This window comes from Sphingomonas sp. S2-65 (assembly GCF_021513175.1).
Lineage (GTDB): Bacteria > Pseudomonadota > Alphaproteobacteria > Sphingomonadales > Sphingomonadaceae > Sphingomonas.
Genome location: NZ_CP090953.1, coordinates 166,026 through 920,000, shown reverse-complemented (window position 1 = coordinate 920,000; position 753,975 = coordinate 166,026). Strand labels below are relative to the sequence as shown.

At 66.2% G+C, this 753,975-nt stretch carries 669 protein-coding genes, 11 tRNA genes, 2 rRNA genes, 2 other RNA genes, 8 pseudogenes and 1 riboswitch (2 of these 693 running past the window's edge); of the genes and pseudogenes, 344 read left to right on the top strand and 348 right to left on the bottom strand.

The features are described 5' to 3' along the window. The 6 genes from LZ586_RS04325 to LZ586_RS04300 form a co-directional block, all read left to right on the top strand. Positions 1-930 (top strand): 23S ribosomal RNA (locus LZ586_RS04325); it begins 1,861 nt to the left of the window's first position. A gap of 147 nt (positions 931-1,077) precedes the next feature. Next, positions 1,078-1,192: ribosomal RNA gene (rrf, locus tag LZ586_RS04320) — 5S ribosomal RNA — on the top strand. 181 nt (positions 1,193-1,373) lie between these two features. Further along, positions 1,374-1,450 (top strand) — tRNA-Met (locus LZ586_RS04315). A gap of 188 nt (positions 1,451-1,638) precedes the next feature. Then, entirely contained in the window at positions 1,639-2,877 is a 1,239-nt protein-coding gene (locus tag LZ586_RS04310; protein WP_235078441.1) for a tyrosine-type recombinase/integrase, read from the top strand. Further along, positions 2,874-3,149, top strand: a complete 276-nt coding sequence (locus LZ586_RS04305; protein ID WP_235078440.1) for an HU family DNA-binding protein — start codon at positions 2,874-2,876, stop codon at positions 3,147-3,149. Before LZ586_RS04310 ends, LZ586_RS04305 begins: the two co-directional genes overlap by 4 nt. A gap of 699 nt (positions 3,150-3,848) precedes the next feature. Beyond that, a complete protein-coding gene (locus tag LZ586_RS04300) occupies positions 3,849-4,004 on the top strand; it encodes a hypothetical protein (RefSeq protein WP_235078439.1) in 156 nt (51 codons plus the stop codon). A gap of 113 nt (positions 4,005-4,117) precedes the next feature. On the opposite strand, the gene LZ586_RS04295 is transcribed toward LZ586_RS04300, so the two are convergent. Together LZ586_RS04295 and LZ586_RS04290 are read right to left on the bottom strand one after the other, a co-directional pair. Continuing rightward, the gene (locus tag LZ586_RS04295; protein WP_235078438.1) at positions 4,118-4,975 is read right to left on the bottom strand and encodes an SDR family oxidoreductase; all 858 of its coding nucleotides are present in this window, start codon (positions 4,973-4,975) and stop codon (positions 4,118-4,120) included. 168 nt (positions 4,976-5,143) lie between these two features. Then, positions 5,144-5,530, bottom strand: coding sequence for a hypothetical protein (locus LZ586_RS04290; protein WP_235078437.1), 387 nt, complete (start codon positions 5,528-5,530; stop codon positions 5,144-5,146). Between the two features lie 341 nt (positions 5,531-5,871). Here LZ586_RS04290 and LZ586_RS04285 point away from each other — a divergent pair, with 341 nt between their 5' ends. Then, positions 5,872-6,267, top strand: a complete 396-nt coding sequence (locus tag LZ586_RS04285; RefSeq protein ID WP_235078436.1) for a hypothetical protein — start codon at positions 5,872-5,874, stop codon at positions 6,265-6,267. A gap of 11 nt (positions 6,268-6,278) precedes the next feature. On the opposite strand, the gene LZ586_RS04280 is transcribed toward LZ586_RS04285, so the two are convergent. After that, the gene (locus tag LZ586_RS04280) at positions 6,279-6,677 is read right to left on the bottom strand and encodes a hypothetical protein (protein ID WP_235078435.1); all 399 of its coding nucleotides are present in this window, start codon (positions 6,675-6,677) and stop codon (positions 6,279-6,281) included. 1,536 nt (positions 6,678-8,213) lie between these two features. Here LZ586_RS04280 and LZ586_RS04275 point away from each other — a divergent pair. The 6 genes from LZ586_RS04275 (at position 8,214) to LZ586_RS04250 (ending at position 19,865) form a co-directional block, all read left to right on the top strand. Then, complete coding sequence (locus LZ586_RS04275) at positions 8,214-9,638, top strand: sugar porter family MFS transporter (RefSeq protein WP_235078434.1); 1,425 nt, start codon at positions 8,214-8,216, stop codon at positions 9,636-9,638. A gap of 504 nt (positions 9,639-10,142) precedes the next feature. Further along, positions 10,143-13,505, top strand: coding sequence for a TonB-dependent receptor (locus LZ586_RS04270; RefSeq protein WP_235078433.1), 3,363 nt, complete (start codon positions 10,143-10,145; stop codon positions 13,503-13,505). Between the two features lie 114 nt (positions 13,506-13,619). Next, entirely contained in the window at positions 13,620-15,116 is a 1,497-nt protein-coding gene (locus LZ586_RS04265) for a tryptophan halogenase family protein (protein ID WP_235079731.1), read from the top strand. Beyond that, positions 15,113-16,600 carry a tryptophan 7-halogenase gene (locus LZ586_RS04260; RefSeq protein WP_235078432.1) on the top strand — a complete coding sequence of 496 codons (1,488 nt, stop codon included), beginning with the start codon at positions 15,113-15,115 and terminating at the stop codon, positions 16,598-16,600. The genes LZ586_RS04265 and LZ586_RS04260 overlap by 4 nt, the downstream gene beginning before the upstream one ends. Continuing rightward, entirely contained in the window at positions 16,597-18,105 is a 1,509-nt protein-coding gene (locus tag LZ586_RS04255; protein WP_235078431.1) for a tryptophan halogenase family protein, read from the top strand. The genes LZ586_RS04260 and LZ586_RS04255 overlap by 4 nt, the downstream gene beginning before the upstream one ends. Positions 18,106-18,236: 131 nt before the next feature. Further along, a complete protein-coding gene (locus LZ586_RS04250) occupies positions 18,237-19,865 on the top strand; it encodes a glycosyl hydrolase family 28-related protein (protein WP_235078430.1) in 1,629 nt (542 codons plus the stop codon). A 3-nt stretch (positions 19,866-19,868) separates the two neighbouring features. Here the strand turns inward: LZ586_RS04250 and LZ586_RS04245 are convergent, their stop codons facing one another. Together LZ586_RS04245 and LZ586_RS04240 are read right to left on the bottom strand one after the other, a co-directional pair. Next, positions 19,869-20,897 (bottom strand): cupin-like domain-containing protein, encoded by a 1,029-nt coding sequence (locus LZ586_RS04245; RefSeq protein WP_235078429.1) that lies wholly within the window; start codon positions 20,895-20,897, stop codon positions 19,869-19,871. Beyond that, positions 20,890-21,900 (bottom strand): LacI family DNA-binding transcriptional regulator, encoded by a 1,011-nt coding sequence (locus LZ586_RS04240; RefSeq protein ID WP_235078428.1) that lies wholly within the window; start codon positions 21,898-21,900, stop codon positions 20,890-20,892. The genes LZ586_RS04245 and LZ586_RS04240 overlap by 8 nt, the downstream gene beginning before the upstream one ends. 116 nt (positions 21,901-22,016) lie before the next feature. On the opposite strand from LZ586_RS04240, the gene LZ586_RS04235 reads away from it, so the two are divergent. Continuing rightward, on the top strand, positions 22,017-23,489 hold the full coding sequence (locus tag LZ586_RS04235; RefSeq protein ID WP_235078427.1) for an MFS transporter: 1,473 nt from the start codon (positions 22,017-22,019) through the stop codon (positions 23,487-23,489). 171 nt (positions 23,490-23,660) lie between these two features. Then, positions 23,661-25,757, top strand: coding sequence for a glycoside hydrolase family 97 protein (locus LZ586_RS04230; protein ID WP_235078426.1), 2,097 nt, complete (start codon positions 23,661-23,663; stop codon positions 25,755-25,757). Between the two features lie 343 nt (positions 25,758-26,100). Here LZ586_RS04230 and LZ586_RS04225 read toward each other — a convergent pair. The 4 genes and pseudogenes from LZ586_RS04225 to LZ586_RS04210 all read right to left on the bottom strand — a co-directional run. Beyond that, a pseudogene (locus tag LZ586_RS04225) lies at positions 26,101-26,334 on the bottom strand (IS5/IS1182 family transposase); the annotation flags it as partial. A 4-nt stretch (positions 26,335-26,338) separates the two neighbouring features. Further along, entirely contained in the window at positions 26,339-26,476 is a 138-nt protein-coding gene (locus LZ586_RS04220) for a hypothetical protein (RefSeq protein WP_235078425.1), read from the bottom strand. Between the two features lie 71 nt (positions 26,477-26,547). After that, complete coding sequence (locus tag LZ586_RS04215) at positions 26,548-27,312, bottom strand: DUF2243 domain-containing protein (RefSeq protein ID WP_235078424.1); 765 nt, start codon at positions 27,310-27,312, stop codon at positions 26,548-26,550. A 41-nt stretch (positions 27,313-27,353) separates the two neighbouring features. Further along, entirely contained in the window at positions 27,354-27,821 is a 468-nt protein-coding gene (locus LZ586_RS04210) for a DUF2231 domain-containing protein (protein WP_319938047.1), read from the bottom strand. Positions 27,822-28,717: 896 nt separating this feature from the next. On the opposite strand from LZ586_RS04210, the gene LZ586_RS04205 reads away from it, so the two are divergent. Together LZ586_RS04205 and chrA (LZ586_RS04200) are read left to right on the top strand one after the other, a co-directional pair. Next, the gene (locus LZ586_RS04205) at positions 28,718-29,542 is read left to right on the top strand and encodes a chromate resistance protein ChrB domain-containing protein (protein WP_235078422.1); all 825 of its coding nucleotides are present in this window, start codon (positions 28,718-28,720) and stop codon (positions 29,540-29,542) included. Continuing rightward, complete coding sequence (gene chrA, locus LZ586_RS04200; RefSeq protein ID WP_235078421.1) at positions 29,539-30,936, top strand: chromate efflux transporter; 1,398 nt, start codon at positions 29,539-29,541, stop codon at positions 30,934-30,936. The genes LZ586_RS04205 and chrA (LZ586_RS04200) overlap by 4 nt, the downstream gene beginning before the upstream one ends. A 430-nt stretch (positions 30,937-31,366) precedes the next feature. Here chrA (LZ586_RS04200) and LZ586_RS04195 read toward each other — a convergent pair whose 3' ends face one another. Further along, positions 31,367-31,534, bottom strand: coding sequence for a helix-turn-helix transcriptional regulator (locus tag LZ586_RS04195; RefSeq protein WP_235078420.1), 168 nt, complete (start codon positions 31,532-31,534; stop codon positions 31,367-31,369). A gap of 734 nt (positions 31,535-32,268) precedes the next feature. On the opposite strand from LZ586_RS04195, the gene LZ586_RS04190 reads away from it, so the two are divergent. The 3 genes from LZ586_RS04190 to LZ586_RS04180 all read left to right on the top strand — a co-directional run bounded on the left by LZ586_RS04190 (position 32,269) and on the right by LZ586_RS04180 (position 34,380). After that, positions 32,269-33,177 (top strand): ArdC family protein, encoded by a 909-nt coding sequence (locus LZ586_RS04190; RefSeq protein ID WP_235078419.1) that lies wholly within the window; start codon positions 32,269-32,271, stop codon positions 33,175-33,177. Next, entirely contained in the window at positions 33,174-33,383 is a 210-nt protein-coding gene (locus LZ586_RS04185; protein ID WP_235078418.1) for a sigma-70 region 4 domain-containing protein, read from the top strand. The genes LZ586_RS04190 and LZ586_RS04185 overlap by 4 nt, the downstream gene beginning before the upstream one ends. Positions 33,384-33,456: 73 nt before the next feature. Continuing rightward, entirely contained in the window at positions 33,457-34,380 is a 924-nt protein-coding gene (locus LZ586_RS04180) for a nucleotidyltransferase and HEPN domain-containing protein (protein WP_235078417.1), read from the top strand. Positions 34,381-34,420: 40 nt separating this feature from the next. Here LZ586_RS04180 and LZ586_RS04175 read toward each other — a convergent pair whose 3' ends face one another. From LZ586_RS04175 to LZ586_RS04165, 3 genes are all read right to left on the bottom strand, one after another. Continuing rightward, complete coding sequence (locus LZ586_RS04175) at positions 34,421-34,939, bottom strand: MucR family transcriptional regulator (protein ID WP_235078416.1); 519 nt, start codon at positions 34,937-34,939, stop codon at positions 34,421-34,423. Between the two features lie 106 nt (positions 34,940-35,045). Then, entirely contained in the window at positions 35,046-35,258 is a 213-nt protein-coding gene (locus LZ586_RS04170) for a conjugal transfer protein TraD (protein ID WP_235078415.1), read from the bottom strand. A 19-nt stretch (positions 35,259-35,277) separates the two neighbouring features. Continuing rightward, positions 35,278-35,598 (bottom strand): conjugal transfer protein TraD, encoded by a 321-nt coding sequence (locus LZ586_RS04165; protein WP_235078414.1) that lies wholly within the window; start codon positions 35,596-35,598, stop codon positions 35,278-35,280. Positions 35,599-35,768: 170 nt separating this feature from the next. Here LZ586_RS04165 and traA point away from each other — a divergent pair, with 170 nt between their 5' ends. Further along, positions 35,769-38,585 (top strand): Ti-type conjugative transfer relaxase TraA, encoded by a 2,817-nt coding sequence (gene traA, locus LZ586_RS04160; RefSeq protein ID WP_235078413.1) that lies wholly within the window; start codon positions 35,769-35,771, stop codon positions 38,583-38,585. Between the two features lie 134 nt (positions 38,586-38,719). Here traA and LZ586_RS04155 read toward each other — a convergent pair whose 3' ends face one another. Further along, the gene (locus LZ586_RS04155) at positions 38,720-43,228 is read right to left on the bottom strand and encodes an AAA domain-containing protein (protein WP_235078412.1); all 4,509 of its coding nucleotides are present in this window, start codon (positions 43,226-43,228) and stop codon (positions 38,720-38,722) included. Between the two features lie 185 nt (positions 43,229-43,413). Between LZ586_RS04155 and LZ586_RS04150 the strand changes: the two genes are divergently transcribed. The 11 genes from LZ586_RS04150 to LZ586_RS04100 are packed head-to-tail and all read left to right on the top strand — an operon-like array spanning position 43,414 to position 53,350. Then, positions 43,414-43,995 (top strand): TerD family protein, encoded by a 582-nt coding sequence (locus LZ586_RS04150; RefSeq protein ID WP_235078411.1) that lies wholly within the window; start codon positions 43,414-43,416, stop codon positions 43,993-43,995. Continuing rightward, the gene (locus tag LZ586_RS04145) at positions 43,995-45,185 is read left to right on the top strand and encodes a TerD family protein (protein WP_235078410.1); all 1,191 of its coding nucleotides are present in this window, start codon (positions 43,995-43,997) and stop codon (positions 45,183-45,185) included. The genes LZ586_RS04150 and LZ586_RS04145 overlap by 1 nt, the downstream gene beginning before the upstream one ends. A gap of 27 nt (positions 45,186-45,212) precedes the next feature. After that, positions 45,213-46,331, top strand: a complete 1,119-nt coding sequence (locus LZ586_RS04140) for a DUF475 domain-containing protein (protein ID WP_235078409.1) — start codon at positions 45,213-45,215, stop codon at positions 46,329-46,331. Positions 46,332-46,346: 15 nt separating this feature from the next. After that, positions 46,347-46,925, top strand: a complete 579-nt coding sequence (locus tag LZ586_RS04135; protein WP_235078408.1) for a TerD family protein — start codon at positions 46,347-46,349, stop codon at positions 46,923-46,925. A gap of 23 nt (positions 46,926-46,948) precedes the next feature. After that, positions 46,949-47,524, top strand: a complete 576-nt coding sequence (locus tag LZ586_RS04130) for a TerD family protein (RefSeq protein WP_235078407.1) — start codon at positions 46,949-46,951, stop codon at positions 47,522-47,524. Positions 47,525-47,536: 12 nt separating this feature from the next. Beyond that, a complete protein-coding gene (locus tag LZ586_RS04125) occupies positions 47,537-48,694 on the top strand; it encodes a trypsin-like peptidase domain-containing protein (protein ID WP_235078406.1) in 1,158 nt (385 codons plus the stop codon). Further along, complete coding sequence (locus tag LZ586_RS04120) at positions 48,688-49,788, top strand: phosphoribosyltransferase domain-containing protein (RefSeq protein WP_235078405.1); 1,101 nt, start codon at positions 48,688-48,690, stop codon at positions 49,786-49,788. The genes LZ586_RS04125 and LZ586_RS04120 overlap by 7 nt, the downstream gene beginning before the upstream one ends. Beyond that, on the top strand, positions 49,785-50,531 hold the full coding sequence (locus LZ586_RS04115) for a hypothetical protein (RefSeq protein ID WP_235078404.1): 747 nt from the start codon (positions 49,785-49,787) through the stop codon (positions 50,529-50,531). The genes LZ586_RS04120 and LZ586_RS04115 overlap by 4 nt, the downstream gene beginning before the upstream one ends. Continuing rightward, a complete protein-coding gene (locus LZ586_RS04110) occupies positions 50,524-51,615 on the top strand; it encodes a cysteine protease StiP domain-containing protein (RefSeq protein WP_235078403.1) in 1,092 nt (363 codons plus the stop codon). The genes LZ586_RS04115 and LZ586_RS04110 overlap by 8 nt, the downstream gene beginning before the upstream one ends. Beyond that, the gene (locus LZ586_RS04105) at positions 51,612-52,556 is read left to right on the top strand and encodes an HpcH/HpaI aldolase/citrate lyase family protein (protein ID WP_235078402.1); all 945 of its coding nucleotides are present in this window, start codon (positions 51,612-51,614) and stop codon (positions 52,554-52,556) included. Before LZ586_RS04110 ends, LZ586_RS04105 begins: the two co-directional genes overlap by 4 nt. Next, on the top strand, positions 52,553-53,350 hold the full coding sequence (locus LZ586_RS04100; protein ID WP_235078401.1) for an AIM24 family protein: 798 nt from the start codon (positions 52,553-52,555) through the stop codon (positions 53,348-53,350). Before LZ586_RS04105 ends, LZ586_RS04100 begins: the two co-directional genes overlap by 4 nt. A gap of 3 nt (positions 53,351-53,353) precedes the next feature. Here the strand turns inward: LZ586_RS04100 and LZ586_RS04095 are convergent, their stop codons facing one another. The 13 genes and pseudogenes from LZ586_RS04095 to LZ586_RS04035 form a co-directional block, all read right to left on the bottom strand. After that, positions 53,354-53,803 (bottom strand): hypothetical protein, encoded by a 450-nt coding sequence (locus LZ586_RS04095; protein ID WP_235078400.1) that lies wholly within the window; start codon positions 53,801-53,803, stop codon positions 53,354-53,356. 78 nt (positions 53,804-53,881) lie between these two features. Further along, positions 53,882-54,532, bottom strand: coding sequence for a toxic anion resistance protein (locus LZ586_RS04090; RefSeq protein WP_235078399.1), 651 nt, complete (start codon positions 54,530-54,532; stop codon positions 53,882-53,884). A 1,394-nt stretch (positions 54,533-55,926) separates the two neighbouring features. Beyond that, complete coding sequence (locus LZ586_RS04085) at positions 55,927-57,321, bottom strand: efflux transporter outer membrane subunit (RefSeq protein ID WP_235078398.1); 1,395 nt, start codon at positions 57,319-57,321, stop codon at positions 55,927-55,929. Positions 57,322-57,328: 7 nt separating this feature from the next. Continuing rightward, the gene (locus LZ586_RS04080; protein WP_235078397.1) at positions 57,329-60,517 is read right to left on the bottom strand and encodes an efflux RND transporter permease subunit; all 3,189 of its coding nucleotides are present in this window, start codon (positions 60,515-60,517) and stop codon (positions 57,329-57,331) included. A 75-nt stretch (positions 60,518-60,592) separates the two neighbouring features. Next, a complete protein-coding gene (locus LZ586_RS04075) occupies positions 60,593-61,855 on the bottom strand; it encodes an efflux RND transporter periplasmic adaptor subunit (RefSeq protein ID WP_235078396.1) in 1,263 nt (420 codons plus the stop codon). Then, complete coding sequence (locus tag LZ586_RS04070) at positions 61,852-62,241, bottom strand: hypothetical protein (RefSeq protein ID WP_235078395.1); 390 nt, start codon at positions 62,239-62,241, stop codon at positions 61,852-61,854. The genes LZ586_RS04075 and LZ586_RS04070 overlap by 4 nt, the downstream gene beginning before the upstream one ends. 300 nt (positions 62,242-62,541) lie before the next feature. After that, positions 62,542-63,151: pseudogene (locus LZ586_RS04065) on the bottom strand (TetR/AcrR family transcriptional regulator). Between the two features lie 68 nt (positions 63,152-63,219). Then, complete coding sequence (locus tag LZ586_RS04060) at positions 63,220-64,110, bottom strand: SDR family NAD(P)-dependent oxidoreductase (protein WP_235078394.1); 891 nt, start codon at positions 64,108-64,110, stop codon at positions 63,220-63,222. Positions 64,111-64,184: 74 nt separating this feature from the next. Further along, on the bottom strand, positions 64,185-64,805 hold the full coding sequence (locus tag LZ586_RS04055; RefSeq protein WP_413777327.1) for a TetR/AcrR family transcriptional regulator: 621 nt from the start codon (positions 64,803-64,805) through the stop codon (positions 64,185-64,187). Between the two features lie 111 nt (positions 64,806-64,916). Continuing rightward, complete coding sequence (locus LZ586_RS04050; RefSeq protein ID WP_235078392.1) at positions 64,917-66,506, bottom strand: AMP-binding protein; 1,590 nt, start codon at positions 66,504-66,506, stop codon at positions 64,917-64,919. Continuing rightward, on the bottom strand, positions 66,503-68,131 hold the full coding sequence (locus tag LZ586_RS04045) for a carboxylesterase/lipase family protein (protein ID WP_235078391.1): 1,629 nt from the start codon (positions 68,129-68,131) through the stop codon (positions 66,503-66,505). Before LZ586_RS04045 ends, LZ586_RS04050 begins: the two co-directional genes overlap by 4 nt. Further along, complete coding sequence (locus tag LZ586_RS04040) at positions 68,128-69,447, bottom strand: spinster family MFS transporter (protein ID WP_235078382.1); 1,320 nt, start codon at positions 69,445-69,447, stop codon at positions 68,128-68,130. The genes LZ586_RS04045 and LZ586_RS04040 overlap by 4 nt, the downstream gene beginning before the upstream one ends. 3 nt (positions 69,448-69,450) lie before the next feature. Continuing rightward, positions 69,451-71,778, bottom strand: coding sequence for a TonB-dependent receptor (locus LZ586_RS04035; protein WP_235078390.1), 2,328 nt, complete (start codon positions 71,776-71,778; stop codon positions 69,451-69,453). 135 nt (positions 71,779-71,913) lie between these two features. Here LZ586_RS04035 and LZ586_RS04030 point away from each other — a divergent pair. From LZ586_RS04030 to LZ586_RS04005, 6 genes and pseudogenes are all read left to right on the top strand, one after another. Continuing rightward, positions 71,914-73,598, top strand: a pseudogene (locus LZ586_RS04030) (glycoside hydrolase family 43 protein). Between the two features lie 103 nt (positions 73,599-73,701). Continuing rightward, positions 73,702-74,133 carry a MarR family winged helix-turn-helix transcriptional regulator gene (locus tag LZ586_RS04025; RefSeq protein WP_235078379.1) on the top strand — a complete coding sequence of 144 codons (432 nt, stop codon included), beginning with the start codon at positions 73,702-73,704 and terminating at the stop codon, positions 74,131-74,133. A 66-nt stretch (positions 74,134-74,199) separates the two neighbouring features. Next, complete coding sequence (locus LZ586_RS04020) at positions 74,200-74,703, top strand: (2Fe-2S)-binding protein (RefSeq protein WP_235078378.1); 504 nt, start codon at positions 74,200-74,202, stop codon at positions 74,701-74,703. Further along, positions 74,700-75,686: an FAD binding domain-containing protein gene (locus LZ586_RS04015; protein ID WP_235078377.1), complete on the top strand. Its 987-nt coding sequence runs from the start codon at positions 74,700-74,702 to the stop codon at positions 75,684-75,686. The genes LZ586_RS04020 and LZ586_RS04015 overlap by 4 nt, the downstream gene beginning before the upstream one ends. Beyond that, a complete protein-coding gene (locus tag LZ586_RS04010) occupies positions 75,683-76,366 on the top strand; it encodes a hypothetical protein (RefSeq protein WP_235078389.1) in 684 nt (227 codons plus the stop codon). The genes LZ586_RS04015 and LZ586_RS04010 overlap by 4 nt, the downstream gene beginning before the upstream one ends. Then, positions 76,306-78,042 carry a xanthine dehydrogenase family protein molybdopterin-binding subunit gene (locus LZ586_RS04005; protein ID WP_235078388.1) on the top strand — a complete coding sequence of 579 codons (1,737 nt, stop codon included), beginning with the start codon at positions 76,306-76,308 and terminating at the stop codon, positions 78,040-78,042. The genes LZ586_RS04010 and LZ586_RS04005 overlap by 61 nt, the downstream gene beginning before the upstream one ends. Here the strand turns inward: LZ586_RS04005 and LZ586_RS04000 are convergent. The 14 genes and pseudogenes from LZ586_RS04000 to LZ586_RS03940 all read right to left on the bottom strand — a co-directional run bounded on the left by LZ586_RS04000 (position 78,020) and on the right by LZ586_RS03940 (position 90,366). Continuing rightward, positions 78,020-79,267 (bottom strand): DUF5597 domain-containing protein, encoded by a 1,248-nt coding sequence (locus tag LZ586_RS04000; RefSeq protein WP_235078387.1) that lies wholly within the window; start codon positions 79,265-79,267, stop codon positions 78,020-78,022. The two genes, LZ586_RS04005 and LZ586_RS04000, sit on opposite strands and share 23 nt — an antisense overlap. After that, the gene (locus LZ586_RS03995; protein WP_235078386.1) at positions 79,180-79,578 is read right to left on the bottom strand and encodes a beta-galactosidase; all 399 of its coding nucleotides are present in this window, start codon (positions 79,576-79,578) and stop codon (positions 79,180-79,182) included. Before LZ586_RS03995 ends, LZ586_RS04000 begins: the two co-directional genes overlap by 88 nt. A gap of 78 nt (positions 79,579-79,656) precedes the next feature. Further along, a pseudogene (locus LZ586_RS03990) lies at positions 79,657-80,582 on the bottom strand (glycoside hydrolase family 43 protein); the annotation flags it as partial. Continuing rightward, on the bottom strand, positions 80,512-80,832 hold the full coding sequence (locus LZ586_RS03985) for a hypothetical protein (protein ID WP_235078385.1): 321 nt from the start codon (positions 80,830-80,832) through the stop codon (positions 80,512-80,514). The gene LZ586_RS03985 and the pseudogene LZ586_RS03990, both read right to left, overlap by 71 nt. A gap of 300 nt (positions 80,833-81,132) precedes the next feature. Continuing rightward, positions 81,133-81,744 (bottom strand): TetR/AcrR family transcriptional regulator, encoded by a 612-nt coding sequence (locus tag LZ586_RS03980; protein ID WP_235078384.1) that lies wholly within the window; start codon positions 81,742-81,744, stop codon positions 81,133-81,135. A gap of 68 nt (positions 81,745-81,812) precedes the next feature. Beyond that, on the bottom strand, positions 81,813-82,706 hold the full coding sequence (locus LZ586_RS03975; RefSeq protein WP_235078383.1) for an SDR family NAD(P)-dependent oxidoreductase: 894 nt from the start codon (positions 82,704-82,706) through the stop codon (positions 81,813-81,815). Between the two features lie 74 nt (positions 82,707-82,780). Further along, on the bottom strand, positions 82,781-83,194 hold the full coding sequence (locus LZ586_RS03970; protein WP_235079730.1) for a hypothetical protein: 414 nt from the start codon (positions 83,192-83,194) through the stop codon (positions 82,781-82,783). Positions 83,195-83,309: 115 nt separating this feature from the next. Continuing rightward, positions 83,310-83,399 (bottom strand): annotated as a pseudogene (locus LZ586_RS03965) (TetR family transcriptional regulator); the annotation flags it as partial. A gap of 111 nt (positions 83,400-83,510) precedes the next feature. After that, positions 83,511-83,732, bottom strand: coding sequence for an AMP-binding enzyme (locus LZ586_RS18260; protein ID WP_413777326.1), 222 nt, complete (start codon positions 83,730-83,732; stop codon positions 83,511-83,513). Positions 83,733-83,981: 249 nt separating this feature from the next. Continuing rightward, positions 83,982-85,082: pseudogene (locus tag LZ586_RS18215) on the bottom strand (AMP-binding protein); the annotation flags it as partial. 11 nt (positions 85,083-85,093) lie between these two features. Continuing rightward, positions 85,094-86,721: pseudogene (locus tag LZ586_RS03955) on the bottom strand (carboxylesterase/lipase family protein). Next, positions 86,718-88,037, bottom strand: a complete 1,320-nt coding sequence (locus LZ586_RS03950; protein ID WP_235078382.1) for a spinster family MFS transporter — start codon at positions 88,035-88,037, stop codon at positions 86,718-86,720. The pseudogene LZ586_RS03955 and the gene LZ586_RS03950 overlap by 4 nt, the downstream one beginning before the upstream one ends. A gap of 3 nt (positions 88,038-88,040) precedes the next feature. Further along, the gene (locus LZ586_RS03945) at positions 88,041-90,089 is read right to left on the bottom strand and encodes a TonB-dependent receptor (protein WP_235078381.1); all 2,049 of its coding nucleotides are present in this window, start codon (positions 90,087-90,089) and stop codon (positions 88,041-88,043) included. After that, entirely contained in the window at positions 90,019-90,366 is a 348-nt protein-coding gene (locus tag LZ586_RS03940; RefSeq protein WP_235078380.1) for a hypothetical protein, read from the bottom strand. Before LZ586_RS03940 ends, LZ586_RS03945 begins: the two co-directional genes overlap by 71 nt. Before the next feature lie 133 nt (positions 90,367-90,499). Here LZ586_RS03940 and LZ586_RS03935 point away from each other — a divergent pair, with 133 nt between their 5' ends. The 6 genes from LZ586_RS03935 to LZ586_RS18105 all read left to right on the top strand — a co-directional run bounded on the left by LZ586_RS03935 (position 90,500) and on the right by LZ586_RS18105 (position 96,579). After that, entirely contained in the window at positions 90,500-92,185 is a 1,686-nt protein-coding gene (locus LZ586_RS03935; RefSeq protein WP_413777314.1) for a glycoside hydrolase family 43 protein, read from the top strand. Positions 92,186-92,288: 103 nt separating this feature from the next. Then, the gene (locus LZ586_RS03930) at positions 92,289-92,720 is read left to right on the top strand and encodes a MarR family winged helix-turn-helix transcriptional regulator (RefSeq protein ID WP_235078379.1); all 432 of its coding nucleotides are present in this window, start codon (positions 92,289-92,291) and stop codon (positions 92,718-92,720) included. A 67-nt stretch (positions 92,721-92,787) separates the two neighbouring features. Beyond that, positions 92,788-93,291, top strand: a complete 504-nt coding sequence (locus LZ586_RS03925) for a (2Fe-2S)-binding protein (protein WP_235078378.1) — start codon at positions 92,788-92,790, stop codon at positions 93,289-93,291. After that, positions 93,288-94,274 carry an FAD binding domain-containing protein gene (locus tag LZ586_RS03920; RefSeq protein ID WP_235078377.1) on the top strand — a complete coding sequence of 329 codons (987 nt, stop codon included), beginning with the start codon at positions 93,288-93,290 and terminating at the stop codon, positions 94,272-94,274. Before LZ586_RS03925 ends, LZ586_RS03920 begins: the two co-directional genes overlap by 4 nt. Beyond that, the gene (locus tag LZ586_RS18210; protein ID WP_319938046.1) at positions 94,271-95,947 is read left to right on the top strand and encodes a xanthine dehydrogenase family protein molybdopterin-binding subunit; all 1,677 of its coding nucleotides are present in this window, start codon (positions 94,271-94,273) and stop codon (positions 95,945-95,947) included. Before LZ586_RS03920 ends, LZ586_RS18210 begins: the two co-directional genes overlap by 4 nt. After that, the gene (locus tag LZ586_RS18105) at positions 95,902-96,579 is read left to right on the top strand and encodes a molybdopterin cofactor-binding domain-containing protein (RefSeq protein WP_261346033.1); all 678 of its coding nucleotides are present in this window, start codon (positions 95,902-95,904) and stop codon (positions 96,577-96,579) included. Before LZ586_RS18210 ends, LZ586_RS18105 begins: the two co-directional genes overlap by 46 nt. A 26-nt stretch (positions 96,580-96,605) precedes the next feature. Here LZ586_RS18105 and LZ586_RS03910 read toward each other — a convergent pair whose 3' ends face one another. From LZ586_RS03910 to LZ586_RS03895, 4 genes are all read right to left on the bottom strand, one after another. After that, positions 96,606-98,246, bottom strand: coding sequence for a DUF5597 domain-containing protein (locus LZ586_RS03910; RefSeq protein ID WP_235078376.1), 1,641 nt, complete (start codon positions 98,244-98,246; stop codon positions 96,606-96,608). 2 nt (positions 98,247-98,248) lie between these two features. Next, positions 98,249-99,337: a glycoside hydrolase family 43 protein gene (locus LZ586_RS03905; RefSeq protein ID WP_235078375.1), complete on the bottom strand. Its 1,089-nt coding sequence runs from the start codon at positions 99,335-99,337 to the stop codon at positions 98,249-98,251. Positions 99,338-99,448: 111 nt separating this feature from the next. Beyond that, complete coding sequence (gene manD, locus LZ586_RS03900) at positions 99,449-100,660, bottom strand: D-mannonate dehydratase ManD (protein ID WP_235078374.1); 1,212 nt, start codon at positions 100,658-100,660, stop codon at positions 99,449-99,451. Then, positions 100,660-103,062 (bottom strand): glycoside hydrolase family 3 N-terminal domain-containing protein, encoded by a 2,403-nt coding sequence (locus LZ586_RS03895; RefSeq protein WP_235078373.1) that lies wholly within the window; start codon positions 103,060-103,062, stop codon positions 100,660-100,662. The genes manD and LZ586_RS03895 overlap by 1 nt, the downstream gene beginning before the upstream one ends. Before the next feature lie 129 nt (positions 103,063-103,191). On the opposite strand from LZ586_RS03895, the gene LZ586_RS03890 reads away from it, so the two are divergent. The 3 genes from LZ586_RS03890 (at position 103,192) to LZ586_RS03880 (ending at position 109,994) form a co-directional block, all read left to right on the top strand. After that, complete coding sequence (locus LZ586_RS03890; RefSeq protein ID WP_235078372.1) at positions 103,192-105,321, top strand: alpha-glucuronidase family glycosyl hydrolase; 2,130 nt, start codon at positions 103,192-103,194, stop codon at positions 105,319-105,321. Between the two features lie 235 nt (positions 105,322-105,556). Next, positions 105,557-108,811: a TonB-dependent receptor gene (locus tag LZ586_RS03885; protein WP_235078371.1), complete on the top strand. Its 3,255-nt coding sequence runs from the start codon at positions 105,557-105,559 to the stop codon at positions 108,809-108,811. Positions 108,812-108,926: 115 nt separating this feature from the next. Further along, positions 108,927-109,994, top strand: a complete 1,068-nt coding sequence (locus LZ586_RS03880) for a LacI family DNA-binding transcriptional regulator (RefSeq protein ID WP_413777313.1) — start codon at positions 108,927-108,929, stop codon at positions 109,992-109,994. On the opposite strand, the gene LZ586_RS03875 is transcribed toward LZ586_RS03880, so the two are convergent. From LZ586_RS03875 to LZ586_RS03850, 6 genes are all read right to left on the bottom strand, one after another. Further along, positions 109,981-111,201, bottom strand: coding sequence for an SGNH/GDSL hydrolase family protein (locus tag LZ586_RS03875; protein ID WP_235078369.1), 1,221 nt, complete (start codon positions 111,199-111,201; stop codon positions 109,981-109,983). The genes LZ586_RS03880 and LZ586_RS03875 overlap by 14 nt on opposite strands. Before the next feature lie 19 nt (positions 111,202-111,220). Continuing rightward, complete coding sequence (locus LZ586_RS03870) at positions 111,221-112,708, bottom strand: tryptophan halogenase family protein (RefSeq protein WP_235078368.1); 1,488 nt, start codon at positions 112,706-112,708, stop codon at positions 111,221-111,223. Further along, a complete protein-coding gene (locus LZ586_RS03865; protein ID WP_413777312.1) occupies positions 112,705-113,748 on the bottom strand; it encodes a cupin-like domain-containing protein in 1,044 nt (347 codons plus the stop codon). Before LZ586_RS03865 ends, LZ586_RS03870 begins: the two co-directional genes overlap by 4 nt. Continuing rightward, positions 113,745-114,455 (bottom strand): SapC family protein, encoded by a 711-nt coding sequence (locus LZ586_RS03860; protein WP_235078367.1) that lies wholly within the window; start codon positions 114,453-114,455, stop codon positions 113,745-113,747. Before LZ586_RS03860 ends, LZ586_RS03865 begins: the two co-directional genes overlap by 4 nt. A gap of 115 nt (positions 114,456-114,570) precedes the next feature. Continuing rightward, a complete protein-coding gene (locus LZ586_RS03855) occupies positions 114,571-117,759 on the bottom strand; it encodes a TonB-dependent receptor (protein ID WP_413777311.1) in 3,189 nt (1,062 codons plus the stop codon). Positions 117,760-118,099: 340 nt separating this feature from the next. Continuing rightward, positions 118,100-119,365 carry an MFS transporter gene (locus LZ586_RS03850; RefSeq protein ID WP_235078365.1) on the bottom strand — a complete coding sequence of 422 codons (1,266 nt, stop codon included), beginning with the start codon at positions 119,363-119,365 and terminating at the stop codon, positions 118,100-118,102. Between the two features lie 220 nt (positions 119,366-119,585). Between LZ586_RS03850 and LZ586_RS03845 the strand changes: the two genes are divergently transcribed. After that, entirely contained in the window at positions 119,586-120,530 is a 945-nt protein-coding gene (locus tag LZ586_RS03845; RefSeq protein WP_235078364.1) for a DUF1080 domain-containing protein, read from the top strand. Here LZ586_RS03845 and LZ586_RS03840 read toward each other — a convergent pair whose 3' ends face one another. Beyond that, the gene (locus LZ586_RS03840; RefSeq protein WP_235078363.1) at positions 120,531-121,547 is read right to left on the bottom strand and encodes a LacI family DNA-binding transcriptional regulator; all 1,017 of its coding nucleotides are present in this window, start codon (positions 121,545-121,547) and stop codon (positions 120,531-120,533) included. It lies immediately after the preceding gene. A gap of 126 nt (positions 121,548-121,673) precedes the next feature. On the opposite strand from LZ586_RS03840, the gene LZ586_RS03835 reads away from it, so the two are divergent. The 9 genes from LZ586_RS03835 (at position 121,674) to LZ586_RS03795 (ending at position 130,384) form a co-directional block, all read left to right on the top strand. Continuing rightward, complete coding sequence (locus LZ586_RS03835) at positions 121,674-122,921, top strand: MFS transporter (protein WP_235078362.1); 1,248 nt, start codon at positions 121,674-121,676, stop codon at positions 122,919-122,921. Beyond that, a complete protein-coding gene (locus tag LZ586_RS03830; protein ID WP_235078361.1) occupies positions 122,918-123,988 on the top strand; it encodes a sugar phosphate isomerase/epimerase family protein in 1,071 nt (356 codons plus the stop codon). Before LZ586_RS03835 ends, LZ586_RS03830 begins: the two co-directional genes overlap by 4 nt. Further along, positions 123,985-125,133: a Gfo/Idh/MocA family protein gene (locus LZ586_RS03825; RefSeq protein WP_235078360.1), complete on the top strand. Its 1,149-nt coding sequence runs from the start codon at positions 123,985-123,987 to the stop codon at positions 125,131-125,133. The genes LZ586_RS03830 and LZ586_RS03825 overlap by 4 nt, the downstream gene beginning before the upstream one ends. Next, positions 125,130-125,510: a c-type cytochrome gene (locus tag LZ586_RS03820; RefSeq protein ID WP_235078359.1), complete on the top strand. Its 381-nt coding sequence runs from the start codon at positions 125,130-125,132 to the stop codon at positions 125,508-125,510. The genes LZ586_RS03825 and LZ586_RS03820 overlap by 4 nt, the downstream gene beginning before the upstream one ends. A 13-nt stretch (positions 125,511-125,523) precedes the next feature. Beyond that, positions 125,524-126,435 carry a hydroxypyruvate isomerase family protein gene (locus LZ586_RS03815; protein ID WP_235078358.1) on the top strand — a complete coding sequence of 304 codons (912 nt, stop codon included), beginning with the start codon at positions 125,524-125,526 and terminating at the stop codon, positions 126,433-126,435. Positions 126,436-126,502: 67 nt separating this feature from the next. Next, positions 126,503-127,279, top strand: a complete 777-nt coding sequence (locus LZ586_RS03810; RefSeq protein WP_235078357.1) for a DUF1080 domain-containing protein — start codon at positions 126,503-126,505, stop codon at positions 127,277-127,279. Then, positions 127,276-127,845, top strand: coding sequence for a gluconate 2-dehydrogenase subunit 3 family protein (locus LZ586_RS03805; protein ID WP_235078356.1), 570 nt, complete (start codon positions 127,276-127,278; stop codon positions 127,843-127,845). Before LZ586_RS03810 ends, LZ586_RS03805 begins: the two co-directional genes overlap by 4 nt. Continuing rightward, positions 127,842-128,684: a sugar phosphate isomerase/epimerase family protein gene (locus LZ586_RS03800; protein WP_235078355.1), complete on the top strand. Its 843-nt coding sequence runs from the start codon at positions 127,842-127,844 to the stop codon at positions 128,682-128,684. Before LZ586_RS03805 ends, LZ586_RS03800 begins: the two co-directional genes overlap by 4 nt. A 23-nt stretch (positions 128,685-128,707) precedes the next feature. Next, positions 128,708-130,384, top strand: a complete 1,677-nt coding sequence (locus tag LZ586_RS03795) for a GMC oxidoreductase (protein ID WP_235078354.1) — start codon at positions 128,708-128,710, stop codon at positions 130,382-130,384. Between the two features lie 10 nt (positions 130,385-130,394). Here the strand turns inward: LZ586_RS03795 and LZ586_RS03790 are convergent, their stop codons facing one another. The 5 genes from LZ586_RS03790 to LZ586_RS03770 form a co-directional block, all read right to left on the bottom strand. Next, entirely contained in the window at positions 130,395-131,252 is an 858-nt protein-coding gene (locus tag LZ586_RS03790; RefSeq protein ID WP_235078353.1) for a protein CsuE, read from the bottom strand. Positions 131,253-131,468: 216 nt separating this feature from the next. After that, positions 131,469-131,987 (bottom strand): MarR family transcriptional regulator, encoded by a 519-nt coding sequence (locus LZ586_RS03785; RefSeq protein ID WP_235078352.1) that lies wholly within the window; start codon positions 131,985-131,987, stop codon positions 131,469-131,471. Positions 131,988-132,146: 159 nt separating this feature from the next. Next, the gene (locus tag LZ586_RS03780) at positions 132,147-134,729 is read right to left on the bottom strand and encodes a hypothetical protein (RefSeq protein WP_235078351.1); all 2,583 of its coding nucleotides are present in this window, start codon (positions 134,727-134,729) and stop codon (positions 132,147-132,149) included. Further along, complete coding sequence (locus LZ586_RS03775; RefSeq protein ID WP_235078350.1) at positions 134,708-134,851, bottom strand: hypothetical protein; 144 nt, start codon at positions 134,849-134,851, stop codon at positions 134,708-134,710. Before LZ586_RS03775 ends, LZ586_RS03780 begins: the two co-directional genes overlap by 22 nt. 257 nt (positions 134,852-135,108) lie before the next feature. Further along, the gene (locus LZ586_RS03770) at positions 135,109-136,437 is read right to left on the bottom strand and encodes an MFS transporter (protein WP_235078349.1); all 1,329 of its coding nucleotides are present in this window, start codon (positions 136,435-136,437) and stop codon (positions 135,109-135,111) included. 120 nt (positions 136,438-136,557) lie between these two features. Here LZ586_RS03770 and cyoA point away from each other — a divergent pair, with 120 nt between their 5' ends. The 8 genes from cyoA (at position 136,558) to cobO (ending at position 143,905) form a co-directional block, all read left to right on the top strand. Continuing rightward, on the top strand, positions 136,558-137,682 hold the full coding sequence (gene cyoA, locus LZ586_RS03765) for a ubiquinol oxidase subunit II (RefSeq protein WP_235079727.1): 1,125 nt from the start codon (positions 136,558-136,560) through the stop codon (positions 137,680-137,682). Positions 137,683-137,692: 10 nt separating this feature from the next. Further along, positions 137,693-139,687 carry a cytochrome o ubiquinol oxidase subunit I gene (cyoB, locus tag LZ586_RS03760; RefSeq protein ID WP_235078348.1) on the top strand — a complete coding sequence of 665 codons (1,995 nt, stop codon included), beginning with the start codon at positions 137,693-137,695 and terminating at the stop codon, positions 139,685-139,687. A gap of 15 nt (positions 139,688-139,702) precedes the next feature. Continuing rightward, positions 139,703-140,329 carry a cytochrome o ubiquinol oxidase subunit III gene (cyoC, locus tag LZ586_RS03755; RefSeq protein ID WP_235079726.1) on the top strand — a complete coding sequence of 209 codons (627 nt, stop codon included), beginning with the start codon at positions 139,703-139,705 and terminating at the stop codon, positions 140,327-140,329. Next, complete coding sequence (gene cyoD, locus LZ586_RS03750) at positions 140,326-140,721, top strand: cytochrome o ubiquinol oxidase subunit IV (protein ID WP_235078347.1); 396 nt, start codon at positions 140,326-140,328, stop codon at positions 140,719-140,721. The genes cyoC and cyoD overlap by 4 nt, the downstream gene beginning before the upstream one ends. Before the next feature lies 1 nt (position 140,722). After that, a complete protein-coding gene (locus tag LZ586_RS03745; RefSeq protein WP_235078346.1) occupies positions 140,723-141,406 on the top strand; it encodes an SURF1 family protein in 684 nt (227 codons plus the stop codon). Then, positions 141,403-142,668: an ATP-binding protein gene (locus LZ586_RS03740; protein ID WP_235078345.1), complete on the top strand. Its 1,266-nt coding sequence runs from the start codon at positions 141,403-141,405 to the stop codon at positions 142,666-142,668. Before LZ586_RS03745 ends, LZ586_RS03740 begins: the two co-directional genes overlap by 4 nt. Further along, positions 142,665-143,192 carry a response regulator transcription factor gene (locus tag LZ586_RS03735; protein WP_235078344.1) on the top strand — a complete coding sequence of 176 codons (528 nt, stop codon included), beginning with the start codon at positions 142,665-142,667 and terminating at the stop codon, positions 143,190-143,192. The genes LZ586_RS03740 and LZ586_RS03735 overlap by 4 nt, the downstream gene beginning before the upstream one ends. Before the next feature lie 104 nt (positions 143,193-143,296). Beyond that, positions 143,297-143,905, top strand: a complete 609-nt coding sequence (gene cobO, locus LZ586_RS03730) for a cob(I)yrinic acid a,c-diamide adenosyltransferase (RefSeq protein ID WP_235078343.1) — start codon at positions 143,297-143,299, stop codon at positions 143,903-143,905. A 12-nt stretch (positions 143,906-143,917) separates the two neighbouring features. Here the strand turns inward: cobO and LZ586_RS03725 are convergent, their stop codons facing one another. The 4 genes from LZ586_RS03725 to LZ586_RS03710 are packed head-to-tail and all read right to left on the bottom strand — an operon-like array spanning position 143,918 to position 147,680. Then, complete coding sequence (locus tag LZ586_RS03725; RefSeq protein ID WP_235078342.1) at positions 143,918-144,883, bottom strand: asparaginase; 966 nt, start codon at positions 144,881-144,883, stop codon at positions 143,918-143,920. A 42-nt stretch (positions 144,884-144,925) separates the two neighbouring features. Further along, positions 144,926-145,534 carry a LutC/YkgG family protein gene (locus tag LZ586_RS03720; protein ID WP_235078341.1) on the bottom strand — a complete coding sequence of 203 codons (609 nt, stop codon included), beginning with the start codon at positions 145,532-145,534 and terminating at the stop codon, positions 144,926-144,928. Continuing rightward, complete coding sequence (locus tag LZ586_RS03715; protein ID WP_235078340.1) at positions 145,531-146,922, bottom strand: lactate utilization protein B; 1,392 nt, start codon at positions 146,920-146,922, stop codon at positions 145,531-145,533. The genes LZ586_RS03720 and LZ586_RS03715 overlap by 4 nt, the downstream gene beginning before the upstream one ends. Next, positions 146,919-147,680, bottom strand: a complete 762-nt coding sequence (locus LZ586_RS03710; RefSeq protein WP_235078339.1) for a (Fe-S)-binding protein — start codon at positions 147,678-147,680, stop codon at positions 146,919-146,921. The genes LZ586_RS03715 and LZ586_RS03710 overlap by 4 nt, the downstream gene beginning before the upstream one ends. A 205-nt stretch (positions 147,681-147,885) precedes the next feature. Here LZ586_RS03710 and LZ586_RS03705 point away from each other — a divergent pair, with 205 nt between their 5' ends. Beyond that, a complete protein-coding gene (locus tag LZ586_RS03705; protein ID WP_235078338.1) occupies positions 147,886-148,743 on the top strand; it encodes a fumarylacetoacetate hydrolase family protein in 858 nt (285 codons plus the stop codon). A 37-nt stretch (positions 148,744-148,780) separates the two neighbouring features. Here the strand turns inward: LZ586_RS03705 and cobU are convergent, their stop codons facing one another. Next, complete coding sequence (gene cobU / locus LZ586_RS03700) at positions 148,781-149,305, bottom strand: bifunctional adenosylcobinamide kinase/adenosylcobinamide-phosphate guanylyltransferase (RefSeq protein WP_235078337.1); 525 nt, start codon at positions 149,303-149,305, stop codon at positions 148,781-148,783. 70 nt (positions 149,306-149,375) lie between these two features. On the opposite strand from cobU, the gene LZ586_RS03695 reads away from it, so the two are divergent. Genes LZ586_RS03695 through LZ586_RS03685 form a run of 3 tightly spaced genes read left to right on the top strand, consistent with a single transcriptional unit; the run spans position 149,376 to position 152,756 of the window. After that, the gene (locus tag LZ586_RS03695; RefSeq protein ID WP_235078336.1) at positions 149,376-150,365 is read left to right on the top strand and encodes an aminotransferase class I/II-fold pyridoxal phosphate-dependent enzyme; all 990 of its coding nucleotides are present in this window, start codon (positions 149,376-149,378) and stop codon (positions 150,363-150,365) included. After that, the gene (gene cbiB / locus LZ586_RS03690; RefSeq protein ID WP_235078335.1) at positions 150,358-151,296 is read left to right on the top strand and encodes an adenosylcobinamide-phosphate synthase CbiB; all 939 of its coding nucleotides are present in this window, start codon (positions 150,358-150,360) and stop codon (positions 151,294-151,296) included. Before LZ586_RS03695 ends, cbiB begins: the two co-directional genes overlap by 8 nt. Then, complete coding sequence (locus tag LZ586_RS03685; protein ID WP_235078334.1) at positions 151,284-152,756, top strand: cobyric acid synthase; 1,473 nt, start codon at positions 151,284-151,286, stop codon at positions 152,754-152,756. The genes cbiB and LZ586_RS03685 overlap by 13 nt, the downstream gene beginning before the upstream one ends. Here the strand turns inward: LZ586_RS03685 and LZ586_RS03680 are convergent. From LZ586_RS03680 to LZ586_RS03645, 9 genes are all read right to left on the bottom strand, one after another. After that, positions 152,718-153,428: an adenosylcobinamide-GDP ribazoletransferase gene (locus LZ586_RS03680; protein WP_235078333.1), complete on the bottom strand. Its 711-nt coding sequence runs from the start codon at positions 153,426-153,428 to the stop codon at positions 152,718-152,720. The two genes, LZ586_RS03685 and LZ586_RS03680, sit on opposite strands and share 39 nt — an antisense overlap. Beyond that, on the bottom strand, positions 153,416-153,988 hold the full coding sequence (locus tag LZ586_RS03675) for a histidine phosphatase family protein (protein ID WP_235078332.1): 573 nt from the start codon (positions 153,986-153,988) through the stop codon (positions 153,416-153,418). The genes LZ586_RS03680 and LZ586_RS03675 overlap by 13 nt, the downstream gene beginning before the upstream one ends. After that, complete coding sequence (gene cobT, locus LZ586_RS03670) at positions 153,985-154,995, bottom strand: nicotinate-nucleotide--dimethylbenzimidazole phosphoribosyltransferase (protein ID WP_235078331.1); 1,011 nt, start codon at positions 154,993-154,995, stop codon at positions 153,985-153,987. Before cobT ends, LZ586_RS03675 begins: the two co-directional genes overlap by 4 nt. Continuing rightward, the gene (locus LZ586_RS03665) at positions 154,992-155,396 is read right to left on the bottom strand and encodes a DUF1636 domain-containing protein (protein WP_413777325.1); all 405 of its coding nucleotides are present in this window, start codon (positions 155,394-155,396) and stop codon (positions 154,992-154,994) included. The genes cobT and LZ586_RS03665 overlap by 4 nt, the downstream gene beginning before the upstream one ends. 2 nt (positions 155,397-155,398) lie before the next feature. Next, positions 155,399-155,944, bottom strand: a complete 546-nt coding sequence (locus LZ586_RS03660) for a hypothetical protein (protein WP_235078329.1) — start codon at positions 155,942-155,944, stop codon at positions 155,399-155,401. A 21-nt stretch (positions 155,945-155,965) separates the two neighbouring features. Continuing rightward, entirely contained in the window at positions 155,966-157,912 is a 1,947-nt protein-coding gene (locus tag LZ586_RS03655) for a TonB-dependent receptor plug domain-containing protein (protein WP_235078328.1), read from the bottom strand. Between the two features lie 168 nt (positions 157,913-158,080). Beyond that, a riboswitch (cobalamin riboswitch) is annotated at positions 158,081-158,266 on the bottom strand. A gap of 111 nt (positions 158,267-158,377) precedes the next feature. After that, positions 158,378-158,689, bottom strand: coding sequence for a hypothetical protein (locus tag LZ586_RS03650; RefSeq protein WP_235078327.1), 312 nt, complete (start codon positions 158,687-158,689; stop codon positions 158,378-158,380). 98 nt (positions 158,690-158,787) lie between these two features. Next, positions 158,788-158,919: a hypothetical protein gene (locus LZ586_RS18100; protein WP_261346032.1), complete on the bottom strand. Its 132-nt coding sequence runs from the start codon at positions 158,917-158,919 to the stop codon at positions 158,788-158,790. Positions 158,920-158,997: 78 nt separating this feature from the next. Next, entirely contained in the window at positions 158,998-160,302 is a 1,305-nt protein-coding gene (locus LZ586_RS03645) for a cobyrinate a,c-diamide synthase (protein WP_235078326.1), read from the bottom strand. A 102-nt stretch (positions 160,303-160,404) separates the two neighbouring features. On the opposite strand from LZ586_RS03645, the gene LZ586_RS03640 reads away from it, so the two are divergent. After that, positions 160,405-162,777 carry a hypothetical protein gene (locus LZ586_RS03640; RefSeq protein WP_235078325.1) on the top strand — a complete coding sequence of 791 codons (2,373 nt, stop codon included), beginning with the start codon at positions 160,405-160,407 and terminating at the stop codon, positions 162,775-162,777. Positions 162,778-163,703: 926 nt separating this feature from the next. Here LZ586_RS03640 and paoC read toward each other — a convergent pair. From paoC to LZ586_RS03615, 5 genes are all read right to left on the bottom strand, one after another. After that, positions 163,704-165,923, bottom strand: a complete 2,220-nt coding sequence (gene paoC, locus LZ586_RS03635) for an aldehyde oxidoreductase molybdenum-binding subunit PaoC (RefSeq protein WP_235078324.1) — start codon at positions 165,921-165,923, stop codon at positions 163,704-163,706. A gap of 4 nt (positions 165,924-165,927) precedes the next feature. After that, entirely contained in the window at positions 165,928-166,878 is a 951-nt protein-coding gene (locus LZ586_RS03630; RefSeq protein WP_235078323.1) for an FAD binding domain-containing protein, read from the bottom strand. Beyond that, positions 166,875-167,522, bottom strand: a complete 648-nt coding sequence (gene paoA / locus LZ586_RS03625) for an aldehyde dehydrogenase iron-sulfur subunit PaoA (protein ID WP_235078322.1) — start codon at positions 167,520-167,522, stop codon at positions 166,875-166,877. Before paoA ends, LZ586_RS03630 begins: the two co-directional genes overlap by 4 nt. A gap of 65 nt (positions 167,523-167,587) precedes the next feature. Continuing rightward, on the bottom strand, positions 167,588-170,671 hold the full coding sequence (locus LZ586_RS03620) for a TRCF domain-containing protein (protein ID WP_235079725.1): 3,084 nt from the start codon (positions 170,669-170,671) through the stop codon (positions 167,588-167,590). Between the two features lie 285 nt (positions 170,672-170,956). Continuing rightward, on the bottom strand, positions 170,957-171,589 hold the full coding sequence (locus LZ586_RS03615; RefSeq protein ID WP_235078321.1) for a TetR/AcrR family transcriptional regulator: 633 nt from the start codon (positions 171,587-171,589) through the stop codon (positions 170,957-170,959). 89 nt (positions 171,590-171,678) lie between these two features. Here LZ586_RS03615 and LZ586_RS03610 point away from each other — a divergent pair, with 89 nt between their 5' ends. The 3 genes from LZ586_RS03610 to LZ586_RS03600 are packed head-to-tail and all read left to right on the top strand — an operon-like array spanning position 171,679 to position 175,853. Further along, positions 171,679-173,133 (top strand): efflux transporter outer membrane subunit, encoded by a 1,455-nt coding sequence (locus tag LZ586_RS03610; protein WP_235078320.1) that lies wholly within the window; start codon positions 171,679-171,681, stop codon positions 173,131-173,133. Beyond that, on the top strand, positions 173,126-174,313 hold the full coding sequence (locus LZ586_RS03605; protein WP_235078319.1) for an HlyD family efflux transporter periplasmic adaptor subunit: 1,188 nt from the start codon (positions 173,126-173,128) through the stop codon (positions 174,311-174,313). The genes LZ586_RS03610 and LZ586_RS03605 overlap by 8 nt, the downstream gene beginning before the upstream one ends. A gap of 10 nt (positions 174,314-174,323) precedes the next feature. After that, on the top strand, positions 174,324-175,853 hold the full coding sequence (locus LZ586_RS03600; protein WP_235078318.1) for a DHA2 family efflux MFS transporter permease subunit: 1,530 nt from the start codon (positions 174,324-174,326) through the stop codon (positions 175,851-175,853). Positions 175,854-175,890: 37 nt separating this feature from the next. Here LZ586_RS03600 and treY read toward each other — a convergent pair whose 3' ends face one another. From treY to glgB, 5 genes are read right to left on the bottom strand one after another with little or no spacing between them, the layout of a single operon-like run. Then, entirely contained in the window at positions 175,891-178,245 is a 2,355-nt protein-coding gene (gene treY, locus LZ586_RS03595; protein ID WP_235078317.1) for a malto-oligosyltrehalose synthase, read from the bottom strand. Then, positions 178,242-180,173 carry a 4-alpha-glucanotransferase gene (gene malQ / locus LZ586_RS03590; protein ID WP_235078316.1) on the bottom strand — a complete coding sequence of 644 codons (1,932 nt, stop codon included), beginning with the start codon at positions 180,171-180,173 and terminating at the stop codon, positions 178,242-178,244. Before malQ ends, treY begins: the two co-directional genes overlap by 4 nt. Next, the gene (treZ, locus tag LZ586_RS03585) at positions 180,170-181,888 is read right to left on the bottom strand and encodes a malto-oligosyltrehalose trehalohydrolase (RefSeq protein WP_235078315.1); all 1,719 of its coding nucleotides are present in this window, start codon (positions 181,886-181,888) and stop codon (positions 180,170-180,172) included. Before treZ ends, malQ begins: the two co-directional genes overlap by 4 nt. After that, positions 181,885-183,987, bottom strand: a complete 2,103-nt coding sequence (gene glgX / locus LZ586_RS03580; protein WP_235078314.1) for a glycogen debranching protein GlgX — start codon at positions 183,985-183,987, stop codon at positions 181,885-181,887. Before glgX ends, treZ begins: the two co-directional genes overlap by 4 nt. Beyond that, complete coding sequence (gene glgB / locus LZ586_RS03575; RefSeq protein WP_235078313.1) at positions 183,984-186,140, bottom strand: 1,4-alpha-glucan branching protein GlgB; 2,157 nt, start codon at positions 186,138-186,140, stop codon at positions 183,984-183,986. The genes glgX and glgB overlap by 4 nt, the downstream gene beginning before the upstream one ends. A 133-nt stretch (positions 186,141-186,273) precedes the next feature. Here glgB and glgC point away from each other — a divergent pair, with 133 nt between their 5' ends. Continuing rightward, a complete protein-coding gene (gene glgC, locus LZ586_RS03570) occupies positions 186,274-187,542 on the top strand; it encodes a glucose-1-phosphate adenylyltransferase (protein ID WP_261346031.1) in 1,269 nt (422 codons plus the stop codon). Beyond that, on the top strand, positions 187,542-189,002 hold the full coding sequence (gene glgA, locus LZ586_RS03565) for a glycogen synthase GlgA (RefSeq protein WP_235078311.1): 1,461 nt from the start codon (positions 187,542-187,544) through the stop codon (positions 189,000-189,002). Before glgC ends, glgA begins: the two co-directional genes overlap by 1 nt. Here the strand turns inward: glgA and LZ586_RS03560 are convergent. The 3 genes from LZ586_RS03560 to LZ586_RS03550 form a co-directional block, all read right to left on the bottom strand. After that, complete coding sequence (locus LZ586_RS03560) at positions 188,983-189,288, bottom strand: DUF2934 domain-containing protein (protein WP_235078310.1); 306 nt, start codon at positions 189,286-189,288, stop codon at positions 188,983-188,985. The genes glgA and LZ586_RS03560 overlap by 20 nt on opposite strands. 177 nt (positions 189,289-189,465) lie before the next feature. Beyond that, entirely contained in the window at positions 189,466-192,486 is a 3,021-nt protein-coding gene (locus LZ586_RS03555; RefSeq protein WP_235078309.1) for a TonB-dependent receptor plug domain-containing protein, read from the bottom strand. A gap of 123 nt (positions 192,487-192,609) precedes the next feature. Beyond that, a complete protein-coding gene (locus LZ586_RS03550; RefSeq protein ID WP_235078308.1) occupies positions 192,610-195,645 on the bottom strand; it encodes a glycosyl hydrolase family 28-related protein in 3,036 nt (1,011 codons plus the stop codon). Positions 195,646-195,847: 202 nt separating this feature from the next. On the opposite strand from LZ586_RS03550, the gene LZ586_RS03545 reads away from it, so the two are divergent. Then, positions 195,848-196,345: a gluconokinase gene (locus LZ586_RS03545; protein WP_235079724.1), complete on the top strand. Its 498-nt coding sequence runs from the start codon at positions 195,848-195,850 to the stop codon at positions 196,343-196,345. A 1-nt stretch (position 196,346) separates the two neighbouring features. Here the strand turns inward: LZ586_RS03545 and LZ586_RS03540 are convergent, their stop codons facing one another. Beyond that, positions 196,347-197,024 (bottom strand): FadR/GntR family transcriptional regulator, encoded by a 678-nt coding sequence (locus LZ586_RS03540; RefSeq protein ID WP_235078307.1) that lies wholly within the window; start codon positions 197,022-197,024, stop codon positions 196,347-196,349. A gap of 24 nt (positions 197,025-197,048) precedes the next feature. Further along, on the bottom strand, positions 197,049-198,395 hold the full coding sequence (locus tag LZ586_RS03535; protein ID WP_235078306.1) for a gluconate:H+ symporter: 1,347 nt from the start codon (positions 198,393-198,395) through the stop codon (positions 197,049-197,051). Between the two features lie 272 nt (positions 198,396-198,667). Here LZ586_RS03535 and LZ586_RS03530 point away from each other — a divergent pair, with 272 nt between their 5' ends. Both LZ586_RS03530 and LZ586_RS03525 read left to right on the top strand, forming a co-directional pair. Beyond that, positions 198,668-198,928, top strand: coding sequence for a response regulator transcription factor (locus LZ586_RS03530; protein ID WP_235079723.1), 261 nt, complete (start codon positions 198,668-198,670; stop codon positions 198,926-198,928). A gap of 81 nt (positions 198,929-199,009) precedes the next feature. Then, positions 199,010-202,009, top strand: coding sequence for a glycosyl hydrolase family 28-related protein (locus LZ586_RS03525; RefSeq protein WP_235078305.1), 3,000 nt, complete (start codon positions 199,010-199,012; stop codon positions 202,007-202,009). Between the two features lie 3 nt (positions 202,010-202,012). Here LZ586_RS03525 and LZ586_RS03520 read toward each other — a convergent pair whose 3' ends face one another. The 7 genes from LZ586_RS03520 to LZ586_RS03490 all read right to left on the bottom strand — a co-directional run bounded on the left by LZ586_RS03520 (position 202,013) and on the right by LZ586_RS03490 (position 215,732). Beyond that, positions 202,013-204,730: a M16 family metallopeptidase gene (locus LZ586_RS03520; protein WP_235078304.1), complete on the bottom strand. Its 2,718-nt coding sequence runs from the start codon at positions 204,728-204,730 to the stop codon at positions 202,013-202,015. Positions 204,731-204,808: 78 nt separating this feature from the next. Continuing rightward, positions 204,809-208,222, bottom strand: a complete 3,414-nt coding sequence (locus tag LZ586_RS03515; protein ID WP_235078303.1) for a TonB-dependent receptor — start codon at positions 208,220-208,222, stop codon at positions 204,809-204,811. Between the two features lie 106 nt (positions 208,223-208,328). Beyond that, complete coding sequence (locus LZ586_RS03510; protein ID WP_235078302.1) at positions 208,329-209,294, bottom strand: FecR family protein; 966 nt, start codon at positions 209,292-209,294, stop codon at positions 208,329-208,331. After that, complete coding sequence (locus LZ586_RS03505; protein WP_235078301.1) at positions 209,288-209,764, bottom strand: RNA polymerase sigma factor; 477 nt, start codon at positions 209,762-209,764, stop codon at positions 209,288-209,290. Before LZ586_RS03505 ends, LZ586_RS03510 begins: the two co-directional genes overlap by 7 nt. Positions 209,765-209,855: 91 nt before the next feature. Further along, the gene (locus LZ586_RS03500; protein WP_235078300.1) at positions 209,856-211,007 is read right to left on the bottom strand and encodes a metallophosphoesterase; all 1,152 of its coding nucleotides are present in this window, start codon (positions 211,005-211,007) and stop codon (positions 209,856-209,858) included. Between the two features lie 141 nt (positions 211,008-211,148). Further along, positions 211,149-213,455 carry an EAL domain-containing protein gene (locus tag LZ586_RS03495; protein ID WP_235078299.1) on the bottom strand — a complete coding sequence of 769 codons (2,307 nt, stop codon included), beginning with the start codon at positions 213,453-213,455 and terminating at the stop codon, positions 211,149-211,151. A gap of 69 nt (positions 213,456-213,524) precedes the next feature. After that, entirely contained in the window at positions 213,525-215,732 is a 2,208-nt protein-coding gene (locus tag LZ586_RS03490) for a FecR domain-containing protein (RefSeq protein WP_235078298.1), read from the bottom strand. Between the two features lie 176 nt (positions 215,733-215,908). Here LZ586_RS03490 and LZ586_RS03485 point away from each other — a divergent pair, with 176 nt between their 5' ends. The 3 genes from LZ586_RS03485 (at position 215,909) to chrA (LZ586_RS03475) (ending at position 219,907) form a co-directional block, all read left to right on the top strand. Beyond that, positions 215,909-217,528: a ShlB/FhaC/HecB family hemolysin secretion/activation protein gene (locus tag LZ586_RS03485; RefSeq protein ID WP_235078297.1), complete on the top strand. Its 1,620-nt coding sequence runs from the start codon at positions 215,909-215,911 to the stop codon at positions 217,526-217,528. Between the two features lie 157 nt (positions 217,529-217,685). Further along, entirely contained in the window at positions 217,686-218,507 is an 822-nt protein-coding gene (locus LZ586_RS03480; RefSeq protein ID WP_235078296.1) for a chromate resistance protein ChrB domain-containing protein, read from the top strand. Next, complete coding sequence (gene chrA, locus LZ586_RS03475; RefSeq protein WP_235078295.1) at positions 218,504-219,907, top strand: chromate efflux transporter; 1,404 nt, start codon at positions 218,504-218,506, stop codon at positions 219,905-219,907. Before LZ586_RS03480 ends, chrA (LZ586_RS03475) begins: the two co-directional genes overlap by 4 nt. Positions 219,908-220,023: 116 nt before the next feature. On the opposite strand, the gene LZ586_RS03470 is transcribed toward chrA (LZ586_RS03475), so the two are convergent. From LZ586_RS03470 to LZ586_RS03445, 6 genes are all read right to left on the bottom strand, one after another. After that, positions 220,024-220,099 (bottom strand) — tRNA-Lys (locus LZ586_RS03470). 103 nt (positions 220,100-220,202) lie between these two features. Continuing rightward, positions 220,203-221,321 (bottom strand): rod shape-determining protein RodA, encoded by a 1,119-nt coding sequence (gene rodA, locus LZ586_RS03465; RefSeq protein WP_235078294.1) that lies wholly within the window; start codon positions 221,319-221,321, stop codon positions 220,203-220,205. Further along, positions 221,318-223,354 (bottom strand): penicillin-binding protein 2, encoded by a 2,037-nt coding sequence (gene mrdA / locus LZ586_RS03460; protein WP_235078293.1) that lies wholly within the window; start codon positions 223,352-223,354, stop codon positions 221,318-221,320. The genes rodA and mrdA overlap by 4 nt, the downstream gene beginning before the upstream one ends. Further along, the gene (gene mreD / locus LZ586_RS03455; protein ID WP_235078292.1) at positions 223,354-223,866 is read right to left on the bottom strand and encodes a rod shape-determining protein MreD; all 513 of its coding nucleotides are present in this window, start codon (positions 223,864-223,866) and stop codon (positions 223,354-223,356) included. The genes mrdA and mreD overlap by 1 nt, the downstream gene beginning before the upstream one ends. Further along, on the bottom strand, positions 223,863-224,777 hold the full coding sequence (mreC, locus tag LZ586_RS03450; RefSeq protein WP_235078291.1) for a rod shape-determining protein MreC: 915 nt from the start codon (positions 224,775-224,777) through the stop codon (positions 223,863-223,865). Before mreC ends, mreD begins: the two co-directional genes overlap by 4 nt. A 16-nt stretch (positions 224,778-224,793) precedes the next feature. Next, positions 224,794-225,834: a rod shape-determining protein gene (locus tag LZ586_RS03445; RefSeq protein WP_235078290.1), complete on the bottom strand. Its 1,041-nt coding sequence runs from the start codon at positions 225,832-225,834 to the stop codon at positions 224,794-224,796. 151 nt (positions 225,835-225,985) lie between these two features. Between LZ586_RS03445 and mutL the strand changes: the two genes are divergently transcribed. Beyond that, on the top strand, positions 225,986-227,737 hold the full coding sequence (mutL, locus tag LZ586_RS03440) for a DNA mismatch repair endonuclease MutL (protein ID WP_235078289.1): 1,752 nt from the start codon (positions 225,986-225,988) through the stop codon (positions 227,735-227,737). A gap of 4 nt (positions 227,738-227,741) precedes the next feature. Here the strand turns inward: mutL and LZ586_RS03435 are convergent, their stop codons facing one another. From LZ586_RS03435 to LZ586_RS03410, 6 genes are all read right to left on the bottom strand, one after another. Then, positions 227,742-228,353, bottom strand: a complete 612-nt coding sequence (locus tag LZ586_RS03435) for a CAP domain-containing protein (protein ID WP_235078288.1) — start codon at positions 228,351-228,353, stop codon at positions 227,742-227,744. A 341-nt stretch (positions 228,354-228,694) separates the two neighbouring features. Next, complete coding sequence (gene rplI, locus LZ586_RS03430) at positions 228,695-229,285, bottom strand: 50S ribosomal protein L9 (protein ID WP_235078287.1); 591 nt, start codon at positions 229,283-229,285, stop codon at positions 228,695-228,697. Positions 229,286-229,297: 12 nt separating this feature from the next. Further along, complete coding sequence (gene rpsR / locus LZ586_RS03425) at positions 229,298-229,522, bottom strand: 30S ribosomal protein S18 (protein ID WP_010543816.1); 225 nt, start codon at positions 229,520-229,522, stop codon at positions 229,298-229,300. Between the two features lie 15 nt (positions 229,523-229,537). Beyond that, complete coding sequence (gene rpsF, locus LZ586_RS03420; protein WP_235078286.1) at positions 229,538-229,933, bottom strand: 30S ribosomal protein S6; 396 nt, start codon at positions 229,931-229,933, stop codon at positions 229,538-229,540. A gap of 439 nt (positions 229,934-230,372) precedes the next feature. Beyond that, positions 230,373-230,837, bottom strand: a complete 465-nt coding sequence (locus LZ586_RS03415) for an SPOR domain-containing protein (RefSeq protein WP_235078285.1) — start codon at positions 230,835-230,837, stop codon at positions 230,373-230,375. Between the two features lie 181 nt (positions 230,838-231,018). Then, entirely contained in the window at positions 231,019-231,393 is a 375-nt protein-coding gene (locus LZ586_RS03410; RefSeq protein WP_235078284.1) for an RcnB family protein, read from the bottom strand. A 404-nt stretch (positions 231,394-231,797) separates the two neighbouring features. Between LZ586_RS03410 and fabD the strand changes: the two genes are divergently transcribed. The 7 genes from fabD (at position 231,798) to mltG (ending at position 237,267) form a co-directional block, all read left to right on the top strand. Then, positions 231,798-232,733, top strand: a complete 936-nt coding sequence (gene fabD, locus LZ586_RS03405; protein WP_235078283.1) for an ACP S-malonyltransferase — start codon at positions 231,798-231,800, stop codon at positions 232,731-232,733. A 31-nt stretch (positions 232,734-232,764) separates the two neighbouring features. After that, positions 232,765-233,181, top strand: a complete 417-nt coding sequence (locus tag LZ586_RS03400) for a GxxExxY protein (RefSeq protein ID WP_235078282.1) — start codon at positions 232,765-232,767, stop codon at positions 233,179-233,181. Positions 233,182-233,195: 14 nt separating this feature from the next. Beyond that, entirely contained in the window at positions 233,196-233,933 is a 738-nt protein-coding gene (gene fabG, locus LZ586_RS03395; protein WP_235078281.1) for a 3-oxoacyl-[acyl-carrier-protein] reductase, read from the top strand. A gap of 28 nt (positions 233,934-233,961) precedes the next feature. Next, entirely contained in the window at positions 233,962-234,495 is a 534-nt protein-coding gene (locus tag LZ586_RS03390; protein ID WP_235078280.1) for a hypothetical protein, read from the top strand. A gap of 103 nt (positions 234,496-234,598) precedes the next feature. Then, positions 234,599-234,847: an acyl carrier protein gene (locus LZ586_RS03385; protein ID WP_235078279.1), complete on the top strand. Its 249-nt coding sequence runs from the start codon at positions 234,599-234,601 to the stop codon at positions 234,845-234,847. 166 nt (positions 234,848-235,013) lie between these two features. Next, the gene (gene fabF / locus LZ586_RS03380; protein ID WP_235078278.1) at positions 235,014-236,273 is read left to right on the top strand and encodes a beta-ketoacyl-ACP synthase II; all 1,260 of its coding nucleotides are present in this window, start codon (positions 235,014-235,016) and stop codon (positions 236,271-236,273) included. 4 nt (positions 236,274-236,277) lie between these two features. Next, positions 236,278-237,267, top strand: a complete 990-nt coding sequence (gene mltG / locus LZ586_RS03375; protein WP_235078277.1) for an endolytic transglycosylase MltG — start codon at positions 236,278-236,280, stop codon at positions 237,265-237,267. A 40-nt stretch (positions 237,268-237,307) separates the two neighbouring features. Here the strand turns inward: mltG and eda are convergent, their stop codons facing one another. From eda to LZ586_RS03335, 8 genes are all read right to left on the bottom strand, one after another. Then, positions 237,308-237,922, bottom strand: a complete 615-nt coding sequence (eda, locus tag LZ586_RS03370) for a bifunctional 4-hydroxy-2-oxoglutarate aldolase/2-dehydro-3-deoxy-phosphogluconate aldolase (RefSeq protein ID WP_261346030.1) — start codon at positions 237,920-237,922, stop codon at positions 237,308-237,310. Next, positions 237,919-238,887 carry a glucokinase gene (glk, locus tag LZ586_RS03365; RefSeq protein ID WP_235078276.1) on the bottom strand — a complete coding sequence of 323 codons (969 nt, stop codon included), beginning with the start codon at positions 238,885-238,887 and terminating at the stop codon, positions 237,919-237,921. The genes eda and glk overlap by 4 nt, the downstream gene beginning before the upstream one ends. A gap of 108 nt (positions 238,888-238,995) precedes the next feature. After that, positions 238,996-240,819 (bottom strand): phosphogluconate dehydratase, encoded by a 1,824-nt coding sequence (edd, locus tag LZ586_RS03360; RefSeq protein ID WP_235078275.1) that lies wholly within the window; start codon positions 240,817-240,819, stop codon positions 238,996-238,998. Beyond that, positions 240,819-241,526, bottom strand: coding sequence for a 6-phosphogluconolactonase (gene pgl / locus LZ586_RS03355; protein ID WP_235078274.1), 708 nt, complete (start codon positions 241,524-241,526; stop codon positions 240,819-240,821). Before pgl ends, edd begins: the two co-directional genes overlap by 1 nt. Before the next feature lie 48 nt (positions 241,527-241,574). Next, positions 241,575-243,032 (bottom strand): glucose-6-phosphate dehydrogenase, encoded by a 1,458-nt coding sequence (zwf, locus tag LZ586_RS03350; RefSeq protein WP_235078273.1) that lies wholly within the window; start codon positions 243,030-243,032, stop codon positions 241,575-241,577. Between the two features lie 115 nt (positions 243,033-243,147). Then, the gene (argC, locus tag LZ586_RS03345; protein WP_235078272.1) at positions 243,148-244,089 is read right to left on the bottom strand and encodes an N-acetyl-gamma-glutamyl-phosphate reductase; all 942 of its coding nucleotides are present in this window, start codon (positions 244,087-244,089) and stop codon (positions 243,148-243,150) included. Continuing rightward, positions 244,086-244,334 (bottom strand): SH3 domain-containing protein, encoded by a 249-nt coding sequence (locus LZ586_RS03340; RefSeq protein WP_235078271.1) that lies wholly within the window; start codon positions 244,332-244,334, stop codon positions 244,086-244,088. Before LZ586_RS03340 ends, argC begins: the two co-directional genes overlap by 4 nt. 64 nt (positions 244,335-244,398) lie before the next feature. Beyond that, a complete protein-coding gene (locus LZ586_RS03335; protein WP_235079721.1) occupies positions 244,399-244,752 on the bottom strand; it encodes a MarR family transcriptional regulator in 354 nt (117 codons plus the stop codon). A gap of 222 nt (positions 244,753-244,974) precedes the next feature. Here LZ586_RS03335 and secG point away from each other — a divergent pair, with 222 nt between their 5' ends. After that, positions 244,975-245,367 carry a preprotein translocase subunit SecG gene (gene secG / locus LZ586_RS03330; RefSeq protein WP_235078270.1) on the top strand — a complete coding sequence of 131 codons (393 nt, stop codon included), beginning with the start codon at positions 244,975-244,977 and terminating at the stop codon, positions 245,365-245,367. 103 nt (positions 245,368-245,470) lie between these two features. After that, positions 245,471-247,102 (top strand): CTP synthase, encoded by a 1,632-nt coding sequence (locus tag LZ586_RS03325; protein WP_235078269.1) that lies wholly within the window; start codon positions 245,471-245,473, stop codon positions 247,100-247,102. Positions 247,103-247,193: 91 nt separating this feature from the next. Here the strand turns inward: LZ586_RS03325 and LZ586_RS03320 are convergent, their stop codons facing one another. Then, positions 247,194-247,658, bottom strand: a complete 465-nt coding sequence (locus tag LZ586_RS03320; RefSeq protein WP_235078268.1) for an Hsp20 family protein — start codon at positions 247,656-247,658, stop codon at positions 247,194-247,196. Between the two features lie 251 nt (positions 247,659-247,909). On the opposite strand from LZ586_RS03320, the gene LZ586_RS03315 reads away from it, so the two are divergent. From LZ586_RS03315 to LZ586_RS03300, 4 genes are all read left to right on the top strand, one after another. Continuing rightward, entirely contained in the window at positions 247,910-250,351 is a 2,442-nt protein-coding gene (locus LZ586_RS03315; protein ID WP_235078267.1) for a TonB-dependent receptor, read from the top strand. Between the two features lie 622 nt (positions 250,352-250,973). After that, entirely contained in the window at positions 250,974-252,224 is a 1,251-nt protein-coding gene (locus LZ586_RS03310; protein WP_235078266.1) for a lipoprotein-releasing ABC transporter permease subunit, read from the top strand. Next, positions 252,217-252,891 carry an ABC transporter ATP-binding protein gene (locus tag LZ586_RS03305; protein WP_235078265.1) on the top strand — a complete coding sequence of 225 codons (675 nt, stop codon included), beginning with the start codon at positions 252,217-252,219 and terminating at the stop codon, positions 252,889-252,891. The genes LZ586_RS03310 and LZ586_RS03305 overlap by 8 nt, the downstream gene beginning before the upstream one ends. Further along, a complete protein-coding gene (locus tag LZ586_RS03300) occupies positions 252,888-253,367 on the top strand; it encodes a glutathione peroxidase (RefSeq protein ID WP_235078264.1) in 480 nt (159 codons plus the stop codon). Before LZ586_RS03305 ends, LZ586_RS03300 begins: the two co-directional genes overlap by 4 nt. A gap of 176 nt (positions 253,368-253,543) precedes the next feature. Here LZ586_RS03300 and LZ586_RS03295 read toward each other — a convergent pair whose 3' ends face one another. Continuing rightward, a complete protein-coding gene (locus LZ586_RS03295; protein WP_235078263.1) occupies positions 253,544-253,960 on the bottom strand; it encodes a hypothetical protein in 417 nt (138 codons plus the stop codon). Between the two features lie 212 nt (positions 253,961-254,172). Here LZ586_RS03295 and dnaE point away from each other — a divergent pair, with 212 nt between their 5' ends. Together dnaE and LZ586_RS03285 are read left to right on the top strand one after the other, a co-directional pair. Then, positions 254,173-257,652: a DNA polymerase III subunit alpha gene (gene dnaE / locus LZ586_RS03290; RefSeq protein ID WP_235078262.1), complete on the top strand. Its 3,480-nt coding sequence runs from the start codon at positions 254,173-254,175 to the stop codon at positions 257,650-257,652. A gap of 161 nt (positions 257,653-257,813) precedes the next feature. Next, positions 257,814-259,391, top strand: coding sequence for a long-chain fatty acid--CoA ligase (locus LZ586_RS03285; protein ID WP_235078261.1), 1,578 nt, complete (start codon positions 257,814-257,816; stop codon positions 259,389-259,391). A gap of 203 nt (positions 259,392-259,594) precedes the next feature. Here the strand turns inward: LZ586_RS03285 and LZ586_RS03280 are convergent, their stop codons facing one another. Continuing rightward, complete coding sequence (locus tag LZ586_RS03280; protein WP_235078260.1) at positions 259,595-262,222, bottom strand: M1 family metallopeptidase; 2,628 nt, start codon at positions 262,220-262,222, stop codon at positions 259,595-259,597. A gap of 53 nt (positions 262,223-262,275) precedes the next feature. Next, positions 262,276-263,346, bottom strand: a complete 1,071-nt coding sequence (locus tag LZ586_RS03275) for a PA0069 family radical SAM protein (RefSeq protein WP_235078259.1) — start codon at positions 263,344-263,346, stop codon at positions 262,276-262,278. Positions 263,347-263,398: 52 nt separating this feature from the next. Here LZ586_RS03275 and LZ586_RS03270 point away from each other — a divergent pair, with 52 nt between their 5' ends. Next, a complete protein-coding gene (locus LZ586_RS03270; RefSeq protein ID WP_319938045.1) occupies positions 263,399-263,740 on the top strand; it encodes a VOC family protein in 342 nt (113 codons plus the stop codon). A gap of 31 nt (positions 263,741-263,771) precedes the next feature. Here LZ586_RS03270 and moaB read toward each other — a convergent pair whose 3' ends face one another. The 3 genes from moaB to LZ586_RS03255 are packed head-to-tail and all read right to left on the bottom strand — an operon-like array spanning position 263,772 to position 266,816. Further along, positions 263,772-264,299 (bottom strand): molybdenum cofactor biosynthesis protein B, encoded by a 528-nt coding sequence (moaB, locus tag LZ586_RS03265; RefSeq protein ID WP_235078258.1) that lies wholly within the window; start codon positions 264,297-264,299, stop codon positions 263,772-263,774. Further along, positions 264,289-266,094, bottom strand: coding sequence for a lytic transglycosylase domain-containing protein (locus tag LZ586_RS03260; RefSeq protein WP_235078257.1), 1,806 nt, complete (start codon positions 266,092-266,094; stop codon positions 264,289-264,291). Before LZ586_RS03260 ends, moaB begins: the two co-directional genes overlap by 11 nt. Next, positions 266,091-266,816, bottom strand: coding sequence for a uracil-DNA glycosylase family protein (locus LZ586_RS03255; protein ID WP_235078256.1), 726 nt, complete (start codon positions 266,814-266,816; stop codon positions 266,091-266,093). Before LZ586_RS03255 ends, LZ586_RS03260 begins: the two co-directional genes overlap by 4 nt. Before the next feature lie 131 nt (positions 266,817-266,947). On the opposite strand from LZ586_RS03255, the gene LZ586_RS03250 reads away from it, so the two are divergent. From LZ586_RS03250 to LZ586_RS03215, 8 genes are all read left to right on the top strand, one after another. Beyond that, positions 266,948-268,603, top strand: a complete 1,656-nt coding sequence (locus LZ586_RS03250; RefSeq protein ID WP_235078255.1) for an electron transfer flavoprotein-ubiquinone oxidoreductase — start codon at positions 266,948-266,950, stop codon at positions 268,601-268,603. 115 nt (positions 268,604-268,718) lie between these two features. Beyond that, on the top strand, positions 268,719-269,525 hold the full coding sequence (locus tag LZ586_RS03245; RefSeq protein WP_235078254.1) for a 4-(cytidine 5'-diphospho)-2-C-methyl-D-erythritol kinase: 807 nt from the start codon (positions 268,719-268,721) through the stop codon (positions 269,523-269,525). 150 nt (positions 269,526-269,675) lie between these two features. Beyond that, positions 269,676-270,404 (top strand): enoyl-CoA hydratase/isomerase family protein, encoded by a 729-nt coding sequence (locus LZ586_RS03240; RefSeq protein ID WP_235078253.1) that lies wholly within the window; start codon positions 269,676-269,678, stop codon positions 270,402-270,404. Further along, positions 270,401-271,135, top strand: a complete 735-nt coding sequence (locus tag LZ586_RS03235) for an N-formylglutamate amidohydrolase (protein ID WP_235078252.1) — start codon at positions 270,401-270,403, stop codon at positions 271,133-271,135. The genes LZ586_RS03240 and LZ586_RS03235 overlap by 4 nt, the downstream gene beginning before the upstream one ends. An 11-nt stretch (positions 271,136-271,146) precedes the next feature. Further along, entirely contained in the window at positions 271,147-272,868 is a 1,722-nt protein-coding gene (gene ilvD / locus LZ586_RS03230; protein WP_235078251.1) for a dihydroxy-acid dehydratase, read from the top strand. Continuing rightward, positions 272,849-273,289 carry a hypothetical protein gene (locus LZ586_RS03225; protein ID WP_235078250.1) on the top strand — a complete coding sequence of 147 codons (441 nt, stop codon included), beginning with the start codon at positions 272,849-272,851 and terminating at the stop codon, positions 273,287-273,289. The genes ilvD and LZ586_RS03225 overlap by 20 nt, the downstream gene beginning before the upstream one ends. After that, positions 273,286-274,695 carry an NAD(P)H-hydrate dehydratase gene (locus LZ586_RS03220; protein WP_235078249.1) on the top strand — a complete coding sequence of 470 codons (1,410 nt, stop codon included), beginning with the start codon at positions 273,286-273,288 and terminating at the stop codon, positions 274,693-274,695. The genes LZ586_RS03225 and LZ586_RS03220 overlap by 4 nt, the downstream gene beginning before the upstream one ends. Then, positions 274,680-275,876 carry a class I SAM-dependent RNA methyltransferase gene (locus LZ586_RS03215; RefSeq protein WP_235078248.1) on the top strand — a complete coding sequence of 399 codons (1,197 nt, stop codon included), beginning with the start codon at positions 274,680-274,682 and terminating at the stop codon, positions 275,874-275,876. Before LZ586_RS03220 ends, LZ586_RS03215 begins: the two co-directional genes overlap by 16 nt. Here the strand turns inward: LZ586_RS03215 and truA are convergent. Next, entirely contained in the window at positions 275,866-276,642 is a 777-nt protein-coding gene (gene truA, locus LZ586_RS03210; RefSeq protein WP_235078247.1) for a tRNA pseudouridine(38-40) synthase TruA, read from the bottom strand. The genes LZ586_RS03215 and truA overlap by 11 nt on opposite strands. Next, positions 276,639-277,541: a methionyl-tRNA formyltransferase gene (gene fmt / locus LZ586_RS03205; protein WP_235078246.1), complete on the bottom strand. Its 903-nt coding sequence runs from the start codon at positions 277,539-277,541 to the stop codon at positions 276,639-276,641. The genes truA and fmt overlap by 4 nt, the downstream gene beginning before the upstream one ends. Before the next feature lie 53 nt (positions 277,542-277,594). Here fmt and recR point away from each other — a divergent pair, with 53 nt between their 5' ends. From recR to LZ586_RS03190, 3 genes are all read left to right on the top strand, one after another. Continuing rightward, positions 277,595-278,191, top strand: a complete 597-nt coding sequence (gene recR, locus LZ586_RS03200) for a recombination mediator RecR (RefSeq protein ID WP_235078245.1) — start codon at positions 277,595-277,597, stop codon at positions 278,189-278,191. 47 nt (positions 278,192-278,238) lie between these two features. Next, positions 278,239-278,763, top strand: a complete 525-nt coding sequence (def, locus tag LZ586_RS03195) for a peptide deformylase (RefSeq protein WP_235079719.1) — start codon at positions 278,239-278,241, stop codon at positions 278,761-278,763. Positions 278,764-278,866: 103 nt separating this feature from the next. Beyond that, the gene (locus tag LZ586_RS03190) at positions 278,867-280,276 is read left to right on the top strand and encodes a DNA recombination protein RmuC (RefSeq protein WP_235078244.1); all 1,410 of its coding nucleotides are present in this window, start codon (positions 278,867-278,869) and stop codon (positions 280,274-280,276) included. A gap of 6 nt (positions 280,277-280,282) precedes the next feature. Here the strand turns inward: LZ586_RS03190 and LZ586_RS03185 are convergent, their stop codons facing one another. The 11 genes from LZ586_RS03185 to LZ586_RS03135 form a co-directional block, all read right to left on the bottom strand. Continuing rightward, a complete protein-coding gene (locus LZ586_RS03185; RefSeq protein ID WP_235078243.1) occupies positions 280,283-280,954 on the bottom strand; it encodes an META domain-containing protein in 672 nt (223 codons plus the stop codon). Between the two features lie 64 nt (positions 280,955-281,018). Then, entirely contained in the window at positions 281,019-281,822 is an 804-nt protein-coding gene (locus LZ586_RS03180) for a TrmH family RNA methyltransferase (RefSeq protein ID WP_235078242.1), read from the bottom strand. Beyond that, on the bottom strand, positions 281,822-282,094 hold the full coding sequence (locus LZ586_RS03175) for an HPr family phosphocarrier protein (protein ID WP_235078241.1): 273 nt from the start codon (positions 282,092-282,094) through the stop codon (positions 281,822-281,824). The genes LZ586_RS03180 and LZ586_RS03175 overlap by 1 nt, the downstream gene beginning before the upstream one ends. Beyond that, the gene (locus tag LZ586_RS03170; RefSeq protein WP_235078240.1) at positions 282,091-282,498 is read right to left on the bottom strand and encodes a PTS sugar transporter subunit IIA; all 408 of its coding nucleotides are present in this window, start codon (positions 282,496-282,498) and stop codon (positions 282,091-282,093) included. Before LZ586_RS03170 ends, LZ586_RS03175 begins: the two co-directional genes overlap by 4 nt. Continuing rightward, positions 282,495-283,433 carry an RNase adapter RapZ gene (rapZ, locus tag LZ586_RS03165; RefSeq protein WP_235078239.1) on the bottom strand — a complete coding sequence of 313 codons (939 nt, stop codon included), beginning with the start codon at positions 283,431-283,433 and terminating at the stop codon, positions 282,495-282,497. The genes LZ586_RS03170 and rapZ overlap by 4 nt, the downstream gene beginning before the upstream one ends. After that, positions 283,430-283,870 carry an HPr kinase/phosphorylase gene (locus LZ586_RS03160; RefSeq protein ID WP_235078238.1) on the bottom strand — a complete coding sequence of 147 codons (441 nt, stop codon included), beginning with the start codon at positions 283,868-283,870 and terminating at the stop codon, positions 283,430-283,432. Before LZ586_RS03160 ends, rapZ begins: the two co-directional genes overlap by 4 nt. Further along, positions 283,870-285,444, bottom strand: coding sequence for a sensor histidine kinase (locus LZ586_RS03155; protein WP_235078237.1), 1,575 nt, complete (start codon positions 285,442-285,444; stop codon positions 283,870-283,872). Before LZ586_RS03155 ends, LZ586_RS03160 begins: the two co-directional genes overlap by 1 nt. Continuing rightward, positions 285,413-286,120 (bottom strand): response regulator transcription factor, encoded by a 708-nt coding sequence (locus LZ586_RS03150; protein ID WP_235078236.1) that lies wholly within the window; start codon positions 286,118-286,120, stop codon positions 285,413-285,415. Before LZ586_RS03150 ends, LZ586_RS03155 begins: the two co-directional genes overlap by 32 nt. A gap of 116 nt (positions 286,121-286,236) precedes the next feature. Further along, positions 286,237-288,051, bottom strand: coding sequence for a DUF885 domain-containing protein (locus tag LZ586_RS03145; protein ID WP_235078235.1), 1,815 nt, complete (start codon positions 288,049-288,051; stop codon positions 286,237-286,239). A gap of 16 nt (positions 288,052-288,067) precedes the next feature. Next, positions 288,068-288,523 (bottom strand): NfeD family protein, encoded by a 456-nt coding sequence (locus tag LZ586_RS03140; protein ID WP_235078234.1) that lies wholly within the window; start codon positions 288,521-288,523, stop codon positions 288,068-288,070. Next, the gene (locus LZ586_RS03135) at positions 288,523-289,509 is read right to left on the bottom strand and encodes an SPFH domain-containing protein (RefSeq protein WP_235078233.1); all 987 of its coding nucleotides are present in this window, start codon (positions 289,507-289,509) and stop codon (positions 288,523-288,525) included. Before LZ586_RS03135 ends, LZ586_RS03140 begins: the two co-directional genes overlap by 1 nt. A gap of 52 nt (positions 289,510-289,561) precedes the next feature. On the opposite strand from LZ586_RS03135, the gene LZ586_RS03130 reads away from it, so the two are divergent. The 6 genes from LZ586_RS03130 to LZ586_RS03105 all read left to right on the top strand — a co-directional run bounded on the left by LZ586_RS03130 (position 289,562) and on the right by LZ586_RS03105 (position 294,829). Next, positions 289,562-290,368, top strand: coding sequence for an HpcH/HpaI aldolase/citrate lyase family protein (locus tag LZ586_RS03130; RefSeq protein ID WP_235078232.1), 807 nt, complete (start codon positions 289,562-289,564; stop codon positions 290,366-290,368). A gap of 1 nt (position 290,369) precedes the next feature. Continuing rightward, complete coding sequence (locus LZ586_RS03125) at positions 290,370-290,780, top strand: hypothetical protein (RefSeq protein ID WP_235078231.1); 411 nt, start codon at positions 290,370-290,372, stop codon at positions 290,778-290,780. A 17-nt stretch (positions 290,781-290,797) separates the two neighbouring features. Beyond that, positions 290,798-291,559, top strand: coding sequence for a hypothetical protein (locus LZ586_RS03120; protein ID WP_235078230.1), 762 nt, complete (start codon positions 290,798-290,800; stop codon positions 291,557-291,559). Positions 291,560-291,644: 85 nt separating this feature from the next. Then, a complete protein-coding gene (gene guaB / locus LZ586_RS03115) occupies positions 291,645-293,102 on the top strand; it encodes an IMP dehydrogenase (protein WP_235078229.1) in 1,458 nt (485 codons plus the stop codon). A 3-nt stretch (positions 293,103-293,105) separates the two neighbouring features. Then, entirely contained in the window at positions 293,106-294,290 is a 1,185-nt protein-coding gene (locus LZ586_RS03110) for an RsmB/NOP family class I SAM-dependent RNA methyltransferase (protein ID WP_235078228.1), read from the top strand. A 32-nt stretch (positions 294,291-294,322) separates the two neighbouring features. Beyond that, complete coding sequence (locus LZ586_RS03105; RefSeq protein ID WP_235078227.1) at positions 294,323-294,829, top strand: hypothetical protein; 507 nt, start codon at positions 294,323-294,325, stop codon at positions 294,827-294,829. On the opposite strand, the gene rsmA is transcribed toward LZ586_RS03105, so the two are convergent. The 4 genes from rsmA to LZ586_RS03085 all read right to left on the bottom strand — a co-directional run bounded on the left by rsmA (position 294,826) and on the right by LZ586_RS03085 (position 300,493). Beyond that, the gene (rsmA, locus tag LZ586_RS03100; protein ID WP_235078226.1) at positions 294,826-295,659 is read right to left on the bottom strand and encodes a 16S rRNA (adenine(1518)-N(6)/adenine(1519)-N(6))-dimethyltransferase RsmA; all 834 of its coding nucleotides are present in this window, start codon (positions 295,657-295,659) and stop codon (positions 294,826-294,828) included. The two genes, LZ586_RS03105 and rsmA, sit on opposite strands and share 4 nt — an antisense overlap. Further along, complete coding sequence (gene pdxA, locus LZ586_RS03095; RefSeq protein ID WP_261346029.1) at positions 295,656-296,675, bottom strand: 4-hydroxythreonine-4-phosphate dehydrogenase PdxA; 1,020 nt, start codon at positions 296,673-296,675, stop codon at positions 295,656-295,658. Before pdxA ends, rsmA begins: the two co-directional genes overlap by 4 nt. Positions 296,676-296,679: 4 nt before the next feature. Next, positions 296,680-298,053: a peptidylprolyl isomerase gene (locus LZ586_RS03090; protein WP_413777324.1), complete on the bottom strand. Its 1,374-nt coding sequence runs from the start codon at positions 298,051-298,053 to the stop codon at positions 296,680-296,682. A gap of 88 nt (positions 298,054-298,141) precedes the next feature. Further along, positions 298,142-300,493, bottom strand: coding sequence for an LPS-assembly protein LptD (locus LZ586_RS03085; RefSeq protein WP_235078224.1), 2,352 nt, complete (start codon positions 300,491-300,493; stop codon positions 298,142-298,144). A 108-nt stretch (positions 300,494-300,601) separates the two neighbouring features. On the opposite strand from LZ586_RS03085, the gene LZ586_RS03080 reads away from it, so the two are divergent. Then, a complete protein-coding gene (locus LZ586_RS03080; protein WP_235078223.1) occupies positions 300,602-301,042 on the top strand; it encodes a DNA polymerase III subunit chi in 441 nt (146 codons plus the stop codon). Positions 301,043-301,052: 10 nt separating this feature from the next. Here LZ586_RS03080 and LZ586_RS03075 read toward each other — a convergent pair whose 3' ends face one another. Continuing rightward, positions 301,053-301,385: a PilZ domain-containing protein gene (locus LZ586_RS03075; protein WP_235078222.1), complete on the bottom strand. Its 333-nt coding sequence runs from the start codon at positions 301,383-301,385 to the stop codon at positions 301,053-301,055. A gap of 246 nt (positions 301,386-301,631) precedes the next feature. Here LZ586_RS03075 and LZ586_RS03070 point away from each other — a divergent pair, with 246 nt between their 5' ends. The 10 genes from LZ586_RS03070 to LZ586_RS03025 all read left to right on the top strand — a co-directional run bounded on the left by LZ586_RS03070 (position 301,632) and on the right by LZ586_RS03025 (position 312,580). Continuing rightward, positions 301,632-302,366, top strand: a complete 735-nt coding sequence (locus tag LZ586_RS03070; protein WP_235078221.1) for a response regulator transcription factor — start codon at positions 301,632-301,634, stop codon at positions 302,364-302,366. Continuing rightward, positions 302,366-303,685, top strand: a complete 1,320-nt coding sequence (locus tag LZ586_RS03065) for an ATP-binding protein (RefSeq protein ID WP_235078220.1) — start codon at positions 302,366-302,368, stop codon at positions 303,683-303,685. Before LZ586_RS03070 ends, LZ586_RS03065 begins: the two co-directional genes overlap by 1 nt. A 103-nt stretch (positions 303,686-303,788) precedes the next feature. Continuing rightward, complete coding sequence (locus tag LZ586_RS03060) at positions 303,789-304,484, top strand: carbonic anhydrase (protein ID WP_235078219.1); 696 nt, start codon at positions 303,789-303,791, stop codon at positions 304,482-304,484. Continuing rightward, positions 304,481-305,989, top strand: coding sequence for a SulP family inorganic anion transporter (locus tag LZ586_RS03055; RefSeq protein WP_235078218.1), 1,509 nt, complete (start codon positions 304,481-304,483; stop codon positions 305,987-305,989). The genes LZ586_RS03060 and LZ586_RS03055 overlap by 4 nt, the downstream gene beginning before the upstream one ends. A 170-nt stretch (positions 305,990-306,159) precedes the next feature. Beyond that, positions 306,160-306,984 carry a TorF family putative porin gene (locus tag LZ586_RS03050; protein ID WP_235078217.1) on the top strand — a complete coding sequence of 275 codons (825 nt, stop codon included), beginning with the start codon at positions 306,160-306,162 and terminating at the stop codon, positions 306,982-306,984. Positions 306,985-307,079: 95 nt separating this feature from the next. After that, the gene (gene mntR / locus LZ586_RS03045; protein WP_235078216.1) at positions 307,080-307,529 is read left to right on the top strand and encodes a manganese-binding transcriptional regulator MntR; all 450 of its coding nucleotides are present in this window, start codon (positions 307,080-307,082) and stop codon (positions 307,527-307,529) included. Positions 307,530-307,593: 64 nt separating this feature from the next. Continuing rightward, entirely contained in the window at positions 307,594-308,946 is a 1,353-nt protein-coding gene (locus LZ586_RS03040; protein WP_235078215.1) for an Nramp family divalent metal transporter, read from the top strand. A gap of 25 nt (positions 308,947-308,971) precedes the next feature. Beyond that, a complete protein-coding gene (locus LZ586_RS03035; RefSeq protein WP_235078214.1) occupies positions 308,972-311,260 on the top strand; it encodes an FdhF/YdeP family oxidoreductase in 2,289 nt (762 codons plus the stop codon). Position 311,261: 1 nt separating this feature from the next. Next, the gene (fdhD, locus tag LZ586_RS03030; RefSeq protein ID WP_235078213.1) at positions 311,262-312,062 is read left to right on the top strand and encodes a formate dehydrogenase accessory sulfurtransferase FdhD; all 801 of its coding nucleotides are present in this window, start codon (positions 311,262-311,264) and stop codon (positions 312,060-312,062) included. After that, complete coding sequence (locus LZ586_RS03025; protein WP_235078212.1) at positions 312,059-312,580, top strand: molybdenum cofactor guanylyltransferase; 522 nt, start codon at positions 312,059-312,061, stop codon at positions 312,578-312,580. Before fdhD ends, LZ586_RS03025 begins: the two co-directional genes overlap by 4 nt. Here LZ586_RS03025 and uxuA read toward each other — a convergent pair. Then, the gene (gene uxuA / locus LZ586_RS03020) at positions 312,577-313,731 is read right to left on the bottom strand and encodes a mannonate dehydratase (protein ID WP_235078211.1); all 1,155 of its coding nucleotides are present in this window, start codon (positions 313,729-313,731) and stop codon (positions 312,577-312,579) included. The genes LZ586_RS03025 and uxuA overlap by 4 nt on opposite strands. Positions 313,732-313,940: 209 nt before the next feature. Between uxuA and LZ586_RS03015 the strand changes: the two genes are divergently transcribed. The 6 genes from LZ586_RS03015 (at position 313,941) to LZ586_RS02990 (ending at position 325,414) form a co-directional block, all read left to right on the top strand. Beyond that, the gene (locus tag LZ586_RS03015) at positions 313,941-314,792 is read left to right on the top strand and encodes an endonuclease/exonuclease/phosphatase family protein (protein ID WP_235078210.1); all 852 of its coding nucleotides are present in this window, start codon (positions 313,941-313,943) and stop codon (positions 314,790-314,792) included. Positions 314,793-315,087: 295 nt separating this feature from the next. Beyond that, a complete protein-coding gene (locus LZ586_RS03010) occupies positions 315,088-318,135 on the top strand; it encodes a TonB-dependent receptor (protein WP_235078209.1) in 3,048 nt (1,015 codons plus the stop codon). Positions 318,136-318,214: 79 nt separating this feature from the next. Next, positions 318,215-319,270 carry a glycoside hydrolase family 43 protein gene (locus LZ586_RS03005; protein ID WP_235078208.1) on the top strand — a complete coding sequence of 352 codons (1,056 nt, stop codon included), beginning with the start codon at positions 318,215-318,217 and terminating at the stop codon, positions 319,268-319,270. Between the two features lie 59 nt (positions 319,271-319,329). Further along, positions 319,330-321,633, top strand: a complete 2,304-nt coding sequence (locus tag LZ586_RS03000) for a GH92 family glycosyl hydrolase (RefSeq protein WP_235079717.1) — start codon at positions 319,330-319,332, stop codon at positions 321,631-321,633. Positions 321,634-321,644: 11 nt separating this feature from the next. Then, a complete protein-coding gene (locus tag LZ586_RS02995; RefSeq protein ID WP_235078207.1) occupies positions 321,645-323,066 on the top strand; it encodes a glycoside hydrolase family 125 protein in 1,422 nt (473 codons plus the stop codon). Positions 323,067-323,089: 23 nt separating this feature from the next. Continuing rightward, positions 323,090-325,414: a GH92 family glycosyl hydrolase gene (locus tag LZ586_RS02990; protein ID WP_235078206.1), complete on the top strand. Its 2,325-nt coding sequence runs from the start codon at positions 323,090-323,092 to the stop codon at positions 325,412-325,414. Between the two features lie 3 nt (positions 325,415-325,417). Here the strand turns inward: LZ586_RS02990 and LZ586_RS02985 are convergent, their stop codons facing one another. Beyond that, a complete protein-coding gene (locus LZ586_RS02985) occupies positions 325,418-326,626 on the bottom strand; it encodes an ROK family transcriptional regulator (RefSeq protein ID WP_235078205.1) in 1,209 nt (402 codons plus the stop codon). Between the two features lie 331 nt (positions 326,627-326,957). Between LZ586_RS02985 and LZ586_RS02980 the strand changes: the two genes are divergently transcribed. Then, positions 326,958-328,919 (top strand): beta-N-acetylhexosaminidase family protein, encoded by a 1,962-nt coding sequence (locus LZ586_RS02980; protein WP_235078204.1) that lies wholly within the window; start codon positions 326,958-326,960, stop codon positions 328,917-328,919. A 223-nt stretch (positions 328,920-329,142) separates the two neighbouring features. Here the strand turns inward: LZ586_RS02980 and LZ586_RS02975 are convergent. The 6 genes from LZ586_RS02975 to gyrA form a co-directional block, all read right to left on the bottom strand. Continuing rightward, positions 329,143-329,217 (bottom strand) — tRNA-Glu (locus tag LZ586_RS02975). Between the two features lie 43 nt (positions 329,218-329,260). After that, the gene (locus LZ586_RS02970) at positions 329,261-330,601 is read right to left on the bottom strand and encodes a PepSY-associated TM helix domain-containing protein (RefSeq protein WP_235078203.1); all 1,341 of its coding nucleotides are present in this window, start codon (positions 330,599-330,601) and stop codon (positions 329,261-329,263) included. Further along, a complete protein-coding gene (locus LZ586_RS02965) occupies positions 330,601-332,574 on the bottom strand; it encodes a TonB-dependent receptor family protein (protein ID WP_235078202.1) in 1,974 nt (657 codons plus the stop codon). Before LZ586_RS02965 ends, LZ586_RS02970 begins: the two co-directional genes overlap by 1 nt. A gap of 48 nt (positions 332,575-332,622) precedes the next feature. Continuing rightward, on the bottom strand, positions 332,623-333,039 hold the full coding sequence (locus tag LZ586_RS02960; protein ID WP_235078201.1) for a hypothetical protein: 417 nt from the start codon (positions 333,037-333,039) through the stop codon (positions 332,623-332,625). 299 nt (positions 333,040-333,338) lie between these two features. Beyond that, positions 333,339-333,686 (bottom strand): DUF952 domain-containing protein, encoded by a 348-nt coding sequence (locus LZ586_RS02955; protein ID WP_235078200.1) that lies wholly within the window; start codon positions 333,684-333,686, stop codon positions 333,339-333,341. Positions 333,687-333,709: 23 nt separating this feature from the next. Then, entirely contained in the window at positions 333,710-336,454 is a 2,745-nt protein-coding gene (gyrA, locus tag LZ586_RS02950) for a DNA gyrase subunit A (protein WP_261346028.1), read from the bottom strand. A 282-nt stretch (positions 336,455-336,736) separates the two neighbouring features. Here gyrA and LZ586_RS02945 point away from each other — a divergent pair, with 282 nt between their 5' ends. After that, positions 336,737-337,993: a tetratricopeptide repeat protein gene (locus LZ586_RS02945; RefSeq protein ID WP_235078199.1), complete on the top strand. Its 1,257-nt coding sequence runs from the start codon at positions 336,737-336,739 to the stop codon at positions 337,991-337,993. Positions 337,994-338,049: 56 nt separating this feature from the next. On the opposite strand, the gene LZ586_RS02940 is transcribed toward LZ586_RS02945, so the two are convergent. Further along, positions 338,050-338,517 carry an Lrp/AsnC family transcriptional regulator gene (locus LZ586_RS02940; RefSeq protein WP_235078198.1) on the bottom strand — a complete coding sequence of 156 codons (468 nt, stop codon included), beginning with the start codon at positions 338,515-338,517 and terminating at the stop codon, positions 338,050-338,052. Between the two features lie 178 nt (positions 338,518-338,695). Between LZ586_RS02940 and LZ586_RS02935 the strand changes: the two genes are divergently transcribed. From LZ586_RS02935 to LZ586_RS02915, 5 genes are all read left to right on the top strand, one after another. Beyond that, positions 338,696-340,300 carry a sensor histidine kinase gene (locus LZ586_RS02935; protein WP_235078197.1) on the top strand — a complete coding sequence of 535 codons (1,605 nt, stop codon included), beginning with the start codon at positions 338,696-338,698 and terminating at the stop codon, positions 340,298-340,300. Positions 340,301-340,302: 2 nt separating this feature from the next. Further along, complete coding sequence (locus LZ586_RS02930; RefSeq protein ID WP_235078196.1) at positions 340,303-341,358, top strand: WalW protein; 1,056 nt, start codon at positions 340,303-340,305, stop codon at positions 341,356-341,358. Then, positions 341,349-341,424 (top strand) — tRNA-Ile (locus LZ586_RS02925). The genes LZ586_RS02930 and LZ586_RS02925 overlap by 10 nt, the downstream gene beginning before the upstream one ends. 218 nt (positions 341,425-341,642) lie before the next feature. Then, the gene (locus tag LZ586_RS02920; protein ID WP_235078195.1) at positions 341,643-342,422 is read left to right on the top strand and encodes an SDR family oxidoreductase; all 780 of its coding nucleotides are present in this window, start codon (positions 341,643-341,645) and stop codon (positions 342,420-342,422) included. Positions 342,423-342,684: 262 nt separating this feature from the next. Next, positions 342,685-343,149 (top strand): hypothetical protein, encoded by a 465-nt coding sequence (locus LZ586_RS02915; RefSeq protein WP_235078194.1) that lies wholly within the window; start codon positions 342,685-342,687, stop codon positions 343,147-343,149. 433 nt (positions 343,150-343,582) lie between these two features. Here LZ586_RS02915 and LZ586_RS02910 read toward each other — a convergent pair whose 3' ends face one another. Further along, positions 343,583-343,879: a hypothetical protein gene (locus LZ586_RS02910; RefSeq protein ID WP_235078193.1), complete on the bottom strand. Its 297-nt coding sequence runs from the start codon at positions 343,877-343,879 to the stop codon at positions 343,583-343,585. Positions 343,880-344,208: 329 nt separating this feature from the next. Between LZ586_RS02910 and LZ586_RS02905 the strand changes: the two genes are divergently transcribed. After that, positions 344,209-344,285: transfer RNA gene (locus LZ586_RS02905), tRNA-Pro, on the top strand. A gap of 34 nt (positions 344,286-344,319) precedes the next feature. On the opposite strand, the gene LZ586_RS02900 is transcribed toward LZ586_RS02905, so the two are convergent. The 3 genes from LZ586_RS02900 to LZ586_RS02890 all read right to left on the bottom strand — a co-directional run bounded on the left by LZ586_RS02900 (position 344,320) and on the right by LZ586_RS02890 (position 346,418). Next, positions 344,320-344,514, bottom strand: coding sequence for a hypothetical protein (locus tag LZ586_RS02900; RefSeq protein WP_235078192.1), 195 nt, complete (start codon positions 344,512-344,514; stop codon positions 344,320-344,322). Between the two features lie 135 nt (positions 344,515-344,649). After that, positions 344,650-344,883 (bottom strand): hypothetical protein, encoded by a 234-nt coding sequence (locus tag LZ586_RS02895; protein WP_235078191.1) that lies wholly within the window; start codon positions 344,881-344,883, stop codon positions 344,650-344,652. 164 nt (positions 344,884-345,047) lie between these two features. Next, the gene (locus LZ586_RS02890; protein WP_235078190.1) at positions 345,048-346,418 is read right to left on the bottom strand and encodes a M20/M25/M40 family metallo-hydrolase; all 1,371 of its coding nucleotides are present in this window, start codon (positions 346,416-346,418) and stop codon (positions 345,048-345,050) included. Between the two features lie 137 nt (positions 346,419-346,555). Here LZ586_RS02890 and ettA point away from each other — a divergent pair, with 137 nt between their 5' ends. After that, the gene (gene ettA / locus LZ586_RS02885; RefSeq protein ID WP_261346027.1) at positions 346,556-348,235 is read left to right on the top strand and encodes an energy-dependent translational throttle protein EttA; all 1,680 of its coding nucleotides are present in this window, start codon (positions 346,556-346,558) and stop codon (positions 348,233-348,235) included. Positions 348,236-348,348: 113 nt separating this feature from the next. On the opposite strand, the gene LZ586_RS02880 is transcribed toward ettA, so the two are convergent. The 3 genes from LZ586_RS02880 to LZ586_RS02870 form a co-directional block, all read right to left on the bottom strand. Then, positions 348,349-348,627 (bottom strand): acylphosphatase, encoded by a 279-nt coding sequence (locus LZ586_RS02880; RefSeq protein WP_235078189.1) that lies wholly within the window; start codon positions 348,625-348,627, stop codon positions 348,349-348,351. 105 nt (positions 348,628-348,732) lie between these two features. After that, positions 348,733-349,209, bottom strand: coding sequence for a transcription elongation factor GreB (greB, locus tag LZ586_RS02875; protein WP_235078188.1), 477 nt, complete (start codon positions 349,207-349,209; stop codon positions 348,733-348,735). A gap of 11 nt (positions 349,210-349,220) precedes the next feature. Then, a complete protein-coding gene (locus LZ586_RS02870; RefSeq protein ID WP_235079714.1) occupies positions 349,221-351,224 on the bottom strand; it encodes a lytic transglycosylase domain-containing protein in 2,004 nt (667 codons plus the stop codon). A gap of 66 nt (positions 351,225-351,290) precedes the next feature. Between LZ586_RS02870 and dapA the strand changes: the two genes are divergently transcribed. The 8 genes from dapA to LZ586_RS02830 all read left to right on the top strand — a co-directional run bounded on the left by dapA (position 351,291) and on the right by LZ586_RS02830 (position 361,567). Beyond that, positions 351,291-352,172 carry a 4-hydroxy-tetrahydrodipicolinate synthase gene (dapA, locus tag LZ586_RS02865; protein WP_235078187.1) on the top strand — a complete coding sequence of 294 codons (882 nt, stop codon included), beginning with the start codon at positions 351,291-351,293 and terminating at the stop codon, positions 352,170-352,172. Positions 352,173-352,384: 212 nt separating this feature from the next. Then, positions 352,385-354,703, top strand: a complete 2,319-nt coding sequence (locus tag LZ586_RS02860) for a TonB-dependent receptor (protein ID WP_235078186.1) — start codon at positions 352,385-352,387, stop codon at positions 354,701-354,703. A gap of 135 nt (positions 354,704-354,838) precedes the next feature. Then, positions 354,839-355,321, top strand: a complete 483-nt coding sequence (gene smpB, locus LZ586_RS02855; RefSeq protein WP_235078185.1) for an SsrA-binding protein SmpB — start codon at positions 354,839-354,841, stop codon at positions 355,319-355,321. Next, positions 355,314-355,910: a DUF2062 domain-containing protein gene (locus LZ586_RS02850; protein ID WP_235078184.1), complete on the top strand. Its 597-nt coding sequence runs from the start codon at positions 355,314-355,316 to the stop codon at positions 355,908-355,910. Before smpB ends, LZ586_RS02850 begins: the two co-directional genes overlap by 8 nt. Positions 355,911-355,962: 52 nt before the next feature. Next, complete coding sequence (locus tag LZ586_RS02845; RefSeq protein WP_235078183.1) at positions 355,963-358,056, top strand: M13 family metallopeptidase; 2,094 nt, start codon at positions 355,963-355,965, stop codon at positions 358,054-358,056. A gap of 81 nt (positions 358,057-358,137) precedes the next feature. After that, positions 358,138-360,528: a response regulator gene (locus LZ586_RS02840; RefSeq protein WP_235078182.1), complete on the top strand. Its 2,391-nt coding sequence runs from the start codon at positions 358,138-358,140 to the stop codon at positions 360,526-360,528. Between the two features lie 38 nt (positions 360,529-360,566). Next, on the top strand, positions 360,567-360,920 hold the full coding sequence (locus LZ586_RS02835) for a response regulator (protein ID WP_235078181.1): 354 nt from the start codon (positions 360,567-360,569) through the stop codon (positions 360,918-360,920). Positions 360,921-361,015: 95 nt separating this feature from the next. Beyond that, positions 361,016-361,567, top strand: a complete 552-nt coding sequence (locus tag LZ586_RS02830) for a class I SAM-dependent methyltransferase (protein WP_235078180.1) — start codon at positions 361,016-361,018, stop codon at positions 361,565-361,567. Positions 361,568-361,596: 29 nt separating this feature from the next. On the opposite strand, the gene LZ586_RS02825 is transcribed toward LZ586_RS02830, so the two are convergent. Then, positions 361,597-362,313, bottom strand: a complete 717-nt coding sequence (locus LZ586_RS02825) for an MOSC domain-containing protein (protein ID WP_235078179.1) — start codon at positions 362,311-362,313, stop codon at positions 361,597-361,599. A gap of 350 nt (positions 362,314-362,663) precedes the next feature. Between LZ586_RS02825 and recA the strand changes: the two genes are divergently transcribed. The 3 genes from recA to LZ586_RS02810 all read left to right on the top strand — a co-directional run bounded on the left by recA (position 362,664) and on the right by LZ586_RS02810 (position 365,365). Further along, positions 362,664-363,734 (top strand): recombinase RecA, encoded by a 1,071-nt coding sequence (recA, locus tag LZ586_RS02820; RefSeq protein WP_319938043.1) that lies wholly within the window; start codon positions 362,664-362,666, stop codon positions 363,732-363,734. 180 nt (positions 363,735-363,914) lie between these two features. After that, the gene (locus tag LZ586_RS02815) at positions 363,915-364,745 is read left to right on the top strand and encodes a class I SAM-dependent methyltransferase (protein ID WP_235078178.1); all 831 of its coding nucleotides are present in this window, start codon (positions 363,915-363,917) and stop codon (positions 364,743-364,745) included. Beyond that, the gene (locus LZ586_RS02810; protein WP_235078177.1) at positions 364,742-365,365 is read left to right on the top strand and encodes a glutathione S-transferase family protein; all 624 of its coding nucleotides are present in this window, start codon (positions 364,742-364,744) and stop codon (positions 365,363-365,365) included. Before LZ586_RS02815 ends, LZ586_RS02810 begins: the two co-directional genes overlap by 4 nt. 34 nt (positions 365,366-365,399) lie before the next feature. On the opposite strand, the gene LZ586_RS02805 is transcribed toward LZ586_RS02810, so the two are convergent. Beyond that, positions 365,400-366,725 (bottom strand): dicarboxylate/amino acid:cation symporter, encoded by a 1,326-nt coding sequence (locus LZ586_RS02805; RefSeq protein ID WP_235078176.1) that lies wholly within the window; start codon positions 366,723-366,725, stop codon positions 365,400-365,402. Positions 366,726-366,820: 95 nt separating this feature from the next. Here LZ586_RS02805 and LZ586_RS02800 point away from each other — a divergent pair, with 95 nt between their 5' ends. From LZ586_RS02800 to LZ586_RS02790, 3 genes are all read left to right on the top strand, one after another. After that, entirely contained in the window at positions 366,821-368,077 is a 1,257-nt protein-coding gene (locus LZ586_RS02800; protein WP_235078175.1) for a M24 family metallopeptidase, read from the top strand. A gap of 191 nt (positions 368,078-368,268) precedes the next feature. Beyond that, on the top strand, positions 368,269-370,926 hold the full coding sequence (alaS, locus tag LZ586_RS02795; protein WP_235078174.1) for an alanine--tRNA ligase: 2,658 nt from the start codon (positions 368,269-368,271) through the stop codon (positions 370,924-370,926). Positions 370,927-370,984: 58 nt separating this feature from the next. Next, complete coding sequence (locus tag LZ586_RS02790) at positions 370,985-371,500, top strand: hypothetical protein (protein ID WP_235078173.1); 516 nt, start codon at positions 370,985-370,987, stop codon at positions 371,498-371,500. On the opposite strand, the gene LZ586_RS02785 is transcribed toward LZ586_RS02790, so the two are convergent. Both LZ586_RS02785 and LZ586_RS02780 read right to left on the bottom strand, forming a co-directional pair. Continuing rightward, the gene (locus LZ586_RS02785; protein WP_235078172.1) at positions 371,497-371,700 is read right to left on the bottom strand and encodes a hypothetical protein; all 204 of its coding nucleotides are present in this window, start codon (positions 371,698-371,700) and stop codon (positions 371,497-371,499) included. The two genes, LZ586_RS02790 and LZ586_RS02785, sit on opposite strands and share 4 nt — an antisense overlap. 16 nt (positions 371,701-371,716) lie before the next feature. Beyond that, entirely contained in the window at positions 371,717-373,492 is a 1,776-nt protein-coding gene (locus LZ586_RS02780) for a cation:proton antiporter (RefSeq protein ID WP_235078171.1), read from the bottom strand. Positions 373,493-373,536: 44 nt separating this feature from the next. Here LZ586_RS02780 and LZ586_RS02775 point away from each other — a divergent pair, with 44 nt between their 5' ends. Next, positions 373,537-374,736 (top strand): FAD-dependent oxidoreductase, encoded by a 1,200-nt coding sequence (locus tag LZ586_RS02775; RefSeq protein ID WP_235078170.1) that lies wholly within the window; start codon positions 373,537-373,539, stop codon positions 374,734-374,736. A 72-nt stretch (positions 374,737-374,808) separates the two neighbouring features. Here the strand turns inward: LZ586_RS02775 and LZ586_RS02770 are convergent, their stop codons facing one another. Continuing rightward, complete coding sequence (locus LZ586_RS02770; RefSeq protein WP_235078169.1) at positions 374,809-376,032, bottom strand: NADP-dependent isocitrate dehydrogenase; 1,224 nt, start codon at positions 376,030-376,032, stop codon at positions 374,809-374,811. Between the two features lie 79 nt (positions 376,033-376,111). Then, a complete protein-coding gene (locus LZ586_RS02765; RefSeq protein ID WP_235078168.1) occupies positions 376,112-376,732 on the bottom strand; it encodes a class I SAM-dependent methyltransferase in 621 nt (206 codons plus the stop codon). 296 nt (positions 376,733-377,028) lie between these two features. Between LZ586_RS02765 and LZ586_RS02760 the strand changes: the two genes are divergently transcribed. The 15 genes from LZ586_RS02760 to LZ586_RS02690 all read left to right on the top strand — a co-directional run bounded on the left by LZ586_RS02760 (position 377,029) and on the right by LZ586_RS02690 (position 391,492). Beyond that, a complete protein-coding gene (locus tag LZ586_RS02760) occupies positions 377,029-377,757 on the top strand; it encodes a phosphatidylserine decarboxylase (RefSeq protein WP_235078167.1) in 729 nt (242 codons plus the stop codon). Between the two features lie 274 nt (positions 377,758-378,031). Next, the gene (locus LZ586_RS02755) at positions 378,032-378,862 is read left to right on the top strand and encodes a CDP-alcohol phosphatidyltransferase family protein (RefSeq protein WP_235078166.1); all 831 of its coding nucleotides are present in this window, start codon (positions 378,032-378,034) and stop codon (positions 378,860-378,862) included. A 421-nt stretch (positions 378,863-379,283) separates the two neighbouring features. After that, the gene (gene rpsB, locus LZ586_RS02750) at positions 379,284-380,105 is read left to right on the top strand and encodes a 30S ribosomal protein S2 (RefSeq protein ID WP_235078165.1); all 822 of its coding nucleotides are present in this window, start codon (positions 379,284-379,286) and stop codon (positions 380,103-380,105) included. Positions 380,106-380,187: 82 nt separating this feature from the next. After that, a complete protein-coding gene (gene tsf, locus LZ586_RS02745) occupies positions 380,188-381,123 on the top strand; it encodes a translation elongation factor Ts (RefSeq protein WP_235078164.1) in 936 nt (311 codons plus the stop codon). A 125-nt stretch (positions 381,124-381,248) separates the two neighbouring features. Continuing rightward, entirely contained in the window at positions 381,249-381,974 is a 726-nt protein-coding gene (gene pyrH, locus LZ586_RS02740; RefSeq protein WP_235078163.1) for a UMP kinase, read from the top strand. A 17-nt stretch (positions 381,975-381,991) separates the two neighbouring features. Then, a complete protein-coding gene (frr, locus tag LZ586_RS02735) occupies positions 381,992-382,549 on the top strand; it encodes a ribosome recycling factor (RefSeq protein WP_235078162.1) in 558 nt (185 codons plus the stop codon). Positions 382,550-382,651: 102 nt separating this feature from the next. Beyond that, positions 382,652-383,320, top strand: a complete 669-nt coding sequence (gene uppS, locus LZ586_RS02730; RefSeq protein WP_235078161.1) for a polyprenyl diphosphate synthase — start codon at positions 382,652-382,654, stop codon at positions 383,318-383,320. Beyond that, positions 383,317-384,093, top strand: a complete 777-nt coding sequence (locus LZ586_RS02725) for a phosphatidate cytidylyltransferase (protein WP_235078160.1) — start codon at positions 383,317-383,319, stop codon at positions 384,091-384,093. Before uppS ends, LZ586_RS02725 begins: the two co-directional genes overlap by 4 nt. Then, complete coding sequence (locus LZ586_RS02720) at positions 384,093-385,250, top strand: 1-deoxy-D-xylulose-5-phosphate reductoisomerase (protein WP_235078159.1); 1,158 nt, start codon at positions 384,093-384,095, stop codon at positions 385,248-385,250. Before LZ586_RS02725 ends, LZ586_RS02720 begins: the two co-directional genes overlap by 1 nt. Then, positions 385,247-386,380, top strand: coding sequence for a M50 family metallopeptidase (locus LZ586_RS02715; RefSeq protein ID WP_235078158.1), 1,134 nt, complete (start codon positions 385,247-385,249; stop codon positions 386,378-386,380). The genes LZ586_RS02720 and LZ586_RS02715 overlap by 4 nt, the downstream gene beginning before the upstream one ends. 137 nt (positions 386,381-386,517) lie before the next feature. Then, the gene (gene bamA, locus LZ586_RS02710; RefSeq protein ID WP_235079712.1) at positions 386,518-389,244 is read left to right on the top strand and encodes an outer membrane protein assembly factor BamA; all 2,727 of its coding nucleotides are present in this window, start codon (positions 386,518-386,520) and stop codon (positions 389,242-389,244) included. Further along, positions 389,244-389,990, top strand: coding sequence for an OmpH family outer membrane protein (locus LZ586_RS02705; RefSeq protein ID WP_235078157.1), 747 nt, complete (start codon positions 389,244-389,246; stop codon positions 389,988-389,990). The genes bamA and LZ586_RS02705 overlap by 1 nt, the downstream gene beginning before the upstream one ends. Positions 389,991-390,019: 29 nt before the next feature. After that, positions 390,020-390,466: a 3-hydroxyacyl-ACP dehydratase FabZ gene (fabZ, locus tag LZ586_RS02700; RefSeq protein ID WP_261346045.1), complete on the top strand. Its 447-nt coding sequence runs from the start codon at positions 390,020-390,022 to the stop codon at positions 390,464-390,466. A 102-nt stretch (positions 390,467-390,568) separates the two neighbouring features. Beyond that, complete coding sequence (gene rpmE / locus LZ586_RS02695; RefSeq protein ID WP_235078155.1) at positions 390,569-390,799, top strand: 50S ribosomal protein L31; 231 nt, start codon at positions 390,569-390,571, stop codon at positions 390,797-390,799. A 177-nt stretch (positions 390,800-390,976) separates the two neighbouring features. Then, a complete protein-coding gene (locus tag LZ586_RS02690) occupies positions 390,977-391,492 on the top strand; it encodes a hypothetical protein (protein WP_235078154.1) in 516 nt (171 codons plus the stop codon). Between the two features lie 7 nt (positions 391,493-391,499). Here LZ586_RS02690 and LZ586_RS02685 read toward each other — a convergent pair whose 3' ends face one another. Continuing rightward, positions 391,500-391,763, bottom strand: coding sequence for a hypothetical protein (locus tag LZ586_RS02685; protein ID WP_235078153.1), 264 nt, complete (start codon positions 391,761-391,763; stop codon positions 391,500-391,502). 13 nt (positions 391,764-391,776) lie between these two features. After that, positions 391,777-392,160 (bottom strand): hypothetical protein, encoded by a 384-nt coding sequence (locus LZ586_RS02680; RefSeq protein WP_235078152.1) that lies wholly within the window; start codon positions 392,158-392,160, stop codon positions 391,777-391,779. Between the two features lie 195 nt (positions 392,161-392,355). Between LZ586_RS02680 and LZ586_RS02675 the strand changes: the two genes are divergently transcribed. Beyond that, a complete protein-coding gene (locus LZ586_RS02675) occupies positions 392,356-392,514 on the top strand; it encodes a hypothetical protein (protein WP_235078151.1) in 159 nt (52 codons plus the stop codon). A gap of 50 nt (positions 392,515-392,564) precedes the next feature. Here the strand turns inward: LZ586_RS02675 and LZ586_RS02670 are convergent. Beyond that, positions 392,565-392,654: transfer RNA gene (locus tag LZ586_RS02670), tRNA-Ser, on the bottom strand. Between the two features lie 105 nt (positions 392,655-392,759). On the opposite strand from LZ586_RS02670, the gene LZ586_RS02665 reads away from it, so the two are divergent. The 8 genes from LZ586_RS02665 (at position 392,760) to LZ586_RS02630 (ending at position 400,754) form a co-directional block, all read left to right on the top strand. Beyond that, on the top strand, positions 392,760-393,803 hold the full coding sequence (locus LZ586_RS02665) for a lytic transglycosylase domain-containing protein (RefSeq protein WP_235078150.1): 1,044 nt from the start codon (positions 392,760-392,762) through the stop codon (positions 393,801-393,803). Between the two features lie 310 nt (positions 393,804-394,113). Then, positions 394,114-394,680, top strand: coding sequence for an SPOR domain-containing protein (locus LZ586_RS02660; RefSeq protein ID WP_235078149.1), 567 nt, complete (start codon positions 394,114-394,116; stop codon positions 394,678-394,680). Between the two features lie 30 nt (positions 394,681-394,710). After that, the gene (locus LZ586_RS02655; RefSeq protein ID WP_235078148.1) at positions 394,711-395,871 is read left to right on the top strand and encodes a D-alanyl-D-alanine carboxypeptidase family protein; all 1,161 of its coding nucleotides are present in this window, start codon (positions 394,711-394,713) and stop codon (positions 395,869-395,871) included. A gap of 57 nt (positions 395,872-395,928) precedes the next feature. After that, complete coding sequence (locus LZ586_RS02650) at positions 395,929-396,903, top strand: AAA family ATPase (protein WP_235078147.1); 975 nt, start codon at positions 395,929-395,931, stop codon at positions 396,901-396,903. A gap of 58 nt (positions 396,904-396,961) precedes the next feature. After that, on the top strand, positions 396,962-398,467 hold the full coding sequence (metG, locus tag LZ586_RS02645) for a methionine--tRNA ligase (protein ID WP_235078146.1): 1,506 nt from the start codon (positions 396,962-396,964) through the stop codon (positions 398,465-398,467). Continuing rightward, positions 398,464-399,243, top strand: a complete 780-nt coding sequence (locus LZ586_RS02640; protein ID WP_235078145.1) for a TatD family hydrolase — start codon at positions 398,464-398,466, stop codon at positions 399,241-399,243. The genes metG and LZ586_RS02640 overlap by 4 nt, the downstream gene beginning before the upstream one ends. A gap of 57 nt (positions 399,244-399,300) precedes the next feature. Beyond that, a complete protein-coding gene (locus LZ586_RS02635; protein ID WP_235078144.1) occupies positions 399,301-400,071 on the top strand; it encodes an MBL fold metallo-hydrolase in 771 nt (256 codons plus the stop codon). Then, entirely contained in the window at positions 400,068-400,754 is a 687-nt protein-coding gene (locus tag LZ586_RS02630; RefSeq protein ID WP_235078143.1) for a TIGR02281 family clan AA aspartic protease, read from the top strand. The genes LZ586_RS02635 and LZ586_RS02630 overlap by 4 nt, the downstream gene beginning before the upstream one ends. A gap of 284 nt (positions 400,755-401,038) precedes the next feature. On the opposite strand, the gene LZ586_RS02625 is transcribed toward LZ586_RS02630, so the two are convergent. Next, positions 401,039-404,506 (bottom strand): TonB-dependent receptor, encoded by a 3,468-nt coding sequence (locus LZ586_RS02625; RefSeq protein WP_235078142.1) that lies wholly within the window; start codon positions 404,504-404,506, stop codon positions 401,039-401,041. Between the two features lie 322 nt (positions 404,507-404,828). On the opposite strand from LZ586_RS02625, the gene LZ586_RS02620 reads away from it, so the two are divergent. The 5 genes from LZ586_RS02620 to LZ586_RS02600 are packed head-to-tail and all read left to right on the top strand — an operon-like array spanning position 404,829 to position 411,979. Further along, on the top strand, positions 404,829-406,343 hold the full coding sequence (locus LZ586_RS02620; protein ID WP_235078141.1) for a tryptophan halogenase family protein: 1,515 nt from the start codon (positions 404,829-404,831) through the stop codon (positions 406,341-406,343). A 2-nt stretch (positions 406,344-406,345) separates the two neighbouring features. After that, positions 406,346-407,836, top strand: a complete 1,491-nt coding sequence (locus LZ586_RS02615) for a tryptophan 7-halogenase (protein WP_235079711.1) — start codon at positions 406,346-406,348, stop codon at positions 407,834-407,836. Then, a complete protein-coding gene (locus tag LZ586_RS02610) occupies positions 407,833-409,443 on the top strand; it encodes a tryptophan halogenase family protein (RefSeq protein WP_235078140.1) in 1,611 nt (536 codons plus the stop codon). The genes LZ586_RS02615 and LZ586_RS02610 overlap by 4 nt, the downstream gene beginning before the upstream one ends. Further along, entirely contained in the window at positions 409,440-410,972 is a 1,533-nt protein-coding gene (locus LZ586_RS02605; protein ID WP_235078139.1) for a tryptophan halogenase family protein, read from the top strand. Before LZ586_RS02610 ends, LZ586_RS02605 begins: the two co-directional genes overlap by 4 nt. Continuing rightward, complete coding sequence (locus LZ586_RS02600; protein WP_235078138.1) at positions 410,969-411,979, top strand: cupin-like domain-containing protein; 1,011 nt, start codon at positions 410,969-410,971, stop codon at positions 411,977-411,979. The genes LZ586_RS02605 and LZ586_RS02600 overlap by 4 nt, the downstream gene beginning before the upstream one ends. Positions 411,980-411,991: 12 nt before the next feature. Here the strand turns inward: LZ586_RS02600 and LZ586_RS02595 are convergent, their stop codons facing one another. Continuing rightward, positions 411,992-413,017, bottom strand: a complete 1,026-nt coding sequence (locus LZ586_RS02595; RefSeq protein WP_235078137.1) for a cupin-like domain-containing protein — start codon at positions 413,015-413,017, stop codon at positions 411,992-411,994. A 109-nt stretch (positions 413,018-413,126) separates the two neighbouring features. On the opposite strand from LZ586_RS02595, the gene mazG reads away from it, so the two are divergent. Further along, a complete protein-coding gene (gene mazG / locus LZ586_RS02590) occupies positions 413,127-413,867 on the top strand; it encodes a nucleoside triphosphate pyrophosphohydrolase (RefSeq protein WP_235078136.1) in 741 nt (246 codons plus the stop codon). Positions 413,868-413,872: 5 nt separating this feature from the next. Here the strand turns inward: mazG and hflX are convergent, their stop codons facing one another. From hflX to dusB, 7 genes are read right to left on the bottom strand one after another with little or no spacing between them, the layout of a single operon-like run. Then, positions 413,873-415,165 (bottom strand): GTPase HflX, encoded by a 1,293-nt coding sequence (gene hflX, locus LZ586_RS02585; RefSeq protein ID WP_235078135.1) that lies wholly within the window; start codon positions 415,163-415,165, stop codon positions 413,873-413,875. 6 nt (positions 415,166-415,171) lie between these two features. Continuing rightward, positions 415,172-415,753, bottom strand: coding sequence for an RNA chaperone Hfq (gene hfq / locus LZ586_RS02580; RefSeq protein ID WP_261346025.1), 582 nt, complete (start codon positions 415,751-415,753; stop codon positions 415,172-415,174). Positions 415,754-415,786: 33 nt separating this feature from the next. Continuing rightward, positions 415,787-417,166: a sigma-54-dependent transcriptional regulator gene (locus LZ586_RS02575; protein ID WP_235078133.1), complete on the bottom strand. Its 1,380-nt coding sequence runs from the start codon at positions 417,164-417,166 to the stop codon at positions 415,787-415,789. After that, positions 417,163-419,421 (bottom strand): sensor histidine kinase NtrY-like, encoded by a 2,259-nt coding sequence (locus LZ586_RS02570; protein ID WP_235078132.1) that lies wholly within the window; start codon positions 419,419-419,421, stop codon positions 417,163-417,165. The genes LZ586_RS02575 and LZ586_RS02570 overlap by 4 nt, the downstream gene beginning before the upstream one ends. A 60-nt stretch (positions 419,422-419,481) precedes the next feature. Next, positions 419,482-420,924 (bottom strand): nitrogen regulation protein NR(I), encoded by a 1,443-nt coding sequence (gene ntrC, locus LZ586_RS02565; protein ID WP_235078131.1) that lies wholly within the window; start codon positions 420,922-420,924, stop codon positions 419,482-419,484. Continuing rightward, positions 420,921-422,018, bottom strand: a complete 1,098-nt coding sequence (locus LZ586_RS02560) for a two-component system sensor histidine kinase NtrB (protein WP_235078130.1) — start codon at positions 422,016-422,018, stop codon at positions 420,921-420,923. The genes ntrC and LZ586_RS02560 overlap by 4 nt, the downstream gene beginning before the upstream one ends. Beyond that, complete coding sequence (gene dusB / locus LZ586_RS02555; protein ID WP_235078129.1) at positions 421,994-422,992, bottom strand: tRNA dihydrouridine synthase DusB; 999 nt, start codon at positions 422,990-422,992, stop codon at positions 421,994-421,996. Before dusB ends, LZ586_RS02560 begins: the two co-directional genes overlap by 25 nt. Positions 422,993-423,074: 82 nt before the next feature. Between dusB and LZ586_RS02550 the strand changes: the two genes are divergently transcribed. Both LZ586_RS02550 and LZ586_RS02545 read left to right on the top strand, forming a co-directional pair. Beyond that, positions 423,075-424,238 (top strand): bifunctional 2-C-methyl-D-erythritol 4-phosphate cytidylyltransferase/2-C-methyl-D-erythritol 2,4-cyclodiphosphate synthase, encoded by a 1,164-nt coding sequence (locus LZ586_RS02550; RefSeq protein WP_235078128.1) that lies wholly within the window; start codon positions 423,075-423,077, stop codon positions 424,236-424,238. Positions 424,239-424,278: 40 nt separating this feature from the next. Continuing rightward, the gene (locus tag LZ586_RS02545; protein ID WP_235079710.1) at positions 424,279-424,806 is read left to right on the top strand and encodes a CinA family protein; all 528 of its coding nucleotides are present in this window, start codon (positions 424,279-424,281) and stop codon (positions 424,804-424,806) included. On the opposite strand, the gene LZ586_RS02540 is transcribed toward LZ586_RS02545, so the two are convergent. Together LZ586_RS02540 and lipA are read right to left on the bottom strand one after the other, a co-directional pair. Next, positions 424,740-425,228: a type II toxin-antitoxin system RatA family toxin gene (locus LZ586_RS02540; RefSeq protein WP_235078127.1), complete on the bottom strand. Its 489-nt coding sequence runs from the start codon at positions 425,226-425,228 to the stop codon at positions 424,740-424,742. The two genes, LZ586_RS02545 and LZ586_RS02540, sit on opposite strands and share 67 nt — an antisense overlap. Further along, the gene (lipA, locus tag LZ586_RS02535; RefSeq protein ID WP_235078126.1) at positions 425,221-426,141 is read right to left on the bottom strand and encodes a lipoyl synthase; all 921 of its coding nucleotides are present in this window, start codon (positions 426,139-426,141) and stop codon (positions 425,221-425,223) included. Before lipA ends, LZ586_RS02540 begins: the two co-directional genes overlap by 8 nt. A gap of 112 nt (positions 426,142-426,253) precedes the next feature. Here lipA and LZ586_RS02530 point away from each other — a divergent pair, with 112 nt between their 5' ends. Beyond that, on the top strand, positions 426,254-426,883 hold the full coding sequence (locus tag LZ586_RS02530; RefSeq protein WP_235078125.1) for a carbonic anhydrase: 630 nt from the start codon (positions 426,254-426,256) through the stop codon (positions 426,881-426,883). A gap of 9 nt (positions 426,884-426,892) precedes the next feature. On the opposite strand, the gene LZ586_RS02525 is transcribed toward LZ586_RS02530, so the two are convergent. The 3 genes from LZ586_RS02525 to aspS form a co-directional block, all read right to left on the bottom strand. After that, on the bottom strand, positions 426,893-427,681 hold the full coding sequence (locus LZ586_RS02525) for a polyphosphate kinase 2 family protein (protein ID WP_235078124.1): 789 nt from the start codon (positions 427,679-427,681) through the stop codon (positions 426,893-426,895). 36 nt (positions 427,682-427,717) lie between these two features. After that, complete coding sequence (locus LZ586_RS02520) at positions 427,718-429,109, bottom strand: L-serine ammonia-lyase (protein ID WP_235078123.1); 1,392 nt, start codon at positions 429,107-429,109, stop codon at positions 427,718-427,720. A 77-nt stretch (positions 429,110-429,186) separates the two neighbouring features. Continuing rightward, positions 429,187-431,025: an aspartate--tRNA ligase gene (gene aspS, locus LZ586_RS02515; RefSeq protein WP_235079709.1), complete on the bottom strand. Its 1,839-nt coding sequence runs from the start codon at positions 431,023-431,025 to the stop codon at positions 429,187-429,189. A gap of 115 nt (positions 431,026-431,140) precedes the next feature. On the opposite strand from aspS, the gene rnd reads away from it, so the two are divergent. Both rnd and LZ586_RS02505 read left to right on the top strand, forming a co-directional pair. Continuing rightward, on the top strand, positions 431,141-432,319 hold the full coding sequence (gene rnd / locus LZ586_RS02510; protein WP_235078122.1) for a ribonuclease D: 1,179 nt from the start codon (positions 431,141-431,143) through the stop codon (positions 432,317-432,319). Then, positions 432,316-432,609 carry an I78 family peptidase inhibitor gene (locus LZ586_RS02505; RefSeq protein WP_235078121.1) on the top strand — a complete coding sequence of 98 codons (294 nt, stop codon included), beginning with the start codon at positions 432,316-432,318 and terminating at the stop codon, positions 432,607-432,609. Before rnd ends, LZ586_RS02505 begins: the two co-directional genes overlap by 4 nt. Before the next feature lie 7 nt (positions 432,610-432,616). On the opposite strand, the gene LZ586_RS02500 is transcribed toward LZ586_RS02505, so the two are convergent. The 4 genes from LZ586_RS02500 to LZ586_RS02485 are packed head-to-tail and all read right to left on the bottom strand — an operon-like array spanning position 432,617 to position 438,199. After that, complete coding sequence (locus LZ586_RS02500; protein WP_235079708.1) at positions 432,617-434,116, bottom strand: Ppx/GppA family phosphatase; 1,500 nt, start codon at positions 434,114-434,116, stop codon at positions 432,617-432,619. A 2-nt stretch (positions 434,117-434,118) separates the two neighbouring features. Then, positions 434,119-436,290, bottom strand: coding sequence for an RNA degradosome polyphosphate kinase (locus LZ586_RS02495; protein WP_235078120.1), 2,172 nt, complete (start codon positions 436,288-436,290; stop codon positions 434,119-434,121). Continuing rightward, positions 436,287-436,901, bottom strand: a complete 615-nt coding sequence (locus tag LZ586_RS02490) for a chromosomal replication initiator DnaA (protein ID WP_235078119.1) — start codon at positions 436,899-436,901, stop codon at positions 436,287-436,289. The genes LZ586_RS02495 and LZ586_RS02490 overlap by 4 nt, the downstream gene beginning before the upstream one ends. Continuing rightward, positions 436,898-438,199 carry a heavy-metal-associated domain-containing protein gene (locus LZ586_RS02485; protein ID WP_235078118.1) on the bottom strand — a complete coding sequence of 434 codons (1,302 nt, stop codon included), beginning with the start codon at positions 438,197-438,199 and terminating at the stop codon, positions 436,898-436,900. The genes LZ586_RS02490 and LZ586_RS02485 overlap by 4 nt, the downstream gene beginning before the upstream one ends. Before the next feature lie 100 nt (positions 438,200-438,299). Here LZ586_RS02485 and purM point away from each other — a divergent pair, with 100 nt between their 5' ends. From purM to LZ586_RS02420, 13 genes are all read left to right on the top strand, one after another. Further along, entirely contained in the window at positions 438,300-439,394 is a 1,095-nt protein-coding gene (purM, locus tag LZ586_RS02480; protein WP_235078117.1) for a phosphoribosylformylglycinamidine cyclo-ligase, read from the top strand. Continuing rightward, a complete protein-coding gene (purN, locus tag LZ586_RS02475) occupies positions 439,387-439,977 on the top strand; it encodes a phosphoribosylglycinamide formyltransferase (protein ID WP_235078116.1) in 591 nt (196 codons plus the stop codon). The genes purM and purN overlap by 8 nt, the downstream gene beginning before the upstream one ends. Before the next feature lie 77 nt (positions 439,978-440,054). After that, the gene (locus LZ586_RS02470; protein ID WP_235078115.1) at positions 440,055-440,255 is read left to right on the top strand and encodes a hypothetical protein; all 201 of its coding nucleotides are present in this window, start codon (positions 440,055-440,057) and stop codon (positions 440,253-440,255) included. Between the two features lie 43 nt (positions 440,256-440,298). Further along, on the top strand, positions 440,299-440,994 hold the full coding sequence (locus LZ586_RS02465; RefSeq protein WP_235078114.1) for an endonuclease/exonuclease/phosphatase family protein: 696 nt from the start codon (positions 440,299-440,301) through the stop codon (positions 440,992-440,994). Beyond that, positions 440,994-443,288: a patatin-like protein gene (locus LZ586_RS02460; RefSeq protein ID WP_235078113.1), complete on the top strand. Its 2,295-nt coding sequence runs from the start codon at positions 440,994-440,996 to the stop codon at positions 443,286-443,288. Before LZ586_RS02465 ends, LZ586_RS02460 begins: the two co-directional genes overlap by 1 nt. Before the next feature lie 77 nt (positions 443,289-443,365). Next, positions 443,366-443,686 carry a lipopolysaccharide assembly protein LapA domain-containing protein gene (locus LZ586_RS02455; protein ID WP_235078112.1) on the top strand — a complete coding sequence of 107 codons (321 nt, stop codon included), beginning with the start codon at positions 443,366-443,368 and terminating at the stop codon, positions 443,684-443,686. Next, positions 443,683-444,357, top strand: a complete 675-nt coding sequence (gene pyrF, locus LZ586_RS02450; protein WP_235078111.1) for an orotidine-5'-phosphate decarboxylase — start codon at positions 443,683-443,685, stop codon at positions 444,355-444,357. Before LZ586_RS02455 ends, pyrF begins: the two co-directional genes overlap by 4 nt. 37 nt (positions 444,358-444,394) lie before the next feature. Continuing rightward, positions 444,395-445,033 (top strand): phosphoribosylanthranilate isomerase, encoded by a 639-nt coding sequence (locus LZ586_RS02445; RefSeq protein WP_235078110.1) that lies wholly within the window; start codon positions 444,395-444,397, stop codon positions 445,031-445,033. Next, positions 445,030-446,259, top strand: a complete 1,230-nt coding sequence (gene trpB / locus LZ586_RS02440; protein WP_235078109.1) for a tryptophan synthase subunit beta — start codon at positions 445,030-445,032, stop codon at positions 446,257-446,259. Before LZ586_RS02445 ends, trpB begins: the two co-directional genes overlap by 4 nt. Next, positions 446,256-447,065: a tryptophan synthase subunit alpha gene (gene trpA, locus LZ586_RS02435; RefSeq protein ID WP_235078108.1), complete on the top strand. Its 810-nt coding sequence runs from the start codon at positions 446,256-446,258 to the stop codon at positions 447,063-447,065. The genes trpB and trpA overlap by 4 nt, the downstream gene beginning before the upstream one ends. Next, positions 447,062-447,922 carry an acetyl-CoA carboxylase, carboxyltransferase subunit beta gene (gene accD / locus LZ586_RS02430; protein ID WP_235078107.1) on the top strand — a complete coding sequence of 287 codons (861 nt, stop codon included), beginning with the start codon at positions 447,062-447,064 and terminating at the stop codon, positions 447,920-447,922. Before trpA ends, accD begins: the two co-directional genes overlap by 4 nt. Before the next feature lie 109 nt (positions 447,923-448,031). Continuing rightward, positions 448,032-449,348, top strand: coding sequence for a bifunctional folylpolyglutamate synthase/dihydrofolate synthase (locus LZ586_RS02425; RefSeq protein WP_235078106.1), 1,317 nt, complete (start codon positions 448,032-448,034; stop codon positions 449,346-449,348). A 73-nt stretch (positions 449,349-449,421) separates the two neighbouring features. Then, entirely contained in the window at positions 449,422-449,844 is a 423-nt protein-coding gene (locus LZ586_RS02420; protein WP_235078105.1) for a DUF6628 family protein, read from the top strand. Between the two features lie 28 nt (positions 449,845-449,872). On the opposite strand, the gene LZ586_RS02415 is transcribed toward LZ586_RS02420, so the two are convergent. Further along, on the bottom strand, positions 449,873-451,525 hold the full coding sequence (locus LZ586_RS02415) for an AmpG family muropeptide MFS transporter (protein ID WP_319938042.1): 1,653 nt from the start codon (positions 451,523-451,525) through the stop codon (positions 449,873-449,875). 203 nt (positions 451,526-451,728) lie between these two features. On the opposite strand from LZ586_RS02415, the gene LZ586_RS02410 reads away from it, so the two are divergent. Then, positions 451,729-451,872, top strand: a complete 144-nt coding sequence (locus tag LZ586_RS02410) for a hypothetical protein (protein ID WP_235078104.1) — start codon at positions 451,729-451,731, stop codon at positions 451,870-451,872. Here LZ586_RS02410 and LZ586_RS02405 read toward each other — a convergent pair. Further along, on the bottom strand, positions 451,869-452,300 hold the full coding sequence (locus LZ586_RS02405) for a response regulator (protein WP_235078103.1): 432 nt from the start codon (positions 452,298-452,300) through the stop codon (positions 451,869-451,871). The genes LZ586_RS02410 and LZ586_RS02405 overlap by 4 nt on opposite strands. A 117-nt stretch (positions 452,301-452,417) precedes the next feature. On the opposite strand from LZ586_RS02405, the gene LZ586_RS02400 reads away from it, so the two are divergent. Both LZ586_RS02400 and rsmD read left to right on the top strand, forming a co-directional pair. Next, a complete protein-coding gene (locus LZ586_RS02400) occupies positions 452,418-453,893 on the top strand; it encodes a pseudouridine synthase (RefSeq protein ID WP_319938041.1) in 1,476 nt (491 codons plus the stop codon). Further along, a complete protein-coding gene (rsmD, locus tag LZ586_RS02395; RefSeq protein ID WP_235078102.1) occupies positions 453,893-454,432 on the top strand; it encodes a 16S rRNA (guanine(966)-N(2))-methyltransferase RsmD in 540 nt (179 codons plus the stop codon). Before LZ586_RS02400 ends, rsmD begins: the two co-directional genes overlap by 1 nt. Here the strand turns inward: rsmD and LZ586_RS02390 are convergent. After that, entirely contained in the window at positions 454,410-455,684 is a 1,275-nt protein-coding gene (locus LZ586_RS02390) for an MFS transporter (RefSeq protein ID WP_235078101.1), read from the bottom strand. The two genes, rsmD and LZ586_RS02390, sit on opposite strands and share 23 nt — an antisense overlap. A 125-nt stretch (positions 455,685-455,809) precedes the next feature. Between LZ586_RS02390 and LZ586_RS02385 the strand changes: the two genes are divergently transcribed. Next, complete coding sequence (locus LZ586_RS02385; protein ID WP_235078100.1) at positions 455,810-455,992, top strand: hypothetical protein; 183 nt, start codon at positions 455,810-455,812, stop codon at positions 455,990-455,992. Positions 455,993-455,999: 7 nt separating this feature from the next. Here the strand turns inward: LZ586_RS02385 and LZ586_RS02380 are convergent, their stop codons facing one another. Both LZ586_RS02380 and LZ586_RS02375 read right to left on the bottom strand, forming a co-directional pair. After that, entirely contained in the window at positions 456,000-457,637 is a 1,638-nt protein-coding gene (locus LZ586_RS02380) for an inorganic phosphate transporter (RefSeq protein ID WP_235079705.1), read from the bottom strand. 86 nt (positions 457,638-457,723) lie between these two features. Then, positions 457,724-458,395 (bottom strand): hypothetical protein, encoded by a 672-nt coding sequence (locus LZ586_RS02375; RefSeq protein WP_235078099.1) that lies wholly within the window; start codon positions 458,393-458,395, stop codon positions 457,724-457,726. Positions 458,396-458,439: 44 nt separating this feature from the next. On the opposite strand from LZ586_RS02375, the gene LZ586_RS02370 reads away from it, so the two are divergent. From LZ586_RS02370 to LZ586_RS02350, 5 genes are all read left to right on the top strand, one after another. Beyond that, positions 458,440-458,676 carry a hypothetical protein gene (locus tag LZ586_RS02370; protein WP_235078098.1) on the top strand — a complete coding sequence of 79 codons (237 nt, stop codon included), beginning with the start codon at positions 458,440-458,442 and terminating at the stop codon, positions 458,674-458,676. A gap of 9 nt (positions 458,677-458,685) precedes the next feature. Next, complete coding sequence (locus LZ586_RS02365; protein ID WP_235078097.1) at positions 458,686-460,995, top strand: ATP-dependent helicase; 2,310 nt, start codon at positions 458,686-458,688, stop codon at positions 460,993-460,995. Positions 460,996-461,216: 221 nt separating this feature from the next. After that, entirely contained in the window at positions 461,217-461,516 is a 300-nt protein-coding gene (locus LZ586_RS02360; RefSeq protein WP_413777323.1) for an endonuclease domain-containing protein, read from the top strand. A gap of 396 nt (positions 461,517-461,912) precedes the next feature. Continuing rightward, positions 461,913-462,176: a translation initiation factor IF-1 gene (gene infA / locus LZ586_RS02355; RefSeq protein ID WP_184083609.1), complete on the top strand. Its 264-nt coding sequence runs from the start codon at positions 461,913-461,915 to the stop codon at positions 462,174-462,176. After that, complete coding sequence (locus tag LZ586_RS02350) at positions 462,176-462,538, top strand: antitoxin Xre/MbcA/ParS toxin-binding domain-containing protein (protein ID WP_235078095.1); 363 nt, start codon at positions 462,176-462,178, stop codon at positions 462,536-462,538. The genes infA and LZ586_RS02350 overlap by 1 nt, the downstream gene beginning before the upstream one ends. Positions 462,539-462,709: 171 nt before the next feature. Here LZ586_RS02350 and LZ586_RS02345 read toward each other — a convergent pair whose 3' ends face one another. Next, positions 462,710-463,060 (bottom strand): hypothetical protein, encoded by a 351-nt coding sequence (locus tag LZ586_RS02345; RefSeq protein ID WP_235078094.1) that lies wholly within the window; start codon positions 463,058-463,060, stop codon positions 462,710-462,712. A 222-nt stretch (positions 463,061-463,282) separates the two neighbouring features. Between LZ586_RS02345 and LZ586_RS02340 the strand changes: the two genes are divergently transcribed. The 5 genes from LZ586_RS02340 (at position 463,283) to LZ586_RS02320 (ending at position 469,193) form a co-directional block, all read left to right on the top strand. Next, the gene (locus LZ586_RS02340; protein WP_235078093.1) at positions 463,283-463,834 is read left to right on the top strand and encodes a glycine zipper 2TM domain-containing protein; all 552 of its coding nucleotides are present in this window, start codon (positions 463,283-463,285) and stop codon (positions 463,832-463,834) included. Positions 463,835-463,921: 87 nt separating this feature from the next. Continuing rightward, the gene (locus tag LZ586_RS02335; RefSeq protein WP_235078092.1) at positions 463,922-465,313 is read left to right on the top strand and encodes an MFS transporter; all 1,392 of its coding nucleotides are present in this window, start codon (positions 463,922-463,924) and stop codon (positions 465,311-465,313) included. Positions 465,314-465,375: 62 nt separating this feature from the next. Further along, positions 465,376-466,698: an MFS transporter gene (locus LZ586_RS02330; RefSeq protein ID WP_235078091.1), complete on the top strand. Its 1,323-nt coding sequence runs from the start codon at positions 465,376-465,378 to the stop codon at positions 466,696-466,698. Continuing rightward, entirely contained in the window at positions 466,695-467,615 is a 921-nt protein-coding gene (gene cysK / locus LZ586_RS02325) for a cysteine synthase A (protein ID WP_235078090.1), read from the top strand. Before LZ586_RS02330 ends, cysK begins: the two co-directional genes overlap by 4 nt. 210 nt (positions 467,616-467,825) lie before the next feature. Continuing rightward, the gene (locus LZ586_RS02320; protein ID WP_235078089.1) at positions 467,826-469,193 is read left to right on the top strand and encodes a cell wall hydrolase; all 1,368 of its coding nucleotides are present in this window, start codon (positions 467,826-467,828) and stop codon (positions 469,191-469,193) included. Between the two features lie 143 nt (positions 469,194-469,336). Here LZ586_RS02320 and LZ586_RS02315 read toward each other — a convergent pair whose 3' ends face one another. Genes LZ586_RS02315 through hisI form a run of 4 tightly spaced genes read right to left on the bottom strand, consistent with a single transcriptional unit; the run spans position 469,337 to position 472,478 of the window. Next, a complete protein-coding gene (locus tag LZ586_RS02315) occupies positions 469,337-471,139 on the bottom strand; it encodes an acyl-CoA dehydrogenase C-terminal domain-containing protein (protein ID WP_235078088.1) in 1,803 nt (600 codons plus the stop codon). A 10-nt stretch (positions 471,140-471,149) separates the two neighbouring features. Then, positions 471,150-471,575 carry a MerR family transcriptional regulator gene (locus tag LZ586_RS02310; RefSeq protein WP_235078087.1) on the bottom strand — a complete coding sequence of 142 codons (426 nt, stop codon included), beginning with the start codon at positions 471,573-471,575 and terminating at the stop codon, positions 471,150-471,152. Between the two features lie 40 nt (positions 471,576-471,615). Next, complete coding sequence (locus LZ586_RS02305; protein ID WP_235078086.1) at positions 471,616-472,119, bottom strand: hypothetical protein; 504 nt, start codon at positions 472,117-472,119, stop codon at positions 471,616-471,618. Beyond that, entirely contained in the window at positions 472,116-472,478 is a 363-nt protein-coding gene (hisI, locus tag LZ586_RS02300) for a phosphoribosyl-AMP cyclohydrolase (protein WP_235078085.1), read from the bottom strand. Before hisI ends, LZ586_RS02305 begins: the two co-directional genes overlap by 4 nt. 118 nt (positions 472,479-472,596) lie before the next feature. Between hisI and purF the strand changes: the two genes are divergently transcribed. Together purF and LZ586_RS02290 are read left to right on the top strand one after the other, a co-directional pair. Beyond that, positions 472,597-474,054: an amidophosphoribosyltransferase gene (gene purF, locus LZ586_RS02295; RefSeq protein ID WP_235078084.1), complete on the top strand. Its 1,458-nt coding sequence runs from the start codon at positions 472,597-472,599 to the stop codon at positions 474,052-474,054. 24 nt (positions 474,055-474,078) lie between these two features. Further along, positions 474,079-474,789 carry an SDR family NAD(P)-dependent oxidoreductase gene (locus LZ586_RS02290; RefSeq protein ID WP_235078083.1) on the top strand — a complete coding sequence of 237 codons (711 nt, stop codon included), beginning with the start codon at positions 474,079-474,081 and terminating at the stop codon, positions 474,787-474,789. 134 nt (positions 474,790-474,923) lie between these two features. On the opposite strand, the gene LZ586_RS02285 is transcribed toward LZ586_RS02290, so the two are convergent. Both LZ586_RS02285 and LZ586_RS02280 read right to left on the bottom strand, forming a co-directional pair. After that, the gene (locus LZ586_RS02285) at positions 474,924-476,162 is read right to left on the bottom strand and encodes an SAM-dependent methyltransferase (RefSeq protein ID WP_235078082.1); all 1,239 of its coding nucleotides are present in this window, start codon (positions 476,160-476,162) and stop codon (positions 474,924-474,926) included. A 72-nt stretch (positions 476,163-476,234) separates the two neighbouring features. Further along, positions 476,235-477,140 carry a histone deacetylase gene (locus LZ586_RS02280; RefSeq protein ID WP_235078081.1) on the bottom strand — a complete coding sequence of 302 codons (906 nt, stop codon included), beginning with the start codon at positions 477,138-477,140 and terminating at the stop codon, positions 476,235-476,237. Between the two features lie 46 nt (positions 477,141-477,186). On the opposite strand from LZ586_RS02280, the gene LZ586_RS02275 reads away from it, so the two are divergent. From LZ586_RS02275 to LZ586_RS02250, 6 genes are all read left to right on the top strand, one after another. After that, complete coding sequence (locus LZ586_RS02275) at positions 477,187-477,681, top strand: RNA pyrophosphohydrolase (protein ID WP_235078080.1); 495 nt, start codon at positions 477,187-477,189, stop codon at positions 477,679-477,681. 61 nt (positions 477,682-477,742) lie between these two features. Continuing rightward, positions 477,743-478,630, top strand: a complete 888-nt coding sequence (locus LZ586_RS02270) for a YdiY family protein (protein WP_235078079.1) — start codon at positions 477,743-477,745, stop codon at positions 478,628-478,630. A 62-nt stretch (positions 478,631-478,692) separates the two neighbouring features. After that, positions 478,693-479,901 carry a hydrolase gene (locus tag LZ586_RS02265; protein ID WP_235078078.1) on the top strand — a complete coding sequence of 403 codons (1,209 nt, stop codon included), beginning with the start codon at positions 478,693-478,695 and terminating at the stop codon, positions 479,899-479,901. Further along, a complete protein-coding gene (locus tag LZ586_RS02260; protein WP_235078077.1) occupies positions 479,898-480,908 on the top strand; it encodes an arginine N-succinyltransferase in 1,011 nt (336 codons plus the stop codon). The genes LZ586_RS02265 and LZ586_RS02260 overlap by 4 nt, the downstream gene beginning before the upstream one ends. After that, on the top strand, positions 480,908-482,161 hold the full coding sequence (locus tag LZ586_RS02255) for an N-succinylarginine dihydrolase (RefSeq protein WP_235078076.1): 1,254 nt from the start codon (positions 480,908-480,910) through the stop codon (positions 482,159-482,161). Before LZ586_RS02260 ends, LZ586_RS02255 begins: the two co-directional genes overlap by 1 nt. A gap of 65 nt (positions 482,162-482,226) precedes the next feature. After that, complete coding sequence (locus tag LZ586_RS02250) at positions 482,227-482,445, top strand: hypothetical protein (protein ID WP_235078075.1); 219 nt, start codon at positions 482,227-482,229, stop codon at positions 482,443-482,445. Between the two features lie 106 nt (positions 482,446-482,551). Here LZ586_RS02250 and LZ586_RS02245 read toward each other — a convergent pair. Continuing rightward, a tRNA-Arg gene (locus LZ586_RS02245) sits at positions 482,552-482,628 on the bottom strand. An 81-nt stretch (positions 482,629-482,709) separates the two neighbouring features. On the opposite strand from LZ586_RS02245, the gene LZ586_RS02240 reads away from it, so the two are divergent. Continuing rightward, entirely contained in the window at positions 482,710-483,201 is a 492-nt protein-coding gene (locus LZ586_RS02240; protein ID WP_235078074.1) for a hypothetical protein, read from the top strand. Here LZ586_RS02240 and LZ586_RS02235 read toward each other — a convergent pair. The 4 genes from LZ586_RS02235 to LZ586_RS02220 are packed head-to-tail and all read right to left on the bottom strand — an operon-like array spanning position 483,198 to position 488,417. Further along, positions 483,198-485,441, bottom strand: coding sequence for a spermidine synthase (locus tag LZ586_RS02235; RefSeq protein ID WP_235078073.1), 2,244 nt, complete (start codon positions 485,439-485,441; stop codon positions 483,198-483,200). The two genes, LZ586_RS02240 and LZ586_RS02235, sit on opposite strands and share 4 nt — an antisense overlap. Continuing rightward, positions 485,441-485,974, bottom strand: coding sequence for a GNAT family N-acetyltransferase (locus tag LZ586_RS02230; protein WP_235078072.1), 534 nt, complete (start codon positions 485,972-485,974; stop codon positions 485,441-485,443). The genes LZ586_RS02235 and LZ586_RS02230 overlap by 1 nt, the downstream gene beginning before the upstream one ends. After that, positions 485,971-486,957: a porphobilinogen synthase gene (gene hemB, locus LZ586_RS02225; RefSeq protein WP_235078071.1), complete on the bottom strand. Its 987-nt coding sequence runs from the start codon at positions 486,955-486,957 to the stop codon at positions 485,971-485,973. Before hemB ends, LZ586_RS02230 begins: the two co-directional genes overlap by 4 nt. Positions 486,958-486,974: 17 nt before the next feature. Next, positions 486,975-488,417, bottom strand: a complete 1,443-nt coding sequence (locus tag LZ586_RS02220) for an MATE family efflux transporter (RefSeq protein ID WP_235078070.1) — start codon at positions 488,415-488,417, stop codon at positions 486,975-486,977. A gap of 70 nt (positions 488,418-488,487) precedes the next feature. Here LZ586_RS02220 and LZ586_RS02215 point away from each other — a divergent pair, with 70 nt between their 5' ends. Continuing rightward, positions 488,488-489,372 carry a diacylglycerol/lipid kinase family protein gene (locus tag LZ586_RS02215; protein WP_235078069.1) on the top strand — a complete coding sequence of 295 codons (885 nt, stop codon included), beginning with the start codon at positions 488,488-488,490 and terminating at the stop codon, positions 489,370-489,372. On the opposite strand, the gene LZ586_RS02210 is transcribed toward LZ586_RS02215, so the two are convergent. The 5 genes from LZ586_RS02210 to LZ586_RS02190 form a co-directional block, all read right to left on the bottom strand. Beyond that, positions 489,369-492,059 carry a valine--tRNA ligase gene (locus tag LZ586_RS02210; RefSeq protein ID WP_235078068.1) on the bottom strand — a complete coding sequence of 897 codons (2,691 nt, stop codon included), beginning with the start codon at positions 492,057-492,059 and terminating at the stop codon, positions 489,369-489,371. The genes LZ586_RS02215 and LZ586_RS02210 overlap by 4 nt on opposite strands. 199 nt (positions 492,060-492,258) lie before the next feature. After that, positions 492,259-494,298, bottom strand: a complete 2,040-nt coding sequence (locus LZ586_RS02205; RefSeq protein ID WP_235078067.1) for an alpha/beta hydrolase family protein — start codon at positions 494,296-494,298, stop codon at positions 492,259-492,261. Positions 494,299-494,361: 63 nt separating this feature from the next. Next, positions 494,362-494,823: a DUF2497 domain-containing protein gene (locus tag LZ586_RS02200; protein WP_235079704.1), complete on the bottom strand. Its 462-nt coding sequence runs from the start codon at positions 494,821-494,823 to the stop codon at positions 494,362-494,364. A 35-nt stretch (positions 494,824-494,858) separates the two neighbouring features. Next, positions 494,859-496,448 carry a TolC family outer membrane protein gene (locus LZ586_RS02195; protein ID WP_235078066.1) on the bottom strand — a complete coding sequence of 530 codons (1,590 nt, stop codon included), beginning with the start codon at positions 496,446-496,448 and terminating at the stop codon, positions 494,859-494,861. Between the two features lie 19 nt (positions 496,449-496,467). Continuing rightward, positions 496,468-497,151 (bottom strand): protein-L-isoaspartate O-methyltransferase family protein, encoded by a 684-nt coding sequence (locus LZ586_RS02190; protein WP_235079703.1) that lies wholly within the window; start codon positions 497,149-497,151, stop codon positions 496,468-496,470. Positions 497,152-497,316: 165 nt separating this feature from the next. On the opposite strand from LZ586_RS02190, the gene LZ586_RS02185 reads away from it, so the two are divergent. Beyond that, positions 497,317-497,390 (top strand) — tRNA-Cys (locus LZ586_RS02185). A 76-nt stretch (positions 497,391-497,466) separates the two neighbouring features. Here LZ586_RS02185 and LZ586_RS02180 read toward each other — a convergent pair. Further along, positions 497,467-497,859, bottom strand: a complete 393-nt coding sequence (locus tag LZ586_RS02180; protein WP_235078065.1) for a glycine zipper 2TM domain-containing protein — start codon at positions 497,857-497,859, stop codon at positions 497,467-497,469. Between the two features lie 216 nt (positions 497,860-498,075). Between LZ586_RS02180 and LZ586_RS02175 the strand changes: the two genes are divergently transcribed. Together LZ586_RS02175 and LZ586_RS02170 are read left to right on the top strand one after the other, a co-directional pair. Further along, positions 498,076-498,360: a hypothetical protein gene (locus tag LZ586_RS02175; protein WP_235078064.1), complete on the top strand. Its 285-nt coding sequence runs from the start codon at positions 498,076-498,078 to the stop codon at positions 498,358-498,360. Between the two features lie 4 nt (positions 498,361-498,364). Continuing rightward, positions 498,365-498,640, top strand: a complete 276-nt coding sequence (locus LZ586_RS02170) for a hypothetical protein (RefSeq protein ID WP_235078063.1) — start codon at positions 498,365-498,367, stop codon at positions 498,638-498,640. Positions 498,641-498,794: 154 nt separating this feature from the next. Here the strand turns inward: LZ586_RS02170 and LZ586_RS02165 are convergent, their stop codons facing one another. From LZ586_RS02165 to LZ586_RS02150, 4 genes are read right to left on the bottom strand one after another with little or no spacing between them, the layout of a single operon-like run. Next, positions 498,795-499,589: an SDR family NAD(P)-dependent oxidoreductase gene (locus LZ586_RS02165; RefSeq protein ID WP_235078062.1), complete on the bottom strand. Its 795-nt coding sequence runs from the start codon at positions 499,587-499,589 to the stop codon at positions 498,795-498,797. Positions 499,590-499,602: 13 nt separating this feature from the next. Beyond that, positions 499,603-500,784 (bottom strand): zinc-dependent alcohol dehydrogenase, encoded by a 1,182-nt coding sequence (locus LZ586_RS02160; protein WP_235078061.1) that lies wholly within the window; start codon positions 500,782-500,784, stop codon positions 499,603-499,605. Between the two features lie 35 nt (positions 500,785-500,819). Beyond that, positions 500,820-501,368 carry an SRPBCC family protein gene (locus LZ586_RS02155; RefSeq protein ID WP_235078060.1) on the bottom strand — a complete coding sequence of 183 codons (549 nt, stop codon included), beginning with the start codon at positions 501,366-501,368 and terminating at the stop codon, positions 500,820-500,822. A 10-nt stretch (positions 501,369-501,378) separates the two neighbouring features. After that, positions 501,379-501,540, bottom strand: a complete 162-nt coding sequence (locus LZ586_RS02150; protein ID WP_235078059.1) for a hypothetical protein — start codon at positions 501,538-501,540, stop codon at positions 501,379-501,381. Between the two features lie 171 nt (positions 501,541-501,711). Here LZ586_RS02150 and cysS point away from each other — a divergent pair, with 171 nt between their 5' ends. Both cysS and LZ586_RS02140 read left to right on the top strand, forming a co-directional pair. Continuing rightward, the gene (gene cysS / locus LZ586_RS02145) at positions 501,712-503,157 is read left to right on the top strand and encodes a cysteine--tRNA ligase (protein WP_235078058.1); all 1,446 of its coding nucleotides are present in this window, start codon (positions 501,712-501,714) and stop codon (positions 503,155-503,157) included. 279 nt (positions 503,158-503,436) lie between these two features. Continuing rightward, positions 503,437-504,804: a class II 3-deoxy-7-phosphoheptulonate synthase gene (locus tag LZ586_RS02140; protein WP_235079702.1), complete on the top strand. Its 1,368-nt coding sequence runs from the start codon at positions 503,437-503,439 to the stop codon at positions 504,802-504,804. Between the two features lie 75 nt (positions 504,805-504,879). Here the strand turns inward: LZ586_RS02140 and LZ586_RS02135 are convergent, their stop codons facing one another. Beyond that, a complete protein-coding gene (locus LZ586_RS02135) occupies positions 504,880-505,875 on the bottom strand; it encodes a ferritin-like domain-containing protein (RefSeq protein ID WP_235078057.1) in 996 nt (331 codons plus the stop codon). Between the two features lie 11 nt (positions 505,876-505,886). Beyond that, positions 505,887-506,855 carry a ferritin-like domain-containing protein gene (locus LZ586_RS02130; protein ID WP_235078056.1) on the bottom strand — a complete coding sequence of 323 codons (969 nt, stop codon included), beginning with the start codon at positions 506,853-506,855 and terminating at the stop codon, positions 505,887-505,889. A gap of 132 nt (positions 506,856-506,987) precedes the next feature. Between LZ586_RS02130 and LZ586_RS02125 the strand changes: the two genes are divergently transcribed. Next, positions 506,988-507,701 (top strand): Crp/Fnr family transcriptional regulator, encoded by a 714-nt coding sequence (locus tag LZ586_RS02125; RefSeq protein WP_235078055.1) that lies wholly within the window; start codon positions 506,988-506,990, stop codon positions 507,699-507,701. A gap of 225 nt (positions 507,702-507,926) precedes the next feature. Here LZ586_RS02125 and LZ586_RS02120 read toward each other — a convergent pair whose 3' ends face one another. After that, positions 507,927-508,358: a DUF488 family protein gene (locus LZ586_RS02120; RefSeq protein ID WP_235078054.1), complete on the bottom strand. Its 432-nt coding sequence runs from the start codon at positions 508,356-508,358 to the stop codon at positions 507,927-507,929. 56 nt (positions 508,359-508,414) lie between these two features. Here LZ586_RS02120 and trmFO point away from each other — a divergent pair, with 56 nt between their 5' ends. Then, positions 508,415-509,728 carry a methylenetetrahydrofolate--tRNA-(uracil(54)-C(5))-methyltransferase (FADH(2)-oxidizing) TrmFO gene (trmFO, locus tag LZ586_RS02115; RefSeq protein ID WP_235078053.1) on the top strand — a complete coding sequence of 438 codons (1,314 nt, stop codon included), beginning with the start codon at positions 508,415-508,417 and terminating at the stop codon, positions 509,726-509,728. Here the strand turns inward: trmFO and LZ586_RS02110 are convergent. After that, positions 509,725-510,165, bottom strand: a complete 441-nt coding sequence (locus LZ586_RS02110; protein WP_235078052.1) for an EF-hand domain-containing protein — start codon at positions 510,163-510,165, stop codon at positions 509,725-509,727. The genes trmFO and LZ586_RS02110 overlap by 4 nt on opposite strands. Before the next feature lie 88 nt (positions 510,166-510,253). Continuing rightward, the gene (locus tag LZ586_RS02105) at positions 510,254-510,913 is read right to left on the bottom strand and encodes a hypothetical protein (protein ID WP_235078051.1); all 660 of its coding nucleotides are present in this window, start codon (positions 510,911-510,913) and stop codon (positions 510,254-510,256) included. 163 nt (positions 510,914-511,076) lie between these two features. Between LZ586_RS02105 and LZ586_RS02100 the strand changes: the two genes are divergently transcribed. Genes LZ586_RS02100 through LZ586_RS02090 form a run of 3 tightly spaced genes read left to right on the top strand, consistent with a single transcriptional unit; the run spans position 511,077 to position 514,173 of the window. Next, complete coding sequence (locus LZ586_RS02100) at positions 511,077-512,933, top strand: TadE/TadG family type IV pilus assembly protein (protein WP_235078050.1); 1,857 nt, start codon at positions 511,077-511,079, stop codon at positions 512,931-512,933. Between the two features lie 35 nt (positions 512,934-512,968). After that, on the top strand, positions 512,969-513,511 hold the full coding sequence (locus LZ586_RS02095) for a TadE family protein (protein ID WP_235078049.1): 543 nt from the start codon (positions 512,969-512,971) through the stop codon (positions 513,509-513,511). A 59-nt stretch (positions 513,512-513,570) separates the two neighbouring features. Further along, positions 513,571-514,173: a TadE/TadG family type IV pilus assembly protein gene (locus LZ586_RS02090; protein WP_235078048.1), complete on the top strand. Its 603-nt coding sequence runs from the start codon at positions 513,571-513,573 to the stop codon at positions 514,171-514,173. An 18-nt stretch (positions 514,174-514,191) separates the two neighbouring features. On the opposite strand, the gene LZ586_RS02085 is transcribed toward LZ586_RS02090, so the two are convergent. The 4 genes from LZ586_RS02085 to eno form a co-directional block, all read right to left on the bottom strand. Next, positions 514,192-515,604 (bottom strand): pyruvate dehydrogenase complex E1 component subunit beta, encoded by a 1,413-nt coding sequence (locus LZ586_RS02085; RefSeq protein ID WP_235078047.1) that lies wholly within the window; start codon positions 515,602-515,604, stop codon positions 514,192-514,194. A 1-nt stretch (position 515,605) separates the two neighbouring features. Further along, a complete protein-coding gene (gene pdhA / locus LZ586_RS02080; protein ID WP_235078046.1) occupies positions 515,606-516,655 on the bottom strand; it encodes a pyruvate dehydrogenase (acetyl-transferring) E1 component subunit alpha in 1,050 nt (349 codons plus the stop codon). A 381-nt stretch (positions 516,656-517,036) separates the two neighbouring features. Next, positions 517,037-517,354 carry an FtsB family cell division protein gene (locus tag LZ586_RS02075; RefSeq protein ID WP_235078045.1) on the bottom strand — a complete coding sequence of 106 codons (318 nt, stop codon included), beginning with the start codon at positions 517,352-517,354 and terminating at the stop codon, positions 517,037-517,039. A 53-nt stretch (positions 517,355-517,407) separates the two neighbouring features. After that, positions 517,408-518,685, bottom strand: a complete 1,278-nt coding sequence (gene eno, locus LZ586_RS02070) for a phosphopyruvate hydratase (protein WP_235078044.1) — start codon at positions 518,683-518,685, stop codon at positions 517,408-517,410. A 115-nt stretch (positions 518,686-518,800) separates the two neighbouring features. On the opposite strand from eno, the gene LZ586_RS02065 reads away from it, so the two are divergent. The 5 genes from LZ586_RS02065 to LZ586_RS02045 all read left to right on the top strand — a co-directional run bounded on the left by LZ586_RS02065 (position 518,801) and on the right by LZ586_RS02045 (position 520,797). Continuing rightward, the gene (locus LZ586_RS02065) at positions 518,801-519,412 is read left to right on the top strand and encodes a hypothetical protein (RefSeq protein WP_235078043.1); all 612 of its coding nucleotides are present in this window, start codon (positions 518,801-518,803) and stop codon (positions 519,410-519,412) included. A gap of 13 nt (positions 519,413-519,425) precedes the next feature. Then, positions 519,426-519,767, top strand: a complete 342-nt coding sequence (locus tag LZ586_RS02060; RefSeq protein ID WP_235078042.1) for a phage holin family protein — start codon at positions 519,426-519,428, stop codon at positions 519,765-519,767. Then, entirely contained in the window at positions 519,764-520,099 is a 336-nt protein-coding gene (locus LZ586_RS02055; protein ID WP_235078041.1) for a DUF3618 domain-containing protein, read from the top strand. The genes LZ586_RS02060 and LZ586_RS02055 overlap by 4 nt, the downstream gene beginning before the upstream one ends. Positions 520,100-520,122: 23 nt before the next feature. Beyond that, positions 520,123-520,497 carry a hypothetical protein gene (locus LZ586_RS02050; RefSeq protein ID WP_235078040.1) on the top strand — a complete coding sequence of 125 codons (375 nt, stop codon included), beginning with the start codon at positions 520,123-520,125 and terminating at the stop codon, positions 520,495-520,497. A 72-nt stretch (positions 520,498-520,569) separates the two neighbouring features. Further along, on the top strand, positions 520,570-520,797 hold the full coding sequence (locus LZ586_RS02045; RefSeq protein WP_235078039.1) for a DUF4170 domain-containing protein: 228 nt from the start codon (positions 520,570-520,572) through the stop codon (positions 520,795-520,797). A 28-nt stretch (positions 520,798-520,825) separates the two neighbouring features. On the opposite strand, the gene LZ586_RS02040 is transcribed toward LZ586_RS02045, so the two are convergent. The 5 genes from LZ586_RS02040 to carA all read right to left on the bottom strand — a co-directional run bounded on the left by LZ586_RS02040 (position 520,826) and on the right by carA (position 527,361). Then, a complete protein-coding gene (locus LZ586_RS02040; RefSeq protein ID WP_235078038.1) occupies positions 520,826-521,449 on the bottom strand; it encodes a rhomboid family intramembrane serine protease in 624 nt (207 codons plus the stop codon). 8 nt (positions 521,450-521,457) lie between these two features. Beyond that, positions 521,458-521,934 (bottom strand): transcription elongation factor GreA, encoded by a 477-nt coding sequence (greA, locus tag LZ586_RS02035; RefSeq protein ID WP_235078037.1) that lies wholly within the window; start codon positions 521,932-521,934, stop codon positions 521,458-521,460. 308 nt (positions 521,935-522,242) lie between these two features. Beyond that, positions 522,243-525,569: a carbamoyl-phosphate synthase large subunit gene (gene carB, locus LZ586_RS02030; protein ID WP_235078036.1), complete on the bottom strand. Its 3,327-nt coding sequence runs from the start codon at positions 525,567-525,569 to the stop codon at positions 522,243-522,245. 2 nt (positions 525,570-525,571) lie between these two features. Then, positions 525,572-526,195, bottom strand: coding sequence for a hypothetical protein (locus LZ586_RS02025; RefSeq protein ID WP_235078035.1), 624 nt, complete (start codon positions 526,193-526,195; stop codon positions 525,572-525,574). After that, complete coding sequence (gene carA / locus LZ586_RS02020; protein ID WP_235079701.1) at positions 526,192-527,361, bottom strand: glutamine-hydrolyzing carbamoyl-phosphate synthase small subunit; 1,170 nt, start codon at positions 527,359-527,361, stop codon at positions 526,192-526,194. The genes LZ586_RS02025 and carA overlap by 4 nt, the downstream gene beginning before the upstream one ends. 127 nt (positions 527,362-527,488) lie before the next feature. Here carA and LZ586_RS02015 point away from each other — a divergent pair, with 127 nt between their 5' ends. The 8 genes from LZ586_RS02015 to LZ586_RS01980 all read left to right on the top strand — a co-directional run bounded on the left by LZ586_RS02015 (position 527,489) and on the right by LZ586_RS01980 (position 536,978). Beyond that, on the top strand, positions 527,489-527,941 hold the full coding sequence (locus LZ586_RS02015) for a GatB/YqeY domain-containing protein (protein ID WP_235078034.1): 453 nt from the start codon (positions 527,489-527,491) through the stop codon (positions 527,939-527,941). A gap of 1 nt (position 527,942) precedes the next feature. Beyond that, positions 527,943-529,850: a DNA primase gene (dnaG, locus tag LZ586_RS02010; protein WP_235078033.1), complete on the top strand. Its 1,908-nt coding sequence runs from the start codon at positions 527,943-527,945 to the stop codon at positions 529,848-529,850. A gap of 41 nt (positions 529,851-529,891) precedes the next feature. After that, complete coding sequence (gene rpoD / locus LZ586_RS02005; RefSeq protein WP_235078032.1) at positions 529,892-531,931, top strand: RNA polymerase sigma factor RpoD; 2,040 nt, start codon at positions 529,892-529,894, stop codon at positions 531,929-531,931. Positions 531,932-532,130: 199 nt separating this feature from the next. Next, positions 532,131-532,796 (top strand): DUF6975 family protein, encoded by a 666-nt coding sequence (locus tag LZ586_RS02000; RefSeq protein WP_235078031.1) that lies wholly within the window; start codon positions 532,131-532,133, stop codon positions 532,794-532,796. Between the two features lie 45 nt (positions 532,797-532,841). Further along, positions 532,842-533,684: an AAA family ATPase gene (locus LZ586_RS01995; protein WP_235078030.1), complete on the top strand. Its 843-nt coding sequence runs from the start codon at positions 532,842-532,844 to the stop codon at positions 533,682-533,684. A 107-nt stretch (positions 533,685-533,791) separates the two neighbouring features. Beyond that, a complete protein-coding gene (locus LZ586_RS01990) occupies positions 533,792-534,361 on the top strand; it encodes a CHAP domain-containing protein (RefSeq protein WP_235078029.1) in 570 nt (189 codons plus the stop codon). Positions 534,362-534,398: 37 nt separating this feature from the next. After that, positions 534,399-535,793, top strand: coding sequence for a hypothetical protein (locus LZ586_RS01985; RefSeq protein ID WP_235078028.1), 1,395 nt, complete (start codon positions 534,399-534,401; stop codon positions 535,791-535,793). 9 nt (positions 535,794-535,802) lie between these two features. Further along, positions 535,803-536,978, top strand: a complete 1,176-nt coding sequence (locus LZ586_RS01980; RefSeq protein ID WP_235078027.1) for a vWA domain-containing protein — start codon at positions 535,803-535,805, stop codon at positions 536,976-536,978. A 3-nt stretch (positions 536,979-536,981) separates the two neighbouring features. On the opposite strand, the gene LZ586_RS01975 is transcribed toward LZ586_RS01980, so the two are convergent. After that, positions 536,982-537,275 (bottom strand): Hpt domain-containing protein, encoded by a 294-nt coding sequence (locus LZ586_RS01975; protein WP_235078026.1) that lies wholly within the window; start codon positions 537,273-537,275, stop codon positions 536,982-536,984. A gap of 141 nt (positions 537,276-537,416) precedes the next feature. On the opposite strand from LZ586_RS01975, the gene LZ586_RS01970 reads away from it, so the two are divergent. Further along, positions 537,417-539,651, top strand: coding sequence for a hypothetical protein (locus tag LZ586_RS01970; protein WP_235078025.1), 2,235 nt, complete (start codon positions 537,417-537,419; stop codon positions 539,649-539,651). A 49-nt stretch (positions 539,652-539,700) separates the two neighbouring features. On the opposite strand, the gene LZ586_RS01965 is transcribed toward LZ586_RS01970, so the two are convergent. The 26 genes from LZ586_RS01965 to thiE all read right to left on the bottom strand — a co-directional run bounded on the left by LZ586_RS01965 (position 539,701) and on the right by thiE (position 562,988). Beyond that, a complete protein-coding gene (locus LZ586_RS01965) occupies positions 539,701-539,970 on the bottom strand; it encodes a DUF1467 family protein (protein ID WP_235078024.1) in 270 nt (89 codons plus the stop codon). Between the two features lie 3 nt (positions 539,971-539,973). Continuing rightward, complete coding sequence (locus LZ586_RS01960; protein ID WP_235079700.1) at positions 539,974-541,551, bottom strand: ribonuclease J; 1,578 nt, start codon at positions 541,549-541,551, stop codon at positions 539,974-539,976. 156 nt (positions 541,552-541,707) lie between these two features. Further along, positions 541,708-542,487 (bottom strand): type III pantothenate kinase, encoded by a 780-nt coding sequence (locus LZ586_RS01955; RefSeq protein WP_235078023.1) that lies wholly within the window; start codon positions 542,485-542,487, stop codon positions 541,708-541,710. A gap of 10 nt (positions 542,488-542,497) precedes the next feature. After that, positions 542,498-543,202 (bottom strand): biotin--[acetyl-CoA-carboxylase] ligase, encoded by a 705-nt coding sequence (locus tag LZ586_RS01950; protein WP_235079699.1) that lies wholly within the window; start codon positions 543,200-543,202, stop codon positions 542,498-542,500. Further along, positions 543,199-544,644 carry an NADH-quinone oxidoreductase subunit NuoN gene (nuoN, locus tag LZ586_RS01945; protein WP_235078022.1) on the bottom strand — a complete coding sequence of 482 codons (1,446 nt, stop codon included), beginning with the start codon at positions 544,642-544,644 and terminating at the stop codon, positions 543,199-543,201. Before nuoN ends, LZ586_RS01950 begins: the two co-directional genes overlap by 4 nt. After that, the gene (locus LZ586_RS01940; protein WP_235078021.1) at positions 544,644-546,212 is read right to left on the bottom strand and encodes an NADH-quinone oxidoreductase subunit M; all 1,569 of its coding nucleotides are present in this window, start codon (positions 546,210-546,212) and stop codon (positions 544,644-544,646) included. The genes nuoN and LZ586_RS01940 overlap by 1 nt, the downstream gene beginning before the upstream one ends. Further along, positions 546,209-548,323 carry an NADH-quinone oxidoreductase subunit L gene (nuoL, locus tag LZ586_RS01935; protein ID WP_235078020.1) on the bottom strand — a complete coding sequence of 705 codons (2,115 nt, stop codon included), beginning with the start codon at positions 548,321-548,323 and terminating at the stop codon, positions 546,209-546,211. The genes LZ586_RS01940 and nuoL overlap by 4 nt, the downstream gene beginning before the upstream one ends. Next, a complete protein-coding gene (gene nuoK / locus LZ586_RS01930; protein ID WP_184083463.1) occupies positions 548,323-548,628 on the bottom strand; it encodes an NADH-quinone oxidoreductase subunit NuoK in 306 nt (101 codons plus the stop codon). Before nuoK ends, nuoL begins: the two co-directional genes overlap by 1 nt. Then, a complete protein-coding gene (locus LZ586_RS01925; protein ID WP_235078019.1) occupies positions 548,625-549,236 on the bottom strand; it encodes an NADH-quinone oxidoreductase subunit J in 612 nt (203 codons plus the stop codon). Before LZ586_RS01925 ends, nuoK begins: the two co-directional genes overlap by 4 nt. Positions 549,237-549,296: 60 nt before the next feature. Next, positions 549,297-549,782: an NADH-quinone oxidoreductase subunit NuoI gene (gene nuoI / locus LZ586_RS01920; protein WP_235078018.1), complete on the bottom strand. Its 486-nt coding sequence runs from the start codon at positions 549,780-549,782 to the stop codon at positions 549,297-549,299. Next, positions 549,779-550,837, bottom strand: coding sequence for an NADH-quinone oxidoreductase subunit NuoH (gene nuoH / locus LZ586_RS01915; RefSeq protein ID WP_235078017.1), 1,059 nt, complete (start codon positions 550,835-550,837; stop codon positions 549,779-549,781). Before nuoH ends, nuoI begins: the two co-directional genes overlap by 4 nt. Continuing rightward, on the bottom strand, positions 550,834-552,855 hold the full coding sequence (gene nuoG, locus LZ586_RS01910) for an NADH-quinone oxidoreductase subunit NuoG (RefSeq protein WP_235078016.1): 2,022 nt from the start codon (positions 552,853-552,855) through the stop codon (positions 550,834-550,836). Before nuoG ends, nuoH begins: the two co-directional genes overlap by 4 nt. A gap of 2 nt (positions 552,856-552,857) precedes the next feature. Further along, positions 552,858-553,472 (bottom strand): hypothetical protein, encoded by a 615-nt coding sequence (locus tag LZ586_RS01905; protein ID WP_235078015.1) that lies wholly within the window; start codon positions 553,470-553,472, stop codon positions 552,858-552,860. Continuing rightward, the gene (gene nuoF / locus LZ586_RS01900) at positions 553,469-554,773 is read right to left on the bottom strand and encodes an NADH-quinone oxidoreductase subunit NuoF (RefSeq protein WP_235078014.1); all 1,305 of its coding nucleotides are present in this window, start codon (positions 554,771-554,773) and stop codon (positions 553,469-553,471) included. The genes LZ586_RS01905 and nuoF overlap by 4 nt, the downstream gene beginning before the upstream one ends. Position 554,774: 1 nt before the next feature. Continuing rightward, positions 554,775-554,942, bottom strand: coding sequence for a hypothetical protein (locus LZ586_RS01895; protein WP_235078013.1), 168 nt, complete (start codon positions 554,940-554,942; stop codon positions 554,775-554,777). Further along, on the bottom strand, positions 554,939-555,610 hold the full coding sequence (locus LZ586_RS01890) for a complex I 24 kDa subunit family protein (protein ID WP_235078012.1): 672 nt from the start codon (positions 555,608-555,610) through the stop codon (positions 554,939-554,941). Before LZ586_RS01890 ends, LZ586_RS01895 begins: the two co-directional genes overlap by 4 nt. Further along, positions 555,610-556,845 carry an NADH-quinone oxidoreductase subunit D gene (locus LZ586_RS01885; protein WP_413777310.1) on the bottom strand — a complete coding sequence of 412 codons (1,236 nt, stop codon included), beginning with the start codon at positions 556,843-556,845 and terminating at the stop codon, positions 555,610-555,612. Before LZ586_RS01885 ends, LZ586_RS01890 begins: the two co-directional genes overlap by 1 nt. Continuing rightward, entirely contained in the window at positions 556,842-557,747 is a 906-nt protein-coding gene (locus tag LZ586_RS01880) for an NADH-quinone oxidoreductase subunit C (RefSeq protein WP_235078011.1), read from the bottom strand. Before LZ586_RS01880 ends, LZ586_RS01885 begins: the two co-directional genes overlap by 4 nt. Beyond that, complete coding sequence (locus LZ586_RS01875; RefSeq protein ID WP_231030221.1) at positions 557,744-558,259, bottom strand: NuoB/complex I 20 kDa subunit family protein; 516 nt, start codon at positions 558,257-558,259, stop codon at positions 557,744-557,746. Before LZ586_RS01875 ends, LZ586_RS01880 begins: the two co-directional genes overlap by 4 nt. Positions 558,260-558,282: 23 nt before the next feature. Beyond that, positions 558,283-558,657 carry an NADH-quinone oxidoreductase subunit A gene (locus LZ586_RS01870; RefSeq protein ID WP_235078010.1) on the bottom strand — a complete coding sequence of 125 codons (375 nt, stop codon included), beginning with the start codon at positions 558,655-558,657 and terminating at the stop codon, positions 558,283-558,285. 193 nt (positions 558,658-558,850) lie between these two features. Next, entirely contained in the window at positions 558,851-559,672 is an 822-nt protein-coding gene (locus LZ586_RS01865) for an inositol monophosphatase family protein (RefSeq protein WP_235078009.1), read from the bottom strand. Position 559,673: 1 nt separating this feature from the next. Next, positions 559,674-559,991 carry a cupin gene (locus tag LZ586_RS01860; RefSeq protein ID WP_235078008.1) on the bottom strand — a complete coding sequence of 106 codons (318 nt, stop codon included), beginning with the start codon at positions 559,989-559,991 and terminating at the stop codon, positions 559,674-559,676. Then, positions 559,991-560,554, bottom strand: coding sequence for an elongation factor P (efp, locus tag LZ586_RS01855; RefSeq protein ID WP_235078007.1), 564 nt, complete (start codon positions 560,552-560,554; stop codon positions 559,991-559,993). Before efp ends, LZ586_RS01860 begins: the two co-directional genes overlap by 1 nt. Before the next feature lie 75 nt (positions 560,555-560,629). Further along, the gene (locus LZ586_RS01850; RefSeq protein WP_235078006.1) at positions 560,630-561,217 is read right to left on the bottom strand and encodes a M23 family metallopeptidase; all 588 of its coding nucleotides are present in this window, start codon (positions 561,215-561,217) and stop codon (positions 560,630-560,632) included. Positions 561,218-561,221: 4 nt separating this feature from the next. Next, positions 561,222-562,175 carry a L,D-transpeptidase family protein gene (locus tag LZ586_RS01845; protein WP_235078005.1) on the bottom strand — a complete coding sequence of 318 codons (954 nt, stop codon included), beginning with the start codon at positions 562,173-562,175 and terminating at the stop codon, positions 561,222-561,224. A gap of 114 nt (positions 562,176-562,289) precedes the next feature. Then, a complete protein-coding gene (gene thiE, locus LZ586_RS01840; RefSeq protein ID WP_235078004.1) occupies positions 562,290-562,988 on the bottom strand; it encodes a thiamine phosphate synthase in 699 nt (232 codons plus the stop codon). Between thiE and LZ586_RS01835 the strand changes: the two genes are divergently transcribed. Continuing rightward, positions 562,987-563,745: a DUF72 domain-containing protein gene (locus LZ586_RS01835; protein WP_235078003.1), complete on the top strand. Its 759-nt coding sequence runs from the start codon at positions 562,987-562,989 to the stop codon at positions 563,743-563,745. The two genes, thiE and LZ586_RS01835, sit on opposite strands and share 2 nt — an antisense overlap. A gap of 92 nt (positions 563,746-563,837) precedes the next feature. Here LZ586_RS01835 and LZ586_RS01830 read toward each other — a convergent pair whose 3' ends face one another. The 4 genes from LZ586_RS01830 to tkt form a co-directional block, all read right to left on the bottom strand. Continuing rightward, positions 563,838-564,752 (bottom strand): class I fructose-bisphosphate aldolase, encoded by a 915-nt coding sequence (locus tag LZ586_RS01830; protein ID WP_235078002.1) that lies wholly within the window; start codon positions 564,750-564,752, stop codon positions 563,838-563,840. 136 nt (positions 564,753-564,888) lie between these two features. After that, entirely contained in the window at positions 564,889-566,079 is a 1,191-nt protein-coding gene (locus LZ586_RS01825) for a phosphoglycerate kinase (RefSeq protein ID WP_235078001.1), read from the bottom strand. A gap of 152 nt (positions 566,080-566,231) precedes the next feature. Beyond that, entirely contained in the window at positions 566,232-567,239 is a 1,008-nt protein-coding gene (gene gap / locus LZ586_RS01820; RefSeq protein WP_235078000.1) for a type I glyceraldehyde-3-phosphate dehydrogenase, read from the bottom strand. Then, a complete protein-coding gene (gene tkt, locus LZ586_RS01815) occupies positions 567,236-569,203 on the bottom strand; it encodes a transketolase (RefSeq protein ID WP_235077999.1) in 1,968 nt (655 codons plus the stop codon). Before tkt ends, gap begins: the two co-directional genes overlap by 4 nt. A gap of 127 nt (positions 569,204-569,330) precedes the next feature. On the opposite strand from tkt, the gene LZ586_RS01810 reads away from it, so the two are divergent. The 4 genes from LZ586_RS01810 (at position 569,331) to LZ586_RS01795 (ending at position 570,945) form a co-directional block, all read left to right on the top strand. After that, positions 569,331-569,519, top strand: a complete 189-nt coding sequence (locus LZ586_RS01810) for a hypothetical protein (protein ID WP_235079697.1) — start codon at positions 569,331-569,333, stop codon at positions 569,517-569,519. Then, positions 569,519-569,824 carry a cell division protein ZapA gene (locus tag LZ586_RS01805; protein WP_235077998.1) on the top strand — a complete coding sequence of 102 codons (306 nt, stop codon included), beginning with the start codon at positions 569,519-569,521 and terminating at the stop codon, positions 569,822-569,824. Before LZ586_RS01810 ends, LZ586_RS01805 begins: the two co-directional genes overlap by 1 nt. A 357-nt stretch (positions 569,825-570,181) precedes the next feature. Further along, positions 570,182-570,736 (top strand): 5-formyltetrahydrofolate cyclo-ligase, encoded by a 555-nt coding sequence (locus LZ586_RS01800; protein WP_235077997.1) that lies wholly within the window; start codon positions 570,182-570,184, stop codon positions 570,734-570,736. Further along, positions 570,718-570,945, top strand: coding sequence for a DUF2842 domain-containing protein (locus tag LZ586_RS01795; RefSeq protein ID WP_261346024.1), 228 nt, complete (start codon positions 570,718-570,720; stop codon positions 570,943-570,945). Before LZ586_RS01800 ends, LZ586_RS01795 begins: the two co-directional genes overlap by 19 nt. Positions 570,946-571,007: 62 nt before the next feature. Here the strand turns inward: LZ586_RS01795 and LZ586_RS01790 are convergent. From LZ586_RS01790 to LZ586_RS01780, 3 genes are all read right to left on the bottom strand, one after another. Next, positions 571,008-571,084 (bottom strand) — tRNA-Asp (locus LZ586_RS01790). 96 nt (positions 571,085-571,180) lie between these two features. Next, positions 571,181-571,257: transfer RNA gene (locus LZ586_RS01785), tRNA-Asp, on the bottom strand. Between the two features lie 46 nt (positions 571,258-571,303). Further along, the gene (locus tag LZ586_RS01780; protein ID WP_413777309.1) at positions 571,304-572,542 is read right to left on the bottom strand and encodes an AI-2E family transporter; all 1,239 of its coding nucleotides are present in this window, start codon (positions 572,540-572,542) and stop codon (positions 571,304-571,306) included. A gap of 68 nt (positions 572,543-572,610) precedes the next feature. On the opposite strand from LZ586_RS01780, the gene LZ586_RS01775 reads away from it, so the two are divergent. Beyond that, entirely contained in the window at positions 572,611-574,086 is a 1,476-nt protein-coding gene (locus LZ586_RS01775) for an FGGY family carbohydrate kinase (protein WP_235077996.1), read from the top strand. On the opposite strand, the gene LZ586_RS01770 is transcribed toward LZ586_RS01775, so the two are convergent. Continuing rightward, a complete protein-coding gene (locus tag LZ586_RS01770) occupies positions 574,083-575,822 on the bottom strand; it encodes a class I adenylate-forming enzyme family protein (RefSeq protein WP_235077995.1) in 1,740 nt (579 codons plus the stop codon). The two genes, LZ586_RS01775 and LZ586_RS01770, sit on opposite strands and share 4 nt — an antisense overlap. 163 nt (positions 575,823-575,985) lie before the next feature. Between LZ586_RS01770 and LZ586_RS01765 the strand changes: the two genes are divergently transcribed. The 6 genes from LZ586_RS01765 to LZ586_RS01740 all read left to right on the top strand — a co-directional run bounded on the left by LZ586_RS01765 (position 575,986) and on the right by LZ586_RS01740 (position 584,096). After that, on the top strand, positions 575,986-577,209 hold the full coding sequence (locus LZ586_RS01765) for a serine hydrolase domain-containing protein (RefSeq protein WP_235077994.1): 1,224 nt from the start codon (positions 575,986-575,988) through the stop codon (positions 577,207-577,209). Positions 577,210-577,506: 297 nt separating this feature from the next. After that, positions 577,507-579,534 (top strand): 3-hydroxyacyl-CoA dehydrogenase NAD-binding domain-containing protein, encoded by a 2,028-nt coding sequence (locus tag LZ586_RS01760; RefSeq protein WP_235077993.1) that lies wholly within the window; start codon positions 577,507-577,509, stop codon positions 579,532-579,534. Positions 579,535-579,895: 361 nt separating this feature from the next. Then, positions 579,896-581,050: an acyl-CoA dehydrogenase family protein gene (locus tag LZ586_RS01755; protein WP_235077992.1), complete on the top strand. Its 1,155-nt coding sequence runs from the start codon at positions 579,896-579,898 to the stop codon at positions 581,048-581,050. Between the two features lie 11 nt (positions 581,051-581,061). Further along, positions 581,062-582,159, top strand: coding sequence for an acyl-CoA dehydrogenase family protein (locus tag LZ586_RS01750; protein WP_235077991.1), 1,098 nt, complete (start codon positions 581,062-581,064; stop codon positions 582,157-582,159). Further along, on the top strand, positions 582,159-583,034 hold the full coding sequence (locus tag LZ586_RS01745) for an acyl-CoA thioesterase (protein WP_235077990.1): 876 nt from the start codon (positions 582,159-582,161) through the stop codon (positions 583,032-583,034). Before LZ586_RS01750 ends, LZ586_RS01745 begins: the two co-directional genes overlap by 1 nt. Before the next feature lie 180 nt (positions 583,035-583,214). Continuing rightward, positions 583,215-584,096: a manganese catalase family protein gene (locus LZ586_RS01740; RefSeq protein WP_235077989.1), complete on the top strand. Its 882-nt coding sequence runs from the start codon at positions 583,215-583,217 to the stop codon at positions 584,094-584,096. 165 nt (positions 584,097-584,261) lie between these two features. On the opposite strand, the gene LZ586_RS01735 is transcribed toward LZ586_RS01740, so the two are convergent. The 5 genes from LZ586_RS01735 to LZ586_RS01715 all read right to left on the bottom strand — a co-directional run bounded on the left by LZ586_RS01735 (position 584,262) and on the right by LZ586_RS01715 (position 589,177). Further along, a complete protein-coding gene (locus LZ586_RS01735; protein ID WP_235077988.1) occupies positions 584,262-585,335 on the bottom strand; it encodes an energy transducer TonB in 1,074 nt (357 codons plus the stop codon). A 222-nt stretch (positions 585,336-585,557) separates the two neighbouring features. Continuing rightward, positions 585,558-586,001, bottom strand: coding sequence for a hypothetical protein (locus LZ586_RS01730; RefSeq protein ID WP_235077987.1), 444 nt, complete (start codon positions 585,999-586,001; stop codon positions 585,558-585,560). 100 nt (positions 586,002-586,101) lie between these two features. Beyond that, on the bottom strand, positions 586,102-586,890 hold the full coding sequence (locus LZ586_RS01725) for an SDR family NAD(P)-dependent oxidoreductase (RefSeq protein ID WP_413777308.1): 789 nt from the start codon (positions 586,888-586,890) through the stop codon (positions 586,102-586,104). Positions 586,891-586,925: 35 nt separating this feature from the next. Next, positions 586,926-587,945: a phosphotransferase family protein gene (locus LZ586_RS01720; RefSeq protein WP_235077985.1), complete on the bottom strand. Its 1,020-nt coding sequence runs from the start codon at positions 587,943-587,945 to the stop codon at positions 586,926-586,928. Next, positions 587,942-589,177 (bottom strand): acyl-CoA dehydrogenase family protein, encoded by a 1,236-nt coding sequence (locus tag LZ586_RS01715; RefSeq protein ID WP_235077984.1) that lies wholly within the window; start codon positions 589,175-589,177, stop codon positions 587,942-587,944. The genes LZ586_RS01720 and LZ586_RS01715 overlap by 4 nt, the downstream gene beginning before the upstream one ends. Positions 589,178-589,315: 138 nt before the next feature. On the opposite strand from LZ586_RS01715, the gene LZ586_RS01710 reads away from it, so the two are divergent. Further along, a complete protein-coding gene (locus LZ586_RS01710; protein ID WP_235077983.1) occupies positions 589,316-590,569 on the top strand; it encodes a TetR/AcrR family transcriptional regulator in 1,254 nt (417 codons plus the stop codon). A 4-nt stretch (positions 590,570-590,573) separates the two neighbouring features. Here LZ586_RS01710 and LZ586_RS01705 read toward each other — a convergent pair whose 3' ends face one another. Next, positions 590,574-590,882, bottom strand: a complete 309-nt coding sequence (locus LZ586_RS01705; RefSeq protein WP_235077982.1) for a DUF1488 family protein — start codon at positions 590,880-590,882, stop codon at positions 590,574-590,576. A gap of 131 nt (positions 590,883-591,013) precedes the next feature. Then, on the bottom strand, positions 591,014-593,764 hold the full coding sequence (locus LZ586_RS01700; RefSeq protein WP_235077981.1) for a TonB-dependent receptor: 2,751 nt from the start codon (positions 593,762-593,764) through the stop codon (positions 591,014-591,016). A gap of 281 nt (positions 593,765-594,045) precedes the next feature. Here LZ586_RS01700 and LZ586_RS01695 point away from each other — a divergent pair, with 281 nt between their 5' ends. The 5 genes from LZ586_RS01695 to LZ586_RS01675 all read left to right on the top strand — a co-directional run bounded on the left by LZ586_RS01695 (position 594,046) and on the right by LZ586_RS01675 (position 599,220). Beyond that, the gene (locus LZ586_RS01695; RefSeq protein WP_235077980.1) at positions 594,046-594,744 is read left to right on the top strand and encodes a glutathione binding-like protein; all 699 of its coding nucleotides are present in this window, start codon (positions 594,046-594,048) and stop codon (positions 594,742-594,744) included. Positions 594,745-594,806: 62 nt separating this feature from the next. Continuing rightward, the gene (locus LZ586_RS01690; RefSeq protein WP_235077979.1) at positions 594,807-596,312 is read left to right on the top strand and encodes a class I adenylate-forming enzyme family protein; all 1,506 of its coding nucleotides are present in this window, start codon (positions 594,807-594,809) and stop codon (positions 596,310-596,312) included. Between the two features lie 125 nt (positions 596,313-596,437). Continuing rightward, positions 596,438-597,058, top strand: a complete 621-nt coding sequence (locus LZ586_RS01685) for an EF-hand domain-containing protein (RefSeq protein ID WP_235077978.1) — start codon at positions 596,438-596,440, stop codon at positions 597,056-597,058. A 69-nt stretch (positions 597,059-597,127) separates the two neighbouring features. Next, positions 597,128-597,847: a response regulator gene (locus LZ586_RS01680; RefSeq protein WP_235077977.1), complete on the top strand. Its 720-nt coding sequence runs from the start codon at positions 597,128-597,130 to the stop codon at positions 597,845-597,847. Between the two features lie 32 nt (positions 597,848-597,879). Continuing rightward, on the top strand, positions 597,880-599,220 hold the full coding sequence (locus LZ586_RS01675) for a sensor histidine kinase (protein ID WP_235077976.1): 1,341 nt from the start codon (positions 597,880-597,882) through the stop codon (positions 599,218-599,220). Positions 599,221-599,298: 78 nt separating this feature from the next. On the opposite strand, the gene LZ586_RS01670 is transcribed toward LZ586_RS01675, so the two are convergent. Together LZ586_RS01670 and ndk are read right to left on the bottom strand one after the other, a co-directional pair. Continuing rightward, entirely contained in the window at positions 599,299-600,921 is a 1,623-nt protein-coding gene (locus LZ586_RS01670) for an NAD(P)/FAD-dependent oxidoreductase (RefSeq protein ID WP_235077975.1), read from the bottom strand. A gap of 106 nt (positions 600,922-601,027) precedes the next feature. Continuing rightward, on the bottom strand, positions 601,028-601,450 hold the full coding sequence (gene ndk, locus LZ586_RS01665) for a nucleoside-diphosphate kinase (protein ID WP_231030051.1): 423 nt from the start codon (positions 601,448-601,450) through the stop codon (positions 601,028-601,030). Between the two features lie 184 nt (positions 601,451-601,634). Between ndk and LZ586_RS01660 the strand changes: the two genes are divergently transcribed. The 3 genes from LZ586_RS01660 to LZ586_RS01650 all read left to right on the top strand — a co-directional run bounded on the left by LZ586_RS01660 (position 601,635) and on the right by LZ586_RS01650 (position 603,412). Continuing rightward, entirely contained in the window at positions 601,635-601,868 is a 234-nt protein-coding gene (locus LZ586_RS01660) for a hypothetical protein (RefSeq protein ID WP_235077974.1), read from the top strand. Positions 601,869-601,872: 4 nt separating this feature from the next. Further along, positions 601,873-602,397, top strand: a complete 525-nt coding sequence (locus LZ586_RS01655; RefSeq protein WP_235077973.1) for a gamma carbonic anhydrase family protein — start codon at positions 601,873-601,875, stop codon at positions 602,395-602,397. 73 nt (positions 602,398-602,470) lie between these two features. Next, positions 602,471-603,412: an NAD(P)H-dependent flavin oxidoreductase gene (locus tag LZ586_RS01650; protein ID WP_235077972.1), complete on the top strand. Its 942-nt coding sequence runs from the start codon at positions 602,471-602,473 to the stop codon at positions 603,410-603,412. A gap of 18 nt (positions 603,413-603,430) precedes the next feature. Here the strand turns inward: LZ586_RS01650 and LZ586_RS01645 are convergent, their stop codons facing one another. Both LZ586_RS01645 and LZ586_RS01640 read right to left on the bottom strand, forming a co-directional pair. Continuing rightward, complete coding sequence (locus LZ586_RS01645; RefSeq protein WP_235077971.1) at positions 603,431-603,889, bottom strand: DUF1465 family protein; 459 nt, start codon at positions 603,887-603,889, stop codon at positions 603,431-603,433. A 71-nt stretch (positions 603,890-603,960) separates the two neighbouring features. Beyond that, the gene (locus LZ586_RS01640; RefSeq protein ID WP_235077970.1) at positions 603,961-604,158 is read right to left on the bottom strand and encodes a YdcH family protein; all 198 of its coding nucleotides are present in this window, start codon (positions 604,156-604,158) and stop codon (positions 603,961-603,963) included. Between the two features lie 161 nt (positions 604,159-604,319). Here LZ586_RS01640 and LZ586_RS01635 point away from each other — a divergent pair, with 161 nt between their 5' ends. Then, positions 604,320-604,472, top strand: a complete 153-nt coding sequence (locus tag LZ586_RS01635; protein WP_235077969.1) for a YdcH family protein — start codon at positions 604,320-604,322, stop codon at positions 604,470-604,472. Positions 604,473-604,544: 72 nt separating this feature from the next. Here LZ586_RS01635 and LZ586_RS01630 read toward each other — a convergent pair whose 3' ends face one another. Continuing rightward, complete coding sequence (locus LZ586_RS01630; RefSeq protein ID WP_235077968.1) at positions 604,545-604,922, bottom strand: PilZ domain-containing protein; 378 nt, start codon at positions 604,920-604,922, stop codon at positions 604,545-604,547. 109 nt (positions 604,923-605,031) lie between these two features. Further along, positions 605,032-605,499: an RNA polymerase-binding protein DksA gene (dksA, locus tag LZ586_RS01625; protein WP_235077967.1), complete on the bottom strand. Its 468-nt coding sequence runs from the start codon at positions 605,497-605,499 to the stop codon at positions 605,032-605,034. Between the two features lie 402 nt (positions 605,500-605,901). Between dksA and LZ586_RS01620 the strand changes: the two genes are divergently transcribed. Next, positions 605,902-606,750: a hypothetical protein gene (locus LZ586_RS01620; protein ID WP_235077966.1), complete on the top strand. Its 849-nt coding sequence runs from the start codon at positions 605,902-605,904 to the stop codon at positions 606,748-606,750. 39 nt (positions 606,751-606,789) lie between these two features. On the opposite strand, the gene LZ586_RS01615 is transcribed toward LZ586_RS01620, so the two are convergent. Then, entirely contained in the window at positions 606,790-607,302 is a 513-nt protein-coding gene (locus LZ586_RS01615) for a host attachment family protein (RefSeq protein WP_235077965.1), read from the bottom strand. Between the two features lie 92 nt (positions 607,303-607,394). On the opposite strand from LZ586_RS01615, the gene serS reads away from it, so the two are divergent. The 11 genes from serS to LZ586_RS01560 all read left to right on the top strand — a co-directional run bounded on the left by serS (position 607,395) and on the right by LZ586_RS01560 (position 617,987). Further along, the gene (gene serS, locus LZ586_RS01610; RefSeq protein WP_235077964.1) at positions 607,395-608,669 is read left to right on the top strand and encodes a serine--tRNA ligase; all 1,275 of its coding nucleotides are present in this window, start codon (positions 607,395-607,397) and stop codon (positions 608,667-608,669) included. Then, positions 608,669-609,433 carry a 5'/3'-nucleotidase SurE gene (gene surE, locus LZ586_RS01605; RefSeq protein ID WP_235077963.1) on the top strand — a complete coding sequence of 255 codons (765 nt, stop codon included), beginning with the start codon at positions 608,669-608,671 and terminating at the stop codon, positions 609,431-609,433. The genes serS and surE overlap by 1 nt, the downstream gene beginning before the upstream one ends. A gap of 13 nt (positions 609,434-609,446) precedes the next feature. Then, a complete protein-coding gene (locus LZ586_RS01600) occupies positions 609,447-610,541 on the top strand; it encodes a M23 family metallopeptidase (protein ID WP_235077962.1) in 1,095 nt (364 codons plus the stop codon). Further along, positions 610,541-611,563, top strand: coding sequence for a potassium channel family protein (locus LZ586_RS01595; RefSeq protein WP_235077961.1), 1,023 nt, complete (start codon positions 610,541-610,543; stop codon positions 611,561-611,563). The genes LZ586_RS01600 and LZ586_RS01595 overlap by 1 nt, the downstream gene beginning before the upstream one ends. Positions 611,564-611,593: 30 nt before the next feature. Further along, entirely contained in the window at positions 611,594-611,956 is a 363-nt protein-coding gene (locus LZ586_RS01590) for a DMT family protein (protein ID WP_235077960.1), read from the top strand. An 86-nt stretch (positions 611,957-612,042) separates the two neighbouring features. Further along, positions 612,043-613,386 carry a 30S ribosomal protein S12 methylthiotransferase RimO gene (rimO, locus tag LZ586_RS01585; RefSeq protein WP_235077959.1) on the top strand — a complete coding sequence of 448 codons (1,344 nt, stop codon included), beginning with the start codon at positions 612,043-612,045 and terminating at the stop codon, positions 613,384-613,386. An 11-nt stretch (positions 613,387-613,397) separates the two neighbouring features. Beyond that, positions 613,398-613,760, top strand: a complete 363-nt coding sequence (locus LZ586_RS01580; protein ID WP_235077958.1) for a DUF6481 family protein — start codon at positions 613,398-613,400, stop codon at positions 613,758-613,760. A gap of 50 nt (positions 613,761-613,810) precedes the next feature. Next, positions 613,811-615,208: a serine hydrolase domain-containing protein gene (locus LZ586_RS01575; RefSeq protein ID WP_235077957.1), complete on the top strand. Its 1,398-nt coding sequence runs from the start codon at positions 613,811-613,813 to the stop codon at positions 615,206-615,208. Between the two features lie 167 nt (positions 615,209-615,375). After that, positions 615,376-616,569: an MFS transporter gene (locus LZ586_RS01570; RefSeq protein WP_235077956.1), complete on the top strand. Its 1,194-nt coding sequence runs from the start codon at positions 615,376-615,378 to the stop codon at positions 616,567-616,569. Continuing rightward, entirely contained in the window at positions 616,566-617,027 is a 462-nt protein-coding gene (locus LZ586_RS01565; protein ID WP_235077955.1) for an NUDIX domain-containing protein, read from the top strand. Before LZ586_RS01570 ends, LZ586_RS01565 begins: the two co-directional genes overlap by 4 nt. Positions 617,028-617,210: 183 nt before the next feature. Further along, the gene (locus LZ586_RS01560; protein WP_235077954.1) at positions 617,211-617,987 is read left to right on the top strand and encodes a hypothetical protein; all 777 of its coding nucleotides are present in this window, start codon (positions 617,211-617,213) and stop codon (positions 617,985-617,987) included. Between the two features lie 2 nt (positions 617,988-617,989). On the opposite strand, the gene LZ586_RS01555 is transcribed toward LZ586_RS01560, so the two are convergent. Next, positions 617,990-620,353: a membrane-bound PQQ-dependent dehydrogenase, glucose/quinate/shikimate family gene (locus LZ586_RS01555; protein ID WP_413777322.1), complete on the bottom strand. Its 2,364-nt coding sequence runs from the start codon at positions 620,351-620,353 to the stop codon at positions 617,990-617,992. Between the two features lie 277 nt (positions 620,354-620,630). Between LZ586_RS01555 and LZ586_RS01550 the strand changes: the two genes are divergently transcribed. Then, positions 620,631-622,025, top strand: coding sequence for a leucyl aminopeptidase family protein (locus tag LZ586_RS01550; RefSeq protein WP_235077953.1), 1,395 nt, complete (start codon positions 620,631-620,633; stop codon positions 622,023-622,025). On the opposite strand, the gene LZ586_RS01545 is transcribed toward LZ586_RS01550, so the two are convergent. Further along, entirely contained in the window at positions 621,976-623,943 is a 1,968-nt protein-coding gene (locus tag LZ586_RS01545) for a putative bifunctional diguanylate cyclase/phosphodiesterase (RefSeq protein ID WP_235077952.1), read from the bottom strand. The genes LZ586_RS01550 and LZ586_RS01545 overlap by 50 nt on opposite strands. A gap of 76 nt (positions 623,944-624,019) precedes the next feature. Then, positions 624,020-624,775: a triose-phosphate isomerase gene (tpiA, locus tag LZ586_RS01540; RefSeq protein WP_235077951.1), complete on the bottom strand. Its 756-nt coding sequence runs from the start codon at positions 624,773-624,775 to the stop codon at positions 624,020-624,022. A 116-nt stretch (positions 624,776-624,891) separates the two neighbouring features. Here tpiA and LZ586_RS01535 point away from each other — a divergent pair, with 116 nt between their 5' ends. Next, positions 624,892-626,835 (top strand): peptidylprolyl isomerase, encoded by a 1,944-nt coding sequence (locus tag LZ586_RS01535; protein WP_235077950.1) that lies wholly within the window; start codon positions 624,892-624,894, stop codon positions 626,833-626,835. A 2-nt stretch (positions 626,836-626,837) separates the two neighbouring features. Further along, a complete protein-coding gene (locus LZ586_RS01530; protein ID WP_235077949.1) occupies positions 626,838-628,337 on the top strand; it encodes an anthranilate synthase component I family protein in 1,500 nt (499 codons plus the stop codon). Positions 628,338-628,339: 2 nt separating this feature from the next. Here LZ586_RS01530 and LZ586_RS01525 read toward each other — a convergent pair whose 3' ends face one another. Continuing rightward, positions 628,340-628,744, bottom strand: coding sequence for a hypothetical protein (locus LZ586_RS01525; RefSeq protein WP_235077948.1), 405 nt, complete (start codon positions 628,742-628,744; stop codon positions 628,340-628,342). Positions 628,745-628,857: 113 nt separating this feature from the next. Between LZ586_RS01525 and LZ586_RS01520 the strand changes: the two genes are divergently transcribed. The 5 genes from LZ586_RS01520 to LZ586_RS01500 all read left to right on the top strand — a co-directional run bounded on the left by LZ586_RS01520 (position 628,858) and on the right by LZ586_RS01500 (position 633,309). Next, entirely contained in the window at positions 628,858-629,442 is a 585-nt protein-coding gene (locus LZ586_RS01520) for an anthranilate synthase component II (RefSeq protein ID WP_235077947.1), read from the top strand. 187 nt (positions 629,443-629,629) lie between these two features. Then, positions 629,630-630,625, top strand: coding sequence for an anthranilate phosphoribosyltransferase (trpD, locus tag LZ586_RS01515; protein ID WP_235077946.1), 996 nt, complete (start codon positions 629,630-629,632; stop codon positions 630,623-630,625). Continuing rightward, positions 630,622-631,392 carry an indole-3-glycerol phosphate synthase TrpC gene (trpC, locus tag LZ586_RS01510; RefSeq protein WP_235077945.1) on the top strand — a complete coding sequence of 257 codons (771 nt, stop codon included), beginning with the start codon at positions 630,622-630,624 and terminating at the stop codon, positions 631,390-631,392. Before trpD ends, trpC begins: the two co-directional genes overlap by 4 nt. 376 nt (positions 631,393-631,768) lie before the next feature. Continuing rightward, positions 631,769-632,236 carry a cyclic pyranopterin monophosphate synthase MoaC gene (moaC, locus tag LZ586_RS01505; protein ID WP_235077944.1) on the top strand — a complete coding sequence of 156 codons (468 nt, stop codon included), beginning with the start codon at positions 631,769-631,771 and terminating at the stop codon, positions 632,234-632,236. A gap of 119 nt (positions 632,237-632,355) precedes the next feature. Next, positions 632,356-633,309 (top strand): PilZ domain-containing protein, encoded by a 954-nt coding sequence (locus LZ586_RS01500; RefSeq protein ID WP_235077943.1) that lies wholly within the window; start codon positions 632,356-632,358, stop codon positions 633,307-633,309. A 261-nt stretch (positions 633,310-633,570) separates the two neighbouring features. Here the strand turns inward: LZ586_RS01500 and LZ586_RS01495 are convergent, their stop codons facing one another. Next, positions 633,571-633,786 (bottom strand): hypothetical protein, encoded by a 216-nt coding sequence (locus LZ586_RS01495; protein WP_235077942.1) that lies wholly within the window; start codon positions 633,784-633,786, stop codon positions 633,571-633,573. Between the two features lie 178 nt (positions 633,787-633,964). Here LZ586_RS01495 and glp point away from each other — a divergent pair, with 178 nt between their 5' ends. Both glp and lexA read left to right on the top strand, forming a co-directional pair. After that, positions 633,965-635,149 carry a gephyrin-like molybdotransferase Glp gene (gene glp, locus LZ586_RS01490; protein WP_235077941.1) on the top strand — a complete coding sequence of 395 codons (1,185 nt, stop codon included), beginning with the start codon at positions 633,965-633,967 and terminating at the stop codon, positions 635,147-635,149. A gap of 60 nt (positions 635,150-635,209) precedes the next feature. Next, on the top strand, positions 635,210-635,884 hold the full coding sequence (gene lexA, locus LZ586_RS01485; protein WP_235077940.1) for a transcriptional repressor LexA: 675 nt from the start codon (positions 635,210-635,212) through the stop codon (positions 635,882-635,884). Here the strand turns inward: lexA and LZ586_RS01480 are convergent. After that, complete coding sequence (locus LZ586_RS01480; protein ID WP_235077939.1) at positions 635,881-637,980, bottom strand: ComEC/Rec2 family competence protein; 2,100 nt, start codon at positions 637,978-637,980, stop codon at positions 635,881-635,883. The genes lexA and LZ586_RS01480 overlap by 4 nt on opposite strands. A 79-nt stretch (positions 637,981-638,059) precedes the next feature. Between LZ586_RS01480 and gltX the strand changes: the two genes are divergently transcribed. The 3 genes from gltX (at position 638,060) to LZ586_RS01465 (ending at position 641,269) form a co-directional block, all read left to right on the top strand. Then, positions 638,060-639,478, top strand: coding sequence for a glutamate--tRNA ligase (gene gltX / locus LZ586_RS01475; RefSeq protein WP_235077938.1), 1,419 nt, complete (start codon positions 638,060-638,062; stop codon positions 639,476-639,478). A gap of 33 nt (positions 639,479-639,511) precedes the next feature. Next, positions 639,512-640,795 (top strand): citrate synthase, encoded by a 1,284-nt coding sequence (locus LZ586_RS01470; protein ID WP_235077937.1) that lies wholly within the window; start codon positions 639,512-639,514, stop codon positions 640,793-640,795. A gap of 129 nt (positions 640,796-640,924) precedes the next feature. Then, entirely contained in the window at positions 640,925-641,269 is a 345-nt protein-coding gene (locus LZ586_RS01465) for a hypothetical protein (RefSeq protein WP_235077936.1), read from the top strand. A gap of 185 nt (positions 641,270-641,454) precedes the next feature. Here LZ586_RS01465 and LZ586_RS01460 read toward each other — a convergent pair whose 3' ends face one another. The 5 genes from LZ586_RS01460 to LZ586_RS01440 all read right to left on the bottom strand — a co-directional run bounded on the left by LZ586_RS01460 (position 641,455) and on the right by LZ586_RS01440 (position 646,988). Then, positions 641,455-642,870 carry an ATP-binding protein gene (locus LZ586_RS01460; protein ID WP_235077935.1) on the bottom strand — a complete coding sequence of 472 codons (1,416 nt, stop codon included), beginning with the start codon at positions 642,868-642,870 and terminating at the stop codon, positions 641,455-641,457. After that, positions 642,867-643,976 (bottom strand): DUF2336 domain-containing protein, encoded by a 1,110-nt coding sequence (locus LZ586_RS01455; protein ID WP_235077934.1) that lies wholly within the window; start codon positions 643,974-643,976, stop codon positions 642,867-642,869. The genes LZ586_RS01460 and LZ586_RS01455 overlap by 4 nt, the downstream gene beginning before the upstream one ends. A gap of 36 nt (positions 643,977-644,012) precedes the next feature. Next, positions 644,013-645,188: a hypothetical protein gene (locus tag LZ586_RS01450; RefSeq protein ID WP_235077933.1), complete on the bottom strand. Its 1,176-nt coding sequence runs from the start codon at positions 645,186-645,188 to the stop codon at positions 644,013-644,015. A 64-nt stretch (positions 645,189-645,252) separates the two neighbouring features. Next, a complete protein-coding gene (locus LZ586_RS01445) occupies positions 645,253-646,449 on the bottom strand; it encodes an exo-beta-N-acetylmuramidase NamZ domain-containing protein (protein ID WP_235077932.1) in 1,197 nt (398 codons plus the stop codon). Next, positions 646,446-646,988, bottom strand: a complete 543-nt coding sequence (locus LZ586_RS01440) for a DOMON-like domain-containing protein (protein ID WP_235077931.1) — start codon at positions 646,986-646,988, stop codon at positions 646,446-646,448. Before LZ586_RS01440 ends, LZ586_RS01445 begins: the two co-directional genes overlap by 4 nt. A 96-nt stretch (positions 646,989-647,084) precedes the next feature. On the opposite strand from LZ586_RS01440, the gene LZ586_RS01435 reads away from it, so the two are divergent. The 3 genes from LZ586_RS01435 (at position 647,085) to LZ586_RS01425 (ending at position 649,259) form a co-directional block, all read left to right on the top strand. Beyond that, positions 647,085-647,576 (top strand): DUF4126 domain-containing protein, encoded by a 492-nt coding sequence (locus LZ586_RS01435; protein WP_235077930.1) that lies wholly within the window; start codon positions 647,085-647,087, stop codon positions 647,574-647,576. A gap of 69 nt (positions 647,577-647,645) precedes the next feature. Beyond that, complete coding sequence (tyrS, locus tag LZ586_RS01430) at positions 647,646-648,875, top strand: tyrosine--tRNA ligase (RefSeq protein ID WP_235077929.1); 1,230 nt, start codon at positions 647,646-647,648, stop codon at positions 648,873-648,875. Positions 648,876-648,983: 108 nt separating this feature from the next. Then, entirely contained in the window at positions 648,984-649,259 is a 276-nt protein-coding gene (locus LZ586_RS01425; protein WP_235077928.1) for a PilZ domain-containing protein, read from the top strand. Here LZ586_RS01425 and recG read toward each other — a convergent pair. Continuing rightward, positions 649,256-651,394 carry an ATP-dependent DNA helicase RecG gene (gene recG, locus LZ586_RS01420; RefSeq protein WP_261346023.1) on the bottom strand — a complete coding sequence of 713 codons (2,139 nt, stop codon included), beginning with the start codon at positions 651,392-651,394 and terminating at the stop codon, positions 649,256-649,258. The two genes, LZ586_RS01425 and recG, sit on opposite strands and share 4 nt — an antisense overlap. Here recG and LZ586_RS01415 point away from each other — a divergent pair. Both LZ586_RS01415 and mfd read left to right on the top strand, forming a co-directional pair. Beyond that, positions 651,393-651,659 carry a succinate dehydrogenase assembly factor 2 gene (locus LZ586_RS01415; protein WP_235077927.1) on the top strand — a complete coding sequence of 89 codons (267 nt, stop codon included), beginning with the start codon at positions 651,393-651,395 and terminating at the stop codon, positions 651,657-651,659. The genes recG and LZ586_RS01415 overlap by 2 nt on opposite strands. A gap of 39 nt (positions 651,660-651,698) precedes the next feature. Beyond that, positions 651,699-655,157 carry a transcription-repair coupling factor gene (gene mfd, locus LZ586_RS01410; protein ID WP_235077926.1) on the top strand — a complete coding sequence of 1,153 codons (3,459 nt, stop codon included), beginning with the start codon at positions 651,699-651,701 and terminating at the stop codon, positions 655,155-655,157. Between the two features lie 5 nt (positions 655,158-655,162). On the opposite strand, the gene LZ586_RS01405 is transcribed toward mfd, so the two are convergent. Continuing rightward, positions 655,163-655,567 (bottom strand): hypothetical protein, encoded by a 405-nt coding sequence (locus LZ586_RS01405; RefSeq protein WP_235077925.1) that lies wholly within the window; start codon positions 655,565-655,567, stop codon positions 655,163-655,165. After that, on the bottom strand, positions 655,564-657,549 hold the full coding sequence (locus LZ586_RS01400) for a putative bifunctional diguanylate cyclase/phosphodiesterase (protein ID WP_235077924.1): 1,986 nt from the start codon (positions 657,547-657,549) through the stop codon (positions 655,564-655,566). The genes LZ586_RS01405 and LZ586_RS01400 overlap by 4 nt, the downstream gene beginning before the upstream one ends. 80 nt (positions 657,550-657,629) lie before the next feature. On the opposite strand from LZ586_RS01400, the gene moaA reads away from it, so the two are divergent. The 3 genes from moaA (at position 657,630) to LZ586_RS01385 (ending at position 659,560) form a co-directional block, all read left to right on the top strand. Beyond that, complete coding sequence (moaA, locus tag LZ586_RS01395; protein WP_235077923.1) at positions 657,630-658,646, top strand: GTP 3',8-cyclase MoaA; 1,017 nt, start codon at positions 657,630-657,632, stop codon at positions 658,644-658,646. Beyond that, positions 658,643-659,410 (top strand): NAD kinase, encoded by a 768-nt coding sequence (locus tag LZ586_RS01390; RefSeq protein ID WP_235077922.1) that lies wholly within the window; start codon positions 658,643-658,645, stop codon positions 659,408-659,410. The genes moaA and LZ586_RS01390 overlap by 4 nt, the downstream gene beginning before the upstream one ends. A gap of 75 nt (positions 659,411-659,485) precedes the next feature. After that, a tRNA-Asn gene (locus LZ586_RS01385) sits at positions 659,486-659,560 on the top strand. 118 nt (positions 659,561-659,678) lie between these two features. On the opposite strand, the gene LZ586_RS01380 is transcribed toward LZ586_RS01385, so the two are convergent. Beyond that, a complete protein-coding gene (locus tag LZ586_RS01380; RefSeq protein WP_235077921.1) occupies positions 659,679-659,873 on the bottom strand; it encodes a KTSC domain-containing protein in 195 nt (64 codons plus the stop codon). Positions 659,874-659,945: 72 nt separating this feature from the next. On the opposite strand from LZ586_RS01380, the gene LZ586_RS01375 reads away from it, so the two are divergent. From LZ586_RS01375 to LZ586_RS01365, 3 genes are all read left to right on the top strand, one after another. Beyond that, positions 659,946-660,962, top strand: coding sequence for an adenosine deaminase (locus tag LZ586_RS01375; RefSeq protein WP_235077920.1), 1,017 nt, complete (start codon positions 659,946-659,948; stop codon positions 660,960-660,962). Further along, positions 660,959-661,474: a phosphoribosyltransferase gene (locus LZ586_RS01370; protein ID WP_235077919.1), complete on the top strand. Its 516-nt coding sequence runs from the start codon at positions 660,959-660,961 to the stop codon at positions 661,472-661,474. The genes LZ586_RS01375 and LZ586_RS01370 overlap by 4 nt, the downstream gene beginning before the upstream one ends. Before the next feature lie 130 nt (positions 661,475-661,604). Next, a complete protein-coding gene (locus tag LZ586_RS01365) occupies positions 661,605-662,219 on the top strand; it encodes a CC0125/CC1285 family lipoprotein (protein WP_235077918.1) in 615 nt (204 codons plus the stop codon). A 102-nt stretch (positions 662,220-662,321) separates the two neighbouring features. On the opposite strand, the gene secA is transcribed toward LZ586_RS01365, so the two are convergent. The 3 genes from secA to LZ586_RS01350 form a co-directional block, all read right to left on the bottom strand. Continuing rightward, entirely contained in the window at positions 662,322-665,063 is a 2,742-nt protein-coding gene (secA, locus tag LZ586_RS01360; RefSeq protein WP_235077917.1) for a preprotein translocase subunit SecA, read from the bottom strand. A gap of 110 nt (positions 665,064-665,173) precedes the next feature. Further along, positions 665,174-665,434 (bottom strand): hypothetical protein, encoded by a 261-nt coding sequence (locus LZ586_RS01355; RefSeq protein ID WP_235077916.1) that lies wholly within the window; start codon positions 665,432-665,434, stop codon positions 665,174-665,176. Positions 665,435-665,541: 107 nt separating this feature from the next. Beyond that, positions 665,542-666,354, bottom strand: a complete 813-nt coding sequence (locus LZ586_RS01350; RefSeq protein ID WP_235077915.1) for a DUF6454 family protein — start codon at positions 666,352-666,354, stop codon at positions 665,542-665,544. 220 nt (positions 666,355-666,574) lie between these two features. On the opposite strand from LZ586_RS01350, the gene argJ reads away from it, so the two are divergent. From argJ to LZ586_RS01335, 3 genes are read left to right on the top strand one after another with little or no spacing between them, the layout of a single operon-like run. Then, positions 666,575-667,795 (top strand): bifunctional glutamate N-acetyltransferase/amino-acid acetyltransferase ArgJ, encoded by a 1,221-nt coding sequence (gene argJ / locus LZ586_RS01345; protein ID WP_235077914.1) that lies wholly within the window; start codon positions 666,575-666,577, stop codon positions 667,793-667,795. A 2-nt stretch (positions 667,796-667,797) separates the two neighbouring features. Continuing rightward, a complete protein-coding gene (locus LZ586_RS01340) occupies positions 667,798-668,409 on the top strand; it encodes a glutathione S-transferase family protein (protein ID WP_235077913.1) in 612 nt (203 codons plus the stop codon). Between the two features lie 16 nt (positions 668,410-668,425). Further along, entirely contained in the window at positions 668,426-668,839 is a 414-nt protein-coding gene (locus LZ586_RS01335; protein WP_235077912.1) for a GFA family protein, read from the top strand. A 35-nt stretch (positions 668,840-668,874) separates the two neighbouring features. Here the strand turns inward: LZ586_RS01335 and trxA are convergent, their stop codons facing one another. From trxA to LZ586_RS01270, 13 genes are all read right to left on the bottom strand, one after another. Continuing rightward, on the bottom strand, positions 668,875-669,195 hold the full coding sequence (gene trxA, locus LZ586_RS01330) for a thioredoxin (RefSeq protein ID WP_235077911.1): 321 nt from the start codon (positions 669,193-669,195) through the stop codon (positions 668,875-668,877). A 55-nt stretch (positions 669,196-669,250) separates the two neighbouring features. Next, positions 669,251-672,679, bottom strand: coding sequence for a double-strand break repair helicase AddA (gene addA / locus LZ586_RS01325; RefSeq protein WP_235077910.1), 3,429 nt, complete (start codon positions 672,677-672,679; stop codon positions 669,251-669,253). 71 nt (positions 672,680-672,750) lie between these two features. After that, complete coding sequence (gene addB / locus LZ586_RS01320) at positions 672,751-675,687, bottom strand: double-strand break repair protein AddB (RefSeq protein WP_235077909.1); 2,937 nt, start codon at positions 675,685-675,687, stop codon at positions 672,751-672,753. A gap of 41 nt (positions 675,688-675,728) precedes the next feature. Next, positions 675,729-676,490, bottom strand: a complete 762-nt coding sequence (locus tag LZ586_RS01315; RefSeq protein ID WP_235077908.1) for a nucleotidyltransferase family protein — start codon at positions 676,488-676,490, stop codon at positions 675,729-675,731. Then, complete coding sequence (locus LZ586_RS01310; RefSeq protein WP_235079692.1) at positions 676,487-677,461, bottom strand: aminoglycoside phosphotransferase family protein; 975 nt, start codon at positions 677,459-677,461, stop codon at positions 676,487-676,489. Before LZ586_RS01310 ends, LZ586_RS01315 begins: the two co-directional genes overlap by 4 nt. Then, complete coding sequence (gene tsaE, locus LZ586_RS01305; protein WP_235077907.1) at positions 677,458-677,904, bottom strand: tRNA (adenosine(37)-N6)-threonylcarbamoyltransferase complex ATPase subunit type 1 TsaE; 447 nt, start codon at positions 677,902-677,904, stop codon at positions 677,458-677,460. Before tsaE ends, LZ586_RS01310 begins: the two co-directional genes overlap by 4 nt. Beyond that, complete coding sequence (locus LZ586_RS01300) at positions 677,901-680,219, bottom strand: sensor histidine kinase (RefSeq protein WP_235077906.1); 2,319 nt, start codon at positions 680,217-680,219, stop codon at positions 677,901-677,903. The genes tsaE and LZ586_RS01300 overlap by 4 nt, the downstream gene beginning before the upstream one ends. Before the next feature lie 93 nt (positions 680,220-680,312). Next, positions 680,313-680,609, bottom strand: a complete 297-nt coding sequence (locus tag LZ586_RS01295; protein WP_235077905.1) for a hypothetical protein — start codon at positions 680,607-680,609, stop codon at positions 680,313-680,315. After that, positions 680,609-680,851, bottom strand: coding sequence for a hypothetical protein (locus LZ586_RS01290; protein WP_235077904.1), 243 nt, complete (start codon positions 680,849-680,851; stop codon positions 680,609-680,611). Before LZ586_RS01290 ends, LZ586_RS01295 begins: the two co-directional genes overlap by 1 nt. Before the next feature lie 119 nt (positions 680,852-680,970). Then, positions 680,971-684,123, bottom strand: coding sequence for a TonB-dependent receptor domain-containing protein (locus LZ586_RS01285; RefSeq protein WP_235077903.1), 3,153 nt, complete (start codon positions 684,121-684,123; stop codon positions 680,971-680,973). A 262-nt stretch (positions 684,124-684,385) separates the two neighbouring features. Further along, a complete protein-coding gene (gene ahcY, locus LZ586_RS01280; protein WP_235077902.1) occupies positions 684,386-685,783 on the bottom strand; it encodes an adenosylhomocysteinase in 1,398 nt (465 codons plus the stop codon). A 105-nt stretch (positions 685,784-685,888) separates the two neighbouring features. Further along, entirely contained in the window at positions 685,889-686,311 is a 423-nt protein-coding gene (locus tag LZ586_RS01275; protein WP_235077901.1) for a DUF1810 domain-containing protein, read from the bottom strand. Positions 686,312-686,319: 8 nt separating this feature from the next. Further along, entirely contained in the window at positions 686,320-686,880 is a 561-nt protein-coding gene (locus tag LZ586_RS01270) for a YqgE/AlgH family protein (protein ID WP_235077900.1), read from the bottom strand. A gap of 108 nt (positions 686,881-686,988) precedes the next feature. Between LZ586_RS01270 and LZ586_RS01265 the strand changes: the two genes are divergently transcribed. The 4 genes from LZ586_RS01265 to LZ586_RS01250 all read left to right on the top strand — a co-directional run bounded on the left by LZ586_RS01265 (position 686,989) and on the right by LZ586_RS01250 (position 689,627). Then, entirely contained in the window at positions 686,989-687,471 is a 483-nt protein-coding gene (locus LZ586_RS01265) for a peroxiredoxin (protein WP_235077899.1), read from the top strand. Positions 687,472-687,543: 72 nt separating this feature from the next. Beyond that, complete coding sequence (locus LZ586_RS01260; RefSeq protein WP_235077898.1) at positions 687,544-687,807, top strand: hypothetical protein; 264 nt, start codon at positions 687,544-687,546, stop codon at positions 687,805-687,807. A gap of 83 nt (positions 687,808-687,890) precedes the next feature. Then, positions 687,891-689,342, top strand: coding sequence for an AMP nucleosidase (locus LZ586_RS01255; RefSeq protein ID WP_235077897.1), 1,452 nt, complete (start codon positions 687,891-687,893; stop codon positions 689,340-689,342). Positions 689,343-689,483: 141 nt separating this feature from the next. After that, positions 689,484-689,627, top strand: a complete 144-nt coding sequence (locus LZ586_RS01250; RefSeq protein ID WP_235077896.1) for a hypothetical protein — start codon at positions 689,484-689,486, stop codon at positions 689,625-689,627. A 1-nt stretch (position 689,628) separates the two neighbouring features. Here LZ586_RS01250 and LZ586_RS01245 read toward each other — a convergent pair whose 3' ends face one another. The 4 genes from LZ586_RS01245 to LZ586_RS01230 form a co-directional block, all read right to left on the bottom strand. After that, positions 689,629-690,372: an SIMPL domain-containing protein gene (locus tag LZ586_RS01245; protein WP_235077895.1), complete on the bottom strand. Its 744-nt coding sequence runs from the start codon at positions 690,370-690,372 to the stop codon at positions 689,629-689,631. Positions 690,373-690,463: 91 nt separating this feature from the next. Then, the gene (locus LZ586_RS01240) at positions 690,464-692,278 is read right to left on the bottom strand and encodes a M2 family metallopeptidase (protein ID WP_235077894.1); all 1,815 of its coding nucleotides are present in this window, start codon (positions 692,276-692,278) and stop codon (positions 690,464-690,466) included. 214 nt (positions 692,279-692,492) lie between these two features. Continuing rightward, positions 692,493-693,254 (bottom strand): alpha/beta fold hydrolase, encoded by a 762-nt coding sequence (locus LZ586_RS01235; protein WP_235077893.1) that lies wholly within the window; start codon positions 693,252-693,254, stop codon positions 692,493-692,495. Further along, complete coding sequence (locus LZ586_RS01230; protein WP_235077892.1) at positions 693,235-693,678, bottom strand: GFA family protein; 444 nt, start codon at positions 693,676-693,678, stop codon at positions 693,235-693,237. Before LZ586_RS01230 ends, LZ586_RS01235 begins: the two co-directional genes overlap by 20 nt. A 139-nt stretch (positions 693,679-693,817) precedes the next feature. Here LZ586_RS01230 and LZ586_RS01225 point away from each other — a divergent pair, with 139 nt between their 5' ends. Beyond that, positions 693,818-695,599 carry a methyl-accepting chemotaxis protein gene (locus LZ586_RS01225; protein ID WP_235077891.1) on the top strand — a complete coding sequence of 594 codons (1,782 nt, stop codon included), beginning with the start codon at positions 693,818-693,820 and terminating at the stop codon, positions 695,597-695,599. Positions 695,600-695,642: 43 nt separating this feature from the next. Here LZ586_RS01225 and LZ586_RS01220 read toward each other — a convergent pair whose 3' ends face one another. The 4 genes from LZ586_RS01220 to LZ586_RS01205 all read right to left on the bottom strand — a co-directional run bounded on the left by LZ586_RS01220 (position 695,643) and on the right by LZ586_RS01205 (position 701,001). Beyond that, the gene (locus LZ586_RS01220) at positions 695,643-696,680 is read right to left on the bottom strand and encodes an aspartate-semialdehyde dehydrogenase (protein WP_235077890.1); all 1,038 of its coding nucleotides are present in this window, start codon (positions 696,678-696,680) and stop codon (positions 695,643-695,645) included. Positions 696,681-696,819: 139 nt separating this feature from the next. Beyond that, positions 696,820-696,975 (bottom strand): hypothetical protein, encoded by a 156-nt coding sequence (locus tag LZ586_RS01215; protein WP_235077889.1) that lies wholly within the window; start codon positions 696,973-696,975, stop codon positions 696,820-696,822. Between the two features lie 72 nt (positions 696,976-697,047). Continuing rightward, positions 697,048-698,376 (bottom strand): DUF418 domain-containing protein, encoded by a 1,329-nt coding sequence (locus tag LZ586_RS01210; protein ID WP_235077888.1) that lies wholly within the window; start codon positions 698,374-698,376, stop codon positions 697,048-697,050. 381 nt (positions 698,377-698,757) lie between these two features. After that, complete coding sequence (locus LZ586_RS01205; RefSeq protein WP_413777307.1) at positions 698,758-701,001, bottom strand: DPP IV N-terminal domain-containing protein; 2,244 nt, start codon at positions 700,999-701,001, stop codon at positions 698,758-698,760. Between the two features lie 184 nt (positions 701,002-701,185). On the opposite strand from LZ586_RS01205, the gene LZ586_RS01200 reads away from it, so the two are divergent. Continuing rightward, positions 701,186-701,638 carry a PA2169 family four-helix-bundle protein gene (locus tag LZ586_RS01200; RefSeq protein WP_235077886.1) on the top strand — a complete coding sequence of 151 codons (453 nt, stop codon included), beginning with the start codon at positions 701,186-701,188 and terminating at the stop codon, positions 701,636-701,638. Between the two features lie 60 nt (positions 701,639-701,698). On the opposite strand, the gene rplS is transcribed toward LZ586_RS01200, so the two are convergent. From rplS to LZ586_RS01180, 4 genes are read right to left on the bottom strand one after another with little or no spacing between them, the layout of a single operon-like run. Then, complete coding sequence (rplS, locus tag LZ586_RS01195) at positions 701,699-702,088, bottom strand: 50S ribosomal protein L19 (RefSeq protein WP_235077885.1); 390 nt, start codon at positions 702,086-702,088, stop codon at positions 701,699-701,701. After that, entirely contained in the window at positions 702,085-702,819 is a 735-nt protein-coding gene (gene trmD / locus LZ586_RS01190; RefSeq protein WP_235077884.1) for a tRNA (guanosine(37)-N1)-methyltransferase TrmD, read from the bottom strand. Before trmD ends, rplS begins: the two co-directional genes overlap by 4 nt. After that, a complete protein-coding gene (locus LZ586_RS01185; protein ID WP_235077883.1) occupies positions 702,816-703,175 on the bottom strand; it encodes a type II toxin-antitoxin system VapC family toxin in 360 nt (119 codons plus the stop codon). Before LZ586_RS01185 ends, trmD begins: the two co-directional genes overlap by 4 nt. 10 nt (positions 703,176-703,185) lie before the next feature. Continuing rightward, positions 703,186-703,458 (bottom strand): AbrB/MazE/SpoVT family DNA-binding domain-containing protein, encoded by a 273-nt coding sequence (locus tag LZ586_RS01180; RefSeq protein WP_235079691.1) that lies wholly within the window; start codon positions 703,456-703,458, stop codon positions 703,186-703,188. Positions 703,459-703,545: 87 nt separating this feature from the next. Here LZ586_RS01180 and LZ586_RS01175 point away from each other — a divergent pair, with 87 nt between their 5' ends. Further along, on the top strand, positions 703,546-704,448 hold the full coding sequence (locus tag LZ586_RS01175) for an NAD(P)/FAD-dependent oxidoreductase (protein ID WP_235077882.1): 903 nt from the start codon (positions 703,546-703,548) through the stop codon (positions 704,446-704,448). Positions 704,449-704,718: 270 nt separating this feature from the next. Here LZ586_RS01175 and rimM read toward each other — a convergent pair whose 3' ends face one another. The 4 genes from rimM to ffh all read right to left on the bottom strand — a co-directional run bounded on the left by rimM (position 704,719) and on the right by ffh (position 707,453). After that, positions 704,719-705,198: a ribosome maturation factor RimM gene (gene rimM, locus LZ586_RS01170; protein ID WP_235077881.1), complete on the bottom strand. Its 480-nt coding sequence runs from the start codon at positions 705,196-705,198 to the stop codon at positions 704,719-704,721. A gap of 122 nt (positions 705,199-705,320) precedes the next feature. Further along, positions 705,321-705,482, bottom strand: coding sequence for a hypothetical protein (locus LZ586_RS01165; protein WP_235077880.1), 162 nt, complete (start codon positions 705,480-705,482; stop codon positions 705,321-705,323). A gap of 51 nt (positions 705,483-705,533) precedes the next feature. Beyond that, the gene (gene rpsP, locus LZ586_RS01160) at positions 705,534-705,932 is read right to left on the bottom strand and encodes a 30S ribosomal protein S16 (protein ID WP_235077879.1); all 399 of its coding nucleotides are present in this window, start codon (positions 705,930-705,932) and stop codon (positions 705,534-705,536) included. 36 nt (positions 705,933-705,968) lie between these two features. Further along, positions 705,969-707,453: a signal recognition particle protein gene (gene ffh, locus LZ586_RS01155; protein ID WP_235077878.1), complete on the bottom strand. Its 1,485-nt coding sequence runs from the start codon at positions 707,451-707,453 to the stop codon at positions 705,969-705,971. Positions 707,454-707,749: 296 nt separating this feature from the next. Here ffh and LZ586_RS01150 point away from each other — a divergent pair, with 296 nt between their 5' ends. The 5 genes from LZ586_RS01150 (at position 707,750) to LZ586_RS01130 (ending at position 713,352) form a co-directional block, all read left to right on the top strand. Then, entirely contained in the window at positions 707,750-709,384 is a 1,635-nt protein-coding gene (locus LZ586_RS01150; RefSeq protein WP_235077877.1) for a putative bifunctional diguanylate cyclase/phosphodiesterase, read from the top strand. Positions 709,385-709,508: 124 nt separating this feature from the next. Beyond that, positions 709,509-710,783 (top strand): tRNA (N(6)-L-threonylcarbamoyladenosine(37)-C(2))-methylthiotransferase MtaB, encoded by a 1,275-nt coding sequence (gene mtaB, locus LZ586_RS01145; protein WP_235077876.1) that lies wholly within the window; start codon positions 709,509-709,511, stop codon positions 710,781-710,783. Then, positions 710,780-711,718, top strand: coding sequence for a signal recognition particle-docking protein FtsY (gene ftsY, locus LZ586_RS01140; protein ID WP_235077875.1), 939 nt, complete (start codon positions 710,780-710,782; stop codon positions 711,716-711,718). Before mtaB ends, ftsY begins: the two co-directional genes overlap by 4 nt. Then, positions 711,711-712,328, top strand: coding sequence for a septation protein A (locus LZ586_RS01135; protein ID WP_261346022.1), 618 nt, complete (start codon positions 711,711-711,713; stop codon positions 712,326-712,328). The genes ftsY and LZ586_RS01135 overlap by 8 nt, the downstream gene beginning before the upstream one ends. Before the next feature lie 10 nt (positions 712,329-712,338). Further along, entirely contained in the window at positions 712,339-713,352 is a 1,014-nt protein-coding gene (locus LZ586_RS01130; protein ID WP_235077874.1) for a family 43 glycosylhydrolase, read from the top strand. A gap of 170 nt (positions 713,353-713,522) precedes the next feature. Here LZ586_RS01130 and LZ586_RS01125 read toward each other — a convergent pair whose 3' ends face one another. Continuing rightward, the gene (locus LZ586_RS01125) at positions 713,523-714,137 is read right to left on the bottom strand and encodes a superoxide dismutase (RefSeq protein WP_235077873.1); all 615 of its coding nucleotides are present in this window, start codon (positions 714,135-714,137) and stop codon (positions 713,523-713,525) included. Positions 714,138-714,278: 141 nt separating this feature from the next. Continuing rightward, complete coding sequence (gene pspF / locus LZ586_RS01120; protein WP_235077872.1) at positions 714,279-715,307, bottom strand: phage shock protein operon transcriptional activator; 1,029 nt, start codon at positions 715,305-715,307, stop codon at positions 714,279-714,281. 380 nt (positions 715,308-715,687) lie between these two features. Here pspF and pspA point away from each other — a divergent pair, with 380 nt between their 5' ends. The 9 genes from pspA (at position 715,688) to LZ586_RS01075 (ending at position 719,213) form a co-directional block, all read left to right on the top strand. Continuing rightward, entirely contained in the window at positions 715,688-716,356 is a 669-nt protein-coding gene (pspA, locus tag LZ586_RS01115; protein ID WP_235077871.1) for a phage shock protein PspA, read from the top strand. A 6-nt stretch (positions 716,357-716,362) separates the two neighbouring features. Further along, a complete protein-coding gene (gene pspB / locus LZ586_RS01110) occupies positions 716,363-716,632 on the top strand; it encodes an envelope stress response membrane protein PspB (RefSeq protein WP_235079689.1) in 270 nt (89 codons plus the stop codon). Position 716,633: 1 nt separating this feature from the next. Next, positions 716,634-717,008 (top strand): envelope stress response membrane protein PspC, encoded by a 375-nt coding sequence (pspC, locus tag LZ586_RS01105; protein ID WP_235077870.1) that lies wholly within the window; start codon positions 716,634-716,636, stop codon positions 717,006-717,008. Positions 717,009-717,046: 38 nt separating this feature from the next. Then, a complete protein-coding gene (locus LZ586_RS01100; RefSeq protein WP_235077869.1) occupies positions 717,047-717,337 on the top strand; it encodes a hypothetical protein in 291 nt (96 codons plus the stop codon). A 33-nt stretch (positions 717,338-717,370) separates the two neighbouring features. After that, on the top strand, positions 717,371-717,682 hold the full coding sequence (locus LZ586_RS01095) for a hypothetical protein (protein ID WP_235079688.1): 312 nt from the start codon (positions 717,371-717,373) through the stop codon (positions 717,680-717,682). 13 nt (positions 717,683-717,695) lie between these two features. After that, on the top strand, positions 717,696-717,962 hold the full coding sequence (locus LZ586_RS01090; RefSeq protein WP_235077868.1) for a hypothetical protein: 267 nt from the start codon (positions 717,696-717,698) through the stop codon (positions 717,960-717,962). A 167-nt stretch (positions 717,963-718,129) separates the two neighbouring features. Beyond that, positions 718,130-718,408: a hypothetical protein gene (locus LZ586_RS01085; RefSeq protein WP_235077867.1), complete on the top strand. Its 279-nt coding sequence runs from the start codon at positions 718,130-718,132 to the stop codon at positions 718,406-718,408. Positions 718,409-718,426: 18 nt separating this feature from the next. Continuing rightward, the gene (locus LZ586_RS01080; protein ID WP_235079687.1) at positions 718,427-718,672 is read left to right on the top strand and encodes a hypothetical protein; all 246 of its coding nucleotides are present in this window, start codon (positions 718,427-718,429) and stop codon (positions 718,670-718,672) included. 133 nt (positions 718,673-718,805) lie between these two features. Further along, positions 718,806-719,213, top strand: coding sequence for a SufE family protein (locus LZ586_RS01075; protein ID WP_235077866.1), 408 nt, complete (start codon positions 718,806-718,808; stop codon positions 719,211-719,213). Between the two features lie 91 nt (positions 719,214-719,304). Here LZ586_RS01075 and LZ586_RS01070 read toward each other — a convergent pair whose 3' ends face one another. From LZ586_RS01070 to LZ586_RS01000, 14 genes are all read right to left on the bottom strand, one after another. After that, positions 719,305-719,640 (bottom strand): (2Fe-2S) ferredoxin domain-containing protein, encoded by a 336-nt coding sequence (locus LZ586_RS01070; protein ID WP_235077865.1) that lies wholly within the window; start codon positions 719,638-719,640, stop codon positions 719,305-719,307. Then, entirely contained in the window at positions 719,637-720,173 is a 537-nt protein-coding gene (locus tag LZ586_RS01065) for a J domain-containing protein (RefSeq protein ID WP_235077864.1), read from the bottom strand. The genes LZ586_RS01070 and LZ586_RS01065 overlap by 4 nt, the downstream gene beginning before the upstream one ends. 180 nt (positions 720,174-720,353) lie before the next feature. Further along, an RNA gene (rnpB, locus tag LZ586_RS01060) (RNase P RNA component class A) lies at positions 720,354-720,742 on the bottom strand. A gap of 67 nt (positions 720,743-720,809) precedes the next feature. Next, the gene (locus LZ586_RS01055) at positions 720,810-721,112 is read right to left on the bottom strand and encodes a hypothetical protein (protein WP_235077863.1); all 303 of its coding nucleotides are present in this window, start codon (positions 721,110-721,112) and stop codon (positions 720,810-720,812) included. A 123-nt stretch (positions 721,113-721,235) separates the two neighbouring features. Further along, the gene (locus tag LZ586_RS01050) at positions 721,236-721,937 is read right to left on the bottom strand and encodes an N-acetylmuramoyl-L-alanine amidase (RefSeq protein WP_235077862.1); all 702 of its coding nucleotides are present in this window, start codon (positions 721,935-721,937) and stop codon (positions 721,236-721,238) included. 43 nt (positions 721,938-721,980) lie between these two features. Then, complete coding sequence (locus tag LZ586_RS01045; protein ID WP_235077861.1) at positions 721,981-722,847, bottom strand: CheR family methyltransferase; 867 nt, start codon at positions 722,845-722,847, stop codon at positions 721,981-721,983. Further along, the gene (locus LZ586_RS01040) at positions 722,844-723,923 is read right to left on the bottom strand and encodes a chemotaxis protein CheB (RefSeq protein WP_261346021.1); all 1,080 of its coding nucleotides are present in this window, start codon (positions 723,921-723,923) and stop codon (positions 722,844-722,846) included. The genes LZ586_RS01045 and LZ586_RS01040 overlap by 4 nt, the downstream gene beginning before the upstream one ends. Before the next feature lie 19 nt (positions 723,924-723,942). Then, positions 723,943-724,308, bottom strand: coding sequence for a response regulator (locus LZ586_RS01035; protein ID WP_235077860.1), 366 nt, complete (start codon positions 724,306-724,308; stop codon positions 723,943-723,945). 82 nt (positions 724,309-724,390) lie between these two features. Further along, a complete protein-coding gene (locus LZ586_RS01030; protein WP_235077859.1) occupies positions 724,391-724,816 on the bottom strand; it encodes a chemotaxis protein CheW in 426 nt (141 codons plus the stop codon). Beyond that, positions 724,816-727,140 (bottom strand): chemotaxis protein CheA, encoded by a 2,325-nt coding sequence (locus LZ586_RS01025; RefSeq protein WP_235077858.1) that lies wholly within the window; start codon positions 727,138-727,140, stop codon positions 724,816-724,818. The genes LZ586_RS01030 and LZ586_RS01025 overlap by 1 nt, the downstream gene beginning before the upstream one ends. 94 nt (positions 727,141-727,234) lie before the next feature. Then, positions 727,235-730,117 (bottom strand): PAS domain S-box protein, encoded by a 2,883-nt coding sequence (locus LZ586_RS01015; RefSeq protein WP_319938031.1) that lies wholly within the window; start codon positions 730,115-730,117, stop codon positions 727,235-727,237. 136 nt (positions 730,118-730,253) lie between these two features. Then, positions 730,254-730,898 (bottom strand): histidine phosphotransferase family protein, encoded by a 645-nt coding sequence (locus LZ586_RS01010; RefSeq protein WP_235077857.1) that lies wholly within the window; start codon positions 730,896-730,898, stop codon positions 730,254-730,256. 90 nt (positions 730,899-730,988) lie between these two features. Then, entirely contained in the window at positions 730,989-731,138 is a 150-nt protein-coding gene (locus LZ586_RS01005) for a lmo0937 family membrane protein (protein WP_235077856.1), read from the bottom strand. Between the two features lie 73 nt (positions 731,139-731,211). Next, positions 731,212-731,610: a M67 family metallopeptidase gene (locus tag LZ586_RS01000; protein WP_235077855.1), complete on the bottom strand. Its 399-nt coding sequence runs from the start codon at positions 731,608-731,610 to the stop codon at positions 731,212-731,214. Positions 731,611-731,628: 18 nt separating this feature from the next. On the opposite strand from LZ586_RS01000, the gene LZ586_RS00995 reads away from it, so the two are divergent. The 4 genes from LZ586_RS00995 to mtgA all read left to right on the top strand — a co-directional run bounded on the left by LZ586_RS00995 (position 731,629) and on the right by mtgA (position 734,920). Next, positions 731,629-732,582, top strand: a complete 954-nt coding sequence (locus tag LZ586_RS00995) for an RluA family pseudouridine synthase (protein ID WP_235077854.1) — start codon at positions 731,629-731,631, stop codon at positions 732,580-732,582. 55 nt (positions 732,583-732,637) lie between these two features. Further along, positions 732,638-733,543 carry an RNA polymerase sigma factor RpoH gene (rpoH, locus tag LZ586_RS00990; RefSeq protein WP_235077853.1) on the top strand — a complete coding sequence of 302 codons (906 nt, stop codon included), beginning with the start codon at positions 732,638-732,640 and terminating at the stop codon, positions 733,541-733,543. Between the two features lie 159 nt (positions 733,544-733,702). Then, a complete protein-coding gene (locus LZ586_RS00985) occupies positions 733,703-734,137 on the top strand; it encodes a hypothetical protein (RefSeq protein WP_235077852.1) in 435 nt (144 codons plus the stop codon). Between the two features lie 36 nt (positions 734,138-734,173). Beyond that, positions 734,174-734,920 carry a monofunctional biosynthetic peptidoglycan transglycosylase gene (gene mtgA / locus LZ586_RS00980; RefSeq protein ID WP_413777306.1) on the top strand — a complete coding sequence of 249 codons (747 nt, stop codon included), beginning with the start codon at positions 734,174-734,176 and terminating at the stop codon, positions 734,918-734,920. 45 nt (positions 734,921-734,965) lie between these two features. Here the strand turns inward: mtgA and LZ586_RS00975 are convergent, their stop codons facing one another. The 7 genes from LZ586_RS00975 to LZ586_RS00945 form a co-directional block, all read right to left on the bottom strand. Continuing rightward, positions 734,966-735,247: a hypothetical protein gene (locus LZ586_RS00975; RefSeq protein WP_235077851.1), complete on the bottom strand. Its 282-nt coding sequence runs from the start codon at positions 735,245-735,247 to the stop codon at positions 734,966-734,968. Positions 735,248-735,314: 67 nt separating this feature from the next. Beyond that, positions 735,315-735,638 (bottom strand): YbaB/EbfC family nucleoid-associated protein, encoded by a 324-nt coding sequence (locus LZ586_RS00970; RefSeq protein WP_235077850.1) that lies wholly within the window; start codon positions 735,636-735,638, stop codon positions 735,315-735,317. Continuing rightward, positions 735,635-737,269, bottom strand: coding sequence for a DNA polymerase III subunit gamma/tau (locus LZ586_RS00965; RefSeq protein WP_235077849.1), 1,635 nt, complete (start codon positions 737,267-737,269; stop codon positions 735,635-735,637). Before LZ586_RS00965 ends, LZ586_RS00970 begins: the two co-directional genes overlap by 4 nt. Positions 737,270-737,550: 281 nt before the next feature. Continuing rightward, positions 737,551-737,648, bottom strand: an RNA gene (ffs, locus tag LZ586_RS00960) — signal recognition particle sRNA small type. 49 nt (positions 737,649-737,697) lie between these two features. Further along, positions 737,698-738,033 carry a 2Fe-2S iron-sulfur cluster-binding protein gene (locus LZ586_RS00955; protein WP_235077848.1) on the bottom strand — a complete coding sequence of 112 codons (336 nt, stop codon included), beginning with the start codon at positions 738,031-738,033 and terminating at the stop codon, positions 737,698-737,700. Continuing rightward, positions 738,030-739,118 carry a cysteine desulfurase family protein gene (locus LZ586_RS00950; RefSeq protein WP_235077847.1) on the bottom strand — a complete coding sequence of 363 codons (1,089 nt, stop codon included), beginning with the start codon at positions 739,116-739,118 and terminating at the stop codon, positions 738,030-738,032. Before LZ586_RS00950 ends, LZ586_RS00955 begins: the two co-directional genes overlap by 4 nt. Continuing rightward, positions 739,115-740,191: a cysteine desulfurase family protein gene (locus LZ586_RS00945; RefSeq protein ID WP_235077846.1), complete on the bottom strand. Its 1,077-nt coding sequence runs from the start codon at positions 740,189-740,191 to the stop codon at positions 739,115-739,117. Before LZ586_RS00945 ends, LZ586_RS00950 begins: the two co-directional genes overlap by 4 nt. A 94-nt stretch (positions 740,192-740,285) precedes the next feature. On the opposite strand from LZ586_RS00945, the gene LZ586_RS00940 reads away from it, so the two are divergent. Beyond that, positions 740,286-740,942: an alpha/beta hydrolase gene (locus tag LZ586_RS00940; protein WP_235077845.1), complete on the top strand. Its 657-nt coding sequence runs from the start codon at positions 740,286-740,288 to the stop codon at positions 740,940-740,942. A 389-nt stretch (positions 740,943-741,331) separates the two neighbouring features. Here the strand turns inward: LZ586_RS00940 and LZ586_RS00935 are convergent. Continuing rightward, a pseudogene (locus LZ586_RS00935) lies at positions 741,332-742,285 on the bottom strand (threonine/serine dehydratase); the annotation flags it as partial. 152 nt (positions 742,286-742,437) lie between these two features. Between LZ586_RS00935 and LZ586_RS00930 the strand changes: the two are divergent. The 3 genes from LZ586_RS00930 to LZ586_RS00920 all read left to right on the top strand — a co-directional run bounded on the left by LZ586_RS00930 (position 742,438) and on the right by LZ586_RS00920 (position 745,788). Further along, the gene (locus LZ586_RS00930) at positions 742,438-743,679 is read left to right on the top strand and encodes a type III PLP-dependent enzyme (RefSeq protein WP_235077844.1); all 1,242 of its coding nucleotides are present in this window, start codon (positions 742,438-742,440) and stop codon (positions 743,677-743,679) included. Between the two features lie 114 nt (positions 743,680-743,793). Beyond that, positions 743,794-744,873, top strand: coding sequence for a 1,9-bis(guanidino)-5-aza-nonane synthase (locus tag LZ586_RS00925; protein WP_235077843.1), 1,080 nt, complete (start codon positions 743,794-743,796; stop codon positions 744,871-744,873). A gap of 159 nt (positions 744,874-745,032) precedes the next feature. Continuing rightward, positions 745,033-745,788: an OmpA family protein gene (locus LZ586_RS00920; protein ID WP_235077842.1), complete on the top strand. Its 756-nt coding sequence runs from the start codon at positions 745,033-745,035 to the stop codon at positions 745,786-745,788. Between the two features lie 44 nt (positions 745,789-745,832). On the opposite strand, the gene LZ586_RS00915 is transcribed toward LZ586_RS00920, so the two are convergent. Next, positions 745,833-746,603 (bottom strand): SDR family oxidoreductase, encoded by a 771-nt coding sequence (locus LZ586_RS00915; protein WP_235077841.1) that lies wholly within the window; start codon positions 746,601-746,603, stop codon positions 745,833-745,835. Between the two features lie 105 nt (positions 746,604-746,708). On the opposite strand from LZ586_RS00915, the gene LZ586_RS00910 reads away from it, so the two are divergent. Continuing rightward, entirely contained in the window at positions 746,709-747,674 is a 966-nt protein-coding gene (locus tag LZ586_RS00910) for an alpha/beta hydrolase (protein ID WP_235077840.1), read from the top strand. Positions 747,675-747,688: 14 nt separating this feature from the next. Further along, on the top strand, positions 747,689-748,126 hold the full coding sequence (locus tag LZ586_RS00905) for an MAPEG family protein (RefSeq protein WP_235077839.1): 438 nt from the start codon (positions 747,689-747,691) through the stop codon (positions 748,124-748,126). Here the strand turns inward: LZ586_RS00905 and LZ586_RS00900 are convergent, their stop codons facing one another. The 5 genes in view from LZ586_RS00900 to LZ586_RS00880 are tightly spaced (each overlapping or abutting the next) and all read right to left on the bottom strand, a layout consistent with a single transcriptional unit that may run on beyond the window. After that, positions 748,127-750,019: an XrtA/PEP-CTERM system amidotransferase gene (locus LZ586_RS00900; protein WP_235077838.1), complete on the bottom strand. Its 1,893-nt coding sequence runs from the start codon at positions 750,017-750,019 to the stop codon at positions 748,127-748,129. It lies immediately after the preceding gene. After that, entirely contained in the window at positions 750,019-751,551 is a 1,533-nt protein-coding gene (gene xrtA / locus LZ586_RS00895; protein ID WP_235077837.1) for an exosortase A, read from the bottom strand. Before xrtA ends, LZ586_RS00900 begins: the two co-directional genes overlap by 1 nt. Next, complete coding sequence (locus LZ586_RS00890) at positions 751,548-752,750, bottom strand: TIGR03087 family PEP-CTERM/XrtA system glycosyltransferase (protein WP_319938029.1); 1,203 nt, start codon at positions 752,748-752,750, stop codon at positions 751,548-751,550. The genes xrtA and LZ586_RS00890 overlap by 4 nt, the downstream gene beginning before the upstream one ends. After that, positions 752,750-753,823, bottom strand: a complete 1,074-nt coding sequence (locus LZ586_RS00885; protein WP_235077836.1) for a FemAB family XrtA/PEP-CTERM system-associated protein — start codon at positions 753,821-753,823, stop codon at positions 752,750-752,752. Before LZ586_RS00885 ends, LZ586_RS00890 begins: the two co-directional genes overlap by 1 nt. Next, positions 753,820-753,975 carry the 3' end of an XrtA system polysaccharide deacetylase gene (locus LZ586_RS00880; protein WP_235077835.1) on the bottom strand. Its footprint extends 687 nt past the window's final position, so the window shows 156 of its 843 coding nt (coding positions 688-843); its start codon lies off the right edge, out of view; the stop codon is at positions 753,820-753,822. Before LZ586_RS00880 ends, LZ586_RS00885 begins: the two co-directional genes overlap by 4 nt.

Below are 753,975 nucleotides of genomic sequence, written 5' to 3'. Positions count from 1 at the left end.
TTCCGACCTGCACGAATGGCGTAACGACTTCCCCACTGTCTCCAGGACATGCTCAGCGAAATTGAATTCTCCGTGAAGATGCGGAGTACCCGCGGTTAGACGGAAAGACCCCGTGCACCTTTACTGCAGCTTCAGAGTGGCAGTGGAGAACAACTGTGTAGAATAGGTGGGAGGCTTTGAAGCCATGGCGCCAGCCGTGGTGGAGCCACAATGTGAAATACCACCCTGTTGTTCTCTACTGTCTAACCACGCACCGTTATCCGGTGCTGGGACCCTCTGTGGCGGGTAGTTTGACTGGGGCGGTCGCCTCCTAAAGAGTAACGGAGGCGCGCGAAGGTTGGCTCAGGCCGGTTGGAAACCGGCTGTTAGAGTGCAATGGCATAAGCCAGCCTGACTGCGAGACTGACAAGTCGAGCAGAGACGAAAGTCGGTCATAGTGATCCGGTGGTCCCTCGTGGAAGGGCCATCGCTCAACGGATAAAAGGTACGCCGGGGATAACAGGCTGATAACCCCCAAGAGCTCATATCGACGGGGTTGTTTGGCACCTCGATGTCGGCTCATCACATCCTGGGGCTGGAGCAGGTCCCAAGGGTTTGGCTGTTCGCCAATTAAAGTGGTACGTGAGCTGGGTTCAGAACGTCGCGAGACAGTTTGGTCCCTATCTGCCGTGGGCGTCGAAATTTGAGAGGAGTTGACCCTAGTACGAGAGGACCGGGTTGAACATACCTCTGGTGTACCAGTCGTTCTGCCAAGAGCGCAGCTGGGTAGCTATGTATGGACGGGATAACCGCTGAAAGCATCTAAGCGGGAAGCCTCCCTCGAGATAAGATTTCTTAGGACGGTCGGAGACCACGACCTTGATAGGCCGGATGTGGAAGTGCGGTAACGCATGGAGCTAACCGGTCCTAATTGTCCTATTCGCGCTTGAGAGTTCCACCATCAACAACAGCCCTGGATAACTTCCAGAGCGCTTGTTCGAAGCGTGATGATTACACACAGCCTGCACGGGCATCGATCGAAACCCCCTGTTCACGGGTCCCCACAAGGGACCCGTTCTGGGCACACCGGCTTCATTGCTTGGTGGCCATAGCGTCTGTGACCCACCCGATCCCATCCCGAACTCGGACGTGAAACCAGACAGCGCCGATGGTACTATCGCTCAAGCGATGGAAGAGTAGGTCGCCGCCAGGCATTGCAGCCGGTGTCCCCCAGAAAAACAGCACGGAAAAAACCCATCCACTTTGTTCGTTGGCCTCAGGCGCCGGCAGCCGCATCCGCGGCTTTAGGCTACCGCGCCAATAAGGCGCGACGGCCAGTCGGCCTTGCGGAAGGCTCGCCTTCCGTTCGTATCCTGAACCGATATCGCAATTGTCGCGGGGTGGAGCAGCCCGGTAGCTCGTCAGGCTCATAACCTGAAGGTCACAGGTTCAAATCCTGTCCCCGCAACCAACACACAAGCAACCAAGCCGTCTCAGGAAATCCTGAGGCGGGTTTTTTGTGCCTGTTTCCCGTGGCTTGGATGCGAGTCGCAGCGCCCCGCAGCATCTCGCCGGATGCCTCCGAGTGCCACTACGTCGATTTGCATTTGGGGGTATTTTCTGGGGTAATTGCGCAGACCAGCTGCGGAGTACCCCCAAATGGCCCTCAAGGAACTCGAAGCTCGCTACGCCACCAAGCGCGCCAAGGACTATAAGCTTGCCGACAGCGGCGGGCTCTACCTCCTGGTCCGACCTAATGGGTCGAAGCTGTGGCGTCTCAAATATCGCTTCGATGGCAAGGAGAAGCTTCTCGCGCTTGGCCGCTATCCCGAGCTCAGCCTGGCAGAGGCGCGGCTGCGCCGCGCCGAGGCAAAGGTAGCGCTGGGGCAGGGAAGGGATCCCGGAGCCAAAGCTCCAGTGACGCCGGTCACGACCTTCGAGCAGGCCGCGCGGGCGTGGCACAAGAACCGCATCGCTTCCCTGGACGCTGGCCATGCCTCGCGTCTGCTTACCAGGCTCGAGCGCGACGCCTTCCCAGCCCTCGGCAGCCGCGACTTACGTGCGATCACCAGCGCTGACGTTCTGGCGATGGTCCGATCGGTTGAAGCGCGCGGCGCGCTCGATGTCAGCCGGCGCATCAAGCAGCATGTCAGTCAGATCTACCGCTTCGCGATTCCTCAAGGCTGGGCCGATCAGGACCCCGCGGCCTACCTTAGCGATCTGCTCAAGCCTAAGCCGCGTACGCGACACATGCCACGCATTGGTCTCCGGGAGCTGCCCGATCTAATCCGCGCGATCGACCGCTATGACGGCGAAGAGAACCCGCGTCGGCGGGCGATCACCCGCGCTGCGCTATTGTTCAGCCTCCTGACCTGGGCACGCACTAGCGAGACGCGTCTTGCGACCTGGGACGAATTCGAGGGATTAGACACCGCGGAGCCGCTTTGGCGCGTGCGGGCAGAACGGATGAAGATGGAGCGGGAGCATCTCGTGCCACTATCCACACAAGCAGCGGCACTGCTGATCGCCCTGCGGGAGCACAGTAGCAGCAGCTTTGTGTTTCCGGGCGACAAGTTGGGACAACCCATCTCGCAGAACACCATGATCTATGGCTGCTATCGAATGGGCTATCGCGGCCGTCAGACGGTGCATGGCTTCCGCGGGCTAGCCTCCACCTGGGCCAATGAAGCTGAGCACTACCGCCCCGACTGGATCGAACTGGCGCTCGCCCACGCCGAACGCGATGAGGTGCGCGGTGCCTATAACAGCGCGCTCTACATCACGCCGCGCCGGCGCATGCTCCAGGAATGGGCCGACACCATCTACGGCATGATCGATGGCAAAGCTGCGGTATCTGCGGTTATGAACCACTCTCCACAACGAGAGAGTACCACATGAACAACGCTGACCTCGCTGAACGCATCGCCGACACCAACAGCCTCAGCAAGGCTGATGCCCGCAAGATCGTCGATGGTGTGTTTGCCGCCATCGCCGACGCCGCCGCTAACGGCGACGAGACCGCCATCAACGGCTTTGGCAAGTTCAAGGTGAAGGACAGTGCTGCACGTGAGGGCCGCAACCCCTCCACCGGCGAGACCATCCAGATTGCGGCTTCTAAGAAGCTCGGATTCACTCCAGCGAAGGCCGTGAAGGACCGGCTGAACGGCTGAGCGTCAGGACCCCGCCTGCAAACCGGGCGGGGTCGTGGCAGCAAACGCCCCAGTTCCCCGCGTTCCGATCCAACCGCATCAGGCATTGTAACCGGTCGTTCATGCGAGAGCTGCAAGCTGTTGTCTCGCTACGACTGGACGCACGATGCGCAATCTATCCCGTGCGGTTCCGCGATAGCATGCAGCGCTTTCAGCATTGGCGGGGGCTCCATTGAGCGACGAGCCCAAAACTCAATCCGACAAGTTCAAGGAACTCGCCCGCGAGGTAGAGGCCGATAAGGACGACGCGCGATGGGATGAGCTGCTAACGAAGGTGGCGAGGCATAAGCCTGTGCCCGTTCAGTCAGAAGATTGATCGTCGCTTGTCTCGCCTCTCTGGCGGCGGGATTTCTTGATTAGCTCGACGCTTCGCTCTCTGGCGCGACGCGCCCTTTCCAGCACTTCGCGAAGAGCGGCACGATCCACGCAGAAACGTGGCTTTGGAGTTTCTTCGGCTATCCCTTAGACTAATCCAGATCAATTTCTGGTATGTTTCAGCCGAGGTGGCCCGCCTACCGCTGTTGTGTTTGCAAACTATATAATCGCCAAATCTTTCGATGAAGAGCATCAATCAGGCGGCCCGGCGGATTGATCAACACGGTCGCATCGAAGCCCTTATCACCCTTGCGCCTGATCGCTGGAATCCGCCTAACGGGTCAAATGGATGAAAACGGCGTAATCGGCACCGCCGGCGGAGTCGGCGCCTTGGCTCTGATGCTCATCGCAGGCTTCTTCATGACCGGCGCGAGCGCCCGTATTTCGGAAGGGCTCTATTGTGACCGCGTATGTAGAAGAGAATCTGCCGGCGCGCTTTGAATGCCGCGCCAGCGCCGCTCGTCCTCTCTGCGACGCCTGCAAACTTATCTCTTTTCTAAGGGCTGAACATAGAGCTCAGCCCTTCCCGTCGACCCGATCGCCTCGCCATGAGGTCAGATGATCGGCTTTCCGCCAGTTACTGCTACCGTGGCGCCCGAGACATAGCTTGCCTCGTCACTCGCCAGCATGACGTAAACCGGTGCAAGCTCTCGCGGCTGTCCTGGACGCTTCATTGGCACCTGCTCGCCGAAGGTCTTGACCTTCTCCGAAGGCATCGTTGACGGAATCAGTGGAGTCCAGATCGGCCCCGGTGCAACGCAATTAACTCGAATCCCTTTCTCAGCCAGTAGCTGAGCGAGGCCTCCGGTGAAGTTTTGAATAGCCCCCTTGGTTGTGGCGTATGCAAGAAGCTGAGGGCTGGGCGTGTCGGCATTGACCGAACTTGTATTGATGATCGCTGAGCCTTCGCCCATGTGGGGCGTCGCCGCTTTCGTCAGATAGAACATCGCGTGGATGTTAGTGCGGAAGGTGATCTCCCACTCCTCATCGGAGATTTCTGAAACGTCATCGAACGTTTGCTGGTGAGCCGCATTGTTGACGAGAATGTCGATGCGTCCGAACTCTGCAACTGCCTTGGCGATGATCGCGCGACAGTGAGCGGCATCCTGTATGTCGCCTGGCACCAGCACAGCCTCTTGCCCCGCCTCCTGTATCAGCCGAGCCGTATCCTCAGCATCCTGATCCTCACTCAAATAGGCAATGAGAACGTCAGCGCCCTCACGAGCGAAGGCGATAGCCACAGCCCGTCCGATGCCGCTATCCCCGCCCGTGATGACGGCCTTCTTCCCCGTCAGCCTTCCTGAGCCGCGGTAGCTTTCCTCCCCGTGATCAGGCTTAGGGTCCATGGCGGCTGTGCTTCCAGGAATCGGCTGCGGCTGCTCGGGAAAGGGCGGCTTTGGAAAGTGGGTCATGATAAGCTCCTTCAATCGCTTGAAGAAGCACCGGCTGGAGTAGGCGTTCCACTTCCTCACTTTGATCAGTAAGCATTACCAAGGCACCCGCCTACGCGTCTTTGCCCCTTCACTGCAGGCTGCGCGCAGAGCCGGACTGGGAGCTATCTGCAACCGATCCTGTCGCCTTTATAGCGCCTGCTTCGGCTTGGTGTATGGCACGAACTTGCCCGGGAAGGTCGGCCGCCGGGGAAGCCAGAGAACCGGTCGACCAATGTTCACGGTGTCGGTGTTGCAAAGCTGAAAGCTGAAGGTCCGCGTCACCAATATGTCGTCGTTGCGCAGCGACTGCGGGTAGGAGCGCGGCACGTTGACGTAGAGCTTGCTGCCCAGGCGATACACGATCGCCCTGCCATCGATGATCGCGGTGGAGGTGGCGCGGCCCGCGTCGATGCAACTCACCGGCTCGCCGGCAACCCGACGGGCTAGCAGCTTCTGCAACTGAGCATCGGGGTTGTCGCGAGCGGTTACGGTGGGAGCAGCCAACAATGCGGCGCCAGCGAGAACGACTTTCATGATCTTTCGCATGACGTTTCCTCACGGGCGGAGCGGTGAAATGGCACCTTCACCGGTACCATACTGCAGATCTGCGGGCACCCATGCCTGAAGTACCCGCAGATCCTTCGGCAGCGGGTCAAAAGGGGATAAGGCGCACAACCAAGACCCGGCTTAAGCCGAGGGATTAACCAGGCTGACCAGGTTTGGTGTGTGAAATCAGTATCTTCAATGAAGCCGCGTCCGCGACCGGAGATCGCGAGGCCTCGATATGCTGTTCTTCGGACTTCGGGTAAGAACGGACTATGGGTCTGCTATCCTACCTCGAGAGGCAATGGGGCGTCATGGGTCAGGCTCCATTCGTGTTCCTGATCGTGCTCGCGCTCGCATTTGGCGCCGCCTACGCCGCAGCACGGTGGGCATTCGCAGCCCGGCTGGACACTCTAGGCGAGCGACTAAAGCTCAAGGATGACCAGATCGCCGATCGCGACCGCAAGCTCGACGAACTGCGGCAGTTGGCTGAGAATCCTCCTCCTTCAGCAGAGGTGGATGGTCTGGAAACAGAGGACTATAGCGCCGTTATCAGGCAGCTCGTTGCTGATTATATCTTCGACTTTGAGGGTAGCGGTGACCCCGATATTCTGAGCGGCCGCGAACTGCCGCCGCTTGTATGGATGAACGATCAGTTGGCGGCGATGGGCAAGCGCTGGCGTATTGCAGCTGCGCGCGGGCCGGTTGCAGAGATCGAGGACCGCTAATTGCCATAGGCTCAGCCCGCCGGCGTCGGCTCTGCAGGCACCTTGATCCGACGTAGGCGATCGATGATGCCCTTCGCCTCAGGTGGCGCAGCCTGAATAAACAAGGCGAAGAGTTCCTGCTCATCCAACGAGTCATTGGGCACGCTAAGGGGAAGAGCAATCGGTTGACGTGCCCGAGCCCCAGGTTGGGCTTCCACTACGAGCGCGCGCCATGACATGCCCAAGGGCGGCTCGCCCAAATTCTCATTGAACTCCATTGAAACAGCATTGCGGATGCGAATGCGGCTGTCTGGGTGCTTCTCGAACCACGCCGCGTCTCCTTGCGTGGCAATCTCGATGATGCGCTCTTGGAGAGCTCTAACTGTTCCCATGATAATCCCTTGCTCGTCCCGCCGAGCAATGCCGCTCACGTTAGATAGGGGCAAGGGTAGCGCGGGCGTGTGCTTGTGCGGGCGCTGGAGGAAATAGGGCTCTGCTTGCCGTGGGGATCGTGCGATTAGAATATAAAGATATTTGCAAGTGTGGGCGTCTATCAATCGCTGATCTGACCCGCCGCTTCCGTGAAGGTCCCTATGTGCTCCGTCATATATCCAAATTGGCGGTCAGATGGAGATGACTGTGATTACCCTCTACAGCGCGCCGGAGTGCACCGGCAGCTGCTCGACCTCTCCGCCCGCCGCGCGCTATTGTTCGTGCGCGCCGTCAGCCGCACCCTCCAGTTGCTGCGCGAGAAAGTCCTGTAGCGGTGGTGGCGTCGGCATCATGCCAAGTCGGACTCTCGTGCACCGAGTCTTGCCTCAGCGAGCCAATTGACTCCTATTGAGTCCTCTGCCCCCGGGAAGGGAAGATTCCTAAGAAGCAAGAAGGCGGGGATGCATTGGAGTTGCAGTGGTGTTCGGCGTGCTGTTCATGATCGGCAGGTGTAGCGCGGGCGATCAAAGTCCGGCGACTTCGCCAAGTGTCGCCACTACCACGGAGAGCGCAGGTAGCGCCTTGATCGTGCCGAAAGAGGCCGACACGGCCGAGGCTATGCCCCAGCGGAGGTAGCCTGCCATGGAGAAGGCCTTCGTGGAGCCACCCTCAAAGCCTGAACCGACGACGGAACCTGAACCCAAGCCAGAGTTCGTCTACTATCTCAACTGCTCCCCTGCCAGCCACGCAAAATTGGCGATCGCCCACTCGGACATTCAGGATTCGGGCTTCGATCTTGCTCGATTTGCTCCACATGCCCCGTGTTCTTGACGTGCGTGAGCTCGCCGAGAGCGCGAGGCGAGCCTGGCTACGCTGCCCACCTTGACTGCGGCATCGATGGGATCGGCTGCGAGTAGAACCCGAATCGTCAGTAGCACCGAACCCGGAGAGTTATCTAGACCGGGTCACATTGCACGAACTGCATTGCCTTAAACGCCTCGGCGCCAGGCCTTTGTCCGGCCTCGAGCATGGCGGAGCAATGAAGGCAAAACAAACGACATCTAAGCTCTCCCTTCCGTGGTGTGCTCAGCGTGCCGGGGAATGATTGCGCTAATGGGAACCTAGCCGCAGGAGATTACCGATGCAGTTAATCCGGTGACCCGCTCGCGACTCGCAGCCTTGATGTGTTTGCGGTTAAGCGATTCCGAGAGGTGCTCCTTCACGGCCGTATAACGCTTGGAGAGCCAAGGAGCTTAGAAACCCGCACTTGCAACCTTCCACCGCACTTGTGGAGATGGGCCGCATACGATCCATGCATGACGGTTCCGCCGCCGATCCGGTGCTTGTGATTGCCTTGCCAGTGGTATCGCCTTCTAAGTCAAGGAAGCTCCATGCGTCACCATGAGCCCGCCTTGCGTTCAACTCAACCGGTGCCCAAGGGATTGCGCTGGCACGAGAGTGGGACTGCTCACCTGGTTAAGTGTCCTGCGCACAGCGCTCGTGTACCCGGCTGGCCTCGACAGAGGACCTCCCCGATGGCCCCGAACGCTGCGATCATTACCAACCAACTAGCGCCTGGCACCTATATGACGATGGTGGCGACAGTCGCCGCTACCGCCGGAGGCCTGTACGGCTACGACACCGGCATCATCTCGGGTGCGCTTCCGCAAATCGCGCAAGAGTTTGATCTCGGCTACCGCGCACAGGAGCTGGTTACTGCCGCCATCCTAGCAGGCGCGGTCTTCGGCGCGTTGAGTTCAACGTACTTGTCCGCCAAGTTGGGGCGGCGCGTGACGATCATGATCGTTGCGGGCGTTTATAGCGTCGCCGTGCTGGCGGCGGCGCTGGCGCCCGGCCCGTGGTTCCTCGCTGGTGCGCGGTTCTGCCTTGGGATTGCAGTAGGCGGCTCGACGCAGATCGTGCCCGCGTACATCGCGGAACTAGCGCCGCCCGAGAAGCGCGGCAGCTTGGTCACCTATTTCAACGTGTCGATAGGGATCGGCATCCTGTTGGCAGCCGTCGTCGGCGTTGCGGGGCACAACCTATTCACTTGGCGCTGGATGTTCGGTGTGGCGGTCGTACCGTCGATCCTGCTCCTGTTGGGCATGATCAAGCTTCCTGGCAGTCCGCGGTGGTTGGTCGAGCATTATCGTCCTAAAGCAGCGGCAAAGGTATTGCAGAAAGTTCGGGAGACCTCGGCAGAAGTCCGTGCCGAAATCTCGGACATGCAGGAGATGGTTGGCCGGATCAACGAGCAGCCCGAGACCGGTTGGCGGGCAATGCGGCAGCCGTGGCTACGCCCCGCGCTGATTGCCGGGCTAGGAGTCGCGGCATTCACCCAGCTCAGCGGCATCGAGATGATGATCTATTACACGCCCACCTTCCTGAAAGACGCGGGCTTCGGCCCTGTGGCAGCCCTGTGGTCGGCATTGGGCGTGGCGATCACTTACCTCGTAATGACTTTCGTGGGGAAGCTCATCGTCGATCGCGTCGGCCGCCGGAGGCTCAGCTTGCTGATGATCCCCGGCGCGATTGCGGCACTGCTTGTGCTCGGCGCAGTCCTCCACTTCGATCTGGCCGGGTCGCTGCAGCCTTGGTGGGTCGTTGGCTGCCTCATCGTCTTCATGGTCTTCAACTCTGGCGGCATCCAGGTGGTTGGCTGGCTGACGGGCTCGGAGATCTACCCGCTTTCGATCCGCGACCAGGCACTTGGCGCGCACGCCGCGATGCTGTGGGGATCGAACCTGCTGCTGACGGGCACTGCCTTATCGGTAACGAAGGCGCTCGGCGTTGGAGGGGCCATGTGGCTGTACGCCGGACTCAATGCCCTTGGCTGGCTGTTTATCTTTCGCTTGGTGCCGGAAACAGCGGGTCGTAGTCTGGAGGACATAGAGCGATCGCTCAAGGACGGCGTCTTTCTGCCCAATAGGCAGGTTCGCCCTCAGCCCTTTCAGGCCTAACCGCAATGTGGGGGAACTGCCGCCGAGCTCGGGACTGACGGACGCTTGTCCGAGGGGTGCGGCTGGCGTTAAGCAGCCGGGCGGTTTCAAGCGGCGCTGCGAACGATGTGCCTGCGATGACCCAGGCATAGGGCAGGGGCAGCGCAGCCGCAATCGCAACGGGCGCTGGGGTACTCGGTACAAACTAAGTGTGCAGACAGGCTGCTATTGCGTTTGCGTAAATTTGCACTCGTGAGCAGATTGACGAGTCGTCGTTCGGTCGGCTACCTCCCTGCTGGTAAGGTATTGTGCAAAGACACAAGCCCGAAGGCGATTTCTGCGGCGTGAAAAAATTTGCGCTTGAGAAGGGTTCACGGCTCGGCTCAACCTGGTTCCATGAATTTGCGTAGAAGCCGTTCGCGTGAAGGCGGAGGCGCATAAAAAGAAGCAAAAAAAAGGGGAGGATCAATGTCCGTTCGATTTTCGCACTCAATTGCGGACCGGGATTGGCGCGGCGGCACGTCGATGTCCGTGTTGGCTGCTGCGCTGTTTTTGGCAGCACCGGCGTACGCGCAGGATGCTCAGACGCCGCAAGCCACCGGCGGCAACCCCGAGTCCACGGTCACCACATCGCAGGAAGTCGCCCCCGGTACTGCCGACCCTGAGACGTCGCAGGACGTGATCGTCACGGGAACGCGCCAGGCTCTGCAGACATCGCAGAACATCAAGCGCAACGCCGACACCGTTGTCGACACCATTACCGCTACCGACATCGGCGCTTTCCCCGACAAGTCCGTGGCCGAGGCGCTTCAGCGGGTGCCCGGCATCTCGGTCAATCGCTTCGCCGCGAGCGACGACACCTCGCACTTCTCCGCCGATCCGTCAGGGATCTTGATCCGGGGCCTCTCCCAGGTCCGCTCCGAATTCAACGGGCGGGATACGTTCAGCGCGAACTCGTCGCGCGGGCTCAGCTGGGGCGACATTTCGCCGGAGCTGATGGCGGGTGTCGACAGCTACAAGAACCAGACCGCCGAACTGATCGAGGGCGGGATCGCCGGCTCGGTGAACCTGCGCACCCGCGTGCCGTTCGACCAGAAGGGCGATCTGCTCCAGGTCGGCGTCAACGCGAACTATGGTGACGTGTCGAAGACGCTCACCCCCGACCTCTCGGCGCTGTACAGCACGCGCTTCGAAACCGGCATCGGTGAGTTCGGCTTTCTCGGCAACGTGGCCTATTCGGAAATCCAGTCGCAGACCTATGGCGTCGTCTATGGCCGCACGGCGGTGTTCGACGGCGTCTACGGCCCGGGCAAGCAGTACATCCCTTCTAGCGTTGGCCTGCGCGACACAGTCTATGACCGCAGCCGTACCGGTATCGCGCTGGCCGGGCAGTTCCAGGACACTTCGGGCCGCTTCCTTGCCACCGCGCAGTACAACCGCTCCAAATATGAAGAGAAATGGCGCGAGCGCGGCGCGATCAGCTACCTGACCGACCTGTTTGCGCTCCCGGCGGACTTCGAGTTCTCCAATGGCGGCCCGAACGCCAGCCGTATTCCGCGCCCGGCGCCGGGTTCGCCCGCCTTCACCTTCGATGACGACGGTAATTTCGAGACCGGCGTTCTAGTCAACCAGCAGACCGACTTCTCCTGGTGGGGTGCGAGCGACGCCGAGGCCGGACAGATCGCGCTCAACAGCAGCGGGCAGAACATGCTGCGTCCATGCTATAGCTGGGGCCCCGGCGAGGCCGGAGCGTGCGGTGCGGATGCGCGCGGACCGGACATGAACGCGGTCACCCGCTATAACGAATCCAACCGCCTCACCCAGGATTTCGGCCTCAACCTGAAGTTCGAGGCGTCCGACCAGCTCCACTTCAGCCTGGACGGCCAGTATGTGAAGGCCGAGCTGCAGAACTACGATGTCGAGGTCGGTCAGTACTCGTTCGCCAATGTGGCGCTCGACGCAAGCGGCGGCCAGCCTACCTTGAACTTCCTTGCGCCTACCAACATCAACCAGTCGCCGGGCGGGCTCTCGAACCCGAACAACTATCGCTACAACCACGCGATGGATCATATCGAGGACAGCCGCGGCACCGAATGGGCGTTCCGCGGGGATGCGACCTATGACTTCGACGGGGACTGGCTGGACGCCCTCAAGGTAGGCTTGCGCTACTCCGATCGCGACCAGGAAGTCCGCTACAGCGCCTATAATTGGGGCAACATCGTCAACAACTGGAACCTGGGCAGCGGCCAGTCTGCATATTGGAACATTGACCGCACTGCTCCGAACGGCGCCTTCCGCGGCTATCCGGGTACCAATGAAGTGCGCAACTTCGGCAACGACTTCTTCGGCAGCGCGCCGCAGCAGCTCGTGTTCTTCAGCATGGAATCACTCGAGAACCGCGGCATCAACCAGCTGGGCTATGACTCGCTAGGGGTAGGCCAGGACCAGTGGATGCCGATCTGCTCCGGCGGCGGCAGCAGTTCGGTGAGCGGCCGCAGTGCCGAAACGGTCGGATGCTTCCGGGACGATGAGATCAACCGCGTGTCGGAGACGACCAAGGCGGCGTACGCGATGCTGAAGTTCGGCGGCAACAATGCGTCGATCGGTGGCGTTGGCTTCTCGGGCAACATCGGCCTGCGCTATGTGGAGACCAAGGACAAGGTGTCGGGCGCGACCGTGTTCCCGAACACTCTCTCTCCGGCGGCAAACCCCTGCCAGCGCAACGTCGCCGAAGCCGGGCAACCGGCACCGGCGCTTCCCTATACCCTCGGCTGCTTCCTGTTCGGCAATGCTGGGCTGATTGCTGCCGGTCCGCCGCCGGCGGGCTTCATCGACTACGCGATCGCCGGCAGCCCCGATACGGTGGCCTTTGCCAATGGCGGGTCGCAGCTCGGCGCGATGGAGACGACGCACCGCAATTGGCTGCCGAGCCTGAACCTGCGCTTCGACCTCACCCCCAAATGGCTGGTGCGTTTCGCAGCATCGCGGGCGATGTCGCGTCCAGACATCGGGCTGCTCAAGAACTACACAACGATCTCGGGCGGGTTGCCGGGCTCAGATCCGAACGATGCACGCTATGTGCGTAATCCCCAGGGGCAAATTGTGGGGGTAAATGCAGCGTACACGGCAAGCGGCTACAACCCGACGCTGAAGCCGATCACCTCGACCATGTTCGACCTCAGCCTCGAGCATTATTTCTCACCGGTCGGCTCCGTGACGCTCGCCGGCTTCTACAAGAACTTCCAGAACTACATCCAGTACGGCTCGCAGATGGTGGACTATGCCAACAATGGCGTGACCCGCTCCATCGAAGTTCGCACGCCGATCAATGGTGACGGCGGCAAGATATATGGTTTCGAAGCTGCCTATCAGCAGTTCTTCGACTTCCTCCCGGGCGCGTTGAAGGGCTTGGGCGTTCAGGCGAACGTTACGTACGTCAAGAATGATGGCATCACCAACTCGGGTCTGAAGACGCAGAACGGCACCGATGGTGGGGGGCAGGCGCAGCCGGGATCGGGTGGCACGACGCTTACCGTCGACTCGCTTGAGGGCCTGTCCGAATGGACCTACAATCTGGTCGGCATGTACGAGCGTTCGGGGCTGGCGGTGCGCGTCGCCTATAATTGGCGTTCGGAGTTCCTGGTGACAGCGGTCGACTGCTGCACCTATCTGCCGACGTGGCAAAAGGCTGCCGGCTTCCTCGACGCGTCGGTCCGCTACGCGGTGAGCCCGAAGATCGAGTTCAGCATACAGGGCACCAATTTGCTGAACACGATCACCAAGCTCGAGCAACAGGTCACCGGCGTCGAGGACGGGGCTCTGCTTCGTCCCAACGCCTGGTTCCGCAATGACCGCCGCCTGATCGCGGGCGTCCGCGTGAAGTTCTGATCCGCATTACTCCCACCCTCCTGGAGCGCCGCTTTTCGGCGCTCCTTTTTTTTGGCAGCCGCGGGCGACTGCGCTAAGCCCGACCCACCTCTCGAGGAGAACATCAGCTTGGGTATGGATCCCGTCCGCGTCGTCGTCCTGGGGGGCGGCACTGCCGGCTGGATGACCGCCGCCGCGCTCGCCACCCTGCTTCCGCGTGCGCGTTGTACGGTACGCCTGGTCGAGTCAGAGCAGATCGGAACCGTCGGCGTAGGCGAGGCTACGCTGCCGCAGATGCGGGCATTCAACGATGCCATCGGCATAATCGAAGCCGATATGATGCGGCGCACGAACGCGACCTTCAAGCTGGGCATCGAATTCGTCGATTGGGGTGTTGCAGGTAGCGCCTACATCCATCCGTTCGGCGCATATGGCCGCCCGATGGGGGGCGTCGGCTTTCACCACCACTGGCAGCGCGCTGCCGCGGCCGGAAAGGCAGGACCGCTCGAAAGGTATAGCTTGGCGGTCGCGGCGTGCCGTGCCGGCCGCTTCGATTTCCCGGACACCGATCTCACGTCGATCCAGTCGACCTACGATTACGCCTATCATTTCGATGCCGGCCTTTATGCCGGGTATCTCCGCGAGCTAGCCGAGGGGCGCGGCGTAACTCGTATCGAAGGCAAGTTCGTCCAGGTACTGCGAGAGGCCGAGGACGGCGGCGTCGCCGGGATCCGCATGGAATCGGGAAACGTGGTTCCCGGCGACCTGTTTGTCGACTGCACCGGCTTTCGCTCGGCCGTGACCGGCGAGGCGCTGGGCGTGGCCTGGGAGGACTGGTCGCAATGGCTCCCCTGCGACCGCGCTTGGGCGGTACAGAGCGAAAGGCTGGAAACCGTGCCGCCTTACACCCGGTCGATCGCGCGCGAGGCGGGTTGGCAATGGCAGATCCCGCTCCAGCACCGCACGGGCAATGGCTATATCTATTCCAGCGCGTTCATGGACGACGATGCGGCTCGCGAGACGCTGCTGGCTAATCTACCGACGCCTGCGATCATGGAGCCGCGGTCCATTCGCTTCCAGGCGGGTCGGCGCGAGCACAGCTGGACGCGCAATTGTGTCGCGGTGGGCCTGGCCAGCGGCTTTCTGGAGCCACTGGAGTCGACGTCGATCTATCTGATCCAGATGGCGGTAATGCACTTGATCGCGCTGTTTCCGACGCGGCCGGACGACGCTGTGCTCGCCGCGGAGTTCAACCGGCGGATGGACGTGGAATATGACCGCATCCGCGACTTCCTGATCCTCCACTATCACGCCAACCGCCGCGACGAGCCCTTTTGGCGTCACTGTCGCGATATGGCGGTACCGGACAGCCTCGCGGAGAAGATCGCGCTCTTCCGCCACCGTGGCAGCGTACCGCGATATGGCGAGGGCCTGTTCTCGCCGCCGAGCTGGGTGAGCGTGCTCTTCGGCCAAGGCTTGGAGCCCCGCGCAGTGCATCCGCTCGCCGAAGCCATGCCGATGTCCGAGCTCGACGCGTGGCTGGTCGCGATCCGCTCCGAAGTGGCCGCGGGTGTTTCAGGTATGTCGGAGCATGACGCCTTCGTTAGCGACTATGGGGAGTGGGGCATTTGACGTCCGCGCCCATCCGCAGCGTGGCGGTGGTCGGACGCGATGCCGCCGCCTGGATCCTCGCGCTTGGTCTGCACCGGGCGCTTCGCCGGATCGGTGTTTCCGTGCGGGTGGTCGAGCTCCCCTCGATGCTGCAGCCGATGGATGTCCATTCCGCGCTGCCTTCGCTCGCCAGTCTCCACGCGTTGCTGGGGTTGGACGAGGCGGCGCTTTTCACACACTGCCAAGCGACGCCCGTGATGGGTCAGCAGTTCATGGGCTGGGACGCACCCGGCGGGGCGTTCATCCATGGTTACGACCTTTCGCGGCCGGCAATCAACAATGTCGACTTCGTGCAGTTTTGGGCGTTCGCCCGGCGGCGGGGGATGCGTGTTCCGCTCGAGGAGTTTTCGTTGGCGGCGGTATCGGCGAAGCAGGGACGCATCGCGTCGGGCGCCGTGGGCGACAGCGTCGCCGCGGCACCGGGCTACCACATCGAGGCGCGCGCTTACGCCGCGCTGCTGCGTCAGGGCTGCGTGGCGGCAGGCATCGAGCTTCTGCCTTCCGGCAGCATCCGCGTGGAGGGCCGGCCCGAGCGGCTGAAGGCCGTAGTCCTCGAGGATGGCATGCGGATCGAGGCCGACCTGTTCATCGACGCATCGGGTGCGGAGCGGGCGCTGATCGGAGGCATGGCAGGTGCGGCGTTCGACGATTGGCGCCACTGGTTTCCTGCCGACCGGATAGTGACGGGCGCGCTCCCGCCGCTTGATCCGCCGCCTGCGCATGCCCGCATCCTTGCCGGCACCGCGGGCTGGATCGGGCTGTTCCCGGTGCAGGGCTTCACCGCCCTGGTGGGGCATTTTGCGATCGAGGGGCGCTCCGATGAGGACGCAGCGCGTCGTCTGCTGGCCGATGCCGGCGTCGATGCCGGAGGCTTGCGGGCAATACGACCCCGCGCGGCGGGCGCGCTGCGGCAAAGCTGGATCGGCAATTGCATCGCGGTGGGCGAGGGCGCAGTCACGCTGGAGCGGCTGGATGGTGTCGAACTCCACCTCCTGCAGCTGGCAGTCTCGAACCTCGTGGCGTCGTGGCCCGTTGATCGTAACGCCATGCCCGAGGCGCGTGAATATGATCGCGCCATGGCTTCGCACATCTCGAACATCCGCGACTTTCAGCTCGCGCACTACCGCTTGTCACGGCGAACCGAGCCGTTCTGGACCGGCGCACGCGCGGGCGACCTCCCGCCACGGCTTGCCGCCCGCCTCGCGCTATTCGGGGCACGGGGATTGCTCTCGCATTATGACGACGAGACCTTTCTCGCGCAAAGCTGGGCAGCGATGCTGATCGGGCATGGGCTGGTGCCTGCGGATTCCGATCCGGCGGTCGAGCGAACGCCGCCTGGAGAGCAGATGGGCAAGCTCCAGGAACTGCTGCACGTAATCGCCGAGCAGGTGCGGACCATGCCCGGCATCGCCGATTACATCGCCGCGCGAAAGAGGTCACGGTGACCGCGCCGGCGCGCATTCGGCGGCTGGTCATCGTGGGTGGCGGCACTGCCGGGTGGATGGCCGCGGCTGCCCTGGCGCGCGTGCTCGGCCCTCGCGGGCCTGCGATCACGCTGATCGAGTCCGACGCGATCGGTACGGTTGGGGTCGGCGAAGCGACGATCCCGCCGATTACGCTGTTCAACAAGCTGATCGGCCTGGACGAAGACGCGTTCATCCGCGCGACCGGGGCGACCTTCAAGCTGGGCATCGAGTTCGTCGACTGGCTGCGGATCGGCCACCGCTACCTGCATTCCTTCGGCCTTTACGGCGCCGACATGAACGGCATCGCCTTCACGCACTATATGCTCCGCGCGATGCGTGAGGGCGAACCGCTCGACCGTGACCATTTCAATGCCGAGGCGCTGGCGGCGCGCCGGGGCCGTTTTGGGCGGACCCCGCCCGGGTCGCCCGCGACTCTGCCGAAGATCAACTACGCATTCCAGTTCGATGCCGGGTTGTACGCCGGGCACCTGCGCCGCCATGCCGAGACGATTGGGGTGAAGCGCGTCGAAGGGCAGGTCGTTTCCGTCGAACGCGAGCCCGAACGCGAAGGCATCCGTTCGCTGTCGCTCGACGACGGCCGGCGCTTCGAAGGCGACCTGTTCGTCGACTGCTCGGGCTTTCGCGGGCTGCTGATCGAGGAGGCACTGGGCGCGGGCTATGTCGACTGGAGCGAGTGGCTGCCGGCCAACCGCGCGATCGCCGTGCCTTCGGAGCGCCTGCCGGTATTGCCGCCTTTCACCCATGCCACTGCACGCGACGCCGGCTGGCAGTGGCGCATTCCGCTGCAGCATCGAACCGGCAACGGCTATGTCTATTGTGACGCCTTCGCCAGTGAAGAGGAGGCGACCCGCACGCTGCTCGACCAGCTCGACGGCCCCCCTACCGCCGAGCCGAGGATGCTGCGGTTCGCGGCCGGCTATCGTCGGCGGCAATGGGTGGGCAATTGCGTGTCGCTTGGCCTCGCCTCCGGCTTCCTGGAGCCGCTAGAGTCGACCAGCATCCACCTTGTTCAGGCCGGGATCGCCAAGCTGCTGGCCTTGTTTCCGCAAGGAACGCCCGATCCTGCGCTGGTGGAGCGCTTCAATGGCGAGATGGCCGTACTCTATGAGGGCATCCGCGACTTCCTGATCGCGCATTACGCGCTGACTGAAAGGGAGGACACGCCGTTCTGGCGGCACTGCCGCGCCATGCGGCTTCCGGACTCGCTGCTGGCGCGGCTGGACCGCTTCCGCGCGCGCGGGGAGGCGGGCGCGGGTGGCATGGAACTGTTCCGCGACACCAATTGGTTCGCCATCCTCCACGGCCAGGGGTTGGAGCCGGGCGACTATCACCCGGTCGCGGACGCGATGCCGGCGGAGCTGCTCCGCGACCGGCTCGGCCAGGCACGCGCCGCAATCGAGCGGCGCGTGGCTGCGCTGCCGCTGCACGACGACATGCTGGCGGCCATTGTGGAAGGGGCGTGAAACGCCCGCGCGCGCTCCTGGGCTCTGCCCTCCTGCTCTCCGCCTGTGCCTCCGCGCAATCTCGTCCGAGCGCTACACGCGCCACGATTGCTGCAGTCGACCCAGGCCTGATCGCCGGTCGCGGCGCGCGCGTGCCCTTCGTTGAATATGAAGCGGAAAACGCCGAGACCAACGGCGCCCGTATAGGCCCGGACCGACGTTTCGGCACTCTGGCGGCGGAGGCTTCGGGCCGCCAGGCGGTCCGGCTCGAGGGACTTGGCAAGCACGTCACCTTCACCCTGGGCCGGCCGGCAAATGCCCTCACCCTGCGCTATGCGATTCCCGATGGAGCCGACGGGAAGGGGCTAGATGCGACCATCGGCGTCTATGTAGCCGGCGAGCGGATCGCGGAGCTGCCGCTGACGTCGCGCTATGGCTGGTATTACGGCCGCTATCCCTTCAGCAACGATCCTGCCCAGGGTGGGGGGCACCATTTCTTCGACCATGCGCGGCTAAGGTTGCCCCGAACGCTGCCCCGGGGCACGCGGGTGCAATTGAGGCTTGCCGAGCAGGATCGCGCACCCTGGGTCGCGGTCGACCTCGCGGACTTCGAGCGCGTTGGTCCGCCGCTGCCGAAGCCGGCAGGCGCATTGTCGCTGCTTCGGTTCGGCGTGGATGCGGAGGGTAGGCGCGACTCCGGAGCCGAGTTCCGACGCGCCGTGGCGGCGACCAAGGCGGCGGGGCGGACGCTGTGGATTCCACCCGGCACGTATCGCATCGACGGACAGGTCGCGGTCGACCGCGTCACGATCGCGGGCGCGGGCATGTGGCACAGCGTGCTGCGTGGCGAGGGGCTGGGCTTCTACGGCAGCGAAGCGCCGCATCCGTCCCAGGCCGTGGTGCTGCGAGACTTTGCGGTGCTGGGGGAAGTCACCGAGCGCAAAGACACGCTGGCGCTGTCGGGTATCGGCGGTGCGATGGGCGGTGGTTCCCGCATCGAGCGATTGTGGCTCCAGCATCATAAGGTAGGGCTTTGGTTCGACGGCCCGATGGAAGGCATCCGGGCCTCGGGGCTGCGCATCTTCGACATGACGGCGGACGGTCTCAACTTTCATCGGGGGGTATCCGACGCGGTGATGGAGAACAGCTTCGTCCGCGGTACCGGCGACGACGGGCTGGCGGCGTGGTCGAGCAAGGAAGCGAACCGGAACATCGTTTTCCGCAACAACACCGTCATCGCGCCGGTGCTCGCCAACGGCATCGCAATCTATGGCGGGCGCGACATGCAGGTTCGGGGCAACGTCGTGGCGGATACGATCACCCAGGGCGGCGGGCTTCATCTCGGCAACCGCTTCAAGGCGGTGCCGCTCGCCGGACGCTTCGATATTACCGATAACCTGTTGCTGCGCGCGGGCAGCTTCGATCCCAATTGGCTCCACGGGGTCGGTGCGCTGTGGTTCTATGCGCTCGATGCGCCGATCGGGGCGGCGATCGACGTAAGCCGTCTGGATATCGTCGAGAGCAGCGAGGAAGCCCTGATGTTCACCGGCTCTTCCGTGTCGGGCGTGACGCTGCGCGGCATCCATGTGGTGGCGCCCGGCACTCATGTCGCCGTGCTTCGCAGCGCCGGCAAGGCCGCGCTTTCGGACATCGATGTCCAGGGGCTAACCGCGTCGGCGATCCTCGCGTGTCATTCCGGGTTCCGCCTTGCTCTGGGTGCCAGGGTGACCGGCTTCGGCGATCCCGCTGTTGCCCCCTGCGGACCCGTCGAGCGACGCTGAGCGCTATCCGCGGGTCAGACCGCGCTGGATGGCATCCTTGAGCTCGGTCCGCAGCTTCTCGTCCAGCGGACCCAGGACACCCTGGCGAGCGCCGGGCAAGTGCGCGCCTGCCCCCTCTCCGCCGAAGACATAATGGTCGAAATGCGCACGCCACGCCGCGCGGTGCGCCTCGGGCAACTCGCGGATCGTGAGCATCGCATGGAACATGGCGTCCATGGGGTGGCTCTTGTCCGCCTTGGCCGGGCCCCACCAGTAATTGACCAGCATGTTGATGCTGTCGAGCGAGCGCACATGGTGCCACCACATGCATGGGATGAACAGCGCGTCCCCAGGCTCCAGATCCGCGACCAGCGCCGCCTCCATTGCCTGCGCGAAACCGGGATGTGCCTCGAAATCGGGATTGTCGAAATCGACCATCGACACCACGGTGCCCGCGGGTGTCTTCTCCATCGGGCCCATATAGAGGTTGGCGATCTGCTCCGGAGGGAAGAGCGTGAAGCGCCTGCGCCCGGCGGCGACGCAGGCGATGTTCTCGCTGGGATCGTGGTGGGCGGCGACGATCACGCGATTGCCGATCCACACCCGCGGTTCGACCTCGGGGCCTAGCAGCAGCATCGGATTTTCGGCTTCGAAACCAGGCAGGTTGTTCCACACCTGCGCAGACTGGATGGCGAATGCCGGCGGCTCCGCCTCTCCCGCAGCGCGCAACAAAAACTCGAACGCACCGGTCAGCTTGACGCTCTGCCGCCGGAAATTGAAGCCGGTAAGCTCGTCGTTGTAGAAGAACCGTCCCTTGATCTTCGGCGGACCCACCATCGCGCCCAGTGGCCGGTCGCGGTCGAAACGACCCAGATAGGTGCCCAGCGCCGCGCCCGATTCCTGCGCCGCCGCGACCACCGGCCAGCTGCGCACCAGACCGCGAAGAACTACCGGGCGGCCGGCGGGGACGATCTCTTGGTGGAAGCGCTCGGCGGTGACACCCTTGAGGTGGGCGACGGCTCTGGCCTCGCTGCTGGAGGACGCTTCAGGCACCACAGGACTCCCGCACGATCAGATTGGTCGGTAGCAGTTCGGAACGCGTGTCCGGGACTGGGTCGAGCAGGCGCGAGACGAGGATCCGCCCCGCCTCCTGGGTGTCCTGCCGAACGGTGGTGAGCGCCGGAGTGCTGAGCCGAGCTAGCAGCATGTCGTCATATCCGACGACGGACACATCCGCAGGAACCGACAGCCCCGCCCGCTGGAGCGCCCGGATCGCCCCCAGCGCGATCAAGTCGCTCGACGCGACGATCCCGTCGAACTGAACCCCCCGCCGCTGCAGCCGCGACACCGCGTCTTCGGCGGGTTCCATTTCGAAGTCGACTGGCACGATCAGTTCGGGGTCGAAATCCAGACCGCATTCCGCCAGTGCCTCGCGATAGCCGCGGCGACGCAGCATCGCTTCGGGATCAGTGCTGCCGAGGAACATGATCCGCTTGCGCCCGAGGCGGGCCAGGTGCGCCGTCGCGCGCCGTCCGCCGAGCAGGTTGTCCGACCCGACCGAGCAATAATGCTGCTTCGGCATCTGCGCGCCCCAAACGATGAAGCGCGTGTTCGTCTCCGCGAGCTGGTTCAGCTCGTCGTGGAGCATGCTCTGCCCCAGGAAGATGACTCCGTTCGCCCGGCTGGTCGTGGCTGCCAGAACCAGATCGTCGTAATTGGCGGGTGCGGTATGGCTGACGGTGAAATCGCAGCTGCGCGCGCGTGCCGCCTCACCGATGCTGGCCAGCAACTCGAGAAAGAAAGGGTGAGACAAGGGCAGGGCGCGCCCGCGCAGGTGCGGCGTCACGATAGCTACCGACCCTTCCGCACCGATCGGTCCCGTCGGCATGTGGCGCCGGAACGGATAGTCATGATCGCGTGCCAGCGACCAGATCTTCTGCTTGGTACGGGTGCTGATGGCGGGATGGTCGTTCAACGCGCGCGACGCGGTCGACACCGACACTCCGGCGAGCGCGGCAAGGTCTTCCAGCCTGGTAGTTCCCGTGCCAATCGCCATTCGCGCACAACTATGTTGAGGTACTCGGCGCCTTAATGCATCTCGCCCGGGGATTGGCAAGCAAGGACACGCGCAAGATGGAAAAGCCGCCCCGGCGACCTAGCGCCCCACGCTCGATGCTAGCCATCTGCAACATGTGCGTCGGACTGTTCGGCGTGCAGGTCGTCTGGGGGCTGCACAACGTCAACACGAGCCGCATTTTCCAGACCTTCGGAGCGAATGTCGAGGACCTGGCCTTTCTGTGGATCGCGGCCCCCGCGGCCGGGCTGATCGTCCAGCCGCTCGTGGGCTATTGCAGCGACCGCACCTGGGGGCGGCTGGGCCGGCGGCGTCCCTATATGCTGCTCGGCGCGGTGCTCTCCGCAGCGTTGCTCTTCGCCATGCCCAACGTGCACTCGCTCTGGGCCGCGAGCCTGATGCTGTGGCTGCTGATCGCCGCGATCAATATCGTCATGGAGCCCTTTCGCGCGCTTGCCGCGGACAGCCTGCCACAGCAGCAGCGCACCTCGGGCTTCGCCATCCAGGTGTTCTTCATCGGCGCGGGTGCCGTGTTTGCCTCGGCATTGCCCTCGATGCTTTTCCACTGGTTCGGCTTCAGCCCTGACGCGATCAACCGCGACATTCCTCCCGCCGTGCGCGCAGCCTTCTATGCCGGGGGTGCTACGCTGCTGGCTGCAGTCGCTTGGACCGTGGTCACCACGCGCGAGACACCACCCGAGCTACTCAGCGCCGCCGCGCTGGAACGCGTTTCGGAGATCGGCATGGGACCCGTGGCGCCGCACCGCTGGAACGCATCGGGCTGGGGGTGGCTCACGCTAGGCGTCGGCATCGCTGCGGCCGCCCTGCTCTGGCTGCACGACCGCGATCTGCATGTCCTGGCGGCGATCGCGATCGTCTATGGACTGCTCGTGCTGCTGGTCGTGCGCTACCGCCTCGCCGGCAGACGGCTGCCGCCGGTGCTAGAGATCGTCGAAGACGTCATCCGCATGCCGCGCGTCCTGCGCCGCTTGGCCGTGGTGCAGTTCTTTACCTGGTTCGGTCTTTTCGCGATGTGGGTGTTCACTTTGCCCGCGATTGCGGAGCGATATTACCGCACTTCCGACGTCGCGTCCTCCGCCTATGCCCTGGCAGCCGACCGCGTCAGTCTGTTGTTCGCCGAGTATAACGGCGTGGCCGCGGTCGGCGCGCTGCTGCTGCCGGCCGCAACTCGCCGCATCGGTCAGAAGGCCACCTTCACTCTCTGCCTAGTGGCAGGGGGTGCCGGATTGCTGGGGATCGTGTTGCTTTCGGATCCTGCAACGCTGTGGGTTCCCACCCTGGGCATCGGCGTTGCCTGGGCGGCTGTCCTCGCGCTTCCCTACGCGATGCTGGCGGATTCACTGCCGCCCGCCAAACGCGGCGTGTATATGGGTATTCACAACATGTTCCTGGTCCTGCCGCAACTCGTTGCCGCTTCAGTGCTCGGGGCGGTGGTTGAGCGCTTGTTCGCGGGCAAGACCTTGCTCGCGCTGGCGCTGGCGGCGCTCTGCTTTCTGGCGGCGGCGGTCGCCGCGATGGCGATACCCCGCCCGGCACTACTTCCGGAGTAAGGAAGCAGGCACGCAATTTCTTGCGTAGAAGCGCAGGACCTCAGCCCTCTATAGCTGTCACGTGCTTCTCACTGGAGCCAGATGGCAGTTGCCAGCAGCGCAAAATAACGCAAAGCATGCACCCGCACGGAGCGGAGCTGGCTCTGCCAAGAACACAAAAAGGAGAGGGTCATGATGCAGCGGATCGCAGGTATCGCTCAACAATCACCTGGGCGAGTTGCGCGCGTCGGCCGGCTGGCGGCTACCCGCGCCACATTGCTGGGCTTCGCTGCCGCCGGCGCGCTTTGCACCCCATGCGCAGCGGCCGCAGCCGAGCGCGTGTGCGCGCAGTCGCCGGAGAAGATAATCGAGGTCTGCGTCTCGGTGGATCAGGGCCGGGCGAGCTACACCGTCAGCCGCCGCGGCGTGGGCGTGATCGCCCCCTCTGGGTTGGGGATGGAGTTCTCGGGCGAGGGCACGCTGCGTTACACCGCCCTCCGCAATCCCCGGCGGGCGTCGCACGATGCGGTGTGGGAGCAGCCCTGGGGCGAGCAGCGGCAAATCCGCGACCGTCATACCGAGCTAGGCGTGACACTGGTTGGGGACACTGCGCTCAACAGTGCGGTCGACCTTACCTTCCGCATCTTCGACGACGGGATCGGCTTCCGCTATGGCTATGCCGGCATTCCTGTTGGTCAGCAGGTCTCGGTCGTCAAGGAACGTACCGAATTTCACCCCATCGGCGACTATCAGGCCTGGTGGTATCAGGCACTCGGTTCCGACCGGGATGAATATCTCTATACCCAGACCGATGCCCGCCGCATCACCTTGGCGGAGACGCCGCTGACGCTGCGCGGCAGCAACGGCATTCATCTGTCCTTCCACGAAGCCGGGCTGATCGACTTCCCGAGCATGCTGCTGGCCGGCGACGGAGCTGGAAAGCTCAGTGCTTGGCTCATGCCGCGGCCCGATGGGATTTTGGCGAAGAAGAGCGGCGCTTTCACCACGCCGTGGCGCACCATCCTGATCGGGGATTCGGCCGCAGCCCTGGCCGACAGCCGCATCGAGCTCAACCTTAACGAGCCGAACAAGCTCGGCGACGTTTCTTGGGTGAAGCCGGGCAAATATGTCGGCATCTGGTGGGAGATGCACCTTGAGCGTTCCACCTGGGGAAGCGGCCCCAAGCACGGCGCAAACACGGCCAACGTTAAGCGCTACATGGATTTCGCGGCCAAGTACGGCTTCGACGGCGTACTGGTGGAGGGCTGGAATCAGGGCTGGGACGGCGACTGGACCGCGCATGGCGACAAGTTCAGCTTCACCAAGCCCTATCCCGATTTCGACCTCCCCGGCATCACTGCCTATGGCAAGTCCAAGGGCGTGCGCCTGATCGGGCATCACGAGACTGGCGGGGGTGTGCCGAATTACGAATCGCAGCTCGAAGACGCGATGCGCCTTTACGAGCGGATGGGCGTGACGCAGGTCAAGACCGGCCATGTCCACCCGAGCGGCGACATCCTTGATTCGCAGGGCGGCAAGCACTGGTTCGCCGACCAATATATGGTGCGCCACCACTTCAACGTGGCTCAGGTCGCGGCGGCGCATCACATTGCGGTAAACGCGCACGAGCCGGTCAAGGACACCGGCCTGCGACGGACTTATCCCAACATGATCAGCCGCGAAGGCGCGCGGGGCCAGGAGTTCAACGCCTGGGGCAATCCCACCAATCCCCCCGAGCACACCGTGATCCTGCCTTTCACGCGCATGCTGGCCGGGCCGATGGATTTCACGCCCGGCATCTTCGACATCGAACGTAATGGCGTGGCGCTCACCCGCCGCGTGCAATCCACCCTCGCCACGCAACTCGCGCTGTACGTCGTGCTCTACAGCCCCATCCAGATGGCCGCTGACCTCCTGGAGAATTACGAAAAGCATCTCGATGCCTTCCAGTTCATTCGAGACGTGCCGACGGATTGGGAAGTGTCCAAGACGCTGCAAGCCCAGATCGGCGACTATACGGTGGTGGCGCGCCAGCCTCGCGGAGGGCGCGACTGGTTCCTCGGCGCGCTCACCGATGAGAATGCCCGCACGCTTCAGCAGCCGCTCAACTTCCTCCTTCCGGGCAAACGTTACGAAGCGCAGATCTATCGGGATGGGCCGGGCGCCGACTACAGGACGAACCCTTCGGCGCTGTCTGTCGAGAAACGCATTGTCACGAGTGGGAATGTACTGCGCCTGGAGATGGCTCCGGGCGGTGGAGTCGCTATTCGATTCAAATTATTGCACTGAGACTTTTCGAGTGCGTTACAGGTCTTTCGCTAGCAAGCGCGGATGATGAGGCGCGTTCAGCTTGAAGTGCTTGCAGTATTGCGGTTGGAAGTCCGCCTGGAAGGAAAGCTGTGACGCTGGCCCAGGCGCGAGATGGCCGGGGTTTACCCTACTGGCGCTCGAGGGGCGTCAAGCTCTTCTTGAGGCCAATGCTACCGAGCAGGAGCGGGAGCACGGTCGGTGATTGGAGTTTCGATCTCTGGCGCCAGAGACTGTGCGTTGTGTCCCCTCGATCGCGAACACTAGGGATTGCGCTACGACCTGAAGCAAAAGTTTTCGTTGCATCACCTGGGCGTACAGGCGGCTAGGCCGTAGACTCATAAGCGCGGAACCACAGCCGCATTGAGGCGAGCTGGACCGTGGCAAGGAGGTGGGCGGCGAGCTTGTCGTAACGGGTGGCGACGCGGCGGAAGTGCGTCAGCTTGGAGAAGAACCGCTCGATCAGGTTGCGTTCGCGATATAGCCGTTTGCTGAAGCACGGTTTCCAGCGCCGGTTGCTCTTGGGCGGGATGTTGGGCGTGGCGCCCTGGTCCTGGATCAGCTCAGGGCAGCACACCGTATAGTGACGTCTCCACCCCGAAGAGGATGAACAGGACGAGCCCGACAATGAACCCGCCGATAGTGATCATCACGGGCGTCGAGCCGTCACGGCCGCCGGGCTTCGCTACATCCTGATCCATATACGCTCCTGTACGACGCAGTGTTCGTGGACGCGCGCCGATGCCGACTGGAGTGAACGGGCGCTGGCGTATCAAAGAGTGGCTGTCCCGCAGCCTGCCAGGGCGGGGGACCGCGTCACCAGCAGAGCGCCCGCGCGATACAGCCGCCGTTCGGCGTCGGACTCCTCAAGCGCGACTGCGATCATGCGCCCGCGGGGATCCATCCATGTGAGCGGGACCCCTGCATTGGCGGCGACGTTCAGCGCTTCTCCGGCTGACGTGCCCGGTGCGAAGAACACCAGCGCCGTGCGGGAATTCGGCACCGGCCGCGCTGCCATGCCCGCGCCAAGAAGCACGAGCAGGGTCAAACTGGCAGCTGCGATTCCGGTGCCCCCCGAGCCCGATCCCCGGTGGCGCAGGATGAACCATGCCAATGCGAGCGGGACTAGCCCCAATCCGGTCAGCCACGCCACGTCGTAGAGGAGCGGATCGGGTACGTTCACTCGGATGCGGTGGATGCCGAGGATCCAGTGGAAGAAGCCGACATCGATGATGTTCCATATGCCGAACCCGGCTAGACCGCCGCCTGCGACGCTGCGCCATCCCGCCCCATCCGATGCGAACTGCGCCCGGCGGCGCCACAGCAGCCATAGTCCGGCGGCCGTGATCAGATACATGAGGACGTGGAACAGGCCATCAGCCAGGATCTGCGTGCCGATGTCGCGGAATGGCTCGCCGGGCACTAGGCTGAGCAGATGGTGCCATTGCAGCACCTGATGCAGCAGGATGCCGTCGAAGAATCCGCTGAGCCCCACGCCGATGATCGCCGTGGGAAGGATCAGCCCCCCACGTGTCACACGCGTCTCGCTGCCGTGCCGGCTGGAGGCAGCGGAGGCTCTCACCCCGCGCGTCCGTGCGCGGTGCTCACCCCCACGCCATGGCGGTACACCATCGTCCAGCCCATCCAGCCGGTCACGTGGATCGCTACGAACACGATCGTGGAAATGACGAGGCTGCTCGTCGGCACTGGCTCCGCGGCCCCGTAGCGCAGCAGGAAGTTGACGACTGAGAGCAGAAGGATGCTCGTGTTGCCGATCATGTGGATGTGGGCGGCTCGCAAGTTCCGGATCTCGCGGCTTCCGAAATAGTCAATGAAGCCGAACACCCCTGCCAGCGCGGCGAACACGATGCCGGCACCGAGCGCGTAGAGCGCCACGGTTGCAATGAGCCGCTCACCCGTGAAATAGAACAGCGCGTCGCACACGAAGGTCGCTACCAGCAGCGTGATCGGCAACGCCACTGTCATCGGGTGAATGGGACGTCCCGCGATCCTCGCCGTGCTTTGAGGCGTAGTAGCTGCGTCCAACGGATCTCTCCTCGTGCCCGCCCACCGGCAGCTGCCCCGGCGAGCCCGGCAGTCGCCGCTCTGGATTGCGCGTGATCAGCTTTGGAATGCGCACGACCTCGATCCGTTGCACGATCCAACATGAATCATGGCGATTGTCGGGGCCGTTCTGACCGAAAGCGCGAGACCGCTTACGGCCCAGTAGCTGACATCCTGGCATCCGACGCGCCGAACGGCCGGAAGTGGGCCGAAAGCGGACTAAATCAACATTCGCCCGCCCCATGCGCCGGCGATCGCGTAAAGAGACAAAGCGCCCACCGCCAGTGCCGCTCGAGGCAACCTGGCCGCTGACCAGCCTGCCTTGGGGTTAGTCCACGCTTGCCATGCCCCTAGAGCCAAGAAGAGCCACGCTCCTATGAACGCAGCGGCGGCAACTTGAGTTCGCCAACCTCGTTCAGAGGCGCCGACCCACAGAAATCCAGCATAGGCTAGGATCGACGCAGGGAAGAGCAAGAGGGCGTAAAGCGCCCGATTCATGTTCAACCGCTGCCACAGCGATGATCTGGAGCTTCGGCTTGTCACGGGTTCGACTATCAGTGATGACGTTACCTAGTGCAATGCTAACCTGTCAGATGAACGAACGTCCGTTTCCAGGTACCTCGCGCGCCTAGCCAAACGTCCGCGATTGGGCGCTAGCCGCCCGTCCGCTCTTGGCGTCCGCTTTGTCGATGGCGGATGGCGACACCTGAGTGGAAAGCGGCCGGTCTGCTTCCGCATCAGAGTGAGTTGAAGCTGACGTCCTCCACGCGATTGACAAGCCGGGCGCAGCATGGCTGATTGCGCGGATGGGGACTGCGATCTCCCCACGAGGCGTCAGCTGAAGAATCGCGTCCAGCTCACTACGCCAAGGACGCGTCATGCCTGCTCACAATGCAATCGCTCCCGAAAAGCTCGCCCGTCTGATCGCGCAACCCGGAGCGCCACGCATCATCGACCTGCGGGACGCACCAACCGAAGCCATCCCGGGCTCGCAAGCTCCCGCCGGCAAGGCCCCGATACAATGGCGCCGGGACGCCGACACCTCCGTCATAGTTGTCGACACCGATGGCCACGGCCCGGCGGTGTCGGCGGCGGCGATCCTCCGCAGCGACGGCATCCCGGCCGAAATCCTCGAAGGCGGGTTCGCCGCCTGGGCCAGCGCAGGGCTACCCACCGTCTCCTTTGCGCATATGCCCAAACGACACGAAGACGGCCGGACATGGTGGGTGACGCGATCCCGTCCCAAGGTCGATCGGATCGCCTGCCCGTGGTTGATCCGCCGCTTCCTCGACCCCGCCGCGCGCTTCCTCTTCGTGGCGCCTGCCGAGGTGCTGACCGTCGCCGCGCAGCAGCAGGCCGAGCCCTTCGATCTTGCCGACGAGCGCGTGTTCTGGAGCCATCGCGGCGATCTTTGCACCTTTGACCTGATGATCGAGGCGTTCGGTCTTGGCGGGCATGCGCCGCTGGTGCGGCTCGCGGCCGTCGTGCGTGGCGCCGACACCGACCGGCTCGACTTGGCGCCCGAGGCTGCAGGACTGCTCGCCATTTCCCTTGGCCTTTCCCGCATCCACAGCGACGACCATGCGCAGCTCGAAGCAGGGATGGCAGTGTACGACGCGCTATACCGCTGGTGCCGCGACGCACGGGGCGAAAAACATGATTGGTCCTCCCACCAGCCGGCCCGCGGCAAGGTGTCGGCATGACCGCCGCGACCATCGGCCTCGCAGCGCCCGTACCGCCGCAGCCGGTCACGCTACGCCAAGCCTTCTGGGTGTGGCTGCGCATCGCGCTGCTCTCGTTCGGCGGGCCGGCCGGGCAGATCGCGGTGATGCATCGCATCCTGGTCGACGAGAAAAGGTGGATTGGGGAGCAGCGTTTCCTCCACGCGCTCAACTATTGCATGCTGTTGCCGGGCCCCGAGGCGCAACAGCTCGCCACCTATATTGGCTGGCTGATGCACCGCACGAAAGGCGGCATCGTGGCCGGCGTGCTGTTCATCCTGCCCGGCGCTGCGGCGATCATGGCGCTGAGCTGGGTATATGTGCTCTACGGACGCGTCGGCATCGTCTCGGCCCTGTTCTTCGGTCTCAAAGCCGCGGTACTGGCGGTGGTGCTTCAGGCGGTGGTGCGGATCGGCGGGCGGGCGCTGAAGACCGCACCGGCGCGGCTGCTCGCGGCTGCGGCGTTCGTGCTGATCTTCTTCTTCGGCGCGCCGTTCCCGCTGATCGTGCTCGGTGCCGGCCTGATCGGCTGGTGGTCGGGCAAGCAGGGCCATGCTGCGTTCCGCGGCGGCGGCCACGGCGCATCGAAGACCGCGACCGTTGCCGACGCCGATACGCTGCTGGGCGAGGACTTGCCGGCGCACGCACGGCCGACATGGCGCGAGACGGCGCAGACCGCGCTGATCTGGCTAGCCTTGTGGCTGATCCCCATCGCGGCGCTGCTGATCGCACTGGGCCCCGATGACGTGTTCAGCCGCATCGCGACCTTCTTCTCGACGATGGCCATGGTGACGTTCGGCGGGGCTTACGCGGTGCTCGCCTATGTCGCGCAGCAGGCGGTCGAGAACTATGGCTGGTTGAGCCCGGCCGAGATGCTCGACGGCCTGGGCATGGCCGAGACGACCCCCGGGCCACTGATCATGGTGCTCCAGTTTGTCGGCTTCCTGGGCGCATATCGTGAGGCCGGCAACCTGTCGCCGCTGCTGGCGGGAACGCTTGGCGGGCTGCTGGCGACCTGGGTGACGTTCGTGCCGTGCTTCCTGTGGATCTTCCTCGGCGCGCCCTTCATCGAGCGCTTGCGGGGGAACGCCGCCGTATCAGGGGCGCTCTCGGCGATCACTGCCGCGGTCGTTGGCGTGGTGCTCAATCTGGCCATGTGGTTCGCGCTTCACACCCTCTTTCGCGAGACAGCGATAAAAAGCTTCGGGCCAGTCCACTTCGACGCGCCGGTGCTCGGCAGCATAGACCCTTGGGCTACACTGCTTGCCGGGGCAGCGATGGTAGCGGTGTTCACCCTGCGAGCCAACGTTATCGTGACCCTGCTTGGCACTTCGGCTGCGGGCATCGCTCTTCACTTCCTCGGCGTGCTCGGCTGAGTTGTCCGCGCACTGTAAGTGAACGTCCGCGTACGGGGGCTACTCGTGCGAAGCTGAATGACCGAGATTGGGGCGTTAGCGGCCACGGCCAAAAAGGAGGAAAGCACTTCAAGCGACTTGCGCTGCACCCGTCGTCGCGGACACTGGACATGCCGGCGCGAAGATGGCCAAGCGATCTGATTGCGAACTTGAGTGCTTACTGCTTATCGGAAGGGCGATTGCCGACCGGCAGCTGCCGAGCAAGCGTGTCCTGTGCGACTGTATCTCGCCCGCTTCATATGGTGTCCTTTGCCAATGGTCGCCGAAAAGCAGGCTTTGTCGCTGGGCTGAAAGAGTGAAGACCGAGAGGCTTGCTGGCCGCGGTCGCGCCCTAAGGGTGCCGTGCGGCTTCGCTCTCTTCCCAGCGATAGAAGCGTGGGTTCCTCTGCCATTAGGCCACGGCGGCTTCTCGCCAGCCTGCACAACGGGTGCTGATCTTGACGCTAGGCGGGAAGGATCCGTCCTGCATCTTCCGGTACAAGGTGGAACGGCTGAGGCCGGAGCGATCGAGGACGGTCTTGAGCCTGAGTAATCTGTCGGCATCGGTATCACCTTGCATCTGGTGCGTCTGAGTGGTGCCCCGCCGGAAAGGCTGAGCACGGGTTTCATGAGGTGCAAGGGGGAGGGGTAGGGGAGCCACTCCGTGGCATCATAAAGGTACCTGCTGTCATCAGAAATGCAGGAGGCGAAAAATAAGGCGGTGTCGCAGGGCGTCTCACACCTGCGGCGTGACCGCGCTCTACGCCGCTGCGCGGCGCCGAGTCGCTCTACGGCGTCTCGGTCCGTTCGGATGACGATCGCTTGACGCGAGCCGGAGCCGGCAAGTGCCGGCTGAAACGGAACGCGCGGATCAGATGTGCGCACACTGGCGCGCTCCTGCGGAGACGCCACAGGTCGCAGCGTCTTTGTGCCGCGTGGCGCGCTCGATCCCGCCGGAGGGCGCGGCGGCGACTGGCACACGGGCGCGTGCGCACGCCGCCGCGACGGCCGGCCGGATTCGAGAGAGCGGTTTTGGTGCAGCGCTGTTGGCGCTGGGAAGCGCTACGCGCTGATTTGCTGCGGACGCGCCGCTGCGCGGCGCGGCGTCGGCCTCCGGCACTCGAACTGGCGGGGGTGGGCGTCGCTACCCTTTAGTCCCGCCGCAGCGGGCTGCAAGCTGGCTGCGCCAGCTCCTCCTCTTCGTTCCGGCCCCGCGGGTGCAGCCCACAGCTCAATCGGGACTGCCGGTCCGCTCCTGCCGCCCACCCCCGCCATTCCGGCGCCGGTTGCGGTGGTTTTGAAGGAGCAGGAGCGATGACCAGGACCGATACGTCTCGCGTGAGCCTCTATGCCGAGGTGACGGCGCGGGTGATCGCCGAGCTGGAGCAGGGACGGCTGCCCTGGGTGCAGCCTTGGGATGCGGCTGCATGCGGGTGCGCAATGCCGGCCAATGCGGTGAGCGGGCGGCGCTATTCGGGGATCAATGTGCTGATCCTGTGGGCGGCGGTGATCGAGGGGCGGTACCAGTCGCAGCGGTGGCTGACCTACCGCCAAGCACAGGCGGCGGGTGGCAACGTGCGCCAGGGCGAGCGGGGCACCACCATCTGCTATGCGGATCGCTTCACGCCCAAGGATGAGGCCGAGCGGGCGCGGGACGAGGACCGCGAGGCGCGGCAGCTGGCGTTCCTCAAGCGCTTCACTGTGTTCAACATCGACCAGTGCGAAGGACTGCCCGAGCGGTTCACGCCAGAACCGGAGGGTGAACCCGCTGGGCCCCTCGACAATGTTCCCGAGGCGCTGGCGTTGATCGAGGCGAGCGGCGCCGATCTGCGGATAGGCGGTGGCGAGGCCTTTTACAGCCCGAGTGGGGACTATGTCGCAGTGCCGCCGCAGCTGGCGTTTCATTCCAAGATCAACTGGTATCGCACCGTGCTGCACGAGTTCGGGCACTGGACGGGTCACCGCTCGCGGCTGGATCGCGATCAAACGGGCAAGTTCGGCAGTGCTGCCTATGCCCGCGAGGAATTGGTTGCCGAAATGGCGAGCGCCTTCACCTGCGCTTCGCTGTCGATCCGGCCTACTGTTCGGCATGCCGATTATATCGGTAGCTGGCTTGCGGTGCTGCGCGAGGACGAGAAGGCGATCTTCCGTGCGGCGAGCGCGGCCAGCAAGGCGGCCGACTATCTGCTCGGCTTCGTCTCGGACGAGGAGGCGCAGTCATGATCCGCTGGCTGGAACTGCGGCGGATGCGGCGAGCCTATCGCGAGCTTCCCGAGCGCGATCGTGCGATCTTCGGATCGGTGCGCTTCGACGATCTCGACTATGTCCAGGCCGCCGCGCTGCACCGCTGCAGCGTCGAGGAAGTGGAGCGGACACTCGCGCGGGTGCTGGTAGCGCTGGACCGCGCAGCGTCGGGGAGACGCGAGTGACCGCCGCGACATCTCGCCCCGCATTTGCCGGGTGAGGTGTACGCCGATGCCAGCTCAGGTTAGGATTGAACCCATGAAGACGAGCCTCGATCATCTGCCGGCGGCCAAGCAGCGCGAGCTCAAGCGCGTCGTCCAGATCCTGTTCGAGGAGTTCGGCGACGCGACGGCGATCGCGACATCGGACTGGAAGAAGAACGCGCGCATGCTCAAGGTCATTCTGTACGGCAGCTATGCACGCGGCGGCTGGGTCGACGAACCGCACACTGCCAAGGGCTACCAGTCCGACTTCGACCTGCTGATCATCGTCAACAACGACAAGCTCACCGATCGGGTCGAGTTCTGGTCGACCGCGGAAGACCGGCTCAATCGCGAGCTGGCGATCACCAAGACGCTGCGCACGCCGGTCAATTTCATCGTTCACACGCTCGCCGAGGTGAACGATGGTCTCGCGCACGGGCGCTACTTCTTCATGGACGTCGCTCGCGACGGCATTGCGCTTTACCAGAGCGAGGACACCGAGTTCCACGAGCCGAGGCCAAAGACTCCCGCGCAGGCGTTCGCTATGGCTCGCGAGTATTTTCAGGAGTGGCTGCCGAGCGCTAACAAGCGGTTCAATGGCGCCAAGTTTCACATTGGCCAGGGCAACCTAAAAGATGCGGCATTCGACTTGCATCAAACGGCAGAACGCCTCTACCATTGCGTTCTGCTGGTCTGCACCTTCTACACGCCCCACGTGCACAATCTCGGCTTTCTGCGCACTCAGGCCGAGCGAATTGATCCACGACTGATCGACGCATGGCCGCGCGACAACCGTGCCGACCGCACACGCTTCGAGAAGCTCAAGGAGGCCTATGTGAAGGCGCGCTACTCGAAGCACTACCGTATCACCGAAGAGGAACTGGCTTGGCTCGGCGAGCGCGTTGAGGTGCTCGGTCAGGCCGTGCAGGTGATCTGCGAAGAACGCATCGCTGCACTGGAGAAGAGCGCCGCCGCGTGATCGACGCGCCGGGTGCGATGCACCCGGCGCGCGACGAAGTTTAGGCGTTCGCCGGAGCTTTGGCGCGCGGCTTGCGCGCGGGCGCTGGTGCCGGAGTGGCAGTAGGAGCCGGCGTGTTCCGCCCTGCACGACCCTTCGCGCCCAAGCCGATCTTGTGCGCCATCGCTCGACGCGCTTCCGAGTAGCTCGGCGCGACCATCGGGTAATCGGGCTTGAGATTGTAGCGCGCGCGATACTCTTCCGGCGTCAGACCGTTGGTCGAGAGATGCCGGCGCAGCGTCTTGTACGGCTTGCCGTCGATCATCGAGATGATGTGATCCTTCGAAGCGAGCGACTTGCGCACCGACACTGCCGGTGTGAACTCGGCCTCCGGCTCGGCTTCCTCGCTCGTTTCAGTTGCGCCAGCAGTACCACCGGCAAGCTCGTTTACGGTCGCGTGCATGTTGCGCAGAAATGCAGGGACATCCTCAGCAGCCACGCGGTTGTTCTGATTGCCAAGCCAGGCGATCGTCAGTTCGGTGGCAAGCTCGACAGCGTTCAGGGAGTTCTCGTCCGACATTTCGCGACCTTTCTGTTCAAGCAGCTGCGATGAAGTTGCAAGCTTGCTGTTCATCCTGCCGCATCGCTCTGGGGACTATTTGTTGACGGTGCAATAATGCCGGTGATCAATCGTCCGCCGCTTGGTCGAATGCTCTTTTCCCGCGGCGCCGCCAGGATGTCAGGGTCTGCTCTCGATCATTGCCCCGCAGCATCGCCGCGGCGGCCACCAGAATGCCGAAGATCACCGCGCGATCATCGTCGGTCAGGTCGATCAGCCCGGCTTTTGCAACTAGGCCGCCAAGCTCTATCAACTGGCGCGTGCGCTCGCGTCGCTTCACCACCCAGGCTCGCTTGTCGTCACGCGCGTTCCTGACCTGAAGCCGATACCTCGCTGCTCTGGTCCGGCACGCTGGGATGCTTGTTCTTGTCAGTGCGTCGAGTGCTGCGTGGTGTCGCCTGAAAGAAGGCAGCGCCGCGCTTGCGCCAGCCCTCCTTGGTTGCGGCGTCCGTGCTTTCGACGGCGCTCAGCAGCGCGCCAGCTAGTTGCTCGACCGGCAGCGCGTTCGCGCCGGTTGCCAGTACCAGTTCGCCCAGCTGGTGCAGCTTGCGCTCATTCAGTTGTCGGGCTTTGTGTTCCAGCACCTTCAGCTCCGACTCGTAGTCGCGTGGTTTGCGCATGACGCGTCCTCAGTTGTGGGATGAGGGCAGCTTAGTTATTGATGCGAACGATCAGCATAAATAGCATGAAACATCGTGGGACGAAGGCGTCCCGAAGAAGATGAAATCTTTTGAGGGCGCGCTTATACGTCGTGCCGACGTCGCTCGTGTAGTGTAAGTGGATTGCCGTCATGGCGATCTACCACTTCTCGGCGAAGATCATCTCCCGCGCCAACGGATCGTCGGCGTTGGCGTCCGCTGCATACCGGTCTGCTTCGCGACTCTATGATGAGCGGCTCGATCGCCATCACAACTTCTCGAACAAGGCCGGCGTCGTTCACTCCGAAGTGATGCTGCCGGAAGGCGCGGCCGAGCATCTCGCCGATCGGGAGAAGCTCTGGAACGCGGTTGAAGCGGCCGAGCTGCGCAAGGATGCGCAGCTATCGCGCGAGGTGGAGTTCGCCATTCCACGCGAGCTGGACCAGGTCGAGGGCATCCGGCTGGCGCGCGAGTTCGTCGAACGGGAGTTCGTAGCACGCGGGATGATCGCCGACCTCAACGTGCACTGGGACACCGGCGCAGATGGCGAGCCCAAGCCGCACGCCCATGTCATGCTGACCCTGCGCGATGTCGACGAGAACGGCTTCGGCAACAAGAACCGTGACTGGAACCGCACCGACCTGCTGGAGAAATGGCGCGAGCGCTGGGCCGAGCATGCCAACCAGCGATTGGCTGAACTCGATATCGATGCGCGCATCGATCATCGCAGCTTTGAAGCGCAGGGCATCGATCTCGAGCCGCAGTACAAGATCGGCCCGGCGGCGTCGCGCATGGCGGCGAAGGGGCTCGAACTCGAACGCGTCAACGAGCATCGCGAGATCGCGCGAGCGAACGGCGCGAAGATCATCGCCGAGCCGCGGATCGCGCTCGACGCGATCACCCACAACCAGGCGACGTTCACGACGCGTGACCTCGCCATGTTCGTGCATCGGCACAGCGAGGGGAAGGAACAGTTCGACCGCGTGATGGCGGCGGTGCGCGCGTCGCCGGAATTGGTCGCGCTCGGCAAGGATGGGCACGGCCAGGATCGCTTCACCAGCCGGGATATGGTCGAGACCGAGAAGCGGCTTGAGCGCGCCGCCGTCCGGCTTGAGGCGGGACGGCGACACGGTATCCACGAGCAGCATCGCAAGCTCGCCCTTGTGCGCGCAGAGATGCGCGGGCTGGTACTGTCGAGCGAGCAGCGCAGCGCCTTTGACCATGTCACCAAGGGCCAGGGGCTCGGGGTCGTGATCGGCTATGCCGGCACCGGCAAGTCGGCGATGCTCGGCGTCGCGCGTGAAGCGTGGGAGAGTGCCGGCTTTTCGGTGCGTGGTGTGGCGTTGTCTGGCATTGCCGCCGAGAATCTGGAGAGCGGCTCGGGGATCGCGTCGCGAACCATCGCCAGCATGGAACATCAATGGGCCGAGGGGCGCGAGCTGCTGACCAATCGCGATGTGCTGGTGATCGACGAAGCCGGCATGATCGGTACGCGCCAGATGGAGCGTGTGCTTAGCGAAGCGGAGAAGCGCGGCGCCAAAGTGGTGCTGGTCGGCGACACCGAGCAGTTGCAGGCGATCGAGGCCGGCGCCGCGTTTCGGGCGACTGCCGAGCGGCATGGCAGCATCGAGATCACCGAGATCCGCCGCCAGCGCGAGGATTGGCAGCGGGACGCCACTCGCCACCTCGCAACCGAGCGAACGGCGGAAGCGATCAGCGCCTATGCTCGGCACGACCGCATCCACGTTGCCGAGACGCGCGACGTCGCACGCGCCGAGTTGATCGATCGCTGGGATCGGGATCGCTCAGAGGCGCCGGAGGCCTCGCGGATCATCCTCACCCACAGTAATGACGAAGTGCGGGCGCTGAATGCCGCCGCACGCGACCGGCTGCACGCCGCGGGCGCGCTGGGCGAAGACGTGACGATCACTACCGAGCGCGGGAAGCGAGACTTCGCGCCGGGTGATCGGGTGATGTTCCTGCGCAACGAGCGCGGCCTCGGCGTGAAGAACGGCACGCTTGGCCAAGTGCAGTCGGTGAACCAGGCACGTATGGCAGTGCTGCTCGACGACGGACGCTCGGTCGCCTTCGATGTGAAGGACTACGCCAACATCGATCATGGCTACGCCGCGACCGTCCACAAGGCGCAGGGAGTAACTGTCGACCGTGTCCATGTGCTGGCGACGCCCGGGCTTGGCCGGCACGCGGCGTATGTCGCGTTGTCGCGGCATCGCGAACGGGTCGATTTGCATTATGGTCGCGACGACTTTGCTGACCGCCATGCATTGGCACAGGCGCTATCGCGCGAGCGAGGTAAGGACATGGTAGCCGATTATCCGGCTCCAGAACGAGCCGAGGCGCCGCAGCCAGTGCGTAACCGCTTTGCCGGGCTGAAGCTCCGCGTCACACCGGATATGCCGGAACTGAACTCGTTCGAACGGTCGGTCGTGCGCGTTGCCCGCGCGGCTGCCGACATCCTGCGCGTGCGCACCGAAGGCTATGCCGAGCTTCCGCATCAGCGTGCAGCACTCGACAAGGCTGTCGCTGAAATGGAGGGTCTACGCCCCGGCGCGAAGCGCGATCTGCAGAACGTGTTCAACGCCGATCGTTCGATGCTCGAAGAGGCTGCAAAAGGACGGCCACAACAGGCGATCCGCACTATGGCACTGGTGGCCGAGATGCGGGCCGACCCTGCGCGACGCGCCGACCAGTTCGTTGCACGCTGGGACAAGCTGCGGAAGCAATCGCAGCGCGCCTATGTCGCGGGTGACGTGGATCGCCGGAAAGCGATCCAAAGCGAGATGGCAGGTATGGCGAAGAGCCTCGAACGTGATCCGCAGGTGGAGTCGCTACTCGCCGCACGAAAGAGGCAGCTTGGGATCACGATCGATACCAGTCGCCGGCTCGGAGCGGAGTTGGCATTTTATCATGGGATCGACTTTGGGCGGGGACGTGGGCTTGGGCGCTAGGGGTAGTGTTGGCTTAGCGCCCGATACCTGTCTCTCTGGCTGACACCCTGCGATCCTAGAGCTTGCCGTTCTTTAAGCGGTATAGATGCCAAGGCGGTCTCGCGATTGTTGGTGCGCTTGATCGCGCCGGAAGACTAGAACGGGTCAGCCGGCACCAGCCACGCATAGGGTACCGGTTCGCTCTGCGCAGGTACGCTGCGCCAGCGACGATGTTCGGTGTGCCGACTTGATGGAAGATTCTCCCCGATCTCGGGTACGATACCTCGCGCTGTGAGTACCGCGACTAATTCGTCGATTACTGCTTGGCGCTCGCGCACGAAGCGAGAGGCGAAGCAGCGCCATACCGTCCAGCCGGCGCGCTCGAGCATCCGCTGCCGGGCCATGTCGTCGGGCCATTGCTCGGGGCCATGATAGCGGTCGCCGTCGCATTCGATCGCGAGCCGGGAATCGATGCCGCCCTCAACCACCATATCGATGCGCTTGCTGCCCACCGACACCTGCGTGTCGACCCGATACCCGCGCTCGACGAGTAGGTCGTACATCTCGCGCTCGAACGGCGATTCGCACTTCGCGCGGCGATCCTCGGCCAGACTGCTCTCGGCGGCAAACGGCGCGTGGAAATGCTCGATCAGGCTGCGGCGCAGCTTGTCCGTAGGGCGCAGATCCTCGATCTCGACCGAACGGACCAGCACCATCCGGTCGCGCGCGCGGGAGGCGGCGACGTTGAATCGCTGCTCATAGCCCAACCCCGACAATCCGCTGCTGCCGCGCTCAGCGACCAGCGAAACGAACATGATGTCGCGCTCGTCGCCCTGGAAGGCGGCGGGCTCGCCGACCCGGATATCGTGGCGCAGCATGACATCGGCGCCCAGCACGTGCTCTATTGCCGTGAGGATCGCGACCGCCTGTTCTTGTCCGAGCAAGGTGGTGACGCCGATCGAGCGCGACACCATCGCGGGATCCTCCGCGATGCGGTTGATCGCGTCGACGATGCAATCAACTTCGGGCGGATTGATCTTGCCCTTGCGATAGCCGTCCTCGACCAGGATATCGACGAGTGGCGGATCGAGCCGCTCCGATGCCGAGGGCAGCCGCAGCGGCACTAGCTGGTGCGCATAGAATTGCGCCTTCGAATACTCGATGATCGGGCCGACGCAGCGGAAATGTTCCTTGAGCAAGATCGCGCCACCAGCGAATACCACGGTGCCCAGATCGTAGAGCGATTTCTCCTCGCGCAGCGCTGCACGATAATCAGCGACTTGCCCGCGTAAATGGCGTTCGGCGAGCAGGTTCATTCGGGCTTCCTCGCGGAAGCCGGCATCGGGGCTGACCTGGCGATCATCGCCGACGATCAGCACCTGCTTGGCGCGGAGCAGTGCCGGCAAGGCGGCGACGGTAGACTGCGATGCTTCGTCGATCACCACAAGGTCGAACAGCCCGAGTTCGGCGGGCAGCGATTCGGATACGCGGTAATGCGGCATGATCCAGCAGGGCAGGGCGTTCTTGGCGCGATCGGCGGCGGCGCGCGCATCCTGGCGGTAGCGGCCGGCGCGGATGCCGGTGCCGCGACCGATCTTGCGCATCGCTTGGGCATAAGCGGCAAGCGCGGCACGCACTTGGTCGCTGGCCTTCTCGGCGAGGCGGCACCAGGTCCGCAGCTCGATCGACTCCTCATAGGCGCGGCGCAACTGGTCCTCATGGTCGCTGCGCTCAGCGCCCAATGCGGCGAGGCGCTCGTGCCGGTCGATCCGCTTGAGCCAGCTTGACAGCCGGCGCAGCGTCCAGCGTTCGCGCCAGTCGCCCGGAGTCAGCGGATCCTCGATTCCGGTTACGGCTTCGCTGCGCAGGCGTTGCGCCCATTGCGGCGCGCCGCTTTCCTCAATCAGCGACGCAAGGTGGCGGATCTCGGCGAAGTGCGGCGCGAGCGAGCGGAGCATCGCGCCTTCGGCAATCGCCGCTGCCCAGCGCTGGTCTAGCAGCGTCTCGTCGGTATTTGGCTGGCCGAGCATCGTCGCCACCGCTGCGCGCAACTCCTCGCCCACCTCGCCCTGGATGCCAGCAATCTGGGTAGTGAGCCGCCGAAGCTCGATTTCCGCAGTCGCCAGCCGCCCGCGCCGAAGATGGCGATCGAGCAGCTCGGCAAGCCGGTCGCCCGCGGCGGGATCGCCGGCGATACCTCGCTGCCAGCCAGGCAGTAGCCGCGCGACCGACGCCTGGAGCGCTCGCTCGCGATGCGCTAGGTCTCGCAGTGTCGCTAGGTGCTGGAGCTGCCGCCGCATGGCCTCGGCAATGCCCAGACCATTTCCGGTGGCGGGATCGAGCTCGGCTTGAACACTGACATGATTCCACGCCGCAGCCAGCCGGTCGGCTTGGTCGAGTGCAGCGAGGTAGCGGTCTACATCGGCCCATTCGGCAACATCTGCGGGTGCGCGTCCTGAAAGTCGAATAGCGGCGATCTGGGTCTTTAATTGGCGCGCGAAAAGCGATTGGAACAATCCCAGATCGTCACCTTGCGCGAGCTTGCTGATCGCTTCGCGCAATGCCGAGTCGGTCGCGGCGCTATCGGTCAGCAGCACCGGGCGCACCAAGAAATAGCGGGCTTCCTCGGAGACCGAGGCGATCTCGTTGTCGAGCCCGATTAGCGCGCTCAGCACAGCATCGTCGTCGTCCATGCGCCAGCGCTGGAGCGCCGCGGCGGTCCATCCGAAGGGGGCTGCGCTCGCGACCGCCAGCTGATTGCGGACCGCGTCGAGCTCCGCGCGTCCTGCCGCGACTGCTTCGATCGCCACGCCATCGGCGAGCGCGTCGGCGCGTGCGGTCGATTGCTCGATGCGGTCGGCTTCGACCAGATCGCGGTGCAGCGCGACCAGCGCGATGCCGTCGGGCAGCGACTCGGGCGGCGGCGCGATATTCAGCGCCACGAGCCGCTCCCCCGCGGTTTTGCGCGCGGTGCGCAGCCGGACGATGGCATCGTCGTCGAATTCAGGCTCGTGCGACGCGATGACGTCGATCGCATCGGACAGCCACTCGGCGAGCATGCCTGCGCCGACCACGCGCCGGGCCGCATCGGCGGGCTCGACCGACGCGCCGTCGATCGTCGCGGCGGTCATCGATCCGCGGCCAATATCCTCGACTTGGCGGTCGATTGTGGCGAGGCCGCGGTGGAGCGCCTCGATGCGAGCGTCGAGTGCGGCGATCTGCCGGCCAAGCTCGGCAGGCCGGGTGCGGTGGAGACGGTCGGCGATGATGTCGACCGATTCTTGGAATTGCCGGAGCCCGTCGCGATCGCTCTCGACCAGGCTGACCGCTAGCGGGCGCACCGCGGCCGGAAGCTTCTCTCGCAGCACTTTGAGCGGCGGCGCTTTTTGCGAGGTCACCAGCACGCGCTTCCCCTGCGCCAGATAATGGCTGATGATGTTGGCGATGGTGTGCGTCTTGCCGGTGCCCGGCGGACCCTGGACCACCACGCCGGGCCGCGTCGCAAGGCGCTGGATCACTTCGACCTGCTCGCGGTTGAACGGCTTGGGAAAGAACAGGTCTTCACCCGATCCGTCTGAAGAGGTGACGCCCGGGATCGTCGATACGCCCCGATAGCTGGGATATTCGGCGGCAACGGTCGCGTCCGCTGGGACTTGGAGCAGCACGCGCACGGCGGGCGGAAGCGCCTCAGGATCCTCGATCTGCTCGATTGCCGCGCGGAAGCGGCGCAGATCATCCATCAACTGAGTCGCGCGGCGAGTGCGCTGGATCAGCACCCAGCGATTGTCGACCTGCAGCGTGTCGCCGGTCGGCGGGCTGCGATCGCTCAAATCGGGGAGATAATGGCCGTCGGGATCGAGCAACGCGACGGCTCGACGCAGCACTGGTGCGAAACTCTCGGCATCGAACGGGCTGAGCCCATCGCCTTCGAGCGCGTCGAGGTGGCGCTGAGTGCTCCGCCGCCACTCGTCCACCGAAGGCGCTTCGAGCGCGTCGAGCGGGTCGCTTTCGATGCTGGGCGGCGATTCGCTGCGCGGACGCACTTCGATCGCGTGAGTCTGGTCGTTGATAGCAATCTCGACCGCCACCGCCAGCAGCGGGTGGTGCAGCTTGGCACCGCGATGCCCCCAGCGCGCGATCCCGATCCCCCAGGCCAGTTCGATCGGCTGCTCCGATCCGCCGTCGAGCATCTGGCGAAGCGAGAACAGCCCATTGTACAAGTCGATGGCGTGGCGGCGGGGCCTCTCTTCCAAGACCCATGGCGACCAAATCTCACGGACGAATCCGGCGAGCAGTGTATCGAGCCGTGCCCGATCAGGATGCGCGTCGAGCCGGCGCGTCGCTTCACCGACGGGATCGTCATTGGGGATCTCGGAACGCAGACTCGGCGCAATCGTAACGTCGTCGGCAAGGTCGATCCAGGCGCGTAGTTCGGCGTCGCCGGGGTGCGGCGGCGGCCGACGGACAAGCCGCTCGACGCTCAGCCAGAGATGGTCGTCGCCGTCACGGACATTGACCAGCACGCCGGGCAGCTTGATGACGTCGTCACCGCTGCGTCGGAAACCACGATAGTCGGCCATGTCGATGATCGTCGGTAGACGATCGCGCTCGGCCGCTTCGACATAGTCGAGGAGGGACAGCAGCCGGTCAGTTTCGACCTTCATTCTTTTTAAGTATCCCTTGGGGAAGTCGGCCGCATCGTATCGGGCAAAAGTTTTCGGCCCGTCAAACCCGTACGATCAAAAAGCCGCATTAAAGTGAATGCTTTGTTGCTATTGCGACTGCTGCCCGAAATGTCATAATCGTCTGGCACCGGCATGTTGCGGCATGTCGAAGGGGGGAAATCTGTATGGTTAGTCTGCAAAAAGGGCAGTCGGTTCGGCTGGAGAAGACCGGTGGGGGCACGCTGACGCGCGTAGCGATGGGACTTGGTTGGGATGTCCGCAAGGCCAAGGGGCTGCTCGGCATATTCGGCGGCGGTGGCGGCGACATCGATCTCGACGCCTCGTGCCTGTTGTTCGACGCCGACCGCAACCTACTCGATCAGGTCTGGTTTCGCCAGCTCGCCAGCGACGACGGCAGCATCGTCCATAGCGGCGATAACCGTACCGGCGCCGGCGATGGCGACGACGAGACGATCAATGTCGACTTGACCCGGCTTCCCGCGAACGTCCGGACGCTGGTGTTCACGGTCAACAGCTTCACCGGCGACAGCTTCGATCGGATCGAGAATGCCTATTGCCGGGTCGTCGATTCGACCAATGGCAAGGAACTGGCGCGTTACGACCTCACCGGCGCGGGATCGCATACCGGTCAGGTGATGGCAAAGCTGACGCGCAATGGCGATGGCTGGGACATGAAGGCACTCGGCGAGCGAACCTCGGGCCAGACCTTCCAGGACATGATGGGTCAGATCCTGGGAGCACTGTAATGGCGACCGATCTCCAGCAGGGTGGCAATGCGGCGGTGCCGGGCGATGCGCTGAGCATCTCGGTCGGCTGGAGCGCCGGCGCCGACGTTGATGCCGACGTATCGGCCTATCTGCTGACAGCATCGGGCAAGGTCCGCGGCGACGCAGACATGGTGTTCTACAACCAGCCCGAGGGCGGCAATGGCGGGATCCGCTTCGTTGCCTCTACAGGGAAGGGCGGGTTCGAAGTCGATCTCGGCCGGCTACCCGCAGAGATCGAGCGGATCGTCTTCTGCGCGACGATCCACGAGGCACAGGCCAAGCGCCAGACGCTGGCATTGCTCGATGGCGCCGAGATCGGCGTGGCGTCGCGCGGGGGCGCGACGGAACTCCGCTTCCGCCCCGCGCTCGCCGGCGCGAGCGAGGCGGCGATGACGTTTGGCGAGCTATATCGCCGCAACGGCCAGTGGAAGTTCCGCGCGGTCGGGCAAGGGTTCAACGGCGGCCTCGCGCCGCTCGCGCGTTCGTTCGGGATCGACGTTGCCGAGGACGCGCCCGCGGCGCCCCCGCCCCCGCCGCCTCCACCAGCGCCAGCCCCCCCGCCGGCTGCGCCAGTCAACCTGAGCAAGGTTTCGCTCGAAAAGCCTGGCCAGACGGTTAGCCTCGAGAAGAAAGGATCGAGCTTCGGAGAGATCGTGATCAACCTCAATTGGTCGCGCGGCAAGAAGGGGTTCTTCGGCGGCGGCAATGCGATTGATCTCGATCTCGGCTGCTTGTTCGAACTCGCCGACGGGCGCAAGGGCGTGGTCCAGGCGCTAGGCAACGCGTTCGGCTCGTTCCACCAATTGCCCCATATCGCGCTGTCGGGCGACGATCGCACTGGCGACGTATCGGCGGGCGAGACGATGCGGATCAACGGAGCGCAATGGGCGCAGATCCGCCGCATCGCGGTGTTCGCCAACATCTATGAGGGCGTGCCCAATTGGCAAGCGACCGATGGCGTCGTGCTCGTCACTATGCCCGATCAGTCGCCGATCGAAGTGCGGATGACCGAGGGCCAGAACGATCGCCGGCTGTGCGGTATCGTGCTGATCGAGAATGACGCGGGGCGGCTCAAGGTCACCCGGATCGTCGATTATGTCCGCGACCAGCAGGTGCTCGACGAGAAACTGGGCTGGGGCCTGCGTTGGGTCGCCGGTCGTAAGGATTAAGTCGCGTGCGGCAAACGGGGGTTTGAGTTGCTCAAATATTATAAGGGATCACTGCTGTTCACGGCCTTTTGCCTGGCGCTCGGTGCATGGCTCGGCTGGACGATCACCCACGACATACTCGGCACACTCGGCATCTTGTGGATCGTCGCGGTGCTCGGCGTGCTCGAGGTCTCGCTGTCGTTCGACAATGCCGTGGTCAACGCTACGGTGCTGCGCGACATGGATCCAGTCTGGCGTCGACGCTTCCTGACCTGGGGCATCCTGATCGCGGTGTTCGGGATGCGCATCGTCTTTCCGCTGGCGATCGTCGCAATCGCCGCGAAGCTGGGGCCGATCGATGCGGTAATGCTCGCTGCGACGGAGCCTACGACCTATGAGCGGATCATCACCGGCGCGCATGTCGGCATCTCCGGCTTCGGCGGCGCGTTCTTGGCGATGGTTGGGCTGACCTTCTTCCTGGATGAGGACAAGGATTCGCACTGGATCGGGCTTATCGAGAGGCCGTTCTCCAGCCTTTCGCGCGTCTCGGGGCTTGCCATCGGGGTGGTGCTGCTCGCACTCTATGGCATTTCGCGGCTGATTGATCCGGAAGAGGCGATGACCTTCATCGTCTCGGGCATCTTCGGCCTGCTCGCTTATATCGCGGTCCAGGCGGTGGGCGCATTGCTCGAGCGCGAAGAGGAAGAGGAAACTGCCGATGTAACCGGCGCGGTAACGGCTACCGTCGCCAAGTCGGGGCTTGCCGGCTTCCTCTATCTCGAGGTGCTCGACGCGAGCTTCTCTTTCGATGGAGTGATCGGCGCGTTCGCGCTTTCGAACAATCTGTTCATCATCGCATTAGGCCTGGGCATCGGCGCAATGTTCGTTCGCTCGATGACGGTGATGCTTGTCGATAAGGGCACGCTGACCGAATATCGCTATCTCGAGCACGGCGCCTTTTATGCGATCATCGCGCTGGCCGCGATCATGCTGCTGTCGGTGCGCTTCGAAATCCCCGAGACAGTGACCGGCCTAATCGGCGCGGGCTTTATCGGCCTCGCCTTCGTCGGATCGCTTCGCAGCAACCGGGCCGAAGAACAAGGCGAAGTCCCGCTCGAGGACGCGGATCCGATTGCTCCCACCGGCGAACATCTCAAACGATTGTAACTAGGAGAGACCCTCATGTCGGTAAGCCTGTCCAAAGGCGGCAATGTCAGCCTGTCCAAGGAAGAACCCAATCTTAGCAAGATCCTGATCGGTCTGGGCTGGGATACCCGCGCAACCGATGGCGCGGACTTCGATCTCGATGCCAGCGCGTTCCTGCTTGCCACCGGCGACAAGGTGCGCGGCGACAGCGACTTCATCTTCTACAACAACCTCCGCTCGAGCGACGGCTCGGTCGAGCATACCGGGGACAACCGCACCGGCGAGGGCGACGGCGACGATGAGGCGCTCAAGGTCGAGCTGACTCGGGTCCCGGAGGACGTCCAGAAGATCGCGATCGCCGTAACGATCCACGAGGGCGAGAGCCGCCGCCAGAGCTTCGGCATGGTCTCGAACGCGTTCATACGCATCGTCAACGACGCCACCGGCCGCGAAATCTCGCGCTACGACCTCGCCGAGGATGCATCGACCGAGACCGCAATGGTGTTCGGCGAAGTGTATCGCCACAATAGCGAGTGGAAGTTCCGCGCAGTGGGGCAGGGCTATAAGGGTGGGCTCGGACCGCTCGCGCGCAATTACGGCGTCAGCATCGGCTGATTGCCGGCAACGGGAGATTTCAAATGGCTGTTTCTCTTTCCAAGGGCGGCAATGTCAGCCTCAGTAAGGAAGCCCCCGGCCTCAAGGGCGTCCGCGTCGGGCTCGGCTGGGATACCCGCGTCACCGACGGCAGCGGGTTCGACCTCGACGCCAGTGTGTTCCTGCTGAATGAGGGCGGCAAGGTCCGCTCCGACGCCGATTTCGTGTTCTACAATAACAAGAACGGCGGCAACGGCTCGGTCGTCCACCAGGGCGACAACACCACCGGCGAGGGCGCCGGCGACGACGAAGTCGTGGCGGTGACGCTCGACCAACTGCCGGCCGACATCCAGAAGCTCAGCTTCGCGGTGACGATCCACGAGGCCGACGGCCGCAAGCAGAATTTTGGCATGGTCTCAAACGCCTATATCCGCGTGCTCAACGCCGATGGCGGCACCGAGATCGCGCGCTACGACCTGTCCGAGGACGCCTCGACCGAGACCGCGATGATCTTCGGCGAACTCTATCGCCACAGCGGCGAATGGAAGTTCAAGGCGATCGGCCAGGGCTTTGCCGGCGGCCTCGGACCGCTTGCCCAGTCGTTCGGCGTGAACATCTGATCTTGGCACACCATGCCCGCACCGCGTGACCTCGTTGCGGGCGAACGTGCACCCATCGCCGGCGCTCCCGTCTTCGCGCTCGCCGGCGATGGGCCGACGCTCGCGCTGATCGGGCTCGGCTCGGACAGGCGCACCTCGCCAAGCTTCCCGCCGATCGACGCCGTCACTCGCGAGATGCGCCCGGCGGCGCATTTCGAGGAGACCAACCGGCTGCGGATCGACCTGGAGTCGGTGCCCGACGGTGTCGAGCGGCTGCTGCTGATCGCGTTCGATCGCGACAACCAGCCGATCGGCCGCACCGTCACGATCGAGACCAGCGTGCTGCGCTTCGCCGCCGATCTGGGTGGCCGTGCCGATGCCGCGGTGATCCTCGTCGAATGCTATCGCCACCAGGGCGCCTGGCGGATCGCGGCCAACGGCCAGGGCTTCGCGATGGGGCTGAGCGCGATCGCGGCGGCCTATGGCATCGATCATGGCTGGGTGGTGCGGCTGATCCCGCGGCTCCAGCCGAGTGCCGGCTATGGCGATTCGCCGCCGCGCAACAGCGGGCCGTCGAGCGGCAGCGGCGTTGCGATCGAGCGCAACCACATTCTTACCAACGCGCATGTCGTCGATGGCGCGTCGGCGGTGGTGGTGCATGTCGGCGGACGCCAGTTGCCGGCGCAGGCCGTGTTTTCCGATCCGCACAACGATCTGGCGCTGCTCCATGTCGACGCGGTGCTGCCAGGCGTCGCGCAATTCCGCCCGCAGGTCGGGCTGCATCTGGGTGAGGATATCGTCGCCTTGGGCTTCCCGCTCCAGGGGCTGCTCGGCACCGGGCCGCAGGCAAGCGCGGGCAACATCGCCGCGCTCTGCGGCATTGGCAACGACAGCAGCGTGTTCCAGTTCACCGCACCGATCGCCAGCGGCAACAGTGGCGGGCCGATCCTGGACATGACCGGGCATCTCGTCGGGCTGGTCTGCTCGTCGCTCAATCTCGAGCGAATTCGGGAGCGCGGCGCCAGCGGCGAGAACATCAATTTCGGGATCAAGGGCGCGATGATGCTCAGCTTCCTCGATGCCTTCGGGATCGAGCCGCAAATGGCGAGGACGACCGATCAGCCGGTCGGCCGCGCCGCCGTGGTGCGACAGGCGCGCGATTTCATCGCCAAGATCACCTGCGAATGCTGACCCCCGCGACCGATTCGCGGTCGATTGCGCTGCCCACCGGCAGGCTCGACATCGCGATCGAGGAGGCTGCTTGGTCGCTCGACGACCTGTGCGCCTTCGCCGCGCGCGAGAATCCGAAGCGCGGGTTCCTGGTGGTGTCGCGGGTGCTCGGCCGGCATTTGCCGGCGACGCCGCAGGTCATGCGGCGCAGCGTGCGCGATCTCGCCGCGCGAATCCCCGCCGACCTTCCCGGCCCGGTGATGGTGATCGGCCTAGCCGAGACTGCGGTGTGCCTCGGTCAGACGGTGCACGAGGAATTGCGCACGGCGACCGGCCGCGACGACATCCACTTCCTCCATTCGACCCGCCAGCAGCTCGACCATCCCTTGCTCTGCCGCTTCGAGGAACCGCACAGCCACGCCTCGGCGCATCTGATCTATCGCCCCGATCTGCCCGAGCCGCGCTCGCTGGTGCTCGTCGACGACGAAGTCTCGACCGGGACGACCTTGTGCAACCTCGCCGATGCGCTGGTCGCGGCCTGGCCGGGGATCGAGGCGATCGTCGTCGCGACGCTTACCGATTGGTCGGTGGGCAAGGGCTGGCAGGCGCGCATGCCGCGTCCGGCGCAGGTCGCGGCGCTGCTCCGCGGGCGGCTCGATTGGACGCAGGGCGAAACGGCGCAGGCCGACGCGGCGTTCAACATGGCCGCCGCGTCGCTCGGCCGGATGGACGCGCACCGCAATTTCGGGCGGCTCGGGCTCGCCGCGTCGATCGCGACGCCGCCGGTGACCGCGCTGCCCGAAGTGTCGGGCCCCCTGCGCATCGCTGGCACCGGCGAATTCACCTATCTGCCCTTCCGCTTGGCCGAACGGCTCGCGGGGGAGGGCCGCGATGTCGTCGTCCAGGCGACCAGCCGCAGCCCCGCGCGGCTCGGCGCGGCGATGGCGACCAAGCTCTGCTTCACCGACAATTATGGAACCGGCGTGCCCAATTATCTCTACAATGCCGATCCAGCCGATGGTCGCGCCAATTGGATCGCGCACGAAACCGGGGCGGCGACGATCGACCCCGCATTGATCGCGGCGCTCGACGCACGGCTGGTTGGCTGGGCATGACTCGCGCCATTGCCCTGGTCGATCTCGACGACACGCTGTTCCAGACGCTGCGTAAGTGCCCGGACGACGTGCCTGTCGATCGGCTGACTCCTTTGGGGTTCGCCAAGGACGGCGCGCCGCTCAGCTATGCGACGCCGCGCCAGATGCAGTTCCTCGAATGGCTGGCCGAGACCACGCATCTCGTGCCGGTCACCGCGCGAAGCCTCGATGCGTTGCGCCGCGCGCGCATCCCGTTCCGCGCCGCAGTGTGCGCGCATGGTGGGGTGGTGCTCGACCCGGAGGGCGAGATCGACGCCGGCTGGGCTGAAACGATCGCCGCCCGCGCCGCGCCCTTTGCCGAGCAACTCGCCGCGTTTGCCGACGCGATCGTCAGCCAAGCGCGGGCAAGGCAAGTCGCAATCAACGCCCGCGTGCTCACTGAAGGCGAACTGCCGCTCTACACGCTCGCCAAGCACGCAGGTACTGACGCCGGCGCGTTGTACGCCGTGGTGAATGCCGCGGTCCCGGCGCTACCCCAAGGCTGGACCGATCATCGCAACGGCAACAACGTCGCGTTGATGCCGCCCTATCTCGGTAAGCGCCACGCCGTCGCGCACATCCTCCCCGGCCTGCGCGCGCGCTTCCCCGATGCGCCGGTGATCGGAATCGGCGACAGCCACACCGATGCGCCGTTCATGGGGCTGTGCGATTTCGCGATGATGCCGACGCAGTCGCAATTGGCGGGCGGCATGTTTGATGCTTAGCCCGGTCACGCCGTTTTCGGGCAGCTACGCTTCCCATGACGTCACCTTCCTGCTCAAGCCGGTGGCGATGGCCGCAACCTGCGTCGCCGACAAGGAAGCGGCGATCCAGTCGGGCCGCCGCCATTATTCGGAGATGATCGCGCCCGAACGCGTGCCGACGCCCGCCTATCTGGCGCTGTACCGCGAAGCGCTGGCACGCAACGGCGCGCGCCTAGCGCAGGACGTCGCCAACCTCGCGGCGCATCTCGCCGCGCGCCGCCCGGGGCGCGAGGTGGTGATCGTTTCGCTGGCGCGCGCGGGTACGCCGATCGGCGTGCTGCTCGCGCGAACGCTGCGCGCCTGGGGGCACCGCGCCGCGCATTATTCGGTGAGCATCATCCGGGATCGCGGGATCGACCGGGTCGCGCTCGCGCACATCGCCGCACGCCACGATCCGGCCGACGCGGTGTTCGTCGATGGCTGGACCGGCAAGGGTGCGATCGCGGGCGAACTGCGCGCCGCGCTCGCCGATCCGTCGTTCGGGTTCGCGCCCGAACTCGCGGTGATCGCCGATCCGGCGGGTCAGGCCGATATCGCCGCGACCGACGACGACTATCTGATCGCCTCGGGGCTGCTCAACGGCGTGGTCTCGGGGCTGGTCAGCCGCTCGATCCTCAACGCCGACGTCGTCGGGCCTGGCGATTTCCACGCCTGTGTCACCTATCCGCAATATGCCGATGCTGATCTGTCGCGCGCCTTTGTCGACGAGATCGCGCCGCGCGCAGCCGCGGCGACGCCGCAGTCGATCGAAGGCCACACGGCACGGCGCGGCGCGCTAAACGAGGGGTGCGAAGCGATGGTCGAGGCGCTGCTGGCGCGCGCGGGGACGCGCGATCGCAACCGGGTCAAGCCGGGCATCGCCGAATCGACGCGCGCGTTGCTGCGCCGCATGCCCGAACGGCTGCTGGTACGCGATCGCACCGATCCGGATGTGGCGCATCTGCTGCATCTCGCTGCCGAGCACGCGATCCCGGTCGAGCCGCTCGACGGCGCCTCGCGCTATCGCGCAGTGGCGATCATCCGCAGCCTTGGGCACGACGCATGAACGACGGTTGCCTTTCCGCGCTGGCGCTCGGCGCGACGCTGTACATGCCGTGCACCCGCGACGACCTGGCCGAAGCACTGTTCGGCGCACAGCGCATCGCGGGGCTGCGCTCGGCGGTGCTGTGTCTTGAGGACGCGGTACTCGAGCGCGATGTGCCCGCTGCGCTGGCTCGCCTCTCCGCTTTCCTGCGCACGCTGGCGGCGCGACTGCCGCAGCCGGGCGATCCGCTGTTATTCGTACGCCCGCGCAGTGCGGCGATGCTCGAACATGTGCTTTGCATGCCCGGTGCCGAGCGGCTCGACGGCTTCGTGCTGCCCAAGGCGCATGCCGATACCATGCCCGCCTATCTGGCTTTGCCCTATCTCGATCGCCACCGGCTGATGCCGACGCTCGAGACGCGCGAGGCGTGCGACCCGTTCGAAATGCGCCGGCTCCGCGACCAATTGCTAGGCGTGCAGGAACGCATCCTGGCCTTGCGGATCGGCGGCAACGATCTTCTCCGCGCGATGGGGCTGCGCCGGACGGTGGGGCGCACGGCGTATGAGGGGCCGCTGGGCAGCATCATCGCCAGTCTGGTCGCGAGCTTCGCACCTTGGGGGTTCGCACTCAGCGCGCCGGTGCTCGAGCAATTCGCCGATGCCGCGCTGCTCCGCGACGAGATCGCGCGCGATATCGAGCATGGCCTGTTCACCAAGACGGCGATCCACCCCGGTCAAGTTGCGGTGATCCAGTCCGCGCTTGCCGTGCCGGCCGAGCAGGTTGAGGAAGCGCAGCTGATGCTCGCCGACGACGCACCCGCGGTGTTCGCGCGTGACGGCGTGATGTGCGAACCGGCGACGCACCGCGCCTGGGCGAAGCGGCTGCTCGACCGCGCCGCGCTCTATGGCGTTACCGATCCCATATCCTCGACCTTGCGCCTTGTTTCAGGAGCCGATCAGTGAGCGATTTTCGCATCAAGCTCGACGAGCAGCAGGGCGCCGGCGTCCGCTTCGAGGTCCATCAGTTGCTGCGTAAAAGCTATGCGCTCGGCAAGCCCGTCGCGGCGCCGGCAGCAGCCACGGGCGGCAGCGCCAGCGCCCCGGCGATCCACCTCCACCCGCCGCATGCCGCAACGGCGCGCCAGGTCCGGATTGTACTCGACGGCGGTGCCGCATTGCTCGAACCGGGCGCGCTGCAATATGCCCATGGAAAGCTCCAGGTGGAGATGCAGAAGAATGCCGGCGCTGGCGGCTTCTTCCAGCGTGCGATGACGTCGGCGGGTTCGGGCGAAAGCGCCTATGCGACGCGCTATGCTGGGCATGGCGAAGTGTGGACCGAAATCACCACAAAGCACTTCATCCTCGCCGCGATGGAGGGACCGCAAGACTCGCTGATCCTCGATGACGGCGCCTTCTACGCCTGCGACGCCAACATTGCCGTCTCCACCCACGTCCATCGCTCGGTGCAGGGCATCCTCTCGGGCAACGGGCTGATGCAGCCCAAGCTGACCGGTGCGGGCGCGTTCGTCGTCGAGGCCCCGGTGCCGGTCGACGAGATCGAGGTGATCGAGCTCGACGGACAGAAAGAACTGATCGTCGATGGCGATCTGATGCTGATGTATTCGGCCGGGCTGCAGGTCGAGCTGCGGCCGCTGGTCCGCGGGCTGCGCAACGCGTGGCGCAGTGGTGAGGGGCTGGTCTATCAGTTCAACGGGCACGGCACGGTGTGGCTGACCCCGACGATGCGGCTCGACTGAGCCCTAAGGCAGCGGATCGTCCTTGCCGTAGCGGTGCTCAATGAAGCGGAGATTGTCGGCGAAGCTGTCGATATCTTCCTGCGCCAGACTGCGCGACAGCGTCTCGAGCCGCGCGATCATCTTCTCGAATCCCTGGTTGAGGTTGTAGCTCGCCGACCGGCCGGTGGTGCGGAAGATCTCGGCGCGATGGCTCGCTGGGATCTCGGCATAGCTGCCGATTAGCCGCGGCAGATGGCTGTCGCGCATCTGGCGGACTTCGGTTAGCGCTGAAACCATCAGCGCGTCGTCCTGGGTTCGCGCTTCGATATCGGCAACCAGCGCTAGCAGCCGCGCGACTAGCAGGCGCGACGCGTCAGGCAGTCGGGGATCCTCGGCGGAGATCTGTGGTACGGGCGGTGCGCTGCTCGCGGATGTCGGCGCGGCGGGCACCGGCCTACTAAGCCAACCGGCCAATCTGTCCAGAAATCCAGCCAATCGATTTTCCACTCGCATGCGTTAGTTCGCACGCTAGAGCATCGAATCGTACTCGCGCTAGAGGGCAGTGCCGCGCTGCGCCGCTCGCGCGGCGTCGATCGCGCGGCGCGCCTGGTCGACCGCATCGTCGAGGGCACGCTGGAGATCACCGCGCGCTGGAGCATCCCCGGCCGCCCGTGCGGTCCGCTCAAGTGCATCGGCCTGGCGCGCTATGCCCTGGCTTTCCGCCACCGCGCGCCGCGTGGCGAGTGCGGTGCGCAGCGCAGCGATGCTGGTGTCACGCGCGCGGCCCAGCGCTTGCGCAAGCGCAGTCTGCCCTTCGAGCAGTAATTGCAGCGTGAGCATTCCCTGCTGCGTCACTGCGGTTTGGGTGACGACATCCCGCTCGCGCGCGAGCAGCCGCGCGGCCACCGTCTCACTGAAAAACCGGGCTCGGTCCGGCCTATCAAACCGTAGTTCGCGTCCCGCCGCTTCGACCATCACAGCGCAAGCGCGGATCAGCGCTACTACGTTGTCGAGTCCCTCAGCAGCGGCATGCAGCTTCTTGCTGTCGCTCTCGATCGTGATCAGCGATAGGGCAGCCGTGTCGCGCTCACGCTCAAGGCTCTCGACCAATGCCTCAATCCGACGTTGCACGTTTGCCTCGTCCGCTTCGCCACGCCCGAACAAAGATCGCGTATTGCGCTTGGTCGGTGCGTTCAGATTCATCGCTAGGGTCTGGAGGCTTTTCAGAATTCCCTCTGCAAACCGAGGCGAGGCGACGCTGCGATCCAGCCGAGCGCTCGTTTCGCTGGCGGCCCATATCGCATGCGCCCCCAGCCGGTCGACCGATGCAAGCACGTCGCTCTCGTCCGACGTAAGCCATTGCCGAAGTAAGGCTCCTGCCTCGTGTCGAAAGTTCTGTACCGCGAACGATTTTGAGGCGGTCAAGCCATTGTCCTTCGCTCTGGTCGGCGGCGTGAGTGCCTGTATGAGTAACGCACGGGTCACAAGCTGATTGCTAACCTCTGCTATCCAGTCAACTAATCTCGCTCGTGGCTAGGAGGCGTGTCGCACGGCATGCGGTGAAGGCGCGCTTGCGGGCGCCAAGGCATGCCGCTGCGTTCCGCAAAAGCCGGGAAGAATTGTGGGATCGCATCAATCCAGCACGAAACGTCTCAGGGCGTCGCAAGGCGTCCGCTACCTGAAGCGCTACCTTGGCATCTGACTGCGGCTGCAGTGGGCGTTAAGTCATTGAAAAGGTGGTGTACGCACTTGGGCTCGAACCAAGGACCCGCTGATTGAGTTCCGCCGGCCAGCGTCCGCTTCGGTCCATTTGGACGCTGCAACCGGTCAGTCCGTAAGTGGCCTAAAAGCGGTCGATGAAGATATCGAGCTGCGGGAAAAAATCGCACACGCTGTCCGACGGCATGTCAATTCATGCCACTGAAGCCGCGAGAAAATGTGGGACGAAAAGTGGGGACGACTTCAGTCAAATCGTCCGGAGTGGCGGTTTTCTGCCATTTTCCGCTTGACGATGGTGACCCCTACGAGAATCGAACTCGTGTTTTCACCGTGAGAGAGCAGCAACGTCTGAAAATAGCCGCTAGCTCGTGCAGGGCAGGTGGCTGGTCTCAGATCAGCGCTGTATTGGAGCGTCTCACCGCATCTCTGGCCAAGTGGGGGTACAGGAGGGGGTATCCCCGCCGTGCGCGAGAGAAATATTCTTGAGCATCAATCACTTGAGGGCTCAGATTACCGTCGCTAAATCCTGTCCCCGCAACCAAACACAAGCCGCCTCGGGACCCCCGCGGCGGCTTTTTTGTGCCCACCGCACGCCCCACACCGCCGCGCCTCTATGCGGCCAGGCTTTTCGTCACATGGCGCCGGATCGTTCCTTCGCCACCTTGCCGCGATGCATGACGAAATCGACACCCTCCTCTTGCAGCGAGGAGGGTATCATGCCGGTTCAGGTGAGATTCTGCCGATCATCCCGGGATGGTGGCCGAAGTAGATTTCCTCACCGGCAAGCGCAGCGTGCTGAACTATCTGTTCCGCCCGCTGCTCAAGGCGCGATTGCGGTAGACGCGCACCGGCGGGCCTTGGGGAAGCCACGACCACCTTCATGCTTGCCATCCGCCGCCGAGCGCCCGGAACAGGTCGATCTGGGTGACGGCGATGAACGCGTCCGCAGCCGCCAAGGTCGCCTCGGCGTCGGCGAACGTGCGCTCGGCATCGAGCAGCGCCAACGAGTCTATGTCGCCCTCACGCTGCCGCGCGCGCGCGATGTTCACTGCGGCCTCGGCTTCGTTGCGCGCGGCTTGAAGCGCGGTGCGGCGCTCGAGTGCGTTGCCGTACGCGGACAATGCCGTTTCGGTCTCCTGCAACGCGCGCAACACTGTCCCATCGAAGCTGGCGAGCGCTTCCCTGCTGCCGGCTTCCGCTGCAGCGACGCGTGCACGAGCGGGTCCCGGATTGACTGCCCAGTTGATCAATCCGCCCACCAGCCACCGCAAAGGTCCCGCGCCGAAAACATCGCCGAACGTGGTGCTTGTGGAGCCGCCCGACGCACCAAGGGTGATGCGCGGGTACAGGTCGGCCGTGGCTACGCCGATGCGCGCGGTTGCCGCCGCCAGCCGGCGCTCGGCGGCCCGAATGTCGGGGCGACGGGCTAGCAGGGCCGCACCGTCGCCGACGGGGATCGGCTGATCCAGGCGGAGCGTCGTCGTTCGCGCAGCCGCAAGCTGCGGCAGCTCGGCCGGCGTGCGACCCGTAAGCATCGCCAGCCGGAACAGCGCTGCGTCCCGCTCGGCTCTTAGCGCCGGCACCTGCGCCTGGCGTTCGTTCCGCAAGGCGCCGATCCGGGCCGTATCCAGCCGCGTTCCGCTGCCGAGGCTGCGACGGCGCTCGGTCAGGTCGAGCGACTTGTCGAGCAATTGCACGATGCGCTCGGCGACGCGCAGACGTTCAGCGGCCGAAGCCGCGTCGGCATAAGCGCGCGTGGTGTCCGCCACGACGATGACGCGCACCGCATCTCCATCGGCGATCGCAGCGTCCAGGTCCCCTCGCGTGGCCTCTACCCCTCGTGAGAGCCGCCCGAACAGGTCAGCCTCATAACTGACGTCCAGCCCGACATCGACTTGCCAGTTCTCGCGCGGGGCTCCGGGGAACCGCTGTGCTTCGGGCTGTCGTCCATAATTGGCGCCTGCACCCAGGCTCGCCTGCGGAAGCCGGTCGGCGCGGGCTCCGCGCAACAACGCGCGCGCGCGTTCGATGCGGGCCACCGTTTCACGTACGTCGGTGTTCGCGGCCAGGGCATCGGCCACAAGTTGGTCGAGCACGGGATCTTGGTAGAGCCGCCACCAGTCGCCTTGGACTGCCTCTGCGGTGACCGCGGGGTTGGTGGCCACAAATGTCCCACCTGCCGTCTGGGGAGGCTTGGGTGCGACATAGTCGGGGCCTGCGGCACAGGCGGCAAGCGCCAGCGCCGACGTCGTTGCAAGAATGATACGCATCATGCCCTCCTTATTCAGCGGGCTGGAGTTGAGTGTCGCCGTGGCCGGTATTCGCTTTGCGCGAACGGCGGCTTGCGAGGCGATCGCCAAGGGCACGACACACGACGTAGAAGGTCGGCGTGAAGAGCAGGCCGAACGCGGTCACGCCCATCATCCCGAAGAACACCGCCGTGCCGAGCGCTTGGCGCAACTCGGCACCTGCACCGGTCGCGATCAGCAGCGGCACTGCGCCGAGGATGAAGGCGAACGACGTCATTAGGATCGGGCGCAGCCGGTCATGCGCCGCACGGACTGCGGCTGCTACTGGTGATAGACCATCCTCTAGCTCGGCCTGCCGGGCGAATTCGACCACGAGGATCGCGTTTTTAGCTGCCAGTGCGATCAGCACGACCAGGCCAATCTGGGTAAGGACGTTGTTGTCCATCCCCCGGATCATCACGCCACCCATTGCCGCAAGCAGGCACATCGGCACGATCAGGATGATCGCGAGCGGCATGGTCAGGCTTTCATACTGCGCGGCCAGTACGAGGAAGACGAACAACACCGCCAACCCGAACACCAGCCCCGCCGTGCTTCCCGCCATTTTCTGCTGATAGGCGATGCCGGTCCACTCGGCCTCATAGCCGGGCGGTAACTCGCTCGCGAGCTTCTCCATGGTCGTCAGCGATCGGCCCGAGCTATAGCCCGGCGCGGTGTCGCCATCGACTTCGACGGCCGGGAACAGGTTGTATCGTGTCACGCGGTACGGCCCCGTCTTGTTCTCGAAGGTCGAGACCGAACCGATCGGCACCATCGCGCCGGAGTTGGAGCGGGTCTTGAGGTTGGCGATGTCCGCTTCGGTGGCACGGAACGGCGCGTCCGCTTGAGCGGTCACGCGGTAGGTGCGGCCGAGCATGTTGAAGTCGTTCACGAACGCCGAGCCGAGATAGACGTTGAGCGCCTCGAACACGCGCTCTGGGGGCACCCCGAGCATGTCCGCCTTGCGCCGGTCGATATCGGCGAAGACCCGCGGCGTCGCGGTGTTGAAGAAGGTGTAGATCTGTTGAAGACCTTCGGTCTGATTGGCCTTGCCGATCAACCCGAACGCGGTCTGGCCGAGGGCCTCGTAGCCGTGCTCGCTGCGGTCTTCGACCATCATGCGATAGCCGCCAGCAGAGCCGATACCCTGGATAAGGGGCGGGGGCACGACGAGCAGCATCGCCTCGTTGATGTCGGCGGTGCGCTTGCGCGCTTCGTCCATGATGCCGGCGTAGGTGACACCCAGCTTCTTGCGCTCTTCGAACGACTGAAGCGGGACATAGGCAGCGGCGCTGTTGGGCGCGAGCGTCTGTGACGGACCATCAAAGCCGGCGAGCATGACCGACCCCTTGACGCCCTTGATCGGCAGGATCCGCGCGACGACCTTGCGCATCACTTCGTCGGTGCGCTCCAGCGAGGAGCCCGGCGGCAGCTGGATCACGGTCAGGAAATAGCCTTGATCCTGCGCCGGTATGAACCCGACCGGGGTGGCCCAGAACATCGCGATCGTCGCGGCGATCAGGCCGACATAAGCGACCATCATGCGCTTCGGACGCGTGACAAGCGCGAGAGTTAGGCGTGAGTAGCCATGGCTCATCCGCTCGAAACCGCGGTTGAACATGTCGGCCCCACGTTGCGTGATACGGCCGATCCGCCCCCTCGGCTCGCCTTCATGCCCGCGCAGCAACAGCGCGGCCAGAGCAGGGGAAAGGGTGAGCGACACCAGCAGCGAAATCGCAGTGGCGGCCGAGATCGTGACGGCGAACTGCTTGTAGAACGCACCCGACAGACCGTTGAGGAACAGGGTCGGCAGGAACACCGCGAGCAGCACCAGCACGATGGCGACCAACGCTCCAGAGACTTCGTCCATAGAGGTGCGCGCCGCATCGAGCGGGCTCATGCCTTTTGCGAGATTACGCTCGACATTCTCCACGACGACGATCGCGTCGTCGACGACGATGCCGATCGCCAGCACCAGGCCGAACAGCGACAAATTGTTAAGCGAATAGCCGAGCGGCAGCAGCACGGCCATTGTGCCGATCAGCGAGACCGGGATCGCAACCACCGGGATGATCGCCGCGCGCCATTTCTGGAGGAAGACGATGACCACCAGGACGACGAGCAGGATCGCCTCGCCCAATGTGTGATAGACCGCGTCGATCGACTGAGCGATGAACTCGGTCGGATTGTAGATGACCCGATATTCCAGTCCCTTGGGGAAGTCCTTCGAGATCGTCTCCATCTCGTGCTCGATCGCCTGAGCGGCAGCGAGCGCGTTGGAGCCGGGGCGCTGGAACGCGGCCAGGATGACGGTCGGCTGGTTCGAAAGATACGTGTTGGAGGAGTAATCGGCCGCGCCCAACTCGACACGGGCAACGTCGCTCACGCGTACCTGGTGCCCGTCGGCGTCGGTGCGGATGACAACCCGGCCGAACTCGCTCGGATCCTTGAGGCGGCCTTGCGTTTCGATGCTCAGTTGAAAGGCGTTGCCGGTCGGTGTCGCACCGGCTTGGCCGAGCGTCCCGGCAGCGACCTGGATGTTCTGGGAACGCAGCGCCTGGACGATGTCGCCCGCGGTGAGGTTCAGCGCCGCAGCGCGGCCTGGATCGATCCACACGCGCATCGCATAATCGCGTGCGCCGAACATCCGGACGTCACCCACGCCCTCGATCCGCGCGAGGCGATCCTTGACCTGCGTCAGCGCGTAATTGGAGATGTAGCTGCGGTCGATCGAGTTGTCGGGAGAGATCAGGTTGACCACCATCAGGAAGTCCGGCGTGGTCTTGCGCGTCACCACGCCGAGCCGCTGCACTTCCTGCGGCAGCCGCGGAACCGCGACGGCGACGCGGTTCTGCACCAGCACCTGCGCGGAATCGAGATCCGTGCCCGACTTGAAGGTCACCGTAATCGTGACCGTGCCGTCGCCGGTCGATTGCGACGACTGGTAGAGCATGTCGTCGACGCCGTTGATCTCCTGCTCGATCGGCGCGGCTACGGTCTCGGCAACGGTTTCGGCCGACGCGCCGGGATAGTTGGCGGTGACCGTGACCGTAGGCGGCACGATGTCGGGATATTGGGAGATCGGCAGCGCCAGATAGGCGATCGCGCCGATGATCGTGATGATCACCGAAATAACTGCCGCGAAGATCGGGCGCGTGATGAAGAACCGCGAGAGGCGCATCGGGCCACTCCTCGTGAAAGGGATCTGAAAAGGGTGTCAGCCGCCGGGCATTGGGGACCCCCGGCGGCTGACGGGTCACCGGGCGAAGGTGGCTTCGCCCGTGACCGGTGCCGTGAATGCTGGCGCCTGGACCGCTTGTGCCGGCGCTATCCTGCCGGGCTTCGGCTGAACCTTTGCGCCTGGCATCGCCATCTGCGATCCAGCGATGACCACGCGGTCCTGTGGAGTGAGGCCGGAGCGAACGACGCGGAGCCCGTCGACGACAGGGCCCAACACCACCGGCTTGGGTGCGACGGTACCATCCTTGGCGACGGTGAGCACCAGCTTGCGGGCCTGGTCGGTCTGGATCGCCGCATCGGGTACCATCAGCGCCTGGCTGGTACCGCCAGCCGAAAGCCGCATGTTGCCGAACATGCCGGGCGTCAGGAACAGGCCCGGGTTGCTCAGCACCGCTCGTCCACGGATAGTGCCCGATCGCGGATCAAGACGATTGTCCGTGAAGTCCAGCCGTCCGTTCCACTTATAGTCGGTCTCGTCCTGAAGGCGGATCTGAATCGGCGAGGCTTGCGCGCCAGATTCGCGCGCGCGCTTCGTCTTCAGGAACAGCGCCTCGGACCCGTCGAAGGTGAAGTAGATCGGGTCGAGCGCGTTGATCGTAGTGAGAAGCGAACCCGCTTGCCCTTCGCCCGCTGCGATCAGGTTACCCGGATCGACGCGACGGTCGGAGATACGTCCCGAGATCGGCGCCCGCACCTGCGTGAACTCCACATCCAGTGCGCGGCTGCGCACCCGCGCCTGGGCCGCGGCGACCGAGGCATTAGCGGCGCGAACGCGTGCTTGAAGCCGCTCGACATCGCTTCTGGAAACCGCCTCGACCGCCACGAGGCGCTGCGCACGCGCCAGATCGGTGCGTGCAAGGACCAGATCGCTCTGAGCACTTGCCAGTCCAGCCCGCGCCTCCGCCAGCGCCGCCGCGAAGGGGCGCGCATCGATGCTGAAGAGCAACTGGCCCTTCTGCACGACAGCACCATCGGTGAAATGTACGCCCGTGATTGCGCCGGAAACGCGCGGGCGGACTTCCACCGAACGGCTGGGCTCGAAACGGCCCACATAATCGTCCCACTCGTTGATCTCGCGGACCAGCGGCGACGCGACCGTGACCACCGGCGGCGGAGGAGCCGCTGCGGCAGCAGGCGCATCCTTATAGGCAATACCGATCCCGGCGGCGACAAGCGCCACCGGTACGGCGATCAGCCCAACCCGCTGCCAGGGTTTCAGCCGCGGAGACGTGCCATCGCGAGCAACTTCTTCATTTTGTACGCGCGAGATCATATTCATCGGATCCGGTTCCCCTGATTCAGGGCCGAGCGGCCTTGGCTCACGCTCGCAAGCAGCATCTCATATTGGTCCGCAGTGAAGCCGGCTTCGTGGAATTGGCGGATTTCGTGGCGTGGCACGGCAAAGCCGTGATGCCATGCAAGCACGGACATCCGGCGTAGTGCCTCCAGCCTGGGATCCGCCAGTTGCGGGTTGGCGCTCTGCTTGCCGAAGATCACGCCCATTGCCATCGACATGCGCCCAGGGGTCTTCAGGCTGGAGAGCCGATCCTTCTGAGCAAGGGCTACGACCGACCATTCGAGCGCGCTCAGGCCGGCGGCAGCCATCACATCGGCGGGCGCAGCAACGGGGCTGCCCTGCAATTCGCTAAAGTTCAGATACGCCATGTCTCGCTTCCTCCTGTCCGACCAGGCGAGGCGCACGTCCTCGCGCTGCGTGGAACCCCTTCCACCAGCCTGCTGGTCATTGTCTTGACGAGGCGCGAGGAGACTGGCCGCGCAGGACATATCCCACGGCCCGCTACTCGCCCTCTCATCCTTCTGCTGAAGCGCCGCCTGGTGACATCGTCCCGTTCAGCGCTGCGGTAGTTCCCGATCTTCTATACTGCACGGTATAGAAAGAGCTCGGCCGCCGGTCAACTGCTTTTTATACCGTACGGTATTTTTTGTCGATCCCGAAACGAGCGGCTAATTCTTGCCACCAGGCCACATCGCCAGACTGGTGTCGATCAGCGCCTTCAGGTCGGTGCAGGAAGCCCGCACCAGCCTGGACGGCAAGTCCCTGCATGATCGCCGTCAGATAGCTGGTCAGTCCTACGGCGTCGCTGTCGGCCGGAAGGTCGCCCTCCGCCTTCGCGCGCTCGAACCGAGCGATAATCCCGTGCTTGGCCAGGCGTCCGCGTTCGATCACTTCCGCGCGTATCGATTCGGCTTCGGCTCCGCAGGCCACGGCGTTGATCACGCCCATGCAGCCTTTCGGATCGCAGTTGCTCATCTGCATCTCGAGCGCGCTGCGCAAAAGATGCTCGGCGACTTGACGCGCCGTCCTCTCTTTCAGTGCCTCGCCGATATAGTCGAGTTTCTCGCGCTCGTAGAGATCGAGCGCCATCTTGAAGAGCGCTTCCTTGTTGCCGAACGAGGCGTACAGGCTGGGCCGGGTGATCCCCATAGCCTCCGTCAAGTCGCTGAGCGACGCGCCTTCATAGCCCTTGCTCCAGAAGACGCGAAGCGCCGCGGCGAGCGCCGTCTCCGGATCAAACTCGCGCGGGCGACCTCTTACTGCGCAACCCATTTTCATAATGATCGGTACATAAGCCCGACAGCGCAGAAGTCCAGTGGCTTACGCGGCAGCGCCAATATGGTTCGTCAGCGTGTGACTGCCATCGCTTCGCTGGACGAGCCGGCACTCGCCAGTTCCCGTTCGGCCTGTAAGAAGCCGTATGCCGGAACGATCTCGCCCGTCCGGTCGCTTGCGGCGTCCCACTGGTTCACGAGCTGTTCGCCGGAATTCTCACCTCTGCCGATGAACACGCCTTCGGTGAGCGTGACGTTCGCCCGCGCGAAATGGCCGGCGCCGGCGCACAGGATCGCCCGGGTCGGCGCGGCTTCGCCGACGAGTGCGAGCAAGCCGGGGCTCACCAGGCTCGGGTCGAGATGCGTCAGGCTTTCGTCGGACAGGACGCCGTGAGTCATCTGAGTCGCGGCAGTGGGGGCGAGGGCGTTGACGCGGATGCCGTATTTCTCACCTTCGATAGCCAGGGTCTGCATGAGGCCGACCAGCGCCATCTTGGCAGCGCCGTAATTGGCCTGGCCGAAATTGCCGTAGAGACCCGACGACGAGGTGGTCATGACGATGCGGCCATAAAGCTGGCTGCGCATGATTTCCCAGACCGCCTTGGAGCAGATGGCGGCGCCCATCAGGTGGACGTCCACCACCAGGCGGAACTCGTCCATGGTCATTTTGGCGAAGCTCTTGTCGCGCAGGATGCCGGCGTTGTTGACTAGAATGTCTATGCGATTCCAGCGTTCCAGAGCCTGGTTGACGATCTGGTTGACGCCGAGCTCATCGGTTACCGAGGCGGCGGCGGGCATTGCTTGCCCTCCCGCCGCCTCGATCTCGGATGCGACCCGAGCGGAACTCTCTTCGGAGACATCGTTGACGACCAGCTTCGCGCCCTTGCTGGCGAGGTAGAGAGCGTGCGCGCCCGAGTCCCCGCCTGCGCCTGTGACGAGCGCTACGCGACCTTCCAGTTCCATCAACGGTGCCTCTCCTTGTTTTGCCGGAGCGTACCGCAACCCAATTTCACTAACAAGAGAGTGAATGAACGATTTCAGCGCGCCGGCTTGCAGATTTCGAGGAAACCGGCCGCCATAAACGACGCCATTCGCTCCTTAACCGCGACGAAATCGTCCGATTTGCACAATCCGTGCGACAATTTGTCGATCCGGCCGGTGCGCGCGAGCGTGAGCATCAAGGCGCCGGTCACGAAGTGATAGCCCCAGAAAATGTCCTGTTCCGCGCAGTCGGGCAGGGCTTTCTTGAGCAGTGCGATCAGCCGCAGCACGACGGGATCGAAATGCTCGTCCATCAGCTCGGCACCCCACTCCGGCGTGTTGGCGACCTGTGCGCCCAGCGCGGCATAGTTCTTCCAGGCTTCTCCCCCCTCGATATACAGATCGAGATCGGTATCGAGAAAGGCGCGCAGCGCGCCCTCGACGGTCGGCGTGTCCTTGCAGAGCGCCTCATAATCGTCGAGCGCCTGCATCCGCCGCTCGCTGGTCACCACCGCGCGGCGGGCGAACACCGCCTGGAAAAGCTTGTTCTTGTCTTCGAAATAATAGTTCAACAGCGTGTGGTGGACGCCGACGCGCTTGGCGACGTCCTTGAGCGTGACGCCGTAGAGACCATGCTTGGAGAAGAGATACTCGGCGGAGTCGAGGATCAGATCCATGGTTTCGGCGCGCTGTTCGGCCTTTTTGGAGCGTCGCGCGGGTTTGACATTCTCTTGCACGCGAATGTTCTTCGGTCCTGCGCGTGCGGGCGTCAAGCCGCGCGGAAGCGCTCACGCATGCGCATATTGCGAGCGCAAGCGAACCTTGTCGATCTTCCCCGTCGGTGCCAGCGGCATGCTTGCCAGGCGAACGACCGCATCGGGTATCCACCACGGTGCGACCCGTCCACGAAGCGAGGCGAGCAGCGCCTCGTCGCTCACGTCCTGCTCGGCGCGCACCTCGACCAGCAGGAGCGGACGCTCGCCCCATTTCGCGTCCGGCCTTCCGATCACGGCGGCGAGCGAGACTTGCGGAAGCGCGCCGACGACCGCCTCGATCTCGGCAGGGTTGATCCACTCGCCGCCCGACTTGATCAGGTCCTTGGCGCGCCCGGTGATGATCAGGTTCCCATCGGCTTCGATGCGGGCCAGGTCGCCGGTGGCGAACCAACCCTCTGCGTCGGTGGCGCTTTCGTCGTGACCGAAATAGCGTTCGATCACGGCGGCGCCGCGGACGTGCAGATGCCCCTCGAGGCCGCGCTGATCGGGCAGCGGCCGCCCATCGGCATCGGTGAGGCGGAGGTCCACGCCGATCGCCGGCTTGCCGGAATAGGCGGCGGAACGTTGCGGGTCGCCCGGCAGCGCGACGGTGCCCGAGGGGGACAGCTCGGTCATGCCCCAACTGGTCTGGACGGTGACGCCTAGGCGCTGTTCGATCCGCTCCATCAGCGCCGGCGGCAGCGGCGCGCCGCCGACGATGATCCGCTTCAGCGAGGGCAGGGTGCCCCCGGTGGCCTCGAGATGCTCGGCGACGCCGAGCCAGACGGTCGGCACGCCGACACCGACGGTCACGCCTTCCGACGCGATCAGCCGCGCCAGGCTGGCGCCGTCATTATAGCGGCCGGGCAGCACCAGCTTGCCGCCGGCGGCCGGAAGCGCGAAGGGCAAGCCCCAGGCATTGGCATGGAACATCGGCACCACCGCGAGAACCGCGTCGCCGCCCGAGATCGCCATGACGTCGACCTGAAGCAGGCGCAGGGTATGGAGGAAGCTCGAGCGGTGCGTGTAGGTGACGCCCTTGGGCGCGCCGGTGGTGCCCGAAGTGAAGCACAGGCCGGACGGCGTCGTCTCCGCGAAGCCGCCCCAGGCGATGTCGGACGACGCCGTCGCGATCATCGGCGCCAATGCGCTGACGGGTATCCGCGTCGGAGTTGCGGTCACACCGGCATCGCCGTCGATCACCAGGATCTGGCCGATCGGCGCGCCTTCCTCGACGATCCGCAAGGCGAGCGGCAGCAGGTCGGCGCTGGCGATCAGCAGCTTCGCCTGCGACTGGCGGAGCATCGCGGCAAGCTGGACCGCAGTGAGGCGCGGGTTGAGGGTGTGGCAGACCGCACCCATGCCCATCACGCCGTACCAGGCCTCGACATGCGCCTGGCTGTTCCAGGCGAGCGTCGCGACGCGGTCACCCAGGCGCGTGCCGAGATCCGCGAGGATCGAGGAAACCGCCAGCGCCCGCGTCCGCAGTTCGGCATAGCCGATCCGCTGGCTGGCGCCGTCCTCACACGCAGTGACGACCTGTGCATGCGGGTGCCATTTGGCGGCGTGATCCAGGAACTTGTCGAGGGTGAGCGGATAATCCTGCATGCTCCCGTCGATCATCGGCACCCTTCCGTCTTCTTGAGCACGGGAGAGGCGATGCCGGTGTTCCAGTTCCAGGGCTGATCGCCGGCGGCGCGCCGGCGGCAGACCGCCGCCTCGTGCAGCGCGAACATGCCGGGGAACAGCTTGGTGCCCGGGCGCGGCGCCTGGGCAAAGGCCATATAATGCCCTTCCTTGCCATAGGGCTGCCACGTCGGCTGGCCGTTCGCGGCGGGCGTGCCGGTCTTCGCGAAGGAGGACCAATAGCCCATCATCGCGTCCGACATCCGTCGCTCGGCGGGGGTGTCCGGCACCTTGGGCCACAGCGCCGGGGTGCGGCCGGCGGTGCCGAAGACATAGGGGATCTCCGACGCGTGGAAGGCGTGCAGCCCGTTGTCGTCGGTAGCCGGATAGCCATGATCGAAAAGATAGAGATAGCCGCGCTGGCCGATCGCGGTCTGGCCAAGGGCGAGGCGCGTCGAGGTCCAGCCGTAGAGCGCGTCGCGGGTGGTGGCGAGCATGCTCTCGCCGATCGCGTTCGACGGGTAGAGGCGCAGGAACGCGTCCGCCAGATCGCCATAGCGGGCGCGGATCGCCGTTTCATAGGCGGCGGCATCGGCGGGGGCCGGGGGGAGGAGGACACGCAGCGAGCGGATTTCGCCGCTGTTGAAGCCGGCCAATATTGGTACCGGCGCCTGTTCGCCGCGATCCCAGGTCTCGGCCAGCTGCCGGGGCAGTATCTTGCCGTCGACCGTGCCCCAGGGGCCATAGCCCTTGCCCGCGGCATCGCTGGTGAGCTTTTCGGCGTCCATCGCCCGCAGGCCGGCAAGGTCGGCGGCGCCGAGCGCGGTCATCGCCAGCGTGCCGGCCGCTTCGGCCGAAGGCGTGCCGTTGCGCGCCGTCTTCAGGTCTGGCGCGGAAATCATATAGGCGCTCTGGGCGATCGCCCGCTGAAACAGGCCGCGCGCCCGCGGGCTCGCCATCAGGTACATCACGCTCAGCCCGCCGGCGGATTCGCCTGCGACCGTGACGTTGGCAGCATCGCCGCCGAACGCGCCGATATTGTCCTTCACCCAGCGGAGCGCCGCGATCTGGTCGAGCAGGCCGTAATTGCCCGAGATGCCCTCGGGCGATTCCGCGCTGAGACCGGGATGGGCGAGGTAGCCGAGGATGCCCAGCCGATAGTTGATCGAGACGACGATCATGCCGCGCGCGGCCATGCGCGCGCCGTCGTACATCCCCTCATGGCTGTAGCCCGAGACCAGCGCGCCGCCGTGGATCCAGACGAACACCGGCAGCTTGCCGGCGTTCCTGGGCGCCCAGACGTTGAGCGTCAGGCAGTCCTCGCTCATCCGCTCGGGCGGGTTGGTGTAGATGCCGGCGATCTTCGGGCGCGGCTGGACGCAGGCGGGGCCGAAGCTGGTCGCCTTGCGGACGCCCGGCCAAGCCGGCAGCGGCGCCGGCGCCTGCCAGCGCTTCGCGCCCACCGGCGGCTGGGTATAGGGGATGCCCTTGAACAGCCGGAGCGTGCCTTCGGCGCTGCCCTCCAGCCTTCCCGCCGGTGCATCGACGATGGGCGACTGGGCCAGTGCGGGGCTGGCGGCGAGGAGGCATGCCGCGAACGCGGCAGAGGGAAGCTGTTTCATGCGGGAACCTGGACCGGGTTGGGCCCCTCGCGGCGCAGCAACCGCGCGAGCCAGAGGAAGAGCGCGATGGCGAGGAAATAGAAGGGTGTGAGCGTGTAGAGCGCCGATTGCAGGCCATGCGCGTCGCCCTGCGCCTTGAACCAGTCGCTCGCCGCGCCGACCCAGGTGGGGCCGAGGCCGAGGCCGATGAAGTTCATCACCAGCAGCAACAGCGCGCCGGATAGCACCCGCTGGTTGGGCTTCACTTCCTCCTGCACCAGCGCGACCGAGGCCGAGAGATAGAAGTAGTTGAAGGTCATCACGACCGCGAGCAGCACCAGCGCGAGCGGCCAGCTCGGCGCCCAGACAAAGGCGAGGTAGAAGGGCATGGCGATGGCGAGCGATACCGCCGGGGCGATCGCATAGCCGGTGCGCGACCGCCGGGTCATGCGGTCAATCACGCGGCCGGAAAGCACCATGCCGCCGCCCATGCCGAGCGCGAGCACCAGCGCGTACCAGATTGCGACTTCGCCCAGCACCATCCCCTTTTCGCGCATCAGGAACAGCACGGCGAAATTGCCCAGGCCGTAGGTGACGAACTGCGTGGCGCCGCTGCCCAGCGCCGCGAGCATCAGGATCGGCTGCGAGAAGAACATCCGCAGCGTCGGCCAGAACAGAGCCTTTTCCGACGCGTCGCCGCTGCGCACGGCATCGGTCGCGCCGCGTTCGGGCTCACGGATGAACAGCCAGACCAGCACGGCAGTGAGGATGCCGATCCCGCCGACGACGATGAACGGCATGCGCCAGCCGAAGCGCTCGGCAATCGAGGCGCCAAAGGCCACGCCGGCGGCGGCGCCGATCGCGGGTCCGAGATTGAAGATGCCGATCGCCGCCGCACGCTTGCCCGGCGGGTAGGTGTCGGTGATGATCGCGTAGGACGGCGGAACCCCGCCCGCCTCGCCGAAGCCGACCATCATCCGCGCCGCCACAAGCTGAGGATAGCTGGCGGCAAGGCCGCAGGCCGTCGTGGCGCCGCTCCAGATCGCGCAGGCGAGGGAGAGCACCCGCACCCGGTTGGTGCGGTCCGCCAGCCAGCCTACCGGAATGGCGATGAAGCAATAGAACATCGCGAAATACAGCCCGCCGATCAGCCCGAGCTGGCCATCGGTGACTTGCAGCGAGTCCTGAATCGGCTTGGCGAGGATGCCGATCAGCTGGCGATCCAGGAAGTTGAGGATGTAGACGAAGGTGAGCGCCGCCAGCACGAACCAGGGCGGCCGCGCGCGTGCGGTGTCGAGTTCCGGCGCGGACGTCGAGGAGGTGGAAGCGGCGCTCACCGATCAAAGCCCGTAGCCGAGACGGATGCCGATGGTGCGCGGGCGCAGCGTGCCGAACCGGCTGACCAGGAACGCCTCGGGGTGGATGTAGATCACCGAGTGATCGTCGAACAGATTCTCGACATAGAGCTGCGCTGATACCGGCCCGCGCTTCATGCCGAAGCTGACATTGGTGTTCACATATTCGTCGGTTTCGCCAAAGGTCGACAGCGGCACGTTGGGGAGGCCCGGCGTGTTCGGGAACGAGCTGTTGTACGAGCCGACATATTGCGCGTTCACCGCCAGCGTGCCCTTGGTATCCCGGCCCAGGTCGAAGCCGTAGGACAGGAACATCGCGCCCTGGAGCCGGGGCGCCGAGAGGCGGTGGCCGAGCACCGCGCCCGAGATCGCGGCTTCCTCGGCGCTGAGCTTGGTGATCTTGGCGTCGTTATATGCGGCGTTGAAGCCGATGAAGACGTCCTTGGCCGGGATGATCCCCATCTCGACTTCGAAGCCCTTGCTCTGCGCGGCGCCGATATTGGTGGCGAACTGGACCGAGTCCGACACGCGGTTGGCCTGCGCCTGGATGTTGCTCCAGTCGATCAGATACGCCGCGGCGTTGATCGTCACCAAGCCGTTCAGGAAGCGGGCCTTGGCGCCGACTTCGTAGCTCTTCAGGTCGTCCGAATCCGCGCCATAGGGGATGGTGATGTCGTTGGGGTTCACCAGGCTGGGACGCCCGGCGAACGCGTTGACGATCGGCGCGCGGAAGCCGGTGGAGAAGGTGGCGTAGGTGGTTAGCGACTGGCTGGGCTTGTAGCTGACGCTGGCCTTCCACGACGGTTTGGTTCCCGATGCCTTGACGCCCTCGACTGCCGCATAGGGCGTGAAGGTGTTGAAGTTCACCGGGATGCCGAGCAGCGCATAGGTGAAGTAATTCTGGCCGAAGGCGGTGGCGAGATAGCCGCCCTCCTCGGTGAAGCCCTGTGCCGAGGTGCGGCCGTAGCGCATGCCGCCGGTGACCCAGAACTTGTCGGAGAAGCGGTAGGTCAGCTCGCCGAAGCCGGCGAGTTCCTCGCTGATCTGATGGGTATATTGCTTTTGGTAATATTGGTCGGGAAGCCCGGTGAGGCCGCGCGCCGCCAGGAAGGCGAGCGACGAGCGGTAGAAATAGTCCACGTCGCGGCGGCGGTGGAGGTAGAAGCCGCCGACCACGAACTGGAGCGGGCCATCGAGGGTCGAGGCGAGGCGGGTCTCCTGGACGAACACCTTGTCATAGGCGTTGGCGTCGAGGCCGAAGGCGATCGGCGCGCCGGGGTAAGCGGGCTGGCGGGGGAAGGTGCCGGCCAGGTCGAGCCAGAAGCGCTGGTCGAAATCCGAATAGGTCGACGAGCTGGTCAGCGTCGCGAAATCGGCCTGGTATTCGAGAGTGGCGTTGAGGATCGTCTGCTTGCCGGTGAAGCGGTCGGGCTGGTCCGAGACGCGCTTCTCGCGGCCGAGCGAGGGGCTGGTGAGCGAGGAATCGGCGGGATCGCTGTTCTCGTACGAGCCGAGCAGGCGGATCGACAGGCGGTCGGTGGGCTTCCACAAAGCGAGCGCGCGACCGCCATAGTCCTTGAGCGTGTTCGAGTTGTGGACGCCGGTCCCGACATTGTCGAGATAGCCTTCCTCGTTGCGGTAGAAGCCGACCGCGCGGATCGCGAGCTTGTCGGTCACCACCGGAATGTTGAGCATCGCATTGTAGCGCTGGCGGAAGCTGTCCGAGCCGGTGAGGGCGAGATCGACCAGCACCGAGGTGTCGAAATTGTTGAGGTCGGGGCTCTTGGTGAGGATCCGCATGGCGCCCGAAAGCGAGCCCGAGCCGAACAGCGTGCCCTGCGGACCGCGCAGGAACTCGACGCGCTCGACGTCGAACAGGTTCGGGTCGACCACGGTGGTGTTGCCGATCGTCGAGATCGGCAGCTCGTCCATGTATACCGCGACTGAGCTCTGGAGATTGGCGTTATAGCCGTTGGTGGCGATGCCGCGGGCGGTGAAGTTGTTGAAGTTCTGGGTCGGGCGGTTGAGGATCACGCCCGGGGTCTCGCGGGCGATCCCCTCGAAGCCGACGATGCCTTTTTGGGTCAGCTCTTCCTGCTGGAAGGCGGTGACGCTGATCGGCACGTCCTGGATCCGCTCTTCGCGACGGGTGGCGGTGACGACGACTTCGTTCTGGCCCGCTTCCGCGTCATCCTGCTGCGCGGTGGGGCTGAGTTGCTCGACGGTCGTGGCAGGGTCGTTCTGCGCTGCCGCCGGCGAAACGCCGGTCGCGACGGCGACGGCACATGCCGACGCGAGAAGATATGCCCGCATGCTCTCTCTCTCCATGTTTGCCGATCATCTGCGTGCCGGCTTGATCCTGAGGTTGCAGCGATCGCAGGGGCTTGTCAACGTTCACTAACGCGCGTGTGAATGAAATGCGGTTTCATGGATGCGCGATCGCTGCCTATGCTCCGCGCGAAGCCGGGATCCGGCACGAACAAGGAGAGACACGTGCTTCGTCTGCTTGCGCTTGCGGCCGCCCTGGCCGCCACTTCGGCTGCGGCTAGCGACCTCCCGCGCTTCAGCCGGTTCGCCTATGAAGGACAGAGCCAGGAGCAGGCAACCGCGTTGCCGGGGCAGTATCGCAACCCGATCGTGTCGGGCTATTATCCCGACCCGTCGGTCACGCGCGTCGGCGACGATTATTACCTGGTGCTCTCCTCCTTCGCGCACTTCCCCGGGCTGCCGATCTTCCGGTCGAAGGATCTGGTGAACTGGACCCAGATCGGCAACGCGATCGACCGTCCCGGGCAGCTGGATTTCACGGGCAAGCGCACGTCCGAGGCGGTGTTCGCGCCCGACATCTCATATCATGGCGGCACCTTCTACATCGCCAACACCTGTGTCGGCTGCGGCGGCAACTTCGTGATTACGGCGAAGGACCCCGCGGGTCCCTGGTCCGATCCGACCTGGCTTCCGTTCGAGGGCATCGACCCGTCAATCCATTGGGAGGGCGACCGCGCCTATATCGTCAACAACCGAGCGCCCGCCGAACCGCCCCGCTATGACGGACACCGCGCGATCTGGATCCAGGAGTTCGACTGGCGCACGGGCAAGATGGTCGGCGAATCGACGCAGCTCGTAAACGGCGGCGTCGACATCACCAAGAAGCCGGTGTGGATCGAAGGACCCCATATCCTGCGCCGTGGCGGGTGGTACTATCTGACCGCGGCCGAAGGCGGCACCAGCGTCAACCATTCGCAGGTCGTGCTGCGGTCCCGCACGCTGCGTGGTCCGTATGCCGCATTCGCCGGCAATCCGATCCTGACGCAGCGCGACCTGGATCCCACCCGGCCGAACCCGATCACCTCGGCAGGCCATGCGAAGCTCGTCCAGACGCAGAACGGCGATTGGTGGGCCACCTTCCTCGCGGTGCGCCCCTATGCAGGCGACTATTACAATATCGGTCGCGAAACCTTCCTGCTCCCGGTCACCTGGCGCGACGGATGGCCGATCATTCTGCCCAAGGGGAAGGCGATCCCGTTCGTCGCACCCAAGCCCGGACTGCCGGCCCAGCCCCGCGCGGCGCTGCCGACCAGCGGCGACTTCGCCTATGCCGACGAATTCGACGGCACCCGACTGGGCCTCGCCTGGATCGGGGTGCGGACGCCCAAGACGCGGCTCTACCGGCTCGACGGTGGCGATCTGGTGCTCAATTCGGGGCCCGCCTGGGGGACTTGTCGGGCGTTCCCGGGTTCGTCGCCCGCCGCCAGCAGCATCACCGCGCGACGATGAGCACGACGGTGCGGTTCACACCCGACAAGGATGGCGACAGGGCCGGTCTGGCCGCGATGCAGAGCGATCGCAATTACCTGTTCTTCGGCGTGACGCGCCTGGAAGGACAGGCGTGCGTCGCGCTCTATGCGAGCGAGGACGGCAAGGAGCGGCTGATCGCGACGGCCCCGCTGGCGACAAGCGCGCCGGTGACCCTGACGATCCGAACGGACGGCGGCACGATGGCCTTCCTCTATGCGGAATCGGGCGCTTCCAAGACGCTGAAAAGCGATCTGGACGCCAGGTTTCTCAGCACGAAGACCGCGACGGGCTTTGTCGGCACGCTGGTAGGGCCGTATACCTGGCTGTCTTCCTGATCGGTGACTGCGGCAACATCCTCCGCCAGGTTCAGGAGTGAACCTTTGGGGAGACTGCCGCCAAGTCTGGCCAGCCGAGCGCGAAGCACGCTATGCGGCCCTCATGACGAAGCCGACTGACGACCAGATTGCTGCACTTGGCGCGGTGTTCGACACGTTCACGCGCCGGTACAAGCTGGTCGACGCCGCCGGCGCGGGCAAGTCGCTGAACGAGCTCGACAAGCAGACGCTGCTCTACGTCGCCGATCAGCCAGGCTGCGGCCCCAGCGACGTCGCACGCTTCCTGGGCGTGGCCAATACCACCATCACCTCGGCTACCGACCGGCTCGTCAAGCGCGGCCTGCTCGCGCGGCGGCGCGCGGAGGGCGATCGCCGTGCCGTCGCGCTGGCGCTCTCTGCCGAAGGAGAGGCATGTGTCGTCGATATCCGCGCCGCGCATCGCCAGCTCTACGACAGGATGTTGGAGCCGCTATCGACTGCCGAACGCGACAGCCTGATCGGGATGCTCCAGAAGATTGCATCGAACGACGATTGAATAGTACGAAATTCGTTGTATCTAACCCTGCGGACGCGATTGGTGCGTCCGGCCGGAGGAACGGTGATGGCGATCATGATCAACGGCGCAGCGGTTGCGCCGCCCGAGGATGCCCGTGTCTCGTTGCTCGACCTGCTACGAGAGCGGCTGCATCTCACCGGCACGAAGGTCGGCTGCAATCAGGGTGCCTGTGGTGCCTGCACCGTCCTGATCGACGGCGAGCGCGTGCTTTCCTGCCTGACCCTGGCCGTGCAGGTCGACGGCCGGGAGGTCACGACGATCGAAGGTCTGGGCAGCGAAAGCGAACCGCACCCGCTGCAGACGGCGTTCATCGAACATGACGGGTTCCAATGCGGCTATTGCACGCCGGGGCAGATCTGCGCGGCCACCGCCATGCTCCGCGAGATCGAGCTTGGGCTGCCCAGCTACGTCACTTCGGATCTGACCGGGAATGCGTCGATCTCGCGCGAGGAAATACGCGAGCGGATGAGCGGCAATCTGTGCCGATGCGGCGCGCATAACGGCATCGTCGATGCCATCCTCCAGGTCGCGCGGGAGCGGGTGGCATGAACCCGGTGACGTATCTTCGCGCCGGATCGTTCCAAGACGCGGCAGGTCTCGCATCGGGCGATGCGGCTGCCCGCCTGCTCGGTGGCGGCACGAACCTGATCGACTTGATGCGCAAGGGCATCGAGCAGCCGACCCGGCTGGTCGATGTCAGCATGGTGTCGACCATCATCGAACCGAGTGCCGCGGGCGGGCTGATGATCGGAGCCTCGGCACGCAACAGTGCCGTGGCGGCGCATCCGATCGTCCGCGAGCGCTACCCCATGCTCGCGCGCGCGGTGCTGGCCGGCGCCTCCGCGCAGATCCGCAACATGGCGACGGTCGGCGGAAATCTCATGCAGCGGACGCGCTGTCTCTATTTCCAGGATGCCGCGGGCTCCCGCTGCAACAAGCGTGTGCCGGGCAGTGGGTGCGACGCGATCGGCGGGTTCAACCGCTACCACGCCGTTCTCGGCGCCTCGCCCGACTGCATCGCCACCCACCCGTCCGATATGTGCGTCGCGCTGGTCGCACTCGACGCCGTGGTACATGTCGCGGGGCAGGGCGGGGCGAGGGTCATCCCGCTGGTCGACTTCCACCGCTTGCCCGGCGATCGGCCGGACCAGGAGACCATGCTCTCGCCTGGGGAGGTGATCGTCGCAGTCGAACTGCCTGCACCCACGCTTGCGCGCTCGTCCTATCGGAAGGTTCGCGACCGGGCGAGCTACGCCTTCGCGCTGGTGTCGGTCGCCGCAGGGCTGACGATGCAGGATGGCCGCATCGACGATGTTCGCATCGCCTTTGGCGGCATCGGCACCAAACCGTGGCGTGCCCTCCGCGCGGAGGCGTTCTTGCGCGGCAACCCCGCTACGCCGGACGCCTTCGCCGCGGCGGCCGCAGCGGAACTTGCCGAGGCGACGCCGCTGCCGGGGAACGCCTTCAAGATCGAACTTGCGGCACGCACGCTGGCCGCCGTGCTGGGGCAACTTGCTGGAGACGACCGATGAGCCGGATGCAGAACGTCGTCGTTTCGTCGGTCAAGACCGCGCTGGGCTGGGTGCCGGCGCAGTGGCTGCCGGGCGGGAAGCCCGATCCGCTGATCGGACGCAGTGCGGCTATCGGTCGGCAGGGTTCGCGGCTGGACGGGCCTGAAAAGGTCGGTGGCCGGGCACAATTCGCCGCCGAAGTGGCGATGGAGGGGCTTTGCTATGCGAGCCTGGTGCACGCCACGATCACGCGCGGGCGGATGACTCGCCTGGATACCTCCGCCGCCGAGGCTGCGCCCGGAGTGATCCTGGTGGTCACCCATCGCAACATGCCGCGCATCAGCCCGGTCCCCCTGATCGGAGTCACCAACCTCTCCGCAGTGGGCAACAGCAGCCTGCCGATCCTGCAGGACGACGCGGTCCATTATAACGGGCAGGTGGTCGCGGCGGTGCTCGCCGAGACCCAGGAACAGGCCGACCATGCCGCGTCGCTGATCGAGATCGACTATGCGGCCGAACCCGCCAAGACTCGCTTCGACGAAGCCAAGGCGCAGGCGCGCACCCCGGCGTCAATCCTGATCGAGAAGAACCAGGTGTCGGTGGGCGATGCCGAGCGCGAGCTGGCCGCGCGGCGCACCGGGTGGACAATCTCTACCGCACGCCCGGCCACAACCACAATGCGATCGAGCTGCACGGCGTGACGGTCGCGTGGGACGGCGACACGCTGCTCGTCCACGACGCCACCCAGATGATCGCCCCCAGCGCCAACGCGCTGGCGAAGCTGTTCGGCCTAAAGCCCGGCCAGGTCCGCGTGCTTTCGCCGTTTGTGGGCGGCGGCTTTGGCGGCAAGGGCCTGTGGGACCACCAGATCGTAGCGATAGCGGCGGCGCGGCTGGCCGGGCGCCCGGTCCGCCTCGTGCTCGACCGCGAGGGCGTGTACCGCATGATCGGCGGGCGCACGCCATCCGAGCAGCGCGTCGCGCTCGGCGCGGACGCCGACGGCCGGTTCACTGCGCTGATACATACCGGCTATTCGATCATGCCGACTTACGGCGCTTGCCCGGAGCAGTTCAGCCTGAGCGCGCGGGCGCTGTACAGTTCTAAGAGCTTCGAGATCGTCCAGCGCCACATCGACCTCGCCATCGTTCCCAACACCTATATGCGCGCGCCGGGGGAGGCGATCGGCACCTTCGCAGTGGAGTGCGCCGTCGACGAACTCGCGCATGCGATGGCGATCGATCCGATCGAGCTGCGCCGCCGCAACGAGCCCGAGCGCCACCCGATCCACGGCGACGCCTTCTCGCAGCGCGCGCTGACCAAGGCCTATGCCGACGGTGCGGCGCGGTTCGGCTGGGAACGGCGGGCGGCGACCCCGGGCACACGCCGCGAGGGCGAATGGCGCATCGGCATGGGCTGCGCGAGCGGCAGCTTCCCCTATGCGCGGATGCCCGGCGCCAATGTCCGGCTGACGCTGCACGGCGACGGGTCGGCCACGCTCGCCTCGTCGGCGCAGGAGATGGGCATGGGCACTGCCACCGTCCAGGTCCAGCATGCCGCCGACCGGCTCGGATTGCCGGTCGAGGCGGTCCGCTTCGACATGGGCGATTCCGCGCTCCCGGCAGGGCCGATGGCGGGGGGATCGTCGCAGACGGTGTCGATCGCCGCGGCGATCATGGCCGCCACCGACAAGCTCGTGAGCGAGCTGCTTCGGCTCGCCGGCAACGACAGCCCACTCGCCGGGCTGCGCGCGGCCGATGTCCGGCTGATCGACGGCGGAGTCGCCTCGACCGAGGACAATGGGCGCCACGAGAGCTACCGCTCGATCCTGGCCCGCGCCGCCCGCGACGCGGTGACCGTCACCGGCACCGGCAGCGCCCCGCTCGAGATGCTCAAATTCGCGATGCACAGCACCTCGGCGATGTTCTGCGAGCTGCGGGTGAGCGACGTGACCGGGGAGATCCGCGTCGACCGCCTGCTCGGCTCGTTCGACTGCGGCACGATCCTCAACCCCAAGACCGCCGCCAGCCAGTTCCGCGGCGGCATGATCATGGGATTGGGGCTGGCGCTGACCGAGGAAACGCTGTTCGACGAACGCAGCGGCCGGATCATGAACGCGACGCTCGCCGACTATCACGTGCCCGTGCACCTGGACGTGCCGGAGATCGAAGTGATGTGGACCGGCATTCCCGATCCGCGCTCGCCGCTGGGCGCGCGCGGGATCGGCGAGATCGGCATCACCGAGTCGCCGCCGCGGTCGCCAACGCCGTATTCAACGCCACCGGCAAGCGCGTGCGTGACCTGCCGATCACGCTCGACAAGCTGCTTTGAAGGACAGGCTGTGCCGACCGCGCCGGTCAATCGTAACGGTAGAGCTTGATCCGCTGGATCTGCCATTCGTCGTTCAGGCGGATGTGCCGGCCCTGGTGAGTCTGGTCGCCATTTAGCAGCCGGCCGCGCACCCAGCGTCCCTGGGCGTCGAACACGCCTTCCTCGGCCGTGGCGAATCCGGCGAGCGCCGGACCTTGCCCGACCGGCTTGGCCGTCACGGTGATCCCGCGCCCGGCGACCAGATATTCCTCCGGGCCGATCTGGATGATCATGCCGCCGGCCTTGCCCGTGTCGGGCCCGGCCTTGGGGGCGATGATGTCGGCAAACGCGACGGTGAACCGGTAGCCCCCGATGGTGCGTACCTGGGGTTCATAGACCAGCGTTTCGTCATACAGCGCATGCGGCTTGAACCCGGCAATCCGCCCGGTGCCCTGTGCGTCGAGAATATAGGGGCTCAGCTGGCGCAGCACGCCATAAGCGGCGCCAAGCGGATGGTTCGCCTCCGCGTCGATCGACTCGATCGAGAACGGGCCGAAGCCGATCGCGTCCTTCTGGCCAAAGGCGTAGAAGGCGTTGGCCGGTACGTCGAAGCGGTCGGCGTTGTTCGCCTCGGGCACGAACAGCGGGTTGTCGGGCCGGGTATAAAGGTCGACGATGTGCGTGAAGTTCGGGAAATAGATGTCGGGCGCCAGCAGGTCGATCGACGGCGCGCCGGCCTTCCAGACATCGATCAGGTGCGGCAGCGGGCCACCGCTCGGATACTCGCCGGGTGCGCGGCCCGGGCGGTTTAGCGCCACGTTGACGTACATCGGCATCGCATACGCCGCCTTGCCCGCGCGCGTGAGCGCGTCGGCGAAGCGCGCATAATGCCACGCGGTGAACACTTCCTCGGCGGCGTCGCCGCGCCCGAACAGCTCGGTCCAGCTGCCGCTGGTGCGGGCGCCGTTATCCTCCCACAATTGCTTCATCTCGGGCACCAGCGACGCGCGATGCTCGGAAAGGTAGCGGGTAAGCGCGGCCGGCACCGGCTCGCGCCAAGCCGCCTGCGCCAGCGGGCCGTAATCGCGCGCGACCGGCAGCATGCCGATCTCGTTCTCGACCTGAGTCATCACCACGGTGTGCTGGCGTTCGTCGGTCGCGCGGATGTGCGCCATCAGCGCGGCGAAGGCGCGCGCGTCGGCGGCGATCATCTCGGGCGAATGCGCCGACAGGATCTCGACGCCCTGGCCGTTGGGCCGCTGCGCGCGGGGCGCGTCGCGTCGCGCTTCACCCATTCGGGCACATAGGTCGACATGCTGTTCTTGTAGGCGCCGAACCACAGCACCACGATCTTCAGGTCGTTGGCGCGTGCCGAGCGGATCAGCGTGTTGACGCTGCTCCAGTCGAACTGCCCCTCGCGCGGCTCGATCATGTCCCATTGGATCGGCGCGAGCACGGTGTTGAGGTTCAGCGCGCGCAGCCGCGGCCAGTGCGGCTCCATATAGACCGGGCTGGACGCGCTCGAATTGCCGAGTTCGCCCGCGATCAGCAGCATCGGCTTGCCCTGGACGTGCAGCTGGGTGGCGGTGCCGTGGCGCACCAGCACGGGCGGATCGGCTCGGGCGGCGCCGGCGGCGGGCGGCGGCCAGCGCCGCCCCGGCCATGATCGTGCGGGTCCGCACGGTCAGCGGACGAACGGGTCGATCATCTGGATCGTGCCGTCCGCGTTGAAGGTCAGCGGCGTAACCTTCACGTTGCGGAGGTAGTTCTTACCCGAGCGCTGGGTGTCGTGGTAGAACAGGTACCATTTGCCGCCGACCTGGGTGACCGAGTGATGCGTGGTCCAGCCCTGCACCGGCTTCAGGAAATGGCCGCGGAACTTGAACGGGCCATAGGGGGTGGTGCCGGTGGCGTAGGCCAGCATGTGCGTGTCGCCGGTCGAGTAGGTGAAGTAATAGGTGTTGCCGCGCTTGAAGGTCCAGCTGCCTTCGAAGAAGCGGCGCTGGTGATCGCCGCCCAGGATCGGCTTGCCGGCTTCGTCGAGGATCTGCACGTCGCGCGGCGCTTCGGCGAACTGCTTCATGGTGCCGTCCAGCCGCGCGATCTTGGCCGACAGCGCCGGCTTGTCGTCCTGCTTCAGGTCGGTATCGCCGCCATTCGGGTCATAGCTGCCGGTCGCCCAGCGCTGGAGCTGGCCGCCCCAGATGCCGCCGAAATACATGTAGCTCTGGCCGTCGCTGTCGGTGAACACCTGCGGGTCCATCGAGAAGTTGCCGCGGATCGCCTCGGGTTCGGCCTTGAACGGCCCGTCGGCGACTTGGAGGTCGCGACGCCGATGCGGAACACGCCCTGCGGATCTCGGGCGGGGAAGTAGAGATAATAAGTGCCGTTCTTGTAGGCGGCGTCGGGCGCCCACATCTGCTTCGACGCCCAAGGCACGTCCTTCACGTCCAGCGCGACGGGGTGCACCGTCACCTTGCCGCCGATCCGGTCCATCGACAGCACCCGGTAGTCGCGCATCGCGTATTGGGTGCCCAGGTCATCGTCCGGCACGCCGGATTCGATGTCGTGGCTGGGATAGACATAGATGCGGCCGTTGAAGACATGCGCGTGCAAGCACGGACATCCGGCGTAGTGCCTCCAGCCTGGGATCCGCCAGTTGCGGGTTGGCGCTCTGCTTGCCGAAGATCACGCCCATTGCCATCGACATGCGCCCAGGGGTCTTCAGGCTGGAGAGCCGATCCTTCTGAGCAAGGGCTACGACCGACCATTCGAGCGCGCTCAGGCCGGCGGCAGCCATCACATCGGCGGGCGCAGCAACGGGGCTGCCCTGCAATTCGCTAAAGTTCAGATACGCCATGTCTCGCTTCCTCCTGTCCGACCAGGCGAGGCGCACGTCCTCGCGCTGCGTGGAACCCCTTCCACCAGCCTGCTGGTCATTGTCTTGACGAGGCGCGAGGAGACTGGCCGCGCAGGACATATCCCACGGCCCGCTACTCGCCCTCTCATCCTTCTGCTGAAGCGCCGCCTGGTGACATCGTCCCGTTCAGCGCTGCGGTAGTTCCCGATCTTCTATACTGCACGGTATAGAAAGAGCTCGGCCGCCGGTCAACTGCTTTTTATACCGTACGGTATTTTTTGTCGATCCCGAAACGAGCGGCTAATTCTTGCCACCAGGCCACATCGCCAGACTGGTGTCGATCAGCGCCTTCAGGTCGGTGCAGGAAGCTCCCGCACCAGCCTGGACGGCAAGTCCCTGCATGATCGCCGTCAGATAGCTGGTCAGTCCTACGGCGTCGCTGTCGGCCGGAAGGTCGCCCTCCGCCTTCGCGCGCTCGAACCGAGCGATAATCCCGTGCTTGGCCAGGCGTCCGCGTTCGATCACTTCCGCGCGTATCGATTCGGCTTCGGCTCCGCAGGCCACGGCGTTGATCACGCCCATGCAGCCTTTCGGATCGCAGTTGCTCATCTGCATCTCGAGCGCGCTGCGCAAAAGATGCTCGGCGACTTGACGCGCCGTCCTCTCTTTCAGTGCCTCGCCGATATAGTCGAGTTTCTCGCGCTCGTAGAGATCGAGCGCCATCTTGAAGAGCGCTTCCTTGTTGCCGAACGAGGCGTACAGGCTGGGCCGGGTGATCCCCATAGCCTCCGTCAAGTCGCTGAGCGACGCGCCTTCATAGCCCTTGCTCCAGAAGACGCGAAGCGCCGCGGCGAGCGCCGTCTCCGGATCAAACTCGCGCGGGCGACCTCTTACTGCGCAACCCATTTTCATAATGATCGGTACATAAGCCCGACAGCGCAGAAGTCCAGTGGCTTACGCGGCAGCGCCAATATGGTTCGTCAGCGTGTGACTGCCATCGCTTCGCTGGACGAGCCGGCACTCGCCAGTTCCCGTTCGGCCTGTAAGAAGCCGTATGCCGGAACGATCTCGCCCGTCCGGTCGCTTGCGGCGTCCCACTGGTTCACGAGCTGTTCGCCGGAATTCTCACCTCTGCCGATGAACACGCCTTCGGTGAGCGTGACGTTCGCCCGCGCGAAATGGCCGGCGCCGGCGCACAGGATCGCCCGGGTCGGCGCGGCTTCGCCGACGAGTGCGAGCAAGCCGGGGCTCACCAGGCTCGGGTCGAGATGCGTCAGGCTTTCGTCGGACAGGACGCCGTGAGTCATCTGAGTCGCGGCAGTGGGGGCGAGGGCGTTGACGCGGATGCCGTATTTCTCACCTTCGATAGCCAGGGTCTGCATGAGGCCGACCAGCGCCATCTTGGCAGCGCCGTAATTGGCCTGGCCGAAATTGCCGTAGAGACCCGACGACGAGGTGGTCATGACGATGCGGCCATAAAGCTGGCTGCGCATGATTTCCCAGACCGCCTTGGAGCAGATGGCGGCGCCCATCAGGTGGACGTCCACCACCAGGCGGAACTCGTCCATGGTCATTTTGGCGAAGCTCTTGTCGCGCAGGATGCCGGCGTTGTTGACTAGAATGTCTATGCGATTCCAGCGTTCCAGAGCCTGGTTGACGATCTGGTTGACGCCGAGCTCATCGGTTACCGAGGCGGCGGCGGGCATTGCTTGCCCTCCCGCCGCCTCGATCTCGGATGCGACCCGAGCGGAACTCTCTTCGGAGACATCGTTGACGACCAGCTTCGCGCCCTTGCTGGCGAGGTAGAGAGCGTGTGCGCGCCCGAGTCCCCCGCCTGCGCCTGTGACGAGCGCTACGCGACCTTCCAGTTCCATCAACGGTGCCTCTCCTTGTTTTGCCGGAGCGTACCGCAACCCAATTTCACTAACAAGAGAGTGAATGAACGATTTCAGCGCGCCGGCTTGCAGATTTCGAGGAAACCGGCCGCCATAAACGACGCCATTCGCTCCTTAACCGCGACGAAATCGTCCGATTTGCACAATCCGTGCGACAATTTGTCGATCCGGCCGGTGCGCGCGAGCGTGAGCATCAAGGCGCCGGTCACGAAGTGATAGCCCCAGAAAATGTCCTGTTCCGCGCAGTCGGGCAGGGCTTTCTTGAGCAGTGCGATCAGCCGCAGCACGACGGGATCGAAATGCTCGTCCATCAGCTCGGCACCCCACTCCGGCGTGTTGGCGACCTGTGCGCCCAGCGCGGCATAGTTCTTCCAGGCTTCTCCCCTCGATATACAGATCGAGATCGGTATCGAGAAAGGCGCGCAGCGCGCCCTCGACGGTCGGCGTGTCCTTGCAGAGCGCCTCATAATCGTCGAGCGCCTGCATCCGCCGCTCGCTGGTCACCACCGCGCGGCGGGCGAACACCGCCTGGAAAAGCTTGTTCTTGTCTTCGAAATAATAGTTCAACAGCGTGTGGTGGACGCCGACGCGCTTGGCGACGTCCTTGAGCGTGACGCCGTAGAGACCATGCTTGGAGAAGAGATACTCGGCGGAGTCGAGGATCAGATCCATGGTTTCGGCGCGCTGTTCGGCCTTTTTGGAGCGTCGCGCGGGTTTGACATTCTCTTGCACGCGAATGTTCTTCGGTCCTGCGCGTGCGGGCGTCAAGCCGCGCGGAAGCGCTCACGCATGCGCATATTGCGAGCGCAAGCGAACCTTGTCGATCTTCCCCGTCGGTGCCAGCGGCATGCTTGCCAGGCGAACGACCGCATCGGGTATCCACCACGGTGCGACCCGTCCACGAAGCGAGGCGAGCAGCGCCTCGTCGCTCACGTCCTGCTCGGCGCGCACCTCGACCAGCAGGAGCGGACGCTCGCCCCATTTCGCGTCCGGCCTTCCGATCACGGCGGCGAGCGAGACTTGCGGAAGCGCGCCGACGACCGCCTCGATCTCGGCAGGGTTGATCCACTCGCCGCCCGACTTGATCAGGTCCTTGGCGCGCCCGGTGATGATCAGGTTCCCATCGGCTTCGATGCGGGCCAGGTCGCCGGTGGCGAACCAACCCTCTGCGTCGGTGGCGCTTTCGTCGTGACCGAAATAGCGTTCGATCACGGCGGCGCCGCGGACGTGCAGATGCCCCTCGAGGCCGCGCTGATCGGGCAGCGGCCGCCCATCGGCATCGGTGAGGCGGAGGTCCACGCCGATCGCCGGCTTGCCGGAATAGGCGGCGGAACGTTGCGGGTCGCCCGGCAGCGCGACGGTGCCCGAGGGGGACAGCTCGGTCATGCCCCAACTGGTCTGGACGGTGACGCCTAGGCGCTGTTCGATCCGCTCCATCAGCGCCGGCGGCAGCGGCGCGCCGCCGACGATGATCCGCTTCAGCGAGGGCAGGGTGCCCCGGTGGCCTCGAGATGCTCGGCGACGCCGAGCCAGACGGTCGGCACGCCGACACCGACGGTCACGCCTTCCGACGCGATCAGCCGCGCCAGGCTGGCGCCGTCATTATAGCGGCCGGGCAGCACCAGCTTGCCGCCGGCGGCCGGAAGCGCGAAGGGCAAGCCCCAGGCATTGGCATGGAACATCGGCACCACCGCGAGAACCGCGTCGCCGCCCGAGATCGCCATGACGTCGACCTGAAGCAGGCGCAGGGTATGGAGGAAGCTCGAGCGGTGCGTGTAGGTGACGCCCTTGGGCGCGCCGGTGGTGCCCGAAGTGAAGCACAGGCCGGACGGCGTCGTCTCCGCGAAGCCGCCCCAGGCGATGTCGGACGACGCCGTCGCGATCATCGGCGCCAATGCGCTGACGGGTATCCGCGTCGGAGTTGCGGTCACACCGGCATCGCCGTCGATCACCAGGATCTGGCCGATCGGCGCGCCTTCCTCGACGATCCGCAAGGCGAGCGGCAGCAGGTCGGCGCTGGCGATCAGCAGCTTCGCCTGCGACTGGCGGAGCATCGCGGCAAGCTGGACCGCAGTGAGGCGCGGGTTGAGGGTGGCAGACCGCACCCATGCCCATCACGCCGTACCAGGCCTCGACATGCGCCTGGCTGTTCCAGGCGAGCGTCGCGACGCGGTCACCCAGGCGCGTGCCGAGATCCGCGAGGATCGAGGAAACCGCCAGCGCCCGCGTCCGCAGTTCGGCATAGCCGATCCGCTGGCTGGCGCCGTCCTCACACGCAGTGACGACCTGTGCATGCGGGTGCCATTTGGCGGCGTGATCCAGGAACTTGTCGAGGGTGAGCGGATAATCCTGCATGCTCCCGTCGATCATCGGCACCCTTCCGTCTTCTTGAGCACGGGAGAGGCGATGCCGGTGTTCCAGTTCCAGGGCTGATCGCCGGCGGCGCGCCGGCGGCAGACCGCCGCCTCGTGCAGCGCGAACATGCCGGGGAACAGCTTGGTGCCCGGGCGCGGCGCCTGGGCAAAGGCCATATAATGCCCTTCCTTGCCATAGGGCTGCCACGTCGGCTGGCCGTTCGCGGCGGGCGTGCCGGTCTTCGCGAAGGAGGACCAATAGCCCATCATCGCGTCCGACATCCGTCGCTCGGCGGGGGTGTCCGGCACCTTGGGCCACAGCGCCGGGGTGCGGCCGGCGGTGCCGAAGACATAGGGGATCTCCGACGCGTGGAAGGCGTGCAGCCCGTTGTCGTCGGTAGCCGGATAGCCATGATCGAAAAGATAGAGATAGCCGCGCTGGCCGATCGCGGTCTGGCCAAGGGCGAGGCGCGTCGAGGTCCAGCCGTAGAGCGCGTCGCGGGTGGTGGCGAGCATGCTCTCGCCGATCGCGTTCGACGGGTAGAGGCGCAGGAACGCGTCCGCCAGATCGCCATAGCGGGCGCGGATCGCCGTTTCATAGGCGGCGGCATCGGCGGGGGCCGGGGGGAGGAGGACACGCAGCGAGCGGATTTCGCCGCTGTTGAAGCCGGCCAATATTGGTACCGGCGCCTGTTCGCCGCGATCCCAGGTCTCGGCCAGCTGCCGGGGCAGTATCTTGCCGTCGACCGTGCCCCAGGGGCCATAGCCCTTGCCCGCGGCATCGCTGGTGAGCTTTTCGGCGTCCATCGCCCGCAGGCCGGCAAGGTCGGCGGCGCCGAGCGCGGTCATCGCCAGCGTGCCGGCCGCTTCGGCCGAAGGCGTGCCGTTGCGCGCCGTCTTCAGGTCTGGCGCGGAAATCATATAGGCGCTCTGGGCGATCGCCCGCTGAAACAGGCCGCGCGCCCGCGGGCTCGCCATCAGGTACATCACGCTCAGCCCGCCGGCGGATCGCCTGCGACCGTGACGTTGGCAGCATCGCCGCCGAACGCGCCGATATTGTCCTTCACCCAGCGGAGCGCCGCGATCTGGTCGAGCAGGCCGTAATTGCCCGAGATGCCCTCGGGCGATTCCGCGCTGAGACCGGGATGGGCGAGGTAGCCGAGGATGCCCAGCCGATAGTTGATCGAGACGACGATCATGCCGCGCGCGGCCATGCGCGCGCCGTCGTACATCCCCTCATGGCTGTAGCCCGAGACCAGCGCGCCGCCGTGGATCCAGACGAACACCGGCAGCTTGCCGGCGTTCCTGGGCGCCCAGACGTTGAGCGTCAGGCAGTCCTCGCTCATCCGCTCGGGCGGGTTGGTGTAGATGCCGGCGATCTTCGGGCGCGGCTGGACGCAGGCGGGGCCGAAGCTGGTCGCCTTGCGGACGCCCGGCCAAGCCGGCAGCGGCGCCGGCGCCTGCCAGCGCTTCGCGCCCACCGGCGGCTGGGTATAGGGGATGCCCTTGAACAGCCGGAGCGTGCCTTCGGCGCTGCCCTCCAGCCTTCCCGCCGGTGCATCGACGATGGGCGACTGGGCCAGTGCGGGGCTGGCGGCGAGGAGGCATGCCGCGAACGCGGCAGAGGGAAGCTGTTTCATGCGGGAACCTGGACCGGGTTGGGCCCCTCGCGGCGCAGCAACCGCGCGAGCCAGAGGAAGAGCGCGATGGCGAGGAAATAGAAGGGTGTGAGCGTGTAGAGCGCCGATTGCAGGCCATGCGCGTCGCCCTGCGCCTTGAACCAGTCGCTCGCCGCGCCGACCCAGGTGGGGCCGAGGCCGAGGCCGATGAAGTTCATCACCAGCAGCAACAGCGCGCCGGATAGCACCCGCTGGTTGGGCTTCACTTCCTCCTGCACCAGCGCGACCGAGGCCGAGAGATAGAAGTAGTTGAAGGTCATCACGACCGCGAGCAGCACCAGCGCGAGCGGCCAGCTCGGCGCCCAGACAAAGGCGAGGTAGAAGGGCATGGCGATGGCGAGCGATACCGCCGGGGCGATCGCATAGCCGGTGCGCGACCGCCGGGTCATGCGGTCAATCACGCGGCCGGAAAGCACCATGCCGCCGCCCATGCCGAGCGCGAGCACCAGCGCGTACCAGATTGCGACTTCGCCCAGCACCATCCCCTTTTCGCGCATCAGGAACAGCACGGCGAAATTGCCCAGGCCGTAGGTGACGAACTGCGTGGCGCCGCTGCCCAGCGCCGCGAGCATCAGGATCGGCTGCGAGAAGAACATCCGCAGCGTCGGCCAGAACAGAGCCTTTTCCGACGCGTCGCCGCTGCGCACGGCATCGGTCGCGCCGCGTTCGGGCTCACGGATGAACAGCCAGACCAGCACGGCAGTGAGGATGCCGATCCCGCCGACGACGATGAACGGCATGCGCCAGCCGAAGCGCTCGGCAATCGAGGCGCCAAAGGCCACGCCGGCGGCGGCGCCGATCGCGGGTCCGAGATTGAAGATGCCGATCGCCGCCGCACGCTTGCCCGGCGGGTAGGTGTCGGTGATGATCGCGTAGGACGGCGGAACCCCGCCCGCCTCGCCGAAGCCGACCATCATCCGCGCCGCCACAAGCTGAGGATAGCTGGCGGCAAGGCCGCAGGCCGTCGTGGCGCCGCTCCAGATCGCGCAGGCGAGGGAGAGCACCCGCACCCGGTTGGTGCGGTCCGCCAGCCAGCCTACCGGAATGGCGATGAAGCAATAGAACATCGCGAAATACAGCCCGCCGATCAGCCCGAGCTGGCCATCGGTGACTTGCAGCGAGTCCTGAATCGGCTTGGCGAGGATGCCGATCAGCTGGCGATCCAGGAAGTTGAGGATGTAGACGAAGGTGAGCGCCGCCAGCACGAACCAGGGCGGCCGCGCGCGTGCGGTGTCGAGTTCCGGCGCGGACGTCGAGGAGGTGGAAGCGGCGCTCACCGATCAAAGCCCGTAGCCGAGACGGATGCCGATGGTGCGCGGGCGCAGCGTGCCGAACCGGCTGACCAGGAACGCCTCGGGGTGGATGTAGATCACCGAGTGATCGTCGAACAGATTCTCGACATAGAGCTGCGCTGATACCGGCCCGCGCTTCATGCCGAAGCTGACATTGGTGTTCACATATTCGTCGGTTTCGCCAAAGGTCGACAGCGGCACGTTGGGGAGGCCCGGCGTGTTCGGGAACGAGCTGTTGTACGAGCCGACATATTGCGCGTTCACCGCCAGCGTGCCCTTGGTATCCCGGCCCAGGTCGAAGCCGTAGGACAGGAACATCGCGCCCTGGAGCCGGGGCGCCGAGAGGCGGTGGCCGAGCACCGCGCCCGAGATCGCGGCTTCCTCGGCGCTGAGCTTGGTGATCTTGGCGTCGTTATATGCGGCGTTGAAGCCGATGAAGACGTCCTTGGCCGGGATGATCCCCATCTCGACTTCGAAGCCCTTGCTCTGCGCGGCGCCGATATTGGTGGCGAACTGGACCGAGTCCGACACGCGGTTGGCCTGCGCCTGGATGTTGCTCCAGTCGATCAGATACGCCGCGGCGTTGATCGTCACCAAGCCGTTCAGGAAGCGGGCCTTGGCGCCGACTTCGTAGCTCTTCAGGTCGTCCGAATCCGCGCCATAGGGGATGGTGATGTCGTTGGGGTTCACCAGGCTGGGACGCCCGGCGAACGCGTTGACGATCGGCGCGCGGAAGCCGGTGGAGAAGGTGGCGTAGGTGGTTAGCGACTGGCTGGGCTTGTAGCTGACGCTGGCCTTCCACGACGGTTTGGTTCCCGATGCCTTGACGCCCTCGACTGCCGCATAGGGCGTGAAGGTGTTGAAGTTCACCGGGATGCCGAGCAGCGCATAGGTGAAGTAATTCTGGCCGAAGGCGGTGGCGAGATAGCCGCCCTCCTCGGTGAAGCCCTGTGCCGAGGTGCGGCCGTAGCGCATGCCGCCGGTGACCCAGAACTTGTCGGAGAAGCGGTAGGTCAGCTCGCCGAAGCCGGCGAGTTCCTCGCTGATCTGATGGGTATATTGCTTTTGGTAATATTGGTCGGGAAGCCCGGTGAGGCCGCGCGCCGCCAGGAAGGCGAGCGACGAGCGGTAGAAATAGTCCACGTCGCGGCGGCGGTGGAGGTAGAAGCCGCCGACCACGAACTGGAGCGGGCCATCGAGGGTCGAGGCGAGGCGGGTCTCCTGGACGAACACCTTGTCATAGGCGTTGGCGTCGAGGCCGAAGGCGATCGGCGCGCCGGGGTAAGCGGGCTGGCGGGGGAAGGTGCCGGCCAGGTCGAGCCAGAAGCGCTGGTCGAAATCCGAATAGGTCGACGAGCTGGTCAGCGTCGCGAAATCGGCCTGGTATTCGAGAGTGGCGTTGAGGATCGTCTGCTTGCCGGTGAAGCGGTCGGGCTGGTCCGAGACGCGCTTCTCGCGGCCGAGCGAGGGGCTGGTGAGCGAGGAATCGGCGGGATCGCTGTTCTCGTACGAGCCGAGCAGGCGGATCGACAGGCGGTCGGTGGGCTTCCACAAAGCGAGCGCGCGACCGCCATAGTCCTTGAGCGTGTTCGAGTTGTGGACGCCGGTCCCGACATTGTCGAGATAGCCTTCCTCGTTGCGGTAGAAGCCGACCGCGCGGATCGCGAGCTTGTCGGTCACCACCGGAATGTTGAGCATCGCATTGTAGCGCTGGCGGAAGCTGTCCGAGCCGGTGAGGGCGAGATCGACCAGCACCGAGGTGTCGAAATTGTTGAGGTCGGGGCTCTTGGTGAGGATCCGCATGGCGCCCGAAAGCGAGCCCGAGCCGAACAGCGTGCCCTGCGGACCGCGCAGGAACTCGACGCGCTCGACGTCGAACAGGTTCGGGTCGACCACGGTGGTGTTGCCGATCGTCGAGATCGGCAGCTCGTCCATGTATACCGCGACTGAGCTCTGGAGATTGGCGTTATAGCCGTTGGTGGCGATGCCGCGGGCGGTGAAGTTGTTGAAGTTCTGGGTCGGGCGGTTGAGGATCACGCCCGGGGTCTCGCGGGCGATCCTCGAAGCCGACGATGCCTTTTTGGGTCAGCTCTTCCTGCTGGAAGGCGGTGACGCTGATCGGCACGTCCTGGATCCGCTCTTCGCGACGGGTGGCGGTGACGACGACTTCGTTCTGGCCCGCTTCCGCGTCATCCTGCTGCGCGGTGGGGCTGAGTTGCTCGACGGTCGTGGCAGGGTCGTTCTGCGCTGCCGCCGGCGAAACGCCGGTCGCGACGGCGACGGCACATGCCGACGCGAGAAGATATGCCCGCATGCTCTCTCTCCATGTTTGCCGATCATCTGCGTGCCGGCTTGATCCTGAGGTTGCAGCGATCGCAGGGGCTTGTCAACGTTCACTAACGCGCGTGTGAATGAAATGCGGTTTCATGGATGCGCGATCGCTGCCTATGCTCCGCGCGAAGCCGGGATCCGGCACGAACAAGGAGAGACACGTGCTTCGTCTGCTTGCGCTTGCGGCCGCCCTGGCCGCCACTTCGGCTGCGGCTAGCGACCTCCCGCGCTTCAGCCGGTTCGCCTATGAAGGACAGAGCCAGGAGCAGGCAACCGCGTTGCCGGGGCAGTATCGCAACCCGATCGTGTCGGGCTATTATCCCGACCCGTCGGTCACGCGCGTCGGCGACGATTATTACCTGGTGCTCTCCTCCTTCGCGCACTTCCCCGGGCTGCCGATCTTCCGGTCGAAGGATCTGGTGAACTGGACCCAGATCGGCAACGCGATCGACCGTCCCGGGCAGCTGGATTTCACGGGCAAGCGCACGTCCGAGGCGGTGTTCGCGCCCGACATCTCATATCATGGCGGCACCTTCTACATCGCCAACACCTGTGTCGGCTGCGGCGGCAACTTCGTGATTACGGCGAAGGACCCCGCGGGTCCCTGGTCCGATCCGACCTGGCTTCCGTTCGAGGGCATCGACCCGTCAATCCATTGGGAGGGCGACCGCGCCTATATCGTCAACAACCGAGCGCCCGCCGAACCGCCCCGCTATGACGGACACCGCGCGATCTGGATCCAGGAGTTCGACTGGCGCACGGGCAAGATGGTCGGCGAATCGACGCAGCTCGTAAACGGCGGCGTCGACATCACCAAGAAGCCGGTGTGGATCGAAGGACCCCATATCCTGCGCCGTGGCGGGTGGTACTATCTGACCGCGGCCGAAGGCGGCACCAGCGTCAACCATTCGCAGGTCGTGCTGCGGTCCCGCACGCTGCGTGGTCCGTATGCCGCATTCGCCGGCAATCCGATCCTGACGCAGCGCGACCTGGATCCCACCCGGCCGAACCCGATCACCTCGGCAGGCCATGCGAAGCTCGTCCAGACGCAGAACGGCGATTGGTGGGCCACCTTCCTCGCGGTGCGCCCCTATGCAGGCGACTATTACAATATCGGTCGCGAAACCTTCCTGCTCCCGGTCACCTGGCGCGACGGATGGCCGATCATTCTGCCCAAGGGGAAGGCGATCCCGTTCGTCGCACCCAAGCCCGGACTGCCGGCCCAGCCCCGCGCGGCGCTGCCGACCAGCGGCGACTTCGCCTATGCCGACGAATTCGACGGCACCCGACTGGGCCTCGCCTGGATCGGGGTGCGGACGCCCAAGACGCGGCTCTACCGGCTCGACGGTGGCGATCTGGTGCTCAATTCGGGGGCCCGCCTGGGGGACTTGTCGGGCGTTCCCGGGTTCGTCGCCCGCCGCCAGCAGCATCACCGCGCGACGATGAGCACGACGGTGCGGTTCACACCCGACAAGGATGGCGACAGGGCCGGTCTGGCCGCGATGCAGAGCGATCGCAATTACCTGTTCTTCGGCGTGACGCGCCTGGAAGGACAGGCGTGCGTCGCGCTCTATGCGAGCGAGGACGGCAAGGAGCGGCTGATCGCGACGGCCCCGCTGGCGACAAGCGCGCCGGTGACCCTGACGATCCGAACGGACGGCGGCACGATGGCCTTCCTCTATGCGGAATCGGGCGCTTCCAAGACGCTGAAAAGCGATCTGGACGCCAGGTTTCTCAGCACGAAGACCGCGACGGGCTTTGTCGGCACGCTGGTAGGGCCGTATACCTGGCTGTCTTCCTGATCGGTGACTGCGGCAACATCCTCCGCCAGGTTCAGGAGTGAACCTTTGGGGAGACTGCCGCCAAGTCTGGCCAGCCGAGCGCGAAGCACGCTATGCGGCCCTCATGACGAAGCCGACTGACGACCAGATTGCTGCACTTGGCGCGGTGTTCGACACGTTCACGCGCCGGTACAAGCTGGTCGACGCCGCCGGCGCGGGCAAGTCGCTGAACGAGCTCGACAAGCAGACGCTGCTCTACGTCGCCGATCAGCCAGGCTGCGGCCCCAGCGACGTCGCACGCTTCCTGGGCGTGGCCAATACCACCATCACCTCGGCTACCGACCGGCTCGTCAAGCGCGGCCTGCTCGCGCGGCGGCGCGCGGAGGGCGATCGCCGTGCCGTCGCGCTGGCGCTCTCTGCCGAAGGAGAGGCATGTGTCGTCGATATCCGCGCCGCGCATCGCCAGCTCTACGACAGGATGTTGGAGCCGCTATCGACTGCCGAACGCGACAGCCTGATCGGGATGCTCCAGAAGATTGCATCGAACGACGATTGAATAGTACGAAATTCGTTGTATCCTAACCCTGCGGACGCGATTGGTGCGTCCGGCCGGAGGAACGGTGATGGCGATCATGATCAACGGCGCAGCGGTTGCGCCGCCCGAGGATGCCCGTGTCTCGTTGCTCGACCTGCTACGAGAGCGGCTGCATCTCACCGGCACGAAGGTCGGCTGCAATCAGGGTGCCTGTGGTGCCTGCACCGTCCTGATCGACGGCGAGCGCGTGCTTTCCTGCCTGACCCTGGCCGTGCAGGTCGACGGCCGGGAGGTCACGACGATCGAAGGTCTGGGCAGCGAAAGCGAACCGCACCCGCTGCAGACGGCGTTCATCGAACATGACGGGTTCCAATGCGGCTATTGCACGCCGGGGCAGATCTGCGCGGCCACCGCCATGCTCCGCGAGATCGAGCTTGGGCTGCCCAGCTACGTCACTTCGGATCTGACCGGGAATGCGTCGATCTCGCGCGAGGAAATACGCGAGCGGATGAGCGGCAATCTGTGCCGATGCGGCGCGCATAACGGCATCGTCGATGCCATCCTCCAGGTCGCGCGGGAGCGGGTGGCATGAACCCGGTGACGTATCTTCGCGCCGGATCGTTCCAAGACGCGGCAGGTCTCGCATCGGGCGATGCGGCTGCCCGCCTGCTCGGTGGCGGCACGAACCTGATCGACTTGATGCGCAAGGGCATCGAGCAGCCGACCCGGCTGGTCGATGTCAGCATGGTGTCGACCATCATCGAACCGAGTGCCGCGGGCGGGCTGATGATCGGAGCCTCGGCACGCAACAGTGCCGTGGCGGCGCATCCGATCGTCCGCGAGCGCTACCCCATGCTCGCGCGCGCGGTGCTGGCCGGCGCCTCCGCGCAGATCCGCAACATGGCGACGGTCGGCGGAAATCTCATGCAGCGGACGCGCTGTCTCTATTTCCAGGATGCCGCGGGCTCCCGCTGCAACAAGCGTGTGCCGGGCAGTGGGTGCGACGCGATCGGCGGGTTCAACCGCTACCACGCCGTTCTCGGCGCCTCGCCCGACTGCATCGCCACCCACCCGTCCGATATGTGCGTCGCGCTGGTCGCACTCGACGCCGTGGTACATGTCGCGGGGCAGGGCGGGGCGAGGGTCATCCCGCTGGTCGACTTCCACCGCTTGCCCGGCGATCGGCCGGACCAGGAGACCATGCTCTCGCCTGGGGAGGTGATCGTCGCAGTCGAACTGCCTGCACCCACGCTTGCGCGCTCGTCCTATCGGAAGGTTCGCGACCGGGCGAGCTACGCCTTCGCGCTGGTGTCGGTCGCCGCAGGGCTGACGATGCAGGATGGCCGCATCGACGATGTTCGCATCGCCTTTGGCGGCATCGGCACCAAACCGTGGCGTGCCCTCCGCGCGGAGGCGTTCTTGCGCGGCAACCCCGCTACGCCGGACGCCTTCGCCGCGGCGGCCGCAGCGGAACTTGCCGAGGCGACGCCGCTGCCGGGGAACGCCTTCAAGATCGAACTTGCGGCACGCACGCTGGCCGCCGTGCTGGGGCAACTTGCTGGAGACGACCGATGAGCCGGATGCAGAACGTCGTCGTTTCGTCGGTCAAGACCGCGCTGGGCTGGGTGCCGGCGCAGTGGCTGCCGGGCGGGAAGCCCGATCCGCTGATCGGACGCAGTGCGGCTATCGGTCGGCAGGGTTCGCGGCTGGACGGGCCTGAAAAGGTCGGTGGCCGGGCACAATTCGCCGCCGAAGTGGCGATGGAGGGGCTTTGCTATGCGAGCCTGGTGCACGCCACGATCACGCGCGGGCGGATGACTCGCCTGGATACCTCCGCCGCCGAGGCTGCGCCCGGAGTGATCCTGGTGGTCACCCATCGCAACATGCCGCGCATCAGCCCGGTCCCCCTGATCGGAGTCACCAACCTCTCCGCAGTGGGCAACAGCAGCCTGCCGATCCTGCAGGACGACGCGGTCCATTATAACGGGCAGGTGGTCGCGGCGGTGCTCGCCGAGACCCAGGAACAGGCCGACCATGCCGCGTCGCTGATCGAGATCGACTATGCGGCCGAACCCGCCAAGACTCGCTTCGACGAAGCCAAGGCGCAGGCGCGCACCCCGGCGTCAATCCTGATCGAGAAGAACCAGGTGTCGGTGGGCGATGCCGAGCGCGAGCTGGGCCGCGCGGCGCACCGGGTGGACAATCTCTACCGCACGCCCGGCCACAACCACAATGCGATCGAGCTGCACGGCGTGACGGTCGCGTGGGACGGCGACACGCTGCTCGTCCACGACGCCACCCAGATGATCGCCCCCAGCGCCAACGCGCTGGCGAAGCTGTTCGGCCTAAAGCCCGGCCAGGTCCGCGTGCTTTCGCCGTTTGTGGGCGGCGGCTTTGGCGGCAAGGGCCTGTGGGACCACCAGATCGTAGCGATAGCGGCGGCGCGGCTGGCCGGGCGCCCGGTCCGCCTCGTGCTCGACCGCGAGGGCGTGTACCGCATGATCGGCGGGCGCACGCCATCCGAGCAGCGCGTCGCGCTCGGCGCGGACGCCGACGGCCGGTTCACTGCGCTGATACATACCGGCTATTCGATCATGCCGACTTACGGCGCTTGCCCGGAGCAGTTCAGCCTGAGCGCGCGGGCGCTGTACAGTTCTAAGAGCTTCGAGATCGTCCAGCGCCACATCGACCTCGCCATCGTTCCCAACACCTATATGCGCGCGCCGGGAGGCGATCGGCACCTTCGCAGTGGAGTGCGCCGTCGACGAACTCGCGCATGCGATGGCGATCGATCCGATCGAGCTGCGCCGCCGCAACGAGCCCGAGCGCCACCCGATCCACGGCGACGCCTTCTCGCAGCGCGCGCTGACCAAGGCCTATGCCGACGGTGCGGCGCGGTTCGGCTGGGAACGGCGGGCGGCGACCCCGGGCACACGCCGCGAGGGCGAATGGCGCATCGGCATGGGCTGCGCGAGCGGCAGCTTCCCTATGCGCGGATGCCCGGCGCCAATGTCCGGCTGACGCTGCACGGCGACGGGTCGGCCACGCTCGCCTCGTCGGCGCAGGAGATGGGCATGGGCACTGCCACCGTCCAGGTCCAGCATGCCGCCGACCGGCTCGGATTGCCGGTCGAGGCGGTCCGCTTCGACATGGGCGATTCCGCGCTCCCGGCAGGGCCGATGGCGGGGGATCGTCGCAGACGGTGTCGATCGCCGCGGCGATCATGGCCGCCACCGACAAGCTCGTGAGCGAGCTGCTTCGGCTCGCCGGCAACGACAGCCCACTCGCCGGGCTGCGCGCGGCCGATGTCCGGCTGATCGACGGCGGAGTCGCCTCGACCGAGGACAATGGGCGCCACGAGAGCTACCGCTCGATCCTGGCCCGCGCCGCCCGCGACGCGGTGACCGTCACCGGCACCGGCAGCGCCCCGCTCGAGATGCTCAAATTCGCGATGCACAGCACCTCGGCGATGTTCTGCGAGCTGCGGGTGAGCGACGTGACCGGGGAGATCCGCGTCGACCGCCTGCTCGGCTCGTTCGACTGCGGCACGATCCTCAACCCCAAGACCGCCGCCAGCCAGTTCCGCGGCGGCATGATCATGGGATTGGGGCTGGCGCTGACCGAGGAAACGCTGTTCGACGAACGCAGCGGCCGGATCATGAACGCGACGCTCGCCGACTATCACGTGCCCGTGCACCTGGACGTGCCGGAGATCGAAGTGATGTGGACCGGCATTCCCGATCCGCGCTCGCCGCTGGGCGCGCGCGGGATCGGCGAGATCGGCATCACCGGAGTCGCCGCCGCGGTCGCCAACGCCGTATTCAACGCCACCGGCAAGCGCGTGCGTGACCTGCCGATCACGCTCGACAAGCTGCTTTGAAGGACAGGCTGTGCCGACCGCGCCGGTCAATCGTAACGGTAGAGCTTGATCCGCTGGATCTGCCATTCGTCGTTCAGGCGGATGTGCCGGCCCTGGTGAGTCTGGTCGCCATTTAGCAGCCGGCCGCGCACCCAGCGTCCCTGGGCGTCGAACACGCCTTCCTCGGCCGTGGCGAATCCGGCGAGCGCCGGACCTTGCCCGACCGGCTTGGCCGTCACGGTGATCCCGCGCCCGGCGACCAGATATTCCTCCGGGCCGATCTGGATGATCATGCCGCCGGCCTTGCCCGTGTCGGGCCCGGCCTTGGGGGCGATGATGTCGGCAAACGCGACGGTGAACCGGTAGCCCCCGATGGTGCGTACCTGGGGTTCATAGACCAGCGTTTCGTCATACAGCGCATGCGGCTTGAACCCGGCAATCCGCCCGGTGCCCTGTGCGTCGAGAATATAGGGGCTCAGCTGGCGCAGCACGCCATAAGCGGCGCCAAGCGGATGGTTCGCCTCCGCGTCGATCGACTCGATCGAGAACGGGCCGAAGCCGATCGCGTCCTTCTGGCCAAAGGCGTAGAAGGCGTTGGCCGGTACGTCGAAGCGGTCGGCGTTGTTCGCCTCGGGCACGAACAGCGGGTTGTCGGGCCGGGTATAAAGGTCGACGATGTGCGTGAAGTTCGGGAAATAGATGTCGGGCGCCAGCAGGTCGATCGACGGCGCGCCGGCCTTCCAGACATCGATCAGGTGCGGCAGCGGGCCACCGCTCGGATACTCGCCGGGTGCGCGGCCCGGGCGGTTTAGCGCCACGTTGACGTACATCGGCATCGCATACGCCGCCTTGCCCGCGCGCGTGAGCGCGTCGGCGAAGCGCGCATAATGCCACGCGGTGAACACTTCCTCGGCGGCGTCGCCGCGCCCGAACAGCTCGGTCCAGCTGCCGCTGGTGCGGGCGCCGTTATCCTCCCACAATTGCTTCATCTCGGGCACCAGCGACGCGCGATGCTCGGAAAGGTAGCGGGTAAGCGCGGCCGGCACCGGCTCGCGCCAAGCCGCCTGCGCCAGCGGGCCGTAATCGCGCGCGACCGGCAGCATGCCGATCTCGTTCTCGACCTGAGTCATCACCACGGTGTGCTGGCGTTCGTCGGTCGCGCGGATGTGCGCCATCAGCGCGGCGAAGGCGCGCGCGTCGGCGGCGATCATCTCGGGCGAATGCGCCGACAGGATCTCGACGCCCTGGCCGTTGGGCCGCTGCGCGCGGGGAAAGCGCGTCGCGTCGCGCTTCACCCATTCGGGCACATAGGTCGACATGCTGTTCTTGTAGGCGCCGAACCACAGCACCACGATCTTCAGGTCGTTGGCGCGTGCCGAGCGGATCAGCGTGTTGACGCTGCTCCAGTCGAACTGCCCCTCGCGCGGCTCGATCATGTCCCATTGGATCGGCGCGAGCACGGTGTTGAGGTTCAGCGCGCGCAGCCGCGGCCAGTGCGGCTCCATATAGACCGGGCTGGACGCGCTCGAATTGCCGAGTTCGCCCGCGATCAGCAGCATCGGCTTGCCCTGGACGTGCAGCTGGGTGGCGGTGCCGTGGCGCACCAGCACGGGCGGATCGGCTCGGGCGGCGCCGGCGGCAAGGGCGGCGGCCAGCGCCGCCCCGGCCATGATCGTGCGGGTCCGCACGGTCAGCGGACGAACGGGTCGATCATCTGGATCGTGCCGTCCGCGTTGAAGGTCAGCGGCGTAACCTTCACGTTGCGGAGGTAGTTCTTACCCGAGCGCTGGGTGTCGTGGTAGAACAGGTACCATTTGCCGCCGACCTGGGTGACCGAGTGATGCGTGGTCCAGCCCTGCACCGGCTTCAGGAAATGGCCGCGGAACTTGAACGGGCCATAGGGGGTGGTGCCGGTGGCGTAGGCCAGCATGTGCGTGTCGCCGGTCGAGTAGGTGAAGTAATAGGTGTTGCCGCGCTTGAAGGTCCAGCTGCCTTCGAAGAAGCGGCGCTGGTGATCGCCGCCCAGGATCGGCTTGCCGGCTTCGTCGAGGATCTGCACGTCGCGCGGCGCTTCGGCGAACTGCTTCATGGTGCCGTCCAGCCGCGCGATCTTGGCCGACAGCGCCGGCTTGTCGTCCTGCTTCAGGTCGGTATCGCCGCCATTCGGGTCATAGCTGCCGGTCGCCCAGCGCTGGAGCTGGCCGCCCCAGATGCCGCCGAAATACATGTAGCTCTGGCCGTCGCTGTCGGTGAACACCTGCGGGTCCATCGAGAAGCTGCCGCGGATCGCCTCGGGTTCGGCCTTGAACGGGCCCGTCGGCGACTTGGAGGTCGCGACGCCGATGCGGAACACGCCCTGCGGATCTCGGGCGGGGAAGTAGAGATAATAAGTGCCGTTCTTGTAGGCGGCGTCGGGCGCCCACATCTGCTTCGACGCCCAAGGCACGTCCTTCACGTCCAGCGCGACGGGGTGCACCGTCACCTTGCCGCCGATCCGGTCCATCGACAGCACCCGGTAGTCGCGCATCGCGTATTGGGTGCCCAGGTCATCGTCCGGCACGCCGGATTCGATGTCGTGGCTGGGATAGACATAGATGCGGCCGTTGAAGACATGCGCGGAGGGATCGGCGGTGAAGATCTCGCGCGTCAGCGGCTGCGACAGATAGCGCGCGTTCGGCGGCGGCGTGGCGTCGCCATCCTGGCGCGCGGTCTGGGCGTAAAGGGCAGTGCCGCCGGCAAGCGACAGCGTGATCGCGGCAAGGGCGCTAAGGCGAGACATGAGTGTACGTCCTTCTCCTGGTGCGCGGCCATCTTTGCGGCCTGCGCAAGTGTTCGGTAGCGCTACCATAACGCACAATTCGCCCCCGGCAAGCACTTGCCGAGCGTCGGCTCACCAGTCCCAGACGGTCCCGTCCTCGAGCCGGTTCACGGGTAGATAGGCGCGCTTGTACTCGTACCTGGCGGCAAGCGTCTCATCGATGTCGACGCCCAGCCCGGGGCCATCGCCCGGGTGCATCAGCCCGTCGGCGAAGCTGTAGCCATGGGGGAACACCGCGTCGGTCTCGGCGGTGTGCGGCATCAACTCCTGGATGCCGAAATTGGCCACCGACAGTCCGAAATGCAGCGCCGCCGCCATGCACACCGGCGACAGGTCGGTGGCGCCGTGGCAGCCGGTGCGGACATTGTGGATCGCCGCGAAGCTCGCCAGCCGCTTCAGGTGGGTGATGCCCCCGGCATGGACCACCGTAGCGCGGATATAGTCGATCAGCTGTTCCTCGATCAGCTGCTTGGCATCCCAGATCGAATTGAACACCTCACCGACTGCAAGCGGCGTGGTGGTGTGCTGACGGATCAGCCGGAAGTTGGCCTGGTTCTCGGCCGGAACCGCGTCCTCGATCCAGAACAGCCGATAGGGCTCCATGTCCTTGCCGAGCCGGGCCGCCTCGATCGGCGTCAGCCGATGATGGACGTCGTGGAGCAGGTGCACGTCCCAGCCAAGCGCCTCGCGGCCCGCCTCGAACAGGGCAGGGGCCGAACGCAGATACTTCGATGTCGACCACAGGCTTTCGGTCGGCAGGTCGCCATCAGCCGGCTCGTAGCGTTGGCCGTGCTTGGCGACGCCATAGGTCGCGGCGAGCCCCGGGACGCCAGACTGGAGCCGGACAGCCTTATAGCCTTGCTCGACATGCCGGCGAGCGTCGTCCAGCGTCTCCTCGACGTCGCGGCCATTGGCATGGCCGTAGACCATGCACCCTTCGCGGCTGGCGCCGCCGAGCAGCTGGTACACCGGCAGGTTCGCGATCTTGCCCTTGATGTCCCACAGCGCCGTGTCGACGGCAGCGATCGCCGCCATCGTCACCGGGCCGCGCCGCCAATAGGCGCCCTTGTAGAGATACTGCCAGACATCCTCGATCCGGTGCGCATCGCGCCCGATCAGGCACGGCGCGACATGGTCGGCAAGGTAGCTCGCGACTGCCAGCTCGCGCCCGTTCAGCGTCGCGTCGCCCAGCCCGTATACGCCTTCATCGGTCTCTATCTTCAGCGTGACGAAATTGCGTCCGGGGCACGTGACGATGACGCGCGCGGCGGTGATCCGGGGCATCAGGCGATCTCCAGCGCCGCCGACTTGAGATCGGCCGAGTTCGGCCCGGCCATGATTGTGAAGCGGCCGGGCTCGACCACTTCCTCGAGGCTGCGGTTCCACAGTGAGAAGGCGTTCCGGTCGAGCGTGATCCGCACCGCCCTGCTTTCGCCGGGAGCGAGCGTCACCCGCTGGAACCCGACCAGTTTCTTGACCGGCTGCGTGACGCTGGCGACTTCGTCGTGCAGGTATAGCTGCACCACTTCGTCGCCGGCGCGCTGGCCGGTATTGCGGACCGTCACCGTCACCTCGACCGATCCTTCGCGGCCGATGCGCGGCTGCGACAGGACAGGGGCGCTCATCTCGAAGCTGGTGTAGCTCAGGCCGTGGCCGAACGGGAATAACGGGCTGGCGGTGTCGAACAGATAGCCGCGCCCGACGCTGGGCTTCGCGTCGTAATAAAGCGGCAGCTGGCCGACATTGCGGGCGACCGTCACCGGCAGCTTGGCGCCGGGATTGACGTCTCCCCAAAGCGCGTCCGCCATCGCGGTGCCGCCTTCCTGGCCGGGATACCAGCAGCCGAGCACGGCATTGGCCTTCGCCACCACGTTGGGCCAGCTCGGCGGTCGGCCGTTGATCGCGCATACGACGATCGGCTTGCCGGCCGCGTGAAGCGCGTCAAACAATTCGTTCTGCTCGCCGACCAGGTCCAGGCTGGTGCGGTCGCCCAGATGGTTCTTGGCAAAGCCTTCGCGGCTGGTCTGTTCGGTGTCGCCGATCGCCAGGATGACGACATCGGCGCCGCGCGCGACCGCCACCGCCTCTGCTATCAGGCGGCGGTTCTCGGCGGGATCGGCCAGGTCCACGGCATCCGCAGACCGGTCCTCGGAACGCGTGATGAACACGCCCTGCGCATGAACGACTTCGGCCTTGCCGCGCAGCTTGGCGCGAATGCCCTCGAGCAGCGAAATCGCCACGCGCGGCTGACCCGAATAGCCACCCAGCCGCGCGACCGCCGCATTCGGGCCGATCACTGCGACCCGCTTATGCGCACCGGGAGCCAGGGGCAGAGTGCCGTCATTGGTGAGCAGGCACAGTGAACGGTGCGCGGCCTTCAGCGCCAGCGCACGGGCTTCGGCATTGCCGGTCAGGCGGTCGGCAGTGCGCGCATTGGCATAGGGGTTCTCGAATAGTCCGGCACGGAATTTGAGCGCCAGGATGCGTCCACAGGCCGCGTCCACCGCCGCCTGCGCCACGCGGCCGTCGCGAACCTGCGCCACCAGCGTGCGGAAGGCATTGCCGTCGGGCAGTTCGCTGTCGACGCCGGCTGCCAGCGCGGCGCGGGCGCTCTCCTCCTTGTCGGCCGTGACGTGGTGGATGGTCGCGAGTTCCTCGACGGCGCCGTAATCGCTGACGACCGCGCCCTGAAAGCCCCATTCGCCGCGGAGGACGTCGGTCAGCAGCCATTTGTTGCCATGGCTCGGCACGCCGTCCAGCTCGTTATAGGACGGCATCACCGCGGCGATGCCGGTGCGCTCCACCACCGCCCGGAACGGCGGGAAGAAATGCTCGCGCAACTCGCGCTCGGCGATCGGCGCGGGGCCGATATTGTTGCCCGCCTGAGGCTGGCCGTGCCCGGTCATGTGCTTGAGCGTCGCGAACACCTTGCCCGGCGCCAGCGTCGTGCCGTCGCCCTGCAGCCCGCGCACTGCCGCCACGCCCATCTCGGCGCAGACATAGGGATCCTCGCCGAACGTCTCCTCGATGCGTCCCCAGCGCGGATCGCGGGCGATGTCCACCACCGGCGACAGCGCCAGGTGGCTGCCATGCGCGCGCACTTCGCGGCCGATCACTGCCTGCACGTCGTGCATCAGTTCGCGGTCGAAGCTGCCGGCCATGCCGATCGCCTGCGGGAACATGGTCGCGTCGGGCGCCATGTATCCGTGCAGCGATTCCTCGTGGAAGATCACCGGGATGCCCAGCCGTGTCTTTTGCGTGGCCCAGCGCTGCACCGCGTTGACGAACGCGATGGTGGAAGCGCCGCCGCGCCAGCGCGCGCCGGTGTCCCCGGCCACCGCGGCGATCTGCGGTCCCCCGCGCCGGTCCGACGGACGCGTCACCTGGCCGAAGCCGTGGGGATAGTTGGCGCTCGCCTTGGCCGCGTCGAAGTCGAGCCCGCCTTCGGCCATGATCTGCGACTTGGTCCCCCATAGCGAGATGATCTGGCCGACCTTCTCCTCGAGCGTCATTTGCCCGAGCAGGTCGCGTACCCGCAGGTCCACCGGCGCGCGTGCGTCCTTGTAGACCGGGCCGGCGGCGGCGCGGGCGACGGCGGGATGCAGCGCGGCGACCGATGCCGAGCCGAGCCAGCCGAGCAGCGCGCGGCGGCTGGGGCGCAGCCCCGAAAATTCGCGGGTAGCCATCGATATCCTCTCCTTCGGCACTTCCGGCCGCACGGCGGCTCGGGCCGCCTTGTCATTGGTAACGCTACCATGATAGCCATGCCGAAATTGTCAAGGCTGCGCCACGAAGCGGCGGCCGCCAAAGGAGAGATGATGCGTCGACTGGTCGCACGATGTGCCGTGGTTCTCGCCTTGATGCTCGGCGCCGCGCCGGCCTCGGCCGAGGACGGCTACGACCTCTGGCTCCGCTATCGCCCGCTACCCGCCGCGCAGGCCGCCGCGCTGCCGGGCGCGGTCGCCGCGCAGGAGCAGGACCCCACCATCCGCGTCGCCGCCCAGGAGCTCGAGCGCGCGCTTGCCGGGCTCCGCGCCAATCCGCGGGAAGGCGGGCAGGGCGCGATCGTCATCGGCACCGCCCGCTCGCCCCAGGTGGCCGCGCTCGGCCTCCCGCTCGCCGGGCTCGGCGACGAAGGCTATCTCCTGCGCAGCGCCACGGTCGCCGGCCGGCCGGTCACAGTGATCGCCGCCAGCCGCCCCGCCGGCGTCCTCTACGGCGCCTTCGCGCTCATCCGCCGCCTGCAGCTTTGCCAGCCGCTCGACCGCCTGAATGTCACCGACCGCCCCAAGGTCAAGCTGCGCATCCTCAACCATTGGGACAATCTCGATCGCAGCGTCGAGCGCGGCTATGCCGGCCAGTCGATCTGGGACTGGTGGCGGCTGCCCGACGCGAAGGACCCACGCTACATCGACTATGCCCGCGCCAACGCCTCGCTGGGCATCAACGGCACCGTGCTCAACAACGTCAACGCCAAGGCCGAGAGCCTGACCGCGCCGTATATCGCCAAGGCCGCCGCGGTGGCCGACACCCTGCGCCCCTACGGCATCAAGGTCTATCTCTCCGCGCGCTTCTCCGCGCCCATCGAGCTGGGGGGCCTCAAGACCGCCGACCCGCTCGACCCGGCGGTGCGCGCCTGGTGGAAGGCCAAGGCCGACGAGATCTACCGCACCATTCCCGATTTCGGCGGCTTCCTGGTCAAGGCCAACAGCGAGGGCCAGCCGGGCCCGCGCGACTATCACCGCAGCCATGCCGACGGCGCCAACGCGCTCGCCGCCGCGGTCGCGCCGCATGGCGGCATCGTGATGTGGCGCGCCTTCGTCTATGCCGAGACCGACCCGGAGGATCGCGCCAAGCAGGCCTATAGCGAGTTCAAGCCGGTCGACGGCAAGTTCGCCGACAATGTCCTGGTGCAGGTCAAGAACGGCGCGATCGACTTCCAGCCGCGCGAGCCGTTCCACCCGCTGTTCGGCGCGATGCCCAAGACGCCGATGATGATCGAGTTCCAGATCACCAAGGAATATCTCGGCTTCTCCACGCACCTCGTCTATCTCGGCACGCTGTTCGCCGAGACGCTGGAGGCCGACACCTTCGCCAAGGGCCGCGGCTCGACCGTGGCCAGGGTCGTCGACGGATCGCTCGACGGGCACCGCCTGTCGGGCATCGCCGGGGTCGCCAATATCGGCCGCGACCGCGACTGGTCGGGCTCGACCTTCGACCAGGCCAATTGGTACGCGTTCGGCCGGCTCGCCTGGAACCCGACCGCGGACCCACGCGCCATCGCCACCGAATGGGCGGGGCTCACCTTCACGCCCGACCCCACCTTCGTCCGGCCGGCCGTCGAGATGATGATGGGCTCGCGCCAGGCAGCGGTGGACTACATGACGCCGCTCGGCCTCGCCCATCTGATGGCGACCGGCCATCATTATGGCCCGGGGCCGTGGGTGTCCGATCTGGCGCGCCCCGAGTGGAACCCGACCTATTACCACCGCGCCAACGCGAGCGGCATCGGCTTCGACCGCACCCGCACCGGCAGCAACGCAGTCGCGCAATATGCCCCGCCGGTCGCGCGCCGCTTCGCCGACCCCGGCAAGACCGGGGAGGACCTGCTGCTGTGGTTCCACCATGTCGCGTGGGACCGGCGCATGGCCGACGGGTCGACGCTGTGGGACACGCTGGTGCGCCGCTACGATCGCGGCGTGACCGCGGTGGGGACGATGCGCCGGCAATGGGACGCGCTGCGCCCCCATGTCGATGCCGAGCGCTGGGAGCAGACCGCCGCCTTCCTCAACGTCCAGGAGCGCGAGGCCCGGTGGTGGCGCGACGCCAGCATCGCCTATTTCCAGTCGATCAGCGGCCGTCCGCTGCCGGCCGGCACCGCCCAGCCCGAGCATCCGCTCGACTGGTACAAGGCGCAAAGCTTCCCGTTCGCACCCGGCCACTGAGCGCACCGGGCCAAGCCCCGCCCTTCTTCGTCATCCCGGCCTCGAGCCGGGATCCCGCTTCTTCTGCCAGTTCGAGGCAGAGGGATACGTAACCCTCACCCGCCACCCCAACCCTCAGCAACCCCGCGGCACCCCATTGACACCGGTGCGACACCCGGCTTACCAATAATGTGACCGCTACCATGATCGGCCCAAGCCGACGTGCACCAGCACATGGCGGTCTTGGGAGGATGTAATGACTGATCGCGCTACCATGCTCGCCGTGCGCCGTCCGCTGGCGCTCGCCACCACCTTGCTGCTGACCACCGCCGCTTGGCCGGCCTTCGCGCAGGCGCAGACGCAGAGCGCGCCCACTGCCTCGTCGAACAGCACCGCCGACACGCCGGCTTCGGCGGCGCAGGACGGGGCAGGGCAGACCGCCCCCACTCAGATCGACGATGCCGGCGCGCAGGCGCAGCCCGCCGACCCTTCGGCCACCGGCAACGAGGACATCGTGGTCACCGGCTACCGCGCATCGCTGCAGAGCCAGACCAACGCCAAGCGCAACTCGATCGGCTTCACCGACACGATCTTCGCCGAGGATATCGGCAAGTTCCCCGACACCAACATCGCGGAATCGGTCAACCGCATCCCCGGCGTGACGATCGGCCGCGAAGTGACCGGCGAGGGCACCAACGTCGCGATCCGCGGCCTGGGCACCAACTTCACGCGCGTGCTGCTCAACGGCGCGCCGGTGGCCATCGCCAGCGTCCGCTTCGACGCGCAGAGCACCAACCGCGAAGTCGATCTCGACATGCTCCCGACCGAGCTGTTTACCCAGCTCACCGTCAGCAAGTCGCCGGTCGCCAGCCAGGTCGAAGGCGGCGCCGCCGGCACCGTCAACCTGCGCTCGGCCCGTCCGTTCGACAATCCCAAGCCCTATGTCAGCTATGCGCTGCAGGGCACCAAGAACAGTGGCGCCGACAAATGGGGCTATCGCGGCCATGTGCTGGCCAGCGCCACCTTCGGCAATTTCGGCATTCTCGCCGGCGCCTCGCTGGCGCGTAACGAGTTCCGCGTCGACGGGTTCGAGACGATCGGCTGGACCAACCCCAACCTCACCACCCCGCCGGCGGGCGCCACCCCCGCACAGATCGCGGCGGCGCAGTGCCGCACCGCCTGCAACAGCACGGGCGGCGGCAATTTCACCATTCCCGGCACCGTGCCCGTCAATGCCGGCAACGGCCTGACGCCCGGCGCGGTTCTCAACCAGGAGGCGCTGCTCGCGCTCAATCCAGGCGCCAACATCACTCAGATCGACAATGGCCTGATCCCGCGCCTCGGCCGTCCGCGCACCGAGATCGGCTATCGCGACCGGCAGAGCTATCTGGCGTCGGCCGAATGGCGGCCCAGCGACGCGCTGCATTTCTATGTCGACGGCATGTACGGCAAGCGCACCAGCGAATTCACCCGCACCGCGATGAACTTCGTCGGGCGCAACGGCGCGTCGATCCCGATCAACACCACCTATGACCGCAGCGACTGCACCACCGGCTGCGTGGTGACCGGCGGGACCTTCGCCAACGCGCAGTTCTTCCTTGAATACCGCCCGTACCGCGACGTCCAGGATTATTGGGGCGTGAACCCCGGCCTCGACTTCGAAGTCAACGAGTGGATCAAGGGCGACCTGCAGGCGAACTACACCAAGAGCAATTTCCGCCGCGAAAGCCCGACGGTGCTGGTGATCACCCCGCCGAGCAGCGGGACGACCGCCACTTATGTCAACGACGGCACCATTCCGCAGATCACCGCCAACATCGATCTCAACGATCCGCGCAACTTCGGCTGGGCCGGCGGCGGCCGCGTCAATTTGAACGGCGAAGAGCGCCAGACCGAGACCAAGGGCGTGCGCGGCAGCCTGTTGTTCGGCGACGCGAGCCGCTTCAGCATTCGCGTCGGCGGCGCCTTTGACGACACGAAGCGCCGGATCACGCCGTTCGACAACACCAATCCCTGGCAGAACGCGATCTGCGGCAACGGCATCAACATCTCGCTGCTCGCGCCGAACACCGGCACCACGCCGTGCACCGGGCTCAACCAGCCGGGCACCGTCGCACCGACCGGTTTTCCGACCTTCCCGGGCTATGGCACCAACGCCACAGTCGGCGGGCCGCCGATCACTTATGCCGGCTCGCTGATCCCGACCGCGGCGGTGCCGAGTTACCTGCTGCCGGGTGAGAACGGCTTCATCACCGTCGACTGGAACAAGTTCCGTTCGGCCACCAACTACGACACGCTGCTGTCGCAGGCGACCGAGACCGGTGCGGGCAGCAGCGGCGCCAATGGCGGCCTGATCCGGGAAAAGGTGACGGGCACCTTTGCCGAGGCGAACGGCATCTTCGACATCGGCGACAACACGCTGCGGCTGAACGGCGGCATTCGCTATGTCCGCACCGAACAGATCGTCGGCGGCCGCGTCAGCGTTCCCGATCCGCGCAACACGCTGGCGGGCGGCGCGACGTTGCCGGACGGTGGCCGCTATCCCAACGTCAACACCTTCCCGAATACGCGCACGCTGTATTCGAACTTCCTGCCCTCGGCGAGCATCGCCTTCGACTTCGCGGGCAAGGCAGTGGTGCGCGGCTCGCTGTCGAAGACGCTGACTCGGCCCGATCCCAACGCGCTGCTGCCGGGCGCCAGCTTCGTCCAGCCTTCGGCGGACATCGGCACCGTCGGCAACAGCGCGCTCGATCCCTACATCTCGACCAACATCGATCTGGGCTTCGAATATTATACCGGCGGGGAAGGCGTCATCGCCTTTGCGGCGTTCCGCAAGTCGATCACCGGCTTCACCGTCAACGGGCTCAACACGGTGCCGTTCTCGTTCCTCGATCCCTACGGCATCACGATCGATTCTCTCACTCAGGCACAGCGTGACGCGCTGGCGGCGCGGGCTCAGCCCGGCCAATCGCTCAGCTCGGTGCCGATCGTCATCCAGCAGCAGGTCAACTCGGACGGCAAGCTCAAGGTGAACGGTCTGGAATTCCAGATCACGCAGCCGCTCGACTTCCTCACCCGCTACATCGGCGTCGAAGGCTTTGGCTTCCAGGGCAATCTGACGCTGATCGACCAGAAGGGGGAGGGTGCCGGCGCGCCGGCGGTGGCGATCGGCGTCGCCCCGACCACCTACACCGCGACCGGCTATTACGAAGGCAACGGCATCTCGGCGCGGCTGACCTACACCTTCAACGAAGGATCGCAGAGTTCGGGGCTCAACCAGAACGGGCTTCCCGCCGCGGCGATCTTCGGCCGCGATTACTCGCAGCTGGATTTCTCGGGCAATGTCGATCTCAGCAAGATCCTGGGTGCCAAGTATCTGCCGACCCTGGTGCTCAACGTGATCAACATCACCAAGGAAGCGCAGAGCAGCTACTTCCAGTTCGAGAACGCGACCTTCAACGAATATAATCCGGGCCGAACGGTCCTGGTCGGTATCCGCGGCCGGTTCTGATCGTCCGCTTTGAGCTCCCACTAGGCGGCGGACGACCCCTGTCCGCCGCCGCCTTTGTTTCCAGGCGGCCGGGCGCAGGCTTGACCTTTCTGGCCAACTGCGGAAGTCCCCATTCGTGTCCAGGACCCCTCGTCGGCAGAAGCAGCTTGCCACCATCAGCGATGTAGCGCGTCGAGCCGGTGTCTCGGCGATGACGGTCAGTCGTGTGATCAACCGCGAAGCCAATGTCCGCGACGCCACCCGCCAGGTGGTGGAACAGGCCATTGCGGCGCTGAACTACGCCCCTAACCTCGCCGCGCGCAGTCTGGCGGGGGTTCGGCAGTTGCGGATCGGCTTGCTCTACAGCAATCCCAGCGCCGGCTATCTCAGCGAATTCCTAGTCGGCAGCCTCGATCAGGCGAGCCGCAGTGCTGCCCAGCTGGTGGTTGAGAAGTGCGACATCGGCGATCATGAGATCGAAGTGGCGCGCCGGCTGGTCGATGCCGGGATCGACGGCATCATCCTGCCGCCGCCTTTGTGCGATTCAGAAGGAGTGTTGGCGGTGCTGGAAGAATCCGGCACGCCTGCGGTCGTAGTCGCCACCGGCCGTCCGCGCGCCGGCGTGCTGTCGGTCGCGATCGACGATTTCGCCGCCGCATTGGCGATGACCGACCACATCCTGTCGCTTGGGCACCGGCGCATCGGCTTCATCGCCGGCAATCCCAATCAGACCGCGAGCGCCCGGCGTCTGGAGGGGTATCGCGCGGCGCTCGACCGGGCGGGGATCGCCGGCGACCCCGAACTGATCGCACAGGGGCTGTTCACGTATCGCTCGGGTCTCGACGCCGCCGAGCTCCTGCTCGATGTCGGCGATCCGCCGACGGCGATCTTCGCGGCCAATGACGACATGGCCGCGGCCACCGTCGCGGTGGCGCATCGTCGGGGCATCGACGTGCCGGGCGACCTCACCGTGTGCGGCTTCGACGACACCACCCTCGCCACGGCGATCTGGCCCGAGCTGACCACGATCCACCAGCCGATCGCGGATATGTCGCGGATCGCGGTGGAGACCCTGGTCGCGGCGGTACGCGAGCAGCGCTCGCAGAGTGATCCGCTGGGCCAGGTGCTCGATTTCACGCTGATCCGCCGCCAGTCGGACGCCACGCCCCGCAAGCGTCCCCGCGCGGCGCTTATTTCCCCTTGAACAGCGTCAGCGGCACGGCCTCGCCCATTGCGCGGTAGCCCGCGATCGACGGGTGCAGGTGATCCCCGGAATCATACGCCGGGTTGAGCCTGTCGGGCTGCGCCGGATCGCGCATGATCCGGTCGAAGTCGATCACCGCGTCGAACAGCCCGCTGGTGCGGATGAAGCGATTTACTGCCTGGCGGTCGGCCTCCAGCTCGGGGCCGGGATGGTAATAGCCATTGCCGCCGAACGGCATGATCGTGCCGCCGATCACCTTGATGCCGTGCGCGTGGGCGCGTGCGACCAGCTGGCTATAGGCCTGGATCAGCTGGGTGACGATGTCGGCATGCGCCTGCGGGGTCGCAGGCGCGTCGCGGGTCAGCACGCCCAGGTCGTTGACGCCTTCCAGCACGATCGCCCAGCGCACGCCACTGCGCGCGATCACGTCCCGGTCGAAGCGTGCGAGCAAATTGGGGCCCGATCCGTCGCGCAGGATCCGGTTGCCGCCGATCCCGGCATTGACCACGCCGATGCCTTCGCCGCGAAGCCTCACCGCCAACATATCGGTCCAGCGCGCATTGGTATCGGGCAGAACCCCATAGCCGTCGGTGATGGAATCCCCGATCGCGACCACCGCCCCCGCGGCACTTTCGCCAACTTCCACCTCGACATCCGCCAACCCCCACCACCGCGTCGTCGGCGTGGCATCGACGGGTTCCCGCTCCGCCACCTGGTTGCCGGGAATCAGGAAACTCGTCGTCCGCGAACCCGGATGCCCGGTCTGCCCGACCGGCGCCTGCGGCAGATAAAGGCTCACCGCAACGTCCCCGCCCGACGGTACCGTCATGTCCACCGGATCGGAATATACCTCTGCTCCCGCTGCGATGATGATCCCGGGTTGGCCGCCAAAGCGCAGCTGCCGTCCGCCCTCCATCAGGCCCGGTGCGCCAAGCCTGACGGGACGGCCCAGATGCGCGGCTCCGATCGCCAGCGGCTGCGTGCCGAACGCATTGGAGAACCGCACCCTTATGCGTTTGCCCGCGGCAGAGAGCCGGACAAACTGCCGCAGCGTGACATTGGAAGCCTGCGCCTGGGGGAGCACGTTTTCATCGGTCGGCACCATCTGCGCCGATCCCCAGCTGGACACCCATCGCTCGCCGGCCGTTACCGGATCGGCGATGAGCATCGCCGCGATCAGCGCGATCGTTCTTCCCAAGCGCACCATCCTGCTTCCCATCACTATGTTATGAAGACGCTCGGCAATAACGCGCGAGCGTTTCGGCGTGTAGCGGCATGCCGCGTACCGCCTTGGAAATGCCCGCGCGCAACTCGCCCAGGACCCGGTCCAGTTCGCCCGCGGGCATCAATCGCGCAAGCTGGTGATGCCCGCGCGGCTTCACGCCCTGACCCAGCAACACCTGCACCCAACTGTCGACGCGAAACAGGTCGTCCGACGCTTGGTACGCCTGCGCTCCTTCTTGGAACAACGCGATGCGGGCAGCTAGGCTGTCGGGGATCGCCATTGTTCGACACCGTTCCCAGAACGGCTCGTCCCGGCTGTTCAGGTGATAGTGGAGGATGATGAAATCGCGGACGCCCTCCATCTCGTGACGCGCCTGCGCATTGAAACGTGCCACCTGCGCTTCGCCGATACCCGCGAAAGGGAAGGCCTGGATCAGCCGAGTGACCGCCGTCTTGATCAAGTGAATGCTGGTCGATTCCAGTGGCTCGATGAAGCCGCTCGCCAGTCCCAGCGCGAGGCAGTTCTTGTTCCAAGCCTTGCGCCGTTGGCCGGTCCGATACCGGATCAGCCGAGGCTCGATCAGCGGCTTTCCCTCGACCGCGTCGAGCAACTGCTGCCGCGCGGCATCGGGTGAGAGGAAGTCACTGCAGAACACCAGGCCATTTCCGACGCGGTGTTGGAGCGGGATCTTCCACCGCCATCCTGCCTGGTGAGCAATGGCGCGCGTATACGGCACCGGCGATGCGACAGCCTCTGTCTGCACGGCAAAGGCGCTGTCCGTGCTGATCCAACGGCCCCAATCCTCGAATCCGGTCTCAAGCGTCTGCTCGATCAGCAATGCGCGAAAGCCGGTGCAATCTAGGAAAAGGTCGCCCTCGACACGCTCGCCAGATTCGAGGATCAGCGCAGTCAGGAACCCAGTGTCGGCATTTTGCTCGACTTGGGAAATCTTACCCTCGACGCGGCGCACGCCCGCAGGCTCGCTCAGGTGCCTGAGGAAGCGAGCATAGAGCGTGGCATCGAGGTGATAGGCATATTGAACCGGAGCATCGGGACCCGCCACCACGCGTTCCGCCTCGGCTGCCTGTAATTCAAGGCTGTACTCGGCAAGCGAGCCGCCAAAACCCTGCTTCTGCGCCTCCAGCCAGAAGTGATGGAAATCCGCCATCCAGCTCGCTTGGCGACCGATTTGGCCGAACGAGTGAAAATAGCGATCGCCCTCGTGCGTCCAGTTCTCGAACGCGATGCCCAGTTTGAAGCTGGCCTGCGTCTCGCGCATGAAGGTCGGCTCGTCGATGCCGAGCAGTTGGTGAAAGCGGCGCGATGTCGGGATGGTGGACTCGCCGACTCCGACGGTGCCGATCTCATCGGATTCGACAAGAGTGATGTCGAGCAGTGGGCCTAGCTGCTTTACCAACGCGGCGGCCGCAATCCACCCGGCGGTTCCGCCGCCTGCGATCACAACCCGGCTGATGCGCTTTTCGGTCATCGGTTGAGCTTGCTCAACAGCTGCGCGCGCAGCCGGCGCGCGGTGAACTCATCCAACGGGCCGAGGGGGCCGCGGGCACGGTCGGGCAGATGCGCTCCGGCACGGTCGGCGGGTCCGAATATGTAATAGTCGAAGAGCGCCCTCCACGCGTTTTTTTCAGGCTGAGGCCGGTCGCGCAGGCTGAGCAGTGCGTGCAGCAACGTGTTCTGCGGGCTGTCCATGAACGCTGGCGAGGTATTCCACCAATAGTTCACCAGCACATTGAAGGGGTCGAGCGCCTCGACATGATGCCACCACAAGGCCGGGTAGAAGAGCACATCACCGGCCTCGAGTTCCGCGATCTCAGCGACGGCCACAGCCGCGCTAAAGCGAGGGTGCGCGGCGAAGTCGGGCCGGGCGAAATCGACCATGCTGACCACCTGGCCGCCAGGGGTGGGTTCCAGCGGCCCGGGGTACAAATTTTCAACCTGATTGGGGGGGAAAAGCGTGAATCGCCGACGTCCAACTAGGCAGCAGGCAAGATTGTGCGACATGTCGTAATGCGCCGCCGCCGTGGTTCGGTTGCCGATCCATATGCTCGCGATCGGTGCATTGTCGGCGAACATCGGGTGATCGAGTGTCAGGTCGTTCCCGGCTTCGCGAAAGCCCGGCAAGTAGATGCCGAGGTCCGTCGAGCCGACATAGAAGGACGGTGGCTCGGAGTCCGAGAGATGGGCCGCGATCTGATCGAGTATTGCCGCCAAGCCGATACGTGCGCCTTCGAAATTGAAGCCGGTTACGTCGTCGTTGTAGAAGAACCGTCCGGCTATGGCCGGGGCGCCCTTGAAGCCCACCACGGGTCGGCCAGCGTCGAAGCCCCGCAGATACGCGAGTGCGTTCTGCGCCGAACCCGATCCTTCGCGCACAAGGGGCCAATCGGATGCCACGCCCCTCAGGATGGTAGGCTGCTGCTCGTTCATCAGCCTGTCGAAGGGAATCGCATCGGGCGCGACTCCCTCCATCACGCGGGTACGCTGCGCGACAAGCCCGACATGGCTCATATGGCACCTCGGCGCGCGTTCTTGCGCCTGATCAACTCGCCGATATTACCGAGCGAAGTGGGGATGAGAAATGCCGGCGCGAGAAAGTCCGCCTTTTGCAATGTCTCCAACTGCGTGCCGGTAAGCGCGTTTAGCCGTTCCCGTGCCAGTACCTCGTAACCGGTAATCGCGTAGCGGGTGTCTTCATTCAGCATTACCTCCAGCGCAACTGGCTCGATCAGGCCGAGCGCGTCGAACGCCGCGTACATCGTCCTGGCACCTTCAACCCCTGCATGGATCAGCCGCAGCAGATGCGTGACATGGTTCAGATAAGGCCCGTTGCCGCCGTGCTGCAGGAAGATCGCCGCTCCGTCGGGGGCTCCGGTTCGGGGGTCGTCCAGATCGATGTGCAGCATCGGCGTTCCCCCCCCGGTCGCGTCCGTGCCGATGGAAAAGGGCCCACGCTGCTGAAGCAGGGGGATGTGCCTGCTGGTCCAGCGATCCCCGTTGAGGAACAGGTTCTCGTCGCGGTCCAATCCCAGCAGGGCTACTGCGTCCAGACCGGCAGGACCTCGCTGGAAAACGATCGGGAATTCGCGCTGCGCCGCCTCGAACTCGGCCGGAAAGACCTGCACCTGGTTAACCGCGTCGCCGAACTCCGCCCCGTAGCGGATCGCGACAGTCAGGTCGCGGTGATCGACGTTGTTGAGCACGACCCTGTTGGGCATCGGTGACTATATTCCAACCGTGACGAAGGCAGCATGACGCAAACCGCGTGGCGTCTCAACATGCGAAGGGGAGGGATGCCGTGTGCGTCCCCCTCCCTCCACAACCTGGATCTCCTCAGAAGCGGAAGCGCGCGCCGAGCAGGAATCGGCGGTCGAGTTCCTGTGCGAACCAGAGCTGCTGTTCGTCGCGGGCGTATGTGCGGACGCTTTCTTCGGTAAGGTTGATACCTTCCAGGGTGATCGCGACCTGAGGCGTGATCTCGTAGCTGATGGTGGCATCGAGCTGGCCAAAGGGCGCGGTGAACTCCGGATTGCGCGAGCCCTGGCGATTGATCCCGGACAGGAACCGATCGCGCCAGTTATAGGCTACCCGTGCCGACAGTCCGTTCTTCTCATAGATCAGCGTGCCGCTGATCGTATCGGAAAGTCCGAGCAGGGCAAACTGGTCCTCGCCCGGGCTAGCTCCGATGTTGAAGCCGACATCACCGCGGACCAGCGTATATTGCGCCGCTACACCAAAGCCTGAGTTACCCAGGAAATATTGGCCCGCAAGCTCGACACCGTAGATTTCGGCATCCTTGTTATTGATCGGGCGCGAGAGCTGGAACTGGTACAGCGGGTCGGCGGCGTTCCCCGACACATCCAGCGAGTTGTTGATCGACTGCACATAGGCATCGCTGAGCGATCCGCTGGCAGTATTGTAGTTCGCGCTGAACTCCGTCGTTGCCGCCGCGACCGAGCCGCGAGCCTGGATGAGTGCTGTCATCACGAACAGGTTGACGTCGCTCGTACCCGCGCCGAGCGATTGCAGTGCATTCCGGGCATCCGCCGAGCGACCCGAGACGCCCGAACTTGGATCACGCAGGCCGAACAGGCTCGTGTTGGTCTGACCATTGCCGATAAAGTTGTGAACCCGCTTGTCGAAGAATGCGACCGACACATAGCTGTCGGGTTTGAAGTACCATTCCAGCGAGGCGTCGAAATTGTCCGAAACAAGGGGAGACAGGCGCGCATTGCCGACGTTCGCACCTGCGATGCCGCCGTTATAGATCGGCCGCGGCGGGCCGCCGACCGTCGTGGCGGTATAGAGGTTGTTGTAGTTCGGACGCGCGATCGTCTTGCTGTAGGAGAGGCGGCCGATCAGGTTCCGCGCCACCTCGACCTGGAAGTCGATCGAAGGCAGGATCTGGTCATAGCTGTTGCCGTCCTCGACGCTCTGGGTCTGGTTCGAAATCACGACGGTGAAGTCATTGTCCGAAACCCAGTTGATCGCGCCTGGGATCGCCTCAAGCGAGGTGGTACGCGACTTGGTTCGCTCGTAGCGAAGCCCGGCGACCAGACGAGAATCGGCACCCGCCAGATCGCCCTTCCAGGTCAATTGCCCGTAAGCGGACCAGATTTCTTCCTTGACTCGATTGTCCTGGTTGCTGGTGACGCCAACGGCGTTGCCGCGGCCCGCATAATAAGGCGAAAGGATCGAATAGATGTCCGACGCCACGCCGCGGAAGGCGAGCTGTGACTCTGGATCGCCGCCGGGATTGAACTGGTCGAACTTGCACTCGAGGCAGAAACTCTGGAGCGCGCCGGGCGCCAGCCGCTCCACGTCCCCGGGGCTGGTGATGCCCCAGTCGCCGAGCGTCTGCTGAGTCGACACGAAGGTTTGGTGCATGTCGGTCTGGCGATAGTCGCCGCCGAAATCAAACCGGTTGCCATTGCCCAGGTCCCAACCGAAATCGGCGCGGAACTGCTTGACGGTTTGCTCCTGAGTTGAGCGATTGGTGCGCCCCACCTGCGAGCCGACATCGTTGACATCGAGAGGCCCGCCCGGGCCGAACGTGATGTCCTGCTGCGGGATCCCGCTGGTGTAATCCACCGAATGGGAAGCGACCACATTGGCGCCCATCCCGACCAGCGTCGACGTTACGCCGTTCGGATTATCGGGTCGGCTCGACGATTTCGAATAATGACCGTCCAGATTGAGCGAGAAGTTGCTTGCCAGTTCCCACTGGGCGTTCAGCCCGTAATCCTGCAGTTCGCCCTTCTGCGCGCGTGACTGTGCCTCGAAGCCCTCGTCCTTCTGGCCGTTGATCGTCTCGTGAACATATTGCGCGGTCGCGACCGTCGGATTGCTGTCGAATGTCACCACATCGAACGGTCGGCTGAACCAGTTCGACAGGTCCGAACGCGTCTCGCGCTGCTTGTTCTGCGCATAGAGCGCGTCGGCGGTCAGGGTTAGCGAGTCAGTAGGCTTGAACTGGATTACCGCCTGCCCGTTGATGCGCTCGCGCGTGCCCTCGGCATAGTGATAACGGCTGTCGTTCGGAATCGCCACCAACTGGTTGGGGTTGGAGGGCGCGTTGTTGACTACGGTACATCCGGCCGTCGGAGTAGCTCCGGCGCAGATTTGCGGGATCGGCGGATCACCCACTACTGTCGCGGGAGTGTTCCGTACGAAGCCGCCCGTCAGGAAGGTGCTGTACGGGACGATGTTCCAATCATTGGAAGTAGCCGCGATCGAAGTGTAATTGCGCTTCTGATAGCTACCGAACAGCGACACGCCGAAGCGTTGATCGGCATCGCTCCAGCTCAGCACGCCGGAGAATTCGGGCGTGACCTTCGAGCCGCAATCGATGCAATCGTCGACGCTGGTATCGTAAACAGCCTTTGCGCCGATGCTGCCGTTCAATCCGGAGTCGCGACTGTCGAGCGGGCGGCGGGTGACGACGTTGATCGTAGCGCCAATGCCTCCCGAGGGAACAGCAGCGCGCCCGGTCTTGTAGACCTCCAAGGTGCGGACGCCTTCGGTCGCGAGATTGGAGAAGTCGAAGGAGCGGCTGGTGCCTTGCGCACCATCGGCATTCTGGTCACCGCCGACTACGGAAACGTTCGACGTGGCAAGTTGCCTGCCGTTCAGCGTCACCATGTTATAGGTTGGGCCGAAACCGCGCACCGTGACCAGCGATCCTTCGCCGTTGGTGCGGTTGATCGATACTCCGGGGATCCGCTGCAGCGACTCGGCTAGGTTCGTATCTGGAAATTTGCCGATATCCTCGGCCGAAATCGCGTCTACGATGCCGGAGGCATCCCGCTTTATGGCGATCGAGCGCTCTAGCGATGCCCGGATGCCGGTAACCACCACCTCATCGCCCATCTCCTCTTCCTGGGAGATCGGACTCGCCGCTCCCGGAGTGGCGGTCGGGCTCGCATTCTGCGCAAGCGCCGCACCGGACATGAGGAAACCTGCAGTGATTGCAATAACGGAAGCCGAACGCGCGAACGTCGGAGCAAGCCTCGAGCTAGTCATATCCCCTCCTGATCCGCCAGCTGCAAGGCGCCGACGAGTTGATTTAGACGCGGATATTTCCTGTCGCCTCTGATAACGCTAACATTCCATTTGCATATGTCAACTACAGTATTGTCTGGATGCAAGCACTACCGCGTATAGCATTGTGCAATGCAACAAATCGCCGCGTTAGTTAAGTATGATAATAAGGATAGATGACGTTTATCGACAGCTTCACTGGCGACGCTCCGTCCTCAACGCCGTGCTCATGTGGAACCGTCAAGATGTGTGCTCTGCGATACTGACTGAAAGAGAGTCGCTCGAGCACCTGTTTTGTCGCGTTGCGCGTCGGCGCTGGATTTCAATGAGGACGTGGTAACCGTCGCTCGACCAAAACCACGCCGCATCCTGCCACGGCCAAGCACGTCGCGAGAAACACCATCGGCGCCAAGTCACTTTCGTACCGGTCGCGAACCGCAGGAACCACCGCTTGCGCTACGAAGCCGCCCAGATTGCCTACGGAGTTTACCGCGGCAAATCCCGCGGCGGCACGTGCTCCGGAAAGGAAGCGCGGGGGTAGTGTCCAGAACACCGGCTGCCCAGAAAATATGGCGGCCGCTGCGAGGCTGAGCAGCGCGAATTGAAGAACATGGCCGGAGACGAGGACGCTCGAGACGAGAAGGAGCGCGCCAGCGAGCGCCGGCCCGGCCGCATGCCAAATCTGGTTACGATAGCGCGCCGCGTGGCGCGGTACCGCCCACAGGGCCAGTGCGACCAGCGTCCAAGGAATGATGTTGAGAAATCCGTTCACGGTGTTCGATACGCCGAAGCCCCGTACTATGGTCGGCAGCCAATAGCTCAGTCCGTAGGCAGCCAGCGGGTATCCGACATATACGAGCGAGAGGAGCAGGACGCGGTAATCTGCGAGCGCGGTCCAGGCGGCGCGATGATCTTCCTCGTGCGCCTCGCTCGCCAATGCGCTGGCCAGCCACGCCTTTTGCTCAGGTGTTAGCCAAGATGCTTGTTCGGGGCCTCGCGGCAAAAGGAACAGGACGCCCGGGGCGAGAAGCACTGCGGGGAGGCCGGTGGCGAGGAACACCCACTGCCAGCCTGCCAGCCCCAGCACGCCGTCCTGATCCAGCAATAAGCCGCCAATAGCCGCGCCGACTGCGTTGGCGACGGCGCTTGCAAGCATGAAGAGTCCTACTGCTCGCGCACGATGGCTGGCGGGGAACCACAGCGTCAGCACGTACAGGACCCCCGGGAAAAATCCGGCTTCCGCCGCTCCCAGCAGGAACCGAAGTATGTAGAACGCAGTGGGATTGGGCGTGAATGCGAGCAATATCGTTATCAGGCCCCAAGTCGCCATGATCCGGGCGAACCATATTCGCGCTCCGACTTTGTGGAGGAAGATGTTGCTGGGAACTTCGAAGAAGAAGTAACCGATGAAGAATAGGGCGGCGCCGAGCCCGTAAGCGGCTTCGCTGAGCCCAAGCGCATCGACCATCTGTAGTTTGGCATAGGAGATATTCTGCCGGTCTATATAGGCGATCATGTACAGCAGGCCGAGCAACGGCATGAGCCGTGACATGACACGACGGACAGTCCTGCGTTCCAGGTCGTTCATCGGCTATCTCCCCATGTCGTTCGGCATCTGGCTTATGGTGCTCTGAGGGGAGACGCGTAACATTGTTCTAATGCCCGGTGGAAGCATCTCGGGGTCGGGGGTGTTGCTGGAGAACGTCGTCTTCGGCGTAGCTCGCTCGAAGTAAGGGACTGCTCAGTGGTCAGCGAGGCGGGGTTGGACTAGGGTGGTCAAATACGTGAACGAGACGTGGGGAGAAGGCATGGTGCGGGTGAGCTCAGGATTGATCGCCGTGATTATGTTGCCGCTCTCAGCATTGGCACAGACCTCGACCGAGCAGGCTCGAACGATCGGCGGAGAGCCTTCTCGGGCAGTCCAGCGTCTCGCGCTCGTCGATCTGCCTCGCCGGGCCGGACCCGTCAAAGAGTTGTTCGACGGCCATGACTTGGGCGAATGGGATGCCTGGCTCGGATACCCCGATCCCGTCGTCACGTATAAGAATGACCCCGTCAACAAGCCGATCGGTACGAGCCGCGCCACGAGCGGTGATTTTGCGGTACGGGAAGTCGATGGTGCTCCCGCGATCTGGATCAAAGGCGAGACCTGGGGCAGTCTTGTCCATCGCGCCGACCTACGCGACTATCATTTGCGGCTTCAGTTCAAATGGGGCGCCAAGACCTGGGCGCCGCGCGAGAGCCAGCCGCGTAACAACGGGCTGCTCTATCACACGCATGGCGCGCCGGGGGAAGTGTTCGGGACGTGGCGGCCGTCGATGGAATTCGAAATCATGAAAGGCTCGACCGGAATGGTCGTTACGGTCGGCCGGCAGGTACGTGCGCAGACAACCGCGGGGTTCGACCCAACCCTGATCGCACCGCACCTGCGATTCCGCCTGAACGGGCGACCTGTCGAGATGGTAAATGGAACCGCGACCTGGAATGTGGAGGCGGCGACCGACGCGGAGCGGCCAGTGGGTGAGTGGAACACGCTGGATCTGTACGTCCTCGGCGACCGCGCCGTCCATGTCGTGAACGGCATCCCGGTTGCACAGGTCTGGGGCCTGGCGACGATCGCATCCGACGGCAGCCGTCAGCCGCTGACTCACGGCCACATCCAGCTTCAGTCGGAAGGCGCGGAGACCTGGTTCCGGAACATCACCGTCGAACCGATCCGAAGTTTGCCGCGAGTGGTCTCCTCCAGGCGCTGACTACCGCCCGCTCGTGCCGGAAAGAAAGGGCGCAGTGCTACCGCGAACGATAAGTTCGTGGGGGAGCGTCAGCTGCCGGATCGGCTGCGGGGCGTCGCGCAAGATGCCGACGAGTAGCTCAACGGCGCGCCGCCCGATCAGGCCCTTGGGTTGCGCGATCGTGGTCAGGGCAGGCTGGAAAAATCGGGCGAGTGGAAGATCATCGAACCCGATGACCGATACATCTGCTGGGCAGGCAAGACCCGCCTGATGAATAGCGCTCATCGCGCCCATGGCCATCTCGTCATTGAAGCAGAAGATCGCCGTAACCTTCTGGGTGATCAGATCGCTCGCATGCTCGAATGCCGACTTGGCGGAATAATCGCCGACACGCAGCTGGAGGCGCTCGCCAAGCCCATGGCGCTCGGCCGCAGACGTCGCTCCTGCAAGTCGGTCGCGGCTGATCGGGCTGATCGACGGGCCGGTGATGATGCCGATGTCGCGATGGCCCAACGCGATCAGATGCTCCACCGCATCACCGCCGGCAGCGGCATTGTCGATATGGACGCTGGGCACTCCAATATCGGAGCTGTATTCACACCCGTTCACGATCGGCGCTGACTTCCCCTTGCGGGCCAGCAGCGGGGTCAGACTTGTCGGCAAACGATGGCCCAGGAAGATGAGGCCGTCGACTTCGCGGCGCGCCAGCATCTCCGCATATTGTTCTTCAACTTCCGGGTCGTGGCGCGTGTCGCCCACGATGATGGCATATCCTGCGTCGCGCGCCGCTTCTTCCGCCCCGCGGATCACGCTGGCGAAGAAGGGATTGGAGATATCGGGGACGGTGAGGAGAAGCTTTGCCGCCCTCAGCGTCCGCAGACTTCGGGCCGCGACGTTCGGCTGGTAACCCAGCGCTTCGACGACCTCGAGCACCCGTTCGCGCGTTGGCGCGGCAACGCGGTCCGGCTGGCTCAGCACCCGCGACACCGTCGCCGTGGAGACACCGGCCACGGCCGCGACTTGGATGATCGTCGTCATGACTGCTTCATGTGGCTTGCGATGAACCGTGTCGATAGCGTGCGATGTAATCCTTTACATCGACCATTCGCGTGCATAGGCTGACCAACGAAGCGCAGGGAAACTGCACTCGGGGAGGATAAGCGCATGGTCGCTGCTGAAGGAACGCTGACAGGTGTGGCGCGGCCAACGTCGGCAATGCTGACGGGGCGCCTGAGCGCACTGATGTTCATGCAGTTCTTCATATGGGGAGCATGGAACGTCACGCTCGGGCTGGTGATGCAGACCGTAGGCATCGGCAATCTGATCGCCAACGCGTTTTCGGTCGGGCCGATCGCTTCGATCGTCGGTTCCTTTCTGCTCGGCATGGCAGCGGTGCGTTACTTCAGTCCCAAGATGCTGATGGTGATCCTGCACCTGATCGGCGGTGCGATCCTGTTCGCGCTTCCTGAGATGGTGACGCCGGAGCATGGCAACACGTTCGTGTGGGTGCTCCTCGGCTACATGATCCTCTATATGCCGACAGTAGGCCTTGCCAACACGATCGCGCTTAAGAGCTTCGGCGAGCGCGTGGACCGCTTTCCCTTCGTGCGCGCTTTCGGGACGCTCGGTTGGATCGCCGCCGGCCTGATCATCGGCTGGTCGGGCCTCTCCGACAGTCCTGAGATCTTCCGGGTCGCGGCGATCGTGTCAGTGGTTCTGGGGCTGTACAGCTTCACCTTGCCCAACGTCGAACCCGATGCGCCGCGCGACGAAAGCGTGATCCGCCAAGTGCTGTGCGTCGAGGCGTTCGGGCTGATGCGCCAGCGCTCGTTCCTGATCTTCATCATCAGCGCGACGCTGATCTCTATCCCGCTGGCAATGTATTACGCCTATGCCTCGGCCTATCTCGGCACTGCCGGGATCGAGAATGTCGGCGGCACCATGTCGATCGGGCAGATGTCCGAGCTGGCGTTCATGTTCTCAATGCCGTGGCTGTATCGCCGCTTCGGCGTGAAGCCGCTGCTGCTGGTTGGCATGGCGGCCTGGGCGGCGCGTTATGCCCTCTTCGCGATCGGTGATGGCGGCGACTCGCTTTGGGCGATCTATCTGGGCGTGGCGCTGCATGGGGTATGCTACGACTTCTTCTTCGTCGCCGGCGCGATCTACACCGGCACCATTGCCTCGCCCAAGGGCGTGAACGCGCAAGCCCAAGGCATGTTGACCCTGTTCACCTATGGTGTCGGCATGCTGCTCGGCTCACAGATCGGCGGGTTCCTCTATGCTCAGTTGCCGGCCAATGCGACCATCGCCGACTGGCAGCATATGTGGTGGTATCCGGCGATTGCCGCTGCGGTGATCGCCATCCTGTTCCAGCTCAGCTTTCGAGACGACAGCCGCGAGGTGCGCGCATGACGGGCATGAAGGGACCTGGCATCTTCCTGGCGCAGTTCCTCGGCGACGCAGCCCCGTTCGACACGCTCGAGCACCTGGCGGAGTGGGCCGCCGGCCTGGGCTTCGTCGGAGTCCAAATTCCTTGCGACACCCGGCTGATCGACTTGTCCGCGGCCGCGGAAAGCAAAGGCTATTGCGACGATCTGCGGGGGCGGTTGGCCCGGTTCGGGATCGAGCCGACCGAGTTGTCGACTCACCTCCAGGGGCAATTGGTCGCGGTACATCCGGCCTATGACACACTGTTCGACGGGTTTGCTCCGGCGGCGCTGCACGGGAAGCCGGCTGAGCGCCAGGCCTGGGCCGTGGAGCAAGTGAAGCTCGCGGCGCGGGCGAGTGCCAATCTAGGCCTGTCGGCACACGCCACCTTCTCCGGCGCACTGGCTTGGCCCTATGTCTATCCTTGGCCGCAGCGCCCCGCGGGGCTGGTGGAAGAGGCCTTTGCCGAGCTTGCGAGGCGGTGGACGCCAATCCTCGACGTGTTCGAAGACGTCGGTGTCGACTGCGCGTTCGAGATACATGCCGGCGAAGACATCCATGATGGCGCGTCCTGGGAGCGGTTCCTTGACGTGGTGGATCATCATCCCCGCGCGCGCATCCTGTTCGACCCGTCGCATTACGTGCTGCAACAACTCGACTATCTAGACTTCATCGACCGCTATCACGACCGGATTTCCTGCTTCCACGTCAAGGACGCCGAGTTCAATCCGACCGGGCGCTCGGGAGTGTATGGCGGGTATGAAAGCTGGGTAAACCGCGCCGGCAGGTTCCGCTCCACCGGCGATGGCCAGGTGGATTTCGGAGGGGTTTTCAGCAAGCTGGCGCAATATGGTTATGACGGTTGGGCCGTGCTCGAATGGGAGTGCGCCTTGAAGCGCGCGGAGGACGGTGCCCGTGAGGGCGCACCCTTCATCCAGCACCACATCATCCGCGTGACCGAACGTGCCTTCGACGATTTTGCTGCCAGCGGCGTCGATCGGGGGGCGATCCGCAAGTTGCTTGGGCTCTCGGCAGAGCCCTCCCTGACATGACACGGCAATCGCTTCGGCTGGGCATGGTTGGCGGAGGGGAGGGCGCCTTTATCGGCGCAGTGCACCGCATGGCCGCAGCGCTGGACGGCGAATGGCGGGTGACCGCGGGAGCGTTCAGCACCGATAGCGGGCGCAACGCACGCACTGGCGCACAGCTAGGGCTCGATCCCCAACGTACCTACGACACCTTTGATGCGATGCTTGCAGGCGAGGCGTCACTTCCGGCCGACGATCGGATTGATGCAATCGCGGTGGTGACGCCGAACCACCTGCACGCGCCCATGGCAATCGCTGCGCTTCAGGCAGGCTTTCACGTGTTCTGCGAAAAGCCGATCGCGATGAGCGACGCTGAGGCTCAGGCCATCGCCGAAACGGTGCAGGCGACTGGACGTCGTTTCGCGCTGGCCTTCACCTATAGCGGCTATCCGCTGATCGAAGAGGCGCGCACCCGGATCGCGCAGGGCGATCTCGGCGCAATCCGTCTGGTTCAAGTCGAATATCTCCAGGGTTGGCTCAGCCAACCAATCGACATTCAGGGGAACAAGCAGGCTGAATGGCGCACCGATCCGGCACGCGCGGGGCTAGGCGGCTGCCTGGGCGACATCGGGACACATGCCTTTCAATTGGCCGAGCATGTCTCCGGCCTTCTCGTGCAGGCTGTCTCCGCCGACCTCACCATCCATGTGCCCGGCCGCCGGCTGGATGACGACGTCAGCGCACTGCTTCGCTTTGAGGGCGGGGCGCGCGGCACGTTGAAGGCCAGCCAAGTCGCGGCAGGCGAGGAAAATGGGCTCAAGCTGCGCATCCACGGTGAACGCGGTGGGCTGGAGTGGGCACAGATGGAGCCCAACACATTGACGCTGCGCTGGCTCGATCGTCCGTCGGAGATCGTGCGCGCCGGCGGACCAGGTCTGCAGGATAGCGCCATGCGGCTGCTCCGGACGCCTGCTGGACATCCGGAGGGATATATCGAGGCATTCGCCAATCTCTATCGCAGCTTCGCGGCTGCGATCCGGGGCGAAGAGTCGACTTGGGTTCCCGGCGTACCCGATGGCCTGCGCACCATGAAGTTTGTCGAAGCCGTCATCGCCAACGCGGCTTCCGGCCGAAAGTGGACGAGCATCGATCCAGGAGAGAGTGAATGAAGCTTATCGTGTGCCTGGGAGTGGGAACGGTTGCAGCACTGACGCTCGCCGTAACCTCCGTTCCCACCGTGGCCCAGACCGCTGCGCCACCTGCCTTTGCCGCATGCAAGGCGTGCCACACCGTTCAGAAGGGCGGGAAGAACGGCGTCGGTCCCAACCTGTACGGGGTGGTCGGTCGACCGGCGGCATCGGCGTCGGGCTTCAACTATTCGGCCGCGCTCAAGGGATCGAAGCTGCGCTGGGACGATGCCACCCTCAACCAGTTCCTGGCAGCGCCGAGCAAGAAGGTGCCAGGCACACGCATGCCGATCGGCATGGCCGACGCGGCCAAGCGCGCGGCGATCATCGCCTATCTCAAGGCGGAAAGCGCGAAATGAAGATGGTGCGGGCATGACGCTGACGCGCCGCAGGCTGCTCGCCGCAGGTGCGGCCGCGCCGCTGGCCGCAGGAGTGGCGCGCGCGCAGACCGGCGCATCGAATGCGGCGCGCTTCTCGCTCGCCTATGCGCCGCATGAGGGCAGCTTCGCCAGCCGCGGTGGGCTGATCGAACAGATCGCTTTCGCTGCCGATCAGGGGTTCACCGCGTGGGAAGACAATGAGGCCCGCAACCGCCCGGTCGCGGAACAGGTTCGAATGGCCAAGGCATTGGCGGCGCGCGGCATGATCATGGGCGTGTTCGTTGCGAGCATGCCTAAATGGGCACAGTCCCGTCCACTGCTGGGTACTGCCGACGATGCCGAGCGCGAGGCGTTCCTCGGCGACATTCGTTCTTCGATCGAAGTAGCCAAGCGATTGAACGCCACCCGGATGACGGTGGTAACCGGGTTCCTGGACCCGAAAGTGCCGATCGATATTCAAACGGCCCGGGTAATCGACGTGATGCGTCGCGCCGGCGACATTGTCGCCCCACACGGGATCGCGATGGTCATGGAACCGCTCAATACCCGCACCAATCACCCCGGCGTATACATGCAGAGCATTGCCCAGGGCTTTGCGGTGGCGCGCGGCGCGAACAGCCCGGCGGTGAAGATCCTGGCGGATCTCTACCACGAGCAGATCCAGTCGGGGAACCTGATCCCGACGCTGGAGACCTGCTGGAGCGAGATCGGCTATCTTCAGTTCGGTGACAATCCGGGCCGCAACGAGCCGGGTACGGGCGAGATTAACTATGCCCCGATCGTTCGATGGCTGCGGGCCCGTCGTTATTCCGGCGTGATCGGCATGGAACATGGCAATTCGATCAAGGGTCGCGCGGGTGAGGAGCGTTTGATCGCCGCCTATCGCACGATCGACAAGGTCTGAGGGGAGAAGAATGAAGGCCGCTCGTACAAGCGCTGCGCTGATCGCCGGCATCGCCGGGATCCTTGCAATGCCTGCCGCCGCGCAGGAGAAACCCGGCTTCAAGGACACGCCGGTGCTGCCGGGCGGCAACTGGCACGTCCATGACTCCGATCGTCCAGCACCGGCCTCTGTTGCGCCTGGTGCCCGGCCGGGAGGCGCGCCCGCCGACGCGGTGGTCCTGTTCGACGGCCGCTCGCTCGACGCATGGCGCGGCGAGCGGGGGCTTTGGCCGATCGAGAACGGCGCATTCACGGTGCCGTCGCGTGCTCGAAGCGGTGGCGAGAACAACCTGATTACCAAGCAGAGCTTCGGGGACGCGCAGCTTCACCTGGAATTCCGCTCACCCAACCCGCCGACCAAAACGTCGCAGGATCGCGGCAACAGTGGTATCTGGTTCATGCAGCGCTACGAGTTGCAGATCCTGGATGGATACCAGAACCCAACGTACGCCGACGGTACGGTCGGGGCGGTTTATGGCTGGAAGCCGCCGCTGGTGAACGCCGCGCGGCGACCCGGCGAGTGGCAGAGCTATGACGTTGTGTTTGAGCGACCACGCTTTGCTGCGGACGGCAAGCTGCTCCGGCCCGCCTATGTGACCGCTTTCTTGAACGGTGTGCTTGTGCAGAATCATCAGGCGATGCTGGGCACCACCGCTTGGCGCCAGGTCGCGCAGTACAAGGAACATCCTGACGCGGCGCCGATCCAGTTGCAGGATCACGATTCGCCGGTGTCGTTCCGAAACATCTGGGTTCGGCCGCTGACCGAGGCGGCGATCGCGCAGGATATCGGGGGGAACACCAAGTGATCGATCGTAGAACCGCGCTCGCCGGCGTGGTCGGTATGTTCGGCGCCGGGCTGTTCGCGCCGATCGCCCGCGCTGCCGGCGCCGCACAAGCTTCCCGCATTCCCATCATCAGCGAAGGGCCGCCTAGTATCGCCGTGTTCACGCTGCCGCAGCGTGCGTTGGTGAGTGCCCTTAGCGAGCGGATCATTCCCACCACCGACACCCCCGGCGCGATTGCCGCAGGCGTCCCGGCGTACATTGAAAAGCTGCTCGCTGATTGGTCCACGCCCGAAGATCGCAAGCCGATCATGGCAGGACTGACGACGATCGATACGCGTAGCGTGCAGGATTATAAGCTGCCCGCCGCGCAAGCTACGCCGGAGCAGCAGGATGCGCTTCTGACGCTCGCAATGAATGATCAACTGCCGGCAGGTGCCACTTTCTTCGAGGCGTTTCGCCAGCTCGTGGTCACCGGCTACTACACGTCAGAGGTCGGTATCACTCAGGAGCGTGAGTATCTGCCGGTTCCGGGCGAATATAATGGCGCCTTTCTCTATTCTCAGGTCAACAAGGTGTACAGCGCATGATCAGCCGTAGAACCCTTCTTGGCGGCGCTGGGGGTGCCGCGGCCTTTGCGCTTGCCGGACGTGCAGTACCGCCGGCCTTTGCTGCACAGATCAAGGCGATCGGGCTTCAGCTCTATACCGTGCGCGAGATCTTCCAGAAGGATCCGGTGGGTACGCTCGAGCGAGTAGCGCGGATCGGCTACCGCGAGGTGGAGTTCGGCGGTGGCGGCTATGACGCCATGGATCCCGCGCTGCTGCGGCGAACGATGAACCGTCTCGGCCTGCGCTCGCCATCGGTGCATATCGGCTATGATGCACTGCTGGGGCAGTTCGACAAATCGGTGGCGATGGCGAAAACGCTGGGTGCCGACACGGTGGTGCTCCCGTACATGTCCGACGAGCACCGCAACGAGCAAGCTTGGCAAGTGGCGCTCCCGAACTTCAACCGTTTCGCGGCGGACCTGAAAAAGGCGGGTTTGGGCTTCGCCTATCACAACCACGATTTCGAATTCACGGTGAAGCCGGGCGGCGTCAGCCTTTACGAGCGCTTCCTGAAAGAAACCGATCCTGCCCTCGTGAAGATCGAACTCGATCTCTATTGGGCCGCGCACGCCGGTGAGAACGCAGCAGCACTGATCGACCGGCTGAGCGGACGGATCTACGCCTATCATGTCAAGGACATGCGGTCCGACCGCAGCATGGCCGCGGTTGGCGAAGGCACCACCGACTTCGCGGCATTGTTCAAGCGCAAGGGCAGCGCCGGCGTGCGTCACTTCTATGTCGAGAACGATCAAGCGCCCGCGCCCTATCTTCCCGACATCACCACTAGCTTCAAGACGCTGCGCGCGCTGCGCTTCTGACACAAATACCGGGAGGGAAGATCATGGCCTCGACCAACAGGTTCGACGCAATCGTCATTGGTTCGGGCGTGAGCGGCGGCTTTGCAGCCAAGGAGCTTACCGAAAAAGGCATGCGCGTGCTGATGCTGGACCGCGGGGTCATGGTCGAGCATGGGGAGGGCTATCCGTACGACGGCAAGCCTGCGTTCGAAGTGCCGGCGCGGAATGTCATGCCCAAGGCGATCGTCGACAGCGACTATTTCATCGCCAAGCACGGCTATGTCCAGCCCAGCAATCAGCGCTTTTACAATGACGATCGGTTGAACCCTTACGCCTTTGACGAAGGCAGCAAGTTCTACTGGATCCGGCCCGGCGCTGTGGGGGGCAAGTCGCTGATCTGGGGCCGCTGGAGCTTCCGCTGGGCGCCTGAGGATTTCGAGGCGAACAAGCGGGACGGGATCGATGGTGCCTGGCCGATCGGCTATGACGACCTCGCGCCCTGGTATAGCTATGTCGAAAAATACATCGGCGTGTCGGGATCCCGCGAGAACCTGCCGTATTTGCCGGACAGCGAGTTCCAGCCACCGGTGCCCATGAACGTCGCGGAGAAGTGGCTGAAGGAGCGGCTGGAGACCAAGTTCCCCGGGCGCAAACTGATCAACACCCGCTTGTCCAACATCACCGAGGACAAGCCCGAGCAGGGCCGCACCAAGTGTCAGTTCCGCAACCAATGCGGTAATGGCTGCTCGTTCGGTGCCTATTTCTCCACGCAGGCGGTGACCTTGCCGGCGGCACGCGCGACGGGTCGGCTGACGCTCCAGTCAGACGCGGTGGTTACCAACCTTGAATATGATGCGGGCAAGAAGCGGGTGACCGGCGTGCGCTATGTCGACGCGAAGACAGGCCAGGCGCAGGTCGTCAATGCCGATCTCGTCTTCCTGTGCGCGTCCGCGATGGCATCGACCCAGATCCTGATGAACTCGCGTGCGTCAGGCAGCGAACGCAGCCATTTTGACAGCAGCGGTACGCTCGGCCGCTACGTCATGGATCATATCTTCCGCGTCGGGGTCGAGGGGGACATCCCCGGCATGAACGAATATATCGAATATGGCCGTCGTCCCGGCGGAGTCTACGTTCCGCGCTTTCGCAACATCGGCGGCGACGAAGGCGTCGGCTTCAAGCGCGGCTATGGCTATCAGGGCAATGCTCGGCGCGACCCCTCGGCGCCGGTGGGCTTCGGCGCATCGATGAAGCAGGGGATGCGTGGCTACGCGCCCTGGAAGTTCAGCATGGGCGCATTCGGCGAATGCCTGCCGTACAAGGACAATCGCGTTTCGCTCCACGCCGACAAGGTTGACCGCTTCGGTGTGCCGTTGATGCGCTTCGACGTGCGATTCCACGACAACGAACTCAAGATGATGGCCGATGCGAAAGCGCAGGGCGAGGTCATGCTCAAGGGCGCCGGGCTCACCAACGTCCGAAGTTGGGAAGACGAGCACGTTCCTGGCGACGCGATCCATGAAATGGGCGGCGCACGCATGGGCGCTGATCCACGCGCCTCTGTTCTGAACGGCTGGAGCCAGGCGCACGATGCCGCGAACCTCTACGTTACCGATGGTGCGCAAATGGCCTCGGCGTCCTGCGTGAACCCCTCGTTGACCTTCATGGCGCTCACCGCGCGTGCGGCCGATCATGCGGTACGGCAAAGCCGGGCCGGTTGAGCCTTGCGGCCTATTTGACGAGGTAGGGCAAAGTGATGCTGAACGAGGACCCCGCGGCGAACTTTCCGCGTGGTTTCAGCCGGATCTTGGTGACCATAGCCTGTGAGGGGAGATCCCCGGGCGTGGGCACATAGGCCCAGCCGATACCGGCGCTGTAGAAGTCCACATCGTCCCCCATGTCACCCGCGCCAACATAGCTGAACGCCAGGGTCGATGCGGGTGAACCTTCGGCAAACTTGATCGCGCTTCCACCGGTCGCCCCGTCGCCGTCCAGCGCGACCGCAGTTCCCGTCTGCACGGGAATGTCTATCTTGACTGTGTTCAGGTCGGCGGCGACGATGTCGGGGTTGGTGACGACGATCGTCATGCGCTGCTTCGCGCCTATGATCGCCTTTGGGTTGAGCGTCTGCGTGACTGGATCCCAAGTGGTCACCGAATTGATCGCCACGGTTATCGGCTTGGCGGCCACAGTGACGGTGAAGCCGATATTTGCGCTCTGCGTCCCTTCGGTGCGCGTGCCGAGCGTGCAGCTCGTGCCGACCCATATGCCCGAGCAGAATTTCCAGGCCCAGGTGACCTTGAACGCGCCCTGATAGACGCCAGGCAGGAGCAGGTCGGCGCTGCCGGGTTTGATGTAGAGGGGAATGCTGCTCGGACTGTTGCCCAGTAGACCGAGAAGGTCAATGATCTGCGGGTTGAGGAAGCTTATCGCCACCCCGTCGGCGAATGCCGCCTGACTGGTGGGGCTGGGAAATACCTGAAAGCTGCCATCGGGCTTGCCCGCCGACGTCATTTTGAACTGTTGGCGTTGCTGATGGTCGCTGTAAGGACGTTGCCGCCAAGGATCGATATCGCAGTACCGGCGCAATTGATGCCGCCCGATTTACCGACTGGAGGCACTGCCGAGCCCTTGAGGGCGCCAGGTGAGTAGCTGCCAAGGTCGTAGCTGCTGGGAGACGCCACCGTGCACGCCGCAGACGGGCCCGCCCAACAGGCGAACAGAAGTGCCAAGGCCCCCAAACGCAAGAGTAAAGCGGTCACAGGCAGAGCTCCGGGCACGGCACCCCGCCACCGCGCGCACAGTTTACTGGGCGGTGGGCTGGCGCAACTGGTTGAAGTACGCGTTCATCGTCTCGGCGCCGGCCGGCGTGAGCGAAACGAAGATGCGGCGCTGATCGCGCTCGCAGCGGCGACGCTGGATCCACTGGCGCGCGAACAGCACGTCCAGCCAACGGTTTGTCGTGGCAGGCGTGGTTCGTGCAAAGCTGCCAAGGTCGCCCACCGTGTGCTCGACGCCATCGAGATGCGCTTCGTACAGGTGCAGCAAAATGTCCCAGGCCGGATCGGAGAACCAGTTTTCCGGGATAAACTTCGCGCGCAGCTGGCGCCCACGGATGATCGTCGACACGCTGGCGCGATGCCCCAACGACGTTTCGGCAACCATCATCTGCTCCAGGCCACCCTGAGACAGCGCGCGAACCGCCTCGTCGCAGGTCTGCTGCGTTTCGAGTATGCGCGATGTCAATTCGGGGAGCATGGCGTGCAATTGCAGGAGCCGTTGCGCCAGGGCAGCCGAGCTCACGCCCGTATCGATCTGTTCCATCTAACCTCGTGGTCATGGCTATGCTGCTTCCGTGCACCCCTGCGTGGAAGCGACGCCACCGATGAAGATAAGTTAGGATGAATCCGGCATAGGTCACAATCCTGTAGAATCCCGGATTACTGTTCAACTCTGAAGTTGAAGCGGTGCCAAGCGAGACGATCACTTGCGAACTTCCGCAACTGTTTCCTTGATATTGCGAAGAATGGAACGGTCGAACTTCGCACGTATCGTCAGATAGGCGCCGTGGCGGGTGTAGCGATCGTCCTCGAAATCGTGATCGCGATAGCCCGAAACATTGTAGCCGACGCTGACCCACAGATCCTTGCCCGGCGAAACGCCCATACTAGGTCCGAACGAGAAAGCGGCGGTGCCCTCGCTCCAGCTATGCTGGACGCTACCCTGAACGCCGATGTCCAGGTTGTGGCGGATGTCCTTGCGGATCTCCAGCCCGATTACGTCGATGAAGCCGTGGAGCGTTTCATCGGCATAGCGGCCGCGGACGTATTTGGCGCCATAATAGAGGCTTGCTTCGAAGCCATGCGCGGCGCCTTCGTCCCCGGCCCGGTAACCGAGCGCAAAGCTGTTGATCGCGCGGAAGGTCGAGAGTTCGCCCTGGACGAATGTCGGCACGTTAAGCACGTTGTTGCCCGTGACACCCTGATCGGCGCCTTCGCTGCGTAACGTAAAGCGTTCCATCAGCGACCAGCGGCTGTCGATCGGGCGCAGCGCAACTGCGAGGTCGCCAGTGACCGCGGAAATAGCGCGGCCGCGCTCATCGGTGGTGCGGTAGGCGCGCAGCGATGAGGCCAGCGTTTTGCCCATTCCCAGCGGGCGCAGAAGGTTGCTGGTCAGCCCGATACGCTGCGACACGTCAGAGTGGCGGTATTCTGCACGCCCGTTCCACGACCAGGTTTCGCTGCGGTAATTGGCACCGGCGGTCAGGGCGATGAAGTCGCCTTCGCGCACTTCCTGTCCTAAAATCGAGCTGCCGATCATCGGGCGCGAGAGCGTCGTGTCCGGAACCTTGCCCGACACGGTGCGCGCGCCGTCAAGCGTGGCGTCAACCGTCCAGTGCTTGCCGAGCTTCAGTGACTGGGCGAGACCGTATTGCGCATATGCGCGGGTGCCGTTCTCGCCGCCACCGGTTTCGGTTGCCTGGCTATTGATCGTCGAGAGCAGGCGGGCACCAGTCCATGGCGCGACTTCCAAGCCGATCCGTGCGTTGTGCGCCACATAATCCTGGCCCTGGGCGATCTCATAGCCCCCGATAAGGCGGACGCCTTGGCGCAGGCGCCAGCCCGCGGTGAGCTGCTGGCGAGCCGGGAAGTCGGCGCTGTCGTTCTTACCGCCGAGCGCGAGTTGCGTCTGGCCAGTGATCTCCAGCTTGTTATCGGCCAGTGACTGGGTGCCGCCTAGCGTCAGCAGCATGGACTTGCGGTCTGCGCCGTCGGCAGTGCGGTCGCCGGCATATTGCGCGCCGGCGAACAGCAGACTGGCGTCGCTGCGATATTCAAGACGTGCTTCCCCGGCGATGCGGCTGGCGTCGGTGAGGAGGTCGTCCTGATGCCAGGCGGACGCAGTGGCCGAGAAGCCGTGGCCGATCTGAACGCGCGCGTCACCGCCGATCTTCTGGGTGCCGGCCTCGCCGCCATTCTGCTGGCCGACGCCGAAGCCGGTATCCTGGCGGCGGAGATAGGCGAGCGTATCGACGCCGCCGCCATGGTGCTCGACTTCTGCAAGCACGGCTTGGGCCGAGCGGATACCGTCGCGCCCGCCCGTGGAGATCTCCGCGCGGATCTCGATATTGTCGGTCGGCTTGGCATGCAGGTCGATGCCGGCGACGGTGGCGTTCGACTGTGCCTCGTCATGGAGCATGCTTGCACCCAGTTCGACCTTGCCGCCAGCAAGCTTCACGGCGCCGCGGCCGCCGGCGGCGAGCTTCTTGCCACGGCCCAGCGTTTCGTAATCGACGACGATGTAGACCGGGTTCAGGTCCGCGTCTCGGCTGAGGATCGGCTCGCGAAAGGTCAGCGTTCCGGCGAGCGCATCAATGTCATAGTCGATGTGGCGAGTGAGCGACTTGCTCTCGATGATCCGGTCCGAGCGCAGGCGGTCGCGGGTTTCGATCAGCACCTTGTCGCTGTTGGGCACGATGTCGCGCGCGGTAAGGCGATACGGGCCGGACAGGCCGTTGCCGCGGATCTCGTCGCGGCCGTAGCGGTCCTCGTCGTGCGCGGCGAAGGCGCTGAACAGCAGGGTATCGCCGGCGGCTTCGGCCTTCACGCCGTTCAGCGTGCGGCTGTAGCGGGTCAGGCGGGTGTCGACGAGGCCGGTCTCAAAGTCGCCAAACAGCGCATAGAAGGCCTTGCGCTCGAGGCGCAGGTAAAGCTTGCCACTGGTCGGCGCATCATAGGCCTGGGCGCTGCCGTCCCCATAGACCGTGTAGTAGCGGTTGGGATCGATCGTCCCGAGCAGGCCCCGGTCGGGATCGTAGGCGCGGTCGCTGTCATAGGCCATGGTCAGCAACCAGGATCCCTTGATCCGGCCTTTCGCATAAAGTGCGATCTGGCCATCGGTCGTGAGCTGGTTGCGGTCGCCGCGTGCCAGGCCGCGGCTCTTGGAGCGCAGCATGTCGAAGCCGGCGGTGCCACGGGCGAAGCCGACTACCATCCACTCGCGCGCCGGGGCGGCGAGAAAGGCGCGGATCTCGTTAACCTTGGTCAGGCCTTCGTCCGCAGCCACAACGCCGTCGCGGGCGCTACGAAGCAGGCCGCAATCGGCTGCAGCGCAACCAAGGCGAACAGGATGCCGAACGCGATCATCAGCTTCGATCGGATCGGCGCATCGGCCACGAACCAGGACATGCAGTCTCCGCAAACAAACCGAAGTGTCACCCGATCGGATGAACTTCATTGTGGTTTGTAGATTGGCGAGGACGTCCGCATCGGCGTTATTGCACCCGGATTAGCCGCAATCTTGTTTCGAAAAGAAGCGATCGTACAAATACGTATAGGGATTGCGCAACATTCGGACCTGTTAGACGCCGCGCTTTCGTTGCCAAAGAAAAGGGCTGGCAACGCCAAGTTGCCAGCCCTTTTGCAGGACCAAAATAGCGGAACCCTCAATCGAGCCGGCGCGCCAGTTCCTTGTTCAAGCCCAGTGCGATGAGCGTCGCGACGGCGCCCGACAGCAGATAGGCGCCCGCCGCGATCAACCCGAAATGCTCGGCCAGGAGCAGCGCTGCAAGCGGAGCGAACCCCGCGCCGAACAGCCAGGCAAGATCCGACGTCAACGCCGCGCCGGTGTAGCGGGCACCTTTGGGGAAGTTGTTGGTCACCGCACCCGACGACTGCCCGAAGGACAGACCCAGCAGAATGAAGCCACCGACCATGAACAGCGTCTCGCCCACATGGCCGCCGTTCAGCAGCTGCGGCGCGAAGCCGGAGAACACGGCGATCGCCGCGGCGGTGTAGCCGAGCAGCGAGCGGCGGCCTATGCGATCGGCCAGCAGGCCCGATGCGATGATCGCGAGCACGCCGACAACGGCTCCGACCATCTCGATCATCAGGAAGCGCGTAACGCTCTCACCGGTGAACACCGCAACCCAGGAGAGCGGGAAAACGGTGATCATGTGGAACAGCGCGAAGCTGGCCAGCGGTGCGAAGGCCCCGATGACGATGTTGCGCCACTGCGCCTTGAGCGTCGCCCCGACGGGCGAGGGAGTCAGCTCGCGCGTCTTGAACAGCTCGGTATATTCCGGCGTCACGACGATGCGCAGCCGGGCGAACAGCGCCACGACGTTCACCGCGAAAGCAACGAAGAAGGGATAGCGCCAGCCCCAGGACAGGAAGTCCTCGGGCGAGAGCGTGCCGAGGAAGAAAGCGAACAGGCCCGCGGCGAGCAGCAGGCCGAGCGGGGCGCCCAGCTGCGGGACCATCGCCCACCAGCCACGACGCTTGGGCGGCGCATTGAGCGCGAGAAGCGACGCGAGTCCGTCCCAGGCTCCGCCCCAGGCAAGACCCTGGCCGATCCGCCCGATCGCGAGCAGAACCGCCGAGGCAGTGCCGACCTGGCCGTAAGAAGGCAGAAACGCGATCGCCACCGTCGAGGTGCCGAGCAGGAACAGCGCCAGGGTCAGCTTCGTACCGCGGCCATGCCGCCGGTCCACGCCCATGAAGATCTGCGAGCCGATCGGCCTGGCGATGAACGCCAGCGGAAACAGCGCGAACGACATGATCGTCCCGCCCAGCGGATCCAGATAGGGGAACACCAGCGCCGGGAAGACGATCACCGATGCAAGCGCATATACAAAGAAGTCGAAGAACTCCGATGTCCGCCCGATGATCACGCCGATGGCGATCTGGCCGGGATGCACGTCGTCGTGCCCGCGCGTGTTCACGTTGCGGGCATCGCGTTCTAATGACGCAGAATGGGCTACGGCCTCGGCCATGATTCAGGTTTCCAACATGTCGAACGTTTGGGAAGGGCTGTAGAGCCAGGGCCGCGGGGATGGGATAGGACAAATTGTCCTATTTCGCATCTGCACAATCCGGCCTAGCTCGCGCCCGTGATGTCCCGTCCTTTCCGATCGACGCCGCTCCTGGCGCTTCCGCTCCTGCTCCTCGGCGGCTGCGATACCGTAGTCATGAATCCGGCAGGCGATGTCGCACGCCAGCAGGCGGACCTTATCCTATGGTCCACCGGCCTGATGCTGTTGATCATCATTCCGGTGATGATCCTGACCGTGCTGTTCGCGTGGCGCTACCGCGCGTCCAACAAGGATGCCGAATATCTGCCCGACTGGGACCATTCCACGGGCCTGGAGCTCATCATCTGGTCCGCCCCGCTGCTGATCATCATCGCGCTGGGGGCGCTGACCTGGGTGGCGACTCACACGCTGGATCCTTATCGTCCGATCGGCCGCATCGCGCCGGGCAAGCCCGTGCCTGCCGATCAGCGCCCGCTGGAGGTGCAGGTCGTCTCGCTCGACTGGAAGTGGCTGTTCATCTACCCCGAGCAGGGGATCGCGACTGTCAACGAGCTGGTCGTCCCGGCCAACCGCCAGGTCCGCTTCCGCCTGACTTCGTCGTCGGTGATGAACACCTTCTACGTGCCGGCGATGGCGGGCATGATCTACACGATGGCAGGCATGGAGACGAAGCTCCACGCCGTGCTGAACCGCACCGGCACCTTCGAGGGCAAGAGCGCCAATTATTCGGGCGCGGGCTTCTCGTACATGAACTTCCCGACACACTCGGTCGACGAGGCTGGGTTCGCCCGCTGGGTCGACGGAGTGCGCGGCAGTGGACTGCAGCTGCGGCGCGACGAGTATCTGAAGCTCGAAAAGCCGAGCGAGAAGGTCCCCGTAATGCGGTTCTCAGCGGTCGAGGCCGGCCTGTTCGACCGCGTCGTGCAGCTGTGCGTCCACCCCGGCGAGACCTGCATGGGCGCGACCATGTCGCACGATGCCCAGCATCCCGGCAGCCATCCGCCCGTCAACGACCGTGCGCCGCGTGCGGGCGAGCCGGAAGGCGCGCTGCTGAAGGATCCCAACGAAAAGGGTACGAGCCCGCACACCACGGCACCGCATGGCCAGCCGCACGGTAACACCGAACCCGGCAATGACAGCAACCGCAACATGACCCGCCTGGAGCTGCCGGCACTGCCCGGCACCGCGCGAGCCGCCCAAGGCTGAGACCCAGACAATGTCCGACACCCTTATCAAGACCATCTTCGGGCGGCTCACGCTCGAGAGCTTCCCCATCCACGAACCGATCGTGCTCGCCACCTTCGTCGTGGTCGCGCTCGGCGGGGCCGCGCTGCTGGCGGCGTTGACCTATTTCAAGCTCTGGGGCTACCTCTGGAAGGAATGGTTCACCAGCGTGGACCACAAGAAGATCGGCATCATGTACATGGTGCTCGGCCTGGTCATGCTGCTGCGCGGTTTTGCCGACGCAATCATGATGCGGCTTCAGCAGGCGATGGCGTTCGGTGCCAACGAAGGCTATCTGAACGCGCACCATTTCGATCAGATCTTCACCGCGCACGGCGTGATCATGATCTTCTTCGTGGCAATGCCGTTCGTCACGGGGCTGATGAACTATGTCGTGCCGCTGCAGATCGGCGCACGCGACGTCAGCTTCCCGTTCCTCAACAATTTCAGCTTCTGGATGACTGCTGCCGGCGCGGCGGTGGTCATGGCCAGCCTGTTCGTGGGTGAGTTCGCCCGCACCGGCTGGCTGGCGATGGCACCCTTGTCGGGGCTCGATTACTCGCCCGATGTCGGTGTCGACTATTACATCTGGGCATTGCAGGTCGCCGGCGTCGGTACCCTGCTGTCGGGCGTCAACCTGCTCGCGACCATCGTCAAGATGCGCGCGCCGGGCATGACCATGATGAAGATGCCGGTGTTCACCTGGTCGGCGCTCGTCACCAACGTGCTGATCGTCGCCGCTTTCCCGGTGCTCACCGCCGTGCTCGCGATGCTCAGCCTCGATCGCTATGTCGGCACCAACTTCTTCACGAACACCGGTGGCGGAAACCCCATGATGTACGTGAACATGATCTGGATCTGGGGTCACCCGGAGGTCTACATCCTGATCCTGCCGGCCTTCGGCATCTTCTCGGAAGTCGTCTCGACCTTCTCGGGCAAGCGCCTGTTCGGCTACACCTCGATGATCTACGCGCTGATCGTGATCTGCATCCTAGCCTATCTGGTCTGGCTGCACCACTTCTTCACGATGGGCTCGGGCGCCAGCGTCAACAGCTTCTTCGGCATCACCACGATGATCATCTCGATCCCGACGGGTGCGAAGATCTTCAACTGGCTGTTCACCATGTATAAGGGGCGGATCCGCTTCGAACTGCCGATGCTGTGGTCGATCGCGTTCATGCTCACCTTCGTCATCGGAGGCATGACGGGCGTGCTGCTTGCAGTGCCGCCGGCCGATTTCGTGCTCCACAACTCGCTGTTCCTGATCGCCCACTTCCACAATGTGATCATCGGCGGCGTGCTGTTCGGCATGTTCGCGGGCATCAATTACTGGTGGCCCAAGGCGTTCGGCTTCAAGCTGGACAAGAAATGGGGGCTGGTCAGCTTCTGGTGCTGGGTCGTGGGCTTCTGGGTGGCGTTTGCGCCGCTCTATGTGCTGGGCCTGATGGGCGTCACGCGCCGCCTGCGCCACTTCGACGATCCGTCCTACCAGATCTGGTTCATCATCGCCGGCATCGGCGCGGCGATCATCGCGGTCGGCATCGCCGCCTTCCTGATCCAGATCTTCGTCAGCATCCGCAACCGCGAGCAGCTGCGCGACTTCACCGGCGATCCGTGGGACGGCCGCAGCCTGGAATGGGCGACGTCGTCTCCGCCGCCGGAGTATAACTTCGCCTTCACACCGGTGATCCACGACCTCGATGCCTGGTACGACATGAAGAACCGCAACGCGTCGCGCCCCACCGAAGGGTTCCGTGACATCCACATGCCCAAGGGCACCGGCGCCGGCGTGATCCTGGCCGGGCTGTCCGCGGTGATCGCACTGGCGATGATCTGGTACATCTGGTGGCTGGCGGTACTCGCTTTCGTCGGACTGCTGGTGGTCGCGATCGGCCACACCTTCAACTATGACCGGGACTTCCACATCCCGGCCGAGGAAGTCACCCGCGTCGAGAGCCTGCGCACGCAAGCGCTGGCGAGGGGCTGAACCATGGCGACGACGATGACCGCAACCACCCCGCCGGGAACCGAAGCGCCTGCGTTCTGGGACCTCGATCCGCACGAGCATCCGCCGGGCTCCAGCACCATGCTGGGCTTCTGGCTCTACCTGATGAGCGACTGCCTCATCTTCGCGATGCTGTTCGCATCCTGGGGCGTCTATGGCTCGGCTTATGCCGGCGGCCCGACGCCCAAGGACCTGTTCGACCTCAAGCTGGTGGCGGTGAACACAGCCATGCTGCTGCTGTCGTCGATCACCTATGGCTTCGCGATGATCTCCAGCGACGAGAAGCGGAAGACCGCCGTTCTCGGCTGGCTGGCGGCGACCGGCCTGTTCGGTGCCGCGTTCCTGGCGATCGAACTCTACGAGTTCTCGCACCTGCTGCACGAAGGGGCGGGGCCGCAGCGCTCGGCGTTCCTGTCGGCGTTCTTCACGCTGGTTGGCACCCACGGATTGCACGTCACCTTCGGCCTGATCTGGCTGGTGACGCTGATGGTCCAGGTCGCGCGCCGCGGGCTGGAGCCGGCGAACCTGCGCCGTTTGCAGTGCCTGTCGCTGTTCTGGCACTTCCTGGACGTGATCTGGATCGGCGTCTTCACCTTTGTCTATCTTCTTGGAGTGCTGCGATGAGCGCGCCTTCCCACGACGCCACCAGCCATGGCGCCGCTGCCCATGGACACGACGATCATGGCGGCGCGCCGCACGGGACGCGCCGCAGCTATCTGACCGGCTTCGCTCTTTCGGTGGTGCTCACCGCGATCCCGTTCGCGCTCGTCATGGGCGGCTGGATCGCGAACGTTCAGGTAGTGATCGGCATCTGCATGGCGCTCGCGCTCGTCCAGATCGTCGTCCACATGATCTACTTCCTGCACATGAACTCGAAGTCGGAGAGCGGCTGGACGCTGATGGCGTTGATCTTCACGGTGATCATCCTGGTGATCGCCTTGGCCGGAACGCTGTGGGTCATGTACCATATGAACCAGAACATGATGCCGGACATGGGAATGTCCGGCGGCATGTAAGGTGCGCGCCCGCCGCCTCGTCGGCGGGACGCTGGCGCTCGTCGCGGTCCTCGTGCTTGCCGGCCTGGGCGTATGGCAGATGGAGCGCCGCGCTTGGAAGCTGGCGCTGATTGCCCAGGTCGAACAGCGACTTGCCGCCGTGCCGGTCGCGGCGCCCGGACCAGCCGCCTGGCCCGCTGTCGGCGCCGACGCGGCTTATACCCGCGTTCAGATACGTGGGCGCTTCGTGGGTGACCGGGACAGCTATGTCCAGGCGGTGACCGACCTTGGCGGCGGTTATTGGCTCATGACCCCGCTGCGTGCCGATGCGGGCTGGACGGTGCTGGTCAACCGCGGCTTCGTTCCCGCCGATCTTCGCGGCAAGATCGCGCCGCCGGCTGATGTACCAGTTACCGTCACCGGGCTGTTGCGGACCAGCGAACCGGGCGGCGGCTTCCTGCGCCGCAACGATCCCGGGCAGAACCGCTGGTATTCGCGCGACGTCCAGGCGATCGCCGCGCGGCAGGGCATCGATGCCGCCGCGCCTTACTTCATCGATTCTGACCGAACCGGGAACGGGTGGCCGCGGGGCGGCATGACGGTGGTGCGCTTCACCAACAACCATCTCGTCTATGCGCTCACTTGGTTCGGGCTTGCCGCGTTGATCGTCATACTCTCGGTGCTCGCGCGCCGCAGGACGGCATGACGCCGCTTTTCGCAGGCGACGAAGCCGCGCGCCGCAACCTGCTGCTGCTCAGTTACCTGCGGTGGCTGGCGGTGGGCGGGCAGCTCGCCACGATCCTGGCGGTGCACATGCTGCTCAGCGTGCGGCTGCCGATGATGCCGATGCTGCTGACTCTGTTCGTCCTGGTGATGGTCAACCTGCTGGCACTCACGGCCTATCTGCGCGGGCCGGTGAACAACACGATCCTGCTGGCGACGCTGGTGATGGACGTGACGTGCCTGTCGGTGCAGCTTTATCTGAGCGGCGGCGCGACCAATCCGTTCCTCGCATTGTACCTGCTTCAGGTGGTGCTCGGTGCGGTGCTTCTGGAGGCGTGGTCAAGCTGGTTGCTGGTGGCGCTGACCAGCGGCGCGCTGGGGCTGCTCGCCTTGTACGCGCCGCCGCTGGACCTGCCGCCCGCGCTGCGCATCGCTCTGCCGCGCGCATACATCCTGGCGCTTTGGTTCAACTACACGCTTGCCGCTGTGCTGCTGGAGCTGTTCGTCACCCGGGTGACGCGCAACCTGCGTCACCGCGACGCTTATCTCGCCACGCTGCGCCAGCGGGCCGCGGAAGAGGAGCATGTCGTTCGCATCGGCCTGCTCGCCAGCGGCGCCGCGCATGAACTGGGGACACCGCTCGCCTCGCTGTCGGTGGCGTTGGGCGACTGGCGCGCCGAAGCGGCGGTCAGCGCCGATCCGCGGCTGGCCGAAGAAGTGGCCGAGATGCAGGCCGAGGTGGCACGCTGCAAGGAGATCGTCGCCGGCATCCTGTTCGCGGCGGGCGAAGTGACCGGGCACGCGCCCGAGCGCACCACGCTGCGCCGTTTCCTGAGCGGCATCGTCGCCAATGCGGCGGCGCGGGACTGGATCCGCATCGAGGATCTGCTGGGACGCGACATCGCCATCGTTTCCGACAAGGCTTTGGGCCAGGCTCTGCTCAACTTGCTCGATAACGCCGCCGAGGCCGACGCATCGAACATCCTCCTTTCCGCTGCGTTGGACCAGGATATGCTGATCCTCACAGTCCAAGACGATGGCCGCGGTTTCCCCGCGCACATCCTGTCGGCGATCGGGCAGCCGTATCAAAGCACCAAGTCGCGGCGCGGCGCCGGGCTGGGGCTGTTCCTCACCAACAACGTCCTGCGTACGCTGGGGGGCATGCTGGAGGCGCGCAACCGGCCCGGGCGCGGGGCGCAGGTGTCGCTACGGCTGCCGCTCGCCGCGCTGGCGATCCAGGCATGAGCGACCGCCGCCTGTTGATCGTCGAAGACGACGCAGTGCTCGCCCGCACGCTGGCACGCTCGTTCGAGCGGCGCGGCTACCGTGTCGAGATGCTGGACGGTCCTAGCGGGCTGGCGGATCTTGCCGAACGCCTGCGCCCCACGCATGCGATCATCGACCTGCGACTGGGCGGCGCGTCCGGCCTGGGATGCATCAAGACGCTGCACGAGCTGGACGAAGAAACCCGCATCGTCGTCCTGACCGGCTTCGCCAGCATTGCCACCGCGGTCGAGGCGATCAAGCTGGGCGCGACGAACTACCTTACCAAGCCGGCCAACACCGACGACATCGAAGCTGCGTTCGACAAGGTGAAGGGCGATGAGGAAGCGAACATCACCACGCGGCCGACCTCGATCAAGACGCTGGAGTGGGAGCATATCCATCAGGTCCTCGTCGAAACCGACTTCAACATCTCCGAGGCCGCGCGTCGCCTGGGCCTCCACCGCCGCACGCTGGTCCGCAAGCTCGAGAAGCGCCACATCTGATTGCCGCTGCAGGCGCCCCAAGGATGCAAGCGTCCGGTGAACCCTGTGGAAACTAATATCCAGCGCGGGCATGCTGCCTGCAACAAAATTGCCGGAGAGACGCGATGAAGCCGCGCAGCGACGACGAACACAATGCCAAGATGAAGAAGGTGCAGGCCGCGCACGAGAAGAAGCTCGCGACCAAGACTGTCGAGAAGGGGCTGGTGATCGTCCACACCGGCGCCGGCAAGGGCAAGACCTCCGCCGCGCTCGGCATGGTCGTTCGCGCGCTCGGCCATGGCATGAAGATCGGCGTCGTCCAGTTCGTCAAGGGCGCGATGGCCACCGGCGAAAAGGCGGTGTTCGACCGTTTCCCCGATCAGATCGAGTTCAAGCCGATGGGGGAGGGCTTCACTTGGGACACGCAGGACCGCGCCCGCGACGTCGCGGTGGCGCGCCAGGGCTGGGAAGAAGTGAAGCGGATGATCGCCGATCCGTCCTATGACATGGTCGTCGCCGACGAGCTCAACATCATCCTGCGCTACGACTATCTGCCGGTCGCCGAAGTGCTGGAGGCGCTCGCCGCCAAGCCCGAGAGGACGCACGTCATCGTCACCGGCCGCAACGCGCCGCAAGCGTTGATCGACGCCGCCGATCTCGTCACCGAAATGACGCTCGTCAAGCACCCGTTCCGCGAGCAGAACGTCAAGGCGCAGCGCGGCATCGAATTCTAGCGTCGGCGGCGCTTACGAGGCCAGCCACTCCCGCACCAGCCGCTCAGCCTCCTCCGCGCTCCGCCCGCCCGAAAGCGCGACCGCGAACAGCAGCCGCAGCTTGCGGGCGCTCAGGTCCTCCGCGCCCACCGCACCCAGCGCCGCCAGCCGCGCGCCCGATCGATAGGCCGGCGCAGTGCCGCCCTCCACGCAATGCGTCGCGATCCCCACCAGCACTCCGGCGGCCTTGGCGCGCTCGATCGCGGGCACGATCTGCGACGGCACGTTGCCGCGGCCGAACCCCTCGATCACCAATCCCCGCACGCCATCGCCGACCAGCGCATCGACCAAAGCCGCGCTGCTCCCGAGGCCCAGCGCGGCGATCTCCACCCGCGGCTCGGGATCGGCGAGGGCGAAGGTCGGCGCGCGCCGCGGCATGGCCGTCAGCCGAACGCCATGATCGTCGACTCGCCCGATCGCGGCGCCGTGCGGGCCAAAGGCTTCGGGGCCGCTGCTGTCCAGCTTGCGGGCGCTGCGGGCCGGCAGGATGCGCCCGCCAAAGACGATCGCGGTGCCGATCCCGCGCGCGGACGGATCGCGCGCCACCAGCACGGCGTCGTGCAGATTGGCGGGCCCGTCGCAGCCCGGCAGCGATGCGGGCCGCTGCGCGCCGGTGAACAGGATCGGCGCCGCGCCGCCGTGGAACAGCTCGGTCAGGAACGCCACGTCTTCCATCGTGTCGGTGCCGTGCGTGACCACCACGCCCGCGGCTCCCTCGCTCGCGGCGGCATCCATCATCCGCGCGACTTGCATCGCATCGGCGAATCCCATGTCCTCGCTCAGCCCGGCATAGGCCTGCCGTTCCTCCACGCCGTCGCGCAGCGGCGCTGCCAGCACGTCGCGCAGCCGCGCCGCGCCGCTGCCGCCGATCAGGACGCCCGAATCGTCGGGAACCGAGGCGATCGTTCCCCCCGCGTCGATCAGGACCAGTTCGGGCATCGGCGTTCCTTGCAGCAAAGGGCGGGATCCACGGCGGCCCGATCAGCCGAGCAGGATGACGTGGAGGAAGCGCGGGCCATGCGCGCCGCGCACATATTGTCCCTCGATGTCGGTCGTCCCGGAAACGCCGGTCACCCAATAGCGCGCGCGCGGCCAGTGCGCGGGGGCGGGCACATCCTCCAGATGCGCGACCAGCGTCTCGGCGCGGACCACCACCAGATGATGCAGCGCCAGGAAATTGGGCAGCATCGGCGCGGCCGGCGCGGTATCGAGCACCAGCGATCCGGTCTCGGCCACTGCGGCGGTCGCCAGCGCCAGCGCCGCCCCGCCATCGATTGCGCACACCGGATCGAGGGCAACGCCTGTCCAGTCCAACGCCAGCAGCCACGGCTCGGGCGGCACATAAAGCGGCGGGGGGCCGGGGATCGCAGCGAAATAGCGCCGCACTGCCGCCGGCAGCTCCTGGGGCGAGGCAGCCCGGTCCAGGCTCGCCGCGACGCTGGGCGCCGCCAGTTGCTCGGCAAAGGTCTCGATCAGCCGCGCCGCGTCCACTGCCGGGCGCTCGGGCCGGTCCAGCAGCGCGCGCGCTTCGGCGGCGCTATCGCCATCGGCCGGTCCCAGCCGGGCCAGAATCGCTTCGCGCGCGCTCACCGCTGCCGCTCTCGCATCTGTTCCATGAAGGTCTTGCCCTGCGGCGCGGGCAGGTCCCGGTGCTGCGTCCAGCCGCCGGCCAGCGGCAGTGCCGCGATCCAGCTGCCGCCGAACAGCCGCATCCCGCGCACCGCCACGCGCGCACTCAGTCGGTACAGCCAGGGCCGCCGCGCCACCCAGGCCCATAGCCGCACGGCGCTTCGGGTCGAGGCCGGCTCGAGCCCCTCGCGCCAGCTCTTCTCGCGCCAGCCGCGCAGCAGCGTGGGGAGGGGGATGTTGACCGGGCACACCTCCTGGCATTTGCCGTTCATCGTGCAGGCCTGGGGCAAGTCGCGCGACGCGGCGATTCCGTCCAGCGCCGGAGTGAGCACCGCGCCGATCGGCCCGGGATAGGTGCCGCCATAGGCATGGCCGCCAATCTGCCGGAACACCACGCAATGGTTCATGCAGGCGCCGCAGCGGATGCAGCGGAGCATCTCGGCCAGCCCTTCGGCGCGCATCTTGGTGCGGCCGTTGTCGACCAGCACGATGTGCATCTCCTCGGGCCCGTCCAGATCCTCGGCGCGCTTCGGCCCGGTGTAGAAGGTCGTATATTGCGTCAGCGCCGCGCCCGTCGCGGATCGCGCCAGCAGGCGCAGCAGGTGCACCGCATGATCCATCGACGGCACCAGCTTCTCGATCCCCGCCGTGACGATGTGCACGCGCGGCGGCACGATCGAAAGCTCCGCATTGCCTTCATTGGTGACGGTGCAGACGCTGCCGCTATCGGCCAGCAGGAAGTTCGCCCCGGAAATACCCACGTCCGCAGCCAGCATCCCGGCGCGCAGATGCCGCCGCGCGCTCTCCGCCATCGCCGCGATCGTCTCCTCGGCATGTGGTTCGGCATGGCGTTCGCGGAACAGCGCCGAAACCTGCTCGCGCGTCTTGTGCATCGCCGGCCACACGATGTGCGAGGGGCGCTCGCCGGCCAATTGGATGATGTGCTCGGCCAGGTCGGTCTCGATCCGCTCGATCCCCGCCTCGGCCAGCGCGTGGGGCAGGCCGATCTCCTCGCCCAGCATCGATTTGGATCGCGCCACCGATTTCGCGCCTGCCTTGCGGCAGATGTCGATGACGATTCGGCACGCCTCGTCTGCGGTCTCCGCCCAATGCACCTGCGCGCCGGCGGCGATGGCATTGGTCTCGAACTGCTCGAGATAGTGGCCAAGGTGCGCGATCACATGATCCTTGATCGCCGCCGCGCGGGTCCGCGCCGCCCCGAACGCGTCGAACGCCGCCACCGAAGCCGCGCGCTTCGCCTCGGCGGTGCCCGCGGTGCGCTCGACGGCGATCTTGAGCAGCGGATCGACCAGTGCCTCGGCGGCGCGCGCCTTGAAGCCGGCGCTCATGCCTCTTCGCCGATCGCCGGCCCGTCGCCCATGCCGGCTAGCACTTCGACGGTGTGCATCGCCCGCACCGCCGATCCGCGCCGGTGGAGCTTGCCCGCCATGTTCATCAGGCAGCCCAGGTCGCCCGCCAGCAGCAATTCGGCGCCGCTCGCCTCGATCGCGGCGGCCTTCTCGTCCGTGATCGCGTTGGAGATTGCGGGGTATTTCACGCAGAAGGTGCCGCCGAACCCGCAACAGGTTTCCTCGCCCCCCAGCGGCGTCAGCCGCAGTCCCTCGATTGCGCCGAGCAGCCGGCGCGGTTGCGCCTTGATCCCCAATTCGCGCAGCCCCGCGCAGCTGTCGTGATAGGTCGCGCTGACTGGCAGGGTCACACCCTCGGGCCGCCATCCGCAGACCTGGTCCAGGAATGCCAGGATCTCCCAGGTCCGCGCCGCCAGCGCTGCCGCGCGCGGGCTCCAGATCGGATCGTGCGCAAGGATTTCGGGATAATGCACGCGGATCGTCCCGGCGCAGGAGCCGCTGGGGACGACGACGAAGGGATAGCCCTCCAGCGCCTCGATCGTCGCGCGGGCCAGTGCTTCGGCATCCCGCCGGTCGCCCGAATTGAGCGCGGGCTGCCCGCAACAGGTCTGCGCCCGCGGCACCGCCACGTCGCACCCCGCCGCCTCCAGCGCATCGATCGCGGCAAAGCCCACCCGCGGGCGCATCGTGTCGACCAGGCACGTGACGAACAGCGCGACCTGGCGGCGCTCGCTCATCGGGCCGGACTGTCGCAGGGGCAGGAGACCATCGCGTCCACCTCGTCAAAAGCGTGCCGCGCCCTTTCGGCGCGGCTGCGCTCTTGGCATCGCGCGGGGCGCGCGGCAAGCGCGTGGCGTTGCACGCTTTGTCCGTCTACAAGCCCGTCCGGCGTCGAACCCGATCGCGGCATGCGATCCAACCGTACAGAGAGAACCCGCACGTATGAAACTCTGCCGCTACGGCCCCCGCGGCCAGGAAAAGCCCGGCCTGGTCCACACCGATGGAAGCATCCGCGACGTGTCGGCGCATGTCCAGGACATCACCGTCGATGCGATCGCCGGCCTCGCCGCAGTCGATCCGTCGAGCCTGCCGGTGGTCGATGCCGGCACTCGCCTCGGCGTGCCCGTGCGCGGCATCGGCAAGATCGTCGCGATCGGCCTCAATTATGAGGATCATGCGATCGAATCCAACCTGCCGATCCCGACCGAGCCAGTCATGTTCATGAAGGCGCTGTCCAGCCTCACCGGCCCGAACGACGAAGTGATGATCCCGCGCGATTCCACCCACAGCGATTGGGAAGTCGAGCTCGGCGTGATCATCGGCAAGACCGCGCGCTATGTCGAGGAAGCCGATGCGCTCGATCACGTCGCCGGCTTCACCATCGCCAACGACGTCTCGGAGCGCTTCAACCAGAAGCAGCGCGGCAGCCAATGGTCGAAGGGCAAGGGCCACGACACCTTCTGCCCGGTCGGCCCGTGGCTGGTCACTCGCGACGAGATCGCCGATTGCCAGGATCTCGCCATGTTCCTCGACGTCAATGGCGAGCGGATGCAGACCGGCAACACCCGCACGATGATCTTCAACGTGCGTCAGATCATCGCCTATGTCAGCCAGTATATGACGCTCTATCCGGGCGATCTGCTCATCACCGGCACGCCTCCCGGCGTGGGCGAGGGCAAGAAGCCGGCGTCGATCTTCCTCAAGCCGGGTGACACGATGCGCCTCGGCATCGCCGGTCTGGGCGAGCAGCAGCAGCAGGTCGTGGCCTGGCGCCATCTCGGCGACGAAGTCCTCTGCTGAGCGGTCGGAGCGCGCCGCCGGTGGTGGCGCGCTCCCCTTATTTCAGGACCAGCGGCAGCCCCGCGGCGAGGAAGTGGACGCGGTCCGCCGCCGCGGCGACGCGCTGGTTGACGATCCCCGCCATGTCGCGAAACCGCCGCGCCAGGGCATTGTCGGGCACGATTCCCAGCCCGACTTCATTGGCCACCAGCACCAGCGGCGCGCGCCGCGCCGCGATGGCGCGCGCCAGCCCGGCAAGCGCCGCTTCCCAATCGGCCTCCGCCAGCAGCAGGTTCGACGTCCACAGCGTCAGGCAGTCGACCAGCACCACGGCGTCTCCGGATGCCTCGATCGCCTCGGCCAGCGCGATCGGCGCCTCGATCGTCCGCCACCGTCCGTCGCGGTCGGCCTGGTGCCGGGCGATCCGCTCGCGCATCTCGTCGTCGAACGCCTGCGCCGTCGCGACGAACACCAGCTCGCCGCCAGATCCTTCGGCGATCGCCTGGGCATGCCGGCTCTTGCCCGATCGCGCGCCCCCCAGCACCAGCAGGCTCCGCTCGCCCGCTTCCAGCCTTGCCGTCATCCGCTTTGCCCTTGCCTGTCGCGTCATGAATGCCGATGGACGGCGCGAACCTTCAAGTCGAGGCCTCGCGGTGCACGCTCTGACATTCCATGGCGGCCGCCTCGACGAAGCCGCGCGCCGCTATCCGCACGCGCCCTTGCCCTGGATCGACTTGTCGACCGGGATCAATCCGCTCCCCTGGCACGGCCAGGCGCCCCCCGTCGATCTCCACGCGCTCCCGTCGCCCGCCGCGCTCGACGCGCTCGCTCGGGCCGCGGCAGGGGCCTTTGGCGCTCCGGAAATCGCGCTGACTGCCTTGCCTGGCAGCGAAATCGGGCTGCGCCTGCTCGCCTGTCTCGATCTGCCACGCCCGTTCCATCTGGTCGCGCCCGGCTATCGCAGCCACCAGTCCGCATTGCCCGGCGCAACCGTTGTGCGCATCGACACGATCGCCGATCTCGCCCGCCACGGCGGCACCCTCCTCCTCGCCAACCCCAACAATCCCGACGGGCGCCTCCTCGCTCCCGAGCATCTGCGCTCCCTCGCCCGCACCCTCGCGGCGCAGGGCGGCCTGCTCATCGTCGACGAAGCCTTTGCCGACGCGGTCGACGGCGCCAGCATCCTCCCGCTTCTGACTCCGCAGGATCGCGTGCTGGTGCTGCGCTCGTTCGGCAAATTCTACGGTCTCGCCGGCGTCCGCCTGGGCTTCGCCTGCGGCGCGGCGGACCTTGTCGCGCGCATCGCCGAGCTGCTCGGCAGCTGGCCGGTCTCCGCCACTGCGCTCGCGCTCGGCACGGCGGCCTATCGCGACGGGGCGTGGCAGGCCCGGACCCGCGCGACGCTGATCGCCACCGCCGCCAGGCTCGACCGGCTTCTCGCCGCCCACGGCCTCGCCCCGCACGGCGATTGCCCGCTCTTTCGCCTGATCGAGAGCGAAGGCGCGGCCTCGCGCTTCGAGCGCCTTGCGCATGCCGGCATCCTCACTCGCCCGTTCGATTATGCCCCCGATTGGCTCCGCATCGGCCTGCCTGCCGACGATGCCGCCTTCGCCCGGCTCGACGCAGCGCTCGGCCATGGCTGAGCCGGTTGCGCTCGCCGCGCTCGCGCTCGACGCCGCCTTTGGCTGGCCCGCCGCGCTCTATGCGCGCATCGGCCATCCGGTCGGCGGCTTTGCCCGGCTGATCGACGCGTGCGAGGTGGGGTGGAACCGCCCCGAGCGTGCCGAGCGCTCGCGCAGGCTCGCCGGCTTCGCAACGATCGCCCTCGTTATCGCGGCCGGCGCCGGGATTGCCGGGCTCGCGCACTTCGCCTCGCGCACGCTGCTCGGATCAAACGCCTGGCCGCTCCTCGCGCTCTTGGCCTGGCCGGGGCTCGCTCAGCGCAGCCTCGACGACCATGTCCGCCCCGTCGCCGCCGCGCTCGAATGCGGCGATGTGCCCGCCGCGCGCCAGGCGCTGGCGAGGATCGTCGGCCGCGACACCGCCGCGCTCGACGAAGCCGGCATCGCCCGCGCCGCGATCGAGAGCCTGGCCGAGAGCTTCTGCGACGGCATCGCCGCGCCGCTCTTCTGGCTGCTCCTGCTCGGCCTGCCGGGGCTCTGGGCGTATAAGGGCGTCAACACCGCCGACAGCCTGATCGGCCACCGCGAGCCGCGCTGGCGTGCCTTTGGCTGGGCCTCGGCACGGCTCGACGATCTCGCCAATTGGATCCCCGCGCGGCTGGGCGGCATGCTGCTCTGCCTCGCCGGGGCGGGCGGCTGGCGGACGATGATGCGCGATGCCCGCCGTCACGCCTCGCCCAATGCCGGCTGGACCGAGGCGGCGATGGCCGGCGCGCTCGGCCTCCGCCTCGCCGGCCCGCTCGCGTATGACGGCATCGTCACTGCAAAGCCCTGGATCGGCGACGGCCGCAGCGACGCGAACGCCGCCGACATCCGCCGCGCCCTGGGGCTTTACCGCCGCGCCTGCCTGCTCCTCTGGCTGATCGCGGGAGGCGTGGCATGGGCGCTGTGATGCTCCAGGGCACGGGGTCGGACGTCGGCAAGTCGGTGCTGGTCGCCGGCCTCTGCCGCGCGCTCGCCAATCGCGGGCTCCGGGTCGCGCCGTTCAAGCCGCAGAACATGTCGACCAACGCCGCGGTCACCCCCGAAGGCGGCGAGATCGGCCGTGCCCAGGCGACCCAGGCGCTCGCCGCGCGCCTGGCCCCGCATACCGACATGAACCCGGTGCTGCTCAAGCCCCAGGGCGACCGCAGCTCGCAGCTGGTCGTCCATGGCCAGGTCCGCGGCATCCTCCGCGCCGCGCAGTGGCGCGAGGGGCGCGAAGGGCTGCTCGACGACGTCCTCGCCAGCTATCGCCGCCTCTCCGCCGCCGCCGATATCGTCGTGATCGAAGGCGCCGGCTCCCCCGCCGAGATCAACCTGCGCGCCGGCGATATTGCGAACATGGGCTTTGCACGCGCCGCGGGCGTGCCGGTGATCCTGGTCGGCGACATCGATCGCGGCGGCGTGATCGCGTCGCTGGTCGGCACCCGCGCCGTGATCGGGCCCGAGGATGCCGCGATGATCCACGGCTTCCTGGTCAACAAGTTCCGCGGCGATCCCGCGCTGTTCGAGGATGGCTATCGCGCGATCGAACGGCGCACCGGCTGGTGCGGCTTCGGCGTGGTGCCCTGGCTCGCCGATGCCGCCCGCCTGCCGAGCGAGGACGGCGTGGTCCTCCAGCGCCCCGGCGGCGCCCGCGCAGGCCGCAAGGTCGTCGCCTGCCCGATCACCGCGCACATCGCCAATTTCGACGATCTCGATCCGCTCCGCCTGGAGCCCGGGATCGACTTGGTCCTGGTCCCGCCGGGCCAGCCGATCCCCGAGGCGGACCTCATCATCCTCGCCGGCTCCAAGGCCACCGTCGCCGACATGGCCTTCGTCCGCGCGCAGGGCTGGGACATCGACATCCGCGCGCATGTCCGCCGGGGCCGCCCGGTGCTCGGCCTGTGCGGCGGCTATCAGATGCTCGGCCGCAGCATCGCCGATCCCCAGGGCCTCGAAGGGCCCGCCGGCACAGTCGAAGGGCTCGGCCTGCTCGCAGTCGATACCGTCCTCGGCGGCGACAAGGCGCTGGTCCAGGTGACCGGCACTGCATTGGGCCAGCGCCTGGAGGGCTTCGAGATGCATCTCGGCCGCACCGCCGGCGCGGACACTGCGCGTCCCGTCGCCCGGTTCGACGACGGCCGGGCCGACGGCGCCACTAGCCGAGACGGGCTGGTCAGCGGCAGCTATGTCCATGGCCTGCTCGGGCTCGCGGCGCAGCGGCGCGCCTGGCTCGCGCGGATCGGCGTGGAGGGGCAGGGGCCGGACCATCGCGCCTCGGTCGATGCCGCGCTCGACGCCATCGCCGCCCAGCTCGAACGCCACGTCGATATCGATGCGCTGGTCGCTTTATCCCAGACGGCTGGCGACGAGGGCGGCGGCAAGTAAGACCGTCTCGACCCATTCGATCCCGGCGCCATGCCCGTCGCCACTGATCCCGCCCACTCTGGCCTTCAGCCACCAGCCCCAGCCGATCAGCACCAGCGGCGCCGCGAGCAGGGCAGGGCAGAGCACGCACGCACCGGCCAGCACTGCACCCCAGCCGATCAGGTCGCGCATCCGCACTGACGGCGCGACGCTGGCGCCCAGGCCCGGTTTCAACGGCGGCAGCCACCAGGCCCAGAGCAGCGGCCCGATGCGCGCGGCGAACGGCGCCAGCACCAGCGCGATCCAGCCGGTGCTTCCGTGGAGCAGCACCAGCTTGGCCAGCAGCTGCACGCCGATCGCGACCACGCCGAAGCTGCCGACATGCGGGTCGGCCATCACGGCGATCAGCCGCGCCCGGTCGCCATGCGCCGCGCCCAGTCCGTCGGCCAGATCGCCCAGCCCATCCAGATGCAAGGCTCCGGTCACGGCCACCCAGGCGATCAGCCCGGCCAGCGCCCCGGTCCAGGGATCGATCCACGATCCCGCCCACACCGCCGCCGCGACTATTGCGCCCACGATCAGCCCCACCGCCGGATACCAGCGGATCGCCGCGGCGAAGTCGCCCGCATCGGCAGTCACGCGCGGCACCGGCAGCCGCGTCAGGAAGCTCAGGGCGACGATCAGCCCGCGCATCGCAATCCCGTGATCTGCACGGTCGGCGGCGCGCCGGGCCAGCGCCGCAGCGAGAGCAGCGCGGCATAAGGCAAGTCGAACGCCCAGCTTCCCCGCAGCCCGATTCCGCAGCTATCGGCCAGCACCGCGCGCATCGGGCCGCCATGCGTCAGCACGAGCGTCGGAGTTCTGACTGCGTCCAGCGCCGCCTTCGTTCGCGCCACCAATGCCGACCAACGCTCTCCGCCCGGCGGCGCATGTGCCTCGGGATCGTCATAGAAGCGGGCGAGCGCACCGGGCTCGATCCGCTCCGCGCTCAGCCCGTCCCAATCGCCGAAATCCAGTTCGCGCCACCGCGCATCCACGCGCACCGGCAATCCGTGCGCCCGGCCGATCGCCTGCGCGCACGCCACCGATCGCCTGAGGTCCGATGCGACGATCGCTGCTACCGCCAGCCCCTCCGCCGCGGCGACGCAGGCCGCGATGCCATCCTCGGTAGCCGCGCAGTCCGTCCGCCCGAGCAAGCGGCCCGCAAGCTCGGGCGCCCCGTGCCGCATCAGATGGACGGCAATCGCGCTCACCCGTCGGATACCCCCGCCTCGGCAAAGGTCGCCATGCCGTCATGCGCTGCCAGTGCCGCGCGCACCACGCCGGCCGCGACTGCCGCGCCGCTGCCTTCGCCCAGCCGCATCTCCAGGCTGAGCAAAGGCTCCAGCCCGAGCCGGTCGAGCAGCCGCCGATGCCCCGGTTCGGCCGAGCAATGCCCCGCCAGGCAATGCGCCACCACGTCCGGGACCGCCGCTGCCAGCGGCGCCACCGCCGCGCAGCCGATGAAACCGTCGAGCAGCACGGGCACGCGCGCGCTCCGCGCCGCCACCAGCGCCCCCGCCATCGCGGCGATCTCGCGTCCGCCCAACCGCCGCAGCCGCTCGAACGGCGTCGCGGCGCCATGATGCAGCGCGAGTCCTGCATCCACCACCGCGACCTTCGCGGCCAGTTGCGCGCCATGCACCCCCGTCCCGGGGCCGACCCAGTCCGCACCGGATCCGCCGAAGCTTGCCGCGCACAGCGCCGCCGCGCTGGTCGAATTGCCGATTCCCATCTCGCCCAGCACCAGCAGGTCGAGCCCGGCCTCGACCACCGCCGCACCGGCGTTCAATGCCTCCAGGCATTCGGCCTGCGTCATCGCAGGCTCGACGGTGAAGTCCGCGGTGGGCCGATCGAGCGAGAGCGGCACCACGACCAGCTCGAGCCCGGCGGCGGCGGCCAGGGCGTTGATCGCCGCGCCGCCGGCCTGGAAGCTCCGAACCATCTCGACGGTCACGGCGGGCGGGAAGGCGCTCACGCCTTTTGCCGCAACGCCGTGATTGCCCGCGAAGATCGCCACGCGCCCGCGATCGATCCGCGGCCGCTCGCGCCCTTGCCAGCCCGCCAGGAAGATCGCGATCTCCTCCAGCCGCCCCAGCGATCCCGCGGGCTTGGTCAGCACCGCCTGCCGCGCCGCCGCCGCCGATCGCGCGGCCTCGTCGGGGCCGGGCAGCGCCGATAGCGCCGCCTCGAATGCCGCTGCGGAAACGAACCCGCTCATGCCACCACGAATCCGGCCGGGGGTGTCCGCACGATGAAATGTCCCTTCACGCCTTGCGGCCAGTCGCGATACGGCACCTGGCCGGCCTCGCTCGCCGCATAGTGCACGGCATAATCCAGGATCGCGCCCGCCGCATCCGTGTCCGGCACGAAGCGCCCCAGCACATATCCCACCTTGCCGCCGTCGCGCAGATGCACCGCGCAGAAGTCGGTGCACGCGAACAGGCACGGCATCTCCTCCACGGCGATTCCGGCATATGCCGGGTCGCTCGCCTGCACCGTGCGCAATGCCTCGATCAGCAGCGCGCCGCCGCGCTGCCCCTGCGCATCGTCGCGCTCCGCCGCGCTGAAGCGGCAGCTGTTGCAAGCGACGACCGCCGGGCCGTCGCTTGCCCGAACCAGCTTCACGCGGTCGCCGGCCGCGTCCGTGCCGCCGGCACGCCGATCGCGATCAGCCCGCGATACAGCGCCAGCAGCCCGATCAGGATCGCGGCATTGCGCACCAATTGGCGCCCGAGCACTTCGGCGGTGAACGCCGTGCACGGATCGCCCTTGGCCAGCGTGACTGCCAGGATCACCAGCTTGAACGCCGCGAACGCCGCCAGATAGGCGATCGCCAGCCGCGCCACGAACGGGCCCGGCACGCGGGCGGCGGCTTCATGCGCGGCCAGTGCGCCGACGATGGCGCCTACGCCGATCGCCGCGCCCCACAGCATCGTGCTCGCCGTGTGCGGATAGCCCAGCACGCCGAACCCCACGGCCTGGCTCACCACCCACGCCGCCGCCGCCAGCGCGACGCCGTCGACGCGGCGCATATGCACCGCCGTCAACGCCGCCAAAGCGGGGAAGGGCGTGGCGCAGGCGAAGACCAGCGTCGTCACGGTGCTCGCCACGGTCAGCAACATGATCCACAGCGTCGATGCGCGCTGCGATGCAGTCAGCTCGGTCATGCTCGTCTCCCTTTTCATGGTTCAGAAACGTCCGCGGAAACCGGCATAGACGCTGCGTCCCAGCGTGCCGTAGCGGTAGGTGGTCTGATATTCCTCGTCGAACAGGTTCTCGACGCGGGCGAACAGCTTGACCTGCTCGGTCACCGGCAGCTCGGCGCGCAGGTCGACCAGCGTGTAGCCGTCCAGCTCGGTCGTGTTGGCGGCATTGTCGAAGCTCCGGCCCGACCAGCGCGCCGCCACGCCCAGCGCATAGCCCTGCGCCGGCGTGTAGGTTGCCGAGGCGTTGGCGGCGTGGCGCGGCCGGCGCGGCAGCCACAATCCGTCGGTCGCGCCGGGCGAGCGGTCTTCGGATTCGACCCAGCTGTAATTGCCGTCCAGCGCCAGCCGGGTGCCGATCTGCGCCCGCGCCACGGCTTCCACGCCGCGGGCAAAGGCACGCGCGACATTCTGGTAATAGCCCGATCGCCGCGTCGTCGATCCCGGCTGGAAGCACAAGGGCAGGGTCGATGTCGCGGTGCAGCTGTTGAAGATGATCTGGTTGGTCGTCCGCCGCTCGAAATACGTCGCGCCGAATGCCAGCGCGCCCCCCAGCACCCGTTGCTCGGCACCGGCTTCCCAGCCCTTCGCTTCCTCGGGGTTCAGCGCCTGGTTCCCATATTCGGAAAAGAGCTGGTACAGCGTCGGCGCCTTGAAGCCCTCGGCATAATTGGCGCGCAGGATCGTGCCGGTCGGCAGCGCCCAGACGGCGCCGCCGGCGAACAGCGTCTGGCTGCCGAAGCGGCTATGGTCGTCGTTGCGCACCCCGCCGGTCAGCGTCAGCCCGTCGAACGGCGTCGCGTTCAGCTGCGCATAGACGCCGGTGATCTCGGCCCGGCCGCGCGCCGGATCGGGCACCCGTGCCGCCAGCGAGGCGGGCGGCGAGACCGACCGGAAGCGCGAGCGTTCGTTCTCCACGCCGAAAGTCCCGTTCCAGCCCTTCGTGATCGCGACGCTGCCTTGATATTCCAGCCGCTCGTTGCGCCCGGCGGAGTCGAAGTTCTGCGCCCGCGCCCGCGCGGGGTTGTAATTGTCGCGGTCGGTGTCGGTATAGCCATAAGCGAAGCGGTTGCGCAGCCGCGCGTCGAACAGGTCGACGTTGAGCCCGGCATAGCCGACGAATTCGCGGTTCAGCGAATAATCGCGCGTGTCGGCGCTCGTCGAATCCAGCTCGGTCCGGCCATGCGAATAATAGCCGCGCACGTCGGCGCTCACGCCGCCGGCGATGTCGAGCACCGCGCGTCCCTGCACGCTCTGGTTCGAATAGCCGTCCAGGTCGCGCCCGCCAAAGGCCGGGGCCAGCGCCGAGATGCCCTGTGTGCTGAACGTCTGCGCGCCCACCCGCCAGGCCAGCGGTCCGGTGCGCCCGCCCAGCGCCGCGCGGCCGCTCACCGTCTCGCGCGATCCGGCCTCGACGTCGAAGCTGCCTTCCAGCTCGCGCGTCGCCAGCGGCGTGACGATGTTGACCACCCCGCCGATCGCCTGGCTGCCCCACAGGATCGATTGCGGCCCGCGAAGCACTTCGATCCGCGCCGCGTCGCCGACCAGCAGATTGGCGAAATTATAGCCGCCGCCCGCCGAGGACGGGTCGTTGAGCTTGACGCCGTCGATCACCACCACGGTCTGGTCGGATTCGGCGCCGCGGATGCGCAGGCTGGTATTGGTGCCATAGCCGCCATTGCGCGACAGCGTGACGCCCGGCGTGCGCAGCAGCAGCTCGGCCACGCCCAAATCCTGGTTACGGTCGACCGCCGCCTTGTCGAGCACGGTGACCGACGCCGGAACCCGGTCGATCGGAGTCTCGCTGCGGGTGGCCGTGACGATGACGGTGTCGCCCTCGGGCGCAGCCGCGGCGGCATCGGGGCGCGGCGCTTCCTGCGCCAGCGCGGTGGTGGAAAGCAACAGGACGAAAAGCGGCGTAAACTTGATCAACGGAACAACCCCTCATGACGTTCGAAGGCCCGCTTGCGACACGAAGGGGAGGGCACGCGCCTCCGCCCCCGCGCACACGCAGGTCGGCGATATCGTCACGCTGGGCTGGGCCGCTCCGCACGCTGGCGGATCGAACCGTTCCCGTCCGCTCGGCGCACCCTGGCCGGACGAAGGACGACTGCGTCAGGCAGGTCTCCTGGCTCACGGGTCAATGCCGGTCCGCGCCGCCTTCTCAGGTCTCGCGACCCAATGGCATGTGGCGCGGCGGCTCGCCGCTTACAGTTGCAGGGGCAGCCGGGGTTTTCCCGTTCCCTTTTCATCCCCTCTCGGGGAACCTGTCGCGATCGCGCCTCTAGGCGCGTCGCCACGCTCGGTCAACGGGATCCCTGAACAGGAGCAGCCGCCGCGGTTTGATCACCGATACCCCGGCCCATTTCGGGGCGAACTGACCTCGCAATGGGCCGTTCAAGCCTCCGCTTTTGCTCCGAAAGCCAGCGCTTCTGCCGACCCGAGTTCCTGCTCGCCGGCGAATAGTCGATCCAGGCGAGCCTTGATGTCGCGCCGATAGTCCATGCAGGAAATCGCACGCGGCGCTGCGACTGACACTTCATCGGCGATCGCTGTCTTGATGCGGTCGAGCGCCGGTTCGTCCAGCACCTTGGCACGCTGCAGCTCGATGCACAGCTGCACCAGTCCGACGGCGGTTGCGTGCGCGCGCAGCCCGACGTTAGTCACTTCGAAATGCAGCTTTTTCTGCTTCTCGTAGCTGGTGTTCATGTTCCTCTCCTTTATCTTGGGCGAACCGCCAAGTCCGCACTTTGACATACGGTCAGGGGAGAGGAAATATCCGAGGTTTGAGGGGAGCGACCGGTTAATCAGCCCGCCGTTGCAGCATAGTACACGTTGTATCCCACGAAGATTGCCAGGATGATCGCCAGGACGAGCGCGGCAATCCAGCCCATGCCCCTGCGCGCCCGCGGATCGTTAGGTCCCATATTCCCATCCATCGTCGTCGATCCCTCAACTCACTGTCTCGCTGTCGAAGACGCTCGGCGCTCTGGATCGTTGCGCACGACGGATGCCCGTCAGCCGATGACGTGGAAGAAGGTGCCGGTAACGAAACCTCGCCTGTGGCCGGCCGGCGGCAGGACATTTGCCTCGCCGTCGGTCATCGCCGCCAAGCTGCCAGGTTCGCCGCCGCAGATCGTCGCGTGGTGATATTCATGGCCCCAGCAGCGCGCGCCTGCATCGGCAAAGGGCATCGTGTCGGTCCATGTCGCTCGCCGATAGCCGAGATGCAGCTTGCGCGCCGCGAAGCTCGTCTCGACCGGCAGGAGGCCGGCCATCGCGTGCACCGTGCCCGCAGCGTCGGTCAGCGCTCGACCCAGCACCATATAGCCGCCGCACTCTCCATGCACCGGCCGCGTCTCGGCAAAGTGGCGAAGTCCCTTCAGGAAGCGGACGTTGCTTGCCAGTTTGCCGGCGTTCAGTTCGGGATAGCCGCCGGGCAGCCAACACGCGTCGCAATCCTCCCGTGGCGCTTCATCGGCCAGGGGGGAGAAGGGGAGTATCTCTGCGCCTTCCCGGTGCCATGCGTCCAGCAGGTGCGGGTACATGAAGGCGAAGGCCGCATCCTGCGCCAAGGCGATACGCTGTCCGGGCGGGCGGATCGTCGTGGGCTGGAGCGGCGCGTCCGCAGTCGTTGCGGCGGCCGCGCGGATCGCGTGAAGGTCGCAATGCGCCTCGACCACGTCGGCGAAGCCGTCCAGCCGCGCCGCCAGTTCAGCTGTCTCGCTTGCCTGTACCAGCCCCAGGTGTCGGGAGGGTAGCGCAAGGCGGGGATCGGTGGGAATCATGCCGAGCACCGGGATTCCCGTCGCCGCGAAACCCGCTTCCACCATGCGGCGATGCCGGTCGCTTGCCACGCGATTGGCGATCGCCCCGGCGATACGGGGGGCATCCGGCATTCTGGCCAGCCCCAGCGCTACCGCCGCCACGCTCTGCGCCGCGCCGCTCGCGTCTAGGACAAGCAGCACCGGCCAGCCCAGCGCGCGGGCGACGCTGGCGCTGCTGCCCGAGCGCGTGGGGGTGGCAAGCCCGTCATAGAGCCCCATCGCCCCTTCGCCGATTATCAGCGAAGCACGCCGCGCCGCTTCGGCGGCCAGCCCCGCGAGAACCGGCGGCGCGAGTGCGAAGCCGTCGAGGTTTACCGATGCGCGTCCGGTGGCGGCGGCGTGGAAGGCGGGATCGATATAGTCCGGGCCGCACTTCACTCCGGCGACCGCCACGCCCGCCCGGGCGAAGGCGCGCTGCAGGCCGGCGGTCACCACCGTCTTGCCGGCGCCGGACCGCGCCGCAGACACGATCAGCCCGGGGGCGAGTACTTCCATTTGGGTTTTCATGACGCTCTTGTTGACGGTGAGGAGGTTGTTTCGGCGCTTCGCATGGTTCGGGCACTTGATCCATCGGGGGGATCAAGCATTAGGGGAGGCATGACCCTGGCAACCATCCTGCCGCGCCTGTTGCGGAGCGGCGCGGGCTTGGCGCTGAGCCTCGCACCGATTGTGAGCTATCCCGCCCAAGCCGCTGATCCTGCACCTTTCGACCTGCCCGGGCCAGGCCTGCGCATGACCGTCACCCGCGCCGGCGTGACGTTGCCGATCGCACAAGTGCCCGACCTGGCGGCCGGCGACCGGATCGCCGTCCAGGCCGAATTGCCCGACGATCAGCGCGCGCGCTTCCTGCTGGTATCCGCGTTTTTGAGCGGCGCGACCAATCCGCCGCCCAAAAAATGGATCAATTCCGCCGAAACCTGGAAGAAAAAGGACAAGGATCGCGCGCTTTCGCTCACCGTCCCGGCGGGCGCGAAGCAACTGATCCTGTTCCTGATCCCCGAAACCGGCGGCGCGTCCGGCACGATCGAGGACGCGGTGCGCGGCAAGCCCGGCGAGTTCGTCCGGGCGACGCAGTCGATCAACCAGGCGTCGCTCGACCGGTCGCGGCTCAATGCCTTCATCGCTGCGATCCGCGCACAGGAAAACAGCCACCCGGAGTTCCTCAAGACCCTGGCGCCGACGCTGGCGCGCAGCCTGGCGATCAAGCTCAACGCAGACTGTCTCGCCAAGGTCGTCGAGTTCCAGGCGGCGTGCCTGCTCGAAGATCGTGAATCGCTGGTCCTGGCCGACGTGCACAGCAGTTCGGTAGCCGAGACGTTGGCCGGCGCGCCGACCGACCTGGCGCTGCAGCTCAGCTACACCCGCGAAGGTGGCCTGGGCTATTACAGCCCCTATATCGCCGTGGTCCGCGACATTGCGCGCGTGTTCGGGGCGTTCAGCAACCCGCAGTTCAATTATCTGCCAGCGCTCAGCCTGCGCGACGGCGAGCGGGTGTCGCTGGTGCTGAACAGCGCCCCCTCATTCGCGAAACCCAAGTCGGTGCTGGTGGCATCGATGCCGGCGATCGGCAGCGACAGTCCGCCGCGGCTGCGCGCCACCAGCGACGCCCCGATCTGCGGCGCCAACCCGAACCTGGTGCTGGCCGTCGAGGGCGCGCCGCTGATCTATTCGACCGAATATGCCCGCAACATGGTGCTGCGCGTGAACGGTGCCGAAGTGCCGGTCGAAGCGCGTGCAGAGCGCGGCGGCTTCATCCTCAAGAGCGCCTTGAGCGGGCTGACCGGAAGTGTCGAGGGGCGCTTGCAGGGCCTATGGGGCTATCAGACGTTTTCCGGTCCCGTCTTCAAGCTTCAGTTTCCAACCGGCGAAGCCTGGAAACCGCGGGAGGAAGCAACCAGCCTGGTTGTCGGCCGCGAGAATGCGTTGGCCCTGATGGGCTCGGCCCCGGCCTGTGTGTCGAGCGTCACCATGCGGATCGGCGACGCCGCCGCACAGCCGGTGCCATTCGTTGCCGATGGCGACAAGGGCCTGGCGCTCACCCTGCCGCTCAAGGATGCGCGCGCCGGCGACGTGACGCTGGAGATCCGGCAGATCGGCCAGACGGCGCCCGCCACGCTGACGCTGCGCGCCTATCGCCAGGCGAGCAAGGTCTCCGAACTGACGCTGCATGCCGGCGACCGCTGGGCGACGCTGAGCGGCCAGCGGCTGGATCTGGTCGCGGGCATCCAGATTGGCGGGCTTGCGCTCAAGCCCGATGGACTGACCCGCGAAGGCGATGCCGACCGGCTGCGGCTGGCGGGCGAGGGGGATGCGCCGGCGCCCGGCGAGGCAAATGCCCGCGTCACGCTGAGCGACGGGCGGTCGCTCACCCTGCCGGTGACGGTCCGTGCTCCGCGGGTCCGGGTCGCGCTGATCGGCAAGAGCGTGGTTGCCAAGGATGCGGCCGCAGCCCGCCGCATCGCCGCGCCCGAGGAGATGCTTCCGGACACCTCGCGGATGGTGTTTTCGCTTCGCGCGACCGGCGGCAGCCTGTCAGCGAACGACGCGGTGGAGATTGCCGGGGCAGGAGGGCAGCCGGTTCGCCTGACCGCCGGAGCCGGCCTTCAATTGCAGGGGACGGACGTGCTGGTCGCCACGTTCGATCCGTCCACGCTAGGGCCTTCGGCGTTCGGGCCGCTGCGGTTCCGGCTGGTCCGCGAGAACGAGGCGAGCGACTGGCAGCCGCTGACGGTGCTCGCCCGCCTGCCGAAGGTGGACGGCGTCGCGTGCAAGCAGGAGGTGTGCACGCTGTCCGGGCAGTCGCTGTTCCTGATCGACAGCGTTTCGGCAACGCCCGGTTTCGAGAAGCCGGTCGAGGTGCCGCAGGGGTTTACGGCGGGCACGCTGAAGGTGCCTGCGCCGCAGGGGGGCAAGCTGTACCTGAAGCTGCATGATGCGCCCGGGCAGGTGGTGATGCTGAGCGCCAGTTGATCCGGCGCGCTCGCCTCTCTTCTTGGAGGAGGGGTTGAGTGTGGTGCGCGCGTGTGCCCGCGAGACCTCATGGACCGTCGCTCGTGGAGAATACCCCTCCGTCACGCTGCGCGTGCCACCTCCCCCTCCGGGGGAGGATTGTGGTTGGCCCTCCCGCCGCGAAGATGACGCGCAGTCGTAGTCCGCCAAAATAATCCTCCCCTGCAAGGGGAGGGGGACCGCGCCCGCAGGGCGTGGTGGAGGGGTATCCCGCTCTCGATGGCGTGATACCCCTCCGTCAGCGCTTTGCGCTGCCACCTCCCCTTGCAGGGGAGGATTGTGGTTAGCGTCGTGCCAGGATGATCAAGGATTGGTCGGCAACTAATCCTCCCCCGGAGGGGGAGGGGGACCGCGCGATGATAGTCGCGTGGTGGAGGGGTATTCACCTCATGGGCCGTCGCTCGTGGAGAATACCCCTCCGTCGCGCTGCGCGCGCCACCTCCCCCTCCGGGGGAGGATTGTGGTGGTCGCCTAGCCGCGAAGATGATGCGCAAGCGCAGCCGCCAAAATAATCCTCCCCTGCAAGGGGAGGGGGACCGCGCCCGCAGGGAGGGTGGAGGGATACGTCCTCCGGCGGCGTCAGCCGCCCTTCAATTGGCGAGCAGCGTGGCAAGCGGTGCAGATCGAGGGCCGCTCGCGCGGCGAGCATCACTCTCTGCGCCTCTGCGCCTCTGCGCGAACCTCTTCTTCTTCTAGCCTGGCTCCGCGCCTTTGCTTGAAATCCTCTGGCGGCGCGTGCGTGGCCCCTTGTGTCAAGAAGAAGAAGCGGGATCCCGGCTCAAGGCCGGGATGACGGGGGGGGCAGGATGACGGGGGTCGGGATGACGGGGGGGCGGGGGTGCAGCACTTCTCCGGATGCGGGTGAGGCGCTGCGACCGGTGTGGGCTTCAAGCCACCGCCGGCAACCGCGCCAGATGCTTGTCCAGCGTGATCGGATAGTCCCGAACCCGAACCCCCGTCGCATTGTAGATCGCGTTCGCCACGGCCGCGCCCACGCCGCACAGCCCGAGCTCGCCGACGCCCTTGGCCTTCATCGGCGACGACATCGGATCCACTTCGTCGAGGAAGATCACCTCCTGGTGCGGGATGTCGGCATGGACCGGCACTTCATAGCCGGCCAGATCGTGGTTCACGAAGAAGCCGAAGCGCTTGTCGACCGCCAGCTCCTCCATGATCGCCGCGCCGACGCCCATCGTCATCGCGCCGATCACCTGGCTGCGCGCCGATTTGGGGTTCAGGATCCGCCCCGCCGCGCACACCGCCAGCATCCGCCGCACGCGGATCTCGCCGGTGAAGCTGTCGACCGCGGCCTCGACGAAATGCCCGGCAAAGGTCGATTGCTGATATTTCTTGCCCAGATCGCCATATTCGATCGAATCCTCGGCCACCAGTTCGCCGCCCTGCGCGGCATCGCCCAGCCTGGCGCTGCGATTGCCCGCGCGGACCTGGCCATCGGCGAACACCGCATCGGCCGAATTGAAGCCCAGCTTCGCCGCCACGCTCTCGCGCAGCTTGATGCAGGCGGCATAGACGCCGGCGGTCGAATTGTTCGCGCCCCATTGGCCGCCCGAGCCTGCCGAGGCCGGCATGTCCGAATCGCCGAGCCGCACCACGACATGGTCGAGCGGCACGCCCATCATCTCCGCCGCGGTCTGCGCCAGGATGGTGTAGCTGCCGGTGCCGATGTCGGTCATGTCGGTCTCGACCGTCACGACGCCGCGCCCGTCGAGCCGCACCCGCGCCGCCGACTTCATCAGCAGATTGTTGCGGAAGCCCGCGGCCACGCCCATGCCGACCAGCCAGCGCCCGTCGCGCACCTGTCCGGGCTTGGGATTGCGCCTGCTCCAGCCGAAGCGCTCGGCCCCCAGCTTCAAACATTCGTTGAGCTGGCGCTGCGAATAGCGGCGCTCGGGCTTTTCGGGATCGACCTGGGTATCGTTGACGATGCGGAACGCCACCGGGTCCATCTCCAGCTTCTCGGCCATCTCGTCCATCGCCACTTCGAGCGCCATCATTCCCGGCGCTTCGCCCGGCGCGCGCATCGCATTGCCTTCGGGCAAGTCGAGCACCGCCAGCCGCATCGCGGTCATCCGGTTCTCGCCGGCATAGAGCAGCCGGGTCTGCGACACTGCCGTCTCCGGCCCGCCGCCGGGCAAGTCGCCCGAAGTGCTTTCATGCGCGATCGCAGTGATCCGGCCATCGGGCGTGGCGCCCAGGCGGATGCGCTGGATCGTCGCGGGACGATGCGTGGTGTTGTTGGCGATCAGCGGGCGCTGCAATGCCAGCTTGACCGGGCGGCCCGCCGCCTTGGCGCCCAGCGCGGCCATCACCGCGTCGGCGCGGACGAACAGCTTGCCGCCGAAGCCGCCGCCCACATAGGGCGAATCCAGCCGGACGTTGGCCGCCGGGATGCCCAGCGTCTTGGCGACGTCGCCCTTGCTCCAGGCGATCATCTGGTTCGAGGTCCACAGCGTCAATTTGTCGCCATTCCACGCGGCGATCGTCGCATGCGGCTCCATCATCGCATGGCTGTGATCCGGGGTGGTGTAAGTCGCGTCGAGCGTCACCGGCGCCGAGGCGAAGGCGCCGTCGAAATTGCCGATGCGCGCGATCGGCGGGGCCGCGCTGCCCTCGCCGCTATTCTCGCCGTCCAGCGGCGCCCTTTTGGCTTCCTCGGCCAGGTCGAAGCGGCCCGCGGCACGGGCATAGTCGACCCGCACCAGCTGCGCGGCGGCGCGCGCCTGTTCGAAGGTCTCGGCCACCACCACGGCGACGGCCTGGTGATAATGCTCGATCTCGGGGCCGCCGAGCAGCTTGGCGGTGTTGTTCTTGCCCTTGCCCAGCTTGCCGGCATTCTCCGCCGTCACGATGGCGAGCACGCCCGGCGCGGCCTTGGCCTCGCGCAGGTCCATCGATTTGATCCGGCCCTTGGCGATCGCCGATCCGACGATATAGCCATAGGCCTGATTGGCGACGACATCGTGCCGCTCATAGGCATAAGGCGCGCGGCCGGTGGTCTTGAGCGGCCCGTCGATCCGGTCGACGGGCTTGCCCACCACCTTGAGCTGGTCGATCGGATTGGGGCCTGCGGGTGTATCGAACTTCATCGGATCAGCCCTTCGCTTCGTGCATCACCGCGGCGAGCGTGCGCTCGACCAGCGGGACCTTGAACGCATTGTCGTGCGTCGGACGCGCGCCGGCCATCAGCCCGGCGGCGACGGCCCTGGAGCCCTGGCGCATGCTCGCCTCGGCCGCTTCGACGCGCCACGGCTTGTGCGCCACCCCGCCCACCGCGACGCGGCCGCTGCCGTCCTTCTGGATCACTGCGGCGACCGAGACGACGGCAAAGGCGTAGGACGCGCGATCGCGCACCTTGTGATAGAAATGCTGCCCGCCGATCGGCTTGGGCAGGGTGACGCCGGTGATCAGCTCGCCCGGCGCCAGCACCGTATCGAGATGCGGCGCATCGCCCGGCAGGCGGTGGAACTCGGCGATCGGGATCGCGCGGGCGGCGCCGGTGGCGTTCACCGTCTCCACCGTGGCGTCGAGCACGCGCATCGCGACGGCCATGTCGCTGGGGTTGGTGGCGATGCACGCGTCGCTCACGCCGATCACCGCCAGCGGACGGCTATAGCCGCCGATCGCCGCGCAGCCCGAGCCGGGGCGGCGCTTGTTGCACGGCTGGTTGGTGTCGTAGAAATAGGGGCAGCGGGTGCGCTGGAGCAGATTGCCCGCAGTCGTCGCCTTGTTGCGCAGCTGGCCCGATGCGCCGGCCAGCAAGGCGCGCGAGAGCACGGCATAGTCCTTGCGCACGCGCTTGTCGGCGGCAAGATCGGTGTTGCGCACCAGCGCGCCGATGCGCAGCCTGCCCTCGGCAGTCTTCTCGATCGTGTCCAGGCCCAGCCCGTTGACGTCGATCAGATGGCGCGGCGCTTCGATCTGGAGCTTCATCAGGTCGAGCAGGTTGGTCCCGCCGGCGATGAACTTGGCGTCGGGCGTCCGCGCTGCCGCGGCTGCGGCCGCGGTGGGGGAGGCGGCGCGCTCATAGGTAAAGGGCTTCATGCCTTCTTCCTTCCTGCCGCGACTTCGCTGATCGCCTCGGCGATGTTCGAATAGGCGCCGCAGCGGCAGATATTGCCGCTCATCCGCTCGCGGATTTCCAAATTGGTCGCCGTCTGGCGGCCCTCCAGATCCTGGCTGACATGGCTGGGGATGCCGGCCTTGATCTCGTCGAGCACTGCCACCGCCGAGCAGATCTGCCCGGGCGTGCAATAGCCGCATTGATAGCCGTCATGCTTGACGAAGGCGGCCTGCATCGGGTGCAGCTTGTCCGGCGTGCCCAGGCCCTCGATCGTGGTGATCTTGTCGCCCTGGTGCATCACCGCCAGGCTCAGGCAGCTGTTGATCCGCCGCCCGTCGACGATCACCGTGCACGCGCCGCACTGGCCGTGGTCGCAGCCCTTCTTCGATCCGGTCAGGTGCAGATGCTCGCGCAGTGCGTCGAGCAAGGTGGTGCGGGTGTCGACCTCCAGCTCGCGGGGCTTGCCGTTCACGTCGAAGGCGACGCGCATCAGGCTCGGCTGGTCCTGCGGGGGGAGCGACATCGTCTGGGCCTCTGCTGTGGGGATGGCAGTCGCCGCCGCTGACGCCGCGCCGGTGATCAGCAGGCCGCGACGACTCATTTCAAGCTCGCCGGCTTCGGGCATGCTGAGTCCTTCCATATTGATTTGGGTTCGTCATACCGCCTTGCGCGCGCAGCGAACAGTCTGGTTCAGCTTGCCAATTCGGCCAGCAACGCTTCGACACGCTGCAATCGTGCCGCGGGTTCCTCGATCGCCTCGGCGAGCAGCAGCCGGCCGTTCTTCTCGGCCAGGCCATGCGCCTGCGGGTCGCCTTCGAAGCTGCCATCGGGGGTGAAGGCCAGCGCCGCCGGCCCCGCGTCGACGCGGCGGATCCCGGCCGATCGCGCCAGCAGCCGCGTCCGCGCGAGCGTGACCAGCGTCTGGGCTTCCTCGGGAAGCTCGCCGAAGCGGTCTTCCAGCTCGGCCTCGAAGCTGTCCATCCCGGCGATCGTGTCGATCCGGGCGAGGCGGGCATACAGCGTGACGCGCAGTTCCTCCTCGGGCACCCAATCATCGGGCAGCCGGCCGTGAAGGCCCAGATTGAGCTGCGCGGTCCAGCGCTCGACATCCTCGCCGCGGGTGCGGCGCACGGCGATCTCCAGCAGATGCTGGTACAGGTCGATGCCGATCAGCTTCATGTGCCCGGCCTGCGCCTCGCCCAGCAAGTCGCCGGCGCCGCGCATGTCGAGATCGCGCGCGCTGATCGCGAAGCCCGCGCCCAGCCGGTCGAACGCCTGGAGGGTGCGCAGCCGCGTGAGCGTGCGCGGCGCGATCTCGGTGTCGGGATCGGTCACCAGCAGCACCTGTCCCCGCCGGCTCCCGCGCCCGACCCGCCCGCGCAGCTGGTGGAGCTGCGACAGCCCGAAGCGGTCGGCGCGCCACACCACCATCGTGTTCGCGCGCGGCACGTCGAGTCCGGCCTCGATGATGTTGGTCGCCAGCAGCACGTCGCCTTCGCCATTGGCGAAGCCGACCATCACGCCGTCCAGATCCTGCGCCGCCAACTTGCCGTGCGCGTCGAGCACCTTGAGCTCGGGCACCAGCTTGGCCAGCCGCTCGGCGAGCGGCGCCATGTCCTCGATCCGCGGCACCACCACGAAGCTCTGCCCGCCGCGGCTCTTCTCGCGCAGCAGCGCGGTGCGCAGCACCTGCGGGTCGAAGCCCATCACCGAGGTGCGGATCGGCTGGCGGCGGGCAGGGGGCGTCGCGATCACCGAAAGCTGCTGGAGTCCGACCAGCGCGCTCTGCAGCGTCCGCGGGATCGGCGTCGCGCTCAGCGTCAGCACGTGGCCGCCGCCCATCTCGCGCAGCCGGTTCTTGTCCGCCGCGCCGAAGCGCTGCTCCTCGTCGATCACGACGAGCGCCAGGTCCTTATACTCGACGCCCTTGCCCGCCACTGCGCCGGTGCCGATCACCACGCCCACCGATCCGTCGGCGAGCCCGGCCTTCACCGCCTTCTTCTCCGCCGGGCTCGACAGCCGCGACAACCCGGCCACGGCGATCCCGGTCCCCTCGAAGCGCCGCGTGAAGCTCTCCAGATGCTGCCGCGCCAGCACCGTGGTCGGCGCCGCCACTGCCACCTGCCTGCCCGCCAGCGCCGCCAGCGCCGCCGCGCGCAGCGCCACTTCGGTCTTGCCATAGCCGACGTCGCCGATCACCAGCCGGTCCATCGGCCTGCCCGAGGCGAGATCGTCGCGCACTGCCTGGATCGCCCGCGCCTGGTCCGGCGTCTCGATGAACGGAAACCCGCTGGCGAAGCGCTCGTATAGCGCCGGATCGGGATCGAGCGCCGGCGCGGTCCGCTGCGCGCGCTCCTCGGTCAGGGCCAGCAGCGCCCGCGCGCTTTCCTCCACGGCCTCGTTGATCGCCCCGCGCCTTTTCTGCCAGCTCGATCCGTCGAGCCGGTCCAGCGTCACTGCGTCCTCGTCCGCGCCATAGCGCCAGATCCGGTCGGCCTCGGTCACCGGCACCAGCCGCCGCCCGTCCTCGGCATAGCGCAGCTGGATCGCGTCGCCCGCGGGCTCGCCCTCGGCAACCGGGAGCGGCGCCAGCCCCTCGACCACGCCGATGCCGTGATCCTCATGCACCACCACGTCGCCGACGCGGATGTCGCCCAGGTCGAACAGCTCGGCGCCCGACGCCGCCGAATGGCCGTCGTCCAGCTTGGCGCGGCTGCCCAGCAGATCCCCCGCCGCGATGGCCGTCACGCCCTCCACGCGGAAGCCGCGCTCGACCGGCATCGTCAAGGTGACCAGGCTGCCCTCGGCGGCTTGCGCAACGTCGGCCCAGCGCGTCGCCTCGATCGCCTCGCCGCCCAGCACCTTGAGCACTCGCCGCTTGAGGAAGCGCAGATCGCGCGTGCTGCCCAGCAGCGCCACGCGGTCGCCTTCCGCCATCGCCGCCCGCGCCACCTTGGCGAAGGCGCGCATCGGCGTGCGGCTCTCGACGAACCGCGCCGGCGGCTCGCCACCCTCGGCCAGCGCCAGCATCGCGCGTTCTGCCAGCGCTTCGGTCCAGCGGGCTTCGTCGCACACGCGCCGCGCCGAGCCCGGCCGCTGCCGCTCGGCATCCGCCGCCAGCGCCAGGAAGCGCCTGCGCCGCTTGTCGGCCTCGGGCTCCATCGCCACGGCGGCGCCCGGAACGTGATCGAGCAGCGACACCGGATCCTCCAGCTCGGGCTCGTTCACGCGGCCCAGCTCCAGCCGCTCGGCCTCGCCGGTGGTGAGCTGAGTCGCGGCGTCATAGGGCCGCACCCAGGCGACGTGCCCGTCCTGCGCCTCGATGCGATAGGGTAGCCCGGCATCGGCGGGGAACACGTCGATCACTTGCCCGCGCAGCGCGACTTCGCCGGGTTCGTCGACGCGTTCGTCATGGATATAGCCGATCTCGACCAGCGTCTCGGCAAAGGCGGCCAGGTCGATCGCCTGGCCGGTCTCGACCAGCGGCGGCGCAGTGTCGAAGGCGAGCGGCGCGGGATAGAGCCGCCCGGCCGCTTCGCCGGTGCTGATCAGCGCCACGCGCTGCTGCGCCGCCAGCGCGACCCGCAGCCGCCGCAGCGCCGCGACGCGCTGGCCGACATTGGCGGGGGAGGCCGGCGCGCTGTCGCCCGGAAGCGCATCGCTGCCGGGGCAGAAGATCACCGCCGCCTCGGGCATGGCGGCGCTCAACGCCCGCTCGACGGCCCCGGCACGCGCCTCGTCTGGGGCCAGGAACACAACATCGCCGTCCCGCATCGCCTCGGCCAGCCGCACGGCGATCTCGCCGATACCCAATTCACCGCTCACGTCACTCAGCCCCCGCGCTAGCTCAAGCCCAGCCGAACGAGCACCATCGCCGGACGTTCCGGCACGGCGACCGTGCGGGGCTCGCAACAATCCTCCCCCGGAGGGGGAGGGGGACCAGCGAAGCTGGTGGAGGGGTATTGTCCGCGAGCGATGATCCATGAGGAGACTACCCCTCCGTCACTCTGCGCGTGCCACCTCCCCCTCCGGGGGAGGATTGCAAGCGGCGCTCCCCAGCTAAACCCCGAAGGCCCGCAAGAACACTTCCACCGCGCGCTGGGCTTCGGTTTCGATTCGCTCGGGTGTCGCCGCATCCTGTCCCCAGAGCATCCGCTGGTGCAGACCGCCCGTGCACAATGCGGTCATTACCCGTGCCGCGTCGGCAGGATCCTCGTCGCGCAACTGGCCGGCGGCCATCGCCGCCGCGATGAACTCCGTCAGCAACTGCCGGGTACGCTGCGGCGCGCGCCGGTAGAAGATGTCGCCGACTTCCGGCGCTCTTCCGACTTCGGACGCGACCAGCCGATGGAGGCGCAGCGCGTCGGGAGAGGTGATCTTGGTCAGGAACCCGCGTGCGAATTCCACCAGCGTTGCCCGCACGTCGTCGGACGGTTTCAGCAAATCGGTCAGCTGCTGGCGATAGGCGCGGGTCGCTTCATCCAGCACGGCGGAAAACAGGTCTTCCTTGCTGGGAAAATAGCCCCACAACGTCGCCTTCGAGCCACCAAGCTCGGCGGCGATCGCCGACATCGACGTTCCCGAATAGCCATTCTCAAGGAAGGTCCGCTTGGCGACGCAGAGGATCGCAAGCCGGCGATCCTGCTTGCGTGCCTCACGCTTGGATGGGCTGGGCGGAACATTGTCGGACATAGCTGTACTATAGGGTACAGTTTCTTATTGACAAGCTGCGGTGCCGTCTCCATTTGCCTTTCCGTACCAATCAGTACGGCTATTTTCGCATGCATATGTCTCGTCTCCTTTCCGCTGCTGCGGGCGCCGCGTTGCTCTCGGGCTGCGCGACCGTGCCCGATCTCGGGCCGCGTCCCGAAACCCGCGCGGCGTCCAGCTTCGCCGCGACGCAATCGCTTGCCTCCGACAGCGCGGCCGCCTGGCCGGGCGACCGCTGGTGGGCCGATTACGGCGATGCCCAGCTTGCCGGTTTGATCGAGGAGGGCCTGCGCGGCGCTCCCGATCTTGCCGCCGCCGACGCGCGGCTTCGCTCGGCCAGGGCCTATGCCGAACAGGCCGGCGCCGCGCGCCTGCCGTCGGTTGGCGTCGAGGCGAGCGCGCTCGAAACCAAGCAGAGCTACAATAACGGTATCCCCGCCGATTTCGTGCCCAAGGGCTGGAACGATACGGGCCATGTCGCCGCGACGCTCAACTTCGATCTCGACCTTTGGGGCCGCAATCGTGCGTCACTGCGTGCCGCCACGTCGGATGCCGAGGCTGCCCGCATCGAGCTGGAGCAGGCGCGGCTGGTGCTTTCGACCAACATCGCAAGCGCCTATGCCGATCTCGCGCGCTACGCCCGTGAACGCGCAGTGCAGGCCGAGGCGCTGGATATCCGCACCCGGACCCAGCGGCTGGTCACCGACCGTGTCACCAGCGGGCTCGACACCCAGGCCGAGCAGAAGCAGGCCGAGGCGGGCGTGCCGTCCGCGCGCGCCGATCTCGCCGCCACCGACGAGGCGATCGGCCTGACCCGCAACCGCATCGCCGCGTTGCTGGGGCAGGGGCCCGATCGCGGCTTGTCGATCGCGCTGCCGACGGCGCCGGTGATCGCGCGCGGCCTGCCCGCGGGCGTGACCACCGACCTGATCGGCCGCCGTCCCGACATCGCCGCATCCCGGGCGCGAGTCGAAGCGGCTGCCGCCCGCATCAAGGTCGCGCGCGCCGACTTCTACCCGGCGGTCAACCTCAGCGCGCTGATCGGCTTCCAGGCGCTCGGCCTGAACAAGCTGTTCGATGGCGGCTCGACCTATGGCCAGGTCGGCCCGGCGGTAAGCCTGCCGATCTTCCGGGGCGGCCAGCTCACCGGCCAGTATCGCGGGGCGCGTGCCGCCTTCGACGAGGCCGTCGCCAATTACGACGGCACCGTCGCCACTGCCTATCGCGAGGTTGCCGATGCGGTGACCAGCCAGCGGGCGCTTGCCACGCGGCTGGCCGAAACGCGTCAGGCGCTCGCCTCGTCCGAACAGGCCTATAACGTCGCCCGTCTCCGCTACGAGGGCGGGCTGTCGACCTTCCTCGACGTGCTGACCGCCGAGGAGCGCGTGCTCCAGGTGCGTCAGGCCGCCGCGGAACTGGAGGCCCGCGCCTTCACGCTCGATGTCCAACTCGTCCGCGCCCTTGGCGGCGGCTTCTCCACCACTTCAGCGGCGGCTGCCGCAACCAAGGACCAGACTCATGGCTGATGCCGATCCGCAGATCCGTAACCAGGCAGCACCGGCTCCGGAAGCCGCGCCCGCCGCTCCGCCCGCAGCCGCCATCGCGCCCAAGCGCGGCGGCATGCGCAAGAAGCTGCTCGGCGGCATCGCCGCGGTCGTGCTGCTCGCCGGCATCGCCTATGGCACATGGTACTTCCTGGTCGGCAGCCACTTCATCGGCACCGACAACGCCTATGTCGGCGCGGACACCGCGTCGATCACGCCGATGATCGCCGCACAGGTCGCCGAAGTTCGCGTGAGCGACACCCAGGCCGTGAAGAAGGGCGACGTCCTCGTCCGCCTGGACGATAGCGATGCGCGCATCGCCGTGGCTCAGGCCGAAGCCGATCTCGCGCAGGCGCAGCGCCAGTTCGGTCAGACCGCCGCCACCAGCACCGCGCTTGCCGCGCAGGTGCAGGCGCGCGAGGCCGACATCACCCGTGCCCGCGCTCAGCTGACCGCCGCGCAGGGCGACTTCCAGCGCGCCCGCATCGACCTCGAACGCCGTCGCCGTCTGGCGCCGGCCGGCGCGGTGTCGGGCGAGGAGCTGAGCTCCGCCACCAACGCCTATGCGACCGCGCAGGCGAACCTCCAGCTCGCCCGTGCCGCAATCGCCCAGGCAAGCTCGACCCGCAGTGCGGCGTCGGGTGAACTGGCGGCGAACAACGCGCTGATCCGCGGCAGCACCAACGCCAATGCCCCTGAAGTGCTCGCCGCGCAGGCCAAGCTGGCCCAGGCCCGGCTCGAGCTTCAGCGCACCACCATTCGCGCGCCGATGGACGGCGTGGTTACCCGCCGCAACGTGGCGGTGGGTCAGCGCGTCGCCCAGGGCGCGCAGCTGATGATGATCGTGCCGGTGGGCCAGCTCTATGTCGACGCCAACTTCAAGGAAGGCCAGCTGACGCAGGTCAAGGTCGGCCAGCCGGTCACGCTCACTTCCGATCTGTACGGCGGCGATGTCGAATATCACGGCAGGGTCGTCGGCCTATCGGGCGGCACCGGTTCGTCCTTCGCGCTGATCCCGGCGCAGAACGCCACCGGCAACTGGATCAAGGTCGTGCAGCGCCTGCCGGTCCGCGTCGCGCTCGATCCCAAGGAGCTTCAGGCGCACCCGCTGCGCGTTGGTCTCTCGATGGATGCCGAGATCGATATCACCGCCAAGAATTGAGGACTCTGCCATGACCGGCAAGGCCGAGGATGTTGCGCCCCTGAGCGGGTTCAAGCTGATCCTTGCGGGTGCGGTGCTCGCGCTCACGAACTTCATGGTGGTGCTCGACACCACCATCGCCAACGTCTCGGTGCCGCATATCGGCGGCAGCCTGGGTATCTCGGTGAGCCAGGGGACCTGGATCATCACCTCCTATGCCGTGGCCGAGGCGGTGTGCGTGCCGCTGACCGGCTGGCTCGCCGGCCGGTTCGGGACGGTGCGCACCTTCATGTGGGGCGTGATCGGCTTCGGCATCTTCTCGGTGCTGTGCGGCATGTCGAGCACGCTCGGCATGCTCGTCGCCTGCCGGATCGGCCAGGGGCTGTGCGGCGGTCCGCTGATGCCGCTCAGCCAGACACTGTTGATGCGCATCTTCCCGCCCAACCAACGCGCCCAGGCGATGGGTATCTGGGCGATGACCACGGTCGTCGCGCCGATCCTGGGACCGATCCTGGGCGGCACGATCTCCGACAGCTGGTCGTGGCATTGGATTTTCTTCATCAACATCCCGGTCGCCGCGCTCTGCGTGTTCGGCACCGTCAAATTGGTTTCCCGCGCGGAAACGCCGACGTCGATGCTGCGCGTCGACAAGGTCGGGCTGATGCTGATGCTGTTGTGGATCGCCGCGCTGCAGATCATGCTCGATCTCGGCCGCGAACATGACTGGTTCAACGACGGCACGATCATCTGGCTGGCGGTGATCGCGGTGGTGGGGCTGCTCGTCTTCCTCGCCTGGGAGCTGACCGAGGATCAGCCGATCGTCGATCTGCGGGTGTTCCGCCATCGCGGCTTCACCGTCGCGGTGATCTCGCTGTCCTTTGCGTTCGCGACCTTCTTCTCCTCGGCGGTGATCATCCCGCAATGGCTCCAGACCAGCATGGGCTACACCGCGACCTATGCCGGTTACGCCACGGCGTTCACCGGGGTGGCGGCGGTGATCATGTCGCCGATCGTCGCCAAGCTGTCGACCAAGGTCGATCCGCGCGCACTGGTGTGCTTCGGCATCCTGTGGCTGGGCTTTGCCTCGCTGCTGCGGGTCGGGTGGAACAGCCAGGCCGATTTCTGGTCGCTGGCGTTTCCGCAGATGCTCCAGGGCTTCGGCATGCCGTTCTTCTTCATTCCGCTGACCACGATCGCGCTCGGCGCAGTGGAGCCGCACGAGACCGCGTCGGCGGCGGGGTTGATGAGCTTCCTGCGCACCATGGCCGGCGCGATCGGCACGTCGATCTCGACGACGATGTGGGACAACAGCTCGCGGGTCGCGCGCGCGGAGATGGCCGGGCGGCTGAACGAGCAGGGAGCGACCCAGGCGCTCACCGCGCAGGGCTTCTCGATCGACCAGATCCGCGGGGTGATCGTGAACCTGGTCGACAAGGAAGCGTTCGCGGTGGCGACCACGCACATCTTCATGCTGTCGGCGGTGATCTTCGGCTTCTCGGCGATGATCATCTGGTTGACGCCCAGGCCGCGCCGCGCGGTGGGGCCGGGGGCCGCGCACTGAGGGCGGGCGAGGGTGGTCGCGCCACCCTCGCCGCGGCTTATCGGATCAGCGCATAGGGTTTGTCGGCAAGCAGATCGGCGACGCGTCGTCCTTCGACCTCGGTTTCGCCCCACCACGCGGGATTGATCGTCAGGTGTTCGGTGACCGCCTCCGCACAGCGGATCGGCACCACCACCAGCAGCGGTCCGCGCCGGAATGCGAACACCTTGTTCGCGCGGGGGCCGCTCGCCGCCACGATCTCGAAGCCGGCGTCTGCGGGCGTCGCGTGGAGGGACGCGGCGATGGCTGCCTGCTTGACCTTGCCGTCGCGCCAGTCGCTGCTGGCTTCGGCTTGCCGGGCGGCATAGTCGACTGGCCGGCGGTTGTCGGGATCGACCAGGCTCAGGTCCCACAGCTCGGCACCCTGGTAGCAATCGGGCACGCCGGGCAGCGTCGAGCGCAGCACTGCCTGGACGATGCCGTTGACTGCGCCCGCCGGGCCGATCCGCGCGACGAAGTCGGTGAGCTCGCGCCGCAGCTCGGCGCCGCTCAGGAACGCGCGGATGAAGCCGGCGACCCGTTCTTCATACGCCGCGTCGGGCAGCGTCCAGGACGAGCGCAGCTTGGCTTCGCGTAGCGCCTTTTGCGACCATTGCACGACGCGCTCGGCGAAGCCTTCGGGATCGTCGAGCACGAACGGGCAGGCGCCTACCAGCGTCTGCAGCACCTGGTAGCAGTCGCCGGCATCGATGCCTTCGGCGATCGACAGTTCGCCCCAGCGGGTCGCGGTCTCGATCCACAGATCGGGCATTTCGCTGAGCACCGCCAGGCGAGCGCGGACATCCTCGCCGCGTTTGTGGTCGTGGGTGGCGGTGGCCAGCATCGCGTGCGGATAGGCTGCCGCCCGCGCCGCGACTTCGGCGGCGAACTCGGCCGGTGATAGCGCGAAGCGATCGGCGTCGAAGCCGACGTCGGTGCGCGAGAGCAGCCGACCATAGCGGTAGAACGCGGTGTCCTCGACCGACTTGGCGGCCAGCGGCGCGCTCAACTGCTCGAACCGGCGCGTGGCATCCTCGGCGCCTGGCGTCTGCATCCAGGCGACCAGCTGGTCGATCACTGCCGTTTCGGAGGGCGGCACTGCCGCCTTCGCCGCCGCCGCGGCGCGGCCCAGCCGGTCGTCGGCGCTGGTCCCTCCATAGGTGCGATAGGCCGAGAATTGCACCAGGATCGCCGCCAACCCGCGTCGGATCATCCCTTCGGTGACGTCACGGCTCGCCAAGTCGCGCTGCGCAACTTGGTGGAAGGCTGCCGCCACTGCGTTCAGCTGCCCGGGGAAGGTACGATCCAGGATCTCGATGCGGGCGGCATGTTCTTCCTCGGCGAAGTCCGTTGGGCGCCCGCTCAGCTCGTGCCAGTAGCGGGTAAGCGGCGCCTCGCCTGCGGGATCGTGGAGCAGCCCTGCGACATGGTTCATGAAGTCGTAGCCGCTGGTGCCGTCGGTCTGCCAGTCGGTCGGCAGCGGCTCGCCCGCGGCCAGGATCTTCTCGACCACCAGATAGCCTGGCCCTTCGCGCTGTTCGTCCAGCGCCGCGCGCAGCCGCCGGCAGTAAGCGGGCGGATCGGCCAGTCCGTCGACATGGTCCACGCGCACGCCGTCGATCAGTCCCTCGCGGTAGAGCCGCAGGGGCAGGGCGTGCACCGCTTCGAACACCGCCTCGTCCTCGACCCGCAGCCCGGCAAGCTCGGTGATATCGAAGAAGCGCCGCCAGTTGATCTCGTCCGCCGCGGTGCGCCACCAGGCGAGGCGGTAATGCTGCCGCTCGAGCAGCGCGTGCAGCCGCTCGGCGCCTTCGGGGGTGCGGCCGTCATAGCGTGACGGCAGATCGGTCTCTTGGCTGAGCGCTGCCCGATCCTCCGCCCGGATCGGAAAGCGGTGGGTGCCATGCGCCATCACTGCCGAGCCATCGGCCTCCAGCACGATCGCTCCGTCACGCAGCGCCTCGCCATAGGGTGCGCCCAGGAATGGTGCGAGCAGCTTGCCGCGGTCCCAGTCGATGTCGAAGAAGCGGGCATAGTCGCTCTCGGGCCCGTGCTCGAGCACGTCCATCCACCAGACATTGTCCGCGCCGCCCACCGCCATGTGGTTGGGCACGATGTCGAGGATGATGCCCAGCCCTTCGGCCTTCAACGCCGCCGCCAGCGCGCGGAAGCCCTCTTCACCGCCGAGCTCGGGATTGATCCGGGTAGGATCGACGACGTCATAGCCGTGCGTCGACCCCGACCGCGCCGTGCCGATCGGCGAGGCATAGAGATGGCTGATCCCGAGCGACTTCAGATAGCCGGCGAGCGGGATCGCGGCGTCGAACGGGAAGTCGCGATGGAACTGGATGCGGTAGGTGGCGCGCGGGATCATGATTTCCTGGCTTCGCGGATGAGGGAAAGGCGGCGCGACACGTCGTCGCGCACAAACAGCGCGTCGGCTCGGTCGGGCAGGCGCCGCCGCCAATTGGGATGTTCGTCGACCGTACCGGGAAGATTCGGCGCTTCGTCGAGGCCGAACAGGTCCTCGGCGGGGACGATCAGCAGTGCGCTGGGCGCCTGCGCGGCGAAGGCTATGGCGGCGTCGAGCGCCGCCTCGGGCTGATCGGGCGCGGGTTCCGGACCCTCGGCGACGCCGGCATCTTCGCAGGCTTGCCACAGCCGCGACCGGTCGGCCACGCGCTCGGCCCGCTCGGCTTCACGGTCGCCCGCGGCACCCAGCTGCTCGCGCCAGTCGATGTCGCGGCCCTGCCACCAGCCGGCGATCGGAGTGAGGTCGTGCGTGCTGGTCAGCGCGGCAGCCTGTTCGTCCCAGCCCGCCGAGGGCGTGAAGTCGCCTGCCTGATCGCGTTCGAAAGGCAGCACGCGCATTCCCATCAGGCCCCGCTCCGAAATCGCATCGCGGAAGCCAGGCGGCACCACGCCCAGATCCTCGCCGATCACCAGCGCGCGCGCACGATGCGACTCCAGCGCGATCAGCCGCAGGATGTCCTGTTCGGGAAAGCGCAGATAGGCGCCCTCGAGCGGGGACGCGCCGGTCGGCACCACCCACAGGCGGCGCAGGCCGAGCGCATGGTCGATGCGGATGCCGCCAGCGTGCCGCATCGCGCTGCGCATCAGATCGATGAACGGGCGGTAGTCCATCCGCTGCAAGGCGAAGGGCGAGAAGCTGGTGATGCCCCAATTCTGTCCGGCCGCCTGGAAGGCGTCGGGAGGCGCACCAATGCCGATTCCCAGCATCAATTCCTCGCCGCGGCTCCAGGCATGGCTGCCGCCTGCGTCGAGCCCGACTGCCAGGTCGGTTACCAGCCCGACCGCCATGCCCTTTGCCGCCTCGCCGGCGCGGGCGAGCGACCGGTCGGTCCACCATTGCAGGAACAGGTGGAACTCGACCTCGTCGGCGTGCTCGCGTGCGAACTGCGCCACCGCCAGCGAGCCGGGCCGGCGATAGCGCTCCGGCCAATCCTGCCAGCCGCGCGCGCCCGACGCCGCGAAGAAGTGCGCGTGCAGTGCCTCGAAGCGGGCATGGTCGATCAGAGAAATGTCGGCCGCGGCGATGAAGCTGCGGAATGCCGGATCGTCGCGCTTGCCGGCGTACAGGGCGCGAAGCGCCGCCAGCTTGGCCGGCACCGCCGCCTGCCAGTCGATCAGCGCAGCGGCATCCCCCTCGAACCAGTCCCGCCCGGCATCGGCGAACCAGGGATTGAGGAAGTGCCGGCTGGAGGGCGAGTACGGGCTGTAGCGGCCGGGATCGGTGGTGAAGAGCGCGTGCACCGGGCTCATCATCACCGCGTCGCTGCCGACTTTCTGCGCCTGCGTAACAAAGTCGGCAAGGCTGCCGAAGTCGCCGAACGGGTTCTCGTCGCGCAGGCCATAGATCTGCGCGGCCGTACCCCAGGGACGCGTTCCCGGGGCCACTTCGATGCAGCGCGGCGGCGCGACGATGAGCGACAGCGTGCCGCCCGACCATTCCAGCCGATGATAGCCGATGTCGCCGACCCGCGGCTCGGACGAAAGGTCCAGGTCGCGCCGGCTGCCATCCTCCAGAACCAACTGGCCCGTACCCGAGAGCCCGGTGATCGCCTCGCCCGCGAGCAGCACCCGGCACGAGGGCTGCGCCGTCTGAGCCAGAGCGGCGGCGCTGTCGCGGCACTGCGCCTCGCTGCCGCAGGCAAAGCCCAGCCCCGAAAGCACCAGCCTCAGGCTCTCCGGTGATACCCGCCGGGCGACGCCGCCGGCGTCCTCCCAGTCGATCGAAATGCCCGCAGCTTCCGCCAGCCGCTCGACCGCCTGGTCGGTCATTGCTGCCACCATGCGCAGAAGCTTGCCGGCATCAGCCCCGCGTCGGTGTGCCCGATGCCGATCGTCGTCAGCACCTCGCCCTCGACCGGGTCCATCGCAACCGGAGCATCGCCCAGGTTCAGCGCGAGCGTCAGCACGGCCTCGCCAAGTTGCCAGCGCGCGATCACTGCCTTGTCGCCGATCACCTCGGCGCCGAGCGGCTTGCTCTTGGCGAGATCGGGAACGATCCGCGCGTGTCGGAGCGCGAGCAGATCCTTGTACAGCGCGCGCCAAGACTGCGCTTCGGGTCCGGGAACTGGGCGCGATGCCTCGAACGTGCTTACAGCGTTGGGATCGGGGATTTTCTCGCGCAAAGCCGGATCGGAGAAGCCGGGAAAGTGGGCGAACTCGCCGCGCCTGCCTTCGCGCACCGCGTCGGCCAGCTCGTCGTGGAAATCGGTGAAAAACAGGAACGGCGTCTGCGATCCGATGTCATCGCCCATGAATGCCAGCGGCACCTGCGGGCACAGCAGCAACAGCCCGTTCGCGGCGCGCAGCCGATCGGCGCCGGCGAGCACCGTCAGCCGCTCGCCCAGCGCCCGGTTGCCGATCTGGTCGTGGTTCTGGAGGAACGACACGAACCGGAACGGCGGCAGGTGCCCGCTCGGGGTACCGCGCGGCTTCCCCTTCTGGTTGGGCGAGCCCTGGCCCTGATAGATGAAGCCCTCGCCCAGGCAGCGGGCGAGCTTTTCCGCCGGCTGTTGGGCAAAATCGGCATAATAGCCGTGCGCTTCGTCGGTGAGCAGGACGTGCAGCACATTGTGGAAATCGTCGTTCCACTGCGCGTCGTAATCGCCCTCCAGCCGCGCGGCGTCGTTGTGCTCGTTCTCCAGCACCAGATGGATGTGGCGGTCGGGGAGGGCGGCGCGGATTTCGGCGGCCATGCGGTCCAGGAACGCATCGTCGGCAATCGCGTGCACCGCGTCGAAGCGCAGGCCATCGAAGCGGAACTCACGCAGCCAGTAAATCGCATTGTCGATGAAGAACCGCGCCACCGGCTCCCTCGAGAAGTCGATCGCCCCGCCCCAAGGGGTATCGGCATCGGCCTTGAAGAAGTCCGGCGCATAGGCCGACAAATAGTTCCCGTCGGGCCCGAAGTGGTTGTAGACCACGTCGAGGAACATCATCGTGCCCTGACCATGCGCTCGGTCGACCAGCGCCTTCAGCGCGTCGGGGTCGCCATAGGCGGAGGCGGGGGCATAGGGCAGCACCCCGTCATAGCCCCAGTTGCGCGTGCCGCCGAACGCCGCGACCGGCATCAGCTCGATCGCAGTGAAGCCGGTCTCCGCCGCCTGCGGCAGCATCGCGGCCACGCCGGCAAAGCCACCGGCCACGCCGGAATGGCATTCCAGGATCGCAGCCTCCAGCCAGGGACGCCCGCTCCACTCCGCCGCTTGCCAGGCATAGCCGTTCGGATCCGTGACGATGCTCCAGCCATGCACGTCGCCGTCCTGCCGGCGCGAGGCCGGATCTGGCACGGCGGTGCCGTCGGGCAGGCGGAAGCGGTAGCGCGTGCCGGCGCCGCACTCGGCCTCGACGCTGAACCAGCCATCTTCCCCAGCCGTCATCGCCAGAGGATCGCGCCCGTCGATCTCCAGCGTCAGCGCGCCGAGCGCCGGCGCCCAGAGCGCGAACCGCGTGCGGTTCGGTGCCAGCAGGGCGGGGCCCCAGGTCATTCCACCCCTCCGGTGGCGAAGATCAGCACGGCGGCACGGTCGGCAACGGTGAGCGGCGCGTCGTCGAGGTCGCGTTCGCCCACGCCGGTGTCGGCGCTGTCGACCAGCAGGCGCCGATAGCCGTGCGGCCCTGGCAGGGTGAAGTCGAGTGGCACCTGCGATCCGTTCATCAGCAGGGTGATCGCTTCATACTGGCCATCGTCCAGCAGCCGCGCGCGCCGCATCACCAGCGCCTTGCCTTCGGGATTCTGCCAATCCTCGGGCGTGAGTGGCTGGCCGCGCTCGTCGAACCAGTCGATGTTGCGGATGCCCGGCGCGATCTCCTCGCCGTAGAGAAAGGCGTCGGAGCGGACGAGCGGATAATGCTTGCGGATCAGGATCAGCCGGCGGACGAAATGCGCCAGGTCTCGACCCTGCTCGCTAGCCGCCTGCTTCCAGTCGAGCCAGCTGATCTCATTATCCTGGCAATAGGCGTTGTTGTTGCCCTTTTGCGTGCGGCCGAACTCGTCGCCGGCCAGCAGCATGGGGGTGCCGAGCGAGCCGAGCACGGTGATCAGCATCGAGCGGCGGACACGCTCGCGCACGGCGTTGATCGCGGGATCGTCGGTGGGTCCTTCCACGCCCCAATTGCACGACTGGTTGTCCGAATGGCCGTCGCGATTGTCCTCGCCATTCGCCTCGTTGTGGCGCTGCTCATATTGAGTGAGATCGGCGAGCGTCTGGCCGTCATGGCTGGCGACGTAGTTGACGCTGGCCCAGGGGCGCCGGGCCCGCCGGTCGAACAGGTCACCCGAGCCCGCGAGGCGCGCGGCGAATTCCGGGCGGACGCCCGGGTCGCCCTTCCAGAAGCGACGGGTGGAATCGCGAAACTTGTCGTTCCATTCGGCGAAGCCGGGGGGGTGATTGCCGAGCTGATAGCCGCCTGGTCCGATGTCCCAAGGCTCGGAGATCAGCTTGACGCGGCCGAGCACCGGGTCCTGGCGCAGCACGTCGAAGAACGCCGCGCCGGGATCGAAGCCGCCGTCGCCGGTGCGGCCCAGCGTCGAGCCCAGGTCGAAGCGAAAGCCGTCGACATGATAGGATTCGACCCAGTGGCGCAGCGAGTCCATGACCATCTGCAGCACGCGCGGCTGGTCCAGGTTGAAGGTGTTGCCGGTGCCGGTGTCGTTGACGCAGTAGCGCGGATTGTCCTTTTGCAGCCGGTAATAGGTCGCGTTGTCCAGCCCGCGGAAGCACATCGTCTGGCCCAGCTCGCTGCCTTCGGCGGTGTGGTTGTAGACCACGTCCAGGATCACTTCGATCCCGGCGGCATGGAAGCGGCGGACCGCGAGCCGCAGATCGTCGGCGTCGCCATCGCCGAGATAGCGCTGCTCGGGGGCGAAGAAGGAGAGGCTGTTATAGCCCCAATAGTTCACCAGCCCCTTTTCCTGGAGGAACCGGTCCTGGACGAAGCCATGCACCGGCAGCAGCTCGATCGCAGTGATGCCCAGCCGTTGCAGGTGCGCGATGACGTCGGGATGGCTGAGCGCGCGATAGGTGCCGCGCTCGTTGTGCGGCACGGTTTCCATCAGCTGGGTGAGGCCCTTCACATGCGCCTCGTAGATCACCGTCTCGGACCAGGGGGTGTTCGGACGGCGATCGTCGCCCCAGTCGAACGCGTTGGCGACCACCACCGACTTCGGCATCGCCGCCGCGCTGTCGCGCCGATCGAAGCTGAGGTCGGCGCGCGGCGAGTTCACGCGGTACCCGTGCAACGCGTCGCTCCAGCGAATGCGGCCGAAGGTCTTGCGCGTATAAGGGTCCATCAGCAGCTTGTTCGGATTGAACCGGTGCCCTTCCTCGGGCGCATAGGGGCCATGCGCGCGAAAGCCGTAGAGCAGGCCGGGACGGGCGTCGGGCAGATAGCCGTGCCAGATCTCGTCGGTCCATTCGGGCAGTTCCAGCCGGGCGAGCTCGCGCCGGCCATATTCGTCGAACAGGCACAATTCGATCTTCTCGGCATGCGCGGAGAATACGGCGAAGTTCACGCCAAGCCCGTCAAAGGTCGCGCCGAGCGGGTAGGGCGCGCCGCCTTCGAGGCGATCGGGAATACGAGTCAAGCAGCAGTTCCTTCGTAGCGCAGGATGATGGCCGCGAGCGGCGGGAGAGTAAGGTCGAGCGACTGGGGCTGGCCGTGGCTCGGCGCAGCGGCGGTGTGCAGCGCGCTGTCGTTGGCCAGATCGCCGCCGCCATAGCCGGCGCGGTCGGTGTTGAGGATCTCGGCCCAGCGCCCGGCATGCGGCACGCCGACGCGGTAGCCGTGGCGCGGCACCGGAGTCAGGTTCACCGCCACCAGCAGCGGCGCGCCGTCATATTCCGAACGGCGCAGGAATACGACGACGCTGTTGGCGGCATCATCACCGACGATCCATTCGAACCCGCGCGGATCGGCGTCGCTCTGGTGCAGCGCGGGCTCGGCGCGGTAGACGTGGTTGAGGTCGCGGACCAGCGCCTGGATGCCGGCATGGTCGGGCGCTTCGAGGGCCTGCCAGTCCAGCTGCCCGTCGTGGTTCCACTCGGCGCTCTGGGCGAGCTCGTCGCCCATGAACAACAGCTTCTTGCCCGGGTGCGTCCACATGAACGCGTAATAGGCGCGCAGATTGGCGAAACGCTGCCACCGGTCACCGGGCATCTTGGCGAGCAGCGCATGCTTGCCGTGGACGACCTCGTCATGGCTCAAAGGCAGGATGAACTTCTCGGTAAAGGCATAGACCAGCCCGAAGCGCAGGTCGTCATGGTGCCATTGCCGGTGCAGCGGGTCGCGTTCGATGTAGCGCAGGGTGTCGTTCATCCACCCCATGTTCCATTTGTAGGTGAAGCCCAGCCCGCCATGCTCGACCGGCGCGGTTACGCCGGGAAATGCCGTGGATTCCTCGGCGATCGTAATCGCGCCTGGGCAGCGCTCCGCCACCACCTGGTTCATGCGCTGGAGAAAGGCGATCGACTCCAGGTTCTCGCGCCCGCCGTGGCGGTTGGGAATCCACTCGCCGTCGCGGCGGCTGTAATCGCGGTAGAGCATCGACGCGACGGCATCGACGCGCAGCCCGTCGACATGGAAGCGCTCGAGCCACCACAAGGCCGAGGCGATCAGCATGCCGGCCACTTCCTGGCGGCCCAGGTTGAAGATCAGCGTGTTCCAGTCCGGGTGATAGCCTTCGCGCGGGTCACCATGTTCGTAGAGTGCGGTGCCGTCGAAACTGGCGAAGCCATGCGCGTCCGAAGGGAAGTGCGCCGGCACCCAGTCGAGGATCACACCGATGCCGGCGGCATGACAGCGGTCGACGAAGCGGGCGAACTGCTCGGGCGAGCCGTAGCGCGAGGAGGGGGCGAATTGCGACAGCGGCTGATAGCCCCAGGAGCCGCCGAACGGATGCTCCATGATCGGCATCAGCTCGACATGGGTAAAGCTCATATCCTGAAGGTACGGGATCAGCTGGTCGCCGATCTGATCCCAGTCATGCTCGCCGCCGTGCCAGGGCCGCCGCCATGATCCGACGTGCATTTCATAGATCGAGATGGGTGCGCCGGCGTGCTGGCGCTCGCCCCGCTCCGCCATCCACGCATCGTCGGACCAGGTGAAGTCGGGCGCGGGGGCGACGACCGATGCCGTTGCCGGTGGCAGTTCGGTGGCGCGTGCCAATGGGTCGGCCTTCTCGCGGACCACGCCGTCCGCGCCGGTGATCGCGAACTTGTAGCGCGCGCCGGCGGCGACTCCGGGCACGAACAGCTCCCACAGCCCCGCGCCGTGCCGCAGCCGCATCGGCAGGCGCTGCGGGTTCCAGCCGGTGAAATCGCCAGTGACGCTGACCGCGCGGGCATTGGGTGCCCACACCGCGAACGCGGTGCCCGGCACCCCGTCGTGGACATTCGGATTGGCCCCCAGGCGCAGCGGCAGGTCCCAGTGGCTGCCCTGCCCGAACAGATACAGGTCCAGGTCGCCGAGAAGCGGGCCGAAGGCATAGGGGTCCTCGCTCTCGCTCACCGCGCCATCGAGCCACTTCACCCGCAGCCGATAGCGGCCTTCGCGCGGCGCCGGGCCGGTGAACAGGCCCGGCGTCTCGGAAGACTCTGTCAGCGCCGTCTCTCCCGCTTCGCCGATCAGCGTCACCGACGCCGCACCCGGCTGATAGCTGCGCACCACATCGCCATGCGGGCCGAGGAACGAAAAAGGATCGGTCAGCCAATCCGCGACCGATTTCCTGCCTTGCTGCACCCCTTGCCCCTTCTTTGTACCGGCTGCCGAACGACCCAGGCGCGAGAAAGTGCCCGTCCTCGTTCACCATCATGGAACCGGAACGCCAACAAACCGCTTCCACTGCGGTTTCATCTAGACGGACAGATCATACATGCCCCCGAGCGCTACGTTGCGAGGTCTCGTCACCCGGCAAGCCATGGCCATCGTCTTGGCCGGGGGGCGCGGCAGCCGCTTGATGGAGCTCACCGACTTTCGCGCCAAGCCGGCGGTGTATTTCGGCGGTAAGACCCGGATCGTCGATTTCGCGCTGTCGAACGCACTGAATTCGGGCATTCCGCGCATCGGCGTGGCGACGCAGTACAAGGCGCACAGCCTGATCCGCCACTTGCAGCATGGCTGGAGCTTCTTCCGGCCCGAGCGCAATGAAAGCTTCGACATCCTGCCCGCCAGCCAGCGGGTGTCGGAGGAGAACTGGTATCTCGGCACCGCCGACGCGGTGTTCCAGAACCTCGACATCATCGAAAGCTACGCGCCGAAGTACCTGCTCGTTCTGGCCGGCGACCATGTCTACAAGCAGGATTACGGCGTGATGCTGGAGGAGCATTGCGAGACCGGCGCCAGCGTGACGGTCGGCTGCGTCGAGGTGCCGCGCATGGAGGCGAGCGCCTTTGGCGTGATGCATGTCGACGAGAATGACCGCATCCTGCATTTCCTGGAGAAGCCCGCGGATCCGCCGGCGATGCCCGGCCAGCCCGACCTGGCGCTCGCCAGCATGGGCATCTACGTCTTCGAGACCAAATTCCTGTTCGAGGTGCTGCGCGAGGATGCCGAGGATCCGAACTCGTCGCACGATTTCGGCAAGGACATCATTCCCAAGCTGGTGAAGGACGGCAACGCCCGCGCCCACCATTTCAGCCGCTCGGCGCTGCGCTCGGGTCCTGAGGCCGAGCCTTATTGGCGCGACGTCGGCACCCTCGACGCCTATTTCGCCGCCAATATCGATCTGACCAACACCGTTCCCGATCTCGACCTGTACGATCGCGAATGGCCGATCTGGACCTATGCCGAGATGACGGCCCCCGCCAAGTTCGTCCATGACGAGGTTGGCCGGCGTGGCGAGGCGATCTCGTCGCTGGTGTCGGGCGACTGTATCGTGTCGGGCGCGGCGCTGCGCCACTCGCTGCTGTTCACTGGCGTTCGGGTGAACAGCTTCACGACGATCGAGAATGCAGTGATCATGCCGCGGGTGAACATCGGCCGATCGGTCCGCCTCAAGAACGTGATCATCGATCGCGGTGTGCAGATTCCCGACGGGCTTGTCGTCGGCGAGGATCCGGTGGAGGATGCCAGCCGCTTCCGGCGGACCGAGAACGGCGTATGCCTGATCACCGCCAAGATGATCGCTGCCCTGGATCGCTGATGCCGCTCGAACTCCTGTCGGTTACCTCCGAAGTCTATCCCCTCGTCAAGACCGGTGGCCTCGCCGATGTCGCCGGTGCGCTGCCGGCGGCGCTGGCGCGGCAGGACATCATCGTCACTACCCTGATGCCGGGCTATCCCGCGGTGCTGCAGGCGATCGGGGAGGGGGTGCCGGTCCGGCGCTACGAGAATTTGATGGGCGGCCCCGGCACGCTGCGCCGCGGCCGCGCTGCCGACCTCGACCTGCTGGTGCTCGACGCGCCGCACCTCTTCGCGCGCGACGGCAATCCCTATCTCGGCCCGGACGGGCGCGACTGGCCCGACAACGCGCTGCGCTTCGCGGCGCTGGCACGCGTGGCCGCCGATATCGCCGAGGGTGCCCTAGGCAGCTACGCGCCCGACATCGTCCAGGCGCATGACTGGCAGGCGGGGCTCACTCCGGCCTATCTTCACTATAATCGCCCGACCCGTCGCCCGCCGGTCCTGACCACCATCCACAATCTGGCGTTCCAGGGGGTGTTTCCGGCCTATCTGCTCGGCACGCTGGGCCTGCCTGCCGAGGCCTTCGCGCTGGACGGGCTGGAATATTTCGGTGCGATCAGCTTCCTGAAGGGCGGCATTCTGTTCGCCGATCACATCACCACCGTCTCCCCCAGCTATGCGCGTGAGATCACCACGGCACAGGGCGGCATGGGCCTGGAAGGCCTGCTCGCCGGGCGCGCACGCGACCTCTCGGGCATCCTCAACGGGATCGACACCAGTGTCTGGGATCCGGCGAACGACCCGTCGATCCCGGCGGCGTTCTCCGCATCCGATCTGACGGGGCGCCCCAAGGACAAGGCGGCGTTGCAGGCTGAGTTCGGGCTGGACACCGCACCCGACGCGTTCCTGGTCGCCTCGGTCGGGCGGCTTACCGAACAGAAGGGGCTCGACCTGCTGCTCGGCGCCTTGCCCGCCCTGATCGAAGAGGGCGTGCAGTTCGCCATCCTGGGCAGCGGCGACCGTACGCTCGAGGCCGCCTTCCTGGCCGCGGCGTCGCGCCACCCCGGACAAGTTGGCTGCCGGATCGGTTATGACGAGGGTCTCGCCCATCTGGTGCAGGCCGGCGCCGACGCGCTGGTGGTGCCGTCGCGGTTCGAACCCTGCGGCCTCACGCAGCTCTGCGCGCTGCGCTACGGATCGGTTCCGGTCGTGTCGCAGGTCGGCGGCCTGGCGGATACGGTGATCGACGCTAGCCCGGTGGCGCTGCGGCAAGGAGTCGCGACCGGTTTCCAGTTCACGCCGCCTTCCGCCAGGATGCTGACCGACGCGCTTCGCCGGGCGGCGAAGCTGTTCCGCGAAGACCGCACGGCCTGGCAGCGCCTCCAGCAGAACGGCCTGGCGACCGACGTATCGTGGGACAGCGCGGCGAGGGAATATGCCGCGCTGTTCCGAAAGCTGCTCAGCCCGCCTTCGGCTTGACCGCCTTGCGCTTGCGCGGCGCGGCGCCGCTTTCCTCGACAGCCGCCGGCGTCTCGGTCGCTGCCCGTCCGGCCGCTACCGGCTTGCGCCGTGCCGGCTTCGGCTTGGCCTCCGGCATTGCGGCGGCTTGCTGTTGGGGTGCGTTCTCCGCCGGAGCAGGCGCGTCCTGGCCAAGCCCGGCATTGGCACGGTGCCAATGCTCGTCGTGCCGGCCCTCCGGCCGTCCTTCGCTTTCCCATAAAGCATAGGCGCGCTGGCGTACCTCATGCTCCCGATCGTCGTTCATGCACGCGCTCCATCGCAGGGGTGAGGGATGCCACCGATCCCAAAACGAGATCACCGCCCTCCCGTTCCTAAGGCAGGCGGGCATGCCATGTGCGCATTGCCCTGGCGTTTCAAGGCGTGCGAAAAGGAGAGGACCGCCAGCCCTGGGCCGGCGGTCCTGCTGTAGCTCCCGCTCTGTTTAGAACCGCACGCGGAACCCGGCGCGGTAGGTCCGGCCCAAGGTATCGTAGAGCGCCGGATTGACGTCCAGCCCGGTGTTGGTCTGCGGCGCGGGCTCGGGATCGTGGTCGAGCAAATTGTCGACCTTGAAGAACATCGCCGCCTGCTGGCCGACATTGATCGAGCCACCGACGTCGAGGTAGAACGCCCCCTTCATCTTGTTGTAGTCGATCGTCGGATTGTTGCCCGTGGAGACCGGGCAGGTGCCGACCGAGCAGACGACATATTGGTTGCCGAACGTGCCGTCGGAGAACCAGCGCTCCTGCACGGTCAGGCTGAACGCGTCGTCGCTATAGGTCTGGACGCCCAGCACCTTCCAGTCGGGGGTGTTGCCGTTGTTGGCGCCGGCCTGGTCGACCACCGCTACCCCGGCGATGCCTGCGTCGACCAGGAACTCGCGGATGTGCGTGCCGAGCGCGCGGATCGTGAAGTTGCCGGGCAGGCCCAGCGGCTTCTTCCACTGATAGCTGGCCTCGATGTCGATCCCGCTGGTCTTCCACGATGCCAGGTTGAACGGCTGGACGTTGATGAAATTGCCGCCTTGCACCGGGCTGTTCAGCTCGAACCCACCGCAGAACGCCTGATTGCCTTCGAAGCAGAAGCGGACGATCTGGTCTGCCGAGAGCGTGGAGACCACGCCGTCCAGCTTGATGCGGTAATAATCGACCGACAGGCTGAGCCCGGGCAGCCAGGACGGGTTGGCATAGACCGCGCCGATTTCGGTATTGCGGGCGACCTCGGGCTGGAGCGCGGGATTGCCGACGGTGTTCTGGAACGCCTGCACGCCGCCCGGATTGGGCGGGAACGGGTTGTTGAAGTTCGGCAGCGTCGTCACCGTCGGCGCGGCGAACAGCTCCGACAGGTTCGGCGCGCGCACGTCCCGCGACGTCACCGCGCGCAGGCGGAAGCCGTCCAGCGGGGTGTCCCAGGTGCCGCCGACCTTCCAGGTCCACACCGTGCCCGAGGTGCTGTAGTCGGTGACACGGGCCGCACCGTTCAGGTTCGCCCGGCCGATGCCGTCGCTGTTGAACAAGGGCAGGTTCAGCTCGGCATATGCTTCATAGACATGGTAGCTGCCGGTGCCGTTCTTGTAATTACCGGCGGCCCAGTTGCTGCCGAGCGGCGCGTTGAGCAGCGGATCGGCCGGATAGTCGGCGCTGTTCGGACTAATCGGAGTCACGCCCGCGCCGTACGGATCCCCGTTCACGCGGTAGAATTCGCGGCGATACTCGCCACCGAAGGCGAGCGACAGCGGGCCGGCCCACAGGTTGAACACGTCGCCCGAGAAGTTGAGGCTGGCGACCTCCTGCGTCAGCTTGGTGTGCTGGAACGGCCCGTTCTCCGGCGTCACATAGGCAAGCGCCTCCGCCGACGGAGCGAACCCGCCGAATATGTTGATCGGCCGACATCCCGCCGCGCGTGCGGTCGCATCCGCGCAGACGATCGCGCCGTTCAGCGTGATGGCGTTGGTCGCCGCCACATAGCGGTTCTGCAGGACGATATCGTCGACATTGATGTCGGCGATGGTGGTGCCATGCTCGTAATAGGCGTCATAGTTCCAGTCGGAACCGAGCAGCCCGAACTTGCCCTTGATGCCGCCGACGAAGCGATACTGGCGCCGGTCGGTCGACACCTTGGGATCGGGGAAGGCGCCGTTGCTCGTGCCGAAGCCGAACGAGGTGATCCCCGCGACGGCGCACCGGTCGCGCACCGACTGCGGCAGGAACGGATTGGCGCACTGCACGGTCAGGCTCGGGCGATTATAGCCCGGGCTCGGCTGGTTGTTGGATTTCACCTGCGCGATGTTGACGGTCAGGTAGATCTCGTTGTTTTCGGCGAAGTCATAGCCGAGCCGGCCAAAGCCGTTGATCCGCTCCAGCGCGGACTTCAGCGACGCGCCGGAGCCGGGCGCACCCGTCAGGTCGCCGCCGACGCAGAAGCTGTTGCCGGCAAAGCAGTTCGACACGCGGCCATTGCCGAGCGGCTGCCCGTTCGAGCCGAAGTTGAAGGCGTAGGGGTTGCCGTTGACGTCGAACGCAGTCCCCTGCAGCGGACCGTTGTTGATCAGGCCGTAGCGCGAATATTGATAGGGCTGAGCATAGTCGCGGTAGAGGAATTGCGGCGATCCGTTGTTGGTGATGCCGGTGTTGACCAGCGTCGTCGCGCGGTACCAGTCGCGGCTGCCGGCCAGGTCGGTGCCGAAGTCGCCGGGGCCGACGCCGCCTTCATGCGAGTATTCGCCGCTGACGATCACATGCAGGCGGTTGTCGAGCAGCGCGCCGCCATAGGCCGCCTGCACCAATGCCTGGCCATCGTCGCCATAATGAGTGACGCCGCCCTGCACATTGGCCTTGAAGCCGGTGAAGCGGGTGTCGGTGATGAAGTTGACCACGCCGCCCACGGCGTCCGATCCATAAGAGGCGGACGCGCCGCCGGTCACCACGTCGACGCGCTTGATCAGCAGTTGCGGGAACATGCTGATGTCGGGCACCCCGGTGACGTTCGCGCCGACGACACGCTGGCCGTCGAGCAGCGTCAGCGTGCGGATCGGACCCAGGCCGCGCAGCGAGAACGAGCTCAGTCCTTGCGTGCCGCTCGACGTGCTGAACGTGCCGGTGCTGGCGCCGGTGGAGCCTTGCAGCGACGGCAATTGGGCGACGGTGTTGAAGATGTTGGGCTGCGCGTTCGCGGCGATCTGTTCCTCACCGATTACCTGGGTGGGCGTCGGCGCGGTGAACCCGTTCGAGACGATGCGGGTGCCCGTGACGATGACCTCGCCCGGCGCGGACGGAGTGTCCTGTGCGGGATCGCCTTGGCCGGTCAGTGGAACGGATGGGGCCGTCTGATCCTGTGGCGCCTCGGCACTCTGTTGCGCAAAGGCCGGCGTCGCATAGGCCAGCACCGTGGCCAGGCCGAGCAAGCTGGTAGCGGTAACACCTGAGCGCGTCTTGGATTTCCGACCGCGCATGACCTTGTTCATCCTGCATCCCCTCTCGAAAACGGCTCCCGCCGCTGATCCGGCTCTATGTCCGTTCGTTGAGCCACCGCTTTATCGGATGCAGGAACGTGCAGCACCCACGACCAAAGTCGCGGGAAACCGGTCTCAGGGCCGGGCGGAGAACAGCGCCTTGTGCGTCAGGATGAACAGCGTCCTGCCATCCGCGCCGCCGAACAGCAGCTGGAGCGGCCGGCCGGGCACGTCGATGCGGCCTTGTTCGTGTCCGTCGGCGCCATAGACGAAGATCTGGCCGTTCGCGACGTAGACGCGTCCGTCCGGGCCGACCGCGACGCTCTCGCCGCCACGCGGTGCCAGCGGCTTGAGATCGGTCACCGCGCCGCCGGGCCCGAGCAGGCCGCTATAGGTCCGGTCCTCCGATCCGTTCGCCAGGTAGACGCGCGAACCCACCTTGCCGGTCACGAAGCCATAGGTGTCGAGCGTGTCGGAGAAGCGCCAGCCGAGATGGTCCGCCGGGCCTTGCTGCCAGACGCGATAGGCGGGCAGGGCGATGCTGCCGTCCGGCGAACGATATTCCTGCGGCTTGGCCACTGCCATGTCGCGCGCGAACATCTCTTCCAACGTGACGAACTGGTCGCGCGCGGCATCATATTGATCGCGAAACTCGCCATTGTTCCAGAAGCTGGCCGGCAGGATCACGCGGGTGTCGCCGCGGCTGGCGACCGGCGTCGGTGCGATCACCCGCACCTTTTCGGGCGTGCGCGGATCGATGCTGTAAACGGTTGCCGCCGCTCCGGCCGAGGACAGCACCATCAGGTCTCCCGAACGGTCCACCGCCAGATTGACCGGGTCGAGCGGCGCATCGGCGACGACCGAAAGTCCTTCCTTCTCGGACCAGCCATGGATGCGGTGGAAATAGCGGTCGACGAAGTACAGCTTGCCGGCAGAGTCCACCGCGCCGCCGCCCAGCGAATAGAAACCCTCGGCCAGCATCCGCACCGGTGCCAGCGTCGCCGGTGCCACGGGAGCGGGCGCGTCGTTGACGTCCAGCACCGCGAATCCACGCTCGCGCACCGCTGCGCCCCGCGTCTTGTCGACGATGGCGTTCTCGTAGGGATATTTGCTGGCGCGCAGATAGGTGCCGCAGCCATTGCTGTCGCAGGTCGAGAAACCACTTTCCGCGTTCACATGCACGTTGCGGAAGCGGATGTTGGTCGATCCGTACAGCGTCACCGCCGCCGGGGCCGGCTGGAGCGATCGCGTGACTCGGTAGGCGTGCAGGTTGGCGAACAGGATGTCGCGCGAGTTGCGGACCTCGAGCGCGACGGTGTCGCGGCTCTCGCCCGCTTCCTCCTCGGTCTGCGGCGCCAGGAACTGCCAGTTGCGCACCCCGTCCAGCACGATCTCGGCCCGGCGGTGATGCTCGGCCGACATCTGGTACACATATCCCGGCGTGCTGGTGTTGGTGACCAGCAATCCGGCCTGGGCATAGGTGTTGGGCGTCCACAGCCCGTTGAACGTGCCGCCGCCGCCGTCGGTGACCCACAGGCTGGCATATTGCGCGTCCCAGCGCTTGGCGGGGTCGGCATCGGCGGTGTGGTTGGCGTTGTACGGATCGAAGCGGCTGCCATCGGCCAGGAAGGTGCCGTGGCCGCCCTGGAACTTGACGTCGTCGACCAGCGACTGTTCGCCCGCGCGCCACAGCAGCGCGGTCGCGCGCGGATTGCTGCCGCCGGTGAACAGGCCCAGCCCCGACACGATCGCGCCGCCACCCTTGGCGCTCTCGATCATCGCGCGCGGGCTGCCCACCCCGCGATAGGCGGGGCTGTCCTCGGCCAGCACGATCTGAGTCAGGCTGGGGTGCAATCCGATCAGCACGGTGTCCGCGCGCAGCTTCAGCGTGTCACTGACGCGATAGAAGCCTGCCGGGAAGTACAGCACCTTGCGGCTGTCGATCGCGCGCTGGATCGCAGCGGTATCGTCGGTCGCGTTGTCGCCCTTCACGCCAAGATCGCGGACATTGGTCCACGCCGACACTGGCGGCATCGCACGCACCGCAGGCGCGCGGCGGCGGTCGCCCGCCAGCGGCACGGCATCCATCTTCGTCGCGAAGCTGCCGGTCGTGCCGAGCGCCGGGACATGCAATCCATATGTGAATTCGCGCACTCGGTAGCGGGCGCCGGGTCCCGTTACGGTGCGCCCGCTGTCGCGGAAGCGCGCGAACACCGGCGTGCCGCTGGTCACGGCATTGTCGAAGCCGACCTGCGTATAGGCGTTGCCTTCGTTGCTGATGATGATCCCGGCGCGCGAGACATTCTCGAACCGGACATCCTTGCCCCACAGCCAGTCGCCATAGCCGCGGTCGATCTCCACTCCGACGGGCACGTTGCGGAACACGGTGTTGACCAGGGTAAGCCCCGCCTCATGCTCGCGGATGGCGGCATCGCGCTGTCCCTCGAACGTCGAATCGAGCAGCGTATATTGCCATGCCGGCGAGGTCTTCTCGGCCAGGATGCCGTAGCGCCCGCCGAAGAAGCGCAGGTCCTGGCCGATATTGCCGACCTGGTAGATGCCGGCCAGCGCCGATCCCAGATGAAAGTCGATATGGCTCAGATAGGCGTGCTGCGCAGCGTGGAAGCGCACGCCCGTGGCCGCCGGATTGCCGGCGCCGATCTCGAAGTCGACATTGGCCATCGCCGAATAAAAGGTACCGGAATTGGCGTCTCCGATATTGGGGTTGAACGGCACGCTGGTCGGCGGCGGGACGGGCACGGGCCGAGTGTCGCCCGTCGCTTCGGGCTTGTTGCCGGTGAAGAAGATCATGCTGCCCACGCCGCGCTGGAACCCCGGCGTGTTCGGCGCGAGGACGAAGACCGGGCGCTTGCGCCCCACGCCGAACAGGCGGACGCCCGGCCACATGAAGAGCGTGCGGCTGATCCGGTAGCGGCCCTGGGGCAGGAACACGATACCGCCGCCGCCCTTGGCCGCGACGGCGTCGATCGCCTGCTGGATCGCGGCGGTGTCGTCGGCCACCCCGTCGCCGCTGCCCCGCACCGTCACCGCGCGCGTGTCGGCGGGGGCGGTGAGGTAGACGGAGGTCGATCCCGGCGCGGCGAGCGCGGGGAGGGCGGTTCCGGCGAGCAGCAGCGTGCAGGCCGTTTTGGCCCCGAATGTGCCCGTCATCGTGATCGCTCCCCATTGATTATAGCGCGGGGATAGGTGCTCCCGCGCCAGCCGACGATTGCGACAAAGGTCGTAATGGTAAAGCCCCCTCAGACACGGGATATGGTTCGTCCAAGTCCGGCCGAGCGGCCGATCGACAAAGCAAGGGCGGGCGGTGCGGACACAGGGGCAAACGCTGAGCGGGGCGCGTGCGATCGTCCTGATGGGAGTGAGCGGCAGCGGGAAGTCAACGTTGTCAGCGTGCTTGGCGGCGCAGCTTGACTGTCCATTGCTCGAAGGCGACGACTTCCACTCCGTCGCGAGCGTCAACAAGATGCTCACGGGCCATCCGCTGACCGACGAGGATCGCTGGCCATGGCTCGCGCGGCTGGGCGCCGCGATCGGCGCGGCGGCGCGCGAACACGGCGTCGCCGTCGCCGCGTGCTCGGCGCTCAAGCGAAGCTATCGCGAGCGCCTGTCCGCCGCCTCGGCGGTCCCCATGCTTTTCGTGCTGCTCGACACCACGCGCGACGAAATCGCCCGCCGCATGAACAGCCGCCCGGACCATTACATGCCGGCCAGCCTGCTCGACAGCCAGCTCGCCACCCTGGAGCGGCCCGGCGCCGACGAGTGCGCCGTCACCCTCGACGCGGCGCGCTCGCCCGAGATGCTGTGCGCCGACGTGCGTGCCTGGATGGAAGCCGCAACCGCCGCGGGCTAGCTCACGGCATCAGCCGCTTGCGCCCCTGCGACAGGTGCCAGCGCATCGCCAGCGCCGCGCCGTCCGCATCGCGCGCCCGGATCGCCTCGACGATCGCGTCATGCTCCTCCATCATCGCGCCGATCACCTCCGGCGGACGCGAGCGCGAGATATCGACGCCGGCGCGCAGGATCTGCATCACTGCGTCGTGCAGATGGTCGAACACCGGCAGGAACGCTGCATTGCCCGTCGCCTCGAAGATCGCGCGGTGCAGCAGCCAGTCCTCGTCATGCGCAGGCGCGTTGGACAGCAATGCAGTCCGCAGCGCCGCGAGCGCGCGTTCGATCACCTCGAGCTGCTGGTGCGAGCGCCGCTGCGCCGCCAGCCGGGCCGCCTCCGCCTCCAGCACGAACCGTACTTCGTAGGTGCCCAGCGTCGCCGCCAGCGCGTCCATGGCGACATGGGTGCCGAGCCGCTCCGAGGGGCGGCGCTTCACATAGGAACCCGCGCCGCGCCGGGCCTCGGTCACTCCGTCCGAGGCGAGCCGCGCCAGCGCCTCGCGCACGATCGTCCGCGACATGCCGAACAGCTGGGCAAGGCGTGCTTCGGAAGGCAGCCGATCGCCGCTTGCCAGCCCGTCATCGGTGATGATCCGGACGATCGCCGTATAGGCGCGATCCGCCAGGCGGCCTTCGATCACCGGCATTCTCCGTCGTGGCTGCTCTCAGAGGACATAATCGAGCGCCAGCACCATGGCGAGCCCGACGACCGAGATCGCGGTCTCCAGCAGCGACCAGGTCCGAAAAGTGTCGGCGGTGCTGGTGCCGACATAGCTCTTCACCAGCCAGAAGCCGGGATCGTTGACATGGCTGAAGAACACCGATCCCGCGCCGATCGCGAGCACCACGAGCTCGGGCGACACCCCTGAACTGGCGACCACCCCCGGCATCACGCCGACGGCGGTGATCGTCGCGACCGTCGCGGATCCGGCGGCCAGCCGTATACCCACTGCGACCAGCCAGCCCAGCAGCAGCGGCGAGATCGCGTGCATCAGCACCATCCGGGCGAGCAGGTCCGACAGGCCCGCAGTGACCAGCACTTGCTTCAACGCGCCCCCCGCGCCGATCGCCAGCAGGATCGCGCCGGCCGCGCCCATCGTCTCATGCCACACCGCGTCCTGGATCGCCGCGTCGCGCAACCCGCGCCCGAACAGCACAGGCAGTGCCACGAGGTTGGTCACCAGGAGCGCAACCACCGGGTTGCTCGCCGCCGCCAATGCCGGTGCGCCGCGCAGGCCCGGCACCAGCTGCCCGAGTTCACCCGCCGCAATCAGCAGCACCGGCAGCAGCACGATGAGCAGCGACAGCGCGCGCGAGGGCGTGGCGATCGCCAGCCGGTGATCGTGCAGAACCGGTGGCGCCAAGCGCACGCCGCGCGTCGTCACACGCGCGAGCAGCGGGCCGGCAATCACGGCGGTGGGGATCGCGATCAGGATGCCGTAGAGCATCGTCTTGCCCAGATCGGCGCCGAGCGCTTCCACCGCGAGCAAGGGCCCCGGGTGCGGGGGGACGAGCGCGTGCACGACGCCGAGCCCCGCCAAGGCGGGCATGATGAGCCGCAGCTTGGCGGCGTCGCGCTCCACCGGATTCGAGCCCGCCATCTCCTCGGCGGCGGCCACGACGATCGGCAGCAACAGCACCAGCCCGGTTTCGAAGAACAGCGGCAGGCCGATGACGATGGCGATGCCGAGCGTCGCCCAGGGCGCCGCTCGGACGCCGGTCAGCTGCAACGCTCCCTTGGCCAGCGACGCGGCTGCGCCCGACAAGTGCAACATTGCCCCCAGCGACAGGCCGAGCGCGACGACCAGTCCGGTGCCGCCGATAATGTCGCCGACGCCCTTCTGCACGGCCTTGGCGGTGTCCGTCAGCGGCAGACCGGCGAGCAGTCCGACGGCGAATGCACCGCACAGCAAGGCGATGAACGGGTGGAGCCGGCCGCGGACGATCATCAGCACCGCGAGCAGGATCCCCGCCAGCGCCGCGATCATCAGGCGAGTGTCACCTCCGGTCATCGACGCACCGCTCAGAACGGCCGCAAGAAGTCACCATTCTCGTCATTCAGGTCTCTCCCTTCGATCGCGGCGCATTCGCCTGCGAGCGCAATCTGTAGGACAGGTTTTTCCCGATCAACAACAGAAAAGGCTTGATCAGGGCTAAAGCCGAGGATCATAGTGCGAATCTGTCCAACCGAATCCGCTAAGACGGAGCGCTTGGATCAACAAACTTCGCCTGGTGCGATCGCCAAGGCGAGCCACGGCCATGGCCGAGCAGGAGGAGGATGACGATGGAAGGGATCTCCCAGGAATCTCGCCAGTTTGGGACGAAGGCTGCCGCAGCAGCGGCGCTCCCGCAACTGACCCCCACTCAGATCAAGGTGCTGCGCGGCGTCCGTTCGGGCTTGCTCAACAAGCAGATAGCCTACGACCTGGGCATCGCCGAAACCACGGTCAAGGCGCACATGACGGCGCTGATGCGCAAGTTGAACGTGCGCAACCGAACCCAGGTGGCGATCGCCGCACAGGCACTGAGCCTTCAAACAGTCTGAAGACGGTCGGCCCGATCGTTGTCGCCCATGCCGCGCTGCGGGGTGGGTCGACGGTCGCGGAGAATCAGGGGGAGAAGGACGATGAAGGCAAAGTGGCTGCTTGGCGCGGCGATGATTACGCTGCCGACACCTGCGCTTGCGCAATCGACCTCGGTGTATCGCAGCGCGCCCAATGATCCGCGCGCGATCACGGTGAAGGGAGTCGGCGATGGTCGCGCCGACGACAGCGCTGCGATCCAGCAGGCGATCGATGCGGCTGCAGTTGGCGGTCATGGCGGCGTCGTGTTCCTGCCGTCCGGGCGATACCGCATCAGCCGGACCATTTTCGTCCGCTCGGCAGTGCGGGTGTTCGGGGTCGGACCGACGCGGCCCGAGATCGTGCTCGGCGACAACAGCGCCGGCTTCGGCTCGGGCGTCGCGGCGATGATCAGCTTCACCGGTGAGGACCAGTACCGCGTGGGCAAGGCGCCCGTTCCGCCGCCCACCAGCGTGCCGTTCGACTCCGCCATCTTCGACGCGACTTCCAGCACTTTCTATTCCGCGCTTTCCAATGTCGACTTCCGCATCGGCGCCGGAAACGCCGGTGCGGTCGCGGTTCGCTTCCGCGTCGCCCAGCACGGCTATCTGCGCCATGTCGACTTCCATACCGGATCCGGGCTCGCCGGGGTGTACCAGGCAGGCAACGAGTTCGAGGATCTGCGCTTCTTCGGCGGCCGCTATGGCATCATGTCGGAGAAAACCTCTCCCGCCTGGCAGTTCACGCTGATCGATTCCGAGTTCCAGGGACAGCGCGATGCGGCGATCCGCGAGCATGAAGTCGATCTGACGCTCGTCAACGTTGCGATCAAGGATACGCCGGTCGGGATAGAGATCGACCGCGGATACTCCGACTCGCTGTGGGGCAAGCAGGTCCGGTTCGAGAATGTCGCTCAGGCCGGGGTCCTGATCTCGGCCGAGAACAGCGTGTTCACGCAAGTCGGCTTTGACGATGCCGTAGCGATCAATACGCCGACCTTCGCCCGCTTTCGCGACAGCGGCAAGACGGTGGCCGGGGCGGGTGCCCGATACCGCGTGCGCGACTTCTCTTATGGGCTCAAGCTGCCCGCGCTCGGAACGATCGGAGAGTACGCCACCGACGTCAGCATGGTGCCGCTCGGCCGCGCATCGGCCCGTCCGGCACGCACGATCCGCGCGCTGCCGCCGGTGCGGGACTGGGCCAATGTCCGCGATCTCGGCGTAAAAGGGGACGATACCACCGACGATACCGCGGCGCTGCAACGGGCGATCGATACTCACCGGGTGCTTTACTTCCCGATGGGCCGCTACCGGGTGACCGACACGCTCAAGCTGCGTCCGGACAGCGTGTTGATCGCGCTGCATCCCAGCCTGACCCATCTGTATCTTCCCGACGAGACGCCTGCATATATGGGCGTCGGTGGACCCAAGGCGCTGATCCAGAGTGCGACAGGCGGCAACGCCATCGTCCATGGGCTGGGCCTCTGGACCGGCGGCGTGAACCCGCGCGCGACGGCATTGCTCTGGCGAGCGGGCGAGGCATCCGAAGTCAACGACGTGAAGATCCAGGGCGGTGGCGGCACCGTCTTGACCAAGGGCAGCCCGATCGGTTTCGGCGACCCGCGTGCCCGCTTCGACGGGCAGTATCCGAGCATCTGGGTCACGGATGGCGGCGGCGGGACATTCGCGGCGTTGTGGTCGCCGAACACGCTGGCCTCGGCCGGCTTCTATGTGTCGAACACCAGGACGCCTGGCCGCGTCTATCAGCTGTCGGCCGAGCATCACTACCGGGCGGAAATCGTGCTCGACAATGTCGAAAACTGGGAATTCCTGGCGCCGCAGACCGAGCAGGAGGTGCGCGACGGCGTCAATGCGATCTCGACCGAGTTCCGCAATTCGCGCAACATCCTGTTCGCCAACTATCACGGCTATCGCGTCACGCGGTCGATCAAGCCGATGGACGCGGCGGTGAAGCTCTACAACTCTGGCGACATTCGCTTCCGCAACGTCCATGTGAACGCCGAAAGCGGGTTTGCGAGCTGCGATGCGAAGGGATGCGGCACCTATCTTCGCGCCAGCAAGTATCCGTTCGAGAATGCGATCAAGGACATGACTCGCCAGCAGGAAGTGCGCGAGCGGGAGTTCGCGAAGCTCGACGTGCCGGCGGCCCCCGCAACGGCCGCCACGCAGCCGGCAGTGCCGGTGTCGCCCGGCGTCGAGAAGCTGGCTGACGGCTTCTATTCGATCGCCGGAGCCGCGGTGGATGCCAAGGGCAAGCTCTACTTCATCGATCGGCACTTCCAGCGCATCCATGGATGGTCCAGAACCGAAGGTCTGTCGATCGTTGCCGACGCTCCGCTCGATGCGGTGAACCTGGCGGTGGATCGCTCGGGCGACTTGCTGGTCCTGTCATCGGCGGGCCGCGACGGCACGGTATTCAGCATCGATCCCGCAAAGCCGGCGGAGGTACGGATAATTCCCGCCACTCCGGTGCGCCCGCGTCGCGGGGCGGCAACCTTGCTGCCGGTGAATGTCTGGGCGAATGGCGAGTTCGCCGACCGCATCGATCCGGCTACCTATCAATACCCGACGCTCGCCGACTTCTTCACCACCAAGATGGCCGAACCCAAGGCACAGGAATATGTCTCGCCCGACGGGTCGCTGGTTTTGCCGGCGTTCCGGGTATGGAACCAGGGCCCCGACGATCATCAGGGATGGCGCTGGTCGGACACGCTGGACGCCCATGGGCTGGTGACTGCCGGGCCCGACGGACGGGTGGTGCTGACCAATGCGTCCGAGAACCGCACCTATAGCGGCCTGGTCGGCGAGGGCGGGAAAGTCACCGATCTCAAGATCGTCGCCGACCGCGGGGGAGAGAGCGTCGCGCGCGACGCTGCCGGCAACCTGTATGTCGCGAACGGGCAGGTGTTCGTCTACGGCCCTGGCGGCAGCCTGCGCCGCCGGATCGACGTGCCCGACCGGCCGCTGCAACTGGTGGTAGGCGGAGCGGATGGGCACACGCTGTTCATCGTGACCCACCACGCACTCTATGCTGCGGCGATCTGAGGATCAGTTGCGAACCCTGCGTCCTTCCGCGTCCCATATCTCTACGCCCGGCCAGCCCAAGGCGCGGATCGGCGCCTCGATCTTGGCGAGGTCGCCGACCACGACCCACGTCATCCTTTCGGGATGCAGATCCGCATTCGCCGCGGCGGTGATCGTTTCCGGTCGAAGGGCGGCGTACCGGGCGGGCAGGGAGGTGATGTAGTCATAGGGGCGGCCGAAGCGGCTTACCTGCTGGAGATAGCCCACCATCGCTTGGTTGGTTTCGAACTGGCCGGGCAGGCCTAGCACTTGTCCCTTGGTGAGCAGGGCGAGTTCCTCAGCCGTCGCGGGCTTGGCGCGCTGGAGTCCGCGAAGCTCCTTGTCGATCTCCGAAAGCGCTTCGGCGGTCTTGTCGGTCTGGATGCTCGTGGCGATCCCCAGCACCTGGGGTCCACGCGCGTCGGCGACATAGGAATTGGCGCCATAGGTCCATCCCTTGCCCTCGCGCAGGTTCATGTTCAGCCGGGCAGTGAAGCCGCCGCCCAGCACATCGTTGAGCGCCCCAAGTTCGAAGTCGTGCGGGTCCATGCCCGATCCGACGATCTGTCCGGCCTGGATCACCGATTGCGACGCGCCGGGCTTGTCGATCAGCACGATCCGCGGTCCGGCAGCGGGCGGGACCGGGTCCAGGGTCTTGGTGCCCTTCGCGCGCGCCGGTGCCTTCCAGTCGCCGAACGCCTCCTCGAGCGCGGCGATCAGCACCGGTAACTGCGTGTCCCCGGCAGCGTAGATCACGGCATTGTCGGGGCGGATCCAGCTCTGGTGAAAGGCGATCACATCCTCGCGCGTGAAGGCCTTCAGCGTCGCCGCGCGGTTTGCCAATGCCGCCCCATAGGCGTGATCGGGCCCATATAGCAGATAGGTCAGGCTTCGCTGGGCGATGGCGTTCGGGTCCGAAAGCGACTGTTGCAGGCCCGACAGTTGCAGCGCGCGGTCCCGCTCCAGGTCGGCGGCCCGGAAGCCGGGATTGCGGACATAGTCCGCCCACAATGCGATGGACTCGGGGAGCTTGCGGGTGAGCGCGGAGAGCGCAAAATCGGTGGTGTCGCTGCTCGACGTTACCCAGATCCGGGTTCCGAGCAGGCCTTGGCGTTCAGCGAATTTCTGCGCGTCGAGCGTCGCGGTACCCTCGTCCATCAACCCCAGCGTGAAGCCCTGCAGACCGCGCTTCATGTGCTGCTCGGCAGCCTGGCCGGCATTGAACACCATCGCCAGGTCCACCGTCGGCGTACCGGGCCGTTCGGAAAAGCGGACCTGGATGCCGTTGGAAAGCCGTGCCTCCTTCAGATCGGGAAGCTTGAGCGCGGGGAAGGGGGCAAGCGCGGGAATCGTCTTTCGGTCTGCCGCATCGGCAACGACGTCGTGCGAGCCATAAGGAAGCACCGTCAGCCGGTAGGACGGCTTGCTCAGCCATGTTCCGGCAGCACCCCGTACCTCGGCTGCGCTCAGCGCGGCGAAGCGGCGGTCATCCTCCTGATACTGCCCTGGATTATCGGCGAACACCGCGCCGTCGGACAATGCCATCGCCTTGACGAAGAGCGACTCCATGGCCCGCACGGAGTCGCCGTAGGACGTGACCTTCGCGCGCTCGAGTTCGGCCGGGGAGGCGCTGGTGGACAGGAAGTCGCGAAGCACCGCGCGCACCGCCGCCTCCAACTTGGCAGGGGCGACGCCTTCTGCCGGACGCACCTCGATCGAGAAGGTGCCGGCAACCGCCGAGCTCTCATAGCTCGCCGAGGCATAGGTCGCGACCTGTTGATCGTGAACGAGGGCCTGGTAGAGCCGCGAGGTCTTACCGCGCCCCAGCAGCTGTGCCGCCATGCGGAGCCCGGGCGCTTCCGCCGTACCGCGCCCCGGCACGGCCCAGCTCCAGGTGATCGCCGGTTGGGGCACATTGTCGAGCATCACTTCGTGCTGATCGCGCGCCAGCTCGGGTACCCAGGCGGTTACGCGCCCGGTCGGCGGACCGGCGGGTACATTGCCGAAATACTTGGTGACCAGCGCCTTGGCCTGCTCGAGGGTCACGTCCCCCGAGAGCGTCACCACGGCGTTCGATGCGCCATAATATTGGCGGAACCACTCCTTCACATCGTCGAGCGAGGCGGCGTTCAGGTCCTCCATCGATCCGATCACCGGGTGATGATAGGGATGTCCGACCGGGAACAGCGCTGCCGCGGCGCGCTGGCTCATCGTCGCGTAGGGTTGGCCCTCACGGTTGCGCTTCTCGTTTTGAACCACTGCGCGCTGCTCGTCGAGCTTGGCCTGGGTCACCGCCCCCAACAGATAGCCCATGCGATCGGACTCGAGCCACAGCACCCGTTCCAACCCACCGGTGGGAACGACCTCGTAATAATAGGTCTGATCGTTACCGGTGGCGCCGTTGACGCCCGAGACGCCGATCTCTTGGAGCGGCGGCATATATTCCTTGTCATGATGTTCCGAGCCGTTGAACATCAGATGCTCGAACAGGTGCGCGAAGCCCGATTTGCCCTCCGGCTCGTTCATCGACCCGACATGGTACCACACGGCCACCGCCACTTTCGGCGTCTTGTGATCCTCATGCACGATCACCCGCAGGCCGTTCGGCAGCGTGAACTGCTGATAGGGCGCGAGTTCCTGCGCCATGGCAGGATGGGCGAGGGCGATCGTCGCCGCGGCAGCGAGCAGGCGGAAATGCTTCATCGATATATCCTTGGAAGAGGTGCCGGCTCCTCCTGGTGTGAAGGAAGGGAGGAGCCGGCGGTACGCGGGTACAGGGCGTCAGAACGTAGTTGAGACGCCAAGCCGGAAGCGGCGGCCACCCAGATAGGTGGCGCGGCTATAGACACTGCCGATCAGTTCCTGGACGTCGGGGCTGCGCGTGCCCTTCAGCAGGTCCGATGCTTCGAAATAGACGCGCAGCTTGCCGAACTGCGGCTTCAGATAATATTCGGCGCGCAGGTCCAGGGTACGAACGCTCTTGCCATAGACGCTGAGCCCCCGCGGGTAGAAGACGCTGAGCGTGCTCGACTGGAAGCCATAGGCCAGCGTGCCGTCGAACCCGTATTTGTTGTAGGTCAGCGCCGCGGTTCCCGAGTGCTTGGGCTGCTGGCTGAACGGCACGCCGGAGAACTCGTAGATGCTGTCTTCGTTAGCTGGCGCATAGGCCCAGCTATAGCGCTGGGTACGGGTGCTGTGCGTGTAGGTGTAGTTGGCGAAGACACCGAGGCCGCTTAGGGCCCCGGGCAGGAAGTCGAAGCGCCGTTCGACCTGCCCCTCGACGCCCCAGAGCTCGGCCGGGTGGTCACTGTTGATCGGGGAGCCGCCGGTGATGAAATAGTTTTCCGGGTGCGCCGGATCGAAATAGGGCGGGCCCTGGAAATAGGGGCTGTCCGGCAGCGTGATGGCGGCGAGATTGGCCGGGCCATCGGTGCGGTTCGACTGGAGCAGGTTGGTGATGCGCTTGTAGAAGCCGCTGACCTTCATGATGCCGATCTTGTGGTAATATTCGGCGCTCAGGTCGAAATTGTGGGTCGTTGCCTGCTTCAGGTTGGGATTGCCCGAATTGACCTGGAGCACCGGCTTGACGCCGTCGGGTCCAGGTATCGGGATGTTGATGAAGCTGATCCGTGCCTGGCTGGAAAGCTCACCGATCTGCGGCCGCGCGACCGACAGGAAATAGCCTCCGCGGAAGATGAGGTTGTCGCTCTGCCGATAGTTGAACAGGATCCGCGGCAGGAAATCCTCGGACTTGGCGGTCTCCGTGATCAGCTTGCTGAACTGGTTCTGGAAGTTCAGGTCGACGCCGAATCCGCCACCCTGGAGCGGGCCGATATAGGTCGGGAAGAACAGGTTGCTCGCACTGAGATCGGTGCGGTTGTAGCGCACCCCGCCGATCACCTGGAGCTTGCCGAACTGGAGGTCGGCCTGAACATAGGCCGCGTAATTATCCTCCCGCGTGTTCTGCTTGTCCTGGTCGATCGCCGGCTTGATCGGCATCAGCACGAACTGGGGAAAGCGCGCGGTATAGTCGTCGAGATTGTCGAGGAACTGGATCAGAGTGGATTCGCTCATCGCGCTGAACCCGGTGCCGTTCACGCCGATGCGGCTAAGATCGGTCGGCTCGAACGCCAGTCCTAGCGACGCGACCGTCGCCCCGCCGCCGAACTGCGTCCGCACCAGGTCGCTCTTGAACGTGGCGCGCTCGTAGCGACCGCCCATTTCCAGGTATCTCAGGAACCCGGCACCCACGTCCCACCGGACGCTGGCTTCGGCCGTGTACCGGTCGTTGTTTCCGATCGTCGCGTCGATCTGGCCGGTGCCGTTGTCGATCGTGTAGCGGGAATTGTCGTTGACGAAGTTCCAACCCGCCTGGCTCAGCAGCGGGATCGGGATCCCGTCTCCCTGCCGGGTGCCGAATGGCGTGACGATGTAGCCGAGCCCCGGATCGGTCGCTTCGGGCAGGAAGTAGCCCGCCAGTGCATCGCTATCGGGCATGCGCAGCTCCAGCGTGGTGCTCCGATCGTGCCGCTCGCTGCCATGCGCATAGCCCAGCAGATAGTTGAAGGTCAGCTTGCCCAGGTTGGTCTTGCCATTGAAGCTGTAAGTGTCGGTGACCGTCTTCGCGTTGGGATCATAGTGATAGCCCTGCGAGCGCTGCAGCGATGCGTCGCCGGGCGCCAGGCTCAGATGCAGCGCCGAGATCGCCTGCCCACCGGGAATGTCCGAATACTCGCTCAGTCCCGCGAACTTGTCGGTGAGCGAGTAGGTCGTCCGATCGGCTTCGGCATGCTGGAAGTCGAACTTCAGGTTGCTGTGCGTGCCGATCTTCCATTCGGCCGACACAGTCGCAGCGAGCGTCGACTGCTTCACATGGTTGAAGCTGGTTTCCAGCTGGCTGACATATGCCTGGTCGTCGCCCTCCACGAAGGGGAAGCTCGCGAGCGGATCGATCGCCTCGCCGGAGGTCAGGCTGGGCAGCCCGTTCGCGGCGTTCGGCAGGAACGCGCCGAACTTGAGCACGGTGTTGTACGAGATGTTGCGCACCGAGTTGCGGCGATATTGCACCGACGCGCTCAGGCCGAAATTGTCCTCTGCGCCGAACTTTCCGGCCAGGGTCCCGGATACCAGGAAGTCGTCGCTGAAGTCCTTGCCGCTCTTGCTGCCTTCGATCTGGAAATTGGCGTAGCGGTGCGGGCGGTTCAGCGGCGACAGCGTCTCGATTTCGATCAGGCCGCCGGTGCCGGCACTGTCCTGACTCGGCAGCAGGCTCTTGTTGATCGTGATCTTGCTGACCGAGTCTGCCAGCAGGTTGCTGAGATCGGCCGAGCGCCCGGTGCCGTTGCCGACGGGAAGCTGGAGGCCGTTGAGCTTTACGTTGTTCATGTCCGGATCGAGCCCGCGGACGACGACGTTCGTGCCGTCACCGGTCAGGGAGTCGCGCTGGAACGACACGCCGGGCGCGCGGCGCAGCGCATCGGAGAAGGTGGTGCCGGTGAAATTGCCCAGATCGTCGGCCGAGATCACATCGGCGTTGTTCCTGGCGGTGCGCTGAAGGTTGAGCGCGTTGGCACGGGCGCTCAGCGACCCGTACACGACGATCTGTGCCGGACCGCTGCCGTCCCCCATCGCGAGCTCGACCCGCGCTTCGTCTCCGTCCGCCACGTCGACGCGCTGGCTTACCGGCTCGAAGCCAAGGAACGTGATCTCCAGCGTGTAACTGCCCGCCGGCACGCTAGGGAAACGGAAATTCCCCAGATCGTCGGCCCTGGTGGTCTGCCCGGTCTCGGCGACGCGAACCAGCGCCCCGGCTACGTTGCGATTGCCGTCCGCTTCGGCGACATGCCCGGTGATCGTGCCCGATCCGCGGGGGCCGGGTGGGGTGGTCTGCCGCGGGCGCGTGACGATGTACGACCCGCCATTGGTGACGCTGAGCGAAAGCCCCGACCCTTGCAGCAGTGCACGGTAAGCGGCGGCGGCGCTGTAGCTGCCATGGAGCGGTGACGCTGTCCTCCCCCGCACGGCTTCGTTGGCGAAGACGATGTTCGACCCCGTACGCGCCGCGACCGCGCGCAGCGCCTTGTCGAGCGGCTGGGCGGTGAGATCGAAGGTGTAGCTGACTTGAGCGTGTGCGACCGGAACTGCGATCACTGCGGTCGATACCGTCAGCGCCGCGAGCATTGTTTTAGCGACCATCGAACCCCCCTGTGAAGCCGGCCCCCGTGCCTGCCTCCAACTCAGAGACGATGTTGCGTTGCAAAACAGACATCGAAAAGAAACAAAAGTTTCGTCTCACTCATGCTCAGCGCACGATCCGAAGCTCGGTGCCTGTCTTCTGGATACGCAGGCCGTGCAGCGCTGCAATCGCCGCAGCGAATTCGGTGGTATCGCTGGTTGCGAATACGCCCGACACGCGCAGCGAGGCGAGGTGGGGGTCCTCGACGGCGATATGAGGGCCGCCATAGCGGTTAAGCTCGGCCACGGCGGCGGACAATGGAGTATCGGAGAACACCGCCTGTCCGCGGCGCCACGCGGTGACGGCATCGATCGCCGGCTGGTCGATGGTGGACGGCGCGTCCGCGTTCGCGGTCAGCCGCTCGCCGGGGGCGAGGATCGTCGGATTGACGCTCTTGTTGACGGCGCGCCGATCGGTAACCGACACTTTCCCCTCCAGCAGCGTGACGACCACGCCGCTCCCCGTGCGGCGGACGATGAAGCTGGTCCCCAGCGCGCGGATCTGCTTGTCGCCCGCGGTGACCAGAAAAGGCCGCGCATGGTTCGGCGCCACGTCGAACATCGCCTCGCCGCGCTCGAGGGTGACGCGGCGCTCGTCGCGCGCATAGCGTACCTCGACCTCGGTGTCGGTGTTGAGCGCGATGCGGCTGCCATCCTCTAGCGTCGCCACCTTCTGCTCGCCGCGCCGCGTTCCGTAATCATCGCCGCCGTCGAACAGCCACCAGCCCGCGCCCACGCCGATCAATAGCAACGCCGAGGCCGCGAGCGCCTGGAACTGCCGCCGTGTGGCCCAGCCCTGCGGAGCCGCGCTCTGCCGGACCGGTGTCGCCGCGTCGGCGCACAATGCAACGCCCGGCAACATCGCCCAGAGTTCCGTCGCGCGTTCGAACGCGTCGGCATTGGCGGGATCGGCGCGCAGCCATTCCTGCAATCCCGCGTCGGTCGAACTGCTGCGGTCGTCCGCCTGAAGCCGCGCGATCCACGCCGCCGCTTCCGCGTCGGCGTGCCGGGCAGGGAAGGGGCGCGTCACCATTCCGCCATCCACTGCATCAACTGAAGCGTCGCACGCGCGACCTGCTTCTCTACCGCCGCGACCGACATACCCTCGGCTGCGGCAATCTCGGCATAAGCGAGCCCGTCGAGCCGGCGCCGGAGCAGGATGCGGCGGGTCCGCTCCGGAAGCTGGGCCAGCCCCTCCGAAGCATGCCGGAGCCGTGCCTGCTGCTCGACGATCTGCGAAGGGTCGGGGGTGGCATCCGCGATCGCGTGGAAGTTGTCGATCTCCACGAAAGGCGAGCGCTGGCGGCGGCGACGCTGGTCGATCGACAGATTGACCGCCGCGGTGACGAGCAACGCCTCGCGCGAACGCGCCTCCTGCGCGCGCTCATATCTTTCGATCCGCAGAAAGGCGTCGTGCACGAGTTCGTCCGCATCCTCTTCGGAGACCCCGCGCCGAAGCACTGCTCGTCTGGCTTTGGCCAGCATCTCAGCAACACTCGGCATGGTGATCAGGGTCTCCCTCAGTTCTTAAGACGAACTGGCCCCTCGGACCCGACATTGGCAAGGCGATATGGCTCGCCGGGCCGGAGGCCACCTAGCGCTCGGCGCGCAGGGTGATCCGCGTCAACTCGGGCGGGCGCCCCAGCCGCAGTGCGAAGCCGGGCCACAAGCCTGTGCCGTTGCTGACATAGAGCGTCATGTCACCGACCTGGTACCGGCCCGAAACGAAGCCGTTGTTTCCGCGCGCCACCAGGCGGTCCAGCCCGCGGATCATGCCGCCATGGGTGTGGCCCGACAATTGGATCGCGACGCCTTTGGCCGCAGCCCGGGCGGCGTCCATCGGCTGGTGATCCAGCAACAGCACCGGTGCGCCGGCGGGAGCGCCAGCCAACGCGGCATCCAGGTCGGGGCCGGCTTCGCCGGCCGATGGCGCGGACAAGTCGGTGACGCCGGCGAGCACGAGCTGCGCACCGCCGCGCGCCAGCACTGCGTGTGCGTTCGGCAACAGCTGTATGCCGAGCCCGGCGAGGTGGTGCATCCATTCGCGGTACGCGAAAAAGTATTCGTGGTTGCCAGGTATGGCGTAGACGCCGTCTGGGGCACGAAGGTCGCGCAAGGGCGCCACGTCCTCGCGTCGCATCGCGACGGACCCGTCGATGAAGTCGCCGGTGACCACGATCACGTCCGCACCGGACGCGTTGGTCAGATCCACCACCTGGCGCGCCCATGCTGCCGGAAACAGCCGGCTTATGTGCAGATCGGTGAGTTGCACCACCTTGTACCCGTCGAACGATGCCGGGAGCCCGCGCACGGCGATTGCGACATCCTTGATCGCCGGAACCCGCGTGGCATTCCACACCGCGATGCCCGCGAGCAGCGCGGCGACACTTGCGATGGCATATCGCGCCGCGTCGGGAGCGGCGGCGGATCTTTGCCGCGCCAGCATCGTCACCAGCGTCGCCAGGTCGAGCAGCACCTGCAGAACCGCCAGGAACGCCAGTGCGCCGAACGCCCAGTTCAGAAGAACCACCACGCCGCGCGGGAATTCGGGCGCGAAGACCGAACCCGAGGAGAGCCGGCTCCACAGATGATATTGCGACGCTGCGAGCAGCAAGACCGCCACGACGATCTTCACGTCGAGCGATACTGCCAGCGGCCAGAGCCAGCGCACGATCACGAGCAGGCAGGGAACGGCGAAAATGATGTGAAAAATGCTGAGTCTCCAATGGCCGCGATACGCGGGCATTGCCGCTACGTCACCAAAGAAGGACTGGTGAACGCCTCTGGCTGCTTCTTCATTCAGCCGTCAACGACCTACAGGCAGTTTCGCCGTCAACGGCGGGGCTTCGCCTCATGGCGAGCGCCCTACGACAAGCTGACCTTCCGCTCACGCGGCGATCGAATACTCCGAAAGCAGGACTTCGATCGCTTCGGCTGGAACAGGCCGGCTCACGAAATAGCCCTGTACCATGTCGCAGCCGATCGACTTGAGGAATGCCAGGCACGCGGCGTCCTCGACGCCTTCCGCCACTACCTTCAGGCCGAGTTCGTGCGCGAGGTTGACGGTCGAGCGGACCAGCACGCCATCCCCGCGGTTCTGGTGCGCGAACTGGACGAAGCTGCGGTCGATCTTGAGTTCGTTGAGCGGCAATTGCTTGAGGTAGCTCAAGGTCGACTGGCCGGTGCCGTAATCGTCCATTGAAATGGCGATACCCATCGCCCGGAACGACCGAAGCGCCTCCGCAGCCCCCTGCGGATCGTCCATCGCCGCCGATTCCGTGACCTCGAAGGTGAGCCATGCCGGATCGATCTGGCTGGCCTCGACCAGGGTCCGCAGCGCGATGATGAAATCGGCGGAGTTGAGCAGTTTGGCCGAGATGTTCACCGCACCCGTCACCGCGTGCCCCAGGGCACGCCAGCCGCGCAGATCGGCAATGGTCTGTCCAAGCACGTAGAGGGTTAGCGCGGAAATCCGGTCGTTGCGCTCCGCCAGGGGGATGAACAGGTCGGGCCGCAGGAAGCCGCGTGTCGGGTGCTGCCACCGCACCAACGCCTCTACGCTGGTGATGCGCCCCTGGGCGAGATCGAGCTTGGGCTGGTAGGCGACCTGGATCTCGCCGCGCGGGATCGCAGCGTCCAACTCGCCGAGAAGCGAAAGGTCACGGTCGATCGCCTCGTCATCTTCGGCGTCGTGCGCAAGCCATGGCGTGCCCGCCGCAAGCGCGCGCGCGGCGGCCAGCCCTGCATGGGCGATCACCCGATCCGCCCGATCGGCCCCGGCATCCTCGGCGAAACCGATCGCGAGGCTGACATCGACGCGCCGACCGGCCACGTCGACGGGACTGAGCATCACGGTGCGTAGCGTCACGACGCGTTGATCCAGCTCGGTTCTGTCGTAGCAACGCCAGGCGAGAACCCGATCTTCGACCCGGTACACCGTCACCCCCTCCGACACGAGGGCGATGCGATCGCGCACCCGCTTTACCAGCTCGGACGTGGCGAGCGAGCCAAGCCCGGCGGCGAGTTTCTCGAAGTCGGCGATGTGCGCCGCCAGGACGCCCGCGCCAGGCCGGCTTTGCATCGCCTGAACCAGCGCGTGGCGGTTCGGCAGTCCGGTCTCGGGATCGTGAAGACGGCGGCGCCTTGCCGCAGCCAGCGCGCGCATCAGCACCGCGAACGCTCCCGAGACGGCGATGGTCACCAGTGCCGGCGCCAGCGGGAAGATCCAGTGCAGCAATGCCTCGATCGTCAGGCCCGCGGCGATCAGGACGAGCGGCGCTGCTGCCAGCGTTGCCGCGAGCGCACGACGCGATGGCGCACGCAGGATCAACAGGCTCATGCCAAGCGCGAGCAGCAGCGGCAGGGGCCAGCCGCTCTCGCGCGGAATGCCGGCGCGCAGCGTCTCAGCGGCGAGCGCCTGGATCGCCACGCCAGGGATCACGCCGTAGTTCGGCACCGCATAGCGATCCCCAAGCTCGACCGCGGTGGCGCCGATCACCACGGATTTGCCACGCAGCGCGGCGGGATCGAAGCGGCCGTCGCGGATGTCGACGAAGCTGTGGCGCGGGATCGAGGCGGGATCGATCGCGAAATCGATCGGGAAATCCGTGTCCACCGAGCCGGTTACGCCCGCCAGCATCGCCGACAGCGAAGGTCGCGGCAGGCCGTCGGTGACGACACCCACCGGCATGCGCCGGACGAAGCCGTCACTATCGGGCTGCACGGTCACTGCGGCGAGCGCCGCATGGGCGCGGAGCGCCGGGATTGGCAGCGAGTCCGTCCACCCCTCCGCGCCGGCGCCGTTCTGCTGGCTGAAGGTGGGCAGCACAACCTGGTCGCCGGCACGGGCAAGCGCGGCCGCAAAGACGGCATCCTCGGCGGGTGCTGAGGACGAAGAGAAGTCGACGTCGAAATTGATCCCGGCCACCCCGGCGGCACGCAGCCGGTCGACCAGCCGGGAATATTGATCGCGCGGCCACGGCCAGCGGGCAATCTGGGCGATGCTGCGCGCGTCGATCTCGATGATGTGCAATGCGCCCGAGGCGTCGTGCTGGCGGACATTCCAGCCGATCTGGCGAAGGGCGCGATCTAGCCCAACGCCGTAACCGGACACGCCGGTGGCAATCCCCAGCGCGCAACCAAGTGCCAGCGCCACCGGGCGCCAGTATTCACGAAGTCGAGTCAACAAGCGCATGGGCATCCCTTCAGGGGCAAGCCTTACCGGCAGGATGCTAATGGCCTGTCAACGATCCCGGCGCGCGGTTTAGCGGCCCTTGCCGTTGCCGTTGCCGTTGCCGGGACTGTCGGGCTTGCCGGGGTCCGCTTTGCCATTGCCATTGCCCGGGCTGTCAGGCTTGCCGGGGTCCGAGTTGCCGTTGCCGTTGCCGTTGCCAGGGCTATCGGGCTTGCCGGGGTCCGACTTGCCGTTGCCATTGCCGGGGCTGTCGGGCTTGTCGGGGTCCGAATTGCCGTTGCCATTGCCAGGGGTGTCGGGCTTGCCGGGGTCCGACTTGCCATTGCCGTTGCCAGGGCTGTCGGGCTTGCCGGGGTCCGGGTTGCCGTTGCCATTGCCAGGGCTGTCGGGCTTGCCGGGGTCCGGGTTGCCGTTGCCGTTGCCAGGGCTGTCGGGCTTGCCGGGGTCCGGGTTGCCGTTGCCGTTGCCAGGGCTGTCGGGCTTGCCGGGGTCCGAGTTGCCATTGCCGTTGCCAGGGGTGTCGGGCTTGCCGGGGTCCGACTTGCCATTGCCGTTGCCAGGGCTGTCGGGCTTGCCGGGGTCCGAGTTGCCGTTGCCATTGCCAGGGCTGTCGGGCTTGCCGGGGTCCGACTTGCCGTTGCCATTGCCGGGGCTGTCGGGCTTGCCGGGATCCGGGTTGCCATTGCCGTTGCCAGGGCTGTCGGGCTTGCCGGGGTCCGCTTTGCCGTTGCCGTCACCTGGGGCGTCGGGCTTGCCGGGGTCCGATTTGCCGTTGCCGTTGCCAGGGCTGTCCGGCTTGCCGGGATCCGATTTGCCATTGCCGTTACCAGGGCTGTCGGGCTTGCCGGGGTCCGACTTGCCGTTGCCGTTGCCAGGGCTGTCGGGCTTGCCGGGGTCCGACTTGCCGTTGCCGTTGCCGGGGCTGTCGGGCTTGCCGGGGTCCGCTTTGCCGTTGCCGTCACCTGGGGCGTCGGGCTTGCCGGGGTCCGATTTGCCGTTGCCGTTGCCAGGGCTGTCCGGCTTGCCGGGATCCGATTTGCCATTGCCGTTACCAGGGCTGTCGGGCTTGCCGGGGTCCGACTTGCCGTTGCCGTTGCCAGGGCTGTCGGGCTTGCCGGGGTCCGACTTGCCGTTGCCGTTGCCGGGGCTGTCGGGCTTGCCGGGGTCCGACTTGCCGTTGCCATTGCCAGGGCTGTCGGGCTTGCCGGGGTCCGACTTGCCGTTGCCGTTACCTGGGGCGTCAGGCTTGCCGGGTCCCGAGTTGTCGTTGCCAGCGCCGTCGGCGTTGCCGGAGTTCGAATTGCCATTCCCGTTGCCGCCGCCGTTGCCAGCAGTTGCGCTGTTGTTGCCCGAACCGCTGCCGGTAGGCGGCGTCACGGCCCCCACGCCGGTACCGCCGCGAACTTCGTCGGCGGCTACGCGGACTGCTGCAACATTCACGCTCGCGACTTGCATGCCGCTCGATCCGCCTACCAGCCCGTTGGTCACGCGACCCAGATCCGCTGGCGCCGCCACGATCGGACTTTCGATCATTTCGATGTCCGCGACTTCGCTGCCGCTCAGGCCCGTATCCTCGGGTGCGGTCCCCGCGCTGGTCTCGCTTGTGGCCGCGGCACTGCTGGGCGCGGTCGCGTCGCTCGGTGCCGGGACGGGCGCAGAGGGCGCCACCGGTTGGGCAGCAGGCGGCGCGGCACGCTGCGGTGAATCGATCGTGCGGGTATCCTGGCCCTGAACGGTCAGGCGATATCGATCGGTGGAGGAGACGATCGCGACCGCACCAGGACGGATAAGGTCACGCGCGCCGCCATCGCTGGTCGACGTCTCGACCGCGCCCTCGACGACCTGGAGGGACGAGCCCTGGTCGGTAACCGTGATCGAGAAAGTGGTGCCCTTCACCACAGCCGCCAGATAGGGAGTCTGCACGCCGAAATGCGGGTTCGGCTTCTTCTCGATCTGGAAGAGCGAGTTGCCCCATTCCAGCACGACATCGAACATGCCGCGCTTCTCGGCTGCAGCGGGGATGCGCACGCGGCTGCCGGCGTTCACCGTCATGAAGTCCTTGCCGCGCACCACCACCGCCCGCGAGCCCGCAGCGGTCCAAAGCGTAGCGCCTTCAGCGACGACGCTACCGCGACGAACCGGGCGGCTGCCCGCGGCATCGCGGACCATGACCGTTCCCGCCGCTTCGCTCACCGTCCAAGGTCCGCTTTGCGCCAGCGCCACCTGGCTGCACGACAGAAGCATCGCGCACGCGAGATACTTGGCAAAACGGATCATCTCGAAAGTCCTTTGTCTGGACGGTCGCAAATACGCTGGACTCGTTGAGAGGCCGTTTCGGCGCGTAGTTAATGCGTTGATCCCTTGAGGAAATCGTAACGGCTAGGAGGTTAGGCGAGCTGGTGAAGGCTCAACCCACCATGCACCTATCCCGTTTCGCTCTGCTCCCGCTTGCCATGCTTTTGGCACTTCCGTTCGGCGCTTCGGCGTACGGGCAGACGGCGCTCGACCGCGTGCAACCGCCGATCGTCAAGGACGAGCGCACCCCCGACGAAGCGACGGCACAAGCAAAGCCGGCGCGCATCGATGTCGATGCGCGCCCCGCGCCCGCTACGCCCACCCGCGCGGTGCGAGTCGGTGCGATCGTCCTGCATGGGCTGCACAGCCTGACGCCGTCGGACTTCGCGGACATCCTTGCCACGCGGGTCGCCCAGACCTTGCCGCCACAGGCGCTCTCCGAGCTTACAAGCGCGATCGCGGCACGCGCACGCGACCGCGGCCTCGTCTTCGCTTCGGCATGGATCGGCCCGCAGCAGCTGCGCAACGGCGTGCTCACTGTCGAAGTGGACGAGGGCCGGATTGACGAGATCCGCTTCGACGGGCCCGAACAGCCCGCCGTTCGCGCTGCACTCGCCCCCTTGGCCGACGGCAAGCCGGTTCGCATGGACGCGCTCGAGCGGCGGTTGCTGATTGCTGGCGACATCGATGGTGTCCGCATCCGCAACAGTCGGTACCTTCGCGAAGGCCAAAAAGGGGTGCTGCTCGTCAAGCTGACTGTCGAGCGCGTCGCCGGACGCGTGACGCTGGCCAATGACGGCACCAAGCCGATCGGCCCCGAACAGGTCACGCTGCAGGCCGATTTCTTCGGGCTGCTCGCCCAGGACGATTCGCTCACGCTCACCTGGTCGGAAACACCCGCGGAGTTCGGCGAACTGCATTTCGCCCGCGTTCGTTATGAGAAGCGGGTCAGCCGCAGCGGGAGCGAGATCGCGCTGACCGCCAGCGGCTCCGTCGCGCGGCCAGGCGCCTATCTGGAACCCTTCGGCATCCGCAGCCGGAGCTGGTATGTCGGGGCGTCGGTCCTCCAGCCGCTCTTGCGGCGGCGCGCCACCAGCCTGTGGTTCGAAGGCGAGCTGGGCGTGCGCAATCTGTCGCAGCACCGCAGGGGAAATCAGGTCCGTGACGACCGCGTGGTTGCCGCCCGCGCGACGCTGTACGGCTATGCCGACGTTGCAGGAGGCAGGCTTCGCGCCAGCACCACCGTCTCACAGGGGTTGCGTGTCTTTGGTTCGACGGAGCCCGGCGACTTGCTCGCCTCGCGTTTGGACGCGGATGGCACCTTCACGACGTTGAGCGGCTGGGCCGACTGGACTCGCGACCTTGGCGATGACTTCAGCCTGCGGCTTTCGATGGTCAGCCAGCTCTCGTCGGATCCGCTGCTGATTGGCGAGGAGATCGGTCTTGGCGGAACCGGCTTCCTGCGCGGCTATGACTGGTCGGAGCGCAGCGGCGACGAAGGTGTCGCCGGGCTGGTCGAGTTGCGCTACGCCCTGGACCACCCGCTGGGGCTCGTACGTCGCGCGCAGCTCTATGCCTTTGCCGATGGCGGTAAGGTGACGAACCAGGGAGGCGGGTTCGGCAGCGGATCGCTGGCCTCGGCGGGCGGCGGCATTCGTGCAGACGTCACGCGCAGCTTCGGCGCCAATCTCGAACTGGCGATGCCACTCACTGGCGTGCGCTATGACACGAATGACGAGACGCCGAAGATCAACTTTCGGCTGCTGAAGTCGTTTTAGCGGCTTGATGAGGGCCGTCGGCCTCCGACGAACACCGCTCTCGCTCGGCCGTTGACAGTAGATCCAACTCGATGCTTATTTGCGGCATGGGGACGGCGGTCTCCCCACGAGGCGTCAGCCGAAGAATCGCGTCCTGTCTATCAACCAAGGACGCCGCATGCCCTCATTGAACCATATCGCCCCCGACAAATTGGTGCGCCTGATCGGGACACCCACGTCACCCACCATCATCGACGTCCGCGCGACTAGCGACACGGCGCGGATACCGGGTTCGATCCTGCTCCCGGCGGACAGCGTCGAGACCTGGTCCGGCAAGATCGCCGGATCGGTCGTGCTTGTCGACGAAGACGGGTCGTCCTCCGCGCAGGCGGCCGCCGCATGGCTGCGGACGGAGGGCGTCGATGCCGACGTGCTGGAAGGCGGCGTCGCCGCCTGGCGTGAAGCGAGCCTGCCGACACTGGACGTGTCGAAGCTGCCGCGCCGGGACGCGCGCGGCGGCACCGTCTGGGTCACCCGCTCGCGTCCCAAGGTTGACCGCATTGCCTGTCCGTGGCTGATCCGCCGTTTCATCGATCCCCGGGCGCGCTTCCTGTTCGCACCAGCCGCCGACGTTCTGACCGTCGCGCACGATGCCGGCGCGACACCCTTCGATGTTGCACATGACGACGTGTTCTGGAGCCATCGCGGCGAGCGCTGCACCTTCGATCTGATGGTGGCGGAGTTCGGCCTGACGGCCTTTGCCGGGCTGGACTATCTCTCGTCGATCGTGCGGGGCGCCGACACGGGCAAGCCGGAATTGGTGCCCGAGGCCGCCGGGCTGCTTGCCGTGTCGCTCGGCCTGTCCCGTATGCACGGCGACGATTTGGAGCAGCTGGAAGCCGGCATGCCGGTCTATGACGCGCTCTACCGCTGGTGTCGGGACGCTCGAAGCGAGAGGCATGACTGGGCATCGCACACGCCGCGGGAGGTGCGGTCGTGACCGCCGCGGCTACGAGCAGCCCGCCCGCTGCCGCACGCCCGGCACCGGTCACCCTCGGTACGGCATTCTGGGTCTGGCTCCGAATCGCGTTGCTGTCGTTCGGGGGGCCGGCCGGGCAGATCGCAGTGATGCACCGCATCCTGGTCGAGGAGAAGCGCTGGATCGGCGAACAGCGGTTCCTGCACGCGCTCAATTATTGCATGCTGCTGCCGGGCCCCGAGGCGCAGCAGCTCGCCACCTATATCGGCTGGCTGATGCACCGGACCAAGGGCGGCATCGTTGCCGGCGCGCTGTTCGTACTGCCCGGTGCGGTCTCGATCATGGCGCTCAGCTGGATCTATGTCCTCTATGGCAAGCTCGGCATCATCTCGGCGCTGTTCTTCGGCTTGAAGGCAGCGGTGCTGGCAGTCGTGCTCCAGGCGGTGGTGCGGATCGGCAGCCGCGCGCTGCGGTCGATTGCATCGCGTGCGCTGGCGGCCGCTGCATTCGTGCTGATCTTCTTCATGGGCGTGCCATTCCCCGTCATCGTGCTTGCCGCCGGACTGATCGGCTGGTTTGCCAGCCGCGCCGGATCGACAGCGTTTGCAGGTGGCGGCGGACACGGCGCCGCGAAGGGTGCGTACGTCGCCGACGCGGACACGCTGCTGGGCGAGGCGCTTCCGGCGCATGCGAGGCCGGACTGGCGCGCGACGCTGCGTACGGCCGTGCTATGGCTGACATTATGGCTCGTGCCGGTCTTGGCGATCGTCATCGCGCTTGGTCCCGACAACGTCTTTAGTCGGATCGCGACCTTCTTCTCCACGATGGCGACAGTGACCTTCGGGGGCGCCTACGCGGTGCTCGCATATGTCGCGCAACAGGCTGTCGTGGATTATGGCTGGCTCCAGCCCACCGAAATGCTCGACGGGCTGGGCATGGCGGAGACCACGCCGGGGCCGTTGATCATGGTGCTCCAGTTCGTCGGCTTTCTCGGCGCGTATCGGGAGGCGGGCGGCATCAATCCGTTGCTGGCCGGCACGCTCGGCGGCTTGCTGGCAACGTGGGTGACGTTCACGCCCTGCTTCCTGTGGATATTCCTCGGCGCGCCGTTCATCGAGCGGCTGCGGGGTAATGCCACGGTGTCGGGCGCGCTGTCGGCGATCACCGCGGCGGTGGTCGGCGTGGTGCTCAACCTCGCAATCTGGTTCGCGCTCCACACGATCTTCCGCGCGACGGTTCCGATCGCCGCCGGGCCGCTGCGCTTCGACGCGCCGGTGCTCGCCAGCCTAGATCCCTGGGCATTGGCGCTGTCGATTGCCGCAGTGCTCGCGATCTTCGCCTTGCGCGCGGGCGTGATCACGACGCTGGTCGCGACGTCGGCAGCCGGCATCGGCCTCCACTTGCTCGGTCTGGTCGGCTGATGCGGCGGCCCGGAGCTGGGCGGCGCTCGCCGCCGTCCGCACGGCCAGGTGCGTGCACACGCTACTTCGAAGAACGACCGCTTCTCACGGTGAAAGCTAAATCATCGCAGAAGGAATGGTGGACGCACTTGGGCTCGAACCAAGGACCCGCTGATTAAGAGTCAGCTGCTCTACCAACTGAGCTATGCGTCCATTCCGGGGCGTGAAAGGCGCTTGTTGGAAGAGCGCCACCGCGTTGGAGGGGCGCCTTTAGCGTCGCTTTCCGCGGCTTGTAAACCCCTTTTTCTCGAAAAAGTCACCAGCGGGTGACGCGGCGGCTTTCGCGGTCGATCGACATCAGGATGCCCAGGCAGATCATGATCGTCATCACCGCGGTGCCGCCGAAGCTCACCAGCGGCAGCGGCACGCCGACCACCGGCGCCAGGCCCATCACCATCGCCATGTTGATCGACGCGTACAGGAAGATCGTCCCCGACAGCCCGGCCGCGGTCAGCCGCCCGAAGCGGGTCTTGGCGCGCAGCCCGACATTGATCCCCCAGCCGATCAGCAGCCCGAAGGCGATGATCAGCAGCACCCCGCCCATCAGGCCCCATTCCTCCATCATCGTCGCCAGCGCGAAGTCGGTGTGCCCCTCTGGCAGGTAATCGAGGTGGCTCTGGGTACCGTTCAGGAAGCCCTTGCCGAACACGCCGCCCGATCCGATCGCGATCTTCGACTGGCTGATATGATAGCCGGTGCCCAGCGGATCGCTTTCCGGATCCATGAAGATCAGCACGCGGTTTCGCTGATAGTCGTGGAGCAGGAAATTGACCGCCAGCGGCGCCGACACCGCCAGCAGCAGCGCGCCGCCGATGAACAGCCGCAGCGGAATGCCCGCCAGGAACATCACGATCACGCCGCAGCCGGTGATCATCAGCGCCGTGCCGAGGTCGGGTTGCAGCATCACCAGCCCGGCAGGCAGGCCGATCAGCACCGCCGCCGGCCAGATCGCGCCGAACTTGCGGATCTCGCCCACCGGCAGCATCTCGTAGAAGCGGGCCATGGTCAGCACGATCACCGGCTTCATCAGCTCCGAGGGCTGGAGCCGGATGAAGCCGAGTTCGAGCCAGCGCTGGCTTCCACCCGCCACCGCGCCCAGCAACTCCACGCCGAACAGCATCAGCAGGATGACGGTATAGACCGGGAAGGTGCCCAGCGCCCACCATCGCTCGGGAACCCGCGACAGGGCGATCGCCATGCCGAGGAACACGAAGACTTTCACGCCCTGGTTCCACGCCCAGGGATAGAGATTGCCGCCAGCTGCCGAGAACAGCACGACCAGCCCGAAGCTACCGATCGCCAGCACCAGCAGGATTACCTTCCACGGCAGCTGCGCCAGCGGCTGCGGCACCAGTCCGGGGCCAAGCGAACTCATGGTTCAATCTCCGCGCTGCCGCGCTCGGCGGCTCTGGGGTCGACGGTGTTGGAGGTGGTGGCGTCGGCCGCTTCCGAAGCGATGTTGCTCACTGCACCGGCCGCGTCTTCGGGCGCGGGAGGTGGCGGCGCGTTCTGGGCTGCCTTGAAGGCGTCGGCCTGCGCCTTGATCCGCGTCGTATAGTCGCCGCCCCAAGTCGGTTCGACTTCGTGGAGCGACTTTATCGCGCGTTCGCGGTCGAACAGGAACGTCATGATGTCGCGCCCGATCATCGGCGTGTCGAGGTTCCGCACAGTGTGGCCGTTATGCTCGAGCACGATGCCCGCAGCATATTTGGGATTGTCCGCCGGGGCGAAGCAGACGAGCAGCGCGTGATCGCGCAGCTTGAACGGCAGCTGCCCGTTCTTGAGCACGCCGCCACGCCGTTCGGCCATGGTGATGCGGCGCACCTGGGCCGTACCGGTCTTGGCGGCCATCGCCACCCCGGGCACCAGCATCCGCGCGGCGCCGCCGGTACCGCCGGCATTCACCACCCCGAACATCGCGTCGCGGATGATCGCAAGCTGCTCGGGTGTCGCTCCCAGCGGGGCCACCGGCTCGCCCAGCGTGCCCGCGATCAGCCGCGGCACCAGCGCACGCCCCGACGCGAGCCGGCTGGCCATCACCGCCAGCTGGAGCGGGTTGGACAGCACATAGCCCTGGCCGATCGACGCGTTGAGCGAGTCCGCGACCGTCCACTTGGCCTTGTAGCGCCGTTCCTTCCACGCGCTGTCGGGCACCGTGCCATAACGCTGGCTGGAAAAGGGCAGGTCGAACTTCTGGCCGAGCCCCATCGCGCGGGCGACGGGCGCGATCGCATCATAGCCGACCCGGCGCACCATCTCATAGAAATAGATGTCGCAGCTCTGCATGATCGCGTTGCGCAGGTCGAGCGGACCATGGCCGCCGCGCTTATGGCAGTGGAACACGCCATTGCCGACGCGCATCGCACCCGAGCAGCTGATCCGCATATGCGGGTCGACACCGGCCTGCATCAGCGCCAGCCCGTTCATCGGCTTGACGGTGGAGCCCGGCGGATACAGCCCCTGGAGCACCTTGTTCATCAAGGGGACGTGGTCGTCCTCGGCCAGGATCTTCCATTCGCTCTGGCTGATCCCGTCGGAAAAGCTGTTGGGATCATAAGCCGGCATCGACACCATGGAGAGGATGTCGCCATTGGTGACGTCGATCACCACGGCCGATCCGGAATTGGTGCCCAGCCGCCGCGCGACATATTCCTGCAGCAGCGCGTCGATCGTCAGCTTGATGTTCTTGCCCGGCTCGTCGGGCCGAGTCTCCAGCTCGCGCACCAGGCGGCCGTGCGCGGTGACTTCGACGCGCTTGGCGCCGGCCTTGCCGCGAAGCTCGGCCTCCATCGACCGCTCGAGCCCGTCCTTGCCCAGCTTGAAACCGGGGGTGACGAGCAGCGGGTCCTTTTCCTTCTTATACTGTTCGGCCGACGCGGTGCCGACATAGCCCACCAGGTGGCCGACACCGGCGCCCAGCGGATAGTTGCGGGCGAATCCGCGGGTAGGGGCCACGCCCGGAAGCTCGGGCAGCCGCACGCTGATCGCCGCGAACCGCTCCCAGTCGAGGTTTTCCTTCACCGCCACCGGCTGGAACCCTGCTGCCCGCTTCAGGTCGACCTGGATGCGCTCCATGTCCTCGGGCGTCAGGCTCAGGATCTGCTGCAGCGTGGCGAGCACCTGCTCGCGATTTTCCAGCCGGTCGGGAATCAGGTCGACGCGAAAGTCGGTGCGGTTGTTGGCGATCGGCACGCCGTTGCGATCGACGATCCAGCCGCGCCGCGGGGGCGACAGCGTCATGTTGACGCGGTTGCTCTCCGCCAGCAGCTTGTAATGCTCGTTCTCGAACACCGCGAGCCAGGTCATGCGCCCGGCGAGCACCAGGCCGACCGCGGCCTGCCCGCCGCCGAACAACACCGCGCGGCGGGAGAAACTATAGGCCTGACTTGCCTCGGAAATGCGTGCCATCAAGCCTTCTTCGTGTCCCGGTCCAGCCAGGCACACAGGCGGAAGATCACGGGCATGAACGCCGCCGCGGCTAGGATCTGGAACAACAATGCAGTGTCGACATGCGCGCCGAACGGAGCGGCGATCAGGCGGCCGGCGATGAGGCAGAAGCCCACCGCACCCGTCGCAATCAGCCAGTCCTGCCAGAAATCACGCCACACAAGCCGTGTGTCTAGCACGTCGATGGCAAGCACGCACAGCGTCCAGAGCAGCATGGCGCTGCCTAGCGGCTGGCCGCTCACCAGGTCGTCGAAGAAGCCCAGCGGCACCGGCGCCCAGACCCGCATCGAATCACCGCGGATCATGCGCCAGCCGAGCAGCATCATCAGCCCGAAGGGCGGCAGCATCGGCACCGTTGCGACGATCGGAATCAGCGTGACCGACGATCCCAGCACCACCGAGAGGGGCGCCAGCCAGCGCGCGCGCGGCGGGCGCTCGGATTGACCAAACGGGATGAACTCGATGCCGCTCACGGTGCCGCTGGTGAAGCAGCGGGAGTCGTGCTCGCGCCGGCGGTGGGAGCGGGAGCAGGCGGCGGGGGAGGCGGCAGGAAGCTCGGCTGGACCACCGCGAAATCCAGCGTGCTTGGGTTGGCTTCGGGCTCGGCCACCGCGATGTCGCGCCCCGGCTTGATCACATGCGCGACCGGAACGTCGGGGGGAAAGATGCCGCCGGTGCCAGAGGTGACGAAGGCGTCGCCCGGACGGAAGATCATCGCCGCCGCGCCGGCCGATCGGATCTCGATCATGCCGTCTCCGCGTCCGGCGGCGATCGCCGGCACGCCGTCGCGCGTGCGGCGGACGGGAACGATGCTCTCCGCGTCGACGATCAGCAGCACGCGGGCGGTGTTCGGTCCTGCCTCCACCACCTGGCCCACCAGTCCCGCGGGTTCGCGCACCGGCTGGCCATGCTGAACGCCCTGCCAGCTGCCGGCGTTCAAGGTGGCATAGCGGCGCGTGCTCGTCGCCGAGCTGTTGACCAGCCGGGCGGTGACGACGATCTCGCTGCCGACGTCGCGCAGCTTCAACAGCCCGCGCAGCTTGCCGTTCTCGCGGATCAGCGTCTGCGCGCGCGACACCAGTTGTTGCTCGGCGGCGAGTTGCTTCCTCAGCCGGGCGTTCTCACCATGTACGGTGAAATAGCTCCCCACTGCGGACGGCACCCCGGACACGCCAGCCGCCGCCCACGCCATGCCCGACGAGACGGGGGTGGTCACCTCGGCAACGGTTCGGCGCAGCGCGGCGAATGCGGGCGGGTTGAAGGCCGACAGCAGCAACAGCACGGCGCCGATCAACGCGCCGCTGATCGCACCGACATAGGTGAGAAAAAGCCCGTACTGCGCGCGTCGCGAAAAGCCCGGGCGCCGGTTGCGTGGCGGCGCCATGTGCCTCTAACCCCCGTCAGACGGCGAGCAGAACGCCGCGGAACGCCGGATCCTCGAGTGCACGGCCGGTGCCGAGCGCCACGCAGGTCAGCGGGTCCTCGGCGACCGTCACCGGCAGCCCGGTTTCGTCGCGCAGCACTTCGTCCAGACCCCACAGCAGCGCGCCGCCGCCGGTCAGGACGATGCCCTGGTCGACGATGTCTGCGGCCAGCTCCGGCGCGGTGTTCTCCAGCGCGATGCGGACGCCTTCCACGATCGTGCCGACCGGCTCGGACAGCGCCTCGGCGATCTGGCCCTGGTTGATCTGGATTTCCTTGGGCACGCCGTTGACGAGATCGCGGCCCTTGATGTGGATCGTCTTGCCGATCCCGTCCACCGGCGGCTTTGCGACGCCGACTTCCTGCTTGATCCGCTCGGCCGTGGCTTCGCCGATCAGCAGATTGTGGTTGCGGCGGACATAGGAGACGATCGCCTCGTCCATCTTGTCGCCGCCGACCCGCACGCTGGTGGAATAGGCCAGGCCACGCAGGCTCAGCACCGCCACTTCGGTGGTGCCGCCGCCGATATCGACGACCATCGACCCAATCGGCTCGGTCACCGGCATACCGGCGCCGATCGCCGCAGCCATCGGCTCCTCGATCAGCCAGACCTGGCTGGCGCCTGCGTTGGACGCGGCATCGCGGATCGCGCGGCGCTCGACACTGGTGGATCCCGACGGCACGCAGATCACGATCTGGGGCCAGCGCATGAAGCGGCGCTGTCCGTGCACCTTCTGGATGAAGTGCTTGATCATCTGCTCGGCGACATCGATGTCGGCGATGACGCCGTCGCGGAGCGGGCGAATCGCCTCGATCGACCCGGGGGTCTTGCCCATCATCATCTTGGCGTCGTCGCCGACCGCCTTGACCTTCTTCACCCCGTTCAGCGTCTCGACCGCGACAACCGAGGGTTCGTTCAGGACGATGCCGCGTCCACGCAGGTAAACGACCGTGTTCGCGGTACCCAAATCGATTGCCATGTCGTGGGACATGAATTTGAAAAAGCGGGAGAAAGCCATTCGTTGTTCCGTCCTGCCCGGTCGGGCGCCCGCCGCCGGCTGTTCGCACTAGATTTAGTCCGGACCCTGCCGGGATGGACTTGGGAAAATCCACCTCGGTGCGTGCGCTTGCGGGTCGCGGGATGCCTTCCGTTGGGCTAGACGGTTGGGCATGTCAATACGCCGTCTCCCAGAGCATCTTGTCAACCGGATCGCCGCCGGAGAAGTGGTCGAACGCCCTGCATCCGCCCTCAAGGAACTGGTCGAAAACGCGATCGATGCGGGTTCAACCAGGATCGCCATTCGGCTCGCCGCAGGCGGGACAGAGTTGATCGAAGTTATCGACGATGGCTGCGGGATGGACGCCGCCGAAATGGCCTTGGCGCTGGAGCGGCACGCCACCTCCAAGCTGCCCGATGACGAGATCGACCAAGTCACGACGTTGGGATTTCGCGGCGAAGCGTTGCCTTCGATCGCCAGCGTCGCGCGGCTGACGCTGGAGAGCCGGGTGCGCGGCGCGGACGGCTGGGCGCTCACGCTCGACAATGGCGACCGGCTCGAGGAAGGACCCGCGGCATTGCCCCCCGGCACCCGCGTTCGCGTCGAGCAGTTGTTCGCCCGCGTGCCCGCCCGTCGCAAGTTCCTCCGCTCCTCGCGCGCCGAGTTCGCCGCCGCCATGGACGTGGTCAAGCGCCTCGCCATGGCGCGCCCCGACATCGCGTTCTCGATGGAGCATGAGGGCCGCCGCGTGCTCTCCGTCCAGGGCGGCGAGACCCGGCCGCAGCGCGTCGCCGGCCTCACCGACCGCGAGCTTGCGAACAACAGCGTCGCCATCGACTTCGAACGCGAGGGGCTGGTGCTCGGCGGCGTCGCCGCGATTCCCACCTTCAACCGCGGGGTCGCCGATCACCAATATCTCTTCGTCAACGGCCGCCCGGTGAAGGATCGCCTGCTCGCCGGCGCGGTGCGCGGCGCTTATGCCGAGATGCTCGCCCGCGACCGCCATCCCGTCGTCGCGCTATTCCTCGACGTCCCCGCCGACCAGGTCGACGTCAACGTCCACCCCGCCAAGACCGAAGTCCGCTTCCGCGACCCCGCGCTCGCCCGCGGCCTGATCGTCAGCGGGTTGCGTCGCGCGCTCGACGAAGCCGGTCACCGCAGCGTCCAACGACCCAGCGAAGCGGCACTCGGCATGTGGACTGCCGAGCCTGTCCAGCCCACCCCGGCCTACGAACCGCTCGCCCGCTATTCCGGCGCGGTGCACGAACGCCGCCCGACCTTCTTCTCGCCGCCGCCCCAGGCGCGCGCCGAGCCCGCCGAGGCGCCGGTGCCCGCCAGCACCGACTTCCCGCTGGGCGTCGCCCGCGGCCAAGTCGCCAAGACCTACATCGTCGCCGAAGCCGCAGACGGCCTCGTCCTGGTCGACCAGCACGCCGCGCATGAGCGCCTCGTCCTCGAACGCATGCGCCGCGCGGTGCAGGGCGGTGGCGTCGCCAGTCAGGCGCTGCTCCTCCCCGAAGTCGTCGAGCTCGACGAGCCCGCCTGCGACCGCCTCGAATCGCGCACCGCAGAGCTCGCCGAATTCGGCCTCGAGCTCGAACGCTTCGGCCCGCGCGCGATGCTGGTCCGCGCCACGCCCGCGCTGCTCGGGCAGGGCGACGTGCACGGCCTGGTCACCGATCTCGCCGATGAACTCGCCGGCTTCGACGAGGCGCTGAGCCTCAAGGAACGCCTCGACCATGTCGCCGCGACCATGGCCTGCCACGGCTCGGTCCGCGCCGGCCGCATCCTGGGCGTCGCCGAGATGAACGTGCTGCTCCGCGAGATGGAGGCCACCCCGCACTCCGGGCAATGCAACCACGGCCGCCCCACCTGGGTAAAGCTGGCACACGGCGACATCGAGAAGCTGTTCGGCCGCAAATAGCCGGTCAGTACCGCCCGGTCTCGGTGCGCCCATATTCCACCACGCACATCGTCCCATAGACCTTGTGCGGCCCGCACTGCGCGCCGGCGAAGCGCATCTCGGCGGCGAACACCGTCCGGCGGTGCCCGCGCGTCGGCACGGCGTCGTCGACGATCAGCTGGCGCACCACTTCGGCGGCGGTGTCGGGACCATAAGTGATCGTCTCCGCGACATAATTGCCGCCGCCCAGCCGCTGCATCCGGTCGCGCGGGTCGGCGCCGTCGCGCGAGCGGTGCCCGGTGTCGCCGCGCGGCCCCTGTTCGGCGACATGGACCCCCGCCGCCCGCGCTAGCAGCGGCGCGGCGGAGAGCGGCGGCGTGACCGGCTGGCGCTCCAGGAACGCGATCGCCTCGTCCACTGCCTTCACGCCCTCGGCGGTGCGGATCCCCCCAGGGCGCGTGGGCGTGTAGACGATGCGCCCCTTGAAATAGCGCCGATACCCACGCAGCGCCGCCGCGTAGCGCCGCGGATCCGCGCGCACGACGTTCAGCTCGGCCAGGATCGCCTGTTCGAGCGTCGGCGGGACAGGGGCCGCCGCCAGGGCCGTCAACACGGGGAGCAGCAGGAGAGTCAGCACGCCGCGCTATCCCGCGGAATCGGTTAACCGGCTCCGAACGGCGCGTTCATCCGCCTGCAACCTTCTCGAAATCGGCTCGTTCTCCACGGCAACTTCCTTTTCCCAAGGCTTGATGTGATGAGCAAGGTCGTCCCCGTCTTCTTCGCCCTGATCCCGCTGGCGGCAGTGATCGGCGCTTGCATGTCCTGTCCCTGAGCCGAACCTTCGAGTTACTCCCGCGAAAGGGTCGCCCTAACCGGCGGCCCTTTTGTTTTGTCCCCGCCGCGCGCGCCGCACATGGCAAAAGGGCCGCCCCGGCTTCCCGAAACGGCCCTTTCGTTTGTTCAGCGGAACCGCTGGCTTCAGGCGTTGTCGCCCTCGGCCGGAGTTTCCTCGGCGAACTCGCCCGGCTCCAGGTTCGGATCGCGCGCTTCGACGAAACCCGTCTCTTCGCGCTCGAACATGGCTTCCATGACGTTGACGCCCTGCGCCTGCATCTCGGCCTCTTCGGGCGAGCGTGCGACGTTGACCTTGACGTTCACCGACACCTCGGGGTGCAGCGCGACCTTGACGTCGTACACGCCGATCGCCTTGATCGGCGTATCGAGCACGATCTGCGCCTTGTTGACCTTGTGGCCGTCGGCGGTCAGCGCCTCGACCAGGTCACGCACCGCGACCGAGCCGTAGAGCTGGCCGGTGTTCGATGCCTGGCGGATCAGCGTCACCGAAGTGTCGTTGAAGCTGCCGGCTTCCTTCTCGGCGTCCGAACGGCGCGAAGCGTTCTCGGACTCGATACGGGCGCGGTTGGCTTCGAAGACCTTCAGATTGGCTGCGTTCGAACGCAGAGCCTTCTTGTTCGGAAGCAGGAAGTTACGGGCAAACCCGTCCTTCACCTTCACGACGTCGCCGATGACGCCGAGCTTCTCGATACGCTCCAGCAGGATGACTTCCATGGTCTCTGCTCCTTACTTGACGATGTAGGGCAGCAGGCCCAGGTGACGGGCGCGCTTGATGGCCTGGGCCAGCTCGCGCTGCTTCTTCGCGCTCACCGAAGTGATGCGCGAGGGGACGATCTTGCCGCGCTCGGACACGAAGCCCTGGAGCAGACGGACATCCTTATAGTCGATCCGGGGTGCGTCCTTCGCGGAGAAGGGGCAGCTCTTGCGACGGCGGAAAAAGGGACGTGCCATGATTCTCTAAGCTCCTTACTCGCCGCCACCGAAACCGGTGTTGCCACCTTCGTCGCGATCACGACGGCCACGGCCGCGCTCGCGGTCCTGGCCCTTGCGCATCATCACGGTCGGACCTTCTTCATGGCCGTCAACCTTGACGGTCATGTAGCGGATCACGTCTTCGTTGATCTGCGTCTGGCGCTCCAGCTCGGCGATCACCGAACCCGGTGCGTCGATCTCGAGCATCACGTAATGCGCCTTGCGGTTCTTGGCGATGCGATAGGCGAGCGAACGAAGACCCCAGCTCTCCGTCTTGACGACGCGGCCTTCGTTGTCCTGGATGATCTTGGTGGCGGTTTCCGCCAGTGCGTCCACCTGCGCCTGTGCCAGATCCTGGCGCGCAAGGAACACGTGCTCGTACAGAGCCATGCATTCTCTTTCTGTTGGCCGATCGCTGACGTGCACCCCATGTGCAACGCCCCTCCGGCTGTCGTCTCGTATTCGATAGCAGATAAAGGCGAAGACAGCGTCTCCACCCCAGCTGCGCGGCCTATGACCGCAAGCGGGGCGAAAAGCAAGGGGGGAGCAGACTACTTCTCCCACGTCATCCCGGCCTTGAGCCGGGATCCCGCTTCTTCTTTTGTCGGCCGAAAAAGCCGGACTCACGCTCAAGCGCGATCCAAACTCCCTCTCCCCGCTTGCGGGGAGAGGGCACGGGAGAGGGCACTCTCGGCAAGCCGGACGCCTCAGGCCCCACGCCCCTCTCCCGGCTTCGCTCCGCTCAGCCACCCTCTCCCCGCAAGCGGAGAGAGGGAAAAGAAGCACCACCTCCGTCAACCTGTCTTGCGCCGGGTTGGCGGAAGAAAGCCTAACCCGTCCGCCGCACGAAGCAATCGAACCCCGCCGCCACCGCCGCCGCGCAAAACGCCTGCGCCGCGCCAGGGTCGGCAGCCGCCGCGCTCTTCAGCCGGAACAGCGCGCCGTCGCGGTGCACCGCCACCGGCAGCGACAAGGCCGGCAGCCGCGCCTGCTGCCGCTGCGCTGCCTGGGCACTGCCGAACGCGCCAAGCTGCGCCTCCCAGCCGGGTACTTGCGACACAGCGCCCGCCGCGGCCTCGGCGGGTTTCAGCGCGCGCCGCTGCCGCTGGATCTCGATGACCTGGGCCAGGGTGATGCTGCCGGGATGATGGGTATGGAACCGCTCCTCATGCGCCGCGGCATGCCGCTGCTGCTCGGCTTCCAGGAACGCGGGCGTCTGCTGCCGGCTGCTGCTCGCGTCGCTGAGCATCGGATACAGCGCGGCGCTGCCGCCAAGCACGGCAAGGGCGACCAACCAGAAGGGGCGAGGGGAGGGCAAGCGGATCAATCTTCGGGAACTCGCAAAGGGTAAGCACGGCGTTAACCACGCAGCCCTGCTTAGTTTCCACCACCGTTGCCGATCCTTCTGTCCGAAACAGGGACGGCGGAGCCGAAGCCCCGCCGCCTTGTGCAACCATCGTTTATGTATCAGCCGGTTAGCGGACCATGTTCGCAAACACGGCCGAGATGATCCCGCTGGTGATCCCGACCAGCACCGCGTCGTTACCCGACTGGACATAACGGTAACCGCGCGGCGGCGCGCGCAGGCCGCGATACTGGCGATAGTCGATCTGGCGGTAGTTGCGGGCATAACGGTTGTCAAAGCGCTCGCCGCGATGCCAGCTGCGATATTGCGGCGCGCGATACGCGGTGCGCTGCTTCACGACCGTCGTCCCGTTGTGGCGCTGGGTGACTGTGGTGCGCTGCACTTCGGTGCGGTGCTGGTTGCCGTAATGCTGCTGCGGTGCTGCGGCCATCACCGGCATTGCTGCGACCGAAGCGGCGACCAGACCCAGGATAAACGTCTTCATGGCTCTTACTCCTTTGTACCGACGCCGTGTTCAGCGGCGTTGAACAACAGATAGGATCCGGTTGTCGCAGCCCCGTCCCAGCCAGGGGGCGAAATGGTCGCGAATTGTAACGGAGCGTTTTCCCGTGCTTCTTCACCCCCCCCTGCAAGGGAGGGGCGGGGGTGGGTGCGAGCACAGCGAGCTCCACGGCTAACCACAAGCGCCCCTCTCTCCGTCACGGTCCCCCTCTCTTCGTCACCCCGGCCTTGAGCCGGGGTCCCGCTTCTTCTTCTGTGGGGCAAGACAGCGGGACCCCGGCTCAAGGCCGGGGTGACGAAGGAGGACTCTCCCCACCAACCCTTGCCCCCAACCCGCCACGGTACTAACCCGCGCCGCTTCGAATTCCCGCGAACAGGAGAGGCCATATGCGCGCATTCATCTTCCCAGGGCAGGGCAGCCAGGCCGTCGGCATGGGCAAGGCGCTCGCCGACGCCAGCACCACCGCGCGCGAGGTTTTCCAGGAAGTCGACGACGCACTCGGTCAGAACCTGTTTCGCCTGATGCGCGAAGGTCCCGAGGACGAGCTGACCCTCACCGCCAACGCCCAGCCCGCGATCATGGCCAACGCCATCGCCGTGCTGCGCGTGCTCGAGAAGGAAGGCGGCATCCGCTTGGCCGACAAGGCCGATTTCGTCGCCGGCCACAGCCTCGGCGAGTACACTGCGCTCTGCGCCGCCGGTGCGATCGACCTAGCCACCACCGCCAGGCTGCTGCGCATCCGCGGCGACGCGATGCAGGCTGCGGTGCCGGTGGGGCAGGGCGCCATGGCTGCCTTGCTGGGCGCCGACCTCACCAAGGCGCAGGCGATCGCCGATGCCGCCGCCGAAGGCGAAGTCTGCACCGTCGCCAACGACAACGATCCCACCCAGGTGGTGATTTCCGGCGCCCGCGCGGCGATCGAGCGCGCCATCGCCATCGCCAAGGATCACGGCGCCAAGCGCGGCATCCTGCTGCCGGTCTCCGCCCCCTTCCACTGCGCGATGATGCAACCCGCCGCCGACGCCATGGCGAAGGCGCTCGCCGACGTCGCGATCCAGGCCCCCCTGATCCCTCTCTACGCCAACGTCACCGCCGCCCCCGTCGCCGACCCCGCCACCATCCGCACGCTGCTGGTCGAGCAGGTAACCGGCATGGTCCGCTGGCGCGAAAGCGTCGCGGCGATGGCGGAGGCCGGCGTGACCGACTTCGTCGAACTCGGCGGCAAGGTCCTGGCCGGCATGGTCAAGCGCATCACCCCCGACATCCCCGTCACCAGCGCCGTAACCATGGAAGACATTGAAGCGCTTTCGAAGACGCTTTGATTTTTTCACGCGAAGGCGCGAAGACGCCAAGATGCATGACGTCGAGGCGACTGCGGCAGACATTATCGACGCGGCATTAAAGCTGCATCGGGGGCTTGGCCCTGGACTGCTTGAGAGCGTCTACGAGAACATCTTGGCCGCCAAGCTTGTCGAGCGAGGTCACTCGGTAGCCCAGCAGTGTCCGATCGACATCGAATATGATGGCTTGCGATTTCAGCAGGCGTTCCGCGCCGACCTGATCGTCAACGGTTCGGTGCTCGTTGAGGTCAAGTCGGTCGAGCGGCTGCTGCCGGTTCACGGTAAGCAGGTGCTGACCTACCTTCGTTTGCTTAAGCAGCCCTTTGGGCTGCTTATCAATTTCGGCGGCGACACGCTCAAGGAGGGGCTCCGCCGCATCGTCAACGACCACAGAAACTTCGCGTCTTCGCGCCTTCGCGTGAACCAATAAAGAAGGACCACCCCATGTTCGACCTCACAGGCATGACCGCCCTCGTCACCGGCGCCTCCGGCGGGATCGGCTCCGCCATTGCAAAAGGCCTCGCCGCCCAAGGGGCGCGGCTCGCTATTTCCGGCTCCAACCCGGACAAGCTCGAAGCCTTCCGCGCCGAACTCGGCGGCGACCATGTCGTCCTCCCCGCCAACCTCTCCGACGCCGCCCAGGTCGACGCCCTGGTCCCCCAGGCCGTCGAAGCGCTCGGCAGCCTCGCCATCCTCGTCAACAATGCCGGCGTCACCCGCGACAACCTCGTCATGCGGATGAAGGACGACGAGTGGGACCAGGTCATCACCGTCAACCTCGAGGCCGCGTTCCGCCTGATGCGCGCCGCCGCCAAGCCGATGATGAAGGCCCGCTTCGGCCGGATTATCTCGATCACTTCGGTGGTCGGCGCCACCGGCAACCCCGGCCAGGCCAACTACGCGGCATCCAAGGCCGGCCTGGTCGGCATGTCCAAGGCGCTCGGCCAGGAGCTCGCCAGCCGCAACATCACCGTCAACTGCGTCGCGCCGGGCTTCATCCGCTCGGCGATGACCGATGTCCTGCCCGACGCGCAGAAGGAAGCGCTCACCGGCCGCATTCCGGCGGGCAAGCTGGGCGAGGGCGAGGACATCGCCGCCGCCGTCGTCTACCTCGCCAGCAGGGAAGCCAGCTACGTCACCGGCCAGACCTTGCATGTGAACGGCGGAATGGCGATGCTTTGAGCGAGTTCCTGGGGGCAGGAGTGAAGTCATGCGTATCCTGTTAGCCGCCGCTCTGTTCCTCGCCGCGTCCGCTGTGCCGGCCAGCGCCGCCGATCTCGCCACGCTCGACTGTGTCGGCGCCAAGCTCGACGCCGCGGTCCGCAGCCAGATCGAATCCGAGGCGAGCAGCGCGCTGGCCCAGGCCGGCAAGCGCCTGACTTACTCTCCGGCGGTGGGGCAGGGGCTCGGCACCGCGGCCAAGGCGTGCGCCGCCGAACATAAGTGGACGGCTGCCGCCGCCAAGGCCGCGGGCTTTTATGCGCTGGCCAAGCTTGGCCTGCCGCTCGCGCGGCGCGCGGTCGAGGAGAAGGGCTTCGACGCGGCGGCTCTGGAGGACCAGTTCCAGGCGCTGCCGGAGGAAAAGCGCGTGCGTGTCCTCACCACGCAGGACACGCAGGCGCTCATCCAGGCGGCGGTGACCGACGAAGCGCAGCAGACCCGCGCGAATGCGGAACTGCTCGCCGAATATTTCTCGTTTCTCAGCACCGCCCAATATGCGGCGCACGACTTTTCCGAAGCTTGATGGTTGTGGATGGGGGCGTTCTTCGCCTCTTGCCAGCGCACCGGCACCCAATTAGGTGCGGTCACACAAATTCAGAGCCCAGTCACAAAGGATAACAGGGACCATGGCTAACCAGGAAGAGATCACCACCCGCGTCCAGGCGCTTGTCGTCGACCATCTCGGCGTGGATGCGAAGGAAGTGGTTCCGACCGCAAGCTTCATCGACGATCTCGGTGCTGACTCGCTCGACATCGTCGAGCTGGTCATGGCCTTCGAGGAAGAATTCGGCGTCGAGATCCCCGACGACGCGGCTGAGAAGATCACCACCGTCCAGGACGCGGTGAGCTATATCAGCGAGCATCAGGAAGGCTGATCGCCAACTTTGGCGATTTCCGTACCCTTAACCTGGGTCGGCATGCCATTCAGCGGCTTCCCGTCCGGCTCGAAAGAGAGGACGGGGAGCCGTTTCCTTTTGAGCAGGGCTGGAAATATCCCCCGCTCCGCACAACTTTCGTGAACTTCGACGGAGAGAAATGCCAATGCGCCGCGTAGTCGTGACCGGCCTCGGCCTCGTCACCCCGGTGGGGGCCGATGTCGAAACCGCCTGGAAGAATATCGTCGCCGGAAAATCCGGCGCCGCCACCATCAAGCGCTTCGACGCCACCGACTTCCACACCAACTACGCGTGTGAAGTGAAGGCGCCGGATCATGAATTCGGTTTCGATCCCTCCAAGCGTGTCGATCACAAGATTCAGCGCCAGGTCGATCCCTTCATCGTCTACGGCATCGATGCCGCCGGCCAGGCGATCGAAGATGCCGGCCTGCTCGACATGGACGAGGAAACGCGCTTCCGCGCCGGCTGCTCGATTGGCTCGGGTATCGGCGGTCTGCCGGGCATCGAAAGCGAATCGCTCGTGCTCGCGGAAAAGGGTCCCAAGCGAGTCAGTCCGCATTTCGTCCATGGCCGGCTGATCAACCTGATCTCGGGTCAGGTCTCGATCAAATACGGTCTGATGGGTCCGAACCACGCGGTGGTGACGGCGTGCTCGACCGGCGCACATTCGATCGGCGACGCCGCGCGGATGATCGCGATGGACGATGCGGACATCATGCTCGCAGGCGGCGCTGAAAGCGCGATCTGCCCGATCGGCATAGCCGGATTCGGCCAGGCACGTGCCCTTTCGACCAATTTCCGCGACGATCCCACCAAGGGCAGCCGCCCTTATGACAAGGATCGCGACGGCTTCGTCATGGGCGAAGGTGCCGGCGTGGTCGTGCTCGAAGAATATGAGCACGCCAAGAAGCGCGGCGCCAAGATCTATGCCGAGGTGATCGGCTATGGCCTTTCTGGGGACGCCTATCACGTGACTGCGCCGCATCCGGAAGGCGCCGGCGCGTTCCGGTCTATGCAGATGGCAATGCGGAAGTCGGGCCTGGCGCTCGAAGATATCGACTATATCAACGCGCATGGCACCTCGACGCCACTCGGTGACGAACTGGAACTGGGCGCAGTCCGCAAGCTGTTCGGCGACGCGCTGGGGCCGGTTTCGATGAGCTCGACCAAGTCGGCGATCGGCCATCTGCTCGGCGGCGCGGGAGCGGTCGAGGCGATCTTCTGCATCCTGGCGATGCGCGACAGCGTCGTTCCGCCAACGCTCAACCTCGACAATCCGAGCGACAACTGCGTTGGCGTGGACTTGGTCCCGCACGTGGCGAAGGAGCGTAAGGTCAAGGCGATCCTCAACAACAGCTTCGGCTTTGGCGGTACCAACGCCAGCCTGGTGATGAAGGCGATCTAGGACCATGGCTGAGCGCCGTCCCATCAAGCGGCGCGGTGGATGCGCCCTGCTCGTCGCCGCATTGTTTCTATGCGCAGCGGTGTTCGGGGTGCTTCATCTCTGGGGCGGTGCGGGTCCGGCCCGCGGGAACGTCACCGTGTTGGTGCCGGAGGGCGCTAGCCTGAGCCGGGCGGCAGAAGAGCTGGAAAAGGCAGGCGCCATTCGCTCCGCCGACCAGTTCCTGCTCCTGTCGAAGATCCTGGGCGGCACCGCTCCAATCAAGGCAGGCGAATACCGGGTGCCTGCCGGACTTAGCCAGTCCGATGTTCTCAAGATGATGCAGGGCGGCAAGACGCTGCAGCGCTTCGTCACGGTGCCGGAGGGAACGCCGTCGATCCTCGTATATGACGCCCTGATGAAGGCGCCACAGCTCTCCGGCTCGATCTCGGTGCCGGCAGAAGGATCGGTGCTGCCCGACAGCTACGCCTATAATCGTGCGGACACACGCCAGGCGGTCCTCACGCGCATGCAAAAGGCGATGACCGAATATCTCGCCAAGGCATGGGCTTCCCGGAAGCCCGGCATCGCCGTGTCCACCCCGCAACAGGCACTGACGCTTGCGTCGATTGTCGAGAAGGAAACCGGCAAGGCGTCCGAGCGGCGCATGGTTGCTGCGGTCTATGGCAATCGGTTGCGGCAAGGGATGCGGCTTCAGGCCGATCCGACCATCATCTACCCGCTAACCAAGGGCAAGCCGCTAGGACGCCGAATTCTCAAGTCCGAAATTCAGGCGGTGAACGGCTATAACACCTATGCGATGGCCGGGCTTCCGCAGGGGCCGATCGCGAATCCAGGCCGGGCAAGCATCGACGCAGTGCTCGATCCCGAGCGCTCGAACGCGCTTTACTTTGTGGCCGACGGCTCCGGCGGTCATGTCTTCGCCGACACGCTCGAACAGCACAATGCAAACGTCGCCAAATGGTACGCCCTGCGGCGGGCCCGCGGCGAGATGTAGTGGCGGGCGGCGGCCGCAGTGTAGCGGCCGCCAACCGAGTTTACTTGCCCAGAGCAGCCGCTTCGCGTGCGAGCGCTTCGACTTCCTCGAAGCTGACCCCCTTCGGCGTGACCCAGCTTCCGCCCACGCACAGCACGGGATCGAAGCCGAGCCATTCGGGAGCACTGGCGGCACTCACGCCGCCGGTCGGGCAGAACTTCGCTTCATAGAAGGGGGCTGCCAGCGCCTTCAGCGCCTTGAGCCCTCCACTGGTTTCGGCCGGGAAGAATTTGAAGTGGCGCAGGCCAAGGTCGTAGCCGCGCATGATGTCACCGGCATTGGCGATGCCCGGCAGGAACGGAACGCCGCTTTCGACGATCGCGCTACCCAGCCGATCGGTGAGGCCAGGGGAAACGATGAACTCGGCGCCTGCGCGCATCACCTGCCCGAACTGGTCGGTGTTGACCACGGTGCCGGCACCGACGATCGCACCCTCGACCTGCTTCATCTCGCGGATCGCGTCCAGTGCTGCCGGGGTGCGCATCGTGACTTCCAGGACGCGTAGGCCACCTTTGACCAAGGCCTCGGCAAGCGGGCGGGCAGTGGCGGCGTCTTCGATCACCAGCACCGGGATGACCGGGCTGGTGCGCATGATGTCGGCAATGGTCGTGGTCAAAGTACATGCTCCTGGGCAAAGGCAGCGGCCGCACCGTAGAGGCCCGGCTGCTCATGCGTGATGATCTTCACCGGGATGGTGGACATCAGGCTCTGGAAACGCCCCTTGGCGACGAAACGCTGGGCGAAACCCGATTGGATGAGCTTATCCTTGAGCCGTAGCCCTAGGCCGCCGGCGATCACCACGGCAGTGGGGCCATGGGTGAGCGCCAAGTCACCTGCAACCGCGCCAAGGGTCAGGCAGAAGCGCTCGAGGGCGGCGGTTGCAAGCGCGTCGGTACCGGTGAGCGCAAGCTCCCACAGGCGTTTGTCCTCGAGGTGGACCACCGGCTTGCCCTCCATCTGGGCAAGCGTCTCATAGATGTTGACCAGTCCCGGCCCGGCGCACACGCGCTCGGCGGACACGCGGGTATAGGTCGGGCGCAACCGGCGGATGATCGCGTCGTCGATATTGTCGAGTGGCGCGAAGTCCATGTGCCCGCCTTCGGTCGAGATTACATGGTAATTGCCGCGTTGACGGAACACTTGGGCGACGCCCAGACCGGTTCCCGGGCCGCAGACGGTGATCGCGCCATATTCGGGCAGCGGCACGTCGGGACCGCAAAGATGGACATAGGCCTTGCCGTCCAGTTGGCCGACGGCATGTCCGATCGCGGCGAAGTCGTTGATAAGGGTGTAGTTGTCGACGCCCAGCCGCTCCTTGATCAGCGGGGGCCGTATGATCCACGGATTGTTGGTGAACTTGATCAGCGTGTCGTTCACCGGCGAAGCGACGGCGATACCGGCCGCCCGCGGCGCGGGACGTCCCAGGTGCTCACCGAACGCACGCCAGGCCAGCGGGAAGGTGGCGTGTTCGGCGACCTTCAGGGTCACGGGCTCCGCCAGCGACACGACGCGGCCGCCCTCCACTTCGGCGATGGTGAAGCGGGCGTGCGTGCCCCCGATGTCTACCGCGACGACTTCCATTGCAGCTCCCTGATCCTCCCCCTCTTCACTGCCTGTCAACGTTGGCAGTGGAGGCGCCGGCCTTCTCTGCGCAACCCGTCCGGAAGTAAAGCGCAGCTCTGGCCGACGTTACAGCCCAGCCTCCGCCAGCATGGCAGAGGCGCCTTCTTCGGCGGCGCTGGCATAGTGGCGCATCATTGCGAACAGCTCGCGCCCGGTACCCTGCGGCACCGGCGGTGCCTCGGAATGTGGCCGTGCAGCCCACTCCGCGGCGTCAACAAGAGCGTCCAATGTGCCCGCCTGGGCGTCAAGTCGGATGATGTCGCCGTCGCGCACCTTCGCGATCGGCCCTCCGCCCAACGCTTCGGGCGACAAGTGGATCGCGCAGGGCACCTTGCCACTGGCGCCGGACATGCGTCCGTCGGTCACCAGCGCGACGCGGAAGCCGCGGTTCTGAAGCACGCCGAGCGGCGGGGTCAGCTTGTGTAGTTCGGGCATGCCGTTCGCCCGTGGTCCCTGAAATCGCATGACGACGATCACGTCCCGATCGAGCTCTCCGGCCCTGAACGCCTCCTGCACGGCTTCCTGTTCGGTGAAGACGCGCGCTGGCGCTTCGATGATCCAGCGGTCACGCTCCACGGCCGACACCTTGATGCAGGCCCGACCGATATTGCCCTTGAGGATACGGAAGCCGCCTTCGGGTGAAAATGGCTCCTCAACGGTCCGTACGATGGTCTCGTCGTCGCTCTTCGCCGGCAGATCGCGCCATATTAGCTGATCCTCTTCGATATGGGGCTTTCGGCCATAAGCCTGCATCCCACCGTCAGCCACCGTCAACGTATCGCCGTGCATCAAGCCGCCGCGCAGCAGTTCCTTGATCACGAACGGAGGTCCGCCAGCGTCCTCGAACATGTTAACATCCGCCGACCCGTTCGGATACACACGGGTCAGCAGCGGGACCGTTCGTGACAGCCGGTCGAAATCCTCCCAGTCGATCAGGATCCCGGCAGCGCGCGCAAAGGCCGGAACGTGGATCAGGTGGTTGGTCGATCCCCCCGTGGCGAGCAACACGATCGCGGCGTTGACGATGGCTTTCTCGTCGACGACCTGACCGATGGGGCGATAATCGTCGCCGCTCCACCCAATCTGCGGCAGCCGCTGTACTGCTGCGCGCGTCAGTTCCTGACGCAGTTTGGTCTGGGGATTGGCAAACGCGGCGCCGGGCATGTGGAGGCCCATGGCTTCCATCATCATCTGATTGGAATTTGCCGTTCCGTAGAAGGTGCACGTACCCTTACCGTGATAAGCGGCGATCTCGGACGCTAGCAATTCCTCGCGAGTTGCCAGGCCTTCGGCATACCGCTCGCGAACCGCCGCTTTGTCCTTGTTGGCTACCCCTGAGCGCATCGGGCCGCCAGGGATCATAACCATCGGCAGGTGCCCGAAGCGCAAGGCGCCCATCAGCAACCCCGGAACGATCTTGTCGCAGATGCCGAGCAGGGCGACACCCTCAAACACCCGGTGAGACAGCGCGACGGCGGTCGACAGCGCGACGGTGTCGCGGCTGAAGAGCGACAGCTCCATGCCCGCATAGCCCTGCGTGACCCCGTCGCACATTGCCGGTACGCCGCCCGCAACTTGCGCGGTTGCCCCGGCCTCCAGCGCCCAAACCTTCATCTGCTCCGGGTAGCGGTAATAGGTCGCATGCGCCGACAACATGTCGTTGTAAGAGGTGACGATGCCGATGTTCATCCGGTTGCCGGATGTCATCAGGTCGCGCTGCTCGTCCGTCCCGGCATAGGCGTGCGCTAAATTCGCGCAGCCGAGCTTAGGTCGATCCGCTCCGGATTCGCGCTCCCGACGAATCAGTTCAAGATAGGCTTGCCGCCCTGCCTTCGACCGCTCGATGATACGATCAGTGACGGCGGCGATTTCAGAATGCAGCGACGCCATCAGGCACTCCAGTGAATGTCGACCGGCAGCTCGACGTCGGCAAGGATGCGGCCGACCGGGTAATTGGAAGAAGCGCCTTGTGCGATCGCGTCTTCGAGCACGCTGCGTTTCGCATCGCCCGTCAGCGCAATCATCAAAGCGCGCGCAGACACGATCGCGGCACGGCTAAGGGTAACACGGGCAACCGGTGCCTCTGGAGGCAGCGGATCAGGCATGACGCCCAGTGCCCGTCGCTCGCGCGGTCCGTTGAGTGCCTCGTCAAAGTCGGGGCCCGGGAAAATCGACGCGGCATGGCCATCGCCGCCTACACCCAGAAGACATAGGTCCAGCGGCCAATGCAGATCCTGAAGCCGGGCATCGGCAGCACGGCCTGCCGCTTTATAATCTTCGGCCTTATCGCTGATCAGCGGAATGACGCGCGCGCCCTTGGGGATGAAGTGCTTGCCGATAGCCGTGACATTGGACAGTGGGTCACCTAGCGGGACCAGCCGATCGTCACCTGGGATGATGGTAACCCGCTTCCAGTCCAGCTTAGCCTGAACCAGCTTCTCGTAGATCGGCAACGGAGTCTTGCCGCCGGCGAGCGCCACGACAGCGGCTCCGCGGGCATCGATCGCGCTTTCGATGATGAACTGAATGTCGCCCGCGACGGCATCGGCCATCTCGCTCGCGTCATCATATTCCCACCATTCAATTTCTGTCGTCATTCCGGCTCCTGCATTCTTACAGCCAATTCTCGGGTATGATGGGAACGACTACTCGTTCCACGTCACGCCATCGCGTTCGGTAAGCGCAACCGACGCCGACGGCCCCCAACTGCCCGAAGCGTAGGGTTTCGGCTTCATGTCGTTGGCGTCCCAACCTGCGCGGATGCCATCGATCCACTCCCATTGCGCTTCCACTTCGTCGCGACGGACGAACAGTGTGGGGTCGCCTTCGATCAGGTCGAGCAGCAAGCGCTCATAGGCAATGCGGCGCGTGGTTCCGGCGAATTCGCTGTCCAGGCTCAGGTTGAGGGGCACTTCGCGCAGTCGCACACCCTCTCGGTCCAGACCCGGTTGTTTCGCCATCACGAGCAGCCGAACATATTCCTCGGGCTGCAGGCGGATCACGAGCGTGTTGGGCTGCAGCATCGCACCGCGTTGCGCAAAGATCGAATGTGGCACCGGCTTGAACTGGATGACGATCTCGGACCGTCGCTCGGCCAGGCGCTTGCCGGTGCGCAGATAGAATGGCACCCCGTGCCAGCGCCAATTGTCGACATGTGCCTTGATCGCAACGAAGGTCTCCGCCGTAGATGGCTTTTCCAAGTCACTAGCGTAATCCCGGACGATCTCGCCCTTCACAGCGCCGCCGCCATACTGCCCGGTCACTGTGAGCTGCGACGCGTCTGCGCCACTGATGGGACGCAGGGATCGAAGTACCTTGACCTTCTCGTCACGAATGGCGGTGCCGTCGAAGCGTGCCGGAGGCTCCATAGCAATCAGAGCGACAAGCTGCAGCATATGGTTTTGGACCATGTCGCGCAGAGCCCCTGTTTCGTCATAGAAACCGGCGCGGCCTTCCAGCCCGACCGTCTCGGAAACCGTGATCTGCACATGGTCGATACCCTGTGCGTTCCATATCGGCTCGAACAAAGAATTGCCAAACCGCAGCGCCAGGATGTTCTGAACAGTTTCCTTGCCAAGATAATGGTCGATGCGAAAAGTCCGCTCCTCCGGAAAGGCAGCAGCGACAAGATCGTTGATCTCGCGGCTGGACTGCAGATCGCGACCAAGCGGCTTCTCCAATCCGATGCGAACATTATCGCCGGCCAATCCCGCTGCTTCCAAGCCCTTTATGGTGGGGCCGAAAAGCCAAGGCGCGGTCGATAAGAAAATTGCCAAGCCACCTGAGACGTCGCCGACCTTCTCCTTGAGCGCGGCAAAGCCGTCGATTTGCGACGCGTCGAGCGCCTGGTAGTTCAGCCTTTTGAGAAACCCGCCAACGGCATCATCGTCTTTGCGATCGGCAGCAAGAAAACGATCGAGTGCATCGCGAGCGAAATCGCGAAACGAGGAATCGTCGTGGTCGGATCGAGCGGTTGCGGTGATCGTCAATCCATCCGGCAACAGCCCGTCGGCGTGCAGCGCGTACAAAGAAGGCAGCAGCATGCGCTGTGCCAGATCCCCGGTCGCTCCGAACAACAGCAATTTGCCCACGGGCTGGCGCATCGAATACCTTCCGACTTATTTTCGCTCGCGAGACACCAAAGGCGGTCAAAGATCAAGTCGCGGGCGAGGGTGAGCGGCGCTTGCCGAAATGAACTGGACGACGCGAGCCGGCCAGTCAGACGATCAATCCGGCGGTTGGATCTAGACCAGCCATGATGTTAAGGTTCTGCACTGCCGCACCTGCAGCTCCCTTTCCGAGGTTGTCGAGCGTGGCGACAAGGCGCGCCTGACCGCGCTCCGCATTGCCGAACACGCGCAACGAGAGTCTATCTGTGCCGGCATCAGCCTCCATGCTCACCGTTCCCACATCGCCTGGGACGACGCGCACGAGAGGGCAGCCCTTATAAGCGTCACGTAACGTGTTTTCGATGGCTTCGATCGACGGGCGGCGGGTAAAGGCGTGAAGGGGAAGGGGGACTTCGACCAGCATCCCGCGATACGTACGCGCAACCGATGGCATGAAGATCGGGGGGTGCTCTAGCCGAGCATGCTTTTGCATCTCGGGCACATGTTTGTGCTCAAGCGAAAGGCCGTAGCTGCGATACGCAGTGTCGGTGAAGCCGGCGGTGTCTCGATCCTCAAACTCAGCGATCATCGACTTGCCGCCGCCCGAGTATCCAGAAACTGCGTTCACGGTAAGCGGATAATCATGCGGGACGATGCCCGCGCGCACGAGTGGGCGGACGAGCGCAAGGAAACCGGTCGGGTAGCACCCGGGATTGCTGACCCGCAAAGATTCCGCGATTGCCGATGCCTGTCCGGGCTCAAGCTCGGCAAAGCCGTACGTCCAATCAGAGGCCGTGCGGAACGCCGTAGAAGCGTCGATCACTCGAACGCGCTCGTTGCGAATCATCGCCACGGCTTCGCGGGCGGCCTCGTCTGGGAGGCAAAGAATAACAAAATCGGAGGAGTTCAGCGCATCTTCACGCTTGCGCGCATCTTTTCGATCGGCGTCCGCCAGAACGATCTGCTCGATCCCGTCACGCCCGCTCAAGCGCTCACGGATTTCGAGCCCAGTTGTACCGACAGCACCGTCGATGAAAACGCGGATCGTCATTCGACGGTACCGGCCAGCGCGTCTGCTGAAATATAACCGACGAGACCCACGTTGGGCGATATACCCCAGGCGTGAACCCCGGCGAACTCGAGCACTTCAAACGGCTCGCCCGACGCCAAATGCGCCATCACATCGGATTCGAGCGAAGCGGTAGCCCGGAGTTCTGCGGGCTTGATGAGTTCGCGGAGCAATGGAGCCGCATAGTGCGGAGCAAACACGCGTTCCGCCAGGCGAACGTCAGCCAAATCGCGGCGTACGGCATTAACCGTGGGATCAACCTGGGCCGAACGCCCTTTCAACGAGAAACGCTTACGCGTGTGCCCGCCGGGCGATGGGCTCGCCGATGGCGTCGCCCGCGAGGAAATGCCCGAATTCTGCAAGAAACTCTGCCCCTTCCGGTGTGCGCGCAACGAAAATGTTTCGTTTGTCGGTGTCGTCGCGCTGCCGGCGCAGATAGCCCAGCGTGCCTAGCCTATTCAAGGCGCGCGTAACCACTGGTTTGGAAACGTTCAGGGCACGCGCCAAACCTCGAACGGTATGGGGGCCAGGATCAAGATACACGAGCATCAGAAGTGCCATCTGCCGATTTGTGAGATCGGGCTCGCCCGAGCGCACGTAATCGATCAGCGTGTTCTTCCAAGATGACAACGACTGGTCGGACATTGCGTTCACGGCAAATACTCATCCGTTACGAACCCGACTCGCCTCGGGATCTCTCACACAAACGCAGCGCTAGCCCCGAGGTTTCAGTGCGTTGGCGAAATGTTACAGCTTTGTTTGTGAAGCCGCTGAACCCTTCGCGTTCGCCCCCGCCGGAACGCGGCAGTTGATCCTGCACCGCCGCTCCCCTATGTCGCCTCTTTCCGCCAACAGGTCCGGTCTTAAATGTTCACCTTTCTGCTCGTCGTTCACGCCATCATCGCGGCACTCCTCGTGACCGTGATACTCATGCAGAAATCCGAAGGCGGCGGGCTGACCTCGGGCGGGAGCCCTTCTGGGCTGATGTCGGCGCGTGGTGCCGCAGACTTCCTGACTCGATCCACAGCGGTTTTGGCTGCGGTGTTTATCAGCATGAGCATTCTGCTTGCGGTCATCGCAGCGACCCGGCACTCGGCGACGATCGATACGTCCTTGCAGCGCGCCCCGACGGCTCCGGTGACGTCGCCTACCGCGGCTCCTGGTGTTCCGTTCGCGGCAGACAACGCCTCGGCCCCTGTTGTTGCACCTGAGGCTAGTGCCCTGAGCGGCAACGGCTCGACAATGGCAAACATCCAGTAAAGCCGCCGGTCCCGTGAAAAGCGGGGCTTGAGTAAAAATATCGCGCCGGCCCGGATTCGGGTGCTTGTCGGCGCGCGTCCAAACACGTTAGGCGTTCTCTCCCATGGCGCGGTACATTTTCATCACCGGCGGCGTGGTCTCCTCGCTCGGCAAAGGTCTTATGGCAGCAAGCCTGGCGGCGTTGCTTCAGGCCCGCGGCTATCGAGTCCGCATTCGCAAATTCGATCCTTATCTCAACGTCGACCCGGGGACGATGTCGCCGCACCAGCACGGCGAAGTCTATGTGACCGATGATGGTGCCGAGACTGATCTGGACCTGGGGCATTACGAGCGCTTCACTGGCGTTCCGTCGCGTCAGTCCGACAATGTGACCTCTGGCCGAATCTACCAGACGATAATCGCGCGCGAACGACGCGGAGACTATCTGGGTGCCACCGTGCAGGTCATTCCGCACGTGACCGACGCCATCAAAGCATTCGCTCAGGACGACACCGACGATCTCGACTTCGTGCTTTGCGAGATCGGCGGCACGGTAGGGGATATCGAGTCCCTGCCGTTCATCGAGGCGATCCGCCAGCTGCGCAATGATCTTGGCCGCGGCCAGTCGGTGAGCATCCATGTGACGCTGGTGCCGTACATCGCAGCCGCTGGCGAGTTGAAGACCAAGCCGACCCAGCACAGCGTACGCGATCTCGCTTCGCTTGGGGTCCAGCCTGACGTGCTGGTCTGTCGGGCCGAGCGGGAATTGCCTGCGGGCGAACGGGCCAAGATCGCCCAGTTCTGCAACGTGCCTGCTTCGGCTGTTATTCCGGCGCTGGACGCGAAGAGCATCTATGCGGTGCCGCTCCAGTATCACCGGGAAGGGCTGGACGTCGAAGTGCTCAAGGCCTTTGGCATCGAGCCTGGTGATGCACCGGACCTTAGCCGGTGGGAACAGATCATCGGTCGGCTTCAGAATCCGGAAGGCGAGGTCACGATTGGCGTCGTCGGAAAGTACATGGGCGTCCCGGACGCTTATAAGTCGCTGACAGAAGCGCTGGTTCATGGCGGCATCGCGAACAGCGTGAAGGTCAACATCCGCTGGGTGGATGCCGAACTGTTCGAGCGCGGCGAGAAGGAAGTGGCGGCGGAGTTGGAGCCGATGCACGGCATCCTGGTGCCGGGCGGCTTTGGCGAACGCGGCAGCGAGGGCAAGATCGCCGGGGTGCGGTTCGCGCGTGAGCGCAAGGTGCCCTTTTTCGGCATTTGCCTTGGCATGCAGATGGCGTGTGTCGATGGCGCGCGCGCCGAAGGCCTAGAGACGGCTTCCACCACCGAGTTCGGCCCGACGGAGGAGCCGGTGGTCGGCATGATCACCGAGTGGATGACTGCCGAGGGGTTGCAGAAGCGGGAGGCGGGTGGCGACCTGGGCGGCACGATGCGGCTGGGCGCGTATACGGCCAAGCTGGGCGGTAACAGCGTGGTCGCTTCGATTTATGGTGCCGAAGAGATCAGCGAGCGGCATCGCCACCGCTATGAGGTGAACACGCACTATAAGGGCGTGCTCGAAAAGAGCGGTTTGGTATTTTCCGGCATGTCGCCCGATGGCTCGCTGCCCGAAATCGTCGAGCGGCCTGACCATCCCTGGTTCGTCGGCGTGCAGTTCCACCCAGAGCTGAAGTCCAAGCCGTTCGAGCCGCATCCGCTGTTCGCCAGCTTCATCGAAGCGGCGGTCAAGCACAGCCGACTGGTCTGAGCCGGGCAAGCAAAAGGCGCCCGGACCGGTGGTCCGGGCGCCTCTGCTGCGGCACCCAAAGGGAGGAAAGCGCCGCTAGCGCTGGCGCAGCTCAGGCTGCGTTGCGGTGCTCGATTGCGGTCGGCTGTTCACCGGTCGAGACTGCGATCTTCTTGGGCTTCATCGCCTCGGGCACTTCGCGGACCAGCTCGATCACGAGCAAACCGTCCGCCAGGTTGGCGCTGTCGACGCGCACGAAATCGGCGAGTTCGAAACGGCGCTCGAAGCTGCGGTTGGCGATGCCGAGGTGCAGATAGCTGCCCTGGTTGTTCTCGTTCTCGCTCTCCTTGCGGCCGGCGACCAGCAGCAGGTTCTGCTGCGCGGTGACGTCGATCTCGTCAGCCTTGAAGCCGGCGACGGCGAGCGTGATGCGGTAGCGATCCTCGGCGACGCGCTCGAGGTTGAAAGGAGGGTAGTTCTCGCTGCCTGCCTGGCGCGCGCTGGCTTCGAGCAAGTCGAAGAGGCGGTCGAAGCCGACGGTGGAGCGGCGGAACGGAGCGAAGTCGATCTGACGCATTTTCAATCTCCTCAAATGAGCAAGTAGAGCATCTGTTTGACGCCCGGAGCATGTCCGCGGCGCGTCGGGTTCAGTCCTTCAAGGCACTGAGCCCGCACGATAAGTTGGTGTGGGAAAAGCCGACTTCAAGACCCCGACGCTCAGCGCCCAGAAAGCAGCAAACGCGAGCTAGGGTGCTGACAAGATTAGGTTGTTCGTCAATATCCCCCAACACAGTGGAGATTGTACTCAGAACCAAAAGGGGGAATTTCATGGGTCTTTCGCTTCCGTTGCTGCTGCTTGCGTCCACATCGCCGCTCACGACGCCTGCGCCGGGCCCGCAATCCGTCCAGTCCGCGCCGGGAGATCAGGATCGCACGGAAGAAGACGTCCAGCGCAGCTCCGCGGCCGCCGACGTGGTGGTGACGGCGCGGCGGCGCGAGGAGCGCGCGCAGAACGTGCCGATCCCGATCTCGGTCGTCGGCGTGAAGGAGCTCGACAATACCGGCAGCTTCAACATCCAGCGGCTCCAGCAATTGCAGCCGACTTTGCAGTTTTATTCGACGAATCCGCGCAATTCCTCGGTCAATATCCGCGGATTGGGCGCGCCGCTGGGCCTGACCAACGACGGCATCGACCAAGGCGTCGGCGTCTATATCGACCAGGTATATTTCAGCCGCGTCGCCGTCGCCACGCTTGACTTCCTCGACGTGCAACAGGTCGAGACGCTGCGCGGACCCCAAGGCACGCTGTACGGCAAGAACACGGTCGCTGGGGCGATCAACATCACCAGCAAGGCACCAAGCTTCGATTTCGAGGGGCGGGCCGAGCTGACCGCGGGCAATCTGGAGTTCAAGCAGGCCAAGGCGTCGGTGTCGGGTCCGCTGTCCAAGGACGTGGCCGTGCGGCTTGGCGTGTCCACCACCAGCCGGCGCGGCACGATCTACAATGTCGCGAGCGACAATTACGTCAACGCGCAGGACAATATCGGCCTGCGCGGAGCATTGCTGTGGCGGGCGAGCGACACACTGGATGTCACGCTATCGGGCGACTGGAACCGGCAGAACCCGGAATGCTGCGCGCAAATCTATGTGCGCTACGGACCGACCCAGCGCGCCGCGAACCGGCAATATCCTGCGCTGACCCAGGCGCAGGGTTATGCGGTGCCAAGCACCAATCCGTTCGACCGATTGACCGACCTGGACGCGGAACTGAACGCGCTCAACGAACTGGGCGGTGCCTCCCTGCGCGCCGAACTGGATACCGGATCGGGCACGCTGACCTCGGTCACCGCCTGGCGGTTCTGGAACTGGGGGCCGGCCAACGACCGCGACTTTACGGGGCTGCCGATCACGACGCTTTCGCAAAACCCCACCAAGCAGGACCAGTTCACCCAGGAGTTCCGCTACGCCGGCGAAGGCAAGGGATTCGACTACGTCCTGGGTGCCTTCGCTTTCTACCAGGACATCCACACTACCGGGGTGCAGCAGCAAGGGCCGGCGGCGAGCCGCTGGCTGATCAACCCGACCAGCGCGCTGGCGAACGATCCGAGCGTGCTGAACGGACTGACGGCGCGGAACGACATCCGCCTGAAGAATTTCAGCGGCGCGCTGTTCGGCAAGCTCAACCTGAAGCTGGGGGAGGCGTTCACCGTCTCTCCCGGCGTGCGGGTGAACTATGACGACAAGGTCGGCAGCTATGTCAGCATCGTTACCGATGCCGCCGGCAATCTGGTACCCTATAGCGGAGGCACGGCGCGCCAGGCGGCGCAGCGTGACGCGCTGCAACCCCAGGCGTTCGAAGACGAGAAATACCGCGCCTGGAACGTCTCATACGACCTGACCGCGTCGTACAAGCCGTCGCGCGACGTGCTGCTTTATGCGACCTATGCGCACAGCTTCAAATCGGGCGGGCTCAACCTGAACGGGGTGCCGGTCGTCAACGGCGTGGTGCAAACCGACCTGGCGCAGGTCGCACCGGAAAAGGTCGACCATTTCGAGGTTGGTGCCAAGACGCAGTTCTGGGACCGCAAGGCGACCTTCAACGTCGCCGGGTTCTGGACGGTGATCAAGGACTACCAGGCTGTGGTGAACAACGGCGCCAATTCGACGCTACGCGGCTACCTGGCCAATGCCGGCGAGGTCCGCGTGCGCGGCGTGGAGACCGACTTCTCGCTGCGGCCCTCGGACCGGCTGAACCTGTACGTCAACGGCGCCTATACCGATCACGAATATGTCGAGTTCACCAACGCCCCGTGCCCGCCCGAACTGTCGGGCGGAACCGCGGCGCCGGTGGGTAGCGCGGGCGGGACCCCCGGAGTGCCGGGGCAGGCGAGCCCGGTGGTGTGCGATATCTCCGGCCAGTGGCTGCCGGGCATCTCGAACTGGGCGTTCTCCTATGGCGCGGAGTATAACGTGCCGGGCAAGCTGTTCGGGCTGGATGGCGCGTTCTACCTGGGGGGTGACGCCAACTCGCGGTCGAGATTCTCGTCCAACGCCTCGCGGTCGATCTACACCGATATCGAGGGGTACACGCTGGCCAATTTCCGGCTGGGGTTCCGGACGAGCGACTTCAACCTGTTCGGCTGGGTCCGCAACGCGTTCGACGAGGAGTATTTCGAGGTTCTGGCGACGACGCCGGGGAACACCGGGCTGATCTCCGGACAGCCGGGGGATCCGCGCACTTACGGCCTGACCCTGAGCAAGTCGTTTTGATGGGGGAGGATGCAAGAGCATCGAGCTAGCGTCTCGCCTGGCCGGGAGACGTTGGGGACGGGGAGGTGGTGCTTGCGCCGCCTTCCCGTTTCGGGGGCGAGCGGATCGTTCAGCGGAGCGAAAGGTTGCGCGCGCCAGATACGCGAAACGCCCGGACCGTTTCCAGCCCGGGCGCCTGCGTGACGATCGCTCGTCAGCCCCCTTGTGATGGTCCGCCCACACGCTTTGTATCGCTACAAGCGGGGCTGAACCCTCCCCGAACCACGGCCGTTGCCTGCGTTTCGATTTGTTTCTGCTAGGGGTGCTATCGGGGTTTGTCACGATGGCTTGGCGGGACTTACGTAGATTGGTTCCACGCTGTGTCGAATCGGCAACAGGGCTATTTTGAGATCTCAACCTCGCCTTGGGAAAGCATCGAACTGCTTTGTCATTCCGGCCCTGAGCCGGGGTTCCGCTTCTTCTTCTGGCGTGAGGCAGCGGGACCCCGGCTCGAGGCCGGGGTGACGAAGAAGGAAGTCAGGATTGGATCCTTAGCGGGAGTGCGTTGCCGCCGGGTGCATTGCCTCGCTGAGACGCTTGGCCTAGAGCGGCCGCACCATTTCCACGAGGCGTAAACCAGCGCATGCTACTTTCACGCTACGAGCGGATGATCGCCCGTCGATACCTGCTTCCTGGACGAAGCGAGGCGTTCATCGCGGTGGTTGCCGGGTTCAGCCTGGTCGCCGTGATGCTGGGCGTCGCGGCGCTGATCGCGGTGATGAGCATCATGAACGGGTTTCGTGCCGAGCTGTTCGGCAAGATCACCGGGTTGAACGGCCATGCGGTGGTGCAGGGCTATTCCGGGCAGCTGCGCGACTGGCGCGAGATCGTGGCGGCGGCCAAGGCGACGCCGGGCGTCACCAGCGCGGTGCCGCTGATCGAGCAGCCGCTGGCCATCACCTATAATGGCCGCCTGGAAGCGGCGCAGGTGCGCGGCATGCGCTATGACGACATCATCACGAACCCGGCCCTGAAGGGCAAAGAAGTGCTCGGCTCGCTCAAGCGGCTGACCCCCGGCAGCGAGACGGTGGCGATCGGATCCCGGCTGGCCGAATCGCTGGGGGCGACGATCGGCAGCGAGATTTCGGTGTTCAACCCGCAGGGCGCGTCCACCCCTTTCGGCACGGTGCCGCGCATCGTCAAATACAAGGTGGGCGCGATCTTCGAGATCGGCGTCTATGATTTCGACAAGGTCTTCGTGATCATGCCGATTGAGGACGCGCAGACGCTGCTGCTGCTGGGCGATTCGGTGAGCATGATCGAGATGAACACGGTCGATCCCGACCGCGTGGAGAAGATCGTCGCACCCCTGGTGCCCAAGGTGGAGGGCCGCGGCCAGATCGTCGATTGGCGGCAGATGAACCGCGAACTGTTCGAAGCATTGGGCGTCGACCGGATCGTGACGTTCACCGTGCTGTCGATCATCCTGGTCGTGGCGTCGTTCAACATCATCTCTTCGCTGATCATGCTGGTGCAGTCGAAGCGGCGCGACATCGCGGTGCTCCGGACGATGGGGGCGAGCCGGGGGGCGCTGATGCGGATCTTCGTGACGGTGGGCACGACGATCGGCGCGCTCGGCGTGGCGGCGGGTGCCATTCTGGGCTTTCTGTTCATCACCTTCCGTGCCCAGGTGGCGTCGTTCATCGGGCTGGTGACGGGGCAGAATATCTGGGACCCGTCGATGCGGTTCCTGAGCGAACTGCCCGCCAGGACCGATCCATTCGAGGCGATCGGCGTCTGCGTGATGGCGCTGACGTTCAGCTTCCTTGCCACGCTGTATCCGGCGTGGAAGGCGGCCAAGACCGATCCGGTACAGGTGTTGCGTTATGAGTGAGCCGGTCCTTCAAACGCGCGGGCTGCGTCGCCGCTTCACCCAGGGCGAAGCCACGATCGAAGTGCTGCGCGGCGTCGACCTGGACATCATGCCCGGGGAGATCGTCGCGCTGCTGGGCCCATCGGGTTCGGGCAAGTCGACGCTGTTGCAGGCGGTGGGGTTGCTGGAAGGCGGTTTCGAGGGATCGATCCGCGTCGCCGGCAAGGAAGCCGCCAAACTCCCCGCTGGCGGGCGGACCGAAGTACGCAGGGACAGCCTGGGCTTCGTCTATCAATTCCACCATCTGCTGCCGGACTTCAACGCGATGGAGAATGTGGTGCTGCCGCAGATGATCCTGGGCGCGACGCGGGCGCAGGCGGAAGCGCGGGCGCAGGAATTGCTGGAAGTGCTTGGGCTGGGCGCGCGATTAAAGCACCGCCCGAACCAGCTTTCCGGCGGCGAGCAGCAGCGCGTGGCGGTGGCCCGGGCGCTGGCGAACCGGCCGGCGCTGGTGCTGGCCGACGAGCCGACCGGCAATCTGGACGAGGCGACATCGGAAAAGGTGTTCGCCGAGTTCCTGAGCCTGGTGCGCACGCAAGGATCGGCGGCGCTGGTGGCGACGCACAACGAGCGGCTGGCCGCACGGATGGACCGAGTCGTGCGGCTCCATGAGGGCGTGCTGGCATGAGCGCGGTGACGGACATTCCAGTGACAGCGGCCGATGGCGGCGCGGGCGACCTGTCGGCCTATGCCGGACAGGTGCTGCTGATCGTCAACACCGCGTCGAAATGCGGGTTCACGCCGCAATATGCCGAGCTGGAGGCGCTGTGGCGGACGTATCGCGACCGCGGGTTCGCGGTGCTGGCGTTCCCGTGCAACCAGTTCGGTGGCCAGGAGCCGGGAGACGCGGCCGAGATCGCGAACTTCTGTTCGCTGACCTATGACGTCAGCTTCCCGGTGTTCGGGAAGGTGGACGTGAACGGGCCCGAGGCGGCGCCGTTGTTCGAGCATCTGAAGGCGCAGGCGCCGGGGCTGCTCGGATCCACGGGTATCAAGTGGAACTTCACCAAGTTCCTGGTGGACCGCGATGGCCGCGTAGTGGAGCGCTATGCCCCCACGACCAAGCCGGCCAGCCTGAGCGGCGCGATCGAGGCGCTGCTGTAGGTTCAGGAGGCCCGCGGTTCGTTACGACAGTCATCCCGGCCTTGTGCCGGGATCCACGGTGCGACCGGCGATGGTGTGGAGGCTCGGGCTTCTCGCGTGCGGCGCGGTGGACCCCGGCACGAGGCCGGGGTGACGGGTAGGCTTCAAACCCCCCGCTCAGGTAAAAGGCGCCCTCGTCAGTTCTTCAGATAGGGCAGGCGGATCGGCTTTTGCGAAACGCGGTCGATCAGCGTGTCGGCGGGTTCGTCCTCGACCAGGCGGCCGATGCGAGTCAGCAGTCCCATCATCGAGGCGGTGCCGCGCACCGGCGTGCCGCGCGGATCCCGGCGCGAGGCAGGGCGGGCGCCGCGTGGATCGCGGCGGCGCGGCGGGGTCATGCGGGCCATGCGCTGCGCGACCGACTTGGCGTCGTCGACGCGGCCGAACTCGCGCCAGACAACCTGAAAACCGGTGGGAACCTTGGTCCAGTCGGCACTGTCGGCGAAGCGGATCAGGTCGCAGCCGCAATGGTGGCACAGGCTGAATTCGAGGCCCTGATTGTGGTGCCGCTGAGTGCCGGGGGTGTGGCCCATGACCGTGCAGAGGATCGCCATCTCGTTCTTCGTCCCTGAAAGAAGCCGTGCGGCGTTGCCGCTTCGTTAACCAGGTTCTGGCGAAGAACCGGGCGCGCTGCCATTCAGGGCGGCTCCCATCCGCGACTCCGCTTTACGGGTCGTTACGGATGCCACGCGTCAAGCGGCGTTAACCGGGGTCGGCACGGCGCATGGCGGTTGAAGAATCGGGCAGGGAGCGCATAGGGTCGCGCATGGCGCATTCGGGTTTCGTACCACTTCGGGTTTTCTCCTCGTTCACCATGCTGGAAGGGGCGATCGAGCCCAAGAACATCGCCAAGCAGGCGAAGACGCTGGGCTTTCCGGCGGCGGCGGTGGCGGACCGCAACGGGTTGTACGCGGCGATGTCCTATTCGGACGCGGCGAAGAAGGCGGGCGTGCAGCCGGTGATCGGCACGCTGCTGGCAGTGAAGCGGCCTGACATGCCCGAAGGCGTGAGCGCGCCGATCGACTGGCTGGCGCTCTATGCCCAGGACGAGACCGGGTATCTGAACCTGTGCCACCTGGTGTCGCACGCGCATCTGGGCCGTCCGATCGAGGAGGAGGCGCATGTCGCTTTCGAGGATCTCGAGGGGCGGGTCGAAGGCTTGCTGTGCCTGACCGCGGGCGCCGAGGGCGCGCTGGCGCGGCTTTATGCCGAGGAGCAGGACAGGGCGGCCGAAGTGTATGCGGCGCGGCTGGAGACGCTGTTCCCGGGCAAGCTGTATGTCGAAATCGCGCGGCGCGGGGACGATGTCGAGACGCGGGCCGAGGCCAAGCTGCTCGATTACGCCTATGCGCGCGACTTGCCGATCGTGGGCACGAACCCGTGCTGCTTCGCCGAGGCCGATTTCCACCGGGCGCATGACGCGATGCTGTGCATTGCCAACTCGTCTTATGTGGCGTCGGACGAGCGGCCGCGGAGCTCTCCGGACGCTTGGATGAAGCCGGCCGACGAGATGAAGCGGCTGTTCGCCGACTTGCCCGAGGCGATCGAGAACACCCTCGTGGTGGCGCAGCGCTGTGCCTATGCGGCGCCCAAGCGCAAGCCGATCCTGCCGAGCCTGGCCGGCGACCGCGAGGGCGAGGCGGCGATGCTGCGCGAGCGCAGCTGGGTCGGGCTCGACGCGCGGCTGGACAAGGCCGGGATCACCTCGGCGGAGGACCGCAAGGCCTATGAGGACCGGCTGGAGTTCGAGCTCGACGTCATCATCCAGATGGGGTTCCCGGGCTACTTCCTGATCGTCGCGGACTTCATCCAATGGGCCAAGGCGCACGACATTCCGGTGGGGCCGGGGCGTGGCTCGGGCGCGGGATCGGTGGTGGCGTGGGTGCTGACGATCACCGACCTCGATCCGCTCAAGCTGGGGCTGCTGTTCGAGCGCTTTTTGAACCCAGAACGCGTGTCGATGCCGGATTTCGACATCGATTTCTGCGAAACCCGGCGCGGCGAAGTGATCCGCTACGTCCAGGAGCGCTATGGCGCGGACAAGGTCGCGCAGATCATCACCTTCGGGACGATGAAGGCGCGCGCGGTGATCAAGGACATCGGCCGCGTGCTGCAGATGAGCTATGGCCAGGTCGACCGGCTCGCCAAGCTGATCCCCAACCACCCGACCGATCCCTGGACGCTCGAGCGGACGCTGAACGGCGTTTCTGAGTTCCATGCCGAGTATAAGAGCCAGGCCGATGTGCGGCGGCTGGTGGACCTGTCGATGCGGCTGGAAGGGCTGCCGCGGCATTCGTCGACTCACGCTGCGGGTGTGGTGATCGGCGACCGGCCGCTGGCGCAGCTGGTGCCGCTGTACCGCGATCCACGCTCGGACATGCCGGTCACCCAGTTCGACATGAAATATGTCGAGGGTGCCGGGCTGGTGAAGTTCGACTTTCTCGGCCTCAAGACGCTGTCGGTGCTCAAAAAGGCAGTCGAACTGCTGGGCGACCGCGGGATCGACGTTGATCTGGATACGCTGAGCTGGGACGACACCGAGGTGTACGACCTGCTCCAGCGCGGCGACACGGTGGGCGTGTTCCAGCTGGAATCCGAAGGCATGCGCCGCACGCTGACGGCCGTGCGCCCGACCAATTTCGGCGACATCATCGCGCTGGTGTCGCTCTACCGTCCCGGCCCGATGGACAACATCCCGAGCTTTGGCCGACGCAAGCAGGGCAGCGAGGAGATCGTCTATCCGCACGAGGCGCTCGAACCGATCCTGAAGGAGACCTATGGGATCTTCGTCTATCAGGAACAGGTGATGCAGGCCGCGCAGATCCTGGCGGGCTACTCGCTGGGCGGCGCCGACATGCTGCGCCGCGCGATGGGCAAGAAGATCAAGGCGGAGATGGACCAGCAGCGCGCGATCTTCGTCGAGGGCTGCGCGAAGGTGAACAACATCAAGGCCAGCAAGGCCAACGAGCTGTTCGACTTGATCGACAAGTTCGCGGGCTATGGCTTCAACAAGTCGCACGCGGCGGCCTATGCGCTGCTCGCCTACCAGACCGCGTGGCTCAAGGCGCACCATCCGCACGAGTTCTTCGCCGCGTCGATGGCGTACGACATCCACCAGACCGACAAGCTGGCGATCTTCGCCGACGACATGCGCCGGCTGAACATCGAGGTGCTGCCCGCCGACATCAACAAGAGCCTGGCCGACTTCCATGTCGAGCGGCACGGCGACGGGTTGGCGGTCCGCTATGCGCTCGGCGCGCTGAAGGGCGTGGGCGAAAAGGCGATGGACGAGCTGGTCGAGGAGCGCGACGCCAAGGGACTGTTCAAGTCGCTCGACGAGTTCGCCAAGCGCGTCGATCCGCGGCTGATCAACAAGCGGCAGCTGGAGACGCTGGCGGCGGCAGGAGCCTTCGACGCGATCCAGCCGAACCGGGCGGGGGTGCACGCCGCCGCCGAGACGATCCTGGCGGTGGCGCAGCGCACCTTTGCCAACAAGACGAGCGGGCAGGGCGGCCTGTTCGGCGAGGCCGAGCCGAGCGGAAGTGCGATCCAGCTGCCGCGCGGGGCGAACTGGTCGAGGTCCGAGCGGATCAACGCCGAGCGCGATGCCTATGGCTATTATTTCGAGGCGCATCCGCTCGACCGTTATGGGCACCTGACGCGGATGCATGGGGTGCGCGAGATCGGATCGCTGGCGGAGGTGGATGTTCCGGTAGGCGGGCGCGTCGGTGCCACGATCGCCGCGCTGATCGAGGATGCGCGGTGGCGGACCTCGGCGCGGGGCAACAAGTACCTGATGGCGACGATCTCCGACCAGAGCGCGCAGACGCTGACGACCTGTTTCGACGAAGTGGCGGCGAAGGATCTGGAAGAGGCGGCCAAGGCGGGTGGCTGCGCGGTGCTTACCGTCGAGCTGGACAAGCGCGCGGGCGAGGACACGCCGCGCGTGTCGGTGAAGCGGGTGCAGCCGTTCGAGGCCCTGGCGGACGCGGCGCGGCTGATCATCGACCTGGAGGTCGACGACGTCGCGGTGATGCCGCGGCTGGCGCAGATGATCGGCGATCGGCGCGGTGGACGGAGCACGGTCCGGCTATGGGTGCCCTATGGTCCCGAGGGGCAGGCCGAACTGGTGATCGGCCGCAATTTCCGGCTGGACGAGGAAATGATCGAGGCGCTGCGGGGGGTTCCGGGTGTGCGCTCGGCGCGGTTCGGAAATCCCGAGGTCACGTTGGCGGCGGCGGCTTAGTCGAGGGGAGCACTCGCGGTAGCGAGCGCTCGCGGAGAATACCCCTCCGTCATGCTGCGCATCCCACCTCCCCCTCCGGGGGAGGATCTGCGCGTGATGAACTGCTCGACTTCGAGCTTCCATGCGATACCTTCCGGCAAAACATAAAGCCGGAGAGAGCGATGTTTGGAGGGATGCAGGATTTCGAGCTGCGGGTGACGCGGTTGCTCGACCATGCGGCGCGCGAGCATGGGGGGCGGGAGATCGTTACCCGTTGGGCCGATGGCAGCGAGACACGGACCGACTGGGCAGGGATCGCGCGGGATGCACGGCGGCTGGCGCAGGCGCTGGAGCGGCTGGGCGTTCGTCCCGGTGACCGGGTGGCGACGCTGGCGATGAACCATGCCCGGCACCTGGTGGCGTGGTACGGCGTGGCGGGGATGGGGGGCCTGATCCACACGATCAACCCGCGGCTGTTCGACGACCAGCTGGCCTTCATCGCCAACCATGCCGAGGACCGAGTGCTGTTCTATGACCGGGCGTTCGCGCCGATCGTGGAGCGGATGCGAGATCAGTGGACGACGATCGAGCATTATGTGTGCTTCGACGATGGCGCATTTGACGTTCTGCTTGACGCGCAAGACGGTGCCTATGCCTGGGTCGAGGGGGACGAGCGCGCGCCGTGCATGCTTTGTTACACCAGCGGAACGACCGGCAACCCCAAAGGTGTGGTCTATAGCCACCGCTCGACCGTGCTGCACGCGATCGCCGAGTTGCAGCCCGATGTGTTCGACCTGTCGCGGCGCGCGGTGGCGCTGCCGGTAGTGCCGATGTTCCATGCGGTCGGCTGGGGCCTGCCCTGGGCGGCAGCGGCGGCGGGGATCAAGCTGGTGTTCTCGGCGGTCAACGAGCCCAAAATCCTGTGCGCGCTGATGAACGGCGAACAGGTCACGCACTCGGCGGGTGTCCCCACCGTCTGGTTCGCGATGTTCCAATATATGGACGCGACGGGGGAGGCGCCCCGGCATTTGAAGATCGTGACGATCGGCGGATCGGCCGCGCCCCGCGCGATGATCGAGCGGCTGATGCGGATGGGCATCTGCGTCAACCATGCCTGGGGGATGACCGAAACCTCGCCGATCGGGACGATGGGCGCGCCGTCGCCCGACTGGGATGATCTGCGCTTCGAGCAGCAGGTCGACCAGGTTTCCAAGCAGGGCACCGTGCCGTTCGGAGTTGAGCTGCGCGTGGTGGGCGAGGACGGCGCGGAGCTGCCGCGCGATGGAGTAAGTTCGGGGCGGCTGCACGTACGGGGGCCGTGGGTGATCGGCCAATATTTCAAGGACGAGGCGTTGGCGGTCGATGCCGATAATTGGTTCGACACCGGCGATGTCGCGGTGCTGCATCCCGATGGCACGATGCAGATCACCGACCGCGTGAAGGACGTGATCAAGTCGGGCGGCGAGTGGATCAGCTCGGTCGAGCTGGAAAATTGCGCGGTGGGGTGTGCCGGCGTGGCCGAGGCGGCGGCGATCGGGGTGCATCATCCGCGGTGGGAAGAGCGGCCGGTGCTGCTGGTGGTGCGCAAGCAGGGGGCCGATGTCGATGCGGCGGCGGTGCGGGCGCATCTGTCGGCGCATGTCGCCAAATGGTGGTTGCCCGATGCCGTGCTGTTCGTGGACTCGCTGCCGCATACCGCGACGGGGAAGTTGCTGAAGACGGCGATCCGGGAGGAATATCGCGGGTTTCGGTTGGAGTGAGGCGCGGCTCCTGCGGGCCTCGCCGCACGCGAGAGGTCGAGCAACGCATCCACACACGTCATCCCGGCCTTGTGCCGGGATCCACCGTGCGGCGGGCGATCCGCTCCGATGTCGAAGCTGCTCGATGACGGTGAGGTGGACCCCGGCACAAGGCCGGGGTGACGGTGTGGGGTGGTGGCAGCCGTTATGCCGCGCTGCAGACCTTACTGCACCGCCAGTACCGCGGCGCTGACTTCGGCGGCCTTGGCGTCGCGGAAGCGGGCGCAGTTGCGGATGGTTTCGAGGGCGCGGTCCAGCCCCAGGGTGCTGTCATTGGCGAGCTGGGGACGGAGCTTGGCATCGACCTGAGCCGCCTGTTCGGCCGAGCACAGGCTGTCGAAGGTCGCGGCGAGGCGGGCCGAGAAGATGCCGCCGCCGCCGGCCGCCTTCGAATATTCGTCGAAATGGGCGAGCATGAAGCTGCTGGCGATGTCGCGGGTGCCGGGCGCTTCGAGGAACAGCGGCGTGATCATGATCCGAGCCTCGGCAGGAAGGCGCGGGTCGGCGAAGTCGTTGAAGAACCAGCGCGCGACCTCTGGACTGTTCGAGGCTGCGATGCCCTGGAACGCGGCCTCTCCAAGCACCGGCGTGGCCTGCGACAACGCCTTGTCGGCGATCAGGCGGGCAAATGCAGGGCCGCGATCCTCCGTGGTGACGGCAATCGCGGTTTCGAGGAACTTCGCGTCAAGCGCGCTTGCGTCACCGGCAAGGTACGCGTCGAGCGCGGCGGTGAGCTTCGCGCGCACGGTCGCGTCGTGCGCGGCGACCAGCGTGGCGAGCAGGTCGGCGCGGAGCTGGCGGGTGTCCGGGTTCTCAGCGGCATAGGCGCCGGCAGCGGGGTCGAAGCCCAATTTGTCGAGCATCGGCCCGTAGATGCCGGCGAGCAGCGTGCGATAGGCGGGCAGCGCCTGGGTGGAGACGAGCCCGTCTTCTTCCAGGCCGCGCAACCGCTTGGCGTTGTCGAGCGCCACGCGGGTGGCGGGGTGGGCCGCCATCACGCGGGCGAGCTGGAAGAGCTGCGCGGTGCGCGGCTTGCCGGCGTGGAAGCTGGCCCAGAGGCTGTCGCCAAGCGCGAGTGCCTCTGCCTCGGGCAGGGCCGCGCCGGCGGCGATCAGTGCGTCCCAATCGGGCTGGTCGAGCTCGAAGCGGTAATAGCCCCAGCCTCCGGCGTTGGGCATCAGCGGCGAGTTCGCCGCGGCAGGGGCCGGGATCGTGGCACCGGCGCCTTCGAGCAGGGTGCAATTCTTGGTGTCGCCCGCCCGCAGGCAGAGCGGGATGATCCACTGTTGCGCGGGCGCATTGGTGCCGAACGCGGCGTAGCGCTGCTGAGTCGCCTGCAGTGTGGTTCCGGCGCGTTGCAGGGTGACGACGGGAACGCCCTGTTGATCGACGAAGCTGCGCAGCGAGGCGAGCACGCGCGGATCGTGTGCGGCTTCGGCGAGCGAGGCGAAGAACTCGTCGGTGGTGGCGTTGGCGTAGAGGTGGCGGCGCATGTGGAGGCGGACGCCGTCGCGGAACTTCTCCTCGCCCATATAGGCGGCGATCATGCCGACGACCTGACCGCCCTTGCCATAGGTGATGGCGTCGAACGCGGCATCGATATCGGCGTCCTTGGTGATGCGCTCATGGATCGGGCGGCCGGCGACGAGCGCGTCGAGCGTCATCGCGTCGAAGCCCTCCTTGATCGCGTCGACGCCGATGTTGAGGTTCGGGCGCCAGGCGTTGCCGATGCGGTAGCCCATCCAGTTGGCGAAGCTTTCGTTCAGCCAGATATCGTCCCACCAGGCGGGGGTGACGAGATCGCCGAACCATTGGTGCGACAGCTCGTGCGCGACGACCATGCCGAAGGTCTGCTTGGTCGCGCTCGATGCGGCCTCGTCGAGGAACAGGATGCCGTCGCCATAGATATCGGCGCCGGCATTCTCCATCGCTCCGGGCATGACCGGCGAGCCGATCTGGTCGAGCTTGGGATAGGGGAAGGGCTGGTCGAAATACTCTTCGAGCAGCGTGACGATCCTGCCGGATTCGGCGAGCGCGAACTGGAGCTGGCCGGCGTTGGGCTTGGTGCCGATGACGCGCAGCGGCAGCGGCTCCTTGCGCTGCGGCGAGGGCGGAACGACGGTTTCGAGATGCGCGAAGGGGCCGACGACGAAGGCGACCAGATAGGTCGGCAGCGGCTTGGTGGCGATGAAGTCGTGGCGGACGAGCTTGCCGGCCTTGACCGGTTTGCCGGCCTCGGGCGCGTTGCTGACCGCCATCAGCCCGGGCGCGGTGCGGATCGAGACCGTGAACGGGGTCTTGTAGCCGGGCTCGTCGAAGGACGGGAAGGCGGAGCGGGCGTCGATCGATTCGAACTGCGTCCAGCTGTACCAGTCCTTGGCGATATCGAGATGGTAGAGGCCCGCGGGGCCGGTGGCGAAGGCGGCGTCATAGTCGAACTTGAGCGTGAGGCGGCCGGCGGGCAGCGTGCGGCCGAAATCGACCTGGGCGAGGCCCTGCGGCGTCTTTTGCGTGAAGGTGACCGGCGTCTCCTTGCGGCCGACGCGGACCAGCGCCTTGGTGATGTGGAGGCTGCGGCCGTGGAGGAAGATCGAGGCGGCGGGGCGCTTGAGGTCGACATCGATCTCGGTATGCCCGCCGAAGCGCGGCTGGGCCGGGACGATCGTCATGTCGAGGCGGTAGGCGACCGGCTGGACCAGGTCGGGCAGCTTGCCGGTGGGAAGCGGGTCGGCCTGGGCGAACGCGGCGGGGGCAATGAAAAGGGCGATCACCGCCAGCAGGAAAGCGCGCATCGAAGATCCTTGAAGCGAAGGCAGTGCTTACGGGCGGCGGGGTGGGCTGGCAATCAGAACAGCTCGCCCTGCGGCCCGGGGGGCGGGCGGAACAGGTCGGTGCGCAGCTGGATGCGCGCGCCGTCCAGGCCATGGCGGCGCGCCGCGATGCGGAAGCGGGTGCGCAGCAGCTCGGCCCACGGACCCTGGCCCTTCATGCGGGAAAAGAAATCGGGATCGTTGTCGCGGCCGCCGCGGATCGACTGGATGGTGGCCATCACCTTGGCGGCGCGATCGGGGAAATGGGCGTCCAGCCAGGCGCGGAACAGCGGCGCCACTTCGTGCGGCAGGCGGACGGGGAGGAAGAAAGCGGAGCGGGCGCCGGCCTGGGCTGCGAGCTCGAGGATGTGCTCGATCTCGTGGTCGGTGATCTGCGGGATGACCGGGGCGAGCGAGACGAAGACGGGAATGCCGGCGTCCGAAAGCGTGCGGATCGCGGCGATGCGGCGCATCGGCGTGGTGGCGCGGGGCTCGACCGTCATCGCGGTACGCGGGTCGAGGGTGGTGACCGAGAGCATCACCGCGGCGAGCCCCTTGGCGGCCATCGGCGCGAGCAAATCGATGTCGCGGGTGACGCGGTCGGACTTGGTGGTGATGGTGATCGGGTGGTCGCACGCGGCGAGCACTTCGATGCAGCCGCGGGTGATCCGCCAGGCCGCCTCGATCGGCTGATAGGGATCGGTGTTGGTGCCGAAGGCGATCGGGCGGCACGCGTAGTTGCGCTTCTGCAGCTCGGCGCGGAGCAGGGCGGGGGCGTCGGGCTTGGCGAACAGCTTGCTTTCGAAATCGAGGCCGGGGGAAAGATCGTGAAAGGCGTGGCTGGGCCGGGCGAAGCAGTAGATGCAGCCATGCTCGCAGCCGCGATACGGGTTCACCGAGCGATCGAAGCCGATGTCCGGCGAATTGTTGCGGGTGAGGATGGTGCGCGGCTTTTCGACGGTGACGGTGGTGCGCAGCGGCGGCGGCGCGCCGTCGATGTCGGATTGCGCGTCGAGCCAGTCGCCATCGGCCTCACGCTGGGCGAGGTTAAAGCGCGTGCTCTCCTGGTTGAGGGTGGCGCCGCGGACGGCGCGAGTCTTTGCCATTGCAAAATGCTAGGCAATCGTGTAGAACATAGCAAGAACGATTAGGGGGTGGATGATGGCACGGATCAGCTATGTGGAACTGCCGGTGACGGGCACGGGGCCGGTGCGGGACTTCTATGCGCAGGCGTTCGGCTGGGGGTTCACCGATTTCGGGCCGGACTATGCCGCGACGACCGGCGGCGATGTCGACCTGGGGCTCAACGGCAGCGCGGATCAGCCGATCGAGCAGGTGCTGGTGCTGGTCGAGGTACAGGATCTGGAGGACGCGCTGGCGAAGGTCGAGGCGGCGGGCGGCGAGATCGTGGTGCCGGTGTTCGGCTATCCCGGCGGGCGGCGGTTCCACTTTCGCGATCCGGCGGGGAATGTGCTGGGGGTGTTTGTCAGCGAGGGGTGAATATTCCTCCCCGGGACGGGGAGGATTGGGTTTACCGCTCCATCAATCTCGGCATCAGTTCGACGAAGTTGCAGGGCTTGTGGCGGATGTCGAGCTGGGTGGCGAGGATGCCGTCCCAGGCATCGGTGACGGCGCCGGTCGAGCCGGGGAGGGCGAAGAGATAGGTGCCCCGCGCCACGCCGGCGGTGGCGCGCGACTGGATCGTCGAGGTGCCGATGCTCTGGTAGCTGAGCCAGCGGAACAGCTCGCCGAAACCGGGGATCTCCTTGTCCCAGACGCGGGCCAGAGCCTCGGGGGTGATGTCCCGCCCCGTGACGCCGGTGCCGCCGGTGGTGAGCACGACGTCGATCTCGGGATCGTCGATCCAGGCGTGGAGCTTGCCGATGATCTGGTCGGAATCGTCGCGGACGATCGCCCGGTCGGCAAGTTCGTGGCCGGCGCTGGTCAGCCGCTCGACGAGGCGGCCGCCCGAGCGGTCCTCGGCCAGGCCGCGGGTGTCGGAGACGGTGAGCACGGCGATCCGGACCGGCCGGAACGCGATGCTGGCATCAATTGGCACGGGCGAGCTGCCGTGCACCGGCAGGCGCGGTGCGGGCGCCGATCCGGACGGCCGGGGCGCCGGGAAGCCCGGGGAAGCGCGGCCACATGCCCTGCGCGAGCGCGGCGCGGCTGACCGACTTGCGGCCTTCCTGCTGCTCGTACATCCAATAGTTGCGCAGCACGACCATGACGTAGCCGCGCGTTTCCCAATAGGGGATGCTTTCGATGTAGAGCAGGGGGTCGCCATTGTCCTTGGTGAGGCTGTTCCAGGCCTGCACCGGCGTCGGGCCGGCATTATAGGCGGCGATTACCTTGGGCAGCAGCCCGCCGGTGAAGGGCTGGTCGCGCAGCTGCTCGAGATAGGACTGGCCGATCTCCATGTTGACTGACGGCTTGGTCAGATCGGAGGCGGCATAAGTGACACCGCGGCGGCGGCCGACATCGGTGGCGGCGCCGGTCTTGACCTGCATGAGCCCCATCGCGCCGGCGGCGCTGCGGATCTCGGAGTTGAAACGGGATTCCTGGAGCGTGTGGGCGAATACCAGCGCCTTGTCGACGCGCCAGCCGCCGGCGGGGGTCCAATTGGGCGAGGGGTAGCGGGCCTGGAGCAGCGGCTTCGCGCCCGAGGGGCCGTTGTGCGACAGCCACAGCTGGGTGGAGGCGAGGTCGAAGCGTCCAGCCAGGCGGCTGAGCGCGCTGTGCTCGGCCGGAGTCGAGAAGCGGGCCTGGTGGCGGAGCACCTTGTCGGCCAGGCTGGTCTCGCCGACTTCGACCAAAGCGGCAGCGACGCGGACATTGGGGCGGCGGGCGAGCACCTGCCAGTCCTGCGCGACCATCTTCTCGCCCTTGCCGGGCTTGTCCTCGATCGCGAGCGCTGCCTTGGCGAGCAGGCCGTAATAGCTTTCGCTATACTGCGTCGCGGCGCGGAGCTTCTGCCCGACCCTGTCCGGGCGACCGCACATCATGTCGGCGCGCGAGCCCCAATAAAGCCCGGCCGAGCGCAATTCGATGTCGGCGGCGCGGCTGGCGACGCGTTCGAACGAAGTGCCGGCATCGACGCAATCCTGCTGACGCCAGGCGGCGAGGCCACCGACCCAATCGGCCTGCGCAGCCCAGTCGCCGACGCCCTGCTGCGCCTTGGCGGCCATGCGGCGGGCGTTGCCGTCGTCGCCGGCGACATAATAGATCCAGGCGACCTTTTGCTGCCACTCGGTCAGCGCTTCGGGCGTGAGATCGGCGGCGAACTTCTCGACCACGGCTTCGGCCTGGACGCCGTCATCGGCCTTCACGAAGGGCGAGATCTCGATGGCGACCGAGGTGGCGGCGGTGTCGCTCTTGATCGAGCGGGCGCGCTGGCGGACGGGGGCACCGTCGAACCAGATCAGGCGCTGCGCCTGCGGCAGCAGCGGCAGATCGGCCGCGCCGCGCGTCTTGGCCATGCGCGCGAGTTGTTCGGCCTCGGGAAGCTCGGGGGCTTCCTGGAGCAGCGTGATCAGCGGGGCGAGCTCGACCTTGGGCGAGTTCTTGGCGGTGTAGAGCTCGGCGCGGGCGATCGCGTGGAGCGGACCGGGCTTCATCGAATCGAGCTGGATCTGGGCGTCGATCCATTGTTCGGCACGGATTGCGGCGAACACCTTGCGGTAGCCTTCGCGCTGGTCGGCATCGAGCTGGTCGGGAATGCCGTCGCCGTCGCGCAGCGGCGCGGACGCGGCGGAATCGCCGGGGGCGAGCGGAGCGCCCGCGGGAAGGACATCGGCATGCGCCGCGACCGGTGCCGCGATCATGGCCGCGGCGATAAGGATACGCTTCGTCACTCGCTGGGCCCCCGGCTCAAAAGCAGCAGATGTTTCCAGGCTTCACTCTTTGCGACCGGCCGCTCCAACAGAAAGCGCGGGTGGAAGGTCGCCACCAGCAGGGTCTTTGCCCCAAAATGGTTAACCGCGTGTATACTATCGGGGCCGCCGGTGCCGTTCGTCTCAGCCAACACACGGCTTGCCGCTTGGCCGAGCAGGAGCAGCTTTTTGGGCCGGAGCAAGGACAGGTGATGCCGCGCGAGCTCGATCAGCCGCGGCTCCTGTTCGGGGGGAATGCGGCCGGTCATCGGGCGAGCGACGACCAGGCTGGCGAGATGGACCGACTCGCGCGACAGCCCGATGGCGGCGAGCATGCGGTCGAGCAGCTGGCCGGCAGGTCCCTCCATCAACCGGGCGTCATCCTCGGCTTCGGGCATGTCGGTGAGCAATACCCATTCCGCTTCCTTCGGGCCGGTCGGTGCGAAGCGCGGGGCGTGCCAGCCGGCCTCGGGCGCGGAGTCACTCAGGCGCCATTCGACAAAGGCGTCTAGCGTGTCGGGCAGGACCTCGGCGACGGGAGCCGCTACGGCGACGGGGTTCGTTGCGGGTTCGACGGGCGGGGCGGCGCGGATCAGCCAGTCGTGCGGATCGTCCTCGACGAGCATGTCGACCCCGGCGTCGCGCCACCATTCCAGCGTGCTCGCGAGTGTCTTCTGCCAATCCTGGATCGGTTCCGCCCCCATACCCTATCTTTGAATCCCTGTTGACGCCGTGGTCAATCTGCCTTCATCGACGCGGCAGGCAGGACGTGGCGGACGCGCGACGACAAGCGCGACCTGTACGCCCATTGATGAGTTTCGCGAGGATAAAGAGGATGAGCGAGCGGGAGTCGATGCCCTATGACGTCGTGATCGTCGGGGCAGGGCCATCGGGCCTGTCGGCGGCGATCCGGCTGAAGCAGCTGGCCGAGCAGGCGGGGCAGGAGCTGTCCGTCTGCATCCTGGAAAAGGGTTCGGAGGTCGGCGCGCACATCCTGTCGGGCGCCGTGGTCGACCCCAAGGCGCTGGACGAACTGCTGCCGACGTGGCGCGAGGATGGCTGCCCGCTGGCGAGCACGCCGGTGACCGAGAACCACCATTGGGTGCTGAGCGAGAAGGGCAAGTCGAGCTTCCCCGAGTTCCTGACGCCGCCGTTCCTCCACAACAAGGGCACCTATACCGGCTCGCTCGGCAATCTGTGCCGCTGGCTGGCCGACAAGGCGCAGGAGATGGGGGTCGAGATCTTCCCAGGCTTTGCCGCGGCCGAGATCCTCTACAACGAGGATGGCAGCGTGAAGGGCGTGGCCACCGGCGACATGGGCGTGGCGCGCGACGGCACGCACAAGGGCGACTATCAGCCCGGGCTGGAGCTGCACGCCAAATATACCTTCTTCGGCGAGGGCGTGCGGGGGCATCTGTCCAAGCAGTTGCAGCGGCAGTTCGACTTGTGTTCGGACGCGCAGCCGCAGGTATACGGCATCGGCATCAAGGAATTGTGGGACATCGATCCCAAGAAGCATGTGCCGGGCAAGGTGGTACACACCCAGGGGTGGCCGCTGAAGGAAGGCGAGTCGAATGGCGGCGGCTTCCTGTATCATCAGGCCGACGGCCAGGTGGCGCTCGGCTTCGTGGTGTGGCTGAACTACAAGAACCCCTATCTCTCGCCGTTCCACGAGATGCAGCGCTGGAAGACCCATCCCGAGATCGCCGCGCTGCTCGAAGGCGGCAAGCGCGTGTCGTATGGCGCGCGGGCGATCAGCGAGGGCGGCTGGCAGTCGGTGCCCAAGCTGGTGATGCCGGGCGCGGCGCTGATTGGCGACACCGCCGGCTTCCTCAACGTGCCGCGGATCAAGGGCACGCACACCGCGATGAAGAGCGGCATGATGGCGGCCGAGGCGGCGTTCGCGGCGGTTTCGGCAGGGCGGACCAGCGACACGCTCGACGCCTATCCGGCTGCGTACGAGCAGAGCTGGGTGTACAAGGAGTTGCGCACCGTCCGCAACGTCGCGCCGCTGGTGAAGAAGTTCGGCGACACCTGGGGAACGCTGCTCTCCGGCGTGGCGATGTGGATGGAGACGGTCGGCCTGCGCTGGCCGATCACCATGAAGCACAAGCCCGACCATGAGAGCCTGTGGCGCGCCGAGCACGCGCGGAAGATCGACTATCCCAAGCCCGACGGGGTGCTGACCTTCGATCGCCTGTCCTCGGTGTTCATTTCGAACACCAATCATGAGGAGGACCAGCCGGTCCACCTGACGCTGAAGGATCCGGACATCCCGATCCGGTTCAACCTGCCGGTCTATGCCGAGCCGGCGCAGCGTTACTGCCCGGCCGGCGTGTATGAAGTGGTGGAGGAGGCCGGCGAGCCACGCTTCCAGATCAACGCGCAGAATTGCGTCCACTGCAAGACCTGCGACATCAAGGACCCGACCCAGAACATCAATTGGGTGGTGCCCGAGGGCGGGGGCGGGCCGAACTACCCGAATATGTAACGGCTCACGGAAGGCTCGGCGGCAGGTGCCGGCGTCGCTGGGCCGGTGCCGGGTTTGAGACCAAGTGTGAAGATCGGCGCCTGCCATTCTCCAGGCGGGCTGCTAAGGCGCGGGGATGATCACCGAACCCGCGCCCGCCAAGCTCAACCTCGCGCTGCATGTCCGCGCGCGCCGCGCTGACGGCTATCACGAACTCGAGACGCTGTTCGCGTTCGTGGCGTTCGGCGATGTGGTTCGCGTGGCGCCGGCGGATGCCCCGCGCTTTGCCATCACCGGGCCGTTCGCGGATGCCTTGTCGTCCGAGGGCGACAATCTCGTCACGCGCGCCGCCGCGCGCTTCGGCGAGCGGTTCGGCGATGGCGCCTATGCCATCGAGCTGGAAAAGCATCTGCCGGTGGCCTCGGGGCTCGGCGGCGGATCGGCGGATGCGGCGGCGACGTTGCGGGCGCTGGCGCGGCTGCGGGGCGTCGCGGTCGACGATCCGGCATTGTTCGACATCGCCGAAGGGCTGGGATCCGACGTGCCCGCCTGCCTGCTGGGACGTACGGCAATCGGGCGGGGACGGGGCGAGAAGCTGGAGCCGGTGCCGGGGCGGCCGGGAACGCCGGTGCTGCTGGTGAACCCGGGTGTGGCGGTGTCGACCGCTTCGGTGTTCGAGCGCTGGGATGGTGTCGACCGAGGCCCGTTGGGCCGTGATCCGCTGGAAGGGCGCAACGACCTCGAGGCGCCGGCGATCGCGGCCGCGCCAGTGATCGCCGAGGTGATCGCCGCGCTCAAGGCCGAGCCCGGCGTGGTGCTCGCGCGGATGTCCGGGTCGGGAGCGACGTGCTTCGCGCTGTTCGACGAGGCGGAGGCGTGCGCCGCCGCGGGCGCCGCGATGGCGCGGGCAGGCTGGTGGAGCGCGGTTACGCAGCTTGTTTGAGCGTCTGCCAGGCTTGGTAAGCGGGGCTTTGCGGGCGTGCGAGAGAGTGGACGCAGCGGATCAGACGGCGGGGCCGGACGTCCGCTGGTGGCCCGGCTCGCCCCGCGCCACCATCGTGACAGGCTCCGCCCGATCGGGCAGAGCCGTCCCATGATCCACTTGCTTCAAGACGGACCGATCGCCGTCGTCACGCTCGACCGCGGGGCGGCGCGCAACGCGCTGCCGATCGCCGGGTGGGACACGCTGGCCGAGACGCTCGGCCGGATCGGCGATGCCCGCGCGGTGATCCTGCGCTCGGAGGCTTCCGGCATCTTCTCGGCAGGCGCGGACATCGGCGAGTTCGCGCGGCTTCGGGACGATCCGGATCTGCGGGTGCGGTTTCGCCAGGCGATGCGCGCCGGCATTGAGGCGGTCGCGGCATTGCCGATGCCGGTCATCGCCGCGATCGACGGCGGCTGCTTCGGCGCGGCAGTGGCCCTGACGCTGGCGGCCGACATCCGCATCGCCGGCGATGATGCGGTTTTCGCAATCACGCCGGCAAGGCTGGGCATCGGCTATCCGCAGGCTGATGTCGCGCGGCTTGTGACGCAGATCGGCCGGGGACAGGCGTCGCGGCTGCTGTTCACTGCCGAGCGGATCGATGCCGATGCGGCCGCGCAGATCGGGCTGGTGGAGGCTCGTGCGCAGGATGCGGGCGCCGCGGCACAGGCGATGGCGCTGCGGATCGCCGCCAATGCGCCGGGCGCCGTGCGATTGCTCAAGCGCATGGTGGCCGGCAGCAGCGGCCTTGATGCGCAGTTCGACGCGGCCTTTGGCGGTGCGGAGTTTGCCGAAGGACTCCGGGCATTCCAAGACAAGCGAGAAGCGGACTTCCGATGACACCACCGGCTGAAATACTTGAGGGGTCGCAGCGGGATATCCTGCTCCTTTGCGACCATGCCTCAAAAGCCGTGCCGGACGATGTGGATCTCGGCATCGCGCCCGAGCTGCTCGATCTGCACATTGGCGTGGATATCGGCGCCGGGCCACTTACCCGCGGTGTTGCCGCGACGCTCGACGCGCCGGCGATCCTGGCGACGGCGTCGCGGCTGGTCGTCGATCTCCACCGCGAGCCCGACCATCCTGCGCTGATCCCGCTCCGATCCGACGGCCATGCGGTCCCCGGCAATGAACATGCCGACCGTGCCGAGCGGATCGCGCGCTTCCATGCGCCCTATCACCGATTGCTCGCCAACCGGGTGCGCGCTCAGCGGCCCAGGCTGATCCTGTCGATCCACAGCTTCACGCCGCGGCTGGAACAGGGTGGTACCGACCGGCCGTGGGAAGTCGGCATCCTCTACAATCGCGACGCCCGCGCCGCGCTGCCGGCGATCCGCTTCTTCGAGGAGCGTGGATGGGTGACCGGGGACAACCAGCCTTATTCGGGGCGGCTGCTTAACGCGACTCTGAACCGGCACGCCGAAGCCAATGGCATCCCCTCCGCGGCGATCGAGATCCGCAACGATCTGATCCGCCACCGCGACGGGGTTGCCGGGTGGACTGCACTGCTCGCCGAACTGGCAAATTCTTTGCGCAATAGTCTTGCGCGCGGAGTTGCTGCCGCGCAATAGCCTGTCGCGCTATGACACACCAGTTTGATAAATCCACGCTCCCCAGCCGTCATGTTTCCGTTGGTCCCGAGCGCGCGCCGCACCGAAGCTATTACTATGCGATGGGCATTCCCGAGGAGGACATCGCCAAGCCGTTCGTCGGCGTGGCGTCCGCGGGCAACGACAGCGCGCCGTGCAACATCACGCTCGACGCACAGGCAGAAGTCGCGCGGCGCGGGGTGATTGCGGGCGGCGGTATGCCGCGGCGGTTCAACACCATCACCGTTACCGACGGCATCGCCATGGGCCACCAGGGGATGAAGTCGTCGCTCGTCAGCCGCGAAGTGATCGCAGATTCAGTCGAGCTCAGCGTGCGCGGGCATTGCTATGACGCGCTGGTGGGCTTTGCCGGGTGCGACAAATCGCTGCCGGGGATGATGATGGCGATGCTGCGCCTCAACGTGCCGTCGATCTTCGTCTATGGCGGATCGATCCTGCCGGGCCGCTTCCACGACAAGGACGTGACCGTGGTCGATGTGTTCGAAGCGGTCGGCCGCTACGCCGCGGGTGCGTGTCCGCTGAGCGAAGTGCATGATCTGGAAAAGGTCGCCTGTCCGGGTGCCGGCGCCTGTGGCGGGCAGTTCACTGCCAACACCATGGCCTGCGTTGCCGAAGCGATTGGGTTGTCCATTCCGAACAGCAACATGGCGCCTGCTCCTTATACCAGCAGAGAACAGGTGGCGCATGCCGCCGGGGTGCAGGTGATGGAGTTGATCGCGCGCAACCTGCGCCCGCGCGACCTGTGTACCCGCGACGCGTTCGAAAACGCGGCGCGCGTGGTCGCGGCGACGGGCGGATCGACCAACGCCGCGCTGCACTTGCCGGCGATGGCGAGCGAGGCCGGCATCGAGTTCGACCTGTTCGACGTGGCCGAGATCTTCAAGACGACCCCCTACATCGCCGATCTGAAGCCGGGCGGGCGCTATGTCGCCAAGGATATGTACGAGGCCGGCGGCGTGTACATGCTGATGAAGACGCTGTTGGCGGGCGGCTTCCTGCACGGCGACTGTATGACCGTCAGCGGCAGGACGCTGGGCGAGAACATCGATGAGGTGACCTGGAACCCCCATCAGAAGGTGATCCATGACGTCAAGACGCCGCTCACGCCGACCGGCGGCGTGGTGGGATTGCGCGGATCGCTGGCGCCGGACGGCGCGATCGTGAAGGTGGCGGGCATGCATCGTCTGCAGTTCGAGGGCCCGGCGCGCTGCTTCGATTGCGAGGAAGAGGCGTTCGCGGCGGTCGAGCAGCGCGCGATCCGCGAAGGCGAAGTGATCGTCATCCGCTATGAAGGGCCCAAGGGCGGTCCGGGCATGCGCGAGATGCTGTCGACCACTGCCGCGCTGTATGGGCTGGGCATGGGCGAGAAGGTGGCGCTGATCACCGACGGCCGCTTCTCCGGCGGCACGCGCGGCTTCTGCATCGGGCATGTCGGGCCGGAGGCTGCGGAAGGCGGGCCGATCGCGCTGGTGGAGGATGGCGATTTGATCCGCATCGACGCCGAAGCGGGGACGATCGACCTCCAGGTGCCCGAGGCCGAAGTCGCCGAGCGGCGGGCGCGGTGGCAGCCGCGCGTCAACGACTATCAATCCGGCGCGCTGTGGCGCTATTCCCGAACCGTCGGCCCGGCCTATAAGGGCGCGGTGACGCACCCGGGAGCCAGCGCCGAACGCCATGTATACGCGGATATCTGATTCACGCTCCTGCCCTCGCGCGCTGCCGGCGCGCGGGGGACTGGCTGCGCTGCTGCTGCTCGCCGCGTGCAAGCCGGCGCTTCCTGACAAGCCGGCCGACGCCAAGCGCGCGGCGCAGAGCGAGGCCTATGCCGAGGCCGAGGGCAAGATCGCCTGTGCGCCGGTCGGGTCGGACACGTTCACCCGCAGTTGCACCGTGGACCGCGTCCAGTCGCAGGACGGCATGTTCCTGACACTGCGCCAGCCCGAAGGCGGCTTTCACCGGCTATTGGTGACCAAGGACGGCCGCGGCGTCGTGGCGGCGGACGGAGCCGAGCGCGCGGTGGTCACGGTGCTGGGGCCCGACGTTATCGAAGTGGCGCTGGGCGGGGCGCGATACCGGCTGCCGGCAACCGTCAAGGGTTCCGAGGCGCGGCGGTGATACCGGCCGGCGCGCCGATCCTCACCGCCGCCCAGATCGTCGCCGCCGAGCAGGCGGTGTTCGCGTCGGGTGTATCGCAGGACGCCTTGATGGAGCGTGCCGGCGCGGCGGTGGCGCGGGAAACCGCACGCTTCGCGATGGGGAGGCCGATCCTGATCCTCGCGGGCCCCGGCAACAATGGCGGCGATGCCTATGTCGCGGCACGGCTTTTACAGAATGAGGGGCTGGACGTCAGCGTCGTGGCGACCGGTGCGCCCAAAGAGGGCGCCGCCGCGCGGATGCATGCGCTTTGGCAAGGCACGACCACGTCGCTCTACGCGGCAAGGCCGCGTCCGGTGCTGGTCGACGGGCTGTTCGGAACCGGCCTTGCCCGACCGCTCGAGCGTGGGCTGGCGGCAGTGTTTGCCGACCTGTGCGCCCAGGCCGAGTTCACGCTGGCGATCGACCTGGTATCGGGGCTGGATACCGACACCGGCGCCGATCTGGGCGCGCCGCTCGGTGTCGACGTGACGCTGGCGCTCGGCGCGCTGAAGCCTGCACATCTGCTCGACGCAGGTCTCGAGCGGTCGGGGCGGGTGCTGCTTGCCGATATCGGGATCGAGAGCGACACCGGATGGCGAACGGTCGGGCGACCGCGCCTCCACACGCCGCACGCGCATAGCCACAAATACAGCCGCGGGCTGGTGGTGGCGATCGAAGGGGCGATGCCGGGGGCGGCGCGGCTGGCGTCGGTGGCGGCGATGCGATCGGGCGCCGGATATGTCGTGCTGGCGGGCGCCGAGCCCTGGCAAGGCGGCCCGGACGCGCTGGTGCGGCGCCGGTTCGGCAGCAGCGCCGATCTCGCCGAGTTTCTCGAATGGGACCGGATCGATGCCATTGTCCTGGGGCCTGGGTTGGGCCGAGACGGCAATGCCGACGCCTATCTGCGGGCTGCCCTCGCCGCCGACAAGCCGCTGGTGCTCGACGGCGACGCGCTCAGCCTGATGGCGACCAATGCCGCGTCCTGGCTGCAGACGCGTACCGCACCCACCTGGCTGACGCCCCATTCGGGCGAGTTCGACCGGATGTTCGGGTTCGATGGCAGCAAGATCGACCGCACGCTCGCCGCTGCGCGGGCGACGGGGGCGACGATCGTGCACAAAGGCGCGGATACGGTGATCGCCTCGCCCAAGGGGGCAGTGCGGGTGCTGGCCGGAGCCTCGCCCTGGCTGTCGACGGCAGGAACGGGAGATGTGCTCGCGGGGCTGCTCGCCGCGCAGGTCGCGCAGGGCGCCAAGAGCGTGCAAGCCGCCGAGGCGGCGACATGGCTGCATGGCCGCGCGGCGCAGCTTGCCGGGCCCGCCTTCCATGCCGACGCGTTGATTGAACCTATTTCACAAGCGGTTGATGAATGTCTTCGAGTTTGAACGAGATCATACGGGTTGCCGGACGCGGGGACGGGGTGACGGCGGACGGACGGCATGTGCGCTTCGCCGCGCCCGGGGATCTGCTGGCGGACGACGGTGCGGTCGTCCCGGGCCCGCATCACCAGCAGCCGCCGTGCAAGCATTTCCCGGCATGCGGCGGATGCCAGCTCCAGCATCTGGACGATGCCAGCTGGAGCGGGTTCATCGTCGACCGGATCGGTGGGGCGCTGGCGGCGCAGGGGCTGGAGGCGGAGATCCGCACGCCGCTGCTGTCGCCGCCGAACACCCGCCGGCGGGCTACCCTGCATGCCGAACGGCGCGGGCGGCAGGTGCGCATGGGGTTCACCGAGCAGAACAGCCACACGCTGATCGACATCGAGGAATGCTGGGTACTGGCGCCCGAGCTGTTCCAGCTGGTCGCGCCGCTGCGGGGACTGCTGGCGGCGTTGATCCCGGGCAACCGGCGGATCAACGTGCATCTGGCGCAGACCGACCAGGGACGTGACGTTCTGATTGACGGGCTGGAAGCCCAGGGGCTGGCCGCGGCCGAGGCGATCACCGCCTTTGCCGGGCGCCACAAGCTTGCGCGCTTTTCGATCGACGAGGGGTTCGGGCCGACGGCGCGGTGGGAGCCCGAGCCGGTGGCGGTCACGCTGGGCGGCGTCGCGGTGCCGTTCCCGCCGGGCAACTTCCTTCAGGCGACGCGCGAAGGAGAGGCTGCGCTGATCGCGGCGGTGCGCGCGGTCGTCGGCGCCGCGCGGGCAGTGGCGGATTTGTTCGCCGGGCTGGGCACCTTCACCTTCGCGCTGCCCGGCGCGCGGGTCTATGCCGCCGAAGCCGCGCGCGATCCTATCCTGGCGCTCAAGGCCGCGGCCACGCGCGCGCAACGGGCCGTTTTCGCCGACCATCGCGACCTGTTCCGGCGGCCCCTGCAGCCTGGTGACTTGAACAACTTCGATGCAGTGGTGCTGGATCCGCCGCGCGCAGGCGCGCGCGAGCAGGTCGCCGAACTGGCCGCATCCAAGGTGCCGCTGGTGGCATATGTTTCGTGTAATCCCAGTACCTTCGCGCGCGATGCCGAGACTTTGTGCAAAGGCGGCTATACGCTCGACTGGGTGCAACCGGTGGGCCAGTTCCGCTGGTCGACTCATGTCGAACTGGCGGCGCGGTTCAGCCGCTGAGCGGCGGGTCGACTGCGGCGTCGGCTCGCGGATAGTCGGCGCGCAGGAAGAAGAGCCCGTCGGGCGGGGCGTTGAGGCCCAGTGCCTGACGGTCCTTTGCCGATAGCGCGCGCCCGACGTCCGACACGCTCCAACGCCCCTGACCGACGAGCGCGAGGCATCCCACCATCGAGCGCACCTGGTGGTGAAGGAAGGAGCGGGCGGAGGCGCGGATCAGGATGCGATCGGCCTCGCGCGTGACGTCGAGCCGGTCGAGCGTCTTGACCGGGCTGTCCGACTGGCAATGCGCCGAGCGGAAGGTGGTGAAGTCGTGGAGCCCCACCAGCTGCTGGGCGGCGTCGTGCATCGCCGGGGCGTCGAGCGGGTTGGCCAGACGCCAGGCCAGGCCCTTTTCGTGCGTGAGCGGCGCGCGCCGATTGACGATGCGATATTCGTAGTGGCGGGCGCGGCAGGAAAAGCGGGCATGCCAGTCGTCGGGTACTACCACGCAGTCGAGAATGGCCACCGGGTTGGGACGCAGGCGGGCGTTGAGTGCCTCCATCAGGCGGAACGGCGTCAGGTCGCGGGCGATATCGAGGTGCGCGCGCATGCCAAGGCCATGGACGCCGGCATCGGTACGTCCTGCCGCGTGGACCGTCACGGTCTCGCCGGTGACGCTGCCTGCGGCGTCCTCGATCGCCTGCTGGACACTGGGGCCGTGGCTCTGGCGCTGCCACCCCATGAACGGGCGGCCGTCGAACTCGACGGTCAGCGCGAACCGAGTCAAAGCCGCGTGCCTGGCGGGATGGCGAAGCCGCGCAACAGCTCCTCGGCCGGCATGATGCCGCGGCCGGCGCGCTGTACCGATGTCGGGCGGATCGCGCCGTCGCCACAGGCGATGGTGAGTGCGGCGTCGAGCACGGTGCCCGGCGCGCCGGCGCCCGGAACGCAGAGGGCTGCGTGTACGCGTATCCGTTCTCCGTTCAGCTCGAAGAACCCGCCGGGTGCGGGATTGAACGCGCGGATCTGGCGTTCGACCGTCGCCGCGGATTGCGTGAAGTCGAGCCGCGCCTCGGCCTTGTCGATCTTGGGCGCGTGGGTGATGCCCTGCTCGGGCTGCGGCGCGGGCGGAAAGGCGTCGGGGTCGGCGAGAACCTCGAGCATGAGCCTGGCGCCCATCGCGCTCAGTTCGGCCGTGAGATCGCCTGCGGTCTTCGAATCGATGGCCGTGCGACCCTCCAGGCGGACGGGGCCGGTGTCGAGACCCGCCTCCATCTGCATGATGCCGACGCCGGTCTCCGCATCACCGGCCAGTATGGCGCGCTGGATCGGCGCGGCACCGCGCCAGCGCGGCAGCAGCGAGGCATGAACGTTGAGGCAGCCCAGCCGGGGCGCCGCGAGGATCGGCCGCGGCAGGATCAGCCCATAGGCCGCGACCACCGCCACATCGGCACCGAGCGCGGCGAACGCCGCCTGCGCGTCGGCATCGCGCAAGGTTACCGGAGTGCGGACTTCGATCCCCAGGGCCTCGGCACGGGCATGCACCGGCGAGGGCGTCAGTTGCTTGCCGCGGCCGGCGCGGCGCGGCGGCTGGCTGTACGCTGCCAGCACCTGGTGCCCTGCCTGCACCAGCGCGTCGAGCACCGGAACGGCGAATTCGGGAGTTCCCATGAAGATGATCCGCATGGCATCTCCTCAACCGCTTGGCAGTGCCGGGCGCAAGTCCCTATGTCGCGTTCATGGCTTCTCCTGAAATCGAGGCACTCACCCAGGCCCTGTCGCGGCTGCCGGGGCTTGGCCCCCGCTCGGCGCGGCGCGCGGTGCTGCATCTGCTCAAGAAGCGCGAGACCGCGCTCGACCCGTTGCTGGCGGCGCTGGGCGCCGTGAGCCAGAGGCTGAGCACCTGCGGCATCTGCGGCAATGTCGACACGCTGGACCCGTGCGCGATCTGCGCCGATCCGCGCCGGGATGCGCGCGCCTTGTGCGTGGTGGAGGAAGTCGCCGACCTGTGGGCGCTTGACCGCGCGCGGCTGTTTCCCGGCAAGTTCCACGTGCTGGGCGGGCGGCTGTCGGCGCTGGAGGGGGTCCGTCCGGAGGATTTGCGCATCGACAGTCTGGTCCGCCGGGTCGCCGATGGCGGGGTCGACGAAGTGGTGCTGGCGATGAACGCCACGCTGGATGGCCAGACCACCGCGCATTACGTCGCCGAGCGGCTCGAGGCGTTTCCGGTGCGGATCACCCAGTTGGCGCATGGGCTGCCGGTGGGGGGCGAGCTCGATTATCTCGACGAAGGGACGCTGGCCCAGGCATTGCGGGCGCGGCGTCCGGTCGCCTGAGCACGCGGGTGCTTGCGGCGATCCGGGACCGCGACTATTTGACCGGCATGGCCATTCTACCGATTGTCGAAGTACCCGATCCGCGCTTGCGCCTCGTCTCCGAACCCGTTGGGGACGTGGACGATGCGTTGCGCCAGCTGATCGCCGACATGTTCGACACGATGTACGACGCGCCGGGCATCGGCCTGGCCGCGATCCAGGTCGGCGTCGCCAAGCGCGTCGTCGTCATGGACCTGCAGGAGGAGGAAGACGAGGAGGGCAAGCCGATCCGGCACCCGCGCGTCTTCATCAATCCCAAAATCTCCGAACCGTCGGAAGAAATGTCGGTCTATACCGAGGGCTGCCTGTCGATCCCCGAGCAATTCGCCGATATCGAGCGTCCCGCGCGATGCCGGGTGAAGTGGCTGGACGAAAAGGGCGAGTCGCACGACGCGGTGTTCGACGGCCTGCTCGCGACCTGCATCCAGCACGAGATGGATCATCTGGAGGGCATCGTGTTCCTCGATCACTTGTCGAAGCTCAAGCGCGACATGATCATGAAGAAGCTCACCAAGCTGCGCCGCGCCGCCTGATCCGGCGGCGGGCGGGTGCCGTCGGGCGATGGACGCCTGAAGCTTCCGCTTGCCCGGCCCCGAGCGGCGGGGTAGGTTCGCCTTCTGTTCTTGGAGGCGTGTTTTGGAACCCCTGGCTCTCGCATTGATCGTCTTGGCGCTGTTCGCCGGCATCCTGGCCGGCTGGCTGCTGGGCGGGCGAGGGGTGGCGCAGATGCGCGCCGAGCGCGACAAGCGCGAGGCGGACTTCAAGGCCGCGATCATGGACCTGGCTGCTGCCGAGGAGCGCGCGAGCGAGACGCTGGCGCTGCGTTCGGAGCTGTCCCGAATTCGCGACGAGCGCGACCTGGCGCGGCTGGAACATGCCGAGCTGAAGGCCAAGGCGGGCGCGTTCGAGGAGCGGCTGACCGAGTTCGTCAACGCCCGCGAAGTGATGGCCGGGCAATTTCGCGAGCTCGCCGCGAACATGCTGGGCGAGGCGCAGAAGAGCTTCCTCGAACGCGCCGATGCACGCTTCAACCAGGCCGGCGATAAGAACGAAGCCAAGCTCAAGGCCTTGCTGCAGCCGGTTGAATCGACGCTCAAGCGCTATGAGGAAGGCCTGCAACGGGTCGAGAAGGACCGCCACGACAGCTATGGCGCGCTGAAGGAGGCGATCTCGTCGGTGCAGGCGGGGCTCGGTGAAACCCGCACCGAGACGGCGAAGCTGGTCAACGCGCTGCGGGCGGCGCCCAAGACCCGCGGGCGCTGGGGCGAGCAGCAGTTCCGCAACCTGATCGAGCTGGCCGGGCTCGACGCGCATGTCGATTTCGCTTCCGAAGTGTCGGTCACCACCGACGACGGCATGCTGCGTCCCGACTTCATCATCCGCCTGCCGGGCGACCAGCAGCTGATCGTCGATGTGAAGTGCGTGCTCGACGCTTATCTGCAAGCGTCCGAGGCGACGTCGGCGGAGGAGCGCCAGGCGGCGCTGGCGTCGCATGCGCGGGCGGTGCGCAACCATGCCGACGCGCTGTCGCGCAAGGCCTATTGGGCGCAGTTCGACAAGGCGCCCGACTTCGTCATCATGTACATTCCGGGCGACAATTTCCTGTCGAGCGCGCTGGAGTTCGACATGGAGCTCTGGGAGCGCGCGGCGCGCAACCGGGTGATCATCGCGGGTCCGTCGGCGTTCCTGCCGCTGGCGCGCACCGTCGCGGCGATGTGGCGCCAGCAGAAGCTGACCGAGGACGCGCGCGAAGTCGGCAAGCTGGGCAAGGAAATGTACGAGCGGCTGGCGACGGCGGCGACGCATCTCAAGCGCGTCGGCGGCGGGCTCAACAGCGCGGTCGAGAATTACAACAAGTTCGTGTCCAGCTTCGAGGGGCGGGTGATGGTATCGGCGCGCCGCTTCCAGGCGCTCAACGTCGATACCGGCAATTCGGAGCTAACGGCGATCGACACGGTCGACGTGGTGGCGAAGGCGCCGGCGGTGGAGTTGCTGCCCCCAGCCGAGATCGACGACGCGGACGAGGCGCGCGCCGCCGCCGAATAGCCCGGCTTATCGGCGCGGGACGAGCGTCAGCCGGCTGCGGTTCGGCGCAGTCATCACCAGCGCGCCCGATTGGCTGCGGCTGACGCTGAGCGGCTGGCCGAGGATTGCGAGCAGGCGCTGCTCCTGCGCGGCAAGCCCTTCGCCGATGCAGCCGCGGCGGGTGGTGGCGAGCGGCCTGGCCTGCAGGTGTCCGCGCGCGAAATCGAAGCCGCCGCTGAAGCTGTTGCACCCGGTCTGCCCCTGGACGCGCGTGCCGCTGAAGGCGATGTGCGGCTCGGTGCCGCGCAGCACCGGACGCCTGTCGATCGCGCTGACCGTCCACTCGCCTTCGAGCAGAGTTGGGCCGCCGCTTTGGGAGAGGATCGCGCCGCCGCAGCCCTTGCGCACCGTGCCGCCGATGCGGAGCGTCACCGTGTTGCGATAGCGGCGGTCGCTCATGCCGTCGCTGCACGGGGTGTGCGCGATGAGCACCGAGAGGCGCGGGGTCTGGTACCGCGTGCCGTTGCGCCCGTTCAACGCCCGCGGCTTCGCCACGCTGATGCCGCGCCCCTCGGCCGGCCGGTAGCGGATCGTGCTGCCGTCGATCGTCAGCGACCAGAACGGCTCGGTGCCGAGCGCGCGATAGGGTGCAGGCTGGGCTGCTGCGGCGAGGCTCAGGGCGAGAACGGTCAGCGACATGCAGGGCTCCTTTCCCGCTGCTCTGCGGGATCGTCGCTGAACGGCATGTTGCCGAACTTCCGGGTCAGGCGCGCCGCTGCTGGTTGAGCACTTCGTACGCCATCACCGCCGTCGCCACTGCGGCGTTGAGGCTGTCGGCCTTGCCGAGCATGGGGATCTTGACCAGCAGGTCGCATTCGGCCGCCATGAAGTCGGGCATTCCCTGCGCCTCGTTGCCGGTGAGCAGGAAGGTGGGGGATGCATAGGCCGGCGCCTGATAGTCATGCTCGGTATCGAGGCTGAGGCCGACCAGCTGGCCCGGACCCGAGCGCAGCCAGGGCAGGAACGCGCCCCAATCCGTCCGCACGACGGGCACCGTGAAGAGCGCCCCCATGCTGGCGCGTACCGCCTCGACTGAAAAGGGGTCGACGCAATCGTCGATCAGGATCAGCCCGCCCGCGCCGATCGCGTCGCCGGTGCGCAGAATCGTGCCGAGATTGCCGGGATCGCGGAGCCGCTCGGCCACCAGCCAGATCGGCGCGCTGGTCCGGTCGAGATCGTCGAGCGCGGGACCGAATTCGGGGTAGACGCCGACGACCGCGCCGGGATTGTCCTTGCCCGAAAGCTTGGACAGGATGTCCGCATTGGTCTCGATCGCCTCGCCGCCGGCTGCCTCGGTTTCGGCGACCAGCGCCTGCACCAGCGGATGCGGGCCATTGTCGCGGGCGAAGAACAGGAACTCGGGCAAGCGCCCGGCTTCGCGCGCTTCGGTGAGGATGCGCAGCCCCTCGGCGAGGAACAGGCCCTCTTGCTTGCGGTGCCGCTTCTCGCGCAGCTGGCGGACGCGCTTGATGAGCGGGTTGGAAAAGGCGGTAATCTCGCGCGGCATCAGTCTTCGCCGAAGCGCGCTTCGACGAGCTCGGCCAGCGCCTGGACGGCGGCTTCGGCGCCGTCGCCCTCCGCGCTGATCGTGATCGAGTCGCCCTTGGCCGCGCCGAGCATCATCAGATCGAGGATCGAAGTGCCCGAGGCGCTGTTGCCGTCCTTTTCCACCGTCAGTTCGACCGGCTGGGACGAGGCGAGGGTGACGAAGGCCATGCTAGCCCGGGCGTGGAGCCCGCGTTGATTTTCGATGGCGACGATACGAGTGGCGCGGCTCACGCGGCGGCTTCTCCAAGGACTTCGGAGGCGATGGTGATGTATTTGCGACCGGCGTCGCGCGCCGCGGCGACGGCGTCGGTCACCTTCATCGTCTTGCGGGCGCTGCCCAGACGGATCAGCATCGGCAGGTTGATCCCGGCGATCACTTCGATCCGCCCGGCCTCCATCAGCGAGATGGCCAAGTTCGACGGGGTGCCGCCGAACAGGTCGCTGAGCACGATCACGCCCTGACCTTCGTCCACGCGGCCGATCGCCTCGGCGATGTCGGCGCGGCGGCCTTCCATATCATCCTCGGGGCCAATGCAGATCGGGGCGATCCGGTCCTGCTTGCCCACCACATGCTCCATCGCGACGACGAACTCCTCGGCGAGCCGCCCGTGCGTCACGAGTACCAAACCAATCATCTTAAAACTCCGCCCCCTGAAATGGTGACCGGGGCTCCTTCCAGCGAGTCCTGCGGTGCGGTCTGCAAATCGCGGTGCGACACCGTGGGCGAAAATCCCTCCTCGCGCAACCGGCGGGCCATCCGTTCGGCGACGTGAACCGAGCGATGTCTCCCTCCGGTACACCCGAACGCGACCGTGACATAGGATTTCCCCTCCGCCTCGTACCGGGGAAGCAGCAGGAGGAGCAGCGCCTCGATCTGCGCCATGGCCGGCCCGTAGGCGGGGTCCTCCTGGATATAGGCCGAGACGTCCGTGTCCTTGCCGGTACCCGGCCTGAGCTTGGGCACCCAGTGGGGATTGCGGAGGAAGCGCATGTCGAACACCAGGTCGGCGTCGCGGGGCAGGCCGCGGGCGAAGCCGAACGACGTCACGGTCAGCACCGTCTTGCCCAAATCGTCTCCCGAAAAGGTGGCGCGGATCTGCTGCGCCAGCTCGTTCGACCGCAAATTGGTGGTGTCGATCAGCCGATTCGACCAGCGCCGCAGCGGGATCAGCAGCTCGCGCTCACGGGCTATGCCGTCGCTGGCGGGGCGATCCTGCGCGAGCGGGTGGCGACGCCGAGTCTCGTCGTAGCGGCGTTCAAGCTCGGAGCCCGAGCATTCGAGATACAGCGTGCCGACATGGTGGCCATAGTCTTCCTGCAGCTTCTTGATGCGGCGGACGATGCTTTCCGCGTCGAAGCCACGGGTCTGGCTGCCGATGCCGATGGCGAGCGGACGGCCGTCGTCGCTCGGGGTGCCCTTGGCGGGGGCGGTGTCGAGCAGGCGGTCGAGCAGCAGCAGCGGCAGGTTGTCGACCGTTTCCCAGCCCAGATCCTCCAGCGTGCGAAGGACGGTGGATTTGCCGGCGCCGGACATGCCGGTGACGAGAAGGATGTGCTTGGGATGGCTCATTCCCCGAATTGCCCCAGTGCAATTCCGACCTTGATCGGCGCGGCGACGTCACCCGCGCCCAGCGCGAGCACCGGCACGTCGATGCCGGCGAGCCGGCGCTTGGCCGGCTCCGGAAAGCGTGGCGGCGTATCGAGAAGGACGACGAGCAGGCTGACCGGCGCGCGTTCGGTAACCGGCAAGGTGACGATGCCCATAGCCGGCACGTCGATCTGGCCTTGGCTCTCAGCCGGCGCACAGGCGATCAGGTCGCTCCCCTGGCGCTGGCACACCGTCTGGTCGCCGGCGATCAGACGGCCGCCGCGATCGATCAGCCGGAGCGCGAACTCGGATCGGGCGCCGCTATCCCGGCTCTCGATCAGGACGGCGCGGCCTCCCAGTACGACCGAAGCCGCGTTGAGGGTCTCGGAGGATACTTCCGCGAAACGAGGCTCCACCATCAGCCGTGCTCCGCATTTGGAAGCCGCACCACGAACCGTGCCCCGCCCATTGCCTGCCCCTTTGCTTCCACCGAAATGCTCCCCTGATGGCCTTCGACAATCGTACGCGCGATGGCAAGGCCCAGCCCGGAATGAAGCCCGAAGGCTTCCGCATCGGGACGCACCGAGTGGAAGCGGCGGAAAATCGCCTCGCGCGCTTCCTCAGGCACACCGGGACCATCATCTTCGACCGCCACCATCAGCATCTCGCCTTCGTTGCGGGCAGTGACCGCGATCAGGCCGCCGGCCGGCGAGAAGGAAAGGGCGTTCTCGATCAGATTCTCGAACACGCGTTCGAGCCGTGCGCCTTCGCCGACCACCAGCAGCGGGTCTCCGGCGCCGCGGTCCAGACGGATGTGGACGCCGTTCGGAAACCCGCGCGCTTCGCGCTGGGCGATCAACGCGGCGAGCATCGCCCCCAGGTCGACCGGCTCGAAGGTCGCCCGGCTGAGTTGCGCGTCGAGGCGCGAGGCCTCCGAGATGTCGGTGATGAGGCGGTCGAGCCGGTGGACATCGTCCTGGACGATCGCCAGCAGGCGCTCCTGCAGCGCCGGGTCCTTCACGCGGGCCAGCCCGTCCACCGCCGAGCGAAGCGACGCTAGCGGGTTCTTGAGCTCGTGAGTCACGTCCGCCGCGAACGCTTCGGTGGCATCGATCCGCGCGCGCAGTGCCTGGGTCATGTCGGAAACCGCCCGGGCGAGCAGGCCGATCTCGTCGCGGCGTTCGGGCAGGCGGGGGACGACCACCTCACGGGCGCGGCCCAGCCGGACCCGCACCGCGGCGCGGGCGAGCCGCCGCAGGGGCTGGACGATCGTGCGCGCCAGGAACAGCGACAGGAAGATCGAGAGCAACGCGACGATGGCGACCACGACGCTGAGGCGGAAGCGCTCGATCCGCACCGTTCGCGTGATGTCGCGGGCGTTGACCGTCGTCATGACGACGCCGAGCTGGGTGATCGGCGCCGCCGCGGTGATCATCGGCGTTCGGTCGGGCGCGCGCCACACCGTTGCCGGAGTCCCCAGCGTCTCGCGTGCGGTGCGGACGTCGGGCCAGTCCATGCCCTCATCAGCGGGCTGCTCGCGGAACAAGGGTGCGCGGTCGGCGCCGGCGACGGTGTCGATCACTGCATCGAGGAACCGCGCGGTCGACTGATTCCACGGATCCTTGTCGGGATCGCGCAGCACGACGTTGCGCAGCCCGAGTTCCTGGCTGTCCGCCAGCATCGCTCCGTCTTCATCATAGAGGCGGATGCGCGTGCCGGTGTCGCGCGCGAGGCTCAGCACCAGCAGGTTGCGCCGTTCGTTGGTGGCCGAGGCGAGCGCCTGGGCGATCAGCCGCACCTCGCGCTTCGCCTGCGCGACGCGGCTGTCGACGATCCGGCTGCGGTAGGAATCGAGATAGAAGAAGCCGCTGCCGAGCAATGCCAGCGCGAAGATGTTCACCGCCAGGATACGGACGGTAAGGCTGATCCCGTTCGACCAGGTGAGCGCCAGCTCGCGCTCGCTATTCGTCCGAGAAGCGGTAGCCAGCGCCATACAGCGTTTCGATAGCGTCGAATTCGGGATCTACCTGGCGAAACTTGCGCCGCACCCGCTTGATGTGGCTGTCGATGGTCCGGTCGTCGACATAGATGTCGTCCTGGTACGCGGCGTCCATCAGCTGGTTGCGGGTCTTCACGATCCCCGGGCGCTGCGCCAGCGTCTCCAGGATCATGAACTCGGTCACGGTCAGCGTTACGTTGGCGCCGTTCCACGTCACCTTGTGACGCGCCGGATCCATGGCGAGGCGGCCGCGGACCAGCGCCTCGGCGGGTTCCTGGTGCCCGCCATCGGCGTTCGGCAGCGTCGTTTCGGTACGCCGCAGGATCGCGCGGATGCGGGCGATGAGCAGACGCTGGCTGAACGGCTTTGCGATGTAATCGTCGGCACCCATTGCCAGGCCGAGCGCCTCGTCGAGCTCATCGTCCTTGGATGTCAGGAAGATGACCGGGATATGGCTCTTCTCACGCAGTCGGCGGAGCAATTCGAGGCCGTCCATCTTCGGCATCTTGATGTCGAGCACGGCGAGATCGGGAGGATTGTCGACCAGCGCCTTCAGCGCGCTTTCGCCATCGGAATAGACCCGAGTGAGGAAACCCTCGGTCTGCAGCGCGATCGACACGGAGGTGAGGATGTTCCGGTCGTCGTCGACCAGCGCGATCGTGGCGGTCATGCGCCCGTGGGTGCTTGGCTCGAGAGCATCGGCGATGTGGGTAGAGCAAAGTGAAGGCGGGCTCAATGCCGGCAACCCGGCAGGGCGAAAATTCGTCGCCCGCCTTCACGCGGATGCTATGCGCGCCGTGCCGCCACGTGCCGGTCGACGATGTGCCCGAGTACCGTCATCGGCACGTTGCCGCCGAGCACGACCGCGTCGTTGAACGCGCGGAAATCGTAGCGGGCGCCCAGCGCCGCCTTGGCGCGGTCGCGCAGGCGGTTGATCTCGCTATGGCCGACCTTGTAGCCGCAGGCCTGGCCGGGCCAGGAGCAATAGCGGTCGACTTCGCCCTGGACCTCGTCCTCGCTCGAGCCATTGGCTTCGACGAACCAGCGGATCGCCTGCTCGCGGGTCCAGCGCTTGGCGTGGAGGCCGGTGTCGACCACCAGCCGGCAGCAGCGAAAGCCCAGCGACTGGAGATAGCCGAGCTTCTCGACCGGGTTGCTGGCATAGACGCCGAGTTCGTCGGCGAGCTGTTCGGCGTAGAGCGCCCAGCCTTCGCTATAGGCGTTGAACTGGAGCAGCGAGCGGATCAGCGGCATGGTGAAGGTATATTCGCCCTGCCAGGCATGGCCGGGGATCGACTCGTGATAAGCGAGGTCGGGAAGGCTGTACTTGGTCCACAGCCCGGTGGAGCGCAGGTTGATCCACAGGCGGCCGGGCACCTTGCCGTCGATCGTCCCAGGCCCGCCATAGGCGCCGGGCGCGCCGGGCTCCTCGGCCAGCGGCAGGCGCTTTACTTCGACATTGCCCTTCACCAGCGTGTGGAAGGCCTGGGGCATCCTGCCGCGAATGTCGGCGATGCGGCTCTCAAGGAGCGCGACGATCTGCTTGCGCCCCGCATCGGTCTCCGGGAAGCTGTAGCGCGGGTCCTTGGCTAGCGCGGTCATACGCGCGCCGACGCTGCCTTGGCTGTACCCTTCCTTTTTCAGGATGACGTCCATCTCGGACTGGATCGCCCGCAGCTGTTCGAGGCCCATCCGATGGACCTCGTCGGGGGTCATCGTCGTGGTGGTGCCGGCGCTCAGCGCCCATGCGTAATAGGCGTCGCCATCCTTGAACTTCCATACGCCGGCATCGGAAGTGGCGCGGCTGCGGTGGCGTTCGAGTTCGGCGATCTGGCGGTCCAGGGCGGGAACCACGGCCTGGTTGCAGATCTCCCAGGCGCGCTGGCCGAAATCGCCTTCCATCCCCGCGGTGCGGTTGGCGAGCGAGGTCACCAGGCCCCAGCCGGCGGTGTTGCCGCTGCGCGCGAGCTTGATCTGCTTGAGCGCCTTGTCGAGCAGGAAGTCGGGCGCGATCACGCCGCGGCCGGCGGCGCGCTTCAGCCTCTCGGTCTCGCCGTCGAGTTGCGCGGCATAGGAGCGCAGGCGATCGAGATACGCTTCGGCGTCGTCCGTCGTCTCGACCTGATGCTCGTTCTCGAGCATGCGGGGCACGTCCAGAAAAGCGCCGACATTCTGCACGACGGCGTAGGGCGAGTTGCGCCAGCCGCCGACCGAGACATCGCCAAACCCGAAGCCAAGGCCTTTCAGCGAATTAGCATAAGAAGCCTGGATGACGTCGACATGGGTGCGCATGGCAGGGCTCAGCGCAGCGAGGTCCAGCTTGGCGATGTCCGCCAGCGTGCGCTGCAGATGGTCGGCCATCTTGCGCTGACCCGCCGGGGTGCGGTCGGCAAGCCGATGCTTGAGCGGCGCGCGCTTGTCCTTGTCGATGCCGAGGGTGGTCGCGCTTTCCGGGGAGAGCTGGAGCAGAGTCTCGGCGGTCCGGTCGATCAGCGCCTTTGCCTGATCCTCGGCACCCTGCGCGAGGGCTTGGGCGGGCAAAGCGGTGGCGGCAAGCGTGGCGCCGGTGCCGAGCAGCAGCTGGCGGCGGGTGGTCTGCATGCGGAACTCCGACAGGTCAGGCAGTGAGGATTGGGACAGGTTCGACGGTGAGACTGCCGCCGGTGGCGCCGGTGATGCGAACGCGCGCGCCGACAGGCTGATCGGGGCCGTGCGCGATCCATTCGCCGTCGCCGACGCGGACGCGGCCTTGGCCGCCTTCGATCGCCTGGACGACGGTGACGATCTCGCCGATCAGCCGCGCGACGCGATCGTTGAGCAGCGGATCGCTCGTCGCGACGGGAAAGTCACGATACCAGCGCTTGCCGATCAGCACGGTGGCAAGCGACCAGGCGGCGAATCCGATCAACTGCCCGCCGAGCGAGAGTTCGGGAAAGAGCAGGGCGATCGCGCCGGTGATCGCCGCCGCCAGCGCGAAGAAGACCAGGTAGACGCCGGGGATCAGCAGCTCGGCGGTGGCGAGCAGCACCCCGCCGATCAGCCAGAGCACTGCGGCGTTCTGCACCCAGTCCATCAGCCCTGCTGCTCGAACGGGCCGATGCGCGGGCGCGGCGGGGTTGCGGGCGGGGTGGGCGCGGCGGGGTCGTTCTTGCCCATCACTTCCTTGGCCAGCTCGCCGATGCCGCCCAGCGTGCCCATCAGCTGAGTCGCCTCGACCGGGAACAGGATCGTCTTGGCATTGGGCGAGGTCGCGAACTTGCCGATCGCCTCGACATATTTTTGCGCGATGAAATAGTTGAGCGACTGGTTCGACCCGTTCTCGATCGCGTCGGACACCAGCCGCGTTGCCTCCGCCTCGGCCTGTGCCGCACGCTCGCGCGCTTCGGAGTCGCGGAAGGCCGATTCCTTGCGGCCCTCGGCTTCGAGAATGCGGGCCTGCTTCTGGCCCTCGGCGCGCAGGATCTCGGAAGCGCGGGTACCCTCGGCCTCCAGGATGTTGGCGCGCTTTTCACGCTCGGCCTTCATCTGGCGGCCCATCGCATTGACGATGTCGGCGGGCGGGCGGATGTCCTTGATCTCGACGCGGGTGATCTTGACGCCCCAGGGCGTCGTCGCGTGATCGACTACCGAGAGCAGCCGCGCGTTGATCTCGTCACGCTTGGACAGCGTCTCGTCGAGATCCATCGATCCCATCACCGTGCGCAAATTGGTCGTGGTGAGCTGGAGCAGCGCGACATAGAGGTCCGAAACCTCATAGGCTGCCTTGGCGGCGTCGAGGACCTGGAAGAACACCACCCCGTCGGTGGAGATCATCGCATTGTCCTTGGTGATGATCTCCTGGCCGGGGATGTCGATCACCTGCTCCATCATGTTCACCTTGCGGCCGACACGATAGAAAAAGGCGGGATAGAAGTTGAAGCCCGGCGCAGCGACGGTGGTGAAGCGGCCGAAATGCTCGATGGTATATTGGTAGCCCTGCGTGACGATCTTTACGCTGGACATCACGTAGATGAAGACCAGCACCGCCAGCGCGATCAGAAATGCCGAAATCACGTCCATTCTCCCCCGAGTCCTCTCGCCATCGCACCCTGTGCTAGCATAGAGACGTGCCATGACCACAGCCCGCTTGGCGCCGCGCACCGCCCTGTTCCTGCCCGCGTCCAATCCGCGGGCGATCGAGAAGGCCGCCACGCTGACGGTGGATCTCGTCATCCTCGACCTGGAAGACGCCGTGCGTGACGACGCCAAGGCCGAAGCCAGGGCGGCGGCGGTCGAGGCGGCGGGGCGGGGGTTCGGGCCGCGGCTCTGCGCCATCCGGATCAACGGCAGCGAGTCCGGCGAGCACCTGGCCGATCTCGCCAGCATCGCCCGCTCGCTCGCCGACTTCGTCGTGCTGCCCAAGGCCGAAAGCGCGGAAGAGGCCGCCGACGTTCACCGGGCGTGCGGCAAGCCGCTGCTGGCGATGATCGAGACGCCGCTGGGAGTGCTGGAGGCGGCGGAGATCGGCGCGGTGGACGGTGTGGCCGGGTTGATCGCGGGTACCAACGATCTGGCCGCGGGGCTGCGGCTGCCGCCCGGCAGCGGGCGCGCAGGGATGTCGGTCGCGTTGCAGACAATCGTCCTGGCGGCGCGTGCGAACGCGGTGTGGGCGATCGACGGGGTGTTCAACGGGCTGGACGATCCGGACGGCCTGGCGAAGGAATGCCGAGAAGGGCGAATGCTGGGGTTCGACGGCAAGTCCTTGATTCATCCCGGACAAATCGACATAGCTGCCGCTGCCTTCGGTGCTTCGCCCGAGGAGCTGGAGGATGCCCGCGCGCTGATCGACGCAGCGCAAGGCGGCGCCGAGCGCTTCCGAGGACGGATGATCGAGGCGATGCACGTGAACCAGGCAAAGGCCCTGCTGGACCGGATGTGACATGCCCGACCTGCGCCAGCTCCACCAATCGCTGACCGATAGCATCGAGGCGCTGGCCGAGCTGACCTCGCGCCCCGCCCCCGACGAAGCGGCACTTGCGACCGAGCGCTACCGCCTGTCGCGGCTCAGCGGCGAGCGTCGGGGAGCGATCGAGGCGCTCTGCACCGAATTGGAAGGACGCCTCGCGCCGGCCGAAGCCGGCAGGCTGCGCCCGCTTCGCGAGGAGAGCGGCGCCGCGCGGCTGGAGTCCTCGGCGCATGTCAGCGGGTGGAGCCTACGCGACGTGGTGGCCGACTGGCCTGGATATTGTGCGGCATCGGCCCAGATGCGCCGGTCTATGCTCGACCAGATCGAGCGCGAGAAGCGGCTGCTCTATCCCCATCTGGGCAGCGCGGCGGAGCCAATCGGCTGACCGCGGGTTCCGGGCTCATGCTTCCGCAGATCCTCTTCGGCCACCACACCACCCAGATGCCGGCGATTGCCGGGATCATCGATCACAGCCGCTTCCAGGTGGCGTTCGCGCCATTCGACGCGGTGGATCCCGATTATTTCGACCTGATCGTGCCGTTGCGGCTGGATCAGATGCCCTCGGCGCGCGCGGCGGTGGCGCGAAGCTCGGGCAAGCGCCGGGCGGTGCTGCCCTCGGCCGAGCTGGTCGAGCTGATCGACGACAAATTGCGCTTCAACCTGTGGCTCGTCGAGCAGGGTTTCGGCGCCCATGTGCCCGAGCTGCTTCCCGATCCCCCGCAAACCTATCCCTATATCCGCAAGGCGCGGCACGGCACGTTCGGCCAGGGCATCAGGATCGTCCGCGGACCCGAGGACGCCGACGCACCCGATCCCGAGACCTTCGTCCAGCGCATTGCCGAGGGGCGCTACGAATATGTCCTCCATCTGCTGCGGGTGGACGGCAAGATCCGCTTCCAGCTCTGCTATCGCTACGACATGATCGAGGCGATGAGCGTGCGCGGGCAGGGGCAGGAGGCAGCGACGACCGAGCCTGCCGAACCCGGCCCGGCATTGGCGCCGTGCCTGGCGATCCTCGACGCACTCGATTTCGAAGGCACCTGCTGCTTCAACTACAAGATCGTCGACGGGACGATGCAGCTGATCGAGCTGAACCCGCGTTTCGGCGGTTCGCTCGTCGGCGAAGTGACCAATTATGTCGCGGCGCATCTGGATGCGCTGTGAGCAGAAGGGTGTGACCCCCTAGCGCATCTCCCCCCTCGCGGTTACATGGGCCGCCAACCTTCGACTCAAGGACCTGGCGCTCTCCATGGACATCCCTCTCGGTCTCACCTTCGACGATGTCCTCTTATACCCGGGCGAGTCCGAGGTGCTGCCGAGCATGGCGGACACTCGGACCTTCGTGACCAAGGGTCTGGCGCTCAACATTCCGATCCTCTCCTCGGCAATGGATACCGTCACCGAGGCCGACATGGCGATCGTCATGGCGCAGCTGGGCGGCATCGGCGTGCTTCATCGCAACCTCGACGTCGATCAGCAGGTCGACGCGGTCCGCGCGGTCAAGCGCTTCGAGAGCGGCATGGTCGTCAATCCGATCACGATGCGCCCGACCGGCACTCTGGCCGACGCGCAAGCGCTGATGGCGCGCCACAAGATCAGCGGCGTTCCGGTGGTCGAGGATGGCGGCAAGCTGGTCGGCATCCTCACCAACCGCGACGTGCGCTTCGCGGGCAATCCGAACCAGCCGGTCTCCGAGCTGATGACGCACCAGAATCTGGTCACCGTGCCCTTGGGCGTCAGCTCCGAGGACGCACGCCGGCTGCTCCATCAGCGCCGGATCGAGAAGCTGCTGGTGGTGGACGACGCCTATCGCTGCGTCGGGCTGATCACCGTCAAGGACATCGAAAAGGCCGTGAATTACCCCAGCGCGACCAAGGATCCGGCCGGCCGCCTGTGCGTCGCCGCCGCCACCACGGTGGGTGACAAGGGCTTTGCCCGCACCGAGGCGCTGGTCGATGCCGAAGTCGATCTGATCGTGATCGACACCGCGCATGGCCATAACAAGGAAGTCAGCCGCGCGGTCGAGCGCGTGAAGAAGCTGTCGAACCGCGTCCAGGTGATTGCCGGCAACATCGCCACGGCGGACGCCGCCAAGGCGCTGATCGACGCCGGCGCAGACGGGCTCAAGGTCGGCATCGGTCCTGGCTCGATCTGCACCACCCGCGTGGTCGCCGGGGTCGGCGTGCCGCAGCTCACCGCGGTCATGGAAGCCGCCAACGAAGCCGCCAAGTCGGGCGTGCCGGTGATCGCCGATGGCGGCATCCGCACCTCGGGCGACGTCGCCAAGGCGCTTGCGGCAGGGGCCTCCAGCGCGATGATCGGATCGCTGCTGGCCGGCACCGAGGAAGCGCCGGGCGAGACCTTCCTGTATCAGGGCCGCGCGTACAAATCCTATCGCGGCATGGGCTCGGTCGGCGCGATGGCGCGCGGTTCGGCGGATCGCTATTTCCAGCAGGACGTGAAGGACCAGCTCAAGCTGGTGCCCGAAGGCATCGAGGGCCAGGTGCCGTTCAAGGGTCCGGCGCGCGACGTGATCCACCAGCTCGTCGGCGGCGTGAAGGCGGCGATGGGCTATGTCGGCGCAGCGACGATTCCCGATCTGCAGAAGAAGGCGCGCTTCGTCCGCATCACCAATGCCGGCCTGCGCGAAAGCCACGTCCACGACGTGACGATCACCCGGGAAGCTCCCAATTACCCGACGCGCTGAGCCATGACGCCCGCTGCCCGCACTCAGGCGGCGATCGATCTGCTCGATCGGATCATCACGGCCGCGCGCGAGGGTGGCGCGGCGGCGGACACGCTGATCGCGCGCGGCTTCGCCGAACGGCGCTATGCCGGCTCCAAGGACCGGCGCGCGATCCGGGACCTGATCTATGAGGCGATCCGGTTGTGCGGCGAACGGCCCGATAGCGGCCGCGCGGCAATGGTAGCGCTCGCCCGGGGCAAGCCCGAATTGGCCGCCACGTTCGACGGATCACCCTATGGGCCGCCCCTGCTGAGCGACGAGGAGCCAGCCGCGCAACCCGGCGCGCTTCCGGACTGGCTCCGCAAGCGCTTCGAGCGATCGGGGCTGGATGGGGACGAGCAGGCGGCGCTGCTGGAGCGTGCGCCGCTCGACATCCGCCTGAACCGGTTGAGGCCGGAAGCCGCGGCTCTGGCGAGCGAGCTTGCGGGTGCGACACCGTTGGCGCACTTGCCCGACGGGTGGCGGGTGCCGAGCGACACGCCGCTCGAGCGGCTGCCGGCCTATGCCGACGGGCTGTTCGAGATCCAGGACGCCGGCAGCCAGATCGTCACCGCCGCGGCAGACGCACGCCCTGGGACGAAGGTGGTCGACTTGTGCGCCGGCGGTGGGGGCAAGACGCTCGCGCTTGCCGCGGCAATGGCGAACCAGGGCAGCATCCTGGCGTGCGACATCGACCGGCCCCGCCTGTCACGGCTGGCGCCGCGCGCCGCGCGGGCAGGGGTGACGATCGCCGAGACGCGGCTGCTGGATCCCTCGCGCGAGGCCGAGCTGCTGGCCGACTGGCGAGGCGAGGCCGATCTCGTGCTGATCGATGCGCCCTGCTCGGGCACGGGCACGTGGCGGCGCAATCCTGAGGCACGCTGGCGGCTTACCGACGCGCGGCTGAAACGGCTGGGTGACACTCAGGCAAGCCTGCTCGACATCGCGGCGGACCTTGTCGCGCCCGGTGGCGCGCTGCTCTACATCGTATGCTCGCTGCTGGATGCCGAAGGGGCCGAGCAGGTCACCAAGTTCCTTGCGCGCCATCCCGGCTGGGCAGCGGCTCCGCTTAACCTCGGCGCCGGCCGCGCGCGTGGCCACGGTGTTCGCCTGACCCCGCTTCACGATGGCACCGACGGCTTTTTTGTCGCGAAGCTGATGCGCGCATGATAGCCGTAAGCAGTTCATTTTCGGAGATTTGGATGCGGATCACTGCGATTTCGGCTGCGGTTGCGCTGATGGTCTTGTCACTTTCTTCTTCGCTGATGGCGCAGCGGCCCGGCGACGAGATCGACCCCCGGTCGATGGTGCTGCTGCAGCAGGGTCGTGCGGCCCAGGCATCGGGCAACATCGAGGGCGCACAGGACGCGCTGGAAAGCGCGCTGGCGCTCGATCCGCGCAATCGCGACGCGTTTATCGTCCTGGCGGAGATTTCGCGCGGACGTGGGCTCCCGGGCAAGGCGATCCGGCTGTACCGCGAGGCGCTGGCGCTTCAGGCCAACGACTTGGCGGCGTTGCGCGGGCAGGGCGAGGCGATGGTCGCCAAGGGCGCGATCGAGAAGGCCAAGGAAAATCTCGGCAAGATCCAGACGATCTGCAAGGGCCAGTGCAACGACGCGAATATGCTGGCGGCGGCGATCGCCAAGGGTCCCCCGGCCACGGCGACCGCGCAGACCGGCGGCGCGACGCCGGCACCCGCCACTCCCTAGAGCGCCGGGCTCTGGCTCAGGACGCGGGCGAGGCTGACGAACTCGTCCACCGACAGCGTCTCGGCGCGGCGGCTGGACTCGATCCCCAACGCCGCCATTGCGTCGAGCGCGCCGACGACCGGCTTCAGGCTCTGGCGCAGCATCTTGCGCCGCTGGCCGAAGGCGGCGGCGGTAATCGCTTCGAGCACCGGGAAGCGCACCCCAGCCGGGGCTTCGGCGGGCACGATGTGGACCACCGCGGACATCACCTTTGGCGGCGGCGTGAAGGCCGAGCGGTGCACCGTCATCGCGATCCGCGCCTGCGACCGCCACTGGCTGAGCACCGCGAGGCGGCCATAGGCGTCGGTATCGGGCGCGGCGACGATGCGTTCGGCCACTTCCTTCTGGAACATCAGGGTGAGGCTCGCCCACCACGGCTCCCATTGCGTGGAAAGCCATCCGACCAGCAGCGCGGTGCCGACATTATAGGGCAGATTGGCGACGACATGCGGCTTGCCCTCGAACAGCGCGGGCGCGTCGACTTCGAGCGCGTCGCCTTCGATGACGTGCAGCTTGCCCGGAAACGCCTCGCCGAGTTCGGCCAGCGCGGGAATGCAGCGGCGGTCCCGCTCGACCGCCGTGACTTGCGCGCCACCCTCGAGCAGGGCGCGCGTGAGCCCGCCGGGCCCGGGGCCGACTTCGAACACCTCGGCCCCGTTGAGGTTGCCGGGAACCCGGGCGATGCGGCCCAGCAGCTGCGAATCGAACAGGAAGTTCTGCCCCAGCGCCTTGCTGGCGTTGAGCCCGTAGCGCTGGATGACCTCGCGAAGTGGGGGGAGGGCGACGCTCAAGACACGCCCGCCGCGGCGGTCGCGGCGCGCCGTTCGGCCGCCATCTGCGCCATGCGTATGGCGGCGATCATTGCGCCGGGATCGGCTTCGTCGCGCCCGGCAATGCCGAACGCCGTCCCGTGATCCGGCGATGTCCGCACCAGCGGCAGCCCGAGCGTCATGTTCACGCCGTCATCGAAATGGAGCGTCTTGATCGGGATCAGCGCCTGGTCGTGATACAGGCACAGCGCCGCGTCATATCCGGCGCGGGCCCGGGCATGGAACATGGTGTCCGCCGAAAACGGGCCGACCGCATCAATGCCCTCGGCGCGCAGCTGCTCGATCGCGGGAATGAGGATGTCGACTTCCTCATGTCCGATCGCGCCGCCTTCGCCGGCGTGCGGGTTCAGCCCGGCAAACGCCAGCCGCGGACGTTCGATGCCGAAGTTGCGCAACAGCCCGCGCGCCGTCACCCTGGCCTTGGAGAGGATGAGTTCCTGCGAGATGAGGCCGGGCACCTCAGACAGGGGCACATGCACCGTCATCGGCACGACCCGGAGAGTGGGACCCGCAAGCATCATCACCGCGCTTTCCGCCGACACGCCGCATCGCTCCGCGACGAACTCGGTCTGGCCGGGATGCGTGAAGCCGATCTGATATAGCTGCGCCTTGGAGACGGGGCCAGTCACCAGCGCGCCCGCCGCCGACCGGGCGAGGCCCACGCCGATCTCCAGCGCCTGAAGCGCCACGCGGGCGCTGTCACCGTCCGGCCGACCTGGAGTGACTTCGCCAACTTCGCCTACCGACAGGATCGGCAGCGCGTCGGCAAACTTCGAAGCCGCTTCGTCCGGCGAACGAACCTCGACAAGCGGGCCGTCCCACACCGCGGCGATCGCCTTGGCATTGCCGATCACGAAGAACGGCGCGAGCGACTCCGCCGCGCGCGCGTTCCACGCCTTGGCGATGATCTCCGGCCCGATACCGGCCGGGTCCCCCATCGTGACGGCGAGCGGTCGGATTGTGGTCCGGACCGTCACGCGGTCAGCGATATTCGACCAGAGCGTCGCGGCGCAGGTCGCGCAGCATGCGCTGTGCGCGAATGTTGACGCGCTGCTCGGCGATCTGGTCCTGCAACTGCTCGACCGAAGGCGCACCCGGGGCGGCGGGATCGTCGCGGCCGCAGATCACGAGCACCCGCACGCCTTCCTCGACCGAGCCGAAGGGACGGCTGACCTGACCGATCTGGAGCGGCAGGATCATCGTCTGCAGCGCCGCCGGCAATTCGCGGATCACGACGCCGTCGCGGTCGACCATCTCGGCGCCCTCGGCGGTCGCGACCTTGGCCGCGTCGCCGCAGCCCTGCATCTTCTGCGTGGCGGTGGCGAAGGCGCTGGCCCGCGCGGTGGCCTGTGCCTGAGTCATGCCCTTCGGAAAGTTGATCGCGAGCTGGCGCAGGCTGAGCTTGGCGTCCCGCGGATCGGCCATGCCGACCTGGCGCTTCTCGGCCAGGTACAGCACCGAGAACCCGGTCGGCAGCTCGATCGGGCCGGCAACCTGGCCGGCCTGCATCTCCTGCGCCGCGCGGGCGAGCGGATCGGGCAGCATGGCAGGACGGATCCAGCCGAGATCGCCGCCAACCGACTTGGTGGACGCCTCCGAATAGGTCCGCGCCAGATAGTCGAACGGCGCGCCTTCGCGCATCTGCTGGATCATGCGCTGCATGCCCGCACGCACTTCCTGCGCGCGGTCCGGCGTCGCGTTCTGGTAGATCTCGTAGACGTGATACTCGTCGCTACCCTTCTGCTTGGTCCAGCGGTCGATCCAGTCCTTGACCTCGGCCTCGCTGACATTGACGTCGACGCGGCGGCGCAGCAGCCGGCTCCAAGCGATCTCGCCCTCGATCTGGCGGCGAATCGAGCGTTCGGACGAACCCGACTGCTTCAGCCAGACGCGGAACTGCTCGGGGGTCTTTTCCAGGCGGCGCGCGACGCTGTTGAAGCTGGTGTCGACTTCCTTGGCCTCGACCGTGATCTGGTTCGCCTTGGCTTCCTGGATCTGCAGCGTCTCGTCGATGATCTGGCGCAGCACGGTCAGGCGAAGCTGGTCGAGCTCCTCGGCCTTGAGCGTGAGCTTGTTCAGCCCGACGATCAGCGCGACGCGCTGGTCCACGTCGGTGCCGGTAATGACCACGTCATTGACGATCGCGGTCGGCTTGCGGACGTTCGGATCGGCCTTGCCGAATATCTGCAGGTTGGCCGGAAGATCCAGCCCGGTATTTGGAACGCTCTGCTGATCGGGTACGGTCTGGGCGAGCGCCACAGACGCCAGCCCCGCAACCCCTAGCGCCAAAACAGTCTTGCGACCCAAACGGATCGCCTTCGCAACACCAGTGTTCACGTGAGCCCGAACCCTCATCATACAGATACGTGGCGCTTACTCGCCAATTGTGCCTGAACCAAGGCTTAGCGGAATCCGGCCTGTCGCCCGATCCCGCCCCAGGTTTCTAGCGGCCGAGATTTTTGAACGCCAGCGCCAAGAGGAAACTGTTGCCGCGCCGCGCGTCGCCCGTCGTCTCATAGTCGCGCCGCCAGGTGAGGCCGAGCCGGAGGCAATCGTCCTCATAGGCCACGCCCAGCCGATGCCGCACCGGCTCAAACCCGTCGGCCTGCGACAGGAGATCCTCGTTGCGGTCGGTCAGGTCGACGAGCAGCGATCCCGACACCGACCAGAAGCGGGCGAGCTGCACCCGGGCGCCGAGGCGCGCCTCTTCGCGGTCCTGCAGATCCTCGAGCACGCCGGTGGCGTTGCGGTTGAGGCGGAGATAGCCGACCTGCACATAGGTGCTGCGCGAGCCCACCGTGGCGTCGACTTCGTTCCGGCGGATCGCCAGGCCGTCCTTGTCGAGGCGATAGCGGTGGGTAAGGCTGACGAAGTCGCGGAAGCGCACCACCGTGCGCCCGACGATGTCCGAAACACGGTCGTTCAGCCCCGTGCCGTCGGGAAGGATAGATTCCTGCGAGGACAGGCGATAGCTCTGGCCGACATTGGCGTCGATGCTGATCCCGGGGAGGTAGAGCGAGTAATCGACGCCCAGCGTGACGCGGGTCGAATCGTCGAACCGGTCGTATCCGGAGAAGCGGTTGAGCGCGAAAAGGTTGGAGTCTTCCAGATCGACGGCCCGGGCGTCTTCGTTCGGCACGTCCAGATTGTTGGTCTTCGGAGCGGCGACGATCTGGATCCTGGGCGTGATCCGCTGGGTGCCACCGAACGCCTCGCCGATCAGCGGCCACTTCACGTCGAATGCCAGCGCGCCGATCCCGCGGAACCGGAAGCCCTCGAGCCCGCGATAGCTTTCAACCGTCTCCAGCGTGTCGTGCGTGTTGTAGGCGTCGGCGCGGCCATAAGCGGTAAGGGTGAGTTCCTGCCCCCAGGGCGTCAGCCGCCGCACGTCCCATTGCGCGCTGGCGAAGGCACGCTGCGAATCCTGGCCGTCGGTCCGCGCGATAGCGAGCGTGTTGACCTGGAACTGGAGAAGGCCGCCAAGGACGCCATCGTCGAGCCGACGGCGATAGTCGAGCTCGGGCAGGGCGATCGGCTGCGCGCCCTGCCGTTCGCCAACGCGCAGCGTCTGCACCGCCCAGGCGTTGATCGAGAAGTAGGAGTCCTGGTCGATGCGCTCGACGCGAACATTGTTGCGCAGACGGTCGTCGCGCGAAATGTCGTAGCGGCGCAGGAACGTGCGGTCGGTCGTGGCCCGGATCGACGCGCTGGCGCTCCAGTTCGGATCGAGCTGGAAGCGGCCCACTGCGTCGAGATAGCCGCGAAAGTCGTTGCGCGACGTTTCATCGGTGACGGGAACGGTCAGGTCGTCGGCACGGCGGCTATAGGTGCCATAGCCGGTCACCCGGAACGCGCCGATATCCGACAACTGGCGATATTCGCCCTGCAGCATCGGCAAGGCGCCACTGAAGACACGCGGCGTCACCGTCAGGTCGCGATTGGGCGCGAAGCTGAAGAAATAGGGCAGGGCTACCTGGAAGCCGTTGGTGCGGCTGTAGCGGATGTCGGGCGTGAGGAACCCGTCGTCGCTGCTGCCGCCCACCGGGTGCGAAAACGACGGGAGCGGGATCGAGACGATCCCGAATATCGAGACATGCGCCCCGGTATAGCGGATGCGGCCCTGCGCCGGATCGTAGACTACCTGCGCCGCGGTGATCTTCCACGACGGCTCTTTCGGGCAGCCGCCGGTGTCGGTCACGGTGCACGGCGTATAGGCAGCGTTCTCCACGGTGATGACGCCATTCTCGCGGCGCCCGCGCTCCGCCGCGACGCGTCCGCCGGCGTCGAGTACCACCAGCATGTTCTCGACCACGCCGTCTTTGAGCGTGTCGGTCAGTTCGATCCGGTCGCCATAAGCGGCGTCGCCTTCCGGATTGATGATGACGATGTTGCCTTCGGCGGTCACCTGGCCGGTTTTGCGGTCCCAGACCACGGTATCGGCGCGCAGGCGATCGCTGCGCCGATACAGGCGAACGTCGCCATTGGCGGTGACGACATCCTTTTCATAGTCATAGTCGATGCGATCGGCGGTGAACTGTACCTCGTCGGGGTTCTCGGTCGCCATCGGCGAGGGTGGGGGGGGCGTGACGCCGGGCGTCTGCAGCGAGGCCGATCCGGCCTGGCCCTCGTTCGACGGCTGTGCCGTCGGCGCGTCAGGTGGCGTCTGCGGCAGGTCGGGCTGTCCCGCGGGCGCCTCCTGAACATCGGCCGTCTGCTGCGCACGCGCTTGCGCCGAGAAGCAAATCCCGAGAGCGCCCGACAGCAATAACGCCTTGCGCGTCACCTTGATTCCCACCTTTTTCTTCACTCCCGGCACGCGGCCCGCTTCGGCCCTATCGCAGCGCTTCCCGCATCGCAACGGCGGGTGCGTTGGCCAGACCGTTTCCGCGCGCTAAAGGGGGCTATGCAGGTCGATTTCTACCACCTGACCAGAACCCCTCTGGCACGCGCACTTCCCCGCATTGCCGAGCGTATCCTGGCGAATGCGGGGCGGTTGCTGGTGGTCGCGTCGGAAGAGGAGGTGCGGGTGCAGCTGGACCAACAGCTATGGACCTATGCGCCGGACAGCTTCCTGCCCCACGGCCTTGCCGGCGGTGAAGACGATGCACGCCAGCCGGTGTTGATCAGTGGCGCCGTAGCGGCGGCGAACGGCGCGGAGAACGTCGCGCTGGCGGATGGCGTATGGCGGGACGAGGCACTGGCGTTTACCCGCGCTTTCCACTTCTTCACCGACGACCACATCCAGGAAGCGCGGCTGGCGTGGAAGGGGCTTGCTGGCAAGGACGGCGTGGAGCGGCGATACTGGAAGCAGGACGAGGCCGGACGCTGGGAACAGGCGGCCTGAGTCGGCTTCCTCAGGCTTCGCGGCTCTCCGCAACGAGCCGATGCAGGATCAGGGGATGCAGCGGGGTTGCGAATTCCAGGCCCAGACAGCCCTGCCGGCTCCAGCGGATCTGCGCGCCGATCGGCGCCAGCCCGGGCATCGTCAGCACGACTTTGGTACCCGGTTCGACGTTCAACGAACACACTGCGCGGCATCCGAAGTTCGAGATGTCCAGCAACTCCACTTTGCGCTTGCCCAGCATCGAACTGCCCAGCACGCTCTCAAGATGGACTTCTACCCGCAGTTCCTTGCGGGAATTGGATTGGCTTGGCCTGAAGCTGTCTGCCGCGCTCTGATAGGTCATCTGTTCCGCTCCGCTGCTTGGCGTCCGCCATTCGAGGCGTGGGCAATGCTCCGCTTGCTGATGCCGCTGCGCGGACCATCTCGGACGAAGATCCTTGTTGCCCGATGGTGTTTTGTAGAAGAGGAAGCTTAAGGCTTCGCTAAGCCGTTGTATCGCCGACTATTCCTGCCTCTGCGGCGGGAGCGTCGCGGCGTTGTGGTGCAATGCGGCGTTGACCCGCCCCCTGCAGGTTTTTAGGGCAGTCGCATGTTCCAGTCTCCCTTGCCCGCGACGGCGCCGACGATCATCCTCGTCGAGGACGATCCGCCGCTGCGGACGTTGACCTCGCGCGCGCTGCAGGAACATGGCTATCGCGTGCGTCCGGCGGCGACGGGTGCCGAGATGTGGGTCGCGCTCGACGCGGGCCCCGCCGATCTCGTTATCTTGGACGTGATGTTGCCTGGCACCAGCGGCATCGATCTTTGCCGAACCCTTCGTGAAAAAAGCCAGATCCCGGTGATCTTTATTTCGGCCAAGGGCAGCGAGACCGACCGGGTCGTCGGGCTTGAGCTCGGCGCCGACGATTATCTCGCAAAGCCGTTCGGCACGCGGGAGTTGATCGCACGGGTGCGCGCGGTGCTGCGCCGTGGAAGCGGGCGGCCCGATGGCGACGCCCAGCCTGCACAGGGGATGCTCCGCTTCGACGGCTGGACGGTCAATCTTCCACGCCGCGAACTGCTTTCCCCAACCGGCGCGGTGATCGAGCTGACCGGCGCCGAGTTCGACCTCCTCGTCAGCCTGTGCGACCATTCGGGTCGCGTGATCGCGCGCGAGCGGTTGATCGAATTGTCGCGGACAAGGCTCGGCGACAGCTCGGATCGCAGCGTCGACGTCCTGATCAGCCGGCTGCGACGAAAGCTGTCGACCGCCGGCGCCAAGGCTCCGATCATCACCGTGCGGGGCGTCGGCTATATGCTCAACGCGCCGGTCACCCGGGCTTGATGCATCTGCTCCGGCCCCCACTCGGGCTGATCGGCAGGATCTTCGCTATCCTGCTTCTGGCGATCCTGATCGAATTCGGCGCCAGTACCTTCTTCTACGAACGCGCAAGCCAGCTTTCGGTGCGCGACGATGAGGCGCGCCGTCTGGCGGAGCATCTGATCATCGCGCGCAAGCTGCTCGACGACGCGCCCCAGAACGCCCGGGCGGCGGTGGCGCAGGACCTGACCACTTCGCGGTACAGCATTGGATGGATGCCACGGGTGCCCGCATATCTCGCCGCCGCACCGACACTCGACCGGATCTACCAGCAAGTCGTCGTGTGGGAGCCGAGCCTCACGCATTCCAATCTGCGGCTACGCTTGAACGGGGCGCCGCGGCGGGCGGTGATCGTCGGCGGACTGGCGCTGCGTGACGGAACCTGGATGGCGTTCGGCACGCGCGAGCCGGTGCGGCACCTGGGGTTTTCGCTCGAGCGGATGTTGCTCGCGCTGGCGCCGGCGGTCGCGATCATCCTGGCGGGGGGCGTGTTGGTCCGCCAGACCCTGTTACCAATGCGCCGGCTCGCGCATGCCGCCGAGCATGTCGGGAGCGACATTGCGGAAGCGGTGCCGGAAGCGGGACCTCGCGAAGTGCGGCGGGTCATCACTGCGTTCAACCGCATGCAGGCACGCATTCACCGGCTGATCAGCGACCGAACCCAGGCGCTGGCCGCCGTCGGCCATGATCTGCGTACGCCGCTCGCCCGGTTGCGGCTGCGCGCCGAGGCGATCGAGGATCCGGCGGTGCTCGACGCCGTGCAGGCCGATATCGGCGAGATGGAGGCGATGATCGGATCGTTGCTCGCCTATCTTGGCGGCGAAGTGGACCTGGAGCCGCAGGTTGCGGCGGACCTGGCCGTTCTGTGCGCGACCATCGCCGATGACGCGGCCGATCACGGCCATTTGGTACGCTATGCCGGGCCCGAGCATCTCGAGCTTGCGATCCGGCCGATGACCCTCAAGCGGGCGCTGATCAACCTGGTGGAGAACGGCATCCATTACGCGGATCAGGTGTGGGTGACGCTCCACGCTGCCGACGACACCGTGACCGTGTCCGTCGAGGATGACGGGCCGGGCATCCCCGAAGAGGCGCTGAAGAAGGTGCTGGAGCCGTTCGTTCGGCTCGACCGCGCGCGCGCGCGGGACACCCTGGGTTTGGGCTTGGGGCTCTCCATCGTCGCAAAGGCAGTGGAAGGCGAGGGCGGTACCCTGATCCTGGGGAACCGAGCCGAGGGTGGCCTCCAGGCGCGGATCGTGCTGCCGCGCCCCCGTTCCGCATAGCAACAATTCCTTACGGAAGCGCTGCGCCGCAGCAAAACTAGTCGCCTAACTACTACTCGATTGTCCTGCCCTTTCAGGCGCGGGTTTTGAGAGGAGTTGAGCGGTGAACGAAGTAATCGGACGCGTCGTCGGTTTCGAGAAGCAGGTCTTCCCGGATCAGAGCGCCCTGTATTCGAAGCTCGCGGCCGATGGTCAGAGCCCGAAGGCGCTCATGATCTCGTGCGCGGATTCGCGCGTGGTGCCGGAGCATATCATCCAGGCCCAGCCCGGCGACCTGTTCGTCTGCCGCAATGCCGGCAACATCGTGCCGCCTTTCTCCACGCAGAACGGGGGCGTCTCGTCGACGGTGGAATATGCCGTCGCGGCGCTGGGCGTTCGCGACATCATCGTCTGTGGCCATTCGGACTGCGGCGCGATGAAGGCGCTGATGAACCCGGAGATGCTGAACGGCATGCCCAATGTCGCTGCCTGGCTGCGCCACAGCCATGCCGCCGAGTCGGTCGTGAAGGGCGGGTATCCTGACATGGAGAATGGCGACGCGGTGCGTGCGGCCAGCCTGGAGAATGTCGTGGTGCAGCTGGCGCATCTGCGCACCCACCCCTCCGTGACCGCGGCGATCTCGCGCGGCGACGTGGCCCTGCATGGCTGGTTCGTCGACATCAGTGCGGGCATGGTGCTCGGCCTCGACGGCGAGACCGGCCGCTTCGTGCCGATCCGCGACGACCGTCCGCTTCCCGTCGCGCTGCCCGCCGCCAAGCGGATCGCGTCCGAGCACCATGGCCTGGAAGCCGCGGAATGATTTCTGCCGAACCGGCCAAGTCCGGCACCCTGGTGCGGGACTTCACGGCATCGATCGTCGTGTTCCTGGTGGCGATGCCGCTCTGCATGGGCATCGCCATCGCCTCGGGCGTACCGCCTGAAAAGGGGCTGATCACCGGCATCATCGGCGGCCTGGTCGTCGGCGCCTTTGCCGGGTCCCCGCTTCAGGTCAGCGGCCCCGCCGCGGGTCTGGCGGTGATCGTCTTCGAACTGGTGCGCGATCAGGGATTGTCGGCACTCGGACCCATTCTGGTGCTCGCCGGCGCGATCCAGGTCGTCGCCGGCATCTTCCGGCTGGGCGGCTGGTTCCGTGCCATCTCTCCGGCGGTCGTGCATGGGATGCTCGCGGGCATCGGCGTGCTGATCGTCGTCGGGCAATATCATGTGCTGTTCGACGCCAAGCCCTTGTCGAACGGCCTCGAAAACCTCGCCGCGATGCCGGGCCGCCTGCTCGGACTGTCGCCGAGCAGCATAGAGGCGACGGAGATCGCCCTGCTGCTGGGTCTCCTAACCATCGCGATCATGCTGGCCTGGGAGAAACTCCGCCCCGCCTCGCTCAAGCTGTTGCCCGCCGCGTTGCTCGGTGTCGCGGCAAGCACGCTGATCGCGTGGGGCATGGATCTCGGCGTGACTCGCGTCTCGGTTCCGGAGAACATCTTCGCGGCGATCACGCTGCCGAACGCCAGCTTCTTCAGCCGCTGGATCGACCCGGCGGTGATCACCGCCGCGCTCGCCATCGCCTTCATCGCCAGCGCCGAGACTTTGCTGTCCGCCGCGGCCGTCGACCGCATGCACGATGGCGTCCGCACCAACTACAACAAGGAGTTGCGGGCGCAGGGTATCGGCAACCTGTTGTGCGGCCTTGCCGGCGCGCTGCCGATGACCGGCGTGATCGTCCGCAGCTCGGCGAACGTCCAGGCGGGCGCCCAGACGCGGCTTTCCACGATCCTGCACGGCGCGTGGATCCTCGCCTTTGTCGCGCTGCTGCCCTGGCTGCTGCGCGAGATCCCGATGGCCGCGCTCGGCGCGGTGCTGGTGGTGACGGGCGCGCGGCTCGTCAACTTCAACCATGCCAGGCATCTGTTCCGCGACTATGGCCTGCTGCCCGTCGCGATCTGGGCCGTGACGCTCATCCTGGTGGTGGCCGAGGACCTGTTGACCGGCGTGCTCGTCGGCATCGCGCTGTCGCTGCTGGAACTGGTGCCGCACTTCCGCCGGCTTGGCCTCAAGGTCGACCGGCAGCAGGACGAAGGCTTGCAGACGATCGCCTTGTCGGGGTCCGCAACCTTCGTGGCGCTGCCCAAGCTGTCCGACGCGCTGGAATCGGTTTCGGGCGGGGGGCCGGTGCGGCTGGACCTCACGCATCTCTCGGCGGTGGATCACACCTGCGCCGAACTGATGAAGGACTGGCTGCAGCGTCGCCGTGCCGGCGGTGGGCAAGTCGAATTGTCGGGTGCCACCGGCAAGATGGCGGCGTTCGCCTAAGCTTGCGCAATACTTCGTTACAGGCGGGCAATCCGGTTGACACGCCGGTGGTGCTAACCAATAAGAAGTCCGGGCCGATCGTGTCTCCCCGTTTTTAAGCGCAGCGGGAGAAGGGACGGCGGCCCGGGCGCAGGAGGAACTTCCTAAGTCTGCCATAAAGGGGTTGGCTGATGAAGTTCCTTGTTACTTCCACTGCTGCGGCGGTGCTTTTCGTTTGTTCCGCTCCCGGCGCGCTCGCGCAGGAAACCGATCCGCCTGGTCCGATCACCGTTTCCGGAAGCGCTGCTCTTGTCTCCGACTACCGCTTCCGAGGCGTTTCGCAGTCCGACGAGGAGATCGCCGTGCAGGCGGGGTTCACCGTCGCGCACGAAAGCGGCTTCTACATCGGCACCTGGGGTTCCAACCTGGCTGGCTGGGGCACCTTTGGCGGCGCCAATGTCGAACTCGATCTGATCGGCGGATACAAGACCGATATCGGCAATGGTGGAACGCTCGACATCGGCGTGACCTGGTACATGTACCCGGGCGGCGCAGATGAGACCGATTTCGCCGAACCGTATGTGAAGCTGGGTGGGTCGCTCGGCCCGGTCTCGCTGACCGCGGGCGTCGCCTATGCACCCAAGCAGGAAGCGCTCGGCAATTATTCGGCGACGCCGTACAGCCGCGGGCAGAAGGAAGATAATCTCTACCTTTGGGGGGACGGGTCGACCGGACTGCCAGGGACGCCGGTGACGCTGAAGGCCCATATCGGCTATTCGGACGGTAATCCCGGCCTTGGCCCCAACGGCACCAGCGTAGCGCCGACCGGCAAATACTGGGACTGGATGCTCGGTGCCGATGTTGCGGTCGGGCCGCTCACGCTCGGGGTGGCCTATGTCGATACCGACATCAGCCGCAGCGAGTCCGCCTATCTGCTGCCGAACTTCTCCTCCACCAAGGACGGCGGGTCGATCGCGGACGGGCAGGCGGTGTTCTCGGTCTCCGCGGCCTTTTAGCGCGTACCGGGACCGGCGAAACCGGCGGCATCGCCTGTTTCGCCGGTCGGGTGCAGACGCTAAGACCTCCCGTCATGAGGGAGGCGGGACGCGTCATGGCAACATCCAGCGCCGAGCGGCGTGCGGCGGCGTTCCGCCGCACACGTGAGGCCCATAAAAGCGAAGTCGCCGAGGACTATGTCGAACTGATCGGCGACTTGATCGCCGAGCAGGGCGAAGCACGCCTTACCGACGTCGCCGAGAACATGGCGGTGACCCAGGCGACCGCCGCAAAGATCGTCGCGCGCCTGAAGCGCGAAGGGCTTGTCGAGAACAAGCCCTATCGGTCGCTGTTCCTCACCGCCGCGGGGGCCCAGATGGCGGACCGGTCGCGTACCCGCCACCGGGTGGTCTATGACTTCCTTCGTGCCCTGGGGCTCGACGACGCCGTCGCCGAAGCTGATTCGGAAGGGATGGAGCATCATGTCAGCGACGGCACGCTGGAAGCGATCGCCGCGCTGACGGTTGAACTGCGCAGCCGGCAAAGCGAAATTAGCCTAGGCTAAACTTGAACGAAACGGCTATCTGCCGGTTGTGCCGTCAAGAGCGGGACCGGCAGAAGGCCATCGGATGAACGGCAGGGGCAACACCGAACAGGATGATCGTGGCTGGCGGTCGGCTGGTACCCAGTCGCTGCCCGAGGTTTTCCGCTCGGTGCCCGTACCCGCATCGGCCGTCGGTTTGCGTCGGCTCGCGGCGTTCGCCGGCCCGGGGTTCCTGGTGGCGGTCGGCTACATGGATCCCGGCAACTGGGCCACCGACCTGGCCGGCGGATCGGCCTTTGGTTATTCGCTGCTGTCGGTCATCCTGCTGTCCAACCTGATGGCGATCGTGCTCCAGACCCTGGCGGCGCGGCTGGGCATCGCCACAGGCCGCGATCTCGCCTCTGCGTGCCGCGACGCCTATAGCCGCCCTGTAGCGATCCTTTTGTGGCTGCTGTGCGAGATCGCGATCGTGGCCTGCGACCTTGCCGAGGTGATCGGCACGGCCATCGGACTCAATCTCCTGTTCGGTCTTCCGCTGGTGTGGGGCGTATTGCTCACCGCGCTCGATGTGTTCCTGATCCTGGCGCTGCAAAAGCGGGGGTTTCGCCGGCTCGAGGCGTTCGTGATCGCGCTGCTGGCGATCATCGCGGGCTGCTTCGCCTATGAGTTGATCGTGTCGCGGCCCGATCTTTCCGGCGTTGCCGCGGGGCTGGTGCCGACGTCGCAGATCGTGACCAACCCGGCGATGCTCTATCTCGCCATCGGCATCCTCGGCGCCACGGTGATGCCGCACAACCTGTATCTGCATTCCGCGGCGGTACAGACCCGCAATTTCGATCCCAGCCCGGAGGGCAAGCGCGACGCTGCCAAATGGGCGACGCTGGACACGACGATCGCCTTGATGCTGGCTTTGTTCGTCAATGCCGCGATCCTGATCCTGGCCGCCGCGGCGTTCCACACCGCCGGGAACACCGAAGTCGCCGAGATCCAGGACGCCTATCGGCTGCTTACCCCGACGCTCGGCGCGGCGCTGGCGAGCACCTTGTTCGCCGTTGCGCTGCTGGCTTCGGGTCAGAACTCGACGGTGACCGCCACGCTCGCCGGGCAGGTCATCATGGAGGGCTTTTTGCGCCTGCGCCTGGCGCCCTGGGTGCGGCGGCTGGTCACCCGCGGCCTGGCGATCATCCCGGCCGGCATCGTCGCGGCCCTGTACGGCGAGTCCGGAACGGCCAAGTTGCTCGTGCTCAGCCAGGTCGTGCTCTCTCTGCAATTGCCGTTCGCGGTGGTGCCGCTGGTTCAATTCACCTCCGACCGCACGAAGATGGGAAATTTGACCAGCCCTCGATGGTTGAAGCTCGTGGCATGGCTGGTCACTGCCCTGATCATTGGCTTGAACATGAAGCTTCTGCTGGACACGATGGGGATGACCGGTTCCTGAGGAACCGCCTGGTGGAGGGATCGTGATGCGCGACGAGACGGACGAGACGGTGCACTATGACAAGCCGGCCGGTGGTTGGGGATCGCTTCGCGGTATTTCGCTGGTCGCCGGCAAGGAAGGTGTTTCACCGGGCGCGCTCGATACGCTGCGGCGTCAGAACAAGCCGGGCGGGTTCATGTGCGTCTCGTGCGCCTGGACCAAACCGGCAAATCCGCACCCGTTCGAGTTCTGCGAAAACGGTGCCAAGGCGACCTTGTGGGAGCTGACCAGCCGCCGCTGCACGCCCGAGTTTTTCGCCCAGCACACCGTTTCCGAGCTCAAGACCTGGCGCGACTATGACCTGGAGCAGGTGGGGCGATTGACGCACCCGATGCGCTACGATCCCGCCAGTGACAGATATGTACCCGTCGCCTGGGAGGAGGCGTTTCGCGCGATCGGCGCGGAGCTGCGCGCTCTCGAGCCCAAGTCGACGGTCTTCTATGCCTCGGGACGGGCAAGCCTGGAGACGTCCTATCTTTGGGCTCTGTTCGCCCGGCTCTACGGGCACAACAATCTGCCCGACAGCTCGAACATGTGCCACGAGACCACCTCGGTGGGCTTGAAGAAGGTCATCGGCTCGTCGGTCGGCACCTGTGTCGCCGAAGACTTCGAGAAGTGCGACGCGATCTTCTTCTTCGGGCAGAATCCAGGCACCAACAGTCCGCGCCTGCTGCACCCACTGCAGGAAGCGGTGCGGCGCGGCTGCCGCATCGTCACGTTCAATCCGATCCAGGAACGGGGGCTGATCGCCTTCACCAATCCGCAAAGCCCGGTGGAAATGGCGACGGGCAAGGAGACCCGCATCTCCGAGCTGTATTTCCAGGTTCGCCCGGGCGGCGACATCGCCGCGATCCTGGGGATGTGCAAGCACGTCCTGGCACGCGAGGAGCGTCAATGGACCGAGCAGCGGCATCATCTGATCGACGTCGACTTCATCGAACAACACACCCACGGCTTCGGCGCCTTTGCCGATCTGGTGAAGGCCACCGAGTGGGAGGACATCGAACGCGAATCGGGCCTGACTCGCGCCGATCTGGAGGCGGCTGCCGACATTTACTGCGGCGCCAAGAAGGTCATCGCCTTTTACGGCATGGGGGTCACTCAGCACGTCCATGGCTCGCAGACCATCGGCACGCTCATCAACCTGTTGCTGCTGCGCGGCAATTTGGGCCGGGAAGGTGCCGGCATCTCGCCGGTGCGCGGCCACTCCAACGTCCAGGGACAGCGCACCGTCGGTATCTCGGAAAAGCCCGAGCTGGTGCCGCTCGATGCGCTTGAAAAGCTGTTCGGCTTCGCACCGCCGACTGAGAAGGGCATGAACACGGTCGAGGCGTGCGAGGGCATTCTGGCGGGCGAGGTGAAGGCGTTCCTTGGCCTGGGCGGCAATTTCATCCGCGCCATCCCGGAGCGCGAAAAGATGGAGGCGGCCTGGACCGGCATGCGCCTGACCGTCCAGATCGCGACCAAATTGAACCGAAGTCACCTGATCAACGGCGAAGTCGCCTATCTGCTGCCCTGCCTCGGCCGGTCGGAGGAAGACCTGCAGGATAGCGGGGCGCAGATCGTCACGATGGAGGACAGCCTGTCCTGCATCCACGGCTCGATCAGCCGCCGCAAACCCGCCAGCGAGCATCTTCGCTCCGAACTTTCGATCGTCGCGGGACTCGCCAAGGCGGCGCTACCGGACAATCCGAAGGTGCGCTGGGACGACTGGGTCGGCGATTATGGCCAGGTGCGCGAGTTGATCGAAGCGACCTATCCCGACGAGTTCGCCGATTTCAACGCACGGGTGTTCACGCCCGGGGGCTTCTACCGCGGCAACGCCGCGCGCGAGCGGGTGTGGAAGACCGAAAGCGGCAAGGCCGAATTCAGCATCCCCGACGGGCTGAACGCCTGTGGCTTTGCCGAGGCGCCGGGCCGCTACCGCCTGATCACCTTGCGATCCAACGACCAGTTCAACACGACCATCTACGGCTATTCCGACCGGTTGCGCGGCATCGAAGGGACACGCGACGTGCTGCTGATGAACCCGGACGAGATTGCCAGGGCCGGGATACGCGCTGGCCAGGTCGTTGCGCTGGTCAGCGATGCGGAGGATGGCATTCACCGCGAGGTCGGCGGCTTGACCGTGACGCCTTTCTCGCTCCCCGATGGGTGCGTGGCGGCCTATTATCCGGAAATGAATCCGCTCATCGCGCTGTCGCATCATGACTGCCTGTCGAAGACTCCCGCGGCCAAATCGGTGCCGGTCCGCATCAAGGCCGACGCGGCGTAGCATGTCGGCGCTGCCGGCTGGTCCCTTGCTGGTCGAGTACCCGACGAACAGCGGGACCGCGTACGAAGGCATGCGGGCGGTTCCGCTGGAGACGCCGATCGCGATCGAGTTCAATGGGATCGGCTATGGGGTGATGATGGCGACCCCCGCCGACTTCGAGGACTTCGCTCTCGGGTTCACGTTGACCGAGGGGCTTGCCGCGCCCGACGAAGTTCTCGGGATCGATACCCATGCTGTCGAGGGTGGCTTCGTCATACGCGTGACGCTGGTGCAGTCGCGGCTCGAGCCCGTGCTGGGGCGCGCCAGGCTGCGGGTGTCGGAGAGCGCCTGCGGGCTGTGCGGCATGGACAACATCGCCCAAGTCCTGCGGCCCTTGCCGACCCTCAAAGCCCGAATCGGGACCACGCGCGCGGCGATCCACGCCGCGCTGGACGGGCTTCCCGCGCTCCAGCCGCTCAGCGCCGCGACGGGTGCGGTGCACGCCGCGGCGTTCTGCGCGCCCGATGGAACGATCAGGCAGGTGCGCGAGGATGTCGGCCGCCACAATGCGCTCGACAAGCTGATCGGCGCGGTGGCGCGCTCTGGCGGCGGTTTCGGGGACGGGTTCTTCCTCGTGACCTCGCGTTGCAGCTATGAATTGGTTGAGAAGACGGTGCAGGTCGGCTGTCCGCTGCTCGTCGCCATCTCGGCACCTACCAGCCTGGCGGTGGAGCGCGCCCGCGAAGCGGGGCTTGCCCTGGTGGCGCTCGCCCGGCGCGATTCGATGCTGGTGCTCAACGATCCGCACCGGGCGATCGCGTGAGGACGCTGGGCGTCGTGCTGGCGGGCGGCAAGTCGTCGCGGTTCGGCTCGGACAAGGCTGTCGCGATGCTCTCGGGGCGGCCGTTGATCGCGCACGCGCTCGACAATCTGCGCCGCCACGCGGAGGCGGTCGCGGTCGCCGGGCGGCACGTCGCCGACGTCGTCAGCGTGGAAGACCGCCCGTCGCCCGGGCTGGGCCCGCTGGGAGGCCTCTGCGGCGCCCTGGCCTATGCAGCGCAACACGGGTTCGGCCAGGTGCTGACCTGCGGCGTCGACTGCCCCGATCTGCCCGCCGACGTCCTAGACCGGGCGCCGAGCTATCTGGAGGGCCAGCCCGTGATCGGGCTGTGGCCGGCAGACGCGCTCGGCGCCCTCGAGCACTTCATCGCCACCGATCCCCGCCGCTCGGTCCGCGGCTTTGGCGAGCGGATCGGCGCGCGCGCCATCCGCTCCAGCACGGCCGCGCCCAACATCAACACGCCGGCCGATCTCGCGGCGCTGGCCACGCGATACCCCTAGACGTGGGCCAGCCCCCGCTCCAGGCCGCGCAGCTCGGCCAGGCCGCGCATCCGCCCGAGCAGCGAGTAGCCGGGATTGGTCTTCCTGCCGATATCGTCGAGCATCTGGTGGCCATGGTCCGGACGCATCGGGATGCTCCGCCCCTCGGCGCGCGACAGCGCGACCACTTCCTTCATGATCGCCGCCATCCCGGCGCTGCCCTCGAGATGGGCGGCTTCGTGGAAGGTCCGCTCACCCTCCTGCGCGACCGAGCGGAGGTGGAGGAAGCCGATCCGGTCTCCCAGCCGGCGCACCATGCCGGCAAGGTCGTTGTCGGGACGCGCGCCGAACGACCCGGAGCAGAAGCACAGCCCGTTGGCGGTGCTCGGGACCCGCTCGAACAGCGCGCTCACGTCGGCCTCGGTGCTGACCACCCGCGGCAGTCCGAAAATGGGGAAGGGCGGGTCGTCGGGATGCACCACCAGCCGCACGCCGGCTTCCTCCGCCGCCGGGCACACCGCTTCCAGGAACGCGACATGGTTCTCGCGCAGGCGATCGGGAGTCACCGCGCCATAGCTGTCTAGCGCCTCCTGGAACTGCGCGGACGTGAAGCTCTCCTCGCTTCCCGGAAGGCCCGCCAGGATCGTGCGCTCCAACGTGCGTCGGTCTTCCTCGTCCATCACCGCGAAGCGGCGCGCCGCGGCTTCGCGCACCGCCGGGCTGTAATCGGCCTCGGCACCCGCCCGGCCGAGCAGATGGAGGTCATAAGCGGCGAACGCCTCCCACTCGAACCGCAAGGCGAGCGCACCGTCGGGCAGCTCCCACGCCAGGTCCGTCCGCGTCCAATCCAGCAGCGGCATGAAGTTGTAGGTCACCACCGTGACCCCGCATTGCCCCAGATTGCGCAGGCTCTTGCGATAGGCGTCGATCAGTTCGTCCCAATCGGCGGACCGCCGCTTGATGCCGTCATGCACCGGCAGGCTCTCCACCACGCTCCAGCCAAGCCCACTCGCTTCGATCAGCGCCTTGCGCGCGGCGATCGCTTCGACCGGCCAGACCGCGCCGTTCGGCAGCTCGTGCAACGCAGTCACCACTTCGCTTGCCCCGGCCTGGCGGATATCGCGCAAGCGCACGGGATCGCCGGGTCCGAACCAGCGCAAGGTCTGCGTCAACAGCAACGGCAAGCTCCCCAAAAACGGCGTCGCCGACTGCTCTACCGCGTCGGCCGGCGTCGTCGCAACTCCTGCCGATGCGGCACAAGCGCGGCCACCGCGCGCCATCGCGCATGACACGGGACGCCCGGGCCGGTTAAGCCGCGCGGCACCCAGGCCGGTCGCGCACGCCGTTAGCAACCCGCGCGCCGCAACAAGGAGGCACAACCTTGATCGCCCGCATCCGACTTGTTCTCCCCGTGCTGCTCCTCCTGCACCTTGCCGGCTGTGCGTCTTCGGTGAAGGTGATGACCTTCAACGTCCGCTACGCCTCCGACCAGGGACCCCAGCGATGGCCGGTGCGCCGACCGGTCCTCATCGCCCTCCTGGAGCGCTCCCGGCCCGACGTCATCGGAACCCAGGAACTGTTGCAGCGCCAGGGCGACGACATCGTCAGCGCACTGCCGGGCTACCGCTGGTTCGGGCGGGACCGGGCCGGGGGGCATGCCGACGAGCATATGGGCGTGTTCTACCGCCCCGATCGGGTGCGGCTGCTACGCAGCGGCGACTTCTGGCTTTCCGATACGCCGGAGCGGCCGAACAGCATGAGCTGGGGTGCGGACCTGCCGCGCATGGCGACTTGGGCAGTGTTCGAAACGCGGGGATCACGCCCGCGCCAGTTCCTGTTCGTCGACACGCACCTGGCCCACCGCGACCAGGACGATGCGGCGCGCGAGCGGTCCGCGGCGTTGATCCTCGAACGCCTCGCCGCCTTTCCCGCGACTCTGCCGGTAGTGCTTGCGGGCGACATGAACACCCGCCCGAACAGCAGGGCATATGCCATCTTCGCGCAGGCGCTGCGCGATGCGCGCACCCATAGCCGCGCCGTGCGCGGACCCGAAAACACCTTCCACGATTTCACCGGCACCGCCGATCGGCGGATCGACTATCTGTTCACCCGGGGCTTCCGCGCGACCACGGTCGAAACCGACGATTATCATCAGGGCGGCGTTTACCCCTCGGATCATTTCCCAGTGACCGCTACCTTCCGCTTCGCCGCTGCAGGGCCAAAGCGGCCCTGACCGTGGAGCGGTTTGCGGCGCTTCGCCACCGATAACTGCCCAATCCAGCCCGCCGCCAGTGCGGCCCCAACAATATCCGTCGACCCCTCAGTCTGCGGCGCTGACCTGTGAGAAGTGCCCCGCGTCCGACGAACCGCGCGGGCATTCAATTGACAAGTTGCTTTTCTTATTCTCTCATAAGGGCAAGCCAGGGGCGTTCGAACGCTCCAACGCCGGCCTCGAACCGGATGATGATGGCAACACTTGGTGAGGACAGGCCGCGCATCGAAAGCGGCCGATTGGGAGGACGCCGCCGATGAGCGCTCTGGATCTGCACACGAATTTCGCCGCCCCCCGCCGGTATTCGGCGTGGAAGCTGCTGCTCTCCGCGAGCATCATCGCCGGCATCGCGCCTGCCGCGTTCGCGCAGGATGTCGCGGCGCAAGCCGGCGCCACGGCCATGCAGGCGCCCGGCACTCCAGGCCCGGCCACAGGCCCGGCGCAGGAAACCGCCGATCCCAACCAGGCGACAACCACCGAGGATGTCGTGGTCACCGGCTATCGTCGCTCCATCGAGGAAAGCCTCAATCAGAAGCGTGAGGCCAGCGCGTTCGTCGATGTCATCACTGCCGAGGATATCGGCAAGTTCCCCGACAAGAACGTCGCCGACGCGCTCCAGCGCGTGCCGGGCGTAATCATCGATCGCGACGGTGGTGAGGGCAGCCGGGTCAGTATCCGCGGTCTGACGTCGGATCTGACGCTTACCCTGCTCAACGGCAACTTCCTGGCCGGCGCCGACAGTGGCGACCCCGACCGCTCGTTTAACTATGTCCTTCTGCCGTCGAACTTCATCGCCAGCACCGAAGTCTACAAGTCGCCAGAAGCGCGCATCGATGAAGGTGGTGTTGGCGGCACCATCATCCTGAACACGCGCCGCCCGCTCGATCTGCCGGCATGGTCGGGCTTCGCCTCGATCGAAGGCACCTACGCCGACACCTCCGAAAAATTCGAGCCGCAGATCGGCGGTCAGGTGTCGTGGAAGAACGAGGCAGAGACGATCGGTTTCCTGGTCGGCGGCGTTTATCAGAAGCGCACCAATCGCGAGCTGCGCAGCAGCGCTGACTCGTGGCTTTGGTGGAGCGATCGAGACGCGACCGGCAACGTCATTACTCCAGCGACCGACGTGAAGGGCAACACTTTTGCCAATGACGACGCCATTTCCTATTGGTCTGGCGGTGGTCAGACGACCCAGGATGGCAAGCATTATTCCGGTTATTGGGCTCCGCAGTCAGTGACGGCGGAAGTGTTCAACCAGGATCGTGAACGCACCGGTATTCAGGCCACCCTGCAGGTCAAGCCATTCGATAACCTGACCGTCACCTCTAACTATTTCCGTTTCGAATATAGCAGCGATTATGTCTCCAATCGGGTGCAGGTGCCCGAATGGGGTTATGGCAGCTTCTTCAAGGATGCCGCGCTGGATTCGAGCGGTACCATTTTCCAAGGCGCGACCTTCGCGCTGCCCGCCGCTGGCACTGGCTGCCTCGCTCGTCCCACACCCTGCACGATGGAGACGCCTTGGATCACTGGCACCTACAGCCGCGAGAAACAGGTCTCCAACACCTTCGAAACCGAAGTTGCCTTTAAGCAGGACCAGTTTGACGCCCGTCTGAAGGTCGGCAAGACCAAGTCGAGCGGTGGGCCGTCGATGCGGTTCAACGTTGCGGTCAAGCCGCGCGTAACCATTCCTGGCCAGGAGCAGAGCGGCAGTGCGCTTAGCGCCTGGGACATCTCCAACGGTCAGATCGACTACACCTTCTCACCCGGTGTGCTGGAGAACCTCAAGGCTGGTATCGCCCAGGTGGACGTGGGATCGACGCGTTCCAGCTTCATCAACACCGATCTGGGCCAGCGCTACGCCCAACTCGACCTGACGCGGCGCTTCGACGGCTTTCTTGAATCGATTCAAGTTGGTGGCAAGTGGCGTGAGCTGAAGATCCATCGTGAGACAGGCCGCAACGATTGGTACGCCGATCCCGCGACAGAGCTGCTCTACCAGGACACCGATGATGGCGCGGTCGCGCGGCCGGAATTCTTCCTGGATAAGGAAATCGGAAACCTGATCGGCGGTTTCAGCAGCACGACCTTCCCGGGCATCAATTTCGATAATTATATCCGTTATCTTGACAGTACCTACGGGCCCTCGGTGAAGTACCAGGAAAAGGACTTCATCTACGATCTGGGTGAGCGGATTCTCTCGGGCTATACCCAGCTGAATTTCCACAGCGGTGCGTTTCGTGGGAACATCGGTGTGCGCGTGGCGCAGACGAAGCAGACCGGCAATACCTCCGACCGCCTCGTGTACCGGCGCGATTACTGCGTGAATGGCCCCGGCGGCCCCTTCGACCCCAACCGGCCGCTGGGAGCCGACGGCAATTGCGCCATGCTGCCGCTGGAAGTGCGCGAGGAGATCGTGAACACGCGCGTTGACCAGTCAAAAACCTATACCGACGTGCTGCCGAGCGCCAATGCGGTCTTCGAAGCCACGCCAAACCTGCTATTCCGCGCTTCGGTCGCTAAGGTGATCGCCCGCCCGTCTTTCGCCAATCTGGGTGCCGAACGCTCCTTGAATTACAACTCGCCCGAATTCGTCTTCGATCGCGGCCAGTTTGGCGCGGTCGAAGGTTGGTCGGGTGGCGGTGGCAACGCCGACCTCAAGCCGTTCAACGCCTGGCAATATGATTTTGGCGTCGAGTGGTACTTCAAGCGTGGATCGGTGCTGGGCGCGACCTTGTTCCGCAAGGACGTGTCCGACTTCATCGTGCCGCTGGTGATCGACGTCACGCGCGAAGTGAATGGGGAGCAGGTGCCGATCCGGCCCTATTCCACTTTCGCCAACGGTTCCAACGCCCGGTCGCAGGGTGTTGAACTCTATGCCCAGCACACGCTGCCCTTCGGCCTCGGCGCACAGGTGAACTTCACCTACAACGATACTTCAACCGCCGACATCACCCTCGATGGCCAGAAGGTCGGTACCTCGGCCCTGGTCGGTAGCGCCAAGACGCAGATCAACGCCTCGGTGTTCTACGAGAATGACAAGCTGCTGCTGCGCGCTTCGTACAATCGTCGCGGTGAACGCGTGGGTGCGCTGGTGTCCGGCCTTAACGAATACACCAAGCCGTATCAGCAGGTCGATCTCAACGCCTCTTATGCCGTGACGGACAAGTTGATGCTGACCGCTTCGGTCATCAACCTGACCAAATCGGAAGAAAGCCGCTATCTGGGCAACGATACCGAAGACCGCTTCACCTACCGGAACTACTTTGGTCGCCGGGCCTATGTCGGCCTGTCCTACAACTTCTGATCGTCGTCGGCCCCCTCCGGCTTCCTAGGGTGGCTCCTTCGGGAGCCACCTGTTTTCCTTTTTCTCCAAGGCGGTGCAGATGATGAAGCGGCTTCTTCGCCTGGGGCTCGGCGCCACCGCGCTGCTCGCTTGTGGTCTCGCGACCGCATCCAACCCGATCGTGCCCGGCTGGTATGCCGATCCGGAGATCCGGGTGTTCGGCGGGCGCTATTGGATCTATCCGACCTATTCCGATCATGCCGGCACGCCCGATCTGACGACCCGCTTCACGCCGGCGCAGCAGGAAGCCCGCAAGCGCAAGACGGTGCGCCCATCTTACGGGATGCAGACCTTCTTCAACGCCTTTTCCTCGCCCGATCTGGTCCATTGGACCAAGCACAGCCATGTGTTCGACGTGCGCGACGCCGCCTGGGCCGCCTATGCGATCTGGGCGCCTTCGGTGCTGGAGGCCAATGGCCGCTATTACATGTTCTTCAGCGCCAACGACATTCAGAGCGACGCCGAGCTTGGCGGGATCGGCCTGGCGGTCAGCGACAAGCCCGGTGGTCCGTTCAAGGATGCGATCGGCAAGCCGCTGGTGGGCAAATTCCACAATGGCGCGCAGCCGATCGACCCCTTCGCCTTCCGCGACAAGGATGGGCGGGTCTATCTGTTCTATGGCGGGTGGCAGCATTGCAACGTCGTGCGCCTCAGCCGCGACCTGAAGTCGATCGTGCCGTTCCCCGATGGCTCGACCTACAAGGAGATCACGCCGCCGGGCTATGTCGAGGGCTCGTTCATGATCGAGCGCAAGGGCGTCTATTACCTGATGTGGTCGGAAGGGGGGTGGACCGGGCCGGACTACAGCGTCGCCTATGCGATGGGTCCGAGCCCGACCGGACCGTTCAAGCCGATGGGCAAGATCCTCAAGCAGGATTTCGCGATCGCGCGGGGGGCGGGGCACCATTCGGTGGTACAGGTGCCGGGCACCGACGACTGGGTTATCGCCTATCATCGCCGCCCGCTCGACACCGATCGCGGCGAGCATCGCCAGGTCGCCATCGACAGGATGATCTTCAACGCGGATGGTAGCATCCGTCCGGTGGTGATGACGCGCGAAGGCGTCGCGCCGCGGCCGATCGCGGCCAAGCATTGAACATGGGGAGAAGCAGGGTGAAAAGCACTTGGGGGCAGCGGCTGCGCGCCGGCACCGCGATGTTGGTGACGCTGGGGCTGGTGGCGCCGGCACCGCTGCTCGCGCAGGCCGCGGCGCCGCGTGAGGCGCTGGTCGACCTGGTGAACCCCCTGATGGGCACCGATTCCGACTACACCTTGTCCTATGGCAACACCTATCCCGCGGTGGCGGTGCCTTGGGGCATGAACTTCTGGTCGCCGGTCACCGGCAAGATGGGCAGTGGCTGGGGCTATACCTATGACGCGAACAAGATCAGCGGCATCAAGCAGACGCACCAGCCCAGCCCCTGGATGAACGATTACGCCGCGTTCGAACTGATGGGGACGACCGGGCCACTGCGCATCAGGCAGGACGAGCGCGCGTCGTGGTTCAGTCACAAGGCGGAAGAGGCCAAGCCTTACAAATACAAGGTTTATCTGGCCGATCACGACGTCACTGCGGAGGTCGTTCCCACCAATCGCGCCGCCCAGTTCCGCTTCACTTTTCCCGAAAGCGACGACGCCCACATCATCCTCGACGCGTACGATGAAGGTTCGATGGTCAACATCGACGCCAAAAATCGCCGGATTACAGGGTATGCGCGCAACAACAGCGGTGGCGTTCCGCACAACTTTCACAACTTTTTCATCCTCCAATTCGACCACGGTTTTTCCGTCACCCGCACCTGGGATCAGAACTGGCAGCTTCGCGATTCCGCCAAGAGCGAAGGCGCGCATGTCGGCGCCGTAGTGAGCTTCAAGACGAAGCGCGGCGAGCAAGTGGGGGTGAAGGTCGCCTCGTCCTTCATCAGCCCCGAACAAGCGGAACGGAACCTGACGGAAGAAGTCGGCCGCGACAGCTTCGCCCAGACCGAAGCCAAGGCGCGCAAAATCTGGGAAACCGAGCTGTCGCGCATCCGCGTCAGCGATCCCGACAAGGATGCGCGCAAGACCTTCTACTCGGCGCTATATCGGATGCTGCAGTTCCCGCGTACCTTCCACGAGGTCGATGCGCAGGGAAAGACCGTCCATTACAGCCCCTATGACGGGCAGGTGCATCCCGGGCCGATGTTCACCGACAACGGCTTCTGGGACACCTGGCGCGCGGTGTTCCCGTTCTTCGCGCTGATGTACCCCGAGGTGGACGGCCAGATCATGCAGGGGCTCGTCAACACCTACAAGGAATCCGGCTGGTTGCCGGAATGGGCGAGTCCGGGTCACCGCAACGTGATGATCGGGTCCAACTCGGCCAATCTCATTGCCGACGCGTATCTCAGCGGCGTCCGCGGCTTCGACGTCGAGACGTTGTACGAGGCGATGGTCAAGAACGCCACCACCTCACAGGGTCGCCCGCGTGATTCCAAGGGCAATGTAGTCAACGCAGTCGGTCGCGAGGGCGTCGAGTTCTACAACCGGCTGGGCTATGTACCCTACGACGTCGGCATCAAGGAGAACGCCGCACGCACGCTGGAATATGCCATCGCCGACTTCTCGCTGTCACGCTTGGCGGCTGCCCTCGGGAAGACCGAGGATGCTGCCAAATACGCGCAGCAGGCGCAGAATTACCGCAAGCTCTACGACGCCCAATCCGGCTGGATGCGCGGCCGCAATCAGGATGGCAGCTGGTCGACGCCGTTCAACCCGCTGAAATGGGGCGACGCGTTCACCGAAGGCAATTCGCTGCACTATAGCTGGTCGGTGATGCAGGACGTGCAGGGGTTGATCGACCTGATGGGCGGCGACCGCAAGTTTGTCGACCGGCTGGATTCGATCTTCACGGCGCCGCCGCTGTTCGACGACAGCTATTATGGCGAGACGATCCACGAGATCCGCGAGATGCAGATCGTCAACATGGGCAATTATGCCCATGGCAACCAGCCGATCCAGCACATGATCTACCTGTACGATTGGGCCGGCGCGCCGTGGAAGACCCAGTATCACGCGCGTGAGGTGATGACGAAGCTCTACGCGCCGACGCCCGACGGCTATCCCGGCGACGAGGACAACGGCCAGACATCGGCGTGGTATGTGTTCTCGGCAATGGGCTTCTACCCGGTCACGCCGACAGTGGGGCAGTATGCGATCGGCAGCCCGCTGTTTCGCAACGTCCAGCTCACCTTGCCTCACGGCAAGCGGCTGTCGATCGAGGCGGAGAATAACAGCCCCGACAATGTCTACATCCAGTCGGTGACCCTCAACGGCAAGCGCCACGACAAGAGCTGGCTCTCGCGCGAACAACTGACCGGGGGCGGCACGTTGCGCTTCGTGATGGGGCCCAAGCCGAACACCGCCTGGGCGAGCGGCAAGGCGGCGGCGCCGTTCTCGATGAGCGCGCCGGCAAAGTGAAGGAACGTGCGATGACCCTTACTCGCCGGGATCTGGTGGCCACCAGCGGGGCGATTGCCCTGTCGGCAATGGTGCCTGCATCTGCAAGCGCGGCGCCATTCGTCTCCAAGCGGCCGCCGCGCGAGAAGCGGGCGTTCATCAGCCCCGCGGTCGAAGCCGAGATCAAGCGCGTCAAGGCAAAGATCGCAGATGTCGAACTCGCCTGGCTGTTCGAGAATTGCTATCCCAACACGCTCGACACCACGGTTCAGCCCGGCACGGTCGACGGCAAGCCCGACACTTTCGTCATCACCGGTGATATCGATGCGATGTGGCTGCGCGACAGCTCGGCGCAGCTTCAGACCTATGTTCACTTGGCGCCCAAGGATGCCGGGCTGCGGCGGCTGTTCCATGGCGCGCTCCAGCGCCAGGCGCGGTGCATCCTGGTCGATCCCTATGCCAACGCGTTCCTGAAGGATACGAGCGCCAAGTCGAACCTGGGGGCGGTCAACGACCTTACCGAGATGAAGCCGGGCGTGGCGGAGCGAAAGTGGGAGATCGACTCGCTTTGCTATCCAATGCGGCTGGCGCATGCCTATTGGACGGCGACGCACGACAAAGCTCCGTTCGATGCCTTCTGGGCACGCGGGATGGCGCAGGCGGTCGCGACGCTGAAGGAACAGCAGCGGCTGGACGGACCGGGGCCGTACCGTTTCCAACGGCGCGAAGTGACGCCGACCGAGACGCTGATGTTCGGCGGGCTGGGTTCGCCCACGAAGAAGGTCGGGCTGATCCATTCGGGCTTCCGGCCCTCCGACGATGCCTGCGTGTTCCCGTTCCTGATCCCGTCGAACCTGTTCGCGGTATCGGCGCTCACCATGCTGGCAACGGTGCTGCGCGAGGCGCGGGGCGATGCGGCCGGTGCTGCGCAGGCTGAAGCGTTCTCCACCAGCGTCCGCCAGGCTTTGGAGCAATATGGCAAGATGCCGGGCGGCGAGACCTGGGCGTTCGAGGTCAATGGCTTCGGCGACGCGATCTTCATGGATGACGCCAATGTGCCGAGCCTGTCGGCGCTGCCGCTGCTGGGAGCCGCCGACCGTCACGACCCGCTCTATCGCCGCACCGCCGCGCTCGCCTGGAGCCCGCGCAATCCCTATTTCTTCGCAGGTTCGGCGGCACAGGGGATCGGTGGACCGCATGTCGGCATGGACATGATCTGGCCGATGTCGCTCATCACCCGCGCGCTGATGAGCGATGACGATGCCGTGATCCGCCAGTGCCTGAGCTGGCTGAAAGCCACGCATGGCGGCACCGGCTTCATGCATGAAAGCTTCCACAAGGACGATCCCGCCAAATTCACGCGCAGCTGGTTCGCCTGGGCCAATGGCCTGTTCGGCGACCTCATCCTCGACCTCGAGCGGCGCAAGCCCGCGCTGCTCGCCGCCACTTACTGAACCGTACCGGAAGGCCCCGTTTGATGATCACCGCCAATCGCCGTCAATTGCTGTCCGGAACCGGACTGGCGATCGTCGGCAGCACCGTTCCCGGCACCGCCTGGGCCCAGGCTCCTGCCGCGGCCAAGCCCGACTTGTTCGTCGGCACCGGCGGGCACGGCCACACCTTTCCAGGGCCATCGCTGCCGTTCGGGATGGTCCAGCTGGGGCCGGACACCGATAACGCGCGCTGGGACGCGTGTTCGGGCTATCACCGTACCGACGGGTCGATCATGGGGTTCAGCCATACCCACCTGTCGGGCACCGGCATCGGCGACATGCTCGACGTGCTGGTGGTGCCGACCCGCGGCAAGCTGGAGCTCAAGCCCGGGCCGCTCGACAATGCCGATGGCGGGTATCGACAGCGCTTCTCCGACGAGCATGCCGAGCCGGGCTATTATCGTGTGCGGCTGGAGTCCGGCGTACGCGCCGAACTGACCGTCACCGAGCGTGTGGGCCTGCACCGCTATCATTTCCCCAAGGGCGCGGGACACATCCTGATCGATTTCGCGCACATGATCCTGGACAAGTGGGACACTGGAGCGCTGATCGAAAGCGCATCGCTGGCGCTAGGCGTCGACGGCATGCTGACCGGCAGCCGCCAGGTGAACCGATGGGCCAAGGGGCGCAACATCCACTTCGCCATGCAGCTTTCGCGCAAGCCCAGCCGCGTCGAGTTCTTTGGCGACGACGACAAGCCAGCGGCCGAGGGTGCGAAGGGCGTCACTGGCAAGAGCGTGAAGGTCGCGCTGTTCTTCGACGAGGCGGGCGGCGCACCGATCGTCATCAAGACGGGCATGTCGGGCGTGTCAGTGAATGGCGCGCGTGCGGCGCTGACGCAGGAGGCGCCAGGTTGGAACTTTGATCGGGCCGCGGCCGAGGCGCGGAGGATCTGGGCGCGCGAGCTGCAAAGCGTGCGGGTGAAGGGGGGCACCGAGGCTCAGCGCACGATCATGAGCAGCGCCCTGTACCACACCATGCTGGCCCCGACGCTATTTACCGACCGAGATGGGCGCTACATGGGCATGGACCGGCAAGTGCATCAGGCGCCCGAGGACGCGCCGGCGTTCAGCACCTACTCCACTTGGGACACCTATCGCGCGCTGCACCCGCTGCTGACGCTGATCCGGCCCGAACATGCCGCGATGTTCACCCGCGACTTGATTCGCCAGACGCAGCAAAGCCCCTATGGTCCGCCGGTCTGGCCGCTGCAGGGGATCGAGACCGGCTGCATGATCGGCTGGCACTCCGTGGTGATCATGGCCGAAGCGCGGGCGAAGGGGATCGAGGCGGATTATGCGGCTGCTTGGCCCAACATCCGCCGCCGCGCGTTCGACCCCAAGTTCAAGGACAGCGACAGCTCGCTTGGCCGCGAGCATTATTACGCGCTGGGCTATATTCCCGCCGACAAGGTGTGGGAGTCTGTCAGCCGCACTCAGGAATATGCTTATGACGACTGGGCAATGGCGGTGCTGGCCGAGGCTGCCGGCGCGCATGACGATGCTGCGACGCTGCGCAAACGGAGCCTGAACTATCGCAACGTGCTCGATGCCGAGGTCGGCTTCGCGCGGCCCAGATTCTCGGACGGAAAATGGTGGGGGTCGCCTTATGATCCGATCCAGATCGGGCACATGCCCAAGCCGTGGTGGCGCGACTTCACTGAGGCCAATGGCTGGCAAGCGACTTTCCTCAACCAGCACGACACGTACGGCCTGATCCGGCATTTCGGCGGCGACGCCAAGTTCGAGGCGAAGCTCGACGCGTTCTTCAACGGGCCTTCGACCCTGCCGGCCAATGCGCCGCCGGACATCACCGGATTGGTGGGGCAGTATGCGCATGGCAACGAGCCCGACCAGCATGCCGCGTATTTGTACGCCTTTTGCGGCAAGCCGTGGAAGACGCAGGCGATGGTCCGCAGGCTGTTGACGGAGATGTACAAGGCCGATCCTGACGGTGTGATCGGCAACGACGATTGCGGGCAGATGAGCGCGTGGTTCGTGCTGAGCGCGCTCGGTTTCTACCCGGTCGATCCGGTGAGTGCCGTCTATGTGTTCGGGTCGCCGCTATTCGACGAGGCAGAGCTCGACCTCGGCAAGGGTCGCACGCTGCGCGTTCGTGCGCCTGGCAATGGTCCCGACAGCCCCTATGTCCAGTCGGTGCGGTGGAATGGGCGTCCCTGGACGCGCAACTGGATCGCGCATGCCGAGCTAGCAAAGGGCGGCGAATTGGTGTTCGAGATGGGACCCAAGCCGTCTCGCTTCGGAACGGCGATGGAGGATCGCCCGCCATCGTTCGGCAAGTCAGGCTGACGCCTAGACGGTCCCGGGAAGGGTTGACGCCTTCCACAGCGCTCCTGGCTTCGGCAATAGATAGTGGCTGAACGGCAGGATGGCGGCACCCACCGCCGGGGCGTCTTCTGACAGCTCGGCGCGCGCTACCGGTGCAATTGCCGGTAGCGCAGCGCCGGCGGCTGCCATCAGGGCATTGGCGCGGACCGCGAGCCGCTCGACCAGCGCCATTGGCAGGCGGCCCCCGATCAATACCGCTGCCGGATTGATCAGGCAGTTGATCGCCGTGAGCGGGGTAACCAGCCAACTCGCCGCCTGCTCGATCCAGCCATCCACGCACGCATCGAGCGCAGGCGGAAAAGCTTCGGCGGTCATGACGTCCCTCAGGACGAAGCCATGCCGTTGCAGATGCCGACCCAGGCCGGAGAGCGACACCAAGGTTTGTATCTGTTCGCCCTCGGCGCCATCGACATACGCGCGCATGAAGCCCAACTCGCCGCTGCGGCCTGTGGCCCCTCGCGAGTAAGCGTTGTCGATCACCAGTCCGCCGCCCAATCCCAGGGAAATGAGCAGATAAAAGAAGCTGTTGTGCTGCTGGCCCTGGCCGAGTTGCATCTCGCCCATGGCGGCGGCGGCGGCGTCGTTCTCTATGAACACCGGCACGTTGTAAGGCTCAGCAAAAAGGTCAGCCATGTTGATGCCGTCCCACGCAGCATAGGCATCCGGCCGGCCGGGGAGATCGATGCTGCCTAATTGATCCGGCACGGCAACGCCAAGTCCGACGACTTTAGCGATGTCGACTCCTGCACTCCGCAGCATCTCACCAATGGAAGCGCAATAGAGCGCACGAACCTGATCGGGCAGGGCATAGTCGATTTCCTTCACGACGCGAGCAAGCGTCTGCCCCGCGAAGTCCACGAGCACGATCGTGATGTGGTCGCGGTCGATGTTCACGCCGATCGCGTGGCACGCGTCGGGCCGAACCACGAGCTTCGTCGGAGGCTGCCCTCGACCGCCGCGCCGCTGCCCCGCTTCTTCAATCAGGCCGTCCTGCAGCAGCCGACGGGTGATGTTGGCAATCGCGGCGGCCGTCAGCCCCGTAATCCCCGCCAGTTCGACCCGTGTCAGCGAGCCGCCTACCCGGATCGCATGCAGCGTAACCCGCTGATTATGGTCGGCGGCTCGCTCGAGGTTGGTGCCAGAAAGACGTGGGCGGGATGCAGCCGCGGTCACGCCACACTCCGCAATGCGTTTTGTTGATCGGAGGGGAGGACTATCAGGAGGGCGGGTGCCGAATGCAGAGGGAATGGCATTATAGGTTTTGGGCCTGGCGTAGATGCAATTGTCGAAGCATTGCAGCAAGGAATGCGCCTGTCCACCATCGCCGCTGCGTTGTCGTCGATGGTGCTGTAGGCTGACTGCGCCACACTCTAGCATCCTCGGCGCGGAAGGGTTGAGCGTCTCACCGAACGAGAACTCCGTGTGCACCCCAGCGGCTTGCCTCGATGTGCCATCTACAACATAGTACCCATCTATAACCTTTGTAGAACCCAAGAGGAAACTCATGCGCGGATCGCAGTCGTACGGTCGTTCCCTGTTGCTGGCGGGCGGGCTGGCGCTTTCAATGGCGCTAGCTGCTCCATCTACCGCGCAGACGATGCCCGGCATCTTCCCGGCTCCAGTGTCAGCGAAGTTGACCGGCGAGAACCTCACGCTAGGGAAAACGGTTGTGCTGCTTCAGGCCGGCACGCCCGACGCTGAGACAAACGCATTGGTACGCCGCGTTTTGACCGCAGCTGGCGTCGAGCAGATACGCACTGCGAACCGGCTTCCGGCTCGGCTCGACGTCACCCATGTGGTACTCGGCACAGGCGACGCGCCGCTGGTGAAGCAGGCGCTGTCTCGCGCCCGCGCAACTCTGCCCACGCAGGATGAAGGCTATGCGCTCGCCAGCACCGCCACGGAAGGCGGCGCCCTGATTGTATTGGCCGGCAGGGATGGTGATGGCTTGTACCATGCGGCTCAAACGCTGCGACAGATCGTGAAGAAGCAGGCTGTCCCCGCACTCGCAATTGCGGATTACCCTGCGATGCCGGTGCGCGGCACTATCGAAGGCTTTTACGGCAAGCACTGGTCGATGGCCGAACGCGCATCGCATATCGGCTTCCTCGCCGAGTTGAAGGCTAATACTTACATCTACAGCCCCAAGGACGAGCCGTTCGCGCGTGACCGCTGGCGTGAGGATTATCCTGCCGAAACGTTGAGTGCCCTCGGCGGGCTGGTGAATGCGGCCAACCGCCAGCACGTCAACTTTGTGTATGCGATCTCGCCGGGGCCCTCGATCTGCTATTCCAATCCGGCTGATCTCGAAGCGATCCGCCGGAAATTCGCTACGCTACGCGGCATCGGCGTGCGCAGCTTCTATGTCGCGCTGGACGACATCGAATATACCAAGTGGAATTGCCCCGCCGACGAAGCTGCGTTCGGCAAACCGGGTGAAAAGGCAGCGGCGAGCGCGCAGGCGAGGCTCTTGAACGCAGTGCAAGCCGATCTCACGGCCGCGAACGACCATGGTTCGCTGATCATGGTGCCTACCGAATATTACAACACCACCGAGTCGCCGTACAAGGCGACGCTCCGCAAGGAACTTGATCCGCGGGTCGTGGTACAATGGACGGGCACGGATGTCGTGCCCCCGTCAATCTCGGTGAACGACGCACGTAACGCGACGAAGGCATTCGGACGCAAGACGCTGCTGTGGGACAATTATCCCGTCAACGATTACCGTGAGTCGTCCGGGCGGTTGCTGCTGGCACCTTACGCACGCCGCGAGGCAGGGCTCTCGACGGAGCTGAGCGGCATCGTCTCGAACCCCATGAACCAGGAGGCGGCCAGCCGTCCGGCAGTCATGGGTCTGGTGGCCTTCGCCTGGAACGACCGCGGGTACGACGCGGATCGCACGTGGCACGCCGCGGCGCGCTATCTCGCAAACGGCGACCGGCAAGTCACAGCCGCGCTCTTGTCCTTCTTCGACACACAGCACCTGGCTCCAACATTCGGAACGCACCCCTGGCAGCCTCAGGCGCCGCGCCTGAAGACACTGATTGACGGCGCGCGCGACGCGCTTGCGTCAGGCGACGCGGTCACGCAGGCCCAAGCGTTGGACACGCTTGCCGCTGCTGCCGACGAGTTGGCAAGTGCGCCAGATTTGATCCGCGCGGGCGTGGTCGTGCCGGGCTTTGTCAGCGAATCCAAGCCGTGGCTCGACGCGACCGAGCTTTGGGGCCGCGCGCTCAAGTTGACCGTCAGCGGACTCAGCGCAGGACTTGGCGGCACAGCAGAGGGCGACGACACGGCCCGCCGCTTCTTTTCCGATGCTGAGCGTCTGGCCAAGCAAGCAGAGGCGATCAACTCGATCCCCGGTGCGGTCCGGTTCGATGGGCCGGTCAAGGTTGCCGACGGCGTTATCGACAATTTCGTTCGGGACGCCCCGAACCTGATTTACACTTCCCGCGCACCGCGCTGACGCATCTGCGCCCCTCGTTGCTCTGCCCTCGCTAGCCGGCTGTCGTGAACTGCTGTTTACTACTGCCAGCTAGTGAGTAGCAGGCATGAACCCGAACGCGAAGCGCGAGGCGGCGAGTATCGGCGCCAATGGCGCACATGCTGCTGCCGAGGTGGTGGAAGGTGCTTGATGGACTTGGGGCGTGAGACGGCGTGTAAGCCGCTATCATCAAGCTCGCCGCCGCTGGTGACCCCTACGAGAATCGAACTCGTGCTTTCGCCGTGAGAGGGCGACGTCCTAACCGCTAGACGAAGGGGCCATTGCTGGCGGAAGCGGGCCTTTAGGAGGCTATGGCGAGGCAGTCAAGCCGCGCCATGCGCTTTCAGTCCGAGCCATCCCCGGACCTTCGGCAACCGTTGGAACACGGTTCGCTCCAGCATCAGCATGATCAGCAGTGTGGCGCCGAACAAGGGCATCCAAAACGCCAGGATCGCAATGGCACCGGCCGGCACAAAGCCGAACCTTGGCCGCTGTGCCGGCACCGGTGCGCCAAGCAGGCCTTGCGGGCGTCTTCTCCACCACATTATGAAGCCGGATAGCGAAAGCGTCATGAGCAAAAGCGCCGTCGCCGTGCCGAGCAGCTGGTTGGCCATGCCGAACAGCGCACCCTCATGTGCGGCGATGCCGTAGCCAACGACTTTGTCCAGCCAGTGGCGCTGGGCGAATTCCTTGCGGGACAACAGTGCGCCGCTGCGACCGTCTACCGTGGCTTGTCCCCGCAAGGGCCGGTTGGCTGCGTCGGATGCAACCGTCCACGGATCGTCGCCACGTGCGGGCGGCGAGATCATCACCGGTGCGGCCATGCCCAACGGATAGGCCGTCGCGATTACACGGTCGAGCTCGCTGACGCCCGGCGCCTCGTGGCGCATGGACATGGCAGCATGTCCGGCATGGTCACCCATCATCGCTGCGGTCTGTGCGCTGCCGGTCGGCCAGTCCTGTGGACCGTCGACTGTGTTGGTGACCTGGCGGACCTCCTGGAAGTAGCTGCCCCAGAATTTCGCCCAGGGAAGGCCAGTGGAGATCAGGAACAGCGCGAACACCGCTACCCAGATCCCGGCGACGGCGTGGATGTCGCGCCAGAACCCGCGCCGCCCACGGCGCAGGCGGGGATAGAGGATGCCGCCAAGCCCTCGCGCATTGCGGGGCCACCAAAGGTACAGGCCCGTGAGCAGCATCACCACGGTCCAGCATGCAGCGATCTCGACCAGATAGCTGCCCCAATTGCCTGCCTTCAGCGTACCGTGAAGATCGGAGATCACTCGCATCGGGCGGGCGCCCTCCTGCTCGACCTTGAGAACGCGCAGTGAATAGGGATCGACATACACTCGGACATCGCCGGCGGCCGTGCTGACGATCACGCGGGTTGCCGAGTTTGCACTCTGCGGCAGCTGAAATTTGTGGAGGCTGCTGCCCGGCACTGCGGCAAGGGCTGCACGCACCTGAGAGTCCGCAGTGGAGCGGGGTGCCGTCACCGCCAAGCGGTCGTACGGCCGTTCCAGCCAGCTTTCGATCTGGGGCTTCCACAGGTAGATCGTGCCGGTGATCGCCAGCCAAAGGACGAAGGGCATGCAGAAGATGCCGGCATAGAAATGCCAGCGCCATACCGCGTTATACCAACGGGTTCCGAGGGCGGCGGGCATCAGAATGCGGCCCGGAGGCCGGCGAAGATGCTGCGGCGTTCGATGGGGTAGAAGATCGCGGAGGCGGGGGTGTATTGGACGACGGCGGAGACGTCGCCGGCGGCGTTGTTGCCGGCGAGGTTGCGGGCGTCGGCGAAGAGGTTGACGTTTTCGTTGACGCGCAGACGTGCCGTCAGACCGAGCGACGCATAGCCGTTTGCGCGGAAGCTGTTGGCGTAATCGGCCCAGGCGCCGCGCGGTACCCACTCGACATTGGGCGCGATATCAAGCGCTTCCGTGCCAAGCCTGAGCTCGGTTCTGAACATATGCTGGGGGATCACCGGCAGGCGATTGTCGCCAAAGGCGCTGTCGCCGCGAAAACGGAAGTCGCTCCACTGATAAACCTGCCGCAGCCGCGCCCAGGCAGCCATATCCAGCGTAAACCCCAGCTCGACGCCTTGGTGACGGGTGCGATCGGCGTTGTAGGTTGCAGCCGGAATCGTCGGCGGATTCACGTTATATTGCAGCAATTCGCCCCTCAGATCGGCGCGATATGCGCTGATATCGAACTGAAACGGGCCTGCGCGGCCGCGCGCACCCACTTCCGCCGTCCACGCCCGCTGCGCGTCGAGGGGCACGAAATCGGATATCTGGGCGAGTTCGATGAAGCCCGGCAGCTCGTGGCTGCGGCTGACATTGGCGTAGAGCTGGATGTCCTTTGCCGGCTCGAACAGGATGCCAAGCTTGGGGCTCAACTGCTCGAAAGTGGAGCGCCCGCTGACGGTGGCGGGGAATTGCTGATCCTGCCGCCGCAATCCGCTGGTGAAGATGCCGCCGGCGATCAGCGTCAGGCCGGCGAGCGGGCGAACCCGCCCTTCGACATAGGCGTCGATGGTGCGCGCGGCCTGGTCGGCACGGAAGGTGGGCGCGCCACGGTTCCCGTCGACATTGACGAAGCGCCGGGAGTCGACGGTGCCGAAGCGGGCGGTGACGCCGGCAGTCAGTCCGAAGGCGCCGAAATCCTGGTCGAGCCGGGCATAGCTGCCCCAGTCGAGCGCCTTCTGCTCGGTCACCTGGAAGATCGGGTGGTAAAGCTTCTTGGCGTTGAGGAAGATGCCTATGTCGAGACCGCCGTTGCCCAGATCGAAGCTGGTGCGGTTCTGGAGACGCAGCGAGTCGACATTGCGCTGCTGATCGCCGGCATAGCTGCCGGTCTGGGGATCGTCGCGCACCACCGCGTAGGTGAGGGCGCCGGGCAGTTCCTGCTGGAGCGTCTGCACGGCGGCGTAGAAGCGCGTTTCGATCCGGTCGGTCAGGCGGATGCCGGCATTGCCGTTGAAGCGGAAGGCGCGGCGCCTGGCGTGATCGCGGTCGCCGTCCGAGGTGTCGCCGGCAACCGCAAGGAACGCGTCGCCCCGCTCATCGGCGAAGCCGACGCTGCCAAAGGCGCGCAGGGTGTCGAAGCTGCCGCCGTCGAGGCGCAGGGTGACGCCGCGCGCGCTGCGGCCCGTGGGCGTCACGCCGTTGATCGCGCCGCCAAGCGTCGAGGCGCCGAAGCGCAGCGCGTTGGCGCCGCGGAACACCTCGAGGTGCTGGAGGAAGCTCGGGTCGAGCTCCTGAAAGTCGCCATTGTCGTCGGTCAGGTTGATCGGGATGCCGTCCTGAAGCAGCGTCAGCCCGCGCATGTGATAGCCGCGGCTGATGCCGGAGCCGCGGATCGAAAGGCGGACCTCCTGGCCGAAGCGAGGCTGGGCGTAGACGCCGGGGGAGAAGGCGAGGGCGTCGCGCAGCGACACAGTCTCGCGGTTCTGGAACTCGGCGGCGGAGACGACGTCGGCGCCGCCGGGGGTTTCGTTGACCTTCTGAATGGCCTGTTCGACCAGCTTCTCGGCAGTGACGACTACTTCGTCAGTGCGGTCGGTCTGCTGCGCGAAAGCGGGCAGGGCGGCAAGCAGCATGGGCGCGCCCATCAGCGCGCGGAGGGCATAAGACATGGAAATTCCTCGGATGACGTTCGGGGCGCCCGAAAGCGCGCGGGGAAGTCAGCCGAGGAGCGGAGGTCCGGTGGAGAAGGGGGGCGGGGCCGCGAGGCCGAGACCGGGCGCGACGGCAGAAACCAATGCCGGCGCGACATCATCGCAAGCATGGGGCAGAGCGAGGGCGGCAGAGACTTCCGGGGCAGGCAGCGCCACCGCCGCGACCGCGAAGGGACAGGGATGTTCGGGTGCGGCATCGTGCTTCTGCTGGCCGTGCGCACCGAGCGCCTTTGCCAATTCGGCGCGTGCTTCTTCCGGGAGCGCGCGGCCGCTTTCGCCGCACCATTTGAGGGCGACGCCGGACGCGCTCGCCTGGGGCATCCAGCCTGCGGGGACCATGACGCGGAGGAAGAGCGCGCATGCGAGCAGCAGCAGCGCGACGCGCCGCAGTCTTCCTGCTCGCATGGTCGACAGACCCCTCATCGTGCGCCCCTGTTGCGCAGTGAACCGGCCCGCAAGGGCCAGTCGTCCTGCGCTCAACCCGCGAGTGCCGCGTTGGTGCCTCCGTACGCGGGTGGCGGCGTTATTTCCAGTGCTGGTGTTGCTGGATTGGGCGCTGAACGGGCTACCGAGTTTCTTCGTCACCCCGGCCTTGAGCCGGGGTCCCGCTGCCTTAGGGGCGGCAGCGGTTCCGCTGGCTGGGGTGGCAGAAGAAGCGGGATCCCGGCTCAAGGCCGGGATGACGGGGGGGGAGAGAGAGGACGGCTGGGTGCTCGGCTTGGTTAGCCGGTGACGGGGAGGCGCAGGCTGCCGTCGGGTTCGTAGTTGAGCTCGCTATAGGCCACGACGAAGTCGAGCGATAACTCGCCGTACAAATGTGGGAACAGCGCGCCGCCGCGCGAGGGCTCCCACTTGATCGCGTCGGCCGCGGCGGAGAGGTCCACCGCCACCAGCCAGAGATGCTCCTGGCCGGCAAAGTGCTTGTCGATCGTCTCGCCAAGCTGCTCGGCAGTGGAGAGATGGATATAGCCATCCTCCAGATCCACCGGCGCCCCCTTGAACACCCGCGCATGTTCCAGCGTCGACATCTGCTCGGCGGTCAGCACCTTGTAGGCGAGGCTGTCGTTCATCACGGTCTCTTGCTCTCCGGCGCTCACCGACCGTCCTCCGGACCTTCGGCAATGTCTTCAGCGGTGTCGGCGTCCGGTGTCGGCTCGCTCGCGACCGGACCGTCGGCCAGGTTCACTTCGGCCTCTTCCTCGCTTTCCTCGATCCGGGCGGCCGAGACGACATGCTCGTCCTTGGCAACGCGGAAGAGGATCACGCCCTGGGTGTTGCGGCCGGTGACGCGGACCGACCCGACGGTGGTGCGGATCAGCTTGGCCTGATCGGTGACCAGCATCAGCTGTTCGCCATTGTGCGCCGGGAAGCTCGCCACCACCGGGCCGTTGCGGTCCGAGCTGACGATGTTGGTGATGCCCTGGCCACCGCGATTGGTGCGGCGATATTCGAACGCCGAGGTGCGCTTGCCATAGCCGTTGGCGGTGACGGTGAGGACGAATTCCTCCGCCGCCTCGAACTCGGCCATGCGTTCGGGGCTGAGCGTGATTTCACGCTCGCCTTCCTTCCACGGCGCGGCCTTGAGGTAATCCTCACGCTCCTGCGGAGTGGCGGCGAAGCCGCGCAGCACCGACATCGAGATCACTTCGTCGCCTTCGGCCAGTCGGGCACCGCGAACGCCGGTGGAGTCGCGGCTCTGGAACTCGCGGACGTCGGTGGCGGCGAAGCGGATCGCGCGGCCCTGCTTGGTGGCCAGCAGCACGTCATTGTCCTCGGTCAGCAGCGACACGCCGATCAGGCGATCGTCCGAGCCTTCCTCGAACTTCATCGCGATCTTGCCCGAGCTGCGGATGTTGGCGAACGCGTCCATCGAGTTGCGGCGGACGCTTCCCTTGGCGGTGGCGAACATGACGTGGAGATCGCCCCAGGTCGCTTCGTCCTCCGGCAGCGGCAGTACGGTGGAGATCACTTCACCGGTGGCGAGCGGCAGCAGGTTGATCATCGGCCGGCCGCGGGTGGCGGGGCCACCCTCGGGAAGGCGCCAGACCTTCATGCGGTATACCTTGCCGTGGTTCGAGAAGAACAGCACCGGCGTGTGCGTCGAGGTGACGAACAGGTTGGTGATCGCGTCGGCATCCTTGGTGGCCATGCCGGCGCGGCCCTTGCCGCCCTTGGCCTGGGCACGGAAGGTGTCGAGCGGGGTACGCTTGATATACCCCTCCATGGTCACGGTAACGACCATGTCCTCGCGCTCGATCAGGTCCTCGTCCTCGATCCCGTCGGCGGCCCCGGCGATCTCGGTGCGGCGCGGCGTCGCATAGGCGTCGCGCACCGCGGTCAGTTCCTCGACGATGACTTCGTAGAGCTTGGCGCGGTTGCCGAGGATCTCGAGCAGTTCGGCGATCGTCTCGGCCAGCTTGGCGAGCTCTTCGCCGATCTCGTCGCGGCCGAGCGCGGTGAGGCGGTGGAGGCGGAGGTCGAGGATCGCGCGGACCTGCACGTCGGACAGGCGATAGCTGTCGCCGGTAACCTCGGTGTCGATCGCCTCGACCAGGCGGATGTACGGCGCGATCTCGGCGATCGGCCAGTCGCGGGTAAGCAGCCGGTCGCGGGCGACGGCGGGGCTCGGCGACGAGCGGATGATCTTCACCACTTCGTCGAGATTGGTGACGGCGATCACCAGGCCGAGCAAGATGTGCGCGCGGTCGCGGGCCTTGGCCAGCTCGAACTTCGAGCGGCGGGTGATGACCTCCTCGCGGAACTTGACGAAGGCCTCGATGATGTCGCGCAGGTTGAGCAGTTCGGGGCGGCCGCCGCGGATCGCGAGCATGTTGGCCGGGAAGCTCGATTGCGCGGGCGTGTTGCGCCACAGCTGGTTGAGCACGACTTCCGGGGTCGCGTCGCGCTTCAGGTCGATGACGATGCGCACGCCTTCGCGGCTCGATTCGTCGCGAATGTCGCTGACGCCTTCGATCCGCTTTTCCTTGGCGGCTTCGGCGATCTTTTCGACCAAGGCGTTCTTGCCCTGCTGGTACGGGATCTCAGTCAGCACGATCGAGCGGCGCTCGCCGCGCTGTTCGGTGGTGTGGCGGCTTCGCACGATGATCGAGCCGCGGCCGGTCTGATAGGCCGAGCGGCAGCCCGCGCGGCCGAGGATGATCGCGCCGGTCGGGAAATCGGGGCCCGGGACGATCTCGATCAGTTCCTCGATCGTGATCGCGCCATTGGCGATGTACGCCAGGCAGGCGTCGATGACTTCGCCCAGATTGTGCGGCGGGATGTTGGTCGCCATGCCGACGGCGATGCCGCCGGCACCGTTGACCAGCAGATTGGGATAGCGCGCGGGCAGGACGGTCGGTTCGCTTTCGGAGCCGTCATAATTGTCCTGGAAGTCGACCGTATCCTTGTCGATATCGTCGAGCAGCGCGGAGGCGACGCGGGCGAGCCGTGCCTCGGTGTAGCGCATCGCCGCGGGCGGATCGGGATCCATCGATCCGAAATTGCCCTGGCCGTCGATCAGCGGCACCCGCATCGCCCAATCCTGGGCCATGCGCGCCATCGCGTCGTAGATCGAGCTGTCGCCGTGCGGGTGGTATTTACCCATCACGTCGCCGACGAGGCGCGCCGACTTGCGATAGGCGCGGCCGGCGACATAGCCGCCTTCCTGCGCGGCGTAGAGGATGCGCCGGTGGACCGGCTTCAGGCCGTCGCGCACGTCGGGAAGGGCGCGTGCCACGATGACGCTCATCGCGTAATCGAGGTACGAGGTCTTCATCTCGTCGACGATCGAAATGGGCGTGATGTCGGAAGAGTCGGCGAGCAGCGTCGCGTCGGTCAAAGGATGGTGCTTTCGGGTTTGTTACGTTCAGGTTGCTCTAGCGGGCGTAGTACCTCCTGCCAACCCTGCGCGCCTGCGCATGCCCGCGCGCGCGTGTGCGCGAGAGAGTGCAGTACGGGCAGCGCGGCATGAGGGCGAGCCGACGGATTGAACCAACGCGTTCAAAGGCGGTTCATGGTGCGATTGTCATCCCGCGATGCAACCGCGTCGCTTGAACGGGCCCGAACGGTTAACTAGAGGACCAGTCGAACCCGTCCGCGTTCCCCACGAGGAGAGTATTACATGACGTTCGTTTCGAAGCTCGCGATGGCCGCCGCGCTGACGCTGGGCACTTCCGCACTGGGCGTCTCGCCCGCGCTTGCGCAGAAGAAGAACGACAAGGAACAGGCGATCAAGGTGAGCGACGAGTTCCGCACGCCCGCCGCCGCCGCGCAGGCCGCAGTGGACGCCAAGAACTGGACCGCCGCCGAGCCGAGCATCGTCGCCGCCGAAGCGGTCGCCAAGAGCGATACCGAAAAGTATTTCGCCGCCGTGCTGCGGCTTCAGCTCGAAACGTCGCGCAACAACGTGAACGGGCAGATCGCCGCACTGGGCGTTCTGGCGAGCAATCCCACCACGCCGCCGCAGAACGTGAAGCCGTATCAGCAGCGCTTTTATTACCTCCAGGGCGCCGCCGCCGCCAACGCCAAGAAGAACGCCGAGGCGATCCAGTATCTGACCAAGGCGCGCGAGGCGGGATCGAACGCCGAGGACATCTCGATCCTGCTCGCCAACGCCTATGGCGCGACCGGCAAGAACGCCGAAGCCGTGGCCGAAGTGGACAAGGCGATGGCCGCGAGCAAGGCCGCCGGGCGCAAGCCGCCGGTCGAATGGTACCGTTTCGCGATCCCCAAGGTCAGCGCGCTCGGCGACCGCGCCGCGACCGCGCAGTGGATGACGCGCTACATCCAGGAATATCCCACCGTGCAGAACTGGCGCTGGGTGGTCCAGGTGACTCGCCAGGGCACGCCGGCGGCCAATGAGAAGGTCGAGAAGCTCGACCTGTACCGGCTGATGCGCTCGACCAATGCGCTGGCGGACCGCGGCGATTATGCCGACTATGCCTATCAGGCGCAGACCAGCGGCCTTCCCTGGGAAGCGGTGACGGTGATCGAAGAGGGCCGCAAGAACGGCAAGATCCCGTCGGGGGATTCGGATACCGGGCGGATCTATACCGCGTCGCAGGCGGCCGCGAAGGCGGAGGGTTCGCTCGACCGCCAGGTGGCGACGGCCAAGACCGGCACGCAGACCGCCAACCTGGCCGACGCGTTCCTCGCTTCGGGCAACAACGCCAAGGCGCTGGAGCTCTACGACCAGGCGCTGCAGCGTGGCGGGGCCAAGGCCGACGAAGTGAATTTGCATCGCGGCATCGCGCTGCAGCGGCTGGGCCGCAAGGACGAGGCGCGGACTGCGTTCCAGGCGGTGCCGGCGACCGGGTCCTATGGCAATCTCGCGCTGCTGTGGGCGACCTCGGTCGACTTCCCGCCGCTCGGCGCCTGAGCGCCACGACGGCTTGAAAGAAGGGGGCGGCGTCGCAGGACGCCGCCCCTTTTTCGTTACATCTCGGGGACCGGCACGCCGGGCAGCGACTTTGCGGTGCGGATCGTCAGCGATGTCTTCACATGCTCGACATTGGGGGCGGTGGTGAGCTGGGTGGTGAGGATCTGCTGGAAGCTTTGCAGGTCGGCGGCGACGATCTTGAGGATGAAATCGATCTCGCCGTTCAGCATGTGGCATTCGCGCACTTCGGGGATTTCGGCGACCCGCTGCTCGAACGCGCGCAGATCGGCGTCGGCCTGGCTCTTGAGGCTGACCATCGCGAACACGGTCAGGTTGTATCCCAGCGCCGCAGGGTCTAAGGCTGCGTGATATCCACTGATCGCGCCTTGCTGCTCGAGCGCACGGACGCGGCGGAGGCAGGGGGGCGCAGTGAGGCCTACACGTTCGGCCAGTTCGACGTTCGTCATCCGGCCATTCTCCTGCAGGAGGGCGAGGATTCGCACATCGATGTCGTCAAACCGCATTGTAACGCAACTCCGGATCAATTATTTGCTTGCGCGACCCTCTAACTATAAGAATATTACAAATCAACGCAATTGTCCCACAATGCGACGTCCCGATTTGGTCGGTTTGTGATGGGAGCCGGCGGCGTTAAGGGATCGTTGGTGCGTTGTTTCCGACGCTATCGAAGGTAGGCAGCGCGTGCGGTTCGACGATACTCTGGAAACGGTGCTCGCCTCCGATCTGCGGACACCCTTCGGCGTGCAGTCGGCCTGGCGCCAGCTGACCGATCTGGTGGGCCGCCGGCGCGTGGTCCCCGATACCCGCGTGCTCGCCGCGCTTCGCGACCTGCGCGGCAAGGTGCCCGCCACCGTCCGCGCCGCCAGCGCCCGCTCGCTCGAATATGCCAACCCGCCCGCGCCGCTGGTCCGCCTGTTCGCGCTGGACGACGCCGCGGTCGCCGCGCCTGCGCTGCGTTCGGCACGGCTCGCCGCGGCCGAGTGGATCCAGCTGCTCCCAGACTTGACTCCGGCCGGACGCGCGATCCTGCGCAACCGCCGCGACTTGAGCCCCGCCGTCCAGCGCGCGCTCGAAAGCTTCGGCCCGGTCGACTTCGTGCTGCCCGACAACAGCCCGGTTCCGGTCGAGCAGGAAGCCGAGACCGCGCCTGCCGCTGCCGAGCCGAGCCTCGCCGAGGCCGACGCAGGCACCTTCGAGATCGCCGAAGTGGTCGCCCGGATCGACGCGTTCTGGCGCAAGCGGGAAACCGATCCCGCACCGATGGCGGCGATGCGCGTCGTTGAGGCGTTCCGCTTCGAGACCGATGGCAAGGGCATCATCCGCTGGGTCGACGGCGTCAGCCGCGGTCCGGTGATCGGGATCAGCCTGGATGCCGGCGATGCGCGGGTCGACGGCACCGCCAGCGGCGCGCTGCGGCACCGCGCGGCGTTCTCGCACGCGCGGCTGCGGATCGAGGGCGAGTCCGACGCGGCCGGCGACTGGCTCATCTCCGGCATTCCGGCATTCGATCCGGCAAGCGGCCGCTTCACCGGCTATCGCGGCACCGCGCGCCGTCCGCGCCCCGACGAGCGTGCCGAACCCCCGGCCGAGGGTGCCTCGCACGCCGCCGCCGATTCGCTGCGGCAGCTCGTCCACGAACTGCGCACCCCCACTAATGCGATCGCCGGCTTTGCCGAGATGATCGAATCGCAGATGCTGGGACCGGTCTCGGCGGTCTATCGCGAGCGTGCGCACATCATCCGGGCGCAGGCGCGCGAGCTGCTCGGCGCGATCGACGATCTCGATTTGGCCGCGCGGATCGACAGCGCGGCGCTGGCGCTGATCCCCGGCCGCGTCGCGCTGCGCCCGCTGCTCGAATCGATCGCGGAAGACCTTGGTCCACTCGCCGAGCTTCGCGGCGCGATGATCGCGCTGCCGATCGACGACGCCTCGGTGGTGGGCGATCGCCGCGCCGTCGAACGCCTGCTGTCGCGGTTGCTGGCGACACTCGTCTCGGCCAGCGCGCCAGGCGAGCGCATCGGCGTCTATGTCACGCACGAGGCCGTGGACCGCGTCGCGATCGCGATCGACCGGCCGCGCGCGCTGGCGGATTATCCGGGTGACTCGGTGCTGGGCATCGATGACGAGCGTGACGACACCACGCTGCTCGGCACCGGCTTCGCGCTGCGGCTCGCGCGCAACCTTGCCCGCGAGCTGGGCGGATCGCTGGCGATCGGCAGCGACCGGTTGACTTTGCGGCTCGCCGCCTCCGTAATCAGCCAAGTGGGCCAGGCGCATCTGAACTGATCGTGGCGGAGCGGCAGCTTCCCTACCGGGTGCCGGCGCCGGAGCCGCATGCGCTGCTGCACTGGCCCGACGCGTTCGGGACGCGGTTCACTGTCTTCATCGATACCGAGGAAGAGTTCGACTGGACCAAACCGTTCAGCCGCGACGCGCGCGGCACCAATCATATGCGCGCCTTGCCGGCCGCGCATGCCTGGTTCACCGCCCGCGGCGTGCCGCTCACTTGCCTGATCGACCATCCGATCGCGACCTGCGCGCGTTCGGTGGAGATCCTGCGGACGATGCTGGAGGACGGCCGGTCGGCAGTCGGCACCCAGCTTCACCCCTGGGTGAGCCCGCCTTTCGACGAAGATGTCAGCATCCTCAACAGCTTCGCGGCCAATCTTCCGCACGGGCTTGAAGAAGCCAAGCTGACTCTGCTCACCACCCTGATCACCGACGCGATCGGGGTGCAGCCGCGTATCTATCGGGCGGGCCGTTACGGTATCGGCCCGGATACTCCCGCGATGCTATCGAGGCTGGGCTACCGCCTCGATAGCTCGATGCGCGCCGGCTACGACTATTCGCGGGCGGGCGGACCCGACTTCACGCGGATCGGCAACCAGCCGTTCGGCCTGATGCCGGGGTTGAGCGAGTTGCCGCTCACCACCGTCTATACCGGCCATGCCCGCCGCGGCGGTGCCGGGCTTCACCGCTGGCTCGGCACGCTTCCGCGCGGACGCGGCATCGCCTCGCGCCTCGGGCTGTTTTCCAGGGTGGCGCTCACGCCCGAGGACATGCCGCTCGACGACGTGCTCGAAGCGGTACGCGTGGCGGCGGGGGAGGGCGTGCGCCTGCTCAATTTCAGCTTCCACTCGCCGTCGCTGGAGCCGGGTCACACGCCCTATGTCCGCACCGAGGCCGATCTCGCCGCCTTCTACCGGTGGTGGGAGGGCGTTCTGGCGGAGCTCGACCGGCTGAAGATCGCGCCGGCATCGCTCGACCAGATCATCGACGCGCTCGACGCGGCTTGCGGTCCGACCGCGACCTCCGCTAGTGCGGGTTCTGCTGGGGGCCTGTAGCTCAACGGTTAGAGCTGGCCGCTCATAACGGCTAGGTTGCGGGTTCGAGTCCTGCCGGGCCCACCAGCGTTTTCAGAGACGGCGAACAACCGCAAATGGGTATCCAGGCGACCGGCGGCTTTCAGGCTGCAGGCGAGGATAGCCCGGATTTGCAGCCACCCGCTGGATGAAGTAAGCCACTACCGCCTTCGGGAGTTTCGAAAATGATCCAGCGTCACCGCTAAAGCGGCAAGGCATATGCCAGCGGAGCGATCCGCCACCTGGACTCTGTTTTCGAGAACATCATGCAAAGACTGAACAACAAGACGTGCGTCGTCACCGGCGCGGCGCGGGGCATTGGCCGCGCCATCGCCGCGCGCTTCCATGCCGAAGGCGGCGTCGTTGTCGTGACCGACATCGACGAAGCGGGCGGCGCCGCGGCGGCAGCCGAGATCGGGTGCCGGTTCGAACGGCTCGACGTGCGCGAGGAGACCGACTGGTCGCGATTGGCGGGCATCGTTCCGGTGGCGGACGTGGTCGTGAACAATGCCGGGGTGACGGGCTTCGAAGCGTGCATGGTGGCGCACGACCCGGAACACGCCAGCCTGGCGGACTGGCGGGAGGTTCATCGGGTCAACCTGGACGGAACGTTCCTCGGTTGTCGCTATGCGATCGGCGCGATGAAGGCGGCGGGGGTCGGCTCGATCATCAACATATCGTCTCGCTCCGGACTGGTCGGCATTCCCGGCGCTGCGGCGTACGCCTCGTCCAAGGCGGCGATCCGCAACCACAGCAAGACGGTCGCGCTTTACTGCGCGCAGCAGGGCTGGAAGATACGCTGCAACTCGATCCACCCGGCCGCGATCCTTACGCCCATCTGGGAGCCGATGCTGGGAGATGGTGTGGATCGCGAGGCCCGGACGCAGGCGCTGGTAGCCGACACGCCGCTGAAGCGGTTCGGCATGCCGGATGAAGTCGCAGCCATTGCCGTGACGCTCGCCTCGGACGAGGCGACTTATGTGACGGGGACGGAAGTGAACATCGACGGCGGGCTGCTTGCAGGCTCCGCTGCTTCGCCCGGCTGATAATAGCAGCGGGCGTGATCGACTACGCCCGCCACCCTCTCGTGAGCGGGGATTGGCACAGGTGTGGCCGGTTTGGGCCGTCCTGATGATCTGCTGAACAATCGACTTGGGGTAGCGGCCTACTGCGCGCGGCTGAGCCCCGCTTATTGGACCCGTTCGCGAATGCCGGGGCATGGGCGGAAAGCGGTCCGTCCGCTTGGCGCACTCGACGTGCGAAGCGCTGCCGTTGTGCCATGGCCTCGACGCTGTCAGCATAACGGCCATGCGGATCGATCCCACCGAATACGCGCGCCTGCGGTCCTGGTTCGGCCACATGGTCCCCAAGGTTTTTCCCTTGGACCTGCTCACCCCAGATACTCACCCCGTAGCCGTGCTCGATAGAATGGCAGTGAAGACCCCCGCCAAGGCGCGCAGCGGCCTAGGTATGGCGATCGGGGACGTTGTGGAGTTTACGAGTGACTGGCCGGCCAGTGACGTGACCGCGTGCAACCACGAGCTTTCGCAATCGGGTTTACCAACACTGTCGGAAGTGCGCGCAAGGTTCTCTAAGCTGGTCCAGCGAGTAGTTCGCCGGGGTCACATCAAGAGTGACGATGAATTCTACGCGCTTCGCAACGCGGCCGAGCAGCAGGGCGCGGACTCCGTGAGCCTGTGGCCTCTTTTGGAAGCATATGAAGCCCGGACGCAAACGAGCGACCGCTTTCGGGAGACGGGGCGGCTGACCTGAACGACTGACTTTGGGGCGGAAGCGGAAGGACTGCTTTTCGCGCCCACTTATCTGCCCGAAGGTCGCGATCTGGTGGAAAGCGGTCATAGCCAGCTGCCGCTAAGCGCCATCCACGCGATGATTGAGCACCAAGCACCCCAAGCTGCTGCGGCCGCCGCCGCAACGGCCATTGGCACCTTCGAGCGGGGTCGGGCAGCCGCAGCAATCAAGAGCGCCGCGAAGGACTGGAGGAGGGTGTAAGTCACGAGAACAACATGCTCGCTCTGAGCCTCGGTCGCATGAGGGCCAATGATCACTGCACCAGCCGCGAAGACGGTGCTGACCACTCCATGCACGCCTAGAAGCGCCAGCTCTCGCACCTGTCATTCCCCGCAAGATGACTGGAAATTATCACGTCAAACTCAGCGAAACATGAACGTCCGCCTTTGGGGCGTCAGCTGCCACCAGCTCGAAGACGTCGCATGGCAATGAGGTTGGTCGTGAGTGTCGCTGGGAGCATCAACAGCGCGTAATTCACCAGCAGCGGGCCTGGTGGAAAGCCATCGGCAAACCCGACGGAGGGGTTCAGCATGTCAGGAAGCATCCACATTGCTGCCCATACCGCCGTAGCCAGTGGAAGCAGCAGTCCACCGGCGAGGACGGCCAGCCAGAATTTTCGTCGCGCGAGTGACGCAAAAATGCGGCTCAGCAACAACGTGATCAATACGGGCGCGAAGATTGCGATGATCAACACTGCGTGAGAGTACAGCGATTCGCCACGACGGCAAATAGGGCTCTCTCTGCCATTGCCGTGGCATGAACGGAAGTCCGCTTTCGGGGAATGCTAGCGCCAACCTGAACGACTGGCTCTAGGCGTCAGCAGCGATTGCTTGACGCGGCACTGTGTACGAAGGAGCGGATCGGATTCCCCTCGAAGTGGGCATATCGAAATTGCGCCGCTTTCGCGACTGAGTAGATAAACGAGCACGTTACAGGTCAGAAAGCTCGTCCGGCCTCCCGTCTTGCTCGCGTTGCGGCTTGTGCGTTGAAGCAGGAGCGACTAAGCGCGCTGCACGGCGTCGGGGAGTGGCGCAGTCCGGTAGCGCGCCTGCTTTGGGAGCAGGATGTCGCAGGTTCGAATCCTGTCTCCCCGACCACCTCTCCAGCGCCCCGCTTGTGCGGTTCGGCCTCTCAACGCGCTCCGCGGCATTGCTCCAGGGCGGTGACCAGCCCACCGATAAAGCCTTCCAGATCGACGACGTCGCTATAGGACAGCGTGACGGGCCTGCCGTTTGCGTTGCCAAGCTTGTCGATCACCAGCGTGGGCGACCCCGCGGCGGCGTCGAGTTGGCGGGCACGCGCCAAAAGCTGAGCGAAGTCGTTCATGAGGCCTCTCAGGCTGGTGCGCTCGATCGTGGCGAGCGGGTCCTGTGTACAACCACAGGGTGCAACGAAAAAGGGCGCCCCCGGAGGGACGCCCTTTCGAACTCATGCTTCCGACCCTGGGGGTCGGAGAAGAGATTACTGTGCGTTCGCTTCGAGCGCGTCAGCCTTGTTCTCTTCGACGTCGGCAGCGTTCTCGAGAACGTTCTCGACAGCCGCGTTGGCGGTGTTGTCGGCTGCGTCTTCGTAGATCGCTGCGTTTGCTTCGTGGTTGTCGATCGCGGCTTCGGTCGCGGTGTTCTCGGTGCCGCCGTTGCAGGCTGCGAGCGACATCAGGCCGGCGGTGGCGGCAACGATGAGGAGCTTCTTCATAGGGTGATTCCCTTACAGTAAAAACGTTTCGCTACCGGCCTGAACGCCAGCGCGAAGCCTGTGAAATAGCGGCTGGCGCGCAGCCGTCAATCGCAAATCAGACACGTTTAGCCTCAACTCGCCGCATTTTGGCCGCAAACAAGGCGAAATCGTGACTAACCTTTTTAGTGGCGCACCGGCCCTATTTCTTCGGGAGCGTTGGCCACCACGGCGAGCATCGTCGTCCACGCCGCCACATTCTGCCGCAGTTCGCCAGGATCGACCTTGTCGAGCGTATCGTCGGGCGTGTGGTGATAATCGAAGTAGCGCAGGCCCGATTGTTCGAGGTCGACCCCCGGCACGCCGAGCGCGAGCACAGGCCCGACATCGGTGCCGCCATGCGCCTTGTCGCTGCCCGGCGAGATGCCGAGCGGCGCCAGCGCGCTCGCCAGACGGGCGGCGATGGGCTCCGCGCCCGCGGGCAGGTTGGTCGTGAACTTCCACACGCGATCGGCACCGAAGTCGGATTCGGTGGCCAGCACGTGGCGCTCGCTGCCGTGCGCCTTGGCATAGGCTTCACCGCCGAAGCCGCCGACTTCCTCCGCGCCGAACCAGACGACGCGGATCGTGCGCCGCGGCTGGCCCGCATCCATGATCCGCTTCGCCGCGGCGGCGGTGATCGCCACGCCCGACGCGTCGTCGATCGCGCCGGTGCCGAGATCCCAGCTGTCGAGGTGGCCGCCGATCAGCACCACCCCGGCGGAGGGGTCGCTGCCGGGGACTTCGGCGATGACGTTGCCGGACTCCGCCTCACCCTTGAACTGCGGGGTGATCAGCAGGCGCAGCTTGACGGGGCCGCGCTTGAGCAGCCGCTCGAGCTGTTCGGCGTCGGGTACCGACAGCGCGGCAGCGGCGATCGGCTTGGTGCCCTTGGCCCAACTGGTCACGCCGGTATGCGGGTTGCGGTGATAGTCGGTGCCGATCGAGCGGATGAGCACTGCCGCGGCGCCCTTGCTCGCCGCCAGCGTCGGTCCCTGGCGCCGGACGTTGCCGTAATAGCCATATTGCGAACCGTCCTGGGTGGCGGTCATCGCGTGGCTGAGAAAGGCGATCTTGCCCTTCAGGCTCCCCGCCGGCGCGGCCTGCAGGTCGGCGAAAGTCGGGAAGTAGACCACCTCGGCCTCGACGCCGCGCGGGCCGGTCGACCCGGAATTACCGAGCGCGGCGATGCTTAGCTTCTGCGCCGATCCGCCGACCACTTCGGCGGTCTCGGCGCCGCGTACCCAGACGGGCATGCGATAGGTCTCGATCCGCACATTCTTGAAGCCGAGTGCGGTCAGGCGCTTGACCGACCAGGCGCGGGCGCGGGCTTCCGCCTCGGTCGCCGCCAGGCGCTGCCCGATCTCGGTCGTCAGCCCCTCGGTCAGGTCCCAGGCGAGGGTGTCGTTCTTGAGTGCGTCGTCGCGCAGCGCGGCGACCTGTTCGGCGGTCTGCGCCAGCGTGGGAAGGGGAAGGGCTAGGGCGGCCGCTGCCGCAAGCAGGATGCGCTTGGTCATGGTGCAACTGCTAACCAGCTCCGAAACAATTGCAATGCTCAGGCGAGCAGGAGGGCTCGCGTTGCCAAGCGAGCGCCGGATCGCTACATGCGCTTCCGAATTTCCCGCATACAGAATATCGCAACGGAGACCGTCGAGTGGCCGCGCAATACGCCTTCGTCATGAAGGACATGACCAAGACTTTCCCCGGCGCTCCCAAGCCGGTGCTGAGCAACATCAACCTGCAATTCTATCAGGGCGCCAAGATCGGCATCGTCGGCCCCAACGGCGCCGGCAAGTCGACGCTGATGAAGATCATGGCGGGCGTCGACAAGGATTTCACCGGCGAGGCATGGCCCGGCGAGTATATCACCGTCGGCTATCTGGAGCAGGAGCCCCAGCTCGACCCGACCAAGACCGTGCTGGAGAATGTCCGCCAGGGCGCGCGCGAGACCGCCGACCTGGTCGATCGGTTCAATGCGATTTCGGCCGAGATGGGCGATCCCAAGGACGACACCGATTTCGACGCGCTGATGGAGGAGATGGGCGATCTCCAGGCCAAGATCGACGCGGTCGACGGCTGGACGCTCGACAACCAGCTCGAAGTCGCGATGGAAGCGCTGCGCTGCCCGCCGGGCGACTGGCCGGTCGAGAACCTGTCGGGCGGTGAGCGCCGCCGCGTCGCGCTGACTCGGCTGCTGATCCAGAAGCCGTCGATCCTGCTGCTCGACGAACCGACCAACCATCTCGACGCCGAAAGCGTGAACTGGCTGGAGAACCACCTCAAGGAATATGCCGGCGCGGTGCTGATGATCACCCACGACCGCTATTTCCTCGACAATGTCGTCGGCTGGGTGCTCGAGATCGATCGCGGCAAATATTTCCCGTATGAGGGCAATTACTCGACCTATCTCGAGAAGAAGGCCAAGCGGCTGGAGCAGGAGGACCGCGAGGCCTCGGGCCGCCAGAAGGCGATCCAGGACGAGCTGGCGTGGATCCGGCAGGGCGCCAAGGCGCGCCAGACCAAGTCCAAGGCACGTATCGCCAAGTTCGAGCAGCTGGTCGCCAGCCAGGAGAACCGCAAGCCCACCGGCGCGCAGATCGTCATCCAGGTGCCCGAGCGGCTGGGCGGCAAGGTGATCGAGGTCGAAAACATCTCGAAGGCCTATGGCGACAAGCTGCTGTTCGAGGATCTTTCGTTCACGCTGCCGGCCGGCGGAATCGTCGGCGTGATCGGTCCGAACGGCGCCGGCAAGTCGACGCTGTTCAAGCTCATCACCGGCCAGGAACAGCCCGATACCGGCACGATCGAGATCGGCTCGACCGTGCGGCTGGGCTATGTCGACCAGAGCCGCGACCATCTCGACCCCAAGAAGAACGTCTGGGAGGAAATCTCCGACGGCCTCGATTACATGAAGGTCAACGGCCACGACGCGTCGACCCGCGCTTATGTCGGCGCGTTCAACTTCAAGGGGCAGGACCAGCAGAAGAACGTCGGCAAGCTGTCGGGCGGCGAGCGCAACCGCGTCAACATCGCCAAGATGCTCAAGCGCGGCGGCAACGTGCTGCTGCTCGACGAGCCGACCAACGATCTCGACGTCGAGACGCTGGGCGCGCTGGAGGAAGCGATCGAGAATTTCGCGGGTTGCGCCGTGGTCATCAGCCACGACCGCTTCTTCCTCGACCGTCTCGCCACCCACATCCTCGCCTTCGAAGGCAACAGCCATGTCGAATGGTTCGAGGGCAACTTCGAATCGTACGAGGAAGACAAGCGCCGCCGCCTGGGCGATGCGGCCGATCGTCCTACCGCGCTGTCGTACAAGAAGCTGACGCGCTGAATACCCAGCCGGGGGCGCCGACATGCTCGGCGGCCCCGGCGACGCGTTTCACGTGTCTCGGCGGCTATGTGCGTGCCGACACGCGCCGAACCGGGACGCTGGCCTGTTCGGCGTCACGCCGTGAAGCGTTTGGTGAACCCCTTATGTCCCCGCTCGTCGTCGGCGGGGAAGCTCTCGACATGATCGACCCGCGCCATGGCGGGGCCTTCGCGGCAGCTTTCGATCAGCGCCTGGAGCGGTTCCTCCTCGCCCGTGGCGACGATCTCCACGCGCCCGTCCTTCAGGTTGCGGACATAACCCGTCAGCCCGTTGCGCTGCGCCGTCCGCACCACCCAGTCGCGATAGCCGATGCCCTGCACTCGGCCGGACACGAAGATACGCTGTGTCGCCATATTCCCCACGCTCAATCAGGCCCTTAGCGGCCTGCTAACCATTTTCAGCATGGGGAGAAAAAAGACCAGCACCCGCAGCGCCGTTCGCCGCGTCTGCGGCACGCGTCAGGGGTAGTCGAGCGCGATCACTTCATATTCGCGCTCGCCTCCGGGCAGCATCACCCGGCGGAGATCGCCTACCGCCGCGCCGCGCAGCGCCCGGGCGATCGGCGAGTTCCAGCCGATCAGGCCGCGTCCGGCATCGGCTTCGTCATCGCCGGTCAGCGTCACGGTGCGATGGTTGTCGTCTTCGTCGGCGATCGTCACCGTCGCGCCGAAATAGACGCGGCTGCGATCCTCCTGCCGGGCAGGATCGACCACCTTGGCGGCCTTCATCCGCCTGGACAGCCAGCCGAGCCGCCGGTCGATCTCGCGCAGACGCTTGCGGCCATAGAGATAGTCGCCATTCTCCGAGCGGTCGCCATTGCCCGCCGCCCAGGAGATGACGTCGACGATCTTGGGCCGCTCGGTGCCGAACAGCGCGTCATATTCTGCCTTCAGCGCGGAATAACCTGCCGGGCTGATGTAATTGGGACGATCCATCGCTGGGTCGCTCAACCCGGCCGGTTCTTGCCGAGATACCAGCTGAGATTGGCCGGCCCCAGGCTGCGCGCGCGCTGCGGGTTCATGAGGTCGTAGACCACGGCATTCTCGAGCACGCGCTGCACATAATTCTTGGTCTCGAAGATCGGGATCCGCTCGATCCAGCGGACGATGTCGCCGCCCGGCATGCGCGGATCGCCATTGGCGCGTATCCACTTGTTCACGTTGCCCGGCCCTGCATTATATGCCGCCACCGCCAGCGGATAGCTGCCGTACAGCGCAAACATCCGCTGGAAATAGGTCGACCCCAGCTGGATGTTGTAATCGGTGTCGCTGTTCAGCGCGTCGCGGTTATAGCTCAGCCCGAGCTTGCCCGCGGTTTCCGCAGCGGTGCCCGGCATCAGCTGCATCAGCCCGCGCGCGCCGGCGTGGCTGACGGCGTTGCGGTCGAACTGGCTTTCCTGGCGCGCGATCGCGTGGATGATGGTCCAGTAGTTACCGTGGCTCTCCGGCACCCGCACCGAGGGGTAGCCCGCCGCAGTATAGTCCGACAGTCCGTTCTCCAGCGCGCTGCGGCCCACCATCACGCCGAGATCCGGACGCCCGATCGTCTGGGACAGCTCGGCGGCGAGGACATGGTCGGTGTCGGTGGTGGCGTCGCGCGCGATCTGGCGGATGAAGAGCCCCTGATCGTCACGCCGCCCCAGCGCGCCGAGCAGCTGCGTCGCGCGCACGGTCTCGCGCCGGTAAAAGGCAGTGCGGGTCGCAGGATCGACGATCCGGTTGCTCATGCTGGCGGGTGCGCGCAGTGGCCGGCTGGTCCGTTCCAGCGCAAGCTGCCCGTAATAAAGGTCCGGGAACCCCGCCGCCCGCGCGTAGAATCCCTGCGCCGCCGCACCGTTGCCGGCGGCTTCCGCCGCCCGCCCGGCCCAATAAAGCCCCTTCGACTGAGTCTGCGGGGTCTTCGATCCGCGGGAATAGCGCTCGAACATGCCGACGGCATCGCCTGGGCGCTGGAGATCGTACAGCGCGACCGTCCCGGCCAGCCAGGTGAGGCTGGTATAGTCGTCGCGTTCGCCGAGCGGCATCTCCGCCACCACCGCGCCCGGCGGCACGGCGTCGTCGACCCGGCTGGCAATCTGGTAGGCGAGGCTGGACTGACCGTCCGCAGCCGCACCGCGCGCGGCGGTCAGCAACACCTCATACCATTTCTCGAGATCACCCGGCGCCGCCGCCAGCACCGGCCGGCTCGCGAGCGATTGACGCGATGCGGGGCTCTGCCCGGTGTCGCGCAGCCAGGTCGCGCGATCGGCGATCAGGCCGGCATCGTTGCTGGCGATCGCCATCGCGGTCGCGCCCCTGGCATCGGCATCCACCGCGCGCGTACGGTACGCCAGCCGCGCCTCGAAGATCGGGCGGCGGGCAGGGGAGACGAAGCCGATCTGGCGCTGCGCCGCGCTGGTCGCCCCGCGCCACAACAGCATGTCCATCCGCGTATCATGATCGCCTGGGGTCAGCGCGCTCAGGAACGCGCCGGTCAGCCGAGCCTCGTCATTGGGGCGCAGGACCCCCATCCGCCACGCCCGGCGCGCCTGCTCGTCGGCCTCCGCACGTCGGCCAGACACTGCCAGTGCCTCGGCAAAGCGCAGATGCCCTGCGGCGGTGCGCGGGGCGAACCGATCGAAGAACCGCACCACCAGGCCCGGCATGCTGGCCCCGCTGTCCAGCGCCGTTTCCGCCGCCGCCTGCCGGCTGGTCTCGCCGGGCCAGCCGGGATGCGCAAGCAGGAAGTTGGCATAGTCGGAGAACGGCCAATTGTCCGACTGTTGCAGCCGTTTCCACTCCGCCAGCGGCGCGTTCAGCGGGTCGTTCGCCGAAGCGCCTGGCACCTGCTGAACGATCTGTGCGGTCGAGGGCTGATTCCAGCCGATCTGCGCTTGCGTGAGTTGGGAAGTCACCGCCAGTCCGGATACGCCGACCAGCAGAAATACGCTTTTCATCACAGGGCCCACCATACTGGACATGATACGGAATCGCCGCCTATCTGCCATACCCGAATTGCGGGGTTGAGGAAGAATTCCATGTTTTCAGGCTCCATTCCGGCGCTGGTCACGCCCTTCCGCAACGGTGTCTTCGCCGAGGACGAATACCGTAGCCTAGTTGAATGGCAGATTGCCGAAGGGTCGAAGGCGCTGGTTCCGTGCGGGACCACCGGCGAGGCCGCGACCATGCCGAAGGAAGAGCATTTCCGCGTGGTGCGTGCCTGCGCCGAACAGGCGGCGGGCAGGGTGCCTGTCCTCGCCGGCGCCGGATCCAACGACACGAGCGTAGCGATCACCAACGTCCAGGCCGCCAAGGAAGCCGGCGCCGACGCCGTGCTGATGGTCCCGCCTTATTACAACCGCCCCAGCCAGGAAGGCATCTTCCGCCATTTCGAGGCGATCGCGCGCGCGGCCACGCTGCCGGTGGTGCTCTACAACGTTCCCGGCCGCACGGTGACCGACATCCAGCCCGCCACCATGGCGCGCATCGTCCGCGCCTTCCCCGACATCTATATCGGTGTGAAGGACGCGACCGGCCAGCTTACCCGCGTCTCGGAGCATCGCGCCGGCGGCGGCGAGAACTTCATCCAATTGTCGGGCAACGATGAAACCGCGCTAGCCTTCAACGCGATGGGCGGGGTGGGGTGCATCTCTGTCACGGCGAACGTCGCGCCGCGGCTCTGTGCCGAGTTCCAGGCTGCCTGGGCAGCCGGCGAGACTGCGCGGGCGCTCGCGCTTCACGACCGCTTGTATCCGCTGCACGTCGCGCTGTTCACCGACGCATCCCCCGGTCCGGTGAAATATGCGCTGGGCAAGGTTCGCCCAGGCTTCGCGCAGGAACTGCGCCTGCCGATGACCGAAGCGGGAGAGGCCAGCCGTGCGGCGGTCGACGCCGCGCTGGCGCATGCGGGGCTGCTCTGACGCAGCCGATTGCGTGAGGCGCAACTTACCTCGGCGCAAACAGAAACCTTTCGTCACAATCCCATCATAATGCCCGGCTAGCCCCTGATCGGGGGACAACACCCAGGTTCGAACTGCCGCGCCGCCGTTTGCTCTATCGAGCGAGCGGCGATGTTCGCGCGCGCCATTCGCGCCAAGACAAACAACCGTCCGAATACAAAGTGGGGAACAACATGAATTTCGTCACCGCTCGCCGCGCGCTGCTGTCCGGCGCCGCCCTTGCTGCCGCGCTTGGCGCCAGCAGCGCGTACGCACAGGACGCCGCGCCGAGCGCGTCCGGCACCGAAGAGGCCGAAGTCGGCGACGTCGTCGTCACCGCGCAGCGCCGCGAGGAGCGCCTGGTCGACGTGCCGGTCTCGGTCGCCGTCGTCCGCGGGCAGCAGCTGCGCGACTTCCAGGCGGCGGGCGACGACACGCTCGCGCTCGCCGGCCGCGTCCCCGGCCTGTATGCGGAGACCACCACCGGGCGCATCTTCCCGCGCTTCTACATTCGTGGCCTGGGCAATATCGACTTCTATCTCGGCGCCTCGCAGCCGGTGTCGATCATCCAGGACGATGTCGTGCTCGAGCATGTCGTGCTCAAGTCGAACCCGGTCTATGATCTCGACCGCGTCGAAGTGCTCCGCGGTCCGCAAGGCTCGCTGTTCGGCCGCAACACCACTGCCGGTATCATCAAGTTCGACACGATCCGCCCAAGCGACACCTTCGAGGGCCGCGCCTCGGCCTCGGTCGGCAGCTATGCCAGCACCAATCTCGACGCCGGCTTCGGCGGCCCGATCGTCGACGACCTGCTCTCGTTCCGCGTCTCGGGGCTGTACCAGCACCGCGACGGCTGGGTGGACAACAGCTATACCGGCCCTTCGTTCGACGGCACCCGCGGCGGCTTCAATGCGCTGGGCGGCTTCGACGACCGCAACCTGCGCCTCCAGCTGCGCCTCACCCCCAGCGACGCGCTGACCGTCGACCTGTCGGGCCATGGCCGCTGGTATGAGGGCACGTCGACGATCTTCCATCGCGGCGCATTGATCCGCGGATCGAACAGCGTCGAGAATGCCCCGCGCGACCGCGTCGCGCTCGACGAGGCGATGAACAACCCGCAGGCCTATGACACCTACGGCGCCTCGGCGCGCGTCAGCTACGATTTCGGCGGCGCGGTGCTGACGTCGATCTCGGCCTGGGAAACCACCGAAGGCTATAGCCGCGGCGATACCGATGGCGGCGCCGCGACGGCCTTTGCCGGCCCGGCTTATTATGGCGAATCGCAGGGCAATATCCGCGATCTCGACCAGTTCAGCCAGGAGCTGCGCCTCGCCAGCCCCGGCACCGGCCGCTTCAATTGGCAGGTCGGCGGCTATTATTTCGACAGCCGCGACATCACCGATTTTTACCAGCGCCGCTATTTCCTGACGACGCCGTTCAATGCGAACAATCCGAACAGCAACAACCCCAATAATTGGGTGCGCCTGCGCAACACCAACACCAGCTGGGCCGGCTTCGGCCAGCTCAGCTACGAGCTGACCGACGGCTTCACCATCACCGGCGGCGCGCGCATCACCAACGACACCAAGCGCACCCGCCTGCTCAAGACCGCCGATGGCGGCACTGGCCAGGTGACGTATACCGGCCGCCGCGACGTCGAGCTGGACGACACGCGCGAGAGCTGGGATCTCAGCGCGCTCTACAAGCTCAGCCAGGACGTAAGCGTCTATGCCCGCGTCGCCAGCGGCTTCCGCGGACCGACGATCCAGGGCCGCTCGGCGGTGTTCAACTCGGACTTCACGACGGCAGACTCCGAGACGATCCTGTCGTGGGAGGCCGGCATCAAGGGTTCGGCGCTCGACAATCGCGTGCGCTTCAACCTCAACGGCTTCTACTACACCGTCGACAACATCCAGCTGAACGCCAATGACGTGAACGGCAACGGCGTGCTGCTCAATGCCGACAAGGCGCAGGCATATGGCGTCGAGGCCGAGCTGGACGTCCGCCCGATCGACAACCTCGCGCTGTCGCTCGGCGGCAGCTGGCTGCACACCGAGATCAAGGACAGTGCCGCCCTGGCGCAGGTCTGCGTACTCGGCGGCGCGGTGGTCTGCACCGTCACCGATCCGACCGTGACGATCCCGGGCCGCGGCGTGTTCGCCAGCATCGACGGCAATCGCCTGCCCAATGCGCCGGAGTATAATTTCAACGTCGCGGCGCGCTACGACATCCCGGTCCAGGACGACGGCAAGTTCTTCGTCTCGAGCGACTGGAACGTGCAGGGCTTCACGAACTTCGTGTTGTACGACACCAAGGAGTTCAACTCTAAGGGCAACTTCGAAGGCGGTCTTAAGATCGGCTATGAAGGCGGCAACGGCGATTGGGAAATCGCGGCGTTCGCCCGCAACATCACCAATGAGAAGAACCTCAAGGGCGTGCTGGAGAACTACATGGCCGCAGTGTTCAACGATCCCCGGATCATCGGCGTCTCGTTCAACGGCCGCCTGCGGTAACGATCCCGTGAAATCCCCTCCCTGCTTGCAGGGAGGGGAAGAGGCACTCTGCACATCCCGCCGAGCCCTTTTCTTCGCCGCGCGACCCCAACGGCTTCCCTTCCGCTCCCGCCGCGCCTACATGCCCACCTTCCCATGGCCCGTCCCCGTCCCGCCACCTTCGAGAAAGTGAAGACCGTCGCCGAGAACCGGCGCGCGCGGTACGAATATTTCATCGAAACGGTCTATGAGGCCGGGCTCGCGCTCACCGGGACCGAGGTCAAGTCGCTGCGCTTCGGCGAAGGCTCGATCGCCGAGGCCTATGCCGAGGTGAAGGACAATGGGGTGTGGCTGGTCAACGCCAACATTCCCGAATTCAGCCACGGCAACCGCTATAATCACGAGCCCAAGCGGCCGCGTAAATTGCTCCTTCACGAGCGCGAGATAAACAAGCTTCATGGCGCGGTGGCGCGTGAAGGCATGACGCTCGTCCCCTTGTCGATCTACTTCAACGGCAGGGGCCGGGCGAAGGTCGAACTCGCGCTCGCAAAGGGCAAGAAGACGCATGACAAGCGGGACTCGATCAAGGAACGCGACTGGAAGCGGGAGCAAGGCCGGCTGCTCCGCGACCGTGGCTGAGCGGGGGCTGTTCCCCCGCTTCCGCGCTTGGGTCGACCGCAATCTCCCCACGCGCGAAAGCTTCGAATCGAACCGCTGGCTGAAGCCGCTCGGCCACCGAATCCTGCACCCCGCTCTGTGGCGGATGACGCGCCGTTCGATCCCGCGCGGCGTCGCGCTCGGCATGTTCACTGGCATCCTGATCCCGATGGGGCAGATCCCGGCGTCGGCGGTGCTGGCGCTGCCGCTGCGTGCCAATGTGCCCGCGGCGGCACTCACGACCTTCTTCACCAATCCGCTCACCACCCCGCTGCTGTTCATCCTCTATTACAAGGTGGGCGGGTGGAGCCTGGGGCTGGGCGGCACCACCGCCGCGGTCGCCAAGACCGCTGCCGCAAACGGCGGCTGGCTGCATTGGCTGGCGGCGGATGTCGGGCTGCCTACCGCGCTGGGCATGCTCATCTGCTCGATACTGGGTGCGGCGCTGGGCTATCTGATCAGCGCGCTCGGCTGGCGGCTGTGGATCGGGCACAAGTGGAACAAGCGCCGGCGCGAGCGTGGCGCGCACGAGGCAGCGGGCGGCGAGCCGGGGCAAATTCGCGTCGATTGACGCGGCGTACCAAGTAGTTAAGACGGCGCTTTCCTATTCTTGAGGATCTCCGATGCGCCTTTCGCTGCTCGCCACTTCCTTCCTCGCCGCGCCGGTCCTGCTGGCCGGCTGCACCCAGAGCGACACCCCGCCGCCGGCCTCGGTCGCCGAACAGACCGCAACCGTGTCGCAGGTCGCGGTCGGCCCGGTGGCGCCCTCCAACTCGGCGCGCCCGCAACTCGGCACCTATGGCTTCGACGCGGCGGGCATGGACCGCGCAATCGCGCCGGGTGACGACTTTTACGGCTTCGCCAACGGCAACTGGGCCAAGTCGACGCCGATCCCGGCCGACAAGTCGAACTATGGCGCCTTCAACGTCATCGCCGACCTGTCACAGGCACGCACCCGCGAGATCCTGGAAGCAGCCAAGTCCGACCCGGGCTCGAAGATCGGCACGTCCTATTCGACCTATCTCGACACCGCGGCGATCGATGCCAAGGGCCTGGCGCCGATCCAGCCCTGGCTGAACCAGATCAAGGCGGTGAACGCCAAGACCGGCCTCGCCGCGCTCTATGCCCAGGCCGATCGCAACGGCGTGCCCGGGCTGTTCGGCACCTATGTCGGACAGGACGACAAGAACCCGGAGGTTTACGCGCTGAGCCTGGGGCAGGGCGGTTTGGGCATGCCCGACCGCGATTATTACCTGTCGAAGGACGCCAAGCTGGCCGAGACCAAGGCGGCGTATGAAAAGCACCTCGCCACCGTCCTGACGCTCGCCGGCGAGCCCAACGCCGCCGCCCGCGCGAAGGCGATCGTCACGTTCGAGACCCGGGTCGCGCAGGCGCACTGGACGCGCATCGAAAGCCGCGACGCGAACAAGACCTATAACAAGATGACGGTCGCGCAGCTGACGAGAACCGCGCCGGGCTTCGACTTCAAGGGCTTCTTCACCGGCATCGGCGCGCAGGTCGACAGCGTCATCGTCGCGCAGCCTACCGCCGTTGCCGGCATCGCACGGCTGGTGCGTGCCACGCCGATCGCAGTGCTCAAGGACCAGCTGATCGTCCGCAGCCTCGACGGCTTCGCCGATGTGCTGCCGACCGCCTTCGACAAGGAGCAGTTCGCCTTTTACGGTACCGTTCTGTCCGGCACGCCCGAGCAGCAGGTCCGCTGGAAGCGCGCGGTGGACTACACCACCGGCGCCGTTTCGGACGAAGTCAGCCAGGCCTATGTCGCCAAGTATTTCCCACCCGAGACCAAAGCCGCGGCCGACGCGTTGGTGAAGAACGTCATCGCCGCGATGGACCGCCGCATCGACCAGCTCGACTGGATGGCACCGGAGACCAAGGTCAAGGCGCACGCCAAGCTTGCCGCCTTCACGCCCAAGATCGGCTATCCCGATCGCTGGCGCAGCTATGCCGACCTCCAGGTCGTCGCCGGCGACGCCTTCGGCAACAATGTCCGCGCCAACAACTGGTCGCATGACGAGAATATCGGCCATCTCGGCAAGCCGCTCCAGCGCTGGGAATGGGGCATGACTCCGATGGAAGTGAACGCCTATGCCAATTTCGGCATGGTCGAGATCGTCTTCCCCGCCGCGATCCTGCAGCCGCCCTTCTTCGATCCCAACGCCGATCCGGCGGTGAACTATGGCGGCATCGGCGCAGTGATCGGCCACGAGCTCAGCCACCATTTCGACGACCAGGGCGCCAAGTACAACGCCGAAGGTCGCCTGACCGACTGGTGGACGCCCGCCGATGTCGCGGCGTTCAAGAAGCGCACCGACGCGCTGGTGGCGCAGTACGACCAATACGAGCCGCTGCCGGGCCTGCATGTGAAGGGCGCGCTCACGCTTGGTGAGAACGTTGCGGACCTCGCCGGCCTCACGGTCGCGCACGATGCGTACACCGCGTCGCTGAACGGCAAGCCGGCGCCGGTGATCGACGGCGCCACCGCCGATCAGCGCTTCTACTTGGGATGGGCGCAGGTCTGGCGCCGCAACTACCGGGAGGCCAATCTGCGCCAGCGTCTGCTGACCGATCCGCACTCGCCGTCCGAGCAGCGCGCCTGGGTCGTGCGCAATCTCGACCCTTGGTACGCCGCATTCGCGCCGACCGCGGGTTCGAAGCTGTTCCTCACGCCCGAGCAACGCGTCCGCATCTGGTAACCGCCTCCGCAAGTCCCCCTCTCCGCGTGGGAGGGGGATTCGCTTGACCGGGACTTCCTGACCGAACAACGCTAAGGCGCCATGGCCACGCTGCCCCAGACCCCCCGCCCGAGAAAGTCGCTGCTTCCGCTCGCCACGGCAGTATCGGCGGGGCTCGCAGCAGCGGCGCTCGTGCTGCTCACGCTCAACGACCGCGCCGTGGCGGTCGGGTTCGCCGGCACCGGGCTTCTCCTTGCCGGCGTGCTCTGGTCCGGCCGCATGCTGTTCCGCAGCGAAGCCGCGGCCGATCCCGCTGCCGACTGGACCGTAGCCTACGCCCTCGCCGCCGCCAGCAGCGACGCGCTGGCCGTCACCGATCGTGGGGGCAGGCTCGTCTGCGCCAACGACCGGTTCGAAACCCTGTTCGGCGGCTGGCCCACGCCACCCAACGTGCCGGTCAGCGACACCGCTGCCGAGGCACTCGGCCAGGCCGCCCGTGCCGCCTGGCGCACCGGCGAGGCGCGGGCGGAAACGATCCAGGTTTTCGGCGCACCGATCACCGCGCACGTCTCGCGCGTTGGCGAGGATGCGCTGGTGTGGCGGTTCGTCGGCGTGCAGGCGCTCGATCTCGCCACGCAGGTGCAGGACCTGATCGACGGCGTCACCGGCGACCGCCTGGGCGCCAGCGGCATCATGACGGTGATGGTCACGCCCGCAGGCCGCGTGCGCGCCGCAAACCCAGTGTTCCGCGCCCGCGCGATGGGCAGCCCCGACGCCGCGATCGAGGGGCGCGACTTCGCCCGCTTTCTGATCACCGATTCGATCGGCCTGGTCCGCTTCGAGCGCGAGGGGCTGAACGGCACGCCGCTGCGCGTCCTCCAGATCCCCTTTCTCGAAGGGGAGGACTCGCCAATGCTGGTCGCGCTGCTCGACGAGGAGAATGTCCACATCTCTACGCCGGCGATCGGCCCCAGCGCGTCGGCGCATGTCCGTTCGCTGATCGCGCTGCTGCCCTCGGGCATCGCCCTGATCGATCGCGACGGCCGCTTCGTCCACATGAACGATCCGTTCGTGCGCGCCGCGCGGATCAATGCCGCCGCGCCGCCATTATACCCGATCGACCTGGTGGTGCGCGAGGACAAGGCCGCACTCGCCGACGCGGTCCGCCGCTTCGCCGCCGGCGCGGCGCAGTCCGCCGAGATGACGGTGCGCTTCACCGACGCGCCCGAGGAGCCGGTCGCGCTGACGATCGCCGGCGCGCGCGGGCTGGGCGATGCCGCGGTGCTCATCAGCCTTCGCGATTCGGGCGAGGAGGGCAAGCTCAAGCGCCAGGTCGCCCAGGCCACCAAGATGCAGGCGGTCGGCCAGCTCGCCGGCGGCGTCGCGCACGATTTCAACAACATCCTGACCGCGATCATCGGCCATTGCGACTTGATGCTGATGCGCCATTCGCCCGGCGACAGCGACTATGACGACATCCAGCAGATCCGGGCCAATTCGAACCGTGCCGCCAGCCTGACTCGCCAGCTGCTCGCCTTTTCGCGCCAGCAGACGCTGCGGCCGCAGGTGCTGCAGATCCCCGACGTCATATCGGAGGTGTCGAACCTCCTGAAGCGGCTGCTCGGTGAGACCGTGCGGCTCGAGGTCAAGCATGGCCGTAACCTGGGCCCGGTGCGCGCCGACCCGGGACAGCTCGAGCAGGTGGTGGTGAACCTGGCGGTCAATGCCCGCGACGCGATGCTGTCCGCCAACCCCCACAGCGGCGGCACGCTGACGATCGAGACACTGGCCGTTTCCGCCTCCGAAGTCCGCCGGATGGACGACGACGTGCTCCCGCTGGGCGACTACACCGCGCTGCGTGTTTCCGACACCGGAACCGGCATTCCCGTCGACATCCTTTCCAAGATCTTCGAACCGTTCTTCACCACTAAGGAAGTGGGGAAGGGCACCGGGCTGGGTCTTTCCACCGTCTACGGCATCATCAAGCAGTCGGGCGGCTTCATCTTCGCCGACAATGCGCCCGGCGGAGGCGGCGCCGAGTTCACCGTGTACCTGCCCGTCCACACCGCGCCCGAGGCGCAAGTCGCCAAGGCGCCGCTCACCAAGGAAAAGCCCGCCGACCTGTGGGGCAGCGGCACCGTGCTGGTGGTCGAGGACGAGGACATGGTCCGCGCGATCGCCGAGCGGGCGCTCACCCGCCAGGGCTATACCGTGGTAACCGCGGAGAATGGCGAAGTGGCGCTGGAGATGCTGGAGGGGCTTGAACGGCCCGATCTGCTTATCAGCGATGTCGTCATGCCGTTGATGGACGGTCCGACCATGGCCCGCCAGATCCGCCAAAGATATCCAGACCTGCCGATCCTGTTCATGTCGGGCTATGCCGAGGAACAACTCCGCCGCTCGATCGACCTCGACAATGTCGCCTTTCTCCCAAAACCCTTTTCCGTTCAACAACTTGCCGAAGCAACGCGCGACATCCTAAACAGCAAATAAAGCTTGGCCACCTCGCAAATCTCTGTAAAGGCTGTGTTATGTCCTCCCCGCGCCGTATCCTGATCGTCGAAGATGAACCTTTGATCTCGATGATGCTTGAGGATTTCATCGATGCACTCGACCGCGAAGTTGCGGGCGCTGCGGATAACGTCGCTGGCGCGATCGCGTTGATCGACCAGGGCGGCATCGACGCCGCGATCCTCGACGTGAACCTGCGCGCGGGCGAACAGAGCTGGCCCGTGGCCGAGCGACTGACTCGCGACGGCATCCCCTTCATCCTCGCGACCGGTGGCGCCGGCGACATGATCGCGGAGCCGTTCCGCGGCTGCCCAATCCTCTCGAAGCCGTTCACCATGGACGGCGTCGAAAAGGCATTGGACAGGCTCGCCTGAGCACCACGCCGGGGTTCCGGCCAGACCCGGGCATCGCCGGGTTCATCGTCAGCCATCTTCCTGTCGCACCGGTTTCCGGGATTGCCGAAATCCGGTTGCACAAGGCGACACCGCGCAGTGGCCTGCATCGGCTGGCGGCGCAGGATCCGGCCTTTGCCTCGCCTTATTGGGCCTATTCCTGGGCGGGTGGCCTGGCGCTCGCTCGCTACGTGCTCGATCATCCCGAGATCGTGCGGAGCCGAACCGTGCTGGACCTCGGCGCCGGCTCCGGCCTGGTCTCGATCGCCGCGGCGAAGGCGGGTGCCGCACGCGTGATCGCCGCCGAGATCGACCGTCATGCGGCGACGGCGCTTGCGCTCAACGCGGCGGAAAACGACGTCGTGATCGATATCCGCCACGCGGATCTGACCGGTGACGCGGCGCCGGCGGTGGACATCGTGCTTGCCGGCGACCTGTTCTATGCCGCCGACCTTGCGGAGCGCGTCATCCGCTTTCTCGACCGCTGCGTCGCCGCCGGTGCGAAGGTGCTGATCGGCGATCCCTGGCGCGCCGATCTGCCGATGGCGCGGCTGACCGAAGTGGCGCGCTATGAAGTATTCGAAACCGGCAGCACGCCCAAGCCGAGCGCGGTGTTCACCTTCTCCTGAGCTTTGCGGAGGGGCGCGTCCTGGCTGCGTCAGCCCACGACTCTGACGGCATCCCCCAGCCGGATCAGCCCGGGCCGCGCCGGAGCGGCATAGACGCCATAGGCGTTGCCGAACGCCTGGGCGACCGTCCGCAGGATCTTCGGCTCCTTCGATCCCGTGTCCGGGTCGATCGTGACCATTACGCAGCGGGGGATCGGGTCGGCGCAGTGCACCACCGCGCCATCCTCTTCGCTGCCGAATGCCAGCCGCAGCCCTCGCCAGTCCTCTACCCCCAGGTCGCTTTCGATCACCACATTGGCGCGAAACCGCCGCGGATCGATCGCTGCGCCATGCGCCGCTTCTACCCGGGCATGCCCACCGGTCGTCTGGATCGAGATCGGCATGGCATCATAGATCCCGCGCGCGACCTGGATCAGGTGGGCGGGCTCGCCCGACGCCGTCTCCAGATGCGCGCGCAACAGGGGATCGTGCAGCGACAGCACCGCGCCGTCCGGGGTTTCCACCAGCACGGCGCTCCGCTTGGGCGATCCCGGTTCGGCGAAGCGGGCCTGGTGCAGCACCATCGCCGGCACCTCGCGCGCAGTCAGCCAGGGGAAGCGCGTCCCGTTGGCGCTGCGCACGAATGCATATTGGCGGTCGCCTTCGATTCCCTGCCAGTCGACTTCGGCCGTCCGCAGCCGCTCGCCGGCCATCGACTTGACGGGAAAGCGATGAAGCTCGGCGACATGACCCACGATCCGCGACATGGGGGTGCGCTAGCGTCCGGGATGCGGGCGGGCAATGCCGCCGACGATGGATCGGCCCGCCGGGAGCGTGGCGCTACTGCATGCCCCATAGCTGGATGTTGGCGGTTCCCCGCCGGACCCCTCTGGTACCAGATCAGAAATCCGCCCGGCACAGGCTCCGCCGGCCGCGCCTCGCAGATCGATGATCCGGCCGGATCGCATCGGCAAGGCCGCGAGCACCGCAGCGTATTTCTCCCGAGCCACGCGGGCAGGATTTCAGAAGTTCCCCTCTTGTTCCGCGCGAACAAATGCGGTACACACCATCACAAGTTGAACGAAGCGCGCAAACTCTTTAGCGACGGGGACATCCGATGGCAGCATCCCTCAAGGTAATCGACGGCAATATGGCGGCATCCACAGACAAGCAGAAGGCGCTCGACGCCGCTCTCGCGCAGATCGACCGCGCCTTCGGCAAGGGCTCGGCGATGAAGCTGGGTTCGAAGGAGACGATGCAGGTAGAGGCGATCTCCACCGGCTCGCTCGGGCTCGACATCGCGCTCGGGGTCGGCGGATTGCCGCGCGGCCGGGTGATCGAGGTCTATGGTCCGGAAAGCTCGGGCAAGACCACGCTCGCGCTCCACGTCATCGCCGAGGCGCAGCGCGGCGGCGGCACGGCGGCGTTCGTCGATGCCGAGCATGCGCTCGATCCAGTCTATGCCAAGAAGCTGGGCGTCAACATCGACGAGCTGATCGTGTCGCAGCCCGACACCGGCGAGCAGGCGCTCGAGATCGTCGACACGCTGGTCCGCTCGAACGCGATTGACGTGCTGGTGGTGGACTCGGTCGCGGCGCTGGTGCCACGCGCCGAAATTGAAGGCGAGATGGGCGACAGCCATGTCGGCCTGCAGGCGCGCCTGATGTCGCAGTCGCTGCGCAAGCTCACCGGCTCGATCAGCCGTTCGCGCTGCATGGTGATCTTCATCAACCAGCTCCGCATGAAGATCGGCGTGATGTACGGCAATCCAGAGACTACCACCGGCGGCAACGCGCTGAAATTCTACGCTTCCGTCCGGCTCGACATCCGCCGTACCGGCCAGATCAAGGATCGCGACGAGATCATCGGCAACTCGACTCGCGTGAAGGTGGTCAAGAACAAGGTCGCGCCCCCGTTCAAGCAAGTCGAATTCGACATCATGTATGGCGAGGGCATTTCCAAGATCGGCGAGATCCTCGACATCGGCGTCAAGGCCGGGCTGGTCGAAAAGGCCGGCGCCTGGTTCTCGTACGACAGCGTCCGCATCGGTCAGGGCCGGGAGAATGCGAAGAACTTCCTTCGCGACAATGCCGAGCTTTGCAGCCGTCTCGAAGCCGCGATCCGGGGCCGCACCGATCAGGTGGCAGAGGGGCTGATGGCAGGTCCGGAACCCGACGACGATATCTGATGCAGTGGTTGGCCGCGTTCCCACATCTCGGGATCATCGGCATGGTCGATCGCAGGACCCGGCGCACCAGCATGCGCCGGGTCTTCGCGTTTCTTGAAGTTGAGAAGGGTGCGCGCAGACCGCAACTTCCTCAACTTCACGTCCTGTGATGGGCGGTAGCACGGGCGCCGGGGAGGTCAGGTGACCACGACATTCGACTGGACCGGCCGCGTCGGCGACGTCTGGGCGCAGGAGTGGCGGCGCACCGACCGCAGCCTGGCGGGCGTGGGCGCGGCGTTGAACGCGGCGATCCTGGATGCGGCACCTGACCATGGTGCCGCCCTCGACATCGGCTGCGGCGCGGGTGGCACATCGCTGGCGCTCGCTGCCCGGCGTCCCGACCTGGCGATCACCGGCGTCGATCTTTCGCCTGCGCTGATCGATGTCGCGCGCGAGCGGGCCGCCGGCAGGGCCAATCTTCGCTTCGAACGCGCCGATTCGCAGGCGCTTGGCGCGCGCGGCGCCAACCTGCTGTTCTCGCGCCACGGCGTGATGTTCTTCGCCGATGCGGTAGCGGGGTTCACCGCCCTGCGCCGCGCGGCCGCTCCCGGGGCGCCGCTGGTCTTCTCCTGCTTCCGCCCGCGCGAAAGCAATGAATGGGCCGTGGTGATCGATGACGCCGTCGGCAACCAGCCGGCTCCCTTCTCCGGCTACGCGCCCGGCCCCTATGGCTTGGCCGACGCCGACTTCACGCGCGACCTGCTCGGCCGATCCGGCTGGACCGGTGCCGCCGCGCACCCGATCGACTTCCGCTACGTCGCCGGCGCGGGCCCAGATCCGGTCGAAGACGCGCTGAGCTTCTTCTCACGAATCGGATCGGCGGCGCGCACCTTGGCCGATGCGACGCCGGAACGCCGCGAAGTCCTGCGCGCTTCACTGCGCGACGCCTTGACCCGCCACGTCCAGGATAATGTCGTCGCGTTCGACGGTGCCGCGTGGATCTGGACCGCGACTGCAGGAGAGCCGCTATGATCACCGTCCACCATCTCGAGAATTCGCGCTCGCAGCGGATCCTCTGGCTGCTCGAGGAACTCGGGCTTTCCTACACGGTCCGCCGCCATGAGCGGAACAAGGCGACGATGCTCGCGCCCGCCGAGCTGCGCCGCGTCCATCCGCTCGGCAAGGCGCCGGTGATCGAGGATGGCGACCATGTCGTGGCCGAGACCGGAGCGATCATCGAATATCTGGTCGAAAAGGCCGATGGCCGGCTCGGCCCGCCCGCGCACCGCGCCGACGTGCTCCGCTACCGCCACTTCCTCCATTATGCCGAGGGCTCGCTGATGCCGCCTTTGTTCACCACCTTGGTGCTCAGCCGCGTGCCGCTGTTCGGCAAGGCTGCGATCAAGAAGTTCCGCCCGATGGTCGACGTCCATCTCGATTATGTCGAGGCCGAGCTGGCGCAGCGCCCCTGGTTCGCCGGCAAGGAGATCACCGCCGCCGACGTCATGATGAGCTTCCCGCTCGAAGCCGCAGTCACCCGCGCTGCCGCCACGCAAGGCCGTCCGCACATCGCCGCCTGGCTCGAAAAGATCCACGCCCGCCCGGCCTATCAGGCGGCACTGAAAGCCGGCGGCCCCTACGCCTACGCCTGACTAGATCCGACCGGGACGGGGACCAGCGCCGGCCTCAGCCCTGCGGCTTGCCATAGTCCTGGAAGCTGTCGGCATCCCCCGGCAGCGCCCCCGGGACCGCCACGACCGGCTCAGCAGCCTCCGGCGCGTCGAGCTGCCCCTCCCAGCGCGCCACCACCACGCTCGCCACGGCATTGCCGATCACGTTGGTCGCGGTGCGGCCCATGTCGAGGAAATGGTCGACCGCCAGGATCAGCAGTATGCCGGCTTCGGGAATGTTGAAATGCGCCAGCGTGCCGGTGATCACCACCAGGCTGGCGCGCGGCACCCCTGCGACGCCCTTGCTGGTGATCATCAGGATCAGCAGCATCTGGATCATCGTGCCCCAGTCGAGGTGGATGCCATAGGCCTGGGCGATGAAGATCGACGCGAACGTCATGTACATCATCGAGCCGTCGAGATTGAACGAATAGCCCAGCGGCAGCACGAAGCTGGCGATCTTCGGCGGCACGCCGAAGCGGTCGAGCGCTTCCAGCGTGCGCGGATAGGCGGCTTCGGAAGAGGCGGTCGAGAAGCCGAGCAGGATCGGATCGCGCAGATAGCGGATCAGCGTGCCGGTGCGCCGCCCGACGAACAGGAAGCAGGCGCCGAGCAGCACTGCCCACAAGGCGGCAAGTCCGAGATAGAAGCTGCCCATGAAGAAAGCGAGATCGCCGACCACGCCGAGCCCCTTTGTCGCCAGCGTCCGCGCCACCGCGCAGAACACCGCCACCGGCGCGAACAGCATGACATAGCTGGTCACCGTCAGCATCACCGCGACCAGCGCCTCGAGCCCGCGGACCAGCGGCGCGCCCTTTTCGCCGACAGCGGCGAGGCCGACGCCGAAGAACAGTGAGAAGATCACCAGCTGGAGGATGTCGTTGGTCGCCATCGCGTCGATCGCCGAGGTCGGCACGATGTGGATGAAGAACTTGGCCGCGTCGAAGCCGGCGCGGTCGACCCCGCTCGAGGCCGCGGCGTCGGGCAGCGGAAGATGCAGCCCGGTGCCGGGATGCAGGAAGTTCACCAGCAACAGGCCCAGGGTCAGCGACACCAGGCTCGCGCAGACGAACCAGAAGAACGCCTTGAGCCCGACACGGCCGATCGCCCCGCCGCCGCCCATATGCGCGATGCCGACCACGAGGGTGGAGACCACCAGCGGCGCGATGATCATCTTGATCAGATGGAGGAACATCTGAGTGGGAATGTCGAAGCCATACGCGATGTTGGCCAGCCGCTCGGTTCCCGCGCCGCCATCGTCATAGGCGACGTTGAGCGCCCAGCCGACCAGGCCCCCGAGCACCAGCGCCGCCAGAATCCACCAAGTAAGCCGCTTACCCACGCAATCCCCCAACCAAGTTCGCGCCACGGAAGGGGATTGTCGCCGCCGGGTCAAGCGCCCTATCGCTCGCCCAGCCGAATTGAGGGGAGATTCCGATGCCGTCCACCACCCGCAGGCAGTTGCTCGCCGCCGCCGCCGCGCTGCCGCTCCTCGGCGCGGCTTCGGTGCTCCGCGCCGCCGAGCCCGATCTCTCGGCGCTGCGCAACCTCACCACCGACGTGGTGCCGATCACCGTCGCCGAGCGCCGCGCCCGCATGGCCAAGGCGCAGTCGCTGATGAAGGCCGCGGGCATCGGCGCGATCCTGGTCGAGCCGGGCTCCTCGCTGGTCTATTTCACCGGGCTGCGGTGGGGCCGCAGCGAGCGGCTGACTGCGCTCGTCCTTCCCGTCGAAGGCGAGCCGTGCATCGTCACGCCGTTCTTCGAGGCACCGCGCACCCGCGAGGGCCTGGCCATCCCCGCCGACGTCCGCGTCTGGCAGGAGCATGAGGACCCGCTGCGCCTGATCGCGGGCTTCCTGCGCGAGCGCAGGCTGGCCGCGCGCCCGATCGGCATCGAGGAAACCGCGCGCTTCTTCGCGTTCGACGGCCTGCGCCGCGCGCTGCCGGACACGCAGATCGTCTCGGCCAATCCCGTCGTCCGCGGCTGCCGGATGATCAAGTCGCCCGCCGAAATCGCGCTGATGCAGCGCGCCACCGACGTGACGATCGCCGCCTATCGCTGGGTCCATCCGCGCGTCGAGAAAGGCATGACTCAGCGCGACATCGCCGCATTGATGGACGCTGCGACCACCAGGCTGGGCGGCGAGCCCGAGTTCAGCCTAGTGCTGGTGGGAGAGGGCGCCGCTTATCCGCACGGGACCAAGACGCCGGCCAACGTCGCCGATGGCCGCATCGTCCTGATGGATTGCGGCTGCGCGGTGCAGGGCTATCAGTCCGACGTATCGCGCACCTTCGTCCACGGTACCCCCTCGGCCGAGCAGCGCAGGGTCTGGGACCAGGTTGCCCAGGGCCAGCACGTCGCCTTCGAGACCGCGAAGCTCGGAACGCCGGCCGGCCAGGTCGACGATGCTGTCCGCCGCTATTACGCCACGCAGGGCTATGGCCCCGATTACACGCTCCCCGGCCTGTCGCACCGCACCGGCCACGGCATCGGCCTGGATGGCCACGAGCCCGTCAACCTCGTCCGCGGCGAGACGACTCGGCTGGCGCCGGGCATGTGCTTCTCGAACGAGCCCGGCATCTACATTCCCGGCAGCTTCGGCGTGCGGCTGGAAGATTGCTTCCACATGACCGAGGCGGGACCGAAATGGTTCAGCACCCCGCCGCGCTCGATCGACAAGCCGATGGGCTGAGCAGGTTCCCCTCCCGCTTGCGGGAGGGGCCAGGGGAGGGGACGACAGCCTCCCGAAGGTCGTATCTGGCCAAGCCCTCCCCCGACCCCTCCCGCAAGCGGAAGGGGAGCGAAGGCCGGGACACACGCCCCGCAACCAAACACCCACCCTTTCACTTGAGCCGGACCGCGCCACCGCTTAAGTCGGCGACCATGACGTCGACCAACGATATCCGCCGCTCCTTCCTCGACTATTTCGAGGGCCAGGGTCATGCCCGTGTTCCGAGCGCGCCGCTCGTCCCGCACAACGATCCCACGCTCATGTTCGTGAACGCCGGCATGGTGCCGTTCAAGAACGTGTTCACCGGGCTGGAGACGCGGCCCTATGTGACGGCGACGTCGTCGCAAAAGTGCGTCCGCGCCGGCGGCAAGCATAATGATCTCGACAATGTCGGCTACACGGCGCGTCACCACACCTTCTTCGAAATGCTCGGCAATTTCTCGTTCGGCGACTATTTCAAGGAACAGGCGATCACCCATGCCTGGACCCTGCTGACCCAGGTCTGGGGCATTTCCGCCGAGAAGCTCGTCGTCACTGTCTATCACACCGACGATCAGGCGTTCGATCTGTGGAAGAAGATCGCCGGGCTTCCCGATCACAAGATCATCCGCATCGCGACCAAGGACAATTTCTGGGCGATGGGCGCCGATGGTCCGTGCGGGCCGTGTTCGGAAATCTTCTACGATCATGGCGAGCACATCTATGGCGGCCCTCCCGGCAGCCCCGAGGAAGATGGCGACCGTTTCGTCGAGATCTGGAACCTCGTCTTCATGCAGTTCCTGCAGGAAGCCGACCAGATCGTCGGCGACTTGCCGCGCCCGTCGATCGACACCGGCATGGGGCTCGAGCGGATCGCCGCGGTGCTCCAGGGCGTCCACGACAATTACGATACCGATACCTTCAAGGCGCTGATCGCGGAAAGCGGCGCGCTGACCGGCTCGTCCACCACGGGCGAGAACCAGGCTAGCCACCGCGTCATTGCCGACCATCTTCGCGCATCGGGCTTCCTCGTCGCCGATGGCGTGCTGCCGGCCAATGAAGGCCGCGGCTATGTCTTGCGCCGGATCATGCGCCGCGCGATGCGCCACGCGCACATCCTGGGTGCGAAGGATCCGCTGATGTACCGCATGGTGCCCAGCCTCGTTGCCGAAATGGGGGCCGCTTTCCCCGAGCTCGTCCGCGCGCAGCCGCTGATCGAGGCGACGTTGCTTCAGGAGGAAACGCGCTTCCGCCAGACGCTCGCCAACGGCCTGCGCCTGCTCGACGAAGCGACTCTGACGATGGCCGAGGGCGATACCTTGCCCGGCGCCACGGCGTTCAAGCTCTACGACACCTTCGGCTTCCCCTATGACCTGACCGAGGACGCGCTGCGCGCCAAGTCGATCGCAGTCGATCGCGCGGGCTTCGATGCCGCCATGGCCGAGCAGAAGCGCGCCGCGCGGGCCGCCTGGAAGGGATCGGGCGAAAAGGCCTCGGACGAGCTCTGGTACGATCTTGCCGACGAGTTCGGCGGCACCGAGTTCATCGGCTATGCCGCCGAGGAAGGCGAAGGCGAAGTCGTCGCGATCATCAAGGATGGCGCGCGGGTCGACCGCGCCGGGCCCGGCGAGCGCGTCTCGGTCGTGTTCAACCAGACTCCCTTTTACGGCGAGAGCGGGGGCCAGGTCGGAGACGCCGGCAGCATCTCGAGCGAGAAGGGGCTCAAGGCCACCGTATCCGACACGCACAAATATCTCGGCCGGGTCTTCGCGCACGACGTGACGATCGAAGCCGGCGAGCTGGCGCTGCGCGATGCGGTGCACCTCATTGTCGATCACGCCCGTCGCGGCGCCATCCGCGCGAACCACAGCGCCACGCACTTGCTGCACGAAGCGCTGCGCGAGCGCCTGGGCGGCCATGTCGCGCAAAAGGGCAGCCTCGTCGCGCCCGAGCGCCTGCGCTTCGATTTCTCGCAGCCCACCGGCATGACTCAGGACGACATCGCTCAGGTCGAAGCGGACGTGAACCGTCACATCCGCGGCAATGGCAGCGTCGTCACGCGCCTGATGACTCCGGACGAAGCGATCGCGGAAGGCGCGATGGCATTGTTCGGCGAGAAATATGGCGACGAGGTCCGCGTCGTCTCGATGGGCACCAACGATGAAGGGAAGACCTATTCGCTGGAACTCTGCGGCGGCACGCATGTCGGCGCGCTCGGCGAAATCGGCCTGTTCAAGATCGTCGACGAAGGCGCATCCTCCTCGGGCATCCGCCGGGTCGAGGCGCTGACCGGCGAAGCCGCACGCCAGTGGCTCGCCGCGCGTGACGCCAAGCTGCGCGAGACCGCTGCCGTGCTCAAGGCCTCGCCCGACGAAGTGCCCGCGCGGGTCGCGACGCTGGTCGAAGATCGCCGCCGTCTGGAACGCGAATTGGCGGAGGCGAAGAAGGCGCTCGCATTGGGCGGTGGCGGCGCGGGGGCTCCGACCGGCCCCGAGCAGGTCGGCGGCATCAACTTCATCGGCCAGGTGCTCGATGGTCTCGAAGCCAAGGCACTCCGTGGCGCGGTCGACGACGCCAAGCAGCGCATCGGCTCAGGCGTGGTCGCCTTGGTCGCCGTCAACGAAGGCCGCGCTTCGGTTGCGGTTGGCGTCTCCGATGGCCTCGGCATCAGCGCGGTCGATCTGGTCAAGGTCGCCGTGGCGGCGCTGGGCGGGCAGGGCGGCGGCGGCCGCCCCGATATGGCCCAGGGCGGCGGCCCCGACGGAGCAAAGGCCGCAGAGGCAGTGGCTGCGGTCCGGGCAGCGCTGGCGGAGGCAAAGGCCGCGGCCTGAAATACACGATCCGGTAACCGCAACATCCTAGTCTTCGCCCAACAAGAGGGAGACTGGGATGCTGCTGTACCTGCTGTCCGCGCTGCTGCAAAATGCTCCGGAGCGGCAATTGCTCCCATCTCCGCCTGCGCCGCCCGCGCCACCGGCACCGCCAATCTACCCAAGGTTTGAGCGCGCTCCGCTACGGATCGAGCGCTATGTCGTCGACGTGGAGATCGTCGCGGGCAGCGAGCAGCTTTGGCAAGGCACGCTGCGCGTGGCGACGGGGCAGGGCGCGAGCCTGCGTCGAGAGGTCAGCCAAGCGTCGGCCCTGGAATGTGGCGAACGGACCTATCCGCGTGGGGATCAGAGCTTGATCTCGCTGACCCTCACCCCCCAGCGCTCCGACGATACAAGCGGTCTGGCCGACCTGCGGGTGCGGTGGGGACGTCCCGCGCCAGACGCCTGCGCTTCGAGCGGAAGCAGCGCGCGCGCGGTGGAACTCAATCAGTCCGTAAGGATCGAGGCCGGCAAGTGGGTCACGGTAACCGGCGATGCCGGGCTGGTGGTTCGTCTCCGCCGGCGCGGAAGCTAGCCCGCAGATAGCAGCGTTTGGTCGAAAAACGGCAGCAGCTCGCTGCGCACGCGCCCGTCGGGCGTCCAGTGGCGCCCGCGCCAGCCGCCGCGATATTCCTCGGCTTCGCAGGGCACGCCATATTCATAGAGCTGGTGCGTGAATGCCTGGTTCGAATAGACGTGATGGCATGACGCGGCACCCAGGATGCGGCGAGACACCGCAGCGGGCAAGTCCTCACTCCGCCGCTTTGCCCAGCCGCACGCGGCGAATCCGCGGATCGCGCTCGATCCCGGCGGCGAGCCGGATCGATTTGCGCATCTCGTCGCGCTTCTCGTGGATGGAGGCGATGACCGGGCCCACCGGCATGCCCAGATCGACCAGCACCGCTTCGGAGAGTTGGAGCGAGCTTTCCAGCGTCTCGGGCACTGCGTCGGTCACCCCCGCGCGGTACAGTTCGGCGGCATGCGCCGCATCGCGGGCGCGGGCGATGATCGGCAGATCGGGCACCCAGGCGCGCACGCGCTTCGCCAGCCGGACCGTGAGCACCGGATCGTCCATCGTCAGGATCAGCGCGCGGGCGTGCCCCAGCCGCAATTGGTCGACCAACTCGGTGCGGGTGACGTCGCCGAACAGCACGGTATAGCCCTCGCGCCGGGCCGCGTTCACATTGTCGATGTCGGCATCCACTGCCAGAAAGGGCAGGTCGTGCCGCTGGAGCATGTCGGCCACGGTCCGGCCGACCCGGCCGAAGCCGATGATGACGGCGCCGGGAACCACCTGGTCGATCGCCGGGTCGGAACTCTCGCCCGAAGTGCCGCGCTCGATCAGCCGCGACACCAACTGTCCGGCCTTGGCCAGCAGCGGGGTGGCGGTGAGCCCGATCGCCGTGACGGTCGTCCAGAACGCGCCGGTGGCGGGTGCGATCAGTCCTGCGGCACCGGCGACCCCCAGCACGATCAGCGTCGTCTCGGACGGGCTGGCCATCAGCACGCCGGTCTCCGCGGCGGTTCCCGTCCGCGCGCCCGAAATCTTCAGCAGCCCCATCGTCACGGCCACCTTGACCAGCATCACCAGCATCGTCGCGCCGAGCAGCGAACCCCAATTCTGCGCGACGAAGCTCAGGTCCAGCCGCATGCCCACGGTGATCAGGAACACGCCCAGCGCCAGCCCCTTGAACGGGGCGGTGATCGCTTCGACTTCGCCATGATATTCGGTCTCGGCGATCAGCAGGCCCGCGATCAGCGCGCCGACAATCGGCGACAGCCCCGCCGCCGCGGTCGCCAGGCTCGCGACGATCACCACCAGCAGGCTCGCGGCGAGGAACAGCTCGGGGCTCTTGGTCCGTGCCGCCTGGGCGAACATCCGCGGGAGCAGGAAACGCCCGCCGACGAACAGCACCGCAACGGTCACCACGCCCGCGCCCAGCGTCCGCAGCAACCCCCACATGCCGGCATCGCCCGCCGACGGTGCCAGCGCGCCCAGCATGAAGATGATCGGCACCAGCGCCAGATCCTCGAACAGCAGCATCGCAAACGCCGCGCGCCCGACCGCGCTGGTCGTGCCGGCGATGGGAACCACGAGGGCGGTGGAGGACAATGCCAGCGCCAGCCCCAGCCCGATCGACCCGCCAGTGCTCAGCCCGGTGAGGTAGAAAGCCCCGGCCAGGATCAGCCCGGCGCCGAGCAATTCGGCCGCGCCCACGCCGAACACCAGCGTCCGCATCGCCCACAGCCTGCGGAACGACAATTCTAGCCCGATCGAGAACAGCAACAGGATGATGCCGAACTCGGCGAACGGCTCGATCGAGTGCACGTCGGAAATGGTGAGATAATACAGCCAGGGGTTCTGCCCGACCAGCGCGCCCAGTGCCGAAGGGCCCACCAGCGCGCCGACCAGGATGAACCCGATCACCGGGCTGATCCGGAACCGCGCAAAGGCCGGAATGACCAGCCCAGCCGCACCGAGGATCACGAGGGCGTCGCTGAGGCCGCTGTTCTGAAGGGTGAGCATCGGTGTATCTAAGCGGCTAATTGCATCTTTGTCATGAGGTGGATGTGCCCGACACCGAGCTTTGCATCGTCGGCGGAGGTCCTGCCGGGCTGGTCGCCGGGCTGTTGTTCGCCCGCGCAGGCGTGAAGACGCTGGTGCTGGAAAGGCACGGCGACTTCCTTCGCGACTTTCGCGGCGACACCGTTCACCCTTCAACGCTTCGCATCTTCGCCGAACTGGGTCTGCTCGACGCGCTCCTCAGCCGCCCTCATGATCGCGCCGACCAATTCGGGGCGCGCATCGCCGGGCGCTCGGTCCGCGTGGCCGACTTCCGCCACCTCAAGGTGCCGGCGCCGTTCATCGCCTTGATGCCGCAATGGGACTTTCTCGATTTCGTTGCCGAAGCGGCACGGCCCTATCCCGGCTTCACACTCCGTCAGTCCTGCGAGGCGACCGCCCTGATCGAGGAAGACGGCGTCGTGCGCGGCGTCCGCACCGCCGATGGCGAAGCGGTACGCGCGACGCTGACCCTGGCATGCGACGGGCGCGGATCCAGGTTTCGCGGCGGGCTGCCCTCCACCACCGTGGGATCCCCAATGGACGTGTTCTGGTTCCGGCTTCCAAAGACGGCGGAGCCGCAGAACCAGAGCATGGGCGTGTTCGACGCCGGACGCATATTCGTCCTGATCGATCGCGGCGCCTACTGGCAATGCGCGTCCGTCTTTCCCAAGGGTATGGCGGACCAGATCCGTGCCGAGGGGCTCGACGCCTTTCGAGCGCGGGTCCGCGCCGTTGGCCCCGAGACTGCCGGCGTCGATCAGGCATTGCGAAGCTGGGATGAAGTCAAGCTCCTCTCGGTGAGCGTCGACCGGCTGGAACGCTGGCATCGGCCGGGGCTCCTCGTCCTGGGGGACGCGGCGCATGCGATGTCGCCCATCGGCGGCGTCGGGATCAATCTGGCCATCCAGGATGCCGTAGCGGCGGCCAACATCCTCGCCGCGCCGATGGCGGCATCGGTGGACGTCGGACCCTTGCTGCACAAGGTTCAGGCACGCCGGATGATGCCGGCAAAGCGTACCCAGGCGCTGCAGCGGCTGATCCAGAATCGCATCATCGCGCCGACGCTCGCTGCCTCTCGGCCGATGACCACGCCCCCGCTCGCGATCCGGCTGTTGGACAGCGTTCCCCTGCTGCGCCGGATCCCGGCGCGCGTGCTCGGCATGGGGTTCCGGCCCGAGCGCGTGCGCTCGCCCGAGGCGTCCTGACCGGCGTGGCCAAAAGAAAAGCGCGGAAGGCGACACCGCCCTCCGCGCTTCTTTAGATCAGCGCAGTCCGGCTTACTGCCAGCTGCCCATCGCCGTTTCGAGGTTCAGTCGGATCGCCTCGAAGAACTGCTCGGTCGTCATCCAGGCCTGGTTCGGGCCGATCAGCAGCGCCAGATCCTTGGTCATCTTGCCGCTTTCCACGGTCTCGATGCACACCCGCTCCAGCGTCTCGGCGAAACGGGTCACGTCCGGCGTGCCGTCGAACTTGCCGCGATACTTCAGGCCGCCGGTCCAGGCGAAGATCGACGCGATCGGATTGGTCGACGTCGCCTTGCCCTGCTGGTGCTGGCGATAGTGGCGCGTAACGGTGCCGTGCGCCGCTTCTGCCTCGATCGTCTTGCCGTCCGGCGACATCAGCACCGAAGTCATCAGGCCGAGCGAGCCGAAGCCCTGCGCGACCTGGTCCGACTGGACGTCGCCGTCATAGTTCTTGCACGCCCAGACGAACTCGCCATGCCACTTGAGCGCGGAAGCGACCATGTCGTCGATCAGGCGGTGCTCATAGACGATGCCGGCTTCCTGGAACTTCTCCTTGAAGCCCTCGGTCTCGAACACTTCCTGGAACAGGTCCTTGAAGCGCCCGTCATAGGCCTTGAGGATCGTGTTCTTGGTCGAGAGATAGACCGGCCAGCCCAGGTTGAGGCCGTAGTTCAGCGACGAGCGAGCGAAATCGCGGATCGAATCGTCGAGATTGTACATCGCCAGCGCGACGCCGGCGTCCTTGAAGGTATAGACTTCGCGGTCGATCTTCTCGCCATTCTCGCCTTCCCAGACGAGGCGCAGCTTGCCGGCGCCCGGCACCTTGAAGTCGGTCGCGCGATACTGGTCGCCGAACGCATGACGGCCGACAACGATCGGCTTGGTCCAGCCCGGGATCAGCCGCGGCACGTTGGAGATCACGATCGGCTCGCGGAAGATCGTGCCGCCCAGGATGTTGCGGATCGTGCCGTTGGGCGACTTCCACATTTCCTTGAGGCCGAATTCCTCGACGCGCTGCTCGTCCGGCGTGATCGTGGCGCACTTCACGCCGACGCCATATTCGCGAATCGCGTTGGCCGAATCGATCGTGATCTGGTCGTTGGTCTCGTCGCGCTTCTCGACCGAGAGATCGTAATATTTCAGGTCGATGTCGAGATAGGGGAGGATCAGGCGCTCGCGGATCCACTGCCAGATGATCCGCGTCATCTCGTCGCCGTCGATCTCCACGACCGGCGTTGCCACCTTGATCTTCGCCATACGCTCGCTTGTCCTTTGCATTGAAGGGTATGGCGAGCGTCTAGGAGCATGGGGGAGGGCGATCAAGCGCCCTCAGGCCTCAGCCCTTCCAAGCCCACCAGAGCTGCGCCGGCGGGATGTTCCACCATTCCACTTCATGGTCGATGTTCGTCCAGTGCGGCGTCAGGAAGTTCCGCACCTTCGGATTGTACTGATACACCAGGAAGGCGCCGCCGGGCCGCAACACGTCATGCGTAGCCTTGGCGATCTGGTCGCCCACGCCGGGCGGCAGCGTCGAAAAGGGCAGGCCCGAGGTGATGTAGTCGGCATGGTCGAAGCCATGCTCGTGGACGATCCGCTCGACGTCGGAGGCCGAGCCGAGCACCGCGGAGAAGCGCGGATCGTCGATCGTGTGCTTCAGATAGTGGATGAAGTCCGGGTTGGTGTCGATCACGATCAGCGTCGCGTCGGGACCCAGGCGCTCCAGGATCGGCCGGGTAAAGGTCCCGACGCCGGGGCCATATTCCACGAACAGCTTGCACTGCTCCCAATCCACCTTGGACAGCATGTGGCGCACCAGCCGCTGCGACGACGACGCGACGGCACCGACCATGACCGGGTTCTTCAGGAACCCCTTCAGGAACATCACCCAAGGCGAAGGCACGCCCGCCGCGCGGGCACGGGAGCGACGGCGCTTGGCGGCAGCAGTCGATGCGGGCATGAACTTCCTTTGAATGTCGTGACGAACGTGGCGCAATCGCCTGCAAAAAAGCGAACGAACATGCAAGCCGCACGGTTGCATTAATTGCGGACGCCTGCGCCGGACTGACACAAGATCGCAGCAACGCAGGCGCGCCACAACCCCGCACCGCCATCCGAGAGGCCAGCAGCCAGGCACAAGGCTAGGTCCATGTGGCATCGTGCCGGCGCAGGATGGGTGCTCCAACGGCGAGCCGACGCGCGTCGAGGAATACCAGCGCCCTAGGAAAGCGCGTCATACCTCGCTACACCGGGTGCATGGCATCGCTAGACAAGCCGCCCGTTGGCACATCCACGGTGAAGTGGCGTTTCCCCGACATCCATCCCGAAGGCCGCAAATACGTCCTGATCGCCGGCGCGATTGCGTTCCTCAGCCTGTTCGTATGGGACTTCATCACCTGGCCGCTGGTCTTCCTGACGGTGGGCGTGGCCGCGTTCTTCCGCGATCCGGTACGGGTGACGCCACAGGCGGACGGCCTGATCGTCTCGCCGGCGGACGGCCTCATCACGATGATCGAGCGTGTCCCGCTGCCGCCCGAACTGCACGGCCCGCATGCGCTGGGCGAAGCGCCCATGGTGCGCGTTTCGGTGTTCATGAGCGTGTTCGACGTTCACGTGAACCGGACTCCGATCACCGGCACGATCCGCCACGTCATCTACATTTCCGGCAAGTTCATGAACGCCGATTTCGACAAGGCGAGCGACGAAAACGAACGCCAGCATTTCGTGGTGGAGGACCGCAACGGGCTGCGCATCGGCTTCACGCAGATCGCCGGGCTGGTGGCGCGCCGTATCGTCGCATTCGCGAAGGCGGGGGACATGGTCGTCGCCGGGCAGCGCGTCGGCCTGATCCGCTTCGGAAGCCGGGTCGATGTGTTCCTTCCAGAGGACTATGCCTGCGAAGTGGCGCTGGGTCAGCGCGCGATCGCGGGCGAAACCATCCTGGCGCGCCGCGGCGGTTCCACGGCGGTCGGCATCCCCCAGTGATGCCGTTGGCGTGGCGGTCCTGGTTTTACGCTGACGGCCACACCTTCAGTGTTCGCTTGCCCCTTGGTGACGAGCAACGGATCGAGCGATCGGCACGTTGCGCGGCCCGGCATCGCCGGAGAGCGGATACCGAAAGCCTCCGTCCGCGTTGCAGGCGGCGTCGTGCATGCGTGCACCGTTCAGCGGAGTTCCCGAGTGCTCAGTGATTTGGTTCTGCCGGTATCGAGCTGGCGTCGCTTCCATCCGGCGGGTGCGCGTACGGAGTCATTGTCCCATGCGTGATCCCCGGGCTCGGCGCTCGCCGCGCAACATGCCGTTTTCCGATCCGGCCCGCGGCATTCCGCTGCGTGCCGTGTTGCCCAACACCGTCACTGCGCTGGCACTCTGCTCCGGGCTTACCGCGATCCGGTTCGCCATGCTCGGCAATTGGGAAGGGGCGGTGCTCATGGTCCTGGCTGCCGCTGTGCTCGACGGTGTCGATGGCAAGATAGCCCGCTGGGTGCGTGCGGAGAGCCGTTTCGGCGCGGAACTGGACAGCTTGTCCGACGCGATCTCGTTCGGCGTGGCGCCGACGCTGATCCTGTATCTCTGGTCACTACAGGCGCTCGGCCGCTTCGGCTGGATGGTCGCCTTGCTGATGGCATTGTTCTGCGCGCTGCGCCTTGCCCGCTTCAACGCCAATATCGACCGCGAGCATCAGCCGCATAAATCGGCTGGCTTCCTGACCGGTGTACCGGCGCCGGCAGGCGCACTGCTTGCGCTGACGCCGCTATATCTGTGGCTGTGGACCGGGGAGGCGGTATTGCGCTCTCCCGCCCTTATCGCGCCCTGGACCGGATTCGTGGCGGTCTTGATGATCTCCAGTGTCGCTACGTTCGCTCCGACGCTCCGTCTCAAGCAGAACATCCGGTTCGAGGCGGTGGCGGTATTGGTGGTGCTGGTGGCCGCGCTGGTCTCGGCGCCGTGGCCGACGCTGGCCTTGCTCGCGCTCGCTTATCTGGCGACGATCCCCTTCAGCATCCGCAGCTATCGCCGAATCAGGCGGCTGCGCGCTTCGGCTGTGCCGGCCGGGCCGGCATCCGTGCCGGGAACGTCCGCACCGTAACCCGGCTCAGCCGCGACGGCAGTGCCGGAAGCGTGCTGACGGGACGCGTCAATTCGGCGAAGCGATGAAGCTGCGGGCGGATGCTCGCCACGAGAGCCCAGACCGAGGCCACGAGCACTCCGCCGAACAGCAAATAGACACCGAATGCAGTCATCTCAGACTCCCGATACACGCGAACATCGCAATCATGAGCAATTTCAACGCATTATGCTGGCGAGGCGTTCCTTACCCCGCTTCTGAACCCGGTATGTTCCATATGTGTTCCGGCGTCAACCAGAACGTCACCTTTTGTTCTACTTGCTCGGAAGACCCCGTTGCGCTAAGGGCCGCGCCTCAACCCGCATGGGAAGCATCATAAACCGGTGCCAGGAACTTCCTGGTCACTCGCTTCCCAGAGGCTCAACCGGAAGGAGTTATCCCTATGGCGGCACCCGTCGTCTCCATGCAGCAGCTGCTCGAATCGGGCGCGCATTTCGGCCACCAGACGCACCGCTGGAACCCGAAGATGAAGCCCTACATCTTCGGCGATCGCAACGGCGTTCACATCATCGACCTCTCGCAGACCGTGCCGCTCTTCGCACGCGCGCTCGAGTTCGTGTCGTCCACCGTCGCTTCGGGCGGCAAGGTCCTGTTCGTCGGCACCAAGCGCCAGGCGCAGGAGCCGATCGCAGACGCGGCGCGCCGTTCGGGCCAGCACTTCGTCAACCATCGCTGGCTGGGCGGCATGCTCACCAACTGGAAGACCATCAGCAACTCGATCAAGCGCCTCAAGACGCTCGAAGAGCAGCTGTCGGGCGACACGCACGGCCTCACCAAGAAGGAAGTGCTCCAGCTCACCCGTGAGAAGGACAAGCTCGAGAACTCGCTCGGCGGCATCCGTGACATGGGCGGCGTTCCCGACATCATGTTCGTGATCGACGCGAACAAGGAAGAGCTGGCGATCAAGGAAGCCAACACGCTCGGCATCCCCGTCGTCGCGATCCTCGATTCGAACGTGTCGCCGGACGGCATCGCCTTCCCGGTTCCCGCGAACGATGACGCCAGCCGCGCCATCCGCCTCTATTGCGAGGCGATCGCCATCGCCGCGACCCGCGGTGGCCAGGACGCGATGCGCAACTCGGGCTACGACTTCGGCGCCGCCGAGCAGCCCCCCGTCGAAGAGGCGATCAGCGAGCCGGAAGCGCCCGCTGCCGTCACGGAAGTGAACCAGTCGGTCGAGGGCGAGCGTCAGATCGACGCGTAAGCTCTCGTCATCGAACCGTAATCGGGGCGGGGCAGGGCTTGACGGCACTGCTCCGCCCAAATTTTAGCCGAAGGATAGAAACATGGCAGAGATCACTGCAGCAGCCGTGAAGGAGCTCCGCGAAAAGAGCGGCGCCGGCATGATGGATTGCAAGAAGGCGCTGGCCGAGACCAGCGGCGACATGGAAGCCGCCGTCGATTGGCTGCGCACCAAGGGCCTCGCCGCTGCCGCCAAGAAGTCGAGCCGCACCGCCGCTGAAGGCCTGGTGGGCGTCGCCGTCTCCGGCACCAAGGGCGTGGCCGTCGAAGTCAATTCGCAGACCGACTTCGTCGCCAAGAACGAGATCTTCCAGGGCTTCGTCCGCGACGTGACCGCCGTTGCGCTGGAGCAGGGCGCCGACATCGATGCGCTGAAGGCCGCGCAGCTGCCGCAGGGCGGCACTGTCGAAGAGGTGCTGACCAACAACATCTCGACGATTGGCGAGAACCAGGTCCTCCGCCGCGCCAAGCAGGTCGAAGTGACCAAGGGCGCCGTGGTTCCCTACGTCCACAACGCGGCCGCTCCTGGCCTCGGCAAGATCGGCGTGCTCGTCGCGCTCGAATCGGATGCCGGCGCTGACGTTCTCGAGCCGCTCGGCAAGCAGATCGCGATGCACATCGCGGCCGCGTTCCCGCTGGCGCTTTCGGTTGACGATCTCGATCCCGAAGTCGTCGAGCGCGAATCCGCCATTCTTCGCGAGAAGAATGCGGACAAGATCGTCGGCAAGTCCGCCGAGGTCGCCGAGAAGATCCTCAACGGCCCGGTCGAGAAGTTCAAGAAGGAGAACGCGCTCCTCACCCAGGCGTTCGTCATGGACGGCAAGACGCCGGTGCAGGACGTGATCGCCAAGGCGGGCAAGGATGCCGGCACGACCATCACGCTGACCGACTATGTCCGCTTCCAGCTCGGTGAAGGCATCGAAAAGGAAGAGAGCGACTTCGCTGCCGAAGTGGCTGCGACGGCAGGTCTCACCAAGTAAGCCGAAGCTCCGGGGAGGAGCGGTCTGCACCGAATCTCCCCGGTATCTCTGCTTGTTCCGGCGGCGCGGCACCTCTAAGGTCCGCGCCGCTTCGCTATCTGCGTTCCCTCGAATCCTAGGCTCCAATGACCGCTTCGCGCTTCCAACGAATCCTGCTTAAATTGTCCGGCGAAGTGCTGATGGGGCAGGGCCAGTTCGGCATCGATCCCGCGACCTGCGACCGCGTCGCCGCCGAAGTGAAGGAAGCTACCGAAACCGGTTTTGAAGTGTGCATGGTCGTCGGCGGCGGCAACATCTTCCGCGGGCTGGCCGGGGCGGCGCAGGGATTCGACCGCGCGAGCGCCGACTATATGGGCATGCTAGCAACCGTGATGAACGCACTCGCCATGCAGAACGCGCTGGAGAAGATCGGCGTCCAGACCCGCGTCCAATCAGCTATCCCGATGGCGAGCGTGTGCGAACCCTATGTCCGGCGCCGCGCGGAGCGTCACATGGAGAAGGGCCGCGTAGTGATCTTCGCCGCCGGCACCGGTCTGCCCTTCTTCACCACCGACACGACCGCCGCGCTACGTGCCGCCGAGATGAACTGTGACGCGCTGTTCAAAGGGACTTCGGTCGACGGCGTCTATGATGCCGACCCCAAGAAGGTGCCGACGGCCACGCGGTACGATACGCTGAGCTACGACCGCGTTCTGGCCGACAATCTCAAGGTCATGGACGCGTCCGCGGTCGCGCTGTGCCGTGACAATCATATTCCGATCGTCGTGTTCAACATCCGCGAGGAAGGCAACCTGGCCGCCGTGCTGCGCGGCGAGGGCACTTCCACGATCGTCCAATCTCAAGCCGCTTGAATGAACAGGAGCCGATAATGGCCGCTTACGACAAAGCCGATATCGAACGCCGCATGGCCGGTGCCGTCGAGGCACTGAAGCACGACCTTGGGGGGCTTCGCACCGGACGCGCCTCCGCCACGCTCCTCGATCCGGTCACGGTCGAGGTGTATGGCGCACAGATGCCATTGAACCAGGTCGCGACGGTTTCCGTGCCAGAGCCGCGCATGTTGTCGGTGCAGGTGTGGGATAAGTCGAATGTCGGTCCTGCCGACAAGGCGATCCGCTCGGCAGGGCTCGGGCTCAACCCGATCGTTGACGGTCAGACGCTTCGCTTGCCGATCCCTGATCTGACCGAGGAGCGCCGCAAGGAGCTTGCCAAGCTCGCTAGCCAATATGCCGAGAAGGCACGCATCGCTGTGCGCAACGTGCGCCGCGACGGCAATGACAGCTTGAAGGCCGACGAGAAGAAGGGCGTCTTCGGCGAGGATGACCGCAAGCGTCACGAGACCGAGGTACAGAAAATCACGGACGCGACGATCGCCGAGATCGATGCCGCTACGGCGGCCAAGGAAAAGGAAATCCTGAACAAGTGATGCTCAGGCGTCGCCTTGTCTGGGCGGGCGAGGGTGGCCGTGGCTGTTAAGCTCGCTCCCCGCCTCGCGTCCGCGCCCGTTCCGCGCCATGTTGCGATCATCATGGACGGCAACGGGCGCTGGGCGAAGAAGCGTTTTCTGCCGCGGATTGCCGGACATCGGCAAGGCGTGGAAGCCGTCCGGCGCATCAGCCGCGCGGCGCGCAAGCTTGGTATCGAAGCACTTACGCTCTACGCCTTCTCGTCGGAAAATTGGCGCCGTCCCGAGGATGAAGTCCGCGACCTGATGGGCTTGCTCCGCCAGTTCCTGGCCAGCGAGCTCGAGGAGCTCATATTGGAGGGCGTCAAGCTCCGCGTCATCGGCGACTGGCGCCGGCTCCAGTCTGATCTGGTAGCGATGATCGACGCTGCGGTCGCCCGAACCGCCAACAATCCCGGCCCGACGCTGGTGATTGCCCTCAACTACGGCGCCCAAGCCGAAATCCTGTCGGCGGCCAGGCGCCTAGCCGAGCAGGTCCAGGCAGGCACGCTGGATCCGGTGGCGATCGACGAACAGCGCTTCGAAGAAGGCTTGGAGACTGCCGATCTACCGCCCCTCGACCTGATGATCCGCACCTCAGGCGAGCAGCGGCTTTCAAATTTCCTGCTGTGGCAGGCGGCCTATGCCGAGTTGCTCTTCGTCGATACGCTGTGGCCCGACTTCGACGAAGCCGCGTTCGCCGCCGCGATCGAGCAATTCGGCAAGCGGCAGCGCCGGTTCGGGGGCCTGTGAGCCGTACTTCATCAGAGCTCGGCACCCGGGCAGCGGTCGGTGTCGTGCTGATCGGCCTGGCGGTGCTGGCGCTTTGGGCCGGCGGCCTCGGCTTTTGGTTGATCCTGGCGGTGGCCGGCATTCTCATGATGGGCGAGTGGGCAGGGCTCACTGGCGCTACACCGCGTCAGCGCCGCATAGCGCAATATGCGCTGTCGGCGCCGCTCGCGGTGATGGCGCCGAACCTTGCCGCCGGGCCCAGCTTCGTCGCACTGGGGCTGCTGACAGGGGCGGCTTTCTTCGTCGCGGCGGTAACGCGCCGTCCGCGCTTGGCCGGCGGCATCCTTTATGTCGGTTTACCCATTCTCGCCTTGCTGATGCTCCGCGAGCGAGCGGAGCAAGGGCTGCTTCTGACATTCTGGGCAATGGCGTTGGTCTGGGCCTGTGACACCGGCGCCTATTTCGCCGGCCGTGCGATCGGCGGGCCCAAGCTTGCGCCGCGGATCAGCCCGAACAAGACCTGGGCCGGCTTCATCGGCGGAGTGATCGCGGGGACGGTGTTTGCGTTCGTGCTCGTCCGGCTGTTCGATCTGCCGGCTGCGCTCGCGCTTGCCACGCCCGTGCTCGGCGCGTTTTCACAGGCAGGCGACTTGTATGAAAGCTATTTGAAGCGCCAGGCCGGGGTCAAGGACTCGAGCAACCTGCTTCCCGGTCATGGCGGCGTCCTCGATCGCCTTGACGGTCTGGTGTTCGCCGCGCCCATCGCCGCGTTGCTGGTGCTCTTGGTCGCCTGATGAAAAAGATCACTATCCTAGGTGCTACCGGCTCGGTCGGCAGTTCGACGCTCGACTTGATTGAGCGTGCAGGCGACGCGTTCGAGGTCCTCGCGCTGACCGCCAACAGCGACGTGGAGAAGCTGGCCGCTGCCGCCATCCGCACCAACGCGCGATGCGCCGTCGTCGCCGACGTCAGCTATCTGGACCAGCTGCGCGACGCACTTGCCGGGACCGGCATCGCTGCCGCGGGGGGAGCGGATGCGGTGTGTGACGCGGCGAGAATGGGCGCCGACTGGACCATGGCGGCAATCGTCGGCACGGCAGGACTGAAGCCCGTCATGGCCGCGCTTGAAGGGGGCGGAACCGTTGCGCTCGCCAACAAGGAGTCGCTGGTGTCTGCCGGCGCAGTCATGATGGCTGCGGCGCATGCGCATGGAGCCACGCTGCTGCCGGTCGATTCCGAGCACAACGCCGTATTCCAGTGCCTCGATCGTAGCGCACCGAAAGCGGTGCACCGCATCATCCTCACGGCCAGTGGTGGTCCGTTCCGTCAAACTCCGCTGGAAGCGATGCGCGGTATCACCCCGGCTCAGGCAGTGGCGCATCCCAATTGGTCGATGGGTGCGAAGATCTCGGTCGATTCCGCCACGATGATGAACAAGGGGCTCGAGCTGATCGAGGCGTTCCACTTGTTTCCGGTCGGGGCTGACCGCCTGGACGTGCTGGTTCACGCCCAATCGGTGGTGCATTCGATGGTCGAATATATCGACGGGTCGGTGTTGGCGCAGCTTGGCACGCCCGATATGCGCACCCCCATCGCCTATGCACTCGCCTGGCCCGAGCGGATGGAGACGCCCTGTGAGCGGCTGGATCTTGCGCGCGTCGGCCGGCTCGAGTTCGAGGATCCGGACTATGTCCGATTCCCGGCATTACGCCTCGCGCGCGAGGCTTTGGCTGCCGGTGGTGCGCGTCCGGCAGTGCTCAATGCCGCCAACGAAGTCGCCGTGGCAGGCTTTCTTTCCGGCAGCGTCGGATTTCTTGAAATTGCCGCAATCGTTGCCGATACGCTGGACCGCTACGATCCGGCTGCCCCGGAGACGCTCGACGCAGTGCTTGCGATCGACGCCGAGGCACGCCGCTATGCGGTCGAGCGTGTGAAGGACTGTGTCGTTTGATCGAATCGCCCGGCATCCTGCTCACCCTCCTTGCCTTTGCGCTGGTGATCGGGCCGCTCGTATTCCTGCACGAGATGGGACATTACCTCGCCGGCCGCTGGTTCGGTGTGAAGGCCGAGGAGTTCTCGATCGGCTTCGGCCGCGAGCTCGCCGGCATCACCGACCGTCGCGGTACCCGGTGGAAATTCTGTTTGTTGCCGCTCGGTGGCTATGTCCGTTTCGCCGGCGACATGAACCCTGCGTCGCAGCCTTCGTCCGAATGGCTGTCGCTCCCGGCGCATGAGCGCGCGCAGACCTTCCAGGCCAAGCCGCTGTGGCAGCGTGCGATCATCGTCGCCGCTGGCCCGATCGCCAATTTTCTGATCGCGATTCTCATTCTTTCGGCGTTCGCGCTGGCATATGGCGACAATCGCACGCCCAGCACGGTCGGCTTCCTGCTGCCGGGCAGCGCCGCCGCTCAGGCGGGCATCCAGCCGGGGGACCGCATCACTGGGCTCGGTGGCCGCTCGGTCGATACCTATGCCGACATGGTCAAGTACACGCAGCTGCGCCCAGGCGAGGCGGTGAAGATCGACTATGAACGCGGTGGCGCACCACGTTCGGTGAATACGACCATCGGCGTACGGGTGGAACGCGATCGTTTCGGCAACGAGTTCCGCATCGGCCGCCTCGGCATCGGGCCTGCCGATCCGGTGCAGAAGTCGGTCAACATCCTGGAAGCGCCGCTGGTCGGCATGCGCATGACGGGCGACATAGTCCAGATGACGCTCGACGGGCTCGGCCAGATCATCACGGGCCGGCGCTCTGTCGCGGAACTCGGTGGCCCGCTCAAGATCGCGCAGGTTTCGGGCGAGCGGCTGGCGTTGGGGCCTACTGAATTCGTTTTCCTGATCGCGCTCATCTCGATTAATCTCGGATTCATCAACCTGTTGCCAGTGCCGGTGCTGGATGGCGGGCATTTGCTGTTCTATGCAGTGGAAGCCGTACGCCGTCGCCCGGTCGAACCGCAGGTTATGGAATGGGCCTTCCGGGGTGGTCTGATCGCGATCCTGGCATCGATGCTGCTGGTCACGTTGAATGATCTTGGAGCATTGGGCTTGTGGCGAAACTTGGCCGGCTTGATCGGCTGAAGCGGTTAAGGCAGGGGCAGTATGTTCCGGCGTCGCATGGGCAGCGGCATTTCTCGAAATCCGACTTGGGGTGGGATGTGAATATCAAGACTGGTAATCTCGGCACACGCGCAGTGGCGGTGCTTCTCGCGGGCACGATGCTCTCGGGAACGGCACACGCCCAGGCCGCTCGCCGTCCTGCGCCCGCACCGCAACCCGCTGCTCAGCAGGCTGCGCCTGCCGCGCAGCAACCGGCTGCACCCGTGGTGCCGTCTCAGGAAGCACGTACCGTCCGCTCGCTTCGGGTCGAGGGCTCGCAGCGTATCGAATCCGAGACGGTGCTGTCCTATACCCGGTTGAGGGTAGGAGAGAGCTACACCAACGAAACGATCGATCAGGCCATCAAGGACCTGCTCGCGTCGGACCTGCTCGCCGACGTCGAGATCGACGGTGCGGTAACTGGCGACCTGATCATCCGCATCAAGGAAAATCCGGTCATCAACCGTGTCGTGTTTGAGGGCAACAAGCGCCTGAAGAACGACAAGATCCTCAAGGAAGTGAAGCTGGCGCCGCGCCAGATCTTCACGCGCACCGCGGTTCGCGCGGACGTGGCCCGGATCGTCGAGCTTTATCGCCGGCAGGGCCGCTTCGCAGCGAACGTCCAGCCCAAGATGGTCAGCCTCGACCAGAACCGCGTCGACGTGATCTTCGAGATCAACGAGGGTCCGAAGTCCAAGGTCCGCCAGATCAACATCATCGGCAACGAGGTGTTTTCGGACGGTCAGCTGCGCGGCGAGATGGCGACCAAGACGTCCAGCCTGAAGAACCTGCTCAGCTCGAACACATCGTACGACCAGGATCGCTTGGCCTATGACCAGCAGAAGCTGCGCCAGTTCTACCTGACCAACGGCTATGCCGACTTCCGCGTGATCTCGGCGGTGGCGGAGCTTACCCCCGACAAGCGCGACTTCATCATCACTTATGTGGTCGAGGAAGGTCCGCGCTATAAGTTCGGCCCGGTCACCGTCGACAGCGCGATCCGTGATTTCGACGACAAGAAGCTCGCCACCGCGCTCTCGATCAAGGAAGGCGCGTGGTACAACGCCAAGGCGGTCGAGGACACGGTCGAGCAGCTCAGCGAAACCGCCGGCGCGTTCGGCTATGCCTTTGCCGACGTTCGTCCCGAATTCCAGCGCGACCGTGAGAGCCTGACGATGACGATGAACTTCCGCATCGCGGAAGCCAATCGTACGTACATCGAGCGGATCGACATCACCGGCAACCGTCAGACCCAGGACAAGGTCATCCGCCGCGAAATGCGGGTGGCTGAAGGCGACGCGTTCAACACCTTCCTGGTGAAGCGCTCGCAGGATCGCATCAACAGCCTGGGCTATTTCCAGGACAAGTTCGAGATCGAGCGCAAGGAAGGCTCGACTCCGGACCGCATCGTGCTGGCCGCGAATGTCGAGGAACGGGCCAATGGCGAACTGACGCTGTCTGCGGGCTTCTCGAGCCTCGAGCAGTTCATTCTCCAGGCCTCGATCCGCCAGCGCAACTTCCGCGGCAAGGGCCAGACCGTGTCAGCCTCGGTCGACTATTCGAGCTATTCGAAGTCGATCGAACTGGGCTTCACCGAGCCGTATCTGTTCGACAGCAATGTCGCGCTCGGCGGGACGATCTTCCGCCGCGACTATAACGCGTTCAACTATATCGGTTCCGACCGCAGCACGACGTACAGCCAGGTCTCGACCGGCTTCCAGGTCGTCGCCGGCGTGCCGCTGACGGAATATTGGACGTTGTCGGGCCGCTATCAGCTGGCGCAGGATGACGTGACCCTCGACAAGGGCAGCTTCTATTCCGACATTGACGGCGACGGCATCTCCGAGTGCGACCCGCTCCGGGCTGGCCGCTATTATTGCGAGGCCGTAGGCAACCGCCTGACGTCGCTGGTCGGCGTTTCGTTGATCTACGATAGCCTCAACAGCCGCCTGCGCCCGACACGCGGTGAGCGCCTGACGCTCGGCGCGGACTTTGCCGGCCTCGGTGGCGACGTCAAATATGCCCGGGCCCGCATCGATGGCGACAAGTACTGGAACCTCGGCGGCAACTTCATCTTCTCGCTCTCGGCGGAGGGTGGCTATATCCATAGCCTGGAGAAGAGCCGGGGCGAGGGCATCGACCCGGTCCGGATCACCGACCGCTTCTATCTGGGCGAGCCGCAGTTCCGCGGCTTCGACATCCGCGGCGTGGGTCCGCGCGTGCAGCGCATCGGCTTCACCGGCGATCCGCTTACCGGGACGCAGCTTCTGGTGGACGACCGCGACCAGATCATCGACGACGCGATCGGCGGCAAGGCGTATTACCTGACCAAGGCCGAGCTGGAGATCCCGCTCGGCGCCGGTGCACAGGAACTGGGCCTGCGTCCCTCCATCTATGTGATGGCGGGCAGCCTGTTCAACATCACCCGTCCGCAAAAGACCATCGAGTTCGCTCAGGCGACGGACGCTACCGGCAAGCTGCTGTTCAACGGCGACGGTTCGCCGACGCTGCTGCCCAAGGATAACTTCCTCAAGGACGCGGCCAACAACCAGCTCTACTTCGCCGGCGGCGTGACGACGGTCACGACCACCTGTCAGGTTGGCTATGCCGCGACGGCAGGCGCGCCGTGCGTCGGTACGTCGATCAATCCGATCGCCAACGTGCCTACTACGCCATTCTTCGAGCGCTATGTCGGCGACTCCGCGCGTCCGCGCCTGTCGGTCGGCTTCGGCGTCAACTGGAATTCGCCCTTCGGCCCCTTGCGCATCGACGTCGCCAAGGCGCTGCTCAAGAACGAAGGCGATGATAACAAGCTTATCACTTTCAACGTAGGGACTCAGTTCTGATGATCACCAACAAGCGCATCCTTGCCGCGATGCTCGCCGCTCCGGCGACGCTCGCGATCGCCGCTCCGGCGCAGGCCCAGGTTTCGGGCATCGCCTCGGCAAACCCGACCTTCGTCGTTGCCAATTCCAAGGCGCTGACGGCGGCGCACCAGCAGATCTCGACGACCTACAAGTCGGCGTTCGATCAGATGCAGACGCGTCGCCAGGCACTCGACACCGAGATCAAGCCGCTGATCACGCAGCTCGACACCAACAAGGACGGCAATGTCAGCGACGCTGAGCTGACCGCGGCGCAGACCGCGAAGAACCCGGCGATCGAGCGGATCCGCACCGCGCAGACCAACGCACAGAACGATCTGTCGCGCCTGAGCAATCCGGCCGCCCGCGCCGAGCTGTTCGCCATCGAGTCCGTGCTGCGCCAGTACGAGCCGGCGATGATGCGCGTCGTCAACGCCCGCAAGATCTCGGTCGTGCTCTCCCCCGAGGTGTTCCAGTACGCGCCTGACTCGGCCGACATCAGCAGCGCGATCACCGCGGAAATCGACAAGACCACCGCAAGCGTGAGCATCCAGCCGCCCGCCAACTGGCAGCCTTCGCGTGAGACCCTGGCGATCCAGCAGCAGATCGCCCAGGCCGCGCAGATCCGCGCCTATCAGCAGGCGCAGCAGCAGGGCGCAGCAGCGCGTCCCGCCGGTACGCCAGCGGCTCCCGCAACCGCCACGCCGAAGCCGGCTGAGCCTCGGTGAGCGAGACGGATACTGTCGGAGGCACCAACATCGGCCCGCTCGACATAGAGCGGGTCATGGCGGCGCTTCCGCACCGTTATCCCATGCTGCTGGTGGATCGCGTCGAGGAGCTCGTCCTCGATGAGCGGATCGTCGCGATCAAGGCCGTCAGCATGAACGAAGGCTTTTTCCAGGGCCATTTTCCTGGCCGTCCGATCATGCCGGGCGTCCTCCAGGTGGAGGCGCTCGCCCAGGCGGCCGGGGTGCTCGCGGTGGAAAGCCTGCAGCTTTCGGGTTCGGGAAAGCTTGTCTATTTCATGTCCATAGATGGCGTGAAATTCCGCAAGCCGGTCGTGCCGGGCGTGCTGCTTCGGCTCGAAGTGAGCTTCGTTCAGAAGCGTGCGCGCGTCTGCAAGTTCGCTGGCAAAGCGTATGTCGAAGGTGATCTCGCCACAGAGTGCGAGTTCACCGCGATGATCGCCGACCCTCCCAAGTGATCTAGTCGGGGGCGGGGGCAGGTTGCGCATGCGACGGCTCTCTGCTAACCGCCCGCGTCCGCTGCCGGTCGGAAACCGGCGGCTTCATCAAGGAATTCACACGTGAAGAACGACACGCACCCCGACTACCACATGATCAAGGTCCAGATGACCGACGGCACTGTGTTCGAGACGCGCTCGACCTGGGGCAAGGAAGGCGATCTGATGACGCTCGACATCGATCCTTTGGCGCACCCGGCCTGGATCGGTGGCCGCGGCCAGATGCTCGACCAGGGTGGCCAGGTCGCACGCTTCAACAAGCGCTTTGGCGGTCTGTCGCTCGGCAAGAAGTAATCTGCGGGCTGCCACGGCAGCCTTTGCAGTTTGCAGAAACCCGCATCGTGCGTGCGTCGGCGATCGACGGAGCACGGTGCGGGTTTTTTCTTGTTCTCCGGCGATCGCTTAGCGATGCGTGTGGATGCTTGTGTAACCGCCGCAATTCGGTCATCATCGAGATCCTCACCGAGGGGAATGGTGATGACCAAGTGCATATTCGTCTGTGCGGTATCGCTGGCGTTCGGATCGCCGGCTATGGCTGGTGATCGTCCGGGCGACAAAGTCGCGTCGGCGAACGGTCTGATGGCCCGCTCCGCAGGTCCGCTTTCGGACGTGCGGCGTGGTCTGCCCGCCAAACCCTCGTTCGAGCGCTTCTCGCTCCCTGTTGATACCCGCAAGCTCGAAGCGCTTAGGATCCGCTCAATTGTGTCGGCGCCGATCAGCCACAGGTCGGCCCGGCGATATGACCTGGCCGCCATCGATAACGACGAACAGGCGCAGGTCCTTAAGTTGAGTGAGATCACCGCAGGCGATGGCGGCCGCTATGCGGTCCGCGAAACGCTCTCCGACTACCGCAAACCCCGTTTCCGGCGCAGCGCCTTGGGCACGATGCTGACGCTGCGCATCGACGGTGAGGCGGAAAGTCCTGCCTTCAGTGTCGGCGGCGGCGGCGTAGCGGCCATCGTGTGGCAGGCGGTGCCCAAGTCCTAACCACTGCTCACATGGGTGCGTCGGTGTTCTCGACCAGTTCCATGAAATCGCGTGCGGCGTCGCGATCAGCAGCATCCTCGAACGCCACATCAAGCGCAGGGGCGGCACCCAGCATGAACATCAACGACCAGAGCGCGAACCTGCGCCCGCGATCGGTTTCGAGACCGAGTTCGACACCCATCCGCTCGATCCCTGCTTGCAAAGCAGCGGGGGGTAGCTGTGCAAGGTCGGCCGTGCCGAAGTACCGCACCATCTGATCGTCGAGCTGCACGGCAGTCAGCCGTTCAATCGCGCGGTTTGGGGCGATTGCCCGGGCCCTTCGGGCCGTCCGGCCGTCGCGGCTTCGGCCCATCGGGGCGACGGGGGCGATCTCGGGGCGGCGATCGCCCCTCGCCGACGCGCTGAACAGGCGCAGGACGCGCGGCGCTGGCAAGACCGACCGAATAGCCTTCCTTCAGCAGCTTCGTGAACGCGCCGCGCACATTGGTGGTGATCGCGTCCTGCACTTCCTTGGGAAGGTCCGCAAAGGTCGTGTTGCGGTGAATGCCGTTCAGTTCGCGCACCAGCAGGTTCGGCAGGCCGTTCGATCCCGCCTTCAACGCGTCCACCGAATCGAGAAAAGCGGAAAACAGGATATCCTGCATCAGTTCGGTGGCTGTCTTCGGCATGATGGGTCCAACGCATTGAGGGTGCCGATGGTCGCATGCAGGATGCAAGCGAAGGCAGATGCCGCCGACTAGCCCGCTGGGGTAGCTAGTCAAGCGGCACGTCCGGTCGCCCGCTTTGTAGGACGTAATATCCTATGTAATTTCCTCGTCATATCAGAGGGCTAAGACGGTATCCCACACCGCGGAGAAGTCGAAGTGGCCAAGCGATTGTCGGCACAGGACCTGGACGATTCTGCACAGCGCACCAAGAGCCTTGCCGATGCACAGGAGCTGTCGTTGCGGGCCAGCAAGTTGCACCGCATTCGGTCGGATCAGCAGGCGCCGCTGCTTCCGTTCCCGCTGTTTCGCAACTGAGCGCTGCGGCAGGAGAGGCAGTGTGTCGGATCTGCGCCAAGGGCGCATAGTGGCGGAGGGGGTGGGATTCGAACCCACGGTGAGCTTCCACCCACGGCGGTTTTCAAGACCGCTGCCTTAAACCACTCGGCCACCTCTCCTTGCCCGTCCCGCTAGCCGTTTCTGCGCCGCGCCGCCACAATTTGTTGGCAGGCTGCGCCACAAGGGGTTTCGGCATGGCAGGATGGTGTGCCACACACGCGGCCATGTTGGGTTGGTTTGGCGCGTTCGGCAGTTCTTCGGCTTTGGCTCTGAGCCTGGTGGCAAGCGTGCCGAGCACGCCGGCACCGGTCCAGGACGAAGCGGGGTTCCAGGTCTATCTCCAGACGCTCGCGCGTCAGGCCGAAGCGCAGGGGGTTACGCGCCGCACGATCGATTCGGTGATCCCGATGCTCACCTTCAACCCGCGGGTGGTCGAGCTTGACCGACAGCAGCCGGAAAGTGGCCCCGACGCGCCGATCCCGCCCTTCGCCCCCTATCGCCTCCGGCATGTCGATGCTGCGCGGATATCGCAGGGTCGCGTGGCGTATCAGCGCCAGCGCAGCCGTCTCGCGCGCATCGAGCAGGAGACCGGCGTTCCTGAATCGATAATGGTTGCGATCTGGGGGCACGAGACCAATTACGGCCGAGTCATGGGGGGCTTCGATCTTCCTCGCGCGCTGGCCAGTCTTGCCTATGAAGGCCGCCGCCGGGAGCTGTTCTCCACGGAGTTCACAGCGACTCTGAAGATGATCGACCGGGGGGTGCCTCGCTCCAAGCTGGTCGGGAGCTGGGCGGGCGCCTTCGGCGGCCCCCAGTTTCTGCCGAGCGTCTATCTTCGGTTGGCTCGCGACGGCGACGGCGACGGCCTGGCGGATATCTGGTCCAGCGAGGCGGATACCCTGACCTCGATAGCGGCCTATTTCGTCAACGCCGGATGGCGCGCTGGTCAGCCATGGGGATTTGCGGTCACCGTGCCATCCACTCTCGATCGCGGGACGCTCGTCAACCGCACGGCGTCCCCTCGCTGCCCCAGGGTGCACGAGCGTCACAGCCGCTGGAAGACGATGGCGGAGTGGCGCGCACTTGGCATCGTACCTCAGGGCAGGGGATGGCCCGCCGACACGGTCCAGGCCACTCTGCTCGAGCCCGATGGGCCTGGCAGCACCGCGTACTTGCTTACCGGCAACTACCGGGTCATCCTCGATTATAACTGCTCGAACTTTTACGCCCTGTCGGTAGGACTGCTCGCCGATGAAGTGGAACGCTAACGCCGCTACCCTGGTGGCCGTGCTTGTCACTGCCACCAATGGCATGGCGCAAGCCGCGACGGGGAACACGGAGCGCCAGAGCACTCCTGAAATAGACTATCCACGCGGCGCGCCTGCGAACATGGATGGAGACCCGGCCTTGGCGCCACCGGCAGGAGAGGGACCCAGTGGCTCTTCCCGCCTTCGTCCTGGTGAAATGCGCTATGATGAAGTCGGTTTTGCCGGTTCTCGCGCGGTGGCTGGCGGCGGGGCTGCGGATGCCGCTTCGGTTGCGGTGCATCGCTCCCTGCCTTCCGGCACGGCGCTTGAGGTGACATCGCTGGACACGGGCCGTACGATCCTCGTTCTCGTCACGGGTCAGATGCCGGCGGGCGCGAATCATCCGATCGATCTTTCCGCGGGCGCTGCCACTCAGCTGGGCTACGCAGAGGGCCAGCGCATTCCTGTGCGCCTGCGCACCGTGACGCCGTCCGCGGCCGACATGGCCGCGCTTCGCACAGGGAGTGCGACCGGCGCGCGTGCCGATGCGCCGCCCGTGCTTCTCAACGCCCTTCGCAAGCGCCTGCCGGGTGCCGTCGCCGCAGCGCCGATCCGCGGGGTCGTCCCGGCGCGCCCATCACCCGCCGCTCCGCGCCCAACACCGGCAACGCCGCGTCCCCTGGCCGCGAAAGGCCGCTACCTCGTGCAGGTCGCCGCACTTTCCTCCGCCGGCAATGCACAAGCGCTTGCGCGATCGGTGGGCGGCTTCGTAAAGCAGGGTGGAGGGCTCCACCGCGTGCAGCTCGGTCCCTTCGCCACGCAAGCGCAGGCCGAGGCGGCACGTGGCAGGGCCGCCCGCGCGGGTCACAAGGACGCGCGCGTCATCGCCGCCAACTAGTTTTCGTACCCCGGGGGGACCCGTACACCCATGAAGAAGCTCGCCGCCGCCTCGCTCCTCGCACTCGCTGTCGCCTACCCGACAACAGCCGCGAACCCGCCCTTCGACACGCCTGCACCGATCGCGTACATGGAGGACCTGTCCTCCGGTGCCGTGCTCTACGCCAAGGATGCCGACCGCCGCATTCCTCCGGCCTCCATGGCCAAGATGATGACGGTCTATGTCGCGTTCGACCTGATCAAGAAGGGCGAGATCAAGCTCGACCAGCAGATCGAAGTCCGTCCAGAGACTTGGAAGAAGTGGCATTCGCAGGGCTCGACGATGTTCCTGGCGGTCGGGGAGAAGCCGACCGTTTCCGATCTGCTCAAGGGGATCGTGACGCTGTCGGGTAACGACGCCTGCGTCGTGCTGGCCGAGGGTATTGCCGGCACCGAAGAGGCGTTCGCCAACCTCATGAACCAGCAGGCGCAGCGTATCGGCCTCGCCAACAGCCACTTCGGGAATTCCAACGGCTGGCCGGACGAAGGCCGCACCTATGTCACCGCGCGCGACCTTGCCCATCTCGCCTCCGCGACGATCAAGGAGCACCCGGACCTTTACAAGCAGTTCTATTCGCTGCCGAGCTTCACCTGGGGCAAGACGCTGGGTGCCGGTGCGGCGATCAGCCAGGGCAACCGGGATCCGTTGCTCGGCCGCGTCGAGGGCGCGGATGGCCTCAAGACCGGCCACACCGACGAAGCCGGCTATGGTTTCACCGGTTCGGCCGAGCAGGGCGGTCGTCGCCTCGTCATGGTCGTCGCCGGGCTCGACAGCTATAGCGGACGTGCCGATGAGTCGGTTCGCTTCATGAACTGGGGCTTCCGCTCGTGGAAGGCCCGGCCGATCGCTGCCAAGGGCCGCAAGATCGGCGATGTCGAGGTCCAGGGCGGCAGCGATATGCAGGTAGGCGTTATAGCGCCGCGCGACTTGAACGCCACCGTCCCAGCCGGCACGTCTCCGCAGATGCAGGGCAAGATCGTCTATCAGGGCCCGGTCAAGGCGCCGATCAAGGCCGGTGCCCACATCGCCGATCTGGTGGTCGAGACTCCCGGAATGCCCACCCAGACGCTGCCGCTGGTCGCGGAGAAGGAAGTGACCGAAGCCGGTTTCTTCCGCCGGGCCTGGAACGGCCTCTGGTCGCTGTTCGCCTGACCGCTTTGCCCGTCGTCGCCGCTTCGCGGGGATGACGGGCAGGCGTACAAGCCCATCATGCTCCTCGGCAACCAGTCCGCCCGCGACGCGCTCGCCGCTGCCATGGCAAGCGGTGCGCTTCACCATGCCTGGCTGATCGCCGGACCGGAAGGCGTGGGGAAGGGCAGCTTCGCGCGCATTGCAGCAGCGCGCATGCTCGCCGAGGCGCTGGAGCCGCACAAACTCGCCCCCGGCTGGAACGTGCCTGAAAATACGCAGACCGCCCATCTGCTCGCGTCGGGCGCTCATCCGGATTTTCGCGCGCTCACCCGGCTGCCCAAGGATCCCGACAAGCCGGACGAAGCGCTTGCCCGCTCGATCACGATCGCCCAGGTCCGCACCCTTCAGCCGCTGTTCGCCACCAAGCCGGCACTGTCGCCCCGGCGTGTCGTCGTGATCGATGCGATCGACGATCTGGAGCGTGGCGGCGCCAACGCGCTCCTCAAGAACCTGGAGGAACCCCCGCAGGGCACCATCTTCCTGCTGGTCAGCCACGCCCCCGGCCGGTTGCTCCCGACCATCCGCTCGCGCTGCCGCCTGCTCCGGTTCGAACCGCTGGAAGGCGGTGACGTAACGCACATCCTCCGGCAGGAACTCCCCGACGCCACGCCGGACGAGATCGACGCGCTGGTCCGCGCTGGCGAAGGTTCGCCGGGTCGCGCGCTGGGTTTCGCCGGCCTTGACCTTGCCGCGTTGGAAGCGGAGATGACGCGCCTGGCAGAGACGGGAGATCCCTCAAACGCGATCCGCGGCCGCCTGGCCAAGCTTCTCGGCGCCAAGGCAGCGCAACCTCGATACGAGGCGTTCCTCGACCGCGTTCCAAGCTTTATCGCCGCTCACGCCAAGACCTTGACGGGTGAGCCTCTCCGCATCGCCCTGGACACCTACACCGCCAGCTACGAGTTGGCCGGCGCGGCCCGCGGTCTCTCGCTGGACGCCGGCGCCACGGTGTTCGAGATGAGCGGCTTGCTCGCCCAATTGGCCAGGCGATAGCGCACGCGGTGCACTAGACCCGATGACAGGTGGCAAGCTTCCCCTTAAAGCCCCCTCCATGCCCAACCCATTCTACATCAGCACCGCGATCCACTATCCCAATGGCCGCCCGCACATCGGCCATGCCTATGAGATGATCGCCGCCGACGCGATCGCCCGCTTCCAGCGCCAGCATGGCCGCGACGTGTTCTTCCAGACCGGCACCGACGAGCACGGCCTCAAGATGGTCCAGACCGCCCGTGCCCGCGGCCTCGAAGCGCGCGAGCTTGCCGATGAAATGTCCAGCTATTTCCGCGAGATGGCCGACGGTCTGGATATTTCCTACGATCGCTTCATCCGGACTTCCGAGCCCGAGCATTACGCCGCCTCGCAGGCGATCTGGCAAGCAATGGCCGATGCCGGCGACTTGTACCTGGACCGCTACGAAGGCTGGTACTCGTTGCGCGACGAAGCCTTTTACGAGGAAAAGGAACTGACCGAAGGGGAAGGGGGGCAGAAGCTCTCACCCCAGGGCACCCCAGTTGAGTGGACTGCAGAGGAGACCTGGTTCTTCCGCCTGTCCAAATATCAGCAGCCGCTGCTCGATTTCTACGCCGCCAACCCCGACTTCATCCGTCCGGACTCGCGCCGAAACGAGATCCTTCGCTTTGTCGAAGGCGGGCTCGTCGACCTGTCCGTCAGCCGCACCAGCTTCGATTGGGGCGTGCCGGTACCGGGCAGCCCCAATCACGTCATGTACGTCTGGGTAGACGCGCTGACCAACTACATCACCGGCGCAGGCTACCCGCACGATCCGGAACGCTTCGCCCAGTTCTGGCCCGCTGACATCCACCTGATCGGCAAGGACATCGTCCGCTTTCACGCGGTGTACTGGCCCGCTTTCCTGATGTCCGCGAACCTGCCGCTGCCCAAGCAGGTGTTCGGCCACGGCTTCCTGCTCAACCGCGGGGAAAAGATGTCGAAGTCGGTCGGCAACGTCGTCGATCCGATGCAGCTCGCCACGCTCTATGGCGTCGACGCGCTCCGCTATTTCTTGCTGCGCGATGTCAGCTTCGGCAATGACGGCACCTTCAGCGACGAAGCGATCGTCACGCGCGCCAACGCCGATCTCTCCAACAGCTTCGGCAATCTGGCCCAGCGCACGCTCGCCTTCATCGCCAAGAACTGCGAAGGCGAGGTCGAGCAGGGGAGGAGCGAGGAAGCGGACGCCGTTCTTCTGACTGAGGTTGATACCGCCTGCGCCGCCTTCAATGCCGCGTTCGAGGATCTTGCGCTCAGTCAGGCGCTCGAGGCGTGGATGGTCGGCGTGTTTGCCTGCAACCAGTATATCGACGCACAGGCACCCTGGACCCTTCGCAAGACCGACCCGGATCGCATGCGCGCGGTGCTGCGCACCTTGATACGCGGCATCCGCCACTTGGCGACCACGATCCAGCCGGTGATCCCCGGTTCCGCGGCGAAGCTGCTCGCGCAACTGCCGTCGCAGGATGACGACGCCTTCCGCATCGCGCCGCCGACCCCCATCTTCCCCAGGCTGGAGCTCCAGCAGACGGAGGGCGCGTGAGGTTAGCCGACAGCCATTGCCATTTGAACTATAAGGGCCTTGTCGAAGAACAGCCCCAGGTGATTGCCCGCGCTCGCGAAAGCGGGGTCACCGCGATGCTCAACATCTCGACGCGCGAGCGCGAATGGGATGACGTCATCGCCGTCGCCGAGCGCGAGCCGGATGTCTGGGCCACCGTCGGCATCCACCCGCACGAAGCCGACCAGCACGCCCATGTCGATACCGCCAAGCTGGTCGAGCGGACGCGGCATCCGCGCGTCGTCGGCATCGGCGAAAGCGGGCTCGATTATTATTACGACCACAGCGACCGTGCACGCCAGCAGAGCAGCTTCCGCGCCCATCTCGCCGCGTGCCGCGAGACCCAGTTGCCGATCATCGTCCACACCCGCGACGCGGAAGAGGATACCGCCGCAATCCTGCGTGAAGAGATGGGGAAGGGCGCCTTCCCTGGCGTGATCCATTGTTTCACCGCCAGTGGTGCGTTCGCCGACATTGCCCTGGAACTCGGCTTCTACATTTCCATTTCGGGTATCGTGACCTTCAAGAACGCCCGCGATCTTCAGGACACCGCGAAGCGCCTGCCGCTCGACCGGTTGCTGATCGAAACCGACGCGCCATTCCTCGCCCCGGTGCCTCACCGCGGCAGGCCGGGTGAACCCGCCTTTGTCGCCGACACCTGCCGCTTCCTGGCCAAGTTGCGCGGGGAAGATCCCGAAGCTCTGGCCGAAACCACCCGCGAGAATTTCCACCAGCTCTTCGCCAAGACCCGGTCCTGAAGCGCGCGCTTGGTGTTTACTGTCCTCGCAAAGTAACAATGAAGTTTCCAGGCTAATATGCTGAAGATACGGCTTCTTGGTTCCGGAACCTCCTCGGGCGTTCCTCGCATTGGCAATGACTGGGGCGCCTGTGACCCCCACGATCCGCGCAACCGCCGTAGCCGCTCCTCCGCGCTCGTCTCCACCGACACAACCACGATCCTGATCGACACGAGTCCCGACATGCGCGCGCAGCTGCTTGCTGCAGACGTCGGCGACATCGACGCGGTGATCTGGACCCACGACCACGCGGATCATACGCACGGCATCGACGACCTTCGCCAAATCATGCACCTGCGCGGCGGGACCCCAGTCCGCGGCCTGGCGCGGCCGCCCACCCGCGCGCAGCTGGAGGCCAAGTTCGCCTATGCCTTCCACGGCCGCGCCGGCTATCCGCCTACCGTGGCCATCGAGGACTTACCGGACACGCTTACGATCGGTGACATTCGCATCGCGGCCACCGATCAACCGCACGGCAACATCTTTTCCGCCGGACTGCGCTTCGATCATCTCGAGAAATCAATGGGATACGCCACGGACTTCCACGAGATGACGAAGCCGATGCGCACGCTCTATGCTGGAGTAGATGTGTGGATCGTCGATGCGTTGCGCCGGGCGCCGCACCCGACGCACCCCCATCTGTCCGAAGCGCTCGGCTGGATAGGGGAGTTGGCACCCGCGCGCTCTGTGCTGGTTCATATGGACCATTCCATGGACTATATGAGCCTTGCCGCTGAGCTGCCGCATGGGGTCGAGCCAGGCTATGACGGCCTGGAGATCGTTGCGTGAATGGTTGGGACGATATCAACGCACTCTGGCTGATCGGCGGCCTTGTACTCGTGTTGAGCGCCCTCAGCGCGCGGCGGCTGAGCTTCGGTCTCATCCTGCGCTCGCTCGTCTCCTGGGCGCTCATCATTCTGATCGCGGTGCTCGCCGTCGCACACCGCACCGAACTGGCGGCGCTATGGACCCAGGCGACCGAACGGCTGGGCATCGAAGATCAGAAGGTCGATGGAGACACGGTCCGCATCCGCATGAGCCCCGATGGGCATTTTTGGGCACGCGTCACCATCAACGGGGTGCGACGCCGCATGCTGATCGATAGCGGCGCCACGATCACGGCGATCTCGGCGGACACTGCGGCTGCTGCCGACGTCGAACCCGGCGTTGGCATTCCGGTGATGATCGAGACCGCCAACGGCACCGTGGCGGCACAGCGCGGGCGAATACAGAAGCTCTCGATCGGCCCACTGAATACGGAGGATCTCGGCGTGGTGATCTCGGAGAACTTCGGAGAGCTCGACGTGCTGGGCATGAACTTCCTGTCGCGGCTGCATAGCTGGCGCGTCGAGAACAACACGCTGATCCTGGAACCCCGTCGAGATGCGAATGGCGGCGCGATCGCGGAGCCAGACGGAGAGCGCCGTGGAACCACGCGCCGCAGCCGCGGCGATGCTGCTCCGGACGCCTGACTTAGCCCGATAAGCCCCGCCGCACTCCCGCGCGCTTTACATAATGTATATTATCGATCTTATGCTTGTGCTCTAACGTGGTGATCTCGGCCCCACCCTTGAGGAAAACTCTAGGCCGAAGGTTCAACCCATTTTTTGCGGCAACATCGTCCCGCATTTCTAGGCAAGGCTGGCGGTGCGCTGACGACCCAGTTTGTCGCGCTGTTGCCGCGATACCGGCAAGCTTAAGCAAAGAAAAAGGCGGCGCATCAGCGCCGCCTTCCTCCCCCTCTTGCGTATGAACGTCAGTAGTTCGCGCGCAAGATGATCGAATAGCGCCGGTCGTTGGTGAAGTAGGACCGCGGCGCCAGCTCGTCGGATCCTGCCTTATACGCCTGTAGCAGCTTGGTCGTCGTGTTCGTCAGGTTCACGCCCTGGACGCCAAGCTTGACGTACTTGTTGAGGTTGATGAACGCCGACGCGTCGAGCTGTCCGCTCGCATCGTTGAAGATCGACGTATACGGGAAGATCACGTCCGCCGCGGTAAGCAGGAAGCGCGAGCGCCAGTTATACGCGGCCCGAAGCGAGATCGGCCCCTTCTCATAGAACAGCGTCGCGTTCACATTGTGCTTGGAAAGCCCTTCGAGCGGCAGACTCCCCTTCGCGACGGTTGAGGTAGCCGAAGGCGTTCCCCCGTTCAGGAACGAGTTGGGCAGACCCGAACTCTCGATAAAGGTGTAGTTGCCGTTGAAGCCGAACCCGCCAAGGAAACCAGGCAGGAAGTCGAACGTCTGCTGGTAGGCAATTTCAAAGCCCTTGATCTTGCCCTTGCCGGTATAATTTTCCGGGCCGCGTGCCTGGATGTTCTGCGTGATACCGTTGTTGGTCACCGAACGGTTGACGAGCGACTGGTAGAAGAAGCCGTCCACGGTCTTGTAGAAGGCGTCGAACGACAGCTGCCCCACGCGGCCGAAATACCATTCGAGCGTCGCGTCGAACTGCCATGCGGTCGCAGGCTTCAGGTACGGATTGCCTGCGTTTATCGTGACGGTGCCGGAGCCCGGCTCGAGCGCATACGTCACATAAGGTCGGATGTTAGCGAAATCCGGACGCGTCAGCACCTTGGAGCCGGCAAGACGGAAAATCAGATCCCGCGACAGTCCCAGTTTCAGGTTCGCGCTAGGCAACCAGTAGCTGTAGCTGTTCGTGAACGATGCCGGCACGGCAGCGTAGCCGTCGACCGCGAAGTTGCGCAGCCGCGTATACTCCGTCTCACCCAAGCTGCAGACGCCTCCTGGGCGCACCACCTGGGAGACGCCGTTGACGACGCGCGTCGTCTCCGCGCAGCGAACCCCGTAAAGGTCTTGCACTCCCAATTCGCTGCGGTTCGGGACAGCGGTCGCGGTCCGGGAGTACACATCGGTGTGAACGTAGCGCACGCCGAAGTTGCCCGAGACACGCACGTCGCCGAACACCGGCTCGTTGTTACCGAACTGCACCATCGCATAGGCGGCCGAGTCTTCCTGGCGGACGTTGGACACTTCGGAAGGCAGGAAAGCAGTCCCGGGGATCGCACCGGCACGTTGTCCGGCACCCAGGAAACGGTTGGTTGCCGTTGCGCCATTTGTGTTGCGCCAGATGTCGTTCTGCGTCTGGAAGAAGCTGACCGCGTCGTTATAGCCGTTGATCAGGTCGCCATTGTAGAAATAGGCGTTTGGCGGTGCAGAGGTCTTGCCGCGGAAGAAGTTGTCGAAGCTGTAGAGCGACGAGCGGCTGGTATCACCCTGGTTGAACGACACTGGCGCGCCGGACCAGACCTCGCTGATCGCCCCCCAATTATAGGCGGTGTAGCGCACATCCTGAGAGCGCTCGGCATAGCGCGCGCCGAACTTCACCCGCTGGAGGAAGTCGCCATCGTCGAACTTGTACGCAAAGTCGCCCTTTATCTGGTACTCGTCGCCTTCGCTCTGCTCGATGTGATCCATCGCCGCACGCCAGAACTGGAAGTCGCGGCTCTGGAAATATTCGGAGTCGCTTGCAGCCGCCAGCGCAGCGTTCGGCGTCGCCCAGTTGGCGGCAAGCGTCAGCGGCTTGTGCGGAATAACCACCGGCAGGTTGCCGGTCAGGTCGAGTTCCTCGTCGGCAAAGGTGGATCCGAAAACGCTAAGGTCCACCACATCGTGACGAGCATAGGTGTAATCGACGTCCAACCCGATCGACCAATGATCATCCGGGTTGATCTTCAGGTTGAGACCAGCATCCTTTACGGTGTTTTCGTCGAATACCTGCCGGCGTGACAGCGACTGCTGCATACCGCCCGTCGGGACCAACGACTCCGGCGTGCCGCTCCCAGCCGTGCGCCAGCCCGAACCGGGCAGCGTGATAAAGCCGCTCTGGAAGGTGCCGTTATCGTCGTACACGAAATTGGGGAACGCGTTCGCGGAGGGGTTATAGCCGTTGCCCCGCTGATTGGCGCCGAAGACGAACTGGCCTGAGCCATTCAACTGGCACTCCGCGCGAGTCGTAGCAGCATCCGCGCCGTTCAGCGGGCCGTTGCCGTTCTGCTGACACCCGGCCGGATAGGTATTGTATTCCGACAGATCGGGTGCGGTCTCGAACGTATGCTCGCCCCATGAGTTGGTCGAGTGCGTGCGAAGGAACTGTGCGGTAAGCACGGTCCGGCGGTCGGTGCTTTCCCACTGGAACGCCAACGCCTGGCCGTCACGCTTGCGGTCATAATCCTGGCTGCGGAATTGTCCGCCGATTGGGGCATATGCGACCGCAAGCGGGTCGGCAAAACCGTCCGCACCAGCAGTGCCCGCGTTGCCGCAGGTATTGGCGGGATTTGGCAAAGTGGCAGGTGCGCCTGCGCTGGTGTCGGGGTTCGGGATGGTACCCGGAATCAACGTGAAACCGTCGGTATTGCCCGGAAGCTGGTTACGGCACGTCACCGTGGTGTTCGTACCCGTCCCGGTTGCCGCCTGCACGCCATCGCGCGTCTGGAAATTGGTAACCTGGATACCGTCGGCACGGCTTTTCAGCCGCGAATAGGAGCCGTTGGCGAGTATGCCGAACGTACCGATCCCGGTTTCCCAGGTGTTGCTGATCAGCAGCGAGCCCGTCGGCGACCATTCCTTGGCAAAATCGCCATAATTGGCTTCGATGCCGCCGCCGATATGGAAGCCCTTATTGTCGAGCGGCTTGCGGGTGTTGAGATTGACCGTACCGGCCAAACCACCTTCGATCAGGTCGGCGGTTGCGTTCTTGTAGACTTCAACCGAGCCGAGCAGTTCCGACGGCACGTCGGCGAAGTTGATCGCCTGTCCGCCGATACCCGCCGAAAAGGTGTCGCGGCCGTTGAATTCGGAGCGCACGAAGTTCAGGCCGCGCACGTTCACGCCCGACCCTTCGACCGAGAAGTGATCGGGGTCGTTGTTGCCTGCGAAGCGATTGATAGACACGCCGGGCACGCGCTGCAGCGCTTCGGTCACCGAGCGATCGGGCAGTGCGCCGATATCCTGCGAGGTGATCGCGTCGACAACGGTGTCGGAGTTGCGCTTGATGTTCTGGGCGTTGGCCAGGCTCTGGCGAATACCGGTGATGACGACTTCGTCACCGCTCGCGGCCGCATCGGCCGGGGCGTCCGTCGCATCCTGCGGCACAGCCTGATCCGCTCCGGGTCCACTCGTCGCGGTGGTCGCGCCAGCCGTGTTCTGGCCGCTCGCGGCGCCGGTCTGCGCATATGCCGGCAGGCCCAGTGCAAACACGCACATCGCCGTCGCAGACACGCCAAGTCGCAACGCCTTCTTGCGGGACTCAGCATTCGCATCACGCGTATTCAATATGGAACCCATGGGCATCCAGTCCCCTCCCTGTTTATGCGTCGATGTCTTGTCGCGTTTGTCCGCGCAGCATCGTTCGTCTTGAAAACTACGGTGCAGCTCTGCAGGTCGCAAGGGGAAATGTTCGCGCTAACAAAATTTGCGGCAATGTGGCTTTATAGCCACTCCGCGCGCTGGCCAATCGTCCGGCAACTGGTATGAACCGGCAAAAGCGTCGCGACAAAGCGGCGTGCGAAGGATGGGATGGGAGCACATGACGAAGCCGGATCGGCAGCGTGTCGTGGTGGTGGGAGGCGGTACATCGGGCTGGATGACCGCGTCCGCGCTCGTCAAGCTTCTGCCCGAACATTGTCACGTGCATGTGGTCGAATCCGAAGCGATCGGCATCATCGGCGTCGGCGAGGCGACCTTGCCCCACATCCGCGCCTTCAACGAACGGCTTGGCATCGTCGAAGCCGAATTCATGGCCACCACTCGCGCCACGTTCAAGCTGGGCATCGAGTTCCGCGACTGGGGCCGCATCGGCGACAGCTATATCCACCCGTTCGGGACGTTCGGGCGCGGCACCGGCGAGGTCCAGTTCCACCATTACTACGCCCGGCTGCTGCACGCCGGCGTTCAGCTTCCCCCGATCGAGGCCTTTTCGATGGCCTGCACGCTGGCGCGCACCAACCGCTTCGCCCTCCCATCGTCCGATCCCCGGCAGATCGCCTCCACCTTCGGCTATGCCTATCAGTTCGATGCCGTCGCGTTCGCGCCCTATCTGCGCCGCTTCGCCGAAGCCCGTGGCGCGCAGCGCACCGAGGGCCGGATCGTCGATGTCGAGCGCGACGGCGAGAGCGGTGACGTCACCGCCGTACTCCTGGAGGACGGCAGCCGGATCGAGGGCGACCTGTTCGTCGATTGCTCGGGCTTCGCCGCGCTGCTGATCGGCAAGACACTGGGCGAGCCTTTCCAGGACTGGTCGCGCTGGCTCCCGGCCGACCGCGCCGTCGCGCTTCCCTGCCGCACCGCCACCGCGGTGACGCCCTATACCAGCGCGATCGCGATGCCTGCGGGCTGGCGCTGGCGCATCCCGCTTCAGCACCGAACCGGCAACGGTTATGTATTCTCCAGCGCCTTCGCCTCGGAAGAGCAGGCTGCCGACGCCCTCACGGCGGCGATCGAAGGCACGCCGTTGGCGAGCCCGCGCGTGCTTCGCTTCCAGGCCGGCCGCCGCGAGCGCAGCTGGGCGCACAACGTCGTCGCGATCGGCCTGTCGGGCGGCTTTCTCGAGCCGCTCGAATCCACCAGCATCTACCTGGTCCAGCAGGCGATCACTGCCCTTGTCGAGCTGTTCCCCGAGCGCAGTGTTTCCCCAGTCGACCGCGACGCGTTCAACCGGATCGTCGACATGGAATATGACCGCGTCCGCGACTTCCTGATCCTTCATTACCACGCCACCCAGCGCGACGATTCCGAGTTCTGGAACTATGTCCGCACTATGCCGATCCCCGACAGCCTGGCCGAGAAGATGGAGCTGTTCCGCCGCCGCGGCCGCATCGTCAAATATCGCGAAGGCGCGTTTCTCGACGCCAGCTGGGTGTCGGTGTATCTGGGCCAGCGGGTGACGCCCGCCGGGTTCGATCCACGCGCCGCGGGCCCCTCGATCGAAAGCCTGGTCGCGGGCATGGAGCAGATGCAGGCCGAGATCCGCGCCGCCGCCGCCGCCATGCCCGACCATCTCGCCTATCTTGGGCGCTACTGCCCGATGCCGGCCGCCGCGTGACGATGCTCGACGATCCGGTGCGCAGCGTTGCGGTGGTCGGCGGCGGCATCGTCGGCTGGTCCGCCGCCGTCGCCTTGAAGCGGCGCATGCCCGCGCTCGCGGTGACGATCGTCGCGACCGCGCCGCCTGCCAACGCACTTGCCGACCAAATGGCGCACTCGCTTCCCTCGGCCATCGGCTTTCACGATGACCTCGGCCTGCGTGAGGAGGATGCGGTGCTTCGCGCCGGCGGCAGCTGGCGGCTGGGTACCCTGTTCGAGGGCTGGGTCTTCCAGCAGCCAGGCTATGTCCATGCCTATGGCCCGCATGGCCAGCCGTTCGGCACCGCGTCGTTCCACCACCACTGGGTCCGTGCCGCGCACGCTGGATCGGCCGCGCCCTTCGACGCGCACGCTCCCGCAGCGATGCTCGCGAGCGCCGGACGCATGGTAGCGTCGGAGCCTGAGCCAGGCTCGCCCTTTGCAGGGATCCAGGCTGCCCTCGTGCTCGATGTCGACCGCTACCGCGCGATGCTCGCCGCCTTCGCACGCCACCTCGGCGTTGACAGCCGCGACGGCAAAGTGGCGCAGGTACGGCTCCGCGGCGAAGACGGCTTCATCGAAAGCCTCGTGCTGAGCGACGGCAGCACGACCGAAGCCGACCTGTTCATCGACGCCTCCGGACCTCAGGGCATCGTGCGCGGCGCCATCGACACGCAGTGGGAGGACTGGCGACCCTGGCTGCGTTGCGACCGCCTCCTCCAGGCGCAAGGACCAGCCGCTACGCCATCTGCGCTCGATCAGGTCGCCGCCCTCCCCGCCGGCTGGCGCTGGCGCACCGCCACGCCCAGCAGGACGCTGCATGGCCTCTGCTATTCCAGCACGTTCTTGAGCGATGCCGACGCAGGCCAGATGTTGGCCGAGGCAAGCGGCGGACAACCGTCGAACCCACCCATTACATTCAGCCAGGGCACGCGCCCCGAACCTTGGGCGCACAACTGCGTGGCGGTGGGCGATGCTGCCACGGTCATCGAGCCGCTCGAATGGACCAACCTCCACCTCGCCCACAGCGCGATCGACCGCATCGTCGCGATGATGCCAGGCCGCGCCTGCCATCCCCTGGAAATCGCCGATTATAATCGTCAGGCGGGCGCCGAGGTCACGCGCGTCCGCGACTTCGTCCTCTGCCACTACGCCACTGCCAGGCGCCCCGAGCCCTTCTGGCAGCCTGCCACCGACCTCCCCCCCAGCCTGGCGCATACCCTGACCCTGTTCGCCGAGCGCGGCCGCCTGCCCTTCTTCGAGGAAGAGACCTTCGCGCGCGACAGCTGGCTGGCGGTCCTGCTCGGACAAGGCCTCCTCCCCCGCCGCATCGACCCGTTGATCGAGGCAACCCCGCCCGCGCAGTCGGACGCGGCGATGGCTGGATTCCGCGCCGCGATCGCCCGCGCACTTCCCCACTTCCCCACCGCCGCCGAGCATTACGCGGCGCAACTCGGACGGATCGCCCGATGAACGAACATACGATCCGCAACGTCGTCATCGTCGGCGGCGGCACCGCCGGCTGGATGGCGGCTGCGGCATTCTCGCGCTTCCTCGACAACGGCGTCACGCGAATCACCCTGGTCGAATCGGAAGAGATCGGCACCGTCGGCGTCGGCGAAGCGACGATCCCCCCGCTCCTCACCTTCAACCGCATGCTCGGCATCAACGAGAACGACTTCATTCGTGAAACCGGCGGCACCTACAAATTGGGGATCGAGTTCGACGGCTGGGGCGACGTCGGCGAGCGCTATTTTCATCCCTTCGGCGCGCACGGCCATGATCTCGGCGGGGTCCATTTCCACCAGCTCTATTTGCGCGAACGCAAGCGCCGGGTGATGCAGGACATCTCCGCCTGGTCGATGAGCGCGGTCGCGGCGCAATCCGGCAAATTCGCCCGCCCCGCCGAAGGCGCGCAGTCGGCGGTGAAGGACCTGCTCTACGCGTTCCACTTCGACGCCGGCCTCTATGCCCGCTTCCTGCGCCGCTACGCCGAGGCCGGCGGCGTGCAGCGGATCGAGGGCAGGATCGTCGACGTGGCGCTGCGCCCCGAGGATGGCCATGTCGCCGCGGTGAAGCTGGAGGACGGCCGCGCCGTCGAGGGCGAGTTGTTCATCGATTGCTCGGGCTTTCGCGGCCTGCTGATCGAGGAAGCGCTCGCCACCGGCTATGAGGATTGGCGCCACTGGCTTCCCTGCGACCGCGCCGTCGCGGTGCCCAGCCGCTATTCGGGGGACCCCGACCCATTCACCCGCGCCACCGCGCGCGGCGCCGGCTGGCAGTGGCGCATCCCCTTGCAGCAGCGGATGGGCAACGGTCTCGTCTATTGCAGCGACTTCCTGACCGCCGAGGCGGCGGAACGCGAACTGCTCGACAATCTGGAGGGCGAGCCTCTCGCCGAGCCTCGCCACCTGTCCTTCGTGACCGGCCGCCGCAAGCTAGGCTGGAACCGCAACGTCGTCGCGCTGGGGCTCTCCTCGGGCTTTGTCGAACCGCTCGAATCGACTTCGATCCACCTCGTCCAGTCGGGCATCGCCAAGCTGATCGCGCTGTTCCCCGACCAGCGCTTCAATCCCGTAGAGCGGGACGAGTATAACCGTCAGATGCGCGACCTCTACGAAGACGTCCGCGATTTCGTGATCCTCCACTACAAGGCCACGCGCCGGTCCGACACGCCATTCTGGGATCGCTGCCGCAATATGGCCGTCCCCGACACCCTGCAGCGCAAGATCGACCTGTTCCGCGCCAAGGGGCGGGTGTTCCGCGAGGCCGCCGAGCTGTTCGCCACCACCAGCTGGGTTGCGGTCTGCCTGGGCCAACATATCGTGCCCGAGGAGCACGAACCCGCCGCCGACGCGCTCGACGAGGACAAGGTCGCCGACGCGCTGGAACAGATGCGTCAGGGCTATCTCCAGGTCGCCGCCCAGTTGCCGAGCCATGCCGACTTCCTGCGTCACACCGGCGCGACGCTCGCGAACCCGCCGGCGGCTTCCGCGCCCGCCGCGGCACCTGCGCAGGGAGAACCCACCTTCTCCTTTGCTTCCGAATCGCCCTTCAACTTCTCGGCCAATCCATTGTGAGGACCGACGCGATCCGCCGCGTCGTGATCGTCGGCGGCGGCACCGCAGGCTGGATGACGGCCGCGGCGATCACTCGCGTCATGGGCGCGATGCCCGGCTTCTCGGTCGAGCTCGTCGAGTCCGATGAGATCGGCACGATCGGCGTCGGCGAAGCGACGATCCCGCAGATCGTCCTGTTCAACAAGATGCTGGGCATTGATGAGGCCGAGTTCGTCCGCGAAACCCGCGCGACCTACAAGCTAGGCATCGAGTTCGTCGATTGGCTGCGCCCCGGCCACCGCTACGTCCACCCCTTCGGCTTCTATGGCCTCGACATGAAGGGTATCGAGTTCCACCATTTCTGGCTGAAGGGCCGCACGCTGGGCGACCAAACCCCGCTCGACGCCTATTCGCTCAGCATCGTCGGCGGCCTTCAGGGGCGCTTCGCCCATCCCCGCCCCGACCAGCCCGCCTCACCGCTGTCCAAGCTGGGCTATGCCTTCCAGTTCGACGCCGGTCTCTACGCCCGCTTCCTGCGCCGGCTGGCCGAGGGCAATGGCGCAACCCGCACCGAGGGCCGCATCGTCGATGTCGAGCGCGACGCGGAGACCGGCCATGTCGCGGCGGTGCTGCTCCAGTCGGGCAAGCGCGTCGAAGGCGACCTGTTCCTCGACTGCTCGGGCTTTCGTGGGCTGCTGATCGAGGGTGCGATGGCAGCCGGGTTCGAGGATTGGACGCCATGGCTTCCGTGCGACCGCGCGGTAGCGGTGCCGTGCGAGCATGGCGGCGACCGCCAGCCGCTCACCCGCTCCACTGCGCGCGGCGCCGGCTGGCAGTGGCGGATTCCGCTCCAGCACCGCATCGGCAACGGCTATGTCTATTCGTCCGCGCATCTCTCCGACGACGAAGCAGCCGCCACCCTGCTCGCGAACCTCGACGGCAAACCCCTCGCCGATCCGCGGCCGCTACGCTTCACCGCCGGGCATCGCCGCCGTGCCTGGGTCGGCAACGTCGTCGCGCTCGGGCTCGCGGGCGGCTTTCTCGAGCCGCTCGAATCGACCAGCATCCACTTGGTCCAGTCGGCGATCGCCCGGCTGCTCACTTATTGGCCGACGCGCCGCTTCGACCAGCTGGAAATCGACCGGTTCAACGCCGCGCATGTCTCCGATTACCTCGAGATCCGCGACTTCCTCGTGCTGCACTACAAGGCGACCGAGCGCGCCGACACGCCGTTCTGGGACTATTGCCGCACGCTGGAGCCGCCACCCGGCCTCGCCGACAAGCTTGCCATCTTCGGCGCCAACGGCCGCATCTTCCGCGAAGGCAACGAGCTGTTCACCGAGACCAGTTGGCTCTCGGTGATGGTCGGCCAGGGGATCGAGGCGGGCGGCTATCACCCGGCGGCCGACCTGCTCTCGGACGACGAGACGCTGTCGCGGCTCCAGCATATCCGCCAGGTCGTCGCCGATACCGCGTCGATCATGCCGCTTCAGGACGACTATCTCGGCCAGATCGGCTGCGCTCCGGCACCGCTCGCGGCCGCATCATGACCTATCCGCCCCTTCCCGAGATCGATCGTATCGACCGCCGTACCTTCGAGGAGGAAGTGCGTCCGGCCGCGCGCCCAATGGTCTTGCGCGGGCTCGGCCGCGACTGGCCGGCGGTAACGGCGGCGCAGGACTCTGCCGAGCGTGGCATCGCCTATCTCAAGCGCTTCAGCCACTCGCAGCCGGTCTCCGCGATCCTGGGCGAGCCGGAGATCGGCGGGCGCTTCTTCTACACCCCCGATCTGAAGGCGCTGAACTTCGTCCGCGGCCAGAGCCCGCTCGATCCGTTTCTCGATCGCCTGCTGCGCGACCGCGATCATGCCCGGCCCTATGCGATGGCGGTCCAATCGGTGCCGCTGCCGCAACTCCTGCCCGGCTTCACCGACGAGAACGCGACGAGCCTGCTGCCAACCTCGGTGATCCCGCGCATGTGGCTCGGCAACGCGATCCGCGTCGCCACGCATTATGACCTGATGGAGAATATCGGTGTAGTGGTGATGGGCCGCCGCCGCTTCACGCTGTTCCCGCCCGATCAAATCGCGAACCTCTATATGGGCCCGCTGGAGCTGACCCCCGCGGGAACCCCGATCAGCCTGGTCGACCCCGACGCCCCCAATCTCGACCGCTTCCCGCGCTTCGCCGAAGCCGCAAAGCTGGGCCGGTCCGCTACCCTTGAGCCTGGTGACGCGATCTACATCCCCTTCCACTGGTGGCACGCGGTGGAGTCGCTCGAACCGGTCAACGCCTTCGTCAATTATTGGTGGAACCCCGCGCCCGCCGGGATGGGCAATCCCTATGACGCGCTGCTCCACGCGCTGGTGACCATCGGATCGCTTCCCGACGATCAGCGGCAGGTCTATCGCACGCTGTTCGACTATTTGGTCTTCCGCCGTGACGGCGATCCCGCCGAGCACTTGCCGGACGACGTGAAGGGCATTCTCGGCCCGCCCGACGTCGTCACCGCCGCGCGGATGCGAGCGACGCTGCTGGACAGCTTCTCGCGCGCATGACGCAGGCGCTGCTTAACCCCGCCCGCCCAGCATCCTGATGAGGAAGGCGCGCAACCGCTCGGTCCGCGCCGGGCTTCCCGCCGCCAGGATGCCGCGCGCGGGCTCTGGCAGATGCGCGCCCGCCTGGCTCGCGTCCGGCCCGAACACATAATGGTCGAACCAGGATCGCCACGCCGCCTTTTCCGGCTCGGCCAAGTCGCGGATGCTCATCAACGCGTGGATCAGTGCCCCGAACGGCGATGCCGTCGCTTCCGCGTTCCACCAATAGTTCACCAGCACGTTCAACCGGTCGAACGCGCGGACATGATGCCACCAGATCGCCGGGATGAAGATAGCGTCGCCCGGCTCCAGCTCGGCAACCTGCGCATGTGCCATCGCCTCCTCGAAGCGGGGGTAGCGCGCCAGATCGGGTGTGTCGGGATCGACCATGCTCGACGGTGGCCCCGCAAGCGTCTGGTCGAGCGGACCGATGTAGAGGTTGGCGATCTGTTCGGGCGGAAACAGCGTGAAGCGGCGCCGCCCATGGACGACGCAGGCGACATTGTTCGACTGGTCGTAATGGGTCGCCACCCGCGTCCCGTTGCCGATCCACAGCCGCGCCGGGGCGTCACCCGTCGGCAAGTTCAGGGCGTTATCCGCATCCCACCCCGGCAGATGTTCAGGCGCCGTCGCGGCATTGGCGTAGAGCGCATGCGGCGCAGCCACACCGTCTTCGGCATACCTCAGGAGCTCGCCCAATAACTGCCCCAGCGGCACTTGCTGGCGATGAAAGTTGAACCCGGTCAGGTCGCCATTGTAAAAGAACCGCCCGGCGATCTCGGGCGCGCCGATCATGACCTCCAATGGCCGCCCACCGCCGAAGCCAGCCAGATATTCGGCCATCGCCCGGTCGCCCCGCGCACCGGCACGGACCGCCGCCCAGTGCCGAACCTGCCCACGCAGGATAACCGGCTCGTACGTGTTCACCACTTCGCGCGCGAACGTCTCGCCATCGGCTGCGGATCGTTCGGTGACGGCGGCGGGAAGGTTCTGGGACATGCGGCTCGAAAGCTACCGCGTTTTCAGGCCTTTCACCACCGGCATGCGGGATTGACGCAAGGCGCCGTCCCCTTTCAATGGCACCACCCGCCGCCAGGAAAGCCCACGCATGACTTTGCAACGCCTAGCCCAGATCATGGTCCGCCTCCGCGATCCGGAGCGTGGCTGCGAGTGGGACAGCGTCCAGACCTTCGCGACGATCGCCCCGTACACGATCGAGGAAGCCTATGAGGTCGCCGACGCGATCGAGCGAGACGACATGGCCGACCTGAAGGACGAGCTAGGCGATCTCCTTCTCCAGGTGGTGTTCCACAGCCGCATCGCCGAGGAAGCGGGGCATTTCGCGCTGCCCGACGTAATCGACTCGATCAGCGAAAAGATGGAGCGCCGTCACCCGCATATCTTTCGTGGCGAGGCCGAGGGCGGGCATCACCGCTGGGAGCAGATCAAGTCCGAAGAACGCGAAGCGAAAGGCCTTACCAGCGCGCTCGACGGCGTCGCAGTGGGGCTGCCGGCGCTACTGCGCGCCGAAAAGCTTCAGAAGCGCGCCGCCGGCGTCGGCTTCGATTGGCCCGATCCAAGCGGCGCCCGCGCCAAGGTCCAGGAAGAGATCGCGGAGGTCGACACCGCCTCCGACGCCGAACGCGAGGAAGAGATCGGCGACCTGTTGTTCGCAGTGGTGAATTGGGCCCGCAAGTTCGGCATCGATCCCGAGGCAGCGCTTCGCCGCGCCAACACCAAGTTCGAGGGGCGTTTCAAGGCGATGGAAGCCGACGCCGGGGAAGGGTTCGCCGGCCTGGACCTCGACGCCAAGGAGTTGCTCTGGCAGCGGGCCAAGGCACGCCGCTGAGACGCTCAGGCGTTGCGGGTCTCGAACCGTTCGAGATCGCGTGGTGCCATGCGAACTTCATACACGGCCTGGCCGTCCTCGACCCAGTGGTCGCAGACTTCGCCATGCTGGTGGAGCCACGCCGCGCCCGCGCCATCGGCGGGATCCAACGCGATGGTATAGCGCCGATGCTCTTTCGTCAGCTTGCCGGCGATCGCGTCGACAAGCGCGTCGACGCCTTCCCCCGACATCGCCGAGATCGGCATCACGTTTTCGCGCTTGGCGGCTTCCTCCAGAAGCGCGGCCCGCTCGTCCTCGTCGAGCAGATCGAGCTTGTTCCAGGCTTCGAACCGCGGCGTCGTCTCCGACACGCCGATCTCGCCCAGCACCTTTTCGACATCGCTGCGCTGCGCCTCGGTGTCGGGATGCGCAATGTCGCGCACGTGCACCAGCAAATCCGCCGACACCACTTCCTCCAGCGTCGCCTTGAACGCGGCGACCAGCTGGGTGGGCAGCTCGGACACGAACCCCACGGTGTCAGACAGGATCGCCTTGTCGATCCCGGGCAGGGCGATCTGGCGCAACGTCGGATCCAACGTGGCGAACAGCAGATTCTCGGCCATCACCTCGGCGCCGGTCAGCCGGTTGAACAGCGTCGACTTGCCGGCATTGGTATATCCCACCAGCGCGATGACCGGCCATGGCGCCCGCTGACGCCGATCGCGGTGCAGCGCGCGCGTGCGGCTCACCTGATCCAGCTCGCGACGTAGCCGCGCCATGCGGTCGCGGATCAATCGGCGATCGGCTTCGATCTGGGTTTCGCCTGGGCCGCCCAGGAAGCCGAAGCCGCCGCGCTGGCGCTCCAGATGGGTCCAACTGCGCACCAGCCGCCCCGCCTGATAATCGAGGTGGGCGAGCTCGACCTGCAAGCGGCCTTCCGCTGTGCGCGCGCGCTCGCCGAATATCTCCAGGATCAAGCCGGTACGGTCGATCACCTTGCAGCCGAGCGCCGTCTCGAGGTTGCGCTGCTGCACTGGCGTCAGCGCCGCATCGAACACCGCGAGCTGCAAATCCTCGTCGCGCACCGATTCGGCCAGCGCCTCGACCTGACCTGAACCGATCAGCGTGCCCGGCTTGGGTTGCCGGAGCTTGATCGCGACCCGCTGCTGAACCTCCACGCCTATTGCGGCGGCCAGGCCGGCGGTCTCCTCCAGGCGCGCATCCGCGTCACGGGAACTGCCCCCCATATCGGGGAAAACGACTACTGCGCGCGCGCCCCGCGAGAATTCGTCGGGATCACGATCAAAACCGGTGCTCATGGCGTATCAATCGCTATCGGCGCCGTTCGTTTCCTCGGCCAGGTTCAGCGGATGCGCGGGCTGGATCGTCGACACCGCATGCTTGTAGACCAATTGCGCCATGCCTTCGCGCTGGAGCAACATGCAAAACAGGTCGAACGCGGCGATCTGTCCTTGGAGCATGACGCCGTTGACGAGGAACATCGTCACATTTTCCTGCTGACGCCGGACGGCGTTCAGGAAGATTTCCTGGAGCACGGGGTTCTTGTGCTGATACTCGCCCGCAGCCTCCAGCAGCGAGGTCAGGTCCATCGGCCCGCCCGGCATGATGGTCGAGATCGCATGCTTGTAGATCAGCTGCGACTGCCCGTCGCGGCGGAGCAGCACGGAGAAATTATCGAACCAGGTAACGATGCCCTGGAGCTTCACGCCCTTCACCAGGAACATGGTGACCGGCACCTTGGAACGACGGAGCGAGTTGAGGAAAAGGTCTTGGAGCGAGGTTTGCTTCTCGGCCATTGGCGTCAAGTCCTTCGATTTTTGGCGGAATTTTTCCGCTTGGCGCCGTTTCCCGGCGTCGGAGGCGGCGCCACCCTGGCGCGCCGGCATACCTTAGGTTCTTCGCAGCCCTTCGTCCACGCGCTAATCCTCTCGCGTCTCGGTAATCCCCAGCAGCTTCAGCTTGCGATGCAGTGCCGAGCGTTCCATCCCGATGAAGCTGGCCGTGCGGGAAATGTTGCCGGAGAACCGCCGGATCTGAACGCGAAGATATTCGCGCTCGAAGCTTTCCCTCGCCTCCTTCAGCGGCGCGCCCATGATGGCGCTCTGCCCTACCCCGCCGCCGCTGTCGCTCGATGCGCCCAGAACCTCGGTGGGCAACAGATCCAGGTCGATCCGGCCGATGCGGTCGCCGGGCGCCAGGATGACTGTCCGCTCGACGATGTTGCGCAACTGGCGCACATTGCCCGGCCACTCATAGCTTTGCAGCGCCACCATCGCGTCCGGGGCGACCTCCGGCGTCGGCACGCGCCGCTCGCTGGCATAATGCGCTACGAAATGCTCCACCAGCACGGGAATATCCTCGCGCCGATCGGTCAACGACGGGATGCAGACCGGGACCACGTTCAGTCGGTAATAGAGATCCTCGCGGAAGCGGCCCGCGGCGCTTTCAGCCTGCAAGTCGCGCGAGGTCGCCGAAACGACCCGCACATCGACCTTGACCATTCGCGTGCCGCCGATCCGGCTGAAGCTTTGATCGGTCAGGACCCGCAGGATGCGCGCTTGGGTCGGCATCGGCATGTCGGCGATCTCGTCGAGGAACAGCGTGCCGCCATGGGCCTGCTCGAGCAGGCCGGTGCGGACGAGGTCCCCGCCTTCCTCGACACCGAACAGATCCTCTTCACCGCGTTCGGGAGTCATGCGCGCCGCGCTGACGATCACGAACGGCGCCGTGGTGCGCTGGCTCCAGCCATGGAGCAGGCGCGCTGCCACTTCCTTGCCGACTCCGGGGCCTCCGGTGATCAGCACGCGGCTGCCCGTAGCCGCCACTCGCTTCAGCGTCGCGCGGACCGAGTTGATCGCGGCCGACGTACCCGTCAGGTCGTTGTTGCGCCCCACCGACGCGCGGAGCGACGCGACTTCCTGACGAAGCCGCTCGGTCTCGGTCGCGCGCTCCACCAGGAGCAGCAATCGCTCCGCCTCGAACGGCTTTTCGATGAAATCCGACGCGCCACGCCGGATCGCCGCTACCGCCGTGTCCAGATTTCCGTGCCCGGAGATAACCAGCACGGGGATCGACGCATCGCGCCGCTTGATCTCGTCCAGCAGTTCCAGGCCATCGAGCCGCGACCCCTGGAGCCATACGTCCAACAGGACGAGGCTCGGCCGGCGTTCGGCGATGGCCTCCAGCGCCGCGTCGCTGTCGGCGGCGCCGCGCGTGGCGTAGCCTTCGTCCTCCAAAACCCCGGCGACCAGTTCGCGGATGTCACGTTCGTCGTCGACGACGAGAATATCGAGGCTCATGATGACCGGTTTCCACTACGTGTAAGGGCGGCAGGACGAGGCTCTCCGCCTTCGCCGTCGTCGATGTCGGATGCCATGCGTTCAAGCAGCTCGGTGTCGAAGGACAGGGCAACCACGGTCCCCCCGCCGGGCCGGTCGGCGAAGCTGATCGTGCCGAAATGCTCTTCCACGATCTTCTTCACGATGGCGAGGCCCAGGCCGGTGCCTCTGCTTCGAGTCGTCATGTACGGCTCGATGATGCGGTCGCGCTCGGCGGGCAGTCCGACGCCATTATCCGCGACGGTGAGCAGAACACGATCATCGGCCTCGGGGTGAAGCGTCAGCACCACTTCTCCTCCCGTCTCTCCGTCGCGCTCGTTCTTGGCGTCGATCGCCTCGATCGCGTTCTTGACGATGTTGGTAAGCGCCTGCCCCAATTGGCGGCGGTCGCACACCATGCTCGGCGGCGTTTCGGGCTCCACCAGCGCGAAGCGCATGGCCGGATGTGCAACTTCGTGCAGGAACATGGCCTGGCGGGCGATGTCGAGCAGCGACTCCTCGCGGAACACAGGCTTGGGCATGCGTGCGAAGGAGGAGAACTCGTCGACCATCCGCCGCAGATCGCCAACCTGCCGCACGATGGTTTCGGTCAGCTTGGCGAAGGTCGTGTCCGCGGGATCGATCTGCTTTCCGTAGCGGCGCTGGAGCCGCTCGGCGGCGAGCTGGATCGGAGTCAGCGGGTTCTTGATCTCATGCGCGATTCGCCGTGCGACATCCGCCCACGCGGCCCGGCGCTGATCGTTCAGCTGCTGGGTGATGTCGTCGAAGGTAAGCACCTGTCCCTGCTCGTCGGACGTGACCTTCACGGCAAGCGTCCGCGCTTCACCGCCCGTGCTGATCTGCACCACCGCTTCACGCTCTTCGGCGTCAACAAGAGTATCAAGCTCCGGCACCACGTCCTTCAAACGCCGTCCAACCGGATCCTCATCCCCGCGCCCCAACAGCGCGCGCGCCGACGCGTTCATCAGCTCCACCTTCCGCGCCGCGTCGATCGCCACCACGCCGGCCGACACGCCCGAGATCACTGCCTCGATCAGCACGCGGCGGCTCTCCGCCTCTGCGGTGGCCGACACCAATGCGCCCGTCTGCGCCTGCAGCCGCTCGGTCATGCCGTTGAACGCACTGCCGAGCGTGGCGATCTCGTCGGCGTTGGGAGCAACGGCGACCCGCACTCCTAAATCCCCGCCCGCCACGCGTCTTGCCGCGCTCACGAGTTCGTTGATCGGACGGACCAGCCGGTCGGCAGCGGTGATCGCGAAGAACACTGCCAGCGCGATGATAACGAGGGAGATCACGAACAGGACGACGTTGAACTTGAGCTGGATGGACCGCGAGCTGGAAAGGAGCGCGTTATAGTCCGTGAACACCGACTTCACGCGGCCTAGCCGAACCGCCATCTCGTTGGCGTACGGCTCGCGATAGGAATAGAGATACAGGTCCGTGTCCGGGACGCGCGTCAACGAATAGGTGTATTTGGGGTTGGTCCCCACGACGCTCAGCTTGCCCTCGCTGATCTTCCGGACATCCTCTGGCTGAACGTCGAGGATCAGGTTGCGATCGGAATTGTTGACCAGCGCCTGCGTCTGGATGTCTCCCTTGCTCGAAATCGAGAAGAGCAGGCTGCTCGACAGGCTTCGCTGGAACACCGTCCACGAGAAGCTCGCCTTGAATTCGGGCGTATCGATCACATAGCCCGAATTCAGCGCGCGATTCACGTCGCGGGCGAGCGCGATGTTCTCGTTGTCGACATATTGCAGAAGCTGCGCGTAGGACTCCTCGGCGAGCCCACGCGAGTTCTCAAGCAGGCCCTGCGCGCGGCCGGAGAACCAGAACTCGGCGCCCGACTGAAACAGGATCGAGGCTACCACTGCAAGCAGCACCGTCGGGACCGCTGCAAGAATGGAAAAGATCGCAACCAACCGCAGGTGAAGCTGCGCCCGGCCGCCGCCGGGTAGGCGCGCGGCCCTTTTCAAGGCAACGCGACGGCCAATCAGGACGATCAGCGAACCGCATGTGATCAGATTCGCAACCAGCAGGGTTGCCACCAGCGGCGGAGTCAGAAGCCGCTGCGGCATGCCCTGTCGGGCAACGATGAAGTAGGTTGCTAGCGCCATTACGGCCGCGATCGCTAATACCAGGAGCTCTATCGCCGGCGTGACGCCCAACCGCCGCTCGCGCGGTTCGGTTTCGGCTGTCTGCTCAACGGCTACATCCATCGTGTCTTCGATACAACGCAACCGTTGCTCAGAAAACACATAATTTCATAGAGGCGTGCGTTAAGATCCCGAGCCGCGGGATATCTCGTCATCGATCTCGATCCCGAGGGTGTCGAGGCGCTTGCGCAAGGTATTGCGGTTAATGCCAAGAGCCCGCGCCGCCCTGAGCTGATTACGGCCATGCCGGGTCAGCATCGCTTCGATCAGCGGGCGTTCCACGTCGCCGATCAGTCGATCGTACAACGTGCCGTCGTCCAGTGATTGGGGTTCGGTCATGGCGATGTGGTCGAGCCAGGCGTGTACCGCCGACTCGAGACGCGCATCTCCGCTTGCCTTTGGCTGTACCTGCGTTCCGCCTAGGGTGTCGCGAATTGTCGAAGCGTCGATACGATCATCCCGGGCAAGCGCCGCGAGCCTCCGCATCAGGTTCTCGAGCTCCCGCACGTTTCCGGGCCACGCATACGCTTCGAGCGTTGCGATGGCATCCGGTTCCAACTGCTTGCGCGGCAAGCCTTCCCCTGCGGCACGCTCCAGGAAATACCGCGCCAACAGCGGCACGTCCTGCCTCCGTTCACGCAGCGCCGGCAACGCGATCGGCACGACATTGAGCCGGTAGAACAAATCCTCGCGAAACAGTCCTGATTGGACGAGCTGCGGAAGCTCCTTGTTCGTCGCCGCCACGATCCGAACGTCGGCGCGGATCGTTCGCACGCCGCCGACCGAGGTGAATTCCCCAGACTGCAACACCCGCAGCAAGCGGGTCTGCGCATCCATCGGCATGTCGCCGATCTCGTCGAGGAACAGCGTTCCGCCCGCGGCCTGCTCGAACTTGCCGGCAACCCGCGCCTGCGCGCCAGTAAACGCCCCGCGTTCATGCCCGAACAATTCGGCCTCGATGAGTTCGCGAGGAATCGCCGCCATGTTCAGTGCGATGAACGGGGCACGTCGGCGCGGACCCAGATCATGTATCGCCTTGGCGACAAGTTCCTTGCCCGTCCCGGACTCGCCTGAGATTAGAACCGTGAGATCGTTCGCGACCACACGCGCCACGACTCGGTACACTTCCTGCATGGCCGGAGACCGGCCGATCAGCGAACCCGGCCCCGCCTCGGTCACCGTGAAATCGGTCTCTCCACTCCGCGCCTTGGCCAATGCCGCGCGAACGGCGCGGGTCAGCATGTCCAGATCGAACGGCTTGGGAAGGTAGTCGAAGGCGCCAACCTCGGTTGCCCGTACAGCGGTCGCCAGCGTGTTTTGCGCCGAAAACACGATCACCGGCAGTCCGGGCCGATCGCGCAACAGAGTGGCTACGACTTCAAGGCCGTTGCCGTCCGGCAGGACCACATCTGTCACCAGCACGTCCGGCGTCTCGACCGCCAGCCTTTCATGCAGCTCGGCGACGCTCGCCGCCAGGATCACACGGTGGCCGTCGCGTTTCAGCGCCGCGGCGACGACGGTTCGGATCGCCGCGTCGTCATCGACGACAAGCACGGTTCCGCTCATGCCGCCCTCGGAAGGAGGAGGCGGAACACGGTGACCTCCGGATCGCGCTCTCGTGAATATTGCACCACCCCGCCCATGTCGCGGACCAGCTTGTCGACGAGCGGAAGACCGAGGCCTTTCCCTTCCGGCTTGCTGGACACGAAGGGCTCAAACAGATGATCAATGATGTCGTCTGGAGCGCCCGGACCATTGTCCATGACCAGAACCTCGATTGGTAGCGGCTGACGCGGTCGACCGGCCCCGCTGCTGACCGACATGCCGTGGCGATATGCGGTGGCGATCGTGATCCGCGGCTCGCCAGTACCCGTCAAAGCCTCCGCAGCGTTCTTCAGGAGGTTCAGCAGTATCTGAAGGAGTGCGTCGGGGTCGACCAGGATCGAAGGCAATGAAGGATCGAAGCGTTCTTCGATAGGGATATCACGTGCAAAGCCCGCCAACGCAACACGACGAGAGTGGTCGAGCAACGGGTAGATGTTCGTTGGCCGAATCGCGAGGGGCCGCGTGTCGGTGAAATCCTGCATCCGGTCGATCAGCGTCGCGATGCGGTCGACCTCGGCGGTGATCAACGCAGTCAAGCCAGCATCCTCCTCGCCACCCTGCAGCAACTGAGCGGCTCCCCGAATGCCTGAGAGCGGGTTCTTGATCTCGTGCCCCAGCATGGCGGCGGCGCCGATCGCGGCTCTTGCCCCCGCGGATCGGTCGGCACCATGCGTCATCCTGCGCGATTGTGCCGCGTGATGCAGAGCGAGGATGCGCCAGCCGGCGTGCTCGCCAATCGGCGCTTCGAGGAAGTCGACCCGCACGCGCACGCCTCGGACCGTCATCACGTCGACATCGAACGCGGCGAAACCGTGTCCGTCCTTACGCTCTGCATAGTCGTCTGGTGGAAGCAGGACGGCGTCATATCGCTGACCGACCATCGCAGTCTCGCTCTGGTTGAGCAGCAACTCGCATGCCGGATTAGCGTGCGCGATGCGTCCATCGGCGTCCAATACCAGGATCGCGATCGGAAGTGCGGCGAACACGTCCGCGTAGCTCGGCCTCCTGGCCTCTGTCGCGACGGCGCGGCTCAAGCCGCTGCGCGCGAGCGCCACGGCGCGTAGAATTCATCGAGCATATCGAGCACGCGCTTGGGGTCGGACACCTGGTTCACCTTGTTCCTGAACTCGGCTGAGCCATGAATGCCCTTGGTGTACCAACCGATATGCTTGCGCATCATGTTGACGCCCACTTCATCGCCATAGTGAGCAAGGGTGTCTACATAATGCTCAACAACGACGCGGTATTGTTCCTCAAGACCAGGATTTGCGCGGTCGCCCTTTCCCGACAGCGCGTCCATCACCTGCCGCAGGAGCCAGGGTTTACCATAGGCGCCACGGCCAATCATCACGCCATCGGCACCCGACTGGGCGAGCGCCTCACGCGCATCCGCGACAGTGCAGATATCCCCGTTTGCGATCACCGGAATGGTCACCGCATCCTTGACGCGGCGGATAAAGGACCAGTCCGCGGAGCCCTTGTACATCTGGTTGCGGGTGCGGCCGTGTACGGTGACTAGCTGCGCACCCAGATCCTGCGCGATGCGCGCGAGTTCGGGCGCGTTCAGGCTATCATGGTCCCAGCCCATCCGCATCTTCACGGTGACGGGCACCTTTACTGCCTTCACGCAGGCCTCGATCAGAGCGGCGGCAAGTGTCAGGTCGCGCATCAGCGCCGATCCGGCGTCGCCGTTCGTCACCTTGCGGACGGGGCATCCCATGTTGATGTCGATGATCGCCGCGCCGCGATCCTCGTTGAGCCTTGCGGCCTCGCCCATCTCATGGGGCGTGCAGCCGACCAGCTGCATCGAAACCGGCTCTTCGATCGGATCCCACGCCGCCTTCTGGATGGACTGGCGGGTCTCGCGGATCGCCGCCTGACTGGCGATCATCTCGGTCACGTTCAATCCGGACCCGTACCGCCGCACTGCCCGTCGGAACGGCAAGTCCGTCACGCCAGTCATCGGCGCCAGCAACACCGGGGCCTCGATCCGGACGGGACCGATCTGAATGGGAGCAAGGTCGTGCATATCTGCCTGGAAAGTAGGCATCAGCCGCTACTCGGACAAGCCTGGATTGGCAAGCGCGCCGCCCGGGTCTACGCGGCAGCGTATGGGGCAATCAAGAACCACCGCGCTCATCGTCGCAGCCGGACGGGGCGTCCGAACCGGCGCTGCCACACCCAAGCAGTTCGCCCGTCTGGGCGGAAAGCCCGTGATCGCCCATAGCTATCATGCCTTGTCGTCGCACCCTGCGATCGACCGAGTGCTAATCGTCATTGGCGACGGGCAACAGCAATCCCTGAGCGAAGCGCTTGGCGACGTGGATTTCGTCACCGGTGGTGCGACCCGGCGAGAGTCGGTCCGCAACGGCCTGGACGCGCTCGCGCCGGATGCTCCCGCAAAGATCCTCGTGCACGACGCGGCGCGGCCTCTGCTCTCCCATGGCGTGATCGACCGGTTGCTGGCAGCGCTTGAGCATCACGATGCGGCCATGCCGGTGCTCCCAGTCGCCGACACCCTGGTGACGTCGGATGGAGATACCGCAGGCGATGTGGTGCCGCGCGAAGCGCTCTGCCGGGTGCAGACGCCGCAAGCCTTCGACTTCGCAACGCTGTACGACGCCCATCGCCGATGGCCCTCAACACGCGACGCGACCGACGACGCCCAGATGGTCCGGTCCATGGGAGGCGACGTGCACCTGGTCAGGGGAGACCTCATGCTGGAAAAGATTACCACTGCGGCGGACTTCCAGACTGCAGAGCTGCGCCTGGGCACCGCCCTGCAGGTTCGCAGCGCGCAAGGGTTCGACGTGCATCGCTTCGAAGTGGGCAAGGAACTCTGGCTCGGCGGCATCCTAATCCCCCACGACAAGGGACTTTCGGGCCATAGCGACGCGGACGTCGTGCTCCATGCGGTCACCGATGCGGTACTCGGGACGATCGGCGCCGGGGACATCGGGCTGCACTTTCCGCCCAGCGACCCGAGATGGCGCGGCGTCGCCTCGACTCAGTTCCTTCAGCATGCGGCCGGGCTCGTGGCGGCACGCGGCGGCGTCATCGACTTCATCGACGTCACGCTGATGTGCGAGGCGCCCAAGATCGGCCCTCATCGCGAAGCGATCCGGGCGAATGTCGCTCAGATCCTCGGGATTCCGGCCGACGCGGTGAGCGTGAAGGCCACCACCACCGAACGGCTCGGCTTCACCGGCAGAGGCGAGGGCATGGCCACGCAGGCCATCGCCACCGTCCGTCTGCCCTCACCTTCGCTGCCATGACTCGCGTCGCGGCCTGGAAGCTGGCAGAGCCAAGCGCGTGATGGATACGATTCTTCCTGACGAACTCGTCGACGCCGCGCGCAAGGTCATCGAGGCCAATCGAGCCTTGGGCCGCAAGATCGCGGTTGCGGAGAGCTGCACCGGTGGGCTGGTATCGGCGGCGCTGACCGAGCTTCCAGGCTCGTCCGACGTGTTCGAGGTCGGCTTTGTCACTTATTCGAACGAGGCCAAGACCGAGGCACTGCGCGTCAGCGGCGACGTGCTGGAGACCTTTGGCGCGGTATCGATCGCGGTGGCCTGGAGCATGGCTCAGGGTGCGCTGAAGCGGTCGAATGCCGATGTCGCGGTGGCTATCACCGGCATTGCCGGTCCCGGTGGCGGGTCGGAGAAAAAGCCGGTGGGCACGGTCGTATTCGCTCAAGCGGAGCGCGGCGCGGACCCGCAGCACATCGTTGCCGATGCCCGGCACTTCGAAGATAGCGGGCGCGGAGGCGTCCGCCTTCAGGCGGCGTTGTGCGCGCTCGAACTACTGATGCCGGGGACAGCCGAGGCGGATCCGTCGCCATAGAGGCGGGCGGCGCGTTCCTCGAACGCGTTGATCATCTTGCGCAATGCCCGGTCGAACACCTGCCCGGCGAGCATCTCGAACACCCGGCTCTTGAAGGCGAAGTCGACGCAGAAATCGACGTGGCACCCGCCCTGCCCGTCCGGGCGGAACGTCCAGTCGTTGTTGAGATATTTGAGCGGGCCTTCGAGATAGTCGACGCGGATATGCTCTGGACGCTGCTTCTCCACCTTGGACGTGAAGCTTTCGCGCAGGCCCTTGAACCCGACGATCAGGTCCGCAACCATCTGCGTGTCGCTGTTCGTACGAACGCGCACCGCCGATACCCAAGGAAGAAACTCGCCATAGCGGCCGACATCGGCGACCAGGTCGAACATCTGCTCGGGCGCATAGGGCAACGAGCGCGTTTCGGAATGCTTAGGCACGCGCGAGCTTGGCCTCACGCGCAGCGCGCATCTTCGCGAAATCGTCGCCGGCATGGTAGCTCGAGCGCGTCAGCGGCGAGGATGCTACCAGCAGGAACCCCTTGGCCCGAGCGATCGCGCCGTAGGAATTGAATGCCTGGGGCGTGACGAAGTCGATCACCTTGGCATGCTTGGGCGTGGGCTGGAGATACTGCCCCATGGTTAGGAAATCGATGTCGGCGGAGCGCATGTCGTCCATGACCTGGTGCACTTCCAGACGCTCTTCGCCCAAGCCCAGCATGATGCCCGACTTGGTGAAGATCGACGGATCGAGCTTCTTCACCGTCTCCAGCAGCCGGATCGAGGCGTAGTAGCGCGCGCCAGGGCGGATCGTCGGATAGAGCCGCGGCACCGTTTCGAGATTGTGGTTGTAGACGTCGGGCCGCGCCGCGACGATCATCTCGACTGCCTGCTCGTGCTTGTTGCGGAAGTCAGGGGTCAGAATCTCGATCGTGGTGATCGGGTTGGACTTGCGAATCGCCTCGATCACCTTGACGAACTGCTTGGCGCCGCCGTCCGGCAGATCGTCACGATCGACCGAGGTGATGACGATATGCTCCAGGCCCATCTGCGCCGCGGCATCGGCGACGTTGTTGGGCTCCATCGGGTCGACAGCGCGCGGCATGCCGGTCTTGACGTTGCAGAAGGCGCAGGCGCGCGTGCAGGTGTCGCCAAGGATCATCACCGTGGCGTGCTTCTTCGACCAGCACTCGCCGATGTTCGGGCAGGCCGCCTCTTCGCACACCGTCGTCAGGCTCTTCGAGCGCATCAGCGCGCGAGTCTGGGCAAAGCCGGCGGAGGTCGGCGCTTTCACGCGGATCCAGTCCGGCTTGCGGACACGCTCGGGACGGGGAAGCGGCGACATCTCGTTCATGCAGGGGCAAATAGCGATCCGCCTGCCCACACACAACCAAGCGCTGTGCATCCGTGATTGCAGCGCGCCGAAGCGGGTTCGCAACCGCGGCGCGCGTGATTATAGAGGTGCCATGACAGACTTTACCGACCTGCTCGACGGCTATCAGCGTTTCCGCACCAGTGACTATCGGCGCCAGCGCGAGCGCTGGGCCGAACTGTCCCAGGGCCAGGACCCCAAGGTGATGGTGATCGCCTGTTCCGACAGCCGTGTCGATCCGGCCCAGATCTTCGATACGCTGCCCGGCGAAATCTTCGTGGTGCGCAACGTCGCCAATCTGGTCCCGCCGTTTGAGACCGGCGGCGGGCGTCATGGCGTATCGGCCGCACTGGAATTCGCGGTGACGCAGCTTGAGGTGCCTGAGATCGTGGTAATGGGCCATGGCGCGTGCGGCGGCGTCCATGCCGCGCTCACCAAGCGCTTCGCCGATGCCGAGCCAGGCGCCGGCGGCTTCATCGCACATTGGGTCGACATCTTGGATGAGGCGCGCGACCGGATCGTCGCCGAGCATGGCGACGGCCCCGAAGCCGTGCGCGCGCTGGAGCTGGAGACGGTGCGAGTGTCGCTAGCCAATCTGCGCACTTTCCCCTGGGTCGCGGAGCGCGAAGCGGCAGGCAAGCTGGCGCTGCACGGCGCATATTTCGCAATCGCCGACGGCGCCCTGCACGTCATGGACGACGACGGAAGCTTCGCCGCCGCCTGAACGCCTATCTCAGTCGTCCAGGTCGAGCTTGCCTAGCGCCTTTTGCGCCACCTCGATAACTTCTGGGTTGAGCTCCGGGGGCGTCATGGGCACCTGCCGTTCGAGCGCGTCGGCAATGACGGTGAGTGCTGCGATGCGCGCCGCCTTCTTGTCGTTGCCGTCGATCACGATCCAGGGCGCGTTGTCGGTGTCCGTCTTCCGGAACATATCGTCCATGGCGTCGAGATACTCGGCGCGCTTCGAACGGTTGCGGAAGTCGTCCAGGCCGGTTTTCCACCGCTTCCATGGATGTTCGATGCGGTCCTTCAGCCGCGCATCCTGGGTCTCCTGGGTGGTGTGGACGAAGATCTTGATCAGCGTGGTGCCATCGGCGACCTGTTGGGTCTCGAAGTCGTTGATCGCGGCATAGCCCTCGCGCCACTCCGCCTCGATCGCATAGCCCTCGACCCGCTCGACCAAGACGCGGCCATACCAGCTGCGGTCGAAGATCGCGATGTTGTGGTCGGACGGCAGGCGGCGCCAGAAGCGCCAGAGGAAGTGACGGGCCTTTTCCTCGGGAGTCGGCGCGGAGATCGGCCATACCTCGAAATAGCGCGGGTCCCATTTGGCAGTCAGCCGCTGGATAATGCCGCCCTTCCCCGCCGCGTCCCATCCTTCGAACAAGATGATCGCGCGGCGCTTATGGACGATATGCGCGTAATGGATGCGGCTCAGCCGGTCCTGGAGCTTTTTGAGTTTCTTCTTGTAGTGGCCGTCAAAGGGGTCACCGGCTTCATAGTCGCGCAGGTCGATCGTCATGCGCGCCCTAACGTGCGGACGCGGCGAAACGCTGCATCAGCAGGCGACGACGTTGACCGCGAGCCCGCCCTGGGCGGTTTCCTTGTACTTGGAGCGCATGTCTTCGCCGGTCTGGCGCATGGTCTCGATCACCGCATCGAGGCTGACGATATGGCTGCCATCGCCGTGCAGCGCGAGATAGGCGGCATTGATCGCCTTGATCGCGCCCATCGTGTTGCGCTCGATACACGGGATCTGGACAAGGCCGCCGATCGGGTCGCAGGTGAGGCCGAGATTATGCTCCATGCCGATCTCGGCGGCGTTCTCGATCTGGGCATTTGTGGCACCCAAGGCTGCGGCGAGGCCGGCCGCGGCCATCGAGCAGGCAACGCCGACTTCACCCTGGCAGCCCATTTCAGCGGCGGAGATCGAAGCGCGTTTCTTGTACAGAAAGCCGATCGCGGCGGCGGTGAGCAGGAAGGTGCGCGCGCCTGCCGGGGTCGGCGCGGCGCAGAAGGTCTCGTAGTAGCGCAAGACCGCCGGGATCACGCCGGCCGCACCGTTGGTCGGCGCGGTGACGACGCGGCCGCCGGCGGCGTTCTCTTCGTTGACGGCGAGTGCCCAGAGGCTGACCCAGTCGAAGACCAGCGAGGGATCGCTGCGCGGGCCGCGAGCGATCAGTCGCTGGTGAAGGTCGCGGGCGCGGCGCTTGACCTTCAGCCCGCCGGGAAGCTCGCCCTCCCCGCGGCAGCCGCGATCGATGCAGGCCGACATGGCTGCGCGCAGGCTATCAATAAAGGCGTCAGTTTCGGTATCGTCGCGCCAAGCCGATTCGTTGGCGCGGACGATGTCGGCGATCGAGACGCCCTGCGCTTCGCCGACCGCGAGCAGTTCGGCGCCTGAGGTGAAGGCGAAGGGCAGCTTCACGTTGGTCTGGGGCGGCTCGCAGCCGCCCTCGACGATGGCGCCGCCGCCGATCGAATAGACGAAGCTCTCAAAGGGTTCGGCATCGGCATAATGCGCGACGAAGCGCATGCCGTTGGGATGCGCGGGCAGGAAGCGGTCGTCCCGGAAGATCAGGTGGCGGCCCTCGACGAACGGCACCGCGACATGCCCGCCGAGCACAAGCTGTTCCTCCGCGCGGATGGTGGAGACGATGGTAGCGACGGCGTCCGGATCCACCGCGTCGGGGCGGTGGCCGGCGAGACCAAGGATCACCGCAGTGTCGGTGGCATGGCCACGACCGGTGAGCGCGAGTGAACCGAACAGCTCGCAGGAAACGCCGGTGGGCGCGCCACGGTCCAGCGCGGCCTCGGCAAAGGCGGCGGCGGCGCGCATCGGCCCGACGGTGTGCGAGCTGGACGGGCCCATACCGATCGTGAACAGGTCGGCCAGGCCTATCGTCGCTTCCGCGCGGGTGCGGGCGCGGGGGTTCGCCGGGTCCAACATGCTCTCTCCTGCGCGGCTTCGTTACCGGACCATATAGGCGCGCGGGGGCGCCCCGGCGAGGGCCGGAGCGCCCTGGCTCAGCCGGCCGCTGGATCGACGATGCCGTCGGTGCCTTTCTTTGCCAGGTCCGCCGCGATCTGCGGCGAGAGGCGGATGCTGAGTTCCTTCAGCTGCTTCTCGCTGACGAAGGACGGCGCGCCCATCATCAGATCCTCGGCCTTTTGCGTCATCGGGAAGGTGATGACTTCGCGGATGTTGGGTTCGTCGGCGAGCAGCATGACGATGCGGTCGACGCCCGGGGCCGAGCCGCCGTGCGGGGGGGCGCCGAACTTGAACGCGTTGATCATGCCGGCGAAGTTCGCGTCGACATCGGCCTGGCTGTAGCCGGCGATCTCGAACGCCTTGTACATGATTTCCGGACGGTGATTCCGGATCGCGCCCGAGCTCAGCTCAATGCCGTTGCAGACGATGTCGTACTGGAAGGCGAGGATATCGAGCGGGTCCTTGGTCTCCAGCGCTTCCAGTTCACCCTGCGGCATCGAGAACGGATTGTGGCTGAAGTCCACCTTCTTGGTGTCCTCGTCATATTCGAACATCGGGAAGTCGACGATCCAGCAGAATTCAAAGCGCTTCTTGTCGATCAGGTCGAGCTGTTCCGCCGCGCGGGTGCGGGCGAGGCCGGCGAGCTTGGCGGCCTGGGCTTCCTTGCCGGCGGCGAAGAAAATGCCGTCATTGGGGCCAAGGCCCATCGCCTGGGCAATCGCCTTCATACCCTCCTGGCCATGGTTGTTGGCGATCGGGCCGCCGAACACGCCGTCCTTCTGCGTCGCATAGCCGAGGCCAGGGAAGCCTTCGCTCTGCGCCCAGCTGTTCATGTCGTCGAAGAATTTCCGGGACTTCTCGTGCGTGCCGGGTGCCGGCACCGCGCGGACGACGTCACCGCCCTCGACCATCGACGCGAATCGGCTGAAGCCCGAGCCCTTGAAGTGGTCGGAGACGTCGGTGATCAGCAGCGGATTGCGCAGGTCAGGCTTGTCATTGCCGTATTTCAGCATCGATTCGCGGTAGGGGATGCGCTTGAACGGCAGCGCCGAAACGCTGCGGCCCTTCCCTTCCCAATCGGCGAACTCTTCGAACACGCCGTGCAGCACCGGCTCGATCGCGGCGAACACGTCATCCTGGGTCACATAGCTCATCTCGAAATCGAGCTGGTAGAACTCGCCCGGGCTACGGTCGGCGCGGGCGTCCTCGTCGCGGAAGCAGGGGGCGATCTGGAAATAGCGGTCGAAGCCGGCGACCATGAGCAGCTGCTTGAACATCTGCGGCGCCTGGGGGAGCGCGTAGAACTTGCCAGGGTGGACGCGGCTGGGAACGAGATAGTCACGGGCGCCCTCGGGGCTCGACGCGGTCAGGATAGGGGTCTGGAATTCGGTGAAACCCTGATCGATCATCCGGCGGCGCAGCGAGGAAATGACGTTGGAGCGCAGCAGGATGTTCTTGTGCACCTTGTCGCGGCGCAGATCGAGGAAGCGATAGCGCAGCCGGATATCTTCCGGATATTCGGAGTCGCCGAACACGGGGAGCGGCAGTTCCTGCGCGACGGACTGGACGGTGACCTGAGCCGCGCGAACTTCGATCTGGCCGGTCGGCAAGTTCGGGTTCACGACGCTGGCGTCGCGCGCGACGACCGTGCCGGTCACCGTGATGACGGCCTCGCTACGCAACGACTCGATGACGGCGAACGCGGGGCCGCTAACGTCGGTGACGATCTGAGTCACGCCGTAATGGTCGCGCAGATCGATGAACACCAGATCCCCATGGTCGCGCTTGCGATGTACCCAGCCGGAAACACGGACTTCCTGGCCGACATGGTCGGCGCGGAGCTGGGCGCAGGTATGCGTGCGATAGGGGTGCATGGTCATTCTCTCGATGATCGTCGGCCCCGCGGAGGCACAGGGTCTAAATAGCGTGGCCGCGCATTCCTGTCAGACCCCACTTTTGTCAACCCGAAGACCCGTATAAGGGCTTCCGATGCACATACATGGCCTGATCGAGGATACCGCAACCCTCGCCGCTCTCTGCACCCGCCTCGCGAAGTCCGACTTCATCACGGTCGACACCGAGTTCATGCGGGAAAACAGCTATTGGCCCGAGCTCTGCCTGATCCAGGTGGCGAACACGGAAGAAGCCGCGGCGATCGATCCGATGGCGCCGGGATTGGACCTCAAGCCACTGCTCGATCTGATGACCGAGAATGACGAGGTACTCAAAGTCTTCCATGCCGGCGGCCAGGACCTGGAGATCGTCTACAACTTGACCGGCAAGACCCCTTTCCCGCTGTTTGACACGCAGGTCGCAGCGATGGCCCTGGGGCAAGGCGAGCAGATCGGCTATTCCAACCTTGTCGACACCTATCTGGGGATCGTCGTCGACAAGGGCGCGCGTTTCACCGACTGGGCGCGACGGCCGCTCGATGCTCGGCAGATCGAATATGCGATCGGCGACGTCACCCATTTGTCCCGTATCTTCCCCAAGATGCTCGACAAGCTGCGCAAGAGCGGTCGTGGCGTATGGCTCAACCAGGAGATGGAGCGACTGGGCGACCCTGAGAATTATCGCAACGACCCCGATCTCGCCTGGGAGCGGGTGCGCATTTCCAGCCGCAAGCCCGAGGTGCTGGGTCGACTGAAGGCGCTAGCCCGTTGGCGCGAGCTCGAAGCACAGGGCAAGGATCTGCCGCGCGGCCGCATCGTGAAGGACGAGACGCTGGCCGACATCGCGAGCAATCCTCCCCGCAAACAGGCAGACCTCACGCGCGTTCGCGGGTTATCGGCGGCATGGGCGAACAACGACATTGGCGGGCGGCTGATGGCGGCAATCGAAGGTGCGAAGCCGATGTCGAGCGCCGAAATGCCCTCGCGCGATGAGCGTAAGCCGGCGCTGGGCAAGGACGGCGCGCTGGTCGCCGATCTGCTCAAGCTGCTGCTCAAGATCCGCGCCAAGGAGATCAACGTCGCCTCCCGGTTGCTGGCCCGGTCGGAGGATCTGGAATCGCTGGCCGCCGGCGTGCGCCACGGCCTGCCGATTTTGGAGGGCTGGCGGTACGAGCAGTTCGGCCGCGACGCGCTGGAACTGGTCGAGGGTCAGCTGGGGTTCACCGTCCGCAACGGAAAGCTGGTGATGACCCGTACCGAGGAGCCGTCCAAATGATCCGTACCCTGCTGCCCCTGGCCGTGCTGGCATCTGCCGGCTGCACCCAGCAGCGCTCCGTCGCCGAGCTGCCTGCCGCGCCTGCGGGCGCCTGCACCAGCGACGGGTTGGCGTCCTTGCTCGGCAAGCAGCGTGGCGACGCCGCGGCAGCCGACGCAATGCGGTTGTCCGGCGCCAGGACGCTGCGCTGGATCGAACCGGGGATGGCGGTGACGATGGACTATCGCGAGGATCGGCTGAACCTGCATCTGAGCGCCGACGGCAAGATCGAGAGCGCGCGCTGCGGCTGAGCCGCGGCTACATTTCCACGACAGGCTGGCGGCCGAACGCGGCTGCCAGCGCCTTGTGGCGGCGCTCGACGGTATCTCCGTACAGTGCCTCGTCTTCAGGCTCTAGCAGCAGCGCCAGCGTTCCGTCCTCCAGCACGAGGCGCGAGCGCCGCAGCGGCGCGGCGACCCCGCCGCTCAGCCGCTGGCCGAGCCGCATCGCCAGACCCCAGCGCTTGGCGCGGCGGAGCGCCTCGGATCCCGCAAGGCGGCCGAGGGGCTCGGGGCTGTCCATCTTCCCGCCGAGCGACGCATAGAGCGCCTGGGCGATCAGCGCGCGGCCAGTCGCATCGATACCGACCCAGTTCCCGTGCAGTCCGATCTCCATGCCGCGCTCGTCGCGAAACTCGGGATTGGCGCGCCAGCCGACATCGGCAAGCAAGCAGGCGGCATGCCGCAGCCGTGCCAACTCGGGGGGCTCTTCAGCGAATAGCGGCGCGATCCAGCGGTCGAGCAGATCGCCATGTTCGGGAAAGCGTCCGAGCCTTCGCCCCTCGTCGCGCGCGGCGACGATCAGCGGGTCCTCCTGGCGCTGCTCACGCGTGAGGCGCTGGAACAGCAATCCTTCACGCAAGCCAAAGGCGGAAACGACGGTGCCGCTGCTGCCGAGATGCTTGAGAACCGTGGTGAGCAATGCCGCCGCGTTTCCGAGCGTGGGCAAGCGGGAGCTCGACAGATCGGGAACGGCCTTCAATTCGGCCTTCGACAGATCGGCCAGCGTTCGCGTGAGTTCGCCGACACGATCGAGCGAAAGGGTATATTGATGGACTACCGGCAGCGGGTAGGCCGAAAGGTGCATGTCCAGCTTCGCCAGTGAGCGCCACGAGCCGCCCACCAGATAGAAGGGGAGCCCCCTGCCCCTGCCTGCCCAGCCGGTCTCCTGGATCAACTTGCCGACGGTCCGGTCGAGCACGCCCTTACCCTGCGCCCGGATCGGGCCAAGCCGCAGCACACCGAGCGGATAGGATATTCGGTCGGTAATCGCGCCTGCGACGACCCGCACGAGTTCCAGGCTACCGCCGCCAAGATCGCCGACGATCCCGTCCGCATCCGGTATCCCCGAAAGCACGCCGAGGCCGGAGGCAGTCGCCTCCTCCTCGCCAGGAAGCAACTCGACCTCCAGCCCCAGCTGCCGGGCCGTAGCAATCAGCAAATGCCCATTGGACGCATCCCGAACCGCCGCAGTGGCGACGGTGCGCAACTCGTTTACCTGCATCTCCCGCGCCAGGGTGGCGAAGCGGGCGAGCGCCGATGCGGCAAGCTTCAACCCGGCGGCTTCGATCGCCCCAGTTTCAGCGAGCGACCGGCCAAGACCCGCCATAACCTTTTCGTTAAACAGGATCGCCGGCAGCCGCGCTGGCCCCTGATACACCACCAGCCGCACCGAGTTCGAACCAATGTCGATGATCGCGACGCGGGGATCGGCGGCGCCTTCCTCCTGGCGCGGAGTGCGTGACAGCAGCGTGGCCAAGCTCACGCACCCTTTGCCGTACGCCGCCGCTTGAGCGACAGCTTGGGTACCGGCTTGCGCTTCTCCAGCGCCGCGCCGCGGCCCGATAGTGACGGGTTGGTCATGAAATATCGGTGCAGGTTGAATGCTCCTTCGCTTGTTTCGGCCCGCACATATTTGCCATCGGGCTGAAGGAACCAACTCTGCTCACTGTCGAGCAGGTTCGCCACCATCACCTGATCCAGCACCTGATCGTGAACCGTCTTGTTGAGGATCGGTAACATGAACTCCACGCGCCGATCGAAGTTGCGCTGCATCCAGTCAGCGGACGAGATGAAGACCTGCGCGTTATCATTGGGCAGCGCGTCGCCATTGCCGAACGCCCAGATCCGGCTGTGCTCCAGGAACCTGCCGACGATCGACTTGACGCGGATATTTTCCGACAAGCCAGCTATGCCGGGGCGAAGACAGCAGATACCCCGGATGATGAGGTCGATCTCAACCCCTGCATTGCTTGCTTCGTACAGCTTCTCGATGATCGCGGGATCGACGATCGAGTTCATCTTCGCCCAGATCGCTCCTCCCCGCCCAGCGCGAACATGGGCGATCTCACCGTCGATCAGCTCGATCAATCGATTGCGCAGGTCCCGCGGGCTTATCGTCAACAGCTTCAGCGCCTTGGGCTCGACATAGCCGGTGACGTAGTTGAACAGCTGGGCGGCATCGGTGCCGAGACGCGGATCGGCGGTGAAGAAGCTGAGGTCGGTGTAGATGCGCGCGGTCACCGGATGGTAGTTGCCGGTACCGAAGTGGCAATAGGTGCGGAAGCCATTGCCTTCCCGGCGGACGACCATCGAGACCTTGGCATGGGTTTTCCAGTCGATGAAGCCGTAGACGACCTGGACCCCGGCCCGTTCCAGAGCGGTGGCCCACAGAAGATTCTGCTCCTCATCGAAGCGCGCCTTCAATTCAACGACTGCCGTGACGGATTTGCCGGCCTCGGCAGCGGCGATCAACGCGTTGATGACTCCGGCCTGTTTGCCCGCGCGATAGAGGGTCTGCTTGATGGCGACGACGTCAGGATCCTGCGCCGCCTGCGTCAAAAAGGCGATCACCACGTCGAAGCTTTCATACGGGTGGTGGACGACGATGTCCTTGGCCCGGATCGCCGCGAAGCAGTCACCGCCATATTCCCGGATCCGTTCTGGAAAGCGCGGCGTGTACGGCGAGAATTTGAGCTCCGGTCGGTCTTCCTCGACCAGTTTGGCAAGGTCGCCGACGCCCAGGAAGCCGCCGGTCTCGGTTAGCAGTGCCTCGCTCCCACCGAGTTCCTCCTTCAGCACGGCTTCGAGCGAAGGATCGATCGAGTCCTCCATCTCCAGGCGAATGACTCGGCCCCGTCGCCGCCGCTTGATCGCGGTTCGAAATGTGAGGACCAAGTCCTCGGCCTCTTCCTCGATCTCAAGGTCGCTGTCGCGCAGCACGCGGAACACCGCCGCGCCCAAGACGGTGTAACCCGGGAAAAGCAGGTACGAGAAGCGTTTCACGACGGTCTCGATCGCGACGTAGCGCGCCGGCTCGCCAGGCAGCCGTACGAACCGGGGCATGGTCGTGGGAAGCAGCACCAGTTCGCGAATCGGCTCTTGGTCGACGTCGCGCACCAGGTCGAAGATCACGCTCAGCCCCTGGTTCGGAATGAACGGGAACGGGTGCGCCGGATCGAGCGCCTGGGGAGTCAGGATCGGAAAGATCTGCTCGCCGAAATGCACCTCAAGCCATTCTTGTATCTCGCCTTCGAGAGCATCGGCTTCGAGGACATGGATACCCGCTTCGGCAAGATCGCGGCGGATAACGGTCCATACGCTCTGCTGGTTGTCCGCCAGGATCTCGGCCTCCGCCGAAATCGCCGTCAGCTGCTGGCTCGGCGTCATGCCGTCCGCCGAGCGCGCCTCGACCTGCTGCAGCTGCTGCCCCAGCAAGCCGGCGACCCGCACCATGAAGAACTCGTCGAAATTCGATCCCGAAATCGACAGAAAGCGCAGCCGCTCGAGCAGCGGATGGGCCGGGTTGCATGCCTCGTCCATCACGCGCCGGTTGAACGCCAGCCAGCTCAGTTCGCGGTTGAAATAGCGCTCGCCGGCGCCCGCGCTTACGGCTGCTTCTTCCTGGGGAACGCGCATCACGGGCTTGGTCATCGTTCCTCGTCTTCTTTCAATTCATTGAGGAGGCCGGCAGCCTCCAATGCGGCGCGCACCATCGGGATGGTAAGCCGCTGCTCGGCTTCGCTCTCCAGCACATCGGCAACGCGCAGGATGGCGATATGGCTGCGCTCGATCCGGCGCGACAGCCAGGCGATCACCTCTGGCTTGGCGTGGAGCAGATGGCGCTCGAACGCACGCTCGATCAACTGAGGGATCAGCACGTCATCGGGCGGCCCGATCTCCAGCAGCGGCGATGCAGCGAGGCGGGAGCGCAGGTCGGGCAGCTTCACTTGCCAAGCGGGCAGCCCGGCTTCGGATACGATCAGCAGCGGGCGCCGTTCCTGCTGCGCCAGGTTCCAGGCATGGAAGACATCGGCCTCCGTGGCGCGGTCGGCATCATCGAAGATGCGACCGCCACTCTTGGCCGCGAAGATACGTGCGAGCAGGCTGCGGCCCGACTTGCGCGGGCCTACCAGCAGCGCGGCCATCACCGGCCAAGTCGCCCAGCGCTCGAGCTGCTGCACCGCGCGGACATTGGAGTCGCTTACCAGGAAGTCCGTCTCGCTCGCTTCGGGTAGCCCGAGCGGCAGGCGAAGCTGCGTCATCCGCCGGTCGCGGCGCTCGAGTTCCCGGGCGCGGATTGTGGTGTGGGTGCGGCGGCCGGGCCTCCCCGGCGGATGCGGAGCACGCCCGCGCCTTCCTGAACTTGCCAACCCCGGGCCTCCAATGCCGCACGCAAGCCAGCGATAGAGCCGTCATACGACACGCGCATGACGGAGACTCCGCCCAGCGCCAGGCTGGTGGTGGCCGCCGACCGCACGCCGGGCACGCCGCGCACTGCGGACTCGGACGCGTTGAGCGCAGAGACGTTCGGGGTTTCGATCTGCAGCGTATAGCTGGCGGTGGAGACGCTGGTCGGCAGCGGCGTCGGGATTGCCGACGTAGCGGTCGCGGCGGCGGCGGCGGTGGCCGCTGCTTCGGCTTCGGCCTGTTTCTCTGCCTCGGTCTTCACGCGTGGCGGCCGCGTGGCGAGTAACGCGTCAGCGCGCAGCAATCCGCCCGCCAGCGCCTGCTGATAGGCTGCGTCGATCCGCTGGATACCGGCGTCGAGCAGCGCGTCGAGCGCGTCGGCATTGTCGACTCGCAGGGCGAAGCTGGTGATCGGCTTGCGATCGGGGCCGTGGTTGGCAGCGAACACGCCCACTACCGGCCCGCCAGGATATTCGCGGCGCAGCTGCACTTCGGCCACCAGCACGTCGGACGCACCATATTGGTCAAGCACGGTACGCCACCAGTTGCGCCCGCGCCGCAGCGTCTGGCCGGCGTTCACCAGCAAAGCGTCCGGGCCTGTTCCGCCCAGTCGGACATAGTCGATCGTGCTGCCGCCGCTGCGGAAGCGGTTCCAGGCACGCACCCAGGCGGTCTCGCGTTCGAATACACGGCCGACGCCGCCGGAGAATTCCAGCGGCACCAGCAACATCGGTGGCGAGCGGGTGACCTGCGTCGATACGCCCAGGATCGCTCCGGCGCGCGCACGGTCGAACAGCACGCCCAGTTTGGCGATGTACCGGTCGGGGCCGATCTGCTCGCGCTCAACCACGATTCCCGCGGAAAGCGCATCGAGCGTTCCGTCGGGAAGCATCGATTTCCTGCCGGTCAGCCGCTGCGACAACATCTCCCAGCCCTTGCGCTGCGCCAGCCTCCAGCCCCCCTGCCGCGCGCTTTCGGCATCCTTGCCCTTCACGTCCACCTGAACGCCCGACACTTCAAAGCTGCCCGACGCATCCACGGCAACGGCGCCGGCGCCAGCACCCGATCCTTGCGCCAGTCCCATGCCGGTCACGCCCGCCAGGGCGAGCGCGCCAACAAGGCCGACGGTGGCGGAGAAACGCGATACCTGCATGTGCGGGCTCTTTTGGCGAAGGCCGGCCCGGAAGCCAAGCGCGTAATGACTGTGCATCGGGAGTTCCGATTTGCAAGATAGGGCGCTAAGCGCATCGGCCATGAGCGACCAGCAAGCCTATACCTACGCCCAGGCGGGCGTCTCCATCGCCGCAGGCAACGCCCTTGTCCGCGCCATCGCCCCGCTTGCCCGCTCGACGCGCCGGCCAGGCGCCGACGCCGATCTCGGCGGGTTCGGCGGCCTGTTCGACTTGAAGGCGGCGGGATTTGAAGATCCGCTGCTGGTCGCCGCCAATGACGGCGTCGGCACCAAGCTGAAGCTGGCGATCGAGCATGATGCGCATGACGGCGTCGGCGTCGATCTGGTGGCGATGTGCGCCAACGACCTGATCGTCCAAGGCGCTGAGCCGCTGTTCTTCTTGGACTATTACGCCAGCGGCAAGCTCGACGCGGGTGTCGCCGAACGCGTGATCGCCAGCATCGCCGACGGATGCCGCCAGGCCGGCTGCGCGCTGATCGGGGGAGAGACCGCCGAGATGCCGGGCATGTATGCCGATGGCGATTATGACCTTGCTGGCTTCTGCGTCGGCGCAGTGGAGCGCAGCCGGCTGATCGATGGCAGCGCGATCCGCCCGGGCGATGTGCTGCTGGGATTGGCCTCGACCGGCGTCCATTCGAACGGCTTCTCGCTCGTGCGCCGACTGGCTGCCGACAAGGGTTGGAAGCTCGACCGGCCTGCCGTTTTCGACCAGGAACGGCTGCTGATCGATGCACTGATGGCGCCGACGCGCATCTATGTCGCCAGCCTGCTGCCGCAGCTGCGCAAGGGCACGATCCACGGCCTGGCTCATATCACCGGCGGAGGGCTGCTCGAGAATGTCCCGCGCGTGCTGCCCCAGGATTGTCACGCGCGGATCGATGCGTCAGTTTGGCCGCTGCCGCGACTGATGGCCTTCCTTCAGGCACAGGGTAACATCGAGCCCGAAGAGATGGCTCGCACCTTCAACTGTGGCATCGGCATGGTCGCGGCGGTTGCAGCCAATCATGCCGAGGCCGTTTCGCGCGAACTCACCGAAGCCGGCGAGACGGTGTTCACCATCGGCACGGTCGAAGCGGGGAGCCGTGGCTGCACGGTGTTTGGCGCAGAGGAAACCTGGAGCGCTCGCCAGCCCTGGTCCGCCACGCACGATGGCTAAGCGCAAGCTCGGCATCCTGATTTCGGGCCGCGGCTCGAACATGGCTTCACTGGTGGAAGCGTCGAGGACGAACGACTCTCCCTATGAAGTGGTCCTTGTCGCCAGCGACAAGCCTGATGCGGCGGGGCTCGAATGGGCCGCTGAGCGCGGCATTCCCATCTTCGCGCAGAGCCCCAAGGGCATGCCCAAGGCGGAATACGAAGCCGCGATCGACTCCGCGCTACGGAAAGCGGGCGTGGAGGCGATCGCGCTCGCGGGCTATATGCGGCTGCTGTCTGACGCATTTGTCGGCCGATGGCAGGGACGTATCGTCAACATCCACCCCTCTTTGTTGCCGAAGTACAAGGGGCTCGACACGCACAGTCGGGCGCTGGAGGCCGGCGATACCGTCGCCGGGTGCTCGGTGCACATCGTCACCGAAGAACTTGATGCCGGTGAGTTGCTGGGTCAGGCTGAGGTTCCCGTCTTGCCCGGGGATACGCCCCACTCCCTTGCAGTCCGCGTCCTTGAGCAAGAGCACCTGCTATATCCGCGGGTAGTGGCGGAGTGGCTGAACCGCTGGGATTGCAGCCGACTGCCCTAACCCCGGATATTTCCGGGTTTCTCTGAGTTGGGTCGCGATGAAGTCCGTTCAGGACCTGCACACCAAGGAAACGCTCGATGGCCGATCGCATCTTGCCTCACGAACCAGAGATAAAGGGCGGTAACGCCTCTGCCGAAGAAGGGCAGGTGATGCTTGATGGTCCCGACGGCGTTGCCGTCGCCATGTCCCCCGAAGCTGCCATCGCGACCGCACACAGCCTGTTGGAGGCGGCCGAAGAGGCAAGCGATCAGCGCGGCGCCGAAGGGCATCCGAGCTGACCCTCTTGCCCTTTCCGTTCCAAGCACCCGATAAGATGCGCGCATGATCAAGGTTGCCAGCTACAATATGCGCAAGTCGATCGGCACCGATCGTCGGCGCCGGCCTGAGCGGACGCTGCAGGTTCTGTGCGAGATCAACGCCGACATTATCGCGCTCCAGGAGGCCGATCGCCGCTTCGGCGCACGCGACGCGGTTCTCACCAGCCACTTGCTCGCCGAGCATGGCGACTGGAAGCCTGTCCTGTTCGGCATGCGCGCGCGATCGATGGGGTGGCATGGCAACGCGCTGTTGATCCGCCGCGACGCGGAGGTCCTGAACTGCGAGGTCATCCACCTGCCCTCCCTCGAGCCGCGCGGCGCAGTTGTCGCCGACATCCGCCTGCGGGGTCAGGTAACCCGCGTGGTGGGCATGCATCTCGACCTGTCGGGCCTGTGGCGCCGGCGGCAGGCACACGCAGTGATCGCACATCTGAACGCCAGCGCGCAGCATCCGCCGACCGTTCTGATGGGCGATCTCAACGAATGGAGTGCCGGGAGCGGGTGCCTGCGCGATTTCGCCCAGCATTTCACCTTCGCCGCCACCGGCAAGAGCTTCCACGCCCGACGGCCTATGGCGCGGCTCGACCGGATCATGGTCACACCGAATCTGACGATACAGGCATGCGGGGTGCATGAGAGCCTGAACGCACGCACCGCATCGGACCATCTGCCGATCTGGGCGGAGCTGCATCCAGCCTGATGGTGCAGCCCCGTGACAAGGAATTGCGGCTCGCGCTGGTCTGTTATGGCGGCATCAGCCTTGCCGTCTACATGCACGGCATCACCAAGGAGATCTGGCGCCTCGCCCTCGCCAGCCGCTCGGCCCAGGCAGGCGAGGGCGGCAACGGCATCTACCGCGAACTGCTCGACCAGATCCGCACGACCTCCGGCGTCAACCTGCATGTGCTGGTCGACATCCTCTCGGGTGCGAGCGCAGGCGGGATCAACGCGATCTTCCTGGCCCAGGCGATCACCTCCGGGCAGTCGCTGGAGCCGCTCACCGAATTGTGGCTGACGCACGCCGATGTCGAGGCATTGATCGAGCCCCGCCAGGCGCCGTCGCACCGCTTCGCCAAATTGTGGGCGGCGCCGATAGCCTGGGTCGTCGCGAACCGCAGCAAGACCATCGATGCCACGGTGGACGCGGATGCGCGGGACGAGGTGCGGATGAAGCTGGAGCGCTTCGTCCGCTCGCGCTGGTTCGAGCCGCCATTCGGGGGCACCCGGCTGCTCACCATGTTGCTCGACGCGTTCGACGCGATGGCGAAGGGACCGACCTCGCATCGGCTCTTGCCCCCCGGCCAGCCACTCGACCTGTTCGTGACGGTCACGGATTTCCGCGGTCATCCCGAGACGATCCGGCTCAATACTCCGCCACAGGTTCTGGAGACCGAGCACCGGCTGGTGTTTCCGTTCAGCGACCGCGGCACCGAAGCGGGAGGGTTCGCCCATCCCGCCGAATTGGCTTTCGCGGCGCGGGCCACATCCAGCTTCCCGGGCGCCTTCCCACCGTTCGGCGTCGCCGAGATCGACACGCTGCTCGCGGAGCGCGGGGACGACTGGCCGAGCCGCGACACCTTCCTCCAGCGTATGCTGCCCCAGCAATGGGAGGACAACCGCGCCGAAAAAGCCGTGCTGATCGACGGGTCGGTGCTCGCCAACGCCCCGTTCCGTCCCGCGATCGAGGCACTGCGCGAGCGTCCTTCTCGCCGCCAGGTCGACCGGCGCTTCGTGTTCGTCGACCCCTTCCCCAATTTCCGCTTCGACTTCTATGGGGAACAGGACGCCAAGCCGGGCTTCTTCCAGACGATCATCGGCTCGCTGTCCGAACTGCCGCGCGAACAGCCGATCCGCGACAATCTGGAGGCGATCTCGGCCCGCTCGGAGAAGATCGAGCGGATGCTGTCGATCGTCTCGGAAATTCGCACCGAGGTAGAGACGCAGGTCGAGGCGCTGTTCGGCTACACGCTGTGGCTCGATTATCCGACGCCGAAACGTGTCGCCACCTGGCGCCGCCGCGCCCAAGTCGCAGCCGCCGCGAAGGCCGGATACGGCCACACCGCTTATGGCCTGCTGAAGGTCGACGGCACAATCGATCGCATCGCGCGGCTGATCTACACGATCGGCGCGCGCCATGAGCCCGATCGGTTGCGCGAGATCCGCGACGCGGTGGCAGCTGCGGTGCGGGCGCGTGGCGGAGATCGCTTCGGAGCGACGATGTCGAACGGCGCGAGCCCACAGACACTCGATTTCCTGCGCAGCCATGACTTGGGCTTCCGTATCCGCCGGCTGCGCCTGCTGGCCCGGCGTTTGAGCGAAGTCGAAAAGCCGCACGCAAGCGCCGAGCTGCTGCCGATGCGCACCGCGATCTACGAATCGCTGGCCAGCTATGTCGAGCTCAAGCGCTCCGAGCCCTATGCCGATCTGCGCGAAGCGACACGCACCGTGACCGAGGATGCCGGACCGGTGCTCGACCTGCTCGCCGAGCGCATGGCGCTGCGCGCGCTCGATGCCGCCACCGATGCGCGGCTATCCGACGGGTTCAGCGCCTTGTCGGAGGATCTGCGACGGCCGATGCTGCTCGCGCATCTCGGTTTCCCGTTCTTCGACATCGCGACCTTGCCGCTGCTCCAGGGTGAGGGCCTCGACGAGTTCGACCCGATACGCGTCGACCGCATTTCGCCGGACGATGCCACCACGATTCGTCAGGGCGGCGCGGAGGCCACGCTGAAGGGCATCCAGTTCAACAGCTTCGGCGCGTTCTTCAGCCGCGCCTATCGCGAGAACGACTATCTGTGGGGACGGCTTCATGGCGCCGACCGGCTGATCGATATCGTGCTCTCCACCCTCTCGCCGGAAGATCGGCTCGGCCAGGAGCGAATCGCTACGCTCAAGCAGCGTGCCTTCCACGCGATCCTTGACGAGGAGGAGCCGCGGCTCACCGCCGTGCCGAACCTGTTCCGGCAGCTTCGTGAAGAGATAGGCGCGCGGTGACCGCCGGGTCGGCGGCACTGGCAAAGCGCGGCCTCGCGGCTTAAGGTCGCCGGCGTGATGGTAGGAGTGGAGGCGGAATGCGGTTTCTGAAGGTGCTGTTCTGGCTGTTGCTGGGCGGCCTTGTCGCGGCATTCGTGATCTACAATGGCGACGAGACGGTGACGATCCGTTTGTCCACTGGCCTTGTCGCGGACTTCAGCCTGCCCATGCTGCTGATCCTGGTGTTCCTCCTCGGGCTGCTGCCGTCGCTGGTCGCATATCAGGCGATGCGGTGGCGCACCCGCGCGCGGATAGCCGGGCTGGAACGCGCATTGGCGGATCTCCGCGCCGCCACCCCGCCGGCACCGATCATCGTTGACCCTCTTCTTGAGCCCGCGGTGCCGGAAACCCGCGCATGAGCTCCCCCATCTTTGTCGCGCTCGACACGCCCGAGCTCGACCGTGCCAAGGCTATCGCCAAGCGGGTGCGCAAACATGTCGGGGGCATCAAGCTTGGCCTTGAGTTCTTCATGGCCAACGGCCGGCAGGGCGTGCGCGACATGGCGGAGATCGGCGTGCCGATTTTCCTCGACCTAAAATTGCACGACATTCCCAACACGGTGGCCAAGGCAGTCCAGGCGCTGCGCCCGCTCGAACCCGCGATTCTCACCGTGCATGCCGCCGGCGGCCGCGCGATGCTGGAGGACGCCAAGGCGGCCGCACCGGCGGGCACCAAGGTCGTCGCGGTCACCATGCTCACCAGCCTGGACGATAGCGACCTGGTTTCGATCGGCGTCGCGCCCGACTCGCATGCCCAGGTCCTGCGGCTGGCCGAACTGGCGCGCACCTCCGGCGTAGATGGCATCGTCTGCTCGGGCGAGGAGGTCGCCGCGGTCAAGGCGATCTGGCCCGACGGCTTCTTCGTCGTTCCCGGCGTGCGCCCGGCGGACGGCGTGGCCGGCGACCAGAAGCGCGTGGTGACGCCGCGCGCGGCGCTCGATTCGGGCGCGTCTATCCTGGTGGTCGGGCGGCCGATCACGCAGGCCGAAGATCCGGATCAGGCCGCCCGGGATATCGCCGCCACGCTGTGACGTGACAGAGCCGCACTGCCGGGAGTAGAGGCGGCGCATGCCCGTCCTCGCCAAGATCTGCGGCCTGTCCACGCCCGACACGCTCGACGCCGCCATCCGCCACGGTGCCGCGCAGGTGGGGTTCGTGTTTTTCGCCCCTTCCCCGCGCCACCTCCAATTCGAACAGGCGGCGGGACTTGCCGCGCGCGTGCCGGATCACGTCGAGAAGCTGGGCGTGTTCGTCGATCCGGATGACGCTCTGGTTGACGCCGCGGTTGCTGCCGGGCGGCTTGACGCGGTGCAGCTCCATAAGACACCTCCGGCGCGAGTCGCGGCGATCCGGGCGCGAATCCGCCGTCCGGTCTGGGCGGCCGTTGCGGTGAAGACCGCTGCCGACCTGACCGCCGGCGCCGCGTTCGCCGGCGCGGCCGACCGCATCCTTTACGACGCCAAGACCCCCGAAGGCGCGGCATTGCCGGGCGGCATGGGGCTCCGGTTCGACTGGCGGCTGCTGCAGGGCCACCGCCACCTGCTGCCGTGGAGCCTGTCGGGCGGGCTCGACCCGATCAACGTCGCCGAGGCGATCGACGTAACCGGCGCTACCTCCGTCGACGTCTCCTCGGGCGTCGAAAGCGCGCCGGGGCTCAAGGATGTGGACAAGATCGCCGCATTCCTTAAAGCCGTGACATCCCTATGAACACACCGAATTCCTTCCGCGCCCAGCCCGACGATCGCGGGCATTTTGGCCAGTTCGGCGGCCGCTTCGTCGCCGAGACGCTGATGCCGTTGGTCCTTGACCTGGAGCGCGAATATCGCGCCGCGCAGGCGGACCCCGCCTTCCAGGCCCAGTTCGACGACTTGCTGGAGCATTATGTCGGGCGCCCCAGCCCGCTTTATTATGCCGAGCGGCTGACCGAGGCGCTGCGCCAGTCCGCGCCCGAGGGCATGGGCGCGGAGATCTGGTTCAAGCGCGACGAGCTGAACCACACCGGCGCGCACAAGATCAACAACTGCATCGGCCAGATCCTGCTGGCGATGCGGATGGGCAAGACCCGGATCATCGCCGAGACGGGTGCTGGCCAGCACGGCGTGGCGACCGCTACCGTGTGCGCGCGCTTCGGCCTGCCCTGCGTCATCTATATGGGCGCCACCGACGTCGCGCGGCAGCAGCCCAACGTGTTCCGCATGAAGCTGCTCGGCGCCGAAGTGGTGCCGGTGACATCGGGCGCGGCGACGCTCAAGGACGCGATGAACGAGGGGCTGCGCGACTGGGTCGCGAACGTCCACGACACCTTCTACATCATCGGCACCGCGGCGGGTCCGCACCCCTATCCCGAGCTGGTCCGCGACTTCCAGTCGGTGATCGGCAAGGAAGCGCGCGCGCAGATGCTGGCCCGCACCGGCAAGCTGCCCGACCTGCTCGTGGCGGCGATCGGCGGCGGATCCAACGCGATCGGGCTGTTCCACCCGTTCCTGGACGATGCCGACGTGAAGATGCTGGGAGTCGAGGCGGCGGGCGAAGGGCTCGACAAGCGCCATGCCGCCAGCCTGACCGGCGGTGAGCCCGGCATCCTGCACGGCAACCGCACCTATCTGCTCCAAGACGAGGACGGCCAGATCACCGAGGCGCATTCGATCTCGGCCGGGCTCGACTATCCCGGGATCGGGCCCGAGCATGCCTGGCTGCGCGACATCGGCCGAGTCGACTATACCAGCGTGACCGACACCGAGGCGCTCGACGCGTTCCAGCTGCTGTGCAGGACCGAGGGCATCATCCCCGCGCTCGAGCCGAGCCACGCCATCGCCGCGGTTGCGCGCGTCGCCCGCGACATGTCGCGCGACAAGGTGATCCTCGCCAATCTTTGCGGCCGGGGCGACAAGGACATCTTCACAGTCGCCGACGCGCTGGGCGTGGCGTTGTGACGCGCCTTTCCACTGCCTTTGCCAACGCACGCGAGCAGCGCCGGGCCGCGCTCGTCACCTTCGTGACGGCGGGCGATCCCACGCCGGCGGCGACCAACGCCCTGCTCGACGCGCTGGTCGAAGGCGGTGCCGACGTGATCGAGCTGGGCATGCCGTTCACCGACCCGATGGCCGACGGACCGGCGATCCAGGCGGCGAACCTGCGTAGCCTGGGCGCGGGCACGCGCACGGCCGACGTGCTCGAGATCGTCCGCGCGTTTCGGGCAGCGCATCCCGACGTGCCGCTGGTGCTGATGGGCTATGCCAATACCATGACGCGCCCCGATCCAGCGCGGTTCGCCGCCGCGGCGGCCGAGGCGGGCGCGGACGGGATCATCTGCGTCGACATACCGCCCGAGGAGGCCGACACGCTGGCGCCGTTCGGCGCCAACGGGCTGGACGTGATCCGGCTCGCCACTCCGACCACCGACGCGGTACGGCTTCCCGCGGTGCTGAACGGCGCCTCGGGCTTCGTCTATTATGTCTCGGTCGCGGGTATCACCGGTCTCCAGCAGGCGGCGCAGTCGTCGATCGATACCGCGGTTGCCCAGCTCAAGGCCGCGACCGACCTACCGATCGTCGTCGGCTTCGGCGTACGCACGCCCGAACAAGCCGCCGCAATCGGCCGCGTCGCCGACGGAGTCGTGGTCGGGTCCGCGATCGTCGACCTGGTCGGGCAGCACGGCGCCGCCGCGCCCGGGCCGGTCCGAACCTATATCCAATCCCTTTCGGCGGCGCTGGCCGCCGCCTCCAAGGAAGTCGCATGAGCTGGATCAGCCGCGTCCGCAACGCCCTCGCCTATGTCACCACCCGCACCGACGAGACCCCGGACAATCTCTGGCACAAGTGCAAGGGCTGCGGGACGATGGTGTTCACCCGCGAGCTGGAGCAGAACCTGTATGTCTGCCCGCACTGCGACCATCATGAGCGGATCGGACCGGCGCTGCGCTTCCAATATCTGTTCGACGAAGCCAGCTTCACCGTGCTGTCGAGCCCGAAGGTCGCCGAGGACCCGCTGAAGTTCCGCGACCAGAAGCCTTATCCCGCCCGGCTGAAGGCGGCGCGCGCCGCGACCGGCGAGCAGGACGCGTTCCTCAACGCTTCGGGTACGATCCTGGGCAAGAAGGCGGTGATCGGCGTCCAGGACTTCGCCTTCATGGGCGGATCGATGGGTCAGGCGGTCGGCGAGGCGTTCATCGCCGGCGTCGAGGCGGCGATCGGCGCGCATGCCCCGTACATCGTCTTTACCGCATCCGGCGGCGCGCGCATGCAGGAAGGCATTCTCAGCCTGATGCAGATGCCGCGCACCACCGTGGCGATCGAGATGCTGCACGATGCCGGCCTGCCCTATATCGTCGTGCTGACCGACCCGACCTCGGGCGGCGTGATGGCGGCCTATGCGATGCTGGGCGACGTCCAGATCGCCGAGCCGCGCGCGACGCTGGCCTTTACCGGGCGCCGAGTGATCGAGAACACGATCCGCGAAAAGCTGCCCGACGATTTCCAGACGTCGGAATATTATCGCGAGCACGGGCTGGTCGACATGGTCACGCACCGCAAGGAATTGCGCGAGAAGCTGGGCCAGCTGATCGGCCTGCTCTGCCCGGACAAGGTGGCGGCGTGACGATCTCCCTCTCCCCTTCAGGGGAGAGGGTCGGGGAGAGGGGCAGTGCGACGCGCCCTCCTCATGCCCCTCTCCCCGACCCTCTCCCCGCAAGCGGAGAGAGGGAGTAGTGGACTTCGCAATCTCTTCCGACCCCGCCGTCCAGCGCCAGCTCGACCGGCTGACCCTGCTTTCGCCCGGCGCCGACATCCTCGGCCTCGATCGCATCACGCGCCTGCTCGATCGTGTCGGCAATCCGCAGTTGCGGCTGCCGCCGGTGCTCCACGTCGCCGGCACCAATGGCAAGGGTTCGACCTGCGCCTTCCTCCGCGCGGCGATCGAAGCGGCGGGCATGCGGGCGCACGTCTATTCGAGCCCGCACCTCGTGCGCTTCAACGAGCGTATCCGGCTCGCCGGCACGCTGATCACCGACGCGGACCTCGCGCCGCTGCTCGAGGAAGTGCTCGACCAGGGCGGCGACCTAGGCGCCAGCTTCTTCGAAGTGACCACCGCCGCGGCCTTCCTGGCTTTCGCGCGAACGCCTGCCGACGCATGCATCGTCGAGGTCGGGCTCGGCGGTCGGCTGGACGCGACCAACGTCATCGCCGCGCCAGCAGTCACCGGCATCGCGCAGCTCGGCATCGACCATGAGGCGTTTCTCGGCGACACGCTCCGCGCCATCGCCGCCGAGAAGGCCGGCATCGCCAAGCCCGGCGTGCCGCTGGTGACGATGCGCTATGCCCCTGACATCGCCCAGACGGTCCGCGAAGCCGCCGAGGCGGCGGGTGCCCCGGTGCTGGCGCAGGGGGAGGTCTGGGACTTCCACGTCGCCGACGGGCGGCTGCACTATCGCGATGCCCGCGGCAGTGTCGAGACGCCACTGCCCGCTCTGTCTGGAGCACATCAGCCCGGCAATCTGGCGCTCGCCATCGCGATGCTGCGCCACCAGCAGCAAGTGGCCATCCCCGAGCCTGCCCTGATCGAGGCTGCCGACGCCGCACGCTGGCCGGCGCGGATGCAGCGCCTGGGCCCCGGGCCGCTGACGGCGCTGCTTCCCGCCGACGCTGAGCTCTGGCTGGACGGGGGGCACAATGCCAACGCCGCCGACGCGGTCAGCGTGGCGATGCGCGACGTCGCCGCAGGCCGCCCGCTCCACCTGGTGCTGGGGATGCTCGCCAACAAGGATGCGGCGGCGATGCTCGACCGCTTCGCGCCGATTGCCGAATCGCTCGTCGCCGTGCCGGTGCCGGGGCACGCGCATCATGCCCCTTCCGACCTGGCCCAGGCCGCTCGCGCGCGGGGGCTGGATGCCCAGGAGGCCGTCGACATTCCCGCGGCGCTGCGGGCGATCGCGGGCCGGAACACGCCAGCCCCGGTCGTGTTGATCCTCGGCTCGCTCTATCTCGCCGGGACAGTCCTCCAGCAGAACGACGAACTGCCCGACTGACGCGTTTTGTTGCGATTGACTTGCAATAGCGGAGCGGCGATGACGTGTCGGGTCATCGTTGCAGGAGTCGTACATGTCCGCTGGCAAGACCCTCGTCGCCACCCTGCCCGCTCTTCAGCCGGAGGACGCCGGCGCCCGCCTACTGCTCTTCGGAGTTCGCCAGATGGGCACCAACGGCATCCATGATGCGTCGGTCGCGCATGCCTTCGTCACGGCGTTCGGAATGCATTTCCAGCGTCCGCTGGTGCTGCTGCGCGCGCTGATGGCGGAAATCTCCACCGCCGCCAGCGGCCCGATCCAGATCGCGCCGTGGTGCTGCCCGCGCATGACCGGCGCCGAGGCGGTGCTGCTCGATGTGCTCGGCCGCGTGCGCGACAATACCGAGGGTGCGCATATGCTGCTCGCCGACCTGCTCGGCACCCGCGACGCCTATGGCGTGCTGTCGACCGCGCATGCGCTGTCGGAGGCGTTCGCCGACATGGCCCTGCCGCTCTGAACCGCCGACCTGGCCTGCCGCCTCGGCGTCAGGCGGGAACGCGTTCTCCGCCCCGGGCGCGCCGCTCCACGGCGGCGGAGCGCCACCACTCGGCCAGCACCAGCACCACCGCCAGCCCGCCCAATCCGGCGGTCACGTAGAAGATATCGGCATAGCCATAGCGCTCGATCGCTTCCCCGGTGGCGGCACGCCCGAGCGCACCGACCAGGAAGGTCATCGACGACAGCAGCGCATATTGCACGGCGCTATAGTCGCGCGAGGTGATCGACGAGATGTATGCCACGAACGCGGTGCCCGCGAGACCGCCGGCGATGTTCTCGCCCGAGATCGCCAGCATCAGCCGCAGCATGCGCGGCTCGACGCCGATCCGGTCGAGCAGGAACAGGTGGGAGAACGCGTCGAGGCCGGCGCCGCCCAGCGCCAGATCGGCATAAAGCAGGTTCGACGCCGCCGCCACCACGCCGCCCGCCAGCAGCGTCGGCATGCGCCCCAAGGTTGCGAGGAGCAGCCCGCCGACGCCGACGCCGACGATCGTCATCACCACGCCGAACAGCTTGGACGCGAAGGCGACCTCGTCATTGGTGTAGTGAAGCTCGCCCAGATAGAAGGGAAAGGCGAACGGCGCCCAGATCGAATCGGCGATGCGGTAGAGCAGGATCACCGCGAGCACGAGCAGCGCGCCATAGCGTAGCCGCCCGACGATTTCGGCGAGCGGCAGGATCAGCGCGCGGTAGCTGTGATTGGCGAAGGTCTGCAGCCCGCCCGGTGCGGGCTCTTCCTCGCCGCGATGCTGCGGCAAGCGGTTGGTCCAGGCCGCGACCAGTGCGGGCACGATCACCGTCGCGACGATGATCCACGGGCCCCAGGTCTGGGTGAAGGTGCCCGACGAGGGCGCGGTCGCTCCGGGAGCCACCGGCCGCAGCGCTTCAACCATGAAGCTGCCGAGCAACAGGATCGCCCAGGCCCAGCAGACCGCGACCACCGCCAGCGCGACTCCGCGCTTAGGCGCTTCAGGGACGGGATGGCCGGCGAGCGGCGACATCCGCTCGGCCGGATCGGCCGCGGCCTCGGGCGTGAACAGCGTCATCGCCACTGCCCCGAGCATCACGAAGCCGAACCCGACATACACGCTGGGCCAGCTGATCCGCGCCGCCAGCACCAGCGCCAGCGCGCCGCCCGCCAGTGCCGCGAACCGGTTGCCGAGCTGGTAGATCGCCGAGAGCAGTTCCACCGTCGCGGTGTCGTCGGCCACTTCGATGCGCCAGGCGTCGATCACCACGTCCTGAGTCGCCGACAGGAACGCCGCGATCACCGCCAGGATGGCGAAGCTGCCGATCGCCGTCACCGGATCGGTCGCGGCAAGCAGCCACAACAGCACCGCGAGCGCGCCCTGGCACAGCACCAGCCAGGACCGCCGGCGCCCCAGCCTGCCGAGCACCGGCAACCGCACCCGATCGACCACCGGCGACCACAGGAACTTGAAGGCATAAGCCAGCCCGATCCACGACAGCACGCCGATCGTCGCCAGGCTGACCTTCAACTCGCCCAGCCAGGCGTTCAGCGTCCCGATCAGCAGCACGAATGGCAGGCCGGACGCGAAGCCCAGCACCAGCATCGCCGCCGTCTTGCGATTGCGCACCGCCGCGCGCACCAACGCCCAGCCCTTCAACCTGTCGCTCAACCCTGCACCCTCTTCATTCGGGCGAGACACTAGCGCGCGTGACGCGGAAGACCAGAACCGATCGGCCTTTTGGGGGCAAGCGGCGGTCTGGATCGCCGGGACACCGTGGCCCCTCAGGAATAGCCCGCATGCGTGGCGCACCGGATGCAAGGCGAGACGTCGGTGCGCTACGGAAGGGTTCCGCCAGCACAGGACTCCTCGCCATGCCGTTACTGCCCCTGCCGCCCGAGTTCATGGAAAGCCAGGACGAGCCCATCCACCCGATGCTGACGCTGTTGCTCGTGCTCGCCGCCTCGGGGCTCGGCTGGGCGCTGATCTTCGCGGTGCTGTTCCTGCGGACGCTCTAAGCCGCGGACTTGAACAGGCTCAGGCTGTGGGGCAGCCGCTTGGGCTTCTGCCCCTCCACGACCGCTTCGATCGCGGTGATCGCCGCCAACAAATCGCGCTGCGGATAGGGTTTGGCGAGACATCCCGCGGCGAGCGACCGCGCCTCGATCGGGCAATTGCCGGTAACGAACAGCACCTGCACGCCGCGCGCCCGCGCCACCTGCGCCACTTCGATGCCGCTGCCGTCGGACAGGCGCACGTCGACCAGCACCAGGTCCAGCGCCTCCGCGTCGTTGATCGCGGCCAGCGCGTCGGCGACCGAGTCGACGGTGTCGACGATCTCGAACCCTTCGCTCGTCAGGAAATGCTCGGTGTCGAACGCCACCAGCGGCTCGTCCTCAACGATCAGGACCCGTTCGATCAGCCGTTTCTTTTTCCCGAACAACATCGCTTCGCCCCAGACGCGGCGGGGTTCGAACACCCCGCCCAGTAGCCAAACGCGCGAAAGCCATTTCCGCGCCGCGATACTTTTTGCTCCGCGCGGCATAATCGCTATATCGCCGCAGTGCCCCCGTCCAACACCAAAGAAGCGCAGCGCATTGCCAAGCTGCTAGCCCGTGCCGGAATCGCGTCACGCCGCGAGATCGAGCGCATGATCGCCGAAGGGCGCATTGCCCTGAACGGCGCGGTCATCGACACGCCCGCCACGCTGCTCACGTCGCTGGAAGGCGTCACGGTCGACGGGGATGCAGTCGAGGCGCCGGCGCCGGCGCGGCTGTTCCGCTATCACAAGACCAGCGGGCTGCTGACCGCCGAGTTCGATCCTGCGGGCCGCCCGACCATCTATGACCGGCTGCCCGACGGCCTGCCGCGAGTGATGCCGGTGGGACGGCTGGACTTGAACACCGAAGGGCTGTTGCTGCTCACCAATGACGGCGAACTGAAGCGCGAGCTCGAACTGCCCGCCACCGGGGTGGAGCGCAGCTACCGCGCGCGCGCCTATGGCCAAGTCACGCAGACGCAGCTCGAGGAGCTGATGCTAGGCATCGAGATCGAGGGCATCCGCTACGGCTCGATCAACGCCAATATCGAGCGGCGCACCGGCGCCAACCTGTGGATCGAAATGACGCTGACCGAGGGCAAGAACCGCGAAGTGCGGCGCGTGCTCGAGCATCTGGGTCTTCAGGTCAGCCGCTTGATCCGCACGCGCTATGGCCCCTTCTACCTGGGCGATCTTCCCCCCGGCGACGTCGACGAGATTCGCCCCACCGACCTGAGCACCTTCCGCACGGTCCTGTCCAAACCCGGCGGCGGCAAGGCGGCGTCGAACCTGCAATTCGCCACGCGCGCCCGCGTTGCCGATGCGCCGCCCAAGCCCGAGCCCGTCCAGATCAACGCCCGCCCCCGCCGCAGCGCAGTCGAGCCGGAACGGCCGAGCACCCGCTTCACGCCGCGTGCGACTCCGGCGCGTGCGGCAAGGCCGGTACGTGACGAAGCGCCGGCAACGGCGGCAGCGCGGCCCCGGCGCGGCGAACCTGCACCGGATACCGGGCGCTTCCCGCCACGCGGCGCTCCGCAGCGCGCCGACCGTCCGCTTCGTGACGACAATGGTCCCGCCCGCCCACGTCGCGCCGAGGGGACAGTCGATCCCTCGCGCGCGGCGCAGCGCGGCACCGCGCAACGTCCCCTGCGCCCGGCGCGCGAGGAAAACACCGCAAGACTGCTACGCAGCCGGCCTTCCGAGACCGGCAGCGACAACAGCCGCACGCGCGAGGCGCGCTTCACGCCGCGCGCGACACCGCCGCGCAGTGACCGTCCCGAGCGCGCCGAGCGGACCAGTGACTCACGCGCCAGCGATCCACGCGGCGTGGCCAAGCCCGCCCGCGCCGCGCGTGCCAAGGCGCATCGCGACACGCAGGAACCACGTCCGCCCAGGAACAACGATCGCAACGCGCCTCCGGCGCGCGGTCCTGCCGGCGGGCGGGGCAAGCCGGCCAAACCGGGCGGCAAGCCCGGCCGTCCGCCGCGGACCCGCACCTGATGCGTGTCATCGCAGGAACCTGGCGCGGTCGACCGCTCACCGCCCCCAAGGGTGAGACGACTCGCCCGACCGCCGACCGCACGCGCGAGGCGCTGTTCTCGATGCTGACCAGCCGCCTCGGAAGCTTCGAGGAACTGGCAGTCGCCGACCTGTTCGCTGGCTCGGGCGCGCTGGGGCTGGAGGCGCTGTCGCGCGGCGCCGCCTCCTGCCTGTTCGTCGAACAGGACAAGCCGGCGCTGGACGCCCTCAAGGCCAACATCGCCAAGCTCGGCGCAACGCGCGCGCAGGTGCGGCCCGGCTCGGTGCTCGCGCTGGGTCCGGCGCCGCAGCCGCTCGACCTGATCCTGATGGACCCGCCTTACGGCACCGGCGCGGGTTCGGTCGCGCTCGACAAGCTCGGCCGGTTGGGCTGGGCCGGGCCCGCCACCTGGATCAGCATCGAGACGGCGAAGGACGAGGAGATCGATGTCGCGGGCTTTACCGTCGACGTCTCCCGCGTCCACGGCAAGGCCCGGCTTACGCTGCTGCGCGTCGCCTGATCAGCAACAGTCCGGCGAGGCTCAGCAGCGCCGCGCCCGACAGATAGCCGCCGACCCACAGCAGCCCGCCGCGCTTCACCAGCGTCTCGGCGATGAGCGGCGTGAGCCCGCCGCCGATGATCCCGCCCAGGTTGAAGGTCACCGAAACGCCGGTGTAGCGCACCCGCGCTGGAAACAGGCTGGGCAGCCAAGCGCCGAGCGGGCCATAGACCAGCCCCATCACGAACAGCGCGGCGGCCAGCCAGACGAACAGCAGCGGCAAGGCATCGCCGGCTACCATCCACCCCATCACCAGCGCCACCGGCACGGTGAGGATGCAGCCGCGCATCAGGATCGTCGTCGCGCTGGTGCGGTCGGCCCATACGCCGGCGGTGACGATGCCGGCCGCCATGAACAGGATCGCCGCCATCTCGACGCCAAGGAACGTCTCGCGGTCGTAGCCGAGATCCTTGGTGCCGTAGCCGATGACGAACACCGTCGCGATGTAGAAAAGGGCGAAGCAGGCGACGGTGCCCACCGTTCCGGCGATGGTCGGCACCAGCTGCGTGCGCAGCAGTTCGCCGATCGGCACGCGGGGCGGCGGCCCCGCCTCCGCCGCCTTCACGAACGCAGGGGTCTCGGTGAGCCGCAGCCGCACCCAGAGCCCTAGCCCGACCAGCAGCCCGCTTGCGAGGAACGGCAGTCGCCATCCCCATTCGCGGAACTGCCCGTCGCTCATCACCGCGCCGAGCACCAGGAAGAAGCCGTTGGCGAAGATAAACCCGACCGGCGCGCCGAGCGGCGGAAAGCTGCCATAGCGATTGGCCCAGCCCGGCGGCGCGTTCTCCACCGCGAGCAGGCTGGCGCCGCCCCATTCGCCGCCCAGTCCCAGCCCCTGGCCGAAGCGCATCAGGCACAGCAATGCCGGCGCCACCCAGCCGATCATCGCATAGGTGGGCAGGAACGCGATCAGCACCGTCGACAGCCCCATCAGCATCAGCGACGCGACCAAGGTCGACTTGCGCCCCAGCCGGTCGCCGAAATGGCCGAATACCAGACCGCCCAATGGCCGCGCAAAGAACGCCACGCTGAAGCTGGCATAGGACAGCAGCTGGCGAACCGTCGGGTCCTCCGCCGGGAAGAACAGCGCCGGAAACACGAGCGCGGCGGCCGTCGCGTAGATGTAGAAGTCGTAGAATTCGACCGAAGTGCCCACCAGGCTGGCGAGCAGGATGCGGCGGTGCGAAACTGGATGCCCGGCGGACTTGGTCATGGAACTTCCCTTCCCCGGCGCACCGCTTCGGACGTGCCGCGACCAGGGTCAAGCCTGTTCATCTCTCCGTCAGTTCTGCCGCGCTAGCCCAAAGCCTCTCACGTGGCGGAAAAGGGAATTGGGCCATGCGCGAGTCGGTTCTGCAGCGATGGTTTCGCGCGCTTGCATTCGCGCTGCTCGGCGGCGCCGTGGCCTATTGGAACCCCGTCGCGCGGCTAGAGGCGCATCTCGACAAGGACGTGGTGCACATCGAGCGGGTGGCGGATATCGCCGCCAGCGACCTGGCGGACGCAGGCAGATCCGGGTGACGCGGGCTTAAAGCCCGAACACCCGCACGGCGTTCAGCATCACCCAGTACAGCCCGCCCGACAGCAGCATCGCCGCGGGCAGCGTCAGCAGCCAGGCCAGCGCCAGATTGCGTACGGTGCGCGCCTGCAACCCCGACCCGCTCGCGACCGAGGCACCCGCGACGCCCGAGGACAGGATATGCGTGGTCGACACCGGCAGGCCGAAGCGGTCGGCCGCCAGGATCGTGGCGGCCGCGACCAGCTCGGCCGACGCGCCCATGCCATAGGTCATGTGCTGCTTGCCGATCTTCTCGCCCACCGTGACGACGATCCGCTTCCAGCCGATCATCGTGCCGAGGCCCAGCGCCAGCGCGACGACGATCTTGACCCAGACCGGGATAAAGCGCGTGCCGGCCTCCAGGTTCGACTGATATTCCTTCAGTGCCTTGAGCTCGCCTGCCGAATAACCCTCGGGCTTCTTGGTCGCCAGCTTGGTGCTGTCGAGCACCAGATACATGTCGTTGCGGACGTTCGAAGTCGCTTCCGCCGGCACCTTGCTGAGCGAGCCGTAGCTGGCTACCCGGGCGGTCAGATCGCGCGACAGGCTTTCCAGCGCAGCGAAGACCTGCGGGGTCTCGGCCTTGCGCTGCTGAAGCGCGTTGGTGAGCACCCCGCGCGCCTGATCGGCCGGCAGGTCGATCCCGCCGCTACGCGCGTCGAAGGTCGTCGCCGCGATGTTGGCGGTCTGGACGAACGCCGGAGTCGCGCTCGCCGGCAGCGTCCGGTTCAGCGCATAGGCCGTCGGCGCGCAGCCGATCAGGATCAGCATGATCAGGCCCATGCCCTTTTGCCCGTCATTCGAGCCATGGCTGAACGACACCGCGGTGCAGGTGAAGATCAGCAGCGCGCGAATGCCCTTGGGCGGCGCCTTGTCGCCCTCGGGCGCGCAGTACAGCTCGGGCTTGCGCACCAGCATCCGCATCACGAACAACAGCAGCAGCGCGGCGAAGAAGCCGATCAACGGCGCCATCCACAGCCCGGTCAGCACCTTCTGCGCCTGGCTCCAGTCGACGCCGGCGGTGCCGCCGCGAGACCCCGCCTGGATCAGCTGGTTGGCCAGGCCGACGCCGAGCACCGAGCCGATCAGCGTGTGCGACGAGCTGTTCGGCAGCCCGACATACCAGGTGCCGAGGTTCCACAGCACCGCCGCGAGCAGCAGCGCGAAAATCATCGCGAAGCCAGAGGCCGACCCAACGTTGAGCAGCAGGTCGACCGGCAGCAGCGTGATGATCGAATAAGCGACCGCCCCCGACGAGACCATCACGCCCAGGAAGTTGAAGAAGCCGGACCACACCACCGCGAAGTGCGCGGGCATCGAATTGGTGTAGATCACCGTCGCCACCGCGTTGGCGGTGTCGTGGAACCCGTTCACGAACTCGAAGCCCAGCGCGATCAGCAGCGCCAGGCCGAGAAAGGCGAAGACGCCGAGCGCCAGCTCCTCGCCGACGCCGCGCGTGTCGGTCAGCACGCTCCAGCCGGCGAATGCGAAGCCGCCAAGCACGATTGCGGCGAACAGCAGCTTGGCCATCGGATGGGTTTGATAATCGAGTCGAGGGCCCCTCGGCAGCGTGGCTGCGGGGGCCTGGTCCAGTGCGAGCGTGGCCATGATGTTCACGGCACTGGCCGCAGATCGTGACAGAGTCATGACATTCGGGTTACAACACCGTCAAGAACCGCGGATAGCTGCGCTTTTCAGAAGGTGAACTGCGCATACAAGCGCGGTCCCGAGCGGGCGCCGTCGCCCTTCACGCGTTGCTGCCACGACAGCCCGAGCTCGAGATCCCTCTCGCCCAGCTCCCGTTCCAGGGTGAGGCTGGGTCCGGCATAATATTGCCCGACGCCGAACGCCTCGCCCGAGCCGGACAGCCGCGCGAAACGGCCGGAGGTCTCGACCCCCAGCCACGCGCCGGCCAGCTTGTGCTGGAGCGACCCGACATAAGCGAGGCCGGTGCCGCGCTCGTCTCCTTCGCGGCTGTGGCGGACGATCCCGGTCGCCTGGGCCCACCAGCGATCGCTCTGCCGCTCCAGGATCAGCCGCGCCTCGAGGTCGCCCAGCGATCCGCCGCGTGCCAGCGTTCCCGTGAGCTCGACCGCGACGCCGAGTGGGCCCTGGTCGGGCTTGCTGAAGCGGAACATCGCCGAGGCGCTGGTTTCATCGAGCACGCCGTCCTCGAACGCGAGCGAACCGCCCAGCGACAACAGATCGGACACCCCGCTCATCAGCTGGATGCTCTCGCCCCCCGGGGCGGTGGTCAGCTGGATCTGGCCCTTGCCGGATTCGGGTGCGATCTGATCGAGCAGCTCGACTTGAGCAGCGGCGGGGACCGCTGCGAACAGCAGCGGCAGCAAAAAGGTATAGCGCATCAGCCCCCTTAGCGCGGTCTCATCCCTGGGGGCAGTGGGTTCGCGTGATCCGGACCACCTTGCCGCTGGTATCCTTTTCCTCGGTTCGGTTCTCCTTGCACGGCGGCAGCCCGCCGCGCTCGCTGGTGCGCCACGCCACCACGACCGCGACAATGGCGATCGCCAGCACGATCGCCAATCGCGTTTTCCTGTTCACCCGCCGCATCGCTTCCTCCGTTTCCCCGCTCCTAGCGCGTGCCGGCGTCGCCAAGCAACTTGCCCCCTCGCCCGACGTTCCCTAACTGTTCGCCATGAGTCTCCCCGCGCCCTCTCCCGCCGATCCCCCATATATCCGGACGCTGAACGATCCGCAGCGCGACGCGGTGCTCACCACCGAAGGACCGGTACTGGTCCTGGCCGGCGCCGGCACGGGCAAGACTGCGGCGCTCACCGCCCGTCTGGCCCACCTGCTCTACACCCGCAAAGCCTATCCTTCCGAGATCCTGTCGGTCACCTTCACCAACAAGGCCGCACGCGAGATGCGCGAGCGAGTCGGCCGGCTGGTCGGGGATGCGGTGGAGGGCATGCCGTGGCTCGGCACCTTTCACGCGATCGGCGCGAAGATGCTGCGGCGGCATGCCGAGCTGGTCGGCCTGCAGAGCAACTTCACCATTCTCGACACCGACGATCAGCTGCGGCTGCTCAAGCAGCTGATCACCGCCGCCGACCTGGACGAGAAGCGCTGGCCGGCGCGCAGCCTCGCCGGGCTGGTCGACGGGTGGAAGAACAAGGGGCTGGTCCCCGCCGATCTCGACGCCGGCGAGAGTGAGCTCTACGCCAATGGCCGCGGTCAGGCGATGTATGCCGCCTATCAAGACCGGTTGAAGACGCTCAACGCCTGCGACTTCGGCGATCTGCTGCTCCACATGCTGACCATTCTGAAGACGCATCGCGAGGTGCTGGAGCAATATCAGCAGCGCTTCCGCTACATCATGGTGGACGAATATCAGGACACCAACAGCGTCCAGTATCTCTGGCTGCGGCTGCTCGCGCAGGAGCGCAAGAACATCTGCTGCGTCGGCGACGACGACCAGTCGATCTACTCCTGGCGCGGCGCGCAGGTGGAGAACATCCTCAAGTTCGAACGCGACTTTCCCGGCGCCAAGGTCATCCGCCTGGAACAGAATTACCGCTCCACGCCGCACATCCTGGGCGCCGCCTCGGGAGTGATCGCCAACAATTCCGGCCGGCTCGGCAAGACGCTGTGGACCGAGTTCGACGTGGGCGAGAAGGTCAAGGTGCTCGGCATCTGGGACGGCCCGGAGGAAGCGCGCCGCGTCGGGGAAGAGATCGAAAGCTGCCAGCGGGCGGGCAAGTCGCTCGACGAAGTGGCGATCCTGGTCCGCGCCCAGCACCAGACCCGCGAGTTCGAAGACCGCTTCATCGCGATCGGCATGCCCTACCGCATCATCGGCGGCTTCCGCTTCTATGAGCGCCAGGAAATTCGCGACGCGCTCGCTTATCTCCGCGTCGTTGCCCAGCCTGCCGACGACCTCGCCTTCGAACGCATCGTCAACGTCCCCAAGCGCGGCCTGGGGGACAAGGCGCTGGCCAAGGTCCATCAGTTCGCCCGCTCGGCGGGGCTTGCGCTTACCACGGCCTCGGCACGCATCCTCGACACCGACGAGCTGACGCCGCAGGCGCGCCGCGCGCTGGGCAACCTCGTCGGCGACATCGCCCGCTGGCGCAGCATGGGCGATCAGCTCACCCACCCCGAACTCGCCCGCATCATCCTCGACGAAAGCGGCTACACCGCGATGTGGCAGGCCGACCGCACCGCCGAGGCGGCTGGCCGGCTCGAGAACCTCAACGAACTCGTCCGCGCGATGGAAGAATATGAGAGCCTCGGCGCCTTTCTCGAGCATGTCAGCCTGGTGATGGACAATGAGAACAATGCCGAGGAGCCCAAGGTCACCATCATGACCATCCACGCCGCCAAGGGGCTGGAGTTCGACACCGCCTTCCTGGTCGGCTGGGAAGAAGGCATCTTCCCCTCGCAGCGCGCGCTCGACGAAGGCGGCCAGGCGAGCCTCGAGGAGGAGCGCCGCCTCGCTTATGTCGCAATCACCCGCGCGCGGCGGAAGGCGATCATTCTCCACGCCGCCAATCGCCGCATCTATGGCCAGTGGACCAGCAGCCTGCCCAGCCGCTTCGTCGCCGAACTCCCGCCCGAGCATGTCGAGAGCGAGACCAGCATGACCGGCGGCGAAAGCCTGTGGCGCGCCAACTGGTCCGAACGCGCCGACCCCTTCGCCGACGTCGCCCGCGGCACCGGCCGCGGTCCTGGCTGGCAGCGCGCGGCGGGTATCGACACCAAGAACCCCGGCGGCACCTTCCAGAGCCGCACCTTCACACGCGAAGCCCCCCGCGTCCTGGAAAGCCGCGCGTCTGCCGTGAGTTTCGGCGCCAAACCCCGCGCCGACCTGACGCTGGGCCAGCGCGTGTTCCACCAGAAGTTCGGCTACGGCGTCATCGCCGAAATCGAAGGCAACAAGCTGGAGATCGACTTCGAAGTGGCAGGGCGGAAGCGCGTGATGGACAGCTTCGTGACTGCGGGATGATACATCTCCCTCTCTCCGCTTGCGGGGAGAGGGTCGGGGAGAGGGGCATGGGATGGCGCGGTAGATAGCCCCCTCTCCCGCTCTCGCTGCGCTCAAGCACCCTCTCCCCGCAAGCGGAGAGAGGGGAAGGAGAAGACGCTATGCGGGATCCAGAACTCCTCCGCCACGCTCGGCACATGCGTACCAACCCTACGCCGGCAGAGTCGCGCCTCTAATACCACCTGCGCGCCACGCGCTTCGAGCAGTGTAAGTTGCGGCAACAGACGGTGATCGGCCGCTACATCGTTGACTTCACCAGCCGCGCCGCCGGGCTCGCGGTCGAAGTGGACGGCGACACTCACGCGACGCAGGCAGACTACGACGCCACCCGCACCCGCTTCCTACAAGCGCAAGGTCTCCGTGTCCTCCGCTTCACCAACCCCGACATCATGATCAACCTGGAAGCAGTGCTGCAAGCAATCAGTGACGCAATCACAGCTCAACGCCTCTCCCTCTCTCCGCTCGCGGGGAGAGGGGCATGAGCGTAGGCAAACAGCCCGGATCGCAGCCCCCTCTCCCGACTTCGCTGCGCTCAGCCACCCTCTCCCCGCAAGCGGAGAGAGGGAATGGAACCACAACGGGCCGGCATGGCTAGCGGGGGTGACATTCTGCCCCCAATACCCTATATCCATTCCATCACTGGCAAACCCGCACGTAGGCGCCTGTGGCTGAGAGACCGTCCGCGCTCCCGTCTACAAACCGGGAGTCCATCGCGTGGACCTCAACCAGCTCCTATACCGCCAGCAGGTTTCGCTGATGCGCTCCGATGTCGCTGCGTGTTGCGAAGCACGGGTTGCCCATCGTGGCCTGGCCAAGGCATATGGCCAGCGTATCACCGAACTCCAGCGCGAATTCGCAACAACAGAGGCAACTGCTTAATGGCCAAAGAAGAACTGATGACCCTTGACGGCATGATCGAAGAGATCCTGCCGGACGGCCGCTTCCGCGTGAAGTTGGAGAACGATCACCGCATCGTCGTCTACACCGCGGGCAAGATGCGCAAGTTTCGCATCCGCTCGATCGTGGGCGATCGCGTGATGGTCGAAATGTCGCCTTACGACCTCGACAAGGGCCGTCTCGTCTATCGCGAGCGCGTGCAGGGCACCGGCTTTGGCGGCGCACGCCGCGGGAACCGTCGTTGATGGACCGCGACGAGGAAGACGCCCAGCCCAGCGAGCTGAAGGATTCGGCCGAGGATCGGCCGATCATGGACGCGGGCGAGGAGCCGGAGGCGCAGGAGCCCGCCGAAGACCAGCGTCCGACGCGCAAGCCGTTCCGCAAGCGCTTCACCGAGAACCGCCTGTCGCCCGAGAGCGCGGCGCGTCAGGGCCGCATCACCATGCTCGCCTGGGAAAAGCTCGGCGGCACCGAGGCGGCGCGCGAATTCCTCAACAGCTTCGACGAAGCCCTTGGCGGCCGTCCGCTCGACCTGGCGGTTGCCAGCACCGAGGGGCTGGACGCAGTGGAAAAGGCGATCGCCGAGCGGGCTGCCGCTCGCGCCTGAAGCGCCTGCTTCCGATGCAGGATTTGACCTGCTTCACTGACGCAGCCCGGCGCCTGGCCGGGCCGCTCTTTGACAGGGACATATCGTAGCGGAGGAAGGCCCCGGGGCGAAAAACCCGCGTTTGGCCTGAACTTCCTTAAACTTCCGCGTGGGTGCTAACGCAGTGCCGGCTCAGGCGGCGTCCCGCTCCACCGCCATCAACGTCACGCCCCGATATTTGTCGAGGGTCGCGTCGAACAGCGCGCTGATCGCGAACGCGCGTTCCAGCAGGTTCAGCTCCTTGAGTCCGTCGAGCTTGAACGTCCCCATCTTTTCCTCGCGCGGGATCATGCCCTCGCGGACGATCACCACGCCGTCGACATACAGCTTGTCGTCGCGCGTGTAGAGGACGTGCGGCGCCAGGATCATCCGCGTGCGGTTATATTCGGCGGAAAGGCAGCGCAGCCGCACGATCGCCTCCAGCACCATGGGGGTGGCAATGCCAGGCTGTGCTTGAGGATCTGGTTCGGTCGTCAACTTCATGCTCGTGCTATGCGTCGATTGCTGCGCTGCAACAAGCCCAAGCGGCTTGTGTTCCGCATGCGGCCGCCGCCCGCCAATATACCAATCATAGGTCATTATGGCCGGAAATGGAAAGTTGGAGCAGGCGGCCCGTTCGGGCGTTTGAGCGTTCAGCTATGCTTCACGCGGGCTGGCGGAATGCACCATCAAGGCCATGCCGGCCCCTCAGGGAAGGGAGAAACCATGAAACACCTATTCGGCTTAGCCGCTATCGCCGCCGCGACCTTCGCGGTCGCCACGCCTGCTGCCGCGCAGAGCGGCAACGCCAGCGCCCGTTATTCGCAGGACGAGGAAGCGCGCTTCGACGCCGCGCAGCGCCGGTTCGATACCGAATATGACAGCTTCCAGCAGGCGTTGGAGCGCTATCGGCGCTTCCGTGGGTCGCAATCCACCAACTGGAACAACACCCCGCCCCCGCCGCCGCGCGGCGGCTATGACGAGGGCCGCTACGACGATCCGAACTACGATCCCGCCCGGGATTATCGCGCCGGCAATTATCAGGAGCGCGTGCTCGCTTCCGACGACCGCGTGTATCGCGGCAATGACGGTCGCTATTATTGCGAGCGTCCCGACGGCACCACCGGCCTGATCGTCGGCGCGGCTGCCGGCGGCCTGTTCGGCAACGTCATTGCCGGTCGCCGCTCCAGCACGGTGGGCACCCTGCTCGGCGCGATCGCCGGCGGTGCGCTCGGCAACCAGGTGCAGCGCAACCAGCAGCAGGTTCGCTGCCGCTGATCGAAGGAAGGGAGCGCCACCCGGCGCTCCCTTCTCCTGCACGATCGTGAAGCGGAACCGCTGCCCCGCTCGATCCTTGAACAGCGAATGACTGAAGCTCCCGCGCTGCGCCGCCGCGTCCAGGCGATCGCCGCCATTTCCTGCGGCACCGCACTGGTGGTGATCGACGGCGCGATCGCCACCGTCGCGCTGCCCACCATCGCCCGCGATCTGCATGTCGATCCGGCGTCGGCAGTGTCGGTGGTGACCGTGTACCAACTCGTGCTGGTCATGCTGCTTTTGCCCTTTTCGGGGCTCGGCGACCGCATCGGGCTCAAGCGGCTCTACCAGATCGGCCAGCTCGTCTTCACCGCCGCGACCATCCTCTGCTTCTTCGCCAAGAGCCTGCCCTTCCTGCTCATCGTCCGCGCGGCGCAGGCCGCTGGAGCCGCCGCGACCCTCAGCGTCGCCTCGGCCCTTATCCGCCGCATCTACCCGCCCCAGCAGCTCGGCCGCGGCCTCGGCATCAACTCGGTGGTGGTATCCAGCGCGGCCGCGCTCGCGCCGACGCTGGGCGGGCTGGTGCTGGCGGTCGCTCCCTGGCCGTGGGTGTTCGCGTCGGCGGTGCCGTTCGCGGTGTTCAGCCTGCTGCTCGGCCGGGCGCTGCCCGATTCGGAGCGCAGCACCGAACCGTTCGACCTTCTGGGCGCGCTGCTCTGCGCCGCGATGTTCGGCCTGGTGATCGGCGGCCTGGAGAGCGCGGTCCACGGCGACAGCCCGGTGGTGTCAGCCGGGATCGTGCTGGCCGGGATAGTCATCGCCGTGCTGTTCGTCCGCCGCGAGCGCGACGAGCCGCGCCCGATCCTGCCGATCGATCTGCTCGGCCGGCCCGTCCTCGCGCTCTCCACCATCGGCGCGTTCACGGCGTTCATCGCGACGATGACCACCTTGCTGTCGCTCCCCTTCCGCCTCCAGCATGTCTATGGTTTCGCGCCATCGGAAGTCGGCGCGGTGCTGGCCCCCTGGCCGCTGACGACGATGATCGTCGCCCCGCTCGCCGGCGCGCTGTCCGACCGCTACCCCGCCGGCGCGCTGGGCGGAATCGGCATGGCGGTTGCAGTCGTCGGTCTGGTCTTCCTCGCCTTTCTGCCGGCGGATCCAACCTGGTTCGACATCGCCTGGCGCATGTCATTGAGCGGGGCCGGCTTCGGCCTGTTCCTCTCGCCAAACGCGCGCCTCATCATCGGATCGGCGCCGGTCCAGCGCGCCGCCGCCGCGGGCGGGCTGATCTCCACCACGCGGATGGTCGGCCAGACCACCGGCGCTACGCTGGTCGCCGCACTGCTGGCGGTCGGCCTGGGCGGCGGCATGATCCCGCCGATGACCGCCGCCGGGCTCGCGCTCATCGCCGGGCTGTGCAGCGTCGCGCGGCTCAACCCGGCGCTCCGCAATCCCCGCGGCCAGGAAACCGACGACGCCCAGCCGGCGCAGGTCCGTTGAGCCGGCACGCCGGCCGCCAATCCTCCATTGCGGACGCGGCGGCGAACCGCCAAGAGCCGGACATGCCCAGCCATCCTTTCGCCGTCCCCAACTTCCGCGCTTATTGGGTCGCGCGCCTGGCGGCCACGCTCGGCCAGATGGCGATGGTCATCGTGATCGGCTGGCAGGTCTATGACCTCGCCCGCGAGACGATGAGCATCGAGGCGGCGTCGTTCCAGCTCGGGCTGATCGGCGTCGCCCAGTTCCTGCCGCTGCTGGTGCTGTCGCTGTTCGCCGGCTGGCTGGCCGATCACCTCGACCGCCGCTGGATCGCGCGGGCCGCCGTCACGCTCGAGGCGGGCTGCGCGCTCTCACTCGCCTGGCTGACCTATAGCGGCAATATCAGCCTGCCCGCGCTGTTCGGCATCGCCGCGCTGCTGGGCGTAGCGCGCGCCTTCGCCAGCCCGGCGCTGGGCGCGCTGGCGCCCAATCTGGTGCCCAAGCCATTGCTGCCGACGGCGATCGCGCTCAGTTCGCTGTCGTGGCAGGCTGGGACGGTGATCGGCCCGGCGATGGGCGGCTATCTCTACGCGGCCTCGCCCTGGCTACCCTACGCCGTATCTGGCGGGCTTTTCCTGCTGTCGCTGGCCATGCTGCTGCTGATCGGTCCAGTGCCGCGCTCCAACGTCAAGTTCACCGGCAGCCCCTTTGCCCAGATGATCGATGGCCTGCGTTATGTCCGCCGCAATCGCCTGGTGTTCGGCGCGATTTCGCTCGACCTGTTCGCCGTCCTGCTCGGCGGCGCGACCGCGATGCTGCCGGTCTATGCGCGCGACGTGCTCCAGGTCGGCTCCGAAGGGCTTGGCCATCTGCGCGCCGCTCCCGCGCTTGGCGCGGTGCTCACCGCGGCCTTTTTCTCCTGGCGCCCGCTCAAGACCGATGTCGGCAAGAAGATGCTGATCGCGGTCGGCATCTTCGGTCTGGCGACGGTCGTCTTCGGGGCCTCCGCGCCGTTGCTGTTGCGCGCGCTTGGCCCCAGCGCGATCGGCCACGACCTTGCCCCCGCCGTGCTGCTGTCGCTGGTAGCCCTGTTCGTGCTCGGCGCCGCGGACATGATCTCGGTCTATGTCCGCCAGTCGCTGATCCAGCTCTACACGCCCGACGAGATGCGCGGCCGGGTCGGCGCGGTCTCCACTCTGTTCGTTTCGGGCTCGAACGAACTGGGCGAGGCCGAGTCCGGGTTCCTCGCCGCATTGATCGGTCCGGTCGCCGCAGTGATCGGCGGCGGGATCGGCGCGATCCTTGTAACGCTGTTGTGGGCGAAGCTATTTCCGGAACTAAGGCGAGCCCGTACCTTTGATCCTCCGGCCGACCTCGAAGTGCCTCCCAAGGAGATGACGACATGAAGGCGAACACCATCCTCGACACGATCGGCAACACGCCGCACGTGCGCATTCAAAAGCTGTTCCCGGGCGCCGAGGTCTGGATCAAGTCCGAACGCGCCAATCCCGGCGGTTCGATCAAGGACCGCGTCGCGCTGTCGATGATCGAAGCGGCCGAAGCGTCGGGCGCGCTCAAGCCCGGTGGCACGATCGTGGAACCGACCAGCGGCAACACCGGCGTCGGCCTGGCGATGGTCGCGGCGGTGAAGGGCTACAAGCTGATCCTGGTGATGCCCGAAAGCATGAGCCTGGAGCGGCGGCGCCTGATGCTGGCCTATGGCGCCAGCTTCGACCTTACCCCGCGCGAAAAGGGCATGAAGGGCGCGATCGAGCGTGCGATGGAGATCGTCGAGGCGACGCCGGACGCCTGGCTTGCCCAGCAGTTCGAGAACCCGGCCAATATCGACGTGCATGTCCGCACCACCGCGCAGGAAATCCTCGAGGACTTCCGCGACACCCCGATCGACGTGATCATCACCGGCGTCGGCACGGGCGGCCACATCACCGCCGTTGCCGAAACGCTGAAGAAGGAGTGGCCGAACCTCAAGGTGTTCGCGGTCGAGCCGGAGCTTTCCCCGGTCATCTCGGGCGGCACCCCGGGCCCGCACCCGATCCAGGGCATCGGCGCCGGTTTCGTGCCGCGCAACCTCCACACCGACGCGATCGACGGCGTGATCAAGGTGGACGCCAACGTCGCCAAGGACATGGCGCGCCGCTCCGCCCGCGAGGAAGGTACGCTGGTGGGCATCAGCTCGGGCGCGACTCTCGCCGCCATCCTCCAGAAGCTGCCCGACCTGCCCGACGATGTCCGCGTGCTTGGCTTCAACTACGACACCGGCGAGCGCTATCTCAGCGTGCCGGACTTCCTGCCCGAAAGCTGAAGCTTTCAGCGCGACGGAGGGGCTCTCGGCACGATGCTGCTTGTTGAAACGCCTCTCCGTCGTTCTTCGGCCCGGTATCACTTGGGTTCCTTGTGCCGCGTAGCTGCGTTATGGCCGCCAACCCCGCATAAGGAACCTGTCCGTTGATCCGCCCCGCCGTCTTCGCCACCCGCCACTCCTGTGCGCACGCCTGACTTGACCGGCCGGATCATGCCTTCCTCGCAAACCCCACCAGCGCCTTCCACCGACGCTGGCGTATCGCCGCTGCTCATCGGTCTGCTCGCGCTAATTGCCCTGGTGGCAGTGCTGGTGCCGGCCCTGCTGGTCGCCAACAGTCCGCATGTGATCGTCCACAAGCGCCCGCCGGTCCTCATTTCGCATCGCGTGGTGCCACAGGCTGAATTGCCGCCGGTCGAGCCGGTACAATTGCAGGCGGTCGATCCCGACGACGCCCGCGCGATCAACGCGTCGGTGCCATTCTCCACCCTCCCCAATCCCGCCGCCCGTCCCTTCCGCCTGCCGGGTGCCGCCGATAGCCGCGCGCGCGCGATCGACTGCCTGGCAGCCGGGGTCTATTACGAGGCCGGCGATGATACCGTGGGCCAGCGCGCCGTTGCGCAGGTGATCATCAACCGCCTTCGCCACCCGGCGTTTCCAAAAACGGTGTGCGGCGTGGTGTTCCAGGGTTCCGAGCGCCGTACCGGCTGCCAGTTCACCTTCACCTGTGACGGCGCGATCCTGCGCTACACCCCGACCGCAGCCGCGTGGAAGCGCGCTCGCGAAGTCGCCGAACTCGCGCTGGGCGGCTCGGTCTACAAGGCCGTCGGCCATGCCACCCACTACCACACCGACTGGGTCGTGCCCTATTGGAGCGCGAGCCTCGAGAAGATCTCGGAGGTTCATACCCATTTGTTCTTCCGCTGGGCCGGCTGGTGGGGCACGCCGCCCGCGTTCAACCGCGGCTATGCCGGTGTCGAACCCAATATCCCGCAAATGGCGCGGCTTTCCGGCGCACATCAGGGAGATGCCGGCACGCTTCTCGCCCCCGAACTAACCGAGAATGGCGAGCCCGTCGATCCGGAAGCCATCCCCGATGCCGCCGTTCCGGCGCCGCTCGGCGCGACCGGCGCCGACAATAACAGCTTCGCGGTGACGCTCGACCGCACGATGAACCCCGAGGCCTTCGCCGCCCTGGCGATACGGACCTGCGGCGAGCGCACCTTCTGCAAGTTCATGGCCTGGACAGACGCCAAGCAGACGCCGAAGCAGCTGCCGCCCTCGCCCGCCCAGAGCGCCGCGATGTCGTTCAGCTATTTGCGCGACCAGAATATGGGCTTCGCCAAGGCCTTGTGGAACTGCCAGCAGTTCAAGCGCCCAAGCCCGGTGCAATGCATGCGCGCGCAGCTGCCGGCTACCGCCACGCCGCCTCCTGCAGCGGCTCCGGTTGTAGCGGGCGACACCAAGGCCATCGGGCCCGTCCCGCTTGCCGGCATCCGCAAGAAAAGCGGTGGCGCAGACCAGGCCGCTCCTGCCGCTCCGATGGTCGACAAGCCCCAGCCAAGCCCGACGCCGCGCTGAGGGATAAGCCGAGGCTAGCCAAGCACCCCAGCTAGTTCCAGGGCCCAGTACCGGCAGGGAGTACCGGCAGGGCCGGCGGAAGTGGCTGCCCTCACCATCGCGTGGCACCTGCCCCCGCTTGGCCGGGAGCAGGTGCCGATCGATCACGCTGCCCGGAACATCTCCGGGTCCAGCGCCATCACCGTCTCGCTGCCGCTCTCGACCTTGCGGCGCAGCCCACTCGCATCGGACAGGAAGCGCTCGGCATAGAAGCGCGCGGTGATCAGCTTGGCCTCCAGGAACTTGGCGTTCTCGGCACCGGCGGCGAGCCCGTCGGCAGCCGCCTTGGCCATGCGCAGCCACATCAGCCCCAACGCCACCGTACCGGTCAGCTGCATGTACGGGTAGGCACCCGCGCCGACATGGTTCGGATTCTGGAAGCCGTTCGCCGCCAGCCACATGGTCGCGCCCTGCAAGTGTCCCAGCGCCTTTTCCAGCGCCTCGGCAAAGCCCTTCAGCGTCTCGACCTGCTTGGCCGCGCCGACTTCCTCGGTCACAACGCGGAACAGGGCCTGCACCGCGCGGCCGCCATTCTGTGCCAGCTTGCGGCCGACCAGGTCCATCGCCTGCACGCCATTGGTGCCTTCGTAGATCATCGAGATGCGGGCATCGCGGACATATTGCTCCATGCCCCACTCGGCGATGTAGCCATGGCCGCCATAGACCTGCTGCGCATCGGTCGCGACGCGGTAGCCGATGTCGGTGCCGACGCCCTTGATGACCGGGGTCAGCAGTCCGACCAGATCACCGGCAAGCTGACGCTCTTCCTCACCCGAGGCGGCATGCTCCAGGTCGACTTGCAGCGCCCCCCACAGGCACAGCGCGCGAAGACCCTCAGTCAGCGCCTTGCCTTCCATCAGCATGCGGCGCACGTCCGGATGGACGAACAGCGTGTCGGCCTTTTCGTTCGGCTCGGCCGGGCCGGTAAGCGCGCGGCCCTGGCGGCGATCTTCGGCATAATGGACGGCGTTCTGGTACGCGGTCTCGGCAACGCCAAGGCCCTGAAGCCCGACGCCCAGCCGCGCCGCGTTCATCATGATGAACATCGCGGCCAGGCCCTTCATCTCTTCGCCGACCAGCCAGCCGGTCGCCCCGTCATAGTTCATGACGCAGGTCGAGTTGCCGTGAATGCCCATCTTGTGCTCGATCGAGCCGCAGCTGACGCCGTTGCGTTCGCCAGGCGATCCGTCCTCATTGACGATGAACTTGGGCACCACGAACAGCGATATGCCCTTGCTGCTTTCCGGGGCGCCGGGCGTCTTGGCCAGAACCAGGTGGATGATGTTGCTGGTAAGGTCATGCTCACCCGACGAGATGAAGATCTTGGTACCGGTGATCGCCCAGCTGCCATCCGGGTTCGGCTCGGCACGGGTGCGGATCAGGCCCAGATCGGTGCCGCAATGCGGCTCGGTCAGGTTCATGGTGCCGCCCCATTCACCCGACACCATCTTCGGCACGTACATCGCCTTTTGTTCGTCCGACCCCTTGGCCAGCAGCGCCGCGATCGCGCCGTGGGTGAGGCCCGGATACATCGCGAACGCCATGTTGGCCGAGATCATATACTCCTGAAACGCAGTCGACACGACATGCGGCATCGCCTGCCCGCCATACTCGGCCGGTGCGCTCAGCGTGCCCCAGCCGCTCTCCACAAACTGCTGATAGCCTTCCTTGAACCCCGGCGGCGTGGTGACGCTGCCGTCCTCGTGCCGGGTGCAGCCATGCTGGTCGCCAACCTGGTTGAGCGGGAACAGCACGTCGGCGACGAACTGGCCACCCTGGTCCAGCACCGCCTCGACCGTGTCTGGCGTGGCATTCTCGAACCCGGGCAGGTCGGCATAGCGCTCCAACCCGATCACCGAATCCAGGATGAAGCGCGTGTCGCGCAGCGGCGGAGTATAATGCGGCATGTCAGGTTCCTCAGATGGCGTCGCTGCTTTGGAGCAGTTCGACGAAGTGCTGGAGCTCGGTGATGTGAGCGTCGATGTCGGCTTTCTGGTTCTCGAGCAGCGCGATGCGCTCCTGGCAGCGGCCCAGCGTCACTTGGCGCTGCACCCGACGCCCGTCGCCGATGTCGTACAGGTCGATCATCTCGCGGATCTCGGCCAGGCTGAAGCCCACCCGCTTGCCGCGCAGGATCCAGGCCAGCCGCGCGCGGTCGCGGTGCGAATAGATCCGCACGGTCCCCCGCCGTTCGGGCGAAATCAGCCCCTCATCCTCATAGAAACGCAGCGCGCGCGGCGTCACCGCGAACTCCGCGCACAGGTCGGAAATGGAGAACGCGTCCTTCTCGGGACGGGCTTCGATCGGCGCCAGGGCCTCGACGGGAACGGCGGCAGCGGACATGTCTCCGATCTAGTTTCCCTTTACGTGAACGTCAAGCAGCTCAATCGGCGCAAAGCCGCCGGCCGCCGGCGTCGCGCAGCGCCGCCGCCTCGGCGTCCGACTCGCTCAGCAGTGCCACCTCCAGCCCGGAAAGCGACGCCCGCTTTGCGCACAGCGCCGCGCATCCGACGGGCACGGTTCCGGGAAAGCGGATCACCGCGCCATCGAAGCGCGCGTCGAACGCGCACGCACCCGGCCTACCCAGCGCGACATGCAGCGTCTCGCCCTCCTGCCGCACGGTACCCACGCCGCTACAGGTGATGCCGTCGCCATAATCCACGAACGCGCCGATCCGCGCCTCGCCGTCGGCACGCGGCCGGATGCACACCCGGTCGGTGTCGCGCGCATACAGCCCGGCGAGCCGCATCTCGTCGGGATCGCGCACCAGTCCGCGTGCGATCGCGGCACGCTCCAAGTCGGTGCTCGCCTGCGCGACGGTGCCGCTCCCGCCGCCACCCGAGCAGCCGGCCAGCAACGCCAACGCCAAGACCGTCAGGGCCCTCATGCGCCGGGGACGAGCCGCCCGTCTTCGACGATGCGATAGAAGCAGGTCCGTGCGCCCGTGTGGCAGGCCGGCCCCTGCGGCGTCACCTTCAGCCACACCGCGTCCTGATCGCAATCGATCCGCGCCTCCACCACCCGCAGCACATGACCGGAAGTCTCGCCCTTCTTCCACAGCCGCCCGCGGCTTCGCGACCAGAAATGCGCCTCGCCGCTTTCCATGGTCATCGCGAGTGCCTGCGCGTTCATGTGCGCCACCATCAGCACGTCGCCGCTGGCGGCATCGGTCGCCACCGCCGTTACCAGCCCGGCGGCGTCATATCTCGGATCGAGCGTCAGCCCGGTTTCGCGTTCGTTCGTCACCCTTGCTCCTTACGCCGCGCCACCGGACGGGGGGAAGAAAACAATCGTGACAAAGTGGCGACAAACCGGATGCGAGCCCCTATATGCCCGGCGTCCAGTTCCAACCCCTCGAGGGCTGATGCTTACCACGCACCCATTTGACGACGACAAGCTGCGCGAAGAGTGCGGTATCTTTGGCATTTCCGGCATGGAGGGGGCCGCAGCGGCCGTCGCGCTGGGGCTCCACGCGCTCCAGCACCGCGGCCAGGAGGCGGCGGGGATCACGAGCTGGGACGGTCATCAGTTCCACACCCATCGCGCGATGGGTCATGTCGCCGGCAATTTTGACCGCGATGAGATCATCCGCAGCCTGGCGGGCGGAGTCGCCTGCGGTCACGTCCGCTACGCCACCACCGGCGGCTCGGCGATCCGCAACGTCCAGCCGCTCTATGCCGAGCTGGCGAGCGGCGGCTTCGCGATCGCCCATAACGGCAACATCTCCAATGCGATGCGGCTGCGGCGCGACCTGGTCCGGCGCGGCGCGATCTTCCAGTCGACCTCGGATACCGAGGTGATCATTCACCTCGTCGCGACGTCGCAATACCGCACCCTCATGGACCGCTTCATCGACGCGCTGAAGCAAGTCGAAGGGGCTTATTCGCTGATCGTGATGACGCCGGAGGGCATGATCGCCTGCCGCGATCCGCTCGGCATCCGCCCGCTGGTGATGGGCAAGCTCGACGAAACGATCGTCTTCGCCTCGGAGACCGTCGCGCTCGACGTGGTCGGCGCCGACTATGTCCGCGACGTCGAACCCGGCGAGCTGGTGATCGTCAAGGGCGACCAGATCACGTCGCACAAGCCGTTCGCCCCGCTCGCGCCGCGTCCGTGCATCTTCGAATATGTCTATTTCTCGCGGCCCGATTCGATCAGCGACGATCGCTCGGTCTATTCGGTGCGCAAGGCGATCGGCGCGCAGCTGGCGATCGAGTCGCCTGTCGATGCCGACCTGGTCGTCCCGGTTCCCGATTCGGGCGTTCCCGCCGCGATCGGCTATGCGCAGCAGAGCGGCATTCCGTTCGAGCTCGGCATCATCCGCTCGCACTATGTCGGGCGCACTTTCATCCAGCCGGGGGACAAGGTCCGCCATCTGGGCGTCAAGCTCAAGCACAACGCCAATCGCGAGCTGATCAAGGGCAAGCGCGTCGTGTTGATCGACGATTCGATCGTGCGCGGGACCACCAGCCTCAAGATCGTCCAGATGATGCACGAGGCGGGTGCGGCGGAAGTGCATATGCGCATCGCATCGCCCCCGACCCGGCACAGCTGCTTCTACGGCGTCGACACGCCCGAACGTGCCAAGCTGCTCGCCGCCAAGCTCGACGTGGGCGGGATGACCGACTTCATCCATGCCGACAGTCTGGCGTTCGTCAGCATCGACGGGCTGTACAAGGCGCTGGGCGAGGCGCGCCGTGCCAACATCCATCCCAAATATTGCGACGCCTGCTTTACCGGCGATTATCCGACCACGCTGACCGACCAGGACGAGCTTGCCCCGGTTGACCAGTTCGCGCTTCTGGAGGAACGGGTCGGCTGACCCTTTCCTTCGGGAGTATATTTCTTGACCGAACAGCCCTTCGCCAACCAAGTCGCCCTCGTGACCGGCGCCAGCCGCGGCATCGGTGCCGCCACTGCGCTGGCCCTCGGCGCGGCGGGCGCCCATGTCATCCTCACTGCCCGCACGGCCGGGGGGCTCGAGGAAGTCGAGGAAGCGATCTTCGCGGCCGGCGGTTCGGCCACGATCGCCCCGATGGACCTGGCCGAGAATGACAGCGTCGCCCGGCTCGGCACCGCGATCGCCGAGCGCTGGTCCGCACTCGACATGCTGGTCCTGAACGCCGCCGCGCTCGGCACGCTCAGCGCCGTGCCCGCCTTCGACTTCAAGGAATTCGCCAAGGTCCTGACGCTCAACGTCACCGCTCAGGCGGCGATGCTGGCCGCGTTCGACCCGCTGCTCAAGAACGCCGCCGCCGCCCGCGTGATCGGCATCACCTCCAGCGTCGGCCGCACGCCGCGCGCTTATTGGGGCATGTACGGGGCGTCAAAGGCGGCGTTCGAGAACCTGCTGCTCAGCTATGGCGAGGAAGTCCGCCACATCAGCGGCATCCGAACCGCGATCGTCGATCCCGGCGCCACCCGCACCAAGATGCGCGCGCGCGCCTTTCCCGGCGAAGACCCGCAAAGCGTGAAGGCTCCCGAAGTCGTCGCCGCGCGCATTGCGGCGCTCATGACGTCCGGCTTCGAACACGGCCACTTCGAACGCGTCGTTTAACGGCGACAGCCGGCCCGTCGCCAAGGTCATGAAAGGCCCTGTGGGTCGGCTGGAACGGCGTCGCAGTTAGGTTTCCGTCCGCTGGAAGCCACGCGGTCGACTCAGCTCGCGGCGCCTATGCAACCAGCAAGCGGTTACAGATCCTTTATCAACGTGACCTGCAGCACATCGATGCTGCCGCCGCGAAACCCGCCCTCACAGTACATCAGATAATATCGCCACAAGTCGATGAACTTGCGATCGAACTTGTTCGGAATCCGTCCTTCGGCGACAGCGCGATCGAAGCTGCGCAGCCACAGCCGCAGCGTTTCGGCATAGTCTTGCCCGAAGCGGACAGGATCGGTCCACCGGAGCCCCTGTTCCGCGGCGATCTGCCGGAACGCGCGCTCCGAAATCAGCAGACCGCCAGGAAAGACATAGGTCTGGATGAAGTCGACATTGTTCGCATATTCTTCGAAGAACGCATCGTCGAAGGTGATGACCTGCAACGCTGCGCACCCGCCCGGCTTCAATGCCTTCGCGACGGCGGACAGATAGGCCGGCCAATATTCCCGCCCTACCGCTTCGGCCATTTCGATGCTGGCGACCGCATCATACTGGCCGGTGACGGCACGATAATCGGTCAGCGTGAAGCTGCCGCCAGCCAATCCGGCGGCACGCTGCTCGGCATAGACGCGCTGCTCGGACGACAGGGTGATGCCATGCACGCGCCGCCCCTCGCGTAGCGCCATTTCGGCGAACGATCCCCAGCCGCAGCCGATCTCCAGGATGTGGTCGCCCGCGCGCGTCCGCGTCCGTTCCAGGATCGCGCGCAGCTTGGCCGCCTGCGCCGCCTCCAACGGCTGGTCGGCCGTCTCGAACAGCGCGCTGGAATAGGTCATGCTCGGGTCGAGCCACGGCAGGTAGAAATCGTTGCCCAGGTCATAATGAAACTGGATGTTCCGCCGCGATCCGCGCTGGTGGTTGCGCCGCATCCAGTGGAGGAATCGCCGCGTCAACAGCGAGGGCCCAGTGGCGCGCGCGGGCCGCGCCAGGGTCGCGCGATTGCGTGTGAACAGCGCAAACAACTGCACCGGATCGGGGCTGGCCCATTCGCCCGCGGCCCAGGCTTCGTACCAGCCGCCCGATCCGCTCAGCGCAAGCCGTACCAGCGCACGCCAGCTGCGCAGGTCCACGACCGCCGCAGGGCCGCTGGCGCGCCCACCCAGCAACCGGCTCTCACCGCTGGGCAACGTGACTTGCAGACTACCCTCTGCGATACCCCGGTCGATCCCGGCAAGCTGCCGCTCGAACAGCGGTGCGAACAGGGTCAGCGCCCCGCCCCCACGGCGTTCAGCCGGTACGGCATCCATTCCCCTAAGCGGCGCGTTCATGCCGGCGCTAAATGCATGACCAGGCAATCGGAGCAAGCCTAATCGCGGCGACAGCTCCGACGCGACACTACCTTACCGCCCGAACCCCGCTCCTTCCGCCAAAGCGAGGATAGAGGCGACATGACGCTCCGCAACTTCGAGGGCGTCCGCGCCATACCCACCTCCCAGCGCACTTGCGAGCGGAAGTCCCCGCGCGCGCATGGTCGCTCCAATCCATCGGTCGCGTACCGCAAGTCCCTCGCGGCTGAGGCTCAGCCGCCCTAGCCGATCCTCCGCCCAGGGATCGACGCCAGCCTGATACAGCACCAGATCGGGGGCGAAGCTGTCCATCAGCGGTATCAGCGTGTCCGTCAGCGCCGCCATATAGCCATCGTCATCCACTCCGTCGGGCAGGCCGACGTCCAGCGTCGAGCGCGCCTTGCGAGCCGGGAAGTTCTTCTCGGCATGGATCGAATAGGTCGCGATGCCGATATGCCCTGCCGTCAGCGCCGCGGTCCCGTCACCCTGGTGCACATCACAGTCGACGATCAGCACGCGCTGGGCGTCGCCCTCCTCCACCAGCTGGACCGCTGCCAGCGCCAGGTCATTGACGACGCAGAAGCCCGCCCCGGTATCGCTCAGCGCGTGGTGGCTTCCTCCCGCGGTGTTTGCCGCGAACCCATGACGCTGGGCCAGCCTGGCCGCCAACCACGTGCCGCCCGGCACCATCTGCGCGCGCAACGCCACCTGGGGCGTGACGGGGAAGCCGATACGGCGTTCCTTGATGCGCGGCACCCGCGCCTCCAGCACTTCGGCGACATAGTCGGGATCATGTACGGTTTCCAGCCACTTGCGCGGCACTGCTTCGGGCACGTGCCAAGTGAAACGATCGCCGTGCGACAGCAGCAGGTCACGCACCAGCCCGTTCTTGTTCCACTGGTACTGGCTGCGCGCGGGCGCCGGCGCGACATAAGCGGGGTGGTGCACGATCGGGATCATCGCGACAGATGTGGCATCGGCGGCGCGGCTGCACTAGGTGCCAGGCATGACCGATATCGCCTCCCTCCCCTATCGCCCCTGCGCCGGCGTGATGCTCATGAACCGCGACGGTCAGGTGTTCGTCGGCCAGCGGCTCGATTCGACGCTGGAGGCGTGGCAGATGCCCCAGGGCGGCATAGACCCCGGTGAGGATGCGCTAGAGGCGGCGTATCGGGAGCTCTGGGAGGAAACCGGGGTCGTGCGCGGGCATGTCGAACTGGTTGCCTCGGCACCGGAAGAACTCTGGTACGATCTGCCCGAGGATCTGGTGGGCAAGGTTTGGAAGGGCAAATGGCGCGGTCAGCGTCAGCGCTGGTTCCTGTTCCGCTTCCTGGGCGACGATCGCGACGTGAACATCGCAACCGCCGATCCCGAGTTCCGCGCCTGGCGCTGGGCCGAGCCCTCGGATCTCCCCGACCTGATCGTGCCGTTCAAGCGAGCGCTGTACCAGAAGCTGCTCGACATCTTTTCCGCTGAGATTGCCTCGGCTCGTCGGTCCTGAAGCTCTTTTCACCTCTAGTCGCCCTTTTCGCGCCGCATTGGCCGGCATAAGGCAAGCTGTGATGCGTGCCCTGCTCTTCGCCCTGCCGCTGCTGCTCGCCAACACGGACGATCCGACGATCCCGCCGACGATCAAGGCGATGCTGGATTCGGCGATGGCGTCCGGCAACGAAGGCGACGTGAGCGTCATCGTCAAATATGCCAGGGAAGCCGCACCCGACAGCGCCGATCTCGTGACGCGGATCGCCACCGAGTGGCGCAACGACCGGCAGCAGAACGCCACCCGCAAGTTGCGCCAATCCGACTTTCTCGACCTGCTGAGGGGGCACGCCGAACTTGGCGGCTATGTGTCGACCGGCAACACGGAGAATGTCGGCGTCACGGCGGCCGCCGAACTGACTCGCGAGGGGCTGGAATGGCGTCACAAAGTGCGGGTTCGCACCGATTATCAGAAGAGCCTCGGTGTCACCAACCAGGAACGCTACCTCGCGGCCTACGAGCCGAACTGGAAGTTCGACGACCGCGCCTATCTGTACGGCGCCGCGCAGTATGAAAGCGACCGCTTCTCGGGCTTCTACGACCGCATCTCGCTGTCCACAGGCGCGGGGTACAGTGCCGTGCGCTCGCCGGCCGTGAAGCTGGACCTGGAACTCGGGCCAGCGTTCCGGCGCACCGAGTTCATCGACACCAGCGTCGAAAGCAACGTCGCTGCCCGCGGTTCGGTGGACTTCGGCTGGAAATTGTCGCCCAGCGTGTCCGTCACGCAGAACGCCTCGGCATATCTACAGGCCGCGAACAGCACCGTCACAAGTAAGTCGGCGCTGCTCACCAAGCTGATCGGGCCGCTCTCGGCGCAGTTCAGCTATACGGTGCAGTATGAAAGCATGCCCCCCGAAGGCCGCAAGACGACCGACACCACCAGTCGCGCCGCGCTCGTTCTGGATTTCTAGCCAGACTTTTTGAGCGACGCAGGGGTGTTCACCCGCCGCCGCTTCGCGCTACCACGTCGGCGATGATTGCAGTCACCGACCTGGAGCGCGACGCTATCGCTCATGTGGGCGCAGCCCCGATGCTGGCCCAGACCGAAAGCTGGGTCGCGATCAACAGCGGTACGCGCAACCTGGCAGGCCTGCGGACAATGGCCGGCCTGCTCGCCGACGCCTTCGCCGTTCTGCCCGGCGCGCTCTCGCTGATCGAGCCTGACCCGGTGGAAAGCGTCTCGCCCGCGGGTCAGGTCGAACAACTGGCGCACGGCCAGCATCTCCGCCTGAGCGTCCGGCCCGATGCGCCGCTCCAGCTGCTCTTCACCGGCCACATGGACACCGTCTACCCCGTCGATCACCCGTTCCAGTCCGCGCGGTGGCTGCCGGACGGGACACTGAACGGCCCGGGTGCGGCGGACATGAAGGGCGGGCTGGCGGTGATGCTCGCTGCCTTGCAGGCGGTCGAGGCAAGCCCCCTTGCGCCGCGCCTGGGCTATGACGTCGTGATCAACTCCGACGAGGAGACCGGCTCCTTCGCGTCTGCGGCGCTCATCGCGCGCGCCGCGCGTGGCAAGCACGTCGCCTTCACCTATGAGCCGGCGTTGCCCGACGGCACGCTCGCCGGCGCAAGAGGCGGCACGGGCAATTTCTCGCTGATCGTTCGCGGCCGCAGTGCCCATGCCGGCCGTAATCCCGAAACAGGCCGCAACGCTCTTGTCGCCGCCGCCGACCTGGCGGTCCGCCTCGCCTCGGCGGGTACGCCCGCACTCTCGGTCAATCCCGCGCGGATTGACGGCGGTGGCCCCAACAACGTCGTGCCCGAACTCGCCATCCTCCGCGTCAACTTCCGACCGCGCGCGCAGGAGGCGATCGACGATGCCACCACGGCGATCCAGCGCATCGTGGAGAGCGTCAGCCGCGAGCACGAGGTCAGGATCGAAGTGCACGGCAGCTTCAATCGCCCGCCAAAGCCGCTCGACCCCCGATCGCTGCAACTGTTCCACCTCGTTCAGGGAGCCGGTGCGGCGTTGGGCTTGCAGATCGCGTGGAAAGCCACCGGCGGCGTTTGCGACGGCAACAACATCGCTGCCTGCGGCGTGCCCGTGATCGACACGATGGGCGTGCGCGGCGGCGCAATTCATTCCATGGAGGAATTTCTGATCCCGGACTCACTCGCCGAACGTGCCGCCTTGTCGGCAATCAGCATCCTCCGGCTTGCCGAACGAGGTGGCCTGTGAGCTTTCGCATCCGCGCCGCGCGGGACGAGGATCTGCAGCCCCTCTACGAAATGGCGAAGCTGACGGGCGGCGGGTTCACCAATCTGCCGCCCGAGCGCGCCTCGCTGCGGGCGAAGCTGGAGCGAAGTCACGCCGCCTTTGCCCGAACCGAGGACGGGCTGTTCGACGACCTGTTCGTCCTCGTCCTGGAGAATGCCGAAACCGGCGACGTCCGGGGCACCTGCCAGATCTTCACGCATGTCGGCCAGACCTGGCCCTTCTACAGCTATCGCATCGGCACCGTCACCAAGCATAGCCGCGAGCTCAACCGCACGTTCCGCGCCGAAATGCTGAGCCTGGTGAACGATCTTGAGAGTTCGTCTGAAGTAGGCGGCCTGTTTCTCCATCCTCATGAGCGCGCCGGCGGGCTGGGGCTGCTGCTCGCCCGCAGCCGCTACCTGTTCATCGCGTACCACCGTGCCCGCTTCGCCGATCGCATCCTCGCCGAACTGCGCGGCGTTATCGATGAGGCCGGCGCCTCGCCCTTCTGGGACGGCGTGGCGGGCAGGTTCTTCGGCATGAACTTCCAGGATGCCGACAGCTTCAACGCCGCCCATGGCAATCAATTCATTGCCGATCTGATGCCCAAGCACCCGATCTATACCGCGATGCTGAACGACCATGCCCGCGCGGTGATGGGCATCCCCCATCCAAACGGGCGGGCGGCGATGCGGATGCTCGAGAACGAAGGCTTCGCGTACGAGAAATATATCGACATCTTCGACGGTGGTCCGACCATGACCGCCCGCACCGACCAGGTGAAGACGATCCGCGAAGCGGTCACCGCCCGCGTTGCGCGCATCGGCGCTGCCGACCAGTCCGCCCTGATCGCGACCGGCAGGCTCGCCGGCTTCCAAGTCACGCAGGGCAAGGTCGGTATCGGTCCCGACGGCGTGACCATCGATCCCGCATCCGCGGCCCTGCTCGGGGTGAAGGAAGGGGACAAGATCGTCCACGTCGCCCGTTGATGCTCCGCGAGATCAACTTCGACGGGATCATCGGCCCAAGCCACAATTTCGCAGGGCTCAGCCCGGGAAATCTCGCCGCGACGCGCAACCAGGGTCTCGTCTCGCGCCCCCGTGCCGCGGCGTTGCAGGGATTGGCCAAGATGCGGGCGAACCTCAGCCTCGGATTGGCCCAGGGCATCTTGCTGCCGCACGCGCGGCCCAACCGTCGCTGGCTGCGGAGCTTGGGCACGAGCTACCAACTCGCCCCACCCCATCTGCGCGCCCAGGCTTTCTCGGCTTCGGCGATGTGGGCCGCCAACGCCGCCACGGTGTCGCCGTCTCCGGACGCCGCAGACGGGCGCTGCCATCTCACCACGGCGAACCTCGCCACCCTGCCGCACCGCAGCCATGAATGGCCGGAAACCCTGGCGCAACTGCGCCTCGCCTTCGCCCATGATGCGTTTCGCGTGCACGGTCCGGTTCCTCCTCCCTTCGGAGACGAGGGCGCGGCCAATCATATGCGACTGGCGGCGCATCACGACGCCCCCGGGATTGAGGTGTTCGTGTTCGGCGTGGCGGGCGGCGCCTTTCCCGCACGCCAGCACCGCGACGCGAGCGAGGCCATCGCCCGCCTTCATGGCCTGGATCCCGCCCGAACCTTCTTCGCACAACAATCGCCCGAGGCGATCGCCGCCGGCGCCTTCCACAACGATGTGGTCGCAGTGGCGAACGGGCGCGTTCTGTTCGCGCACGAACAGGCGTTCGCCGATCCAAACGCGCTCTACGCCGACTTGCGCGACGCGCTGCCCGAGGTCGAGATCGTGGAAGTGCCTGCTTCCAGAGTGAGCCTCGAAGACGCGATCGCCTCCTACCTGTTCAATGCGCAGCTGGTGACGCTCCCCACAGGGGAAACGACCTTGATCGTGCCCCAGGAGGCACGCGAGACGCCAAGCGTGTGGCGATGGCTGGAGGAGCATGTCGCGGGCAACGGCCCGATCCGCCGCCTGGAGGTGATCGACGTGCGGGAGTCGATGAGCAACGGCGGGGGGCCCGCCTGCCTGCGCCTGCGGGTCGTCGCCGACCCCGCCACCATAGATCCCCGCTTCATGGTCGACGCGGAGAAGCTGAACGCGATCGGCGCGTTGATCGAACGCCACTGGCCCGAAGCGATAGCTGCTGAGGACCTGCAAGCCCCTGCCCTGATCGATCAGGTCGAGGGCGCACGCGCGGCGTTGCTTGAGATGGTCGGATGTGTCGAGTTAATTAACAGTTAACCACCGCATCCGGGGCAAAACCCACGCTTTTAAGCGGTTGGTCCGCTCCTTGCAGAGAGCTGGCCATGTGGGATCGTGTGCGCAGCCTCTTCATCATCAAGACAAAGTTCGAGGCATTCCTGATCATCTACGGCCTGGCGACGGGCGCAGTGGAGCGCGGGATGCACTACCTGCACCAATATCCGGGGCTCGGCGGGCGGCTGCTGTTCGCTGTCTGCCCCATCGCCGTCTTCATGGCAGGCGGCAAGATCCTCGACAGCCTGCATGGAGAGGCCCGAGATTAGGGCTGCTTCGGTGATGTTGAAAAAGCCGCTTCGCGAGCGGTGAGTTGGGGAGCCGGCCCTAAGGCCGGGCTCCCAACTTTTCCCTTTATTCTCCCGTTGGGGAGAATGGTGCGCCCGGAACGATTCGAACGTCCGACCCTCAGATTCGTAGTCTGATGCTCTATCCAGCTGAGCTACGGGCGCCGGGAGAGGCGTCCTTAGAAGCCGAATCGGAGGGACGCAAGCCCGTTGCGTACGATTTTTTACAAACTTAAAGCGGTCGGCATGCGACGCCTTGTCCCCCTGCTCGCGATCGGCCTCAGCGCATGCGCTGACCCTACCGGTCCTTATCCCTCGCTCCTGCCGCGTGCGGTGGAGAAGCAGAACCTGGCGGAGCCCGAGCGCCGGGCACCCGTCGCGGTGGCGGACCCGGCGCTGGACGCCAGGATCGCCACAATCAGCGCGAGCCTCGACGATGCCGAGAAGCGCTTCGCGAGCGCCGCGCGGGACGCGGAGGCAAAGGTCGCCGTCGCCCGCGGCCTGGCGGCGGGGTCCGAGCGCTGGCTCGACGCGCAAGTGGCACTGAGCACGCTGGACGCGCTGCGGGCCCCGGTCACGACGCTTCAGACCGACTTGGAGACGTTGGTCATCGAGCGGGGCGCAAGCGGTCAGCCGCCCTACCCTGCCCTTCAGGAAGCGGCAAAACGCGCCGACGCCGTCGGAGCGGGGCAGGCCAGCCGGATCAGCGCTCTCGAAGCGGCGCTGGCGGGCGCCTAATCGTCGTCCGAGGCGCCGCCGCCGGTGCCGCGTAGAACCGGTACGATCGACGCATAGTCGTCGGTCCAGCCTGCGAAGCCGCGCCTGGCGACGAGCGGCCGCCAGCCATGGCCCGTACCCGTCAGCGCGGCGAGCTTGGCGGGATCGTGCGACAGCGCGATCCAGTCGGAGGTCGACGCCTCGTCCTGTTTCTCCAGCGCGCTTGGCTGGTAGATCATCCGCGCCGCATGCCAGCCGCCCCGCTCGGCAGCGGCGGCAACCACGGGCGTGAGTGCCAGGAACCGGTTCGAGATGTGGACCAGCAGCAAGCCGTTCGGCGCCAGAACCCGGCCATAACTGGCAAACGCCTCGGCCGTCATCAGGTGCATCGGCACGGCGTCGGACGAGAACGCGTCGAGCGCCAGGAGATCCAGGCTCGCGGCGGGCATGTGGTCGATCTGCAACCGGGCATCGCCCAGTAGTACGGTGGGATCGGGCAGGCACCGCGCCAGGAACGTGAAGCGTTCGCGCGCGATGCGGACCACCGCTGGATCGATTTCGAAGAACCGCCATTGCTGGCCAGGCCGCGCGTAGCAAGCGAGCGTCCCGGTGCCGAGCCCCACGACGCCCACGCGTGCGCGCGGACCATAGAGGCTGGGCAAGGCCTCCATCGCCTGCCCCACGCCCGACCCTGGAACATAATAGGTCGTCGGCATCCGCTCGCGCGCGCCGAGCAGCTGCAGACCGTGGACGGTCGTGCCGTGGGCCAGCCTGCGCTCCCCGTCCTGGTCAGTCACGGTATACACCCCGAAGTAACTGCGGATGCGCGCCCCGCTGAGCGACATATCGATCGCGCGCTGGCCACCGAAGATGAACAATGCGCCGGCCAGTGCCACCATGAACGGCGCACGACGCCCGACCGCCACCAGACCTACCGCCGCCACTGCGACGAACGCCATTTGCTCGCTGAAGCTGCCGAACAGCCGGCCCGGGTTCCAGAAGCCTAGGGCGACCAGCCCGACCACCACCACGATCATCAGCACCGTCCGGCCCCGCTGAGCCGCCCGCGAGCCTCTCCAGAACCGCTCCAGCGCCGGGAAGAGGAAGCTCTGGGGCACCAGCAGCCCCGCCGCCAGGATCAGAAGCGGATATTCATAGGTCCAGTCGAACACCAGCGGCGCAACCAGTGCCGAGAATACGCCGCCCAGCGCTCCCCCGAACGCCATCGCCAGGTAGAAGCCGGTCAGCCGGTCGGGCGCGGGCCGCAGCGCGTACATGCGGGCATGCAGCGCTACCGACACCATGAACAGCAACAACAGCCCGATGGCTGCGTTGAGATAGGCGAACTGTTGATGCCCGGCGATCAGCGTCGCGCCGAACAGCAGCAACATGACCGGCACGAACTTGGCGAGCAGATCGGGCAAGGCTGAGCCTTCGCGGAAGGCGAGCGAGAAGCTGAGCAGGTACAGTCCGAGCGGTAGCACCCACAGGAGCGGTACCGCGACGATGTCGGTCGTGAGGAAGGTCGTGGTCGCCAGCATCAGCCCCGATGGCACGAGGGCAAGGGCGATCCACCACGCGACACGCCCCGGCGTGGGGCGGACACTATGGGCGAGTTCCGGCACTGCATCGCCGGAGTTGGTGGGTAACAGCAGCCCACAGCCCGCCACCAGCACCGCGACCAGCGCATAGCCGGCGGTCCAGAGCCAGCTTTGACCATGCAGTGCCAGGCCAGGTTCGACCAGCAGGGGGTAGGCGATCAACCCGCCAAAGCTGCCGATGTTGGACGCGGCGTAGAGGGCGTAGGGATCGCGTCCGCCGCTTGCCGCTGCGTACCAGCGCTGGAGCAACGGCGCCTGGGCCGAGATCGCGAAGAACAACGGGCCGATCGACGCGCATAGCAGCCATGGCACCCAGAGCGCGGGATCGATCGAGCCCGGCAGTTCCGTGGCGATGAGGCCAATCGGCAGCTGCAAGGCCGCCACTGCGAGCACGCCGACATGCACCAGCGCCTGAACACGCAGGCGGAACCGCCCCAGCCAATGGGCATAGGCATAGCCGGCGAGTAACAACGCCTGGTACACCAGCATCGCCGAATTCCACACGGCCGGTGCGCCGCCGATCCGCGGCAGTGCCATGCGCGCGATCATCGGCTGGACAAGGAACAGCAGGAAGGACCCGGTGAGGATCGCGGCGACGAACAGCCAGCGCAGCCTTCCGGAAGCGAGCATCTCTCGCGGCGGCCCGGCTTGGGTATCCATCAATGCGTTCCCGGCCGATGAATCGCGAACGTCACCGTCGCGCGCATGGCGTCTTCCTCGGCGAACAGGGGATGGTTGAAGTCGCCGTCGACCAGTCGATGCATGCCAAGCCGATCCATGACCTGCTGGCTCTTGATGTGACCCGCGGCGGTGATCGCCACCACGCGGGGCGCCGGGGTGTTGGCCCAGCCCCACTCCAACGACGCCCGGGCGGCTTCCGTCGCCAGCCCCTTGCCCCAGAACGGCAGGTCGAACAGCCAGCCGATTTCCGTTTCGCCCTGGATCGGGGTGTTCGGTGCGCCCGGCTTCAGGCCGCACAGCCCCGCCACTGCGCCGTCGTGCTCGACCGTCCAGAAGCCCAAGCCATGGCTGTCGCGGTAGCCGATATGGCGATCGATGCTGGCTTGGGCGGTCTCCCGCGTGGGATTGCGCACCAGGTCGCGCATCACTTCCGGGTTGGCGAGCATGGCGATCAACGGTTCACGATCGCGCGCTTCGGTCGGCCGCAGGACGAGCCTTGCCGTGTGGATCATGCACCAAGCAGCCTGGCAGCCAGCGGGGCGTGGTAGGTCAGCACCCCCGAACAGCCCGCGCGTTTGAACGCCAGCAGGGTTTCCATCACCAGCGCCTCGCGGTCCCCTGCCCCTACTGCGGCAGCGGCCTCGATCATCGCATATTCTCCGGAGACCTGGTAGGCAAACACAGGCACTTCAAAGGCGTTCTTCACACGCAATATGATGTCGAGATAGGGCAGCCCCGGCTTGACCATAACGCTGTCTGCGCCCTCGGCCAGATCCAGCGAGACTTCGCGCAACGCTTCCTCGGCATTGGCGGGATCCATCTGGTACGTCTTCTTGTCGCCCTTCAACAGGCCTCGCGATCCCACTGCGTCGCGGAACGGACCGTAGAAGCCGCTGGCGTATTTGGCCGCATATGCCATGATCTGCACATTGGCGTGGCCATTCGCCTCCAGCGCGCTGCGGATCAGCCCGATCCGCCCGTCCATCATGTCCGAAGGTGCGACGATGTCCGATCCCGCCTCCGCCTGAACCAAGGCCTGCTCGGTGAGGAGCGCCGCAGTTTCGTCGTTCAGCACATAGCCTCGGGCGTCAACAAGACCGTCATGTCCGTGACTGGTGTAAGGATCGAGTGCCACATCGGTGAGGACACCCACCTCCGGCACGGCGTTCTTGATCGCGCGGATCGCGCGGCACATCAGATTGTCCGGGTTGAGCGCCTCCCGGCCATCTTCGCTACGCAGCGCTGGAGGCGTGTTGGGAAACAGCGCAATGCAGGGAATGCCTAGAGCGCTGGCCTGGCGCGCTTGTTCGACGATGCCCTTCAGGCACCAGCGCGAAACGCCGGGAAGCGCCGCGATCGGTTCCTCGCCTTCGCCCTCTGTCACGAACATGGGCCAGATCAGGTCGGCGGGCGTGAGCACGGTTTCGGCATGCATCCGCCTGCTCCAAGCGGCGGCACGGGTGCGGCGGAGACGAAGCGCGGGATACTGACTCATGGCCGGCTGATGCGCCCTCATCCAGTCGGTTGCAAGCGCCCGGCGGGCTCGGTCGAGGCGAGCGCCTGCTCGTGCCCCTCGTGTGGACGCAGCATCGCGCCGCGACGCCAATTGCCGTATCGGTAGTAGCTCGCTGCCAAACCAAGCGCCGCGAGCGAGCCGATCGGGAAACTCCACCACAGGGCGTCGCTTCCCAAGATCCCTCGCGCACCCAGGGCGAAGCCGATGCGTACCGGATACATGGCGACGATCAGCGCCAGCAACGGCATCCACACTGCGCCGTTGGCGCGGACGGTGGAGAACAGCACCATCGTCATGCCGAACAGCACGAAGTTCCAGCTGGCGATAAGTTGGATGTGCCGCGCGATTGGCAGCGCAGGGCTTTCGCCGACCAGGAACAGGGTCATAACCGGACGATCGAAAAGCAGCACCGCGGCCACCATCGCGCCGGTGATCAGGCAGTTGTACAGCAGCCCGGCGCGGGTGATCCCGCCGACCCGGTTCCAGGCGCCTGCCCCGATATTCTGAGCGGCCATCGCGCTGACAGCAGCGCCGATCGCCATCGCCGGCATCTGGATATAGGTCCACAGCTGCTGCGAGACGGCATAGGCCGCGACCGTATCGACGCCGAGGCGATTGACCAGCCCTACCATGGTAAGCCCGGCCAGGGACATCACCAGCATCTGCGCGCCCATCGGCAGCCCCTTGCCAAGGATCGTGCGCATCAAGGCGGCGCTGGGCAACAAGTACCCAACCTCACGACCGCGCAGCCGGATCGGCAAATCGCGCATGTAGATAGTGACAAGCAGCCCTGTCACGGCAAGATGATTGGCGATCAGCGTCGCCGCCGCGGAACCGGCGATCCCTAGGGCAGGCGCGGGTCCCAGTCCCAGGATCAGCACGGGATTGAGCCCGGCATCCAGGATGACGCTGAGGATCATGAACCACAGAGGCGTCATGGCGTCCCCGGCGCCGCGCAGCCCCATCATCAGCAACACCAGCAGCATGGCGGCGGGAAGTCCGAGGAAAATTACTCGCAAATAGCTGAGCGCCAGCGGCATCGCGTCGCCTGGGGTAGCGAGCAGGCGCAGGATGGCCGGTGAGAGGAAATAGCCGAGGATCGCGACGAACACCGCACTGCCCAGCACCAGCCCGACCGCCGCGCCGAACGCCTGGCGGGCGCCGTCGATGTCGTGCCGGCCCATCGCCTGGCCGATGAGCACCGTGGCCGCCATGCCGAAGCCGAACACCGCACCGAACAGAAGGAACATGATGATGTTGGCGTTGGAGGTTGCCGCGAGCGCATCCTCACCCAGGAAGCGGCCGACCCAGATCGTGTTGATCGATCCGTTGAGCGACTGGAGGATGTTCGAACCCAGGGTGGGTAGCGCGAACAATAAGAGCGTGCGGCCGATCGGCCCGGTCGTAAGGTCCCGTCTGGCGGGTGCGCGCGTTGCCATGCCCTCTCCTTGGATCGTCCCGCCGCTGACAAGCGTTGCACCACCGATACGTTCCCCAGCTGGAGGGCAGATGACGAAAAGTTCGGTCAAGGCAGTGATGGTGGTGAACACCAAGTCGCGCAGCGGGCAGCGATCGTTCGAGCGCGCACGTGCGCGGTTTGCCGAGCTGGACTATCTGGTTGACGCGCATGCAGTCGAAAATCCTGAGCAGCTGACGCAAACCGTTACGACGGCGTTACAGTCTGATCCCGAGATATTGATCATCGGCGGCGGCGACGGCACGATCAGCTGCCTGGTCGACCTGATCGTCGGCAAGGGAGTGCGGCTGGGCGTATTGCCTCTCGGCACCGCCAACAGCTTCTCGCGGTCGCTCGGCATCCCGCTAGATGTGGACGGCGCCGTCGACGTGATCGTCAACGGAGCACCACGGCGGATCGACCTGGGAATGATCGGCGACGATTACTTCGCTAACGCCGCGGCGATCGGGCTGTCGCCCAAGATCGCTGAAACCGTTCCGCACCTGGCGAAACGTTGGTTCGGACGGGCCGGATATCTCAGCTGGGCGGCGCTTCAGTTCGTGCGATTCAAGCCGTTCACCCTCATCGTCGGCTCGGGAGCCGAGGCGCAGCGGCTGAAGGTGGTCGAGGTGCGGATCTCCAACGGCCCATTCCACGGCGGCACGGAGCTGGTGGAGAGCGCAAAGCTCGACAGCGGGCGGATCGTCATCCAGGCCGTGAAAGGGCCGCTGAAGCGCCGGCTGATCCACAATTGGGCAGCGTCGGCGCTACGGCTCAAGACCCGGCACGCGGACGTGGTGGAGTTCAGCGGCAAGGCGCTCGAAATTGCCACCGAGCCTCCCCTCCCGATCTCCATCGACGGCGAGGTGCTCGCCAAGACCCCGACCATCGCCAAGGTTGCCCCTGGCGTGATCGAGGTCATGGCCCCGCGCGACTAGCCGAGCCGCGCCAGTGCCGCCGATAGCCGCTCGGCCTCCGCCGCCTTGTCGGCATGGTCGGCGCGCGCCTTTTCCACCGCCTCGGGCTTGGCCCGTTCTACGAAGCTTGGGTTGCCGAGGCGCCCCGCCAGCCCGTCGCGCTCCTTCTCGGCCGCGGCGATCGCCTTGGTCAGCCGAGTCTTCTCGGCGTCGAGATCGACGACATCGCCGAGCGGGAGGACGAAGGTCGCTTCGTCGACGATGATCTGGAGCGCACCGCCCGCGGGCACCTCGCCCTGCGCCTGGTCGACGCGTGCCAGGCGGGCGAGCGCCGCCTCCTGCCGGACGAGCCGCGCGGCGGTTTCGCCGCTGGCGTCACGGACATGGATGGGCAGCCGCGCGCCCGGGGGCACGTTGAGCTCGGTGCGAGCGGCACGGACTTCGCTGACCAGCCGGATCAGCCAATCGATCTCCTGCGCCGCTTGGGGATCGAGCGCGCGGGCGTCCGCCATCGGCCAGGCGGCGACGATCAGTTCATGATCGCGCGGCCCCATCTTGGACCAAAGCTCTTCGGTGATGAAGGGCATGAACGGGTGGAGCATGACCAGGATCTGGTCGAGGACCCAGCCGGCGACGGCGCGGGTTTCTTCTGCACCAGGACCGGTCGCGGGCACACCGCCCTCACCCTGGATCACCGGCTTGATCAGCTCGAGATACCAGTCGCAGAAGCGGCTCCACGTGAACTGATAGATGGTGTTAGCCGCTTCGTCGAAGCGGAGATCGGCCAGCGCAAGGTCGAGCGCTTGCACCGCCGCCACGGTTTCCGCGATAATCCAGCGGTTTACCGCGAGCTCGGCAGGTGGCGGCTCAAGCGTGGTGCTGGCCGCGATCCCGTTGGACTGGCAGAAGCGTGCGGCGTTCCAGAGCTTGGTGGCGAAGTTGCGGTAGCCCTCGATCCGCTTCTCATCCATCTTGATGTCGCGCCCCTGGCTCTCCATCGCCGCCATGAAGAAGCGCAGCGCGTCGGCGCCGTATTTGTCGATCAGCCCGAGCGGATTGACCACGTTGCCCTTGGACTTGGACATCTTTTGCCCGTCCGACGCGCGCACCAAACCATGCAAGTACAGCGTCTTGAAGGGCACTTCGCCCAGGAACTGCAAACCCTGCATCATCATCCGGGCATCCCAGAAGAACAGGATGTCGAAGCCGGAGATCAGCACGTCGTTGGGATAGCGGCCAGAGGCCTTCACATCGGCATCGGGCCAGCCCATCGTCGCGAACGGCCACAGTGCCGAGGAGAACCAAGTGTCGAGCACGTCGGGATCCCGGGTGAGCGCAACGCCCTCACCTGCTGCAGCCTGAGCCTCGGCTTCACTCTCAGCGACAAAGATGCTGCCGTCTTGTGCGAACCAGGCCGGGATCTGGTGCCCCCACCAAAGCTGGCGCGAGACGCACCAGGGCTGGATGTTCTCCATCCAGTTGAAATAGGTCTTTTCCCAGCTCTTGGGCACGATCCTGGTCGCGCCCGAGCGAACGGCTTCGATCGCTGGCTTGGCGAGGGTGGCGGCGTCGACATACCATTGGTCGGTGAGCCAGGGCTCGATCACTTCGCCCGAGCGGTCGCCGAACGGCGTGGCGATCGTGCGCGGCTCGGCGTCGTGCTCGGCGCCTTCCTTGTCGAGATGCGGGATCAGGACGCCGTCATCCTTGAGCCGCTGGACGATAACCTTGCGTGCCTCGAAGCGGTCGAGGCCGAGCAGATCCTCGGGGATCAGCCCGTCTGCGGTCTGGGTGATGCGCGCCTTGGCGTCGAGCATGTTGAGCATGTCGCGCGCCTCAATCCCGGCGCGGCCGCCGACTTCGAAATCGTTGAAGTCGTGGCCCGGCGTGATCTTGACCGCGCCCGAACCGAGTTCGGGATCGGCATGGTCGTCGGTGATGATCGGGATCAGGCGGCCGGTGATCGGCAGGCGCACCTTCTTGCCGACAAGCGCAGTGTAGCGCTCGTCGCTGGCGTTCACCGCGACGGCCATGTCGGCGAGCATCGTCTCGGGCCGGGTGGTTGCGACTTCAATGAAGCCGCTGCCATCCTCGAGCGGATAGCGCAGGCGCCAGAAACTGCCCTTGACGTCCTTGGTCTCGACCTCAAGGTCGGAGATTGCGGTGCCGAGCTTGGAGTCCCAGTTCACCAGCCGCTTGTCGCGGTAGATCAAGCCCTGCTTGTGCAGCTCGACGAACACCTTGAGCACGGCTTTCGAGAAGCCCTCGTCCATGGTGAAGCGTTCGTTCGCCCAATCCATCGAGCAGCCGAGCCGGCGGAGCTGCTGGGTGATCTCCCCGCCGCTCTCTTCCTTCCACTCCCACACCTTCGCGACGAATTCCTCGCGGGTGAAGTCGGTGCGCTTCTGCTGGACGGCATTGAGCTGGCGCTCGACCACCATCTGAGTGGCGATGCCGGCATGGTCGGTGCCGACCACCCAGCGCGCGTCCTTGCCCTTCAACCGGGCGTGTCTGACGAGGATGTCCTGGAGCGTGTTGTCGAGTGCGTGGCCGATATGCAGGCTGCCAGTGACGTTGGGCGGCGGGTTGACCAGAGTCCAGGGATCGGCGCCGGGGCGCTCGGGCGCGAACAGGCCCTTGTCTTCCCAATGGCCATACCAGCGGGATTCGATTTCGGCGGGGTCGAAGGTCTTGGGGAGTTCGGTCATGACGCGGGCTTTAGCGGGGTGTGCAAGTTTCGCACAACCCTCCGGTAGGTTCCCCTTCCGCTTGGACGGAGGAGAATTGCTAGGTTTGACGTCCCTCCCACGTCACCCCGGCCTTGAGCCGGGGGCCCGCTGCCTTTCCCGGCAGAAGAAGCGGGATCCCGGCTCAAGGCCGGGATGACGGAGGATCGTAGATCGGCGCCTACTTGCCGGTGTACTTGTTCAACCAGCCGAGTACCTCGCCATACCATTGCAGCGAGTTCTTGGGCTTGAGCACCCAGTGATTCTCATCGGGAAATACCAGCAGGCGGCTGTCGACGCCCTGGCGCTGGAGCGCGGTGAAGGCGGCGAGCCCCTGCGTATAGGGGATGCGGAAGTCCTTTTCGCTGGTGATGACCAGCTGGGGAGTCTTCCACTTGGCGACGTGGTGCACCGGGTTCCACTTTTCGAAGGCTTCCGGATCTTCGTAATAGGTCTTCCCGCCATGCTCCCACTCGTCGAACCACAGCTCCTCGGTCTCATAGGCCATGGCGCGGGCGTCGAAAACGCCGTCATGCTGGACGATGCACTTGAAGCGATCGGGCCACTGCCCTTCGATCCAGTTCATCATATAACCGCCATAGGAGGCGCCGAGCGCGCAGGCGTTGCCACCGTCGAGATAGGAGAATTTGGCGGTCGCCGCGGCGAGACCCTTCTGCAGATCCTCGAGCGGCCATCCGCCCCAATTGCTGCGGATCGCGTCGGTGAAGGCCTGCCCATAACCGGTGGAACCGTGGAAATCGACCGAGACCACCGCATAGCCGGCGCCGGCGAACACGGCGGGGTTCCAGCGATAGGACCAGCTGTTGTTGCTCGATCCCTGCGGGCCGCCATGGACGACGAAGGCAATGGGTGCCTTGGCGCCTTGGGCCAGACTGGCGGGGCGGACCGAATAGCCCCAGACCGTGTCGCCATTGGCGCCGGCGAAGCTGAAGCGATCGACCTTTGGCATGTCGATGCCCGAGAGCTTGGCGGCGTTGACCGAAGTCAAACGCGTGACCTTCTTGCCCGTCAGCGCGTAGAAGTCGTCGGGCGCGGTGAGGCTGTTCATCGCGAACACCGCGCCGCTCCGGGTCGGCAGAACCGCAGTCACGACGCCCTGCTGCGTCAGCCGGGCGACCTTGCCGCTCCTGGCATCGACAGTGAAGATGGGCTCTTCCTGGGTGTCCTGCGCGGTCACGTAGAGGCGCTTGCCATCCGGCGCCCAGGCGATCGACGCGACCGAGCGGTCCCATCCCTGGGTCAGCGCGCGGATTTCGCCAGTGGCGAGGTTGCGCAGCTTGAGCACCTGGCGGTCGGCCTCATAGCCGGCGCGCGCCATCGACATGTAAGCGAGCCACTTGCCGTCGGGCGACACGGTCGGAAGCGTGTCGGTACCGTCATTGTCGTCAGTGAGGTTCACGGGAGCGGCGGATCCATCGGCGGGCGCGGCGAAGATGTCGAGGTTGGTCGAGGTCGACTCGATCCGGCCTGCTTCGCGCAACGCGAAGTAGATCGTCCTGCCATCGGCGCTCCAGGCTAATTCCTCGCCGCCGCCGAAGGGCTTGGAAGGCGTGTCGCCGATCAGCTGGCCCCCGATCGCCGTCCCGCTGCCGGTGGCGCCGGCGGGGCCGAAGGGCAGCACGAAGAGCTGCGAGCGGTCGCCGTTCGCCCATGCGTCCCAATGGCGCACGAAGAGCTGGTCATAGGTCCGCCCGGAGCCCGCGTTCGCGTCCTTCTTCTCCAGCGCCGGTTCGAGGCTGGGGGCGCCCGGCTTGCGGTCCGCCCAGATCAGCAGCTTGGTATCGTCGGGCGAGACCTTGAAGCCGCTGAAGCCACCGGCGATGTGAGTGCGCTGCGTAGGCGTGCCGCCGGTGACGGCCACGCTCCACACTGCGTCTTCGCCACCCTTGTCCGACTGGAAGTAGACGGTGCGGCCGTCGCGTGAGAATTGCGGGGCGGCTTCGTTCACCTCGGCTTCGGCGACGAGCTTCTCGGGCACTGCGCCCCTGGTGCGAAGGTCGAGCCGCCATAGGTCGAGCCGGCCACGATTGGCGGCGAGGTCGGTCTCACGCTGCTGCCAGACCAGCCAACGCCCGTCCGGCGACACCGCGGGCGCGCCGACGCGCGAAAGCGTCGCGACATCGTCGATGGTGAGGTCGCGTGCGGTAGCCGGCGCGGCAGCGAAAGCGAGCGCTACGCCCGCGAGCAGGATGTGCTTCATGGCCGCGAGATAGAGCAGGAACGCGGCGGGGTTACAATCCCGCCGCGTCAAAGCTTGCGACGCTTAGTTCCGTCCGGTGATGCGTGAAATCTCGCGTGCGACCATCGTCTCGACGATGCGCGGCAGATTGTCGTCCAGCCAGTCCCGCAGCATCGGCTTGAGCATCTCGCGAACCATGCCCTCCAGCGTATCCGTGCCCGGCACTTCGGGCTTCACGACGATTCGCGACAACGCCTCCAGGGGCCCGCGCGTGGCTTCCGCGGCGCGGTCGGAGAGGATGGGATCGGCGAGGGGCTCAACCGGTGCGGACGCGGAAGCGCCGTGAGACCTGGCGTCCGCCATCGGCTGACTCAGCTCGAGCACTTCGTCTTCCGCCGGCTCATCCTCGACCACGACCTCACGCCGCGCCGCGGACTTGCCGCGGCGGCTTCGGGAAGAGACCGCGGCCTCCCCTTCCTCGGCGATGATGCGCTTAATGGACGAAAGGATCTCTTCCATCGACGGCTCGGTACTCATATCCCCCATGGTCCGCACCTTGGTCGCGTGGTTAATCGCTTCGCTCAATCCGGATTTGTGCGGGTCGTGTCAACCGGTCGCTGCAAAACCGGATCGAGACCGCCCGGCGCGACCGTCGCCCCTTGCGGCGGGGTACCGGCGGTCGAGGTGCCGACCGGGGTCGGCGCGCGATCGTCCGCCCAGTCGCTCCAACGGCCCTTCACGCGGTTGTAGTTGGCTTCCGGGTCGTAGAGCGGGCCACCGTCCAGATTGAGGTCGGCGGCCTCGGCACGGCCCATCGCCGCGAGCAGCGAGAAGCCGGCGATATAGGCGTCGCGCTCGGCAGTGACGAACTGGACCTGGGAGTTCAGCAATTCCTGCTCGGCGTTGAGGATGTCGAGGATGGTGCGGGTGCCGACACTGTTTTCGGCGCGCACGCCCTCGAGGCTCAGCCGGTTGGCTTCCACGGCGACGCGGGACGATTCGATCACCTGCAGCGCGCCCTGGTAAGAGGCATAGGCCGAGCGCGCCTGCGAGATCACGCCACGCTCGGTCAGGGTGACCGATTCGATTGCAGACGCCTCGCGGGCCTGCGCCTGGCGGACCTGTGCGGCCGGGCGGCCGCCCTGGAACAGCGGCAGGCTCACCTGAGCGCCGATCGTGCTGGAGAAGCCGTTGCTGGACAGCTGCTGGGCTGCCTGGCCGGGGACCGAGCCCAGATAATTGTAATAGTCGCCACCGACTCCCAGGCTGACCTGGGGAAGCCGGCTGGCGCGCGCCACTCGCGTGTCGAACCGCGTTGCGTCGCGCTGGAGCTGGGCGGCCTCGAGGAACGGGTTGTTCGCGAGCGCGGTCTGCTCGGCCACCTGCGCGTCGTCCGGCAGGTTGGGAAGGACCGGAGGCGGCGCGAGGACGCCCGGAGGGGTGCCGACTACGCGGATATAGCTTTCACGGCTGCCGATCAGCTGCGCCTCGGCGTTGCGAAGCTGGCTCTGCGCCAGCGCCAAGCGCGCTTCGGATTGCGCGACGTCGGTGCGCGTGAGGTCGCCGACCTCGAACCGGTCACGCGTTGCCTGGAGGTTGACTTGCAGGACGCGGACATTCTGCTGGTTGAGCCGGACGATCGCCTCGTTGCGGATCACGTCGACATAGGCAGTGACTACCGAGGTGAAGGTGTCGGCCTCTACCCCGCGCAGGTTCGCGCGGCCGGCGTTCACGCGCGTTTCCGCAGCGCGTACGGAATTGCGCACCGATCCACCGCTATAGATAGGCTGCGACACGTTGAGGCCGAGGCGGCCCTGGCGGGTCGGTGTGAAGGCGTTTCCGTCCGAGTCGTAGACGCTGCTGCTGACCGAGCCAGTACTGCCGACGCCGAACCGCCCCTGCGATCGCGCGATCGGCACGTTCTCATCGTTCGCGCGCTGGTTCGCCCGTTCGCCCTGAAGATCGGGGTTGGTGTTGTACGCCTGAAGCAGCGCCTCCCGCAGCGTCGTGGTCGGCGTGGCGGTCGTCGCGGGTGTCTGGGTAGCCACCTGCGGCGCGGTTTGAACCGTCACGTCGGCCGTCGTGCCCTGACGCGTCGTAGTAGTCTGCGCATAGGCAGGCCCCGCGAGCGCCGTGAGGCTCACGCCCAGCAGCAGGTTTTTCAAGCGCATCTCCCCCCTCTTTCCTTGATCAGAAAGTAAATTTTCGCAGACGCCGGAAGCCCGGCAACTCCGCGCATTCGATGTCCATGAAGTCGACCAGCGCGAAGCCCCCCTCGCTGCGGCGCCCGGCTGCCAGCCGAGTCACGCCGTGATCGACGATGCCGGTCAGTACCCGGCCCTCCGGGCGAATCTGCGCCACGAGCGCGTCGGGCAGTTCCTCGACCGCTCCGTCGGCGATCAGCAGGTCATAGGGCGCAGCCGCGGCCCAGCCGGCGCTGAGCGGCGCCTCCACGACCTCCACATTTCCCTCACCGGCAAGCGCCCCGCGGGCGAGAGCCGCCAAAGCCGGCTCCTGCTCCACCGCCACGATCGAGCCGGCGAGCAGTGCCAGCACTGCCGCGGCGTAGCCCCCGGCAGCACCGATCAGCAGCACGCGGTCGCTCGGCTGGATCTGCGCCTGCGTGAGCAAGCGGCCCGTTGCGAGCGGCGAATTGTGGCGGCGGCCACCGGGCAGCGGCAACAGCGCGTCGCGATAGGCGATGGCACGATGTTCGGCAGGCAGATACGCCTCGCGCGGCACCTTCGCCATCGCTTCGACCACCCGCGGATCGTTGACCGCGTTGGTGCGCAGCTGGCTTGCCACCATGGCGTGCCGCATCGCTTCAAAACGAGTCGTTTCGACGGGTGCGGATTCGAGCGAAAGAGCCATCATCACTCCGGCTTTCTGGCACAGCTGTTTTAGCCATGCAATACACTTGTTGACGTTGCTCGGCTTCTATCGCGGCCAAAGGATAACGCCAAGCGAACGCCGCGCTATTTTGAAACTATGTTGACACGGGGCCACTGCCCTGCGCATTCCCCGCGCCTCACCTCCGATGGCCCGATGGCGGAATGGTGACGCAGCGGACTGCAAATCCGTATATGCCGGTTCGATTCCGGCTCGGGCCTCCACCTCTTCCAGCGACATCGCAGACGCGAAAAAGGCGCCCGCTTCCGCGGACGCCCTTTCCTGGCGATTCGCCGGTGATCAGCGGCGGCAGTTGCCGCCGTCGACTTCGCGGCCCAGCAGCGCGCCCGCGCCGGCGCCCAGGATCGTGCCGGTGGTGCTGCGGCCACGGTAGGAATTGCCGCGGCCGATCTCGCCGCCGAGCAAGCCGCCGGCCACTGCACCCAGGATTGTTCCGGTAGTGCCGCTGCTGCAGCGACGGTAGCCATAGCGCTGACGATAGCCACGGTCGCCGCGATACTCGCCGCGGTAGCCGCGATACCCACGGTCGCCGCGGTCACCACGGTAGCCATCGCGATAGCCGCGATCCTGATACCCATAGCCGTCGTAACGCTGTGCTGCGGCCGGCGTGGCGGCGATGCCGCCCAGAGTGACGCTGGCGGCGAGCAGGGCGGAAAACAGGGTGTTCTTCATGGCGGTCCTCCTCGTCACGGCATCTGTGCCGCGTTTCCATGCTGCGGTTATGACCGAGTCGGGATGCGCCGAGCCTGAATGGAGTTGTTAGCTGCCGTTCAGGACGTCTGGCGTGGCGCTTCTTCCGCGTTGCGACGCCATCGGGGCGGCATTTCGGTTCGGCACAGGAACAACTCACGCCTGGGGGCGGTTACCGGGTCCCACGGGAGACCTTGCATGTACGATCTCGGCAATCGCCGGACCCACGACGGCTATCGCGCAGCGTATCGGCCGCAGCAGTTGAACCATTGTCCGGACTGCGCGCAATCGCACTGGCTGGTCGGGCGCCTCACTGCCGAATGCGCCTTTTGCGGAATCGCTCTGCCGCTGCTTGCCGGCAGTAGCTTTGGCAGCACGGTGGTGCGGCTGCGTACTGTCTCGGCGCTCGCACCCGTTCTTCGCAGGAACGGCTCAACGGCGCGGCGCGTTGCCAGTTTCGATACAGCCAACAGGAGCAGCTAGTTCGATGACCGACATCTCCGTCACCTCGCCGGTAGAGCGCATCGCGCGCGTGATCGCGGCGAGAGCGCTGAGCATAAACGGCGAAGGCCAGGACGCCAGCGCCGGGGGCGAAGTCGATGCGGTGTGGCCGCAAGAGGTGAACCGCGCCTTGGCAGTGCTGCGCACATTGCGCGAGCCCACGCCTGAGATGGTCGAGGCCGGCCGCGGAGTCGGCACCAACCCGGCCGAGATCTGGAACGCCATGGTGCGAGCGGCGATCGGCCAGGAAGAAACCGTCTAAGGCATTTGCCCGCCACTCAGCATATGCCAGGCAGCCGTCCCCCGACTGCCTGGCCCAGACGCGCCGTGTTCCCAAACCTTTCTTGATAGAAAAGCCGGATGGCACACCCCTCCCCCTCTCTCCCAGGGAGAGAGGGGTGGAGAGTTGCCACAGGTCAGAGCCCGCCTCGGCTTTCCTCGACATCGTCGGGTTTCGCCATGCCGGTGTGCATCTTCGCATTCAGCGTATCCGGCGTGATGTGGCTCATCGTCGCCTGCACCTTGTTCATGAAGCCCGACACGACGTGCGGCTTGCGCGAGGTCATCGCCGACCAGCCGTCCTGGGCCACCTTGGCGGCATCGGCCTTCTCCGATTCACCCACCGGCGTGTTTTCCATGTTGGCGCGGCGGAAGAACTCGGTCTCGGTCGGCCCCGGCATCAGCACGGTGACATTGACGTCGGTGTCCTTGATCTCCTCGCGGATCGCATAGGACAGGCTGTCGAGATACGCCTTGGTGCCGTTATACACCGCCTGCCACGCTCCCGGGATCAATCCGGCGATCGAGCCGGTGATCAGGACATTGCCTTCGTTGCGCGGCACCATCTGCTGCAGCACCTTCTGGAGCAGATATGTCGTGCCGGTGACGTTGGTGTCGATTACGCGGCGCCATTCGGCGGGATCCTGTTCCAGGAAGCCCTGCCCCAGCCCCCGTCCGGCATTGGCGACCAGGACGTCGATCGGCCGTCCGCCACATGCCGCGAGCAGACGATCGTTACCCTCGAAAGTGGACAGATCGGCTTCGACCGTCTGCACGTCGACGCCGAAGCCGTTCAGTTCGCCCGCCGCGGCGTCGATCTGCGGCTCGTCCGCGACGATGATCAGGTCGTAACCTTCGCCGGCCGCGATCTTTGCGATCTCCTTGCCGATGCCCGTCGAGGCACCGGTGATCACTGCAAGCTTGTTCGCCATTTCGCTTATCTCCTCAGGCCGCCATGCCAGGCTTCAGCACCACCTTGGTGCAGGTGTTCTGTTCGTTCTTGAACATCTTGTACCCGTCGGGCGCCTGTTCGAGCGGCAGACGGTGCGAGATGAGGAAGGTCGTATCCAGTTCCTTGTTGCCGATCATCTCGAGCAACTTGGGCAGATATTTCTGCACATGAGTCTGGCCGGTCTTCATGGTCAGGCCCTTCTCCATGAAGGCGCCGAACGGGAATTTATCGAGGAACCCGCCATAGACGCCAGGCACGGACACGCGGCCGCCCTTGCGGCAGGCGAGGATCGCCTGGCGGAGCGCGTGCGGGCGATCGGTGCCCAGGAAGGTCGATGCCTTGATCTGGTCGACGATGTTGTCGACGAAAAAGCCGTGCGCCTCCAGGCCGACCGAGTCGATCACGGCGTCGGGACCGATAGAACCGGTCATTTCCATCAGCGCGTGATAGGTGTCGGTCTCCTCGAAGTTGATCGTCTCGGCGCCGAATTTGGCGGCAAGCTCCAGCCGGTGCGGAAAGTGGTCGATCGCGATCACACGGTGTGCGCCCATCTTGAACGCCGACTGGACCGCGAACAGGCCAACCGGACCGCAGCCCCAGACCGCCACGGTATCGCCGGGCTCGATCTGTGCGTTCTCCGCCGCCATCCAGCCAGTGGGCAGAATGTCGGAGAGGAACAGCACGTCGTCGTCCGGCATGCCGTCCGGTATGACGATCGGCCCTACGTCCGAGAACGGCACGCGGACATATTCCGCCTGGCCGCCGGGATAGCCGCCGGTCAGGTGAGTGTAGCCGAACAGGCCGGACATCGGCTCGCCGTAGAGTTGCTGCCCCAAATCCTGGTTGTCGGCCGGGTTGCCATTGTCGCAGGCCGAGAATTGCTGCTTGGAGCAGTGGAAGCAGCTGCCGCACGAGATGGTGAACGGTACCACCACGCGCTGACCCTTTTTCAGCGTCGATTTCGCCCCGACATCCACCACTTCGCCCATGAACTCATGGCCGAGGATGTCACCCTTCTGCAGCGTTGGGATATAGGCGTCGTAGAGATGGAGATCCGACCCGCATATCGCCGTCGAGGTGATCTTGATGATCGCGTCGCGCGGGTTCAGGATTTCGGGATCGGGAACGGTCTCCATCCGCACGTCGTGCTTGCCGTGCCAGGTGAGTGCGCGCATCGATTAGGTCTCCGCTAAAGGGAATGTGGGGGTGCTCAGGACTTCGGCTCGCGGTTGGGCGGCGTGGTCGTCGCGATCTCGCCCGTTTCCATCAGCTGCTTGAAGCGGCGCAGGTCGCGGTTGGAGGAGATCTGTGGCTCCTTCTGAGTCAGCGTCGCGATCAGCTTGCCGATCATTCCCATCGGCGGCTGATATGCCAACACTGCACGGACGTAGGTGCCGTGTCCCGGCGGCCCGTCAAGGAATTCGATCCGGCCGCTGTTCTGGACGTCGCCATCCTCCGATTGCCAGGCGATCGCCTCACCGGGCCGGTCTTCGGTGACCACCGCGGTCCACTGATATTCGCCATTGGGTCCGCGCACCGTCCAGTGCGAGCGGGTCTGATCGAGCACTTCGATCGAGACGATGTTCTCCATGAACGTCGCCAGGTTCGCGAAGTCGCGCCAAAAGGCATAAAGCTCCTCGCGCGGCCGCATGATCGAAACCGTGCGGCCCCAAACCGTGCTTTCGCCATTCTGGGCTTCGCTCTTCTGAAGATCCTTGTCCTTGGACACATAGGAGGGTGCGTCACGCACGTCGCTCATCGCCGGCTCCTCAATTCTGTTCGTGGCGTTCGGGATAATCGTCGGGTTTGGCCTTCCCCTGGTTCTTCACGGCCTGGCGCTCATTGCCTTGCAGCGCTGGATCGCTGTCGGCATCCAGGTCGGCGCCGCGGCTGCCGACCCCGCCTTCGGATAGATCCTTGTGTTCGGACATGCTCCGCCTCCTCGAGAACGGCCCGTGCCGCTCGATTGCTTGTTGCTGCATTTCGTTTGTTGCGCCTTCGCCAGACGCTTGCCCGATTAACCCTCGGCAACTTCAGGCGTTCCATGGCGCGGTGCGGAGGACGGGATGACGTGAGGCACGTCAGCGGCTAAAGGCGCCGCCATGCAAGGCGCCGCACTCACGCTCTACAATTCGCTCACCCGCAGCATGGAGCCGTTCGCTCCGCTGGATCCGGAAAAAGGCGCCCGCGTCTATTCCTGCGGACCGACGGTCTACAACTACGCACATCTGGGCAACCTGCGCGCCTATGTCTTCACCGACACGCTCGGCCGCACGCTAAGCTGGAAGGGCTATCCGCTCACCCACGTCATCAACATTACCGATGTCGGGCATCTGACGTCCGACGCCGATGCCGGTGATGACAAGATGGAAGCGGCGGCGCGTGCCCAGGCCAAGAGCATCTGGGACATCGCCGCGCATTATACCGAGGCCTTCAAGCGCAATCTGAAGGACCTCAACGTCCGCGAACCCTCGCGCTGGTCGGTCGCGACCGATCACATCGCGGAGATGATCGCCTTCGCCGAGAAGATCGCGCCCGAGCATTGCTACGAGCTCGAAACCGGGCTGTATTTCGACACCAGCACCGTGCCGGACTATGGCCGCCTGGCCGGCAATCAGGACGATGTTCGCGAAGGGCGCATCGATCCCGTCGCGGGCAAACGCCACCCGCAGGACTTCGCGATATGGCGCAAGTCGCCGCCAGGCGAGCAGCGCCTGATGGAATGGAATTCGCCCTGGGGCGTGGGTGCGCCGGGCTGGCACCTCGAATGTTCGGTGATGAGCCTGAAATATCTCGGGGCGCCGTTCGACATCCACACCGGCGGCATCGACCACCGCGAGATCCACCATCCGAATGAAATCGCGCAGAACCAAGCCTATTGCGGGTGCGGCGACAGCGGGTCGCATTTCTGGATGCACAACAATTTCCTGGTCGACCGGCAGGGCAAGATGTCGAAGTCCAAAGGCGGCTTCACGACGCTCCAGTCGCTGATCGACGCAGGCGTGCATCCCCTCGCCTACCGACTGATGTGCCTGCAGGCGCATTACCGCAGCGAATTGGAGTTCAGCGCGGAGAATTTGGCGGCGGCACTCACGCGGCTGAAGCGCTTGGCGATTACCGTGTCGGCGCTGCGCGACAAGGCGGCAGATGCAAACGCGGGCCCCGCCCCGCAACCGGTCGCGGCACTTCTCGACGAGTTCGACGCGGCGATCTCGGACGACCTGAACACCGCACGGGCGCTGGTGGCGCTTGACGCGGTGCTCGCGTTGAAGCGAGTCGATCCCGCCGCACAACTCGCCGCGGCGCTGCGCATGGACGACGTGCTGGGATTGAGGCTCGAAACCCTGTCCCGCCAGGAGCTTCGCCTTCGGCCAGCTTCGGCGGGGATCACGGCGGAAGCGATCGAGGCGCAGCTCGCGCAGCGCAAGCAGGCACGGGCTGAGAAGGATTTCACCAGGTCGGACGCTCTTCGTGACGCCTTGGCGGAAGCTGGCGTGGAGGTGATGGACGGCGATCCGCTTGGCTGGGATTGGCGGATAGCCTTGTAGAATTACCCGCATAGGGAAAATGTCTTGCGCCCACTTACCCTTCGCGGGTAAGTGTCGTTCATGACGACGCTCGCTGGTACTAAGATCCGCCGCTTCCGCGAAGAACGCTCGCTTTCACGTGCCGCCTTTGGCGCCTGGTTCGACACGCCCGGATCGACCGTGCAAGGCTGGGAGGAGGACGGAAAGCGCGCCTCTGCCGCCGTTCTCAATCAGATCGCGGCGAACGGCATCGCCCATCACCAGGATTGGTATGTGCCCATCCGCAATCTGGAGCATGCCATGGGCTGGACCCCCGACAGCTGGCGCCAGGCTGAAGCGCGCCAGCTTCCGATTTACCCCGACCCCGCCGCACTCGACGCCGCGACGCGTCAGCTCGAGACCGCGCCCCCGCTGGTGTTCGCCGGAGAGGCGCGCCAGCTGACGCAGGACCTGGCCAAGGTGGCCCGTGGTGAGGCCTTCTTGCTGCAGGGCGGCGATTGCGCCGAAAGCTTTGCCGAGTTCCACCCCAACAATATCCGCGACACCTTTCGCGTGCTGCTGCAGATGGCGGTGGTCCTCACTTATGCCTCCAAGCTGCCGACGGTGAAGCTGGGCCGCATGGCCGGCCAGTTCGCCAAGCCCCGCTCGGCGAACGACGAGACGATCGACGGGGTTACCCTGCCCTCGTACCGCGGCGACAATGTCAACGACATCGCCTTCACTCCCGAAGCGCGAAATCCCGATCCGCAGCGGATGGTACAGGGCTATGCCCAGTCGGCTGCGACGCTCAACCTGCTGCGCGCCTTCGCGCAGGGCGGCTATGCCAACCTGCACCAGGTTCATAGATGGACGCTCGACTTCCTCGGCCAGAGCCCCTGGGCCCAGCGGTACAAGGATGTCGCCGACCGGATCGGCGAAGCGCTCGACTTCATGGCTGCGTGCGGGATCGACGCGGACAGCGTGCCGCAGCTGAAGGCGACGCAATTCTACACAAGTCACGAGGCGCTGCTGCTTCCCTACGAGCAGGCGCTGACCCGGCAGGACAGCCTGACCGGCGACTGGTACGACACGTCGGCGCATTTCCTGTGGATCGGCGACCGGACGCGGTTCGAGGGTTCGGCGCATGTCGAGTTCCTGCGCGGCATCGGCAATCCGATCGGGATGAAGTGCGGCCCGAGCCTGGAGCCCGACGCGCTGCTGCGGCTGCTCGACGTCCTCAATCCTGCGCGGGTGCCGGGACGGATGACGCTGATCACCCGCTATGGCCATGACAAGATCGAAGATGGCCTGCCCAAACTCGTACGCGCGGTGAAGCGCGAAGGGCATTCGGTGGTGTGGAGCTGCGACCCGATGCACGGCAACGTCGTCAAGGCGGCGAATGGCTACAAGACGCGGCCGTTCGAGCGTATCCTGGCGGAGGTACGCGGCTTCTTCGCCGTGCACCGCGCAGAAGGTACCTTTGCCGGCGGCATTCACGCCGAGATGACTGGGCAGAATGTCACCGAATGCACCGGCGGTGCGGTGGAGATAACCGAACAGGGCCTGGCCGACCGCTACCACACGCATTGCGATCCGCGGCTCAACGCCGGGCAGAGCCTGGAACTCGCCTTTTTACTCGCCGAGATGCTCAACGCCGAGATGGCCGAACGCCGCAAGGCAGTCGCCTGACAACGATCAGCCCCGCGCGCGGAGGGAGCGCGCGGGGCTGACGGCGCACGGCTTGCACGCGCCTAAGGAAGTTCTTCAGGCGTTCGCCGCGCTCAGGCTCAACGTGCCGTTGACGCCATTCGGGAAGAACCCGCCCTTGTTGGTAGCGGTCGGCGTCAAATAGACGATGTTGAGCACCTGTCCCGCGCTGCGCCCGAAAGCCAAAGCATTGGCGTCGGTCGGGACGATGTTCGCCACTCCATTGATCGGGCGAATACCCTGGTCGAGATCGGTGTTGCCGTCCAGGCTGTCGCGCGCGTTCGATATCGCCTCAGTCGAGTCGATGAGCGATGGCGTGGCCACGCCTCTTCGGAACAAGGCGGTGCGGACCATGGCCGCATGGTACCCTTCCGTCGCCATGATACCGGCCGCAGCTTCGAGGTACAGCTTGCTTTCGAGGAGCGCTGCTGAGCCTCTATACGCGGTGACACCGACATCCTCGAACAGGAAGGCCGCAAGGAGGAAGTTGTTCTCGCTGGCATAGGGGTCGAACGTGCCTGTCGCTCCGACCAATCCAGCCGCGCGCGCGGCAGTGGTGAAGGGCCCTTCCGGACGTAAGTCGAGTGCCGGCTGCGCCACCGCTACCGATCCCAACTGACCGCGCAAGAAGGTCACATGTGCGACTTCATCGGCGGCGATCTCGCGGGCGAAGGCGCGGATCATCGGATCGGTGAACGTCACCTGCTTGGCTCCCGTCGCCGCACCTGCAGCGCCGGTACCCGACAAGAGGTTCGCCGGTAGATAGGCGCCATTGACCGCGAAGGCATAGAACTGCGCCTCGAGATATTCGAGGTTCAAGGCGAAGTTCAGGATGTTCTGGTCCGATGTCACGGCGGATGGCGTGGGCGTCGGGCTGGGGCTCGGAGTCGGCGTAACCATGTCGCCATCATCGTCATCGTCGTCGCAGCCGGCGAGCAGGGACGCGCCCGCCACGGCGGCGCTGACGCCTCCGGCCATTTTCATGAATTGCCGACGGTGGGCACGGCGCTCTTCACAAGCGGCGAGTATGTCGTTGATCTGGGTGTTCTGCATGTCAGCCTCCCTCAGCTCGCAGCGCTTACGCGGATGTTGCCGTTCACCCCGTTAGGGAAGAAGCCGCCGCGATCGGTGGACGTTCTGGTCAGATAGGCGATGTTGAGCACCTGCCCGGTCGTCCGGCTAAACGTGATGCCGTTTGCGTCCGTCGGCGCGATGTTGCTGGTCAGCGTGTCGCCCGATCCGGTGGGCTTCACCCCCTGGTCCAAATCCCCCGGACCATCCAAAGCGTCACGCGCATTGGAGATGGCTTCGCTCTTGTCGAACGTAGCCGGGGTGGCCATCCCCTTCATGTGGATGGAGGTGCGAAGCATCGCCGAGTGATAGGCTTCCACCGCGAGGATTCCCGCAGAAGCGTCGATGAAGGTCTTGTTGGTCAGAAGCGGCGCCGCACCCTTGTACGCGGTGACCCCGACATCTTCCAAAAGGAACGCGGCCAGCAGGAAATTCTCTTCGTTGGCATAAGGATCGAACGATTCACCGGGTCCGATCAGCCCGGCCGATCGTGCGGCGGTCGAAAAGGCGCTGGTGGGACTGACACTCAGATCGATGGCGGGTTGGGCGATCGCCGAAGTGCCGAGTTGGCCGCGAACGAAGGCAACATGCGCACGCTCGTTCAGCGTGATCTCGCGCGCAAGTTGCGCGACGACGGAGTCAGTGAAGGTCACTTGCTTCCCGCCGGTCGCAGCGCCGGGAACGCCGGTGCCACCCTGCAGGTTCGCAGGCAGCGTTTCTCCCAGAACGGCGATGCTGTAGAAGTTGGCTTCGAGATATTCCAAGTTGAGCGCGAAGTTGAGCACGTCGACGTCAGTCGGCACGGCGGTCTGCGCCTCGGCCGTTCGGTTGCCGCCGATCAGCGACAGACCACCACCCAGCGCCGTGGCTAGACCGAACGCACGAAAGAAGTCGCGTCGGCCCGGCGCCGGCCCATGGGTAGGGCTTTCCTTGAACTCCACTGCATCGGGATCTCTAATCATCACTATCCTCCCTGGACGTCGGCATGGGAACCGTCGGCGAAGACTATACGTTCCGGGCAGTTAGGCTCGGTACGCTACCGTACACGCGCTGAACAAAGGGCCACCGGAATGGGTCTTGGCGCTGGAGATGAAATGCAGGTCGGGGCCGATCCGCCGTCCGCGATCTGTTCTTCATCCAACACCCTCATCACCGCTCTGCCACCGCCCGTTCGTGCGGAGTTGCTCGCATCCTGCCGGGGCATGCCCATGCAAAGCGGCAAGGCCGTAAGCGAAGGCGAGGCGCAGCTTGTTTTCTTCCCGGAGACCACCATCCTCAGCCTGGTGGACTCCCGCGGAATGGAACTCGGCCTGGTCGGCCGCGAGGGCATGACCGGCTGGTCGATCCTGCTCGGCAGCATGACGCACGGCATACGCTGCATGGCAGAGTTGAACGGGACCTCCCTTGCCCTCCCCCTGGCCGAACTGACGCGATTGTGCCGGGCATCGCCGCCGATCCGCGCCATGGTCCTGCAGTTCGTCGAAGTCGCCGCAGCGCAGATGATAGGGGCCATCAGCGCAGCGACGCATCACGGCCTCACCGCACGTCTCGCGCGACGACTGCTGATGATGCACGACCGCGGATCAGGCGACAGTTATCACATCACCCATTCCCGGCTTGCCGAGGCCTTGGCAGTGCGGCGTGCAAGTGTGACCGACCGCCTGCACCTGCTGGAAGGCGAACGGGTGCTCCGATGCACCCGCAACCGCGTCACGATACTCGATCGAACCGCACTGCTAGCCGTGGCCGGCGGAGCCTATGGCGAGACCGAGCAGCCCCATCTTGGGATAATGAACTCGGTGGGCTGAAAGTCTCAAGCCAGCGGGGAAGATACCACTCGAAGCAGGACTTTGGTGCGCGCCGCATCCCCGGAGCGAGGATTATCGGGCTAACGACCGGACATGTTTAATCAGCGAAGTGAAACATGCGCGCAATGAACCGCATCTAAGTGCAGATGGTCGGCGGTCGACTTCCCCTTTGCCCGCCTACACCTCCCTGAACTACGGGGCAGTCTCGCGGGGCTGCCCCCTTTTTCACGTGAACAGGTCTACGACCTCGGCGCCCTCTCCCTCCGCCTGAAGCAGCAAAGTGCGGTGGCAATGCCCCGGCTCGCGTTCGAAGCACAGCAGCGCACTAGGCTTCTCGCCCGCCAGCATCCGCATCCGCGCCGCCTCTGCCTGCGCCTCCGGCAGCCCCAGCTGAGTGTCGTACACTGCGCGCAACGTGGCGACGTCACCACGCTTGGCAGCGTCGCGCCCCGGCTTCGGCGTGCCAAGATGCTTCAAGTGGACATACTCGATGCCGGCCTCCTTCAAGGTTGCAGCGAGCACGTTCTTCGAAAAGCCCGGCCGCCGGGAGAGCGGCAAGGCACGGACGTCGATCACCCGCTCCACGCCGGCACGCTGAAGCGCAGCGATGAAGTCCGCCATGGTAGTCGCCTCATAGCCGATCGTGAATATCTTCATGGCCGTTCCTCTCGCATCGCTGGTATCGTCGCGCCGCCCCCGCTATCTGCCCTGCCGTGACACACGACATCCACATCATCGGCGGCGGCCTTGCCGGCTCAGAGGCTGCATGGCAGCTCGCTCAGGCAGGCTACAAGGTTCGCCTCTCCGAAATGCGCGGTTCGGGCAGCATGACGCCTGCCCATCAAAGCGACCGCTTGGCCGAACTGGTCTGCTCGAATAGCTTCCGGTCGGACGATGCCGAACGGAACGCCGTCGGCCTGCTCCATCAGGAAATGCGCGACCTGGGCTCACTGATCCTGAGCGAAGGCGACCGGCACAAGGTTCCCGCAGGGTCCGCGCTGGCCGTGGACCGAGACGGCTTCGCCGATGGCGTGACTGCCCGGCTGGAAGCGCACGCCAACATCACCGTCGTACGCGAGCGCGTGGACCAGCTCCCAAGCGAGGGTCTGACGATCGTTGCCACCGGGCCGCTCACCGCGCCTGGCCTGGCGGACAGCATCGGCGCCGCGACCGGCAAGGACAGCCTGGCCTTTTTCGACGCGATCGCGCCGATCGTGCACCGCGAGTCGATCAATATGGAAGTCGCCTGGTTCCAGTCGCGCTGGAACAAGGGCTCCGGCAAGGATTACATCAACTGCCCCATGACCAAGGAGCAATATCTCGTCTTCCACCAGGCGCTGCTCGATGGCGATAAGACCGAGTTCCGCGAATGGGAGAACGTGCCTTATTTCGAAGGCTGCATGCCCGTCGAGGTGATGGCCGAACGCGGCGTCGACACGTTGCGCTTCGGCCCGATGAAGGGAGTAGGCCTTGACCAGCCGAGCACCGGCCGCTGGCCCTACGCCGTGGTGCAGCTGCGCCAGGACAACGCATTGGGCACGCTCTGGAACATGGTCGGCTTTCAGACCAAGCTTAAATATGCGGCCCAGGTCGAGCTTTTCCGCACCATACCGGGCCTTGAAAATGCGGAATTCGCGCGACTGGGCGGCCTTCATCGCAATACCTTCATCAAGTCCCCAGAGCTGCTTGATGGGACGCTGCGGCTGAAATCCCGGCCGAACATCCGCTTCGCCGGTCAGATTACCGGCTGCGAAGGCTATGTGGAGAGTTCCGCGATCGGCCTTCTCGCAGGGCGCTTTGCTGTGGCGGAACTCGGCGGCGCGGCGCTGCCGACACCGCCCCGCGAAACGGCGCTGGGCGCGCTCCTGGCGCACATCACCGGGGAGGCCGAGGTCGAGACGTATCAGCCCATGAACGTCAATTTCGGCCTGTTCCCGCCGATCGAGGGTCGCACCAAAAAGGCGGACCGCAAGCTCCTGTACACCGGGCGCGCCCGCGCCGCGTTCCGGGAGTGGCTGCCCGCCTAGTCCTCGCTGGTCTCGGCCGGCTTGCAGGCACAGGCGGGTTTCTTGGCTTTGCGCTTCGGCGCGGTGGTCACGAACTCCGCTCGCGTGAGCGCGCCAGACTTGTCGTTGTCTGCGCCGGCGAACTTTGTGGAAGTCTTGACCACCCACTCCTCGAATGTCAGCCGTCCGTCGCTGTTGGTGTCGAGCTTGGCGAAAGCCTTGCGACGTGACACGAGATATTCCTCGCGCGTCACGCTATCGTCGCGATCCTTGTCGTAGCGGTCGAACCGCTTCTGCTCGCGTGTTTTCGCCGTAGCGCTGGGTGCCTCGTCAGGCAGCGCGTCCTCTCCCTCACCGCCGTCGGATCCAACAACCGCCGCGGGCGCAGCCGGCAGGCTCGGCGCAGACGAGGCGGGCGCACGAAAGAAAAAGATACCGGCGACGCCAAGCAACAGCACCGCAGCTACGCCCAAGAAATAGCGCCACATCGTCGTGCCTCCCGTTCGGGTTCCTACAGGCTATCTATTTCTTCCCGCTTTGCAACTATCATCGCCCCGAAAGCCGATGCCACAACAAGCGGGAAACGCGCTGCACTGGTCCAAATTTATCTTCCAGTCGCATCTGTGCCAGATGGGTCATCGCCCCAAGTGCCCGGCCGTTGCTACTCCACTTGCGCGCTAAGGCTTGAGCTAGGAACGGCCGAGCCATTTCGCGGGCAGTTTCCACCGCTTGGGGTTCGGTCAGATGGGCGGACAGATCGGCTAATGCCCACCCCTGCCCTGCCTCTAACAACGGGTCATCTTTTGCCGCGCCCATCACTGCTCCAGCTGCCAGGAACAGGCGAGCTCGTCCTGCGCCGAACCGCTCCATCGCGGCCTGGTCAAGCTGCTCCTCCTCGACCAGCACTTCCCAGCCGTGAACGACTGGCACCAACGACTCGCCCGACACACCCCGGCCGACCACGCTGCGCTCCAACCACTGAAGCGTCGGCTCGGCTGGCGCCGCTGCCCGATCGAGTTTCTCGAGGGATTCACGCCACCATGCCAGCCGCAGCTGCCCCAATGCTGGCTCCCTGGTGGTCCGCAGCAGCACCGCCAATGCATCGTCGAGCGCCATCAACGCGCCCAGTCCCTCGCGACCGGCATCCGGCGCATAGCTGAGGATCAGGCGCCGCTCTACGGGGATCTCAGGGACAGGTACCTGCATAAACCTCCTAGCGCGCTAACGCGGAATTAACGCCGTTACGCAAATAGTTTCCTACGAATTTTGCTTACCCAGAGCCGTTGCATCTGGGCCGAAGGAACGCTCCATGTACAAGTTGCGCCCCTTAGCACCTGGGGTATACCGATCATCTCAGGCTTGCCGCGCTATGCTGCGGAAGCTCAAGCGCGACCGGCGTGGCTCGGCGATTGCTATGATGACCGTTGGCTTGATCCCGGCGATTGCTGCCCTGGGTGGCGCGATTGATGCCGGCCGCATGTACATCGTGAAGTCTCAGTTGCAAGCGGGCGTGGATGCTGCAGCCTTGGCGGGCGCTCGCTCCTTCGCCGTCACCGACGGGTCACCGAGCTCCCGGACTCAGCAGGTCGCGGCTTATTTCGACGGGAATTTCTCGCAAAGCCCGGCCTATATGGGCACAACCAACATCACCGTCTCGCCCCGTTTCGAGGTCTTGAACGGCATCAATGTGACGACCGTGGTGGCGAGAGCGACGGTTCGCATGACGTTCATGCGCATCTTCGGATTTTCTAGCAAGGAACTGGTGGCAACCGCAAAGGCGGAACTCCAGCCGCGTCCGCTCGAAGTGATGATGGTGCTCGACAACACCGGCTCGATGAAAGACGCGCTCAGTGGCGGCAAGACCCGTATCATGGCCCTCAAGGAAGCAGCCAAAAGCTTCATTGACATCGTGCATCAGGGAGCCGCGACGCGGCGCGACCTCGCGGTGGGGATCATCCCGTACGACGTCACCGTGAATGTGGGTCATCTGCTCCAGGCGAAAAGAGCGAGTGCCATTCAAAGTATCGACGGTTTCACGTCGGGACGCGCTGCGGGATGGGGCGCCTGGCCCACAAATCGCTATGCGTGGAAAGGATGCGTCATGGCGGACTCGACCGTCAAGGACGTAAGCGCCGACCGGCTGGTGTCCGAAGCCAACGCTTGGGACCTCACGCGGGCGCTGCCCGGGTATGAAGCTCCGGCCGTTGAGCCTTTCTTCGTTCCACCGATGTACGTACCAGACATCGCAAGAGGCTCGACAAACGACACGGTGGCAAATCGCGCCAACCGCACAAGCGCCTTCTACAATAACGCACAGGTCGAACCCGGCAACAATTTGTATCGGCTAAACTCCAGCACCGAGGGTGACTCCGGAGCAGACTACCTCGCCAATACGCCTCTCTATCGCTCGTTCTTATACGATTACTACATTGGGCTAAACAACGGTTCCGGAACCGCCAGCGACGACGTCATTCGGGCAACGGACGGCAGCTACTACAATCCGACTAGTGGAACCCGCACGACCAACAACTGGAAGGTCGAGTGGCGCAGCTTCCCGCCGTCAAACCGTGACGGGTGGCGTGCGCCGGAGACCGCCACGGTCAACAAGGACGGTGGTATCACAGGCCATAACAACGGGAACAACTACAAGACCCTGATGCCAAGCCCGAATTGGCAATGCCCGGAAGAAGCGCTGCCGGTCGCCTATGGACGGCAGAAGAGTGAGTACAACTCCTACATCGATAACAAGAACGGCGCGATTTATCCGGCGAACGGCACGATCCATCACAGCGGCCTGCTGTGGGGTTATCGTCTGCTCGTCCGAAGCGACGTCTTTAGTCGGACCAACCCGACGAACGAACAGCCTAGGCGAGCGCTCGTGTTCATGACCGACGGCTTGAACGAGATTGGTGAGACCCAGAACGGATATACGGATCGAACTTTCTCCTGGTACGGTCGCTGGTCTGATGGGCGCATCTCAGCCAACCCGGCAAATGGCGAGCAGCAGATGCTCCGGCGCTTTTCCAAGGTGTGTGCGAACATGCAGCGGGAGACCAATCCGCCCGAGGTCTACATAATTGCGCTGGTGGCCAATTCGAATGAAGTGAACACGGCATTCAACAATTGTGCGCCAAACCGCGTATACCGCACGAGTAACACGGATGAGTTGAAGCGGGCTTTCCAGACAGTTGCGTCAGAACTCGTAGATTTGCACCTGATACAATGAAATCGATAAGACACTTTCGCGGCGACGACCGTGGCGTGACCGCGGTCGAATTCGCGATGCTTGCCCCCGTCATGCTCATGCTGATCTGCGGGTCGTTGGAAGTCGGGCACATGATCTTTGCGCGCGTAGCGCTTGAAGGGGCCGTTACCGAAGCCGCCCGCGTAGCGACGGCGAGCCTCGAAGCCTCGGAAAGCAATCGGTTCAATTCGCTGCGGGAGAGCATCAGCCGAACCATGGCGATCTTCCCCACTGAACCGGGTCGAACGATCCAGATCGAGACCCGAGTCTTCCATGACTTCAGCACCGCGTACCCCGAGCCATACACCGACGCCAACAGGAACAAGGCCTACGATATCGGTGAGGCTTACGAGGATCGGAACCGGAACGGACATTGGGATCCCGCGATCCCTATCACCGGCACATTGGGCGGCCCGGGCGACGTCATTAGCGTGACCGCGGTTTTCCCCAAACGCGTGCTCTTCGGGTTTCTGGGGCGAGACCTGGGTTTGGGCCTGGGGATGGACCTAAAGGCAACCACGGTCGTCCGCAACGAAGCGGTTGTTCGGAAGGCTATATAATGTTGCGACCTTACCGCACTCGATTGCAGGCGGCGGCGGCAGATCGAAGCGCCGTCGCCATGCTTGAATTTGGGCTGATGTTACCGCTGTTTCTTGGCTTCGTGCTGACAGGCATCGAAGTCGGAAACTATGTGCTGGCAAATAATCGCACACAGCGCCTCGCGGCGATGACTGCCGATCTAGTCGCACAAAGCGGCGTTGGCGCCATCAGTGCGACAGAGGGCGAGATCTATGACCTTTTCAGCGCTATCGATCTGACCGCACAGCCTTTCGATCTGCGCAATCATGGACGAGTTGTAATCAGCAGTGTTCGCGGCACCGATCTTGACGGCAATGGAGCAGTAGAGACACGTTTCGTCTGGCAACGCTTTGACGGCGGCTATGTCGCCGCGCAGCCGGTGATCGGCTGCATGAAGACGACACCGCTGGCTACGCTGCCGCGAACGCGCATGCTGCCGCTCAACGAGCTGATGTTCCACGTCCAAGTGACGTACGACTATCAGCCAGTCTTCAGCAAAGTGCCGTTCAGATGGGTCAATCTGGACACGGCATTTACTCGTACGGCGATGTTCCGGGCTCGCAGCACACAGCTTGACACGCCTACGCCAGACCCCGCCAGATTTCCTCCCAAGTCGAATTGCGTGACGGCGAACGGCCTGTAGCCGTTCACCGTCACCTACTTACGCCTTGTACGTCACCTTCTTCACCGCCGTCACCACGCGGGCGGCGTCGACCAAGGCGAGCTTCTCGAGGTTCGCCGCATAAGGCAGCGGGACGTCTTCGTTGGTGACGCGCAGCACGGGGGCGTCGAGGTCGTCGAAGCCCTGCTCCATCGCCACCGCGACGATCTCGGAGGAGATCGAGCAGGTCGGCCAGCCCTCTTCGACCACCACCATGCGGTTGGTCTTCTTCAGGCTCTCGAGCACCGTCGCGGTGTCGAGCGGGCGTAGCGTGCGCAAGTCGATCACTTCGGCATCGATCCCCTCGCCTGCCAGCGTCTCGGCGGCTTCGAGCGCGACGCCGACGCCGATCGAGTAGGAAACGATGGTAACGTCCTTGCCCGAGCGGACGATGCGGGCCTTGCCGATCGGCAGAACATAATCGTCGAGCTTGGGCACGTCGAAGTGGCGACCGTACATCAGCTCGTTTTCGAGGAACACGACCGGATCTTCCGAACGGATCGCCGCCTTGAGCAGACCCTTGGCGTCGGCCGCATCATAAGGCGCGATCACGATCAGACCGGGGACGCTGGCATACCAGGGGCCGTAATTCTGCGAGTGCTGCGCACCGACGCGCGACGCCGCGCCGTTGGGACCGCGGAACACGATCGGGCAGCGCATCTGGCCGCCGGACATGTAGTTGGTCTTGGCAGCCGAGTTCACGATGTGATCGATCGCCTGCATGGCGAAGTTGAACGTCATGAACTCGACGATCGGCTTCAGTCCGCCCATCGCCGCGCCCGTGCCGATGCCGGCAAAGCCATATTCGGTGATCGGCGTGTCGATGACGCGCTTGCCACCGAACTCCTCGAGCAGGCCCTGCGTGACCTTGTAGGCGCCCTGATACTCGGCGACTTCCTCGCCCATCACGAAGATGCGCGGGTCGGCGCGCATTTCCTCGGCCATCGCGTCGCGCAGCGCTTCGCGGACGGTCGTCTTGACCATCTCGGTGCCCTGCGGAATCGACGGATCGGCGGCGACCTGGGTCTTTTCGACCGCCGCGGTCAGCTGCGCGGTGCCGGTTTCCTGCGGCCTGTTTTCCGAAGTGGGCTCGGTCTTCTGGTCGGCCGGGGTCTCCTGCGGCGCGGCAGCAGCGGCAGGTGCCGGAGCCGAGGCCGCCGAAGCATCCTCGCCCTCGCCCGCGATCAATGCGATGACCGTGCCGACCTTTACGTTATCGGTACCCTCGGCGACGGTGATCTTGGCGATCGTGCCTTCGTCGACGGCTTCGAATTCCATCGTCGCCTTGTCGGTCTCGATCTCGGCCAGGATGTCGCCAGACTTCACGACGTCGCCTTCCTTGACCAGCCACTTGGCGAGCGTGCCCTCTTCCATGGTCGGCGAAAGCGCCGGCATTTTGAGTTCGATCGCCATCTCAGTAGGTCTCCACCAGCACGTCGGTATACAGTTCAGCAGGATCGGGCTCGGGAGTCTGTTCGGCATAGTCGGCCGACTCGTTGACCACCTTGCGGATCTCCTGCTCGATCGGCTTCAGCTCTTCTTCGCGAACGCCGAGCGCCTCGAGTTCGCGCTTCACGGCCTCGATCGGATCGGACTTGTCGCGAACCGACTGGACTTCCTCACGCGACCGGTACTTGGCCGGATCGGACATCGAGTGGCCGCGATAACGATAGGTCTTCATCTCGAGGATGATCGGCCCCTTGCCCGCGCGGACCCAGGCCAGCGCCTCTTCGGCGGCAGCACGGCACGCCAGCACGTCCATGCCGTCGACCTGGATGCCCGGAATGCGGAAGCTTTCGCCGCGCTTGTAGAGCTGATCCTCGGCCGACGAGCGGTTGACGCTGGTGCCCATGGCGTATTGGTTGTTCTCGATCACGTAGATGATCGGGAGCTTCCACAGCTCGGCCATGTTGAACGATTCGTAGACCTGGCCCTGGTTGGATGCGCCATCGCCGAAATAGGCCATCGCGACGCCGCCATCCTCGTTATACTTGTGCGCGAACGCCAGCCCGGTGCCGAGCGACACCTGCGCGCCGACGATGCCGTGACCGCCGTAGAACTTCTTCTCGGTCGAGAACATGTGCATCGAGCCACCCTTGCCCTTCGAGATGCCGGACTGGCGCCCCGTGAGCTCGGCCATGATGACCTTAGGGTCGATGCCATAAGCGAGCATGTGGCCATGGTCGCGATAGCCGGTGATCACCGAGTCCTTCTCGCCGTCCAGCGCGGACTGCAGGCCGACCGCAACAGCCTCCTGGCCGATATAGAGATGGCAGAAGCCGCCGATGAAGCCGAGGCCGTAGAGCTGGCCGGCCTTCTCTTCGAAGCGGCGGATCAGCAGCATCTGCTTGTAGAAGGCGAGCAGCTCTTCCTTGGACGCCTGGTATCGCTCCGGCTGATTGGGTCGTTCGCGATTCGGGATCGCGGGTTCGGTCGTTGCTATGCGTGCCGGTGCTTTGGCCACGGTCAGGAAATCCTCATGCCCGGGGGGAAAAATAGGTGCCGGGCCTATAAGCGCGTTCCTGGCCTGGACGCAACGTCAACGCGTGCAAGGAGGCCAGAGCTCGGTTGCAAGCGCACGAGAACGCTTCCGATTCTGGCGGAGCAGTCCCGCTGCGACAGGCAGGGCCGACGCGCTGCACAGGGACAAGGACCGGCAATATGAGAGGTGAAGTTGAGAAAGTTGCGGTCTGAACGCGTGAAGTTGAGACCGCATTCCAGCCGGTGCGCAGAGCGCATCCCAGCGTCCGGCAGGCATGGTGAAAAGGCGTGAGGATTGCGCACGACCTCGTCGCTACAACGCGAAATCCTACTTTACCAGATCGACCCGAAATGCGGCCGAGTGCTACTTGTTCAGTGGGATGATCACTTCGTCGGGACGCGTCACGTTAAGCTGGCGGCGGACCAGCTCGTCGACCATGTCCGGGTCTGCGCCGCGCTTAGGATCGAGCAGCTCGACTCGGTTCTTGAGCTCGGCACGCTTCTTGTCGAGCGCGGCGTACTCGACCTTTTTCTGCGCCAGTTCGGTCTGCAGCGCCTTCGCCGCGACGAACCCGGTCGGACCGAGCGCCGCGTTGTAGACGAAGAAGGAGATGGCGATGAGCGCCGCAGCGGGGAGACCCGCGCGGCGCAGCAACGTCATGACTGGTGAAGTACGCCCCATGGCATTGATTCTCGCTTAACCAGCACCGTTAATCAAGGCGGACTTGTACGTATTTAGCGGCGAAGGATCGAACGGCCGGCGTACACCGCCGCGTCGCCCAGCTCTTCCTCGATGCGGATCAGCTGGTTGTACTTGGCGAGCCGGTCCGAGCGCGCGAGCGAGCCGGTCTTGATCTGCCCGCAATTGGTGGCGACCGCCAGATCGGCGATCGTTGCGTCCTCGGTCTCCCCGGAGCGGTGCGACATGACCGCGGTGTAGGACGACCGCTGAGCCAGGCTGACCGCCGCCAGCGTCTCGGTCAGGGTGCCGATCTGATTGACCTTCACCAGCAACGAGTTGGCCAGCCCCTTGTCGATACCCATTGCCAGGCGCTCGGGATTGGTGACGAACAGGTCGTCGCCAACCAGCTGGACCTTGTCGCCGATCAGGTCGGTGATCGCCTTCCAGCCTTCGAAATCGTCTTCGCCCATGCCGTCCTCGATCGAGAAGATCGGGTATTGGCGGGCGAGGTCTGCCAGATACTCGGCCATGGCTACCGGCGAGAGCGACTTGCCCTCGCCCGAAATCTCGTACTTGCCGTCGCGGAAGAACTCGGTCGCCGCACAGTCGAGCGCGAGCATGACGTCCTCGCCCGGGGTGTAGCCCGCTGCCTGGATCGACTCCATGATGAAGTCGAGCGCTTCGGCGTTGGTCGCGATGTTCGGGGCGAAGCCGCCCTCGTCGCCCACGCCGGTCGCCAGGCCCTTTTCGTGGAGCTTCTTCTTGAGCGTGTGGAAGATCTCCGAGCCGCAGCGCACCGCCTCGACGATGTTCTCCGCGCCGACCGGGACGATCATGAATTCCTGGAAGTCGATCGGATTGTCGGCATGCTCGCCGCCATTGATGATGTTCATCATCGGCACCGGCAGCACGTGCGCGGAAACGCCGCCGATGTAGCGATAGAGCGGCAGGCCGCGCGCTTCGGCCGCAGCCTTGGCAGTGGCGAGGCTGACGCCGAGGATCGCGTTGGCGCCGAGCCGGCCCTTGTTGTGCGTACCGTCCAGTTCGATCATCGCGCGATCGACATCGGCCTGATCTTCAGCCTCCAGCCCGAGCACTTCCTCGGCAATCTCGTCGTTGACGGCTTCCACTGCCTGCTCGACACCCTTGCCCAGCCAGCGCGATTTGTCGCCGTCACGCTTCTCCACTGCCTCATGCGCGCCCGTCGACGCGCCCGACGGCACGGCGGCGCGACCGAAGCTGCCATCCTCCAGCAGGACATCGACCTCCACCGTGGGATTTCCCCGGCTGTCGAGGATCTGGCGGGCATGGATGTCGATGATTGCGGTCACGTAACGGTCTCCTTATCAGCGTGGAGGCTGGTTGCGGCGAGCCTCTAGCCGTTCGTCATGGAACTCGCAAACGTGGCCGTGGTTGTTCGGCGGAGCACATAGAAAGGGCTTCGGCATGGCTGATGAGAACAATACCACCCAGTCCGGCGGCGGCACCGCGGGCGCAGTGAACTTCAACGCAGACCCCAAGCTGGAGACAGATACCGGCACAACGGGAGCAGCGGAAATCGACTTCGATCCGGCCGACGACGTCGCCGGCGCGGACGAAGAGACCGGCACCACCGGCGCGAGCACGGTGGAAACCGCCAAGCAGCAGATCAAGGACGGCGCCGGCAAGCTGGGCACGCAGGCAGCCGAGCAGGCGCGCGCCTTTGCCGGTCAGGGCAAGGACCGCGCCACCACCGCACTCGACGATGTCGCCCGCATGTTCCAGAACGCGGCAGACGATGTCGATGCGAAGATCGGCGCCGAATATGGCAAATATGCCCGCTCGGCAGCCGACACGATCACCGGCTTTGCCGACTCGCTGCGGGACAAGGAAGTGGACGAGCTGTTCGACCAGGCGGGCGAACTGGTGCGCAAGAGCCCGGCGATCGCGGTCGGCACGGCGGCGGCAGTGGGCTTTGTGCTCGCACGGCTGATCAAGTCGGGCGTAGACGCTGCATCGGACCTGACCGACGCAGCCCCGACGGCTGCACCCGCCGCCGATCAGACCTCAGAGGGTTGAAGAGGCGTTCGGGGTGCTTGAACCGCAACCACAGGAAGAGAGCGTCGGCGCGCTGATCGGTCGGCTGGTCGAGGACGGCAAGAGCTATGCGCGTGCCGAAGTCGGCTATTACCGGATCCTCGCGACGGCGAAGTTGCGGGAAGCGGGCATCGGGCTGGGCTTCGGCGTGGTGGCGTTGGTGCTCGCCTGTTCGGCGATCACTGCGTTGCTCGTCGGGCTGATCCTGACTCTCGCCACGCTGATTGGCCCGGGTCTGGCCACGCTCGCAGTCGTGCTCGTCACGCTGGCGATCGCGGGCCTACTCGGCTGGTTCGCCTACAAGCACCTCCTCCGCGTCGCTGGAGGGGCTTCATGAGCAACAGTCCCGAACTGATTGCGGCGCAGGCGCAAGTCGATGCCGCACGAACCCGGCTGTTCGGCACGGTGGGCGAGATCAAGCAGAGGCTGGAGCCACGCAACATCGCCGAAGACGCGATGGACCGCGTGACGACCGGCCTGACCTCCGCCGCGCAGCGCGGAGCCGATGCGGCCCGCGAGCGGCCCTATGCGGCGGCAGGTGTTGCGGCCGGCATCGGGCTGTTCCTGATGCGCGGCTGGATCTTCAAACGCCTTCGCCGACGCAGCAAACGCCATGCAACCCCGGCGGATGCCGGCGGTTTGAACCACGACGATACACAGGCGGCATGATGCCGTCAGGAAAGGACAGGACGATGAGCAACGGCACGACCACGCAGGGCGGCACCGGCACCGGCACCGCCACAAACCAAGCGACCAGCACGCGCGACAAGGCGCAGCAGGCTATCGGCGATCTCGGCGACAACCCCGTCGCGCTGCTCGCCGGTGGCGTGGCCCTGGGCGTTCTGGTCGGCGTTCTGCTGCCGCGCATCGCCAAGGAGCGCGAATTGCTCGATCCGCTCGGCCGCACGCTGGCCCAGCGCGCGACTGCGGCGGCGCAGGCCGCCAAGGAAGCGGGACGTCAGGAGATCGACGCGCTGATCCCCGACAAGGATGCTACCAAGGAGCGCGTTTCGGCGTTTTTCGGCTCGATCACCGACGCCGCCAAGGGCGCTGCGCAGCAGGCCTGAAGCATTTGGGGTTGAGCGGTCGCGGCTTTCCTCGGTAAGGGCAGCCACGAACCGCTCTCCCCAGGAGGCCCCATGAGCAAACTGCACCTCGTCTTCGGTGGTCGCGTGACCGATCCGCAGACACTTGATTTCACCGATCCGTCGAAGCTCGACGTCGTCGGGATCTTCGCCGATTATGCCGCTGCCGAAAAGGCGTGGCGCGCGGCGGCGCATCGCACCGTCGATGATGCCGAGATGAAATATGTCGTCGTCCACCTGCATCGGCTGCTCGAGCCGGATCTGGACAAGACGGCCGCCTGAACTCCGTAGCCCCGGCCGTGCGCCGGGGTTATGCTTTCCGCCAGCGCCAGCGCAGCAGCGGCTTGGCCAGGACCAGCCCCGCGACAAAACCGCCGATATGGGCCCATGCCGCCACGGCGACTCCCGCCCCCAGGAACGCGAAAGCGCTGAGCAGGTTGACGATCGTCCAGGCGACCGCGAGCCACACCACATGCACCGCCTGGGCGGGAATGGGACCGATCGCCTTGGCGCGCGAGCGCCCGAACAACAGCGAATAAGCACCAACCACCGCCGACGCCGCACCGCTGGCGCCGATCATCGGCACCATGGATTGCGGGTCAGGCAGCCACTGCGCGAACGCCGCGACGAAGGCGCCCACCACGTAGAGCAGGACGATGCCGAGCGGCCCCAGCGCGCGCTCGGTTTCCTTGCCGGTGAAGCCCAGCATCAGCATGTTCATGCCGAGGTGGAGGAACCCGCCGTGCAACAAAGTGCAGGTCAGCGGCGTGAGCAGCGCCGGCACCGCAGCGAAGTCGGTGCCCATACCGCTGAGCCGCGCCGGGATGAACCCGGCGCGCATGCTCGCGTCATAATCCTGATGCCCCAAGAGGACGGCCGCGCTCACCGCCGCCGTCACCCCGATGATCGCAGTCGTCGCGGTAACCCGCTGCATGAAGGCGCTCAGATGAACTCGATCTTCGACACGAGATAATAGCGGTCGCCGGCAGGCACCGACACCTCGACCTCTTCATCGATCTTCCGGCCGATCAGCGCGCGGCCGATCGGGGAACTGTATGAAATCCGCCCGATGCTGGCGTCGGCCTCGGTCTCGCTGACGATCTGGTAGCGGATCGGCTTGTCGTCCTCATCGAGCAACGTCACCGTCGCGCCGAACACGATCTTGTCGCCCGAAAGGTCTTTGGGATCGATGATCTGGGCGCGGCTCAGCTTGCCTTCGATATCGGCGATCGTCGCTTCGTTCTGGCCCTGCTGCTCCTTGGCGGCATGATATTCGGCGTTTTCCGAAAGATCGCCATGCGCGCGCGCTTCCTCGATCGCATCCACGATCAGCGGACGTTCCGTTTTGAGACGCTTCAGCTCGGCCGTGAGTTTCTCATAGCCTTCCTTGAGCATCGGCAGCTTGTCGACCGTCGCCATACGCCCGTGTCCTTCGTCAAAGCCTCCTCCCCAAGCGCCTCGAGGAAGAGAGCGCCCGCACATCATGGTGATTGGGGAGATCGTTGTGCGAGCGAATATATTAATGCTGCGAGGGGCAAACATCAAGCGGGCGCCTGAAGGGACGCTACAGAAGCCTCCCCGCCCCTCGGTGCGAAATCCCATCCTATTGTCACCCCGGCCTTGAGCCGGGGTCCCGCTGCCTTGCGGTAGCAGAAGAAGCGGGATCCCGGCTCAAGGCCGGGATGACGAGTGGGAAAGCGGCTGTCTCTACCTGAGCGGGGTAAGGCCTATCGCGAGGCGTAGAAGGACTGGAGTGGGCGGACGTCCAGGGTGTTGGTGGCCAGGGCTTCGATCGCCCGCGCGGCGGCGACGCTGCCGGGTGCAGTGGTGAAGTACGGGATCTTCTGGGCCATCGCGGTGGCGCGGATGCCGGCGGAGTCCTTGAGCGACTGCCAACCTTCGGTGGTGTTGAAGATCAGCGCAATGTCGCCATTCTGGATGCGGTCGACGATGTGCGGGCGGCCCTGCGCCACCTTGTTGACGCGCTCGACGGCGATGCCCTGCCCCACCAGATAATCGGCGGTGCCGCCGGTGGCGACGATGGTGAAGCCCAGGCGAGCCAGGATCTGGACGCCGGGCAGAACGACGGGCTTGTCGCTCTCCTTGACGCTGACGAACACGGTTCCGCCCTGCGGCAGCACCGTGCCGGCACCAAGCTGCGCCTTGGCAAAGCTGGTGGCGAAATCCTTATCAATTCCCATGACTTCGCCGGTCGACTTCATTTCCGGTGACAGGACCGGATCGACGCCGGGGAAGCGCGCCCAGGGGAACACCGCCTCCTTGACGGCGATATAATCGATGTCACGGTCGATGACCGGCAGATCCTTGAGCTTCTCACCCGCCATCACCCGAGCCGCGATCTTCGCGATGGGCGTGCCGATCGCCTTGGCGACGAAAGGCACGGTGCGGCTGGCGCGCGGATTGACTTCGATGAGGTAGACCTCGCCGTCCTTGACCGCGAACTGGATGTTCATCAGCCCCTTGACCTTGAGCGCGCGGGCGAGCGCGTGCGTCTGGCGCTCGATCTCGGCGATCACGTCGGCGGACAGGCTGTAGGGCGGGATCGAGCAGGCGCTGTCGCCCGAATGGACGCCGGCTTCCTCGATATGCTGGAGCACGCCCGCGACGACGACATCGTCGCCATCGGCGATCGCGTCGACATCCACTTCGATCGCGTCGCGCAGATACTGGTCGATGAGGACCGGGCTGTCGCCAGAGACCTGCACCGCGGTCTGGATATAGTCGTCGAGCTGCTGGAGCGTGTCGACGATCTCCATCGCGCGGCCGCCGAGCACATAGCTGGGGCGCATCAGCACCGGGAAGCCGATCCGCTCGGCGGCCGCCACCGCTTCGTCGCGGCTGCGGGCAAGGCCGTTAGCGGGCTGCTTGAGGCCGAGCTTGGACACGAGCGCGGCGAAACGCTCGCGGTCCTCGGCCAAGTCGATCGCGTCGGGCGAAGTGCCCAGGATCGGGATGCCGGCATCTTCCAGCGCCTGGGCGAGGTTGAGCGGGGTCTGCCCGCCGAACTGGACGATCACGCCAACCAGTTCGCCGTTCGACTTTTCGACTTCGAGGATTTCGAGCACGTCCTCGGCGGTCAGCGGTTCGAAGTAGAGCCGGTCGGAGGTGTCATAGTCGGTGCTCACCGTTTCGGGATTGCAGTTGACCATGATCGTCTCATAGCCCGCGTCGCCCAGCGCGAAGCAGGCGTGGCAGCAGCAATAGTCGAACTCGATGCCCTGGCCGATCCGGTTCGGTCCGCCACCCAGGATCACGATCTTCCTGGCGGAAGTCGGGTTGGACTCGTTCTCGGGCTCGCCGAAGCTCGGGGCTTCGTAGGTCGAGTACATGTAGGGCGTCTTGGCTTCGAACTCGGCGGCGCAGGTGTCGATCCGCTTGAAGACCGGGCGCACCCCGAGCTTGTGGCGCAGCTTGCGCACATCGGTTTCGGTGACGCCGCCAGTCATCGCCTTGGCGACTTCGCCGATCAGGCCGTGGCTGCGCGCCATCGCCGCGGTGCCCTGACGCATGTTGAGCGACTTGAGCGAGAGATAGGCCAGCCGCTTGTCGCTGAAGCCCATCGCCTTGAGGCGGCGCATACCCTGCGCGTCCTGGGGCAGCCCGTTGCGGCAGACCTGCTCCTCGGCCTCGACGATCTCGGCGATGCGCTCAAGGAACCAGGGATCATAAGCGGTTAGTGCCTGAACTTCAGAAACGGTGAAACCTTCGCGCAACGCCTGGGCGGCGATCAGCAGCCGGTCCGGCGAGCGGATCGCCAGCGCCGCCTCGATCACGTCGCGCGGCGCGCCGGCAAGCTTGTCGACATTGTTGAAGCCGCTGAGGCCCGTCTCGAGCCCGCGCAGCGCCTTCTGCATCGATTCGTGGATGTTGCGGCCGATCGCCATGACTTCGCCGACCGACTTCATCGCCGTGCCGAGCGTGGCTTCAGCGCCCTTGAACTTCTCGAACGCGAAGCGGGGTATCTTGGTGACGACGTAATCGATCGTCGGCTCGAACGAGGCCGGGGTGGCGCCGGTGATATCGTTGGTGATCTCGTCGAGCGTGTAGCCGACCGCCAGCTTTGCCGCGACCTTGGCGATAGGGAAGCCGGTCGCCTTCGACGCTAGCGCCGACGAACGCGACACGCGCGGGTTCATCTCGATGACGATCAGACGACCGTCCTTCGGATTGACTGCGAACTGAACGTTCGAACCGCCGGTTTCTACGCCGATCTCGCGGAGTACCGCGATCGATGCGTTGCGCATGATCTGGTATTCCTTGTCGGTCAGCGTCAGCGCGGGCGCGACGGTGATCGAGTCGCCGGTGTGCGTGCCCATCGCATCGACATTCTCGATCGAGCAGATGATGATGCAATTGTCCGCACGGTCGCGGACGACTTCCATCTCATATTCCTTCCAGCCGAGCAGCGATTCCTCGATCAGCACTTCGGTGGTCGGCGACAGGTCGAGCCCCGAGCGGACGATGCTCAGGAATTCCTCGCGATTATAGGCGATGCCGCCGCCCGAGCCGCCCATGGTGAAGCTCGGGCGAATGATCGCCGGCAGGCCGACATGCTCGAGCGCGGCCAACGCCTCGGCCTCACTGTGCGCGATCGCCGAACGGGCGCTCTCGAGGCCGATCTTGGTCATCGCGTCCTTGAACTTGAGCCGATCCTCGGCCTTGTCGATCGCTTCGGCATCGGCGCCGATCATGATGCAGCCGAACTTCTCCAGCGTGCCGTCATTCGCCAAGGCGAGCGCGGTGTTAAGGGCAGTCTGCCCGCCCATCGTCGGCAGCACCGCGTCGGGGCGCTCCTTCTCGATGATCTTGGCGACGATCGCCGGCGTGATCGGCTCGACATAGGTCGCGTCGGCGAGTTCGGGATCGGTCATGATCGTCGCCGGGTTCGAATTGACCAGGACGATGCGATAGCCCTCTTCCTTGAGGGCCTTGATCGCCTGCGTGCCGGAATAGTCGAACTCGCACGCCTGACCGATGACGATCGGGCCTGCGCCGATGACGAGGATGGAGGAGATGTCGGTGCGTTTTGGCATTTCTAAGCCTTAGCTATGTTTGCGCTTGCGGAGGAGACTTCTAGTTCTCCGTCTTCGGTCTTGAGAACCGTCAGAAAAACTTCGCCGCTGGCGGAAATGAAATGATGAAGTAGCCACTTCCATACTGAGACCACGTCTGCGAGCAGATCAGCTCTTAACTCAGAAAATTTATCAGCAGTGATTGGAATATAAGGGTTCATCTCGTGGAGCCAGCGGTGCGTTCTTCGATAGACCGCCCGCACTTGATCAACAGATAAATTGCAATCCTTATTTGTTACGAGGTGATGCTGAACGCCCACTGCTTCTGCTGGCGGATCTTCGCGATCAATCGCGACGGGAAATATTACGGGAGTGCGCTTCGCCACCTTCGAGAAGATTCGGTCGGCGTTCCACTGGCCGATGGCATCGCGAGGCACACTCTTTAAACCATTCTCCATCGCCACCAGACAGCCAAATGCCACACCTTCTATCGACTTCCTCAAATGGAAAGCTGCAGTCTCTAGCTCGGGATAATCAGACGTATGAGAAAGTTTCAGGCTATCTACGATTTCGAAGCGGGCCCTGATGTTCCGCATAAGCAGACGATACTGTTGAAGAGTTTTCACCCGCAACTCGTCATCGTTCACCGTAGCGTCCCTACGAACTTCTCGAACAAGTAGAGGCTATCCTGCGGTCCCGGGCTCGCCTCTGGGTGGTACTGCACCGCGAATGCCGGGCGATCTGTCAGCTCGAAGCCTGCATTCGACCCGTCGAACAGCGACACATGCGTCTCGCGCGCGTTCGCCGGCAGCGTCTCGCTCAGCACCGAGAAGCCATGGTTCATGGAGGTGATCTCGACCGCGCCGTCGCTCAGCCGCTTGACCGGATGGTTGGCGCCGCGATGGCCCTGGAACATCTTCGAGGTCTTGGCGCCGACCGCAAGCGCCATCAGCTGGTGGCCGAGGCAAATGCCGAACACCGGCTTGCCGCTGTCGAGCATCTGCTGGATCACCGGCACGGCATAGTCGGCGGTCGCGGCGGGGTCGCCGGGGCCGTTGGACAGGAAGAAGCCGTCGGGGGCGAAGCTCATCGCCTGCTCGAAGGTCGCCTGTGCTGGCAGCACCGTGACGCGCGCGCCGGCCTTGGCCAGGTTGCGGAAGATGTTGTGCTTCGAGCCATAGTCGATCGCGACGACGTGGGGCTTGCTCTCGGCGACTTGTTCGCCGGCTGCGTCATAGCCGAAGCCCAGCCGCCACACGCCGCCTTCCCAGCCATAATGCGTTTCGGCGGTGACCGAGATGGCGAGGTCCATGCCCTCCAGCCCCGGCCAGTCCTTGGCCATCTGGAGCAATGCCGGAATGTCGAATTGGCCGTCCTTGGCATGGGCGATCACGCCGTTGGGCGCGCCGCCGGTGCGGATGCGGCGGGTAAGCGCGCGGGTGTCGATGCCCGACAGGCCGATGCGGGCGTGCTTGGCCATCCACGCGTCGAGATGCTCGGTGGAGCGGAAGTTCGACGGCTCGGTCACGTCCTCGCGGACGATCATGCCCAGCGCGTGGGGCTCGTCGGCCTCGACATCGTCGGGGTTGGCGCCGACATTTCCGATGTGCGGAAAGGTGAAGTTGATGATCTGCCCGGCAAAGCTCGGGTCGGTCATGATTTCCTGATAGCCGGTCATGGCGGTGTGGAAGCACACTTCGCCGACTGCCTGGCCCTCGGCCCCGAACCCTCGGCCCCAGACCACGTCGCCAGAGGCCAATACCAATACGCCGGTGGCTCCGGGAGGCGCAGACAAGGGTTTGGCTTCGGCCATCGAGGGGTGGCTCTCCATTCAGGTTGCAGCGATGTCGCTAAGTCGCGGCGGCTAGACCCCCTGCCCCCTCGCGTCAACCGGTTCGCGGGTCTATCAGCGTGACAATCACGATTCACGAGAGTTGGAAATGATCCGAGACGATATCAAGGCGGCCCAGATTGCGGCGATGAAGGCCGGCGACAAGCCGACGCGCGGGGCGATCAGCCTGATCCAGAGCGCGATCAAGAACCGCGACATCGAAGCGCGCACCGGCGGCGCGCCCGCCGACGACGACGCGCTGGTGGTCGAAGTGCTCCAGAAGATGGTCAAGCAGCGCCGCGAATCGATCGAGATGTACACCCAGGGCGGCCGCCAGGAGCTCGCCGACGCCGAAGCGGCCGAGGTGGCGGTGATCGAGCGCTTCCTGCCCCGGCAGATGAGCGAAGACGAGACGCGCGCGGCGATCGAGGCGATCAAGGCCGAGCTGGGCGCCGCGGGCATGAAGGACATGGGCCGAGTGATGGCCGAGCTGAAGGCGCGCCACGCCGCAAGCCTCGACATGAGCAAGGCGAGCGGGCTGGTGAAGGCGGCGTTGAGCTGAGGTGAGTCTTACCCCCGCCTTTCTCGACGAACTGCGCGCCCGGACGCTGCTGTCGGGGCTGATCGCCAAGACGGTGAAGCTGCAGAGGGCGGGGCGGGAGTTTCGTGCCTGCTGCCCGTTCCACAACGAGAAGACGCCCAGCTTCTACGTCAACGACGACAAGGGCTTCTATCATTGCTTCGGCTGCTCGGCGCATGGCGATGCGATCCGCTGGATGACCGAGCAGCAGGGACTGCCGTTCATCGACGCGGTGAAGGAGCTGGCGCAGGCGGCCGGTCTCGAAATGCCCGAGCAGGATCGCCAGTCTGCGCAGAAGGCGGAGCGGGCCAAGGGGCTGCACGACGTCATGCAGGCGGCGAGCGACTGGTTCGAAACGCAACTAGGCGGGATCGATGGCGCGGACGCCAGGGCTCTGCTCAAGCGGCGCGGGATCTCCGACGCGACCCGCCGCGCTTTCAGCTTCGGTTTCGCCCCCGACTCGCGCGGCAAGCTGCGAACCGCGCTGCGCGATTTCGGCGACGCGATGCTCATCGAGGCCGGGCTGTTGATCGATGTCGAGGGCAAGGAGCCGTACGACCGATTCCGCGGGCGGCTGATGATCCCGATCCGTGATGCGCGGGGACGCGTGATCGCGTTCGGCGGGCGGATCATCGGCGAGGGCGAGCCCAAATATCTGAACTCGCCCGAGACGCCGCTCTTCGACAAGGGGCGCACACTCTACAACCTAGATCGGGCCCAGGCCGCGGTGCGCAAGACCGGCCGGGTCATCGCGGTCGAGGGCTATATGGACGTGATCGCACTGGCGCAGGCCGGGTTCGAGGAAGCGGTCGCGCCGCTCGGCACGGCGATGACCGAGCACCAACTCGAGCGGTTGTGGCGGATGACCGAGGTGCCGCTTTTGTGCTTCGATGGCGATTCGGCGGGGCAGAAGGCGGCGCTGCGGGCAGCGCACCGCGCCCTGCCCTTGCTCCAGCCGGGCCGTAGCCTCGCCTTCGTGCCGCTGGGCGACGGGCTGGATCCGGACGACCTGGTCCGTACCAAGGGTGCCGCCGCGTTCGAGGCAATGCTGGCCAAGCCGCAGCAGCTGTCCGACCTGCTGTGGCAGAGCGAAGTCGCCGCCGAACCGCTTTCCACGCCCGAGCAGCGCGCCGGGCTGAAGCAGCGGCTGACGGCGCTGGCGGACATCATCGTCGAGCCAAGCGTCAAGTCGGAGTACAAGGCCGAGTTTCGCGAGCGGCTGGACAAGCATTTCGACCGTGGCCCGCGCGAGTTCCAGCCCCGGCAGCGCCAGGCCGGTGGCGCACGCCCGTCACGGGGCAGCCGCAATGCGCGCGGCGTGTGGCAGCCGCCCGAAGCGCCTCCGTCGGCCAAGGCCCGGACCCTGGGCACCGATGGGCTGGACCCCGCGCTGGCCAAGGCGGTTCTGGCGGGATTGATCCGCCATCCGGTGGAAATCGCCCGCCACATGGAAGTGCTGGGCTCGCTGCGGGTGGCGTCGGGCGCGCTCGGCAAGCTGTTCGAAGCGGTGATCGATGTCGCGCTTGAAGACCGGCAGCTTGATCAAGGTAAAGTCCTCACCATATTGGCGGGGTCTGGATTTGATCAGGTAGCGAGCGAGCTTCTTCGAGCCGATACGTTGCCCTTCTCCTTTTGCCGGGACAACCCGGTGGATGAGGCAAGGGCTCGAGAGGATCTGAACGAGGCGATAGCCGTCTTAGTGTCTACGCCCGTCATCGAGCGGGCGGTGGGCGCTGCGATGGCTGCGGTCACGGCGGCGCAATATGAAGCTGACGATGTTGAATATGCGGCTTTGGTAGAGCGTCATGATCGATTGGCTCAGGAGCGAAAAGCACTGGGAGATCGGCTTGCCAATCTGAGGCTTGCGGACGAAGAAGATTTCGATGAATAGGGCGGCGTATAATGCCGCCATCTGGATTTCGAGGGTTATTGATGGCGAAGGCTAATGGCGGCGGCAACGGCGACGACACCACGATCGACGTGGGTGACGCGCCGCTGATCGATCTGAACGAAGGCACGCTCAAGAAGCTTGTCGCGCGCGCCAAGAAGCGCGGCTACATCACCGTCGACCAGCTGAACGAGATGCTGCCGCAGGACCAGATGTCCTCCGAGCAGATCGAGGACGTCATGGCCGCGCTCAACGACATGGGCATCAACGTCGTCGAGAACGAGGAAGTCGGCGAGGACGCCGAGCCCGAGGACGACACACCCGACGAGGCCGAGGCCGCCGAGGGCAAGGACGACGAGCCCGCCTTCGAGATCGCCAAGAAGAAGGAAACGGTCGACCGCACCGACGATCCGGTGCGGATGTACCTGCGCGAGATGGGCGCCGTCGAGCTGCTCAGCCGCGAAGGCGAGATCGCGATCGCCAAGCGCATCGAGGCCGGCCGGGACACGATGATCCTGGGTCTGTGCGAATCGCCGATCACCTTCAACGCGATCATCGGCTGGTCCAACGCGCTGAACGAAGGCACGATGCAGCTGCGCGAGATCCTGGATCTCGACGCCATGCTGTCCAAGGATCCCGGCGCCGACGCCTTGTCCGAAGAGGGCGAGAGCGAAGGCGACGGCGAGATCACCGAGAAGACGGCAGGCCCGTCCTTCAAGGAAGAGGAAGAGCCCGAAGAGGTCGCCGAGGACGAGGACGAGGATTCGATGACCGAGCGGCGCACGCCGCGGCCGTCGGACGACGAAGAGGAAGACAACACCCTCAGCCTCGCGCAGATGGAAGAAACGCTCAAGCCGCAGGCGCTTGAGAAATTCGCCAACATCACTGCGATCTACAAGAAGTTCTCCAAGCTGCAGCAGCAGCGCCTGGAAGCGATGGCGGCCGGCGGCGAACTGGCGGCGGCGCAGGAGCGCACCTATCACAAGCTGCGCGAGGAACTCACCGCCGAGGTGGAGAGCGTCCAGTTCCACAACGCCAAGATCGAGTATCTGGTCGACCAGCTCTATAGCTACAATCGGCGCCTGACCGCGCTGGGTGGCCAGATGCTGCGCCTCGCCGAGCGCCACAAGGTGCCGCGCAAGGACTTCCTCGACCGCTATGTCGACCATGAGCTGGACGAGAGCTTCATTGCGACGGTGGGGAAGCTCGACAAGAAGTGGAAGGCGTTCGCGGAGAACGAAGCGCCGGCAGTCGACCGCATCCGCATCGAGATTTCCGAGATCAGCCAGGCGACCGGCATGGCGCTGGCCGAGTTCCGCCGCATCGTGAACATGGTGCAGAAGGGCGAGCGCGAGGCGCGCATCGCCAAGAAGGAAATGGTCGAAGCGAACCTGCGCCTCGTGATCTCGATCGCCAAGAAGTACACGAACCGCGGACTGCAGTTCCTGGATCTGATCCAGGAGGGTAATATCGGCCTGATGAAGGCGGTCGATAAGTTCGAATATCGCCGCGGCTACAAGTTCTCGACCTATGCGACCTGGTGGATCCGTCAGGCGATCACCCGCTCGATCGCGGACCAGGCGCGGACGATCCGTATCCCGGTCCACATGATCGAGACGATCAACAAGCTGGTCCGCACCAGCCGCCAGTTCCTGCACGAGCAGGGCCGCGAGCCTACGCCCGAGGAAATGGCCGAGCGCCTGAGCATGCCGCTCGAAAAGGTGCGCAAGGTGATGAAGATCGCCAAGGAGCCGATCTCGCTCGAAACGCCGATCGGCGACGAGGAAGACAGCCATCTGGGCGACTTCATCGAGGACAAGAACGCAGTCATTCCAGTGGACGCGGCGATCCAGGCGAACCTCAAGGAAACGGTCACCCGCGTCCTCGCCTCGCTCACCCCGCGCGAGGAACGCGTGCTGCGCATGCGCTTCGGCATCGGCATGAACACCGATCACACGCTGGAGGAAGTGGGGCAGCAGTTCTCGGTGACGCGCGAGCGTATTCGCCAGATCGAGGCCAAGGCATTGCGCAAGCTCAAGCACCCCTCGCGGTCGCGAAAGATGCGCAGCTTCCTCGATCAGTAAGAAATTCTGCAGCGATTTTCTGGAGGCGCCCTGGATTTACTTCCGGGGCGTCTCTTTTTAGAACCAGTCCCGGTTCGGGACACTGCGTATTTCTATGATAAACCGCGCGTAAACCATGTTTTTACGCGCTTCGGTATACCCCTGAGTTGCACAACGACGGTGCTGGCTCGCCGAGCCGCACTTTCGAGCTTGGGGGCCTATGCCGTTTGACTCCGCACAGATTGCACGACTGGGCAGCAGCTGGGGCGCCATGGGCTCGCTCGTCGCCTCCGACGGTAGCGCCAACCATTCCTATCTGAGGGTCCTGGCCGGCGGGAACCGGCCGCTACGCGACCTTGCCGATGCCGCCCATTATATCTGCCTGCTCCACGGCCGTGGCCCCGGGGTGATCGATCATGCCCGCAACGGCGCGCGCGAGCCGCTGGAGCGCGAGTGGCTCGACGCGGCGGCGGAGGCGTTCGTGGGGGAGCGTGGCTATCTTGCGCGCATCGTCGCCGCGGCGGGGCCCCTACCCAGCACGCCGGGACATGACCGGTCGGAAGCCGCCGCGCACGCGCAGCGCCACGCGCTCGACATGCTGTCCCGTTCCGACCGGGCAGGCTGCGCCGCCGGAGCCGCGCTCGCGCTGGCGATCGACTGGGGCACGGTGCGGCAGTTCCTCAACATCGCCGCGGGCCGGCTCGGGCTTGACATCCCCCGCCTCGGCCTGCCGCTACCGGAAGAAACGGTGAGCGTCGTCGACGCTCTTGCCCGCGAATCGTCCATGGAGCGCGCGATGCTGTTTGGGGCGCAGCAAGTCTTCGCCCAGCATCGCGGCCTGTGGGATTTGCTCGAAGCTCGTGCCGACGCCCGCGATCGGACCTGAGCCTCTGCGCTTGCCAGCGGGCGGCCTCGCCCGGTATCCAGCCCCATGCGTTTCGAAGGTACCCAAAGCTATATCGCGACCGCCGACCTGAAGGTCGCGGTCAATGCCGCCGTCACTCTGCGCCGGCCGCTGCTCGTCAAGGGTGAGCCGGGCACGGGCAAGACGGTGCTCGCCTATGAGATCGCCAAGGCGGTGGGTGCGCCACTGATCGAGTGGGGTGTGAAATCGACAACCAAGGCGCAGCAGGGACTGTACGAATATGACGCCGTCGCCCGCTTGCGCGACGGCCAGCTCGGCGATCCGCGCGTGCATGAGATCGGCAACTATATCCGTCGGGGCAAGCTGTGGGATGCGTTCACTGCCCCCAAGCTACCCGTCCTGCTGATCGACGAGATCGACAAGGCCGATATCGAATTCCCGAACGACCTGCTCCAGGAACTCGATCGCATGTCGTTCCACGTCTACGAGACGGGCGAGGACGTAATCGCCGCCGAACGCCCGATCGTGGTCATCACTTCGAACAACGAAAAGGAGCTGCCCGACGCGTTTCTGCGCCGCTGCTTCTTCCACTACATCAAGTTCCCCGAGCGCGAGACGATGCAGGCGATCGTCGACGTCCATTTTCCCGGCATCCAGAAGCTGCTCGTCAGCCGGGCGATGGACATCTTCTACGAGATACGCGGCGTGCCGGGCCTGAAGAAGAAGCCGTCCACCAGCGAGCTGCTCGACTGGCTGAAGCTCCTCTTGCACGAGGACATGCCGCTCGAGGTGCTTCAGTCGCGCGATGCGGGCAAGGCGATCCCGCCGCTGCACGGCGCGCTGCTAAAGAACGAACAGGACATCATGCTGTTCGAAAGGCTGGCCTTCATGTCGCGCCGCGCGAAGTGAGCGACGCTTTTTTTCCGCCATGTGGAACCCATAAATACCGTTAACCAGTTTTTAACTACCGTTGGGTACCGGTTGGTTCGGGGGGGTACTCTGTAACCGGTGCCCATATGCGTATCTTGGGATCTGCGTTTGCTTTGCTTGTGGCGCTGGCTTGCCCGCCGGCCCAAGCCGACTCCTTGCTCGACTATGTCGGGGAGTGCGTGCCATTCGCACGCGCCGCCTCCGGCATTCAGATCTATGGCGATGCATGGACCTGGTGGGACCAGGCCAAGGGCCGTTATGCCCGGGGTTCCGCCCCGCGCGTGGGCTCGGTCGTCGTGTTCCCGAAAAGCGCGAAGCTTCGTCTGGGCCATGTCGCGGTGGTCAGCCGCATCGTCGACGACCGGGTGCTGATGCTCACGCATGCCAATTGGTCGCGGGTCGACGGTGTTCGCGGCCATGCCGAACAGGACGTGACTCTATTCGACGTGTCCCCGCGAGGCGACTGGAGCGAGGTCAAGGTGTGGTATCGCGACATGGAAGGGCTCGGCGGTTCGACCTATCCGGTCAAGGGCTTCATCTATGGCACGCCCGATCGTGGAGCCTCGCCGGCTGTCCGCATCGCCCGCCCCTCCTCGCAGCTCACCAGCCGCAATCCGGATTATGTCGGTTCGCTGATCGACGCCTACGCCCGCTGAGCTTGTCCGCCACCGGGTGCTGACGCATGGTGGCGCGATGCAGGCAGGAACGAGCGACCGGCGGTGGCCATGGCTATTGGCCGCGATCATGGTGCTGGGCCTCGCGCTTCGGATCGCCGGTGCACAGGGCGGGCTGTCGCTCGACGAGGCATGGTCGTCGGTTCAAGCGCGCGACGCCGGGACGCCGCTCGGCATCTTCCTGAACATCAATCACGACAACAATCACCATCTCAATTCGCTGTGGCTGCTGCTGGTCGGCTTCGATGCGCCGCCGCTGCTTCAGCGCGCGCTGTCGATCGCATCAAGCACGCTCGCCATCCTGGTGGTGGCGTGCCTTGGCCGCCGGCGCGGAGCCGCACTGGGCCTGCTTACCGCGCTGCTTTTCGCGGTGTCGCCGGTGCTGGTCACGTTGGGATCCGAAGCGCGCGGCTATGCGCCGATGTCGCTCGCCCTGCTGACCGCCCTGCTCCTCATCGACCGCTGGCTCGCCGGCGAAAGCCGGGACAGCCCGGCGCTCTCGCTCGCGCTGTGCTTCTTCATCGGCGCGCTGTTCCAGCTTACCATCCTTTTCGGCCTGTGCGCGGTCGCCGGCTGGGTGTTCTTCACGCTGCGGCGGCGGGACGGCTTCGGCCGCGCGGCCAGAGCTACCCTGCGCCTGTTCCTGCCCACCGCGATCGGCGTTGGGCTGGTCTTCGCGATCATCGCTTATGGCGCGCTGACGCATCAGGGCTTCCACTTCGGCAGCTATGATCGCTTCGAGTTTATGTGGTTCCTGCGCGGCCTGACCGAGATGTACGGCTACACGCTCGGGCTTCCGGGAATGCCCCTGCCGTTGCTCGCGCTGGTTCCCGCCCTGCTCGTTCTCTTGCCCGGGACGGGCGTGAGCCGCCTGCCCTTGCACCGCCTGGCGATCCTCGGTTTTCCGATTGCGCTCGCGGTGCTGCAGGCGGGCAATGTCGGGCACCCTCGTTATTATCTGCTCTGCGGCTTGTCGCTGCTCATTTTGCTGGCCGAAATGCTGTGGCTGGAGATTCGCGGCGGTGGGTGGCGCCGCTGGGTCGCCGCCGCCGCGGGGATCGTGATCCTCGCCGGCAGCATTGGCTGCGACATCGACCTGGCGATCAACCGCCGCGGCGACTCGCTCGCCACCATTTCGGCGCTCAAGGCCCGCGCGCCGCAGGGGGCCCGTATCTTGCTCGATGGCACCATCGGCCGCGCCGTTCTGGAGAGCGCCGCCGCGAGCGCGCACTATCCGATTGCGATTGTGCAGGCCGAATGCCCGCCGCCGCGCTTCCTCTACTTCTTCCGCTTCCGCGGCGAGGCACGCACTCCCCGGCTGGTTCATTGCGGCCGTCGCTACGCGGAGATAGCGGGCATGCAGGCGCGCGGCTTTTCGGGCACCCCCTGGACGCTCTACGAACTCCAGCCCTAGAATGCAGGCATGTTCCTCGCCTTTCTCGACGCACTACGCACCGCCGGCATCCCTGCGGGCCTGAAGGAACATCTGGTGCTGCTCGAAGCGCTCGACCGCGAGGTGATCGAGCGTACGCCCGAGGACTTCTATTATCTCGCCCGCGCGATCTATGTGAAGGACGAGGGTCTGATCGACCGCTTCGACCAGGTGTTCGCGCGGGTGTTTCGCGGCGTGCTTGACGGCGAGAGCCTCAACACCGACCTGCCCGAGGAGTGGCTGCGTGCCGTGGCCGAGAAATATCTCACGCCCGAGGAGATGGCCGCGGTCCGGTCGCTGGGCGACTGGGACACGATCATGGAGACGCTCAAGCAGCGCTTGGCGGAGCAGCATGAACGCCATGAGGGCGGCAGCAAGTGGATCGGGACCGGCGGCACCTCCCCCTTCGGTAATGGCGGCTACAATCCCGAAGGCGTGCGTATCGGTGGCGAGAGCCGGCACAAGCGCGCGATCAAGGTGTGGGAAAGCCGCGAGTTCCGCAACCTGGACAGCGCCCGCGAACTCGGCACCCGCAACATCAAGGTGGCGTTGCGCCGCCTGCGCCGCTTCGCGCGCGAGGGTGCCGCCGACGAGCTCGACATCGATAGCACGATCGCCGGCACCGCGCGGCAGGGCTGGCTCGACGTGCGGATGCGGCCCGAGCGCCACAATGCCGTAAAGCTGCTGCTGTTCCTCGATGTCGGCGGATCGATGGATCCGCACATCAAGCTATGCGAGGAGCTGTTCTCCGCCGCGACGGCCGAGTTCAAGAACCTGGAATTCTTCTACTTCCACAATTGCGTCTATGAAGGCGTGTGGAAGGACAACCGACGGCGCACGGCCGAGCGCACCGCCACATGGGATGTGCTCCACAAGTTCGGACACGATTACAAGCTGGTGTTCGTCGGCGACGGGTCGATGAGCCCGTACGAGCTCACGCACCCGGGCGGTTCGGTCGAGCACATGAACGACGAAGCCGGTGCGGTGTGGCTCAAGCGCCTGATCGATACCTACCCGGCCGCGGCATGGCTCAACGTGCTTCCCGAGGCGCATTGGAACTACACCCAGTCGGTCCAGATCGTCCGTCAGCTGATGCGCGACCGCATGTATCCGCTGACACTCTCGGGGTTGGACGACGCGATGCGCGAACTCAGCCGCAAGCGCTGAGCGTTACAGCCGCTCCACCGCGCGGTGGAGCCGGCGCAGCACCGCGCTGTCATGCGCCTGGCCCGCCGCCGCTTCCGACGCCAGCGCCATCAGCCGCACCGCGCCGAAGCTTGCCGACAGCCCCTTGAGCCGCAGAGCATAGGAAGCCCATTCGTCCGGGCTTTCGGCGCCCTTCATGCCACGCAGGCAGCGCTTAACGCTGTCGAGGAAGGACTCGCGAAGCTCCGCGATCAGCGCAGGCTCGTCGCCCACTGCCGCCGCCAAGGTCGCGTCGATTGCACCCGGATCATAGGCCATTGGCCTTGCACTACGCGTTCAGGGTTAATCACTGGTTTCTTCGGTGGTGGGCGGAACTGCTTTTGTGGTAAACGGCGCCCCATGATTGGGGGAAAACCGGCTATCTCGTCCTCGGAACCGTTCGCGGCAGTGGAGGAGGACATGCTCCGACCCGCGCCCGTGGAAGCCGAGCGTTTCATCACCGAGGACTATGAGGAGGCCGAGGAAGAGGCTCCCCGGCCCCGCAGTGGGTGGGTGCTTCCCGTGCTCGCAATCGTAGCTTCCGGCGCGTGGATCGGCGGCATGCTATGGTGGAGCGCGCCCGCGCTTTCCGGGCTTGCTCCGGTCGCGCTGGTCCAATTCATCGCCGCGCTGTGCGTGCCCGTGGCCCTGATCGGGATCCTCTACCTCCTCGCGCTGCGCACCAGCCGCGCCGAGGCGCGGCGCTTCGGGACGACGGCCCAGGCGATGCGAGCGGAGGCAGCGAACCTCGAGCGAGTAGTCGGCGCCCTGTCGCAGCGGATCTCCGACAACCGCGCCGCGCTCTCCGAACAGACGGCCGTGCTCATGGCGATGGGTGACAACGCCGCTGCGCGGCTTGAAGCGGCGTCGGACAGCGTGGTGCGGCAATCGAACAAGATCGACACCAGCACACGCCTGCTCGGCGAAGCGATGGACAATGCCGATCGCCGGTTCGAAACGATCTTCACGCTCCTGCCCAAGGTGCATGCGGAGATGCACGGCCTGAGCGGGCGAGTCGACGAGGCCGGGCTGCTGGCCAGCCGCCACGCCGCCTCCCTCGATGCGCAGCTGAGCGCGCTCGGCGAGCGCGGGCGCGAGGCCAATCAGGTTGCTGGCGGCGCCGCCGAGCGTCTCTCGGCGCACATCGCGCGCATGGAATCGATGAGCGAAGCGGCGGGGGTGCGCCTGGAGAAGGTGACCGAGCAGATGTCCACCGCGGTGGACGAAGTGCTCGATCGTACCGCCGGGGCAGTGGACGAGGCGCGCAAGGGCATCGCCGCGCAGGGCGAGGCAATCCTGGCGATGCTCGGCGCCAACCAGGCAGCGCTCGACCGCGCCGGCAGCGACAGCGCCGCCATGCTGGGCGAGCGCATGGCCGATATCGAAGAAACAATCGGCCGGATCAGCGTACGGCTTGCCGAGGAACAGGCACGCGGCGACCTGCTGTTCGTCGGCCTGTCATCCGGTGCCGAGCGAGTCGACCGCACGCTGGAGGGTACCCATGCCGCCGGGATCGCGAAGACCAGGGAACTGGCAGGCTCGCTCGACGAGGTGCAGCAAGCCATCACCGGCATGTTCGACAGCCTGCGGACCGGCGACAGCCTGGCCCGGTCGGTCATCACCACCGCCGACGAACTGCTCACCGCGCTCGATGCGTCCGCGCGCGAAATCGACGAGACCCTGCCCGAGGCGCTGAGGCGGCTCGAGGACCGGATCGCCGCGACTCGCCAGTCGGTGGCGAGCACGCGTCCCGAGTTCCAGCAGCTGGTCGACGGCGCGCAGGCCACCCACCGCTCGGTCGAGGGCATCGCCAGGCTGGTTACGCAGCAGCGTGAAGCGCTTGCCGGCACCCAGGCGGACCTGATCAAGACGCTGGAGGCCGGCGGCGACCGCGTCGAGGCGATCGGCGCGGCAGTGGAGGAAACCGCCGCGGTCACGCGCCGTTTCGCGGAGACCGCCGCACCCGAACTGGTCGAAGCGCTGCTCCGCGTCCGCGAAACCGCCAATGCCGCCGTCGAGCATTCGCGCGACGCCTTCGCGACCATCGTCCCAGAGGCGACGCGTGCGCTGGAGGAAGCGAGCGGATCGGCGCTGAAGCGCGCAGTGGGCGATACGGTTCGGCGTCAACTCGCCGAGCTCGCCGAGACCACCGAGGCGACGGTCACCGCCGCAGCCCGTGCGTCCGAACGGCTGGGCGAGCAGATACATGCGCTCGCCGAAGCGACGACGCAAGTGGAGCGCCGCATCGACGCCGCGCGTACCGAACAGGAAGAGTCCGACAGCGAAGGTTTCACCCGCCGGGTGTCGCTGCTCATCGAGGCGCTGAATTCGGCATCGATCGACATCGCCAAGGCGTTTTCTGCGGACGTCGCCGACAGTGCCTGGGCGGCCTATCTGAAGGGCGACCGCGGCGTCTTCACGCGCCGCGCCTCCCGTCTGCTCGATCCTTCCGAAACGAAAGAGATCGCCAGGCTCTACGACACGGACGACGCGTTCCGCGACAACGTCAACCGTTACATCCATGACTTCGAGTCGATGCTGCGCCAGATCCTGGCGCTTCGTGACGGCTCGCCTCTGGGGGTCACGCTGCTCTCGTCCGACATGGGCAAGCTGTATGTCGTGGTCGCCCAGGCGATCGAGCGGCTGCGTACTTGATCGGGCGGCGCATGGCACCGCTACAGGACCTCTTATCGGGCGCCTTTGGCTACGTACCCGGGTGCAGCCAGTCGAGCATCTCGATGGTCAGCCATCCCTCGACATAGTTGAGGTAGTACAGCCCGAACAGGATCGTCGCGACCAAGGTCGTCCACAACGCGATCCTGCCCGGGCGAAACTCATGCGGGGCGCTTTCGGCCTGACCCGGCACCAACTCCACGCCTGCTTCGTGCGCAGTTCGTACGCCGAACGGCAGCACGAGGAACACAGAGAAGGCCCAGAACAGGAAGTAGATCGCCAGGGCCGATTGCCACCGCACGGTTTAGATCTCCACGATCAGCACGTCGACCACCGGCTTCTTGCCGGTGAAGCGGGTTGCGGCACGCCGCACCGCCAGCCGCACGCTCTCGCGCAGCTTGTTCCGGTCACGCCCGTCCTTGCGCACGGCTTCGGCGGCGGCCGCAGCGGCTTCCTCCAGGAACTCGTCGCGGTCTTCCTCAACCGGCACGCCCTGCACCCGCACCTGCGGATCACCGACCAATTGCCCCTTGCGCACCGCGACCGCGACCGAGAGCTGGCCGTACAGCGCCAGACGCCGCCGCTCGTTGATGGTCGTGCCATCCGCCGGCAGGATCACATCGCCGTCGATCACGAGGCGCCCGACCGGCGCATGGCCGATCTTCTGCGGGCCGTCGGGCGCGAGCCGCCAGACTTCGCCATTGGTCTGCGTCGCCGCGTGCGGCACCCCCTGGCTCAGCGCGAAGCGGGCATGCTCGTGCAAGTGCCGCGCCTCGCCGTGCACCGGCATGACGATCTGCGGCCGGATCCACTTGTACATCTGGGCAAGTTCGGGACGGCCGGGGTGACCCGACACGTGCACGAACGCCTGGCGGTCGGTGACCAAATTCACGCCCTTCGAAGCCAGCGTGTTCATGATCTTGCCGATAGCGACCTCGTTGCCGGGGATCTGCCGCGACGAGAAGATCACGGTGTCGCCCTGGCTCAGCTTCAGCTGGTGGTTGCCCTCGGCGATGCGCGCCAGCGCAGCGCGCGCTTCACCCTGCCCGCCGGTGCCGACCATCAGGATCTCCGCCGGCGGCAGCGTCATGGCGGTGTCGAAATCGACCGTTTCGGGGAAGTCGCGCAGATAGCCGGTCTGCTTCGCAACCCGCAGGATGCGGTCGAGCGAGCGGCCCGCGACGCATAGCTTACGCCCGGTATCGCGTGCGACTTCGCCCAGCGTCTGCAGCCGCGCGGCGTTGGAGGCAAAGGTCGTGACCAGCACGCGGCCCTTGGCAGCACCGACGACTTCAAAGAGCCCCGTGCGGACATCGGCCTCAGAACCCGAAGCCTCGGCCTGGAACACGTTGGTAGAATCGCAGACCAGCGCCGCAATGCCTTTGTCACCGATCGCCGCGAGCTCGGCCGGAGTGGACGCACCACCAAGAGCGGGTGCGTCGTCGAGCTTCCAGTCGCCGGTGTGAAACACCCGGCCCGCCTTGGTTTCGATCAGCAGCGCGTTCGCCTCGGGGATCGAGTGCGCGAGCGGCGTGAAGGTGATCGAGAACGGGCCGACGCGGAACGGTCCTTTCTCGGTGATCATCTTCAGTTCGACGCGGTCCTGGATACCCTCTTCTTCCAGCTTGCCGCGCACCAGGCCCGTCGTGAACGGCGTGGCATAGATCGGCACGTCGAGATCGGCGGCGAGATAAGGCAGCGCGCCGATATGATCCTCGTGGCCGTGAGTCAGCACGATGCCGACCAGATCGTCCAGTCGCTCTTCGATGAACTGCAGGTCCGGCAGGATCACATCGATGCCGGGATAGGCAGCGTCGGCGAACGTCACGCCGCAATCGACCATCAGCCATTTGCCCTGGGTGCCGTAAAGATTGACGTTCATGCCGATCTCGCCCGAACCACCGAGCGCGACGAAAAGGAGTTCGTTTCCGGGAGTCACTCTGTTCCTAACTCTGTTTCACCGCACCCAGAAGGGGCGCGGGGTGCTGCCGTCCGGCAGCGATACTTGTTCCTGTGGTGGCGGCAGCGGCCGAAATGATCAACCGTTCTGAATGCGCTGCCACAGCATTGCGAGGCCCTGGATCGTCAGATCGGGCTCGATCGCGTCGAATACCGATGTATGCTTCTCGAACAGCACCGCAAGGCCGCCGGTCGCGATCACCTTCGATGGACGGCCGACTTCGGCCTTTAGCCGCGCGACCAACCCTTCGATCATCGCGACATAGCCCCAATAGATGCCGATATGCATCTGATCGACGGTGTTGCGACCGACGACGCTGGTACCCTCGGGCGCCGAGATCGCGATTCGCGGAAGCTTGGCCGCGGCAGTTACCAGTGCATCGAGCGACAGGTTGATGCCCGGCGCGATGATGCCGCCTTTATACGCGCCCTGATAGTCGACCACGTCGAACGTCGTCGCCGTGCCGAAATCGATGATCAGCAGGTCGCCGCCATGCAGCGCATGCCCAGCGATCACGTTGAGGGCGCGGTCGGCGCCGAGGTTGCCTGGCTCGTCGACGTCCAGCGCGAAGCCCCATTGTGCGGTGCCCTGTCCGGCGATCACCGCTTCACCGCCAAAATACTTGCTCGCCAGCACCTGCAGGTTGTGCAGCGCGCGCGGCACCACCGTGCCGATGATCACGCCGGTCACGTCGGAGCGATCGAACCCCTCCAGCTGGAGCAGCTGGCTCAGCCACACGGCATATTCGTCGGCGGTGCGGCGCGGGTCCGTGGCGATCCGCCAGCGTGCGCGGACCCGCCCCTCGTCGAGCAGCGCGAACACGACATTGGTGTTGCCGGCGTCGATCGCGAGCAGCATCTATAGCCTCCTACAGCAGGAACACGTCGGCCGCGTGAATGACACGCAGCGAGCCATCCGCCAAGCGGAGCATCAGCGCACCGCCTGCATCGAGGCCGTCGAACAGCCCGTCCAAGCTCGTGCCGTCAGCAAGCCGCGCGGTCAGCGGCGTGCCGAGCGGATGCGCATGCGCGATCCAGCGGTCGCGCACCACCGCCAGGCCTTCGCCGCGCCACCGCGCCAGCCAGCGGGCGAAGCACTCCGCCAGGGTTTCGGCGAATAGTTGAGGATCCGGCGCAGCCCCATGAAGGGCCATGCTGGTTGCAGCACGATCGAGATGCTGCGGCGCCTCGCTCAGGTTGACGCCGAATCCAATGATCACGGCGTCGTCGACGCGCTCCAACAGAATACCCGACAGCTTTGCGCCATCGACGAGCAGATCGTTCGGCCACTTCAGCGTAGCATGCACCCCGAAGGCGCGAACCGCTTCCTCCAGCGCAACCGCCGCCACCAGCGCAAGCGTCGCCGCGGCGGGATCGCTCGGACGCAACCGGATCAAGGTGCTGGCGTACAGGTTGCCCGCAGGCGAAACCCAGGCGCGCCCCTGGCGCCCCTTGCCCGCGCTCTGCCGCTCGGCGCGGAGCCAAAGCCCCTCCTCCGCACCGCGTCGCGCGAGGTCGGCGACGTCGGCGTTGGTGGAGCCCGTCTCGGCGACGGACCGAACCGGTGGCGTCAGAAGAGCGCCCTTGCCGCGAGCGTCGTCCAGGCGCCGAGTGGCAGCAGCAGGACCCAGCCAAGCGGCGAGATCACCGCCGCGGTCAGTGCGATCAGCCCGCCCTCGATCACGCCGGGCTTGCCGTGGAAGGCAGCCGCCGGTTCGTCGAAGTACATCGTCTTGACGATGCGCAGATAGTAATACGCGCCGATCGTGGACGCTGCGGCGCCGATCACCGCGAAGACGATCAGGCCGGCCTGCACCGCCGCGACGAACACCGCGAGCTTGGCGAAGAAGCCGAGCAGCGGCGGGATCCCCGCGAGGCTGAACATGAAGATCGCCAGCGCCGCAGCCAGGCCGGGCCGCGTGCGCGACATGCCGGCCAGGCTGGCGATGTCCTCGATCGGCTCGCCGTCAGGACCACGCATCTGCAGCACGACCAGGAAGCTGCCGATCGTCATCACGACATAGATCGCCATATAGGTCAGCACGCCCGACACACCCTGCTCGGTGCCCGCGGCGAGGCCGATCAGCGCGAAGCCGACATTGTTGATCGAGGAATAAGCGAGCAGCCGCTTGACGTTGGTTTGGCCGATCGCCGCAACCGCGCCAAGAATGATCGAGGCAAGCGATGCGAAGATCACGATCTGGCGCCAGTCGTGCAGCGCCGGGCCCATCGCCTCGATCGCCACGCGGACGGCGAGTGCGACTGCGGCGACCTTAGGTGCCGAGGCGAAGAACGCGGTCACCGGGGTCGGCGCACCTTCATAGACGTCCGGCGTCCACATGTGGAACGGCACCGCGCTCATCTTGAAAGCGAGACCGGCGAATACGAACACCAGGCCGAACAGCAGGCCGATCGAGCGCTCGCCGGCATAAGCCGAGGCGATGCCGTCGAACAGCGTCGTGCCCGAGAAGCCGTACACCAGGCTGATGCCATAGAGCAGGATGCCCGACGCCAGCGCCCCAAGCACGAAGTATTTGAGGCCGGCTTCGGCGGAGCGCGCATCGCGTCGCATGAAGCTGGCGAGCACATAGCTCGACAGGCTGAGCATTTCGAGGCCGACATAGAGCGTCAGCATGTCGCCAGCCGACACCATCATGCCCATACCCGCCGTAGAAAGCAGGATCAGCACCGGATATTCCGGCCGCAGGTCGTCGCCTGAAGTATGCTCGAAGAAGCGCGGCGCGATCAGGATTGACACGGCGGCGGCGACATAGATCAGCGCCTTGCTGAAGGCGGCGAACATGTCGGCGCGATAAAGACCGTCAAAGGCGCTGCCGCCCGACGATGCCGGACCCATCAGGGCGATGCCGGCGCCGATCAGCACGGCGATCGCCGCCCAGCTGACCAGCTTGGTCGACTGGTGCCCGCCCCAGGCAGCCACCAGCATCAACACAATCGAGCCGACCGCGAGCACCAGCTCGGGCAGGGTCATCAGCAGTTGCAACGAATAATCCATCAGTGCGCACCCCCATGCGCGGGAGCAGCACCATGGGCTTCGCCGTGTGCAGGCGCTGCCGGGTGGCCCGGGGTCGGTTTGGAGTCACCAGCCGGCGCGGCACGCTCGAGGCGCGCGACGAGACGGGCAGTGTCGGCGCGCATCGGCGCCAGGAAGCTCTCCGGATAGACGCCCATCCACAGGACGGCCGCAGCGATCGGAGCCAGCAGCGCGATCTCACGCAGCGACAGGTCCGGCATCGCCTTGACGTCGTCCTTGGTCAGGTCGCCCCAAACGACGCGACGGAACAGATACAGCATATAGGCTGCGCCCAGGATGATGCCGGTCGTGCCGACCAGCGCCGTGATCGTCGAGACCCGATAGACGCCGGCCAGGCCGAGGAACTCGCCGACGAAGTTGCTGGTGCCCGGCAGGCCGACCGAGGCCATCGTGAACAGCAGGAACAGCACGGCGTAGCGCGGCATGTTGATCGCCAGGCCGCCATAGCGGTTGATCTCACGGGTGTGCAGCCGGTCGTAGATGACGCCGACGCACAGGAACAGCGCGCCCGATACCAGGCCGTGGCCGAGCATGACCATCATCGCGCCTTCGATCCCCTGCGGGTTGAAGGCGAACAGGCCCATGGTGACGATCGCCATGTGCGCGACCGACGAATAGGCGATCAGCTTCTTCATGTCGCTCTGCACGAGTGCGACGAGCGAGGTGTAGACCACTGCGACGCAAGACAACGTGAAGACCAGCCACATCAGCTGCGCCGACGCTTCGGGGAACATCGGCAGCGAGAAGCGCAGGAAGCCATAGCCGCCAAGCTTCAGCAGCACGCCCGCCAGGATCACCGAGCCCGCGGTCGGCGCCTGCACGTGCGCGTCGGGAAGCCAGGTGTGGACCGGCCACATCGGCATCTTGACCGCGAACGAGGCGAAGAAGGCCAGCCATAGCCAGGTCTGCATCTGCGGCGGGAAGTCGTACGCCATCAGCGCGGGGATCGAGGTGGTGCCGGTCATCAGCACCATCGCGATCATAGCGACGAGCATCAGCAGCGAGCCGAGCAGCGTGTACAGGAAGAACTTGTACGACGCGTAGATCCGGTTCGCGCCGCCCCAGATGCCGATGATCAGGAACATCGGGATCAGGCCGCCTTCGAAGAAGACGTAGAACAGGAACAGGTCCTGGGCCGCGAAGGTGCCGATCATCAGCACTTCGGTCAGCAGGAACGCTGCCATATATTCCGGCACACGCTTCTGGATCGCTTCCCAGCTCGCCCCGATGCAGATCGGCATCAGGAAGACCGAGAGGACGATCAGCATCAGCGCATAGCCGTCGATGCCGAGCGCCCAGGCAAACTGGGCGGTGCCCAGATCGAATAGCGGAACATGCTCGACGAACTGCCATTGCGCCGCGCCCGCACCCATCTGGAAGTCCGACCAGAGCAGGATGCCGAGCGCGAGGTCGATCAGCGTCGCGGCAAGCGCAATCCAGCGCGCGCCCTTGTCGCCGGCGAACAGGCAGGCGATCGCCGCGATCGTCGGCACCGCGAGCATGACGGAGAGGATCGGGAAACCGCTCATCCTGCGATCACCCAGGTCAGCGCCGCGGTGAGGCCGATCAGCATGATGAACGCATAAGTATAAAGATATCCCGATTGCAGCTTCACCGCACCGATGCTGCCCACGCGGACGACATTGGCGAGCCCATTGGGGCCGAAGCGGTCGATGGTCTTTTCGTCACCCGCCTTCCAGAGCAGACGGCCGATGGCGAACGCCGGCCGGACGAACAGGAAGTTGTACAGTTCGTCGAAATACCACTTGTTGAGCAGGAAGGTGTAGAGCGGGCGGATATGCTCCGCGATCGCCGTCGCGAGACCCGGCTTCACCACATAGGTGTACCAGGAGATGCCGAGGCCGAGCAGCATGGCGATGGTTGCCGACAGCTTCACGCCCAGGGGCACTCCGTGCATCGCGTGCATCAAATGCTCGTTGAAGAACAGCGAGCCCTTCCAGAAACGCTCGCCGGCCTCGGGCTCGATGAAGAAGCCGTGGAACACAAAGCCCGCGGCAATCGCACCGAGGGTAAGCACCAGCAGCGGGATCAGCATCACGATCGGGCTTTCATGCGGATGATAGCCCGCCGTCCCTTCGGGTGCGTGATCGTGGAGCGCATGGCTGGTGCTCGGCGCGTGGTGACCGGAGTCCTCCTGCGCGGGCGCGTTGGCGTCTTCGCTGCCATGCCCGTGAGTGTCATGCGAGTCATGGCCGTGACCATGCGCATCGTGCACCGCATGCTGAATGTGCTCGGAGCCCGCCCAGCGCGGCTTGCCATAGAAGGTCAGGAACACGACGCGCCACGAATAGAAGCTCGTCAGCAGCGCCACGAACACGCCGACCCAGAAGGCGCTCGACGCACCTGCAGCCCAGCTCGCTTCGATGATCGCGTCCTTCGAGTGGAAGCCGGCAAAGCCGATCGCGTCGAAGCCGAAGATGCCGGGGATGCCGACACCGGTGATCGCGAGCGTGCCCGCCATCATCGTCCAGAACGTCACCGGGATGTGCTTACGCAGGCCGCCATAGAAGCGCATGTCCTGCTCGTGATGCATCGCATGGATCACCGAGCCGGCACCCAGGAACAGCAACGCCTTGAAGAAGGCGTGCGTGAACAGGTGGAACATCGCCGCGCCATAGGCGCCCACGCCCGCGGCGAAGAACATATACCCGAGCTGCGAGCAGGTCGAATAGGCGATCACGCGCTTGATGTCGGTCTGCGTTGTGCCGACGGTCGCCGCGAAGAAGCAGGTCGCGGCACCCACGAAGGTGACCACGCCCATCGCCACCGGGCTCATCTCGAACATCGGCGACATGCGGCACACCATGAACACGCCCGCGGTGACCATGGTCGCGGCGTGGATCAGCGCCGACACCGGGGTCGGGCCTTCCATCGCGTCGGGTAACCAGGTGTGCAGGCCGAGCTGCGCCGATTTGCCCATCGCGCCGACGAACAGCAGCAGGCAAAGCACGGTCATCGTGTCGAAGCGCGCGCCGAGGAAGCCGATGGTCGAACCGGCCATGTTCGGCGCTGCCGCCAGAATCTCGGGGATCGAGACGGTGCCGAACACCAGGAAGGTGCCGAAGATGCCGAGCATGAAGCCCAGATCGCCGACGCGGTTGACGACGAATGCCTTGATCGCAGCAGCCTGCGCGCTGGGCTTGCGGAACCAGAAGCCGATCAGCAGGTACGAAGCTAGACCCACGCCTTCCCAGCCGAAGAACATCTGCACCAGATTGTTCGCCGTCACGAGCATCAGCATCGCGAAAGTGAACAGCGAGAGATAGGCGAAGAACCGCGGCTGATCCGGGTCCTCGCTCATATAGCCCCAGCTATAGATGTGGACGAGCGCCGAGACGCTGGTCACCACCACGAGCATGACCGCAGTGAGCGCGTCGACGCGCAGCTCCCAGGCGAAGCTCATCGTGCCCGAGGTGAGCCAGTGCAGCACCGGAGTGACCGTTGCTTCGGCGGTGCCATTGAGGAACGGAAGGAAGACCGTCCAGGACAGCGCGCAGGCGATGAGCAGCGCGCCCGTCGTCACCAGCTTCGGAAAGGCGGTGCCGAACGACTTGTTGGCGAACCCACCGACGATCGCAGCGATCAGCGGCAGGAATGTGATTGCGAGGATCGGCGACATCAGCCCTTCATCCGATTGACGTCGTCGACCGAGATCGTGCCACGACCGCGGAAATAGATGACGAGGATTGCCAGACCGATCGCCGCCTCACCGGCAGCGACGGTCAGCACGAACATGGCGAATACCTGGCCGACCAGATCCCCCAGCGCCGCCGAGAAGGCGACCAGGTTCAGGTTCACGGCCAGCAGGATGAGCTCGATCGCCATCAGGATGACGATCAGGTTCTTGCGGTTCATGAAGATGCCGAGCACCCCCAAAGTGAACAGGATCGCCGAGACGACGAGATAGTGGGTGACACCGATCACAGCTGCATCCCCTCGCCCACGCCCGGGTTCATGTTGCGGGTCGCATCCTTCGAGCGGCGGTTGATCTGGTGGCTGACATTCTGCGGGCGAACGTCACTGCGCTGGCGGTAGGTCAGCACGATCGCGCCGATCATCGCGACGAGCAGCACAAGGCCGGCGCCTTCGAAGATGAACAAATAGCGGGTGTAGAGCAGCCGGCCGATTGCCTCGATGTTGGGCACCTCCGACACGATCGGTGCGGCGCGGCGGCTCATCTCGAGCCCGCCGGCGCTCCAGGCACCAATCGCAATGATGATCTCGGCGACCAGCGCGACGGCGAGCGCCAGGCCCACGGCGGCGTACCGCATCACGCCCGAGCGCAATTCCGCGAAGTCGATGTCGAGCATCATCACGACGAACAGGAACAGCACGGCGACCGCGCCGACATAGACGATGACCAGCAGCATCGCGATGAACTCCGCGCCCGCGAGCACCATCAGCCCGGCGGCATTGAAGAACGCCAGGATCAGCCACAGCACGCTGTGCACCGGGTTGCGCGACAGGATCGTGAGCGCGCCCGAGAGGCACACCACGATCGCGAAGAGGTAAAAGGCCAGGGCTTGGATCACGCGACCGCCGCCTTTGCCTGAGGATGGTGAATCATCATGCGTCCCACTGTTGGCGCGCGCTTAACGGTACGGTGCATCGGCGGCAAGGTTCGCGGCGATCGCGCGCTCCCAGCGGTCGCCGTTCGCGAGCAGCTTGTCCTTCTGATAGATCAGCTCTTCGCGGGTCTCGGTCGAGAATTCGAAGTTTGGACCCTCGACGATCGCGTCGACCGGGCATGCTTCCTGGCACAGGCCGCAATAGATGCACTTGGTCATGTCGATGTCGTAGCGCGTGGTGCGGCGGCTGCCGTCCTCGCGCGGTTCGGCCTCGATCGTGATCGCCAGCGCCGGGCACACCGCCTCGCACAGCTTGCACGCGATGCAGCGCTCTTCGCCGTTCGCATAGCGGCGCAGCGCATGCTCGCCGCGGAAGCGCGGACTGACTGGGTTCTTCTCGTACGGATAGTTGATCGTCGCCTTGGCCTTGAAGAAGTACCGCAAGGTCAGCCAGTGCGCCTTGAGGAACTCCCAGAGCGTGTAGGAGCGGATGATCTGAGCGACGCTCATGCGGGGACTCCGACACGGGTCCACATCAGGAACCCGGAAACGAGGAAGACGAAGAACAGCGACAGCGGCAGGAAAATCTTCCAGCCCAGCCGCATCAGCTGGTCGTAGCGGTAGCGCGGCACCGTGGCGCGGACCCAGCTGAAGATGAAGAAGAAGAACAGGATCTTGCCGAACAGCCACAGAATGCCGGGGATATCGAACCAGGGGATCAGGTCGATATTGAGCGGCGGAAGATAGCCGCCCCAGAACAATGTCGCGTTGAGCGCGCACATCAGGAGGACGTTGGCGTACTCACCCAACCAGAACAGCGCGAACGCCATCGACGAATACTCGGTCTGGTACCCGGCGACGAGTTCGGACTCGGCCTCGGCGATATCGAAGGGCGCGCGCTGTGTTTCCGCCATCGACGAGATCAGGAACACCACCCACATCGGGAAGAGCAGCGGGTTCGCGACGAAACCGTTTACCCATCCGAAGATCGCCGACCCACGCTGCGCCTCGACGATGCCGCCCAGGTTGAAGGTGCCCGCCCACAGTACGACCGAGATCAGCACGAAGCCGATCGAGACTTCATAGCTCACCATCTGCGCCGCCGCGCGGATCGCGGAGTAGAACGGGTATTTGGAGTTGGACGACCAGCCCGCGAGGATCACGCCATAGACGCCCAGCGACGAGGCGGCGAGTACGTAGAGCAATCCGACATTGATGCTGGAGAGCGCTACGCCGGCCTGGAACGGAACCACTGCCCACACGATCAGCGCGACCGTGAAGGTGATGATCGGGGCAAGCAGGAACAGACCCTTGTTCGCGCTCGACGGGATGATGGTTTCCTGCAGGAACACCTTCAGCCCGTCGGCGAAGCTCTGCATGAGGCCGAACGGCCCGACGACATTGGGGCCGCGTCGCAGCGCCATCGCCGCCCAGATCTTGCGATCGGCATAGATGATCATCGCCACGGCCAGCATCAGCGGCAGCGCGATGACCAGGATGTCGATGATCGTGGCGAGGAACCACGCCCAGCCATAAGGCAGGAAACCGGTGAACCAGGAGGTCATTCCGCAGCCTCCGCAAAGTCTTCGCCGTGGAGCAGTTCAGCCGAGCAGCGCTGCATCGTCGGCGACGCCCGGCAGATGGCGTTGGTGAGATAGAAGTCCTGGATCGGATAGGCGATCGGCCCCTCGGCATCGGCGGAAAGCGCCGGCGCGTCCCAGGGATAGCTGACCAGACCTTCCGCGCCGAGCGCAGGCACTTCGGCGGCCATCGCCGCGCGCAGCTCCTCGAAGCTGTCGAAGGTCAGCGTGCGGCCAAGCTTCTCGGACAAGGCGCGCAGGATCGTCCAGTCCTCGCGCGCGTCGCCCACCGGGAACACCGCACGGTCGGCGCGCTGCACGCGGCCTTCCAGGTTCACATAGGTGCCCGGCTTCTCGGCATAGGTCGCGGCGGGCAGGATCACGTCGGCGTGATGCGCGCCCTTGTCGCCGTGATGACCGATGAACACCTTGAAGCTGTTCGCGAACATCGCAAAGTCGGCTTCGTCGGCCCCCAGGAAGAAGGTCAGCTTGGGCGCGGCGCGGAAGATGTCGCCCATGCCGCCCTTCTGCGCGAAGCCGAGCATCAGCGCGCCCATGCGCGCCGCCGCGGTGTGGATCACGCCGAAGCCGTTCCAGCTCGTTCCGTCCTCGAGCGTGCGCACGAGATTGGCCGACTTGGCGAACGCCAGAGCGGCGCCATGACCCTTGGCCAACGCCCCCGGGCCGACGATCGCCAGCGGGCGCTTGGCATCGTCGAACGCCTGCGCCAGCGACTCCGGCAACGTGCCGAGGATGCCCAGATCATTGCCCAGCCATTCGACCTTGTAGGTCAGGTCCAGTTCGGGCCCGATCGCGAAGACCTTGGCGCCCTTCTTGATCGCCTTGCGGATGCGGGTGTTGATCAGCGGCGCTTCCCAGCGCAGGTTGGTGCCGATCAGCAGGATCGCATCGGCATCCTCGACGCCGACAATGGTTGGGTTGAACGCCACCGCGCCCAGGCTCGACACCTCGTACGACATGCCGGTTTGGCGGCTCTCGATCAGGTCGGAGCCCATCGCCTTCAACAGCGACTTGGCGGCGAACATCGTCTCGCAATCGAGCAGGTCGCCGGCGATCGCGGCGACGCTCGAACCCGCGTCCTTCGCCACTGCGGCAATCGCATCGAACGCCTCGTCCCAGCTGACCGGGACCAGCTTGCCATCCTTGCGGACGAACGGACGGTCGAGCCGGCGGCGTACCAGGCCATCGACATGGTAGCGGGTCTTGTCGTGCGCCCACTCCTCGTTGACGTCCTCGTTGATCCGCGGGAGCACCCGCATCACCTGGCGTCCACGGCTGTCGGCACGGATGTTGGTGCCGACCGCGTCCATGACGTCGATCGACAGGTTCCGGCGGAGCTCCCAGGGGCGATATTCAAACGCCACCGGCTTGTGGGTCAGCGCGCCGACCGGGCACAGGTCGACCGCGTTGCCCGAAAGCTCGCTCTTGAACGCCTTTTCCAGATAGGTCGTGATCTGCATGTCCTCGCCGCGATAGATCGCGCCGATATCCTCCACCCCGGCCACTTCCTCGCCGAAGCGGACGCAGCGCGTGCACTGGATGCAGCGGGTCATGATCGTCTTGATGATCGGACCCATATATTTCTCGGTCACCGCGCGCTTGTTCTCGGTGTAGCGCGAGTGGCTCCGGCCATAGGCCAGGCTCTGGTCCTGCAGGTCGCACTCGCCGCCCTGGTCGCAGATCGGGCAATCGAGCGGGTGATTGATCAGCAGGAACTCCATCACGCCTTCGCGCGCGGCCTTCACCATCGCGCTGTCGGTGCGGATCTCCTGGTTGTCGGCGGCCGGCAGCGCGCACGAGGCCTGCGGCTTGGGCGGCCCGGGCTTCACTTCGACCAGGCACATCCGGCAATTGCCGGCGATCGACAGCCGCTCATGATAGCAGAAGCGCGGGATTTCCTTGCCCGCGGCTTCGCACGCCTGAAGCACGGTGGCCCCCTGGGGCACCTCCACTTCGATTCCGTCTACCTTTACCTTAGGCACAATTAACCTCCTGCCCGGGGCGTTTCCGGCGGGAGGCGCAACAGCGCCTCAGCCAACAGGAAACGGATCCAGGGTGCGTTCAAGCGCACTTTAAAACCTGGCATACATGCTCTGAAGTCGTCCCATAGGCCCGCTACGGCTTTGACTTCTTCCGGGCTGCCCGCCCGCGTCGAAAGTAGCTTGCCGACTTCGCTGCGATGTCCGTTGGTGTAGCATCGCGCCACGCCGTGAAGATCCTTGGCCTCACCGATGGCAGGCGCCGAAAGCCGGTATGTCTCGGGAACGCCGTCGGAGGTCAATAGTCCTTCAGCGATAGCGCCGCGCGCGAACACAGGCGGCATCGACATCTTCGTGCCGCCAAACATGCAGGTCGTGTGCTCGCCGTAGATCAACTTGCCCAGCACGTTCTTTTCGTCGGCGGAGCCGGGCTCCGTCGCGATGATGCGTAGCGCGTCCTTGGGCTGATTGCGCGCGTAACAGGTGCCGAAGTTCCGCAGTTCCTGGAACGGGCGCATGTTGGTAGCCGGCGTCGAGGTCGATACGCCGGACTGCCCGCCCCCGACCTGCGCGGAAGCCGGTGCCGCCAGGATCATGCCGAGAAGCACGAGCCCGTTCATTCGGCAGCCTCCTGCATCGTGGCCAAGCCACCACCCTGCTTCTCGTGGATCCGCCGTTCGATCTCGGGGCGGAAATGGCGGATCAGGCCCTGGATCGGCCAGGCGGCGGCATCACCGAGCGCGCAGATCGTGTGACCCTCAACTTGCTTGGTGAGCTGCTGGAGCGTGTCGATTTCGCTGACATCGGCGTCGCCGGTGCGCAGCCGCTCCATCACCCGCCACATCCAGCCGGTGCCCTCACGGCATGGCGTGCACTGGCCGCAGCTCTCATGCTTGTAGAAATAGGAGAGCCGGCTGATCGCGCGAACGATGTCGGTGGACTTGTCCATGACGATCACCGCGGCGGTGCCGAGCCCGGAGCCGACCGCGCGCAGGCCGTCGAAATCCATCGGTACGTCCATGATCTCGGCGGCGGGCACCAGCGGCACCGACGACCCGCCCGGAATCACCGCGAGCAGATTGTCCCAGCCGCCGCGAATGCCGCCGCAATGCTTTTCGATCAGTTCGCGGAACGGGATGCTCATCGCTTCCTCGACCACGCACGGCTTCTCGACATGGCCCGAGATCTGGAAGAGCTTGGTGCCCTTGTTGTTCTCGCGCCCGAAACTCGAAAACCACTCGGGACCGCGCCGCAGGATCGTCGGGGCGACTGCGATCGACTCGACATTGTTCACCGTGGTCGGGCAGCCATAAAGGCCCGCACCCGCCGGGAAGGGCGGCTTTAGCCGTGGCTGGCCCTTCTTGCCCTCCAGGCTTTCGAGCATCGCGGTCTCTTCACCGCAGATATAGGCGCCGGCACCGCGGTGCACGAACACGTCGAAGTCATAACCGGAGCCCGACGCGTTGCGCCCGATCAGCCCGGCGTCATACGCCTCGGCCACCGCTGCGAACAGCGTCTCGGCCTCGCGGATATATTCGCCGCGAATGTAGATATAGGCCGCGCGCGCGCGCATCGCGAAGCCAGCGATCAGCGCGCCTTCGATCAGCTTGTGCGGATCGTGGCGGATGATCTCGCGGTCCTTGCACGAACCCGGCTCGGATTCGTCGGCGTTGATCACCAGGAAGTTCGGCCGCGTCGGGCTCGGCTCCTTGGGCATGAACGACCATTTGGTGCCGGTCGGGAAGCCTGCCCCGCCCCGCCCGCGCAGGCCCGAGGCCTTGATGCGGTCGATGATCGTGTCCTGCCCCAGCTGCATCAGCTGGGCGGTATTGTCCCAATCACCGCGCATCCGCGCCGACGACAGGTTCCACGGCTGATAGCCATAGAGATTGGTGAAGATGCGATCCTTGTCGGCGAGCATCTCAGCGGGCGCCCTTCTTGAAGAACATCATATAGATCAGCACCCCGACGGCGATCAGCAGCAGCGGCCCCAAAAGGTTGAAGGTGATCTTGAGCACCCAACCCGCAACGACGATCGCGCCGATGATCGCCAAAATGGTGACGACCAGGTTCTTGTTGGAACCGTTCATGCCCACTCACCCCGATAATCGTGGTTCTCGGTCACCATCGCGGTCAGCGAGGTCGGGCCGCCGACCGGCTCCACCGTGTGGCGACCCGGCTCCTGCGTGCCCGTCTTGGGCTGATCGCCGCCGGCCAACCGGTCGAGGATCGCCAGCGTGCGATCATAGGTCAGGTCTTCGTAGTTATCGTCGTTGATCTGCACCATCGGCGCCGACGCGCAATTGCCCAGGCACTCGACCTCGGAGAGCGTGAACATCCCGTCCTCGGTGGTGTGGCCCTTCTTCATGCCGCGGCTCTTGCACGCCGCCAGCACGTCGTCCGACCCGCGCAGCATGCATGGCGTCGTGCCGCACACCTGCACATGATAGCGGCCGACCGGCGCCAGGTTGAACATAGTGTAGAAGGTCGCGACCTCGAACACGCGGATATAGGGCATCTCCAGCTCGCGCGCGACGAACTCGATCACCGGCACCGGCAGCCAGCCCTGGGTGTTGGTCTCGGCGCCGACCTGGCGCTGGGCCAGATCGAGGAACGGGATCGTGCACGACATCTGCCGGCCCGCCGGATAGCGGCCCATGATCTCGCGCGCCTTGTCGGCATTCGCCTGCGTCCAGGCGAAATTGCCCCAGCGCGCGCGGGTCTCGGCTTCGCCGGGGAGTTGGGGTGCGTCAGCCATTAGCGATCACATTCACCAAAAACGATATCCATCGCGCCCAGGATCGCGGTGGTGTCCGCGAGCATGTGGCCCTTGGACATGAAGTCCATTGCCTGAAGATGGCTGAACGCCGTCGGACGCACCTTGCAGCGATACGGCTTGTTGCTGCCGTCGCTCACCAGATACACGCCGAACTCGCCCTTCGGGCTTTCGGTCGCCACATAGACTTCGCCTTCGGGCACGTGGAAGCCCTCGGTGAAGTGCTTGAAGTGGTGGATCAGCGCTTCCATCGACTGCTTCATCGCCCCGCGCGACGGCGGCACGACCTTGTTGTCGAGGCTCTTCACCGGCCCTTCGGGCATCTGCTGGAGGCACTGCTTCATGATCCGCGCCGACTGGCGGACCTCCTCCACGCGCACCATGAACCGGTCGTAGCAGTCGCCGCGCGTGCCGACGGGAATGTCGAACTCGACCCGGTCGTACACGTCATAGGGCTGCGACCGGCGGATGTCCCAGGGAATGCCAGCCGCACGGATCATCGGACCGGAGAAGCCCCAGCGGATCGCATCCTCGCGGCTCACCACCGCGATGTCGACGTTGCGTTGCTTGAAGATGCGGTTCTCCGCCACCAGGCTGATCGCGTCCTCGAACAGCCGCGGCAGTCGGGTGTCGAGCCAGTCGGCGATGTCGGTCAGCAGCTTCAACGGCACGTCCTGGCGGACGCCGCCGACGCGGAACCAGTTCGCATGCATGCGCGCACCGCTGGCGCGCTCATAGAAGTTCATGCAGTCTTCGCGCAGCTCGAACAGCCACAGATTGGGCGTCATCGCGCCCACGTCCATGACGTGCGAACCCAGGTTCAGCATATGGTTCTTGATGCGAGTCAGCTCGGCGAAGAACACCCGCAGATACTGGGCGCGGATCGGCACTTCCAGGTCGAGCAGCTTCTCGACCGCGAGCACATAGCTGTGCTCCATCGCCATCGGCGAGCAATAGTCGAAGCGGTCGAAATACGGCAGCGCCTGGGTGTAGGTCTTGTACTCGATCAGCTTCTCGGTGCCGCGATGGAGCAGCCCGACATGCGGATCGACACGCTCGACAATCTCGCCGTCCAGCTCGAGCACCAGGCGCAGCACGCCGTGCGCCGCCGGATGCTGCGGCCCGAAATTGATCGTGTAGTTCTGGATCGCGACGTCACCCGTGTTCGGGTCCTTGACGGTGTCGCGTTCCATCATCGCTTCGACGGTGTCGGTCATTGGTTCTGACCCTCGCCCTTGCTAGGCATGACATCGGGGTCCTTCGGCTTCTGCTCGGGCTGGTTGCCAGGTTCGCTCTGGCCAGCGCCGGTGCTTCCCGCACCATCGTCGGTCTTCGCGCGCTTGGCCTGCGGCTCGACATCCTTCGATGCCGCGTCGCCCGCCTTCACCACATCATCGGCGGTGACCGGCGTGGGCGCGCCCTTTTCCTGCGGCACCGGCGGCACGCCAGCCGGAGTCGGCGCGGGCGCGGACTTGGACTGCGGCGTATCGGCAGGGCCTGCACCAGTCGACTTCTCGTCGCCCGGCAGCACGTACGCAGCGCCTTCCCACGGGCTCATGAAGTCGAAGTTGCGGAAGTCCTGCGCCAGGTTGACGGGCTCATAGACGACGCGCTTGGCTTCCTCGGAATAGCGCATCTCGACATACCCGGTCATCGGGAAGTCCTTCCGGAGCGGATGCCCCTGGAAGCCATAGTCGGTCAGGATGCGGCGAAGGTCCATGTTGCCGTCGAACAGCACGCCGTAGAGGTCGTACACTTCGCGCTCGAGCCAGCCGGCGACCGGCCAAAGCTCGGTCACGGAGGGCACCGCTTGCTCCTCGTCGGTCATCACGCGCACGCGGATGCGGTGGTTCCGAGTGAGGCTCAGCAGATGATAGACGATGTCGAACCGCTCAGGCCGCTGCGGATAGTCCGCACCGGCGATCTCCATGAGCATCTGATACTCAAGGCCCGGCGTATCGCGCAGCGCGATCATGACGTCGACCAGCCGGTCGCGCGTCACCGTCAGCGACACTTCGCCCACGGCATCCTTGGCCTCGACGATCGCGTCGCCGAGCGCCGCCTGTGCGGCCTCGATCACGCCATCATTCGACGCGTAGCGGGGAGCCGGCGCCTTCACCGTTCCAGCGTCCCGATGCGGCGGATCTTCCGCTGCAGCTGCATCACGCCATAGAGCAGCGCCTCGGCAGTCGGCGGGCACCCCGGGACATAGATGTCGACCGGCACGATGCGATCGCAGCCGCGCACGACGCTGTAGCTATAGTGGTAATAGCCGCCGCCATTCGCACACGATCCCATCGAGATCACGTATTTGGGCTCGGACATCTGATCGTAGACGCGGCGCAGCGCAGGAGCCATCTTGTTGCACAGCGTGCCCGCGACGATCATCACGTCGGACTGGCGCGGAGACGCGCGGGGGGCGGCACCGAAGCGCTCCATGTCATAGCGCGGCATGTTGACGTGGATCATCTCGACCGCGCAGCACGCCAGGCCAAAGGTCATCCACCACAGCGAGCCCGTGCGCGCCCACTGGAACAGCTCCTCGGTCGAGGTGACCAAGAAGCCCTTGTCGCCGATCTCGGCGTTGATGTCGTCGAGAAACGCAGGATTGGGGAGCGTCCCCGGAGCCATTTGCGGCTGGGTCGGGCTGAGTTCTACTCCCACTCCAACGCACCTTTCTTCCAAGCATAAACCAGGCCGAGCGCCAGCTCGGCAATGAAGATCATCATCGAGATCCAGGCGGTCCAGCCGAGATCAAACACGCTGACTGCCCAAGGATATAGGAAGGCAGCCTCGAGATCGAAGACGATGAACAGAATGGCAACGAGATAAAAACGCACGTCGAACTGGCTGCGCGAGTCCTCGAACGCCGGGAAGCCGCACTCATATTCCGTGAGCTTCTCCGGAGTCGGCTTGTGCGCGCCGGTGAGGCGCCCAACCGCCATCGGCAGGAACACGAAGGCGCTCGACAGCACCAATGCCACTCCCAGGAACAGGAGGATCGGCAGATATTGAATCAGATCGACCAAGGGCCTTCTCGCGACTGCGGAATTTGAGGTGGGCTTTAGGCCGATGGGGAGGGTGCGGCAAGGGCCGGAACCCGTGAGAATCACTCGCAATAATAAGGGGCGGCATCGTTGCGCATGCAAACAGGCGCCACCGCGAACGGCAGCGCCTGGCATGCCAATCGAAGGATCCGGCAGCCTGAACCGCCGGTTCAGATCACTTGTTGCGCAGCGCGCCCGCGACCAGCTTGTGCAGCTTGGAATGCAGCACGTCGTTGGCGGCCAGATACTGGTTCCGCTCGTTCGCCATGTCCTGGCCGCGATAGTCGGTGACGAAGCCGCCGGCTTCCTTGACCAGCAGCATGCCCGCCGCGACGTCCCACGGCTTCAGATCCGATTCCCAGAAACCGTCGAAGCGCCCGGCGGCGACCCAGGCGAGATCCAGCGCAGCGGCGCCCAGGCGGCGAATGCCCGCCACTTCGGGCGCCACTGCGCCGAAGATCCGAGTCCATTCGGCGAAATTGCCATGTCCCATGAACGGGATGCCCGTGGCGATCAGCGCATCGGGCAGCTCGCGGCGCGCCGAGACGCGCAGCCGCTGGTCCTGCAGCCAGGCGCCCCGCCCCTTCTCGGCCCAGAAGCTCTCGTCGGTCAGCGGCTGGTAGATATAGCCATGGGTGATCTCGGGCTTGCCCTGCGTGCCCCGAGGGTCTTCCACCGCGATCGACATGCAGAAATGCGGGATGCCGTGAAGGAAGTTGGACGTTCCGTCGAGCGGATCGATGATCCAGCGCGGCAGGTCGGGATCGCCGGCGATCTCGCCGCGCTCCTCGACCAGGAAGCCCCAGTCCGGACGCGCCCTCTGGAGTTCCTCGATCAGCGTGTCTTCGGCGCGGCGGTCGGCCATCGACACGAAGTCGGCAGGCCCCTTCCGGCTCACCTGAAGGTGCTGGACCTCGTTAAAGTCACGCCGCAGCTGCGGCCCCGCCTTACGGGCGGCGCGCTCGATGACGGTGATGATGCCGGAATGCGCTACCATTTTATACAGAGCCCTTGCGCTCGAAAACCAGGATGCGGGCTTCGCCCACGGGATGTGCGACGTGCTCGTCGCCGACGTCCGCCACAAACATGTCGCCCGCACCAAGCCGAGCGACATGTTCTCCGCCGTCCAGCCGGTAATGCATATCGACAACACCATCGATCACGCAAAACAACTCTGCGCCATCGTTGATGTGCCACTGGTACGGCTGGTCGGCCCAATGCAAGCGCGCGGTCGCGCCTTCAATCTCCACCAAATCGCGGGCACCCCACGGGCGTTGGGCCCGGAAGCTACGCGCGTCTTGGATGATCTTGGGCATCAGTCCGCGCGGCGGACATAGGTCTGTTCGTACACGTCGACGACGATGCGGGTTCCCGACGCGATGTGCGGGGGGACCATGATGCGCACGCCGTTGTCGAGCACGGCCGGCTTGTACGACGAAGAGGCGGTCTGCCCCTTCACCACCGCGTCGGCCTCGACGATCGTCGCTTCGATCGTGTCGGGCAGCTGCACGCTGATCGGATCCTCGTCATACAGCTCCATCACCACGTCCATGCCGTCCTGCAGGAACGCCGCGGCGTCGCCGAGCAGATCGCGCGGCAGCGTGGTCTGGTCATAGGTGATCTTGTCCATGAACGTCAGCACGTCGCCATCCGCGAACAGGAACTGGAAATCCTTGGTGTCGAGCCGCACGCGCTCCACGGACTCCGCCGAGCGGAAGCGGACGTTGTTCTTCCGTCCGTCGCGCAGGTTCTTGAGCTCGACCTGCATGTATGCCCCGCCCTTGCCGGGCTGGGTGTGCTGAATCTTAACGGCGCGCCAGATGCCGCCTTCATATTCGATGATGTTGCCGGGACGGATGTCCACGCCGCTGATCTTCATGATCCGAGACCTGTAAGCTGAGAAAGAGCCGAAGCCGGCCCCTTAGCCGGGCACGGCCAACGTCGCAAGCGCCGCTCAGTCCCCGCCGCGCATCAGCAGCGGGTACGGGTTGACGTTGTCGCCCTGCCACCAGCGCTCGCCCGGGCGCATCGTCTTGATCTCGAAATGCAGGTGCGGCGTGCCGGCAGCGCTGCCGGTGTCGCCCACCGTCGCGATCGCCTGCCCCTGCCGCACCACTTGGCCCTCAGCGGTGAGATAGCGGTCGAGATGCGCATAATAATGGACCGTGCGCGCGTCGGGCAGCCGGACATAGACCGTGTGCCCGCCATTGCCGCTTTCGAAGATCTTCTCGACGCGCCCGCTCGCTGCGGCGAGTACCGGCGTGCCGCGCGGCGCGAGGATGTCGATCGCATGATGTTCCCGGGCACCGCCGCCACGGCTCTGCCCCCAGGTGTCGCTCAGCTGGCGGCGAGTGACGCCCGCCACCGGCAGCACCAGCGGCTGCCGGTCGACCGGCTCCGCCTCGATCCGCTGAGGAACCGCCACGGCCGGGCGCGCCTGGTCCGCCGGCAGTACTGTGATCCGCACCAGCGACAGATAGCCAACGGCTGAGGCCAGCAGCAGCGCCGCCAATCCCCAGCCGATCCACCTGCCACGCGTCATCGCATCACTCCTGGAACACCGCCTTCGCACCAGGCTTGATCATCAGCGCCAGCCGCGCCGCGTCCCAATTGGCCAGGCGAATGCAGCCATGGCTTTCGGTGCGTCCGATATTCTGCGGCTCGGGCGTGCCGTGGATGCCGTAATGCTCCTTGGACAGATCGAGCCACACCACGCCTACCGGCCCGTTCGGCCCCGGTGGCAGGAGCGTCTTTTCATCGCCTGCCTTGGCATCCCAGAACAGGTCCGGGTTGAAGTGGAATTTGGGGTTGGTATCGGCGACGTTGATCTTCCACGTGCCGATCGGCAGCGGGTCGTGCTCGCTGCCCATCGACGCAGTGAACTGGGCGACCAGCTTGTCGTCCTTGTCGAAGACCTTGAGCACCTTCTCCGACTTGTCGACCACCAGATGGTCGCCTGCGGGCTGGTTCGCGTCGACATTGAGCTCGCTCAGCGTCAGCTTCCACTCGGGCTTCAGCGACTCGCCGCGATAGTCGCGCGATTGCGCCGCCACGTTCGGGAACACGAACACCGCGCCCTGCGCGATCTTGCCCGCACCCGGGTTCAGCTCCACCAGCACGTCGGGCGTGGTGTGGAACATCTCGCCCATCTTCTCGAGCGGACGGCTATAGCCGATCGACGGCAGCTTGGCCTGCTCCTCGGGATCCTTGGGCACCGGGTTGACGAAGAACCCCTGCAGCGCCGCGTCGGGCACCGCCATCTTCACCACCGGCCGCCATTCGCGATACTGGTGCAGCGCGCCCAGCGTCGGGCGATCGAGTTCGCCGCTCGTCTTCAGCCCGCGCGCTTCCTGGAAACCCTTCAGCGCCGCCGTCAGCGACTGGCCCTCGCGCCCGTCGATGATCCCCGGTGAAAAGCCCAGCCGATCGAGGATCACCTGCGCGTGCATCACCGTCCAGTCGATCGGCGGCTTTGCCTTGGATCGGGGTTGCTGCGCCACCGCAGGCGCAAGGGAGATCAAGGCAAGAGAAGCAACACCGACCAATTTACGCACAAGCTACTCCAACCAACCTAAGTCAGCAGGAAGAACGACGCGAAGCCGGTCTTTGTTTCCTTATGGCCCCTTTAACACCTCGGCAAACGCCCTCACTGCTGCCGCCTCGTCCCCGCCCCACACTGCACCGGATGCCGCGACGAAGTCCGCGCCCGCAGCCACCAGCGGCGCTGCATTATCCGGCGTGATCCCGCCGATCGCCACGCACGGGATCTCGAACACCGTCGTCCACCAGCTCAGCAGCGGGGTTTCCGCCCGGTGACGCGCTTCCTTGGTCGTGGTGGGATAAAAGGCGCCGAACGCGACATAGTCCGCCCCCGCCTCGCCGGCCTCCATCGCCAGGTGGCGGCTGCCGTGGCAGGTGACCCCGACCTGCGCCGAGGGCCCGAGCACCGAGCGCGCCTCGCGTGGATCGCCGTCCTCCTGCCCCAGATGCACGCCGTCGGCGCCGAGCCGCTTGGCGAGGCTGATGCTGTCGTTGACGATGAACGCCACGTCGCGGTCGGAACAGATGCGCTGCAACGGCTCGGCCAGCCGGGCCGCCTCATGCTGGTCGACGTCCTTCACTCGGAACTGGAACGCGGCAACCGGGCCGGCATCCAGTGCCCGTGCCAGCCGATCCGCAAACGCGCCTTCCACGTCCAGTGGCGAGATCAGGTAGAGCTGGCAGGCCGGACGGCGGCTGTCGCGCACGAAATTGTCCGCAAAGCCCGCCAGTGCGTTCTCTTCGTCCAGGTCGACAATTTCAGGATCGTTCATGCAAGGCTCCGGGTCCGCGACAATTCACATCGGGTGTTCCGGCTGGATCTACCCGCATTGGCGTGGCCGCTTCTACCCCGACAAGCTCGCGGTCAAGAACTGGTTCGCCTTCTATGCCGAGCATTTCGACACGGTGGAGATCAACAACAGCTTCTACCGCCTGCCTAAGGCCGAGACGTTCGACGCCTGGGCAGCGCAAGCCCCGCCCGGCTTCCGCTATGCGGTGAAGGCGAACCGCTTCCTCACCCAGGCCAAGAAGCTCAAGGATTGCGAAGAACCGCTCGCGCGGATGATGCCCCCGTTCCGGCATCTGGGCGCCTCGCTTGGGCCCATCCTCTACCAGCTCCCACCCCGCTTCCGCGTCAACCTCGAGCGGCTCGACAGCTTCCTGCACCTTGCCCCCAAGGACGTGACCAACGTCTTTGAGTTTCGCGACAAGAGCTGGTACACCGACGAGGTCTTCGCGCTGCTGGACCGTCACGGCGCCAGCTTCTGCGCACACGACATGCCTGACCTGCAGAGCCCCGAGATCGCGGTCGGGCCGATCGCCTATGTCCGCTTCCATGGCGGGGTTGGCAAATATTGGGGCCGCTACTCGGACGAACGCCTGCTCGCCTGGGCCGACTGGATGGCTGGCGAGGCCCGGGGTGGCCGGGAGGTCTGGGCTTATTTCAACAACGACATCGATGCCCATGCCATTCACGACGCACAGACGCTGAAGGCAATGGTCCGCCAGTTGATGGGATCTACCGGTTAGCCAGGAGTCGGCAGCGAAAACGGCGGCGCGGGTCTGTGCCCGCTGCCGCCGCCTGCATCCTCTCCAACCAAGCCGCCAGAGCGGCGGGAAGTTTATTCCTCGTTCTTGTAGATGCGCACCAGCTTGTCGAGCATCGCGATCGCTTCGGCACGCGGGCGCTGGAACGTATTGCGGCCGATGATCGAGCCATTGCCGCCGCCATCGCGAATGTCGCGTGCGTCCTGGTACACCGCGTCCTCGCCCTTGGACGCACCCCCCGAGAACACGACGATGCGGCGCCCGCTGAAGCATGATTTCACGACGTGCCGCACGCGCTCGGACTGCGCGGACCAGTCGGTGCCCTCATACGCCTTTTGCGCATCCTTCTGTTCGATATGGTCGCTCGGCAGCTTCACCTTGATGATGTGCGCTCCCAGCAGCGCCGCCATGTGCGCGGCATAGGCGCCGACATCGAGCGCCAGCTCGCCCGCCTTGGAAATGTCGCCGCCGCGCGGATACGACCAGATGACGGTTGCGATGCCTACCGACTTCGCCTCTGCCGACAGCGCCGCGATCTGCTCCATCGCGTCGAAGATGCCGTCCGAACCGGGATAGATGGTGAAGCCGATCGCCGCGCAGCCCAGCCGCAGCGCGTCTTCGACGCTGCCGGTCTGCGCCTGGCTGATCGATGTAGCCCAGCTGTTCGAGCTGTTGACCTTCAGGATCGTCGGGATCTGCCCGGCAAAGGTGTCTGCGCCCGCCTCGATCATCCCCAGCGGCGCGGCATAGGCCGACAGGCCGGCATCGATCGCCAGCTGAAAGTGGTAGTGCGGATCGTACGCGTCCGGGTTGATCGCGAAGCTGCGTGCCGGCCCATGCTCGAAGCCCTGGTCGACGGGCAGAATCACCAGCTTGCCGGTACCGCCCAGCCGCCCCTGCATCAGGATGCGGGCAAGGTTCGCCTTCACGCCGGGATTGTCGGATTCATAGTTGGCGAGAATGGCTTTGACGGCAGGCGTGATGCTCATGATGTCCCCAAGGATTCGTGGCCGATCGCGCGGCTGTACCGCACCGCTTCCCGAGGCGACACCGCTGACAACGCTGACGCCTTAGAAATTCGTACCCAGTGACTCCTGGCACTTAACGGCAAGCGCGCCTCGCGCTTCAGCGCGCCAGCGCCGCGACGCCGGGAAGCTCCTTGCCTTCCATCCATTCCAGGAAGGCACCGCCCGCCGTGGATACGAAGCTGAACTGCCCGGCGACACCCGCCTGGTTCAGCGCCGCGACGGTGTCGCCACCGCCCGCCACCGACACCAGCGATCCTTCGGTGGTCAGCGCCGCCGCGGTCCGCGCCAGCGCGACGGTCGCCGCGTCGAACGGCTGCGTCTCGAACGCGCCCAGCGGCCCGTTCCACACCAGCGTCTTGCAGGTCTTGAGCACGTCGGCCAGCGCCTCGGTCGCCGCGGGACCGACGTCCAGGATCATCTCGTCCGCCGCGACTTCGTGGACGTTGACGGTGCGCAGCGACGGCGGGTTGGCCGCGAACTCCTTCGCCACCACGACGTCATAGGGCAGGTGCACGGTGCAGCTCGCCTTGTCGGCCGCGTCCAGGATTTCCTCGGCGGTACCGGTCAGGTCATGCTCGCACAGCGACTTGCCGACATTCACGCCGCGCGCGGCAAGGAAGGTGTTGGCCATGCCGCCGCCGATGATCAGGTGATCGACCTTGGCCACCAGATGCTTGAGCACGTCGAGCTTGGTCGACACCTTGGCTCCGCCCACCACTGCCGCAACCGGATGCTCGGGATTGCCCAGCGCCTTGTCCAGTGCGTCGAGTTCGGCCTCCATCTGTCGCCCGGCAAAGGCCGGGAGCGCATGCGCCAGCCCGGCGGTCGAGGCGTGCGCCCGGTGCGCGGCGGAGAATGCGTCGTTGACGTACAGGTCGCCCAGCGCCGCGAAGCGCGCCACTACTGCGGGATCGTTCTTCTCTTCACCGCCGAAGAAGCGGGTATTCTCAAGCAAGGCGATGTCGCCCGGCTGCAGCATCGCCACGTTCTCCGCCGCGCCTTCCCAGTCGATATAGCGCACCGGCCGCCCGAGCACTTCGGAGAACGGCTTGGTGAGCTGCGCCAGCGACAGGTCAGGCGTCGGCGCCTTGGGACGGCCGAAATGGGCGAGGACCAGCACGATCGCGCCCTTGTCCGACAGCTCGGCGACGGTCTGCACCGCGGCACGCAGCCGCGTGTCGTCACTAACCGCGCCGTCGGCCATCGGCACGTTCAGATCCTCGCGGACCAGCACCCGCTTGCCGGCGATATTGCCCATGTCGTCGAGCGTCTTGAAATTGCGCGCCATTTACCTGCCCTGCCCTATCGTATTCACTCCCCTTCCGCGTAGCGGAAGGGGGTCGGGGGAGGGCATGTCCGCGTCCATAGTGTTACCTTTGAACGACAGCCCCTCCCCTGACCCCTCCCGCAAGCGGAAGGGGAATATGGTCGCCAAGCGTCTTAGGAAAGCTTCGCCATCGCCCCGGCGGTGTCTACCATCCGGTTCGAGAAGCCCCATTCATTGTCGTACCAGCTGACGACGCGCACCAGCTTGCCGTCGATCACTGCGGTTTCCAGGCTGTCGACGGTCGACGAAGCCGGGGTGTGGACGATGTCGATCGAAACCAGCGGCTCGTCCGAATAGACCAGGATGCCCTTGAGCGGGCCCTCTTCCGACGCTGCCTTCAGGATCGCGTTGACCTCGTCGCGGGTCACGTCGCGCTTCGGCGTGAAGGTCAGGTCGACAAGGCTGCCGTCCGGCACCGGCACGCGGATCGCCGACCCGTCCAACTTGCCCTTGAGCTCGGGCAGCACTTCGCCCACGGCGCGCGCGGCACCAGTGGTGGTCGGGATGATGTTCATCGCCGCCGCGCGGGCGCGACGCAGATCCGGGTGGATCTGGTCGAGGATCTTCTGGTCGTTGGTGTAGGCGTGGACGGTGGTCATCAGCCCGCGCTCGATGCCGATTGCGTCGTTGAGCACCTTGGCCACCGGCGCCAGGCAGTTGGTGGTGCACGATGCGTTCGACACGATCGTGTGACCGGCTTCCAGCTTGTCGTGGTTGACGCCGTAGACGACGGTCAGGTCGACATTCTTGCCGGGCGCAGAGATCAGCACCTTCTTGGCGCCCGCGTCGATATGCTTCTGTGCGGATGCTCGATCGGTGAAGAAGCCGGTGCACTCCAGCACCAGCTCGACGCCGTTCGCGGCGTGGGGCAGATTCGCGGGATCGCGCTCCTTGGTCACCTTGATCCGCTTGCCGTCGATCACCAGGTCGTCGCCCTCGGCGCTGACCGTGCCCGGATACTTGCCGTGGACACTGTCGCGGCTGAACAGCCAGGCATTCGACTTCGCGTCTGCCAGGTCGTTGATCGTCACCAGCTCCAGCCCGCTATCGGGCCGCTCGAGGATGGCGCGCGCCACCAGCCGGCCGATGCGTCCGAACCCGTTGATCGCAACCTTCGTCATGCTTGTTCTCCGTTCAACTTGGCGAGAATCCGGGGCACGATGGCGCCCACGGTCAGCCCGTACTGCTCGTACAGGCCAAGATAGGGGCCCGATGCGCCGAACACATCCACACCAAAGCGTAGGCCTTCGATATCGGTGTAGCGCTCCCACCCGAAGGTGGAGCCGGCCTCGATCGATACCTTGAGCGAGTCGCGCGGGATGATGTCGCGGCGATAGTCCGCATCCTGCATCTCGAAGCGTTCCCAGCACGGCATCGAAACGACGTCCGCGCCGATTCCCTGCGCTTCCAGTGCGTCGCGCACCGCCACGGCGATCTCGACTTCGGAGCCGGTGGCGATCAGCACCACTTGGCGCGGCGCCTCCGCCTCACGCAGCGCATAGCCGCCGCGTGCGGTGCGGTTCTCGGCCGCTTCCGTGCGCAGCTGCGGCAGGTTCTGCCGGCTCAGCGCCATCAGCGACGGCCCGTTTTCGTTGGACAATGCGAGTTCCCAGCATTCCGCGGTCTCGACCGTATCGCACGGGCGATAGACATGCAGGTTGGGGATCATCCGCAGGCTCATCAGATGCTCGATCGGCTGATGCGTCGGCCCATCCTCGCCGAGCCCGATCGAGTCATGCGTCATCACGTAGATCACGCGCGCCTGCTGGAGCGCCGACAGCCGGATGCCGCCGCGCATATAGTCGGAGAATACCAGGAAGGTGCCGCCATAAGGGATCACCCCACCGTGCAGCGCCATCCCGTTCATCGCCGCGGCCATGCCGAACTCGCGAATGCCATAATAGACATAGCGCCCGTCATAGGTCGCCGCGGTCAGCGCGTGCATGCCCTTGGTCAGCGTGTTGTTCGATCCGGTAAGGTCGGCCGATCCGCCGATCGTCTCGGGCAGCAGCGCATTGATCACTTCGAGCGCCATTTCGGACGCCTTGCGGGTCGCGACCTTCTGCGGATTGGCGAGCAGCTGCTGGACATAGGGCCGCAACAGGTCTGCCGGCACGTCGCCGCGCGACTCCCACCCGATCCGGTCGGGATGCGCTTCCAGCCGCTTTGCCCACGCGGCGTGTGGCGCCGCACCGCGCTTGCCTGCCACCAGCCAGGTCTCGCGGATATCCGCCGGGATCTCGAACGCCGGATGGGTCCAGTCCAGCGCTTCCCGCGCCAGGGCTACTTCGTCTTTGCCCAGCGGTGATCCGTGCGACTTGGACGTGCCCTGCTTGTTCGGCGCGCCCTTGCCGATGATAGTGCGGCAGCGGATCAGCGACGGCCGGTCATCCGACAGCGCCTCTTCGATCGCCGCGACGATGTCGAGTTCGTCATGGCCATCACACTCGACGACGTGCCAACCCGTCGCTGCATAGCGCGCCGGAATGTCTTCGCTCGACGACAGCGACACCGATCCGTCGATCGTGATCTTGTTGTCGTCCCACAGCACGATCAGCCGATCGAGCTTCAGATGCCCGGCCAGCCCGATCGCCTCATGGTTGATGCCTTCCATCAGGCAGCCGTCGCCGGCGATCACCCAGGTGCGGTGATCGACCAGTGCGTCGCCGAACACCGCGTTCAGGTGCCGCTCGGCCATCGCCATGCCGACGCCCATCGCCAGTCCCTGGCCCAGCGGCCCGGTCGTCGCCTCGATCCCGGGCATCTCGAAATTCTCGGGATGCCCTGCGCAGGGCGATCCGACCTGGCGGAAACGCTTGATGTCGTCCAGCGCCGGCTGGGCGTAGCCGGTCAGGTGCAGCACCGAATATAGCAGCATCGAACCGTGTCCGGCCGACAGCACGAAACGGTCGCGGTCGGCCCATTTCGGCGCGGCGGGATCGAACTTCAGATAGCGCTGGAACAGCACCGTGGCGACGTCGGCCATGCCCATCGGCATGCCAGGGTGCCCAGAGTTCGCGGCCTCCACCGCATCCATGGCGAGTGCGCGGATCGCGTTCGCGCAATCGGTGAAGGACGCGGCCATCGAAACTCCCTTGCTTGGTCGCCGACGCCTTAGGGACGCATGCGCCCGCCCGTCAACCGGCTCGCCGCAATCGAAACAAGCGGGGACTTGCCGCCCTCCCGGCCAGTACCTATTCCGGCATGCAGTGATGTCCAAAACAGCAGCAGACCGCATCGAACAGGCGCTAGCCCGTATCGAAGCCGCGGCGACAGTCCGCACCAGCGCCGAACACCGCCTGCGCCAACGCCATACCCGGCTGCGCTCCAAGGTGGAGGAAGCCCTGACTTCGATCGACGCGCTGCTCGCCCGCGAGACCACCGGCCCGGAGCAGGGCTGATGGCGGACGTCACCCTGACCATCGCCGGCCGCGGCTATGTCGTCGCCGCACGCGACGGCGACGAAGCGCATCTGCGCCGCCTCGAGAAGATGCTGCAAAAGCATTCCCCCGCCGCCCAGCGCGCCTCGGGCGGGATGAGCGCCGAGCGCACGCTGGTCTATTTGTCGCTGATCCTTGCCGACCTGCTCGACGAAGCCCAGGAAAACCCGCCGCCCGCCGCCGCTGCACCCACCGGGCTGCTCGACGAAATCGCAAATCGCCTCGAAGCCGTGGCCGCAGCGCTCGAACAAGACGCGACCCCCTGATCTTTTTCCGACGTTCTGATCAAACCTCCGTCATCCCGGCCTTGAGCCGGGATCCCGCTTCTTCTTCTGCCGGTCGAAGGCAGCGGGACCCCGGCTCAAGGGCGGGGTGACGAAAGAAGTACGGCTGTCCACTCCCAAGCTTTCACAAACCCCAGTTGCGCCGCGCCCCTCCACCTCCTACATACTGTCTCGGCGGGAACTGCCCGGCACGAGCCTTGGCATATCCCTGAGGCTATTCATCTTCCATGGGGGCTGTCCCTGTGCAGATCCTGGTCTGCGGCATATGGTTCCCACCTGACGTAACGGGCGTCGGAGGATATTCTGGCAAACGACCATGGCGGTCCCGCCACCCCATCCATGCTTGTTGAGAAGCCGGTGCTGCGTGCCCGGCTCCGCGCCGCGCGCGACCAGTTCGCCGCGGAGGGAAGCCACGCGATCACCGCACCCGCGGCGTTCCTGGCACGCCTGCAGCCCGGCCTGACCGTAGCAACCTATTGCCCGATCGGCAGCGAAGCCGATCCGTCGCAGCTCGCCGCCGCCGCGGTCGAGCATGGCTGCACGCTCGCACTGCCGCATGTCGTTGACCGCGCGACTCCGATCCGCTTCCTCGCCTGGGCCATCGGCGATCCGCTCGCCGAGGGTCCTTATGGCCTCCGCCAGCCGCGGCTGGACAGCCCGGAAGTAGCGCCCGACATCATCCTGACGCCGCTGGTCGGCTATGACCTGAGGCTCAACCGGCTGGGCCAGGGTGCCGGCCATTACGACCGCGCCTTTGCCCGCTATCCCGACGCCTGGCGCGTCGGCGTCGCCTTGTCGATGCAGGAAGCCCCGGCAATCCCGTCGGACGTGTGGGACGTGCCGCTCGAAGCGATCATCACCGAAGAGGACATGCTGTGGCACGACGAGCGGTAAAGGCCAGCTGGCGCAAGCCCGCCGGCATGTTCGCCATCCTGGCGCTGATCCTGGTCTGGGTGATCCTCGTCGCGAGCTTCTCCAGGCAGATCGGCACGCTGCCGATCCTGGTGCAATGTCTCGTCTATCTGGTCCTGGGGATCGTCTGGATCCTGCCGCTCAAGCCATTGCTGCACTGGATGGAGACCGGCCGCTGGCGCGCGGCGTGAGGCTTGGGCCTCAGTTTCTCTAAAAATTCGGGGGGAAAGCCAGCGCACTCTCATGGGGCGCATGGCGCGAGTGACGGGGCTCGAACCCGCGACCTCCGGCGTGACAGGCCGGCGCTCTAACCAACTGAGCTACACCCGCGTATACCAGGCGATGCCGACCATGTGCGCGCAAGCGCCGGGAGGTCCGCAAAGATGGAGTTTGGATCAAACACCGCCCTCTCCCGAAGGAAGAGGATGGCGCGAGTGACGGGGCTCGAACCCGCGACCTCCGGCGTGACAGGCCGGCGCTCTAACCAACTGAGCTACACCCGCTTGATCCAAGCGAGGAGGCGGGCACTAGCCGCGCCTTTTTGGACTGTCAACCGGATTGGTCGCGACTATTTCGCCAGCTTGCCCGCGCATCGCCCGGTTCCTGCACCAACGTGCCGTGTTCGAACAGGAAACCGGCGATGTCCGGCTTGCCCGCCGCGCGCAGCACGGTCTGGATGATGATCAGCAGCGGCACTGCCAGCAGCGCGCCGGTGGTGCCCCATACCCACCCCCAGAAGCTCAGCGAGATCAGGATCAGGATCGGGCTGATCGTCAGCCGGTGCCCGACGATCAGCGGCGTCACGACATTGGCTTCGATCAGGTGCGCGCAGATCATGATGATCGAGGGCACCAGCGCCCATCCGATCTCCGGAAAGCTCATCAGCCCGCCCACCGCGAGCAGCGCGGCCGCCAGCACCGGCCCGAAATAAGGAATGTAGTTGAGCAAGGTCACGATGCCGCCCCACATCAGCGGGCTCGGCATCCCCAGGAACCACAGCGCGCCGGCGACGATCAGCCCCAGCGTCACGTTGATCAGAGTGATCGTGCCCAGATACGCCGAGGTGTCGTCGACCACGTCCTGAATAACCCGCGCCGTCGCCATCGCCCCGCCGAAGCTCGCCCGGCTGGTGATCGCGTTGCGCCGCAGTCGCGTCCAACCCGACAGGAAGAAATAGATCACCAGGATCGCAAAGAAGCACTCGATGATCGCCGATGGCGCCGATGTCGCGGCCAGATCGAGCAGAGAGCGCGGCGGCGTGGCCGCGGTCATCACCGGCTTGCGCATCGGCTCGGCGGCGAAATTCATCAGCGTCTGGTTCACGAACTGGTCGAGGTTCGAATACAGCTCGATCAGCGGCTTCAGATTATCCTGGATCTGCGGGATCTTCTCGGGAAGGTCGCGGATCCATTGAGTCGCCGGGACGACGATCGCCGCCAGCGCGATGTTGGCCGCGACCAGGAACGTCAGCACGCAGATCAGCGCGGCAAGGCCCGCGGGCGCGCGGTGGCGCTCCAGCCATTCCAGCATCGGCACCAGCGCCACTGCGATCACGAGCGCGGCGGTGAGCGGCAGGAAGAAGCTCGACCCGGCCTGCAGCGCGAACGGGAGCGCCAGCAACAGCCCGGTACCCGCGATCAGCGTCAGCGACGCCATCAACCGGTCGCGCTTCTGCCCGTCGCCGACGGTCTCCTTGATCTCAGGCGACAGGATCGGCTGGCGCGGCTCCGCAGGCGGCACGCCCCCATCGGCCGCTTCGCTGCCCAACACGCTCAAATGCTCGTTCACCGTTCCTCCTGTCGTGCGACGACCCTAGCGCGATTTGCAGCCCGTGTAATCCCGGCTACCCTGCCGCGATGGGCGAATTGCTGCTGGTCATCGACGAAGGCACCACTTCCACGCGGGCGATGGTGTTCGATCCCTCGGGCAGGTGCCTCGGCAGCGAGGCCGCGGATCTCACCCAGCATTATCCCGGCCCCGGCCTGGTGGAGCATGACGCCGCCGAGATCTGGGAGCGCAGCGTCGCCTGCACCCGCACGATGGTCGCACGCAGCGGCGGCGCTGACGCGATCGCGGCGATCGGCATCACTAACCAGCGCGAAACGGTGGTGTTCTGGGACAAGCTCACCGGCGAGCCCCTCGCCCCCGCGATCGTCTGGCAGGACCGCCGCAGCGCCGCGTTATGCCGGAGCTTGCGCGAAGCGGGCGAGGAACCGGCGCTCCAGGCGCGCACCGGCCTGCGCCTCGACCCATATTTCTCGGGCACCAAGATCGCATGGGCCATGGAGCATTGGCCGCAGCTGCGCGAGGCTGGCGCCCGCCTCGCCATCGGCACCGTCGAAAGCTGGCTGGTGTGGAAGCTGACCGCCAATGAAGGGCGTGCCGGGCTCCACATCACCGACGCCACCAACGCCTCGCGCACCTTGCTGATGGGCCTGGGCAGCGGCGGCTGGAACGACAGCCTGCTCGGCATGTTCTCCGCGCCACGCGAAGCGCTGCCCGAGATCGTCGACTGCGCCGGCCGTTTCGGCACCACCACCCTGTTCGGCGGCGAAATCCCGATCTGCGGCCTCGCCGGCGACCAGCAGGCCGCGACGATAGGCCAGGCCTGCCTCGCCCGCGGCGACACCAAGGGCACCTTCGGCACCGGCGCCTTCGTGCTCACCAACGCGGGCACTACGCCGCCTTCCTCCAAGCACCGCCTGCTCGCCACCGTGCTTTGGCAACTGAACGGCCGCCGCACCTATGCGATCGAGGGCTCGGTATTCGTCGCCGGAAGTCTCATCCAGTGGCTCCGCGACTCGATAGGCCTGATCGGCACCGCGCCCGAGACCGAGGCGATCGCGCGCTCGGTGCCCGACAGCGGCGGCGTCTATCTCGTCCCCGCGCTCAGCGGCCTGGGCGCGCCCTGGTGGGAACCCGAAGCCCGCGCCGCGCTGTCAGGCATGACCTTCGCCACCACCCGCGCCCACATCGTCCGCGCCGCGCTGGAAGCGATGGCGCACCAGAGCCACGACCTGAAGACCGCATTCGCCGCGGACGGCGCCGACTGGGCGCGGCTACGCATCGACGGCGGCATGGTGACCAACGACTGGATCGCCCAGGATTTGGCCGACATCCTCGCGCTACCCGTCGACCGCCCAGCCTTCGCCGAAACCACGGCGCTCGGCGCCGCCATGCTCGCCGGCCTGGGCAGCGGCATCTTCACCACCCTCGAAGAAGCCTCTGGAATGCGCGGCGCCTGCACCACCTTCGAGCCGGGTCTGGGTGCCGATCTGCGCGAAGCACGCCTTGCCGGCTGGAAACGCGCCGTCGAACAGGTCCTCGTCTAGGCCGCCGCTTCCTGGTCGAACAGCGACCGCAACTCCCGCTTCAGGATCTTGCCTTGCGCGTTCCGGGGCAGCACCGCGTCGACGAAGCGGATCGCCACCGGCACCTTGTACGCCGCCAGCCGGGCGCGCACCCAGTCCTGCAGTTCCGCCTCGCTCGCCACCGTGCCGGGCGCCAGATGCACCACCGCCGCGGGCTCTTCGCCCCAGCTGCGGTGCGGCAGCCCGATCAACGCGCAATCGGTCACCGCCGGGTGGGCGTAGAGGACATTCTCCACTTCGGACGAATAGATGTTCTCGCCGCCACGGATCACCATGTCCTTGGCCCGGTCGACGATATAGAGATACCCCTCGGCATCCAGCCGCGCGAGATCGCCCGTCCGCACCCAGCCATCGACGAAGGTCTCCGCCGTCGCCTCGGGCTTGTTCCAATAACCCTTCACGATCATCGGCCCGCGGGCCCAGAGCTCGCCGATCTCCCCGGCCGGCAGTTCCGCACGTCCGTCCACGTCCATGATCTTCAAGTCCGCGACCGGCACCGGCGGCCCCGCGCTGGTCGGCCGCGCCAGATATTCCTCGCCGCTGTGCAGCGTCACCGTCGCCATCGTCTCGGTCATGCCCCAGCCATTGCCGGGCAGCGCGCCGAACTCCTCGCGGATGCGCTTGACCAGCTCGGGCGCCGACGGCGCCCCGCCATAGCTCAGGCTCTCCAGGCTGGAGAGGTCGTACCGGTCCCGATCGGGGTGCTCCAGCATCTGCCAGGCGATGGTCGGCACGCCGCCGGTCGACTGGATCCGCTCGCGCTCGATCACCGCCATGGCCTGAGTGGCGTCCCATTTGCGCAGGAAGTACAGCGTCGACCCCGTCACCACTGCGCCCATCAGCCCGGCACTGCACGCCGTGACATGGAACAGCGGGATCACCAGCAGCGCCCGCTTGGGCTCGGGCGGCGATGCCGGCGTCTCGCCCCGCCGCAGCGTGGTTCGCGCGGCGCAATAGCCGCTCGACATCACGTTGGTCACCAGGTTGCGGTGCGTACCCAGCGCCCCCTTGGGGTGCCCCGTCGTCCCGCTGGTGTAGAAGATGGTGACATCGTCCTCCGGCAGTATGTCGGCGTCCGGCAGCCCGACATCGTCCAGACCTGCCCAGTCGTTCGCGCCGCCCAGCCAGTCCTCCAGCCGCACCGCGCCGTCCTCGCCGCCGCGGCTCACCACCACCTGTTCCAGGCCAGCCCAATCGGCGTAACATGCCTTCAGCCGCGCATCGCGCTCGCCATCGACGAACAGCACCTTGGCGCCGCAGTCCCGTATCGCGTAGTCTATCTCGCCGCCTGTCCACCACGCGTTGAGCGGGACCACGATCGCGCCGATGCTGGCCGCGGCGAAAAAGATCGCCGGCCATTCGGGCAGGTTGCGCATCGCCAGCGCCACCCGGTCGCCCTTGCCGACGCCCAGGTCCACCAGGCGCCGCGCGATGTGGCACGTCGCGCGGTAGTTCGCCTCGAAACTGACCCGCTCGTCCTCGTACACGGTGAAGGCTCGGTCGCCATAGGCACGCACCATCTGCGTGATGATCCGAAGCGAGGGCGGCGCGTTCTTCCACACCCGTGTCGGAACTCCGCGAATGTCCACGCTTTCCATCTCGAACGGCGCGCCCGGGGCAGTCAGCAGCCCCTGGGCCTGTTCGAGCGAAAGCTGCGGCCACTGCGGATCGAGCGGCACGATCGGTTCATTGCCCAAGCACTCTCTCCTGTGTCTCGTTTTCTGAACTTCGGGTTTGGACTCTCCGGCCCACTACCAGGCTGCAAGGTTAGAGTTGATTCACGCGCCACTCAAGGCAATAGGAACCAGGCGCCCGGAAGAAGGCGCTACAGCCAGTTCGAACAAGAGGTATGCCGCGCCCATGCTGCAGTCACGACCCGGACGCTACGGATTCTCGGCCGAACGGCTCGCCCGGATCGACGCGTTCCTGCGCGAACGCTATCTCGACTCAGGCCGGTTCCCGCATGCACAGCTGCTGATCGCCCACGAAGGCGAGATCGTTCATTTCTCGCACCAGGGCCCTGCCCGCGAGAACGGCGCCCCGGTCGATGAAGGCACATTGTTCCGCATCGCCTCGATGACCAAGCCGATCACCAGCCTCGCCTTCATGATGCTGGTTGAGGAGGCGCGAGTTGCGCTCGACACCCCCGTCCATCACGTTCTGCCCGAGCTGAAGGGCGTCGGCGTCTATGCCGGCGGCGGCAACGGCGCCCCCTTCGAGACACGCCCGACCGACCAGCCGATGCGCATGGTCGACCTGCTCCGCCACACTGCGGGGCTGACCTATGGCTTCCAGGAGCAGACCCCGGTCGACGCCGCCTACCGGCAATCGCGCATGGAGCGCTGGCACGACAATCTGACGCTGGACGGCTTCATCGCCGAACTCGGCCAACTCCCGCTCGAATATTCCCCTGGCACCGCCTGGACATACTCGGTCGCCACCGACGTGCTCGGCGCGGTGATCGAGCGTGTCTCGGGCACCAGTCTCGACCGCTTCCTCCACGACCGCGTCTTCGTGCCGCTGGGCATGCAGGACACTTTCTTCCAGGTGCCCGCTGACAAGATCGACCACCTTGCCGACTGCTGGGCAGTGGACGAGAAAACCGGCGAGCCGATGATCTACGATCGTGGTGCCGAGTCCGCCTGGTCGCGCATGCCTCGCCTCCTCTCCGGCGGCGGCGGCCTGGTTTCGACCGCGGTCGACTATCACCGCTTCGCAACGCTCTGCCTGAATGGCGGCGAGTTGGATGGCGTCCGGCTCGTCAGCCCCAAGACGATCGAGCTGATGACGATGAACCACCTGCCCACCGGCGGCGACCTGACCAGCTGCGCACGTGGCCTGTTCAACGAAGCGAGCCTGTCCGGCACCGGCTTCGGCCTGGGCTTCGCCGTCACCATCGACGTTGCGAAGACCCTCGTCCCCGGCACGGTCGGCGACTATTATTGGGGCGGCATGTTCTCGACCGCCTTCTTCGTCGATCCCGTGGAGCGGATCTCGATGGTCTTCATGACTCAGTTCACCCCGTCCATGCGCTACCCGGTCCGCCGCGAGCTCAAGACGATGATCCATTCGGCGCTGGCATGATGCTTTTGGGGTCACGCGAAGCCGCGAAGGCGCAAAGAAGAGCGGGGTTCACGCGGAGGCGCGGAGGCGCAGAGATGCAGTCCCCGCCGCGCCAGCGGCCCTCGATCACCCACCGCGCCGATGATACTGCCGCTGACGCGGCACGCCCGCTAACCGCGCGGACCACCTCCTCCGCGCCTCCGCGCCTCCGCGCGAACCTCACACTTCTTCTTAACTTAGCGTCTTCGCGCCTTCGCGTGAACCAAATCCCTTCTTCAGCACGCCCCAGCGCGTGACCCAATAAAACGGAGACCAACAATGACCTCCCCCATCACGACCACCCGTCAGGACGACATCCTGATCCTCTCCTCAGATAACCCCCCGGTGAACGCGCTCAGCAATGCCGTCCGCCAGGGCCTTCAGGCAGGGATCGAGGAAGCCAAAAACGACGACAGCATCAAGGCGGTCATCATCACCTGCACCGGCAAGACCTTCTTCGCCGGCGCCGACATCACTGAATTCGGCAAGGGCATGCAGGAACCCGCGCTCCCTACTCTGGTCGATCAGATCGAAGCGCTCGACAAGCCGGTGATCTCCGCGATCCACGGCACCGCGCTCGGCGGCGGCTGCGAAGTCGCGCTCGCCTCGCACTACCGCATCGCCGTGCCGTCCGCGAAGTTCGGCCTCCCCGAAGTGAAGCTCGGCATTCTCCCCGGCGCCGGCGGCACCCAGCGCATGCCCCGCGTCACGGGTGTCGAGACCGCGCTCGAACTCGCGACCAAGGGTGACCCGATCTCGGCCACCCAAGCGCAGCAGGTTGGACTGGTCGACAAGCTCGCAACGGAAGGCAACCTCCTCGCCGAAGCCATTGCTTTCGCACAGGAAGTGATCGATAAGCCGGTCTCGCGTTCCAGCGAGCGCCCGATCAATGTCGACCCCGCCGTGTTCGAAACCTTTCGCAAGACCAACGCCAAGCGCTTCCGCGGGCTCGATGCGCCCGCGACGATCATCGACCTGATCGAGGCGACCGCCGGCAAGCCTTATGCCGAGGGGGTTCAGGCCGAGCGCATGAACTTCATGAAGCTGATCATGGGCCAGCAATCCACCGCGCTGCGCCACATCTTCTTCGCCGAGCGGAAGGCCGCAAAGATCGACGGCATTGCCGAGGACGTTCAGCTGCGTCCGATCAACCGTGTCGGCGTGATCGGCGCCGGCACGATGGGCGGCGGCATCTCGATGAACTTCCTCTCGGCCGGCATTCCCGTGACCATTGTCGAGATGGCCCAGGACGCCCTCGACCGCGGCACCGCCACGATCCGCAAGAACTACGAAGCGACCGCGTCCAAGGGCAAGATGACCGCCGAACAGGTCGAGGGCGCGATGGGCCTGCTCAAGCCGACCCTCAACTTCGACGATCTCGCCGAGTGCGACCTGATCATCGAAGCGGTCTATGAAAGCATGGACGTCAAGAAGGACGTGTTCGGCCGCCTCGACAAGATCGCCAAGCCGGGCGCGATCCTCGCCTCCAACACCAGCTACCTCAACGTTGACGAGATAGCCGCTGCGACCAGCCGTCCGCAGGACGTGCTCGGCCTGCACTTCTTCTCGCCGGCCAACATCATGAAGCTGCTGGAGATCGTCCGCGGCGCCAGGACCGCCGACGAAGTGCTCGCCACCGCGATGGCGCTCTCCAAGAAGATCCGCAAGACCGCGGTGATCGCCGGGGTCTGCTATGGCTTTATCGGCAACCGCATGCTGATGCCGCGCCAGGTCGAGGCGAACCACCTGCTGATGGAAGGCGCTACGCCCGAGCAGATCGACAAGGTCCATGTCGCGTTCGGCATGCCGATGGGTCCGTTTCAGATGGCCGACCTCGCCGGCGTCGACATCGGCTGGCATCGCGACCCCACCCGCATCGAGAACATCCGCGACGCGCTCGCCGCCGAGGATCGCTGGGGCCAGAAGAAGGGCGCCGGCTATTACGATTATGACGAGAAGCGCACGCCCTCGAACAGCCCGCGCGTCGCTGAACTGATCGAGGAATGGCGCGGCAAGCTCGGCGCCACGACCCATGAGATCACCGAAGAGGAGATCATGGTCCGCACCTTCTACACCATGGTCAACGAAGGCGCGAAGATCCTCGAGGAAGGCATGGCCCAGCGCGCTTCCGACATCGATGTGGTCTGGGTCTATGGCTATGGCTGGCCTCCCTACAAGGGCGGCCCGATGTTCTGGGCCGACCAGGAAGGCTTGACCAAGATCGTCCAGGGGCTGGAAAAATACGGCTTCGACGTAGCCCCCCTGCTCCGCGAAAAGGCCGAAAAGAACGAGAAGTTCAGCAAGTAACCCACTGATCTCACTCCCTCTCCCGCCTGCGGGAGAGGGTCGGGGTGAGGGTTCAGAGCAATGCACTCTAGGCCCCATCCCCTTCCTTGGGAGAGGATGCCGAAATGATCCACGCGAAGCCGCGAAGGCGCAAAGAAGAAGGGGGTTCGCGCAGAGGCGCAGAGGCGCAGAGATGTCTCGCCCGCCGCGCCAGCGGCTCTCAAAAACGAGCGCAGGCAAGTTTGATCGCCGCTGTCGCGGCACCTGCACCCGCCCCGGGCCATAGCCCTCTGCGCCTCCGCGCCTCCGCGCGAACCTCTCACTTCTTCTTCAAAAAACTTCGCGTCCTCGCGCCTTCGCGTGCACAAACAGGAGCCCAGCCATGAGCGACTTGGACCAGTTCCGCCAGGAAACCCGCGCCTGGCTGGAGGAAAACTGCCCCCAAACCATGCGCACCCCGATGCGCAGCGAAAAGGAAGCGACCTGGGGCGGCAGAAACCCCGAATACGCCCACCCCGACCAGAAGCTCTGGCTCGACCGCATGGCGGCCCGCGGCTGGACCGTCCCCGACTGGCCGACCCCATATGGCGGCGGCGGGCTCACTCCGGGCGAAACCAAGATCCTGCGCGAAGAACTCGCCCGTATCCGCGCGCGCAACCCGCTCCACAGCTTCGGCATCTCGATGCTCGGACCGGCCCTCCTCAAATACGGCACCGAGGAACAGAAGCTCGGCCATCTCCCCAAGATCGCCCGCGGCGAGATCCGCTGGTGCCAGGGCTATAGCGAACCCAATGCCGGCTCCGACCTCGCCGGCCTGCAAACCAGCGCCGAAGACGCTGGCGATCACTTCATCGTCAACGGCCAAAAGGTCTGGACCAGCTACGCCGACAAGGCCGACTGGATCTTTTGCCTCGTCCGCACCGACAAGGCCGTCAAGCAAGGCGGCATCAGCTTCCTCCTCTTCGACATGGCCAGCGAAGGCGTCAGCACCAGGCCGATCCTCCTGATCAGCGGCAACTCGCCTTTTTGTGAGACCTTCTTCGACAATGTGAAGGTGCCCAAGGCCAACCTGGTCGGCGACCTCAACAAGGGCTGGGACGTCGCCAAATATCTGCTCGGCCACGAACGCGAGATGATCTCCGCGATGGGCCTCGGCGCCACCGGCAGCGACGCGCTGATCGAGGCCGCGCGCAAAGGCGCCGATCCCCTGCTCCGCGCTCAGATCGCCCTGTTCCAGGTCCGCGCTCAGGCCTTCAAGGCGATGTCCGAACGCTTCATCGACGAGCTCAAGGCCGGCCGCGCCCACCCCGCCCAGCCCTCGATGATGAAATATTACGGCACCGAGTTGAACAAGACCCGCCACGAACTGCTGATGGCCGCCGGCGGCTCCGACGCGCTCGAATGGGAAAGCGACGCCACCCATGGCGGCGCCCCCGCCCGAACCTGGCTGCGCACCAAGGCGAACTCGATCGAGGGCGGCACCAGCGAGATCCAGCTCAACATCATCGCCAAGCGCATCCTCGACCTGCCGTCCTAAGGAGCCAGCGTATGCCCCTCTACCTCAACGACGATCAGACCCTGCTCCGCGACACCGCACGCGATTTCGTCGCCGAGCACGCCCCCGTCTCGCACCTGCGCGGCCTTCGCGACGCCAACGACACCACCGGCTTCAGCCGCGACCTGTGGCGCGAGTTCGCCGATCTCGGCTTCACCGGCATCCTGATCCCCGAAGCCCAGGGTGGTCTCGGCCTGGGCCATGTCGAAGCCGGCATCGTCCTGGAGGAGATCGGCCGCAACCTGTCCCCATCGCCCTTCCTCACCACCGCGCTCGCGGCGGTCGAAGCGTTAAAGGGCACCGCCCATGCCGATCGCTGGTTCCCCGGTATCCTTGCCGGCGAAACCGTCGCCGCGCTCGCGATCGACGAGGGCCCCAAGCACAACGCCCGCATCACCCTCCAGGCGACACGCGCCGGCAACGGCTATCGCCTCACCGGCACCAAGCAGTTCGTCCACCACGGCCATGTCGCTGACCTCCTCCTCGTCGCCGCGCAGACCGACGCCGGCACCGCGTTGTTCGCGGTCCCCGCCGACGCCGCCGGCCTCACCGCCAACCCCGAACGCCTCGCCGACGCCAGCATCGCCGCGCGTCTCACCTTCGAGGGCGTCGAAGTCGATGCCGACGCGATCGTCGGCGAAGGCGACGCCGCACTCACGCGCCTGCTCGCCGCCGCCCGCACCGGCGCTTCGGCAGAATTGGTCGGGGTCGGCGCCGCCACGCTCGACATGACCGTCGGCTATCTGAAGCAGCGCAAGCAGTTCGGCGCCGTCATCGGCAGTTTCCAGGCGCTCCAGCACCGCGCCGCGCACCTCTACAGCGAACTCGAAGTCGCGCGCGCCGCCGTGCTCAAGGCCCAGCAGCTGCTCGACGCCGGCACCGAAGCCGCCGACGCGGTCGCGGTCGCCAAGGCGATGACCGGCCTCGCCACCACCCTGGCGGTCCAGGAAGGCGTCCAGATGCATGGCGGTATCGGCATGACCGACGAATATGATCTCGGCTTCTACATGAAGCGCGCCCGCATTCTCACCGAACTGTTCGGCGACACCAATTTCCACGCCGACGCGCTTGCCCGGGCGGCAGGCTATTGATGCAAGACCCGGCCGCCCTCGTCGCCCAACTGACCACGTTGCTCGATGTCGAGCAGCTCGACCCCGATCTCTATCGCGGCTCCCGCCAGCCCGGCGGCGTCGGTCGCGTCTTCGGCGGCCAGGTCGTGGCCCAGGCGCTTCAGGCCGCCCAGCGCTCGGTAGAGGCCGAAAAGCCTGCCCACTCGCTCCACTGCTATTTCATGCGCCCGGGCAGCGAAGACCATCCGATCCTCTACCGCGTCCACCGCGACTTCGATGGCCGCAGTTTCGCCACCCGCCGCGTCGTCGCGCTTCAGAACGACCAGCCGATCCTCACCCTCACCGCCAGCTTCCAGCGCGCCGCGACAGGCTTCCACCACCAGGCACCGATGCCGCAAGTCCCTCCTCCCGACGCGCTCCGCTCCGAGGGCGAGTTGCGTGAAGCCCTGCGCGATCAGGTCCCCGACAAGCTCCGCCGCTTCTTCCTGCGCGCCCGCCCGGTCGAGATCCGCCCCGTAACTCCGCGCAACTGGTTCGCACCAGCCCCCGCCGATCCGGTTCAGCACAGCTGGCTGCGCACTGTCGCGCCGCTCCCCGACGAGCCCGCGCTCCACCGCGCCGTGCTCGCTTATGCCAGCGACATGACCCTGCTCGGCACCAGCCTGCTTCCCCATGGCGCCAGCTGGCTGACCGGCGAGGTCCAGACCGCCAGCCTCGACCACGCTGTCTGGCTTCACGAACCGTTTCGTGCCGACGACTGGCTGCTCTACACCACGGACAGCCCCTGGGCCGGCCACGCGCGCGGCTTGAACCGCGGCCGGTTCTACACGTCGGACGGGCGCCTGGTCGCCAGCGTCGTGCAGGAGGGACTGATCCGTGCTAATAACCTAAGATGATATCGAGAAAAGCGATCTAAACCGTTGATTCAGGCGATTTCCGCTTGGCCTCCGATCCACTCGCCTCGTCGGATTCGTGCTCGGTCGGAACGCCTCGGCAATAAACTCCCGATCACCCCTCCTGTTGGCATGATGACGCGCCACCGCGTGCGTCATGGCATTCGTCACAGGAGGAAGCGCATGTTCTATCATGACCGCCGGCTGCAACGTACCGTAACCGTCGAAAAGCCCGATCCCTTGTTCGCCCGCATGCTGCAACAGGCGATCGGCGGCGTCGAAGGTGAGATCCGCGTCTGCATGCAGTACATGTTCCAGGCCTATGGCGCCCGCGGGCCCAGCAACAAATATCGCGACTTGCTCCTCCACACCGCCACCGAGGAACTCGGCCATATCGAGATGCTTGCTACCGCCGTGGCGCTCAACCTCGAAACCGCCCCTACGGAGGCCCAGGAGCAAGGCGCCACCGACGCGATCGTCGGGGCCGTCATGGGCGGCGGCGAAGCCCCTCGCCATGTGCTCGAAGGCATGATCCACAAGCATCTGCTGTCGACCGGCATGTCCGCGCACCCGTCCGATTCCGACGGCGTTCCTTTCGACATGTCGCACATCTACGCCAGCGGTAACCTGGCGGCCGACATGTACTGCAACGTCGCCGCGGAAAGCACCGGCCGCGTCCTTGCCGCGCGCCTCTACAACGCCACTGCCGACGCCGGCATGAAGGACATGCTCGCCTTCCTGATCGCCCGCGACGCCATGCACCAGAACCAGTGGCTCGCAGTGATCGAGGAACTTGGCGGCGAGAAGGGCGCGTTGCCCATCCCCAACAGCTTCCCCGAAGAGAAGCAGACCAACGAGCACGCCTATCAGTTCTTCTCGACTTCGGTCGACGGCACCTATCCCGCCGGCCGCTATACCGAAGGCCCGAGCATCGACGGCAAGGGCGAGTTCAGCGTGTTCCAGGCCGAGCCGATGGGCGAGGAACCCGTCCTCGGGCCGGCACGCCCCGACAGCGCGGCGCAGAACGAACAGATCGGCCCCAAGCCGGCCCAGCAGATCCCCTGAGCAGCAACCCCGGAGCGGCGGCACCCACCGCCGCTCCACGCTCCTCACTCGTTTTGGGCCTGCAGGCGCGCAACCCGCGCCCTTGCCGCCGTTCCACCGCCAGCTATGCGCGATCCCGGTCAACGGCATTTCGAAAAGGTGCGGGAACTCGCAAGAGGAACGGCGTCACAAGCCCTCGGCCACCGCTGCGCTGCCCTCCGGCATGATGAACCGCACCACATCCACGCATCCTGTCCGCCCCTCCGGCGACGCCGCCTGCCGCGACGCCCCGACGATCCGCTCCGCCTGCTCGCCGAACGCCGCGGCGGGTTCTGCCGCCAGCACTCGGACGTTGCCGGTGGAACCCCAGGGGGCGACATCGTAGCCGATGATCGCCCAGCCCTCGATGCGCCGCCGTTCGAACCCGGCGGGGAAGCTGAGCGGCGGCATGAACGTCCAGCCGGTATCGCCATCCGGGCACCGTGCGCTCGCCGGAACGAAGCGCGCCTTGTCCGGCATGGTCGGCGCGGCCAGGGGTTCGGTCGAGCGGCGGTAATATGGGTAGGTACAGCCGTGCCGAGCCTCGGGCGCGAACCGCGATCGTGCGATGGCCGCTATCGACGCACGGTCGAGTGCCGGATTTCCCGCCGATTCCGCCAGCCGCACATGCACCGGCTTGCCCGAACGGTCGATGTCGAACGCCGTCATGCTGTACGACCAGGTGCCCGGCGCCTGCGGGATGTGCTCGAACGCGGGATATGCGCGCACCCGTATCTTTGGCACACCGCCTTCGATGCAATCGCTATCCACTGGATGTATCCTGCGGAACATGGCCGCCTCGTCCCCCTCGCGCTGATGCGGCGCGACGTAATAACGGCGGATCAATGCCACGGGCGCTTCGGTCGCCACTGCCGCCAGGGCCTCGAACCGGATCCGGCAGCCATTCCGGGGCTGCCCGGCGGCGAAGCGCCAGGCGGTGAATGCCGGCACCAGATCCTGGCTGGGGTAATAAAGATAAGGCGGTGCCGGCGGCGACGCTTCCCTGGCAACGCGCACGGGGCGTCCATCGGCATCGATATCGAACGTCACCGTTGCGGGCACCGGCTTCAGACCTGGCACCCCCAAGGCATAGGCTGGGAAAGGCTGTTCGGCGTGGACCGGCACCGCGGGGCTTCCGCCGCATACGGCTTGTCCCGGAACGAAGTCGACCAGGTGTCCGACCGGCGCTGTCCAGGGCGGAGCGGGCGGCGCTGGAGGCAAGTGCTGTGCTCCTGCGGCGGTACCAATAGCTCCGCCTACCGTGCACACGATCCGCCAAAGCGCTTTCATTCGCGATCCTCATTCTTGTTGGGGCAAGATCTACCGACAAGTCGCGCCGAACTGGCGAAATGCCGTTACAAGCGCCGACTCAGGAGATGGGTGTACTACCCTGGGAGGCGCCACCGCAGGATCGCGCGGCTACGTGACACTGCCGCGTCAGTGTCAGGCATGCACGCGCACAAGCGCGCAGGCCTTGCGCGGATCGGACGCGGCCAGGTCGCAGCGCAGGTCCACCTGGGTAGGATAGACGGACCCTTGCCAGGTGACGCCGCTTATCACCGGACGGCCATCGCCGTTCAGCCAGCGAACCTGCAGGCTCTGTCGGCTTGATCCCGCCAGATGCAACGCGCTGTGCCCCGCCACCGCGTTGCAGGTGCCGGCCAGCGTCTGGCACGACGTGATCTGATCGCCGGCTACTCCGGGGCCGTACAGCTCGCGGCCCTCACCATAGATGAGCACCAGCGTCGGCGTCGGCACGCCTGCTTCCGCGACATCGATCCTGACCGCGGGCATCACCGGGCGCCACCACTGCGCTTCCGACGCGATGCTGCCGCCTCCCATCGCCAGCCCGCCCACAGCCATCGCCACATGCCAAACGCGAATCATGCCCCTGCCCCTTTGGGAGAGGAGGTACCCGGAAAAACCCTTAGTGGATTGAGCGGAATCGACACCGAGCTTCCGGGCTCCGCCTCTCGACGCTAGCGCGTCAAAAGGCTGGCTTGCCATACTCCTGCCGGGTCACCGGATGGCTCGACGAAAGGCCGCCATCGACCACCCACGCCTGTCCGTTGACGTAACTCGCGCCGTCCGAGGCAAGGAACAGCGCCACCCGCGCGACTTCCTCGGGCTCGCCCGCCCGCCTCAGCGGGTTCAGCCGGCCCAGCCTGCCCTGTTTGCCCGTCTCGCGGGCATGGTCGAACGCGCGCTGGGTCATCCCGGTCTCGATCAAGCCAGGGCAGATTGCGTTCACTCGCACGTTCGATGTCGACAGCTGCTGCGCCGCGGTTTGCACCAGGCTGATCACCCCCGCCTTGGACGCCGAATAGGCGGCGCCCCCCGCCCCCGACCGCAGCCCCGCCACGCTAGCGGTGCACAGGATCGCGCCGCCACCCCGCTCGGCGATCTTGGGCGCGGCATGCTTGATCGCCAGCGCGGGACCGATCAGGTTTACTCGTAGCACTTCGGCCCACACTTCCGCGCTCGTCTCGAAGATGCCCGACGCGCCGCCGGTAATGCCGGCATTGGCATGGAATATGTCCACGCCGCCGAACCGCTCGCATGCCAGCGCCACCGCGCGTTCCACATCGGCCTCGTCGCCCGCGTCCATGCGCAGCGCCACCGCCTCGCCGCCCATCGCAGCCACGCTCGCGTGCACGGCCTCGGAAAGGTCGCACGCCACCACCTTTGCCCCCGCCTCGGCGAACATCTGCGCCGACGCTCGGCCGATCCCCGATGCGGCCCCGGTGACGATCACCACCTTGTTATCGAACCGCATCAACTTCCCCGTCCAAGCCATTGATACAAGAGGCTTCAGGCCCCTGCCCGTTCGGCAAATTCCCAGGCCGCCTTGGCCAGCCCAGGCAATCGCTCCACCGTCGCCGCCGCCTGCGCGCTCGACGCGTTTCCGTCCAGCATCCGCTTCTTGATCCCCTGGACGATGCCGGTCAGCCGGAACAGATTATAGGCGAAATACCAGTTCAGGTCCGGCACCCCGTCACGCCCCGTCGCCGCGCAATAGCGCTCGACCACTGCCTCCATCGCCGGGATGCCCGTCTCCGGCCCCGTCAGCCCCTTCACGCCCGAGCGTCCTTCCGGCTCGGTCACCCAGCTCATCAGGAAGTAGGAGAAATCGGCAAGCGGATCGCCCAGCGTCGACAATTCCCAGTCGAGCACCGCGCGGATTTCCGGCCCGTTCTCGGCGAAGATGAGGTTGTCGATGCGGAAATCGCCATGAACGATGCTCGTCCGCGTCTGCGCCGGCACGGTACGCGGCAGCCATTCGATCAGCCGCTCGACCTCGGGCAGATCGTCCGTCCGGCTCGCCTGATACTGTCTGGTCCAGCGCTCGACCTGGCGCGCGAAGTAATTGCCCGGCTTGCCATAATTCCCCAGGCCCACGGTGTCGGGATCGACCGCGTGCAGCGCCGCGAGTGTGTCGACGATCGCATGGTAGACACCGGTCCGCTCTGCGGGAGCCATGCCGGGCAGCGTCCCGTCCCAGAAGGTCCGCCCCTGCACCATTTCCATCACGTAGAAGGGCGCGCCGATCACCTCGGCATCCTCGCATAGCGCATAGGGGCGCGGCACCGGGAAGCCGGTGGGATGCAGCGCCGCGATCAACCGGTACTCGCGCTCGACGGCATGGGCGCTCGACAAGATCGGACCAAACGGCTTTCTGCGCAATACCAGTGGCTTACCGGCATTCTCCAACAAATAGGTCGGGTTGCTTTGCCCCCCGGGAAACTTCGTCATCGGCGTCGCAGAGATACTCAACGGCGCCAGATTGGCGCGCAGCCATTCCTCGAGCCGCGCTTCGTCCAGGTCGCTCATGAATGACTGCCGAACTCGTGCCGCGCGATTGTCCGATTGTGCACTTCGTCCGGCCCGTCAGCCAGCCGGAGCGTCCGAACGTTCGCCCACGCGCTCGCAAGATCGAAATCGTCCGACACGCCCGCCCCGCCATGCGCCTGGATGGCATCGTCCAGGATCCTGAGCGCCATCGCCGGAGCCTGGACCTTGATCATCGATATCTCGAGATGCGCCGCCTTGTTCCCGGCCCGGTCCATCATGTCGGCCGCCTTCAGGCACAACAGCCGCGTCATCTCGATGTCGATCCGCGCCCGCGCGATCCGCTCCTCCCACACCGAATGGTCGGCGATCCGCTTGCCGAACGCCACGCGTCCGACCAGCCGCCTGGCCATCGCCGCGATCGCCTCCTCGGCCACCCCGATCGTGCGCATGCAATGGTGGATCCGCCCCGGCCCCAGCCGCCCCTGCGCGATCTCGAACCCGCGGCCCTCGCCCAGCAGCACATTCTCCACCGGCACCCGCACGTCCTCGAGCACCACCTCGCCATGGCCGTGCGGCGCATGGTCGTAGCCGAACACCGGCAGCATCCGCTCGATCCGAACGCCGGGCGTGTCGAGCGGCACCAGGATCATGCTCTGCTGGACGTGGCGCCCCGCATCCGGATCGGTCTTGCCCATCACGATGGCGATCGCGCACCGTGGATCGCCCACCCCGGAAGACCACCATTTGCGGCCGTTGATCACATAATGATCGCCGTCGCGGACCATCGACGTCTCGATGTTGGTCGCGTCGGACGACGCCACCGAAGGCTCGGTCATCAGAAAGGCCGAGCGTATGTCCCCCGTCATCAGCGGCTTCAGCCAGGCATCCTTCTGCGCCAAGCTGCCATAGCGGTGCAGCACTTCCATGTTGCCGGTGTCGGGGGCCGAGCAGTTGAAGCATTCGGATGCCCAGCCGATCCGCCCCATTTCCTCGGCACACAGCGCGTATTCCAGATTGGTCAGCTGCGTTCCCTCGAACGCGAAGCTCTCCTCGACATGCGCATGACCCGACCGCGGCGGCATGAACAGGTTCCACAGCCCGGCGGCCTTGGCGAGCGCCTTCACTTCCTCGATCACCGGGATGACCTTCCACCGCGCGCCTTGTGCGGCCTGGCTCCGATACTCGGGATCGCGCGGCCGGATCTCGGTGTCGACGAACGCCCGGACCCGATCGCGGAACATCGTCTCGCGCGCGCTCAACGTGAAGTCCACGGCCACCTCTCCTGCTTCTTTGCCTTTGGACTAAAGCGTACCGGATATTCGGTAAAGGGCCAGCGCCGCGCAAATCGGCAGTACGGGAAGTTCAAAAAAGGCTTTGGCGCGGCCGCAAACCGGCTAAGCTGACCCGCGATGAGCGCACCAGAAACTGTCGGGCCGGAGACGCTCGGGGAAGCAACCGGCACAAGACGTTTCCGGGCCCGGCGCGATGCCATTCTGGCCGCCGCCGCGGACGCGATCAACGAACAAAGCGCCAAGGGCATGACCTTTGCCGACGTCGCGCGACGCGTGGGCCTCAACACGACCTCGGTAACCTATTATTTCAAGCGCAAGGAAGACCTTGCCGCCGCGGCGTTCGAGCACACGCTCGCCCGGCTCGACGCCATGCTCGATGCCGCGCTGGAGGCACCGACGCCGCAAGCGCGTGTCGCCCGGTATTTGAACATCAACATGGAACGGCTCGCGCGGATCGGGCGCGGCGAGGAGAAGGCGTTCGCCATCCTCTCGGACCTTCGCGCGATGGAGGAGCCGCTGAAGAGCCGGCTGCTTACGGGCTGGCGCAACATCTTCCGCAAGGCGCGCAGCATCTGGGGTGCCGGACGCAACCGCGCCGAGACCGACCTGTTCGGCGCCCGCGCCCACGTACTTCTGGAGAACACCTTCTGGCTTCCCGCCTGGATCGACCGCTACGAGCTCGACGAGTATCCGCGCGTCGAGGCGCGCCTGATGGAAGTGTTCCGCCATGGCATCGCCGCGCCCGGCCAGCCCTGGGAGCCGCAGCTCCTCGACCTGGTCCACCAGGAGCCCGAGCCCGGCCGCGAAGCCTTCCTGCTCGCCGCCACGCGGCTGATCAACGAACTCGGCTATCGCGGCGCCTCGGTCCAGCGCATCGCCTCGGAGCTCAACGTCACCAAGGGCAGCTTCTACCACCATCTCGATGCCAAGGATGAGCTCGTCGTCGCCTGCTACCAGCGCAGCTTCGACATCATCGTCGAGACGCAGCGTCTGGCCGAGAGCCGCGCCGGCAATCAGTGGGAACGCCTCGAAAGCGCGATCACCACGTTGCTCGACTATCAGTTTTCGGAACGGGGTCCGCTGCTGCGCACCACTGCCCTGTCGGGGCTTCCACCCGAGGCGCAAACGACGATGATCGACCGGTCGAACCGCATCGCCCGGCGCTTCGCCGGCATGCTGTCGGACGGCATTGCCGAGGGATCGATCCGCCCGATCGATCCGCTCGTCGCCAGCCAGGCATTGATGGCACTCCAGAATGCCGCCTTCGACATGCGCAAATGGGCGAGCACCATGCCGAGGCCGAAGGCGGTCGCCTTCTACGCCTCGACTCTGATGTTCGGCCTGTTCGACGATCGCCTGTTGAGCGCCTGATCGCTCAGTTCTGCTGGTGCGGCCGCTCGGCGGGCCAGGGCTGCTCGAGGTCGTTCCCGCTGACGATGACGCGGCCGGTGTCGTTGTACCGCGCCAGCGCCCGTGCTGCCGCATGCTCGATGTCGTTGGTGAACTGCTGAAAAATGGCGATCGCGTCACCCGATGGGATGCGCGCGCTCAACGCCTCCAGCACGTCATACTGGACCGCGAAGTCATAGCGTTCGCCACTGGCCTCGCCGGCGAAGTCGACCTGCCGGTCGTCGATATTGTCCAGCAGGGTATTGGTGTCGATCGTGACCCGGTCCTCGGCCATATGCTGCGTCTCCCTCTGCGCGTGGTGCGCTTCGGCTTGATAATCGCAGCAACACCCCCGGATGTTCCTCGAAGGCGAAAAGCCCGCGGCTCCCGCCGCGGGCCCTCGTCATGCGGAATTGGGACGACGGTTCAGAACCGCGAGCGCAACGTCACGCCATAGGTGCGCGGTTCGGACAGATAGGCGGAAAAGATCTGCGATCCCCCAGGATAGCCCGGCGTCGGCGTGGTGCTCACCGCCTGGAAGGGCGAGCTGAAACCGACCTGCATATAGTTGGTGTTCAGCAGGTTCTGCCCCCACAGCTCGATCGACCAGAGCTGGTTATCGCCGCTGATGCCGATGCGTCCGTTGACGATTACGAAGCCATCCTGCTCCTTCTGCGGAAACAGGTCGGAGCCGGTGTTGTAGTCGCTGGTCATCCGCGCATCGACATAGGCCAGGCCGCGCATGCTGCCGCCAAGCGAAGGTGTCCAGGCGACCGAACTGGTCACCACCCATTCCGGCGCGTTGGACATCTGGTCGCCCGGCAACAGCCGAAGCTGCGGATCGAGCGGAGCGCCGGTCTTGCTGCCCACCAGATTGTCGGCAAAGCGGGTATCGGCATAGGTCACGCCGAAGTTCGTGCGCAGGTCGCGCGACGGCGACATGCCGAACTCCACTTCGATTCCCTTGGAAATCACCCCCGGCTTGATGTCGCCCGCGCAGCTTCCGGTGGCCGGGCTCAGGTCGCGGTCCAGCCCGCCCAGATCGTCGCTGCACCCGTTGATGTTCTGGACGATGTAGACAGTGCCGTTGAACGTGTTCAGCTGGAAATTGCTGAATTCCTGCCGGAACGCGGCGATGTTGATGTTGAAGTGCGGCCGGGTGAACTTGATCCCCAGTTCATACGCATTGACCGTCTCTTCGTCGAACTGCAGCACGTCTTCATAGAAGTCGGCATTGGCCGGCGTGGCTGGGAAAATCGGGAATGGCTGGGTCGCCACCGGATTGCGGAACGCCGACCGATCCAGGTTGAAGCCGCCTGCCTTGTAGCCGCGCGAATAGCTGCCGTAGAGTAGCAGGTCGTCGGTCGGCTTGTACGACAGGATCGCCGTGCCGGTGAACCGGTCCTCCTTGCGCTGGTCGTCCAGCGTCAGGCCATTCACCCCCGAAGAGGATCCGCCCTGGCACGCCAGCGAGATGATCCCGCCGATCAACGCTTGCGACGCAGCAAGATAGGGCAGCAAAGTACGCTGCGCGGTGGGGCACACCGTATTGGTGTTGTTGAAGTCCGCACCAAGCGTCTTGGTTTCGTTGGTGTAGCGCAGCCCAAGAGTCAGGTCGAGGCGATCGGTGAGATGCACGATGTTGTGCGTGAAGAACGCGAAGTTCTCGCTGGTCTGATTGAAGTTGGCGGTGTCGTCACCGACGTCGCGCACCGTATCGAGCAGCCGCAGCCCTGCCACCGCCACGGGTCCGAGCGGACCAAGCGGAGAGAGCCCCGAGTTCAACCCCGCCACCGTGGCCGGGCTGAGGCAGCCGACATTGGTGGGTGAGATCGCCCCGAGCGCCGACAAGGCGATCCGGCAGCTGGCGAAGCGGCCATAATCGTTGCCGAACTTCAGCTCCTGCCGCGTTTGCAGCTTTTCGTTCGCGTAATAGCCGCCGACCAGCCAATCCAGTCTGTCTCCGAATGCGTTGCCTTGCAGCCGGAGCTCCTGCGAGAACGTCCGGAATTCGCGGCCGGTATCCGGCCCGAAATAGAGTATGTCGGCCAGCCCGTAATCCGCGTCCGACGCCTGATACGCGCTGTACTTGCGATAGGCGGTGATCGACGTCAGCGAAGCGCCGCCCAGCTTCCAGTTGATCTCGCCGGAAAAGCCATAATCCTCGGTTTCGCCTCCATAGCTGCGGTTGGGCGACACCGCGACACGGCGCGAATAGGCGTCGTTCGCCGCCGGGAAATACTGGGCGAAGGTCGTGCCGGTGATGCCGGTCAGCACCCGCGCGACCGAACTTGTCGGGGTGATCAGCCCCTGGTTGGCCGGCGCTACGTCCGCGGTCGCGAACACGGCTGCACAGCAATCCTCCTTGCGGTGGCTGTAATCGGCGATCAGCCGGACTGACAGATCGGAACTCGGCTCGAACAGCAGCTGCCCGCGGACCAGATAACGGTCGCGGTCGTTGAAGCGGTCGCCGGTATTCACATCCTTCAGATAGCCGTCGCGCTTGGCGTAGAGGCCGTCCAGGCGGAATGCGAGCTGGTCGGTCAGCGGACCGGTCACCGCGCCCTGGAAACGCCAGAAGTCGTAATTGCCATAGGTCGCCTCCGCCATCCCGCCAAAGGTGAAGGACGGCCCCTTGGTGACAATGTTCAGCAGCCCGGCCGATGCATTGCGCCCGAACAGCGTGCCCTGCGGGCCGCGCAGGATCTCGACTCGCTCGATTTCCCCCAAATCGTTGAGCCCAAGGCCGGTACGCGAGCGGTACACGCCGTCGATAAAGGTCGCGACCGAGCTTTCGAGCCCCGGATTGTCGCCTACGGTGCCGACGCCGCGGATACGCGCCGAGGCATTGGCCTCGTTCCCGGTGGAGGAAACGAGCAGCGAGGGCGCCACCTGGTTCAGCTGGCGGATGTCGGTCGCCCCCGTCCGCTCCAATTGCTCCGACGTGACCGCTGACACAGCCAGCGGGACGTCGGACAGGGCCTGGACACGCCCCTGCGCGGTGACCACTATCTCTTCATTGTCCCCGTCATCGCCTTGAGAGGAAACTGCGGCCTGCTCGAGCGGATCGGTACCCGCGGTCTGAACGTCGCTGCTGTCCTGGGCATAAGCCGGCGCTGCCGAAGCCATGATCATGGCCGACACTGCGCAGGCCGACAAAAGGCGTAGCCGCATCATCTTTCCTCTCCCTGTTGGCTGGAACACTTGCCGGTTCCATACCCTACCCTCGAATAACACTATGTTGAGGGATCGTCGTCAAGCGAAACAAGCGCTCCGGCCCAGAGTGGCGCGCGCATCGCCAAGCCAATCCCCACGATCGGGCCACAGAACCTTTATTTCGAAATGTTGCTCGCCCGTCGGCACGCGGGTCCGCCGCGCAGAGGAAGTTCGCGCATCACGATTGCGCAACGATCGCCGCTACCTATGTCCGGCCTTCCACGACGCCGGAGACCGTTGCGATGATCGAGCTTTATTACTGGCCCACTCCCAATGGCCACAAGATCACTCTCTTTCTCGAAGAAGCGGGGCTCAACTATAAGCTCAAGCCGGTGAACATCGGCACCGGCGAGCAGTTCGACCCGGCGTTCCTTGCATTCTCGCCCAACAACCGCATGCCCGCTATCATCGACCGCACGCCGCAGGATGGCGGCGATCCGATCACCGTTTTCGAAAGCGGCGCGATCCTGATCTATCTCGCCAACAAGACCGGCCGCTTCTTCGGCCCGGACGAGCGCGCCAAGGTCGATCAGCTGCAATGGCTGATGTGGCAGATGGGTGGCCTCGGGCCGATGGCGGGCCAGAACGGCCACTTCAACATCTACGCGCCCGAGAAGATCGCCTACGCCATCGACCGCTACACCAACGAGACCAACCGGCTGTACGGAGTGCTCGACCGGCGGCTGGAAGGCCGCGAGTTCATCGCCGGCGACTATTCGATCGCCGACATGGCCTGCTATCCCTGGATCGTGCCCCACGAAGCGCACAAGCAGAACCTCGACGACTTCCCCAACATCAAGCGCTGGTTCCAGGCGATCAAGGCGCGCCCCGCAACCGTCCGCGCCTATGCCAAGGGCGAGGAAATCCGCCCCTCCAATTCGCCGATGACCGACGCGCAAAAGAAGATCCTGTTCGGGCAGACCGCCGCCACAAAGGCCTGACGACGCCGCCAACCCTTGCGAGCCCTCTGGCAATCGCCACCGGGCTCGCTTAGCGGGAGCGCATGGGGCAAACGACATCAGCGGCCGAGGTTCTGCTCGGCAGCGACTTCGCGAACGTGGCAGATCTTATCCGGGCGCACGGGCGCGAGCGCCCCGATAAGCCGGCCATTGTCTGCGGCGACGAGCGCCTGAGCTATGCCGCGCTGGACCGGGGGGTCGACCGCGTCGCGGCGGCACTCCAGCGCGACGGTCTCGGCGCGGGCACTGCGGTCGTCATCCTCGGCAGCAATTCAGTCGCATTCGGGCTGATCTTCCTCGGCGCGCTCCGGGCAGGCTGCGTCCCCGCACCGCTCGCGACCTCGGCCACTCCCGATCAGCTTGCGGCGATGGTGCGCGACTGCGCCGCGCCGATCGCCTTCGTGGACGCGGAGTTCGCCACGCTGCCGCTGCCGGCGCGCACCCTCCGTCTCGACGCGCTCGATGCCTGGCTCGCGCCCAAGGATGCCCAGCCGCTCCCGGTGCCCGTGGGGCCCGAGCACCCGTTCAACATCATCTATTCCTCGGGCACCACCGGCACGCCCAAGGGCATCGTCCAGCCGCATGCGATGCGCTGGTTCCACATCGCCCGCGCCCCCGCCGGCTTCGACAGCGCCGTCACGCTGGTGGCGACGCCGCTCTATTCGAACACCACCCTGGTCAGCTTCCTGCCAACGCTTGGCTGGGGCGGCACGGTGGTGCTGATGCCCAGGTTCGATGCGCGCGAGTTCCTCGTCCAGGCCGAGCGCCACCGCGCCACCGTCGCCATGCTCGTGCCCGTGCAATACCAGAGGATCCTGGCACTCCCCGATTTCGACCGCTTCGACCTGTCGAGCTTCCGGCTCAAGACCTGTTCGAGCGCGCCCTGCCCCGCCACGCTGAAGGCAGACATCCTCGCGCGCTGGCCGGGACTGCTCGTCGAATATTACGGGATGAGCGAAGGCGGCGGCACCACCATCCTGGTCTGCAACGCCCACCCCGCCAAGCTCCACACCGTCGGCACGCCGCTGCCGGGACACGACATCCGCATCATCGACGACGAAGGACGCGAATTGCCGCCCGGCGACATCGGCGAAGTGGTCGGCCGATCCGCGGCGATGATGACCGGCTATCACGGCCGGGAGGAGGTGGGCGCCGCCGCCTTCTGGCACGATGCGGAAGGCCGCCCGTTCATCCGCCACGGCGATCTCGGCCGCTTCGATGAAGACGGCTTTCTGACGCTGGTCGACCGCAAGAAGGACCTGATCATCTCGGGCGGCTTCAACGTCTTCCCGTCCGATCTCGAGGCCGTGCTGGTCCAGCATCCGCAAGTCGAGGACTGCGCCGTCATCGGCGTACCGTCCGAGCGCTGGGGCGAAACGCCGGCCGGGTTCTTCGTCGGCGCCGCGGACCCGGACGAGCTCCTCGCCTGGTGCAACGCCCGGCTCGGCAAGACCCAGCGCCTGTCCCGACTGCATCCGATCGCCGACATACCGCGCAACGCCCTCGGCAAGATCCTGAAGCGCGCGCTACGCGGCCACTTCACCGCCTAGGGTCGCACCGCGACAAGTTGCGACAGTTTCGTGCCGTGTCCGACAAAGGCTTGCGACACGCCGGGTCCAGAAGTGCATCAACCGCGGAAAGCCTCCCGCGGATCGTGCACAGGAGTTCCGCGACCATGAAGAAGGCCATCCTTGCCACCCTGCTCGGCGCGACGCTGCTCGGCAGCCCCGCTTATGCCGCGGTTCAGCAGGCCCCCGGACGCGGCGGACCGATGATGCAGGCCGATGCGAACCATGACGGCATCCTCACTCGTCAGGAGGCGCTCGCCGCCGCGGACGCGCGCTTCGCCAAGCTCGACACCAACAAGGACGGCCAGCTCAGCCGCGAGGAGCATCGCGCCACCAAACGCCACCACGGCGGCACGTACAAGCGCGGCGGCGCCGACGACGCCAAGCGTGCCGGCTTCCACCAGCGGATGCTCGACCGCTTCGATGCTGACAAGGACGGCACGCTGTCGGACGCCGAACGCCAGGCGGCGCGTCAGGTGTGGCAGGCAAAGCGCTCCGCCGGCGGCTCGCCCGACGGCCGAGGAATGAAGCCACGCGCCGACACCGACGGCAACGGCTCGGTCAGCCTGGCCGAAGCACGGACGATCGCCACCGCCCGCTTTGATCGGATCGACTCCAACCACGACGGCAGGATCGACAAGGCCGAACGCGAGGCGGCACACGCCAAGCACAAGGCGATGCGCGGCCACGGACGCCATCACGGTGTTCCCGCTCCGGCCCCCCGCTAAGCGCGTGCCGGGCCGCTGCTGCAGCGCCCCGGCACTTCCCTTCACTCAGTGAGTTGTTACGGTGACATCATGTCCGAAATGCCGCATCTCCTCCTCGTCGACGACGAGCGCTCGATCCGGGAACCCCTTGCCCAATATCTGACGAAGCAGGGCTTCCGCGTGACTCAGGCTGGCGACGCCGAGGGTGCCCGGGCGCGCATGACGGCCTATGCGATCGACTTGGTGGTGCTCGACATCATGATGCCGGGCGAGGACGGATTGTCGCTCTGCCGCCATATCCGCGAGACCAGCGACACGCCGGTCATCCTGCTCACCGCCCGGGCGGAGGAGACCGACCGCATCGTCGGACTGGAGATGGGCGCCGACGATTATGTGGTGAAGCCGTTCAGCCCGCGCGAACTCGCCGCTCGGATCAAAGTCGTGCTTCGCCGCATCCAGGCCGGCGGCACCAAGCAGCATGCGCCGGAAGCGGGCAGCTTCGCATTCGCCGGCTGGGTGCTGAAGGCCGGCGAGCGGACGCTGGTGGACCGCGAAGGCGTATCCGTGCCGCTGTCGACCGGCGAGTACAGCCTGCTCCACGCGCTCGTCACCCGGCCGCGCCAGGTGCTCACTCGCGACCAGCTACTCGATCTCACCCAAGGCCGCGAGGCCGCGGCGTTCGACCGCGCGATCGACAACCAGGTTAGCCGCCTGCGCAAGAAGATCGAGCCGGACGCCAAGAACCCGACGATCATCAAGACCGTCTGGGGCGGCGGCTACACGCTTGCCGCCGAAGTTACCCGCCTTTGAGGCGCCTGCTCCCCAAGAGTCTGGCGGGCCAGATGGCGCTGCTCGTCGCGCTGGCGCTGTTCGTCGCCCAGGCGATCAACTTCGCCATGCTGCTGCGGGAGCGTCGTGCCTTCCGCTACGGTCAGGTCATCGTCCCCGCCGTGACGCGGCTGGTCGACACCAGCGAGCGCCTGGCCAACCCGGCACAGCCCGAGCGGCCGCGCGGCCGGCACGACGGCGATGCTCCGCAAGGCGGCTCGCGCGTCCAGGTGTCAGCAGCCAATCCGATCCCCGGGGGCGAACGGCGCAGCGACCTTGAGGCAGATTTCCGCCAAAGCCTTCAGGACGCCGGCATCCGCCCGCTCCAGGTGGTCGTCACCACCGAACGTATCGGGCCGGATCACCCGCTTCCCGGCATGCCGGCCAACCGCGCGGAGCGCCTGCGCCGCGCCGGCGGCGAATTGCGCGTCGCCGTCGAGCTGCCGGGCCACCGCTGGCTGTCGCTACGATCGGGCTGGCCCCGGATGGAGCGCGGACTCATCTGGCAGCTCGCCGGCCAGACGCTGATCCTCTACATCGTCGTCCTGATCCCGCTGCTGCTCGCCGGCCGCCGCATCGCTCGCCCGCTACGCACCCTCGCGCTCGCCGCGCGCAGCTTCCGTCCGGGCAACGGCGACCCCCCTCTCGAGGAAAGCGGCCCCAGCGACGTCCGCGCGGTGATCGGCGCCTATAATCATCTCAGCCGCCGCGTGACGGCGATGCTCGACGAGAAAGACCGGATGCTCGGTGCGATCGGCCACGACCTGCGCACGCCGCTGGCGGCGCTACGCGTACGGATCGAGTCGGTAGAGGACGACGACGACCGCAACCGCATGGCCGACACGATCGACGAGATGAACCGCACGCTGGAAGATATCCTGTCGCTCGCGCGCCTCGGCCGCCCCAGCGAGCCGCCCACCGATGTCGACCTCTCAGCGCTGATCGACGCGGTGGTAGAGGACTTTCGCGACCTGGATCACGATGTGCAGTTCGAGGAGGCGCCGCGGCTGCGCATGCATCTCCGTTCCGCGTTGATGCGGCGCGCCGTCCGCAACCTGATCGAGAACGCCGTCAAATATGCCGGCGGTGCCGAGGTCCGGCTGGTGCCGGCATCCGAGCAGGTCCGCATCGAAGTCGCCGATCGCGGCCCCGGCATCCCCGACGACAAGCTCGCCGCGGTGTTCGCCCCATTCACGCGCCTCGAGACGTCCCGCAACCGCGACACGGGCGGGATCGGCCTCGGCCTCGCGCTCGCCAACGCCATCGTCAGCGATGCCGGCGGAACGATCACCCTCGCCAACCGCGAGGGCGGAGGACTGCTCGCGACGATCACCCTGCCGCGCACCACGGGATAGTTGGACAACGTCGTCGCTGCTGTTGTGGAAGGGTGAAATAGCGCGCCTGGGGCCGATAACGGTCGGCCTTGCAGGCGGTCAGGCCGCGGTGATGCTCTTCGCCACGGCCTCGGCCACTTTGATCCCGTCTATCGCCGCCGAGAGGATGCCGCCGGCATAGCCGGCACCTTCTCCGGCCGGGAACAGCCGTTCGACGTTCAGGCTCTGGAAGTCGGCGCCGCGCGTGATCCGGATCGGGGACGATGTCCGCGTTTCCACCCCTGTCATTACCGCTTCGGGGTGGTCGTAACGCGCGATCTGCCGACCGAACGCCGGCAGTGCCTCGCGGAACGACTCCAGCACGAATTCGGGCAGGCAGGTGGACAGGTCGGTCGGCGTGACTCCAGGCTTGTAGGAAGGAACAACCTCGCCCAGCGCAGTCGAAGGCCGCCCCGCGAGGAAATCGCCGACCGTCTGCGCGGGCGCATGATAGTTCGATCCCCCCGCAACGAAGGCAAGCGACTCCCAATGCCGCTGCAAGTCGATGCCGGCCAGCGGCCCTTCCGGATAATCGCGTGCCGGATCGATCCCGACCACCAGTCCCGAATTCGCGTTGAACTCGGCACGTGAATATTGGCTCATGCCGTTGGTGACCACGCGCCCTTCCTCCGACGTCGCCGCTACCACCCGCCCGCCTGGGCACATGCAGAAGCTGTAGACGGTGCGTCCATTCTCACAGTGATGCGCCAGGCTGTAGGCCGCAGCACCCAAATCGGGGTGCTTCGCGCATTTTCCGAAGCGCGCCTGATCCACCCAGCTCTGCGGATGCTCGATCCGAACCCCGATCGAGAACGGCTTGGCCTCGATATGCACACCGCGCTGATGCAGCATCTCGAACGTCGGCCGGGCGCTATGGCCCACCGCCAAAACGACATGATCGGCTTCCAGGAAGCTGCCGTCGTGCAAATGCAGGCCGCGCAGCTTCTGCCGCCCATCCGCAAGCCGATCCAGCGCCAGATCATCGACGCGCGTCTGCCAGCGATACTCGCCGCCCAGCGCTTCGATCGTGCGCCGCATGCTCTCGACCATCGTGACCAGGCGAAAGGTCCCGATATGCGGATGCGCTTCCCACAGGATGTCGTCGGGCGCACCGGCCGTGACGAACTCCTCAAGCACCTTGCGGCCCAGGAAGCGCGGGTCCTTGACCCGGCAATAGAGCTTGCCGTCGGAAAAGGTCCCCGCCCCGCCCTCACCGAACTGCACGTTGGAGTCCGGATTAAGCTCGGATTTGCGCCAAAGTCCCCAAGTGTCCTTGGTTCGCTCGCGAACGATCTTGCCGCGGTCCAGGATGATCGGGCGAAAGCCCATTTGCGCCAGGATCAACCCGGCGAACAAACCGCACGGCCCCGCCCCGATCACCACCGGCCGCGGTCCGCTCCAGCCCTGCGGCGCCTGCGCGACGAAACGGTACGCCATATCCGGCGTGGCCCGCACGTCCTTGTCGTTCGCCAGCCGCTCGAGCACCGCGGCCTCGTCGGCGAGCGTCACATCGAGCGTATAGACCAGCTGGATCGCGTTCTTCCGCCGCGCATCGTTGCCGCGCTTGAACACGCGATACTCGCGTACCGCTTCCGGTTCGACGCCGAGCCGCTTGGCGATCGCAGCCGGGATCGCCTCGGGCGCGTGGTCGAGCGGCAGGGCAAGTCCGGACAGGCGAAGCATGAAACTACTCGGAGTGGAGGAAGCGCTTGAAGTAGGGGCCGCGGCCCAAAAGAGAAAGGCCGAGGCAAAGCCCCGGCCTTTCAGCTTCACCGCAAGGAAGCGATCGTCAGCCGACGATCTCTTCGGGCTTGAAGAAGAAGTTGATCTCGATCTCGGCATTCTCTTCCGAGTCCGATCCGTGCACCGAATTGGCTTCGATCGACTCGGCCAGTTCCTTGCGGATCGTGCCGGCGTCGGCGTTGGCCGGGTTGGTGGCGCCCATGATGTCGCGGTTGCGCTGCACGGCGTTCTCGCCCTCGAGCACCTGCACGACGACCGGGCCGGAGATCATGAATTCGACCAGGTCGTTGAAGAACGGGCGTTCGCGGTGAACGCCGTAAAAGCCCTCAGCCTGCTCGCGGCTCATCTGGATGCGCTTGGAAGCGACGACGCGCAGACCGGCCTCCTCGAGCATCTTGGTGACCGCACCGGTGATGTTGCGACGCGTGGCGTCGGGCTTGATGATCGAAAAGGTCCGGGTCGCGGCCATGGCCGTGCGGCTCCTGCTACAAATTGTGGAAAAGTCGCGGCTCTCTAGTCGCCACGCTTTCACGATGCAAGCGGTGCACGCGAACGCGATCAACGCCGCTTCTTACGGGACGATCCGTAGGTTCACGGCATTGAAGGGTTAACGCTCCCGCGCTAGCCCAGCGGACGACAGGCCGGGGAGGGCTATGATGATCGAATTCTTCATCTTTATGTACGCTACGCTCGGCATCTTCGTCGTGGCCGCGATGCAGCGCAACCAGCGCCGTCAGCGTCCGACGCCGCAGATGATGACCATGGTCGGATGGGGCCTGTTCTCGCTCTCCTCTACGCTCGCGATGCTGCTCGGTGCGGTCGCCGTGGCGATGGCGCTTGGGCTGCAGCCGCAGCTGCCCCCCGGCTTCGACGCGCCGCTCTTCTAAGCGCGTGCCGCTGTACCAAATCGGCGGCTCGGCGCCCTCGCTGGCCGCAGACGCCTGGGTCGCCCCCAGTGCCGACTTGATCGGCGACGTCCGGCTCGCCGGGTTGGTCAGCGTCTGGTTCGGTGCGGTGATCCGCGCCGACAACACGCCGATCCTGATCGGCGCCCGCTCCAACATCCAGGAGGGAGCGATGCTGCACTCGGATCCCGGCGCGCGGTGCACCGTCGGCGAAGACGTGACGGTCGGCCACCACGCCATCCTGCATGGATGCACCATCGGCAATCGAACGCTGATCGGCATGGGCGCGACGATCCTCAACCGCGCGGTGATCGGCGACGACTGCCTCGTGGGTGCTGGCGCACTCGTCACCGAAGGCAAGACCTTCCCGGCCGGCCACTTGATCGTCGGCTCGCCGGCGCGCGCGGTTCGCCCGCTCGATGACGCGCAAAAGTCGCTGCTAAGGGCCAGCGCGGCGCTTTATGCCGCCAAACAACGCGAATATGCCGTCGGTTTGACTCGAGTCGGCTGACACGCTCGCGGCGCTGCCGTAGCGTCCGGGGCGTCAGGATAGACAGCCTCTCGGGTTGCGCTAGAACTCCGACATGGCCCTTCCCCCGCTGTTCGACCGCCTCCGGCTCCCCGTCATCGGCTCGCCGCTGTTCATCATCTCGGTGCCCGAGTTGGTGATCGCCCAATGCAAGGCCGGAATTGTCGGCTCTTTCCCGGCACTTAACGCGCGGCCGCAGAGCCAGCTCGACGAGTGGCTTCACCGCATCACCGAAGAACTCGCCGCCTGGGACCGCGACCATCCCGACGCCCCCGCGGCACCCTTTGCCGTCAACCAGATAGTCCACCGCTCGAACGAACGCCTCGAACAGGACGTCGCTACCTGCGCCAAGTGGAAAGTGCCGATCGTCATCACCTCCCTCGGCGCGCGCCCCGAACTCAACGACGCGGTACACAGCTGGGGCGGCATCACCCTCCATGACGTGATCGATGATCGCTTCGCGCACAAGGCAGTCGAAAAGGGCGCCGACGGTCTCATCCTGGTCGCGACCGGCGCCGGCGGCCATGCCGGGCGGCTCAACCCCTTCCCGCTGGTCCAGGAGGTCCGCGACTGGTTCGACGGGCCCCTGATCCTCTCGGGTGCAATCGCCACCGGGCGCGCCATCCTCGCCGCGCAGGTGCTCGGCGCCGACCTCGCTTATATCGGCTCCCCCTTCATCGCGACGGAAGAGGCGAACGCAATCGCTGCCTACAAGCAGGGGATCGTCGACGGTCGCGCGGGTGACATCGTCTACTCCAACCTCTTCACCGGCGTGCACGGCAACTATCTCCGCGCCTCGATCGAGGCGGCCGGGCTCGACCCCGACAATCTTCCGGAAAGCGATCCTACCGCCATGAACTTTGGCGGGGCCAAGGCCTGGAAAGACATTTGGGGATCGGGTCAGGGTATCGGCGCGGTTACAGCGATCGAACCTGCAACCGTGCGCATCGACCGCCTGAAGGCAGAATATGCCGCGGCGCGGGCGGCCCTCGCCTGATCCGTCCCTGCGCCGCGCTCAGAACGACGCGGCGAGCCGCTGGATCATGGTGCGTGCGGGACTGACGACTGCAGGCCGCTCCTCCAGCGACTGGTCAAGCCGCGCCACCCGCCCGTACAGCGTCACGCTCGTCCGGATGATCGCCGCCGCCTGCGCGGGCATCACCGACAACGTGTCGGGATCGGAGTCGGGTGCTTCGCCCAGTCGCCGCGAGGGCGACAGGGCGTCCCGCTGCGTGATCTCCCCCGCCTCCACTGCCCGCTGCGTGAGCAACCAGGCGATGATGTGCATGAGCCGCGTCGTCACCTTGAGCGACTCGCACGAGAACGCGACCCGGTTCAGCGCCTCGAGTTCCTGACGCTCGCCACGGCCGACAAGGTCGAAATATCCGCGCGCTTCGTCCGCCAGGAGCATCGCCTCGGTATACAGCGAGTCGACCAGCCGGCGATGGATCAGGGAAGCGCTGTGCCGTGTCATCGACGATTCGATGCCACAGCCGCTTGCCTAACAAAATGCTTAATCTCGCGGAGCCGTCTCGATGCGGAGCATCATGCAATGATGTCCGGAACCAGCTGATCCTCCAGCACCGACATCTCGTCGCGTAGCTTCAGCTTGCGCTTCTTCAGCCGGGCGATCTGCAACTGATCGGCAGCTCCGGTTGCGAGAAGGGCTCCGATAGCCGCGTCCATGTCGCGATGCTCGTATCGCAGCGCCTCGAGTCGCTGGTGAATCTCGCCTGTTTCCATGTCGCCCCCGGTCCGCTTCCTGCACCAAGGGCCTTCGCATCGCAACGGACCATCGCGGCAGATCGGCAAGCCGTCGATTGCGGCTCTCTCGGAGCGAGACAAAGGGATCGAAAGCTGATGTAATCCATTCCCCCAGCGACCTTGAAGCAGGAGAACTTCCCATGCAAAATGCGCATCAGTCGGCTCTTTCGGCCAAGCACACGAAGCTGGATCAGCAGATCAGCAGCGAGTCGCAGCGGCCCATGCCCGACCAGATCCTGATTGCGCAGCTCAAGAAGGAGAAACTTCGGCTCAAGGAAGAGATCGCGCGCTAGTCGAAGCCGCGCTCCCAGGGTGCAGTCAGTGCGGCTGCACCCGCCTCGCTCACGACAGAGCTCAACAAAAACTCAGCGGCGCGACGGTATCGGCTTAACGTAGCTCGGCGTCGTCGTTCCTTTGCCGACCGGCTTGCGCGCGAGCAGCGGGTCGATCTCGCTTGCGAAGGCCACTCCTACGCGCCCATCGGTGGCCCAGGCGATGCGACCGCTGACCCAGCCGACTCCGCGCACTTCGATTTCCACCGGCGTGGTCGGCGCGATCTGAGCCGCGAATTCCGCCATCAGGCCACCCGACGACAGGTTGCGCACGCGCACCTGGTGCGTCTGATTATCCCCCGCCACACGGAACTGCGCCGTCAGCAACAGGCTGTCGCGCGCGCCGCTGCGCGGGACGGTGAAGTCCTCGGCGGAAAGCGCGCTTACGGAGTCGGAAGTAAACTGGTCCATCGGTGCTGCTCGAACGCGTGAAATGACTGCAACGGCCTACACCAGCAATCCTTATTGAAACCGTAAGACGTGGGTACCGCCAGTGCTCCTGGCGGTACCCACGTCGCGCTCATTCTTCGCGCGAGATCTTCTCGTTGCGCTCGTGGCGTTCCTGCGCCTCGACCGTCATCGTGGCAGTGGGCCGCGCTTCCAGACGTCCCAGCGGAATGGGCTCACCGGTCACTTCGCAATAGCCGTACTCGCCCTCTTCGATCCGGCGCAGCGCCGCGTCGATCTTCGAGATTAGCTTGCGCTGACGATCGCGGGTGCGCAGCTCTATCGACCAGTCCGTCTCGCTCGACGCGCGGTCGGTCAGATCAGCTTCGCGCAGCGAATCGGTCTGCAACTGGTTCAGTGTTCCTGCTGCCTCGCGGTAAATGGCATCTTTCCATGCCAGCAGCTTCTCGCGGAAATAGTCGAGTTGCCGCGGACCCATGAAGGGTTCGTCATTATGCGGTCGATACGCGCTGTCGCTGTCGTTAGCGGCGGTCGGCAGCGCTTTTTCGGGTTCGTCGTAGCAGTCCAAAACTGTAGCCATCCCCACTCTCCACTTCGGTCCCGAGTGGCTAAGCCGCCAAAGACCGCTAGTTTGCCCGCTGGCGCCTATACTTTCGCCAAATCATATGCACAAGCGAATGATTGTGCGTGCGAACACCCACTATGCGCATGGAAATTAGCCGAGGCTGAATTTCCGTCATGCCGGCTGACGGAGGTCGAGATCCCCGCTGCTGCTCCTCCTCAATAACAGTTCTGTACCGTTCCCGGACATTAACCATAAGGTTTCCTGCCAGCCTTCCAAAAAACAGGCAAGATTACGGTAAACAGACATTCACTCACTTGCACTTAATGGTTTGTTTTGCACTTTATCTGCAATGAACGGTGCAATAGCTGGCGGCGCGAATGTCGGCAGCGGGTGCCAGCAACAAGAGAGTGGGACATCATGTCGGTTCGCATGGCCTTGGCGAAACTTTGTGCCTGCGCTTGTGGCGGGGCAATCATCGGCGGATCCGGCGTGTACGTCGCCGAGCGCGTGCAACAACCCAAGGTGGTGAAGCAGCACGTCGTCGCGAAGAAGCGCGTTGTCCGTCAGGTGGCGAGCCGCGCCGTCGCGAAGAAGACGCTCCGGCGCGTCGTGACCACCACGACCACAACTCAGGCGCAGCCTCAGGTCGTAGTGATGACCGCACAGGGTGCGCCGATCCCCGTGCCTGCTCCCTTTGTATCGTCCAGTTCCAGCGGCTCCAGCAGTTCGGGCGTAATCGGTGGCTCGGGCGGCGGCGCTTTCATGGGCGGGTTCTTCGCCGGCGGCTTCTTCGGCGGCTCGGCGTCCGGAAGCTCCTCGGGCAGCAGCGGTGTCGACATCAACATTGACATCGACAATAAGAACGAGAACAACAACCAGAACGAAAATAATAATCAGAATAACAACAACAATAATAATCAGAACAACAATAACAACAATAACAACAACGAGCAGCACCAGGACCAGGATCAACACCAGCATCAGGACCAGGACCAACATCAGGACCAGGACCAGCACCAGGATCACGGCAAGCCGGATAAGCCGCATAAGCCCGACAAACCGGGTTGGAGCTCCAGTGGCTGGAACAACTCCAGTGGATGGAGTTCGAGCGGCCATCATGGCGGTAGCTCGGGCGGCGGCAGTTCGGGTGGTCCCGCACCGGTTCCCGCGCCTCCAATGATCCTGCTGTTCGGCGGCGCGGCAGCGGCGCTGGTGGCGCGGAAGCGTTTCAGCAAAAAGGCCCCGGCCGAGACGGCCGAGGCCTGATCTGCTCTGCCCGGCGCGGCGCCGGGCAGCACATTCCTGCTATTCGGCTTTCAGAAGCGCTTCTTCGATCTGCGGCACCGTGTGGCCGGTCAGGTCCTTGCTGATCTCGCCCGTCAGCCGCTCGCTTACCGACTGATGATAGTGTTTGCGCAATTCGCCCAGCGTCTTGGGCGGCGCGACGATGATCAGCGACTCGAAATCGTTGTTCAATGCCCGCTTCTTCAGCATTTCGGCCGTCTCTGCAGCGAACTTGTCTTCCTCCAACTGGTGAAAGTCGGTCTCGCCCATCGTCCCTCGCGCAGGCGCAAACTGCGCGCCGCCGCCACTGGCGTGCATCGAACCGGTCCGCGCCACCGCCGGCGCGCCCGGGCCGCTCTGGGTCGAGGATGACTGACCCGACTGGTCGCGCTTCTGGTCCGAATCCTTCGGGTTCGCGTGGATCTCCTTGGCTTCGACCTGCAGGTTCGGGAATTCAGCATCCCCTTCGTTCCTGAGGAACAGCATCTTTCGCCCATCGGCGACTAGAACGACTGCTTGATGAGGAACCTGCATAAACCTGTCTCCTTGTCTCGGTTCTGTGTCCTGTAACGCCCTGCTTCGCGCCAGGGTTGCGCGGCTTTGTCGCGCTCGCCATAGCGTCGGCCATGCACGACATCCGATCGATCCGCGAAAACCCCGAAACCTTCGACCGGGGGCTTGCTCTTCGCGGGCTGGAACCGCTCTCGGCCGAGTTGCTGGCACTGGACGAGCGCCGGCGTGCCCTGATCACCGAAGCGCAAGCAGCGCAGGCTCGCCGCAACGAAGCTTCAAAGGCCATTGGCGCGGCAAAGGCACGCCGCGACGACCCTACCGACCTGATGGCGGAGGTTGCCGCGCTCAAGGAACGGATGCCGGTGATCGATGCCGAGGAAAAGGCCGTCGGGGTGGAGCTGAACGCTCGTCTCGCGGCCATCCCCAACCTGCCGCTTCGCGATGTGCCCAAGGGCGCCGACGAGAACGACAACGCGCTGGTCCACGAACGCGGCACCCCGCCTGTGTTCGCGTTCGAAGCGAAGGAGCATGACACGATTGGCCCCGCGCTGGGGCTCGACTTCGAAACCGGCGCGCTCCTTTCCGGCTCGCGCTTCACCTTCCTTCGCGGCCCTGCCGCCCGCCTCCACCGCGCGCTGGGCCAGTTCATGCTGGACACGCTGACGGAGGAGCACGGCTATGAGGAAGCCGTCGTTCCGCTGCTCGTCCGCGGCGAGACGATGTTCGGCACCGGCCAGCTTCCCAAGTTCGCGGAAGACAGCTTCCATACCACCGACGATCGCTGGCTGATTCCAACCGCCGAAGTCAGCCTCACCAATTCGGTGCGCGAAAAGATACTGGCGAACGAAGTTCTGCCGCTACGCTTCGCCGCGCTCAGCCCCTGCTTCCGCTCCGAAGCCGGCGCCGCCGGGCGCGACACCCGCGGCTACATTCGCCAGCACCAGTTCGAAAAGGTCGAGATGGTCTCGATCACCGCCCCTGAGGCGTCCGAAGCCGAACATGAGCGCATGACCGCCTGTGCCGAGGGTATTCTCGACAAGCTCGGCCTCGCCTTCCGGCGCATGAAGCTGTGCACCGGGGACATGGGCTTCACCGCCGCGCGCACCTACGATCTTGAGGTTTGGCTGCCGGGACAGGCGCGCTTCCGCGAAATCTCCAGTTGCTCGACCTGCACCGACTTCCAGGCGCGCCGCATGAACACCCGCTATCGTCCGGAGGGCGAAAAAGGCACGCGCTTCGTCCACACGCTCAACGGGTCGGGGCTGGCGGTGGGCCGCACGCTGGTCGCCGTCATCGAGAACTACCAGCAGGAAAACGGCGCGGTCGCGGTGCCCGAAGTGCTGCGACCCTATCTCGGCGGTCTGGAGTTGCTCGAGCCGATCCGCTGATGCGGATCCTCCTCACCAACGACGATGGCTACCATGCCCGCGGGCTGGCGCTGCTCGAAGCGCTGGCGCGGACGATCTCGGACGACATCACCGTCATTGCGCCGGCCGACGAGCAGTCGGGCAAGGGCCGCTCGCTGTCCTTGACCGAGCCGTTCCGCGTCCGCCGCCATGCGGAGAACCGCTATGCGGTGCACGGCACGCCCACCGATTGCGTGATGTTCGCGCTTGCCGAGGCGATGAAGGACAACAAGCCCGACCTGATTCTGTCCGGCATCAACCGCGGCGGCAACCTGGCAGAGGATGTCAGCTACTCGGGCACCGTGTCCGCCGCGATGGAAGGCGCCCTGGCCGGCATCCGTTCGGTCGCGCTCAGCCAGCGTTACGCCCGCACCGGCGCAGGCGACAAGGTTTCGTTCGCCGCCGCCGAAGCCTGGGGTGAGCGCGCACTCCACCCGCTGCTGGCGATGGAATGGGCGCCGCGCACATTGGTCAACATCAACTTCCCCCCGGTCGCTCCTGACGCAGTCGAGGGGATCAGGGTCGTGTCGCAGGGGCTGCGCGACTATGGCCGCGTTGGCGTGGAACGGCGCACCGACCCGCGCGGCTTCGATTACTACTGGCTGGCGATGGGAAGCTCCCCGCAGACACCCGGCGCCGACACCGATCTGGAAGCGATCGAACGGGGCTATGTCACCGTCACGCCGCTTCAGCTCGACCTTACGCACAGGGACTCGCTCGACAGGTTGAAATCCGTCTATAGTTAACGCCATGTGGGGGATGAAATCATACCGGCAGGCGGCGCTCGCCGTGGCCGGTGCTGCGCTGGCGGGATGCATCCCGCCGTCTGGCTATTCGTCGGCCGCCCGTGAAGCTCCGCCTCCGCGGCAGGCTCAGCGGGATCGCGATGCGCGGCCGCCGCAGGAGGACCGCTACGAACGTCAGACGCTCGAGCAGGACGTCCGCGCCCTCCCGGCCCCGCCCCCCGCCTGGGAAGCGCGCCGCGTCGTTCCGGACGCCCGGCAGGTGCCCAATTCCACCTACGTTGTTCAGTCCGGCGACTCGCTCCGCTCGATCGCTGCGAAGACGGGTGCCGCGTCCGAGGCGATCGCCCGCGCCAACGCCATCCCCGCCCCTTATGTCATCCGTGCCGGCCAGCGGCTGAGCATCCCGGGCGGCCGCTATCATCTCGTCCGGACCGGCGAGAGCGGCATCGCCATCGCGCGTGCGTACGTCGTGGAATGGTCGCGGATCGTTTCGGCGAACGCGCTTACCGAGCCCTACATCCTGCGTACCGGGCAGCGCTTGCTGATCCCCACGACCGGCCCCGAAACGCTCGAACAGCGCGCCGCGCGCTTTCATATCGACATCGACGACATCCTGACCGGCGGCGAACCCGCGCTCGCCGTTAATGCCGCCCCCGCCAAGCCCACCGCTTCCTCGGCTCGGATCCTGCCCTCGACCACGCCGGTCGCCGCACCCGCAAGGCGCACCACCGGCCTGCTCGCCTGGCCGGTGTCCGGCCGGATCGTGCGCCGTTTCGGCCCAGGCCGCAGCGGCGAGCGCAATGACGGAATCAAGATCGCCGTGCCACTCGACACCCCCGTGCTCGCAGCCGCCGACGGCGTCGTCGCCTATGTCGGCAGCGACGTGCCCGCGCTTGGCGGTCTGGTCATTCTCAAGCACGGCAACGGCATGACCAGCGTCTATGGCCATGCAGGCCAGTTGCTCGTCCAGCGTGGTCAGGCGGTGCGCAAGGGTCAGACCATCGCCCGCTCCGGCAATTCGGGCTTCGCCGACCGTCCGGAGCTTCATTTCGAGATCCGCCAGGGCCGCACCCCCGTCGACCCGCTGACGCGGCTGCCGGCGCGCTGATGCGGGCGCTCCAGCCCGGCACGCTCAAGCGCAAGTCAAGCTTGCCGGTGTGGCTGGCGATCGGCTGGCGCGTTGCGGCGGTGCTGGCGCTACTCGCGCTGGCGATCGGGGTTCACTGGATCGAACGCGACGGCCTCAAGGACACCGCCGACGGCCAGGTCAGCTTCCTCGACATTCTCTACTTCACGTCGATCTCGATCACGACCACTGGCTATGGCGACATCGTGCCGGTCAGCACAGCCGCACGGATGTTCGACGCACTGGTGGTGACGCCGATCCGCATCTTCGTGGTGCTGCTTTTCCTCGGCACCGCCTATAATTTCGTGCTCAAGCGTACCTGGGACAAATGGCGCATGACGATCATCCAGCAAAATCTTCGCGGCCACATCGTCATCGCCGGGTTCGGCAAGACCGGGTCCGAGGCAGTCGACGAGTTGATCGCCCGCGGCGCCGCGCCCGACAAGTTCGTCGTCGTGGACGCCGATCCCCAGGCGATCGCCCGCGCGCATGCCTGTGGCTGCACGGTGCTCGAGGGCGACGCCACCCGCGACCAGATACTCGAGGACGTTCGCGTCAGCCAGGCCGAGGCGATGATCGTCGCGGCGGGCCGTGACGATACGTCGATCCTCATCACCCTCACTGCGCGCCACCTGGCGCCCGACCTTCCGATCAGCGTCATCGTCCGCAACGAGGACAATGAGTTTCCCGCGCACGCCGCCGGGGCGACCACGGTGATCAACCCGGTCAGCTTCGCCGGGCTGCTGCTCGCCAGCTCGTGCACCGGCACCAACATCGCCGCCTATCTCGCCGACCTCGCCTCGGCGCACGGCAACGTCGCCCTGAGGGAGCGTCTCGTCCGCCCCGAGGAGATCGGCAAGCCGCTCGCCGCCATCGCCAGCGGACTGGGCGTCCAGCTCCGCCGCGACGGCAAGCCGCACAGCTTCGCAGATCCCGAAGCTACGGCGCTGCGGGCCGGCGACACCGTCATAGAGATCGTCGCCACCCCCCGCGCCGCAGCTTGACGGCGCCGCCGCGCGCGACATGGTCGCGCCATGACTGCAACGCTCTTCGCTCGCCTGCTGCCGATCCTGATGCTGGTCGGCTCGAACATCCTGATGACCTTCGCCTGGTACGGGCACCTGAAGTTCAAGGACAAGCCGCTGCTGGCGGTGATCCTGGTGAGCTGGGGCATCGCCTTCTTCGAATACTGCCTAGCCGTGCCCGCCAACCGCTGGGGCAGCAGCCTATATTCGGCCGCACAGCTCAAGGGGATGCAGGAAGTCATCACCCTCGCGGTCTTCGCGGTGTTCTCGGTGCTGTATCTCGGCCAGCGTGTCACGCCTAACCACCTGATCGGCTTCGCACTGATCGCGGCTGGCGCCTTCTTCCTGTTCCGCGCGCCGATGGCCTCCTGATCCTCATCGTTTCGTCGAGCATTGGCCGGCGACCGCGCCACCATCACTAGCAATTTCCTCAGAAATCCTTATGTCGCGCCGCAATCATGGCAACCAAACTTCCTGAAGCCCCCAAGGTTGGGATGGTGTCGCTCGGCTGTCCCAAGAACCTGGTGGACAGCGAACGCATCCTCACCAAGCTGCGCAGCGACGGCTATGCGATGTCGCCCGACTATGCCGGGGCCGCGGTCGTGCTGGTCAACACCTGCGGCTTCCTCGACTCCGCCAAGGAGGAATCGCTTGAGGCGATCGGCGAGGCGATGGCCGAAAACGGCCGAGTCATCGTCACGGGCTGCATGGGGAAGGAAGCCGAGGTCATCCGGGCCCGCTTCCCCAACATCCTCGCCGTCACCGGCGCGCACCAATATGAGGACGTGGTCGGCGCGGTGCACCAGGCGGCACCGATGCCGCCCTCGCCCTTCGTCAATTTGGTGCCCGACAGCGGGCTCAAGCTCACGCCGCGCCACTACAGCTATCTCAAGATTTCGGAGGGCTGCAACCACCGCTGCTCCTTCTGCATCATTCCGGCATTGCGTGGCGATCTGGTCAGCCGCCGCCCCGACGCGATCCTGCGCGAAGCCGAGAAGCTGGTCGAGGCCGGCACCAAGGAACTGCTGGTCATCAGCCAGGACACCTCGGCCTACGGCATCGACATCCGCAAGGAGCCGCGCATGTGGAAGGGCGAGAGCGTCGTCCCCCACATGACCGACCTCGCCCGCGAGCTCGGCAAGATCGCCCCCTGGGTACGTCTCCACTATGTCTACCCCTATCCACATGTCGATCAGGTCATCCCGCTGATGGCGCAGGGGCTGATCCTCCCCTATCTCGACATTCCCTTCCAGCATGCCAGCCCCTCGGTGCTGCGCACGATGAAGCGGCCGGCCAACGACGCCAAAGTGCTCGATCGTCTTCGCCACTGGCGTTCCATCGCGCCAAACATCACGATCCGCTCGACCTTCGTCGTCGGCTTCCCCGGCGAGACCGAGGCCGACTTCCAATACCTGCTCGACTGGCTCGACGAAGCCCAGCTCGACCGAGTCGGCGCCTTCCGCTTCGAGCCGGTCCACGGCGCGCCCGCCAACGACCTGCCCGGCGCCGTGCCCGAGGAAGTCAAGGAAGAGCGCTACGCCCGCATCATGGAGAAGACTGCGGCGATCTCCGCCGCCAAGCTTCAGGCCAAGATCGGCCGCACCCTAGAAGTGATCATCGACGAGGTCGGTGATCCCGAGGACGGTGGCGGCGCCACCGGGCGTTCGCAGGCCGATGCACCCGAAATCGACGGTCAGGTGTTCCTTAGGGACGCCGGCCACCTCGTCCAGGGCGATATCGTCCGGGTCGAGATCGAAGACGCCGACGAACATGACTTGTTCGGCGTTCCCCTTCCCAACTAATGTGAGACTACATGGGCTACAAAGTACCGACCTTCCAAGACCGCGCCGCCCTCGCCGCAGAGGCTAAGAAGAAGGCGCTCGACCGCCTGAAGGCGCAGCCGAAGCTCGATCCCGCCGAGCTCGCCGAGCGTCAGGCCGCGCGTCTCGCGCGCGAAGCCGAGGAAGAGGCGAAGCGTGAAGCCAAGCGCGCCGCGATCGCGCAGGAAAAGGCCGACAAGCTGGCTGCGATCGAAGCCGAAAAGGCCCGCCTCGAAGAGGAAAAGGCCCAGGCAGAGGCAGACCGCAAGGCAAAGGCGCCCCCTACCGCTGCCGAACTGAAGGCACTTCGCGACGCGCGCTATGCCGCCCGCAAGGCACGTTCCAAAGCTGGATGACGCGTCACGGCGGATTGCCTATGGTCGGGGCTCCTCTTCCTGGAGCCCCGATGATCCGCACCGCCCTCGCCGCTGCCCTGCTGTTCGCAACGCCCGCCGCTGCACAAACGCTCACGCCCGATCAGACTGCCCGGGTGGACCAGATCGTGGCTCAGGCACTCGCCGGCGCTCAAGTTCCCTCCGCGTCGATCGCGATCGTCCGCGACGGCAAGATCGTCTATGCCAAGGCGTATGGCGACCAGGGCCCCGGCCTGCCCCGCACCACCGCCGACGCCAGATACCCGATCGCCTCGGTATCCAAGCAGTTCACCGCCGCCGCGGTTCTGCTGCTCGAGGATGAAAGCAAGCTCGACCTCGACGACAAGGTCGCGAAATACCTTCCAGAGGTCTCTGGCGCCGACCGCATCACCATCCGCCAGCTGCTCAGCCACACCGCCGGGCTCCAGGATTACTGGCCGCAGGACTACAGCTTCGCCGCGATGGAGAAGCCGACGACCCCGCAGGGCATCGTCGATCGCTGGGGCAAGAAGCCGCTCGATTTCGAACCCGGCAGCGCGTGGCAATATTCGAACACGGGCTATGTCATTGCCGGCATGATCGTCGAGAAGGTCTCGGGCATGAAGCTGATGGCCTATCTCGACGCCAGGATCTTCAAGCCGCTTGGCATGCACCCGATCGATCAGGACAAGGCGATCGGCAAGGGCTTCCCCCAGCCCACTCACCGCTTCGCGCTCGGCCCGGTCCGGCCGGCCAAACCCGCCGCTCCCGGCTGGCTCTGGGCGGCAGGCGAACTCGCGATGACCGCCAGCGACCTCGCCAAATGGGACATCGCCCGCATCGACCGGAGCGTGCTCGCGCCGGACGACTGGAAGGAACAGGAGACCGAAGTCCGGCTCGCCGACGGCAGCCCATCGCACTACGGCCTCGGCGTCAGCCTTGGCGAACATGACGGCACGCCCACCGTGTCGCACGGCGGCGAAGCCGTCGGCTTCCTTTCCGAAAACCTGGTGATCCCCGATAAGCGCTACGCCGTGGTCGCGCTGGTCAACGCCGACTTCGGCAATGTCCAAGGCACGATCACCGATGGGATCACCGACCTCCTCTACCCCTCCGCCCAAGCCGCAACCCCGTCGCTCGACCAGACGCGCGACGCACTCGCGCGCAAGCTCTACGACCAGCTCCGCGCCGGCACGCTGGACCGCTCGCTGCTGACGCAGGACGCGGCTTACTATTTCGACGCCACCGCCACCGCCGATTATCGGGCGAGCCTCGGCGCATTGGGTGAGCCGCAGGCCTTCGTGCCGCTCGGCAAGCCACGGCTCCGCGGCGGCTTCGTCAACCGCAACTACGGCATCACCTATGCCGGGCAGCACCTCGTGGCGATCACCTATGCCGAACCCGGTCCAGAGGGCCGCTTCGAACAATTCATCGTCATGCCGCGCGATTGATGCTGCCGCATCCGAAGGTCTATTCTCTTTATGTTCTATCCATTTTGAACATGCGGCGCCCACTATGCTATTTACTTCTCTCACGACCGTATTAGGTTTAGCCGAATATAAGGTCGCCTCTACTGGAGCAATTGTCGAGACACTCGATATCCGCTGCGAGGTGAACTATGCCCGATCAGCACGACTATGGTGGCAGGCTAGTAGCGGCTAACGCGTTCGCCACCGCGTCGGGCTGGATAAATCGTACCGCGGTACCGCTGGCGATATATACGCTCACTGGTTCAGCAGTTCAGACCGCTGTCGCATTCGCCATTTCGCATCTGCCAGCGATCACTGTCGGTCTGGTCGGGGGCGTGGTGGCCGACCGGTTCGATTCGGCCCGGGTTTCTAAACTCACGCTCTTTGGATCGGCATTGTTCATACTGTGCATTGCTTGGACGATCAGCGTCGATGCATTGCTGCCCTTGACCTATCTGGCGCTTTTTCTGAATTCGTCGCTGTCCGCAATCCAGCTCCCGGCGTTCCAGGCACTGGTCGCACATAGCTGCCCGCCGCACCGGCTGTTGGACATCAACGTACGCCTTGGCGCTGCGGATCAAACCAACTCGGTCCTGATGCCCGCGCTTGGAGGCGGGTTGCTCATGGCGTTTCCACCGGCCCTGGTCTTCGTGCTTTCCGCGGCACTCTATCTCGGCGCCCTTGCGGTGCTCTGGCCGCTGTCCGCGCCTGGCGCGGGCAAAGGCACGGCCCTCCGAACGCTGCAGGGCATCCGTGACGGCTTCGCGATCATCCACGCCCGCCCGGAGCTTGCCTCGGGAGTCATGACGTTCGCGCTTTCTAACTTCTCGACCACGCTGCTCCAGTCGACGGTGGTCGCCATCTTGGCCATGCGCTTCGAACTCGGAAGCTACCAGATCGGCCTGTTCTTCGCTGCTGCAGGAGTGTTCGGGATCGCAGGTCACGCAGCCGCATCGAAGGTCGCCCTGCGGCTGCCGCTCCCGGCCCTACTCGCGGTCAATACGCTGGCATGTTCGGGTTTGACTGCGCTGATGATAATCGCACCGTCAGCGCAGGCGTTCGCGCTGCTTTGGGGTTCGACGATCCTTCTTGGTGCGGTAAACGTCACCGCATTCAATACCCACCGCCAACTCTGCGTCGGCCCTGCTGAAATGGGCCGGGCCGTTGCGGCTTCCCGAGTGTTGACCTATTTCCCGATCCCGGTGGCCGCAGGCATCGCAGGCCCCGTCCTTCATCTCCTGGGACCGGCGTGGCTCATCGCCTTTTCGGCGACGATGCGGCTTCTTGGCGTCTGTGTCTGCCTCGCGAGCCCGTTCAACCTCTCGATGAAAAGAGCCTCATGAAGAAGAAGGTATATTCGGTGCTGCACGCGGCGCGGCGCATCTATTGGCGTGTCGCAAAGCCGAAGACGTTCGGCGTCAAAGTCGCGATCTACTCTGCGGACCGGTCCAACATCCTGCTTGTGCAGCATCGATACGGTGCCGAGATGCTGATGTTGCCGGGCGGCGGGGTCGGCCGCGGCGAAACGCCCCATCAGGCCGCGCAGCGTGAGGTGACGGAGGAGCTTGCCATCGAGCTGCACGACCTGACGTTTCTACACGATTTTGTCTCCAGCGGCGAAGGCAAGCGCGACACGATCCACTTCTTCTCGGCCACGGCGACGCAACAGCCGACGCCCGATCCCGCTGAGATTGCCACCGCTGAATATTATCCGCTCGACCGGTTACCTGCGAATACCTCTCCAGCAACGCGCAGGCGGCTCGACGAAATCCAATCCAACACGTTTTCGCCAGCTTGGTGAAGGGGGAGACGCTTCATGGAGAAACTTCTGGGGTCTCCGGTAGAGGTCAGGTTCTTGCGGAGCTATCTTCGCCACGCGCGATCACTACCGATCTCGACATATGTCGGGGACAGGACGGCTTGGAGTCTTGCCGATGCCCAGGCTGGCGCGTGGCCATGTAACTGGGATCTGTTCGACGATGTCGTGAGCGAGGCGATCGAAACCCTTGAGGCGATGATGGACGCGCCGCTTCCGGCGATCCCGAAAAGTCGCTGGTTCCTCATCGAGCACGCAGGCACCGTCGGCGGCTTCTACTCACGAAATAGCTACGGCTATTGCGACATTCCCGATGTTGCACTGGTCGCCACGCCTGTTGGCGATGTATTCGCCAACCCGGACGACCGAGCGCTGGAGGTCGCGCGCGGGTATCTTCACGATTGTTTCCACGCGGCCACCTTCCGGTCCTATGGCGTGAAGCGCACGCCGGGGATTAGCCCCAAGGCGCCGCCCAGCGTTTATCGGTACCAGCACGGATTTAATTTCCGTACGGCCGATGGCATATCGTACTCGCCGCCGCCTCAGTCCCGCCCGGGAGGGCTTACCAACCTCGGGGTGTTGATGGACGGGATCGGATCGATCCTTTCCGGCGCCGCGATCGAAGGAGCGCTTGGGACCATGCGTGGTCATCGCTGCGCAGAAGGCTTGGTTGAGGACGTCGCCTGCCGCGTTCCGATCAAGAACGGTCAGAAGTTCTTCGCCGATGTAATCGTTCCCACCCACCGCTTCTTTGAGGATTGGGCCAATATCTCGATGCAGGACTATGCGCGCTTCATGTTCTCGGGCGAAGTGGGCGAGCTATGGCGCCTGTTCGAACGCAACTATGGCCGCTCCTGGGCCTCGGTGTTCCGGCAGGACAGCTTTCCTGCCGGACTGAACGAAAGCGACCTACTGCCTGCCCTGATGGGGAAATCGGCTGCCTAGCTTCAGGGCAGCGCATAAGCGACCAGCGCGTCGCTAACCGGCGTCTCCATGAAGTGGTGGCCCCCCGCCATGATGACCAGATACTGCTTGCCGTTCGCCTGATAGGTCATCGGCGTGGCCTGCCCGCCGCCGGGCAGCACATCCTTCCATATCGTCTTGCCGGTGCGCAGGTCGATCGCGCGGATCAGATTGTCGGTCGCGGCGGCGATGAACACCAGCCCGCCTGCGGTGACTACCGCGCCGCCATTGTTGGGCGTGCCGATTGTGAAGGGCAGCATCGACGGGATGCCGAACGGCCCATTGGTACGTGCCGTACCGAACGCGCGGTCCCAGATGATCTTGCCGTCGGCCATGTTGATCGCACGGATACCGCCATAGGGAGGCTCCTTGCACAGCATGCCGGTGCCGTTCTTGCTGAACGGCCAGAATTTGTTGCGCCACCCGGCATTCACGTCGACGGCATAGGGGGTGTTGGCCTGCGGATCGCCCGCGCCCTCGGCGCCGCCGATCTCGCCGCGCGCCTGATCGCGCGGTGCCCAGCCACGCTTGTTCGCCTCGGCACGTGGGACCAGCGTTACGTAGTTCGGCATGTCGTTGTAATTGGCGACGATCACGCCGCGCTGCGGATCGATCGCGATGCCGCCCCAGTCGGTCCCGCCATTATAGCCGGGATATTCGATCGAGTGACGGCCAGCCTCGGGCGGCGTGAAGAAGCCCTTGTAGCTCGCCTTGCGATACTGGATGCGGCAGATCATCTGGTCGATCGGCGACATGCCCCACATGTCGCGCTCGGCCAGGTCGGGCTTGCGCAGCGTGTGCCACAGCGACACCGGCTGGGTCGCGGAGCGCTGCTCGGGCTCCACGCCGCCGGTCGGTACGCGCATCTCGCCGACCGGGGTCAACGGGCGGCCGGTGCGGCGGTCGAGCACATAGATGTCCCCCTGCTTCGACGGCAGCACCAGCGCCGGCGTGCCACGCCAATCGACCAGAGTCGCCTGCGCGCCGAAATCATAGTCCCATACGTCGTTGCGCACCGCCTGGAAGCGCCAGCGCGGGCGGCCCGTGGTCGCGTCGATCGCCACCAGCGACGTTGCGAACTGCTTCTCCTCCGGGCGGCGCAGGCTCGAATAATAATCCACCGCGGCGTTGCCCATCGGCAGATAGACCAGTCCCAGTTGCTCGTCGCCCGACGCGATCGTCCACATGTTGGGCGTCCCCCGCGCATAGGTTTCGCCGGTCGGCGGCAGGCCGGTGCGCTCGGGGTGCATCATGTCCCACGCCCAGCGCAGTTGCCCGGTACGCGCGTCGAAGCCCTGGATCACGCCCGACGGCGCCCAGCGGTCCTGCCCGTCGAGCACCTGATGTCCGGTCACCAGCACGCCGCGCACCAGCGTGGGCGGCGAGTTGATCGACACGAAGCCCGGCGGCACCTTGCCCATGCCGATCTTGGCATCGGTCTGGCCATTGGTGCCGAAGTCCGGGCATAGCCGCCCGCTGCGGGCATCCACGGCGATCAGCCGCGCGTCGAGCGTGCCTTCAATGATCCGAGTGGCGCAGCTCTGGTCGGCGGCCATGCCCGGAACCGCGTAATACACCACGCCGCGGCAGGCGGCAGTGTAGGGAATCGCCTCGTCCGGCACCTTGGGGTCATAGCGCCAGCGCTCCTTGCCGGTCGCCGCCTCCAGCGCGATCATGATGTTCTTGGGCGTGCACAGGTACAGCGTATCGCCGATCTTGAGCGGCGTTGTCTCCGCGCCATAGGTCTTCAGGATCTTCGGATCCTGCGGCATGTCGCCGGTGTGGATCAGCCATGCCCGCTTGAGCTTGCCGACATTGTCCGGGTTGATCTGCGCCAGCGGCGAATAGCGCCGCGCGCTATAGGTGCCACCATAAGCCGGCCAGTCCGCCCCGACCTGCTGGCCCGAAGGATCGGCCATCCCGGCCGTACCCGGCGCCGGCAGCGCGCTCCAGATCGGGTCGCGCGCATTGGCATCCGCCACCCACAGGTTCACGCCGGTGACGAGCACCGCTGCCACCACCCCGCCCAGCGCTAGCCGCCAGCGGTCGCGCCGCCAGGAGAGCGTCGGCATCACCAGCAGCACCGCAATCAGCAGCACGGCCGGCGCGACGATCCGCGGCACCAATGCCCAGGCGTCCGGCCCGGCTTCCCACCAGGCCCAGAGGAACGTCACCACGACGATGCCGAGATACAGCCAGCCCCCGGCCAGCCGCCCCTTGATCAGCAGGCCGCCCGCGACGACCATCGCGATGCCGGCGATCAGGTAATAAAGCGACCCGCCCAATGCCGCCAGCCACGCACCGCCGACAGCCAGGATCAGTCCGATCAGCGCGATCACCGCGCCCACTGCGATCGACCCCCAGCTCCCCCACCGCCGCGCCGGCCTGACCGTCGGCGGCACCGCGCCTCCCTGGTCGTGGATACCATCGAAAGCGGGGGTTCGGGTGTCGGTCACGTTCAGGCTCCCATGACGGCAGCCATCGCCCCCGACCGACAGGTCAGGGTCGAGGGACAAAGCGCAAGGTCGGCAACCCGGGGCGCACCTCCAGGGTTCCGGCGCCGCATGAAATTTCCTAGCCTTTGAAGGACTAGGCGCGGCGCCTCCGCCGTCCTAGATCATCGCCATGACTGATCTTTCCACGCTGGTTCAACCCGATCGCGGCCAGGCCGCGCGCACCATCCACCTGATCGACGCCAAGGGGTTCGACGCCTGGCTCTCCGCGCAGCCGCCGCGCCACCGCGCCGCCGCCGCCGCGCAGAAGCTGGCGCCGACCGGCTATTCGAGCGCGATCCTCCCCGGCGACAATCCGGAGGACTGGGCGGTGGTCAGCGTGGTCAACAATGTCGACCGCCTGTCGCCCTGGTGCCTCGCCAAGCTCGCCGAGACCTTGCCCGAAGGCACGTACCGGGTCGAAGGGCGTGAGCCCGGCAAGGCGCTCTATGGCTGGCTCACCGCCCAGTACAAGTTCGACCGCTACAAGAAGAAGGACCTCAAGGCACAGGGCCCGCGCGTCCTCCTCACCGGCGACCCGGTGAAGATGGAGGAGGCGGTCCGCATGGCCGCGGTCACCTTCAAGCTGCGCGACCGGATCAACACCGGCGCCAACGACATGGGCCCCGCCGACCTCGAAGCCGCGGCCGCCGATCTCGCCCAGGCCTATGGCGCGGCACTCACCGTCACCAAGGGCGCCGAGGTCGAGAAGGGCTATGGCATGCTCTGGGCGGTCGGCAAGGCCGCCGGCGAAGGCCGCGAGCCGCGCCTGCTCGAGATCGAATGGGGCAACCCGGAACATCCGCGTATCGCCATCATCGGCAAGGGCGTGTGCTTCGACACCGGCGGCCTCGACATCAAGCCCGCCGCCGGCATGCGGCTGATGAAGAAGGACATGGGCGGCGCCGCCCACGCTTTGGCACTGGCCGAGCTGGTGATGCAGAACCGCCTGCCCGTCCGCCTCCACATGCTCGTCCCCGCGGTCGAGAATGCGATCAACGGCGAAGCCGCGCGCCCCGGCGACGTGATGATCTCGCGCAAGGGCATCACCGTCGAGAACAGCAACACCGATGCCGAGGGCCGGCTGATCCTGGGCGATGCACTCACCAAGGCTGCCGAGAACAATCCCGAGCTGGTGTTCGACTTCGCCACCCTCACCGGCGCCGCGCGGGTCGCCCTCGGCGCCGATCTCCAGGCGCTGTTCGCCAACGACGACACGCTCGCGAGCGAGCTGCTGGCGGCCGCGGAGTCCGAATATGATCCGATGTGGCGGATGCCGCTCTACGATCCGTACAAGGATCTGCTGAAGTCCGACGTCGCCGACATGGTCAACGCGGCCGAGGGCCCGTTCGGCGGCGCGATCACCGCGGCGCTGTTCCTCAAGGAATTCGTGCCGGACAAGGCCCAATGGGCCCATCTCGACATCTTCTGCTGGAACGGAGCGCCCAAGCCCGGCCGTCCCAAGGGCGCCGAAGCAGTCAGCCTGCGCGCAACCTGGAAGGTGCTGAAAGATCGCTACGGCAGCTGAGCCGGTGCCACACCGCCTCTACTTCATCGGCGGCCATGGGATGCCCGAAATGGTATCCCTGGCCGTAGGTGCAGCCTAGCGCCGCAAGCGCATCGGCGGTCGCGGCCGACTCGATGCCCTCGGCGACCACCGGCAGGTCCAGCCTGCGCGCCAGCGCGACGATCGCATCCACCAGCCGCAGCGCCTTGGCATCGTGGTCCATCGTCGTAACGAACGAGCGGTCGATCTTGATTTTGTCGAACGGCAGCATCTGCAAGTGCTGCAGCGACGAATAGCCGGTACCGAAATCGTCGAGCGCCAGGTTGATCCCCTGGTCCTTCAGCGACAGGATCGTCTCGCGCACGCTTGCCGCGTCGGTGATCAGCGCGTTCTCGGTGATCTCCACGGTCAGGTTGCGCGCGGGAAACTGCTCGCGGCTGAGCGTCGCCAGCATCTTCTGGCTGAACCAGGCATCCCTCAACTGGTTGGGCGACACGTTGACGGCGATCATCATGCCCCAGTCGCGCGTTTCGCGGAACGCCCGGGTCAGCAGCCCCAGCATCAACTCGTCGATCAGCCCGCATTCCTCGGCGATCGGGATGAACTGGTCCGGGCCGATCTCCGCACCCCGCGGACGCGGCCAGCGCGCCAGCAACTCATAGCCGACCACCACGCCGCTGCCCAGGTCGACGATCGGCTGATAGTGCGGCACGAAGGCGTCGCACGCGATCGCCTCGCGCATATCGCTTTCGATCACCGCCCGCCGCCGGATCTCCGCGTCGAGTGAGGCTTCGAAGGCGCAGTGCCGTCCACGCCCGGATTGCTTGGCCTTGTACAAGGCGATGTCGCCGCGGCGCATCAGCGTCTCGCGGTCGTTGCCGTCTTCGGGAAACAGCGCCGTCCCTACGCTCGCGCCGATATGGTGTGTGCGCTCACCCGCGGCGAAGGGCTGCGCGAGCCGCTGCACGATCGCCTTCGCGACTCGGCAGACCGAATCACTGCCTCCCTCCAACACGATCGCGAACTCGTCGCCGCCCAGCCGATAGCTCTGTCCGACGCCGTTCACGATGTCGCCCAGTCGGTCTGCCACGTCGTGGAGCAACTGGTCGCCGATCGGATGGCCGTGCACATCGTTGACCGCCTTGAAGCGGTCGAGGTCGACGATCAGCAATCCGAATGCGCCGTCGGGATGCCTGGCGTGAAGCCGCGCGCCCAGCGCCTCGGCCAAAGCGCGGCGATTGGGAAGTCCGGTCAGCGGGTCGTGATAGGCAAGCTGATAGGCACGTTGCTCCGCACCGCGCGCCCGCCGCTGCTCCATCGCCATGTCGATCCGCGAGGTCAGCACTTCCAGGAAACCGGCGAAGTTGGTGCGCAGCATGCGCACGACCACCACCGACACCAGCACCATGTTCATGCCGAGCCCGCGCAGGAACCAGCTTTCGGAAAAGATCATGTACACCGTCACCGGCGCCGCGCCGCACAGCAGCACCAGATACCCCGCCCGGGGCAGCGACTGGAGGCAGTAACAGCAGCAGATCGTGCCGATGAAAATGTAAAGCGCGATGCACGCACGCCGCAGCAGGTCGGCCTCGGCATAGAGGAACATCCCCCACCCGCCGAAGCCCAGGCTCAGCACGGCGGCGACCAGCGTAGTGCTCAGCAGGTAGCGGCGGATCTTCTCGGGCTGCGGCTCGAACCCGCGCCGGCGCAGCCAGAACAGGGTGCGGACGGCACACAGGATGCCCAGCAATGCCGGGACGCCCACGCTCCACGCCATCGACACGCTGCCGTGCGACGCGAAGCTCAGGAACGCCGCATCGACCAGCATCAGCGCGTACATCAGCGGAACTTGGTTCCGCAGCACGCGAAACTGCTCGAGCAGGATCTCGCTGCTACCCGTTTCGAACGGGTGGAATGCCGAAAGAAGCCGACGCATCATCCCTTGCAGATGAAGGGTTTAGTCGGCTTATCCCACTCCCGCGTTGTACGGATGCCTGGGTTACCGTTCGTTAACCTTAATTTCGCGCAGAGGCCATGGCTGCCGCCTCGATGATCGGCACGAACCTCGCGGCCGTCAGGCTCGCGCCCCCTACCAGGGCCCCGTCGACATTCTCGACAGACAGGATCGGTTCGGCGTTCGCCGCCGTCACCGAGCCGCCATACAGGATGCGGATGCCATCGGCGGCCTCCCCGATCATCATGCGCAGCTTCGCCCGGGCGATCGCGTGCATCGACTCGATCTGGTCCAGCGACGGCGTGCGTCCGGTGCCGATCGCCCAACGCGGCTCGTACGCGAGCGTCAGCCAATCGGGCGACGCGCCGTCCGGCAGCGACTTCTCGATCTGGGACTGGACGATCCGCTCGGCGCGGCCGGCATTGTGTTCGGCCTCGGTCTCGCCACAGCACAGGATCACCTTCAGGCCGGCCCGGTGTGCCGCCGCTGCCTTCGCCCAGGCGTCGTGGCTCGTCTCATGCTGGTCGGCGCGGCGCTCCGAATGCCCGACGATCGTCAGCGTCGCGCCCGCTTCGCGCAGCATCGCTGCCGACACGCAGCCGGTATGTGCGCCCGATTCCGCCTCATGCACGTCCTGCGCGCCGATCGGCAGCGTTCCCGCCACCGCCGCGGCAGGCGCGATCAGCGTGAACGGCACGCACAGCGCCACCTCCACCAGTGGGTTCGCCGCAGCGGACGTGGCGATAGCCTCCACTTCGTTCAGCTGGGCTCTCAGCCCATGCATCTTCCAGTTCCCTGCGACCAGCTTGCGGCGCATGCCTATCCTCCCTCTTGTTGACAGTGGCGATAGCAAGCCCGCCGTTCCGCACAAGCTTGATGGGCGCGAGCCACGGCCCTAAAGCACCCCGAACTTACTCTTACGAACGGCCCTTCATGCTCCAGTTCTTCCGCAGCTTCACCAAGTCGCGCTTCGGCCTGATCGTGGTGTTCATCGTGCTCGGGCTCATCGCGCTCGCTTTCGCCGCGGGGGACATCACCGGCCTACGCTCGGCCGATGGCGGAGCCGGCGGCAACGTCATCGCCAAGATCGGCGACCGCAAGGTAACCGATGCCGAAGTGCGCGACCGTATCGACCGCTTCCTGCAGAACGCGCAGCGCCAGGGTCAGAACGTCACCATGGAGCAGTTCCTCGCCGAAGGCGGCCTCGACGTGGCGGTGGACGAGATCATCAACAATGCCGCGCTGGTCGAGTTCGCCCGCCGGTCGGGCATGGAGGTCAGCAAGCGGCTGATCGACGGCGAGATTGCGAGCAACCCGGCGTTTCTCGGGCTGGACGGCAAGTTCAGCCAGAAGCAGTTCGACGATATTCTCAGCCAAAACCGCCTGTCGCCCGTGCTGTTTCGCCAGGGCCTTTCCGAAGAACGCTATGGCAATTGGATGATCAACCGCGCGACGCTGGGCAACCAGATCCCGGATGGTGTCGTCCTGCCCTATGCCTCGCTGCTGCTCGAGCGGCGCATGGGCGTAGTCGGCCTCGTCCAGTCGATCGCGATGGATCCAGGTGCCGATCCCGACGACAAGACGCTCGCCAGCTTCTACGCCAGCAACCGCGCCCGCTACAGCGTGCCGCAGCGCCGCGTGGTTCGCTATGCCGTGGTCAAGCCCGATGCCGTGCGGGCACAGTCCGCCGCAACCGATGCCGAGATCGCCGACGCGTACAAGAAGGCGGGCAGCCGCTTCGCCGCGGCTGAAAAGCGCACCGTCCGCCAAGTCATTTTCGCCGATCAGGCGACCGCAACCCGGGTCGCTGGCCAGGTCAAGGGCGGCCAGGCGATCGCCGCCGCCGCCGCCGCTGCCGGGCTGGAAGCAACCAGCTTCGACGGTGCCGAGAAGCCGGCGCTTGCCCGTCAGACCTCGGCGCAGATCGCCGATGCCGCCTTCGCGGCGGCGGATGGCGGCGTGATCGGCCCGGTGCGCTCGCCGCTCGGCTGGCACGTGCTCAAGGTCGAAAAGATCGAGCGCATCGCCGCGCGCTCGCTAGATCAGGTCCGCGGCGACCTTGCCAAGGAGGTCACCGACCGCAAGACCGCCCAGCGCTTGGCCGATCTGCGCCAGTCGATCGAGGACGGCGTCGCTGACGGCAAGACCTTCGACGAAGCGGTTCGTGATGCCAAGCTGGCGGCGCAGACGACGCCTGCGCTCACCGCACAGGGCCAGAACCCCGACGATCCGGCCTATAAGGCCGATCCGGTCGTCGCCCCGATCCTGCGCGCCGCCTTCGCCTTCGAACAGGCGGGCGACGAGCCGCAGATCGTACCGGCCGCCGCCGATGGCAGCTTCGCGCTGGTGACGCTCGATCGCATCGTTCCCGCGGCGCCCAAGCCGCTCGCGCAGATCCGGGATCGGGTTAAGGGCGACTATCTGATGAATCAGGCGCTGCAAAAGGCACGTGCCGCCGCGACTCAGATCGTCGCCAAGCTGCAAAAGGGCGTGCCGATGGCGCAGGCCTTTGCCGAGGCTGGCGTGAAGAAGGGGCCGCCGCCCAAGCCGTTCGACCTCAAGCGCTCCGAAGTGCTCGGCCGCCGGATGGAGCCCTACATCCAGATGGCGTTCAGCATGGCACCGAAGAAAGCCAAGCTGGTCGAGGGACCCAATCGCCTCGGCTATTATGTGGTCTATCTCGACAAGGTCGAGGAGCACAGCGCCGCCGGCGATCAGGCCGCTATAGCTCGCGTTCGCGCGGACATCGCCCCGCAGGTAGGCGCCGAATATGCCCGACAGTTCATCCGCTCGATCCGTGCGCACATGAACATCACGCGCAATGAAAAGGCGGTGGCTCAGCTGCGCGCCCAGCTCGCCCAGCAGGGCGTCCGCTGAGCGTGATCCACGGCAGCGAAGCGGCCCTTGCCGCGCTTGGCGAGGGCAAGCCGGCGCTCTTGTGGCGGCGTGAGATCGCCGACACCGAGACGCCGGTCGCCGCCGCGCTCAAGCTCATCGAGCCGGGCCGGGGCGACTTCCTGCTGGAATCGGTCGAGGGCGGCTCGGTCCGTGGCCGCCACAGCCTGATCGGCCTGGCGCCGGACCTGGTCTTCCGCGCCACCGGCGCCGCCGCCGAGATCAACGGCCAGTGGCTAGCCGACCGCGACGCCTTCGCTCCCTGCGCCGAACCCGCGCTTCCCGCGCTGCGCAGCCTGGTCGAGCGCTGCCGCATGGACGTTCCCGCCGAACTGCCGCGCGCGCTTGCCTGCCTGGTCGGCTATTTCAGCTACGAGACCATCGGTCTGGTCGAGGACCTGCCCCGCCCGCCGCAGAGCCCGGTCGGCGTCCCCGACATGATGTTCGTGCGGCCCACGGTCGTCCTGATCTTCGATCGCCTGGCGGACACGCTGTTCCTCGTCGCCCCGGTCTGGCCGGGCGAAGATCCCCACGCGCTGGTCGCTGCCGCAAGCGAGCGCCTCGACGCCGTCGCCGCGCGTCTGGCGAGCGCCACGCTCCCCGCGCCGGTCCGCGCCGACGCCGCCGAGATCGTACCCCAGCCCGTGCTCACCCCCGGCCGCTATGCCGAGATGGTCGCCCGCGCCAAGGACTATATCGCCGCCGGCGACATCTTCCAGGTCGTGCTCGCCCAGCGCTTCACCGCGCCCTTCACGCTGCCCCCCTTCGAGCTCTACCGCGCGCTGCGCCGGGTAAACCCCTCGCCCTTCCTCTACCATCTCGACCTTCCCGGCTTCGCGCTCACCGGCTCGAGCCCCGAGATCCTGGTCCGCGCCCGCGACGGCGAGATCACCATCCGCCCGATCGCCGGCACCCGCCCGCGCGGGCATACCGCCGCCGAGGACGAAGCCAACCGCGCCTCGCTGCTCGCCGATCCCAAGGAGCGCGCCGAGCATCTCATGCTGCTCGACCTCGGCCGCAACGACGTCGGCCGCGCCGCGCAGGCCGGCAGCGTCCGCGTCACCGACAGCTACACCGTCGAATATTACAGCCACGTCATGCACATCGTCTCGAACGTGGTCGGCAAGCTCGCCCCCGGCAGCGACGCGCTCGACGCGCTGTTCGCCGGCTTCCCCGCAGGCACCGTCAGTGGCGCGCCCAAGGTCCGCGCCTGCCAGATCATCGCCGAACTCGAGCAGGAAACCCGCGGGCCATATGCCGGCGGCGTCGGCTATTTCTCGCCCGACGGATCGATGGACAGCTGCATTGTCCTGCGCACCGCGCTGGTCAAGGACGGCGTCATGCACGTCCAGGCCGGCGCCGGCATCGTCGCCGACTCCGACCCCGCCTACGAACAACGCGAATGCGAAGCCAAGTCCGGCGCGCTCTTCGCCGCCGCCCGCGAAGCGGTGGCCCGCGCGAACGAACCCCGCTTCGGGCAATAGCGTCACGGCACCCGGGCGGCCTTGGCCTTTTGGTCCAGCCGCTCCTGCGCCCATTGCCGCAGCCACTGCCTCGTGCACCCGGTCTGCCCGCCCGTGCCCACCGGCGAGCAGCTGTTGGGCAGCCCGGCGCGGTTCACTTCCTCGACCGTCTCCATTCGGTTGGTCCAAGCCTGGCCGCTCGGACCTTCCTCGGGCTGGTCGCGGAATTCCTTCGGAATGCGGTACGGCGAATCGCCGCCCTTGGCGCACACCACCACTTCGTCCGGGTCGGTCGACTTGGGGCATTGCTCCTGGCCATAGAGCAGGATCGAGCGGATACGCTTGGGCATCTCCTGCTTCGCTTCGCCGCGCTCCTGCACGGGAACGGGCGCGGCCATCAGCACGGCGATCAGCAACTGGGAAAGCATCAACACTCCTTCGAACACAAGCCTCAACGCCCCTGTCGGCCCAAGCGTTGCCCGTCATCTGTGGCCGCGCCAAGGCAATTGCCCAACCTGCCCCGAGCGCCTACCTCACCCCCATGATCCTGGTCATCGACAATTACGACAGCTTCACTTGGAACCTGGTCCATTACCTGATGGAGCTCGGCGCCGAGGTGCAGGTCGTCCGCAACGACGCGCTCACCGCCGCCGACGCGCTCGCGAGCGACGCCCAGGCCTTCCTGATCTCGCCGGGCCCCTGCACCCCCAACGAAGCCGGGATCAGCCTCGACCTGGTCGCCGCCTGTGCGCAGACCGGCCGGCCGCTGCTCGGCGTATGCCTCGGCCATCAGGCGATCGGCCAGCATTTCGGCGGTCAGGTGGTGCGCGGCGGGCTGATGCACGGCAAGACCTGCCCGGTCGAGCATGACGGCACCGGCCTGTTCGCCGACCTGCCCTCGCCCTTCACCGCCACCCGCTACCATTCGCTGATCGTCACCGACATTCCCGAAGCGCTGGTGGTCAACGCCACCGCCGCCGACGCCTCGGTAATGGGCTTCCGCCACCGCGAACTGCCGATCCACGGCGTCCAGTTCCACCCCGAAAGCATCGCCACCGAACACGGCCACGCGATGCTCGCCAACTTCCTCAAGGAAGCCGGAATAAACACCAAAGCACTAGCCTAACCAGTCCTCCCCGGGACGGGAAGGGGGACCGCCAGCGCAAGCTGATGGTGGAGGGGGGCCTCCTCATTGCGATCACCAAGCGGAAAGCCCCCTCCACCATGCTGCGCATGGTCCCCCTCCCCGTGCCGGGGAGGATTGCTTCACCAAATCTCTCGACTTCCCCCTGCCACCCCGGAATAGAGACCCCGTGACCACCTTCTCCCTCCTCCCCAGCCCCGCGACTCCGCTCTCGCGCGAATCCGCCGCGCAGGCCTTCGCCGACATCCTCGACGGCACCGTGCCCGAGGAAGCGATCGAGCATTTCCTCATCGCCCTCTCGGTCCGCGGCGAGACCAGCATCGAGATCGCCGAGGCCGCCCGCGCCATGCGCGCCCGCCTGATTCCGATCACCGCCCCGGCCGGGGCGATCGACGTGTGCGGCACGGGCGGCGACGGCCATCACACCCTCAACGTCTCCACCGCCGTCAGCCTGGTCGTCGCGGCATGCGGCGTCCCCGTCGCCAAGCACGGCAACCGCGCCGCCTCGTCCAAGGCCGGCGCCGCCGACACCCTCGAAGCATTGGGCCTCGACCTCGACCGCGCCGCCGCTCAGGCCGAAGACACCCTCGGCGACCTCGGCATCGCCTTCCTCTACGCCCAGCACCACCACCCGGCGATGGCGCGCATCGGCCCGCTGCGCCGCCGCATCGCCCGCCGCACGATCTTCAACCTCATGGGTCCGCTCGCCAATCCCGCGCACGTCACCCGCCAGCTGATCGGCATCGCCCGCCCCGATTACGCCCCGATCTATGCCGAGGCGCTCGAACAGCTCGGCGTCGAGGCGGCGGCCGTGATCTCGGGCGAGGAAGGCCTGGACGAGCTTTCCACCGAACATGCCAGCATCGCCGTCAACATCGGCAGCGCCACCCTGCCCACCCGCATCACGCCCGAGGATGCAGGCCTGTCCCGTCACCCGCTGGCGGCGATCCGCGGCGGCGACCCCGCGCACAACGCGCTGGCGCTCCGCCGCCTGCTGCTCGGCGACGAAGGTCCCTATCGCGACGCGGTGCTGCTCAACGCCGCCGCCGCGCTGATGGTCGCCGGCACCGCCAAGTTCCTCACCGAAGGCGCCGCCGAAGCCGCCGAGGCCATTGACGACGGCCGCGCCAACGCCCTGCTCGACCGCTGGATCGCCTACGTATGAGCACTATTCTCGACCGCATCCTTGCTACCAAGCGCGAGGAAGTCGCCGCACGCAAAGCCGCCCCGCGCCGCTGGCCCGCCCCCACGCCCCCGCGCGGCTTCAAGGCGGCGCTCGACGCCCGCGCCGCCGCCGGCGGCTATGGCCTGATCGCCGAGATCAAGAAGGCCAGCCCTTCGAAGGGCCTGATCCGCGCCGACTTCGATCCCCCCGCCCATGCCCGCGCCTATCAGGCCGGCGGCGCCGCCTGCCTGTCGATCCTCACCGACCGCGACTATTTCCAGGGTCACGAGGACTATCTGATCGCCGCCCGCGCGGCGTGCGACCTGCCGGTCATCCGCAAGGACTTCATGATCGACCCCTGGCAGGTCGAGGAAGCACGCGCGATCGGTGCCGACGCGATCCTGATCATCGTCGCCGCGCTCGAAGACACCCAGATGGCCGAGATCGAAGCCGCCGCGTTCGAACAGGGCATGGACGTCCTCGTGGAAGTCCACGACGCCCAGGAACTCGACCGCGCGCTCACCCTCAAGTCGCGCCTGATCGGCGTCAACAACCGCAACCTCAAGACCTTCGAAGTCGACGTTCAAAAAACCTACGAACTCGTCGCCCGCGCGCCCAGGGACTGCACCTTCGTCGCCGAGTCCGGCCTCACCAGCCGCGCCGACCTCGACGCCATGGCCGAACACGCTATCCGCTGCTTCCTGATCGGCGAATCGCTGATGCGCCAACCCGACATCGAAGCCGCCACCCGTACGATGGTAGGCTGACCCACCGGCTACCGCCCCGGCTTCAGCGGGGGAGGTGTGAAAATGTCACACGCGAAGGCGCGAAGGCGCAAAGAACAAGAGGTTCACGCAGAGGCGCAGAGGCGCAGAGGCGCAGAGGCGCAGAGGCGCAGAGGCGCAGAGGCGCAGAGGCGCAGAGAAGTTTGATCCGCCGCGCAAGCGGCGGCCTCAATCAACCAACGCTTCCAGTTTTCTGCCGCTGACGCGGCCCCCCCCCGCTACTGCGTCGACACCTCTCTGCGCCTCCGCGCCTCTGCGCGAACCCCTCTCTTCTACCCTTCGCGTCTTCGCGCCTTCGCGTGAACCAAGAGCTCCCCAAAGCTTGCCCCGCACCCAAACCCAGCGCATGCCAACCCCGATGTCCCAGCTAACCCATCTCGACGAAACCGGCGCCGCCCACATGGTCGATGTCGGCCACAAGCAACCCACCAGCCGCGAAGCCATCGCCGCCGGCCGCATCACCATGTCGCAAGAAGCCGCCACGGCGATCAAGGAAGGCGCGGTCAAGAAAGGCGACGTCCTCGCCACCGCCCGCATCGCCGGCATCATGGCCGCCAAGAAGACCGCCGAGCTGATCCCGCTCTGCCACCCGCTCCCGCTCACCCGCGTCGCGATCGACCTCGCCCCCGACGACACCGGCGTGACTGTCACCGCCACCGCCGCCACCCACGGCCAGACCGGGGTGGAGATGGAAGCGCTCACCGCCGCCACCGTTGCGCTGCTCACGCTCTACGACATGGCCAAGGCGATCGATAAGGCGATGGTCATCGGCGACGTCCGCCTGCTCTCCAAGAAGGGCGGCAAGTCCGGCGACTGGGCCGCCTGACTGGCACCGGACCCTTGCGGCACCTCAAGGGTTTCCCACGGCGGTGCCGTTAACGCCGGATTCAACCACCGTCGTCAAAGCTGGCCCTGAAGGACCGAGCCGAAAGTAGTACCCACGTCATGCAGCCTGTCAGGTCCGGTACCGTTTTCAGCCTCGCGGCCGATCCGCCCCGCGCGTTCGCGGACGCGCGCGAAGCCCATACCGCGTTCGACGCCGCACTCCTGATCGCCGCCGACGCGCAATTTCCCTGCTCGCTCGAAAAGCTGACCGCCGTCGGCGCGACCTTGTGCCTGACCGCCAGCTTGGCCGCCGGCGATGCTATCACCCTCGAACTTTCCAATGGCCAGGGCATTGCCGGCCGCGTCGAGTGGATCACCGAAGGCGAAGCCGGCATCCTGTTCGACCAGCCGATCGACGTGATCGGCACCATCGCCCGTACCATCGCCGCGCTCCCCGCGGACCGCCGCCACTTGCCCCGCGTCGAGCTGCGCCAGACCGTCGCCATCCGCCAGGGCGGCCGGGTGGAGCATGGTCGCACTCGCAACATCTCCCAGGGTGGGCTCGCGATCGAAAGCACGCTCGACCTCAAGCGCGACGATCCCGTCCAACTCACGCTGGACGGTCTGCGCCCGCTGGGCGGCACCGTCCGCTGGGCGCGCGAGCGGCTGGCGGGCATCGCCTTCGATGAGGATCTGGGCTGGCAGACGCTGATGCCCTGGCTGCGCGGCGTCCAGCAGGCCGCGCTCGCCGGCGTGCCCGCCACTTCGGTCGAGGCCGAGGCCGAAGGGATGATCCCCGACAAGCACGCCATCCGCCTCGACGCCCCCGCCCGCGTCCGTGAGGGCGTGCGCTGGTGGAACGCGCGCGTCCGCGGCATCACCGCCCAGCTTGTCGAACTCGAAACCCGCGCACATCTGCTGCCGGGTGCGCAGCTCTGGGTCTCGCTGCCCGAAATCGGCGGCGGTCCCGCCTCGGTCGTGGAAACGGCAAACGGCCGCATCCTCTGCGAATTCCGCCTCCCTCTGCGCCCCAGCGACCTAGGCGCGATCACCGGCCAACGCCGCCCAACCTAAGAAAATCCTCCCCCGGAGGAGGCGGTGGCGGGCTATTCCCCTCACACCAGCGCGCCGCATCCGCAGCACGCCCACAAAAAAACCTCCCCCGGAGGGGGAGGGGGACCGCGCACGCAGTGCGTGGTGGAGGGGTATTCCCCTCATGGGACCACCCTCAAAAACCAGTCACCGCGCAGACCGCCGCAAAGCCGAACAACCCGCTTCAACCATCCACGCACTCCGGCAACCAGGCCGGCGCCACCCGGCACCGGCCCGATCCCATCACCCGCGCGAACCGCGCAGCGTGTTCAGCACCGCGATCGCCGCCACTCCAAGGAACGCCGCGCTGGTCCAGGGACGTGCCTTGGCAAACCCCTTCGCCTTCTCGGTGAGCGGCGCGTCGCCCGTGAAATGCTCGCGGAACGCGTCGGTCAGCGCTGTCTTCTTATTCGAAGCGGGCGCAGCGTCGGTCGTCGGCGCGGTGGTGACGTCATTCATTCCAATATCTCCCATCAGGGCGCGGAGATGCGCCCGTTCGGCATCAGGAACGCCCCAGAACCGCGCCGGTGCCGCCCTCACGCAGAAACCACCGCACGATCCACTCGGCCGATCACGCGCATCGCGCGCGGCACGCACAAGCCCTTGCGTGCCGCGCCCGCCTCCCCAAAGACGGGGCATGCGCCCGCTCCTCCCGCTTGCCGAAGCCCAGGCCCGCCTCCTCGCCCTCGCCGAACCGGTGCCGGCCGAGCAGGTGTCTCTCGCCCAGGCGCATAACCGCTGGTTGGCCGACGACCTCCTGGCCCACCGCACGCAGCCGTCGGCCGATCTGTCGGCGATGGACGGCTATGCCATACGCTTCGCCGACCTGCCCGGCCCTTGGCGGGTGGTAGGCGAGAGCGCCGCCGGCCGCGGCTATTCGGGCGAGGTTGCCCCGGGTCAGGCCGCCCGTATCTTCACCGGCGCCCCGCTCCCGCCGGGCACCGACACCGTGCTCGTCCAGGAGGAAGCCGCACGAGACGGCGTCACGTTGCTGCTAAACGGCGAAGGCCCGCCCCGCCTCGGCCGCAACGTCCGCCGCCGCGGCCTCGACTTCACCCAGGGCGAGCGCCTGCTGGAGGCCGGAACCCGCGTCACCGCCGCCTGCCTGGCACTGGCCGGCACCGCGGGCCACGCCACGCTCCCCGTCCGCCGCCGCGTGCGGGTCGCGATCGCCGCCACCGGCGACGAGCTCGTGCCGCCTGGCGCCCCGGTTGGCGAGGCGCAGCTTCCCGAAACCAATCGGCTGATGCTGGCCGCACAGCTTGCCGATCTGCCGGTCGACATCGTCGATCTCGGCATCCTCCCCGATCGCCAGGACCTGCTCGAAGCCGCCTTCTCCGGCCTCGACGCGGACCTGCTCGTCACCAGCGGCGGCGCGTCGGTGGGCGACCACGATCTCGTCCAGCCCGCGCTGAAGGCGGTGGGTGCGCAAATGGACTTCTGGCGGGTGGCGCTGCGTCCGGGCAAGCCGGTGATGGCCGGGCGGCTCGGACGGACCTTGATCACCGGGCTTCCTGGCAATCCGGTATCCGCCTTCGTGACGGCGATCCTGTTCGTCCGCCCGCTCGTCGCGCGTCTCGCCGGCGCGGCCGATCCGCTCCCGCGCGCAAGCCTGGCGGTGCTAGGCGAACCGCTGGCCGCCAATGGCGAACGGACCGACTATCTACGCGCCGAACTGCGCGACGGCCGCGCTTACGCCTCCACGATCCAGGACAGTTCGATGCTGCGGACGCTGGCGCGCGCCCACTGTCTGATCCTGCGCCAGCCCCATGCGCCGGCCGCCGAAATCGGCGACTCGGTGGAGATCCTCAACCTCGCTTGACAACTTAGGGGAACATTGCATAAACGTTCCGTGTCTGTTCTGGACCCGGAGGACCCTTCGATGCTCACGCGCAAGCAGCACGAGCTCATCTGCTTCATCGCCGACCGCCTCAACGAGACGGGCGTGTCTCCTTCGTTCGAGGAGATGAAGGAGGCGCTCGACCTGAAGTCGAAGTCCGGTGTTCATCGCCTTATCAGTGCCTTGGAGGAACGCGAGTTCATCCGCCGCCTCCCCAACCGCGCCCGCGCGCTCGAAGTGCTGCGCATGCCCGAGCGCAAAGCTGAGGGCCCTCAGCGCAAGTCCAGAAACCCCGCCCCCGCGGCACCTTCGCAACCTTCCATGACCCCGGCCAACGATGTCGTGGAAATTCCCCTCCACGGCCGCATCGCCGCCGGCACGCCGATCGAAGCGTTCGAAGGCGCGACCATGCTCCCGGTTCCCGCCGCGCTGCTCGGCTCGGGCGAACATTATGCGCTCGAAGTCGCGGGTGACTCGATGGTCGAAGCGGGGATTCTCGACGGCGACTATGCGCTGATCCGCCGCACCGAAACCGCCCGCGACGGCGAGATCGTCGTGGCGCTCATCGACGACGCCGAAGCAACGCTCAAATATTTCCGCAAGGAAGGCGCCATGGTTCGCCTCGACCCCGCCAACCGTGCTTACGATGCGCAGCGTTACCGCCCCGATCAGATCCGCGTACAGGGCCGTCTCGCCGGACTGCTGCGCCGCTACTAACGCATACGCGGCGGATCGACGGTCGGCGGCGCCTTCCATGGCTGTTCGCCCCCGTCGCGAACCGTACGGATGCTGCGCGAGGAAAAGGTGATCGCGACGCCGCCGGTCTGCCGCAACAAGTCGCGGTCGAGCTTCAGCCAGCGCGGGGAACAGCCCGGCGGCAGCCGCCGCTCGCTAACGACGATGTCGGATTGCGCGCAGCTTGCCATCATCGCTTTCCAGGGCACTAGGTAGGAACTTCGGGTCGCGGAAACGCGCCAGCGCCGCCCTCCGCTGCTCAGATCCACGAGACACAGATCGGCGCTGCAGCGCGCCTCGCGCGCTCCGGCCAAGTCGGCAAGCACGTCGCCAGCACCGCTATTTTCGCTCAGCATCGCACGGGTATAATCGCCCGCGCGGTCGCGGAGCAGCGCCATCGATCCATTCGACAGCCGCACCGCCAAGTGACGGCCGTCGCCACTCACCAGCAGATCGGGACCCGGCGTCAGCAAAGCCCAAATTATACCAGTGGCGAGCGGCACCAGTCCTCCCAGCCGAACACGGGTCCTCCACAGCGCGAACCACAATCCGCCGACCACGATCAGCGCATATGCGCCAGCTGGCATGGAGGGCAGCGACGCCACCGCCCCGGGCGCCGACGATGCGGCACGCGCCGATCCCAGCAGCAGCAACAGCGCTTGATTCGTAAGCCACCACGCCGGCCAACCCAGACCCGCCACGTCGAGCAACAACGCCAGCGCCTCCAGCGGCATGATGACGAAGGTGGTAAGCGGAATCGCGATGATGTTGGCCAGCGCCCCGTAGACGCCGGTCTCATGGAAGTGGAACAGCGCGATCGGCATCAGCGTCAGCTCCACCGCAACCCCGGTAAGCAGCAGCGAGCCCAGGCTGCGCATCAGCCGAGTGCCCCGGCCCTCCTCGCGCTTGGCGAACAACTCACGCAGCCTGGGGCTCTCATGTAGCACCACGATCGCGGTCACCGCCGCGAAACTCAGCTGAAAACTCGGTCCTGCCAGCGATTCGGGCCACAGCAGCAGGACCAGCAGAGCGCCTGCACCCACCAGTCGCAACGTGATCGCCTCACGCCCCAGGCTCAACGCGAGCAGCACCAGCAACGCCGCGGCGCAGGACCGGATCGTCGGCACTTCCGCCCCGGTCAGCAGCGTGTACCCCACCGCGGCGAGCGCGCCCGCGCCTGCGGCGACCATGGGCAGAGGCAAGCGCAGTGCCAACGCCGGACTGAGGGCAAGCAGCCGCAGAACCACCAGCATCGCCGCCGCGGTCACTGCCGTCACGTGCAGCCCGCTTACCGACAGCAGGTGCGCCAGCCCTGAGCGCTGCATCGCCTCGGCATCCTCTTCGGAGATCGCGCCGCGGTCGCCGGTAGCAAGCGCGCTTGCAATGCCCCCGGCACTGCCCGTGATGTGCGACTGGATGTGCGCCGACAATCGCTGCCGCAAACCCGCGCTGGCCGACCCGGCCGGTGTCAATATCCTCACCGGCGCAAAGCCCTTGCCCGTCGCGCCCAGCCGGTCGAACCAGGCCACCCGCGCAAAGTCATAGGCGCCTGGCACCGACGGTGCCGCCGGGGGCATGAGCCGTGCGCGCACCTGAATGCGGGCGCCGCGGTCTAGCCCCGTCGGCACATCTGCCTCCGGCAAGTTCACTCGGACCTTTTCCGGCAGGCTCCTCGCATCATCGGGCAGCAGGGTGACTCGCACCAACTCGCGAGCGGGCAGCCGCTCGACGCGAGCGACGCGTCCAGTCACCAGGGCTACCGCCGGCCGGGACAGCACAGGGGAAGCGACTCGCTCCGCCCGAAACCAGATAAGCAGGCACCCTGCCGCCACCGTCAGGCCGGCGACCCCGAGTAACCGAGCTGCACGACTCGTCCTGGTCGCGGCAATTCCAGCCGCTCCAACCGCGCTGGACGCCAGGCTGAAGCCAATCCACTGTTCGCGCGTCGGCAACAGGAACCATATCGCGATCCCCGCCCCAAGCAGCACCGGGATCCACAGCACCAGCTGTTCGCGCTCAACCTCGAGCCATTTTTCTGTCGCGGCGAAATACTGGCGAAACGCCGTTCGGGCACCCATTTGAAGGCGCGGCAACCCCGTGCTAGGGGCCTCGGCGGCTGATCTGGCCATCGATTTTCAAGTCTGGGAGCACGCGCGGTTGAGCGCAACATCTGATATTGCCGCAGGCAGCGTGATCACGCGCTTCGCCCCCTCGCCCACGGGCTTCCTGCACATCGGCGGCGCACGTACGGCGCTCTTCAATCTGCTTTTCGCCCGCCATCACGGCGGCAAGTTCCTGCTGCGCATCGAAGACACCGATCGCGCGCGTTCGACTCAGCCGGCGATCGAGGCGATCCTGGACGGCATGCGCTGGCTCGGCCTCGACTGGGATGGCGAGGAAGTCTATCAGTTCGCGCGCGCGCAGCGCCATGCCGAAGTCGCCCGCGAGATGCTCGCGCGCGGATTTGCCTATAAATGCTTCGCCACCGCCGAAGAGCTTGAGGCGATGCGCGCCGAGCAGCGTGCGAACAAGCAGCCGCTGCGCTATGATGGGCGCTGGCGCGATCGCCCCGAGAGCGACGCAGCCGAAGGCGCCCCGTTCGTCGTGCGCCTTCGCGCGCCGCGCGAAGGCAGCGTCACGATCGACGATCTCGTCCAGGGGCCGGTCACCGTCAACAATGCCGAGCTCGATGATATGGTCCTGCTCCGCTCCGACGGCACGCCGACCTATATGCTGGCGGTCGTGGTCGACGATCACGACATGGGCGTCACGCACGTCATCCGCGGCGACGACCATCTCAACAACGCCTTCCGTCAGCTGCCGATCTATCGCGCGATGGAATGGCCGGAGCCGCGCTATGCGCACATCCCGCTGATCCACGGTTCGGACGGCGCCAAGCTGTCGAAGCGCCACGGCGCGCTCGGCGTCGACGCATATCGCGACGAACTCGGCATCCTGCCCGAAGCTCTCTCCAACTATCTTCTCCGCCTCGGTTGGGGGCATGGCGACGATGAGATCATCAGCCGCGAACAGGCGACCGAGTGGTTCGACCTCGCCGGCGTCGGAAAGTCGCCTTCCCGCTTCGACTTGAAGAAGCTCGAAAACCTCAATGGCCACTATATCCGCGCGGCTGACGATGCGCAGCTTGCGGAGCTGATCGTGCCGCGCCTCGGCTTCGAGCCCAGCGAGCCACAGCGCACGCTGCTCGCCTCCGCGATGGCAGTGCTGAAGCCCCGCGCCGCGAACCTGCTCGAACTCGCAGACGGCGCCGGTTTCCTGTTCCGCACGCGCCCGCTGGCATTGGACGAAGGCGCCGCGGGCCTGCTGGAGGGCGACGCACGCGGGTTATTGTCGCGGGTGCATGCTGCGCTCCACGCCATTGCCACCTGGGATACCGAGACACTCGAGGCGGCAGTGCGCGCCGTCGCGGAGGATGCGGGCGTGAAGCTGGGTGCAATCGCACAGCCATTGCGCGCCGCATTGACGGGCCGACGAACCTCTCCGGGCATCTACGACGTTCTGGCACTACTGGGACGTGAAGAGAGCCTCGGCCGTATTGCCGACCAGATTAAATAAGAATCCTGATTTGGGTCAGATAAGGACACGAATATGAGCGACACCGCGAAGCTGAACGTGGCGGGAAAAGACGTCGAATATCCGGTGCTGTCGGGCAGCGTCGGACCCGACGTCGTCGACATCCGCAAGCTGTATGCGCAGACCGGCACCTTCACCTACGATCCCGGCTTCACCTCGACCGCGTCGTGTGAATCGGGCCTGACCTATATCGACGGTGATGAAGGTGTTCTACTGCACCGTGGCTATCCGATTGGCCAGCTCGCCGAGCAGTCGAGCTTCATGGAAGTGGCATATCTGCTGCTGAATGGCGAGCTGCCGAACGGGCAGGAGCTCGACAAGTTCAACAGCACGATCACGCGCCACACCATGCTCCACGAGCAGCTGGCGACCTTCTATCGCGGCTTCCGCCGCGATGCGCACCCGATGGCCGTGATGTGCGGCGTCGCCGGCGCGCTCTCTGCCTTCTACCACGACTCGACCGACATCACCGATCCGCAGCAGCGCATGATCGCGTCGCACCGGCTGATCGCCAAGATGCCGACGATCGCGGCGATGGCGTACAAGTACAGTGTCGGCCAGCCCTTCCTGTATCCGGACAATTCGCTGTCCTACACCGGCAATTTCCTGCGCATGACCTTCGGCGTTCCGGCCGAGGAATATGAAGTGAACCCGGTGGTGGAGAAGGCGCTCGACCGCATCTTCATCCTCCACGCCGATCACGAGCAGAACGCCTCGACTTCCACCGTGCGTCTCGCCGGTTCGTCGGGCGCGAACCCCTTCGCGTGCATCGCCGCGGGCATCGCCTGCCTTTGGGGTCCGGCGCATGGCGGCGCCAACGAGGCGGCGCTCAACATGCTGCAAGAAATCGGCCGCCCCGAGCGGATTCCCGAGTTCATCGCCCGCGCCAAGGACAAGAACGATCCGTTCCGCCTGATGGGCTTCGGCCACCGCGTCTACAAGAACTACGATCCGCGCGCGACGGTGATGCAGAAGACCGTGCGCGAAGTGTTCGAGTCGCTGGGCGTCAACGACCCCGTCTTCGAAGTCGCGCTCCAGCTCGAGGAACTCGCGCTCAAGGACGACTACTTCATCGAGAAGAAGCTGTTCCCCAACGTCGACTTCTATTCGGGCGTGATCCTGTCGGCGATCGGCTTCCCGACGACCATGTTCACTGCACTGTTCGCCCTTGCCCGCACCGTCGGCTGGGTCGCGCAGTGGAACGAGATGATCTCGGATCCCGAGCAGAAGATCGGCCGCCCGCGTCAGCTCTACACCGGCCCGGTGCAGCGCGACTACGTGCCCGTCGCACAACGCTGATCCTGAAACGGGGGCTCCGCTGGTCCGGAGCCCCTCGTCAAAGTGAACCTCAGCCTACGAACCGGTTCAGCATGGGGTAGTGCTCCGACCGGTACCTCTCCAATCATCGAGATAGAGAGGAGCCACAGGATGAAGTTTCGGAAGATCATTGCCGCCGCCGCCCTGGCCTTTGCCGGAGTCGCGGCTGGCGCGTCACCCGCCGCGGCTAGCCCAGCCACCGTCAGCGCGGCTGCAAGCACGGCGACCTTCATGGCGGCGAGCGCCGTCACCAACATCCAACGCTACGGCGACAACGATCGCTGGGGCCGCGACGACCGTCGCTGGGATCGCCGCGACCGCCGCAGCCGCGGCTGGGATCGCCGCCGCTACGACGACCGCAGGGGCTATCATCGCAGCCGCTATGACCGCTCGCGTCGCGCCTGCTGGAACGAGTGGCGCCGCGGTCGGCCCGTGACGGTCTGCGCGCGCCGCTAAGCCGCTGCGCGAGATCCCCTCTTCGGGACCCATGCAAAGCAGGATTTCAACTGCTGCACTAGAGCGGTCGGGCGTATGACGCCCGGCCGCTCTTTGCATCTTGAACCCTTCTTGCCTGGAAGCGCGCAAACAGCGCGCTGCCCTCAATTTCTCTAACCTTTCAGCGGATCGCGAAGCAGTGTCGGCTATTGCTCGCTGCCGAACGCTTCCAGCCTCAGCGGCAGCGTGAACACGAAGCGCGCGCCCATACCCGGTGCGCTATCCACCGTCAGGTCGCCGCCCATCGCCCGGGCCAACCGCCTCGCGATATAGAGCCCGAGCCCGCTTCCGCCCGGCTCCGCCGGATCGACGCGCGTGAACTTGTCGAAGATGCGCTTCTGATCCTCGGGCGCGATGCCCTTGCCTTGGTCGGCGACGATCACATGGCCGAAGCCGTCCTCCCGCTCGAGCCGGATCCACACCATGCCGCCCGCGGGCGAGTAGCGGACGGCGTTGCCGATCAGGTTCACCAGAACCTGCAACGCACGCCGGAACTCACCCGTGACGGGTAGCCGTTCGTCGAGCGCGGGCTTGTCGACCCGCACGTCGGACTGTTGCGCGCGAACCGTCAGCAGGCCCGCCGCACGCCGCGCCACATCGGCAAGGTCGAGCGGCTCGGGCGCGATCGTAAAGTCCAGCCGCTCGATCGCCTGCAGATCGACCAGATCCTCGACGAGCCCCAGCAGATGCCGTCCTGCGCTCGCGATATCGCCTGCATATTCGGCGTAGTCCGGCTTCAACGGGCCCTCGGTCTGCGCGCTGATGCTGTCGGCATTGGCGATGATCCGCCCTAGCGGTTCGCGCAGGGCACGGTTCAGCCGCTGGCTGAACGAGTCGGGAAAGCCGCCGAACGGCCCGGGTGTCGGCAACGGCGCGTCGGGTTCCGGCAGCGCCACATCCTCGCTGTCCAGCATGTACGCCGCGCCGATGAACCCGGCGAAGCGCCCCGCGGGATCGGTACGCGGCGCCGCCTCCAGGCGGACGCTGCGACCAGTGCCACGCAGCTCCGCTTCCTGACCGCGAAAGCGTGCTTGCGCCGCGACTGCGTTCAGGATCGGCAAGTTGCCGCTGTCGTCCTGCTCCAGGCTGAACAGCCGCGTGATCGGTTGCCCGAGCATCATCGCCACGTCGAACCCGTAACGCGCGCCAGCATCGTCGGAAATAAAGGTAATACGCAGCGAGGCATCGGTTTCCCAAAGCCAATCCGCGGCAGACCGCAGGAAGTCGCCATCCCGCTCGGGATCGTTTGCCGGTCCGCGCCAGCCCTGCTGAGCACGCCAACCGCTTACTTCCAGCCGCACGCTGTCGCTTTCGGGCTCGGCGCGCACCCAAAGTTCGATATCGTCTTCGCCATCGGCGGCGACCACATTGCGCGAAATGGCGATACCCAGCCGCTGCGCCAGCCGGGCCAGCGCTGCGATTTGCGGGATGGCGAGCGGCGCGCCGACGCGGCCTCCCGCGCGTTCGTTCAGATCGGCAAGCCGCATTTCGGCGTCGAGCAACCGCCCGGAATTATCTAGCCGGCCGATCGCAGTGACCGGAAGAGACTCGGCGGCTCTCATGTCATGTTCCCCGATGGGGCCAGGGCCAGGATCGCGGCGCAATAATCCGGGTGCAGCCTCAAGGTCGCGACTGCCCTGCCTGCTTCGATCGGATCCAGCGCCATGATCTCGTCGAGCCGGTCGGCAAATTGTTCGAGGCCGCGACGCGCATCGGCTTCGCACAGCGCATAGCCGATCTGCGCCACTGCACCGCGGGGCAGGTCCAGGGCGCGCAAGGCCACCCACAGCCCCTCGCCCGCCGGATCCAGCACCAGGTCTCGTGCAGCCGGAAAGCCGACGCCCAGCCCATGGGCCAGGATTGCGATGAACAGCACCACGCGTCCATCGCCAAGCGCTTCGATCAACAGGGCCGCAAGTTCGTCGGGCGGCGCGTCCAACGCCGCTGCGAAGCGCAGCGCGGCGTCCTCCAGGCGGTCGCCTTCGTCATACGCCGCTAAGCTGCGCAGCGCCGCTTCCGACAGCACCCGATCCACGGCCACGCCTTCGGCGCCCGATGCGGCGGTCGTCTCGCGGATTGCCGCCGCGACCCACCAGGTGAGCCGATGCTGCAGCTCAGGGGGCAAATCCCCCGCTTGCCCGCTTCCGCCAGTGCCTCTCCGCCGGCTCTCCGCCATCAGCAGCGCCACAGCACCGTTGGCGAGCATCCGGTCCGGATTCTGGGAAAATCGGTTCAAAAGGCTTGGCTGCTCAGGGTTGTCGGGCGCATGCATGGGCAATGCAGCGGCGAGCGCCTCTTGTCGCACGCGTGCAATAAGTTCGGCCATGAGCCCGGCGTCGCGAAGCAGCCCCGACTCGGTCAGCCGCTGATAAACGGCATCATCGATCCGTTCGAGCGCCGCTATCAGGCCGCTCTCGCCCCGAGCGGCGAGCAGATGCCGTGCATCTCCGCGGATTCCCGTCTCGATGCCATCGACCAGCCTTTCGAGCATCAGCGCCAGTTCGGAACGGAGTCGCTCGCCTAGGCGAACGGCTTCGGGCAGGAAGAAATCGTCGATTGCCAGCTTCAGGTCGCGCGCAGCACGGGCCTGCGTCGCCACCGCGCGTGCGAGCAGCTTGCCGGCGCCCAGGGCGGAACCATGGCGCATCTCGTGAAGTCGATCCGACATCGACTGCGATCTAGCAGAGCCATGATTAAGACGAGACTAAGCTTTCACTCGAGTCGCCTCGACAGCCGCAGCGAGTGTGCCAAAGGCGTACAGGGTGCAAATACCCAGTCCGATTGCCACCCACCCGGCAAGGGCAAACGGCGTGAGCACCAGCAAGTGCGCCGACGGGCTTGCCCACCAGCGCCGCGGCCGCGAGGGCGCCCGCTCCACCAGCAACTGCGCCGCGACGGCGACCAGCGCCAATACCATGGGCGTGGACGAGTCGATCTGCGCCTGCTCGACCCAGCCGGAAACCAGAGCCACGCCGCCGAACAACCCCAGCATGGCCCAAGCGAGCATGCGCGACCGGCGCTCTTCCCCTCGCAAGGTGGTGAGAGACGCCGCGGTCGTGATCGCTAGGCCGGCGACAAGTGAGACGACCAGCCCCGTGCCGGTCCACGCAGCACCGAGCGCAACCAGCGCGAGGACCCCGAGCAACCCGCCCGCGGCGACGGGTCCCCAGTCGGGCACGTTGCGCGAGACGAGCTCCGGCAGAGCGAGTCTGGCAATGCGGGTGAAAACCCAGCGGTCTGCCCAGTCGGTGCGGCGTTCGCTCAGCGCCGCGAGCACGCCGGTGTTGCGCGCCGCGAGTCCTTCTGCGGTGCGCTCGACCGCATGTCCGCCCCGGAGCCAGCCGCTGGTCAGCGCCACATGCTCCGCCCCCGACTGCGCCGTCACGCGAAGCAGCGCAGACTGAAAGTCGTAATCCTCCGGCATGGACGCGATCTGCTTCAGTTGCGGGAGCGAGATCCGCGCAACGCCCGCCCAACAATGGCGCATGTCCAGCCGCTCGATCGCGGCGAGCGAATCGGCCTGATCTGTCACGAGAAGCGCCTCCGGCCCTTCTCCTCCCATTCGATCGATCACCGGGTCGGTCGTCACCAGACCATCGGCAAGCACGAGCACGCGCGTACCCGCCGGCATCTTTTCCGCCGCTTCTTCGGCGGATCGCACTACGTCCAGCGCGACGCCCCGCCGCGACGCCCGGTTCACTGCAGCCAGCAGTCCCGGCGTCATCCTGCCGACCGCGACCAAGACTTGCTCGGCGCCCGCGCCCACCAGCAGCCGCACTTGATATTCGAGCAGCGTCATGCCCCCGAACGGCAGTGTAGCCACGAGCGTACCTGGCCGGTCGCTCGCCTCCTCGATTGCAAAAATCAGCCCCGCCAACATGCGGGCGTGGTTAAGCGGATTGTGCGCGTCCTGCAAACCCCGCTCGCGCGCCGAAAGGACGTTCTCAGTACAGAAGGAAGCTCTGGCGCGTTTCTATCCAAGCCGCCTCGTCCGGCAACGTCAGCGAGTCGAGATCCGCGGGCATAGCTGCGGCCTCGTCCACCCATTCGCGTAGGCCCGTTCCGCCGTTGATCACGTCGATCGCGAGCTTGTCGAACTCATACTCGTAGGGGAAGTCCCGCCACAGGGCATAGTCCGGATAGAGCCTGCGGATCGCCTTGAAGCCCAAGGCCTGGAGCCTCCAGGGCTGGAATGCGGCATGAAGGTAGCCAGGCCCTTCCGCGTGAAGGAACACGCCCGAGCAGAGCTGACCGACATGCTTGTGGAAGGTTGGCTGGAACCACATGTCGCGAAGGATCACGCCCTCCAGCCATTCGGGCGCGAGGCGACCCATCTCGCCGATCACCACCTTTGCGTCGATGTCCGGCGCGCCGAACAGCTCGAGCGGTCGCGTGGTGCCCCGCCCTTCGGACAATGTTGTCCCTTCGAGCATCACCGTGCCGGCATAAGCCCGTGCCATGTTGACGTTGGCGGCATTCGGACTCGGGTTGATCCACACCCGCTCGGGGGGCCAGCCGAAGCCGGGCGCTTCCTCGGGGTTCCAGCCGTCCATCGTGATTACGCGATAGTCGACGTCGAGCTTGTAGTGGGCGATGAACCAGTGACCCATTTCGCCAAGCGTCATGCCGTGCCGCATCGGCATCGGCCCTGCTCCGACAAAGCTTTCCCAGCTAGGTCGAAGTGTCAAACCTTCCACCGGGCGGCCTGCGGGATTGGGCCGGTCCAGCACCCAGACCGACTTGCCGTGCGCCGCCGCCGCTTCAAGCACGTAGAGCAGTGTCGTCAGGAAGGTATAGATCCTGCAGCCGACATCCTGAAGATCGACGAGCATGATGTCGAAGGTCGTCATCGAAGCGTCGGTCGGGCGCCGGACCTCGCCGTACAGGCTGAACACCGGCATGCCGTAGCTCGAGTCGGTGAAGTCCGGCGACTCCATCATGTTGTCCTGCAGGTCGCCGCGGACGCCGTGCTGCGGACCGAACACCGACGTGATGTTCACGCCGGCCGCCATGAGCCCGTCGAGCGAATGCGTCAGGTCTGCGGTAACCGATGCCGGATGCGCGAGCAGCGCAACGCGCTTGCCTTCGAGAGGACGACGAAGCTGAGGGTCGGCGAGCAGCCGGTCGATGCCGAAATTCATGGCGTCTTCGCTGCCGGGAGTTCGAGCACGAAGCAAGCGGGATCATGGAAATCGGGCTTGCCCGGCGGATGCGCGAGTGCCCAATAGGACTTCGTCCCGTCAGCCTCCTCGATGACGGCGGTCACGTTGGCCTGAAGCGCCACGCCGGGTAAAAGCGCGGTTGGGTCCAGTTCGACCTTCATAGCGTAGGCGACGCCATCCTCGGGCTTTATCTGCCCGATCTTCGGATCGACCCTTAGCGGCAGATCGCACATCCCCTCGCGGTACGACGCGAATTCATATGCTGCCCAACGGGTGGAGGGCGAGAAGTTCATCTCCATATAGCCTTCACTTCCAGACCGACGCAGGAACAGCTCGAAGCACGTCGTCTTCCATAGCTCGTCGGCGCGCTCGGAGGTCCGCCGCTCGGGAAGCGCCGGCACCGCACCCCGCACCTGGAAAGTCAGCGTGCACGCGCCGTCAGCCATACACATCTCGACATCGACGCCCGTCACGGCGCTCGGCGCGAAGCCAGGATGCGGAATCAGCGAATAGATCACTGCACCTGCGTGCCCGAACCGGCCCGCCGATGAAAGGCCGGACCGAAACCGCGTCCCGTGGGTTGGGGCGGAACCCAGTCTCGGAAGGTCCTTCGCATGCTTCGCTCCATCCTCATCGGCCTCGTGGCAGGCGCGCGCTCGATGACCCCGCTGGCGGTGGTCGCCAACGCCGCGCGTACCGGCACGCTGCCCCAAGACAATGGCGCGCCGCGCTTCCTGGCCAACCCGCTCGTATCGCTCGGCGCCACCGCCCTCGCGACTTATGAGCTGATCGGGGACAAGCAGAAGAGCGCGCCAGATCGGATCATCCCGCCCGCGGTGATCATCCGCAGCATGAACGCCGCCTTTGCGGGCATGGCGCTGGCACCCCGCAACGAGCGCTTCCCGGCGGCCGCAGTCGCGGGTGCGACGGCAGTGCTCGCCTCCTACGCCACCTTCGCGGCCCGCATGGTCGCCATGCGCAAAGGCAGCCAGTTTGTCACCGGCGTCGTGGAGGATGCCATCGCGGTATCGACCGCAGTCGCGGCGGCACGCGCGCACCTGCCCGAGCTGCCAGCGCCCACCCGGCAACTCTCGGCTCCGCATTGAGCGGCACGCCCTGCGCCAAGCCGGCGGAGGGATGACGCGGCGCCGCTCAGCGGCTATGCGGCCCGCACCATGACGCAATACAAATCCGATCTGCTTCGCCTCCTCGCAGAGCGTGGGTACATCCACCAGCTCACCGATGCCGAGGGCCTAGACGCGCTCGCCGGCAGCCAGGTGGTTCCCGGCTATATCGGTTTCGATCCCACGGCGCCGTCGCTCCATGTCGGGCATCTCGTGTCGATCATGATGCTCCGCCAGCTTCAGCGTGCGGGCCACAAGCCGATCGTGCTGATGGGTGGCGGCACCGGCAAGATCGGCGACCCCAGCTTCAAGGATGAAGCCCGCAAGCTGCTGACCGGCGATCTGATCCAGGAAAACGTCACCTCGATCAAACGCGTGTTCGAACGCTTCCTGACCTTTGGCGATGGCCCCAGCGATGCGATCATGCTCGACAATGCGGAGTGGCTGGATCGCCTGGAGTACATCCCCTTCCTGCGCGACATCGGACAGCATTTCTCCGTCAACCGGATGCTCAGTTTCGACTCGGTTAAGCTCCGGCTCGACCGGGAACAGTCGCTCAGCTTCCTCGAGTTCAATTACATGATCCTCCAGGCCTATGACTTCCTGGAGCTGTCGCGCCGCGCCGGTTGCCGGCTGCAGATGGGCGGATCGGATCAGTGGGGCAACATCGTCAACGGCGTAGAGCTGTCGCGCCGCGTCGATGGCACGCAGGTGTTCGGCCTCACCACGCCGCTTCTGACCAACGCCGACGGCACCAAGATGGGCAAGAGCGTAGGTGGCGCGGTCTGGCTCAACGAGGATCAGCTATCACACTTCGACTATTGGCAGTTCTGGCGCAACACCGACGACCGTGACGTCGGCACGCGCCTCCGCCTCTTCACCGATCTCCCGCTTGCGGAGATCGCCCGTCTTGATGCGTTGCAGGGCGCGGAAATCAACGAAGCCAAGAAGATCCTCGCCAACGAAGCCACTGCCCTTTGCCGCGGCGGCGAGGCGGCGGCGCTTGCGGCCGAGACCGCCCGCAAGACCTTCGAGGAAGGCACTGCCGGAAGTTCGCTGCCGACCCACATCGTGCCCGGTGGCAGCATCGCAGTGGTCGATGCGCTGATCGCGCTCGGCCTCTGCGCATCCAAGGGCGAGGCCCGCCGCAAGATCGGCGAAGGTGCGATCCGGCTGGACGATCAGCCGGTATCCGATCCCGCCGCGATGGTGACGGTGACGGGCCAGGCCAAGATCAGCTTCGGCAAGAAGCGCCACGGACTCCTCGTATCCGGACAGTAAGACCGCGTTAAAGGGTCGCCGATATCATCTGCATGGTTCCTCAGATGTTGAGAGGCGCGTGTGGGTATAGCGTTCGGAAACCTTGCCGTTGCAGACGATCGTTGCGAGATGCGCGACGAGGTTCATTACCGCGCGCGCGCTTTCGGGCCTGATGCTCGGCAGCTCGGCTTCCTGGTCGTCAACCTCTCACCACACGGGCTGATGGCACGATGCGATAGCCCGTTCGAGCTGGGCGAGCGGCTGCGGGTGGTGCTGCCGGTCACCGGATCGCTGGTGGTGGAAGTTCGCTGGTCGCTCGGCGGACGGATCGGCGGCCGCTTCGAACACGCGATCGACCTGGCGAGCTATTACGAACTGCTCGCGGTGCTTCTCAAAGCCGCTTAGCCCGAACGCAGCAGCCCTACCGCTGCGTCGCGCTCGAAAAGATACAGCGCCGTCCGTGCGGCCTCACCGCGCGCACTCTTCAGCTTGCGATCCTGATCGACCAGCAGCCGCGCGTCGGCATTGGCCGCTTCCATCAGCGCACTCAGCATCTCCGGCTGGGCGAGCCGGAACTGCTGCTCTCCCGACTGGCGCGTGCCCAACAGCTCTCCCGCTCCGCGCAATTCCAGATCCCGTTCGGCGATGACGAAGCCGTCATTGGTGTCGCGCATCAGCGCCAGCCGCGCCCGTGACGTCTCGCTCAAGCGTTCGCCGCGCAGCAGCACGCAGTGCGACTTGCCGCCGCCCCGGCCCACGCGTCCGCGCAGCTGGTGCAGCTGGGCCAGGCCGAACCGGTCGGCATGTTCGATGACGATCAGTGTCGCGTTGGGCACGTCCACGCCGACTTCGATCACCGTAGTGGCGACAAGCACGCCATGCTCGCCGGCGGAAAAGCGGCGCATGACCTCATCCTTTTCAGGACCCTTCATGCGGCCGTGCACCAGTCCGACCTTGTCGCCGAACCGCGCCTTCAACTCGGCGGCGCGCATTTCCGCCGCGGCGAGGTCGGTCTTCTCGCTTTCCTCCACCAACGGGCAGACCCAATAGGCCTGCTTGCCCGCTTCAAGATGGCGCCCAAGCGCCTCGACGATCGCCCCCAGCCGCTCCTCGGAAATCACACTGGTCTCGATCGGCTCACGCCCCGGCGGCATCTCGTCGAGACGGCTGACGTCCATCTCGCCATGGGTCGCGAGTTGCAGCGTGCGCGGGATCGGCGTCGCAGTCATCACCAGCAAATGCGGGGGCAGCTGCGCCTTGGCCTGCAGCATCAACCGCTCGGCCACGCCGAAGCGGTGCTGTTCGTCCACCACCACCAGGCCGAGATTCTTGTAGCCGACGCCTTGCTGAAAAATGGCGTGGGTGCCGATCAGGATGTCGATCGACCCATCGGCAAGCCCCATCAGCGTCGCCTCGCGGGCCCGTCCTTTGTCGCGCCCGGTCAGAATGGCGACTCGGATGTCGAGCCCAGCCAGCGTCCGGCTCAGCGTTTCGAAGTGCTGGCGTGCTAGGATCTCGGTCGGGGCCAGCAGCGCGCCCTGAGCACCCGCCTCTGCCGCAATCAGCAGCGCCATCAGCGCCACCAGCGTCTTGCCCGATCCGACATCCCCCTGAAGCAGACGCAACATTGGCTGCGGCTGCGCCATATCGCCCTCGATCTCGCGAATCGTCCGCGCCTGCGCGCCCGTCGGCGTGTAGGGCAGCTGCAACGCCTCACGCAGGCGTCCGTCGCCGGTCAGCGGCAGTCCTCGCTTCGCCCGGGCCTCGCCCCGCACCAGCAACAGCGCCAATTGATTGGCGAAAACCTCGTCATAGGCCAGCCGCTCACGCGCCTTCGCGTCCGCCGGATCGGCATGGATCGCGGCAAGCGCCATCCGCCAATCGGGCCAGCCATGCCGAGCCTTCAAGCTCGGCTCGATCCATTCGGGCAGTTCTGGCGCGCGTTCGATTGCCTGAGCCGCAAGCGCGCCCAGCCGGCGAGACGTGATCCCCTCCGAACAGGCATAGATCGCCTCGCGCCCCTTTGCCTCGCCGGCACGATCGAGCGGCAGCACGTCGGGGTGCACGATCTGGAGGAAGTCGCCGTATTGCTCCAGCTTGCCCGACACCCATTGCGGTTCGTCGACCGGCAACAGCTTCTTGGCCCAGCCCGAACTGCCGCCGAAGAACACCAGGCTGACATGGTTGCCCTTGCCGTCCACCGCCTGCACCCGCGCCGGCGTTCGGGCGCTCCCGCCCATCCGATAGCTGACCGGCGTCAGCTGGATTGCGACGATGCGGCCGACATCGGCCTGGAACAGCTCGTCGCGCTCGACGCGGTCCAGGAAACCGGTCGGCAAATGGAACGCGACGTCGACCACGCGCGCCAGGCCCAGCCGCTCCAAAGGCTTGGCTAAACCCGGGCCGATGCCCTTCAGCGCGGTCACCTCCGCGAACAGTGGATTGAGAATGTCGGGTCGCATGGCTATCTGCTGGCCCGTATAGCCCAGCCGGCTGCGCGTTCCAGCGCCGTCGGCCAATCGCCGTTTTGGAGATCGCATGGATCGCGAACATCGTCTCAAGCGCCTGCGCTTCCGCGCATGGCACCGCGGCACCAAGGAGGCCGACCTGCTGATCGGCGGCTTCTTCGACGCGCATGGCGCCGATTGGCAGGACGAAGAAGTCGCGCTGTTCGAGGCACTGCTCGAGGAGCAGGACGTCGACATCATGGCCTGGGCAATGGGAACCGCTCAGGTGCCTGAACGCTACTCGGGGACGGTGATCAACGCGCTGAAGACCCTGAGCTACGTTCCGATCGAACGATAACGCCCTCTCCTCGATTTCGGAGAGCAAGAAGAAGCACCGATGCCTGACCTGAAGACGATTCTCTCCGCCACCCGCCCGCTGACCCTCGCCGGCACGCCAACAGGCTTCCAGCCCTGGATGCTCGCCGATCTGGCACGCGCCGCTGGCTTGGCCGTATTCATCGCGCCGGACGAGGCCGCGATGCGGGCGATCGCGTCGACCGCGCCGTTTTTCGCGCCCGAATTGGAAGTGCTGAGCTACCCGGCGTGGGACTGTCTGCCATACGACCGTGCCTCGCCGACGCTGCGGGTGATGTCCGAACGCCTCGCGACGTTATACGCGCTTCAGACTAAGGCGAGCGGGCCACGCCTGCTGATCACCACTGCCAATGCAGTCACGCAGCGGACATTGACGCCGTTCCGCATCCGCCAGTTGGTGGCGAAGCTCGCCCCGGGCGAACGGATCAGCCTGGAACGGCTGACGACGCTGCTTCAGTCCAACGGATATATCCGCCTCGACACTGTCAACGATCATGGCGAATTCGCCGTGCGCGGCGGCCTGGTCGATCTGTTCCCATCGGGCGCCGAGCAGGCGCTTCGTCTCGACTTCTTCGGCGACGAGATCGAAAGCGTCCGCACCTTCGATCCCCAGGACCAGCGTACCACCGGGCGCGTCGACGGGTTCACGCTCCTGCCCGCGTCCGAGGCGCTGCTCGATGAAGACAGCATCAAGCGCTTCCGGGCACGGTATCGCGAAAAGTTTGGGGCGAACGCGACCGGCGATCCGCTATATCAGGCGATCAGCGATGGTCGTCGTCTGGCAGGCATGGAGCATTGGCTGCCCCTGTTCGAAGAGCGGCTGGACATGCTGTTTCAGCATCTTCCGGATGAGGCGGTGATCGTCCGCGACGTTGGGACGGACGGCGCCGCCGAGCAGCGCTTCGAAGCGATCGCCGATTATCAGCAGAACCGCGTTCGCGCCGAATCGAGCGCGCCGGGAAGCTATCGCCCCCTCGCTGCCGATGCGCTGTACCTGTCACCGGATGAGTGGACGCAGGCGCTCGATCATGGGCCGGTGCACACTGCGACTTCGTTCCACGAACCCGAAAGCGCCCGGGTCCTCGAGTTCAACGTGGACGGCCCTCGCGACTTCACTCCCGAGCGGACGGCTGGAACCAATGTCTACGAAGCGGTCGTGGCACATCTGGCAAAAGTCCGTCGCGACGGCCGCAAACCCATCCTCGCCAGCTACTCGTCCGGTGCCCGCGAACGGCTCTCCGGCCTGCTGACGGATCACGGCCTGAAGGGGACCGTGGCGGCCGAAACCTGGCAGGAGGCGCTCGGCGTGGCCGACAAGGGGGTGGCCCTCGTCGTCCTGCCGCTCGACCATGGCTTCACCGCGCCCGACATCGCGGTGCTTACGGAGCAGGACATGCTCGGCGACCGGCTGGTCCGCCGATCCAAGCGCCGCAAGAACACCGACGCGTTCCTTCAGGAACTGGCAACGCTCTCGCCCGGCGACCTCGTCGTCCATGTCGATCACGGCATCGGGCGCTACGAGGGATTGACTCAGGTCCCCGTGCAGAAGGCCCCGCACGACTGCGTCGCGCTCAGCTACGCCGGCGGCGACAAGCTGTTCGTACCCGTCGAAAATCTCGAAGTGCTCAGCCGGTACGGCTCGGGCGAGGAAGGTGCGACGCTCGACCGCCTGGGCGGCGAAGCCTGGCAACGCCGCAAGTCGAAGATGAAGGAGCGCATTCGCGAGATTGCGGGCGAACTCATCCTTACCGCCGCCAAGCGGGCGATGCGTCCTGCCGAGGTGGCCGAGCCCGACCATGGCGGCTACCCCGCCTTTGTCGATCGCTTCCCGTATGAAGAGACCGACGATCAGGATCGGGCGATCAGCGACGTCCTTGGCGACCTCGCAGCTGGCCGGCCGATGGATCGGCTCGTCGTCGGCGACGTGGGCTTCGGCAAGACCGAAGTGGCACTTCGTGCCGCTTTCGTCGCGGCGATGGCCGGCATGCAGGTAGCGGTGGTGTGCCCGACCACGCTGCTGGCGCGCCAGCATCACCGCAACTTCTCCGAACGTTTCCAGGGCTTCCCGCTCGAGATTGGCCGCTTGTCGCGCCTGGTCCCGGCAGCCGAAACCAAGGCGGTCAAGGACGGACTCGCCAAAGGCACGATCGACGTGGTGATCGGCACGCACGCCATCCTGGCTAAATCCGTGGACTTCAAGCGTCTCGGTCTTGTCATCGTCGATGAGGAGCAGCGCTTCGGCGTGACGCACAAGGAGCGGCTGAAGGCGATGAAGGCGGACGTTCACGTCCTCACTCTCACTGCCACTCCGATCCCGCGCACGCTGCAGATGGCGATGAGCGGCCTGCGCGAACTCTCGGTGATCCAGACACCGCCGGTCGACCGATTGGCCGTGCGCACCTATGTCATGCCCTGGGATCCGGTGGTGCTGCGCGAGGCGCTGCTGCGCGAGCATTATCGTGGCGGCCAGGCATATTTCGTGACCCCGCGCATCGCCGACCTTCCCGATATCGAGAAGTTTCTGGCGCACGACGTGCCCGAGATTTCGTACGTCGTGGCCCATGGTCAGATGTCGCCGACGGAAGTCGAGGAGCGGATGTCGGCTTTCTACGACCGCCGTTACGATCTGCTCGTCTCCACCACGATCATCGAGTCCGGGCTCGACATCCCCAGCGCGAACACGCTGATCGTCAACCGCGCCGACAAGTTCGGCCTGGCTCAGCTCTACCAGATCCGAGGGCGCGTCGGTCGCGCCAAGACGCGCGCCTACGCCTATATGACCACACCTCCGCAACGGCAGATGACCGAAGCGGCCGACAAGCGGCTCAAGGTTTTGTCTGATCTGGAATCACTCGGCGCGGGGTTCCAGCTTGCCAGCCACGATCTCGACATTCGCGGCGCGGGCAACCTGCTTGGCGACGAGCAGTCGGGCCATATCAAGGAAGTGGGCTACGAACTCTACCAGTCGATGCTGGAGGAGGCGATCCTGGATGCCAAGGCCGGCGGCATGCGCGAGGACATCCGGCCCAAGGACCTGTCGCCGCAGATCACCGTGGATGCGCCGATCCTCATCCCCGAGGACTATGTTCCGGACCTGGACCTGCGCATGGGGCTCTATCGCCGCCTCAACGACGTCGAGGATCGCCGCGGCATCGAGGAGTTCGCCGCCGAACTGATCGACCGCTTCGGCAAGCTGCCGGAGGCGACCGAGAACCTCATCACTCTGATCGAGGCCAAGCTCAACGCCAAGAAGGCATGCGTCGCCAAGCTGGACGTGGGGCCGAAGGGCGCGCTGGTGTCGTTCCACCAGGACAAGTTCCCCAACATCGACGGGCTTCTCGCCTATGTCGACAAGCTGGAGGGGACGGCCAAACTGCGCCCCGACATGAAGCTGGCGATCACCCGCGTCTGGGCAAACCCCAAGGCGCGCCTCAACGCCGCGCTTCAACTGTCGCGAGGGCTCGCAAAGGCGGCCGGATAGACGCGTTAAAGATCGGCAAGCGGGATCCGCAGCTCCTCCGCCTCGTCGAGGTCGGCGCTGTCGAACTTCTCCCGGTGCATCGTAAAGCTGCCGGTGAAGCCTTCGAGCTGCCACCGGCCAACGATCGCGGTCGCGTCGGCGTTGACGCTGCCGTCGTAGCGGACGGCGTGGGCCAGCCGTCCGGCACCGTCATATTGCTTCACCCACGCGATGTCGGCGCCCGCCCGCTCGCCGCCGACCAGCGCCCGCAGTACGCCCTCGTCGCCTTCCGCATCGGGCTCGGTGATCGTGCCGGTGACCGCCCCCCCTTCTTCTTCCAACAGGGCGATGAAGCGTCCTGGCGCCACCGCCGGATGCTCGGCGCTCCAGCGCCCGTACCAGACGCCGCTTACATCCTGCCGGTCGCTCATCCGTGCACCCGCTGCGCCAGCGCCGGGACATCCAGCGGCTCCGAGCAGAGATACCCCTGGAAATATTGGCAGCCTTCCTTTGCCAGAAGATCGAGCTGCGCCTCGGTCTCCACCCCCTCCGCCACCACGGCGAGCCCGAGGGAGCGCGCCATGTCGATCACGCCGCGCACCACTACCCGGTCGCGGTGCGATCCGGTGATGTCGTGGCTGAGCCGCTTGTCGATCTTGAGATAATCCAGCGGCAGCGACTTCAGATATGCCAAGCTGGAATAGCCGGTCCCGAAATCGTCCACGGCTACCCGGCATCCCGCGGCACGCAACTCGGAGAGTAACCGCGCGGCTTCGGTCAGGTCGGCCATCACCCCGGTTTCGGTAATCTCCACCGTGAGGCGCGACCGGGGGAAACCACTGGCGTCGACCCGGCCTAGCAGGCTGTCCGCGAACCCGGCCCGGCTTACATCGGCGGCAGTCACGTTGATCGACAGTCTCAGCCGCGACAGCGACGACGGCCACTGCGCCGCACCCGAAAGCGCCCGCCGCTGGATGTTGTCGCTCAACGCCGCCTCCAGCCCCGCACGCTCGGCCGCCGCGAACAGCGCCTCCGCCCCGATCTCGCCCAAGTCGGGGTGATTCCACCGCGCCAGCGCTTCCACCCCTACGATCTGCCCCGACGCGATCGCCACCTGTGGCTGATAGCGCACGCCGATCTCGCCATGCTCCAGCGCCCGGTGCAGTTCGTTGGCCAGTTGCTCCACCGGCACGCCCCCGGCTTCCATCTTCACTTCCTTGCCGAGCATCGCCTCGCTCGCACGCCGCAGCATCGCGGCGGACGTATCCCCGACATCGCTCACCGCCGTCACGAGACGCGCTCCGATGGGGGCGATCGTCCCACGCACCACGAACGGCCGCCCCAGCGACTCCTCGAGCCGGACGACCCCTTGTTCCAGCCTTGCGCCGGCCACCTCATCGCTGGCCACCAGGAACTCGGATCCACCGATCCGCGCCACGATGGCGGAACTCCCCAGTGCCTCCCGGGCGACTTCACTGATCCGCTTGAACACCGCCCGCAGCAGTTCGTCCCCGACCTCACGGCCGTAAGCGGTGTTGACTGTGTCGAACCGGGTTAGCGCAACCAGAACGATCGCCACGGGCGCGCCCTCACTCACCCGCCGGTCGATCCACCGACGCGCGCTCGGCCCGTCGCGCGCGCCGGTAAGCACGTCGCGCACCGCCGACGAAGCATCCGGCGCCACCCCCAGCACCTCGACCAGCACGTCCAGCCGTCCGCTCACGCGGTCCTGCTGAAGATGCTGCACCAGCCGCCCTACGCCGGGCACGTCGTGCGCGAAGGCGGTTGATCCGCCCACCTGCCCTACCCGTCGCAGCGCCGCGCGCAGCAACAGCCGGTCCCCCGGCTCGAGCCGGCGCAACATCGCCCGCATCCCGGGCGCCTCGCTCAACCCCAGCAGGTTGGCGAGCGCCGGGGTGAGCTGCGGCGCACCGATGTCCGGATCAAATCGCCAACCCAGCGGCTCGGTCGCACCGCTTCCTTCTTTCCCCCAGCCTGCCAGTCGCTCGGCATGCCGAAACGCGAAACGGATCGAATGCGCCATCGCCGCCGAGGACATCGGGCTGCTCAGGAAATGGGTGGCGCCGGCATCGTAGAAATGGCGCATGTGCACGGTGTCGCTTTGCGAGATCAGGATCAGCATCGCCGCACCATGTGCCTCGATCGTCGGGCCCAGCGCCTTCGCGGCGGCAAGCCCTTCGGACATCGCGCCGCGCGCATCCAGCACCGCAACGGCGGCGCCGCTCGTCAGGAACCGCTGGTCCAATCCATCGGCACGCCGGGCGGCGATCACGCGCCATCCTCCGCTCGCCGCCGCAGCGGCGACTTCGTCCCGCTGCCGGAACGACAGGATGAAAACCGGCACTTCGGAGTCCGCCGGATTGTTCGCGGCAACGGTGAAACTGTCTTCCATTCGGCATTCGATAGCGGCAACGCATCCCCTTGCCCATCCGAAGGGTTGTTTGCGCGATGCGAAGTGCTTACCCCAACGACATGGCCACCGCCGCTCCCGTCCAGACCCCTGAAAAACTGGTGGACCGGCATGGCCGTGCGATCACCTATCTCCGGATCTCGGTTACCGACCGCTGCGACCTGCGCTGCCGCTATTGCATGGCGGAGCAGATGACCTTCCTCCCGCGCGCCCAATTGCTTGACCTGGAGGAGATCGCCCTGATCGCCGAGCGCTTCATCTCTCGGGGTGTCCGCAAGATCCGCCTGACCGGAGGCGAGCCGCTGGTTCGCCGCGACATGCTCGAGCTGGTGGCGCGCCTGGGCCACTCGCTCGGCCAGGGGCTGGACGAGCTCACGCTCACCACCAACGGCACCCGGCTGGACCAACACGCCGACGCCTTGTTCGCTGCGGGCGTACGCCGGCTGAACGTGAGCATGGACAGTCGGGACCCCGCAACCTTCCGGCACATCACCCGCCACGGTGATGTCGGACAGGTCCTGAACGGCATTGGCGCCGCCTCGGCCGCGGGGCTCGCGGTCAAGATCAACATGGTGGCGCTAACGGGCCTGAACGAGCACGAGATCGCCCCGATGCTCGCCTGGTGCGTCGATCAGGGCCATGACCTCACGCTGATCGAGACCATGCCGCTCGGCCAGATCGACGAGGATCGCGCCGACCGCTTCCTGCCGCTGACGCAGGTGCTCGACGACCTACGCGCGCGCTTCGACCTCCAGTTCGAGGATCGCAGCAGCGGCGGCCCGGCCCGCTACTGGCGGGTTCAGGACACCGGCACCCGGCTTGGCCTGATTTCGCCGCTCACGGGCAATTTCTGCGCCACCTGCAACCGCGTCCGGCTGTCGACCGACGGCAAGCTCCACATGTGCCTCGGCCATGACGACTCCGTCGATCTGAAAGCGGCGATCCGCGACGGCGGCCTCGCCGAAGTGGATGTGCGGATTACCGAGGCTTTGGGGCTCAAGCCCGCCGCGCATGATTTCCGCATCGAGCGCGGCGCCGCGCCTGCGGTTTCGCGGCACATGAGCGTAACTGGCGGATGATGCCCCTCGCCCTCGTCGCATCGCCCACTCCGCCTGCTCAAGTCGCCGAGGAAGAGCTGCGGAACGCCTATGACTGGGTTTCCGTCGAAGAGGCCGAGCAGGTGGTCGCGCTTGGTGGCGACGGCTTCATGCTCCAGACGCTCCATGCCATGCTTGAGCGTCGCCGCATCGTGCCGGTATTCGGCATGAACCTGGGGACCGTCGGCTTCCTGATGAACGACTGGCGGCTCGAAGGACTGATGGAGCGGCTCGCCCGCGCCAAGCCGTTTCGCGTCTCGTCGCTGAACATGACGGCGATCACGGTGAACGGGGAGCATTGCCGCCTGCCTGCGATCAACGAAGTCTCCCTGCTCCGGGAGACCCGCCAGACCGCCAAACTCGAAGTGACGATAAACGACCGCATCGTTCTTCCCGAACTGGTCTGTGACGGCATCCTGGTCGCCACACCGGCAGGGTCCACTGCATACAATTTTTCCGCGCAGGGGCCGATCCTGCCGCTGGGCTCCGCGCTGCTCGCGCTGACGCCGATCAGTCCTTTTCGCCCGCGGCGCTGGCGCGGGGCGATCCTGCCGGAGAAGACGCGCATCGGCATTCGCGTTCTTGAAGCCGACAAACGTCCGGTTTCCGCCGTAGCCGATCAGCGCGAAGTGCGTGAAGTGGCGCAGGTGCAGGTGGAGATCGACCAGATGCGCGAGCTAACCCTGCTCTTCGATCCGGAGCATGCGCTCGACGACCGCATCACCATGGAACAATTCATCGCATAACCCCCTTGCACGATCCGAAAACCCGCTGCTATAGGCGCGCCTCCCGCAGCGGCCTCGGTCGCTAGAAGACGGTTTTCCCCGGTAGCTCAGCGGTAGAGCGTTCGACTGTTAATCGAATGGTCGCCTGTTCGAATCAGGCCCGGGGAGCCACTTCTTTCAAGCTCTGCAGCGGTGCGGCGGTGGGGCAGTGAACCTCAGCCCGTACACACCCGGGTCGCTCTGAGCGGAGTGGTAGGCTCTATCCTGCGAGCCGCTGACCCCCGCCGCGTCAATGTTCCGTGAACTTAAAATGGTCGCGGATGCGCTGGTTGAAATAGCGGCCTTTCGAACGCGCCTCCTGCATCTCGCGGGCGATCGGCGGCGGGACCGCATGGTAGCTATAGTGCTTCCCGCTGACGAAGACGATATCGAGCCGCTGCGCAGCCTCGTCATAGCGCCAGCTTAGAATCACGCTCGACGGCATGGCTGCACAACGCCGTGCCCCGCAGGACCGCTCCCGCTTGCGACTTTGAGCGCCCCCTGCGATGCTCGGACGATGACCGATCTCGACGCCTTCATCACCGGCCTGCCCAAGGCCGAGCTCCATCTGCATATCGAGGGGAGTCTCGAACCCGAACTGATGTTCGAGCTCGCCCGCCGCAATCATGTGGAGATCCCCTTCGCCTCGGTGGAGGAAGTGCGCGACGCCTACCAGTTCTCGAACCTCCAGGACTTCCTCGACATCTATTATGCCGGTGCCGACGTGTTGCGCACCGAAGAGGATTTCCGCGACTTGGCGCTGGCCTATTTCGACAGGGTCGCCGCCGACGGCGTGGTCCACGCCGAAATCTTCTTCGATCCCCAGACCCACACCCATCGCGGCGTTCCGTTCGGTGTTGTCGCCAACGGCCTGCTCGCGGGAATGTCTGAGGCAGAGGCCAGGCACGGCCTCACCTCCAAGCTGATCCTCTGTTTCCTACGCCACCTCGACGAAGAGGACGCTTTCCGGACGCTCAGCCAGGCGCAGCCCTGGATCGACCGCATCGAAGGCGTCGGCCTCGACTCGTCGGAAGTCGGGCATCCGCCCGCCAAGTTCGAGCGCGTCTTCGCCGCAGCTGCCGCGATGGGCCTTAAGCGCGTCGCCCATGCCGGTGAGGAGGGCCCTCCCGCCTATGTCTACGAAGCGCTCGACCTGCTCAAGGTCGACCGGCTCGATCACGGCAACCGCAGCCTTGAAGACCCGCAGCTGGTCGCCAGACTGGCCCGGTCGAGCATGACGCTTACGGTATGTCCGCTGTCCAACGTCAAGCTCTGCAATGTCGCCTCGATCGATGCGCACCCGATCGATCGGATGCTCGAACTGGGTCTCCGCGCCACGATCAACTCGGACGATCCGGCATATTTCGGCGGCTATATCGCCGACAATTACCGCGCCGTAGCCGGAGGGCGTGGCCTTGACCGCCGCGCGCTGGCGACGCTTGCCCGCAACAGCTTCCTTGGCTCCTTCCTGCCGGACGACGCCGTCGCCCACCACCTCGCTCGGCTCGATGCGTTCGTGGAGGCGAATGCATGAGCGACGTTGTGTTCAATCACTTCTCTCACGACGCTCTGGTGGCCGGCGTTCATGCCATTGCTGAGGCAGCAGCGGACTGGTCGCCCAGCCTGCTGGTCGGCGTCGGGCGCGGCGGGCTCGCCCCGGCGGTCTACCTGTCGCACCGCATGACCCTGCCGATGGTGTCGATCGACCATTCCACGCGCATCGCCCAGTTCGGCGAGGAGCTGGTCGCGGTGCTTGCCCAGCGCACTCGCAATGGCGACCGGCTGCTGTTCGTGGAGGACATCAACGACAGCGGCCGCACCATAGGCGAACTCCGCGCCCTGCTGGCCGACCAAGACGGGCGTGCCGACAACATTCGCTTCGCCGTGCTTCTCGACAATACCCGATCCGAACAGCGGACCGACTATGCCTATCTCACGATCGATCGCAGCGTGACCAAGGACTGGTTCGTGTTTCCCTGGGAAGCCGTCGCGCCCAAGGCGGCGCTGGACCAGGATGCGGCGGAAGTGCCTGAAAGGATTGCCTGAATGGGGTTCGTTCAGCCGCCGTCAATCGACAAAGGTGCACAGCTCACCGCATTCGCACACGGAGATTTTTCTTCGACTGCGCGTTACTCCAGCAAGCATCCAGAACAATAAGATCTAGATCGGAGAAACCATGCCGCATCCTAATCTTCGCCGCCGGCGCCTCGCGCGTCTCGGTGCCGTCGTGGCGGGCAGCCTTGCGCTCGCCTCGTGCATGACCGCAACGCCGTATCGGCCCGCAATGGGCAACGGCTCGTCTGCCACGGGCTATTCGGACCAGCAGATCGAGAGTAACCGCTTCCGCGTCAGCTTCGCGGGCAACAGCCTCACCTCGCGCGAAACGGTGGAGCGCTACCTGCTCTTCCGTGCCGCCGAGCTCACCGTGCAGAATGGCGGCGACTATTTCCTCCTCGCCGACCGCGACACCGAGAAGAAAACCCAGACCTACGCGACCCCCGGCATCGGCGGTGGCTTCGGCAGCGGCTTCTACGGCAGCCCGTGGGGCGGCTGGGGACCATCGTGGCGCTATTATCGCCCGCGCTTCGGGTGGCGCAGCTGGGACCCCTTCTGGGGTGACCCCTTCTTCGACCGCAGCGTCGATATCCGCACGGTCGAGCGGTACGAGGCCGTGGCGGAGATCGTGACCGGCCGTGGTCCGAAGCCATCGGATAATGTCCGCGCCTTCGACGCACGGGAGGTGCTCAACCGCCTCGGGCCGACGATCCAGATGCCGCAACAGGGCCGCTGATCCAGGCGAAGCAAACAAAAACCCTCCCGGAGCAGGCTCCGGGAGGGTTTTTTCTTGTCCGCCGCCCCGCCCGCGTTCGCGAGCGAGAAACAGCCTCGGCGCTTATGCCACCGAGCCGTGGCAGTGCTTGTACTTCTGCCCCGACCCGCACGGGCACGGCGCATTGCGGCTTACCAGCCCGTCCCACCGTGACGGATCCGTACCCAGCCCCTCGCCCGATGGCTGCGGAATACCCATCTGCGGCAGCCGGGTGGTGATCAGCCCCTGCGCGCCCGCATCATAGTCATAGCTGTCGTCCTCGCCGGTGAACGGGTCGATATGCGTCGTCAGGAAGTCGGGCAGCTCCGGCAGGTCCTGCGGCGGTGCCATGCTGAACTGCGCGTGCGCCAGCGTACGCGTCACATCCTCGCGGATGTTGGTGAGCATCCGCTCGAAGAGCGCGAACGCCTCGTGCTTATACTCGTTGAGCGGCGTCTTCTGGGCATAAGCGCGCAGATGGACGACCTGGCGCAGCGCATCGAGCGTCGCCAGATGCTCCTTCCAGTGATGATCCAGGTTCTGGAGCAGGATCGACTTCTCGATCTGGCCCCAGGTTTCCGGCTCCAGATCCGCTGCCTTGGCGTTGACATGGGCGTCGGCCATCTCGCGAACGCGCTCTTCCACCGTCTCCGGCTCGATCGCTTCCTCTGCCGCGACCCACTCGGCAAGCGGCACCTCGATCCCCAGCGTCGCGTTCGCCTTCTCGGTCAGCCCGGCCACGTCCCACTGCTCGGGATAGCTGTTGGGCGGGCATGCCTCGCCGACCAAGCCGTTTACCGTCTCGCGGCGCATGTCCTCGACCACGTCGCCGATCGTGTCGGCGTCCATGATGTCGGCGCGCTGCTCATAGATGACCTTGCGCTGGTCGTTCATCACGTCGTCATATTCGACGACTTGCTTGCGGATGTCGTAGTTGCGCGCCTCGACCTTCTTCTGCGCGGTCTCGATTGCCTTGGTCAGCCACTTGCTGCCGATCGCCTCACCGTCGTCGATGTTGTTGCGCATCATCTTGGAGAACAGCGTGTTCGACCCGAAGATACGCAGCAGATCGTCGTCCAGGCTCAGATAGAAGCGGCTGAGTCCGGGATCGCCCTGACGGCCCGAACGGCCGCGCAGCTGGTTGTCGATGCGCCGGCTCTCGTGCCGCTCGGTGCCGAGCACGAACAGGCCGCCGGCTTCGCGCACCCGCTCCTTCTCGGCCGCGATCTCGCGCCGGATCTCGTCGACCCGCGCGTCCCGCTCCGGACCTTGCGGCATGTCGCCCAGCTCGTCCTCGATGCGGAACTCCAGATTGCCGCCCAGCTGGATGTCGGTGCCGCGGCCCGCCATGTTGGTGGCGATCGTCACCGCGCCCAGCCGCCCGGCCTGCGCGACGATGCCCGCCTCCAGCTCATGGTGCCGCGCATTGAGCACCGAATGCTCGACGCCTTCTTTCTTCAGGAACTCGCTAAGCAGCTCCGACTTTTCGATCGACACCGTGCCGACCAGCACCGGCTGGCCCTTGGCCGAGTGGATCTTGATCTTCTTGGCGATCGCCGCGAACTTCTCTTCGGTCGTCTTGTAGAACTCGTCTTCCTCGTCGACCCGCTTGACCGGCAGGTTGGTCGGGATCGTGACGACGTTCATCTTGTAGATGTCGAAGAACTCCGGCGCCTCGGTCGCGGCCGTGCCGGTCATGCCCGAAAGCTTGGGGTACATGCGGAAATAGTTCTGGAAGGTGATGCTGGCCAGAGTCTGGTTTTCCGGCTCGATCGTCACGCCTTCCTTGGCCTCGACGGCCTGGTGCAGGCCCTCGGACCAGCGCCGGCCATTCATCATGCGGCCGGTGAACTCGTCGATGATCACGACCTTCTCGTCGCGGACGATGTAGTCGATGTCGCGCTTGAACAGCACATTGGCGCGCAACGCCTGGTTCAAGTGATGCACCACCTGGGTGTTCTCGAAATCATACAGGTTCGCGCCCTGGAGCAGCCCCGCGGCTTCGAGCATGCGCTCGGCCTTTTCGGTGCCATCTTCGGTCAGGATGACGGTGCGCTGCTTCTCGTCCTTCTCGTAATCCTCGGGGCGGAACTGCTTCACCACCGCGTCCACGCCCATGTACAGCTCGGACTTGTCGTCGGTCGGGCCCGAAATGATCAGCGGCGTCCGCGCCTCGTCGATCAGCACCGAGTCCACTTCGTCGACGATCGCCATTGCGAAGGGCCGCTGCACCATCGACGCGCGGTCATACTTCATGTTGTCGCGCAGATAGTCGAAGCCGAACTCGTTGTTCGTACCATAGGTGATGTCCGACGCGTACGCGTCGCGCCGCTGCTGATCGCTCAGGTCGGGGATGATCACCCCGGTCTTGAGGCCCAGGAAGCCATAGATCTGCGCCATCCACTCGGCGTCGCGCTTGGCGAGGTAGTCGTTGACGGTGATGACGTGCACGCCGTCGCCCGGCAGAGCGTTGAGATAGGTCGCGAGCGTCGCCACCAGCGTCTTGCCCTCGCCGGTGCGCATCTCGGCGATCTCGCCGCGGTGGAGTACGATACCACCGATCATCTGCACGTCGAAATGGCGCATGCCCATCACGCGGACCGAGGCTTCGCGTACGGTGGCGAAAGCCTCGGGCAGCAGGCTGTCGAGCTTCTCGCCGTTGGCCAGCCGCTCGCGGAACAGCACCGTCTGGTGCGCGAGCGTCGCGTCGTCCATCGCCTGCAGCGCCGGCTCGAACGCGTTGATCTTGTTGACGATGGCGCCGAGCGACTTGACGTATCGGTCGTTCGAGGAGCCGAAAAGGGTCTTGGCCAATCCGCCGAGCATGGGAAGTTCCTGTGATCTGAATGTGGGTCGTGCGAGCGCGGCACGCGGCCTGCGGTCGATGAAAGCTGTAGGAAAGAGGTGCGCGGCTCCCTTGCGGAACCGCGGAAGCGCTATTCGAGCCGGCGCTCGAAGCGCAGGCTGGCGGACACCGGCGCCGGGGCCGGCGACACGAACCAACGCTGGTCCCGCTGCGTGACCGCCTGCGCGATGCCCGCAATCGGCCGCGCCGCCTCGGCGTGCTGCGCGACGGCCTGCGCGACCTTGCTCGCCTGCACCACCGCCACGTCCTGCACCTGGCGCGCCCGCGCCTCGCCCGAACCGATCCCGGTCAGGCTGGCGAACAACGCAGTCAGGAGAAGCAGCAGTTCCAAGTCGGCTCTCTTCCAAGCGGAAGCCCGGGACATAGTGCGCCCCCGCCGGTTCGTCCAACCCAAAGCGTGCATTTCCCGCGACGACCAGTGAAGATCGCGGTGTTCGCTCAGGCGTCGAGCCGGAAATGAAACAAGCGGCTGGGGCCATCCTCCGGCACGACGTACAAGTCGCGGCCCTTGATCGCCATGCCTTCGCCCGTATAAGGCCCGCCGCGTCCTATAGGCCTGACGGACCCGACCGCGCCTGCGCGCAGGCTACGCGTCCGTTTCATCGACGGCCACTCGATCCAGTCGACCGTCCCGCTCCACAAGCTTTGCGACCCAGCCGCCACGAGCTGCCCGCCGCTGAACTTCATGTCCTGATAGCTGGTCATCGAAGTGTTCGGCACGGTCCGAACCCGCGCGTTGTTGTTCAAGTCGATAACGTAGAGCAACGCGCTGTTCCAGTTGCCCGCCACAAGCACGGTGTCGGACGCAGCCACACAGCCCAAATGGTCCGAAACGCGGATCTTTCGCCGTATTTGCAGGCTGTCCGCGTCGATCTCGACAAGTACCGCCGAACTGTTCGGCCGCAATTCCGCCACCGGAACCCAGATCGATCCACGCGACATCGATATACCGCCGGGATGATACCGCGCCCCGTCGGTCAGATCCAATCGCCGCAACAGCTTGCCGGTTCGGCGGTCGAACTCATGGATATAGCCCTTGCGGTGCGCCTGATCGACCGACGTCACCCAGATCCGACGCTCGTCGAGTTCGAGACCCTGGACGTGGAACAGGTCACCCTCGAGCTGGAGCACGCCTTGCAACCGCGCATTCTCGATCGCTCCGTTAAACCGTTCAGGAGCAGCATCCACCGACAGGCTCGACAGCATCAGGACGAGCACGATCAAACCGGATCGCAGGGTCTTGCGGATCATCTAGCTCGCCTCGCGCTTGAGTGTCCGCACCCAATGGCAGCTTCATGTGTCAGGAAAGCTGCACTGGCCCGGGCCGCTTGCGCCACCTGCGAATCGCATGCTGACCGCGTGTATCCGCACTGCGCTGGTCCACTTCCCGCCGCGTGCCACCTCACAGAGAAGCCGAGCGGGCTCTCCAATCCGCTTTATGCCGCCCGCCAACTTCGCTAGGCCACGCCGCATGGAAATCTCCCCCCTCGCACTGCCCTTCCCCGCCCTGCCCGCGATCGCCGGCGTGACGCCGCACGTCGCCCGCGCGCGCTACAAGAATTGGGACCGCTGCGATCTTACCTTCGTAACGCTGGACGAGGGCACCAGCGTTGCCGGCGTGCTGACCAACAGCAAATGCCCTTCTCCCGAAGTGGAATGGTGCCGCAAGGCACTGGTGCTCGGCCGCGCCCGCGCGCTGGTCGTCAACGCCGGCAACTCGAACGCCTTTACCGGCAGCCGGGGGCGTGCCGCCGTTGAGGCGATCGCCGCCCGCGCCGCCTCGCATCTCGGCTGCGCGCCCTCGGACATCTTCGTCTCCTCCACCGGCGTGATCGGCGTACCCCTGCCGATCGACAAGGCGGAAGCCGGGCTCGACGCCGCCTTCATCGCCGAGCCTGCCAGCTGGGAAGCCGCCGCCGAGACGATCATGACCACCGACACCTTCGCCAAGGCGGCGGTCACCAGCGCCGTGGTCGATGGCCGCACCGTCAACCTGGTCGGCATCATCAAGGGATCGGGCATGATCGCCCCCGACATGGCGACGATGCTCGGTTTCGTCTTCACCGACGCCGCGGTTGATCCGGTCTTCCTCCAGCGCGCGCTCGCCGACGCCAACACTCGCAGCTTCTCGTGCATCACCGTCGATGGCGACACGTCGACCAGCGACACCGTGCTTGCCTTTGCAACGGGCAAGGCGGGCAACGCGCCGCTGACCAGCGAAGACGATGCCAGCGCCGACGCCTTCCGCGCTGCGCTCGCGGATCTCTGCCATCAGCTCGCATTGCTCGTCGTCCGTGATGGCGAAGGCGCGACCAAGCTCATCCAGATCGATGTCGAGGGCGCCGATAGCGACCGCAGCGCGCATCGCGTTGCACTGTCGATCGCCAACTCGCCGCTGGTGAAGACCGCCATCGCCGGCGAGGACGCCAATTGGGGCCGCGTCGTCATGGCGGTCGGCAAGGCCGGCGAGCCCGCCGAGCGCGACAAGCTCGCCATCCGCTTCGGCACTACCCAGGTGGCCCGCGACGGGCTGGCAGTCGAGGGCTATGACGAAGCGCCGGTCGCCGCGCACCTGCAGGGCAAGGAGATCGAGATCGGCGTCGACCTTGGCCTGGGCGAGGGCCGCGCGACCGTGTGGACCTGCGATCTCACCCATGGCTACATCTCGATCAACGCCGATTATCGGAGCTGAGGATGCTGACCATCTGGGGCCGCCTCAACTCGCATAATGTGAAGAAGGTCGCCTGGCTCGCCGAAGAATTGGGCATCGCCCATGTCCGCCACGATGTCGGCGGACAGTTCGGCATGGACGCGGACTATCTCGCCAAGAACCCCAACGCGCTGATCCCGACCATCGAGGACGGTGAAGTGGTGCTTTGGGAGTCAAACGCGATCCTGCGCTATCTCGCCGCACGCCATGGCGGCGATCGCTTCTGGCCCGCCGATCCAGTGCAGCGCGCCCTCGCCGACCGCTGGATGGACTGGCAATTCGGCTATGCCAACGCGCAGCGTGGCGCCTTTCTGAACCTGGTCCGCAGGGGGGCTGAAGCGCGTGACGAGGCCGCCATACTGCGCTCGGCGGAAGCCTGCGCCAGGCAGATGGCGATCCTCGACCGCTACCTCGCCGAGACGCCGTGGCTATCGGGCACTGCGTTCGGCATCGGCGACATTCCGATGGGCGTATACGCCCATACCTGGTTCACGCTGCCGATCGATCGGCCGCGCCTGGAGTATGTCGAAACCTGGTACGCCAGGCTGCGGGAGCGGCCTGGATATGCCAGTCAGGTGATGATTCCGCTGAGCTGAGCCGAGGAGAGCGCGCGTGAAGGGTGGATGCTTCTGCGGCGCGGTCCGCTATCGGCTGACGAGCACGCCCTACGACACCGGCTGGTGCCACTGCCGGATCTGCCAGAAGATCTCGGGCGCGCCGGCGTTGGTGTTCACCACCGTGCCGCTCGCCGACTATGTCGTGGAGCAAGGCGGCGATGCGATCGGCAGGGTGAAGACCACCCCGTCTAGCGAGCGCAGCTTCTGCACTCGCTGCGGCACCCCGCTCACCATCCACGTTGCCTTCCAGGCCGATGAGGTTGGCGTTACGGCAACCAGCCTGGACGATCCGGCGCAGGTCACGCCCGACTTCCACATCTTCTACGCGGCGCGACAGCCCTGGGCCGAGGCCGGCGACGACCTACCCCGCAATGACGGGTTCCGCCCGCAGGCAGGCGAGACGGAGTAAAGCGGCAGGCCCCAAGGACCTGCCGCTCCGTCGGATCAGAGCTCGCGTTCGATCCACTGCTTGATGCCGTTCTTGGGCATTGCGCCGACCTGAGTCGCCGCCGGCTGGCCGTTCTTGAACAGGATCATCGTCGGGATGCCGCGCACGCCGTACTTGGTCGGGGCATCGGGATTTTCGTCGATGTCGAGCTTCACGATGGTGACCTTCTCGCCCAGCTCGGACGCCAGTTCCTCCAGCGCCGGGGCGATCATGCGGCACGGCCCGCACCACTCGGCCCAGAAGTCGACGAGCACGGGCTTGTCGGCCTGGAGCACATCGGCTTCGAAGCTGGCGTCGGTGGTGGGCTGCGTAGCCATGGTAATGGTCTCCTGATTGTCTTGAGCGCTTATCTATGTTCGCGCCGCCGCCGGCTCAAGCGCGCGAGGCCAAGCTTTGCTCCGTATCCGCGAAGCCGGGCTTGTGCGCAGCCAGCACTGCATCGGGCAGGACATGCAGCACCGGCCCTGCCGTGTAGAGCAACGCCGCCTCCACTGTCCGCCCCGGAAAGATCACTCGCAACGCTGCGGCATAGGCCGACATCTGCCGCAGGTGATAGGCCGGAATGTCCGCCACCGAGCGCGGCGCGCGGCGCCCGGTCTTGAAATCCACGACCCGCACGCGATCCGGCGACACGACCAGCCGGTCGACGGTCCCCGACACCACCAGCCCCTCGACCACCGCCGCGATCGGCGCCTCGGCCAGCGCATCCCGGCCGAACAGCGCAGCGAAGCGCGGATCTTCAGTCACCGCCAGCGCATCCGCGACCAGCGCCGCGCGGGCCGCCGGGTCGACTACCCCGCCCGCACCCGCCAGCCAGCGCTCCGCCGCGGCCGCGCGCTCGGGTGGCGCCACTCCCGGCAGCCGCTCGAACAGCGCATGCAGCAACCGTCCCCGCTCCGCCGCCGTCCGCATCGCCGGATTGGGCGGCGGATCGGTGACCAGATCCTCGCCGAGCGACGAAGGCGCCAGCGGGCGGGGGGGCCGCGCTTCCTTCGGCGCCCCGTGCGCGATCCAGGCCGGCAGCAGTGCCGCGGCGGCCTCGGCCTCGACGATCGCCTTACCCGCTGCAACCGGCTTCGCCGCGCTCAGCCCGCGAAACTCGCGCACGCCCTCGCCTTCCGGCACCCCCAGAGCGTCGAACGCCCGCGCGCATGCGCCGTACCAGCTCGCCTGAGGCGGCACGCCCTTGGCCATCGGACCCAACGCGCCGGCAATCACCAGCCGCTCCTCCGCCCGCGTCGCCGCGACGTAGAACAGCCGCCAATGCTCCTGAAGCTCGCGCTCCGCCTCTGCCGCAACTGCCTTCCCCAGCGCTCCGGCCTGCTCCGCCGAGCGTGGCCGGAAGATCGGGAATTTCGGCCCGTCATGCTCCTCCGGCGCCCACAGCAGCAAGTCGCGCGGGCTCCGCGTCGGGTCCACCGTCGCGTCGGCCAGGATCACCAGCGGCGCCTGCAGACCCTTGGCACCGTGCGCGGTCATCACGCGTACCGCCCCCTGGGGCTGCGCCGCGTCGCGCACGATCTCGACATCGCCGCGATCGAACCAGTCGAGGAAGCGCTGCAGCGACGGCGTCGCCAGCTTCTCGAAATTGAGCGCGGCGTTCAGCAATTCCTCGACCGGATCGCGCGCTTCCTCGCCCAGCCGCAGCAGCAGCTTGCGCCGCCCCTGCAGCGGCCCGGACAATATCTCCTCCAGGAACCGGTACGGCGTGGCGATGTCCGCCCGCGCCAGCAGCGCATAGAGCGGGGCCAGCCGTTCCTCGCTCTGCGTCGCCCGCAGATGCCGCCACAGGCCCCCGCCCTCGCGCAGCGCCGCCGCCATCAGTTCGTCCTGGCTCCACCCGATCAGCGGCGACACCAGCAGCGAGGCAAGCGACAAATCGTCCTCGGGCTGCAACGCGAAGCGCACCGCCGCGAGCAGGTCCTGCACCGCCAGCGGCGCGTTCAGCCGCAGCCGGTCGACTCCCGCCACCGGCACGCCCTCGGCATAGAGCCGCGCGACGATCAGCGCCGCAAGCTCGCCGCGCCGCTTGACCAGGATCATCACATCCTCGGGCCGCAGCGTCCGTCCCTTGCTTTCCAGCTCCAGCGTGCCGACCCAGCGCTTGATCTGGCGCGCGATGTCCCCGGCGAGCTTGCGGGTGGCGTCGCTCACCCACTCCTCTTCCTCGGCCTCGCTGCCCCCTTCCACCGTCGCGGGCCACAGCGTCACCGTGCCGGGTCCCGGCACTTCGCTGGCGTGCGGCTCCAGTGCGCTCATCGGCCCCATGCCCGGGTCCGGCAGCGCCTCCAGCGCCGCATCGACGAACTCCAGCACCGGCTTGGTGGTCCGAAAGCTGTGCGTCAGCGACAGCTCCTCCACGCTCCGGGGTTCGGCGTCGAACCCGGCATCCGGCACGACTTCGGCCAGCTGGCGAAACCGCTCGAACGCCGCGCGGAAAAAGATCGGGTCGGTCCCCTGAAAGCCGAAGATCGCCTGCTTGTAATCCCCCACCGTGAACAGCGTCCGCGCTCGGTCGCCGCGTGCGCCCTCGCCGGCAAAGAACTCGTCGGCCACGGCGCTGACGATGTTCCATTGCTGGGGATTGGTGTCCTGTGCCTCGTCGATCAGCACGTGCTCGGTCACTTGGTCGAGCTTGAAGCGCACCCACTCGCCCATTCCGGGCTGCCCCAGCAGTTCCACCGTCCGCCGAATCAGATCGTTGAAGTCGACCGCGCCCACCCGCCGCTTGGCCTTGGCATAGGCCCGCGCATAGTCCCGCCCCGCCTCCAGCCCCTTGGCCAGCAGATCGGCGAAGTCGGCCTGCACCTTCATCGCCAGCAATTCGCCGCACCGCCCGTGCAGCCGCATCGCCGCATCGGCATAGCCCGCATCCTGCGGCGCCTGCCCCTTGCCGAACGAGCGCGGCTCGCCCTTGGCCGTCGCCCACACCAGGTGCAGGGCCGATAGTCCGGCCATCCGCTCGCTGGCCGATCCGCCCAGCCACTTGGCGATCGCGTCGGCGCGCTCCAGCCCCTTGCCCGTCGCCCAACCCGCGTTCATCGCCGCCACTTCGCGCAGGCTCACGCAATCGAACGCGTCGTCGCCGCAGCACCGCTCCAGTTCCTCGGCGATGTCGCCCTGGGGCAGCCCCAGCGACCGGCGCAGGAACGGCTGGATGCCGACCGGCAGCGCCTCCAGCGCCTCGGCCGAATGCGCGCACGCCTTCAGGAACGCCTCGGCCTTGCCCTCGCCCAGCCTCAGGCTCAGCGCGCCCACTGCCTCGGTCAGCCCGCGCCGCCCTTCGCGCTCGGCATCCACCAGCATCTCGGCCAGGCTTTCGCGCGCCAGCACCGCTTCCTCGCGCTGATCGAGCGGGCGGAAGCCCGGTACCAACCCCGCCTCCAGCGGAAACGCCGACAACAGGGACTGGCAGAAGCTGTGGATCGTCTGGATGCGGATGCCGCCACCGGGCGCATCGAGCACCTTGGCGAACAGCGTCCTCGCCCGCATGCGCCCCTCAGGGGCGATGCTCTCGCCCAGCGCCTCCAGATCGGCGCTCAGCTCCGCCTCGCTCGCCCGCACCCACCGCGCCAGCCTGCTGGTGATCCGCTCCGACATCTCCGCAGCGCCCGCCTTGGTAAAGGTCAGGCACAGGATCGCGCTCGGATCGACGCCGGCCAGCAACAGCCGCCACACCCGCGCCGCCAGCACCTGGGTCTTCCCCGTGCCCGCCGATGCCGACAGCCAGATGTGCCGCGACGGATCGCTGGCGAGCCGCTGATTGCCCTTCAGCCGGTGGAGCGGGCGAACCTCAGACACAGGCGATTTCCCCCACACCCTGTTCCCCGGCCTTCGCCTGGGAACAGAAAAATCGAACGGTTTCGCCCACCTCAATCACGCCCATACCATTCATCCCGGCGCATCAGCTGGTCATACTCGGCATAGGGCGCATAATCCGGATGGAGCTTGGCGGTGAACGGCGCATCGCCGGTCAGCCAGGTCCGCGCCGCGCCTTCGAACTGCTCCACCGCCTTGTCGATGAAGTCGTCGGCGGGCAGGTGATCGCGGCGCTTGGGATCGCACGGGCTCTCGACATAGCCGAACCCGCCGAAGCGGTTGCGCGACAGCGACCAATATTCGAACGCCCGCGCGCGGCCCGTTACGTCGTCGAACCCACCACGCTCGGCGATCAGCCCCAACAGCCCCAGCTGCAGGCTGAACCCCTCGCGCACCGCCGCCAGCGAGGGCGGCTTGCCAGTCTTGTAGTCGACGATCGCCAGCCCGCCGCCCTCCAGACGGTCGACTCGGTCGAAGGTGCCGCTCAGCTCAACCCCGTCGAAGGCAATCACGCCGCGCCGCTCCACTGCGATCACTTTCCGCCCGGCCGCGGCGCTGCTCACCAGCTCGGCGGCGATCCACTTGATAGCTTCTCTAAGCCTGGGCTTCCAAAGCGCGCGTATTACAGGGTGCGTTCTTTCGTCCTCGAACATCGCGTCAGCGCGCGGGAGCAGCCTTTCGGGCGCACAATCGTCCTCTTCGAACCAGCGTTGAAGGACTTCATGTACGGCTGTACCCCGCCATGCGGCGCTGAAGTCGGCGTCGACCGGGTCCAGCGGCATCAACCGCAGCATCCGGCGCGCGTAGAACGCATAAGGATCCGCCTTCAACCGGTCGACTTCGGTCACCGAGATCGCCTTGGGCCGCAGCGCCACCGCCGGTGTGGGGCCGGGCCGCTCGGCGGGATCGAACGCTCTCGGATCGTCGATCGCGGCGATCCACTGCTCCAGCTCGCGCGCCCGCACCAGCCCGCCCGACAAGGCTTCCAGCCGCAGCCAGAAGCGCGAGGCGATCGTCGGCGCGCTCGCGTCGCGGCGCGCCCGCGTCAGCAACACCTGCGGCGCGCCCAGCGCACCCGCCAGATCATGCGCCGAAAGGCCGATCCGCCGCTCCAGTCCGGGCAGCCCTAGTTCACTGCGCACCCGCGGCGCCAGCCACGGATCGGGCGCGGGCAGGCCCGGCCAGACGCCTTCGTTCAGCCCGCCCAGGATCATCAGGTCGGCGGTCTGCAACCGCGCTTCGATCAGGCCCAGGATCGACAATCGCGGGTGTCCGCCCTGCGGCGGCCGCACCGCCTGCTCGTCCATCAACGTCCGCAGCATCGGCGCCATCGCCTCGGGCTCGGCCATCGCCGGGCCATGCACCGCCTCGCGCTCCAGCTGGTCGAGCAAGTCGGCGGCCGCACGGCCCTCCCCGCGACTCCACACCGCATCGCCGCCCAGCACCTGTGCCGCCTCGCGCAGTGCCGCGATCATCAGCCTCAGCGGCTGCGGCCCGCGCCCGAACGCCACCTCCAGCGCGCGGAGCGGCGGCTGCGCCTGCGTCCACCATAGCTGCGCACGCCGGCGCAGTGGCCCATCGCGCCCGGTCTGCTCGGCCAGGTGCCGGTCGATGCCGTCCAGCCCCGTGGCCGGCCGAGGTCCGCGCAGCGCGCGATCCAGCGCGCGCGCGCCTTCCAGCCATTCCAGCCGCTGCGGGTGGCCCACCAGCGGATGCTTGAGCAGGGTGAGCAGCGGCAGCGGGGCAAAACCCTGCGAAGCCGCATCGGCCAGCGCCAGCAACAGCGTGCCCGGCGGCAGGATCGACAGCGGCTGCCCGGCCGAATCGTCGATCTCCAATCCCCAGCGGACGCAATGCGCCGCCACCCGCCGCGCCAGCGCGCGGTCCGGCGTGACCAGGGCCGCGGTCCGACCAGGCGTCTCCAGCACCTCGCGCAGCGCGATGGCGATCGCCTGCGCCTCTTCGGCGGGGGTCGCCACTTCAAGCGCCCGCACCCCCTCCAGCCGCCGCTCGGCCACCGGCAGCGCGGTCCAGCCATGCGTCAGCTCAGGCGGCGCCATCGCCGATGCGATCGCCTTGCTGCGCGCGGGCGGTGCGTCAAGTTCGCTGGTGGCGCGCCACGGGTCGAACTCGCTACGGTGTACGCCCATGCGGTCGAGCAACAGCTTCAGCTGGAATTGCGGGTGAGTCTCGATGCTGCGCCGCCGCTTGCCGGTCACCGGATCGGGGGCATGCGGCCCCAGCGACTCCCACTCGGCGTCACTGATCCCCGTCGCCAGGCCGGGTAACACCACCATGCCCTGCGGCATCTCGGCGACCACGCGCAGCAGTCGGGCGATCGCGGGCGCGGAGGTGGCGATGCCCGCGGCGCAGACGAAACCCTGTTCCGGCGGGCGCTCGCGCCATGTCTTCGCCACCCGCTCCAGCAACAGCCGTCGCCGTTCGGCCAGATCGATCCGCCCCAGCTTCTCCAGTTCCTGCGGCCAGCGCGCCAGCAGGATCTCGAACAGCGCCAGCGATCTTTCCCAATGCGCCGACAGCTCGGGCCCCAGCTCCAGTTCCTTCAGCGCGCGCGGCGGCACTTCCTCGATCAGCAACTGGTCCAGCGTCGTCGCCAGTTCGCCCGCCAGCCGCACCGCTTCCGCCGCGTCCACCGGAGACCCGCTCTCCTGGATCAGCCGCGCCAGGATCATCCGCCGCTGCAGCGGATCCACCGCCGGGGCGATCGGCGCCAGCTCGGCGCTGTCGAACGCCGCTTCGTCCAATTCCGGATCGCCCACCGCCACCAGTCGCGGCAGCAGCAGCCCGCCTTCGCTGGCGCGTACGAACGCATCCTGGATCGACCGTTTCGCACGGTTGTTCGGCAGCAGCACCGTGCCGCGCGCCAGCCGCATCGGATCGCCGCCGAAGCGCCGGATCAGCCCCTTTGCCAGCGCATCGGCAAAGGCGCGATGCGGCGGAATGGTGTAGAGATGCAGCTTGCTCGGCATACTTGCTTTGTTCCTCCCCGCTTGGCGGCAAGAAAGCAAGCTCACATCTCGGCGAGCACTGCCTCGGTCGCGGCGATCGCCGGTGGCGAGCCGACATCGAACCACAGGCCCTGGTGCACCACGGCCCAAAGCCGCTCCGCTTCCATCGCCCGGTTCCAGAACAGGTTGGTCGAGAACGGCCCTTCCGGCCAATCGCGCAGCACCCGGGGCGACAGGATCTGCACGCCGGTAAAGACGAACGGCGCCATCCGACCCGGCTCACGCCGCTCGACGATGCGCCCGAACGCGTCGAGGCGGAAGTCGCCGCTGCCGGGATGATTGTGCGCGCGGGCCAGCGGCACCACCAGCAGCAGCGCATCCATGCGGGCGTCGTCCCACTGCGCCGCCAGGCTGCGGATCGCGTCGGTCGGCCCGTCGACCCACAGATTGTCGCTGTTGACGCACAGGAACGGCTTGTCGCCCAGCATTTCGCGCGCCTTGACCAGGCCCCCGCCGGTCTCCAGCAGCTGCGCGCGCTCGTCGGAAATCAGGACGTCTATGTCCTTCACGCGCGCGCGCAGATGCGCCTCCATCTGGTCGGCCAGATAGTGGACGTTCACCACCGCCCGCTTCACGCCGGCGGTTCGCAAACGGTCGAACACGTGGTCGATCAACGGCTTGCCGGCGACTTCTACCAGCGGCTTGGGACGCGTCGCGGTCAGCGGACGCATCCGCTTGCCCAGGCCCGCCGCCATCACCATCGCGGTCTCGGGCACCACCGCCTCGGGCTGCGGCCGAAGCGACAGCGTTGTGCCTTGGGTCATGCGCCGGCGATCGCCAGCGGGTCGCCGCGCAGTTCGCGCGGGATGTTGGCGTCGAACCAGTCGGCCATCGGCTTCAGCGCCGGGTGCCTCAGGTCGCGCTCCAGATAGCCCCACACGCGCGGGCACAGTCCGGCATAACGCGGCTTGCCGTCGCGCTGCCAAAGCCGAGTGAAGATGCCGACGATCTTCGCATTCCGCTGCGCGCCGAGCACGTGATAGGCCACGTCGAATGCGTCGCCCGCCCCTGTGGTCCGCTTGTACCGGTCGAGCATCGCCGTCTCCAGGCTTGCCGGCACGTCGCGCCGCGCATCCTGGAGCAGCGACACCAGGTCGTAGGCCGGGTGCCCCGCCAGCGCATCCTGGAAGTCGAGCAGCCCCAGGCTCTCGCTTCCCCCGATCAGCATGATGTTCTCAGCGTGGTAGTCACGTAACACAGTGACGGCGCGAGAGTCTGTCGTCAGGCTCAACAAGATAGTCCGCCACGCATCCGCATAGCCCTGGACGTCCACCTCGAGCCCCACCGCCGGGCAATACCACTCGGTCAGCAGCGCCGCCTCGCGCTGGTACACCGCCATGTCATAGGGCGGCACGTCGGCGGCATCCTCCTCGCCCAACCGTACCAGCAGATCGACCGCCGCCTCGTACAACCGCAGCTCGCTCTCGGGCGCCGCCTCCACGGTCTCCTTCAGCCGCGCGTCGCCAAAGTCCTCGATCAGCACCAGGCCCTGCGCCAGATCCTTGTGCAGGATCGCCGGCGCCGCGAAGCCCCGCCCCGTCAGCCACTCGGCGATGGCGATGAACGGCCGCGGATCCTCCTGCGGCGGCGGCGCGTCCATCAGGATCGCGCTGCGGTCATGCTCGACCACGCGGAAATAGCGGCGGAACGACGCGTCGCCGGCAAGCGGCCGGACCTCCGCGCCATCCCATCCGGCGGCGGTCAGGAAATCGGGCACGCCGGCGGGCGGGTTCATGTCAGGGGCCATCGGTCCTCCCATGCCGCCGGCACCCGCACTGTCAAGCGCCGCGCGCCATCCGGCTGCGGCTCCACGCTCAGCCACAGCGCATCGGCCCAATATTCCGAACCCAGCCGCTCGGGCCATTCCACGATCAGCAGCGAATCGTACCGCGCGTCCTCCAGCCCCAGCTCCTCCGCCTCATTGGGATGCTCGATCCGATACAAATCGACATGCAGCACCGGCAGCCTGACTTCGGGCGGCTCATAGGGCTGGACGATCGCGAAGCTGGGCGACGGCGCTTCCGCCTCAAGACCCAGCGCGGCTAACAGCCCCCGGGCAATGCTCGTCTTGCCAGCTCCCAGTGGACCGGAGAGCGCGATCACGTCTCCCGCCCGAACCAGGCTCGCCAGCCGCGCGCCCAGCGCCAGCGACTCCTCCAACGAACGCAGTTCGATCATCGCGGCAGTTCCACGGTGACCAAGGTGCCCTGGCCAGGTTCGGAGATCAGCTGGATCCGCCCGCCATGTGCCTCCACGAACTGCTTGGCCAGCGGGAGCCCCAAGCCAAGCGCACGCTCGCCGCTGCCGGAGATGCCGTGCTGGGCAAAGCGGTCGAACGCATTCGCCACCGCCTGCCTGCTCATCCCCGCGCTGTTGTCCGATACGATGATCCGCGCCACCTCGCTGTTGCCATCGAGGTGCAGCAGCACCCGTCCCTCCTCCGGCGTCCCGGCAACCGCATGGCGAAGCAGATGCTCGATTGCCTGGCGCAGGCGTCGGCGATCGCCCGTCACGCTTCCCGCGCTGCCGGCATCTTCCACCACCAGCTCGATCCGTTTGTCCTTGGCCAGCGGCGCGATCGCCTCGGCGGCGCTGTTGGCGGCGTGCTCCAGATCGACGCTGACCCGCTCCAGCGGCGCGCCTTCGCTCTGCGTGAGGTCGAGCACGTCGTCGATGAGGTTGCCGAGCCGGTCGACCGAGGTCAGGATCGCCTCGGTATATTCCTTCGCGCTCTTGGTCAGCTTGCCCGCGAAGCCGCCGTGCAGCATCTCGCCGAACCCCTTGATGGAAGTCAGCGGCGTGCGAAGCTCATAGCTCATATTGGCGACGAACGCCGTCTTAACCCGGTCCGCCGCCTCCAGCGCCACATTGCGGTCGCGCAGCGCACTCTCGGCGCGGTGGTGATCGGTCGTATCCAGCATCGTCACCAGCGCGTTGCCGTCGGGCAGCGGGACCGCCGACACGTCGAAATGCCGGCCGTCGGCGAACGCGATGCTAGACCCTCGCTGCTGCCGATCCTTCGCCGCGATCCGGATCAGGTCGCCCAGCACTTCGGCTCGGTTGGGATTGGCGAGCTTCGGCCCCACCGCCTTGACCAGGTTCGGGATCTGCGGATGCCCGTCCAGGAAGCTATCCTCGAACCCCCAGACCTGGCGGAACTTGCGGTTCCACAGCTGCAGCCGCCCCTTGCTGAACACCGCCACCGCCTCGGCCAGGCTTTCGAGCGTGGCGGTGCGCACCTGCTGCATCTCGCCATGCTCGCGCTGCAGCTCGAATTGCTGCGTGCGATCCTCGAACAGCAACAACAATCCGCCTTCCGGAAGCGGCTGCGCGACCACGCGCAGATGCGTGCCGGCGACGCTCCACGTCTCCTCCATCGCCTCGGGCGCGGTGAACCATTCCCGCCGCTCCGCCTTCCACGCCGGGAAGTCGCGCACGTCGGGCAGCCGATTCACTTCGCGCATCCGCTCGAGAACGCGGTCGAATTCGGGACGATCGGCCAGCCACTCGTTCTTCATCGCGAACATGCGCCGGAATGCCTGGTTGCTGAACACCAGCCCGCGGTCGGACCCGAACTGCGCCACGCCGCCCGAGACGCGGTCGAGCATCGCCCGCTGCGCCTCGCCGAACCGCTTCAGCCCGACCCGCGCCTGCTCCAGTTCCTCGATATCGACTGCGAAACCCGCCACGCCGCCGGTCGGTAGCGGCACGTCGTGCAGCCGGAACATGCGCCGTGCGCCGCTGACGGTCGCCGGCATTGCCGCCACCTGGGGCTCGCCGGTGTCGCGCGCGATCGCCGCGTTGGCCAGCGGCCCGCCAAGTCCCCCGCCCTCGACCAGTTCCAACCCTCGCGAGACGACATCCTCACCATCCTGTCCCTCGACGGCGCGCACATAGGCGGTGTTGACCATCAGCAGCCTGAGGTCGGGCCCCCGGTACCACATCGGCATCGGCGCGGCTTCGATCAGCGCGGTGAGCGCTTCGAAGGCGGCATGCAGCCGGTCGGAGTCGTGCTGCAGCTCTTCGATCTCGCGCACGCTCTCGGTCATGTCGACGAACCAGAGCACTACGCCCATCGCCCCGCGCTCGCCCGTAACCAACAATGCCCGTTGCGACCCTTGCGGCTGCACCGCCATGGTAAAGCCGCGCCCCGCGCGCTGCGCCGCCGCCACATTGCGCTTGAGCAGATCGGCATCCTCCGCCGAAAGCCCCGCGCCGTCTGCCGACAGGGCGTCGAGCTCGCGCGGCAATGCTTCCAGTCCCAACCAGCCCGCCAGCCGGCGGGAAAGCTCGACCCGTCCATCGGCCCGCACCAGCAGCGCCTGGGACGGCGCGGAGTCCAGCAGCGTATTGAGCTGCCGGTTCTCTTCCACCATTCCCCGCGCCACGGAGCGCGCGCGCAGCCCCGTGAACAGCGCCCAGCAGCCCAGCAGGAGCAGCAACGCCACCACGGCACCAGCCAGCACCGCGCTCGATTGCGAAATAAGGATCAAGCCGCACCTTCGCGGCGGTGCCGGATCACCATGGCAATACCCTTAAGCAAAGCCACGGCCCTCGGGAAGCGTTAGCGGACGGCGCGGCGCGCTTCACTCACGATCAGGGTTAGCGCTTCGCCGCGTTTGTCCCGATTTCCACCGTCTGTAGCCGAAGATGCGCCTCAGCAGAGAGGCCGATGTGGCGCCGTCCTCCGGCTCCAAATGCTTGGCCGGCCCCGCCGACACGCCGCCCAGCGGCTCAATCGACAGGTGCAGCATCAGCCGTCGCGTGGCGTCGTCGATGGGCGCATCCTCCACCGGCTCCAGCGCGGCCTTCAGCACATCGGCCATCCGTTCGCGCGCGGAACCGATCGCCCGTTCATCACGATTGCCGTCTGACCCCATCATCAGCGGCCGACACCAGCGTCGGGCACACCGCGCGATAGGTCCAGGCGATCCGCGGCGAAGGCGACAGCCGAGGGTTCCGAAGCCGTCGGTTTGGGCGCACTCCACTCGCGCATCGCCGGCGCCTTGTAGAAGTGGAAAGTTCCCGACTCGGTGTAATTGGCAAGGCCGATCCCGGCCAATCCGCCACCAGCACCGATCATGGCGCCTCCGAGGACCAGCCTTGCAATCAGCGCACGCACCATGAAACTGCTCCCGTTCCCGGGAATAACGTAAGCTAGAACGCTGCGTTCCGATCCGTCGGCAACGAAAAGGGGCCCGGCAGATTGCCGAGCCCCTCTTTTTCAAAGCGTCGAAGGGATGATCAGAACTTGATGGCCGCCCCGACATACATGAAACGGCCGACATTGTCGTAAACAGCGTCTTCACCGGTGCCAGTAAGGCCATAGGGCGGACGCTCGTCGGTCAGGTTGTCGACGCCGCCATACAGAGTGAACTGGCGGTTGACGTCCACCGATGCGCGGATCGCGTGGTAGAACACCTCCGGATAATAAGTCACGTCGGCATAATATGGATCATAGGCTGGCACGCCGTTGGTGTCGTGCTGCGCTTCCCAGTCCGTGATCGACTGCTTGCCGACATAACGCACCTGATACCCCAGGCTGAACGGACCGTGCGAATAATCGACAGTGGCGTTCGCGCTGAAGATCGGGTCGCCCAGCTCGCCCTTCACGCGCTCCGGGAACTCCGGATCGTCGAGATAGGGATAGTCCGTCCGGTTCTGCACCCAAGTACCGACCAGGCGGACAGCCAGGCGGTCATTCGAGTCGAAACGGTGATTGTACGACATGTCGACATCGATGCCCTTCGCACGAAGCGCCGCGAAGTTGATGCTGCTCTGAAGCAGCGCAGGCAACGCAAAATACCCGTTCGACTGGCGCGGATTGATGAAGCCGCAGAACTGGTTCTCCAGCGTGTCACCATCGTAGCAGGCATCGACGATCGTCTGCGCGCCAACCGCGTTGATGACGTTGCTGATCTTGATGTCATAGTAATCGGCGGTGATCGCGAAGCCCGGCAGGAAGCTGGGTTGCAGGATCACGCCATAGGTCAAGCTGCGCGAGGTCTCGGCGGTCAGGTTCTCGTTGCCGCCCGACAGGATCTCGGTCGTGCCGGCCCGAGCCGGATCGTTCTTGAACCCCACCGGCACACCGGCCGCAAGGCAGTTCGCCGCGCGGTTCGGCCCGTTGTCGATGAAGTTGATGTCGCACGGATCGTCGATCGAGGCGAAGTTCTGCGACGGCGAGGAGTAGAGATCGCCGAGCGTAGGCGCCCGCACCGACTTCGAATAGTTCACGCGGAACTTGATGTCGCGGATCGGCGCATAGATGCCGCCCGCATTCCACGCCCACACCGTGCCGGTCGAGCCCTTATAATCGGCGACACGTGCCGCGCCGTTGATCGTCAGCTCCTGTGCGAACGGCAGATTGCGCAGCACCGGCAGCTCGATCTCGCCATAGGCTTCCTTCACTTCGAACGCCGGCGGGTTGAAGTCCGGAATGGCGTTCAGGAAGGTCGCACCGCTCTTCGTCAGTGCGTCATACTGGTACGATGCGGTCTCGCGGCGATACTCGCCACCGATCGCGAAGCGCACCGGTCCGCCCGGCAGTTCGAACCATTGCGAGGTGTCGCCGACCAGGTTCGCATTCACGTCGAACTCGGTAGCCTTGCCTTCGCGGCTCGCAGTGGTGTTGATATAGTTCAACGCCGCCCGGCTCGGCGAACCGGCGCCGAACAGGTTGATCGGTACGCAGCTCGGATCGGTCACTGCGGTCTGGTTGATCCGGCAGACGATCTGGCCGGCGCCGTTCCGCACCGCGTCGACCGCATTGTAGAAGTTCTGCTCGATGCGGTTGTTCGGGAAGCGCGAGAGCGAACGGAACTCGCCATAATTGACCGAGAAGTCGTACTTCCAGTCATCGTTGAACGTGCCATCCGCACCGACGACGACACGGTAGGTGTCACGGCGGTCGAACTCGTCGCGGGTACCCAGGTCGACATTGTTACGGTTCAGCCGGAAGAAGGTTGCGTCGCCCGGCAGCAGCGAGCGGATCGTCGCGGCCGCGCCCGGCTGCAGGAACGCGTTGTCGAACTGGATCGGAATACCACGGCTGGTGGCATAGCTCAGCGCAGCCGGACGGTTCAGCGCCGTGCCGGCGGCGTCGCGATAGGCGATCGTACCCTGCTCGCCGCCCTGGGCGAAGGTCGGCGTTCCCTGGTTGAAACTCTCAACCCGAACGAACTTGGCTTCGATGAACGGACGGAACGCGTCGGAAACGTCGTAATGCGCCAGGAAATTGGCCACGTAGCGCTTGAGCGATGGCACCAGCGTGCCGGTGTCGTTCAGGATCGCACCGCTGCCACCCTGGTTGTTGCCCGAGCCCACAGGACGGAAGTCGGTGCCGTAGTTGTACTCCGACAGCGAACCATCCGAATTGAAGCCGAAGATACGCGGCATGCCGTTTGGCAGGCAGCCGCCCGGCTGAGTCCCGCACACAGTGATGCCGGTGCCGTTATAGGCGATGAAGTTGCCGCCATTGTCGTAGCCAAAGCTGCGCACGCCTCTCAGCAGCGTGCGGTCGGGAATGGTGTTGTCCAGGCTGGGGTCGTCGACCAGCTGGATCTGAGTGCGGCCGGAAAAGGCACCGGTCAGCTCCGGGCGATCCGCGAAGGTCACCATGTCGGCCTGGTTGTATTCCAGGCTAAGCGCGACATTGCCGCGGCCTTCGGAGAAGTTCTTCCCGAACGTGCCCGACAGGCGATAGGTGCCGCGATCGCCCTTGTCGCTCAGGCCCGCCTGGGCGTTCAGCCGCGCGCCTTCGAAGTTCCGCTTGAGAACGAAGTTGACCACGCCGGCCATCGCGTCGGAGCCGTACACCGCCGAGCTGCCGCCGGTGACGATGTCGACACGGTCGATCAGGTCGGTCGGAATGGTGTTGGTGTCGACGATGAACTCGCCCTCGGACGAGGTGATGTGGCGACGGCCGTTGACCAGCACCAGTGTGCGGCTCGGCCCAAGGCCGCGAAGGTCGAGGAAGTTGACGCCGGAGGTGCCGATATACTGCGTCGAATTCGCCTGGCTGTAGGTCGAGCGCAGCGACGGGAGATCGTTGAGCGCGTCACCGATGACGACTCCACCGGTGCGGGTCAGGTCGGCGACCGAGACCGAGGTTACCGGGATCGGCGAGTCGAGCGTCGGACGCGCGATGCGCGATCCGGTGACGACGACTTCCTCTGCCTGAACCGGCTCGGATTGCGCGCTCGGCGCAGCGGCCGCTTCGCCGCTCGGCGGGACGGCCGTGTCGGTCGCAGTGGTGTCGGTGCCTGGAGCCGTGTTGGCGCCGGTGGTGTCGGAGGTATCCTGCGCGGCGGCAGGGTTGGCTGCGGCGATCGCCAGCACAGCCAGGGACGCAGTCAGGCTGAGCCGCGAGCGGCTGCCCAGAGGTACGAAACGCATACAAACCCTTTCACTGTTCCCAGTGCCAGCACGCTTTCACGCGTCTGTCGTGGGAAGGGCCGCGCTTAGTACAGGCCGATGTTGCTGCTGCGTGTCCCTCGGATTTCGGGCGAACACACACGGGGTTTCAACGACTTAGATCGCGCAATTTCCGGGATGTGTCACTTCAAAGCCACACCACGAAACGTGCTCTAGCGCGCAAACGAAGAAGGGCCGCATTCCAGCAGGAATGCGGCCCCTCGATCGCAGGCTTATGCCAGCATCAGTAGCGATAGTGGTCCGGCTTGAACGGGCCCTCGACCGGCACGCCGATATAGGCGGCCTGCTGGTCGGTCAGCTTTGAAAGCTTCACGCCCAGCTTGTCCAGGTGCAGCGCCGCGACCTTCTCGTCGAGGTGCTTGGGCAGGACATACACTTCGTTCTTGTACTTGTCCGCGCCGGTCCACAGCTCGATCTGCGCCAGCACCTGGTTGGTGAACGACGACGACATCACGAACGACGGGTGGCCGGTTGCGTTGCCCAGGTTGACCAGGCGGCCCTTCGACAGGACGATGATCTTCTTGCCATCGGGGAACTCAACTTCGTCGACCTGCGGCTTGATCTCGGTCCACTTCATGTTGTTGAGACCCGCGATCTGGATCTCGCTGTCGAAGTGGCCGATGTTGCAGACGATCGCCATGTTCTTCATCGCGCGCATGTGATCGACGGTGATGACGTCGGCGTTGCCGGTCGCGGTGACGAAGATGTCGGCGCGGGTCGCCGCTTCTTCCATCGTCACGACTTCATAGCCTTCCATCGCCGCCTGCAGGGCGCAGATCGGGTCGACTTCGGTCACCAGCACGCGCGCGCCGCCGTTGCGGAGCGATGCGGCCGAGCCCTTGCCCACGTCGCCGAAGCCGGCAACCGCGGCGACCTTGCCCGCGAGCATCACGTCGGTGCCGCGACGGATCGCGTCGACCAGCGATTCCTTGCAGCCATAGAGGTTGTCGAACTTCGACTTGGTGACGCTGTCGTTCACGTTGATCGCCGGGAAGGGCAGCTTGCCCTGCTTGGCGAGCTCATACAGGCGGTGCACGCCGGTGGTGGTCTCTTCCGACACGCCCTTGATGTTCTGGACGGTCTTGGTGAGGTAGCCCGGACGCTCGGCCAGGAAGCGCTTCAGCGTCGCGACGAAGATCTCTTCTTCCTCGTTGGTCGGCGTGAACAGTTCCTCGCCCGCCTCGACGCGCGCGCCCCACAGCGCGAACATGGTGGCGTCGCCGCCATCGTCGAGGATCATGTTGCAGGTCTGGTCCTGGCCCCAGTCGAAGATCCGGATCACGTAATCCCAATATTCTTCCAGCGTCTCGCCCTTCACAGCGAACACCGGCACGCCCGTCGCGGCGATCGCGGCGGCGGCATGGTCCTGGGTCGAATAGATGTTGCACGAAGCCCAGCGCAGTTCGGCGCCCAGCTTGGCCAGCGTCTCGATCAGCACGGCGGTCTGGATCGTCATGTGCAGCGAGCCGGTGATGCGCGCACCCTTGAGCGGCTTGGACTCGCCGAATTCGCTGACGAGCGACATCAGGCCGGGCATTTCCGTCTCGGCGATCTCGATCTCCTTGCGGCCGAAAGCGGCGAGTTCGATGTCCTTGATGACGTAGTCTTGTTCGGTAGCCACGAATGGGTCTCCACGATTGAATCGGCTGCGCGCCGGATACCCGGCGGTGATGGGCTGCGCCCTACTCTTCCAGCGTCGCGACCGCAAGCAGATATAAAGATATCTTTATATGGCGCCCGCGAGCAACTCGATCGTGGCCGCATCGCTCCTGCCGTCGCAAAGCCGATCGAGCGCGTCCATGAACAGCCCCTCGTCCGGAACGGCGTGCGCGAACAGCGTCATGCAGGAGCGGAACTTGAGATCGTCGGGGTAGCCGAACAGCGCCTCTGCCGGGACGCCGCTACCGATCGCGGCCCCCGTCGCCTCGCGCAGCCGCGAACCCAGCAGCGGGTGCGCCCAATATAGCCGCGCTTCCTCCGCCGACCGAAGCGCATAGAAGCGTGCCGTCTCGCTGCGTCCCAGCCCGGCGAGTTGCGGAAACACGAACCACATCCAGTGACTGCGCTTGCGCCCCGCCCTCAGCTCGCCCAGCGCGGCGGGATACACGCCTGCCTGCGCCTCGATGAACCGCTCCAGTGGTTCGCGCATCCTCTCGCTCAGGCCCTGCCGGTACAGTTGGCCAGCAGCCGCGGATCGACGCCCGCGCCGAAGAAACCCTCTTCCCAGCGCTCTTCCGCGTCGACCTCGTACATCAGCCGGGGATCGCCAAGGGTGCTGAACCACCCGTGGCGCGTCATCTCGGCGTCCAGCTGGCCCTCGCCCCAACCGGCATAGCCCAGCGCCACCAGCCATTGTGTCGGGCCCTTGCCCTCGGCGATCGCGCGCAGCACATCGATCGTCCCGGAAAGCGCCCAGCGTCCGCCGACATCCACTGTGTCCTGCCCGCTCCAGTCGGTCGAATGCAGCACGAAGCCGCGGCGCGGCTCCACCGGCCCGCCGAAATGCACCGGGGTGTCGGGCAGGCCGCCCGGATCGATGTCGAACTGCTTGAGCAATTCATGCAGCCCCAGCCCCTCGATCGTGTCGCCGATGCCGATGCCCAGCGCACCGTCCTCGTCATGCGCACACACCGCTATCACTGCCCGCTCGAAGCGCGGATCGCCGATCCCAGGCATTGCGAGCAGGAACTGGCCGGTCAGAAAGGGCGTGGACTCCATGGCCCCTCAACTTACCGGCGCGCCATTGGCTCCGCCGCGCCTTCCGCCGCTTGCCGCGCCGTCCCTGCGCGCCTACCCGGCTAGGGCGTTTCAATCAGGAGAGACTCCATGCCCGTCCAGACCGGTGACCGCATCCCCGCCACGACCTTCGTCAAGGTGACCGAGAACGGCCCGGAGCAGGTCAGTTCCGACGACTTCTTTGCCGGACGCCGCGTCGCGCTCTTCTCGGTACCCGGCGCCTTCACCCCGACCTGCTCCGCGCACCATCTGCCGGGCTTCGTCGACAAGGCCGACGCACTGAAGGCCAAGGGTGTCGACGAAGTCGCCTGCACCGCCGCCAACGACGCCTTCGTCATGGACGCGTGGGGCAAGGTGTCGGGCGTGGAAGGCAAGGTCACGATGCTCGCCGACGGCAATGGCGCGTTCCCCAAGGCATTGGGCCTCGAGATGGATGGCTCGGCTTATGGCATGGGCATGCGCGGCCAGCGCTTCTCGATGCTCGTCGACGACGGCGTGATCGAGCAGTTGCATGTCGAGGCGCCGGGCCAGTTCGAAGTCAGCTCGGCCGACTATCTGCTCGCCCGCCTGTAAAACGGTTACGGAAGCGGAACTGCCGCGCTGCCGCAGGAGTTGCAGGTGCGCAATTTTGAAGGGAGACAGGTCATGGCAGACACCAAGAGCACCAGCGGCGAAGGCACCGGCCAGAGCCAGGAGTCGAACACGTCCTTCATCAAGACCGCGCAGGACGCGATCGGCGACGCTGTCGACACGGCAGTGAACGCAGTGAAGGAACACCCGGTCGCCGCCGCGGCGATCGCGGCCGGCGCCGCAGCGGCGGTAGGTGGCGCGGCCTATGCCGCTACCCAGCTGCGCGGCGACAAGGAAGAGACCGGCGGCAAGACCACCAAGGCCGACACCAAGAAGTAACCCCGGAAAGCCCCTCCCACACGGGAGGGGCTTTGCCGATCCATGCACTTGCACGGCGGCGATTCGCGGCTTAGCCGTGGAAGATGACAAGCGCATCCGATATCGTCGCCGAGCTGGACCGCCTCTACAGCGCCTCGGTCGACCGGCTTCAGGCCGCACTCACCCGCTATCTGACGGACGGCACGCCCCCATCTCCGGAAAGCCGCACCGACGGCTCCTTCGCCTATCCCGAGATCCACCTCACCTATCGCGGCGGCACCGATCGCCCGGTCCCGCGCCGCTCGTTCGGCCGGCTGGTCGATGCCGGCGAGTACCGGATCAGCGTCACCAAACCGGCGATGTTCTCGGACTATCTCACCGAGCAGCTGACCTTCCTCATCGAGGACCATGACGTCGAAGTGGCGGCGCGTCCGGGGCGTCAGGAGATCCCCTTCGCCTATGTTCTCGATCCCGGCCACGCGCTGAGCCTCGACCAGGTTTCGGTCTCCGACCTCGCGCGCCACTTCCCCGCCACCGAACTCGCCCATATCGGCGACGAGATCGCCGATGGGCTGTGGGTCAATCACCACGGCATTCGCCCGCTCGCGCTGTTCGACGGCCTGCGCACCGACTTTTCGCTCGCGCGCCTGCGCCACTACACCGGCACGCCGACCGAGCATGTCCAGCAGTACATCCTGTTCACCAACTACCACCGCTATGTCGACGAGTTCGTCCGCTGGGCGTGCAGTCAGCTCGGCCCGCGCGAAAATGGCGAGCCCAGCCGCTTCACCGGCGTCTCGGGCGCCGGCGGCATCGTCATCGAACGGCCCGAGGACATGGACCGGCTGGTATCGGACAGCGCCTGGCGCCGGCATCAGATGCCCGCTTATCACCTGATGGCGCCTGGCCGCACCGGCATCACGCTCGTCAACATCGGCGTCGGGCCTTCGAACGCCAAGACGATCACCGACCATCTTGCCGTGCTGCGGCCCGAGGCCTGGCTGATGATCGGCCATTGCGGCGGGCTGCGCCCCAGTCAGCGCATCGGCGACTATGTCCTGGCGCATGCCTATCTGCGCGACGACCACATCATGGACGATGTCCTTCCGCCGGAAATCCCGATCCCGGCGATCGCCGAGGTGCAGCTGGCGCTCGCCAGCGCGGCCGAGATCGTCTCGGGCCAGTCTGGCGACGAGCTGAAGCAGCGCCTGCGCACCGGCACGATCGTCACCACCGACGATCGAAACTGGGAGCTGCGCTATTCCACCACCGCACTGCGCTTCTCGCTCAGCCGTGCGGTCGGCGTGGACATGGAATCCGCCACCCTCGCCGCCCAGGGCTACCGCTTCCGCGTGCCCTATGGCACGCTGCTCTGCGTCTCCGACAAGCCGCTGCACGGCGAGCTCAAGCTGCCCGGCCAGGCCAACCGCTTCTACGAACGCGCGATCAACGAGCATCTTCGCATCGGCATCGAAACCGTGGAACAGCTTCGCCGCGAAGGCGCCAAGCTCCACAGCCGCAAGCTGCGCGCCTTCAACGAGCCTCCGTTCCGCTGAGTCGCCGCGGAGCCGTCGAAGCGCAAAGCGGCATATGGCATTGGTTCTCCGGCGAAGGCCGGGGCCCAGTCGCCATGTCGCTTCGACGGCGCGGGAAAGAACCCCACATCAGCGCGTTCTTCCTGCAAAGGAGAGCACGACATGAACCCCGAACCTACCGATCCGAACACCCTCGAAACCGAGGAAGGCGGCCACGCCCATCAGCCCGACGGCACTGACTCGTCGGGGTCGTTCGATGCCGGCGTCGCCGACGAGAACACCATCCCCGACGAGATCCCCGAATAACTCAGCGGGTCAGCTGGAACTCCACCGTCAAATTGGCCTGGACCGACACGTCGTCCGCCTGCGCCTCGGGCTTCGGGGCAAAGGTGGCGATGATCTGGCCGACGAAGTTGATCGCGCCGGCGGTCAGGTCCTGCTTCTCGCTGATCCGGGTAACGCTCGCGCGGCGTAGCCCCAGCGACGCGGCATACGCGTCCGCCTCGCTCTGTGCCTTCTTCAGCGCGTCGGCCTTTGCCTGGCGTGCCGGCACGACATAGTCGACCAGCAACGGAATCACTTCATCGCCAAGCGTGCCGCCGTTCGCCTCGATCACCGGCTTGGCGCCGTTCACGGCCACTCTGCTCGGAGCGTCGAACTGGATCGTCTCGGTAGCGGTCGATTGCGGCGTCTCGTCGCTGTCGTCATCGGCCACTTCGGTGCTGAACTTCGGCTTGGAACGCCCGCCGAAGCTCGCGATCAGGCTCGGGATCGAGCTCGGCGCACTCGCATCCGCCTGCGCCTCGCGGATATTCATCGCGCCCAATTGCTGCATCAGCTTGGCCCGCGCGGCCGCCAGCGCCGTTCCGGCCGCCGCCTCGTCCGCGCCGCTCGCCGCGAGCGAGACCGATATCCGAAAGCGCTGCGCCGGCACCTTCACTTGGCCCGCGGCGACGATCTCCACCGATACCGGGCCCGTCACTGCGTTCGCCTGAGCCCACGCACTCGTCGGCGCCGCCAGCAATGCCAGCGCCAGTCCATATTTCAACATGTTCGAACTCCCTCTGTCGCATCAGCTTAGTGCAGATACGCGGGGCAAGTCGATAGGCGCGCCTCCCGCCGAGTGACGGGAGGCGCAGCGCTCACCAACCCTGAGGCTGGCCCTTGTTCTGCTGGTCGAGCCACTTCTTGAGCGGCGCGAAATATTCCATCATCGCCTTGCCCGAAATCTCACGGCTGCCGGTGAAGGTCTGCAGCGCGTCCGGCCATGGCTTGGAGGCGCCCATCTCCAGCATCTTGTTCAGCCGCGCGCCGACATCCTTGTTGCCGTAGAAGGAGCAGCGGTGCAGCGGCCCCTTCCAGCCCGACTGGTCGCAGGCCGCCTTGAAGAACTGGAACTGGAGCAGTCGCGCCAGGAAGTAGCGGGTATAGGGCACGCTGCCCGCCACGTGATACTTGCCGCCCGCATCGAACTTGGTCTCGTCGCGCGCCACCGGCGGCACGATCCCCTGATATTGCAGCCGCAGCTTGTCCCAGCCGGCCTGATACGCCTCGGGCGCGATCTGGCCCGAGAAGATGTTCCAGCGATATTTGTCGACCATCAGCCCGAATGGCAGGAACGCCACCTTGTCCATCGCCTGGCGCAGCAGCAGCCCGGTATCCTTGTCGGCGCTCGGCACCTGCGCCTTGTCGAGCAGCCCGATCTGGGTGAGGTATTCGGGCGTGATCGACAGCGCGACGAAATCGCCGATCGCCTCGTGGAAGCCGTCATTCGCGCCGTTGCGATAGAGCTGGGGCTGGTTCTGGTACGCACGCTGGTAGTAATTGTGGCCCAGCTCATGGTGAATCGTGACGAAATCGTCCGAATTCACCTTGATGCACATCTTGATGCGGACGTCGTTCTTCTCGTCGATGTCCCAGGCCGATGCGTGGCACAGCACTTCGCGGTCCGCCGGCTTCAGGAACAGCGACCGCTGCCAGAACGTCTCGGGCAGGGGCGCGAAGCCCAGCGAGGAATAAAAGCCCTCGCCGGTCTGGACCATCTTCTTCCAGTCATAGCCCTTCGCCTTGAGCAGTTCGCCGGTGTCGAAGCCCAGGTCACCCGAACCCTTGGGCGCGACCACATCATAGATGTTGCCCCATTCCTGCGCCCACATATTGCCGAGCAGGTCGGCGCGGATCGGACCGGTCTTGGCCTGCACCGCGTCGCCATATTTCTCGTTCAGCTTGCGGCGGACATAGGTGTGCAGCGACACGTAAAGCGGCTTCACTTCGGTCCACAGCTTGTCGGTCAGCTTGGCAAACTCTTCGGGCGGCATGTCGTACGCCGACCGCCACATCGTGCCCGTATCGGGGAAGCCCAGGTCGCGCGCGCCCTGATTGGCGATGCCGGTCATCTTGGCATAGTCGCTGCGCATCGGCGCGCCGACCTGATCGTTCCAGCTGACCCACATCTCCTTGAGCTCGGCCGGGTTGCGGCTTTCGCCCATCGCCGCCTCGATATCGCTGCCGTTGATCGGCTTGCCGTTCAGCGTGCCCTTACCCTTGGCGTACATCGAACCGAGCTTGGTCGAAATGTCCGACAGCGTCTGGGCAGCAGCCGGCGTCGCCGGTGCCGGCAGCGTGATCGCGCTGCGCAGCATGGTCAGCTGGCGCTGCTGCTCGGCGCTCAGTCCCGACGCCTTCTGGAACCGCGCCGCCTCACCGGCATAACGCACCGCCATCTCGGTCCCGCGCGCGCCGTAATCGGCCGCCAGGGCGTCGGTATCGTCGTTGATATAGGTCGCGTTGACCCAGGCGACGCGCTGCGCCGTCAGGTTGAACTCGGTCACTTCCTTCTGGACGCGATCGAGGAATGCCTGCGCCTCGGCCGCCGTGGGCGCGGCGGCGGTCTGCGAGACGGCGGGAGTGGCGAGGAACGCAGCAAGCGCAAGCATCGAAATGCCGGTACGGATCATCGGGAGTGCCTTCAAAACGCAGGAGGAATGCGCCGGACACTCGCGCGCAGATCGCCGCGGGTCAAGCGGCGCACGCACAGACAAAGGAACGAAGTCCCGCACACCGCACCCCCCCCCGTCATCCCGGCCTCGAGCCGGGATCCCGCTTCTTCTTCTGCGGCCGCAGGGCAGCGCGACCCGGACCCAAGTCCGACGCGGCGGAAAAACCGGCCATTCAGTCCCGCAAGAACGCCAAAATTGCCGCCGCCAGCTCCGGCCGCGACACCGCGCTCATGTGATTGCCCGGGATCTCCACAAACCGCCCGTCCGGCAGCAGGTCCGCCACTTCCTGCGCCGATCCGTTGTCGAAATCCTCCGCGCCGGCGATCACCACCGTGGGTTGCGTCATCGCCGCGATCTTCTCGCGCGGGGTGTCGACGAAGGTCTGCAGGATCAGCAGCAACGCCTCGGGGTCGCCCTTGGTCGTCTTGAGGAACGCCTCGGTCATCCACTCGGTGCTTCCCCGCTCGAAGCTCCCGAGGTTGGTCAGCACTCGCCTGAAATATCCGCCGCGCCCTTCGGTCGCGAGCAGCCCGCTGAGCCCCATGCCGCACAAGGCCGCGCGGCGCGGCGCGGCGCCGTTCGCCAGCATCCGCACCACCGTCCGCGCGCCCAGCGAATAGCCGCCCAGGTCATAGTCGCTCAGGCCCAGATGCTCGATCAGCGCCATCCCGTCGCGCATCAGCACATCGGGTGGATAGGCGGCCGGATCGTGCGGCTTGGCACTCTCGCCATGTGCCCGCAGGTCCGGCAGGATCACCCGGAAGCCCGCCTCCGCCAGCACCGCGGCATGGCCGTATTTGATCCAGTTCACGAAGGCCGTCGAGAAATAGCCGTGGATCAGCACCAGCGGCCGGCCCTTCCCCACCTCGTGCCAGGCAAGCTCGACGCCGTCGAAGCTCGTGAAGCGGTGCGTCTCAGTCGGGAAGTCTGCCAACTTTATCCATCCAGCGTTTGACTACGGGGGCGTTGTCCTCGCTCCGGTATCGGGGCAGGTCGCGCGTGTCGAGCCACTGCCCCTGCATGCTCTCAACGGCATAATGATGTTTGGGCACGAAACGGTCAGGCGCGTCGAAGCTCCCGATGGTCAGGTCCATCGTCTCGCTGTCAGGAAATTCGAACGTCAGCGGCGTTCCGCATGCCGAACAGAAGCCCCGCTCGGCGATCGGTGAGGACGCATAGCGGTCCGGCTCCCGCTCCCAGGCTACATCTGCCTTGCGCAGATTCTTGAAGGCTATGGAGATCCCGCCGGTAGCCTTCTTGCACATCTTGCAATGGCACAGATACGCCTCGTCGTCCTCGATCGTAGCACGGTAGCGGATGCGTCCACACTGGCATCCGCCGGTCACTTGCTCGGCCACCGTCCATCTCCCTCCGCTACGCAGCTCTCAGGGTAAAACCCCTGGCACGCCAACGGGTCCGCGAAAATCTTCCTATGATGGAAGGGAGTGAATTTCATCCCGGGGGCGGCGCTTGTCCTCGGCGCATCGACGAGGCCCCATGTTCGCGCGTATCCGCAATCTTCCGCTCGCCACCAAGACGACGGCGCTGACCATCCTCGCCCTGATTACGCTCGCGGTCGCGACCTTTCTGGTCAGCGACAATGCAGTGACCGGCGAGGCCGCCCGCACTGCTGCCGAGCGCCAGGAAACCAACATGCGCGTGGCCTGGAACGTGCTGCGCAAGCACGGCGCCAGCTTCCGCCGGGACGGCGACAAGCTGTACGTCGGCGACAAGCTCCTCAACGACTGGTCCGAACCTGTGGACGAAGTGAAGGCGCTGGTCGGCGGCACCGCGACCGTCTTCGCGGGCGACATGCGCGTCACCACCAACGTCACCAAGCCGGACGGCACCCGCGCGGTCGGAACGCCGCTCGCAGCCGGGCCGGCACGCGACACCGTGCTCGGCGACGGCAAGCCCTATCGCGGTGAAGCCGACATCCTCGGCAAGCCCTTCTACACCGCCTATGACCCCATCAAGGACGCGTCCGGCCAGACCATCGGCGTCCTCTATGTCGGCATCCCCAAGGACGACGTCGCCGCGTCGATCGGCGATCTGCGCCGCTCGATTGGGCTCGCCAGCCTGTTGATCGCCCTCGCCGCCACCCTCGCCTGCTTCCTGGTCAACCGCGCCATGTTCCGCCCGCTCGGCCAGATGGACAAGGCGATGCAGCGCCTCGCGGCCGGCGAAACCGGCGTCGACATCCCCGCCCGCGGCCGCGCCGACGAGATCGGCCGCATGGCCGGCGCGCTCGAGGTCTTCCGCCAGGCGACGATCGCCAAGCAAGCCGCCGAGACCAGCAACGCCGAAGCCCAGGCCGATCGCGCCAAGGCGATGGACGCGCTGGGCAATGCGCTTACCGGGCTCTCCGACGGCGACCTCACCGTCGAGCTCGGGCGCGACTTCCCGCGCGACTATGTCGCGCTCGCGCACGACTTCAACGCCGCCATCGCCAAGCTGCGCGAGCTGATCGGCGCCGTGGTCGACAGCACCGACTCGATCCGCACCGGCTCCAGCGAGATCGCCAGCGCGTCGGAGAATCTCGCCCGCCGCACCGAAGGCAACGCCGCCAGCCTCGAGCAGACCTCCGCCGCGATCACTCAGATGAGCGAGCGGATCGGCTTCACCGCCCAGGCCGCGACCAAGACGCTCGCGCGTGCCGACGAGGCGATCGCCGTCGTCGGCACCGGCCGCAGCACCACCGACGAAGCCGTCCAGGCGATGTCGCGCGTGTCCGAAAGCGCGAAGGGCATCGACAGCGTCATCGAGGGGCTCGACAAGATCGCCTTCCAGACACGCGTACTCGCGATGAACGCAGCCGTGGAGGCCGGCCGCGCCGGCGAAGCGGGCCGCGGCTTCGCGGTCGTCGCCGATCTGGTCTCCGCCCTCGCGATGCGCGCCGAAGAGGAAGCCGGCCGTGCCCGCGACCAGCTCACCGCCACCCGCGGCGAAGTCGATCTGGCGGTCGGCGCCGTCGAGCGCGTCGACCAGTCGCTCTCGCAGATCGTCGGCACGGTGGACGAGGTCCACACGCTGCTCGGCGCCATCTCGGCGGACAACAACGCCCAGTCGCAGGCGATCCGCGAAGTCAGCACTGCGATCGGCACAATGGATCAGGCAACCCAGCAGAACGCCGCGATGGTGGAGCAGACTTCCGCCGCCGCACGCCAGCTGACCGATCAGGCCGCCGAGCTCGACCGCCTCGCCCGCACCTTCCGCACCTCGGGCGCCGCGCCGATCCGGCCCAAATCGTTCAGCCCGGCCTTCCCCAAGGCGCGCTGAACCGACCAGTGATCCTCCCCCGCCAGGGGGAGGATTGTTCCCGTCAGTCGATCAGGTCGGCCTTCTTCAGATGCCGCCGCCCGAGCAGCTCGGCGATCTGTACTGCGTTGAGCGCGGCGCCCTTGCGCAGATTGTCGCTGACGCACCACAGGCTCAGCCCGTTCTCCACGGTCGAATCCTCGCGCACGCGGCTGACATAGGTCGCGAACTCGCCGACGCTCTCGATCGGGGTGATGTAGCCGCCGTCCTCGCGCTTATCGACCAGCATGATCCCGGGCGCCTCGCGCAGGATCTTCTGCGCGTCCTCGGCCGAGATCTCGTTCTCGAACTCGATGTTGATCGCCTCGCTGTGCCCGACGAACACCGGCACGCGCACGCAGGTCGCGGTCACCTTGATCTTGGTGTCGAGGATCTTCTTGGTCTCGACCACCATCTTCCACTCTTCCTTGGTCGACCCGTCGTCGAGGAAGCTGTCGATGTGCGGGATCACGTTGAACGCGATCTGCTTGGTGAACTTGCTCGGCGTCGCGGGATCGCCGACGAAGATGTTGCGGCTCTGCTCGAACAGCTCGTCCATGCCGGCCTTGCCCGCGCCTGACACCGACTGGTAAGTCGCGACCACCACCCGCTTGATCGTCGCCGCATCGTGCAGCGGCTTGAGCGCGACGACCATCTGCGCGGTCGAGCAGTTCGGGTTGGCGATGATGTTCTTGGCCTTGTAGCCATCGATCGCCTGGGGGTTCACCTCGGGCACGATCAGCGGCACGTCGGGGTCCATGCGGTATAGCGACGCATTGTCGATCACCGTGCAGCCTGCCGCGGCGAAGCGTGGCGCGTGGAGCGCCGAGCCTTCGGAGCCGATCGCGAACAGCGCCATGTCCCATCCCGCGGGATCGAAATTGTCGATATTCTGGACTTTGTACTGCTTCCCGGTCTCGCCGAAATCGACCATGTCGCCCTGGCTGCGCGACGAGGCCAATACGGCCAGCTCGTCGATCGGGAATTCCCGCTCCGCCAGGATGTTCAACATTTCGCGCCCGACATTGCCGGTGGCGCCAGCGACCACGACACGGTAGCCCATTTGCGTCCTTTTCGATTGTCCCCGCCCATGACGAGCGGTGTTCGCCATGTAAGGAGATGGGCGGCGAAAGGAAACGCTTTCGCCTGCGCCACCGGCAAAGCCTGGCTTTACCTGGCGATCGCCGAAAGGCTGTCCCGGCTCATTTCGTCTGTTCGATCGCGGTGGCCTGCCCGGACTCGTGCTTGCGCGTCGCGACGACGATCACCGCAACCGCAACCACGAAGGCGATCAGGATGTATAGGCCCAGCAGCGCGGCCGGCTTCTTCGACGACAGTTGTTTGTCCGGTTCCGGCATGATCGCTCCCGCTTGCTGGATTGGAAACGCAGGAGAACCGATTTCGGTGCACTAAGGATACGCCGACATTCCTTAGCCAGCTTTCCGCAGCAAGGGTTGCACGCGCAGATACGCCAGGCTCCGCCAGAGCCACTCCAGCGGTCCGCTGGTGAAGTAACGCAGCCACAACGCGGCAAGCACCAGTTCGCCCGCGGCCATCGCAGTCGCCACTCCCGCCATCGCGCCCCAGCCGAGCCGCCCCCAGGCAACCAGGCCCCAGGGCGCGAACAACAGCCACATGCCCACCAGCTGCTGGAGAAAGTATAGCGAGAACGCCATCCGGCCCGCCGCCTTGAACGGATTCAGCAGCCGCGCGCCCCATCGGTCGCGTACCAGCAGGTTGATCAGCGCCACATGCCCCAGCCCCATGCTCAGCCGCGCAGCCTCACCGGTGATCCAGATCGAGCGCGCCACGGGCTGCGGATCCAGCATCTCGGCCAGCCCGAACCCCCGCGCCGTCAGTCCGAAGCCATATCCCACGACCATTAGCGCCAGATAGAAGCGCCGACCCCTCGCCCCCTGGATCACGCCCCATTTCCACAGCGCCACGCCGATCGACATCGTGCAGAACGCCTCGACCACGTTCCACACCAGCCATTGCTGCGTCCACAAGCTCCACAGGCCCCAGGCGCGCTTCAGATACGCCGCGACCGGCCCCGAATGGGCCTGCCGCTCCTCGGCTTCGTGCCGCAGCGTCTGCGGATCGTGCCCGCGCCGTTCCAGCATCCGCCAGCGCTGCACCGCGGCCACCTCTGGCGCGGTCAGCGCCGCCCCACCAGCGGCGTGCCTCCGCGCAGCCTCGACCTGCGCCGTCAGCGTCGCCCGGTCGAGATAGCCTCGCACGCCATTGTCCGGGATGCCGATCGCGAACAGCAGCGGCCAGACCAGCCCGATCGCCACCAGCCACTTCGCCGCCAGCCTCCGGAAAGGGAACAGGAACAGCGCCGCCAATGCATAGATGTGGAGGATGTCCCCCGGCCACAGCAGCACGAACACATCGATCAATCCGAAACCGAGCAGCCACAGGTTGCGTCGGTAATACAGGTCGGAAACGGCGACCGGCCCGTCGGGCGCCATGGCCTTGCGCGCCATCAGCATCATGCCGGCACCGAACAGGAACTCCAGCAGGCAGCGCATCGTGCCGGCGAGCAGCAGCTCCACGCCGGCCCATGCCGCCTCGTCCGTCGCACCCCAGCCGATCCCGCGCATATCGCCGCTGGTGAACTGCCACACCGGCGCGGCCATATACGGCACGTTGATGTAGAGGATGCCCAGGATCGCGATCCCGCGCAGCATGTCCAGCAGGTCGATGCGAGCCCCGCCCCCGGTCGGCGCCAACTCCAGTTCACCGACATTGGTCATGACGCACTCCGAACAAGCCCCGCGCTATACGCGCGACTTCGTGTCCAGCCGGTAAATATCAGACGGCGCGGACTTTTTTCGCTTTTCGCCCGGCACCTTCCTCCTTCGTCCCCCCCGCCTCGTGCCGGGGTCCACCGCGCCTGACGCGACGGACAAGAAGCGACCAGGCAGCAAGCGCGGCGACGTGGACCCCGGCACAAGGCCGGGGTGACCCGTGGGTGAGTGAAGTCACGCCACCCCACCGGCCGCTTCTCCCCCTTCTCCCCCTTCTCCCTTTATGTCACCCCGGCCTCGTGCCGGGGCCCACCGCGCCTCACGCGACGGACAAGAAGCGGAAAGACAGCCGTCGCCGCAAAGCGGGCTTTCAGCCCCCAATCGCGCCTATTTAGCGTCCCTCGTATAGCGGTCCAGGAAGTTCAGGATCGTCTCCCACAGGTGCACGCTCACCCCCGGTCCGCCGACGCGGTGGGTCTGGCCGGGATAGAACATCATTTCGAACGGCCGCGCCTCGGCCTGCATCCGCGCCGCGAACACGGTGGCGTTCTCGAACACGACATTGTCGTCCGCCATGCCGTGGATCAGCAGCAGCGGGTCCTGGATCTTGCCCACATCCGCCAAAGCGTCGGACGAGGCATAGCTCCGCGGATCGCTCTTGGGATCGCCCAGATAGCGCTCGGTGTAGTGGGTGTCGTACAGCTCCCAGCGCGTCACCGGCGCGCCCGATACCGCTGCGGCGAACACCCCCGGCGCCTTTTCGAGCATCTTGATCGACATATAGCCGCCATACGACCAGCCATAGGTCACGATCTTCTTGGCATCGACGAACGGCAGCGTCTTCAGATAGTCGGCGCCGGCGACTTGGTCCTCGACCTCCACCGTGCCCATCGCATGGTAGATATGGTCTTCGAACTCCTTGCCGCGGTTGAACGACCCGCGATTGTCGATGCGGAAATACACATAGCCGCGATCGACCAGATATTGCGGCAACGCGCCGGTCCAACGGTGCATCACCTGCTGCCCGGTCCCCGGCCCGCCATAATGCTCGAAGAACACCGGATAGCGCTTGCCCGGCTCCAGCTCGGGGGTGATCATCTCCCAATACAGCGTCGTGCCGTCCTTTGCCTTGAACGACCCGTACTGCGTCTTCCGGTGGCTGGCCGCGAAGGGGTAATAGGGATGCCCGGGCTTCAGCGCATTCTCCTCCACCCAGGCGATCCGCTTGCCGCTCGTGTCGGCCAGATAGACCTGGCTCGGCTGGCTCGGGCTCGATCGCGTGACGATCGCCCGCGTCGCCGCGCCGTCCATCGTCGCGCCGTTGTTCCACCCGGCTTCGGTCAGCCGCGTGACCTTGTCCGGATGCGCGAGATCGAGCGCATAGAGCTGCTGCTCCAGCAGATCGTCCTTGTTCGCGGTGAAGAACAGCCGTCCGCGCGCCTCGTCCACGCCCACCAGATCGGTGACGACCCAAGGGCCCTTGGTCAGTTGCGTCCACTTGCCGCCGGCATAGCGGTACAGATGCCGGAATCCGCTCCGCTCCGATGCCCAGATCAGGCTGCCGTCGGGCATGAAGTGATACGCGTCGGACAGGTTCAGCCAGCTCTTGCCCTTCGCCTCGGGCCGGATCGTCTCGCTGAACAGCACCGACGCCTTGCCCGTAGCCGGATCGACCTTCAGCATGTCGAGCCGCTTCTGGTCGCGGCTCTGCCGCTGGACGTACAGCGTCTTGCCATCGGGCGCCCAGTCGACCCGCGCCAGATAGATGTCGGGGTTCGCGCCCAGGTCGACCTTGACCTGCCGGCCGCTGGCGGGATCGATCACATGCAGCTCGACCAGCACGTTGGGCGTATCCGCCGCCGGGTAGCGCTGCTCATAGATGCTGGTCCCTTCGGCACCGATCGCCGCGCGGCGTACCACGCCCACTGGCGCCTCGTCGAAGCGCTCGACCGCCACCAGCGCGTCGTTCGGCGACCACCAATATCCGGTGCGCCGGTCCATTTCCTCCTGCGCCACGAACTCGGCCTCGCCCCAATGCACCGTACCGGCGCCGGTGATGGTCAGCTGCTTGGCCGCGCCGCCGCTCAGCGGCTGCACGAACAGATTCTGGTCGCGCACGAAGCTGACGAAGTTGCCCGCCGGGCTGACCGTTGGATTCAGTTCGCCCTGGGTCGTCTGGGTCAGCCGGCGCGTCTCGCCGTCGAGCATCGCCAGGTACAGGTCGCCGTCCAGCGGCACGAGGATCGACTTGCCGTCCGGCGCCCAGCCATAGGCGACCACGCCCTTGCTGCCGCCGATGCGCAGCCGCTCGCGCTGCATCTTCTCGGCTTCGGACAGCTCGGCGCCCGATCCGATCTTCTTGGAATCGACCAGCATCCGCCATTGCCCCGTGGTCGTGTCCATCGCCCACAGGTCGAACCGCTCCTTTTCATCGGCGCGGTTGCGGAGCAGCGTCAGATACTTGCCGTCCGGGGACAGCCGGGGGGCGCGCGGGGTCTGGCCGTTCAGGTCGGGGCTGGCGAACACGCGTTCCAGCGTCAGCGCCTGGCTGGCCGCCTGCGCCGCGGCCTCAACACTCATGCCGGCGCTTCCCAAGGACACCAACGCCAATCCCAGCAACCATTTGCGCATCCCACGACTCTCCGGAGCAAGCCCCGCGGACGCGGGGTGGCCGGTTTATCGCGAAGCCGAGGCGTCGGGTAAAGGCCGGGCGGAACAAGGCGGTGCGCATCTTCACGCCTTGTTGACCATCTTTTCCCGGAGCACCCGCGCGCACGCTTCGTTCCCGCACCAGAACGACGATGAGGATCCCCGCATGACCACCAACCACGACGTTTCCAAGCTCGACGACCTGATCGTCACCACGATCGACAGCGTCCGCGGCTACGAACATTCCGCCGAGCATGCCGACGCCGGCCGCTACGCCCAATTCTTCGCCGACATGGCCGCCGAGCGGCGTCAGGTCGTGGAGGCGCTCTCCGCCCGCAGCCGCGCCGAAGGCGGCACCCCCGCCGACTATGGCTCCGCTGCGGCCACCATCCACCGCCGTTGGGAAGACCTGCGCCGCGTGCTCGGGGGCGGCGACAAGGCGCTGCTGGCCGAAATCGAGCGCGGCGAGGATTACCTCAAGGAAGAGTTCGACCGCGTCCGCAAGGACGACCGCATGTCCCCTGAGAGCCTGAACGTGGTCGAGCAGTGCTACCAGTCGGTCCTGCGCGGCCACGACCGCGCCCGCGCACTGCGCGACCAGTTCCAGGCGGCGGACTGACGAAAAAGGGGCGCGGTAGCCAAGCCACCGCGCCCCTTTTCTTTCCTCGAAGCGCGAAGCTTACTCGGCTGCGGCGACCTCGGTCGGACGCGGGTCGCGGCGCTCGGCGATACGCGCCGACTTACCGGTGCGGCCACGCAGATAGTACAGCTTGGCGCGGCGCACGACACCGCGGCGCACGACTTCGACCGAATCGATGTTGGGCGAGTAAAGCGGGAACACGCGCTCGACGCCTTCGCCGAACGAGATCTTGCGGACGGTGAAGCTCGAACCCATGCCGCGGTTGGCACGGGCGATGCACACGCCTTCGAAGTTCTGCACGCGGGTGCGCTCGCCTTCGACGACCTTGACGCCGACCTTGACGGTGTCGCCCGGGCGGAATTCCGGAATCTTCTTCGCTTCGGTGTACTTGGCGATCTGCTCGGCTTCGAGCGTCTGGATGACGTTCATGTCTTTTTCCCGTTTCGTTGCCGCGCGCCAGAGGGAGACTGGACCCGAGCGCCCTCATGGCGCTCCCAAAGGTCCGGCCTCCTTAGCCGTGTGTCGGTCTCGGCCTGGGCACGTCGCCAGGCTTCGATCCTCGCATGATCCCCCGATCGCAGCACTTCGGGGATCGTGCGCCCTTCCCATGTCACTGGTCGGGTATATTGCGGATATTCGAGCAGCCCCGTTTCGAAGCTCTCGTCCATGCCGCTTGAAGCCGCGCCCATTACGCCAGGGATCAGCCGAATGCAAGCATCGAGCAGCGTCAGCGCCGCCATCTCCCCGCCCGAGAGAATATAGTCCCCGATCGACACCTGCTCGACCGCGCGCGCCTCGAGCAGCCGCTCGTCGAACCCCTCGAACCGCCCGCACAGGACCGTCACCCCCGGCCCCGCCGCCAGCCCCCGCACGCGCTCCTGGGTCAGTGGGGCCCCGCGCGGCGTCATCGCCAGCACCGGCCGCCCCGGCGCCACGCTGTCCAGCGCCGCCCCCAACACATCGGCGCGCAGCACCATCCCCGCACCCCCGCCCGCCGGGGTGTCGTCGACGGTGCGGTGCTTGTCGGCGGCAAAGTCGCGGATCTGCACCGTCTCCAGGCTCCACAGCCCCTCGCGCAGCCCCCGCCCCGCAAGCGACAGCCCCAGCGGCCCGGGAAACATCTCGGGATACAGCGTCAATATCGTGGCAGCGAAAGTCACAGCGTCCAATTCTCAAGTTTGAGGCCGGGCACGTCGGCAAAGTCGCCCTCGTTGTTCGTCACCAACGTCAAACCCAACGAAAGCGCATGGGCGGCAATAAGCCGGTCGAACCGTCCCCGCCTGAACGGCAGCGCCGCATAGCTGCGCGCCGCCGCCTGGTCGAAAGGTAGAACGGTAACAACGCTGAACACCCGCTCGGCCCGTTCCGCCACACCGCCCGCCTGAGCGCCCAGCATGACCTCGGCATAGGCGACAGACGAAGTCGCCACTGTCCCGACATCGGCGGCCTCGATCCGCCGCCGCAGATCTGGGAACACGGATCGCAGCACATAGATGAGGATGTTGCTGTCGAGCATGAACCTGGGCTCAGTCACGCTTCAGCAGCTTTCCTTCCCAGTCGAGTTCACGCTCCTCGAACTCTCGCTCTTCCGGCGAAAGCGGCTTCAACCACGGGATAGCACCCCAAATCCCATCCAGGCTGATCTTGCGCGCCGGAGCCTCGGCCGGCTCCACTACGAAACGCCCCGCTTCCTCGCGCACGCGCATCTCCGTGCCTTCCTTGATGCCCAGTGCCTTGGGCAGCCGCAACGCGACCGAATTCCCCGACTTGAACACCTTGGCGCGATATTCCTCGCCCATCATCGCCTCCTGTATATACCGGACGTATATACATCCTCCAACCGGCGAGCAAGGAACGAACCCGCCGCCCACGCGCTACGCCGCTCCATGGACGACTGCATCATCATCGGCGCAGGACCCGCCGGGCTCACCGCCGCGATCTACCTCGCGCGCTACCACCTCAAGATCCGGATGTTCGATTCCGGATCGAGCCGGGCGGCGCTGATCCCGTGCACGCACAACCATGCCGGCTATCCAGACGGCATTTCCGGCAAGGCGCTGCTGGGGCTCATGCTGGAACAGGCCGAGAAATATGGCGCCACCCGCGAACAGGCCGAAGTCACCAGCCTGCGCGTCCTCGACGAAGGCTTCGCGGTACGCGTCGGCGATCGCGAGTTCGCCGCACGCTCGGTCCTGCTCGCCACCGGCGTGGTCAATCACCGCCCGGACATGCCCGACGACCTCCACGACGAGGCGCTGCAACGCGGCCTGCTGCGCTATTGCCCGGTGTGCGACGGCTATGAAGTCACCGACAAGCGCGTCGGCGTGATCGGCACCGGCGAGCACGGCATGCGCGAAGCGCTGTTCATCCGCGGCTTCACGGCCGACCTCACCATGATCGCCCCCGAAGCCCATGAACTCGACACCGCCCTGACCGACCAACTCGACGACGCCGGCATCGCCCGCGTCGACGGCCCCTGCGGCAATTGGGCGATCGAGGGCGACCAGATCGCCTTCGACACTGCCAGGGGCCGCCTGTCGTTCGACAGCGTCTACCCCGCGCTCGGCTCCCGCATTCGTTCGCGCCTCGCAGTCCAGGCCGGCGCCCGCGCAGCGGAGGATGGCTGCCTCGAGGTCGACGATCACCAGCGCACCTCGGTGCCCGGCCTGTTCGCCGCCGGCGACGTTGCCAAGGGCCTCGACCAGATCAGCCACGCCATGGGCGAAGCCGGCGTAGCCGCCACCACGATCCGCAACACCCTGAACGAGCAAAAGCCGATCCGCCGCTAATCCTCGGCAAGCCCAACCGCCGCAAAATCCTCCCCGGCACGGGGAGGGGGACCGCCAGCGCAAGCTGGTGGTGGAGGGGGCTCTCCTCATAGGAACACACAGAGTGGAGCGCTAACGGCGAAACCGCGCCCCTCAGTTCCCCGGCGTAGGCCGGGGCCCAGTCGCACTGCACTGGCGACGGCAGGAGAAACCTCAGAATGCGTCGCTACCGGGCCCCGGCCTATGCCGGGGAACTAGTGGCGGATGACGAACAGCAGTAGCCGCAGCCCCTCACCGCTCGATAAAGTCCTCGGCCACCACCAGCCGCTCGGCGTTCCACTCCGGCACCGCCGCGGCGTTCATCGGCACCATGAAGCGCTTGCCGTCCGCCATCTCGATCTCCAGCACGTCGCCCGCGCCATAATCGTCGATCGCGACCACCTGCCCCAGCGCGGCGCCGCTCTCGTCCACCGCCGCCAGCCCGAGCAGGTCGGCATGATAATATTCGCCTTCGCCCAGCGGCGGCAAAGCGGAGCGCGGCACGGTCAGCGTCGTTCCTCGCAGCGCTTCGGCGGCATTACGGTCGGGCACTTCGGCGAAGCGGGCGATCGCCCCGTTTGATCCGGTGCGCACGCTCTTGAGCGTCAGCGTGCCGCCATTGAAGCTCTTATAGCTGGCCAGGTCGTCGCCGAAGACCTTCAGCCGCACCTCTCCGGCAATGCCGTGCGCGCCGATGACGGCAGCAAGCGTAACCGTCTTTTCGGAAGTCATGCCATCCCACCCATCGTCATTTCCAATAGAAAGGGGTCCAAAAGCGCCGCGCCGGATGGCACATGCGCTTCGGACCCCTGCCTTCACCGGCATGACGAAGCTGGGCTCCGTCCGCCGCCGTATCAGCCCTGCGGCGATCCCGGCTGCTTGGGTTCGGACTCCTCCCCTCCCTCGGCAGGCGCGTCGGTCGACACGCCGCTGGGGTTGAGGGTCTCGCCACCCGGATTGTCCTTGTCGGACTGATCCTCAGGTCCGGTTCCGTTGGGCATATTGCCGGCCATCATGCGCTCCTCTGGTGCTGTCCGTTACGGAACGCATGACGACCGGCAAGTTCCTCACGCCTCGGCGGTTTCCTCGGCGGGAGCCTCGGCCGGTGCATTGGCTGCCTCCTCGGCGGCCCGTGCCTTCTCGGCACGCTCCTCGGCGCGCTCCTTGGCCTTCTCGCCGGGGACACCCTTGTTCGGGTTGTTGCGCGCGCTGCGCTCCTTGACGCCGGTGGTGTCGAGGAAGCGAGCGACCCGGTCGGTCGGCTGCGCGCCCATCTTCAGCCAGTGCGCGGCGCGCTCGGTGTCGAGCTTCAGGCGGTCGGCCGCATCCTTGGCGAGCAGCGGGTTATAGGTGCCGATCTTCTCGATGAACTTGCCGTCGCGCGGCGAACGCGCATCCGCGATGACGATCCGGTAGTACGGACGCTTCTTGGAACCGCCGCGCGAGAGACGCATAGAGAGAGCCATAAAATCTACTTCCTTCTTTGAACGTTTGGGGAAAAATTACTTCTTCTTCAGGATGTTCTCGAAACCGGGCGGCAGCTTGGCGCCACCGGGAAGGCCGGGAAGCCCGCCGCCGATCTTGCCCATCATGTCGCCCATTTCGGCGCCGCCCAGCGCGTTGCCCAGCCCGGCCATGCCGCCGCCCGGACCACCCTTGCCAAGCATGCCCAGCATGCCCTTCAGGCCGCCCATCTTGCGCAGCTTCTTCATCGCCGTCTGCATCTCGAGATGCATCTTGAGCAGCTTGTTGACGTCCTGAACCGTGGTGCCGCTGCCCTTGGCGATGCGGATCTTGCGCTTGGCGTTGATCAGCTCGGGCTTGCCGCGCTCCTTCACCGTCATCGACGTGATCATCGCGTCCATGCGCAGCAGGATCTTCTCGTCCATCGCCCCGCCGGCCATCGCCGCCTGGGCCTTCTTCATGCCCGGAATCATGCCGGCAAGCGCGCCCAGCCCGCCCATGTTGCGCATCTGCTGCAACTGGCTGCGCAGGTCGTTCATGTCGAACTGGCCCTTGGCGAGCCGGTTCGCCATCCGCTCGGCGTCTTCCTGCTGGATCGACTCCGCGGCGCGCTCGACCAGGCTGACGACGTCGCCCATGCCCAGGATCCGCCCGGCCACCCGCTTGGGGTGGAACGGCTCGATCTGGTCCAGCTTTTCGCCCATGCCGGCGAACTTGATCGGCTTGCCGGTGACCGCGCGCATCGACAGCGCCGCGCCACCGCGCGCATCGCCGTCCATCCGGGTCAGCACGACGCCGGTCAGCGGCACCTGCTCGGAGAAGTTGGACGCGACGTTCACTGCGTCCTGGCCGGTCAGGCTATCGACGACCAGCAGCGTTTCCTGCGGACGGGCGATGTCGGACACCGCCTTCATCTCGTCCATCAGCGCCTGGTCGACGTGCAGCCGTCCCGCGGTATCGAGCATCACCACGTCGAAGCCCTGGAGCTTCGCCGATTGCAGCGCGCGCCGTCCGATATCCACCGGCTGCTGGCCGGCGACGATCGGCAGCGTCGTGACTTCGATCTGGGTGCCGAGCACCGCCAGCTGTTCCTGCGCAGCCGGGCGATTGACGTCCAGCGACGCCATCATCACCTTCTTGCCCTGCTTCTTGAGCAGCCGGGCGATCTTGGCGGTGGTGGTGGTCTTACCTGAACCCTGCAGACCCACCATCATGATGACGGCGGGCGGGGTGACGTCGATCTCGAGCTCGGCGGTATCCGAACCCAGCATGTCGATCAGGCCGTCATGGACGATCTTCACGACCTGCTGGCCCGGCGTCACCGAACGCAGCACGTTCTGGCCGATCGCCTGCTCGGTGATCTTCTCGACGAAGCTGCGCGCGACCGGAAGCGCCACGTCCGCTTCCAGCAGCGCGATCCGAACTTCGCGCATCGCGGTGCGGACATCGGCCTCGGTGAGCGCGCCACGCCCGCGGAGCCGGTCGAATACGCCGCCTAACCGATCGCTCAAACTGTCGAACATGGGTCCAACCACTCCAAAATCATGCCGGACCTGCTAAACGCAAAACACGCCGGCGAACGAAACCTCGTTGGCCGGCGTCGCCCCTCGGGGCGTTGCTGTCTCGCGTTCCACGGGAACGGTCGGGCGCCGCATAGCGCAACTGGGCCAAAGAGGCAACCGTGTCGGGCTCGCCTCGATTTGTTCCCCGGGGCTACGACAAAACCGCCCTTCCCGCATGCACGAAGGCCCGCACTTAACGCTATCTACACTCTCGTCATGGGAAAACCGCGCCTTCTTCACGGGGGGCAAGGCCGACGATGTCGGGCGATTTGAACGAGGATCTGAACCTGCAATCCAATGCGCCGCGCGCCAATCTCCTTACCGGCGCGATCAGCGTGGCGGCTATTCTGCTCTTCGTCGGCACCGGTAGTTCGGTTCTGACTCAGACGGTGCAATATTACGTGCAGGGCGGCCAGCCCGCGGATCGGCAATTGGTCGTGGCGCTGCTGCTCAATGTCGCCTTGATCCTGTTCGGCTGGCGCCGCCATCAGGCGCTGAGCCAGGAAGTGCGCGTACGCACCGCTGCGGAGGAGCGGGCCCAGCTCCTCGCCAGCCGCGACCCGCTGACTGGTTTCCTCAACCGCCGCAGCCTTGCCGAGGAGGGCGCGGCGATGTTCGCCCGCGCCGAGCGCCGCCGCAAGGCGATGGCGCTGATCATGCTCGACCTCGACCATTTCAAGACGATCAACGACATGCACGGCCACGCCGTCGGCGATAGCCTGCTGCGCGCGGTCGCCACCGAGATCGCGGCGATCCTGCCGCCGCTGTCGCTTACCGCGCGTCTGGGTGGGGACGAGTTCGCCTGCGGCTTCCTCTTCGACTGCGGCGAGCCCAGCGTCGTCGAGCGGATCGCGGAAAAGCTGGTCAGCCGCCTCGCCCAGCCGTTCGAGGCCGACGGCTTTCACCTCCATGTCAGCTGCTCGGTGGGCGTCGCGCGCTCGGACTTCGACTGCCCCAGCATCGACGCGCTGACGCGCTCGGCCGACATCGCGATGTACCAGGCCAAGAAGGCCGGACGGAACCGCTATGCCTGGTTCGATCAGTCGATGGAGCGCGATCTCCAGGCGCGCAACGAACTCGAATCCGGCCTGCGCCTCGCCATTCCGCGCCAGGAAGTGGTCCCGTATTTCGAGCAGCAGATCGACCTCACCACCGGCCGCCTCCACGGTTTCGAAGTGCTCGCCCGCTGGGAGCATCCCACGCGCGGCATGATCAGTCCCGAACAGTTCATCCCGATCGCCGAGGAAACCGGCCTGATCGCCGAATTGTCGCTGTCGATCATGCGTCAGGCGTTCCATGCCGCGCGCGACTGGGATCCGTCGCTCAGCGTGTCGATCAACATCTCGCCCTGGCAGCTGCGCGACGCCTGGCTGGCGCAGAAGATCATCAAGACGCTGACCGAGACCGGCTTCCCCGCCAACCGGCTGGAGGTCGAGATCACCGAAAGCTCGTTGTTCGACAATCTCCCGCTCGCCCAGTCGATCGTCGGCAGCCTGAAGAACCAGGGCATCCGCATCGCGCTGGACGATTTCGGCACCGGTTATTCCTCGCTAGCCCATTTGCGCGCGCTGCCGTTCGATCGCATCAAAATCGACAAAAGCTTCGTCATTTCGCTCAACGAAAGCGCGGATTCGCTCGCGATCGTCAACGCGATCGTGTCTTTGGGCGCCAGCCTCAACCTGCCGATCACCGCCGAGGGGGTCGAGGATGCCGCGATCGAGGAGCGGCTGCGCGCGATGGGCTGTGCCAAGGCGCAGGGCTGGCATTATGGCCGCCCGCTGTCCCAGGCCGGCGTCCGCCGCCTCCTCGCCGAGCGCCGGCTGTTGCAACAGCCCAACTTCCCCGCCGCGGCGACCGAGAACGCCCCGCCGGTCCGCCGCGTCGCGCTTTAGCCTCAGGTGTCTGATGTATAACGATTAATTCGGTATTTGACCCTCAAAAGCGATTGTCTTTCGCGTCAACCAGATGGTCAACCGGCGTGGACTTCCTGCCCACGCGACCCTAGATCGCGGGCCGATGCCCACTCCTCAGCCTCGCGTGATCAACATGGGCTGCCGCCTCAACCTGGCGGAGGGCGAGACCATCCGCACCATCCTGGGCGAACGCGGCACGATCGTGGTCAACAGCTGCGCCGTCACCAACGAAGCCGTCAAGCAAACCCGCCAGGCAATCCGCCGCGCCCGCCGCGAGCAGCCCGAGGCGGAGATCGTCGTCACCGGCTGCGCCGCGCAGATCGATCCGGCCAGCTTCGCGGCGATGCCCGAGGTCACCCGCGTGATCGGCAATGTCGAAAAGCTCGATCCTCTCGCCTGGGCGGCCGCCACACCGGTGCAGGTCCAGGACATCATGGCCGTCCGCGCCACCGCGCCACACCTCGCCGCCAGCTTCTCCACCCATGCCCGCGCCTTTGTCGAAGTGCAGAATGGCTGCGACCATCGCTGCACCTTCTGCGCGATTCCCCAGGGCCGCGGCAACAGCCGCTCGGTGCCCGCCGGCGCAGTGATCGACCGCATCGCCGCGCTCGCCGAGAGCCATTCGGAGATCGTCCTCACCGGCGTCGACCTCACCAGCTACGGCCCCGACCTGCCCGGCACCCCGTCGCTCGGCCAGCTGGTCGAGCGCATCCTCCACCACGTGCCCCAGCTGCGCCGCCTCCGCCTCTCGTCCCTCGACGGCGTGGAGATCGACGACCGCCTCTTCGCCCTGCTGACGCAGGAGCCGCGGCTCATGCCCCACGTCCACCTCTCGCTCCAGGCAGGCGACGACCTCGTCCTCAAGCGCATGAAGCGCCGCCACCTGCGCGCCGACAGCGTCGCCTTGATCCAGCGCCTCAAGGCGGCACGCCCCGAGCTCGCAGTCGGCGCAGACCTGATCGCGGGTTTCCCCACCGAAAGCGAGGCGATGTTCGCCAACACGCTCGCGCTGCTCGACGACTGCGACATCGTCCACGCCCACATCTTTCCCTACTCCCCCCGCGCGGGCACCCCCGCCGCGCACATGCCCCAGGTCGAACCCGCCCTGGTCAAGGCACGCGCCGCCCGCTTGCGCGCCCGCGCCGCAGAGCGCCGCGCCGCCTGGCTGTGCAGCCTGATCGGCACCAGCCAGGCCGTCCTGGTCGAGCGCCCGGGCGAGCGCGGCCATGCCGGCAATTTCGCCGAAGTCCGCCTGCCGCAAAGCCCCGTCGGCTCGATCCAGCAGGTGACGATCGTCGACGCGAGCGATACAGGGCTGATCGCCAGCCTTTCCGGCGCTTCCCGCGCCCAAGAACCGATGACAGAGATCCACGCATGAGTACCAACCCAACCTGGCACGACCGTCTGCTCGGGGGCTTCCGCAAGACCTCGGACCGGCTGCTCGGCAATCTCGCCGGCCTCAGCCTCGCCCGCCTCGACGACGCCACGCTCGACGAGATCGAAGAGGCGCTGATCGCCTCCGATCTCGGCCCGCAAACCGCAGCCCGCGTCCGCGCCCGGCTGGCCGAGGGGCAGTTCGAGCGCAACATGGAAGAACTCGGCATCCGCCTGGTCGTCGCCGAGGAAGTCGAGAAGGTCCTCGCGAAGGTTGCCAAGCCGCTCGAGATCGAAGCGTTTCCGCGGCCCCAGGTGATCCTCGTCATCGGCGTCAACGGCTCGGGCAAGACCACCACCATCGCCAAGCTTGCCAACTTGTTCCTCGAACAGGACTATAGCGTGATGGTCGCCGCCGGCGACACCTTCCGCGCCGCGGCGATCGGCCAGCTGCGCACCTGGGCCGAGCGGATCGGCGTGCCGATCGTCTCGGGCGCCGAGGGTGGCGACGCCGCGGGCATCGTCTTCGAAGCAGTGAAGCAGGCGACCGACCGCGGCACCGACATCCTGATCGTCGACACCGCCGGCCGCTTGCAGAACAAGCGCGAGCTGATGGACGAGCTTGCCAAGATCCGCCGCGTGCTCGGCCGCCTGAACGCCGCTTCGCCTCACGACGTCGTGCTCGTGCTCGACGCCACCACGGGCCAGAACGCGCTCAACCAGATCGAGGTGTTCAAGGAAGTGGCCGGCGTCACCGGCCTCGTCATGACCAAGCTCGACGGCACCGCGCGCGGCGGTGTGCTGGTCGCGGCTGCCGAGCAATACGGTCTGCCGATCCATGCGATCGGCGTAGGCGAAAAGGTCGACGACCTGCGCCCGTTCAACCCGAATGAAGTCGCCCGCATCATCGCCGGCGTAGAGGAACTGACCCGTGGCTGAGACCAGGACCCCGCTCTCGCCGGGTATGCGGATGCTGATCGATTTCGGCCCCCTCGCCGTCTTCTTCCTGGTCAACAGCTATGCGCCCGGCCTTCAGATCCAGCGCGTCATCACTGCCACCGCCGCCTTCATGGTCGCCATGGTCGCGGCGATGCTGCTTTCCTGGTGGAAGGCCAGGCACATCTCGCCGATGCTGTGGATCACCGCCGCGCTGGTGCTGCCCTTCGGCGCCTTGACCATTTATTTCCACGACCAGACCTTCATCCAGATCAAGCCCACCATCGTCTACACGATGTTCGCGGTGATCCTCGGCTACGGCCTGATAACAGGCAAGCCGCTGCTCCAGATGCTCCTGGAAAGCGCCTATCCCGGCCTGTCCGCCAAGGGCTGGCGGCTGCTGACGATCAATTGGGCCGGTTTCTTCGTCGCGATGGCAGTACTCAACGAAGTGATGCGCCACATGCTGACCTGGGATCAGTGGGTGACCTTCAAGACATGGGCGGTGATCCCGATGACTCTGGTCTTCGCGATGATCAACATCCCCATGCTGATGCGACACGGCCTGCAGCTCGACCAGCCCGAGGACGCCCCCCTCCCACCCGAGGGCTGAGCTGGAGAAGATGATGCGCCGCTCGCTGAAATGCGTCACTCTCGCCGCCCTGCTGGCAGCGGCGCCGTTGCTGGTGGCCGACGACGCTCCCAACCGCTTCACCAATCCGCTGCTCGATTCAGGCGCCGATCCGTGGATCGTCCGCGCGGGCGACACCTATTATTACATGCACACGCTGGGCGACCGGCTGGCGATCCGCGCCACCCGCGACCTGACCCGGTTGGCGCAGGCGGAAGAGACAGTGATCTGGCGCCCGGCGGCGACAGGCCCGAACGCGCGCTCAATCTGGGCGCCCGAGCTGCACCGCATCGGCGGCAAATGGTACCTCTACTACACCGCCGCCGACGCCCAGCATGACGACGACGCCCATCGCGGCATCTTCGTACTGGAGAATGCCAGCGCCGACCCGCGCCAGGGCAAGTGGATCGATCGCGGGCGCGTGAACACCCGCTACACCGGCATCGACGGCACGACCTTCGCCTATCGCGGCAAGCGCTACTTCGTCTACTCGCCCTATGTCGGGTCCGACAGCGATCTCGCGATATCGGCGATGGCCAACCCCTGGACGCTGCAAGGCGCGGAGACGATCATCGCCCGCCCCGACCAGGCCTGGGAGCGTCAGGGCGGCCGCCAGATCCTGGAGGGCCCCGAATTCCTGCAGGGGCCAAAGGGCGACCTGTTCCTCAGCTATTCGGGCAGCGCCTGCTGGTCCGACGACTATGCCATCGGCCTGCTGCACGCCCAGGCCGGCAGCGACCCGCTGAACCCCGCCGCCTGGACCAAGGCCCCGCGCCCGATCCTTGCAAAGGCGCCGTCCGCGGGCGTGTACGCGCCCGGGCATAACGGCTTCTTCACCTCGCCCACCGGCGAGCACTGGATCGTCTATCACGCCAATCCGGGACCCGACATGAAGTGCACGGCCAAGCGCTCGCCGCGCATCCAGCGCTTCACCTTCGGCAAGGACGGCCACCCCGTCTTCGCCGAACCGGCGAGTTCGAGCACCACACTCGCCGCTCCACGCTGACTGGCTCTCCTCGCCGCAAGCAAGCGGCCCAGGGGTGTGGTGCGCGTCTGCGCGACAGAGGCCCCCGCCCGAGGCGCGGGCGCAGAAAAACGGCCGGAGCATCGAGCCCCGGCCGCTTCTAATCCGTCCCCCAACCTGGTTTCAGGCGAGGAACCCAGGATGCTAGAGCCTCAGCCCTTGGCAGCCGTGTAACGCTCGGACACCACGTCCCAGTTCACGACGTTCCACCAGGCCTTCAGATAGCCCGGGCGGTCGTTGCGATAAGTGACGTAATAGGCGTGCTCCCACACGTCGTTGCCCAGGATCGGCGTGCCCTTGACCGGCGCGACGTCCATCAGCGGATTGTCCTGGTTCGGGGTCGAGGTGATCTCGAGCTCGCCCGAACCGTTGACGATCAACCACGCCCAGCCCGATCCGAACTGGTTGGCGCCGGCCGTGTTGAACTGCTCCTTCATCGCGTCTAGCGAGCCGAACTTGGCGTCGATCGCCTCGGCCAGCGCACCAGTCGGGGTGCCGCCGCCATTCGGGCCCATCGTCTTCCAGAAGAAGTCGTGGTTCCAATAGCCGCCGCCATTGTTGCGCAGCTTGGCAGGCGCGCTGCCCATCTGCCCCAGCAGATCCTCGATCGACTTGCCCTCCAGGCTCGAGTCCTCGCTCACTGCCTCGTTCAGCTTGGCGGTATAGGCGGCATGGTGCTTGTCGTGGTGGAGAGTCATCGTCTCCTTGTCGATGGTCGGCTCCAGCGCATCATAGGCATAGGGAAGCGGCGGCAATTCGAAAGCCATCGGAAATCTCCTGTCAGGTTCACGCGAGCAACGCGATGCGCGCCATATGGCTCCGTCTAACTCGTTTCGCCAGCGTATCCGGGTAGGAAAATGCCTTCCTCTTTCGTCACCCCGGCCTTGTCAGGCCCGGGGGAAAGTCGGTCAGCCGCTGGCCCCCAGCAGATCGTGCCGTTTCAGCGCATGGCGGAGCTGATCATAACTCAGCCCCAGCGCCTCCGCTGTCGAACGCTGGTTGAAGCGGTGCTCGGCCAGCGAGCGCGTGAGCAGCTGCCGCTCGAAAGCGGCGACGCGCGTCTTGAAGTCGCCTCCGACTTCGCTGGGCGAGGCGCCCTCGGCTACCGGCACGGGAGCGACCGGCGGCACCGGTGTGGCGGGAGGCGGTGACATCGGCCGCGGGCGATATGGCGACGCGAAAGGATCGACTTCGATATAGTCGATCGGCCCTTCGCGATTCCAGCGATACACCGCCCGCTCGACGACGTTGCGCAGCTCGCGGACATTACCGGGCCATTCATGGTGAAGCAGCGTGTCCAGCGCGGTGGGTCCCCATCCCGGCCAATCCGTCCACCCGATCTCCGCCGCCATCCGGCGCCCGAAAAACTCGGCAAGCACTTCGATGTCCCCGCGCCGGGCCCGCAGCGGCGGCAGCGTCACCACTTCGAAGCTCAGCCGGTCGAGCAAGTCGGCCCGGAACGTGCCCTGCTCCACTCGGTCCGGCAGATGCTCGTTGGTCGCCGCGACGATACGCACGTCGACGCGTAGCGCCCGCGACGACCCGATCCGAGTGATTTCGCCATATTCGACCGCGCGCAGCAGCCGGTCTTGCGCCGCCTTTGACAGGGTTCCAAGTTCGTCGAGGAACAGCGTGCCGCCATCGGCTTCCTCGAACCTGCCCGCGCGCGTCTTTGTGGCCCCAGTGAACGCGCCCGCCTCGTGCCCGAACAGCTCGGCCTCGATCAGTGTCTCGGGCAACGCCGCGCAGTTCATCACCACCAGCGGCTGATCCCAGCGCGGGCTCAGCCGGTGGAGGCGCTCGGCGACCAGCTCCTTGCCGGTGCCGCGTTCGCCGATCACCAGCACCGGGCGGTCCAGCGCGGCGGCGCGACTGGCCTGTTCGAGGGCGTCGAGAAAGGCGCCCGACTGCCCGATTACCTGCGTTGTTCGCTCCATACCGAAAGATTGGGGTGATTTCCCAACCCTTGGCAACTGCAAACTTGTGATCGCACCCTGCAACGGCGGAAAAGCGCGGATTTCTGCGGCTTTTGCAAACTGGCACGCTTCCTGCTGGTGTATTGGCAAGCCCGGCAACGGGCAAACACACAAGGTTCAGGGAACGAGACAATGACCTACCAAGCCAACAACGTCCGCAGCGCCTTCTTCGCAGTCACCATCGCCCTTCTCGCCAGCGTCGTGCTGATGGCTGGTGCGGTCGGCCCCGCGATCGCCTGACGGACAAAGCCTCCCTGCTCGCCAATGCCCCGGCGAGCGGGATCCCCGCCGGGAGGACGCCCCTAGAGCCTCCCGGCGGTCTCAAACCAAGGAGTATGTACATGGGTATCTTTTCGCGAACCCGCGACATCATCGCCGCCAACGTCACCGACCTTCTCGACAAGGCCGAGGACCCGGCCAAGATGATCCGCATGATCATCCTCGAGATGGAGGAAACGCTGGTTGAGGTTCGCGCCTCCGCCGCCCGCACCATCGCCGACCAGAAGGAAATGCGCCGCCACATCGCCAAGCTCGAAAAGCTCCAGGAGAGCTGGACCGAGAAGGCCGAGCTGGCACTGAGCAAGGGCCGCGAGGACCTCGCCAAGGCAGCTCTGGTCGAGCGGCAGAAGGCCAAGGACATGTGCGAGCAGCTGGCAGCCGAAATCGCAGTGCTCGACGACGCGCTCAAGGCGTCCGAAGAGGACATCAACAAGCTGCAGAACAAGCTGCGCGAGGCCCGCACCCGCCAGAACTCGATCGTCGCCCGCCTGGAAAGCGCCAACAACCGCTTCCGCCTGCGCGAGATGACCAACGGCTCGAAGATGCAGGACGCCTTCTCGCGCTTCGACGTCCTGGAGCGCCGGGTCGACATGGCCGAAGGCCGCGCCGATGCGATGGGCTTCGGCGGCCAGCCAAAGACGCTGGAGGAAGAGATCGCCGAGCTGCGTTCGTCCGAAAAGGTCGACGCCGAACTCGAAGCGCTCAAGGCGCGGCTGAACAAGGGAGCCTAAGTCATGTTGGACGAAGTGCTCCTGCCCATCGTCATCGTGGGGATGCTCTTCATCGGGCTCCCCTGGGTGATCATGCACTACATCACCAAGTGGAAGCAGTCGGCCACGATCACCGGCGAGGACGAGAAGCTGCTCGACGAGCTCTTCTACACCGCCAAGCAGCTCGAGGAACGCCTGCTCACCGTCGAACGCATCATCGCCGCCGACAATCCCGATTTCCGGCCGCTGTCCGCGCATCGCGAACCGAGCCCGTACGATCATTCGAGGAGGAACTAAGATGTCCGCTCGTACCAAATTCTATCTCGACAAGCAGAACAGCAAGTGGCTGGGCGTATGCTCGGGCCTGGCGGAATATACCGGCATCGATGCCATCTGGCTCCGCGTCGGCTTCGTGATGCTCAGCTTCGCGATCTTCCCGATGAACATCTTCGCCTATCTGCTGATCGCGTGGATGGCGCCGAACAGGCCCGCGGGGCTCTATCAGGGCCCTGAGGAAGCCAAGTTCTGGCAGGGCGTGCGCTCGAACCCGAGCCGCTCCACCGCCGAGGTCCGCTCGAAGTTCCGCGACATCGACCGCCGCCTCGCCGACATCGAGATGTACTATACCAGCCGCAACACGCGCCTGGCGGACGAGATCGACAGCCTGCGCTGAGCCAATCGCCAGGCCGTCAAACAGGAAGGGAAAACATCATGAGCTGGAGTGGACCAGGCTTCGTCATCGCCATCATCGCGATCTCGACCTTCGGAATGATCTTCAACAACTGGATCCGCGCCAGGCACGGCTACCCGGTGGAGAGCGAGTGGAACGGGGTGAGCCACAAGGGCGACCCCACCGCCGAGCGGAAGATCGAACTGCTCTCGAGCGAGAACGCACGCCTCACCGGCCAGATCTCGCGCCTCGAGGACCGCATCGCCGTGCTCGAACGGATCGCCACCGATCCCGCCGAGCGCACCGCCCGCGAAATCGACGCACTGCGCTAAGGAGTTGAGACCATGAACAGTGCCGACAAACTGATGTTCGTCCAGGGCATCTTCCCGCTGATCGCCATCATCGTCTCGGTGACGATGGCCGGCTGGGTCCTCACCACCTGGCTTCGCATCAAGAACGGCTACCCGCTGGAAAACAGCTGGGGCAAGGCGCTCTACCCGAAGCGCGACGACGAGGCGATGGAGCGCATCCGCCTGCTCAGCCAGGAGACCGCCCAGCTCCGCGCCGAGCTCGGCTCGGTCAAGGACCGCCTCGCCAATGTCGAGCGCATCGTCACCGACGGCGCCGTGAGCCTCGACCGCGAGATCGAGTCGCTGCGCGGCACGCACACCAACTGAGAGGAAGCATTCGATGATCAGCCCCCTTCTCATCCCCATCCTCGGCATCAGCTGCGGGCTGCTCGCCATCTTCGGCGGCGTGTTCCTCCGCCCCTGGTTCAAGCTCAAGGAGCGCCAGATGGAACTGGAGTCGCAGATGGTCGCCGAAAAGGCCGCGCAATACGCCGCCCAGACCGAGCGTCTCGAACAACGGGTCCGTGTCCTGGAGCGCATCGTCACCGACCGCGGCATCGCCGTCGCGGATGAAATCGAGAAGCTGCGCGACGCGCCGCTCAACTAGAGGATCAACCCCATGATGATTGCAGTTTTCGCAGTGCTCACCGCACTGTGCGGGGGCGCTATCGCCCTCGCCGAAGCCCGGGACCGACCCGTCCGCCGCGCACTCCGCTTGGCGCAGCAGCAACAACAGACCAAATAGCCGCACCGGCACAAGAGGGAGTGTAGAGGATGAACCCGTTCGAAATGGTCGTCGCGATCCTCGTCGTGGTCACCATCGGCAGCGTGCTCAAGGCGCGCCTGGGGATCCACAAGGACCGCGATGGCAAGGACGTCTATCGCGGCGTCCAGGATCCCGCCGCGGCTCAGGAGGCCGCGCGCCTCCGCGAAGAGCTCCGCGCCGTCAAGGAGCGCGTCCAGGTTCTCGAACGCGTCATCACCGACAACGAGACCAGCAGCACCCGGCTCGAACGCGAGATCGACGCGCTGCGTACCAAGAACAACGTCTGACCAGGGAGGCATGACGTGATCCACGACCCCGAACTCTACATCACTTGCGCGGTATCGGGCCTTGCCGGCCTGGCCATGCTCACCACCGCAGGGCTGTCGGGCTGGCGCGGCTGGCTCTCGCTCAAGCAACAGGAACTCGGCCGCCACAGCCAGTCGCAGATCGACGCGCCCGCCCTGCCTTCGGCAGCATCGCGCATCGAAATGGCCGATCTCAAGGAGCGGATCCGCAAGCTCGAGGCGATCGCGGCCGGCGTCGACCTCTAAACCCCGCTACACCACGCCTGCGTCCTTCGTGGCGGCAACGGGGCCCGGGCAGCCCCGCCACCGCACGGCTTATTTCCAGATCCTGCCCAGCCGGGGATGACGCGACGAACGCCGCGCCGCTATAGCGCTCCGCATGACCAGCCTAGCCGATCTTCAGGACGAATATGAATTCCTCGACGCGGACGACCGCTACCGCCTGCTGATCGATCTCGGCCGCGGCCTGGAACCGATGCCCGATCCGTTGAAGACCGATGCGACGCTCGTGCGTGGGTGCTCCGCCTCGGTCTGGGTCTATCCTACCCGCCGCGACGACGGCACGCTGCACTTCCTGGCGGATTCGAATGCGGCCATCACCAAGGGTATCATCGCGCTTGTCCTGCTGACCGTGCAGGACCGCGCGCCGGCCGACATCCTGGCCACCGATGTCGACGCCGCACTCGCGCCCTTCGATCTCAAGAACCAGCTGAGTTCGAACCGGACGCAGGGCATTCCCAACATGATCGCCCTGATCCGCGACACCGCAGCCCGCTACGCGAACTGATCAGCCCGCTCATCGTCACCCCGGCCTTGAGCCGGGGTCCCGCTTCTTCTAGCGGGTTGAAGTAGCGGGATTCCGGCTCAACGCCCCGAGGTTACAGGAAGCTTCCGGCAACCTCGTCCGAATTAACCGGCGCTGAGAGCCCCAGATTCGCGACAACCACGTCCAGATCGGCCCCCTCGGGCACTAGGAGCCACTCGCGGCTCCGCGCGCCGTTCACCACGGTGACCGCTCCGCGCGGACAGATACCAAGGCACTTCACCTCGACGATGCCCGCCGCCGCCTTGCGCCCCTTCTTCACGTGCAAATGCTTGCGCAGCGCCTTGCCAAGCGGCGCCTTGCCCTTGGGCCCGAAACCGCCGTCCAGCTTCTTGGAGCATTTGGCGCAAACCAGGATCGCGTCGGACCAGTTCGACCGGACCGTCTTCAACCCGGCTTCCAGGTCCGGCGCTCCTCGGCCGCCTTGAGCACTTCATAGGCCGCCTGGATCGCCTGGAACCGCTTCGCGGCATCGGCGTCGTTCGGCTTCACATCCGGGTGGTTGGACTTGGCCAGCCGCCGCCACGCGATCCGCACTGCGTCGAAATCCGCGTCGACCTCCAGTTCCAGCACTTCGAGCGCGCGCATCTCGTCGCGCGAACGGCTGCCGTCGCCAGGGCCTGCCCAGCCATTATGCCGCGATTCCGAATAGCCGCTCGCGTCGCGGCGCTCTTCCGCCTCGCGCTGTGCGGCTTCCTCGGCGTTCAGCCCCTCGAAGTAATTCCAATTGCGGTTGTACTCGGCGGCATGCGTCTCGCAGAAATACCAGCGTTCGGGGTTGTTCGGGGATTTGGGTGCGGGGCGGTCGCCGGGCTCCTCGCAACCATGCCGGTCGCACATCCGCACCTTCACGGCTTCGCGCTCGGCACCATAGCTGCGCCACCGCGGAAAACCCCAATCGCTCGATCTGGTGTGTCTTGCCATAGATTTGAAGCAGATAGGGGCACGGTTCGCGAAAGGCTAGGCTGAGGGCGCGCATCTTCTTCGTCACCGACCCAGATACTTCGCCATCCAGGGCCCGAGACGGATCCCGCTTCTTCCAGAAGGAAGCGGCGGAGCCCGGCCTCGGGGCGACCTCCGCGAGAAGCCGCCATTCGCGATAAAGATGCCAGAGGGTCTGTAAGCCGGGTTCTGTCCACCCTCGAAAGGGCTGTGCGACCATTCCTCTAGGCGACGGATTGCTCCGCCGCTCAAGCAACCAACCCGGACGACGCGCCGGAACGAGGCGCATGTGCCGTCCCTATTCGGTCTTGCTCCCGGTGGGGTTTACCATGCCGCTTCCGTTACCGGTCGCGCGGTGCGCTTTTACCGCACCCTTTCACCCTTGCCCTCAGTTCCCGGTCCGAAAACCGGGAACCAGTGGGCGGTCTGCTCTCTGTGGCACTTTCCCTGGGGTCGCCCCCGCCGGGCGTTACCCGGCACCGTCGTTCCGTGGAGCCCGGACTTTCCTCGGTGACACCTTGCGGTGCCAACGCGGCCGCCCAACCCTCTGGCTCGACGGCTGATAGCGGCAAGCGCGCAGGATGGAAGCCCAATCGACGGCCTCCAACGCCCACGCCGTCATTCTTCTTCGGCGGTTCCCTCCGCCTGCTTAGGCACAGCGTCGCTTGACGGCTCTTCCCACGTCTCCTGCACGGCCGTTCCCCACGCCTGGACCTCGACCAGGGTCTGGACCGATAATGGCCCGCTCGCCAGCGTGGTGCGGCGATGATCGGAACTGATCTGCACCACTGCGTCCGCGCCGTTGACGCGTGCCGCCCGGTGCAGCGCCGCAGTCGCCTCTGCCATGGTCGGCGCGTTTACCGAGGCGGCATCCCCCTTCACGACGCCGGTCAGGCGCACCCGCACGGGGCCAAGGGTCACGGGCTGCCGGAGCCCTCCGCTATCGAGCATGTCGTTCTCCCGTCCCTCCGCACCCACGATGACAGCAGGGCGATAGCCGACCTAGCGGGAAAGATGCTGAAGCGGGCTGAAACCTTCTTTAGGTCAGTCCTCGCCTTGTGGCTTCGGCAGCAGCAAGGCCAGCAGGATACAGCGGCACTCCATGTCGATCTCGCCATCGATCATCTCGGGCCGGAACCGCCGTTGAAACGCGATCACGGCCGCTTCCCTGTCGCTCACGTCATACCCGAACCGTTCCAGCGCCAACATGAACCCGGCGTCCGGCCAGCCGGGATCCACTAGGTTCTTGGTCGGGCGCGGCAGTGCCAGCCGCAGCCGCGCCAGCGCGTGCCAGTTGAACAATTCGCCTGGATCCTGCTTGCGCGCCGGCGCGACGTCGGAATGCCCCACGACATTGCCGCGGGTGATGCCGTGCCGCTCCTTGATGTCGGCGACCAGCGGGATCAGCACGCTCATCTGCGCATCGGTGAAAGGGCGATATCCGAAGTCATGGCCGGGGTTCACGATCTCGATGCCGATCGAGGCGCTGTTGACGTCGGTGATCCCGCGCCAGTGCGAACGTCCGGCGTGCCATGCCCGCTTGTCCTCCGCGACCATGCGCAGGATCGTGCCGTCCTCGTCCACCAGGTAATGGGCCGAAACCTTGGCCTCGGGATCGCGCAGCCGGGCGATCGCCGCCTCGCCGCTCTCCATCCCGGTATAATGCAGCACGATCATCGAGACCGGCAACGCGCGCGCGTCGAAATTGGGGGACGGCGCGTTGATCGTGGGTAGCCCGTTCTGCATCGCAGCGACGTTAGAACCGCCAGGCGCCGGCGGGCAAGCGGGATCAGCCCAGTACAGCCGCCGACGGCGCTGCGGGATCGGCGGCCTCGTAGAAGCCGCGAAACGCTTTGGTCGGGCTGAAATGCTCGGTCATTCCGATCACTGTCTCGCCGGCCCCAAGCACCAGCAACCCTCCGGGCCGTACGCCCGTCGCGAGCAGGTCGAACACCCGCTGGCGCACCGCCGTGGAGAAATACAGCATCACGTTGCGGCACAGTATGATGTCGAACCGTCCGGCCGGCGCGCAGTCGGCGGTTAGGTTGTGCTGGCGGAACTGCACGCGTCGAACCAGTTCCGGTTTCGCGACCCAGTCTCCGCCCACGCTGTCGAACCATTGGATCATGCGCCGCACCGGCAATCCGCGCTGGATCTCGAACTGCGAATACCGGCCGGCGCGCGCACGGCTCAGCGCGGCGGGCGAGATGTCGGTGGCGACGATTTCGGGAGGCGTGGCCGAGTCCATCAGGCCGCGCTCGATCAGCAGCATGGCAAGGCTCAACGGCTCCTGCCCCGTGGAACAGCCCGCCGACCATATCCGCAGCTTCCGCTGCGGGTTCGCGGCATGGAGCGCCTGCGCGGCGTCGGCGACCGTGTCGAGTACGGCGACGTCGCGAAAGAAGCTCGTTTCCTGGTTCAGCAGCGCATCGACGACGTGGTCGCCCAATTCACCGGTACGCGCGGCGACCAATTGGCCGACCAGCTCGTCCAGGGTCGCCAGGCCCCGTGCGCGCAGCAGCGGTTTCAGTGCCGTCTCGATCCGCCACGCGCGGTTCGCAGCGATCTGCTGTCCCGCCCGCTGCTCCAGCAGCGCCCCGATCATGTTCATCGCGCTGGAAGAACCCATAACGGGCGCGATCTTCGCCGTGCTCATGCCGTCCGCCCTCCGCGGGCGATCAGCAGGCCGATCTCATCGGGCGGCAATACTGCGGTCGCACGGCCTGCCTTTGCGACGGCACCCGGCATGCCCCACACGACAGAGGTCTCGCGGTCCTGCACGAACACCCGCGCCCCGCATTCGCTCAGCTTCCGCGCGCCGTCCGAACCGTCACGGCCCATGCCGCTCAGGATCACGCCAAGCGCACGCGCGCCGAACACTTCGGCCACGGTCTCGAACATCGGGTCGACGGAGGGCATGCAGCCAGTGTCGGACCGTTCTCCGGTCAATCGGATCGCGACTCCGTCCGCCATCCGCGCCACGCGCATATGCGCGTCGCCCGGCGCGACGATGATACGTCCGGACCGTACCCGCATCCGGTCCACCGCCACATCGCAGGGCCGGCCGCCCAGCACCGCAAGTTGCGCGGCGAAATAGCCCATGAAGCTGATCGGCAGATGTTGGGTTACCAGGATCGGGACGCGGAAGCTTGCCGGAATGGCCCGCAGCAACTGGCCCAGCGCGTGGATCCCACCGGTTGAGGCGCCGATCGCGACGATATCGAATTCTTGCGGGGTGGGGACCGGGCCGAAGCTGGTCGCGGCATGCGCGCCATGGTCGCCGGGGGCGTCGAGCAGCCGAGTCAACCGCTCCTCCAGCACTGCCGCGAAACGCCCGCCGAACGCGCCGATACCGGGCTTGACCAGCGTGTCGGCGGCGCCGAGCGCAAGCGCCTGCACAGTGACGGCGGCGCCTTCGTCGGCGGAAGACGACACGATCAGCACCTTGGCACCGCGCCCCGCCTGGATGACGTCGGGCAAAGCAGTGAGGCCGTCGATGCCGGGCATGTTGATGTCGAGCAGGATGATGTCGACGCGGTGGCTCTGCAGATATTCGAGCGCGCCGCGTACGTCGCTCAGCGCCGCCGCCACTTGGAAGCGGCGCGTGCCCTCGATCATGCGTCCCAGCACCGACCGTGCGACGAGCGAGTCGTCGACGATCAGTATCTGGGCCGGCGGCGCTCCGCCGCTACGCGAGGCCGCCCCGGGGGCAAGGCTGGAACTATACGCCATGGCGACTCGCTCGCGCCGGTCAGGCGACGCCGACGATCTGCAGCTTGCTTTCCAGCGTCTCGCGGTCGAACGGCTTCATCACATATTCGTCCGCGCCCGCTTCGATCGCGGCGCGGATATAGGCCATGCCGTTCTCGGTGGTGCAGAACACCACCTTCGGGCGCTGTGCGATGCCCGAGTCCTTCAGCGCGCGCAGGAAGTCCATGCCGCTCATCACCGGCATGTTCCAGTCGAGCAGGATCACGTCCGGCGGCGTGTCCAGGCACGCGTCCAGCGCCTCGCGGCCGTCACCGGCTTCGCGAACCTGGAAGTTCAGGGTTTCGAGGATGTGCCGCGCGACCTTGCGGATAACCTTTGAGTCGTCGACGACGAGACAAGTCTTCATGTTTCCCTGTTCCCCGATTGCCAGGTGTCTTAATGCTTCATAGTGGCGAAGAAGCCGTAAGCGCCGGGTTAACCCACAAATATTAGTGCGTGCCGGTCTGCCCCGGCACCAGCGCGGCCAGGTCGATCGCCAGGATCGGCTCGCCGTCGCGCTCGACGATGCCCCTGCCCGCCGCCCGCCAGGCCGGGTCGAGCGTCACGCCCCCTCCCAGCGGCCGCAGCTCGAACGGGGCGACGTCGTCCAGCTGGTCGACCAGCAGCGCGTAATGGTGCCCGTCGACCTGGGTGATCACCGCGCGGCTTGCCTGGGACCCGCCCTCATGGCCGAGCGCGGACTGGGTATCCACCACCGTCACCACGCGGCTGCGCAGCGCCGCCAGCCCGCGGACGTGCGGCGACGCGCGCGGCACCGCCGTCACTTCGCCGATATCGACCACCGACTCGACCTGGTCGGAATCGATCGCCACGGTCCGCCCGGCGACATGCGCGATCAGGAACAGGTTCGACATCAGCGCAGTCCTTTTCTGGCCACCTGGGCCTCCAGCGCGGACAACAGCCCGGCGCGGTCATAGCGGTATACGCTGTCGTCCCCGGCACCCGCCGCCGACCGCCGCCGCCGCAGCCGCACCAGCGGCGCCTTGGCGGCATCGGTTTGCGCATTCTCCTCGGGCACCAGCACCACCGCCGGGGTCTCGCCGGGTTCCAGCCGGGTCGCCACGCGATAGCCCGCCGACTCCAGGATCGGCCGCACGAACGACGCCATCCACCCGTCGCTGTCGCCCGAGATCAGGCACAAAGGCGCAGTCTCGGCCTCGACGTCGCGGTCGGCATGCTCGTCGAACACCCACAGCACGTCGAGCAGCTCGATCTGCTCCCCGTCCACCAGCGTCACCCCCGCAACCGGCCCGGCCGTGCGCGCCGGTACCATCTCGTCGGGCAGCAGGATGATGTCGAGCGCCTCGTCGATCGCATAGCTCACTTCGCTGTCGCCATCCTTCAGCCGCAGCACGCTCAGCCGCGCCCGGCCCTCCAGCGTGCCATGCGCCGCCAGCGGCAGGATGCGCCCGTCGATCGTCACCCGGAAGCGCCCCGCCGCAAAGCGCACCGCCGAGCCCTCGACCTGCTCGACGCGGTCGACCGCCGCCAGCGGCACCGCGCGCCGCATGCCGTCCAGGTCGCGGAACAGCAGCGCCGGCATGCCCGCGGGCTCCTGCACCGCTTCTTCTTCCTCGAACGCCTCGTTCGCGTCGCGGCTGAAGTCGAGCCCGGCCACCTGCGCCATCCCCGCACAGTCGAGCATCAGCATCGGCAGCCCGCTGTCGGGCAGCGTCTGCCCGGCATAAAGCCCGGCCGCCATCACCGCGGGCGAAGCCGGCTTCACCACCAGTTCCTCATTGTCCAGCACGGTATCCACCGCCAGCGCGAAGCTGCCGTCGCTCACGCTCAGGATCGCGAGCATCTGGCTTTCGCCGCGCTCCCCGGCCTCGAGCCCCAGCAACCCGCCCAGGTCGACCAGCGGCATCCGCCGGTCGCGCACGGTGGCGACCCGCGCGCCGCCCAGCGTGTCGATGCGGATCGCATCGCTGCGGTCGGTGACGATTTCCTCGATCGCCTGGCGCGAGATCGCGAAGCGCTGGTTCCCCGCGCCCACGACGATCGCCGAGATGATCGACAGGGTCAGCGGCACATGGATCGTGATCCGCAGCCCCTTGCCGAGCACGCTGTCCAGCTCCACCCGCCCGCCGATCTGCTCGATCGCCGCGCGCACCACGTCCATGCCGACGCCGCGGCCGGAAACCTCGGTGACTTCGTCCTTGCTCGACAGCCCGGGCTCGAACACCAGCGCCAGCTGGGCGCGGTGCGACAGCCGCCGCAGCTGCTGTTCGTCGCGGCCCCCCGCCACCAGCTTGGCGATCAGCTTCTCGGTGTCGATGCCCCGCCCGTCATCGGCGATCTCGACGATGATCTGGTTGCCCGATTGGCGCGCCGAAACGCTCAGCCGGCCATTCTCACGCTTGCCCGCGGTGCGGCGCTGTTGCGGCGCCTCGATGCCATGGTCGATCGAGTTGCGGATGATGTGGACCAGCGGGTCGCGCATCACTTCGATCATCTCGCGGTCCAGCTCGACGTCGGATCCGTCGATGTGCAGCATCACCGACTTGCCGAGCCCGGCGGCGGTATCGCGCACCATCCGCGGCAGCGCGGAGAACAGCGCGTCGATCTTTTGCATCCGGGTGCGGGTCACCGTGTCGCGCATCTCGCCGACGGTCATCGACAGCCGCTCCAGCGCCGCCTCGATCGCGGGATCGACGTCACCCTGGCGCAGCCGCCGCGCCAGCTCGTTGCGCGCCAGCACCATGTCGGACATTCCCGACATCATCCGGTCGAGCAGGTCGACGTTCAGCCGCACGCTGCGCGCGGCAGCGCGCGGCGCCGCCGGCCCGCTCGCCTGCACCAGATTCTGCGTGCCTTCGGCCAGCGCCGCGATCAGCAGCTCGTCGCCGCTCGCCTCCAGGCTCGTTCCCGATTCGATCGCCTCGACCAGTTCGCCGATCCGATCGACCACCGCCAGCACCGAATTGACCAGCGCGCGGTCGGGGATGCGCTCGCCCACCCGCACCTGCGCCAGCACGTCCTCGGCGGCGTGGCTCAGCCGCCCCAGCCGCGGCAGGTCGAGAAAGCCGCAGCTCCCCTTAACCGTGTGCACGAAGCGGAAGATCGCATCCAGGCGCGCGCTGTCTTCGGGATGCGCTTCCCACGCGACGATCTCGCCCGACAACGCCTCCAGCGTTTCGCGCGTTTCGGCAATGAATTCCTGAAGCAGGTCGTCCATGGGGCCCCAATGGCAAATATGCGCCTGTGTCATGGGCGCAGGAGCGTTAATTCCGCGTTAGCCGCGACATGCGGCACGATCGGCGCGGGACGGATCAGCTCGCTTTGGCAAGATCGCCGCGCTCGTATCGGGCGGAGATCATGCGGGTCGCCCGGTCGGTCGCGGTGCGGGTGTCGTTGGCCAGCTTCTTCACTTCGCTCGCCACCACCGCGAAGCCGCGGCCCGTCTCGCCCGCCCGCGCCGCTTCGATCGTCGCGTTCAGCGCCAGCAGGTTGGTCTGCGCGGCGATGCTGCCGATCGTCGTGACGATCGTCTCCAGCTCGCCCATCGTTCCCTGCAATGTTTCGCGCTGCGTCTCCAATTCGTGCTGCAACGCTTCGCTCTCGCGGAGCCTGGTCTGGATTTCCTGCTCCAGCAGCACCTGGTTCGTCACGTCGCTGGCGATCTTTACGATCTTGTGCGGCCGCCCGTCGGCATCCAGGATCGGAGTATAGGTGGCGCGTATCCACACCTCGCCGCCGTCCGCTCCCATGCGACGATAGCGTCCGCTGTGGAATTCGCCGCGCTCCAGCCGGTCCCAGAACGCCCGATAGGCGTCCGATGCCGCCACGTCCCTCGGGCACAGTTTCGCGTGATGCTGCCCGACCAGCTCGGCCAGGCTATAGCCGAATGCCGCCAGGAAATGGTCGTTGGCGTGCAGGATCCGGCCACTCAGGTCGAATTCGGCAACGGCCTGGCTGCGGTCGATCGCGTTGACTTGGCCCTCCGCCTCGGCGGCACGCGCCCTGGCATCGGTGATGTCCATCGCGAACTTGACGATGCGGCAGGGCTTGCCGTCGGGGTCCAGGATCGGGTTGTAGGTCGCCTGCAACCATAGGTCGCGGCCATCCTTCGCGCGGCGCTTGTACACGCCGGCGTCGAACGCGCCCGTCCCCAGCTTGTCCCAGAACGCCTTGTATTCGGCCGACGCGGCAAGATCCGCCGCGCAGAACATCCGATGGTGCCGGCCGATTACCTCATCCAGCCGGTACCCCGTCGCATCCAGGAAGTTGGCATTGGCGTGCAGCACCGTGCCGTCCAGGCCGAATTCGATAACCGCCTGGCTGCGGTCCATGGCGACCGTGCGCGCTTCGAAATCAGCCTCGCGCAGCTTGGCGGCGGTCACGTCGGTGGCGAACTTCACCACCTTGAGCGGTCGGCCCTCGGGGTCCAGCACCGGCGTGTAGGTCGCCTGCAGCCACACGTCCCGGCCATCCTTGGCGCGCCGCTTGTAGACACCGGCGTCATGCGCGCCGCTCGCCAGCTTGTTCCAGAATGCGGCATAGTCGGCGCTATCCGCCTCCCCCGCGACGCTGAACATCCGGTGATGCTGCCCCAGCACCTCGTCGCGCGCATATCCCATCATCGACAGGAAATTGCCGTTGGCGTCCAGGACGGTCCCGTCCAGCGCGAACTCGATGGTCGCCTGGCTGCGGTCGACCGCGCTGGAGATCGCCTTCAACTCGGCGGTCCGCATCCGGTCGGCGGTCACGTCGGTCGCCAGTTCGGTGATGCGCACCGGGCGGCCGTCGGGATCCAGCACGGGGCTGTAGCTCGCCTGCAGCCAGATCTCGCGGCCGTCGCGCGCCAGCCGCTTGTACACGCCGCTCTCGGCGCGGCCCTCGCGAAGCTTCGTCCACAAGGCGCGGTAGGCATCGCCCTCCAGCACTTCGGCGGTGCAGAACATCCGGTGATGCCTGCCGATCACTTCGCCGCGGGTATAGCCGGTCAGCGTCAGGAACCTGGCATTGGCCTCGACGATCGTGCCGTTCAGGTCGAACTCGACTACGGCCTGGCTGCGGTCGACCGCCGCCAGCTTCGCATTCGCCTCGGCCTCGGCGTGCTTCACGGCCGTCACGTCGCTCGCGATCGTCAGGATGCGCTCGGGCCGGCCGTCGCGGCCGAAGATCGGGTTGTAGGTGGCGTTCAGCCACACGACCCGCCCATCCGAAGCGATCCGGCGATAGGTGCCGGATTCGACTCCGCCGCCGATCAGCCGCTCGCAGAAGCGCGCATAGTCCGCGCTCCCGGCTTCTTCGCGACTGCAAAGGATGCGATGATCCTGGCCGCGGATCTCGTCCAGCGTATAGCCCATCGCGTCGAGCATGGGCTGGTTGGCCCACAGGATGATGCCATCCAGGTCCAGCTCTGCGACCAGATTGGATCGTACCACTGCCGCCCAGGCTGAATCCGACGTGCTGCGCCGGCGCTCCTCGCGCAGCGTCCTCGTCCGCGCCGCCCATGTCGATATTCCCAGGATCGCCAGGGTGGCGAGCGTGACCAGCAGCGCCATGCCTTTCGCCTGGATCGCCAACCCGGGGGATCCGATTTCGGAGGACGGGATGACCCGCGCCGCCGATACGCCGGTGAAGTGGAGCAGCAGGATGGCCAGCGTCAGCAGCGCAGCCGCGCCGCAGGCCGAACGCCACCCCCTGCCGGTGAGCGCAAGGCTGACGGCCGGGATCACTGGTGCGATCGCGAACGCGATCGAGGCGAGCACGGGGGCCGGTGCGAATGCGAACGCGCCTGCGAACTGCATCGCCTGCATCCCGGTATAGTGCATCGCGGCGATGCCGCCGCCGATCACCGCTGCGCCCAGTGGCAAACGCCAGCGCTCGCCGCGCGTGACCGCGATGTGGATACCCAGCGTGACCATGACGACCGCCACCGCCAGCGACAGCGTCGTCAACACGACCTGATAGCCGGTGACGATACCCGGATCGAAACCGAGCATCGCGAGGAAGTGGGTGGCCCAGATGCCGGTGCCGGTCGCGACGCCGGCTGCCAGGGTCGCGGTACGCCGGTGACGCCCGGCCAGGGTCGGTAGCTGGCGCAGCAAAGAGACCGCCGTCGCTGCCGACGCGATGCAGATCAGGCCGGCAAGAAGCACCAGCCGGAAGTCATGCTGATCGCGCAGGCAATAGAAGATCGCGAACACCCAGGGTCCCTTGTCGTGGACCCACAGCCTAGCGGCGGACGGTTAACGCTCTGTAAGGCTTGCCCTCGGGACGGACCCGGAAACGTTTCCGAAATCGTAGCGATGCAGTTTCTTGATGGAAGTGGTCGGCGCGGCCTCAGACGACGCTGAAGCTGGCTCCGAACAGCAGCACGTCGGATTCCGGCGGGCTCACTTGCAGCACGCCGCCGCCCTGGGTCGCCAGCGCATGCGCCAGATAGGCCGCCGCCGCGCGCGGCGTGATCGGCAGGTCGTCATTGCCGCCGGCCAGGGCGCTGCGCAGCTCGGGATCCAGCACGATCCGCGGACCGTCGGCCCGCACCACGATCTCCATGTTCCCCTCGGCGATCTCCGCGCCGATATCCAGCTGGCCGCCGCGGATCAGGGCGTCGCCGCCGATCAGCGCCAGGTTCAACAGCACCTTGATCGCCTGCTTGGGCAGAACCGGGTCCTCGACCATCCAGCCGATCTTGACTCTGTGGTTGTCGCCGAACAGCCCCTCGATGGCGGCTTGCGCTTCGCGGGTGTCGACGGTTTCGCCGAACCCGCCGGCGGCGCCGAACGCCAGGCGAAAGAATTTCAGCTTGTTGGCCGATGCTTTCGCACTCTCGCTCAGCAGCTCCAGGCAGCGCGCGCGCATTTCTGGATCATGCTCGTCGGCCAGCAGCTCCAGCCCATTGTTGAGTGCGCCCACCGGGCTGAGCAGGTCGTGGCAGAGCCTGGAGCAAAGCAGGCTCGCGAAATCGGTTGGGCTGATGTTCAAAGGATCTCGGCTCCGGCTGTCCCCAGCGGCTTCTTTGGCGCAGCGGCGACGAAGCTGCAAGCTGCGCACGCTGGGGACATCGCCGTCACCTCAGACCGCTCGGCGGCCGGAGAAGAGCTGGATCAGGCCGACGATGATCGCGATCACCAGCAGGATGTGAATAAGGCCCCCGGCGACGTGAAAGGCCAGGAAACCCAACGCCCAGAGTACGAGCAGAATGACGGCAAGAGTCCAAAGCATGGTAAGCGCTCCATGTGGAAAGGAGCTACGCAAACGTGTTGCGCCTCCGGAACGTTCCCGCTGCCCTTTCCCTTCAGTCGATTTCGATTGGCACTTCCTCGAACCGGCCATGCAGGCCGGCTTTTCCGGCTTGCCACAGCCGAAACTCGGAACCCAGGATCAGCCACAATTTGCCGTCCGGCTGTGCCATTGCCCCATCCGTGCGCGACGGCGTCGGGTCGCCGCTCGGGTGCGAATGCCAGTATCCGATCAGCGCCGCGCCCCCCGTCCGCTCGGCCCGCAACGCCGCGAACAATGTCGCGGGATCGATTTCGAACCGCCGTTCGGGCTGTTCCGCGACGTTTCGCGCGGGGGTCCAGCCATCGATCTGCGCGGTTGTTCCGAACAGCAAACCGCAAGCTTCCTCGGGCGCAACGATCGCGGATTCTTGCCGGATCGCGTCGAGCAGAGACCTTGAAATCCTACACCCCATTCCCAAATTGTTAACACAATGAACCGGGGGGTTTCCATCATCGAGGCGCGTATTTCGGAGGGTGCGCATGGCTGGCGCCTCGATCGGGCGCTTGCCGAAGCCGTGCCGATCCTGTCGCGCGAACGGCTGAAGGTGCTGATCTCCTCCGGCGCGGTGACCGGCCCCGATGGCCTTGCCCGCGACCCTGCCCGAAAGGCGGCTGCCGGCAGCCTGTTCAGCGTTGCCGTGCCCGAGCCCGAGCCCGCGCATAACGAAGCGCAGGACATCGCCTTGAACGTCGTGTTCGAGGATGAGCATCTGATCGTGATCGACAAGCAGGCGGGCCTGGTGGTGCATCCCGCCGCGGGCAATCTCGACGGCACGCTGGTCAACGCCCTGCTCCACCATTGCGCCGGGCAATTGTCTGGCATCGGCGGGGTGGCGCGGCCCGGCATCGTCCACCGCATCGACAAGGATACCTCGGGGCTGATGGTCGCCGCCAAGACCGACCGCGCCCATGAAGGTCTGGCGCGCCAGTTCAAGGTCCACTCGATCGACCGCCGCTACAAGGCCATTGTCGCGGGCCGTCCGTCAACTTCGGGCGGAACCGTCCACGCCAACCTCGCCCGCTCGTCGGTAAACCGCAAGAAAATGGCCGTGGTCCCCTCGGGACAGGGCAAGCACGCAACCACCCATTGGCGGCACCTTCACCAACTTCGGGAAGCCGCCCTCGTCGAATGCCGTTTGGAGACCGGAAGGACCCACCAGGTCCGCGTTCACATGACCTCGATCGGCCACCCGCTACTCGGCGACCCGGTTTATGGCAGCACCCGACCAGCGCACCGCGGCGTCCTCGCAACGCTGGGTTTCCAGCGCCAGGCCTTGCATGCCGCACATCTGGGGTTCATTCACCCGGTGAAAAGCCACGCTTTGGCGTTTGAAAGCGAAATGCCTGCCGACATGCAGGAACTGTTCAACAAACTCATCGTATGAGTTCCTGGCCCGCCGCTCCCAGGGCTGGCGGGCCATCTGAAGGGAGAATGTGATCATGGCTAGCGGCAGCAACGTCCCAGCGACGATTCCCGCTCTCGGCGGTGAGGCGAGCCTCAATCGCTATCTGGCCGAGATCAAGAAGTTTCCGATTCTCACTCCTGAGAAGGAGTATATGCTCGCCAAGCGTTTCCAGGAGCATGGCGACACCGACGCCGCGGCGCAGCTGGTAACCTCGCACCTGCGCCTCGTGGCGAAGATCGCCATGGGCTATCGCGGCTATGGCTTGCCGGTTTCCGAGCTGATCTCGGAGGGCAATATCGGCCTGATGCAGGGCGTGAAGAAATTCGAGCCCGATCGCGGCTTCCGCCTGGCAACCTATGCCATGTGGTGGATCCGCGCCTCGATCCAGGAATTCATCCTGCGTTCCTGGTCGCTGGTGAAGATGGGCACCACTGCGGCGCAGAAGAAGCTGTTCTTCAACCTGCGCCGGATGAAGGCCAAGCTCGACGCGTTCGAGGACGGCGATCTCAGCCCCGAGCACCTCGCCAAGATCGCAACCGATCTTGGGGTGACCGAGGAAGAAGTCACCTCGATGAACCGCCGCATGGCGATGGGCGGCGACACGTCGCTCAACGTGCCGATGCGCGAGGATGGCGACGGCCAGTGGCAGGACTGGTTGCAGGATGATAGCCAGCTTCAGGACGAGACCGTCGCAGAGGCGCAGGAGGCCGATGTCCGGCACACGATGCTGCAGGAGGCGCTCGGCGATCTCAACGAGCGCGAGAAGCACATCCTGACCGAGCGTCGTCTGACCGACGATCCCAAGACGCTCGAAGAGCTCAGCCAGGTCTATGGCGTCTCGCGCGAGCGCGTGCGCCAGATCGAGGTTCGCGCTTTCGAGAAACTGCAAAAGGCGATGATGCGGCTGGCCGGTGAGAAGCGGCTGCTCGCCGCGCATTGATCTTTGATTGGACAGCCGGCTGTCGGCTGTTAGCGTGCCCCTCGGTTTTCAGCCGGGGGGCATTTTCGTATGTGGCGTTGGATCAAGGTACCGAAGGCAATCGCACTGTTGGCGTTCCTCCTGCCGTGGATGAGCGTTTCCTGTTCAAACAACCAACTGGTGTCGGCTACCGGATTCGGCCTCACGATCGGCAAGTTCACCTCCCAGCTTCCCGGCAACCGAACACCGTCGGGCGGGGACTGGAACCTGTTGCTCGTGGTCGCGATCGCCGCGATCGTCGCCGGGCTGATCATCGCGTTCCTTCGGCGGGACAAGACCAGCGCAGCATTGTCCTTCGGGACAAGCGCGACCGCGCTGCTGTTCCTGTGGCTCGGTACGTCCCGCTACACCAAGAGCGCACTGCTCGAGCAGGCTGCGAAGAGCCGCGGAACCAGCGAGATTGAGCAAGCGGCCGCCGCGATGATCAACGTGCACTGGCACTATGGCTTCTGGTTGGCGGTTGCAGCGCTGGTCATCGCGGGCGCGATGGCTGCGCTGGTGTACAGCGGCAGGGATGCCGACTTCGCCGGACCTGCGAGTAGACCCGCATCTTGAGTTGCCCCTGGAGCGCCGATCCGGCAAGCGACCGCAATGAACGACGAGGGTGAAGGCAAGCCGGCGCGCCGCGCTGCAACCGGCAAGGAAAGGAAGCACCGCTCGCGGCTTCGGCGTGTGGCGGTGATGCTGGTCAAGCTGGTGTTGATCTTCGTCCTGGGATCGCTGCTCCTCGTGACGCTGTTTCGCTTCGTCAATCCGCCGATCACATTCACCATGCTGGGCGACCTCGTAGGCGGCCATGGCGTGCGCAAGCAGTGGATGTCGATCGGGCGCATCGATCGTACGATGCCGCGCGCAGTGATCGCCGCGGAAGATGCCCGCTTCTGCCAGCATCACGGCTTCGACTTCGATGCGATCGAGGCGGCCTATCGCCGCAACCAGAGCGGCCGGCGAATTCGCGGCGGATCGACGATCAGTCAGCAGACCGCGAAGAACGTCTTCCTGTGGCAGGGCGGCGGCTACGCCCGAAAAGGCTTGGAAGCCTGGTTCACCGTCCTGATCGAGAACCTTTGGAGCAAGCGCCGCATCATGGAGGTTTATCTGAACGTTGCCGAGACCGGCATCGGCACCTACGGCGTGAACGCAGGATCGTTACGCTACTTCAAGCATGATGCGTCGCGCCTGAACGCCCGTGAAGCGGCGCAGATCGCCGCCGTTCTTCCCTTGCCGAAGAAGCGGGCGGGCGTTGCGCCGCGGGGCTATACCCGCCGGTACAGCAATGCCATCACCGCCCGGATCGGCGTGGTCCGCAACGACGGGCTCGACGCCTGTCTGCGGTGAGGCGGGCCCGCGATCATCCTTCCGGACGATCGCGGGCCGTCCATGTCAGTTCGGCTTGGTCGCGTCCTTCGCCGCGTCGCCTACGTCCTTGGCAGCATCGCTGACGCTGCCGGCGGCGCTGGTGATCGCGTCGGTCTTCGCCGCTTCGCGGTTGTTCTGGTTGATCAGGTACAGCGCGCCGATCACGACCAGGATCAGCACTGCCAGTCCGATAAGCAATCCAGCGCCGCTGCCACGGCGTTCGACCACGACAGTGCCGCCAGTGTCCGTTTCGGTAACCCGCTCGGCAGTCACACCGTCGGTACGCTCGACAATCCGATCAACCATGAACTTTCCTCCTCTGTGTTCTTGTCCGTACGAACCGAACGAAGCGGAGGATTGTTCCTGATGTAGATCAGAATGGCAGCTTGAAGCCCGGCGGCAGTGGAAGACCGCTGGTCATCTTGCTCATGGCTTCCTGCGACTGCGCGTCCGCCTTGGCCCGCGCATCGTTGAACGCCGCCGCAAGCAGATCCTCCAGCATCCCCTTTTCAGACGGGTTCAGCAGCGAATCGTCGATGTCGATCCCGATGATCCGGCCCTTGGCCGACGCGCGCACCTTGACCAGACCACCGCCAGACGCGCCCTCGACTTCGATCGTGTCGAGATTTTCCTGCGCCTTGCTAAGTTCGGCCTGGACGTTCTGCGCCATGGCCATGATGTCTTCGAGGCTCTTCATCCGTGATTACTCCGTACGTTGCTCCAGCCGACAAGCTCGACTTCGGGAAAGGCGTCGCGCGCTGCGCGCACCAGCGGCGAGTCGAGCACCGCGTTACGCTCCGCTTCTTCGTTGGCGGCCTGTTCTTCGCGCAGCGTCATCGCCGTCACGCCGTCAACGCACCGCAGCCGCCAATTGGTGCCGGTAGTGTCGCGCAGCGCGGCGCCGAGTTCCTTGAGGAAGTCGATCGGCAGCGTGCGCGCGGCGCCGAACTCTACGTCCGAGCCATCGAACTTCACCGGGCGCAGATAATCTCGCACCTGCTGCGCCAACTGATAGCGCTTATTCTCTTCCAGATGCGCCGCCAGCGCGGCCATGCTTGCGGGGAGGGCCGAGGTCGGGGCCGCCGCCTGCGCGGGAGCAGGCGCCGCTGTGAACGCGGGCGCTGTAACCGCACCTGCTGCGATCTGCCGTGCCAGTTCACCGGGATCGGGAAGCTGCGAGGCATGGATCACCCGCAGCAGCGCCATCTCGCATGCTTCGATCGGCAATACCGCCTTGGCGACTTCGTCATGCCCGCGCAGCAGCAACTGCCACAGGCGATGCAGCGCCGGGAACGACAGGCTGACCGCCCAATCCTGCAGCGCCGAAAGCTCTTCCGCCGACTGCGCGGCAGTCGGCGTGCTGTTTAGCTTCGCCAGCGTGATGCCGTGCACCGTCTCCAGCAGCGTCTTCAGCACCGCCTGCGGATCGACGCCCAGATCATATTGGCCCCGCAACGCCGCCAGCGCCCCCGGCGCATCCGCTTCCAGCAACAGCCCGAACAATGCGCGCATCGCGCCGCGATCGGAAAGGCCCAGCATCTGCCGTACGGCATCGGTGCGCACCCCCTCGCCTTCCAGTCCGGCATGGGCGATCGCCTGGTCGAGGATCGACAGCCCGTCGCGCGCCGACCCTTCGGCAGCGCGGGCGATCAGCGCCAGCGCTTCGGGTTCGGCCTGAACCTCCTCGGCCGCGACCACCCTGGCGAAATGTTCGGCAAGCGTCTCGGCGGGGATGCGGCGCAGGTCGAAGCGCTGGCATCGGGAGAGTACGGTAACCGGCACCTTGTTCACTTCGGTGGTGGCGAACAGGAACTTCACGTGCGCCGGCGGTTCCTCGAGCGTCTTCAACAGTCCGTTGAACGCCGCCTTGGACAGCATGTGTACTTCGTCGATGATGTAGATCTTGTAGCGCGCGGAAACGGCCGAATAGCGCGACGCCTCGATGATCTCGCGGATATCGTCGATGCCGGTGTGCGAGGCCGCGTCCATTTCGATGACGTCGATATGACGCCCATCGGCAATCGCCCGACAGGGTTCGCAGACACCACAAGGGTCGATCGTCGGCCCGCCTGCACCGTCCGGGCCGATGCAGTTCAACGCCTTGGCGATCAGCCGCGCGGTGGAGGTCTTGCCCACCCCGCGCACGCCGGTGAGAAGGAAGGCATGTGCCAGCCGCCCTCGCTTAATCGCATTCCCCAGCGTCTGGACCATCGCGTCCTGGCCGATCAACTGGCTGAACGTCTGCGGCCGGTATTTGCGTGCGAGGACGCGATACGCCTCTTGCCGCGGCTGGGGCGGTTCGTCGAGGCCAAGGAAGGATTCGGACATCGCGGTCTATGTAGGACGCGCGCGGCGTTTTGTCGAAGGATCAGCGGAGATGCCGGGGCGCATCCACTCGCCGGCGAGGTATCCTCCTGCCTGGGAAGGAACGGTCGCACACGCCATCGGGTTCATGGTAAAACCGCGAGCCGACGCTCTCGTGCGATCGTACTTCGAGTTCCCATGCGTGCGGGCGCCTCTATCTGTGCTTCATCTGATCGGTGCGCTGGAGCTTGAGCTCTGCCAGACCCAGATGCTCGTCACCCGCGGACATGATGTCGACGCTGGGCTGAGGTGGGAGCCGGAACGACCCGATACGAAATCGTTGCGGCTGCTTCCTTCCGGACCTGACCGGGTTGGCGACGGTACCGTCCGCCCGACTCCCGCGGCGCATATGGGCGAAGCTGGCGCGGGAGGCAAGAGGCCGCGCGGGTCGATTACCGGCGATGCATGTCGCGGTGGCCGCCCGGCATCTGCACGGTCAGGCCGTAGAGTTCGGGCCGGAGCATGATCTGGCAGGCGAGGCGGCTGGTGCGGACTGCGCCCATCGCCAGATCGAGCATGTCCTCCTCTTCTTCGCTCGCGGGAACCAGGCGGCCGAAATCTTCCGGCGCAACGATGACGTGACAGGTCGAGCACGCCATCTGCCCCTCGCACGTTCCTTCCAGCGGCTGCCCGGCATTCTGCGCCACCTCGAGCAGCCGCTCGCCCTCCGCACCCTGTACGCGCTGGATCCTGGTGCCGTCGGCACTGACGAACCGCACCTCGATCATGCGGCGATCCGCTGCGACCGGGCCGCGGCATCGATACGGGACAAGGCAGCCTCCAGTTCTTCGAACGTCGTGTAGCGGCCAAACCCCAGCCGGATACTGGAGCGCGCCTCCGCATCGGACAGCCCGATCGCCCGCAACACATGGCTAGGGCGGCCCGACCCGCTGGCACAGGCCGAGCCCGCCGAAAAAGCGATGTCGCGCAGGTCCGACATCAGTCGTGCGACGTCCAGCCCGGGAAAGCGCAAGTTCAAATTGCCGGGGTAACGATGCTCGACCGAGCCGTTGACGATCCAACCGGGCAGCCGATCGCGCGCGGTGGCGGGCAGCGCCGCGACATGATCCTCGTCCGACTGGAACCTTCCCTTCGCAAGCACGGCGGCGGCACCGAAGCCGGCGCACAGCGCGGGCGAAAGCGTACCCGAGCGGCCCGCGGCTTCCTGGCCGCCACCATGCATCAGCGGCTCGATCTGGACACCGTTGCGCACCCACAGCGCGCCGATCCCCTTGGGCCCGTGGATCTTGTGCGCCGAGATGGCGACGAGGTCACACTCTGCGGGAACGGAAATACGCCCATATCCCTGCACCGCGTCGCACAGCATTAGCGCGCCCGCATCATGTGCCAGCCCGGCAAGCGCGGGGATCGGTTGGACCACGCCGATTTCGTTGTTCACCAGCATGGCGGCCACCAGCCCCGTTCCCGGGCGGATAGCGGCGCGTGCGGCTTCCAGGTCGACGATACCGTCGGGACCGACCGGCAGCACGCTAACTTCCCTGCCCCGCCGCGCTTCCGCCGCGACGGTGTCCAGCACGGCGGCATGTTCGGTCGCCAGCGTGACAATGGGCCCGGCGGTCCCCTTGATCGCCCAGTTCAGCGCCTCGGTAGCGCCGCTGGTGAAGCTGAGCGTGCCGTTCGCGGGAAGAAGCGCCGCGACCTGCTGACGCGCGACTTCCACCCCCGCCTTGGCGGCACGTCCGGGCGCATGCGCCGAGTGCGGGTTGGCGTGGGCGTTCTGAAGCCAGGGCAGCATCGCCTGCAGCGCTTCGGGCGCGAGCGGCGTCGTAGCCTGATAGTCGAGGTAGATCATGCGGCGCGCGCTCGCGCTTCGGCAGCGATGGTACACCAAAGATCGGCGAAGCGCTCGACCTCCGCCTCGTTGGTGGTGCGGCCGAAACTCACTCGGATCACTTCGCGCAGTTCCGGCTCCTGCCAGCCCATCGCGGTCAGCACATGGCTTGGCCGCATGCTGCCCGACGAGCAGGCACTCCCTGCCGACACGGCAATGCCGGCCAGATCGAAGCGGATCAGCTGCGCGGCCGCCGAAACGCCCGGCATCCGATAGGCGCCGATGAGCGGGCTGCGTGGGGTATCGGCGGCGACGATCTCGGCACCCGCCGCAGTGATGCGCGCATCGAGGTGCCGGCGGAGGCTCGCCGGGACGGCCATATCCTCGGCAACTTCCAGCGCCGCGGCATAGCCGAGCACCCCCGGCAGGTTCTCGGTACCGGGGCGATACCCCTTTTCCTGGCCACCGGTCGGCAGCAGCAGCGCGAAGTCACGAACCAGCAGGCCGCCGACGCCGGGAGGCCCGCCACGCTTGTGCGCCGACACTGCGACCAGGTCGGCATGGCGCAGCACCGCAGCATCGGCGCGGGCCGGCATCTGGGCTGCATCGACCAGCAGCACCCCGCCGGCATCGTGCACGATTTCGGCAATGACTTCGACCCGCTGCCGCACGCCTGTCTCGCTGTTCGCCCATTGGATGCAGACCAGCGTCCGCCCGCCGCCGGCCAGCGCGGCAGCGAGCGCGTCGAGGCGCACGATGCCCTGCGCGTCGACCGGCAACACCCCCGCGTCTTCCGAGTATCGCAGCACGGCGTCATGCTCGACTGCGGTGATCAGCCTCCGATCGACCACCGAACGGGTCAGCGCGATGTGAAGCGACTCGCTGGCGCCGCCGGTCAGCACCAGCTCGTGGGCCCAGCCATAGGCGGCGGCGATCCGCGCGCGTGCCGCCTCGAGCTGCGCACGCGCCGCCCGCCCGTCGGCGTGGGGCGAAGATGGGTTCGCCCAGCCCATCATTCCCGCCTGCACGGCAGCGATCGCCTCAGGCAGCATCGGCGTGGTCGCGGCGTGGTCCAGATAGATGCGATCAGGCAATTCGGGTTCCATTTGCGCAAAAGGGCGCGGCGCTTATATAGCGCGCAAACTCCCGCGCTGCACTGCGCGTCTCCAGATCAGAAGGGTCCTTGCGTTGCCCGAAGTCATTTTCCCCGGCCCCGAAGGTCGCCTCGAAGGCCGTTTCGCTCCCGCTCCGCGTCCGCGCGCGCCCGTGGCGATGATCCTCCACCCGCATCCCAATGCGGGCGGCACGATGAACAACCGCATCGTCCAGGAGCTCTACAAGACCTTCCAGCGCCGCGGCTTCGCCACCCTGCGCTTCAATTTCCGCGGCGTGGGCAAGAGCCAGGGCACGTTCGACAACGGCATCGGCGAGCTGTCCGACGCCGCCAGCGCGCTCGACTGGGTGCAGAGCTTCCACCCCGAAGCCCAGACCACCTGGGTCGCCGGCTTCGGCTTCGGCGCCTGGATTGGCATGCAGCTGCTGATGCGCCGTCCAGAAATCCGCGGCTTCATCTCGGTGGCGCCTCCAGCGAACATGTTCGACTTCACCTTCCTCGCGCCGTGCCCCTCGTCGGGCATCATCATCCAGGGCGAGAATGACGAAGTCGTCACGCCGGGCGCCGTGCAGAAGCTGGTCGACAAGCTGCGCACCCAGAAGCACATCACGATCGAGCACGACACCATCCCCGGCGCGAACCATTTCTTCGAGCATGAGATGGAGCAGCTGATGGGTTCGGTGGACCGCTATCTCGACATGCGGCTCGACCCCAACTCGCCGATCAAGTGACCCGTGGCGCCTCCCCCATGGCGAGGGGGAGGCCGTCAGATCGACCAGATCAGCAGGTTGCCGAGCAGCACCAGCGCGGCGACCAGCATCAGCACGCCGCGCGTGCGGTCGGCCTTGAGCGTGCGGATGCCGCCCCATATCAGCGCGAACATCGCCAGCACCGCAACGCTCATCAGGATGGGCCCCAGCGACGGGTCGAGCATCACAGCCACCACCACAGGAGCGCGCCGGCCACCAGCCCGATGCAGGCGAACAGCGTGATGAACCGCATGTCCTGGCGGTAGATCGCGAACAGCACCGCGTAGAGGACATAGCCGAGCACGCGCGTGGCCGCACTCAACACATTGGCCAGCACTGCGCCCATCGGAGTCGCTTTCATGCGGCACCCCTAACACGCGCGCATAGTCGGCGGGATCGGCATTTCCACCCGACAGGATCACCAGCAGCCCGGGCTCCACGTCGACTTTGCCGGCAAGCAGCGCCGCCAGCGCCACCGCACCGCCGGGCTCCAGCACGATGCGCAGCCTGGCCGCGGCCCAGCGCTGCGCGTCCCGCACCTCGGCCTCGCTGACCGCCACCCCGGTAGCCCCACGCCTTGCCAGCACATCGAAGGTGAGCGGCGACACCAGCTTGGTCTGCAGCGCATCGCATGCCGTCGCGGGCGGATGCTCGCCCACCGGCACGATCCGGCCCGCCTCCAGGCTGTGCCGCATGTCGTCCCAGCCCTCCGGCTCGACCACCGTCACCGCTGCGTCCGGAAGCGCCAGCGCGATGCCCGCGGCAAGCCCGCCCCCTCCGCACGGGATCACCACCCGCGACGGATCGGGCAACCTGGCTTCGACCATCTGGGTCATCGCCTCGATCCCGGCGCTGCCTTGGCCCTCGATGATCCAGGGATCGTCGAAGCTCGGCACCAGCGTAGCGCCGCGCGCATGCGCCAGCTGCGCGGCGATCTCCTCGCGGCTCTCGCGGGCCCGGTCATACCGCACCACCTCCGCCCCCAATGCCAGGGTCGCATCCAGCTTCACCTTGGGCGCGTCGGACGGCATCACGATGATCGCCGGCATGCCCAGCTTCTGCGCGGCCCAGGCGACCCCTTGCGCATGATTGCCCGAAGAAAAGGCGACCACTCCCTTCTCGCGTGCTCCGGCATCCAGCGCCGTCAGCCTGTGCCAGGCGCCGCGGATTTTGAAGGCACCCACGGGCTGCAGCGATTCCGCCTTGAACGCCACCGGCACACCCTGGAAATTCGCTGTCAGCAAAGGCGTTTGCGGCAGAATGGCGGCGACTTTCGCGGCAGCGTCGCGTACCCCCGCTCGCGTGGGCTGTCGCAAAATCGTCACATCTCACCCCCGTCGGACAAATCGCAGTCCGAATCGCTTTACATGCGGGGACCTCGCCCCTAAATGCCGCCTTCCGCTGCCCCATGGGACTTCCAACCGCAAGGCAGCTGTTTCGTCAATGTTTGCCGCAAGGCATTTGGAGGTCCCTTGAATTGCACCAGCATCCTCGCGCGCTGGGGTTAGCGCCCCTCTCGACCGCCCGTGCCGCCGTTCTCGGTGGGGGCATCGACATCGCTAAGCGACGACCGGTGGATCCGGTTACGATCGTTCGTCCCCACGCTGCGGCGCGGGCCGCCCGCTTCTTCGTCGAGAAGTTTCCGGGCCGCTCGATGTACGCGGTGAAGGCGAATCCGTCGCCCGACCTGCTCCAGATCCTCTGGGACAACGGTATCACGCATTACGACACCGCCTCGATCGCCGAGGTGCGTCTCGTCAAGGCGACGCTGCCGGACGCGACCTGCTGCTTCATGCACCCGGTCAAGTCGGAAGAGGCGATCGCCGAAGCCTATTTCCAGCATGGCGTGCGGACCTTCTCGCTCGACAGCCTGGAAGAGCTCGACAAGATCGTGCGTGCTACCGGTGGCGCCACCGACCTCACGCTCTGCGTGCGGCTGCGCGTCTCGTCCGAGTTCGCGAAGCTCAGCCTGGGCTCGAAGTTCGGCGTCGGCCACACGGAAGCCAGGGAATTGCTGGTCGCGACCCGTCAGGTGGCGGACGCGCTCGGCATCTGCTTCCACGTCGGCAGCCAGACCATGTCGCCGGACGCCTATTCGAACGCGATGGAGCGCGTCCGCGCAGCGATCGTCGATGCGGCGGTTACCGTCGACGTGATCGATGTCGGCGGTGGCTTTCCCTCGGCCTATCCGGGCATGACCCCGCCGCCGCTGGAGCGTTTCTTCGAGACGATCCACCGCGCGTTCGAAAGCCTGCCGATCAGCTATTCGGCCGAATTGTGGGCCGAGCCCGGCCGGTCGCTGTGTGCGGAATATTCTTCCGTAGTGGTGCGCGTCGAGCGTCGCCGCGGCAACGAGCTGTACATCAACGACGGCGCCTATGGCACGCTGTTCGACGCCGCGCATATCGGCTGGAAGTATCCGGTGCAGTTGCTGCGTGAGCCGGACTCGGACGCGCGCGACATGGACTTCAGCTTCTGGGGTCCGACCTGCGACGATCTCGATTTCATGGCTGGCCCGTTCCCGCTCCCTGCGGACACGAACACCGGCGATTATTTCGAGATCGGCATGCTCGGCGCCTATGGCGCGGCAATGCGCACTGCCTTTAACGGCTTCGGCTCGGGCGAGACGGTGGTCGCAGGCGATGAGCCCATGTTGTCGGTGTACCGCGAGGATGAAGCGCTCGAAACGCGCCGCTCGACCAACGTCGTAAAGCTGTAACGCCAACAACTTACACTATATAGGTTTCCTCCTCCCGCCCCGGCGGGAGGAGGTTCTACGGGTTTCCGCGTCCCCATATAACGACGGCGGGTTCTGGATAGCCAAAGGGCAACCATGACCGACACCCTCACCAAGACCGCCGCGGCAAACGGCCCGATCAACGACACCCGCAAGGCAGAGCTGCTGTCGAAGGAAGTGAAGCACGTCGACATCAAGTCGTTCGACGCGCGCCCGATCATCGATGCGATGTCGGACATGAGCTTCACCAGCCGTGACCTCGGCCGCGCCACCGGCATCTACAACCAGATGCTGGCCGATCCCGACTGCACCGTCTGCCTGGTGATCGCAGGCTCGACGTCGGCCGGCGGCTGCATGGACCTCTATGCCGAGCTGGTGCGCAACAACATGGTCGACTGCATCGTCGCCACCGGCGCGACCATTGTCGACATGGATTTCTTCGAAGGGCTCGGCCACAAGCACTATCAGGCGCTGGAAATCCCCGACGACGACACGCTGCGCTCGCTCTACATCGACCGGATCTACGACACCTATATCGACGAGGAAGCGCTCCAGAACGTCGACCACACGATCTTCGAGATTGCGGAATCGCTGGAGCCCAAGGCCTATTCGAGCCGTGCGTTCATCCGCGAGATGGGCAAGTATCTCGTCGAGCACGGCAAGAAGGAGAACAGCCTCGTCAAGCTCGCTTACGAGCATGACGTGCCGATCTTCTGCCCGGCCTTCGTCGACAGCTCGGCCGGCTTCGGGCTGGTCAAGCACCAGGTCGACGCGGCAAAGGAAGGCCGTCCGTATCTGATGATCGACGCAGTCGCGGACTTCCGCGAGCTCACGCAGATCAAGATCGAGGCGGGCACCACCGGCCTGCTGATGATCGGCGGCGGCGTGCCGAAGAACTTCATCCAGGACACGGTCGTCTGCGCCGAGATCCTGGGCCATGAGGACGTCGCAGTGCACAAGTACGCGGTACAGATCACCGTCGCCGACGTGCGCGACGGCGCCTGCTCGTCCTCGACGCTGCAGGAAGCTGCGAGCTGGGGCAAGGTCAACACCGGCATCGAGCAGATGGTGTTCGCCGAAGCGGGCAGCGTGATGCCGCTGCTGGCATCGGACGCCTATCACCGCGGCCACTGGAAGGACCGCGCCAAGCGTGGTTGGGCCAAGCTGTTCAGGTAAGCCGGCATTTACGGCGAGCTATCGGAGGGGCCGTGCGCAAGCGCGGCCCCTTTTCGTTGGCTCCTCCTCCCGCCTTAACTGCACCTGTCATCGGGGCTCAGCCAAGGTTCAAGCCGGGAGAGCGAAAGCGGTGCCTGGGGTGGGCACAGGAGGAAGAACATGAAACGCTTTTCGATCATCGCCGCGGCTGCGCTGGCAACTTCGCTGACCGCGATCGCACCCGCCCAGGCGCAGGACCGCTGGGATTGGGGCGGCGGGCGGCACGGTGACCGGCCCATCCGCCTGGCCGGCCCTGGAGTGCCACGCCTCTTGCCCGAATTGCGCGCCACGCTGCGCGGCCGTGCGTTCGTGATGCGCAACTTCGACCATAATCGCGACGGCCGCATCAGCCTTCGTGAGGCGATCGCCGCCAACCGCGCCTTTGTGGATATCGCGGGACCGCGCCGCGACCGTTTCGACTGGGAGGCGCGCGACCGCACCGTGGTGGTCGAGGAGCGCGGCGACTGGGATCGCGGGGCGATGCGCGGCTATGGCTTCCGCCAGACCACGCGCGGAGCGACCATGAACCTGTCCGAGGATGTGTTGTTCGCCACCGACAGCGACGTGCTGCGGCCCGGCGCGATCGACAAGCTGCGGCCGCTCGCCGGCTATCTGCGCCACAATCCAGGGGTGCGCGTCGCCATCGACGGTCACACCGATTCGCGTGGCACCGATGCCCATAATCTCGATCTTTCCGAACGCCGCGCGGCGAGCGTTCGCAACGCCTTCGACACGATGGGTGTCACGCGCGCGCGCTTCTCTGTCGAGGGGCATGGCGAAGCCGAGCCGGTGGCATCCAATGCCACGCCCGCCGGCATGCGCCAGAACCGCCGGGTCGAAGTGACCCTGCTGGGCCAGCGCGCCGACCGCTTCTAAAGAAAACGGGCCGTCGTCCACCTGCAGGCGACGGCCCTGTTCGCCTAGCCCTGTCCCTCGCGCGCCTTGCGGGCGAACGCGTTGATCTGAGTCAGCGCCGCATCGAACCGGCCCTCGCGCTCGGCAAAGCGCAGGCCGCGCACACGCTCGACCATGATCTCCGCCGGCGTCGGCTCCTGCGTCCATAGCGCCATCACTTCGTCGATGAACGCATCCAGCGGCATATAGCCCGGCCGGTTCTCCTGTCCCGGCGTCAGCTCGGTCTGTACGCCGGGCGGCACGAGTTCGATCACTTCCACCTTGCCCTGCAAGGCATCGCGCAGCGCCACGGTGTAGGAGTGGATCGCCGCCTTGGTCGCCGAATAGGTCGGGGTCGCCACCAGCGGCACATAGGCAAGGCCCGAAGTCACCGTGACGATGGCGGCACTGGGCTGCGCCACCAGATGATCGATCAGGGCGTCGGTCAGCCGGATCGGGCCGAGCAGGTTGGTGGTGATCGTCGCCTCGGCATCGCCCAGGTCGCGCGACTGGTCCAGCGCCTCGAAACGCATGATCCCGGCATTATGGATCACCACGTTCAGCGCCGGATGCGCGGCGATCACTCGCGCGGCGAAGTCCTTCACACCGTCCGCGCTGTCGATGTCGAGCGCCAGCGGATGGATGTTCGCCCGCCCCTCTGAGACCTGCTCGAGCGCCTCCAGTCGCCGTCCAGCGACGATCACCGTGTTGCCCTGGTCGTGGAAGCGATGCGCGAGCTGCGCGCCGATACCGCTGCCGCCGCCGGTGATCAGGATCGTGTTGCCGCTGCGCTTCATCTGTCGGTCTCCATTGCTGGTTGCCGAGCCGATATATTCCGGTAGCTTCGCTTCGTAAGAGGTGGCGCAAAAGAAGTGGTGCTAACGCTCGGGGAGGAAACGCGCATGCAGATCGACCGACGCACGCTGCTGGGGGCCGCGGCAAGCCTCCCCGTGGCGACGGCGGCCCAAGCCGGGCAGGCATCGCCCCCGCCGCTCGCATGGCCGCCCGCGGAGCATTTCCCGCTCTGGCCCGGCAACCCGCCGGGCGCGCCCTCCCCGCTGCCGACGCCCCGCAACGAGCGTGCCGGCTATCAGGGCGCCGAGCTCTGGCTACGCGGCGTCGATCGCCCCTATGTCGCCGTGTACCGCGCTAAGAAGCCCGATGGCCGCGCGGTGCTGTCGATCCCCGGCGGCGGCTATGGCTTCGTGTCGGCCAGCAACGAGGGCATCGACGTCGCGGCGATGCTCAATCCGCTGGGCATCACCGTCTTCGTGCTCGTCTACCGGCTTCCCGGTGACGGCTGGGCCAGGCGGGCCGACGTACCGCTCCAGGACGCACAGCGTGCGATGCGGCTGATCCGCGCCAATGCCGGCAAATACGCCATCGATCCGGCAAAGCTCGGCCTGCTCGGCTTCTCCGCGGGCGGGCATCTCGGCGCGATGGTCGCGGTCGGGCATGCTGACCCGGTCTATACGTCCATCGACGCGGCCGACCGCCAATCGGCGCGGCCTGCCTTTGCCGGTCTGGTCTACCCGGTAGTGTCGTTCGCCACTGCCGGGCTCAACAGCCGCTCCAGCGCAATGCTCCTTGGCGACGACAAGGACCCCGCCCTCCTTGCCCGCTACACGCCGCTCGACCGCGTCACCGCGGAAACCCCGCCGGTCTGGCTGCTCCACGCGATGGACGATCCGGTCGTGCCGGTCGCGCAGAGCCTGGCGATGATCGACGCCTGCCGCCGCGTGAACGTGCCGGTGGAGGCGCATCTGCTGGAAAAAGGCGGCCACGGCTTCGGCGCGATGCACTTGCCGGCCGATGCACCCGGCCGCGGCTGGCTGGACATCTTCGCACGCTGGACCCGGCGCGCATGACCGAAGGAGCAACCATGATACATAGCGACATCCTCCGGCCGGTGGTGGCGCTGATCGCCTGGACGCTGGTGATGCTCATCTGGGCAATCGCAACGCGCCTGCCCGCCATGCGCGGCGCGGGGATCGACATGGGCACGCTGGTCGGCACCACCGCCTCGCACGCGGATCGTGGGCTGCCCGCTGGAGTGCAGTGGAAGGCGCACAACTACAACCACCTGACCGAGCAGCCGACGCTGTTCTATGCGGTCGCGCTGGTGCTGGCGATGATCGGTCAGGGCGACGGGGTGAACGCCTGGATCGCCTGGGCCTATGTCGCGCTGCGCATCGTCCACAGCCTATGGCAGGCGACGGTGAACCGGGTGCGGGTGCGCTTCTGGCTGTTCGGCCTGTCCACGTTCACGCTCGCTGCGCTGACGCTGCACGCGGCGATGGCGGTGTTCGGCCTGCACTGATCAGCCGAACAGCCGCTTTAGGCTCCGTTCCAGCATCAGCAACTGCCACAAGGTCCGGCCATGCTCGGCGCGGCCCGCCTTGTGGTCGGCCGCTAGTTTCTCGATCGTCGCCGGCTCGAACCAGCCGGTCCCGGCAAGCACGCGCGAGCGCGCCAGCCCGGCCGCTTCCTCGGCCAGCGCCGTGCGGAACCAGGCGCTGACCGGGGTGACGAACCCCATCTTCGGGCGATAGAGGATCTCCTTCGGCAGCCAGGGCTCCATCGCTTTCTTCATCAGCCACTTGCCCTGCCCCGCTCTGATCCGGAGCGACGGCGGCAGCGTCGCGGCGAACTCCACCAGCCGGTGGTCGAGCAGCGGCTCGCGAGCCTCCAACCCCACCGCCATGCTGGTGCGGTCGACCTTGGTGAGGATGTCGCCAGGCAGCCAGTGGCGCATATCGGCATATTGCGCACGATCGAGCCCGTCGCGCGCCGGTGCCTGGCGCATCGCGTCGACATAGCGCCGCTCGGCGGTATGCCCCGCCAGCAGGTGCTTGGCGGCACTGGTGTAAAGCTGGTCGCGCAGCGCCGGTCCGGTCACCCCGACCGCCTTGGCATAGGCGAACTCGCCTCCCTCGGCGAGTGCGAGCAGCGTGGTCTTGGCGCGGAACGGCCGCGGCGCCCAGTCGGCCTTGGGATATACTTGTCCTAGCCGCCCGAACACGTTCGTCCGCAAACCCTGCGGCAGCAGCGAGCGCACGCGCTCTTCCGCGGCGAAGAACCTGTAGCGGCGATAGCCCGCGAACGCCTCATCCGCTCCATCTCCCGACAGCGCCACCGTCACGCTCTCGCGCGCCAGCTGCGCGACGCGGTAGGTCGGTAGCGCCGAGGCATCGGCAAACGGCTCGTCGAACGCCGCCACCAACGTGTCGATCAGCGCGAAATCATCGGCCGCAACCGTGCGGCTACGGTGCGCCGTGGCAAAGCGGTCGGCCACCGCTTGCGCGTGGGCGGTCTCGTCATGGTCCGCCTCGGCAAAGCCGATCGTGCAGGTCTTCACCGCCGCCCGGCTGGTCTCCGCCATCAGCGCCACCACCGCGCTGCTGTCGACCCCGCCCGACAGGAACGCCCCCAGCGGCACGTCGGCGATCATCCGCGAGCAAACCGCCGCGCGCATGTGCTCGACCAGCTCGGCCTCCAGGTCCTTGACCTTGCCGGTGGCGCGGCGCGAAAAGTCGATGTCCCACCAGCGGGTCGGCTCCGCCACGGGCTTGCCGCGCTCCAACAGCAGGAAATGCCCCGCAGCCAGCTTCTTCACCCCCGCGACGATCGAAGCGTCGTCGGGCACATAGCCGAGCCCCAGATAATCCTCGACCGCACGGAAATCCGGCAGCCGCCGCAGCAGCGGATGCGCGAGCAGCCCCTTGAGTTCGGACGCGAAGGCCACCGCCCCGTCCGAAAGCTGGGTATAATGCAGCGGCTTCACGCCGAACCGGTCACGCGCCAGAAACAGGCTCTGCCGGCGCACGTCATAGACCGCGAAGGCGAACATCCCGTTCAGCCGCGGCAGCATCGCCGGCCCCCAGGCGCGCCAGCCATGCAGCAGCACTTCGGTATCGCTGCCCGTCAGGAAGCGCGCCCCCTTCGCTTCCAACTCGCCACGCACCTCCTGGAAGTTATAGATCTCGCCGTTGAACACCGTGACCACGTCGGCCTCGGGCGTGACCATCGGCTGGGCGCCGCATTCCAGGTCGATGATCGCCAGCCGCCGGTGCCCCAGCCCCACGCCGGGCGCAGTCCACACGCCCGATCCGTCAGGCCCCCGGTGCGCGATAGCATCGGTCATCGTCATGATCCGGGCCGGATCGACCGGCCGAGCCTGGGCGGGGTAGTACAGCCCCGCAATGCCGCACATCAGCGGGCGCCGGTCAGTTCGTCGGCAAGCGCTTCCACTGGACCAAGCGCCTCGAGAAAGTCCTGGATCGTCGCGCCGGCATCGCCGTTCGCCCCCTGCTCTGCCGAAATCAGCACCGCCGCCGCGCTCTGATCGCCGCCCAGCAGCTTGGTCTTCAACGTCTCGATCTTCACGCGGTTGTCGCTCCCGGTCAGCGTGCCGCCGACGCGGTACCAACTAACCGTTCGGCGTTCCACCCGTTCGGGACCGACCATGCGGATTGCGTGCCCGTCCGCCACAGGGGCCACATCGGCAACGCGCACCCAGCGGTCGTTTTGCCGGATCGCGCCGATCCCGAACCCGACCAGTTCCTTGCCCTCATGCTGCTGCGCATAGAGCGCCACCGCCACGTCCACCGTCCGCCCCGCCCGATCGACATAGCGGGCCTGGAGGAAGCGATCGGCGGCCGGGAAGTTGGGCGACCAATCCGGCGCCGCCGGCTGCCGCCGCCAGCCGGCGATCTGCGGCAGCTCCACCGGCGGTCCCAGCGGCGTCGTCCGCGCCGCGATCGCGCTCGACCAGCTCAGGAACAGGCTGGCGATCAGCAACGCGCCAAGGGCCGTCAAAATCCGGTCCGCCCGCCCGGGCACCGGCGCCTGCAACGCGGCGGGATCGAACCACGGCGCGTCGGGATCGCGGTCGAACCACCGCCAGCCGATCGCCAGCACCGCGGCCATCACGAAGGCGAAGAAGAACCAGCCATAGACGATGTGGTCCATGCCCGTCGCCTGCTCCACCGAGGTCCACCAAGCGGCATAGATCGTCCCGAACGCGCGCACGCCGTTGGCGATCACCGGCACCACCAGCGCCATCGCCAGGAAGGCGGCACGGCGCGGCCAGGTGCGATAGCAGACATTCGCAACGAGCACCCCGTACGCGATCATTGCGATCAGGAACTTGGACCCCGAACAGGCCTCGGCCACTTCGAAATAGCCGTTGGAGGTGGTGATCAGCACCCCGTCGACGCTGGCCGGCACGCCGAACAAGTGAAGCAGCGGCATCACCATGGCGATCGTCAGCTGCTGGAGCGGCGGCTCGAAAAAGTCGCCGAACGGCACTAGGAACAGCATGTAGCCCAGCGGAAACAGCAGCGCGCGCGCGACATTGAGGCCCAGCACGCTCACCGCCGCGCCCTGGAGCATCATCACCAGCCCCAGATGGCGCAGCAGCGCCACCCCCGCGGCATCCCCCAGCAGCCAGCCAAACCCGCCCGCCGCGACCAGCAGCAGCGCGGGCCACCACCCCTCGGGCCGCACCAGCGCCAGCTCGCGCCGCCGCTGCCACACCAGCCAGCCGATCACCGGCGCCACGAACAGGCAGTGCCCAAAGGTCGTGTTGGTCCAATAGATCGCGGCAAGGTCTGCGGTGTCGCGCCGGAACAACAGCAACAGCGCAGCCCAGCTGGCCGCCAGCATCGCCGCAGCGCGTGTCCAGCGGCCATGGAACCGCACCGCCGGCGGACGAAACTGATGCATCGGCATATGGACCGTCATGCAGCCCTCCGCACGTCGAACAGCGGCGCCAGTATGTCGTCCAGTGTCGCCATCGCCGTGGGCCAGCCATAGCGCTCGATCACCTGCCGGCGTGCCTGGTCGCCAAGCGCCGCCGCACCCGCAGGGTCACGCAGCCGCTCCAGGATCGCTGCCGCCATCGCCTCGCCATCCGCCGTCACGTCGATCGTGCCTCGGTGATCGATCCCTTCGGCCGCAGCTGCGGAGGCGACCACCGGCCGCGCCATCGCCATCCCCTCGAGCACCTTGTTCTGGATGCCCCGCGCCAGCAGCAGCGGCGCCACGACGACGGCCGCGTCCGCCAACCAGCCGCGCACATCGGCAACCTCGCCGGTCACCCGCACTCCGTCGCGCTTGCCCAGCCCACGCACCGCATCACCGGGATTGCGCCCGACGATCACGAACTCGGCATCGCCCCGCTCGGCACGGATCCGCGGCAGCACCGCCTTGACAAACCACGCCACGCCTTCGACGTTGGGGCGGTAGTCCATCTGCCCGGTGAACACGATCGATGCCGCGCTCAGGCTGGGCCGGACGAACTGGGCGCCGGGCGCGAAATAGCCGGTTTCGATCCCGTTCTCCACGACCGCCACGCGCGCGGCGCCGGTCTCTTCCTCGAACAGCCGCGCCTCCGCGGCACTGACGAACAGGCTGGCATGCGCCCGGCCCGCGACCTGCGCCTCGTGCGCCATCAACAACCGCGCCTCGCGGGCGAGCATCCAGCGCATCGGGCCTCGCGCCGTCGCGGCATAGCCGGCGAACTTGGCCGAATCCATGTCGACAAAATCCATCACCACCGGCGGTCCGGCGGCCGGCAGATATTGTGCCATTTGCCCGGAAAACACGAACACGGCATCGATCGCTTCGCGCGCAAGCACTCGGTCCACCGCGGCACGCATTTCAGCATCCGCGAAGGCGGTCAGCGACACCGGCTTTCCCGACAGCAGCGCCTGCGCCGCTGCGACCGCCTGGGGCTTCGACCGCCGGATCACGCTCTGCGTACAGGCGAACCGCGCCAGCGCCGCCTCGTGCTCGGTATCACCGGGACCATCGGCAAAGGCGACCAGATGCACGCGGTGACGCTCGGCAAGATGCTTGAGCAGGTGGAAGGCGCGGATCTTGTCGCCGCGATCCGGAGGATAGGGCACGCGGTGCGCCAGGAACAGGATGTCCCCCATCATCAGCCAAGCCCCCGGGAGATCCAGGGCCCTACGCGGTTGGCCAGCCACAGCGGCATCCGCTTCCACGCGCGCACCTGCAGGCTATATTTGGGATCGAGCGGATTGATGCTGCGCGGTGTGGACCCGTCGGTCGTCCGCTTGAAATAAGTGAGCGGCGCGGGCTCGAACCCCCAGTTCTTCTTGAACGCCGCAGCCCCCGTACCCGCCTTGGAGCGTCCGAAATCGAACCGGGTACACCCCCGCCCCCGTGCATGCGCCATCAGCGCGAAGTACATCCGGTCGTTGGCCCGCAACCCGCGCGCCGCCTCGGTGCCCCCGCCCCAATATGGATAGACGGTGCCATTCCAATACAGGCTCAGCACGCTCGCGACCGGCGCGCCCTCGTGCCGGACGACCAACAGGTCGGCAGCATCGCCGAACGCCCTCAGCGTCGCCTCGAAAAGCCGGCGCGGAAACACCGGCGTTCCGAGGTTGCGCACCGACTCGGCATAGACCGCATAATGTGCCGCGGCTTGCGCGACGCCGCTCCCCGTCTCCACGGTCAGGGCATTGCTCAGCGACCGTCGGACCTCCGCCCGCTGCTTGCGCGGGATCGCCAGCAGTTCCGCCTCGTCGTCCCCCGCAAGGGGACGGACAAAGCGCACATAAGTGGCGTCATCGGCATGCCATTCCGTCCCCGGCCTTACCCCACCGCGCAACTCGACGGTGGAGCAAGTTAGCCGCCCCGCCAATTCGAACGCTGCCCCCGCCAGCTTCGCGGTCGCCACCGCACCATCCGCCAACACGCCTCCGCCGACGCCGAACCCTGCCGACACCAGCGCGCGTCCGAACAGCGGCGAGTGCGACTCGGTCAGTGGCAGCACCCCGGCGATCTCGCCGCCCGGCCGCTCGGCCAGCAGATAATGGCTCCGCTGCCCGCAGCCACGCGCCACCGCGCTGCTCCATTGGGGCAAGTGAAACGGCGTGCCGTCGGGATGGTCGCCGACCCACGCCGCGATCCGCGCGCACGGGCCGGCATCGTCCAGATCGGCGGTGCGCAGCGTCAGGGCATGCGGGAACGTCGGCGCATTCACGCCAGCCGCGCCGCTTCACGCGCTGCGATCGCGTCCATCCGCCCCCAGCGGTGCCTCGCGATCAGCTTCTCCAGCTTGCCGGCCATCGCGCCGAGCCGCGCATAATGCCGCAGCTTCGACTTGAGTGGTGCATTCCGAACGCGGGGCTGCCC

Bases quoted from the DNA above. Each gene is read 5' to 3' on its own strand.
- LZ586_RS01315 (WP_235077908.1), bottom strand. From the start codon at position 676,490: ATGACCCAAGGCACAACGCTGTCGCTTCGGCCGCAGCCCGAGGCGGTG.
- surE (WP_235077963.1), top strand. From the start codon at position 608,669: ATGCGGATCCTCCTCACCAACGACGATGGCTACCATGCCCGCGGGCTG.
- LZ586_RS01290 (WP_235077904.1), bottom strand. From the start codon at position 680,851: ATGGTGCGTGCGCTGATTGCAAGGCTGGTCCTCGGAGGCGCCATGATC.
- manD (WP_235078374.1), bottom strand. From the start codon at position 100,660: ATGCCCCGGATCACCGCCGCGCGCGTCATCGTCACGTGCCCCGGACGC.
- carB (WP_235078036.1), bottom strand. From the start codon at position 525,569: ATGCCAAAACGCACCGACATCTCCTCCATCCTCGTCATCGGCGCAGGC.
- LZ586_RS03240 (WP_235078253.1), top strand. From the start codon at position 269,676: ATGATCCACTTGCTTCAAGACGGACCGATCGCCGTCGTCACGCTCGAC.
- LZ586_RS03080 (WP_235078223.1), top strand. From the start codon at position 300,602: ATGCAGGTCGATTTCTACCACCTGACCAGAACCCCTCTGGCACGCGCA.
- LZ586_RS02690 (WP_235078154.1), top strand. From the start codon at position 390,977: ATGGTGATGACCAAGTGCATATTCGTCTGTGCGGTATCGCTGGCGTTC.
- LZ586_RS02760 (WP_235078167.1), top strand. From the start codon at position 377,029: ATGGCATCGCTAGACAAGCCGCCCGTTGGCACATCCACGGTGAAGTGG.
- LZ586_RS01740 (WP_235077989.1), top strand. From the start codon at position 583,215: ATGTTCTATCATGACCGCCGGCTGCAACGTACCGTAACCGTCGAAAAG.
- LZ586_RS01720 (WP_235077985.1), bottom strand. From the start codon at position 587,945: ATGAGCGACCTGGACGAAGCGCGGCTCGAGGAATGGCTGCGCGCCAAT.
- LZ586_RS02195 (WP_235078066.1), bottom strand. From the start codon at position 496,448: ATGCGCTTGAAAAACCTGCTGCTGGGCGTGAGCCTCACGGCGCTCGCG.
- LZ586_RS04120 (WP_235078405.1), top strand. From the start codon at position 48,688: ATGCTGACCCCCGCGACCGATTCGCGGTCGATTGCGCTGCCCACCGGC.
- LZ586_RS01025 (WP_235077858.1), bottom strand. From the start codon at position 727,140: ATGGACGACCTGCTTCAGGAATTCATTGCCGAAACGCGCGAAACGCTG.
- mfd (WP_235077926.1), top strand. From the start codon at position 651,699: ATGCCTGACCTGAAGACGATTCTCTCCGCCACCCGCCCGCTGACCCTC.
- thiE (WP_235078004.1), bottom strand. From the start codon at position 562,988: ATGAACGATCCTGAAATTGTCGACCTGGACGAAGAGAACGCACTGGCG.
- LZ586_RS01065 (WP_235077864.1), bottom strand. From the start codon at position 720,173: ATGGCAAGACACACCAGATCGAGCGATTGGGGTTTTCCGCGGTGGCGC.
- LZ586_RS03075 (WP_235078222.1), bottom strand. From the start codon at position 301,385: ATGACCTATCAGAGCGCGGCAGACAGCTTCAGGCCAAGCCAATCCAAT.
- moaA (WP_235077923.1), top strand. From the start codon at position 657,630: ATGGCCACCGCCGCTCCCGTCCAGACCCCTGAAAAACTGGTGGACCGG.
- LZ586_RS02155 (WP_235078060.1), bottom strand. From the start codon at position 501,368: ATGAGCGACGTGCGTGACGCACCCTCCTATGTGTCCAAGGACAAGGAT.
- LZ586_RS03710 (WP_235078339.1), bottom strand. From the start codon at position 147,680: ATGAGCGAGCGCCGCCAGGTCGCGCTGTTCGTCACGTGCCTGGTCGAC.
- lexA (WP_235077940.1), top strand. From the start codon at position 635,210: ATGCTCACGCGCAAGCAGCACGAGCTCATCTGCTTCATCGCCGACCGC.
- mntR (WP_235078216.1), top strand. From the start codon at position 307,080: ATGGCAACATCCAGCGCCGAGCGGCGTGCGGCGGCGTTCCGCCGCACA.
- LZ586_RS00965 (WP_235077849.1), bottom strand. From the start codon at position 737,269: ATGTCCGAATCCTTCCTTGGCCTCGACGAACCGCCCCAGCCGCGGCAA.
- LZ586_RS01050 (WP_235077862.1), bottom strand. From the start codon at position 721,937: ATGCAGAACGGGCTACCCACGATCAACGCGCCGTCCCCCAATTTCGAC.
- LZ586_RS02135 (WP_235078057.1), bottom strand. From the start codon at position 505,875: ATGCAGAACACCCAGATCAACGACATACTCGCCGCTTGTGAAGAGCGC.
- LZ586_RS02755 (WP_235078166.1), top strand. From the start codon at position 378,032: ATGCGTGATCCCCGGGCTCGGCGCTCGCCGCGCAACATGCCGTTTTCC.
- LZ586_RS03215 (WP_235078248.1), top strand. From the start codon at position 274,680: ATGTCTTCGAGTTTGAACGAGATCATACGGGTTGCCGGACGCGGGGAC.
- LZ586_RS01350 (WP_235077915.1), bottom strand. From the start codon at position 666,354: ATGATCCGCAAGACCCTGCGATCCGGTTTGATCGTGCTCGTCCTGATG.
- LZ586_RS02955 (WP_235078200.1), bottom strand. From the start codon at position 333,686: ATGAACGACAGCCTCGCCTACAAGGTGCTGACCGCCGAGCAGATGTCG.
- LZ586_RS01890 (WP_235078012.1), bottom strand. From the start codon at position 555,610: ATGGCTGACGCACCCCAACTCCCCGGCGAAGCCGAGACCCGCGCGCGC.
- LZ586_RS02205 (WP_235078067.1), bottom strand. From the start codon at position 494,298: ATGAAGCACATCCTGCTCGCGGGCGTAGCGCTCGCTTTCGCTGCCGCG.
- LZ586_RS03505 (WP_235078301.1), bottom strand. From the start codon at position 209,764: ATGCCGAGTGTTGCTGAGATGCTGGCCAAAGCCAGACGAGCAGTGCTT.
- LZ586_RS01520 (WP_235077947.1), top strand. From the start codon at position 628,858: ATGATCCTGGTCATCGACAATTACGACAGCTTCACTTGGAACCTGGTC.
- LZ586_RS04060 (WP_235078394.1), bottom strand. From the start codon at position 64,110: ATGGAACTGGAAGGTCGCGTAGCGCTCGTCACAGGCGCAGGCGGGGAC.
- LZ586_RS01260 (WP_235077898.1), top strand. From the start codon at position 687,544: ATGGCAGACACCAAGAGCACCAGCGGCGAAGGCACCGGCCAGAGCCAG.
- LZ586_RS02655 (WP_235078148.1), top strand. From the start codon at position 394,711: ATGAAGAAGCTCGCCGCCGCCTCGCTCCTCGCACTCGCTGTCGCCTAC.
- LZ586_RS02215 (WP_235078069.1), top strand. From the start codon at position 488,488: ATGACGAAAAGTTCGGTCAAGGCAGTGATGGTGGTGAACACCAAGTCG.
- tsf (WP_235078164.1), top strand. From the start codon at position 380,188: ATGGCAGAGATCACTGCAGCAGCCGTGAAGGAGCTCCGCGAAAAGAGC.
- LZ586_RS03775 (WP_235078350.1), bottom strand. From the start codon at position 134,851: ATGTCCTGGTTCGTGGCCGATGCGCCGATCCGATCGAAGCTGATGATC.
- LZ586_RS01460 (WP_235077935.1), bottom strand. From the start codon at position 642,870: ATGAGAGCCGCCGAGTCTCTTCCGGTCACTGCGATCGGCCGGCTAGAT.
- LZ586_RS01595 (WP_235077961.1), top strand. From the start codon at position 610,541: ATGCGGGCGCTCCAGCCCGGCACGCTCAAGCGCAAGTCAAGCTTGCCG.
- LZ586_RS03855 (WP_413777311.1), bottom strand. From the start codon at position 117,759: ATGACTAGCTCGAGGCTTGCTCCGACGTTCGCGCGTTCGGCTTCCGTT.
- LZ586_RS01340 (WP_235077913.1), top strand. From the start codon at position 667,798: ATGCTGACCATCTGGGGCCGCCTCAACTCGCATAATGTGAAGAAGGTC.
- LZ586_RS04025 (WP_235078379.1), top strand. From the start codon at position 73,702: ATGACGAAGCCGACTGACGACCAGATTGCTGCACTTGGCGCGGTGTTC.
- LZ586_RS02405 (WP_235078103.1), bottom strand. From the start codon at position 452,300: ATGTTGTTCGGGAAAAAGAAACGGCTGATCGAACGGGTCCTGATCGTT.
- LZ586_RS03875 (WP_235078369.1), bottom strand. From the start codon at position 111,201: ATGGTGCGCTTGGGAAGAACGATCGCGCTGATCGCGGCGATGCTCATC.
- LZ586_RS02330 (WP_235078091.1), top strand. From the start codon at position 465,376: ATGCCCAGCCATCCTTTCGCCGTCCCCAACTTCCGCGCTTATTGGGTC.
- rodA (WP_235078294.1), bottom strand. From the start codon at position 221,321: ATGAGTTCGCTTGGCCCCGGACTGGTGCCGCAGCCGCTGGCGCAGCTG.
- LZ586_RS01940 (WP_235078021.1), bottom strand. From the start codon at position 546,212: ATGAGCGGTTTCCCGATCCTCTCCGTCATGCTCGCGGTGCCGACGATC.
- LZ586_RS03820 (WP_235078359.1), top strand. From the start codon at position 125,130: ATGAAGCTTATCGTGTGCCTGGGAGTGGGAACGGTTGCAGCACTGACG.
- LZ586_RS04105 (WP_235078402.1), top strand. From the start codon at position 51,612: ATGAACGACGGTTGCCTTTCCGCGCTGGCGCTCGGCGCGACGCTGTAC.
- moaC (WP_235077944.1), top strand. From the start codon at position 631,769: ATGTCCCAGCTAACCCATCTCGACGAAACCGGCGCCGCCCACATGGTC.
- LZ586_RS02275 (WP_235078080.1), top strand. From the start codon at position 477,187: ATGACCGATATCGCCTCCCTCCCCTATCGCCCCTGCGCCGGCGTGATG.
- LZ586_RS03605 (WP_235078319.1), top strand. From the start codon at position 173,126: ATGGCTGATGCCGATCCGCAGATCCGTAACCAGGCAGCACCGGCTCCG.
- LZ586_RS01670 (WP_235077975.1), bottom strand. From the start codon at position 600,921: ATGCTTCGCCTGTCCGGACTTGCCCTGCCGCTCGACCACGCGCCCGAG.
- rpsB (WP_235078165.1), top strand. From the start codon at position 379,284: ATGGCGGCACCCGTCGTCTCCATGCAGCAGCTGCTCGAATCGGGCGCG.
- LZ586_RS01660 (WP_235077974.1), top strand. From the start codon at position 601,635: ATGATGATCGAATTCTTCATCTTTATGTACGCTACGCTCGGCATCTTC.
- LZ586_RS02075 (WP_235078045.1), bottom strand. From the start codon at position 517,354: ATGGGGCGTACTTCACCAGTCATGACGTTGCTGCGCCGCGCGGGTCTC.
- LZ586_RS01620 (WP_235077966.1), top strand. From the start codon at position 605,902: ATGTCGGTTCGCATGGCCTTGGCGAAACTTTGTGCCTGCGCTTGTGGC.
- serS (WP_235077964.1), top strand. From the start codon at position 607,395: ATGCACGACATCCGATCGATCCGCGAAAACCCCGAAACCTTCGACCGG.
- LZ586_RS02000 (WP_235078031.1), top strand. From the start codon at position 532,131: ATGCCGTTTGACTCCGCACAGATTGCACGACTGGGCAGCAGCTGGGGC.
- LZ586_RS01750 (WP_235077991.1), top strand. From the start codon at position 581,062: ATGCCCCTCTACCTCAACGACGATCAGACCCTGCTCCGCGACACCGCA.
- LZ586_RS03295 (WP_235078263.1), bottom strand. From the start codon at position 253,960: ATGGCGATCCTCTGCACGGTCATGGGCCACACCCCCGGCACTCAGCGG.
- LZ586_RS03270 (WP_319938045.1), top strand. From the start codon at position 263,399: ATGATGGCACGGATCAGCTATGTGGAACTGCCGGTGACGGGCACGGGG.
- LZ586_RS03055 (WP_235078218.1), top strand. From the start codon at position 304,481: ATGATTTCTGCCGAACCGGCCAAGTCCGGCACCCTGGTGCGGGACTTC.
- LZ586_RS01760 (WP_235077993.1), top strand. From the start codon at position 577,507: ATGACCTCCCCCATCACGACCACCCGTCAGGACGACATCCTGATCCTC.
- paoA (WP_235078322.1), bottom strand. From the start codon at position 167,522: ATGCCCGAAGCCGGCGAGCTTGAAATGAGTCGTCGCGGCCTGCTGATC.
- nuoL (WP_235078020.1), bottom strand. From the start codon at position 548,323: ATGTCGCCGATCCTCGCAATCACATTCCTGCCGCTGATCGCTGCGATC.
- LZ586_RS03935 (WP_413777314.1), top strand. From the start codon at position 90,500: ATGCTCCGCGCGAAGCCGGGATCCGGCACGAACAAGGAGAGACACGTG.
- LZ586_RS03485 (WP_235078297.1), top strand. From the start codon at position 215,909: ATGCTTTTGGCACTTCCGTTCGGCGCTTCGGCGTACGGGCAGACGGCG.
- LZ586_RS01125 (WP_235077873.1), bottom strand. From the start codon at position 714,137: ATGGCTTTCGAATTGCCGCCGCTTCCCTATGCCTATGATGCGCTGGAG.
- LZ586_RS01700 (WP_235077981.1), bottom strand. From the start codon at position 593,764: ATGATGCGGCTACGCCTTTTGTCGGCCTGCGCAGTGTCGGCCATGATC.
- cysK (WP_235078090.1), top strand. From the start codon at position 466,695: ATGAAGGCGAACACCATCCTCGACACGATCGGCAACACGCCGCACGTG.
- LZ586_RS03650 (WP_235078327.1), bottom strand. From the start codon at position 158,689: ATGAACACCAGCTACGAGAAGCAGAAAAAGCTGCATTTCGAAGTGACT.
- LZ586_RS02940 (WP_235078198.1), bottom strand. From the start codon at position 338,517: ATGCGGTTTGACGACATCGATGTGCGAATCCTCGCCCTCCTGCAGGAG.
- LZ586_RS03980 (WP_235078384.1), bottom strand. From the start codon at position 81,744: ATGAAAATGGGTTGCGCAGTAAGAGGTCGCCCGCGCGAGTTTGATCCG.
- LZ586_RS02825 (WP_235078179.1), bottom strand. From the start codon at position 362,313: ATGTCGCGGATCGTGGGTCATGTCGCCGAGCTTCATCGCTTTCCCGTC.
- LZ586_RS02720 (WP_235078159.1), top strand. From the start codon at position 384,093: ATGAAAAAGATCACTATCCTAGGTGCTACCGGCTCGGTCGGCAGTTCG.
- rapZ (WP_235078239.1), bottom strand. From the start codon at position 283,433: ATGAGCCATCCCAAGCACATCCTTCTCGTCACCGGCATGTCCGGCGCC.
- purM (WP_235078117.1), top strand. From the start codon at position 438,300: ATGAGCGACCAGCAAGCCTATACCTACGCCCAGGCGGGCGTCTCCATC.
- pyrF (WP_235078111.1), top strand. From the start codon at position 443,683: ATGAGCTCCCCCATCTTTGTCGCGCTCGACACGCCCGAGCTCGACCGT.
- LZ586_RS02320 (WP_235078089.1), top strand. From the start codon at position 467,826: ATGCCTTCCTCGCAAACCCCACCAGCGCCTTCCACCGACGCTGGCGTA.
- LZ586_RS02375 (WP_235078099.1), bottom strand. From the start codon at position 458,395: ATGCGCTATACCTTTTTGCTGCCGCTGCTGTTCGCAGCGGTCCCCGCC.
- LZ586_RS01165 (WP_235077880.1), bottom strand. From the start codon at position 705,482: ATGATGGCCGGCAATATGCCCAACGGAACCGGACCTGAGGATCAGTCC.
- LZ586_RS03305 (WP_235078265.1), top strand. From the start codon at position 252,217: ATGAGTGAGCCGGTCCTTCAAACGCGCGGGCTGCGTCGCCGCTTCACC.
- LZ586_RS01895 (WP_235078013.1), bottom strand. From the start codon at position 554,942: ATGAACGGTTCCAACAAGAACCTGGTCGTCACCATTTTGGCGATCATC.
- LZ586_RS04050 (WP_235078392.1), bottom strand. From the start codon at position 66,506: ATGATCGACGGGAGCATGCAGGATTATCCGCTCACCCTCGACAAGTTC.
- LZ586_RS03315 (WP_235078267.1), top strand. From the start codon at position 247,910: ATGGGTCTTTCGCTTCCGTTGCTGCTGCTTGCGTCCACATCGCCGCTC.
- mutL (WP_235078289.1), top strand. From the start codon at position 225,986: ATGTCAATACGCCGTCTCCCAGAGCATCTTGTCAACCGGATCGCCGCC.
- hflX (WP_235078135.1), bottom strand. From the start codon at position 415,165: ATGAGCACCGGTTTTGATCGTGATCCCGACGAATTCTCGCGGGGCGCG.
- LZ586_RS03740 (WP_235078345.1), top strand. From the start codon at position 141,403: ATGACGCCGCTTTTCGCAGGCGACGAAGCCGCGCGCCGCAACCTGCTG.
- fabD (WP_235078283.1), top strand. From the start codon at position 231,798: ATGCGCGCATTCATCTTCCCAGGGCAGGGCAGCCAGGCCGTCGGCATG.
- LZ586_RS01415 (WP_235077927.1), top strand. From the start codon at position 651,393: ATGGATCGCGAACATCGTCTCAAGCGCCTGCGCTTCCGCGCATGGCAC.
- LZ586_RS01955 (WP_235078023.1), bottom strand. From the start codon at position 542,487: ATGCTGCTCGCGATCGACGCCGGCAACACCAATGTCGTGTTCGCGCTG.
- LZ586_RS01695 (WP_235077980.1), top strand. From the start codon at position 594,046: ATGATCGAGCTTTATTACTGGCCCACTCCCAATGGCCACAAGATCACT.
- aspS (WP_235079709.1), bottom strand. From the start codon at position 431,025: ATGCACCCCTATCGCACGCATACCTGCGCCCAGCTCCGCGCCGACCAT.
- LZ586_RS02345 (WP_235078094.1), bottom strand. From the start codon at position 463,060: ATGAAGTTGACGACCGAACCAGATCCTCAAGCACAGCCTGGCATTGCC.
- LZ586_RS01455 (WP_235077934.1), bottom strand. From the start codon at position 643,976: ATGTCGGATCGACTTCACGAGATGCGCCATGGTTCCGCCCTGGGCGCC.
- rpoH (WP_235077853.1), top strand. From the start codon at position 732,638: ATGGCTAGCGGCAGCAACGTCCCAGCGACGATTCCCGCTCTCGGCGGT.
- LZ586_RS03645 (WP_235078326.1), bottom strand. From the start codon at position 160,302: ATGGAAGTACTCGCCCCCGGGCTGATCGTGTCTGCGGCGCGGTCCGGC.
- nuoN (WP_235078022.1), bottom strand. From the start codon at position 544,644: ATGGATTATTCGTTGCAACTGCTGATGACCCTGCCCGAGCTGGTGCTC.
- LZ586_RS04145 (WP_235078410.1), top strand. From the start codon at position 43,995: ATGGCGACCGATCTCCAGCAGGGTGGCAATGCGGCGGTGCCGGGCGAT.
- glp (WP_235077941.1), top strand. From the start codon at position 633,965: ATGCGCCCGCTCCTCCCGCTTGCCGAAGCCCAGGCCCGCCTCCTCGCC.
- LZ586_RS01865 (WP_235078009.1), bottom strand. From the start codon at position 559,672: ATGGTAGCGCATTCCGGCATCATCACCGTCATCGAGCGCGCCGCCCGT.
- LZ586_RS02705 (WP_235078157.1), top strand. From the start codon at position 389,244: ATGATCACCAACAAGCGCATCCTTGCCGCGATGCTCGCCGCTCCGGCG.
- LZ586_RS00905 (WP_235077839.1), top strand. From the start codon at position 747,689: ATGATACATAGCGACATCCTCCGGCCGGTGGTGGCGCTGATCGCCTGG.
- LZ586_RS04235 (WP_235078427.1), top strand. From the start codon at position 22,017: ATGCTAGCCATCTGCAACATGTGCGTCGGACTGTTCGGCGTGCAGGTC.
- LZ586_RS03795 (WP_235078354.1), top strand. From the start codon at position 128,708: ATGGCCTCGACCAACAGGTTCGACGCAATCGTCATTGGTTCGGGCGTG.
- LZ586_RS04240 (WP_235078428.1), bottom strand. From the start codon at position 21,900: ATGGCGATTGGCACGGGAACTACCAGGCTGGAAGACCTTGCCGCGCTC.
- LZ586_RS02180 (WP_235078065.1), bottom strand. From the start codon at position 497,859: ATGAAGAACACCCTGTTTTCCGCCCTGCTCGCCGCCAGCGTCACTCTG.
- argC (WP_235078272.1), bottom strand. From the start codon at position 244,089: ATGACGATCCGCGTTTTCATCGACGGTGCTGTCGGTACAACTGGGCTC.
- LZ586_RS01675 (WP_235077976.1), top strand. From the start codon at position 597,880: ATGGCGCTGCTCGTCGCGCTGGCGCTGTTCGTCGCCCAGGCGATCAAC.
- carA (WP_235079701.1), bottom strand. From the start codon at position 527,361: ATGGCCGAAGCCAAACCCTTGTCTGCGCCTCCCGGAGCCACCGGCGTA.
- LZ586_RS04190 (WP_235078419.1), top strand. From the start codon at position 32,269: ATGACCAGGACCGATACGTCTCGCGTGAGCCTCTATGCCGAGGTGACG.
- LZ586_RS01250 (WP_235077896.1), top strand. From the start codon at position 689,484: ATGAACCCCGAACCTACCGATCCGAACACCCTCGAAACCGAGGAAGGC.
- LZ586_RS03255 (WP_235078256.1), bottom strand. From the start codon at position 266,816: ATGGGGGCGGAACCGATCCAGGATTGGCAGAAGACACTCGCGAGCACG.
- argJ (WP_235077914.1), top strand. From the start codon at position 666,575: ATGGAAATCTCCCCCCTCGCACTGCCCTTCCCCGCCCTGCCCGCGATC.
- LZ586_RS02045 (WP_235078039.1), top strand. From the start codon at position 520,570: ATGAGCAAACTGCACCTCGTCTTCGGTGGTCGCGTGACCGATCCGCAG.
- LZ586_RS03830 (WP_235078361.1), top strand. From the start codon at position 122,918: ATGACGGGCATGAAGGGACCTGGCATCTTCCTGGCGCAGTTCCTCGGC.
- LZ586_RS03250 (WP_235078255.1), top strand. From the start codon at position 266,948: ATGAGCGAGCGGGAGTCGATGCCCTATGACGTCGTGATCGTCGGGGCA.
- cyoB (WP_235078348.1), top strand. From the start codon at position 137,693: ATGTCCGACACCCTTATCAAGACCATCTTCGGGCGGCTCACGCTCGAG.
- LZ586_RS02620 (WP_235078141.1), top strand. From the start codon at position 404,829: ATGACGAAGCCGGATCGGCAGCGTGTCGTGGTGGTGGGAGGCGGTACA.
- glgC (WP_261346031.1), top strand. From the start codon at position 186,274: ATGCCCCCGAGCGCTACGTTGCGAGGTCTCGTCACCCGGCAAGCCATG.
- ntrC (WP_235078131.1), bottom strand. From the start codon at position 420,924: ATGAGCGGAACCGTGCTTGTCGTCGATGACGACGCGGCGATCCGAACC.
- LZ586_RS02545 (WP_235079710.1), top strand. From the start codon at position 424,279: ATGGATACGATTCTTCCTGACGAACTCGTCGACGCCGCGCGCAAGGTC.
- LZ586_RS01200 (WP_235077886.1), top strand. From the start codon at position 701,186: ATGACCACCAACCACGACGTTTCCAAGCTCGACGACCTGATCGTCACC.
- LZ586_RS02980 (WP_235078204.1), top strand. From the start codon at position 326,958: ATGCGCGGATCGCAGTCGTACGGTCGTTCCCTGTTGCTGGCGGGCGGG.
- LZ586_RS03445 (WP_235078290.1), bottom strand. From the start codon at position 225,834: ATGGCTTTCTCCCGCTTTTTCAAATTCATGTCCCACGACATGGCAATC.
- LZ586_RS02175 (WP_235078064.1), top strand. From the start codon at position 498,076: ATGTACGATCTCGGCAATCGCCGGACCCACGACGGCTATCGCGCAGCG.
- cbiB (WP_235078335.1), top strand. From the start codon at position 150,358: ATGGCTGAGCCGGTTGCGCTCGCCGCGCTCGCGCTCGACGCCGCCTTT.
- LZ586_RS03630 (WP_235078323.1), bottom strand. From the start codon at position 166,878: ATGAAGCCCTTTACCTATGAGCGCGCCGCCTCCCCCACCGCGGCCGCA.
- LZ586_RS03280 (WP_235078260.1), bottom strand. From the start codon at position 262,222: ATGCGCGCTTTCCTGCTGGCGGTGATCGCCCTTTTCATTGCCCCCGCC.
- LZ586_RS04090 (WP_235078399.1), bottom strand. From the start codon at position 54,532: ATGAATCTGAACGCACCGACCAAGCGCAATACGCGATCTTTGTTCGGG.
- LZ586_RS03890 (WP_235078372.1), top strand. From the start codon at position 103,192: ATGATGCGTCGACTGGTCGCACGATGTGCCGTGGTTCTCGCCTTGATG.
- LZ586_RS04135 (WP_235078408.1), top strand. From the start codon at position 46,347: ATGTCGGTAAGCCTGTCCAAAGGCGGCAATGTCAGCCTGTCCAAGGAA.
- nuoF (WP_235078014.1), bottom strand. From the start codon at position 554,773: ATGCTCGCCGACAAGGATCGCATCTTCACCAATCTCTATGGCTATCAG.
- LZ586_RS04275 (WP_235078434.1), top strand. From the start codon at position 8,214: ATGGCCCCGAACGCTGCGATCATTACCAACCAACTAGCGCCTGGCACC.
- xrtA (WP_235077837.1), bottom strand. From the start codon at position 751,551: ATGACGGTCCATATGCCGATGCATCAGTTTCGTCCGCCGGCGGTGCGG.
- LZ586_RS01225 (WP_235077891.1), top strand. From the start codon at position 693,818: ATGTTCGCGCGTATCCGCAATCTTCCGCTCGCCACCAAGACGACGGCG.
- LZ586_RS03170 (WP_235078240.1), bottom strand. From the start codon at position 282,498: ATGATTGGTTTGGTACTCGTGACGCACGGGCGGCTCGCCGAGGAGTTC.
- metG (WP_235078146.1), top strand. From the start codon at position 396,962: ATGCCCAACCCATTCTACATCAGCACCGCGATCCACTATCCCAATGGC.
- LZ586_RS03785 (WP_235078352.1), bottom strand. From the start codon at position 131,987: ATGGAACAGATCGATACGGGCGTGAGCTCGGCTGCCCTGGCGCAACGG.
- LZ586_RS03825 (WP_235078360.1), top strand. From the start codon at position 123,985: ATGACACGGCAATCGCTTCGGCTGGGCATGGTTGGCGGAGGGGAGGGC.
- LZ586_RS02890 (WP_235078190.1), bottom strand. From the start codon at position 346,418: ATGACCAAGCGCATCCTGCTTGCGGCAGCGGCCGCCCTAGCCCTTCCC.
- tyrS (WP_235077929.1), top strand. From the start codon at position 647,646: ATGACGCAATACAAATCCGATCTGCTTCGCCTCCTCGCAGAGCGTGGG.
- LZ586_RS03555 (WP_235078309.1), bottom strand. From the start codon at position 192,486: ATGAACAAGGTCATGCGCGGTCGGAAATCCAAGACGCGCTCAGGTGTT.
- LZ586_RS04300 (WP_235078439.1), top strand. From the start codon at position 3,849: ATGGATGAAAACGGCGTAATCGGCACCGCCGGCGGAGTCGGCGCCTTG.
- zwf (WP_235078273.1), bottom strand. From the start codon at position 243,032: ATGCGCCAGCCCGTGGGCAAATTGCTGTTGTTCGGAGCGACCGGGGAT.
- purF (WP_235078084.1), top strand. From the start codon at position 472,597: ATGCTTACCACGCACCCATTTGACGACGACAAGCTGCGCGAAGAGTGC.
- LZ586_RS01850 (WP_235078006.1), bottom strand. From the start codon at position 561,217: ATGACGCGTGGCAGGTGGATCGGCTGGGGATTGGCGGCGCTGCTGCTG.
- LZ586_RS01295 (WP_235077905.1), bottom strand. From the start codon at position 680,609: ATGATGGGGTCAGACGGCAATCGTGATGAACGGGCGATCGGTTCCGCG.
- LZ586_RS02990 (WP_235078206.1), top strand. From the start codon at position 323,090: ATGATCACCGCCAATCGCCGTCAATTGCTGTCCGGAACCGGACTGGCG.
- LZ586_RS01640 (WP_235077970.1), bottom strand. From the start codon at position 604,158: ATGGAAACAGGCGAGATTCACCAGCGACTCGAGGCGCTGCGATACGAG.
- cobU (WP_235078337.1), bottom strand. From the start codon at position 149,305: ATGACGGCAAGGCTGGAAGCGGGCGAGCGGAGCCTGCTGGTGCTGGGG.
- hfq (WP_261346025.1), bottom strand. From the start codon at position 415,753: ATGCCGGCGCGCCAGGGTGGCGCCGCCTCCGACGCCGGGAAACGGCGC.
- dusB (WP_235078129.1), bottom strand. From the start codon at position 422,992: ATGCACGACCTTGCTCCCATTCAGATCGGTCCCGTCCGGATCGAGGCC.
- LZ586_RS03545 (WP_235079724.1), top strand. From the start codon at position 195,848: ATGGGAGTGAGCGGCAGCGGGAAGTCAACGTTGTCAGCGTGCTTGGCG.
- LZ586_RS01725 (WP_413777308.1), bottom strand. From the start codon at position 586,890: ATGCGGTTCGATAACAAGGTGGTGATCGTCACCGGGGCCGCATCGGGG.
- treZ (WP_235078315.1), bottom strand. From the start codon at position 181,888: ATGACCTGGGGCCCCGCCCTGCTGGCACCGAACCGCACGCGGTTCGCG.
- LZ586_RS00995 (WP_235077854.1), top strand. From the start codon at position 731,629: ATGAACCGGGGGGTTTCCATCATCGAGGCGCGTATTTCGGAGGGTGCG.
- rpsP (WP_235077879.1), bottom strand. From the start codon at position 705,932: ATGGCTCTCTCTATGCGTCTCTCGCGCGGCGGTTCCAAGAAGCGTCCG.
- LZ586_RS03400 (WP_235078282.1), top strand. From the start codon at position 232,765: ATGCATGACGTCGAGGCGACTGCGGCAGACATTATCGACGCGGCATTA.
- LZ586_RS02140 (WP_235079702.1), top strand. From the start codon at position 503,437: ATGGGCTGGACCCCCGACAGCTGGCGCCAGGCTGAAGCGCGCCAGCTT.
- LZ586_RS01600 (WP_235077962.1), top strand. From the start codon at position 609,447: ATGAAATCATACCGGCAGGCGGCGCTCGCCGTGGCCGGTGCTGCGCTG.
- LZ586_RS02575 (WP_235078133.1), bottom strand. From the start codon at position 417,166: ATGAGCCTCGATATTCTCGTCGTCGACGACGAACGTGACATCCGCGAA.
- LZ586_RS02570 (WP_235078132.1), bottom strand. From the start codon at position 419,421: ATGGATGTAGCCGTTGAGCAGACAGCCGAAACCGAACCGCGCGAGCGG.
- nuoH (WP_235078017.1), bottom strand. From the start codon at position 550,837: ATGACCTCCTGGTTCACCGGTTTCCTGCCTTATGGCTGGGCGTGGTTC.
- LZ586_RS02960 (WP_235078201.1), bottom strand. From the start codon at position 333,039: ATGAGGGGTCTGTCGACCATGCGAGCAGGAAGACTGCGGCGCGTCGCG.
- LZ586_RS02665 (WP_235078150.1), top strand. From the start codon at position 392,760: ATGTTGGGTTGGTTTGGCGCGTTCGGCAGTTCTTCGGCTTTGGCTCTG.
- LZ586_RS02520 (WP_235078123.1), bottom strand. From the start codon at position 429,109: ATGTTGGACCCGGCGAACCCCCGCGCCCGCACCCGCGCGGAAGCGACG.
- LZ586_RS02895 (WP_235078191.1), bottom strand. From the start codon at position 344,883: ATGAAGAAGCTCCTCATCGTTGCCGCCACCGCCGGCCTGATGTCGCTC.
- LZ586_RS02130 (WP_235078056.1), bottom strand. From the start codon at position 506,855: ATGATTAGAGATCCCGATGCAGTGGAGTTCAAGGAAAGCCCTACCCAT.
- LZ586_RS03160 (WP_235078238.1), bottom strand. From the start codon at position 283,870: ATGGTGGAGCCTCGTTTCGCGGAAGTATCCTCCGAGACCCTCAACGCG.
- LZ586_RS01180 (WP_235079691.1), bottom strand. From the start codon at position 703,458: ATGGGCGAGGAATATCGCGCCAAGGTGTTCAAGTCGGGGAATTCGGTC.
- treY (WP_235078317.1), bottom strand. From the start codon at position 178,245: ATGATCCCGCGCGCCACCTACCGCATCCAGTTCCATCGCGACTTCCCG.
- trxA (WP_235077911.1), bottom strand. From the start codon at position 669,195: ATGGCTACGCAGCCCACCACCGACGCCAGCTTCGAAGCCGATGTGCTC.
- glk (WP_235078276.1), bottom strand. From the start codon at position 238,887: ATGGAAGTCGTCGCGGTAGACATCGGGGGCACGCACGCCCGCTTCACC.
- LZ586_RS01255 (WP_235077897.1), top strand. From the start codon at position 687,891: ATGACAAGCGCATCCGATATCGTCGCCGAGCTGGACCGCCTCTACAGC.
- ndk (WP_231030051.1), bottom strand. From the start codon at position 601,450: ATGGCCGCGACCCGGACCTTTTCGATCATCAAGCCCGACGCCACGCGT.
- LZ586_RS02305 (WP_235078086.1), bottom strand. From the start codon at position 472,119: ATGAGGGCCCTGACGGTCTTGGCGTTGGCGTTGCTGGCCGGCTGCTCG.
- rimM (WP_235077881.1), bottom strand. From the start codon at position 705,198: ATGACTTCCGAAAAGACGGTTACGCTTGCTGCCGTCATCGGCGCGCAC.
- LZ586_RS01100 (WP_235077869.1), top strand. From the start codon at position 717,047: ATGAGCTGGAGTGGACCAGGCTTCGTCATCGCCATCATCGCGATCTCG.
- cyoC (WP_235079726.1), top strand. From the start codon at position 139,703: ATGACCGCAACCACCCCGCCGGGAACCGAAGCGCCTGCGTTCTGGGAC.
- LZ586_RS01835 (WP_235078003.1), top strand. From the start codon at position 562,987: ATGCAAGGCTCCGGGTCCGCGACAATTCACATCGGGTGTTCCGGCTGG.
- greB (WP_235078188.1), bottom strand. From the start codon at position 349,209: ATGGATCGTCCCAATTACATCAGCCCGGCAGGTTATTCCGCGCTGAAG.
- rsmD (WP_235078102.1), top strand. From the start codon at position 453,893: ATGCGTGTCATCGCAGGAACCTGGCGCGGTCGACCGCTCACCGCCCCC.
- ftsY (WP_235077875.1), top strand. From the start codon at position 710,780: ATGAGTACCAACCCAACCTGGCACGACCGTCTGCTCGGGGGCTTCCGC.
- LZ586_RS02410 (WP_235078104.1), top strand. From the start codon at position 451,729: ATGCCGTTACTGCCCCTGCCGCCCGAGTTCATGGAAAGCCAGGACGAG.
- LZ586_RS01130 (WP_235077874.1), top strand. From the start codon at position 712,339: ATGATGCGCCGCTCGCTGAAATGCGTCACTCTCGCCGCCCTGCTGGCA.
- LZ586_RS00970 (WP_235077850.1), bottom strand. From the start codon at position 735,638: ATGAAGAGCCTCGAAGACATCATGGCCATGGCGCAGAACGTCCAGGCC.
- LZ586_RS01275 (WP_235077901.1), bottom strand. From the start codon at position 686,311: ATGCGCGAACCACTGGAGCGGTTCATCGAGGCGCAGGCAGGCGTGTAT.
- lipA (WP_235078126.1), bottom strand. From the start codon at position 426,141: ATGAACGAGATGTCGCCGCTTCCCCGTCCCGAGCGTGTCCGCAAGCCG.
- LZ586_RS02505 (WP_235078121.1), top strand. From the start codon at position 432,316: ATGATCCGTACCCTGCTGCCCCTGGCCGTGCTGGCATCTGCCGGCTGC.
- LZ586_RS00950 (WP_235077847.1), bottom strand. From the start codon at position 739,118: ATGATCTACCTCGACTATCAGGCTACGACGCCGCTCGCGCCCGAAGCG.
- LZ586_RS01830 (WP_235078002.1), bottom strand. From the start codon at position 564,752: ATGAGCATCACGCCTGCCGTCAAAGCCATTCTCGCCAACTATGAATCC.
- LZ586_RS03245 (WP_235078254.1), top strand. From the start codon at position 268,719: ATGATCACCGAACCCGCGCCCGCCAAGCTCAACCTCGCGCTGCATGTC.
- LZ586_RS02595 (WP_235078137.1), bottom strand. From the start codon at position 413,017: ATGTCCCAGAACCTTCCCGCCGCCGTCACCGAACGATCCGCAGCCGAT.
- LZ586_RS03610 (WP_235078320.1), top strand. From the start codon at position 171,679: ATGCATATGTCTCGTCTCCTTTCCGCTGCTGCGGGCGCCGCGTTGCTC.
- LZ586_RS03930 (WP_235078379.1), top strand. From the start codon at position 92,289: ATGACGAAGCCGACTGACGACCAGATTGCTGCACTTGGCGCGGTGTTC.
- ilvD (WP_235078251.1), top strand. From the start codon at position 271,147: ATGACACACCAGTTTGATAAATCCACGCTCCCCAGCCGTCATGTTTCC.
- LZ586_RS01990 (WP_235078029.1), top strand. From the start codon at position 533,792: ATGCGTATCTTGGGATCTGCGTTTGCTTTGCTTGTGGCGCTGGCTTGC.
- frr (WP_235078162.1), top strand. From the start codon at position 381,992: ATGGCCGCTTACGACAAAGCCGATATCGAACGCCGCATGGCCGGTGCC.
- LZ586_RS01040 (WP_261346021.1), bottom strand. From the start codon at position 723,923: ATGGCGTATAGTTCCAGCCTTGCCCCCGGGGCGGCCTCGCGTAGCGGC.
- LZ586_RS02845 (WP_235078183.1), top strand. From the start codon at position 355,963: ATGCGCCTTTCGCTGCTCGCCACTTCCTTCCTCGCCGCGCCGGTCCTG.
- LZ586_RS01500 (WP_235077943.1), top strand. From the start codon at position 632,356: ATGCAGCCTGTCAGGTCCGGTACCGTTTTCAGCCTCGCGGCCGATCCG.
- LZ586_RS03490 (WP_235078298.1), bottom strand. From the start codon at position 215,732: ATGATCCGTTTTGCCAAGTATCTCGCGTGCGCGATGCTTCTGTCGTGC.
- LZ586_RS03110 (WP_235078228.1), top strand. From the start codon at position 293,106: ATGACGCCCGCTGCCCGCACTCAGGCGGCGATCGATCTGCTCGATCGG.
- LZ586_RS02550 (WP_235078128.1), top strand. From the start codon at position 423,075: ATGGGGCAATCAAGAACCACCGCGCTCATCGTCGCAGCCGGACGGGGC.
- pspA (WP_235077871.1), top strand. From the start codon at position 715,688: ATGGGTATCTTTTCGCGAACCCGCGACATCATCGCCGCCAACGTCACC.
- guaB (WP_235078229.1), top strand. From the start codon at position 291,645: ATGGACATCCCTCTCGGTCTCACCTTCGACGATGTCCTCTTATACCCG.
- dapA (WP_235078187.1), top strand. From the start codon at position 351,291: ATGTTTTCAGGCTCCATTCCGGCGCTGGTCACGCCCTTCCGCAACGGT.
- LZ586_RS02040 (WP_235078038.1), bottom strand. From the start codon at position 521,449: ATGCAGCGGGTTACCGCGACGACTGCGATCATCGGGGTGACGGCGGCG.
- LZ586_RS03040 (WP_235078215.1), top strand. From the start codon at position 307,594: ATGAACGGCAGGGGCAACACCGAACAGGATGATCGTGGCTGGCGGTCG.
- LZ586_RS03155 (WP_235078237.1), bottom strand. From the start codon at position 285,444: ATGGCGCTGGCTACCGCTTCTCGGACGAATAGCGAGCGCGAGCTGGCG.
- LZ586_RS03390 (WP_235078280.1), top strand. From the start codon at position 233,962: ATGCGTATCCTGTTAGCCGCCGCTCTGTTCCTCGCCGCGTCCGCTGTG.
- LZ586_RS02460 (WP_235078113.1), top strand. From the start codon at position 440,994: ATGGTGCAGCCCCGTGACAAGGAATTGCGGCTCGCGCTGGTCTGTTAT.
- LZ586_RS00900 (WP_235077838.1), bottom strand. From the start codon at position 750,019: ATGTGCGGCATTGCGGGGCTGTACTACCCCGCCCAGGCTCGGCCGGTC.
- LZ586_RS02445 (WP_235078110.1), top strand. From the start codon at position 444,395: ATGCCCGTCCTCGCCAAGATCTGCGGCCTGTCCACGCCCGACACGCTC.
- LZ586_RS02015 (WP_235078034.1), top strand. From the start codon at position 527,489: ATGATCCGAGACGATATCAAGGCGGCCCAGATTGCGGCGATGAAGGCC.
- LZ586_RS02680 (WP_235078152.1), bottom strand. From the start codon at position 392,160: ATGCCGAAGACAGCCACCGAACTGATGCAGGATATCCTGTTTTCCGCT.
- LZ586_RS03275 (WP_235078259.1), bottom strand. From the start codon at position 263,346: ATGGCAAAGACTCGCGCCGTCCGCGGCGCCACCCTCAACCAGGAGAGC.
- LZ586_RS03615 (WP_235078321.1), bottom strand. From the start codon at position 171,589: ATGTCCGACAATGTTCCGCCCAGCCCATCCAAGCGTGAGGCACGCAAG.
- LZ586_RS01220 (WP_235077890.1), bottom strand. From the start codon at position 696,680: ATGGGCTACCGTGTCGTGGTCGCTGGCGCCACCGGCAATGTCGGGCGC.
- LZ586_RS02800 (WP_235078175.1), top strand. From the start codon at position 366,821: ATGCCGTCCACCACCCGCAGGCAGTTGCTCGCCGCCGCCGCCGCGCTG.
- LZ586_RS01550 (WP_235077953.1), top strand. From the start codon at position 620,631: ATGACTGATCTTTCCACGCTGGTTCAACCCGATCGCGGCCAGGCCGCG.
- LZ586_RS04115 (WP_235078404.1), top strand. From the start codon at position 49,785: ATGACTCGCGCCATTGCCCTGGTCGATCTCGACGACACGCTGTTCCAG.
- LZ586_RS04110 (WP_235078403.1), top strand. From the start codon at position 50,524: ATGCTTAGCCCGGTCACGCCGTTTTCGGGCAGCTACGCTTCCCATGAC.
- alaS (WP_235078174.1), top strand. From the start codon at position 368,269: ATGACGTCGACCAACGATATCCGCCGCTCCTTCCTCGACTATTTCGAG.
- rplI (WP_235078287.1), bottom strand. From the start codon at position 229,285: ATGGAAGTCATCCTGCTGGAGCGTATCGAGAAGCTCGGCGTCATCGGC.
- LZ586_RS01615 (WP_235077965.1), bottom strand. From the start codon at position 607,302: ATGCAGGTTCCTCATCAAGCAGTCGTTCTAGTCGCCGATGGGCGAAAG.
- LZ586_RS03680 (WP_235078333.1), bottom strand. From the start codon at position 153,428: ATGCGCGGGCTGATCGTCGCCCTGAGCTTCCTGACGCGGCTGCCGGTG.
- LZ586_RS01185 (WP_235077883.1), bottom strand. From the start codon at position 703,175: ATGCTCGACAGCAACATCCTCATCTATGTGCTGCGATCCGTGTTCCCA.
- edd (WP_235078275.1), bottom strand. From the start codon at position 240,819: ATGGCGTCGCTGCATTCTGAAATCGCCGCCGTCACTGATCGTATCATC.
- LZ586_RS03410 (WP_235078284.1), bottom strand. From the start codon at position 231,393: ATGAAGACGTTTATCCTGGGTCTGGTCGCCGCTTCGGTCGCAGCAATG.
- LZ586_RS03235 (WP_235078252.1), top strand. From the start codon at position 270,401: ATGACACCACCGGCTGAAATACTTGAGGGGTCGCAGCGGGATATCCTG.
- LZ586_RS01435 (WP_235077930.1), top strand. From the start codon at position 647,085: ATGCTTCGCTCCATCCTCATCGGCCTCGTGGCAGGCGCGCGCTCGATG.
- LZ586_RS03180 (WP_235078242.1), bottom strand. From the start codon at position 281,822: ATGCCGCGCGAGATTACCGCCTTTTCCAACCCGCTCATCAAGCGCGTC.
- dnaE (WP_235078262.1), top strand. From the start codon at position 254,173: ATGGCGCATTCGGGTTTCGTACCACTTCGGGTTTTCTCCTCGTTCACC.
- LZ586_RS00915 (WP_235077841.1), bottom strand. From the start codon at position 746,603: ATGAAGCGCAGCGGCAACACGATCCTGATCACCGGCGGCGGCAGCGGT.
- gap (WP_235078000.1), bottom strand. From the start codon at position 567,239: ATGACGAAGGTTGCGATCAACGGGTTCGGACGCATCGGCCGGCTGGTG.
- smpB (WP_235078185.1), top strand. From the start codon at position 354,839: ATGGCCCGTCCCCGTCCCGCCACCTTCGAGAAAGTGAAGACCGTCGCC.
- LZ586_RS01245 (WP_235077895.1), bottom strand. From the start codon at position 690,372: ATGTTGAAATATGGACTGGCGCTGGCATTGCTGGCGGCGCCGACGAGT.
- LZ586_RS01960 (WP_235079700.1), bottom strand. From the start codon at position 541,551: ATGAACGTCAATCTTTACGGCACCCAGGGCAAATGGCTGATGGTCGAT.
- LZ586_RS04205 (WP_235078422.1), top strand. From the start codon at position 28,718: ATGCCTGCTCACAATGCAATCGCTCCCGAAAAGCTCGCCCGTCTGATC.
- LZ586_RS02770 (WP_235078169.1), bottom strand. From the start codon at position 376,032: ATGGCGAAGATCAAGGTGGCAACGCCGGTCGTGGAGATCGACGGCGAC.
- LZ586_RS02495 (WP_235078120.1), bottom strand. From the start codon at position 436,290: ATGACCAAGCCCGTGATGCGCGTTCCCCAGGAAGAAGCAGCCGTAAGC.
- LZ586_RS01975 (WP_235078026.1), bottom strand. From the start codon at position 537,275: ATGGCCTATGATCCGGGTGCAATCGACGCGACCTTGGCGGCGGCAGTG.
- LZ586_RS02270 (WP_235078079.1), top strand. From the start codon at position 477,743: ATGCGTGCCCTGCTCTTCGCCCTGCCGCTGCTGCTCGCCAACACGGAC.
- LZ586_RS03620 (WP_235079725.1), bottom strand. From the start codon at position 170,671: ATGCGGGACGGCGATGTTGTGTTCCTGGCCCCAGACGAGGCGCGTGCC.
- LZ586_RS01175 (WP_235077882.1), top strand. From the start codon at position 703,546: ATGGACGACTGCATCATCATCGGCGCAGGACCCGCCGGGCTCACCGCC.
- LZ586_RS01575 (WP_235077957.1), top strand. From the start codon at position 613,811: ATGATCCGCACCGCCCTCGCCGCTGCCCTGCTGTTCGCAACGCCCGCC.
- pspC (WP_235077870.1), top strand. From the start codon at position 716,634: ATGTCCGCTCGTACCAAATTCTATCTCGACAAGCAGAACAGCAAGTGG.
- LZ586_RS02860 (WP_235078186.1), top strand. From the start codon at position 352,385: ATGAATTTCGTCACCGCTCGCCGCGCGCTGCTGTCCGGCGCCGCCCTT.
- efp (WP_235078007.1), bottom strand. From the start codon at position 560,554: ATGAAGATCAGCGGCGTGGACATCCGTCCCGGCAACATCATCGAATAT.
- recR (WP_235078245.1), top strand. From the start codon at position 277,595: ATGGCTTCTCCTGAAATCGAGGCACTCACCCAGGCCCTGTCGCGGCTG.
- LZ586_RS02100 (WP_235078050.1), top strand. From the start codon at position 511,077: ATGCTGCGGAAGCTCAAGCGCGACCGGCGTGGCTCGGCGATTGCTATG.
- LZ586_RS03810 (WP_235078357.1), top strand. From the start codon at position 126,503: ATGCCTGCCGCCGCGCAGGAGAAACCCGGCTTCAAGGACACGCCGGTG.
- chrA (WP_235078421.1), top strand. From the start codon at position 29,539: ATGACCGCCGCGACCATCGGCCTCGCAGCGCCCGTACCGCCGCAGCCG.
- tpiA (WP_235077951.1), bottom strand. From the start codon at position 624,775: ATGCGCCGCAAGCTGGTCGCAGGGAACTGGAAGATGCATGGGCTGAGA.
- LZ586_RS01365 (WP_235077918.1), top strand. From the start codon at position 661,605: ATGCCGCATCCTAATCTTCGCCGCCGGCGCCTCGCGCGTCTCGGTGCC.
- LZ586_RS03800 (WP_235078355.1), top strand. From the start codon at position 127,842: ATGATCAGCCGTAGAACCCTTCTTGGCGGCGCTGGGGGTGCCGCGGCC.
- LZ586_RS03530 (WP_235079723.1), top strand. From the start codon at position 198,668: ATGGAAGGGATCTCCCAGGAATCTCGCCAGTTTGGGACGAAGGCTGCC.
- LZ586_RS03105 (WP_235078227.1), top strand. From the start codon at position 294,323: ATGCGGATCACTGCGATTTCGGCTGCGGTTGCGCTGATGGTCTTGTCA.
- LZ586_RS03385 (WP_235078279.1), top strand. From the start codon at position 234,599: ATGGCTAACCAGGAAGAGATCACCACCCGCGTCCAGGCGCTTGTCGTC.
- LZ586_RS01075 (WP_235077866.1), top strand. From the start codon at position 718,806: ATGACCAGCCTAGCCGATCTTCAGGACGAATATGAATTCCTCGACGCG.
- LZ586_RS03070 (WP_235078221.1), top strand. From the start codon at position 301,632: ATGTTCCAGTCTCCCTTGCCCGCGACGGCGCCGACGATCATCCTCGTC.
- LZ586_RS00910 (WP_235077840.1), top strand. From the start codon at position 746,709: ATGCAGATCGACCGACGCACGCTGCTGGGGGCCGCGGCAAGCCTCCCC.
- LZ586_RS01645 (WP_235077971.1), bottom strand. From the start codon at position 603,889: ATGACACGGCACAGCGCTTCCCTGATCCATCGCCGGCTGGTCGACTCG.
- LZ586_RS02635 (WP_235078144.1), top strand. From the start codon at position 399,301: ATGCTGAAGATACGGCTTCTTGGTTCCGGAACCTCCTCGGGCGTTCCT.
- LZ586_RS01970 (WP_235078025.1), top strand. From the start codon at position 537,417: ATGCTCCGACCCGCGCCCGTGGAAGCCGAGCGTTTCATCACCGAGGAC.
- LZ586_RS01810 (WP_235079697.1), top strand. From the start codon at position 569,331: ATGTCCAAAACAGCAGCAGACCGCATCGAACAGGCGCTAGCCCGTATC.
- LZ586_RS02120 (WP_235078054.1), bottom strand. From the start codon at position 508,358: ATGAAGATATTCACGATCGGCTATGAGGCGACTACCATGGCGGACTTC.
- LZ586_RS03770 (WP_235078349.1), bottom strand. From the start codon at position 136,437: ATGGCCGAGGCCGTAGCCCATTCTGCGTCATTAGAACGCGATGCCCGC.
- LZ586_RS04045 (WP_235078391.1), bottom strand. From the start codon at position 68,131: ATGAAACAGCTTCCCTCTGCCGCGTTCGCGGCATGCCTCCTCGCCGCC.
- LZ586_RS03815 (WP_235078358.1), top strand. From the start codon at position 125,524: ATGACGCTGACGCGCCGCAGGCTGCTCGCCGCAGGTGCGGCCGCGCCG.
- LZ586_RS01885 (WP_413777310.1), bottom strand. From the start codon at position 556,845: ATGACCGACACCGTCGAAGCGATGATGGAACGCGACACCGTCAAGGAC.
- LZ586_RS03140 (WP_235078234.1), bottom strand. From the start codon at position 288,523: ATGGACTGGGTGCAGAACGCCGCAGTGCTCTGGCTGATCGGCGGGGTG.
- LZ586_RS02530 (WP_235078125.1), top strand. From the start codon at position 426,254: ATGACAGACTTTACCGACCTGCTCGACGGCTATCAGCGTTTCCGCACC.
- LZ586_RS02900 (WP_235078192.1), bottom strand. From the start codon at position 344,514: ATGAACGACTTCGCTCAGCTTTTGGCGCGTGCCCGCCAACTCGACGCC.
- LZ586_RS04010 (WP_235078389.1), top strand. From the start codon at position 75,683: ATGAGCCGGATGCAGAACGTCGTCGTTTCGTCGGTCAAGACCGCGCTG.
- LZ586_RS03600 (WP_235078318.1), top strand. From the start codon at position 174,324: ATGACCGGCAAGGCCGAGGATGTTGCGCCCCTGAGCGGGTTCAAGCTG.
- LZ586_RS03715 (WP_235078340.1), bottom strand. From the start codon at position 146,922: ATGAGCGCCGGCTTCAAGGCGCGCGCCGCCGAGGCACTGGTCGATCCG.
- LZ586_RS04185 (WP_235078418.1), top strand. From the start codon at position 33,174: ATGATCCGCTGGCTGGAACTGCGGCGGATGCGGCGAGCCTATCGCGAG.
- LZ586_RS01650 (WP_235077972.1), top strand. From the start codon at position 602,471: ATGGCCCTTCCCCCGCTGTTCGACCGCCTCCGGCTCCCCGTCATCGGC.
- uppS (WP_235078161.1), top strand. From the start codon at position 382,652: ATGGACGGCAACGGGCGCTGGGCGAAGAAGCGTTTTCTGCCGCGGATT.
- bamA (WP_235079712.1), top strand. From the start codon at position 386,518: ATGCTCTCGGGAACGGCACACGCCCAGGCCGCTCGCCGTCCTGCGCCC.
- ffh (WP_235077878.1), bottom strand. From the start codon at position 707,453: ATGTTCGACAGTTTGAGCGATCGGTTAGGCGGCGTATTCGACCGGCTC.
- LZ586_RS01680 (WP_235077977.1), top strand. From the start codon at position 597,128: ATGTCCGAAATGCCGCATCTCCTCCTCGTCGACGACGAGCGCTCGATC.
- LZ586_RS01685 (WP_235077978.1), top strand. From the start codon at position 596,438: ATGAAGAAGGCCATCCTTGCCACCCTGCTCGGCGCGACGCTGCTCGGC.
- LZ586_RS03500 (WP_235078300.1), bottom strand. From the start codon at position 211,007: ATGCCCGCGTATCGCGGCCATTGGAGACTCAGCATTTTTCACATCATT.
- LZ586_RS01730 (WP_235077987.1), bottom strand. From the start codon at position 586,001: ATGATTCGCGTTTGGCATGTGGCGATGGCTGTGGGCGGGCTGGCGATG.
- mrdA (WP_235078293.1), bottom strand. From the start codon at position 223,354: ATGGCACGCATTTCCGAGGCAAGTCAGGCCTATAGTTTCTCCCGCCGC.
- LZ586_RS02250 (WP_235078075.1), top strand. From the start codon at position 482,227: ATGTGGGATCGTGTGCGCAGCCTCTTCATCATCAAGACAAAGTTCGAG.
- trpB (WP_235078109.1), top strand. From the start codon at position 445,030: ATGAACACACCGAATTCCTTCCGCGCCCAGCCCGACGATCGCGGGCAT.
- LZ586_RS02335 (WP_235078092.1), top strand. From the start codon at position 463,922: ATGACTGAAGCTCCCGCGCTGCGCCGCCGCGTCCAGGCGATCGCCGCC.
- LZ586_RS03335 (WP_235079721.1), bottom strand. From the start codon at position 244,752: ATGTCCGACCAGTCGTTGTCATCTTGGAAGAACACGCTGATCGATTAC.
- LZ586_RS03300 (WP_235078264.1), top strand. From the start codon at position 252,888: ATGAGCGCGGTGACGGACATTCCAGTGACAGCGGCCGATGGCGGCGCG.
- LZ586_RS03985 (WP_235078385.1), bottom strand. From the start codon at position 80,832: ATGGCGTATCTGAACTTTAGCGAATTGCAGGGCAGCCCCGTTGCTGCG.
- LZ586_RS02105 (WP_235078051.1), bottom strand. From the start codon at position 510,913: ATGCAGGTACCTGTCCCTGAGATCCCCGTAGAGCGGCGCCTGATCCTC.
- LZ586_RS04230 (WP_235078426.1), top strand. From the start codon at position 23,661: ATGATGCAGCGGATCGCAGGTATCGCTCAACAATCACCTGGGCGAGTT.
- LZ586_RS02350 (WP_235078095.1), top strand. From the start codon at position 462,176: ATGGACCGCGACGAGGAAGACGCCCAGCCCAGCGAGCTGAAGGATTCG.
- LZ586_RS01465 (WP_235077936.1), top strand. From the start codon at position 640,925: ATGAAGTTTCGGAAGATCATTGCCGCCGCCGCCCTGGCCTTTGCCGGA.
- LZ586_RS04270 (WP_235078433.1), top strand. From the start codon at position 10,143: ATGTCCGTGTTGGCTGCTGCGCTGTTTTTGGCAGCACCGGCGTACGCG.
- LZ586_RS03840 (WP_235078363.1), bottom strand. From the start codon at position 121,547: ATGACGACGATCATCCAAGTCGCGGCCGTGGCCGGTGTCTCCACGGCG.
- LZ586_RS02610 (WP_235078140.1), top strand. From the start codon at position 407,833: ATGAACGAACATACGATCCGCAACGTCGTCATCGTCGGCGGCGGCACC.
- fdhD (WP_235078213.1), top strand. From the start codon at position 311,262: ATGTCGGCGCTGCCGGCTGGTCCCTTGCTGGTCGAGTACCCGACGAAC.
- LZ586_RS02455 (WP_235078112.1), top strand. From the start codon at position 443,366: ATGCGGTTTCTGAAGGTGCTGTTCTGGCTGTTGCTGGGCGGCCTTGTC.
- LZ586_RS02870 (WP_235079714.1), bottom strand. From the start codon at position 351,224: ATGGTGGGCCCTGTGATGAAAAGCGTATTTCTGCTGGTCGGCGTATCC.
- LZ586_RS02420 (WP_235078105.1), top strand. From the start codon at position 449,422: ATGTCCGCTGGCAAGACCCTCGTCGCCACCCTGCCCGCTCTTCAGCCG.
- cyoD (WP_235078347.1), top strand. From the start codon at position 140,326: ATGAGCGCGCCTTCCCACGACGCCACCAGCCATGGCGCCGCTGCCCAT.
- LZ586_RS02265 (WP_235078078.1), top strand. From the start codon at position 478,693: ATGATTGCAGTCACCGACCTGGAGCGCGACGCTATCGCTCATGTGGGC.
- LZ586_RS01035 (WP_235077860.1), bottom strand. From the start codon at position 724,308: ATGAAGACTTGTCTCGTCGTCGACGACTCAAAGGTTATCCGCAAGGTC.
- LZ586_RS01000 (WP_235077855.1), bottom strand. From the start codon at position 731,610: ATGGGGTGTAGGATTTCAAGGTCTCTGCTCGACGCGATCCGGCAAGAA.
- LZ586_RS02380 (WP_235079705.1), bottom strand. From the start codon at position 457,637: ATGGCCACGCTCGCACTGGACCAGGCCCCCGCAGCCACGCTGCCGAGG.
- LZ586_RS02210 (WP_235078068.1), bottom strand. From the start codon at position 492,059: ATGACCGAACTCCCCAAGACCTTCGACCCCGCCGAAATCGAATCCCGC.
- paoC (WP_235078324.1), bottom strand. From the start codon at position 165,923: ATGAAGTTCGATACACCCGCAGGCCCCAATCCGATCGACCAGCTCAAG.
- LZ586_RS03850 (WP_235078365.1), bottom strand. From the start codon at position 119,365: ATGAACGACCTGGAACGCAGGACTGTCCGTCGTGTCATGTCACGGCTC.
- LZ586_RS03090 (WP_413777324.1), bottom strand. From the start codon at position 298,053: ATGAGGGTTCGGGCTCACGTGAACACTGGTGTTGCGAAGGCGATCCGT.
- cyoA (WP_235079727.1), top strand. From the start codon at position 136,558: ATGTCCCGTCCTTTCCGATCGACGCCGCTCCTGGCGCTTCCGCTCCTG.
- LZ586_RS01995 (WP_235078030.1), top strand. From the start codon at position 532,842: ATGCGTTTCGAAGGTACCCAAAGCTATATCGCGACCGCCGACCTGAAG.
- LZ586_RS02920 (WP_235078195.1), top strand. From the start codon at position 341,643: ATGCAAAGACTGAACAACAAGACGTGCGTCGTCACCGGCGCGGCGCGG.
- LZ586_RS02050 (WP_235078040.1), top strand. From the start codon at position 520,123: ATGAGCAACGGCACGACCACGCAGGGCGGCACCGGCACCGGCACCGCC.
- LZ586_RS01545 (WP_235077952.1), bottom strand. From the start codon at position 623,943: ATGATGCGTCGGCTTCTTTCGGCATTCCACCCGTTCGAAACGGGTAGC.
- LZ586_RS02065 (WP_235078043.1), top strand. From the start codon at position 518,801: ATGGCTGATGAGAACAATACCACCCAGTCCGGCGGCGGCACCGCGGGC.
- LZ586_RS01205 (WP_413777307.1), bottom strand. From the start codon at position 701,001: ATGCGCAAATGGTTGCTGGGATTGGCGTTGGTGTCCTTGGGAAGCGCC.
- LZ586_RS01905 (WP_235078015.1), bottom strand. From the start codon at position 553,472: ATGAACGGGCTCGTGCTTCTCGGCATGATCCTGGCGGCACCGGCTTCC.
- fmt (WP_235078246.1), bottom strand. From the start codon at position 277,541: ATGCGGATCATCTTCATGGGAACTCCCGAATTCGCCGTTCCGGTGCTC.
- LZ586_RS02160 (WP_235078061.1), bottom strand. From the start codon at position 500,784: ATGCGCGCACTCACCTGGCACGGCAAGCACGACGTGCGGATGGAGACC.
- LZ586_RS01765 (WP_235077994.1), top strand. From the start codon at position 575,986: ATGCTGCAGTCACGACCCGGACGCTACGGATTCTCGGCCGAACGGCTC.
- LZ586_RS04265 (WP_235079731.1), top strand. From the start codon at position 13,620: ATGGATCCCGTCCGCGTCGTCGTCCTGGGGGGCGGCACTGCCGGCTGG.
- LZ586_RS01745 (WP_235077990.1), top strand. From the start codon at position 582,159: ATGCAAGACCCGGCCGCCCTCGTCGCCCAACTGACCACGTTGCTCGAT.
- LZ586_RS04180 (WP_235078417.1), top strand. From the start codon at position 33,457: ATGAAGACGAGCCTCGATCATCTGCCGGCGGCCAAGCAGCGCGAGCTC.
- LZ586_RS02600 (WP_235078138.1), top strand. From the start codon at position 410,969: ATGACCTATCCGCCCCTTCCCGAGATCGATCGTATCGACCGCCGTACC.
- LZ586_RS03000 (WP_235079717.1), top strand. From the start codon at position 319,330: ATGTTGGTGACGCTGGGGCTGGTGGCGCCGGCACCGCTGCTCGCGCAG.
- pspF (WP_235077872.1), bottom strand. From the start codon at position 715,307: ATGGAGCGAACAACGCAGGTAATCGGGCAGTCGGGCGCCTTTCTCGAC.
- LZ586_RS03310 (WP_235078266.1), top strand. From the start codon at position 250,974: ATGCTACTTTCACGCTACGAGCGGATGATCGCCCGTCGATACCTGCTT.
- LZ586_RS02385 (WP_235078100.1), top strand. From the start codon at position 455,810: ATGCGCGAGTCGGTTCTGCAGCGATGGTTTCGCGCGCTTGCATTCGCG.
- LZ586_RS01090 (WP_235077868.1), top strand. From the start codon at position 717,696: ATGATCAGCCCCCTTCTCATCCCCATCCTCGGCATCAGCTGCGGGCTG.
- LZ586_RS02650 (WP_235078147.1), top strand. From the start codon at position 395,929: ATGCTCCTCGGCAACCAGTCCGCCCGCGACGCGCTCGCCGCTGCCATG.
- LZ586_RS01985 (WP_235078028.1), top strand. From the start codon at position 534,399: ATGCAGGCAGGAACGAGCGACCGGCGGTGGCCATGGCTATTGGCCGCG.
- cysS (WP_235078058.1), top strand. From the start codon at position 501,712: ATGCAAGGCGCCGCACTCACGCTCTACAATTCGCTCACCCGCAGCATG.
- LZ586_RS02220 (WP_235078070.1), bottom strand. From the start codon at position 488,417: ATGGCAACGCGCGCACCCGCCAGACGGGACCTTACGACCGGGCCGATC.
- LZ586_RS03125 (WP_235078231.1), top strand. From the start codon at position 290,370: ATGCCCGACCTGCGCCAGCTCCACCAATCGCTGACCGATAGCATCGAG.
- LZ586_RS03135 (WP_235078233.1), bottom strand. From the start codon at position 289,509: ATGGACGTGATTTCGGCATTTCTGATCGCGCTGGCGGTGCTGGTCTTC.
- LZ586_RS01425 (WP_235077928.1), top strand. From the start codon at position 648,984: ATGCGCGACGAGGTTCATTACCGCGCGCGCGCTTTCGGGCCTGATGCT.
- LZ586_RS04220 (WP_235078425.1), bottom strand. From the start codon at position 26,476: ATGGATCAGGATGTAGCGAAGCCCGGCGGCCGTGACGGCTCGACGCCC.
- LZ586_RS01690 (WP_235077979.1), top strand. From the start codon at position 594,807: ATGGGGCAAACGACATCAGCGGCCGAGGTTCTGCTCGGCAGCGACTTC.
- LZ586_RS03520 (WP_235078304.1), bottom strand. From the start codon at position 204,730: ATGAAGCATTTCCGCCTGCTCGCTGCCGCGGCGACGATCGCCCTCGCC.
- LZ586_RS03845 (WP_235078364.1), top strand. From the start codon at position 119,586: ATGGTGCGGGTGAGCTCAGGATTGATCGCCGTGATTATGTTGCCGCTC.
- LZ586_RS01495 (WP_235077942.1), bottom strand. From the start codon at position 633,786: ATGAATGACGTCACCACCGCGCCGACGACCGACGCTGCGCCCGCTTCG.
- LZ586_RS01525 (WP_235077948.1), bottom strand. From the start codon at position 628,744: ATGCTTTCCCAGTTGCTGATCGCCGTGCTGATGGCCGCGCCCGTTCCC.
- tkt (WP_235077999.1), bottom strand. From the start codon at position 569,203: ATGGCCGCGTCCTTCACCGATTGCGCGAACGCGATCCGCGCACTCGCC.
- LZ586_RS01085 (WP_235077867.1), top strand. From the start codon at position 718,130: ATGAACCCGTTCGAAATGGTCGTCGCGATCCTCGTCGTGGTCACCATC.
- LZ586_RS03860 (WP_235078367.1), bottom strand. From the start codon at position 114,455: ATGCCCAACAGGGTCGTGCTCAACAACGTCGATCACCGCGACCTGACT.
- LZ586_RS03920 (WP_235078377.1), top strand. From the start codon at position 93,288: ATGAACCCGGTGACGTATCTTCGCGCCGGATCGTTCCAAGACGCGGCA.
- LZ586_RS01215 (WP_235077889.1), bottom strand. From the start codon at position 696,975: ATGCCGGAACCGGACAAACAACTGTCGTCGAAGAAGCCGGCCGCGCTG.
- LZ586_RS03735 (WP_235078344.1), top strand. From the start codon at position 142,665: ATGAGCGACCGCCGCCTGTTGATCGTCGAAGACGACGCAGTGCTCGCC.
- LZ586_RS02240 (WP_235078074.1), top strand. From the start codon at position 482,710: ATGCGACGCCTTGTCCCCCTGCTCGCGATCGGCCTCAGCGCATGCGCT.
- LZ586_RS04195 (WP_235078420.1), bottom strand. From the start codon at position 31,534: ATGCAAGGTGATACCGATGCCGACAGATTACTCAGGCTCAAGACCGTC.
- purN (WP_235078116.1), top strand. From the start codon at position 439,387: ATGGCTAAGCGCAAGCTCGGCATCCTGATTTCGGGCCGCGGCTCGAAC.
- LZ586_RS01270 (WP_235077900.1), bottom strand. From the start codon at position 686,880: ATGGAGTCCACGCCCTTTCTGACCGGCCAGTTCCTGCTCGCAATGCCT.
- LZ586_RS01630 (WP_235077968.1), bottom strand. From the start codon at position 604,922: ATGGACCAGTTTACTTCCGACTCCGTAAGCGCGCTTTCCGCCGAGGAC.
- LZ586_RS03550 (WP_235078308.1), bottom strand. From the start codon at position 195,645: ATGACGGGCACATTCGGGGCCAAAACGGCCTGCACGCTGCTGCTCGCC.
- LZ586_RS04085 (WP_235078398.1), bottom strand. From the start codon at position 57,321: ATGATGCGTATCATTCTTGCAACGACGTCGGCGCTGGCGCTTGCCGCC.
- mtgA (WP_413777306.1), top strand. From the start codon at position 734,174: ATGAACGACGAGGGTGAAGGCAAGCCGGCGCGCCGCGCTGCAACCGGC.
- LZ586_RS02765 (WP_235078168.1), bottom strand. From the start codon at position 376,732: ATGCCCGCATCGACTGCTGCCGCCAAGCGCCGTCGCTCCCGTGCCCGC.
- LZ586_RS02285 (WP_235078082.1), bottom strand. From the start codon at position 476,162: ATGAACGCGCCGCTTAGGGGAATGGATGCCGTACCGGCTGAACGCCGT.
- LZ586_RS02055 (WP_235078041.1), top strand. From the start codon at position 519,764: ATGAGCAACAGTCCCGAACTGATTGCGGCGCAGGCGCAAGTCGATGCC.
- LZ586_RS01470 (WP_235077937.1), top strand. From the start codon at position 639,512: ATGAGCGACACCGCGAAGCTGAACGTGGCGGGAAAAGACGTCGAATAT.
- LZ586_RS04295 (WP_235078438.1), bottom strand. From the start codon at position 4,975: ATGACCCACTTTCCAAAGCCGCCCTTTCCCGAGCAGCCGCAGCCGATT.
- LZ586_RS01635 (WP_235077969.1), top strand. From the start codon at position 604,320: ATGCAAAATGCGCATCAGTCGGCTCTTTCGGCCAAGCACACGAAGCTG.
- LZ586_RS03120 (WP_235078230.1), top strand. From the start codon at position 290,798: ATGCTTCCGCAGATCCTCTTCGGCCACCACACCACCCAGATGCCGGCG.
- LZ586_RS03560 (WP_235078310.1), bottom strand. From the start codon at position 189,288: ATGAACGACGATCGGGAGCATGAGGTACGCCAGCGCGCCTATGCTTTA.
- LZ586_RS04165 (WP_235078414.1), bottom strand. From the start codon at position 35,598: ATGCGCAAACCACGCGACTACGAGTCGGAGCTGAAGGTGCTGGAACAC.
- pyrH (WP_235078163.1), top strand. From the start codon at position 381,249: ATGACCGCTTCGCGCTTCCAACGAATCCTGCTTAAATTGTCCGGCGAA.
- LZ586_RS03525 (WP_235078305.1), top strand. From the start codon at position 199,010: ATGAAGGCAAAGTGGCTGCTTGGCGCGGCGATGATTACGCTGCCGACA.
- LZ586_RS02125 (WP_235078055.1), top strand. From the start codon at position 506,988: ATGCAGGTCGGGGCCGATCCGCCGTCCGCGATCTGTTCTTCATCCAAC.
- LZ586_RS03050 (WP_235078217.1), top strand. From the start codon at position 306,160: ATGAAGTTCCTTGTTACTTCCACTGCTGCGGCGGTGCTTTTCGTTTGT.
- LZ586_RS01095 (WP_235079688.1), top strand. From the start codon at position 717,371: ATGTTCGTCCAGGGCATCTTCCCGCTGATCGCCATCATCGTCTCGGTG.
- LZ586_RS02625 (WP_235078142.1), bottom strand. From the start codon at position 404,506: ATGTGCGTGTTTGCACTGGGCCTGCCGGCATATGCGCAGACCGGCGCC.
- LZ586_RS01375 (WP_235077920.1), top strand. From the start codon at position 659,946: ATGACCGATCTCGACGCCTTCATCACCGGCCTGCCCAAGGCCGAGCTC.
- LZ586_RS03835 (WP_235078362.1), top strand. From the start codon at position 121,674: ATGGTCGCTGCTGAAGGAACGCTGACAGGTGTGGCGCGGCCAACGTCG.
- LZ586_RS02790 (WP_235078173.1), top strand. From the start codon at position 370,985: ATGCTGCTGTACCTGCTGTCCGCGCTGCTGCAAAATGCTCCGGAGCGG.
- LZ586_RS03895 (WP_235078373.1), bottom strand. From the start codon at position 103,062: ATGGCTACCCGCGAATTTTCGGGGCTGCGCCCCAGCCGCCGCGCGCTG.
- LZ586_RS03320 (WP_235078268.1), bottom strand. From the start codon at position 247,658: ATGCGTCAGATCGACTTCGCTCCGTTCCGCCGCTCCACCGTCGGCTTC.
- hemB (WP_235078071.1), bottom strand. From the start codon at position 486,957: ATGAGTCAGTATCCCGCGCTTCGTCTCCGCCGCACCCGTGCCGCCGCT.
- LZ586_RS04130 (WP_235078407.1), top strand. From the start codon at position 46,949: ATGGCTGTTTCTCTTTCCAAGGGCGGCAATGTCAGCCTCAGTAAGGAA.
- LZ586_RS04125 (WP_235078406.1), top strand. From the start codon at position 47,537: ATGCCCGCACCGCGTGACCTCGTTGCGGGCGAACGTGCACCCATCGCC.
- LZ586_RS01535 (WP_235077950.1), top strand. From the start codon at position 624,892: ATGCTCCAGTTCTTCCGCAGCTTCACCAAGTCGCGCTTCGGCCTGATC.
- LZ586_RS03035 (WP_235078214.1), top strand. From the start codon at position 308,972: ATGCGCGACGAGACGGACGAGACGGTGCACTATGACAAGCCGGCCGGT.
- LZ586_RS01450 (WP_235077933.1), bottom strand. From the start codon at position 645,188: ATGTTGGCGGGGCTGATTTTTGCAATCGAGGAGGCGAGCGACCGGCCA.
- LZ586_RS02965 (WP_235078202.1), bottom strand. From the start codon at position 332,574: ATGTCTTATGCCCTCCGCGCGCTGATGGGCGCGCCCATGCTGCTTGCC.
- LZ586_RS01570 (WP_235077956.1), top strand. From the start codon at position 615,376: ATGCCCGATCAGCACGACTATGGTGGCAGGCTAGTAGCGGCTAACGCG.
- LZ586_RS02165 (WP_235078062.1), bottom strand. From the start codon at position 499,589: ATGGCGAACAAGCTTGCAGTGATCACCGGTGCCTCGACGGGCATCGGC.
- LZ586_RS03325 (WP_235078269.1), top strand. From the start codon at position 245,471: ATGGCGCGGTACATTTTCATCACCGGCGGCGTGGTCTCCTCGCTCGGC.
- LZ586_RS04310 (WP_235078441.1), top strand. From the start codon at position 1,639: ATGGCCCTCAAGGAACTCGAAGCTCGCTACGCCACCAAGCGCGCCAAG.
- LZ586_RS01590 (WP_235077960.1), top strand. From the start codon at position 611,594: ATGACTGCAACGCTCTTCGCTCGCCTGCTGCCGATCCTGATGCTGGTC.
- LZ586_RS02465 (WP_235078114.1), top strand. From the start codon at position 440,299: ATGATCAAGGTTGCCAGCTACAATATGCGCAAGTCGATCGGCACCGAT.
- LZ586_RS00890 (WP_319938029.1), bottom strand. From the start codon at position 752,750: ATGATGGGGGACATCCTGTTCCTGGCGCACCGCGTGCCCTATCCTCCG.
- LZ586_RS02235 (WP_235078073.1), bottom strand. From the start codon at position 485,441: ATGGATACCCAAGCCGGGCCGCCGCGAGAGATGCTCGCTTCCGGAAGG.
- LZ586_RS03285 (WP_235078261.1), top strand. From the start codon at position 257,814: ATGTTTGGAGGGATGCAGGATTTCGAGCTGCGGGTGACGCGGTTGCTC.
- LZ586_RS04080 (WP_235078397.1), bottom strand. From the start codon at position 60,517: ATGCGCCTCTCGCGGTTCTTCATCACGCGCCCGATCTTCGCGGCAGTT.
- LZ586_RS03130 (WP_235078232.1), top strand. From the start codon at position 289,562: ATGACCACAGCCCGCTTGGCGCCGCGCACCGCCCTGTTCCTGCCCGCG.
- dksA (WP_235077967.1), bottom strand. From the start codon at position 605,499: ATGGCTACAGTTTTGGACTGCTACGACGAACCCGAAAAAGCGCTGCCG.
- LZ586_RS01480 (WP_235077939.1), bottom strand. From the start codon at position 637,980: ATGGGTGCCCGAACGGCGTTTCGCCAGTATTTCGCCGCGACAGAAAAA.
- LZ586_RS02840 (WP_235078182.1), top strand. From the start codon at position 358,138: ATGGCCACGCTGCCCCAGACCCCCCGCCCGAGAAAGTCGCTGCTTCCG.
- recA (WP_319938043.1), top strand. From the start codon at position 362,664: ATGGCAGCATCCCTCAAGGTAATCGACGGCAATATGGCGGCATCCACA.
- LZ586_RS01150 (WP_235077877.1), top strand. From the start codon at position 707,750: ATGTCGGGCGATTTGAACGAGGATCTGAACCTGCAATCCAATGCGCCG.
- LZ586_RS03510 (WP_235078302.1), bottom strand. From the start codon at position 209,294: ATGGTGACGCGCCCCTTCCCTGCCCGGCACGCCGACGCGGAAGCGGCG.
- LZ586_RS00975 (WP_235077851.1), bottom strand. From the start codon at position 735,247: ATGGTTGATCGGATTGTCGAGCGTACCGACGGTGTGACTGCCGAGCGG.
- addB (WP_235077909.1), bottom strand. From the start codon at position 675,687: ATGCCGAGCAAGCTGCATCTCTACACCATTCCGCCGCATCGCGCCTTT.
- LZ586_RS02150 (WP_235078059.1), bottom strand. From the start codon at position 501,540: ATGTCCGAACACAAGGATCTATCCGAAGGCGGGGTCGGCAGCCGCGGC.
- malQ (WP_235078316.1), bottom strand. From the start codon at position 180,173: ATGACCGACCAGGCGGTCGAGCGGCTGGCGGAAGCTGCGGGCATTTCG.
- LZ586_RS01400 (WP_235077924.1), bottom strand. From the start codon at position 657,549: ATGGAAGACAGTTTCACCGTTGCCGCGAACAATCCGGCGGACTCCGAA.
- LZ586_RS01980 (WP_235078027.1), top strand. From the start codon at position 535,803: ATGTTCCTCGCCTTTCTCGACGCACTACGCACCGCCGGCATCCCTGCG.
- LZ586_RS01860 (WP_235078008.1), bottom strand. From the start codon at position 559,991: ATGCCCAAGATCATCCAAGACGCGCGTAGCTTCCGGGCCCAACGCCCG.
- LZ586_RS02615 (WP_235079711.1), top strand. From the start codon at position 406,346: ATGCTCGACGATCCGGTGCGCAGCGTTGCGGTGGTCGGCGGCGGCATC.
- LZ586_RS04075 (WP_235078396.1), bottom strand. From the start codon at position 61,855: ATGAATATGATCTCGCGCGTACAAAATGAAGAAGTTGCTCGCGATGGC.
- rplS (WP_235077885.1), bottom strand. From the start codon at position 702,088: ATGAACGTCATCCAGACGCTCGAAGCCGAGCAGATCGCCAAGTACACC.
- LZ586_RS03705 (WP_235078338.1), top strand. From the start codon at position 147,886: ATGAAACTCTGCCGCTACGGCCCCCGCGGCCAGGAAAAGCCCGGCCTG.
- LZ586_RS03640 (WP_235078325.1), top strand. From the start codon at position 160,405: ATGACCCTGGCAACCATCCTGCCGCGCCTGTTGCGGAGCGGCGCGGGC.
- fabF (WP_235078278.1), top strand. From the start codon at position 235,014: ATGCGCCGCGTAGTCGTGACCGGCCTCGGCCTCGTCACCCCGGTGGGG.
- LZ586_RS02970 (WP_235078203.1), bottom strand. From the start codon at position 330,601: ATGCCCGCCGCCCTCGGAACCCGTTGGTATAACGCGGTATGGCGCTGG.
- fabG (WP_235078281.1), top strand. From the start codon at position 233,196: ATGTTCGACCTCACAGGCATGACCGCCCTCGTCACCGGCGCCTCCGGC.
- LZ586_RS02255 (WP_235078076.1), top strand. From the start codon at position 480,908: ATGCTCCGCGAGATCAACTTCGACGGGATCATCGGCCCAAGCCACAAT.
- LZ586_RS03925 (WP_235078378.1), top strand. From the start codon at position 92,788: ATGGCGATCATGATCAACGGCGCAGCGGTTGCGCCGCCCGAGGATGCC.
- LZ586_RS02230 (WP_235078072.1), bottom strand. From the start codon at position 485,974: ATGATCCACACGGCAAGGCTCGTCCTGCGGCCGACCGAAGCGCGCGAT.
- LZ586_RS02315 (WP_235078088.1), bottom strand. From the start codon at position 471,139: ATGCCGCATTATACTCCGCCGCTGCGCGACACGCGCTTCATCCTGGAT.
- LZ586_RS03005 (WP_235078208.1), top strand. From the start codon at position 318,215: ATGATGAAGCGGCTTCTTCGCCTGGGGCTCGGCGCCACCGCGCTGCTC.
- pgl (WP_235078274.1), bottom strand. From the start codon at position 241,526: ATGACGACAGAAATTGAATGGTGGGAATATGATGACGCGAGCGAGATG.
- LZ586_RS01705 (WP_235077982.1), bottom strand. From the start codon at position 590,882: ATGGCCGAGGACCGGGTCACGATCGACACCAATACCCTGCTGGACAAT.
- LZ586_RS02995 (WP_235078207.1), top strand. From the start codon at position 321,645: ATGACCCTTACTCGCCGGGATCTGGTGGCCACCAGCGGGGCGATTGCC.
- LZ586_RS04000 (WP_235078387.1), bottom strand. From the start codon at position 79,267: ATGGGTGAAGCGCGACGCGACGCGCCCCGCGCGCAGCGGCCCAACGGC.
- LZ586_RS02190 (WP_235079703.1), bottom strand. From the start codon at position 497,151: ATGATGGCTCTTTCGCTCGAATCCGCACCCGTCGAAACGACTCGTTTT.
- LZ586_RS04070 (WP_235078395.1), bottom strand. From the start codon at position 62,241: ATGGCGTATCTGAACTTTAGCGAATTGCAGGGCAGCCCCGTTGCTGCG.
- mreC (WP_235078291.1), bottom strand. From the start codon at position 224,777: ATGGCGCCGCCACGCAACCGGCGCCCGGGCTTTTCGCGACGCGCGCAG.
- glgA (WP_235078311.1), top strand. From the start codon at position 187,542: ATGCCGCTCGAACTCCTGTCGGTTACCTCCGAAGTCTATCCCCTCGTC.
- LZ586_RS02310 (WP_235078087.1), bottom strand. From the start codon at position 471,575: ATGTCCGCTGCCGCCGTTCCCGTCGAGGCCCTGGCGCCGATCGAAGCC.
- LZ586_RS03065 (WP_235078220.1), top strand. From the start codon at position 302,366: ATGCATCTGCTCCGGCCCCCACTCGGGCTGATCGGCAGGATCTTCGCT.
- LZ586_RS04150 (WP_235078411.1), top strand. From the start codon at position 43,414: ATGGTTAGTCTGCAAAAAGGGCAGTCGGTTCGGCTGGAGAAGACCGGT.
- LZ586_RS02915 (WP_235078194.1), top strand. From the start codon at position 342,685: ATGCGGATCGATCCCACCGAATACGCGCGCCTGCGGTCCTGGTTCGGC.
- LZ586_RS01045 (WP_235077861.1), bottom strand. From the start codon at position 722,847: ATGAGCACGGCGAAGATCGCGCCCGTTATGGGTTCTTCCAGCGCGATG.
- LZ586_RS02090 (WP_235078048.1), top strand. From the start codon at position 513,571: ATGCTTGAATTTGGGCTGATGTTACCGCTGTTTCTTGGCTTCGTGCTG.
- LZ586_RS01240 (WP_235077894.1), bottom strand. From the start codon at position 692,278: ATGATCCGTACCGGCATTTCGATGCTTGCGCTTGCTGCGTTCCTCGCC.
- LZ586_RS01800 (WP_235077997.1), top strand. From the start codon at position 570,182: ATGCTTGTTGAGAAGCCGGTGCTGCGTGCCCGGCTCCGCGCCGCGCGC.
- LZ586_RS00925 (WP_235077843.1), top strand. From the start codon at position 743,794: ATGACCGACACCCTCACCAAGACCGCCGCGGCAAACGGCCCGATCAAC.
- LZ586_RS02810 (WP_235078177.1), top strand. From the start codon at position 364,742: ATGATCACCGTCCACCATCTCGAGAATTCGCGCTCGCAGCGGATCCTC.
- LZ586_RS04055 (WP_413777327.1), bottom strand. From the start codon at position 64,805: ATGGATCTGATCCTCGACTCCGCCGAGTATCTCTTCTCCAAGCATGGT.
- LZ586_RS01370 (WP_235077919.1), top strand. From the start codon at position 660,959: ATGAGCGACGTTGTGTTCAATCACTTCTCTCACGACGCTCTGGTGGCC.
- LZ586_RS03225 (WP_235078250.1), top strand. From the start codon at position 272,849: ATGTATACGCGGATATCTGATTCACGCTCCTGCCCTCGCGCGCTGCCG.
- LZ586_RS03885 (WP_235078371.1), top strand. From the start codon at position 105,557: ATGACTGATCGCGCTACCATGCTCGCCGTGCGCCGTCCGCTGGCGCTC.
- LZ586_RS01265 (WP_235077899.1), top strand. From the start codon at position 686,989: ATGCCCGTCCAGACCGGTGACCGCATCCCCGCCACGACCTTCGTCAAG.
- LZ586_RS01565 (WP_235077955.1), top strand. From the start codon at position 616,566: ATGAAGAAGAAGGTATATTCGGTGCTGCACGCGGCGCGGCGCATCTAT.
- LZ586_RS03685 (WP_235078334.1), top strand. From the start codon at position 151,284: ATGGGCGCTGTGATGCTCCAGGGCACGGGGTCGGACGTCGGCAAGTCG.
- LZ586_RS01285 (WP_235077903.1), bottom strand. From the start codon at position 684,123: ATGCGTTTCGTACCTCTGGGCAGCCGCTCGCGGCTCAGCCTGACTGCG.
- LZ586_RS03495 (WP_235078299.1), bottom strand. From the start codon at position 213,455: ATGCGCTTGTTGACTCGACTTCGTGAATACTGGCGCCCGGTGGCGCTG.
- cobO (WP_235078343.1), top strand. From the start codon at position 143,297: ATGAAGCCGCGCAGCGACGACGAACACAATGCCAAGATGAAGAAGGTG.
- LZ586_RS01210 (WP_235077888.1), bottom strand. From the start codon at position 698,376: ATGACCAATGTCGGTGAACTGGAGTTGGCGCCGACCGGGGGCGGGGCT.
- LZ586_RS01875 (WP_231030221.1), bottom strand. From the start codon at position 558,259: ATGGCTCCGGGGACGCTCCCCAATCCTGCGTTTCTCGACGACATCAAC.
- LZ586_RS04015 (WP_235078377.1), top strand. From the start codon at position 74,700: ATGAACCCGGTGACGTATCTTCGCGCCGGATCGTTCCAAGACGCGGCA.
- LZ586_RS04020 (WP_235078378.1), top strand. From the start codon at position 74,200: ATGGCGATCATGATCAACGGCGCAGCGGTTGCGCCGCCCGAGGATGCC.
- LZ586_RS02945 (WP_235078199.1), top strand. From the start codon at position 336,737: ATGACGTTCGTTTCGAAGCTCGCGATGGCCGCCGCGCTGACGCTGGGC.
- LZ586_RS01825 (WP_235078001.1), bottom strand. From the start codon at position 566,079: ATGGCGCGCAATTTCAAGACGCTCGACGACATGGGCAATATCGCCGGC.
- LZ586_RS03535 (WP_235078306.1), bottom strand. From the start codon at position 198,395: ATGACCGGAGGTGACACTCGCCTGATGATCGCGGCGCTGGCGGGGATC.
- rpsF (WP_235078286.1), bottom strand. From the start codon at position 229,933: ATGGCTCTGTACGAGCACGTGTTCCTTGCGCGCCAGGATCTGGCACAG.
- LZ586_RS04035 (WP_235078390.1), bottom strand. From the start codon at position 71,778: ATGCGGGCATATCTTCTCGCGTCGGCATGTGCCGTCGCCGTCGCGACC.
- LZ586_RS02340 (WP_235078093.1), top strand. From the start codon at position 463,283: ATGAAACACCTATTCGGCTTAGCCGCTATCGCCGCCGCGACCTTCGCG.
- LZ586_RS01580 (WP_235077958.1), top strand. From the start codon at position 613,398: ATGGGCTACAAAGTACCGACCTTCCAAGACCGCGCCGCCCTCGCCGCA.
- LZ586_RS03010 (WP_235078209.1), top strand. From the start codon at position 315,088: ATGAGCGCTCTGGATCTGCACACGAATTTCGCCGCCCCCCGCCGGTAT.
- LZ586_RS04175 (WP_235078416.1), bottom strand. From the start codon at position 34,939: ATGTCGGACGAGAACTCCCTGAACGCTGTCGAGCTTGCCACCGAACTG.
- LZ586_RS01755 (WP_235077992.1), top strand. From the start codon at position 579,896: ATGAGCGACTTGGACCAGTTCCGCCAGGAAACCCGCGCCTGGCTGGAG.
- accD (WP_235078107.1), top strand. From the start codon at position 447,062: ATGAGCTGGATCAGCCGCGTCCGCAACGCCCTCGCCTATGTCACCACC.
- trpC (WP_235077945.1), top strand. From the start codon at position 630,622: ATGAGCACTATTCTCGACCGCATCCTTGCTACCAAGCGCGAGGAAGTC.
- traA (WP_235078413.1), top strand. From the start codon at position 35,769: ATGGCGATCTACCACTTCTCGGCGAAGATCATCTCCCGCGCCAACGGA.
- LZ586_RS03150 (WP_235078236.1), bottom strand. From the start codon at position 286,120: ATGACCGCCACGATCGCGCTGGTCGACGACGACCGGAACATCCTCACC.
- LZ586_RS01775 (WP_235077996.1), top strand. From the start codon at position 572,611: ATGGGCGAATTGCTGCTGGTCATCGACGAAGGCACCACTTCCACGCGG.
- LZ586_RS02490 (WP_235078119.1), bottom strand. From the start codon at position 436,901: ATGACGCAGCTTCGCCTGCCGCTCGGGCTACCCGAAGCGAGCGAGACG.
- LZ586_RS01030 (WP_235077859.1), bottom strand. From the start codon at position 724,816: ATGTCGAACCTGTTCCTGATCGCGCATGTCGCCGGGCGGACCGTGGCG.
- LZ586_RS02085 (WP_235078047.1), bottom strand. From the start codon at position 515,604: ATGGCGATCGAACTCAAAATGCCGGCGCTTTCGCCGACCATGGAAGAG.
- nuoI (WP_235078018.1), bottom strand. From the start codon at position 549,782: ATGAGCGTCGCTCAGATCATCCGCTCCTACACGCTCTGGGAGTTCCTC.
- LZ586_RS02525 (WP_235078124.1), bottom strand. From the start codon at position 427,681: ATGACGATCGACCTGCGCGACTATGAAGCCGGTGACCCCTTTGACGGC.
- mltG (WP_235078277.1), top strand. From the start codon at position 236,278: ATGGCTGAGCGCCGTCCCATCAAGCGGCGCGGTGGATGCGCCCTGCTC.
- LZ586_RS01310 (WP_235079692.1), bottom strand. From the start codon at position 677,461: ATGAACCCGCCCGCCGGCGTGCCCGATTTCCTGACCGCCGCCGGATGG.
- LZ586_RS02780 (WP_235078171.1), bottom strand. From the start codon at position 373,492: ATGCTCACCCTTCAGAACAGCGGCCTCAGCGACGCCCTCGTGATCCTC.
- LZ586_RS03975 (WP_235078383.1), bottom strand. From the start codon at position 82,706: ATGGAACTGGAAGGTCGCGTAGCGCTCGTCACAGGCGCAGGCGGGGGA.
- LZ586_RS01805 (WP_235077998.1), top strand. From the start codon at position 569,519: ATGGCGGACGTCACCCTGACCATCGCCGGCCGCGGCTATGTCGTCGCC.
- LZ586_RS00920 (WP_235077842.1), top strand. From the start codon at position 745,033: ATGAAACGCTTTTCGATCATCGCCGCGGCTGCGCTGGCAACTTCGCTG.
- rnd (WP_235078122.1), top strand. From the start codon at position 431,141: ATGCACATACATGGCCTGATCGAGGATACCGCAACCCTCGCCGCTCTC.
- greA (WP_235078037.1), bottom strand. From the start codon at position 521,934: ATGGCGACGGTCGACAAGCTGCCGATGCTCAAGGAAGGCTATGAGAAA.
- LZ586_RS00955 (WP_235077848.1), bottom strand. From the start codon at position 738,033: ATGATCGAGGTGCGGTTCGTCAGTGCCGACGGCACCAGGATCCAGCGC.
- LZ586_RS01005 (WP_235077856.1), bottom strand. From the start codon at position 731,138: ATGCTTTGGACTCTTGCCGTCATTCTGCTCGTACTCTGGGCGTTGGGT.
- LZ586_RS02390 (WP_235078101.1), bottom strand. From the start codon at position 455,684: ATGACCAAGTCCGCCGGGCATCCAGTTTCGCACCGCCGCATCCTGCTC.
- LZ586_RS02365 (WP_235078097.1), top strand. From the start codon at position 458,686: ATGAGTCTCCCCGCGCCCTCTCCCGCCGATCCCCCATATATCCGGACG.
- LZ586_RS04290 (WP_235078437.1), bottom strand. From the start codon at position 5,530: ATGAAAGTCGTTCTCGCTGGCGCCGCATTGTTGGCTGCTCCCACCGTA.
- rpsR (WP_010543816.1), bottom strand. From the start codon at position 229,522: ATGGCACGTCCCTTTTTCCGCCGTCGCAAGAGCTGCCCCTTCTCCGCG.
- LZ586_RS01710 (WP_235077983.1), top strand. From the start codon at position 589,316: ATGAGCGCACCAGAAACTGTCGGGCCGGAGACGCTCGGGGAAGCAACC.
- rpoD (WP_235078032.1), top strand. From the start codon at position 529,892: ATGGCGAAGGCTAATGGCGGCGGCAACGGCGACGACACCACGATCGAC.
- LZ586_RS03480 (WP_235078296.1), top strand. From the start codon at position 217,686: ATGCCCTCATTGAACCATATCGCCCCCGACAAATTGGTGCGCCTGATC.
- LZ586_RS03905 (WP_235078375.1), bottom strand. From the start codon at position 99,337: ATGTCTCGCCTTAGCGCCCTTGCCGCGATCACGCTGTCGCTTGCCGGC.
- LZ586_RS01390 (WP_235077922.1), top strand. From the start codon at position 658,643: ATGATGCCCCTCGCCCTCGTCGCATCGCCCACTCCGCCTGCTCAAGTC.
- LZ586_RS03970 (WP_235079730.1), bottom strand. From the start codon at position 83,194: ATGAGGCGCTCTGCAAGGACACGCCGACCGTCGAGGGCGCGCTGCGCG.
- LZ586_RS04305 (WP_235078440.1), top strand. From the start codon at position 2,874: ATGAACAACGCTGACCTCGCTGAACGCATCGCCGACACCAACAGCCTC.
- LZ586_RS03725 (WP_235078342.1), bottom strand. From the start codon at position 144,883: ATGCCCGAACTGGTCCTGATCGACGCGGGGGGAACGATCGCCTCGGTT.
- LZ586_RS02280 (WP_235078081.1), bottom strand. From the start codon at position 477,140: ATGATCCCGATCGTGCACCACCCCGCTTATGTCGCGCCGGCGCCCGCG.
- LZ586_RS01380 (WP_235077921.1), bottom strand. From the start codon at position 659,873: ATGCCGTCGAGCGTGATTCTAAGCTGGCGCTATGACGAGGCTGCGCAG.
- LZ586_RS03870 (WP_235078368.1), bottom strand. From the start codon at position 112,708: ATGACCGAAAAGCGCATCAGCCGGGTTGTGATCGCAGGCGGCGGAACC.
- LZ586_RS03660 (WP_235078329.1), bottom strand. From the start codon at position 155,944: ATGACCGAGCTGACTGCATCGCAGCGCGCATCGACGCTGTGGATCATG.
- LZ586_RS02170 (WP_235078063.1), top strand. From the start codon at position 498,365: ATGACCGACATCTCCGTCACCTCGCCGGTAGAGCGCATCGCGCGCGTG.
- LZ586_RS02470 (WP_235078115.1), top strand. From the start codon at position 440,055: ATGGCCGATCGCATCTTGCCTCACGAACCAGAGATAAAGGGCGGTAAC.
- secA (WP_235077917.1), bottom strand. From the start codon at position 665,063: ATGCTCGGCGGATTGGCCAAGACCCTTTTCGGCTCCTCGAACGACCGA.
- infA (WP_184083609.1), top strand. From the start codon at position 461,913: ATGGCCAAAGAAGAACTGATGACCCTTGACGGCATGATCGAAGAGATC.
- LZ586_RS18210 (WP_319938046.1), top strand. From the start codon at position 94,271: ATGAGCCGGATGCAGAACGTCGTCGTTTCGTCGGTCAAGACCGCGCTG.
- LZ586_RS02200 (WP_235079704.1), bottom strand. From the start codon at position 494,823: ATGGGGGATATGAGTACCGAGCCGTCGATGGAAGAGATCCTTTCGTCC.
- LZ586_RS02835 (WP_235078181.1), top strand. From the start codon at position 360,567: ATGTCCTCCCCGCGCCGTATCCTGATCGTCGAAGATGAACCTTTGATC.
- rimO (WP_235077959.1), top strand. From the start codon at position 612,043: ATGGCAACCAAACTTCCTGAAGCCCCCAAGGTTGGGATGGTGTCGCTC.
- secG (WP_235078270.1), top strand. From the start codon at position 244,975: ATGTTCACCTTTCTGCTCGTCGTTCACGCCATCATCGCGGCACTCCTC.
- LZ586_RS01405 (WP_235077925.1), bottom strand. From the start codon at position 655,567: ATGAGCGACCGGCAGGATGTAAGCGGCGTCTGGTACGGGCGCTGGAGC.
- LZ586_RS04155 (WP_235078412.1), bottom strand. From the start codon at position 43,228: ATGAAGGTCGAAACTGACCGGCTGCTGTCCCTCCTCGACTATGTCGAA.
- LZ586_RS03515 (WP_235078303.1), bottom strand. From the start codon at position 208,222: ATGGTCGCTAAAACAATGCTCGCGGCGCTGACGGTATCGACCGCAGTG.
- mtaB (WP_235077876.1), top strand. From the start codon at position 709,509: ATGCCCACTCCTCAGCCTCGCGTGATCAACATGGGCTGCCGCCTCAAC.
- LZ586_RS18100 (WP_261346032.1), bottom strand. From the start codon at position 158,919: ATGGATGGGAATATGGGACCTAACGATCCGCGGGCGCGCAGGGGCATG.
- LZ586_RS03940 (WP_235078380.1), bottom strand. From the start codon at position 90,366: ATGCGGGCATATCTTCTCGCGTCGGCATGTGCCGTCGCCGTCGCGACC.
- LZ586_RS03865 (WP_413777312.1), bottom strand. From the start codon at position 113,748: ATGAGCCATGTCGGGCTTGTCGCGCAGCGTACCCGCGTGATGGAGGGA.
- LZ586_RS03185 (WP_235078243.1), bottom strand. From the start codon at position 280,954: ATGTCGCTGACCGTTCTCGCCCTGAGCCTCGCCGCAGCAGCCCAGCCT.
- cobT (WP_235078331.1), bottom strand. From the start codon at position 154,995: ATGAGCGGGTTCGTTTCCGCAGCGGCATTCGAGGCGGCGCTATCGGCG.
- LZ586_RS01445 (WP_235077932.1), bottom strand. From the start codon at position 646,449: ATGAATTTCGGCATCGACCGGCTGCTCGCCGACCCTCAGCTTCGTCGT.
- mazG (WP_235078136.1), top strand. From the start codon at position 413,127: ATGACTTTGCAACGCCTAGCCCAGATCATGGTCCGCCTCCGCGATCCG.
- tsaE (WP_235077907.1), bottom strand. From the start codon at position 677,904: ATGATCGAACTGCGTTCGTTGGAGGAGTCGCTGGCGCTGGGCGCGCGG.
- LZ586_RS02485 (WP_235078118.1), bottom strand. From the start codon at position 438,199: ATGCAGGTATCGCGTTTCTCCGCCACCGTCGGCCTTGTTGGCGCGCTC.
- def (WP_235079719.1), top strand. From the start codon at position 278,239: ATGGCCATTCTACCGATTGTCGAAGTACCCGATCCGCGCTTGCGCCTC.
- LZ586_RS02880 (WP_235078189.1), bottom strand. From the start codon at position 348,627: ATGGCGACACAGCGTATCTTCGTGTCCGGCCGAGTGCAGGGCATCGGC.
- LZ586_RS03145 (WP_235078235.1), bottom strand. From the start codon at position 288,051: ATGCAGACCACCCGCCGCCAGCTGCTGCTCGGCACCGGCGCCACGCTT.
- recG (WP_261346023.1), bottom strand. From the start codon at position 651,394: ATGCGATCTCCAAAACGGCGATTGGCCGACGGCGCTGGAACGCGCAGC.